Raw genomic sequence first — 901,404 nt, forward strand, 5'->3', positions numbered from 1 at the left:
CTCTACTGATAAATAGACGTACGAGCAACTGCTCGCGCGTCGCATTTCTATTAGGTGCCCTCGCCACGAGTGATGGAGTTGTGACAGTAGTGAGGGCTCCACGCTTCGAAAAGTGCGAAATACTTGATCCCAAATCCGAAACGTAGCGCAGGAAGGGGCACTCGCGCGCTTTATGCTTGAAGATTAAACTAAAGCATGTATCGTTGAAGGTAGAAGCAAAGCGCTCTCCCTGACCACCTCTGCCCCAGGAGTCGATCCACGAATGACCACCACACTGCGCGACGTCCGTTCAACCGGCTGGACCACTACCGAAACGCCCGCCGCGGTCGTGCTCTTTCTGCACGGCTTCGGATCCAACGAACAGGACCTCAGCGGGCTGGCCCCAGCCCTCGGGTTCGACCTGCCCTGGGCCTCGCTGCGCGCACCGCTCGAACTGGGCAACGGCGGCGCGGCCTGGTTCGAGATCACCACCCCCGGCGCCCCGGATGCTGCTCCGGTGGAGGCTGCCACCGCCGCCATCTGGGCCTGGATCGAGGCAAACGTCGACCCGGCCACCCGCATCATTCCCATCGGCTTCTCCCAGGGCGGGCTCATGGCCAGCCAGCTGCTGCGCACCCGCCCCGAGCGCGTTATTGCCCCGGTGATCCTCGGCGGATTCGTCCTCGGTGCGACCCAGCCTGGCGACGAGGATCTGCGCGAAAACCTTCCGGCCGTGTTCTGGGGCCGTGGCTCCGAGGATCGGGTCATTGCCCCGCTCGCGATCACCCGCACCACCGAATTCCTTCCGGCCCATTCCGCTCTCGTTGAGAAGGTCTACCCGGGACTGGCCCACGGCATCAACGCCGCCGAGCTCGATGACGTCCGCGACTTCATCACCGCCCACATCGGTGCCGAGGTCATCTGAAGCGCATGAATGCTACTAGCCCGTTCGAGATAGGGATCTTCACCTTCGGTGAGCTCACCCGCGATGCCGCCGGCAAGCCCATCGACGCAGCCACGCGCATGCGCGACATCCTTGAATGGGCCCGCGTGGCGGACGAGGCCGGACTTGACGTCTTTGGCGTGGGGGAGCACCACCGCGAGGACTTCGCCGTCTCCTCCCCGCCGGTCGTCCTGGCGGCCGCCGCCGCGCAGACCAAGAACATCCGCCTGACCAGCACGGTCACTGTGCTCTCCAGTGCAGACCCGGTGCGCGTCTTCGAGGACTTCGCGACGCTGGACCTGATCAGCCAGGGTCGTGCGGAGCTCACCGCCGGACGCGGAGCCTACCTGGAGTCCTTCCCGCTCTTCGGCCAGGACCTGCAGCGCTACGACGAGTATTTCGACGACCGGCTTGAGCTCCTACTGAAGATCCGTGACGAAAACCCTGTCACGTTCAACGGCAGTACCCGCCCGCCGCTGCACGAGGCGGGTGTCTTCCCGCGCCCGGTCCAGGACTCACTGCCGATCTGGGCCGCGGTGGGCGGAACCCCGGCCTCGGCCGTGCGCGCCGGAAAGCTGGGGCTTCCGCTGTACCTGGCCATCCTCGGCGACCCGCCGCGCTTCGCACCTCTTGCCGAGCTATACCGCCGTTCCGCCGCGGCCGCGGGCCGGGAGCCTGGGCAGATCGGAGTGACCTCGCATTTCTATGTCGAGGAAACCTCGCAGGGAGCCAAGGACACGTTCTTCCCGCATTATGCCTCGTACATCGGCCAGAACATGCCCCGGGCCGGCCGCCTGGACCGGGCAGCCTTCGAGGCCTGGGCCAGCCCGCGCGGTGCCCTGTTCGCCGGCAGCCCCGCCGAAATCGTGGAGAAGATCCTCTGGGAGCACGAGATCCTGGGACACACCCGCTTCCTCGCCCAAGTGGGCTTGGGCGGTTTGTCGCAGGCACAGACGCTGCGCTCCATCGAACTGCTGGCCACTCAAGTGCTGCCCGCCGTACGGGCGGCGCTGAAAAACTAACTTTCACCAAGAAGGCCGGCCCGCGATCGCGGGCCGGCCTTCTTGGCGCCTAGTCCACGCGCGAGGGATCCAGTTCGTCGGGGACGCTTTCGGGTTCCGCTTCAACGGCCTTCCGCGAGCCGGGCAGCAGGAACAGGCTGGCGGCGGCGAGGAAGCAGAGAACTGCGGCGGTGATCCAGGCGATCAGGTAGCTGCCCGAGAGGTCGCGGCCGATCCCCGCGGTGAGTGCGCCCACGCCGGCGCCGACCATGTGGAAGGCGAAGACCCAGCCGAAGACCACTGCCGCCCGCACCGGGCCGAAGTATTGCCGGCACAGCACGACGGTGGGCGGGACGGTGGCCACCCAGTCCAGTCCGTAGAACAGGATGAAGATCCAGAGCACCGGCTCCACCGTGGGACCGAGCAGCGAGTGGACGGTCAGCAGCGATGCCCCGCGCAACCCGTAGTAGAAGACCAGCAGCAGCCACGGGCGCACCCGATCGGTCAGCCAGCCCGAGGCGATGGTGCCGATGATGTCGAAGACGCCGATCAATGCCAGGAGCCCTGACGCGGTGGTTGCCGGCATGCCGTGGTCGTGGGATGCGGGAATGAAGTGCGTCTGGATCAGCCCGTTCGTCGACCAGCCGCAGATCCAGAACGTGAAGGCCAGAATCCAGAAGGCCCGGAACCGCATGGCGTGGCGAAGCACCCCCAGGGTCTCGGCCATGGCGTTGCCGGCGGGACGCGCCTTGGCCGTTGCCGTCGCTGCGTTCGCATCGGCGGAGGCTCCGTAGGCCGTGGTCTTCGCCTCGGCCGGGCTGTTGGCGAACGGCCAGAACAGCAGGGGAACGATCGCCAGCGCAAATCCCGCCACCAGCAGCGAGGCGGTGCGCCAGCCGTGGAGTCCGGTGAGATGCACGATGGTGGGCAGGAAGATCAGCTGGCCGCAGGCGTTGGCAGCGGAGAAGATTCCCATTACCAGGCCTCGCCGCGCCGCGAACCAGCGGTTCGCCACCACCGCCCCGAACACCAGGGCAATGGCACCGGTGCCGATTCCCACCAGCCCGCCCCACAGGAGCCAGAGCTGCCACACCTCGGACACGAAGACCGCCAGCCCTGCACCGGCCGAGACCAGGCCCAAGGCCAGGGCGGCAACGAAGCGCATCGAGAACCGCTCCAGCAGCGTCGCCGCGAACGGCGCCACCAATCCATAGACCACGAGATTGATGGTCACCGCAGTGGAGAGCTGCGAGCGCGTCCATCCGAATTCGGATTCCAGCGGCTCGAAGAACGCGCCGGTGGTGGAACGGAAGGCGGCGGCCGCCACGAGGGCGAGTACCGTCACCGCGGCCACAAGCCAGGCGCGGTGGATACGAGGCGTTTTTCGCGGCACCGTGTTGCGGACGGGATCGGCGGGCGATGAGGGCAGTGTCAAGGGCTTGGCTTTCTGGCAAGGGAAGGACTGATCCAACGGTTGCACATCCAGGTCAGTTGGTCGAAGTATGTCACGCGATTCCCGTGGAAACGGATCGTGGGGTGGGCTCCGGTCTACAGACTCCGGCTGATGGTGCGACGTCGAAGACGGCGGGAAATCTGGGACAGAATCTCCGCCTTACAGGTAACTAATGGCAAGCATAGAAGGAATCCGGCGAAATGTGCTTGCCAAATCTCGCCCGCTACCCGAGTCTCAGGGAAGAAAATACCTGCCTCCATCCGTTCCAGGGCGAGAATATCGCCGACCGGCCTGAGTCTGCACCACATGCCCCTCCCGAGCCGTCGCCGAATAGGTCGAAACCCATGTCAGTGCGGTTTTGGCGTCGCATTGTCGTCACGATTGGGTCCCGCGCGCCGTTCGTCTCGCATCCGGGGCCGCTTGGCGCTTGTGACGACGGTCACCCATTGACCGGTGCGGGGACGCTCGGCAAGCGTGGGTCTTGCACTCGCACTGCACAAGACCAAAGAAGGTATAAAAATGGACATCACACGTGATTTGGGCGAGGTTGCAAAGACGCCGCTGCGCCGCCGTACATTCCTGGGAGGCGTTGCCGCACTGGGGGCCGCCGGAGTCGTCGGCGGGGGAGTCTTCGCCTCAGCAACCGGGGCCAATCCCGCAGCTGCCGCCTCGGCGGTGCCGGAAGCCGACAAGGATGCGCTCGACCTGCTCCAGCGCATGCTCCGCTTCGACACACAGAACTTCGGTCAGGGCGCCGACACCCGGCCGCATGCCGAGATGCTCAAGGCCGTGTGGGAGAACGCGGGCATTCCCGTGGAAATCATCGACACCCCGCAACCGAACAACGTCCATCTGATTGCGCGCATCCCCGGAACAGGCACCGAGAAACCATTGCTCATCCTCGGCCACTCCGACGTCGTGCCGGTGGAACGGGAAAACTGGACCGTGGACCCGTTTTCCGGCGAGGTGCATGACGGCGAGGTTTACGGGCGTGGGGCCCTGGACATGAAGGGCGCCAACTCGGCCACCATCAGTGCACTGCTGCGGCACATCTCCGAAGGCGCCACGTTCGACCGGGACATCATCGTGCTCACCGATTGCGACGAGGAGGCCGGATCCTTCGGCTCGCGGTGGCTGGCCGCCAACCACTGGGACAAGCTGGACGCCGGTATGGTGCTGACCGAGGGCGGCTGGTTCCTGGCGCAGAAGGACAAGACCACCCCGATGCTCATCACCGCCACCCGGCAGGACAAGGTCTACTTCAACCTGGATCTGACCGCTGGCGGGACAGCGACCCACTCCTCAAAGCCCAACCCCGACTCCGCCATCGTCGCGCTCTCCCGCGCGGTGGCCGAACTCGGCGATTGGCAGGCGCCGGTCCACCTCACGGAGGTGACCCGCGAGTACTTCTCCGCCCTTGCCAAGGCCTCGGAGGACGCCGGATTCAAGCGTGCCGTCGAATTGCTGCTCTCTGCCCGCAGCCAGAACGCCCGCGAGCGCGCGGCCCGCGTCATGGTGTCCAAGTCCAGCTACCCGTGGCTGCACAGCGCCCTGTTGCGGACCACCCACGCCTTCGTCATTGAGGACGCGGGTTACAAGGAGAACGTGATTCCGTCCTCGGCCCACGTACGCATCAACTGCCGGGCAATACCCGGCGGGCAGAAGCCGCGCGAGTTCCTGGAGCAGGTGCGCGAGATGATGGCCGCACGCGACGTGGAGGTGGCGCTGGCCGTGACCGAGGGAGTGAGCGAGGAGGAAACGCTGGCCGAGCTCGACAAGACCTGGGCCACGCCGCCGGCGGACATCGACACCCCGCTGTTCAAGGCCTTGGGCGAAGCGGCGGAGGAGACCTACCCGGATGCGGCCTTCGCCCCGGCGCTCTTCGAGGCCGGCACCTCCCTGGCCCCGTGGCGGGCCCGCGGCATCCCCGGCTACGGCGTCTACCCCTACGTGCTGGACAACGACCAGCTCGTCGGAATGCACGGCAACGACGAGCGCATCTACGTCGAGGCGCTGCGCCAGGGCAGCGACTACATGTACAAGGTGTTCGCCCGCTTCCGCAACTGAGGGTTGCACCGGCCGACTAAGTCGGTTTGGGCACCCGCCGAACAACGATGAGAGGGCTGGGATCGGATTCCGATCCCAGCCCTCTCGAGTGGTGGATAGCTCGAGCCTAATTCGTTTCGGGCCAATATCCTGGGCTACGCGGCAGCCGCTTCCAGTCGCCTTCGCTAAAGCAGGATACTGAGTGGGTTCTCCAGCAACTCCTTGAACTTGGTCATGAGCCGCGCCGCCACTGCACCATCGATGACACGGTGGTCAGCTGAAAGCGTGCAAGTCATGACGGTGGCGATTGCCAATTCGTCGTTGATCACCACCGCGCGCTTCTCCGCCGCGCCGATCGCCAGGATGCCGGACTGCGGCGGGTTGAGGATTGCTGAGAATGCCTTGGTCCCGAACATCCCCAGGTTGCTGACAGTGAAAGTTCCGCCTGCGATCTCGTCTGGGCGGATCTTGTTCTCCCGGGCACGAGTGACGAAGTCGGCAATCGTGGCGCTAATTGTGCTAATGGACAGCGCATGGGCACCCCTGACGATTGGGGTGACCAGACCTCCGTCGGTGGCAATTGCCACCGAGATATCGGAATCCTCGTGGCGCGCGATACTGTCGCCGGCAAAGGCAACATTGGCCTCGGGAACCTGCTGCAACGCCAAGGAAATCGCGCGAACGGCAAGGTCGTTGACGGTGATTTTTCGGTTGGCACTGGCGTTGGCTTGCCTGCGCAAATCCAGCAGCTTGTCCAAATGGACATCCACGCTCAGGTAGAAGTGCGGAACCGTCGTCTTGGACTCCGTGAGGCGCCGGGCGATTGCCTGGCGCATCCGGGACATTGGGGCCAGCTCAATACCAGGCACCGGCCGCTCCTCGGAGGACTTCCTCGCCGACGGTGGGCTCGGCATGGCTTCCTGGTTTAGCACCATGTCAACTTCGCCTGCGTCTCGTATGGCGCGTTCCACATCGGAACGCAAGACGCGACCGTTCGGTCCGTTCCCGGTTACTGCAGCCACATCGATTCCGTTTTCCTTGGCGAGCCGTCGTGCCAGGGGCGAGGCGAACAGGCGAGGCGCGTCGGAGACGTCCAAGGTGGTCTCGCTCCCGTCGGCGTTGTCTGCGCCAGCCGCAGGTGCCGCGGTTTCCCTGCCGTCCGATTCGGAACCTTGGAGACCGCCGTCACCAAGGACCGCAGTGATGTCGTCCTCGTTATCGCCCGCCGCTGCGATGACGGCGATGGGGGATCCGACCACCACCAGCGCGCCGGCATCGACGAGCAAACGCGCCACGCGCCCGGTGGCCTCTGATTCCAGCTCGACCGTGGCCTTCTCGGTTTCCACGTCGGCGAGCGGGGTTCCGGTCCCTATTTCGGTTCCGATTTCCACGAGCCAGGTCGCCAATACCGCGTCCGTGGCATCCGCGACAATCGCGGGCATGGTGATGAGTGTTGCCATGGGATTCCTCCTTTCCTGGGGATTGCTAACCGCGGCCGAGATTTCGGGCGGCGGCCTGGATGCCTGCGGTGACTTCGTTGTGCCCGGCTATTGCCGCATGCTCAAGGACCTTCGAAATGCTCGGTGAGGACTCGGCGCCCGTGACGCGCTGCACGGGCTGGTCCAGGTGGTCAAAGTACCTGCGCTGGATCTCATCGGATAGCCAAGCGCCGTAGCCCGTGCCTGAAGCGCCCTGCTCGGCGATAATGACATTGTTGGTCTTCTTGACCGATTCTCCGATGGTGTCCCAGTCGATGCTGGCGCGGTCCAGCCATCGCAGGTCGATGACCTCCGCGTCGAGCGTGGCCCCTGCAGCAGCTTCGAGGGCCGGGGCGACCATGCCCAGATAGGTCAGGATCGTGACGTCCTTACCTTGGCGACGGACGGCAGCCTTGCCCACGGGCAGACGGTAGTCAAAGTCGTTGACGGGTCCGGTACCAGTGGAGGTGTACAGATCCGTATGTTCGAGCACCACCACCGGGTCGTTGAGGTCCAGGGCCGTGTTCATGAGTCCTACATAATCGTATGGCGTGGATGCCGCGACGATGCGCCACCCGGGTTGCGTGGCAAAGACGCCCGCTGGATCCATGGAATGTTGGGACCCGTAGCCCGTGCCCATCGCCACCTTAGAGCGCAAAACCACCGGCATGCTGCATTGGCCGCCGAACATGTGGCGGGCCTTGCCAATTTGATTGAACAGCTGATCTGCAGCCACCCACATGAAATCCGCATACATGAATTCGACGATTGGCTTGAACCTGCCGTCCATAGCCATGCCCCCTGCCAGCCCGGTGAACGCATTTTCGGAGATCGGTGTGCCAAGGACCCTTGTGGGGTGGGCTGCCTTCAAACCGCGGGTCGCACCATTGGTCCCGCCCTTGAGTCGGTGCACATCCTCGCCCATCACGACGATTGACTCATCCCTATCCATGCGTTGCTGCAATACGTCGGCAATGACGTCGATGAACTTGCGCTCGGCGAGTTCCCCGGAGAAATCCTTTTGTTCCGTGATTCCGTCATGGGACAACTCGGATAGGTCACCGCGGATGCCGACATCCACGAAACCAGGCTGGGGCCAGAGCTCGGGACGGATGCGGCGCTTGCCGTTCTTCCCTGCCGGATCGATTTCTGTTAGGGCTGAAACTGCAGCGGCACAGGCGGCCTTGACTGCCTTGGTCATGGAATCGATGGATTCCTGGTCGATATGGCCTAGTCGGATCATTTCCTGCCTCGTGCGAAGTATCGGATCCCGATCCCGCCAGGACCTTTCTTCGTCTTTGGTCCTGTAGCCGAAGGCGCTTCCCGGGAAGGGGCCGTTTTGGTGGAAGAAGCGATAAACCTCTGCTTCGATGAGGGTCGGCCCGTGACCCGCACGCATGTGCTCGGCTGCGGCTTCTGTGGCCAAATGCACAGCTAACGGATCCATGCCGTCCACTCGCCATGAGGCGATGCCGAAGCCGGGCCCACGAGCAGAGAGCCGCGCTTCTCCGGTAACTTCCGAGACATGCGTGGAGACGGCATAGAGGTTGTTCTCAATGAAGAAACACAACGGCAGCTTCCATGCAGCAGCGAGATTCATTGTTTCAAGGGTGGAGCCGATATTGGAGGCGCCGTCGCCGAAGTAGGTGAGGGTCAGGTCGGTGGAATCCGAATTCGGATCGGTATGCTTCTGTGCCCACGCGTTGCCTGCCGCCAACGGCACTCCGCCTCCAACAATGGCGTTGGTTCCAAGCGCGCCGGCCTCTAGCCATTGCAGGTGCATGGAGCCGCCCCGTCCGCCACTGAATCCTTGTTCAAGTCCGAGGATTTCGGCAAGGGTTCGTTGGAGGAGGTGTTGGACTTGAGGGGTGACTGGAGATTGCGCGGCCATGGCGCCACCGGTTGAACTGGATAGGAACGCCAAGGACTTCGCAAGGAACTGGTGATGCCCGCGGTGCGTTCCGTTGACGCCGTCGCCAGGGCGCAGTGAAACTGCGGATCCGACAGCACCGCCCTCTTGGCCAATGCTCGAATGCGCAGGGCCATGGACAAGGCCTTCTGAGGCCAATTCCAGGACGGATTCCTCGAAGGATCGAATGATCTGCATCTGAACCAACATGGTCTCAAGCAACTTGGGATCGGCGCCCGCCCAGTCGTCGGGGGAGGTGCGCAGCTCAATCCACTGCGCCGTTGGTTCAAGTGAAGTTGTTTCAGCCATGGGTTTCTCTCCGTGGGCGGAAGTTCCAAACATTGCGCCCCAAAAGTGGCGCAAGTTACGTGAACGGCGTCACGATGATCCCACGCTAGGGCTAAATTGGATCCAATGCAAGCGCAACAGTTGACATATCTAGCTAATTGACCCGGATTGGCTCTAAGGTTGGATACAAGTTGGTTTGGAGTGAATCAACTGAATCCAAATGTCAAAGGAGCAACAGAGTGAGTCCTTCATCACGGGTAGCGGCAATCACAGGGGGCGCATCCGGCATTGGCTTTGCCTTCGCCAAGCGTTGGGTGGAAGCCGGCGGCGTTGCTGTCTTGCTGGACATGGACATTGACCACTTGCGCGTTGCCGTCGAAGCCATTGGCAGCGACGCGCGTGGAATATGGATCGATGTGACCAGCCGCGTGAGTGTCGACGACGCTTTCAGCGACATCACCGCCACCGAACGCAGATTGGATGTCTTGGTAAATTGTGCGGGCATCGCCGACCCGAGCCCCAGCCATGAGGTTAGCGATGAATCCTTTAACCGCATGCTCGACATACACGTCACGGGATCCATGCGCTGTGCCAGGGCTGCATACCCGCTACTCGTAAATTCCGAGGCAGCGAGCATCGTCAACCTTGGGTCCGTAGCGACCTACGCCGGCATGCCCCAACGAGCCAGCTATACAGCGGCCAAAGCGGGCATCGGGGGACTGACGCGAACACTCGCTGCTGAATGGGCCGAGCTCGGAATCCGAGTTAACGCCGTCGGTCCCGGATATGTACGTACAAAGTTGACAGACAGCCTCGTGGCTGAAGGAAAACTAGTCGATGGGCCGATCAGGGCTCGGACGCCGATGGGCCGATTTGCGGAACCCGAGGAAATTGCCGACGCCATGCATTTCTTGGCCGGAGAGACCTCCACCTACATCACTGGTCACATGCTGATGGCCGATGGCGGGATGAGCATAGACGGGTCGTGGTACTAATGAATGCACGATTCGACTTCACAGGCAAGACACTTCTCCTCACTGGCGCGACAGGAGGAATCGGTCGACAGATTGCCGCGTTGTTCCACCAAAGTGGCGCCAACATCATTCTCATGGATCTTGATGCCGCTCAGTTGGAATCCGTCAGGGCCCAGCTGGCGGTGCGTGTGGTGGCGGTCGCGGGAGACGCAACGGCCAGTGAAGCCATCCAGGAGGCGTTGCGCCTGGGTTCAGCGTCTTTTGGCGAAGGCATAGATTTCGTGGTTCCCGCCGCCGGAATTTATCCCGAAAGCTCGATCTTAGATACTGGCGAGGACCTCTGGCGCAAAGTCATGTCCATCAATCTTGACGGCGTGTACCGTCTCCTTCAAGCGTCAATTCCACGGATGAACGATGGCGGTGCGATTGTCAACTTCGCTTCCGTAGCAGGACATCGGGGAAGCAAGAATCACGGCCACTATGCTGCGTCGAAGGGCGCCATTCTTGCGTTGACCCGGAGCCTCGCCCACGAGGTGGGGCCAAAACTGCGAGTGAACGCCGTATCGCCGGGAACCATCCGTACACCAATGGTTGAGTCCTTGGTAGCGGCCAAGGGAGCCGCGATGCTGTCCGAGACGCCCTTGGCGCGTTACGGTGAGGCAGCCGAAGTGGCTTCCGTCGTTGCGTTTCTGTGCTCGGACGCTGCAAGTTTCATGACGGGAGAAGCCCTGCATGTGAACGGTGGGCTCTTCATGGCGGGCTAACCCGCTTCGTAGACAATCGAAGTTTACAGAAATCAGAATGTCATCTATTTCCAATTTCCATTTCTTTCCATGGAGCCCCAAGAAACAAACTGGGCAGCTAAATGTAATGCGGCAGAACGCGGACCGGTCCTCCAATCATTGCCGATCAAAATATCGATCTTTGCGAGTCGGCGGACCAGGGTATTGATGTGTATAAAGAGCGCCTCAGCAGTGCGCTTTTGCTGCTGACCGTACTGAAAAAATGTTGCCAAAGTCGTGAGCAGTTCAGTTCCGTGCGTTTGATCATGTCTACGCAAAGTACCTACTGTGAACTCCATGAAGGCTTCATAGTCCTGTTCGCGGTCTGGATCAATGATCATTGAGTAGGGTGCCAACTCATCCAGGTTCAGGACCGGAGACTTCAAACCCATTCTCTCGGAAACGGCCAATGCGCGAGCTAGTCGGGTTGCGAGACGGGCAGGGGACGCCTCGAAGCTGAAGGGGGCGGCTACGACCTGCATTCGTTCTCCAGCCCGTCCTTCAAAGATCTCTCGAACATGGCCTGCAAATTCCATGGTGTCTTTCGCCGCACTCAACACGAATATTTGGCCCATGTATTCGCCTGTCAGAAGCGGGTAACCTTCGTATTCTTCAGGTGCAGAACGGATAGGGGCTACCGTTCCATCCCATCGTGCGGCAACTAGCGTTGTCATTCTCTCAAGCGAAATTCGTTGGGCGTTTGCATGTGCAACAGTTTCGGCCCCGACGGCTCCGGATGAGGATAAAATTTCTGTGAGCAGGTTTGATCTCATCTTCTTCCAAGCGTCCGAAGCTGCGTTGCGCTGCAATAGATACAAGCCAAGTGCCTTTGCGGCGTACTCAACTGTTGATTGTTTGGAAACCTCGAGAGGTCTGGCGCTCTCCACCTGCAGTAGACCAAACTCATCTATGTTGATGGGGATAGCCGTAATTGTCAGGTACTTAGTACCGCCATTGCTCGCAGGTGCTCCGGCGCTTTCGCCATGCAATGCAACTTCCACTATTTGTGCTCTGCCTAGGCGACGCGAACGGGCTAGGGCATCCATCACTTGCGGCATGCGGCTGTGATCCAAGGATCCGCTTTCTGGAGGCCACATTCCCAAAAAACCGGCCGAATACCCGTCGGCGAATACGTTACCTTCAACATGAGCCGACAAGGTGGCTAGAATATCCGTTGCTTCACCCCCTGCCAAGAGCAGGTCAGTGATGGCTGTGTGTACCCGATCGGATTCGTTGCCTTGCTCGATACGACGCGTCGCCGCCTCATGGTCTCGCCGCATTTCGTCGAGCTTTTCCTCCATTTGACGCCGTTCCTTAGCTTGCACCAAGGCTTCCGAAGCTAGGTCGGCAAAAGTGGAAAACATGGCGACTTCTTCAGGCGAAAATGTTCGAGAGGTACGATTTCCGGCAAACAGGACCCCGAAAAAATCGTTGCCGGCTTTCATCGGCACTCCAAGAAGGGCGACTATCCCTTCTCGTTCAAGAATCACGTCGGTCTCCGCGGAATGTTTAAAGCGCACGTCTTCAAGGTAATTGGTGGTCCATACTGGCGCTTGGGTCGCTTCCACCTTGCCGCCTATGCCTTCATGCGGGGCGAGTCTGTTTTGGATGTAGGCGGCATCGAGGATGCCATGGGCAACATGCATGACCTGCCCGTGTTCTTCGAAGAGACTGACGTAGACAACGTCAGTTGCCATCAGCATGTAAGCGTGCTTCACCACGGCGTGGAACATCCCGTCCGGATCACGAAATGTTAGAAGCTGCCGAATCGAATCGTACAGCGGCAAAAAATCCCGGCCATGGGGGATCTCTATCCTTGAAGGTTCCATGTTGCTCATAATCGACCATGCCAATCTATTCATCGTTCTCAAGGATCGAAGTGTGGTGAACACACCGCCATCGGCAGCATGTGTGGCGGAATCACACCTCCCAAGTGACAAGGATCACCTATAGCCTTGAATTTATGCAAATCTCACTTACTGGAATCCACAATGAGCCGCGCTTACCGGCTACTGCTGCAGAAATGCCCATCTCTGCAGTGGAAGGAATAAATGTCGCGGTGATCGGCGGGGGTCTCATGGGACACGCAATCGCCGGGCTGCATGCGGCTGCCGGCGCCCAAGTCACTGTGCTGGAGTCGGACGCCGAGTCCAGACGCTCGATGCATGGACGTATTCACGCCAGCTTCACTCCTTTAGGCTCGGCCGATCGAGCCGTTGCAAACACCAGTGTCACCAGCGATAGTGGACGGGCCCTGTCCGGTAGCCACATCGTCATCGAAGCAGCTGTTGAAAAGATCGCCGTCAAGAATGACCTGGTTCGACTGGCATCACGATTCGCCCCCGAATCCATCTTCGCAACCAACACCTCGGCAATCAGGATCTCCGATATTGCTGAGAGCCACGCTAATCCCGAGCTCGTCGTAGGCACCCACTACTTCAATCCACCGCACCTTATACCGCTGGTAGAAGTTGTCCCCGGTCAACGAACTTCACCGAATACGGTGCAAAAAATAGCCGCATACCTTCGGTTAATCGACAAGATTCCCGCGGTTCTTTCGTCGGACCCCCCTGGGTTTGTCGCAAACCGAATCCAGCACGCAATGTGGCGTGAAGCGCTGGCGCTGCTCGAAGCCGGTGTTGCTGATGCCGAAACCATTGACTTGATTGTCCGCAATAGCTTTGGCCCGCGACTAACCGTCATGGGACCAATAGAGAACGCCGATTATGTGGGATTGGACCTCACCGAATCGATCCACTCCTACCTTTTCCCCCATCTTTCCTCAACAACGTCACCCTCCGCTGAAGTCTTGAATGCGGTGGCACGCGGAAAACTGGGCCGTAAAACGGGTCAAGGAATAACCACGTGGACCGAGCAACGCGCGCAACAGGCAACTGAACGGCTAGCTAGTCATCTCATCACCACTTTTTCCTCAAGAAAGGGCTGAACTTCGTGCAAGCTCCACAAGTATCACCGCAAGCTATCGAAGCGCCGTCACGAGAGACCATGCGGCGGGTCTTCATCAAGCTCCTGCCCCTACTCTGCATTGTTTATGTTCTGTGTTTCCTCGATCGCACCAACATCGGCATGGCGAAGGAACGGCTGGAACTCGATGTCGGAATTTCTGCAGCCGCTTACGGACTTGGCGCCGGGTTGTTCTTCCTTGCCTATGCATCGCTGGAAATTCCCTCGAACCTCATCATCCACAAGGTTGGGGCGCGAGCCTGGATCACCAGGATCATGTTGACGTGGGGCCTTATTTCCATGGGAATGGCTTTCGTCCAAGGCGAGTTGTCTTTCTACATTCTCCGAATACTTCTCGGAGCGGCCGAAGCCGGCCTTTACCCGGGAATCCTGTATTTCCTCACGCTGTGGTTCCCACATCAGGACCGAGCCCGTGCCCAAGCCTTGTTCCTCCTTGGGGCACCCATCGCCGTCATCTTTGGCGCTCCGCTCAGCGGAGCGCTCATGCAAATGGACGGTGTAGGGGGCTTGCACGGCTGGCAGTGGATGTTCCTGATCGAAGGACTGCCTACTGTCCTGCTTGCCTTCTATGTGTGGAAAGTTCTCCCTGATCGACCCACAAAAGCAAAGTGGTTGGACCCTCAAACCGCACGTAGCTTGGAAGATTTTGTGGCCAGGCAAAACGAGGAAGGCGCGTCGAGTTCCGGAAACCACAATTTCAAGGCGGCGCTCAAGGACCGTCAAATCCTGATAGTCGCAGCGCTGTATTTCACCAACCAGATTTCGTTATATGCCGTGGCGTATTTTCTGCCATCAATTATGGCGAAAGCTGGGGATTTCACGTCTTTCCAGATCGGATTGTTGGTTTCGGTGCCGTGGATCTTCGCTGCTGCCGGCATGCTTCTCGTTGCGCGTTGGGCCAAGCAACACAATTCAGACCGGCTCTGGATCATCACTGCGACTCTCGGAATGGCCATAGGGCTCAGCGTTGCCGCCGCAGGTCCACCATGGATCGCCTTTGCTGGCTTCTGCCTCATGGGATTGTGCATGCTGGCACCCCAACCACTACTTTTCACACACGTCAGCAAGCGTTTGAGCGGCGTCACCGTTGCGGCAGGCCTTGCATTCATCAACACACTAGGACTGCTTGGCGGATTCTTCGGCCCCAACGCCATGGGCCTGGCGGAACAAACCACCGGTGCTACGACAGCCGGACTCTGGCTCCTCGCTGGACTGTGTGTCGTCGGTGTCGTCCTGGGAGCATTGCTCACCAAATCATCAGCGGGCAAAGACGAATTCCGCACGGACCCACAATTGCAGAAAGACGCCCGACCATGAAAATTGACCACACCGGGAAACGGATTCTGATTACCGGAGGTGCCAGCGGCATCGGCCACGCCATAGCCAAAGCGTTCGCCGACCTGGGCGCTCAAGTGTATGTGACCGACGTCAGCATCGAAGCCGTCAAGGCAGCTCGCAACGATGGCATGCACGCCTCGGTCGCCGACGCCTCGCGTGAAAGCGATGTCGTCGAACTGGTAGGTGCCGTCAACAAAACCATGGGCGGCCTCGACATCCTAATTAACAACGCAGGCATTCCAGGCCCAACAGCAAATATCGAAGACATCCTCACCGACGACTTCGAACAGACCATGCGAGTCAGCCTCTACGGTACCTGGATGCACAGTAAGCACTTCATGCCGAACTTACGACAATCCGCAGAACATGGCAACGAACCATCAATCATCACCATGGCTTCCATCGCCGGAATCCGTGGAGCCCCGCAACGCACTCCCTATGTTTCAGCAAAATGGGCGATTGTCGGGCTGACCAAGGCTCTTGCTCGGGAATTGGGACCCGACGGCATCCGGGTCAATGCAATCGCGCCGGGGATCATTGAGGGACCCCGCATCGACGGGGTCATAGAACGGAAGGCCGTGGCCATCGGAAGACCGATCGCCGACGTACGCGCCGAGTATGTTGGCCAGGCGGACCTCGGAAGGATGCCGGAAGGACAAGACATTGCAAATATGTGCGCCTTTGTCACTTCCTCGCTCGGACGCAACATCCATGGTCAAGTCCTATCCGTTGACGGCCATATTGATCGAATCATGTAGTGAACAAGAACAAGTTAGGACCAACCATGCCAAAGCGTAAAGTCATCATCTCGTGCGCCGTGACCGGATCCATCCACACCCCCAGCATGTCCCCGTACCTCCCGGTCACCGCCGAAGAGATCTCCCAAGCAGCGCTAGAGGCTGCGCAAGCCGGTGCAGCAATTGTGCATCTTCATACCCGTGACCCCAAGGACGGGCGGCCATCGCAAGATCCCGCCCTCTACGAACCATTCCTCAAAAAAATCAACGCATCCAGCGACGTGATTATCAACATTACGACCGGCGGTTCAACTGCGATGCCCGTCGAAGAACGTATCCGCCCGGCAATGGAATTCCAACCAGAACTTGCCTCCCTGAACATGGGATCAATGAACTTTGCCACGTTCCCCATGCTCCAAAGGTTCACCGAATTTGAACACGCGTGGGAGCGCGACTACTTGGAAAACAGCCGCGACGTCATTTTCAAGAACACGTTCAAGGACATCGAGCACATCCTTAGCGAAGGGGGCAGGAACGGGACCCGCTTCGAATATGAATGCTACGACATAGGACACCTATATAGCCTGTCTCACTTCTTCCGTGAAGGGCTCGCTACCGCCCCCCTGCTGATCCAATCGGTGATGGGAATCCTCGGCGGCATCGGAACCCACCCGGAGGACCTTGCCCATATGCGCCGCACCGCCGATCGCCTCTTCGGCGATGCATACGAATGGTCCGTCGTCGGTGCCGGCCGCCATCAGATGCCACTGGCCACCTTAGTGGCAGCCCAAGGCGGACACGTTCGCGTGGGACTCGAGGACTCGCTTTGGCTCGGTCCAGGCCAGCTAGCCAATTCATCAGCACAGCAGGTCATTCAAATACGAAAGATACTGGAAGGACTCGGGCTCGAAGTAGCTACCCCCGACGAAGCCCGCGAGATGCTAAAGCTCAAGGGCAGAGGGAACGTCGGCTTTTAGAGCCAGAGTGGTCCAAAAATGAACTCAAATATGATAGCTCGCGTGGACTCTTTGGCCGCGTGAGCTATCTTATTCGATCCGCTTGAATCGCTCTACGATTCCAAAGCTGGAAGTAGATCGTCGTTGTAAGACGGAACATACCTTTGTGGACAGAAAGTCGCGGGATGATGGGGTCAGCTCGAGACGTCTGGTCTACGGCCAACATAGCAGCCCCGTTGGTGTGTTGATTATGAGCGGCTCTGGGGACCTTGTCCTATCGGTGGGGTGACGCGTGGTGCGAACATGAAGAAACTTCTAGAAACATGACTGCTCGTCGCCATGATACCTACGGCAAATGGGTCGGAGCCATGAAACCAGAAGTTTGTGGCCCGCGTGGTCGCTGCACAGGCCTCGTTTCGTCGTTGCACTGTTGATTGCAGATTCCATGCCCTTGGAGGAATCCCGTGGGATGGATGGGTTAGAAGCGGGTCCGGACTATATCCGGGGGTCCCAAAGAAGAGTTTGTGCCCCTGGCTCGTAGGCCTTTCCGGCTGGGTATGAGACTAGCTCAAACTGCATTCCCCAGGGAGAAAGGAAATACACCCAGCGTTGTCCCGCGCTCGCACCGGAACTATTCGTGGCGTCGCCGAGGACCTCTACCTTTTGGTCTTTGAGGTAGTTAATCGCTTCATCGATATCATCGACGTAGAAGGCAATGTGGTGCCCGCCGATGTCGCTGTTTTTCGGTTGGATGGATCGCTGGTCCGGCGACGAGTAGTGAAAGACTTCGAAGTTTGCCCCATTGAAGCAACGATAAAAGCGAATCTCGTGAATGACGGCCTCGTCATGGATGTTCAGGTGGGAACTCATCCACCTGCCACTTGGTTGCATCGGGCCCAACGAATAGACATGATCACAGCCCAAGAGGTTCACGAAAAATTCGTGCGCTTCATCCATATCGGGAACGGTGAACCCGATATGATCCGTACCTCGCAGCCCGGGCAGGCCTCGTTCTTTGAACATATGGCACCTCCATGTCGAATTTGGATCCAATATAGCCCATTGTTGACCCTGGAAACGACACTTCGCGATAGAATGATTGCATTAGGATCCAATCACCTTGTTCGAAGCTGGACGAACGAAAGGTCCGGACGAGTGTCCGGATCCTCAAACCATGAAATCGAGTGCCCAGTGGCATTGGATGAGACATTATGAAAGCTGCGGGGTCAATTAACGCGGATTCTGAGGCCGTCTGAACGGGCCTAGTTTCAGTACGTTATGTAGCCCGACAGTCCAGGCTGATTGGAAGCTGAATCGCATCAACGAAGCGCGCCACAAGGAGAACCATGAACCGTTCGAAGAACAACAATGCCGACGTAAGCGGACGCCGGATTGCCGATGAGATGCGGGATTCGATTTTGCAGGGAGAATTGCAGCCCGGAACCCGGATGGGCCAAGAGATGCTTGCAGAGAGGTTCAAGGCCAGCCGCATGCCCGTTAGGGAGGCACTTCGTCAACTAGAGTCCGAAGGCTTGGTCACAATCATTCCACATAGCGGCGCATGGGTGGCCAAGATGGATCCATTCGAGTTTGACCAAACTTATAAGCTTCGCGAAGCGGTTGAACCACTGGCAATTCGCGAGAGCATTCCGCATTTGGACGATGAACGGAAGCAGCGAATCGTGGACCTTGCGCACGAGATAAAGGAAATCGCGACTTCCGAAGAATCTATTGACGTGGAGCGCTTCCTGGATCTGGATAGGCAATTTCACCTGCTGACTTATTCCGGGGTGCGCTCGCAGTATCTCAATGAAGTGGTTCAGCGTTTGTGGAACACAACGCAGCACTATCGCCGGGTGCTGATGACATCTCTTCCGACCGAACAGCTTGAGGCGACGAACGCCGACCATTTCTTGATTGCCGACAGCGTCAGACGCGGTGATGCCGATGCGGCAGCCACGCTGGTGAAACTTCACATTCGTCGTACGCGCAGCAATTTGCCGACCATCGCCGCGACGACCTAATTGGATCCTAAAGTAATAATTCTTCCCTTCTTGGTGTTCGCGGCTTTTCGCAAAGTGTCCTATCGGCACCTGAGATAAGTACCGCGAATTCAATCTTCTCGGCAATTCTGGCCGTTCTTCGGTCTAATCTAGTCCGCGTGGGATTGGGCGCTTCACAGGCAGCTTCCGTCACTTTGGATACAATCGGGTTGACGTGGGTCACACAGTGTGGTTATCTATCTCTCATTGGATCCAAATTCCAACTATTGCACCGCGCAAAGGCTCGAATTGCCGGTTATTGGATACAAACCCGAAAGTTGAGAAGAAGATGTCACATACTTGGCGCCCACCGGTAGCACCTGCTTCCGTATTCCTGTCCCCCGGAGTCGTAATCGGTGGGAACAACTCGTCCCTTGAGTTGGCGTCGGTCCTGGCTGCCCAACTTGGGGTCAAAGACGGGCCGATACTTTTGGCCATTGATGACGCCGTAAAGTCAGCCGGCTTGATCGCACCTGTCGAGGCTGCGCTGCAAGATGCCGGCTATGCAGTCCAACTGCGCGGTGGCTTCGGTGCCGAACCCACGGACGAGATCGTCAACGCCGTTGCGAATGAAGCGCGATCCAACAACGTACAAGCAGTGATCGGCGTCGGTGGTGGGTCGGTCTTGGATTCCGCCAAGCTCGTTGCGTTGCTTCTGAAAAACGAGGGATTGTGCGCGGATTGGACCGGCGTCGTGGAACCGGCCAATGGTGTGGCGCCGCTTGTGTTGGTCCCCACCACATGTGGCACGGGAGCTGAGGCAACACGCATCGCCATGGTGACGATCGGCGGTAACAAGCGTGCGTCATCGTGCAGCCTTTACGTTCCGCGTGTTGCCGTTCTTGATCCGGTATTGGTGTCTTCCCTTCCCGGGAAGGTTGTCGCCGCGACGGGGATGGACGCACTGGCCCACGCCACCGAAGCGTTGATGTCCGCAACTGCCTCGCCGCTGAGTGCACACCACTCCCTACGCGCCATCGAATTGCTTGTGGACCATCTTGAGGCGGCATCGCAGGGGGACCAGGAAGCGCTTGGCCAAGTTCTGTGGGCATCGCACTTTGCTGGCCAAGCACTGAATGCCGGCGTTGTCCTCGGCCACTCGCTGGCATACTGCCTCGCCCACGCAAATCCAATGCCGCATGGAGTCTCGTGTGCCATGGCCCTTCCGTACTGCATTGCGTATAACCAAAACCTGGAGCCGTCCCTGGCCAAGCTTATTGCGAACGCACTGACGGCGGGCCAAAGCAACGACCTGCAGGTAGCGGCAAAATCTGTTGCCGAGCTGGCCGGCCGCATGGGTCTGCCAACCACGTTGGCCGACGCGGGCATTGGCGAAGACAAGACGTCTTCGATGGCTCAGCTCTGCGTCGCCGATTACCAGCGGCCCACGAATCCGGAGCCAATGACCCTCGAGGCCGTCCACAGCCTGTTTGACGCCATGATCTCCGGCGACATTGCAGGCGCCTTCTCCGTGACTGCACGTTGATACCGACGAAGCAAGGACCAATTATGAAAACCATCGAAGCAAATAACCTAGTCAATGGACAGTTCAAGGCTGCCAGTAACGGCGCCACGATCGAGGTCAGTAACCCGGCTACGGATGGCGAACTCGTCGGAACGGTACCCGCCATGACCTCAGACGACGTTCGCGAGGTCTTTGAAGCGGCTGTCCAAGGTGCTGCCGTGTGGAAGGGCGCATCCCAGCTCGAACGCGGGCGGATCCTCCTTCGCACCGCGGAACTTCTGCGCGAACGTAGCGGATCGCTCGTTGACCTGATTGTCAGGGAAATGGGTAAGACTCGAACCGAAGCTACTGGCGAAGTCGGCAAGACCGCAGAATTCTTCGAGTACTACGGTGGCATGGGACGAGACCCGTTTGGGGAAATGCTGAGCGATGCACGTCCGGGAACCTTTGCCGCACGCATCACTGAACCGCTGGGCGTTGTCCTCTTGATTACGCCGTGGAACGATCCGCTGCTCACACCAGCCCGCAAGCTGGGTCCGGCGCTCATCGCAGGGAACGCAGTCGTCATCAAGCCGGCGTCTGTCACCCCGCTGATCACGCTGGCACTGGCCGAAATCATGGTCGACGCCGGACTTCCGCAGGGTGTTTTGGGAACGGTGACTGGCCGGGGACGCGATATTTCCGAGGAGCTATTCGCCTCTGAACATATCCGCGCTGTCTCCTTCACCGGATCGACCGAGGTCGGACTAGATATCCAACGACGTCTTGCCGGACGCGGAATTCGGATCCAAACCGAAATGGGCGGCAAAAACGCCGCCGTCATCATGAACGACGCCGATTTGGATCTGGCGGTGCCCACGATCGTCGCGGGGGCCTTTGCCCAGGCCGGACAACGTTGCACCGCCACGAGTCGTCTCATTGTCCAGCGCGGCGTTGCAGACGAAGTGCGCAAACGCATCTCGGACGCCGTTTGCAACCTGGTGGTTGCTCCCGGTCAGACTCCGGGTGCCAACCTTGGCCCGGTGGTCGATTCCGGGGCGCAGAAACAGATCCAGCTGCATTTGGAAACCGCAAGGCAGGAGGGGGCATCGGTTCTCGCCGCCTCCCGGCTGGATGGGCAGACCTCCGACATTGGTTGCTTTGTCGCTCCCACGTTCCTGTCGGTCTCGCGGGAACACTCAATCTGGCGCGACGAGGTTTTTGGTCCGGTGCTCGCCATGCTCGAGGTCGACACTCTCGATGAGGCTGTCGACGCCGTCAATGATTCCGACTACGGTCTGTCCGCGGCGATTTTCACGAAGGACCTGGAGACCTCATTCGCGTTTCTTCGACGTGTTGACACCGGCCAGGTGTCCGTAAACCAGCCAACGACCGGCTGGGACATCCACCATCCTTTCGGAGGTTTCAAGGACTCGGGTTCCGGGTACAAGGAACAGGGGCGCGATGCGCTGACGTTCTACACGCGCATCAAGACCGCAGCAATTCGCACCCACTGATTACGAAGGAACCGGAATCATGAATGAATCCTTTTCACTCGTCGGCCGTCGTGCCTTGGTTACGGGTGGGAGCCGTGGTCTGGGCCGGGCAATCGCAGGAGGTCTGATTGGCGCAGGTGCAAGCGTCGCGATTGTTTCCCGTACCGCCTCTGAGGTCCAATCCGCAGCCACAGATTTGGGTGCTGCAGCATATCCGCTGGCCATGGACGTCGCCGTCGCCGGCCAGGAAGCCACGGTGATAGATCAGGCAGAGAATGTTCTTGGGGGGCCACTCGACATCGTGGTCCATGCCGCGGGTGTCCAACATAGGCAGCCCGCGGAGGAATTCGATCCTGCGGAATGGGAACGGATTCTTCGAATCAACCTGACTGCCCCGTTCATGCTAAGCCGAGAAATCGGTGCCCGCCAACTTCGGCGCGGTACCCAAGGAAGCCATATCTTTATCGGTTCTCTGACGAGCCTGCTGTCACTTCCGGACGTCAGCGCCTACACAGCCAGCAAGGCCGGAATCCATGGAGTCTTGCGGAGTCTTTCCACGGAATGGTCGGGGCGCGGAATCCGGGCCAACGGGATCGCTCCCGGATACTTTCGCACTGAGCTCACCGAAGCGGTATTCGCGGACACCGAACGATACCAAAAGATGCTCGATCGTATCCCCATGGGACGTTTCGGCAAACCCGAGGAATTGGCGGGAACGGCCGTGTTCCTTGCATCGGATGCCTCGAGCTACACAACGGGACAACTACTGGTTGTCGACGGCGGTTGGACTGCTGCATAGCCGCCGCACCACCTCACTCGTCTTACCCCATTTTGATTGGAGTAGAAAATGTACTTGAGAAGCAAGAGCGTTGATCGTCGCAGTTTCCTGAAAATTACCGGTGCTTCATTGGCAACCCTGGCGGCTGCACCGCTGCTGGCCAGCTGTGCGAGTCCCGGGACCGATGCCACTACATTGCGCATCGGTGCGATGTACCCGGTAAGCGGCACGAACGCTTTGCTGGGAGAGGAATCCTGGCGTGGAGCCCAAATTGCTGCAGAGTTGCGCAACCGAGCCGGCGGCGTTGCCGGCAAAGCGGTGGAACTGGTCTTTGCGGACGTTCCGGATGTTAATACGGCAACATCCGAAGCACGCCGCTTGGTCTTCAACAAAAACATCAAGATGGCGATTGGAACATATGGTTCCTCGCTGTGCTTGGCTGCCTCGGAGGTCTTCGCCCGTACCGGAAACGCCTTCATCGAACTCGGTGCGGTGTCAGAAGCCATCACGAATCGGGGTTATGAGCACGTATTCCGTTTCAATCCCACGGCGCACACCATGGCAGTTCTGCACATGCAATTCATCGACCAATTCCTCGCCGGAGCCCTTGGTAAGGAAATGAAGGATCTCAAGGTCCTGATGGTGCATGAAGATTCCTCCTATGGACAATCCATTGTCGAATTGGCGCGTCGCGAGGCAGCGAAGATCGGGCTGAAACACTTCGAAGCCGAACCCTACAGCGCCAAATCCACCGATTTGTCCTCGACGGTCTTGAGGATGAAGAACCAGAATCCCGATGTGGTCCTGGCGGTGTCCTACGCGGCCGATGCAGTGCTATTGGGCCGGCAGATTCGCGACAACAAACTGAAGCTCGGCGCATTCATCGGGACTGGAGGTGGGCACTCGCTGGCGAACTTCCAGAAGGCCCTGGGCTCCGCCGCTGATGGCGTCTTCGATGTGGATTTCACACAGATTCACGTGAATCCAGATTTTGCCCCGGGCATTGATGCGTTCCTTCAGGAATATCGAAGCCGCTTTGGCCAAGATCCGGCCTCGGGCCATTCGATTGCCAATTTCACCGGTACGAACTTGCTTCTGGATATCTTGGAACAGACCGGAGGATCCGATGACCCATCGGCGTTTGGTGCCGCCGCGCGCTCGATGAAGGTTCCAGAAGGCAGCACCGCTTCGGGCTGGGGCCTTGACCTGGATGAGCACAACCAAAACTCGCTTGGAACCATGAACGTCATGCAATGGAACGGGACGAAGCTCGAAACCGTCTTCCCGCCCGCTGCCGCCGTGCGTGAACCCCAACTCATTACGCCTTTCGGGCTATGACAGATAGGACCATCTAATGGACTACCTTGTGCAAACAGTTGTTGCGGGCCTGATGCTGGGCGGTGTGTACGCCCTCGTTGCAGTCGGGCTGAACCTGATCTTCGGTGTCGTGAAAATCATCAACTTCGCCCACGGCGAGCTGGTCATGATGGCCATGTACATGACCTGGTGGTTGTGGAACAGTTGGAATCTCAACCCCTACCTTTCGCTGGTGATAGTTACTCCGACGATGTTCCTCTTTGGTGTATTGCTGCAAAAGGTCATGATCGGGCCCATGCAGAATTCTTCGCCAATTATGAAGATCTTTGCCACACTTGGCCTTTCGGTGTTGCTGCAAAACCTGGCGCTATTTGTGTTCGGTGGGCAGTTCCGATCGGTGAGCATTCCGTGGGCCGAACAGAACACCACCATCCTCGGCGTCAGCGCCACTTATGGGCGAATCACGGCATTCGTTGTTGCTTTGGCCTTGGTGCTCGGCCTGTTCCTGCTGATGAACCGAACGTTAATCGGCACGGTGCTGCGTTCACTGGCTGAGGACCGTGAGACCGCAGGGTTGATCGGCATTCCCGTCCAGCGTTATTACCTGTTGGCGATGGGTCTCGGTGCGGCCTTGACCGGTGTCGCCGGAACCTTGATTATCCCGTTCCAAGCGGCCTACCCGCTGGTCGGTGCCCACTTCACGCTTCTGGCATTTGTCGTTGTCGTGCTTGGAGGGCTGGGTAACATGGCGGGTTCGTTGATCGGCGGATTGCTATTGGGGATCGTGGAGACCGTTGTAGGAACCTATATTGATCCCGCCCTCCAGCAGGTTGCCGTATTCGTCGTGTTTATTCTCGTGCTCATTGTTCGTCCGCAGGGTATCTTCGGCGGGTCGGCGCGCAACGCGGAAGTTGGTTTGAAGTGAAAAAGAAGGATCTTATCTGGCTTGGCGCAGGGACCCTGGCGGCCATTCTGCTTCCGCTTTTGGTCAGCGACCAATACATGTTGCACATCGGTGTCATGATCCTGATTTACGTGGGCATCACTGTGGCATGGAACATCATGGCGGTCGGCGGCATCCTGTCGCTCGGACACGCAGCCTTCTTTGGCGTGGGCGCATACACAGTCGCAATTCTGTATACGAACTACCATGTCAATCCTTGGCTTGGGCTCTTCCTCGCCGGCATCGCCGCCGCTGTTTCCTCACTGATTCTCGTAATTCCCTTGGTCCGGTTGCGCGGTCCGTTCTTCACCCTCGCAACATTGGCCTTTGTGGAAGTCCTGCGTTTGCTCTCCATCTGGGCGGTGTCAATTACTAAGGGTTCGGTGGGTATCACCACCCCGCCGCTCCAAGGCTTCGCTTATATTTCCTTTGAAAATCGTGAACCCTACTATTTCATCGCGCTGGTTCTGACCTTACTCACGGTGCTGCTTTCGATATGGATCTACCGGTCCAAGCTCGGATACCATCTGAGGGCCACCGACTCCAATGAGGAAGCCGTCCGAGCGCTGGGTGTTCGATCAAATCGAGTCAAAATCGGGTCGTTGCTCATCAGCTCCGCTGTGACTGGCATATTCGGTGCTTTCGCAGCGCTGTACTTCTTCGTGATCGAACCGGACACGCAGTTTTCCTCCACGCTTTACTCGATTCAACCCGCGCTGAATGGAATCATCGGCGGCATGGGGACAATTGCCGGACCCATTATTGGTGCGATCATCATGACTCCACTTGGCGAATGGCTGCGTGTGACATTCTCCGGGGCCAGCCAGGGCGTGAACTTCATGATCTACGGTTTGGTGTTGATCGTGATGGTCAGGATGATGCCCGGGGGACTGGTCGACGGCTTCCGTCGGCTTTTCTCGAAGTTCAAGAAAACCGATCCGGATGTCGATGCGGATTCCCGACCCGAGCCCGAGATGGCGACCGTAGGAAAGGCAGCGTCCAGCAATGACTGAACCGCTATTGAAAGTCGATAACGTTTCCAAGAGGTTCGGTGGCGTGCAGGCGGTAGGTGGAGTCAGTCTGGAATTGGCACCAGCGGAAATCGTCGGAATCATCGGACCCAACGGCGCCGGCAAGACATCATTCTTCAATCTCATTTCAGGCATGTTCTTCACCGACACCGGTTCGGTTAACTTCGACGGCGTCGATATCACCCGGCAGAATCCGGTGAAGCGCGCCCGAAACGGGATTGGTCGAACCTTCCAAGTGGTTAAGCCTTTCACCGGCATGACTGTCGCTGAAAACGTGATGGTCCCATTGCTGGTGAAGAGCGCCTCGGTAACTGCTGCCCGTCGCGGGGCCATGGAACTTCTCGACGACCTGGGAATTGCCAATATTGCCGACGCCCCCAGCGAGTCGCTGACTCTGGCACAGCGCAAGCGGGTCGAAGTCGCACGCGCGTTGGCCACCGGTCCGAAGCTATTGCTCTTGGACGAGGTCCTTGCCGGGTTGAATAGCCGTGAAGTCGTGGATGTATTGCCCTTCGTCACCCGTGTACGCGACCGAGGTGTTGCCATTTTGATGATTGAGCATATCGTTTCCGCGGTCATGGAAGTTTCGGACCGGATGATGGTGCTAGATCATGGACAACAAATCGCCTTTGGTGACCCGGAAGAGGTCATCAAGGATCCTAAGGTCGTCGAGGCCTACCTCGGCACCTCCGAGTAGGAGACAGACAAGATGCTTGAAGTAAAGAACATCTCGGCGTACTACGGCGATGCACAGGCGCTCGAAGACGTCAGCCTACAGATGCCGTTCAACGGCATTACTGCCCTGCTCGGACCCAATGCCGCTGGGAAGTCCACCACCTTACGAGTTATTTCCGGGCTGATTCCGGCCAAGACCGGCGACATCCAGTTCAATGGACAAAGCGTTCTGCGGCTCAGCCCCCAGCAACGCGTCCGTCTGGGCATCGTGCATGTGCCTGAGGGACGTAAGCTCTTTGGCTCACTAACGGTTGAGGAGAATCTGATCCTTGGGGGTTATGTCACTCGCAAGGACAGCAAGATGCAGTCACGACTCGACGCGATCTATGACCATTTCCCGCGCCTGGCCGAACGACGAAACCAGGAAGCTGGCCTGATGTCGGGCGGCGAGCAACAAATGTGCGCAGTGGGACGCGGGCTGATGGCCGAGCCCAAGGCCCTGTTGATCGATGAGATGTCTCTGGGACTGGCTCCCGTGATCGTCACCCAGATGTTCTCCATCGTCCGGGACATTGCGTCCACCGGCGTTGGTGTCCTTTTGGTCGAGCAGCACGTGAAGAACGCCCTCGAAGTGGCTGACTTCGCGACGATCATCGACGGCGGTCAAACTCGCGTCACCGGGACGGCCGCAGACCTGCGCGAAAGCGACTTGGTCCGCGAGTCCTATCTGGGAAAGTGACGGATCTAGATGTTTGCCTTACAGAAGGTTTCGTCTGAACCGTGGGACCTACAGATCTCAGAGGTGAAGACCCCGCAGCTCGTCGCCGGTGAAGTCCTGTTGCGGTCGCAAGCAATCGGAATTTGCGGATCTGACGTTCACGCAGCGCGATCGGACGAAGGCTACGAGTGGTTAAGGCCGCCGTTGGTACTGGGCCATGAAGTCACCGGACAGATTGCCGCAACGGCTTCCGGACTCGAGTCGTTGATCGGTCGCCGCGCTGTAGTCATTGCCATCGACGGATGCGGCGATTGTCCGATCTGCCGCCGAGGTGAGACCAACTATTGTGAGGGCCGCGACTGTATTGGCATCCACGCCGATGGCGGGTTGGCGGAGTTCCTGGCCATTCCAGCCAGTCGATTGTATTTGCTGCCCGAGGACAGCGACCTGGCTCCCGTGCTGGCGGCACTCATTGAGCCAGCCGCCATTGCGCTTCAGGCAATCAGCCGACTGGAAATGGACCTATCCGGAGCTCCCATAGGTGTATCCGGTCCCGGTGCCATTGGTTTGCTTTCCGGTCTGGCCCTGTTGGAGGAAGGTGCCTCAGTGCACATGTATGGCCCTGCAGAAGGCGCGGAAACACGGATAGCCTTCGCTCAGCGCCTGGGAATGCAAATCGGTCGACAAGACGATCCCTTTGCTGCAGTTGGATGGGTGGAAGCATCGGGATCCGAATCCGCCCTGAACGCGGCGCTGCAACGGTTGGGCTTGCGCTCCCAAATAGTGGTGCCGGCCATGTTCCGGAATCTCACTGGCATAAATATGAACCTGATTGTGCGCAGGGGAATGAGATTGCACGGTACCTACGGTTACGTCCGTAGCGATTACGAAGCTGCACATCGCCTGATTCATAAGTACAAGGACCAGCTGCAGGAAATGATCACCATTTTTCGGTTCGAGGATTCAATTGAAGCCATTAAGCGTACGTCAAGGGCCGAACTGATCAAAGCCGTAATCGTGCCAGGACCGGCATAGATTCAGTGGCCAACGTCGGATTCTTCGTTGGACCGTTATTGATTGCCTCGGAGTGACACACGTCGCGCTCGAAGCCGTTAGCGTGCGGCGAATTCCATGGAAATGGGCGAGGGCTCGGAAGCCAAACGCTCAAGGGTGTCGACCGGCCCGGCTCGACCGAAATCTAATGGACGGTGCGGGCCAGGACGAGAAAGCCAGGGGATGGGTTGGAGCCAACGTCGCATTCATATCGCAGGGATTCGGCAGTGAAACACAGTCCTGACGGACACTCTTCATCAGCGCACAGTAGCCGTAAGTGTGGGAGCGCTGACGAAAATCAACGGGGAACTAGTAGAAAGAAGATGATAACCATGGGCGAACGAATTGGAATTATTGGCGGCGGGATTGTTGGTATTGCCGCTGCACGAGCTTTGAGCGCTTCCGGAGACTTTGAGGTAACGGTCTTGGAGAAGGAAGCACGCCTTGCGGCGCACCAAACGGGACACAACTCCGGTGTGGTCCACGCTGGTTTGTACTACCAGCCGGGCTCATTGAAGGCAGAACTCTGTGCGCGGGGCCGCCAGATGACTCGTGACTACTGTTTGGAACGTGGACTTCCATACCGCGAAGTCGGAAAGCTCGTGGTGGCACTTTCGGAAGGCGAATTGGGGCGGCTGGATGACATCCAGCAGCGGGCCACAACAAACCAGGTCCCGGGGCTTCGACGGTTGTCGGCAGAAGAAATGCGAGAGATCGAGCCGAACGTGGCTGGTGTCGCTGCGGTCCATTCCCCACACACAGCAGTCGTTGATTATGCGGCTATCACCGAATGTATGGCTGGCGACGTGCGGGCCAACGGCGGCAATATCCTGCTGCACCAGGATGTCACGGCGATATCGACAAGCGGAGGCGTGACCACAATATCAACTTCTGCAGGGGCGCACACATTCGATCGGCTTCTCGTTTGTGCCGGCCTTCAATCAGACATCTTGGCAAAGATGGTCGGGGCCAGTCCGTCGCCAAAGATCCTGCCGTTCCGCGGGGAGTATTGGTCCATGAGCGCTGAATCTGCACCGATGATCAAGGGCATGATCTACCCGGTTCCCGACCCGCGTTTCCCGTTCCTGGGCGTCCACTTCACCCGCGGCGTCTATGACGACGTCCACGTGGGGCCCAACGCCGTGCCCGCTCTGGCGCGCGAGGGATATTCGTGGGGCAAGGTCTCATTCAAGGACACTTTGGAATCCCTCTCCTGGCCGGGTGCCGGGGTCTTGGCCAAAAACCATTGGCTGATGGGCGCCAGAGAGATCAGCGCCTCGTTGCTGAAGCCGCTCTACTACAAGCAAGCACGATCCTTCGTACCGGCGCTGAAGTCGTCACATCTGGAATCAAAAACTGCTGCGGGTGTCCGGGCACAGGCTTGGAATAAAGACGGATCACTTCTGGACGACTTCGCAGTGGATCAGATTGGCTCGGTGACCCTGCTGAGGAATGCGCCCTCACCCGCCGCGACATCGGCTATGGCAATCGCAGACCATGTTTTGGAGAACTTCATGAAGATCGCGGCGCGATAAGTCCGAATCAAGGTCTTGTGGAAGTGGCAGCAAGCCTCAAAGGACAACGGCGAAATGGCACCTTGCTGCCACTTCTGCTTGGGACACATCATCGCGAGGCCTTCGCCATCCCCTCCCCGCCGGTCGTGGTGATCACTGCCGCCGAGGGCCGGGAACCCGGGCAGACAGGAGTGACCTCGCACTTCCATATCGAGGAGACCTCGCAGGGAGCCAGGGACACGATCTTCCCGCACTACAGCTACTGCATCGGGCAGAACATGTCGCGCGCCAGCTGCCTGGACCGGGGGCCTTCGAGTTCTGGGCGTCTGCCCGTGGTGCCTTCTTCGCGGGCAGACCAGCGGAGATCGTCGAGAGGACCCTCTGGGACACACCCGCCCTGGCCCAGGACAGGGTTGGCGCCCTGTGGCAGGTCGCATACGCTGGGCTCCATCGAGCTGCTGGCCACTGAAGTGTTGCCCGCGTCAGTGCAGCACTGAAGCAGCAAAGGCCAGCTCGGGTTGTTGACGTGCCCACCGGATGCGGGGACTGGGTCGGTGCCCGGGCTCCATCATTTCATGCAGTGGGGGAGGCTACCGTTCGGCCGTAAGTTGCTCGAGGGGACTCGGGCGTGAAAAGACGAAGTAGCGCTGCTCGGAATCGATGTTGAACGCCGACACTCAGCCCTGATATCTGAGTCCTGGACGGCCTGGCAACCGTCGCATGCCCGCTTGTGCCGTGAGAGGATCCAAAAGTGGGCAACTCGGCGCGAGGAGCTCTGTTTTCCCGAATCGAGGATTCATAAACGCTTCACAACTCTCGAACGAGCGCCCAGAAAAATGGGCAGTCGAGCATAAATATGCGTGATTGCCTACAAAGTGGTGTTAAGCGCGGTCCGCGCTGTCAATACCCTGATCGGCGCCGCGGTATGCCGCGCGTCGCTTCCAATAACCGGCCGTTGCCACCAGCTCGAGCGGTCCCCAAAGAAGCAGCGGTGCGTAGCAGGCAACCATGATTGCCAACGGGATCCCGGAGACCAGGCCGTTGTCGGGACGGTGACCGGCAAGGACCTGTGTCGTCATCGTGATGGTGAATAGCCATGTCACGGCAAGCCCGCCAAGCGTGGCGACCACGAGTACCGGTGCGAGAATTACCCGCCGTCCCAGGAGTCTCTCGCCCCAAGGCCGAACAAGCCCGATCGTGAGGAAGCCCGCGGTGAGTTGGACCACGCTCAAGGCGAAGACGTAAACGTAATTCGCAACAGGGTCGCCGGCCAGCTCAAATTGTCGGAGCGCCTCGGTCCCGGGCAACAGTCCAAGGATCATGAGAATCCGCGACAGGGCAGAGGGGACGGTCGCGAGGAATGCTCCCCATGCGGCGATCACGGCCCAGCGCTGAACTGCTGGCATGTTGGTTCCACCTTTCACCGTCGTACGCTAGCCATGAACTTCGCAGGTGGCAAGGCCTTCCTGCTCGGCATCAAACGGAGACTCGGCGTGTCTGTGGTGGTGCCGGGCGATAGGCAGCGAGCCGCCGCGGGCGCGATCCAACGCGGGCAGGGAGTCGCTGAAGGGAAAGGATGGCCGGGCGAGCAGGTTTCCAATCGGAGCGGTGAACAGAAGGTTCCCCGGACTTCCGGAACCTGGGCACACAGCGGGAGCGCGTGGCCGGGGCATGCCGACCGCCCCGGCCACGCGCTCCCTGATTGCCGTTACGGGGCCTCTACCGGGTCCACATCGCCGATGTGGCCTTCGGCGTTGGCGTCCAGGACGCGTGCGACGAATGCGCCGAATTCGCTCATGTAGTGGCCGAGGAACTCCGCCGTTCCGCTGTCGGAGACGTTGCCTTCATCATCGAAGATCTCGGGCTTGAAGGCGATGTAAGCCTCGGGGGAGTTCAGCTGCGGGGCATCGAGGAAGCTGAGCACGCTGCGCATGTTCGATTGCATGACCGCGGTGCCGATGGCACCGACGGAGGCGCCGATGATGCCGCTGGGCTTGCGGGCGAAGGAGTTGGCACCCCACGGGCGCGAACCCCAGTCGATGGCGTTCTTCAGTGCGCCGGGAATCGAACGGTTGTATTCGGGGGAAACGAACAGCAGGCCGTCCGAAGACTCGACTGCCTGCTTGAATGCGGTGCCCTCGGGCGGGTAGTTGTCGTCAAAATCGTAGTTGTACAACGGGAGATCCTTGATGGAGATCTCGGTGAATTGAAGGTTGTCCGGAGCGAGCTTGATCAACGCCTTGGAAAGAGTGCGGTTGATGGATCCGGTGGACAGTGAACCGACGATATAACCAATGTTGTATTGAGTCATGGGGACAGTCCAACACGGGAACCGCGGCATCGTCCATAGCTGCTGGCCAAATATTAGGTGAACGCGCAAGCATGCTGAATCCCGCACTGTCCGGGAACAACGAAGCAGCAGCCGGTGACCGAGGACGAAACGTTGGGGGCACGGAGTCTCCGGCGCTGCGCTGTTCCGCGGCTCCGCCGGAGCCGGTGCCGAACCGGCCGGCGTTTGTCTACGTGGGCTCCTTCGGTGCTGTTGCCTCATGGTGGCGTCGGCCGTGGGTGCGGCGCTCTTCCTTCATTTGGGCCTCGAAAAGGTGGCGGCGTCCCTGCACGAGCTGTTCGCGGACCCCCTGCTCCAGGGACTTGAAATCGTTATAGTACCCATCGTCGTATTCCTCCATGATCTGAAAGGTCCAGCGGCCTTCCAAAACATTGCGTCCCACCAGGCTGTCCTGCAACTCCTGGGCAATCTCTTCGTGTCCTGCTTCCTTGAACAGGTCCACCGCCTCTCCCAGTGCCAGGTCTGCCCTACCGGTGAGACGGTGAAAACGGTAGAGATTCCCGCGCGCCTCTTCAATGATTTCAAAGGCCTCGGAGAGTTTTCCCAGCGCCTTGATGGTGCCTTCCGAAGTGCCCGGCGGCGCCACATGATCCGGACTCGGTTTTTCTCGGTCATGTTCCATGAAAGATCCCTCCGTTGCCTGTGCCGATACGTGGCGAGCGTAAACCACCACGGATAGAAAGTCAGCAAAATGCAGCGGGACTAGAAGCGCTTGAAGGTATTGCTCAGTGGCAGGCCCTCCTTGAAGGCATTGATATTCTGCGCAATCTCCGTAGCACGCCGCACGAAGGTCTGGTGCGCGTGGCCGGAGTGGTGTGGAGTGGCGATGACTTGGGGAAGGGCAGCTAAACGCGACACAGACTCCGGGGCGTCGATTCCGATGGGTGCATCCCACCAAACATCCAGGGCGGCCCCGCCAATGGCTTTGTTCTGCAGCGCAGCATAAAGTGCCTCCTCGTCAACGATCGACCCTCGCGAGACATTGACCAGCAGGGCATCGTCGCGCATGAGCTCGAATTGCCCGGCTCCCATCAGCCCGCGGGTTTCCCCGGTGAGTGGCAGGCACAGCACCACCACGTCGCTGGCCGCAAGCAGTTCGGGCAGGTTCTCCATGGCTTTGACCCATTCGAGGTCCGCTTCCAGAACGGAGCCGGCTTGGGGGCTCCGGCGAACCGCAACGGCCTTCATGCCCAGCCCGGTGCACAGGCGCACCGCTTCGGTGCCGATCCCGCCCAGCCCGACGAAGCCGATCGTGAGCTCATCCAGGGTCCGGTGCAGGGGAGTGCTAGGTTCGGTGGCCACCGAGGGCCAGGTGCCGGAGCGCATCTGTTCGGTCACGGACAGCAGCCGCCGCTGGTGGGCCAGCACCGTCATCAGGATGTGCTCGGCGATTGAGCGTTCATGGTGCGAGGTCCGAGAAACCACCGTCTCGACTGGCAAGTCGGCAACGGCGACCCTATCGGCACCGGAACCGGTGATGTGCACGAATCCTGCGGTGCAGGCGGCCGCATCACGGGAGCCGAGCTTTGCGCACACCAGCACCTCGGCACCGGCAATGGCCGCGGACTGTGCTTCGGAGGAAAGGTTGGCAACGAATTCCCAGTCGTTGCCGGGAGCCGTTTCCTGCAGCAGGTCCGCGAACCTGGAGATGATGGGGTCGGTGACAACAACGCGCACGGCACTCACCAGCGCGGGGTGGTGAGCTGGAATTCCGGCTGGATGCTCTGCATATAGGTGGTGTCGTCGCGTTTAGTGAGCCCGCAATCCAGGTACTGCTGGTGCAGCCGGGCCAGCGCGTCCTCGTCGAGTTCCACTCCAAGCCCGGGTTTGGTGGAAACCTTGACCGAGCCCCCGCTGATTTCCAGGGCCCCAGGAACGATCACGTCGTCACTGGCCAGCTTCCAAGGCCAATGCGTGTCGCAGGCGTAGTCGATGTTCCTGGTGGCGGCGGCCAGCTGGATCATCGCGGCAAAGCTGATGCCAAGGTGCGAGTTCGAGTGCATGGACAGGCCAAGCTTGAATGTCTCGGCAATGCCGGCCAACGCCTGCGAGCGCCTCAGCCCGCCCCAGAAGTGGTGGTCCGAGAGGACGACGTCCACGGCGCCCGCGGCGATCGCCGGCGGCACGTCGTTGAAGGACACCACGCACATGTTGGTGGCGATGGGCAGGTCGACTGCGGCGCGGACCGCTGCGTTGTCTTCGATGGACAGGCACGGATCCTCGAGGTATTCCAGGACCTTCTCCAGGCGCTTGCCGACCTTGATGGCGGTCTCCACGGTCCACACGCCATTGGGATCGATCCTCAGCGGCATCTCAGGGAACGCTTCGCGCAAGGCCTCGATCGTGGCGGACTCGATCTCCGGTTCGAAGACCCCGCCCTTGAGCTTGAGCGCGGTAAAACCGTAGTCGTTGACCATCTTGCGGGCCTGGGCCACGATTCCCGCCGGGTCCAGCGCCTCGCCCCACGCATCGGGTGCATGGCCCGGATGTCCCGCCCATTTGTAGAAGAGGTAGCCGCTGAACGCGACCTCGTCGCGCACCGCTCCGCCCAACAACATGCTGACCGGAACACCCAGTGCCTTGCCCTGGATGTCGAGGCATGCCACGTCGAATGCCGAGAGGACCCGGTCCTCGAGCGAGGTCGTCGTGACCATGCCGCCGGTTCCGTGCCCGCCGAGGCCTGAATCCTCCCGCAGGGATTCGGCGACCAGGGCAGAAACCTGGTTGATGTTGAAGGCATCAGCACCCACCAGCAGGGTAGCCGCACGGTTCAGCCGGGCCACATGGGCCTCGTCGCCGTAGGTTTCACCCAGACCGTAGATCCCGTCCTCGGTGCGGATGACCACGATGGCACGCAAAGCGAATGGTTCGTGCACTCCCACGGAGTTCAGCAACGGGGGATCGGCGAATGCCACGGGAGTCACGCTGACCTCGGTGATGAGGCAGCAGTTCATGGGCGTTGTCTCGGGATTGAGCGTTGCGAGCGAGAAGTCTGGACCAGATTCCGACATGTGGGGGCTCCGTATCAAAGGTGTGGTTAGACTCACCCTAGAAGCATGTATCGATGCATGTCCAAGCCAAATATGACAAGCAATCATTCAAGGAGTGAATCGATGTTTTCGCTGATCCAGCTCGAGTCATTCGTGGCAGTGGCCGAGGAATTGCACTTCGGTGCCGCGGCGGAGCGGCTGAACATGACCCAGCCTCCGCTGAGTCGACAGATCCAACTCCTCGAACGCGAGCTCCAGGCCCAGCTCTTCATTCGCAACTCCCGCCGGGTGGAGCTCACCGCAGCGGGCCGGGTGTTGTTGCCCAATGCCAGGCGAATCCTCGACTTGAGCTCGAAGACCAGTTTGGAGGTGTCCCGGGTGGCCACGGGTGACGCGGGGACCGTGGTCATCGGGTACACGGCCGTAGCCGGCCAAGCCGTGCTTCCGGATCTCTTGGGCCAAGCGTCCAAGCACCTGCCGCACGTCACCCTGGTGTTGCGTGAGGCCGTCTCCGTTGACCAGTTGGAGGCGCTGAGCAAGGGAGCGATCGACATTGGGATCCTGCGCCCCATCGTCACCCGTCCCGGCGTTCTCACGCAGCTCATCAAGAAGGACCGCTTGGTGGTGGCGCTTCCGGAGGGCCATGACCTGGCCACGGGAAAGGGCGTGTTCATCAAAGAACTCGTGGGCCTCCCGCTGATGATGTACTCGACGGGCGAGGCCCGATACTTCTACGACCTGGTGCTCCGGCTCTTCGACTCGGTCGGGGCACGGCCGAACATTGCCCAGATCGCCAGCCAGATCCCTGCGCTCTTGGCGTTGGTGGCGGCCGGCTTGGGTGTCACGCTGGTTCCGGCAACGGCCATGGAGTTCACCCCGCGCGGGGTGGTCTTCGAGGAGATCACCGGGGCCAACGGGCTGTCGAACCTGAACCACTCGGACATGTATCTGGCGTGGGACGAATCATCCACCAACCCCGCCGCCGAAATGCTGCGCAAGATCTTCCTGGATTCGCTAACTTCGGAATCCGGGGAACCCGGCGATTCGACCTCCCCGAATGAGTCGTCCTGAACTTGGATTGAATTGACTGGCGTTCCCTCGCGTGACAGCAGCTCCGCAGCTACCGCTCACCCCTTCCCGCCGGGTCTCGCGCGCCCAAGAGGCGGCTGTCGATCAGGTGCCTTTCGAGCACCTCGGCGTCCGGCGCGAATCCCAGACCCGAGGTGTAAGGAAGGTCAAAGTTTGCCCGGACGGCATGAAGCGGGTGGAGGTGCTCGTCCCAGACCAGCAACGGGACTTCCAGCTGGACCTCCTCGGACATGGCGGCGATGAATTGGGCGGTGGCCACCTGTGCCGGTCCGTAGTAGAAACAGTGGGGAACCACCACGGCTGTGTCGGTGCGGGGCGACAGGTAACGCAGCATGGAACTGAATCCGCCGATCTTGCCGATGCTCGGCTGGGCCACACCCAGCGCGCCGGCAGCGAGCGCGGCATCCAGGGCCTGTGCGCCGGAGACGTTTTCGCCGCCGGCCAGCGCAATTCCCCTGGAATTCAAGCGGCGATGGGCCTCGACGTCGTCCGGGGGCCACAGCGGTTCCTCCAGCCAGCGCAGGTTCAGCGGCAGGAACGAATCGATTGCCGCCGCCGCGTCCCCTTCATTCCACCGGCAATTGACGTCCACCATGAGCGGTGCGGAGGCACCTGCCTGTGCCCGGGCCGCGGCGATGGCCGGATAGCTGGACTCATGCAGCTTGAAGGCCTCAAAGCCCAAGCCCGGGGCGCGGGAAATCTGCCGGGCCACCTCGGCGGGGTCTTCCCCGTAGTGCACCAGGCTGGCATAGGCAGTGATGCTATTCCTAGCCGAGGGGTTGAGCAATTGCCGCAGTGGCATCTCGGCGATCTGCGCCTTGATATCCCACAAGGCGATGTCGAGGGCAGAAATGGCATAGAGGACCGGGCCGGTGCGGCCGAAGGCATGGAAGGCGCGTTGCGCCTGGTCGTTGAGCGCTTCCGGATCCACGGGCTTGTTCAGGTAGAACGGGGCAACGAGCGATTCGAGGGCGGCCCAGGTGACGTCGTTGACCTTGTGCCCGAAGGCCTCGCCCCATCCGATCAGCCCTTCGCTGGTTGTCACCTTGACCATCAAAGATTCCATGGACGTGAAGGTGCGCGAGGAGGCGTTGAACTCATCAATGCTCTCCTCGCCGGCCTCCGCACTGCGGGTCGCGTTGAAGGGCATGCGCACCCGGAGCAGCTGAACCGACTCAATGCTTGGTTCGGCTCGCGGACCTGTCACTGGCATGGGGTGCTCCATTTGAAGGATTGGGTTTGCGTGGCAGATATTGGGGCGGACATGGGGCTTCCCACTTCACCCGAATATAGGGTCGGGCCCGATGGTTGTCTAGGACCACCCCTGGATTGTCCGCAACAGGTCCCGGCCGGGAGGTAATGTTCAGGACATGGGACTCACCGAACATATTCTGGTCACCGGCGGCTCGGGACGACTCGGACGCAGCGTTGTCCAGGGCCTGCTTGCAGCCGGCCACGCCGTCACGTCCGTTGACCAACGCCTGCCCGAGGCCCCGGAGCCAGGGGCCGAGTACCTCTCTGTCGACCTTCTGGACACCGACCAAACCCTCGAGGCCTTTGCCTCGGTCCGTCCGGACGCCGTCATTTCCCTGGCTGCCATCGCTGTGCCGTTCAGCGCCCCGGAAGGGGTGATCCTGAATACGAATGCGAGCATCGCACACAACGTGGCCTCGGCAGCGCTGGAGGTCGGGTGCACGAAGATCGTGCTGGCCTCCAGCCCCACTGTCATTGGCTATGGAGCGCCCTCCGGCTGGCTACCCGCGCGATTCCCGCTGGACGAGGAAACCCCGACAAAACCGTGGCACGCCTATGGCCTGTCCAAGTTGGTGGCCGAGCAGGTTGCCTCGATGTTCGCTGCGGCCCGCGGCAACGAGGCACGGTTCGCCTCCTTCCGCCCCTGCTACGTGATTGCCCCCGAGGAATGGGAGGGCGCGCCGACCCAGCAAGGCCACACCGTCACCGAACGGCTTCAGGACCCGGATTTGGCGGCGCCCTCGCTGTTCAACTACGTCGATGCCCGGGACGTCACCGATTTCCTGCTGCTGCTATTGGAGAAGATGGACATCATCGAGAACGGTTCGACCTTCTTCGTGGGCGCCGACGATGCCCTGGCCACCAGGCCGCTGTGCGAGCTGCTGCCGCACTATGTGCCGGGCAGCGAGGAACTGGCCGCCGGGCTGGTCGGGACATCTCCGGCCTTCAGCATCTCTCGCGCCCGCACCGTCCTGGGCTGGGAGCCCAAGCGCAGCTGGCGCACCGAACTTCTCAACCAGCCGGAGCCCGTGCGCGACGTCTGATCAGCCCAGCAGGAGCGTAATCCCCAGCGTTACCGGTAAGGCCAGCAGCGTGCTGCAGAGGACCACTTCGCGGGCCACCGTGGTTTCCAGCCGGAACTGCTGGGAAAAGAGCAGCACGTTCTGCGCGGTGGGAAGCGCCGCCATGATCACGACCCCGAGCAGGGCGGTGCCCTGCAATTTGAAGACGAAAGCGGCAAACACCCAGGCCACCAGCGGCATGAAGAGCATCTTGAATCCGGTGGCCAAAAAGACCTCGCCGCGCAGGGACTTCTCCGCCAACGGGCGCTGCCCGAAGAGTGCCATGCCGAACGCCATCAACAGCAGCGGGATGGAGGCCTGGCCCAACATGTTCAGTGGGATGTTGATGACCTCGGGCAGGCGCAGGTTGAAGGCGGCGAAGAGCGCGCCGACGAACGTGGCGATGGTGACGGGGTTGGCGATGGAGCGAAGGATGGTCTTGGCCAGCGGGGGCTTGTTTTCCTGGTTGCCCTCGGCCCGGGCCGCCAAGGCAAAGAGGCACAGATAGACCGGTGCGATCAACAGCAGTTGGGCGATGAGGACCGAGACCACTGGATTGGTGCTGCCCACCGCGTAGAGCGCCAGCGGGACGCCGATGTTTCCTGCATTGACGTAGCTGGTAGACATGGCAGCGCCCGGCAGCCGGGCCGCCGGCACCTTGAGGAACAGCTTGGCGCACAGCGCGTAGAGGCCGCCGGTCAGCGCGGCGGTGATGAGCGCTATCGGGGTGAACACCCCGATCACGGAGCGCAGGTCGGTGTCGGCAAGCAGGGTGAACATCAGCGCGGGGTTGGTGATGTAGTAGATCAGCGGGGTCAACCCGGTGGCGATGGATTCGCGCTTGCGCGGCAAGAACCGTGCGGTGGCCAGCCCGATGAAGATCAGGATCAGCACGATCGTGAAGCCCTGGAGCACTCCCTGCACATGGCCTCCTGAAACGGCGTTGAAAAAGCGGGCGCGATCCACGCCCGCGTTTAAGCATGGCAGGGACGCGGGAATCGTTCCGACGAACGTTTCCCGCGTCCCTGCTTTTTATGAGGCGTTTTGCAAGATCGGCGTTAGCGGACCAGCGCCGGGGACTTTGCGTTGAATTCCCATCCGGGAATCAGGTACTGCATGGATGCCGCGTCGTCGCGCGAGCCCAGCCCGTGTTCCAGGTAGAGCTCGTGGGCCTCGGCCAGCCGCGTGCGGTCAAGGGTGACACCCAGGCCCGCACGTGCAGGAACCTTGATCTCGCCGTCGCGGATCAGCAGCGGTTCCTCGGTCAGCCCCTGCCCGTCCTGCCAGATCCAATGCGTGTCCAGGGCCGTGATTTCGCCCGGCGCTGCGGCGCCGACCTGGGTGAACATGGCCAGGGAGATGTCGAAGTGGTTGTTCGAGTGCGAACCCCACGTCAGTCCGAACTCCTTGCAGAGCTGGGCCACGCGCACGGAACCCGCCATGGTCCAGAAGTGCGGGTCGGCAAGCGGGATGTCCACGGCATTGGTGCGCACCGCGTGGGACATTTCGCGCCAGTCGGTGGCGATCATGTTGGTGGCGGTCTGCAGGCCGGTGGCGCGCCGGAACTCGGCCATCACCTCGCGCCCGGAGAACTTGCCCTCGGCACCGCAGGGGTCCTCGGCGTAGGCGACGACTCCCTGCATCCTCTTGCCCAGGCGAATGGCATCCTTCAGCAGCCAGCCGCCGTTGGGGTCCAGGGTAATGCGAGCCTCGGGGAAGCGCTGCTTCAGGGCGATGACCGCATCGACTTCCGCATCGCCTTCCTGCACGCCGCCCTTGAGCTTGAAGTCCTTGAAGCCGTAACGCTTCTGTGCGGCCTCGGCGAGCCGGACAATGGCCTCGGGGGTCATGGCCTCTTCGCGGCGCACGCGCTCCCAGTCATCGGTGCCGTTGGGCTCGCGCAGGTAGGGGAGATCGGTGTCATCCGGGTTGCCCACATAGAAGAGGTAGCCGAGCATCGGCACCGCATCACGCTGCTGCCCGTCGCCCAGCAGCTCCGCGACCGGAACGCCGAGGAACTGGCCGTGCAGGTCCAACAGGGCCGACTCGATGGCAGTGACCGCGTGCACCGTGGTGCGCAGGTCGAAGGTCTGCGCGCCGCGCCCGCCCGCATCGCGGTCGGCAAACTTGGTGGCGACCTCGCGCAGCAGCGAGCGGTAGCGTGCCACCGGGGCACCGATGAGCAGTTCGCCGGCCTCCTGAATGGTGCTGCGGATCGCCTCGCCGCCGGGCACCTCACCCAGGCCCGTGCGGCCGTCGGAGTCCGTGATGATGGTGATGTTGCGGGTGAAGAACGGGCCGTGGGCGCCGGAGAGGTTCAGCAGCATCGAGTCGTGCCCGGCAACCGGGACGACCTCGATGGCTGCGATGGTGGGTTGTGCTGTGCTCATGCTTGTTCTCCGGCGGTCTTCAGGGTGCCGTCGATGCGGCGGGTCAGCTTCCAGGGGTTGGCCTGCTGCAGCGGGGCCGGCAGCAAGGAGTCGGGGATGTTCTGGTAGGCGACCGGGCGCAGGAAGCGCTCGATGGCCAGGGTTCCGACCGAGGTGGTGCGGGTGTCCGAGGTTGCCGGGAACGGTCCGCCGTGGACCATGGCGTGGCCGACCTCGACACCGGTGGGCCAGCCGTTGACCAGGATGCGTCCGGCCTTGCGCTCCAGGATGGGCAGCACCGCGGCGACGGCCTCATGGTCTTCATCGTTCAGCTGCAGGGTCGCGGTGAGCTGGCCCTCCAACTTGGACAGGGCGGAGGCCAGGTCGGCCGCGTTCTCGTAGCGGATGACCAGGGAGGCGGCGCCGAAGATCTCTTCGTGCAGCACCGGGTTGTCCAGCAGCTGCTCCACGCCGGTGGAGAAGATGGACGGGGCCGGGGCGTTTTCGGTTGCCCCCTTGGAGCCCTCGGCCAAGAGCTCGACACCAGCCTGCTGGCCAAGGTTTTCCACACCCTGGACCCAGGAGTTGTAGATGCCCTGGGTGAGCATGGTCTGCCCTGCGACATCGGCGGTCTCGCCACGAAGCGCGGCGGCGAAGGCGTCGCCTGCAGCCCCGGCCGGGACGAAGACCATGCCCGGGGCGGTGCACAGCTGGCCGCTGGAGCCGGTGACCGAGCCCAGGTAGGCTTTGGCGTGGCCTGCTGAGTCCTCTGCCAAGGCGCCGGCGAAGAAGATGACCGGGTTGATGGAGCTCATCTCGGCGTAGACCGGGATCGGCTCCGGGCGCGCGGCCGCGGTGGCCATCAGCGCGGTGCCGCCGCCGCGGGAACCGGTGAAGCCAACGGCCTTGATGCGCGGGTCGGACACCAGCGCCTGGCCGATGCTTGCGCCCGGTCCGTAGACCAGTGAGAAGATGCCCGGGTGCAGGTTCGCATCCGTGATGGCGGCGGTGATGGCCCGGCCCACGATTTCGCTGGTGCCCGGGTGGGCGTTGTGTGCCTTGAAGACCACCGGGCAGCCCGCGGCCAGGGCCGAGGCCGTGTCACCGCCGGCGGTGGAGAAGGCCAGGGGGAAGTTGGACGCACCGAACACCGCGACCGGACCCACCGGGATCTTGCGCTGGCGGATGTCCACGCGCGGCATGGGCGTGCGCTCCGGCAGTGCCGGGTCGATCCGCACCCCGAGGTGGTCGCCCTGGCGGACAACCTGGGCGAAGAGCCGCAACTGGTTGCAGGTGCGCCCGCGCTCGCCGGTCAGGCGTGCCTCGGGAAGCCCTGTCTCTTCCATGGCCCGGGCAACCAGCTCGGTTCCCAAGGCCTCGATGTTCGCGGCGATGGCCTCGAGGAAGGCGGCGTGGGTTTCCGGGTCAAGGGCACGGAAGGAATCGAAGGCGTCCTCGGCTGCGGTCGTGGCCAGCTCCAACTGTTCGGTGTCGATCAGCGAGTAGGCCGGTTCGAGGGGCTGGTTGGTGGCGGGGTTGAAGCCGCGCACCTCTTTTCCGTTGCCCGGGGTGGCGATCCCGGCCAGGATGGACTGGCCGGTGAGTTGCTGGGTATCCGTGGACATTGCTGCTCCTGCGTCGGAAGGTGGGTATATCGGTGAAGATGTTGGTGCGTCCTGCTGGAAAGGTTTAGACGGCTGCTGCTGCAGGCATCAGGCCGGCCTGCGTCAGCAGTGCGCCCAAATCGGCCAGGTCGGCTTCGGTGAGGTTCTGCAGCGGCGGGCGCACCGATCCGGCGTCGCGGCCGATGGCCTTCAGTCCACCCTTGACGATGGAGACGCCGTATCCGGACACGCGGTCGCGGATGTCCAGGTAGGGAAGGACGAAGCGCTTGAGCTTTTCGGTGACGGCAGCGCGGTCCTGGTTGCGGACGTCCTGGTAGAACTCGAGGGCGAACTCCGGAACGAAGTTGTACATGGCCGAGGAGTAGGTGCTCATGCCCAGCTGCAGCAGCGGCAGGGCGAAGGTTTCGGCGGTGGGCAGGCCACCCAGGTAGAAGAGGCGGTCGCCGTTCTTGGTGTAGACCCGGGTCAGGTGCTCGATGTCCCCGGTGGCGTCCTTGAATCCAATGAAGTTCTCGTGGGTGTCGGCCAGGCGGGCCACGGTGTCGGCCGAGTAGATGGCGTTGGCGCGGTTGTAGACGATGACGCCGGTGGAGGTTGAGGAGCAAACGGCGGAGGCGTGGGCGAACAGGCCGTCCTGGTCGCACTCGGTCAGGTACGGCGGCAGCAACAGCAGGCCCTGGGCGCCGGCGGCCTCGGAGTCCTGGGCGTTGAGGATGGCCTGCTTGGTGGAGCCTCCGGCCGAGCCGAGCACCGGCACGCGTGAGCCGGCTTCCTCGACTGCCATGCGCACCACGCGGGCGGATTCCTCCGGGGTGAGGGTGAAACCCTCGCCGGTGCCGCCGGCGGCGAAGAGGCCTGCGACGCCGAAGCTGGACTGCCAGTCGAGGTGGCGGCGGTAGGCGGCCTCGTCGATTTCCAGGTCGGCATCGAATGCGGTCACCGGGAAGGAGAGCAGCCCGTCCTTGAGCGTGGTGGCAAGTTCGGCGGGGGTGTACGTGGCCATGGGGATACTCCTAAAGCTGGGCGCCTCCACGACGACGTGGATTGGTGGCGACGGACGATGGTGTTGTTCGTTGACCTCAGCCTAGGTAGCACTATCGATGCATGTCCAAGCCCATATTTGTATTGACTGATACTCGTTGGGTATCACAAAGCCTTACTCCGCGGCCCGCTCTCGGACGACTTCCAAAAGGCTCGTGATCGCAGGGTTCCGGATTTCGCGGTTCCAGATTGCGTGCATTTCCACGATGTCGCCTTCGACCCCGGCAAGCCGAAGGTAATTGACCCCGTCGATCCCCAGCGCCATGGAGGATTCGGGCACGAATGCGACCCCGCGGTTCGCCGCCACCAGCGCGATCATGGTGAGGATCTGGCTCACGGTGTGGACGACATTCTTGTGTTCGATGGCCATGTGGCGGACGGCTAGGTCGTAGAAGTATCGGGCCTGGGTGGGGGAGTGCATGATCAGCGGAGCATCGCGCAGGTCTGCTGCGGTGACGGGTCGCTTGAGTTGGTTGAGCGGGTGGTTGGTGGGTGTCGCCAGCATGAGGTTCTCGGAAAAAAGTAGTTGGGATTCGAAGATGTCGGCATCAAACGGAGGCCGGGCCAGGCCGAGATCCAGGTCCCCGTCAACCAGGGCCTGGATCTGCTCGCCGGTGACCAACTCCCGCAGATCGATGTCGATCTCCGGCATGTGCTCGGCAATCTCCGTCAGGAGGGGGCCGAGCAAGGTGTATCCGGATGCGGCGGTGAATCCGATGCGCAGAATCCCGGCACGTCCCGCGGCAATGCGCCGGGCCATGACCGGCGCCCTGTGTGCCGACGTGATGATGCTTCGGGCCTCGGTGAGGAAGGCCTGCCCGGCCGCGGTCAGCGCAACACGGCGATTGTTGCGGTCCAGGAGCTCCGCGCCGATTTCCTTTTCCAGCTTCTGGATTTGGCGGCTCAGAGGCGGTTGCGTCATATTCAGTCGCTCCGCCGCCCGGCCGTAGTGCAGCTCTTCTGCCACGGCGATAAAGCTGCGTGCTTGTTCCAATGTAAACATGATGCCTTCCGGGTATCACTCAATGCAGTATTGGGCTTGGACATGCATCATACTGACTTCCTAAGCTCGGTGTTCTACGGGGCAGGCGTGATGCCGTTCACATGATGAAACATCTAGGCCATCCCCCGCGGTTCCACTCGACTCAGAAAAAACGCCCAGGAGCAACTAATGAAGAAGTTCCCCACTCGCCGAACCATCCTTGGAGTCGTCGCTGCCTCCTCGCTACTGGCCATCACTGCATGTGGCGGCAACGTAGCCGGCTCAGCCAGTACGAGCGACACTTTTCCGGCAGACCCGATCAACCTGACGGTCGGGGCGGCGCCCGGCGGATCCACCGATCTCATCGCCCGCGCCCTGGCAAACAGCGCAGGCACCGATCTCGGAGTGCCAATGCCCGTGGTCAACAAGCCCGGTGCCAACGGCGCACTGGCCATGAAGGAGCTCGAAGGCAAGCCCGCCACCGGCTACGACCTGGCCACCCTGAACGCTTCGCTGATCACCATCACCCCACTGGCCGTGGGTGAAGCCGAAGCCGTCACCCTCGACGATGTGGACGTCCTCGTTGGCCTGTCCCAGGACGACTACGTGTTGGTGGCCAACCCTGCGGCGGGCGTCAAATCCATCAAGGATATCGTGGCGGCCGGGGACAAGTTCACCTACGGAACCACGGGCGTGGGAACAGGTTCACAGCTGGCCCAGGCGGTCCTGTTCAAGCAGGCCAAGATCGGTGGAACCGAGGTTCCTTTTGACTCCGGTGCACCGGCGGTGACTGCGGTCCTGGGCAACCAGGTCCAGCTTGCAACCGTCCAGCTTGGCGAAGCCAAGGCCCAGATCGATGCAGGAAAGCTCGTGCCGATCGTCGTGTTCTCCACCGAGCGCAACAAGTTCCTCCCGGACGTTCCCACCGCCACCGAAGAAGGCTACGACGTCCCGGTCTCTCAGTACCGCGCGGTGGTGGCACCCAAGGGTACGCCCGACGCAGTCAAGGAACGCCTCGTGAAGTCGTTCGAAGCCGCATTCAAGACCAAGGAATACCAGGACTTCAACGAAAAGAACCTGTTGACTCCGCGCGAGATCAGCGGTGAAGAGATCGTGACGGAATGGACCGCCTTGGCCAAGAAGTACAAGGCCTTGGTCGATGAACACGGAATCTCCCTTTCCGGCAAGTAGAAAAACGATGCGGCAGACTCAACATTCTTCAGGAGCGACAATGACCAAAGCACCAACCTCGGAGCCGGACAACGCTCCATCCGTTGACGTTGACGATGCCCTGACACCCGAGGAACTGGCGGCGCAATGGGAGGCCGAGGCACCACCTGCGGGCGGGCGCGCCGCCAGTTTCTTCTCCACTCTGGTTGCCGTAGCCATCGGCGTGGCGGGCATGCTGCTTTCCTGGCAACTGGGACTTGGCAGCCCCGCCGAACCGGCACCGGGCATGTGGCCGTTTGCCGTCTCGGTCGCCTTGACCTTGGTCAGCCTCGCGCAGCTTGTGGCGGGCCGACAGGGCGGGGCGGGCGAAAAGTTCTCCAAGCTCTCGTGGCTTCCGCTGATTGGCATCCTGACCCTCGTGGGCATGGTCGCGCTGATGCCCGTTATCGGGTTCGAGATCCCGTCCCTGCTCCTGAGCCTCGTTTGGATGAAATTCCTCGGCGGAGAGTCCTGGCGTTCCGCGGTCCTGTATTCGCTGATCGTCGTGGCCGCCTTCTACGGCATCTTTATCCTCGCCCTCGGAACCAGCATCCCCCACCTCTTTTAGCTTCACCCGATCGAAGGTCAACCCATGGATTTTTTCCAGCCAGTCTTGGATGGTTTTGGCGTAGTCCTAGACCCCACCAACCTGCTCTATTGCCTGCTCGGCGTCGTGATCGGCATGCTCATCGGCGTCCTGCCCGGGCTCGGCCCGGCGGCAACCATTGCCATCCTGCTCCCGCTGACATACGGCGTCGAGCCCGTCACGGCAATCATCATGCTCGCCGGCATCTTCTACGGTGCCCAATACGGCGGAACCATCACCTCGGTGCTGTTACGGCTTCCCGGCGAAGCCAGCTCGGTGGTCACGGTCTTTGACGGGTACATGCTCGCGAAACAAGGCAGGGCCGGCACCGCGCTGGGCATTGCTGCCATCGGTTCATTCATCGGCGGCACCGTAGGCATCATCGGCCTGACATTCTTTGCCCCCATCGTTGCCAAGTTCGCCTTGGACTTCGGCCCGCCGGAATATGCTGCGCTGGCGCTGTTGGGCATTCTGCTTGTGGCCACCATCAGCAACGGCAACAAGCTCAAGGCCGTCATTGCCGCGGCCGTGGGGCTGTTGCTGGCAACAGCCGGACGAGACATCTTCACCGGCGCCGAGCGCTTTACATTTGGGAATCTCTCCTTGGCCGACGGCATCGACTTCGTTCCGGTGGCCATGGGACTCTTCGGCCTGGGTGAAATCCTCTACAACCTCGAGGAACGCCACCGCGCCGCCTCGGCCCCGATCGCGGTTGCCAACGCCTGGCCGTCGCGCAAGGACCTCAAGGATGCTTCCGGTGCCATCGGGCGTGGCTCGGTGCTCGGCTTCTTCCTGGGAATCCTACCCGGCGGTGGCGCAACGATTTCGTCGTTGGCGGCATACGCAACGGAAAAGAAACGCGCCAAGGATCCCTCCCGATTCGGCAAGGGCGCCATCGAGGGCGTTGCCGGCCCGGAGACCGCGAACAACGCGGCGGCCACAAGTTCATTCATCCCGTTGTTGACACTTGGCATCCCGGCGAACGCCACCATGGCGCTGATGTTCGGGGCGTTGCTGATCCAGGGAGTGACACCTGGCCCGCAGTTGGTCGAGGAACACCCCGACCTTTTCTGGGGCGTGGTGAACTCGATGTACATCGGGAACATCCTGTTGCTGATCATGTCGATCCCGTTGGTGGGCCTCTTTGTCAAGATCCTGCGCGTCCGCGCAGCCATTCTGGCCCCGATCACCGCGTTGATCACAATGCTTGGCGCCTACACGATCAACAACTCCATGTTTGACGTGGTGTTGGTGGTCTTCTTTGGCGGCGTTGGCTACCTGATGAAGAAGTTCGGATTCGATCCGGGCCCACTGGTCCTGGCTTTCGTGCTGGGTTCCCTGCTTGAATCCTCGATCAGGCGCTCGTTGCTGGTCCTGGACGGAAATATCGGCGGGTTCATGACCCGACCGATCTCGGCCACTCTCATCGTGGCATTCGTCATCGTGGCGGTCTGGCCCATGGTCCAGAGCGCCCTCAAAAACCGCAGAAAGTCCGTGGTTTCGGAATCAATTAAGGAAAAAGTATGAGTATTCTGGTTGGCTACGTACCCACCCCCGTGGGGGAAGCCGCGGTCGATACCGCCATTGCCGAGGCAAAGCTGCGGAACGAAAAGTTGTTCGTCGTTAATTCGGCGCGTGAGGGAGTACTCGTGGACAAATCGGTTGCCTCTCCCGATGATTTGGACCGCGTCGAGAAAGCTGCCTCGGCGGCCGGAGTGGACGTCATGCTCCTGTCCTCCACCCATCGGGAGGACCTGGCCTCTGAAATCCTGGAACTGGCCGAAGAACACGATGTGTCGTTGATCGTCATTGGCTTGAGACAGCGTTCGCAGGTGGGAAAGTTCATCATGGGTTCCCACGCACAACGGATCCTCCTGCAAGCCGACCGGCCCGTCTTGGCCGTCAAGGCAAAGAATCCGGACTTCTAGACTCCCTGGACACAACACGGCTGTGGCCGCTTCCCTACCTGGGAGGCGGCCACAGCCGTGTTGTCGGCACGACGCGCGGTGGATTCCCTCGCGATGTTTCTCGAAGGACGAGGCATCGAGGTTCGCGCCGGCAAGTCATGCAGGTAAAAATTGCCGGTTGCCTACGTATTCGGGCCTCGAGGAGCTGGAGTCATCGGCGCTCTCGCGAGACATCCAACGACGCCTGTGGGCCCGCTGTAAGAGCGGGCCCACAGGCGTTCCAACCCAAGAACTTCTTTGCCCTCTCGGGTTGTCCTATCGAGAGCTCTATCGGGTCACCAGCGCGGACTTGCGAGCTCGTATTCGGGGTGCAGGCGCTGCATGTATCCGGTGTCATCCCGTTCGGTCATGCCGCAGTCCAGGTACTGCTGGTGAAGGCGTTCAAGCTGGGCTTCGTCCAGCTCGATTCCCAGCCCGGGTGCCGTGGGGACCGCAACGGAGCCGCCGCAGAACACCAAGGCACCGGGGACGATGACGTCGTCCGCGGCGTCCTTCCATGGCCAGTGGGTGTCGCAGGCGTAGTCGAGGTTCGGGGTGGCCGCGGTCAGGTGGACCATGGCCGCCAGCGAAATGCCTAGGTGCGAGTTTGAATGCATGGAAAGTCCCAAGTTAAAAGTCTGCGCAATGCCGGCTAGGTTTTGGCTACGGCGCAGGCCTCCCCAGAAATGGTGGTCCGAGAGCACGACATCGACGGAGCCGGCCTCGATGGCCGGCGGCAAGTCGGCGAAGCTGACGACGCACATGTTCGTTGCCAGCGGAATGGAGACGCGCTTGCGGACTTCGGCCATGCCGTCGAGGCCCGGTGTAGGGTCCTCCAGGTATTCGAGAACACCATCCAGTCGCCTGCCGATCTCAACCGAGGTCTCCACGCTCCAGGCGGCGTTGGGGTCGATGCGCAGCGGGAGATCGGGGAACTCCGCGCGCAGCGCCTCGATGGCGGCGGCTTCCTGCTCGGGGGCAAAGACCCCGCCCTTGAGCTTCAGCGCGGTGAATCCATAGCCATCGACCATGGTCCGGGCCTGGCGCACGATGCCCGCAGGGTCCAAGGCCTCGCCCCAGGCGTCGTCTTCCTGGCCGGGATGCCCGGCCCACTTGTAGAACAGGTACCCGCTGAAGGGGATGGAATCGCGCACGGCTCCTCCCAACAGTGTGCTGACCGGGACTCCCAGCAGCTTTCCTTGGATGTCCAAGGCCGCAACGTCAAAGGGCGAAAAGACGCGGTCCACGGTTGAAGACCCCGTGACCATGCCACTCATTCCGTGGCCGCCTTTGACGCTGTCATTCTCCAGCGCCGCGGCGATGCGCCCTCGAATCACATTGATGTTGAAGGCATCGGCGCCGCGCACCGCGTCGGCCGCCAGTTTCAGGCGCTTGAGGTGTCCTGCATCCCCATACGTTTCCCCGAGGCCTGTGACGCCGGTGTCGGTATGGACCTGGATGATCGCGCGCAGCGCGAATGGCTCATGCACGCCCACGGCGTTGAGTAGCGGCGGATCGGCAAACGCGACGGGTGTGATGGTCACGTCCGTGATTGACGCGGTCTGCACCTCGGCGGAGTCAAGATCAAGTGTTTGTGCGTCGGTGCGCGGCATCGATGTGTCCTATTCGTCGGAAGACCTAGTAATTCTCCTTCCACGCTAGGTGCGGGTGCATCGGGAAGTCCAAGACGAAAATGGCACCGTGTGATGCCGTGCGGGCATGATCGGCAGAGGCAGTTAATCCGGTCCGCGGTCCAATCACCAATCCAACCGCAGGTGTCCGCCAACCTGCTCTCGCACTCGGGCTAGGGCGGCGGGGTCTGCATTCAGCTCGCTGCCCAGGTCCGGCATGTCCGTCCGCAGCGCTGCCAGCCAGGCCGGGTAGCGCTCGGGGAAGCTGCGCTTCAGCAGGTCCAGCACCAGGCCCACCGACGCAGACGCCCCGGGGGAGGCACCCAACAGTGCCGCCAAGGAACGGTCTCCGGTGAGTACGACCTCGGTGCCGAATCCGGCGATAGCCCCGGCACCATCGACACGCTTGATGACCTGGACGCGTTGCCCGGCCTTCACCAGCTTCCAGTCCTCGGCTCGCGCGTGGGGAACAAACACCCGCAGTGCCTTCAGGCGTTGTGCCGGGGTGGTGAGGATCTGTGACACCAGGTAGCGCACGAGGTCCAGGTTGGTGCGTGCGGCCGAGAGCAAGGTTGCCAGGTTTCCGCGGGTCACCGACCTGGCCAGGTCCAGCAGCCTGCCGCGCTTGAGGAAGCGCGGCGAGAACGCGCCAAACGGGCCAAACATCAGGTACTCCCGGCCGTCAAGAACCCGCAGGTCCAGGTGCGGCACGGAAATCGCGGGTTCGCCGTCGGCAGGGTGTCCGTAGACCTTGGCCCGATGCTGCTTGATGAGCTCGGCATTGTCGGTGCGCAGGAACAATCCGCTGATCGGGAATCCGCCGATGGCGGCGGTTTCGGGAAGGCGTGCGGTCTGGAGCAGCGGGAGAGTGCCGCCGCCGGCCGCGACGAAGACATACGTGGCAGTCAGCTCGCGATCGCCGTTGGCTCCCTGGGCGCGGATCCGCCAATTTTCGGTTTCCGGGTCCCGGGAAATGCCGCGCACCCGGGTTTCCAGCTGCAGATCGACGCCAGCGGCCGTGGCATCGGCCATGAGCCGGGAGGTCAGGGAGCCGTAGTCCACATCGGTGCCCCGCATGCTGCGGGTGGCGGCAACATCATCGGTCGCCTCGCGGCCCTGGAACATCAGGGGAAGCCATTGGCGCAGGGTTTCGGGGTCATGTGTGTATTCCATGGAGTCGAACAGTCGGTGCGCGCTGAGCTCGGCATGCCTGGTGCGCAGGACCTCGGTCCATCGGCCGCGGGCAAAGCTGCAGTGGGGGACGCTGCGGATGAAGTCGGTCGGCGCACCCAGGCGTCCACGAGCCGCAAGGTGCGCCCAATATTGTGCCGAGACGAGGAACTGTTCGTGGATGACCAAGGCATCGGCCGGATCGATGCTGCCGTCGGCCGCGGCAGGTGTGTAGTTGAATTCGCACAAGCCGGCGTGTCCGGTTCCGGCGTTGTTCCAGCCATTCGAACTCTCGGTACCGACGACCTCCAGAGCCTCAAGCACGCCTATGCGCCAGGGTTCCAGGGTGGCCAGCAGCCCGGCCGCCGTCGCCCCCATGATCCCGGCTCCAATGATGAGGACATCAAATTGATCGGTGGTTCCAGGAGTCTTCATTGGGGCTGTTTCCTTCTTACGGAGGCGGGGCCGGCCCGCTTAGGGAGTGGGTGTGGCAACGCCGGCTTCGACTTCGAGCCGGTGCAGCGAGTTTGCCAGGTGCACGCGCATGGCAGCGGCGGCGGCCATGGCGTTGCCCGAGGCAATGGCATGGCGGATGCCCAAATGCTCGGTCGCAACCTGCTCCAGGCGGGAGTCGGGGATGGAATCCCGTGATTTCAGGCGTTGGAGCGGCATGGCGATCATGGCCGGACCGAGGTGTCGCACCGCATCTAGGAAATAGGGGTTGCCGCTTCCTGCCGCAACGGCGGCATGGAAGTCGAAATCGCAGCTCATGGAACGCGAGGCATTGGTACCCGCCTTCCTGAATGCCTCGAGTGCGTCGTCGAGCGCGGATAGGGTGCCGGCGCTCGCCGTGATCGCCGCGGCCGCCGCCGCCTCGGATTCCAGACCCATCCGGAACTCGAGCAGTTGCCGGCGTTCGGCAAGGGTCCGCGGGACCCGCGCCTGCGCACCGGTCTCGGGAGGCGGGGGAGTGAGGGCAAAGCTGCCGGCACCGCGCCGCGTGTGGACTAGTCCTTCGGCCTGCAACCTGGTCAGCGCCTCGCGCACCACGGTGCGGGAGACGGCGTGCTCGGCGATCAGGGCATTCTCGCTCGGGAGCTTGTCGCCCGGGGCGATGAGTCCTGTGCTGATCTGCCCGCGCAGGTGCTCAACCAGGCCGGCCGTCAGATTGGGTTTCATAGGATGAATGCTTTCACGCGCGCCGCGGCGGGGCGACTAGGCGCGGCCGAACTCGACGGTGTCGGTCGTCCAGGCGCGGGCCTGGTCGCTGAAGGTGAAGCCGAGTCCCGGGCGGTTCGGAACCAGCATGCGCCCGTCCTTGGTCTCGAGGCGCTCGTTGAACAGCGGGTCCAGCCAGTCGAAGTGCTCCACCCAGGGTTCGCGCGGGTAGGCCGCTGCGAGGTGCAGGTGGATCTCCATGGCGAAGTGAGGTGCCAGGTCCAAGCCGGCCTGGTCGGCCAGCGTGGCCAGACTCAGGAACTGGGTAATGCCGCCGATGCGCGGGGCGTCGGGCTGGATGATGTCGCAGGCGCGGGTGGCAATGAGGCGCTCGTGTTCGGCCACGGAGGCCAGCATCTCGCCGGTGGCAATCGGGGTGTCGAGTGCAGCGGCGAGTGCCGCGTGGCCCTCGGCGTCGTAGGCATCGAGGGGTTCCTCGATCCAGACCAGGTCGAACTCCTCGAGCTTGCGGCCCATGCGCATTGCGGTGGCGCGGTCCCACTGCTGGTTGGCGTCCACCATCATCGGCACGTCCGGGCCGATGTGCTCGCGCACCGCGGCGACGCGGCGGAGGTCCTCGGAGGAATCGGGCAGGCCGACCTTGATCTTGATGCCGCCGATGCCTTCCTCTATTGACTGGCTGGCGCGGTCCTTGACCTCGGCAATCGAGGCGTTGAGGAAGCCGCCGGAGGTGTTGTAGGTGCGCACCGAATCGCGGTGCGAGCCGAGGAACTTGGCCAGCGGCAGGCCCGCACGCTTGGACTTCAGGTCGTAAAGTGCGATGTCGAGGGCGGCGAGTGCCTGCGTGGCGACACCCGAGCGGCCCACCGAGGCGCCGGCCCACAAGAGCTTGGTGTAGAGCTTGGCAATGTCGTTGGGGTCCTCGCCGATCATGGTCTCGGCGACTTCCTTGGCGTGGGCGAACTGTGCCGGTCCGCCTGCACGCTTCGAGTAGGAGAAGCCCAAGCCTTCGTGGCCCTGCTCGGTCTTGATCTCGGCAAAGAGGAAGACGACCTCGGTCATGGGTTTCTGGCGCCCGGTGAAGACCTTGGCGTCCGAGATCGGGGTGGCCAGGGGCAGCCGGGCGGTGGACAGCTTGACGTGGCGAATGGCATCGGGGGTGTAGCTCATGGCGGGTCTGTGCTCCTGGGAAGGAAGTGGGGAACTGTGTCGATGAATACAACTTATCGTATAAGTTGCAAACTTGTAGCACAAGTAGTTTCGGAGAATTTTTCATCCCGGTTCCCATCCAGACCCATGGGGAGAAAACGCCCGTGGCCCACCCGGAACGCCGGGTGGGCCACGCGTGGAATGGGATGCCTACGAGACGGGAGTGACGAGCTCTCCGGATTCCACGTAGCTGCGCAGATTGTTCAGCGTCAACTCCGCCATGTCGGCGCGCGTCTCGTGCGTGCCGCTGCCCAGGTGCGGCAGCAGGACCACGTTGTCCAGGGCAAGGAGCTCTTCGGGAACGTGCGGTTCGCTGGCGAATACGTCCAGCCCTGCTCCGGCGATCCCGCCATTTTGGAGGGCCGCCACCAGTGCCGGTTCGTCCACGACGCTGCCGCGGGCAATGTTGATCAGGAAGCCCTTCGGGCCAATTGCCTCCAGCACCGTTGCATCGACCAACCCGGCAGATGCGGGGCCGCCTGCCGCCGCCACGATCAGCACGTCGGTGGCCGCGGCCAGGGCCGCTGCCGAGGGGTGGTAGGTGTAGGCACTGCCGTTGATTTCCGAGCGGTTGTGGTAGTGGATTTCGCAACCGAAGGCCTCGAGCCGCTTGGCGATTGCCGCGCCGATGCGCCCCAGCCCCAGGATGCCCACGCGCTTGCCGCTGGCACGGGTGGCCAGCGGGAAGTTCGCGCCGGTTGCCCAGGTGCCGGCGCGCACGAAGCGCTCGGCGGCGCTCAGTGAGCGCAGGGTGTCAAGGTACAGGCCCAGTGCGGTGTCGGCGACGCAGTCGGTCAGAACGTCGGGGGTGTTGCTGATCGGGATGTTGCGTTCGGTGGCCTGGGCGACATCGGTGGCGTCGTAGCCGACTCCGAAGTTCACGATGGCCTCCAAGTTTGGCAGGCGCTTCATGAGGTCGGTGTCGACGCCGATTTTCCCCGAGCACACGGCGACACGGATCGACTCGCCGTGTTCGGTCAGGAATTCCTCGCGGGCGGCTCCGGGCTCGGGGAGCACCAGGGCGTCGTAGTCGTCAACGAGCGCCTTGGCGACCGTGGGGTTGACCGGGCCGACGCGCATGATGGCGTTCCCGGATATGGGGCTGGGGTCGCGCCGCGTGATGGCGCTGGTATCTGCTGACATACCTGAATCCTAGGGAGACGCAAGCATGCGCGTCCAACACGCAGAATGCATGGATCAATACCGTTGGGGCATTGGTTCCCCGTCAGCCGCGTGATGTAGCGGAAGTCACAATGCGCATCGAAAGCCGATCGGAACCAACCGTCCCAGAACCGCGAGTTCATGCGGAAGCGGACCCTTGACGGGCCTTGGTTCCGGCGTCAAGGCTATGGGGACACGACCGGCAGATCCCCTCGCATTGGTCGTTCACACTCGTCCACTTCGCTCACCGCAGAGGAAACACCGATGTTTTTTTCCAGCAAGGCAACGACCCCCGTGACCCGCACCCGTCGACTCTCCATGGCCGTGGCCGCCGGCGCCCTTCTGGGCGTCACGGCACTGTCCGGCTGCTCCGTGGCCAACTCCTCGGGGGCCGCGGGTTCCTCGGGAGCCGGCGCACCGGCGGCCGGTGACACCCTGCGCGTGGTCCTGCAGCAGGAGCCCCCGACGCTGGAGGCCTGCGAATCGAACCTCACCAGCACCGGCGTCGTGGTGCGTTCGACCATCACCGAACCGCTGATCGAACGCAACCCCACCACCGGTGAGCTTGAGCCCAAGCTGGCCACCGAATGGACCAGCACGGACGACACCATCTGGACCCTGAAGCTGCGTGAAGGCGTGAAGTTCCACGACGGATCCGAATTCACCGCCGAGGACGCCGCGGCAACCATTGACCGAGCCGTCAACGGCAAGCTCGGCTGCAACGTCGAGGGCTACGTCTTTGGCGACGACGACCTGAAGGTCAAGGTCGTCGACGACACTACCCTGACGGTCACCGCCCCGAAGGCCGACCCCATCCTGCCGCTTCGCCTCTCCTTCCTGGAGGTCGTGCCCGCCGAGACCTCCACCACCGAAAAGGTGCGCGAACCGATCGGCACCGGCCCCTACAAGCTCGACAAGTGGGACGCCGGCCAGAGCATCAATGCTTCGGCTTTCGCCGACTACTGGGGCGAGGCCCCCGCCTTCCCGAAAGCCAACTACCAGTGGAGGAGCGAGGGCAGCGTCCGCGCCGCCATGATCACCTCGGGCGAGGCCGACATCGCCACCGGCCTGAGCCCGGAAGACAACATCGGGGACCTGGGCGTTTCCTACCCCAACAACGAAACCGTAGCCCTGCGCATGCACGCCGACAAGGCGCCCTTCACCGACATCAGGGTCCGCCAGGCCGTGAACTACGCCATCGACAAGGAAGCCATCGTCGCCTCCCTCTACGGCGGACGCGACAAGGCCGCTGCCCAGCTGGTACCCGAGGGCGTCGTGGGGCACAGCGAGTCCCTCCCGGTCTGGCCGTACGATCCGGAAAAGGCCAAGGCCCTGGTCGAAGAGGCCAAGGCAGCCGGCGCTGACACCTCGGCCCAGATCAGCCTGGTCGTGCGCTCCGCACAGTTCCCGAAGATCGAGGAGCTGGGCCAGGTCATCCAGGAGCAGCTGACGCAGGCAGGACTGAACGTGAAGCTGAAGATGCTCGAGACCAGCCAGCACCTGACCTACCAGGTCCGCCCGTTCCCCACGGATGACGAGGGTGCCATCATGCTGATGACCCAGCACGGCAACCAGGCCGGCGACGCCGCCTTCACCGTCGACCAGTACATGATGACCAAGGGAGCCCAGTCCGCCTTCGGCACCCCGGAGCTCGACAAGCTCATCACCACGGCCGATGCCGCCACCGGCGAAGACCGCCAAGGCGCTTTCGAGAAGGTCTTCTCCTACCAGAACGACAACGTGGTGCAGTTCGCCCACATCGCCCACCAGACCGGCATGCTCGGCGTGGCAGGCACCGTGAGCTACGAGCCGAACTCCTCCTCGGGTGACGAACTGCGCCTGGCCGAAGTCACCAAGGGCCAGTAGTTCCCCTTCCAAAGCCTTCGCAAGGCATTGGCAATCAAGAATTCGACGGAAAGCAACCTGGATAATGCTCACCTATTTGCGTAAACGGATTATCTCCTCCGCACTGCCGCTGGTGGTTGTGGTGGTGGGTGTCTTCGCCCTGGCCCGGATGACCGGAAACCCGGCAAGCCTCTACCTGCCACTGAACGCCACCGACGCGATTCGCGCGGACTTCATTGCCAAGAACGGCCTGGACCAACCCGTCCTTCTCCAGATGGCCGACTACTTCGGTGGTCTCTTGCGATTGGATTTTGGAACCTCGCTGCGTACCGGGGAGGATGCCGCAGCCATGGCGCTGCGCGCCTTCCCGGCCACGCTGCAACTTGCCGCGATGACCATGGTGATCGCCATCGTGTTGGCGATCATCGTGGGCTCCGCGGCCGCCCTGAAGCCCAACGGGGTGCTGGACCGCTTCGCGTCCTTCGTCTCCATGGCCGCCGCTTCGATCCCCGACTTCTGGCTGGCCATCGTGGGCATCTGGGTCTTCGCCATCTACTTGGGCTGGCTGCCCACCTCCGGCGTCATGGGCGCCGCCGCCTGGGTGCTGCCCGTGGCGACCCTGGTGATGAGGCCCTTCGGGGCGCTCGTGCAGGTGATCCGCGGAGCCATGGTCACCTCCCTCTCCGAGCCCTACATCAAACTCGCCCGCTCCAAGGGCGCCACCGAATACCGGGTGGTGACCGGCCACGCCCTGCGCAACGCCGCGGCCCCGGCACTGACCGTGGCCGGGGACCTCACGGTCGGGCTGATCAATGGGGCCGTGGTGGTCGAGACCATCTTCGGCTGGCCGGGCATCGGCAAGCTGATGATCGACTCGATCCTGCAGCGCGACTTCGCCGTCCTCCAGGCCTGCGTGCTGCTCACGGCCCTGGCGATCTTCGTGCTCAACATCGTGATCGATGTGGGCTACGCGCTGCTGGACCCGCGGGTCCGTCCCACCGCGGGGGCCAGGGCACGGCGCAAGGCACGGGACCTCACTCCCGGGCCCGATTCCACCACCCCCAGTGAAACCAACGTCCCTGCCGCCGCCGGCGCGAACGTCTAGGAAAGACCATGACACAGACACTGAATGCGCCCAAGCTGCGCGACCGCGGGCCCCGGCCCAAGAAGGCACGGCTCGGTGGTCCGAGCATGTTCCGGATGCTGCTGCGCGACAAGTTCGCCTCCGTCGGAGCGGTGGTTCTGGGCCTCGTGGTCCTGGTGGCCATCTTCGGCCCCGCGCTCATGGGCGAACTGGCCACCAAGCAAAACCTGATGTTCATGAACAAGGCGCCCTTCGACCCGGCCAACGGGTGGGCCTACGTGCTGGGCTCCGACTCCCTGGGCCGTTCGGTGCTCGCCCGCCTGGTCGTTGCCACCCGCACGACCCTCATGGTCGCGGTCCCCGCGGTCCTGGTGGCCCTGCTCATCGGCTCCCTCTGGGGCGTCTGGGCCGGCTTCCACCGCGGGCGGCGCGAGAACATCTCGATGCGCATCGCCGACATCATCATGTCCTTCCCCTCCCTGCTGCTGGCCGTCGTGGTCCTCTACGTCTTCAGCCCCTCGGTTGCGAACATCGTGCTGATCCTGGCCGTGACCCGCATCCCGATCTACATGCGCACCGCGCGGGCTGAATCCGCCGAACTGCAGTCGCGCACCTTCGTGGACGCTGCACGCACCTTTGGCACCAAGCCCAACTCCATCATCGCCATGCACGTGATCCCGGTGGTCACCCCGACCCTGCTGACCCTGGCCACGCTGGAATTCTGCTACGTCATGCTCGCCGAATCCTCGCTGTCCTTCCTGGGCATCGGTATCCAGCCGCCCGACGTGAGCTGGGGGCTGATGGTGGCCCAGGGGCGCCAATACCTGCAGACCGCCTGGTGGCTCTCGATCCTTCCCGGCCTGGCCATTGTCATCACCGCGATCGCCGCGAACCTGTTGGCGGCCTGGCTGCGCATCGCCACCGACCCGGCCCAGCGCTGGCGCCTGACCCTCGAACGTCCGGCCAAAAAGGCCCTGAAGACCGCAGCCAAGGAGGCAAAGTGATGATGGAAGTACTTGATCCCCAAACCAGCGAGGCGGCCACCGCCGAGGCCGTCCTGGCCGTCACCGGGCTCGACGTGGACATCCGCACCCCCACGGGCACCGTGCGCGTGGTGGGCAACGTTTCCTTCACCGCCTATCAGGGCCAGACCCTGGCGCTGCTGGGCGAATCCGGCTGCGGAAAGTCCATGACCGCCAAGGCCATCGCCGGCCTGCTGGATCCCGTCGCCTCCGTGGCCGGGGGAACCGTGGAGCTCGAGGGCAGGGACCTGAACGCGATGACCCCGCGCCAGCGCCGCGAGGTCGCCGGGCCCGGTCTGGGCATCGTCTTCCAAGACGCGCTGACGGCACTGAACCCCGTCTACACCGTGGGCGCGCAGCTCGGAGAGGCCTTTAGGATCCACCGCGGCATGAACAAGAAGCAAGCCCGTGCCCAGGCCATCGAATTGATGCGCCGGGTCGGCATCCCGGAGCCCGAGGTGCGGGTCGCTGCCTACCCCCACCAGTTCTCCGGCGGCATGCGCCAGCGCATCCTGATCGCCATGGCCGTGGCGCTGGGCCCGCGGCTACTGATCGCCGATGAGCCCACCACCGCACTGGATGTCACGGTGCAGGCGCAGATCATGGCGCTGCTGCGCCGGCTACGCGAGGAAGAGGACATGGCGGTCGTGCTGATCACCCACGACTTGGCGGTGGTGGCCGAGGAAGCCGACGACGTGTGCATCATGTACGCGGGCAACGTGGTCGAAAGCGGGCCGGTGGCCACGGTGTTTTCCACCCCCACCCATCCGTACACCAAGGGCCTGCTCGAGTCGGTGCCCACCCACGCGCGGCGCGGGGACGACCTGTCCTCGATCCCGGGCAGTCCGCCGGAGCTCAAGAACATCCCGTCCGGCTGCGTCTACGCGGACCGCTGCCCGATGGCCGCGGCGATCTGCCGCCAGGAGCGGCCGGAGCTGCGCCCCACCGGTGCGAACCAGTTCTCCGCCTGCCACTTCTCCGAATCCCTGCGCGCCGACACCAGCGCAACACCGGCCGCCGAATCCGTTGCCTCGCCGGAAACCACGTCGACCCTGCTGGAGGAAAACCGATGAGCACCCACGACACCCAGGCACCCAGGCAAAACGTCCTCGAGGTCCAGGAACTGTCCAAGTCCTTCACCGTCTCCGCCGGCTCCGGCGGATCGCGGAAGCTCAAGGCCCTGGACGGGATCAGCCTGTCGGTGGGCAAGGGGGAGACCCTGGGCCTGGTGGGCGAGTCCGGCTGCGGAAAATCCACGCTGGCCCGCACGCTGATGATGCTCGAGATCCCCGATTCCGGCACCGTGCGCTTCGACGGTCAGGACCCGTTTGCGCTCAAGGGCAAGGAGCTGCTGGCCTGGCGCCGGCGGGTGCAGATGGTCTTCCAGGACCCTTTCGCCTCGCTGAACGCGCGCATGAGCGCCGGGCAGATCATCTCCGAGCCCTTCGCCACGCACAAGGACCTGTACCGGGGCTCCGCGGCCCGTTCCAAGCGCCTGAACGAGCTGCTGGATTTGGTGGGGTTGCGCAGCACCGACGCGTACAAGACGCCGCAGGAGTTCTCCGGCGGCCAGCGCCAGCGCATCGGCATCGCCCGCGCCCTGGCCCTGGACCCGGACTTGATCATCCTCGACGAACCGGTCTCCGCGCTGGACCTCTCGGTGCAGGCGCAGGTGCTGAACCTGCTCAACGAGCTGCAGCAGCAGCTGGGGGTCAGCTACATCTTCATCTCCCACGACCTCTCGGTGGTCCGCCACGTGACCGACCGGGTCGCGGTGATGTACCTGGGCCGGATCATCGAAACCGGAGTGACCGAGGATGTCTTTGACCGGCCGCTGCACCCGTACACCGCGTCCTTGATGTCGGCTTCGCCCAAGCTCGACCCTGCAATGCGCCCGGCAAAGCGGATCGTGCTGAATGGTGAGCTGCCCTCGCCGCTGGATCCGCCCAGCGGTTGCAGGTTCCGCACCCGATGCTGGAAGGCCCAGGACATCTGTGCCTCGCGCCGACCCGAGGCCTCGGGGCCGGCCGCGGACGGGACGATCTCGCTGGGGATGCCCGCCATTGGACCGGCCGAGCGCGCCCACATGGCCGAATGCCACTTCCCGATTTCCAGCCCGGCCGAGGCGGGGCTGGTTCCCGCGGGCTGAGCCGCCCGGAAAAGTTGGCGACCAAGGCCGCACCCCGGAGAGCCACGGCGGTGCGGCATGGGCAGTTGCAGGGGACGGCCCCTTGTTCGTCATGGCCGCGCTTGTAGGCTGGGGGAATCCTGCAAATGGCTTGACCCGGGACGGAAAAAACCATGGCCACGTTTCACGAACTCCACCACCAAGATGCGCCACTCTTGTTGCCCAACGCCTGGGACGTGGGCTCGGCACTGGCCTTTGCGGCGGCGGGCTACCCGGCAGTCGGCACCACCAGCTTCGGCATCGCTGCAAGCGCCGGCATGCCTGATGGCTACGGGGCCAGCAAGGGTGCAACCCTTGCGCTCGCGGCGCAGCTTGTCCGCTTGCCCCTGCACGTCACCACCGACATCGAGGACGGCTACTCCGAGGACCCCACCGAGGTCGCCGAGTTCGTCGCCGAACTGGCAATACTGGGCGTGGCCGGGATCAACCTTGAGGACAGCCGGGACGGGCACCTGGTGGATCCCGCAAGGGTTGCCGCCAAGATCGCCGCCATCAGGCAACGCAGCCCCGGGGTATTCATCAACGCCCGGGTGGACAACTTCTGGTTCTCCGAGCAGGCCACGGTGGATGCCGTCCTGCTCCGCGCCACTGCCTATGCCGACGCCGGCGCCGACGGGATCTTTGCCCCCGGGGTTGTGGCCGCGGACGACATCCGCGGCATCACCGACGGGATCGGGCTGCCGGTCAATGTGTTGGCCCATCACACGCTGGGCGTTGCCGAACTGGGGAAGCTGGGCGTGCGTCGTGTCAGCTCCGGATCCTTGCCGTACCGCGCCGCGGTGGACGCCGCAGTGGAGAGTGTCAGCGCCCTGCGCGACGGCATGCCGATCCCGGCCGCCACGCCGTATTGGGAAATGCAGGCACGCCTGGAGGCCTTCCAGCTGGACTCCGCCGGCTAAATCCCCGCACGGCCCGACAGCATTTTCCGGTTGCCCCACGGTGACGCCGGTGGGTTTGCGGTCGGGCGCGCGTATCAATGCCAAATTTCACCGCTCGCCCGGTTCGCGGGACATTGCGGGACCACATCGCCCGCTGTAGCGCGGCCGGACAAGCGATGAATCTTGGGCCGGCCTTGGATCGGTCCCACTGCCGGATGATCGCCGTCCGCCCGTCAGGGTGGGCTTCCAGATACCAGCACCATGTGGCGGCATGCAACCATGGCGACGGTGCGGCTACCCGTTCGGGCCCATGCCGCTATCGGGACTGCGGGTCGTGCCCGCCGAGGTCTTACGTGGCATCCCGGAAGGGGACCTCGATCCTCCAGCGTGCAACATGACGAGAGAGGACGTGTGCCGCGCTGGCAGTGAGATCGGTGGTGAAAAAAGCAGTCATCGGGATCTGCGCCCTGAGGGGTCCTGCACGATTATGAGACCCACCTGCCCGGCTTTGTTCACCCGGTACCACAACTCACTTCGTCGTGGATCTGGCGTTCTCCGATGGTGACACGGCTATCGGCCTCAGTGGTGTTCCAGCTCGTGGGCGATATGGCTGCGGAGAAAACCCGAATGAAGGGGCCGACCACAGGACGGTTCACGGTGCAGATCATTGTTGGCTGCCGACATGTACTTCCGATGTCCCGGACGATCAAGAATTTTGGATGGAAACCAACCCCCAGGCCCTGCCTACTTTTCATTTACCGCGACTGCGGTAAATGAAACGGGTGTCACATTCGAAACCCCCTACTCTGATTGAACCCCACTCGCGGGCTCCCCACCTGGAATTTATTGAAAGGCTGCGCCATGATTTCGAAACGTAGTGCTGTGAAGATCGGCACTCTGCTCTGTGCCGCAATGGCACTCTCTGCCTGCGGCGGCGGACCAAGCTCGGATGCTGCTGCCGGATCCAGCGAACCGGTTACCGGTGGTGAGCTTGTCGTTGCATCACTCCCAGCGATGATCGACCCATATGTAACGACCTCGCGGTCGAACTGGATGGTTGCAGCCTCAACGTGCGAGGGCCTCTTTGCCAACGCAGCGAACACCACGGTGGACAACGGGCTTGCCGAAAGCTACGAGTATGACGAACAGACCGGTGTTTACACCATCAAGATTCGTGAAGGCGTCAAATTCCATGGCGGCGGCGAACTGACGGCAGCTGATGTGGTCGCCTCGCTGGAGCGTTATGGCAGCGGGGATGCCGGTGAGCTGTTCAGCTCGTTGACCAAGGAAATTTCCGCGGCTGGCCCGCTGGCCGTTTCGATCTCCACGAACCAACCGTCGGGTGCCATCCCAGCGCTGCTGGCAACACCGGACACTGGTGCCTACATCATGTCAGCCGCTTCATTGGAAGCGGCCGGTTCAAGGGACCTGACCTCACTGGATTGCACCGGTCCCTACAAGCTGGACAGCTTCGCGACCGACCAGCAAGCCGTGATCTCGCGTTTTGACGACTACGCCGCACGCAGCGAAAAAGCAGATGGTGCAACCGGGGCCAAGACAGCCTATGCGGACACGATTAAGTTCATCCCCTTTAACGACGCCAATGCCCTGAACCAAGTTCGTACCGGTCAGGCGCACATCGTTCCACAGTTCATGAGCATGGATCAGCTTTCTGTCTATGAGGCGGACCCATCACTGGAACCAGTGGTGAGTGAGGGCGCTGGATTCTCGCTGCTGCAGCTGAACAACAAATCCGGACTGATGGCAGATCTGAAAATGCGCCAGGCGGTATTGAACTCCGTAGATCCGGTAGCGATTGCCACCCAGCAACTTGGCGGGACCGAGTACTTTGCTGATGACTCGAGCCTGTTCCCCAAGGGCTCGCCATGGTATTCGGATGCCGGTGCAGACATTTACAAGAACAGAAGTGTTGATGCCGGTAAGGCTTTGCTTCAAGAGGCAGGATATGACGGCACTCCGGTCCGTGTGCTCTACCGTCCCGACTCCGATGGCTACGGCCCCCTGCTCAAGCAGCAGCTGGAAGGCATCGGTTTTGTAGTGGACCTGCAGGCCATGGATGCGGCCACCTTCGGCTCCGCCCGCACTGATCCCTCTAAGTGGGATATTTTCCTTGCCGGCGGTACCGCCTATTCGGATCCGCTGACAGTAGTGTTCCTCAACGACGATTTCCCGGGATGGTGGACCACGGATGAAAAGAAGTCGTTGATGGCTGATGTCACTGCGGGCAAAAACATCGAAGCCCGTCTGCCTGCCTGGAATGAAATGCAACAGCTGATCTGGGACGAGCTGCCATTTGTGAAGCTCGGGCACGAACCGCGGTTGAGCGTCATCGGAGCCAGTATCGGTGGGTTTGAACCGACGCAAGGGACTGTGCGCGGCTTCTATAACGTATGGATCGGCAACTAAGCACACCCGAGGGTGTGGGCGGGTGGTTCCGTCTCCGTGTGATTCAAGATGACGGAACCACCCCCAGCCTGCGCAAGAAATCTCGCTGTTGATCGTTCGCGGATAAGAAGAGAAACATGAAACCAACATTAAAGGCCCTGCTAAGGGACCCCTCAGCGATGACGGGTGCAGTCATCATTTTGCTGGTGGCCTGCCTAGCCCTGTTAGCGCCGGTTCTTGGCGGGGACCCAAATTTTGTCGATCCGGTAAACCGGCTGAAAGCGCCCCAAGCGGCATTCCCGCTGGGTACTGATGACCAAGGGCGCGACATGTGGACCATGCTGCTCTTTGGTGCCCAAACTGCCCTCGGAATCTCCGCGCTTTGTACGGTCCTGGCCATAGTCATCGGTTACCTGATCGGAATCATCTGCGGGTACTTCCCAAAGGTTGATGCAGTGGTCATGCGCATCATCGATGGGATGATGTCGTTCCCAAACATCATTTTGGTTATGAGCCTGGTTGGCGTTCTAGGCCGGGGCGTAGGGCCGGTGGTCTTCGGACTAACAGTGGTCTTGATTCCCCCGATTGCGCGCGTGGTTCGTTCGGCATCACTCAGCGTGAAATCGACTCCCATGGTCGAATCCGCCCGGGCAATGGGTGCCAAGGACTCTTGGATTCTGTCCAAATATGTTGCCCCAGAAGCCGTCTCCGTCCTGATCGTTCAAGCAACAATGGGTTTCGCTGCAACTGTGCTCTCCATCGCCGCCTTGAGCTTCTTGGGCATCGGAATCCCACCCGAAGTACCGAGCTGGGGTGCCAGCCTCTCGGCCGCGCAGAAATACATCGCCGTTGCCTGGTGGATCGGCGTCTTCCCCGGTGCGGCCATTTTGGTTACGGTGCTGGGCCTCATTCTCCTAGGTGACGGGCTGCGAGACTCCATGGATCCTCGAGCACGCCGCATCGCGGGCCTCGCAAAACTCAAGCCACTTGCCAAGGTCACGTCAAAGGAAGGACAGCACTAATGCTCAATTACATTCTCAAGCGCCTATTGGCGTTGCTGCCAACCATCGCCGTGCCCATGGTTCTGCTCTTCGTATTGCTGCGGCTGACTCCCGGAGACCCCGCCGCGGTCATCCTTGGCGAAGAAGCCACTGCTACTGACATTGAAAAGCTTCGAGAAGAGATGGGACTCAACGAGCCCATCATCCTTCAATTCATTGTCTGGCTCGGACGTATGGTGCGATTCGATTTCGGGGACTCGATATTTCTCCGGGCCCCGGTGAGCGAGCTAGTACTTGCTGCAGCCACAGTGACTGCCCAACTTGCCGTTCTGGCATTGATTGTTGCCGTCTTGCTTGGACCACTTCTGGGAGCGATTGCGGCATCAACCACATCAAAGATCACGGATAAGGCCATGGTCGTTGGTTCGGCGGTCGGCATTGCCATGCCGACGTTCTGGCTGGCCATCTTGATGGTCTTGGTGTTCGGTGTGATCTTACGATGGTTCCCTGTCGCCGGCTATGTGGCCCCAACGGAAAACTTCGTTCAGTTTCTCTCCTTCATGGCGATGCCGGCCCTGGCGCTGGGCGTTCTGGAGGCGGCCACGCTCTTCAGGTATTCACGTAATGGCGTCCTGGATGCGAAATTCCAGCCTTTCGTCAATACCGCGCGTGCTCAGGGCCTTGGCGAGAAGACCATTACTGGAAAGTATGTGTTCCGCGCGGCGCTGGTACCGGTCGTTACGGTGGTTGGGCTTTCCATGGCTTCATTGCTCGGAGGCGCAGTAGTTACCGAAAACGTCTTCTCGCTTCCAGGATTGGGCAAGCTCCTGCTCACAGCCGTAGATCGCCGTGACTACCCGCTCATTGAAGGATGCATTTTCCTCATTGCCATCATCTTTGTGTTGGTGAATCTCTTGGTGGATGTGGTCTGTGCACTGATCGATCCGCGTATCCGTATAGACAGCAAGGACTAGCGCCATGCGCGTAGGTGAAAAAGTGTTACTCGAAGTTTGCGACCTGAACGTCGACATCCTCAAGCCAGAAGGTCCAAGCAGAGTCGTTCATTCGCTGAGCTTCTCGCTTGAAGCGGGGAAGACACTGGGCGTTGTCGGCGAATCCGGTTCCGGAAAATCCATGACTGCCACCGCGATCATGGGGATCCTGCCGGATGTAGCGGTTGCTTCGGGCAAAATCTTGTACAAGGGCAAGGATCTGCTCACAGCGACTCATGCAGAACGGCGCAAACTAAGCGGTTCCGAGATCGGCTTCATTTTTCAAGAACCAATGAGTGCGCTGCACCCGACGATGACTATTGGCGAGCAAATGATTCGTCCCATGCGTATGCACTTGGGCCTGGACAAAAAACAGGCACATAATCGCGCCAGTGAGCTGCTGGATCTCGTGGGGATTCCTCCGACGCGAGGTGTACTGGGATCCTGTGTTCACCAGCTCTCCGGGGGCATGCGACAACGCGTCATGATCGCAATGAGTATTTCTTGCAACCCGGCCCTGCTGCTCGCAGATGAACCGACAACCGCCCTGGACGCCACTATTCAAAAACAGATCCTGGATTTGCTGCTGAAATTGCGCGATGACCTCGACCTGGCATTGGTCCTGATCAGTCACGACCTTGGTTTGGTGTCGCAATATACCGACGACGTCGTCGTCATGCTGGATGGATACGAAATGGAGCAGGGCGCTACCCAAGAAGTCATTACCAACCCGAAATCTGGTTACACCCAAGGCCTTTTGGAAGCGGCGCCGCGGCTGGGCCGTCAACCACACCGACTCCCGGTGATCGATAAGTCCATCTATTCAAAGGTGACGCCATGAAAACGGATCAGCTCGAAACCCAAAACGACCTCGTCCTGGAGCTTACCAACGTCAGCAAAGAGTTCAAGGTTGGCGGCATGTTCAAGCGTTCCAAGCACGTCGCCGTAGACAACGCCTCGCTTTCGGTCAAACGAAATCAAGTCGTGGGGCTGGTCGGCGAATCCGGATCCGGAAAGTCCACCCTGGGTCGAATCTCCATTGGGCTCATCAAACCGACCTCTGGATCTGTCCGCGTTCTGGGCCAAGACATTTTCGCCTTGGGCAAAGACGAATTGCGTTTGTACCGTCGCAAGATGCAGATGATCTTTCAGGATTCATCAAATTCGCTGAATCCGCGGATGAGTTTGCAAGAGCTCATTGAAGAGCCGATGCGCGTACAGAATCTATATTCTGCCGAGGAACGTCGCATACGGGCTCGAGCCCTTGCAGATGAAGTGCAGCTGGCCGAGGGCTGGTTGGGACGCTACGCGCATGAGTTCTCAGGTGGCCAGCGGCAACGTATATCTATTGCGCGCGGTTTGGCACTCGAACCGGAACTTATCGTTGCTGACGAACCGGTTTCCGCGCTGGATGTTTCGGTTCAGGCACGCGTCTTGAACCTGCTCAAGGACATCCAAGAATCGCGAAGCCTCTCGATGATCTTCGTGAGCCACGATATGGCCGTCGTGGAATTCATGAGTGATCAGGTAGCGGTGCTTTACAACGGGAAAATTATGGAAAACGGGTCAGCGGAAGACGTTTTCGCTAACCCGAAAAGCGCATACACGCGTACATTGCTGGACTCTTCGCCCAGTCTTTAGCGCGCTCTCTCGCTGGCATTTGGCTTCAAAACAGGAGATTTAGAACATGACCACCTCACAGACCCTAGTTCCGTGCGCCCAAATTTCGGGCCCGATCCCGGAAACCGAAGGAAATCGAGCCGTTGTGCTCGAATCCTACGGAACCGAACGAATGCCCTCATATGGATACATCCAGGAAGAATATTTTGTCTCGGGTAACGCAGCCGAGGCACCATTTCTCACACGCATCTTGGTTCGACGGCCTGAAGACATGGGCAAATTCAATGGTCGAACGCTCACGGAGGTAAGTCATATCTGGGGAGGAACCTCGGTCTGGCGCGCCTACAACCGTGCGCTGATGCGTGATGGGTACATGTGGATAGAAATTGACTCACAGGCTCCGTCGGCGCTGGACCTGATCCAGGGCGGCAATCCCGAACGGTATCGGGACATGGTGTTTACGGCGGGGGAGCTGGCAAGCGACTTCGCAGGATCGATTCCCTTCACAGAGAACCCAAGCCCCGAGATTCTTGCTGAACAATACGATGCGTTCAAGGAACGATGGTGGAAGGCGACACCCCAGTCATTTGAAATCATTGCACAAGTCGCACACGCACTTCGTGGAGGTCTGCCGGGAATCAGGAATTCGGAAGTCAAGACCCTTCTCTTCGCCGGGATATCCCAAACCGGCGGTGTGGTTCGTCGCTTTGTTGAGCAACACCACGATGCCATGCGCCGGGCGGATGGAGGGCCCCTCTTTGACGGATACCTGCCTGGAGCCTCAGGCGGTGAAGCACTACCGGATATAGATGTTCCGGTGATTGAGGTATTGGGTGAAGCGGAATTCCAGTCCGTTCGCTGGGATTGCGGGGTATCTGGGCAGGTTCGCGGACTGAGCCATCGCCGAGCAGATTCCGAAACATTCCGCCTTTACGAGATCGCAGGGATGGCACATCGGGAAACACGCCATATGAGTCAGAAGGATGTACTTAGACTCAAGGACTGCCCGCTGCCTCCCGGAGCACACTGGTCGACCTTCCCGAATTCCCATATTTACGGAGCACTACTGGGACTGCTTGCAGATTGGGCTGAGGGAAAGCTAGTGCCGCCTCCCTCCCAATTACTCGAAACCGAGGGGCACACCGATACCATTTCGCGTGATCAGTGGGGCAACGCTCTTGGAGGTGTGCGAAGCACCTACACCGATGCGCCGACGTCGACCCTGGTAGCTGCGACGCCCATGGGTCGGCCCTCGTGGTACCACGGCAATGAGACACCGTTTGATGGACAGCGCTTGCAAGAGATCTATGGCGATATTGATAGCTACCGTCGTGTCCTTGCTCGAGTTATTGACCGTCTGATGTTGCAAGGGTTTTTGCACCGTGTTGATGCTGAAGAGCTGCGGCTTTCTGCAGAGGAATTGCGCTTCTAAATGCGGTTGTTGCCTTGGGGTTGTGATGCACCTTGTCGCTAGCCGAGGTCAGCTAAGCTCGTCTCATGCCGATCATCTTTGACCTGACCGACGTCGAACCAGCGAACGTTACTGTCAGGGTTTCAGAGATGGCCGAGATGATGGCCATGCTCCACTGCATTGCGGAGCCTGGCCATCATCTTGAACTCTCGCGAGAACTCAAAGCGATTGATGCCGAAATATCCGCTCAGTTGAGACGGACCATGCGTTCGTTCTCACCGCTGTGGGCGCGATTCAGATTCCGCGCATTAATGCCATTGAACTCTAGGGCCAGCCAAGGCTTTGATTCTGAGCTGGCAAGCGTCGCAGCGCTGCCTCTCGAAGCATTTGTGCAGATGAGCGTTCAAGCGATCATCGGTGGTCGATCCGACCGTACCCTGGACATCATGAACGACAGCAGCGACCGTGCTGATTTTATAGAGATCTGCCGGACACGGAGTGAAGAGCGCGAAGAGCTAGGGGCTCGTTTGGCTCGCGATCCCGAGCTCTTCCGTCAGGTCCTGACTGCGTTTCTGCGAACTTTCCATGACACCTGCTTTCACTCGCGCTGGGAATCTGGTTCCGCACGGCTTAAAGCCAGCGAAGTTGAAGTCCAACGACGGCTGGCCGGGGGATCCGCTTCGATGGTGCTGGCCTCTTTGACTCCAGGCGCACATTTCTTTCCTCAGACCTCTCAGGTCGCTTATGACAAACTTCAGAATGCCTTCGTCAATGGCAGCGGCCGCAAATTCGTCCTTGTCCCAAGTAACCTGACGAAGCCTCACGTGGTCGTGAAGTACGACGACGAGTACGCGGGCTACGAGATCCCCATCATTGTGCAATTCCCGATCTCTGACATGGGAACCGTCAACAGAAGCATCCACGAAATCCAAAATCAAATGGCAGTCCTAGCCGATAGCGCCCGTTTGGAGCTGTGTCGGCACCTCGTAAACGAATATTGCACCACCAGCGATCTATCGAGACGACTTGGCATTGGAGCTCCGCAGGTATCGCGCCATCTCCGGAAACTCAGAGAAGCAGAACTTCTTGAATCGATACGGGATGGAAAAATGGTGAAGCATCGTCTTCGAATGAATGTTGTCTATTCCATAGGCTACGAATTTTTGACTCGAATCGTGAAGTAGGCCCAAACATTGAAAAACATTGAATGTTTCGTGCAAGGGGTGCCAGATTGAGGTCCGGTCATTGTGTGGCTGGGACACCGCCAGGCGGCATCTGGAGTATATTTGCACGGAAATCTGCGAATCTCGATCAAACAGGGGTGGCTTACTCAAAAGTGCGAAACTCCTCCATAATGCACTCATGAGCAAATCCTTCACGCTGGTGCAGTTGCGCTACTTCGGAGCGGTGGCCCGGCTGGAGAACATGACAGCGGCCGCGGCCGAGCTGAACGTCACCCAGTCCACGCTTTCCTCGGCCATCGCCCGGCTCGAGGAGGAGTTCGGCGCGTCCCTGTTCACCCGGCTCTCCAGCAAGGGGCTGCGGCTGACCCCTTCGGGCAAGCGCCTGCTGCTGGGATCCCAGGCTTTTCTGGAGGAGGCCGACCTGCTCTACCAAGCGGTCCTCGACGAGGGCGAAGCGCTCGCCGGGGAGCTGGTGGTCGGCATGTACTCGCCGCTGGCGCCGTTCAAGGCCCCCGTCATCCTGCAGGAATTCGAGGCCGCGCACCCCAACGTGAAGGTCAGTTTCCAGGGGGACCAAGAGTCGCTGCGCCAGGCGCTGCTCGACGGGGTCTGCGAGCTGGCGCTGATGTACGACCAGGGGGTGGGTGCCGAGTTCGACCGGCGGGTCCTGGAGCGGATCCCGCCGCACGTCCTGGTCCCGGCCAACCACCCCCGGGCAGCCACCCCGAATATGCCCGTCAGCCTGCGGGACTTCGCCGACGAGCCGTTGATCCTGCTGGATGCCAAACACACCCGCGAGTACTACCTGGACATGTTCAGCCAGCTCGGAATCCGTCCATCCATCCGCCACGTGGTCTCCGGCTACGAGACGGTCCGCTCCTATGTGGCCCGCGGCCACGGGTATTCGCTGCTGAACCAGCGGCTGACCAACGAATTGACCTATGCCGGCGGCTCCGTGGTTCCGCTGGACATCATCGAGAACCTGCCGCCGATCGAGATGTCGCTGGTCCGCCCCGTCGGAGCCAAGCCGACGCGCAAATCGCTCGCGTTCGAGCAGGTCTGCATCGGGCTCTACGGGTCTGTCTCCGGTGAAGCGGCCTCCGCCTGACCGAGCTCCAATCGATTCGCTCGATGGGCCTAACCGAAATTATTCGTTAGACCCATGTGACGGCAATCACCACAATGGTTCCAAGGGTAAACATCAAAAGCCGCCGCTTGAGTCAATGAGTCGAGCGGACCGCACACTCAGGAGCGTCGATGAAGACCGAGATCCATTCACCACAGCCCCAGGCAGTGCTCCAACGAGAGCGCAACGCCGCCAACGGCATGCAAAAGCGGGTGCTCGCCGGCGGCAGCATCGGCCAGTTCATCGAATTCTACGACTTCACCCTCTATGGTCTCTCCGCGGTGGTGCTCTCCCAGCTCTTCTTCCCCGGCACCAGTGCACTGGCCGGGCTCTTGGCCACCTTCGCGACCTTCGGCGTCGCCTTCCTGGTTCGCCCGCTGGGCGGACTGTTCTTCGGGGCACTGGGGGACAAGATCGGGCGCCGCAAGGTCCTGTTTATCACCCTGCTGTCCATCGGCTCGGCCACCGCATTGATCGGCCTGCTGCCCACGCACGCGGCCATCGGCGCGGCTGCGCCCATCTTGCTCGTCCTCTGCCGGATGATCCAGGGGTTCTCCGCCGGCGGCGAATCGGTCGGGGCCCCGGCCTTCGTCTTCGAACACGCACCGATCAACAAGCGCGGCTTCTGGCTGAACATCACCCTGGCCGCCACCGCGTTGCCCTCGGTCTTCGGCGGCACGCTGATCCTGGTGCTCTCCAGCTCCATGTCCTCCGAGGCATTCATGTCCTGGGGCTGGCGCATCCCGTTCCTCTTGGCCCTGCCCATGGCCTTCTTCGGCCTGTGGATCCGCGCCAAGACCGAGGAATCCGAGGCCTTCAAGGCCGTGCTTGCCAAGGAAAAATCCAAGGAATACAGCCCCATCCGCGAGGCCTTCGCCGAGAACAAGGTCCGCATGTTGCAGGTCATCTTCGTGATGGGACTGACCGCCATGGGCTTCTATTTCCTCTCGGGCTACTTCGTGTCCTACGTACAGGTCACCGGAAACCTCAGCCGTGACCAGTCGCTGCTGGCCAACGCCGCGGCCATGCTTTTCTACGCGCTGCTGCTGCCCGTCGGCGGGATCATCGGCGACAAGGTGGGCCGCAAGCCGATGTTGATCGCGGGCTCCGCGGCACTGGCCCTGCTGTCCATTCCGTGCTTCATGCTCGTCACCTCCGGCTCGCTGCCGCTGGCCATTGCCGGCCAGCTGCTCTTCGTGGTCCCGATGTGCATCTACGGCGGCGGCTGCTACACCTTCTTCGTCGAAATCTTCACCACCCGCACCCGCTTCACCTCGGCCGCGATCAGCTACAACGTCGGCTACGCGATCTTCGGTGGATCAGCCCCCTTTGTCGGAACCTTCCTGGTTTCCCAGACCGGGCTGAGCGCCGCACCGGGCTACTACATGGCGGGAGCAGCGGTGATCGTGTTCCTGCTGCTGACCCTCACCAAGGTCCCGGAGACTCACCACCGCGTCGGCTGACCACTTCCCGACACCCCCAGGCGAACCACCGAACCACTGCAAGGAGCAACCACCCCATGAGCGATGCAACATTCCTCACCGACTTCCACCACGTTGCCGGAATCGGGGCGACCGAGAACAACGGCGTCGAGCGCCAGGCCGCCACCGAGGCCGACAAAGCAACCCGCGACTGGTTTGCCGCCTTCGCGCGGACGCGGAACTGGGAGGTGCGCGTCGACGGGATCGGGAACATGTTCGCTTTGATCGAGCTGGTCCCCGGTGCCCCGTATATCCTGCTCGGATCCCACCTGGATTCCCAGCCGCTGGGCGGACGCTTCGACGGGGCCTACGGGGTGCTGGCGGGCCTACACGCCGCCGAGCGCGTGGCCGATTCCCTGGCTGCCACGGACACCACCCCGGTCTTCAACCTGGCCGTGGTCAACTGGTTCAACGAGGAGGGCGGCCGCTTTGCCCCCTCCATCATGGGTTCCTCGGTCTTCGCCGGGCTGATGGACCAGGAGAAGATGCTCGCCGTCAAGGACCTGGCCGGGACCACCGTCGCGCAGGCACTGGAAGCCATCGGCTACCTGGGCACCGACGAACGCCCGGACCTTGCCGGCTATGCGGAGATCCACATCGAGCAGGGCAGGATCCTGGAACGTGAGGGCATCACCCTGGGAGCAGTCGATTACTCCTGGCACACCCAGAAACTCGACATCGAGGTGCTCGGCGAGCAGTCGCACACCGGGGCCACGGCCATGGCCGACCGCCACGACGCGCTGGTGGCCGCCTCCAAGGTCGTGCTGCTGGTCCACGACGTTACGGCGAAATTCGCCCCGGAGGCGCTGGTGTCCTCGGTCGGGCAGCTGACCCTGGAACCGAACTCCCCGATCGTGGTGGCCCGCCGGGTGCACCTGGTCGCCGACCTGCGTTCGGCAAGCCCGGAAATCGTCGCCGAGGCCCGGGCGTCCCTGCTGGCCGACATTGCGCAGATCGCCAAGGACCACGACATCCGCATCAACGTCAACGACTTCGACGTGCGCGGCATCCAGTACTACCCCGAGGACGGGCTGGAACTGACCGAGAAGGTCGCCGCGAACCTGGGGCTTTCGGTGCGCCGGATCCGCACCATGGCCGGACACGACTCGGTGGCCATGAACCGCATCGTCCCCACCGTGATGATGTTCATTCCCTCGGTGGACGGGGTCAGCCACTGCGAACGCGAGTTCACCACCGATGCCGACATGGTGGCCGGGGTGAAGGCGCTGGAATCCGTGGCCTGGGAAATGGTCAACGGCGCGCTGGCGGCAAACGACCCGACCGAACGCGAGCTCTCGAAGGCAGGTTCCCGATGATCTCCACGACGGCAGCGCCCAAGCCGGAGACCTCGCTGGCACACATTTCGGCCACCGACGCGCTGGCGGGTTTCCGGTCGTTGGAACTTTCGCCCGTAGAGGTCCTCGAGGCCCAGATCCAGCGGATCGAGGAGCATAACGGGGACCGGGAGACCGGCATCAATGCCTTCACCGAGACGCTCTTCGACTCCGCCCGCGCACAGGCACGTGTCGCGGCGGATGAATACGTGCGCCTGGCGCGGGATGGCGGGGGAGCCCCTGCATTGCTCGGCCTGACGGTGGCCACCAAGGAAAAGCACGGGATCGCCGGGCTCAAACTCGAACAGGGCCTGGCTGCCCACCGCGGACGCGTTGCCCCGGTCGACCACCCGGTGGTGGAACGGCTGAGAGCAGCGGGCGGGATCGTCCACGCCCGCACCACGAGTCCCGAATTCAGCTGTGCCACGACCACGCATTCGCCCATGTGGGGGATCACCAGGAACCCGTGGAACAAACAGGCCACGCCCGGGGGATCCTCCGGCGGTGCCGGGGCCGCATTGGCCGCCGGGTTCACCACGCTTGCCACCGCATCGGACATCGCCGGGTCCACCCGCATTCCGGCCGGGTTCACCGGGACCGTGGGCTACAAGGCGCCCTATGGCCGGATCCCGGGTGCCGGCGCGCTGGCCGCCGACTGGTATCGCGGCGACGGGCCGATGGGACGCACCGTTGCGGACACCGCGCTGCTGGCCGGCGTCATGTCCGGACGCCACCACACCGACCACGGATCCTGGGGCGAGAACGGCATCAACCCGCTCGCCGCAGGTGACGTTGCGGGGTTGCGCATCGGGCTCTCGCTCACGCTGGGCAACTACCCCGTGGCAGCGGAGATCGTCGAAAACACCGTCAGGGTCGCCCGGGCACTGGAAGCCGCAGGGGCCGTGGTCGTGCCGGTTGACTTGCCTTGGACCACCGCGCGGATCACTGAGACGACCTTCGCCCACTTCGGGCACATCCTGGGCCCGGCCATGGCAACCGAAACCGCAGGGACGGAGTCGGAATTGGCGGCCTACACGGCCCGGTTCATCAAGGACGCCGCAGCCGCCGCAAACCGGCACACCCTGGTGGAATCCCTGGCCATGGACCATGCGCTCCAGGCCGAGCTGGCCGCGGCGATGGCGGGGCTGGATGCGCTGCTGTGCCCGACCTCGGCGGTGGCCTCGCTGGTTGCCGACGGCAACTACCTGGACGGGATCGAGACCTCCGAGGGGCATCTGGGCCATTATTGGGAGGCGCACCTGACCAGCCCCTTCAATGTCGCCAACCGCTGCCCGGTCGTTGCGGTTCCCAGCGGGCTGTCCTGCGACTCGGTGCCCACCGGCGTGCAGGTCGTTGGCCACCCCCTTGACGAGGCCATGGCCTTCCGCGTTGCCGCGGCAGTGGAGAACCTCGTCCCCGGACCCGGCTTCCCGCTGCTGGGGTAGCCCCTACGCCTGCTCGTTTCCGAAGGTGTCGTTGGAATCGGGGTCCTCAATGGCCTCGATTCCGACCAGCCACCGGATGACGACTGCACGCATGGCCTCGTCCTTGAACCTGTACCAGGCTTCGCGTTCCTCCGGGAAGGTGCCCAGCACGTCCCTGAAATGCCGGAACGGCTTGCTGCGGATCAGTGTCTGCTCGATTTTTGTGCGGGCCTCGCCCTCGGGCAGCGCGTAGGCAAAGTCCTCCATGTGCCGAAACGACTCGTAGGACTCGAGGTGGTCAATCGAGGCGTAGTTGCCCTCCTGAATGTCCGACATGTCCAGGTCCTCCTCGAATCCGGGGAGCACCACGTCCCCGGTGTCCAGGTTCAGGTAGAACTCGGCCCCCAGGGAACCGTCGTCCTGCATGGCCCAGGCAATCCGTTCCAGGTCGAGGTCCTCGAGCTTTAGCATCATGCTTCCTTGCCGCGCGTCGGTGTAGTGTCACCACCAGCCTTGCGCCACTCGATCCATCGCGCAAGGCCATACGGGCATGGGCGACGATTCAGGCGTTATGGTCCCCACTTCATCCTTGACCATCCCCGTGCCGCGGGGTTAGCTGAAGGCGGTGACCCTCGCGCCGTTGCGCCTTACGTGCGGATCGCCGCAGTTGTGCGGGATATGGAGCCCACGCTTCCACCGGGCACGTACCCTCCTTCATTCTCCTAGACCCGAAGGGAAAACCATGAAGACGAGAGCAGCAGTGGCCATTGCCCCCGAAACCGACCTGGAAATTCGCGAGATCGAGGTTGACGACCCGCGCGCCGACGAACTGCGGGTGAGGATGGTTGCCTCCGGGGTTTGCCATACCGATGCCATCATCCGCGACCAGTGGTACCCGGTTCCGCTGCCGGTGGTCCTGGGCCACGAGGGTGCCGGGATCGTCGAGGCCGTTGGCTCGGACGTGCAGGGATTCGCCGAGGGTGACAAGGTCGTTATCGGCCCGGCCTTCTGCGGTCGCTGCGAGCAATGCCTCGCCGGGCATCCAATGTATTGCGTGAACTTCTACGACCGGAACTTCGGAGTCCAGCGCCCGGATGGCTCGAAGTCCTTTTCCGACGCGCAGGGACCGATCGGGTCGCACTTCTTCGGCCAGTCGTCCTTTGCCGAGCTCACTAACGTGGTGGCCCACGGGGCGGTCAAGGTCCCCGATGGCGTGCCGCTGGAGATCCTTGGCCCCCTGGGCTGCGGCATCATGACCGGTTCCGGGGCCGTGCTCAATGTCCTGCAGCCGCAGCCCGGTTCCTCCATCGCGGTGTTCGGCACCGGAGCGGTGGGCATGGCCGGCATGCTGGCAGCCAAGGCCGCCGGCGCGACGACGATCATCATGGTGGACATCGTCCCCGAACGCCTGGACTTTGCCAAGGAGCTGGGAGCCACCCACACCGTGAACTCCAAGGAGACCGACCCGGTCGAGGCGATCAAGGAAATCACCGGTGGAGGCGCCAACTTCGCGCTGGACACCACCGGGGTGCCCCCGGTGTTCTCCCAGATGACACAGTCATTGGCCACCCGGGGCCACGGTGCCTTGGTCGGCGCCGCCAAGCTGGGGACCGAGGCGCCGTTCGCCATCGGCAACCTGCTGCTGACCGGGATCAAGGTTTCCATGGTCATCGAGGGCGACGCGGTGCCCAAGGAATTCATTCCCCGGCTGGTCAGCCTGCACGCCAGGGGCCTGTTCCCATTCGACAAGCTGATTAAGAAGTACCCGTTCGAGGACATCAACCGGGCCTTCGCCGATTCCGCGGACGGCTCGACGCTGAAGCCGGTCATCGTGTTCTGACGCCATCGGATCCGGAGTACTGGGTGGGCGGACATTTCACGGGGAGCATGTCCGCCCACCGTTCCCGCGAGGCAACGGCTTCGGGCTCAGCCGCCCCAGGTGAAGCGCGGCCTTTCGCCCTCCAGGAACGCGCGTTGGCCCACGGCGAAGTCCTCGCTGGCCGGCAGCTTCGCCCATTCCGCGCGCCACAGCTCGTCCTCCGCACTGCTCCCGGAAACCATGGAATCGATCAGCGACTTCATGGTGTGGATCGAATATTGCGAGCGCATGGCCATGCGGGAGACCAGACCCTGGCTCAGGACCTCGAACTCGTCCTCCGGGACCACGTCCGTCAACAGCCCCCAGGCCGCTGCCTTCTGCGCCGGGATCAGGTCCGCGCTGAACAGCACGTACTTCGCCTTGTCCGCGCCCAGCCGCTGAACCAGGCGTTCAATGCCGGAACGCGGATAGATGATGCCCAACTTGGACGGGGTGACCGCAAGCCTGACGGTGTCGGCGGCAATGCTCATGTCGCAGGCCGAGGCAATCTGCCAGCCTCCGCCCATGCACGTCCCGCGCACCAGTGCGACTGTTGGCTTGCGCGCCGCGCAGATCGCCGCATCGGCGGCACTGAGGTGGTCTATGGCTTCCCCGTTCGCGCCCTCGTCGAACAAGACCCGGCCGAGTTCGTTGATGGCGGCACCGGCCGAAAAGTCGTCTCCGCAGCCACGCAGCGTGATGACCTTGACCTGGGGGTCGGCATCGAGCAGGCGCACCTGTGCGGCGAGGTCGATGCACATGTTCCGGGTCAGGGCATTGCGCTGGCTCGGGTTCTCAATCACAATCTCGCCGATGTCGCCCTTGATTGCACTGGAGATGCGACCTGCCACCGTTTGGGCTGCCGCCGTCGTTGCGCTCATGCCGTCGCTCCGCTCGGGGCCAGGACGGCAGGCTCCCTCACGATGCCCTCCGCCATCAGGCGGTTGATCTGTTCATCGTCGAGTCCCATGTCGGAGAGGATCTCGCGGCTGTGCTCGCCCAGGGCGGGCGGTGCCTGGCGCACCGGCGTGGGCACGCGGTCGATGCTCACGGGGCCGCGCAGCACGCGCAGCTGGGTTCCGTCGGCGCGCCGGGTTTCGGCAATCAGTCCCAGCGCGCGGGCCTGGTCGCTGCTGACCGCCTGCACATAGTCGAACACGGGACCGCTGGGGATCCCCACGCCATTGAGCTCCTCGATCCATGCGGTGGCCGGCCGGGTCGACAACTCCCGGGTGATCAGATCGTTGAGTTCTTCGCGGTGCAGTGCCCGGTCCCGGCCGGTGGCGAAGCGTGGCTCCTCGGCCAGGTCGATTCGCCCGATCACCGAGCAGAATGCTGCCCACTGGGATTCGGTGGCCACCGCCACCACGATGTCGTCGCTGGCCGTGGCGAAGGCCCCGTAGGGCGCGATGGTCGGATGGTTGTTGCCCTGGGGTTCCGGCGCGCGATCCAGCGTCAGCGCGGTTTGCCCCTGGAAGGCGGAGAGTCCCAGCGCGGTCTCGAACAGCGAGGTGGAGACGTTGTGGGCGTCCCCTCCCCGTGCCCTGGCGTAGAGCGCACTGACCAGCGCGAAAGCGGAGACCATGCCGGTGGTGATGTCGACGATCGGAATGCCCACGCGGTAGGTCTCCTCCGCGCTTCTGCCGGTGACCGAGGTCAGCCCGGAGGTCGCCTGGATGACCTGGTCCAGACCGGCACGGTCCTTCCAGGGTCCGGCCGTGCCGTAGCCGGTAATCGAGGACACGATCAGCCGTGGATTGATGGCACGCAGCCGCTCGGCCGCAAGCCCCATCTTTTCCATGGTTCCGGGCTTGAAGTTCTCCACGAGCGCATCGGCGTCGGCCAGCAGCCCGGCGAGCAGTTCCCGTCCGGCATCGCTGTAGAGATCCAGCGAGATCGACTTCTTGTTCCGGTTGGTGGAATCGAAGTACAGGCTGTGGTCCCCATCGAACGGCGGCCAGGACCGCGAGGAGTCCCCGCCGGTGACGGTCTCGATCTTGATGACGTCCGCACCCATGTCCGCGAGCAATGCGGTGCAGTAGGGGCCGGCCAGCGCGCGGCTGAGGTCGATGACGCGAATACCGCTCAAGGGCAGCAAGGGGTTCTCCTTCTGGGGAAATGAATCTGACATGGCCGTGGTTCCTAGAACATGGTGGGCAGCACGAGCGCCCCGACCAGGCCCAGCGGGCCGATCACGACCATGGACATGCCCCACCGGGTCAACAGCTTGTTGATGCGCGGGCGCTCGTCTTCCTCGACGGTGGCCACTAGCGTGGCCCCCACGGTGGAGAACGGGGAGACATCCACGATCGAGGAGCAGACACCGAGCGCGGCGATCAGGGCCCAGCCGGCAATGTCGCCGGATGCCACCAACGGGATGGCCAGCGGCACCAGGGCCGCGAGCATTCCGGTGGTGGAGGCGAAGGCCGAGACCAGGCCGCCAATCAGGCAGATGACCAGGGCCGCGACAATCGGGGCGCCGATCCGGCTGGCCGCCTCGCCCAGCAGCTCGACGGCTCCCATTTTCTGCAGCACGCCGACGAAGGTGATGATGCCGCCGACCATCAGGACCGTGGACCAGTCGATCTTGGCCACTGCGGTCTTTCCGGTCTTCGGGTCGACCAAGGTCATGACCGAGGCGAAGGCGAAACACAGGATGCCGATGTCCGGGTCCAGTCCGCACATTGCCAGGACGATGACGCTGGTGAGCAGTCCGAGCATGCACAGCACGGTGACCAATTGGGTGGTGTTCATCCTCGTGCGCACGGCCGGCGCGGCGTCGGCCTTCTCCAGGGTCTGCAGGCTGCTGCGTGCAGCCTCGGCGCTGCGGCGGGTCAGTCCCTCGCGCTCGAACGGGTGGGCGGGAAGCGGTCCGCGGCCCGCAAAGCGCGGTGCTGCCGAGGGGCTGAAGGACCCGCTCGCCCGCGACTTGAGCAACCCGAAACCGCCGAACATGGCGTAGGCGGCGATCATCAGCACGAGGTTGGCGCCAAGCGCGACGCCGAAGAGCAGCAGCGGGTTCAGCGGGATTCCCACCGAGTGGGCGGTCCCATAGGTCACGATGCCGAAGAGGCTGGTCGGGGCGAATCCTCCGGCGCTCAGGCCGCAGCCGATGGCAAGTCCCATCAGCATCCGGTCGATGCCGTACTTCTTGGCCAGCGGCATGCCGATGGGGGTCAGCACGAGGCCCGCCAGCGGGGAGCCCATGGCCGATATGCCGACGGACAATGCGAAGAAGACGATGGGGAGAACAAAGGCGTTGTCGCCGACCTTGGCAATGGCGGATTCGATGATCCTGTCGACGGTCCCGTTCTCCTGGGCGATGGCGAAGAAATAGGTCACCCCCACGAGCAGCACGAGGATGGAGACGGGGAAGCCCCCGATCACCTGCTTCATTTCCAGGTCGGCCAGCCAAATGCCGACACCGGCGGCCGCGGCGAACATGATGACACCGAGGTGCACCTTGCGAAGCGTGGCCACGGCAAAGATTCCCACGAAGATCAACAAGGCAATGATTTGAGAACTCACGCTCGTCCTTTCACTTGCACATCCTGCGGTTCACTAGTTGAACCGACGGTTCATTTTCGGAATTCGGATGTAAGCTATATCACAACAGGGTGTTGGTCAAGGGAAGGAACGGGTATATCCACGGTGAGTACGCAAAGCGTGAAGACGGCAATCCAGGTCATTGAGACAATCTCGCTGCACCAGCCCATCGGGCTTTCGGACATTGCCAAGCGGACCGGAGGGTCAAAGGCCACGGTCCTACGCATGCTCGCGACACTCAAGGAGATGAATTGGGTGCAGCAAAGCGATACGCGGGATGCGGCCTGGTCGCTCTCGTTTCACGCGTATGCAGTGACCGCCCGTGCTGGCCTAGGCGTTGACCTGCGGGACATTGCCATTGGCCCGATGAACGGCCTGCAACTGGACACCCGGGAAACGGTGCACTTGTGTGTCCCCGACGGCAAGTCGCTGGTTGTCATCGAGCGGCTCGACACCCCGCACGTGCTGCGCGCGTTTCTGGCGCTGGGAACCCCCATTCCCCTGCACGCCTCGGCAACCGGGTTAGCCTTCCTGGGAGCGTCCGCCGACGAGTTTGTCCGCGACGTCCTTGCCGGTCCGCTGGAGGGCGTCAGTGAGCAAACTGTCACCGACCCCGAGTCCGTGTGGAAACTGGTGCGCGAAACGCGGGAGCGCGGCTACGCCATCAACGAGGAGGGGTTGAGCAGCGGCATCACGTCGCTGGGGGCGCCCATCGTGAATTCCGCGGGAGTGCCGGTCGGCAGCGTGTCGATTTCCGGGCCCTCGAGCCGCATCGAGCCAGCAAAGTATGAAGAGTACGGCACCGCCGTCGTGCGAACCGCGGGCGAAATCAGCGCGCTGTTGCGCGGTAGCCGCTAAGGGCCCCTGCACGCGCACGGTTCCGTCGAAAGCCCGTATATATGCCTCCGGCCAGGCCTTCGGTAAGAAGACCTGGCCGGAGGATTGAAGGTCTTCGCTACTTGCCGAGCTTCGAGTACAGGGCGCGGACAGCCGCCTCGACGCCGGTGCTCAGTGTCGGTTCCATGACCGGGGCGAAGAACGGCGAGTGGTTTGCCGGCGGGTGGCCGGCGGCCAGGGTCTTGGCGTCATTTCCGCCGAAGAACCAGAACACCGAGGGCACGCCGATCGCCGCGGCCAGCGCACCGAAGTCCTCGCTGCCCATGACCGGCGAACCCTGCAGGACCCGCTCCTCGCCGAACTCGGCGCGGAATTCCTCGGCCAGCTTTTCGGTTTCGGCCGGGTCGTTGTAGAGCGGCGGGAAGTTGGAGATGTCCTCGATCAGCGGCTCGGGCGCGCCGGAGGCCTCTGCCTCGGCGGCAATGATGCGCCGGATCGAGGTGAGGACGATGTCCCTGACCTCCGGCTCGAAGGTGCGCACATTGATGGTGAACACGGCGCGGTCGGGGATGACGTTTTCCTTGAGCCCGGCGTGGAACGACCCGATGGTCAGCACGGCCGCGGACTGCGGGGCGACCTGGCGCGAGACGATGGTCTGCAGGCGCAGCACCATGGACGCGCCGAGCACGATCGGGTCGATGGAGTGCTCGGGCATCGAGCCGTGGGAGCCCTGTCCGAAGACGGTGACCTTGAAGGAGTCTGCGGTGGTCATGGCCGCTCCGCCCAACAGCGAGACCGTGCCGGTGAGCCCGTTCATCACATGCTGGCCGAACATGATCTCCGGCTTGGGCGCCTTGCCCCAGAGCCCGTCCTCAACCATGGCGCGGGCGCCGGCGGCGGTTTCCTCGCCTGGCTGCAGCACGAACACGACGGTCCCGGCCCAGGCATCGGTGGCACCGGCGTAGAGCTCGGCGGTCTTCAGCGCAGTGGCCATGTGAGTGTCGTGGCCGCAGGCGTGCATGGTCGGGACCTCGGTGCCGTCATCCAGGGAACCTGTCGCGGTGCTGGCATAGTCGAGGCCGGTGTCCTCGAGCACTGGCAGCCCGTCGGTGTCGGCGCGCATGCCGATGACTGGTCCCTCGCCGTTGCGCAGCACGCCGACCACGCCGGTGCCGCCGCAGCGGAACACCTCAAGCCCCAAATCCTCGAGCCGCTTGGCCAGGTAGTCTGCGGTCTTGTGTTCCTGCATGGACAGCTCGGGGGTGGCATGCAGGTACTTGTAGGTCTCGCCCATTTCGGCCGCCGAGGCCGCGGACATTTTCAGGGACTGGGGAATCGTGGTGTTGGCCATGGGGCTGGGGGTTCCTTGCTTTGGGTTGGCGGCGGCACCGCAGGGTGCCGCCGCCGGTCAGTATTTTTGCAGTGAGTGTTTTAGCGGGTCGGTACGGTTGCCGGGGGTGCCGGTCAGTACACCGGGCCCTCGGGGGTGGCGTCCACCGGGACGTCTTCCGGGGTGCCCAGGGTTTTGCGGTCGCGGAACACCCAGGCGAGGACGGCCGTGGAAATCACGGCAACGGCGGTGGAGAACAGTCCGAAGGGCTTGTAAAGCTGGGCGAAGAAGACCACGATGACCGAGACCACCAGTGCGATCACTGCCGATCGAGGGGCCTTCTGGCTCACGATGGCCTGAACGACCACCGCGCCCATGACGGTCGGCAGGATATAGAACTGGACGGTTTGGATGATGTCGACCGGAATCACGCTGACCAGCCAGGTGCCCAGCAGGCCCACGAAGATGAACAGGGACGACAGGTGGACGGCTGCCGCGCCGCAGATGGCGGCGACCGAGGCCAGTTCGCCCTTGCGGGTGCCCGGCTTCACGCCGATGGTCGCCTGGGCGATCATCGCCGCCGGCAGCAGCTTGTTGGAGATGTTGCCGATCATGAAAGCCTGGTACATGGAGGAGGCGCCGAGGATCGGGAAGTAGGTCAACGGCTCGACGATCCAGATGACGCCGAAGACCGCGGCAAGGGCGGCGAAGGCCGTGATGATGCCGGCGATTTCGATGTCGAGGCCGGCGAAAAAGACCAGGTAGGCAGGGGCGGCCAGGGAGAAGAACAGGCCAATGATCATGGTGATCCGGCCCCAGCGGGAAGTGGTCTTGTCAAAGGCGCCGAGCGCCTGGTGGATTTCTGTTGCATTGCTCATGATGTGCTCCTGGAAATCTTGGCGGCGGCTAGAGGCGGGTGGCGGCGTAGGTGATGGCCAAGGCAAGGATGATGGCAATGCCCAGCGCCCATTCCTTGATCCACGGCCTGTTGACCCGTTTCGCGATGACCATCAGGATGGTCATGATCGCCGCCGAGGACACGAAGGCGACAACGTGCAGCCACGACTTGGGCAGTTCGCCGATGCCCAGCACCATGAAGGCCGCAACCATGGCGGCACCCGGGACGACCAGCATGATGGCCGGGTTGACCTTGCGCAGGGCGGAATCGCCGCGCTTGAGGAGCGGGGTGAGGATGAGGGTGGCGATCATCCACATGGCACCGCCAAGGCTCATTGCGGCCAAGGCCAGGCCGAAGACCGCCTGGGTGTAGGTGGGGCCGCCGAGTTCCGCGCCGGCCGTGTTGGCGGCAATGGCGGCGGCGGCGGTTTCGTAGGACACCGAACCGATCAGGCCGATGCGCACCAAGACCGCGGGTGTGCCGAAGATCGTGAGCAGGGCAACGGCGACAAGGACCACGGCAAGCGAGGGGCCCAAGGCTGAAACGGCGCCGGCGCGGAAGCTTGTCTTCAGCTCGGCCTGGGTCATCCCAACATGGGGTGCGGCAATCTTGGCTGCCTTCATGTAGATGACGGACTGGACGATGATGACCAGGAAGACACCGATGGCGCAGGCCCAGAGGACCGGTGAATTGGCGACGGCGAGGATGTCCGTGGAGTTGCTGTCCGCAACGGCGGGCAATATGGCAGGTATTTGCATGGGGGAGTTCTACCGTTCATCGAAGGGTTCAGTGCGGTGGGAGCGGGCGTATGTTGTTGCCAGGTGCCACCGTGCCCGCTCTGTCCTGAACCTGAAAGTGAAACCGGTGCCCCATGGCACCGGCGTGCTTCGTCGGTGAGCCACCCGTCCCGGCGGCTGCTCTCCAGAGTTTCCTCACGCGGCTGTTCTTGGTACCTGAGAGATTGCGGGTGCTTGCCCCTTCGGTGCCCGAGTGGTGTCCGGGACTCTCCAGCCGCGCGTGATCGGAAGACTATTCAGTTGTCGGCGGCTGCTTGTCCGCTGGAAGCCAACATTACTTGACGTGGGTCACAGCGGCACTCTTTATTTCAGCCGACCGAACGGTCATGAATTTCTTTTTTCCGATCCGACAAGGAATGGCCTAGGGAGTGAGGGTGATTCCAGCTCGACGCGGGGTTTCACAACGACTTGGTTCCACTACGGGAGAGTGTTCCCATCCGTCCGCGCCAGTGGTTAGCCTTGGGAATCGGCAGGCCTGCGCCCGTGGCCCGAGCTGTTGGACAGCGGGTGCCCGTTCCGCCCCTGCCGCCCATCAACGCGCCACACAGGATTCCCGGAGGTTCCATCCATGTCGGCAAACAAGGACACCGTCAGGAAGTACATCGACGGATTCAACAAGTCAGATCATGCCCAGATCCTTTCCTGTCTCACCGAGGACATCGAATGGACGGTCTTCGGCCACTTCCGGCTCAGCGGCAAGGATGCCTACGACGGGGCGATCGAAAGCCCGGACTTCAGTGGGCCGCCGGTCCTGGAAATCGTGCGCCTGGTCGAGGAAGACGACGTCGTCATGGCCGAACTCTCCGGCGAGGCACACCGTGCCAACGGTGCGACCATGCGCATGACCATGGCAGAGGTCTTCGTGATGCGCGATGCGTTAATCACCGAACGCCGCGCCTTCGTCATCGAGCTGACCGAGAACGACTACAAATAGGCGGCGGCGATTGGCCTGCGCCTCGAGTGACGGGCCGCCGCTGCGCATCTGGGATAGGTTCTTAGGAGGGAAGCGGCACCCTTGATCGGGTTGCCCGGCGATCAACGGGGATGGGCAACTGGATGAGACTGCGTGAATACGTCGGTGCGGCACTGGACATCGTTTCGGGTGCACTGACTCCATTCATGGCCGACCACCTTGCCCGGCAGAACCAAACCGCCGGCTGGACAGGTCTGCTGGACCGGCTTGAGAATGCGTTGGGGGCCGAACCACCGACCGTCCCCGCGGCATTGCCCGCGCAGTTGGGCAGGCTAATGGCAACTCCCGGAGCAGCGGGGCACGTGATCATGCTTTCGGCCGGGCAAGAGCAGCTGGCCGCGAGGCTGCGCGACGTGGCCAACGACTGGGAATTGGGTGCCGGCTTTAGTGCCGCTGCCGTCCAGCGGAACCTGGCGACCTGTGCCCAATTTCTCCGGGCCCTGGGCCTGGAACATCCGGCACGGCGCGTGGACGAGCTGGCCCGGGCCGCCGCGGAACACGTCGAAGACCCGGAGGCCACGGAGGAATCCACCGTCGATGCGGCGCCTGCAGGGAACGGTGGACGCGTCCGGATCGACATCGCGCACGGTCCTTCCATCAACTACGCCTCGGCCCACACCCATGCCCGAATCCTTGAACGCGTGGTACTGGAGAACCCCCGCCCGGAACCATTGTCGATCCTGGTGACGGCCGTGGTGATGGCAGGCAACCTGCCGGTCTCCGCGGTGGCCGAGAGCCGCCTGGAACTCCCGCCGGGTCTGAGCACGCTCCATGACCTGGACGTGGCGCTGGACCCGGCGGCCTTCGCCTTGATCGACACCCGCCGCCCGGGCAGGCTCATTGTCAGGGTGGCCGAGAACGGAAAACTTGTCGCCGAGGAATCGGGCGCGGTCGAGCTGCTTCCGGCCGGTTACTGGCCGGGTGCAGGCACGCAGGCCAATGCCGAACTTTTGGCCGCGTTCGTGCAGCCGCAGCATCCGCAGCTCACCGGGATCCTCTCCGAGGCCGGGGACCTGTTCCGGGCGCGCACCGGGACCGACTCGCTCGACGCCCGCCAGGGCGGCGCCCAGCGGGTTGACCAGTCCGTCGAATGCATCTTTGAGGTGTTGCGCGCCCGTGGCATCCGGCTCGGCAATCTGCCCGCAAATTGGGACCTGGCCGATCTCGGGGGACAACACGTCCGCGCAGCCCAGGAGGTCCTCACCGAACGGCTCGGAACCGCCCTGGACACCACACTGCTGATGTCCGCGCTACTCGAGCGAGTGGCCATCAACTCGGTCATCTGGCTGGTGTGCGGCCATGCGTTCCTGGCCTATTGGCGCACCCCGGACGGCGCGCTGCCCAGCAGCAGCCTCGATGCCGAGGGAGCCCGGTCACTGGCGAACCTTGTAGACGCCGACCACCTGCGCATCGTCGAGACCACCGCGATCACCACCGACGGGCGCCCGCCCATGGCGGAAGCCGCAGCCGCGACCAAACTGGCCCACGCACAACTTCCGTCGGCAGCCGGGTCGATGGTCTACGCCATCGACATCCGCCAGGCGCGGCGCAGCGGCATCAGTCCGCTGCCGGCCCGCGGCATCTCGGAGTTCGGCAAGCCCGTCGTGGTCGAGTACCGGGCAGCGGCGCCCGACACCCTCGAGCGCTTTTTCCGGGAAAGGACAGAACGCCGCCAGGCAGCCCCGGCCCCCACCGTCCAGGCGGCGCCGCCGCGCATCACGGCGTGGAAGAACGGGCTGCTGGATCTCTCCCTGCGCAACCGCCTGCTGAACTTCACCGAGCGTTCCCGGCTCCCGCTGGCGATCCCCGACTCCGTTCTCGCCGGACTTGAGGACCTGGTCAACCACGGGCGGAGCATCGAGTTGCTGCCCGCCGACGAGATCGGCGCGCTCGAGAAGGAGAGATACACCTCGGGGCCGTTGCTGCCGGTCGAACGCCGGATCGAGTTGCTGCTGACCCGCGGCCGGGCCTATACGAAGCTCGAGTCGGGAACCTACCTCACCCGGCTGCGCCGCCTGGCCAGCCAGGCCAAGCGGATCATTGACGAGAGCGGCGCCAACAACCTCTATCTGGCACTGGGCTCACTGAGCTGGTCGATGGACGGACGCGCCCTGCGCTCGCCGCTGTTCCTGGTGCCCGTCACCCTTCGGCCGGCGGGACGCGGCAAGCACTTCCGCCTGGAAATCGACGAGACCGGCGCCTCCGCCCCGAACTATTGCCTGAGCGAGAAGCTGCACGAGCAATTCAACCTGCGCATCCCCGGATTCGAGGATCCGGTGCGCGACGGGTCGGGAATCGACCTCGAATCCGCCCTGGGCGCGCTGCGCGCCGCTCTGGCGGACGCCGACCTGCCCTTCCATGTGGAGGGCACCGTCGATCTGGCGATCCTGCAATTCGCCAAGTTCCGGATGTGGCGGGACCTGGACGAAAACTGGGAAACCTTCATGTCCGCGCCGCTGGTGCGACACCTGGTGGACACGCCGACCAGCGAATTCACCGACCCCGCCGGAACCGGCACCGGGCAGGGCGTTGACCTGGACCAGCTCGCCGCCAGGCTCCCGGTCCCGGCGGATGCCTCCCAGCTGGAGGCGGTCGCCGCCGCGCACGCCGGGCACACCTTCGTCCTGGAGGGCCCGCCGGGCACCGGCAAGTCGCAAACCATCACCAACCTGCTGGCCCATGCCATGGCCTCCGGGCAGCGGGTGCTGTTCGTGGCCGAAAAACGGGCGGCGCTCGAGGTGGTGAGCAAGCGGCTGAACGAGGTGGGCCTGGGCGAGTTCGCCCTGGACCTGCATGACAAGGGCTCCTCGCCAAACGCGGTGCGCGCCCAGATCAAGGCATCCCTTGACCACCTGGTCTTCGCCGACACGGCGGGGATGGAATTGGCCTCCACCGACCTGTCCTCCTCCGTCCACCGATTGGCCGGGTATGCGCGGGACCTCCACGAGGAAAACCCCGCCGGCTACTCCACCTATGCGGCGTACAACACCGTCCTGTCCATGGATCCGGCCATTGCCACATTGCCCATCCCCGAACGCTTTGCCGCGCAGGCCGTCCCCGCCGCAGTTGACGAGGTGCGCCAGGCGCTGGTGCGGCTCCCGGACACCGCGGGTCCGACCAGGCCGCGGGACGAGCATCCCTGGGGATTCATTGGCGGACCGTTGGGTGGTGAACTGCAACAGGCAGTACTCGATGCGGTGCAGGCCCTCGACCTGGCCCTGCACGGCGCCGGCACCCTGACGCGCGATCCGGGCGTGGCCTCCCTGGTGGAACGTGCCCCGGAACCCCAGGACCTGCGCGCCCTGGCCCGGCTGCTGAAAGCCGGGGTCCCGCTGCCGGTTCTCGATGCCGCGGCAACGGTGGAGTGGCGCTCGCGCAGCGGGGCGCTGCTGACCGAAGCGACCGCGCTGGTCCAGGAGATGGCCTGGCTGCCGGAGCTCGTGGAGCCGTCGGTGCTTCGAATGGATCTTGCCCCGGTTCACGAGGCAGCCACGCTTGCCAACAGGTTCGGTTTCCTGGGGATCGGCCGGAAGAGGCGGCGCCTGCAGGTCATCGCCGAGCACTTCGGCCAGCGCTGGATCGGCGGCGAGGACACGGCGCAACATCTCGTGGCCAGTGTGGAGGGCATGATCGAGGCGCGGGCGCAGTGCGCCAAACTCGTCGCGGGCCTGGGCTCCCTGGCCGGAATCACCCTGTCCGGGAACTGGAACCCCTTTGTCGACGGCGACATCGAATGGCTCGCGCGGCGGCGGGAGAACCTGGTCCAGCTGGCGGACCTGCTCGCACCTGCCGGGCGGGACCGGGAGTACGCGGCGCTGCTGCGCGAGGTCCTTGGACAAAACACCCCCGCAGATCCGGCGCGTGCCGGGGAACTGGAGCGGGTCGCCGCAGCGTGGGACGCGTTGCGGGAGGCCATTGCGCCCGAACCGCGCGCCGGGCAGGCCTGGCCCGACACCGCTGGCTTCCTGGGCAGGTACCGGCGCACCGGCCAGGACCGGGTCACCGGGCGCGACGCCGAGCGCGGGCTCGAACGCTGGGTCGCATTTGTCGAGGCGCTTGAACCGCTGAAGGACCACGGCCTCGGTGCGGCCTGGACGCAACTTGCCACTGGCGCGATCCCGGCCGAGAACGCCCTGCGCGGGTTCTTGCGCGGCACCGCCGAGTCGGCCCTGGCCGAACGGCTTGCCACCCACGGATTCGATGAATTCAGCACCGCTGCCCAGGAGCGCGCCATCGCGCGATTCACCGACTCGTCGCGCCGGCTGCGCCGGCACGTGGCCAAGTCCCTGCCCGAGGCGATCACCCGCCAGCGTGCGCAGAAGCTGAAGCAGGCCGAGAGCCGCGTGGGGGAGCTGGCCCGCCAACTCGAACGCCGGCGCGGAGGGCTCAGCGTGCGCCAGCTCATGGACTCCTACGGGGACCTGGTCACCACCATCCTGCCCTGCGTGCTGGTCAGCCCCGACTCCGCCGCCCGGTTCTTCCCGCCGCGGGCCGGCGAATTCGACATCGTGGTCTTCGACGAGGCCTCGCAGATCCGCGTGGCCGACGCCATTGGCACCCTGGGCCGGGCCAGGTCCGCGGTCATCGTGGGGGATTCGAAGCAGATGCCGCCGAGCTCCTTCGCCGAGGTCTCCGTCGAGCCGGACGAGGATCCGGAATCGGGGCTGCTGGTCGCCGACGAGGAATCGATCCTGTCCGAGGCGGTCATGGCCAGGGTGGCCCGCCGCTGGCTGTCCTGGCACTACCGCAGCCAGGACGAATCGCTGATCGCCTTCAGCAACCGGCACTACTATGACGGCAAGCTCTCATCCTTCCCGTCCCCGCGCCACGGTGCCGCGCACGCGGGTCCTGACGGCTACGGCATTTCCCTGGTGCGGGTCGATGGCACCTTCCACCGCACGGGGCCCGCCGAGGTGCTGCGCACCAACCCGGTGGAGGCCGGGCGCATCGTCGCGGAAATCAAGGAACGATTCGATGCCTCCCCAATGTCCACGCCGTCCATCGGGGTGGTCACCTTCAACGCGCCGCAACGCGATTTGATTGAGGGCCTGCTGCGTGATGACCCGGACGAGCGCCTGGGTGCCGCGCTGGAAACGGACGACGAGGGATTGTTCGTGAAGAACCTGGAGAACGTGCAGGGCGACGAACGCGACGTGATCCTGTTTTCCACCGCCTTCAGCGCCAACGCACGCGGGAGGCTGCCGCTGAACTTCGGCCCGCTGAACAATGTCGGCGGCGAGCGCCGGCTGAACGTGGCCATCACCCGTGCACGGCGCCAGGTCGTGGTGTTCTCCAGCTTCGACCCCGCGGACCTGCGGGCAGAGGACTCCTCGGCCCTGGGCATCAAGCACCTGCGCGCCTACCTTGACCTTGCCGCAGAGGGCACCCGCACGCTGGAAAACGGGTCGGATTCGGCCGTGGCGCGGGACCGGCACCGCGAGCAGGTGGCGGCGGCGCTGAAGGAGCGCGGCCATGCGGTGGCGACGAATGTGGGACTCTCGGACTTCAGGATCGATCTGACGGTTGCGAATCCCGCCCGCCCGACCGAGCCGTTGCTGGCGATCCTGTTGGACAACGGGCCGTGGGCGCGGCGCCGGACCGTGGGGGACCGCGACGGCCTGCCGCAGGAAATCCTGCGCGGCCTGCTCGGTTGGGAATCGGTCGCGCGGATCTGGCTTCCGGCCTGGCTGCAGGATGCAGGGGCCGTCCTGGACTCCCTCGATGCCGCGGTGGAAAAGGCAGGCAAGGCGCGGGCGGCGCGGGAAGCGGCTCCGGCCGCCGTGAAGTCCCCGGGCGAAGGCCAGGCATGGCGTGGCAGCCGGGACGGCGCGGCGGATGGGCGACCGGAAGCCTACCCGGGCAAGGCCACCGCGTACACGCCGTGGGACGCGCGCACGGCGGGGACGCTCGGCGACCTTGACGAACTCAGGAGCGCTGCCGGCAAGAAGAAGGCCGCCGCGCTGCTGGGCGACATCGCGGGGGCGGAATGGCCGATCCACGAAACAAGGCTGGCACGATTGGCCATCGGCGCCCACGAATCCGGCAGGATGTCCGCGGCGCGGGAGAAGTCCATGCTGGCGGCACTGCCGCGGAAGTCCTACACGGTTGATGCGGAGGGCTTCATTTGGCCCTCCAAGCAGGACCCTGCCCGGTGGGTCGATTACCGCACCGGCTTCGCGTCACACGGTCTGGACATTGAGGACATCTGCCTCCGGGAAATCGCCAACGTGATGTGCGCCCGGGCGTCGCTGGCCGGGGAGTCCGGGGTCGACGAGCTCAAGCGCGAGGCCATGAGTGTCCTGGGATACGGACGCATGACGCAGAAGGTTTCCGCGCGCCTGCAACAGGGCCTGGAACTGGCGGTCCGCGAACAGCGCCTGGAATCCGTCGCCGGCAGGATCCGCCTGGCTGGCTAGTGCGCTGGTGCCGGAGCCGGTGAGGAAGTTGCGGTACGGCACCAGGTGAGACGGCGAAGGACCCGGGAGCAATCCGCGTCAGTGGCGGTTGCGAAACACCGGGGATGTCGTGCACATGAAAACGCGTCCCGGTGGGGGCTTCATCTCGAAGCCCCCACCGGGACGCGTTGTAGAGAAGTATGTCGAAGCAGCGAACCCTAGGCGTCGTGGTCCGTTTCCAGGATCGCGGCCAGGGTCTCGAGGACCGATTCGGCGCCTTCGCCGTCGGCGCGCAGCACGACCTTGGTGCCGTGCTCGGCGCCCAGGCCCATCAGCGAGAGGATGCTCGAGGCGTCCATCGCTTCATCGGCCGGCTCGCCCTCGCGGGCGATGGTGACCTCGAGGTCTTCGTTGCCGGCTGCCTCGGCGAAGATGGCTGCCGGACGGGCGTGCAGGCCGACGCGGCTGGCGATGGTTGCAATACGTTCTGCCATGGGGGGTTCTCCTTGGATTGAGCTGGTTTTTTGTGTGGAAGTTTGTCGGGCGGGGTGTTTAGGCCGCGACGGGAGCTGCCTCTTCGACGGCGACCGCCTGCGGGGTGGCCTTGCGGACGAACTTCTTCAGCACGATCACCAGGATGGCCGAAACCAGCGTTCCGACGATCGTGGACACCAGGAACATCGGCCAGGTGTTGTTCATGGCGAAGAAGACGAAGATGCCGCCGTGCGGGGCCTGCGACAGGACGTGGAAGCCCATGATCATGGCCCCGGTGATGCCGCCGCCGACCATGGAGGCAGGGATGACGCGCAGCGGGTCCGAGGCGGCGAACGGGATGGCACCCTCGGAGATGAACGAGGCGCCCAGCAGCCAGGCGGCCTTGCCGTTCTCGCGCTCGGCACCGGTGAAGAGCTTCGGCGAAATGACGGTGGCCAGGGCCATGGCCAGCGGAGGCACCATGCCGGCGGCCATGACCGCTGCCATGATCATCAGCGGAGCCGGGTTCTCGGCGATGGATGCGGCGCCCAGGCCCGCGACGGCGAAGGAGTAGGCGACCTTGTTCACCGGCCCGCCCAGGTCCACCGCCATCATGAGTCCCAGGATCAATCCCAGGGCCACGGCTGCAGTGCCGGTCATGCCCGAGAGCCAGCCGTTCAGTCCCTCGGTCAGCTTGGCGATGGGCCCGCCCAGGAGCAGGAACATGAGCCCGGAGGCGATGATCGAGCCCAGCAGCGGCACGATGACCACCGGCATCAGCCCGCGCAGCCAGCGCGGGACCTTCCACGAGGTGATCCAGCGGGCTGCCAGGCCGGCCAGCAGGCCGCCCACGATGCCGCCGAGGAATCCGGCGTCCATGAACACGGCAACGGCACCGGCGGTGAAGCCCGGGGCGATGCCCGGCCGGTCGGCGTAGGCATAGGCGATGTAGCCCGCCAGCGCCGGGACCAGGAAGGACATCGACAGGTTGCCGATCTTGAACGCCGCGGCGCCCAGGTACGCGGCAAGACCCGCGTCGGGGAGGTTGAAGAGCGTGTTTTCGGCCAGATAGGTGTCGGCGACCTCGGTGATCGCGTAGCCGCCGAGCAGGAAGCCCAGCGCCATGAGCAGCCCGCCGCCGGCGACGAACGGGATCATGTAGGACACACCGGTGAGCAGGGCGCGCTTGAGCCCGCGGCCGAAGGATTCCTTGGACGTGGACTCGGATGTCTCCTCGGCCCCGGTGCCTGCCGGGACGCGGCGGGCCTTCGGGTCCCTGGAAGCGGCGATGGCGTCGTTGATGAGCTTGGCGGGTTCGTCGATGCCGCGCTTGACCGGGACCTGGATCAGCGGCTTGCCGGCGAAGCGGGAGCGGTCGCGGACGTCCACGTCCACGGCGAAGATCACGGCGTCGGCGGCGTCGATGACTGCCTTGGACAGCGGGGTGGAGCCCGAGGAGCCCTGGGTTTCCACGGCGAACTCGACTCCGAGTTCCTCGGCGGTCTGGGCCAGGGAGTCGGCTGCCATATAGGTGTGGGCGATGCCGGTGGGGCAGGCGGTGACGGCGACGATGCGGGGCTTGCGTTCCGGGGCGGCTGCCTCGGCGGCCGGAGCAGCAGCTGGTGCCGCGGGTGCGCTCGAGGCAACGGCCGCAGCGGCGACCGCCGGGTCGTCGGAGAGCACGGCGGAAACCAGCTCCACGATCTTGTCTTCGGTGGTGGCGGCGCGCAGGGCGGCGGTGAAGGACTTCTTGACCAGCGCGCGGGCCAGCTTGGAGAGCAGCTTGAGGTGTGCCTGGTCGGCGCCTTCCGGTGCGGCAATGAAGAACACCAGGTCAGCCGGGCCGTCCTTGGCTCCGAAGTCCACGGCCGGGGCCAGCCGGGCCATGGCCAGGGTCGGTTCGAGCACCGCGGTGGAGCGGCAATGCGGGATTGCGATGCCGCCTGGTACGCCGGTGGCGGTCTTGGCCTCGCGGGCCTTGCCGTCCGCGGCCAGCGCGTCGGCGTCGGTGGTGCGGCCGGCGGCCGCGACCATGGCGGCCAGGTGCTCGATGACCTCGGTGGTGCTGGCGCCCAGGTTGGCGTCGAGGCTGACAAGACCGCGATTAATGAGTTCGATCATGACATCGTCCTTGGGATCAGGGTCAGCTCTTCGACGCTCACGGCGTCGGGAGCCAGTTGGGTGGGAGTGGGAATTGCGGAGCCCGGAAGGGAAGCTGCCGCTGACCCGTAGGCAACGGCGCGGGCCAGCCGCCCGGGAGCGGTTTCACCCGTTTCATCTGCCAGAAGGTATCCGGCCAGTGCCGAATCTCCCGCGCCAACGGTGCTGCGCGGGGTGATCGGTGTGTGGGTTGCGTGCCAGGCACCGTCGGCGTTGACCAGCACCGCGCCATTGGCGCCGAGAGTGGCCAGCACGGTGCCGACCCCTCGGTCCAGCAACGCCCGGGCCGCCGCGGCGGTGGCGGTGGGCGAATCCTCGAAGGCATCGGCCGAGCCCTGGCCGGAGAGCTCGGCAAGTTCCTCGGCGTTGGGCTTGATGAGGTCCGGGAGCTGGTGCACGTGCGGCGCGAACAACGCCCGAAGCGGTGCCTCGGAGGTGTCCACGGCGATTTTCGGGGCCGCATCGCCCAGGGTTTCGCGCACCGTGGCCACCAGGTCCGCGTAGAAGCTTGGGTCCGCGCCCGGCGGCAGCGAGCCGGCCAACACGAGCCACGAGGCGGAGCGGGAAACGTTCACGACGACGCGCACGATCTCCTCGAGCACCGCGGCGTTCAGAGCCGGGCCCTGTTCGTTGATCTTGGTGGTGGTGCCGTCGGGATCGGTGAGCGTGATGTTGGTGCGCAGCAGCGCGCCGATGTGCACCGAGCGGTGCTCCAGGTCATCGGCCACCAGCCGGCGCAGCAGCGGATCGGTTTCCGCGCCGGGCAGCACCGCGAGGGTCTTCACGCCCGCGTGGGCGATGGCGCGGGAGACGTTGACGCCCTTGCCGGCGGCCTGGGTGTGGCTGCCCAGGGAGCGCTGGACGCCTCCGTGGGCCAGCGGGGCACCGAGTTCGATCGTGGTGTCCAGCGCCGGGTTCATGGTCAAGGTGACGATCATGCCAGCACCACCTCCACGTCCGCCGCCTCCAGGGCCGCGGCGAGTTCGCCGGTCGGTGCGGCGTCGGTGACCAGGGTGTCGATCGCATCGATCTTCGCGAATTGCACGAGGGTGAGCCTTTCGAATTTGGAGGAGTCGGCCAGCACGACGACGCGTTGGGCGCTGGCGGCCATGGCGGTCTTAACCGTGGCTTCCAGGGGGTCCGGGGTGCTGAGACCGAAGGTGGAATGCAGGGCGTTGGTGCCGAGGAACGCAATGTCGGCGCTGAGGCGGGAGAACTGTTCGACGGTTCCGGCGCCGGTGGCGGCGCTGGTCAATCCACGGACGCGGCCGCCGATGAGCTCCAGGGAGATCTGGGGGTTTGCGGCGATGCGAGCGGCGATGGGAAGTGCGTGGGTGATCACCAGCGAGGGGGTATTGGCGGAGTTCTGCGCGATCAGCCCGGCCAGGATCTCGGTGCTGGTTCCCGCGTCGAGCATGACCGAGACGCCGTCGCCGGGCAGCAGCCGGTGGGCGGCCTGGGCAATGCGGGCCTTGGCCTCGGCGTGGATGGTGCTGCGTTCGCTGTGGCTTTCCTCCCGCGTGCTGGCGGCAAGGGTTGAGACCGCGCCGCCGTGGACGCGGCGCAGCGTGCCCTCGGACTCGAGCTGGGCCAAATCCCGCCGCACGGTCTCGCGGGTGATGTCGAAGCGTGCCGAGAGCTCGGCAACGGTGACCTTCCCGTTGCCGGCGATCATCTCGGTGATCAGGCGGTGCCGCTCTTCGGCAAACATTGCTTCCTCGCATCCAGTGACATGACACACATGCATCTGTGTTTGAATGACTTTATGCCCGTTTGTGTGGCAACGTCAAGTGGTTTGCGCCGTAAATGTGGACTTGCCTGGCGATGGACTCACGATTCTCGCGGAACCGACGTGAGTGGGGTTCCGTTGTCGGTCGGACATCGAAGCCATGGTGCGGGTGCGGGCGGCACTCGGGAAGCTCACCAATCGCCGGCATCCGGGCCTCGAGTACCTCAAACCGTCCGGGTCCGGGGACGGGATGTGGCCAGTCCCCGCACGGAAACGAAGATGTTGCTCAGGACAATCAGCGCGACTCCCAGCCATTCGTTGGGCTGCAAGGCTTGGTGGAGCATGACCCATCCGGCGAGAACCGCCCACACCGGACTCAGACTGGTGAAGATCCCGAAAATCCTGGCCGGAACCCGCCGCAGGGCCTGCAGATCGGAAACGGCGGGGACGACCGAGGACAGCAGGCCGCAGGCTGCGGCCAGTCCGAGGGCGCCGATGCTCGGCACGTGGGCGAGGAACCAGAGGATCGCGATGGGCACCCACATGCCGGCCGTGACGATGCTCGCCGCGGCGGTTCCCTGCAGGCCCGGCAACCGTTGCCCCAAGGTGCGGTTCAGCAGGATGTAGGAACCCCACCCCGCGGCGGCAACCAGGCCCAGTGCGATTCCCAAGATGTCGGTAGCCGGACCGGGGTTGATAAGGACAATGACCCCGACACCCGCGAGCAGCGCACAGGCGACGTCAAACGGCCGGCGGGAAAAGGCGATGGCGACGCCGAGCGGACCCAGGAACTCCAGGGTGACGGCCAGGCCGAGCCCGATGCGGTCGATCGCGGCGTAAAGGGAAAGGTTCATCATGCTGAACACCAGCGCCAGGCCCAGGATCGGCAGCCACCGATCCTTGCGCAGTGCGCGCAGCCGGGGGCGCACGACCGGAGCCAGGACGAGTGCCGTGACGAGCTGTCGCACGGCTAAGACGCCGACCGGCCCGATAACCGGAAACGCCATGGACCCCAGGGCCGCACCGGCCTGGTTCGAGACCGAGCTGGCCAGCATCAGTGCGAACCCGGTTCCGCGCCGACGCCCGGTGGCGGCCGTGGCGCGCAACGGCGCGACGGCGACGGGAGCATTCTGCCGGCGATCTGCGGCGTCAAGGGGTTTCATGTCCTCACCGTAGGTTCCCCTACGGCATAATCCCAGTGCATGTTTTGGGTCTGCCATACACTTTGGTTATGGACTGGAATCTTCGGGAATTGAGGTACTTCGTCACTGCGGCCGAGGAAGGATCCTTCACCGATGCCGCTGCACGGCTCTTCGTCTCGCAGGCCGCAGTCTCACGCACCATCGCGGGACTGGAGAAGAGCGTGGGGGAGAGGCTGCTGCGCCGGGTGCCGCGAGGATGTGAGCTCACCAGCACCGGTCAGCAGGTGTTGCCCCAGGCCCGCAAGGTGCTCGCCGAGGCGGTACGGTTCACCAGATTCCTGGACAGTCGCCACGGCGTCTTGCGGCTGGGGTACGCCTGGGCGGCGCTCGGGCGGCACACCGCCCGCCTGCAGCGTGACTGGGACCGTGGCCACGAGGCCATCGAGCTCCAACTGGTCAGGCAGAACCTGCCCACTTCCGGCTTGGCCGAGGGGCTCTGCGATGTGGCGGTGATGCGCGGACCCGCCGATGCACGGCGCTTCGATTCGGTGGTGGTGGGACTGGAACGCCGAGTGGTCGCCTTCGCCTCTGACGACGCACAGTGGGTGCGGCGCCGCCAGGTGAGCATGGCCGAGGTCGCGCAGCGCACCGTGGTCATCGACCCCCGTGCAGGGACCACCAACAGCCACCTGTGGAGCGGTGGTGCGGGCCAACAACCCACGTTCATCAAAACCACCGACGTCGACAGCTGGCTGGACTCCATTGCCGCGGGCCGCGGTGTGGGAACCACGGCCGAGGCCACGGCACACCACCATCCACGCCCTGGCGTCACCTATCGCCCCATCAAGGACGGCCCCCGGATCGAAGTACGGCTGGTGTGGTGGCGGGACGAACCTCCCGGCGGGCTCAGCGACCTCGTTGACGCCGTGACCCGCCTCTATGCCGATAGTTAGGCGCGCTCCAGGAGCATTGAGGTTCCCAGGTCCACGCCGACACACATGGTGGCCAAGCCACGGTTGGAGTCTTCATTTTCCATCCGACCCATCAGCGTCACCACCAGGCGCGAACCGCCGGAGCCCAGCGGGTGGCCCGGCGCAATGGCGCCGCCGTCGTTGTTGACGATGCCCGCATCGAGCTTCAGTTCACGCATCGCGGCCAGCGACTGCGTGGCAAATCTCGTTGGCCTCAGCGCCGGATTCCCCGCGCAGTTGCGAAGGGTGTACATGCGACCGGGGTGGCACCGGAATTCGGTGCCACCCCGGTCGCTGTCAATTGCGGGTATCGCGGAGTCTCGGGCAGGCCCGGATTACACGTCCTGGCGTGCGCGGGAGTTGACCTTGCGCCACACCGTGTAAGCCAGCACCAGGATCAGCACCCCGTAGAGGGTGAGCGTGATCGGCGATTCGACCAGGATCGAGGCGTCGCCGCCAGAGGACATCATGGCGTTGCGCAGGCTGGTTTCGGCCAGCGGCCCCAGGACCACGCCGATCATGATCGGCGCTAGCGGGAACCCATAGCGGCGCAGTGCAAAACCGAGCACGCCAATGAGGAGCACGATCACCAGATCCGTCACCGCGGCACTGGTGGCGTAGACGCCCAGTGCGCAGAAGACGGTGATGCCGCGGGATCATGTCGGCTCGCAGGCAGCTCGCCTGCGAGCCCTCACATTCCGTCGATATCCTTGTCCCGTGCGGGAGGGCCCAGAAAATGGGCGAGCGTTTCGAGCGTGGCCTTCGGATCCCGCAGCTCACATTCCCACACCACGATGGTCTCCCAGCCGAGGGCCCGTAGGGTTTCGATCGCTTGCCTATCTCGTTCGTGGGTGCGGTTGCGCTTGTCCGCCCAGAATTGGGCATTTGTCGCCGGTGCATGTTGCCCGGCGGGGCAATCATGTCGGTGCCAGAAGCATCCATTGATGAAGACAGCCTGATGGCGGGCGGGAAAGACGATGTCGGGAGAGCCGGGAAGCTTGCCGCCGCGCAGGCGCACCTCCGGGTATTGGCGATTCAACTTCTCGAGTGTTCCACGTGGAATGCGACCGTGAAGCCGGTAGCGGTATCCCGCTGCATGCAGCAGTTGGCGCACGAACAGCTCGGGCTTAGTATCCTTGCCGCGGATCTTGCCCATGAGTTGTGAACGCGCTTGTTCGGACATGCTGTCCATGTCTCGATTGTGCACCCGCTGCCCCGGAAAGCGCACGATCAATAGTTAGGGTGAGATTTTTACGTTGCCGCCACCGCCTACGTTGCCGCCGAGTTCCTTCACATTCCTGGAACGGGCTCATGATGCAATTTGGATTCGCGACTTCGGCCAAACGTGAACGCGGGCACGCCCTGCATTCTGTGGCGTGAGTCCCGAGACGGGGCAAGTTGCAGAAAAGCGGGAGGTGTCGATGACGAACCTGCTCGTGGGTAATCCTTCAAGTTTTGTCTCTGATTCGTTTCATAAATTTCCATGGTCCAGAATATTCGGTCCCGAAGATGGTAGCCAAAAGTCTATAGTCACTCTTTGAAGCATGTGTTTGACTGTTGTGCACCAGTGCCTCGGCACCCACTTTTGAAGGTGACAACGGGGTCACCGGACAGGAAGAAAACGTGCAAGCAACGTACGTAAGTCACCACCCCAAGGGCAAAACCATGAGCAGGACGGTAGCTGCGCTTCTTCTCGCGGGCGCCCTGATCGGCGGAACCGCATCCACGGCAACTTCGGCCCCGCGGTCCGAAACCGATGCGGTCGACACGAAGAAGATCTCTTCGACGCAGGCTGAAGCGGCAATGTCCTATTGGACTCCCCAGCGAATGAAAGACGCCAAGCCCGCCGATAGCCTTACCCGCGGCAAATCGGCGTCGAATGCTCCGCTGGATATCGGTGAATCAACCAAGATTGCCGGGCGCAGCGCAAGTAAAGCAAAAACGACTGCAGGTAAACCGACCAAGAACGTGGCCGAAACACCCGTGTCCCACATCGGCAAAGTGTTCTTCACCTTGGGTGGCGCGAACTACGTATGCTCCGGTAACGCAGTTGTCGCCGCAAATGAGGCAACCGTCTCTACTGCGGGCCACTGCGTCAACGAGGGGCCGGGTGCCTTCGCGACTCGTTGGGTCTTTGTCCCTGCCTATGAAAACGGCAGCGCTCCCTACGGGTCCTTTGCCGCAACCGAACTCGTCGCTCCGACACAATGGACGCAAGGTGGAGACATCACCTATGACACGGCCTTCGCCGTGGTCTCGGACCAGAGTGGCGTGAGCCTAGCAGATCAGGTCGGAGCCTCTGGCGTCGCCTTCAACCAAGCCCGGGGTCTGACCTACACGGCATTCGGTTATCCGGCGGCACGGCCATTTGACGGAGAGACGCTGCAATCATGCAGTGGGGCCGCGAGCGACGATCCGTATGGGCAGACGCAGTCGCAGGGAATTCCGTGCGACATGACCGGTGGCTCTTCCGGAGGGCCATGGTTCCTCGGTGGATCGGATGGCTTCCAGAACTCAGTGAACAGCTTCGGCTACGGAGGCATCCGCAATACGATGTTCGGCCCATACTGGGGCTCGGTCATCGAACAGGCCTACCAGGCAGCACAAAACTAGTAGTCCAAGCGGTGGGTGGAATGCCATGATGGCATTCCACCCACCGTCGTTTAGGAGGTGCAAAGTGAAATCCAGCGACAGCGCGAAAAACGAATCGCAGGGCGTTGAACCATCAGTCTTCAAACTGAATGAGACGCCCGAGGAACAACTTGAATATTTCACGGTGGAACGACGAAGAACTGCGGTGCCCCGGGAAATCGAATTGCCGGATCCGGATAATTTGAACGACGAAGATTGACCCGCCTCGTGAATCGACCTGTGCAGAATCACGGATTGCGTCATTAAAGGTTTGAGCACCGGCCGGAAGATTCGGGGGACAAATCGTGTTTCCAGCCGGTGCTCGCATCACTCGCACCTTCATGAGGTAGTAATGACTCTATGGTCCGAGGCTATGGATTTGATGTGTCTGGCCATGACGTTGGGTGTGAAGGCCGTTCGCGGCGGCCGGTCTCAGCGACGGTGAATCGACTTGTAGCTCAAATAGGCGGCCAGGCCTTCGGGGCCGTACTCGGTGCCGAGCCCAGAATCGTTGCGACCGCCAAACGGCGCCGCGTGGTTGGAGGCGAAGAAGTTGATGCCAACGCTGCCGGTATCCATGCGGTCGGCCGCTGCCTGTGCGGCATCGGTGTCGGCGCCAAAGACCAGACCGCCCAAACCGAACTCGGTGTTGTTCGCCAGTGCGATCCCCTCATCGATTCCGTCGTAGCGAAGAATTGAAACCACCGGCCCGAAGATCTCCTCCCGGGAAATCCGCATCCCGGGCAACACCTCCGCAAACACGGTGGGGGCGACAAAGTAACCGGCGTCCAGGTCGCCGCCCAGTTGCGCCTTGTGCCCGCCTGTGGTGGCACGGGCACCTTCGGCGTGTCCCGACTCGATGTACTCGAGCACGGTCCGATATTGGCTGGCGGTGGCCGACGGGCCAAAGACCGTCGCCGGATCCAGTGGGTCCCCCTGTGGTGCAGTGGCAATGGTGGACGTGACCAGGTCCACGACCTCGTCGTAGCGCTCGGACGGGGCCAGGATGCGCGTGGAAATGTAGCAGGTCTGCCCGGTGTTGCGCATGCAGGAACGGATGAGGGTGTCGCCCATGGCGCCCAGGTCCGCATCCGGCAGCACCAACGCACTCGACTTGCCTCCCAGCTCGAGGGTGACGGGGCGCAGCAGCTCACCGCAGGCGGCGGCGATCTTGCGACCCACCGGCGTGGAGCCGGTGAAGGCGACCTTGTTGATCTTGGGATGGCGCACCAGCGCGTCTCCCAGGCGGCCGGATCCGGTGACCAGGTTGGCCACGCCTGCCGGAACACCGGCAGCAGCCAGCGCATCCATGATGATCCTGAATGACAGCGGCGTGGGGGAGGCCGGCTTCATCACCACGGTGCACCCGGCCAACAAAGCGGGTGCCAGCTTGATGACCATCAGGTTGATCGGGAAGTTCCACGGGGCAATCAACCCGCACACGCCCACCGGGTCCCGGCGCACCAGGGACTCGCCCAGGCCGTTAGGGAAGGGACGGACGTCCTCTGATTCCAGTAGCGGGGCCAGCGAGGCAAAGTAGCGGAAGATGCTGGCGGCATTTGCCGCCGCGCCCTTGGTCTCGGAGACCGGGGAGCCGTTTTCCAACGTGTTGGTCAGCGACAGCTCGGTGGAGCGCACCTCGATCTGATCGGCAATGCGCAACAGCACAGCCGCCCGCTGGGAGGGCGACAGCCGCGGCCAGGGGCCCGAGTCGAAGGCAGTTCGCGCCGCGTTCACCGCCTGCTCAAGGTCCTCGGTGGTGCCGTCGGCGACCGAACCCCACACCAATCCGGTGGCCGGGTCGGTGACGTTGTTGCGGGCGTTGCCCGTTGAGGCAACCCAGGCACCGCCGATGAAGTGGGTGTCGACGTGGCGGTATGGCAGAGCCAGGGCAGCGCGCGCGGCAGCGGCGCCTGGCTGATGCTGGAGGTGTTGCTGTTGCGTGCTCATCGCAGCACCGCCGTCTGCAGCAGGGCGCGGGAGCGATCCAGGTCGGTGGTTGCCATGTCCACGGCGGCGGCGGTGATGAGCTCGGGGATGATCTCGGTCTCCAGCCGGTCCGTGTACACGGCGGGGTTCTGCGAGAACCAGCCCGCGGCCAGCGCGATGCCGGCGTGGTCAAAGCGCCAGAGCCGGTCGGCGTCGCGCATCAGCGCATCCTCCAGGGAATGGGCCACCGGGCGGGTATCGTGCCCGTCGATGATGGCGCAAACCGCCTCGATGAATTCGGGTTCGTACCCCAGCGAAGGCAGCACACGGCGGGCCACATCGCAGCCCAGGCGCTCGTGCTCAAAGCGGATGCCGGCCTTGCGCCAGTCGCCGCGGAAGCCCTCGGAGATGATCTTGGATTCATCCACGTGGGCCCACCCGGTGTCGTGCAGCAAGGTGGCCACGAGCACAAGCTCGCGGTTTGCGTCCGGGTAGGCGTCGCACAGGCGGCGGGCGAAGGCCAGGGAAATGGGCAGGTGGATGTCGTTGCCGCGGGCCCGGGTCTCGGGAACCACCGCGGCCCAGAGCGGGAGTAGGTCCGCCTCGATGCCCGGGGTGAGGCAAATCGGGCTGGTGTCCACATTCCCGGGAGCGGGAATGGGGCGTTGTGGATAGGCAGCGGCGAAGGCGGCGCCGGGATCGGTGTCGGTCAGGGTGTTCATGGCGCGTGCGGCTCCTTGCGTCAGGGAAGAGTATGTGGGAGAGGGCGGCTAGGCAATGAGGGACTTGAGCATGGTGCCCGGATCGGCGGCCCGTTCCGGGTCGATGGACTTGCCGGCGGCCAGGGCCTGCTTGACGGCCATGAAGTCCAGCGGGGCGTTGACGGCGTCGGCGGCAATGATGCGCCCGCCGCGGTAGTAGAGGACGGTGAACTTCCCCTTGTCGGGGTCGCGGCGGATGACCGTGGATTCGAAGCCGGTGGACAGGCCGGCGATCTGGAGTTTCATGTCCGCCTGGTTGGACCAGAACCACGGGATGCCGGCGTATTCCTCGCTGCGTCCCATGAGCGAGTAGGCGGCGACCTTGGCGTGCTCAATGGCGTTGTTCACCGACTCGAGGCGGATGCGCTCACCGGCCGGTGCGCCGGGAACGGGGTTGGGCATGTTGGCCACGTCGCCGACGACGATGGTGGTGCCGTCGGAGGCGAGCGCCCCGGCGTCCACGACGATGCCGTTGTTGATTTCCAGCCCGAGGGATTCGCCGAGCTCGGTATTGGGGATGACCCCGATGCCGACCAAGACGATCTGGGCCGTGATCCGGGACCCGTCTTCGAGGCGCACCGCGCCCACGGCGCCGTTGCCGTCGTCGAGGATCTGCTCGATGCGCGCCCCGATGCGGATGTCCAGGCCGCGCTTGCGGTGTTCGGTGAGAAAGTAGTCGCTGGTTTCGGTGCCCACGGCCCGGCCGACGAGGCGCTGCCCGTATTCCAGGACGGTGACGCGCTTGCCCATGGCGGCCAGTGAGCTGGCGGCCTCCAAGCCGATGAACCCGCCGCCGACCACGACCACGTCGGTGGTGGCGGGGGCAAGTTCCTTCAGCCGCAGCGCGTCGTCCGCGTTGCGCAGGTAGACCACCCCGTCCAGCTCGGCGCCGGGGGCCTCGAGGTGCCGCGGGCGGGCTCCGACAGTCAAGGCCAGACGCTGATAGGGGTAGGTGGCACCGGAGGTGCCGCGGGCGGTTCCGCTGCCGTCGGCGTTTGAGTGCACGGACTCGATCCGCTCGCCCTTGATGAGGGTGATGTTGTGTTCGATCCAGTAGTCGTTGGTGCGGAAGATCAGGGATTCGGAACCGACCTTGTCCTGCAGGAACTCCTTGGACAGGGCCGGGCGCTGGTAGGGTCGGTGGTCCTCGTCGCCCAGCAGCGTGATGTGCTCGGTGTAGCCCAGGGCGCGCAGCGAGATGGCCAGCTGCACACCGGACTGGGAGGCTCCGATGATCAGCAGGCCGGTGGCGGTACCCGACTCTTGTGCGCCGGCCCCGGCACGGGAGGGAACGGTGGCGGTGTCCATGTCCTAGACCTGCGTTTCGGGGGTGGTGACGTGGAGTTCCTGGTCCTCGCAGAGCCGGATCTGGCAGGAGAGCCGGGAGTTGTCCTCGCGGTCAACGGCGGTGCCGTAGAGCATCTCGTCCTCCATCTCGCCCATGGGCTCCAGGCTCGGCAGGTCGGCCTCGGCGACGAAGACGTGGCAGGTGGCGCAGGAGAGCGAGCCGCCGCATTCGGCGACGATGGCGGAGACGCCGTTGCGCACCGCGGTCTCCATGACCGAGTCCCCGGTGTTGGCGTTGATGGTGGTGGTGGCACCGGCTGCATCGGTGAAGTGGACTGTAGGCATGATGATCAATCGACCTTTCTAGATGAACTGGCGGCCACCGTCGACGACGAGCGTCTGACCGGTGATGAAGGAGGAATCGGGACCGGCGAGGAAGAGCGCGGCCCCCACGATGTCGTCGGGCTGGCTGGCCCTCTTGAGCGCACCGCGGTCGACCCCGTAGTTTTCGGCGTTGTCCATCAGCCCGTAACTGGCCTCCGTGAGGGTGAATCCCGGGGCGATGGTGTTCACTGTGATTTCGCGTCGGCCCAATTCCTTGGCCATGACCCGGCTCAGGGCGATGACCCCGCCCTTGGAAGCCACATAGTGGGCCCACTGCTCGGAACCGGAGTAGACGGTGGCCGAGGCCAGGTTGATGATGCGCGAGCCGGCACCCAGATGCGGGCTCAGCGCCCGGGCCATCATCCAGGGTCCCTTGAGGTTCACCGCCATGACCCGGTCCCATTCCTCGAAGTCGATGTCCTCGAAGGGCGAGCGGGTGACGGTGGCGTAGATGGCGGCGTTGTTGATGAGCACCTGGACGTGGCCGCCGGCGAAGCCGGCAACCTGGGCCGCGAGCGCTTCGGTGGAGACGGGGCTGGTGACATCGACGGTGAAGGCCTCGGCGCGGCCGCCGGCGGCCCTGACCATTTCTGCGGTCTCGGCGGTGCCGGCAGGATCGATGTCCGCCGCGGCAACCGCATAGCCGCGCCGGGCGAATCCGAGGGCAAAGGCCCGGCCGAGGCCTCCGGCGGCGCCGGTGACCAACACCGTGCCCGGCGGGGTGTGTGCTTCGGTGGTCATTGTCTGTACCGAGGACCTTTCAGTGGGGCGAATGCTCTGGGCGGGGAATCGGGGTGGGCGGTGGGCGGGGCCTTGGGGTGCCCCGCCCACCTGCGGATGTCCGGAACCGCTATGGGGGGAGCGGTCCTAGACGTGCGTGTGGGAGTGCGCCCCGGGGCCGGTGACCACGGGCGCCTCCTCGAGGATTTCGACGGTGCCCTTGGTACCGTCCACGCGCAGCATCTGGCCGGTGCGGATGGTGGTGGACGCGCTGCCGGTCCCGGTGACGGCCGGCAAACCGTACTCGCGGCAGACGATGGCAGCGTGGCTCATCATCCCGCCAATGTCGGTGACCGTGGCCTTGATCTTGCCGAAGATCGGGCCCCAGCTCGGGGCGGTGATCGGGGCAACCAGGATCTCGCCGGCCTGCACGTCGGAGAGGTCATCCGCGTGCATGACCACGCGGGCCATGCCCTCGACCAGTCCGGGGGAGGCGGCCATGCCCTTGAGCACGCCCGACTCGGAATCCTCGTCCCCGCCCAGCCACTGCTGAACTTGTTCGGTGGTGATGCCCCAGAGCATCCGGGTGAACGGCTCGGTGATGGCCGAGGGCGGGGTGTTCAGTGCCGGCGCCGGCCGTGCGGTCTTCAGTGCGTCGACGATGCCGCGGCGGCGCTCGATCTCCTGCGGCCACACCACGTTCCCGATCGGGTCGCCGGCGCCGATGCCCCAGGAAGTGACGAGGTCGAAGAGCACGTCACGGACCTCGTTTCGGCCCAGGTAGAGCATGTCCTCGGGTTCGTTCCATAGGCCCTGGGCGTGCAGCATGCGGGACAGTTCGCGCACCTTGCGCCAGAACACGCCCATGGTCCAGTGCTCGATGTAGAAGTTGTGGTTTTCCACGTACGGGTAGGCGGTGGCGGCCAGGGTGCGCTTGGCGTCGAAGACCTCGCGGACCTCGGGATCCAGCAGGTCCCGGTACTCCTCGACGATGCGGTCCTTCTCGGCGATCAGCTTGTCGGTCGGGCGCATGATGTTCGCCCCGCCCTGCAGACGGTGGATGTAATCGGCGATGAAGCCAAGCGGGATCTCCTGGTGTTCGATCCAGTACTTGTCGTGCCCGTAGAAGCCGTTGCCGATGGTGAAGTTGAACCACGGGTCCTTGGCCTCCTCCCAGCGTGCCAGCCAGCGCTCGCCGGAGGGCGAGGATGCGATGGCTGCAAGCGTGGCTGTCGGGTCGTCGGTGTTGGAGAACGCGCCGGAAAGATCCAGTTCCACGGCCAGTGCCGCGAGTTCCTTCAGTTCATCGTCGGGCTTGAACAGTTCCATGTCCACGCCCTGGACCATGGTGGCGATCGACTGGTCGGGGATGTTGGGGAATACTTCCTTGCAGAAGTTGAAGAAGTCCAGGTAGGCGATGTAGCCCAGGTTCAGGAATTCGAAGTGGTATTGCCAGTTCTGGTAACAGAGCTGGATCAGCCGGTCGTAGTTCTCCAGCAGCACCTCCGAGCCGTCCTTGGCCTTGCCGGAAAGGATGTCCGCCATCGGGACCTGCTCGGGCAGGGCCTCGAAGCTGAGGGACTCCATCTCGCTGATGGTTCCCTTGACCTTGATGTGCCAGGCCTTCAGGAGCTCTTCCCAATTGGCGAAGTAGTGGCCGATGCGGGCCTCGAAGTCAGGGACGCGGGCGGCGATCTGCTCGCTGGGCACCGGAAGCGGAGACATATAGAGGTAGCCGAGGTGGATGCGGAAGTCGATGCCGTTGGCATTGGGGATCATCAGGTGGCGGGCGTTGTACTGGCCCAGGCACTTGACGGCGAATTCCCCGCCGATGGTCTCGAACGGCTTGAAGACGGTGGGCCAGTGCTGGGAGTCGCAGAACCAGAACTTTTCGTCTTCCTCGGCCTTTAGTGCGTCCTGAAAGACCAGGTAGTACGGGTAGAGCTCCTCCCAGCCCTCGGCGCCCGGGGGAACCTGGAGATCGGAAGGCTTGGGAAAGGATTTCATGCTCATGGTGGTGGATGCCTTTCAAAAGATGCTGCTGCGGAGTTGGGGGGGGAAAAGCGGCGAACGGTGGTGGGTCGGGCAACGCGACTAGGATGCGGTGTTCATCAGCGAGGACGTGATCGAGGAGAAGTTGAAGCCCGAACCCAGCCCGAGGGAGGAAGCGTAGCCGCCGGCGTCCGGCTTAACCGTGGACTTGGACGAGTGCACGGTTTCCGGGCGGGACTGTAGCAGGAGCAGGTTTTCGCCTTCGGGCAGATCCGCATCCAGCGCCCACTCGATGTCCTGCGGGCAGCCGTAGTGCTTCTCGGCGCGCTTGGCCAGCTGCGCCACCAGGGCCAGGTCCGCATCCGAGAGGCAACGCACCGCGCGGCGCTCTTCACTGACCTCGACCTCCACCAGGGAGTTGGTGGCCGGGTCGGGAATGAGTTCGGCGTGCTTGGCCCCGATGTGCTCGGTGATGATGGCCAGGGTGACCTTGTCCAGCTGGATGTTGTCGGGGGTGACGGTGCCGGAAACGACCATTTCGCCGACCCCGTAGGAGGCGTCGATGGTGATCTTGGAGCGGTCCCCGTTGGTGGGGTCCAAAGTCATCGCCACGCCGGCTGCGGCGGAGTTGACCATCTTCTGCACGACGACCGCCATGGACAGGCCCTCGTCGGGGATGTTGTTCTTCAGCCGGTACAGGATGGCCCGGGAGGTGTAGAGCGAGGCCCAGCAGGCGCGGATGTGCTCGGTGACCGCATCGTAGCCGTTGAGCCAGAGGTAGGTGTCCTGTTGCCCGGCGAAGGAGGCATCGGGAAGGTCCTCCGCGGTGGCCGAGGAACGCACCGCCAGCGGCACCTCCACGGTGAAGTTCCCCTGCAAGGTGGCGTAGGCGTCCTTGGTGACTTGGCGCAGGGCGGCGGGCACCGGGCGCTGGGTGATCATGGAGCGGATCGCGGCACTGGCGGCGTCCACGGCGTTCACGTCCTCCGGATCGACGCCGGCCAGCAGAGCGTTGATTTCGGCGGTAATGCCACCTTCCATGAAGGCGTCGAAAGCTGCGGTGGTGACGACGAATCCGGGAGGCACGGGCATCCCGGCCGCGGTCATCGTCACCAGCGAGGCACCCTTGCCGCCGAGGTTTTCCAGCTTCGGGTCGGCACCGCCGTCGAAGAATTCAATGAAGTCGTTGTTGCTCATGCCTGGGATTCCTTCCAGCTCACGTTGACGTATTCGGGGACCCGAAAGGACAGGTTCTTGCGGAACTCGATGCCCTCGCCATCGATCAGCTCGAGCCCCGGGATCCTGGAAGTCAGTTCCTCCAGGGCGATCTTGGCCTGCAGCTTGGCGAGCATGTTGCCCAGGCAATAGTGGATGCCGAAGCCGAAGGAGAGGTGTTCGCGGGCGTTGGTCCGGGCGATGTCGAAAGCCTCGGGGTCCTCGAAGCGGGCTTCGTCGCGGTTGGCCGCACCCATCAACAGCAACAACTCGGCGCCTTCGGGAATCTTGACCCCGGCGACCTCGGTGTCCTTAAGGGCCTTGCGGCGCCAGCCGACGATGGAGCCGGCGTAGCGCAGGACCTCGTCGATGGCCGCGGGGATGGCCTTGGGATTTTTGACCACTTGCTCCCAGGCCTCGCGGTGGGCCAGAAGCACGCGCACGCAATTGGAGATCAGCGTGGTGGTGGTTTCGTGGCCGGCGAAAAGCAGGGAGTAGAGCAGCGAGGCGATCTCGTGGTCGCTGATTTCCGCGCCCTCGGACTGGGCCTTGACCAGGTCGGCGGTGAGGTTGTCCCCGCCGTGCTCGTGGGCGTGGACCACGAGGCGCATGCACTCTGCCCAGTACTCCACGAGGTTGTGGGCATGCGGGATCTGCTCCTCGTCGCTCAGGTCTCCCCAGGTCATGGCGGCCCGGGAATCGCTCCAGCGCTTGTAGGTGTCGACTTGGGAGACATCGGCGCCGATGAGGGTGAGGATGGTGATGGTAGGAATGGCGTAGGCCAGATCCTTGACGATGTCGCCGGTGTTGGATTCGCGCGCCAGCATGGTCTCGATCGATTCGATGACATTGGCGCGGATGGAGGGTTCCAGGGCCTTGAAGCGGCGCGGGGTGAACGCCTTCTGTGCGATGGCCCGGATGCGGGTGTGCTCCGGCGGGCGGCGGGCAGAGAGCCCGGAGTAGGTGGTGAAGCCGCCGTCGTTCATGATCTTGGTGGCCTGCGGACCGCGCTTGCGCACCGGGGCTTGGGCGTTTTCCGAGGAGAAGGTTTCCCAGTCCTCAAAGACGGCCTTGACGTCGTCGTAGCGGGTGACCACGTAGAGCCCGACACGTTCGTCGAACATCACGGGTTGTTCGTTGCGGAGGTTCGTGTAGGAGGGAAACGGGTTTTCCATGGTGAACGGTTCAAAACCGTGGTGGTCGGCCGGTGCCGTGGCGCCGTGCCCCATGGGACAAACCCCGGCTGCAACATTGCTGCTGGACATGGAACGGACTCCTTGAGGAAAGAAGATCGGGGTTGCACTACCCGATTGTGGGTTGCGCAACATTCATTGCCTCAAGTGTTACCCATGACACATGCGAAGGGTGCAGAACCATTCCCACTCAGTGGAAACTTGTTCAGGGCTCGGGTTCGGCGGGAAGCCCCGGTGCGCTTCCTGTGACGCTGCCCAGTAGCGTTTCGAGCGGGATGTGCGCCGTGGCTGCCTCGATGCGCTGGGAAATGCCCTTGAGCACGGGCAGGTGCCGGGTCATGGTTCCGGCATTGGCGGAGGGAACCACGAGCCCGATCGAGCAGCCCAGGCGACCGGTGTGAAAGACCGGCACGGCAATGGAGCACGAGCCGATGATGACCTCTTCCTGTGTCGTGGCGTAGCCCTGCTCCCGAACCTGGGCAAGCTCGGCGCGCAGGCGGGCCGGGTTGACGTGGGTGTGGCCGGTGACGGTAGTCAGCGGGCGGTTGAGGTAGGCATCGGTGACCCAGTCCTCGGAATACGCCAGGATTACCTTGCCCACTGCGGTGGCATGCAAAGGCAGCCGGCCGCCGACACGTGAGGCGCGCGGAACCCTTTTGGAACCGTAGACCCGGTCGATGTACAGGGCCATGTTGCCGTCCCGCACGGCAAGCTGGCTGGTTTCCCCGGTCAGGGAGAACATGTCCTGGACGAAGGGGCGGGCGGTGTCGCGTAATTGGCGCCCCGCATTCTGGGCGATGGCCCACAACCGCAAGCCAAGCTGGATCCCGCCGTTGGGTCCGCGGCTGAGCATGCCCCACTCGACCAGCTCGCTCACCAGCCGGTGGGTGGTGCTCAAGGGGACGCCCGAGGCTTCCGCGATTTCGGTCAGGCTCAGTGCCCGGCGCGATGTTTCAAACACTTCCATGATGGCAAGGACCTTGGAGGTCACGGTGCTTCCGGGAACTCGATTTCCACCTGCCATCTACGGTGTCCTTTCCATCTGCCACACCTATTTTGCGCGCACCTTTGAGTGTAGGGGAGGAACCTCGGAAGCGACCGGACGAGACATGGAAGTCCTTAGTGCACCGGTTGCAGCTCCCGGCTCCGCGGCCAGAGGTTTGCCTGCTCCAGGGCGATCAGCCCGTTTGCCATGGTGATTGCCTCGGGAGTGAAAAGCTTGCCCAGCACCCGCGAGGCACACAGGCGAAGGGCCTGGCCGCGGTGCAACCCGAACCAGTCCATGACGGTGTCCAGGCCGTGCGGGGTCAGCCGCCACAACTTGTCGGCGTCCTTGACGATTTCGTCGTCGGGGTTCAGCGCATGGGAGCGGGAGTCGTGCCCGTCGATGATCGCGACGACCTGTTTGATCACCAGTGTATCCACGCGGAGAGATTCCAGGATCTCTATTGCCAGTCGCGCGCCCTCCTTTTCGTGTTGCAAGACCAGCTCGGGTCGTCCGCCGCCCGGGGCGATGGCTGCGAGCACGAGGCCGGGCTCCACTTGTGACCAGCCGATGTCGTGCAGCATCATTGCCGGCAAAACAACCCCGGGGTCGGCCTGCGGCCGTTGATCGAGCAGGGCGGCGGCCAAGGAAACGGCGTAGAGGGTGTGGGCGTCGTTGTCGCGCACCGCCAGCAGGCCCCGCGCCTGTCCCCAGATTTCGCCCAGCAATGGATGGGCTTCGAAAAGATCGGGATGCGGCGGCGGGATGTGCTCTGAGCTGTCGAGTCCAAAGTGGTTGGCCTGTGGGTGAACTTTAATCATGGGCACATGCTTGCACCAACACAACTTAAACCCAAGCGGTGGGTTCCGGGCAGTGGAAACCTCTCTGACAACGACCGGCCGGGATCGGGCCACGATTGGCTTTGCCTTCATGCCGGTATGGCTTGGTTAAATGGGTGAGCACCGGCCGGAAAATTATGGGGGCAATTCTTCCGACCGGTGCTCTCATCACTCGCACCTTCAAGAGGTAACTACGACTCTAGGGAATGATTCTGGGCATTCCATGTGTAGAGGCCTCATATTTCATGTGGCTGCAGTTGGGCGCCTTTGCTAGGCGTGGGAGAAATGCATGCCGCTGCGCCGCCGGACCAGGACCGCGGACAGGATGATGCCCAGGACCGCGAAGCTACAGGTCATCCACCAGGTGGCTGACCAGCCGCCGGTGCTCATGGCCAGCCACGCCACGATCATCGGGCCGGTGAAGTTTCCGACGTTGTAGATCTGCTGCATCAATCCCATGGCCGCCGGAGCCGAACCGCCCTCCGGCGCCAGATCCACGGCCATCCGCGTCATGGTCGCCGGTATCATCGCCCCGGCCAGGGAGAAGAAACCGACACAGGCGACTTGCCAGGCCAACCCGCCGGGAACCGGCGACCAGTCAATGGCAAAGGTCAGCAGGCTGGCCGCGGCCATCAGCACGAACGACAGGAACAACAGGGCACGGGCCGGGGCGCCGCGCTGGAGCAGCATGCCGGTGACGATGGCACCGACCCCGTTGAGCCCGCCGACAATGGCCGACAAGACCCCGGCATGCGTGCCGCTGAGGCCGCTTTCCCCGTAGAGCGTGGGCAGGAATCCCACCACGGCCATCCACTGGACCGTGTAGCACCCGAAGACCAGCCCGGCGATCCACACCTTGGACGAACGGGCGGTGATGCCGATTCGTCCGGCTGCTGCCTTGGCCCCGCCGGTACCGGCGGGGTGGTCCTTGGGTACCATGCGCAACACCAGCGGGATCGGGATCAGCGTGATCGCGGCCATGACCCACCACCACATCTGCCAGGTGCCAACCTGCAGGAAGTAGGCACTGGCAATCAGGCCCACGAAGGTGGCAGTGCCCTGATAGGCGCTCCAGCAACCGACGGCCATGTTCACGCGGCGGAACGGAGCATGGCGGCGGATCAGGCCAGGCCCGACCACGGTGGCGACGATGAACCCGACGCCCTCGACGGCCCGCGAGGCCAACAGCGTGTTCGGGCCGATTGACAGGGCGCCAAAGATTGAACCGGCACTCAGGAAGAGCAGCCCCAGCAGCAAGGTCCGACGCTCGCCGATGACCTCGGCCAACAACGACACCGCCAGGCCGCCGACCATGCCTGCCACCTGCACGATGCCCAATAGCACCCCGGCCGCCAGCAGGGACAGACCCAGGTCTTCCTGGATCATGGGAAGCGCGGCGGGAAGCTTCCAGATATGCAGCGCAGCGCTGATGCCCGCAACCACCACAACGATCCAGGCGGCATTGCCGCTGGCGGTGCGTTGGAGGTTCGGTTGGATCATGGTCACGTCAGTTGGTCCTTCGTTGGGCAGTTGATCGGATTCTTCCATGCCTGTGAGACGGAACACGAAGATGTGTCGAACCACAACCGGGTGCGGGTCTGCCCGCGGCCTGTCGGATTCCTTCAAGACCTTGACCGCCCGTCCGGCGTCCGATGGAATGGCAAGCAGGAATCCAGGCCAGCGAAGGGTATTCGATCATGTCCCCGGAACCAACCAGTACGGCAGCAACCGGCAAGCACACGACCAACGGGGTGCCCCACGGTTACACGGCTCTGACGCCGTTCATCGTGGTTGACCCGGCGCACGAGGCCATCGAGTTCTACCGCCACGTCTTCGGTGCCACGGTGCTCTCGGTGATGCCCGGCGCCCCGGGGGAAGATGGCAACGCCACCGTCGCCCATGCGGAGCTCGATTTCGGCAACGGCATCCTGCAGCTCTCCGACCCGCAGCCGGGATACGGGCTGGTCGCGGCCGATGCGCAACACACCAACAATTCCATCGCGGTCTACGTGCAGGATGTGGACGCCGTCTTCGCACGGGCACTGGAACGCGGAGCCACCGCGGTTGAGCAACCCGCGGACTTCGTCTCCGGAGACCGCTTTGCCACCTTCGTGGATGCTTTTGGGCGTCGCTGGAACGTCATGACGCGTGTGGAAGACCTGTCCCGGGAGGAATCCGAACGACGGGTTGCCACCTGGCTCGAATCGTTCAACGCCACGGGCACGGATTAGGGGAAAACCAGCGTCGGCTGCCGGCGGTGCAGGCCTGAGCCGCATGTACGCGCCCGGGCTTATCCTGGCGCGGTCGTGAAATCCCGGGTGCAATGCGCCCGACTGGCATGGCAAGGACCGGACGCGCCAGGGCCCCGCCGACTCCCGTGGTGGGGAGTCGGCGGGGCCCTGGTCGTGGCGTGCGGGGCGTTACTGCACGTGGGCGCCGGAGGCGTTCTCCACCTTGTGCGCGGTGCGGCCCAGCAGGTGCGTGGGCACCTTGTAGGTTTCCTTGGCCGTCAGCGCGGAGACCGAGGCGATCAGCGCGATCACGGCGGTAAAGATGCTGATGACCACCCAGCCGCCCGGTGCCAGGCCTCCGAGGGCCGCGACGATGGACGGGGCGAAGCCGGCCATCAGGAAGCCGAGCTGGGTGCCGATGGCCAGGCCGGAGAAGCGGACCTGGGAGGAGAACATCTCGGCGTAGAAGGACGGCCAGACGGCGTTGGCCGCGGCGTAGGCACACGAGAAGACCAGCAGCGAGAGCGCGAACTGCAACACGGTGTTGCTGGTTTCCATGGAGCGCAGGTAGAAGGGCATGAATACTGCCGAGGCCACAGCGCCGTAGATGAACACCGGCTTGCGGCCGATCCTGTCGGCCAGCTTGCCGAAGAACGGTTGGGTGAACAGCGCGCCGATGTTGCCGGCAACCACCAGCCACAGGGTGATGGACTCATCCATGTTGCCGATGGACTTGCCGTAGGAAATGGCCAGGGTGCCGTAGACGGTGGAGACCGCGGCGATGAAGGCGCAGAAGACCACGCGCAGCACGTCGCGCCAGTGGAAGCGGATCAGCACGCCCAGGGGCAGCTTGGCGATCTCGTTGTTCTTCTTGGCTTCCTCGAACTCCGGGGTCTCGTGCAGCGAGCGGCGGATGAAGAAGGTGACGATGACGACGACCGCGGAGAGCCAGAACGGGATGCGCCAGCCGATGCCGAACTTGAATTCGTCCGGCATGGCGACCACGGGAATGAAGATCAACGCGGCCAGGATCTGGCCACCCTGGGTGCCGGTCAGCGTCCAGGAGGTGAAGAAGGAGCGGCGGTCATCCGGTGCGTGTTCCAGGGTCAGCGAGGAGGCGCCAGCCTGCTCGCCCGCGGCCGAAAGTCCCTGCAGCAGGCGCGCGAACACCAGCAGGGCCGGGGCCCACCATCCGATCTGGTCGAAGGTTGGCAGGCAGCCGATGGCGAAGGTCGCAGCGCCCATCAGCACCAGGGTGAACATCAAGACCTTTTGCCGCCCGATCCGGTCGCCGTAGTGGCCCAGGATCACCGCGCCGATAGGCCGGGCAACATAGGCGAAGCCGAAGGTCGCCAGTGACATGACGGCGGCATTGGCGCCGGCATCGGGGAAGAACACATGCGGGAAGATCAGTGCGGCCGCGGAGCCGAAGATGAAGAAGTCGTAGTATTCGACGGCACTGCCCATGAAGCTGGCCAGGGCGGCCTTGACCGGCGTCCTGCCCCCGGTGCCGGGCGCGTTCTGCGCCGGTGGGTTGTCGGTGTTTGGCATCGGGTGCTCCTAGGTATGACGGGACAACTGAGGGGGAACTCAACGTGTCTGCGAGACTTGTGTGCGCAAAGCGTACGGTTGTACGAATTGCGTACAACCACTAGAGTAGAGCTAAATCACATGCAAGACAATCCTCACGCGAAAAATCTCAAGGACTGGAATTTTCATGAGCACCAGCACGCAGTCGTACCTTGTAGGCCTGATCGGGGACGGGGTCATGCCATCGCTGACTCCGCCCATGCACGAGGCCGAGGCTGACGCCCACGGATTGCGCTACCTCTACCGCCCCATCGACCTGGCCGAGATCGGCAAGGACGCCACCGAGGTCGGTGAGCTGCTGCGCGCCGGGGCGATGCTGGGATTCAACGCCTTCAACATCACCCACCCCTGCAAGCAGCTGGTGCTCGAGCACCTCGATGACATCAGCGACGAGGCCCGCGCCATCGGCGCGGTGAATACGGTAGTCATCAAGGACGGCATGTTCCACGGCTACAACACCGACGCCTCAGGCTTCTCCTGGGCCCTGGCCAACGGACTGCCGGGAGCCACGCTGGATTCGGTGCTGCAGCTGGGCGTCGGCGGGGCCGGCTCCGCGGTGGCCTACGCGCTGCTGGACTCCGGGGTAAAGGAGTTGCTGCTGGTGGACCCCGAGGCCACCCGCGCCGCCGAACGCGCCGCGACGCTGGCCATGCAGTTCCCCGAAGCCACCATCCTGGCCTGCGACTTCGACCAGGTCCCGGCGCTGCTGCCGCGTGTGAACGGCGTGCTCAACGCCAGCCCTGTGGGCATGCACCACCATCCCGGGCTGCCCTTCGACATCAGTGGGCTCACATCCGGGCACTGGGTCGCCGACGTGGTCTACCGCCCGGTGGACACGGAACTGATCACCGCGGCCCGGGCCCTGGGCTGCCGCACCCTGGACGGCGGGCACATGGCAGTGGGCCAAGCGGTCGACGCCTTTGGCATCATCACCGGAACCGCCCCGGACACCGCCCGGATGCGCAACCACCTGCTCGAAATGCTGGAGGCGGGCCTCTAATGCGCACCTCCATCGCCACCGTCTGCATCTCCGGCACCCTCGAGCAGAAGATGCTCGCTTGCGCCAAGGCCGGCTTCGACGGCATCGAGATCTTCGAGCAAGACCTCACCGTCTCACCCATGTCCCCCGAGGAGGTTCGCGCCCTGGCCGACCGTCTGGGCCTGACCCTGGACCTCTTCCAGCCCTTCCGCGACTTCGAGGGCGTGGACGAGGCGACCCTCCGGGCCAACCTGGCGCGCGCCGAGGCCAAGTTCCGGCTCATGGGCCAGCTGGGCATCGACACCATGCTGCTGTGCTCCAACGTGGGCACCGCGACCATCGACGACGACGAACTCTTCGCCAGCCAGATCCGCGCCCTGGCCAAGCTCGCCGTCGAGCACGGGGTGAAGATCGCCTACGAGGCCCTGGCCTGGGGCAAGTTCGTGAACACCTACCAGCACTCCTGGAAGATCGTCGAGCTGGTGGACCACCCCAACGTGGGCCTCTGCCTGGACTCCTTCCACATCCTCTCGCGCGGGGACGACCCGGCGGGCATCGCGGACATCCCTGCGGAAAAGATCTTCTTCGTCCAGCTGGCCGACGCCCCGGTGCTCTCCATGGACGTGCTCTCCTGGTCCCGGCACTACCGCGTGTTCCCCGGCGAGGGCGGCTTCGAGCTGGACGCCTTCATGGGGCACTTGGTCCGCTCCGGCTACGACGGCATCGTCTCGCTGGAGATCTTCAACGACGTCTTCCGCCAGTCCAACGTCGAGCGCACCGCCGTGGACGGGATGCGCTCGCTGATCTGGCTGCAGGACAAGACCGCCGCGCACCTGGGTACAGGTGCACTTGACTACCCGTTGGGGCTCGCCGCCCTGCCCGGCGCCCAGGAGCCTTCGGGCTTCGACTACGCCGAGATCCGCACCGAGGACCCGGAAATCGTGGCAGGGATGCTGGCGCAGCTGGGCTTCACCTTCCGCGGCCAGCACCGTCGCAAGCCGGTCACGCTCTGGAGTGCGGGGGACGCGCGGATCATCATCAACACCCAGCGCAGCCGCGGGATCACCGCGGAGGTCTCCGGCTTCGGCGTCCAGGTCCCCGAGGCGGCCCTGGGTACCCGGCGCGCCACCGCGTTGAAGGCCCCTGCGGTCCCGCGCCACCACACCGTGGGCGAGGCGCCGCTGCACGGATTCACCGCACCGGATGCCACCGAGGTGTTCTTCGGGACCACCGCTGACGAGCCCGCCTGGGCCGCCGAATTCGGCGACGGCACCACGCCCGCGGACACCGGGGCCATCACCGGCATCGACCACGTCAACCTGGCCCAGCCCTGGCAGGCCTTCGACGAATCGGTCCTCTTCTACACCTCCACGCTGAACCTCACCGCCCGCCCGGGCACCGAGGTCCCAAGCCCCATGGGGCTGGTCCGCTCGCAGGTATTGCGCACGGAAGACGGCGCCGTGCGCCTGGCGCTGAACATCGTGCCGCACGGGTTGGAGGACTCCCGGGCCAGCGCCCCGCGCTATCCGGAGCACATTGCGGTGCACACCGATGACATCATCGCCCTGGCCCGCCGCGCGGTGGCCGCCGGCATGGAGTTCCTGGCCGTGCCGAACAACTATTATGAAGACCTGGCGGCACGCTTCGGGCTGGACGGGGAAACCCTGGCGCAATTGCAGGAACTGAACCTGCTCTATGACCGCGACGAGCACGGCGAGTTCCTCCATTTCTACACCGAGACCGTGGGATCGATGTTCCTGGAGGTCGTTGAGCGCCGCGGCGGCTACGACGGCTACGGGGCACCGAACGCACCGGTGCGGCTTGCCGCGCAATTCGAGCGCAACCGCCTGATGACGTACTAGAAAAGAACAAAGGGGAGTGGTGAGTCATGGCCGAGCAGCCTGACTACTATGTGAAGTCGGCGGAGAAGACGCTGGCGGTGTTGCTGGCCTTTGATGCAGCCCACCCGCTGCTGACCGTGACCCAGGTGGCGCAGGCCATCGGAGTCTCGCGTGCCGCGGCCCGCCGCTTCCTGCTCACCCTGGTGGACTTGGGGTACCTGGAGGCCGACGGGAGCGCCTTCCGGCAGACCCCGCGGGTGCTGGACATCGGTGCCTCCTACCTCTCCGGGCTGACCCTGCCCCAGGTGGCCCGCCCGCACCTGCAGGCCCTGGCAGCCGAGCTCTCGGAGACCACCGCGCTGTGCGTGCTCGATGACCAGGACATCCTCTACGTGGAGCGCATCGCCGCGCCGCGCATGCATTCGATGAACGTGTCAATCGGCAACCGGCTCCCGGCCTGGGCCACCTCGATGGGCCGGGTGCTGGTGGCCGAGCTGCCCGAGGCCGCGCGCGAGGAGTTCCTCTCCAGGGCCAAGCTCACCCACTACACCGCCAAGACCGTGGCGAGTATCGACGAGCTGCGCGCGGAGCTCGATACCGTGCGCGCCCAGGGCTGGTCCCTGGTCGCCCAGGAACTGGATGAGGGGCTGCGCGGGCTGGCGGTCCCGGTCTACCGCGGGCCGCAGCTGCTCGGGGCGCTGAACGTCTCGGTGCAGCCCGGGCGCATCGGCTCCACCTCGATCACCGAGGAGATGCTGCCCCTGATGCGCAAGGTCGCCAACGACATTGCCGATGACTTCGGCGGGCGCACCGCGGCGCGCAACTGAGACGACGGCGCTAGCGCGCACCCTCGAAGTCGATGCGCATGACCAGACGACGCGGGGTGGGGTGGCTGACCTCCGTGAATCCGGCTTCCTCGAAGATGGACCGGCTGCCCACGTACATCTCGCCCCACATGGCCCTTTTTCCCTCGGGCAGCAGGATTGGGTAGCCCTCCACGGCGCTTGCCCCGCGGTCACGGGCGAAGGCCACCGCCGCGACGGCCATGGCCCGGCTGACACCCATGCGCCGGTAACCGGTGCGGGTCACGAAGCAGACAGCTGCCCAGACGTCCTGGCTGTCCTTGTCCTCGTCGCGTCCGCTCCACGGGACCTTCGAGGTGCGCAGTCGCGGGTAGGCGGTGCGCGGTTCGATGGCGCACCAGCCGACGGGCTCGCCCTCGAGATAGCCGACCAACCCGCTGGTGTTTGTCGCCTTGGGATGCCCGCACGCGGTCTGGGTGCGCAACCGGTTGGCCCGTTCCTCATCGGTGAGCATGTTGAAGCTCTTTCCGGGATTCTGGAACCACTGGCATTGGCAGTGCCCGGCATCGCCCCGCGTGCCGAAGATCTTTTCCAGGTCCTCGCCGCTGGCCTGGTTCGCCGGAACGATGCGCAGGTCTGCCCTCTTGGTGGTTTCCTGGTTGGTTTCCATTGACGAGCACTCCCGCGGACCGTGGCGTGAGCCGCCGGGATTCGGCAGGCTCCCTGGCTTCGAGACTGCCAGTGCCGCATTCGCCGGTCAAGGGCCACGTGCCGACCTGTAGCCGTGGTGCGGATTCCTGAGGGGTGCAAGACGAAGGAAAGGCGGGGACGGAAGAGCATGCTCTTCCGTCCCCGCCAAGATGCGCGTGCAGTTAGGGCTACTTGGCCTTCTTGGCCGCGCCCTTCTCGGTGGTGGCGTCCCGGTGGGCCAGTTCGCCCTCGGTGTTTTCGAGGTGCGAGCGCATGAACCACTGGAATTGCTCCAGTGCGGCGGTCTGGCCGATGAGGATGTCCTCGGTGATCGGGTCCAGCTCGCCGACCTCCTCGATGGTCTTGCGCATCGACTCGATGACCCCGGTGTAGACCACATCCAGGGCTGCAAGGTGCTCGGTGGTACGGGCTCGGCCAATCTCATAGTCGTCCCATTCGCGTGCCTTGACCAATGCGCCGGGCAGGCCGTTCGGGGCAACGCCCATGGTGGCCATGCGTTCGGCCAGCGCGTCGATCATGGCGCGAACCAATTCAATCTGGGGGTCAAGCATTTCGTGGACGCCGATGAAGTCGCGTCCCACGACATTCCAGTGTGCGTGCTTAAGCGTCAATTGCAGGTCGTTGAATGCGTGGATCCGCATTTGCAGGGCGTTGGCGACCTTGTGGCCGTTGGCCAGACTCATTCCCGGAACGGTGAATCCTGCATTGCTCGTGGTTTTTGCTGCCATTGATGCCTCCTCGATGTTCGACTGCCGCGCAGTCTTCCGTGGATATCCATGTGATGTAGCGGTACTTAGGAACGTATCATGCACCGGGCGCAAAAGGCCCGGGATTTACGCGTAGGGAAAACACAAGAACACCGAACGGCTGGTTTCTGCTAGGCGCAACCCGTCATTCCGCCGGCAGCTTCGAGCGCGGGGTGACAATCCGGGGCAGGACGAGCAAGAGGAAGAGGGCTGCGGCCGTGAGGATCCCTCCCACCAACAGGCCCATCTGCCAACCGTGCAGGACCTGGATGACAAACCAGACGCACCCGGCCACCAAGACACCCACCCCCACGACGACAATCCGGGAGATGATATGGCCCAGGTGGACGGTGGTGGCCTTGAGCTGCTGGCCGAAGAAGTGGCGGTGCACGGCCACGGGGGTAACCAGCAACAGGATCACCAGGGCCGACGCGACCAGCAGCACCAAATAGAACCTCTCATCGGGTGCCTCAAGGGTGTCGAAGCGGGACTGGAAGGGCAGGACGACCAGGAAGGCTGCCAGGATCTGTGCCCCGGTTTGCATCACGCGCATTTCCTGCAATAGCTCGTTCCACTTGCGGTGCAGTTCCTCGTCGCTGTTCTCGGTCTCTTGGACGTTGTCGGTGTGCTTGGCCATGTCAGGTTCCTCTGCCGGGGACGGTGTGTCAAAAACATTATGCGACGCCCGGGCGCAGGACACGACAACACGGCGGATAACCCACATAACAACGCAACGGCTGGAGATCGGCGGGTATGCGGCTTAGTGTGGGGATGGTGAACAGCATTGGGCAGGACACCGAATACACGCCGGCACCAAACAAGCATGACGGGTTCGTCCACGTGCGCGGCGCCAACGAGAACAACCTGCAGGACGTGGAGGTGCGCATCCCGCGCGATGCCATCGTCGCCTTCACCGGGGTCTCGGGGTCGGGGAAATCCTCGCTGGCCTTTGGCACCATCTTTGCCGAGGCGCAGCGCCGATTCCTGGAATCGGTGGCACCCTATGCGCGTCGGCTCATCGCCCAGGGCCACACGCCCAAGGTCGAATTCATCTCCGGGTTGCCGCCGGCCGTCGCCCTGCAACAGCGCCGCGGCACCGCCAGCTCCCGTTCCACCGTGGGCACGCTGACCACGCTCTCAAACTCGGTGCGCATGCTCTTCTCCCGGGCCGGGGACTATCCCCAGGGGGTTCCGCGCCTGGACTCGGACTCCTTCTCGCCGAACACCGCGGTGGGCGCCTGCCCGCAATGCCACGGCCTGGGCATCGCCCATACCGTCACCGAGGACTCACTGGTTCCTGACCCGTCACTGAGCATCCGCGAGGGCGCGATCGCCGCATGGCCCGGTGCCTGGCAGGGGAAGAACCTGCGCGACATCACCTCGCACCTGGGCCACGACGTGGATATACCCTTCCGGGAACTTCCCAAAAAGGTGCGTGACTGGCTGCTGTTCACCGAGGAGCAACCCGTGGTGGAAGTGACACCCGAACGCGACAGGGTCGCCAAGCCCTACAAGGGGCGGTTCTGGAGCGCGCGACGCTATGTGCTGCACACCGTGGCCGACTCCAAGTCCGAAACGATGCGCACCAAGGCGCTGCGCTTCATGCGCTCGGGCCCCTGCCCGGCATGCTCCGGGACGGGCTTCCGCCCCGAGGCCCTGGCGGTGGGCTTCGCCGGGTTGGACATCGCAGAGTTCAACGCCACCGCGCTCGATGCCCTCGCCACGGTGCTGCGGCCGGTTGCCGAGAACCGGCCGGCTCCCGGAGGGGAACCGGCACACGAGGTGGCCGCCACGATCGCTGCCGACCTGCTGGAGCGCATCGAGGTGCTCACCGGGTTGGGACTGGGCTACCTGAGCCTGGACCGCGGCACCCCCACGCTCTCGCCGGGGGAAATGCAGCGCTTGCGCATCGCCACGCAGCTGCGCTCGGGTCTCTTCGGGGTGATCTACGTGCTCGACGAACCATCCGCCGGACTGCACCCGGCCGACGCCCGACCGCTGCTGGAGGTGCTCGAGGCCTTGAAGGCCGGCGGGAACTCGGTCTTTGTGGTGGAACACAACATGGATGTGGTCGGCCGGGCGGACTGGATCATCGACGTGGGTCCCGGGGCGGGCGCGGGAGGCGGCAAGGTTCTCTACAGCGGACCGGTGGCGGGGCTGGCGAAGGTTCCCGAATCGGTGACCCGGCGCTTCCTGGAGCCCGCCGACGCCGCTGCACCCCGGACGCCGCGGGAAGCCGAGCACTGGCTGGAACTGGACGGGATCAGCCTGCACAACCTGGCGGATCTTGACGCGAGCTTCCCGCTGGGCGTGCTCAGCGCCGTCACCGGTGTTTCCGGATCCGGCAAGTCCTCGCTGGTCAGCCAGGCATTGGCGTACGGTGTTTTGGACAATATGCGCGGCGACGGATCCAATGGGTCCAACGGATCGCCCGATTCCTTCGAGTCGGTCGACGGCGAGCCGGACACGGCATCCGACCGGGCCACGGTGCGCGAGGTACGCGGAGCAGGGCGGATCGATCGGATCGTGGCCATGGACCAAAAACCCATTGGCCGCACTCCGCGCTCCAACCTCGCCACGTACACCGGCCTCTTCGACGCGGTGCGCAGGGCCTTTGCCGACACATCCTTGGCCAGGCAGCGCGGCTACGGGGCAGGGCGGTTTTCCTTCAATGTGGCCGGCGGGCGCTGCGAGACGTGTCTGGGCGAGGGATACCTGGAAGTTGAATTGCTCTTCCTGCCCGGCAGCTACGGCCCCTGCCCCGAATGCCACGGATCGCGCTACAACCCCGAGACCCTCGAGGTCACCTACGAGGGCAGGAACATCGCCGAGATCCTGGCCCTGAGCGTGGACGAGGCCGCCGAATTCCTGGCCGGCATTCCGGCCGCGGCACGGTCCCTGGAGACGTTGCGCGACGTGGGATTGGGCTACCTGTCCCTGGGTCAACCGGCGCCCGAGCTCTCCGGCGGCGAGGCCCAGCGCATCAAGCTGGCCACCGAGTTGCAGCGTGCCCGGCGGGGCCACACGCTCTACCTGTTGGACGAGCCCACCACCGGCCTGCACCCGGCGGATGTGCAATTACTGCTGGGCCAACTGCACCGGCTGGTCGATGAATCCAACACCGTGATCGTGGTGGAACACCACATGGATGTGGTGGCAGCCGCCGACTGGGTCATCGACCTGGGCCCGGATGGCGGGGACGCCGGAGGGAAAATCGTTGCCACCGGGACCCCTGCGCAATTGGCTGCGCACCCGAAGTCCAGGACCGCTCCCTACCTCGCCAAGCGACTGGGGATCGCGGGGTCCAACCGTCGGTAACCGGCGAGCACCACGCCAGGCGGGGAAGTCGAGGTCGCGGCGGTGGTTCTGGCGCATCACGTGGCGGATGCACCCGACGGCGCTGGGCGTGAGCACCACGTCGATGTGCTTCTGCAGTGCCCGAGCCTGCTTCTGAAGGTTGACCGGGCGGCCGCCCTTGCGAAGCTGCCGGGCAACATGGGCCGCGAGTGCGTCCTGCGCGTGGGCGATGAAGGCCTGTGGCCTGGCGGCGCGGATCATGTCAAAGCCTCGATGGGGGGAGTGCCCGCGATCCAGCAGGATCGCGAATCCCATGGAAGGGCCGCGGTTGATGCCCATGTGGCAGTGGGCCAGGACCTTCCCGCCCTCAAGCTCCGCGAGCCGGGCGAAGCGGTCGGGACCATCGGCTTACTAGTGCGTTGGCGAAAAATGAAAGAATCAACGATGTGGATAACGAACTTGAACCCGGGCGCCGGCGTGAATCGGCGGAGATCCAGTTCCGCAGCGAAAGCTGGGCACTGTGGCTCGGGTTCGGCTGTACGGCCCTGGGCGTGGCGGTCGGGCTCGTCGGCTTTGCAAACCACCGTCCGGATTTGGCGGGCTTCCATTCCGTGGGCGTGTATTCCGCGATCCTGGCGGCACTGACAGCGTCGGGCGGAAGCGTCCTCGGCTACCTGAGGGTGCTGACCAAGACCCAGACCTGGCTACTGGACTTTCCGCTCTACCGGCAGATCATCAACGCCGGCGCACTGGTGATCATCCACGCGGCAATTTCCGCGATGGCGGCACTTGTCACCTTTCGGATCTTTCAGGACGCCTTCCTGGGACTGACCGTGGACAGGTATGCGGGCAGCCTTATGTTGGGTATCACCGCCGGAATCGCCGGCTATGTTGCCCTGCTGTCCTCGGCGCGGGTGACGGCACAAAGCCTGTCAACGCTGCTGGCAACCTTCATGACCACCGGCGTGTTCATCAGCATGCTGGCAGCTGAGAACCCGTTCTGGTGGCGTTCGATGTTCTCCGCCCTTGGTACCAGGTCCTCCGGGCTCATGTCCTTCTGGACGTTCAACGTCACCCTGGTCGTCTCCGGCCTGGTGCTCAGCACCCTGACCGCGTTCATCGTGCGCGACGTGATCAGGATGGCGCGCATTCACGACAGGCTGGCCACCGCGCAGGGAAGGCCGCTGCCGCGTTTCATCCGGCCGCGCCCAGCGGTGGTGCGCACCTGCCTGCTGGGCCTGGGGGCCTGCGTCATCGGGATCGGACTGATCCCGTTCAACGTCTCGGCGCCGGTGCACTCGGCCATCGTGCGCATCGCCGCGGGATTCATCGTGGTGCTGCTGCTGGGCGCGGCACTTTGGCTGCCGGGATTCCCCTGGGTGTTCCACCTGCTCTCATTTGCCTGCTTCCTGGGGCTGGTGGGCGCTGCCCTGCTCTGGCAGCCGCTGGCCTACTACAACCTCACAGCCTTCGAGCTGGCGGTCGTGGGCATCGTCTTTGGCTGGCTCAGCGTGTTCATCCGCACCACCGACGCGGCCCTCGCCGTCAAGAGGAAGGAACTTGCCGACGTCTTGGCCGTCAACGGCTGAGCCTAGGCGCCCACGTGTTCGAAGTGGGCCACGAACATGTCAGGCCGCACCAACACCACCGAACCATTGGGCAGGCGGCGCTTGGGAGCGGCGACAAATTCATGAAGCGGCACCTGGTACTCGGCGGCCAGTTGCTCCCCGCGCTCCCTTCCGGCCGGGCCGTAGACGTGCACCTGCCAGCGGGCGTCGTTGAGCACCTCGAAGTTGTCGGCGTGTTCGCCGGTGCGGTTGGGCACCCATGGCAGGCGGCGGCCAAGCACCTGTCCGCGTCGCCTGGTCCGGGCAAAGCCGGTGGCCAGGGTGGCACGGTCCTTGGCGCTGTCATCCATCCAGTAGTGGATGCGGATCTGCGAGAGGTACCCGAAGAAGCGCCGCCCGGCAGGTATTCTGCCCATCAGGCGCACGGCGGCCGGCCACACCAGAGGCAGCACCCGGGTGCGGATCGTGCGGGCCAGCAGGGAATCGGAGGTGGCGGCGCTGAAGAGCCTGTCGGTGGTGGCCACCAGGCGCAGGGCCACGGGGCGGCGTTCGACTTCGTAGCGCTCCAGGTAGGACTCGGGCATGCGGCCGGAAAAGACGTCAGCCATCTTGCACACCAGGTTGTGTGCGTCCTGCAGCCCGGTGTTCATGCCCTGCGCTCCGACCGGCGAGTGGATGTGGGCGGCATCCCCGGCCAGGAAAACCCTGCCCCGGGCGAAGCGCTCGGCAACGCGGTGATGCACGCGGTAGGTGGTGAACCACGAGGCCGATCCGTACATGACACCGAACTCGCGGCGCAGGCTGGCCCGGGCGCGGTCCTCGTCGATATCGGGTTTGTCCCCGGTGGAGTCCTTGGGTTCGTGCAGGATGCCCAGCAGGCGACGCCGCTCGCCGCCGGAGTCGTCCCTGCCCATCGGGAAGCCGAGCATGAAGTTCTCATCGGAAAAGCGCAGGTTGATTCCCGAGCCCATGCCGGTGACCCCCTGGGCGTCGAGCACGTAGAAGACCTCGTCGTCGGTTTTCCCCTCAAAGGCAATGCCGAGGGATTCGCGGATGGGGGAGGAAGCGCCGTCCGCGGCGATCACGTAGCGAGCCGAAATGTGCACCGGCCCCTGCGGCCCGGTGCACTTGATGAGCAACTGGTCCCCAGTGTCCGAAAAGGACTCGTAGCCGTGCTCCCAGAGCACTTCGTTGCCCGCGTCTTTCAGGTAATCGGCCAACAGCTCCTCATTGGCGCTCTGTTCCAGCATGGTCAGTCCCGCGAAGGGCGTCTGGGCGTAACCGAGCCGGTTGAGCTTGATGCTCTTGAAACTGCGGGACCCGATGCCCGGGCGCATTTCCCCGGTCGGCACCGAGCGTCGCTTGACCTCGTCCGCCAGCCCCAGTTGGCGGTAGATCTCCATGCTGCGTGCCTGCAGCGCCAGGGCGCGCGATTCGCGGGTGGGACCCGACTTCATGTCAATGACCCGTGCGTCGATCCCGAAATTCTGCAGCCAAGCCCCGGCCATCAAACCCGTGGGCCCGGCACCGATTACCAAAACGTCTGTGTGCAGTAGCGTCGCGTCCATGAAACCCACGCTACGCCCCCATGCCCGGCAAAGCACTGATACGGGCCTTGTGGCGGCGCAATCACGTGCCGGTTTCCGCCGGGGGTGTCTCCTTCATCCGCGCAAGCGAGTCCAGGGCCCGGGCACGGGAGGCCATCAGGTCCACCATCTGATCGACCTTGGAATACGGGACAAAGCGGTCAATGTAGGAACCGTGCGGATCAAATTTCTTGGCCTGCAGCAATGGGTTGAAGACCCTGACGAACGGGGACGCGTCGGCCCCGCACCCGGCGACCCATTGCCAGTTGGCCGGGTTTGATGCCGCGTCCGCGTCCACGAGGGTGTCCCAAAACCATTCCTCGCCCACCTGCCAATGGATACCCAGGTTCTTGACCAGGAAGCTGGCGGTGACCATGCGGACCCTGTTGTGCATCCATCCCGTTTCCCAAAGCTGCTTCATGCCGGCGTCCACCAGCCCGTAACCCGTCGAACCATCGCACCAGGCCTTGAAGTGGCGGGCCGCCGTTGTTTCCTCCGGCCCTCTGTTTACGCTGGAGCCGGGCCAGGCCCAGTCAAACGCGTCGAACTCGCTGCGCAGGTTGCGGGTAGCCAAATCCGGGTAGTGGTAGAGCAGGTTCCAGCAAAAGTCGCGCCACACCAGTTGACGCATCAAGGCCCGCGTGCCCTCGGCTCGCTCGGGATGGACGCGCAACATGCGGCTGAGGGTCTCCCAGACCTCGACGGGACCCAGATGCCCCCAACGCAGGGCCGCCGACAAACGCGAGGTGCCGTCGGTGTCGGGCCTGTCGCGGGACGTGGCGTAGTCGCCGGCGATTTCCTCCAACACCACGCCCAGGCGGTCCCGGGCCGCGGCCTCGCCCGGAACCCAGGCGGCGGCCAGTCCGTGCGACCAGTCGGGAGCCGAGGGCAACAGGCCCCAGTCATCCAATTTTTCCGAGGTCAATTCGGTGGTCACGGGTTCCTGCGCTTCGGGCCTGTCCAGCACCGGGCGCATCGGCAGCCGCTGCAGCGCGTTGAAGAAGGGCGTGAAGACCTTGAAGTTCCTTGAATCCTGGGTCAGCACGGTCCACGGTTCGTGCAAGAGCGTTCCGGCATGGCTGTGGGCCTCAAGCCCGGCGTCGGTCGCCAACTTCTTGGCCGCTGCGTCGACGGCGCGTTCGGCTCCGCCGTAGCGACGGTTCCAATGCATCGTGGAGATGCCGTCGGCGGCGAGGAGCCCCGGAAGGACCTCGGCCGCGGCACCGCGGCGCAAAAGCAATGGCACGCCGAGTCCTGCCAATGATTCACGCAGCTCATTCAATGCGTGATGCAGCCACCACTTGGCAGCGCCGCCCAACGGACGCACGCCGGGGGACTGCTCGTCAAGGATGAACAGGGCGGTTGTCGGCCCCGAAGCCATGGCGGCACAGAGCGCCGGATTGTCGGCCACGCGCAGGTCGTCGCGGAACCACACGATGGTGGATGATGCCTGGTTCATGTTCGTGCTCTTTCGTGCGGACGGTGGTTTTGGGACTAGCGGGACAGGGCGTACCAAATCAGCAGCATGGTGACGAGGAACCCCGTGGCATAGTTCAGCCAGAGGAAGCGCACCCATCCGGCATGGGCGCGGGCGGAATCCTCGTCGTCCAGCCGGGCATGGGGCAGCACATTGGCCAGGTAGGGCAGGGCCAGCAGACCCGCCAACGGGCCCGGCCAGTCGGTGAACAGGAGCAATGCGCCGGCGGCGAGGTAGGCTGCGGCGGCGAACCTGACGGTCCGTTTCGCCCCCAGCACCGTGCCGATGGAACCCAGCGATGCTGCGCGGTCGGGGACGATGTCCTGCACCGCGCCGAACGCGTGTGAGGCCACGCCCCAGAGAAAGAACGCCAGCAGGATCGCCACGAGCGCCGCGTCGAAACCGGCCCCCGCCAAGGCCAGTCCGTAGAGCGCGGGGGAGACGAAGTGGGTGCTGGAGGTCAGCGAGTCCAGGAAGGGACGCTCCTTGAAGCGCAGGTGCGGAGCGCTATAGGCGTAGAGCGCCGCCATCGATACCAACAGCACCAGGTTCGCCTGCCAGGAACCAACGATTCCCAGCACCACCAGGAATGGCAGGCAGGCAACCGCGCAGGCCGCTAGGATCCCGCGGTGCCGGCTGCGGTCCACCACCGCGCCTTCGGCCCCGCCCTTGCGGGGATTCAACAGGTCCGATTCGTAGTCGAAGACATCGTTGATCCCGTACATGGCCAGGTTGTAGGGAACGAGGAAGAAGAATGTTCCGACCACCCAGATCCAGTCGATTCTCCCGGCTGCCAACAGGTATGCCGCGGCAAAGGGGTAGGCGGTGTTGACCCAGGAAACGGGGCGGGAAGTCATGAGCAGTTCGCGCAGCATCATGGTGTTTCCTTCCCGGTCCGGATCACTGGCGCCGGGCCCGATGGGGCCTGGGCAATACCGCTTCCCTTCACCGAAGCTCCGATTCCCATAGGTGTCTTGCCCCCTGCGATCCACCACAGGGCAGGGACGAAGAACACCGCGCAGACCGGGTAGCTGAAGTCCTCCAGCGGGGCCAGCCCGATGCGGAGGCCCAGCAACGTTTGGCTCCCGTAGCCAAAAAGCCCGGAGCCGATCATCACGTTGTCGAACACCGCGGTCAGCACCCAGAGCACGAGCAGGGCGAGCCCCATCGGCGGAAGCACCGTGCGCAAGCTGATCCGGCGCAGGCGCACCGCCAAGAGGAAGAGCAACAGCGAACCGAGCATGAAGCACAAGGACAGCAGGGCGAAGTTCATGCTGTCTCCTTCGAATCCGGTAGTGGCGTGGCGGTGGAATGGCGGTCGGTGCCGGCGGCTTTCCGCCGTGCCCGCCAGGCCATGGCGCCGGTGAACAGGACCATCGTGTTGTAGCAGAGGAACAGCAGGAAGAAGGCTTCCTCCAGCGGCAACTGCTCGCCCAGCATCACCCCGGTCATAAGCGCCGAATCACGGTGCAGGAAGATCCCCAGGTCGATGGCGATGACGTCCCAGAGCAGGAACATCGCGGTTCCACCGGCCAGCGCGAGCAGCGCGGGAAGCGGTTGGGCAAAGACGAACAGCCGGTACCTGGCATCCAGCACCGCCATGCAGGCAATGAGTGCCAGCAGGATGAGCAGGTAGGTCATGGTGTCGCCGCCCGGGTGGGTTCGGTCTTGGGCTGTGTCCCTGGCGACAGCCGGCAAGGGACCATGGGTCCCTTGTCCTTGATTCCGTTGACTGCCTTCGCGATAATTTCGGCACTGATTAGGCACATCGGGACTCCGATGCCCGGACGCACCGAGCTGCCGGCATAGTGCAGGCCGCGAATCTTCGAGCTGTGGTTCGAGGGCCGGAAGAAAGCCGACTGGCTCAGCGTGTGGGCCAGCCCCAGGGCACCGCCCTGCCAGGCATTGACGTTTTCCACGAAGTCGCCGGGGCCAAGGCTTTGGCGCACCACGACCCTCTCGCGCAGGTCAGCAATGCCCGCCCAAGCGGCCAACTGGTCCAGCGCGGCATCCGCAACCGCCTCCACCGGCGGTGATCCGGTTCCGTCCGGGCCGCCCTTGCCCCACGCGGGCAGGGCGGGGGAAGGCACGAGGATGAACAGGTTTTCATGTCCGTCCGGTGCCACGGAGGGGTCCGTGGCGCTGGGCATGCAGACATACAGGCTGGTTTCCTCCGATAGGTCCTCTCCACGGTGGATGCGCCCGAAATTGTCGTCCCAGTCGGTGGTGAACAACAGGTTGTGGTGGCTGAGCTTGGGGAGCTTGCCCCGGATGCCCAGACAGAGCAGTACGGCACTGGGCCCGGGATCGCGCCGCTTCCAACTGGCTTCGGAGGAGGAGCGAAGTCTCGCCGGGAGCAATTCGGTCTCCAGGTGGTGCAGGTCTGCGGCACCCACCACCACGTCGGCTTTCAGGCGTTGCTCCGGACCCGTTATGTGGCCGGGGTCGCCCGCCTCGACCCAGCGCACCGCCTCGACCCGGGGTGTGCCCGCGGCGGTGTCAGCGTCGATGCCCGTGACCCGGGCGCCGGTGATGATCGTGACGCCGGCGGCCCGGCAGAGTCCTGCCATCACGTCGACCAGGTGTGCAAAGCCGCCCATCGGGTATTTCACGCCTTGGGTCAGGTCCAGGTGGCTCATCAGGTGGTAGAGCGCCGGGGTGCGCTTGGGGCTCGAGCCCAGGAACACCGCGGGGTAACCCAGGATCTGGCGCAGGCGCGGATCGCTGAAGCGGCTGGCCACGAGGGAATCCAGGGAGCCGGCCAGCAGCGGTGCAAGCCGTGGCAGCAGCGCCACCATCCGCGGGTCCAGGAAGCTGGCAGGAGAGGAGAAATCCGCATAGAGAAAATGCTTCAGCGCCAGGTCGTAGCTCTCGGCGGACTGTTCCAGGTATTTATCCAGCGCGGCACCGGCACCAGGCTGGAGGGATTCGAAGGCTTCGCGGGCCCCGGAGCCGGATGGCATGTCCAATGGGGTGTAGTCGCCCTGGAACCAGGTCCGGTAGCCGATCCCGAGGTCCACGAGATCCAGCTCGGTGTCCGTGGAAGTGCCCATGAGCTCAAACCAGTGCTCGATGACTTCGGGCATCAGGTACCAGGAGGGGCCGGTGTCAAAGCTGAAGCCCTCGCGTTGCAGGCGTCCGGCGCGGCCACCGAGCACCGTCTGTTTCTCCAGCAGCGTGACCCGGTGGCCGGAGGCGGCCAGCAGTCCCGCGGTGGCCAAACCGGAGAAACCGCCGCCGATGACGACCACCTCTTGTGCGGCAGTGTGGGCAAGGTTCTTCATGGGTTTCGCTTTCATGCCGCATTCACCGTGGCTGACTTGGGACGCCGGCCCATGGTGGTGCGCAGCGCGATGTATGCCTTGCGGCGGGCGGGAACGGAGATCCGTCGGGTCATGAGCTCGGCGGCGTCGGTGTGTTCGAGGCGGCGGTTCAGTTCGCTGAACAACCCGTGGGCCATGGACACTGCCTGTGCGGCTCGCGGCGCCAGGTGGGGGATGCCGCGGGCCGCGGCGTCCAGGTCCGCCCGGATCTCGTGGACCAATGCGTTCTTGTGCGCGTCGGTGAATGCCGCCGGGTCCAAACCCGGGAAGTAGCTGCGTCCCAGTGAGGAGGTGTCCTCCGCCAGGTCGCGCAGGAAGTTGACCTTCTGGAAGGCTGCGCCCAGTCGTCGGGCGGCGGCCTCGGTTTCCGCCTCGTGTCCGGTGGGGGCGTGGGGCATGGAACGGAAGACCCGCAGGCACATCAATCCCACGACCTCCGCCGACCCGTAGATGTAGCCCTGAAGAGTCGTGGCGTCGTGGGTGGACACCTCCAGGTCGCTGCGCATTGAGGCGAAGAACGGGCGGGTCAGCGCGGTGTCGATGCCTTGGGAACGGGCGGTGCAGGCGAAGGCGTGCACGATCATGTTGGTGCTGTAGCCGCTGGCCAGCGCCGCCTCGGTTTCCTCCTCGAGCCGTTGCAGAGCGGCAGCGACGGCAGGTGCGTCCAGCCCGGCCTCGCGGGCGACCCCGTCGACGACCTCGTCGGCCAGGCGCACCAGGGCATAGATATTGGAGATGTGTTCGCGCGCGGGGCGCCCCAGCATGCGGCAGGCCAGCGAGAACGAGGTGGAATACCGGGCGATGACGACCCGGGCGCTGCTGCTGGCCGTGGCCGAGTAGCGTTGCAGGGCGGTGGGCCGGCCGCTTGCGTGGCCGGCGGCCGGTGCCCCGGTTTTGACTGCGGTGGCGTGTTTCACGGACTAGGCCCCCCGGTTCAGGATCAGGCCGGCGAAGCCCTCGAGCTCGGTGGATACATGGGCAGGCAGCCCCAAGGCGCGTGAGGCGGAGGTGGCACTGGCGCACAGGTCCTGCGCCAATTGCCGGGCAAAGCGCTCGGCACCGGTCGATTCGAGCGCGGAGCGCATGGCCTGCACGTCCGTTCCCCGGTCGCGGAAGCGCTGCAGGTCCTCGGTGAACCCGGGAGTGGAGGCAGCCATGGCGGTGAGGATGGTGCTTTTGCCCTCGCGCAGGTCGGACTCGATGGATTTTCCGGTTCGTGCCGGATCCCCGAAAGTCCCCAGCACGTCGTCGATGAGCTGGTAGGCAACGCCCAGCTGGCTGCCGATGTTGGCCAGGGCGGCGGCCCCGGCGGCATCTGCGCCTGCCAGCAGGGCACCGGTGTGCAGCGGCACCTGGAAGGAATAGGCGGCGGTCTTCAGTTTTTCCATGCGCAACACCTCCTGCACCTGGGCGGGCGCTGGATCCAGGGAAAAGAGCAGGTCTTCCAGCTCCCCGGCACCCGCGTGGTGGATTGCCTGGTGGAAGGAGTTCTCGATGATGGCTGCCTGGGGCAGTGAATCGGCGGCCCGCAGGGCGAGCTTGATGGCCGCGGCAAGCAACAGGTCGCCGGCGATGATGGCTGCCGCGTGGCCCGCATGCTCGGCGTTCTCCGCCGACTTGCCGCGCGCCAGCGCATCGTCGCGGTACAGCGCCGAGAGGGTGGGGCGCCCGCGCCGGGTGAAGTCGCGGTCGATCACGTCATCGTGCATCAGCAGCGACCCATGGAGCAGTTCGAAGGCGCAGCCCAGCAGAACGACGCGTTCGGAAACTTCGCCGAATTCAGCGTTGTCCACCGAGGCTGGAGCGAATGCCTCGTGGCCCAGCATGACCAGGCGCGGCCGGGTGAGCTTGCCACCTTCCAGTGCCTGTCCAATGCGGGACCACAGCATTTGGGTGGCCTTGGAGTATTCCCCGGACGCGCGCCGATGTTCCTCGATGACAGAGGACAACAGCTGGCGGACCCGCGACTGGAGCACTTCCGTTTTCCCGGGTGCGGCGGACCCGCAAGTCTGCGCGGGACTTTGGGTTGGCAGGCTCATGATCGTTCGTTCCGTTTCTGGGTGGTGGCGGGAGGGGCCAGGGTGTCGATCTGGGTGTGCATGGCCGTGAGGATGCCCTCGAGGTACCTCACCACGGCGCGTTGTTCATCGGGGTCCAGCTCCTGGATGCCAAGTTCCGCATCGTTGAACAGCGGACGCAGTGCGGTCATGGTCAGGTTCACTGCCCGGGTGCTTGGATGGACGCGGATACTGCGTCGGTCAGTGGGATGGGCCGCCCGCGACACGTAGCCGCGATCGCTCATCCGGTCGATGAGCGCTGTGGTCGCCGCGCTGGAAATATTTAGTTTTCCGGCCAGTTCACCCGGAGTCATGGGGCGGTCAAGCATCAGATGCTGCAGGGCCTGGAAGTCGGTCTCGTTGATGCCAAGATGGCGACACACCGCGTGTTCAAGGACATCATTGAGCATGAGGACCTCGTGCAACAGCTTCGATGCCGCGTGCGGACCGGACGTCTCGCCCGTGGAAACCTTGATCATCTATACCTCGAACGGTTGATTACTAGCTTAGCTATATACATCATGGGTTAACAAGTTAGTGTTTGTCGAGTAGGACTGACGCATTCAGTGAAAATTTCCCCCGAGCCAAGGAGATCTCCCCATGCATTCCCCACCAAAGGCCTCCTGGACCATCCGGATAGTCTGTGCCGCAGCGGTTTTTGCCGCGATCGCCGGCGCCTTCATCGGCAGCGGAGCGATGGGCGGCACCCCAATTGCCGAGGCTGCGGACGGCAGCCTGGGCGCAGATTCGACCTTGCTGGCTCCCGGCACCGGCGCCTTTTCCATCTGGAGCCTCGTGTATCTGGGTCTGGTCGTCTACGCGATCTGGCAACTGACGCCCCGCGCCGCACGGAGCGACACCCAGCGGCGGATCCGTCCGTTGGCGGCAGGCTCCGCGGTCCTCAACGCCCTGTGGATCGGCGTGGTGCAAGTTGGCTGGTTGGGTGCAAGCGTCGTGGTGATGCTGCTCCTGCTCGCGGTTCTGGCGAGGATCTTCATGCTGATGCGGCCGCACATCGAACATCCCGCCGAACGCTGGATCATGGCACTGACCTTCGGCCCGTACCTGGGCTGGGTCAGCGTGGCGACGGTGGCAAACATCGCCGCGTGGCTGGCGGCCCGGGGCGTGGGTGACGGAGCTGAATGGGCCACGCCCCTGGCCTGCGTTCTGGCGGTGGTCGCGGCCTTGATCGGTGCCATGACCGTGGTGTATTCCGGTGGCAGAATCGCGGCGGCCCTCGCCATGGTGTGGGGTATTGCCTGGATCGGGGTGGGGCGCGGCGACGGCGGCCTGGAATCCATGCCCGTCTCCGTCACGGCGTATTCTGCGGCTACGGCCCTGCTGCTCTTCGCCCTCGTCGCTGCGGCAAGGCGCCGGGTTTATCCGGCCGCGACGTCCGCATCCGAGGTCGCGGCATGAGCGTCATCGCCGTCACCGGAGCCACCGGATACATTGGCGGGCGATTGGTCCCGTTGCTGCTGGAACAGGGACACAGTGTGCGGGTGCTCACCCGTCGAAGCAACGCCCTGCGCGATGTTCCCTGGGGGACACGTGTGCAGATCGTGCAGGGGGATCTCACCGACCCGGATGCCGCCGCGGAACTGTGTGAGGGAGCCGAGGTCCTCTACTACCTGGTCCACTCCATGGGCGGCACCAGCAATTTCGCCCCCGTTGAGGAACGTTGTGCCGACACCATTGTGGAAGCGGCCAAGGCCGCGGGCATCGGGCGTCTGGTCTATCTCTCGGGTTTGCATCCCGAGGGCGAACTGAGTCGCCACCTGGCCTCCCGGGTCAAGGTCGGGCGCATTCTGGAATCCAGCGGCATTCCCACGATTACGTTGCAGGCCGGGCTGATCATCGGCTCCGGGTCCGCAAGCTTCGAGATGGTCCGCCACCTTACTGACGTGCTTCCCGTGATGCCTGCCCCGCGCTGGGTGCTGAACCGGGTGCAGCCCATCGCCGTGCGCGATGCCCTGCACTACCTCAGTCAATGCGCACTTCTTCCCTCGGAGGTGTCCGGCACCTACGACATCGGCGGACCCGAGGCACACAGCTACGGGGACATGATGCGCCTCTATGCCGATGCCGCGGGCATCCGCCGCCCGGTCATCCTGGCGCTCCCGGTGCTGACCCCGTGGCTGGCGGCCCAGTGGGTCAACCTGGTCACCCCGATCCCGCGCGCGCTGGCCATTCCGCTGGTCGAGTCCCTGCAACACGACTGCGTGATGCGAAACCGCGACATCGATGCGGTCATCGACCGCCCTGCAGAGGGGCTGACCGGGTACCGGAGCTCCGTTGAATTGGCACTGGCCAAGATGCGTGATGACACGGTGGAAACGACATGGGCCACCGCCCATGCCCTGGAGGCACCCGCCGAGCCGCTGCCCTCGGATCCGCAATGGGCCGGGCACACCGTCTTCACCGATGTTCGGGAGCGAGATACCAGTGCGAGTCCCGCTGCGTTGTTCCGGGTCATCGCGTCGCTGGGCGGGGAAACCGGCTACTACTCGCTGCCCGGTGCCTGGGCGCTGCGCGGGATCCTGGACAAGCTCGCCGGGGGAGTGGGCCTGCGCCGCGGGCGGCGCAACCGCACCTCCCTTGCGTTGGGGGACGCGGTGGACTGGTGGCGCGTGGAGGAGCTGGTGCCGGATCGCCTGCTGCGCCTGCGCGCGGAAATGCGGGTCCCCGGGCGGGCCTGGCTGGAGCTCTCGGTGGAACCGACCGAATCGGGCAGCCACTACCGACAGCGTGCAGTGTTCTTCCCCGAGGGTCTGGCGGGCCGGCTCTACTGGCTGGCGATCCTGCCCTTCCACGGGGTGATCTTCTCCTCCATGGCCCGTCGCATCACCACTGCCGCCGAGGGGCTCGAGGCCACGGACGCGGCCTAGTCTTGGGAGGGCTTGCGCTCGCCGACCGATCCGATGCTGTCCTCAAGGTCCATGGCCGTTTCGGCGAGGAAACGGATGACCACCTCGCGTTCGGCGGGGCTCAGCCGTGCTGCCGCGCCGAAGCGCGCGGCATGGTGCCGACCGACCTGCTGGCGGGCGGCAAGGTGGGTCTCGGGGGTCACGGTGATGCACAGGGAGCGGCGGTCGGTGGGGTGTGCCGCGCGCACCACGTGTCCCGCCTTCTCCAGCCGGTCCACCATCTTGGTCACCGAAGCGGTGGTGATCCCTAGGTGCTTGGCAAGCATGCCCGGAGTCGCCGCGGTGTCGGTGTTCTTGGCCGAGATCAGGAACCTGATGGCCCGCATGTCAGTCTCGTTCAGGTTCATGTAGCTTTGCGAGGCACGGGAGATCTTGCGTTCAACGGCCCGCAACCTGCCCATTTCGGCCATGATCCGATCGATCTGCTTCAGCGTTTCCTCGCTGAGCTTCGACCTGTCGATCAATTCGCTGCGCGGGTCGCTCGAGGCAAGGTTGAAGATCGTGGGAAGTTCCTCGCGGTCCACTGGATTCCACTCCCTTCCCTTGCGCAGGCTGATAAGTTCGACGTCCCCATGATACGACCCGGTCAGGCCACGGCCGGTATCGCCCGGGTTCTGCGACCGGGAAACCTCGCACGGCCGTCCTGCTCGCCCCCCTGTTCGCCGCGGGTCCCGCGCGGCGGCCCCGGGTGGTGCCCAATCTCACCGCCCACACTCTGGACATGCATGGGAGAATGGAAACGATGACTTCCCCCGAAAAAACCCCAGTGACCGTGCCTGCCACTACTGCGCCCGCCGCAGAGGACGCCGCGGCCCGTCGCGCCGCCCAGGCCGCGGCCCAGGGTGCCCAGCAAATGCGCATCTCCGAATCCCGTGCCAAGGCCGAGGGCCGCGCACAGGTGCGCCCCACCGCCGAGGGGTGGAAGCAGGCCATGGGCGAGGACGGCCGCCCGCAGCTCCAGTTCACCGCCAAGGCCCGCGTCAGCCAGCCGCCGATGCACCTTGCCGACCTCACGCTGGCCGAACGAGCCGCCAAGCTCAAGGAGATCGGCCTGCCGGCCTTCCGCGCCAAGCAGCTCTCGGTGCACTACTTCCAGCACTACACCACCGATCCCGAGCTGATGAGCGACCTTCCCAAGGACCGCCGCGCCGAGATCGCCGAGGTCATGTTCCCGAAGCTGCTGACCGAGGTGAAGCGACTGGCCACCGACGATGGCCGGACCATCAAGTTCCTGTGGCGCCTCTTCGATGGCTCGCTGGTCGAGTCGGTGCTGATGCGCTACTCCAATCGCATCACCCTGTGCATCTCCTCGCAGTGCGGCTGCGGCATGAACTGCCCGTTCTGCGCCACCGGCCAGGCCGGTCTGACCCGCAACATGTCCACCGCCGAAATCCTGGACCAGATCGTCCAGGCCAACCGCGTGATTGCCGAGGGCGGACTGGGCGGCCAGAAGCACCCCGAGGAGCGCGTGGGCAACATCGTGTTCATGGGCATGGGCGAACCCCTGGCCAACTACAAGCGCGTCATGAACGCCGTGCACCGCATGGTGGCCGAGGCCCCCGAGGGCCTGGGCATGAGCGCCCGCGGCATTACGGTCTCAACCGTGGGCCTGGTCCCGGCCATCAACAAGCTTGCCGAAGAGGGCGTCCCGGTCACCTTCGCGCTGTCGCTGCACGCGCCGGATGACGAACTGCGCGATGAGATGATCCCGGTGAATTCGAAGTGGAAGGTCGACGAGGCCCTGGATGCCGCGTTCAACTACTACGTGAAGACCGGTCGTCGCGTCTCCATCGAGTACGCGCTGATCAAGGACATGAACGACCACGGCTGGCGCGCGGACCTGTTGGCCCGAAAGCTCAACGCCCGCGGCCGCGGCTGGGTCCACGTGAACCCGATCCCGCTGAACCCGACCCCGGGATCGGTCTGGACCTCCTCGGAGCCGGACGTCACCGCCGAGTTCATCGACCGCCTGGAGTCCGCCGGCGTGCCTACCACGCTGCGCGACACACGCGGCAAGGAAATCGACGGCGCGTGCGGCCAGCTCGCCGCGGCTGAGTAGGCTGTAACCACCACGTTGGGGCGCGATGCGCCATTGATGAGATGAGTCGAGAAGTGTCACTGGCAGCACCGTTTTTCCTGGACAAGTCCGACACCGCCAGCTGGAAGGCCCTGAACGGGCTCTCGCTCAAGGTCAAGGAAGCCGCGGATGCCGCCGGGCTGGGCACACGCCTCATCGAGCTGCTCAATGTGCGTATATCCCAGATCAACGGCTGCTCATACTGCCTGGACATGCACGGCCGCATGGCACTGGAAGCAGGCGAGACGGCCCAGCGACTGGCGGTGCTCTCCACCTGGCGCGAGACCGAGTTGTTCGACGACCTGGAATCCGCTGCCTTGGCCGTTGCCGAGGCAGCAACTTCCCTGCCCGATTCCGAAACCCGTATTGCGGAACTCGCCGCGTCGCGGCTGGTACTCGACGACGCGCAGTTCTCCGCCGTCCAGTGGGCAGCCATTGCCATGAACGCCTTCAACCGCGTTTCCATCCTGTCCCAGCACCCGGTGCGCCCGAGCCAGAAGTAGCGGGGCCATGGCAGCGGGCACGACCGATTCCCGGGGCGCGGAGACGCGACCCGAATCCGTGCTCTCGCGCTTCGCCCCGGAAGCCGTCTACCTGATGGGCGGTGGCCGCGCCATCCTGCTGCAGCTCGCGCTGCCCGGCGTCGGCCACGGCGTTGCCAGGCATTCGAATTTTGCCGTCAATCCGCTGGGCCGCCTCAACGGCACCTTGACGTATATCTATGCTCTGAGCAACGGTACCGACGAGCAACGGGCCAAGGTCCGGTCGATAGTTCACGCGGCTCATGCCCCGGTCAAGGCGCCGGCCGCCCAGGATGGATCGCACCCCGCCTATTCCGCGCGCGACCCGAAGTTGCAATTGTGGGTTGCTGCCACGCTCTATGACTCGGCCATGCAGATCCAGCGTGCGGTGTTCCCGCCGCTCGACGATGACACAGCCGAGGCCCTGTACCGTGACTATGCGCAGCTGGGAACCGAACTGGGGATGCCCGCTCACCTCTGGCCTGCGACCCGGGCTGACTTCGCGGAGTACTGGGCCGAGACGCTTGGGCAATTAAGGGTCGATGCGCCGGTACGTGCGGTCGCACATGAACTCCTGGCCGCCAAGCAGGCACCGCCGTGGATCCGGGCCGCGATGCCGCTGGTCCGGCTCATGACCATTGGGTTGCTGCCCGAACGGGTGCGCGCCATGTTCGGTTTCGCATTCAGCCCGCGCCAACAACGCCGAATGGATCAAGTCTTGCGTTGCGCTCGTATTTCAATGCGCGTCTTGCCGCGCCGGATCCGTCACTTTCCCATGCACTTCTACCTTCGTCGGCTCGACGGACGATAGGCCAAGCAGAAGTTCTGGGCAGCAGAGTTTGGGTAGTCCTGGTTGGCCACGTGGCTAACCTGTTAGCGACAATCGACTAGACATCTCAAGAAAATGTCCATGACTTGGCCAAATGCGTAATATCGTGGCTTTTGGGGAAATTTTCCTGTTAGATTCTCAAGTGGTTGATACGTCAACTAATGGCGCTCACAAAGTATCGATTCAACTGGGGTTGACGATCGTGCCAGGGAACATTAGCAAGGGGGAGTTCGTGGCTCAGAAAGAAAAGAATCGCAAGATCCGGGCTGTACTAGCCGGAGGACTGGTGCTTGGTATTGGTGCGGCGGTGACGCTGGCTGCTTGGAGTGATTCCGAATTCGCGAAAGGGACTTTCGGCGCCGGCCATTTCAACATGCAGGGCAGCCTCAACGGAACAGCATTCAGCGATCATCCAGTGGGGACGCCGGCGCAGCTAGCCTTTCCCCTCGACAAGCTCAGCCCCACTGAAACTGTTGCGGCGCCGTATGTGCTCCGCCTGGACAAAGACACGACCAACGATGCGACGGTGCAAGTCGTCTCGGCAAACGGCGAAGGCTCCGCCGAGGCCAAGCTCAGCTATGGGATTGTTCAGGTGGAATCGTATGGTGCCTGCAGTCCGACCGCAACAGGTACGCAGCTCGTCCAGGCCGGTACAGCACTGGATGCGGTCACGGACGCACAAACTTTCGAGCTGAGAAAACCCGCGCCCGAGGCCGCTCCTGGCGATCCTGGCGCTGACGTGTTCCTGTGCATCCAAGTGAAGGCCGCTTCGGATCTTGACCAGAATACTACCGCCGTCGGTACCTGGGGATTCCTCGGCGAATCGAAGCCGTAAACATAGATGAGACTATTTATGTTGCGGGAGCGAGGGCACCGGTTGATTCGCCTGCGGGCGGTACTCGCCGGCGGTCTCGTGCTCGGGGTCGGTGCTACGGCGACACTCGCCGCGTGGACCGATGAAGAACACTCGGCCGGGTCGTTCAAAGCCGGCACATTCTCGATCGTCGGCAGCACGAACGGTACTGACTTCAGCGACCATCCTGCCGCGTCCGGAGCTTCTCTTGCATTCTCGCTGCCTGCGGCCGCCATGGTGCCGGGCACGACGGTGTACGCGTTGTACTCGGTGAAGACGGCGAAGACGCCAGTTCCGAGTGTCGCCGGTTCAGTGCATCTGACCGCTGACGCGGCCAATTTTAGCGGGTTAGGCAATTACCTTCACTACGGCGTCAAAGCGATTACGCAAACGACTTGCGACGCCATCACCTTTGCCCATCCCACTTCCATCGTCGTCGTCGATTCCGGATCGAAGTTGAATACGGGTGCCGACGTAGGGATTGCACTGGCCGCGAATGGGGACTCCACGGTCAATTACTGTTTCGCTGTCACATTGCCCGCGGATGCATCCAACGAGGCCCAGGGCGCTGCGCTAACGGCACGGTGGACTTTCGCGGCAACCACCGATCCCGCAGGGAATTGACATGAGCAGACGCGTGCATGGCGTCGGAAGGTTCCTTTGCGGTGCCATGTTGAACCTGGCCGCAGTGGGTGGAATCATCTGCCTGGTACTGGTTGGCCTGGCCTTCGTGTTCGATACAACGCTGATCATGTTCAAGACCGGTTCCATGAGCCCCACGATTCCGGCCGGTTCCCTGTCTTTGGTGCGGGAGATCCCGGCGACCGAAATCAAGGTCGGGGACGTCGTGACGGTGGAGCGACCGGCGGCTCTGCCCATCACGCACCGGGTCACGTCGGTGGCAGATGGGTCGACAAGTACCGAGCGGATCATCACCATGAAGGGCGACGCCAACGAGGCCGAAGACCCGTTCCCGTATGCGGTGAACACCGTCCGGACTGTCCTCGCCTCAGTACCCAATCTGGCTTATGGCGTCGTTTGGCTGTCGAATCCATGGGTGATGGCCGTTCTCACGCTCGGTGCATCGGCATTGGTCACCTGGGCCTTCTGGCCGCGGGATCCGTCGGATCTGGGTGCATATGAGCAGGAAGCTCTGCTTCCCCTGCCGGAGCCACCTGGAAATGGTTCTCAGTCTGGACTGACACTGCTCATTGCCCCCTTGGCATTCGGCCTCGCTTTGGCCAGCCCCACCCCGGCGGTCACAGAGGACGTGATCACCAGTGGCCACCTGAAAATGATCTCGATCGGTGACCAAGCGGCCATGGCCCGTCTGGCTCCCGGTGAACCCGTGCAATGGCAAGTCGGCGTTTCGGCTGCGGAGTCCGAGCCCGGCGAGGTTCGGATCCAACTGCGCGGTGATGGGAACGCTGGGCTGGGTCTGAATGCCATCATTCGGTCTTGCGATCGACGGTGGGTTGAGGGGGACTGCGAAGGGGAAGCCGACCAAGTCCATAGCCCTGGTCCGATTGCTGTCGACGGAACGAAGCGGCAACTGACGGCGATGTCTGTGGCTGAAGAGCGCTGGTTGCTTTTCGACTTGTGGCTGCCGAGGAACAATGCTGCAGAAAGGACCGAAAAATCCGTTCGTTTGCAGGTTCACGCCACCGGATCTGGCGACGACGTCACAGCTTCCCCCGGGCCGATCGATTCATTGGCAGCAACCGGAGCTAACCCGCTTTTACCCTTACTTGCAGCGGCGCTCTCCATCGGTTTCGGCCTGGCGCTGGCCGGCTTCGCAAAACAGTGGAGGAAACGGAACCGATGAGTCGCATTGGTCCCCGTAGGGATGCCACGCGACGGCGAGGCTCCGGCCGCTTTCAACGTTGTGCCCTTCTCGTTGCGGGCGCTGGGCTTCTGATTTCACTGGTGCCGCCCACCATGACGGCGGCCAGGTGGACAGATGCCGAGCACTCATCGGCCAGTTTCAAGGCAATGACCGTGCCGGCGCCCATCATCGACACTTGCACGGCAGAGAGCATTCTGGTCAGCGGGAATCTTCTCACCCCCAGTGTCACTGTCACCTGGCACTATCCGGCCACTGGATACTCGCTGGACAACACAAAATTCTGGGCAGGACCCACTCTGGCAAATATCCAAGACGTGTCGAGAGATGGTGTCGTTTCGACGACCGGCCCGGTTGCTGGCCGTTACACCAGCACATTCCAGGGACCCATACTGGGTGGGCTGCTCGGCGGAAGCGCGGAAATAGGAATATCCACCGAGCACACATCGAGCTGGTCTTCCGAAAAATCTACAGCCCACATAACTTTCCCACTGGTGGTAGGGAAGAGGTCTTGCCCTTTCGTCAACGCAATGGGAGGGTGAGTAGGAATCTTAGAGTGACACGTGTCCGGATTTGGTGACAAGGGAGAGACCCTGCCATTGCGCCTCCTAAATCCGCTATTTCGGCCGGCGAAACCTTGTGCCTAGGCGGGGCGAAAGTCGAAGAGCACCGAGACTCACCAGATACCCTCTAACGAACCCCGGCGGGGAACCTGCTCCGCGAGGGCGGGAGCCGTCAGATCGTGAACACGAACTACAGCTGTGCCGACTTCGAGCAAACTGTGGATGAGCCTCGTAGGTTGCGACTGTTCTCGGAACGGCGACCGAAAATGGTCCAGCGTTATCACTCGCGTCCTACATTTGAATAGCCAAACGACGGCGCTTTTCGCATGTACCTTCTACTCGGCGCAGGAGCAGCGATCGACCATCGCAACGTCGCCGAGCGCATCTTCAATGTGCTCGCCGCAGCCTGCCCAGGTCGGCTTGGCGCAGCTATCGCAGGTGACCTTCTTGCACATGGGGTGACTCCTTTGGAAGATTCTTGAACGAACTCTCTAGGAATATTACCGTTGAGCGTGTGGTTGACCTATTTGCGGATACGCTCGTGATCCGCGGCAATCAAACCTCCCGAAGGGATGAAGCACGTATGGCTTCCGTTGAACTGAACTCCGCAAATTTTGAATCCACCATCACCGAACCCGGCACCGTGTTCGTGGACTTCTGGGCCGCGTGGTGCGGCCCGTGCCGCAACTTCGCGCCGGTGTTTGAGACCGCCAGCGAGAAGTACCCGGACATTACCTTCGGCAAGATCGACACCGAGGCCGAGCAGCAGCTGGCCGCCGCCGCGAACATCACTTCCATCCCCACCTTGATGGCGTTCCGCGACGGAATCCTTGTCTTCTCGCAGCCCGGCGCTCTGCCCGCCGAGGCCCTTGAAGACTTGATCGGCCAGGTCCAGGGACTGGACATGGAAGCGATCAAGAAGGACATTGCAGCCGGCACCAAGGCGTAGTTTTCCGGCGAACTTGCGATTCGAAGGCCCCACCTGGTGTGAACTGGTCCCCGAAAGTTGGACTCGGTAAGTAAAAGTCTACGCAGCCAGTGCCTGGGCCCGGTATTTCATCGGGCTCAGGCACTCGAGCGTTAACGAGATGCGGTCATAGTTGTACCAGTGGATGTAGTCGTCGAGCTCGGCGGTGAACGCCTCGACGCTGGTGTGTTCGTGGTGGTGGAACATCTCTTCCTTCAGGTGCCCGAAGAAGTTTTCCATCACGGCGTTGTCCAGGCAGTTGCCCTTGCGCGACATGGATTGGGTCATGCCGGCGTCGGCCAGCAGCCTCTGCCAGCTGGCGTGCTGGTACTGGAATCCCTGGTCCGAGTGCACCATCGGCGCCTCGCCCGCGGCCAGGGTCCCGATGGCCTCGCTAAGCGATTGGTTGGCGAAGGCCACGGTCGGGGACTGCGACACCGAGTAGGAAACGATCGAGCGGTCGAACAGGTCCAGCACCGGCGAAAGATAGACCTTCCTGTCGGCAATCTTGAATTCGGTCACGTCGGTCACCCACTTCAGGTTCGGTGCCTCGGTGTCGAACTGGCGCTTCAGCAGGTTTTCGGCGACCTTGCCGACAGTGCCCTTGTAGGAGGCATACCTTCGCTTGCTGCGGACCTTGCAGACCAGGCCCTCGGCGCGCATCAGCTTCAGCACGGTCTTCTTCGCCACCTGCCACCCGCCGCCGAGCAATTCGGCGTGGATGCGGCGGTGCCCGTACCGGCCCATGGCCTTGGTGAAGATCTCGTGGATCCGTGCGCGGAGCTCCGCGTGCCGGTCCGGTGCCTTGAGCGCGGCCTGGCGGTGGAAGAACGTGGAGCGGGGAAGCCCGGCAGCGGCCAGGAGCAGGGGCAAGGGGTGGGAGGCCTTGAGGGCGATCACCGCGCTGATTTTCAGCGCGGTGGTTGGTTCCTCAAGGCCCGAACTTTTTTTAGGTATGCATTCTCCGCCTGCAGCCGCTGGTTCTCGCGGCGCAGCTTCTCGAGTTCGGTGGGTCCACCCGCTTCGGCGCCGGAAGCGGTCTTGGGACGGCCCTTGGCCTTGGGACGCAGCCCGTCCTCGCCCTGTTCCCGGTAGGTCCTGACCCAGGTCCTGAGAAGGTTCGGGGAGCTGAGCCGGTGTCGTTGGGCAAGCTCCATCAGCGTCGCCTCGCCGTCGAGGAACTGGCGGACGACCGCGAGCTTGAACTCGAAGGAATACACCTGATTGGTCGGTTTGCTTTCCAACGCTGCCCTACCCCAAATCCTGAACCGTTTCTCGAGCCCACGAACGGCGTGTTCACCGGCGTTCAGTCTTGAGGATACCGCCTTATGCCCGATTCCCTGCTCGAAAAGATCGACGGCAGCCAGCCGCTGCTCGGCGGTCAATGAACTATTTTGACGCATGAAAAACTCCCCGAAAGTAAGGATCTGAATTATTCAGTCCAACTTTCGGGGAGCAGTTCAGTGGGGCCTTCGCGCGTCAACGCTTCGGTGTGTGACAGGCTTGGTGAAGTCGTCAGTTCGGCACAAGAAACCAGAGGAAGAGTGCAGCGAATGTTGAAGGTCGCGGAGCGGGCCAAAGTTCCGGCGTTTGAGGTCATGAACATCCTCGAGCGGGTCGCCCAGTTGCGGGCAGCGGGCCGCAATGTCATTTCCCTGTGTGCCGGCGAACCGAATGACGGAGCTCCGTCTGCTGTTTCCCAGCGCGCCGCAGAGATCCATGCGGCCGGTACGCCCATGACCTATACGCCAGCCCTGGGCATTCGCGAACTCCGCGAAGCCATCGCAGGACACTACAAGCGTTGGTACAACATTGAAGTTTCCGCGAATAACGTCGCCATCACCACCGGTAGCTCCGGCGCCTTCATGTTGAGCTTCCTTTCGGCTTTCAATGCCGGCGACAAGGTGGCCTTGGCCCGTCCTGGCTATCCCGCTTACGCCAATATCCTGCGCACGCTCGGCATCGATGTCATCGAGCTTGATGCCGGACAGGAATCCCGATACCAGCCCACCGTTGAGTTGCTTGAAGCGGCTCGGCAACAACACGGACAGCTCGATGGCCTGATGCTGGCCTCCCCGGCGAACCCCACCGGAACCATGGTCTCCGGCGCGGAGCTTGAGGAGCTCATCGGGTGGTGCAAGGAACACGGCGTCAGGCTGATCAGCGACGAGATCTACCACGGCATTGATTACCCGGAACCGGGATCGGAAGTCCGCCGCTCGATCAGTGCCTGGGAACTGGATACCGACACTGTGGTGATATCCAGCTTCTCCAAGTACTGGGGCATGACCGGATGGCGCTTGGGGTGGGCGCTGGTCCCCGACGATATGCTGCCAACCGTCGACGCACTGGCCGGCAACGTGGCGCTTTGCCCGCCGGCGCCCGCGCAGTACGCGGCACTGGCCGCGTTCACGGAGGATTCGTATGCCGAGGCCGAGGTCCGGGTGGCCGAGTTTGCGAGGACCCGCGCCGCGGTGCTGGACTCGCTGGGGCGGCTGGGGTGGGGTGAAAGCGCACCGGCTGATGGCGCCTTCTACTTGTATGCGGATCTGGGCGACAAGCTTGGGCCCTATGAAAATGCCGCCGCCTACTGTGCTGCCCTGTTGGAAACAGAGGGCGTGGCCATCGTTCCCGGAAACGACTTTGACCGCGTCAATGGACACAGGCATGTGCGACTGAGCTTCGCCGCCGGATTCGACGCGGTCACCGAGGCCATTGATCGAATTGTGCGCTTCCAGGACAACGCGTGATTTCCGGCGCGGGTCCGTGGCTTCCCCACACAGCTACGAGCGGCGGGCTGTCCACTGTGCCTGTCCACAGTGCACGTCCGCGATAGGACGCGAGGTCGGGTGTTGATCCCATGCTGAAGACTCCACCGATTCAAGGAGTCCGCCATGGAACAATACACCGTCACGGAACTTGAGGATGCGCTCAAGGTTGTCAAGATGCTGCTGCCGCCACGCTACGAATGCTTGGCTTGTTACGTCAACCGGATGCTCGAGCATGGGTGTAACGGGTTGAAGTGGTGCACCACCTACCGCGATCTGCGTGCACCGCGGGCAACCTCGTTGGAGCGGAAATTCCCCGAACTCGGAGGCTATTGCGATTGCGAGGTCATGGCCAACGTGTTCAGGATCAACGACGAGCTCTGGACTCGCGGCGAAGACGGAGAACTCGACGAAAGCTATGTTCCGCCATGCCACAAGGTCCGGCTGGGAACCATTCGGCCATGTGAATTGTGGCTGATGCGCAGCGGTGTCCAGTGGGGCGGGGGAGTCTTTCGCCCCGTGAAGGATGCGTCGTGACCGGGAATTCAGGTGGGTTCCGCAAAACCCGCCGGAGCACGCGCGATTTCATGGCAATCAACCGGACGCTGCGGCTACAGCTCCTCGGGCTGCTTGATCTTCAGGTGCTCGCCGGGAATGCGGTCGCGGTCGTAGGTGATCTCCGAGTAGCCGTGCGGGGCGGGGATGCCGTCCGGGCCCATGTTCACGAACACGATCTTTTCGATGGTGAGGATGGACTGGCGGGTGATCATGTTGCGGACCTCGGCGCGCATGGTCAGTGAGGTGCGGCCGAAGTGGGTGGCGGTCAGGCCCATCTCGATGAGGTCGCCCTGTTGCGCCGAGGAAACGAAATTGATCTCCGACATGTACTTCGTAACGGCGAATCCGTTTCCGAGCTGGACGATCGCGTAGATCGCGGCTTCCTCATCGATCCAGCGCAGCAGGCTTCCTCCAAAGAGCGTGCCATTGGCGTTGAGGTCTTCGGGGCGGACCCATTTGCGGGTGTGGAAGGTTATGTCGCCAGTATTCATGTCACGAGTCTATGGTGTTGGCGCCTGTTGGATCACAGTTGGTGACCGGAACCGTTCGCCCTGTTCGTGTTGGTATCCTGCATCCTCGGGACCAGTGGCTAACCCAGGTTGTCCATGGCCTCGCAGGGATTGGCGCCGGGCTGCGCTCGATGGATCGCCATGGAGAGCTTGGAAACCAGGTGCGCGAGCTGCTCGCTTTCACCGGCGTCAAGTTCGGTGAGCAGGATCTGTTCGGCAGCGGCTACGCGTGCCTCCATCCTTTTCAGCAATGCCTCGCCCTGGTTCGTGGCAACGATCTTCCGCGCTCGTCGATCCGTGGGAGCAGGCACGCGTTCAACCAGGCCGGCAGTCACAAGGTCGTCGATGAGGTAGGTCAACACCGTGCGGTCGATGCCCAGGTGAGCACCCAAAGCCTGCTGGTTTGCGGGGTCATGGTGAACCACGGTGGAAAGCATCTGGAAGCCGCGCACCGAACATGGCATCTCCGCGACGGCCTCTGCGAAGTGCGTTTGGTGTCCGCGCAGGATCATTCCCAGGTGCCAAGCGAGATCGCCGGGCAGGAATCCCGGCAACGACTTGCCGAAGACGAGGGGCGGGTGCGAAGTGGAAGCCATGACATCCATCATACCGGAGATTGCGGTGTTGCGCAGATGATCTGTTGGGAATATAGTCTGTAATACAACATAAATTTTCGGAAGGCAGGACATGGATATCGGCGCACAAGAAGACGTGGCTTCCCGGGGGACGATCGGCATCCTGGGTGCCGGGCGCGTAGGTACGGCCATTGCGCGGTTGGCGGTTGCCGCCGGCTACCGCGTCAAGGTCGCGACTTCGAAGCCAGCAGCCGACAACGCGCTGATCATCGAAATCGTCACCCCTGGCGCAGTGGCCGTCGACACGGCCGAGGCCGCGGCCTCCGACCTTGTGGTGGTCGCCATCCCGCTACACAAGTACAAGTCCCTGAATGCGGAAGCCCTTAGCGGCAGGGTCGTCATCGATGCCATGAACTACTGGGCTGCCACCGACGGTGACATTGCGGATTTCGAGAACACACACCTGTCCTCCAGCGAGGTCGTGTCCGCATACCTGGCCGGGTCTCGGGTAGTGAAGACCTTCAACCACATCGGATACCACGAGATGGAACCGGATGCCGCCGAGCCGGGGACGCAGGACCGCCGCGCACTGGTGGTCGCCGGGGACGACGAAAAGGCCAAGGCATCGGTGGCCATGTTCATCGACACCTTGGGCTTCGACTCCCTTGATGCCGGCGAACTCGCGGCGGGCAGATCCTTTGAACCCGGCACCGAGATCTTCAACGGCCGCTTCAACGCCGCCGAACTGGCGCAGGAGCTGCAGCGCAGCCTTGCCGCCGCTTGAACCGCCACACGCTTACCCAACGAATGAGGATTGACCACATGGAAATCGGTGCCTACAGCTTCGGCGACACCCAGCGCAATGTCGACGGATCACTGCGATCAACCGGAGAATCCATCCAAAACCTGTTCGCGGCGATCAAGCACGCGGATGAGGCAGGCCTGGACTACTTCGGCGTGGGTGAACACCACACCACCAGCATGCCTGCGTCCTCGCCCGGCACCCTGATCGCCGCCGCGGCGGCCGCCACGGACCGGATCAAACTGGGAAGTGCAGCGAGCATCATCAGCACCGACGACCCTGTGCGCGTCTTCCAGCAATTCGCCACGGCCGATGCCATCTCCGGGGGAGGGCGCATCGAAATCACCGCCGGACGCGGCTCCTCCGTGGAGACGTTCCCGCTCTTTGGCTACGACCTGGGCGAGTATGACGAGCTCTACGCCGAAAAACTGGACCTGCTCATGGCGATCAACAACGCCGACACCCAGAACGTCACCTGGTCCGGCACGAAGCGACCGGCGATTGCGGACCTGGCAGTGGTGCCTCGTCCGCTCGGTGGCAGGCTCCCGGTATGGGTGGCCACCGGCGGCAATGCAAGTTCCTCCGCCCGGGCCGGGCAAATGGGCCTGCCGGTGTCCTACGGCATCATTGGCGGGGAGCCACACCGCTTCGCCCCGCTGGCCGAGCTGTACCGGCGCGCCGGGGCCCAGGCCGGGCATTCGGAGGACTCGCTCAAGGTCTCGGTGGCGGCGCTGGGTCTGGTGGCCCCGACCAAGAAGGAAGCGCTCGAGCGCTTCTACCCGGGTTGGTACAACCTCAACGTGGAAATGGGTGAACTGCGTGGCTGGCCGGCGCCGGACAAGCGCGCCTACGACGCGCAGGCCGAGGCCCCGGGCGCCTACTACGTTGGTTCGCCTGACGAGGTGGCCGAGCGCATCGTCCATCTGCATGGCTACATGGGACATATGCGCCACTTCCTCCAAATGGATATCGGAGGCCTCCCGCAGGAACACCTGCTGGAGTCGATCACGTTGCTGGCCACCGAGGTTAAGCCGCGCGTGCAGCGACTGCTGGCCCAAAAGTAGCTTCACAGCAACCTGTCCAGGCGTGGTTTCACGGTTGGGACCCAGCTGGGTGGACCCAGTCAGGTCGACCCAAGTGAGGGTAGAGCCGGGGAACCACTCTTTGTTTGGATAAGTCCTGTGGTTGTGAACCAAACGGGTATATCGGCTTTGAAAGCGTGGGGTGGAATTTTGGGGGAAAGCCGAACTGCTGATGGTGAAGCGGTTCTTCCCGACGCCTTCAAGCGTTTGCATACTTGTTGGGTTCCGTACCACCTGCGTTTTTGGCGGGGGGATCGGGGCGCATCGAACACTTCGGCACCAGTACTCTGGGCCGGACCTTTCAGGGTAGGACCTGGGCGGATGTCGATGCGGACCGTTGCCGATAACGACCAATGTCGCAGCTGGAGTGGGGGCGCCGGGCTGCTTGGGGCAGCCGGCCTCCGCTCCTAAATCTCCCGGTCGGGCAAATCCGAACCTACGGCTTTCGCCTCTGACCCATTGCGGTCTCCGCTGCTTGTTCGATGGTAAGCCCATCGCCGGGATCGACCAGTGCCAGAAAGAGCGAAAGTGCTGCGGTTCCCAGCAGCGAAGTCCGCTTCTCATGATCGAGCAGTCGTTCTCCCACCCCGGAAATCAAGCGCAGCCCAAGACCCTCCGCCATGGCCTGCAGCAAGATGTTGAAGTCTTCCATGGTCACGCCTGGCCTGAACGTGAGCCCATAGTGTTCAAATACATTCGTGTAGAGCGTGATCCACACCTGTGAAAGATTCGTATACATGCGAGCCAGGGCTTGCGCGGATGCGGTATCCGCCTGTGCCGTGGCCACTGCCAAAAGTTGGAACCGGAAGGCCGGCAGCTCCAGCACGAGCTTGAGGTCTTCATAGGCGACTCGATGGACCGCACTGGGGAAATTATCATCCGAGGTCAGAAGGTCCTTGGCGTGTTGCGAGAGCGCGACCTGAAGGCTCCAGTGCTTGTCGGCCAGGGCATAGGAAACGAAGTCGGCCAGAAAATCTCCGTGCGTGCTCCAACGGTGGCGCATCATGTTCTCACTGAGGGGGTAGTCGTCGCCGCAATTCTGCCTGGCCTTGGCCAGGACTTTGCGGCGGGACAGATACGACATGACCGGACGAGCGTCCTCCTCGTCGGTATCAAGCAGCTGTTCGGAGAGCGCCGGGCTGAACAGTTCGGTGGTGAGGTCCAACGCAGCATCAAGAAAGGCTCGGGTCTCGCGGCCGTTGGCCAGGCGTTTGCGGGTCATCGCGGTCCGGCCGGAAATGTTCGTGACGATCTTGGATTCGTAGAGATCCTGATTGGAACCCGGGTGTACCTCGGCGAGTGGATGCAGCTCGTCCTTCTTTGGTGTCACCATTAGTTGCGTCCCCTATGCGAGTTTAGTGAAATGCAGATCCCCCGTTTCCAAGGTACCGTACTGCTCCCGTGTAGAGGAGGGCTGGTGAGGTGCGCATTCAGCGCGGGCGGGCTTAATGCGCAGGCGAATCGCAGGCAAGACCCGGATGCCGTTATTAACGAGCTCGGGGTGCCGTCCACCATGGTGGACAGCACCCCGACTGGGGCCGAAAGGGCCTAGTTCTGTCCCGCGAGCACGAATGCGGAGTCGATGTTGATGGTGACCTTGTCGCCAACCAGTACGCCCCCGGCTTCGAGGGCAGCATTCCAGGTAATACCGAATTCCTTGCGGGAGATCTGGGTGGTGGCCGAGAATCCGGCGCGGGTGGCACCGAACGGATCAACCGCAACGCCGCCAAATTCAACCTTGAAGGTCACAGGCTTGGTGGTGTCCTTGATCGTCAATTCACCCAGGAGCTCGAACTCTTCCGGGGAGCCTGCAACGCCGGTGGACACGAAGGTCATTTCCGGGAACTGCTCAACGTTGAAGAAATCCGCACCCTTGACGTGGGCATCGCGGTTGTTGTCGTTCGAGTCGAAGGACTCGGTCTTGACGATGGCCTCGACCTTCGAGGAGGAAACCGATTCGCCTACGGTCAGGGTGCCGGTGACATCGGTGAATGCGCCGCGGACCTTGGAGATGCCCGCGTGGCGGACGGTGAAGCCAACTTCGCTGTGCGAGGTGTCGAGGGTCCAGGTGCCGGGGGTGATTTCAATGCTCATGGGAGAACTCCTTCGTGTTGGAAGCCGGTCGGGTCAACCGGTTTGCATGCTTATGCATATAAATATGCCACAACTATGTTGACGTGTCAACCACTTTTATTTGAGCTGCAACACTTCTTAACCTGCCATCGTTTTCCCCCGGCTTTGCGGAGTTGCCATTAATGCCGGATGAACATTTGGTGGGGGCAATGACTGCGGCCGGCGGGTGCGTGACGGCGGAAGGCAGGTCGGCGGGCCGGGGCCCCCGCCAGGACTCCGTGAAGCGACGCCCGAATAGCGCGGGATTTTCCTCGGTGGCCACGGCCGATTCGACCTCCCGCCCCAGGCTTTCGTATCGCGGACATGGCACTCGCCCATGTTGCGCGGAGTTTCGCGCCTGAGTTTCGCGATTCTGCTTCGCCCTCATATGGAGGCTAGGCTGGCCATGAGAAGAAAGTGGTGATACGCGTCACGAAGATGTGGGGGCGGAGACCAAATGGAAGGCAGGATATGAACGACGTTATCGCAGAGGCACTGAACGTACTCAGTAATACGGATCCCGAAGACGCGACCCCAGAGGCCCGCGGACGCCGGGCACATGCCCGGGTCCTGGCCATGATCGAGGTGGCACGTGAGAGCAGCAAGAGTCGTAGGGAACAGCGGATCGCGAACTTGTTGCTCTTGGCGCAGCTGGACAAGAAGGACTCATCCGAGGCATTGCGGGAAGCCCGTCGGTTGATGTCGCTTGACGACGTTTCGACAGACAGGGCACTAAAGGCAGCGTAATTGCGGGGACTTGGGTGCGTTTTCCCTGCGGCACTGGTGCCTGAGCAGAAGCGGAGCATCATGAACTCGCCTCCGTGCCGGGTGCCGGACATGACTTCATGAAACTGCGCGAGGAATAGGCTGGCTCTGCGCACGCCAGAGTTTGCCATGAGAAAGAGAGACCACATGACACATATCGTTCCGGTTCGCCACCTCTTCGGCCCCGGCCCATGCAACCCGTACCCCGAAGCCACCGCCGCACTTGGACTGCCGCTGCTGGGTCATCTTGATCCGTTGTTCATTGCCCGGATGGATCGCACGGCCGAGGGGCTGCGCACCCTGTGGGGAACCAAGAACACGCGCACGCTGCCATTGAGCGCGACCGGTTCGGCAGGCATGGAAGCCGCCTTCGTCAACACGGTGAAAGCCGGGGACGTGGCGGTTGTCGCCGTCAACGGCCTCTTTGGCGAACGCATGTGCGAGGTCGCCTCGCGCGCCGGGGCCGAAGTGGTGCGCGTGGACCATGAATACGGAACACCGGTCGACGCCCAGCGCGTGGCCGATGCGCACCCGAACCCCACGGTCATTGCCGCAGTGCACGCCGAAACCAGCACCGGCGTCGTTTCGGACATCGCGGCACTCGGCGCCATCAAAAAGGACGCGTTGCTGATCGTTGATGCCGTCACTTCGATCGGCGGCATGCCGGTGCTCGCCGATGAATGGGGGATCGATGTCGGTTACGCCGGAACGCAAAAGTGCATCGGTGTGGCCCCGGGTCTCGCACCGTTCACGATCTCTGACCGTGCCTTCGATCGCCGCGTTGAAAAGCCGCAATCCTGGTACCTGGATCTTGGCCTGCTTGGCGGATACGCCACGGGGGGCTCCGGAGGGGGACGCACCTACCACCACACCGCGCCGGTGGGAATGGTGGCATCGCTGGAAGCGGGCATCGACCGCATCCTGGCCGAAGGGCTGGACGCTGTCACCGTGCGCCACCAGGCTGCCGGAAAAGCGCTGCAGGACGGCCTGGAGGAAATGGGCCTGAAGCTGTTCGCCGCAGAAGGACACCGCCTGCCCCAGCTGACCACGGTGTACGTTCCCGAGGGAGTGGATTCGGCCAAGGTCCGCGCTTACCTGCTGGAACGCTTCAACATCGAGATCGGCGGGGGTGTGGGCAAGTATGCCAGCACCGTGTGGCGCATCGGGCTGATGGGCCCAAACGCGAACCCGACCTCGGTTGCGCTGATTCTCTCGGCGCTGAAGGAAGCCATCGCCAAGGCCTGACGACCCCTCGCGAAGCCGGTCAAGACCGGCGGAACCGCCCGCTCCGCCGACGCGGGGCGGGCCGTCCTGTCTCCGGCAACCGTCAGGCCCGCCCTGCGCCTTCGAGGATTCGGCCGCGCCCGGCGCGCATGGGAGTAACGTCGCGCCGTCATGGTTCCAAGGCGGCGGGCAACTTCGTGTCTAAAAATGACACCCCGTGCTTGCCTGAAGACGCTTCGCGACGGCCCGCAGCGTCCCGCGGTATCGAACCCGGCGGCTCGCTGTGGTCCCGCCGCGTCGCCCCGCGCTGGGGCTGGCAGAACTCTGGCCTTCTTCGCCATCATCCTGCTGAACCTGCCGGCGTTGGTCGGCGAGAGCAGCTATGGGCCGTTCTCCTTCGGCGTCCTGGTTCTACTGGATGCGGCTCTGGCGGCGAGTCCCGCTGTTGCCCTGCGTCGACGAACCGTCGTTCTGGACTGAACCGCCCCCTCCCGGTCAGCGCCGTTTCATGCGCGGCTGGTGGAAGCAGGCACCGCGGCGACGGGCCGGCTCACGGGACCTGCGCGGAGGCGGCATGGTCTGGCCGCTCCAACAGTCGGGACACGGCGTAACCGATGACGATGCCCCAGAACGCTGCGTGGATGTTGAAGAGGTCCAGGCCAGAGATCGTGACGACGAAGGTCACCAGTGCACCGAGGGTGAACTTTGTGGAGAACGCGCTGACGAAGGCCTGCTGGAGGGCCTTGAGCATGGCAATGCCGCCCAGGGCCAGGACGAAGGCCTCCGGGGTGGCGAGCATGTAGCGGGTCAGGGTCGGGGCCAGCAGTGCACAGACAAGTGACAACAGGCCGTAAACCACGGCGCCGGTGTACTGCCGGTGCTTTTCCCCCGAAGAAGTCAGCAGGGCGTTGGTTGGACCGGTCACGCAGGCGGAGACGGCGCCGAACCCGGCGTTGAGCAAGGAGAAGGCGCCGGAGGCGATGGCGAAGGCATTGACCGGCGGGCGGTGGCCGGCCGCACGCAGCACGACCACGCCTTGACCGTTCTGGACGATCAGCACGGTGATTGCCAGCGGCACCACCAGTTCAAGTTGCGAGGCCCAGGTGAAAACAGGTGCGGTGAACACCGGGGTGGCGAAGATCGGTCCCGCCGCGGAGTCCAGGGCAAACTGCCCGCTGGCCGCCACCGCGATGATGCCGACCACCAGGGTGCCCAACACCGGCGGGAGGTACCTGCCCAGGACGGGCACTGCGGACAGGACGAGGAACGCGAGCACCATAGGCCCGGCCACCACCGGGTTGGCCTGGGAAGAAGCGACGATGTCGGTGCCGAAGCGCAGGAACACCGCCGCCACCATGGCCATGACGATGGGCATGGGAATGGCAGCCATGATCCGCCGCACCAGGCCGGTGGACCCGAGCGCCAGGATGAGCAGGCCGGAGACGAAGAAGGTCCCCACCACTTCCGGGAACGAAAGATGCGCCAGGGACGGGCCCAACAGCACGGTTCCGGGGATTGACCAGGCGAATCCGAGTGGCTGGCTATAGAGCATGGACATCACCAGCGTTGCCAGGCCCGCGGAGAGGAAGATGCCAAAGACCCAGGATGCCAATTCGACCTGGCTCAGGCCACCGGCGGCACCCACGGCAAGGGTTACCGCGATGGGCCCGGACGCGGAGAAAACCAGCCCGATCACCCCGTTGCTCGCATAGTGCGGGGCGATGTCGCGCAGGAAATCGCGCACCCCGGCGGGCTTGAGCGCCGGGCGTTCGAACAACGGTGAACGGCCGGGAGCCATGGCGGGGTCCAATGTGCTCTTCTCGGGGATCGGGCTGGGCATGGTTGCTCCTGGCTTGACGATGATGATGCTCCTACAAGTCCATCACGCCTGCCGGCACATGGGGGGCCACGGTCGGGGCCCACTTTATCCGGGGTATGGCATACCCCGGATAAAGTGGGCCCGGCTGGAGCCCCTGGCCTGGGGCCGGGGGCTGGTGAAATGGAACCCATGAACACCATAGCGAATCAGTCCACCAAGTTCAGCGGCCGCCGTGCCGTCGTCACCGGCGCGAGCTCCGGCATCGGTGCAGCCACCGCCCGCCATCTGGTGGCCGCAGGGTTCTCGGTGCTGGCCGTAGCCCGCCGCCGGGACCGCCTCGAGGCCCTGGCGGCGGAGATCGGCTGCGATGTGTTGGCCGCCGACATTACTTCCGATGACGACGTGGCGCGCATCGTGGAAGCCGCCGGAGATGTCCAGGTGCTGGTCAACAACGCCGGCGGTGCGCGCGGCACCGAGACCGTCGCCGACGCGGACCTGGAAAAGTGGTCCTGGATGTACGAGGTCAACGTGCTGGGCACCCTCAGGCTGACCAAGGCACTGCTTCCGGCACTGCGGGCGTCGGGACGCGGCGACATCGTGGTCGTTTCCTCGGTGGCGGGCCAGGACACCTATGAGGGCGGGGGCGGTTACGCCGCCGCGAAACACGCGGAGCGGGTCATCGCCCGGACTCTGCGGCTGGAACTGAACGGCGAACCGATCCGGGTCATCGAGATCGTGCCGGGATTGGTGCACACCGAGGAGTTTTCCCTGCGCCGTCTCGGCGGGAACCAGTCGGCAGCCGATGCCGTATATGCCGGGGTCTCCGAGCCGCTCTCGGCCGACGATGTCGCCGAATGCATCGCCTGGACCCTGAATCGACCCCACCACGTGAACATCGATGAACTGGTCGTCAAGCCGCTGGCCCAAGCGGCAATCCACAAGTTGCACCGCACGCCGTAATGCCCCGCATCCCTGGAAGTGGGATCATGGACAGTGGCGAAAGGAGCCCGGAGATGACAGCTGGCACCGAGCTCGGTGAGTTCCTCAAGGTCCGCCGCGCCCTGGTCTCACCTGCTGGTGACGGAGGTCCGAGACGACGCGTACCGGGACTGCGGCGGGAGGAAGTCGCCGCGCTGGCCAAGGTCAGCACCGACTACTACACCCGCCTGGAACAAGGGCGGCACAAGCGTCCGTCCGAGGCCGTGTTGGATGCCTTGGCCCATGCCCTGCAGCTCGATGACCTGGCAACCCGCCACCTGTTCGACCTTGCCCGTGCCGTGGCCTCCCCGCGCCGTACCGAGCCGCAGAGCGCCGTCCAGCACGTGCGCCCTTCCCTGCATCTGCTGCTGGCCTCCTTCACCGAGCACCCGGCATTCATCCGCGGGCGACGCACCGAAGTGCTGGCCATGAACCCGTTGGCCGCCTTTCTGCTGGCGAACTTTCCCGCAAAGCCGGTACGCCAGCGCAGCCTCATCCGTTGGACCTTCCTGGAGGAGGAAGCAAGAACCCGCTACGTGGACTGGGAGAAGACAGCCTCCTCGATGGTGGGTACGTTGCGTCTGGATGCCGGCCGCCACCCGGACGATCCGCTCCTGGCCCAGCTCGTGGGGGAACTGGCGGTGAACAGTGCCGAGTTCCGCACATGGTGGGCCGACCATCGCGTGGTCGAGCGCCGTGACGGGATCAAGCGGCTCAACCACCCCTTGGTGGGCCGCCTCGACATCCGTTACGAGGCCCTGACGGTCACCGGGGAGCCGGACCAGACGATGTTCATCTACACCACGGATCCCGGTTCCGAATCAGAATCCAAGCTGCGCACCCTCGCCAGCTGGGTATACGGCGACACGACGGCACGAGACCTTATCGAAACAACCGCGGAACACCCGGGCTTGCAAGATCCCCAGCCGAAAGACGATCCGGGCGCACGCTGATTGTCGGTGGCGGACGATTCGGTGCATTCGGTTGGCGCACCCGCGATGCAAAGCCCCGAACGTCGCGGAGTGGATGCCGGACGGCAACGTCGAAGCTGACTGGTCGTTAAACCCATGTCGACGCGAGTCGCCAGCCCCAAGCCCGCGCAGCCCAAATTGTCCCCAACAACCCCTTGTGCCGGACCTCGCGGCGCGCTAATGTACAACCAAATGGTTGTACATCTATTGAGTGAACTCGAGATCGACCGCATCTTCCAGGCCATGGCAGATGCAACCCGGCGCGACATCATCAAGCAGGCGATGCTTCGGGAACAGTCGGTCTCCGATTTGGCGAAGCGCTATGAGATGAGCTTCGCAGCCGTGCAAAAGCACGTGGCGGTGCTCGAGAAAGCATCGCTGATCACCAAGGAGCGACGCGGAAGGGAGCAGATTGTGCATGGGAACCTGGAATCCTTGCGCCGTGCCGCCGGGCTGCTGGAAGCCTACGAGGGCATTTGGCGGCAACGCGTCGGCATGATCGGAGACATTCTCTCCGGCGAACATGAAGGAGTAAGACCATGAGCGTCATCAGCGTTCAAACCGACCCGGAAAACCTCACCCTCACGCTCGTTGCCGAATTCGAGGCAAGGAAGGAACGCGTCTGGCAGGTCTGGGAAGATCCCCGGCAGCTCGAGCGGTGGTGGGGCCCGCCGACGTGGCCCGCAACCTTCGTTCGGCACGAGTTTTCCGAGGGTGGGGAATGCAGGTACTACATGACTGGCCCGGACGGGGAAAAGGCCCGTGGCTGGTGGAAGATCTTGTCGGTGGATGCGCCGAACGGCTTTGAATTCCAGGACGGATTCGCCGGGGACGACGGGGAGCCAAGCGGCTTTCTCGGCACCACGCGTTGCGTGGTCAGCCTGGAGGAATAAGACGGGAAAACCAGGATGACCTCGGTGTCCTCATTTGAAAGCGCCGAGCAGCTCGAGGAAATGACCAAGATGGGCATGGACGAGGGTATGCGCGAGGCAGCGGGACAGATCGACGCGATTCTTGCCGAGACTCCTGTCAGATAGCCGTTTCCGCGGGGAATTGCATGGGGATAGAGGGGGCGGGCCGCTTTGGTTCGCCCTCTTTTTCGTGCCCAATGAGATCCTCTGCGCGCTGTATCAGGATTGCTCTACTTATCGTTTAACGATAGATTCGAGTCGTTACTCGATATTAGGAGCCCCTCAATGGGAAAAATTACTGTCCTCGCGTTGCGCATTGTCCTTGCGCTGGGTCTTGCCGGATCGTTGTTCGTGCAGGCGGTGATGGTCCCGCTGCTGGCCATCGACCTGAATGAGGCTGGCCCCGACGTCATTGCCGTGCGGACCCCCATGATCGTGATCGTGTTGCTGGGTATCGTCACCGTCCAGGTTTCCATGGTCTGCGTGTGGCGGTTGTTGAGCATGGTGCGCAGGGGAACGGTATTCTCCCGCGGTGCCTTCCGCTACGTGGACATCGTGATTGGTGCCGTCGCCGCGGCAGCCTTGCTCACCTTCGCCATGGCCGTGGTGCTGGCGCCCGGCGAGGCAGTCGCCCCGGGAATAGTCCTTTTGCTCTGCGGCGGGGCACTGTTGGTCGGCGGGGTGGCGCTCATCGTCATTGTGCTGCGCATGCTGCTGGCCCAGGCTCTGGGAATGCGTGCCGAACTCGACGAGGTTATTTGATGCCGATCATCGTGGATATCGACATCATGCTGGCCAGGCGCAAGATGCAGGTTGGAGTTCTCGCCGAACGCATCGGCATCACGCCGGCCAACCTGGCCGTTCTCAAGAACGGACGGGCCAAGGCAGTTCGCTTCGCGACGCTCGAGGCATTGTGCGACGTGCTCGAATGCCAACCCGGGGACCTGCTGCGGTGGGAACCCGGACCGTCGGCCGATGCCGGTGCCTCGGAAGCCTGACTGTTCCTGCCGGCCTTCCGGGAGCCCTCCTTGCTTGGCATCGCCAACGCCGCCGCACCGGCGTACGGTGGAGATACCAAGTCGCTTGATGGGGATTGATGGCCGTGAAACCCGCTGTACTCAAAAAATGGATACCCGCCGCGCTGGCGCCCGCCGTCATTGCCGCCTTCGCGATGGGAGCCTCGATCTCCGCGAACGCGCAGGTGCAGCTCGAACCCAAGACCCCGCAACAGGTCCTGCAGATGATCGCGGGATCCCACGTCACCGACTTCTCCGGAACCGCCCGCATGACGCTCGACCTGGGGATCCCGCAGCTGCCGGATGCGGGAAGCACTGGCATGGCGCAGCCGGGCCCCTCGGAGGCAGGGGTCGACTCTCCTTCCTCGGATGATCCCGAGTCCGCCGGCGCCGACATGCTGGGGATGCTCTCGGCGCTATCGGGAACCCACGAGGCAAGGGTGTACGTGGACGGACCGGACAAGGCGCGGATCCAGGTCATGGAAGAGATGAAAGAGCAGAACATCATCCGAAATGGTTCCTCGCTGTGGCACTACGACTCCGCCGAGAACACCGCCGTTCATGTGCAGCTTCCCGAATCCCACCGCCAGGCCGGTCCGCCACGACACACGATGCAGCCGCCAACTCCCGAGGTGGTCGCTGACCGCTTCCTCGATGCGATGGGGGCAAACACCGACATCAGCGTGCAGGCGGACACTCGCGTGGCCGGCCGGGACGCCTACACCCTTGAATTGGACCCGCGCAGCGAGAACTCGCTGATAGCAAAGGTGAGCATCGGCGTCGACGCCGCCACCGGGGCACCACTGGAGGTCGTCGTGGATGCGGTCGGGCAGGAAGATCCGGCCATGGCCGTTGGATTCACCACGTTCACCCCGGAGACACCTGCGGCAGATCTCTTCGAATTCACGCCACCGCCGGGGGCAGAGGTGAGTGAACGGGAAATCCCGAAGGATCACCTTGGCCGCAAAAACCCCGAGCGGTTCCCGGACCACAAACCCGGTGCCAAGGATGAAACCGTCGAACCAGATTCCAAGGACCTTGCCGATCCCCCCGGCGCGATCAACGGCACCGGCTGGGACACCGTCATGGTGGTTCCCGCCGGCCAGGTCCCCGAGGACCTGGCTGCGAACGAACTGCTGAACCAGCTGGCCACCCCGGTCGAAGGCGGAAAACTGCTCCACACCTCGCTGCTCAATGTCTTGGTCACCGATGACGGGCGCATGGTCTTCGGCGCCGTGACGGTGGCCAGGCTACAGGCCGCGGCCAACGACCAGTGACCGCGGTGCCGGAACCCGGGGACCTGGCCATCCGCACGACGGGGTTGGGCAAGAGCTTTGGAAAACGCCGTGCGGTCAATGACCTGGACCTTGCCGTGCCGCGCGGTTCGATCTTCGGATTCCTGGGACCGAACGGCTCGGGCAAGACCACCACCATTCGGATGCTGTTGGGCCTGGCAACCCCCGATGCCGGCAGCATCTCGCTACTCGCCGAACCCATGCCCGCCGCAGCAGCCCGGGTACTGCCCCGGGTGGGTTCCCTGATCGAAGGTCCCGCGTTCTACCCGTTCCTTTCCGGTCGGGCCAACCTCGTTCGCCTGGATTCCGCTGACCGCACCTCCAACGCGTCCACCCGCCATCGCCGCGTGGACGCAGCCCTGGATAAGGTCGGGTTGGGCAAGGCCGCGCGGCTGGCAGTGCACGCCTATTCGCTGGGCATGAAGCAGCGCCTGGGAATTGCCCATGCGCTGATGGCCGAACGCGAGCTGCTGGTGCTCGACGAACCAACCAACGGGCTGGACCCGCAGGGAACCCGCGAGGTCAGACACCTGATCCGGGTGCTCGCCACTGAGGGGACCACGGTCTTTGTCTCCAGCCACCTGCTCAGTGAGATCGAACAGACGTGCAGCCACGTGGCGGTGATGAGCAACGGAAACCTGGTGGCCCAGGGCACGCTGGAGGAATTGCGGGCCGATGGGAGGCCCATGGTCTCCCTGCGCACCCCGGACACCGGCGTTGCCCTGGCGGTGCTGGAACGGCTGGGCCTCGACGCGCGTGTCGACCCGGTGCCCGCCGGCGACGACGGGATCCTTGATGCGGTGCTCGGCTCCGAAGCGCCCGAGCCCGAAAGACTGGTGGAGGAACTCGTCGCCGCAGGCGTGCGCGTGCGGGGCTTCACAGTTCAGGCGGCCAGCCTCGAAGAGAGATTCGTGGCACTGACGGGGGAGGGGTTCGACCTTGTCCAGTAGCGGCTTGCTGGCCAACGACGTGGCGCTGCTTTTTCGGCGCCGCCGCACCTGGGCGATGCTCCTGGCGCTGGGCGCGGTGCCGGTGCTCATTGCCGTCGCGGTGCGCCTGACGTCGGGTCCGCCCAGCGGGCGGGGGCCGGCGTTCCTTGACCGCGTGGCGGGAAACGGCTTGTTTGTCGCAATCACCGGTCTGCTGGTGTGCATCCCGCTGTTCCTGCCGCTGACGGTCGCCGTGGTTTCCGGGGACACCATCGCCGGCGAGGCAGGGACCGGGACGCTGCGCTACCTGCTCACCGCACCTGCCTCCCGCCCGCGCCTGCTGCTGGTCAAGTTCATCGTGGCGGCGCTCTTCTGCCTGGCCGCGGCGGCCATGGTGGCGGTATGCGGACTGGGCATCGGGGCGCTGCTGTTCCCCACCGGGCCGGTGACGCTGCTGTCGGGAACCACCATTTCCGCACCCGCGGCAGTGTTGCGGGTGGGCTTGGTGGCGCTTTACGTGGCGGTGTCGCTGCTGGGGCTCACCATGCTGGGCCTGTTCATCTCCACGCTCACCGACGTCCCCGTTGGCGCCATGGCCGCCATCGCCGTACTGGCCGTGACCGCGCAGATCCTTGGCCAGCTACCGCAACTGGATTGGCTGCATCCATGGCTGTTCACCCATCATTGGCTGGGCTTCGCCGATCTGCTGCGAGACCCCATCCGCTGGAGCGAATTCGGGCAGAACGCGCTGTTGCAGGGAGGGTACCTGCTGGTGTTCGGCGCCCTGGCCTATGGCCGGTTCGCCAGCAAGGATGTTCTCTCCTGACCCTGGAACCATGCCCCGCGGAGGACAACAATGGGGGAATGGACACTGTGGCTTGGTTGCTCGACTCCGACCCCTCGCTCCGCTGGCAGGTGCTGCGCGATCTGCTCGACGCCCCCGAAACCGAGGTGGCCAAGGAACGATCCCGTGTAACCGTTGAGGGTTTCGGGGCCCAGCTGCTGGCGCTGCAGGATGCCCGCGGATACTGGAACAACGACGAATACGGGGAGGACCAGAGCCGGAAGTCCGTGTTCTGGTCGCTGGCGCTGCTGCGCCGGCTCGGTGCCGACCCGAAGGATCCGCCCGTGCGCGCGGCGGTGGGCAGGGTGCGCGATTCGGTGACCTGGAAGTACTGGGAGAACCTGCCCTACTTCCATGGAGAGGTCGAACCCTGCATCAATGGCGGTGTCCTTTCCCAAGGTGCCTACTTCGGACAGCTCGGCGAGGGCAGCGAGCGGATCATCTCGCGGCTGTTCACCGAACAACTGCCCGACGGCGGCTGGAACTGCGAGGCCCCCGATTCATCCAAGGTCTCGTCCTTCGACACCACCCTCGGCGTACTCGAGGGACTGCTCGAACTCGAGCGCGCCGTGGGGGAGGCACCGGCGGCGCTCGCCGACGCCCGGTCCCGCGGCGAGGAATACCTGCTGAAGCGCTCGGGGTTCAAGCGGCTGAGCACCGGGGAAGTGGCCGAAGGCCGCTACCTGAATTTCTCCTTCCCGCCGTATTGGTTTTACGACGTGCTGCGTTCCTTGGACTACTTCCGGGCGGCGCGAAGCTCGTTTGATCCGCGGTTGGACCCGGCGGTTGAGGCGCTGATCGACAAACGCCGTGGGGACGGCCGCTGGTCTTCCGGGGTTACCTGGCCCGGAGAGACTTATCTGGACGTCGATGCAGCGGAGGGTGAGCCGAGCCACTGGAACACCCTGCGCGCGCTGCGGGTGCTGCGCTGGGCCGGGGTGGAGTCGGAGGCCTGACTTCGCGGAGGACCCGACCCCCTTACGATCCGACATGGAATGCGTTGCGTGCCGGACGGCTCGACCCGCGGGGTCACATTCGATTTCCGCATGTGCGCATACTTCGCTGTCATCCCGAGTTTTCATGTTCCCCGTTGCCATGCAACTAAGTAAGAAATGACTAGTCGTCGCGGTTTTGGCTATGGTTTGATCCGTTGATCGAAATATTTGAAGACTTGGGGAATTATGGGCACGGACAAGGGTTTCTTTTGCATGCGGCGGCGCGTCATGGGTTTGGACGGGCAGTCGAGTGGGGTCGCGGCGCGTGATGCCCGGGACGGCAACGGTAAACGAATGTCGAGGGGCATCGTTGGAAAGAGCATCGCCGGTGTCGTGCTTGCCCTGACGCTGGTCGGTTGCTCGATGGCCACGGCCGACCCCGGAAACGGGGATACGCTGCTCGAGGAAGCCGCGGTGGCCGAGACCCTTCCGGCTGATCTCGCGAGCCACGTCGGCCAGTCCTGCGAATTCGATTATCAGGTCATGACCCAGGGCGCCGCGAACAACTACTGCGACGCGGATTCAACGGGTGCGCTGGTCTGGGTCGACCAGGATGCCCACGATCGGGCCGAGGCCGATCTGGCATCGGCCCGCGAAGCCGAGGCCCAGAAGGTTGCCGAAGCGAAGAAGAAAGCGAACGAAGCCGCTGCAGCCACAGCGAAGGCAGCAGCCGACGCCAAGAAGAAGAAAGCGGCAGCCGCTGAAAAGGCAGCCGCCGAGACCAAGAAGAAGGCAGCGGCGGCGAAGGCGGAGGCAACGGCCAAGGCAAAAGCCACCCGGAAGGCAGCGGATGCGCAAGCGGCCAAGGTCCGTGAACAAGAAGCGAAATCCGCCCGTGCCGCAGAAAAGGCTCGCGAGAAGAAAGAGTCTGCCAAGCCCAAGGCGCCAAAGGTCACCGCCAACACCTACTACAAGAACTGCACAGCGGTAAGAAACGCCGGAGCAGACCCGATCTACAAGGGCGATCCCGGCTACAGCAGAAAACTTGATAGGGACGGCGACGGTGTCGCCTGTGAGTGACGGCGATCGTGCGGGCTCGGGTGGAGTTCGGGCGCGGAAGAGAACCAATCCCGGAAAGAGCCTAGGCACTGCAGGGCCACTATCTGCCATGGTGCTTGTTCTCGGACTGGTCCTGACATCCTGCGCTGGTTCCGACGCTTCGGCCGTTGCAGCTCCGGTCATCTGGTCGGAAGCTCCTGTCGGTGAACCCCTGGTGGTTTGGTCGGAGGCTCCGGCTCCAACAGCTTCCGAACACGTGCCCGAACCCGAGGTGGCGGCAAGGCCCGCTCCGACCGTACCGTCGAATTCAGCCGCAGCCAGCTCGAAGGCGGCTTCCGCGCCCTCGAGCACCGAAAACGCCTCGAAGGCCAAGGCGGGCACAACGCTGCATCAGCTTGCCGGCATCCCCATCAAGGGCAGGGCTCCAAAGACGGGCTACGAACGTAGCCTCTTCGGTAGCGGCTGGAAGGACCCGGACCGAAACGGCTGCGATGCCCGCAACGACACGCTGCGTCGGGACCTGACCGGCATCGCGGCGAAGCCCGGAACCAACGGCTGCGTCGTCACCAGCGGAGTGCTCTCCGATCCGTTCACCGGAAAACGCATCGATTTTGTGCGCGGCCAAGGGACCAGCACCAAGGTCCAGATCGACCACGTCGTCGCGCTGTCCGACGCCTGGCAAAAGGGTGCGCAAAAGATGACCGAGGAACAGCGAGTTAAATTTGTCAACGATCCGCTGAACCTCCTGGCCGTGGACGGTCCATCGAATGCTTCCAAGGGCGATTCCGATGCTTCCAGTTGGCTGCCATCGAACAAGTCGTTCCGCTGCTCCTACGTGGCACGCCAGACCGCGGTCAAGGCGAAACATGGACTGTGGATGACCAAGGCCGAACATGCCGGCATCAAGCGGATCATCACCAGCCAGTGTCCTCAGCAGCAGGTTCCCGAGGGTTAGCGGACAGGAGGCATCACTCGGTTCGCGTGATCGCCGACTCACTGCGAGAGCCCTCGCCACGGTGTGAATGGCAAGTGTCTGACCGTCGCACGGTGCAGGGTCGAACCATCGCACGGAAGAACACTTCAAGGGCGTTCTGCGAATGCTCGGCGAGGCGGGCGGGTGTTCCTTGGTGATCCGGCGGAACGGATGGCCGCCCTCTTGATTCCCGTCCGGCACCAAACCTGATTGTCCGCTATCAGCTGAGGCGAGTGTCAAAATTCTTGTCGTTCCAGTGAAGGCAACTTACGGTAATTTCAAGATCAATTTCGGATTCCAGGAAGCTCCATGACGACACATGGGTGTTCTTGGAGCCGCCCCCGGGGTTCCCCTTCACGAACGGAGCATCATGCGAGACCTCCCTACTGGACGTGGGCCGCTCAGTTCCGCACTTATCGCGGCTCTGGTGCGCAATGACATGCCAGATGACCTGGACCAACTCGGGGAAACGGCAGCAGAAGCCTTCCGCGTCGATACAGATATCCTCTTCAACGAGGATCTGCAGCTCACCTTGTTTGTCCTCTATGAACTCCACTACTCGGGCTTCGACTCCATCGACGATGGCTGGGAATGGCATCCGCCGCTGTTGGCCCTGCGCAAACGGCTCGAGGAGCGGTTCGAGAACCGCTTGAACGACACCATAGGAGAACTTCCGCAACCGGCCCCGACCGCGCAATCAGTGGCCGAGGCACTCTTCGACATGACCAAAGCAGCGACCGGGCCATCGGTATCCTCCTTTGTTGCGCGCAATGCGACCCTGGAACAGGCCCGTGAATTCCTGGTCCACAAGTCCATTTACCAGTTGAAGGAAGCCGATCCCCACACCTGGGCGATTCCGCGACTCACCGGCCGTGCCAAATCGGCGCTGGTGGAGATCCAAGCCGACGAATACGGCGGTGGGGTTCCCGGCCAAACGCACGCCGAACTATTTGCCCGGACCATGCAGGGGCTGGGGCTCGAGAACGACTTCGGGAGCTACATCGATGCCATCCCTGCCATCACCCTGGCTTCAGTGAATGTCATTTCACTCTTCGGCCTGCACCGCAGGCACCGGGGCGCTGCCTGCGGCCACTTGGCGATCTACGAGATGACCTCATCCATACCGAATGCGAAGTATGCCCGGGGATTCCGACGACTCGGATTTAGCTCGCCGGTCACTGACTATTTCGATGAACACGTGGAGGCCGACGCCGTTCATGAACAAATTGCCGGACGGGACCTTGCCGGCGGACTCATTGAGGCAGACCCCCGATTGATGAACGACGTGTTCTTCGGTGCTGCGACTGTCATCCTGCTCGACACGCTGGCCGGCCAATGGCAGATGAACGCCTGGCAATCCGACCGCAGCTCGTTGCGCGCCGAACTCCGGGCTGCAGCATGAGCAACTCCGGGCCCGCCAGCATCACCGTTTGTCCCCGTGGTCCGCTGATCGTCAGGGGCAGCTTCGACATCGTGGACGGCGACAACCAGCCGGTCGATCCGAGGCGCGGAACCGTGGCGCTTTGCCGGTGCGGCGGGTCGAAGATCAAGCCGTTTTGCGACGGCACCCATAAATTGCTTCGTTTTGATGAGCCGCAGTTGCAGAACGCCAATGAGGACGACAATCCTCCCCTGAATTTTTCCCACAAAAATACAAAGGAGAAGAACACCATGAATGAATCCCAGGAATCCACCACGGACGCTGCCGAGAAGAAAGAGCAGGCCAAGCGGGAGGACCACGTATCGGACCCTGCGCTGTCCACCGAGACGGGCCATGACTGGACGGACGAGGGCGGGGCCATCAAGAGCGGCCCGGCGACCAGTAACGACAACAGCGAGTAGGGCTTCGGCTCCGAGTCGTTGCTTCGTGGTCCCTGTCGTCGAAAGACGTCAGGGACCACGTTGGGAGTTGGCACCCTTCCCCGGGAGGGTAGATGTTGGCATTCACCTGCCGATGCGAATGGAGTGAAATTCCAAGTCGCCACGGACGATCCCCTTGTCCACGCATTATTGCCTCGTCTTAGCATCTCTAACGGAAGGATCCCCATGAGCACCTTCGGCATCGAGGAAGAGTTCTTCCTGCTTCACCCGGAAACCGGTTTGCCTGCCGACCCGGATGCTGCCACGTCGGCCATCATCATGGGCATCAAGGCAGGGGGGAATTCCACTCAGACCGAACTCTTGGCCTGCCAGGTAGAGACCGCCACGCCGATCTGCAGTGACGGAACCACTGCGCTGGCGTCGCTGCGCGAGTACCGCAAGGAACTCGCTCGCACCGTTCAGGGCCTGAATCTACTGCCCGTGGGTCTGGGTGCGGCACCGTTGGTTCGCGCCGGCGCCGCCGCTATCGCCTACGATGACCGTTACCGCGCAATGCACGAGTTTCTGCCCGGAATCAGTGGGGAGCAGTATGTCTCGGGGCTTCACGTCCATGTCTCGATACCTGACGCGGATGCCGGGGTGGTGGCCTTGAATGCCCTGCGGCCTTGGTTGCCGCTGGTGCTGGCGATTGGTTCGAATTCCCCGTTTTGGCGCGGTGCGGATTCAGGGTTCGCTTCATGGCGCAGCATCCACTACCGCCGGTGGTCGATACAGGGCATCCAGCCGCATTTTGCCGACGCACGGGAATATCGGACCCGGATGGACACGCTTCTGGCATCCGACGTCGTATTGGACCAGGGCCATATTGGCTGGGCCGCGCGCCTATCGAACCGGTATCCCACCATCGAGGTCAGGATCGCGGACGCCCAGCTACGCGCCGAGGACTCGGTGTTGCTGGCGCTCATTGTGCGCGCACTGGTAGACACCAGCCTGCGTGCCCCGGCCGCGACCGAACCGCTGTTGCCCGAAGTCCTGGACCTCGCCTTCTGGCAAGCAGCCAAGCACGGCTTAACGGGGAACCAGGTGGATCCTGTCACCGGGCGGGCAATCAGCACCAAGCAGCTACTGGTTGCGTTGCTGCAGCTCATCGGCGAGGCCCTGGCCGTGAACGGCGACACTGATTTCGTCCAGACGGGTCTGGAACGACTGGCCAGGGACGGAAACGGCGCCCAACGCCAGCGCGCCAGCCTCCGCCGCGGAGGTCTCGGACAGGTCATCAGTGATGCCGGCGAGGAGCTGACGGCCTGAGCCCTCGGCCGCCGCTCAACGACTGTTGCCAAGAACCGGAAGCAGTGCCACGGTTGAGGTATCCACACCCTTTTTTCGCGGGAGGCAGGCCATGGGCAACAACCATCACGAGGACGAGCGCTACAAGAAGTTTTACGACCGCCCGCCGCACGGCGAGGTGCCCAAGGACCCACGGGTCAAGGAAGCCAGGGAAGGTGGATCCGAGCCGGTCGAGGACGGCTCGGTGCCCGTCCAGGATCCCGGCCCGCCCCGGGACTAGCCGGATCCCGGGCACTGGGCCAAGGCTGCGGCGCTTCACTGTGGTGTTGGTCAGGCGAACCACTCGACATTGACGCAAGCAAGAATCGTCCCGGCACCCAGTATCGGGGTGCCGGGACGATTCGTCTGGAAGTTTGAAGCTGTCGGCCCTCGTTCACCTGGGCAAAGTCCCTACGGTGCGGCGGGCCGACGATTCCAAGGGTCCGCTAGCCGGCGACAGCTTCCCTGGCCACGGGGGCGCGCTCGGAGATAAGCATCGCCGCGGCACGCTCGCCGATCATCACCGAGGGTGCATTGGTATTGCCGGTGGGCACCAGCGGCATGATCGAGGCATCGGCAATGCGCAAACCCTCCAGGCCGTGGACCTTCAGCGATGCGGGGTCCACGACGGCCAGTTCGTCCACGCCCATCTTGCAGGTGCCGACCTGGTGGTGATAGGTGACCACCGAGTCGCGCACATACTGTTCCAGGTCCTCGTCGTTGATCCCCGGGCCCGGGTGGATCTCCGTCGGTTCCCATCCTGCCAGCGACTGGCTCCGCCCGATCTCCCGGCATTGGCGCACCGAGGCCACCAGCGCATCGACATCCGCCTGTTCGCGCAGGGCGCCGAGGTCGATCAAGAGCGGGTCGTCCTCGCCGGGGCCGGAGAGCGTGAGTTCGCCGCGGCTTTGCGGGCGGACCAGGCCACCGAGCATGGAGAAGCCGTTTTCCGGTCCGGTCATCTCCCCGGGGGCGTAGTCCTGTGAGTACATCGGCACGGAGAAGAACAGCGGCTGGGTGTCCGCCACGGGAAGGCCGGGCCGGCTCTTGGCGAAGAAGTGGACCTCGGCCGGGGCAACAGCCCCCTGGGGCACCGGACGGGTCCCGGTGGTGAGGATGACGGGGGAGAGCAGATGGTCCTGCAGGTTCTTGCCCACACCGGGCAGGTCGTGCACCGGTTCGATGCCGAGGGCGCGCAGTTCGTCGGCCGGGCCGATGCCCGAGCGCAGCAGGATCTCCGGGGAATTCAGCGCACCTGCGGCCAGCACGGTCTCGGTGGCGCGCAGGGACTTGCGCTCGCCCTCGTGGTCGAACTCCAGGCCCGCCACGCGCCCGTCCTCGACGACCAGCCGGCGCACGTGCGCGCCGGTGAGCAGCGTGAGGTTCGGGTTCTCCGCCACGGGCTTGAGGTACGCGTGCCAGGTGTTGAACCGCTTTCCATCGCGCACCGTGAGCTGCATGCGCGAGACGCCCTCGACGTCCCCGGAATTGTAGTCATCATTCAACGGGATGCCGGTCTCCACGGCACCAGCGAGCATGTCTTCCTGGATCGGGTTGCGCTCGAAGTCCCCCACGACGTCCAGCGGTCCGGAGTCCCCGCGGGTTTCCGAGGCTCCGCCGTCAAAGTTCTCGATGGCTTGGTAGACGGGCAGGACATCGTCCCAGCCCCAGCCGGCGCAGCCTTCCTTCTCCCAGGTGTCGTAGTCCCACCTGTCCCCGCGCACCCAGATGGCGGCGTTCAGGGCGTGGGACCCGCCCATGACCTTGCCGCGCGGAAGGTGCAGGCGCCGATTGGAGGCACCTTTCTGCTCGGTGGTGTAGTAGTCCCAGTCCTGCTCGCTGTGCCACAGGTGGCCCAGGGTGTTGAGCGTGGCGATGTTCGGGTTGGTGTCGAAATCGCCGGCCTCGAGCAGGGCTACGCGCTTGCCGGCATCGAGCAGCCGGCGGGCGATGACGTTGCCGGCCGAGCCGGCGCCGACGATGATGTAGTCGAGTTCCATGGTGGTATCTTCCGTCCCCTAGTAGCTGATGACCTGTGGCTGGCCCAGGTGCTTGAGGCCCGCGACGCCGAATTCCAGGCCGTAGCCGGAGGCCTTGGCCCCGCCGAAGGGTACCCGCGGGTCCACCGCTCCGTGCTTGTTGATCCACACCGTGCCGGCCTGGATGCGGGCCGCGACCTCGCGTGCAGCCTCCTTGTCGGAAGACCAGACCGAGGCGCCCAGGCCCACGTCCAGCCCATTGGCCATCGCCACGGCCTCGTCGACGGACGAGTACTTGATGATCGGCAGCGCCGGGCCGAACTGCTCCTCGGCGACCAACGGGTTGTCGTTGTCGATGTCGGCGATCAGCGTGGTCGGATAGAAGTAGCCCGGTTGGCCGGTTTCGGGGTTGGCGCCCGCGAGCACCCGGGCCCCGGAGTCGGTGGCGGCCTTGACCAGGTCCGCGACGATGTCGAACTGGGCCTTGTTCTGCAGCGGGCCCAGCACATTGGCCTCGTCCAACCCCACGCCCATGGGCATCTGGGCGGCGACCTCGGTGAGCGCGGTGCAGACCTCTTCGTAGATGTCCTCGTGCACGTAGAGGCGCTTGAGCGCAGCGCAGGTCTGGCCGGTGTTGATGAAGGCGCCCCAGAACAGGTCCGCGGCGATCGCCTTTGGATCGGCGTCGGGCAGCACGATGCCGGCGTCGTTTCCGCCCAGCTCCATGGTCAGGCGCTTCACGGTGTCGGCGGAGGAGCGGATGATGGCCTTGCCGGTGGCGGTGGAGCCGGTGAACATGAGCTTGTCGACGTCGCGGTGCGCGGAGAGCACCTCGCCTACCTCGCGCCCGCCGGAAACCACGTGGAGCACGTCGGCCGGGAGCACCCCGTTGATGACCTCGACCAGGGCCAGGACCGAGAGCGGGGTGTACTCGGAAGGCTTGAGAACCACGGTGTTGCCCATGCGCAGCGCCGGGGCCAGCTGCCAGACGCTGATCATCATCGGCCAGTTCCACGGCCCGATCGCACCCACCACGCCCAGCGGGCGGTAGTGCATTTCCGCGCGGCCGCCCTCGTCGTCGACCAGCACCTCGGGTTCGAGCTCGAACCCGGCAGTGGCGCGCAGCCAGGCGGCGCAGGCGCCGACCTCGAAGCGGGCGTTGGGCCCGTTCAGCGGCTTGCCCTGCTCGCGGGAGAGCAGCACCGCCAGCGCCTCGGCGTTGGCCTCCACCGCATCGGCGGCGCGGTTCAGTGCGGCACTGCGTTCGGCGTGGGTCAGTGCCGCCCAGGACGGCTGCGCCGCGCGGGCGGCGGAAACCGCACGTTCAAGGTCGGCAACAGTGTGCTCGGGTGCCCTGCCCACGAGCTCGCCGGTGGCGGGGTCGTGGATGTCCCGGCCGCCGGAGGACGGCTGGATCGCGGCCAACAGGTCGGCGTCGGTGGCAAAGCTTGTGGTGGCGGTGGGCATGTTGCACTCCTAGGTACGCGGGAATCACTTCTGTACCCAGTGTGTCCCGCGACACATGCCCCATGCTTGGCTTTGCCCGTACGCTTCTTGTTCCCTAGCGCACGGGCGCCGGGTTGGAGCGGTATTGGCTGGGGGATTGGCCGAAGGAGGCGCGGAAGATGCGGCTGAAGTGCGCGGCATCGACCAGCCCCCAGCGGGCGCCGATCTCGCCAATGGGAACGTGCGCGCAGAGCGGGTCGGCCAGGTCGCGTCTGCAGGACTCTAGCCTGCGCACGCGGATCCACCCGGCAACCGTCAGGGAGGAGGCGGAGAAGATCTTGTGCAGCGTGCGCGTGGCAATGTGGTGGGCGGCGGCGATCGCCTCGGGCCCCAGCGTCGGATCCGCCAGGTTCGCCTCGATGTGGTGCTGGATGCGCCGCAGCACCTTGGCATGGTTGTCGGTGCTGGACTCGGGGCGCGAATAGATCTCGTCGGCCAAAAGCGTGGAAAGCAGGTCGACGATATTCATCGCCAGCCGGTGCCCGATGGGACTCTTGAGTTCCGGCAGCTGGGAGGCGATGGACGCCACGAACGGGGCAACTGCCTCGGCCAGTCGGTTGCCCTTGCCCATGGAAACCGCGGTGAGTTCTGCGACGTCGTCGGCGGCAAGCCCCAGCAGATGCTGCGGGAACATGAGCACCAGGGTCTGAAAGGAGTCATCGAAGTTCAGTGTGTAGGGGCGCTGGGTGTCATAAATGGCCACATCCCCGGGGGAGAGTAGCGCTTCCCGGCCGTCCTGCAGCAGCAGTCCGTGGCCGGAGAGCTGCAGGCTCAACTTGTAGTGGCCGATGCCGCCGCGGGAAATCAGGGCCGGCGAACGAAACACCGTCTGCGCGTCGGCATCAAGGCGCATGATCCCGACGTCGTGTAACTGGCGCCCGCCGATGCGTCCGGTGAACGGGCCGGGTCGTACCCGTTCCGCCTCGAGCGGCACGAAGGTCGAGGAGATCAGCCGCCGCCAGGCGGCAAAGGAATCCGCTTCCTCGATCTGGTACATGGACACGCCCCTCCCCGATAATTTCCCTGGGTGTAGCCTACGCCACGTCCTTGGCGAGCCGGGCGGCGGTGTCGGTGGGACGGGTTTCGGGTATCAGGAGCGGTAGCTGCTCCAGAAGTGGGCTTCGGCCATGTCCCGTGCGGCCAGGCTGGCCCCGATCAGGGGGGCATCCTCGCCCAGGGCGCTGGCCAACACCTCGAGGTCTGCATCAAGCAGCAGTGGCTGCAGGGCCTCGGCGAACATTTGTGTGAAGGTGGAGCCTTCGGCGATCGGGCCGCTAAGCACCAGTGCCTGTGGATCGGTGATGGCCGCAATGTTGCCGATTTGCTGGGCAATGGCCTCGACAAAAAGCCGGGCGTTATCCGCGGCCGGGGTGGTTGCAAAAAGGGACAAGCATGCGGGGACGTCGAGCCGATCGCTTCCGGGAGCCGCACGTGAGTGTTCCAGCAGCTGGCTGATCAGCGTTCGTCCGCCCGAGCGCAGGTAACTCAGTTCGCCGACCATGCCGTGTCGGCCGCGCTGGACGGTTCCTGACATGACCAGTCCGGCGCCTATGCCCGGTCCCAGGTAAACCAGGAGTAGCTCATCGATCCCGCGGGCGACACCTATGCGCTGTTCGGCCAGGGTTGCCCAGTTGACGTCGTTGTCCAGGCGCACCGGTCCACTGCACACCTCGCGAAGGAGCGCGCTCACGTCAACGCGCCCTTCCGGGAATGCGGAAGCCGGCAGGACCACCGGACGCTGGGTGGCCGGATCCACGGGGTTGCCCTGTGATGCGGTTGCCGCCAGGCAGGGGGAACCGGTGGCATCGACCGCGGCGGTGACAAGGTCGCGCAGGGTCCTCTCCAGCTCGCCCCGGGTCATGGAATCGGGCAGGTCCAGGGCGGCGTCATACAGCAATGTGCCACGAAGGTCGTGGGTTTGAACCCGGGTCCGCCCTGCTGCCGCCGTGAGCGAGAGTGTGTGGCCGTAGGCGGGATCCAGGTCGTAGATCTCCGGTATCCGACCTCGCTTCTTGGCCGGGGGAGTCTCGATGGTTCTCAGTAGACCGGTCTCCGACAAGCGCGTGGCGGCCTCCGAGGCGGTGGGTCGCGAGAGTCCGGTGGAAGCGGCGATTGCAGTGCGTGAGCTGGGGCCATGCTCGAGCAGGTGCTGCAGGAAGCGTCGGTCGGTGGCGGTTGCCAGCGTCTGCGGCAGGGGCCTGGCGGAGGTTCCGGAGGCGGCTGCTGTGATCATGGAATCGATCCTTTGGTTAGGCAGTCTTTCCAAATCCTACCGCAGTGCCTTATGCTGGACATCACAATCTTTAGGCTCCTTTACTAATTGAGTCTTACCAATTAATCAAGGGAGATTACATCGTGGACCAAAGCCATGGGCTGCCACAGGTCAAGCACGGCCTGCCGGGTGACTTCAAGACCGGGCGCTCTGCGAAGGCCGGACTCGATGTCTGAGGCAAAGCGGGTTATCACTCCGAACAGGAATGACGGACGAGTCACGACCAGGCTCGTCGCCATGGCCGCGGTTGCCGCCTTGGGTGGCTTCCTCTTTGGCTACGACAGCGCGATCATCAACGGAACCGTTGATGCGGTGCGCGAGCAGTTCGGACTCGGCTCCGGCCTGCTGGGCTTCACCGTGTCCTGCGCCCTGCTGGGCGCGGCACTGGGTGCCTGGTATGCAGGGGTTTGCTCGCAACGCTTTGGCCGGATCCGCACGATGCTCGTTGCCAGCGCACTGCTTTCGATCAGCGCACTGGGCTGCGGGTTCGCCTTTGGCGTGTGGGACTTGATCTGGTGGCGCTTCGTCGGCGGCATCGGCGTGGGCTTTGCCTCGGTGATCGCCCCGGCGTACATTGCCGAAATTGCACCCTCGAAGGCGCGTGGCCGACTGGCCACGCTGCAGCAGCTCTCGCTGGTCAGCGGAATTTTCCTGGCGTTTCTGCTCTCGGCCATGATCGCGTGGCTGGCCGGGGGCGCCGCCCAGAGCGCGTGGCTGGGCCTGGAGGCCTGGCGCTGGATGTTCCTCACCCTGCTGGTACCGGCCCTCGTCTACGGGATCCTTGCCTCGCGGTTGCCCGAGTCTCCGCGCTACCTCGTGGAAAAAGGCGATGACGAGGGCGCTCGACGGGTGCTCATCGACGTGGTGGGCATGGAAGCCGGAGAAGCGACGGAAAACAAGATCGCCGAGATCAAGGCGACCGTGAACGTGGAACGGCGCCAACGCTTCGCGAATCTCTTCGGCGGCAAGTTCGGGTTCAAGACACTGGTCTGGATCGGCATCCTGCTTTCGGTCTTCCAGCAGCTCGTGGGAATCAACGTGATCTTCTACTACTCGACCACCATGTGGAGGTCCGTCGGGTTCCAGGAATCCGACTCGTTCATGATCTCCGTGATCACCTCGGTCACCAACATCGTGGCAACCATCGTGGCGATCTCGCTGGTGGATGTGGTTGGACGCAAGCTGCTGCTGCTGGTCGGCTCGGCCATGATGACCCTGTCGTTGGGCACCATGGCCGTGGCCTTCGCCCAGGCTGTCACGGTCAACGGGGAGCTCAGCCTCCCGGGTTCCTGGGGCATGATCGCGCTGGTGGCAGCGAACCTGTTCGTCGTGGGCTTCGGCGCCAGCTGGGGACCGGTGGTGTGGGTGCTGCTGGGGGAGATGTTCCCCAACAACATCCGCGCACTGGCCCTGGGCCTTGGTGCCGCCGCCCAATGGATCGCGAACTTCGCGGTCAGCACGACCTTCCCGACCCTCGCGGAGGCGGGCCTGCAGCTTGCCTACGGCATCTACGCAGGCTTCGCGCTGCTCTCGTTCCTCTTTGTCTGGCGCCTGGTGCGCGAGACCAACGGGCGCCAGCTCGAACACATGACGCTCTGATCCCCAGACGCGTCGCGGGAAAGAAGAACATCCGCTCATCGCTCCGTGCAGGTTTGCCCCACCGGGGCAGGCCTGCACGGAGCGATTTCGCTTTCCGGACGGAAGCTGCCGGCCGTGCAGTGCTACCCGTGGAGCTCCCGGTAGGCCTGGGCCGCTGCAGGGTGCAGCGGCACGTCGGCGGTGTTGATCAGCGAATCGGGGCTCAGGAACTGCACCCCGACGCTCGAGCGCGGAATCAGCTCATCGGCATGCCCCACCAGCAGGTCCACGGTTTGCCGCACCGTCTCGGCGTCCAGGTCCGTGCGGCAGAGCAGCAGGTTGGCCACCCCGACCGTCCACATCGCGTCGATGCCCGGATAGCTGTCGCCGGGGATCAGCACCTTGTCGTAGAAGGCCCCATACCTCTCCCGCAGTCCGGGGATCAGGGAGGAAAGGTCAAGCAGGGCGAACGCGGATTCGGTGTGGGCCTGGGCGATGGCGGCGGTGGGCACCCCGCCGGACCAGAAGAGCGCGTCGACCTCTCCGGCGGCCAGGGCGGCGACCCCGTCGTTGAGTCCCAGGGCCTTCACGATGACGTCCCGGCCCGCGGCCGATGTCCCGGCGGGAGCGGATTTCAGGCCGGCGACCTCGAAGAGGCGCGGGGTGATCAGGGAGGTGCCGGAGCCCGGCATGCCCACCGCCACGGTGCGCCCGGCCAGGTCATCGAGCGAGGTGATGGATCCGTCCCTGCGCACCACGGCGTGGACGTAATTCTGGTAGACCTTGCCCAGCGCCGCGATCTGCCCGGGGTGCTTGCCTTGCGGGCCACCCTCGAGCGAGGCGGCGTCGGCCAGCGCGACGGCCAGGGTCGCCTCGCCGGAGAGCAACTGCGCGACGTTGTCCAGACTGCCGCCGGTGGGGTTGACCGTGGCGGTGCGGGCCACCTGGTGCCGTTGCAGGGAGGCCGCCAGCAGCGTGGCGAATTCCAGGTAGAAGCCGCCGGGTTCCCCGCCGGCGACAACGATGGTTTCGCGGCGCGGTCCGGAGACGCAGGAGGCGAGTGCCGCGGCCAGCAGGGAGACCGTCCCGGCCGCGAAGGCCGCGCGCAGCACGCTGCGCCGCGACGGATGGAGGCCGCTAGCGGGGTTTGCGTTCATGAGGCTTCCCCCTGCCCGGGGAGGGTGGGTGGCGCGTCGAATTCGATGCGGGCGCGCAGGCCGCTCGGTTCGTTGGGCGCCAGCACCAGGCGACCGCCGTTTGCGGTGGCCAGCCTGTCAACGATGGTCATGCCCATGCCGGTGCCGCGGATCGAGGAGTGTTCGGGGGCGCGCCAGAAGCGGGTGGTGGCGGCGGCCAGCTGTTCGGGCTCCAGGCCCGGGCCCGTATCGGCGATCTCGATGAGCGTGGCCGAACCCCGGGTCCGCACCGAGGCGGTGATCTGCGCCCCAGGCGCGTACTTGATGGCGTTGTTCAGCAGCTCGCCGAGCATCTGCGCCAGTTCGATCCGGCTGCAGGCGAGCTCCGCGCCGGGATCCTCCTGAGTGGCCAGTACCAGGTCGGATCCCGCCGCCAGGGCGGCGGGCCGGGCGCGGTCCACTTCTTCGGCCAGCACCACGAAGGCGTTGACGCTCCCGGAGCCGGGGCCCTCGGAGACCTCGGGGGAGGCGCCGGCCGAATCCTCGATCACCCGGTGTTCGGCCACCGCCAGCCTGAGCACCGAATCCAGGATTTCCTCGACCCGTTCGAGCTCCGCCAGCACCCCGGCCCCGGCGGCACGCTCCTTTTCATTCCGCAATTCCAGCAGCAGCAAGTCCACGCGCAGGCGCAGCGCCCCGATCGGGTTGCGCAGGTGGTGGGAGGTGTCGGCAATGAGTTGGCGCTGGGAATCGATGAGCTCACCCAGTGTCGTGGCCATGTCGGTGAAGGACCGGGAGAGCTCGCGCAGCTCCGGGGGGCCGGCCTCGGGCAGTGGCGGCGTGTGGCCGGTGTCCTTGAATTCACGCACCGCGGCGCCGAGGCGCTGCACGGGGCGCAACACCCAGCCGGTGACCCTGCCCGCCAGCAGCAGCAACACCGCTGCCAGCGCGATGGCGGCAATGGCGGTGACCAGCCAGCGGTAGCGCAGCTTATCCCGGGCGGCATCGAGGTTGACCTCCATGACTACCTCGCCCAGGACCTGGCTGGCGCTGCCGAAGGACCGGGAGATGACCTCGTTGCCGGTGCCGAAGGGCCTGACGGGGTCCAGCGTGGTGTCGGCGAGGTTCAGCGAGGCCCGCCCCAGGGCCTCGCGCACGTCCGGGCGCTCGGGGTCCAGCCCTCCGGAGGCCAGCGTGCCGGCTTGCAGGCGCACCACCAGGCCCTCGGAGTAGAGACCGGAGTAGGTTTCCATGTCCCGCCGCAGCACCGTGGTGTCCCCGTCGTTGGCCGCATCGTAGGCGAGCTGGGCGATCCTGTTCAGTGAGGCGGCACGGTTGATTTGCAGCTGCTGCGTCACCTCGCGTCCCGCGGAGGAGAGGATCACGTTGGACACGAGCAGCACCAACAGCAGCACCAGCACGCTCAGGATGCCCAGGACGCGCAGCTTCACTGCGGGTCAGCCTCGATCCGGTAGCCGACGCCGCGGACATTGACGATGAAGCCGGGCAGCGAAAGCTTGGAGCGCAGCCCGGTCAGGTGCACATCCAGCGAGCGTGAGGAAGCCAGGAAGGCATCTCCCCACAGGGAGTCGAGGATCTGTTCGCGGGTGACCACCGAACCGGCATTGCGGGCCAGCAGGGACAGCAGGTCGAATTCGGTGGGCGTCAGGGACAGCTCGGTTCCGGCAACCTCGGCCACGCGGCGGTCGAGGTCGATGGCTAGCTCCCCAATCTGGATGCTGGGGTTCCTGCGTCCGCCGGCGGGCATGGTGCGCCGGGTGACTGCCTCGATGCGGGCGAGCAGTTCCACGAGCTTGACCGGTTTGATCAGGTAGTCGTCAGCGCCAGAGCGCAACCCGAGCACCACCGAGCGTTCGTCGTCGCGGGCCGTGAGGATCAGGATGGGGGACTGGGTGACCTGACGCAGCTTGCGCAGCACCTCGAGACCGTCCATGTCCGGCAACCCCAGATCCAGCAGGATCACGTCAAATTCGCGGTGCTTGAGCAACGCGTCGGTGCCGCGGGCGACCCTGGTGGCGCCGTGTCCGGTGGACTTCACCGCGGCGGTGAGTGCCGCGCCCATGGAGTCGTCATCCTCTACGATGAGTACGTCCATGGAAGGGTCCCTTGATTCGTGGATTGTGTCGTAAGAAATCGTGGTTCACGGCCCGCTAATGCATCTTGCGCCCGTCTTGGAGAGTATCATTTCTTCGCGTTTCCCGTCCCGCCCGCTTCCCCATCGTGGCCGCTCCGGAACCCCTGACGGACTCCTAAGGAAGTGTTAGGAATCCGCTCTCACGTTGGTTGTAACATGTCCCACGAATGCCTCGGTTGAGGCCCGCGGTGATTTGCGGGGCCTCAATGCAAGAGGAGGAACCATGGGACAACCTGCCGTGGACAGCAAGAACAAGGCACCGAGACCCGGTGCCGGCACCAAAGATGCAAACGAGGCGGCGGCAACCCGTAGGGCTGTCAGCAACATCCTCAAGGGCTCGGCCGGAAACCTCGGGGAGTGGTTTGACCTCTACGTCTACACGGTGTTTGCCGTGTACTTCCAGTCGCACTTCTTCAACGCCACCAACGAGCTGCAGGCCGGCCTGGAAGCCATGGCCGTCTTCGCGACCTCGTTCCTGATGCGCCCGGTGGGCGCGTGGTTCTTCGGCCGCTACGCCGACCGCCACGGACGCAAGGCGGCACTGACGCTGTCGGTGACCATGATGTCCGCCGGCTCCTTCCCCATCGCGCTGCTGCCGACGCAGCAAGCCATCGGCATGTGGGCCATGGTGCTGTTGGTCTTCGTGCGCCTGGTCCAGGGCTTCTCCGTGGGCGGCGAGTACGGCACCAGCGCCACCTACATGTCCGAGGCCGCGACCTCCAAGCGCCGCGGGTTCTTCTCTTCCTTCCAGTACGTGACCCTGATCGGCGGCCAGATGCTGGCCCTGCCGGTGCTGGTCATCCTGCAGAACACCATGAGCCATGAAACGCTCACCGAATGGGGCTGGCGCATTCCATTCGCCATCGGCGGCGTCGCGGTCCTCGTGGTCCTGTGGCTGCGCCGCACCATGGAGGAAACCGTCTCCGCCGAGCAGGTGGCCGCGGCCAACAAGCCGGGCGTTGCCGGCGAGGCCCAGCTGGGCACCATGAAGCTGCTGTTCACCCAGTAATGGAAGCCGCTGCTCATCTGCATCGGCATTACCCTGGGCGGCACAGTTGCCTTCTACACGTACACCAACTTCATCCTGAAGTTCATGAACGACACCTCGGGCATCGAGAAGACGCAGACCTCGGTCATCAACTTCTGGGCCCTGTTCATCTTCATGCTGCTGCAGCCGGTTTACGGCATGATCTCCGACAAGGTCGGACGCAAGCCGCTGCTGCTCTGGTTCGGCATCACCGGCGTGCTGTTCACCTGGCCGCTGCTCTCGGTGCTGTCCAAGACCCAGAACCCGGTCTTCGCCTTCCTGCTGATGCCCGGCGGCCTGCTGATTGTCGGCGGCTACACCTCAATCAACGCCCTGGTGAAGGCCGAGCTGTTCCCGGCCTCCATCCGCGCCTTGGGCGTGGGCCTGGGCTACGCGATCGCGAACTCGCTCTTCGGCGGAACCGTCCCGCTGATCGGTGCCGCGCTGCAGAAGGCCGAGCGAGTTGACCTGTTCTTCACCTACGTCACCGTGGCCATCGCCATCTCGCTGCTGGTGTACATCTTCGCACTGAAGAACAAGAAGACCACGCACCTGGACCACGAGCAGGGCCACGCCTGGAACGGCAAGGCCCCGCAGGCCGAGGATGCCAAGGGCACGAATTCCAAGGAAGCGGACGACGACAAGAAGGATCTGGTCGACGCCTAGCTCGATCGGTTCGCCGGTGTCGTTCCCGGCACGGAAGCCACCCGTATTCACGCGTCCCAACGTGAATGCGGGTGGCTTCAGTGCGTCCTGGGTGAATCAGGAGCGAGTGGCCCGAATGGCCTGACGCAGGGCGTCCAGGGTCGGCTGGCCCGCGAACCCGTCCGGGGTGCCGTAGACACGGCAGGCCACCGCGGGTTCGGCGTCGGATTCAAAGAGGTCGGCACCGTTGAAGCTGAAGCTCGGAGAACCGTGGAAATCATGCAGGGCGGCCTCGTCCTCGGTGCTGATTTCCCGCACGCGCACCGTGTGCTCGATGCCCTCGAGCCTGAGCGCGGTGTCAAAGAGTTCCTTGGCGGTGGCGGAATTCGGGCATCCGGGGATCACGAGCAGGACGGGTTCCATGTCTTCCAGTATCTCGCGTTTCAGCGGGGCAGGAGTCGGGGGCCGCCACGGGCCACATGTTGTTGGTCGGTTGCGCAGAAACCTAGCCGTTGAAGGTGCCCGGGAAGGGCCCGGTGCGCCCGTCGCGATCCAGCGCATCGAGCGCCGCGACCTGGCCGGCGTCCAGATCGAACCCAAACACGTCGAGGTTCGAGGCCATGCGCGAGGCGGTGACCGACTTCGGGATCACCACGTTGCCGGCCTGCAGATGCCAGCGCAGGACCACCTGTGCCGGGGTCACCCCGTGGGCGGCCGCGGCGGCCAGCACGGCCGGATCATCCAGCACAGCACCCTGGGCCAGCGGGCTCCAGGCCTCGGTGGCGATGCCGTGCGCGCGGTTCACCGCGGCGGTTTCGCGGTTTTGCAGGAAGGGGTGGAGCTCCACCTGGTTCACGGCCGGAACCGTGCCTCCGAGCTCGATGATGCGTTCAAGCTGTCCGGGCAGGAAGTTGGAGACACCGATGGACCGGGTCAGCCCCTCGGAACGCAGTTCCTCCAGTGCCTGCCAGGACTCCAGGTAAGCGGCGGTGTCGGTGCCCGGCCAGTGGATCAGGTAGAGGTCCACGTGGTCCAGGCCGAGCTTGTCCAGGCTAGCGCTCAGGGCGTCGCGGGTGAAGGCCCGGCCCAGGTCGGCCAGCCAGAGCTTGGTGGTCACGAAGAGTTCCTCGCGCGGCAGGCCCGATTCGCCCAGAGCGCGGCCAACTCCGGACTCGTTGCCGTAGATGGCGGCGGTGTCGATGCTGCGGTATCCGGTTTCCAATGCCGTGGCCACTGCTGCGGTGGTCTGGTCATCCGGGACCTGGAAGACGCCGTAGCCAAGTTGCGGCATGATGGTTCCGTCGTTGAGGGCGATGGTTGGGATGGTGTTTGTTGAGGTGCTCATGGGGGTGCTCCTTGGATTGCAGGTAACGGGGATGTTGGAGGTGGGGAGTCTGTGGCCCTAGCCGACGGATACGGGTTCCGCGGCGGTGGCCCGGGACGTGGAGTATTCACCGCCCCGGACGCGGGTCGCGATAAGCATGACGGCGAGTCCGGCAACGGTGATCCCCGCGCCGGCCCACAGGGGAGAGGTGTAGCCAAGGCCCGCGGCGATCGTCAGCCCACCGACCCAGGCACCCAGCGCGTTGCCCACGTTGAAGGCGGCAATGTTGGCGCCCGAGGCGAGGGTGGGTGCGTGGGCGGCATGGTTCATGATGCGCATCTGGAGTCCCGGAACGGTGGCGAAGCCGATGCCGCCCATGAGCACCAGGGCAATGATGGTGGCGATCTGGTTGCCGGCGGTGAGTGCGAAGGCCACCAGGACGACGGTGAGGACCGAGAGCACGGTGATCAGCGTGGCCGCCAGGTTTCGGTCCGCGGCGCGGCCCCCGAGGATGTTGCCCACGAAGAGCCCGACCCCGAAGAGCACCAGCAGCCAAGGAACGGAACTGGCGGCGAAGCCGCTGACACCGGTGAGGGTGAAGGCAATATAGGTGAAGGCGCCGAACATGCCGCCGTATCCCAAGATGGTCACGAACATGGACAGCCAGACCTGCGGGCTGCGGAAGATGTTGAATTCGCCGAAGATTCCCTGGTTGCCCGACCGGGCCAGGTTGCCCGGCACCAGAACCAAGATGCCAACGAAGGCGACGACGCCGATGGCGGTGATGGCCCAGAACGTCGAACGCCATCCCGCGGCTTGGCCCAACAGCGTGCCGAAGGGTACGCCCAGGACATTGGCGATCGTCAGCCCGGCAAACATGAACGAAATGGCGCCGGCACGCTTGTTCGCGGGCACCAGGTCGGCGGCCACGACGGAACCGATTCCGAAGAACGCTCCGTGGCACAGGGCGGCGACAATGCGGCCGACCATGACCAGTTCGTAGGTCGGGCCCGTGGCGCTCAGGAGGTTTCCGATGATGAAGAGCAGCATCAGGAACAGCAATGACTTCTTGCGGTCCAGTCGGCTGAAGACCGCGGTGAGGATGATGGCGCCGATGGCCACGGCGAGGGCATAACCGGAGATGAGGTAGCCGGCGACGGTTTCGGTGACCCCGAAATCCGCGGCAATTTCCGGCAGGAGACCCATGATGACGAATTCGGTCAAGCCGATTCCAAAGCCGCCCAGGGCGAGGGCGTATAGAGCTGCGGGCATGGTGAACCTTCGGTGTGTGATGGTTGAAATGAGATGCGAAGGATTTCCCCGCATCAATCGTTGCGTCTGCAACTAAGTGCTAACGCAATGATTGCACACGCGTTATATCAGCGCAAGGTGATATGCTGGAACGGACGATTGAACGAGGAGGGGTCTTCATGGGGATCAAAGACGATGCCGTACAGGTTCGCGCGCAGGGCTGGCGCACGCTCGCCGCACTGCACAACCTCATCGAGGGCGAGCTTGAGCGCGCACTGCAGGCCAAGCACGGCCTCTCCGTTGTCGAATTCACGGTGCTCGATGCCCTGAGCAGGCAGGACGGTTGGCATATGCGCATGGCCCAGCTTGCCCGCGCCGCCGCACTGTCGAGCAGCGCCACGACCCGGCTGGTGACGCGGCTCGAGGACCGCGCCCTGTTGACACGCATCCTATGCACGGATGACCGCCGGGGAATCTACACCGAGCTCACTGCCGCTGGAAAGAAGCTCCTGGCTGAGGCCCACCCGACGCACGACGCGGTGCTCCACTCGGCGCTGGAATCCGCGGCGCGGGTTCCAGAGCTTCAGGAGTTGGTCACGGCAGTGGCTCCCGAGGGCGCAAACTAGCCGGTCGACCCACCTCGCCATGGTCGCGCCGGTATTGCGGTGGCCCGAGTGAAGACAGTGTCCCGTCCACAGACGCCCGGCGTCCGCACGGATGGAATCAGTCGCCGGCACCCAGATAGCTGAGGTCATCCGCGTCCATGGGGTCCGCATAGTTGACTTCAAGGCCCGCCGGTTCGGCGATGGCGTAGGCAATCATTTTCTTGAGCACCGGCGGAATCCGATAGCTCGTATCGCGCAGCACCAGGCCCTCGCCGCACAATAAATCCAAGGCCAGTTGGGCGACCATGAAGTCGACTTGGTCGTCGCCGGTGGTTGACTCAAGGGCCACTTCAAGGTGCGCCACCGAATATCCCTCCTCGATCCCCGCATCCAGGAGCAGCGAAGTCATGAGGATGCCTGCAACGTCTTCGTCCGTCAGATCCTCATCGAAGGCGTCCTCATTTTCGTGTTCTTCATCGACGGCCGTAAAACGGAGATAGAGGCAGAGTGCGAGATCGCGAGTGATATGCATCAGCAAGTCTTCGCGATCCGACCCGGTGGTTGCCGCCAAAGGGTTGTGCAGCGTCGCCCGGCGTGCGCCCAGCTCGATGATCCCGATTTGGACCAAGGCTTCCCAGTACAGGTCCAGGCGGGGAACGTCCTGTGCCGTGGTGACGCGCAGCGGTTCGCCGTCTCCGGGGGTGAACATGGTCGGAGCAGTGGGCACCCCCACCGCTGCTACATCAAGGGCCGCTGCTGCGCCTTGGATGTCCTTGCGCGTCAAAACACCTTTTGAGGTGACATCGCGTTTATCGCCAAACCATTCCATGAATGCTTGGAGACGTCCTGAAAGCGGCAATTCGAGAAGTCCAGCGAGAGTTTGCTTGCGGCTTAGCGCGGGTACCTCGAAGACCCTGTCATCGAATGCGGCATCGGATCGTTCGTCGATGATTTCCAGAATTGCCGACTGGGCCGCTTCGAACTGCGCTTCGCTGCCGCTCCAGAGGTCCGAGTCGTCCAGGAACAACAGGTATCCCATGACGACGTGCAAGACGAACTCGAGATCGTTTTCCTGGTCTTCGGTGAGATACCAGGCCAAGGCGGCTGCGATGGGGGAGGCCTCCAGGGACGTGGTGTCGGGACCACCGCCAAATCGCCGGTAGTGTTCGAGGAATCCATGGAGAATCGGCAACGGATCACCAATTGCCGTCAGGGACGTGTTCGCGCGGACCCATTTCATGAAGCGTGCCGACGCATCGTCGCCGGTGCTTCGGGCGCGGAATTCGTCAATGCTGACGATCTGTCCGGCTGCCGCTGAACGTGCGGGATGTCCCTGCTTGGTCTTGGAGGAGGACGACGGCTTCTTCTTGGACACTGGATCTCGCAATCGGTAAGGCGCGGCCGGGCAACTCCCACTCACAGTACAACAGGTGCTCGGCTGGTGCCCGCTGTACTACGTGGACGGATTTGGCCCCTGCACTGCTTGTCTGACGGGTGGGTGAAATGACTCTGACCCGTACCCATTCGTAGTCGGCAACACAAGCGGGGGACAAGGCCCAGCTGGAGCAGGAGGACAACCCTGAACATAAGGAAAACCAATGAATAGATTCGATAAAAACAGTTTTACGTATGCTTGGCCGGGCATCATGCTTGTGTGAAGGACATCTCATTCTTCCCGCATAAGGAGCAGTTCACGTGCAAAGCACCTCCCTGAAACCCCATGTAGTCACCTTGGGAACGGCGGGCGGTCCCCGTTGGTGGACCGGCGAAAACGCCGGCAAGCGTGCGGGCATCGCCACCGCCGTGGTCGTCGGCGAGGCCGTGTACCTGGTTGACGCCGGAACCGGCGTTGGCAACCAGCTCATGAAGGCCGGATTCAGCACCGCGAACCTGCGCGGGATCTTCCTGACCCACCTGCACTCCGACCACACCATCGACCTGGCGTCGCTGGCGATCTTCGGACTCTTCACCATCACCCCCGGCCAGGCCCCGATCCACATCATCGGCCCCGGCGACCGCGGCGCCCTGCCACCGGCATCCCCGCGGGCAATGGTTCCGCCGACCCCGCTCTACCCGAAGAACCCGACCCCGGGAACCGCGGACATGTTCAGCCACCTCATGCAGGCCTACGGCACCGACTTGAACGACCGCGTGATCGACGCACTGCGTCCCTCCCCGCTTGACCACTTCATCGCCTCGGACATCCAGATCCCCGCCGGCACCGGCTACGAACCAAATGCCAATCCGACGCCGGAGAACTTCGAGCCCTTCGAGATCTACCAGGACGAGCTGGTCACCGTGACCGCCACCCTGGTCAAGCACCCGCCGATCGCCCCGGCCTTCGCATTCCGCTTCGACACCGCCGAGGGCTCGGTGACGATCTCCGGGGACACCGCGCCGTGCGAGAACCTCGTAAGACTTGCCCGCGACACCGACCTGCTGCTGCACGAGGCCATCGACTTCGACTGGGTCCAGCGCAGCTACGGAAGCATCGGCACCGAGGCCGCCCAGGCCTCCATGGACCACCACCTACTCTCACACACTTCGGCCACCCAGGCCATCGAGCTGGCCGAGCGCGCCGGGGCACGCACCCTGGCCCTGCACCACCTGGTGCCCGGGACGACGCCATTGTCCACGTGGCTCTCCCACGCCAAGGACTTCTCCGGAACCTTCCTGGTTCCCGAGGATCTCGATACCATTTCCTTTAACCGCATTGTTGCAGAAATGATGGTTGCACGATGAGCCACACCCAAACCCCCGCCGGGAACTCCGCCGACGTTGTCGTCCCGTCGCTGAACTCACCACACATGCGCAGGATCCTGGCCTCCAGCTTCATCGGCAGCGCCATCGAGTTCTACGACTTCATTCTTTACGCCACCGCCGCGTCGCTGGTGTTCAACAAGGTCTTCTTCGTCAACCAGTCACCCGCGGTGGCTCTCTTCGCCTCCTTCGCCACGCTCGCCGTGGGCTATCTGGCCCGCCCGCTGGGCGGCATCATCTTCGGGCACTACGGGGACAAGCTCGGGCGCAAGGGCGTGCTGATCACCTCCATGGTGATGATGGGCGTCGCCTCGACCATCATCGGCCTGCTGCCGCCGACCGCACAGGTCGGTGTCATTGCCCCGATCGCGCTGATCACCCTGCGCATCATCCAGGGCCTGGCCGTGGGCGGGGAATGGGGCGGGGCCATGCTCATGGCACTGGAACACGCACCCAAGGAACGCCGCGGCTTCGCCGCCAGCTTCGCGAACATGGGCGGCCCGGCCGGCGCGGTACTGGCAACCCTTGCGGTCTCCGCCGTTTCCACGCTGCCCACCGAGCAGTTCCTGGCCTGGGGCTGGCGCATCCCGTTCATCGCCAGCCTCGGCCTGGTCGCCATCGGCCTGGTCATCCGCCTGAAGGTCACCGAGTCCCCGTTGTTCCTGGCGCTTGAGGACAAGGCCGAGGAGCGCAAGATCCCGCTGCTGCAGGTACTGACCAAGTACCCGAAGTCCGTGCTCATGGGCACGCTGGTGGGCATGAGCTCCTACACCGTGCAGGGCCTGATGACGGTCTGGGCCATCTCCTACGTCGTCGAGGAAGCCGGCATGGACCGCACCGCGGTGCTCAACATCAAGGCCGTGGGCGCCACCCTGACCATCGTCGCGGTGTGGTTTGCCGCCCGCTACTCCGACCGACTGGGCCGCCGCCCGGTCATGATGTTCGGCATCCTGGCCGGCGCGGTGCTGGCCCTGCCGATGATGTGGATGCTGCAACTGGGCGAGCTCTGGCTCTTCGCGATCGCGCTGTTCCTGGCCAACGGCGTGGTCCAGGGCACCATCTTCGGGCCGTTCGGCGCCTTCACCGCCGAGCTGTTCCCCACCCGGATCCGCTACACCGGGGCCTCGCTGGTCTACCAGCTCTCCTCCACGCTCGGTGCCGGCTTCACCCCGATGATTGTCACCGGCCTGGTGCTGCTCGGTGGCGGCTCGCTGTGGATTGCCGGGGCCGTGTGGGCTGGGGTCTTCCTTATCGCCGCGCTGGCCATGCGCAGCATCAAGGAAGGCAAGGACGCGGACCTGGGCGCCGAGCACATGTAGCCCGGCAACGCCTCCCCGGCCAGGGGCCGGATCCGTCCGTTCAGGACGGATCCGGCCCCTGCTCGCGTTCGGCACCGATGCCTTCACAGAACTCGATGAAGGCCCGCAGTCGCAGGCTTGGCCTCTCCGATGCCGTATAGGCGACGCAGATGTCGCTGTGGCCAACCGGCCCCTCGATTTCCAGGACGGCCAGCGGCAACCCGTCATAGCTCAGGTTCACCGGGGGACGCTGCACCAGCACCGTGTAGCCTAGGCCGCGGGCCACCATGCCGCGCACAGCCTCGAAGTTCGAACTGCTCCAGGCGATCTTCGGGTCCAGGCCGGACATGCGTAGGTTCACCAACTGGTTGTCACGCACCGTGGGGATGTCCAGGGACACAAAGTCCTCCTCCGCCAGGTCGGACAGCCGCACGGAACCGTTCCTTGCGAGCCGGTGCCCGGCCGCAAGCAGCACGTAGGGGCGCCCGCTCATGACCGTGGTGTGCTTGACGCCGGGCAATAGGTGGCGGGTGTGGGTGATCACCGCATCGAGGTAGCCCTCCAACAATCGCTCCTGCAGCTCGGCGCCGTCGCCCTCGGTGATGCGCACCTCCAGGCCCGGGTTGGGCTTGGTGAACTGTTCGCAGACCACCGGCAGCCAAAATGCGGAGAGCCCGGAATACATCCCGATGTTCAGCGGCCCGACCAGGCCGCTCTGGCGCTCGCCGATCAGGCCCTGGACCTCTTCGGCGTGCCTGACCAGCTCCTTGGCATCGCGCAGGAAGTGGGTTCCCACGGCGGTCAGCACCACGCCGCGGGCCCGGTGGCGCACCAGCAGCTGGGAGCCGACGATGCGCTCGAGTTCCCCGATGGACTGGGACATCGCCGCCTGCGAGATGTGGCAGGCCGTTGCGGCACCGGAGATCGTGCCGGCATCGGCCACGGCGATGAAGTACTGCAATTGCTTGAAGGTGTAGTTGACCACTTCTCCAGCGTAGGTGATGTGCGCCTGGCCATGATGCAGCGGCGGTTGGGTTGCGGTTCGCAGGCTGTGCCATGATTTCACCATGGAGAACAAGTCATCGCCCGTCGAGTCGGTAGACCGCGCACTGCTGTTGCTCATGCGCATGCGCGACCAAGGTCCGCTGTCGGTGAAGGCCGCCGCCGAGCAGCTCGATGTGGCGCCCTCGACGGCGCACCGGCTGCTGACGGCGCTGACCTTCCGGGGCTTCGCGGCCCAGAGCCACGACCGGACCTACCGCCCGGGCCCCGAAATCTCCGGGCACCCCCAGCCGTTTCTCTCCACCCAGACGCTGGGCGAGCACTCGCAGGCTGCCCTGGTCCGGCTACAGGGCACGGTAGGGGAGACGGTGCAGGTCATGGTCCTGAACGGCGGCAACATCCAATTCGTCGACGGGGTCGAGTCGGCGCGGAACCTGCGCGTGGCCAGGCGCATCGGGGACATGATGCCGGCCTTCGTGTCCTCGGGCGGCAAGGCGATGTTGGCGCAGCTGCCCAACGCCGAGCTGGAGGAGATCTACCGCTCAGGCCTGCAGTCCTGGCCCACCGGCAAGATCACCACCCTGGCCTCGCTTAGGCGCAGCATGACCAAGATCCGCCGGGACGGCTTCGGCACCAGCTTCGAGGAAACCGAGCAGGGGGTGGTGGGCCTGGGCGTGAGCATCAACGACGCCGATGGGCGCCCGGTGGCAGCGGTGACCACCGCGACGCCGAGCATCCGCTTCGACCGCTCCGCGATGCCGCTGCATGTCGAGGCGCTGCAGCTGGCCGCCGCCGAGATCATGGAGAAACTGCGCGGAGTCTGAGGTTCCCACGGTGAATAGGGCTTCACTCACGGTGCCGCCGGTGCCTCCCCTCGGGGAGACGCCGGCGGCACCTGTCGCTTAGGCTCCGGCCAGGATGCGGGAGACGGACTGCACCGTCTCGTCCAGGTCCTGCGGGTTCACCAGCACGCCGGTGTCAAGCACGCCGCCGGAACCGCCCTGCACCAGGCGCTTGAGCGGGATTTCCATGCGCTTGCCGGTGCGCGTGCGCGGGATGCTGCGCACGAACAACACGTGGTCCGGGACGTGGCGCGGGGAAAGCTGGGTGCGCAGCGCCGTGCGGATCGAGCGCTCCAGCCCCACGGTGTCCGCATCATCGGCGGCCTCCACCAGCAGCACCAGCTGGCCCATTGCGCCGCCTTGCTCGAAGTGCATCACCATGGCGTCGTTGACGCCGGGGTGGCCATCGAGCAGTGCATAGAACTCCGCGGTGCCCAGGCGCACGCCTCCGCGGTTCAGCGTGGCGTCCGAGCGCCCGGTGATGACCCAGCTGTCGCGCTCGGTGCGCACCAGCCAGTCGCCGTGGCGCCAGATGCCCTCAAAGACGTCGAAGTAGCTGGAGTTGTAGCGCTCATTGTCCGGATCGTTCCAGAAGAACACCGGCATCGAGGGCATCGGCAGGGTGGCAACCAGTTCGCCGGGTTCCCCGCGCAGGGAGTTGCGTTCGTGGTCCCAGGAATCCACTGCTACACCCAGCGGGCGGCAGGCCATTTCCCCGGCGTGGACCGGGGACAGGGGACTGGCGCCCAGGAACGCCGCGCAGATGTCGGTGCCACCGGAGGTCGGCGCCATCACGATGTCGGGGTTGATCGAGTCGTACGCCCAGCCTGCGACGTCGGCGGCCAGCGGGGATCCGGAACACTGGATCTCGCGCAGCCGGGAGAGATCCCATTTCTTGCCCGGCTCGACACCCGCGTGGGCGCAGGCGGCCAGGTAGGCGGCGCCGGTGCCCATGTAGGTGGATTCGGTTTCGGCCATGACCGACCACTGCGACCACTGCCCGTCAAGGGTCGGCCAATTGGGATCCCCGTCCTGCAGGACCACACAGGCACCCACCAGCAGAGAAGAAGCACCCATGTTCCAGACCATCCACCCGGTGGTGGAGAACCAGTAGGCGGTGTCGGCCTCGGAGATGTCGAAGTGCAGGCCCATGGCCTTGTAGTGCTCCAGCAGCAGGCCGCCGTGGGAGTGCACGATGGCCTTGGGGGTTCCGGTGGTGCCGGAGGAGAAGAGCACCGTCATGGGGTGGTTGAACGGAACCGGTTCGATGATCGCCGGTGCGTGGTCCGCGGTGAAATCCGCCCATGATTCTGCACCCGGTGCGGCTGCCGCAACGTCCAGCTCTTCATCCAGGTAGGGCAGCACCACCGTGGGGATGTCGCCGAGCTCAGCCCGGACGGCAGCCAGGTCGCCGAGCTTGGAAATGTCCTTTGCTCCCCAGCGGTAACCATCGATGGAGATCAACAACGTGGGATCCAGCTGGCCGATGCGCCCCAGCACGCCCTTGACACCCATTTCCGGCGGCACGCAGCACCAGATGGCGCCCAGGCCGATGACGGCGAAATAGGTGGCCAGGGTTTGCGGGATGTTGGGCAGGTAGCCTGCAACCCTGTCCCCGGACTTGATGCCGTGGCGGATCAGGCCCTGCTGGATGCGCTCGATCTCCTCGGTGAACCGGGCGCCGGTCCAGTCGATGGAACCGTTGGTCTGGCTGCGGGACTTGACCATGGTGTCCTGGGGGCGGCGGGCCAGGGAACGCAGGACGTGCTCGGTGAAGTTGATCCGGGCTCCGGTGAACCATTGCGCCCCGGGCATGGTGCGCTCGGTGAGCACCGAGGTGTAGGGGGCGTGGCTGATGATCTCGAAGTGGTCCCAGACCTCGCCCCAGAACTCCTCAAGGTTTTCAACCGACCAGGCCCAGGCATCCTCGTAGTCGGTGAAGTGCCGGCCGGTCTTGGCCTCGATCTTTTCCAGGAAGCGGCCCATTTGGCTGCTTGACCAGTCCTCGCGGGCGGGTGCGGGCCGCAGCAGTGCGCCGGGTTCGGTGTTCTTCATGGTGCTTTCCTTTAATGGTCTTCGTGTCGTCCAGGGATCCCGGAGGCGGGCGTGGCGGTGCGTTAGGAGGAGGTGGTGCCGGAATCGAGTCCGAGCAGCCTCACGGCGTTGTCCTTGATGATTTTTTGGCGCGGTCCCTCGCGCAGCTCCAGCTTCGCGAAGTCGGCCATCCAGCGATCCGGCGGCAACAGCGGGAAGTCGGAGCCGAAGAGGACCTTGTCCTGGAGCATGGTGTTGGCGTACTGCACCAGGTTGGCCGGGAAGTACTTGGGCGACCAGCCGGAGAGATCGATGTACACGTGGTTGTGGCGCACCGCCACCGCCAGGGCCTCGTCCTGCCAGGGGAAGGAGGGGTGCGCCATGATGATGCGCAGTTCGGGGAAGTCCACCGCCACGTCGTCCAGGGCCATCGGGTTGGAGTACTTCAAACGGATCCCGCCGGATCCGGGCATTCCGGCGCCGATGCCGCTCTGGCCGGTGTGGAAGAGTGCGGGGACGCCCAGTGACTGGATTTCCTCGTAGAGCGGGTAGGCGGTGCGGTCGTTCGGGAAGAAGGACTGCAGGTTCGGGTGGAACTTGAATCCCTTAATCCCGTAGTCCTGCACCAGGATGCGGGCCTCGGTGATGGCCGCCTTGCCGCGCGCCGGGTCGATGCTGGCGAAGGGGATGAGCACGTCGGCGTGCTTGGCCGCCTCCTCGGCGATGTAGCGGTTGGAGATCGGCGGGTGGCCGGTGGTGGCCTCGTGGTCGACGGTGAACACGACGGCTGCCATGTTCCGTTCGCGGTAGTGGGCCGCGACGGCCTCGATCCCCAGCGGGTCGTGGGCCGCGCCGAAGTGCGCCTGCGCGGCCTCGCGGAAATCGTCAGGCATGTCGGTGTGGCCGTGGTCGTCGGATTCGATGTGGACGTGCATGTCGATCGCGACCAGGTCGGCGACGTTGATCTTGCTCATGGTGGCGTTTATTCCTAGCCGGTGGCGGACGGGGCCGCCACCGATCGCTGGTTTGTCGGAAGGGGAAAGCAGGTCAGGAAAGAGTTGCGGCAACCGGTTCCGTCGAGCGGGTTTGGCGCTTGAGCGAGAAGGCCAACGCCACGATGCACAGGGCGGAAGCGGCCAGCGGGGCGGCGAAGAGCACGAAGATGTTCTCCGGCTTCCAGCCGCCGGCCAGCAGATAGCCGACCAGGATCGGGGCGACGATGGAAACCAGGCGGCCGAGGCCGATCATCCAGCCGACACCGGTTGCCCGGGCCCGGGCGCTGTAGATCTCGGGGGAGACCGTGTAGAAGCCGGCGATGCCCGCGGTGGTGAGCATGCCCAAGAAGAGCGCAAGCACCATGGCCAGGGTGATCTGGGTGAAGAGCATGGAGAAGACAACGTAGGCGGCGGCCGATCCGAGCAGCGCGATGACCAGCAGCGGGCGTGCTCGGTAGCGCACGGCCAAGGCGCTGAAGACGAAGCAGCCCAGGATGCCGCCGGCGTTGGCGATGGTGCCTGTGGTGACGCCGATCGAGTTGTCGCCGGTGACGCCGGCAATGATCTTCGGGGTCCAGGTGTTGGCGAAGTAGTATGCGGCCACGAGGCAGCCATAGCCCGCCCAGAGCATGAAGGTGCGGAAACGGATCGGGGTGGTCAGGATTTCGCCGATCGCCGACTGCTCCTTGCCGGTGGCCGTGATGGCCGGCAGTGCGTCCAGTGCCGGGCGCCCGATCTTGGCGAGGATGTTGTTCACGCGCTTGAGGGCGCCGGCGGGCCGGCGGGTGAACAGGTAGTCAAGGGATTCGGGAAGCCAGATCCACGAGACGACGAGCATGATGATGGTCAAGACCGCACCGACGGCGAAGAGGGAGTGCCAGCCGAAGTTCGGGATCAACGGTCCGGCCACGAGGCCGCCGATGGTGGCGCCGATCGGGTAGCCGGCGGTGTAGATGCCCATGATTGAACCGCGACGCTTGTTCGAGGAGTATTCGGACACCAGGACGTTCAGGTTGGCCATCATGCCGCCGACGCCCAGGCCGGTCACGATCCGGAAGACCAGGAGTTGGGTGGCATCGCCGGCGAAGACCGAAGCGACCATGCCGATGCTGATGACGACGAGGGAGATCAGGGTGAGGCGGCGGCGCCCGATCTTGTCGGCGAGCGGAGTGAGGAAGATGGAACCTGCAGCCATGCCGAAGAGGCTTGCGCTCAGCAGGAATCCGAGGGCGGCGGGCTGGATGCCCCACTCGCGAGAGAGCACCGGCGCGGCGTAGGCCATGGCGGCCACATCGAAACCGTCAATCAGGATCAGGGTCAGGGCGATGACGACCGCCATTACCTGGAACCGGCTCATGGCCGAACTACGTATTTCCGCGAGAGTTTCCATGGGAGCTTCCTGGTTTGGTAAAGGTGCAACGGGCGGAACGCCGCCCGTCAATGTGAGTTTAGTCATGGATGTGACGGAGGAACCATATTTTGTGCGCAAATTCCGTTATACAGAATTGTTGATGATGATTTCATCGCGATTCACCCTTTGGCTTTGGGGTCTGTAGGGAATCCGCGGGGTACGTGCCCGGCTCTCGATCGTCAGACTCATTCCGTATGAAGGAATTCATGATGGTTGGGAGGAGGGCGCGCAGAGTGTGTCCCCCGGGAGCGGCATGGGCGGTGCCGCACCCGTCAGCGGAGCCCGGGTGCCGGGCGGCAACATGGGATGCTTGTGCCATGACCAACTCCACGCCGGATGCAGCTGCGAGCGATTCCAAATCTTGGACCGACGGCGCAACGCAGTCGCCCATCGAATCGGTTGACCGCGCGTTGCAATTGGCTCTCATGCTCCGCTTCGGTGGCACCTTGACCGTCACCGAGGCGGCCGCGCGGCTCGGCGTGGCGGTCTCCACGGCGCACCGCCTGCTGGCCGCCCTTTCCTACCGGGGATTTGCCGGCCAGGACCGAGAACGGCGCTATGTGGCGGGACCTGTTCTTGCCGCCCACGCGGTCGGGGCCATAGCCCGAAGTTCATTGCGCGACCTGGCCCGCCCGGCACTTGAACGGCTCCATGCCAGGCTCCATGAAACCGTGGGCTTCATGGTGTTGGAAATGGGCTCGGTTCGTTTCCTCGACGGCATAGATGAAATGGAGCAGAACCTGAGGGTGGTGATTCGTGTCGGGGACAAGTTGCCGGCGCTCGAGTCGGCCGGCGGCAAGGCCATGCTGGCGCAACTGCGAAATGACGACCTTGCCGCAGTTACATCCGCATCGGGGGTCCCGGCGCCGCTGGACGAGCGGGCCGGGTCGGAAGGTGGATCGCTTGCAACGCTGAAGCGGCATCTGGCTGTGGTTCGCCGCAATGGCTATGGGGTGAATTTGGAGGAAACCTCACCGGGCATCTGTGGAGTGGGCGTTGCGATCCCCACGACAGGACAGCCGCTCGGGGCCTTTACGACCGTTCTGCCCACGGCACGCTTCCATCGGGATGAGCTCAAGGGCTACGTTGAGGCCCTTGCTCAGGCGGCGGACGAGACCGGCCGTCGCATCGCGGATCTGACGCGCGCGCTCTGAGGTCGGATAGTTCCCTGCCGGGCAATAATCCCCGCTTCGTGTGACCAAGGAAATGTTGCGTTCGACTTTCCTCTGGACGGAAAAGTTGACGAGATTTCCTGGACAGAACCCCTACTTGTATGTAATTGCATGTAATTTCTACGAGGGTGAGAACTTGACATTCCGGCAGCGGGAAAACCGGAATTGCGGTGTGATCGGCGCCGTTGACGCCGGATTCGGGCAGGCCTACTGTATGGAATGCATCAACACCGGGAGCGGAATTCCTTTCCGCACCGTGAGACGCATACAAGCACGGACCGTCACCCGCCGGACCACCTGGCCCGAGAGTCCCGGCCCTCGCCGTACATAAGAATGCGAACCGAAGTCGTGGGATCCACGGCATCGCGTAGAAGGAGTCGAAATCATGTCACAGCGTGTACTCATCACCGCCGGAGCCGGCGGAATCGGACTGGCCATCGCCAAGGCTTTCGTTGCCAACGGCGCCCGCGTCCACATCGCCGACGTCAACGCCGAGGCCGTCGCGGCGATCGTCGCGGAAAACGAGAACACCACCGGTTCGGTCGGCGACATCAGCAAGGCCGAGGACCTCGAGGTGCTCTTCAAGGACATCGAGGAACAGCTTGGCGGCCTGGATGTGCTCGTCAACAACGCCGGCATCGCCGGAGCCACCGCCCCGGCCAACGACTACCCGATCGACACCTGGGCCGCCGTCGTGAACATCAACCTCACAGGCACCCTCATGGTCACCCAGCGCGCCATCCCGCTGCTCAAGGAATCCGACGCGGGCTCCATCCTGGTGATGTCCTCGCTGGCCGGCCGCTTCGGCTACCCGAACCGCATCGCCTACGCCACGACCAAGTGGGGACTGGTCGGCTTTGCCAAGACGCTCGCCCTGGAACTGGGCGATTTCGGCATCACCGCCAACACCATCCACCCCGGAGCCGTCGAGGGCCCGCGCATGGGCAGCGTATTGGCAGGCCGCGCCGAGGCCAACGGCACCACGGTGGAGGAAGAAACCAACAAGGCGCTGGACAACCAGTCGATCCGCAAGTTCATCGACCCCAACGACATCGCCCAGCTGGCCCTCTTCCTGGCCGGCCCGCACGCCCGCACGATCTCGGGACAGATGTTCCCGATCGACGGCGACTCGAAGCACTCCTAGGCAATCTGAACCACTAGCTGAATCGCAGAACCGGACATGTCCACCACAAGTAACACTTTCGGCGAAAACCTTGCACAGGCCGCAGGCGCGGGCAACCCCCGCCCCGGGCTGTGGAAGGGCCGCATCATCATCATCGTTGGGCTGCTGCTGCTGGGCATCGGCCTGCGCTACGCGGTCACCGGGCTCTCGCCACTGCTGACCACCGTCACCGGCGAACTGGGCATCGGCACCGCCGGGGCCACCTTCATCGGCATGCTGCCCACGCTGAGCTTCGGCATCGGCGGCTTCCTGGCCCCGGTCATTGTGCGCAAGATCGGGCTGGAGGCAACCGCCCTGATCGCCGTGATCCTGGCCGCCGTCGGCACCATGGTGCGTCCCTTCAGCGACAGCCCCGCGATCTTCATGGCCCTGACGTTCGTGGCCCTGCTGGGCATGGGCTTCGGCAACGTGGCTGGCGCCCCGCTGGTCAAGAAGCACTTCCCCGACCGCCAGGCCTCCATGGTCACCGTCTTCGCCCTGCTGATGCAGGCCGGGGCAACGCTGCCGGCCATGACGGCGCTCCCGCTGGCCAATGCCGGCGGCTGGCAGTTCTCGCTCGCCTCGTGGGGCGTGCTCTCACTGGTCGCCGTCCTGCCCTGGACGCTGGTGCTTCTGAAGGAACGCCGCAGCGGTGCCCCCACCGCGGCGCAGAGTGCCACGGCCGGTGCGGCGGCCGGAACGGGTCTGGGCCTGGGCCGCTTGGTCGCCAGCCCCGTCGCCGTCGGAACCGCACTGTTCTACGCCATGGCCTCGCTGAACATCTATGCCATGCTGGCCTGGCTGCCCACGATCATGCAGCAGGGCTTCGGGCTGGACAAGGGATCGGCCGCCACGGCGTTTTCCGTCTACACGTTCATGACCCTCCCGATGGCGGTGATCACCCCGCTGATCGCCAACAAGATGCGCAACCCGGCGATCCTCGCGGTGATCCTGTCGGCGGCCGGCCCGCTGGGCTACCTGCTGATGCTGACCGGAATCGGCCCGCTGTGGCTCGCCGCCCTGGTGGCAGGTCTCGCCGGAGGAGCCTTCCCGCTGGCGATCGCGATGTTCAACCTGCGCAGCCGCACCACCGCGGGGTCCGCGGCCATGGCAGGATTCGCGATGGGCGTCGGCTACCTCTTCGGCACCCTTGGCCCGCTGCTGGGTGGTTGGCTCTTCTCCACCACCGGTGGCTGGACCGTCCCGCTGTGGGTGTACGTGGCAACCTTCATCCCGATGTCTCTGGGCGGCATCATGATGGCCCGTACCGGCCGATACGTCGAGGACAAGGCCGGGGTCGCCGGCCAGGCGTAACCGCGCGGTACACGGCGACCCGGACCCCGGTCCATGTACGCGAACGGCCCGGTCAAGCGACCGGGCCGTTCGCATGGGCGGGAGCCTCCGGGCACGCGCAAGCGCCAAGCCCCCTGTACGGCATTTTGAACTTCCGCGACCGCCTCGAGCGGGGCCGGATCCAGGCGATGTCACACCCGGGCCGGAAACCGGTGTGCGGGTGCGCTCTGTAGACTCGTACACATGTCGGTTTCGGATCTTTCCATCAGCACGCAAAACTATTTGAAGGTCATTTGGGGGCTCTCCGAATGGTCGGACGATCCCGTCACCGCAACAGACATCGCACAGAAATCCGGGCTGAAGGTCTCCTCGGTCTCCGATGCGGTGCGCAAGCTGACCGCGCAGGGCCTGGTCAGCCACGCCCGCTACGGTGCCGTCGAGCTGACCGAAGTGGGCAGAAAGTACGCACTGGACATGGTGCGCCGGCACCGGCTGCTGGAAACCTTCCTGGTCCAGACCCTGGCCTACAACTGGGACCAGGTCCACGACGAAGCCGAAAACCTCGAGCACGCCATGAGCGACTTCATGGTCGAACGCCTTGATGCCTTCCTGGGCCACCCCGACCGCGATCCGCACGGGGACCCGATCCCCAGTGCCGACGGGGTGCTGACCAGGCCTGACGCCGTATTGCTGAGCACCGTGGAGCCCGGCGTCCGGGTCACCGTGGAGCGGATCAATGACGAGGACCCGGCGTTGCTGCAGTACCTCAGCGCGCAGGGTGTTGTGCCCGGGGTGGACCTGGTCATCACCGAGGCAGCCCCGTTCTCCGATGCGGTGCTGCTGCAGGTCGCCGACGGAACCGGCACCATCAGCCTGGGACGCCAGGCCACCGAGGCGCTGCACGTCTCGCGCGGCTAGAAGGGCAGCGGCACCACGCGCTGCCAGGGTCCTGGCTTCGCCGTCGATGTCGCTCCGGGGCGGCTTACCTGGCGGCCTGCAATTGTCGGGCTTGATCTTGATGTTGTATGGCAAGGAATGGTCGCCGGTGATTGATGTTCGCATCTCCAAAGCGATAGGAATCGCGGCAAATCAGGGTTCATGGCGTTGCCTTACTGAATCAAGATGGCGATCGCCCGGTCGAGGAGGACCGTATTCCACGGGAGGGTGGCGCCCGTGAGAAGATTCAGCACTGAAGTCCGGTAGCGCTTCTGCCGGGTGTGTGTCGAATGGTGGAACGAATACGAGTTGGGCAGCTGGCCAGATGTTATGCGTGCCTTGCTCGATTTCCAAGACGAAGCAGACACGCTCCATGGGTACTGCACCTCCGGGGAAGACCGGCTGTGGTCGCGACCACCCGGGTGATCGCCGTGGGATGGCCTATTGGCCGACGGCTGTCACTCCCGTGATCTGTTCCAGGACGTGCACGCCGACGACGAGACCGTTTTCAGCGCGGATGGCGGCACCCACCTCATCGGCGCGGGAGGTATAGGAGTCGGTGTGGACGAGGGCGCCGAGACTGCTGGCCAGGCCCGTGCCCAGGTCCCTGGCCGGGAGCGGGGCGGGGCCGACGCCGAGCGCATGGACCCGCGTTCCCCAGAATGGCTGGTCCCCAGGGAACGGCACGACCAGCGTCGGGCGACCCGCCCGCAGTCCGGCCGCGGTCGAGCCCGCGCCGCCGTGGTGCACGACTGCCGCGACTCGCGGGAAGAGCCACGCGTGGGGCGCGCCCTCGATGACCAGCACGTCCTCGGTCCCGGCCTCGCCGGGAGTGATGCCTCCCCAGCCGGTCGCGATGATCCCGCGCAGGCCGTGGACCCGCAGTGCGGCCAGGATGGTGTCTCGGCGCTCGTTCGCTCCCTTGCCGAAGCCCATGGAGCCGAACCCGACATAGACCGGAGGCTCACCTGCCGCGAGGAAGTCCGCCAGGTGCGCCGGCGGCTCCCAGGCGGCGCCGTCGACGTCATCCAGGAACCAGTACCCAGTGACGTGGGCCGAAGGCGGGTAGTCCGCGGGGACCGGCAGAACGTGCCTGCTGTACGGGTACATGACGTGGACCGAGCTGCCGTCCGAATTCCTGAGCGGGTCCGCGAGGTGGCCGATGCGACCCAGACCGACCTCGCGCCGGAAGTCGTTGACCATGCCGCCATACATGACACCGGCCATCCGCCTGAACCCGTAGGTCGCGCGATTTCCCCACGCACCGAAGGAGGCGCCGCCGAAGAACGGCATCGCGTGCGCACGCGTTGGGGTGAAAAACGGCAGCGGGAGCGACAGCACGCCGGGCACGCCCAGCGCCTCGGCGATGTGCTGCCCGGCAAGACACTTGGGGTGGTACACGACAACGTCCGGGTGCGCCGCCTGCGCGGCAGCCCAACACTCCGCGTTCAGCTCGCGCATCGCGGTGCTCATGATCCCCAGCGTTCGCCACGCATCCAGGGGTCCACTCAGATCCGGCATGACTTCCTGGAGTAGGCGCAGCATCGTGGAGCCGGCGGGCTGGTGCGTGATGGTCCCGGGACCGCTGTGCGGGATCAGATCCGCGAACCCCTCGGGGACGGCGAGGGTGACGTCGTGCCCGGCGCGGGCGAGCGCGCCGGCGAGGGCGGCGTAGGGCTGGATGTCGCCGCGGGTCCCGAACGACATGATCAAGACATGCATGGCAGGTTCCTCCGGACGGGATCCTTGACCGCCCAGCGGGGCTGCCGCATCGCCGAATAGACTTCCCGGTCCCTTTCAACGACATCTTGACTACGCTTAGCCATTTTGTGGGCGGTATCCCTGAAAGTTCCAGGCGGCGTATAAAAGGACCGGAACTGGCGCGAAGGTAGAACTAGGATTCCTTGCGGTGTCCGCCAAAGATCATCGAGGCCAGCGCTGCGACCCCGGTGACGGTGAATACTGCCGGCCAGGCACCGATCTTTTTGGCCAGTGGGTGGGACGCAACGAATGCCGCGATGTACGTGCAAGTGAGGGCGGCCGCCCGTGCCGTGCCGGCGTCGTTTTTCCAGACGGTGAAGGCGGCCAGGCCGCATGCCGCCAAAACGGCACCACCTGCCTGACGGTTGCCCGTATCGCGGGCGACTTTGTAGCCGAGCAGGAGGCCGGTCTTGGCCATTCCGGTCGAAATGATGCGCGACATCCGAGATCTCCTTCGGCGGTACGGACAAGCGTCAACTTAAGCATAGGTCCGGTGCCGGTGAACACGCAGGAAAAATCACTGTCGGTCTCATACCACGGCGCTATCGAGCCGCCGGAAAGGCGCCTGCGATAAGGTGCGCACGGCGTACCAGCGGCTGCTGGAGCACGAGGCCATAAGCCAGTTCCATACCGAGGCGCTCGCGGCTATCCAACGGTTCCTGAACCCGACGGTCATCACCCGCAGCCTCAAGACCAACCGGAACCAGCTCATTAACCGGGCCAAGACGCGGGCCCAGGGCGTTGACGTTCCATTTGGCGAGCAAATTAACTGAGGCACGCAAGGATTCTTGCGAGCACTAATCTTGAGTCAAAGCGACTGATTTCGAGGAATGGCTCACAGCGTCTAATATGGCTGAGGCGTGGGCTGCGCCACAAACCAGCTTGCGCATCGCCGTGCGACCCGACCCCGTCGACTTAAGGACCCCCCATGAAGCTGCTCAAATCGATTCCCCTGCTTGGCTGGATTCTCCTGGCCATTGTCCTGGGCATACTGACTGGGCCGATCATGCCGGCTTGGCTCGGTGGGGCATTCCTGACCTACAACTCGATTTTCTCGGGTTTCCTCGGCTTCATCGTGCCGCTGATCATCCTGGGCCTGGTCGCACCGGCAATCGCCGAACTCGGCAAGGGTGCCGGCAAATGGCTCGGGATCACCGCCGCCATCGCCTACGGCTCCACGATCCTCGCCGGACTGCTCGCCTACTTCGTGAGCCGCTGGCTGTTCACTCCGTCCTTGTCGGGCGGCGGCCTCGAGGCCTTGGGCGAAGAATCCGATTCGGGCTTCACCCCCTACATCACGCTGGTGGCCAGTGCCGGCGACTCGGCCACCGAGATCGTGCTTGAGCCGGTCATCGGCGTGATGAGCGCACTCGTGCTCGCCTTCGTGATCGGCGTGGGCCTGACCGCGTTCCATTCCAAGGTGCTCTTCCGCGGAGCCGTCGAATTCCGCACGATCATCGAATCCGTGATCCGCCGCATCATCGTCCCCGCATTGCCGCTGTTCATCTTCGGAATCTTCATGGACCTCTCGGCCAGCGGTGCCGCCGTCGCCGTGGTCACCAAGTTCCTGCTCGTGGCCCTCGTATCCTTTGCCCTGACGTTTGTCGTGCTGCTGGTGCAGTACTCCGTGGCCGGATCGATGACGGGGCAAAACCCGCTCAAGGCACTGTGGCGCATGCGCGATGCCTACTTCACCGCGCTGGGCACCTCCTCCTCGGCCGCGACGATTCCGGTCACGCTGGCCTCAACCAAGAAGAACGGCGTCTCCGACTCGGTGGCCGGTTTCGTGATCCCGCTGTGCGCCACGATCCACCTCTCCGGCTCGATGGTCAAGATCACCTGCTTCTCGATCGCGGTGCTGCTGCTCACCGGCGGTGACGTCACCTTTGGCGCGTACCTCCCGTTCATCCTGATGCTCGGTGTCATGATGATCGCCGCCCCGGGCGTTCCCGGCGGCGCGATCGCCGCCGCGGCCGGCCTGCTGGCCCAGATGCTCGGCTTCGGCGAGGTCGAGGTTGGCCTGATGTTCGCCGCATACATCGCGCTGGACAGCTTCGGCACGGCAACCAACGTGACCGGCGACGGCGCCATCGCACTGATCATGAACAAGCTCACCCGCGGCCACCTCGGTGCGCAGGCACAGGATCCGTCCGACGAAAAGGTGGAGACGATCGAGCGCAGCGCGACCGAATCGCACACGCTGGCCGAGTAACACCCCCCGTCTCCGCACCCACAGCAAACACAAAAGAAGCCGATGTTGCAGCGCAACATCGGCTTCTTTTGTACCTGGTGGAAATCCTGTCGGGACGGGCGACGCCCCAAACGGCCTGGTGTCCGCCGCTTCGGGTGGACGGGTATTACTTGGGGGTGCGCAGGCGGCGCGCCGATCTGGAGATGCGGCGTCCAAGCAGCCCTTGGGTGGGGCTGAAGAGGTAGACCAGCGCGAACACCGCTCCCTGGGTCAGCACGATCATGCCGCCCGAGGCCGTGTCCAGGTAGTAGCTGATGTACAGCCCGATGACCGCACAGGCGACTGAGACCGCCGGGGCGATGACCAGCATTCGTCCGAACCTGTCGGTGAGCAGATGCGCCGTGGCGCCGGGGATGATCAGCATGGCGACCACCAGGATGACGCCCACCGCCTGGAGCGCCACCACCGAGGTCAGTGCCAGCAGGCCCAGCAGCGCAGCACCCAGCAGGCGCGGATTCAGGCCGATGGCGTGGGCGTGGGTCGCATCGAAGGCAAAGAGCGTGAAGTCCCGGCGCTTGAGCAGCAACGCACCCAGGGCCAGCACGCCCAGGATGACGATCTGGATGAGCTCGGGCTTGGAAACCCCCAGAAGGTTTCCGAAGATGATGTGGCCCAGGTCGGTCTGCGAGGGGGTGACGGAGATCAGCACCAGGCCCAGGGCAAAGAGCGTGGAGAAGACAATGCCGATGGCCGCGTCCTCCTTGATGCGGCTGGTGTCGCGCACCGCCCCGATCAGTGCCACGGCAAGGAAACCGAAGAGCAGCGCGCCGATCGCGAAGGGCACCGAGAACACGTAGGCCAGCACGACGCCCGGGAGTACCGCGTGGGAGACGGCATCGCCCATCAGCGACCAGCCGATGAGCACCAGCCAGCAGGAGAGCACCGCGCAGACGGCAGCGGCGGTCACCGCCGTGGCCAGGGCGTTGATCATGAAGCCGTAGCCCAGCGGCTCGAGGAGCAAGTCGAGGAGGTTCATGCTGCGTCCCCCCGTCCCAGCACGTCAAGCCCGAAGGCCAGGGCAAGGTTTTCGGGCCGCAGGACCGTCTTGGGATCCCCGTGCATCAGCACCCGCTGCATCAACAGCACGGCCTCGTCGGCCAGTTCGGGCAGGGCGTGCAAGTCATGGGTGGAGATTAGGATCGCCGCCCCTGCCCGTGCCTGCTCGCGCAGCAGCCGGGTGATCGTGGCCTCGGAGCGCTTGTCGACCCCGGCGAACGGTTCATCCAGCAGCAGGATCGTGGCGTCCTGGGCGATGCCGCGGGCCACGAAGGCGCGCTTTTTCTGCCCGCCGGAGAGCTGCCCGATCTGCCTTTGGGCGTAATCGGTGAGTTCCACGCGTTCAAGGGCCTCGTCGACCGCCAGCTTGTCGGCCTTGGAGGGGCGGCGGGTGAAACCCATGTGCCCGTAGCGGCCCATCATGACCACGTCGTGCACCGAGACCGGGAAGGCCCAGTCGACGTCTTCGCTTTGCGGCACGTAGCCGATGGCCGCCGACTTGCGGGCCTGGGCGGGAGTGCCGCCGTTGACGCGCACCGTCCCGGAGTCCGGCTTGACCAGGCCCATGATGGCCTTGAACAGCGTCGATTTTCCCGAACCGTTCATGCCCACCAGGCCACAGATGCGCGAGTTCTTCAATTCCAGGCTGGCATCCTTCAGGGCCAGGACGTCCCCGTAGCGCACGGTGAGGTCCTGGACGGTGACGGCCAGGGCGCTCATGGCTTTTCCCCGGTCAGGGCCTGAAGGATCACGTCGGTGTCGTGCCGGATGAGATCGAGATAGGTGGGCACCGGGCCATCGGCCTCGGAGAGCGAGTCGACGAACAGGGTGCCGCCATAGGTGCTTCCCGAGCCCTGCACGACCTGTTGCATCGGGGCATCGGAGACGGTGGATTCGCAGAACACCGCGGGCACCTCATTGTCCTTGACGAACTCGATGGCCGAGGCGATCTGCCGCGGGGTGGCCTGCTGCTCGGCGTTCACCGCCCAGATGTACTTTTCGGTCAGGCCTGCGTCGCGGGCCAGATAGGAGAAGGCGCCCTCGCAGGTCACCAGAGCACGCTCATTCTCCTTGAGCCCGGAGAGTCCCTGGACCAGGTTCTTCTCCAGCGTTTCCAGCTCCGCGTTGTAGGCAGTGGCGTTCCGGGTGTAGTATTCGCGGTTTTCCGGGTCGAGTTCGATAAAGGCGTCGCGGATGTTTTCCACGTATATTTTCACGTTGACCGGGCTCATCCAGGCGTGCGGGTTGGGCAGGCCGGCATTGGCGTCCTCGGAGATGTCCATGACCTCGACGCCTTCGCTGACCACCACGTGCGGCACGTCGAGTTCGACGATGAACTGCTCGAACCAGGCCTCGAGGTTCAACCCGTTGTCCAGGATCAGATGCGCGCGCGAGGCCTTGGCGATGTCCTGCGGCGTGGGTTCATAGCCGTGGATCTCGGCACCTGCCTTGGTGATCGACTCGACGGTGATCTTGTCCCCGCCAACGTTCCTGGCGATGTCGGCCAGCACGGTGAAGGTGGTCAGCACCACCGGGCGGTCGGAGTCGTCCTGCCCGGAAATGGCCCCGGGGGAGTCGCACCCGGAAAGCGTTGCTGCAAGTGCCAGGCAGGCCAGGGCCGCGGACAGCCGGCGGCGCCAGGAGGTGAAGGCGCGGGTGCGGGAAGGATTCGTCATTGAGGTCCTATGCGGGGCGGTGTGTCGGTGGGTGAAAACAGCGGGTAATTCATAGTACGGCATGACGTACATGGATGTACGCCTCGGCGTAACCCTGTTTGTCCGGACGTCGGGGGGTGTGGGTTCGAGGAAGAATTCCGGTCCGCCGGGGCCACGGTGCCAGGGCGGCGGATGAGACGGACCGACGCTCCATCCTACTTACTGCCCGGTACGTGGCTTCAGCCCATTGATGTGTCGCCACCGCGGGCATAGACTCACGCCTGGACCCACGTTACACACCCTCATTCATTGCGTTGGAGGCACCATGCCCAAGCCGGAACTCACCGTCGGCGCTCCCTGCTGGATCGACCTGCTGACCTCCGCCCCGGAGAAATCCCAGGCGTTCTACACCGAGCTCTTCGGCTGGACCTACGAGGCCGGGGATGCAGAACTGTATGGCGGCTACATCACCGCTTCCAAGGACGGGAAGATGGTAGCCGGGATCATGAACAACGACGGTACCTCCGGGTCCCCGGATGTCTGGACCACCTATCTGCGGGTGGATGACATTGACGCCGCAACGAAGGCGGCGGCCGAGCACGGCGGGCAGGTCTACCTGCCGCCCATGGAGGTTCCCGAGCAGGGCAAGATGGCGATGTTCGGGGACGCCGGAGGCGCGGCGGTGGGGATCTGGGAGTTTGGCGGACACACCGGATACGAAGTGGTTGCCGAAAACGGTGCACCCGCCTGGCACGAACTTTTTACCCGGGACTTTGCCCCGACCGTGAAGTTCTATGAGGACGTCTTCGGCTGGGACACCGCGGTGGTGGGCGACACCGATGAATTCCGATACACCACACTCGGCGCCGGGGATGATTCCAAGGCAGGAATCATGGATGCCAGTTCGTTCCTGCCCGCGGGCGCACCGGCCAGCTGGCATGTGTACTTCGCGGTTGAGAACGCCGACGCCATCATCGAAAAGACCTTGGCTTTGGGTGGCGAGGTCATCCAGCCTGCGGAAGATACGCCGTTCGGGCGCAATGCAGCGCTGAAGGATCCAACGGGCGCGGAGTTCTGGATTACCCAGGACATCGGGCAAGTCTAAATGTGCCGGGACCGGGCCACCGGTTCCCGACGGCAGGGGGGAAACATTGACGTCGGCGCTTTGCTGCTTGGGGCGCGAGGCGCCGACGCCAATGCCCTTTATGCGATGTCCGCTGCCGAGTCCCGCGTTTAGGCCGGAATAGGGACCCGCGGGATAGACGTGGGTTTGCCGGTCAACTCCGAAGGCATATATATCAGCCAGTCGAGGCGCATCGAGCCTGCCCCCGGATCGGGGCAAGACGCGGGCACTGAAATCACCGTGGCCATGGCCTTGGGGTGGCAGTGAGTCTAGTCTCGGAACATGGTGCAAATTGGAGAAGAGATGGTCAATGCCCGCTCCGGCGAACGATTTGTCTGGCGGGCGACGCGAGTGTCAACGGGTGGGGAATACTGCGAGTTTGATCTGTACTTGGCACCGGGCGCGCGGGTGGCGGCCGCCCACCGCCATCCGAATCAGGAAGAGCGCTTCACCACGGTTGTCGGGCGTCTTGACTTGGTAAAAGGTGACAAGCGAACGGTGCTGGGTCCTGGCGAAGTTGGCGTCATTCCGCCGGGTACCGCACACCGATGGGGCAATGCCGGGGAGCCCGCACATGCGATCGTGCGGCTGAGCCCCGCACTGCACTCCGAGGAATTCTTTGCAATGTTCTGTCTGCTGGCATCCGAGGGCAAGGCCAATGCCGCGGGACTTCCCCGAAACCCGCTGCAGATGGCGGTGCTGCTGGACGCCTATCGCGAGGAATTCGATTTTGCGACCGCGTCACAACACCGCATGCTCAGCGCTCCTCTGGCCGCGCTGGGCGCGATTGGCCGCCGTATCGGACTGCGTAGCGGACATCCCTACGAAGATTCCTGAGTTTTCGAACGACGACCTCCCCTGCTCGATGTGTCTAGGCCGGGACAGGGACACGCAACATCGCCTCGATCTTCCCGCGGCACCCGCCGCAGCCCGTGCCTGCCCGGCAAGCGGCACCGACCTCGGCCACCGTGGAGCAACCTTCTTCCACGGCGTGGGCCACCTGCCCGTGGGTGGCACCCGAGCAACGGCAAAGCTGGTCATCGGCACCCGCGGCAACCAGTGAATCGTCAAGGCCCGGGTCATCGAGCCGCAGCAACGAGGATCGATCTTCCGGCAATGTGCTGCCCCGTTCAAAGGCCAGCACCATTTCGGCACCCGTGCGCGGCAACCCAATCGCCAGGAACCCGGTGAGCACATCCTGCTCCGTGACGAGCTTGAGGTATCGGCCTGCCTTCGGATCGGCAAACACGCTCACCCGCGCCTGGCCCTCGTCCCACGGGCCGGCCATCACGTTTCCGGCAACCACCAGTTCCAGGCCCTGGCCCTTGAGCATCAAGACGTTTGAAGCACCGTGCCTCGGTGCGGCAGTCGGTGGATCCAGAGGCGCGCTCGCCGCGTCGGGGGCCGGCGCCCGGTGGGTGAGCAGAAAATCCGCCAACCATGCGGCCTGCGCCCAGCCCGGGGCCAACAACCCGGCCGGGGCAGCTCCCGCCACCTCGGCGCAGTCTCCCAGCGCAAAGACCCGGTTCTCGGTGTCGGCCACCAGATATTCGTTGGTGTGGATGCCCCTGCCGACCTTCAGCCCGCAACCGGCGGCCAGCTCGGTGCGTGCCCGCACCCCGCAAGAGAGCATCAGCGCATCCCCTGCGATCTCGCCATGGTCTTCGGTCGCCAGAGCGGTGAATCCCGAGAAATCCCGGCGCACTGCGGTGGCCCGGACCCCGGAGACGACCTCGACGCCGGCGCTACGCAGGGAGCGGGCCAGAAGCATGCCGCCATCGGTGTCCACGGCACGGCCCAGCGGGGCGGGGCCGTGGTGCACCAGCACCGGACGGTGCCCGGCCTCTGCCATGGCAAGGGCTGCCTCGATGCCCAGGATGCCGCCACCGAGCACCAACACCCGGCCACCGGACTCCAGCACCCGGTTCAGCGCAGCGGCATCCTCGAGGGTGCGCAGCGCCATGACGCCGGAGGGCAGGTTGGCCTCGGCATGCGGGGCGAAGTCCAGCCCGTTCAGCGTCGGCACCACCGGGCGGGCGCCGGTGGCGAACACCAGCCGGTCATAGCCCAGCGTTCGTCCCGAGTCCAGGTGCACCCGGCGGCGCGAGCGGTCCACCCGCGTGACGGTTTCCCCCAGGTGCAAACCGACGCCCGCCGCCACCAGGCGCAACGGATCGATCATCGCCAGGTGCTCCGCCGAGGTCGCGCCGCTGGCCACCTCGGCCAAGAGCACGCGGTTGTAGGCGGCATGTTCCTCGGCCGAGACGACATCCACGGTGAACAGGCCCGCGGCCAGGCCCGGAAGCAGTCCCTCCAGCAACGAGGCCGCGACCGGACCGAAGCCGATGACCAGGATGCGTTCGCGGATCGTCCCACTCATGATTCATCTCCCAACGGGTGCAGGGACACCGGTGCGTTCTTGAATTCGGGCATGGCGCTGAGAGGATCCACCTGGGAGCCGGTGAGCAGGTTGGCGTTCTGGGCCCCGGCAAAGTGGAAGGGCAGGAACACGGTGTCCAGGCGGACCGCAGTGCTCAGGGCCGCCCGGGCCACGACCTCCCCGCGCACATTGCGCACTGCGACGCGTTGGCCTTTGGTGATGCCGTGGGCGCGTGCGGTGCCGGGGTGGATTTCCAGCCGGGCCTCGGGTGCCGCCCCCGCCAGTTCGGCGATCCGGCGGGTTTGCGCCCCGGATTGGTAGTGTTCCAGCAACCGCCCGGTGACCAGGGCCAACTGGCCTTCGGCGTGCAGCGCCTCGATGCGGGCGCGCGAGTGCACAGGGACCAGAAGTGCCTTTCCATCGGGATGGGCAAACCCTTCCAGGAAGAGCCGCGGGGTGCCCGAGCGCTGCCCCGGAACCCGGGACACCGCGTGGCCGGCCGAGCAGGGCCAGTAGACGGCCGCCCCCGCGTCGAGGTCGTCCCAGTCAACGCCGGAGTAGTCGGCCAGCCCGCCGGCCGAAGCCAGGCGCAGCTCCTCGAAGACCTCGCGGGCGTCGGCCGAAAACGTTCCGGGGGACTCCAGCCGCTTGGCGAGTTCGGCCATGATCCACAATTCGCCGCGTGCGCCTTCCGGTGCGCGAAGCGCCGCTCGGCGACGCAGGACCCGACCCTCGAGGTTGGTCATGGTGCCCTCTTCCTCGGCCCACTGCAGCACCGGCAGAACGAGGTCCGCCTCCGCTGCGGTCTCGGAGAGGAAGAAGTCGCAGACCACCAGGAAGTCCAGGCGGCGCAGGGCCTCCAGGACCTTGGAGGCATCCGGGGAGGAGATGACGGGGTTTGAGGCGTGGACCATGAGCATGCGGGATCCGGATTCGGTGCCCAAGGTGTGCAAAAGCTCGGTGGCCGGGATGCCGGGACCGGGAAGGGTTTCGGGGGCCACGCCCCATACCCCGGCCACATGTTTGCGGTGGGCGGGATCGGTGATCTTGCGGTAGCCGGGAAGCTGGTCGGACTTCTGCCCGTGCTCGCGCCCGCCCTGGCCATTGCCCTGGCCGGTGATGGTCCCAAAACCCCCGGCCAGGGTGCCGGGCAGGCCCAGCAACAGTGCGAGGTTGATGGCGGCGGTGGTGGTGTCGGTGCCGTTGGCGTGCTGTTCGACCCCGCGCCCGGTCAGGATGTAGACGCCACCGCCGCCGGTCTTGGCGGCGGTGGCCGCGGCGGCCAGGGCGCGGGCGGTGCGCCGGATCTCCGCGGCGGGAACGCCGGTGATGGTGGCGACGCGTTCGGGCCACCAGGCGCCGACCGAGGCCCGCAGTCCCGCCAGCCCTTTGGTGCGCGTGGCAAGGTAGTGGTCGTCGACCAGGGATTCGGCCAGCAGCACGTGCGCCAGGCCCAGCAGCAGCTGCAGGTCGGTGCCGGGAGTGGGCTGCAGGTGCCAGCCGGATCCGCCCACACACAGTTCGGCGGTGGCGGACCTGCGCGGGTCGACCACGATGAGTCCGCCGGAGGCGCGCGCGTTTTCCAGGTGCCGGACAAACGGCGGCATGGTCTCGGCGACGTTCGAGCCCAGCATCAGGATCATCGAGGCGGCATCAAGGTCCGCCAGCGGGAAGGGCAGGCCGCGGTCCAGGCCGAAGGCCCGGTTTCCCGCGGCAGCCGCGGAAGACATGCAGAAGCGCCCGTTGTAGTCGATGCGCGAGGTGCCAAGGGCCAGGCGGGCGAACTTCCCGAGCTGGTAGGCCTTTTCGTTGGTCAGCCCGCCGGCACCGAAGACCGCCACCGCGTCGGCCCCGTGTTCCTTGCGGATGGATGCCGCGCGGGAGGCCAGCAGGTCAAGTGCCTCATCCCAGCCCACCGGTTCGAAGCCGCCGTCGGGTCGGCGGAGCAGCGGACTGCCCAGCCGTTCGGGGTGGTTGAGCAGGTTGGCCGCGCTGTATCCCTTGCGGCACAGCGCCCCGGCATTGGTCTCGAAGTCACGCCCGGTCAGCAACACCGGTTCCCGCGCACCGGCACCCGGGCTGGGGTCCAGGCTGATGCCGCATTGCAGGGCGCAGTACGGGCAGTGCGTGGGCGTGGTTTTGGGGTCTGGGGCGGTGATCGTCATTTAGATGCTCCGACCGGCAAAGGCCGTGCCGCGGCGGATGTAGCAGAACCAGACCAGGAACATCAGGGCCGCGTACAGCGCCACGAAGAGCACAAAGGCCGCCGTGTAGGAGCCGCTGCGGGACAGGGACAGTCCCAGGGCCTGCGGAATCATGAAGCCGCCGTAGGCGCCGATGGCAGAGATCAATCCGAGGGCCGCGGCACCCTTGCGTGCCGCAGAGACGTTGCCGGTGTTGTTTTCCGCGCGCAGGGCGAAAACGACGGGGATCATCCGGTAGGTCGAGCCGTTGCCGATGCCGCTGGCGGCAAAGAGCACCAGGAACAGGGCCAGGAACGCCCAGAAGTTGGCCGCCGGCAGGATCAGCACCACACCCAGAGTCACCAGGCCCATGACCGCCAGGGCGCACAGGGTGATGCGCGCCCCGCCGATCTTGTCGGCGAGCTTGCCGCCGGCCGGCCTGGCCAGGGACCCCACCAGCGGTCCGAGGAACGCCAGGGAGAGTGCGGCGGTGCCCAGGGTGAAGGATGAATATTGCGGGAAGGTGTCGTGGATCAGCTTGGGGAAGACGGCCGAGAACCCGATGAAGGAGCCGAAGGTTCCGATGTAGAGAGCGGCAATGATCCACAGGTGCGGTTCGCGCAGGCAGGCCAGTGCGCCTCGTACGTCCGAGCGGGCGGTGCTCAGGTTGTGCATGCTGCGCTTGGCGCCGTAGGCGGCCAGAAGGATCAGCGGGATCCAGATCAGCCCCGCCAGCGGCAATTGCAGGGAACCGGCGGCGAAAATGGTGATGGCGATGGGGACGAGCAGTTGGGCCACTGCAGCACCCAGGTTGCCTCCGGCGGCGTTCAGTCCCAGCGCCCAGCCCTTCTGCGAGGCAGGGAAGAAATAGGTGATGTTGGCCATCGAGGAGGCGAAGTTGCCGCCGCCGAATCCTGCCAGACCGGCCAGCGTCAGCAACAACCAGAAGGGGGTCGCTGGGTTTGAGACTGCCAGGGCCAGTCCGCCGGCCGGAATCAGCAGCAACAGGGCCGAGACAATCGTCCAGTTTCGCCCACCGAAGCGGGCGACCATGAAGGTGTAGGGGATCCGCAGCGTGGCACCGACCAGGCTGGGCATGGAGATCAACCAGAAGAGCTGGGTGGTGCTCAGCTGGAAGCCGGCGGCCGGAAGGTAGACCGCGACCACCGCAAAGAGCTGCCAGATCACGAACCCCAGGAATTCGGCGAAGATCGACCAGCGAAGATTGGTATTGGCGGTGGTGCGACCGATGCCTTCCCAAAATCCCGGGTCTTCGGCATCCCAATTGTGTACCCAGCGCCCCGGACCCATCTCGAGACGGGCCTGCGTTGTCGGCGTGCCGGTGCGATGTTGTTCCTGCTCTAGCTGTGCGCTCAAGACGTATCGTCCCCTCGTGCCTGGTGGTTGATGCCTTCAAGCATTGCCGAGGGAAGTTTCACCTGGACGCACGTGTTGTTGCGGGAAGCGAACATGTAGATCACCGAGGTGCCCGGGAGGGGGAGGAAAAGGAAACCTGGCCGAAACATCGTCCCTGCCGCCTGCCAGATGTCTCGTTAAAAAAGGCCGTGGCCTGCCCGGATCCAAAAGGATCCCGACAGGCCACAGCCTTGAGGTGCCAGGCCGCACCCCCAGAAAAATAGGTGCGGCTACTTCTTCAGGTGGTCAACCAGCTTCGAGGCGATGCCGTTGTAGGACCCCGGGGTCAGCTCCAGCAGGCGTGCCTCGGCCTCGGTGGACAGGCCCAGTGAGGAGACGAACTCCTGCATGCGGGCCGCGTCGACGCGCTGGCCGCGGGTCAGGTCCTTGAGGCGCTCGTACGGGTTTTCCATGCCTTCGACCCCGGCGATGGCCTCGGCGCGCATGACCATCTGGATGGCCTCGCCGAGCACCTCCCAGTTGTGCTCCAGGTCGTTGGCCAGCACGGCCTCGGCAACGTCCAGGCGGTCAAGGCCCTTGGCGACGTTGGAGATCGCCAGCAGCGAGTGGCCGAAGGCGGTACCGATGTTGCGCTGCGAGGAGGAGTCGGTGAGGTCGCGCTGCCAGCGGCTGGTCACCAGGGTGGCGCCCAGTGTGTCGAGCAGGCCGTTGGAGATCTCCAGGTTCGCCTCGGCGTTTTCGAAGCGGATCGGGTTGACCTTGTGCGGCATGGTCGAGGAGCCGGTGGCGCCTGCAACGGGGATCTGCGCGAAGTAGCCGATGGAGATGTAGCTCCACACGTCGGTGCACAGGTTGTGCAGGATCCTGTTGAAGCGTGCCATGTCGGCGTAGAGCTCGGCCTGCCAGTCGTGGGACTCGATCTGGGTGGTCAGCGGGTTCCAGGTCAGGCCCAGGCCCTCGACGAAGGAACGCGAGACCTCCTGCCAGTCGGCGGAGGGGACCGAGGCGTAGTGGGCGGCGTAGGTGCCGGTGGCGCCGTTGATCTTGCCCAGGAACTCGGTCTTCTCGATGCGGTTCAGCTGGCGGGTCAGGCGCCAGGCCAGCACGGCCAGTTCCTTGCCCAGGGTGGTCGGGGTGGCCGGCTGTCCGTGGGTGCGCGAGAGCATCGGTACGTCGCGGGATTCTTCTGCCATGTCGGTGATCTGTGCGACCAACGTGCGGGCCGCGGGCAGCCAGACGTTCAGGACGGCGTCCTTGACGCCCAGGGCGTAGGAGAGGTTGTTGATGTCCTCGGAGGTGCAGCCGAAGTGGACCAGTGCGGTGAGGTCCTCGATCCCGATGTTCCCCAGGCGGCGGCCGATGTAGTACTCCACTGCCTTCACGTCGTGCACCGTGACGGCTTCGATCTCGGCAAGCTCGGCCACGGAGGCGGCGTTGAAGTCGGTGACGATCTTGCGAAGTGAGGTGCGCTGGGCCTCGGTGAGCGGGGAGGTGCCCGGCAGCACGGAGTTGTCGGTCAAGTGGATCAGCCACTCGACTTCCACGTGGACGCGGTCGCGGTTCAGCGCCGCTTCGGAGAGGTGGTCGACCAGTGGGGCCACGGCGGCACGGTAACGACCGTCCAGGGCACCTAGGGCGAGGGGTTCGGATGCAAGTGAAATGCGCGCGGAATCAGCCATGATGCCCATTCTTTCACGATTCAACCGTATGATGCCCAGCGCGTGACGCCGCCCACTTCACGGTTATCCACACGCCGTCGCCTCCAGCGCGCCGCCGGGGCCAGCTGCAATCACTGTTGGGTCCAGGACAACGACACCGGGAAACCGGTCCGGACATGGAAAGGATGCGGTGAATAGACCATGTTGGAGGCCATTGCCGACGAAATGCTCATGCGGGTGGTGGCCGCCCAGGCCGCTGTGTACCGGGCCCGCGAACAACTTGAACAGGTGCAGGCCCTGCAATGGGAGTCCCCGGCCGGAAGGGCGTTCCGTGACCGGGCTGCGGAACTAGCCGGCAATGTCGCGGACCTGGACACCAGGTTGGAAGCGGCCCGCGGGGAAATCTGGGCCGCTCGCGCCGACTTGGCCGAGCTCGAGTCGACCATCCTGGCCACCATGGGAACTTTGGGGCCCATCCTCACTCCCGGTGCCTTGCCGCGCGGGTTGTTCAGTGGGTTGTAAGGCGCGAAAGGGGAGGTAAGACGGACATGGGATACGAAGTGCACGGGGGACTGGGCTCCATCCGGTTTTCCATCACCGAAATGGAACGAACCAGCTCGATGCTCATGCGCGCCGGTGCGGACCTGTTGGAAGCGACATCCTTCTTGGCCAGGTCCCCACAGATCCCGGCAACCATGCTGGCGCTGGGCACGGTGTTGTTGCGTGCGCGCGTACTTGGCGCCGTGGCGGCCGTGGCCGAGGCTGCCGGGTCATGCACGGCACGAGCCGCGGAGACGGGAGTGCTGGCGTTGAAGGTCTCTACAGCGCGCATCACCTACGAGCAGGCCGAATCCGCGGTGCAACGCAAAGTGAACGAAGCGCGCGGAAACCAGTTGCCGCTGACCTTCATGTGGGACCTGGCCAGCAACAACGGCCGGCCGCGCATGCAAACAACAGAGGACATCATCAACCAGCTGCCGAACGCCCTCGGCCTGCCCTTTGGGTTTCTGCGCGACACCGAGCACGGTGGCCTGTTTGATTCCTCAGTGACCGACCGCCTCTACCCGCAACTCACCGACTTCCTGAGCGACCAGAACCTCGTGCACCTGGGGCCGATCGAGGTGGTCGGACATGGCCCGGAGCAGGTTGTGGGATTCGACGGCAGCATCGAATCCCTGGTGGACTTGCAGAAGGTGGCGGAACGCGAACCGCCGGGCAGCCTGCTGATTACCCGGGTCGAAGCCCCCGAAGGCAGTGTCTACGTGTTGACGATTCCCGGGACCCAATCCGATCCGCCCATGGACCGCCAAGGGAACGTCCGCCGGGTCGAGGGCGCGGAGCCCGAACAGGAGCCGGGAAACCCCTGGGACGGGGTTGGCATCATCGAGGGCATGGGCAATGATTCGAAGAATCTTGTCCCCGCCGTTGAGGACGCCCTAAGACAGTCCGGAGCACGCAACGGGGACCGCGTGGTGGTGACCGGATACAGCCAAGGTGGAATCCACGCCGTCAACATCGTCAACAACGAACATCTCGGAAAGCTCTTTGACTTCCAGCATCTTTCAACGTTCGGCGCCCCGACGGGGCGGACCCCGGTTCCAAGTGACACCCAGGCACTGCATCTGGAAGACAAATACGACCTGGTTCCCGGTACCGACGGGACCACGAACCCTGATGAGCGGAACCGCCTGACAGTTGTCTTCGACGGTCCTGACCAGGCAAAGAACCTGGGAAACGACGGATTCGGCGAGGCCCACAAGCTGGAGAACTACGACTCGCATGCCAAGGAGCTGCGTGGTGCCACGGATCCCGGGGTCGTTGAATCACTTGGATTGTTGGGTGCCCTTTTTGGCCGGTCCAGGCAGGGAAAGGTCCGATCGTACCAATTGGCCCGCCAACCCAAACCCAGGATCAAGGTGCCCGCGAAGGACGGGAAGCACGGGCGCCTGAACAGGATTGCTCCGTCGCGCTAGGGCGCGCACCGCTCGCCGGGTCTGGCTTCGGGCGGGGACGCTACCGTTTGGCCGGAGCGATCCAACCCATCACGGCGGAGATGATGGAAACAATCAGGGCGCCGATGATGGCGTCCCAGAAGAACTGGTCGACGTGCAGCCCAAAGGGCAGGTATTGAGTCAACCACGAGGTCAGCATCAGCATGCCGGCGTTGATGACCAAGGTGAAGAGACCCAGGGTCAAGCAGGTGATGGGCAACGACAACAAACTCACGATGGGCCGGACCACCGCGTTGACCAGCCCGAAGACCAGGCCCACCACCAAATAGGCCAAGACCAGGCCAACGGTTTTGTCCGAGGACGGTGCAGCAGTGACAGTGATGCCAGGCAGGACCCACGCGGCGGCCGCAAGGGCCAGCGCGTTGATCACCACCCGGAGGATGAACGCAATCATGGACCCATACTGGCATACCTTTCTGCGTTCCGGCCGCGTGGGCCAGCCGATTCCCGGAGAGAGATTGCCAATGCAACACATGGGGTACGCCGCGAGGGCAAGGGCTAAGCTTTGGGTCATGACCACCGAAAACCCAGCGCCTCGCGATCCGGTACAGCCCCGCACCGTCATCGGCCGGATGCCGAAGTATGTTGCGGGCAAGCCTCCTCGCGAAATACCTGGCCTGAACGCCTACAAGCTTTCTTCGAACGAAACCCCCCTGCCGCCGATCCCGGAGGTCATGGAAGCGATTCGCGCCCAGCTCGACATCAACCGCTACCCGGATCCAATGTCGACGAAGCTTCGCACAGCACTGGCCGCGTTCCTTTCGGTCCCTGTCGATGACATCGTCACCGGTGCGGGTTCGCTCGGGGCACTGACCCAGATCCTGGCCACCTTTGCCGGTCAGGACGACGACGGTGTCCAGGACGAAGTGATCTTTGCCTGGCGATCCTTCGAGGCCTACCCGATCGTGGTGGAAACCGCAGGGGCGCTGCCCGTACAGATTCCCCTGCTGGCCGATGGACGCCACGACCTGGAAGCCATGGCCGCGGCGGTCAACGAACGCACTTCGGTGATCCTGCTGTGCACCCCGAACAATCCCACCGGTCCGGCGCTGTTGCGAGACCAGGTCGAGGCCTTTATCGCCAAGGTTCCCTCCAACGTGCTGATCGTCATTGACGAGGCCTACCAGGAATTCGTGCGGGACACGCAGGCCGTGAACGGGATCGACACCTACCGCAGCCACCCGAATGTGATGGTGCTTCGGACCTTCTCCAAGGCGCACGGGCTGGCAAACCTCCGCGTGGGGTACTCGGTCTCACACCCGGAGGTCACCCAACACATTCGAGTCGCCGCGACGATGTTCGCCGTCTCGTCCGTGGCCGAGGATGCTGCCGTGGCCTCCCTGGCCCACTACGACAAGGTTGTGGAAAGGGTACAAAGGATCGTTGACGAACGTACCCGCGTGGTTGCCGGTCTCGAGGAACTCGGATGGAAGATTCCGGCCGCCGAGGGCAACTTCGTGTGGTTGCCGCTGGGTGCCAATACCGCCGAATTCGTTGAGCTGGCTTCGGAGCAAGCACTGGCCGTGCGTGGGTTCGCCGGCGAAGGCGTGAGGGTGAGTATTGGCGAGGAAGAGGCCAACACCCGCTTCCTCAAGCTTTGTCGGAACTATCCAAAAGGCTCGACGCTTTCCTAGGGGCGGATAAGTCGTGATTTGCGGCGTTTCACCGCTAGGCTAGAACAGACAAAACCGCTATATGCCCCATGCGGAATCTATTCCGCGCGGGGCATATTTCATGTACGTAAGGACGCCCTCGGTATGACCAACACCGTGCACGAGCCCTCGGAGCAGGCGCTGATCCAGCTACTTACCCCTGAAGGGGAACGTCGCTCGCACGCCGAGTACGACAGCTACATCCAGGACGTCGACGCGGAAATGTTGCGAGGGTTCTTCCGCGACATGGCGCTCACGCGCCGTTTTGACCAGGAAGCCACCGCGCTGCAGCGCCAGGGCCAGCTGGCCCTGTGGGTTCCGCTGCGAGGCCAGGAAGCTGCGCAGATCGGTTCGGGTCGGGCGACCCGGCCCAACGACTACATCTTCCCGACCTACCGCGAACACGGCGTCGCACTGACCCGCAACGTCGATTTCCCCCAGATGCTGCGGATCTTCCGCGGCATTTCCAATGGCGGGTGGGACCCACGGGAAAACAATTTCCACATGTACACCATGGTGCTCGCGGCCCAGATGCCGCACGCCACCGGGTACGCCATGGGCGTGCAGCGCGACCAGGCCGGCTGGGATGCCGAGCGCCTGGAGAAGGACGGCACCGCCGTGGTCGCCTACTTCGGGGACGGGTCCTCCACCGAGGGCGAGGTCCACGAATCCATGGTCTTTGCTGCCAGCTTCAACTCCCCGGTGGTCTTCTTCTGCCAGAACAACCAGTGGGCCATCTCGGTTCCGTTCCACGTGCAGTCCAAGGTGCCCCTGGCCGAGCGTGCCGCCGGCTACGGTTTCCCCGGGATCCGCGTCGACGGCAACGACGTGCTCGCGGTGTTGGCTGTGACCCGTTGGGCCTTGGAACGAGCCCGCCGCGGCGAGGGACCGGTCTTGATCGAGGCAGTCACCTACCGCATGAGCGCACACACCACGGCCGATGATCCGACCAAGTACAGGATGAGTGCCGACGAGGAAGCCTGGGTCGCACGCGACCCGCTGCTGCGCCTGGAAAAGCACCTGAAGGACAACGACCTGGCCGACGAGGTGTTCTTCAAGCAGGTCGTCGTTGACGGAGACGAGATGGCGACCCGGGTCCGCGAGGAAGCCATGGCGTTCCCCGATCCGTCACTCGCCCAGTCCTTCGCAAATGTCTACGCCGAGGCGCACCCGCTAATCCAGGAAGAGCTCAAGTGGCACCTGGAATACGAAGCCGGATTCGCCGACACCACCGAGGAAGGGGCCACCCGATGAGCACCACCACGATGACCCTGGCCAAGGCCATCACCGCCGGGCTCGATGCGGTCCTGGCCAACGACCCCAAGTCCCTGCTCATCGGCGAGGACATCGGGCGCCTGGGCGGGGTCTACCGCGTCACCGACGGGCTGATCGACACCTACGGACCGGACCGCGTGATCGACTCGCCGCTGGGCGAGGCCGGAATCGTGGGCACCAGCATCGGCATGGCCATCCGCGGCTACTCGCCGATCGCCGAGATCCAGTTCGACGGCTTCGTCTTCCCTGCCTTCAACCAGATCACCACCCAGCTGGCCAAGATGCGCGCCCGCTCCGAGGGCCGCTTCGGTGCCCCGGTGGTCATCCGCATTCCCTACGGCGGCGGCATCGGCTCCATCGAGCACCACTCCGAATCCCCGGAGGCGCTCTTCGCGCACACCGCGGGCCTGCGCATCATGGCCCCGTCCAATGCGCACGACGCCTACTGGATGATCCAGCAGGCCGCAGCCTGCCAGGACCCGGTGATCTTCTTCGAACCCAAGCGCCGCTACTGGCTCAAGGGCGAGGTCGACACGTCCAACCCGGCCGCCGACGCCTTCAAGGCCCAGGTCATCCGCCCCGGCGAGGACGCCACCATCGTCACCTACGGCCCGCTGGTGCCCGTCGCCCTGGCGGCGGCCGAGGCGGCGCGCGAGGACGGGCGCAGCGTGGAGGTCATCGACCTGCGCTCGGTCTCCCCGATCGACTTCGACACCATCACCGAATCCGTGGAAAAGACCGGCCGGCTCATCGTGACCCACGAGGCCCCGACCTTTGGCGGCATCGGCGGGGAAATCGCTGCCCGCGTGGGGGAGCGCGCCTTCCTCTCGCTGGAGGCCCCGGTCATCCGCGTGGGCGGATTCCACATGCCCTACCCGGTGGCCAAGGTCGAGGAACAATACCTGCCCGACATCGACAAGGTCCTCGAAGCACTCGATCGGTCCTTCGCCTACTAACTGAGTGGTGCGCACGAGCGCCACCGCACCGCTGCAGCATTGTTTCTTAAAGGAGTCAGACGATGAGCACCTTCAACCTTCCCGATGTCGGCGAAGGCCTCACCGAGGCCGAAATCGTCGGTTGGAAAGTCAAGCCCGGGGACACCGTGGTGGTCAACCAGGTCTTCGTGGAAATCGAGACAGCCAAGTCCCTGGTCGAGCTGCCCAGCCCCTACGCCGGAGTGGTCAAGGAACTGCATGCGGCCGAGGGCGAGACCCTGGCCGTTGGCTCGCCGCTGTTTAGCGTTGACGAGGTCGGTTCCCGGCCAGCCCCGCTGGCCAATGTGCCTGACGTGGCCGACATTGCCGAGGCCGACACCCCGGTCGCCAGCGAAGAACCCGGCCCGCTGGTCGGTTCGGGCCCCAAGGCCGATGCCGTCAAGCGCCGTGCCCGCACCAGCCGCCCGGGAACGAACAAGCCCGCCAAGGGCGCAGGTGCCCAGGGGGCCGCCCCGGTGATCCCGGCAGCGCTTGCCGACACGATTTCCCGGCGCGCCGCAGAAATCGGCCAGGCTTCCACCCGACTGACCGCGGCAGCCAAGCCCGCCGTGGCAGCATTCGTCGACCGTGTCCTGGCCAAGCCGCCGGTGCGCAAGGTCGCCAAGGAACTCGGCGTGGACCTGACCGAGGTCACCGGCACCGGCGGCCGGGGCGAAATCACCCGCGATGACGTGCTCTCCTACAAGGCCCAGCGCGAGGCCGAACGCGACGCCGCACCGATGTTCTGGTCGGCCAAGGGCCAGGAAGAGGACGGACGCCTCATCCGAACCCCGGTGCGCGGCATCCGCAAGGCCACCGCCAAGGCCATGGTCGAATCGGCCTTCACCGCCCCCCACGTGTCGATCTTCGTGGACGTGGATGCCTCGCGCACCATGGAATACGTGGCCCGGCTGAAGAAGAGCCGCGACTTCGAGGGCATCAAGGTCTCTCCGCTGCTGGTGCTGGCCAAGGCCGTCATCTGGGCTGCCGCACGCAACCCCTCCGTCAACGCCTCTTGGGTCGAGACCGAGAACGGGGCGGAGATCCAGGTCAAGCACTTCATGAACCTGGGCATCGCCGCGGCCACGCCGCGCGGCCTGCTGGTCCCCAACATCAAGGAAGCGCAGGATCTTTCCATGCGCGAACTGGCGATTGCGCTCAATGACCTGGCTGCTACCGCCCGGGCCGGCAAGACCTCGCCTGCGGACATGACCGGCGGCACGCTGACGGTGACCAACATCGGCGTGCTGGGAATCGACACCGGCACCCCGATCATCAACCCCGGTGAAGTTGCAATCCTCGCCTTTGGCACCATTCGGCAGAAGCCGTGGGTTGTCGATGGCCAGGTGGTCCCGCGTTGGATCACCACCCTGGGCGGCTCCTTCGACCACCGCGTGGTTGACGGGGACCTGTCGGCGCGCTTCATGGCCGACGTGGCTGCCATCATGCAGGAGCCTGCGCTGCTGCTGGACTGATCGTTATCCTTTCGTGATGCCCGGATGGTCACCGGGCATCACGGGGCGGACATAGGAGGGGTACTGGTACCTTCCGGCAACCTGCCGGAGTCAGAGCCCAAGGAGCACACCGTGAGGAACGCACCGAAACCGTCCGCCCTGTCCGTCCACCCGCCCTTTCGCCGCCGGCGCCTCCTGTTGGCCGCCGGCGCCGTAGCCTCCGCCCTGCTGATCGGCGGCCCGGGGATCGTCCCCGCATTCACCACGTCCGGCCCGGCCTTGGCTAACCCGGCCGTTGCCACCGAGACGCCGGCGTCCATTGACACGTCGGATTGGCAGACCTTCGACAAGTACGGGATCGCCTTCGACTACCCGGCCGACTGGGAAATACTGCCGTATGCCTGCGACGGTTGCGAGGTCGATGATCCGCCGCTGCCGGAGAGCGAGTACACGCCGTGGAACATCGTTGACGGCAACGGGGTGAGGGTGGCCCACGTGTTCCCGAACTTCGTGGGCGACACCGACGGAGACACCGGTTTGTATAGCCGCACCGACCTGGACACCGCTGCGGTGGAAGGGATCGAGTACGAGCCAACAAGCCTGGTCTTCGAGCATGTGAAAATCGATTATTCGCAGGCGTCCGTGACGGGAGTCGAGCGGAAGGCGCAGCAGGCCAAACTGATGATCTCCTCGGACGAGAGGCTGGCAACGCGTGATCAATACCCCTTCCTGCCCGTCTTCCACTCGCGGTCCAAGGCAGCGACCTGGATCCAAACCACGCCGGAGTTCACGGAAGCCGGCGGCATGGACAAGGACCACGTCACGTTGGGCAATGCCAGGCAGTTCATGGACAGTGAGCGCTACCGGACGATGAAGCAGGTCATGCTTTCGGTCCGGGCAAGCTCCTTCTGAGTCCTGTCCCCACTCTCACTTCCCGTCCGTGATCGTTGGGATTATGGGCGGGAAGCCCCTCTTGTGTCGGCGCAGTTCACTGCCGATGTCGCCTCGATTATGCAGGATCCCGCACTGCTGATTAACTGACATGCGTGTTGGTACTTCCGGGAAAAGTGGCCGGATGCCGGTGCAACGCGCAGTGCGCGCATCGCACCGGGCATTTTCAGGCCTTTGCAAGCGCGTATCGGATGGGGCACAGTGGGGAAGGTATCGATGTCCGATTTGGCACTCGCGCCCAGGAGACAACCGATGAGTAAGTGCGCCGACGCCACCGTACCCGGCAAACCGAAGGCAATGACCCGGGCCCTGTTCATCGCCTCGTTGCTCGGGCTTTTCCTCCTGTCGGGATGCGCGGATCCCGGACAATGGGCTCCGAACGACTCCAGCACCGTCGATTCGACCCCCTTCGGCCCGCCACAGGAACCGTCCGATCGGCCCGTGACCGTGGAGGGGGGAAGTGCGATGGCAACTCCCTCACCGAAGCCGGCCGAAGAGGTCGACACCACGGGCTGGAAGACGTTCGCCACCCAGGGGCTGAGCTTTCGATACCCTCCCGACTGGAACATCGAGGAAGACGACTGCAGCAACTGCAACGCCACGGCCAAGCCCCTGGCGGACCCCTTCACCAAATGGGACATCGAGAATTCCGACGGCAACGAGATCGCCGAGTTCCGTGCCGACTCGGCCACCGACACCGACGGGGACACGAGCACCTACAAGCGCACCGTGCTGGAATCCACGCCCGTGGAAGGGGGCTTCCTCGCCCCTGCCGAGGTGGTCTTCGAACACTTCGTCCTGGACATCCCGGGCAAGACCCGGGAACAGAAGGTGCTGCTGATGCTCAACGACGCGGCAGCGACCAAGGCGCGGGACAAGAACCCCGCGCTGAGCTTCTTCCTGCCGAAGCAGGGCCTCGTAGCCCAGCTGACAAGTTCCGATGACCTGGCCGAGGAACTGGGATTCCATGACGACCACGTGAGCCTCGCTGATGCCGGGAAGATCATGCAGAGCCGGGATTACCGCCTGCTGCGCGCGGCGATGCTCAGCATGCGCGTTGAGAAGTAGCATGGAGGCAAACGCCATCAACGAGCCAACGCGGAAGAACCGAGTGAATCACGAGCTGTACGTAAAGATCTGTGGACTTCGCACACCGGAGACCGTCGCGGCGGCCGTCGCCGCCGGCGCCAGCGCGGTGGGCTTCGTTTTTGCCCCCGGAAGTCCGCGAACCGTCGAACCGGAACTCGTGAGGACGCTCGTCGCGCAGGTGCCGGAGCATGTCGAAACCGTCGGGGTCTTCCGCAACCAGCCGGTTCAGGACGTCATCGACCTCGCCCTCCGGGCGGGGGTCGGCACGGTGCAGCTGCACGGCGATGAACCGTACGCCGATCTCGAGGCGCTGCACGCCCAGGGGTTTGCGACGCTGCGGGCCTTCTCAATCGACGGCTATCGCGCGCTGGATGAGGCGGAACGAAGCTGCTGGGAAACCGGGCGGATCCTGCTGGACGCGGTCGAGCCGGGAGCCGGCGTCACCTTTGACGCCACCGAACTCGTTGCGGCACCGCCTGCCGGGACCTGGATCCTTGCCGGGGGGCTGAACCCGGGGAATGTCGCGCACCTGGTGGGCACGCTGCGCCCGGCAGGCGTGGATGTTTCTTCCGGGGTGGAGTCCAGCCGCGGTACCAAGGATGTAGACCTGATCGAAGCATTCATCGCGGCGGCGCGATCCTCCTGCGCAACGAGCCCCTAGCACCGCAATGGCGGCACATTCCGTGTCCCTGATCTCACCCGTGCGGAAGCCGGGAGCGCCACTGATACTTATTGGATCTGAATCGTGCGCATACATGTATTTCCCATAAGTAATCTTTGCGTCCTAATCTGGCAGTGGTGCACATCGGTGCCCCATGACCGGAGGTGGACGACGTGGAAGTACGTCAGATGCGGTACTTCATTGCGGTGGCCGAGGAAAAACACTTCGGTCGTGCGGCCCAGCGCCTGCACATGGCCCAGCCTCCGCTGTCCCAACAAATCAAGTCGCTCGAGGAGCAGCTGGGCACCCAGTTGTTGGTGCGCACTACTCGCAAGGTCGACCTCACCGCCGCCGGCGAATTGCTCCTGACCCGGGCGCGGTTGCTGCTGGCCGAGATCGACAAGCTCGAACAAGACGTCAAGCTCGTGGGGCAGGGAGCCAGCGGCGTACTGCGGGTCGGCGTCTCCGGCACGGCCACCTACCGGCTGATGCCCATGATCGTGCAGGCCGCCCGGGTCCACATGCCCGGCCTGCGCCTGAATGTCCAGGGGGAGATGCTCACGCCCGAAATGGAAATCGCGCTGGAAGAGCAGCGCGTGGATGTCGCCGTACTACGACCGCCAATCCGTTCGAGCCAACTGAGCCTGAAGTTCTTGGAGAAGGACGAACTGGTTGTGGCCCTGCCCGAGGATCACGAACTGGCCTCGCGTGGCTTGCTTGACCTCTCGGACCTGGCCGATGAACCCTTTATCACCTACCCGCTGAGTTCCGCGGTGAACACCATCTCCATCGAGGCCTGCCGCCAGGCGGGCTTCAGCCCCCAAATTGTCCAGGAGACCCAGGAAACCTCGACCCTGCTGTCGTTCGTCGCGGCCGGGATGGGCGTCGCGTTGGTCCCCACCGCCCGGCGCATGTTCGCGTTGCAGGGCATTGTCTTCCGCCAGCTGCGCAATGCGCCGGCGGTCGATCTTGCCGTTGCCTGGAAGACCGACAACGAAACCGCACTGCTGAAAAAGTTCTTGGACCTCTTTGAGGCTCCAGCCCCCACGGAAGGAAACCCGGCGTGAAGATCCTACGCATCGAAGCAATCCCTTATTCGATCCCTTATACGCACCCGCTCAAGTTTGCCAGCGGGCAGGTCACCGATGCCGAGCACGTGCTGGTGCGCCTCCACTCGGATGACGGACTGGTGGGGGAGGCCGATGCCCCGCCGCGGCCCTACACCTATGGCGAGACCCAGGAATCGATCATCACGATCATCGACAACGTCTTCGCACCGCAGTTGATCGGGCTGGATCCCTTCGACCGCGGCAAGGTGCACGAGGTGATGGCCCGAACCATCCACAACCAGGTCGCCAAGGGCGCCCTCGACATCGCCCTGTGGGACCTGTTGGGCAAGGCACTGGGAACCCCGGTGCACAAGCTGCTGGGCGGATACTCCGACTCGATGCGCGTTTCGCACATGCTTGGCTTCCGCCCGGCGCAGGAACTGCTCGACGAGGCGCTGCGCTTCGGCGAGGAGTACGGCATCACCACCTTCAAGCTGAAGGTCGGGCGCCGCCCGCTGGCCCTGGACATCGAGGCCTGCCACGTGTTGCGCGCCGGACTCGGCGACGACGTGGAGCTCTACCTGGATGCCAACCGCGGCTGGACCGCAAACGAGGCCATGGAAGTCCTGCGCCGCACCGAGGGCCTGGGCCTGACGGCGCTGGAAGAGCCTTGTGATGCGAAGGAAGCCATGAGCCGCCGCCGGCTCGTGGAAAAGTCCCCGATCCCCATTGTGGGCGACGAGTCGGTGCCGACGGCAGGCGACGTATCCCGAGAACTGCTCTCCGGTGGCTCAAACGCGATTTGCATCAAGACCGCCCGCAGCGGGTTCACCGAGGCCACGGAGATCCTGGGCCTGTGCACCGGGCTCGGCGTCGATGTCACCATGGGCAACCAGATCGACACCCAGATCGGATCGTTGGCCACCGTGACCTTCGGTGCCGCCCATGAGGCGAGCAACCGCCGCGCCGGTGAGCTGTCCAACTTCCTGGACATGGCCGATGACCTGATTGCCGAGCCCATCCGCATCACCGGTGGCCGCATCTCGGTGCGCAACGTCCCCGGTGTCGGCGCGGCCATTGACGACGAAAAGCTCGCCCGCTACCGCCAGAACTAGCACCCACCAACGACGCTTAATCCAGGAGAAGACATGATATTCCTAGCCCGCATGGACGTAACCTTCCCGGCCCACCTGACCGAGGCCCAAATCGCCGATTTCCAGGTCCGAGAAAAGGAATACTCGGGCCAGCTGCAGAACAGCGGCAAGATGGCAGGCATCTGGCGCATCGTCGGCGAGTACGCCAACCACTCGCTGTTCGATGTCGAATCCAACGACGAGCTGCACCAGATTCTCAGCGGTTTCCCGATGTACCCGTACATGAAGATCAAGGTCACGCCGCTGGCCAAGCACCCGAACTCGATCCGCTAGGCGGATCTGCGGCGGGAACGCCGCAGGGGTGATGCGGAATGGGTCGGGTCCTTTTGGATCCGGCCCATTCCATTGGCCGCGGGGCGTTAATTGCAAGAAAGGCTGCCAGTTGCAGTCCTATATGCATAGCGTCTCAATGGATCGGAAAGAAGTATTTCCCTCTTCTCAATAACCGGCATACATTGAATGCATAGAAAGTCGCTGTGACTGTAGTCACCGCATCATGTGACGTCAGACCAGCGCATCAACACCCCCCTCCAACTGGAGATAGAAGGAGCAACTCGTGAGCACCGAAACCACCGCAAGCGCCGCAGCCTCAGGCAACGCCGCCACCGACCGTTTCCGCCAGTCCGGCAAGACGGCATCGATCACCGCCGACGTCGAGCGCGTCAACCTGCTGGCCAGCAAGCTGATCAAGGCCGCCAACGACATCATCCTCGAAGAGCGCGTCAGCTACGACGAGTTCAACGCACTGAAGGCATGGCTGATCAAGGTCGGCGAAGACGGCGAATGGCCGCTGTTCATGGACGTGTGGCTCGAGCACTCGGTCGAGGAAGTGGCCACCGACCACCGCGAGGGCAACAAGGGCTCCATCGAGGGCCCGTACTACATCCCGGAAGCCCCGGAGCAGAAGTCCCCGGCCACCATTGAGATGCGCGAGGACGAGAAAGGCACCCACCTGCTCTTCCAGGGCCAGGTGCGCTCGACCGACGGCTCGGCACTGAAGAACGCCAAGATCGAGCTGTGGCACGCGGACGAGGAAGGCTTCTACTCGCAGTTCGCTCCGAACATCCCGGACTGGAACCTGCGCGGCACCTTCATCGCAGACGAGGAAGGCAACTTCCAGATCAACACCATGCAGCCTGCCCCGTACCAGATCCCGACCGACGGTGCCTGCGGCCAGTTGATCGCCGCCGCCGGATGGCACGCCTGGCGCCCGGCCCACCTGCACCTGAAGGTCTCCGCACCGGGCCACGAGCTGCTCACCGCCCAGCTGTACTTCCCGGGCGACGCGCACAACGACGACGACATCGCGACCGCTGTGAAGCCGGAACTGCTCCTGGACATCCAGCCGGCAACCGAGGGTGAAGGCGTTCAGACCACCTACGACTTCGTGCTTGACCCCGAGTCCAAGTAGGGTCCACACCCCCACCTCGTCACGGCGGGGCTCCCGGAATGCATTCGGGGACCCCGCCGTTGTCGTACCACCATGCTTTCCGTGATGCCGCGCGCGGCGTCACAAAGGGGTACCAAGACAACACCAAGACCCATTCGTATCCCTGTAATTTGATGTGAAAGAGAACCCGCCATGACCCAGGAAACCATGTCGAAACCGGTGGACGCGATGGAACTGCGGAGCGTATTCGGGCAATTTGCCACCGGCGTCACGGTGGTCACCACACAGGGCACTGACGGCAAACCCTACGGCGCCATGGTGACGGCGTTCGCCGCGGTGTCGATAGATCCGCCCCTGGCCCAGATCATCTTGACCCGCAGCTCCAGGGCCGCCAAGCACCTGGATGGCTCATCCTTCGCCATCAACATCCTTTCGGACGGCCAGCTGGAGGCGGCCAAGCACTTCGCCGGCGAACCGATGGATTGCGAACCCGAGTGGGTCCTGAATGGAAACGTCCCGGTGCTGGTGGGCAACGCAGCCACGCTGGAATGCCGGGCGTGGAACAACTACGACGGAGGCGACCACATCATCGTGGTTGGCGAAGTCAGCTCGGTGGCGCTGGGGGATGCGGATCCGCTGCTCTTCCACGAGGGCACGTTCCGCCGGATCGGTGAACGACTCGAGGACGGACAGGGCGAAAGCTGGTTCGCCGGCGCAAGGTCCTTCCAGCCATTCATCCCGTAACACCACTTGAGCGCCCGCACCGACGGTGCGGATCACTCACCCATCAAATCCATGCATTACTTGGCCCCAAAGGAGCACATCATGTTTGCCTCGGCACGGCGAAAGACCGCAGGAGAACACCGGTCCGCGCGCAACTCGCGGACCACCACCGACACCGTCCAGGAACTAAACCACTGGGCCTGGACCGGATGGATGCCCGACGCAGAACGCGAACTTCCCTATTCCACCCTGCAGGCCACCGAACACCACACCTCAATGCTTGCCGCCTAAACTTTCGTCCACAGCAGCACGGACGGGTGCCGGAGGCCCCGGACAGCAATGACGCTGTCCGGGGCCTCCGGCTTCCTCGCCCCAGGGTGCCCCGCACGCTCGCCACCCTGGCGGATCGAATCGACGCGGCCAAGAATGCCCAGCCGGCTGCCACCTTGTCGATCCTGGGAGGCTCAACCGAGCGAGCCAAGAAATGCCGTCGTATCCGCTGCCACCTGGGCAGGACGTTCCCACAGGACCAGATGCCCTGCCTCCGGATAGATTTTCAGGAAGGAACCGGCGATCCGCTCGCACAGGGTTTCCTCATCCGCCCGCGAAAGCACGGGGTCGCGTCCACCCCACAAAATCAAGGCCGGCGCATCGATGGTTCCCGATTCGGCGGGCGGCGTGGCTTCGCATAGGCCCTCCAAGCTGGCCCGCCAGATGTCCGCGGGCATTGCCGCACCGTCGAGCACCCGGTCCTGAAGGTACCACTCTGGAACCGCATGCTGCAGGGGAAACCAGGACAGGGAATCCCTGACCCAGTCGACGCTCACGGGATCCGTGAGGGCCTCGACCGAATCCGCGAATCCAGGTCGCCCCCGCAGGGCCAAGGGGGTTCCAGCCAACACCAGGGCCTGCACCCGTTGACCGTGGTCTACGGCCAATTGCTGGGCCACGTAACCGCCGCTGGATGAGCCAAGGACGAATGCAGCGGGTACATCCAAGGCATCCAAGATGGCTGCGGCATCGGCAGCTTGTTCCACCAGGGAATAGCCGTCCCCGGGCTTTTCCGCATCACCGTGCCCCCGCAGGTCGGGCGCAAGAACCCTGAAGCCGGCGAGCCTGGGCACCAGGCGGTCGAAGCTTCTCCGGGATTCTCCCCACGCATGCAGCAACATCAGCGGCCTGGCATCCACGTCGCCGTGGACGAAACACGGCACCTCGATCCCCGTGGCCAGACGCAGCTTCAGGACGTCGGATTCCATGTACTCAGGCTACGCCCGGCCATCCGGCATTCCCAAGGCTAGTTGTCGGCGTCCCGATACCGCGCGGCGAGTTCGGTGCGCGAGGATACGCCCAGCTTCGCATAGATCCGGGTCAGGTGGTACTGGACCGTCTTGGCTCCGATGAACAGCTCCTCGGCGGCCTTCTTGTTGCTGGCACCTGCACAAACCAGCGAGGCCACCGCCTTTTCCTGCGAGGTGAGCGAGGACCAGTCGGCGGCGTCCCGGCGCGGGACGCTGATGCCGGTGGCCTTGAGTTCGCGGTTGCAGCGTTCGATGTAAATCGTCGCCCCCAGCTGCGTGTAACCTGCCAGCGCACGGGTCAGCGGACCGGCGGATTCGCCGCGCTTGCCTGCGCGGCGCAACGACTGCCCGTAGGCGTACTCGACATTTGCCCGCAGCACCGGCAGCGTGAGCCCCTGCAACAGGGCCAGTGCCTCCTCGAACGCGTCGCGAGATCCTTCCAGGTCGCCGCGTGAAGCGAGCACCTGCCCGCGCACCACCAGGAAGCGTGCTGTGGTCGAGCGGTGCTTGCACCTGCGGGCGGCCGCCATGAGCGGCTCCATGAACTCCAGGGCCTCGTCATAGCGTTCCTTGCGCACCAACGCATCCGCGTACATGTCGTGCCACGGCCAGAACCCCGGCTCATCGATCCCGCGCGAGCGGTCCAGCAGCAAAAGGGGCTCCAACGCCAGGATGACCTCGTCGTAGTCGGCGCGGGCGCGGGCCGAGGCACCCCTGGCCATCCGGTAGGGCACCTGCATGACCTCGTAGCTTCCGGTCCTGGCCCAGGCCTTGGCCAGGTGGGCCTCGACTTCCTCCTGCTCCCCTCGCATGGCGTGGATCTGCACCGCGGTGTAGTGCAGCAGGGGGCGAACCAGCTCGATGCCGGATCGTTCCTGCAGTGCGACGCCTGCACGCACGGTCTCCAGGGCCTGGTCCCAGTCGCCGGCCGAATACTCGGCCCGGGCCAGCCAGGCCCTGGCCCACAGGGCGATGCGGTGGGATCCTTCGGTGTAGTCGGTGGAGCTGGAGATCATCAGTTCGTGCCGGGCCAGTTCGATTTGGTCCCCGGCCACGTGCAGCCATCCCATGGCCATTTCGGCGCGTTGCCGCTGGGCGCCGGCGGGCAAGGTGGCGAGCATACGCGACAGGATCTTCTCACCCTCGGGCCCCCGGCCCAACATGCCCAGGCCCAGTCCCTGGACGGCCGAGGACTCCACGGCCACCGGGCTTTCCGCTTCGGCCAGCTCCAGGGTCCGTTCGGCCCATGACACAATCCTGTGCCCATCCAGCCGGCCCAGCGAGTCAAGGACCCGGCGCTGGGAAACGGTGGCCATGATGTCGATTTGCTGCGCGTCCTCGGCGCCCGACCACGCGCGGGAGAGCCAGCGGTCAGCTGTCGGCGCCTGGCCCTGGAGGATGGCAATGTAACCGGAGAGCAGGTCGCTCTCGGGGCTGGCCGCCAGGGAAGCCAGTTCCTCGGAGTAGGCCAGGGCGCGGGGCAGTTCGCCGGCAGCCACCGTCGCATCGACGGCCTTGAGCAGGAGAGGCTCGCGGTCCTCGGCGTGGGTCGCAAGATGCGCGGCACGGTGCAGCGCTATGGCGGCCGAAGCCCACTCGCCCTTGCCCGCCTGGCTCTCGGCAAAGAGCTCCAGCTGGTGTGACAGGGCTGGATCGGAAAGCAACGTGGCATCGGCGCGGTGTGCCAGCGCGTCGCCCGCGTTCTCGCCCAGGGCGGCAGCCGCTGCATGCAGGGCCAGGCGGCGCGAGAGAGGGACCAGGTGGTAGACGGCCATGTGATTGATGTGGCCGTTGAACAGCAGCGAAAGGTTTCCGCCGCTGCCGGCAACCTCCACCAGCCCGGAGGCCACGCACTCCTCCAGCAGGGGCAGCGGGTCCCCGACCTCGGCCAGGGCGACGACCCGTTCCAGCCGGGGGCCAACGCCCAGGATGGCGGCGGCCTCGATGACGGAGCGGGCAGGCACCGACAAGGCGTCCAACCGCTCGGAGACCTCTGCGGTGACGGCCCGGGGAGCCGGGAACCGGTGGTTCAGGTGGTTCCAGGTTTCGTCGGGGTTTTCCCGGATCAGTTCCAAGGCGGTGTGGATGTTGCCTGCGGTGTAGCCGGCCAACTGGTCGGCCGCGGCCGCCGAGAGGTCCACGCCGAGCCGGGACACGGAAATTTCCTTCAATGCGGCAGCAGTGGGCGGATCCAGGTCGATCGTGGTGCTGTGCTGTGACTCGAGAAGTTCGCGGGCACCCGGCGGCAGGAAGGCAGCTTCCTCCTCGCGCAGGGTCAGAATGACCAGCAGCTTTTCGGTGCGCAGCCGCCGCCAGGCAAACAGCAACGCGGCGAGGGACTGGGCATCGATCCATTGCAGGTTTTCCAGCAAGAGGATTCCGCTTTGCCTTCCCGCATTGCGGATGAAGGCGAGCAGGCCTTCGGCAAGGGGGGAGTCATCAGTGTCCGTGGGGCCGAGCAATTCCTGCAAGGCCGATCCGGGAACGTTCTTTTCCCACCTCGCGCCCGAGGCACTCCACGAGGCAAGGTGCTTGTTGTTGTCCATGAAACGCCGGACCAAGGCGCTTTTCCCGCACCCGGCCGGCCCGCTGACCACCACCAGCTGGGCGCTGCCGGCCTCGGCCAACTGCAGCAGTCGGGCCATGAGCGCCAGTGTTCGTTGTTGATGCATGGATCCGCCCCAGCCAACCTTTCAATGTATAAAGACGGGGGCCGCGCGAACATCCTTGTCCACGCGGCCCCCGGTGGCCGGTTCTGCAGCCGACCTGTGGTTACTTGGCGATCTTGACCCGTGCCGCGGAGCCGGCCGGCAGCTGGGTCTCGGAGTTGCGCAAGGGAACAAAGGCGGTCACCATTGCACCAACGATAGCAACTCCCGCGAAGACGTAGAAGGCGACGTGGTTTTGCACGCCTGCTGCGATGAGCAGTCCGCCGATCAACGGCCCGAAGATGCCGCCCAGGCGACCGAATCCGGCGCACCAGGCAACCCCGGCGCCGCGGGCGGCGCTGTTGTAGTAGTTGGACACGAACCCGTAGATCAGCACCTGCGTGCCGATGGTACCCACGCCTGCCACGGCAACCAGCCCGAGCAGGATTCCGAAGGGAAGCTGCAGGGTCAGCATCACCATGGCCACCGCGGCGAGGAAGAACGTCGTGGAAACCACGCGCTTGGCACCGACGCGATCGGCGCCCACGGAGGCAATCAACCCGCCGAAGACGGCGCCGGCATTGAGTACCAGCAGGAAGGCGAGCGAGTAGGACTTGCCGTAGCCGAACTGGGTCATGATCTGCGGCAGCCAGGTGTTCAGGCCGTAGGTCAGCATCAGGCCGGCGAAGCTCATCAGGCCCAGCAACAAGGTGGGCAGGGCGTACTTCTTGGAGGCCAGTGCCCGGAAGCCGATCTTTGTGTCGACCGGTTCGGATACAAGTGCGTGGGCACCGTGCGTCGGGGCCGTTTCTGCGATCGGGACGCCGGTGCGGATCGAGACGCGCTCGGCTTCCTCGGTGCGGCCGCGGGCCATGAGCCATTGCGGGGACTCGGGCAGCTTCGTCAGCGCCATGGGCAGCAGGAAGAGCAGCGGGGTTGCGCCGATGAAGAAGAGCCCGCGCCAGCCGACAAGGTCCAGCAGGACGATGGCCAGCAGTGATGCCAGGACCCCGCCCACGGGGACACCGGAGTAGACGATGGCGTTGTAGTAGTTGCGCTTGCCCTTGGGTGCGAATTCGGCCACGACCGCACCTGCGGTGGCAACCAGTGCGCCGACGCCGATTCCGGTGGCGAAGCGCAGGGCGCCGAAAGCGATGACGTTCGGGGCCAGGGCGGTCAGGCCCATGCCCACGGAGAACCAGATGATGCCGGCGATCATGATCTTGCGGCGGCCGAGGTAGTCACCGATCGCGCCGGTGACCAAGGCCCCGACCATGACCCCGAACAGTGCCCAGCTTCCCAGCACACCTGCGGTGGCCGGTCCGATTGCACCGAGCTGGGTCGGGTCATTGAGCAGGGTGGAGACGACGGTGCCGTAGACGACCAGGTCGTATCCATCAAAGATCAGGGCGATCGCGGCGATGGCGACGACCCAGTGGACGGTGTTTTTTTGCTTCTTGGTGGCGCTTGCTTCCGGTGATTTCACGATTTGCTCCATATTTTTATGGGCCCCGGGCGCACGGCTTTGTGCGGGGTTTCGGGGCACGGACAAGTGCCGCAGCGTGAGGCTGCGGGGTGGAAGCCTTGACCCGAAGGATAATCGGGCGGCGGGCCGTGGATAGCACGCAGGCGGCGGGGATACCGCCGCCTGCATGCAATTGAAAGATACCTATCTAGCCGAGGTCCCCTCCGGCCACCGCAAGGGTGCTGCCGGTGATGTATGAAGCCTCGTCGGAGGCCAGGAACACGATGGGTCCTGCCTGTTCGTCGAGGGTTCCGTAACGCTTCATCAGGGTGGAATCGATGGTCTGGTCAACGATCTGCTGGTACCAGGCCTTCTCCTGCTCGCCTTCGGGGGCCGGGCCCCGCTTTACCTGGCGTTCGGGGGCCTCGGTGCCGCCGGGGGCGGTGGCCACCACGCGGATTCCGTGGGCTGCCCCCTCCATGGCCAGGGCCGAGGTGATGGCCTTGACCCCGCCCTTGGCTCCGGCGTACGGGACGCGGTTGAGTCCGCGGGTGGCAACCGAGGAGACGTTCACGATGGTTCCGGAGCCGGCCTTGACCATTTCCGGGAACGCCGCGCGGCACATCCACAGGGTCGGGAAGAGCGAGCGCTGGATTTCCTTCTGGATTTCCTCCGGGGCATAGTGCTCGAACGGCTTGGCCCAAATGGTCCCGCCGACGTTGTTGATGAGCACATCGATCCGGCCGTATTCGGTGACCGCGGCGGTGACCGCGGCCAGCGCGCCCTCAAAGGTTTCGAGGTCGGCGGTGACGCTCAGCGCCTTGACGTCCTGCGCCCGCAGGCCCTCGGCGATGTCGTGCACCAGCGGCGAACGGTCCACCAGGACCAGCTCCGCACCCTCGGCGGCAATGCGCCGGGCCACTGCCCAGCCAATGCCCTGGGCGGCTCCGGTGATGAGCACGACCTTGGAGGCGAAACGGCCCGCGTGGAAGGATTCGGGCAGTGGTGCCGCGGCGGCATGGTTCACCGCCGGGTTGTCGGCGCTCATTTGGACGCGCGCGACGCGGCGGCCATGGTGGCCTTGGCGTGCTCGTTGTGGGCCATGATGGCCGTGCGGGCAGCTGCCAAGTCCTGGTTCTCGAAGGCGGCGACGATTTCCAGGTGGTCGGCGTCGACGGCGCCGTCGATCCAGTGCTCCTGGCGCAGTACCTTGGCCATGGTCGCGGGGACCTCCAGTCGGTTGTACGCCTGCAGCAGGTGTTCGTTGCCGACACAGCGGAACAGGAACTGGTGGAAGGCGTCGTTGGTCACGGTGAATTCCGCGGCGTCCACGAAATTCTCACCCGACAGGGTCTTGCCGGCCAGTTCGGCCAGGACCTTGAATTCGGCCAGCTGCTCAGGGGTCAGCTTGCCCATGGTCAGTTCAACGATGGCCAGTTCCAGGGCCATGCGCGCGTCGAATTGCGCCTGAAAAGTTGCGTGCTCTTCGCCGATTTCGTAGGTGGGCAGGGCTGCCGGAGCCTCCACTGCCTCCACTGCCTCCTCTGCGGGAGCTGCCGGTGCCGGTGCCTCCGGCGCCGCGGCCGCATCGGGAACGACTGCAAGGGCGAACTTCTCGAAGTAGAAGTTCTGCGGCTTGATGCCTTCGGCCTCCAGGTGGCGGCGGACGCCCTCGACCATGGGCGGCGGGCCACAGAGGTAGATATCCACGTCGCCCTCGGCCAGGTGGTGCGGCTCGAAGTGGTTGGTGACGTAGCCCTTCTTTTCCGCGGCGCTGTTCGGGTCCCCGACGACGGTGTCGAAGGTGAAGCCGTCAATGCGCGACTTGTAGTCCTCCAGCACGTCGAGCTCGACCAGGTCGGTGTCGGTGTTGACGCCGTAGATGAGGTGGGTCGGGTGGGGGGTGTCCATGCCCGAGAGCTTTTCCAGGATGGCCAGCAGCGGGGCCAGTCCGGTGCCGCCGGCGAGCAGCAGCGACGTGCGCTTGGGATCGCGCAGGAAGAAGCTGCCCATCGGGCCGGTGAAGTTGATCTGGTCCCCGACGGCTGCGACGTCGCGCATGTAGGTGGACATCAATCCGCCGTCGGTGATGCGGATCAGGAAGGAAAGGGTGGAGACCTCCGGGCCGGAGCTGAAGGAGTACGAGCGGGTCTGGCCGCCGGAGCCGGGAACCTCGATGTTCACGTACTGGCCGGGCAGGAAGGAGAGCTCGTCGCGGTTCTCGATCTCGAGGCTGAACGCGTAGGTCGTCTCGGAGAGGCGGCGGATCTCTGTCAGCGTCGAGGAGTGGGTGGTGGCAGTCGTCTTGGCGACATCCGAGGTCGTGGGGATCTGCAGCACGAGGTCGGACTCGGGCACCATCTGGCACGGGAGGCAGAAGCCCTTCTCGGCCTCGTCGTCGGTCAGTGCCTCCTCGATGTAGTCACCGCCGTCGAACTTGCCGGATTCGCAGAAGGCCTTGCAGGTGCCGCAGGCGCCGTCGCGGCAGTCAAGCGGAATATTGATCCGTGCCTTGTAGGAGGCATCGGCGACGGTTTCGCGGGGTCCGACTTTAATGAACCGGGTAATACCGTCCTCGAAGGCGAGGGCAACCTGATAGGTCATGAGGGGGGCTCTTTTCAAAATAGTGCAGGGTGGTGCGGCAGCTGGTGCAAGGTGGTGGTGCGGGGGCGCAAGATGCGCCCCCGCACCACCAGTCCGGTGGGCCGGGAACGGGCCCCGGTCCGGGCGGGACTAGATGTGGTAGATGTCCACGACGTGGTGGATGTAGTCGTTCTTCAGCACAACCTTCTTGGCCATGATCACCGGCTGGGTGCCGGAGTAGTCGATCGTGTAGAAGGAGGTGCCGAAGTAGGTGTCGACGTTCTGGTAGCGGTAGTACAGGGTGAACCAGTTGAAGCGCACATCGACCTTGTCGCCGTCGACCGAAACGATCTCGACGTTGGAGATGTTGTGCCCGGTGCGCGGCTCCGGCAGCGAAGTGGCGCTGGAGCGGTCGGTCTTGATGCGGAAGACGCGGTCTTCCAAGCCACCGCGGTTTCCGTAGAAGATCAGCGAGATCTCGCGCTGCGGATCCTCGGTGAGCTTGTCGTCATCGGCCCAGGCCGGCATCCAGAAGGTGGCCTCGGGGTGGTAGCAGTCGATCCAGCGATCGAAGTCGCGGTCATCCAGGAAACGGGCTTCGCGGTAGAGGAACTGCGCGATGTCCTCCAGCTTGACCTCACCGGCGCCGGTCTGGATCTTGGTGACGATGGCGTTAGTGGTTGCAGTCATGGTTGTTCCCCTGTTCGGTGGTGCCGGTGGTGGTGGATGAGGCCTCGGCGGCGACGGCCTTGCGCATCGTGTCCAGCCAGTAGCCGTGCTGGATCGGGTACAGCCCCTCGTCCTCGGTGCGGGCGCCGGAGGAAATCGGCTCCAGGCCGATCTTCTTGGCGTTCTCGTCGGCACCGGTGATCTGGTGCGCCTGTCCGCGGGAGAGGTCGTTCCACTTGGCGGCGGTGGCCAGGTAGGTCTTCTGGCAGGAGCGGAATTCCTCGAGGTCATCCGGGGTGGCCATGCCCGAGGCGTTGAAGAAGTCCTCGTACTGGCGGATGCGGTTCGCGCGGGCCTCGTCGGATTCGCCGACCGGGGCGATGCAGTAGATGGTGACCTCGGTCTTGTCCACTGCCACCGGGCGGAAGACGCGAATCTGCGAGGAGAACTGGTCCATCAGGTACACGTTCGGGTACAGGCAGAGGTTGCGGGAGACACCGATCATCCAGTCGGCCTTGGCTTCGCCGTGGGCGGCAACCAATTCGTCGCGCTTCTCGGCCAGCGGGCGGTTGGCCGGGTCCAACCATTCGGTCCACAGCAGCAGGTGGCCGTTTTCGAAGGAGTAGTAGCCGCCTTCCTGCTTGTCCCAGCCGCCGGCATCCATGGTCTTGGTGTCATTGGTGGACTCGCCCGCGCTGCGGCGGGCCTGGGTGGCAGCGTAGTTCCAGTGCGTGGCCGAGACGTGGTAGCCGTCGGCGCCGTTCTCCGCCTGGAGCTTCCAGTTGCCGTCGTAGGTGTAGGTGGAGGAGCCGCGCAGGACCTCGAGGCCCTCGGGGGACTGGTCCACGATCATGTCGATGATCTTGGTGGATTCACCGAGGTGCTCGGTCAGCGGCTTGACGTCCGCGTTCAGCGAGCCGAAGAGGAAGCCGCGGTAGGACTCGAAGCGGGCGACCTTGGTCAGGTCGTGCGAGCCGTCCTTGTTGAAGCCCTCCGGGTAGCCGGCGCCGCGGGAGTCCTTGACCTTGAGCAGCTTGCCGGAGTTGTTGAAAGTCCAGCCGTGGAATGGGCAGGTAAAGGTGGTGCGGTTATCGGTCTTGCGGCGGCAAAGCATGGCACCGCGGTGGCTGCACGCGTTGATGAGGGCGTTGAGCACGCCTTCCTTGTTGCGCGAGATCACGATCGGCTGGCGGCCGATGTTCGTGGTGAAGTAGTCGCCGATGTTCGGGATCTGGGATTCGTGGGCCAGGTAAATCCAGTTGCCCTCCCAGATGTGCTTCATTTCGAGCTCGAAGGTCTCTTCATCGGTGAAGATATTTCGGTTGGCGCGGAATTGGCCGGTCTCCGGGCTGTCGACGAGTGCATCATCAAGCAGGGCCGAGACGGTATCAAGTGTTTCTGTCATGGAGTGCTCCATCCTTCGTAGCGGGCGCTGGCGCCCTGGTCCACCCGGTGGGTGGCGAAACCATGAGATACACCATGTCAGTATGTGCGTGACCTCACACTGGGCATATGCCTAGGGTTGACCCAGGGTGATGTCCATTGAGTGGATTGCGATATCAATCACAAAGATCTGGGTATTTGTCTACGGCGCGCCCGCGCCGTAGCGTGGGGCCCCAAATGGTTCTCCCCGGGCCGGATCCCGTGCCGCCACAGGGATGGAGGCCGTTGTCCTCCTTTCAAAAGACGGTTCCAATCGTGGCCCAGCACCAGCAGGCCGGAACCGGGACCCGAGGTCAGTGCAGGCGCCTTCCGGGGGTCCTGGGAGAAGCCTCGATCAGCGCCAACTGCGCCAGATTCATCACCGTTGCCGTCTCCTATGCTGGTCATCATCCAGGCCGCCAAAAGGGCGGGCCCGGAATCGGCCCAAACGGCGTCCTGGGTATGGGCGGTGTCGGTCTCTTGGTTGGCTGCTTCGGCACCGCATTGCCACCACTGCCGAAGGCGGATCCTTGATCCCGCGCTCGTGCTGTGCAACTATGTGCGTATGAATGCAGATAACAAGTCTTGTACCCTGGACTCCGACAGCCAGTATGTGGAGCTTGCCGTTGAAGTGTTCAGCATGCTTGCCGACGCCACCCGTGTGAGAATCATTCTGGCCCTTCGGTCCGGGGAAATGGCGGTGGGGGCACTGGCCGAGCTTTTGGGCAAAACCCCTGCCTCGGTTTCGCAGCACCTGGCCAAGATGCGCCTGGCCCGGATGGTCGCCACCCGTCAAGAAGGAACGAAGGTCCTCTATCGGCTCGAAAACGAGCACGCCCGCCAGTTGGTCGTCGACGCGATCCACCAGGCCGAACATGCCCTGGGCGGCACACCCGCCCACCACGCGCGCGGACGGCAATCGGCATGAGCCCGAGCGATGAGTCAGCAGAACACAGCCACGGGCATGACGGGCATGACCACGACCACGATCATGACCACGATCACGACCACGGACATGACGGGCATTCCCACCACCATTCCGGTTTCAAGGGGTGGCTCTTTGAACTCTTCGTCCCGCACACGCACGACTCCGCCGATTCGATCGACGACGCCCTGGAATCCAACATCCAGGGAATCCGCGCCCTGAAGATCAGCATGTTCATCCTGCTGGGCACCACGGTGCTGCAACTGGCGGTGGTCATGGTCAGCGGCTCGGTGGCGTTGCTCGCCGATACCATTCACAACTTCTCCGATGCGCTCACCGCCGTGCCCCTGTGGATAGCCTTCATCCTCGGACGCCGGGCAGCCAACCGCCGCTATACCTTCGGATACGGGCGGGCCGAGGACCTGGCCGGGCTGTTCATCGTCGCGGTGGTCGCGCTTTCGGCCATTCTCGCCGCCTGGCAATCCATCGATCGCCTGATCCACCCGCAACCGCTTCAGCATCTGGGCTGGGTCCTGGCGGCCGGGGTCATTGGCTTCATTGGCAACGAGGCCGTGGCCATGTACCGGATCAGGATCGGCCGGAAGATCGGTTCCGCCGCGCTGGTTGCCGATGGGGTCCACGCGCGCACCGACGGATTTACCTCCCTGGCCGTGGTCCTGGGCGCGGGAGGCGCCATGCTGGGCTTCCCCTTGGCCGATCCGATCGTGGGACTGGTCATCTCCGCCGCCATCATGGTCCTGCTCTTCGGCACCGTGCGCAGCATCGGCCGCCGGCTCATGGATGGCATCGAACCCGATCTCCTGGCCCGGGCGGAGGAAGCCTTCAACTCCGTTCCCGGGATCCTGGCGACGCCCCGGATCCAGTTGCGCTGGGTGGGCCACCGGCTGCACTGCACGGCGACTGTCGAGGTCAGGGACGCGGCGCTCTCCGAGGTCGAATCGACCATCCGGGACGCGAAGCTGCAGCTCGTCCGGGCGCTGCCCAAGCTTGATGACATCCTCATCCAAACCGGGACGCGCCCGTTGGATGTGGTCAGGGAATCCACGGAATCCGGCCTCGCCCGGGACCTCAGGTCCTGAACCCGGCGCCTACCTGGGCAAGCGCCCCGGTGAAATGCCCGGGGATGCGGCCAGCAGGGCACGGGTGTATGGATGTCTCGGATCGGTGAAGACCGACTCGGTGGCGCCAGACTCGACAACCTCCCCGGCGCGCATCACCAGTACCGTATCGCTCATGTGCCTGATCACCGACAGGTCGTGGGAAATGAAGAGGTAGCCCAGCCCGAGGCGCTGCTGCAGCTCGTCGAGCAGATCCAGCACCTGCGCCTGGATCGAGACGTCCAGGGCGGAGACCGGTTCGTCGCAAATCAGCACGCGCGGGTTGGGTGCCAGGGCGCGGGCGATGGCCAGGCGCTGGCGTTGGCCGCCCGAAAGGGTGGCGGGGTTCCTGGCCGACAGCTCGGGTGCGAGGCCCACCAGGGAGAGCAGCTCGGTGATCCGCCCGGCGTGTTTGCGCGGATTGCGGGTGGCCCCGAAACTCAGCGCATCGGCCAGCACCTGCCCCATCGAATGGCGTGGGTCGAAGGACGACAACGGGTCCTGGTAGACGGCGCCGAGCCACGAGCGGCGGGTGCGCCGTTGGGACTCGGGCACCGAGCTCCAGGGCTCGCCGAAGAGTTCCACCGAGCCCGTGTCCGGGCCAAGCAGCCCCAGGGCCATGCGGGCCGTGGTGGTCTTCCCGGACCCGGATTCGCCCACCACACCCAGGGTGCGGCCGGGCAACAGGTCGAAGTCGACGTTTTTCACCGCCGGAAAATCCGCGGCCCCCGGCATCTTGAAGGACCGGGAGATCGAGCGTGCGCTGAGCACCGGCAGTTGCATGGAATCCCCGGGGGTCACCGGCGGCACAGCGGGTCCCGGTTCCGGAGTCGCGGGGGTGGCGGTGGCGGGGGAGAGTCGCGCGAATCGGGGCTTGCCGGCCGGCACCGCGGCCAGCAATGCCTTGGTGTACGGGTGCTGCGGATCGCCCAGGATCCGTTGTGTCGGACCGGTTTCCACGATGCGCCCGGCCTGCATCACCGCAATGGTGTCGGCGACGTTGGAGACCGTGGACAAGTCGTGGCTGATCAACAGCATGCCTGAGCCCGCGGCCCGCAGTTCGCCCAGCAGATCCAGCACCGCGGCGGCGATCGTGGCGTCCAGGGCGGTGGTGGGTTCGTCGGCAATGACCAGAGCCGGGTCCAGGGCGATGGCCGAGGCAATCAGGGCGCGCTGGCGCATGCCGCCGGAAAGTTCCCCGGAACGCTGCCCGGCCCGGCGCACCGGATCATCCAGCCCCACCGATTCCAGCAACTGCACGACCTTTGCGGCGCGCGCGGCACCGGAGCCGGAACCGTGCAGGCGCAGCGCGTCGTCGATTTCCTTGCCGATCTTGCGCAGGGGATCCAGCGAGGTCAGGGCGTCCTGCAGGATGAATCCGACCTTGCTGCCGCGGATCGAGCGCCAGGCACGTGGGGAAAGGCCCCGTGCGTCCACGCCGGCCACCTCCAGTGCGCCGGCCCGCACGGTGGAGCCCGGCCCCGCCAAACCGATCAGTGAGCGGGCCGTCACGGACTTTCCGGAGCCCGATTCGCCGACCAGCGCCAGGCATTCACCGGGGCCTACGGAGAGGGAAACGTCCAAGACAACTGGGGTTTCCCCGAAAGAGACGTCGAGGTTTTCGACCCGAAGGATCGGTGCCGGTGCACTCATCGGGCACCCGCGGCCTTCATGGCCCGGGAAAGGACGGTGGAGGCGGCGGCGACCAAGACGATGGCCAGGCCGGGGAAGAATGTCATCCACCAGGCCAGTGCCAGGTAGGTGCGCCCGGCCGAAAGCATGGCGCCCCACTCCGGAGCCGGGGGAGGGGCGCCCAGGCCCAGGAAGCTCAGCGACGCCGCCCAGACCACGGCCTGCCCCAGGCCCAGGGTGCCCAGCACCGCGATCGGTGCCAGCGCGTTGGGCAGGATGTGGATGGCCAGGATCCGGGAGCGGGTTCGTCCCAGCACCGTGGCGGCCTCGACCATGGGGGAGGTGCGCAGCGCGATGATCTGGGCGCGGATCATCCGCGCGTACCCGGGGGCCGTGGTCAGCCCCACGGCAACCACCGTGGTTCCCACCCCGGGTCCGGCCAAGGCAATGAACACCAGGGCCAGCAGCAGGCCAGGCAACGCAAAGAGCACCTCCAGGACCCGTCCGACGCCGAAGTCCAGCCACTTGCCGCCGAATCCGGCAATGGTCCCCAGCACCAGGGCCAGCCCCAGGCCGATCGCCGTGGCCGCGGCACCGATCAGCAGCGAGGGCCGCGCGCCGTGGATGATGCGCGAATAGATGTCGCGCCCGGATTCGTCGGTGCCCAGCAGGTGTCCGGGCCCGGGACCGGAGAATGCATCGGCGGGGTTGATGGCCAACGGGTCGTAGGGAGCCAAGAGGTTCGGGAAAATTGCCGCCAGCAAGAAGAACGCGAGCACCGTTGCCGAGAGCAGCAACGGCAGGCGGGCCGCCAATGCCCTTAGCCCCCCGGTGCCGGGTGCAGGACGTTTGGATGGATGCGGGGCCAACACCGGGTCTCCCGGGCTCAGCTCGTTTTTGTCCATGCTCACGATGCGGCCATCCGCGGGTCGGCCAGGCGCTCGGCCAGGTCGGAGAAGGCCATGATCACCACATAGGCGGCTGCAGAGAGCAGTGCCACGCCGGTGACCATCGGGATGTCGCGGGCGGTGACCGCCGATAGCAGCGAGCGGCCCAGGCCCGGCCGGGCGAAAATGGATTCAACGACCACAGCGCCGGAGAGCAGGGAACCGAACGCCCAGCCGGAAAGGGCGATACCCGGCAGTGCCGCGTGGCGCAGGGAATGGCGCAGCAGCACGCCGGTCTCCGATTCCCCGCGAGCCCGGGCCGAGAGTGCGAAGGGGGAGCGGTGCGCCGCGTTCAGGGTGTCGCGCATGACCTGGCCCAGGAAACCGGCCAGCGGCAGGGCCAGGGTGGCCACCGGCAACACCAAGCCGGCCGGCGCAGTGGTGCTCACCGGAGGCAGCCAGCCCAGCGCCGTGGCAAAGAGCATGATCAGCACGCTGGCGAGCCAGAAGTGCGGGACGGCGGCCGAGACGATTTCCAGGCCCGAGGCCAAGGCCGAGCCCAGGGCACCGCTGCGCGTGGAGAGCACCGCGACCACCAGCGCCAGCGCCCAGGCCACCAAGAGGGCGAGCACCGCCAGGACCAGGGTGGGCGGAACCAGTTCTCCCAGGACCTCGGCCACGGGGATCTTCAGCGAATAGGAGGTGCCCAGGTCGCCGGTGGCCAGGCGCCACAACTGGCCAAAATATTGCACGTACAGCGGTTGGTCCAGTCCGTAGTCGGCACGGGCCTGGGCCAGCGCCTGGGCCGAGGCCTGCGAGCCGGGCCCGCCCATGATCGCCTCGGCCGGGTCGCCGGGAATCATCCGGATGCCAAAGAAGATCGCCGTGGACACCGCCCACAGCACGAACAACCCTCCGCCGACCTTGCCCAGCACCCAGCGGGCGGTCGACCGGGCAATCCGGGTCGACCGCCTGCCGCTTGGGGCACGAAGGCTCATGGGTGGAGGTATTCGGGGCAGTGGGCTACTTGGCCAGCCAGGTGTCGAAGAACGTCGGTGTGGCCACCGCGGTGGTGGTTCCCACGTTCTGCAGCTTCGAGGAGTGGAGGAAGTGGTTTTGCTGGTTGTAGAGCGGCAGCAGGTAGTAGCCCTCGAGCACCAACTTCTGCGCCTGTGCGTACAGGTCCTTGCGCTGTGCCTCGTCCTCGGTGGAACCGGCGGTTTCCAGCAATGCGTCGAGCGACGGATCCTTGACCTGGGAGAGGTTGGCGAAGTAGCCCGAGGGTGCCGGGATGGTCGAATCCGAGTGGAAGAGAATGCTCAGTACGCTCGGGCCGACCTTGGTGTAGGGCGCGGAGACCAGGTTGTAGTTGTTCTTGAACAGTTCGCCGTACCAGCTGGAGAGATCCAGCAGGTTGATCTTGACCTCGATGCCCGATTCCTTGGCGGTGGCCTGCAGCTGCTCAAAGAGCGACTGTTCGGCGGGGATCGACTGGCTGGTGCTCACCGGGAAAGTGAGCGAGAGGCGCTCCCCGTCCTTAGTGCGGTAGCCCTCGGAGTCGCGTTCGGTCCAGCCGGCGGCATCCAGCAGTTCCGCTGCCTTGGCCGGGTCGTAGCCGAAGAGCGATTCAGCGGAGTACGCCAGGGGCTCGACACTGGAGAGCGGGGAGTAGGAGCGCGGCGCGGTGCCGAAGAAGAGCGAGTCGATGCCGGCGTTGACGTTGACCGCGTGGATGAAGGCCTCGCGGACCAAGGCGTCGTTGAACGGGGCCTTGGAGGAGTTCAGCTCGATGCGGTTCGAGGCGCCGGGGCGGGGTGCGTCCAGGTGCTCGATGCCCTGGGACTTGGCGGCGGCGGCAATGGTGTCGGGCTGGGCGTTGTCGATGATCTGGACCTCGCCGGCCTGCAGGGCGGCGTAGCGGGTGGCGGCCTCGGGGATGAAGCGCCAGGTGATGCCGTCCAGGTAGGCCGCGCCCTCGTGGCCCGGCGTGGCCACAGGCTGCACGTAGTCCTCGTTGCGCACCATGTTCACCGCGTCCTGCTTCTTCCAGGATGCGACCTTGAACGGGCCGGTGCCCACGGGTGCGGCACAGTTCTCTTCCTGGCTGCGCTTGAGCGCCACCGGGGACTGGATGGAGACCCACGGCATCGAGAAGGACTCGAGCAGGGAGTTGTCGGGGGCCTTGAGCTTCAGCTCGAGGGTGGCCTCGTCGATCGCCTTCATGGAATCGATCTTGCCCAGGGCCAGGAACCCGGTGGAGGACGCGGTCTTGGGATCGAGCAGGTGCTCGAAGTTCGCCTTGACGGCCTCGGCGGTCAACGGGGTGCCGTCGGTGAAATTGATGCCCTCGCGGACCTTCACGGTGCGGGTTAGCCCGTCGGCGGAGACGGTGGAATCCTCGGCGAGCCAAGGAACCAGTTTGCCATCGGCGTCCTTGGTGTACAGGGTCTCCAGATACTGGGAGGAGACCAGTGCCTGGGGGTAGTTGCCGCCCACGTGCGGATCCAGGCAGTCGGGCTCGGCATCGCCTGAGGCGTAGACCAGGGTGCCGCCGGCGACCGGAGTGCCGGCATCGGTGCCGGACTCCGGCGTCGTGGTGGCCGGTGCGCAGCCGGCGAGCACCAACGCCGCGGCCAGGGCCGTTGCGGCCGGGAATAGGCGAGTTGCCAGGGGGCGAACGTGTCTCATGTAGCTGCTTCCTGCGAACCGATGAAGTGATGTGTGGTGGCCGGCCGCGAGGCTCCCGGGGCGGATGGCGGCGGGAGCGCGGGCAGCTAGGTACCGCCATCCACCTTAGTCCGCGACGCGGACATGACGCAGGGCTGTGTGGGCGAGTTCATAGCCGATTCCCGGCACCGACGTCTGGAGGTTAATCGCCGACGGGTGCGGGGGAACCGGTATTCCCGGTCCCACCACACCCGTTGTAACGCGGGGATGAATCCCGCGCGACGGCGTTGCGGTAAGGCCTTTAGGCGCTTGCCACCGTGAAACGGCGGTGCTGGTGCTTGGGATCCTCGAGCTCGTCCAGGGCGGCAACGGCGAAGTCCCCGGTGCTGACCTTGTCTCCGGCGGGGGAGTCGTTGCCCAGGACGATGGCTCCGGTCGGTTCGCCCGGGGCGATCACCGGTGCCGGTGCCAGCATGGTCCAGTCCAGGCCGGAAGCCGAGGTGTAGAAGTCAAGGACCTCGCCCATGGTGCGGGCCTCGGGCATATATTCCTCGGGGAAGCCCGGGATATTGAACAGGCGCACGCCGTCGACCTCGGTCGCGCCGGCCCCGCCAACGATGAAGACGCGGGCCGGGACGAGGGTCTCGGAGATTTCCTCGTGAGCGTCGACGAAAGGCTGGTGGGACTCACCGGTGCGCGACGGCGGAATCGAGAAGACGACTACGTCATTCTCGGTGGCCAGCGCACGGTAGGCCGCCATGTCGCCCAGTTCGGCGGTGGCCACGTTGGCGGCTCCCTGGACTTCGCGTCCGCTGCGCGACACGGCGGTGACGTCATGGCCACGCTTGGCGGCCTCGGCAACGATCTGGCTGCCGACCATTCCTGTGGCTCCGTAAACGGCAATCTTCATGGGCTGTTCCCTTCTCTCTGGTGGTGCGGGCCATCACGGCCCGCACAGTTGCATGACGTCTATGGTATCTAATTGATATTGAGTACCTCAACGTAATATGGTTACCTAATGGATACTGAGCAGCGGGCCTTCGATGTCATGAGCCCGGACTGCCCCTCGCGCTCGATCATGCAGCGCATGGGGGACAAGTGGACGCCGTTGGTGTTCCTGGCCCTGGAATCGGGGCCGCGCCGGTTTTCGCAGCTACGGCAGGACATTGGCGGTGTCACACCCAAGGTTCTCACCCAAACCCTGCGCTCCCTAGAACGTGACGGGTTGTTGACCCGGACCATTTACCCCGAGGTGCCGCCACGGGTGGAATACGAACTCACCGCACTTGGTGCCACCTTGCTGGGCCCCCTTGCCGTCGTGCGGGCATGGTCCCAGGACCATGCCGAGAAAATCATCCGAGCGCGAAACGACTACGACGACCTCCACGAGGCACCGGTTCCTTCCTGAAAACTTTTTGTGTTTCGGGCAATCCGTCGGCACGGCGGTTCCGAATTCCTTTTGTCAGCAACGCAGAGGCGTTGAAAATCGACAGGAAAGCAAGGAGCCCATCATGGCCTCGACTCACATCACCACCCGCCCCTCCCTTCTCCAGTACGTGGCGTTGGCCGTCGGCGCTGTATTCCTGCTGGTAGGCATCCTGGGTTTCATCCCCGGCATCACCAGCAACACCGAACACCTTGGAATGGCCGGACACCACTCGGGCTCAATGTTGCTGGGCATCTTCCAGGTCTCGGTGCTGCACAACGTCGTCCACCTGCTCTTCGGCGTCTTCGGCCTCACGCTGTGGCGCAGTGCGGCCAAGGCAAAGACCTTCCTCGTTGTCGGCGGAATCATCTATCTGGTGCTGGGTTTCTATGGCGTCTTCATCGACCAGTCCAGTGCCGCGAACTTTGTCCCGGTCAACACCGCTGACAACATCCTGCACTTCGCTTTGGGCGTTGGCATGGCCGGACTCGGCCTGGCCCTGGGCAAGAACCCGACCCCGGCCCGACGCACCGCCTGAGCCTGCCCCTACTTCCCCACTGAATCCGATCCCGGGACCCGCCGTACGCTCACCATGTGAAGCGTGCGGCGGTTCTCGTTTGCCATGACCTTATGGGGGGCTGCCGCCGCAACCAACTCGTTGTTTCGTGGTCGGAGCGGTATGGTCAATCGCAGCAGAACATGCCGCGTGAACCCCCAGGGGGCGGCGCCCCGACCAAAGGAACCGCCGCATGCTGGCACTGGCTGCCGCCTCCCCGATCGTGGTGGCCATGGGCTTGTTCCTGGCCCGGACGAAGGCCACCACCATGGCCATCTACTCATTGCTCACCGGCGTGCTTGCGGCAGTCTTCTTCTTCCCCACGCCGCCCGCTGAACTCATGCGGGCAGGGGCCATGTTCGGGCCCACGATCCTCGAGGTGCTGCTGATCCTCTTCGGCGGCGTGCTGCTCTCGCGCATCACTTCCGAAACCGGTGCCATGGACTGGATCTCCGGCTGGCTGCGGCAAAGCGCCTCGAACCAGCAGGCCGGGACGGTGCTGGTGGTTTTTGGGCTGGTTCCCTTCGCCGAGTCGGTCACGGGCTTCGGCATTGGCGTCACCGTGGGCGTCCCGTTGTTGATCCAACTGGGACATTCGGTGAAGCACTCCGCGATCTTGAGCCTGCTCGGTTTGGTTGCCGTTCCCTGGGGAGCGCTGGGTCCCGGCACCCTGGTGGCAGCCGAGTTGGCCGGGCTCACGCTGTTCGACGTGGGTGTCCGTTCGGCGCTGTTGACCCTGCCGGTGGTACTGGGCGCGGGAATCACCGCATGGCTGGTGCTGCGCGGCGAATCGACCAGGCCCGGGCGGTTGCTGGCGCACCTGATGGGCGCTGCGGTGCTGCTCAACGCCGGCATCCTGGTCGCCAACCTGCTCATGGGCACCCCGCCGGCGGGCATCGTCGGCTCCCTGCTGGTGTTGGCGGCGCACCTGGTGGCCTTCAGGATCGGCGGGTCGCTGGTTCCGGCCGGGCGCGCGGTCCGGGTGGCATTGTTGCCCTATGCGGTGCTCACTCTTGGCTTGCTTGCTGCCCGCGCGTTGAGTTCGCCGATGGAAGCCTCCCTGCTCAAGCGCGCCATCACCAGCGGCGGCGTCTGGCTGGTGGTGGCATGCCTGGTCGCCCAATACGGGTCCGCCTCCCTGGGCGGCGGAACCTCCGGCCTGCACGCACGCGCTGCCCTGGCCTACCGCAGTTGGATTCCCGTGGGGATAGCCACCGGCGGATTCACCATCCTGGGTGCACTGCTCGCGGCCACCGGAATGGGCAGGGAATTGGGTGCGGCGCTGGCCGGAATCGGTGCCGGATATCTGGTGCTGGGGCCGGTCGTCAACGGCTTGGCCGGTTTCATTTCCGGATCCAATACGGCGGCAAATTCCATGCTGGCCGCAACCCAGGCGCAAGCGGCGGCAAGCATGGGATCCTCGGTCCTGCAGATCGTCGCGGTCTCCAATGTCACCGCTTCGATGGCCACCATGCTCGCGCCCTCGCGCATCCTGCTGGCCTACGAGATGGCAGTCGTACCCGTGGCAGCGGCCACCGGCCCCACCCCGGAACCGGCACCGCCGAGCGAGGGCGAGGTCACCGCGTGGATTGCCCCGCGTCTGGGCATCCTCCTGGCCGTTGTCTGCACCCTGCTGGGCCTGGTCACCTGGGTGATCCACTAGCGATTTGCTCCCGGGCCGGCCGACAGCCAAGCGGTGGGTGAACGACGCTGCTACTCGTCCCCGGAGGAATCCAGGCGACGGCGTGCGTTGAGCAGTTGAACTTCAGGGCGGGCCGCGACCAGGCGCTCGATGGAGTCGAGCACCTCAATCACGTGTACGGCGTCCGCCGCGACGAGTCCCGCGGCCACCCCTGCGCGCCGGTGAAGGTCCTGTCCGCCGGTCTCCGCAACGGAGACCTCGAAGCGGCGCCTGATCTCGCTGAGTATCGGGCGCACGACGGCACGCTTCTGCTTGAGCGAATGCACATCTCCCAGCAAGAGGTCGAACTCGATCCATCCAAACCACATGGTTACATCATGCGCCTTCCGGCAGGAGCCGTGAATCCCTCCGCGCGGGAGTTCCACCGCGCTGGTGCGGCAGTTCCTAGGAAGCTGCTGAACAATTTTCTAGGTTTAAGGCGCGCCTCCGCGGTTTTTGGTCCGGGTCATTAAGACTTGGATCATGCAAGGATTCGAAGAGACTCAGCGCGGGTTGTTGGATGTGCAGGCACTGGCCGGGGAACTGTTGGCCCCGGGCAGTGCCTTCGCGTTTCTGGCTGAACATCGGGAGCGACTCTTTCCCGATGCCATGATGGAAGACCTCTTCCCGGTGCGCCGAGGCCGACCCTCCATCCCCGCCTCGGTAATCGGTTCCGTCCTGGTCCTCCAGGCCCTGGAAGGCCTCTCGGACCGCGGGACCGCGGAGGCCTTGACCTTTGATTTGCGTTGGAAAGCTGCCTGCGGGTTCGGCCTCACCCAAACTTCCTTCCATGCCTCGACGCTCACGTATTGGCGCAAGCGCCTAGCCGCCAGTGAGCGTCCGCACCGGATCATGGAGGCCGTGTCCGAGGTCGTCACCGAAACCGGGATCCTCAACGGCAAACGCCGACGGGCCGTGGATTCGACGGTCCTTGATGATGCGGTGGCCAGGCAGGACACCATCACGCAGCTGATTGCCGCGATCCGCCGCTTCGGCCGAGACATCCCCGACGGGGCGTCCCTGCTGGCAATCCATGCCACCGGGTATGACTACTCGCGCCCCGGGAAGCCGGAGATCGCCTGGGACGACAAGGAAGCCAAGGAAGCCCTGGTCTCGGTGTTGGTCAACGACGCACTCGCGTTGCTGGACGCGGTCAACCCCGAATCCCTGGAACCCAAGGCCAGTGAGTCCTATGCGCTGCTGGCGTTGGTGGCCGGGCAGGACGTGGAACCGGCCGAGGGCTCGGACGGCACCGATGGGCGGTGGCGCATCGCCCGGAGGGTCGCCAAGGACCGGATTATTTCGGTGGTGGATCCCGAGGCCCGGCACGCGCACAAGTCCCGCTCGGTCCTGCGTGATGGATACAAGGCCCACATCGTGGGGGAACCGGAAACCAGGATCTTCACCAGTGGGGCCGTGACGAAGGCCGGCGGTCCGGGATCCGGTGATGCCGAGGCCGGCATCCAACTATTGGGCACCGACCCGTCCATTCCCGCGCCTCATGAAAGCTATTCCGGGGAGGGGGATCGTATCCAGGTGCTCGGCGATTCGGCCTACGGCTCCGGGAACATGCTCGAGGCCCTGGAAACCAACGGGCATGACGCGGTGGTGAAGCCCAAGCCGCTGCGCCCGGCCGTCACCGGCGGCTACGTGCTCGACGACTTCGCCTACGACCAGGAAAAGCAGACCCTGGAATGCCCCAACGGCGTGGTGCGCAAGATCAGTGCCAAGGGCAACGTGAACTTCGGTGCCGCGTGCAACGGCTGCCCGCTGCGGGAAATGTGCACGAAGGCGAAGAAGGGCCGCAAGGTCGTCATCACCGAACACCACGGCCGGCAGCGCGCCCACCGGGCCGCATCCAAAGACACCGGGTTCCAGCACGACTACCGGGCCTACCGGCCGCTGATCGAACGATCCGTTGCCTGGCTGGTGGCTGGGAACAACCGGCGCTTGAGATACCGCGGAACGATCAAGAACAATGCCTGGTTGCAGACCCGTTTGGCGGGGCTGAACCTTCGGCGGCTGCTGACACTGGGTCTCACCGACGATAACGGGACCTGGATCATGGCCTAAGCCCCCGGACGGGGTGAGGTTGAGTCCCGAAACCACTTCGACGGCCCCGTAAACACCCCTCAGGGAACCAAAACGTTGTTTCGGCGAAAGTCGGGGAACGAAAAATAATCCGCTACCCAGGTTTCTACAGCCAAGAAGGGCTGGTTTCGATGCTTTTGCACCGGAACCAGCCCTTCAAATTGCCACTAAATCAGCAGGGTCCTAGCGGACGCCGTTTTCGGCGATGGCCTCGGCCAGCACCGGGGCCAGGCGTTTGACGCCCTCGCGGATCTTGTCCTCGGGCACCGCGCTGAAGGCCAGACGCAACCGGTGGCTGGGGGCGTCGTGGGGGCTGAAGGCAGCACCGGGAATGAAGACGACCCCTGCCTCGATCCCCTTGGACAGAAGTGGGTAGGTGTCGATTCCTTCCGGCAACGTGACCCAGATGAAGAACCCACCCTCGGGCCGGGTGTACCCAACGCCTTCAGGCATGTACTCGTCCAGGGCCTGAAGCATCGCATCACAGCGCCCTGAGTAGAGTTCCCGGTAGGTCTGGATCTGCCCGCGCCAGTCATGCTCCGAGAGGTACTTGCTGATCAGCATCTGGTTGAACGTTGCGGGGCAGAGCGTGACGGCCTCGGCGGCCAGGTAGAAGCGACGGAAGAGGTGCGTGGGAACCACCGCCCAGCCGATCCGCAGGCCGGGTGCCAGGATCTTGGAAAACGAGCCCATGTAGATCACGTGGTCGGGGTGGTAGGCGCGCAGCGGCTTGATCGGTTCCCCGGAGTAGCGCAACATGCCGTACGGGTTGTCCTCCAGGATGAGGATGTTCTCGGCGATGCAGATCTCGGCGATCTCGGCCCGGCGCTCGGCAGCCAGGGTGATGCCGGAGGGATTGTTGAAGTTGGGGATCGTGTAGAGGAACTTGATCCGTGCCCCCTCGCTGCGCAGCTCGTCGATGCGCTGGCGCAGGGCCGAAGGAATCAGTCCGTGTTCGTCGGTGGCAACGGGTTCGGCGCGCACCTGGTAGGCCTCGAAGGTGTTCAGGGCGCCTACATATGTGGGGTCCTCGCACAGCACGGTGTCCCCGGGATTGCAGAAGACCTTGCAGGCGACATCCTGTGCGGCCTGTGACCCCGTGGTGACCACAATGTTATTTGGGTCGACCCCGGTGATCCCTTCCTCGGCCATGACCTCGCAGATCTGCAGGCGCAGTTCCTCGGTGCCCTGGCCGCTGCCGTACTGCAGCGCTGTCATGCCCTGGGTCGCGATCAGCTCGGAGGCCATCGCACCGAGCTTTTCCAGGGGCAGCGACTGCAGGTAGGGGTTGCCGCCCGCCAGCGAGACCAAGGTGGGGTCCAGGGAGAGTTCGAAGACGTCGCGGACCGCGGATTGCTTGATGTGCGATGCGCGCTCCGAGAAGAGTGATTCGTGCGCGGCCGCACGGGTCATCGCGATTTCGGTTTCACTGCCCATGCCAGGTTCTGTTGTTGAGGTCACACCGGCACTTTATCAACACTTGTTGCCTATAAGTCAACACCGGGCTATTTCAGGCTAAGGCTTTCGCCGATATCAACGCCATCGATGAGGATCCGGGCTTCCCCAGTCCCGGCGGCAACCATGGCGGTGTGGGTGAGCTGGGCAATGATGCGCGGATCGTCGCAAATGCCGCCGGAGCTGAGGTCTCCGGTGAGCTCCACCGTGACGATGCCCTCCGACACCGTGGACGAGACGTAGGACAGGTCCGAACCCGCGAGCGCATTCATCAGGCCCGACTGGCCGAGCTCGATTTCCTTGTTCTCAAGCAAGCCGCTCATGGCCGCCTCCACCTGGCTGGCATAGATCACCGGACCCGTTTCGGTGGCAACGATGCTGTCGCCGCAACCGATCATGGGACCTGCCTTGCCCTGGTCACTGACCGCCACGTAGAAAATCGTCAATGAGGAGGTGGTCGTCTCCGGCAGCGCTGTGGCGGACGGGGACTCCGGGGCGGGAGTTTCAGCCGGCGGGGGACTTCCAACCGAGGATCCGGTGGCGCTCGCCGAATCGGAGGGCTTTGGCGGCAGCGTTGCCGGGGTCGGGATGCTGCTCGGTGCGGCAGCGGCGGACGGAACCTCGCTGGGGATCGCGGAGCCGTTGGCAGACGGTGACGGTATAGGTGTCGGTGTCGGTGTTTGTGCCTGCGTCGGAAACGGTGCCGGCATCGGTGTCGGCACGCTTGACGGAACATTTAACGGTGGGGCGGAGACCGAGGGGGCTTTGGACTCAGACGTCCCTGTCCCGGTTGTTGGTGGCGCCGGTGCCGGACCGCCGGTGCAACCCGAGAGCGCCAGAACCATTCCGGCACCCGCAAGACTGCCCAGCAAGAGGCGCATCAAACGATTCCGGAACACGGCTTCCCATCCCTTCAAGCACCTTCATCCGCCATTGCGGCCACTTCCAACATACGAAGGTCTTGCCCGCCGAATCCAGCACGGTGGAGTTGCGGTTGGGCCTATTCCGGGGTGTCGGTCGGCGCTTCGGTGCGGTTGTCGAGCCAGGCCTGCACCGCGGCGGGACGGATCCTGCGGTGCGTGCCGCGGTACGCGACGGGAATGATTCCCGAATCGGTAAGTTTGCGCAGGTAACTAGCCGAAACGCCTGCCATTTTCGCCGCTTGCGAGGTGTTCAATAACGATTCGACGGTACTCACACTCACTTCGTCGCCGAGCGCCATGCGTTGGAGCACCTCGATGAGTGCCGCATGGGCGACATCCGGCAATTGCAACGTGGTGCCATTGACAAAAATGGTGGTGTCCGCTGATTCTTCCAGGGCCGCCGCGAGCCTTGCCGCGGCCTTCTTTTCCAGGGCAGGGAAGGCCCTGGCCTTGCTCAATGACGGTGTTGGAGACGACATGCTTCCATCATGCATGATGCCGCACAAAAGTGCCGGTCGGACGCGCGTCGCTGATGCGGGTCCGCATGCCGGATCCGCTGTTCCCCGGCGGCCTGCCGGTGGCGATTGTTTCACGATGGTTGCGCCAAGCGGTGGCACGAGAGCGTCGAAGTGCAGTAGTGTGTGGACCACGGTCTAAAGAAAGTACTGACCAGTGCGCATCGTCTGAGCCCCCACCCCGGGCCGGCAGACGCACAGCGAGGCTAAGCAGTAGGTGATCACCACGTCGACGTGGGATCGGCCGAAACTTACGACATCTACGATCATCGAATCGATTCCTCGCTCCGACACATTTCAGAACTTTCAAGGAGTCTTCCATGTCCATTGACACCTCTCTTAACGCCGCCGCCTCCATCACCGAGGCCGATATCTTCGACGCCCACATCGGCGGCAAGCTCACGGTCCAGTCCAAGATGCCGCTGGCCACCAAGCGGGACCTCTCCATCGCCTACACCCCCGGTGTGGCCCAGGTTTCCCGCGCCATTGCCGCGGACCCTGCCATGCACGCGACCCACACCTGGGCTTCGCGCCTGGTCGTGGTGGTCTCCGACGGAACCGCCGTGCTGGGATTGGGCGACATCGGAGCCGCTGCCTCGCTGCCGGTCATGGAGGGCAAGAGCGCGCTCTTCAAGGAATTCGGTGGCCTCGACTCCATCCCGTTGGTGTTGAACACCACCAACGTCGACGAAATCATCGAAACCCTGGTTCGCCTGCGCCCCAGCTTCGGCGCCGTGAACCTCGAGGACATCTCCGCCCCGCGCTGCTTCGAACTCGAAGAGCGCCTCATCGAGGCCCTTGACTGCCCGGTCATGCACGATGACCAGCACGGCACCGCCGTGGTCGTCCTGGCGTCCCTGCTCAACGCGGCAAAGGTTGCAGGCAAGGAACTGGGCCAGATGCGCGCCGTCATCTCCGGTGCAGGCGCCGCGGGCATCGCCATCGCCGAGATCCTCATCAACGTCGGCCTGGGCGATGTGGTGCTCGTCGATTCCAGGGGCATCATCCACCGCGACCGCGACGACCTGAACGCCATCAAGGCCAAGTACGCGGCCATCACCAACAAGGACGGCCTGATCGGCGGCATCCGCGAGGCGCTCGACGGAGCGGACCTGGTCGTTGGCGTTTCCTCCTCCAAGTTCGTGGAAGAGGACCTGGCCGGCATGAACGACGATGCGATCATCTTCGCACTGTCCAACCCGGATCCGGAAGTCATGCCCGACGTTGCCGCCAAGTACGCAGCCGTGGTCGCCACCGGACGGTCGGATTTCCCGAACCAGATCAACAACGTGCTGGCCTTCCCCGGCATCTTCCGCGGTGCACTGGATGCCGGCGTCCGCCGCATCACCTCCGACATGAAGATCGCCGCGGCCCACGCCATCGCCGAACTGGCGCAGGACAAGCTCTCCGCCGACTACATCGTGCCCTCGCCGCTTGACCCCCGCGTCATGCCGGCAGTTGCCGCCGCCGTAGCCGAGGCCTCGAAGGGCCAGTAGCACTTCGGATCCATCCAACGGCTCCGCTTCGTCCATCCCCCCGGGTGGACAGAACCGGAGCCGTTGGCGTCCGGCCTCTCCACGCCCGACGAGTACCGTTTCGACAGGTGCTCCGCCCGTTTCCTTCGTCCCGGTGCGGGATCGTTGGATGCAATGGAAACGTCACCGAAAAGCGGCCTCCCCGGTCTCGTTTCGGCGCCGGGCGCGCTGTTACAGTGCCTCATGAGCCAGAACCCAGCACCGTCCGGCCGTGGCCGCAAGATCGTTGTCGCGCTTCTCGTGGTGGCACTGGCGGCCGCCCTGGCCTGGGTGGCGATCCTGCTGATGCAGCCCGCGGACGGCCCTGGCGAAGACGGTCCGGGAACGACGGCCTCGCTGGGGACCAGTGCGCCGGCAAGCCCCTCCGCCACCCCCTCGCCAACGTCGAGTGCCTCGGATGTACCCAGTGCCGCGCCGTCATTGTTCGCAGCTGAGGCTGCGATGGTCGTCTGGCCGGATCCGGGAAGCACGCTGCGCTACGCGGCGCCGGAAGAAGCCGCCGCCGGATTCGCCGAGGAATTGGCGGGCTTCACCGACCCGGTCTACGGGGACTTCATGCAGGGCGATTCGCGCTCGGGTGAATTGGAGGTCCGTGCCATATCGGACGGCGCCGTGACCACCGTCCTGTTGCGCCAGCTCACCGACGGCAATTGGTACGCCATCGGGGCGATGAGCAGCGAGATCGTTCTTGATTCACCCAGGGCCGGCGACCCGATCACGTCTCCCGTGGCCCTGTCCGGGACCTCGCGCGCATTCGAGGGGACAGTGGAGGTCGTGGTCCGATCCCACGGTGGCGCCGAGGCACTCGGGACCGGGATCGTGACGGGCGGAGCCGGGCCCGACTTGGGGCCGTTCAGCGGGAGCATCCAGTGGGACAATCCAGGCTCCGGCGGCGGTGTGCTGCTGCTGTTCGAGACCAGCGCCAAGGACGGCAGCATCTGGACGGCCGCCGCGGTCCCGGTCGGGTTCGCGGCGCAGCAATAACCCCATGGGTTCACGGCAGATCGGCAGGGAGCCCGGCACGCTGCGGGACAAGATCTCCGGACGGGACCGCCTGCCCGCAACCCCATGTGCGGCCTACCGCGGGGCCTTCGGGCCCCACGGCATTGCGCGTAGGCAGGATATCGTGCAGGTCGGGTCCTCACCTTCCTTTTGAGAACCACCGGCTCCGGCGACGAGACGGCGGATTCGAGCCCGTGCCTCGGGTGTCGGACCCGCCGTCTTTTCTCGTCTCGGACGTTATCCACAATTCCCACCCGGCGCCCCACCGCACGACGGGAACGGCGAACACTGGGAGATGTCAGCAACACGTGGGGACGAACCAAGGAGCGGGAATCATGTGCCTCGAATGCGATGGGTGGACGGCCGACGAGGTGCGGCAAAGCATCGACAACCGGATTGGGCAATACGGCTGGGCCGTTCAATATGTGGAAGACCCCAATCTGCGCCGGTGTTTCGGCTACACCGTCGGGCTCACGAAACTGGGTGAGTCGGAATTCCTGGTCCGCGGCCTCGACATGGCCGAAACCAACCGCTTACTCAACGGCTTTGCAACGTCGGTGACCCGGCGCCATGAACACTTCGACAACGGCCACACGGCCGACGGGCCCGACGGACGGAAGCTGTATTTCTCCACCATGCACGGGGCCACCAAGTTCGCCCTGGGTGCCTACTCCCGTTACGGGCACGGAACACGGGTGCTGGAAATTCATTTCATGGATCGCGAGGTGCCGCCGTCGACTCCCGCACTGATGTTCAAGTCGGTGTCGGCCCCGGTCGGCCACGGACCTGTCACGGGCCGAAAGCGTTAAGGACATGCTGTTTGGACCGGCTTCGGATCCCGCAAGCCTGGAGTTTCTGCGGCCGATTCGCGAGCTGATTTGCCAAGAGGGCTACGCCGTCGTCAACGACACCGACTCCGAGCACAGACAGGAAGTCTGCTACTCGGTTGGACTGACTGACAAAGGCTTGCCCGAGCTCATCGCAGGGATGGAAGACTTCACCGAATTTCCACAGGGGTCCCCGGGCATGCTGCACCATCTGGCCCGCATGTTGCTGGCGCGGGGCGGCAGCTATGGGGAAGGTGACATCTTTGAATTCCACGGGCAGTGGGTACGACTGGTGCCCGAGACCCTCTACAAGGCGCAGTGCGACGTGAACCTCGGGCTGTACGGCCCAAAGTTCTCCTTGCTGCAGGTCGCTCCCTGTTCCCCGAACCCTACGGAACGGAAAAAAGTCCAACCGGTTTGCCTCAACTGACTCCAGGGCCGCGGGGGGGCCTGGAATGACTCCCCGTCAATGCGAAAGGCGGCGGATGCGACCACCCGTAAATCGGGTCATCGCATCCGCCGCTTCGTTGGGGTTGGGGGTGCTAGGCGCGCAGGCGGGCCCTGCGTGCTGCGTGTTCGGCCGCGACCTTGGCATCGTGCTCGGCGCGGATTGCCGCGTGCTCCGGGTTGCGGCGAACCATCAGGTATCCGAGGCCCAGTGCTACGAACCAGATAGGGGTGAAGACCAAGGCCATTAGCGTGTCGGGCTGGGTGGTCAGGGCCCAGATGATGAAGCCGAAGAAAGCAAGCACCACATAGGGCATGAACAATCCGCCGGGCATCTTGAACTTGCTGGCCTCATTCAGCTCCGGGCGGCGGCGGCGGTAGACGATGTAGCTGATCAAGATGATCGACCATACGAACATGAAGCACAGTGCCGAGATCGTGGTGACCAGGGTGAAGGCCTCGGCCACCGAACCCTCCGCGTAGAGCAGGGCCACTCCCGCGAGCAGGAACATGCAGGAGAAAATCAGCGCGTTCTTCGGGACCTTGCGGCTTGAAAGCTTGCCGAAGACCTTGGGTGCATCGCCCTCGCGGGCCAGCCCGTAAACCATGCGTGACGTGGAATATATGCCCGAGTTCGCGCTGGAAGTCGCCGAGGTGAGCACGACGAAGTTGATTACGCCTGCGGCACCGACCAAGCCAGCCAAGGCGAACATTCCCACGAAGGGTGACTCATCGGCGGAGTAGCTGGTCCAGGGACGGACAGCCATGAGAATGACCAAAGCACCGACGTAGAAGAGCAGCACGCGGATCGGGATGGAGTTCACTGCGCGGGGCAGGTTCCGTTCCGGGTCCTTGGTCTCGGCGGCAGCGGTGCCGACCAATTCGATGCCGACGAAGGCGAACACGGCGATCTGGAAGCCTGCAACAAAGCCCATGAAGCCGGTCGGGAACATCCCGCCGTGTTCCCACAGGTTCGTGAAGGAGGCGCGTGCGCCATCCGTTTCGAAGCTCATGATGATCATGACCAGGCCGACGACGATCAGGGCCATGATGGCGATGATCTTGATCAGCGCGAACCAGAACTCGGTCTCGCCAAAGGCCCGGACAGTGGGAAGGTTCAATGCGAGTAAGACCAGGATGCAGAGGATGGCCGGAATCCACAGTGCCAGGTCGGGCCACCAGAATGCGACATAGTGGGCAATGGCCACCACGTCGGCGATGCCGGTGACAATCCAGCAGAACCAGTACGTCCAGCCGGTGAAGAAAGAAGCCCATGGACCCAGGAGGTCACCGGCGAAGTCCCCGAAGTTCTTGTACTGCAGGTTGCTCAACAACAATTCGCCCATGGCGCGCATGACGAAGAAAAGCATGAAGCCGATGACCATGTAAACGAAGATGACGGAGGGGCCGGCCACCGAGATGGTCTTGCCCGAACCCATGAACAGCCCCGTGCCGATGGCACCGCCAATGGCCATGAGTTGGATGTGGCGGTTTGAGAGGGCCCGTTCCAGTGGCGGATTGCCGTCGGTGGACTCTTCGCCCGGTGCTTTGTCGAGCGTTTTTTCAGTCATGGTGCGGACTATCCTTGTGGAGATTGGTGTTGCCTGTGACGGCCAGTACAGAGCCTCAAAAACCCTACTGCAATTCCCGCAACCGGCGAAAATGGGGGTCGAGTTAATCACACCGTTGACGCATTTGCCGATCATTGGCGACTTTGCGTGCCTGCTGCACGACGCGCGTTGGTACCTTGGCACGCGAAGTCGGTAGGCTGGAGGCATGGCATTCCGTAACCGTCGCGCAGCTAACCTTCCGGCAAAACTTTCCCGCTCTTGGCTGCTAGTCAACGCCTCGAAGCCCGAGGACTTCGGCCCGGCGCTCGCGTCCGAGGCCGATTCGGTCATCTTCGACATGGAAGCCGCAGTTCCGGACGACAAGAAGGATGCCGCACGCGAAGCCGTGGTCGAGGCACTGTCCACCGGGATGACGGCCTGGGTGCGCGTCAACGGAATCGACACCGACTTCTGGGCCAAGGACCTGGCCGACCTGTCCAAGGCCCCTGGCCTGCGCGGGGTCATGCTCGCCATGACCGAAAAGCCCGAGCAGGTAACCTACACGGCCATGCGCCTGCAGGCAGGCACCCCGGTGCTAGCCCTGGTTGAATCCGCGCTCGGCATCGAGAACGCCACCGCGATCGCCTCGGCCCCCGGTACCTTCCGCCTGGCCTTCGGCGTGAACGATTTCCGCAAGGACACCGGCGTTTCCGGAGACCCGCTGGCCCTGGCCTACGCCCGCGGCAAGCTTGTGGTGGCATCGCGCGTGGGCAAGCTCCCCGGCGCCATCGACGGGCCTCCTGCACCGGGTGCGGATGCCGCCGAAGTCTTGGCCGACTCCGCGATCACCGCATCGATGGGCATGACCGGCAAGCTGGCGCTCTCGCGCACCCAGGTCGATGAGATCAACCGGGGTCTTTCGCCCAGCACCGACGAGCTGTCCTGGGCACACGACATGCTTGACGCCCACGCGGCCGGCGCCACGGTGGGCGATGGTTCTTACCTGCCGCGTCTGGCACGTGCACAGAAGATCGCCGACCTGGCCGACTCCTACGGATTGTGGAACGCCTAAGACCTCCGGTTGCCCGCGGGTGACCATGGCCCGGCAGGTGCGTTTCACGACGCACTTGCCGGGCTTTTCCATTTGTGCCATGCCTTGTGCCGACAGCCCTTGCCCCCTTGCAAGCAGGGCCGTCCGCACAGAGACTGTTGGCATGAGCGATGAAGGTTCCGGCCGGTCGGAGGGTTTGGCCTGATGACCAATCTCTATGAGAAACACGTGTTGCCTCGCCTCGTCGCGTTCTCCTGTGGCACCAAGTCCCTGGACCCGATGCGAACGCGGGCGTGCTCCGGGCTTGCCGGTAGGGTGCTGGAACTGGGTTTCGGCTCGGGAAGCAACGTGGGGCACTACCCGAAGGAAACGACGGAGGTGGTGGCCATTGAGCCCTCCGACACCGCCTGGCGGCTATCGGCCGGCGCGCGGGCGGCATCGGCCATCCGGATCCTGCGGGGATCGGTTGACGGCCAGCAGCTAGGGGAGCCCGACGGGTACTTCGATGCCGCACTGAGCACCTTCACGCTGTGCACCATTCCGGATGCCGCCGCTGCCCTGGCTGAGGTTCACCGCGTGCTCAAGCCCGGCGGGGCGCTGCATTTCCTGGAACATGGGCTGGCCCCCGATGAAAAGGTCCAACGCTTCCAGCGCCGGGTCGAACCCCTTCAGAAGGCGCTGGCCGGAGGTTGCCATCTCACCCGTTCCGTCGCTGAGATGCTTCACGATGCAGGGTTTCAGACCACCGAGTTGGACACTTTCTACCTGGCCGGAGCGCCTCGCTTCGAGGGTGCGATCAGTCTGGGCGTGGCGACCCGTTCCTGAACTCCCGCCCCGGCCGCCTACTCGCGCGAGTACCGGGTGACCAGCTCGCGCTTGAGCACCTTCCCGCTGGGGCCCAGCGGGAAATCCGCCACGATTTCGACAAGCCGCGGATACTTGTAGGCCGCCAGCCGTTCCCTGGCGTAGTCGCCAATGGCGTCGGCACCCAAAAGGCTCCCTGCCGCAAGGGTCACCGCGGCCACGATTTCCTGGCCGTGCTTTTCATCCGGCACCCCGAAGACCGCGGCATTGGTGATCTCCGGGTTGGCGACCAGCACTTCCTCGACTTCGCGCGGGTACACGTTGTAGCCATTGCGCAGGATCATGTCCTTCTTCCGGTCCACGATGCTGATGTAGCCGTCCTTGTCCTTGGTGCCCAGATCCCCGGTGCGGAACCAGCCATCCACCATGGCTTCGGCCGTTGCCTCGGGGCGGTTCAGGTACCCGGAGAAGAGATTGTGCCCGCGGATCACCAGCTCGCCCAACTCACCGGTTTCCAGCAACTCGATGGCATCGGAGACCTCTGGGCGGGCAACCTCGATCTCGACTCCCCAGACGGGCTGGCCCACGGTTCCTGGCCGCGGCTCGATGCCCACGTGGTTGAAGGAGGCCACCGGTGAGGTCTCGGTCAGTCCGTAACCCTCGTGGATTGTCGCGCCGAAGTGCTCGCTGAATCCCTCGAGGATGGCCAGCGGCAGGGCAGCGCCGCCGGAAACCGCGTAGCGCAGCGCCGGGGCAGGCTCCGGGCGCACCTTGGCCGCGGCCAGCAACCCCACGTACATGGTGGGCACGCCGATGAAGATGTTCACGCCCTCGTCCAACACCATGTCCAAGGCCGCCTCTCCGGTGAACTTGGGCAGCAGCAGGATCTCGGCGCCGGCGCGCAACCCCGCGTTCAAGGCCACGGTCTGCCCAAAGGTGTGGAAGAGCGGCAGGCCGCCAAAGAGCTTGTCTCCCCGGCGCATGTCGAAGGTGTTCAGCAACAGCACGTTGACCTGCTCGACAAGGGCGAAGTGGGTGCCAAGCGCGCCCTTGGGCTTGCCGGTGGTGCCGGATGTGTACAGGATCGTGGCGATGTCCAGCGGCCCGCGCGGGACGTAGGCGCCAATGGGTGTTGCGGCCTTGGCAAGGTCCTCAAGACGGGGAAGATCCCCGGCCTCGGGAGACATCACGGTGAAGACCCGCGCCCCGGCCGCCAGCGCACCCGGTGCCCCCTCGCCCAGCAGCGGCGCGGCGCAAATGAGCGTCTGCGCCCCGGCGTCGCCCAACACGTATTCGATCTCATGGCGCTTGAAGAGTGCATGCACGGGGACCGCCACGGCTCCCAGTGCCAGCACCGCATAGTAGACGCGGGCGAAGTCGGTGACGTTGGGGATCATGATGGCGACCTTGTCCCCGTCCGTCACCCCGGCCTCGCGCAAGGCCCCGGCGTAGGCGCGCGCCTGGTCCCACAGATCCTTGTAGCTGGTGCTGGCCCCGCCCAGGGTGATGGCCGGCAGGTCGCCGTTGCGCTTGGCGCCCTCTGCCAGGATGGCTGCAACGGACAGGGTGGCGTTTGGAACTGGTGCGTTCACGGCGGATTCTCCCAAGACGAAGGTGCGGGCGGGCTCTCGCCCATCGTGCTCGCCGTGCCACCCGCCTGTCAACGAACAGCGCCGCGCGTGGCCCGCCGTTCACCGAGGAACCGGGTCAGTTGCCCGCGGCCACGACCTGGGCGACGGGGACGTCCCCGTCGCTGAACTTGATGGTCCGGCCGATGCTTGCCGGCTCATCCAGCGCTGCCACGATGGCCAGTGCCGTGTTGGCCCGGGAGGTCGAGGTATCCGACGCGGGGTCGGGCATCGGGTTCAGCAGACCGGTGGGTTCGGCAAGGGTCAGGGCCCCGGGGCCCAGGATGGTGTAGTCCAGGGTGCTGGCACGCAGGTGTTCGTCGGCGGCGATCTTGGCGGCCATGTAAGGGTAGAACGGGTCATCCAGTGCCACCAGGTGCTCGGTGTCGGCGGTGAGGAATGAGACCATGACATAGCGCTTGGCCCCGGTGATCTCCGCGGCGTTCATGGAACGGATGGCGGCGTCGCGGTCGACGGCATAGGTGCGGTCCGGGTTTCCGCCGCCGGCCCCGGCTGACCAGACAATCGCTTCGGCACCCTGGAAAGCCTCGGCCATTTCTGCGGTCGTCGCGTTCTCCACATCCAGCACCAGTGGCGTGGCGCCCGTGGCGGAGACATCCGCGGCGTGGTCGGGGTTGCGGATGACAGAGATGACGGTGTCGCCTCGCTTGGCCAACTGGGCAGCTGCCAACAGCGCGACCTTGCCATGGCCGCCAATGATCGTGACCTTCATGATGCTCCTTGAGTCGTGTTCAACGTGTGCCTGGATGTGCGGCGTCCGCGTCGAGCGGTCTCTCTTCCAACGAGGTGCCCGGTGTGCTGCATTCCGTCCCTAGTCTTTCAGTTTTCGAGCGGGTGCGGGGCGAACCACCGGGCCGGGACCCTTAGGCGGCCACGAGGATTCCGTCCTCGTCCGAGTACAGCATGGCGCCGGGGACGAAGGTGACCCCGCCAAAGGACACGACCAGGTCCACCGCGCCGACCGAATCCTTGGCGCTCTTGCGCGGATTCGAGCCCAAGGCCTTGATGCCCAGCGGGGTGTCGGCCAGGGCCACGCGGTCACGGATCGCGCCGTTGATCACGACGCCGGCCCAGCCGTTCTCCACGGCAGCGGCGGCGATCATGTCGCCCATCAATGCGGATTCCAGCGACCCGGCCCCGTCGACCACCAGCACCGCGCCTTCGCCCGGGGAGTTGAGCAGGGACTTGACCAGGCCGTTGTCCCGGTAGCAGCGCACCGTGCGCACCGGACCGCTGAAGCGGGGGTGGGCACCGAAATTCTCAAATTGCAGGGAAACCGATTGCAGGTTTTCATCGTTGTCAAAGAGATCGCAGGTGGTAAACGTCATGTTCCCCAGCCTACGATTCACGGTGCCGGAATCCGGCCGGTGTTACGCCGGATGCGGGGTGTCCGTTCGCGACGCCCGGTGGGGCCCAAGTTGTTGGCTGGGCCTCTGGGTGGTTTCGGCGTAGCATGCGGCCATGGACAACGTGGTGATCAAGCGAGTCTACGAGGCAGCCGAAAGCGACGACGGCTACCGGGTCCTGGTGGATCGGATCTGGCCCCGGGGCATCAAGAAGGATGATGCGGAACTGGACCTCTGGCTCAAGGAAGCGGGGCCGTCCGATGAACTTCGAAAGCAATTTGGCCACGTCGCCAAGAAATTTCCGGCCTTTGCCAAGGCCTATCGCAAGGAACTGGACGGTTCGGAGGCCTTGGAGAAATTGTTGTCGCTAGCCAGGGACAAGGAGCGACTGTGTCTCTTGTATGGGGCCATGGACGAGGAACACAACCAGGCCGTGGTGCTGCGTTCGGTCATCGGGGAGCAGCTGGGCACGGGCGGGGCGTAATCGGTATCGCGGATCCGGGGCCCAACGACGGAGCCATCCGCCACTGCGCCCCGGATCGGCAGGTGCCTAGATAAAGGTGTTGCTGCTGGTGCCCAGGGATTCGATGGAGGTTTCCAGCACGTCGCCTGCCTTCAGCCACGGGTGGCGTCCGTCCTCGTTGCGCCTGCCCAGGGCCACGCCGGCGGGGGTTCCGGTGAGGATCACGTCGCCGGGGCGCAGCTCATTGAACACCGACAGGTAGGCCACCAGCGCCGCGGGGGAGAAGACCAGGTCGGCGGTGGAATCTTCCTGCACGATCTCCCCGTTCACGCGCGTGGTGATTTTCGCACCCGTGGCGAAGTCCTCGGGGCTGACCAGCCATGGGCCCAATGGCGAAGCCGCGTCCCAGCACTTTCCCTGGGTCCATTCGGTGGTGCGGCCTTGGTAGCCGCGCATGGACACGTCGTTGGAGACCGCGTAACCGGCAATGTGCTTGGGGGCATCGGCTTCGGAGATGCGGCGCCCGGGTTCGCCGATAATGACGGCGAGCTCGCCCTCCCAGTCGATGCGGTGGTCCTCGGCCGGGATCTCGATCTCGTCGTTGGCCCCGGTCAGCGAGGAGGCGAACTTGGTGAAGACCGTGGGGAACTCGGGTTCCTCCTTGCCGACTTCGGCAATGTGGTTGCGGTAGTTCAGCCCGATGCAATACACCTTGGCCGGGTTGGTGATCAGCGGGGCGTAGTCGGCGTCGGCCAGCTCGGCGACGGCGCCGGTGGCGGCTACACCCAATGCCGCGGTGCGGGCCTCGGGGTCGGCGGCCAGGAAGGCCCCCACATCGGCGAAGCCCTCGAGCTCGCTGAAGTTCTTCTCGGTGATCAAGGCGGCAAAGGTGCTTTCGGGCGCATCGGCCCGGCGCAATGTGGCAAGTTTCATGCCCTTATCCCATCACATGGGCACCGATGCGCCGGAACCGGTGACGCATTTTTTCTTTTCCCGCGGGTGCCGCTAGCGCAGGGCGGCAGTGAATTCGGCGGCAAGCATGGCAATGGCCTCGTGTTCGCCAGCGGCCACCAGGGCTCCGGGAACCACCGAGGAATCGACACACACAGCCAGCGCCCCTGCCTCCAGGAACTCCTTGGCATTGGCCAGGGTGACCCCGCCGGTGGGCAGCAGGCGCACGCCCGGGTAGGGACCCTGCAACTCGGTGAGGTAGCGCGAACCCATGATTGCGGCGGGGAAGATCTTGACCATGGCACTGCCAAGGTCAAGGGCCATGGCCACTTCGGTCGGGCTCATGGCCCCCAGGCAAAATGGCACCCCGGCCTGTGCGGCGACCTCGGCCACCTCCGGGCGGATGCCGGGGGCGACGATGAACTGGGCCCCTGCATCGATGGCGGCGCGAGCCTGGTCGGCGTGCAGCACGGTTCCGGCTCCGACCACGGCTCCGTGGGTCTGCACGGTGTCGGCGGCGCGGGCCAGGTGGGTGAGCATTCCGGGGGTCGTGAAAGTCAGTTCCACCGCGTAGATGCCTCCGGAGACCAGTGCGCCGCACAATTCTGCGGCGTCGGTGATCGCCTCGGTGCGGACCACCGCCAGGGCCTTGTCGCGTTGGAGCATCTGGATCATTTCCGGCGTGTTCATGTGGATTGCGTTCTTCCTTTCGCGCTGCGTCGCAGCGCCCGGCCGGCGAGGGCCGAAGTGGGTAGGTGCTCGGAAACGGCGGCCACGCCGTTGACGAACACGTGCTGTATTCCTGCCGCCGGTTGCCGTGGATCGGCAAAGGTGGCCCTGTCAATAATGACATCCGGAGCGAAGACCAGCACATCGGCGGCGTTCCCCTCGGCCAGCACACCGCGACCGACGAGTCCCAGGCGGGCCGCTGGACGGCCGGTGAGCTGGTGGATCATCCCCGGCATGTCCATCGGTCCCGCTTCCCCGGCATACTGCGCCATGAAGCGCGGAAAGGCGCCCCAGGTACCTGGGTGGGCCGCGGCCACAGGCACTCCGGGACCGGACCCGCTGTGGCTGCGGTGCCCCATGATGGCCCGCAGGTTTTCCTCGTTCCCGGTGCGGTGCAGGATGCCGGTGGCCAGCTCATCGGCGCCCAGGATGCGCAGGAAAGTGGTGACCACGTCGGTTGACTGGATCGCGGCAATCCGGGTGATGTCCTGGCCCACCAACATGGACAGCCGTGCGGAACCCACCGAGGCGATGCGCACCGCTTTCCAGTCGATGTTCGGATCGGCCTGGACCTCGGCCCGGATCCGCGCCACGGCATCGGCATCGTCGAAGCGGGCCAGGATGTCGGCGGTGTGCCCTTCGCGTGCCCAGGAAGGCAACAGCGAGGACAGGAGCCCGGGGACCTCGAGGTAGGGGTGGGAATCGCAGCCCAGATCGACGCCGGCATCCAGTGCCGCGTCAAGCATGTCCAGAAGTTCCGCAACCGTACCCGGGGATACCCCGGCATCCATGCGCAGATGGGCCAGTTGTAGGGACACCCCGGTCCTGGCGGCCACGGCGATGCTGCCGCCCACGGCTTCCAGCACAGTGCCGTGGTGCGGGTCGTGTTCCGGGGACCAATAACCGCCGCAGGCGGCAATGGCCGTGCCCAGGGCCTCAAGCTCCGCTGCGGTTGCGCGAGGCTCCGGGTCATGTTCCTGGCCGGAGGACATGCCCACCGCGCCCTGCTCCAAGGCATCGGCAATGGCCTTGGCCTGGGCGGCAATCATTTCGGCCACGGACGCGCTCTCTACGCCCCGCATGGCAACGGCCCGCACGCTCCCCAGCGGCACCAGACAGGCCACATTGGCGCCTGTTCCCTCGTCGATCCGGTCAAGGTATTGGCCCACGGACGGCCAGTCAAGTGGTGCACGCGATTCTACGTGCGGGGCGAGGGAGAGCTTCTCCTGCCCCAGGACCTGGGTGGTCACGCCCTGCGTGAGGGCTGCATGGTGGGCAGGACCGGTCGGCAGGGTCGGCTCGGAGCGCCCGTGCATGTCGATGAATCCCGGACAGGTGACCAGGCCAGACCCGTCGATGACCAGCGTGTCGCCGTCCTCGATGAAAGCCCCGGCCGGGAGAATACGCGAAATGAGGCCGTCCTCGAGCACGACGTCGCCGGCGTATTCGGCGCTCCCGGAGCCGTCGATGATACGGGTGCGGGTGATGGCTGTGCGCACCGGGAGCGGGCGCACAGCATCGATCCGCATTAGAAGAAGGTGTGAACTAGGGAGACGACCCGTTGGTCCTCCACTGCATCCTCGAGAACCGGGATCAACGACCACTTGTCAAAGGCAGTGCAGGGGTGGGACAGGCCCAGCCGGATCACGTCGCCGACCTTTACCGTGGTGGTGGCCGGATCGAAGCGCAGGAAAGAGTGCTGGTCGTATTGCGTCACGATGCTCGCACCGACCAATTCGGTCATTTTGCTGCCCAGGTCTGGACCGATCATTTCTGGTTCGGGCAGTCCCTCATCGAAGGGGAAATCGCGCTTGCCGCCGTCGAGCAGGGCCAGACCCGCCTCGGGCTGGGAAACCACGCGGGCCCAGCCGTGCATGGCGGCGCGAAACGGGGCAATGCGCTGGCGGGCGAAGTGTGAAATGCCGCGGTGGAACCGGTCGTCATGCACCAGGTAGTCCCCGGACCGGATCAAGACATCGATCCGACGGCCCCCGGCGCCGGTGCCGGCGTCAATGGCGGGTGACAGCATCGACGCAACATCCTCGAAGCTGGCCCTGCCACCGGTGCTCAAGATCAAATTTGCCCCGGCGGCGTAGTGCCCGGACGCCAAAATGAGTTTGTGCGCCTTGAACATCTGCACCAGGTAATCACGCACCGTTTGCAGGGCGGCCTCGTCGGCGCCGTGGGCCGGTGTACCCTCATAGCCCCCGATGCCCACAAGGATGAGGTGGGTGGATGCGGCAACGGCGCGGGAGATGTCCAGTACTTCATTGATGGTACGGGCGCCGGTGCGGCCGACGGAGCCGCCGAGCTCCACCATCACCCGCAGGGGAGTGGGCGTGCTTTCCATGCTTGCGGCCAGTTGCGTGAGTGTGGCTTCAAGCAGCTCCACGCTTTGCAACGAGTCGACCCATGAGACCACTTCGAAATCGTCCCCGGTCACCGAGGACACCCAGGCGATGGCCCTCGGATCGGAAAGCGTATTGGGGAGCAGCACCCTCGCGATGCCATGGGCGTGTGCCACACGCATTTGGGCGTAGTTGGCCAAGGTGATGCCCCACGCGCCGCGTTCCAATTGTTCGGCCCACAATTGCGGGGCCATGGTGGTGGTGCCATGCGGGGACAACAACACCCCGCGCGCGCTGCCCCAGGCAGAGATCTGCTTGAGGTTGTGGGTCATGGCCGTGAGGTCCAGGGTCAACAGCGGCGTTTGCAGCTGGGAAAGCTCCACGTCCCCCGAGGTGAATTCGGCGGCGCTTTGTCCCTGGAAGGGGGCTGGTATGGCTTTGTGTCGCCAGTCGAGGGTGACGCGACCCAGGTTGGCGATCATGTCGACAGCATAGGCGGGGGAGGCCAGGGTCGTTCGTTCCGATTGTGCAAGATCATCCACGGCTAATTCCTTATTAATTCGGCCAGAGGCACTGTATTGGATGGTCATGGGGAGTTACGGACACACAGGCTTAATGTGTAACACGGCGGGGAATAATCCGCCAACACATTCCGGAACGCGAACAGGCCCACGGCGGTGGTGATGCCGGGCTGCGGCACCATGACGGAACCACAACGGCCCGAATGAATAAAAGGTGAATCGCCCTTCAGCGTTCGGCCACCGATGGCCGCGATGACATCTACTGCATTCCACCGTTCGCTCTGGCGGGCTGCACAGACCGGAATGAAAGGAATTAATCGACGATTCACATGTTGGGATTGGCACCTTCCGAATGTGAAAAACGAACGGCGGTGAGATGCCCCGAATGGGCCTCGAGTGTTGATTTCGACGTCGTTGAAAGGGCAAGGATGCGCGAATTCTGTCGTGGCACGAAGAGGTTCTCCATGGGTCCGTGGTGGGCCTTGTTCCGGAGCGGCCAGGCTGGCGCCAACGGCCATGGGCACCCTGCCTGTCCCGCCTCCGGACAGGATTTCCCCTTTCTCTCAGCGGTGTCCAACGCGCAGATGGTTGACGAACCATGCGGCACGTCCCGATCGGAACTGCACAGGAACGTGCGAGGGGTTGAAAAATACATGCAATTCGAAGTGCCTCCCCGGATCGGAATCCGACGTTCTGATGTGAGGGCCACTACTTTTTTGACTCAGTGTTTTGCTCTTCGGGACGCTTGGCGGGCTGTTGGGCCGGGGACACGCGAAGTAGGATCGGGAGACACTCGCGTGGGGAGACCAGATCCATTGTCAGCCCTATGTTTTCAAGGATTTTCCGACAGTTCGTGGTGATATCCTTCGACTCTTCAAATACCGCTTTGAACGGATAATTCCCGGATAAAGCCATCAATTCCCATTCAATCTCGATGGATTGCCCGAGGCACTCCCAAGTAGATATGAAGCCCCCTTTCACGTATGTTTGCACGGTATCTGAGGCCTTCGGGCCGATGAGAGCAGGCTACGTAACCAAAGTGAAGCAGGTTTTGATGTGTTTGAATTCATTGGCGAAAGATTCCGCCAAATATTGTTCGCCTCGTGGCAACATTTCTCGCTAGTTGCGCAGTGTCTGATCCTCGCGACGATTATCGCCGTGGTGATTGCGGCGCTGGTTTACCGCAATAAGTCCTTGTCTTCCCTGGCCAACGGGGTCTCGGCCATTGGCCTGACCATCCCCTCGTTCGCTGCGATCGGCTTGTTGATCGCCCCATTCGGGTTCGGCGTGACCCCCGCCGTCATCGTGGTGACGTTCTTTGCCGCGCTGCCCATTGTCCGCAATGCCATCGTCGGCCTGGCCGGCATCTCCCCGTCAGTGGTTGAGTCTGCCCGCGGCATCGGCATGAGCCGCATGCGCACCCTGGCAACGGTTGAACTTCCCATGGCATGGCCCGTCATCCTGTCCGGCATCCGGGTATCGGCCCAGATGGTGATGGGCGTTGCCGCTATTGCCGCCTATGCCTTGGGCCCCGGCCTCGGCGGATTCATCTTCTCCGGCCTCTCCCGCCTGGGTGGAGCAAAGGCCTTTGACTCAGTGCTGGTCGGAGTCATTGGCGTGGTCATCCTGGCCTTCATTCTCGATCTCATTTTGCTCGGCATCGGCCGACTTACCACTCCGCGAGGTATCCGTGTCTGAATCCTCTGACGCCATCACTGGCGCATCAATTCTGCTTGACGAAGTCACCAAGCAGTACCCCGGCCAGGTCAAGCCTGCCGTCGGCGGACTCACCCTCGAGATACCGGCAGGAAGCATCGTCATGCTCGTTGGCCCATCGGGCTGCGGCAAGACGACCACCCTGAAAATGATCAACCGCCTCATCGAACCCACCGGCGGAAAGATCGTCATCAACGGCGAAGACGTCACCAAGATGGACGGCGACACACTGCGCCGCCGCATTGGCTATGTCATCCAGGCCGGGGGACTCTTTCCGCATATGACCGTGGCAGCGAACATCGCCATCGTTCCCAAGATGCTGGGCTGGAAAAAGGACAAGATCGCTGCCCGCATCGATGAGCTGCTGGAGCTGGTCTCGCTGGATCCGGCCATCTACCGCGATCGCTATCCCAAGGAGCTCTCCGGCGGGCAGCAGCAGCGCGTTGGCGTTGCGCGGGCGTTGGCCGCCGATCCGCCGGTGCTGCTCATGGACGAGCCCTTTGGCGCAGTTGACCCGATCACCCGCCAGCGCCTGCAGGACGAACTGCTGAACATCCAGTCCGAGGTGCAGAAGACCATCGTGATGGTGACGCACGACTTCGATGAGGCGGTAAAGCTGGGTGACTGGATCGCCGTCTTCAACGAGGGTGCCCAGCTGGTCCAGTACGATTCGCCGGAGCGCGTCTTGGCCAACCCCGCCAATGAGTTCGTGGAGAACTTCATTGGCTCCGGTGCCGGCCTCAAGCAGCTCACCCTGACCCGGGTGAACGAGGTCGCGCTTATGGATGCGATCACCGCGCTGCCAGGCGAGTTGGCCAGCGATGTACTATCCCGGCTCCAGGGCAAGGGAGCATCGTATGCGGTGGTCCTGGACCAACGCCGCCGGCCCATTCGACGCCTCACCCGTCGCCAGCTCTCCCGCCTGCAGGTGGTCGACGACACCATCGACGAGTCGATGCCATCGGTCAGCGACCAGTCCACCCTGAATGACGCATTGGACACCATGTTGGTTTCGAGTTCCGAGACCGCCGTCGTCACGGGCAGGCGCGACGTCTTCCGAGGCCTGATCAACGTGCAGACCATCATGGAGGCCATCTCCCAGGCCAACGCCGCGGCCGCGGACGGTTCCGAGGCACCCGTTGGATTGAACTCCGGCGCCATTCCGGCCCTCGCCGTGGAGCATGCCGTGGCGGCGGAGCCGCAAAGTACGGAGGAGCCGCGATGAGTACCCTTGCCGCTGGCTCCAACCTCGCCCAGATCACCGAGCCGAGCCGCCCCGTACAGCGTCCGTGGCTGGTGCTGGGGCTTCAGTTGCTGGGAATCCTCGCAGCACTGGCCGCCGTGGCGATCTGGCTGGCCAACTCGGACCTGAGCGATACCGAGCGCACCACGCTGGACCCGGCAGTCCTCTGGGGCTACACCGTCGAGCACCTGAACCTCACGGTAGTGGCAGCGCTCATCGTGTTGGTCATCGCCATCCCGCTGGGAATCGTGCTGACCCGCCCCTCGATGCGCAGGTTCACCAACCCGGTGATGGCAGTGGCAAACATCGGTCAGGCGGCCCCGGCCATTGGCCTGGTCGTCATCCTGGCGTTCCTGGTGGGCTTCGGATATTGGGCTGCCGTTATCTCACTGGTGCTATATGCGATTCTGCCGGTGCTGACCAATACCATGGTCGGACTCAAGCAGGTTGACGAACGCCTCGTTGAGGCGGGGCGCGGCATGGGCATGAGTTCCATGGCCGTGCTGTTCAAGGTCGAGTTGCCGCTGGCTGTCCCGGTCATGCTTTCGGGCATCCGCACCGCGCTGGTCTTGCTGGTTGGCACCGCCACCCTCGCCGCCTTCATCAACGGCGGCGGTCTGGGCATCCTGATCACCACCGGCGTGAACCTGAACCTCACGGTCGTGCTGATTGCAGGATCCCTGCTGGTGGCATTGCTGGCGCTGCTCATCGACTGGCTTGGCCGTGTCGTGGAGCAGCTCGCCCGGCCGAAAGGACTTTAGAGATGAATGCAGGAAAATGGATCAAGTCAACCGCACTCGTGGCGGCGGCCGGCGTGCTGCTGACCGGATGTGGACTGTCCTCCGCGGGCTCGTATGTGCCGCCCGCCGGGCAGGGAAGCATTAGCCCGCTTCCCAACCTCCCGGGGAATCCCACCATGACGGTGACAAGCAAGTCGTTCACAGAACAGTTGATTCTGGGCAAGATTGCCGTGCTGGCCGGCCAGGCCGCCGGATTCAAGGTCAACGACCTGACGGGCGTTCCCGGCAGCCAACCGGCCCGTGAGCTGCTGGTGTCCGGCCAGGCCTCCGTGCTGTGGGAATACACGGGAACCGCCTGGCTGACCTACCTGGGGCACGAAACAGGCATCGCCGACCAGTCCGAGCAGTGGCAGGTGGTGCACGACCAAGACCTCGAGGAGAACGGGATCCTCTGGGGCAAGCCCGCACCCATGAACAACACCTACGCCATGGCCGTGCGCAGTGAAGCGGTAGAGGACCTCGGCGGGATCAGCAAGCTTTCCGAGCTCAAGGACCTTGATCCCAAGGACCTGACGTTTTGCGTTGACGCGGAATTCAATTCCCGGGCCGACGGCCTGAATCCGATGCTTGAGCTGTACGGGCTGGAACGCGGCAACCCCAAGTCGGTGCCCGACACCAATGTGGGGCTCTACGACACCGGGGCGATCTACAGTGCCACCGACAACGGTGCCTGCAACTTCGGCGAGGTCTTCACGACCGATGGCCGCATCAAGGCCCTTGACCTGACGGTTCTGGAGGACGACCTGGGGTATTTCCCCGCCTACAACGTTTCTCCGGTCTTCTTCGGGGAATTTTCCGACAAATACCCGGGCATCGAGGATGTCTTTGCCAAGATCGCCCCGTTGCTCACCGACGAAGCACTCCAGGAGATGAACCTGGAGGTCGACGTCAACGGCCGCGAGCCCGCGGACGTGGCCTTCGAATGGATGGTCGCGGAGGGCTTCATCACCGAGCCGTAACAGGTCCGAAAATCCGGTTGTCCAACGTTGAAGGGGACGCTTCCAATAAGGAAACGTCCCCTTCAACGTGTCCGGTCGTAGGCGCCCGCAGAGGCCCCGGCCTTGTGGGGCACTGATCCGCGTTAGGACCTAGGATGGGCAGATGACCAGCCCCAATCAGAGCCCTCCCGTGGTGGGCGTGCTGCTGGCCGCCGGCGCGGGATCGCGCCTGGGCCGCGGCCCCAAGGCGCTATTGCGCAACCCAAACGGCCAGAGTCTGCTGGGCTCCGCACTTGCCGCGCTCCGGGGCGGAGGTTGCAACCGGGTCGTGGTGGTGCTGGGGGCCGAAGCCACACGGGTCAGGGAGCAGGTCAACGAACCCGGTGCCACGGTGCTGATAAACGAACTCTGGGCCACCGGCATGGGGTCGTCTCTTGCGCTGGGCATGGGCGCTGTCCCCGACGGGGCGGCTGCGCTGGTGGCGCTGGTGGACCAACCGGGCATGAGCGCAGCCCTTGTCCGCCGGATAGCATCTGAACACCGTGCAGGGCGGATCACCGCTGCCGGCTACCGCCGGGACGACGCGTCGTTGCGGCGCGGACACCCCGTGCTCTTCGCCCCGGAGCACATTCCGGCGGCGGCAGCGGCAGCCTCCGGCGATGTGGGGGCGCGGGACTACCTGGCCGCCAACCGGGAACTAGTCGACCTCGTCGACTGCTCGGACCTGGACACCGGGCTGGACCTCGACACCTTCGCCGACCTGGAGGCACTCGGCTGGAAGTAGCGGTTATATCGGTAACGGTGGGGACGTGCTACTGCCGCAACACGTCGGTCGTGGCCTTCGCCGTGCCATCGATGAGCATCTCCTCAAAGAGCGGTGCGCCCAGCGCTCCATGCGGGGAGTCCGGGGTTGTCGTCGCGGTAGGCCGCTGGCGCAATGGATGGCAGTCGGAACCATGGCCGACCGTGTTCAGGTCCATGCCGGGGCCTCCGGGTTGGCGGGTTGGTGGGATGCTTCGTTGGCAGAAAGGTTGCCGGGGACTCCGCCGTGGATGGGGCCAGACAGGGTGTTCAGGGCGGAGCCCGTGGCCAGGGGCGACCTGCTGGCGATGATCTCCGCGGCAATCCCGATGGCAACTTCGCCGGGGGTGGCGGCTTGCAGGTCAAGACCGATGGGGGAGTGCAGGGTGGCCAGCGTTTTTTCGGGGACAGCGGCTGCCCGCAGCTCGCGCATGCGGGATTCGTGGCTGGTCCGCGAGCCCATGGCACCCACGTAGGCGAGAGGCTGCCCCAGCGCTAGGGCCAGCAACGGGATGTCGAATTTCGGGTCGTGGGTCAGCACGCACAACACCGTGCGTTCATCGACGCGTCGGGCGGCGATTTCGCCGGCCAGGTAGTCATGCGGCCAGAGCGTGGAGATCTCGTCGGCAACCCCGAAGCGCGGCTGCAGGGTGAAGGCGGCGCGGGCGTCGCACAGCGTGGAGGAGTAACCGAGCGCAGGGGCCAGTTTCAGCAGTTCCTCAGCATAGCTGTTGGCCCCGAAAACGATCATGCGTGGCGGGGCGAGCCGCGACTCGACAAACAGCTCGACGGCCCCGGCACTGCAGGAACCGGATTCCTGGTCTAGCTTGATGACTCCGGTGCGGCCGGCGGCAACGAGCGGACAACTGAGCCTGGCGGCGTGTGGGCTGCCGTCTTCTCCCGCCAACGGGGCCAGCAGCCCGGCCAGGTCGGACACGGACAGGGTGGAGGGATCCGAAATCAATGTCCAGTCGGAAGACCCTGCATCGATCCGGCGAACCAGGGCCACCGGTTCCGCTGACGGGAGCGAAGCATAGGTTTCCAGCAGCCGGTGCATGGATGAACCGGCGTCAAAGGGTGCGATGTGCACGTCCACTTCACCTCCGCACATCAGTCCGGTGGCGAAAGGATCGGTGGGTGAATAGCCGTAATGTTCCCGGCGCGAGGTCCCTTGCACCATGGCCTCGAGCGCCGCGGTGTGCACGGCCGCATCGATGCAGCCGCCGGAAAGCGACCCGGTGATCCGGCCATCCTCGTGGATGAGCATCGAGGTTCCACGGGGATGCGGGGTTGAACCCCGGGTGTCCACGATGGTGGCCACAGCGAAGGATTCGCCGACAGCCGCCATCGAGGTGTTCAACGCGGAATGGAGATTCAGCATGGCTCGAATCCTTGGGGACGCCCAAGAGTAGCGAGATCGCATCGAGTGGAAGGCAAAGGGGAGGACCCGCCGGTACAAGCCACATGAGCGACCGGAACCCGGAGCCGGGCTCGCCGACTTCGCAGCGGGGGTTTTGGCATCGAGATGCGGGTGCTCGGTGGGGGCGTGCCGTCCCTGGCCGGCTGGCGGTTGCGGTCGGTGAATTTCAACGGACTCGCCGTGCCTAGTACTCGATGCGGGTGTCGAGGGCAGCCCACAACGCGAAAGGCTCGTGGCGATCGACCCCGGCGTCTGTGATGCGTTCGACCGGCATCAGGGTGGCTCGTTCCGCCTCGCGGCCCTCGAAGTATTCGTAGAATGCCGCGTCGTCGAATCCCGCCTCGGCCGCCTCGTGCCTGTCGGAGGCAAAGACCACACGAGACACGCGTGCCCAGAGGGCTGAAGCAAGACACATCGGGCAGGGTTCGCAGCTGGAGTACAGCACGGCACCGGTGAGGTCGAAGGTTCCGAGTTCATTGCAGGCGGCGCGGATGGCCGTGACCTCGGCGTGGGCGGTGGGGTCGTTGTTCGCGGTGACCCTGTTGACGCCCTCGAAGCGTGATCCGTCGGCGGCCACGATCAGCGCCCCGAAGGGACCGCCCGCATTGCGGACGTTGTCCGCGGCAATGGCGATGGCTGCCGCGAGGTTTACTGCTGAATCGGTGGTGCCCGTCATGGTGGCGACTTCCTTACCCATCAGGAGAAGCGCCGGAGAAAAGATGCCTTGGCCTTGATCGGCCCTTGGCAACACTCTGCGGCTTCGAAACGGCCGGTGGCTTGGCACTCCATGGTGGATGCCTTCCCCTCCGCAGGGAAACCGGCGTCGGTATTCTTCAACATAGCAAGTGAAGATGGACAACGCCACCATTGGTGGAGGGGCTAGGCGCGGGCCCTGGACATGGCGCGGAGCTTCCGGATCAAGGCAACGATATGCCACACGGCGCCGTAGGCAGCCAAGGCAATAACGAACGCGGCCCCGCCGCGGGTGATGATGATCCAGAGGAAAGACCCAGCGCTTGCTGAATCCTCCAGGATAGGTGTCGAGCCTAGGCCAAGGACAGCCGCAGTCACGGCCGGAACCACCAGGAACAGGGCCAGCAGGATGGTGCGGACCGCTTGGCCAGCGGGTTCGCTCGTTTTCACGGGGTGGCCCGATGCCCTCTGCCGTTTGAGGTACCAAAGGGCCAAGATCACCAAACCAGCCAAGGTGCTGCCATGCTGCAGGAGACGGTAAACGGCAATTCCGGCAACGGGTTTGCTGGCCAGCAACGGCACCTGTTCAACGACCCAGCCGTAGGAGTGCGTAAACGAGTCCCAGGCCAGATGCGTGAGAAGTCCAAGCATCAGCGAATAGAACGTCCACAGTGCAACCCGGGCGCTCGTGGGCGGGCGGCCCTTGAGCGCTGGCTTGTCCAGGACCCACGAGTCGGGAAGCGCCCACCGCAGCGGTTTGGCCACGAGCCACAGGAACCCGGCCAAGACCAGCGCCAGCGGCAAGCCAACGGTCAGGATCTGGGAAAGGTCGTGCGAGTTGGCGCCATTCAGCATGGGTGCGTACCAGGCGTCACTGGTGGAAGACACCATGGCGAAGTACGGGATGTCCGGGGCCATGGCTCCGGCAACCAAGGCGATCGGAACGAAGGGTTGACGCAGGAATGGCAGGACGGCAGCCGGGTGGGCCAGTGTGAAAGGCAAGGGAATCCTCGAAAAGTTGTTTCAGGGCCCACGGGGCACCTTGTATCAGGTGCGAATGGGCCTGCCTTCAAGCCTAATCGTCCATAGCCGCGTTCAGGGCTGAATCGAGTGTTGGCACCGCCACGTTGGGGCCGGCAACGAGTCGTGCCGTTGAGCAGCGGGCAATGCGCGGCTCATTACTGCGGCGCCCGGGTGATCAATCCTGTCGCGGCGGGGTTGGCCGAGGCGAGGATGTCCGCGGTGTCGATGATCATTTCCTGCATGGCCTGGGCTGCGCGTGTCGGGGTCACGTCGTTGCGGTGTGCGAGGCTGATGGTGCGAGAAAGGCTCGGTGCGGTGAGCCTGGCCGAGCGCAGCCCGGGCCGGTCCACCATGACCATTGCGGGAACGACCGCGACACCGAGCCCGCGTTCCACGCACCGCAGCACGGCGTCCATTTCGGCGCCCTCGAGCACGACTTTGGGGGTGAGGCCCGCGGCATGGAAAGCCTGCATGGTAGTTGCACGCAGGTCGTAGCTTTCATGGAAGGTGATCTGTTCGATGGCCGCCAGTTCTTTCAGGGTGAGGGACTGGCGGTCCTCCAGGATCGGACTCCGCATCGAGGAGATGACCACGAGTTCCTCGGTGAGAAGCGGGATCCGCTGGAGACTGGTGGCAGGGGGTGCGCCGTCCTCCGAGGTGGTGATGAGTGCGATGTCGAGGGCTCCGCCGGCCAATTCATCAAGCAGGCCCCGAGAACCCTGCTCGGTCAGGTGGAGATCGATGCCGGGGTAGGCGACATGGAACGAGGTCAGCACGTCGGCAACCAGGCTGATGCACAGAGTCGGGGTGGCACCGAGACGGACCCTGCCCTTCTTCAGGCCCGCCAGTTCCTGCATCTCATAGCGGACCGTATCCGCATCGGCGAGCATGCGCTTGGCCAACGGAAGGAGCGATTCCCCGGCATCCGTCAGTGTGATGTTGCCCCGTGCCCGATGAAAGAGTTCGGAGCCGAGGTCCGACTCGAGGGTGGAGATCTGTCGGCTCAACGAGGGCTGGGCAAGGTGCAGATGCGCAGCGGCGCGCGTGAAATGACCGATGCGTGCGACTTCCACGAAGCTTTGGAGCTGTTCCAGGTTCATGTTCGATAGCGTATCCGCATTGAAACGAGTCAAACAATTCATTGGACGGATCAAGATCCGGTTCTTAGCGTTGAATACATGAGAACAACAAACGCGAATGAGCAACAGATTTCCACCACAGTCCTGGTCATCGGCACCGGAGGATCGGGCCTGCGGGCGGCCATCGAACTGGCGGAAATGGGGGTGGACGTGCTCGCCCTGGGCAAGCGCCCGCGCAACGATGCCCACACCTCGCTTGCCGCCGGCGGCATCAACGCGGCGCTGGGCACCATGGACAAGGACGACAGCTGGCAGCAGCATGCAGCCGACACCATCAAGGAAAGCTACTTCCTGGCCAACCCGCACACCGTGGAGATCGTGGCCCGAGGCGCCGCGCAGGGAATCCATGATTTGGAACGCTACGGCATGGGATTCGCTCGGGAGGAGGACGGCCGCATCTCGCAGCGCTTCTTCGGTGCGCACACCTTCCGCCGCACAGCCTTCGCCGGAGACTACACCGGCCTGGAAATCCAGCGCAGTCTGGTGAACCGGGCCGAACAACTGCAGATCCCGATCCTTGACTCGGTCTACGTCACCCGGCTGTTGGTCCGCGACAACCAGGTGTTCGGCGCCTACGGCTTCGACATCAACACCGGCAAGCGCTACCTCATCCATGCCGACTCGGTCATCCTTGCCGCCGGAGGCCACACCCGCATCTGGCGCCGCACCTCCTCCCGCCGCGACGAAAACACCGGGGACGCCTTCCGCCTGGCCGTGGATGCCGGCGCCCGGTTGCGCGATCCTGAGCTGGTGCAATTCCACCCCTCGGGCATCATTGAACCGGAAAACGCCGCCGGCACCCTGATCTCCGAGGCAGCCCGCGGCGAGGGCGGCATCCTGCGCAACGACCTGGGGGAGCGGTTCATGGAACGCTACGACCCGGTGCGCAAGGAGCTCTCCACCAGGGACCGCGTAGCTCTGGCCGCGTACACCGAAATCAAGGAAGGCCGCGGCACCAAGAACGGCGGCGTCTGGCTGGATATCTCGCACCTGCCCCGCGAAACCATCATGGAGCGGTTGCCGCGCGTCTACCAGACCATGATGGAAACACAGATGCTCGACATCACGGCCGATCCCATCGAGATTGCGCCCACCGCGCACTACTCCATGGGCGGGGTTTGGGTTCGCCCTGACGATCACGGCACCGACGTCGAAGGCCTCTATGCCATCGGAGAGGCCTCCAGCGGACTGCATGGAGCCAACCGGCTCGGCGGCAACTCGTTGATCGAGCTGCTGGTCTTTGGCCGCATCGTGGCCCGCGCCGCGGCCAAGTACTCGGCTTCCCTGGACTCCCAGCCACGTTCGGCTGGCGCCATCGCCGGCGCGCGGGCGGAGATCGATGACTTGCTCGCGGCCGACGGGCAGGAAAACGTCCGCGAGCTGCAGCGTGCCATCCGGAACATGATGACAGACCACGCTGGCGTTGTGCGGGACGAGGAAGGCCTGTTGACAGGACTCGCCAAGCTGGACGACATCGAGGAGCGCATGGGGAACGTCGGGATCCACCCGGACATCGCCGGGTACCAGGACCTGGCCCACGCATTCGACCTCAAGGGGTCGGCGCTGGCAGCCCGCGCCACGCTCGAGGCCGCGATCGAACGCCGCGAGACGCGCGGCTGCCACAACCGCAGCGACTACCCGGAGATGGACCCGGCGTTGCGGGTGAACCTGGTGTGGTCACCGATGGAGGGTGTGGTGCGGGAGACGATCCCGGAGATTCCGGAGGAAATCGCCGAGCTGATCAAGGAGGTCTCGAGCGCCGGCAAACTGGTCGAGTAACTTCGTGGAATAGGCAGTCTGTCCGTGAACGTCGGGGCACAAAATCAGGCGGGCGGCGACGGAATAATCCCCGTTCAATTGAGTCGGCCCGCGGCCAACAACGCCCATGGCTTGCGGGCCTATGGTGTGGATCCTCCTCAGGACCGACAATGAAGCATAAGGGGAAGCCCGTGGCAGGCGCTCCGGGAGGGGAAGCGGCATGGAGAACGTCATCTCGGTGCAGGGTCTTGCCAAGCGCTTCGCCCGGCGCGAGTCGTTGCGCGGCATCGACTTCGAGATCCCGCGCGGCAGCGTCTTCGGGGTGATCGGTCCCAATGGGGCCGGCAAGACCACCGCGATGCGCTGCCTGCTGGACATCATCAGGCCCACGGCCGGGACCGTGCGGGTGCTGGGCGCCGATCCGCGCCGGGCAGGCCCGGAGATCCGCCGCCGCATCGGGTACCTGCCGGGTGAACTCGCCCTGGAGCGGCGGATCACCGGGCGGAGGATGATGGACCACTTTGCCGCCATCAGCGGACCCGTGGCACCCGGCCGCATCGAGGAACTCGCCTCGCGGCTGGGACTCGAACTGGACCGGCAGTCGCGCAAGCTCTCCAAGGGCAACAAGCAGAAGCTCGGACTGGTGCAGGCATTCATGCACGATCCGGAGCTGCTGATCCTCGACGAACCCACCTCCGGCCTGGACCCGCTGATGCAGCGGGAGTTCCTCGGGATGGTCGAGGACGCCCGCGGGCGCGGGCAAACGCTCTTCCTTTCCTCCCACTTGATCGGCGAGATCGAACAGGCCGCGGACCGCGTGGCGATCCTGCGCGACGGATTAATCGTGCGCACGGCCACCGTTCAGGAGCTGCGGGCAGGTGCCCGGCGCCGGCTGCGCGTCCTGGCCGCCACCGACCCGGAGGCGCTGGCCGGGGCGCTGGAACCGCTACCCGGTCTGGAGCTACTGGACACCGAACGGCTCGGCGAAGGGGTCGGCGCACTCGAGGCGAAATTCTCCGGCGAGGTCGGTGCGCTCCTGCACGCCCTGGCCGGGATCCAGGTGCTCGACCTGGTCCTTGAGGAGCCGGACCTGGAGGAAGCGGTGCTGGAGCTCTATGGCTCACCTCCCGGCAACGGACGCCATCGCGCGGGGGAGCCGCGGCCATGACGCCCGCCACCCGCCGCCCGTTCCTGCCACTGACGGGCAAGGCGCTGCTGGACTCCTGGCGTTCCACGCTCGTCTGGGCCCTGGTGCTTGTGTCCGTGCTGGCGCTCTATCTTCCGCTCTACCCGTCCATGGCCGGGCCGGAGATGGAAAAGCTGCTCGCTTCGCTGCCCGAGGAGCTGATCCGGGCGCTGAACTACGACCAGATCGCGACGGGCGCCGGCTACGCCCAGGCGACCTTCTTCGGCCTGCTGGGATTCATGCTCTCCTCGGCCGTGGCCATCGGCACCGGGGCGGCGGCCATCGGCGAGGACGAGGATGCCGGCCTGCTGGAGCTCACGCTCGCCCACGGGGTGAGGCGCACCCAGGTGGTCCTGGAACGGTCCCTGGCGCTGCTGCTGCGCATGGCCTTCCTGATGGCGGTGATCTGCGCGGGGGTGCTCGCGCTGAACGGGCCCTCGGAGCTGGGACTTGATCCCGGAATTCTCTTCCAGGCGGTGGCGCAGTTCCTGCTGCTGGTGCTGCTCGGCGGCACCGCGGCGCTGCTGGGCGGGGCCGCGGGCGGGCACCGGACGCACGGAACCGCGGCCGGCGCCCTGGTGGCTGTCGGGGGTTACATGCTCAACGCGCTGGGCAACCAGGGCGAGGACCTGCAATGGATGCACGCCTTCTCCCCGTACCACTGGGCACTCGGCGGGCAGCCGGTGGCCAACGGCGTGGACTGGGGCGCGTTGTGGGGACTGGCGGGCCTGAACGTCCTCTTCGTTGCGCTCGCCGTCTTCGCGCTGCGCCGCCGCGACGTCGGGGGAGCGTAGCGGCGGGATCCGGATTCTCGTTTGACACTGCGTGCGCCCGGGTTGAAATCGACGCGGCCACCAAGGCCGCCGGGAAGGGAGTGATCGGACGGCGCCAACTGCGCGTGACCGCCCCGAAAAGGCCACGAGGTGGCCCCCGGATCCTCCCGGGGCCACCTCGTGGGGTATGGGTAGAGAGGCCGGGGACTACAGCCCCTTGACGATGATGACGTCAAGCTGGCGCGGTCCGTGCACGCCCTCGACGCGCTCGAGCTCGATGTCACTCGTGGCGCTGGGCCCGGAAATCCAGGTCAGCGGACGGGTGATGTCCATGCGCGGCAGCGCTTCGGGCAGCAGGCGCACAATGCTGGAGACCGGGACCACGCACACGTGGTGGTCCGGCACCAGCGAGATCGCGCGGCGTCCCTGGTTGCCGCTGCCGTCCAGCACGATGGTGCCCGACTCGGCGATGGAGACCGCCGAGGAGGTCAGCACCGCACTGGTGCCATCCAGCTCGGCCACGCTCAGCACGGCGCCGGGGGCATCGATGCGGCGGCGCGTATCGCCGGCCGGCGCGGCATCGGCCAACCAGGTCCCGTCGATGCCGTGCGGCACCACAAAACTGGAGGCGTCCTTGAGGCGCGCGGCAATCGTTGCCGAAAGGTCTGCGGCTTCCACGACGTCGACGTGTGCCTTGTAGTCCTCGAGCCGGTCGACCAGCAGTTCGATGAGCTCGGCTTCCGGCATGTCCGAGGACATCCGGTATTCGCGGGGGACCGGCTCCGGCGTCGGGGCATCGCGCAGGGCGGAGGCGATGCGGGAGAGGATTTCTTCCTTGGCGCTCATTTGGTCAGCTTCTCCTGCTCATTGACGGGTGCAACCGGCTCGTGGTCTTTCTTCCACCAGTCGCGGAAGGACTGGGCCGGGGGAGCGGGAATGTCGCGGGACTGGGTCCAGCCGGCGGCGATGCCCGGAAGACGCTTGATCTTCTTGTCGCGCCCGGCCGCGAGCTTGCCCAGCGGCAGACCCTTTTCCAGCAGCCCCAGGTGCTTGCCGGAGGAGAACGCCCACTGTGCGCCCTTCATCATCAAATCCATCTGGCTGGGAAGCTTCTTTTCCCCGCGCTTGGAATCCACGTCCTCCCCGCGCAGGTGCACCAGGATCTCGGGGATGTTGATCTTCACCGGGCAGGCGTCGTAGCAGGCGCCGCACAGGGACGAAGCGTAGGGCAGCGAACTGTTTTCCTCGGACTTGATGCCGGTGAGCAACGGGGTCAGGATTGCGCCGATCGGGCCCGGGTAGGTCGATCCGTAGGCGTGGCCGCCGGTGCGCTCGTAGACCGGGCACACGTTCATGCAGGCTGAACAGCGGATGCAGTTCAGCGCGGTGCGGCCGTACTTGTCGGCCAGGGCCGCGGTCCGGCCGTTGTCCAGCATCACCAGGTGCACGTTTTGCGGTCCGTCGCCCTCGGTGACCCCGGTCCACAGGGAGGTGTAGGGATTCATGCGCTCGCCGGTGGAGGAACGCGGCAACAGCTGCATGAAGACCTCGAGATCCTCCTTGGACGGCAGCAGCTTCTCGATGCCCATGACGGTGATCAGGGTTTCGGGCAGGGTCAGGCACATGCGTCCGTTGCCCTCGGATTCGACCACGGCCAGGGTGCCGGAATCTGCCAGCGCGAAGTTGGCGCCGGAGATGGCGACCTTGGCGGAGAGGAACTTGCGGCGCAGATGCTCGCGGGCGGCCATGGCCAAAAGGCGCGGTTCGTCGGTGAGGTTCGGGTCCACGTTCGGCATTTCGGCCAGGAAGATGTCGCGCACCTCGGTGCGGTTCTTGTGGATGGCCGGGACCAGGATGTGGCTGGGCTTGTCGTGTCCCAACTGGACGATCAGTTCGGCCAGGTCGGTCTCGAAGGCGGAGATGCCCTGCTCCTCGAGGTATTCGTTGAGCCCGATTTCCTGGGTGGCCATGGACTTGACCTTGACGACCTCGGTGGTGTCCTGCTCGCGGATCAGGTCGGCGACGATTTGGTTGGCCTCCTGGGCGTCGCGGGCCCAGTGGATCACTCCGCCGCGGGCGGTGAAATTCGTTTCGAATTCCTCCAGCAGCGCCGGCAGGTTCGCCATCACCTGGTTCTTGGTGGCCGAGCCCGCATCACGCAGTTCCTCCCAGTCGGGAAGCTCGGCGACGACCTTCAGGCGCTTGTCGCGGATGGTGTGGGTGGCATGGCGCAGGTTGGCGCGCATCTGGGTGTTGCCCAGTTCGCGGTGAGCGGCTGCCGGGAAGGGTTCCTCGATGTGGAGGTTGCCGTCGCCGAAGACCGGAAGGGTCGGCATGCCCATGAAGACGTTGCTCATCGCACGCCCGCCTTTCCTACAAGGATCTCACCGGTCACCGAGACCGGCTCGTCAATGGTGCTGGCCAGGATCTCGGCAAAGTGCAGCGTGGTGGTATCCGAATTGGTGCGCGAGAGTCCGCCGCCGATGTGCATGAGACAGGACGCGTCACCGCCGGAGCACAGCGAGGCGCCGGTGGACTTGATGTTCTTGGCCTTGTCCTCGAGCATCGCCGAGGACACGTCGGCATTTTTCATGGAGAAGGTTCCGCCGAAGCCGCAGCATTGATCGGCCTCGGGCAGTTCCGCGAACTGAATGCCGGCCACGGACTGGAGCAGGTCACGCTGGCGGTCGCCCAGTTTCAATGACCGCATGCCGTGGCAGGAAGGGTGGTAGGTGACCTTGTGGGGGAAATGCGAACCGAGCTGTTCAGCTGCATCGGTGATGCCCAGGACATCGACCAGCAGCTGCGAAAGTTCGTAGGTCTTCGCGCCCACCGCCTCGGCGCGTGCCTTCAACGCGGAGTCGCCGCAGCGCTCGGCAAGGACAGGGTGCTGGTGCTTGACCGAGGCTACGCAGGATCCCGAGGGCGCAACGGCCACGTCGTAGGTCTCCGCCTCGAAGGCCTTCACGTGGTTGGCGACCACGGGGAGTGCCTCGTCCATGTAGCCGGAGTTGATGTGCATCTGCCCGCAGCAGGCCTGTCCGGAGGGAAAGACCACCTCGTGGCCCAGTCGTTCGAGGATCTTGACCGTGGCGCGAGCAGTTTGCGGGTACATGGCGTCAACGATGCAGGTGGCGAAAAGTGCGATTTTCATTCAGTGATCCTTCCGGCGCATTCAGCCGAGGAATTGATGTGGTCTGACCATACTAGGACGTGATCGGGCCCACGTCCACCCGGCGGCCTCGAAAGAAAAAATCTGTGACCCCACTCACCAATGTGCCTTAATTTGGGTTATGCTGATGTGGTCGGACCATAGTGGTCCGACCACGGATGTCTACCGGCGTCCGCCAAGACCCCCTTATCCGCGATCCACTCCCAACGCGAAGGACGCCCAGTGGACACCTTTACTCCCACCACAGATCCGCTGGCCGGAAGCATTGCGCTTTCCGCCATCATTTCCCTCCTGCCGCTACTGACCTTCTTTGTCATGCTGGCCGTCGTCAAGGCCAAGGCCTACGTCTCCGGGCTTACCTCATTGCTGGTTGCCATTTTGGTCGCAATCTTTGTCTTCAAGATGCCTCTGGGCATGGCCTTGATGTCCGGCGTACTTGGCGCGGTCTTCGGTGCCTTCCCGGTGGTCTGGATCGTCATCATGGCGATCTGGCTTTATCAGGTCACCGTTGTTTCTGGCCGGTTCGAGGACCTGCGTCGCGTCTTTGACGTGATCGGCGGCGGCGACATCCGCATCCAGTCCATCCTGATTGCCTTCTGCTTCGGCGGTTTGCTCGAAGCGCTTGCCGGCTTCGGCGCACCGGTGGCAATCACCGCGACAATGCTGCTGGCCCTTGGCATGCCCCCGCTGCGTGCAGCCGCCGCGGTGCTGGTAGCCAACACCGCCCCGGTGGCCTTCGGGGCCGTGGCCATCCCCATCACCACCGCGGCCGGTCTGACCGGGCTCGACGCCAACCACATTGGCGCAGTCGTCGGGCACCAGGCACCACTGCTGGCCATCTTCGTGCCGACGCTGCTGCTGTTCATCATTGACGGCCGGCGCGGCGTCAAGGAAGTCTGGCCCGCGGCCCTTGTCATCGGCTGCTCCTTCGCCGTGGCCCAATTCCTCTGCGCCACGTACTTCTCCTACGAGCTCACCGACATCGTCGCCTCGCTCGCCGGATTGGGCGCCGCAGTGATCTTCCTGCGGTTCTGGACCCCGAAGGGCCGCGACGAGGCACGCGCCCGCGTTCTTGTGGGCGAGGCGGCCCAGGGTGCATCAGCCGGCAAGGGCGGCAACGCCCGCGCCGGATCCGGCGCCGTCTACCGCGGTCACGAGCAGAAGCTGGAATTCGGGCCAACCTTCCTTGCGCTCTTCCCCTACTTGTTGGTCATCGTGATTTTCGGCATTGCCAAGCTCTGGAAGTTGGGCGTGAACGTACCCGGCGCCCTGGCCTCCACCGACGTGAAAATCAAGTGGCCCATGCTCTACGGCCACGTGCTTGACGGCGAGGGCAACCCCGTTTCATCGACGATCTATAACTTCCAGTGGCTTTCCAATCCCGGAACCCTGCTGCTCTTCACCGGCCTGATTGTCGCGATCGTTTATTCGCTGAACGACGCAGGCGGCAAGTACAAGATCAAGGTGTCGGATGCCGTCCTGGAAATCGGGCGCACCATCTACAACATGCGCTGGGCGGCCACCACGATCCTTTCGGTCCTGGCACTGGCCTACGTGATGAACCTGTCCGGGCAGACCATCACCATCGGCACCTGGCTCGCGGGGACCGGCGCCTTCTTCGCCTTCCTGTCCCCGATCCTGGGCTGGATCGGCACGGCCGTCACCGGTTCCGACACCTCGGCCAACGCCCTGTTCGCGAAGCTGCAGCAGACCGCCGGCATCAACGCCGGAATCGATCCGAACCTGCTGGTCGCCGCCAACACTTCGGGCGGTGTCGTCGGCAAGCTGATTTCCCCGCAGAACCTGGCCATTGCCGCCACCGCGGTGGGCATGGAAGGCAAGGAATCGGTCATCCTGAAGAAGGTTGCCGGCTGGTCCGTGGGCATGCTTCTGGTGCTGTGCGTGCTGGTGTACCTGCAGTCCACGCCGATCCTGGGCTGGATGCTGCCGACCCCGTAAGGCGTTCCCGGCAACACCGGCCGCAACGGCCGGCAAGCGGCCCCGTGGATGGCGAGGACTATCGCCGATCCACGGGGCCATGGCCGGCTTCGAAACCCATTAAGCTTGAATGATTCGTTGATTGGCCAAGGGGCCAAACATGAGCAATGACCATGGGGACAAGAAGCAGTGAAAAACACAGCCAGGAATTCGCCGCAGCCGGCCCGGGCCTACGAGACGGTCCTGACCACCATCGAAGCCGACCTTCGCGCGGGAAAGCTCAAGATCGGGGACCATTTGCCCGGCGAGCGATCCTTGGCCGAGACCCACGGGATCTCCCGGGCATCGGTCAGGGACGCCATCCGCATCCTCGATGCCATGGGCATGGTGCGCACCTCCACCGGGTCCGGGCCCAACTCCGGCGCCGTCGTCATTTCCGATCCCGCGGTGGGCCTGTCGGCGACGCTGCGGCTTCATGTTGCCTCGCGTCAGCTTTCCGTTGCAGACATCGTCGAATCCCGTATCCTGCTGGAAACCTGGGCGGCCGAGTCCGCCGACCTGGACAGCGACCCCGAGCGCAGCGGCGAGGTGTTGCGGCGAACCGCCGAGCTGCTTGAGGCCATGGACGTGCCGGGCCTTGACCGCGAGGAATTCCACGACCTCGACTCCCAATTCCATGTGCTGCTCTCATCGCTGGCCGGCAACGCCGTCATCGAGGCCATGATGGAATCGCTGCGCCTGTCCATCAGCGACTACGTCAGTGAGTCGGTGGCCAGCGACGCTGCCTGGCAGAAGATCGCCAAGGTCCTTCGGGCCCAGCACCACGGCATCCACCAGGCGGTCGCGGCAGGCAACGGGCCGGCCGCGGCCAGGCTCCTGCGCGAGCACATCGAGTGGTTCTACACGGAATCCAGGCAGCTCTAAGCGGCGCCGGGGCCGTTTAGAGCTTGATGACCATCTTGCCGGTGTTGGCGCCGCGCATGAGGTCCAAGAACCCCTGCACCGCGTTGTCCAGGCCCTCGACGACAGTCTCGTCGAAGACGACCTTCCCCTGCGCAATCCATTCGGACATGTCGGCCATGAACGCCGGGTAGTGTTCGGCGTAGTTCCCCACGGTGAACCCCTTGAGGGTTAGCCCCCGCGTGACCATGTTGCTCATGTTCCGCGGCCCCACGGGAGCCTCCGTCGAGTTGTAGACGGAGATGGCCCCGCACAAGGCGCCCCGGCCGCCGGGGTTGAATGCATCCAGTGCAGCCTCCAGGTGTTCACCGCCCACGTTGTCGAAATACACGTTGATGCCTTCGGGGGCGGCGTCGTGCAACTGCCCGCGGACCGGTCCGTCCTTGTAGTTGAAGGCTGCGTCGTAGCCGTACTTTTCGGTCAGCAGGTCGACCTTGGCCGCGCTGCCGGCGGAACCGATGACACGCTTGGCGCCCTTGAGGCGAGCGATCTGGCCTGCCGCGCTGCCGACGGCCCCGGCCGCACCGGAAATGAAGACGGTGTCGCCGTCCTTGAGGCCGGCAATTTCGGTCAACCCGACGTAGGCGGTGAAAGCCGTCATGCCCAGAATGCCGAGGTAGGCCGACAATGGCAGGCCGGGAAGGTTCTTGACCACGCGGAAATTGCCTGCCGCGGACTGGGAGAGGTCCCTCCATCCCAGTTGGTGAAGCACCGGATCGCCGACGTTGAATCCCTCGGCGCGCGATTCGACCACGCGGCCAACCGCTCCACCCGTCATGACTTCGTCGAGGGCATACGGCGCAGCGTAGGACTTGGTGTCGTTCATGCGCCCGCGCATGTAGGGGTCAACGGAAATGAACTCGTTGGCCACCCGGATCTCGCCCTCGGCGAGGTCGGGCAGTTCCACCGCGACAGTGGAGAAGTTCGAGTCCGTTGGCCACCCGGTGGGGCGGCTGGCGAGGTGGATCTGGGTGCTGGTGGAAGTGGACATGTAATCGAGGCTCCTTGTCAGAGGGAAATTTTTTGGGGGGACTTTAGCGGGTGAAGGCTAACAGGCCAAAAATGATGGCCAGGGCGGGAGCCGTGAGCTGCAGGATCGCCGCGCGGGCAAGTTTGGGCGAGGAAAAGAGCAAGACCATCCCCGCTGCCGCCATCGAGCCGGTGCCTGCAAAGATCAACGTTGCTCCGGCAGTGGTGGATGAGGCCAGCACCAGGACCATGCCCAGAACCGTGAGAACGGCCAGGAACAAGTTGTAGAACCCCTGGTTGAAGGCCAGCGGCTTGGTAGCGCTTGCCTCGGCGTCCGTTTTGATGCCGAACGCCTTGCGGGTGGAGGGCAGATCCCAGCGCAGGGACTCCAAGACAAAAATGTACACATGGATTGCCGCGGCCAGTCCGGAGAAAATCATCGTTGTCAGCAGCATCTGGTGCGCCCCTAGATTGAATGAGTGATTGTGTAACGCTCGTTCCAATATATACTGGAATGACCGTTACACAAAACAGGGGGGATCCGGGTCTCATGGCAAGAACGCAGGAATTCGACACCGGCAAGGCGCTTGGCGATGCCCGGCGCGTTTTTTGGGACAAGGGATTCGATGCCACATCGATCGCGGATCTTGAGGCCGCCACGGGACTTGGCCGTTCAAGCATCTATCACGGATTTGGCTCCAAGCGGGGACTCTTTGATGCGGTGATCCAGGACTACATGGATACGGTCCTGCGGCCTCGCCTGACCCTGTTGCACAACCAGGCACACCCTGCCGAGGGCATCTCGACCTACCTGACCTCGTTGTCCGACGCCTTGGTGAAAACAGCGGACCAGACCACAAACCGAGGATGCCTGTTGCTGAACACTGCGGCGGGCATCGCGGGCAACGACGAGGCGCTGAGGCTGTTGATCGATGGGTACCAGGTCGAATTGCGGGACGGCGTTGCCGGCGCCCTGCGCGCAGCCGACCCGACGCAAACCGACGCGGTGGTTCTTGCCCGGGCCCGTATCGTCGCGGGGCTGACCATGGGCGCACTGCTCATGGCGCGCGTGAATCTGGGCGAGGCACTGTCAACCCTGGAAGCAGCCGGGGAACAGGCACGGCTGTGGCTTCCGGCGGGATCGCAAGCCCGATAGGCAAGGTCCGCCGGCCCGCTTTCGCGCGATTTCCCTTCGGGCCGAAACCCACGGGACGTAGCGCCGCGCCGATGTGAGCAACCTTGCCCCCGGGTCGCCGTCTCCCGCAAGGACTTGCCCAGTAACCTGTGAGCATGTCCAAGATGGAAAATCCGGCAGCCGACAATCCGCCCACGGTTCCGCGGCCGGCGTCCCGTGGATTCATGGTGCTGTCGCTGCTCGCCGTGATTCTGGTCGGGCTGAACCTGCGGGCGGGAATCACCAGCGCTTCGCCGCTTTTCCTGGACCTGCAGGAATTCCTGGGCTATGGCCCGTTCGTCACGGCGCTGCTGCCCTCGATCCCCACCCTGGTCTTTGCCGTGGCCGGCATGGCGACGGCATGGCTGGCCAGGCGCCTTGGCCTCTCCGGAACGATACTGCTCGCGCTGGGCGTGCTTGCCGCCGGGCTGGCATTCAGGGCCTTGCCGACCACGTGGGCATTGCTGGCAGGAACGGTGGCGGCCATGTGCGGCATCGCGCTGTGCAATGTTGCCATGCCGTCGTTTATCCGCGAGAACTTTGCCGACAAGACCCCGATGATGACCGGTCTGTACACGATCACCATGTCGGTGGGTGCCACCGCAGCCTCGGCCCTGAGCGTTCCCCTGGCGCTGGCCGCCGGCTCCCCGACCCTGGGGCTTGCCACCTGGAGCTTCCTGGCGGTCGCGGCCGTACTGGCGTTCCTGCCGTTTATGGTCATGGCCCGCTCGGACCGCGCCGCCACGACGTCGCCATCGGGCGTCAGCCCGCTCTCGCTGATCCGCACCCGGCGCGGGATGGTCATCACCGGACTCTTCACCGTCCAGGCACTCATGGCCTACGCCATGATGAGCTGGTTGCCCAGCATCCTGATCTCGCGGTCCATGTCGCCCGCCGATGCCGGGATCCTCTTGGGGGCGCTGCAGGCCATGACGATCCCCGCCACCATGCTTTCCCTCTGGCTCGTCAACAAGCACGGCAAGCTGCGCGGCGCCTTCATCATGTGTTCGGTCATGGTCGCCGCAGGGCTGGCAGGCCTCGTGTGGCTGCCGCTGTCGTTGGCGTGGCTATGCGCGGTCGCCATGGGCATCGGGTTCTCCGTCTTCCCGCTGGTGCTGCTGGTGATCTCCCATAGCGGGGACACTTCCGAGGAAACCACAGCGATGAGCACCCTGGCCCAGTCGGTCGGGTACCTGGTGGCCACCAGCGGACCGTTCGGCATGGGCCTGTTGTATGCTCTCAGCGGCGATTGGACCCTGCCGCTGCTGCTGCTGATTCTCGTTGCCGGAATCCAGCTCTGGCTCGGTGTCGTGGCCAGCGGCTATCGCCGGGGAACCCCGCAGCGCGTGCAGTAGGTTCCCCGGCCGACGGGGCCGGGCTACGCCTTGGAGGCGAGCTCGTCTTCGACATCCTGCGGCGCGGCCAGGTCCATCTCGAGCAACGGCACGACCTTGGACTTGGTGACCAAGCGGTGGACGAGCCACAGTCCCAGGAAGATGGGCAGGCCGATGTAGGAGGAGAGCACCTCCATGCCGCGCCCTGCCACCACCGCCTCGTAGTTCTGCCCGGCGATCACCAGGATCAACACGGCGAAGGCCAGCAGTGGCCCGATGGGGAAGAGCGACGCCCGGTAGGGCAGGTCGCTGACCTTGTTGCCCTGGGCCAGGAAGCCGCGCCTGAACCGGTAATGCGAGATGGCGATGCCCGCCCACACGATGAATCCGCACAAGCCCGAGACGTTCAGTAGCCAGGCGTAGGCGGCACCTTGGCCGACGATCGCGGACAGGAACCCAAAGAGTCCCACCGCGGCGGTGGCGAGCAGCGCCGGAATCGGGACGCCGCGCGAGTTGGTGCGGCCAAAGATCTTGGGGGCCTTGCCGTCATGGGCCATGGAGTAGAGCATGCGGGTCGAGGCATACAGCCCTGAGTTGCCCGCCGACAGGATCGCGGTGAGGATGACAGCGTTCATCAGCGACGCCGCAAAGGCGATGCCCGCACGCTCGAAGACCATGGTGAACGGGGAGGCTGCCACGTCGGCCTCGCCGGATGCCAACAGGCTCGGATCGGCGAAGGGGATCAGGCAACCGATGATGAAAATGGCGCCGATGTAGAAGATCATGATGCGCCAGAAGACGTTGCGGATGGCCTTGGGGACCTCGCGCCGGGGATTCTTCGCCTCGCCGGCGGCCACGCCGACCAGCTCGGTGCCCTGGAAGGAGAAGCCGGCGATCATGAAGACGGAAATGATCGAAACCCACCCGCCATGGAAGACGTCCTCGCGGTTTTGCCAGTTGGACAGCCCGGGGGAGCTGTCTCCGAGGATGCCCACGATCATGAGCACCCCGGCGATCAGGAACAGCACGACGGCGGACACCTTGATCAGCGAGAGCCAGAATTCGCTTTCGCCAAAGGACCTGGCCGAGAGTGCATTGAGCCCCGTCAGCACAACGAGGAAAATTCCGGCCCAGATCCAGCCGGGAACGCCCGGCAGCCAGAAGTCCATGATGATTCCGGCGGCGACTAGCTCGGCGGCCACGGTAATGGCCCAGTTGAACCAGTAGTTCCAGCCGATCGCGAACCCGAAGGAGGGGGAGACGAAGCGCGTCGCGAAAGTCTGGAAGGACCCGGCGACGGGGATCTTGGCCGCCATCTCGCCCAGGGACTGCATCAGCAGGAACACCATCAGGCCAACCAGGGCATAGGCGACCAGTGCGCCGCCGGGTCCGGCCTGGGAAATCGTGCCACCCGAGGCGACGAAGAGTCCCGTGCCGATCGCGCCGCCGATGGCGATCATTTGCAGGTGCCGGCTGCTCAGACCGCGCTTGAGTTCGTTGTGGTGCTTGCCGCCGACGGGACCGACAGGGTTCGAGGGTTCGCGCCGGGGTGCCGCTTCGGGCTCGAGTGCTACGGAAATTCTGCTCATGGGTGTCATGCAACACCACCAAGGGGCCCTGATGCGAGCTGGCTCACAGTCACCCGGCCGGCTTCGGGTTGCACCAGGCGCCGCGCCGGCACCAACGTGGCGCCCGGTTGCCGAACCGGGACGATTGGGCGCGATCCCTCGTGGAGCGCCCGACCATACCGCAGGGCGTTCGATGCTCCGAATCCGTCGCCGCGAGCCGTAGGGAATGGAACGAGTGACCTTATTCTTGCGTGTCCCAAGACACAGTGTTTCTGATGCACGGATGGCTTCCCGGTTGATGAACTGGCGGGATCAAGACCCCGCCGAGATCGTTGACCCGGGGTCCGCTGGACCCCTGATGTGCCGGTTCGACCGCCGGATGGAAGACTCCGGTCCCAAAAGGGCACAGCCTATTATGACGTGATAATGTCACAAAAAATGAATCCGTTCGATCGGGGAAGCCGCCCGGGGCACCCCGGCCCGCAGGGCGAAGGCGACCATCCGCACGGGAGGCGGAAGGTCGCCCTCACTCGGCGGCTACTGGGCCGCCTGGGCCCTGCCCAAGGGTGCCGGGTCCACCAACGGGTGGGCCTGGAAATAGCCGATGCAGGCCACCAGGTCGATTTGCCCGGAATCCGCCACGTTGCTTCCCTGGGCAAAAGTGGAGAAGTTGTCTCCGCCCGCGGCCAGGAACGAGTTGGTGACAATGCGGAAAACCTGGTCGTTGGCCACCGGTTCTCCCTGATAGGTCATCGACAGGATGTGCTGGCCCCGGGCCGCGTTGGGGTCATAGGTGTAGCCGAAGCCCTCGGAAATCCCCAGGTGCAGCTTGGGCCGGCTGGAGCCTTCGGGCTGCCATTGTTCCTCGAGAACCGCCTTGATCTGGGCGCCGGTGAGGTCCATCGTGAACAGCGTGTTGCCGAAGGGTTGGACCGACGCGGCGTCTTTGTAGGTGACCGTTCCGTCTGCCCCGGAGATGAGGTCGGCGCGCAGTCCGCCGGGATTCATGAAGGCGATCTGAGCGGGAATGCCGCCGAACGCGTCGTTGGAAGTGGCCCACAGGTGCATGTCGGCCACCAGGTTGCCCAACGAGGATTCGACGCCGCGGTCCGAGCCCGCGGTTCCGCCGCGGGTGACGCTCGCGCTGATCGCCCCGATCTTCCGGGCGCCGATGACCTCCGCCTGGGCGGTCGCGGCCGCGACGATCTCGGCGACCTTTGGCACCGCCTCGAAGCGCGGGACGACCTGTCCGTTTTCGGCGATAGTGGTCAGCGAAACCAGCCCCGCCTCGAGTCCCACGACCTGTTTTTGCTGCTTCGACACCGTGATCTCAAGACTGTCCAGGGTGGTGCCGTATTGGTGTGCCTGCAGCACGGGGCGCTGCAGCCCCTTGGCCCAGCCGTCCACCGGGTAGGAACAGGAGTAGCCCCCGTGGGTGTGGCCGGAGAGGATGGCGTCGATTTCCGGTGACGCGCCGCGAACCAGCTCCCCGTAGGAGGTTTCTTCGGATCCGATGGCTGCGCAATCGGTGCTCGCCGACCCCTCGTGGGTCAACAGCACCAGCACATCGGCCTCGCCGTTGGAGCGCTTTCCGTCGCTCAATTGCGCGGCCACCCGGTTGGCGGCCTCCAGCTGGTTGCCGAAGTCGAGTCCGGCGACGCCCGCGGGGGTCACGAGGGTGCCCGTCTGGTCGGTGACGGTGCCGATGATGCCCACAGTGACACCGTTGAGGGTCCGCAGCGCGTATTCCTTCAGGGTCGGCTTCCTGGTCCCCTTTTCATAGACGTTGGCGCCCAGCGCGTAGTCGGCACCCGCCGCGGAATCCCCGGCGCCATAGCGCGGGATAACGCGCTCAACCAGGTCGGTGAAGCCCTGGTCGAATTCGTGGTTTCCCACCGCGGAGACATCCAGCCCGGCGGCGAGAAGCGCTTCGATGGTGGGGTTGTCCTGCTGCGAGAACGAGGTAAACGTGGAGGCACCAATGTTGTCCCCGGCCGAGACGAAGAGGGTATTGCGGTTTTTGTCCTTGTAGTCCTTCACGGCGCCTGCCAGCACCGCTGCCCCGGCCTCGGCGCTGTTGGACTCGATGCGGCCGTGGAAGTCGTTGATGCCCACCAGCTGGATGCTCGTGGTGGGCGCGTTGTGGTTCTTGTTGTCCTGGCCCGGTGAAGCGGGGGCCGCCGGCGCGGCCTGTGCCGGGGAGGACATGGCCGCGGAGGCCAGGAGGGTAAATGCTGCGGTGGCGACCAAGGCCTGGCGCCGCAACGGATGTATCTCGGACACGGTGGTTACTCCCTTGGGAAAAGTGACGAGTTGGCACGGCCCGCAGCGTGTGAACCGGCGGGGCACGTTCGGCTGATCCTACCCAGCGGTAGGGAGAAGTGAAAGGGTTGTTGCATACGGCTTTTGTCCGTGATGGGGCCCATGCCCGTGCGGCGGGCTGCGGGCCTGTGGGACCATGGGGGCATGGCCACTCGCGATGCGGAGACGTCCCCCCAGCTGAAACCGTTTGAGAAAGTCCACAAGGACGGTAGCCTGTGGGCGCGCGGATTCACCCTGGACGGGGAAATCCACGGGGACTGGGAATGGTTCAGGATCGATGGCACCATGATGCGTTCCGGCCGCTTGGATCTCGGGCGCCAGGTGGGCATCTGGACGACCTATGACAAATCAGGGGTGCCCTACAAGGAAACGGATTTCGGCGAGTAGCCGAGGGGTAGGCGTGGACGCTTGGTCGGCCCGTCTGCGGGGGAGGAGCACTTGCCCCGGCCGGGCGCCGGAACGGGACCCCGTTAAACGAAAATCGTGGGGTCGGTGCCGTTCCCCTCGAACGGCACCGACCCCACGATCGGTTCATATGGACCTTAGCCGGCCGTGACCAGCTCTACACGGACCGGGGTCGGGTTGCTGAAGATGTCCAGCACGGGGCAGCGTGCATCGACGGTTGCCTGCAGCTCCTCGTAGCGCTCGCGGGTCTCGGGGCCATCGATCTTGACCGTCAGGCGCACCTCGCCGAAGCCCGGGCGGATGGTTTCCTCGATGCCGAAGAGGCCGCGGACATCCAGGTCGGCATCCGCATTGATTTCCAGTGAGTCGATCTTGAGGCCCAGTTGGTGTGCGTACAGGCGGTAGACGACGACCTGGCAGGAGATGAGGGCTCCGAGGGCGAATTCAACGGGGCTGGCGGCCACGTCGTCCCCGGCCAGTGCCTCTGGCTCGTCGACGATAAAGCGGTGCTTGCCCGCGGTGATTTCGCTGGAGACGGACCCGGTGGACACTCCGCTGGCCTTGAAGGTCAGCGCCGCGCTGGCGGTGTTGGCGGCAATGCGCTCGCCCCAGGCGGCGCCTGCCGCGGTGAGCTTTTCGGCGCGAATCTCATCAAGGGTGCTGTCGATCAGGGTTTCGGACATGGAAGTTCGATCCTTTCGTGGTTGGCGCAGGCCTTGCACAACGCCATACTTACGCCGATCCGGTTGGGTGGCGTCGAATCTTCACCTGGCGCACCCCGCTATGACGAAGAGGGTTGCGGTCCAATCGACCAGGGCCGTGAATGATTGGAGCTCGTGATTCTGTCTACGAGTGTTGCCGATTCCGTGGTGCCCGCGCAAAGCGCGTCCTTAACAAATCTTCACGATGAAACGGTCTTTCGTCGAAGAAGTGCCCGCTCGCTTGCCGATTGGGGCCAAAATGGCGAATGAATCAAGGTGTTGGAGGCAGCCTGGCGAAGAAACCGTGCAGACTTCATCGGCCCCGTCCCCTCCAGATGGAGGGCCGGGGCCGAAAAATGGTTTCGCGCCGATCAGCTTTCGCGGGGCGGGGCGTCGTTGGCGTTGAGCTTGGAGAGCAGGTCGGCGAAGCGCTTGATTTCCTCGGGGTCCCAGGAGACGAGCCGGTTCCTCAACAACTGGCGCGACGCCGCGCTCGAGGCAAGATAGCCTGCACGCGCGGGTTCGGTGATGCTGACCAGCATGGCCCTGCCGTCGCTCGGATCCGGAACGCGGGTGACCAGTTCCTTGGCCTCGAGCCATTTGATCATCCGGCTCATGGTCGCCTTGTCCACCTGGAGTTCCTCGGCAAGAATGATCTGCTGCTGGGCGTGCTCGCGCGCCAGGATGGACAGCACCTTGTAGCCCAGCGGCTGAAGTTCGGGATGGATCGCGGCGGCGCGCCTGCGGATGGCCTGGCGTGCCTTGACGACCATGATGGAAAACTCTTTTTCCACGTCCTCGATCAATGGATCAAGGGTTGCGTGATCGGTTGCCGATCCCGGGTCGGGTCGGGATTCGGAGAACGGTGAAGTCATGGGAATCATTTTAGTGGCGATCCGCCGATTCGAATCCCTCGCGACGTCGCGGTTGCCATTTCCGCGCGCCTGCGTTTTGCCCGCGTGGCGCGGCACCGTCCCGGGCCTGACCACGGTGTTGGCCGCGGCTGCTGCCCGCGAGTTCGATGCGGCGGCAGCTTGTCGGGTTGGCCACCCGGCGAATTCACGGCAAACTATCGGTCCGAAGGCTTCACGGATCCGGATGTGACGGGCACAATTGCTAGTTGTTGAACACCGCCAAACGATGGAGAACACCATGGGCACGATTCTGAACCCGTACATCAGCTTCCGCGATACGGCGCGTCCCGCGCTCGAGTTCTACCAGTCGATATTTGGCGGTGAACTGGATTTGCGCCCCTTCGCGGACTTCGATTTCGCCAAGACCGGCAATCCGGAGGATGACAACAAGATCATGCACGGTCACCTGCGTGCACCGAACGGCCTGAACCTGATGGCGGCCGACACTCCTGCCTCCATGGAGTGGAAGGGCGGCACCGCCATCTCCGTTACGCTCAGCGGCGACGACAAGGACGAGATGACCACGTATTGGAAGAAGCTCAGCGAGGGTGCCACGATCGGCGAGGAACTGGCAGAGGCCCCATGGGGCGACTCGTTCGGCATGCTCACCGACAAGTTCGGGGTTGACTGGATGGTCAACATTGCCGGGCCCGGCAACACGGGGCAGTAGCCGCCCGTTCCGCCGGTGGGTGGGGGCCGAGGGCTCCAACCGGCATGGGTAAGTGCGTGGGTTAGACCCGGGGCGGTCTAACCCACGCATTTTCGCGTCAACCACCCGCGGGAGACAGCCAACGAGCACAGGTGGTCCCGACTGTGGCCACCTCGCTTGGGCCATGGCCATGTCGTGATGGCTGCCGAAGGCTGCACGGGTGCTCAATCCAGTCGAATAGGTGCAGCGGATCGACGACGCTGGCCCGTTCGGGCAGGGCTTTCTTGACCGACTATCCTCAGCAAACCAGACTCAACCGTAGTCAACACGGTATTTCCAGAAATGAAGGACGCCCCGATGGAACACGAACTCGATCTCATAGTCATCGGCTGGGGCAAGGGAGGAAAGACGCTTGCCGGAACCATGGCCCGTGCCGGGCACCGGGTGGCAATCATCGAGGCATCGCCGGACATGTATGGCGGCACCTGCATCAACATCGGCTGTGTTCCCACCAAGGCGCTGATCCATGACGCGGACATCCGCCCCGGTAACGGATTCGACCCCGGCTACTTCGATGAGGCGGTGCGGCGCCGGGACAAGCTCAGCGCCGCGATGCGGGCCAAGAACTTTTCCATGCTGGATGGCCTGGATTCGGTCATCACCATCACCGGCAGGGCCAGCTTCGTCTCTCCGCGCCGCATCAAGGTCGTGGCCGGGGAAGAAATCCTCGAACTCGACGCCAAGCGGATCATCATCAACACCGGTGCCGTGCCCGCGATTCCGGACCTTGACGGCGTGCAGATCGGCGGGCGTATCCACGACTCCACCACACTGCAGCACGCGCCGCTGCCCGGAACCCTGGTGGTGGTCGGCGGCGGATACGTCGGGACCGAATTCGCCTCCATGTTCGCGCACTTCGGTTCAAAGGTCATCGTGCTGGACCGCGGGCCACGGGCACTGAAAAAGGAAGACGAAGACATCGCCGCCGAGGTCCTGGGAGCGCTGAACGACGTGGGGGTGGAGGTGCGGGTGGGAGCCAGCGTGCAGCGCATCGGCCAGGACGCCGACTCCGCGATGGTGCACTACGAACAGGACGGCCACGTGCGGGCAGTCGAGGCCGATGCGGTGCTCATTGCCCTCGGGCGCACCCCGGTCACCGATGGGCTGAACCTGGAAGCCGCCGGCATCGAGCTCACCGAATCCGGGGCCATCAAGGTGGAGGAACGCCTTTCCACCAGTGCCGAGGGCGTATACGCGCTGGGGGACGTAAACGGCGGGCCGCAATTCACCTACGTCTCCCTGGACGACAACCGCGTCGTCGCCGATGCCATCCTGGGATCCGGCCAGCGTTCGACCGCGGACCGCGTCGCGGTTCCCTACACCATCTTCACCACCCCGCCGCTGGCTCGCGTCGGGCTCAGCGAGGACCAGGCACGCTCCCGGGGGCTGGCCATCAAGATCGCAGTCAAAAAGGTCGCCGAGATTGCCGCGATGCCGCGACCCAAGATCGTCGGGGACCCTCGCGGCATCATCAAGTTCGTGGTCGATGCCGACTCTGACCGCATCCTCGGTGCCGCCCTGATGCACGTGGATTCCCAGGAAGTGATCAACCTGGTCGCCCTGGCCATGCGCCAGGGCGTCACCTCGGCCACGCTGCGCGACTCGATCTTCACCCACCCTTCCTCCACCGAGGCGTTGAATGAGGTGCTCGGGTCTTTCAACCGTTGATAACCCTGCGGTCACGCGGGGACCCGGATGGTGTGGGCGACGGTTGCAGACCATAAGATGAGAGTGTGCAAGACCTGCTGAGGAGCCTGGGACCCGCACTCGACCTCATTGGGTGGGTGGCGCTCATTGCCGCGGCCGGATTCTATGCCTTTGCCCTGGCCGAACGCCGCCGGGATGCGGGCTGGAAAACCGCCGACTACAGGATCGCCGTGCTCGAGGGGCAGGAATGCCTGGTCTTTCACACCGCCGACGGAACCATCCGCAGCGAACTCCTGGTGCTCGAACGTCCACACCCTCCCGAGGGTGAGGCACTGGTCTACTACCGGGAAGACAAGACCGGATCCTGGCAACTGGAAAAGCCCCACTCACAGGTGCGCTTCCTCTATTGGACGGCCGCGGCCCTGGCAGCCGGATTCGTCCTCAGCAAGGTCCTGAGCATCATTGCCCACTGGAACTAGCCCAAGGATCCCATCGGTAGGGCGATGATCCGGGATTCGGCCCCCTCGTTGGTGGCCACCCACAATTCCTTGCCCACGACCAGCACATCCCGCAGGCGTCCCTCCTGCCCGGCCAGCATTTGGCGGGCGCCGGTGAGGGTGCCACCGGTCGGAGGTCCATCGCCGGGCAACGTCAATACTCAGAGCCTTTCGCCGCGCAGACACGCCACATACGCAACGTCCTCCGCAATGGCCAGGGCGCTGGGTGACCGGGAACCACCTGGGGCAGGTGGACCAATTCCGTCAGCTTGCCTTCTGGGCCAAGCGCCATGATCCTGGCGGTGTCGCGCTCGGAGTCCAGGATGCTGCCGTCCTGGCGGGCAACCATCGACCAGGGTGTATCAAGGCCGGACGCTTTGAGCTTCAGTCCGGCCTCGGCTTCGGCGCCTTGAAGGTGAGGCTGCTGTAGGCGCTGATGTGCCCGGCGGTGCCCAACGTGCCCTTCGGGTCGTCGAGACAGTCAATGAGGAGGAATAGTGGACCGAATCGGACCCAGGGGCTTCCGCCCGTTGGGAGCGGGGTAAATGCTAAGAGATGATGGAAGGACACGATTTTCGTATTCCCACCCTCCCTCGCGGTTCTTGCGGCGGTGGCGGGAGATCCAAGGAGGCACCTTCATGAGCGAAGCCATCAACATCGGTTCCATCGACAGCATCGACGAAGGCGAAGCGATCGTCATTCCGTCCGAGGACAACGGGACTAAGGAAGACATTGCCGTGTTCCATGCCGAGGACGGCAACTTCTACGCCATCAATGACGAATGCACGCACGAGACCGCCTCGCTGGCCGACGGCTGGATCGAAGGCACCGAGGTGGAGTGCCCGGTTCACGCGGCCAAGTTCTGCCTCAAGTCGGGTGCGGCGCTTTGCCTTCCAGCTACCGTGGGCGCCCGCACCCACAAGATCGAGGTCAAGGACGGCGAGCTGTTGCTCTACCCTGAAACCCCGGCAGTCTGACCCACGCCCCGGATGAGAAAAGGCGGCGGCCGCTCCAGCCAATAAGCTGGAGCGGCCGCCGCCTTGTGGTCTCTGGCGACTATGCGGTCGGCTGGGTCGTCGGCCAGGCCTGCACCTTGTCGAAGCGCGCGCCTGCCGGGTTGGACGGCAGCAGCATCAGAACGATGATGGCCAGCGCGCCGAGGATCGGGATGAGGATGAGCAGGTACAGCCACCCGCTGAAGTTGCCGTCGTGCAGGCGGCGGACCGAGATGGCGATGCTCGGGACCAGGGTGGCCAAGCCGAAGAGAATCGTAATCACCGTTCCCGCCATCGCTCCCATGCCGGGATCCCCGGTGGCTGGATCCGCAGTGGAAATGCCGCCGACCGTCGTGATGATTTGTGCAACGATCGAGACAATGACGCTGAACAGGGCGACCCACCAGTATTCGCTGCGGCTGGCCCGGCCGCTGAAGGTCGCGTACTTCTTGAAGAAGCGCTGGATGGCCTCGCCGAACTTTGCTCCGTAGCGGGGCAGTTCCAGGCTGTTCTCGGTTGGGGTGGCGTAGGGGTTCTCGGTGGGGTAACCAGGGTATGACATGATTCGTTTTCCTCCATTGAAGTGATCAGTTCGAGCTTACGTGACACGCGGTACGTTGCCCAGCTGGACGCGCCCCTGTTGCAGGGCCCGCCGCGCCGGCGCCGATGGCCTGCACCGAGCACCAGCCGTCGTATTCGGTGGCGGCTCGAGCGGCCGAGCCGCTCGCGAAATCGGTGCGCGGCCGGCCGTGCTTGCGCGGCCGGGGTGCAAGTCCCCGGAGGGCTGGGCTCGGAGAATCCAAGGTCCGCTCGTGGACCTCGCGTGCCGCCCCCGCCTCTCACTCGCAGCCGGGCACATGCCCGGCCGACGAGGGTATGGCAAAAGTCGATACAAACGAAACGCCGTCGAATTGAGGGGTGTTCAAGAATTGGGTGTACGGTATTCCGGAAATCACTGAACAGTGTTCAGGGCTCGTCTCGGGGCGCCGTGCACCGAGTTCGAGTGCCCGGTGCACGCCGCCAAGTTCTGCCTCATGTCCGGCGCGGCGCTGTGCCTGCCGGCGACCGTGGGCGCCCACACCCACAAGATGAGGTCAAGGACGGGGAGCTGCTGCTGTACCCAGGAACCCGAGCCGTCTGACCCACGCCCGGACGAGAAAAGACGGCGGCCGCGGCGGTGGCGCAGGGGATGTTCGCCGATGGACGATCGGGTGGTCCTAGCCAGGTGGTTGGCCCAATGCTGTCGCCCATGCGGCGATCTGGGAGCGGGTGCTGAAGCCGAGCTTGGCCAGGATGCGTTCGACGTGGCCGTCAACGGTGCGCGGGGAAATGACCAGCTGCTGTGCAATAAGGCGGTTGGTCAGCCCCTGGGCGACAAAACCCGCGACCTGCATTTCCTTCTTGGTCAGGGGGTTTTGCATGGTTCCATTCTTCGCCGGCCCGGCGGTCACGCCGAGCGCACAATCGATGGCCTGGGTCTTCGACATCCGGGGAGCTTCGCTGGCCGGGGAAGCGCCGCGCCGGCCAAGGGCCCGGCGCATGCGCGCGTTGCTTGACTCGGAAGCTTCGTGCATGTGCGGACCGAACGATGCGACGGTGATTCCAAGCTCGGACCAAACCGATGCAACGGCATGGGCCAGTTCGGCGGCCCGCACATGGTTGCCCGTGGACACGGTGATCCAGTGCAGCGCCTCGAGGCTCAGCGCCACGCACACCCCGTCCTGGAAGGTGTCGCGCTGGATGCGCAGTGCTTCGGTGACAGCATCGGTGGCCGAGGCAAACTCGCCCAGCCTCCAGTAACTGATCCCGCGGATCCAGTAGGCGTAGGCCCGGTTCCAGAGTTCACCGTGGGAGGAGGCGATTTCGATGACCTGTTGGCAGGTTTCCAGCGCCGCTTCGAGGCGATTGTCCAGGGCCTGGGCCATGCCCAGTTGAAAGAGCGCCGTCAACCTGGCCGCGGTGTCGCCACGGGCTGAATGTGCTGCACTGACCTTTTGGTACAGTTCGATGGCACCGGCCAGGTCCCCGCTGAACAGGCGGTGCAGTGCGAGCCAGTGTTCGGCGTGCGCCTCGAGCGACGGATCGTCCAGCTCCCGGGCCATCCGAAGGCATTGGCGCGCGTAGCCTGCCCCCGTGTCGTGGTCGCCCTGGATCAGGCTGACCCAGGCGGCAACCCACATGGCCGACGCGTAGTCGAGGTGGTTCGCATCCGGGCGCTCGGCCAGGACCCGATCCAGCAGCGCACGACCTTCCGGGATGAAATTCCCCGAGACCCACTGGTAGCGCAGCAGGGATGCCATCCGGGCGGCGGTTGCGTGTTCGCCCGGAGCCTCCAGCGCCCATTCCATGGCGGCGGTCAGGTTGGCCCGGTCGACCCGCGCGTCTTGCAGAAAGCGGCTCTGGTGCGGACCGCACCAGTTTCGGACCATCGTGTCGCAGCGTTCCTCGTAATGCCGGAGGTGTCGCGTGCGCAGGACCTTCACCTCCTCCGGGTTGGACAGCAGCTCCTGCCCGTACTCGCGGATGGTGACCAGCTGGTGGTACCGCAGCACCTCTCCGTCGCGGCGGACCGAGAGGATTGACTTGGCGACCAGCGCGTCCAGCAGGTCGAGCACGTCGCCGGCGGGAAGTTCACCGAATCCGCACACCGCTTCGGCCGCCTCCATGTCGAAGCTGCCGGGGAACACCGAGAGCCTGCGCCAAAAAAGCTGCTCGGATTCGGAGCACAACTCGTAGCTCCAGTCGACGAGCGCCCGCAGCGTCTGCTGCCGCGGTAGGGCGGCACGGTCGCCGCGGTTGAGCAGCTGGAAACGCCGGTCAACGCGCTCCAGCAGTTGGGTCGCCGACAGGGAACGCAGGCGGGTGGTGGCCAGCTCGATGGCCAGCGGCATGCCATCGAGCTGGGTGCACAGCTGGGCCACGACGGACGCGTTGTCCGCATCCAGGGCAAAGCCCGGCACAACGTTGCGTGCCCGGGCCACGAACAATGCGACGGCCTCGAAGCTTTCCAGCTGCTCGACCCTCACCGGTTCATCGGCTGCCGGGGTCGACATGGGGGGAATGGCGTACAGGGTTTCTCCCGTGATGCCCACCGGTTCGCGGCTGGTGGCAAGGATGCGCACGCCGGGCGCCTGTCCCAGGATCCTGTTGACCAGCACGCTGACTTCATCGAGCAGGTGTTCGCAGTTGTCCAGCACCAGCAGCATTTCCTTGTCCCGCAGATGATCGGCCAGCCGGTCCAGGGCGGGACGCTGCGACTGGTCCGAAACGTCCAGTGCGGCCGCCACCACGGGGGCGATGGATGCCGTCTTGGTCAGCGAGGCCAGCTCGACGACCCCGACCCCGTCCCGGTAGGCCCGGCGGGCTTGCTGGGTAATTTCCCCCGCCATCCGCGACTTGCCCACGCCTCCCGCGCCCGTCAGGGTGACCAGGCGGGACGTGGACATCAATGCCTTGACCTGCGCCATTTCGTGCCGACGGCCGATGAAGGAAGTCACCGAAAGTCTGCCCGTGGTGAATCGGGAATCGATTGGTTGCCTAGTCATCGGCTGTTTTTCTCCAGTCTGCTGCCACGGGTTTCCACCGTGCGCGGTGGGCTTCGGGAAGGTTCCAAGCATGCCGAAGCCGTTTCGTTCGGCTCCAAGTCTCTCACCACGGGCCTGATGTTCTATGACGCAGGACACAATACGGGTATCGGAGGGGGTGGTTCTACCCATGTGCCGGTCAACGATCCGGTCCAAGCTGGTGTGCATCGATCAAACCGAAACCACGGAACCAAGGAGCGAGCCATGAGCCAGCAACCAGCCCCGACCGGCCAGCTGCCGGACATCGATCCGCGCCAGCTGCGCAATGCCTTCGGCAAGTTCGCCACCGGCGTCACCGTGGTCACCTGCCGCACCCCGGACGGCGTCCCGCACGGGGCAACGGTCAACGCGTTCACCGCCGTGTCACTGGATCCGCCGCTGGCCCAGGTCACCTTGATTCGCGGGAACAAGATCTCCGGGCTCCTCGAGGACTCCCCGTTCGCCATCAACATCATGTCCTCGGGCCAATTGGACACCTGCTTGAACTTCGCCGGCAAACCGATGAAGGGAGAGGTGGCCTGGCGGCCGGATGCCGAGGGCATCCCGGTGCTCGAGGGCAACAGCGCGACCCTGGAATGCGAGCCCTGGGCCATCTACGACGGCGGGGACCACCTGATCGTCATCGGCAGGGTCATCGCTCTGCGCAGCGACGACGAACTGGAACCGTTGTGTTTCTTCTCGGGCAAGTTCCGGGAGATCGGCGAGCACGTGGGCGGTGCTCCCTGGGCCCTGTGCGGAGACAGCATGGCCTCCGGATGGTTCGAGGGCAGCACCGACTTCAACGCCTTCTGAGAATTCCTTCCTCCTACCCACACCCAGCAAAGGAGCTGAGCAGCATGACCCAGGCACCAGACACCGAAAAGGCCGTTGCGGACATGTCCGAGCGGACCACCCCCGCCAACCCCAAGTTGCCGATGACCGGCGACGAATACATCGAGTCGTTGCGCGACGGCCGCGAGGTCTACATTCACGGCGAGCGCGTCGATGACGTGACCACCCATCCGGCCTTCCGCAACTCGGTCCGCATGGCTGCCCGCCTGTACGACGGGTTCCACGACCCGGCCACCTCCGGCAAGCTCCTTTCCCCGACCGACACCGGTTCCGGCGGCATGACCCACCCGTTCTTCAAGGTGCCGAAGTCCGTGGAGGACCTTAAGGAATCGCGTACCGCCATCGAAACCTGGGCCCGGATGAGCTACGGCTGGCTCGGGCGCTCGCCGGACTACAAGGCTGCCTTCCTGGGGACCCTGGGTTCCATGCCGGAGTTCTACTCGCCGTACCAGGAGAATGCGCTGCGCTGGTACAAGGAATCGCAGGAGAAGGTCCTGTACTGGAACCACGCGATCATCAACCCGCCGGTGGACCGACACCTGCCGCCGGACGAAGTGGCCGACGTCTTCATGAAGGTGGAGAAGGAGACCGACAACGGCGTGATCGTTTCCGGCGCAAAGGTCGTGGCCACCGGTTCGGCCATCACCAACTTCAACTTCATCTCGCACTACGGGCTGCCGATCAAGAAGAAGGAATACGCGCTGATCTGCACCGTGCCAATGGATGCCCCGGGCGTGAAGCTGATCTCGCGCACCTCCTATGCGCAAAACGCCGCGGTGACCGGCACCCCGTTCGACTACCCGCTGTCCTCGCGAATGGACGAGAACGACGCGGTGTTCGTGTTCGACAAGGTGCTGGTGCCGTGGGAGAACATCTTCGCCTACGGGGACCCGGAGCAGATCAACGGCTTCATGCCGCAGACCGGCTTCATCCAGCGCTTCACCTTCCAGGGCTGCATCCGCCTGGCCGTGAAGCTGGACTTCATTGCCGGACTGCTGCTCAAGGCCCTGGAGATCACCGGCACGCAGGATTTCCGCGGCGTGCAGGCGCGGGCCGGCGAGGTCATCGGCTGGCGCAACCTGTTCTGGGGACTGGTCGACGGGATGATGCTCAACCCGGACAAGGGCCCGAACGGCTCGGTGCTGCCGAAGATGGAATACGGCCTGGCCTACCGCATGTTCATGGCCCAAGGGTATCCGCGCGTCAAGGAGATCATCGAACAGGACGTGGCCTCGGGCTTGATCTACCTGCCCAGCGGTGCGCTGGACTTCCAGAACCTGGAGATCCGCCCCTACCTGGACAAGTACGTGCGCGGCTCCAACGGGGTGCAGGCGGTGGACCGCGTGAAGCTGATGAAGCTGCTCTGGGACGCGATCGGCTCCGAGTTCGGCGGCCGCCACGAGCTGTACGAACGCAACTACTCGGGCAACCATGAGAACGTGCGCGTCGAGATGCTCATGCACGCCAAGCAGACGGGCACCGCAGGCATGATGAACGGCATGGTCGAACAGTGCATGGGCGAATACAACTTGGATGGCTGGACAGTTCCGGACCTGTTCAACAGCGACGATGTGAACGCCTACATGAAGCGCGGTCGCTAACACGGCAACCGGCCGGGCCCGATGCCCGCAGGCCTGGGCGGGTCTGGACCATGTGGTCCGGCCCCGCCCTGAGGCGCCGCGGCCCTTGGCGGGGCCTCGCCAAACGATTTTCCCCAGGAGACTTCCATGAACCACACCGCGGCCGGAAAGGCCGGCAACGAGTCCGGGGAGCCGGTCGGAGGGCAGCAGCGACGCGTGGAGGAGGACCTCACCGCGCGGGTGCTGGCCTCCTTCGAAACCTGCACCGACCCCCGGCTCAAGCAGCTGATGCAATCGCTGACCCGTCACCTGCACGCCTTCATCCGCGACGTGCGGCTCACCGAGGCCGAATGGGAGGCCGCCATCGGGTTCCTCACCGCCGCCGGTCACATCACCGACGACAAGCGCCAGGAATTCGTCCTGCTTTCCGACGTGCTCGGCGCCTCCATGCAGACCATCGCGGTGAACAACGAGGCACAGGGGAACGCGACAGAGGCCACGGTGTTTGGCCCGTTCTTCGTCGAGGACGGCCCTGGGATCCCGATCGGCGGGGACATCGCCGGCGGGGCCGCCGGCCAGCCCTGTTGGTTCGAGGGCACCGTCACCGACGCCGCCGGCACCCCCGTCCCCAACGCGCGGATCGAGGTCTGGGAAGCGGACGAGGGCGGCTTCTACGACGTCCAGTACGCCGATGCGCGCATCGCGGGGCGCGGCCACCTCCACTCCGACGCGCAGGGGAACTACGCCTTCTGGGGCCTGACCCCGACCCCCTACCCGATCCCGCACGACGGGCCGGTCGGGAAGATGCTCGAATCCGTCGGACGCTCCCCGGTCCGCGCGGCGCACCTGCACTTCATGGTCACCGCCCCGGGCCTGCGCACCCTGGTCACCCACATCTTCGTCGAGGGGGACCCGCAGCTGGAGATCGGGGATTCGGTCTTCGGCGTCAAGGACTCGCTCATCAAGGGGTTCATCGAGCAGCCCGCCGGCACCCCCGCGCCCGACGGACGCGACCTCGGCACCGCCGCGTGGGCCCGGACCCGCTTCGACATCGTCCTGGCCCCCGGAGAAGCGTAGGGCCGCAGGCCCCCGGCGGCCGGGGTGCCCCGTGCCCCGGTCGAACCCGGCCTGCCCGCCACCGGGCACCGGCCAGTCTGCGCCCGGCGAAGCCGGCGACGGGCAGGCATTCCAGAACCAAGCCGCGAAAAGCCACAGGGCATCACTCGCAGCGACATCGAACGGAAGGATCGCCATGTGCGAAATCATGGGCAAGGCCGCTGCCGCGGGCGTTGCACGACGAACAATGTTGGCCAGCTTCGGGCTCGGGGCCGCGGCCCTGGGCATCGGCGCAGTGTCGGGCCAGGCACAGGCCGCCGAACCCGGACCCGGCGGGGCCCGGCAATACGGCCCCGCGCCGGCCGGCAGCCACCGGACCCGGTTGGTATTGCTGGGAACCTCCGGCGGGCCCCCGTACTGGCCCGGTGGAACCCGCGAGGGCATCTCCTCGGCACTCGTCGTGGGTGATCGGTACTACATCATTGACGCGGGCCACGGTGTCATGGGCCAGCTGCGGAAGGCGAGGCTCGGCCCTAACTTCGATTCCGACATGGACGGGCCGCTGGACGTGCTGGGCGGGATCTTCCTGACCCACTTGCACTCCGACCACGTGGTGGACCTGAACAACATCCTCAGCGAAGGAATCTTCAACGGGCTGCAGAATGTGGAAAGCAAGGTGCCGATCTGGGGCCCGGGCAACCGGGGCGAGGTGCCCGAGCTCTTCGGCGAGGGCAAGGCACCCAAGCCGATCAACCCCAAGAACCCCACCCCGGGCACGAAGGAGATGACTGACCTGCTGGTCCAGGCCTTCGCCACCGACTTCAACGACCGGCTCTTCGACAACCGCAAGCCGCGCCCGGAGGAACTCTGGGAAGCCTTCGATGTGCCGGTTCCGAAGAAATACCTGAAGAACCCGAACACCGATCCGTGCCCGGTCATGGAGCCCTTCGTGTTCTTCCAAGACGAGTACGTCACGGTGTCGGCGATCCTGGTCAACCATGCGCCGGTCTTCCCCGCATTGGCCTACCGCTTCGACACCGCCGACGGTTCGGTGGTCTTCTCCGGGGACACCGGGCTGACGCCGAACATCATCACTCTGGCCCGGGGTGCCGATGTGCTGGTGCACGAGGTCATCGACAAGACCTGGCCCGAATCCCTCTTCCCGCAGCCGCGCAGCGACGCGCAGGAAGGCCTATACCAGCATCTGATCCGCTCGCACACGCTGATCGAGGACGTGGGCGCGGTGGCCCAGGATGCCGGAGTCGGAACTCTGGTGCTCTCGCACTTGGTTCCCGGAAATCGTCCGGACGAGGTCTGGGCGCGGTGCGGGGAAGGCTTTGACGGGCGCCTGGTCATTGGCCACGACCTTGACGTCATCGGGGTGGGCCAGCCGACATAACCTGCGGCCGGCGCTGCACAGCGGCGGGGCGGAACCGATGACCGGTTCCGCCCCGCTCCCGTGTTTCCGTATTCATGCTAGAAGCGGTGTGGACGCCTTGCAGGAATTGAACACCGTTCAAGATTTGGGTTACGGTATGTTCCGAACCTATTGAACAGTGTTCAGTTGATCGTTGCGGGTTCCTTTCATTCGCGCACCGGCAATGGAACCGCGCACAGCGCCATACCGGAAGGCCCCCGCCATGACCGTGACCCAAACAATCGGCAACTCCCACCAGCCCGGCAACGAATCCGCAGGGTTCGCAGGCCTCGCGGCACGCGTGGCCGCCGGCCACCGGATCACCGCAGCCGAGGCCCTGGCTATCCTCGACACCCCGGATGCCCAGACCCTGGAGCTGGTGGCTGCCGCAGGCACCCTGCGCCGGGCGCACTTCGCCAACACCGTCAAGGTCAACTACCTGGTGAACCTCAAGTCGGGACTCTGCCCCGAGGACTGCACTTACTGCTCCCAGCGTTTGGGTTCCAAGGCCGAAATCCTCAAGTACACCTGGCTCAAGCCCGATGAAGCGGTGCACCAGGCAGGGCTTGGAATCGCCGGCGGCGCATCCCGCGTCTGCATGGTCGCCTCCGGCAAGGGCCCCAGCAACAGGGACGTGGACCGGGTGGCAACCATGATCGAACAGATCAAGGAGGAGCATCCGCGGGTGGAGGTCTGTGCCTGCCTGGGCATTCTCAAGGTGGGCCAAGCCCAAAGGCTGCGCGAGGCCGGCACCGATGCCTACAACCACAACCTGAACACCGCCGAGTCCCTCTACCCGGAGATTTGCTCGACCCACACCTACCAGGAGCGCGTGGATACCGTCGGGGCTGCCAAGGACGCCGGACTTTCGTCGTGCTCGGGACTCATCGTGGGGATGGGGGAGAGCCCGGAACAGGTTGTCGAGGCCGTCTTCGCCCTGCGTGAGCTGGATGCCGACTCGATCCCTGTCAACTTCCTGATGCCCTTCGACGGCACACCGCTGGCAGGCACCTGGCACCTGACCCCGATGGCCTGCCTGCGCATCCTGGCGCTGGTCCGCATGGCCTGCCCCGCGACCGAGCTGCGGATGGCCGGCGGGCGCGAAATGCACCTGCGCTCCCTGCAGTCCACCGCGCTGGCCGTTGCCAACTCGCTCTTCCTCGGCGACTACCTCACCTCCGAGGGCCAGGACGCGCGGCGCGATTTGGAAATGATCTCCGACGCCGGATACGTGGTGCTGGGCCAGGAGGACATCGATCCGGCCGAACTTGCAGCCCGCTCGCGCCACCGTCCCGATGCCACACCTGCACCCGTTGAGGCCTCGGCCTGCGGCACGGTGGGCGGCAGCGGTTGCGGCGGCGCCACTCAGGGTTGCGGCCCGATGGGTGGTCCGGGCGAGCCCGTGCTGCGCCGACGCGGTGCCGGCACGCCGGAAAGCCCCAACGCATGAGTGCCGCAGCACCCCAGCTGACCCAGCAGGACAGATTGCTCGCACGGGACTCCGGCTGCTCTGGCACCCCTATGCCTCCCTGGACGCCGGGGCGCACTACGCGGTCACCGGGGCAGCTGGCGTGCGGCTGACACTGGCCGACGAATAAGGCACCCACGAGGTCATCGACGGCATGGCCTCCTGGTGGTCGATGGTGCACGGCTACCGGAACCACGCGCAGATCGACCGGTTCAGCCACGTCATGTTCGGCGGGCTCACTCACGCCCCTGCCGTCGAGCTGGCCGAACGACTGGTGGCCATGGCACCGGGCGAACTGGCCCACGTGTTCCTGGCCGTCGGCTGGCCCCTGTCGTTGTTGTTTGTTGGGGCGCCGAAGCTACACTGCCAGGGCCGAGTCCTGCGCCTTGGACGGGGAATGATCGGCTGCGCTTCCCATGGAATCAAGGATCGCCTGCAGCGTGGCAGGCCCGTGCTGGTGCAGGCAGGCACCAGCGACGAAGCGGTCCGGGCGAAGGAAGATCATCGGGGTCGGGCGCTCGTCGAACCACTTCTTCACCGCGCCGGTGTGGTCTCCCAGCACCAATACGTCCTCGCTCATGTGTTCCTGGGCCCATTCACGCTGGGTTTCGGGAACCAAGGCCACGAGCTTCGCGCCGAGGGCCTCGAGCGCCTTGACTGAGTGGGCGGGGAGCACGTCCTTGGGGTCGTTGCCCCACACCAGCACGGTCCACCAGTTGCCGATGACGTCATCGAGCAGCAGGTTCTCACCGAGCTGCGAGTTCACGCGCGGCTGCGGGAACTGCACGCCGACCGGGGAGATCTTCCTGTTCGCGGTCTTGACCGGGATCAGCTTGCTGGTGAGCTTCGCGGCGGCCGTGCCGGAGGCCTGGGTGGTGGGATCGGCCAGCACGCCGGAGGTGTAGCGAGGCATCGGCTTGAAGCGCATGTCGGAGAAGTAGCTCTTGGCCGAGGGGAAGAGGTTGAGCACCGAGGAAGCGGCGTCGCGGGCGGCGACGGCCAACGGGTTGGTGATCTTGATGACCGAGCCCAGGGTCATGGACAAATCGACCATGGCCTTGGCGTGGTCCTTGCGCTCGGAGGTGTAGGTGTCCAGGATGTCCTCGCCTGCGGTTCCGGTCAGCACGCTGGTGAGCTTCCAGCCCAGGTTGGTGGCATCGCGCATACCCGAGTTCCAGCCCTGGCCCATCCACACCGGCATCAGGTGCGCCGCGTCCCCGGCGATCAGCTGGCGGCCCTTGCGGAAGGAACCGGCAACGCGGCCGTGGTGGGTGAAGACGCGGCGGCGGATGTAGGACAGGTTGTGCGGGTCCGGGACGTGGTCCTTGAGCATCTCTGCGACCCACTCCTTGGAGGTGACCACCGATTCGTCCTCGTGGTCGTGGAGCATAAACTCCCAGCGGCGGACGGCGTGGGGCAGGCCGATGGAGACATACGGGCGCTTGGGGTCCGCCCCGAGAAAGACGTTGGGGGTGCCCAATGGGTCGTTGTCGACATCGACGACCAGCCAGCGGGTGGAGGGGGAGTCGCCCTCGAAGCTCACGCCCATGCGCTTGCGCGTCGGGGACTTGCCGCCCTCGCAACCCACCAGGTACTGCGCGGAAAAGCGGTGCTCGGTTTCGGTTCCATCGGCATTGGTCACGCGGGCAATGGCGGTGACGCCGGCGGCGTCCTCGATGACGTCCTCGACCAGGTGGCCGAAGTGCACATTGATGTTGGGGTACTGGGCCAGGCCCGCGTACAGGGCCTTGTCGACCTCGGGCTGGATGAAGGCGTGCTTGCGGTCCCAGCCGAATTCCCGGGTCTGCGGGTTGTTGATCATGATGGTCTTGCCGGAGCCGTTGACCAGCCGCATGATGTGCTGCGGTGCGGTGTGCGGCAGCACGGTGTCCACCAGGCCCACGGTCTGGATGGTGCGCAGCGATTCGTCGTCAAGGCCCACGCCGCGCGGGTAGTCGATGAGTTCGTCTCGGGCCTCGAGGACCGTGACGCTTCGGCCGTACATCCCCAGGATGTTGGCGAGCATGAGGCCGGCGGGGCCGGCTCCGATGATCAGGACTTCGCTGGAGGGGATGCTGTTCATGGCCACATCAACTTTCCGTGTGTAAATAGTGCACAAAGTATTCGTTATCTGCACAACTGCTGAGTCCCAGTTCACCAGTCCTTGTGATTCACGTCAAAGCCGGTGTGCCGCCAGTTGGCACGAAATTCGTCGGGCGTTCACGCGGAGGCCTGCCTCAGACCAGTGCGGCCTCGAGCGCGCGGGCCGCCTGCTGCAGCACGGTGACGGCAGCCTCCGCTTGTTCCCGGCGCACCGTGATCAGGTTCAGGCAGGCCGGGACGCCGCAGATGCCGGCATCCAGCGGCACGGCCAGGCCGTGCATGCCGGGCTCCACCTCGCCGAAGGTCTGCGCGTAGCCGGAGGCGCGGGCGGCGCTGACGCGGGGATCCTCTCCGGGGCTCGCTGGCTCGCTGGCCAGGATCGCGTGGCCTGCGGCCCCGAGGTCCAGCGGATGCCGCGAGGCCTCGGCGAAGGACACATGGTAGGTGCCGGAGGTCGGGGCGGTGACCCGCAGGGCGATGGCTTCGTCACCTTCGCGCACGATCAGGGCCAGGGTGGCTCCGAGCTCGTCGGCGTAGCGGCGCAGCACCGGTTCGGCTGCAGCAATCAACGAGTGGTAGGACGAGGCGGAGAGGGAGAGTAACCCCGCCGCGCCGCGGAAGCGGCCGTCCGCACCGCGGTGGAGCAGCTGGGCGTCGCAGAGCGTGTTGAGTAGCCGGTAGGCACCGGTGCGGTGGATGCCGGTATGCTCGGCGACCTCGTTGATGCCCAGCCCTGCCGGGGTGCCCGCCACCAGGCGCAACACCTCGAGCCCTCTGGCCAGGGTCTGGGATCCCGCGGTTCGGGACGCGGAGGAAGAGGGCGCGGTTGTTGGCTCGTTCACGTTCTTGATCATGGCACAGTGCCCGGGACTCAGGCGACGGTGATGACGATCTTGCCGTTGGTTTCCCCGGCCATCATGGCCGCGAAGCCTTCGTGGATGCGCTCCAGGGGCAACACCCTGTCGATGCGCGGACGCAGGCCCGTGGTGGCCAGCATGCGGAGCATCGAGACCATTTCGTGGCGGGTGGATCCCGTGGAACCGAGCACGCGCAGTTGCTGGTAGAAGATGCGGCCCAAGTCCGCCTCCGGGCTGGTGCCGGAAGTCGTTCCTGCGATCACGATGGCCCCGCCCGGGCGCAGGCAGCGCAGCGAATGTCCCCAGGTGGCCTCCCCGACCGTCTCGATGACCAGGTCCACGCGCTCGGGCAGCCGGGCGCCCGACTCGAAAGCCGCGTGAGCGCCGAGCTCCAAGGCCAGCGCGCGCTTCTCGGCAGTGCGGCTGGTGGCATACACCGTGGCACCCGCGGCCGCGGCCAGCGCGATGGCAGCGGAGGCGACGCCGCCGCCGGCTCCCTGGACCAACACCCGGTCCCCGGCCTTGAGCTGGCCCTGGGTGAAGAGCATCCGGTAGGCGGTCGACCAGGCAACGGGCAGGCAGGCGGCCTCCTCAAAGGAGAGCTGTTCGGGCATGGGGATCACACAGCGATCGGGCACCACGATGTACTCGGCGAAGCCGCCGTCGTGGCTTTCGGAGAGCAGTGCCCGGTTCGGGTCCAGGGTCTCGTCCCCGTTCCCGGCATCCGGGTCGGCAATCACCGGGTAGATGACGACCTCGCGCCCGTCGTCGGTGACACCGGCGACGTCGCAACCAAGGATGATGGGGATGTTCTTGGGATCGTGCCCCACCCCGCGCAAGGTCCACACATCATGCATGTTCAGTGACGAGGCCTTGACCTTCACTCGGGTCCAGCCTGCCGGGGGAACCGGTGTGGGGACCTCGCGCAGTTCGAGGCAGGAAAGCGGGTCGTTCGGGTTCTGGGCGTGGGCGACGGCTGCAAGCATGGCGGTTGGATCTCCGGGAACGATAGGGGGGTGTTCGGGCTGGTGGGGGGACTTAGCGCATGCCCAGGCGCAGTGCACCGTCGAGGCGGACGACCTCGCCGTTGAGCATGGGGTTGGATATCAGCGAATGCATCAGTTGGGCGAACTCGCCGGCGTGCCCGAGACGTTGCGGGAAGGGCACGGCGGCGCCGATGCCCGACTTGGCCTCGTCGCTGAGGACATCCATGAACGGGGTGTCGAAGACGCCCGGGGCCACGCCGAGGACACGGATTCCGTGACGCGCCAAATCGCGGGCGGCGGGAAGGACCATGGCGTTTACCCCGCCCTTGGAGGCGGCATAGGCCAGCTGGCCCATTTGTCCCTCGTAGGCGGCGACCGAACTGGTCAGCGCAATGACCCCGCGGGATCCGTCGGATTCGGGTGCGTTGCCGGACATGGCTTCTGCCGCCATGGTCAGCAGGGTGAAGGATCCGACCAGGTTGGTCTCGAGCTGGTCGGTGAAGGACGCACGCGAGTGCGCGCCGCTGCGGCCCAGGGTCTTCTCGATGATGGCCGAGCCCGCTGCGGACACGGCGACCCGAAGTCCGCGGGGTGCCCGGGCACCAAGGTCCATGGCTGCCCGCATCGAGTCTTCGTCGCGCACGTCGACGTGCGCAAACACTCCGCCGATTTCTTCGGCCAGTGCAGTGCCCTTGGCTTCGTTGCGGCCGCACACCACAACCTGCGCTCCGTGGGAGGTAAAGAGACGTGCAGTCGCGGCACCGAGTCCTGAGGTCGCTCCGGTGACCACGACGCCGGCACCGGCGAAATCGGTGACTGACAAGGAAGATGGGGAAGCCATGTATCCATGATTGCCGACGTTCGGTGGCAGGAGACAGGATGTGTGCCGGGTGGCGGCACGGTGCCCGCGGGGATCGGTCGGTTGATAGGGGAACCGACGAAATTGCTCCAAACAAAACGTCGAAGTAAGCGGTTGGCCCACGTCGTCCACCGTGAATTTGTCCATGGATGGCGCTCGCCCCTGCGCGCCTAAAACCTGCTGAACTTCTCGCGTCCGAACGCCATCAGTTCGTCGATTTTTCGGGTGGGGCCGAGTCCCGCTGGGTAGGCCAGGCCGAAGGCGCTCTCCGGCACGGGCTCGAAAATGTCCTTGAGCACTGCCCCGGTCATGCGTGTGGCGGATCGCGCCGGATTATCTGCTGTGAAGGTCCTGGATGAAGTCTTCGGCCCGGCGAAGGTTCAGCGCCAACTTCGCGCGCTTCTGTTCGGCCTGCCCGATGAACTCCGACAGCCTGGCCCGGGCGGCGGCATTGTTCTTGTCGAGGCCCAAGGCATCGACGGTGTCCAGCAGTTCGCCCATTTCCTCCAGAGTGAATCCCAGAGGTTTCATCGACCGAATCACCAGCATGCGCTGGAGGTCGGATTCGGTGTAGATCCGAAAGCCTCCCTCACTGCGCGTGGTTGCCGGGAGCAGGCCCACCTCGTCGTAGTGGCGGATGGTTCGCTGGGACAGGCCCGTGGCCTCGGCCAGGTCCCCGATGTGCATGGTCCGCGCATCGGCGGCTGGGGTTGGGGTGTCAGTCATGGGTTCTCCTGTTTCCTCGACTTCCAACTCTACCCTTACGTTAGGGTAGAGTTGGTTTCGTTCGGTGCGTCGCCGTGGCCATTCCTCGCCGTAGCCAACCAGCGCAAAACAAGGACGCGCCGACCCCACATCATTTCATGTACCCGAGCACACAACGGCGCCAATTTCCCCTGAACGGAGCCATCAATGGCCACGAAAACCACGGCAGGACACCCGATCCTGACCCCGGAAGAACGGCAATCCGTTCTCCGCACCCTCAAATCCCCGCGCCTGCTCAAGACCGAGGTCCTGGCCGGGTTGGTCGTGGCGCTGGCACTGATCCCCGAGGCCATCGCCTTCTCCATCATCGCCGGGGTGGACCCACGCCTGGGGCTCTTCGCCTCCTTCACGATGGCCGTCTCCATCGCCTTCCTGGGCGGGCGTCCGGCCATGATCTCCGCGGCAACGGGAGCCATCGCCCTGGTCATCGCCCCGCTGGTGAAAAGCCACGGCGTTGACTACTTCATCGCCGCCGTCATCCTGGCCGGCATTTTCCAGGTCATCCTCGCCCTGCTGGGCGTGGCCAAGTTGATGAGGTTCATTCCCCGCCAAGTCATGGTCGGGTTCGTCAATGCCCTGGCCATCCTGATCTTCATGTCTCAGGTCCCCGAGCTCCTGGGCGTCCCCTGGATGGTCTACCCACTCACCATCCTGGGCCTGCTGATTGTCTTCGGCCTTCCCAAACTCACCGCCGTGGTCCCCGCGCCCCTGGTTGCCATCGTCGTTCTGACCCTTATTGCCGTTGTCGCATCCCTGGCGGTCCCCACCGTCGGGGACAAGGGTGAGATGCCCGAGAGCCTGCCGGCCCTGTTCCTGCCGAACGTTCCACTGAATTTCGAAACCCTGCAGATCCTGTTCCCCTACGCGCTGGCCATGGCCTTCGTGGGCCTGCTCGAATCCCTGATGACCGCCAAGCTTGTCGATGACGTTACCGACACCCGTTCCAACAAGACCCGAGAATCCTGGGGCCAGGGGGCGGCGAACATCATCACCGGATTCTTCGGCGGCATGGGCGGTTGCGCGATGATCGGGCAGACCATGATCAACGTCAAGGCCTCCGGCGCCAGGACCCGCATCTCCACCTTCCTGGCCGGAGTTTTCCTGCTCATCCTGGTCGTCGCGCTCGGCGGCATCGTGGCGCTGATCCCGATGGCAGCGCTGGTGGCCGTGATGATCTTCGTGTCCGTGGCCACCTTCGATTGGCACAGCATCAAGCCCTCCACCCTGCGCATGATGCCCAAGAGTGAAACCACCGTCATGCTCGCTACTGTCGTCGTCACCGTCTGGACGCACAACCTGGCCATCGGCGTTGGCGTCGGGGTGCTCACCGCCATGGTCCTCTTCGCCAACCGGGTCGCCCACCTGGTCACCGTGGAACGCCACATCGAGGAGCACTTCGGGGAGCCCATCGCCAAGTACGAGGTGAACGGGGAACTGTTCTTTGCGTCATCCAACGACCTCTACACCCAATTCGACTACGCCGAGGATCCCGACCGCGTCGTCATCGACATGTACAACTCGCACCTGTGGGATGCCTCCACCATCGCAGCACTGGATGCCATCGCCGCAAAGTACGCGAAATACGGCAAGACCGTCGAGATCGAGGGCCTGAACGCGGCCAGCCGCAAAATGCGCGAGCGCATGGGAGGAAAGCTTGGGGCCGGGCACTAGCAATATGCCGTAGGGTTGTAGTCAGGTGCGCCGGGAAGTCTGGTCGGCAATGTCAATTGTCGAACCCACTTTAAGGACCCAACCCCATGGGCATGAACCCACTGTCCAAACGTCCGTTGATCGGATATGGCAGTTATCTGGAGGCCCTGCGGATCGGGGAGATCCTCCGCAAGGAAACCATTGGCGGCGCCCTGCTGGTCGTCGCCGCGGTCGTTGCGCTGATCTGGGCCAACTCACCGGCCTCCGAAAGCTACTTCGCCCTGCGCGACCTGAAGATCGGCTACGAACCCTGGCACCTGGAACTGAGCCTGGGCGCCTGGGCCGCGGACGGCCTGCTGGCAGTCTTCTTCTTCCTGGTCGGCCTCGAACTTAAACGGGAAATCGTTGCGGGAGACCTGCGCCAGATCAGCAAGGCCATCGTCCCGGTCGCCGCGGCGGTGGGCGGTGTCGTCGTCCCTGCACTGATCTACGCGGCCATCAACTGGGGAAACCCCGAGACCATCTCCGGCTGGGCCATTCCCACGGCCACCGACATCGCCTTCGCCGTTGCGGTGCTTGCGGTCATCGGTTCACACCTACCCACGCCGCTGCGCATCTTCCTGCTGACCCTGGCCGTCGTCGACGACCTCATGGCGATCACCATCATCGCGATCTTCTACACCAGCGAAATCAACACCGACGCCCTGCTGCTCACCCTCGTCCCGCTGGCGCTCTACGGTTTTCTTGCCCAGAAGTACCGGCGTTTCTTCGGATTGAACCCGTCGGCGGCCTGGTTCATCTTGTTGCCGATCGGCTTTGCCGCCTGGGCCCTGCTCCATGCCTCCGGCATCCATGCGACGGTCGCCGGCGTTGCCCTGGCCTTCACGATCCCGGTCCTGCACAGCACCAAACACGGCAAGCACGCCGATGGACCGGGGTTGGCCGAGGTCTTCGAGCACCGTTTCCGCCCGCTCTCGGCCGGTTTCGCCGTGCCGGTCTTCGCCTTCTTCTCCGCCGGCGTCGCCGTGGGCGGATTCCAGGGCCTGGCCTCGGCCTTGAGCGACCCCGTCGCCATCGGCATCATCGTGGCACTCGTGGCCGGAAAACCGATCGGGATCCTGGCGGCAACCTGGCTGACTGCCAGGTTCACCAAGGCGACGTTGGACCCGGCGCTCAAATGGGTGGACCTTGCGGGCGTCAGCCTCCTGGCAGGCATCGGCTTCACCGTCTCGTTGCTCGTCGGCGAACTCAGCTTCGGGCTGGGCAGCCCCGCCAACGACCATGCGAAGGTCGCCATCCTGGGCGCCTCCATCCTGGCCGCAGTCCTCGCTTCCATCCTGCTCGGCAGCAGGAACCGGCAATACCGGAAACTGCAGGCCCAAGAGAACATCGACGCGGACGACGACGGAATCCCCGACGTCTACCAGTCTGAGCAGTAACACCATCCCGTTTGAATGGCCCCTGGGGCATTCGGACGGCTCAAAGGGCGATGCCCGATCCGGAAGCGCATTCCCCCCTTTGCCTTGAGCCGTGGCGTCCGGGGACCAGGCCGAGTCACAGCGACGGCCGGGCAGCAAAAAGGTCCGCCCAGCGGAAATCCACCAATGGTGGCATCCCGCGGGCGGACCCGTGCGTGTCGGTGGTGCTTAGCGGGCGTTGGCCAGCTGCACGGCGACGTCTACGATCATGTCTTCCTGGCCGCCGACGTAGCCGGCCTTGCCGATTTCCTCGAGGATGCGGTAGGCCGGGACGCCGTAGCGTTCGGCCGCGCGTTCGGCGTGGATCAGGAAGGAGGAATAGACCCCGGCGTAGCCCTGCATGATGGAGGCGCGGTCCATGACCGGCATGCGGGTGATGAAGGGCTTGACGACGTCCTCGGCCGCGGCCATGACGCCCTGGATGTCGACGCCGGTCTTGATGTCCAGGCGGTCAAAGGCGGCGGCGAGGACCTCGGTGGGGGAGTTGCCCGCACCGGCGCCCAGCGCCATCAGTGTGCCGTCGATCTGCTTGGCGCCGGCACGCACGGCGAACACCGAGTTGGCCACGCCGAAGCTCATGTTCTGGTGGCCGTGGAAGCCGACCTGGGCGTCGTCGCCGAGCTCGGCGACCAGGGCCGAGACGCGGTCCGAGACATCGTCAAGGATCAGCGCGCCGGCGGAGTCGACGACGTAGACGCACTGGCATCCGGCGTCGGCCATGATGCGGGCCTGCTTGGCCAGCTCCGCCGGAGAGACACGGTGGGAAAGCATCAGGAAGCCAACGGTTTCCATGCCGAGCTTGCGGGCGTGCTGGAAGTGCTGGATGGAGACATCGGCCTCGGTGCAGTGCGTGGCGATGCGGGCGACGGAAGCCCCGGCGTCGTAGGCCTGGTTCAGGTCGTGGATGGTGCCCAGGCCCGGGAGCATCAGCACGGCGATCTTCGCGGCCTTGGCCTCGTCGACCGCGGCCTTGATCAAATCCAGTTCCGGGGTCTTGGAGAAGCCGTAGTTGAAGGAGGATCCGCCCAGGCCGTCGCCGTGGGTGACTTCGATGACCTCGACGCGGGAGTCATCCAGCGCGCGGACCACGGAGCGCACATGTTCCTCGGTGAACTGGTGGCTCATTGCGTGGGAGCCGTCGCGCAGCGTGGTGTCGGTCAGACGGATGTCAAAGGTGGTGTCCATGGGTGCAGTCATGATGTGCTTCCCCGTCCTTGCTAGTTGGCCAGCGCGGTGGCCCGCGCGGCGTCGATTTTGTCGGAGAGCAGGTCCGCGGTGCGGGTTGCAGCAGCGGTGATGATGTCCAGGTTGCCTGCGTACTCGGGCAGGTAGTCGGCTGCGCCGGCGACCTGTACCCAGATGCCGACGCGGCCGTAGCCGTTCCAGTCCTCGCGGGCCTCATCGAACTGCGGTTCCAGGCGCAGCTCGTAGCCGGGCACGTAGTCGCGGATGGAGGCTGCTGCCTCATCGATGGCCGTGCGGATCGCATCCTGGGTGGCACCGGGGGCTGCGGCCTCGGCCGGGATCATGCAGTAGATGGTGTTGCGCATCATCATCGGCGGTTCCACCGGGTTGATGATGATGATCGCCTTGCCGCGCTTGGCGCCTCCCACGACCTCCAGGGCCTTGGCGGTGGTCTCGGTGAACTCGTCCACATTGGCGCGGGTGCCCGGGCCGGCGGACTTCGAGGCAATCGAGGCGACGATCTCGGCGTATTCGACCGGGACCACGGAGGAGACCGCTGCGACGATCGGGGTGGTGGCCTGCCCGGCGCAGGTGATCATGTTGACGTTCATGGTGTCGGTGAGCGAATCAAGGTTCACCACCGGGGCGAGGTACGGACCCACGGCGGCGGGGGTGAGGTCGATCGCGTGGATGCCGGCGGCCTTGTACTTCGGGGCGTTGGCCTCGTGGGCCTTGGCGGAGGTGCACTCGAAAACGAAGTCGGGGAGCTCGTCCTGGGCCAGGAGCCAGTCCACGCCCTCGGCGGAGGTGGTGATGCCGAGCCGGGCTGCGCGGGCCAGCCCGTCGGAGTTGGGATCGACGCCGATCATGTACTTGACCTCGACGTTGGTGGAACGGCGCATGATCTTGAACATCAGATCCGATCCGATGTTGCCGGAGCCGACGATGGCGGCTGTTTTCTTGGCCATGGGTTTGCTACTTCCTGAGAAAAGGTAACGAAGAATAAGGAGAGGGGGTTAGACGAAGTTGATGCTCAGCGAGCCCAGCGAACCGAAGTCGGCGGTGGCCGACTGCCCGGCGATGACCGGCAGGGCGCCGGTGAAGGAACCGGGCAGGATGAGCTGGCCGGCCTCCAGGGACACGCCCTGTTCTCCCAGCACGTTGGCCAGCCAGGCCAGTGGAGCGACGGGATCGCCCATGACGTCGGCGCCGGTGCCCGTGGCCTGCTTTTCGCCGTCGATGAGCAGCGAGCACTGAACCGAGTTGAGGTCCTCGACCGCAACGTTCAGCGGTGTGGTTCCCACGGCGATGGCGCCGCAGGAGGCGTTGTCGGCCACGGTGTCAACCAGGCGGATGTCCCAGTTGGCAATGCGGGAGTCGATGATCTCGATGGCCGCGTAGATTTCGCCGATGGCTGCGGCGGCCTGTCCGCGGGTGATGCCGGGGCCGGTGAGGGTTTCCTTCAAGACGAAGCCGAATTCGGGTTCGACCTTGGGGGAGATGAAGGAACCGGCGGCGATCTGCGCGTCTTCGTGGTGGACCATGTCGGTGAAGAAGAAGCCGAAGTCGGGCGAATCCACGCCGAGCTGCTTCTGCATGGCCAGCGAGGTCAGTCCGACCTTGCGCCCGGCCAAGATACGGCCGGCGTCAACGTGGGCGCGCAATTGCGTGTCCTGGATGCGGTAGGCGTCGTTGACGTCCATGCCTTGAACGCGGTCGCGCAGCGGGGCGATCGGTTCGAGGGTCTCGGTGGCGGCCAGCAGGTCCGCGGCCAGGGAATCCAGGAGTTGCGTGCGTTCGGTGCTCATGGTGGTTTCGCTCATTTCTTCAGTACCGCGGTGGTGACGCCGAAGCCGGCAATGTATTCCTTGATCGGCTTGTAGAACTCGTAGGTGACCTCGTATTCTCCGCAGGCGCGCAGGGCGGAGTAGGCGGCGACCCAGGTGCGGACCTCGTGCGAGGAGTGCCCTGCGACCGCGTCCATCTCATCCGCGGTGTAGGCGTCGAAGCCCTCGACGTTCCCTGACCTGCAGACATCCAGGAACGCGCGGTCCCATTCGGGGTTCAGGTCCATGATGTCGGCCTCGCCCGCGGCGAACTTGATGGCTGTGTTGATGGTGTTGGCCTGTCGTGCCGCGCGGGCCTCCGGGGTGGGGTTGCGGCCGTTGGTCAGCATGGCGCGCTGTGCTTCGGTGGCGGTGGCGATCTGCGGGACCGGCGGGTCGTGGGACAGGCCGCCGGAACCGATGAACAGGACCTTCTTGTCCGAGTCCTTGAAGTATTCGCCCACTGCCTGGCCGAACTTGCGCACGCGCGAGACCTTGGTGAAGGGGCGGGCGACGGAGTTGATGAAAATCGGGATCACCGGGACGGTGTCGAGGCCGCCGAAGATGATTTCCATGGGCTGCACGGCCCCGTGGTCGACCTCCATCTTGCGGGAGATCGCGGTGTCGATGTCTTGGTCGATGATGTACTGGGCCAGTTTTTCGGCCTCGGTGGTCGGGACGTTGATCGGTCCGGCCCAGGAATCGTAGTCGCCCGTGCCATGGGCTTCGTAGCCCACGCAGAACGGGGGCATCAGGTCGTAGAAGAACCCGTTGTAGTGGTCCGGGCCGAAGTTGACGACCAAGTCCGGGTTGAATTCCTTGGCAAACGCACGAACCTGCTCGAAGGCGGCGTCGACAGCTGCCTTGACGTCCTCCGGCGGGTTGGTGTGCTCCAGCAGGGGAGAGTGCGACATGGCGATGAGTGCTTGTTGCATTCCTGGCGCTCCATTCGATTGGCGACTTGAAGATTTTGCTTGCTTTCATTCCATCCCACGCGCCGAACGAAGACACGCTGTTGTTCCATACAGCGGCACGAATCATTCAACGTTTTTAGGGGCAGCCCCGTGGTTGCCGGGTAAACAGCGAACCGACTGATGGTAGCTAAACGTGCACTAGTGCATAATTTAGGCATGGACGAGACAAACGAGGGCGCACGCACGGCCCGTCGGAACCGCCATTGGACGCAAATCCACGAGGCGGCGGTGGCATTGGTGCTTGAAAAGGGCTTGGCGGCGACCACCGTCGATGCCGTTGCCTCGGCTGCGGGGGTCTCGCGGCGCAGCTTCTTCAACTACTTCCCCACCAAGGAGGACGCGGTGCTGGGCACCCGCGAGCCCTGGTTGCCGGAGGCCGACTGGGAGGATTTTGTTTCCTCGAGGCTGGAGGTGCTGCCGCGCACCGCCAAGCTCCTTGCCGCGGTGCTGAACACGAGCACCCACGCCGGAGAGGGATTCCGGAGGCGGCGTGAAATGGTGCGGGCTTTCCCCGAGCTCCGCCGACGCACCCACGTCCACGTGCAGGCGGCCGAGCAGCTGGTGGCCACCGCACTGATCGAACGACTCAAGCCGCACCAGGCGGCGCTGCTCGCCCACGAATTGCCGAGGGATCCCGGCGCCCAGCACGCCCTGGTGCTACTGGCCGGGACCATCACCCGTTACGCGTTCACCGAGGACCCGGAGGAATTCGCGCGCGACTGGCCATCCGCGGTGGCGCGGGCCAGCGCGATATTCGGCTCGCTGCTGCACCCGGTTTCCCGCTGACGGCTTCGGTGGAGGCTACTTGCCCAGGCGGCGTTCCTTGAGCACGTACGTGAAGGTGGTGTGCACCAGCACCTTGGCGTCCGCATCGGCGACCTGCACCTCGGCCACGACCACCGAGGACCCGCCACGCAGGATGCGTGCGGTGGCAACCGCCGGTCCGGACTTGGAGTTGGACATGAAGTTCACGTTCGACTGCACGGCCAAGGGGAACTGTCCGGCGTTCGCGTAGGCGTTCATGGCCAAGTAGGTCCCGGCGATGTCGGCGGCACCAAAGAGCGATGCGGCGGCAAACATGCCATTGGCCTGGGCCAGCTCGTCGCACAACGGCATCGAGAAACTCATCGAGTCCTCGGTGACGGCATGCGGGGACAGGCGCAGCGTGAAGGTGATGTCCTCGAAACCAAGTGATTCGCGGAACTTGTCCCAGCGTGCGGTGAACTCGGACAGGGTTGCAGGTAGTGCCATGATCTTTGTGTCTCCAGTAGTCAGGGGGAAATGGGGAGTTGGCTCCCACCTTAACGGCGATGGCACCCGATCGGGACAACCGGGTGCCATCTGGCAGCACAACCGCCGGATGGCGGGATGCCGTGTGGTGGATTACTTGCGCTTCAGGGTTTCCTTGGACATCAGCACACACGCGGCGCCGACGGCAATCAGGAAGATGAAGTACCAGGCGATGTTGTTCGTTCCACCGCCGTTACCCAGATTGACCAGCCACTGGCTCATCAGTGGGGCCAGGCCGGCGCCAAGCACCGAACCAACCTGGAAGGTCAGCGATACGCCGGTGTAGCGGGATTCGGTGTCGAACTTCTCGGCCAGGAAGGCTCCGATCGGGCCATACATGGAAGCCTGGATGATCGGGTTGCCGACCATGAAGCCCAGGGCGATCATCCAGAAGACTCCGGAGTTGAACAGCGCGAACATCGGGAAGACCAAGACGATGGAAATCAGCGCACCGGTTAGCATGACCGGGCGGCGGCCGTAGCGGTCCGAGAGCCAGGCGAAGAACGGGATCGCGAAGATGTGCACGAGGGACGAAGCGGTGAGCATCATCAACGCGGTCTGCCGGTCCACCGCGCCGGAGGCAACGACGTAGGGGACCATGAAGATCGCAAGCATGGCCTGCATGAACAGCGGGCCGGCCACGGCCAGGGTGCCCAGGATGGTTTCCTTCGGGTAGTCACGCAGCACACGGGCCAACGGCATCCCGGTGTGGGTTGCTCCGGTGGCCTTGGCCTTGAGGAAGTCGGGAGACTCGGTCACGCGGTAACGCATGTACAGGCCGATGATCACCAGCACCGCGGAAAGCAGGAACGGGATGCGCCAGCCCCAGGCCAGGAATGCTTCCTCGGGGAGCCCCGCGAAGAGGCCAAGGATCAGGGTAGCCAGCACGGATCCGGTCGGACCGCCGGTCACGGCGATGGAGGCAGCGAAGCCGCGGTTCTTTTCCTTCACGTGTTCGGCGGCCATCAGCGTGGCGCCTGCCCATTCGCCGCCCACCGCCAGGCCCTGGATGACGCGCAGCAGAACCAGGAGCAGCGGGGCCGCGATGCCGATGGTCTGGTACGTCGGCATCAGGCCGATGACGACCGAGACCAGGCCCATCATCATCAGCGTGATGAACAGGATGTTCTTGCGGCCAAACTTGTCACCGAAGTGACCGAAGAGCACGCCGCCCACGGGGCGAGCGATGTAGCCGGCCAGCAGGATCACGAACGACAGCGCGGTGCCAAGGCCCTTGTCCATGCTCTCCGGGAAGAACAGGTGGGGGAAGACCAGTCCGGCGGCAGCGCCGTAGAGCAGGAAGTCATAGTATTCGACCGTCGAGCCCAGGAAGCTGGATATCAGTGCCCGGCGGGTTTCCTTGGGCGTTGCCTCAGGGTGTTGCTGTACTGCGTCCAGCCCGGTGTGGGAATGGGTTGCCATGGTGACTCCGTGGTGTGATTGCGAGTTGTGTCACATGGAAGCATGGCTGGAGTCCTCAGCGAATACCCAGACCGCGTGCCGCGGTGCGGAACGCGGAAAGTGACGGGTGTCATTTTCGGTCCGTGCCGGGCCGGAGAAATGCGTAGGCGCCCGGAAGCCGGCAGAACCGGTCCGCGGGCGCCGCCGCCAGAGGTGCGGTCAGTGGCTAATCGCGTCCGGCCCGCCGGGTTTCCTTGGACAGGTACACGCATACCGCGGCAACAAGGATCAGGAAAATGAAGTACCACGCGATGTTGTCGGTGCCGCCGCCGTTGTCCAGGGCGATCAGCCACTGGGCCATCAGCGGTGCGGTTCCGGCACCGAGGACCGAACCGACCTGGTAGGTCAGCGAGACGCCGGTGTAGCGGGCATTGGTGTCGAACTTCTCGGCCAGGAAAGCGCCGACCGGCCCGTACATGGAGGCCTGGATGATCGGGTTGCCGACCATGAATCCCAGTGCGATCAGCCAGAAGCTGCCCGAATTGAACAGGGCAAACATCGGGAAGACCAGCGCCACCGAGATCGCGGCACCGGCCAGCATCACCGGGCGGCGGCCGAAGCGGTCCGAGAGCCAGGCGAAGAACGGAATGGTGAAGATGTGCAAGAAATTCGAGGCCGTCAGCATCATCAGCGCCTCTTGCTGGGTCAGGGCCCCCGAAGCCACCACGTGCGGCACCATGAACACTCCCATCAGCGCCTGCATGAACAGCGGCCCGGCAATGCCCAGGATGCCCAAGACGGTTTCCTTCGGGTACTCGCGCAGCACGCGAAGGATCGGGGCGCCGGTGGGTCCGGTGTTCTCGGCCTGGGCTTTGAGGAAGTCGGGGGACTCGGTCACCCGGTAACGCATGTACAGGCCGATGATGACCAGCACCGCGGAGAACAGGAAGGGCAGTCGCCAGCCCCAGGCCAGGAACTCCTCGCGCGGCAAACCGGCAAAGAGTCCGAGAATCAGTGTGGCCAGCACCGCGCCGGCCGGTCCGCCGGAGACGGCGACGGAAGCGGCGATCCCGCGGTTCTTTTCCCCGACGTGTTCGGCGGCCATCAAGGTGGCCCCCGCCCATTCCCCGCCCACGGCCAGGCCCTGGATGACGCGCAGCAGGACCAGGAGGATGGGTGCGGCCATGCCGATGGCCCCGAAGGTGGGCATCAAGCCGATCGCCACGGACACCAGCCCCATCATCATCAGAGTGATGAACAGGATGTTCTTGCGGCCGAACTTGTCGCCAAAGTGGCCGAAGAGCACGCCGCCGACGGGCCTGGCGATGTAGCCGGCCAGCAGGATCACGAAGGACAATGCAGTGCCCACGGCGGGGTCCATTGTTTCGGGGAAAAAGAGATAGGGGAAGACCAGCCCGGCGGCGGAGCCGTAGAGCAGGAAATCGTAGTACTCGACCGTGGAACCAAGGAAGCTGGAGACCAGGGCGCGGCGGGAACCCTTGCCGGAGGTTCCGGCTGCGGCCGGTGCGGGGGCGGGATGTGTGGTCTGGGTCAAGGTGTCTCCGAAAAAAGAATATGGACTGAGGTATTGACATAACCATTGCCGATGTGATCGGGCACACCAAAACGGTGTTCCGTTAGACGGAACACGGCGGCTGGCTCCCGGCCATTCCCACATCGGACCGATGGCCGCCCGTGTTGACAGGATTGGGTGTGCTGGGGTTCGGCACGGCCGTTGGCACTTTGCCCGCGTCTCCGGTGTGATTGAGGTCAAGAGAACACACCCCATCATCCGTCGGGCGGCGAGCGCCCAGGAGGAAACGATCCACATGAGCACCACGGACAGCTGCCCCTCTGAGGCGAATGCCGCCATCGGCAAGATGCGCGGCTCCGAACACGGCCCGAAGAACATCGACGTCTCCGCGCTGGTGGACGCCGAAGACGGGCTCATCGATCGGTCCATCTACACGGACCCAGGGATCTACGACCAGGAAATGCGCCGGATCTTCGCCCGCAGTTGGCTCTTCCTGGCCCATGCCAGCCAGTTCAAGAAGCCCGGCGACTTCTTCACCACCTTCATGGGGCAGGACCCGGTGATCGTCACCATGGACAAGACCAAGACGATCCGCGCCTACCTGAACTCCTGCCGCCACCGCGGGATGAGGTTGTGCCGCGCCGACGCCGGCGCCACCAAGATGTTCACCTGTACCTACCACGGATGGTCCTTCGACCTGGCCGGCGCCCTGCAGACGGTGCCCAACGAGAAGGCCTACCCCGAGGACTTCGACAAGAAGCAGTGGGGCCTGATCGAGGTCCCCCGCGTGGCCGAATACAAGGGCCTGATCTTCGGCAACTGGGACAAGGACGCCGCGGACCTCGAAGAAACCTTGGGCGACATGCGCTACTACCTGGACGCCATGCTCGACCGCGACCCGGAAGGGACCGAGGTCATCGGCGGGGTGATGAAGTGGGAGCTGGAGGGCAACTGGAAGCTGGCCGCGGAACAGTTCGCCACCGACTGGTACCACGTGAACATGTCACACGCCTCCGCGCTGATGGTCATGTCGCCGACCGGCAAGGGCCCCAAGGCCGAGATCGTTGCGACGCCCGGGCGCCAGTTCCTCTCGCCGAATGGACACGGCGCGGGTTTCCCCACGCACCCCAAGTCCCGCTTCGACGCCCAAGCGGTGCACGAGCACTACGACTACGACGCCCTGCGGGAGCGCCTGGGCGACGCCGCGGTGGAGGGCCCGATGACAACCGGCCACGCCACGGTCTTCCCGTCGTTTTCCTACTTGCCGGTCAACGGCTCGATCCGCATCTGGCACCCCAAGGGACCGAACAAGATCGAGGTCTGGGCCTGGATTCTGGTGGACAAGTCGATGCCGGAGGACGTCAAGGACGCCCAGCGACTCTACAACCTGCGCACCTTCGGGCCCTCGGGCATCTTCGAGGCCGACGACGGGGAAAATTGGTCGGAGATCCAAGCGGTTTCCGGCGGCTTCGTCACCAACTCGGTGCCGTTGAACTTCCAGATGGGCATCGGCTCGGAGCGCGAGGACGGGGTGTATCCCGGGCAAACCTCGGAACTCTACTCGGACGCCGCGGGCCGCAGCTTTTACAGGCACTGGGCCGAACTGATGAACACCCCGGCCTGGCACGAACGGCCCGCGCCGGCACCCGCGGGCGAATCGGCCTGATCCCCGGCAGCAGCTGCCACCACCCACACGGATTTTTAGCAGGAGGACGCCATGAGCGAAGCAATCAATATCGGAACCATCGATGACATCGACGAGGGAGAGGCGAAGGTCATCCCCGCCGAGGAGAACGGCACGGGCGAGGACATCGCGGTGTTCCACGCCGAGGACGGCAACTTCTATGCGCTGGACGACACCTGCACGCATGAGACCGCGTCCCTTGCCGACGGCTGGATCGAGGGCACCGAGGTCGAATGCCCGGTGCACTCGGCCAAGTTCTGCCTGAAATCGGGCACCGCCTTGTGCATGCCGGCTACCATCGCAGCGCGCACCCACAAGGTCGAGGTCTCCGGCAACGATGTGCTGCTTTACCCGGCCGTGAGCGTCGTCGACGCCTAGCCGCAATCGTCCACTTTCTTCCACCCGTCTGAAACCCAAGGAAAAATCGATGAGCGTCGAATCTGTTGTGATCATTGGTGGTGGCCTCTCCGGCTTCACCGCCGCCAAGGAACTGCGGGGACGCGGTTTCGCCGGGACGCTGTCCATCATCGACCCGGAGGGCCTGCCCTACGACCGTCCACCGTTGAGCAAGGACTACCTGGCCGGTTCCAAGGACGCAGCAGGAATCGCCCTGGCGTCGGCAACCTGGTACGTGGAAAACAACGTCACCGTCATCACCGGCACCGCCACCGCGCTGGACCCGGACGCCGGCACGGCAACGCTGGATGACGGCAGGGTGCTGGTCGCGGACCGCTTCGTGCTGGCCACCGGCGGGCGGGCCCGCCGCCTGTCCATCCCCGGCGGGGACCTTCCCGGGGTCCTGGAACTTCGCACCAAGAATGATGCCGACACGCTGCGTGGGCTCCTGGCTCCGGGCGTCCGCCTCGCGATTGTCGGTGCCGGGCTGATCGGTGCGGAAACAGCTTCCTCCGCCCGCGGCTTTGGGGCCGAGGTCACCCTCATCGATCCCGTGGAAATCCCGCTGGTCCCGGCTATCGGCGAGGTGCTGGCCACCCGACTGCACAACATGCATGCGCAGCACCAGGTGCGCACCGTCACCGGCATCCCGGAGGAAATCACCCAAGGCGCCGAGGGCTACGGCATTCTTCTGTCTACCGGTGAAACCATCGCGGCCGACGTGGTGCTGGTGGGCATCGGCATCATCGCCGCCACCGAACTGGCCGAGGCCGCCGGCCTGGATACAGACAATGGGGTGCTGGTCGATGAACGCGGCGCCACGTCCCACCCGCGCGTATACGCGGTGGGCGACTCCGCCCGTACCCGGCTGGACGACGGCACGCTGCTGCGCCGCGCCGAGCACTGGGAACACGCCATGAACGCCGGAGCCACGGCGGCCGCCGCGATCCTGAACCAGGAACCGCCGGTGCACGGCGCATCCTGGTTCTGGTCGGACCGGCACGGGGTGCACGTAGAGGGCGTGGGGTCGATGCACGGGGATGGCGAGCACGTGGTGCGGATGCTTGACGGCGTGCCGATCGCGGCCTTCCGCCTCGACGCCGAGGGCCTGATGCTAGGGGCCGCGGCTATCGACGGAGGGCTGACGGTGCGGGCGGCACGCCGCATCATCGACCGCAACATCAAGGTCGACGCGCTCGCCCTGGCCGACCCGGCCACCGAACTGAAGAAATTGGCGCGCTAGCGGCGCCCGGCAACGATCCAAAGAAACGGAAACACCATGACCCAGGAAACCGGCACGCAGTTCCAGATGCGTCTGGCCGACGCCGAACTGACCCACGCCGTGGCGCAGTTTTATTTCCACGAGGCCGAGCTGCTCGACGACGGGCGTTTCGCCGACTGGCTGGACATCTTCGACGAGGACCTTTTCTACTTTGCCCCGCTGCGCACCAACAGGCTGCGCCGCCAGGCCGCCCTGTCCATTGGGCAACCGGGGGAGGCAGCCTACTTCGACGAGACCAAGGAGTCGTTGGCCTGGCGCATCCGCCGCTACGACTCGGGCATGGCCTGGGCCGAAGACCCGCCCTCGCGCACCCGCCACCTGATCTCCAACGTGATGGTGCGGCACACCGGGGACTCCGAGCTCACGGTTCGCTGCGCCTTCCTGGTCTACCGCAACCGGCTGCACACCGAGACCGACATCTACGCCGGTGGACGCACCGACGTAGTCCGCGTCCAGCCCGACGGAGGCTTCAAAGTCGCCGAGCGCGAGATCCTTTTCGATGCGAATGTTTTGCAGGCCAAGAACCTGTCGACCTTCTTCTAGACCTGCAGGCAGGGGCACCGTCCCTCCAGTCCCCACACATCAATGGAATAACATGAGAGTGAGCAGATCATGAGCACCACGGCACCAGGCTGGCTCGAGGGCAGCGTCGCCCTGATCACCGGAGGAGGCTCCGGCATCGGACGCGCGGTGGCCGACCGCTACCTCGCCGAGGGGGCGAGCGTGGCGATCTTCGGCCGCGATGCTGCCAAGCTGCAGACCGTCGTCGATGCCTCGGCCGATCCCTCGCGGATGATGGCCATCGCCGGGGACGTGCGCGATGCCGACTCCCTGTCCTCCGCGGTTACCGACGTCGTCTCCCGCTTCGGCAAGCTCGACACGGTGGTGCCCAACGCAGGGATCTGGGACTTCAACCGTTCCCTGACCCGGCTCTCGGCCACGGAACTAGGGGAAAGTTTTGACGAGCTCTTCGAGATCAACGTCAAGGGCTACCTGCTCACCGTCCAGGCCGCCTGGAAGGAACTGGTCGCAGCCAACGGTTCGGTCGTCATGACCCTGTCCAACGCCTCCTTCCATCCGGCCGGCGGCGGCCCGGTCTACACCGCAGCAAAGTTCGCTGCCCGCGGCCTGGTCACCCAGCTCGCCTACGAACTCGCACCCAAGGTGCGGGTCAACGGCGTGGCGGTGGGCGGGATGGACACAGACTTGAGCGGACCGAGTGCCACCGGCCTGGAAAACCGCACCATCGCCGCGTCGTTCGCGCGCTCGGAGATTACCGGGAACAACCCGCTGATCCCGCTGCACCACGCCTCGGTCGACCCGGTGGACTTCACCGGGTCCTACGTCCTGCTGGCCTCGAAGGCCAATGCGGGTAACATCACCGGTGCCATCATTCCCGCGGACGGCGGCATTGCCGTGCGCGGGTTCGGCGCCCAGGCAGCTGGAGGAGACCACCTGTGAACTTCATCGACCGCAATCCCGTGGTGGGACTCGAACGCCAAACCATCTACTTCCCCCACCAGCTCCTGTTCACCTACGAGGAGCGCACCTGGGACTACGCCGCGTTCTTCGCCGAGGTCCGCGAGCAGGCCACGGCGCTCCACGCGGCCGGTGTGGCGCCGGGGGAGCGCGTTGCCTACCTGGGGCTGAACTCGGTCTCCTTCATGCGCACCATGTTTGCCTGCTGGTGGCTCGGGGCCGTGTTCGTCCCGCTGAACTTCCGCCTGGCGCCGCGCGAGATCGCCGGGCTGCTGGATCAGTGCAACCCGCGGGCGCTCTTCGTCGAGCCCGGGCACCGGGAGACCCTCGAGACCATGCTCGGCTACGCGGACGTCGAGACCGGCGACATGGCCCTGCTGCTCATCGACGACGACCCCGCCGTTCCCGCACCCGCGACCATCGCCGCACCCTGGACGCCGGCATCGGCGTGGGTGCGCGAGGGCGTCTCCGGTTCCGCGGAACCGGCCATCCAGGGCGCCGACGAGGACGATCTGGCGATCCTCATGTTCACCTCCGGCACCACCGGGCAGCCCAAGGGCGTGGAACTGTCCTACGGCAACATCTGGTGGAACTCGGTCAACGTCGACTCGCTGGTGGACACCCGCCGCGGGGACACCAACCTGGCCGTGGCCCCGCTCTTCCACATCGGCGGGCTGAACGCGCTGACCATCCGGGTCATCGTGCGCGGTGGCCACGTGGTGGTACGGCGCACCTTCGACCCCCGGCAGGCCCTGAAGGACATCCATGAGTACAAGGTCAACCAGGCGTTCCTGGTGCCGGCCATGCTGTCGGCGATGGCCCAGGCCGACGAATTCGCCGACGCGAAACTTGAATCTCTGCGCGCGCTGATCTGCGCCGGTGCCCCGGTGCCTACGATCCTGCTGCGCCAGTACCAGGCCAAGGGCGTGGAGGTGCAGCAGGCGTGGGGACTGACCGAGACCGCTCCGTTCGCCACCTACCTTCCGGCGGAACTGACCCACCAGCGTCCGGGCTCCTGCGGGGTGCCCATGCCGTTCACCCAGATCAAGGTCGTTGACCCGCTGACCGGGGTCGAGGTGGAGGAAGCCGGGCAAACCGGTGAGTTGTGGGTCAAGGGACCGAATGTCACCCGGCGCTACTGGAACAATCCGGAGGCGACCGAGTCGGCCTTCTCCGATGGTTGGTTCCGCTCCGGGGACATCGGCTACCGGGACGCCGATGGGTTCCTGTACGTGGTCGACCGGCTCAAGGACATGATCATCACCGGCGGGGAGAACGTCTACCCGGCCGAGGTCGAGCGTGCGCTGATGGAATACCCAGGCGTCCTGGACGTCGCGGTGGTGGGTGTGGCCGATGAGCAGTGGGGAGAGACCGTGGTCGCGGTCATCAGCTGCGCCGACGGAACCGTCCCGAGCATCGAGGAAGTGCGCGAATTCTCCGCCTCGCTGCTGGCCCGCTACAAGCTTCCCAAGCGGCTCATCATCACGGGGGCGGTCCCGCGCAACGGATCGGGCAAGCTCGACAAGCCGGCCGTACGCCTGCTGGCCAACAACACCCTGGAGGCCAAGTAATGTCCGGGCACGACCACGACCACGACCACGACGACGTCGACCTGCTCAGGTGGCCCGACGCACTGGGTCCCGAATGGACCTGCGAGGCCGCGGCGGCCGCGCCGGGCCACGAATCCACGCTGATTATCCGCCGAGCCGGAAGCCAGGTGGCCACGGTGGACGTGATGCGGATCTTGGATTCCGAATTCGCCGCCACCTACCCCTCGGGGCTGCGCGACAGGCTCCTGCTTCCCGACGCGGGTGCGCCGGCCGAGGCAATCCAGCTGGCCTCGGAATCCGTGATGGACGCCGACCCCGCCTGCCGCCGCCTGGTCATGGCCTGTGCGGAGGACGACCTGGAGACCATTGGCATCGCAGAGACGGCCGGGTACCGGTTCGTGGTGGAGGTGGACCTGCATCGCGGGTCGTTCGCGCTGCTGACCGCCGAACCGGCTTGGGTGCTCGAGGAATCGCGGAACATCGACGAGGTTCCCACCGTCTAGCCCGTGCTCCAAGACCGGCGGATGTCGCCGACGCGTTCGTCCGCACCGGCGACATCCGTCGCTTCCTTCTTGCCCCGATCCCTACGCGGTTTGCGCATGGCGTAGCTGCTGCCGCTGGCGTGCGCTGACTGCGGCGACGGCGCGCGAGGCCGCATAGCAGACCTTGCGCAGGACCTCGGATTGTGAGTCGGGAATGAACTTGCCGGTGGGACCGGAAATCGACAAGGCCGCCACGGGCTTGCCTCCCGGGCCCATCACGGGAGCGGCGATGCAATTGAGGCCCATCAGGATTTCCTCCCGATCGAAGCCAACATGCTCCTTGCGGATAGTGGCCAGTTCTATCCGGAGCGCCTCCGGATCGGTGATGGTGTGCGGGGTCCATGCCGACATTTCACTACGCAGCGCCTCGTCGGCACTCGCGGGGTCGAAGGCCAGCAGGACCTTGCCCACCGCGGTGCAATAAGCAGGTGCCATGCCGCCGATCCGTGAGGGGCTGCGAACCTGCAGATGCCCGTAGAGCTTATTGAGGTAAATAACGTCGGTGCCCTGCAGCACTGCCAGGTGCACGGTTTGCTTGGTTAGTTCATAAAGGTCGGCGAGATAGGGCGTCAGCACATCGCGCATCCGCCCGTGCGCTGCCGATTCCTGGGTATCGCCGAGGCTCAGGATCATCTTGCCCAAGCGGTAGGCGTTGCCCGCCCGCTCCACCGCCCCGTTGCGCTGCAACATCCCCAGCAGGCGGAAAGCGGTTGACTTGGAAAGATCGGCCCGGCGCGCCAATTCGCTGACACCGACGCCGCCCACTGAATCCTGACCGAAGGCGTTAAGCAGCGACATGGCCTTGTCCACTGCGGTGCGGTCATCGCGTTGCTGAACTGGGCTCAGGGACATCTCGGGAAACCTCCAACGTTGCCACCCGAGAGATACTGGGAAGTTTTCGGGCGTGTTACAAGTGTCGTGGGGAAAGTGACGCATGTCAAACATGACAAATTGTCATCTATAAGTGACGATAGATGCATGGCGATGAACAACGTGGTCTCACGGAACATCCAGCGAATCCGCACCGAACGGGAGCTGTCCCTTGGCGAGCTGGCCCGCCGCGCGGGTGTGTCAAAGCAGACCCTGTCCAAGATCGAACAAGGCCTTGGCAATCCCACCATCGGCACGCTCGAGGAAGTGGCGCGTGCGTTGAGCGTCCGGATCGGCGGCCTGCTGACCGAGTGGGGCTCTCCCGTCCTCATGCGGCGCAAGGCCGAGGGGGAATGGAGTGCCAGGCCGCAGGGCCCAACCCGGGACCTGGACCAGATCTATGGATCGGGCTATGTGCGCACCCAGTTGCTGGCTGTCGCGACGCCGCTGGAGGGCGCCAACGGAACCACGTTGAGCACAGGATCGCTCCACCAGGTCTATGTGATCGAGGGCCTGGTCGAAATCCGCTATGGCGCCGAGCTGGTGCAATTGTCCGAAGGGGACTTCCTGCGTTTCCCGGCCGATGTCGAGCATGTCTTCGGCACGCCCGATGGCAAGGCCCTGCTGCACATCACCACCACCGCGCCGCACGTGGCGCAGTTCGCGTCCGAAGGCTAACCGGGCGCCGGCCTCGGACCCGCGTCAGGCCGTTGTCCGCTCCTCGGCCCGCGCGTACTGGCCCGGTGTTTCCAGCACAGCCAGCGTGCAGCGTGAAATACACACAAGCTTGCCGACTTCGTTGCTGATCCTGATTTCCCAGACCTGGGTCTTGCGGCCCACGTGGATGGGGCTTGCTACTCCGTAGACCCATTGCCCGGCAATGCCGGCGCGAAGGTGGTTGGCGTTGATTTCCTGGCCGACCACGTGGAAGCGTGCCGCGTCCACGGTCAGCGATCCGGCCCAGGATGCCAGCGTCTCGGCCAGCGCCACCGAAGCCCCGCCATGCAGCACCCCTGCCGGCTGGATCGTGTGCTCGTTGACCGGCATGCGCCCCGTGAGCGTGGCCTCGGTGAACGAGGTGATTTCAATGCCCAGGATTGCGTTCAACGTGCCCTTGGCCTTGTCGTTGAGTTCTTGGATGTCGAATTCTTGTGCCCAAAGCTTCATGTTCGTTGGCTCCCGGGATGGTTCTCGCAGTGGCGCGGCAACCTTGTTTGGGCCGCAGGTTCTTCACGAGCCTATTGGGGTGGTGCCCAGATGGGGCAGGGTTCATGCCGCTGGCCGGAACGACGGAAGCCTCGCCGGTCCTGGTGCGGACGGGCGGGGCTTGCGGACGGGCGGGGCTTGCGGGCGGCTGCCTGGCGAAACTACTTGGCCATGTGCAGTGCGAGGTAGGCCTTGATGACCTGGTTGAATTCGTTGGCGCGTTCGACCTGGGACCAGTGGCCGCATTGGTTGAAGATGTGGGAGTCGGCGGTGGGGATGACGGCCTGGAGTTCGTGGGTGCGGCTGACCGGGATGACGACGTCCTGCATGCCGTGGACCAGCAGCACCGGAATCTCGAGCTTGCCCAGGACCTCGAAGTCCAGCGGCAGGGCGTCGCGGTCGCGGTCGCGGGCGGTGACGACCTCGACGAGGCGGTCGCTGGCGGTGTCGTTCAGCGCGGAGGCGTAGCGCAGGGCGACGAGTTCGTCGGTGACCAGGGACTTGTCGACGACGAACTGTTCCAGGGTGCGGCGGATGCCTGCCTCGGAAAGCTCGGGCTTGGCGTGGCCGGAGAGCGCGGCGGTCTTCTTGGCGCCGCCGGTGCCCATGGAGACGATGCCCAGCAGGCGCTCGGGGAAGTCGATGGCGAACTGCATGGCGACCCAGCCGCCGATGGAGTTGCCGACGATCCAGGTCTTGTCGATGCCCAGGGCGTCCAGGACGCGCACGGCGTGGCGGACCCATTCCTTGATGCCGTATTCGATGCCCTCGGGCACGACGGTCTGGCCGTAGCCGACGGAGTCGATGGCGATGCAGCGGCCGGAGGCGGCCAACTCGGGAAGGTTCAGCCACCAGTTGGCGGCGGCGGTGACGCCGGTGCCGGAGCCATGCAGGAAGAGGATCGGGGTGCCCTCGCCGAGCTCGTGGTAGTGGGTGATTTCGCCTTCGGCGGTTTGAAGCCACTTGTCTTCGAGGCCGAAGAAGGCGTCGGTCGTGTAATCGGGAATCTGGGTGACGGTCATCGTGAAACTCCTGCGTAATTCGGTGAGCCGGACGGTGGTTTAGCTCCACCCTAGACGCGTGCCCGGGTGCCGGGGGATGAATCGTGCCAACCTGCGGCACGAAATCGGCGGACACAGGATTCAAAGTCGCCATCACCCGTGAAGACCGCTTGGCAAGCATTGCACTGGTGCAAGAAATTTATGCGGGCCCCGCGCCCTCCGGGGCGGCGCCGCTTTGTGCGCCGCGGCGCGCACGCGCGATGATGGGGGAAGGGAAGTGCCGGACCGGGAGTCCCGCCACCCCCCCCGCCTCGACCACATCGACAGATCGGTAACATCCATGAACATCGAATCCATCCTGATCGTTGGAGGCGGCCTGGCCGGATTCACCGTGGCGCAGAACCTGCGCGTCCGCGGATACGCCGGAACGTTACAGATCATCGATCCGGCAGGGATCCCCTATGACCGTCCGCCCCTGAGCAAGGGCTACCTGCTGGGGGACAAGGATGCCGCGGGCATCGAGCTGGCCCCCGCTTCATGGTTCGCCGAACACCGGGTGGAACTTCTTCCGGGCACGGTGCGCGCCCTGGAACTCGAGCCCCTGGGGGTGGAACTGGAGGACGGTCGCACGCTGCATGCCGACCGCCTGGTCCTGGCCACCGGCGGCTCCGCACGCCCGCTCCCGATCCCGGGCGGGGACCTGGACTCCGTGTTGGTGCTGCGCGACCGCGCGGATGCAGACAGGCTGCGGGCCAAGATCGTCCCCGGGACGCGGCTGGTCATCGTCGGGGCCGGGCTCATCGGTGCCGAGGTCGCCTCCTCGGCCCGGCAGCTGGGCGCTGAGGTCACGCTCGTTGACCCCATGGACCCGCCTCTGGTTCCCGCGGTCGGCCCCGAGTTGGCCAGGCGGCTGCACGCCATGCATGCCGACGCCGGGATCACCGTCATCCACGGCGCCCCCGTGGGCATCGCGCGCACTGCCGACGGTCACCGGCTGGAGCTGGCTGACGGCCGGGTCGTTGAGTGCGATGAGGTGCTGGTGGGCATCGGCATCATCCCCAACACCGAGCTGGCGCAGGCCGCGGGACTCGAAACCGACAACGGGGTGCTGGTCGATGAAAACCAGCGCACCTCGCACCCGAGCGTATTCGCCGTGGGGGACATGGCCCGTACCCGGAGGCCCGACGGAACGTTGCTGCGCCGCGGTGAGCATTGGGAGTACGCCATGAACACCGGGGCCACCGCCGCCGCGGCGATCCTGGAGCAGGACCTGCCGGTGCACGGCGCCTCCTGGTTCTGGTCCGACCGGCACGGCACCCACGTGGAGGGAGTCGGGGACATGAACGCCGAGGGCACCACGATCCTGCGGATCAACGAGGGGGAACCCGTGGCCGCCTTCCGCATCGCGGCCGACGGGCGGATGCTGGGGGCAGCGGCCATCGATGGGGGACTGACCATCAAGGCTGCGCGGCGCATCATCGACAAGGGCATCATCGTCCAGGCCGCGGCGCTCGCCGATCCTGGAATTCAACTGAAGAAGCTGGCACGTTAGGCACGGTCACCAGGATCCGGGCGAGGAGGCAGGGCATTCGCCGACCGGACCCGTGGCCTAGCCTTTCGGCTCGTACCGCATGGCCACCGCCCCCGAGGCGAACTCCAGCCGGCTCACGAGCCTCAAATCGATATGCCTGGACAATCCCTCGAACAACTTTGGCCCGTGGCCCGTCAACCGGGGATGCACCACGAACTCGTACTCATCGATCAACCCCAACTCCGCCAGCGCCAACGGAAGCTTCATGCCGCCCACGAAAATTCCCTGGCCGGTCTCTGCCTTGAGCTGTCGGACGGCTTTTTCCAGGTCCCCGCGCACGAGCTCTGCGTTCCAATCGACGCTTTCCAGGGTGCTCGAGACGACGTACTTCCTCGCCGCGTCGATCGTCCGGGCGAAGGGCTCCATCCAAGCGGGCCTCGCCTCCGCAGCCCCGGCAGCCCCCGGCGACCGCCAGGCTTCCTCCATCATCTGGTAGGTCACCCGGCCAAAGAGAAGGGCGTCGGCCCGGACGAGGTTCTCAACAGCATGTCGATGCAGATCCTCGTCGACGACTCCCGCACGATGATCGCAGCACCCATCCAAGGTGACGTTGATGGAGTACCTAAGGGGTCTCATGGCGCAAGAGTACCCACTGGACGGGGGCCATGGAATACGAGATCAGCCGTTCGCCGTCGGCCCGCTTCGGTTCTTCCTTGCCCCAGTGCCGCGGCGGGGCCAGACTGGAGGCGGGACAACGGCATGATGCTGCTTGCCCCCCGCCAGCAGGAAGGCAGAGCCAGGATGGACACCGAACCCACCGGAGACAGCCCGCGCACCGTGGATCTGGGAGAGGTGGACATGCTGGAACCGGGCACTGCCGTGCTGGTTTCGGGAGAGACCAGCGGGTATCCGGATGACATCGGCCTCTTTCGCACCGAGGCGGGGGATTACTACGCCCTGGACGATGAGTGCCCGCACGAGGTTGCTTCCCTGTCCGAGGGGTGGATCGAGGGGGACGAGATCGAATGCCCGCTGCATTCCTCGCGCTTCGACCTGCGGGACGGCAAGGTGCTTTGCCTGCCGGCGCTCAACGATGCCCGCACCCACAAGGTCGAGGTCAGGGACGGACGTGTGCTCCTGTTCCCGGGAACCGACGCCCCGTGACCCCCCTGCTAGGGAGTCGGACGCAAGGTTGCCACGCGCACCAGGGCCGCCCCGGTGCCCAGCTCGGCCCGGTCTCCGGGATTGGCCCAGTAATGCTCCAAGGTGCGCAGGAGCTGGTCCGGGTTGGCCGTGAGTTCATGGACCAGGATGACCACTTTTCCTGCCCGTGCCTGTTCCCCGGCCTCCTGGCGTACCACGATCCAGGCCGGGCCGCGCTTGCCCAGGGGCTTGTGCCGTGCGGGATCGGCCGCCTCGATGCCGGCGACATCGTTCCAATAGATTTCCCTGGCGCCGCGCGATCCATGGACCACAATGCGGCTGCGGGTGAGGTAGACACCGGGTTCCTGGGACGCTGCCGCAATGCGGGCCAACCGGATTCCGCGGTTCAGCACGTACACGCCGGTGGCCAACAGAAAAATCGCCAGCAAGATGATCAGGACCAGCGGGTTGTAGTCCTGGAGGATCAGCAGCCGGGCGCTCAGCGCCACGGTGGCCACCAAAATCACCACCGCCAGACCCATCACCACGGCTGCCCATTGGGCCGAGGTCCGGAACATCGGGAACCACGTGGCGGCGCGCGGCCCCGTACTGGTCAGAACGGCCTCGGTGCCCGCGGCGTGATCCTCCGTGGGGCGCCGGTAGGCGGATGCCACGCCGAGCAATACCGCCAGGGCACTGGCGATCAGTGCCGTGGACAACACAGGACTGGCATGCAGTGCGGCATAGATTCCGGTGCCGGCCAGAAAGGCGAACAACACAAAAGATGGCAGAAGATGGTGCGCCATTTTCCAGCCGCTGTGGCGCGGTGCCCACAGGGGTGCCTCGGAACCGGTTTTGCTCATGTCACCAGCCTAAGCCGCCGATTGGATGAAAGACGTTACACACTGCGCCATGGCGTCTTCTCCAACGGGACATTCGCTGTGTATCTCGCCTACGATAAACGCACTATGGAATCGATTCGCAAACGCGTAAAAGTAATCACTTGGCTGCTGATTGCCGCCCTGGTCGTCGGCACCGGCGCCGGCCTGCTTTCTGGCGTGCTCTAAATGCCGCATAACCCCAACGATCCCGCGACGCTTCCCGGAGGAGGCGAGGCGGAACTTCCCGAGGCCCTGCGCACACCAACGGTAAACGTCAAGCGCAGCTGGGTGGCCTCGGTTGTCGCCATCAACATCGGCATCAACATTGTCTTCTTTGCCCCAATTAACGTGTTGCTCGGGTTGCAGGCCACGGCCATCGACGCCGGGTCCAAGGAAGCGATCCTGTCGCTCGTCACCGCCTGCGGCGCATCCGTGGCGCTGGTGGCCAACCCGCTGTTCGGGGCGCTCTCGGATCGCACCGTCTCCAAGATGGGGCGTCGCTCGCCCTGGATTCTCGCCGGGGCCATCCTGGGTGCCGCCTCGCTGTTGATGCTTTCCGGGGCCACCACCGTCGGGTTGATGTTGTTGGGTTGGTGCGGCCTGCAGGCAGGTGCCAACTCCGCCTATGCCGCGGTCACCGCCACGATCCCGGACCGCGTGCCGGAACGCCGGCGCGGCGGAATCGGCGGGCTGGCGGCCATGGGGCAAACCGTGGGCATCCTGCTGGGTGCCGTGGTGGGCTTCATGATCACCGGGAATATCGCCGTTGGCTACATCATCTGCGCCGTAGCCCTGGTCGTCTCCGTCATTCCCTACGTGCTGCGTGCCAACGACCCTGCCCTGCCGCGCGAGTTCCGCCCCGCCTTCAAATTGCTGGACTTCGCCAAGGGCTTCTGGATCAACCCGATGACCCATCGGGACTTCGGATGGGCCTGGCTGACCCGGTTCATGATGAACACCGGCAACCAGATGACCATCGTGTACCTGCTCTTCTTCCTCACCGACGTCGTCAAGTACCCCGACCCCGCCGGAGGAGTGCTGATCCTGACAGGCATCTACGCGATCATGGTCATCATCAGCGCCGTGCTCCTGGGTCCGATCAGCGACAGGTCGGGCAAGCGCAAGATCTTCGTGATCGTCTCCTCGATCGTCGTGGCCTCCTCCGCCCTGATCATCGCGGTGTCGCAGAACTTCGCAGGCGCGCTCATCGGTGCCGCCGTTCTCGGGCTTGGTTTTGGCGCCTACCTTGCTGTCGATTTTGCGCTGTTGACCCAGGTCCTGCCCTCGGCAAAATCCCGTGGCAAGGACATGGGCGTGATCAATGTGGCCAATTCGCTGCCGCAGGTCATCGCCCCGGCGTTGGCTTTCTTCGCCGTGAAGGTGCTGGGCGGTTACACGGCCTTGTTCATCGTTGCGGCGGTCATTGGCATCTTCGGCGCCCTGCTGGTGCGCAACATCCGCTCGGTACCCTAGGCGTCGCACGGCCCGCGCCGGCCGGTGTCTGGTGGCTCACCAAAACCGCACAACGGGCGACAGCACCGATAGGCTGGGACCCATGGCATGGTTACGCGACGCACCGTTTGGCTGGGCCTTCGCGTTCCTCTTTTTGCTGTCCATGGCGCGGGCCAACACCACTTACTGGATTGGCCGAGGCATCGCCGCCGGGGTTGAGCACACCCGCTTCCAGCATGTGCTGACCGGCCCGATCTACCGGCGAGCCGAACGCTTCATCCAGCGTTGGGGCGTGTTTGCCATTCCGCTGTCCTTCATGACAGTGGGCATCCAGACCGCCGTCAATGCCAGCGCCGGCGTCGCCCGGATGCCGGTGCTACGCTACCTTCCGGCCGTCATTGTCGGGTGCTTGATCTGGGCCACGATCTATTCCACCGTTGGCATGGCGGTGATCTACGCGTGGCTGGCCTTGGGATGGCAGTGGATCGTTGCAGGGGCGCTGGTCCTTCTCATCGCGACCTTGGCCTGGATCCGCTACCGCCGGCGCAACAGCTGAGGCGAATATCCGTCGATCAGTGGCGCGAGCAGTACATAACAATTCCGCCATCGTTCCGGGTTCACTCTGCCTTCCCGTGCCACCCCCTGACTGGTCTGTGGAAAAAGTTGTTCGACGTGTGAGTCTCTTGGGGAGCTTGGGCTTCCTGCAGCGTGTTGAGGTCTTTGGCAAATATTCGTCGGTAGGATTCAGGAAACCAACGAAACATTGCGAAAGCTGGGTATAGACGTGGCCATCACGACAAGGAACCCCCGCGAGGCCGGCCCCGTGGAGCTCGATGACATCGACCGCGGGTTGCTGCGCATGCTCACGGAGAACGCCCGCCGCACCAACAACTCGCTCGCCGAGGAACTGGGCATCGCGCCATCGACTTGCCTGGCCCGGCTCAACGCCCTGCGCTCTGCCGGGGTCATCCGCCGCTTTACCCTGGAAATCGATCCCGAGGTCCTGGGCCACGCGCTCGAGGCGTTGATCTTCGTGAAGATCCGTCCGGGCGCCCGCCACCTGATGTCGAGCTTTGCCGAGGAAATGCGCGCCAAGCCCGGGGTCACCCAGCTCTTCTTCCTGGGCGGTGCCGACGACTTCCTGATCCACGTCGCGGTGCGCGACTCAAAGGATGTGCGCCAGTTCGTGCTCGACAACCTCTCGGCAAACCCAGCGGTGGCCACCACCCAGACCTCGCTGGTCTTCGAGCACAGCCAGGGCGCGGTGCCCTGGCTGTAGTCCGGCTTTACCAGGAGATCTCGCGCGGACGCCCCTCCTCATATCCGGCGGCGGACTGCACCCCGACGATGGCGCGTTCGCGGAACTCGGCAATCGAGTCCGCCCCGGCGTAGCTGAAGGCCGAGCGGACCCCGGAAACGATCGAATCGATGAGGTCTTCCACGCCCGGCCGGTGCTGGTCCAGGTACATGCGCGAGTGTGAGATTCCTTCCTCGAAGAGCGCCGCACGGGCCCGCTCAAACGCCGACTGGTGCTTGGTGCGCTGCTGTACCGCGCGGGCCGAGGCCATGCCGAAGCTTTCCTTGTAGAGCCGCCCCTCGCCGTCGGAGACCAGATCCCCTGCCGATTCGTAGGTCCCCGCGAACCAGGATCCGACCATCACGCTGGCGGCGCCGGCCGCCAGTGCCAGGGCCACGTCGCGCGGGTACTTGACGCCGCCGTCGGCCCACACCTCGATGCCGGCCTCCCGCGCTGCGGTGGCACATTCCAGGACCGCCGAGAACTGCGGGCGTCCCACACCGGTCATCATCCGGGTGGTGCACATGGCGCCGGGCCCCACCCCGACCTTCAGGATGTCTGCGCCGGCCTCGGCCAGGTCCCGGGTGCCGGCGGCGGAGACCACGTTTCCTGCCGCGATCTGGATCCGGCGTCCGGAGCGTTGGGCAAAGTCGTCGCGGGCCGCAACCGCCAGGGGCAGGGCCTCGATCATCCGCTCCTGATGGCCGTGGGCGGTGTCCAGCACGATGACGTCCACGCCGGCCTCGAGCAGTTCGCGGGTCTTGGCGCCCACGTCGCCGTTGATTCCCACGGCTGCCCCGACCATCAGGTTCCCCGCGGGATCCACTGCCGGGGTGTAAAGCGCGGACCGCAAAACGCCCTTGCGGGTCAACACCCCGGCGAGGTGCTCGCCGTCGAGCACCGGGACCATGCCCAGGTGTCGGGTGCTGAGTGTCTCGAACACCGAGTCGAGGTGTGTGTCTTTGTCCACGGTGACGATTTCGGAGGTCATGACTTGGTGGATCGGGGTGAAGCGGTCGACTTCCAGGCAGTCCTTTTCCGCGACGATGCCCACCGGGCGGTGGCCCTCCAGCACCACCGCCGCACCGTGCGAGCGCTTGCCCAGCAGCGCCAGGGCGGTGGAAACCGAGTCGTTGACGTCCACGGTGATGGGGGTTTCGAAGACCGGGTGGGCGCGCTTGATCTTCTCGACCATGTCCTGCAGGGCGGCCAGGGAGATGTCCTGGGGCAGGATCGTGATCCCGCCGCGGCGGGCCACCGTTTCGGCCATGCGCTTGCCGGCCACCGCGGTCATGTTCGAAACGACCAGCGGGATGGAGGTACCCACCGAATCCGGCGTGGTGAGGTCCACCCCGGACCGGGACACCACCGCCGAGCGCGAGGGAACCATGAAGATGTCGTTGTAGGTCAGGTCGTGGGCTGGTTGCAAATCATTGAGAAACTTCACTTGCTCAGGCTACAGCCGCGGTGACATCGCGCGCGTGGCGCGCGTCACGGCGGGCGTGGTGTGGGATCGGGATTTGGGCATGTTCCGCGCGCGGAATTGCGCGCCCGGAATCCTGTACCCGTGGGTAGCAAGCCGCCGGATTAGGGCCCATAAACATCACTAATTTCCGGGCGCGGTTTGGGGTTACCGTGGTATCCAGAGCGGTTCGAAATCCGCGAGACCGCCGGTTCGAGGAGTGCATCATGACAGTCACTGTGCCCGTTACCGAATGTTCCGTATCCAATTGCTCGTTCAACGACCACACCCATTGCGGGGCCTCCGGCATCACCATCGGCGGAAATACTGACCACGCGCAATGCGCGACGTTCATCGACACCGGCGTGCACGGCGGCCTGCCCAAGATCCTGGCCTCGGTGGGTGCCTGCCAGCGCATGGAATGCACCCACAATGACCACCTGATGTGTGCAGCGGACTCGGTGCGCGTGGGGCCCGGCGCGGACAATGCGGACTGTCTCACGTACGAACACGGCGCCTGAGCCGCGACTGTTTGGGCCCTTCCCGGCGCTGGTGAACCACGGCGCCGGGGAGGGCCTTGTCGTGCGCGGGGCGGGGGTCCATTCCGCGGAGTGCCTCCGGCATCGGGGGAGGGGGGGCGAAATAAATTGTTGAACAACCTCTTGTCAAGATTGTTCAACAACCTGTAGTGTACTTCTCATCGCTCCCACTTGTGACAGCAGTCACCCGCAACCCGATGGATGGAATCATGGCCACTCCTAGCACGAAACCGAAGCTCAGCACTTCAGCCAGGCGCACCGCAATGCTGGGCGCCATGTTCCTCATGGCAACCAGCGCCATCGGGCCCGGCTTCATCACCCAGACCACGGAATTCACGGTCCAGATCGGCGCTTCCTTCGCCTTCGCGATCGTCGTCTCCATCCTGGTGGACATCGCCGTCCAGCTGAACGTGTGGCGCATCATCGGCGTTTCGGGCCTGCGTGCCCAGGAACTCGGCAACAAGGTCCTCCCCGGCATCGGCTGGGTCCTGGCGGGTCTGGTCTTTATCGGCGGCATGGTCTTCAATATCGGCAACATTGCCGGAACCGGCCTGGGCTTCAACGCCATGATGGGGCTTGACCCCAAGGTCGGCGGCATCATTTCCGCCGCCGTGGCGATCCTGATCTTCCTCTCCAAGCGCGCGGGCATGGCCCTGGACAAGATCGTGGTGCTGCTCGGCGCCATCATGATCCTGTTGATGCTGTATGTGGCAATCGTCGCCGCACCTCCGGTGGGCGAGGCCCTGAAGAACGCCGTGCTTCCGGAGAACATCAGCTTCCTGATCATCACCACCCTGATCGGCGGCACCGTGGGCGGCTACATTACCTACGCCGGTGCCCACCGCATGCTCGACTCCGGCGCCGCCGGCATCGAGAACGTCAAGGACATCACCAAGACCTCCATCTTGAGCATCATCGTCACCGGCATCATGCGCGTTCTCCTCTTCCTGGCTATCCTCGGCGTCGTCGCCGGCGGAGCCGTGCTGACCACGAACAACAAGGCCGCCGAGGCCTTCGGCATTGCCGCCGGCGACATCGGCATGCGGTCCTTCGGCGTGATCCTCTGGGCCGCAGCCCTGACCTCCGTGATCGGCGCCGCGTACACCTCGGTTTCCTTCATCACCAAGTCCACCACCCCCGAACGCACCCGCAACCTGCTCACCGTCGCCTTCATCGCCGTGTGTGCAGTCATCTACATGTTCCTGGGCCAGGCGCCGCAGACGCTGCTGATCTTCGCCGGCGCCTTCAACGGCCTGATCCTGCCCGTCGGCTTCGCGGTCCTGCTCTATGCCGCCTGGCGCCGCCGCGACTTGCTGCAGGGCTACGCGTACCCCAAGTGGCTGCTGATCGTCGGTGTCGTGACCTGGCTGCTGACGCTCTTCCTCGGCTGGAACTCCCTGGCCGGCCTGTCCAAGCTCTGGGCCTAGCCCGCCCACCCCACCGCCCCGGCAACACCTTGCCCCACAGGTCCGCCCCTTCGAAAGGACGCCAGCAGAAATGACACCCGCCAATTCTCCAAAGACCGGAGCAGGGGAGCGCGCAACGCTGTCCCCGGCCCAGGCACGCGAACTGTTCCGCAACGGATTGACGGTTCCGACCGCCGGCTTCTCCCTCGGCTACGCCCAGGCCAACCTGATCATCGTGCCCAGGGACCAGGCTTTCGACGTGTTGCTCTTCGCCCAGCGCAACCCCAAGTCCTGCCCGATCCTGGGCGTGCTGGACGCGGGGGAGACCAGTGGGGACCTGCTGAAGGGCGGGGACATCCGCACCGACGTGCCGAAGTACATGGTCTACGAAAACGGCGTGAAGGTCGCCGAGCCCACGGACCTGGCCGAGTACTGGCGTGATGACCTCGTGACGTTCATCGTCGGCTGCTCGTTCACCTTCGAGACAGCCCTGATGGAGGGCGGCATCAAGATCGCCCACATCGACCAGGGCGTGAATGTGCCGATGTTCAAGACGAACATCCGCAGCGCCTCGGCCGGCTCCATGTCAGGGCCCATGGTGGTGTCGATGCGCCCCATCCCCGCTTCACAGGTCGCCGATGCCGTGCGCATCACCTCGCGCTACCCGGCGGTGCACGGGGCCCCGGTGCACATCGGCAACCCGGAGGAGCTGGGCATCACGGACCTCTCGAAGCCGGACTTCGGCGACGCCGTCGAAATCCCGGCCGGGCACATCCCGGTGTTCTGGGCCTGCGGAGTCACGCCGCAGGCCGCGGTCATGGAATCCAAGCCCGCGCTGGCCATCGGCCACGCGCCGGGGCACATGCTCATCACCGACGCCCGCGACAGCAACTACCTGGTTCCCTAGGAACCCTTTCCCCTTCCACGAACGGGGTCCTGCGGGACCCCGTTCGCGGACCCCGATCCGCCAGGGAATTTCCTGCTCCCCCATGCAGGGGACTTCCCTGGTGCCCAAAAAGGGCCGTCGCCGGGAGCACCATCCCGTTGTCGACGCCCGTGAGAATCGCGTTCTGGTTCCCCCGGAATCCCGGCGCGATCCTCCGCCAAGGAAGTGCCCGTTCCCCCCAAAACGGGCGCTTCCTTGGCTCCTTTAACGGCTGCCTAGCGGTCCCGGCCGCCGGCCGACAGCCAGAGGTCCACCTCGGCGCACAGGCGGGACTTCGCCGGCTCCTCGAGGAAGGACGACTCGATCGAGTTCCGTGCCAGTGTCGCCCGCTCGGCGTTCGTCAGGCCCAGATCCCTGTCCACCGCCTCGAAGTTGGCGTCAAGGTAGCCGCCGAAATAGGCGGGGTCATCCGAATGGATGGAAACATTCAATCCCCGTGCCAGCATCTCCTTCAGCGGATGGTCGGCCAGGGTGTCGACGGTGCGCAGCCGCACGTTGGAGAGCGGGCACACGGTCAGCGGCATCCGCTCCGCGACCAACCGCCGGACCAGGCCCTCGTCCTCGAGGCAGCGAATGCCGTGGTCGATGCGTTCAACCTTGAGCAGGTCAAGGGCCTGGACAATGTATTCCGGCGGCCCCTCCTCCCCGGCGTGCGCCACCACATGCAGCCCATGGTCGCGTGCATAATCAAAGACCTCCCGGAACAGCGCGGGCGGATAGCCCAACTCCGAGGAATCCAGCCCGATGCCGTCGATCTCATGCCCTTCGGCAAGAAGCGTGCGCAGGATTTCCAAGGCCGAGGCGGCCGGTGCATGCCGCCAGAAGCAGGCGATGAGCTTGTGCGTGATGCCGAAACGTTCCTCGCCCTCGCGCAGTGCCTCGCGGATGCCCCCGATGACCTCGCCCAGCCCGATCCCGCGTTCCAGGTGCGCCTGCGGGTCAAAGAACAACTCGACATGCCGCACTCCGGCGGCCTCGGCCCGAAGCAGGTAGGCCAGGGTGATCTCGTGGAAATCGGCACGGGTCCGCAACACCGCAAGGTTGGTGTAGAACAGGTCAAGGAACGACTGGAGATTGCTGAAGTCGTATTGTTCCCTCAGCTGTTCCAGGGACGGCCACGGCAGAGTCACGCCGTTCTGCTTGGCCAGGCGCAGGATGGCCTCGGGCTCGAGCGTCCCTTCGAGGTGGATGTGCAATTCGGCAACTGGCAACTTCATGGTCTTGGCTCCCGTCGGTGGTCGATCAAGAATAGTCTCCAGGGTCCCTGACTTCCCGCGTGCACGCGGCGGTTGCCGCTGTGAGTGGCAAGTCACGGATCGGCCACCCCTCCGCTGCCGTGGCAGACTGGTCGGTGAAGCGCTCGCGATCGAGTGCCGCGGGCCTGCGCGAGACGCAGCCCGTGAGTGATGAGAAGGACAGGAACGTGAGCGTCACAACCGACCGGCGGAAGCATTGGTTCCCCGCTGCCCTGAGCCTGATGATGGTGGGCTGGGGAGCCAACCAATTCGTTTCCCTGCTGGTGTTCTACCGCCAGGAACACGGCTTCTCCGAGGTCATGGTTACCTCGATGCTCGGCATCTACGTCGTGGGCCTGGTTCCGGCGCTGCTGTGGGGCGGCCGGCACTCGGACCGGATCGGCCGCAAGCCCGTCACGCTCTTTGCCGTCGCCCTGTCCATGGCGGCCAACGTGGCCATGATGGGGTCGGTCATTGGCACCGCACCGCTGTTCGCCGGAAGGTTCATGGCCGGAATTGCCACGGGGCTGGCCATGGCAGCGGCCACCAGCTGGGTCAAGGAACTCTCCCAGGCGCCGTGGGACTTGCACTCCGCTGCGGGATCGGGCGCACGACGCGCCTCACTGCTCACCAGCGCCGGCTTCTGGCTTGGGCCCGTCGTGGGAGGCTTGCTGGCCAGCTTCGCCCCCGCTCCGGCGATCATGCCCTACGCGCTGCACATCGCCTTGTGCATCCCGTTGCTTTTCATCGTGGCCAGGCTGCCCGAGACACGCTCTAGCGGTACCACCGGGGGCACGCCGGGCTCCCGTCCGGCCCCGCACCCCGGGGCACGCAAGCGATTCAGGCTGGTGGTGGCGCCGGCCGCACCATGGGTGTTCGCGGCGGGCACCACAGGCTTTGCCGTTGTGCCGGCGGTTATCCCCGGGTTGGGAGAGGGACGGCTCGCGTACGCCACCGCGGCCGTGGCCATCACCCTGGGCTTCAGCGTGCTGATCCAGCCGCTGGCACGACGACTGGACACCGTCCGCAATGCACGCTCGATGCTGACCGGGACGCTCGCTGCTTTCCTGGGACTAGCGGTCTTGTTCGCCGCGATCCTTCTCGCCAGCCCTGCATTAGGACTGGTCGCCTCCGCGGTCCTCGGATCGGCCAACGGGCTGCTCATGGTCGGCGGGCTCCTGGAGATCCAGCGCCTGGCGGCCGCCCACGAATTGGGCAAGCTCACGGGCTTCTTCTACACGCTGGCGTATGTGGGGTTCCTGGCCCCCACGGTGGTGGCCTTCGCCGCGCAGTGGATCCAGACCGCCTGGATCATGGCAGGGATGCTGGCCTTGTGCCTGGTGTCGCTGGCCTTCATCGTGATGAACTCACGCAAGTATCTGCCGCCGCTGCTCGAGCGGGTCGACGCGGATCCGGCCGTTAAGGTCCGCAAGCACAAAACCAGCTAACCCGGGTAGGCAGTTGCGGCCGACCTGAAGGTGGATGCCAGGCAGGAGATATGCCTGCTTGGGCCCACTGGTTCCGGAAAATCCACTTTCCTGCGCTACATCAACCACCTTGAACGCTTCGACGGCGGTCGAATCAAGTTCGACGGCGAACCTATCGGCTACGGCCAGCGCAACGGCAAGCTCCACGAAACGAAGCCGCGCGAGGTAGCGCAGCAACGCCGGGGCATCGGGATGGTGTTCCAGCACTTCAACCTTTTCCCGCACCTCACCGCGTTGGAAAATATCATCGCCGCACCCATCGGAATCAGGAAGATCCCCAAGTCCTAGGCGATCGTCCGGGCCCACGGACTCCTGGAGCAGGTCGGGCTGGGCGACAAGGCGGGGCTGCATCGGGTTCGCCCGCAACGTAGCGGATGAGTTGGTGCTCATGGACGGCGGCGTCGTGATCGAAGCGGGCGCACCCGCCGAGGTGCTGGGCAACCCCAGCAGCGCACGAACCGGGCCATTCTGGAGAACGTGAACTGTAGGAACCCACTCCCGGGACGACGCACCGTCCATGCGGTCGTGATCGCGGACTGGCGTTCAGCGGCCGTTCGGTTTCGCCTGTTAGGGTTCCAAGGGTTGTTCGAAACGCTGGGAGTTTATGTTGCAAAAGAAGTGGGTTATTTCCATGTCCCTGATCGCCTCGTTGGCGTTCATGACCGGGTGCAGTGCCGCGGAGGAACCGGGAGCCGCCCCCGAGGCCAGCGCCCCGGCCCCTGAAGCGGCGCCATCGGACGCCGCGGCACCGAAGCCGGATGTTTCCGGAATCCCGGAGGTCATTGCCGAAGTCAACGGCGAGAAAATCACCAACGCCGACTTCGTCCGTATCTACGAGGGCCAGTTCCCCCAGATGGTTCAGCAGGCGCAAGCCTCGGGTCAGGAGCTTGACCAGGGCCAGTTGCGCAAGCAGACTGCCGAGGGTCTGGTGAACACCGAGCTGCTGATCCAGCAGGCGAAAAAGAAGAAGATCTTCGCGACATCCAAGGACCTTGACCAGGCACTTGGCGATGTGGCGAAGACCAATGACATGAGCGCCAAGGATTTTTTGGCGACCATGGATAAGCAGGGGCTGAACGAGGACGTGGTTCGCACCCAATTGAAGACCCAGCTCGAGGTCGGGCGGCTGATCTCCAAGGAAGTCGGAGATTTCACGCCCACCGACAAGGAACTCAAGGATGCCTACCAGGTCGTGCTTGAGCAGTACAAGGGCCAGGCCTCCGCCGGCGCGGAGGCACCCGAGGCGCCCCCCTTTAAGAAGATGAAGCCCGAGCTGGAACAGCAGCTCAAGCTCCAAAAGGAAGGTGCCGCGGTCAAAGGCTACGTCGCGGAGCTGCGCAAGGACGCCAAGGTCACCATGAACATGTAGTTCGGGCCCGGCCGGTGGCGTGGGTCAGTTCCCTTCGGAAGCGCCCAGGTGCGCCAGCAGTTCCGCTTCGGCGCGGTCAAGGTAGCCGCGCATTGCAGCGGCTGCCTCTTCGCGCTTGCCCTCGGCCAGGAGCCGAACCAAGCCGGCATTGCGTTCCACATAGTGCGAATGGAAATCCGGCGCATCGCCCATGGCGTGGAAGACCAGGCGCATCTGCGCCAGGACCTTGGTCATGAGTTCCTGCAGGTGCTGGCTGCCGGTGGCCCGGACCAGCTCCTCATGGAAGCACTGGTTGGCGTCCGCCATGCTGGCAATGTCCCCGGCCGCCAGGGCCTTGCGCGCATCCACGATGATCGCTGCCAGCGCCTCGACATTCAGGTTGGGCCCCCACAGGACGGCCGCGGGCTCGATCATGCGCCGCACCCCGTAAATCTCCCGCACCCCTTCTGGCCCGGGGGAGGTAACGAAGACGCCGCGGTTGGGGATCCTGGTGATGACCAGCTCGTGGTCAAGGACCGCAAAGGCCTCGCGCAGGGTGTTGCGTGAAACCCCCAGCGCATCGGAGAGGGCCTGTTCGGAGAGCTTCGCTCCGGGGAGCAATTGTCCCTCGGCAATGCGCGAGCGCAGCACGGCGGCAACCCACGCGCCGGTGTGTGCGTGGGTTGACCCCTCGGCCAGGGGCAGTGCGGAGATCATGGCGTTCACTGGCATCCTTTCAATCTAATCCAAGGCCGTCCCGAGAGCCCCAAGCATTAAGCGATGGCCCCGAGTGCTTCGCCGCGGCCAATGGCGGTTCCCGGCTCCTGGGAGCCGCGGCTGAATGTCCCGGCACGGTGGGCGGTGATATTCGATTCCATCTTCATGGCCTCCAGCACCGCCACGGTGTCTCCCTCGGCCACGGCGGCACCGTCGTCGAGCACCCACTTGACCAGGTTTCCGTTCATAGGTGCCAACAGCGCAGCGGCATCCGAGGCAGCGGCCACGTTTTCGGCCGCAACATCCAGGGCCACGCCGTTTCCGCCGTGTCGGATGGCCTCGACCAGGGACGCCGGCAGGCCGATGTCCATGGCCTTGCCGTCGACCTCGATGGTCAGGGTCTCACGTTCTGCGTTTGGCTCGGCCGCGGCGATCTCCGGGCTCGAGGCCAGCTCCTCGGCGAATTCGGATTCGATCCAGGTGGTGTACACCCCGTAGCGCTCGTCGTTGGTGAAGTCGGCGTTGCGCACCACCGCGCGGTGGAACGGCAGCACGGACGGCACTCCGGCGATGACCATTTCATCCAGGGCCACCTTGGCACGGCGCAGCGCCTGGGCGCGGGTGGCGCCGGTGACGATCAGCTTGGCCATGAGCGAGTCGTAGTGCGAGGGGATCACGGAGTCGGTGCGCACCCCGGAGTCCACGCGCACGCCCGAGCCGGTCGGGGCCTCGAATGCGGTGATGCGGCCGGGGCCGGGCAGGAAGCCACGGGCGGGGTCCTCCGCGTTGAGACGGAACTCGAAGGAGTGGCCGGTCGGGGCCGGATCCTCGGTGAGGCTGATGGGCTCCCCGGCGGCGATCCGGAACTGTTCGGCGACCAGGTCCACGCCGGTGGTTTCCTCGGTGATGGGGTGCTCTACCTGCAGCCGGGTGTTGACCTCGAGGAAGGAAATCAGTCCGTCGGGGGCGACCAGGTACTCGACGGTTCCTGCGCCATGGTAGCCGGCCTCGCGGCAGATGGCCTTGGCCGAGGCATGGATGGAGGCGCGCTGCTCGTCGGTCAGGAACGGGGCCGGGGCCTCCTCGACCAGCTTCTGGTGGCGGCGCTGCAGCGAGCAGTCGCGGGTGCCCACCACCACGACGTTCCCGTGGGTGTCGGCGAGGACCTGGGCCTCGACGTGGCGGGGCTTGTCCAGGAAGCGTTCGACAAAGCACTCGCCGCGGCCGAAAGCCACGGTGGCCTCGCGCACTGCCGATTCGAAGGCGTCGTCGATCTCCTCGAAGTTGCGCACGATCTTGATGCCGCGCCCGCCGCCGCCGAAGGCCGCCTTGATGGCCACTGGGAGGCCGAATTCCTGGGCAAAGGCGCGCACCTCGGCGCCCGAGGCCACCGGGCCCTCGGTGCCGGGCACCAGCGGGGCGTTGGCCCGGACCGCGATTTCGCGGGCGGTGACCTTGTTGCCCAGCGCGCGGATGGACTCGGGGGAGGGGCCGATCCAGGTGAGCCCGGCGTCCATGACGGCCTGGGCGAAGTTGGCGTTCTCGGAAAGGAAGCCGTAGCCGGGGTGTACCGCATCGGCGCCGGAGCGGGCGGCGATGTCAAGGATCTTGGCCATGTCCAGGTAGGTTTCGGCACCGCTGGACCCGTGCAGGGCCCAAGCCTCGTCGGCGCGGCGCACGTGCAGTGCATCCGCGTCGGGGTCGGAGTACACGGCCACGGACACCAGCGAGGCATCCGCGCAGGCGCGGGCGATGCGGACGGCGATTTCCCCGCGGTTGGCGATCAGGACTTTCTTCATGGGGTGTTTCCTTCGTGGCTGGGGGCGCCGGCGGCCCGGGGAGCATGGGGGTTGTGGGTGAGCGGGTCGACCAGTTCAAAGCGGAGCTGGGTGCCCGGTGGCAGCTGGGCTGCGGCAGGCAGGTCCTCGGCGATGACCCCGGCAATGACCGGGTAGCCGCCGGTGACCGGGTGGTCGGCCAGGAAGAGCACGGGCAGGCCGGAGGGGGGAACCTGCAGGGCGCCGACAGCCACCCCTTCGGAAGACAGTTCCCCGGTGCGGATGCGTGTCAGCGGCGAGGAGTCCCCGGGCAGGGCCAGGCGGACGCCGACGCGGTTGGATTCGGCCGAGACGCTCCAGGTTTGGCCGGTCAGCTGCCGCAGCCCGGCCTCGCCGAACCAGTCCTCGCGGGGGCCCTTGCTGATGCGCAGCGTGTAGATGCCGTGCGCGTCGGGAACCGGCAGCGTGGAGGGCTCGGGGTTCCCGACCACGTGGGATCCGGTGACGGTGCCGACCGGCAGCAGGGTGCCGGGGGCGAGCGGGGCGGGGCCGATGCCCGACATCGAGTCGGTGGAGCGCGAGCCGAGCACGGGGTCGACGTCGATGCCGCCGCGCACGCCCAGGTAGCTGCGCAGCCCGGAACCGGAGGGTAGAAGCGTGAGTGTTTCCCCGTCGAGCAGGGCAAAGGGCGTGTTCATCTGGGGAGCGCGCTCTTCTTCGTGGAAGTCGTCCTCCTCCACGGGGGTGATCAGCAGCTGCGCGTGCGCGCCGGTGACGGACAGGACCGCGTCGCCGCGGGCGCGCAGGACCAGCGAGCCCAGGAGGTTTTCGATGACTGCCGCCTCCGCGGCATTGCCCACCAGGCGGTTGGCGGCCCGGGCGGAGGAAGTGTCCGCGGCCCCGGCGGCGGAAACCCCGAGGTTGCCCAGGCCCGGGCGGCCCAGGTCCTGGATGAGGGACTGCAACCCGGGATCCAGGATTTCCAGCTGCCCGGCTGCGGCCTTGGGTGCCGCGTGTGCGGGGGCTGCTGCGGTGCGGGAGGACAGCCTAAGCGAGGTGTGCGAGGCGGTGAATTGCACGCGGTCCTGCGGGCGGATCAGTGCGGGGTTCTCCCGTTCCAGATCCCAGAGCACCGCGTCGGTGTGCCCGATCAGCTGCCAGCCGCCGGGGGATTGGCGGGGGTAGACGGCCGAATAATCCCCGGCCAGGGCCACGGCACCCGAGGGCACGACCTTGCGCGGGGTGTCGCGGCGCGGCACGTTCAGGCTGCTGTTCTCCCCGAGCAGGTAGGCGAAGCCGGGGGCGAAGCCGCCAAAGGCAGCGCGCCATGTCTGCGAGGTGTGGGCATTGATGACCGACTCGATGCTCAGGTCGGTGAGCTTGGCGACCTCCGCCAGGTCCTCGCCGTCGTAATGCACGTCGACGGTGACCAGCGAGCCGGCGTTCTCCGGCGCCGTGCCCAGCTCGAGGGCGGGAATGGCGGCGGCGATCTTCCGGGCGCTGGCCCAGGAATCGGCCTTGATGAAGACGGTGGAGGCCGCTGCAAGCACGTCAAGTTGTCCGGGCAGCGGAGAGGCCTCCAGCAGGGCGTCAAGGGCCAGCACGGAGTCGAGGTCGGAGAGCTCGACGAGCACCGACCGGGTTCCGGCAAAGCGCGTCGCTGTCACGCTCATGCGAAGCTCTTGATCGACACGCCGGCGGATTCCAGTCCGGCACGAACGGCCGCGGCCATGGCGACGGCCCCCGCGGTGTCCCCGTGCACGCAGATGCTCTCGGCGTCCATCGGGATCACGGAGCCGTCGACGGCCACGATCGTGCCCTCGGTGGCCAGGCGGATCATGTTCGCGGTGACCGTCGCGGGGTCGTGCAGCACCGCGTTCGCCTCGCGGCGCGAGACCAGGGTCCCGTCGGGGTTGTAATTCCTGTCGGCAAAGGCCTCGGCAACCGGGCGCAGGCCCGCGGCCTGCGCCTTGGCCAGGGCGACGGAACCGGGCAGCAACAACACGGGCAGGTCCGAGCCGAAGGCGCGGATGGCGTCGACGACTGCCTGGGCGTGGGCCTCGTGGTGCACGATGGTGTTGTAGAGGGCGCCGTGCGGCTTGACGTACTTGATGCCCGAACCCGCCGCGCGGGCCAGGGCCTCGAGGGCACCGAGCTGGTAGAGCACGTCGTCGGCCAGTTCGGTGGGGGAGCAGTCCAGGAAGCGGCGGCCAAAGCCGGCCAGGTCCCGGTAGCCCACGTGCGCACCGATGGTGACGTTCGCGGCGACGGCGTCGCGGCAGGTCTGGGCGATGACGCTGGGGTCCCCCGCGTGGAATCCGCAGGCAACGTTTGCCGAGGATACGGAGGTGAAAATGGCGGCATCGTCGCCCATCACCCAGTTGCCGAAGGATTCCCCGACGTCGGAATTCAGGTCGATGTAAGGCATTTGTGACCCCCGTCTCGTGTTGTGGTCCCTTAAGAATGCACTAATAACGCGGATTGTTCAACAATCTTTCGCATCGGGTTTCCCGGAGCGGCATTTCCGGGCCGCGCGTTTCGCCGTGGCACATCGGATCGCCGCCAGCCTAGGATGGGAAAAATACAGGGCGTGACGCCACGGGATGGCGTCGCACTGAGCGAGGGACGTGGGACATGAGATTCATTTTCGAAGTCGACATGAACACCGAGGCGATGAAGCTTGACCCCGAGGCCGAGCTCGGACGTGCCTTGCGCTACTGGGCCGGAAATCTGAAGAACTACCCCATGGAACCCGGTGCCGGGGAAGACATCTTCGACAGCGAATACAAGCCCGCCGGCAGCTGGGCCATCGTCGACGACTGAGTCCGCCGCCCGCCTGATCGGCGCGCCCCGCCCGGCCGGGCTGAACGGATGCCAGACTTGCACTCGTGGATATCCAAATCATCATCACCGTCGTCGCCGGACTGCTATTGGCGGTCGCCGTCGTGGGAACCATCGTCCCCGTGCTCCCCGGAAGCCTGCTGGCCATCGGCACGCTGCTGGCCTGGGGCTGGGTCCTGGGTGGCCCTGCCGCCTGGTGGTGCGCCGGGATCGGCATGGCCCTTGCGCTCGTCGGATGGGGCGCATCGACGGTGCTGACCGGCCGGAACCTGAAACAGCAGCAGATTCCGCGCGGCTCCATTGCCCTGGCCATCGCGCTGGCGGTCGTGGGCATGTTCCTGATCCCCGTGCTCGGGCTTTTCATCGGCTTTGCCGTGGGGCTGGTGCTGGGGGAATACGGGAGGCGCAGGGATTTCCCGGCGGCGCTGCGTGCCTCCGGTTCCGCACTCAAGGCCATGGGTCTGGGCGTCCTTGTCGAATTCGGCTGCGCGGCCATGGCCTCGTCGGTGTGGATGATCGGCGTGATCGCGCACTTCACCACGCGCTGAGCGGCGGATGTGCGCGGCGCCACGGGAATCGGGCGGTTCAGGCCACAGACCCCTGTGAGCTTGCCAACCGAAAGCGCTTAATAGCGCTTTTGTCGAAAATTCACACGTAATCTCAATGTTGTAACGATTGAGATGATTGCGGGTGTCGGCTTCCCCGCTCGAAGATTTTAAAAGGGGTAGGCAATGCGGTTGGCGCGTCGAACAATGCCACTTGGCGAAGACATCCTGTTGGCCCGCCACGGGTCCAACATTGCTGAAATGACCCAGGACCGCAGGAACAACCTGACCCGCGCCCGCCTGATCGACGGCAGCATCGACACCGCCTCCAACTTCCTCGTGAGCCTCAATGCAATGGCGGCGATCACCCCGGCCGAGCGCTTCAGCAAGGTCGCCGGAGACTACTCGGCCGACCGCCTGCCGGTCAGCCGTTCGGAGATCCGCTTCATGGCCAAGCTCTCGGCCGCCTGGGGCGTCGCTTCCCTCGCCTTCATCGGCGGAATGAGCTGGGTCGTCTACAACTACGGCGATCCGGAGATGCTCATGCAGGTCATGGGCACCTCGCTCTAGGGCCACTCCAACTTTTCCCATGCCGCCCCGTCGGGCCGCACCCCACCCGTGGGTGCTTCCGGCGGGGCGGTTTTGCGCTCTGCGGGTCACGCGGGCTCAGCGCTTGCGGAACGAGAAGCGTCCCACGACCCAGCCAATGAGCAGCACCGCGCCAAGGGAGATCCACAGCGGGGCGTTCAGGTCGAGGAACAAGAACTCGATGCGGACCCGCTGGCGGTTTTGCAGGATGAAGATGACCGCCAAGACCGCGCCCAGGATGGCGATCCAGTTCTTGGCCGAGAGCCGCGCGAGGAAACGAAGGACCGGGTTCTTGGTGCTGCCGGGGTTTCGCTCATGCCAACAGGGTAGTCGAATCCCGCAGCTAGACTCGTGGGCCATTGCGTTGGCTCCCTGCAGTCACCGGAGTGGTTCGACGGTGCTGCGGCCGGCCGGACGAAGGGAGATCCTGCCGCCCCGCCATCCGGCCGTCGCTTGGAGAACCTGTAGCGATGTGCCCCTACGGCCTGACGGCCAGCTGCGGGTAGACGGATTCCACGGGGGCGCTGAGGGCCGCCTTGAGCTGAACTGACGTCTGGTCCGCGAGGACCTCGTGCTCGCCGGCTTCGAGTGCCTCAAAGACCGAAGCCACCAGGTCCGCCGGGTCCACCTTCGGCTCGGTGCTGTGTGCGGCCATTGCGGTGTCCACGTATCCGACGTGCACGCCCAGGACCTGGACTCCCGCCGGAGCAAGTTCCAGCCGCAGGGAGTTGGTCGCCGACCACAGGGCAGCCTTCGTCGCGGAGTAGATTCCGGCCACTGCCCACCAGGCCAAGGCCGAGTGGATGTCGATGATCGCCGCGTTGTCCTTGGTGGACAGCGTCGGGGCGAAGGCGCGGGCGAGGAAGAGTGGGCCCAGGAAGTTGGTCTCAACGTTCCGGCGAATCTCCTCGTCGGTGTGGGCAAGGATGCCCGGGGTGGAGACCGAGGCGCCGGCGTTGTTGATCACTACCGTCACATCCTGGGCGGCCGCCAGTGCGGCCCGGATCGATGCAGGGTCGGTGACATCCAGGGTGAGTGGCACAATCCGATCATCGTCCCACTGCCGCGGGGTGCGGGCGGTGGCGTAAACCTTTGCCGCTCCACGGGCCAGGGTTTCGCGTACGAAGTGGGTCCCGATACCGCCGTTCGCCCCGGTGACGAGGACCACGGCTCCGTTCAATGAGGTCATGGGAAGGTTCCTTCTCTTGGTGCGGCAGGATTGCGCAGTCGCGCTTTCCCAGGGGAGTGGTGGGGGTCAGGATTGGCTGAGCTGGATAGTCGGTGTAGCCGGCGGTGCCACTGCCATAAGTGGTGGTTGGCACGATCTCGTTCTGCGTTGCATTTGCCGGGGAGGGCTGGAAGCGGCGGTCGTGCCTGGTCGACATCCGATCGAACCGATTCATCGTGGGAGAATGATTGCCTGACCGGGATGCCGATCCCGATCACTAGCGACTATACTCATAACTGAGCGTAGTCATAATTTATTCCGAGAGGATCACCTCATGTCATCGCCGTCCCCACAGCTCGGTCGGCGCGAACGCAACAAGCTGGAAAAGCTTGAGCGCATCACCGCCGCAGCCAGCGAATTGTTCGCCAAGCACGGGATCGAGGACGTCACGACCCAGCAGATTGCCGACAGGGCAGACATCGGCACCGGAACGTTGTTCCTGTACGCGAAATCCAAGGGCGAATTGCTGCTGCTTGTCCAGAACGAGCACTATGCCCACGCGCTGGAGCAGGGGCAGGCAGCGGCCGGGAAAACGGCAGATGTGCTTGATGGGGTGCTGGCAATTGTGACGCCAATAGTGGAATGCAACCGCGTGCAGGTTGAGAACGGGCGCACCTACTTGCGTGAGATGGTCTTCGGTGACCCCGCCGAACCGCGCCATGCCGAGGCCCTGGAAATTGTCGCCCAAACCCAGGAGGCACTCGCAGCGGTCCTTGGTCGGCATGAGCGCATCGGTGAAAGCGAAGCGACAACACTGGCAGGTGTTGTCTCCGCGGTCATGTTCCTCGCGATGGCCGCGAGCATTAATGCGCAGCGGAGCACCGTTGAGGTCATCGGTGCCATCAGGGCGCAGGTTTCCGCCATTCTTCCGCACTAGGCAGCAGCCCAGTCGCCGAGCCCGAGCAACCATCACCCGTATCGAGCATGTGGAGATCAAACGATGTCAGCAAGGCCCACGCCACCGGCGAACCGTTCGCGAACGATCCATTACCAGGTCCCCGAAGCGGATAAGACAAGGTTGTTCGAGCGGACCGGACTCGAGCAGCTGCGCGCCATGGCCGAAGGGCGCATCGCGGCACCGCCGATCAGCAGCCACATCGGTTTGGAGTTCGTGGCCGTCACCGATGGGGACGTCGTGATGACAGCGCAGCCGGACGAATCGCACTACAACCCGATCGGATCGGTTCACGGCGGTTTCTTCGCCACGGTGCTGGACTCCGTGTGCGGATGTGCCGTGCACAGCACCCTTCCGGCCGGAGTGGGATACACCAGCCTGGAAATCAAGGTCTCGTTCCTGCGTCCAATCACTGCCGAAACGGGCGCCGTCACCGCGCATGGCTGGGTCACCCGACGCGGTAAGTCGGTCGCCTTCGCCGATGCCGAGATTCGGGACGCGGAAGGCCGGGTACTGGCCACCGCCTCGAGCACCTGTTTGATCATCTACCCCGGCGGTGCCGTCCCGGACTCCCGGCCCGGTCCGGCGAACCAATAGCGCGTACGCATTGCCGGATGGGCCGCACAGCAGAAGTGGTTTGCGCTGTCCCGCCCGATTCGAGGGGAAGCACCGCCATTTAGGCGGCCAAGAATTTCGCGGCGATCGGAGCGAAATCCTGGTGGAACTGGAAGATGCCGCCATGTCCGGAGTTCGGATAAATGATCAGCTCGCTGCCGGGGATGCGACGGCTTAGTTCCTCGGACAGGACCGTGGGGACCATTCGGTCGTTGTCGCCATTGGCGATCAGCGTGGGCCGGGTGATCACCGAGAGATCCGATGGCGCTGAACGCCCGTACTTTTGGATGGCCTTCAACTGGGTTTGGAGTGCCTTGGTGGAGACGGCGGCGTCGCGGTTGGCGGTGCGTTCCTTGAGGCGGCCTATAAAGGACTTGCCTGCCCGTTTTCCTGGAGCGTCGCGGTTGAAGAACAGGAACTCCTTCGGGTCCGAACGCGCGACTGCAGCGCGCAGGATGTCGCGGTAGGTCACTCCCGCGACTTTGTCGATGCCCTTGCCGCCGCGTGGTCCGGTGCCGGTCAGCACCAGCCTGCGCACCAGATCCGGGTGCTTGACGATCAGGTCCTGGGCGATGAATCCACCCATCGAGAAGGAGAAGACATCGATCGTCTCGAACCCGAGGACGGTGATGAATTCATAGGCGTCGTCGGCGGCTTCCTCCAGTGTTTTGCGCACTCGCCCGGAGGATGCGCCGACGCCGAGCTGGTCGAAAGCGATGACGTGCCGATTCCGGGCAATGGGATCAACGATGCGTGGATCCCAGTTATCCAGGTTGGCGGCCAGATGCGCGAAGAAGATGACTGGGATCCCGCCCTTCGGGCCCAGTTCCCGGTAGGCGAATGTTTCCCGGCCAACGGTGATGCTCTTGTTCGGCGCCACGGCATAGGAATCGATGACCGGTTCCACCTCGTTGCTGGTGGTCATGATGGTTCTCCTTATTGAAGATGCTGATGGAGGCGGAGATGGTTGCCGGTTCCTGATCCGGGTCGGTGGCACTCAGTTGTTGACGACTACGACTTTTCCGCGCACTCCGCCCTTGGACAGCGCCTGAACCGCTTGCGGCGTCTGGGCGAAGGGGAAGGTCGCACCCACGATGGGGCGCAGGGCGCCGCCATCGATGAGCGCGGAAATCTTGCGCAGCTGTTCACCGCTGGGGTGCATGAACAAGAATTCGTAGGACACGCCGAGCTTCCTGGCCTGTCGGCGGATCTTGCTGCTGAGTCCCGCGATAACCAGTCGCAGCAGGGGGTTCAGTCCCGCATCCTTCGCAAACGCTGGATCCGGTGGACCGGAAATCCCGATCGCCTTTCCTCCTGGCTTCAGGATCCGCAGCGACTTTTCCAGATTCTCGCCACCCAGGGAATCAAGGACCAGGTCGTAGCCGGAAAGCCCCTTTTCGAAGTCCTGGCTGCGGTAATCAATCACTTCGTCCGCACCCAGGGAACGAACGAAGTCGGCATTGGCGGCCGAGGCCGTGGTGGCAACGTGGGCGCCGAGGTGCTTGGCCAGCTGGATCGTCAATGACCCGACACCTCCGGCACCTGCATGAATCAGAACCTTCTGGCCAGGCTTCAGCTTCCCTTTGACCACCAGGGCCTGCCAGGCGGTCAGCGCCACCAGCGGGAGGGACGCTGCTTCTGCCACGGTAACGGAGGTGGGGCGCAACGCCAGGTCCGCCTCGGTGACTGCCACCCGTTCGGCGAACGTTCCCACCCGGTCCTTGGCAACCCGGGCGTAGACTTCGTCGCCAATCTTGAATCCGGTGACATTCGCGCCGATGCCGATGACGCTACCCGCCATATCGTGCCCGATCCCATGGGGCAGCGAGTAGGGCAGGATCGACTTGAACTCGCCCTCAATGATCTTCGCATCGAGCTGGTTCACGCCGGCGGCAGCCACCTGCACAAGTACATCGTGGTCACCCACGGCGGGCTCTGGGACATCTGCCTGCTGGAGAGGTTGCTTGTACTGGCTGAACACGAACGCTTTCATGGCGCAGGGGCTCCTGTCTGGGTTGGGTCTTAGGGCGGTGTTGATGCTGTTGGGCGTTTGGGGAACGTAAGGTCCTCGTGGGTGAGGAACATGTGCTTTTGAACCTCGGTGCCGTGCCCGGAGCCGGAAAGTATTCTCACCGAGGATGTTCGGAAAAGACTTGCCGCTGAGTCGATAACGGACGGAGGAACCCCGGTCTTATTCTCTCCGGCCGATCATCGGCCCACCTGGGAGGCGACGGTCAACGGGCCTTGCTGTCGAGCCTCGGGGAGTTGGGTGTGGGAGTGCCCCGGGGATGACCGGTGATCGAGTTGGCCGTCATGATTCCTCACGCCTTGTGTAACCCGAAATCGGACAATACGAGCATACTCAATTATGAGTGCACTCATTATTAAGTCAAGGGGGGAGACGTCGGGCCCGGACCGCGGTTCTAGGCGATCGCTGTCTGTTCCATGAGCCCGGCGATGATGGCCCTGAGTCCGGTCATGAAGGCAGCGTCGGCACTGTTTCGGCCCGTCGCCCGTTGCGCCTCCAGGGCACTTTCGAAGCTTGGCATTTTTCCGGCGTTCGCGCCCGGGTCGAAGATGTCCAGGGGTGCGGTGGCGTCGAGGGCCGATCCGAAAATAAACGATTCGAGTGCCACAATGGCCGGGACGATCTCGGCCTGCTTCCAGCCGGCGCGGGTGAATCCCGCGGCGACCTTTTCGTACATCTCCTGCGTGCGCGGTGAGCCGGAGACCGGCAGGACGGCGATCAGTGGAATTAGCGGGGCGTGCTCGGCAAAAATGCCCCGGTAGGTCACCGCCCATTTCTCCAGGGCCTCATCCAGCGGCAGCGTTTCAAAGACCGTGGAATCGACCCCGTCCATCACGATTTCCTGGATCCATTGCATGAGTTCCTGCTTGGATTCCACGTGGTTGTACAAGGCTGAGGGCGAGACGCCCAGTGACTTTGCCACCGAGGACATGGTCAGGGTGGAATAGCCCCCCGCCACAACGAGCTTCAGGGCGGCCCGGGCAATGAGCTCCCGGTCGAGTACCACCGACCGCGGGCGGCCGGCGCGGCGACGGGGAGCCCCGGCCGGTGCTGCTGATTCCTGGTTCAAAGTCCGCTCCTGACGTGGCCTACTTCACAATACTGCACTTTATGGCCTACCATGGAACCAGTCTAGTAAATGAATGCCATTCATTTAAAAACCGAAAGAAGTGGAAAGCCATGACAACCCTGGATCGCGACGTCGTCATCATCGGAGCGGGTCCCTCGGGCCTGACCGCAGCCTACGAACTGCGCAAGGCCGGCAAGACCGTCGCAGTGCTTGAGGCACGCGACCGCGTCGGCGGCCGCACCTGGACCCAGGACATGGACGGTGCCACCATCGAGATCGGCGGCCAGTGGATCTCCCCGGACCAGACCGGCCTGTACTCGCTGATCGAGGAACTGGGCATCGAGACCTTCGAACGTCACAAGGAGGGCGCCTCTGTCTACCTGGCCGAAGACGGCACCCGCACGGTCTATTCCGGGGAAGACTTTCCGGTGGGCGAGTCCACCGTGGCCGAGATGAACAGGCTCATTGCCGAAATGGACCGTCTCACCACCGAGGTCGACCCGGACGCCCCGTGGGAACACCCGCAGGCCGAGGAGCTCGACAAGATCTCTTTCCACCACTGGCTGCGCAACATTTCCGGCGACGAGGTCGCCTGCAACAACGTCGGGCTGTTCATCGCCGGCGGCATGCTCACCAAACCCGCCCACACCTTCTCCGCGCTGCAGGCGTTGCTGATGTCCGCCTCCGCCGGATCCTTCTCCAACCTCGTCGACGAAGACTTCATCCTCGACCGCCGCATCGTCGGCACCATGCAGGGCGTCTCGATCGCCCTTGCCGAACGGCTGGGCGAAGACGTCTTCCTGAACAACCCGGTGCTCAAGCTGGACTGGTCCGATGCAGGCGTGACCGCCCACGGCGCGGATGTGAGCGTCAACGCCAAGAAGGTCATCGTTGCCGTTCCGCCGAACCTGTACTCGCGCATTTCCTACAACCCGCCGCTGCCGCGCCGCCAGCACGTGACCCACCAGCACCAGTCAATGGGCCTGGTCATCAAGGTCCATGCCGTGTACGCGACGCCGTTCTGGCGCGAGGAGGGGCTCTCGGGCACCTGCTTCGGTCCGTCCTCGATCGTGCAGGAGGTTTACGACAACACCTACCACGGGGAATCCACCGGAACCCTGGTCGGGTTCATCTCCGACACCCAGGCCGACGCCACGTTTGCACTGGACGAGGCCGCGCGCAAGGAAGCCATCCTCAAGGGCATCGCCGGGTTCCTGGGGGACAAGGCGCTGGATCCGGAAGTGTTCTACCTTTCCGACTTCGCTGCCGAGGAATGGACCCGCGGGGCGTACGCCACCAGCTACGACTTGGGCGGCCTGTTCCGCTTCGGACCGGACCAGAACAAGAACGTCGGCCCGATCTACTTCTCCTCCTCGGATTTGGCCGGCGAGGGCTACCAGCACGTCGACGGCGCGGTGCGCATGGGGCGGCGAACTGCCGCGCGCATCGTCGCCGCGGTGGACGGCACGGAGCACGACATGGACTACGACGGTGTCGTCTCCAAGTTCGGCACCCTCGCGGCGTTGGACGCCTAGCACCATGCGCCTGCTTGTTGGATACACCGCCGATGCCCGGGGCGCCGAGGCGATTGCCCTGGCCGCCGCGCTGGGCGGCCCCGCCGCCCACCTTGACCTTGCCATCGTCCTGCCCGAAAGCACCCCGTTCTCCGCGGTCTACCCGGGCGGCGACCACGGGTATTGCTCCATCCTGGCCGAGAAGGTCGACCTGTGGGCGAAGGAAGCGCTCGCACTGGTCCCTCCGGGCATCAGCGCCCGAGTGATTGCCCGGGCGGTGGGCTCCCCGGCCCAGGGCCTGATTGCCTTGGCCACGGAGACCGGCGCACGGGCCATCGTGCTGGGCGGCCGCAAGCGCCACATGGCAGGGTTCTTTGCCCCGGGATCGGTGGCCAGCGCGCTGCTGCACGCCGCGCCGATCCCCGTGGCCATGGGGTCCCCCGAGGCCGTTGCTTCGCTGGAGAGGGCCAACGGCCAACTGCGCCGGGTCACCGCCCTGGTGGGCACCCGCCCCGGGGCCAAGGGGGTGGTGCAGGCTGCCGCTGCCGCCGCGCACCAGCAGGACCTGCAGCTTCGGGTCGTGTCCCTTGTGGCCCAGGACGACAATAACGACCGCGGCGCGGACCTGGACGAGTCCATCTCCCGGGCCCGGGCAAGCGTCGCCGAGGTCGTGGCGGAACTGGGCGTCGCAGCCGAGATCTCCATTGCCTCCGGCACCGGCATCGACGATGCCATTGCCGAATTGGGATGGGAAGACGGGGAAATTGCCGTCGTCGGTTCGAGCCGGCTGGCACGCAAGCGCCGGCTCTTCCTGGGCTCCACTGCCCAACGCATGTTGCGGACCCTGCCGGTTCCGCTGGTGGTGGTTCCCAAGAACTACAAAACGGGGCCGGCACGGTCCTAGCACCAATCACCGCATGATGGTGCGGCGCGTTCCCTTTCGGGGTCGTTTGCCGCACCGCCTGGATGAAGGAAACCAATCATGAGTCGTGAAACAACGACCGAAACCCGTCCCGCGCAGGATGCCGGATCGGGCCTGGGCAACAAGGGACTGTCAAAGGGCACCGTCGGGGTGCTCGGCGCTGTCGTCATCGGGATTTCGTCCATTGCCCCGGCCTACACCTTGACCGCGGCACTGGGGCCCACGGTCGCCGAGGTGGGCACCCAGCTCCCGGCCATCTTCATCGCCGGGTTCCTGCCCATGCTTCTGGTGGCCCTGGGCTACCGCGAGCTCAACAGTGCCATGCCCGACTCGGGCACCTCGTTCACCTGGGCGACCCGCGCGTTCGGGCCCTGGATCGGCTGGATGGGTGGCTGGGGCCTGGTCGCCGCCACCATCATTGTGCTCTCCAACCTGGCGGCCGTCGCGGTTGACTTCTTCTACATCCTGCTCGCCCAGCTCACCGGCAACGACGCCATCGCCGAGCTGACGACGAACCTGTGGGTCAACATCCCCACGACCCTGGTGTTCATCGCCGCCGCGTGCTGGATTTCCTATCGCGGCATGCAGACCACCAAGGCCTTCCAGTACTGGCTGGTCGCCTTCCAGCTCATCGTGTTGGCCTGGTTCGCGATCGCCGCCTTCGGCCACGTGAAAAACGGCACGGCCTTCGACCCGACACCCATCTCACTGGACTGGTTCAACCCCCTGGCGGTGGAATCCTTCGGGGCCTTCGCCGCAGGCATCTCCCTGTCGATCTTCATCTTCTGGGGCTGGGACGTCACCCTCACCATGAACGAGGAGACCAAGAACCCCGCCAAGGTGCCGGGCCGCGCCGCGACGATCACGGTGCTTGTCATCATGGGCATCTACATGGTCATCTCCCTTGCGGTCATCGCCTATGCGGGTATCGGCGAGACCGGGCTCGGCGCCGGCAACCCGGAGAACCAGGAATCGATCTTCGCCGTCCTTGCCGGACCCGTCATGGGACCGTTTGCGATCCTGATGTCCCTGGCCATCCTTTCCTCCTCGGCGGCCTCGCTTCAATCGACCCTGGTGTCCCCGGCCCGCACCCTGCTGGCCATGGGCTACTACAAGGCACTGCCGGAAACCTTCGGCAAGATTTCCCCGCGCTTCATGTCCCCGTCGGTGGCGACCGTCACCGCCGGCGCGGCCGCCGCCGGCTTCTACGTCATCACCCGCCTGCTCAGTGAAAACGCGCTGTGGGACACCATCACCGCCCTGGGCCTGATGATCTGCTTCTACTACGGCGTCACCGCGCTCGCCTGCGTCTGGTACTTCCGCCGCGAGGCCTTCGACTCGGTGCGCAACTTCTTCTTCAGGTTCCTGGCTCCGCTGCTGGGCGGGGTGATCTTGCTGGTGATGTTCGTGAGCACTGCGCGCGACTCGATGGACCCGGACTACGGTTCGGGTTCCAACATCGGCGGCCTGGGCATGGTGTTCATCCTGGGAGTGGGCGTGCTGCTGCTGGGCGTGGCCATCATGTTCTGGATGCGCGTGCGCAGCCCGGGATTCTTCAAGGGGGAAACGCTCAAGCGCCTGAGGTAACCCGGAACCCGGGACAAGGCAAGACGGCTGCCTGCCGGATCGCGGCTTCACGTCGCCGGCGGGCAGCTTCCCGCGTTAAGCCCCCAAACAATCCCCGCACCCGATCCCCAGCGGCATGGGAGAATTGGGGGTGGCGGCAGGGAAGTCTCCCGCCCCGAATCCCTTCTTTGATGAAAGAGAGTCATGAGCGAGGAACTTGTGGTGCTGTTGGCAGCCGATGGCACCCGCATCGGCACCGAGCCCAAGGCGAGCGTGCACACCGCGAACACCCCGTTGCACCTGGCGTTTTCCTGCTACCTCTATGACGGGGAGGGGCGGATCCTGATGACCCGGCGCGCCCTGGGCAAGAAGACCTGGCCGGGAGTGTGGACCAATTCGTTCTGCGGGCACCCCGGTGCCGACGAATCCTTTGAGGATGCCATGGTGCGCCGTGCCGGGCAGGAACTGGGCGCCGCCATCGGCGGGATCCGACCGCTGCTCCCGGACTTTGCCTACCGGGCCGTTGATGCCTCGGGCATTGTGGAAAACGAGGTTTGCCCGGTTTTCGCGGCCCGGATAGCCGGGGACCTCGAGCCCAATCCGGACGAGGTTGCCGAATACGCGTGGGTCGCCCCCGCCGACCTGTTGGCCGCGGCCAAGGCAACGCCCTTCGCCTTCTCCCCGTGGCTGCTCGAACAAATCGCCCAGGGTTCGCTTGACGATCCCCTGCCGTAGGACGGCTTGAGGGCCGAAGCCTCCCTTGCCCGGAACACGGGGGAGGGAGGCTTCGCCATTGCCGGAGGCCTTGGGACGGGCACGGCACGCTGCCAAAAGCCGGATTCCGTACGGGCGTATTCCGGCCACAATTTAGTAGGAAGACCTAGTAAATTTTGAAGGTTCCTAGTAGTCTCGCGAATGAATGCAGAGCCCAGCATCACAAGGAGAACTCGGATGAAGATCGTGGTTTTGATCAAGCAGGTTCCGGACACAGCGGAGGAACGCAGGTTGTCCCCGGACACCGGAAGGGTTGACCGCGAAGGCACCGACCCGGTCATTGACGAAATCACCGAAAGAGCCCTCGAACTGGCCCTCACGGTCAAGGACCGAGACAAGTCCACCGAGGTCGTGGTCGCCTCCATGGGCCCGGCCGACGCCGCCAAGTCCATCCGCAAGGCATTGTCGATGGGAGCCGATTCCGGCATCCACATCCTGGATGATTCGCTGGCAGGAGCCGACATGGTCCTCACCGCCGCGACGCTGGCTGCGGCACTGCGCGACACCGGCGCGGACCTGGTCATCGCCGGAAACGAGTCCACCGACGGACGGGCCGGAATGATCCCGGCAATGATCGCCGAACACCTGGGCCTGCCGCTGTTGGGCTCCCTGGTGTCAGCGGAAATCGGAGGCGACGCCGTCGCCGGGGTGCGGCTCTCCGAGGTCGGCACGCAGGAAGTCACCGCGTCCTACCCCGCAGTCCTCACCGTCACCGAACGATTCGAGGAAGCCCGCTTCCCCAACTTCAAGGGCATCATGGGCGCCAAACGCAAGCCGCTGGCAACCATCTCCGCCGCCGATCTCGGGGTCTCCGCCCAGGTGCGCAGCACCGTGCTGGATGTTGCGCAGCGGCCACCGCGCACCGCCGGCCGCAAGATCGTCGACGACGGGAACGCCGCCGCCGAACTTGTCGACTTCCTCGCCGCCCGGCGCCTGATCTAGCAAAGGTCCCCTTCCATGCCAAGCGTCCTTGCCCTCATCGAACTCACCCACACCGGACACGCCACCGCATCGGCGCGTGGCCTGCTGGCGGTCGCCGCCCGGCTCGGCACTCCCGTCGCCGTCACCGTTTCCGCGACCACGCTGCCGCCGGAAACCGTGGCCAGGCTCGGCGAGCTCGGCGCCGCGAAAATCCACGCCGTGGAAATGGCCGACGCGGACACCACCTTGCTCACCCCCCTTGTCGATGCGCTTGCCGACGCAGTGGCCGCCCATGCACCGGAGGCCGTGCTCCTCGCCGCAACGGTTGATGGCCGCGAGGCTGCAGCCCGCTTGGCTGTGCGCACCGGCGGGGGACTTCTGGCCGATGTCGTGGACGCCGCCACCTCCGATTCCGGGATCGTCACCGAACATTCCGTTTTTGGCGGCAGCTACTCCGTACACGCCACCGTGCCCGGTGCCCTGCCCATCATCACCCTGCGCTCGGGCGCCATCGACGAACAGGCAGCGCCTGCCACGGCTGAGGTCAACGTCGTCCGGCTCGAGCCGGGCACCGCGCGTACCGCCGCCATCACCTCGCGCGCCGATGCACCGGAAGAATCTTCCCGGCCGGAACTTCGCGGGGCTGCCACCGTGGTCTCCGGCGGCCGCGGACTGGGTTCGGCCGAGAACTTCGTGCTGGTCGAGCAGCTGGCAGATGCCCTCGGCGCAGCGGTCGGAGCCTCCCGCGCAGCCGTTGACGCCGGATTCATTGCCCAGAGGGCCCAAGTCGGGCAGACCGGGGTGAGCGTGTCCCCGCAGCTGTATTTGGCCCTGGGCATCTCAGGGGCCATCCAGCATCGCGCCGGCATGCAGACGGCCAAGACCATCGTGGCCATCAACCGTGACGAGGATGCCCCGATTTTCGAGATCGCCGATTTGGGTATCGTTGGGGATGTGTTCACGGTGGTTCCGCAGGTGGTCGAACTGCTCAAGTCCCGCTCCTGAGCCACCCCGAACGCACCTACCAACCACGAACACGAGGAACATGAGATGACCGCACGGTCCACCCCCAGGAAACAGGCAGCCAACAAGTGGGTGCGCGCAGGCATCATCGCGGGATCGCTGATCGTCCTGCTGGTCATCGCCGTATTCATTGCCCGCTGGCTGGTCACCCTTGAGGGCGTCAAGACCTGGATGGCCACCTACACCGGGCATTCAGAGCTTCCCGCGGGCACGCCGGTGGGGTTCCCCGCGTGGCTGGGATGGCAGCACTTCCTGAACGTCTTCTTCCTGGTGCTGATCGTGCGCACCGGCTGGCAGGTGCGCACCGTGGCCCGGCCGGCCGCGCACTGGGTGCGCAACAACAAGGGCCTGATCCGCACCAAGGGCGCTCCCGCCCGGATCAGCCTGGACCTGTGGTTCCACCTCACCCTCGATGCCCTGTGGGTGCTCAACGGCATCATCTTCGTCATCGTGCTCTTTGCCACGGGCCAATGGGCGCGCATCGTGCCCACCAGCTGGGACATCATCCCCAACGCGCTCTCCGCCGGGCTCCAGTACCTCTCGCTGAACTGGCCGACCGAGCACGGCTGGGTGAACTACAACGCCCTGCAGGTGCTGACCTACTTCGTGACCGTCTTCATCGCGGCCCCGCTGGCGATCCTCACCGGCCTGCGGATGTCCGGGGCCTGGCCCAAGAAGGCGGTTGCGCTCAACAAGGCCTACCCCATGGAACTCGCCCGGGCGCTGCACTTCCCGGTCATGATCTACTTCGTTGCCTTCACCGTGGTGCACGTGGCGCTGGTGCTGGCCACCGGGGCATTGCGCAACCTGAACCACATGTACGCGGCCAACGATTCGGCCGGGTTCACCGGGCTCATCATCTTCGCCGTGTCCATCGTGGTGATCGTGGGCGTCTGGTTCCTGGCCCAGCCGGTCTTCCTGCGCCCGATCGCCTCGTTGACCGGAAAGGTCGGCAAGTAGCCGAACCCCCCGATTCGCCCCCACCCACCGAAGTGAACCTGACCTCCGCCCACCGCACAGACCCAGGAGCCGAGCATGTTTGAACTCACCGAAGACCAGAAGGCAATCGTCGAGATGGTGGGAGACTTCGCCACCGAGCAGCTTGCCCCGCATGCAGCGGCCTGGGACAGGGACCACCATTTCCCCGTCGACGTCCTGGCCGAGGCCGGGGCCCTGGGCATGGGCGGGATCTACGTGCGCGAGGAATTCGGGGGCTCGGGAATGAGCCGGCTGGACGCAGCCCTGATCTTCGAGGAGCTGGCCAAGGCCGATCCGACCATTTCCGCCTACATTTCCATCCACAACATGGTGGCGTGGATGATCGATCGCTTCGGCAACGACGAGCAGCGAGCGGCCTGGGTGCCGCAGCTATGCACCATGGAGATGTTGGGCAGCTATTGCCTCACCGAGCCCGGAGCAGGCTCCGACGCCGGGGCGCTGGCCACCAGGGCCGTGCTCGACGGCGACTCCTACGTGCTCAACGGGACCAAGCAATTCATCTCCGGCGCCGGATCCTCGGGCGTGTACCTGGTGATGGCCCGGACCGCCGACACCGGAAGCGCCGGAATCACCGCGTTCATTGTCCCGGATGGAACCCCGGGTCTCTCCTTCGGGGCGCTGGAGGCGAAGATGGGCTGGAACGCCCAGCCCACCCGCCAGGTGGTCATGGAAAACGTCAGGATCCCGGTGGGCAACCGCCTGGGCGATGAGGGCACCGGTTTCGGGATCGCCATGAAGGGCCTCAACGGTGGACGGGTGAACATCGGAGCGTGCTCGGTCGGCGGCGGCCAGGCGGCCATGGACAAGTCCGTTGCCTACCTGAAAGAGCGCGAGGCCTTTGGCAAGCCGCTGATCGCACAGCAGGCGCTGCTCTTCGAAATCGCGGACATGGAGACCGAGCTGGAAACGGCGCGGACCATGATTTGGCGGGCTGCGGATGCCCTGGATCGCGGGACGGACGACACCGTGCGCTTGTGCGCCATGGCCAAGCGGGTGGCCACCGACGCCGGATTCAAGGTCGCCAACACCGCACTGCAACTGCACGGCGGCTATGGCTACCTCTCCGAGTACGGGATCGAGAAGATTGTCCGCGACCTGCGGGTGCACCAGATCCTGGAGGGCAGCAACGAGATCATGCGCATGGTCATCGGGCGAATGGCCGTGGAGCGCTAACCCCGCGTCGCGGACGGAGGCCGCCCGCTGCCGCATTCAAGCAATGGCCTCATCGTGATTTCGACCGTCTTGGCGGGGGTCGAAGCTGCGATGGGGGTCCCCAGCGGTCGATATTGCACGTGATTCGGCGAGCCGTGCCCGGCCACGAGTTCCTTGGGACCCGGCCCGCCGAAAAATCGGTGCGGTTACTTCCCTGCCCAGGCAGTGGCTTGGACCTCAACCAGAAGTTCGGGTGCCAGCAGCGGCGCCACGATGGTGGCGCGTGAGGGACGGTGGCCGCCGAAGGTGTCAACCCATGCGCGGTTGTATTCGCCGGCCATGGCGGCGTCGTTGATGTAGACCGTCGTGGTGACGACGGCGTCGAGTCCCAGATCGTAGGCCGCCAGGACGGTCTGCAGGTTCCTGAGTGTCTGCACCGTCTGTGCGTAGATGTCGCCCTTGCCGACCAAGACCTTGTTTTCGTCCTTGGAGACCATCCCTGAAACAAAGACCAGATCGCCTGCGCGGGTCGCGCTCGGGAAGGGACTTGCCTCGGTGGTCATGCCTGCAACGTCGATATTTGTAAGGCCCGCAGCGCCCATGATGCTCCTCTGTTCGATGTGGTGTGGGTAGCAAGGTGCCACCCAGAAAAGACTAGGGCATCGAGCTGGCAGTCACCGGGACCCCAGCGCGGGTCTAGCGCAGGTGGTTGAGAAGCGCCGTGGTGCGGTACGGGATCACATCGCGCAGGATCATGGACGTCGAGGTCCTGGTGATTCCCGGACAGAGGCGGATTTCCTCGCTGACGCGGTAGAGGTCATCCGGGTCCTTGGCAACGGCGCGGATCAGCAGGTCGGTGTCGCCTGCCGGGGCGACGCATTCAAGGACCTCGGGAATCAGGCTCAACGCCGCGATGGCTTCTTCAAGGTGCGATTGGTCCAGCTCCGCGCTGACGACGGCGGAAACTCCGCGACCAACCGAAGCCGGCTTCACGCGGCTGGAGTTCGGGCGCAACGCCCCGGAGCTTGCAAGCCGCTCCATGCGGGTCTGTACGGTGCCGCGCGCCAAACCCAATCTCTGTGCGAGCATCATCGTGGGAATCCTGGGATCCTCATCCAGGGCCAAGAGAATGCGCCTATCCGTATCATCCAGTTGGTACGATTCCGGCGTCATTCCGGCTCCTTCGCCTAGGTTCGGTCAGACTGACCAAGTTGTTCGGTAGCTACCGCTCCATGTTAGTCAAAATGATCAGTGATTCCCAACTGTGTTGCACGGTATGCCCGGTTGTTGCTTTAGTAGTTGTTAGAAGCTCAACCAAGGTCACAAGCTACGGTAGGCAGACCCCCGTAGCGGGACCGGATCCAGGCCGCGCTACAGGTTGGCCCACAAGGTCTCAGGTCGAAACGTAAGAGTGGTCCGCAAAGATTCCAACAACGTGGAGTCATCGCGGACCACTCTTGTTTTTTGTCGGGATACCGCCGCTTCGTTAACCCGAAAAGCGCCGAAGTTATCCACAAATGTGTCGGGTGACGTTTTGCTGGTTGCGGGAGCATGTAGCCTTCAATACATGAGGTTCATGCGTCTAGAAGATGTCGCCGACGAGTTGAATGTAAACCTGCCGCAGGTGCGGTCTTTGGTGCGCAGCGGGGACCTTCCGGCAATCAAGATTGGCGGACGCGGAGTGTGGCGCGTGGAGCGCAGTGAGCTCGAAGCGTACATCCAGCGCCAGTACACGACGGCGCGAGAATCCATAGAGACCGGAACCGCAGAAGGCAACGACGAAGCGTGATGTGGCCGACCGACGATTTTGCACGTGGGCCAAGACGGGTTTAGGCTAAAAATGTTGCGGGTCCAGGCCGCAACGCGGGGCATTAGCTCAGTTGGTAGAGCGCTTCGTTCGCATCGAAGAGGTCAGCGGTTCGATTCCGCTATGCTCCACACATGGCACCCGCCGGAACCTTAAGGTTTTGGCCGGGTGCTTTTGTTTGAACCGGCTGGTTCCAGGACGGGCTCCCAAGCCGTGACCGATACGGCACCGCCGTCAATGATGTCCAGGTCCACCTGCGAACTGTGGCGCAACGTTCCTGAATACGGTGTAACCAGCATGGTTCCGGTGCGCACATCGCCGGCTGCCGCCATCGCGTTCCAGCCAAGATATGCCCGTGCGCTCTTGCCGGGCGGCAGGGTGATGATCGAGACCCCGGGGTCGTCAGTCATGAAGGATCCGCCATGGACCACCAACACCTCTATGGCCCACCCTTCGGCGTTGTTGAAGGCGATGTCGGGATAGGACTCCAAGACGCAAGGCCCGGTCCCGGTATTCGTCAGGTCAAAGCCCATGCCCCGGTGTCCCGTCGCACCCTCGGGTTCGTGCCAAGAGATTGACACTTCTTCGCCCGCGCACCAGTTGTCCTTGGCAGGCTGGAAGGCGTCCGACCGGTCCGGCCAGCCGTATGGTGTCGGTGAGGGAGTGGCCGGCGGCGGCGGTGCAGCCTGCGGGGTCACGGTTTCTTCGGTGTATGTGTACGCGGCGGGGATCGTGACGACTAGTATCACCGCGAGGAGCCCTGCGATCAGCAACGGCATGCCATCGACAGGTCGCCGCACGGACTTCGGGCCCGCGAGCCGTTTCTCGGATTTCATGGCGAGGTTTCCCGCCAAAGCCGGCAGCCAGCCCCAGACGATTCCCCAATAACCTGCCGCCAGCAAAGCGGGCTGGATACCGTCCAACAACCAGGCCAAGCGCGCCGGAGGCCAAGAGGCAACGGCGTAGCCAAGGGAGGACAAGGTCGCCGTGGCGAAGCCCGCAAGAACGATGGACATCCACGTGGCAAGGAATCCGAGAGGTGGCCGACCAGCCCGCATGCCGGCTCCCCGCAGCAGCAGGAGCGTCAACGCCATCACTGCCAGGACAGAAAAAAGGGAAAGCAGGATCGGCCACGGCTGGGCCGATTGCCAGGTTCGCATTGAAATTGTCTCGGGAAACAACATGCGGGTGAATTGGGTCGGCAGGCGGACCTGATGGGCGAGCATCAAGCCGCTGAGCGCTCCGCTGACCAGCCAGCCGATCCCCGCCCCGCCGACGATCCATGCCGTGCCGATCGTTGTTTTTTCGTGTTGTCCCATGCCACTGAGCCTATCCGAGCCGACTCGCGGTTCGAATGACCCCTCGACGCTGACTGGTGTGGATCTGTCACCAATGAACTTCCGATCCGCCGAAGGATACTTGCGAGACATTCGGGCAGACGGAGCCCATCATCTTTGACCTCAACTGGCGCAGACGGACTTCATGCCGCCGGATATGGTCACACGCCATCGCGAGTCACGCAGGGACGTGCCGGAGCACCGACGGCAGGATGCCGGCAGTCCGCTCACGGCCATGTCGGCCGTGGGAATTGCCCTCCTTTCGATCGCGACGACGCCCAATGTCCCGGAGGCTTCGGGGCGAGGCGCCAAGACTTTTTCGGAGGCAAGGTTAGGACGACCCGTGTACCGTAAGCCCTATGGGGCGGTCCATTTTGGGCTGCTCCACATAGGAAGAGAACAAGACGCATGGGCTTTAAGAACGAACTTACACTGGGTGTCATTGGTACTTCGAACAAGGTGGACGAGAAGCGTTTGCCGATCCACCCATCACATTTTGAACGGATTGACCCGCGTTTCAAGAACCTCCTCACGGTTGAAGCCGGATACGGGGCGGCTTGCGGCATGGACGACGAAGAACTCGCACCTTTCGTCGGAAGATTTGCCACCCGCCAGGAAACCATCGCCGGCAGCGACATCGTACTTTTGCCCAAGCCCCAGGTCTCGGATCTGATGGAAATGCATGAGGGGCAGACGCTGTGGGGCTGGCCGCACTGTGTCCAGGACACTGCGCTGACGCAGCTGGCCATTGACAAGAAACTGAACGTGATTGCCTTCGAGGCCATGAATCACTGGGGCACGGACGGCGGCTTCGGGCTTCATGTGTTCCACAAGAACAATGAGCTGGCGGGCTACTCGTCGGTCATCCACGCCCTGCAGCTCTGCGGCCTGACGGGTGACTATGGGCGCAGGCTATCGGCGACCGTCATTGGGTTTGGCGCCACCGCCCGTGGAGCGGTCACCGCCCTGCGGGCCCATGGCGTCCACGATGTGCGCGTCCTGACGAGTCGGTCTGTAGCCGCGGTCGCTTCACCCATCCACTCGGTCCAAATGGTGCAGTTCGACCACGACGGCGGACCGAATCTGAGTGAGGTCATCACGGACGAGGGACGATTGCCGCTGGCGCCGTTCCTGGCCGAAAGCGACATCGTGGTGAACTGCACGCTGCAGGACCCGAACGCCCCATTGATGTATCTTCAGACCAAGGACCTTGCGGCGTTTTATCCGGGCAGCCTGATCATCGATGTTTCGTGTGACGAGGGAATGGGTTTTGAATGGGCCAAGCCCACGACCTTCGCCCAGCCGATGTTCACCGTTGGCCGGAATATCAACTACTACTCGGTTGATCACAGCCCCTCCTATTTGTGGAATTCCGCAAGCTGGGAAATAAGCGAAGGCCTGTTGCCGTTCCTAAATTCGGTAATGGACGGACCGACGGCCTGGAAAGAAAACGAAACGATTGCTCGGGCCATCGAGATTCGTGACGGCGTGATCCAGAACCCGGCCATCCTGGAGTTCCAAAACAGGTCTGCGGAATACCCGCATATGATGGCAAAGAACTGATTCCCGGGACAGGTTTGGGAATGCGGAAGCAGCGGTAACCGCCCGGCAGCCGTGGCACCAGGAGGCGATGACATGGGTACCCTCTTCTCCGAGAGTTTTCTGGACCGACCCAGGCGGGAGCTTGCTCCCGGCGCTTATTGGATTCCCGATTGGTTGAGCCCGGAGGAGCAGCGCTGGCTGGTAGCACGGTTCCACGAATGGGGGCGGGGGCCCGTGCCGCCGCGTGCGGCAAAAATCGGCGCCCATGAAATGTCGGTGCAGACCGTCTGCCTGGGTTGGCACTGGCGTCCCTATGCGTATTCGCGCGAGGCCATTGATGTCAACGGCAATAGGGTGCTGGATTTTCCTGACTGGATGGTCCGGCTTGGCCGCAAGGCGATCTTCGCTGCGACCCGGGATGCTGCAGCGGCCGAGCAGTACACCCCGGACACTGCGCTCGTGAACTATTACGGGGCCGAATCCAGGATGGGCATGCACCAGGACCGCGACGAACGGTCGGTCGCACCGGTGGTCTCAATCTCCATCGGTGACTCCTGCCAATTTCGGTTCGGAAATACGCGGAGCCGGAACAAACCCTACGAGGACATCCTGCTGGCTTCGGGAGACCTGTTCGTGTTCGGGGGGCCAGCCCGCCTTGCCTACCACGGGGTCACCAAGATCCTGCCCGGCACGGCGCCGGCCGACTGCGGGCTTGAAACGGGACGCATCAACATCACCATGCGGGTCACGGGCTTGCCGGACGGCTAGTGCGGCCGGCCCTGTCCGTATTTATTGCCCGGGTAGATTCACGACCGTTTGAACGGCCAGATGGTCGCTGGGCCCGGCTTCGACATTGGTGTTCGAGGTGACTTCCAAGCCGCGGACCAGGACATGGTCAAGTCGCATCATGGGGAAGGGCGAGCGTGGCCACGTGAAGCCAAGGAGCCCGTCATCCTGATTGGGCTCGTCGAGAATCGAGGAAATCTTCTTGAAGGCGCGGTCGGTGCTAGTTGCATTGAAGTCACCCACGGCCATCATGCTTTCCTCGGGATCGGCCTGAACCACGGCTGCCAACTGTTTCAGCATTTCGTCGCGATCGAAGTGGTCGTTGGGACGCGCCGAGGCGGCATGGATGACGTACAGCCGAAGGCTCCCGGAGGCTGCATCGACCTGTGTTGAGAGGGCACGCTTCCAGCCCAGGCCCAATTCGAGTGGTTGGGAGTTCGTGAGTGGGTACTTGCTCCACACTCCCACGGTGCCCACCACGAAGTGGTGTGGATACACATCCTCCAGGGCGGAGCTGACGCGCTGGGCGCTGCCGGCATCGAGTTCCTGCAAGGCAATGACGTCGCTTCCGTCCTCGGCCAGTTCGAGAGCCGATTGCGCGGCACCCCCGGTGCCTGCCTTGATGTTCTGACTACTGAGCATCAATGTGGCGGCACCCGTCCGGGGAGCGGACCATGACAGCGGAACAATCGCTGGGCCAAAGATGACAAGCCAAGTCAAAACCGGAACCAGGAGCACGACCAAGGAGGTCCGGCTACGGGACGCCAAGGCGAGCAGGAGCAACGCCGGTACCGCCAGGCCCATCCATGGTGCGGCGTTGTCAAGGAGCAGACCCAAGCCCAGGAAATCGGGAACCCGGGCGTGGAACGCCATTAGCGTGGCACTTGCCAGGGCGCCAATAATCACCAGAAAACGCAGGAACCGATGGGCACGCGATCGCCGGCGTTGCGTACTTTTCACAGCGCGGGACCGGGCAGAATAATCAGACATCGCTACCAAGGGTCGCACATGGGCCTGATGGAAGCGTGAACCGGGGCTGTGATTCGGCCAAGGATTTCCTGGGTGCACCCGGATTGGATCCGGGCAAAGTGCGGGCTGGCTACCGACCTCTCGACTACGAGGGCTCAAGGTGAGATTCTAAAACTAGAAATCCTAATGGCTACTCCGATTTTCCGGACCTGGCGGGTCTTGCTGGGTGGCACCATTCTGACAGGAGACGAACACCATGAGTGAAGCGGCAATGGCTGGATCGACGACGCAAGGTGAGCTGGGGACCGTGGTGATTGGTGGCGGTCTTGCCGCAGCGCACTGTGTCCATGCGTTGCGCGAGGGCGGCTACACCAAGCCGATTACACTCATCGCCTCCGAGAACGAAGTTCCCTATGAGCGGCCTCCGTTGTCCAAGGAATACCTCCAAGGCAGAAAACCCGCCCAGGAGCTGCCGCCCTTCACCGCCGACTGGTACGTAGAGGCTGACGTGGATCTCCGCCTGGGCGTCACCGCCGAATCCATTGACGTTTCCGCCAAGAAGGTCGAGTTGGGCGGCCCTGTATCCGTGGGTTATGAAAACCTCGTGATCGCCACAGGTTGCCGTTCCCGGTTAGGTGGTCGCAACGCCAACATGGAGGGGTGGGACCTGCCCGGCGTGTACACGCTCCGGTCGCTTGAAGACGCCAAACGGCTCAAGGAGCAGCTGGTGTCCGGCAAGAATCTGGTCATCATTGGCGCAGGATGGATCGGCATGGAGGTCGCAGCCTCGGCGCGCGCCGCCGGAGTGGAGGTCACCGTCATTACTCCGGATCCAGTTCCCCTTGCTACGGCGATGGGCTCCGAATTCGGTTCCCATGTGGCACAGCTCCATGTCTCCAACGGCGTCCAATGCCGATTCGGGACCGCCGTCAGCGGGATCGCCTTGGACCCCGATAAGGGATTGGCCGTGCAGACCCCGACCGGTGACATCCGCGCGGACTTCGTGCTTCTGGCCATCGGCGCGGTGCCGAACAACGAACTTGCCGTGGCCGCCGGACTCGAGATCGGTACCGGGGTCGTGGTCGATGAGCACCTGCGCAGCAGCAACCCGGACATCCTGGCCATCGGCGACATTGCCGAGGCCCGCAACACCGCCCTGGGTCGAGCCATCCGGGTCGAACACTGGGACAACGCCATCCGCCAGGGCAAACTTGCGGCAGCCACCATCCTCGGACGCGACGAATCCTACGATTGGCTGCCGTACTTCTTTACCGACCAATTCGGTTTGGGCATGGAATACGTCGGCGACCGCGGAGCCGATGACGAAGCCGTCGTGCGCGGTGACATGACCTCGGGGGAGTTCATCATCTTCTGGCTGCGCAAGGGCGTGATCACCGCCGCCATGAACGTGAACATCTGGGATGTCAACGACCACCTTCGCACGATGATCGGGAAGAACATCCCCGTTGCCACCCTCCAAGACACAGACAACGACCTGATGGCGCTGTAGCACCAAGTCAGCGGTCCTTGGGTCGGCAAGCGGCGGGAGGTCCCCGACGTCGTGAGGGGGTGGAGTATCCGCTGAAACGGTCGTGGCCGTGGGCATGCTCACGAACATCCCTGTCAGCGCCTGTGGCGACGTAGGCTTGAGGAGGCGGCGACGAGGCCAATGCACCGCGCACTGCCGCCTACCCTCCGCTGAGCCATTGAAAAAAGGTACCCGTGAATTCCGACGTAACTGCCCTGGGCAACAGCCGGTCGAGCAGCAGCACCCAATTGTCCGGACGGCAACTGTTCCTGGCGGTCGTGGCGCTTGCCATGGGCGGGTTCGGGATCGGCACCACGGAATTCACCATCATGGGCCTGCTGCAGGAAGGTGCAGCGGACCTAGGTGTCAGCAACGCACAGATGGGTCTGCTGATCTCCGCCTACGCATTGGGTGTTGTTGTCGGCGCCCCGATTCTGACCGCATTGGGCGCCCGTGTCGCCCGCAAGACCATGGTCCTGTGGCTCATGGCGTTCTTCACCCTCGCCAACCTCGGCTCGCTCTTTGCCGCGAACTACGAATGGATGCTCGTTTCCCGGTTCCTTGCCGGTCTCCCGCATGGGGCCTACTTCGGCATCGCAGCCATCCTGGCCGGCACGTTGGTGCCCGCATCGATGCGGGGTCGCGCCATAGCGTGGGTGATGATGGGTCTCGCGGTCGCCAACGTGATCGGCGTACCGGTGGTGACCTTCCTGGGGCAGAATCTGGGCTGGCGCTGGATGTTCGCAGTCGTCGGTCTCGTCGGTGCCTTGACGTGGGTCGCCATTCGCATGTTCGTGCCGTTTTCCCCGGCACACCAAGGCGCCAGTATCCGCAGGGAACTCTCGGCACTGCGCAGTGGGCAGGTCTGGATGGCCATGTTGACCGGCATCGTCGGCTTTGGTGGATTCTTTGCTGTGTATTCCTACATCAGCCCGATCCTCACCGATGTCACGGGGCTGCCGATCACGGCCGTCCCGCTGGTGTTGGGCCTTTATGGGGTCGGCATGGTGGTCGGTTCGCTGATCGGCGGACGACTGGCCGACTGGTCCGTACTGGGAGCCATCTATGTGGCAACAACCGCCATGGTCGTGTTCATGACCGTGTTCGGCCTGGTATCCACCCATGCGGTGCCGGCACTGATCCTCGTCTTCATCCTGGGCGGAACCGGATCGTTGCTGATTCCTGCGCTCCAGGCATTGCTCATGGACTCCGCACCACACGCCCAATCACTGGCCGCCTCACTGAACCACTCGGCACTGAACGTTGCCAACGCGCTTGGTGCGGCGCTGGGCGCCGCCGTCATCGCCGCCGGATTGGGATACCGCGCCCCTTCATTCCTGGGTGCCGGCCTCGCCTTGATCGGCCTGTTGCTGGCCTTGGCCACGGGATGGCGTGCCAAGCGACTTTCGTCGGCGGCAAGCTAGCAGGTTCGCTGTTATTGCCTCACGCTATGCGTCGCCGGTTGCGGCACGAAATGTCGCAAGCTTGCGCTCCGTTGCCTCGTGGGACTGTTCCATCAACAGCTTCATGGTGCCCACGACGTCGACGCTGCGGTCCACCAGCCACTGTTGTTGCAGTCCATCGGCCGTGGCCAGGACCATCCGGGTCATCGCGTGGAAGTACTCGAGTTCCTCGGCCGATGGCTTGGGCTTGTCGGCATAGTAAGAATCTTCGGACAACTTCAGCAGGCGGGCATTTCGTTCCTGGAAATACGCAGCTGCGGGATGTGCGGGATCCGCGGCAGCTGCCGCCATGGTGACATACAGGGCAATCAGCCCCGGCTCGTTGGGACCCTGCCCCAAAATATCCTCGAAGCGACCCTCTTGTTCGGCAATGGTTCCGCTGATTTCATTGCGGGCGTCGCGCTCGCGCAGTATCTGGACGAGCAAGTCTTCCTTGGAGTCGAAGTAGTGCATCACACCGGCCAGGGACAGGTCACAAAGGCTTGCGACCTTGCGTAGCGATGTTCCCCGGTAGCCCTCGACGGCGAACACCTCCAGCGCGACATCTAGAATTTCGGCGCGTTTAGCGATGCCCTTTGCGTATGAACCACGAATTGCCATGTTGATAGAGTAGCGAGATTTTGGGCCATCTCTTACTAACCTGTCATGCACTGGTATTGGGTACCTATCCTGACTTGCAACGACGCGGTCAAATACTCTCGTCGGCCCTCGGGGGCGGTGGATGCTCCCCGCCGCGTGAGGACTGGTCGACATGTTGTGCCAGATCACTCTCGATGCCTGTGATCGATGTCATGTTCGGATGGGCTGTCGTTGTTTTTCCGCATGCTTTCGCGCCTATGGGGCGCCTGGTGGCGACGTTTTCAGGGGGAACGGCGCCAGTGCTCCACGCTCGATTGGCGCATGGGGCACATCGTGCTGTAGATTGTTATCTCGGTTCGGCAGCCTTTCGAGAAAGCCTTGAACTGATCCTTTTCGGGGGTATGGCGCAGTTGGTAGCGCGTCTGCATGGCATGCAGAAGGTCAGGGGTTCGAATCCCCTTACCTCCACGAAAGACAAAAGGTCTCAAACATTGCGTTTGGGGCCTTTTGCGTTGCCTGCCTATGAGGGGGCTCAGCCGACCGCGCGGTACCCCGAAAAGCCCATCATCGCGCGCAGCCAAGTTACCAACGGTTCGAGCCCTGTATGCGGGTTGTCGTCATCCCCGACGGTAAAGACCGGTACTTCACCACGCATATTCCTGGGCAACAGGCGAAGAATGCGATCGGTATCTCCCATTCCGGTCAGCAGCAGCGCCACGGGCCGGAATCCGAAGACGGCGTTGACCAGCGCCAGTCCATGCATGCGTGAGAAATGCAGCGGACCTACCAGGACCACTCCGTCAAAGTAGATGAGCTCATGTGCGGAGGAGCTGGCGACCTTGAGGATTTCGCTTCGTATTTCGCGGGAGTGGAGCTTCTCGGCCAGTTCAGCGGCGCGCAACTTGGCCAGAGCATCACGTTGATAGTAAACGATTGCCACGCGATCCATGGGAATCCCTCATTCCTGCGACGAATGCCTTCCACAGGCGGAAAACCCGCAGATCATTCCTCTTCTTCACGCTATTCCTGGATCCCGAAAATTGGCTGGGAGACCTGGTTCGCGCACAGGACCAAGACGTTACCTTTGGCGGATGTTTTCAGGGTTATCTGAACGATTTGGGAACGAGTTGGCACAACAGTTGCCGCGGCAAACATGCAGCCCCATACTTTCCCCAAGAGCCTTCTTGGGGAAGCAAAATCAGAGAGATCATTGGGATGCTGTGGCATTGGGGAAAAAACAATCTTGTTCGAAGTGCGTGCGGAATCTTCGTGGCCGTGGGACTGGTCATTTCGTCGGCACCGACGTTGGCAGCCGAAGCGCGCCAAACGCCCGCGGTCCGAGGCGCGATTCAGGTCGAGGGCGCAGCTTCGACTTCGGTCATGGTGGCAACGGCTTTGCCGGCCAAGGTCAAGACCACGGCCAACCTCAACCTGCGAACGGGGTCGAGTACCGCCCATAGGAGACTTGTGACTATTCCCAAGGGCACCACCGTCAAGGTGACAGCACGGGCAGCCAACGGTTGGTACAAGGTCGGCTACGCGGGACGGACGGGTTGGATCAGTAACAAATACGTGAGCATTGTGCGCTCCGCAGCACCAGCTCCTGGCCGACTGCCTGCCACGGTGCGGACCACGGCAGGGCTCAACCTACGCACCGGACCAAGCACGGCCTATGCGGTTCTGGTGACCATTCCACGGGGCACCACCGTGAAGGTGTCGGCGCGTGCCTCCAACGGATGGTACAAAGTGGGCTACGCGGGACGGACGGGCTGGGTCAGCAACACCTATGTAACTACCAGCACGGGTTCCGGCTCTTCGACTTCGGCGCCCCGGGCTCCACAATCCACGGGTCCGAACCGCACCTCTCGCGTGGTCTTGACCTTCGACGACTGCCCGCGCACGCTCAGTTCCTTCACGGCCACCATCAAGTATGCCGCTGACCACAACATGGGTCTGGTTATTGCCCCCACCGGCAATTGCCTTTCATCCTTCAGGGCCCGTTATGGGGTGGATCTGGCTGCCTTGGCCCGTGCCAAGGGTCAATGGGTCATCAACCATTCGGTGAGCCACCCCGACTTGCGGCGCCTGAGCTGTGCGGCTGCTGCCGCCCAACTCGGCGGCTCCGGGGTGCGCACCAACTTTGGCCGCCCGCCATTTGGCGCCATTGATGCCAGTGTGAGGTGCGCCTACGATCGGGTGGGCATGGCCATTTGGACGTGGTCGCGCGACACCCTGGACTGGAGTGTGAAATCCAAATCCATCACTGTGGCGCGCGCCTCTGCCGCCCGGCCCGGGGACACCGTCCTGATGCACATGCAGTGGCAGGGATTCGCGCCTGATTCGCTACGGCAAATCAAGGCAAATCTTGCCAAGCGCGGCGTCGGGGTCTGCCGCGCCTACCACGGGTCCGACGGCGTCGGTGTGGTTGCCCGGACCCCGGTGAGGCTGCCCGCCTCACTGCCTTGCTAGACCCTAAACGCGGCGAGGCGGCCGAGGTATTCGGTCACAGGGGCCGTGCCCCGGGCCCAGGCACCACGGCGAAGATTTTCGGGTGCCTGGCCTGAATCAGGGGAGGGCACGAGCCCCTAGAAAAGAGTAGCCTCGGCCTCGGGCAGGATGCCTTCGTGGCGCAGCAGGAACTCCTTGGCGCCCAGCCCACCGGCATAGCCGGTCATTGACCCATCGGCACCGATGACCCGGTGGCAGGGGACCACGATCGCAATGGGGTTGCGCCCATTGGCGGTTCCCACGGCGCGTGTCAGCTTTTCATCCCCCAGTTCCAGGGCCAGCTGGCCATAGCTGCGGGTGGCACCGAAGGGGATCCGAGCAAGGCGCGCCCAGACCCGCTGCTGGAACTCGGTTCCCTGCGCATCCAGTGGCACCTCGAACGATGTCCTGGTCCCGGCAAAGTATTCGGCCAACTGGCCGGCGCAAAGGGCGATGCCCGGATCATCGGCCACGGAGGACAGCCGCTCGCCCAACACCCTGGAGTCCAGGGGGTGGGCGTGGTTTTCCATGTAGATGCCGGTGATCCCGTGGCGGGAGGCCACGATCCGCAGTCCTCCAATGGGGGAGTCCATCAGGCCATGGCGCAGCACGCGTCCGCTAGTCAAGGATCTGCCCCAGCGCTGTCTCGAAGTCGGGGTACTCGAACTCGAACCCGGCCTCGGCGAGCACGGTGGATGTCACGTGTCGTCCTGTGGTGCCCAGCGCCGGGTCGGTGTTCAACACCACGGCGCCCGCTGCCAGGACCGGGCGCGGGGTCGGCAGCGCAAACCTGCGCAGTGGCCCCGGTGCGACCTTGGCTCGCAGTGCCTCCATCATCTCCCGGTTGCGCACCGGGTGCGGTGCCGCCAGATGGATGACGCCGCCGGGTAGCGAGAGGTTCTCCTCCAACCCCAGGGCCGCGCGAATGACGCGCAGCCAGTCGGCCAGGTGGATCCAACTGACCCATTGTTCCCCGCCGGCAACCGGGCCGCCCAGGCCGACGCCGGCCAGCAGGGACAACCGGTCGACCAGCGGGCTTTCCTGCTCGAAGACCAGGGAGGTGCGCAGGATGTTCAGCCGTTCGGCGTTGGCCCCGACTACTGCCTCTTCCCAGGGCCGGGCCACCCCGGTCATCTGCGGCAGGGCCCGTGCGCCGGAGGGCAGCGCCGATTCCTCGGTGAGCCGTTGCTCCCCGGCGTCGGCGAAGATCGCGGTGGTGCTCGATTGCAGGAATGCCGCCAGCGGGGCGGGTGCCGCACGCGAGGCGTCCACCAGGGCGCGGGTGGAATCGACGCGGGAGTTGCGCAGCAGGGCAACGTTGGATTTGGTGGGCGGCAGGTCCACCAATTCCCCGGCCAGGTTCAACACCGCGGTGTTGCGCCCCGCGCGGTACAGGCTGGTGGACCACGGGCCCTGGGTTTTCCCGTCCCAGCGGATCTGGGTGTACGGGCTGTCGGGACGAACGCTGCGGGTGAGGATGGCGACCTCGTGGCCGCGGCAGAAAAGGTCGGCCGCGGCGCGGGCACCCAGGAACCCGTGGCCCCCGGCAATCACGACGCGCAATTGTTGCGTTGCCGCCCCGCCGGCAAGGGTGTAGAGGCGGGCACAGTTTTCGGCGAAGTTTGAGGCGATCGGCCGGGCGGCCGTCCGTTCGAAAACCGCTGACGCGGCCCCGGAGACCGACACACACTGGGTGAGTTCGGTGCCGCCCTTGACCTTGCGCAGGGACCAGTTCACCATCAGGTGGCCGCCGGGCTGGGGCTGGCGCCAGGTGATGGAGGTGCCCTCCCTGACGCTGGTAACCACGGCGGGAGGTGCGGTGGCCGAATGGACCTTGCCGATGAGCTTGCCCGCGGGGACCAGGTCCAGCAAGGTCCCGGCAGTTGCCGGCACCTCGTGTGGCTGCAGGCCCGCGATGGCCCGGTGCCATTCGGGAACCCGGGCCGGGTCGCGCAGCACCTCCCACAGGGCCGCGGGTGAAAGTGCGAGGAAATGGGTTTGCGTGCGCTGCCATGCCATGGTTCCAGCTTAGCCACCCTTGCGGTGCGGCCACTACCGCGGTGGTGCCGGTCGGGAAGGCTATCGGCTGACGGACGGCGGCATGTTCACCCGGGTTCGACGGATGTTGGCGCGAGGAGCATCTGCAGCCGATCCCTGGTCGGCGTTCCGGGCACCGGCGCGTACATCACCAGGTGCAGTTCCGGCGCGTCCGAGGGCACCAGCCGGTGCTGCTCAAAGACCAGCTCGCCGGCGACCGGATGCAGGAACACGCGCTGCCTGGAGGCAAACCGCTCCACGCCGCGGTCGGCCCAGAGCTTGGCGAACTGCCCGCTGGCTTCGGAGAGCCGCTTGATGAGGGTCGTGTGGGCAGCGGAGCCGAGTCGGGCGCCGGCCTCGGCACGGAACTCGGCCACAAAATGCCGCGAGGTTTCTTCCCAGTCGGGCAGCATCTTGCGCAAGTGCGGGTCGGTGAAGATCAGCCAGAGCAGATTGCGCTCCGCCGGGTCCACGGCGGCAATGCGCGCGTAGAGACCCTCGTAGGCATGGTTCCAGCCGGCGATGCCCCAGTCCGGGGCCACCACGAATGCCGGAAAATCGAAGGTTTCGAGCAGCCGCTGCAGGTGCTCGGGTGCCTGCTCGACGGTGCTGACCTCGGTTGGGGGAACGGCCGTGTATCCGCCCAGGGCCAGCACATAGGAAGTTTCGGCGGCAGTCAGGGCGAGCACCCGGGTGATGGATTCAAGCACCTGGCGGGAGGCATTGATTTCCCTGCCTTGTTCCAGCCAGGTGTACCAGGTGACGCTGACCGCGGCGAAAGCGGCAATCTCTTCCCGGCGCAGTCCCAGCATGCGGTTGCGCCCGATCGGCGGCAGGCCCAGCTCGGCACGGACGAGGTTGCCGCGCCGATCCCGCAGGAACTGCCCCAGTTCCTGTCTTCTTCCATCACTCATGGAACCTAAATCTATCACTCCCACTACTAGTATTAGCAGCGTCTTCCACCGCAACCGCGTTGCTGGTTGACTGGTCCAATGCCTGAATTACGTTCACGAACAGTCACCCACGGCCGCAACATGGTCGGCGCCCGCGCCCTGCTTCGCGCCGCCGGCGTCAAGGGTTCCGATTTCGGAAAGCCGATCATCGCCGTGGCGAACAGCTTTACCGAATTCGTCCCCGGCCACACCCACCTGCAGCCGGTGGGCCGCATCGTCTCCGATGCCATCATCGAGGCCGGCGGAATCCCGCGCGAGTTCAACACCATCGCGGTGGACGACGGGATCGCCATGGGCCACGGCGGCATGCTCTACTCGCTGCCCAGCCGCGACCTGATCGCCGACTCCGTCGAGTACATGGTCAACGCGCACTGCGCCGACGCGCTGATCTGCATCTCCAACTGCGACAAGATCACCCCCGGCATGATGATGGCCGCCATGCGGCTGAACATCCCCACCGTGTTTGTCAGCGGCGGGCCGATGGAGGGCGGCACCGCCGTGCTGGTGGACGGCACCGTGCGCAAGCGCCTGAACCTGATTTCCGCCATCGCCGACGCAGTCAACGACTCCGTCTCGGACGAGGACCTGCTGAGCATCGAGGAAGCCGCCTGCCCCACCTGCGGATCCTGCTCGGGAATGTTCACCGCCAACTCGATGAACTGCCTCACCGAGGCGCTCGGCCTGTCCCTGCCGGGCAACGGCACCACGCTGGCCACGCACACCGCCCGCAAGGAGTTGTACGAGGACGCCGGCCGCGCCATCGTGGACATCACGAAGTCCTACTACTTCGACGACGACGAGTCCGTGCTCCCGCGCGCCATCGCCGGGCGCCCCGCGTTCGAGAACGCCATGACCATGGACATCGCCATGGGAGGGTCCTCCAACACGATCCTGCACCTGCTGGCCGCTGCGCAGGAGGCGGAGCTGGACTTCACCCTCGATGACATCGATGCGATCTCCCGCCGCACCCCCTGCCTGACCAAGGTCGCCCCCAACGGCGAGTACCTGGTTGAGGACGTCCACCGCGCCGGCGGCATCCCCGCCATCCTGGGCGAACTGGACCGCGGCGGAATGCTCAACCACAACGTCCGCTCCGTGCACGGGCCGGACCTGCGGTCGTGGCTGGACGATTGGGACATCCGCGGCGGCAAGGCCACCGAGACGGCCATCGAGCTCTTCCATGCCGCCCCCGGCTGCGTGCGCTCCGCCGAGGCGTTCTCCCAGTCCGAGCGCTGGGACACCCTGGACCTTGACGCCAAGAACGGCTGCATCCACTCGATGGAACACGCCCACTCCGTCGAGGGCGGCCTGGCCGTGCTGCGCGGAAACATCTCCCTGGACGGGGCCGTGGTGAAGACCGCCGGCGTTGACGAATCGATCTTCAAGTTCTCCGGCCCGGCGGTCGTCTTCGAATCCCAGGACGATGCCGTCACCGCGATCCTGAGCAAGGAGATCGTCGCCGGCGACGTCGTCGTGATCCGCTACGAGGGTCCGCGCGGCGGACCGGGCATGCAGGAAATGCTCTACCCCACCTCGTTCCTCAAGGGACTGGGGCTCGGGGCCAAGTGCGCGCTGATCACCGACGGGCGCTTCTCCGGGGGAACATCCGGACTGTCGATCGGCCACATCTCGCCAGAGGCGGCTGCGGGCGGCGCGATCGCGCTGGTGGAGAACGGGGACACCATCTCCATTGACATCCCGGCCCGCTCCATCACGCTGGAAGTCAGCGAGGACGAACTCGCCCGGCGCCGCGCGGTGCTGGAATCCACCATCGGCTACCAGCCGCGGGACCGCGACCGCGTGGTCTCCCCGGCGCTGCGTGCCTATGCCGCCTTCGCGCTCTCGGCGGACAAGGGCGCGGTGCGGCACGTGCCGCAGATCGTGCAGAAGCAGGCAGTCCTCTCCTAGGCAAGCAGGCAGGTAAGCGAGGCCGGACCCCAAGCGGGGTCCGGCCTCGCTTGTCTACGCCTGGGTGACGAATTCGGCCAACGCCGCGAGCTGGGCCGAACGCACGGCCGGATCCAGGTACATCATGTGCCCGGCGGCGTGATAGTGGTGCGTGAAGCGGGTCCGGACCGCGGCCGGGACCTCGAGGTGCGCCCACACGTACTCGGCGGCGAAGTGCGGGGTGGCCCCGTCGTGGTAGCCGTAGTCGACGTGGACGCGCATATCGGGGATGTCGATGAGCAGGCGTTCCAGGTCCCGGGTCACGTCGATCGGCTTGCCCTCGAACCCGCCGTAGCTCCAGGGGTGCACCCGTCCGGTGAGCACCTCGTAGGGCAGGTCTGATTCGTAGCCCAGTTCCGCGCGCACGTAGTGGTTGATGGCCGCGGCATAGGCGGGGGTGATGGCGCGCAGCGACGGGTCGTCCCAGGTGTGCGATTCCTGCAGGCGCGGGGGCACGCCGGTGAAACGGCCGTCGATGCGACCGACCATCAGCCCGTTCTCGCGCAGCAGCTCGGTGGCGAACTCCATGTACTCCCAGCGCAGGTTGGTGCGGCGGATGAAGGCCTCGGAGAGCGTGGTGAGTTCGGCCAGGTGCTTGACCACGGAGTCGTACTTGCGCTTGGAGAGCCGGTTGCCCAGATGCAGCGCCACCACGTAGTCGCCCGAGGCGTAGTCCTCGGCGTCCCGCACCACCTCCTGCAGGGGGCGGTTGCCGTGCCGGCCGTGGTAGTGCGCGATGGCCGCGTAGGTGGGCAGATGCAGGGCGTAGGGGGTGTCGTTGCCCGGGGCGAAGTCCAGCGTGGAGAGGTTCAGCACCGTGGAGATCAACCCCAGTCCGTTCACCGCCAGGCCGTGGGCCTCCTGCAGGCGCCTGGCCACCGCCACGGCGCGCATCGTGCCGTAGGACTCGCCGATGAGGTACTTGGGGGAGAGCCAGCGCTGGTTGCGGGTGATCCAGAGCCGGATGACCTCGGCGACCAGGTCGCGGTCGGACTCGAAGGCGTGGAACTCGTCAATCGTGCCGCCGGAGACCACGCGCGAGAACCCGGTGTTCACCGGATCGATCATCACCACGTCCGCGTGCTCGAGCAAGGACTCCGGGTTGTCGATGACGCCGTAGGGCGCGGCAGCCATGCTGCCCACGTCTCCGGAATCAACGATGCGCGGACCCAGCAGGCCCATGTGCAGCCACAGGCTGGCCGAACCGGGGCCGCCGTTGAAGGCGAACACCACCGGCCGGCGGTTGGCCGCGGGCGGGCCTGCCGGCTTCTTGGCGCGGGACTTGGCCGCCTGCCCGGCAACGGGTGCCTCCTCGGTGTCCGCGGTGTAGGACACCAGGAAGATCTCCGCCTTGGCGTTGAATCCGTCGGTCTTCCCCTCGGCGTCCTCCTCCTTGCGCAGCACCATGCGCCCGGTGGTGCTGGTGTAGCGCAGGCCGGAGGCCGTGCGATGGCTCCGGGTGACAAAGTCGTCCACGACATCGGGCTTGGGCGTGGCTTCGGGCGCGGTCGGGGAGGTTGCGGAAACATCAGGCATGCCAAGATCCTACCCGCGACGGTCCCTCGATTTGCGGTGGCCGCCATAAGAGGGAGCGGTCGAAGCATTGCCGCCGGCAGGCGAGCGTGTTCGCCGGTGTCCTGGGCGGTGCGGATCTTACCAAGTCAAAAGAAAGTCCCCTCTTCACCGAAACCGGTGAAGAGGGGACTTTGTTGCGGCTTGAGGCGAATGTCAGGAAACCACGTAGGGAGCGTTCTCCTCGACTTCATTTTCCATTGCGGTGAACTCTTCCTCGATGGTCGCATTGTGCTTGTACGTGGCACGCGAGACCAGCACGGCGACGACGAGGTTCAGCACGAAGCCCGGAACGATTTCGTACATGGCAGAGGAGAGCACGTCGATGTTGCCCCAGACGAAGACCGTGACGGCACCGGTGAGCATGCCTGCAAGCGCACCGGTGGAGGTGAGCTTGCGCCAGTAGAGGCTCAGCAGCACGATCGGTCCGAACGCGGCTCCGAATCCTGCCCAGGCGAAGGACACCAGATCCAGGATGCTGGAGTCCCGGTTCAGGGCCAGCGCCGCGGCGACGATTGCCACGACGAGCACGCCGGAGCGGCCGAGCATGACCTCGCGCTGGGGGCTGAGCTTCTTGCCGGCAATGTTGTACAGGTCCTCGACCAAGGCCGAGGAGCACACGATCAGCTGCGAGGACATGGTCGACATGATCGCGGCCAGCACCGCCGCGAGCACCAGGCCGGCAACGAAGGGGTGGAAGAAGATCTGGCTCAGCAGCAGGAAGACGGTCTCCGGGTCGGTGATTTCCTTCTCCGGGCTGTCGGCGAAGTAGGCGATGCCGACCAATGCGGTGACGATGGCGCCGACGGCGGTGAGCACCATCCAAGAGATGCCGATGCGGCGGGCGGTCTTGGCCTCGGACGGGGAGCGCAGGGCCATGAAGCGCACGATGATGTGAGGCTGGCCGAAGTAGCCCAGGCCCCAGGCCGCGGTGGAGAAGATGGCCACTGCCGCCAGGAACCCGTTGGTGGTGTTAAAGCTGGAGAACAGGTTCAGTGCCTCGGGGTTCACGTCCTTGATCTTGGAGCCGAGGTCCCCGATGTTGCCCATCTGGAAGATGGCGACAATCGGGACGGCAATCAGTGCGGCGAACATGAGCAGGCCCTGGGCCACGTCGGTGAGGGTGGCACCGAGGAATCCGCCGAAGAGCGTGTAGAGCAGCGTGACGCCGGCAACCACAAAGAGGCCGGTGAAGTAGTTCCAGCCGAAGGAAGACTCGAAGAACTTGCCCGCTGCCACCATGCCGGAGGAAACGTAGAAGGTGAAGAAGGCCAGGATGATCACCGATGCGGCGATGCGCAGGAAGTGGCTGTTGTCCTTCAGCCGCTTCTCAAAGAAGCTCGGGATGGTGATCGCGTTCTGTGCGACGGCCGTGTAGGAACGCAGCCGCGGGGCGACGAACTTCCAGTTCAACCAGGCGCCGATGGTCAGGCCGATCGCGATCCAGGCTTCGATCAGCCCGTTGAGGTAGATCGCGCCGGGCAGGCCCATCAGGAGCCATCCGGACATGTCCGAGGCACCTGCGGACAATGCCGCGACTCCCGGCTTGAGCCCGCGGCCGGCGAGCATGTAATCGTCGATGTCGTTGGTGCGCTTGAACGCAAAGTAGCCGATGGCCAGCATTGCTGCGAGATACACCGCAATGGCTATCAGCTGGAATGTTGAGTCGGACATGTTGTGGACCTCATGAAGGTTGGGCGAGCCGGGGAAGGGTGATCCTCGGCGTGTTTTGCTGCCGGGGGCATGGTTGCACTGCCCCGTGGCACGTGCCGTTCGTTCGCAACCGACCTCGAGTATGACAGGAAAATTCGATGCCGTGTGGCCGCTCTCACCCCGGCGTTACCTGTTTGTGACCTAACTTACAGCCTCCGGGTCGACATCCGTGGGCGCCGGAAGAGCGGCCGCCTGGGCATGCAGGGCGTTGCGGACTGCGACCAGCCCCGGGTGTTGGGTGGAGGAGTGGCGCACCGAGGTGAAGATGGTGCGTTGCGGCGCCCCGGGCAGATCGACGATGCGCAGATCGCGCTTGCGCGCGGCCCAGACCAGGTCCGGCAGCAGGGCCACGGCGTTGCCGGATTCGACCAGCCTGACGTGGGCCTGCAGGTCGGCGGTCTCGTAGCGCACGTCGGGTTCGAACCCGGCCATGCGGCAGGCCTGTTCGGCCCAGTGCCGCGAGGCCGCGCCACGCGGTTCCATGACCCAGGGCAGGCCGGCGGCGGCCTCGATGGCAGTGACATGGTGGAACTCGGCAGGCATCGCCTCGTCCCGCGCCGGCAGGGCCAGGCGGATGGCATCGTGGGCCAGGATCTTGCGGTCCAGGGTGGCATAGTGCGGCGCCGCATGGCCGGGGTACTGCTCCGCGACGACCAGGTCGAAATCCCGCGCCCACGTCTCATGAAGCGCCGTTTCCGGTTCGTGCTGCACCATTTCCACGCGCAGGTGGGGGAAGTCCTGGCGCAGCTCGCGCAGCACCGAGGGGATCAGCGAAAGTACCGCGGTTTGGAAGACCGCCAGGCGCACCGTGCCGGCCACGGCCTGCTGGGTGGAGGCGAGGTCTGCCTCGGCCCGTTCCATGGAATCAAGCAATTCGTCGGTGTGTGCCACCAGCACCTCGGCCTGCGGGGTCAGTTGCAGGCGCCGCCCGACCTTGCGTAGCAGTTTCACGCCGGTCTCCTTTTCGAGCAGTGAAAGCTGCTGGGAGATCGAGGAGGGGCTGTAGCTCAGCGCGTCGGAGACCTCGGCGATGGTGCCGCGGATGCTCAGTTCGCGCAGCAGTCGCAGGCGTCGGATTTCCAGCATGGTCGGCTCCCGGGTGGGCCGGGTGATCCCTGTGGATCACGGTGGTTGGTGACACCCCAGAATACATTGGTAAAACCGAAGGAAAACATTCGGCTTTGTTCACTTTTGCTGAAGGGATGAAAAGGGTCATACTGTCTGGTGAACCCCGCCTATCAATGCGACACCATTCGTGTGCAAGATGGGTAGTGGTAGCTCCCCAGCCCCCTTTCTTCCTAGGAGAAGCAGCCGTGTCCCAATCGACTTCGCACGTGCGTGTAGTCCCACCGGCCCTCGCCGCCGATGGCACCCCCCTGGTCCGCCCCCAAGACCTGGCCGACGAGACCGTCAAGCTGGTGCGCCACTGGCTCACGGAGGGCTCGAAAGTCCCGGTTGACGCCTCAGCCGCACAGCTCGCCGGCGTGCTGAAGGACCCCAACGGCCTGGACTTCACTGTCGGCTTCGTCGACGGCGTGATCCGCCCCGAGGACCTGAAGGTCGCGGCCCGCAACCTCAAGTCCCTGGCCCCGAAGGTTCCCTCCTTCCTGCCCTGGTATATGAAGTCCGCGGTCGCCCTCGGCGGCACCATGGCCCCGATCATGCCGGGCATCGTCGTCCCGATCGCCCGCAAGGTGCTGCGCGAGATGGTCGGCCACCTGATCATCGACGCCACCGACGCCAAGCTCGGCGCCTCGATCTCCAAGATCAAGAAGGAAGGCATCGACCTCAACGTCAACCTCCTGGGCGAGGCCATCCTCGGCGAGGGCGAAGCCGCCCGCCGCCTCGAAGGCACCCACAAGCTGCTGGCCCGCGACGATGTCGACTACGTGTCCATCAAGGTTTCCTCCACCGTGGCCCCGCACAACCACTGGGCCTTCGATGAGGCCGTCGAGCACATCATCGAGAAGCTCATCCCGCTCTACCGCCTGGCCGCCACCTCCGCGCCCAAGAAGAAGTTCATCAACCTGGACATGGAGGAGTACAAGGACCTGGACCTGACCATTGCGGTCTTCACCAAGATCCTTGACCGCGAAGAATTCCGCGACCTCGAGGCCGGCATCGTGCTGCAGGCCTACCTGCCCGACGCCCTCTCGGCCATGATCCACCTGCAGGAATGGTCCGCGAAACGCGTGGGTCTGGGCGGAGCCCCGATCAAGGTCCGCGTCGTGAAGGGCGCCAACCTGCCGATGGAGCAGGTGGAAGCCAACCTGCACGGCTGGCCGGTCGCCACCTGGAACACCAAGCAGGACTCGGACACCTCCTACAAGTCGGTGCTGGACTACGCGCTGCGCCCCGGGCACGTGGAAAACGTGCGCATCGGCATCGCCGGCCACAACCTCTTCGACGTCGCCCTGGCCTGGCTGCTGGCCCAGGGCCGTTCCGTCACCGCCGGCATCGAATTCGAGATGCTGCTGGGCATGGCCACCGGCCAGGCCGAGGCCGTGCGCAAGGACGTCGGACGCCTGCTGCTCTACACGCCGGTCGTGCACCCGGGCGAGTTCGACGTTGCCATCGCCTACCTGATCCGCCGCCTCGAAGAGGGCGCCAGCCAGGAGAACTTCATGTCCGCGGTCTTCGAGCTGGACAAGAACGAGGCATTGTTCGAGCGCGAGAAGAACCGCTTCCTGGCCTCCCTGGCCGACCTGGATGACAGCATCCCGGCCCCGCACCGCATCCAGGACCGCAACGTGGTCGACGCCGCCGCCGTGGAGGCCAAGCTTGCCGGGCTGGCCGACGGCACCCTCGACTTCGAGAACACCCCCGACACCGACCCGGACCTGCCGGGCAACCGTGCCTGGGGCCGGGAGATCGTCAACAAGATGGTCGGCTCGACCCTCGGTGTTGATTCGGTGGCCAAGGCCATGATCCACACCGAGGACGAGCTGAACACTGTCGTCGAGACCGCAGTTTCGGCTTCCGAATCCTGGCAGGCCATGGGCGCCAAGGCCCGCGCCGCCATCCTGCACCGCGCCGGTGCCGCCCTCGAGGCCCGCCGCGCCGACCTGCTCGAGGTCATGGGCTCCGAATGCGGCAAGACCCTTGACCAGGGCGACCCCGAGGTCTCAGAGGCCATCGACTTCGCCCACTACTACGCCCAGCGCGGCCTGGAACTGTACACGATCGACGGCGCCACCTTCGTGCCCTCGAAGCTGACCGTCGTCACCCCGCCGTGGAACTTCCCGGTCGCCATCCCCGCTGGCTCGACCCTGTCGGCGCTGGCCGCCGGCTCCTCGGTCATCATCAAGCCCGCCGGCCAGGCGGCACGCTCCGGCGCGGTCATGGTCGAGGCCCTGTGGGAAGCCGGCGTGCCGCGCGATGTCCTGCAGCTGGTCCAGCTTTCCGAGCGCGACCTGGGCACCGAGCTCGTCTCGCACCCGGCCGTCGACCGCCTGATCCTCACCGGCGGCTACGAGACCGCCCAGCTCTTCCGTTCCTTCCGCAAGGACCTGCCGCTGCTGGCCGAGACCAGCGGCAAGAACGCGGTGATCGTCACCCCGAACGCCGACCTGGACCTGGCGGCCAAGGACGTCGCCGCCTCGGCCTTCGGCCACGCCGGCCAGAAGTGCTCGGCCGCCTCACTGGTGATCCTGGTGGGTTCGGCAGCGGACTCCAAGCGCTTCCACAACCAGCTGATCGATGACATCCGCTCACTGAAGGTCGGCTACCCGCAGGACCCGCAGACCCAGATGGGCCCGGTCATCGAACCGGCACAGGGCAAGCTGCTGCGCGGCCTGACCACCCTGGGCGAGGGCGAGAAGTGGGTGCTCGAGCCCCAGAAGCTTGACGAGTCGGGCAAGCTGTGGAGCCCGGGTGTGCGCTCCGGCGTCAAGCGCGGTTCCGAGTACCACCTGACCGAGTACTTCGGCCCGATCCTCGGCGTGATGACCGCAGAGACCCTCGAAGAGGCCGTCTCCATCGTCAACGACATCGACTACGGGCTGACCAGCGGCCTGCACTCGCTGGATTCGGGCGAGATGGCCTACTGGCTGGAGAACATCCAGGCCGGCAACCTCTACATCAACCGCGGCATCACCGGTGCCATCGTGCAGCGACAGCCCTTCGGCGGCTGGAAGAAGTCGGCCATCGGTGCCGGCACCAAGGCGGGCGGACCGAACTACCTGGTGGGCATGGGCTCCTGGGAAGACGCCCCGGTGGCACAGGCCGGCCAGCTTTCGGCCACCTCGACCGCACTGCTGAACGCCGCGCGCGGAACCGACATCGCCGAGGCAGATCTTTCCTGGCTCGAGGGTGCCTTGGCGTCGGACAACGCCGCCTGGACCACTGAGTTCAACACCGCCAAGGACGTCTCCGGCCTGCACGCGGAGCGCAACGTGTTCCGCTACCGCGCCCTGCCGGTGACGATTCGCTTCGAGAACGAGACCTCGGGCCACGGCATCGCGGAACTGCTGCGCGTCGTTGCCGCGGGCATCGCCGCCGGATCCCGCGTCACGGTTTCCTCCGCGGTCGAGATTCCCTCGGCAATCCGCACGGTGCTCGCCGAATCCTCTGCCACCGTCGTGGTTGAGGATGCCCAGGCCTTCGGCGCCCGCGCCGCCCGCCTGGCCGCCAAAACCGGCCCGGATTCCGCGGCCCGCATCCGCCTGATCGGCGGCTCGGTCCTGGACGTGGCCGAGGCCACCGGAGGCAAGCCCGATGTCGCCATCTACGGCAACAACGTGGTTTCCGCAGGGCGGGTGGAAATGCTGACCTTCCTGCACGAGCAGGCGGTCTCCATCACCGCGCACCGCTTCGGCACCCCGAACCACTTGAGCGACGCGGTTATCTAGTAACCTAAAGCTCCAACGCAGCAGGCCCGTGGCAGTCCCCTCAAGGGGGAAGTCGCGGGCCTCCTGCGTGCTGCCGGACAATGCTTGACGGCGGTCGTCCCCGGCCGATACATTAACGATTATCGTTGTTATCGCAAATCGTTAAGGATGGGAATTGTGAGCAGAGACCTGGATCCTCCGTTACAAAGACTTGGCCACATCGGAGGACGGACATTCCTGCTGACCGTTTCGGGCGTTGCGACTGTCGCCGGGTTGCTGGCCGTTTTTTACTTGGCCTGGTTCACTGAGGAAACCTTCACGCGGTCATTCTTTTTCGAAGCGTCACTGGTGACGCCACCGAGCGACGTTCCGGACCTACGCGGCGTCTCCGGGGCATCCTTGGCCACGTATGGCACTGCAATCGTTGAGAGCGACGAAGGCCTCTTGGCGCCCCGGCTAGCGCTGGCTGCTGCCCAGGCCTTGTACTTCCTCCTGTTCATTGCCGGCTGCGCGGCCGTCATCCTGATCTGTCGCCGCCTGTGGAAGAACGAACCGTTCACGACGATGGCCCATTGGATGCTGCTTGCTTTGGGGACACTGGCCGGCGTCACTGCATTGATTGCCCCCTGGCTCGAAACGCTCTCGACGCACCTGGCTGTCACCGAGCTTGGATTCCCCGGTTCCGGATCGGATACCCCGGGCGCCTCCGGCGACGGCTATTGGCTGGCGACCTCGGCCGAGTTCAGTTTCCAGGATGCGAACCACTCTTTGCTGGCGCTCGGCGTCGTCTTGATCCTGCTGTCGCTGGTCTTGCGGCGCGGGCGCAGCATGCAACTAGACGCCGCCGGGTTGGTTTAATGGGCCGCAGGAACGACGAAATTGATTTGACGAGCGGAGTCCACTGCCGGCTTGACGAGCTGTTGCGTGACCGCTCCATGACGTTGACCCGTCTGGGCGAGCTGGCCGGAGTAAGCATCGTGAATCTTTCGGTGCTGAAGAATGACCGGGCCAAGGCCATCAGATTCAGCACACTCGTTGCCATCTGCCGGGCACTGGAATGCGAGATTGGCGAGCTGCTGGTACTGGAGAACCAGGTTTTGAAACGAGTCGCCAACGATTGAGGCGTGCGACCCCATCGTGGGATCGCACGCCTCGGGTGTCTCCAGTACAGCCTTCGCTCTAGTCCTCCAGCTTCAGCGCCTTGCGCCAGGACAGCGCCGAACCGGTCTGCATGATGGCCCGGCGGTAGATGCGTTCACCGAGCAGCACCATGGCCCAGGCCGCCGCAATGGCGATAGCCAGCGCGGCAACCGGCTCCCACAGCGGCACATCGCTGCTCAGCAGGCGGATGGGCATGGCCACCGACGAAACCACGGGAATGTATGAGGCGACGACCAGCAGGGAGCCCTTGGCGTACATGCCGGTGAAGAGCACTGCCACCAGCACCATGATGACTGGGCCGGTGGACTGCTGCAGGTCCTCGGTCCGCGATGCCATCGCGCCCAGCGCCGCCCAGACGGCGGCGAGGATCAGGAAGCCGGCCAAGAAGAAGGCCAGGAACCATCCCGAGGTGGCAATGACGACGGAGATGAAAGGGATTTCCGTGGGCATCATGGTCAGTGCCAGCAGGCCGATGCCCACGAACAGGCATAACTGACCCATGGCCAGGATGAGGTTGCCCAGGATCTTGCCTGCGAGCAGTTGGCGGATGGGGATTGCCGTGGCGAGGATTTCAACGACGCGGTTCTGCTTCTCCTCGACCACCGAGTTGGCGATCGGCAATCCGAAGATCATGGCGGACATGTAGAAGAGGAACGAGAAGATGAAGCCCATGACCATGGCCATCGAATTGCGTTCCTGGTCGCCCTCAAGCAGTACTTGGGTCACGGCGGACCCAGCCGTCAACTCATCGAGGGTGACTCCCAGCTGGCCCGCATTGAAGTCCAGTGCCTGGGCTTCGGCAGCGTCGGCGAGCAGTGACTTGATGTTGCCCGGCACGTCGATGAGCCCGGTGAGGCTGTAGCCGTCCGGGGTGGGCGCGAGCACCAGATCCGCGTTCTTGGCGCGCAACGTCTCGAGTGCCGCGTCCCCGGAAGCCACCGGCTGGGCGGTCAACTCGATCTTCTGGTCCTTGGAGATGGCCAGCTCGTTGGCCGAGGCCACAAGAGCCGCGGTCCTGCCGTTTTCGGCGAAGGCAATCGTCGATGTGGTGCTCTTGTCTCCCATGATCCCGGCGAACACTACGGAACCTACGATGAGCGCGACGGTGATCAGCGTGGTGATGATGAACGACTTGTCGCGGACCTTCACCGTGACCTCGCGCAGGGTCACGATCAGCCACGGCGCGCCCCGCTGTTCGGCAACGGAGTCGGCGGCGGAGGCCTCGGAGGGCTTGGTGCGTAGGTCTGTGCTGCTCATCGGATGACCTCCCGGTAGATTTCTGCCAACGAGGGACGTTGCGGGGCGAACTCGGTGACCGCCCCGCGTGCTACGGCGGCGCGCAGGACGCGCTGGGCAGTGGCGTCGTCGGCGAACTCGACCAGGGCACGCGGGCCGGCCACATCCAGGACGCTCACTCCTGGCTGCTCGCGCAGCCACCCGGCATCGGGCGGTGTCACCACCACGTGTTTGGCGCTGGCGCGCGCCCGCAGGTCCGCAGCGGTTCCGGAGGCCACGATCTTGCCGCCGGCCAACACCACCAGGTTGTCGCAGAGCTGGTCGATCAAGTCCAGCTGGTGGCTGGAGAAGAGGATCGGCACCCCGGTGGCCGCGCGCTCGGCCAGCAGGGAGGTCATGGAATCCACAGCCAGCGGGTCCAGCCCGGAGAACGGCTCGTCCAGAACCAATGCGGTGGGGTGGTGCATCAGCGATGCGGCGACCTGGACACGTTGCTGGTTGCCCAACGAGAGGGATTCGAGCTTGTCCTTGGTCCGGTCGGCAATGCCGAAGCGGTCCAACAGGTCCAGCGCCTCGCTGCGGGCGTCCCCGCGGCTCATGCCGTGCAGCTGTCCCAGGTATTGGAGCTGGTCCAGCACCTGCTGCTTGGGATAGAGACCGCGTTCCTCGGGCATGTAGCCGAAGCGCGCCCGGTCGGCATCGGCGATCTGCGTGCCGTTGAAGTACACGGTGCCGGAGTGGGACTTCAGCACGCCCATGATGATGCGCATGGTGGTGGTCTTCCCCGCGCCGTTGGCCCCGACGAATCCCGTCATGCCGTTGGCCGGGACGGAGAACGAGACGTCCTCCAGCACCGTCCGGTCCCCGAAACGCCGGGTGAGACCTTCTACCTCTAACATGGTTCTTCATTCCTCCGGTATGCATGGTGCCGGCCCGCGGCGGGCCCGATCCTGTCCTCCAATCTATGCCGCGGCATGGTCGTCAAGGATCGTTCAAAGGAATGAAATTGTTGCCCGGCCTGTGCCTATGGCGTTCAGGGCTCCATCGAAGGGATGAGCCCGGCACGGTAGGCGAAGACCACGGCCTGCACCCGGTCCCGCAGTCCCGCCTTGGCCAGGATGTTGGAGAGGTGCGTCTTGACTGTGGCCTCCGAGACGAACAGGTTGCTGGCGATCTCCGCATTGGACAGCCCGCCAGCTAACTTGACCAGCACCTCGCGTTCCCGCGCTGTCAGCTCGTCCAGGATCCGCTGGTCGTGGGGCTCCGCAACTCCCGCCGGGACCGGGACCTGCGGCGACTGCGGGTGGGCCGTCGCGGTGCCCCGCCGGATGATGCGCATCGTGACCTCGGGGGAGAGCAACGCGTTCCCAGCGGCCGCCGCGTGCACGGCACTGATGATGACTTCGGGTTCGGTGTTTTTCAGCAGGAATCCGCTGGCACCGGCGTCGATCGCGGCAAAAAGGTAGTCGTCGCGGTCGAAGGTGGTCAGGACGACGACCTTGGCGTTGGTGCCTGCAGTGATCTGCGCTGTGGCACCGACGCCGTCGAGCTCCGGCATCTGGATGTCCATGAGCACCACGTCGGGCTGCAGCTCCAGCGCCGCGGCCACCGCTGCCCGTCCATCGGCCGCGGTGCCGAGCACCTCAAGATCCGCGTCGGTGCCGAGGATCAATTCCAGGGAGGAACGGATCAGCGGCTGGTCGTCGCACACCAGGATGCGGATCCTGCTCATGGGGTTGCTCCTTCGGTGGCCTCGGCCACGGTATTGGTGTTCAGGGACCGAAGCCGTGCGCGGGTGCGCCAGCCGGTGGGGGAACGCGGGCCGATGTCCACCTGCCCATGGTGCAATTCGGCGCGTTCCCTGATGCCGCGTAGGCCAAAGCCGCTGCCGGCGGTCCCGGGCCGCGGGCTGCCGTCGTCGGTGACCTCGACCTCCGCCCATTCCCCGTTCGCGTCGCTGCCGCTACGCAGGGAAAGGACAGCGGTGCGGGCCGTGGAATGCTCGCGCACATTGGCCAGCGATTCGGCGGCGATCCGGTAGAGCGCCAGTCCGAGCCCGGCGCCGGCCTGCTCGAAAAATCCCTCGCGGTGCTCGACCTGGATCAGCTCGACCTTCACCCCGGCGCGGGCCGACTGCTCGGCCAGGACGGGAAGCTCCGCGAGCGAAGGCTCGGGGGAGCGCTGGGCGGAATCCCCGGGATCCGTTTCCCCGTGCCGCAGGACCCGCAGCAGCGAGCGGGTTTCGCCCACCGCCTGTCGGGCAGAATCCTCGATGCCGTGCATCAGCTCCGCGGCACGCCCCGGATCCCGGGGCTGGACCATGCGGGCGGCCGCCGCCTGCACGCCGACCGCCGAGATGTGGTGGGCAACCACGTCATGCAGTTCGCGGGCTATGCGCAGGCGCTCGTCGATGACGGCGCGGCGCGCCAGCTCCACGGCCTGCTCCTCGAGCTTCGCGGCCTGCTCCACGACGATCTCGTGCTGCCAGGCGCTGCGCCAAGACATGAGTCCCAGGAACGTGGCCCCGCCGAAGTAGAACAGGTTGACCAGGAACGAATACCCGGCATAGGCAATCACCGGGTCAATGAAGCCCGAGGTTTCGATGGCCATCGGCAAGTCCAGTTCCTCGCCGAAGACCAGCTTGGCGTTGGTGATCCCCACGACCAGCCAGAGAAACATGGCCAAGATGACCCCGGTCAGCGCGAGGCGCAGGGCACGCCTGTCCCGCGCCCAGGTGACGGCCGAGTAGAGTCCGACGAAGTAGGTGATCTGCGGTGCGAGCTGCATCATGACGGCCGGCATCCAGATCCCGAACCCCAGGAACATTGCCGAAAGCACCAGCATCGAACCAATCGGAAAACGCCGGCGAAGCGCCAAGGGAGCCGTCAGCGCGCACATGGCCAGATAGCCCGGAATCCGGTCCGGGGCATCCTCGGCCGGGGCAAAGCTGAGCATCATTTCCATGCCGAGCAGCGCGGTGGCCATGACCAGAAGCGTGACCCAGACATCGCGCCGGAGCAGTTCACGGGACGGCAGGGGGCGTTCGAATTCCTCGGGCGGAAAGTCGCCGGGCAGGAAGCGTTGGCGCAAGGCCAGGAATTTCATGGTTCGTCCTCGGGGCACATAGCCGGTCATCATCCCACCCATGAACCTATCGCATGGCGCTTCCGGCGCGGGCTCCCGATGCGGCGTGGCAGCCAAAATCCCTTGTCTGAAGGCGACAAATGCGATTGGGTGGGGCCATGGCCACATTGATCGAAGACTACGCCCTGCTCTCGGACCAGCGCACCGCGGCATTGGTCTCCCTCCGCGGTTCGGTGGACTGGTTGTGTTTTCCCCGATTCGACTCCGGATCGGTCTTCGCCGCCTTGCTGGGCACCAAGGAGAACGGCCGCTGGCTGCTGGCCCCGACCGAGGGCGAGGTTCTCAGCCGCAACTACCTTGACTCCTCCTTTGTCCTGCGGACCCTGTGGGGCAGCAAGACCGGGCAGGTCCTGGTCACCGACTTCATGCCCATGGGCGACGGCGGTTCCAGCATCATGCGCCGCGTGGAGGGGCTCTCGGGGTCCATGACGTTTGAGCACGAGCTGGTCATCAGGTACGACTACGGTCAGGTCCTGCCCTGGGTCCGTCGCAACTTCGATCCGGAGCGCGGCACCGAGTCGCTGGTCGCCGTCGCCGGCCCGCACGCCGCGGTGCTCCACGGCACCCGGCTCCCAAAGCCCAAGCACCATACCCACCGCGACGAATTCGAGGTCCGCGCGGGAGAATCCTACGATTTCGAATTCGCCTGCTACGCGGGCCACGTGGAGATTCCCGCGCCGAACGACATCGGCATGGCCATGACACAGACGGCGCGCCAGTGGCGCGACTGGGCGGCGGACATCCCGCCGCACGGAGACCACGAGGCGCTGGTGCGCCGCTCGCTGCTGGTGCTCAAGGGGCTGACCCACCGCGACACCGGCGGCATCGTCGCGGCCCCGACGACCTCGCTGCCCGAGTTCTTCGGAGGCGAACGGAACTGGGACTACCGCTTCTGCTGGCTGCGCGATGCCGCACTGACCCTTCAGGTGATGATGACCCACGGGTACGAGCAGGAGGCCCTGCAATGGCGCGACTGGCTGCTGCGGGCCATCGCCGGTGACCACCACACCGTGCAGGTGATGTACGGGGTCGGCGGCGAGCGCGAACTGCCCGAGCGCATCCTGCAGCACCTGCCCGGCTACGGCGGGGCAAAGCCGGTGCGCACCGGCAACGCGGCGGTGTACCAATACCAGGGCGACGTGGTCGGCGAGGTCATGGTGGCCCTGGATGAATTGCGCACCATGGGCGGGCGCGAGGACCACTTCTCCTGGCCGCTGCAAAAGGCGATGATCGCGGACGTGATCGCCAAACTCGAACGCAGGGACCACGGCCTGTGGGAGATGCGCGGGGAGCCCCAGTACTTCACGCACTCGCGCGTCATGATGTGGGCTGCCCTGGAATCCGGGGTCCGGGCGGTGAGGCACCACGGCCAAACCGGAGACCTGAAAAAGTGGGAGGCCGCACGCGATGCGCTGCGCGCCGAGATCCTGGCGAAGGGATACAACCAGGAACTGAACTCGTTCACGCAGACCTATGACAACACCGAGGTCGATGCGTCCTTGCTGGTCCTCGCGCAGGTCGGGTTCGTCGACTACGCGGACCCCCGGATGCTCGGCACCGTGGCCCGGATCGAGAGCGACTTGCTGGGCCGGCACGGCTTCGTCCGGCGCTACCGGACCGAGGTCGGAACCGACGGCCTGCCGCCGGGGGAATACACCTTCATGGTCTGTACCTGCTGGCTCATCGAGCAATACGCCCATTCCGGGCGCCTCGACGACGCCCGGCGGCTTCTGGCGAAGCTCGCCGGGATCGTCAACGAGGTGGGTCTGGTGGCCGAGGAATTCGATCCGGACACCGGCCATATGGCCGGAAACTTCCCCCAGGCGCTCTCGCACCTGGGCCTTATCCGTGCGGCCGATGCCATCGAGGAGGCCGCCGGGGCCCGACCGGCCAGGCCGCGCCGCGGCCCGAAGTAGGATCGCGGCGCGGCCTTCCGCTTTTAGCGCTGGGGCAGCGGCAGCGGTTCGGCGATCGGCTGATCCTGGGGATCCATGTCGATGCCGTAGTCCTTGGCGAAGAGGACCCGGGTGCCGGTGTAGACGCCCTCCTGCTTTTCGTCGAGTTCAAAGACACGCGCGCCGCGCAGGCTGTGCTCCTCGGCACCGCCCAGGCCATAAGTGCCGAAGCCCGTTCCCGGGCCGTAGCCCAGCTCGATCCCGTAGTAGTCGCCCATGAAGGTGTTGATGTGGTCGTGCCCGCAGTATGCGCCGCGCACGTCGCCGCGTTCCTGCAACGCGGTGAACAGGCCCGAGTTGAATGCGCCGACATAGACGTCCTCGTTCTTCACGCCCACGATTCCGTGCTTTTTCACGGCCTTGGCGTGGTCCGCGTCATTGGAGGAGAACTGGGATCCGTACCACATGTGGTGGTGCTCCCACAGGGGGATGTGGAAGAACATCAGCGACTGGACCTTGCCGTGCCGCACCTCGGTGGCGCGGGAGGTCTCTCGGTACCAGTCGATCTGTTCCGGGCGGATCCAGTCGTAGGACTTCAGTCCCTCGAAGTCCTGCCCGCCGATGGTCTCCGGGGCGTAGCGTCCCGAGTCCAGCAGCCAAACGCCGAAGGCCGGCTTGCTGCTGCGCGAGGAGGCGATCAGCAGCTGGGAGTTCGAGGAACCGAAGGTGCTGTCTTCCTTGGTGTTGACGTTGTGGTCGTAGCCGCGGATGAAGTCGAGGATCTTGGCCTCGGACATCTTCGTGCCCTTGGACAGGGAATCCTCGTCGTGGTTGCCGAAGGTCAGCGCCCACGGGATCTTCCGTGATTCCATGGGCATCACGACGTTGTTGATGGCCTGCTTGACCTCCGTCGCGTTGGCGGGGGAGCCGTTGATGACATCCCCGTTGATGACCACGAAGCCCGGCTTCTCGGAGTCCAGCACGGCGTCCATGAGTTCAAGGGTGCGACGATCGGTCCGCGGACCGTCCTGGGTGTCGTTGAACTGGACGATCTTGAACTTGCCGTCCTGGCCGAACTTCATTTTCGCGCTCGCCGGGGAGCCCTGCTTCTTGGGAGAGGCGGCCATGGCCGGACGGGATCCGACGGCAAGGATGCCCGAGACAGCGGCGGCGGTACCGCCAAGAAGGACGCCACGGCGGGGGACGGACGAAGGGGTTTTCATGCTGTGCCTTTCAAACGGGTAACGACCAGAGGGGATTGTCGAACGCGATGGCTCGAGGTCGTGTACTAGACCTTAGAAAGGATGGGTGTCCGGAAGGTTAAGCATTGGTGGCCCCCGGGTGCCCGCCACGTGGCCACAAGGGCGGATGCGCCGAATCTAGTGCATCACCTGCCCGTACCTGTAGGCGGTGTGTGCCGGCCGCGGGGCGGCCGGCACACAATCACAGGTCGATGGCGGGTGACGCGTCCGTCTGTTGGGGAGCGTCAAACCGGTCGAGGGGATGCTCGATCTCGTCCCGGTACATTCGTCCGGCGAACCAGGCAATGATCCCGATCACCGGGGATGCCACGCCCGCCACCACGAAGATCATCCACAGGGGAATGACTTCGGCAAGCGGTCCTGCCAGCGCCATCGACACCGGCATGAGTGCCAGCGAGACGAAGAAGTCCAGCGAGGAGATCCTGCCCAGCATGTGGTGCGGGACCCGGCGCTGCAACAGCGTGCCCCAGATGACCTGTCCGAGTCCGCCGGTGATGCCCGGGATGACCATGATGATGGCCAGTGCCAGCGGTGTGCTGGTCAGCCCGATCAGCGCCAGCGGCAGCGTGCCGAATCCCCAGAACATGATCATGAAGGTGAGGTAGCGCCGCGGCAGCGGGAAGGAGGAGGTCACCATGGAGCCGATGGCGCTGCCGACGCCGTAGGCGGCGAGCATGAACCCGAAGGTTTTGGCGTCCCCGCCCAGCTGGTCCTCCACGACGAAGGGCAGCAGTACCTCGATGGGTCCGATGAAGCTCAGCACCGAGATGACGGCAAAGAGCAGGGTCCAGAGCAACCAGGGGGTGCCCACGGTGTAACCCACTGCCTCGCGCAGGTCGGCCAGGGCGCTTGGGCGCTTCTGGTTGGGTTCAAGGTGCGCGTCGTAGGCCTTGTGATGCCCCAGCATGTTCAGGACCAGGAACGCGACAACGTGGCAGGCTGCTATCCCGACAACCGCCATTGACGGATTGAATGAGGCAACCAGCACGCCGGCAATGGCGGGACCCGCTGCCTGCTGCAGGACCGGACGGAACATTCCCTCCATGCCGTTGGCGGCCAGCAGGTCCTCTGCCGGCAGGATACGGGGCAAGAGCGCCGAATAGGCGGGGAAGAAGAACGCTGCACCGGCACCCTGGATGAAACCGGCCACGGCAAGGTGCCAGAGCTCCATGGCCCCGGTGATGGCGAGCGTGGCCACGGTGGCCATCACGAATAGCGAGACGGCCTCGACGAGAATGATGATCTTTCGGCAGCTAACCCGGTCGGCGGTAATGCCGCCAACAAGCACGAAGCCCAGCAGGCCCAGGGACGTTGCGGTGGCCACCACTGAAAGCTGGGCCGGCCCTCCACCCAGGTGCTTGACCTGGTAGACCATCGCCACCGCCCACATGCCATGGGCAAAGACGCTGATGGCCATCGCGATCAGGAGGATGCGATAGTCGCGATGGGCGAAGGGTCGTAGCGCGCGCGGGGCCATGGTGGGGGTCCTGAAGATGGGTATGCGGGGTCAAAGCACGGTGGTGCCCATGACCAATTTTGCGGCCCGCCATTGATGAATGTCAATCACTGGTCGTGTGAGGTGGATGACAGTCAAGTTACTGATGAGTAGTATGGGGTTCATGCATGCACTCTTTCGCCTCCTGATCGTGCTGGCCACGGCACGTAAACGCCCCAAGATTTCGATGTTCGATACCTCTTCCATGTCGATGCGCGCCCTGCTCACCGACATCGACATTGCCGGGCACATCAACAACGGGATGTACTTTTCCCTCTTCGATTTGGGCCGCTTCGACCTGATGGTCCGTGCCGGGGTGTGGGACATCATGAAGAAGAACAAGTGGAGTCCCGTGGTCCAGTCCGAGACCATCACCTTCCGCAAGTCAGTGGTCTTCAACCAGAAGTTCACGCAGGAAACCCGCATCCTGGGCATGGACGACAAGTGCATCTACTTCGAGCAGCGCATGGTCGCCAACGGGGAAATCTACGTGCAGGCGGTCATGGCCACGCGACTGCTTTCGAAGAACGGCCCGGTGGGCAACGAGGAGATCCTTGCCAAGGCCGGCTTGACGGTGCCCGATGGCCTGGAGCTGCCCGAATGGGTGGCACGCTGGCGCGAAGACACCGCTTTGCCCGGTGCGCGCAGGCCCGCCCCGCACCTGTGGGTCTAGGGCACGGGGTGGCGGCAACGGCCCGTTGCCCTTAGCGCTTCGCGGTATGGGTCACCAGCGCCTCTGCCGCGTTCACCACCTGCTGCGCGTGCATTTTCGCAATGAAGTCCAGCGGCCGGTCGTCGTCCAGCAAGGGGTTGGCGGCTTGCAGCCAAGCGACAGCGGCCTGCGGGTCTTCCATGCTCTGCAAGGTCAGCCACACGCGGTAGCCCAGGCGCAGCCGTTGTTCCGTCACTGCATCCAGCTCGGTGCCCTCTGGATGTGCCCAGCGGTGCGGGGCCGTGCGGTCGGTGGTTCCGGAGATCACCTGCACCTGGGGTGCCCCGATGGCATCGACGAGGGTGCGGACGAGATCGTGGATGTCTGACCGTGTTGCTTCCACATACACGGCGCTGTGGTTCAACGTTTTCATGCTTCCAGCATCACCCCGACGCGCCCGGAAATCCATGCCCGGCGGCACACCAAAACCCGCCACGGAGAGCGGTGGTCCGCGGAAGCCGCGGAAGCCGCGGTCCCGGGCGGATGGGCGTCCTATGCGCGGAGACGGGTTCGGTGGTGGAATGTAACCATGAACCTCATTCCACCGCCGTTGGCCGTGACCGGGTCCACCGGGGAGCTCGGCGGCAGGGTCGCCGCACTGCTCAGTGCCGCCGGGGTCAAGCAGCGCCTGCTGGCCAGGACGCCGCGCAAGGCGCCGCCGCTTGACGGTGCCACCGTGCTGCAGGCCGCCTACGAAAACACGTCAGGCACGCGCACGGCACTGGCGGGGGCCGAGACGGTGTTCATGGTCTCCGCGTCCGAAAGCCGTGACCGCTTGGAGCAACATTGCGACTTCGTCGATGCGGCGGTTGCGGCCGGGGTGCACCACCTCATCTACGTTTCGTTTATCGGCGCCGCCCAGGACGCGGTGTTCACCCTGGCCCGCGACCACTACGCCACCGAAGAATACATTCGGGCCTCGGGACTCCAGTACACGTTCCTGCGCGACAACTTCTACGCTGATTTCCTGCCTGACCTGGTGGGGGCGGACGGGGTTATCCGCGGGCCGGGCGGCGACGGCAAGGCCGCCGTGGTTGCCCGGGCCGACGTGGCGCGCACGGCAGCGGCGATCCTGCGCGAACCGGGCAGGCATCTTGGGGCGACCTACGAGCTAACCGGCCCCGAGGCGCTGTCACTGGCTGAAGTCGCGCAGATCCTGAGCAACGTTGGCCCGCGGCAGGTCTCCTACGTGGACGAGACGGTCCAGGAGGCCTACGCCTCGCGGGCTTCCTACGGGGCTCCGCAGTGGCAACTCGACGCCTGGGTCTCCACTTACCAGGCGATCGCCGCCGGCGCACTTGAAAACGTCAGCGGCGACATCGAGCGGATCACCGGGCAGCCGCCGATGTCGCTTGCTCAGTTGCTGCGCTCCTAGCTGCGCGACTCTGTCAGCTGGCGTGCACCAATGTGAGTGTAAATCGAACGGCACTCGGTCTCCTTTGCTGCCCGGCCTTGGCCTGGGAGGGCTTGTTGTGGCTGCCATGATGTTGTGTCCGTTGCGGTGATCGAATCTTTTTCCTAGTAATTGAAGCCACGGCTTCAAGCTGTCGGTGGTGTCTTCTATGATTGGGGTATGGCAGCGACGTCATCGAGCAGCGGTTCCGGCAGCATCCTGGATGTTGTCGATGAGGAACTGTCCTACGGGGCGCTTTTGGGTCGCGGGTTGGACATGGGTGTCCTGATGGCCGAGTACCTCGTGCGTACCGGGCCCGATGGGGTGCGGGCCATGGCACGGGCGGTGAACCTGGCCACGGCCCAGGACGATGGCTTCGAATTGGTGGAAACCCTCGGTGCCTACGAGCACCTGAAGTCGGCGGTCGGCGCCAAGCAATCGGAGTTGGCGTGCACCCTGGGGGACGTTGTCGCCGCCGACCGGATCGGGCGAGGGGTGCGGGTCAAGAACCCGCAGTGGGGCGTGGGCGCGGAGGTGGGCCTGGCCCTGCACGCGTCCCAGCGTTCGGGGACGAGGTTCCTGAACCGCGCCCGCATCCTCACCGAGGACCTGCCCTGCACCCGTCAGGGGCTGCGGGAGGGGACCATCAACTCGGAGGAAGCCAAGCTCATCGTGCGGGAGGTGCGGCGCCTGAAGCCGGTGAACCGCCGGGACATCGACCGGATGCTTTTTTGCGAGACCCACACCTGCTTCGGGCAGGGAGGTGCCAAGCTGCGGGAGATGATCCGCCAATGGGCGCTGATCCTTGAGCCGGAAGCCGAGGTGGACCTGGAGGAGCGTGCGATGAGGGAACGGCACGTGGAGGTGTTCCAGGTCGATCCGTGCCGGGTGAGGATCACCGGGATGTTCCCCTTGGAGTACGGGGCGGCCCTGTGCCAGGTCATGGCGCGTGAAATCGGCCGTGCCCAGGCTGCCGGGGACCCCCGGACCCAGAGGCAGATTGCCGCCGACTTCTTTTTCGAATCCCTCACCGGGATCGGCGACCACACCAACATCCCCGTGGAGGTGAGCCTGGTGATGACCGACAGGACCCTGTACCAGGGCCACCCCGAACCGGCCGTGATCCCCGGCTACGGATACATCAGTGCCGCCAGGGCCCGCGAACTGTTTGCCGGGAACCCGGATAACCCCCTGGACTCCTGGGTCCGGCGCCTCTACACCGCCCCGGGCACCGGGGACCTGGTGGCCATGGACTCCAAGGCACGGCTGTTCAGCGGCGGACTCAAGCGCTTCATCACCCTGCGGGACCGGTACTGCCGCACCCCGTACTGCAACGGGAAAATCGAGCACCTGGACCACGTGGTGCAGGTGTCCCGCGGCGGACCAAGCACCGCGGAAAATGCGGGCGGACGATGTCGCCTCTGCAACGCCGCCAAGGAAGCCCCCGACTGGGAAGAACACACCGTCCCCGGCCATCCGCATCACCACCTCCAGCGGACACCCCTACACCTCAACCGCACCACCAATGCCCGGCACCCGCCAATACAACGTACGACCGATCAACCCGGCGGACCGGCCACCCAGGCGCGAGTGAGCGCTTGTACGTCCGGTGAGTGAATCAACGTGCTCAACGGCCGCAACAAGTTGATTAGGGTACGAGGGACGAATCCGCTTCAGCATCCTGCACGTTTCCGGCAGCGGAAACAAAATCACCGCGCACCACGCGCAGGAGCACCTCGGCCAGCAGGTCCACCCCGGCGAGCATGTCCGCATCTTTCGTCAGCTCGCGTTCGTTGTGGCTGATGCCCTCGACGCTGGGAATGAAAAGCATGATGGTTGGGACCATGTCCTTCATGTTCGTCGAATCGTGGCCGGCAAGGGTGCGCACCACACCGTGGCGCAGGCCCAACGAATCTGCCGCCTGGGCCGCAAGCTCCAACCCGGCCCGGTCGTAGGCCTTGGCCCCCCACACATGCTCGGCACCACGCTCGATCCGCACGTTGGCCATCTTCTCAATCCTTGCCACGCGGGCGTGCAGGTCCGCATCCGCGGCGGCCAGCACGTCAGGGTCGGTGGAGCGCACATCCACCAGCAAGTTCACGCGGCTGGCAACCACCACCGGGGAGTTCGGGAAGACGTTGAACTCGCCGCAAGAGGTGATCACCATGTGCTCCTCGGTGGAGTGTTCCAGCGCGATCTCGCGTGCGGCAACCACCAGCGCGGAGGCACCCAGCAGTGCGTCCTGGCGGTCGGCGATGACAGTGGCGCCGGTGTGCGCCTGGTCGCCGTGCACCACGAACTCGTACTTGTTCGCGCCCCAGGTCGATTCGACCAGCCCGATGGTCAGGTCCCTGTCTTCCAATGAGCGTCCCTGCTCGATGTGGATCTCCACATAGGCGGCCACCGGCAACTCGAAGTCCCCGATGGTCCCGATGGCCTCCAGCGCCTCGCGAACCGTGACGCCGTGAGGGTCGGTGGTTTCCAGCACCTGCGCGGCCGCAAGCTTGCCGGTGTACACGGAGCTGCCCATCATCGAGGGCTTGAACCGGCAACCCTCTTCGTTGAACCAATTGACCACCACGATGTTGAACTTCGCCTCGCCCCCGGCACCGGCCAGGGACTCCTGGACACGCTTGGCCGCATGCGCCCCGGCCAGCACACCGTAGGCGCCGTCGAAGCGGCCGCCCAGCGGCTGGGAATCAAGGTGCGAGCCCACGGCGATCCAGGGAGCGCCGGGAGCCAGCTCAAGCATCGAGTACTGGTTGCCGACCGCGTCGTAACGCACGGTGAAGCCGTGCCCCTCCACCAAGCCGCGGAACCAGTTGCGGTTCTGCCCGTCGGCAACGGTGGCCGCTTGGCGGTCAACTCCGCCGCCGGCAGTCGCACCATGGGTGCTCATCGAGGTGAAATCGGCCAGGAATGCGCTGTTGTTCGACGTCATGGTGTCTCCTGCAATGTGGTTGTTCGGTGAGGGGGTGATGGTGGTTCAGGCGGTGGCCAGCGCGTCGTTATCGGCACGCGCGTGGCTTTGCCTGCCGCCGAGGAACGTGCCCATCACCTGGAGGTCAGCAATGTTCCGGGCCAGCAACGGGGACTCGGAGAGCACCACGAAATCGGCGAGCTTGCCCCGGGCCAGGGACCCGCGGTCGGCGAACAGACCGGTGGCCTTGGCGGCATTGACGGTGTACAGACGCAGCGCCTCGAGCGGGCTCAGGCATTCCGCCGCACCGCCGAGCACCAGGCCCTTTTCGGTCAAGCGGTCCACGGCGGAGGCCATGGCGCGGCGCACGTTGTTGTCGGCCACCGGCAAGTCCGAGCTGCCTGCCACCAGGACCCCGGCATCCAGCAGCGACTGGCCTCGGTAGAGCCAGCCCTGGCGCTCGGGACCGACGAGCTTGGCGAACTGGTCGCCGAGCGGGCCGATGAAGGAGGCCTGCGGGGTCACCGCGATGCCGTGCCTGGCCACCGCCTCCACCTGGTCCGGGCGGGCGATGCCGAAGTGCTCGATGCGGTTGGGCAGCGCGTTGGGGCCGTGCTTTTCCTGCAGCCCGGAGATGATCTCGATGGCCAGGTCGATGGCCGCGTCGCCGATGGCATGCAGCGCCACGGGCCAGCCGGAGCGGTAGGCAGCCGCCACACGTTCCCGGTAAGCCTGGGGGTCATCGAGCAGGTAGCCGGTGTTGTGCTGGTGCCCGCAATAGTCCTCCGTCACCGCGGCGGTGGCGCCCAGGAGCGATCCGTCCATGAACACCTTGACCGGGCCCAGCGAAAGGTGCTCGTTGCCGAACCCCGCCGTGATGCCCAGGTCCAGCCCCAACCCGGTGCCGGTGCCGTGGGCGTCGGCGGCGTGCGATTCCTGGCCGCGCAGGGCGTCGAGCGCCGGCATCAGCTGGGCACGGGCATGGAGCTTCCCGGCAGCCAGCGCCCGCTGGTAGGCGGTGACTTCCACGGGGGAGTGGCCGATCCAGCCCCCGCCGATGCCTGCCTCGGTGAAGGAAGTGATGCCCTCGGCGGCGTAGCGGGCGGTCGCGGCGTCCAGTGCGCCGACGATCTGGTCCGCCGAGTAGGGCAGCAGCATCTTCTGGATGATCCCCTGGGCCGATTCCTCGACCAGCCCGGTGGGGGAGCCTTGCGCATCGCGCACCACGGCGCCGCCCACGGGATCGGCGAAGCCCGGCTCCAGCGCCCCGGCCAGTTTCAGTGTGGCGGTGTTGGTGATCGAGGCGTGCCCGGAGACGTGGCGCAGGTACAGCGGCCGGTCCCCGGTGATCGCGTCGAGCCGCTTGATGTCGGGGAACTGCCCGTCGTGGTTCTTGTGGTTGAAGCCGGTGCCGTTGAGCCACACGCCCGGGGTGGCGGCAAGCCGGTGCACCTCGGATTCGAGCAGGGCATAGAGTTCCTCCAGCCCGCGTGCCGGCGACAGGTCAAGGGCGGCGAGCCCCAGCCCCCACCAGGTGGTGTGGCAGTGTGCGTCGATGAATCCGGGGGTGATGGCCGCTTCGCCAAAGTCCTCGGTGCGATCCGCGGTGCATCCGGCCAGCTCCTCGTCGAAGCCCACGATGCGCCCGCCGATGATCCCCATTTCGCGTGCCGTCGGGCGGTCCTCGTCCATGGTCAGGATGGTGTCGGCGCGCACCAGCAGATCGAGTCTCATGCGTTGGCCTCCGCGCGGTGCGCCACGGTGCCCGGGCCCATGGTGGAGGGGTCGGTCTTGAGGTGCAGCACCGCCGGCAGCCCGCTGGCCAGGGCCCGCTCGAGGGCCGGGGCGAAGTCGGCGGTGCTTTCCACAAACTCCCCGTGCCCGCCGAAGGATTGAATCCACTGGGCGAAGTTCGGGTTCTCCATCGCGGTGCCCGAGGGACGCTGCGGGTAGTGCTGCTGCTGGTGGGCCACGATGGTGCCGAAGATGCCGTTGTCCACCACGACAATGAGCGGGGCACCGCCATGGGCGAAGGAAACAGCCAGTTCCTGGGCGTTCATGAAGAAGTCCCCGTCCCCGCAGATTGCCACGACGTGGCGCCCCGGGTGCATGATGCTTGCCGCCACGGCCGCCGGGACCGAAAGCCCCATCGCGCCGTTGCGCGGACCCACCAGGGACCTCGGTCCGTGGTGGGAGAGGTAGCGGTGGCCCCACAGGGTGGCGTTGCCGGCGCCGTAGGTGATGATCCGGTCGGCATCCAGTGCCGCTTCCAGGGCCTCGAACGCGACGCCGAGGTCAACGCCGGTGCCGCCGTCGGGTCCGGGACGGGTGAAGGCCAGCTGTTCGGTCCGAAGTCCCTCCATCCACTGGGCTCCGCGTGTTCCGCTCAGGGAGTCGCCCGCGGGCAGCGCGGCGACGAACTCGGCGGGGGACACTCCCAAGTGGGCGTCGATCCGTCCGGCGTGGCCGATGAGCTCCGCGTCGTTGGAGACCACGATGGTCGGGGTGTCCAGAGCCGACTTGTAGCCCTCGGAGAGCACATCGGAGCGGGTGCAGCCGATGAAGACCAGCAGGTCGGCATCGTTCAGCGCGGCGACGGTGCGCTCGGCCCGGCCGTAGCCCAGCCAGCCGGCGTAGGCGGGGGAGTCGTGGTCGATGGCGTCGTAGGCGCGCCAGTCGGCAAGCACCGGGACGTGGGCGGCTACGGCGAAGTCGGCCAATGCGCCCGAGGTGTCGGCGTCCCAGCCGTCCCCGCCAACGATGATGGCGGGGCGCTGCGCGGCAGACAGCAGGGTGGCCAGCGTCCGCAGGCCGGCGGCGCCCGGGGCGGCCTCCGGCAGCGGGTGGACGGCGGGAACGGGGGAGTCTGTCATGCGGACCAGCACGTCCTCGGGCAGTCCCACCACCACGGGTCCCGGGCGGCCGGTGGTGGCCAGGCGCAGCGCGCGGGCCACAAGATCCCCGGCCTGGTGCTCGTCATCGAGTACAAAAACTCCCTTGGCGGTGGTGGAGAACCAGCCCTCCAGGCTGAACTCCTGGAAAGAGTCGCGGCCGCGGTCGGCCAGCGGGATCAGCCCGACGAAGAGCACCATGGCAGTGGCATCCTGCCAGGCGGTGTGGATGGCGATCATGGCGTTGGCGGCCCCGGGGCCGCGGGTGACCATGGCAATGCCCGGCACCGACCCGAGGCGACCTTCGGCCAGGGCCATGAATCCTGCACCGCCCTCGTGGCGGGTCACCACGGTGTGGATCCCGGCGTCGTGCAGGCCGTCGAGGACATCGAGGTAGCTTTCCCCCGGTACTGCATAGACGCGGGAGACACCGTGTGCCTCGAGGGTCTTGACGATGAGGTGTCCGGCTGAGGTGCTCATGGGCTGTGGTGGTCCTTTGTGGTGGAGCGTGGTGAAGATGGAGGATGCTTCCGTGGTCCCCGCACAAGGTGCGGGGACCACGGAAGGGGGGGTGCTAGTGCTTGAAGCCGGGCAGGTCGACGCTGAGGCGGGGCGCGATGACCCCGGCCACTGCGGTGAACAGGGAGAGGAAGATGAGCATGGCTGCGGCCGGCCACCAGTGGTTTGACGCGGCTGCGACCAAGGCGGTGGCGGCCAGCGGGATGAACCCGGAGATCATGCCGGCGGTATTCTGCGCGAAGCCGACGCCGGTGTAGCGGGTCTTGGCCGGGAACAGGCCGGTGAGCACCGTGCCGGAGGCGGCGTACGGCAGCGACAGGGCCGCGACCGCGAGGGTCATGCCGGCAATCACCAGCACGTCGCTGCCCGATTCGATGAGCAGGAAAGCGGGCCATGCGATGATGGCAGAGAAGATGCCGCCGTAGGTGATGACCTTGGAGGAGCCGAAGCGCTCGCCGAGGCGGCCGCCGATGATCAGCACCGGGATTTCAACGACCGCGGCAATGATGCCGCCGGCCAGCATCAGCGAGGGCTTGTAGTCCAGCACGTTCACGCCGTACCAGACCACGAACGCGGTGACCAGGTAGAAGCCGCCGATGCCGAGCATGCCGGCGGCCATGCCGATGATGATTTGCTTCCAGGATTCCCTCAGCGTGGTGCGGATCGGGGCCTTTTCGGTCTCGCCCTTCTCCATGAGTTCCTTGAAGACCGGGGACTCGTCGAGGCGGCTGCGGATGTACAGGGCAACCAGCAGCATCGGGATCGCTGCAAGGAACGGCACGCGCCAGCCCCAGGCGTCAAAGCTTTCCTGCGAGAAGAACACAGTCATCAGGAAGAAGCCGCCGGAGGAGAGGATGGTGCCGATCGGGGAGCCGATCTGCGGCAATGCGGCATAGCGGGCACGTCGGTGCAGCGGCGCGTTTTCCACCACGATGGTCATGGCGCCGGACCACTCGCCGCCGACGAACAGGCCCTGCATGATGCGCAGGAGCACCAGGAGGATCGGGGCGGCGATGCCGATGGCGGCGTAGGTCGGCAGCAGGCCGATCAGGCCGGTGATCACGCCAATGCCGACGATGGTGACCATGAGCGTCTTGCGGCGCCCGATCTTGTCTCCCATCACGCCGAAAATCATGCCGCCGATGGGCCGGGCCACGAGCCCGACGCCGAAGGTGGCGAAGGCTGCCATGGCGGCCGCGGTGGCGTTCTGGCTGGCGAAGAACTGGACGTTGAAGACCAGCGCCGCTGCGGCGCTGAAGAGGAAGAAGTCGTACCACTCCATGGCCGTGCCAATGAGGGCGCCGATGGCAACCTTGGTGGCCTCCTTGTCGGAGATCTGCCGTGTTGCACCGGCTTCGAGTGTTCCAGTGTGGGTCATGGGATTATCTGCCTGAATCTCAAGGGGAGGGCCGCTGCGTCGCTGCTCGCCATCCGATGGTGGGGACCCCACCAATCTTGCCAAGGATCGGCGGTGACGTGGCGCACGTTTCACAACGAGTTGCACACCACAAACGGTGCAAATGCACATAATATGGGGGAATGTTAACGCCGGATTTCGCAGGAATCACGCCAAACGACCAATCGGATGATGCCGCGCGCTGGACAGCGCTGCTGGAGCGGCTGGACGTCGCGGAACTGACGGAGGAATTCATTGAACGCCTCGGTGCCGTTCCCAGCTATGCCGTTTCCCCGCTGCCCGTCAGTGAAATCAGGCGTACGGGAAGCGCTTCCTTCGAGGCACTGCTCCTGGCGATGAAGACGGTGGATGATCATCCTGACTACCTTCGCGAACGCGATGCCATCGCCCTGGACGTGGGAGTCTCGCGGGCACGGGCCGGCGTCCCGATCGAGGCGCTGATGACGGCGATCCGCCTGGACTTCTCGGTGATCTGGGAGGCCATCACTGGCATTGCCGAGCCGGAGGACGCACTGTTGCTGGTCGGGCACACCACCCGGGTCTGGGAAGTGGTCGACGGCTACGCCGGGGAGACCCAGCGGGCTTATGTCGCAGAGCTCGCGAGGATCCAGGCGGAGGCAGACAGCGTGCGGCAGGGATACCTCGCGACGCTGTTCAGCGAGAAGAACCTGACCCCGACCGAACTGGAACGGATAGCAGAGGACCTCGGCCAGGACCTGGCGACGGAATATGTGGTGGCGGTTGCGTCGTGGGACCACATACCGGCTCTGCGCCTTGCCCTGGCAAATGCGCGGGCCGGCAACCAGGTGTTTACCTATTCAAGGGCGGATGCGCTGGTGGTGTTCTTCCCGCTGGGGCTACGGGCCGGATCCCGGGCCCAGCGGCTGTCTGCGAGTCTTGAGCGGCTGACCTGCGGGTTGATTGTGGAAGGCTGCACCCTGGAACGGGTTCCACATGCGGCGGCGGTCGCCGCATCGTTGGCCAAGCTGCTCGAGCCGGCGGAGCAGGGAGCCATGACTTGGACGCGGGGCTGGGCGCGCATGGCCAGGCGCGAGCTCGACAGGGCGGGAGCGCCGGGACTCGGCGAGGTGGAGCGGGCCCTGGAAAATTGCGGGACCACCGAACGCCGCCGGCTGGGAGAAGCAGTGGCCGCCTACCTGGAAACCGGCAGCATCTCGCAGGCCGCGGAACGCTTGTATTGCCACCGCAACACCCTGATGAACCGGCTGAAGCGCTTTACCGAGCTCACCGGCGTTGACCCGACGATACCGGTCCAGGCGGCGCGGCTGGTGGTGGGTTGGGCCTAGACGGCGGCGGGACGTTAGATTGTGGGCATGCCACAAGCGACGCCCATCACCGTCTCCATCACCCGGACGGTACTGCCAGAACACCACCGACGCTTCAACGCCTGGGTCCAGGCGGGCCAGGAACTGGCCCGCGAATGGGACGGCTACCTCGGGTCCGGTTGGATTCGCACCGCGCCGGAATCCAACGAATGGCACGTGCTCTACCGATTCTCCTCCGCCAAGGCCCTGGCGGCCTGGGATGAGTCCGCGGAGCGGCGCTGGTGGATGGACAGTGCCGCGGAGCTGGTGGAAATCACCAAGGTGGAGCACCGCACGGGGATCGAGGGGTGGTTCGAGCAGCCCGGGGACACCAAGCTCACCATTCCCGACATCGTGGTGCCCCCGCGGTGGAAACAGGCGGTCAGCATCTTCCTGCCGTTTTTCCCGCTGAGCCTGCTGTCCAACTTCCTGCTGATGCCGTTGCTGCGGGATTGGCCGCTGATGTTTGCGGTGTTGCTGAACATCTGCATCCTGACCCCGCTGATGACCTATATCTTCTTGCCGGTGACGACCCGGTTGCTGAGGCCCTGGCTGCACAAGCCTCGCCGTGACAGTCCCCGGAAGTAGTTCGTAAATAGACGCCAGAGGCCCGTGGGTGCGACCCGGATGGGACAGCATCCACGAGCCCCCGGCCTCGGTGATGCGCGGTTACAGCAATTCGGCGCGCAACTGCTCCGGCGACTTCGGAGACAGCAGGCCCGGCGCCACGTCGAACACTGTCTTCGCACCGGTCTGGCCGGCCTGGTTCATCCTGTGCACGGCGCGGGCGTAGGCCACCAGCACGCTGGAAGTGAATTCCGGGTTCGACTGCAGGCTCAACGAGTATTCAATGACCTGGGCATGCTCGTCGCTGGTGTTGCCGCTGCGGAAGACGAACCCGCCGTGCGGCATCGAGGTGTGCTCGGAGGCCAGTGTGGCGGCATCGATGAAGTTCACCGTGGTGTCGTACTGGTCGAAGTAGTGCTCCATGGTCACGATGGCCGTCCGTACGGCCTCGGAGTCGGCGCCGTCTTCGAGCACCACGAAGCACTCGCGCACGTGCTTCTCGCGGGTCTCCAGGCTCGGGCGCTCGCCGGCACGGACCTGGGCGATCGCCTGGGCGCTGGGAATCGTGTACTGGACGCCGCCGGCGACGCCGGGCACCCGGCGGACGGCATCCGAATGGCCCTGGCTGAGCCCGCGTCCCCAGAAGGTGTAGGTTTCGCCGTCGGGCAGCAACGCCTCGCCGTAGACCCGGTTGATGGAGAACATGCCCGGATCCCAGCCAGCCGAGATCAGCGCGGTCTTGCCCGCCGCGGTGGCCGGGGCATCCACCGCGGCGAAGTGTTCGGGGATCTTCGCGTGGGTGTCGAAGCTGTCCACCGTGTTGAACAGGGCGGCCAGCGCAGGTCCCTGTTCGGGGAGGTCGGACTTGGAACCGCCGCACAGGACCAGCACATCGATGTCCTCGGTGTGCCCTAACAGTTGGTCCATGTGGAAGGCCGGGGCGCCATCGGGAAGAGAGAGGGCAGCGGGGTCCCGTCGGGTGTAGACGCCCACCAGCTCCATGTCGGGGTTCTTGGCGACCGCCGCCTGCACTCCTCGTCCCAGGTTTCCATAGCCGGCAATGCCAAGGCGGATTGTTGCTCCCACGAATTTCCTCACGTCAAAGTGTTTTTAATATTCCTTCCACGGTAGTGCCTGCGACGCCGGAACACCTAGACGGTTGCGGTCCGGGCCAGGACGGCGACGCCCGGCGGCCTCGTGCCGCCGATATGGCCTGAAACGGGACAGGGCGCGGCCGGTGCGCCCGCCCCGGGGGATGCGCCGGCCGCGCCCGTGGTATTCGCGGCCCGGGGACCACGAAGGGCGGAAACTAGCCGCGCAGGTGCCGGCGGTTCCGCATCATGATGAGCGCCGGGATCAGCAGCAAGGCCACCGGGATCAGGAGCAGCAGCGCGCTGGGGCCGCTGCCGATCTTGGATGCCGAAACGGCCCGCGTGCTGGCCTCCAAGCGCGAGGTGCCGCCGGCCAGCTGGGTCGAACCCTCGGAGAGGGTGGACAGTCCGGCGGCCAGTTGCGAATTGCCGTCGGCGAGCCGGTTGGCACCGTCATCGAGCTTGGTGGCGCCCGTGGACAAATCACCGGAACCCTTGCGCAACGCCTCCAGGCCCATGCCCAGGGTTTCGCTGCCGCCGGCGAGCTTGGCCGCCCCGGCGTCAAGCTCCTCGGCGCCGCGGGCGATCTTCGCGTTGCCGGCAGCCAGTTTCGTGGCACCGGCCTCGAGCTTGTCGGCACCGGCTGCCGCGGAGTCGGCTCCCTGTGCCAGCGCGGGGGTCTTTGACGCCAACTCGGAGGTTCCGGCCTTGAGCGACCCGGTGCCCGCTGCCAACTTGTCGGTGCCGGCAGCAAGCTTCTTGCCGCCGGCCGCAAGTTCATGGGCGCCAGCGTTGAGCTTGCCGGCTCCGGCATCCAGGGCCGAGGTGCCGTCCGCGAGCTTGCTGCCGCCCGCAGCCAGGGCGTCCGCCCCGGTCGTGAGCCTGCCGGCTCCGTCCTGGAGGGTGGCGGTGCCCTGGGCCAGCGTGCCGGCCCCGGTGCTGAGTTGGGTGCTACCGGCGGCCAGAGCGTCGGTGCCCTCGGCCAGCCGGGAGGCCCCGTTGCCCAGGGCGCCGAGTCCGGCCAACAGGCCCTTGGAGGAGTCGTTGAAGCCGGCGTCCAGCTGTCCGAGCCCCGAGTTCAGGTCCTGCGCCCCGGCATTGAGCGCGGTGGCTCCGGTCTTCAGTGCGCCGATGCCCGCACCCAGGGCCTTGGACCCCTCACTGAGTTGGCCCAGCCCGCCGTCCAGCCTGGCGGCTCCGGTCTTGACAGCCTGTGCCCCGTCGTTCAGGGCGTCCGTTTGGCCAACGAGGTCCTTGGTCCCCAGCTTCAGGGAATCCATGCCGTCGGCCAGTTGGCCGCTTCCGGTGGCCAGCTTCTTGGCACCGGCAGAAAGATTGGCGGTACCGTCGTGCAGCTTCTCCATGCCGGCATTCAGGTCCTGGGAACCGTCATGGAGTGCGTTGATCTGCTCCAGCAACAGGCCCGACGGCACCGCGGGATTCGCCTTCACGAACGCGGCAAGGTCGCCCAGGCCCTTCGACAGGCGTCCGGAACCGTCCGTCAGTTCGCCCGTTTTTCCGTCGGCGGTGGCCAGCCCCTCGGCCAGGCCCTTGGCGCCCGTTTCGACACCCACGGAACCCTCCTGGGCGGCCACGATGCCTCCGCGCAGTTTGGGTGCGGCGTCGGCCAGCTTCCGGGTGCCCGCGGCCAGCTTGGTGCTGCCGTCCGCCAGCTGTCCGGAGCCGTCCTTGAGTGCCGCCACGCCTTCAAGCAGGGCCGGGGCCTTGCTGGCCAGCTCCTCGACACCGCCGAGCAACTTGTTGCTGCCGGCCGCCAGGGCATCGGACCCCGCGGCAGCACTTGTGGTGCCCGCGGCAAGCTTCTGCGCACCGGCATTTGCCGCCTGCGTACCGGCGGCAAGCTTCTGCGCACCGTCGTTGGCCGCGCCGGCTCCCTCCGAGAGATGCTGCGCGCCCACCGAGAGGTCGTGGGCTCCGGTGTTGACCTTGCCCGTGCCGATGCCGAGCTGGGACATGCCGGCCGAGAGCTGCTGGGAACCATCCCTGAGCGACTGAGCCCCGGTGTCCAGTGCGCCGGTGCCCGCTGCGAGCGAACCGGCACCGGTGGCCAGCTTGGATGAACCTTCACTGAGTGCGTCTGCACCCACTGTGGCGTCCTTCGCACCCGCGGCCAACTTGCCCGCACCGGCGTTGAGTTTGCCCGCGGCGGCATCGACCGCATCGGTGCCGGCGGCGATCTTCTTCGCGCCGGCGGACAGTTCAGCTGCCCCGTTGCCGAGCCTGGCCGCGCCGGCCTCGGCGTCCCCGGCGCCGATCGAAAGCTTGGTCGTCCCTGCGTGCAGGGTGCCCGCACCGTCCGTCAACTTGACTGCGCCGGTGGCTGCCTTTTCCGCACCCTTGGCAAGTTTCTGTGCGCCCTCGGACAGTGCACCGGTGCCGGCGGCCAGTTCGGCGGCGCCGGCGGCGGCGCCGGAGGACCCGTCGGCCAGCTTGGCGACTCCGTCGTTGGCCTTGCCCATGCCGTTGTTGAGGTCCGAGGCGCCGCTGGCCACCTGGGATGAGAACATCGCGTAGAACGCCACGAAGGCGATCAGGAACAGGCCGAGCAAAACCGTGATGATTGCATGCAGCAGCGTGTGCCGCTTGGCCGCAATATGTGCATTCAACTGGACTCCTGGGGGATCGGTGGGGGTTGGCGGGGAAATGGTGCCGCGGGGATTTCGGGCGCAGAAAGGTACGCCACGATCCGTGGCCCGGTGGAGCAGGAGGGTGCTGCGGCCGATATCCGGCCGAACCCAAGGTCTATCTGTGATGTGTATTACAAGGGGCTAGGACCATTGAACTTACTGATGGGTAGCTTTGCAAGTGTTTTGGGAAAATAACTTACCCGTGGGTAGGTTGTGACGTCTTCTGCGCGCCTAGGCTGAGGGGGCGCGAGGCCCGAACCGCTGGTCCCGCAGGCACTTGGCGCCCGGCCATGGGCCCAAAGCCCGCCGGGAAGTTGTAGGCTCGCACACATGGTGAGATTTCTGATATTGGCTCTTTTGTCCGTCCTAGGGTTCATCGCCATCGTCGCCGCAACGCTTGGCCCCGCCGGTTGGTGGATCGTTGCGGGGGTGGTGGTCCTCTTGTTGGCACTGGGGATCCACGACGTCCTGCAAACCCGGCACGCCATCCTGCGCAACTTCCCGGTGCTGGGACGCATGCGATTCCTGCTCGAGTCGATCCGCCCCGAGATCCAGCAGTACTTCATCGAGCGCAACACCGACGGGAGGCCCTTCGACCGAGACACCCGTTCGCTGATCTACGCGCGGGCCAAGGGCGCCGACAGCCACAAGGCCTTCGGCACCGAACGCGACGTCAACGAGGTCGGCTACGAATACCTGCTGCATTCCACCGCCCCGGTCGAGGTCGCGAAGGACCAGCACCGAGTGCGCATTGGCGGACCGGATTGCACGCAGCCCTACGACATGTCCCTGATGAACATCTCCTCCATGAGCTTCGGATCGCTGTCCAAGAACGCTGTTCTGGCCATGAACAAGGGCGCTGCCATGGGTGGCTTCGTCCACGAGACCGGCGAGGGCGGGCTGGCCTCGTACCACCTGGAACACGGCGCCGACCTGTTCTGGGAAATTGGATCCGGCTACTTCGGTTGCCGCGATGCCGAGGGAAACTTCGATCCAGAGGTCTTTGCAGCCAAGGCGTCCAACGAACATGTCAAGGGCATCACGATCAAGCTGTCCCAGGGGGCCAAGCCCGGGCTCGGCGGCGTGTTGCCGGCGGCCAAGATCACCACGGAGATCGCAGCCACTCGCGGGGTGCCCATGGGCGTTGACTGCATTTCCCCGGCCTCGCACTCGACCTTTTCCACGCCACGGGAGCTGATGCAATTCGTGGCCCGGCTGCGCAAGCTGGCCGGTGGCAAGCCGGTCGGCTACAAGTTCTGCGTCGGTTCCCGCACCGACGTGCTGGCCATGTGCAAGGCCATGTTGGAAACCGGAATCACCCCCGATTTCATCACCATCGACGGATCCGAGGGAGGCACCGGCGCAGCGCCGCTGGAATACGAGGACCACGTGGGCACCCCGCTGACCGAGGGACTGATGCTGGTGCACAACGCGCTGGTCGGGTGCGGGCTGCGCAGCAAGATCAGGCTCGGGGCCGCTGGCAAGGTCGCCACCGGTTCCGACGTTCTCAAGCGGCTGATCCAGGGCGCCGACTTCACCTTCAGTGCCCGGTCCATGATGATGGCCACCGGCTGCATCCAGGCGCAGAAATGCCACACCAATGAATGCCCCGTCGGGGTTGCCACCCAGGACCCGCGTCTCGTCCGCGCGCTGGACGTGGAAGACAAGGGCAACCGGGTCTACAACTACCACAAGCTCACGGTGCAGGAAGCTGCACAGTTGATGGCCTCGATGGGCGTCACCAACCCGGCGCAGCTGAATACCAGGATGTTGCGCCGCCGCGTCGACCACCTGACCACTCGCAGTTACGCAGGACTGCACCATTGGCTGGAACCCGGCGAGCTATTGCGCCAGCCGCCCCGTGGGTGGGCACCGGACTGGCTGGAGGCCGACGCCGACAACTTCGGCGAGCACGCCCCGATGCCGTGGCCGACCCAGCGCGAACCTGCGCCGCCGGTGGAGAAGACCGTCGCGCCCAAGCGCGTGGAACCCAAGGACTCCACCCACCGCACCGTGGAACCGGTTCACCCGAACCCCCAGCGGCCGGAGGGCAGGCCCGCACCCAAGACCGCGCCACATCGGGGTTGATGGCCCGTCATCAATGCCGGGCGGCGATTCGCGACTCGGAATAATGTCCCCCATGACCTCCTCGAATACCGCGCCGGGCATCGGGTTCCCCTCGCTGCTCGCCCACGCCTTCTTCCTGCAGGCAGCGGTGTACCTGGTGCGTCCGGCAACCTCCTACAAGGCGTTGGAACTCGGCGTTGACCCCGGGCTGCTGGGCCTGGTGGTGGCGAGCTTCTCGATCCTGCCGGTCTTCCTGGCCGTGTTCATTGGCCGGGCCGCGGACCGCGGCAAGGAGCGTCACATCCTGCTGGTGGGTGCTGCCCTGCTGATCATCTCCGGGGCCGGCCTGCTTTTCGCCGCGCCCTCCCTGCCGGCACTGCTGGGTTGGAACCTGCTCCTGGGCGTGGGGCACCTGATGAGCATTCTGGGTGAGCAAAGCCGTTTGGCATCGGCCACGAACCGCAACATGGATAGGGTTTTCGGCTTCTACACCATGGTCACCGCGGTGGCCCAGACCGTTGCGCCGCTGTTGCTCGGTGTGCTGGGCGGGGCTGCGGTCGCTCCGGACACCTCGGTGCTGCTGCTGGCCTACCTGGTGGGAGCCGCCGGCGTGCTGGCCACCGGCGTTCTCATGGCCCGGCACGGCGGCACACGGAGCAAGTCCGGCATCCCGAAGGCTCCGGTGAAGCTGCGCACCGCACTGCGGGTCCAGCCCGCTGCCCGCAACACGCTGGTCGCCTCCATCGGGCTGAGCATGATGGTGCTGTGCACCATCGACCTGCTGCAGGTCTACCTGCCGGCTCTGGCCGTGGAACGGGGAATTTCCACGCAGGCGGTCGGGGTGCTGCTGGCGTTGCGGGCAGCAGCCACGGTGCTCTCGAGGCTGGCGATGGACCGGCTGGTCCGTGCCGTGGGAAGGTCGCGGCTGCTGCTTGGATCCACCGGCATCTCCGCGGTGCTGATCGGCCTGCTCGTGCTGCCGCTGCCGACCCCCGCCATGGCAGCGCTGCTGGTGCTTGCAGGCCTCGCCCTGGGCCTCGGGCAGCCGCTGAGCATGAGCGTGGTCTCGATGACCGCCACCGAAGGCACCCGCGGCACCTGGATGTCGATCCGCCTGCTGGGCAACCGCCTGGGGCAGACAGTGATCCCGGTGGGCGTCGGCGTCTTCGCCACCGCCCTGGGGGCCGGAGGAGTGTTCCTCGCCCTGGGGGTGACCACTGCCGCGGCGACGCTGGGTGCCATCGCCCCGCTGCGTTCCATGGACGATTGAGACGGTGCCGGCGTGGCCGTGCCTATTGCGGGTCGGCGATCACCGCGGCAATGGCCTGGCGGTCCACCTGGGCCAACTCGGCGGGGTTCCATGCCGGGCTGCGGTCCTTGTCGATGACCTGGGCGCGGATCCCCTCGGCCAGGTCATCGCGGTGCATGAGGTAGTCGGCCACGCGCAGCTCCCGTGCCAGGGCCGAGGGCAGGTGGTCCGCCTCCCGGGCAGCGCGCACCGCCAACAGCGCGCACTGCAGTGAGGTGGGGCAATTGGCGCGCATCCGGGCTGCCGCCGCCCGGGCCGCGGGATGGACCATGGCATCGAGGCGCTCGAGGATCTGCTCGGGCGTTGGCGCACCGAAGGCCGCATCGATCCACGGTTGCGCACTGGCCAACGGGGAAACGGCAAAAGACCCGAAGAACACCTCCAGCCCGGCGGCGATGTCGGGTGCCGGCATTGCCTCGAAGTCGGGCAGGGCCTCGATGACCTCCTCGAAACGATCCCCATCGACCAGCATGTCGGCAAAGCCGAGTTCCACCGCATCCGCACCGGTGAAGGTGTCGCCGGTCAACACCAGGTATTCGCCGAGGTGTCCCGGTGCCCTTGCCATCAGGTGCGTGGCACCCACGTCCGGGCTGTAGCCAATGCGCGCCTCCGGCATGGCGTAATGCGCTTCGGGGGTGGCGATGCGGATGGCGGCATGCGAGGCCAGGCCGATCCCGCCGCCCATGCACAGCCCGTGCACCAGGGTGAGTACCGGTTTGGGGTAGCTCGCGATCATCTGATCGAGCCTGAATTCCAGGGAAAGAAGGTCAAGGAACCCGGAGTGTCCGCCGTTGGTCACCGCTTCGTGGAAGTCCTTGATGTCCCCGCCGGCACAGAAGCCGCGCACGCCCTCTCCGCGCAGCACCAACATTGACACGGCCGGGTCGGTCCTCCAGTTTTCCAACACATCGGTCAATTCCCGGAGCATCGGGCCAGTGAGTGCATTGATGCTTATGGGCCTCCGCAGCTCGATGAGGCCCAGGGGCCCGCTGCGGGTGGAGCGGATATGGCTGGTGATCGTGATGGTCCTGGTTCCTTGCCGTGCCGATATGTGGTTGATGCCAAGATATCGCCGAACCGGCTCCGATGCGAAACCCGGGTGCGGCAACAACGCCATGCCCGCCCACAGCAATCCGGGGATGTGGTTTCGTTGACCCAGGCAGCCGGGCCATGGCCCCGAAGTCGTCCCCGGGAAGGGGGTGCCTACCGCGTCGGCTTGACGTAGGATCGTCCCCAAAGGCAGCCGGCACCACCCGGACTTCCGCTCGCAATGTTGTTTGGGGAAACACCGTGAGAAAAACCGCCATGTCCGCCGCTGTCCTGCTCTTAGCCGTCCTGTTGGTTCCGGGGGACCCGGCCACTGCCGCGTCTCCCGTGCACGTGGCCGAGGGCGTGAACCTGACACCGATCGCCACCGAGGCCCACCCGGACCAGGAATCGCAGAGGCCCGAGGAAGCCGACGCGAAGGCTGGCGAGTTCAAGGACGGGATGTTGTGGCGCTCGCACCCGGAAGGGATCGAGGTGTATGCCGCCACGTCCCCGGCGGTGCTCGTGCCCCATGACCTGGTCCGGGCCTGGGCCGACACCGGTTGGGAAAACGGCCCCTTCGGCTATCCGAGCGGTGGGCACTACAGTGCCGGCAGCGATACCCGACAGCCCTTCACCGGCGGCATTCTCGGGGTGCGCCCCGACGGGACCTCCTACTGGCTGCCCGCGACCACCGAACTTCCCGACTTCACGGTGAGCGGTGCCGGCTGGGGACACGGCGTGGGCATGAGCCAGTACGGGGCCCGGGCCATGGCGGCCGGGGGAAGCAGCGCCACTGACATCCTGGAGTACTACTACAACCCCGCCGAGGTCACCGACAGCAGCACCGCCGCTGCCAGCGACATCCGGGTACAGGTGCTGACATCGAAGACCAGCGAAGTGGTGGTTTCAGGCGGAAAAATGCAGGTCATCGACCCAACGGCGAATCAGGCCTACACGGCACCGGCGGGCTCAAAACTCGTCCTTGGACGCGCGGGTTCGCAGTTGGCCTACGAGTTGAGGACGCCGGATGGATTCGACAGGGTTCCGCGGGACAACAACGAAGACGGCGTTCCCGACGTGGATCCGGCGCCCGAAGCCAACAAGGTCACCGGCAAGCTGATCATTCTGTGGGAAGGCACACGCGACTGGCCAGCGAAAAACCGTGCGACGATCTCGGTGCCCGGCGCCAACGAAGAATCCTCGGCGCCCGGGGTCTACAGGCACGGCTACCTGGAAGCGGGGCTGCTGGATGACCGGGTGAACCTGGTGGCGGCGCTGCGGCTCAACGACGAATACCTCTACGGCCTGGCCGAGGTCCCCTCGTCGTGGCCTCGCGCCGTGCTGCAGGCCCAGGCGATTGCCGGCCGGACGTACGCCATGCGCAAGCTGAACACGGTCAGGGATTCCTGCGACTGCAACGTCACGGACGAGGTGCAGGACCAGAAATTCACCGGCTGGAAGAAGGAGAACGAGAAATCCGGTTACGGGGCCAGGTGGAAGGCCGCAGTGGAGGCGACGATAAAGCGCAATGACGCGGGCGTTCCGCGCAGCGGCAAGGTCGTGGTGTACGACGGGAGGCTGGCCGAAACCCTGTATTCCTCCTCGACCGGAGGTGCCACCCGCGACAGCGAGGACGTCTGGGGCGGTGCCGCGCGACCCTATCTGCGTTCGCGTCCCGATCCCTGGTCGCTGGAGGCCAGCGCCAAGAACCCCTACGACGCCTGGGAACAAGGCACCAGCCAGGAAGAGATGGCCGAGGTCTTTGGGCTCGAGAATGTGATGAGCGTGGAGTTCGAGCGTGGCAAGGACCTGAGCATCGTCTCCGCCACGGCCACATCCATGTCCGGACGATCCAAGACCCTGCCTGGGAAGGAGTTCCGTGGAAAGGATTCCGGCGTCGGTGCGCGTTCGGCCTGGATCACGGGTATCGAGCCAAGCGTGGGGCCTCCGGTGGAAACCACCATCAAGCCGGGGAACTTTTGCACCACCACGGTGAAGGCCGGTGCGGGCATTGCCCGGGCAGTGTCAGCTGCCAGCGACGGCGAGGTGATTTGCCTGCAGCCCGGAACCCCAAAGCCAAGCAGTGTGGTGCTCAAGCCGCGGCAGACCTTGGTCGGCGGCAAATAATCCAACACCCGGCTCGATGGAACGGGTGGTTGGCCCGCATCATCGACTGCCCGGTATCCTGAAAAGGATTTCCGGCGGGGGACACTGCCGGGTCGTGGAGACACAAAAACAAGGGAGCACGCCGGCTGATGGCATCGACCGACCAGAACGACGAACGCGGGAGACTTGCCAAACTCGTCCTGCCCGGGGGACAAGAACCGGATCCGCGCTTCACCCTCGCCAACGAACGCACCTTCCTGGCCTGGATCCGCACCGCCCTCGCCTTCCTGGCTGGCGGCATCGCCCTGGAGGCATTCGCCGCAGCCGCCTTCCCCGGCCCGCTGCGCACCGGCATCTCGGTGCTGCTCATTGTCATCGGCATGCTCATCAGCGCCGGTTCCGCCTTGCGCTGGCGCAGCATCGAGATGTCCATGCGCCAAGCGAAGCCGCTGCCGCTTCCGCTGATCATCCCGATCCTGGGCCTGGGCAGCGCCCTGGCCGCAGCTGTGGTCGCGGTACTGATCTCCCTGGACCAATGAGCACCGCGCCGCGGCCGCCCCTGCACCTGGACCCCGGGCTGCAGCCCGAACGCACCGTCATGTCCTGGGGACGGACCACGCTCTCGCTCTGCGTAGCCGCGCTGGTCTTCCTGCGCTGGCTGCCGCATTACGGGGTGGGGATCCTGGCAATGATCGTGCTGGCACTGCTGGCGGCCGGAAGCATCTATGCCACGCAGCGCCACCGGTATACCGTGGCTTCCCACGGGATCAAATCCGAGCGGCTGCGGGCCGACGTCGTGGCGATCCTCGCGATGAGCATCGCGGTGCTTAGCCTCGGCGTTGTCGGCATCCTGGTGGTAGTGGATTTCTAGGTGAACGTCATTCCGCTCACCTCGCCAATTTCCGGCCGTGTGGTCTACCGCGTGGCCGATCAGGCATTCGATTTCACCCCGAATGATCCAGGCGAAGTGGCGGCACGCAGGGGTTCACCTGCCTCGTTGGCCGTGGATTCGGTTCTTGTGGACGTCGGGATGCCCAACGGCATTCTTCTCTACGTTTGGGGATACTCACCCCAGTCGTCCTGGCTTGCCGTCCCGGGAATGCCCTCAGGTGCCGTTGACGGGGTTGTCATGGTTGATGAGCCGGAATTGGATTCACAAGCAAGTGTCAGCATTCGCCGCGACGGCAGTGATCCCGCGGAGGTGTGGTGGACCCAATTCGATGCGGATACGGGGGTGGTGCCGCATCACGAGCGGAGGACCCGATGAGAGCTTGACTCGCATCGCCGCGGACACGGTCATCGGAGCCGATAGCTCCGGTATTACCTCGTTGTGGTTGAAGCCAACCTTCGTGGACTGAGTTCAACGCACCGAAGGTGCGAGGCGCGTTGCAACGATGCTTCCCGTCCGGGATCCTGTCCAGCAAGGTGCCAGGACCCATAGGGTGTGACCGCCCTGATGCGCCCCCGCTCCTTGGTTAGCGCCGCTTGGGCCCGATGCTCAGCTCTGCCAGGACGTTGGTGAGCCGGTCCATGAACACCCCGACCTTGGGGTTGTCCCGACCTTCCGGACGCAGCGCGAAGATGCTGCGGGCCAGACGGATCTCGGGCGCGTCGATTACCTGGATGCCTGCAGGTGCCCGCAGCATGGCAAGCTCCGGAACCAGCGCGGCGCCCAACCCGGCGGCGGCCATGTGCAGCGAGGCATTGAAGTCGTCCGAATGGGCGACCACCCGGGGATGGATGTTGAATGCGGCAAAGAGCCGGGAGATCACCGTGGCATCGCTGGTGCCCGGATGGTGCATGATCCAGGGCATGTCCGCCAGCTGGGCGGCGCTGAAGACGGAGGTGCCGTCGAGTTTCCAGGATGCCGGAACCACTACGCGGAACGGGTCATCGCCCAGCCACTGGCGTTCCATCTGCGCCGGCCATGCGAGACCTCCCTGGCCCACTTGGAAGATCAGCGCGAGGTCCAGCTCCCCGTCCTGGCGCAGGCCTGTAATGGTCTGGTGGGGTTCTCCCACGTTCACGCGCAGGGCGATGCCGAGCTGGTCCCAGTCCCGGGATCCCAGCAGCTTGGGCAGGGCATAGGTGGCCAGGGAGGGAAAAATGCCGATGCGCAGTTCCTGCAACGGCTTGCCGCTCGGGTCAAGGTCCGGGGTGGAGGTCGCTGCCATGAGCGCGTCGATGTCCGTGAGCACGCGCTTGGCATGGCGCACCATGGTCAGGGCCGCGGGCGTGGGCTCGATGCTCTTGGCACCGCGGGTGAAAAGGGTGGTCCCGGTGTCGCGTTCCAGCGCCGACATTTGCTGCGAGACCGCCGAGGGCGTGTAGCCCAGGCGCAGGGCGGAGGCGGCGAAGGACTTCTGCGTCACCACTTCCAGCAGCGTGCGCAAATGAACCGGGTTGACCACTGAAACTCCTGTGCCTCGGGCGGGGTGAGAGCGCGGACCACTGATGGACCGCGCCCGTCCCATCCTAGACGGGCGACGAAGCTAGTGGCTTTCTTCCTCGAGGACTTCGTCCTCGGTCCACTCTTCCTCGACGGTTTCCTCGTCGTCGGCATCGTCCTCGGCGGTCAGGTCGTCATCGAGGAGATAAAGGTGCTTGCGCAGTGGATCGAGGGCGGTCATGGACTCGGGACTGTCGGACGAACCTTCGTAGGGCTGGCCGTCCCGTCCGTCGCCGGGTTCGTACATGTCGTCGTCGATCGGCTCATCGAAGACGGTGTCATCAAAGCTATTGCTCATCGTGCCCCTCTTTTCTCCATAGGCCGGGAACTGCGACTGATCCCCGATTGATTACAGCCTATGTTGCATCCGACCGTATGGGAATGGGCACTTTTTCGCGCACCGAAGCAGGCCCTCAGGCGGAGTAAGGTCGATATATGGACAGCGACATTTCCCCCCGATTCTTCACACCGGCCATCAACCGCCCGGCATTGCTTGCCGCCGCCGGAAGGATCCTGGCACCTGCATTGTGGCTGGGTTTGCTGATCGGGATTTCGTTCATCGAGACGCCGCTGAAGTTCATGGCCCCGGGGATGACCCTGGCGCTGGGCCTGGGAATCGGTCAGCTGGTTTTCGCCGCGATGAACATCGTGGAAGTGGTCTTCTTCATTGTGCTTGCCGCTTCCTGCATCAAGCGAGGCATGGATCGGGCATACCTGTGGGTGGTCGCCGGGTTGGGTGCCGTGTTGCTGGCCAAGATCGCGCTGATCAGGCCGTTCCTGGCCAAGCGCACCGAGGCGGTGCTGGCCGGGGCCGAGGCCGGCGGTTCAAGCTGGCACTACTTCTACATCGCCGCGGACGGCCTGCTTTTGGTCCTGCTTGTCACGGTGCTGGTCATGGGCGTGCGCCGCTGGGTGCTGCCGGGCCGGTAGGGTCCGCCGAAAGCATATGCAAGACGGCCACCGGGAAATCCCGGTGGCCATCTTGCATATGCCGATTATGGTGTGGCTAGTTCGCCGGTGCCATGGACATGGCCTTGGCGGTGATCTTCACCGACTCCAGGCGCTGGGCGGAGTTGCTGGAGTTGTGTACCGTGATCAGTTCATCGGCCCCTGCCGTGCGCGCGAACTCGTGCAGGTATTCGGCCACTGCCGATCCGTCGCCCACCGCGGTGTACTGGAGCATCTTCATGATCGAATCCCCGTGCGGTGAATCCAACAGCATTTCCACCTCGGCATCGGTGAACTCGGTTTCGCGGTTGCGTCCCAGCATCATCCGGATTCGATCGCGGCGAACCTGTTCCATGATGGCTTGCGCCTCGGCGTTGGTCCCGGCGGCAACCACGCCGACACCGGCAATGACGTATGGCTCGGCCAGGAACTCGGAGGGGCGGAACTCGTTGCGGTACGCGGTCGTCGCCTGCACCAGGGCATCGGGGGCAAAATGCGAGGCGAAGGAGTACGGCAGGCCCAGTTGGGCAGCCAGCCGGGCGCCAAAGAGGCTTGAACCCAGGATGTAGAGCGGAACGTTGGTTCCGCGCCCGGGGTAGGCATGGATTCCCTCGATGCGCGAGGTGTCCCCGAGAAACGCCTGCAGCTCGAGCACATCGTGCGGGAACGCATCGGAGGCCGCGGGATCGCGGCGCATGGCCCGGAACGTGGCCTGGTCGGTGCCCGGCGCACGCCCGAGGCCCAGGTCGATGCGGCCCGGGAAAAGTGTCTCGAGGGTGCCGAATTGCTCGGCAATCACCAGCGGCGAGTGGTTGGGCAGCATGACGCCGCCGGAGCCCAAACGAATGGTGCTGGTGTGGTGGGCGACGTGGCCGATGAGCACCGAGGTCGCTGACGAAGCGATCGAGTTCATGTTGTGGTGTTCGGCGTACCAGACGCGCTTGTAGCCGGTCGCCTCGGCGGTTTGGGCCAATTCGACGCTCTGGGCGAAGGTCTCGGCGGCGGAACCGCCACGGCGGATGGGGGCAAGATCAAGGATCGACAAAGGAATGCTCACATTAGCGGCAACTAGGGCCCGTCCGGTTTCATTCCCGCGGTGTCCGGACACACACGCATCCTGTCCACCCGGGCGTAGGATTTTGAGGCATGAAGCGGATTGCGTGGCTGTTGGCCGGCGGCCTGCTGGCAAGCACCCTGGGTGCATGCACCGTGCTGGTTCCGGATCCGCCCGAACCTGCGCCGTCCACCCTGCCGACTCCCGATCTGCTGGCCGAGCTACCGCCCGATTGCCCGCGGTCCGGCGGCGTGGCGGAGCCAGTGGGGATATCCCCGGGGACCGAAGCACAGATCGCCGCGGACCTCTTGGCTGCCGCGGGTGACTGGGTGAATGCCGGAACAGCCATGATCACCAACGAGCCGGAGTGGGCGGATCCCGGGTTGCCCGGGCACTGCCTCGGGGACCTGGCCGAGGCGCTCGGGCGGATCCACGGTTCGGCACTCCTGACCGGGAACGGGGATGAGACGTTGGGCGGCTTTCAGGCGGAAATGGTGGAGGAGAACCTGGCGAACCTGCAGGCCGCGCATGGCCAGGGAAGTGCCACGAATGCCAGGCGGGAACTGGCACTCGTGCAGCAATCCTCGCAATCGGACAGCGGAACCTTCCTGGACCTCATCGTGCGCAAGCTGGACAATCGGTCGATCCAGCCCAGCGGCATGGAGGAGTGGATGGTCATCGTGGTGCCGCAAGGGCCCCAAAACCTGGTGTTCCACCTGGAAACCAAGGAAGCGGCGCACGGCTTTTTCAGCTGGTGACCCGGAACCATCAGTCAAGGAAAGGGCCTCGGAAGTTAAAACAGTAGTGGGCGGCACCCCCCAAGGGGAGTGCCGCCCACCACTAATCAGCTAAATGCCGAAGTTGATGATCCGAAGCTTAGACAGCGCGGATATCGGTGGCCTGAAGGCCCTTCTGGCCCTGAGTAACTTCAAACTCAACGCGCTGGCCCTCTTCGAGCGAACGGAAGCCGTTCGACTGGATGGCGGAGTAGTGTGCGAAAACATCATCCGAGTTGTCGTCCGGAGCGATGAAGCCGAAGCCCTTTTCGGCGTTGAACCACTTAACGGTACCTGTTGCCATGATGGGTGTGTCCTTTCGAGACTGTCCTGAAATGGGACGTAGGGGAGTCAATTCCACTGTGGAATCCACTTGCAGCTACGTGATTCAACGCGGTTCAGAAAGGTACTCGCCCCGGCAACGGGGTGTTTGCACTGAAATTACTGCGAGAAAAACTAGAACTACAAGCTCTACGGTACGCTACTTGGCGGCCAGTTGCTAGCACGGGGGTCTGTTTGGGTGATTGTTTTCCCAAATGACCCCTATCGTTTACCTGTCCACGCACCGCCGGTAACGCTCGATGACGGTGTCAACGAGTTCCCGCGGCGGCGTCTGGCTGGGGTCCAGCAACGGGGCACCAAGCACATCCGGGCGGCAGCGTGCCACCAAATCAGCGAAGTATCCGGGTGCCAGCAGATAGCTGGAAACCACCGTGCGTCGGCCGGGGTTGAGAGTGCGGGCAGCGTCCAGGACATCGGGCAGGCGCGGCTCGGCTGCCGAGATGAAGGCGGGGGTCACGGGCACCTGCAACCGGCCGGCCAGCAGCTGTGCCATGGTCTGGCAATCGGCAATCCCCCGCGGATCCGTGGACCCTGCGCAGGCAAGGACCACTGCCTCGCCAGGGATCCAGCCGGCCTCCACCAGCCGGCGATGCAGCACTGCGGCCAGGGACGCATCGGGGCCAAGAGGGGCAGCCACCTTGGTTCCCGGGCGTCCGCCCGCGGCGGCGGCAAGATCGCCCGAGGCGTGGGTTCCGGCCGATAGCAGCAACGGGACGAGCGCCGCCTTCTGGCCCGGGGCAAGGGCACCTGAGTGCAGGTACGGATCAACCCGCGGATCCTGCACATCGACGAACGCTCCGTGCACGGCCGTTTCGGCCAGTGCGAGATCCACCACATCCACCAGCGCCCGGACGGCCGTCCGTCCGGCGGGATCATCGGTGCCGTGGGAGACCGCCACCAGATCGGGGGAAGGAATGGTTTCCATCCAGCCCATCCAGGCCGAGTGTTCAACGGTTCCGGCGCTCCGGTGGACGGTGCGCGTCAAGGTCGTGGTACTCATGGGGTCTTCTCCAGCCACAGCATGCCCTGGTGCAGGTGCACCGGGTGGATCGGCAACGCCGGTGCCGCCCCGCTGAGGCAGTCGCCGGTGTCCAGACGGTAAACCTCCTTGTGCAACGGGCAGGCAATCGTGGGAACACGGGTGCCGGCAATGGCCTTGTCGCCCAGGATGCCCCTGGCCATGACCTTGGCACCGGTGCCCGGGCAGTGGTGCGAGGCGGCGAAGAACTCTCCGCCTTCCGTGCGGTACACGGCCACCTGGGTGCCTTCAAGCCACGCGGCCTCGCCCCAGCCGGGCTCGAGGTCCGCCATCCGGCATACGGCAACCATCCCATGAACGGTCTCGAGCATGCTTTCTTCGAGCGTTGCACTCATCGCTTCGGTCCTCTCAGTACTTTCTTCTTGGATGCACCGAGCCTAGAAGGACCTTGTTACGCAAGGTGCGATGGAACGTTGCGTGCCGGTAAACCCCGGCTCACGGGACCGCGCCCGGCCGGTGATGCCGCGCATGGTCGTCCGGACGCGAAGCTACGGTCCCTCCGTTTTGCGGATGTTGGCAAGGAGAACCCGCTGCTGTCGTTACGGGCGTGTTTCAAATACCTCACGGTTTGCGTTTTATCTGGGACGCAGAGTTGTCCTGCCCGAAACATGGAGGAAATTGCGGGGCAAAACCGGTCTCCTAGGGTGGAAAGTGACCACCGACGAGCCAGCGTGCAAGAGTGAAAGTCGAGTAACAAATCATGAGTACAGCCAATGGATCCCGCCGCATTGTCGTGATTGGCGGCGGCCCGGCCGCCCACCGTTTCACCGAGGCGATGGCGGCCCGCGAACCGAGCAACCTCAAGATCACGGTACTCACCGAGGAAGCACACCTTCCCTATGACCGGGTTGCCCTCACCAAGGCCCTCACTGACTCCTCTGTCGACCTCACGCTGGGAGACGCCGCGCTTTGGGAGCGCGACAACGTGGTCCTGGAGACCTCCGCTGCCGTGAACCGGCTGGACGCGGACAAACACCTGGTCCACACCGCCGACGGACGCAGCTTCGGATACGACGAGCTGGTGCTGGCCACCGGCTCGAACGCAGCAACGCTGCCGATCCCGGGGAATGAACACACCCACGTCTACCGCACCCTCGAGGATGTCCGGGCCATTGCCGCCGGCATCGAGGTGCTGGCCGCCGGGCTGGGCCGCCAGCCGGTCGTGGCGACCATCGGTGGCGGGCTGCTGGGGCTCGAGGCAGCGGCGGGAGCCCAGTCCCTTGGCGCGCAGGCAGTGGTCATCGACGGCGGCAAGTGGCTCATGGGCACCCAGCTCGACGAAGGCGCCGGCCAGGCCATGGGCAGGCTGATCGCCCAGACTGGATTCACCGTCCACGGCGGGGTCTTCCCCCAGGAAGTCACCCTCGAGGAGGTCGAGGGCACCAAGAGGGTCACCGGGGTGCTGATGGCCGACGGCAACCACATTGCCGCCGACATGGTCATCGTTTCCATCGGTGTGCGCCCGCGCGACGAGCTGGCCCGCAACCACAACGCCGCGCTCGAGGCCGCTGGGCTGGCGGGGCCGGTCTTCGGCATCGGACCCCGCGGCGGCGTCGAGATCGATGGGCACTGTGCCACTGCGGTGCCCCACGTGTGGGCCATCGGAGAGGTCGCGAACTTCGAGGGCATGTGCGTTGGCCTGGTGGCCCCGGCCAATTCCATGGCCGAGGTGCTCGCGGCTCACCTGCAGGGCGGTGAAGCGGCCTTCACCGGCTTCGACACCGCCACCAAGCTCAAGCTTTCCGGGGTTGACGTGGCAAGCTTCGGCGACGGGTTCGCCCGCACCGAGGGCTCGCTGGAGGTCGTCTACGCCGACGCGGCCCGCGGCCTGTACCAAAAGATCGTCGTCTCCTCCGATGCCAAGGTCCTGCTCGGCGGGATCTTCGTGGGCGACGCGAGCCCGTACCAGTCGCTGCGCCCGCTGCTGGGCCGCGCGCTTCCCGCGGAGGCCGGCGCCTACCTCAGCGCACTGGGCGGCGAGGTGCCCGACGGCGAGTTGCCCGACGACGCGGTGCTCTGTTCCTGCAACGGCGTGAGCGTCGGATCCATCAAGGACGCGGTCGGCGGCTGCGGGTCCTGTGAGGGCAGCGAACCGGTCAACGACCTGGCGTCCTTGAAGACCTGCACCCGCGCCGGAACCCAGTGCGGTTCCTGCGTGCCGATGCTCAAGAAGCTCATGGAATCCCAGATGGCCAAGAACGGCGTCGTCGTCTCCACCGCCATGTGCGAGCACTTCGAGTTCTCCCGCTCCGAACTTTTCGAGGCGGTGCGCGTGGCCGGGCTGCACAGCTACCCGCAGATCATGGAACGCTTCGGCACCGGGTCCGGCTGCGACATCTGCAAGCCGGTCATCGCCTCGGTGCTGGCGTCCCAGACCTCGGGCCACCCGATGGAGGCCGGCCTGGCCGGAGCCCAGGACACCAACGACCGCGTCATGGCCAACATGCAGAAGGACGGCACCTACTCGGTGGTCCCGCGCATCCCCGGCGGGGAGATCACCCCTCAAAAGCTCGGCGTGATCGCCGCGGTCGCGCAGAAGTACAACCTGTACACCAAGCTCACCGGCGGGCTGCGCATCGACTTGTTCGGCGCCCGGCTGGAGCAGCTGCCGGAGATTTGGAAGGAATTGGTCGATGCCGGATTCGAGTCCGGGCAGGCCTACGGCAAGTCGCTGCGCAACGTGAAGACCTGTGTCGGTTCCTCCTGGTGCCGCTACGGCATGCTGGACTCGGTGGCCATGGGCATCGAGCTGGAGCTGCGCTACCGCGGGCTGCGCGCCCCGCACAAGTTCAAGATGGGCGTCTCTGGCTGCGCGCGTGAATGCGCCGAGGCCCGCGCCAAGGACGTCGGCGTCATCGCCACCGCCGAGGGCTGGAACCTCTACGTCGGCGGCAACGGCGGGGCGAACCCTGCCCACGGCCAGTTGCTGGCAGGGGGCATCGACGATAAGACGCTGATCCGCTACATCGACAGGTACCTGATGTACTACATCCGCACCGCCGACAAGCTCCAGCGCACCGCGCGCTGGATGGAGGACCTGGACGGCGGCATCGAGGCGGTCCAGCGGGTGGTCGTCGAGGACTCGCTGGGCCTGGGTGCCGAACTTGAGGCGGCCATGGAAACCCACGTGGGCAACTACCAGGACGAATGGGCGGCCACGCTCGCGGACCCCCAGAAGCTGCGCCGCTTCCGCTCCTTCGTCAACGCCCCGGAACAGGCCGATCCCGACCTGCACTACCTGCCCGAACGCGGACAGCACCGCCCGGCCGAGCCGGTGCGCCTGGGCGCGACCATTTCCATCGGAGCCCCGACCTCGACCCAGGAGCAATCATGATCGCCAACGGACTGCAATTGCACGGCCAATTCGTGCTGGTCGCCGGCGCCCGCTGGGCCGCCCGGCACGTGGTGGCACGCTATGTTTCCGCCGGTGCGCTGGTCCTGCGCGCACACCACCCGCACGAGCTGGAGGGCCACCGCGACATGCTGGGGTCGCTGCGGCTGGTGGTCGCCGTCGAGGACGGCGCCGCGGGCTGGGACGTGCTGGAGGAGATCGCCGCCGGCGAATCGATCCTGCTCTGCCGCGAACCGGCGGCCTCCCGCGATGGGGGCATCACCCTGCTGGGCGGGGGACCTGGCAGCAGCGACCTGCTCACGGTTCGCGGTGCCGCGGCGCTGGCCAACGCCGACGTGGTCTTCCACGACAGGCTGGGACCGGGCCACGACCTGGCGGTGCTGGCCCCCGGGGCGCAACTCATCGACGTGGGCAAGGCCCCGGGGAACCACAAGGTGCCCCAGGACCGCATCAATGAGCTGCTCATTGCCGAGGCGCGGGCGGGGCGGGCCGTGGTGCGGCTCAAGGGCGGGGACCCCTTCGTCTTCGGCCGCGGCTCCGAGGAACGCGACGCAGCGCTGGCCGCCGGGATCAAGGTCCAGGTGGTGCCGGGGATCAGCAGCGCGATCTCGGTGCCCGGGGCCGCGGGGATCCCGGTGACCGCCCGCGGGGTGTCCAAGGCCTTCACCGTGGTCTCGGGCCACGACCCCTTCAGCGACACCGAGCTGGCGCACCTTGCAGGCATCGGCGGAACGCTGGTGGTGCTCATGGGCGTGGCCACCCTGCAGCAAAACACCGCCGGGTTGCTGCGCCACGGGCTGGCCGCCGACACCCCCGCCGCCATCATCGAACGCGGATTCTGCGACACCCAGCGCAGCACCCGGGCCACACTGGGCACTCTCGCCGAGGCGGCGCGGGCCGCGGGCTGCTCCAACCCCGCGGTCATCGTCATTGGCGGCGTCGCCGCCCTGGGCGCGGGCGCCGACGAACTGGCCGCCCTGGGCTCGGCGGCCGTGCGATGAGCGCCACGGCAACGGCCGGCACCGGGACGCGGATCGGCGGGGCGCTGGCCGGATTCCGCATCGCGGTGACCTCCCAGCGGCGCTCGGCCGAGCTCATCGAGGCGCTCGAGCGCCGCGGGGCCCAGGTATTGCATGCCCCGACGCTGCGCCTGGCCCCGCTGGCAGAGGACGCCGAGCTGCTGGCCGGCACCCGCCGGATGCTTCGGCTGCGTCCCGAATATGTGCTGGTGAGCACCGCCTATGGCTTCCGCCGCTGGTTTGAGACGGCCGAGGCCGTGGGGCTTGGCGACGAGCTGGCCGAGGTGCTGCGCGCGGCACGGATCCATGTGCGAGGGCCCAAGGCGCTGGGGGCGGTGCGCGCCCTGGGCTTCGAGGCGGAGGCCAGGGCGGGGGAGGAGCTGACCTCCACCATGGTGGCCGGGCTGGCCCCGCTGTTGGAAGGCAAGGCCGTGGTGCTGCAGCACCACGGGATCGGGGACGACGAGGCCGCCGCCACGCTGCTGGAGGCGGGCACCCGCGAACTGCTGCGGATCAGTCCCTACCGCTGGGTGCCGCCGGAAGACGCCGGAAAGCTGGAGGTGCTGCTGCGGGCGCTGTGTTCGGGGTCCCTTGACGCGCTGACCTTCACCAGTGCCCCCGCGGTGGTGGCGTTGCTGGAGGCGGCACGGCACAACGGCTGCCACGCACAGCTGCTGGAAGCCCTTCAGTCCACCATCTGCACGGTGGCAGTGGGGCCAGTGACCGCAGCTCCGCTGCTCGAGGCCGGCATCTCGCCGCTGGTCCCGGCACGGCACCGGATGGGCGCGATGATCCACACCCTGGTCGAGCACCTGGGCCGGCGCGGGGCACTGGAATGCGCCACCGTGCTGGGCCCCTGCCAATTGCGCGGGGACACCGTCCACCTGGGTGGGAGGGGCCGGGAACTGGGGCCCGGCCAGCTGCGGATCTTCAAGGCGCTGCTGGAGGCCGGCGGAAACGTCGTCTCCCGCGGCACCCTGGCGGCGCTGCTGCCTGACGGGTCCTCGGACCACGCGCTGGACATGGCGGTGAGCCGCCTGCGCGGCGCGCTGCCCGATGCCCGGCTGGTTTCCACCGTGGTGAAGCGCGGCTACCGGCTCAACGCCTAGGACCGCGTTTCGGCCGGCACCCGGCGCAGCGCAAACGCCAGGATCGCGGCGGAGGCCAGGGCCAGCACCATGGCGATCGCGGAGGTGTACAGCACGCCCTTGTCGAAGGCCTCGGCGGCCGATTCCAGCAACCGTTCGGCGGCCGGGGCGCCCAGGCCCTGGGCAACCTCGTGGGCGCCGCCCAGGGTCTGGCGGGCGGTCTCGGCGTCGTCGGCTCCCAGGAGGGCGGGGATCGAGACGTTGCGGCTGTACGCGGCATTGAGGATCGAGCCCAGCACCGCGGTGCCCAGCACCGAACCGACCTCGTAGGCGGTTTCGGAGATCGCCGAGGCGGCACCTGCCTGCGCCGGCGGAACGGCGGAGAGCGCCATGTCGTTGGACAGCGTTTCGCTCAGGCCCACGCCGGCCCCCAGCACGCTGAAGGCCACCATGAGCATCGGGACCGAGCCCGACTGGCCGGTGAGCATCACGATGCCGTAGGCCAGGGCGTTGAGCCCCAGCCCCCACACCATCACGTGCTTGACCTCGAAGCGCCGGGTCAGCCGCACGGCCAGCAGGCCGAATCCAACCGTCAGGGCCAGGCCCGGCAGCATCAGCACCCCTGCCATCATGGGGCTGTACCCGGCGACCAGCTGCAGGTGCTGGGAGATGAAGTAGATGAAGCCGACCAGGGCGAAGATGCTCAGCAGGTTCACCGCCAGGGCGGCGGAAAAGCTGGGGTTGGCGAAGAGTCGCACGTCCAGCATGGGGTTGGCGCGCCGCAGTTGGCGGCGGGTGAAGGCCGCCCCGGCGGCCAGTCCCACGGCGATCGCCGCGACAGGCACCAGCGGCGAGCCGCCGTTGGCCAGCTCCTTGATGCCGTAGACGATCGGCAGCAGGGTCGTGATGGCCAGGAGAATGGACAGCGGGTCGATGGCCCCGGGCCGGGGGTCCTTGGACTCGGGAACCAGGGCGGGGGCCAGTACCAGCAACGGCACCAGCATGGGCACGGCGATCAGGAAGACCGAACCCCACCAAAAGTGCTCGAGCAGGAAGCCGCCGACGATCGGGCCCAGCGCGGCGCCGCCGGAGAAGCCGGCGGCCCAAATGGCGATGGCCTTGCGGCGCTCGAGCGGGTCGGTGAAGATGTTGCGGATCAGCGAGAGCGTTGCCGGCATCAGCATGGCGCCGAAGACGCCCAGCAGGGCACGGGCGGCAATGAGATGCTCGGCGTTGGCGGCAAATGCCCCGGCGGCCGAGACCACGGCGAATCCGGTGGAACCGATCAACAACAGCCGGCGGCGGCCGAACCTGTCGCCGAGGGAACCCATGGGCACCAGCAGCCCGGCTAGCACCAGCGGATAGATGTCAATGATCCACAGCAGCTGGTTCCCGCTGGGGGACAGTGCCGCCGACAGCGCCGGGACGGCGAAGCTGAGCACCGTGTTGTCCACGGAAATTAACAGCACCGGGAACATGAGGACCACGAGGGCGGCCCAGCGCCGACGGTGGAGCGTGCCGGGGGCCGGATTCCGGGGAGTGCCTGTGGCGCGGTGGATGCTCATGGGGATCGTTTTCCTGGGAAGCGACTGGACGGTTGACAACCATAACTGTACCGTCCGGACGGTATAGTTACAATGTGACGATGCCTACGTGAACGGGATAGGGTTCACTACATGTCTCGACCGCCATTAGCCAAGGAAAAGATCGTCGACGCCTACGCCGCGTTGCTGTGCGACGAGGGCGAGCGTGCGGCGACCATTGAGGCCACCGCCGCACGCGCAGGGGTTTCCAAGGGCGGCCTGCTGTACCACTTTGCCTCCAAGGAGGCCCTGGCCCAGGGTGTCATCGAGGGGCTGATGCAGGCCCAGGCCCAGGACCTGGAACGCATGGGTTCGGCCGCGGAAGGCGCATCGCGGTACTTCGTGCGCACCTCCACCGTCATCGGCAGCGACCTGGACCGTTTCTTCCTGGCCGTGCTTCGCCTGGCCCAGGCCGGCCACGAAACCTCCATCGAGGCCTTGGACGCGGTGCACTCCGGGTGGCTCGACCTGATCCGCGCCGAGGTGCAGGACAAGTACGTGGCCGAAACCATCATGTTGATCGGTGAAGGACTCTATTACCAGACCTCCATGCCCGGCCCCTGGTCCCAGGGAACCTTCGCCAAGGACCTCGAGCACCTGCTTGACCAGGTCGAACGACTCAAGAACGGCAGTTGAAAACCCCGCCATGTCACTGACGCCACCGCGACAAAAGATGGCCGGCCGGATCGGTGCACTGCTGGGCATCATCCTGATGGCCCTGTCCCTGCGCGCCGCGGTTGTCTCCGTGCCGCCGCTGCTGGGAAGCATCGGACCGGAACTGGGCTTTGATTCTTTTTCCACCGGCCTGCTGGCCATGCTCGCCCCTGTCGTCTTCGCCGGGTTCGGGCTGCTCACCCCGCGCCTGATCCGGTGGTGGGGGCTGGAAAAGGTGCTGGTCGCCGCGGTCCTGCTGGCCGTGGCCGGCCAGCTGCTGCGCGCCGTCGTGGGGGACGTGACCAGTTTCCTGCTGCTCTCGGCCATTACTCTGGCCGGATACGGCATGGGAAATGTGGTGTTGCCGCCGCTGGTGAAGAAATACTTCCCCGACCGCCTGGCGGTCGTGACCTCGGGCTACGTCACGATGTTGGCGGTGGGCACCTGGATGGCCCCGCAATTCTCCGTACCGCTGGCCAACCTGACCGAGAACTGGCGCGCATCCATCGCCGCCTGGGCGCTGCTCTCGGCCGTGGTCCTGGTGCCCTGGGGCATCCAGCTGGTCAGGGACCGCAGGCGCCCGCGCCCCGACACCCCGCTGGTCAACGGCCTGGTGCCCGCGCCACCGGTCCGGATCAACCCGTGGAAATCCCCCGTCGCCTGGGGCCTGGCCATCTTCCTGGCCGGAAACTCGGCGCAAACCTATGTTTACTTCACCTGGCTGCCGCCGTACCTCTCCGAACAGGGATTGGATACCCAAACCGCCGGATCGATGCTGGCGCTCTTCGCCATTCTCGGCCTGCCGGTGAGCCTGTTGGTCCCGCTGTGGGTTCCGCGTTTGCGCCACCCGATCGTGGCCGTGCTGGTCTTCACCGCCTTCTGGATCGCCGGCCACCTGGGCATGTACCTTTCGCCGACCGAGCACACCGCCCTGTGGGTGGTGTTTGCCGGCCTGGGCCAGGGCACCTTCGCCATTGCCTTGCTGATGATGAACCTGCGTTCGCGCAGCACCTACGGATCCGGAGTCCTGGCCGGCTTCAGCCAGGGCCTGGGATATGCCGGGGCGGCGGTTGCGCCCTTGCTCTTTGGCATTGTCAAGGACGCCACGGGAGGCTGGAGTGCCTCCTTTGCCATGCTGGGGATCTGCCTGGTCGTGATGCTCACCGGCGCGGCGATGATCAACGGGCCGCGGAAGATCGAGGACGGCCAGGGAGAAGCCAAGAGGCTCGGCGAACTCGAGCAGGTCAACTAGCCCCGCCCCTTTTGTCCTAGTTGAGTTCGGCCTCTCGGTGCCAGGGACCGACTGCCTTGGGGACGTGCCAGCGCAACTTCAGCGAGAGCACGCGGAGCGTAAAGACGATTGCCGCCACGCCAAGCTCCCACACCCACCCCGAGAAGCCCGCCACCCAGAGAGCTGCGATGAGGCCGGCACCCATCATGGCCGGAACCGCATACATGTCGCGCGGGTCGAAGATCGCCGGGGTCTGGTTGGCCACCACGTCACGCAGCAGGCCGCCGCCCACTGCGGTCGTGACTCCCAGCAGGGCGGCGGCAAAGGGGTTCATCCCGAGCTCGAGTGCCTTGACCGTGCCTGAAGTGCAGAACAGCGCCAGGCCCGCGGCGTCAAAGACCAGCAGCGGCCGCTTCAGCCGCTGCACGCCGGGGGCCACGAAATAGACCAGCAAGGCGGCAAGTGTCGGCGGGACGAAGTAATAGGGATTGGCGAACGCGGTGGGGACCTCGCCCAGGATCACGTCGCGAACGATGCCGCCGCCGATTCCCGTCAGGCCCGCCAGCAGCAACGACCCGACGATGTCGAAGCCGCGCCGGGCAGCCAACAAGGATCCGGAGACGCCAAAGAAGAAGACGCCCAAAAGATCGAACATCAAGGGCATTGTCACCGGTTCCCATCCTCTGTCTTCGGGGCTCGGTTGCGGCCGGGCGCTCAGGATTCATTACAACACGGAGCGGGAACGGATCACGGTTTCGGTGACTTCATCGCCAGGTGGATCTTCCGGATGGTGTTCATATTCCGGGTCGTCACCAGTGTCCCGGAGGCGACCTTGGCGAAGTGCTTTGCCAGCGGTGTCTTCAGGCTTTCGCCACGCGGCACTTCCCAGCAGATGGCGTGGCCCAGCCTCGCGACACGCTCGGCGGACGAGGTTTCCGGGGCGCCGGCCAGAATCGCGGCAGCATCCTTTTGGCTGCCCGTGAGCACCAGGTATTCGTGGCGCTGGATCCCGTCGTCGGGCGATTCAAAGGGAAACCCGGTCACGATCCGCTCAAGCTGTTCCACGTCCTGGACGATCACCGGGATGTCCCGGCCATAGCGCTCCCGCACGGCTTGTTCAACGCCTGCCTTGATGCGCGCCGGATCGGTCTCCTTGCTGGCCAGCACCACGTTGCCGCTGGCCAGCAACGTGCGGACCTGCGTATACCCGGCATCCTGCAGCAATGCGACGAGGTCCTTCATGAGGACCTTCACGCCGCCGACGTTCACCCCGCGCAGGAAGATCGCATAGAAATCCATGTGGCCAAGTCTGCTCCGTGCGCACCTGCGGTGTCCATTCGATCCCCTGCGCACAGCGGGGCCCTACCCGCAACAGCGGATAGGGCCCCGTGGGGATTGGTGCGTTGCTGTGCTAGCCGCCCATCAGCGGCGAGAGTGCCTTGAAGAGCTGCTGGACACCCAGGGAAATGAAGAGCAGGGCGGTCAGGCCCAGCATGATGTTGGTGTGCAGCTTGTTGGCCCAGGCCTTGGGGATCCGCTTGCCGTTGAGCAGGCCCAGCAGCGTCACGGCCAGGAACGGCATGAACAGCGAGCCAAGCACGCCGTAGGCCAGGATCAGGCCGATCGGCTGGTCCAGCAGGAACAAGACCATCGGCGGGAAGGTGAGCCACAGGACGTAGAACTTGAAGTACTTGCCGCCCACGCGGGTATCCGGGTGTCCGGATTCCTTGCCGCGCATGTTTCCCCAGAAGTCGGCGAACATCAGCGAAACGCCGTTCCACACACCGATGATCGAGGAGAAGGATGCTGCCCAGAAGCCCACCAGGAACCCGGTGCCCACCACGTTTCCGTATTTCTCGTTCAGCACGGTGGTCAGGTCCAGCAGGCCGGCGTCGCCGGCGGACAGCGAAACACCTGCAGCGCGCACGACCTCGGCGCCGACGATCAGCATGGCAATGACGAAGATGCCGGTGATCACGTACGCCATGGAGTTGTCGATGCGCATGACCTTCATCCACTTGGGCGTGTACCAGCCCTTTTCACGCAGCCAGTAGCCGTAGGCCGCCAGGGTGATGGTGCCGCCGACGCCGCCGGCGAGCGCCAGGGTGTAGACCAGGCCGCCCTCGGGAATCATCGGCACCAGCCCGGCGAACATCTCGGGGATGTTCGGCACGGCGATGATCGCCAGGCCGACGACGGTGACGAACATGATGCCCACCAGCACCGCGGTGATCTTTTCGAAGATCTCGTAGCGGCCGAACCAGACCATGGCGAAACCGGCCAGGCCCATCAGGACCGCCCAGATCTTCAGGTCGATGGCGGGGAAGAGCGCTGCCAGCGGCATGGCCGCGGAGCTCATCGCCGTGGCGCCGTAGACGAAGCCCCAGATGATGATGTACGGGCCGAAGTACCAGGTGGTCCACTTGCCCAGGGACTTCCAGCCCTCGAAAATGGTCTTGCCGGTGGCCAGGGTGAAGCGCCCGGCGCCCTCGACCAGGATGATCTTCAGGATGACGCCGACGATCACCGCCCAGAGCAGCGCGTATCCATATCGGGAACCGGCGACCAGGGTGGCAACCATGTCGGCTGCACCGACACCGGTGGCGGCAACGACCAGGCCGGGCCCGACGATCTTCCATTTGGCCGGCTTGCCGCCGTCATCGTCGATGCGGTCGGCGTGCGCCCCCTTGATAAGGGGCAGGTTTTCTTCTGTTGGCATGAGCCCGTGATTCCTAATCCTTGTGATTGCCGTCTGTGCCTGCAGCGCAGCCAGCGAGGCGGCACATCCGGCACGAACCTTCGCGTCCTTGCGGGCCGGCACACTACCCGCAAGACTCCCTGCGGCGGAAGGTGCCCGCCGGAGGCACGGGGTGTGGCCCCGTACATGGGGGTGCATCCTTGCCGGACCATGTGGGCCAAGTCCCGTGCGAGTGTCTTGTCACACACCAAGGTATAGGTGATCGCCCGCACATCCGTACTTATTTGCCCAGTCCTAACACTTTCTTAGGGAACCACCCGGTGTGCCGTATTGGCATTCCCCGCTCCGGGCTGCAGCATGTGCGCGTCGGCGGGCCGGGGCGGCGGGTGTTCATCCGGAAGTTCCGGACGGCTAGGATCGCCTCATGGATACGCATTTGCCCTATGGCTCCTGGCCCTCGCCCATCACCGCCGAACATGTCGCCGCCGGGACCACCCCGGTGGGCGGCGGGGCATTTGTGGGCCAGGAGCTTTGGTGGCTCGAGGCCCGCCCGGCCGAGGACGGGCGGCTGACGGTGCTGGCCCGCCACTCCGATTCCGCCGGGGCGACGCGCGAACTACTCGCCGCCCCCTTCAGCGTCCGCAGCCGCGTCAACGAGTACGGCGGAGCGGCCTGGGCCGCCATCGAGGCGGGAGCGGGACACCGACTGGTGTTCGTGAACTTCGCCGACCAGCGCCTGTACGCGGTGGACGCCGGCGGCGGAACGCCGGTGCCATTGACCCCCGCCAGCGCCGGGGAGGACGGGGATCCGCAATTGCGCTTCGCCGAGATCATTCCCGGCCCGACCCCGGGGCAGGTGCTGGCCATCTGCGAGGACCACCGCACCGAACTTCGCCGCTACATTGCCTCGATCCCGCTGGACGGATCGGCTGCGGAGGATCCCGGCGCGCTGGGGGAAGTCACCCCCTCCTCGCGCTTCGTGGCCGCTCCGCGGCTGAACCCCTCGGCAACCCGGATCACCTGGATCTCCTGGGAACACCCGCAGATGCCGTGGGACGGCACCGAGCTGCACGTGGCCGACCTGGAATCCCTGGCCGCGGTCAACGACACCGTGCTGGCGGGGTCCACCACGGAATCGGTGCTGCAGCCCGAATGGCTCGGCGAGGACAAGCTGGTCTTCGTCTCGGACCGCAGCGGCTGGTGGAACCCCTACCTGCACGACCTGGCCAGCGGAACCCAGCGGGCCCTGTGCGAGCGCCCCGAGGAATTCGCCGGACCCCTGTGGGCCGTGGGACAGACCTGGTACAAGGTCATCGACGCGGACACGCTGCTGGTTACCCACGGGACCCACGGCACCTCCTTGGCCACGCTGGATGTGTCCAGCGGGGAGCTTAGCCAACTGGTGCTTCCCTTCACCCGCATCTCGCCATCGGCGCTGAGCGGACAACGGTTGCTGGCCACCGCCACCTCGCTGGTGGAAGGGGACGGGCTGCGGCTCATCGACCTCGACACCCTGGCCACCGAAAACATCTCGCTGGCACTGAAGGCGCTGCCCGATCCCGAGGTGCTCCCGGGCGCCGAGGCCATGGAGTTCCGCACGGCCGACGGCTCGCGCGTCTACGCCCATGTGTATGAGCCGAAGCTGGGCAACCTCGCCGGACCCGAGGGGGATCTGCCGCCCTATGTGGCCTTCGTCCACGGCGGCCCCACCGCCCAGGCCTTTGCCCAGCTCTCGCTGTCAATCGCCTACTACACCTCCCGCGGCATCGGGGTGGTTGACGTGAACTACGGCGGCTCCACCGGATTCGGGCGGGCCTACCGCGAGCGCCTGCGCGGGGCCTGGGGCGTGGTCGACGTGCAGGACACCGTCGCGGTGCTCGAGGGCCTGGTGGCGGCGGGCATGGCAGATCCCAAGCGCCTGGCCATCGAGGGCGGGTCCGCAGGAGGCTGGACAGTGCTCAGCGCGCTGACCACCACCAAGACCTTCTCCGCCGGGATCTCCCGGTACGGGGTCTCGGACCTGGTGGGCCTGGTGCAAGACACCCACGATTTCGAGTCGCGCTACATGGACTCCCTGGTCGGGCCGTACCCGGAAGCCGCCGAGCTCTATGCCCAACGCGCGCCGATCAACCACGTGGACGAAATCAGCTGCCCGGTGCTGCTGCTGCAGGGCGACCAGGACAAGGTGGTGCCGCCGGCCCAGTCGCAGGTGGTGGCCGACGCGCTGGCGGCCAACGGCATCCCGCACGCCTACGTGCTGTTCAAGGGTGAGCAGCACGGCTTCCGCCGGGCGGAAAACATCGTCACGGCGCTGGAAACCTCGCTGGGCTTCTATGCCGCGGTCTTCGGCTTCGAGGCGGATGTCCCGGTGCTCGAACTGAGTTAGCCCACGCCAATCACCGCCGCCGGTGCCCCGGTGCGCCGGAAGGAACCAGGAGAGCAGATGACCGCCAACGGAAACGTGTCGTTTTGGTATGCCGCCGACGGGCTGCCCTCCCCGCGCCCGGCGCTCGCCGGGGACTTGGACGTCGATGTGGCGATCGTCGGTGCCGGGTACACGGGGCTGTGGACCGCCTACTACCTGGCCAAGGCCGATCCCTCCCTGCGCATTGCCGTGCTGGAGGCGCGCTTTGCCGGGTTCGGGGCCTCCGGGCGCAACGGCGGGTGGCTGGCCAGCACGATCACCGGCGGCCGTGCCGGGTACCTCAGGAGCCACGGCCGGGCCCTGGTGGGCGACTTCCAACGGATGCTCAACGACACCGTCGACGAGGTCATGTCCGTGGCTGCGGCCGAAGGCATCGAGGCGCACATCGTCAAGGGCGGCGAGCTGCTGGTGGCCCGCAACACCGCCCAGCTGACCCGGCTCGAGGCCCTGGCTGCCGAACAGGCCACGTGGCCGGAGGACGACGCGGTGCGGCTGTCGGCCGATGAAACCAACGCGCGGGTCCGCGTCGCCGGGGCGTTGGGCGGCATCCACATCCCGCATTGCGCACGCATCCACCCGGCCAAATTGGTGCAGGGGTTGGCGCAGGCGGTTCAACGCCTCGGCGTGGTGATCCATGAAAACACGCTGGTGACCGAGATCCGGGCCGGAGGGCGGGGGACACCGGCAACCGCCGTGACTGAACGCGGGACCGTGCGTGCCGCCCACGTGCTGCGGGCCACCGAGGGTTTCACCGCGAATCTGGCCTCGGCGCACCGCGACTGGCTGCCAATGAACTCCTCCATGATCGTCACCGAGCCGCTGGATGCGGCAGCGTGGGCAGGGATCGGTTGGGAGGGCTGCGAGACCCTCGAGGATTTCGCCCATGCCTACGTGTACCTGCAGCGCACGCACGACGGTCGCATCGCCATTGGCGGTCGCGGGGTGCCCTACCGTTTTGGCTCGCGCACCGACATGGACGGGGCCACGCAACCCAAGACCATCAAGACGTTGACGGGCATCCTGCATTCGATGTTTCCAGCTGCCGACGGCGCTCGGATCGAGCATGCCTGGTCCGGGGTGCTGGGGGTGCCTCGCGACTGGAAGGCCACGGTCAACTACGATCCGGCCACGGGACTCGGCTTCGCCGGGGGATATGTGGGCACCGGCGTGACCGCGACCAACCTCGCCGGAAGCACTCTCGCCGACCTGGTCCTGGGCCGGGACACCAAGGCCATTTCCATGCCGTGGGTCAACCGCACGGTGCGGCGCTGGGAACCGGAACCGCTTCGCTGGATCGGGGTCCAGGCGATGTACGCGATGTACCACCGAGCGGACCGGCAGGAAGCCGGCGGCCGGGCCACCACTTCGCCGCTGGCGCTGCTGGCGGACAAGGTCTCCGGGCGCCGCTAACCACGCGCGGGTGCGCCACGCAAAAAGAGGCGCGGTCCCCTTGGTGGGACCGCGCCTCTGCTCTGGCAGCGATGTCTAGTCGAGAACCGCCTCGCGTTCGGCACTGCGCGCCGGGGCGGACGTGTCGGTGATGCGCGGCGGGATCATTGCCACGGACAGTGCCGCAACCACGCCGACGATGGCGAAGAAGACGAAGTTGAACTGGAAGTTCATGCCGGTGGAGGCGATCCAGCCGCCGATGATCGGCCCGGAGATGGCGCCGAGCCGGGCGAAGGACAACGCCCAGCCGGTTGCCGTGCCGCGCTGGGCCGCGGGGTAGTAGTCGGCGATGTAACCGGTGAGCACCAGGGAGGTGGAGATCGAGCCGATGCCCGCGAAGGCAACGAAGCACAGGTTGATGAACATGGTGTTCGGGAACATCAGCAGCAGGATGCCGCCGGCGCCGAGCAGGAAGAAGATCACCAGGATGGGCTTCTGGCCGAACTTGTCGGCCATGGCGCCAAGGGCCAGGCCGCCGGCGGCCGAGGCCAGGGAGAAGACCAGCAGGAACGTCAGCGAGGTGCCCAGGTCATAGCCGGCCTTGCGCATGATTTGCGGAAGCCACGTGTTCAGTCCGTAGACCAGCACCATGCCGCAGAACAACGAGATCCAGAAGAAGACCGTGGAGCGCAGGTACTTGCCGGAGAACATTGCGCCCATGACCTCGCGCCACGGGACCTTGGCGCCTGGCCTGGCCGGGGGCACCGGCTTGTAGTCGCGCACGTTGAGCTTGGCGGCCAACGCCTTGGCCTCGGAGATCTTGCCCTTGGAGACCAGGTATTCGAGGGATTCCGGGAGCATCCAGGCGATCAGCGGCAGGAGGAGGATAGGCAGAGCACCGACTGCGACGACCCAGCGCCAGCCCAGCACGGGAAGCAGGTTCATTGCCACCAGTGCGGCGGCAACGATGCCCAGCGAGTAGCCGGAGTACATGATTCCGTAGTTCAGCGAGCGCTTCTTGGGAGCCGAGTATTCAATGGTCAGCGCTGCGGCGACGGGGATGATGCCGCCCATGCCCAGGCCGCCGAGGAATCGGAAGAGGCCGAAGATCTCCGGGGTCGGGGCCATCGCGGCTCCGGCCTGGGTGATGGTGAATATGACCATGGCGAGCATCAGCATCTTGCGACGTCCAATGATGTCGCTCAGCGTCCCGATGAACAAGGCGCCGAAGAGCATGCCGGCAAGCGCGTAGGCGCCCAGGCCGCCGAGCTCCATCGGGGAGAGCGACCATGCCTTGTATTCGGCAAGCGCCGGCAACACCGCTCCGAGCACACCGACGTCGTAGCCTTCGGCCAGGATGGCCAGCCAGCAGGCGAACAGCACAATGCCGGTGGTCCGTTTGGGAATGTTCCAGTCCGAAACCGTGGGTGAAGACGCCACGTTGTTCTCCTTGGGTGATGGGAAGGCGATTGGGGTGGTGCGGGGATCCCTAGTATTATGTCGTTAAAGTGACGCACGTTACAATAGTTGGATGGAGATTGGTTGTCGATGGTCAAGAATTCGATTCACATGCAACCGTCCGGCGATGCCTCGGTCGACGCGCTGCTGGGCGGGTTCCTCGCTGGCGCCGTGGCCGGAACCTCGCTGCTCCGCACTATCGAATGGGTCGACACCGACGCTGCGGGGCACCAACACAACTCCGTGATCATGCGGATGGTCGAAGCCGCGGAGGCCAAGCTGTTCCGGGAACTGGGAGCCGCCTCGTATTTTGCCATTGCACCCCGGGTCCGCCATGAAATCGACTACCGCGCCAAACTCTACTTCGGGCAGGCGGTGAGCACGGCCATCGTTATCGAACATGTCGGCACCACATCCATGGGCTTTGCCTTCAAGGTCTGGGGACATCCGCACGAGATGCGTGAAGCCGTGCTGGCCGCGGAGGGTCGCTTTGTCACGGTCTGCGTGCCCGAAGGTTCCGAGAAGTCCGCGCCCTGGCCCGAGTCGATACGCCTGGCGCTTCACGGGTAGCGCGGGGGGGGGGGGGGGGGGGTCCATGTGACGGCTGCTTGGAGCCGCCCGGGAGTATGCGGCGATGTCCAAGCGCTTCGCCAACGGTTTCGACCACCCGCCGGATTTTGCCGAACGGTTCATGGGCGAGCAAGCCACGGCTTCCTGCCTTTTCCTTCGAATCGGTGCGTTGGCGCCATCGCCGCCTCCCTCTCCCGCCGGGGGTTTAGAGAAGTCCCAGCGCCATCGACGGTGCGGTAAAGCGGTGCCTGGCTGCGCCACCCAGAGTTTGGCCCGCGGGTGATCCGCAATGTGAGAAGGGGTTTTTCCGGGACCGGTTTGACTGATATGTTGGCCAAGATCTATGTATGACGATCGTCATACAAGCTATATGGCGATCCTTACGGGCGTCAATTCGCCGTCCACCCCTAAGCACTGGAGTTCCGATGAGTCCTGTTCATGCAGTCCTGGCGTCCTTGGCCGCCGGTGCCATTGAAATCCACGACCTGACCGCGCCGCTGTCGGCCGAAACGCCTACCCTTGTGTTACCGGAACCATTCTCGAACCTGATTGATTTCAGCATCGAGCAGGTCTCCGCATACAACGAGCCGGGGCCGTTCTGGAAGCACCACAACATCCACACCGGCGAACACATCGGCACGCACATCGACGCGCCGATCCACTGGGTCACCGGCAAGGACGGCAAGGATGTTTCCCAACTGGACCCCGCCCGCCTCATCGGCCCGGCGGTCGTGCTCGACTTCAGCGCCGAGGCCGCGGCCGACCCCGACTTTCTGGTCGACGTGGAGCACTTGGTTGCCTGGCAGGAGGAACACGGCGCCTTCCCCGCGAACTCGTGGCTGTTCTTCCGCACCGGATGGGACCAGTACGGACATGACAAGCAGGCGTTCCTGAACGTTGACGACAATGGATCGCACACCCCGGGCTTCACCGCCGAGTGCGCCAAATGGATCGCCGGGCAACCGGAGATCTCCGGAGTCGGGGTGGAAACCGTGGGCATCGACGCCGGCAACGCCGGGGCACTCACCCCTCCGTTCCCGATGCACCATTTCCTGCTGGGCGCAGACAAATACGGGATCACCTCGCTGAAAAACCTGGCCAAGCTGCCCACCTTCGGCGCGATGGTCGTGGTGGCCCCGCTGCCTATCGTCGGAGGCACCGGATCACCGGCGCGCGTGCTGGCCATGGTGGGAGGTAACCCGGCATGAACGTTGCACAACTCGTAGGCAAGACCCTGGCCGAGCTGGGCGTTGGCCACTGCTTCGGCGTGGTGGGCTCGGGAAACTTCACCATCACCAACGCCCTCATGGAGCACGGCGTGCCGTTCACCGCCGCCCGGCACGAGGGCGGGGCCGCCACCATGGCCGATGCCTATTCGCGCACCAGCGGCAAGGTCTCCCTGCTCTCGGTCCACCAGGGCTGCGGGCTGACCAACGCCGCCACCGGCATCGGCGAGGCGGCCAAGTCCCGCACGCCGATGATCGTGCTGGCCGCCGAGGCAGCACCCTCCGCCGTCTACTCGAACTTCGCCATGGACCAGGACGGCTTTGCCGCCTCCGTCCATGCGGTGCCCGAGCGCGTGCATTCGGCAGCCAGCGCCGTGGCCGACACCGTCCGTGCCTACCGACGCGCGGTCAACGACCGCCGCACCGTGGTACTGAACCTGCCGCTGAACGTGCAGGCGCAGAAAGTCGCCGGGGAGCAGGCCACGGCACCGCCAGCCGTTGTCCCGGCCGAACCCATCAGGCCCTCACGTGCTTCGGTTCAGGCACTGGCCGGCCTGCTGGCCGGCGCGCAGCGCCCGGTGTTTGTTGCGGGCCGTGGCGGGCGCGGAGCCAGGGACGAGATCCTGGCCCTGGCGAAGCACACGGGCGCGCTGGTGGCCACCTCCGCGGTGGCCAAGGGCCTGTTCAACCAGGACGACTTCAACCTCGGCATCTCCGGTGGCTTCTCTTCCCCGCTGGCAGCCGAACTGATCACCGGCGCCGATCTCATCGTTGGGTTCGGCTGTGCCTTGAACATGTGGACGATGCGCCACGGGCACCTGATCGGCACGGAAACCAAGGTCGTCCAGGTCGATCTTGAGGAACAGGCCCTAGGCGCCAATCGCCCCATCGATTTAGGTGTGGTGGGGGACTCGGCGCAGTGTGCAGCCGATGTGCTCGACGCACTTGTCGCCGGGAACGTCCAAGCGCGCGAGGGCTATCGGAGCGGGTCCGTGAAAGCGCGGATCGACGAATCCATCCACTGGCAGCAGGTCTACTTCGAGGACCTCTCCGACGGGCAATACATCGACCCGCGCACCCTGACCACGGCACTCGATCGGATACTGCCGACCGAACGCATCGTGAGCGTCGATTCAGGGAACTTCATGGGCTACCCCAGCCAGTTCCTCTCGGTGCCCGACGAGTTCGGCTTCTGCTTCACCCAAGCCTTCCAGTCCATCGGCCTGGGCCTGTACACGGCCATCGGCGCCGGGCTGGCGCAGCCGGGACGGATCCCGGTGCTGGGAACAGGGGACGGCGGCTTCCACATGGCCATCGCGGAGCTGGATACCGCGGTGCGGCTGAACATGCCGTTGGTATGCACAGTCTACAACGACGCCGCCTACGGGGCCGAGGTCCATCACTTCGCGCTCGAGGACCCGGAAGCCGACATGAGCTCGGTGCAATTCCCCGACACGGACTTTGCGGCGATTGGGCGTGGTTTCGGGGCCGATGGGATCACCGTGCGGACGCTCGCCGACCTGGATGCGGTGCAAACATGGCTGGATTCGAACCCGAGCCGGCCGCTGGTCATCGATGCGAAGATCGCCTCGGACTCAGGTTCCTGGTGGCTAGCCGAGGCCTTCAAGGGGCACTGACCCCGGGACCTCGGACGGCACTGGCGAAGTCCCGGCGGGGGATAAGGCTCCCCACCGGGACTTTCTTGCCTTCGAGCGGCCCCGCCCGGGTCCATCCACGACGACCCAAGCTCCACATCGGATCCCGCGGTGCACGGACGACAACTCGGCATGCCCTCCAAGGGGACAACGCAGAGAAGGAGCGGCCCGACCCGCTTGTCGCGAATCGAACCGCTCCCGCTCTGATTCCGAAGCTAGGCGCTGGGCACCAGGTTCTCCGTTGCCTTGTTGTTGGCCGGGGTCCAGCGCAGGTGCACCGTGCCCTCATCCTGAACGTCCTCGCGCAGCAGTGACAGGCGCGGACGGACAGCGTCGGTGCGTGCACTGGGCGGCTTGCGGCGCCCGGCCTTGAACGGCAGTGGCCAGGTGGCACCGTCGCCAACGTACTCCTGCTCGGCGGCGGCCTGCAGCGTCCAGGCCGGGTTGTACAGGTGCGTGCGACCCAGTGCCACCAGGTCGGCGCGTCCCGCCAGCAGGATGGAGTTCACGTCGTCGTAGGAGGAGATCGCCCCGACCGCGATGACGGCAACGCCGGCTGCGGCTGCCACTTGGTTGCGGATCTTGTCGGCAAACGGCGTCTGGTAGCTGCGCCCGAAGGCCGGCTTTTCCGCCTTGATGATCTGCCCGGAGGACACATCGATCGACTTGACCCCGTGGTCGATGAACGCCTGGGCGATGGCCAACGCGTCGTCCTCGGTGTTCCCGCCCTCGGTCCAGTCGGTGGCGGAGATGCGCACGCCGATCGGCTTGTGCGTAGGCCACGCCTCGCGCACCGCGTCGAGCACCTCGAGCGGGTAGCGCAGGCGGTTTTCCAGCGATCCGCCGTATTCGTCGGTGCGCTTGTTGGACAGCGGGGACAGGAAGGAGGAGAGCAGGTAGCCGTGGGCTGCGTGCAGTTCCAGCAGGTCGAAGCCTGCTTCATCCGCGCGGCGGGCAGCGGCCACGAACTGCTCGCGGACCTCGTCCATCATGCTCCGGTCCATTTCCCCCGGGACGTGGCAGCCCTCGCCGTAGGGGATGGCGCTGGGGGCCAGCACCTCCCAGTTGCCGGTTTCCAGCGGCTCGTCGATGCCTTCCCACATGAGCCTGGTGGAGCCCTTGCGGCCGGAGTGGCCGATCTGGGCGCCGATCTTGGCGTTGGAATTGCCGTGCACGTAGTCGGTGACGCGCTTCCACGCGGCGCCCTGTTCGTCGTTGTACAGCCCGGTGCAACCGGGAGTGATGCGCCCGATGTCCGAGACGCAGACCATTTCGGTCATGACCAGCCCGGCCCCGCCCATGGCCTTGGAACCCAGGTGCACCAAGTGGAAGTCGCCCGGCACGCCGTCGGTGGCCGAGTACATGTCCATGGGGGAGACCACGACGCGGTTCACCAGCTCCAGCTCGCCGATCTTGTAGGGCTGGAACATCGCCGGGGCGACTTCCTTCGAACCGGCCAGGCGGGCGAAGTCCTCATCGACGCGGGCGGCGAACTCGGTGTCGCGCAGCTTCAGGTTGTCATAGGTGATGCGGCGGGAGCGGGTGAGCAGGTTGAAGCAGAACTGCACCGGATCCTGGTCCTTGTACTGCCCGATGTTCTCAAACCACTCCAGCGAGGCCTGGGCGGCACGCTGGGTGGAAGCCACCACCGGGCGGCGCTCGGTCTCATAGGCAGCGAGGGCATCCTCCACGGAGGAATGTTCGTGCAGGCAGGCGGCCAGGGCAAGGGAATCCTCCATGGCGAGCTTGGTGCCCGAGCCGATGGAGAAGTGCGCGGTGTGGGCGGCATCGCCCAGCAGCACGATGTTCTCGTGGCGCCAGTTTTCGTTGCGCACCGTGGTGAAGTTGATCCACTTCGAGTTGTTGGTCAGCACGTCGTAGCCGGCCAGTTCCTCGGCGAAGATCTCCTTGACCTTGGCCACTGCCTTTTCGTCGCTGACGCCGGGGGCGAAGACCTCGTCCTGGGTCTCGTCGAAGCCGGCCGCCCGCCAGACATCCTCGTGCATTTCCACGATGAAGGTGGAGCCCTCGTCCGAGTACGGGTAACCGTGGATCTGCATGGTTCCCGCGTCGGTTTCCTTGACGAAGAACTTGAAGGCCTCGAAGACCTGGTTGGTGCCCAGCCACATGTACTTGGAGGTGCGTGGATCCAGTGACGGCTTGAAGGAATCTGCGAAGCGGGTGCGGATCGCCGAGTTCAGGCCGTCGGCCGCCAACACCAGGTCGTAGTTTGCCGAAAGCTCTTCGACGTCCGGGGCCATCGTGGAGAAGCGCACGTCGACGCCGAGTTCGATGCAGCGGCGCTGCAGCAGCTCGAGCAGTTCCTTGCGGCTCATGGCCGCGAAGCCCTGTCCGCCGACGGTGTGCATCTCGCCGCGGAAGTGGATGTCGATGTCGGACCAGCGGGCGAAGCGGCGGGACATGTAGTCGGCAATGACGGTGTCCGCATTGCCAATGCCGCCGAGCGTCTCATCCGAGAACACCACGCCGAAGCCGAAGGTGTCCGAGGCGGCGTTGCGCTCCCAGAGCGTTACCTCGTGCGCGGGGTCCAGCTGCTTCATCAGGGCCGCAAAGTACAGGCCGCCTGGGCCGCCGCCAACAACTGCGATTTTCATGGTGGATCCTTTTCTGTGACACGGTGCGGCCGGTGGGGGCCGAGCGTTGCTGCCTAAGTTGGGTGGGAGGGGGGAAAGCTAGGATGCGTGGGACTCGGATAGGGCTTCGCGCAGCTTGAAATGCTGGAGCTTGCCGCTGGGGTTCCGCGGAAGCTCATCGACAAACCGGATGTCGCGCGGGTACTTGTAGGGGGAGATGACTGACTTGACGAAGTCCTGGATCTCCTTGGCCTTCGCCTCGGAACCGGCGACGCCCTCGACGAGGACCACGAAGGCGCACACCACCGAGCCGCGTTGCTCGTCGGGCCGGGCCACTACCGCCGTTTCCAGCACATCGTCGTGCTGCATGATGGCTTCCTCGACCTCGGGGCCGCCGATGTTGTAGCCGGAGGAAATGATCATGTTGTCGCTGCGCGCCTGGTACGTAAAGTAGCCGTCGGCGTCCCTCACGAAGGTGTCTCCCGTGACGTTCCAGCCGTTGGAGACATAGGCGTGCTGGCGCTCGTCGTCGAGGTACCGGCAGCCGGTGGGGCCGATCACTGCCAGCCGTCCGGACTCGTCGGGTCCCAGTTCGTTACCTTCCGGATCAAGGATGGTGGCGCGGTAGCCGGGCACCGGGATTCCCGTGGCGCCCGGGCGGATGTCGTCGCCGGCTGCGGAGATGAAGACGTGCAGCAATTCGGTGGAGCCTATTCCGTCAATCAGCGACAGGCCCGTGGCATCGTGGACCTGCTGCCAGGTTGCCGCCGGAAGGTGTTCACCGGCGGAGATGGCCAGGCGCAGGGGTCGCAGCAGGTCCGCCTTGCCCTCCTTGAGGATGGCGCGGTAGGCGGTGGGTGCGGTGAAGAGGATCGTGGCACCGGCGTCGTGGGAATACTGCGCCAACTCCACCGGGGTGGTGCGCTCGGTGAGGAGGGTGCTGGCGCCAAAGCGCAGCGGGAACACCACCAATCCGCCCAGGCCGAAGGTGAAGGCCAGCGGAGGGGATCCGGCGAAGACGTCGTCCGGGGTTGGTGCCAGGATGTGCCGGGCGAAGGTGTCCGCGTTGGCCAGGATGTCCCGGTGGAAGTGCATGGTGATCTTCGGGACGCCGGTGGTCCCGGAGGTGGGTCCAAGCAGTGCCACGTCGTCGGCAGCGGTTTCGACGTTGGTGAATTCACCGGACTTGGAACCGGTGCGGGCTACCAGGTCCAGGGCATCGGCGGAGCCGACCGCGACGACCGGGTAGGCCGAGCCGGCGGCCTCACGGGCGTGGTCCAGGAATCGGTGGTCGCAGAGCATCAGCGAGGGCCTGGTCAGGGTCGCGAGCTTGCCGATTTCCGGGGCGCGCAGGGCGGGCATGGTGGTGACCACCACGGCGCCGGCCTTCAACACGCCGAGCCAGCAGGCCACGAGCCACGCGTTGTTCGGTGCCCGAAGCATGACCCGGTTTCCCGGGATGATCCCGAAGTCCTCGGTGAGGACCTGGGCGACCTGGTTGGCCCGGGTCAGCAGCTCGCCGTAGCTCTGCCGCGACCCGTCCGGTGCCAGCAGCGCCGGACGGTCGGGCCCGAAGGCCGCGACGGCGTCATCGATCAGGACCGTGGCTGCGTTGAGCCGATCGGGGTATTGCAGCTCTGGCAATGTGAATTCCAGGGTGGGCCACAATTCCTGCGGCGGCAGGTGGTCACGCGTGAACGTGTCGTGGTGGGCCGAAAGCGATAATTCCATGAACTTGCCGTCTCTTTCCAGGAGTCGATTTTCAAGGGTGGGGCGTTGGTGCGGTGGTGCCTTAGCCGCGGGGTCCGCGGATCATGCCCTCCTGGGCAACGGTGGCCAGAAGCTGGCCGTCACGGGTGTAAAAGCGGCCCAGCGCCAGGCCGCGGTTGTTTTGGCTGGAGATGGCTTCCTGGACGTAAAGCACCCAGTCGTCCACGCGCCCGGGGCGGTGGAACCACATGGAGTGGTCAAGGCTCGCGGTTACCAGTCCCTCGGTGCTCCAGGACAGGTTTTGGGTCCGCAGCAGCGGCTCCAGGATGGTGTAGTCGCAAACATAGGCCAGTGCCGCACGCTGGGTGATGGCATCGTCGGGGAGCTCGGTGAAGGCCTTTACCCAGACAGCCTGGTGGGCGGCCGATGCCCCGTCCACCTCGAGGTACAGGGCTCCCGGGACATGGCGCATGTCGAAGGACCGGCCGGCCGACCAGTATTCCGCGACCGGGCCCTCGGCCTCGGCGAGCACCGTCGCGGCGCTGGCCAGGGTTTCGGGATCCAGGTCAAGGTATTCCGCGGGGGCCGTGGAAGACTGCTCGGGTCCGGTCTCCGGGACGTGGAAGGAGCCGAGTGCGGTGTAGACCGCCTTGCCGTTCTGGAATCCACGCACCTGTCGGGTGGAGTAGCCGCGGCCGTCACGCATGAGCTCGACTTCGTAGCGGACGGGCACGTGCATGTCCACGGGACGCAGGAAGTAGGAGTGCATTGAATGCAGTTCCCTGTCCTGGCCCACCGACCGCATCATGGCCGTGGCCGCTTGGGCCACCATGTCCCCGCCGTAGGCCTTGGGCCACGGAACATATTGGGGGATGGCGGTGTAGGCCTGGTCAAAGAACTCGGCCTCGCAGGAGGTCATGTCGATGGCATCGAGGAAGATTTGTGAGCTCATGCCCGGCGGTATCCTTCCAGGCTTTCGTCGGCGACATCCTCGAGGTTCACGACGATGTTTTCCGGGGTGCGCGCGGTCAGCCAGACCAGGTCCTCGGTGATCGACATGTTCGCTTCGACGTGAGGCATGAACGGCGGGACAAAGACCCAGTCCCCGGCGGTCATGTCCAGGAACTGCTCGTAGTTCTCGCCAAAGTAGATCCGCCCATGACCCCTGAGCACGTATCCACCGGTCTCGGCCTCGCCGTGGTGGTGGGGCAGGGAGCGGTAGCCGGGTGTGTTGGAGACCTGGCCGAACCAGATCTTGGTGGCCGGTGTGTGCTGGATGCTGACCCCGGAAACGCGGATGCAGTCGCCGGATTGCGCCGTGTTGGTGTCTTCCTCGCCCTTGCGGGTGACCACGGGGACCACGACGCCATCGGCGTTGGCGTAGATGGCGTTGTCGCCTTCGGTGCGGTAGATCGTGGGGGTGGTGTTGCTCATGAGCTGTTCTCCTTGGCTTTCCTGGATGGTGGGATTGTTGGTGCGCGCTGTCTAGAGGTCGGCAGTGACGCGGGTCCGGACGATGTTCCTCAGGGTCCCGATGCCGGGGATCTCGGTGATCAGTTCATCCCCGTCCTTCAGGAAGAGCGGCGGGTTCATGCCCATGCCGACACCGCCGGGGGTACCGGTGAGGACGACATCTCCGGGCCGCAGGATGGTGAAGGTGGAGATGTAGGACAGGAGCTTGGCAGCGGAGAAAACCAGCGTCTTGGTATTGCCGCGTTGGACTTCGGTGCCGTTGAGCGTGCAAATGACCTCGAGCCCGGCCTCTGGATTGATCTCATCGGCTGTGACCATGACCGGACCCAGCGGAGTGGTGCGGTCGAAGGCCTTGCCCTGGAGCCACTGGAGGGTCCGGCGCTGCCAATCACGCATGGAGATGTCGTTGGCCACGGTGTAGCCGGCGATGGCTGCGGCCGCCTCGTCCTCGCCGGCGTTTTGCAGGGTGGTTCCAACCACTACCGCAAGCTCGGCTTCCCAATCGAGGTCCACGGATTCGTCGGCAACGATCTGTGCATCGGGGTCGGTCAGCGTATCAGCGAATTTGGCGAAGAGCGTGGGATATGCCGGAAGGTCGCGACCCATCTCAAGGATGTGATCCGAGTAATTCAAGCCGCAGCAGATGACCTTGGCGGGTGTTGGCACGGGGTTGAGGATCTCGACGTCGGATGCCGGGACGGCGGCGAGACCGGGATGTTCCGAAGCGGCCTCACTGACAATTTGCTTCCACGCGGGCATGCCCAAGAGATCGCTGAGATTGCCTGCGGGCAGTGGCTGAAAAGCGTCGCCCACCACCAAGGCAGCGGTGGTGCTTCCAGCGTGTCGAATTGTTGCGAGTTTCATTCCTCGGTCCCTTGCTAATCATCAAATCCATGTGTGTCGACTTTTTGACCGCCGTCACGTATCCTCAATGTAACACGCGTCACCAGTCCGGCGCCAGAGCGGAACAGCCGCAATCGCCAAGAGAATACTTAGGAGAGCACGATGACCGAAACCACCCTCTTCCAGAACCTCACCATCAATCCGGATTCCCTAGGCAAGCCTTCTGGATTCGCGCATGGCGTGCTCGCGGGCACGACCGTTTATCTGGGCGGGCAGACAGCCCTGGACAAGGACATGAAGATCGTTCCGGGCAACATCGTCGATCAGTTCAAGCAAGCGTTCTCGAATGTCCTGGCGACCCTGGCCGAGGCCGGCGGCCATCCCGAGGACTTGGTCTCCGTGACCATTTACCTCACCGACGTAGATGACTACATGGCCAATGGCAGGGAGATCGGCCGGCTTTGGCGCGAAATGGCGGGCAGCAAATATCCGGCCATGGCCGGCATTGGCGTCAGCCGCCTTTGGCAGAAGGAAGCCCTCATTGAAATCCAGGGCGTGGCAGTGATCCAGGATCGCGCCTAGTTTCCCCCAGGACGTGACTACCCTCTGAATTAAATAAGAATGCCGTGCCGTGCAACCGAATCCCTGGGAAAGGGGAAGGTTGCGCGGCACGGCTTTTTCTTGAGCCGGGATCGTCCGTCAGCGGGCCGCCGCGTTGTTGTCAATGGCGCGGTCGGCATGGCGCTGGGCGCAGGGCGACAAAAGTGCGTGGAGTTCCTGGAAGAGATGCTCGGCCTCCAGCGCATTCCAGTTCTCCGGCAGGAATTTGATGGGCAGCCCGGGATCGAGGTAGGGCAGACGCCGCCATTGGGTGATCAGCACGAGGTAGTCCGCAAAGGCGAGGGCGTCGGATTCCGGATTGCTGCCCGACTTGCTTCGCCGGGCCCAGGCGCTCAATAGCCCACGATTGCGATCCAGAAAATCGGAATACAGGGCGTCAAGCGCCGGCAAGTCCCACCACGTCCCGATGTTCTTACGCAGGTCGGCGTCGCCAATATGATCAGCCATGAAGAATTCGAGGTATTCGTTCAATCCACGGGTATCAAAGTAGGCGAGCACCGAGTCGCGTAGATGCCCCGGGGCAATCCATAGACCTGGAGTGACCGAACCAAAGCCCATCCGCACCAGGGATGAACGGATCTTGTGCCGGATGTTGCGTTGGGATTCGGGCACGGTGAACGTAGCCAGAAGCCATTGGTCATCTGCCTTGGCCCGACGCGGGTGGAAAATTCGTTCATCGCCCTCAACAAACGTTTCGATGACCGACGGCGCCAATGCATATCCGTTGCGGCCGTTGACCTGAATACTGTCAATGACGCCGCGCTTCTTCAGACGGGATATCGACGACCTGGTCCCCGTGGATTCGACGCCGATGTCTTGCATCAGGGAAATGATGGTGGCCACGGCCAGGGCGCCGCCGTGTTGGCGTGCATACAGGCCGAAGAGCGAGACGATTAATTGGTGGTGCCGAGGAACAGGGGCCTCGCCGGACCCCTTTTGATCGCCCACGTGTGTAGTCATGCGCTCACTTTATCCAATGGGCACCGATAGCCTGTTCGAATGGGCAGGGAGTCACGGGCGTGTCGTTTTGGTGACGCCAGTTACGGTAACGCCTACTAATGGAGTTCGAATCCCGGTTGTCACCCGTTGAAAGAGGTCTAGGAATTTCATGCGTCCACAGGTATTGATCTGCTCGTATCTCCAGAAGGAATTGGTCGACAAGCTGATCGCCGATCTGCCCGAGATCGACGTCGTCTACCGAGCCGAACTGCTGCCGGTCCCACAGTTCGGCGCCGACCACCGGGGAAGGCAACGCGATCTGCGCGAGAGCCAAATCGCCGAATGGCGAACTCACTTGGCGGACGCCACCATCATGTTTGACTTTGACTGGTGGCAGCCAAAGGCCTGGCGGGAGCACAGCCCGAACCTCGAGTGGATCCAGGCCACGCAGGCAGGTGTTGGAGTGCGGGCCGAGGCACTGGGGCACACCGAGAACCAGGTTCGGATTACCACTGCAGCGGGTGTCCACGCCAAGCCACTGGCTGAATTCGCACTGGCCGGGTTGCTGTACTTCGTTCGAGAACTACCGCGCTTGGGATCCCAAAAAGATCAGCAACGGTGGGCGACCGGGGCGTCGAACACACTCTATGGCCAAAAAGCCTTGATCGTTGGCGCGGGCAGCATCGGTAGCGAAGTGGCAAGGACCCTGAGCTTCATGGGAGTCAGGTGCGATGGAACGATTCGCGGCACCAGAGTCCTTGGCCAGCCTTTCGAAAGGTCCGTCGCCTTGCAGGATTGCGACCTGGGGGAGTACGACATCGTGGTCTTGGCGTGCCCGCTGACCGAGGAAACCAGAGGCCTCTTCAACCGGCAGCGAATTTCCTCCATGAAGGTGGGTGCCCTGCTCGTGAACCTGGCACGAGGTCCGGTACTCGACCAGGAATCTGTAGTCGAGTCCTTGAACGCAGGTCGTCTTGGTGGAGCCGTACTTGACGTGACGGATCCTGAACCCCTGCCGGCAGGCCATCCCTTGTGGGATGCGCCGAATCTCATACTGTCGCCACATACGGCCGCAAATGTGGACGCCGAGAACGCACGCCTGATGGAACTCTTCACCAAAAATCTGCGCCTTTATCTGAGCGGTGGGAAGCTGATCAATTCCTATGATCCCTTCCTGGGCTACTGACAGCGGACCCGGGAATCAAGCTCTGGGTGTTGCATAGCGCAAGGGGCCGGCACTGAGGGGTGCGGTCGGCCGGACGTCATCGAGAAGTCCGGCCTGGACGACAAGCACCGCGAGTTGAACACGGTTGCTGATGTCGAGCGGTTCCATGATTTTCGCAAGTTGGGCCTTCACGGTCCCTTCACTGACGTGAAGAAGTGAGGCTATCTGGGCATTTGTGTAGCCTTGCGTCAGGGAATGCAGCAAGCGTCGATCCCGCGGGCTCGCTTGACGCAGGAGCTGCGACTTGAAGTCGTACTTGCTTGTGGAATGAGGTGGGAACTGATCTGCATCGGCTGGCTTGGAAAAGATCATGTTTCCCGAGTGGATCATCCGAAGCGCTACTCCGAGATCAGTCGAAACGGCATTCTTGGCCAGATAGCTGCAGGCACCCGCTGAATGCGCTCGGGTCATGGTTTCTATGTCGTGAGCCGCCGAAAGCATGACAACCCTGGTCGCCGGGGCACCCGCCAATATCCGCTTGGTGGCCTCCGGGCTGGAGACATCTCTAATGGTGGTTTCCATGAGAACTAGATCGGGTCGCTTGTCCAGGGCGGCTTCGATGGCTTCGTCGCCAGTTCCTGTGACTGCCTCGAGCTCAACATCGGGGCTTGATGCCAAGAGACTTTCGAGTCCAAGCCGAAGAAAGTAATCACCGTCTGCTAAATGGACTCGTATGCGAGGCTGCATTGGAGGGCTCCTAAAGGAATCTGAAAATATAGCACTAGCGCACAATAAATCAAACGCAGAACCAACGACCAGTGCCCAAAAACTATATTTTTCGCTGTATTTCATTCCCATATTAGCCATGTTGAATAGCCGGTTGGCGAATGAAGCGCACAAAAGAGTACAAGTTACGGAAAACAGAGTGAATTATGGCCGAGTGTCCGACTTGGATGACCCATCGAGGGGAGTTTCAGGACGCTGGATCCCCGGGCGACGTGCCTGTTCGTGATAACCATACGGTGAATGGATTATGACTCGTGCGGCCCAGTCTAGGACCCGGCCCCTTACATGGCGTCAAGCGTGGAGGCGCGAACGGGATGTTCCTCTGAACACTTTCCATCGCCTGGAAGATGCACTGGCAGTAGACGCTTCGCCCCAAAAGGTGGGAAGCGTCGCCCACCATCGGCCAGCAAAATCTTGGCCGACGCGCCCGCGCCCAGCCATCCGATGGTGTCGACCTACAGCATTCTCAAATAAAGAATGAGCGGGGCTACTTTTTCTTTGCGCGTCCGAAGGCAAGATATGCAAGGGGCCCAAGGAAGTTAATGAACGTCGCTGCGGCCCAGGCGCTCTTTGGACCGTTGACTTCCAACGCAGGGCGTTTGACCAGGTCGCGCAGGGCCACGAATTGGAGAGCCAGCTGGGCAATTCCCATAACGGTGATTCGCCATCGTGCCACGACTGATAGTTCGTTCCAGCTTGTGTTCCGGGCCATGCTTCTCCTCGTGAGTCATTGCGGATGCGTCTGGTGCAACCGGCTACCATCTGCCATCGTATCCCTGGCGCTAATGGAAGTGGTCTCGAAGCCGTTCCATCTCGCGTCGGTCCTTTTTCGTCGGCCGGCCGGCGCCCCTGTCCCTGACGGGAACCTGCGGGATGACTTCCTTGGGCCGGACCGGGGTGTGGTCGAGATAGCAGCGGGCGGCGATGTCGGCACCCACCCTCTTGGATATTACGGCGGTCACTTCGAGGATCCTGTCGAATCCGGATTGCCTGACCCGGATGGTGTCTCCCGGAACGACAATCTGTGCGGCCTTGGCGGGTTTGTCGTTTAGGCGCACGTGGCCGGCGCGGCAGGCTGTCGTTGCCGCCGAGCGGGTCTTATAGATTCGAATCGACCATAACCAGGCATCGATTCTGACGGCCTTGGATTCCTGCTTCACCCCGTCAGTCTATCCATCGCAGGACATCGGGCACGGTTATTGAGCAGAGAGCGAGCCGACTGGAGCTGTTCCCGGCCATGCCGGGTTGCTTCGACTGCCAACGAGGGCGTGAGCTCGTTCAGCCGCAACCGTTGGCAGGATCAAACATCCCCGCCTCGATCTGTTGGGCCTGCCGTTGTGCATCGCGCAGTTGCTCGTAGAATCTCACGTTGGGCTCGACCTTCATTGCCGTCGCGTGTCCGGATGCCACGAGGGCTCCGTTGATGAATTCTCCCCCGTGGCTCAGTGCGGCGAGGGTCCGCCCATATTGGTCCAGGCGTTCGGCATCGAATTGCAGCTCGACCTCCGCACCCTTGGGCAGTTTCTTGGCCAGGAATTCGGCCGCCTGCCGGCCGAAGCATTCCCCGGGTTGGTCCGGGCGGGGAATCTCCGGTGCGTCGACGTTTAGCAGCCGGACCTTGGTTCGTTCGCCGTCCAGCATGAGGTAGAGGGTGTCACCGTCGACCACATGCTGAACCGTTGCGCTTGCGTCCGGGTCACCCGTTCGGTCCCCGTAACCGCCGTTGACCTTGGGAAGCAACAACCACGTTCCGGCGACGACCGCTACGCACAAGACAAGCACCGGGACGGCACTGCCTCGACGACGGGACCTACTCATGGCTGTCGCTCATTTTCCTAGACCAGGGCGTTGTCGCAGGCGGTAACGAGCCGGGCCTGTACATCGGCCGGGACCTGGTCGCCGGAGGCAGCCACATCGTCAAGTGCGCTGACGATCTCCGGGGGCAGCCCGCCCTCGCGGACGGCGTCGACCATGGAGGCAACGACCTTGAGGTCGGCTGCGTTGATGGTGCCGTCCTGGATGGGGGCACAAGCTTGCTTGATGAGTTCCTTCTTGGCGCCGTCGGCCAGTTGCGTGGCGGCGGAGGAAGCTGCGGAAGAGGCCGTGTCGGCAATGGTTGCGCAACCGGTCGCCGAGAGCAGGAGGACTGCGCCGGAAATCAGCAGTGCACTTTTGGAGCGTGAAAATGTCATGGGTTCCATCTTAGTTGTTCCCCGGTGGGAGAACTCTGGGTAACCCATGAGTGCTCCCACCCTGGAGATGAACTGCTATCCGCGTGCCGACACGGTTTCCAGGCGCGCAGGCCTGGCCAGGCCCAGTGTTTCGCGCAGCGTGGTTCCCGGGTAGGCGGAGCGGAACAGGCCGCGCTCTTGGAGGATCGGTACGACCAATCCCACAAAATCATCCAATCCCGCCGGATAACTTGGGCACATGAGGTTGAAGCCCTCACAGGCGCCCGACATGAACCATTCCTCGATCTCGTCCGCGATCTCGGCGGGGGTGCCGATCATGGTTGCATGGCCCCCGCCCGCGGCCAGGAACCCCAGCAGTTCGCGAAGCGTGGGGTGCTGGGTTTCGATGATGCGCTGAACGGTCAGGTAGCGGCCTTGTGGGCCGGTGAAGTCCTCGGCCGGGGGCAGCGGATCCACCCTGTCGTCCAGCGGATGGGTGTTGTAGTCCTGGCCGGTGAACATATTGAGTTGGGCGATGGCCGACCCGGTGTCAATGAAGGAATCCAGCACGCGCTTCTTTTCCCATGCCTCTTCCCGCGTGGCACCGATGTACGTGACCAGCCCGGGAAGCACGGGAACCGGGTCCTTGGAGCGTCCGGCAAGATCCAGTAGTCGCCGGATGTCGGCGGCATACTCGGCTGCCGATTCCCTGTCCCAGGAAACGGAGTAAATGGCTTCGGCATGGCGGGCCGCAAAGGAGCGGCCGGCTTCCGAGGATCCCGCCTGGAACAGCACCGGCCGCCCTTGCGGGCACCGGGGGACTGTCAGCGGGCCGGCGACAGAGAAATGGTTGCCGCGGTGGTTGATCGGCCGGACCTGCGCCGGATCAAGGTAACGTCCGGCTTCCCGGTCAACCAGCAGTGCAGAATCTGACCAGGAATCCCACAACTCCTGCAACGCGACAACAAACTCTTCGGCGCGCTCGTAGCGCTGGGCATGAGGCGGCAGGGAATCCATGGAATGATTGCGGGCCTCGGCGTCAAACATGGAGGTCACCACGTTGATGCCCGCCCGCCCGCCGCTGATGTGGTCCAGCGAGGCCAGCAGCCTGGCGGCGTGGAAGGGCGTGTAGAAACTCGCCGAGATCGTGGTGACCAACCCGATGCGGCTGGTGGCACGGGCCATGGCACTGAGAGCAGTCACCGGTTCCAGGAACCACGGGATACCTGCCGCGTATTCATGGTTCACGCTCTGCCCGTCGGCAAAAAAGACAGCATCCAGGCAACCGCGCTCGGCAATCCGGGCAAGTTCCTCGTAGTAGGAAATGTCGCCGACGCGGTCGGCGCTGGAGTCGGGGTGGCGCCATCCCATGGTGTGGTGGCCCGCCCCGTAGATGAAGGCGTTCAGGTGCAATTGGCGTGTGGCGTCCACGATGCTTTACCGGACCCCTAGTTCATCACCAGGCCGCCGTCGACAACCAGGTTCTGCCCGGTCACCGCCCGGGACCACGGTGAAGCGAACAGCAGTGCGGCGTCGGCGAACTCCGCCGGGGAAGTGACCCTGCGCAGTGGCGTGGAGCCGGCGATCAGGTCGAAGACCGCTTCCGGGGTGGCGGCGGAGGCATCGGTGGTGCGAAGCAGGCCGCCGGAGATCATGTTCACGCGGATGTTTTCCGGGCCGAGGTCGGCCGCGAACGTGCGGGTCATGGCCAGCAGGGCAGCCTTGGCCGCGGTGTAGTCGTGGTAGGGGACCACGGGGTTCTGGAAGAGGTTTGTCCCGATGTTGACGATGTTGCCAAAGCCCGCGGTTCTCATGCCGGGCAGGGTTGCCTGGATCGTGTTCAGCGCACCGCCAACGATGCCGGTGAACTGCTCCCCGAAAGCCATGTAGCCGATTCCATCGGCCTTGGCACGGGCGTCGCCATTGAACGAAAAATCGGGCAGGGCGTTGTTGACGACAGTGGTGATGGGAGCACCAAAATGTTCGTGCGCCCCGGCCACCAATTGGGAGACTTGATCCGTGTTCGCGACATCGGCTTGGACCGCGATCGCGCGATCGGCCCCGAACTCGGCTGCCAGTTCCCGGGCGGCGGTTTCGCTGGAGCGGTAGTTCAATACGAGCCGTGCGCCCTCGCGCGCAAAGGCCCGGGCCAGGTCTGCCCCGAGTCCGCGTCCGGCCCCGGTGATCAACACGATTTGGTCCTTGATAAGCATTTCTTGCACCCTTCTGTTGGGCGAAGGGATGCCATGGAACCAGCCGACGGGCGTCCAGGAATTTGGGGTACGAGGGCAGTTCAAGCCGGACCGGCATCCCTTCGCTCGGATTATCGAGATCAGGTTCAACGGGTCTATCTCTCAGCCGCCAGGCGGCACCCCGTGTCGAGTCCTGTGGCCAACGTAGCACCGGTACGGGGCAATCCCCGAATCAAGGGCAAGGACGGAGGCGACACACGCCAGGCGTCGCCGGTCGGTGTCCGCGGGCAGTGCTACGGATGCGGCAAACTAGTGTGGGTGAGCCAGATGCGAATAATCCAGACCATTGCCGCCGAGTTAACTTCCGGGGGTGCTTCGGTTGCCGACTGGCAGGTGAAGGCCGCCGTCGAATTGCTCGATGCCGGATCGACCGTCCCCTTCATTGCCCGATACCGCAAGGAAGCCACCGGAACCCTGGACGACACCCAGCTGCGCCTGCTTGAGGAGCGGCTGCGCTACCTGCGTGAATTGGAGGACCGCCGGGAAGCGATCCTGAAGGCCATCGAGGAGCAGGGGAAACTCACCGACGAGCTGCGGGCCGCCATCATGGCCGCCGGCACCAAGGCCGAATTGGAGGACCTGTATCTGCCTTACAAGTCCAAGCGCCGCACCCGCGCCCAGATCGCCCGCGAGGCCGGACTCGAGCCGCTGGCCGACTCGCTGATCCGCGATCCCGCCCAGGATCCCGAAGCGTTGGCAGCCACCTTCCTAAACCCCGAGCACGAGGTCAATGCGGCATCCGATGCCCTGGCCGGTGCCCGGGCCATTCTCACCGAACGTGCCTCGCAGGACGCGGTGCTTGTGTCCGAATTGCGCGAACGGCTGTGGACACGAGGGAAGATCTCGTCCAAGATCGCATCCGGCGCCCCTGCCGCGGATGCCTCGAAGTTCTCCGACTACGAAGACTTCGTGCAGCCCGTTGCCACCCAGCCCTCGCACCGCATCCTCGCGCTGCTGCGCGGGGAACGCGAGGGTGCGCTGAGCCTGGAGCTGGCCGAGGCCGACCCGCGCGACGAGGCGGCGCTCACCGAGGCGCGGGCCGGATATGAGGCCGCCGTCGCCCGTTCGCTGGGCATCAAGGCCGCTGCCGATGCGCCGGCCGGCAAGTGGCTGGCACAAACCGTTCGCCTGGCCTGGCGCGGACGCCTGTTGGCACGGTTGGAGGCGGATCTGCGCACGCGGCTCTTCGAGGCCGCGGAGGAAGCCAGTGTCAAGGTCTTCGCCGCCAACCTGCGCGACGTGCTGCTGGCCGCCCCTGCCGGAAACCGGGCCGTGCTGGGGCTGGACCCCGGGTTGCGCACCGGGGTGAAGGTTGCCGTCGTCGACGCCACCGGCAAAGTGGTCGACATTGCCACCATCTACCCGCACGCCCCGGCCAACAAATGGGATGCCTCCGTGGCGACCCTGGTGGCACTGGCGACCAAGCACGGCACCGAACTGATTGCCGTGGGCAACGGGACCGCAAGCCGCGAGACCGACAAGCTGGCCGGCGAGGTCATCGCCAAGCTGACCAACAAGCCTGCCAAGGTCATCGTCTCCGAGGCCGGGGCATCGGTGTATTCGGCGTCGGCGCTGGCAAGCGCCGAGTTGCCGGACCTGGATGTCTCCATCCGAGGTGCGGTGTCCATTGCCCGCCGACTGCAGGATCCGCTGGCCGAACTGGTGAAGATCGAACCCAAGTCAATCGGCGTGGGCCAGTATCAGCACGATTTGACCCCGGCCAAGCTTGACCGCTCCCTGGATGCCGTGGTCGAGGACTGCGTCAACGCCGTCGGCGTGGATGTGAACACCGCATCCCCGGCGCTGCTGGCCCGGGTGGCCGGAGTCGGTTCGTTGCTGAGCCGCAACATCGTCGAACACCGCAATGCGAACGGCCCTTTCACCACCCGCCGGTCCCTGTTGAAGGTTCCGCGCCTGGGAGCCAAGGCCTTTGAGCAATGTGCCGGATTCCTGCGCATCACCGGCGGCAAGCAGCCGCTGGATGCCTCCGCCGTGCACCCCGAGGCGTACGGGCTGGCCGAAACCCTGCTGGCAGCCGCCGACGCCGGCAACCAGTCGGTGGCCACCCTGAATGCCGCAGACTTTGTCACCGAGCAATTCGGCCTGCCCACGGTCAAGGACGTGATCGCCGAACTGGTGCGGCCTGCCCGTGACCCGCGCCCGGACTTCAAGACCGCTAACCTCAAGGAAGGCGTGGAAAAGATCGGCGACCTGCAAGTCGGCATGATCCTGGAAGGCACCGTTTCCAATGTGGCAGCCTTCGGTGCTTTCGTTGACGTGGGAGTCCACCAAGACGGACTGGTCCATGTCTCGGCGATGAGCAACAAGTTTATTTCCGATCCACGCGAAGTCGTCACATCGGGCCAGGTTGTCAAGGTCAAGGTGCTGGAGGTCGACCCGGAACGCAAGCGCATCTCGCTTACCCTGCGCCTGGATGACGAGCCCGGGGCCAAAGCCGAGCGGACGGACCGGGCACCGCGAGGCAACGGGCAGCGCAACGAACAGCGGGGCCAACGCCCGGCACGCGGCGGCGAGGGAAACCAGCGCGGCGGCAAACCGCAACAGCACCGGCCGGCCAGCGCCCCCGGGTCGAACGCAAACACCGCCATGGCCGAGGCCCTGCGCCGCGCCGGCTTGAGCAGCTAGCACCGGCCCACCGCGCCACGGCATCCGGTGGCGGCCCCGAATGGTCCGCCACCGGAAACCCGGCGCGTTGCCACGGATATCGGGCCACGCGAAAGGTGGCGTACCGTTGTCTGCGATGCCCCACGCTCCGGAGGGGCATTCCGGCCGCGAAACACACTGAGAGAAGCCCGCAATGGATGGCGAAACACTGAGCGAATTGATCATGACGGTATTCATGGTGCTGCTCATGGTTGCCATGGCCTACATGATCAAAGCCGCGGCCACCGGACAAATCAGGCGTAATGCCTGGATCGGGATCCGCACCGCAGCCCTGACCCACTGCGACAAGTGCTGGCTGCTGGGCCATCACGCGGCGGCGAACAAGAGCACCATAGGCTGTTGGCTGGCCGCAGTGATCATGGCAGCCGGAGGCCTCCTCTCAACATTGGTGACGCTACCTGGCTTTGTCCATCCCGCAGCCCTGATGGCGGGGCTGGCCGTCATGCTGGTCGGCCTGTTTCTTGGGGTGCGCGACGGCCACCGGGCGGCTGCCAAGATCCATGCCGGGCAGCGCATCGTTTCCTCTTAAACCCGTCGAGACCAAGGCATGCGAACCAAGGTGAGCATCACCTTGGTAGCCCTTCGCCGGTACGAAATGCATGACATATTTAGCCCGAGGTAAGTACGGCCATACTTCGGTGACAAGCCCCCGCGGAGCGCGTAGCGTGTGTGCCATGGAACTTACAGGAAAGCTTGCCGACGCATTCAACGACCAGATCACCCTGGAACTCCAGGCCTCAACGGTGTACCGCCAGTTGGCCATCGAAATGGATGTCCTGAGCCTGCCCGGCATCGCCGCATGGTTCCGTGCACAGTCCGCCGAGGAACTGGTACACGCGGAGAAGTTCATCGCCCACATGACCAACCGTGGAGCACACCCGGCGATCGGCGCCATCGGTGCCCCCGGGCTGAACGTGGTAACGGTTGACGGTGCTTTCCAGGCCTCCCTTGACCACGAGAAGAAGGTCTCCGAATCCATCCGGGACCTCTACCGCCTGGCCCACAACGAGGGCGACATCGACTCGGTGCCGATGCTGACCTGGTTCATCGAGGAACAGGTCGAAGAGGAAGCCACCGTCGGTGAAATCCTGGACCGCGTGAAGATGATCAACAACGATGGCAACGGCCTGCTTCGCCTGGACAGCGAACTGGCTGCACGCTAGAAACCATCGTCGCGGAGTTGCCCGTGGCGAAGATGTGATCAAGGCCCCCGGTCCGCGACTGGGGGCCTTGACCGTGTGTGCAATAACATGGGGTAAGGCATGTCCAGGTGCCGCGCCTCGATACGTGGTTGTTCGTGAACGATCCTGGCGAACCGTGACGCCGTGCAAGACGTTGCTCCATGCATTCCATTCCCAGGTCAACCACTTGTTCAGTGAGGTCATAACCGTGTTTCACGTCCGTGCACGTATGGCATTGACCAACCCCGGATCGGGCGCTTTCGGGTGGAGACTGTCCGCATGAAGAAACTCGACTTCGCACGCACCGAGCCGATTTCCGCCCCGGTGGAAGCCTCGGGACCCACGCACCGGACCTCCGCGGAACTCAAGCTGCGCAAAGGGGCTGGCCGGCATTACGCGGTCCAGTACCTGATTCCCCAGAGCACCCCGGTCTACCTGCTTCGAGTCAGCGGGCTATGGGCCAGCGTGCAGCACGGACAGACCTTTGGCTGGCTCCCGGCCCAATGTCTCGAACGACTCGAAGCGCCCCGGCAGCCCCCGCAGGTTCCCGTACGTCCGGTCGCCGGCCAGCTGCCGGAAAATCCCGCATCGGTGGGCGGAGCCCCCAGCGCGCCGGAAGTGCCGGACGAAGACTTCATACCCACCCACCGCAGCACTGCCGACCTGAACCTGCGCAAGGGCTCTGGCACCAACTATCCGGTGCTGCGCGTGCTGGCGGCAAACATCCAGGTCCGGAAGGTTGACGAACTTGGCACCTGGGCCAAGATCTCCACCGGCAAGGACGTCGGCTGGGTTCCCAGCGCCTACCTGGCTCGCATCAACGTGAGCCGCCCCGCCACCGGCATACAGGCCATGGCACCAACCGAGTTCACGACCACCGTGCGCTTGAACGTCCGCAAGGACGCCGGCGACCGCTTCCCGATCCTGCGCATCATGCAGGCCGGAACCTTGGTGAAGGTCAACGGGAAACTAGGACCATGGCGAAGGATCATGCTGGATCAGGAAACCGGCTGGGTCCCGGCGAGCCAGCTCCAGTTGCGCTACGTGGTCTCGAAGACCCCCGTCACCATCACCGAGACCACGCTCTACCGGGGTGCCTCGGCAAACTACCGCGCCATCGCGCAGCTGGCTGTCGGCGAGCAACTGGAAGTCATTGCCAGCCGCGGACAATGGACCAAAGTCCGCGCTGGGCGGCTTGAAGGCTGGGTCCACAGTTCCCACTTGGGATGACACGGCCAATTTGCCGCGGCAGCTTCCTGCCACTTGGTGTCCTTATTGCCTAAAGTAAGGCTCTGGGGGTAGAAGAACTTGGTAATGTCCCCGCACACGCAACTATTGTGGATTCCTTGCGGGGCCACAACCGTTCAAAGGACGCGCCTTGACGATGGCCACACCGAAATACATTCGTGCCCTTTTCGCGGGGGTGTTGGCGGCAGGAATGGTTTTCACCGCGCTGCCGGCAACCTCCCAGGTCCGTGTCAACGCCGATTCCGGCAGCAAGGTCCGCGTCGGCAATTTCGCTTTGCCGCTTGACCCCGACACGTACCGAATGACCTCCCCGATGGGGCCGCGTTGCATGCCGGTGGTGGGAGGGTCGACCCACCACCTGGGTCAGGACATGGGCACAAGGGACAACGCCCCGATCTATGCGGTGGCCGCAGGCACCGTGCGCAAAGTCGTCAACGGCACCGGATCGACCTCAGGGCAAGTGGTGGTTACCCACCGCATCGACGGGGGAACCTACGAGTCGGCCTACATGCACATGTGGCCCAACGACGTCTTGGTCAAAACGGGCCAAAAGGTCGCGGCAGGACAAAAGATTGCCCTGGTGGGCTCCTCGGGGCCATCCACCGGCCCACACCTGCACCTGGAAATCTGGAAGGATCGCTTCTACTCCAGCGATTCGAACGTTCGCAACCCCCGTGCCTTCCTCAAGGACCGCGGGCTGGACCTGAACTCCCATGCCACCGCCACTTACGCAGAGTCGCTGAAGACTTGCACCTATTATGCGCGAGGCAAGGCCGAGCTCTTTGCCTCGGCTTCCGCCGACTCGAAGGTCCTGGCCAGGCCGAACCGCAACGCCCCTGTCAGCAGCAAACCCGGTGCCATCAACGGACTTCGTAACGGGTCCTTTGTCAAGGTCAAGTACGGCTCGGTTACCGGTTGGATGAACCGATTTGCCGTCACGCCCTATGAATTGGGGGCAGCACCCGAGGGGTCGATGACATCCACGGGAACCGTCACCAACGGTGTCCGGGTGCCCTTTGCCAAATACAGCAACCCCTATGGCTTGAACATGCGCTCCGGCGCGGCCACCTGGTACTCGAAGCTCCTGATGATTCCCGCCGGCACCACTTTCGAAGCCTATGAAAGCTCCGCTGGCTGGTTGCGCGTGAAGTACAAGGGAACCGAAGGCTGGGTATCGGCAAGCTTGGCGCGCAAGACCGCGTCCATCGACCAGACTAAACTACCCGCAACCCACGAAGTCCTTCGTGACCTCAAGCTGCGTTCCGGGGCCGGGACCACGTATCAGGAAACCCATCCTCTCAAGCGAGGCGCAAAAGTTGCGGTGCGCCAGGTACGGGGCGGCTGGTCCCAGATTCAATCCGGGAAGCACTCCGGATGGGTCAGCTCGGCGGACATGAAGAAAATCGGATCAGCGACGCCCCAGACGGCAAAGCCACCGGTAGCCAAGCCCACGCCAACCAAGGCAACGCATGAGACCACCGCGAATCTGAACATGCGCGCGGGGGCCGGCACCAACACCAAGATCGTCAAGGTCCTGCGCAGCGGAACCGACGTCATCGAACTCCGTCGCCAAGGCACCTGGAGCAATATCAAGGCCGGGAACGCCGCCGGATGGGTCAGCAACAAGTACCTGCGCGTCATCAAGCCTGCCGCAACGAAGCCGCCGGTGGTCCAGTCGGTGAAGAAGGCGACCTACACGTCCAAGGCGAAGGTCGTTGCGCGCAAGAGCGCGAGTGCGAAGGCCGCGGCGGTCGTGAGCATTCCTGCCAAGACGAACGTGACGGTGGATGCTAGGAGCGGTTCGTGGCTGCGTGTGAAGTATGCGGGCAAGACCGGGTGGGTTCCGGCGAACCAATTGTCCGCCTACAAGGCACCGGCCAAGCCGAGGCCGCCGGTGGTCCAGTCGGTGAAGAAGGCGACCTACACGTCCAAGGTGAAGGTCGTTGCGCGCAAGAGCGCGAGTGCGAAGGCCGCGGCGGTCGTGAGCATTCCTGCCAAGAAGAACGTGACGGTGGATGCGAAGAGCGGTTCGTGGCTGCGTGTGAAGTAAGCGGGCAAGACCGGGTGGGTTCCGGCGAACCAAGTGTCCGCCTACAAGGCACCGGCCAAGCCGAAGCCGCCGGTGGTCCAGTCGGTGAAGAAGACGACCTACACGTCCAAGGTGAAGGTCGTTGCGCGCAAGAGCGCGAGTGCGAAGGCCGCGGCGGTCGTGAGCATTCCTGCCAAGAAGAACGTGACGGTGGATGCTAAGAGCGGTTCGTGGCTGCGCGTGAAGTATGCGGGCAAGACCGGGTGGGTCCCGGCGAACCAATTGTCCGCCTACAAGGCACCGGCCAAGAGCAGGACAACCACCGTCCGGCTGAACCTGCGAACCGGAACAAACACATCAACACGATCGCTGTTGGTGATTCCGAAGGGCAAGAAGATCACGGTCAAGGCGACACGAGGAAGCTGGACACAGACCAGCTATTCAGGGAAAACGGGCTGGGTTAGCTCCAGGTACCTTCGCTAAGCCAGGCGCGACGCGTCGAATCCGGAAGAAGAATGGTCCGTGCAACCAGTCAGGACGGTTGCACGGACCATTGCCGTTTCAGCTACGGTTGTCGCTATTTTTCGGATTTTTCAGGGGGGACTGGGAACCTGCTGCGTGCATGGCATCCGCTTCGTGCGCCGATGCCGATACGTTTGATTCTGCATGCGCCAAGACCTGAGCTGCCGTGGGTTCCCCTGCGGATGCTTCCTTCTCCGGGTCGGCCCCGGGGTCAAGCTCCGGCAAATCCCGGTCGGCCCAGATTTTTACGATGCCCCAGGCAACAGCGGTCAGGGGTACGGCCAGCACTGCGCCCACCAATCCGCCCAACACCGTGCCTGCGGCCAATGACAGCAAGATCACCAACGCGTGCAGGTTCAGCGCGTGGGCCATGACCACAGGCTGCAGGAAGTTACCCTCCAGCTGGTTCACGACGATCACCGCTCCCAGAACAATCAGGGCAATCACGGGGCCGTTTGTCACCAAGGCAATCAAGGTGGCCAGGATTCCGGCGAAGGTGGCACCTATCAATGGAATGAAGGAGCTCATGAACACTACTACGCCCAGGGGAATGGCCAACGGAACCCGCAGGATGAGCAAGACAACGGTGATGGCGATGGCATCCACGGCTGCAACGGTGGCGGTTCCGCGCATGTAGCCGCCCAGCGTCTCTACGGTGCGCCCACCGGTGGACAGCCAACGGTGCATCTGGTGGTCTGGCATCCAAGAGAGGAAGAACGCCCAGATCCTGTCTCCGTCTTTCAGGAAGAAGAACAAGATCACCAGCAAGAGCGCCAGACCGGTGACGAAATTCCCGGCTGCAGAAAGGCCGCTCAGGGCACCAGCGCCAAATTGGGAACTCGTCAGGAAGCCCGTGACTTGGCTGACGGCTTGGTCAATCTGGTCCTCCGAGATGTTCCACGGCAACCGATTCAACATGCCCTGGAGCTTGTTGAATCCTTCGACGCCCCTGTCAACCAAGGTTTGCCACTCGGCAAGCACGGAATATACCAGGGCCGTACCGATGCCGCCGATCACGAGCAGTGAACCGAGGAACACGGTCCACGCTGCCAGTAGTGGGGACATGAACTTGCGCAATAGGCGCACCAATGGCCACAGTGCGCAGGAAAGAATTAGGGCAATCAGGATCGGCAGAGCGATAACGCTCAACCTGAGGAGGGTGTAGACGACTGCCCCGGCCAGGATCACCACCACCAGTAATTGGACCGAGCGCGTGGCAATACGGCCGAGCGGATCGATCCACATTCCAGACACGGTGTGCATCGGGGGCCTGGCGCTGGATACCTCGGCTTTTGAAGTCGCGGGTGGATCCTGTCGCGACTTTTTCTTGAAACCTAACTTCGCTGACATCCAGTGACTCCTCGCAATTGGCAACAGGTCCACTCTATGCAATGGCGCAGGGCGGATACCCGAAATAACCTCTTAGCAAAAAGGTTAGTCTAACAATGTACTAGTGGGCTTGGAGTGCCACTCATTCAACTCGCAAGAAATTAATTCCCCGGGGGATCAATGAAGCACATGACCACTACAGACGGTGCAATGCCCGTCAATCGCGCAGGGACGGCACTGCTGCTGGGCACGGCGATTGCCCTTGCTCTCGCCGCCCTGAACCCGGTGCAGGCACAGGCGGCCCCGCAGGCGGTGCCGCATGTCGCGGCGGCGCAGACCGGTCCATCCGCATACATCGCGCAACCCGAAAGCATGTTTCGCGCAGGAGTCGCGAGGGTATTGCAAACCACCGCGAACCTGAACCTGCGCGCACCGCCTTCCACATCGGGCAAGAAGCTGAAGGTCGTGCCCAAGGGCACGCGGTTGACGGTGACGGCAACCAGATCCGGATGGAGCCAGGTACGCCATGCCGGACAGACAGGTTGGGTTTCCAGCACCTACCTACGCTCCATTCCCAAGGCCGTGAAACAAGGCGACCTCGGCAAGACCACTGCCCGGCTGACGTTGCGGCAAAAGGCAAGCACCGCATCCAAAGCGCTGGCCACTGTGCCCAAGGGCGGCATCTACGCCGTCAAGAAGGTCTCCGGCGGACATGCCCAGATCACCAGCCGGGGAAAATCAGGGTGGATCCAAGGAAAACACCTCAAGATCGTCGCCAAAAAACCCGGTCGGGAAATCTACATCGACCAGAAGTACACGTCCAACCGTGCGGGTCTCACCGACAGGTATTGGACAAAGGTCTCCGGTGGCGACCTCTATGAAAGCGTGAACGGGAAAAAGCGCATCGGTGACATCCCCCGGAATTCCGTGGTGTACCGGGACATGAAGATGGAAAAAACCGCCGGATCGGTCAAGGGCTGGATCTTCGTGCGGACGCAGGGGATGAGCGGATGGATGAAAACCAGCCAGCTTGCCCGCACCTCGACCGCCTCTACGAAACCAAAGAAGTATTCGGCTAGGCAAGTCCTGGCGCAGAAGAACGGCAGGGTCCCCGAGAAGATGCTCGTGGCGATCCCGTGGGACAAGGAAAAGACGCTCATTGCCGCGCCGGCCCTCAAGGACCTGAACCGACTCAACGCAGCGTTCAAGAAAAAGTTCGGACGCAATCTCGATGTCGACCTGGCATACCGGACTCGTGCCACGCAGGACGCGTACTGGGTGGAGTTGGGTCCGTACGTCGCGGCACGTCCGGGAACCTCCAACCACGGTTGGGGGACGGCCATCGATGTGCCCGAAACCTATGACTATTCCTTCCGAGGCAAGTACTACAAATGGCTGAAGGCGAACTCCAAGAAGTACAACTGGGTGCACCGAAAGATCCTGGAGGAGGGATCGCCCTACGCCGAGGCCTGGCACTTCGACTACGTGGGGCGCTGACCACCACGGGGGAGTGCTCCACGGGGCCGACCCCGGGTTAATTGAGAAGGCCGCAGTCCGCATCCATCGTCACGATGAATGCGGACTGCGGCCTTGGCGTTTAAGCGAGCGTGGAAGTCAGTCGGCCACGTAGAACAGGCGCTTGTTGACGAACTCTTCCATGCCCAGCGGTCCCAGTTCCCGGCCGAAGCCCGAACGCTTCACTCCGCCAAAGGGCATCTCGGCTCCCTCGGCGCTCGGCGCATTCACGTTGGCCATTCCCGAGTTCAGACCGGCGGCTACCTTGGCCGCGCGAGCCGGATCGGTGGAGAACACCGCGCCGCCCAGACCGTACTGGGTGTCATTGGCCATGGCAAGTGCTTCCTCGTCGGAGGAGACCTTGTAGACAACGGCCACCGGGCCGAACAGCTCCTCGTAGTAGGCACGCATCTCCTTGGTGATTCCCGAGAGCACGGTCGGGGCCAGGTAGGCGCCTGGGCCCTCGTGCAGCGTGCCGCCGGCATGCAGGGTTGCGCCCTTGTCGATGGCGTCCTTCACCTGCTCGGCCAGGGCCTCGGCGGCACCCCGGGTGGAAAGGGGACCGAAGGTGCCCTCGAGCTCGGCCGCCGGATCGCCCGGGGCCAGGCCGTCGGCCAGCTTGGTCAGCTCACCCACGAAGTCGTCGAAGATATCCTCCATGACGATCATGCGCTTGTTGGAGTTGCAGGCCTGGCCGGTGTTCTCCATGCGGGTGGCCCAGGCAGTGGCGGCGTCGCCCGCGACATCGTTCGAATCGAGGATGACGTACGGGTCCGAGCCGCCAAGTTCCAGCACTGCCTTCTTCAGGTTGCGTCCGGCCTGCTCACCGATGATGGCACCGGCACGCTCGGAACCGGTCAGCGAAACGCCCTGGATGCGCGGGTCTTCGATGATCGTGGAGATCTGCCCGTGGGAGGCGAAGACGTTGTTGTACACGCCTGCAGGAACGCCCGCGTCATCCATGATCTGCGCGATGGCCAGTGCCGAACGCGGGCAGGTCTCGGCGTGCTTGAGCACGATGGTGTTCCCCAGCATCAGGTTGGGAGCGGCAAAGCGGGCGACCTGGTAGTACGGGTAGTTCCACGGCATGATGCCCAGCAGGGGGCCGACCGGGAGGCGCTGGATGACGGCCTTGCCGCCGCCGATGTTCTTGATTTCCGTATCCGCGGCGAGCGTGGGCCCCTCGGTGGCGAAGTACTCGAAGATGTCCTTGCAGAACTCGGCCTCGCCCTTGGACTCGGAGAGGGGCTTGCCCATTTCCTGCGTGATGATCGCAGCGAGCTCGTCGGCGCGTTCGGCGAAGAGCTCGCCCACGCGTGCAACGATCTTGGCGCGTTCATTGATGTCGACGTTCTTCCACTGCTGGTAACCGGAATCGGCCGCCGCGATGGCGTCCTGGATCTCGGCGTCGGTGGCCGTGGGGAATTCCTCGACCACCTCGCCGGTGGCGGGGTTGAGGACTCGGTAGCCGGTGGAGGTCGACGTCTGGGCGTTGGCGGTCACAGCCATGCTCCTTCTGGTAGTCACTGGGCGGCGGGGATCTTCATCGCGCCACGTACCTGTCCATCATGTCCCGAAAACGACGATTTGTGAAGCCCGTCACGCATGGTTGGCGACCATATCCGCCGTGAGTGAACTAGCTGACTTCGGTATTCGTCGTTAACGGAGCAAAACCCTGCGAAATTCGAATATCGCAGGGTTTTGCTCCGTGTGCTCCGGCTGGCTTAGCTGGTGGCCGCCGTGCGCCAGCGGTCTATGTCGGCATCGCCAGCGGCGATCTTGTCGATCAGGTCCAGTTCCCCGGTGCTGAAGGTGGTGTTGCCCAGGGCGCCGAGGTTTTCATCAAGCTGCGCAGTCGAGGAGGCGCCGAGCAGCACTGAGCTCACTCCGCCGTCGCGCAACAACCAGGCGATGGCCAGCTGGGCCAGGGACTGGCCGCGGGACTCGGCGACCCGGGCCAGATCGCGGGCCTTCCCGAGATTTTCCTCGGTCAGGTGCCCGTCCAGCGTTGTCCGTCCACCGGACGGAATCGCCGAATCATTCTTGAGGTACTTGCCGGTCAGCAGGCCCTGGGCCAGCGGGGTGAAGGCGATGGACCCCATGCCGTGTTCGGCCAAGGTCTCGAGCAGGCCGTCCTCGACCCAGCGATTGAGCATCGAATAGGACGGCTGGTGGATCACCAGCGGTGTGCCCATCTCCTTGGCGACGCGCGCCGCCTCCGCGGTGCGTTCGGGGGAGTAAGAGGAGATCCCGACGTATAGCGCCTTCCCCTGGCGCACCAAGGTGTCAAGCGCGCCGATGGTTTCCTCGATGGGGGTGTCGGGGTCAGGGCGGTGCGAGTAGAAGATGTCCACATAGTCCAGGCCCATGCGCTTGAGCGACTCGTCGGCCGAGGCCATGATGTACTTGCGCGAGCCCAGGGTGCCGTACGGACCCGGCCACATGTCCCAGCCGGCCTTCGAGGAAATGATCAGCTCGTTGCGATAGGCCTTGAAGTCGGTGCGCAACATGCGGCCGAAGTTCTCCTCTGCCGAGCCGTAGGGCGGACCGTAGTTGTTGGCCAGGTCGAAGTGCGTGATTCCTCGGTCAAGGGCATGGCGAAGCACTTCGCGCTGGGTGTCGTAGGGGCGGTTGTCGCCAAAGTTCCACCACAGGCCCAGGGAAATCGGGGGGAGAACCAACCCCGAGTTCCCCACCCGGCGGTAGCCGGTCGATTCGTAGCGGTCCGGGGCGGCAACGTAGGGTGCGTGCGTTTCAGGGACGGGGGCGTACCGGAGCTCTTCGGCCATGGTGGTGATGTTCTCCTGGAAATTGGGGATGAAATCTCGCGGAAGCTGCATCGGCTCCCTCTTATCCATTCTTGTCGCAAGGTGCCGCAAACGTCCACGGCATCGGGAGCTGGGCGCGGCGCGGTTCGGGGGGAATCTGGCAGTGCAATGCGTTCCCGTGTGCCCGGCAGTTAAAAGCGAAGAACCGGCCGTGACGGCTAAGGAGGTGAAACTCCGCCGCGACCGGTTCTTCTGATCACTCGCACCTTGAGAAGGTAGCTTCAGCGTATTTGGAGTAACTGGGTGATTGCTGGTGATTTGTCGATAGTCGGCCGTGAGTCAGTAGTTGGAGGGTGGATCCGAGGCCGGAAACGATTCGTCTTCCCATTCCTCGACCAGCGCTTCGTCGTGCGCGCTGGCCACATGCTCTGGTTCTGCGGCAGTTTCTTCTTCTACCTCTTCGTCGCCGGTTGGTTGTTCAGTCATCTCGCGTACTCCTTGATCCGTAGAACGTGTCTCCCCGAACTTGCGGCGCCCGGTACCTTCAGTTTGGTCCGAAGTGCCGGAGTTGTCGAGGGCGGTGGCTTCCAGGGGTCGTGGTTGCGGACATCCTGCATTAAATGGTTGAGCACCGATCGGAAGGCTAGGGGGAATTTGCCTTGTGCCCGACCGGTGCTCTCATCACTCGCACCTCCATGAGGTGATTAAGACTCTAGGGAAGCAACCTTTGCACCAGCTGTATACCGCCGGGTAACAACATGTGAAATCAGCGTCGCAGGATCAGGGCATCACCCTGGCCGCCGCCTCCACACAGGGATACCACCCCCGTGCCGGAACCGCGCCGCGCCAGTTCCATGGCCTGGTGCAGGACCAGTCGCGCGCCGGAAGCACCCACGGGATGCCCCAGCGCAATGGCCCCGCCTTCCAGGTTGATCTTGGCGGGATCCACGCCGAGGTCTTTCGCCGATTGCAGGACAACCGACGCGAAGGCCTCATTGATTTCAATCAGGTCCAGCTCCGCGACTCCCATTCCCTCCTTGGCCAGGGCGGCGAGAATCGATGTGCTGGGCTGGGAATGCAATTGTCCGTCCGGGCCGGCCGTCTGTCCGTGGGCGCCGATCTCGCAGTGCCATGTCAGGCCTGCCCGACGGGCGGCGCCCTTGGAGGCAACCACCACGGCTGCGGCACCGTCCGAAAGCGGCGAGGAAGAACCCGCCGTAATGGTGGCGGCGGGGTCGGTGGAGAAAGCCGGACGCAGTGCGGCAAGCTGTTCTTCCGTGGTGTCAGCGCGAACGCCCTCGTCGGTGGAAACGATGATCTCGCCCCCGCGCCGCTGCGGGATGGCCACTGGCGCGATCTCGGCATCGAGGTGCGCGCGCGCAGCCGCAGCGCGCTGGTGCGACCTGGCGGCAAAGGCGTCTTGGGCGGCGCGCGAAATCCCCAGCTTGGCAGTGCCGCTCTCGGTGGCCGAGCCCATCAGCTCGCCGCTGAACGGATCGGCCAACGCGTCGTGGTTCAGGGAATCCTCCAACGGCCGGTCGCCGATGGCCAACGGTGTGCGCATGCCGCGGACCAGGTGCGGGGCATTGGACATCGACTCCTGTCCGGCGGCGACGATGAAATCGGCCTCGCCGGCGCGGATCATGCGGGCTGCGTCGATGACGGCGGTGAGCCCCGACAGGCAGAGCTTGTTGATCGTCACCGTGGGGACCTCCCAGCCGATGCCGGCCTTCAGCGCGGCCTGGCGGGCCGGGCCCTGGCCGGTGCCCGCCAGGATGACCTGGCCCATGATGACGTGGTTGACCTGGGCGGCCTGCACCCCGCTGCGCTCCAGTGCCGAGGAAATTGCGTGGGCGCCTAGCTCGGTGGCTGACAACGCGGAGACGGCCCCGCGGAACTTTCCAAAGGGCGTACGTGCACCCCCGACAATCACGGGAGTCAGGTCGTCATTCATGGTGTTTCCTTTGCTTGGGAAAAGACCGGTCCGGTGCCATAAGCTCAGTATCATGCCCCATGCAGTGAACCCGGTTGATGCCCAGACTATCTACTTTGACGCCAGCGACACAGGGGCCCCACCGGTCCTGCTGCTGCACGGCTCCGCACTTTCCCGCTCCATCTGGCGCGGCCTGGGATACGTGAAGGCGCTGGAACCCGAGTTCGACACCATCCGCATGGACCTGCGCGGCCACGGACGATCGGGAAAACCCCACGACCCGGCCGCCTACGCCATGGACCTGGTGCTGGAGGACGTCAAGGCGGTGCTGGCTGCGACCGGACACGAGTCAATCCACCTCGTGGGATATTCATTCGGATCGCGCGTTGGCCTGTCGCTGGCCATCAAGCATCCATCCATGGTCCGCTCCCTGACCATGCTCGGCGGCACCCACGCCATTGAGGCACAGCACATCAGCACGCTCTTCTTCGACGGCTACCTCGAGGCACTGAAAACAGGTGACATGGACGCCTTCATTGACGGCATGGAAGCCGGCGGCGGGAAACTGGACCCCGCGACCCGTTATGCCTTTGCCTCGAATGACGCACTGGCACTGGCCGCGTACTTCGAGGCCACCGAGTCCGGCAGCGCGGTCAGCGAAACCCTGCTCCACCAACTGGCGACGCCGACCCTGCTGATGACCGGTACCCGGGATGTGCCACGCATTGATCATTCCCGGGTCATGGCCTCGGTCATGCCCCATGCCCGGCTGGTGGCGCTGGAGGGACGCAGCCACGGCGGAACACTCTATCCGCCACAGCCGATCCTGGAGCAGTTGCTGCCGTTCCTGCGCTCACATTCCTGAAGGGTGTGATTCCCCGGGCTGACAACCCGGAACCTGCCGCTCCCGGTGGCCGGATGCCCGATCACGGTAGATAAGGGGTGGCCGGCGGGTCAGGCACGATCGATGGCGGAACCACCAACACCGGAAGCTGCCGACGCGACAGAACCCGGGCAAGCGTTGAGGCACTGAACCTCGAACCGGAGAACGCGCGGCGCTTTCCACGGGGCGAGCCGACCACCAGATATGACGAACCCAGCTCCACGGCGAAGTCGCCAAGTGCGCCGGCCGCCTCGCCCACCAGGATGCGCAGGGTCCAAGGCATGGGGTAGGAGGCCAGGGTCTCGCCGAGCCGTTGTTGCAGGTCCTCGATCACTTCCGCCCCGAGTTCCTCTCGCTCATCCCGGTGCAGGGCATCAAAGTCGATGCTCGCCTTGACGTTCCATTCGGTCATGTCCAGGCCGGTGAGTGCATAGGCACACACCAGATCCTGACGGAGGACCGAAGCGAGGCGGGCCGCGGTTTCCAAGACCTCGGGATGCTGCCCCGGGAACACGCCCACGAGCACCGGCGAGTCAGAACGAAGGGGACGGGACCCCTCTGGATCGCGCATGGTGCACTCCTGTGGGTCCTAGCTGGGATCGGGTCGGGTGCCTGTCTTGCTTCAAGTATGCCCGGGGCGCTTCACCTTTCGATAGGGGGCTGGTGCCGCCACCGGCATCTGGCCCCGGCCCCTTGACCGAAAATGACACAGGGACAAGACTCGGGAATATGGAGGAACAGGCGGCGGCTATCTCGATCACCGGATTGAAAGTCATGCGCGGGAAGAACCTCGTCTTGCCCGGCCTTGACCTGCTGGTCCCGCGCGGCGAGGTGGTCGGGCTGCTAGGTCCCAGCGGCTGCGGGAAGTCCACCTTAATGCGCTCGATCGTGGGCACCCAGATCATTTCCGGCGGAGTGGTGAGGGTGCTCGGGGACACCGCCGGGTCCGAAAAGCTGCGCCATCGCGTCGGCTACATGACGCAGGAATCCAGCATCTACGACGACCTGCCGGTGGGCGCGAACCTGTCCTACTTCGCCAAGATCGTCGGTGCCCCGCCCGCCCAGGTTGCCGAAGTCATCGAGCGCACCGACCTGGGATCGGTGGTCAAGTCCATGGCGGCCGACCTCTCCGGCGGACAACGCAGCCGCCTCTCCCTGGCCATCGCCCTTTTGGGAACGCCCGAATTGCTGGTCCTGGACGAGCCCACCGTCGGGCTGGACCCGGTGCTTCGCGTGGCATTGTGGGAACTGTTTGCAGAACTTGCGGCCGAGGGTGTCACGCTGTTGGTCTCCAGCCACGTGATGGACGAAGCCACCCGGTGTGACCGCCTGATCCTGATGCGCGAGGGCGGGATCATCGCCCAGGAAACGCCCGCTGGCCTGCTGGCGCGCACCGGAACCACCAACGCCGAGGACGCCTTCCTGGCGCTGATCCGCGACACACGGGAATCAGGGGCACCAGGCTCCGAACCCCATGCTCCCAAGCACCGCGCCACGGGAGGGACCCCATGAGCATCCCGCGCATCCTGGCCACCACCGCTCGCGTGCTGAACCAGGTGCGCCACGACCACCGCACCCTGGCACTTTTGCTGTTGGTCCCCGCACTGTTGGTCGGCCTGGTCGCCTGGATCTTCACCGACACCCCGGTCTTCGGGAGGATCGGCCCGGCGATGATCGCGCTCTTCCCCTTCATCGTGATGTTCCTGGTCACCTCCATCGCCACGCTCCGGGAGCGGCGCAGTGGCACCCTGGAACGCCTGCTGTCCCTGCCGCTGGGCAAGGCCGACTTCATCCTGGGCTACGCGCTGGCCTTCGGGCTGCTGGCTATCGTGCAGACGGGGATCGCCGTGGGCTTTGCCGTGTGGGTCTGCGGTCTGGAGGTTGCCGGCAGCCTGGGGCTGCTCTTCGCCGTGGCCATCGCCGACGCGTTGCTGGGGACCTCGCTGGGGCTTCTTGCCAGCGCCTTTGCCCGCAGCGAATTCCAGGTCGTGCAGTTCATGCCGGCCTTCGTCTTCCCGCAGGTCCTGCTGGGCGGGATATTCCTGCCGCGTGGCGAACTGCCCGAGGTCCTGGAGGGCATCGGGGACTGGCTGCCGCTGAGCCACGCCATCGATGCGCTGAACGCGGTGGCCAGGGACGACCAGGACGCCGGCTACATCTGGCTGCGGATCGGGTTCGTTGCCGCGTGGATCCTGGCCGCCATCGTGGTGGGGTCGATGACGCTGCGCCGCCGCACCGCCTGAGAGCGGCAAGGGGGGACGGCAACACTGGATAATGAGGCGGGTGAGTACGCAGCGGAACGGCCGGGACAAGCCCCGGCAGGACAATGACTTCGACCTGGCTGCCATCGGGCGGGGGCTGGTCTTTGCCCAATCCCTGCCGGAGCTTGCCAGTACAATCGAGGCCGGCGGGGCATCCGGAACCGCCGTCATCCAGGCCCCGCCCGGCACCGGCAAGACCACGCTTGTCCCGCCCCTGGTGGCCAACCTGGTTCGGGCCCGCAACGGGGGAGAAGCACGCATCCTGGTCACCCAGCCGCGCCGGGTCGCTGCCCGCTCCGCGGCCCGGCGCTTGGCATCCCTCGACGGCAGCTCACTGGGCGGCCGCGTGGGATTCACCGTGCGCGGGGAAAACCACGCCGGCCCGGACACCCTGATCGAGTTCGTGACCCCGGGAATCCTGCTGCGCCGGCTGCTGGCCGACCCGGGGCTGGAATCCATTGACGCGGTCGTCATCGACGAGGTGCACGAGCGCGGGCTGGAAACCGACTTGCTGCTGGGCATGTTGCGCGAGGTCCACGAACTGCGCGGGGACCTGGTGCTCGTGGCCATGTCCGCGACCCTCGATGCCCCGCGCTTTGCCCAATTGCTGGGTGATGCCTCGGGTGCGGGCAGTGCCCCGGTCATCGACTGCCCTGCGGCGCTGCACGAGCTGGAAACCCGGTGGGTGCCGGCCGCCGCTCCCCGGCTGACCGACCGCGGGGTCTCGCGCACCTTCCTCACCCACGTGGCAACAACCGCCGCTGCCGCCCATGCCGAGGCGCTGACGCGGGACAAGTCCCTCGACGCGCTGGTGTTTGTTCCCGGTGCCTGGGAAGTGGCCGATGTCGCCGCGCAGCTCCGCACCCGCGCGCCGGGCACCGAGGTGCTGGAGTTGCATGGGCAGGTCGTTCCCGCCCTGCAGGACCGTGCCGTCTCGGGGCGCGAACCCGGGGGAGGGCCCCGCATCATCGTCTCCACCTCGCTGGCCGAGTCCTCGCTCACGGTTCCCGGGGTCCGGCTGGTCATCGACTCGGGCCTGGCCCGGGAGCCGCGCCGGGATGCGGCCCGGGGGATGAGCGGACTTGTCACGGTCTCCGCCTCGCGGGCCGCCGGCATCCAGCGGGCCGGCCGCGCCGCACGCCAGGGGCCGGGCACCGTGGTGCGCTGCTTTGCCGAAAAGAGCTTTGCGGCGGCCCCTGCACATCCGCGGGCCGAGATCACCGTTGCCGACCTCACCTCCGCGGCCCTGGTGCTGGCCTGCTGGGGCGCGCCGGGCGGTGCCGGGATGCACCTGCCCGAGCCCCCGCCTGCATCAAGCCTTGAGGCCGCAACCACGGTGCTGTCCCAGCTCGGCGCGATCGACGAGGCCGGGCACGCCACCGCACTGGGCCGCCGCCTGGCCCTGATTCCGGCCGACCCCCGGCTGGGCCGTGCCTTGCTCGACGGCGCCCCGCGGCTCGGGGCCGGAAACGTCGCACACATCGTTGCCTTGCTGGCCGGGGACTACCGCGCCCAGGCCGCCGACCTCGGCGCGCTGCTGGCGGCCCTGCGCAACGGCAGACACCCGCAGTCCGCCACCTGGAAGCGCGAATGCTCGCGCCTGGAACGGATCGCCGGCCGGGAAGCCCAGGCGCAGCGGCCGCCAGGCACAGCGACGATGCCTTCCTCCGGCACCGAGCTTGGCCTGGTAACAGCCCTTGCCTATCCGGGACAGGTTGCCCGTCGCGTGGACAACGCCACCGGCACCACCTACCTGCTGGCCTCCGGCACCCGCGCGGGCCTGCCCGCCGGAAGCCCTTTGTCACACCACCAGTGGCTGGCGGTCGCCGAGGTGGCACGGGCCGCCGGCCGCGACGCGGCAGGCACCGGCGCGTTGATCCGCGCCGCAGCGCCACTCGACGAGGGCACCGCACTGCTCGCTGCGGCCCACCTGGAAACCGAGACCGTCAACACGGTCTTTGCCAGCGGCAAGCTCTCCGCCCGCAAGGAGCACCGACTCGGGGCCATCGTCCTTTCCAGCACCCCCATGACCCCCACTCGTGCCCAGGGCCGCGCCGCGGTGCTGGACGCCTTGCGCGAGCGCGGGCTCGGCATGCTGAAATTCTCCCCCGCGGCGCAACTGCTGCGCAGTCGGCTGGGAATGTTGCACCGTGAACTCGGGGACCCCTGGCCGGCCATGGACGAGGACTCCCTGCTGGCGGCCGCCGAGAACTGGCTGGCCCCGGAACTCGAGGCGCTCGCCGGAGGGAAGTCCCCGGGTTCCCTGGACCTGGTGGATCCGCTGCGTCGCCTGCTGCCTTGGCCCGAGGCCACCGCCATGGATGAGTTGGTCCCCGAACGCCTCACGGTGCCCAGCGGATCCAGGATCCGCATTGACTACCCGGGAATCGACGAGCCGGAAGCCCCTCCGGTGGTGGCGGTGAAGTTGCAGGAATGCTTCGGACTTGCCACCTCCCCGGCGCTGGTGCGCGGCCGGGTCCTGGTGCTCTTCCACCTGCTCTCCCCGGCTGGTCGACCGCTGGCGGTCACCGACGACCTGGCATCGTTCTGGTCAGGCCCCTACGCCCAGGTGCGCGCGGAAAACCGGGGCCGCTACCCCAAACACCCGTGGCCCGAGGACCCCTGGACCGCACCTGCCACCAAGCACGTCAAAAAGCGGATGGCCGGCGCTTAGGACAAGCGGTTCCGGCGTGGGGGCCGCCGGCGATAGGTTGCCCGTCGGGACGTTCCCGAAAAACCGCGATCGGCGCGGATGCCTGCGGTGTCACGCGATCCCCAGTAGTTTCCCGGACTGGTTCCACAGCGTCTCGGAAAGCGCATCGTCCTTGGCCTGGGGATTGGTCCGGGCCACCTTGCGACGGGAGAAGTATTCGCCCGAAGGCCACGTCCCGCCGCTGCCCTCGTCGGCCAGCCAGATGAGCGTGTCGGCACCCTTCCTGGGCGTTGCGAGTAACTTGGAGATCAGCCTGTTGCCGTAGATGCCCTCCATGGACGTGCCGGGGGAACGGGAGAATCCGGTGCTGACAATCCCGGGGTGGAACGACGCGGAGGCCAGGCCCTTGGAACCGAAACGGCGATGCAGTTCGCGGGTGAACATGATCTGTTCGAGTTTGGCGTTCCCGTAGGCTCTCTTGGGATCGTAGTATCGCTCGGCGTTCAGGTCGGAGAGGTCAACCCTGCCGTACAACCTATTCGCCACGCTGGAGGTGTTGATGACTGCTGCCCGCGAGGCAATGAGCCGGTCAAGAAGCAGCCGGGTCAGTAGAAATGGGGCAAGGTAGTTGACCTGGAAGGTCATTTCGAACCCGTCGCCGGTCGACTGGCGGGCCGGGGTAAAGATGCCGCCGGCGTTGTTCGCCAGTACGTCAATCCGCGGGTACTTCTGAAGCAGTTGCACCGCGAGACCCCGGACTTCATCGAGATCGGAGAAGTCGACGAGGAAGTGATCGGCCTGGATTTCCCGGGCAATGGCTGCGGTCCTTTCCCGGTTCCGGCCCACCACGACCATTTCGTGTCCCAGGCGGCTGAGCGCGCGTGCGGCTTCGGCACCGATCCCGTCGCTTGCGCCGGTGATGACGATCGTTTGACGACGCATGCGGATGCCTTTCGAAACAGCTGGCGGGACAACTCCTCCGTGAAGCCTACGCGGGCCGGGTCGGCGCAGATCGACCTCAACACGCAATACATGTGATGCGCAACGTGGGGCGGGCGGCTACGAGGCTCCCGGTGGAGGCGCAATGGTTTCCCCGGCGTGGCCGCACATGGGCCGGCCATGGCTTCGCCACAGCAGCGCCATGGGGTGGAGGCCTACCGTAGGAATCCAAGGCACCAACCAGGAATCACGAGCGAGCGAGGAACGACGCCATGGAACAGCACCAGCAGCACCAGAGGCCGGGCGCCGGCCACCCGGCCTACAAGGGCCGGAGTCTTCCGCGGCCCCACCAGGATCTCGAGGACCAGGGACTCGGGTTCGATGTGCAGACGCTCATCGGGCGCCGCGGTGCGCTCAAGGCCTTCGGCGTTGGCGCCCTGGCACTGGGCCTGGCCGCGTGCACCGCCACCACCAACGACGCATCCACCGGCACCTCTGCGGGAGAGATCCCCGACGAGACGGCCGGGCCCTACCCGGGGGACGGATCAAACGGGCCGGACGTGCTGGAACAAAGTGGCATCGTGCGCCGCGACATCCGCTCGAGTTTCGGGGACGCCAACGGAACCGCGGAAGGCGTTGCCCTGGACCTGGAACTGAACATCAAGGACCTGGCCAACGGCGGCGCGGCATTTGCCGGCGTTGCCGTCTACGTCTGGCAATGCGACAGGGACGGGAACTACTCGATGTACACCCCGGCAGCCGAGCAGGAAAACTACCTGCGCGGGGTGCAGGTAGCCGATGCGGAGGGCACAGTGCGCTTCACCAGCATCTTCCCTGCCTGCTACCCCGGACGCTGGCCCCACATCCACTTCGAGGTCTACCCGGATGCCGCATCGATCACCGACTCCGCCCAGGCGATCGCCATCTCCCAGGTGGCGTTGCCCCAGGACGTTTCGGACGCCGTGTACGCGACTGACGGCTACGCGAATTCGGTGCGGACCTTGGCACGGTTGTCGCTGGAAAGCGACAACGTCTTCGGTGACGACGGCGGAGCCAGCCAATTGGCGACTGTCACGGGGGAGACCGTCGCCGGCTACAAGGCAGTGCTGGACGTGGGCGTTGATACCAGCACCGCACCCGCCGCCGGGGCGATGCCTCGCGGCACCCCGCACGGAGGCAACGGCTAGGAAACAGGGGAGAGACCTGCGCCGCGGCCTAGGCGAAGGCCGAGATCCCGGTGATCGAGCGCCCGATGATCAACGCCTGGACGGTCTCGGTGCCCTCATAGGTGTGGATGGCCTCGATGTCGGCAATGTGCCGCGCCACCCGGTTCTTGAGCAGGATGCCGTTGCCGCCGAGCAGGTCGCGGGCGTTGGACGCGATGCCGCGGGCCAGCCGCGTGCAGGTGAACTTCGCCAGCGATGCCTGCACCGGGGTCAGGGTTCCCGCCTCCTCGCGTCGGGTGGCCTGCATGACGGTGAGCTGCATGGTGGCAAGCTCGGAATGCATGCGGGCCAGGCGTTCCTGCACGATCTGGCTGGCCGCAAGCGGCCGGCCGAATTGGATGCGCTGGGCCGCGTACTGCACGGCCGTCTCGTAGCAGGCGGTGGCGTGGCCCACGGCGGACCATGCGACGCCCAGGCGCGTGGCGAAGAGGACCTTGGAGGTGTCCTTGAAGCTGTTGGCACCGGGCAGCACATGCGAGTCCGGGACAAAGACGTTCTCCATGCGGATGTGCGCCTGCCAGATGGCGCGCAGGGACAGCTTGCCCTCGATGGTGGTGCCTGTGTAGCCCTCCCACTCCTGCTGCACGATGAAGCCGCGGACCTTGTTCTCTTCGTCGCGCGCCCAGACGATGGTGATTCCGCCGGTGGAGCCGTTGCCGATCCATTTCTTTTCGCCGCTGATCCGGTAGCCGCCCGCAACGCGCACGGCGCGGGTCTCCAGCGACACCGAGTCCGAGCCGTGGGTGGGTTCGGTGAGCGCGAAGGCACCGAGCACTTCGGCATTGGCAAGCTTCGGGCCCCAGTGGGCGATCTGCCCGGGGGAGCCGCACTCGGTGATCGAGCGCAGGGCCAGCCCGGCCTGCACCGCGGCAATGGTGCCCACCGATCCATCGGCGCGGGAGAGCTCCATGTTCACCAGGCCGGCAGCCAGCACGCTCATTTGCGGGTAGCCCTCAAGCTCCAGACCATCGCGCAGCAGGTCCAGCTCGCCCAGGCGCTTGGCCAGATCCAGCGGGTAGTCGGACTTGTCCCAGAACTCGTCGATGACGGGGCGCACCTCGTCCAGGCCGAACTTCCGTGCCCTGTCCCAGTAAACGCGGTCCTCCGCATTGACATCCTCGAAGAGGCCTGCCGGATCGACATCCACCTCGCCCCAGAGCTCGTACTCCGGTTCAACGACACCGGAAGGAAAATCGGTGTTCAGGCTGGCTTCAATGCTCATGGCGGAGTGGTGCCCTTTCGTCGGCAGCGGGAATGTCGCTAAGGCACCAGCATACTGGAACTCAGTTTCAGGTCAAGAAACTCCGGTTCAGGCATTTTGTGTGGCGCGCCACTGGTCCGCAAGCAGCGCGTAGGCGTATCCGTCCTTCCAGGTGCCGTCGCGGTGCAGGGCGCCGGCTACCAGGTGGCTTTCGCGGCGCATCCCTACGCGTTCCATGAGCCGCCACGAGGGCTCGTTGGCGGCAAAGCAGCGGGCATGGACCCGGCGCAGGCCCAGGTCGGCGAAGCAAAGGCGCAACAGGAAGGACACCGCCTCGGTGGCAAGCCCGCGCCCGCCGGCCGCCGGGTCCAAGGACCACCCGAGCTCCGCCTCGGTCCCCGCTGCCAGGTGCGCGACCTCTCGCTGGGACCACGCGTCCCCGAGGCGAACCACCGCTTCCCCGACGACGGTGCCGCCGGATTCCATGACGAGTCTGTCTCGCAGGTGCGCCGGGTCGGTAAAGGAGCGGCGGTAGTCCGGAAGGTCGTTCCAGGCAGAGGTGACCCAGCGGGAGGACTCCGGAAGCCGGCGGTAGGCCCAAGTGGCCTCGGCATCCGATGCGGCGGCGGGGCGCAGCACGAGCCGTTCGGTCGCCCGCGGCCAGCCGGGGAGGGAATGTAGCCTCGAGTGTGGGGGTTCCACCGCAGGGTGCCTCGCGTCCGGCCTAGCCGTTCGCGCGGTTCAGGGCATCGCGGACCTGGGACAGCACCGACTCGGTGTCCGGGGTGCCGCCGGCAATGGTGATGACCACCGTCGTCGGCTCGGGTGCGGGTGTCGATTCCTGCGGCTCGAGCACCGGGGTGAACACCGATCCCAGGGCCAGCAGCTCGCGCTCCAGGTCGGGACGGCGGGTGTCTTCCGGGTGGCGCAGCCAGCGGCGCAGGTGGTCGTTGTGGACCGAGACCACCCCGGAGGCAAACGCGATGGACATGGCCCGCCCGTTGGGCAGCGAGTACAACCCGCGGTCACGCAGGTGGTTGCGGAACACCCGCTCGTAGCGGTGGATCGAGACCAGCTCGCGGTCGCGCAGGGAGGGCACGTCAAGCAACAGCCGGTGGCGCAAGCCAGCGGCCTCGGGCCTGGCGGTGTGCTGGTCGAAGACGGTCAACCCCGCGTGCACCAGCGAGGCCACGGGGCCGGCCGAGGAGGTGGCAAGCACCGTTTCAAGGTGGTGGATGATGGTTTCCATGTCCGCGAAGACCATTTCCTCCTTCGAGCCGAAGCGCCGGAAGAAGGTGGAACGAGAGATGCCCGCAGCCTGTGCCAGCGAGTCGACGCTGGTGGCGTCGAAGCCCTTTTCCACGAGCAGGCGCAGCGCGGCATCGGGAACCGCGGAGGAGGTGATCATGCACGCGAATCTAGCATGCCGCCGGTTTCTCCCGCCCCCGATTGGACTCCGCATTGCGCGAATGTGTCACAGCCCATAGAGCATGCGGTCCCCGGACCTTGTCCCGCGCCACACCGGGGAAGCTATAGCCGTGGCGGAGCGCCAAACCATAGGGTGGGTTAACGAATACCACCACAGCGACCCACGACCAGGAGAAAAACCATGGGCTTCAGCATTGCCAACACCGCACTACGACTCGTCTCGGGCGCCTACATCCTCAACAGCGGCATCGGCAAGCTGCGCATGGACGCCGAATCCGCCGAGGGCCTGCAGTCCATGGCCTCCAATGCCATCCCGCAGGTCGAAAAGGTCGAACCAGCCGTCTTCGGCAAGGCGCTGGCCTTCGGGGAGATCGCCGTGGGCTCAGCCCTGCTGACCCCGTTCATCCCCTCGCGACTGGCCGGCCTTGGACTGGGTGCCTTCGCGGCCGGACTGGTCGCCACTTACCTGAAGACCCCGGGACTGACCGAGTCCGACGGCATCCGCCCCACGCCCAACGGCGTCCCGATGGCCAAGGACCTCTGGCTGGCCGGCATCGCCGCGGCCCTGGTCTTCGGCCGCGGCAAGGCGAAGACCAAGATCAAGGAAGTCACCGCGAAAAAGAAGTAGCGCCACGCCCGCAAGGGCGCGCGGATCAGTTGCTGCGCGCGCCCTTGCGGAACAACGCCGCCAGCAGGGCAGCTGCCATGGCCACGATGCCCGGCAGCAACAGCGCCTGGCCCAGCGCCAGCGAGAAGGCCTGATGCAGGAATTCGGGCACCGCTGCCCCGGTTCCCGGCTCGGCCAGGGAACCGCTCACCACGGAGGCAGGTCCGTCGGCAGCCAGTGCGGCAACGGCCTTTTCCGACTCCACGGCAATGCGCGATTCCATCATCAGCGCGATCAATGCCGAACCCAGCACCGCGCCGACCTGCCGGGTGGTGTTGTACACCCCGGATCCGGCCCCGGCGTCAGCCTGGCCCAGGTCGCGGGTGGCGGTCAGCGAAACCGCGGGCCAGATCATGGCCGAGCCCAGCCCCATGAACACCGGTGGAAGCAACAGCAGCCAGAACGGGGTGTCGGCCCGCAGCATCAGCCCGTAGACCGTGATCGAGGCGCCAAAGAGGAAGAAGCCGGGGATCGCGAAGTACTTGGCCTCGATTTTGCCGACGTTCTTGCCGACCACCGGGGCCAGCGCGCCTGCCACCACGGCCATGGGCGCGAGCATGAGCGCGGAAAGCGTCGGGGTGAGTCCGCGCACCGACTGCAGGTAGAGGATCATCGGGAAGCTCATGGCGGTGATGGACAGCCCCATGAAGGCGATGGCGATGTTGGCCAGCGAGAAGTTCCTGTCCCTGAACAGGACCAGTGGTACCAGCGGCTCGGCCCGGTTGGCGCCCTGCCACCAGATGAACAGCCCCAGCAGCACGGCCCCGCCGATGATCAGTTGCCACGAGCCGATGGGCCCGATGAACGGTCCCCAATCGTGCGTGTTGCCTTCCTGGATTCCGAAGACCAGCGCGAACATCGCCACGGCGCTCAATCCCACGCCCAGCCAGTCGAAGGAGTGGGAGTGGCGCGGAAGTTCGGGCACCTTGGCCAACACGCGCCAGATGGCGATGATGCCCACCGGCACGTTCACGAAGAAGATCCATTCCCAGCCCAGCGTGTCGACGAACACGCCGCCGGCGATCGGGCCGACCAGCGTGGCAAGGCCTGCCACCGCGCCCCACACGCCCATGGCGGCGCCGCGGCGGGCGTAGGGGAACATGCGGGTAATGAACGTCATCGTCTGCGGGCTCATCATCGAGGCGCCCAGGCCCTGGACCACGCGTGCAACGATCAGCGTGGTGATGTCGGGAGCCAGCCCGCACCACAGCGAGGCCGCGGTGAAGACGATGAGGCCGATGAGGTAGATGGTGCGCGGGCCGAACCTGTCCCCGAGGCGCCCGGTGATCAGCAGCGGCACCGCGAACGCCAGCAGGTAGGCGCTGTTGACCCAGATGACCCCGTTGATGTCGGTGTCCAGCCCCTTCATGATGGCAGGCATCGCGGTGGAGACGATGGTCGAGTCAAGCAGGATCATGAAGAAGCCGATGACCAGCGCCCACAGGGCACCCCAGGCAAGTTTGTCCTGCTGGGTTTCCGTCACGCGTTGGTTCACATTCACCGCCCGAGCCTACTCCGGGTCGCCAAGGTAATACAGGGTATTGAGCCCCACCTCACACTGCACTGTTTTTTGCGTCTAGGGGAGGTTGACGACGCCGTCGATGCAAGTCACCGAGTGCCCGGCAATCCATACGCCTGCAGCGTCGGATTCCACGTGCAGGATCGCCGAGCGGCCCAGGCGGGTTCCCTGGCGCACGGTGTAGGAGGCCGGGGCCAGCCCGGACCCGGTGAGCCACACGCCGAAGCCGGCATTCAGGGAACCGGTCGCAGGGTCTTCCTGAAGGCCCTCGCCGGGGCAGAAGGCCCGCACCTCGTAGTCGGCCGGCGCGCCGGTGACCACGTTGCGGAAGCGCTGGGCGCCGCGGCGCTCGTCGGCCGCCGATACCGGGCTCAATTCCTCCCGCGCCCCGGCCGGCCGGGCCTCGGGTACATTCGGGTCGTAGGAACGGGCGGGAACGCCGCCGACGGTGTGCGGGGCGATGACCCCGATCTCCAGCCCGGCCAGGGCCGTGTAGTCGGGCTCCAGCGAAAGCACCAGGTCCGCATCGCGCAGCAGCAATCCCGCCCAGTTGGGCCCGTTGGCCACCCACTGGTGCGCCAGCACGTCCTCGCGTGCCAGGCCGAGTCCGCCCAGCGCCCATTCCAGCACGTCGTCCTCGAGCTCGCCGGTGCGGACCATGGGCGGGGCCTTGAACGCCAGGGACTCGGGGTCCTCGGGGTGCTCGCCGGGGACGCGGCGGACCTCGATGAGCCCGGCCCCGCATTCCTGGACCAGCCCGGCGGGGTTCTTGGGCTCCCCTCCGGCCTCCAGCCAGGCGTGCGCCGCACCCAGGGTGGGGTGCCCGGCAAAGGGCAGTTCCGTGGTGGTCGTGAAGATCCGCGCCCGGTAGTCGGCATCCGGATGCGTGGCCGGCAGCAGGAACACCGTCTCGGCGAGGTTGGTCCAATTGGCGAAGCCCAGCATCTGGGCATCGCTGAGTCCCTCGCCGTCAAGCACCACGGCCAGGCCGTTGCCGGTGTAGGGGGAGGATGCGAAGACATCTACTTGCTTGTATGGGCGGGCAATACTCATGCATGAATCGTGTCATATCCGCCGGTGCGGCGTCCCGGATGACGTTGTTTTGTCATCCAACACCGCTCTCGCGTGGGCCTTGCGTCCCTTGTTGGGGTGCCGGTCCGGCTCCGGGCCGTGGCAACGCGGGCAGGGAAAGGGCACCGGTCCCGCGCCACGAAGCCGTGGTGCCGAACCGGTGCCCGCAGGTGTTCCCGCGCTCCGCTACCAGCGATGGGCCACGTCGATCACCAGGCGGCTGGTTCTCCCGTCGGCGGCGGTGAGGACGAAGGTGCGGAACGGAAGCCGGGCGCGGACGCCCAGGCCGAAGGAGGTCTGCCCCTCCAAACTGCCCAGGTAGGCGACTTGGCGGAAGGTGGTGTAGCCGGAAACGTTCTTGGCGTTGGTCCGGTTGGCCGGGTTGTAGGTGGGGGTGCCGGAGCTCGTGTAGGCGGGTGCCTTCACGATGATGCGCAGGTCGGCGGCGCCTGCAAGCGGGACATGCTTGCCCTGGCCCTCGGTGAAGACGGCGTTGACGTAGCGCACGTCGTAGCCCTTGACCTTGCCCTTGAGGTCGATGACCATCCGGTCATAGCAGGTGTGGCGGCCGGTGCGGACGTTGGTGATGGTGGCGGACGAGTATGCGGCGACGGAGTCGGCGAGTGAGCCCCAGGTGATGCCGCAATAGGGGGCGGTGGCCGCCGTGGCGGTCGCCGCAGGGGAAACGGGGGAGATGCCGAGTCCCGCGATGAGTAGTGCACCGGCGATGCCGGCGGTGATCCTGGATTTCATGGTGTGCCTCGCTAAGGGCGGAAAATGCGGGTGGAGGGGGTGGTGAGATCAGCTTGCGCGCCGGGAAACCGCCTCGCAAGGGGGTTTACGCACAATCCATGGCATTGCAACCCAGAGGAGATATGACCGACGTGGTGGGGCGATATCCAGCCGACACCCAAGGGCGTGTGACAACCTTGTGAGATGCAGATCTTTGCCACCGGAACATTGGACGACGCCCTGAACGAGGCCGTGCAGAACACGAACGCATTACCCGATGCCATTCGGCCCTGGGTTGTGGTTGCGATCGGGTTACTGTCCGCGATCGTTATCACCGTGGTCCTGTCCTTCATTCTCAAGCGCCTGCTGCGCCGGATCCAGGGACTTCCTCCCGAACGCACCCTACGACGCGCGCCGTTGCTGTTCACCCTGGCCTTTGCCTTCACCAAGGTCGCGGTGGGAGTGGGCTTTGCACCGAGCCAATGGGTCACCATCTGGCAGTTCCTGCTCTTGCTGGGGCTGATCAGCTCCATCGCGTGGTTGCTGATCGTCGTGATAGGCGTCTTCGAGGACATCGTCCTGGCCAGGTACCGCGAGGACGACGGGAATCCCCGGCGTCTGGCCAAGATCCAGACGCAAGTCGGATTGCTGCGCCGGGTGGTCACCGCGTTGATCATCACCCTGGCGGTGGCAGGGGCCCTGCTCACGATTCCCGAGGTCAGGGCGCTGGGAGCCGGCCTGTTGGCCTCCGCCGGCCTGATTTCCGTGGTCGCGGCGCTCGCCGTGCAGTCCTCCCTGGCCAACGTCTTTGCGGGGCTGCAGATCGCCTTCACGGACGCGATTCGGGTCAACGACACCGTGGTGGTGGAGACCCAGCGCGGAACCATCGAGGAGATCACGCTGACCTACGTGGTGGTGCTGCTGCTGGACGGACGACGGATGATCATCCCCTCGACCCACTTCACCACGACCCCGTTTGAGAACTGGTCGCGCCGCAGCACCGAGATCAGCGGCTTCGTTCTGCTGGATTTGAACTGGAACGCACCCATCGAGCACCTGCGCACCCGCACCCAGCAATTGCTTGCCTCGACGGATTTGTGGGACGGACGCATCGGGGACCTGAACGTGACAGATGCCATCGGAGGAATCCTTAAAGTCACGATTGGTGTCAGCGCAAGGAACCCCGGGGACCTGTACGACCTGCGCAACTACGTCCGCGAGCACCTGATTGCCGAGCTCGGCAAGGACTACCCCGACGCACTGCCCAAGCCAGTGATGCCCGGTGCCGCCCCGGCCTGACCCGCAGCCCCATCATCAGGGGCCGGGGAACAATGCTCAGAGGTACAGCGCGGCGGGCCCATAGTCGGCGCGCGCGCGGGCCGCGGCGGTGCGTTCGCGCAGGACCGCCACCATCTCGTCGGCCTTGGCAATCAGGTCCCTGATCGCCGCGTCGTCCCGGTCGACCCAGCGGGTCAGCGGTTCGGCATGCGTCGGGACGAAGTCCTTGTGCGGCTCCCACACGAAAAGCGTGCGTTCGGCGCCGAGCACGTATTGCTGCCAGAACACCTGGCGCAGGTAGTTGCGCGGAATCGTCTTGAACGGCTTGTTGGTGGTCTTGATTTCCGCAAGCTCCACCCGGCCTGTCTCGCGGATGCCCAACCCGTCGGGCGTGGCGAGGTGGATGTGGTTCTCCGCCGCGTGGAAGAGCTGGCTGGAGGGAACGATCCCGAAGTTCTCCTGCACCCAAGCGGCGATCACCGGTTCGCGGGCCCGGCCGTGGTCGGTGTAGGGGTTCCCGCCAAAGCCCGAGCCGTGCAGCTTGTCCCAGGCCGCCGACTGGATGGACTTCGGGGTGGAAAGCTTGGCCACGTCGGTGGCGGTGATGCCCTGCGAACGGGCCCGCAGCCATGCGATCCGGTCCGAGGAATCGGCGACGATCCGTTGCAGGCAGGCGGCGGGGGCGGGTTCAACAGGCGAGGGGATCACCGACCCATTCTTCACAATAAAACCCCGCACCGCGAACCGGCGGCGCGCCGCGTATCGGCGGGCGGGGTCCCGGGCGATGTGCACCGCCCCGCACTGGCAGGGGCAACCGGCCGGACGTAGCATGGGCACCAAGGGCTTCGGCGCACGTTCCGCGCGCCCGGGGCAATCGATACGCAGGCCAACGGCAGGGGAGCAGGAACCATGGAACGCACGTTGGGCGTGAGCACCCGGTTGTGGACCCGGCGGCTGGACGACGCCTCCCTCGCGGAACTGGCCGCCCATGCAGCGGCCCTGGGCTTCGGGGCCATCGAGTTGCCGCTGGAAAACCCCGGCGACTGGGACCCGGCCGCCGCCCGGGAGGTGCTCGCCGGCCACGGGCTGGCCCCGGTGGTGATCGGGGTGATGACCCCGTTGCGCAACCTGGTCTCCGCCCCGGCAGCGGAAATCGCCGCCACCGGGCATTACCTGGCACAGTGCATCGACGTGGCCGCGGAGCTCGGCGCCGACACCGTGGCCGGGCCGCTCCACGCCTCCACCGGGCGCACCTGGACGATGACCGGGGCCGAGCGCGAGCACGCCTACCTCCAGCTGCGCACCAACCTCGCCCCGTTGGTCGACCGTGCGGTGGCGCGCGGAGTCACCCTGGGCATCGAGCCGCTGAACCGCTACGAAACCAGTTTCATCAACACCGTCGACCAGGCCTTCGACGCCCTCGAACCGCTGCTGGGACCGGGCCTCGGCATGCTCCTTGACACCTACCACCTGAACATCGAGGAAGGGAACATCGCCGCCTCGGTGGCCCGCGCCATGGGCCACATCGCCCATGTGCAGGTCAGCGGCAACAACCGGGGAGCCGTCGGGGCCGACCACTTCGACTTCAACGCCTTCATCCACGCCCTGGACCTGGCCGTCTACACCGGGCCGCTGTGCGTGGAGTCCTTCGCGCCGGGCAGCGCGCACACCTGGCGCCCGCTGGCCAGCAGCCAGGATGCGCTAGCCTCGGACTCCCTCGGATACCTGCGCAACCTTCAGCTTGGCGGGCTGCGCTAGCGCCCTTCGACCGCCTCCGGGTGCGGGAGGAGCCGACCCGGGCCCCGGCGCGGAGCCGGTGCTAGTCCAGGGCCAGCGCGGCGGCGGCCAGCACCTGCTGCACGCTGGGCACCCCGGAGGCCCGGAACACCTCGGTGCCCTCGCGAAGCACCACCAGCGTGGGGGTCGAGACGATGCCGGAGGACTCGGACTCCCCGAGGTTCGAGGGCACGTCGACTTCCCGGAAGCGGGCCTGAGGCAGCAGTTTTTCGGCGTTCCCGAGGACGGAACGGGCACGCACGCAGGGTGCGCAGAAGGCGGAGGTGTAGAGCACGAGTTCCATTACCGGGGTACAACCCACGCCGGGCGAGTTCGATTCCCGTCCATGCCCATGGGGCGGCCCGGTCATTGTGCCCGAGGCCGCCACGGAGGATCATCGTGGCCACCATCAATGGAACAGGGCGAGGACCGATGCGAAGCATAATCCTGGGAGCAGCAGCCGGACTGGCGTGGTCGGCGACGATGCGCATGTACATGGGGAACCTCGTCGGGGACGCCTCGCGCGTCAATCCCCGGAACACCATCGTCGGGATCATGCTTCCCGGGGCCATCACGGGCGCGATGCTGGCGCACAGCGCCGACCTGCGGGCGGGGGACCCCGAACGAAATCTGGACCGGTTCTCGGCCAGCCCGCTGGTCTTCGCAGCTTGCACGCTGCCGCTTCCCGGGCTCATGCGCAAACTTCTTGAAACGGGCGAGGGATCCAACGCCATCGCCACACCCCTGTTTGGCATGGCCGGAGGAATGGTGCTGGCCGGCCGCGGCCCGCTCTGGGGGCGTATAGCGGCGGGCACGATCGTTGCGGGGCACATTCCGCTGCTGGCCGCGATGGGTCCGAAGTTTTTCATGACGTCCCCGCCCACCGGGCGCGACCGCGTGGGGTTCGCCGTGAACACCCTCATCTACGGCGCCTGCATGGCGGCCTTGGCCGCTGCCTGCTCCATACCGTTGCGCCGTGGCCGTCCGGTCCCGGGCGGTCCGGTCCAGCCGATGCCCTAAGCCCCCGCCACGGATCTCCGGCCCTGGCAGGAGATGGGCGTTGAACCCGTCACCATCGGCTCCGATGCCCGGTTGCGTGGTTCTGGAAAGCTCCTGGCGCGACCTGCACAAGTCCGCCACACCGCTGCCCAGGCAGCGGTGTGGCGGGGTGAGTCACCTAGTTTTTCCGGAGCATGTCCCAGTTGGCGGCAAGCTTCGAGTTTCGGCGCCCGTAGCCGAGGTAGATCGCGGCGCCGATGACCATCCACATCGCGAAGACCACCCAGGTGCCCACCCCGAGGTTGAGCATCAGGTAACCGCAGAAGAGGATCGCGAGGATCGGGGTCAGGGGGTAGAGCGGAACCTTGAAGGTGCGCGGCAGCTGAGGCTGCGTACGGCGCAGGAAGATCACCGCAAGGGAGACCAACGAGAACGCGAAGAGTGTGCCGATGGACGTGGCATCGGCCAGCTGGCCCAGCGGCACCAATCCGGCCACCAGGGCCACCACGCCGCCGGTGATCCAGGTCCCCGCCACCGGGGCCCCGTTGCGCGGGGAGATGCGGCCGAAGACCTTCGGGACCATGCCGTCGCGGCTCATCGCCACCAGGATGCGGGTCTGCCCGTAGAGCACCGTGATCACGATGGAGACGATGGCCAGCACGGCGCCGGCGGCAAAGAGCAGCGCCACCCAGCCCTGGCCGGTGACTTCCTCGAGCAGCTGCACCAGCGCCGCTTCCTTGCCTTCGAACCAGGTCCACTGGCGGGCGCCGATCGCGGCGATGGCCACCAGGATGTACAGGGAGGTGATGATGACCATGGACAGCACGATGGCCCGCGGCAGGTCGCGTTGCGGGTTTTTTGCTTCCTCGCCGGCCGTGGAGGCGGCATCGAAGCCGATGTAGGAGAAGAACAGGCGGGCTGCGGCCGCTGAGACCCCGGCGGTGCCCATCGGCAGCAGCGGGTCGAAGTTCCCGGAGGTGAAGGCGCTGAAGGCGATGACGATGAAGAAGAGCAGCACCGCGATCTTGATGAACACCAGCACGGTGTTGACCATTGCGGATTCCTTGGTGCCGCGCACCAGCAGCACCGTGGCGAACAGAACGATCAGCAGGGCCGGGATGTTGAACACGCCGCCATCGGACCCCGGGGGATTGGTCAGTGCCGCGGGCAGGCCCACGCCCAGCGAACGGGCCATCTCATTCAGGTATTCGCCGGCTCCCACCGCAATCGCCGCGACGGAGACAGCGTACTCGAGCACCAGGCACCACCCGCAGATCCAGGCCAGGCCTTCGCCCATGGTCGCGTAGGTGTAGGTGTAGCTCGACCCGGAAACGGGGACCGCGCCGGCCATTTCCGCGTAGGAGAGCGCCGCGAAGAGTGCGGCGAGCCCGGCGATGGCGAAGGAGATCCACACCGCAGGCCCGGCCATCGGCACCGAGGAGGAGAGCACCACGAAGATGCCGGTGCCCAGGGTGGCGCCGACGCTGATCATGGTCAGGTGCAGCAGCCCGAGCGTGCGGCGCAGCTTGGGTCCGTCGCCGGTTCCGTTGCCTGCCTCGGCGATGAAGGACTCGATGGGCTTGCGGGCTCCCAGTTGCTGGCGAAGCGTCGGACGCGTCGTGCCCGGTGCGATGTTGTGCGTGGTCATGTAGGCAATTTTTGCATTTTTCCAAAGCTGCGGATTTTGCGGCAAGGGGCGGCCGACCGCGCAAAAACCGCGCAATATGCAGGTCAATGAATAGTTATTAGTGTCGGGTGGCGTCTCGCATTGTGGGCAAACTTACCCGAATTCCACCCAAATCCTGTAAATGCACCAGCCCAGGGGGCGCCATTGAGGCATCCGCGGTTCCCCAAGCCTCGCGCAAAACCATTCATCCACCCCTGACGAGTTACCCCGCCGCATAGCGGCGCAGGTGATCAGGCGAAGTACACGCCGATCCGGTTTCCGTCGATCTCCTCGATGCGGATGTCGATGTCGTACACGTCGCGCAACACGTCCCCGGTCATGATCTCCGCCGGGGTCCCCTGGTGCACCAGCACGCCCTCGCGCATCGCCAGAATGGTGTCCGAGTAGCAGGAGGCGAAGTTGATGTCGTGGATGACGATGACCACCGTCTTGCCCAGCTCGTCGGCCAGCCGGCGGATCATGCGCATCATCTCCACCGAGTGCTTCATGTCCAGGTTGTTCAGCGGCTCGTCGAGCAGCAGGTAGTCGGTGTCCTGGGCCAGCACCATGGCGATGTAGGCGCGCTGGCGCTGCCCGCCGGAGAGCTCGTCCAGGAACCTGTCGGCCAGCGGAGTCAGGTCCAACTGCTCCATGGCCTCGAGGATGTGCTTTTCGTCCTGCGCGGTGGGGTGGCCCCCGGAGTGCGGGAAACGGCCGAAGCCCACCAGGTCCCGCACGCGCAGGCGCATGGTGATGTGGTTTTCCTGGCGCAGGATCGCCATCGACTTGGCCAATTGCTTGCTGGGCGTGCGCCCGATGTCCAGGCCGGCGATGGACACCGATCCGTTGTCCATCGGGATCAGCCGCGAAATCAGCGAGAGCAGCGTGGATTTTCCCGCTCCGTTGGGCCCGATGATGGAGGTGACCCCGCCGGCGGGGATGGTGGTGCTCACCGCGTCCACCACGGTGGTCCCGGAATAGGACTTGGTCACCGAATCAATGCAAATCACTTCAGGGAACCCTTCAGGAGCAGGTAGAGGAACAGCAGGCCGCCGGCGAACTCGATGATCACGCTCAGGGCCGTGGCGAAGCCGAAGACGCGCTCCAGCACCAGCTGGCCGCCGATTAGCGTGATGCCACCGAGCAGACAGACGATGGGAATCAGGGCGGCGTGGGAAAACTTGCGCACCACCTGGTAGGCGAGGGAGACCACCAGCAGCCCGAAGAAGGTCACCGGACCCACCAGCGCGGTGGAGACCGCGACCAGGATCGAACAGAGCACCAGCACCAGGGTGACGATGCGCCGGTGGTCCACGCCCAGGTTGACGGCCGTGTCGCGTCCCAGCGCCAGCACGTCGAAGGTCTTGCGAAGCTTCCACACCACCGCGGCGACCAGCACCACGACGACGGCGGAGATTCCCAGCAGCAGCGGCTCGACCTGGTTGAAGGAGGCGAAGAACAGGTCCTGCAGCACGATGTATTCGCTCGGTTCCATCAACCGCTGCAGCAGCGAGGAGAATCCGCGGAAGAGCGTGCCGATGACGATGCCCACCAGCAGCATCAGGTGCAGCGAGCCGGTGCCGCCGGTGAAGAGCCAACGGTAGAGCAGCGCGGAGAAGACAACCATCAGCGCCACCTCGACCCCGAACTTCAGCGACGGGGCGGCGGTGAGCAGCGTGGAGGAGCCCAAGGCGAAGACCAGCCCGGTCTGGATCAGGATGTACAGCGCGTCGAAGCCCATGATCGAGGGGGTCAGGATGCGGTTGGCCGTCACGGTCTGGAACATCAGCGTTGACAGGCCCACCGCGACCGCGACCACCAGCATGGCCCCGACGCGGATGCCCCGGCGGGTCAACGCGTAGGAGAGGTTCCCGCGCAGGTCGATGGTCATGAACGCGGCGATGCAGCCCAGGGTGATGACAGCCAGCACGATGACCAGCGTTCGCGGGGACATGCCTCTGGGGGACAGCGCACCGAGCGTGAAGCCGGTGCGGCCGCGGCGCGGGGATGGATTCGGGCCCCCGGAGGCGGGAGCCGGTGCGGCGGAAAGGGTCTTAGGCATTGCGTTTCCTGGTTCTCAGCAGCAGGGTCAGGAAGATGGTGGCGCCGAGCACGCTCATCACCATGCCCACGGGGACCTCGTAGGGGAAGCGGATGGTGCGGCCGATGATGTCGCACACCAGCACGAAGCCCGCGCCGAAAAGCGCGGTCCAGGGCACTGCCCGGCGCAGGTTGTCGCCGAAGAGCAGTGAGACGATGTTCGGCACGATCAGCCCGAGGAACGGGACGGCGCCCACGGTGGTGACCACCACGGCGGAGATCAGCGAGACCAGCACCATCCCCAGGCGCATGACCGCTTTGTAGTTCATCCCCAGGTTGGTGGTGAAGTCGGCGCCCAGGCCAGCGACGGTAAACCTGTCCGCGGCCAGGTAGCCGGCAAGGGTGAGCGCCGCTACGAGCCACAAGAGCTCGTAGCGGCCGCGCAGCACCCCGGAGAAGTCCCCGATCATCCAGTTGCTCAACGTCTGGAGCAGGTCGTACTTGTAGGCGAAGAAAGTTGTCACGGAGCCGATGACCCCGCCGAGCATGATGCCGACGATGGGCACCAGCAGGGTGTTGCGGGCCGGCAGCCGGCCCAGCACCGCCAGGAAGAGCGCGGTGCCGCCGAGGGCAAACACGCCTGCCACGCCCATCTTCAACATGATGGGGGCGGCGGGCAGCACGACGGTAACCACCAGGATGCCCAAGGTCGCCGATTCCACGGTGCCCACCGTGGAGGGCTCGACGAACCGGTTGCGCACCATCAGCTGCATAATCAGGCCAGCCACCGCCACCGCGGTTCCGGCCAGCACAACGGCCAGGGTGCGCGGCACGCGGGAGATCCACAACAGGTCCCAGGCTTCCGCGTTCCCGGCCAGCAGCTGCGGCAGGGAGACTTCGGAGACCCCGACGAACAAGCTCACGACCGCCAGCAGCAGGACAGCGACGGTGCCCAGAACCAGCCACGCTGTTTCAGAGGGTTTTTTGGAACGCCGAACGGCCACCGCGGGAACTTGCTCCGCGGCGGCCGTTCGGCTCAATACTGGTGCGCTCATGATGTGGAAGGCGTCGTCGAGGCGGTGCCTACAGGGCCGAAGCGACCTCGTCGATCATCTTCGCGGTGTTGTCCAGGCCGTAGCCAATCATGTACCAGGCGTTGGAGTCCAGGCCCACGATCTTGTCGTTCTTGGCGGCGTTGGTCGAGGCGACCAGCTCGTTGTCCAGCACGGCCTTGGCGGCCTCGCCCGAGGTTCCCATGGCCGAATCGCGGTCAATCACGTAAAGGGTGTCGGGGTTGTTGGTCTTCAGGAACTCGAAGGAGATCGACTCGCCGTGTGAGCCCTCCGACTTGATGTCGGCAACCGTGGACACGCCCAGGACGTCGTGGATCAGGCCGAAGCGCGAGCCGGCTCCGTAGGCGGTCAGTTCGCCGCCGGAAGTCATGATGATCAGGCCCTTGCCCGCGTTGGCGCTCTTGGCCTTGGTGTCGGCGATCTTGGTGTCGAGCGCCGCGAGCTTCTCATCGACCTTGGTTTCGACGTCGAAGATCGTCCCGATCTTTCCGGCCTGCTCCTTGAAGGAATCCAGCGGCTTGGTGGCGTCCACGGTCAGGTCGACGGTGGGGGCAATCTTGGAAAGTTCCTCGTAGGAGGCGGCGGTGCGGCCGGTGATGATGATCAGGTCCGGGTTGCCGTTGGAGATGGCCTCGAAGTCGGGTTCCTTCATGGAACCGATCTTGGTGACGGCGGCGTCGTTGTACTTGGCCAGCGATTCCGGGTACTTGGTTTCCGGGACACCGTCGGCCTCGAGGCCGAGCGCCGTCATGGAGTCAAGTACGCCCAGGTCGAAGGTGTAAACGGTTTCCGGGTTGACCGGAACTTCCGTGGTGCCCTGTGCATGGGTGATGCTGACGGTCTTGCCGTCGGCGGCCGCGGCATCGGCCTCGGTGGATCCGCCGCAAGCGGTCAGTGCAAGCAGGGATGCGCCGGCGGCGAGCGCGCCGAGAACGACGCGAACAGGGGTCTTCACGATGTTTAACTCCGATGGTGGGGCTGCTGATCGAGGCGCCCGGCAATTAGCGAACTACCTCGTTGCGTAAATGAACTTGGTTGAAACGCTATAGATAAGGCATGCCTATGAGCAAACCGGACAACCGCCATGGGTTGTTGTCGCGGGCCGTCCGGAAGGCAAGGGTTGCCTAATGTCCACCGCGAAGACGGGAAAAATGCGCACTTTTCGGTACCGAAAGTAATCTCCGTCATATTGCGTTATACGTCTCGAAAGTGACGTGGGCATGGACCGAGTGCCGGGCGCAATGGCGCGCCGGAAGTCGTATTGCTCCGATTCGCGGGATGTGTGGCCGGCGGGCCCGAATGACAGTCCTCGTCAGCGTCCGCGCCGGGCCATGCGCTCCACCAAGGCGTCGGGCGCGATCCGTGCCAAGCCGGCGGCGATCTTGTAGCGCTTTGAGGGGATCGATATCGATTTTCCTGCTTCGCTGTCGCCCAGGGCCCGGCGCACCACGTCCGGTGCGTTCAGCCAGCCCCATGCCGGAATCCTGGACTTGTCGACACCCATGCGGTCGTGGAATTCAGTGCGCACGAAGCCGGGGCACGAGGCGGTGACGGAGATGCCGCGCTCGGCATAGAAGACGTTGGCCCACCTGCTGAAGTTCACCATCATGGCCTTCGCTGCCGAGTAGCTCCCGCGCGGAGTGAAGGCAGCAACCGAGGCAACATTGATGATCCGGCCGCCGCCGCGGGTGCCCATGGCGTCGATCGCCGCATGAATCAGGACCAGCGGCGTCTGGGTGTGGATGCGCAGGTGAGCTAGTTCTTCGCCGAGGTCGTTGTTGGCAAAGTTCCCGCGCAATCCGAACCCTGCGTTGTTGACCAGTAGTGACACGGGGCTTGATTCCAATGCGAGGCGGGCGGCAACCGCCGCAGTCCCCTCGTCCGTCACCAGGTCCGCGGCCAGTACTTCCACGTGAACGGCAAACTGTGCGTGCAGTCGTGCTGCCACCTCATCCAGACGGGCTTTGTCGCGCGCCACGATGACCAGGTCGTGGCCTTGCGCGGCGAGCTGCGTGCAGAACTCGGCACCGAGTCCCGCCGTAGCCCCGGTGACCAAGGCCGTGCCCCGGCTGCGATGAGGATTCCTGGGTTCCGGCGGCGATATTTCATTCATAAAGTGAGCCTAGTCACCAAAGGTTGGGTTGACGTGCGAAATGACGGGAAATTGTCCCCCTGCGTCGTGACCCGTTATGACCAATTAGGGCCGAGTCGTGTTGCGTATTAGGTTTTAGTGAGGTTAGCCTTACTCGGCGGGCCATTGTGAATTGGCTCATCACCGGACCTGCCAATCAAGCTCTGACTCCCTCGTTTTCACCGCTGAATCGCAAAGGATTCCACACTCACATGAAGTTCACTCGACGCGCCGGCCTCATCGCCGCAGCCACAACCGCCCTTGCCTTGACCCTCAGTGCCTGCGGCGGGTCCGCCGACAGCGCCCCGGCGAGCAGCACCGCTGCTGCAAGCGACGCATTCCCGGTCAGCATCAAGCACATCTACGGCACCACCGAAATCACCGAGAAGCCCGAACGCGTGGCCACGGTTTCCTGGGTCAATGCCGATGCGGTGCTGGCATTGGGTGTTGTTCCGGTGGCAATGGCCGAGGACACCTGGGGCAACAACAAGCAGGGCTCGACCGACTGGAAGGATGCCAAGCTCGCCGAGCTCGGCGCCTCCATCGGAAGCGAGAAGGCGCCTGTGCAGTACTCGGAGGCCGACGGCGTGAACTTCACGGCCCTGGCCGAGGCGCAGCCCGACCTGATTGTGGCCGGCTACTCGGGTCTGACGAAGGACGAGTACGAGAAGCTTTCGAAGATCGCGCCGGTCATCGGTCCGGTTGCACCGAACTACACCGCCGGCTGGCAGGACGTGACCACCGCAGTTGGCCAGGCCCTGGGCAAGGACGCCGAGGCCAAGGACGTCATCACCGGCGTCGAGGGCAAGATCACCGCGGCCGCCGAGGCGAACCCGGTCTTCAAGGACACCACGTTCATCGCCGGAAACCTGGAACCTTCCGACAACACCATCAGCCTCTACGCCACGGGGGATTCCCGCCCGCGATTCCTGACCGCACTGGGCATGACCCAGGCCGAGATCGTCGACGAGAACGTCAAGGACGGCGAGTTCTTCCTGCCGTGGGCCGCCGAGCGCGCCAACGAGCTCGAGGCCGATCTGTTCTTCACCTGGGCCGACGAGGCCACGGGCACCGACGCCATCGTCAAGAACAAGCTCTTCTCCCAGATCCCCGCCGTGGACAAGGGCGGACTGGTGGCCGCGGCCAACGACATGGAGGTGCTCGCCATCTCGGCAGCATCCCCGCTGTCGGTGCCATACGCCATCGACAAGGTCGTCCCGGTGTTCGCCGCGGGCGCCCAGGCAGCCGCAGGCAAGTAGCCTGCACACCCCCCACCCACGCACCGGCACCGAACAGGCGGGAACCCACACTCAATGTCAGGAAGCTTCGGACTCCTTGAGGTAGTGCAATTGCGCTGCCACCGAGATCTCGGCCGCCCGGCGCACCAGGGGATCCACGTCCGCGTAGACCGCCTCGGTGACCTGGGCGATGGTGGGCTCCTGGCCGGAACGGCTCCGGATCTGCGCCAGCGCGGCGCGGATCTGGGCCAGTCGTTCGTGCCGGTGCGCGCGGTACTCGCGCACGATCCCGTGCAGCGACTCCAGCACCGGGCCGTGCGCGGGCAGCACCAACGCATCGGGTCCCGCCTCCAGCTTGTCCAGCGAGGACAGGTAGTCGCCCAGCGTGCCGTCGGGAGCATCGAGGACGGTGGTGCCGCGGCCCAGGATGGTGTCGCCGGTGAGCATCGAGCCGTTGGCCCCGTCGTCGGGCAACAGGAAGCACAGAGAGTCGGAGGTGTGTCCCGGGGTTTCCAGGACCCGCAGCCGCAGGCCGGCCGCATGGATTTCCTCCCCGTCCAAAAGCACCTCGCCCCCGCGGCAATGCTCGGGCAGGGCGGCGCGCACGGGAGCGCCGGTGAGCCGGTGCAGCGTGTCGATGCCCTCGGTGTGGTCAGGGTGCCGGTGCGTGATGAGGATCAGTTCGACGGATTCGGCGGCCAGCGCCGCCAGGTGCCCGGCGTCGTCGGGACCCGGGTCCACGATCACCGCGTGTTCGGATCCCTCCGCGCGCAACACATAGGAATTGGTGCCTTCCAGCGACATGGGGCCGGGATTCGGCGCCAGGCGGAAGGCTGCCTGGCCGGAGGCCACGGTGGGTTGCTGCATGCTCATGGCCCCCAGTCTAGGGCCACCGCGCTTCGCCCCGTCCGAGCTCTGGCGGCAAAGCGATGAGTGCATCCGTTGACACCGCGAACCCCTCGGCAGCTTCCACCCGGACCGGGCGCGGGGAATCGCCCCTGCGCGCCCCGGCGATCGGCCTGGGGTTGCTGGCGGTCCTGGTGCTGGCTGTCTTCCTCTCCCTGCTCATCGGCGCACGCCCCCTCGCCCCCTCCACCGTCTTCGATGCCCTGGCCAACCTGGATCCCGCCAACGGGGACCACGCGGTCATCGCCTCGCGCATCCCGCGCACCGTCGCCGGGCTGCTGATCGGCGCCGCACTGGGGCTGGCCGGGGCCGGGATGCAGGGCATCACCCGCAACCCGCTGGCCGACCCCGGCATCCTGGGCGTCAACGCCGGTGCCGCGCTGGCAGTGGTGCTGGGCATCCACTTCTTCGCCGTGTCCACATTGCACGGCTACATTCTTTTCGCGTTCGTCGGTGCCGCGGGTGCCTCGCTGTTGGTGTACCTGGTGGCCTCGCTGGGTCGCGACGGCGCCACGGGGCTGAAGCTCGCCCTGGCCGGTGCGGCCATGGCGGCCGGCCTCGGATCCTTGACCAACGCCGTGCTGATGGTCGGCCAGGAGGCCCTGGACCGCTTCAGGTTCTGGCAGGTCGGCACGCTCGGTGCCAGGGAAGTGCCCGAGATGCTGTCGGTCGCGCCGTTCCTGGCGCTCGGCGCCGTCGCGGTGCTGACCGGTGCCAGGCTGTTCAATGCGCTGGCCCTGGGCGACGACTCCGCGGTGGGGCTCGGGTTCCGCGTGGGCCGCGGCCGCGCCCTTTCCGCCGCGGGGGTGGTGCTGCTGTGCGGCGCCGCCACCGCACTGGCCGGGCCCATAGGCTTCGTCGGGCTGATCGTGCCCCATGCCGTCCGCGTGCTGGCCGGCGGGGACTACCGCTGGCTGCTGCCGCTGTCCATGATTGCCGGCCCGGTGCTGTTGCTGCTTGCCGACGTGGTGGGCCGGGTCATCGCCCCGCCGGCGGAAATCCAGGTCGGGGTCATGACAGCGGTGCTGGGTGCGCCGCTCTTCCTCTGGTTGCTGCGCCGCGGAAAGAAGGTCACGCTGTGAGTCGCCAGATGATCGCCGGAACCGGCCGCACCGCCGGCCCCGCGCCTGCGCCGGACCCCGCGGTGGAACCCGACGAGGTTGCGCCCGCAGCTGCCGTTCCCGCTCCCGCGCCCGTCTCCGGAGCGATCCCGAAGCCCCGGCGAGGGCCCCGCTTCCCGCCGGAAACCGGTGGTGTGCGCCGGCCGCGCGGCAAGCGCCGCCCGGGACCGATGGCACGCGTGAACCTGCTGGCCTCGGCCGGCATCTTGGTGGCCGTCGTGCTGAACCTGGTGGCAGGGCGCCACCCCTTCGCCGTGGCCGAGCTGTTGTCCGCACTGTCCGGGGAACGGGTCCCCGGGGTCTCGTTCATGCTCTGGGAGGACCGGTTGCCACAGGCAGCCGTCGGGATCCTGGCCGGGGCCGCGTTTGGCGCCTCCGGAGCCATCTTCCAGCGCATGTTGCGGAACCCGCTGGCCAGTCCCGATGTCATCGGTGTCGGCTACGGGGCGTCCGCCGCCGCGGTGGCGGGGATGTTGTTCTTCGGCGCCCAGGGAATCGGGCTTTCGCTCATTGCCTGTGCCGGCGCCTTGGCCGTCGCCCTGCTGATCTACGCCATCGCCGACTCCGGCAAGCACACCGGGGCGCGGCTGATCCTGGCAGGGATCGCGGTGGCCGCGATGCTGCAGGGAATCATCCAGTACCTGCTCACCCGCACCGACGTGCGCACGGCGGGCGACGCACTGCGCTGGCTGACCGGCTCGCTGTCGGCCAGCACCTGGGAGCGGGCGGGAATGCTGGCCGCCGCGCTGGCGATCCTGTTGCCGCTGCTGGTGCCCGCCGCCGCGAAGCTGCGGATCCTTGAATTGGGCGACGACACCGCCGCCGGGCTGGGACTTCACGTGCGGGGCACCCGGCTGGGGCTGATCCTGCTCGGGGTCGGACTCACGGCGGTGGCCACCGCCGTGACCGGCCCGCTGGCCTTCGTCTCCTTCCTGGCCGGGCCGCTGGCCCTGCGCCTGTGCAAAGGTCGCAGCCACCTGGGGTCCGCCGCGCTCGTGGGAGCGCTGCTGGTCACGGCCGCCACGTTCATCGCCACCAATATCCTGCACGACATACAATTGCCAGTCGGCGTCGTCACCGGCGCACTGGGAGCACCATTCCTGATCTGGGTCTTGGTGCGCGCCAACAAGGAAGGAAGCTGAGAGCACGCATGGCACTTCTCGAAGCACAGGACCTCACACTCGCCTACGATTCGGTGAGCATCGTCGACGAGCTCTCGTTGGAGCTGCCCAAGGGCGAGGTGACGATCATCGTGGGCGCCAACGGCTGCGGAAAATCCACGCTGCTGCGCGGGCTCTCCCGGCTGCTGAAGCCCGCCGGGGGACAGGTGCTGCTGGACGGGGAGGACATCCACTCCCGCCCGGCCCGCGAGGTTGCCAAGATGCTGGGGCTGCTGCCCCAAACCCCCACGGCACCCGACGGGATCACGGTGCGCGAGCTGATCGGCCGCGGCCGCTACCCGCACCAGGGCTGGTTCAAGCGCTTCTCCGCCCAGGACGAGGCGGCGGTGGACCGCGCCATGAACCTCACCGGCACCACGGACCTGGCCGAACGCCCCATCGACGAGCTCTCCGGCGGGCAGCGCCAGCGCGTCTGGATCGCCATGGCCCTGGCCCAGGAAACCGAGCTGCTGCTGCTTGACGAGCCGACCACCTACCTGGACGTGGCGCACCAGCTGGAGGTGCTCGATGTCATCTCCGAGCTCAACCGTTCCCGCGGCACCACCGTGGTGATCGTGCTGCACGACCTGAACCTGGCCGCCCGCTACGCCGACCACCTGGTGGCGCTGAAGCACGGCAAGATCGTCGCTGCCGGGCACCCGGCGGCGGTGGTCACCGAGGACATGGTCAAGAACGTCTTCGGCATGCCGTGCCGGGTCATCCCGGACCCGGTGGCCGGAACCCCGCTGGTGCTGCCGATCGGCCGGCACCGGGTGCTGCGCGCCGAGTCGGTGCTGGCCTCCAAGGGCATCTACCGCACGCAGAATCCCGATGCCGGGCTCGAGGCGGGTTCCGTGGCCTCCGTTCCCGCACTTGACCCGTCACCGGCAACCGGCATCGACGATCCGGCAGGGTCGGGGACCGAGGCATCTCAGGCGGCACGCGCCGACGGGCTGCAGCGCGCCGAGGAAATCAGCGAAATGCTGGCCTTCTCCACCCGGGTCCTGGCCACCCACGAGCTCAGCGACAACTACCGCCGGATCACCCTCTCCGGCGCCGACCTTGCGCACTTCGGTGCCGGGGACGTCCCGCTGGATCTGCGCATCAAGCTCATGATCCCGCCGACGCCCCAGCCGGGTGCCGCGGCCCCGGAAACGGCCGGCCACTTCGATTCCCTGCGCCCGGGTGCCTGGCTCAACGCCGAGGACGCCGGCGGCTGGTACCGCCGCTGGCTGGCGCTGCCGGCCGAAACGCGGGGCGACATGCGCACCTACACCGTGCGGGCGCTTCGCGCCGCGGGGCATCGGGACAACCGCGGGGAGCATGCGGAAATCGACATCGACTTCGTGCTGCACCTGCGCACCGAGGGCGGCAAGCTGGTCGGCGGACCCGCCACCGTGTGGGCCGCCCAGGCTCAGGTCGGCGACGGCATGCTCCTGCTGGGCCCCAACGCGGGGTTGTGCGACGAAAACTACGGCGGCATAGAATTCCGCCGCGGGGCAGCCAAGCGCATTCTGCTGGCAGGGGACGAGACCGCGGCCCCGGCCATCTGCTCCATCCTCGAGGCGCTGCCGGCCGGCGTCACCGGACATGCGCTGATCGAGGTCCCCGATACCGGCGACATCCAGGGATCCTCGACCCGTTCGGGCGTGTCCGTGCAGTGGCTGCCGCGCGGATCCCACCCGCACGGCGAGCTGCTGGCCGCCGCGGTGCGCGACATCGTGGCGATTCCCGCCGCGGGTGCCGTGATGACCGGGGCCGACCCCGAGGACGTCGACGTGGACGAGCAGATCCTGTGGGAGACCGCCACGGTTTCCACCCAGCCGTTCTATGCCTGGCTGGCCGGGGAGGCGGGCGTGATCAAGGAGATGCGCCGCTACCTGGTGCGCGATGCCGGCATGGACCGCAAGCAGGTGGCCTTCATGGGCTACTGGCGCCGCGGCAAGTCCGAGGGCTAGCCGCGGCGTCGGGTCCCGGTTCCTAACGCCCTGGGGTGCCGGAGAGCTTCTCCAGGATCCGGGCGAGCTCCGCGCGTTCCTGGGCATCGAGGCGACCGAAATACTCCTCGGTGTGCAGGCGCCTTGCTGCCCGCACGCGCTCGCTCAGTCCCATCCCTTCCTCGGTCAGGCTCACCAGCGTGGCACGGCGGTCCAGCGGGTCCGGGCGCCGGATCACCAGCTGCTTGGCCTCCAACTGGTCGATGACCTCGGTGGCCGAACGCGGGGCGATGCGCAGGCGCTCGGCGATCTCCTTCAGCCGCATGCCCGCCCCGGAGGCAGGGTCGGAGGAATTGCCGTGCTGGGCCAGGGACCGCATGGCGCGGGACTGGTGCGGGGTCAGCTCGAACGGGGCCAGCCTGGCCGACCAGGTCTGGCGCAGTGAGCGCCAGGCGCGGTGGAAAAGCTCGGACAGGTCCCCGGGAGGTGCGGAATTGCTGCTGAATGGCATGCCCCCAGACTACAACAAATTTGACCTGTAACCACATAGTGAGGTAACCTCAACGATGACGGGGTGCCAATCACGCACCCCCACGACCACCACGAAAGGTGGTGCACATGTCGGAATCGAGACCCTCTTCCGGCGCGGCCCGTTCGGGCCCCTCCGCCAACAAGCAGCATGGCTCGTCCGACCCCGGCCGCGGGGGAGGACCCGGCGGCCCCGTCGCCCGCCTGAACCCGGCCGACCTCAAGCAGGTCAGGCTCCATCCGGTGAAGCCCTCCCGGATCGCCGCCCTGTTCGCCCCGCACAAGCTCGCCATCGCCATCGTGGTGCTGCTGATCTCGGCGGCCTCGGTCATTGGGCTGGCCCAGCCGTTCCTGATCCGCGCCATCATCGACGACGCGCTGCCGCAGCAAAACACCGTGCTGCTCGCCTGGCTTGCCGGCGGGCTGGTGGCCGTCGCCGCGGCGACCGCGGCCATCGGCGTGGTGCAGACCTGGATGGCCACCAAGATGGGCCAGAAGGTCATGCACACCCTGAGGACCAGGCTCTTCACGCACCTGCAGGCCCAGTCGCTGGGATTCTTCACCCGCACCCGCGGCGGGGAGGTGCAGTCGCGGCTGGCCAACGACATTGCCGGAATGCAGTCGGTCGTCACCTCCACTGCCACCTCGGTGGCCTCCAACCTGACCACGGCGGTGGCCACCGCCATCGCGATGGCGGCTCTCTCCTGGCGGATGAGCCTGCTCTCGCTCATCGTGCTGCCCCCGGCCATCTGGCTTTCGCGCAAGGTGGCGCTGATGCGACGGGACATCACCACCGCGCGCCAGCAGGAACTGGCGGGCATGTACACGCAGATCGAGGAGGGGCTCTCGGTCTCCGGCATCCGGCTGGCCAAGACCCTGGGCACCACTGGGCGCGACGTGGCCCGCTTCTCCGCTTCCTCGCACCGCCTGGTCGACTTGGAGCTGCGCAGCCAGCTTGCCGGTCGCTGGCGCATGGCCACCATGGGCATCGTCTTCGCGGCGATTCCCGCGCTCATCTACCTTGCGGCCGGATTCCCTGCGACCAGTGGAGGGATGACCATCGGCACGCTGGTCGCGTTCACGGCGCTTCAGGGCGCGATTTTCAGGCCCATCATGGGGCTGCTGAACGTCGGGGTCCAGTGGGTCACCGCGATGGCGCTGTTCAGCCGCATCTTCGAATACCTGGACATGGACCCGGAGCTCAAGGCGCCGAAAAACCCCGCGCGGGTCGATCCGGACCAGGCGGCAGGGCGGGTGCGCTTCGAGGGCGTCGGCTTTGCCTACGGGGACGGACCCGCGGTACTGCGCGGGATCGATCTGGAATTGGCCCCCGGCACCGCCACCGCGATCGTCGGACCCACCGGTTCGGGCAAATCCACGCTCGGTGCCCTGCTGCCACGGCTGCATGACCCCGGCAGCGGGAGGATCACCATCGACGGCGTCGACGTGCGCGAGATGGCCCCGGAGACGCTGGCGCGCATCGTGGGCGTGGTCTCCCAGGAGACCTACCTCATCCATGCCTCGATCCGCGAGAACCTGTTGTTGGCCGACCCGGACGCCGACGACGCGACACTGTGGAAGGCGCTGGCCGGCGCGCAGATCGCCGACCTCGTTGCCGGGTTGCCGGAGGGCCTTGGCACGCTGGTCGGCGCGCGCGGCCACCGCTTCTCCGGTGGCGAGCAGCAGCGCCTGGCCATCGCCCGCACCATCCTGCGCAATCCGCGGGTATTGGTGCTCGACGAGGCCACCAGCGCGCTGGACAACAACACCGAGGCGCTGGTGCAGGAGGCCCTTGACCGGCTGGCCGCCGGGCGCACCACGCTGATGATCGCCCACCGCCTCTCGACCGTGGAGAACGCCGACCAGCTGGCGGTGCTCGATGCCGGGGAGATCACCGAGCGCGGACGTCCGGCGGAATTGCGGGCATCGGGCGGCGCCTTTGCCCGGCTGCTGGCCGCGTCGGCCGCCTCGGCCACGTCGGCTGAGGCCGAGACAAGGGTGGCCGGCGCGAGCGTCTAGGAAGCGCGGGCAGGCGACAGGATTAAGCGCCGATGGCGTGGAGCGCGGCAATCAATGCGCGTTCCACGCCATCGGCGTTGGTGCTTGGGCGAGGGGGGCGGCTAGACGGCGTCCAGGTCCGTTTCCAGCAGTGCCACCAGGGAATCCAATGCCTCGTCGGCGCCGTCGCCGGTGGCGCGCAGCACCACTTCGTCGCCCTTGGCCGCGCCCAGGGTCATCAGCGAGAGGATGCTCGAGGCGTCCATGGCCTCGTCCTCCGGAGCGTCCTTGGCCGCGATGGTGACCTCGATGTCGAGGGCTCCGGCGGCCTCGGCGAAGAGGGCTGCGGGGCGGGCATGCAGGCCGGAGGCGCTGGCGATGGTGGCAAGACGTTCGGACATGTTGGGGGTTCTCCTGTTTTTCGAGGGGGGTGTGAAGCGGGCGGGGCAGGAATAATCCTACGGTGCGGCAGGGGAGCGGGTTACAGGCCCAGCTCGGTGAGCTCCGGCAATTGTTCGCGCACCGCGGCGCGTGCGGCCTCGGCGCTCGGGGCGGCCAGGGCCAGCTGCGCCAATTCGCCGGCGCGCTGAAGGGTGACGGTCTTGAGCACCGCGGCAACCGAGGCCAGCGACCTGGGGGACATTGACAGGGTCGAGACGCCCAGGCCGATGAGCACCACTGCCAGCGCCGGGTCCGCCGCTGCCTCGCCGCAGACGCCGACGGGCTTGTTGTTGCCCTCGGCCCGGGAGCCGGCGACGGTCACATCGATTAGCCGAAGCACCGCCGGCTGCCACGGGTTGTTCAGTGCGGCGAGCGGGCCCAGCTGCCGGTCCGCTGCCATGGTGTATTGCGTCAGGTCGTTGGTGCCCAGGGAGGCGAAGGAGACCTTGGAAAGAATGGCCTCGGCGCTGAGCGCGGCCGAGGGAACCTCGACCATCACCCCGGGGGTTGCCAGCCCCGCGTCGGCGCACATGGCGGCGAAGTCGGCTGCCTCGGAAGGCGTGGAAACCATCGGTGCCATGACCCACACCTCGGCGCCGGAAGCGGCAGCCGCGGTGGCGACGGCGGAGAGCTGGCGGGCCAGCACGCCCGGGGACGTGGTGTCGGTGCGGTAGCCGCGAACACCCAGTGCGGGGTTGGGCTCCGAAGCGTCGGTGAGGAACGGCAGCGGCTTGTCGGCCCCGGCGTCCAGCGTGCGCACCACGACCTTCTTGCCCACGAACGCGTCGAAGACGGCCTTGTACTCGGCGACCTGTTCCTCGATGGAGGGCTCGGTGTCGCGGCCCAGGAAGCAGAATTCGGTGCGCAGCAGGCCCACGCCCTGGGCGCCGGCAGCAGCTGCCTTCACGGCGTCCTTGCCACCGCCGACATTCGCCAGCAACGGGACCAGGTGCCCATCGGCCATCACGCCGTTGCCGTCGAAGACCGAGAGCAGCGCAGCGTTCTTCAGCCATGTGGCGACCGCCTGGCGTTCGGTATCGCCGGGTTCGGTGGAAATCGTTCCGGCGGCACCGTCGACGAAGACCTCGGTTCCCGTTTCCAGGGCATCGAGTCCCGGGGCTGCAACCACCGCGGTCAGGCCCAAGTCCCGGGCGATGATGGCGGTGTGCGACTGCGGTCCTCCGCCGGTGGTCAGCAGGGCGATGACCTTCGCCGGGTCCAGGGTGGCGGTGTCGGCGGGGGCCAGGTCCTCGGCGACGAGGATGAAGGGGGTTGCGGAGTCCGGGATGCCCGGGGCGGGCACCCCGCGCAATTCGGCGACGATGCGGGCGCGCACGTCCAGCACGTCGGTGGCGCGTTCGGCCATGTAGCCGCCGAGGGTGATGAGCATCTGGGCGACGGTTTCGCCGGATTCCCAGATGCTGCGTTCGGCGGAAAGCCCGCCGTTGATCATCTTGTTGGCACCCTTGAGCAGCATCGAGTCGGTGGCCATCAAGGCGGTGGCCTCGAGCACGGCCTTGGCCTCGGGGCTGGCGCCGGTTGCGCGGGCGCGCAATTCAGCCTGGACGCGGACGGCGGCTTCCTTGAGCGCTGCGACTGCCTGTTCCGCGGACATCGAGCCGTTCAGCTTTTCCCCTGCAGGCGGTTCGGTCAGCGCCGGGGGCATATGCCTGATGGCTCCGATGACGCGTCCGGGCGTGACGCCCACTCCTGAGAAGTTCAGCACTTATGTTCCTCGATCCGCTGGGATGCTCTTGGTTGCTTGGGGTGGCGATTGCGAGATGTAGCCGGGAATCACGCCTGGACTCGAGCATAATCCCGGTGTGTGATCCTCTTCATATAGCAATGTTATAGGTGCTAGGGTAGCAGTCATGAGTTTAGACTTCCAGCTTCCGCCAAGGGAAAGGCTGCTTCAGGCCGCCGTCGAACTTTTGGCGAATTCGGACGGGGCTCCTGTCTCGACCCGGAAAATCACCGAGCTGGCGGGGGTCACGGCGCCGACGCTGTACCACCACTTCGGGGACAAGGAAGGACTGTTCGACGCGGTTGTTGCCGTGGGTTTCGACCAATACGTCGCCAGTGAAACGGGCCTTGTCGCCACCGGAAAACCCCTCGACGACGTGCGGCGCATGTGGGACCAGCACGTGCGCTTCGGCATGGAGCAGCCGCATATGTACCTGGTGATGTTCGGCAACGTGCGCCCCGGAAACCGGTCCAACCGGCTGGCCGAGGCCGAGGCCTTGCTGCGGGACAAGCTGGATCGGGCAGCGGAGGCGGGCCACCTTAATGTGGCCCCAGCGGACGCGGTGCGCAGCATCCTGGCGGCGAACATCGGGGTCACCTTGATGCTCATCGCCGAGCCGGCCGCCGAGCGGAACTTCGAGCTCTCCGACATGACCCGCGATGCAGTGATCACTGCGGTGTCCTCGGAGGCCGGCATCACCGACTCCGCTTCCCCGGTGGAGACCTCCTCGGTCGTCGTGGCGGCCATTGCGTTGAACGCTGCCCTGGAGTCCTCCAACCCACAGCAACTGTCCAACACCGAAATGAAGATGTTCCTCGAGTGGCTGCACCGCATTTCCAAGACGTCGTAACCGTCCAGAATTGTCCGCCTATTACCTGCGACGCCGCAGGACAAACGATTAGGAAAAATCATGGCAACACCAACTGAGGCCGCCCCCCGGGCCGGCCTGCGGGTCAGGGTGCAGAAGTTCGGCACCTTCCTTTCGGGGATGATCATGCCCAACATCGGGGCGTTCATCGCCTGGGGTTTGATCACCGCGCTGTTCATTCCCGACGGGTTCTTCCCCAACGAGCAACTTGGCTCGCTGGTGGGCCCGATGATCACCTACCTCTTGCCGCTGCTGATCGGCTACACCGGCGGCAAGATGATCCACGGGGTGCGCGGCGGCGTCATCGGCGCGATCGCGACCATGGGCGTCATCGTCGGCGCCGACATCCCGATGTTCATCGGCGCGATGATCATGGGTCCGCTCTCCGCACTCGTCATGAAGAAGCTCGACGGCGTGTGGGAGGGACGGGTCAAGCCCGGCTTCGAGATGCTCATCGACAACTTCTCCTCCGGCATCGTCGGGGCGATCATGGCGATCTTCGGCATGCTGCTGATCAATCCGCTGGTCATTGCCTTCTCCAACGGCGCCGGCGCCGTCGTGCAGTTCCTGGTCAACAACGGCCTGCTGCCGCTGACCAGCATCTTCATCGAACCGGCCAAGGTCCTGTTCCTGAACAACGCCATCAACCACGGCATCCTCACCCCGCTGGGGACCGAGCAGGCCCTCGAGCAGGGCAAGTCCCTGCTCTTCCTGCTCGAGGCCAACCCCGGCCCGGGCTTCGGCATCCTGTTGGCGTACTCGATCTTCGGCAAGGGGCTGGCCAAGGCCTCGGCCCCCGGCGCCGCACTGATCCAGTTTGTCGGCGGCATCCACGAGATCTACTTCCCGTACATCCTCATGAAGCCCATCATGATCCTCGCCGCGATCGGCGGCGGCATGAGCGGGATCTTCATGCTGGTGCTCACCGGCGGCGGACTGCGTGCCCCGGCGGCCCCGGGCAGCATCTTTGCCGTCTTCGCGATGACGGCGTCCGACAGCTACCTGGGCGTCACCCTCGCGGTGGTGGCCGCCACCGTCGTCTCGTTCCTGATCGGTTCCTTCCTGCTGAAGATCTCCAAGGCCCCCGAGGGCGACGGACTCGGCGAGGCCGCAGCCAAGATGGAAGCCATGAAGGGCAAGAAGAGCTCGGTTGGTTTCGCGTTTGCCGGCGAGACGGGCAACGGTCCGGTCCGCAGCGTTGTCTTCGCCTGCGACGCCGGCATGGGATCGAGCGCCATGGGCGCCTCGGTGCTGCGCAACATGTTCAAGAAGGAGGGGCTGGCCGAGGTAAAGGTCACCAACTCCGCCATCTCAAACCTTTCCGACACCTACGACATCGTGGTGACCCATCAGGACCTGGCCGCCCGTGCAGCACCCGTGACGGCCAGCGCCGTGCACGTCTCGGTGGACAACTTCATGAACAGCCCTCGCTACGAGGAGATCCTCGAACTCGTCAAGTCCCGCAACGCGGAGCCCCAGGACGCCGTGAGCGTGGGTGCGCCGGCGGCAACCGAGGGTGCGCAAGCCGGCGAGGCACCGGCGGCCACCGCCCGGCACACGGCGAAACCGGCTGCTACCGAGCAGGACGCCCCGGCCCCGGCACGTCCCGAGGTCCTGGCGAGTGAAAGCATCATCTTGTCCGGCAGCGCCGCAACGCGCGACACGGCCATCGACGAGGCCGGCGCGCTTTTGCTGGCCCGCGGGGCGGTGAACCAGGAATATGTGGCTTCGATGCACACCCGCGAGGCCACCGTGTCCACCTACATGGGCAACTTCCTGGCCATCCCGCACGGCACGAACGAGGCCAAGGGAAACATCGCCAGCTCCGCGGTGTCCATCATCCGCTACCCGGAGGGCATCGACTGGAACGGCAAGGAGGTCAAGTTCGTGGTCGGCATCGCCGGGGTGAACAACGAGCACCTGGCGATCCTGGCCTCGATCGCCCGGGTCTTCACCGACAAGGCACAGGTGGCGCGGCTGGAAGCTGCCACCACGCGTGAGGAAATCCTCGATATCTTCGGAAAGGTCAACGCATCGTGAAGGTAGTACATTTTGGGGCCGGGAACATCGGCCGCGGATTCGTCGGACTGCTGCTGCACCAGGCAGGCTACGAGATCGTGTTTGCCGATGTGGCAGACGCGCTGATCACCGCGCTGGATGCGGCCGAGAGCTATGACGTGCACGAGGTGGGGCAGGAACCGCAGGTGCGCCGGGTCGACAACTTCCGCGCGCTGAACTCCTCCACCCAAACCGGTCGGGTCATCGCGGAGATAGCGACGGCGGACATGGTCACCACCGCCGTGGGGCCGCACATCCTGAAGTTCGTGGCACCGCTGGTTTCCGCCGGAATCGCCAAGCGCGACGGCGCACTGGCTCCACTGCAGGTGATGGCATGCGAGAACGCCATCAACGCCACCGACATCCTTGAAGCCGCGGTGCTGGCTGACGGCGCCTCCGACGCGCCGGCCGTGGGAGCCAAGGCCATCTTCGCGAACACCGCGGTGGATCGCATCGTCCCGAACCAGGCACCAGGCCAGGGCCTGGACGTCACGGTGGAAACCTTCTTCGAGTGGGTCATCGACAAGACCCCGTTCGGGGACGCTGTTCCGCAGATCGCCGGGGCGACGTTTGTGGAGGACCTGGGCCCGTACATCGAACGCAAGCTGTTCACGGTCAACACGGGTCACGCTTCGACGGCATACCTGGGGCATGCCGCGGGGTTGGAGAAGATCTCCGAGGCCATGGCCGACCCGCGGGTCTTTGCCAAGGTTGCCGCGGTGCTGGCCGAAACCAAGTCGCTGTTGGTGTCCAAGCACGGCTTTGCCGAGGCCGACCAAGAGGCCTACGTGCAGAAGATCCTGGCCAGGTTCTCCAACGAGTACCTGCCGGACACCGTGGTGCGCGTGGGCCGGGCGCCGCTGCGCAAGCTCAGCCGGCACGAGCGGTTCATCGGCCCGGCCGCCGAGCTGGCTGAAAACGGCATCAAGCCGGTGGCGTTGCTCGAGGCGATGGGTGCTGCGCTGCGGTTCAACGACCCGGAAGACACCGAGGCCGCCGAAATGGCCGGCATCCTCGCAGCGAATTCCAGTGAAGAGGCCACCGCGAAGATCACCGGCCTTGGAGCCGACCACCCGCTCTTCGGAGCGGTGGAATTACTGGTAAAGGACGTCCAAGCCGGCTAACACCGGGCTTTCGGTCCGTGAACTGGTCGAGGCGTGAAGTAGGGTGCAGGGGTTCTTCCGCAGATGGTGCGGTAGAACCCCTGCACCCTATTGTTTTGTGGAGTCGGGGGGTCCTGTGCGCTGGCAGGTCCCGGATTCCTAGAAGAGAGCGGCCTGGTTCTGCGGCCAGTAGGTGTTGCGACGCGGTAGCTGTTCGGGGTCGAGGTGCTTGGGCAATACGACGTGCGGGATGCCGTTGTGGATGACTAGTTCGAGCAGTCCGTTGTCGGCCATGTGGTGGTGGCTTGTGCAGCCGGGGGTGAATTTGTGGACGCTGGTGTGCCCGCCTTGGGCAAAACCGTCGATGTGGCACATTTCCAGGTGTTCGGGCGGGACGGTGCAGCCGGGGTAGAAGCATCCGCCGTCGCGGGCCAGCACGGCCCGTCTGACGTGGTCCGGGGCGAAGCGCATTTCCTGGCCGACGTCGAGGATTTCTCCTTGGCCGCCCAGGACCAGTGGAATCGTCCCGTCGGTGGCGAGGCGTCTTCGGACTTCGCTGATCGGGATTTCGAGTCCGTGGGCGCTCCAGCCGTTGCCCGTGGCAAGGCCGAGGAGGGTGTCGAGGCGGCAGTGGATGATCAGTTGGGCGGTGGGCAGCCCGGTGGCTCCCTTGCCCGGCGGTTTGCTGGGGGCGCGCATGAGGTTGAGCAGGGTCTGCAGGTGGCGTTGGGGAGGGGTCAGCCCGTCGGTGCCGTCGACGGTGGCGTTGAACGAGTCGATGAGTCCGGGTGCTGGATTGTCCAAGGTGTCGGTCCCGGTGGCTTCGGGGTGAGTGAACCAGTCCGGGCCGTCCGTGGTGTCGTTTGCACCGGATCCGTTGGTCCCGTTGCCGTCCCCGTTGGCATCGTTGATGTTGGTGCTGGGGTTCATGCCGGTGGCGGCCGCGGCCATCGCCTCGCGGTTCCCGGCAAGCGTGCGGGGGTTGTCTGAGGCAGCGAAATGGGAGAGGAAGACCTCGGCGTCGGTGTTCAGCATGCACACGGACATCCAGGTGTAGTGGCGGGTGCGTTTGGTGATGAAGATGCCGGTTTTCGCCCGGATGTCCTCCGGGGACGGTTCGGGGGTGGAAGTGTTGTCGAGTTCGTCGGCCAGGGAAGTGAACAGCCTATTGGTGGCGAGCGGAATGCCGGCAGCGACGGATTCGGCGACTTGTTCCTCGAGACGCGCGGCAAGGTCCGGGCTCTGGGTGTGAGATGCAATGGAGGGGGCGAGTTTGTCCAGCTTGCGTGCCGCAGCCGTGGCGGCGCCCAGCCGGGCTTTTCCGGCGTGGACCTGCTCGGCGAGCTTGGGGTAGCGGGGACCGCGGGTGTTGCCGTGGATGTCGACGTGGGGAAGAAGTGCATTGGCGGCGTGGAGCCGGTCGCGGGCGGCGAAGTGACTCAGGCCCAGGTCTCCCTGCAGGAACGCGGCAGTGTCCTTGAAGGGCATCAGCCCGGTCGGGACTGTAGCAGGGTCCGCGGGAAGTTCCCTCTCACCGCGGATGAATGCCGCAGGGTCCCGCGCAATCTCGCGGGCCTGATCGAGGTTCGGTGCAGGCAGGTCCTGGACGAGGGTGCGTTGGGCGGTGTGTGCGGCCCGGATCTGGGCGAGTTCGACCTGCCGATGGGTGCGCTCGATCGTGTGGGCGAACAATGCGGCCTGCGTGGGGGAGGTGATCTCCGCGGTGAGTTCGGCGGCGACTTCGTCGGTGCATTGGGCCAGGGCGTTGAGCAGGCGCAGCTTCCCGGCCGGTGACACTGGGTGTCCCGGATCGCCACCGTCCCCGGTGAGTGCCTCGATGAGCTGCTGCGTTTCCATGCCTCCCAGTGTGGAGCCCACGGGTAGGTGCGCGGCAAGAGAGGCGCAGGAAATGTGGATAACCGGGGCATGCTGTGGCCGTGATGGAACTCGGCGGACCAGCCCAAGGCACTTGGTGGGCAGGCGCCGGGCAATTGCCTGAGTTTCTGTTTGTCCGGGGTTACCTTCGTCTTGGAAGGCCATCAACTCGCCCGACGTGGCAGAATTGCCGCATGGACCCGAACCAAAAACTCGTTGAAGCGGCCATCGAACAACTAATGACCAGGTGGCCGGGGGCGCGGGATTCGGTTGCAGCCGCGGCCATCGTGCTGGACGACGGGCAAATCCTGACCAGCGTCAGTTTCGACAACTTCAATGCTGCGGCAACATTGTGCGCCGAAACCGGGGCGGTGGCACAGGCCTACACGCTGGGAAAGAAAGTTGTGGCTTCGGCCTGCGTCACCGGCGGAACCGAGGACGGAACTTTCCAGGTGCTGGCGCCGTGCGGCATCTGCCAGGAGCGACTTGCCGTGTGGGGACCCGAGGTCCTGGCCGCCGTTCCGGGATCGGCAGGTGGCGCCGAGTGGGAAATGCGCTCGTTGCGTGAACTGAATCCGTACTACTGGGCCACGTCCTTTACCGCGCAGGGCCAGTGGCCCTCAACGGCCGAACACGGCGAATAAGTCTGTTACCTCGGTCCCCGCAGGCGGCGCGGCGGCGCTCCTCGAGGTCACCAGAGTTCGCGCTCAACCGCCGCCGAGCGGATCTTTGAGAGCATCGCGCTGAATTGATCCTGCTCGTCTGCCGATAGCGAGTCGAAGAGCGTTTCCCGCACGAATGACACGTGCCCCGGAGCGGCGCTGCGGATGGTGTCCCAGCCGGCGTCGGTCATTTTGATGTCCTGGCCGCGGCCATCGCTGCTCGAAGCGCACCGCTCGATCAGGCCCTTGGCCTCCATGCGGCGCAGCAGGTGCGACACCCGTGAGCGATCCCATTCCAGGGCCGCTGCCAGATCGCCGGGACGCAAGGCCTCGGGAGCTGCCTGCGATACGGCGGCAAGAACTGAGTACTCGCCGCTGGACATGGCTGAATCGCGGGCCAGCTGGCGATCCATGGCCCGGGGGTAGCCCCAGAGGAACTCGCGGAACTCCAGCCATAGCTGTTGTTCGTCTTCGTTGAGCCAACGGGGCTCGGGCATGGTGTGCCTCACACTTCGGAAAAATTAGTTGACACGTCAATCGTCTCGCGGCAGGATGGAAATATCAAGTTTTAGTTGATGTGTCAGCAAATAGTCGACGCGTCTCGCCCAGTCCAAGGAGATCAAGCATGACCAAGATTGCCATCGTCACCGGTTCAACCCGTCCCGGCCGCAACAACGCCGGCGTTGCACAGTGGGTACTGGAACAGGCCCAACTGCGAGGCGACGCCGACTACGAGCTCGTCGACATCGCGGATTTCAACCTGGCGCTCCTGGATGAAGCCTACCCGGCTGCGTACCAGAACTACCAGAACGATGCCACCAAGGCCTGGGCCGCAAAGATCGCCGAATTCGACGGCTACGTCTTCGTCACTCCCGAATACAACCACTCGGTTGCCCCTGCCCTGGCCAACGCGCTGTCCTACCTGAACGCCGAGTTCGCCAACAAGGCAGCCGGCATCGTCTCCTACGGCTCCGCCTTCGGCGTGCGCGCCGTTGAGCACCTGCGCGGCATCCTGTCCGAGCTTCAGGTTGCCCACGTGCAGAAGACCGGCATGTTCTCGCTCTTCACCGACTTCGAGAACTTCTCGGTGTTCAAGCCGACCGAGCAGCAGGCCGCCTCGCTGGCTCCGGTCCTGGACCAGCTGGTGCCGTGGACCGTTGCGTTGAAGTCGGTCCGCGACTCCGCCATGGTCTCCGCCTAAGGCCTGAATACCTAAGCCTCGAATGGCGGGTCCCGCGCACCATGGGGGGCGGGACCCGGCCTTCGATCCTCCGTCCGGACCCATCCTTGCCGCAGGTGCTGACAAGCACGTGTGCGCGGTCCGACGGCAACACGGCCTGCCCGGGATCTTTCCCTCCCGGGCAGGCCGACTTCTTTTTCCGAGATGGTGCATCCATGCACACGAAACTAGGGTTGGGTTATGAGCGAAGACAAGCACAGCACCGCCGGTGCATATGTGACGGGCGCGGAATTCACGCGCGACACCAACTACATCCAGGACCGGATCGTCGCCGATCCCGACGGGGTGCGCGCCTCCGGAGGGCCGACCGCGGGCAGTATTGGCAATGTACACGCCGGTGTGGCCGAAGGCGCTGACCTGTGGCCCGTGGAGGCCGGGCGCTACCGGCTGGTGGCGGCACGTGCCTGCCCCTGGGCCAACCGCGCCATCATCGTCCGTCGCCTGTTGGGCCTGGAGGACGCGATCTCGCTGGGCACCCCCGGACCGGTGCACGATGTGCGCTCCTGGACCTTCGACCTCGATGAGGGCGGGGTGGACCCGGTGCTGGGCACCGAGCGCATCCAGGAAAACTACTTCAAGCGCTTCGCCGACTACCCGCGCGGCATCACGGTGCCAGCCATTGTCGATGTGCCCACCGGTGCCGTGGTGACCAACGACTACCCGCAGATCACCATGGACCTCTCCACCCAGTGGAAGGACTTCCACCGCGAAGGCGCCCCCGACCTGTTGCCGGAAGAGATGATCGAAGAGATGATGCCGGTCATCAAGCGCATCTTCACCGAGGTCAACAACGGGGTCTACCGTTGCGGCTTCGCCGGAAGCCAGGAATCCTACGACGAGGCCTATGACCGGCTCTGGACTGCCATGGATTGGCTTGAGGAACGCCTGTCCACCCGCCGTTTCCTGATGGGGGACTCGATAACGGAGGCCGACGTTCGCCTGTTCACCACGCTGGTGCGCTTCGACCCGGTGTACCACGGGCACTTCAAGACGAACCGGAACAAGCTCACCGAGATGCCGAACCTCTGGGGCTACGCCCGCGAGCTCTTCCAGCTGCCCGGATTCGGCGACACCGTCGACTTCGACCAGATCAAGAAGCACTACTACGTGGTTCACGAGGACATCAACCCGACGCAGATCGTTCCGGGCGGCCCCGACCTGGAAAACTGGCTCGAGCCGCACGGCCGCGAGGCGCTTGGCGGAAACCCCTGGGGCACCGGCACCGCCCCGGATCCGGTCCGCGAATCCGAGAAGGTCACGGCCGGGCACAACCCCCTCTACCCGCTGGGCTGATCGCGCACCGCGTCGCCACGTTCACCAAACACCCCGTCCGATCCCCCGGGCGGGGTCTTTGGCATATCCAGGGGCCGGAGAATCCATTGCGCCGGACTCTGGCAGTGCCACGTCTGCCGGGGCTAGCGTGGAAACATGGACGGAGCAATCGACGGAGCATTGACGGGGAAGATCGCGCTGGTTGCCGGGGCGACGCGCGGCGCAGGCCGCGGGACCGCCATTGCCCTGGGCGAGGCGGGGGCCACGGTGTATTGCACGGGCCGCAGCACCCGCGCCGCGCGCAGCGAATACGACCGACCCGAAACCATCGAGGAGACAGCGGAGATGGTCAACGCGGCCGGCGGCCGGGGCATCGCGGTGGCAGTTGACCACCTGGACTCCCACACGGTGGCGGCGCTGGTGGCACGCATCGATGCCGAGCAGGGCCGGCTGGACGTGTTGGTCAACGACATCTGGGGCGGCGAAAAGCTCATCGGCTGGGACCAACCGATCTGGGAACACAACCTCGAGGCCGGCCTGCGGATGCTGGAACTCGGTGTGAAGACCCACTTGATTACCGCCCACCACGCGCTGGGGCTGTTGGCCAGGAATCCCGGAGGCCTGGTCGTTGAGGTGACCGATGGGACCCGGGCGTACAACCGGGAACACTATCGGCTCTCCACGTTTTACGATCTGGCGAAGAACGCGCCGCTGCGCATGGCCTTCACGTTGGCGCACGAGTTGAAGCAGCATCGCTGCGCGGCCGTGGCCCTGAGCCCGGGCTGGCTGCGCTCGGAGATGATGCTCGAGGCCTTCGGCGTCACCGAATCGAATTGGCGATCGGCCACGGGCGCGGACGGGCATTTTGCCGCAATCAGCGAATCCCCGCGTTTTGTGGGCCGTGCCGTTGCGGCGCTGGCTGCGGATCCCGACGTCTTTGCGCGCAGCGGAGGATCGTTCTCTTCCGGCGGGCTGGCCCGCGAATACGGTTTCACCGACGTGGACGGCTCGGCACCGGATTGCTGGCGGTACATGGTCGAGGTCCAGGACCCCGGGTTGCCCGCGGACGCCTCCGGCTATCGGTGAGAGACAGGGGTGGTGTTCCGGCATTAATCGCGCGGGCAGGGTCGCGGCGGAAAGCCAGGTGTCGTTCAGCGGTGCGCGAGAACGATGAGTTCGGCGGCTCCCCGGCCGACGGGTTCGCCGCTCCAGCCGCCCAGCACGGCATCGACATGCAACCCGGCGGCGAGCAGGTCTCCACGCAGCCGCCACTCGCTGCGGAAGGCAAGCACCGCGTCCTCAAGCTCGCGGGAGCCGTCGGCAAAAAGTCGGTGCTCGGTGATCTTCACCAGTCCGGCCTCGTGCGGCGCCGAATCGAGCCACAGGTGCAATCTGGTGCCGTCCGGAAGCGTGAACTGGTTTCGCGTGCAGGCCGGCGTCCAGCGTTCCCAGGCCTTCGCCCGGGGGTCGCGGGAGTCGAAGACCAACCTGCCGCCGGGGACCAGCACCCGCCGGATGTCGGCCAGCGTCCGGCGCCACTGGTCCTCGTCGATGATGGCCTGGGCCACGTGCGCGGTCATCAGGACGGTATCGAAGGCGGCGTCGGGCCCGAGCGCGGTGGAGGTGCCCTCGACCCACGTCACCGCGTCGGCACCGGGCTTGGCCCGCGCCGCGGCCAACGAGCCGGGATGCGGATCGATGCCCGTCACCTCGTGCCCGGCTCCGGCCAGCGCAAGGGTCAGCCGTCCGGTGCCGCAACCCAGGTCGAGCACGCGGCTTGCGGGCCGTTCGTTGACAAAGGTGAGGAAGAAATCGTCGTCGGCAGCCCAGCGGTTTTCCGCATCATAGAGATCGGCCCGCTGGGTTGCGCTCAGCAGTGAGCCCATGGATATGAGCCTATGCCCGCCGTCGCGGTTGTGCGGGCTCGAACACGCCGCATCCGGCTGACGGACGCGGCGTGGCAAGGCAGCGGCGCCGCCCATCGGGAACGTCGTGGAATGATGTGCTTCATGGAGATTTCCACGAAGCGCCTGGTCCTGCGGGAATTCTGGGAGGGCGACCTGGATGCGGTCCACGCCTTCGCCGCGGATCCGACGGTGTGCGCCTTTGTCGAATGGGGCCCGAACACCATCGAAGAGACGGCCGCGTTCCTGCGCCAGTGCGGGAAACAGCTGCTGGAGCCGCGGGAAACCATTACCCTGGCGGTGACGCGCGATTCCACGCCCATCGGCTCGATAGCGTTGATGCGTGCGGAATCCGATGTGGCCCGGGGCCCGGAAGAGGCCGAAATTGGCTACGTGCTGCGGGCCGATGCCTGGGGGTACGGCTATGCGGCGGAAGCGGCTGCGGCCATGCTGGAGCTGGCATGGAATGTCTTGGGGATTTCCCGGGTAGTGGCCACCTGCCGACCGGAGAATACCGGTTCGGTGCGGGTATTGGAGAAGGTGGGCATGCGGTGCGTCGACTACCTGCCCGGACACAAGCGGATCGATGGTGTGGACCGTGATTCGCTGCTTTTCGCAATGCGGTCCCCGCTGCGCTCACCCCACGCCTGAGCCTGGCCGCCCCGGGCGCGGTGCGTGGCCGGATCGACGGCCGGACTGGAGACTGCGTGGGCGCGGAACCCGAGGCCACGGTCGACGTTTCGATTCGTTCTTCGAAGAATCCGTCGGCGAGCACCACGGAGCCAAGCGCAGAGCTGCAGCTGGCGGGTGGCGGCGCTTGCCGCTGGCGAACCGACCCGCACGCGACGCCGCCTACCTGAATCTTTACGGCAAATGGATAGACTATATGTCAGGTGCAGTAATCGAGCTGTATCCCAGGCGGGCATCGATCCATCCCGTGTCGGGATATTTCCACACCTGGGAAAACCCCGGCGCAAAGTGTCTCTGAGTTTGCCGTACAGGAAACATGCTGCGCCATTCGGCCCCGCAAACAACTCACGAAAGAATCCGCATGCTCGCATTCGCAGTGATCGGAGGCGCTGGCCTCCTGCTCCTCATCGTGTCCATGACCCTGGGAGAGCTTGTCGATTTCTTCGACGGAATCATCTCCACCACTGCCGTCGGTGCGGCAGCCACGCTTTTCGGCGCCGCGGGTGCGATTGTGTTGCTCAACAACGGCCCACTCTTTCTGGCCTACAGTGCCGGAGCCCTGCTGGGAGTAATTGGCATCGTCGGCGTAGCGCTGCTTGCCCGAAAGATGGCTCGTATCTCCAACGTCCAGCCGCACGAAGTCATCGGACTTCTTGGCGTAGCCACCACCGACATCACTGACATCGTCGGGAAGGTTCAGCTGGACCACCCCGATGAAATCAATCAGCGCCTCGTATTTTCAAGCAGCCCTATCGAGAAGGGCACACCAATTGCCGTAGTGGCGATTGTTGGAGACCGCATCAGGGTCGCATCCACCTCTGAACTGAACGGATTTTAACCATGGGTTTTGCCGCAAATGGAACCGTCGTCGCCATCGTCGCCATCCTCGCCGTACTTGTTGCACTCGTCTGGTACGCCACCACACGATTAGTCACTGTCGCACCCAACCAGGCAGTGATCCGTGCCGGTAAGGGCGCCAAGGGCCAAGTCCAGATCTTCACCAAGGGCATTGTGCTCTTCCTGCCGATCATCCACCAGAAGTTTGTGATGTCCCTGGAACAGCGCCAGGTGGAACTTGCCGTGGAAGGTGTTGACAAGAACTTCATCACCACCTCGGTGACGGCCAGCCTGAACTTCAAGTTTGACGACTCGGTGGAGGGCATGAGCAAGGCCGTCCAGCGTTTCCTGACACACTCCAAGGAAGACCTGAACGCTTCGGTGACCAAGTCTGCCGAGGGAGTGCTCCGCGGCATCGTTTCGGCGATGTCGGTGGAAGACGCCAACAACAACCGCAAGGAATTCCAGGACCAGTCCCTGGAATCGGCGGTCACCCAGTTCGCGGAACAGGGCATCCAGATCGACGCCTTCAACATCTCCTCGGTCAGCACCCCCTCGCGCACGGTGATCGGCCCGGACAACATGCCGACGACCATCGACTACCTGGAGGAAGTCGGAAAGCCGGGCCTCGAACGGGCCAAGCGTGAAGCACGTGTGGCCACCTCCAAGGCCTTCCAAGAATCGGAAGCCGCACGCATTGAGCAGGAAGGCGCCACCGCCGCCCTGATGCGTGACCTCGCGATTAAGAAGTCCGAGTTTAAGGCCGAGCAGGACCGCGCCGAAGCTATCGCCGATGCCGCCAAGGGGATTGCCAAGGCCGAGCAGGACGTCACGGTTGCCGCCCTCGAGCGCAAGGCATTGACCGAGCAGGCCCTGGTGGAGCAGGAGCGCCTGGATATCGAAGTGCACAAGCCGGCCGACGCCCAGGCCTACAAGATGCGTACTGACGCAGAAGCCAAGCGCGACGCGGACGTCTTCAGTGCCACCGCGCGCGCCAACTCGAAGGCCATTGAGGCGGAAGGCTCCAAGAAGGCGTCCATCGCCGACGCCGAGGCACGCGCCGCGGCAAAGACGGTTGAAGCCGAGGCCTCCAAGAACGCCGAGGTGTTCCAGGCCCAGGGCGAGGCCTCGGCCATCGAGCTAAAGGCCCGGGCGGAAGCCGACGCCGTGCGCGTGCGCGGCGAAGCCGAAGGTGCTTCCATCGCCGCCATTGGTGAGGCAACCGCCAAGGCCGAAGATGCGAAGGCCGTGGCCCTGACCGGCCACACGCAGGCGTCACTGGCGTTCCTTGCAATCAGCGCATTGCCGGAAATCGTCAAGGCCAGCTCGGATGCCGTGTCTGGCATCGACAACTACACGGTGATCAGTTCGGACGGCGCCTCGGATGCGGTCAAGCAGGCCAATCGCATTGTCGCCGAGGGGCTTGCCATGATCAAGGGCAGCACCGAGATCGATATCGCCGGAATGCTCTCCGGGCTCCTAGGAACCACTGCGGCGCCCGTCTCTGCCTCGGCTCCGGCCGGGGCATCGGATGAGTTCGTGGCCGAGCGGAACTAACCCACACAGTGAAGCGCCCCGTTCAATGGGACGGGGTGCTTCAGTGTGTGGCGATGCCGCCCGCATAGGCTTCGGGTGAGGCGATGACGGTGCGGGCGGCCGCCGGCGGTCCCGGAAGCCCGCCGGCGTCCGCGGCGGTCTAGTTGGAGAGGTAGCCGTTGGGGTCCAGGACGTACTTGGTGGCGGCGCCGGCATCGAATTCGGCGTAGCCGCGCGGGGCGTCGGCGAGGGAGATCGCCTGGGCGTTGACGGCCTTGGCGATGTGGATCCGATCGTGCAGGATGGCCATCATCAGCTGCCGGTTGTACTTCATCACCGGGCACTGGCCCATGGCGAGGGACAGGGACTTGGCCCAGCCGGTGCCCAGGGAAAGGGAGAGGCTTCCCTTTTTCGCCGCGTCGTCGACGGCTCCGGGGTCGCCGGTGACGTAGAGCCCGGGGATGCCCAGGGAGCCTCCGGCGACGGTGAGGTCCATGAGCGAGTTCAGCACCGTTGCCGGGGCCTCGCGCGCCTCGGCGCCGTGTCCGTGCCCGCGGGCCTCGAAGCCCACGGCATCGATGCCGCAATCCACCTCGCGCACCCCGAGCAGCTGTTCGATCTGGTCTGCCGGGTCCCCGGCGCCGACGTTGATGCCCTCGCAACCGAAGGAGCGGGCCTGGGCCAGGCGGTCCTCGTTCATGTCGCCCACGATGACCACCGCGGCCCCCAGCAGCTGGGCGGACGCGGCGGCGGCGAGCCCGACGGGCCCGGCGCCGGCGACGTAGACGGTGGAGCCGACGGTGACCCCGGCGGTGACCGCGCCGTGGAAGCCGGTGGGCAGGATGTCGGAGAGCATGGTCAGGTCCATGATCTTCTCCAGCGCCTGGTCCCGGTCCGGGAACTTGAGCAGGTTCCAGTCGGCGTAGGGGACCAGCACGTATTCGGCCTGGCCGCCGACCCAGCCGCCCATGTCCACGTAGCCGTAGGCCGATCCGGGCCGATCCGGATTCACGTTCAGGCAGATCCCGGTCTTGGTCTCCTTGCAGTTGCGGCAGCGTCCGCAGGAGATGTTAAAGGGGACCGAGACGATGTCGCCGACCTTGATGAATTCCACGTCCGGGCCGGTCTCGATGACCTCGCCGGTGATTTCGTGCCCCAGGACCAAGCCCGGGGGAGCGGTCGTGCGGCCGCGGACCATGTGCTGGTCCGAGCCGCAGATGTTGGTGGCCACGGTGCGCAAGATGACCCCGTGCGGGACCTTGCGGCCCACGTTGGCGGCGTTCACCCCGGGGCCGGCCTGCAGCTCAAAGGTGGGATACGGGGTGTCGATGACCTCGACGACACCGGGCGACTTGTAGGCGACGGCCTTGTTTTCAGACATGGGCAGCAATACCTTCCGCAGTTTTCGCGTGGCGGACGGGACCCTGGCGACCCGGCGACGGACGGAATGCCCCCGTGCCGGTCAATCCCCGGCGCGGGCGGCTGCACTTCGGTCGTCGCTGGCGGTGGTGCATGGTGCCGCGGTGCCCGGGCCCATCCTTGTCGCCCCAGCCTACGACGCCCCGGCTGACATGGCCATAGTCGCGTCGATGCCCGCCGAAGCGGGCCGATGTGAAAGCGTCGGTGGGCTCGTGGCAGGATTGAAACCATGACGATCACCGCAGCCGCAGACGGATCAGCCCTCGGAAACCCAGGACCCGCAGGATGGGCCTGGTACATCGACGACGACCATTGGCGTGCCGGCGGCTGGGCGCACGGCACCAACAACATGGGCGAGCTCATGGCGGTCCTGGACCTCTTCCGCTCCACCGCCCACCTGCCCGACGAGGACTTGCACATCCTGTGCGACTCGCAGTACGTGATCAACTCGGTGACCAAGTGGATGCCGGGCTGGAAGAAAAAGGGCTGGAAGAAGTCAGACGGCAAGCCGGTGCTGAACCTGGACCTGCTCCAGGAGATCGACGCCGCCATCAAGGGCCGCAAGTACACCTTCGAGTGGGTCAAGGGCCATGCCGGCCACGAGCTCAACGAGGCCGCCGATGTGCGGGCGCGCGACGCGGCGACCGCCTACCAGTCGGGTCGTGAACCCAATGCCGGACCGGGGCTTGAGGGGGCGCCGGGCGCCGGGGAAAATGCCGACCCCGCCGAGCCCGCGTCACCCGAGGCACCCGGTGTGCTGGTTCTGGAGGACCTTGGCGCCGTGTCGGCGCCCGTGGCGACGCCGGACAGCTTGGCTGCCACGGAACCCACGGAACCCGCAGAGTCCGCGCCCGTGGCCCCGGTGCCCGAACCGTCCGCCCCGCGAGCCACCGATCCCTCGGCCAGCAGCGCTGCGGAACTGCAGATGGTCTTCGAGCTGGAAAGCGAATTGCTCTCACCTGCGGTGCGAGGTGACCTGGACGAGGTCATGGCGTTCCTGCACCCGGAGTTCCAGGAGATCAGCCGTGACGGTTCGCTGACGGACCGCTCCACCATTATCGCCGCGCTCACCGGCGGTCATGCGCTGCCGGCCGGCGGTGCCCTTCAGGTGCTTGCCGCCACTCCGTGGGGCCAGCACAAGGTGCAGCTGGCGTACCGTCTGTTGGCAGGGGACCAAGTGATCCTCTGTTCATCGTTCTGGCAGCAGGTCGATGAACGCTGGCTGCTGCGTTACCGGCAGGAAACTCCGGCCAGCTGAGTACACCATTGTCACGGTCCGCAACGGGAAACCTCCCGGTAATGGGTAATGTGGTGCGGGTGACTACGCAGACGAACACGATCAACGTCATTGACCAGCGCTTCGCCCCCGTGGCGGACCTGCTGGGCTCCTTCGCCGCCGCCGACCCGGGATATTCCGCGCAACTGGCCATCTACCAGGCCGGAAACCTGGTGCTTGACGCCAGCGTGGGGCAGGACTGCACGCGCGAGACGATGACCGGGGTTTTCTCCTGCTCCAAGGGCGCCGGCGCGCTGGTCATCTCGCTGCTGGTGCAGCAAGGACTGTTGGACCTCGAAGCCCCGGTGGCCGTGTACTGGCCGGAGTTTGCTGCGGCAGGCAAGGCGGGCATCACCGTGGCCCAGCTGCTGAGCCACCAGGCCGGCCTGCCAGGCGTTGAAGGCGGCTTCACCCAGGAGGAACTGGTTGACTCCCGGCTGGCAGCCGGCATCATGGCCGCCGCCGCACCGCTGTGGAACGCACCCGGGATCCATTCCTACCATGCGCTGACCATGGGCGTCTTCATGGAGGAACTTGCCCGGCGCTGCGCGCAGGAGTCCCTGCAGGACATCTTCGAACGCCGCATTCGTGCCCCGCACGACATTGACTTCTACCTGGGTCTGCCCGAGGAGCTTGAGCCGCGCTTCCGCCCGGTGCTCAAGGACAATGCCCTTGAACCGGCGCCGTTCATCGACCCCTTCTCGGCGTTTGGACTCGCGCTGAACTCGACCGGCGGCTTCGACGGACCCAAGGGGCCGAGCTTCGACATCATCGATGTGCCGAACGAACGAACCATCCGCGAGGCCGGCCTGGCCGCTCTCGGCGGGGTGGGCAACGCCCGCGGCCTGGCCAGGCTCTATGCCGCGGCCACCACGGGGTTCGTGGACGAATCCGGGGACGAACACGCCCCGTTCCTCACCGCCGAAACCATTGCCGCGGTGAGCCAGGACCGGGTGTACGGGCTGTCCCGGGCCAATGGGATGCCCGGGGCCTTCGGCATCGGGTTCATGAAGGCGCACCCGAACAACGACTTCGGTTCCGCCAGGGCCTTCGGACACGACGGGGCGAACGCGTCGCTGGGCTATGCGGACCCGGCCTACGGGCTGGCGTTGGGCTACGTCCCGGCGCGTGCCGAGGCCAATGGCACCGGCTCGCGCGGCGGTCAACTCAGTGTGTTGTCGCGCCAGGTGCTGCTCTCCTCCTAGATGATCCCGGAGGATGCCTCGTTCACGTCGTGGCTGCCGCTGATTTCATCAAGCCACGGGATCTGTGCCGGATCGATCGGCTGCCGGGTGGCCACGAAATGAAACCGGACCTCTTCCTCACGGGATTCCGAGGCCGAATGGCCGCCTTCCGGTGTTCCGGCAACGGGCATGGCTTGGACGAAGCCGTCCGGTGGGGAAAACGGGCGGGCTGACTGCCGCCTGTTGGTGGTGTGGGGTGCCGGATGGCGTTGTCTGGTCTTCATGCATTCCACCGTGCCCCTCCAAGCTAAGCGCCCGCTGTGCCGGGGCTCGGTGCAACCCCGTGAAGCGAGGACACGCGGCACGGGCCGAAGACGGTCGGCGCGTGCCGCTAGGCTGAAACCGTGGAATTTTCGAAACGATTTGTGGCATTGGGCGACTCCTTCACCGAGGGCATGGGGGATGTCGATCCGCTGCGGCCCCACCAGGTGCGCGGTTGGGCCGACCGCGTGGCCGAACAGCTCTGTGCCGACCCGCAGTGGGGGTATGCGAATCTGGCCATCCGCGGCAAGAAGGTCGGCCAGGTCGTCGCCGAGCAGTTGCCTGCCGCGCTCGCACTCAAGCCCACGCTTGTCACCTTGTACATGGGCGGGAACGACATCCTGCGCCCGGCGGTGGACATCGACTCGCTGATGGTCGCCTACCGGGATGCGGTGGCGCAACTGGCCGCCACCGGTGCCGCGGTGGTGCTCTTCACCGGTTTTGATTCCAGCGGTTCGGCCATCTTCGAAAAGACCCGCGGCCGTACCGCCATCTACAACGAGGCCGTCCGCGAGATCGCAGATGAATTCGGTGCCGTGATTGCCGACTACTGGCGTTGGCGTGAATTCCGGGACTGGCGCTACTGGTCCACCGACCGCTTGCACATGAACACAGCCGGACACACGCTGATGGCGGCGAAGGTGCTGGGCGTGCTGGAACACGAGGCCCACATCGAGGTGCCCGAGCTCTCGGCACCGACTGCCAAGTCCCGCATCGAAAGGCTGCGCGAGGATGCCGTCTGGGCCAGGGAATACCTGGCACCATGGGTCAAGCGCCGGCTCACCGGGACTTCCTCGGGCGATTCGCTGCGCCCCCGCTTCCCCGACTTGGTCTCCCTGGAGGTGGCGTCAGCGCCGTAGGACCTGCCCGTCCCGCCGAATGCGAGGAACGGCCGCTGGCGAATGCGGCGGTCTGGTGCTTTGCTGGTGTCCATGGACCAGCAGGAGATGCAGCATGAGGGCGAACCCCACGACCAGGGCCTGGCCGAAAGGCTGAATTGGCTGCGGGCCGGGGTGCTCGGCGCCAATGATGGAATCGTCTCGGTGGCAGCGGTCGTGGTCGGCGTCGCCGGTGCCACCACGGCCACGGGTCCGGTGGTGGCTGCCGGTGCCGCCGCTGCGATCGGCGGCGCCATTTCCATGGCGTTGGGAGAGTACGTCTCGGTATCCAGCTCGGCGGACTCGCAGAAGGCGCTCATTGAAAAGGAGCGCCGGGAACTGGCCGAGATGCCCGAGGAAGAACTGGCTGAACTCGCCGGTCTCTACGAAGCCAAGGGGCTAAGTCGCGCAACGGCCCAGCAGGTTGCCCGGGAACTGACCGAGCACGACGTGCTCAAGGCACACCTCGATGTCGAGCTGCAGCTGGACGAGGACGAGGTGCTCAACCCGTGGAATGCCGCAATCGCCTCGGCCATCGCGTTCACGGTGGGTGCGGCATTGCCCTTCGCCACGGCGGTAATCCTGCCCGTGGGCCTGAGGATTCCGGTGACGTTTGCGGCGGTGCTGCTGGCGCTTGCGGTGACCGGGGCGACGGGTGCGCGGCTGGGCGGGGCCTCGGTGCTGCGGCCCACCCTGCGGGTGCTGATCGGAGGGGCCGCGGCGCTCGCCGTCACGTTCGCCATCGGTTCGTGGCTAGGCGTCTCGGGAATCGTCTAGGCCCGAACACCTGCAACCGAGGCAACGCACGAGGGGACGGAACCGCCGGTGGCGGTTCCGTCCCCTCGAATGTCCCGGATTGGGCAGGCGGGGGTCTTAGCCCACGATCGTCAGCGCGGTTCCCCAGTTGAAGTCGGGCAGCGCCGGATTGACCTGCATGGCCATGACCAGCAGCTGGAAGCCCTCGAGCTCGCGGGCGTGGTGCAGGCCACCGACCTCCAACGGGCGCATGCCGGCGGCGGTGACGAATGCCGCGACCTCGCCGCGGGCGGATTCCTCGCCGGCAACGAAGACATCAAGCGGCTTGCCGTCGGCGGAGCCGGAAGTCAGCGGACCGGCGAAGGTGGTGTTGAAGGCCTTCACGACGGTGGCGGAGGTCAAGGCGGAGATTTCCTCGGCGGCCGAGCTTCCTGCAGGGGTGGTCAGCGAGTCAAAGGTTGCGAAGTCCACCGGGTTGGTGATGTCGACCAGGATCTTGGAGTCCAGGGCCGAACCCTGGGCGGCGACGTATTCCTTGGCGGCGTCGAAGGGCAGGGCCAAAACGACGATGCGGCCCGCCGGGACTTCGGCGGTATTCCCGCTGGCGATTCCGGTACCGAGCTCGGCGGCAAAGGTGGCTGCGGTCTCGGTGGAGCGGGCCAGGACTTGCAGGCTCTTGCCGGCGGCGATCGAGCGGGTAGCAAGTGCGCGACCCATGTTGCCGGTGCCGATGATGGTGATGTCGATGTTCATGTCGTTCTTCTTTCCAAAGAGTCGAGCGAGGAAGTTCTTCATGTGATCCTCAAATCCTGTTTATTGAACCTTCAAGTAATACGATAGGCCCCAATGGTTGAAGTGTCAAGTATTTCAGGATGAATCGGTTGAAAAATGTTTGCGACACCCGGGTGTAGGCCGTGGACGTAGCGGGAAATATCTTGCTGAGTTGGGAAAATCTTGACGACCATGCGCCCGGGGGCGAAGGGTTGGAGGCATGGCTGAGAGTGGGGACTGGAAGGCGTGATCGGAAACCGCGTCCGTCGGATGGTCGGGATGGTGGGCAAGTACGCGAGCGCGGGGGTTTGTGCTGCTGGCAAGCCCGCTGTTCATCATCGCTGCCGCGCATTTGGCCGCGCGCGTTGTCATGGACATGAACGCCCGGGTGGCGCGGCTGTGGGTGGCAGTTGTTTACTGGGGGCTGATTGCCGTCGTGATTTCGTCGACAGCCGGTGCGGGGCGGCGGTGGGTGTGGTTTCGACGCAGCGCTAGGCATCCGGCATGGGTGTGGATTATCGGACTTGGCGCGCGGGCTGTTCCCGATGGCCGGGGTCCTTGCCCTCAGCATGCGATACCCGGTGCTCTCGCATGCCCTTGTCGATGTGGGCAACTTGTCGGTTTCGTCTTCGTCAATCTCTAGGTGTCTCCAGGATCGGGACCTGCCGGGCCAGGGTTCGCCCGGGGTGCAATGTGTGCCCTCGCGCAGGAGTGGCCCGCGTAAAAGACGTGTTGCTTCATCCAGGCATGTCCGTGTTGTCTGGCTCACGCATCGCCGGTAGGATGGTGATCGTGCCTCGAAGGGGGCGCAGCCACTGACATGCGGCGGGAGAGTCCCGTTCAACGAAAGTTGGTCGGGCGCCGTAGGAGCAATTCCTCCCCGGGAAACTCTCAGGCCCCCGTACCGCCGCGAAGAGGCAACTCTGGAAAGTAGCAACACCGCCGTTCGGCGGTGCGGCTCACCGAAGGTGCAAGCGTGCCCCGCCCTCACGGACCGGCGCAACGCGGAAACTCTCAGGTCAAGCAACAGGGTCGGGGAGGAACTTTGCAGCTCGTTCGGTGTGTACGCACGCCGATGACCCAATGGAGTTCCCCATGACCGTGACCCCGTCCGCTGAGTTCGTCGCCCGCCATATTGGCCCGCAGGGCAGCGACATCGACACCATGCTGAGCCAGCTTGGTTATTCTTCCATCGACGAAATCGTCGACACCGCCGTTCCCGCCGACATCCGCCAGAGCGAACCCCTGGACCTGCCGGCCCCACGCACCGAAGCAGAGGTCCTTTCGGACCTGCGCGTGCTGGCAAACAAGAACGTCATGAAGACCCAGATGATCGGGCAGGGTTTCTCCGACACCTTCACGCCGCCGGTGATCCTGCGCAACGTGCTCGAAGACCCGGCCTGGTACACGGCCTACACCCCGTACCAGCCGGAAATCTCCCAGGGTCGCCTCGAGGCGCTCATCAACTTCCAGACCATGGTCATGGACCTGACCGCGATGCCTATCGCCAACGCCTCGATGCTTGACGAAGCCTCCGCCGTCGCCGAGTCCGTGCTGCTGATGCGCCGTGGCAACAAGGCAAAGGGCAACGCCAAGACCGTGCTCGATGCCAACCTCTTCCCGCAGACCATCGCCGTGGTTCAGGGCCGCGCCGAAGCCCTGGGCTTCGAGGTCGAGATCGCGGACCTGTCCAAGGGCCTGCCCGAGGGTGACATCTCCGGCATCGTGCTGCAGCAGCCGGGCAACAACGGCGCCGTGGTTGACCACACCGCCGTCATCGCCGCTGCCAAGGAGCGCGGCGCGATGGTCACCATCGCCGCCGACATCCTGGCACTGACCATGATTACCGCCCCGGGCGAACAGGGTGCCGACATCGCCGTGGGCAACACCCAGCGCTTCGGCGTCCCGCTGTTCTTCGGTGGCCCGCACGCCGCATACCTGGCAGTGCGCACCGGCCTGGAACGCCAGCTGCCCGGCCGCCTGGTCGGCGTGTCCAAGGACGACGCCGGGTTTCCGGCCTACCGTCTGGCACTGCAGACCCGCGAGCAGCACATCCGCCGCGAGAAGGCCACCTCCAACATCTGCACCGCCCAGGCGCTGCTGGCCATCACGGCCTCGATGTACGCGGTCTATCACGGCCCCGCTGGCCTCAAGCGCATCGCCCAGCGCGTCCACAACCACGCCCGCACCATCGCCACCGTGCTCTCCGGTGCCGGCCTGGAACTGGTTGCCGACTCCTTCTTCGACACCGTGCAGGTGAAGGTCGCCGACTCGGCCGCCATTATCGCCAAGGCCGAGGAAGCCGGCATCAACCTGCGCCGCGTGGATGCCACCACCGTGGGCATCTCCACCGACGAAGCCACCACTTCGGCACACGTTGCGGCCATCGCCGGTGTCTTCGGCGTGACGGGTGAGGACTTCAAGGCAGAGGGCTACGAGCTGGCGGCATCGTTGCAGCGCACCAGCGACTACCTGAGCCACCCGATCTTCAACACCATCAAGTCCGAAACCCAGATGCTGCGCTACCTGCGCAAGCTCTCGGACCGCGACCTGGCCCTGGACCGCACCATGATCCCGCTGGGATCGTGCACCATGAAGCTGAACTCCACCGCCGAAATGGAATCCATTTCCTGGCCGGAATTCGCTTCCATCCACCCGTACGCCCCGGCACACCAGACCGAGGGCTGGCGCGAGCTGATCACCGACCTCGAAGGCCGCTTGACCACCATCACCGGCTACGCGGGCGTCTCCATCCAGCCCAACGCCGGTTCGCAGGGCGAATACGCGGGCCTGCTGGCCATCCGCGGCTACCACCTGTCCAACGGCGATGACCAGCGCACCGTCTGCCTGATCCCGGCCTCCGCGCACGGCACCAACGCCGCCTCCGCCGTGCTGGCCGGCATGAAGGTCATTGTGGTGAAGACCGCAGCCAACGGCACCATCGACGCAGCCGACCTGGACGCGAAGATCGAAGCCAACAAGGACACCCTTGCTGCCATCATGATCACCTACCCGTCCACGCACGGCGTCTACGACGCCGACGTGCGCGAGGTCTGCGACAAGGTCCACGCGGCCGGCGGCCAGGTCTACATCGACGGGGCCAACATGAACGCCCTGGTCGGCCTCGCCCAGCCGGGCAAGTTCGGCGGCGACGTGTCGCACCTGAACCTGCACAAGACCTTCTGCATCCCGCACGGCGGCGGCGGACCGGGCGTGGGCCCGATCGGCGTTGCCGAGCACCTGATCCCGTTCCTGCCGGGCGACCCGTCGGACACCTACTCGATCCGCGACGGCATCCCCGTGGTTGCCACCATGTTCGGCTCCGCCGGCGTGCTGCCGATCTCTTGGGCCTACATCGCGATGATGGGCGGCGAAGGCCTGACCGACGCCACCAAGATCGCAATTCTCTCGGCGAACTACATTGCCAGCCGCTTGAACGAGTACTTCCCGATCCTGTTCACCGGCAACAAGGGCCTGGTCGCACACGAGTGCATCCTGGACCTGCGCGAGCTGACCAACAAGACCGGCGTCACCGCCGAGGACGTGGCCAAGCGCCTGATTGACTTCGGCTTCCACGCCCCGACCCTGTCCTTCCCGGTCGCCGGCACCCTGATGGTGGAGCCGACCGAGTCCGAGGACCTGGTCGAGATCGAACGCTTCATCGAGGCCATGATCGCGATCCACGCCGAGATGCAGCAGGTGCTCGCCGGCGACTTCTCCCTCGAGGAATCCCCGCTGCGCAACGCCCCGCACACCGTGGCCGCCGTGGTCAACACCGCCTGGAACCGCAAGTACACCGTTGAGCAGGCAGCCTTCCCGGTGCATGCCCTGCGCATGGACAAGTACTTCCCGGCCGTGGGACGCATCGACGGAGCAGGTGGCGACCGCAACCTGATCTGCTCCTGCCCCCCGCCGGAAGCCTTCGAAAACTAATTCCGACACTCATTTTTGAGCCTCACGAAAGGTAGCTTGATGAGCGACCCGAAGAAAACCTCCCTGCATGCACAGCATGCGGAACTAGGCGCATCCTTCACCGACTTTGGTGGCTGGGACATGCCGTTGAAGTACGGTTCGGAATTGGCCGAGCACAATGCGGTGCGCGCCACCGCCGGCCTGTTTGACCTCTCCCACATGGGCGAGGTCTGGGTCGAGGGACCCGAGGCGGCGACGTTCCTGAACACCGCGCTGGCCGGGAACATGGCGGTGATGAAGGTCGGCAAGGCCAAGTACTCGGTGATCTGCAACGAAACAGGCGGAATCATCGATGACCTGATCACCTACCGTCGCGGCGAGGAAAAGTTCCTCGTGGTGCCCAACGCGGGCAACGCCCCGGTGGTTGCCGCTGCCCTGGCCGAGCGTGCCAAGGGCTTCGACGTGGTTGTCACCGACGCGTCCGCCGAGACCTCGCTGGTCGCCGTGCAGGGCCCGAATGCCGTGGCCATCCTGCACGAACTGGTCGACGAGGCAGCCAAGTCAGTGGTCTCGGACATGAGCTACTACGCTGCCGACGAGGTCACCGTTGCCGGCATCGACGTGCTGCTGGCACGCACCGGCTACACCGGTGAAGACGGCTTCGAGCTGTACGTGCCGAACGCGCAGGCGGCCGAACTCTGGGACGCATTGATGGCCGCCGGCACCGACCACGGGCTGATCCCCGCGGGTCTGGCCTGCCGCGACTCACTGCGCCTGGAAGCCGGCATGCCGCTGTACGGCAACGAGCTTTCCCTTGAGGGCAACCCGTTCGAGGCCAACCTTGGCCCGATCGTTTCCTTCAAGAAGGAAGAGGACTTCGTGGGCCGCAAGGCACTGGAGGCCATCAAGGCCGAAGGCGCCAAGAAGGTCCTGGTGGGCCTGAAGGGCCTGGGACGTCGCGCCGGTCGCGGCGGCTACCCGGTGTCCGTGGACGGCGTGCAGGTCGGCGCCGTCACCTCGGGCCAGCCGTCGCCGACCCTGGGCTACCCGGTGGCCCTGGCCTACGTGGCCCCGGAGTTCGCCGAGGTCGGCACGAAGGTCGATGTTGACCTGCGTGGCAAGCCCGAGGCATTCGAAGTCGTCACACTGCCGTTCTACACCCGAGCCAAGTAACGTTGTCGGTGGCGGGCGCGACGAGCCCCGCCACCGTTCAACCGGCTTAACTTCTTTACCCACATTCTTTGAGAGGAAACACCCCCATGAGCAAGGTTCTCGCATCCCTTCGTTACTCGGCCGAGCACGAATGGGTCGACTCCGCGACCCCGACCAAGGTCGGCATCACCCAGGTTGCCGCGGACGCACTGGGCGATGTCGTATATGTTGACCTGCCCGAGGTCGGCGACACTGTCACCGCCGGCGAGACCTGCGGCGAGGTCGAGTCGACCAAGTCCGTCTCCGACCTGTACGCACCGGTCACCGGCACCATCGTCGAGGTCAACCAGGATGCCATCGACAACCCGGCCATCCTGAACGAAGACCCGTACGGCGCCGGCTGGCTGTTCACCGTCGAGGTCTCCGAGGAGGGCCCGCTGCTCTCGGCAGCAGACTACGCCTCCGCAAACGGCGGCGACGTAGCGTGACCGCAGTGTTCGAATCCCTTGCACCTGCGTCGCTGACGCAAAGCATTGCCACCCTGGATCCGGAGATCGCGGAGCGGATCGACGCGGAGCTGGCGCGCCAGCAGCGCGGGCTGGAGATGATCGCCTCGGAGAACCACACGGCCCTGGCCGTGATGCAGGCCCAGGGCTCGGTGCTGACCAACAAGTACGCCGAGGGCTACCCGGGCAAGCGCTACTACGGCGGCTGCGAGGAGGTCGACGTGGTGGAGACCCTGGCCCTGGAGCGCGTCAAGGCGCTCTTCGGTGCCGAGTTCGCCAACGTGCAGCCGCACTCCGGGGCGCAGGCCAACGCCTCGGTGATGCACGCGCTGATCCGTCCGGGCGACACCATCATGGGCCTGAACTTGGCCCACGGCGGGCACCTGACCCACGGCATGAAGATCAACTTCTCCGGCCGCCTCTACAACATCGTCCCCTACGGCGTTGAGGAGGACACCCTGGTGGTGGACATGGACAAGGTCGAGGCCCTGGCCCTGGAGCATAAGCCGAAGATGATCGTCGCCGGCTGGTCCGCCTACCCGCGGCAGCTGGACTTCGAGCGGTTCCGGGAGATCGCGGACAAGGTCGGCGCGTACCTGTTCGTGGACATGGCGCACTTCGCCGGCCTGGTCGCCGCCGGTCTGCACCCGAACCCGGTGCCGCACGCCCACGTGGTCTCCTCCACCACGCACAAGACCCTGGCCGGTCCGCGCGGCGGGATCATCCTGACCAACGATGCGGACATCGCCAAGAAGATCAACTCGGCGGTGTTCCCGGGCCAGCAGGGCGGCCCGCTGGAGCACGTGATCGCCGGCAAGGCGGTGGCGTTCAAGATCGCCGCGACGCCCGAGTTCCGCGAACGCCAGGAACGCACCCTGGCCGGTGCGAAGATCCTGGCCGAGCGCCTCACCGCACCGGATGTCGCGGCGGCGGGCATTTCCGTGCTCACCGGCGGCACCGACGTGCACCTGGTCCTGGTGGACCTGCGAAACTCCCAGCTGGACGGGCAGCAGGGCGAGGACCTGTTGGCGAAGGTGGAGATCACGGTGAACCGCAACGCGGTCCCCTTTGACCCGCGTCCGCCGATGGTCACCAGCGGTTTGCGCATCGGCACCCCGGCGCTGGCCACCCGCGGCTTCTCCGAGGCCGCCTTCGTGGAGGTCGCGGACATCATCGCCGAGACCCTCATCGCCGGCACCCAGGAGAACAACGAGGCAACGCTCGCGGACCTGTTGGACCGCGTGCACGCCCTGGCCAACGCCCACCCGCTGTACCCGGATCTGGCCAAACTGGTCTAGTCCCGGACTCCTTGCAAGATATCGCGAGCCCGGGACCAGAGCGGTCCCGGGCTCGCGGTTTTTGCATCTCCTGCCGTGGCGCGCATCACACGCCTGCTGCTTGCAGCATCCATCATCGAGAACCACCACAGCGGCATATACGAAGGAAGTTTGTTCAATGGCTATCAGTGTTTTTGATCTTTTCACCGTTGGCATTGGGCCATCGTCATCACACACGGTGGGACCCATGCGCGCCGCGCACGCGTTTGCCGCGAAGCTGGTGCGCGAGGAAATCCTCGTGCAGACCGCATCGTTGCGGGTCGACGTCTACGGTTCGCTGGCCGCCACCGGCCGCGGCCACGGAACCTTCACGGCGATCATGCTGGGACTGGAAGGCTACGAGCCCGAGGCCATCCTGCCGTCCGAGGTCGATGAGCGCCTCGACGATATGGCGGCGACCGGCAAACTGCAATTGTGCAAGGCGCTGGGCGGGGGCAAGGAAATCGACTACAAGGTCGAGGACATGATCCAGCACCCGCTCACGGTCCTGCCCCGGCACACCAACGGCCTGAAGATGGCGGCCTTGGATGCCGAGGGCAACATCCTGGCCGAGGATACCTACTATTCGGTGGGCGGCGGCTTCATCGTGCGCGAGGGTGCCGAGGAAAAGCTCGCAGCCAACCTCGAGGGCGCGCTCAACGCGCAACCCTACCCCTTCACCACCGCCGCAAAGCTGTTGGAACACTGCGCCACGTCGGGTCTGTCCATTGCCGGTGTCATGGCCGCCAACGAAGAGGTCTACCGCTCCAAGGAAGAAATCCGGGAAGGCCTGTTGCACATTTGGCAGGTCATGGAGGATTGCAAGGACTCCGCGCTGGAACGCGAGGGCGTGCTGCCCGGCGGGCTCAAGGTTCGCCGCCGCGCCCCCGAATGGCACAAGCGCCTGGCCAAGGAAGACAAGGACCGCGATCCGGTGTACTGGCAGGAATGGGTCAACCTGGTGGCGCTGGCCGTCAACGAGGAAAACGCGTCCGGCGGCCGGGTCGTCACGGCCCCGACCAACGGTGCTGCCGGCATCATCCCCGCGGTGATGTTCTACGCGACCCACTATGCACCCGGTGCCCAGTACTGGAACCAGGAAGAGCGCGAGGACGTGATCGTCCGCTTCATGCTCACCGCAGCGGCCATCGGCGTGCTCTACAAGGAGCAGGCCTCGATCTCCGGCGCGGAGGTCGGTTGCCAGGGCGAGGTCGGTTCGGCCTCCTCGATGGCAGCCGGCGGCCTGGCCGAGATCCTGGGCGGCACCGTTGACCAGGTGGAAAACGCAGCGGAAATCGCCATGGAGCACAACCTTGGACTGACCTGCGACCCGATCGGCGGCCTGGTGCAGATCCCGTGCATCGAACGCAACGCCATCGCCGCTTCCAAGGCCATCAATGCCGCCAAGATGGCGCTGATGGGCGACGGCCAGCACCACGTCACCCTGGACGAAGTCATCATCACCATGCGGGAAACCGGCAAGGACATGAGCGACAAGTACAAGGAAACCGCCATGGGCGGCCTGGCCGTGAACGTGATCGAGTGCTAGGGGCGTAGTCCCACAACAACGGCCCGGTACCTGCCGCTGTCCCGGATTTTTCGGGGCAGCGCAGGCGCCGGGCCGTTCGTGCTTCCGATGCAGGAGGGAAGGTTTCCGACTGGTAGCCTTCGAAGCATGCTTGAGATCCGACCCTTCACCGCCGCCGATGCCGAAGCCGCCCTGGACGCGCGCGCCGAGCTGGACGCCGACGACTTCGACTTCCTGCTGGGGTATTCGGCCCGCCGGGGATTCGATTCCTACCTCGAGCAGCTGGCGGCCCACGAAGAAGGCCTGGGCCTGCCCCCGGGATGGGTCCGCTCCGCGCTCTGGGGCGCCTTCTCCGAGGGCACGCTGGTGGGCCGGACCTGCATCAGGTTCGAACTCAATGAGAACCTGCTCGCCGTCGGCGGGCACATCGGCTATGCCGTTCGCCCGGGGCACCGCAGGCGCGGCCACGCCACCAGGATCCTGCGCCTCTCGCTGGCACAGTTGGCGCAGCACAACATCGAATCGGCACTGGTCACCTGCCGTGACGACAACACCGGATCGGCCCGCACCATAGAGGCCAACGGGGGAGAGCTGGAGAACGTCATCGAGGCCTCCGACGGACCCACCCGGCGGTACTGGGTTCCCACCCGCGCCACGCCTCGGGGCTGAGGTCCCGCGCGGCGGGACACTGCTGCGCATTGGCCCTTCCTCGGGACCGTGGCCTACCATGGGAAGGACGCCCGGACCCGGAGCGGCCACGCGCAACGGCGGTGCCTGCCCGGGGAAATCCCGGCCCCAACACGGATGGAGGTGACCGCACGCATGGAAGACGGACCTAGTCGATCTAGCACGCCGCGCGAGCGACACCTCTGTGCCCCGGAATCCCCCACCACCCAGCCATGACCCTCCCCTTCCCCGCCCGGTAGCAAACACCGAGCCGGGAACCGGCCCGCATTTCGGGTCATGGCTCCACGTCCATGGGGGGATGGCTTCCAGGACGCAGCAGGTGCTGCGCGGCCGCTGTGAAACTCACAGCCCAAGCCCACAACACCCACTGCCGACACACGCCGCCGGGACCAACCGGTGCGATGCATGCGTGTGTTTTCACCGGAGGGAACCGGAGAATGATCAAGACCCCCACCAGCTCGTTCGAGACCAACTCGGAGCACCTGGCCACGGCCCTGGCCGAAGGCGACATCGCCGCGACATCACGGGTGTTCCTTCCCCTGGGAACCAGCGAAACCCTTGAGCAGATCGAGCGCCTGGGCACCATTGAGCGGGCGCTTGCCTACCGCACGCTTCCCAAGGGCCGCGCCCTGGAGGTCTTCGAGCGCCTCGATGCCTCGCTGCAGGCCGACCTGGTCGCCGGCCTACAGGAACAAGACGTTGCCGAGGTCTTCGCCGCGCTCAGCCCCGATGACCGCGTGGCACTGGTCGACGAGCTGCCGGCAGCCGTCGCGAACCGGCTCATCCTGGGCCTGAACGAGAAGGAACGTGCGCTGACCGGCACGGTGCTGGGCTACCCGCAGGGTGCGGTGGGACGCTGCATGAGCCCGGAATTCGTGACCACCCGTCCGGGGAACAGCGCGGGGGAGACCCTGGCCAGGGTGCGTGGCCGGCTCGATGACGCCGAGAGCGTCTACACCATCCCCGTCACCGATGCGGGCCGCCGCTTGGTGGGCGTCGTGTCGCTGCGCGACGTGCTGCGTGCCGAGCCCGGGGCACGGATCGAGGAGATCATGAAGACGCCGATTTCCGTGACTGCATCGCTCGGTGCCGAGGAGGCCGCCAGGTACTGCGCCGACGCGAAGGTCCTGGTGCTGCCGGTCGTGGACGACGAGGAACGCCTCGTGGGGATCCTGACGGTGGACGACGCGCTACGCATTCTTGAGGAGGCCGAAAGCGAGGACGCTGCCCGGTCCGGCGGCACCGAGCCGCTGCGCCGCCCCTACCTGGCAACCCCGGTGCGCTCGATCGTGCGGGCCCGCGTGGTGTGGTTGCTGGTCCTGGCCCTCGGTGCCACCCTGACGGTCAAGGTCATCGGCGCCTTCGAGGCGACGCTGGAGGCGCAGGTGGTGCTCTCGCTGTTCATCCCGCTGCTCATCGGGACCGGCGGGAACACCGGCAACCAGGCCGCGACCACGATCACCCGCGCCCTGGCGCTGGGGGACGTGCGGCCGCGGGACGTGTTCAAGGTGTTCGCCCGCGAGGTTCGGGTGGGCGCGCTGCTTGGGCTGCTGCTGGGGACCCTTGGCTTCGCGATCGCGGCGCTGGCATTCACCATCCCCCTTGGCCTGGTCATCGGACTCACGCTGCTGGGGGTGTGCACCATGGCCGCGAGCATCGGTGGGTTGATGCCGTTGCTGGGCAAGGCCGTGCGCGCGGATCCGGCGGTCTTCTCCAACCCGTTCATCTCCACATTCGTCGATGCCGCGGGGCTGGTCATCTACTTCCTGGTGGCCACCAGCATCCTGGGGCTGTAGCAACGGGGGGCCAACCGGGGCTCGACATGCGGGTTAAGGAGCCCGTCCCGGTGCCCCGGGGCGGGGCACGGATCGCACCATCGTACCTAATGAAAACGCTTTTGAGCAGCCCCTTTCGGCGGGGTGTATTCCGGTGCTACGGTGAGCAGACGGATCGAATCGGCACGCGGGCTTCCTCGCGTGGGAAGGAGTTCCCCCATGACTTCACGCGCAGGTTCCACAGGAATCGACGCCTCGCTCTACCGTCGACAGGGCCAATGGTCTACAGCCCTCGTAGATGTTTCGCTTGGAACAACCGCGGCGCAGGAAGCGGTTGACGCACTCCCCGAACACGTAGGAAAACTGCTCGGCTCGCAACAGGCTTCGGAGGCCGACATCGGAGCCCTGAAGACGGCCCTGGTGCCAGCCGAGGGACACGCGGCACCGGTCGCCCGCTTTGTGGCCGTGAACAACGGCGAGGTCGTTGTCGACGAAATCATTGATGGACTGAAGGTCGAGGCGTCCGACGTGGACTGCGGACCCTTCCCCAACCTGGTGGCCCTGGCCCGCGCCCGTGGGGGACAGTTCCCCTACCTGGTGGTCGAGGCCGGCCGGGACGGTGGAGAGGTGCGGCTATACCACTCCGCTGTACAAGGCGTCGAGGAAAGACGCGGCGTCACCGGGGACCCGGAGGAGGCGCATCACGCACGCAAGGTTCCCGGGACCTATAGCGAACCCAAGAACCAGTCCTCCACCGAAGAGATCTGGCGGCGCAATGCCGATGACCTGGCCAAGCAGATCGACGAGCTGGCAAGGGAAAACTACGTCAGGCTCATCGTACTGGCCGGCGACGTCAAGGCCCGCGAACTGGTGGCCAGCAAGCTGGCCCCCGCTCACAAGCCGATCACCAGCATTCTCGAGCAGCACACGCGCACCGGCGGGGCGGACCAATCCGTGTTCGCCGCGGCCGTGCAGGAACGAATCGATGAAGTCCTGGGCAGGGACGTTCAGGAACTGTCCGAACGCGTGGCGAACCGCAGCGGAAACGGCCGCTCGGAACTGGCACTGGGCTTCGACGAAGTCGTTACGGCACTGCAGCAGGCGCAGGCCGACACGGTCCTCGTGGGCCAGTACCAGGACGATGAGACGCTCATTGCCCTGAAGGCCGACCCATGGCTTTGCGGCGAGGGCTCGGATGAACACTCGGAATTGGTCATCGGTTCCTGGCCGGCCCCGGAAGTGCTGTTGCGGGCCACAGCGCTGACGGATGCCACCATCCGCTATGTGCCCGAGGGCGTGCTGCCCGACGGTGTGGGCATCGCGGCGCTGCTGCGCTGGCCCAAGAACACGGATGCCGGAGACTGAGGGCCAGAGAAGGGGAAGAGGACGCGGAAAGGCCCGGCGGCCGTCGATTCGGAGAACGACGGCCGCCGGGCCTTGTGGCGCCTGCGGGTCCTGGCTACTTGGCCACGGACTCCATGGCCTGGATGTTGGAACCCATCCACGAGACGTAGTCGGTGTTCTCCGGCAGGGTCTCGGTGAAGTCGACGACCGGGACCTTCGCGCCCTCCGCCTGCTTGCGGATGCGTTCGGTCTGCGGGCTTTCCGTCTGGGTGTTGTAGGCCAAGACGTCGATCTCTCCGGCGTCGAAGCGCTTGCCCATCTCGTTGAACGCTTGGGGGGAGACTTCGCCGCCGCCTTCGATGGATTCGCTCAGGCCCTCCGGGGTGGCATCTGCCATGCCCATGTCGGTGAGCAGGTGGAAGGGGACCGGCTCGGTCATGGCGAACTTCTTGCCGTCCAGCGCGCCGTGCAGCTTCTCGACCCGGGCCTCGAGGCCCTTCAGGTCGCTGGTCAGTGCCGCGGCGTTTTCGGTGAAGACGGCGGCCGACTCGGGCTTCAGGGTGCCCAGGCGCTTGGCGATCTCATCGGTGAGCAGGCGCATGGACTCAAGGTCGTACCAGATGTGCTCGTTGAAGGCGCCGTGGGCCGCGTGCTCTTCGGCGGTTTCGCCGGCGTGCTCGTCCGGGCCAGTGGCTTCGTCCGCATGTTCGTCGGCTGCGCCTTCCTCGCCTTCCGCGATCGGCGAGGTGTCCACGGCGTTGACGAGGGTGGAGTCCGAAAGCTTCAAGTCCTTGGCCAGGACGTCCATGAACGCGTCGTATCCACCGCCGTTGGCCACGACCAGCTGCGCCTTGGATAGTGCCAGCTTGTCCCGGGACGTGGCCTCGTAGGAGTGCGGATCCTGCGACACGGAATTGATCACGGGCGTTGCCTCCACTTCGTCGCCGCCGATCCGGCTTACCAGGTCGGCGTAGACGGTGGTGCTCGTGACGACTTGCACCCTGTCTTGCCCGGCGGGGGCGGATTCCTGGCTTGCGGCATTTCCGCCGCAAGCCGCCAAGGCGAGCGTGCCGGCGAGGGCCACGGGGAGAAGGCGAAGTGTTCGACGATTCATGGGTGAAGCGATCCTTTGGGGGATGAGTGGCGAGTATGTTCGGATATCCACTCTAACCTAAACAAGAACCATTATCGTTTGATTGTGAGAAAAACGTCCATGGGCCGGATCCCTTGGATGCCGGTCAGTCGGTGCCGGGCGAGGCCGCGGCGCGGGCACCCGCCGGCCGGAGTGCGCGGCGGCCCGAAGAGCGGGAAACGGCCGTTTCCCCGGGCCCGGGGACCTCGCCGGAACCCTTGCCGCCCGAGCCGGTGGCCTTGACCACGGCCACGGCAATGGCCGTAGTCACCGGAATGGCCAGCACCAGCCCGATCGAACCCACCAGGATTCGAATGACTTCCTCGGCCATTTGGCCGGTGGTGAGGGTGTCCATCAGGGGTCGGTCGTACAAGCTCACCAACACCAGGATCGGCAGTGCCGCGCCGGCGTAGGCGAAGGCAATGGTGTAGACGGTCGAGGCGATGTGGTCCCGGCCGATGCGCATCCCCGAGGCGAAAAGCTGCCGGGCAGTGGAATGCGGTGCGATTTCCGCCAGCTCCCAGACCGCGGAGGACTGGGTGATGGTCACGTCGTTGAGCACGCCCATGCCGGCGATGAGCAGGCCGCACAGCAACAACCCGGAGAGACTGAGTTCGGGCACCACCGTGCTGAGAGTCAGGGCCGAATCCTCGGTTGCACCGGTCAGCGCCGCAGCGTCGGTGGCCCAGGTGGCTATCGCCGCGGTGACGCCCAGCCCGAACAGCGTGCCCAGCAGCGCCGTGGAGGTCCGTGCGGAGAATCCGTGGGCAAAATACAGTGCTGCAAACATGACGATGGTGGACGTCGTGAGCCCAACTAGCATGGGGGATTTGCCTTCGAGCAGCGCCGGCACCATGAAGCTCACAATGAAGAACAACCCGCCGGCGAGCCCTGCCAGTGCCCGCAGCCCGCGCCACCGCGCGACCATGCACACCACCGCCGCATAGGCGATGCCGAGCAGGGCCAGGGGGGTCGAGCGCACAAAATCAACGAAGACATACGGCGCGGATGTATCCGTGGTGTGCGACAGGTCGAGGTACTTGATCTTGTCCCCGGCCAAAAGTGGCCGGGACTGGGTCGTTTCCGGCGGAACTTCCAGGGCGAAGGATGCGCCGCCCGCCTCGGGGGCGACATAGGAAATCTCGCACATCAGTTCCTTGCCGCCGACCTCGTCCAGTCCCTGGGAGGACGGGCAGACTTCACTCACGGTCCGGGTGACGGTTCCGGTGGAAAGCTCCGCACCGTTGGCGGTGTTGAAGGTGTCGTTCAGCGGGGACTTGGCGATGTCGCCGCTGGGCCAGAGCATGATGGTTGCGATGAACGCCAGCACCCCCACCGGGGCAAGCAGGATCCAAAGGATGAGGTTGGCGCGTCGGCGCCGGGCCGGGTCAACGAGTACGTCGGCGTGGTGGTGTCCACCCATGAAAGGTTCAGCTCCAGATCGATTGCGTGCTGTGTCTCCCCAAGAGGCCCCCACCAGAACAGTGTAGCGATTCGATAACCACGTTTTCCTTGGTCGCGTGAACAAGTGCCGGCTGCTAAGGCTCGGCATGGGTATGTCAACCCGGTGTGCCCTGGCGCTGACATGGGAGGGCACCAGTACGGATTGGCCGATATCACTCAGGCGAATCGCAAGAAACTTGTTTGCGAGGTTGGAAATGGTTCCCCGTCTGCGCGGCCTTCGTGCGGTCCACCGCATACTCGGTCACCTCGTTGACGATGTCCGCCGGGAAGAGCGTGCCACTGGTATTGCCCTGCGTGTGACGGATGCGGAGCGTGCGGGAGTGCGATGCTCCTGATTTGTTAACGAGAATGATTATCAGTATTGTTTGCAAGTGGCGACCCAGTGGATCGCCGACACTCGCGAACCAGATAGAGGACCCATGATGAAACGAATCGCCGCCTATCCAGTTGCCCTGCTGACGGGCGGCGCACTCCTGCTTACGGCGTGCAGTGCCGAGACGAACGCCACGGAACCGGCCGGTCTGTCGGTCGTGGCCACCACGACGCAACTCGGGGATTTCACCCGGAGCGTGGTCGGGGAGATCCCCGCAAGGGTCACGCAGCTTGCGGATGTGAATCAGAGCCTCCACGGCTTCGATCCCTCGGCAGGCGACCTCGTCGCGATCCGGGAGGCCGACGTCATCGTTGTCAACGGAGGTGGTCTGGACGGCTGGATCGAAGACGCCATCGAGGCGAGCGGCTTCGACGGGGTCATCGTCAACACGAGCGAAGGCATTGACATGGACGTCTCGCCCGCAGGTGCGGCCGATTCGCACGAGGGTGAGGCCGCGGAAGCCGAAGAGCACGAGGCCACGCCCGGGGGCGAAGACGCGCATGCGGGCGAAAGCGCAGAAGAGCACGCGGCGCATGCCGGCGAGAGTGGCGACCCGCATGTCTGGCACAACGTGAACAACGCTGTCAGCCAGGTGGAGGCAATCACCGCGGCCCTGGCCGCCGCGGCACCCGAGCAGGCCGCCGCGATCGAGGCCAACGCCGCGGGGTATGTCGATGAGCTGCAAGCCCTCAACGCCTGGATCCACGAGAACGTCGACAAGGTACCTGCCGTCGAACGCCTCCTGGTGACCAGCCATGATGCCTTCGGGCACTTGGTTGACGACCTTGGCATCACGTACGTCGGTGCGGTGATCCCGAGCACGAACGACAGCGCCGAGGCGTCGGCCGAACAGCTGGACGCGCTGATCGCCCAGATCAAGGAAACCGGGGTGAAGGCGGTGTTCGCGGAAAGCTCGATCAACTCCGCCGCTGCGGAAACCATCGCCGATGAGACCGGCGCGAAGGTGTACGCGGGGGATCAGGCGCTCTACGGCGACTCCCTGGGTACGGCCGGCAGCCCCGGTGAGACCTACCTGGGTAGCCAGGCACACAACGTGGGCCTGGTCCTGGAATCCTGGGGCGTCACGCCCTCCGAGTTCCCGGCGACGCTGGGCAAATGATGACAGGTCCAGCCCGGCCGGACGCAACGGAGGTCGCAGGTGCCGCGCTGGTGCTGGGCGAGGCATCTTTCGGATACGACGGCCATCCGGCCGTGAGCGGATTGAACCTCTCCGTGATGCCCGGCGAGGCCGTCGCCGTGATCGGCGCCAACGGCTCTGGGAAGTCCACCTTGCTCAAGGGCCTGCTCGGATTGGTCCCTCGCCTGTCTGGAACCATGGCGGTCGCCGGTACCGGTCGTCGCGGGACCGGTGGGCGCGGCCTGGGATATTTGCCGCAGAGCGATGCGATCGACCCGGAATTGCCGGTGACGCTCCGGCAGATCGTCACCATGGGACGCTATCGCGGGCTTGGCTTGTTTCGTTGGGCCGGCGCGGCGGACCGGAGAATGGTGCGCGAGGCGCTTGAAACCGTTGGCATGGGAAGCCATGCGGGTGCCCGTTTCGGCGACCTCAGTGGCGGGCAGCGCCAGCGCGGCCTCCTGGCCCGGGCGATCGCCTCGGAACCGGCGATCCTGCTGCTCGACGAACCATTCAACGGCCTGGACCGGCCCAACCGCACCGCGTTGATCGAGGCGCTGCGCCGGCTTAAGGAACAGGGCGTGGCGATCCTCGTTTCCACCCACGACCTTGAAATCGCCCGCGAGGTCTGCGACTCGGTGTTGCTGCTCGAGGGCCGCCAGATTGCCTATGGGCCCCGCGACAAGGTCCTCACGCTGGAAAACGTGCAGGCGACCTTCGCGAACGTCCAGGTCGAAATCGACGGACACACCCTCGTCACCCCGGGGCACGAGGTGTTTTCGGCGTGAACCTTGTGGACACCCTCATGACGGCCTTCAGCCTGCCGTTCATGAATCGGGCCGCCCTGCTCGTCATTGTCCTGGCAGTACTTGCCGCCACCGTCGGGCTGTTCGTCAACCTCCGCGGGCTGGAGTTCATGGGCGATGCGCTGGTGCACGCCGTGTTTCCCGGCCTCGCCGTCGGCCTTGCCGTAGCGGGCGAAGACGGCCTGGTGCCCGGCGCCTTCATCGCGGCGTTGCTGGGTTCGGTCATTCTCACGCTGATCTCCCGGCGCGGCGTGGCGCAGGACGCGGCGCTGGCCATCGTGCTAGCGGGCATGTTCTCCGTCGGGGTCGCCGTTGTCAGCACCCGAACGGATTATTCGGCACAGCTGGAAGCCCTGCTTTTCGGGCGCATGCTTGCCATTCCGGAAAGCCAGCTGATCGAGACAACGGTCATCGCCGTGATGGCGGTTGTACTCCTGTTCATCCTTTGGCGTGTGCAGATTTTCCGCGCGGTCGACCCCAATGGATCGCAGGCCGCGGGCTATCGCCCCGTATGGATCGACCTGAGCCTGAACGTCGCGATTGCCCTGGCCGTGGTGGCAACGGCGGGCGCGGTGGGGAACCTCATCGTGTTGGCCGTCATCATCATCCCGGTCGCCGTAGCACGATTGATCAGCCGCCGTCTGCTGCTGTTGCCGCTGATCGCACTTGGCTTCGCGCTCGGCGCCATGTGGCTGGGACTGGCCATCACCTACATCGGTTCCGTCGAGGCGGGCCTGGACCTGCCCAGCGGAGCGACAATCGTCATGACCCTGGTGCTGGGCTACCTTTTAGTCTTCTTTGGGCGGACCGGCATCGACGCACTTCAACGCCGCCGCGGGCGTGCACGCGCCGCATCGCGCGCACCGGAATCCTCACAGGCAGGAGCCTGACCCGCCATGGACTTCTTCACCCGTGCACTGATCACCGGCGCACTCGTCGGCGCCTGCTGCGGCCTCACCGGTGTGCTCGTGCTGGCCCGCCGTCGCGTGTTCTTCACCCAGGCGCTCACCCACGCCACCTATCCCGGAGCCGTCGGCGCGGCCATCATCGGCATCCCGATCCCGGTCGGTGCCGCCCTCGCGGGGCTGGGGCTGGTATTTGCCATGACGGGACTGGACCGGCAGCCGCGGCAGGGCCGGCAGGTTGCCGCCGGCATCATCCTGACCGGCGGTTTCGCGCTTGGTGCCATCATGCAGGCGCTCGTCCCCAACCTGCCCATTGACCCGGAAGCCTTCCTGATCGGATCGATCCTCACCAGTCGCGCCGACGCGCTCATCGTTGCCGCCGTCACGCTCCTCGGAGTGCTCGTCGTCTTTGCCGGGTGGGGCCCGAGGCTGCTGTTCTCCAGCGCGGATCCCATCGGCTACCAGGCGGCGGGATTCAATCCCGCCCGCATGGACGCACTCGCCCTGCTGGTCACCACCGCGACGGTCGTCGCCGCGCTTCCCGCGGTCGGTGCGATCCTCATGATTGCCCTCATTGCCGCCCCCGCACAGGCCGCAAGGCTCATGACCAAAAACCTCGCCGGGAACCTCGTGCTCGCTCCGGTCCTCGGCATGCTCTCGGTTTTCGTCGGTCTCCATGCCTCGCGGCTGACCGGGATCGCAGCCGGATCGGCCATTGCCATGACCGCAGTGCTGCTGTTCATCCTGGCATTCGGCTGGCGTCAGGCCCTCGGTTCCCGCGGCAGGAATCGCGTTGCCGGGACGGCGTCCACCCTCAGTTGATTCGCGGCACGCAGGTCAATCCAGCCGAAGCGACGAGTGGTCTTGTCCGCTGTGCGGGCGGAGGGCCCCGGGTGCGAAAGCGATGGGCATTCGCTGGCCTCCCCGCCGGCCGACAGGTTCTCTAAGCTCGCGGTGGGCCGTTGCGCATGCTCGGCGGCAGCCGAGCACGAAGACGCGGAGGTCCCCGCCCGACGCGTATTCATCCGCAACGGACACCGGCTGCAGCAGCGCAAAGCCCGCCACCGTAGCGCCCTGCCCTCCGGCCTGCCTGCACTCTTTCGGTGAATGTTGTCGGTGCATCACGGCGGCACGAGTGGCGTGCGCGTAACCCGCAGCTCACCTGGAAGGGGGCGGCCGGACCGCATCCTCAACGCAGCCAGGTCCTGCCCTGGGCGTACGCAAGGACGAGGTGTCCCTCAGTAATCCATGCCCCGGGTCCGTGGTCCATGTGTGGTTCCTATTACCGCCTTCTTGGTGGCTAGCCGCTGGCGATTGAGTGGAACCGGCGCAATCCCGGGAAGTTTCCTCCTCAACAATAGAGCGGATAGATTTCCTCGGACGAAGCCCAAAGGCGCACGTACTTTGGGATTAGAAGGACGGCCCAAGCGCCTGGACATACTGTTATAGTATGCGTATGAATGCGGATATGGATAGATGTGATGTTGGCCCCACGTCGGAAGGCTTTGGCTTCGCCGTCGAAGTCTTCGGCATCTGCTCCGCTTCACCGCCCTCCCCCTTCCGAGAATCCCCTCTACGTTAGGTCGGCCCGTGCTCGCCGTTCTCCGCAACACCGTCTACGCCCGGCTCTTTGGAGCCCAGGTCATCGCGCTGCTGGGCACCGGGTTGCTCACTATCGCCCTGGGCCTGCTGGCCTTTGACCTGGCGGGCGGGGATGCCGGGATCGTGATGGGCACGGCCATGACGATCAAGATGCTCGCCTACGTCGGCATTGCGCCTTTGATTAGTGCGCTCCTGGCCCATGTGCCGCGGAAGCGGCTGCTGGTCAGCGCGGACGTCGTCCGTGCCGCCGTGGCCCTGTGCCTGCCGTTTGTCACCGAGGCGTGGCAGATCTATGCGCTGATCTTCCTGCTCCAGTCCGCCTCGGCGACCTTCACCCCGGCGTTCCAGGCGTTGATCCCCTCGATCCTGCCCGAGGAACGCGAATACACCCGCGCGCTTTCGCTCTCCCGGCTCGCGTACGACCTGGAGTCGCTGGTCAGCCCGATGCTGGCGGCGGTGCTGCTGACGGTCTTGAGCTACCACAATCTCTTTGCCGGCACCGTGGTGGGCTTCGTGGGCTCGGCGGTCCTGGTCGCCGTGACCCGGCTACCGGTCACGGAACCGCCGACCAGTGTGGGGTTTCTCGACCGCCTCACCGGCGGTGTGCGCACCTTCTGGGCGCGGCGGGAACTGCGGGGGCTGATGGCCCTGAACCTGGTGGTGGCCACCACCACGGCGATGGTCATCGTCAACACCGTCGTGTTGGTCAAGGCGGACCTTGAACGCTCGCAAGCCGATGTCGCGCTGATGCTGGCCGCGAACGGGGCAGGGTCCATGGTGGTGGCCCTGGGCATTCCCTGGTTGTTGGACCGCTTCTGCGATCGCCGGGTGATGTTCTGCGGGGCCGCCGTCCTGCCCGTGGCACTGCTGGCCGGGGCTGCGGTGATGCGTTGGGGTTCCGGCCAGGGTCAGTGGTTCGCCCTGATCGGGATCTGGTTCCTCATCGGGGCGGCGACCTCCACGATCCTCACCCCGTCCGCGCGCCTGCTGCAGCGCAACAGCGACGAGCAAACCAGGCCCGGGGTCTTCGCGGCGCAGTTCTCCCTCTCACACGCCTGCTTCCTGCTCACCTACCCCCTGGCCGGAACCCTCGGAGCGGTTTTCGGGTTGCCGGCCACGGCCACGGTGCTGGTGGGCATCGGCCTTCTCGGGGCGGTCCTGGCCTTCGCGACCTGGCGCACGCCACCCGGAGCCGAGCCCGGTTGGCCCGCCGCAACCCGCCCCGCCGCCAGAAAAGGCCGCTAACCGGAAGCATTTTTCGTGAGACCCATCACCGGGACGGGGACTGGCAGCCGGGGCGGAAACGGGGGGTGCATCGCATCGCCGGGGTGCCGGGTCCCTCGCGCTGAAAGCGCGCCGGTTTCCCGGGAAAGGGAACCGGGCTACGCAGCCACCAGGGTGCCGGCCTAGGGAGAATCAGGCCCGGGCCTCGTGGTGCCGGGGGACCTGCCCTCCCGTGGTGACCGAGTGTTCCGCCTGCCGGACCGCTTCGCGGATCACCTTGCTGGGGTGGTGGTCAATCAGCTTGTAGAGCACCTTGGTGCCGTCTTGGCGCGTGGTCACCATGCGGGCCATCCTCAGCCGGGCCAGGTGCTGGGACACGCCCGAGGGGGACTTCTCGACCAGCTTGGCCAACTCGCCCACCGAGAGCTCCTCGCCGTGTTCGAGTGCGAACACGATCCGGATGCGGGTGGGGTCCGAGAGCAGGCCAAGGACCTCCCCGGCCAGCTCGATGAATTCGGGTTCGATCGGTGGGGTGGTCTCAAAGTTGTCCGCGTGCATACGCATATACTGTCATAGGTGTCGGTTTCCCGGGATTCCGACGCGCTTACTTGCCGCCGTGGAACGCCCTCCACACGCAGACAGGACCTGACGCTTCGTGAACACGCAAACGCCAACGCCCATCCATTCACCCCCCTCCGCGCCGCCGAAACGGTCTGTCGCCCTGGATGTTGCCCGGGCCTTGGCCGTCATCGGGATGATCGCCGTGAATGTCGGTCCGCAGGAGGCCGACGACCTGCTTGGACGCATCTTCATGCTTCCCTTCGGCCGGGCCTCGTTGCTTTTCGTGTTCCTGGCCGGGATCGGCCTCGGAATGCTGACCCATCCCTCCAAGCGTCGCCCGTGGCGCCAACAGTGGACCACGCTGGTGTGGCGGGCGTTTCTGCTGCTCGGGTTCGGCCTGGCGTTGCAACCCATCAACCACGGGGTCAGTGTCATCCTGGCGGTGTACGGTGTGTTGTTCCTCGTGGGGATACCGCTCACCAGGCTGCGCACCCCGGTTCTCGCCCTGCTCACCGGCATCCTCATGGTTGCCGCGCCCTTGGCCTGGATGGGCGTGTTGGTCCTTCGCGGGGAGAGGTTCCGCGGAACCCCGATCCTGCTCTCCGGCAATCCGCTGGAAATCCTCGACGGAATCCTGGTGACAGGTCCCTACCCGGCGCTCGTGTGGATCGTCCCGCTGGTGGCCGGCCTGACCCTCAGCCGGTTGGACCTGCGCCATCGCCGGCTCCAGCTGATCCTTTTGTTCGGCGGGATGGCCGCCGCGGCGGGCGGAATCATGCTCTCGCGCCTGCTGATCGGGGTGACGGGGATCGATCCCACCAGCGGCGGTTTCGCGCGGCTTCTGGCCAGCTTCGACCACTCCCAGGCGCCCCTGTGGCTTCTCTCGGGTATTGGGTCCGCCGTTGCCGTCATCGGGATGCTCCTTTTGGTCGAGCCCTGGCTGGAGCGACATGCGCGTCCGCTCATTCACCTGGGACGGCTCTCGTTCACGATGTATGTCATGCACCTGGTGCTGCTGGCGGTATTCGTGCGGCCCGATCCGCACACCACGGGCGAAGGCATCGCCTTCGCCGCACTTATCAGCGCCTTCTGCATCATCTGCGCCCACCTGTGGGTTCCCGCCCGGGGACAGGGCCCCCTCGAACGGCTTCTGAGGCTCCCCGCGCGCACGGGCCCCAACCCCGCCACCACCTCGTCAGGACACCATGGCTAATCCCACCCGCTTCTTCCGGGGACTTCGGTTCCCTCTGGCCCGGGCCGCCACCATCGCCTTGGCCGCAATGATCCTCTTGCTGGGCCTGGGCGCCCCGGGGGCCCAGGCCCACACGGGACTTCCCGGGAACCCCACGGCGCAGGGCATCACGGGGACCACAACACCCCAGGAAACGGCCGGGCAATTCCACGCCGCCCCGTCCGTGCCCGACAACGCAGGGAAAACACCAGGCAAAGGCACCGACGGCACCGGCGCAGGGACCGAGGAAGAACACCGTTTCCTCTCGCCCGGGCTTCTCGGGCTCGCGGGGCTCGTCGCCGCGACCGCGCTGGTCGGCACCTACCTCACGATCCGCTCGCGGCACCGCCCGCCCCACAGCCAGGAGACCGAATGATGAAACCACAATTCCGCACACCATCGAACCCCGCTGACTCAACCATGACGCGGAACCGCCGAGGTCCCCGGCACATGGCGGCCGGATTCCTGGCCCTCGGGGCATTGCTGGCAGGGTGCGCCGGTGAGCCGCTGGCGGAGAAGTTCTCTGCCCCCACCGAGGCCAGTGACACTCCGGCCCCTTCCCCGAGCGCGCCGGCGCAGACCCTGTTGTCCCAGGAAGGCATCGCCGCCGGACATCCCGAAGCGGTGAAGGTCGGCCTGGAGATCCTGGAACAGGGCGGCAACGCCGCCGACGCGGCCATCGCCACGGCCTTCGCCGTCTCGGTGGTCGAACCCCATGCCTCCGGGATCGGCGGGGGAGGGGTCACCCTCGTCGCGGAACCGACAAAGGATGTGGCTGCCTTCGACTACCGCGAGGTCGTGGGCACCAGCGGGAAGATCCCCGCCTCCGGAACCGGGGTGCCCGGTTTCGTCGACGGCATGGCGACACTGCATGAAACGTATGGCTCGATGCCGTGGGACGAACTCCTGCAGCCCGCCGAGGATCTTGCCCGCGACGGATTCGTGATCACCAAGTTCCTGGGCGAGCGGATGAACGACGGGATCGGATCGCAGATTGTTTCCGAACATCGCCAGTTCCGCACCAAGGACGGCAGCCGCGTCCTGCGTGAGGGGGAAACCCTCAAGCAAGCCGAGCTGGCACAAACCATCCAGACGCTGGCGACCGGCGGACGCGACGAATTCTATGAGGGTTCGATCTCCGATGAGCTGACCGAGGTCAAGGGCCTCGATGCAGCCACGCTGGCCAACTACCAGACCGAGAAGTTCGAACCCGTAGACGGGAAGGTGGGCGACTACACGGTGGTCACCGCGCCGCCGGCCCTCCCCGGGGCCGGACTAATCCAGATGCTCCAGCAAGCCGAAGGGGCCGGCATCGCCTCCGACGCACCCGGGTCCGCACCCTACGTGGACAAGCTCATGGCGGCTTGGTCGAACGCGAGCGACACCGTCACGGAGAATTTCGGGGACCAGCGCTTCGTCGACGTGGATCTTTCCGAGGTCCTGGACCGCGACCAGAACCTCGCGATCGGCAGCAAACTCGAGGAAAGGGCTTCCAAGGATTCCCCGGCCGGGGACATCGACCCGGGAAACACGACCCACCTGTCCGTCGTGGATCGCTACGGCATGGCCGTGTCGATGACCAACACGATCACCAGCTTCTGGGGAGGGACCAAGAGCGATGTCGTGGGCGGGTTCTTCCTGAACAACCAGCTCAGCAGGTTCAAGACTGTCGATTCGCCGGCGAATCGCCCGGAACCGGGCCGCAAGTCCGTCACCTGGTCCAACCCCGCCATGGTCCTGGACGAGCAGGGCCGCGTGGTCATGGGCATCGGAACCCCCGGCGGCCAGCAAATCCCCAACATCCTGGCCTCCGTCCTGGTCCCGGTCCTGCTTCAGGACCAGCCCGTCCAGGACGCCGTGGACGGGCCACGCTTCCACCTGCAAGGCGGGATCCTTGCCGTGGAGGGGAAGGCCGGCAAGAACCTGAAGGCCCTGGCCCGGGCCAATGAATGGAAGATCCGGGAAACCACCCGATCCGATGGCGTCTTCGGCTCGATCCAGGCGCTCTGGGTCGACTACGACACCGGGACCCTCGACGGGGCCACCGATGTGCGCCGGGACGGCGACCACGGCGTTGCCGACACCGACCAGTAGGCCACCCCGAGGGCTGCAACGCCACAGGCAGGAGAATCAACGATGAAAAAGGCCAGAATGGAGACGGCGGCCACGACCGGCGAAGGCCTCACGGTGGGCATTCCCGGCCATGGCAGCTTCACTGTGACCGAGGAAGCGCTGAGGATGATCACCGTGTTTGGCGGGCAACTGCATTGTTACCAGGCAGACGGCGGCTGCCGAAAGCAAGGCCTGTATTTCTCACGGACAGTACCGAAGAAAGCTCTCCAATGCTTGGTCAGTGGCCCGCGACCTGGCACAACGTCCCCCGATGGAGCGACCGGGCAGGACAGCGAAGAAGTCATGATCAGTGTCAGCCGCGAACTTGCACCCAAACTCGACGGGGCGGTCTTGGAGTTCGGTTCATATAACAAGATGCAACGTTTCCTCTGGCTGGCCACCCCCGCTGTTAAAGGACCGGCCTGTACCTGCCGGCGCTCCGTCGGCTCCCCGGCAGGAAAAAACTCTCCTTGTCTTGACGACCAGGGGATCGGACTAAGCGACCTCTAAACAGCGAAACCCGACGACTGCATGAGTGCCGTGCCAACAGCCGTGAGTTGAAAGTGATCTCATGAATGGATCGTTAAACAGGAGGCCTCGTGGATCCGAACGACCCCTTACGGGACTGCGAGTCTGTTCCGGCGGTATGGGTATGCTCTTTCGGGATTTGCCGGGGCCGCCGGCTGCACAGCGGCACCGACAGGCGAAAGGCGGCAGCGTTGCCCGGCCCGTTGCCCGCTATCGGCCAAGGCCCCGGCATGAGACCGCCGTTCCCGGCAAGGAGTGGCAGCCTCATGCACGTCTCCCGCTTAGTGCTTATTTCGCAGTTCTGCCGCAGGCGTCCGGATCTCGTTGCCAGGGCAACAGGCACGCGTCGGGGCGTCCGCGGTGGTCCCCGGGGTCAATTCCACTGGCTGGGCAACGGACGGCTCTGAAGCCAGGTCGGGCGCGAAGTGCGGCATCGCGTGCCGGTCCCCGGACGTGGAAGTCAACGGTGCGGGCAGGCAACAGCTATCACCCTTCCAGGCGTCCCGTCCCTCTTTGACTGCCACCGCCGCAATGACAAGAGCTGCGACCGGGTCGGCCCAGGACCAGCCCAGGGCGCTGTTGAGCACCAGCCCCAGCAGCAGGACACCCGAGAGGTACGTGCACAAAAGGGTCTGGCGCGAATCGGCCACAGCAGAACGAGACCCCAGTTCCCGGCCTGCCCGCCGTTGCGCCAGAGACAGGAACGGCATGACCGCCAGGCTTACCGCGGCCAAAATGATGCCGACAGGTGAGTGCTCCGGCTCACCGGCACCGGACAGCGACAGGACCGCACTGACGGTGACGAAGGCGGCCAGGGCAAAAAAGGCGACCGCTATCAGGCGCAATGCCGCCCGTTCGCGGGCCTGTGGATCGCGGCCGGCGAACTGCCAGGCGACCGCGGCTGCCGACGAGACCTCAATCACCGAATCCAGCCCGAAACCGATCAGGGCGGTGGAGGAGGCCACCGTTCCAGCGCCGATGGCGACGAAGGCCTCGACCACGTTGTAGGTGATCGTCGCTGCCACGAGCAGGCGGATTCTGCGGGCAAGGATCCCATGCCGCGCAGCGCCCGAACCGGACCAAACCTGGCCGGCACGCATCAACAGCACCCTGTCCCGGCGCTGTCGGCGCAATGCGCCGGATCCGCCGCAAGAACAACACCGAGGAGGTTCGACAGCGCATCCCCCAGTCTCGGGTCCGCCAGCTCGTAACGCATCCGCCGCCCTTCAGGGACCGCGACAACGAGGCCGCATCCGCGCAGGCAGGCAAGATGATTCGACAGGCTCTGCCTGCTCACGCCGATCAGCTCGGCCAGATCGCTCGGATACGCCGCAGCGTCACGCAGCGCCAGAAGAATTCTCGCCCGCGTGGGATCCGAAAGTGCATACCCGAACTGTGCAAGAACTGATGAATGTGTGACTGTCTGCATGTAACTGATAGTACATTAAGAACTGTATCCATGATTGGGTGTATCAATGGGGCGGATCGAAACCTCAGACCGAAAACGAAGGAGCAGCATGCCCAAGAGCAAAGTACGCGCCAAAGCCAAGCAGAAAAACACCCGTGAACAGCGGAACAGGCGGGCAGAGGACAGCGCCTGTGCCCAAAGATGCTGCCCACCCTCCCAATCAACGCCGAAGACGGCACCGAACACCGTATCCGAGGCCGATAAAGACGGACCCTTGGGTTTGAGCTGAGATCGGTGGCTCCAAGTGTCGTTCGTTCCATGTAGCGGTCCAGCACCTCCCCGGCCACTACAGCGCAAGCTAAGAGCCAGGCGACTTCTGAATAAGACGCGGCAAAAGGGGAAGCTGATGAACTTCGAATTCGACGCGGGACAAGCAGGCAGAGTCTCAGCAAAAGACCGTTAGACAGGAGGCTCTGCGAATCCCCGCGTTGCCTCTCATACGTGCGGGACTCAAGGACCGCGATAAAACTTCTGGCAGGTGGAATTGTCCGATAAATGGGTCGTCTGGAGAATTCCTGGAAGTATGGTTTCGGCGGTCTCGTATGGTTACGCTCGCATGTGCCGAAGTTGGCTGCACTTCCTAAGCGCCTTCGCAAGTGGAACCTTCCGCGGGAAACTTTCCCACGATCACCGGGGCCGCTAAGGCCGGCTCCACGCTCACCGCCGTCCCCGGCACCTGGGCACCGACCAGGGTAGCTCTGTAGTGGTGGCCGGCATGGGCGAGACGGAAGACTTCGCCGACGTTCTGGTAGAAGTTTGTTTCCCCGCTGTCGTTGAAACGCAGCGTCACCGCCGTAGCACTGAAGGTGGTGATGGTGGAGTTCAGTCCCGCCGGCCTGGTCCACCCGCCACCGGTCGTGGGCACGAACTTGTAGGTGCCGCCGTCGGGTGCCGTGTAGGTGACCGAGTCGTCTGCCCCGACTTCAAGGGCTGTTTCCGTGGTGCCTTCGGAGAAAGTGGGGCAGTGGTCGTTGATAGCCTTGCACGGAAGGATGGCCGGTGACGGGGCATGGCGAGGCATGATCGTTGCAGCTATCATCGGGGCATGGGCCGGAAGAGAGAATTTTTTGGGGCCGTCACCGGATTAATCGCCTGGGGGCTCCTGCTGTCGGGATGTACTTCTCAGGTTCCGGACGAAAATCCAGGCAGTACCCAAATTCAGCCAACCGACGGCCTCAACAGTGGGCTCCACCCCGATGCAGCTTCCACGGACGGGATGCTGCTGGACGAGGGGTTCGACGAAAACACGCTGGATGCCTCCCTCTGGAACACCTGCCACTGGTGGCAGGACGACGGATGCACCATAGCGACCAACAACGAACTCGAATGGTACCTTCCGCACCAGGTCAAGGTCTCCGAAGGAGCACTTCACCTGACGGCCGAGCGCAGTGCGATATCGGCATCCGACGGCAAGGACTATCGCTTCACCTCGGGCATGGTGACGACCGGGCCGCCGGCCCACCAGAGGGCACCCAAGCTGGCCTTCACGTATGGGAAGGTCGAGGTGCGGTTTCGCCTGCCCGCCGGCCGGGGCCTGTGGCCAGCCATCTGGTTGCTTCCCGCCAGCGAGAATTCCCGACCCGAGATAGACATGCTGGAAGTAACCGGTGAGGATACGGGACGCCTGCGAATGCACCTGCATCCCAAGGACGACTCGGCCCCATCCATCGGGAAGGACTATCTCCTGCCGGGAGGGGCTTCCCTGGCCGGCGGTTGGCACACCATCGACCTGGACTGGTCCCCGGGCAGGCTGGATTTCATCCTCGATGGAAAGCGGGTATGGCGACTGGACGGCAAGGAAGTGCCGGACGAACCGATGTACCTGGTGATGAACCTGGCCGTCGGGGGCGAGTATCCGGGGGATCCGGACCAAAGTACCCAGTTCCCCGCCACCATGAGCATTGACCATGTCCGGATTCGACGCAATGACTGATCCGAACCCCGCGGTTTCCTTAGCAGACCGCGATTGATGCGAATGGGCAGAAGCATGCAGGGGTAATTTGTCCAGATGTCATGGGGACGGGTTGGATGTCGCGGAGCTGGCGAGGAAGCGGTCCATCCAGGGCCCGCCCCGTGTCCTCATGGGCGCGTACTCCATGCCGGTGCACCTTCGTTCATGGACTCCCTCGCTGGATTTGTGCCAGGAGGGCTGGCACAAATCCAGCGACGGCTGGCGGGTCTGGAGCCGGTGGCGAGGGAGTCGGGCTACCCAGGCCAGGACCTCCAGGACCCGGATGTTTGATTCCATCCAAGACACAAAGTCGGTGTTTGGCGGCAAGGTCACGGTGAAGTCGATGACCGGCACCGTCGACGCGCCGGCCTGCTTGCGGATGTGCTCGGTTTGCGCGCTTTTGGTCTGGGTGCTGCAGACCAGCACGTCGATGTTGCCTGCCCGCCGCGTAACTGGGGGAAATCCCTGGCGTTCACGAGTCGAACCCCATGCCGACGGCATCCATGGCCCTGAGGAACGGGCCGCGACTGCCTTCGTTGCGGTCAGCCTGGACCAGTCCGTGGGTCATCAGCTTCACGCCCAGCCATGCCGCCGGTTCCGGCGGGAAAGGCAGCGGCTTCTTCCTGACCATCTCCAGCTCGGTGAGCTCGGTCTTGGAACCCGAGAGCAAATCAAGCATCACCCTGGCGCCGAAGCGCGTGGCGCCCACGCCCAGACCGGTGAATCCGGCGCAGTACGCGACGCGGCCGGAGTGGGAGGTGTCAAAGAAGGCGAAGAAGCGGCTGCAAGTGTCGATGGCCCCGCCCCAGGCATGGGAGAACTTGATGCCTTCCAGCTGCGGGAAGGTGCCCAGGAAGTGAGCTGCCAGCTTCCTGAAGGTGGCATCGTGCCTGTCGTATTGGGGCTTGACCTCTCGGCCGTAGTGGTAGATCGCGTCGTAGCCCCCATAGAGCAGCCGCCAGCCGCCGTCCTCGTCGATCGTGGGGCGGGAGTAATGGAAACGGTTGTTCATGTCCGCCAGGCCCATGTTTTCCTTCCAGCCGATGAACTGGCGCTGTGCTGCGGTGAGCGGCTCTGTCATGAGCGCGTAGTCATAGACGGGGATGGTGTGCAGACGGTGGCGCTTGAGCAGGGACGGGAAGGCGTTGGTTGCCAGGGCCACGCTTCGAGCGGTGATGTGACCGGCGCCGGTGCGCACCCGGATTTCGGTGGAGGTGGAGATAAGCTCCTCGCCCTTGGTGTGTTCGAAGATCCTGACGCCCAGATTGAGGCACACCCGGCGCAGGCCCCAGGCGAGCTTTGCCGGATGCACCAGCACGGTGCCGTGCCGGTCCCAGTTCCCGCCTTCAAAGAGCGGGGAATCGATGTGGGTGCGCACGTGCGATGCGTCCATGGCAACGAGTTCAGGGTCCTGCGCGGCCTCTTCCTTGAGCCATTGCACCTGGTGTTTTTCGGTGGCGACGGTCAGCACGCCGCTTTCCACGAGGTCGCAATCGATGTCGTACTTCTTGACGGTGCCAATGATTCCGGCGAGGTTTTCGGCCCCGAGCTCGGCCAACCGCTGGTTTTCCCTGGGAAGGTGCTTCTCGCCGTTGGATTCGCCATGGACCAGGGAGGCCTCGCAAAAGCCGCCGTTGCGCCCCGAGGCCGCCCAACCCACGGTTTGCCCCTCGATGAGGACCACCTCTCGGTCGGGGTTTTCTTCCTTCGCCAGCAACGCGGTCCACAGCCCGCAGTAACCGCCGCCAACCACGAGCAGGTCTGTGGTCAGGTTGCCTTCCAAAGAGGGCAGGGCCGCGGGGCGGTCGGGGTGCCGCAGCCAATAGGGGGCGTAGGCGGTCCCGTCGAGCGAGGCATCGATGGCGGGTTTCCCGATGCTCGCCTCGATGCGGTCGTAGGAGACGGGGAAGCCGTTGGACGTGGCAGGAATGCTGCTCATGGAGTTTCCTTGCTTGAAAGATGTGAATGTGGGGGGTGGTGTTCAAAGTGCCTGCGGGCGGGAGGGCACTTGTGGAAGAGCTGGTCCTAGACGCGTGCGGCGGCACGTGAATAGACCACGTGCCCCGCGGCAAGGGTGAGTTCCACTGCCACGGCGTGCAAGTCGCTGGAGTCGATGGCGAACGGGTCCGCATCCAGCATGATGATGTCGGCGCGGGAGCCGGGTCGCAGAGTGCCGCCCTCGATATCGCGGTTGATCCAGGCGCTGCCCTGCGTGTAGCCGCGCATGGCCTCCATCAGGGTGATGGCCTGGTGGGGGACCAACGGTTCGGCCTCCGGGTGGTCCGGATGGGTGCGGTTGACCGCGACATGGATGGCCTCGAACGGATTGGGTGTTGAGACCGGCCAGTCCGAACCCATGGCCAAGTGCGCGCCGGAATCCATCAGGGAGCGGAACGGGTACTGCCATCCGGTGCGTTCCTTCCCGAGGAACGGGGCCGTCAGTTCCGTCATTTGGTCGTCGTTGCAGGCCCAGAGCGCCTGGGCGTTGATGCTCAGCCCCAGTTTGCCGAAACGAGCCACGTCGTTCGGGTGGATGACCTGCAGGTGGGCCAGATGGTGCCGCCCGCCGGTGATGCCGTTGGCGGCCCGGGCCGCTTCGAGCGCATCCAGGCCCATGCGTGCGGCAGCGTCGCCAATGACGTGGAGGTGCAGGTCGAAGCCCGCAGCATCCAGGGCTATCGCCACCGCGGACAGCACCTCCGGGGAGAGGTAGCGCAGCCCGGTGGAACCCATGGAATCAGGGTCGCAATTGCAGGTACGCAGGTAGGGGTCGAGCATCGCGGCGCTTTGGTTTTCCGCGACGCCATCGACCATGATCTTGGCGGTGGTGGTGCGGAAACCGGCCGCGGCGTTTTCCCGCCGACGCCCCAGGAAGTCCCCGACCAGTTCGGGAACGTCCCCGAGGGTGGTTTCGCGGGGAACCCAGAGGGCACCGGCCGCCTGGCCGGTGAGTTTACCCTCGGCATACAGGGAACGGTAGATCGCGGAACCATCCCGATACCCGGCGTAGTTCCCCAGGATTGCTTCCTGCCAGCCGGTGACCCCAAACGAGTGAAGCCTGGCCTGGCCGGCCAACAGCCCCGCGCGCAGGGTCGCGGCGTCTGGGGGCGGGATGAGTGGGCTGACCAGGTCCATGGCGCCCTCGTGCAGCGTGCCGGTGGGATTTCCCCGCCCGTCGCGTTCGATGCGTCCGTCCGGCGGATCGAGGGTGGCGGCTGTGATCCCGGCCAGGTGCAGGGCGGCGGTGTTGACCCAGGCGCCGTGGTGGTCGCGGTTGATCAGGTAGGCGGGCGTCCGGTCGGTGACTGCGTCCAGCAGTTCGGCAGTGGGCGTGCCGCCGGGGAAATCGCTCATGGACCAGCCGCCGCCGGTAATCCAGTCCTTGGTGTTGCCGGCAGCGTGGGACGTGATGACTGCCAGCGTGGCGTCGATGCCGTGGGCACTGGTGAGATCGCAGGCCAGGGACTCGACCCCGCCCATCAGGGTGTGGACGTGCGCGTCGGTGAAGCCGGGGGACAAGGCACGGCCCTTCAGGGACACGTCGTGTTCCGGTGCGGGGAGGGCGTTGCGGACCTGCGCCACGGGCCCCACGGCCAGGACGCGGCCATCGCGCACGGCCACGGCACTGCCCGGGTCCAGGAGGATGTCGCCATCAAAGATAGTGCCTGAATGAAATAGCCACGTCTCGCTCACGGGTGCCCTTTCGGCGTGGAGGAATGGGGGGTGCCGCTGGATGAATGATGTGTGTCCCAGTTCATAAAATCCCAGTCATGATCTAAAGTCAACGGTGTTGACTTTAATGCGTGGCAAGGACGCCAATGCCCATCGATGGATACCAACGAGCCCGAGGATGACCCCGTGAAAGAGACGCCCGTTCCGCGGCGCCGTGCCCAGGGACTTGGCCGCGACATCATCATTGATGCCTGCCTTAAGCTGGCCGGCGGAAGCGATGCCGATGCCCTGTCCTTTCGCAAGATCGGCAAGGCGATCGGTGCCGACCCGACGGCGCTGTACCGCCACTTTGCCGACAAGGACGAACTGCTGCTGGCGCTCGCCGACCGCGTGATTGCGGTGGGAATGGAAGGTTATGTCCCGGGCCCGCGCTGGGAGGAGTCGCTGCGGGACTTGATGCTGAGGACCCGGGCGAGTTTCCTGCGCTATCCGCAGGTTGCCACGTTGGCTGCCTTGCGGGTGACGCGCCAGAAGGGCGAGCTGGAATTCATTGAGGCCATGCTCGCCGCGCTGGAGTTGGCGGGTTTTGAACGGCGGGAGGCGGCGCTGGTCTACCGGGCCTGTGGCGACTTCATGCTGGCGTGGACCGGCTTTAGTGCGGGGCTTGTGCTGCTGGGTGAGCAGTCAGCGCAGGACGACAATGCGTGGGTGCGCAGCTACGCGAAGGTCTCCGAGCAGCAATACCCGTTGGCGGTGTCATCGGTTGCCTTGATGGCAGGGGTGCAGGACGAGGAAAATTACCGCTTCGCCCTGGACCTGCTGCTTGGAGGGATTGCCGCGCGGTTGGGCAATTGAGTGCCGAGACGGCAACGGAGGGGCACCGGGAAATTTCTCGGTGCCCCTCCGTGTCGACGTCGGATCTTGCGCGTCCTACCGATGCTCCGCGTCGCCGCCGGCGGAGGGGCCCGATGCTGCCAGCCGCAGGCCGATCCCGCAGAGCATGACCAGCGCCAGCTCGGCCGCGGCGATGCCGAGCATCGCGGCGGCTTCCGCTCCGGCGGTCGCAACCGTGGCTTCTCCGCCGCGTCGGTGCTCGTGGATGCCCAGCGCCATGAAGGTGTGGACAATCGCCATGAGTGCGGACATGGCCAGCAATTCGGCCAGGGCCGTCGGCTTGTTCCAGGACCGGTGGGCGCATTTGAGGCACAGCAGCACCATGGCACCCAAGACGGCGCCGACCCAAGGCCCGTGCGGGAAGGCGACCATGACCCACACGTGACCCGCGCCCAGGCCCGCCGCCAAGGCGGCGACGACCCGGACAAACCTCGGTGAGCCCGGGCCCCACGGGTGACCTGCCGCGCGGCTGGCGCGACACGCGGTGCGGGCCAAGCGGGGGCCGCAATGTTCGTGGTCATGGCATGCCGACTAGGAGTGGCAGGACTTGCCGGTGGCCGGGGCCGGGACATCCAGAACCGGCGAGCGGTCGAAGAAGCCCTCGGGACGCAGCTTGAAGCCAACCGTGTCCACCGGCATGATGGGCCAGTCCTCGGGTCGCGGGAAGTGCGTGAGCCCGAAGGTGTGCCAGAGGACGAGGTCCTCGCCGTCGATATTGCGGTCGGCCTTGACCCACTCGGGAAGCCCCGCGCCGCCGGTGTGCTGGTTCACGAAGTCGCCGGTCGGGTAGCGCTGGTCCTCGGTGACCGGAGTGACCCAAAGCGCCTTTGAGGCGAAGGTGGCGCGGCGATGGATCGAGGAACCCTCGTCGGCCAGCAGCGTGGGATTGCCCTGCGGGTGCAGCTTGTAGCCCACCGGGTGGCCCAGTCGGTTTTTCGATTCCGGGTTGGAGACCACCCAGGTGCGGCCCTTGGCCATGTCTGCGTCGCGGATCGCCTCGGTCTCGCGGGCCAGGAGCGTGCGCTTGCGGGAGAAGGCGTTGCCCCGCAAGTTCTCCGGTCCGGTGGGCACGCGCACCACGTCCTCTTCCTCGACGCGGCCCGGGCCGCCGTCGAGGGCGAAGTCCAACCGGGCGCCGAAAAGGTGCTGATGGAACGGGGCGCCGAGTCCTGGCGCGAGTTCGGAGGCGTACGGTGTTTCCCCGTCCGGCAGGGCACTGGTGAACACGATGCCGGTGGCCTTGGCCTCGAACTCGATGGTGCCATCGAGGTAGAGGTACCAGTAGAAGCCGTAGTCGTAGTTGCCGATGGTGGTGAAGAAGGAGATCACCAGGCGGCGGTTGCGTCGCGTGTAGTTGATGCCGCTCCACAGGTCGGAGTGCTTGGCCAGGATCGAGTGGTCCTCCTCGTGCATGCAGATGCCGTTGCGGATCGTGCGCGCCTCGCCGCGGGCATTGGAGGCCACCGGGGAGATGTAATGGATTTCGCCCAGGCAGTCACAGCCGAGCTCGAGCGAATTGGCGAACTGGCCCACCAGGTACTCGCCGGTGTCGAAGTAGTTCTGCCAGCTGCGCACCGGGGACGGGTCGCCGTAGGGGACCACCATCTCCGCAATGGAGGCACGGTTAAGGATGCGGCGCGGGGCACCCTTGTCCTCGAAGGAAATATTGTGCAGCACCAGGCCCTCGCGTACGTCGAAGCCCACATCCAGGCTCCACTTTTCCCACTCCACATGGTTCTCGCCGGTGACGGTGAAGCTGGGACCTTCGGGCTGGGTGATGGAGATCGGCTTCTGCGTGGTGCGCAGCGGGCCGGTCAGTTCGGGGTCGGTGTAGTTGCCGTGCTCGGCGGGGATTGGCACCACGCCCAGGTCGATGACCTGGTCCACGCTGCGGTTGCCCACATCCACGTAGCCGACCAAACCATCCACGGGGTGTGCCCAGGCCGAGTCCTCGGGGTGGTCCTGCACGAAGGCCAGTCCGCGCAGGATGCGGCGGCCCGATTCCTCCGGGTACTCGAATACGCCGGCAGAGAGCGGGGCGACGCGCACCTTCTTCACGTCCAGGTTCCGCTTGGCCAGGGCCTCGAGCCAACGCGGGTCTTCGGAAAGCAGCTCCTCGACGACCTCGAATTCCTCCTCCAGCACCGGCAGCTCGCCGCTGATGGCCGTGTCCAGCTCGATGACGCTTTCCACCTCGCCGCGGGTCACGGAAACCACGATGTCCTTGGGATGGTTGCCGCTGACATCGAGGAGGAAGACGCGGAAACGGCGATCGGTCTCCGGCGCGTCCCGGCGTGGATCCTCGAGTCCCAGGTAGGCCACGCGGGCCGATTCCGGGAAGTGGCCGTTCTCGGCCAGGATGGTGCGCACCTGTGCGATTTCCGCTTCGGTGGCAAGTGCGTAGGCACCGAGGTCGGTGTTTTCGGCGATCGCGTTGCTGGGGGTCATGGCGTTGCCCTTTCGAGGGAATGTGGAAGGAGACGTGCATTACCGGCGCCGGTGACGTGCACCACGTTTTTATTCTCTGATTGTAGAGAATAACCGCGTTTCTTCACCGTGGCAAGGGGTGCGGGTTGGTGCGGGCGGTGCGCAAAGGTTGGCGGAGTGATCCGTAGGATGGGTTGCATGCCAAAGATTGTTGATCATGATGCCCGCCGACTCGAGCTTGTTGAGGTTACGTGGAAGGTTATTGCCCGCCACGGCTTTGACGGTGTGACCTTGCGCGACATTGCGGCCGAAGCAGGCTTTGCAAATGGCGCATTGAAGCCATACTTTCCCACGCGGGCGAGCTTGATTCGGGCTACCTTCAGCCACGTCTTTGGCCGTACCAACTCTCGGATCGCGACCTCAACCCAAGGGTTGGCCGGCCTGTCGGCACTACGTGCCTTCGCCGCGGAGGTCCTGCCACTGGATGCGGACCGGCTGGACGAGGCCCGGGTCGTGATCCCTTTCTGGCAAGTCGCCATCCATGAGCCAGAATTCGCCGCGCTCAATGACGAAGCCATGCTCCAGTGGCGCAACTGGATTCGGGGGTGGATTGCCCAGGCGGGAGATGAGGGTTCGCTGCGTGGCAACGTGGATCCAATGGTCGCGGCGGAATCGTTCCTGACCTTCCTGTTGGGATCGCAGATAGCGGCAGTGCTTGATGCGGGCTTCAACGATCCGAGCCAATTGCGGGCTCAGTTGGAACAACACCTGGGTCTGCTGCGCACGGGCTGAGCAACGTCCCCGCTTTAAAACCTACAGTCAGAGAAAAAACGTGACTTTAGGAATTTATGTGCGTAGATTAGCTGGAATGTGACCCCGTTCACCTCCCTCCCGATTGTCGATGCGGAGGGGCGTGGCCGAAATTGGGGAAAGGTCTATCGCTCATGTACCAGATACAGCACGCTGATTCCTTCGGAGCCTGGAAGGCCCTTGTCTCCAGCGCCTTCGTTCCGCTCATTTCCGAGCCGGTACGGGCCGGCTCCTTTGCCGGCAGCATTGCCGGCAACCAGTTCGGTTCCGTGGGAGTGATGGAGGTCGAGGCCACGGCGCACGCAGTGCGCCGCACCGAGGACCTGCTGGCCGCGGGGGACCACCCCCACTTCAAGCTCAACCTGCAGCTCAGCGGGCATGGCATCCTGCTGCAGGACGGGCGGGAAACCTTGCTTCGACCTGGGGAGCTGGCGATCTATGACACCCAGCGTCCCTACACCTTGATGTTCGAGGAGGAATTCAAGACCCTCGTCCTCATGTTTCCACAGCAGCAGCTGGGACTGCCGGTTGCCCAAATCCGTGAGATGACAGCCACCGCCATCGGCGCCGAACATCCCTTGGGTCGGGCCATCAACCCCTTCCTGGGGCAGCTGGCGGGCCTGTTGCCCCAGCTGCAGGGTCCCGTCGGACATCGGCTGGCCGCGAATGCCGTGGACCTGTTGGGTACGTTGCTCGCGGCCGAACTCCACGAACACGACGAACTCGCGGTCGATGGGCATCACCGGCAATTCCGTTCGATCCAGGCCTACATCGATGAGCACCTCACCGATCCCGAATTGTGCCCGGGATCCATTGCGGAGTCCCAATACATCTCCTTGCGCAGTCTGCATAAGATTTTCGCCCAGTCCGGCCACACCGTCTCCGAGTGGATTCGCACCCGACGGCTGGAGCAATGCAAACGCGATTTAAGCGATCCCTTTCAACACCACGTGCCGGTGGGAGCAGTGGGGGCGCGTTGGGGATTGCCTGACGCAGCGCACTTCAGCAGGGTATTCCGGGCCGCGTACGGCAGTTCCCCCTCGGCTTTCAGGGCCCAAAGCTAGCGACGCCAAGGTCTCGGATCAGGCGTCCGGAGACAACGCTGCACGGTTCGCCAAAAGGCGCTCACGCAAAGCCAAGCGCCAAATGGATACGTTCGCGCACGCTTGTAGGAAAGACGCTTCAAGGAGGAACTTCCCATGGCTGCATCCACTGATCCACGCATCACCGAGGCCCCGAGCCTCGGCAAACGCACACTCGGGGTACCCGCGCTGGTCTTCATGATCATCGCCGCCTCGGCGCCGCTGACAGTTGTCGCCGGAGGTGTCACCAGCAACTACGCGGTGACCGGAGTGCTGGGCATCCCGCTTTCCTTTATCGTCCTCGGCATCGTCTTGTTGGTCTTCGCCGTTGGATACACTGCCATGAGCCAACACGTGCACAATGCCGGGGCGTTTTACGCCTACGTCGCCCGAGGTCTGGGAAAGGCAGCCGGTATCGGCGCGGCCTGGGTCGCGTTGATCAGTTACAACGCCATGCAGATCGGCATCTACGGACTCTTCGGCTTTGCCATGTCATCGTTCCTTGCCGGTACCTTCGGGCTGAGCCTCCCATGGTGGGGGTGTGCCCTGATCGGCTGGGCCGTTGTTGGGATTCTCGGGGTGAACAAGGTTGACCTTTCGGCCAAGCTCCTGGGCATCGTCGTGGCCTGCGAGTTCCTCGTGGTCATCGTGTATGACGTGCTGGCCATAAAGGTTGCTCCCGAGGGAATCAGCACCCAGACCTTGCAACCGGGGAGCCTGTTCACTGCGGGAATCGGTGCGGCCCTGTCCTTCAGCATCGCTGCCTTCATGGGCTTTGAATCCGGGGCGATCTACGGCGAAGAGGTCAAGGATCCCAAGAACACCCCTCGTCGTGCCACGCTGATCGCCGTGGGAATCATCGCGGTTTTCTACGCCATTTCCGCTTGGGCCATGGCCGTGGGAGAGGGAGACAGTGCGGTCGTGGGCAGGTCGGCCGAGATGGGGCCCGATCTGATGTTTGTTTTCCTGGCGGAGCACACCCCGGGCTGGTTCGTGGATTTGGGCAACGTTCTCTTTATAACCAGCCTGCTCGCCGCCCTGATCGCCTTCCACAATGTGGTGGCCCGTTATCTGTTCTCACTGGGACGCGAGGGAGTCCTGCCACGGGTGCTGGCCCGCACCAATCCCCGCACACATGCCCCGATGGCCGGTTCGTTGGCCCAATCGGTGTTGGCCTTGGTGGTCCTGGTGGTCTTCGCATTCATCGGCAACGGGCAGGACGAGATGTTCCCGGTGCTCACCCTCTTCACCTGGCTCACGAACACCGGTGCCTTCGGCCTGGTAATGCTCATGGCACTGACCTCCTTTGCCGTCATTGGATATTTCCGCACCGAGCCGCACGGACTCGGTCCGTGGGCCGCACAGGTGGCACCGCTGCTCGCCGGGGTGAGCCTGACGGTTCTTTTCGGCGCGATCGTGGTGAACTTCGATGTGCTGATCGGGCTGGAAGAAGCCAGCGTTTTGGGATGGCTGCTGCCGGCAGTCGTCATAGTTCCGGGGATCCTCGGTGTGCTGTGGGCCTTCCGCCTTCGCCGCAGCCACCCTGCGGTCTATGCCAGGGTGGGCCGCGGCGGCGACCTTTAGGCAACCTGAAAGTTCCCGGGAATTCGCTTCCCATGGCCGGCGGGGCCAGCGCGAAGATGCTTGCCCGCCGGTTTCTGCCGGCAACTCCGGCTTGTCAGACCGAAGGCAAGGCGGAGTTACCTGCCCTTAACCGCAGCCGGCCGTGTCCCGGGGGATTGCTCCAGCGGGACACGGCCACCGAAGGTGGTGCATATTCGCAGGGGCTGTCAGGCCTCGACGAACGTGTCTGCGACGCTCAGGGCCGTATCCAGCATGGCCAGCCCTGTACGCAAATCCTCGTCCGTGATGTTCAGCGGCGGGACCACGTGGACGCGGTTGAAGTTCACGAACGGCAGCATGCCTGCCTTTTTCAAGGCACCGGTCACCGCGGCCATGGCCGGCGAGGATCCGCCGTACGGTGCCATCGGCTCGCGGGTCTCGCGGTTGGTGACCAGTTCGACCGCCCAGAAGCAGCCGGTGCCGCGCACGTCTCCCACGGAAGGATGCCTGTCCTTCAGCTCGCGCAATGCCGGGCCGATGATGTCCGCCCCGAGGCGGGCGGCGTTCTCCACCAGGCCCTCATCCTTCATGGCGTTGATGGTCGCCACCGCGGCGGCCGAGGCCAGCGGGTGGCCCGAGTAGGTCAGGCCGCCCGGGTAGGGACGTTCGCGGAAGGTCTCGAAGATGGCCTCGGAAATGGCCACGCCGCCCAGTGGCACGTAGCCGGAGTTCACACCCTTGGCGAAGGTGATCAGGTCCGGGGTCACGTTCCAGTGGTTGACGGCAAACCACCGGCCGGCGCGGCCGAAGCCGGCCATGACCTCGTCGGCGATGAAGACGATGCCGTACTTGGTGGTGAGCTCCCGTACACTCTCCATGTAGCCCGCCGGCGGCATGTAGATGCCGGCACTTCCCGGGATGGATTCCAGCACCAAGGCCGCGATGGTGCCCGGGCCCTCGAGGACTATGGTGTCCTCCAGGTGGCGCAGGGCGCGCTGGGTCTCTTCGGCCTCGGTGGTGGAGTGGAAGTAGGAGCGGTACGGGTAGGCCGGGAAGAAGTGCACGATCCCGTCGGTGGCGTTGTCGGATGCCACGCGGCGCGGATCGCCGGTGACGTTGACCGCAAGGTGCGTGCCGCCGTGGTAGCTGCGGTAGGCGGACAGGACCTTGTTCCTGCCGGTATGCAGACGGGCCATGCGGATCGCGTGCTCGTTGGCGTCGGCGCCGCCGTTGGTGAAGAAGATCTTGTTCAGGTCCCCCGGGGTCAGTTCGGCGATCAGCCGCGCGGCCTCGGACCTGGCGTCGTTGGCGTGCTGCGGGGCGATGGTGCAGATCCGTGCTGCCTGCTCCTGGATGGCGGCGACGACCTTCGGGTGCTGGTGGCCGATGTTGGTGTTGACCAGCTGGGAAGAGAAATCGAGGAGCTTGTTGCCCTCCCCGTCCCAGACCCAGGAACCCTCGGTCTTGATGATGGTCATGGGGTCGAAAGGTCCTTGTGCCTGCCAGGAATGGAAGACATGCTTGCGGTCCAGCTCGTGGGTGCGGGCGCCGGCGGCGATCTGCTCGGGCGTGATGGTTTCGGTGCTCACATCGATGCTCATGGGGGTACCCCTTTCCGGGATTCTCGAGGCCCTAGGCGTTCTGCGGGAAGCCGAGGTTCAGGCCGCCGTGGCTGGGGTCCAGCCAGCGGGAGGTGACGACCTTGCCGCGGGTGAAGAAGTTGATCCCCTCGGCGCCGTAGGCGTGGGTGTCGCCGAAGAGGGAGTTCTTCCAGCCGCCGAAGGAGTAGTAGGCCATCGGCACCGGGATCGGCACATTGATACCAACCATACCTACCTGGATCTCGTTCTCGAAGCGGCGTGCAGCGCCTCCGTCGTTGGTGAAGATGGCTGTGCCGTTGCCATACGGGTTGGAGTTGATGGTCTCAATGCCTTCCTCGAAGGAGGCGACGCGGAGCACGGAGAGGACCGGGCCGAAGATCTCATCGGTGTAGATGGACATGTCGGTGGTGACGTTGTCGAAGAGGGTTGGGTTCAGGAAGAAACCCTCGCCCTCCGCATCCGGGTTCACGCGCCGGCCATCCAGCACCATGGTGGCTCCAGCGGCCTCGCCGGCGTCGATGTATCCGGCGACCTTGTCGCGGTGCGCCGCGGTGACCAGTGGGCCCATGTCGCAGCCGCGGGTGCCGTCGCCCACGCGCAGGGTTGCCGTGCGCTCGGCGATCTTGGCCACCAGTTCGTCGGCGATCGAGTCGATGGCGACAAGCGCGGAGATGGCCATGCAGCGTTCGCCCGCGGCACCGAAGCCGGCGTTGACGGCAGCGTCGGCGGCCAGGTCCAGGTCGGCGTCGGGGAGGACGAGCATGTGGTTCTTGGCCCCGCCCAGGGCCTGGACGCGCTTGCCGTGTGCCGTGCCGGTCGCATAGACGTACTGGGCGATGGGGGTTGAGCCGACGAAGGAGACCGAGGCGACGCGCGGGTCGGTCAGCAGCGTGTCGACCGATTCCTTGTCGCCGTGCACCACGTTGAAGACGCCGTCGGGAAGGCCTGCTTCCTTCCACAGCTCGGCCATCCACTGGGCCGCTGTCGGGTCCTTTTCACTCGGCTTCAAGACCACGGAGTTGCCGGCCGCGATGGCGATCGGGAAGAACCACATCGGCACCATGGCCGGGAAGTTGAACGGGGAGATGATGGCCGCGACGCCGAGGGGCTGGCGGATGGAGTGCACATCAATCTTGGTGGAGGCGTTTTCCGTGTAGCCGCCCTTGACCAGATGCGGGATGCCGCAAGCGTACTCGACGACCTCCTGGCCGCGGGCGATCTCGCCCATCGCGTCTTCGAGCACCTTGCCGTGTTCCGCGGTGATGATGGCGGCGAGTTCGCCCTTGCGCTTGTTGAGCAACTCGCGATAGTTGAACAGGACCTGCGAGCGGCGGGTCAGCGAAGTGTCGCGCCAGGCCGGGAACGCGGCGTGGGCCGCGGCGATCGCCTCGGCGGTCGTGTCGGCCGAGGCCAGGGCAACGCGGGAGGACACCTTGCCGGTGGCCGGGTTGGTCACGTCGGCAAAACGGGAATCGGTCGGGACTTCGAGGCTGGTTCCGTCGATCCAGTGGGAGAGTGTCTGCATGGTGTGTGGGTTCCTTTCAAGGCGGGGCAATGGTCTGCTGAATCCATTGTGTAGCCCGGGACACACTGTTGAAACTGTCAACCTGTAATACCTTGGGGCCAAAGCCATACACTTTGTCCATGAGTGCCCTCGAGAGTCCCCGAAAACCTGCCGTCGCCGGTACCCTCAGCATTGCCCGAATCCTCGAGCTGCCTGCTGTTTTGGCGGGGGAGCCGGAGGTGCTCGGGGGTGCGGCCTTGCTGACAAACCCCGTGCGGTGGGTGCACGTGGCCGAAACCCCCGATCTGGCCGAATTGCTTTCCGGTGGGGAGCTGGTGCTGACCACCGGGCTGGCCTTCGGCGAAGCGGGGTCCGGAGTGGCCGGCTTTGTCTCACAAGTTCAGGCAGCGGGAGCCTCGGGACTCATTGTCGAGCTGGTCGCCGGGGCGGCCGTGGAACAACATGCCTCCATCTCCGAGCTGCGTCGGGTTGCAGGGCAAGGCGACTTCCCGGTCATCCTGTTGCGGCGAAGGGTGCGCTTTGTCGAGATCACCGAGGTGGTTCACCGCATGCTGGTCTCGGACCAGCTTGCCGCCCTGGAACGCTCCCGGATGATCCACGAGGTGTTCACCGCGTTGAGCCTGCAGAACGCGACGGAGGAAGGGATCGTGTCCCGGGCCGCCGAACTCATCGGCGCCCCGGTGGTGCTGGAGGACGTGGCGCACCTGGTCCTGGGGTTCGACGCCGGTCCGCAACCGGATGCCGGGCTGCTGGCGCACTGGCCCGAACGCTCGCGCCGGGTCGGTTATCTGGAGGCCACGGGGCGCGGAACGGGGGAGGAAAGCTGGCTGCAGACCCCGGTCGGAATCCAGGGCCAACGTTGGGGGCGGTTGGTGGTTCCCGGGCAGCTGGGCAACGACGAGGACGCTGCCATGGTGCTCGAGCGCGCGGGGCAGACGCTGTCCATTGCCCGATTGGCCGGGCGGGACCAAAAGGAGCTACTGCACCAGGCCCGCGCGGGACTGCTGCACGAGCTGCGCCAGCCCCATGCCCTGGGCGCGGACGAAGTGATGATCCGTGCCGGCGCGCTGGGCCTTGCGGAGTCCCCACACTACGTCCCGGTCGTTTTCCGCCTTGATGACCGCCGGGGGCAAACGCCAACCGGCGTGCAATTGCGCGAACGTGCACTGCTGGACGCACTCAACGACGTCGTGGAATCGGCCCGGGCAACCTCGCTGTCCGCCAGCCTGCAGAGCGGCCAAGTCGGCATGGTGCTGGGCGTGGGTGCCAGGCTACTCGAGGAGCCGCTGCTGGAACGAATCTGCCGGCAGCTGGCCCAAGGCCAGCAATCCGTCGAATGGTCGGTGGGCGTGGGGCGCGGGCGAAAAAGCGTGAAGGATGCGGCCCGTGGATTGGAAGAAGCGGTCCAGGTCGCCGAGACCGTGGCAACCCTTGACACCCGTGCCCGGCCCTTCTACCGCTTTGCCGACGTGCGGCTGCGCGGGCTGCTCGCGCTGATGCATGACGACGCGCGCCTGAAGGCCTTTGCCGAGGCCGAGCTGGCCGGGATCCTGGACCCGCTGGACGAGCCCGCACTCGAGTTGCTCGGGCTGTATCTCAAACACGGCGGCAACAAGTCCGCCCTGGCCCGCACCGGATTCCTGAGTCGGCCGGCGCTCTACGCCCGGCTCGAAAAGCTGGAGGACAAGCTAGGCGTCAGCCTGGATGACGCCGAGTCGCGGACCTCTTTGCACGTGGCCTTGCTTTGGCGCGGGTTGGGCCGGACCTAGACCGGGTGCCTGCGGCGCGCAACGGGCCACTGGGACGGGTGACGTGGGGCCGGTGCACGGAACCGACGAGGGCTCCGTACACCGGCTGCACTGCGTTGAGTAAGTGGCAGGACTTTAGTGCTTGACGAGTTTCGCCGTGGAATCGCCTATTCGTGCCTGGGAAACGCGAATCAGTGCCGCATAAATCAGTGCCGCCAGTATCGGGGTGGCCAGCGAGCCGATGTTCGAGCCCCACGCGCTGCCGGACTGGATAAGCGTGATTCCGGCAACGGCCGAGATGACCCACGCAGCGACCCCGGCTCGGTTGAGCGCAGGGAATGCAGAGTCCGGAAGCGACCCGTCCGGCACGATGCCGCCGCGCCGTTCCTGGACGAAGATGTGTACCAGCGCGATCGCCACCCAGCCGGTGACCAGCGCCCCCTGCCATGACAGGGCCAACAAGAGGTACTTGACGACCGGCAGCAGCATCAACAGGTAGATAATAAGCGCACCGATCCCGACCCAAGCCAGCGACGGCAACCTCAGGCGCAGGGCTCGCTCTCCGAATTCACGAAGGTTGGCAATACCCAGCGCATAGTTCGCGGTGTTGATGCGGGTTTGGGACACGAAGATCACCAGCAGGCCCAGCGGGCCCATGAGCTGGACCAAGGCGCCAGCAACACCGGTCTCGGTGGCCTCCGCGCCGGGAATAGTGAAGGTGAGGTAGATGCCGATCAGTGAGTTGACGCCAAAGGCCAGGGTGTAGAAGAGCCAGCCGAAAGTGTAACGCTGGTGGAACTTCACGTCCTTTGCGCGCCCAAGTGCAGCGAAGTCCATGGTGTACATCATCAGGATCCACACGCCCATGAAGGCGGCGCAGGTGGCCAGCCAGCCGGGCCCGCCAGCAACGAGCGACAGCGAACCTGCTGAGTGGGTGAGCCAGGCACTGCCGTTAGGATGGGCAATGGACGCCCAAACGACCGCGGTGATTAGCCCGCCCCAGTAGATGGGAAGCAGCCAGCCGTTGATCTTGTCCAGCCAGCGTTGGATGCCACCGGCGATGAGCGGAATCGTGTACAGCACCACCAATGCGTACCAAAGCTGGATGGGTCCGCCGAACTGGGCCTGGAAGGCGTAGCCGAGGATGGCGCCCTCGAAGACTGCGTAGTAGATGGCGGTGGCGGCAAAGACCAGTGTGGCCAGTAATGCGCCCTTGCTGCCGAGCAGGGTGCGGGAGAACTGGGCAACGGTTAAGGAATGCTTCAAAGCATATCCGGCCAGGACCCGGTTGATGGCGCCGTAGATGACGATCGTGATGGACAGCCCTATGAGGGTATCGATGGTGCCGTAGGCCTGGGCCAGTGAGGCGCCGATGTAGATGAAGAACATGGCCGAGACCAGGCCGTACCAAGCCATAGAGAGTGAGCCCGCGCTCATCTTCCTGTTTTCTGGGACCGTATTCTCAGCCGTTGATTGTGTTGACACGAGACTTCTCCTGAAAAACGGGCACGGCAGGGCATCGGGTCGAACCCGTGCGTGCTTGGTGCCAGGCGAGTGTGACAAGGAATAAGGTGCAATTTCGACCGAGCACTGGTCGGTGCCCGGCGAAGCATGTCGAACAAATGCCGCTCGTTAGCGGTCGGAACGGGAGCCTATCGAGTTCCCGTTCTATTTTCCGGGGGCGGTACCGCCCGCATCTTTGCTGGCGGTACCCCCCTGGAAATCAGATGGCCCTTGGGCGCGGTGCCGGGCCAGGAGTGAACGAATCGGCAGGCGTTCCGCACTCCTGGCACGTGTGCATGCAAGTGGCTAGACCCAGTGTGAGGAAGAGCGGCGCGCCATCAGCTGCCGGTACTCAGCCGTGGTGTTTTCAAATAGCTCGCCGGTGCCCCAGTCCAGGATGACGCCGTGCCTCCGAATGACATCGAGCATGTCCGTGGTGCCATTGCGGTAGTTTTCCGCGACAACATGCGGATCCTCGGTAAGCCATCCGTTCCGCGCGGCGCGGATCTGTGCCCGCAGCGTCGTCGTGGCGGCCTCGTCGATCTCGAACTCGTCGAGCTCTGCATCGATCTCGCGGATCACCACTCCGTAGTCCTTGGCTGCTCGATCGATCGAGACATACTGGTCAATGACGTCCTCCCGAACTTCGCCGGGGGTGCGTAGTAACGGGTCGCCGAATCCGCCGCCTCCGGCGGAGGGGCGTGTGAAGGTATCGCCCGACTGCAAGGGAACGGAGGAGAAATTGGAACCGAGGTAGCGTTCCTCCGCGGTGCCCTTGTTCAGCCAGACTCCGTGCGGTATTGAGGGCAAGCCGCCTTCGATGCCCCAGGTGATGGAGCGGGCACGGTCGCAGCAATAGCTCATGACGGTGTCGAAGGCATCGGTAAGCATCCCGCCCTTTTCGATTCCCAGGCCGCCACGATAGCGGCCGGGGCCGGCCGAGTCCATGGCGATCTCGTGCCGGGTCGTCAAGACAGGGGAGAGTCGTTCTTGCCCCTCGACCGGTTGCACGGCTAGGCCCGGGCCGAACACCGGAGCCGTAGCGCTAGAACCATCCTTGGTGGCACGTCCGCCCCAGCCGCCGGCCATCCAGTCGTACCACATGAAGTACTCGTTCTTCGGGGTCCGCGCGTCCTTGCCGCCTACCAACAGGTATTCGAGATTGAACGCGCACGCCATGGCGCGTTCCGGCATGATCTGGCTCCACAGCTCGAAGATCCCGTTCATGATCTTCTCGTAAGGGCCGGAGCAGAACCCGGTGACCGCGAACGGCCATCCGGCGTTGACCACCGTACCCTCCGGGCCGATCTCTGCTTGGACCGCGGCATAGAAGCCTGAATTCAGCGGCACATCAGGGAAGAAGGTTTTGGTGCCGGCGTAGATGGCCGAGTGGGTGGTGCCGTAGCCGGAGTTGAGGAACGTTGCCACCGCTGGAGCTGATCCGGAGAGGTCATAATGGATGCCGTTCCCGTCAAGTTTGAGCTTGATCTTGATTGGCACGAGACCTTCGCCTTTGCCCGGATCCACGTCGATGTAGTCGGTGGTTTCCCATTCACCTTGGGGAAGGGACTCCAGCTGTCGCAACACGGTCCGCTTCACGTAGTCCTGCGTTTCCTGCATGGCCGCGAGCACTGTGTCCTTGGAGTACTTGCCGACCAAGCGATGTACCTCGCGCTCGCAGACTGCGGTGGCCTCGGACTGGGCGTGCAGATCGCCCATGGCCTGCCGCGGCGCGCGGGTGTTGGATACCAGCAGTTGGGCGACGTCGTGCAGGAACACGCCCTTGGACCAGATCCTCACCGGTGTGATGCGCAAGCCCTCGCCGAAATGTTCCTTGGCGTTTACGTCGAAAGAGCCGGGGACATTGCCACCGATGTCGGCCCAGTGGCCCTTGTTCTGGGCAAAGGCAATGACCTCGCCGTCAGCGAAAATGGGGCGGATGAACGAAACATCGTTGAAGTGGGTACCGCCGCGGTACGGGTCGTTGATGGCAAAAACGTCGTCGGGGTGGATGTCGGTGCCAAACTCCTCGATGACGGCCTTGCACTGGAAATGCAAGGTGCCCACATGCACCGCAATGTCACCGGAACCCTGCATCACGGTGTTTCCGGACGCATCGCATAGGGCGGAAGAGAAATCACGCGAATAGATGACGAACGAGTAGCAGGTCCGCAGGATTTGTTCGCTCATCAAGTCAACCGACGTGGCGAACGCGTTCTTCAGCACCTCAAAGGTGACCGGATCCAGTGATGGACGTGTCGGAGAGGTTGCCAGGGCGTCTGGGGCAACGAGTGTATCGGTCATGACTAAGACTCCTTGCTTGAGGGAAGATCGTGAAGGTGGATGCGGATATTGCCCCAGCCGTCGATTTCGGCGGTCGTTCGCGGGGGAACCACGGTGGTGGAATCGAGCTGGTCAATGATCGCCGGACCGGAGAACGTGGCACCGGCCGGGAGACGGCGGCGGTCGTAGACGGGAGTGGACAACCAGCCGGTGTTGCCGAAGTAGACCTCGCGGGTGGAGACAGGTTCCCCCGGATCGGCGTTCAGCTCGGTGGCCGGGATGAAGGCAGGCTTCGGTGTTTTGCCGATGGCGCTAAGCAGCAACTGGTAGATCTCGACCGGCTGATCGTCCTGCCGGAACGCGAACTCACGTTCGTGTTCCTGATGGAAGGTTTCTATCGCCGTTTCCAGGGCGCCGCGCCCCGTACCGATGGGCACTGACAGTGATCGCCACTGACCTGCGTATCGCATGGAAATCTCGCGCTTCAGCACGGCATTCTCGTCGTTCACCCCTTCATGGCGCAGGCGCGAGGAAGCCTCCTTTTCTAGTGTCTTAAACCGGACTTCGATCTCGCCTGGATCGGTCTCGGAAGCCAATCCGCTAAACATAGCCGAGAGGTCATGCCGTATGTCAACCAGTAGACAGCCCAGGGCGGAGGTGACACCGGGATTGGCCGGGACCACGACGGTGGGGATGTTCAGTTCACGGGCCACTTCGGCACCGTGTAGTGCACCTGCACCGCCAAAGGCAATGAGTGCGAAGTCGCGTGGGTCGTAGCCGCGGCGGATCGAGATCAGGCGCACCGCATCGGCCATGTTGGCGTTGGCGACCTGCAGGATGGCATATGCCGCCTCGGCCAATTCCATGTCCAAGGGCTCGGCAATGACGCGCTTAATGGCCTCGAGGGAAAGCGCGCGGTCCAGAGTCTTGGCGCCGCCTGCCAACGACGTTCCGAGACGGTTCAACGCCACATTCGCGTCGCAGTTGGTGGGCTGGTCGCCGCCGGAGTTGTAGCAGGCGGGACCCGGAGCAGCACCTGCCGACTGCGGTCCGTTGCGCAGTGCGCCGGCGATATCGATGTGGGCCAGTGACCCGCCACCGGCCCCAATCGTCAGGACCTCGATCGATGGGAAGACAATCGGATGCCCGTATTCGACCTGCCACTCCTTGGTGATACGCAATTCGCCGCCAGATACCAGACAAATATCGGTGGAGGTACCACCCATATCCAGTCCAACGGCATCTTCGAAGCCGCATTGTTGGGCCACATGCTTGGCTGCGATCGCTCCGGCGGCAATACCGGAGGCTGCCAGTCTCACGGGGTAGCGCTTGACCATCCGCGGGGTCATTGACCCGCCACCGGAGTGGAGCAGGAGCAAATCCCCGGTGTATCCGCCGTCCTTGAGTTGTGCGGCCAGCCGGTCTACATAACCGGTCACCAAGGGGGCAAGTACTGCATTCGACACAGCGGTGTTGAATCGGTCGTGTTCAAAGATTTCGGGCAGGATCTCGGCCGAGGCGGAGACCGTGGCCCCGGGAAGCTCTTCCTGGAGAATTTCGCGCATCCGAATTTCGTTGGCGGGGTTCGCGTAGGAATTGATGAAGCACACGGCAATTGTTGTGGTTCCTCGCTTGCGCAACAGAGCTGCGAGGCGGCGGGCCTCGACCTCGTCCAGCGGGGTGACGACCTTTCCGGAGAAATCGATGCGCTCAGCGACCTCGAAGCGGTCACGGCGGCGAATGTAGGGACCAGAAACGTCGTTGTAAGCATCCCAAAGATCGTCCTTGGTGCCGTCGCGAATTTCAATGACATCGCGGAAACCCTGGGTGGTGATCATGGCCGCGGCCGGGAACTTGCGGGTGATGAGTGCGTTTGTAGCTACGGTGGTTCCGTGGGAGAACAAGGAGACATCGGCCAGATTGATTTTGGCTCGTTCGACGCCTCCCATCACGGCTAGCATGGGGTCGTGCGGAGTGGAAGGGACCTTCGTGACCCGCATTTCCTGGGTCTCTTCATCGAAGATGCAGACATCGGTGAAGGTACCTCCGACGTCTACGGCGACTCGTAAATTGGCCATCATGCGCTCCTTGCTGAGTTCGAGGTTTTTGCTTCCCCAACCATGCAATGTGACGCGCATCTCTGTCACTAGCGGAACTCCAAGGCCACTGCCACTATTATTGTGATTTCTACAAATGCACATGTGTCACGGGGCGATCTTGGGATTCAAGGCCACCAAATCATGAACGAATCGAGTGAAGGTGAACCACCGTGCTTTGCTTAAATGAAGTTCTGAAAAATAAGTCTCTCGGCTTGGAACTCGTTGTTTCCGGATCCCTCGATCCCGAAATCAGTGGTGCACATAGTTCGGAAATACATGATCCGGCCCGCTGGTTGGAACCGGGAAACATCATGCTGACCACCGGCATGCGATTCCTAGACGAGGCGCATACAGAAGCGGCTTTCCGGGAACTGGTGGCCTCGCTGCGTCGAGCTAAGGTGGCTGCCTTGTTTTTCGGTGTAGGCGTGTATTTTCAGTCTGTTCCCGACGCGTTGCGCCGATGCTGTGCCGAGGCGGGATTTCCGCTCGTGGCGGTTGCACCGGAAATCCCATTTCGGCACGTAGAAAACTACATCAACCAAAACGCGTCGGTTCCTGACGGTTATGGAATCAAACGCATGATGTGGCTGACCAATGACCTGCTCGATAGCGTCGCTTCAGACACCCCGATCAAGTCTCTAATTGCTCGTCTGGGCACCGCTTGCCGAGGGACTGCCGTGCTCTACGAGGATTCGGGCGCCATCGTCGAATCGACGGGTGACGGGCCAACCAACCTCATATTCGCGGCAATCAATGGCGGCTCGTCCCACTTTGACCGAATAGCCATTGGTCGCTGGGAGGTCATGTACCGTTCCATGGTCTTGCGTGGCCGGGGCTACCATTTGGCCATTGCCACGCGTCAGGGATCGATGCTTGACGACCTCGGCGATGTCCTGCTTGAAACCACCCAGCGGATGCTCGGGGCCATCAAAGGCATCAGTCACCTGGACACCTCGAGACAACGGCATGAAAACGCCCAATTGCTCACCAGTTTGCAGGACGGCATCGGTGTCTCCCGCGAACTGCGCTACTGGGAACTGTTGAAGCCCTATGGGTTCAAGGGCTTCGAGCCTGTCCGTTCGGTGGTGGCCAGCACCCTTGGAGATGAACTGCTGTCGCGGGGGAGGGTAGACGCGCTGATTGAATCTGCGGAGCGTATGGGCGTGCCCCTCCTCTTTGCAGAGAACGGAAAGACGCCGGAGGTCCCCCCGGGGTTCCACGCACTGCTTCCCGATTCCAAGGCAAGTGAACAGTGGCTGGCGTCCGGTGCGAAAGGCTTGATGATCGGTTTGAGTGAGCCCTTGGGGTCGCTGGCGCAGGTTCCCGAGCAATTCCAGGATGCCGAACTTGCCGCGAGCATAGCTCGGCGGTGCGCCGTCGGCGATGCCGGGACGCATGGAAGTCTGGTGCGGATGGATGAGGTTGATCCCGCTAGCTGGTTCTTGGCACGTCTCAAGAGCCCGTCCGACCGCAAGCGGCTTACCCGATACGTCCAGCCGCTGCGGCATGAGAAGGAACTGGTGGAAACCATCCAGGGATACCTGGCCATGGACCAGGACGTTGCCCGAGTTGCGGCTTGGCTCTACGTCCACCCCAACACCGTCCGTTACCGGATCAAAAAAGTCGGCGAGATCCTGGGCGGGAACCTGAACGATGTAGGGCTCATTGCCAATCTGTACCTTGCCTACCAAGACGAGATCCTGCGGATTCGCCGTTCCGGAGCAGGCGGATAGCACCGGCCCGCTCCTAGACTTGCCTGACTCACCCGCGCGAGGGCAGGGCCTGCGGGTCGATGTCGCCGGCGTCGTGGCAGTAGCCCAGGACCCGGATGATCGTTTCCAGGTCACCGGCGGGGAGCGCCGCCAGGATGTCCCGGTGCGCCTGCGCAATGGAGGCCTGGTGCTCGGGCCCCAGCTGGTAGGCGCGGGTGATCCGCCGCTGGATCGGGTGTCCCCAGATGCTCCCCAGGGTCTCGCGCAGGTATTGGTTGGGGCAGGGGTCGATGAGCCTGAGGTGGAATTCCTTACCGAGGCGGAACTGTTCCTCCGCGTCGGTGGGTTCCACCGTCTCGAATTCGTCGATGAGCGCCCGCAGCCGCACCAGTTGTGCAGGGGAGTGCTTGCCGATGGCCTGTGACATCGCCAGTTGTTCCAGGTGGTAACGCACCTCGAAGACGTTCTGCACGTCCTGGGCCGTGAGGTCGTTGACCACGTAGCCGCTCCCGGGCACCAGCGTGGCCAGGCCCTCCATCGCGACCTGGGCCAGCGCGTCGCGCACCGGGGTGCGGGAGACGCCGTATTGGGCGGCAACCTGTTCCTGGACCAGGGCGGTCCCTGGCTTCAGCGCGCCGCTGACGATTTCGGACGCGATTTGTTCGTGGACGCGTACCGCCAATGGCCGTGCGTCGTGGACTCCCGTAGCCATGCGTCTCCCTGAAAATGTTTCCTCGCGGTTCCCAGCAGTCTAGCGTGCGGTTTTCGTTCTCCGACGAGGCGCTGGTGGTGCGGGTCACAAAAAACCCTTGACCCATGTGTATCCACTGTATACGGTGAATACAATTCATCGCGTTCCATCTCCCGACAAAGGAAAAAACATGTATGTCTTGAACACCTGGTACGTGGCGGCCTGGAGCAACGAGGTCGACCGCAAGCCGGTAAAGCGGGTGATCTGCGAGCAGCCGCTGGTGCTCTTCCGCACCCAGAACGGAACGCCCGTGGCCCTGGCCGACCGCTGCGCGCACCGCGCCTTCCCGCTCTCGGAGGGCCGCACCATCGGGGATTCCATCGAATGCGGCTACCACGGCTTCACCTATGGGGAAGACGGCATGTGCACCAAGGTCCCGGCGCAAAGCACCATCCCCGAGCGTGCCAAGGTCCGCAAGTACCCGCTGGTGGAAAAGGACGGCTGGATCTGGGCCTGGATGGGCGATGCGGAGCTGGCCAACCCGGTGGACGTGCCGGACACGCACTGGATGACCGACCCCGAGTGGGCCACCGTCACCCACTCCTTCCATTTCAAATGCCGCGCCGGGCTGATACACGACAACCTGCTGGACCTGACCCACGAGTCGTTCCTGCACAAGACCACCGTGGGCGACGACTACATCTACGAGCACGGCATCACCGTCGAGGTCGAGGGCTCGGTGGTCAGCGTCGACCGGCTGATGCCGTCTGTGGAGGCCCCGCCGCTGTACGCCGACACCATGGACGCCCGCGGTCTCTTCGACCGCTTCCACTGCACCGAGTTCTTCGTGCCCAACCTGCACGTGCTGCACTCCGGGATCACCGGCGAGGGCAAGCCCCGCGCGGAGGGCTACCTCATCAAGGTGCTCAATGGCATCACCCCCATCGACGAGCACAACTCCTGGTACTACTACGCCTTCAGCCGCAACTTCGCGCTCGACGACGCGCAGGCCACCGAAGACCTGCGGGTGGGCCTGAACACCGTGCTGCAGGAGGACGCCGATGCCCTGGAGGCCCAGGAGATCGGCATGCAGTCCCGCCCGGCCGGCGAATTCGACGTGCTCATCGCCCAGGACGGCGGCGTGGCCAAGGCCCGGCGCATCCTTTCCACGCTGATCAAGCGCGAGCAGGCCTCCGACACGGCCCGGCCCGTCGCCGGTGCCAGGGCCTAGCCGCCATGTGGTTGCTGGTACGAGCCGATTCGCTCGACGACTACTGGGGCGCCGACGCCGGAACGCGCACGCTGGCCGCTTGCCCGGACACCGGCGAGCGCGGGGACCCATGGCGCTGGACCGCGCGGCTGGCCGAGCACGCCACCGGGTCCGAGGTGCTCATCGACGCGGACCCCGACTACATCGGGGTGCAGACCTCCGTCTTCGCCGACGGGCACACCGGGGTCGTTGAACGTCCCTCCGGGCACCAGATGGTGGTGACCTCGCTGCACGGACAGGTACTCATCTCCGCGGTCGACGGACCGTGGGAACGCTGGCTGAACCCCGGCGACGTGTTCATCGTTGAGGGGGAGGAGCACGAATCGCTGCGCCTTTCGCTCACCAATCCCGACGCCCGCGTCTCGGTCACGATGCTGGCCCCGCGCCGCGCCGCGGCACTGAGGTGGGTCCCGTGAGCGCCGCGGCAACCCGCGAGGCCACGGCGGCGGCGGTGTTCACCGGGATCGACTTCTCCGCCACCGGCAAGCAGCTGGGTTACGGGCACGTGGTGCATTCCGACAATGTGCACGACGGCTCCGTCATCCCGGTGCCCGTCGCTGTCATCTCCTCCGGGCCCGGGCCGGTTGCCCTGGTCGTGGCCGGCACCCACGGGGACGAGTACGAGGGGCAGATCCTGGCCCACGAATTGATCCGCGAGCTGGAACCCGGGCAGCTGAACGGCACCGTGATCGTGGTGCCAGCGGCAAACTCCCCGGCTGTGCGCGCTGCTGCCCGAGTATCGCCCATCGACGCCGGAAACCTCAACCGCAGCTACCCGGGCAACCCGGCCGGCGGCCCCACCAACCAGGTGGCGGCGCTGATCTCCGGGCACCTGCTGCCGCGCGCCGACTTCGTGATCGACCTGCACTCGGGCGGGTCGAACTCGACCTACCTGCCATCGAGCTTCATCTACCGCGGCCCGGACGAGTCGCTGTGGCGCCAGAAGCTGCGGGCGGTGCGCCAATTGGGGCTTCCCTACGCCATGGTGGTGGCACCGCTGATGGAACCCGGCTCGCTTTCCAGCGCCGGTGACCTCGCCGGAATCCCCACCATTTCCACCGAACTCTGCGGCGGCGGGTCAGTGGACCGTTCCGCGCTTCAAGCCATGCGCCGCGGAATGCCGGCACTGCTGGCCGCGCTGGGGATCCTCTCTGCAGGTTCGGCGCCGGAGGAACCTGCCGGCGAACCGCAATGGCTGCAACTTGTTCCCGAATCCCCGGTGACCTCCACCGTGGCGGGGCTCTTTGAGCCGCTGGTCGGACTGGGGGACACCGTGAGCGCCGGCCAGGACGTGGCGCGCGTGCATTTCATCGACGAACTGGACAGGCCCCCGCGCAGCTTTGTCGCCCGAACCGCCGGCGTTGTCGCGATCCTTCGCCGTCCCACCCTGGTCACGGCCGGCTCCCACCTGCTGTACATCGCTCCACCGATCGACATCTCCACCATCAAGTGATCCTCACCCGACCCGTGCCCCTTTCCGCACGGAAACCCATGAAGGAACGACTCGCCATGTTGAAGAAAAACACCGCACGTCTGTTCGCAGGCGGACTTTTCATTGCCCTTGCCGCCACCGGTTGCACCACGGTCTCGCAGGCCGAAGCACCCCAAGGTGCCGGTGCCCCGGCGTCGGGTTCGGCCTCCACCGCGGCACTGGGCGTCAACGATGCCGCCCGCGCCCTGCTGCCGGAGGAGATCCGCGAGGCGGGCGTGCTGCGCATCGCCTCTGACCCGACCTACCCGCCGTTCGAGTTCTACGACACCGACAACAAAACCCTGATCGGGTGGGACGCCGACATGGGCGATGCCATCGGTGCGGTCCTCGGCCTGGAGGTCGAACACGTACCGGCGACCTTCGACACCATCCTTCCGGGCCTGGCCTCCGGCAAGTACGACCTGGGCATGTCCACTTTCAGCGTGACGGAGGAACGCCGCAAGGTCGTGGACTTCGTTCCCTACCTGCAGGGCGGAACCGGCCTGGCCGTGGCCCCGGGCAACCCGCAGGGGCTGAGCGTGGACGCGGCCTCCCTGTGCGGCAAAGCGATCGCCGCGCAGAAGGGCTCGATCCAATCCCTGGACATCCTGCCGGCGTTCTCCAAGTCGTGCACCAAGGCCGGGGACGCGGCGATCGACATGCAGTTCTTCCCCACGCAGAACGACGCGAATCTTGCACTGACCTCGGGCCGGGTCCAGGGCGTCATGGCCGACTCGGTGTCCCTGGCCTACCAGGGAAAGCTTGCGGGCGGGAAGTTCGAGGTCGCCGCCGGCCCGGACTACGAGCCCGAGCTGACAGGCACGGCGTTGGGCAAGAAGAGTGAATTGCTGCCGGCCATCCAGGCCGCCACTACCGCTGTAATTGAATCCCCGGCCTACCAAGAGATCAACACCAAGTGGGGGCTGCCGGAAAGCACCGAAATCACCGTCGCCGACGTCGTGCTGAAGTAGCGGAAGGTCCACGCCATGACCCTCATGACCGAACCCAAGAAGACCGCGGCGTTGGGTGACGAATACTCCATCGTCAAGGCCCGGCACCCGGGGCGATGGCTATCCGCCGCAGTGATCCTGTTCCTGGGATTGCTACTTGCCCGCTCGGTGGTCACCAACCCGAATTTCGGGTGGGAAACCGTAGGGATGTACATCCGAGACGTCTCCATCGTGCGCGGCATCGGCATCACCCTGGAACTGACCGCCATCTGCATGCTCATCGGCATCGTTCTGGGGGTGGTGCTGGCCGTCATGCGGATCTCGGCGAACCCGGTGGTGCGCACCGCGGCCTTCGCCTACGTGAACTTCTTCCGCGGCACCCCGGTGCTGGTCCAGCTGCTCTTTTGGTACAATCTGGCCGCGCTCTATCCCTCGATCACCTTCGGCATCCCCGGGGTGGACCTGGATGCGAACGCGATCATCACCCCGCTCACCGCCGCGATCCTGGGCCTGGGCCTGAACCAAGCGGCATACATGTCCGAGATCGTGCGGGCCGGCATCCTCTCGGTGGAGCACGGCCAGTCGGAGGCCGCAGGCGCCCTGGGCATCAACCGGCTGCAGACCATGCGGCGGATCATCCTGCCCCAGGCAATGCGGGTGATCATCCCGCCCACCGGCAACGAAACCATCGGCATGCTCAAGACCACAGCGCTGGTCTCGGTGATCTCGGTTCCCGAGCTGCTCTACTCCGCGCAGGTCATCTACGCGCGGAACTTCGAGACCATCCCGCTGCTCATGGTGGCCAGCATCTGGTACATCGTGGTCACCTCCATCCTGAGCGTCGGGCAGTTCTACCTGGAGCGCCACTACGCCAAGGGCGGGCAGCGCAGCCTGCCGCCGACCCCGTGGCAACAACTCAAACGCTTCGTGCGGGTCCACGACCCGCTGACCGGCAAGGGAGCCAGGAAATGAGTGCGACCACCATGGAAACCGCCGTCACGGCCACGGCGCCGGAACCGATGATCAAGGCCGATGCTGTCCGCAAGAGCTACGGCCACCTAGAGGTACTCAAGGGCATCGACCTGCAAGTGGCCCGCGGGGAGGTCGTGTGCCTGATCGGGCCCTCGGGCTCGGGCAAGTCCACGCTGCTGCGTTGTATGAACCACCTGGAATCCATCGAGGGCGGGCGCATGTGGGTGGACGGGAAGGTCATGGGCTATGACATCAAGGGCAGCAAGCTGCACGAACAGCCGCATGCGAAGGTTTGCCGATCCCGCACGGAAATCGGGATGGTCTTCCAGCACTTCAACCTCTTCCCGCACATGACCGTGCTGGAGAACCTCATCGAGGCCCCGCGTCTGGTGCTCAAGGAAAGTCGTGCCGCGGCGTCCAATCGGGCCATGGTGCTGCTGGATTCGGTGGGTCTGGCCGACAAGGCGAAGGCCTACCCGCGCCAGCTCTCGGGCGGGCAACAGCAGCGCGTGGCGATCGCCCGTGCGCTGTGCATGAAGCCGAAGGTGATGCTCTTCGACGAGCCCACCAGCGCCCTGGACCCGGAGCTGGTCGGCGAGGTCCTCAAGGTCATGAAAGACCTGGCCGCCACCGGCATGACCATGGTCGTGGTGACCCACGAAATGAACTTCGCCCGCGATGTCGCGGACCGCGTGGTGTTCATGGACAACGGGCACGTGGTCGAGTCGGGCCCTGCCAAGGACGTCATCGGCAACCCGCAGCACGAACGCACCCGCGCCTTCCTGGCCTCGGTCCTCTGAGACATCCATCCATTCATCCAGTCATCCTCGAAAGGGCACACAGCCATGTCGACCCTGGAATTTATTGAAACCGTCGTCCACCGCATCACCAGAGAGTCCGACGGCGTCATGTCCCTGGAGCTACGCCACCCGTTGGGGCAGGAGCTGCCCGAATGGAGCGCCGGGGCACACCTTGACGTGATGCTCCCCAATGGATTGATCCGACAGTATTCCCTCTGCTCGAATCCCGGGGTGCGGGAATCCTGGCGTCTGGCGGTGCTGCGCGAACCCGCGGGGCGCGGCGGTTCGGCCTATGTGCATGACGAACTGCGCCCCGGCACCAAGATCCAGGTGCGCGGGCCCAAGAACAACTTCGCCCTGGCCCAAGCGGGGGAGTACGTGTTCCTGGCCGGAGGGATAGGCATCACCCCGATCCTGCCCATGGTGCGGGCCGCCGCCGCGGCGGGAGTGCCCTGGAAGCTGGTGTACCTGGGCCGCAGCCGGGCGAACATGGCCTTCCTGGACGAGCTGGCGGTGTACGGGGACAAGGTGCACATCCACGCGGACGACGAGAGCGGCTTTTATCCGCTGGCCGACTTGCTGGACGATCCTGCCGCCGGTTTCCACGTGTACACCTGCGGTCCCGGGCCCCTGCTGAAGGTGGTCGAATCGCTGGCCGGGTCCTGGCAGGATCCGTCCCGCCTGCACTTCGAGCGCTTTGCCGCGGATCCCGAGACGGCTGGCGCGGCCGTGTCGCCGCACCAGGGGGACCACGAATTCACGGTCCAGGGCACCGACGGAACCGAGGTCAGCGTCCCGGTCGGAGTGAGCATCCTGCAGGCCCTGGAAAATGCCGGCATGAGCCCGCTGAACTCCTGCCGCGAGGGGATCTGCGGCACCTGCGAGACGCCGGTGATCTCCGGGGAGATCGACCACCGCGATTCCCTGCTCTCGGATGGGGAACGCGAGGCCGGGGACACCATGATGATCTGCGTGTCACGGTGCAGGGGCCAACGCCTGGTCCTCGATCTCGGCTAGACGCCGTAGGGGCGCCTCCGGTCCGGCAACGTCTCGGTGGACCAGGGAGCGATCCATTCGCCGGTGCCCTCCGAGGGATCGAGGATGCCTTTTTCCAACCAGGTGAAGTCCCCGGCGAGCACCTTCTTGGACAGTTTCCGATCGGTCTTGTCGCTGTTGGCCCACAGGTCCCGGAACAGGGCCTCGCAGCGGTGCTCGGCCTGTTCGCAGAACGCCAGGGCCAGAAGCTCGGCCGAGGCCGCGTTGGCCGGGTCCCGCGTTCGCATGAGCTCGACCCGGGAAATGCAGGCCGCCATGGCAAAGAGCTCAGCCCCCACGTCAACGACCCTTCCCAGGAACGCCTGGTGCTGTTCCATCCCCGCCTGCCACTTGGCCATGCCGGCGAAGGTGTGCCGGGCCAGGCGGCGCGAGGCCCGCTCGATGAAGCGCAGGTACTTGGCAAGCCTTCCGTGCTCCGCATAGGAGTTGGGAAGCAACCCCGACCCCACGGCGAGGGTCGGCAGCCACTTCGCGTAGAAGCCGGAGGCGCCCATGGCGGCCTTGGCTTTCGCCTGCAGGTCCGAGTCCTTGTCGGCAAGTGCGCCGGCGGCCTTGAGGTGCGCGTCGACGGCCTCGCGGGCGATGAGCAGGTGCATGATCTCGGTGGAGCCCTCGAAAATGCGGTTGATGCGCAGGTCCCGGAGTGCCTGCTCCACGGGTACAGCGCGTTCCCCGCGGGCCCGCTGCGAGGCTGCTGTTTCGTAGCCGCGTCCGCCGCGGATCTGCAGCAGCTCGTCGGCGATCTTGTAGGAGACCTCCGAGGAGAAGAGCTTGGCCAGCGCGGCCTCGATGCGCACGTCCTTCATCCCGGCGTCGGCCAGGGCCGCGGAAAGCTCGAAGACCGACTCCAGGGCGAAGGTGCTGGCGGCAATGTAGGCGATTTTCTTGCCGACCGCCTCGTGCCCCCCAACGGGCCTGCCCCACTGGATGCGGGCGTTGGACCATTCGCGGGCGATCTTCAACGACCATTTCCCGGCACCTGCGCACATCGCCGGAATAGACAGACGGCCGGTGTTCAGGGTGCTCAGTGCGATCTTCAGCCCGGCTCCCTCCTTTCCCAGGCGGTTGGCGGCCGGGACCCTGACGTCGTGGAAGCGGGTGACGCCGTTTTCGATGCCGCGCAGTCCCATGAAGGCGTTGCGGTTTTCCACGACGATTCCGGGGGAGTCCGCTTCGACCACGAAGGCGCTGATGCCGCCGCGGGCCGTGGTTCCGTCTGGCAGTTGGCGGGCCGGAACGGCGGCCATGACCACCAGCAGCTCTGCAACCACCCCGTTGGTGGTCCAGAGCTTGGCACCATTGATGAGGTAGCTTTGTCCATCGTCCGCGAGGACTGCGGTGGTGCCCAGTCGGGCCGGGTCGGATCCCACGTCGTTTTCAGTCAGCAGGAAGGCCGAAATCGCTCCGGCGGCGCAGCGGGGGAGGAATGCCCGTTTTTGTTCCTCGGTGCCGAACATCTTCACCGGTTCCGGAACCCCAATGGATTGATGGGCCGAGAGCAACGCGCCGAGGCTTGGACTCAGGGTGCCCAGGAGCATCAGCGCCCTGCCGTAGTCGGCGAGGTCCAGGCCCAGGCCCCCGTATTGGGTGGGAATCTTCATGCCAAAGGCGCCCACGTCGCGCAGGGCCTTGATGTATTCGTCGGGGATCCGGGACTCGCGTTCAATGACGCCCGGGTCGAAGTCCTTGACGGCCGTGCGCAGGGCCTCCATGAAGGCCGCGCCGCGTGCCGAGGCTTCGGGGTCGTGCTGTGGGTGGGGGTGGATCAGGCTCCAATCGAAAGCACCCATGTACAGGCCCTTGGCGAAGCTGGGCCGATCCCATCCCTGCTCGCGTGCGGCCTCGGCCACCTGCCGTGCGGTCTTCTCATCGATGCGTTCACCGGAGTGTTTTTCGTCAATGCTCATGGCGCTTCCCCTGTCGAAAACAAGGGGCCTGCCATGCGGACTCACAGGCCCCGACGTATTCATGTCAGCCTAGCCGCGGCCATCGGTTGCCGATAGGGGGGCTTCGGCGTCCTTTCCCGAGGCAGTGTAGGTCGGGGAAACTTTATGAAGCCGTCGAATTCCAATGCGGTTATGACTCCAGGGGGTCCAACCTCACGCAGCAGTGGTGCTGGTGCGTGGGTGGATCAAGGCAGACCCGGTATGGTGCTTCGGACCCGTCGACCACCGCCGTGAGCAGCTCGAGGTTCATGGAGCACACGGTGTCCCTGTGGTTTGCCGAAAGGTGGTGGAACGGACAGTCGAGGAGCTCGACAGAGCCGTCTCGGCGGACCTCCGGGCGGTATCCGTGATCCGCCAGCAGCTGGGTCAATGAGCCTGCGCGGGTGCCGATCACCTGTCCGGCCTCCCGGGCGACCTCCGCCAATACGGTGGTGACCGGCCGGTCTTCGGTGCCGGCCCTTTCGATGGCCTTTGCCATGAGGTCCGCGGCCAGGGCGTATTCGCGGTGCGGCACACTGGCCGCCACGTCCAGATGCGCGGCCGCGTAGAGCTTTGCCGGCCGTCCGGAACCCGGGCCGCCCTTTCCCTTAAGCCGGCGGAACTCCACGGTCAGCAGCCCTTGGTCGGCCAACTTGTCCAGCTGGAAGGCCACAGTGTTGCGGGGCCACCCGAGGGCCGCGGCGCACTCGTCCCGCCCCACGGCTGCCTCGCTGGTTCGCACGAATTCGTACACTGCCTTGCGTACCGGATCCGCCAATGCGGCCACGGCCGAGAGCCCTTGATCACCCGGTGGAAACTTCATGGCTCCAGTGTAAATCTAAAGCTAGTATCTGTTGACTTAGAGACGGCTGCGTTTCTAAAATTAGGCATCATCACTTTAGAAAGAAGGGCCGACATCATGGCCACTCACACAGTGAGTGCTGCAACCGAACGCAGCGCCAAGCTCAACCACCAAGCGTTCGTGCTCCTGCGAACCATCTTTACCGTCGCGCCGATCGTCTTCGGGCTCGACAAGTTCACCAACATCCTCACCGATTGGACGCAATACCTGGCACCCTTGGCCACCGACATCATCCCGGTCAGCCCACAGGTGTTCATGTACGTGGTCGGTGTCGTGGAGATCGTGGCCGGAATCCTGGTCGCGCTGCGCCCCAAGATTGGATCGTTGGTCGTCGCCCTCTGGCTGCTGGGCATCATCGTCAACCTGCTCGTGCTGCCGGGCTTCTTCGACGTCGCCCTGCGCGATTTCGGGTTGCTGGTAGGCGCACTGGCGCTGAACAGGCTTGCAACGGCACGCGGAGCCTAGCTAGCGCCCGCTTCGGCGACGGCCGGAGTTTCCATCCGCAAAGGATTTCAGGGTCGGGGAAGTTCAGGATGAACCTCCCCGGCCCTTCTTCGTGAAAACAGTGGGGGAAGGTCGACTTGTTCTTGCGTGTCTTGTTCTTGCGCATCTTCTTGCGCATCGCCGACTTTTTTCGGCGATGCCTCGGGTCCTGGGGCCAGCAACACGGTGGTGGGCGACGTCAGCCAACGAGGCGAGAGCCAGGCGGCAGTGAAGCGTGGTTCGGCTGCCCTACGACGCGGTTTCCTCTGCCGGGACTACTTCCTCAGGATCGGAATCCTATTTCGGGGCCCGGCCATTTTTCTTGTCCTGACTATTGGCATTGAGACAGAATGAGAGCGGCGAGGCACGCCGCGGCGCTGTTGCCGGCTTTGCCCGGCTACGCGCCCGCGAACCGCGGCAGCCCCCCTGGCTTCCACCCGAACATTGGTCGAGTACCGAAACATGGAAAGCGAACGATAACGATGACACGTCCTGCTGCCACTGCCACCATCCAGATTGAGAATGAGCGCATACGCGTCACCGAATGGCGTTTCGCCCCGGGGACGGAGACCGGCTGGCACGTCCATCCCGCAGACTACGTCGTGGTACCGATGTCCACTGGTGAGCTGGGCCTGGAGACAAGGGACGGTGTCGTCGTGAATTCCTTGCAGGCGGGGGTTTCCTACACCAGGGTCGCAGGCAGCGAGCACAATGTCTTCAACGACGCGGCCTCCGAGTTCGTGTTCGTGGAGATCGAACTCAAGTAGCCCGGCCTTCGCGCCGACAGGGACGGAGCTGGGGCGCGAAAGGACACCACAGCAGAGTAGGGGCGGGAGCCGATATAACCAATCGACTCCCGCCCCTACTGACGACCGAGCATTTTCTAGAAGTGGTTTTCCGCTTCGGTCAACACCGACCGCAGGATCGACTCCATCGCATCGAACTCCGGCGGGCCCACCGTCAGTGGCGGTGCCAATTGGATGACCGGGTCCCCGCGGTCATCGGCGCGGCAATACAAGCCGGCGTCAAAGAGTGCGGTGGAGAGGAAGCCGCGCAACAGGCGCTCGGACTCATCGTCATTGAACGTCTCCTTGGTCTTCTTGTCCTTGACCAACTCGATGCCGTAGAAGTAGCCGGCGCCGCGCACGTCCCCGACAATCGGCAGGTCCTTGAGCCTCTCCAGAGTGGACTTGAAGATCGGTGCATTGTCCTTGACCCGCTGGTTCAGGCCCTCGCGCTCGAAGATGTCCAAATTCGCCATCGCCACGGCTGCAGACACGGGGTGCCCGCCAAAGGTGTAGCCGTGATAGAACGTGGTGTCCCCGTGCTTGAACGGCTCGAAGAGCTTCTCCGAGGCGATCATGGCACCCAGCGGAGAGTAGCCGCTGGTCATGCCCTTGGCGCAGGTGATGATGTCCGGCACGTAGCCGAAGTCATCGCAGGCGAACATCGAGCCGATGCGGCCGAAGGCACAGATGACCTCGTCAGAGACCAACAACACGTCGTACTCGTCGCAGATTTCGCGCACCCGCTGGAAGTATCCCGGCGGCGGCGGGAAGCAACCGCCGGAGTTCTGCACCGGTTCAAGGAAGACCGCCGCTACGGAATCCGCCCCCTCGAACTCGATCGCCTCGCGGATGCGCTCGGCGGCCCACAGGCCGAAGTCCTTCTCGTTGTCGGCGAACTGCTCCGGGGCGCGGTAGAAGTTGGTGTTCGGCACCCGGAAGGTCCCGGGCACCAGCGGCTCGAATGGTGTCTTCATGTCCGGCAACGACGTGATGGCCAGAGCGCCCTGCGGGGTGCCATGGTAGGCAAGAGCGCGGGAAATGACCTTGTGCTTTCCCGGTTTTCCCTGCAGCTTGAAGTACTGCTTGGCTAACTTGAATGCCGATTCGACGGCTTCTCCGCCGCCGGTGGTGAAAAAGACGCGGTTAAGGTCGCCTGGTGCGTAGTTGGCCAGGCGCTCGGCCAGGTCGATGGCCGGTTCGTGCGCATAGGACCACAGGGGCATGAAGGCCAGTTTCTCCGCCTGCTTGGCCGCGGCCTCGGCCAGCTCGGCCCTCCCGTGGCCGGCGTTGACGACAAAGAGGCCGGCCAGGCCGTCGATGTAGCTCTTGCCCGCATCGTCGTAGAGCATGTGCCCCTGGCCGCGGGTGATGATCGGGACTCGGGCCCCGCCCTGTAAGGGAGAGTGGCGAGCCATGTGCATCCACAGGTGGTCCCGGGCGGCCGATTGTCGGTCGGTTCCCAGGGGCGTGGAGCTGGTGGAGGTGCTGGTGGAGGTGCTGGCGGTGGTGCTTGAAATGCTCATCGGGTACCCCAGTTATATTCCTGTTTGCGTAGCGAGAGATACATGAACGTTTCGGTTTCACGTACCCCTTCCACGGATCGAATTTCAGTGATGATACGAAGCAGGTCCTCATCATTGGCGCAAATGACTTCGGCAATGATGTCCGAAGGACCGGCCACCACAACGCAGTAGTCGACTTCGGGCAGGGCGGCGATCCGATCCGCTGTGGCAATGATGTCGCCGGTGGACCTAATGCCCAGCAGGGCCTGGCGCTTGAAGCCAAGCTGGAGGGGGTCGGTGACCGCAACCACCTGCATGACTTTGCTATCGACGAGTTTCTGGACCCGTTGCCGCACCGCGGCCTCGCTCAGGCCAACCGCTTTGCCGATCGCTGCGTAGGAACGGCGACCGTCCTGCTGCAACTGCTCAATGATGGCCTTGGAGGTTTCATCCATGATGAAACCGTTGGATGCTCCGTTGGGTGGGGACTGGGTCACTTCCTATCGACCTCCTGATCGATCAGACGGGTGTCCGTGCTCCGCGACGCGGCCCCTGCCACATTGCTTGAGAATGAGCATAGCCCTAAGGAATCAGTTGTGGAAGGGTCGCCTCACGGTTGATTTCCTTCGTGTGCGAAATGTAAGTCAACGAAAACTATTGTCAGCACAGATGATTCCTGACATGATCCATGTCAAGAGTCGAGCGTGACTGGGGTCACGATCACCCACTGCGCGTCAGGGGAAGACGCTGCCCAGTTGAAGGGGAATCCGAGAATGTCCAACCAGAACCAGCGTGAGCTGCCCAGGGATCCAGCGGTACGGGCCCTGGTCCGGCAGGCGCAAAGAATCCAGCTCTCGCGACGCAAGTTGCTGGCCGGTGCCGGGGGCCTTGGGCTCGCGGCCTTCCTGGCCGCCTGCGGAACCGGAGGCACGGGAAGCAACACCGCGAGCAGCGCCAGCGCAGTGAGCGACTTGTCCCAAAGCGACAAGAACATCTTCTGGGCCAACTGGACCCTCTACCTGGACTACGACGATGAGGCCAAGAACTATCCGACGCTGGAGGACTTCACCAAGCGCACCGGAATCAAGGTGAACTACGCCGAGGACATCGACGGAAACGATTCCTATTACGGCAAGGTCCAGGCGCAGCTCGCGGCCGGGCAGGACATCGGGCAGGACATCATGACCCTGACCGACTGGATGGCCGGCCGCGTGATTCGCCAAGGGTTCACCCAGGAGCTGGACCATGCGAACATCCCCAATATCAAAAACCTGCTGCCGAGCTTGCAGGAAGTCGACTTCGACCCGGGGCGCAAGAACTCGTTGACCTGGCAAAGCGGCTACGCGGGCATTGCCTATAACAAGGCAAAGTACCCCAAGGGCCTTCGGACGGTCTCAGACCTGTGGAATTCTGACCTCAAGGGCCGCATCACCGTACTCGATGAAATGCGCGACACCATGGGTCTGCTGATGCTCGACAACGGCGTGGACATCGCCGGCGGCTGGGGAGACACCGAATTCGCGGCCGCCACCGACGTGCTCTCCCAACAAATCGCCAACGGACAGATCCGACAGGTCAAGGGCAACTCCTACAAGGAAGACTTCATCTCCGGGGACGCAATTGCCGGAATAGTCTGGAGTGGCGACATCACCCAGATGAACTTCGAGAACGACGACCAGTGGGAGTTCGTGCTCCCGGAGGCAGGCGGAACGCTGTGGAGCGACAACCTCATGGTTCCCGTGGCATCTCCCCGCAAGGCCAATGCCGAAAAGCTGATGGACTACTACTACGAACCGGAGATCGCGGCCCAGGTGGCGGCCTACGTGAACTTCATTTCCCCGGTCCAGGGCGCCAAGGAGGCGATGGAAAAAATCGATCCGAGCCTGATGGACAATCCGTTGATCTTCCCCTCTGAGTCCGATCTGGCCAAGGCACACGTGTTCAGGTCCCTGAGCGCCGAGGAAGAAACCAATTTCAACGGCCAGTTCCAGACATCGATCGGCGCTTGATGCCATTCCTCGGACACCGCCGGGCCTCGCACCGGCGACCCGTCCGCGGGATGGCCGAAACCCCGGTCCACAACGAGTCCCAGCAAGTGATTGGCGTCCGATAATGACAACCACGACCACCCTGAAGGACCAAACCCAGCCCACAGCCTCCTCCGGAGCCGACCTCCACCTGGGCAATGTCACGAAGCGGTTCACGGATTTCACCGCCGTCGACGACCTGACGCTGACGGTGCCAAGCGGTACGTTCTTCGCCCTGCTGGGACCCTCGGGCTGCGGCAAGACCACCACGCTTCGGATGATCGCAGGCCTGGAACAGCCCACCAGCGGCACCATCAGCATCGGCGGCAAGGACGTCACCAAGCTCCCGTCCTTTCAACGCCAGGTGAACACGGTCTTCCAGTCCTACGCCCTTTTCCCGCACATGACCGTTCTGGACAACGTGGCCTTTGGACTCAAGCGAAAGCGGGTCAAGGATTCACTCGAGCGGGCCAAGGCGGCGCTGGCCATGGTGGAGCTGGACCACATGTCCGCGCGCAAGCCCATGCAACTCTCCGGCGGGCAGCAGCAGCGAGTGGCCCTCGCCCGCGCCCTGGTCAACCGTCCCGCGGTCCTGTTGCTCGACGAACCCCTCGGTGCGCTCGACATGAAGCTGCGGCGGCAAATGCAGGTCGAACTCAAATCCATCCAGACCGAGGTCGGCCTGACGTTCATCCACGTGACCCACGACCAGGAGGAGGCCATGACCATGGCCGACACCGTAGCGGTGATGAACAAGGGCAAGATCGAGCAAATGGGTGCCCCACGCGATTTGTATGAACTGCCCAGGACCGCCTTTGTCGCCAACTTTCTGGGCAAATCCAATCTCATGCCCGGAACCGTCACCGAGGACCTCGGCGACGCCGTCGCCGTCAACGTGGCGGGCCACCGGCTGGTCATGCCCAAGGAGCGGGCCGTGTCGCATCATGGTGCCGCCGTGGTGGGCGTTCGACCGGAGAAGATGCGGGTGATGAACGTGACCGACGAATACTCGGCCAGCGCCAACATGCTCACCGGCTCCGTCTTGGACGCCTCGTTCACCGGGGTCAGCACCGAATACCTGGTGGAGGTCCAAGGCATCGGAACCATCGCCACGTTCTCCCAGAACCTGGGACAAGCCCCGGCACAGCGCGGGGACACCGTCCGCATGACCTGGGAACCGGAATTCTCCTTCGGTCTCGACGGGTCAGAGAAGACCACAACAGGGCAGGACGCGGTATGACCGCCACCGCTGCCCGTTCGTCCCGGCGCAAGAGCAAGCCTCCACAGGACCTGCGCAGCGAAGAGGAAATCCTCGCCGAAAGGCGCAAGGGCCGGATCGGCCTGTACCTGATCATTCCGGGCATGGCCGTCCTGGCCCTGTTCTTTGCGGCCCCGGTCGTGGTGCTCCTGGGAATGTCGCTCTACGCCAGGCCCCCGGGAGCCGAAATCGGCGAGTTCGTTCCGGGACTCGAATTCGGCAACTACGCCACTGTGGTCAGCGCCTATTGGGAGGTGTTCCTGCGCTCGTTCATCTTCGCGTTCATCGCAACCGTTGCTGCCTTGGTCATCGGCTACCCCATGGCGTATCTCGTGGCGGTTCGGCTGAGGGGGCGGCAGCTGTTGCAGGGGATCCTGTTGGTGCTTTTGATCGCACCGTTCTTCTCCAGCTTCATCCTGCGCACCCAGGCATGGAAGCAGATTCTCTCCGACGAAGGACCGGTGGTGACGGTGCTGCGGGCCATCGCGATCCTGCCGGCGGACGGCCACCTCACCGCCACCGCTTTCGCCGTCGTGTGCGGGCTGACCTACAACTTCCTGCCGTTCATGATGTTGCCGATCTACGCGAACCTGGACCGGCTGGACACCAACCTCCTGGAGGCCTCGGGAGACCTGTACGCCAGTCCGCTGACCACCTTCTTCAAGGTGACCTTGCCCCTGTCGATGCCCGGCGTCTTTGCCGGAACCCTGCTCACCTTTATCCCGGCGGCCGGCGATTACGTCAATGCCGCACTGCTGGGGAACAACCGCGACACGGCCATGATCGGGCAGATCATCGATTCGCGCTTCTTCAAGGTTGTCGACTACCCCGGGGCCTCGGCGCTGAGCTTCATCCTGATGATCCTGATCCTTGCGTTGGTCATGATCTACATCAGGCGCTTCGGCACCAAGGAACTGTTCTAGGAAGGCTTGGCATGAGACAAAAATTTGGGCGCTGGTTCATTCCGGTCGCCGGGGGCCTTGCCTTCATCTATCTGCTGGTACCAATTGCCTACATCTTCGTTTTCTCGTTCAACGATGCCGGGCGAACCAATCTTGAATGGCGTGGATTCACGCTCGACAACTGGAAGAACCCCTGCGGTGCGCCCAACGTGTGCGAGTCGTTGGTGAACTCACTGCAGATCGGCGTGGTTGCCACCATCTTCGCCACGGTTCTCGGAACCTGCGTGGCATTGGGGCTGGTGCGCTACAAGTTCAAGTTCCGCAATACCGCGGACTTGCTGATCATCCTGCCCCTGGCAACACCGGAGGTGGTGCTCGGCGCCTCCCTCCTGGCCCAGTTTCTGAACCTTGGATGGGAACTCGGATTCAGCACCATCGTGATTTCCCACATCATCTTCTGCATGTCGTTCGTGGTGGTTACGGTTAGGGCGCGAGTGTCGTCGCTGGACCCGCGACTGGAAGAAGCAGCCTCCGACCTCTACGCCAGTCCGTTCGCCACCTTCTGGAAGGTGACCTTCCCGCTATTGGTTCCCGGCATCGTGGCCGCGGCATTGCTGTCGTTCGCGATGAGCTTCGACGACTTCATCATCACGAACTTCAACTCCGGGAACTTCTCGACCTTCCCGAAGTTCATCTACGTCTCTGCCACCCGGGGCATCCCGGCCCAGGCGAACGTGATCGGATCGGCGATGTTCATCCTTGCGCTGGTGGTCGTGGTGACCTCCCAGGTCATTGCCTACCGCCGCCGCAAGGCGCTTGCCGCGCGCTGACGGTGCAAGGAGGGCGATTTATGCCACTAACCACTGGTGACAAGGGCGAAAAAGGGGAATGCGGGCGGGGCCTATGGAAGGATAGTGCCCATGACTGAACCGAAGTGGCTGACGCCCGTGGAACGAGAAGCCTGGTTGGCACTGGTGTCGGTTACGACGTTGTTGCCGGCGGCTCTCGACAGCGAGTTGCAGGTCCAGGCAAAGATCACCCTGTTTGACTACACGGTGCTGGCCATGTTGTCGGAGGCACCCGATCACATCCTCCCCATGAGCGAGCTTGCATCGCGCACCAGTTCCTCGCTGTCGCGCCTCTCGCATGTGGTCAAGAAGCTTGAGGGGCGCGGGTGGGTCATGCGCAGCAGGTCCGCCGAGGACGCCCGGGTCACCATTGCCAAGCTCACGGGCGAAGGTTGGGACACTGTCGTTTCCCTGGCCCCCGAACACGTCGATTCGGTGCAAAAGCTGATTTTTCAAGGACTTGACGACCGCGATGTCGCTGAATTGGCGCGAATCGGCCGGAAGCTCGTCGGTCGGCTGAACCCCGAACACTGGATCCTTCGGTAGGGAGCGTCCGGGCCAATCTGCCCCGCAGCGGCCCAACCGGCCGCGGTAGTGAGGTAGATCGCATGCAGGGAAGCTTAAAAGGCCTGTTGTCGATTTGGCTGCCGATGTGTTAATCGCCTAGAATGATTAGGCGTTAAGTCGTGCATGCCCAATCGGGTTTGTGCGGTTACCCGTAAAACCGAATATCGCGGTTATGTGAGTAGGGAAAAATACTCACCGACCGCGAGGTTCACCGTCTTTCACGCTAATCAAGGCGCTTCGGTTGGTTCTCACCCAGCCTGGTTACCTTCAAAGTGTGCAGTAATAACGGTGTCACAACTGGTGGCGGGACTCTTATACGCAGATTCAGAGGCAGCAGTTTTCCGCTGTATCTGTCAACGAGTACCGCCAATATTTACTACAACTGAGGAGTGATCATGGCAGCAGTATGCCAGGTGACTGGTGCAGTTCCGAACTTCGGACACAGCATCTCCCACTCGCACCGCCGCAACAAGCGTCGGTTCGACCCGAATATCCAGAAGAAGCGCTACTGGGTTCCGTCCCTGCGCCGTAACGTCACGCTGACCCTGTCGGCAAAGGGCATCAAGCTCATTGACGTTCGCGGTATCGACGCCGTTGTAACCGGACTCATTGCAAAGGGTGTGAAGATCTAGTGGCTAAGGATAAGGACGTACGTCCCATCATCAAGCTCAAGTCGACCGCCGGCACCGGTTTCACTTACGTGACCCGTAAGAACCGTCGTAACAACCCAGACCGCATGGTTCTGAAGAAGTACGACCCGGTAGTCCGCAAGCACGTCGAATTCCGAGAGGAGCGCTAAAGATGGCCAAGAAGTCCATGATTGCTAAGAACGAGCAGCGCAAGGTCATCGTAGAGCGTTACGCCGAAAAGCGTGCAACCTTGAAGAAGACCCTCGTTGACCCGAACGCAACCGATGAGGCACGCGAAGAGGCCCGCTTGGGCCTGCAGAAGCTGCCCCGCAACGCATCGCCGATCCGCGTTCGCAACCGCGACGCCATCGACGGCCGTCCCCGCGGTACCCTCCAGAAGTTCGGTATCTCCCGTGTTCGCTTCCGCGACATGGCACACCGTGGCGAGCTTCCGGGCATCACCAAGTCTTCCTGGTAAATTCCAGAAGCAGTCAATGGCTCCAACCGATTCGGTTGGGGCCATTGGCCATTTAAGCGGCCAGCGACTTTATTGCTGGCTGACTCCGGGCGACGTCGGGATTAGTGCGTTTTGCGCGTAGTCAGCCATCGACCGAGCCAGAAGGCACGCGGGCGCACCTCCGGCGTCTCATCAGTCCCTGCATCGTCGTTTCGTCGTGATTTCCAGGCTGCGATTTCGGCGTCGACGTCCCGTAGGGGAGTGATTACCGGAGGACCGCCCAATAGTTGGCGGCGTGCCTCGATGACACGGGCGTTGAAGTCCTCCAGCAGCTCGCGCACGGCGGTCTGGCCGGCCAGCTGGTCGAGTGTCGACTCAAGCTCTTCGTCTTCCTTTCGCAGCATCAAGGCAGGGGGACCGAGGCCGCTGATGTGCTCTCGCTCAATAAGTCCCTTGACCCACCAATCGGGGTCCGTTGAGGTGCCCAGGCCGGGTATGGGTTTGCCGGCGTATGCAAGGTTGTCGAATTCGCCCCGTGCAAAAGCTGCATCGAGGGCGCTGTTGGCGACCTCCCAAACATCGTCGTCGGCGTGGAACTGCGGGATGGTCGATGTCGAGTCCTCAGTGTCGCCAAATGTTTTCCCGGTCCGCCGGGCGTATTCATCGGCGGGTATGTGTTCTTCGGCGTTTTCACGTTCCGATCGATAACGGGCCGAACGCAGCGAGGCCTCGCTGTTTTCCTCAAGATTGCGTCGGGACATGTGTGGTGCCAGCCTTCCAGAACGGTTCGTTGCCAACACTATCGAGGCCAAGACGACGGGGCAACGAAGAACCATGGTGAGGTTTGCAGGACCTGTGGTTGGGACTTTCGAGTTGTTGCCCCCCCTGCGCCGAGGAGAGGGTGGGCGGCATCAACCACGCCGCAACGCCGGCCGAATGGAAGGCAGGCTGTAGCTTTGGAAATCATGAGCAAGAATCAAACCACAGATACGAACCCGAATCGGGCCGCACCACTGATGGACACCGAGGCACAGGCCGGCGATGCATCGGGGATGCGGATTCTGGTTACCGGAGCGAATGCCGGAATCGGCTTTTGGAGCAGCCTCCAGCTCGCCCAGCGCGGCGCCGAGGTCATCATGGCGTGCCGCAACACCGGCAAGGCCGAAATCGCTGCCAAGGCCATCCGAGCCCGGGTGCCCGAAGCAAATCTTCGCACCGTCGAGCTCGATGTATCCAGCCTCGATTCCGTGGCCAACACGGCCAAGATGCTCAACGGTCTCTCACATCTGGATGTCCTGATTGCCAACGCCGGCATGGTCCACACTCCGCGCACGCGCCGGAGCAGCGTGGATGGACTGGAACTGGTGGCAGCGACAAACTACTTCGGCCACTTTGCCTTGGTCGCCGGACTTCTGCCTGCATTGGAACGGGCAGGCGCCGCCCGCGTGGTGACACTTGGATCGCTGTCGACACGGCTGGTTCGCCCGCACCTTGACGATCCGCAGTTGCTGGAAAACTATTCGCCGTGGCGTGCCTACGCGCAATCCAAGATCATGGTCCAGTCCTTTGCCTTCGAGCTCGACCGACGACTCCAGCTGGCGTCGAGCAGCATCCGTGCACTGTGCGCGCATCCCGGCTATTCGATTTCCGGGCGCACCCCCGCTGTTGCCGGGATCAATGAGCCAGGCATTCTGAAGCGAACCGGCGATACGCTCCAGGCGCCCTTCACCCAGGGCAAGGACCGCGGCGCCTGGCCCATCGTTCGGGCGTCCCTGGACCCCAAGGCTTTCGAGCTGCCGGGACCAGTGTTTTACGGTCCGCGGGGTTGGGTCAAGGGTGGCCCAACAGTGTCCAGGCCCGCATCCATCACCACGAACCGGGACGCGGCGAAAACCATCTGGTTCGCGGCCGAATCCGCCACCGGAAATTCCCTGCTCGGCTAGGGCCTGGTATCGCCCGTGATTCGATCCCGGCGGGACAAACCACACCGGAAATTGGTCGGCTAAAGGACAGTAAACGGTCGCTGGGGGTGACAGACCTGCTTGAACCCCTCTCGGTGCCCAAGCGTGCTGTTCGTCTCTCTTTTAGGGAAAAATCTACCGCTGACAGCGAAAAACCTGCCAAAGTTCAAAAATTTCCCGGGAATTCGGCCCAAATCGGGCGTTTCGCGCAGGAAGATTTGGTAAGTTCTCACACAGAAGTCCCCGCGAACGCGAGGCGACCCGCGCCGATAACGGGCGGGAAGAGAAGTCCAGGAGGACATACTTTGGCTATGAACCGTAGTGAACTTGTTGCAGCTGTCGCCGAGAAGACCGGCAACTCCCAGGTAGCCGTCAACGGTGTTTTGGATGCAGTGTTCGACGTATTCGTTTCCCAGATTTCCAAGGGCGAGAAGGTCTCGATCCCGGGATGGCTCGCAGTCGAGCGCACCGACCGTGCAGCACGCACCGGCCGCAACCCGCAGACCGGCGAAGCCATCCAGATTCCGGCCGGCCACTCGGTCAAGCTGACCGCTGGCTCGAAGCTGAAGGCTGCCGTCACCGGCAAGTAGTCCGCGCCCCGCGCAACAGCTTTCAAACCGCCTCCAGCCTCGGTCCACCGACCGGGTGCCAGGGGGCGGTTTGGCGTTAACGGGAGCCCTCGGCGAAATCCGGGTTCTACGTACAGTAGAAACCCGTAGAATGTCTGCTGGAACTTGTAGGCAAGACCTCGAAATTCCCTAGCGGAGGAATCACGGCATGAAGAATCAAGGCCTGCGCATACTGCGTGGCTGGATTGGTGCACTTCTATGCACCTGCCTTGCAGCTGCCTCCCACACCTTGGTCGACGGTGCCCTGCCGCCGCTGCCGATTCTCGGACTCTTGCTCTGCATCAGCGCGGCCATCTGCACGGCGTTGTCCTCGAGCGGGATCTCGTTGTTGCGCACCGTCCTGGCCGTGGCATTGAGCCAGGGTGCCTACCATGGGGCTTTCGCCCTTTTCGGGCACCGACACCAGCCCTCCGGATTGCTCCATGAGTCCACCGGCCTCGCCGGACATGCAGCACACGAAATGGATCTGGTCGTCGGTCCGTCATTGGCAGGCGCAGGCACTGGTGATGCCTCCAATCCCTGGTTGATGCCCGTCGCCCACCTGGTCGCTGCACTGCTGACCATTGCCGCCCTGCGCCGGGGCGAAATGGCGGTTCGTGCATTTGCCGAGGCAGTGTCCCTACGCGTGCCGCGACGGATCCTCTTCATTGGCGGCCTGCCGTCCGCAAGCGGCAAACAGCCGTTGCTCGGCGTCGCCTACCAGTCCCCGGTCCTCAGGGACGTGTTGCGGCCTGCCTTGCATCGCCGAGGTCCTCCCGGTGGTCCCGCTTTCGCATTCTCGTAGAAGCCCCAGACCACAAGCGCGGCGCATAGCTGCCGCGAAGGACAGGACCACAAGACCCATGACCGATGCAATCCAAACCCCACGAACGGCTACCCGAATTGGCGTCATCTTTGCCGCAGTGCTGCTGTGCCTGATGACCTTCATTGGGGTCTCAAGTGCCCAGGCGCACGACGAACTGATCTCTTCAACCCCTGCCTCCGGCGACGTGCTGAAGAGCGCACCAACATCACTCGTGCTTACCTTCAGCGGTGACATCAAGAAGATCGGCACGATTCTCGAACTGAAAGCGGCGGACGGTCAAAAGGTCGGGACGACATTCAGCATCGACCGCCGAGACGTCACGGTGACTCCGGAGGCCCCGCTGACCAACGGCAGCTACACGCTGGTGGCCCGCGTGGTGTCCTCCGACGGCCACCCGATCGCCAAGGACATTGACTTCGAGATCAACGACCCCGCGGAGGTCGCCAGCTCCGCACCCGAGGGCGCGAACGCCAGCCCGCCGGCGGCAGCACCCGCACCTGTCGAGGCCACAGAGGATTCCGACGACAGCCAGCCCCTGGCCGGCATGCCCGCCGGCCTCATCTGGACCATCCTCGCACTTGCCGGTATCGGCATGGTCGTCCTGGTGCTGCTCAAGGTCCGCCGGCAAAAGTAGCCGGCGTGTGCGGTACCGGAGCCGCATACGCCGGGCAGCGGCCGGAGGGCCCGGGGTGGCACAGGCCACCCTGGTCCCTCGGCTTCTGCCAATCGGTGGGAGAATGAAGCGGCAGGACGCTGAAAGGACATTGTGAACAAGTCACGGAACACGCAGGCCACGGCCTCCCGGGCGCAGGCGGCGACCCCCACGGGGCCGCTTTGGCCCCTGTTGACCCTTCCGGCGCTGCTGGTCGGCGTGCTGGTGCTCGTCGCCGCCAGCTACTTTGCCGGCACCGCAACGGCCAGCGAGCTGGGGGACCACGGTCCATTGGTTCGGTGGGCCCTCCCTGCGGCCAAGGCGCTGCACCACTCCTCGATGGCCATCACCGTCGCCGCCCTGATCTTTGCCGCAACCATCCTGCCGCGTTCCACCAAGCCCAAACGCCCTGCACCGGGTGAACAGGACACCGATGGCGGCGAAGTCCACCCGGCCTTTGCCCGCGCCATGAACCTGGCCGCCGCCGCCGGATTGCTCTGGACGGTTTCCGCGGCGGCGGTGCTGGTCTTCACCTTCTGGGACCTCGTGGGCAAGCCCATGAGCACCGACCCGAGCTACACATCCGCGATGCTCGACTACGTCCTGAATATTTCCGTGGGCCGGGCATGGGCCTGGATGATCGTGATCGCCGCGATCACCTCGTCGCTGGCCTTTGGCGTGAGGTCCCCGTCATGGGTCGGTGCCACCGCCGTCTTCTCCCTGGCCGGAGTCCTCCCGATGTCGCTGATCGGACACGCCGCGGGCGGCGATGACCACTGGGGCGCGGTCAACTCGATCATGCTGCACCTGGTAGGCGTGTGCCTCTGGTTCGGCGGCATCGTCGTGCTGGCCGCTCTGGCACCGCTGCTGGCCTCCAAGGCCCCGGGGCGCCATTCGGGCACCCGGCCCATCCTGGCCGGCACCGTGCTGCAGCGTTTCTCGGCATTGGCCACCATCTCCATCGTCCTGGTCGCCGGTTCCGGAGTCGTCAATGCCTCGATCCGCATCTCCGGCTGGGACCAGTGGATGACCCCCTACGGCTTGATCGTGATCGCCAAGGCCGGGGCCACCCTTGCCCTGGGGGCGCTGGGCCTTGCCCACCGCAGCCGGGTGATCCCGGCACTTCGGGCCGGGAAGCTGGAGGCCACGCGCGCCGCCTGGCTGGTGGTGGCTGCCGAAACCATTGTCATGGCCGCCGTCATGGCACTGGCCACGGTGCTGGCCCGCACCGCACCCCCAACCCCGGAAACCGCGCCGGAACTGCCGACCCCCGCCCGGCTGTTGACCGGATACGAACTTCCCCCCGAGCTCACCAGCGCCAGCTGGCTGCAGGTCTGGCGCTTCGATTGGCTCTGGATCGCCATTGTGATTTTCCTGGCCGTCGCCTACCTGTGGGCCGTGGTGACGGTGCGCCGCCGGGGCGACAAGTGGTCCCTCCTGCTCACGATCTCCTGGCTGGTGGGTCTGGCCTGCCTGTTCTACTTCACCTCCGGCGCCCTGGCCGTGTACGGCACAATCCTTTTCTCCGTGCACATGGTCGACCACATGGCCTTGACCATGGTCGCGCCCTTGTTCATGGTGATCGGCTCGCCCGTCACCCTGGCACTGAAGGCCTTGTCCTCGCGCAGCGACGGCACCCGCGGACCGCGCGAGTGGATCCTGGTGCTGGTGCACTCGAAGTTCTCGGCGTTGGTCACCAACCCGATCTTCGCCGCCGCCAACTTCGCCGGATCGATCATCATCTTCTACGGCACCGACATCTTCGGCTTCGCCCTGCGCAACCACGTGGGCCACGAATTGATGAACGTGCACTTCCTGATCACCGGCTACCTCTTCGCTCTGTCCATGATCGGCACCGACCCGGTGCCGCGTCGCGCGCCCTACCCGCTGCGCCTGGTGATCCTGCTGGCGACCATGAGCTTCCATGCCTTTTACGGGGTTTCCATCATGAGCTCCACCTCGCTGATGCAGGCCGACTGGTTCGGCAACATGGGACGCACCTGGGGCGAGGACGCGCTGGAGGACCAACGGCTGGGCGCCGGGGCCATGTGGGGGATCGGGGAGATCCCCACACTGCTGCTGGCCCTGGGTGTCATGGTGTCCTGGAACCGGGACGATTCCAAGGAATCCAAACGCAAGGACCGGCAGGCCGACCGGGACAACGAAGCGGAACTGAACGCCTACAACGACATGTTTGCCCAATTGAAAAAGCGAGACGAGGAGATTGCGCGCCGTGGCCGCTAGGACCAAGACGGGTGCGCTGCGCGCCCTTGCCCTGAGCATGTCAATGGGCCTGTTGCTGGCCGGATGTGCCGGATCCCCGCAGGCCGTTGAACTGCCCGAGGGCCACGCACCGCTGAGCACCGCGCCTTCGGCGCCTTCCTCCGCGGCACCTTCCAGCGCGGCGGCGGAGCTGGACGTCTCCGAGCTGTCGGTGGCCTCGGGAATCTCCATGGCCGCACGATTGGGCTTCGACCAGGCCCGGGTGATCTCCGGAACGGAACTCGCCGGGCTGAAGAAGTCACCGGAGGAGAACCGGGGTTCGGTTGCCGTGCTGCCCACGCAGTGCGGGGACGTCATCGAGTCGCTGAACTGGTCGCCGCTGCAAATGGGCGGCGAGGGGGCGCGCACCGACTTCCTGACCGAAAAGATCGCCGCCACCGGTTCCGTCGAGGTCGCCGAGATCACCGACAAGGCGGCCCTGGAGGCGCACTACGCCACCGTGCTGGCCATGCTGACGGAGTGCAAGTCGGTGACCATGCACCAGGAAACCGAGACCGTTCCCTTCAAGACCTCCAAGCCGCAGCTCAAGGCCGGCGCGGCGGACTCGGCCATCGCCTGGACGCGCGGCACGCCGGGCCAGGGAATGCGACAGCAGGCCCTGGTGTTGATCAAGTCCAAGGGGGACCACGTGGCAATGGTGTCCTTTATCGCCGCCGACGGCCTCGAGGCGCCCGAGTTCAGCCAGATGGCTGCCGAGATCCTCAACGCCGCACTCGCCCAGGCGGGCTAGCCGCCCGCGCTTCCCGTCCAGGAGGCACCTGGCGACGGTCCCTGACCCGGGTTCGTCGCATCAGGTCATGATGTCCCGCTCCCGGCAGCAAACCGGGATAATTGAATCCAGCACAGTGTCAGCCGACAAGCCGAGGAGTACCCCCACAATGACAGCTTCCACAAACACCGGAACCGAATCCGTGCGCACCTCCTACAAGGTCCGCGCCTCCGAACTGGTCGGCCGCAATTGGCTGAACACCGGCGGGAAGCAGCTGTCCCTTGAGGACTTCCGCGGCAAGATCACGATCCTGGACTTCTGGACGTTCTGCTGCATCAACTGCCTGCACGTGCTGGACGAGCTGCGCCCGCTGGAGGCCAAGTACTCCGATGTCCTGGTGACCGTGGGCGTGCACTCCCCGAAGTTCGAATACGAGGCCGACCCGGTGGCGCTGGCAGCTGCAGTGGAACGCTACGAAATCCAGCACCCGGTGCTCGATGACCCGGAACTGGTCACCTGGCAGGCGTATGCCGCCCGCGCCTGGCCGACCCTGGTGGTCGTTGACCCCGAGGGCTACATCGTCGCCCACCTCTCGGGCGAGGGCCACGCGTCCGGACTGGAATCCCTGGTCGAGGAGCTCATCGCCGAGCACGACGCCAAGGGCACGCTGCACCGCGGCACCGGCCCCTACGTGGCGCCCCCGGCGCGCGAGGGCGACCTGCGCTTCCCCGGCAAGGCGGTTGCCCTGGAAAACGGGAACTTCCTCGTCGGCGACTCCGGCCACCACCGCATCGTGGAACTGGGCAACGACCTGTCCACCGTGGTGCGCACCTTCGGCTCCGGGACCAAGGGCTTTGCCGATGGCGACGCTGACACGGCACAGTTCAACGAGCCCCAGGGTCTGGCGCTGCTGCCGGCCGATCGCGCCGCGGCACTGGGCTACCATGCGGTCATCGCCGACACCGTCAACCACCGCCTGCGCGGGCTGAACCTTGACACCGGCGTCGTCACCACGCTGGCAGGCAACGGCATCCAGCGCCTGCTCGACGCCGAACAAGCGCGCTCGGAAGTCGGCGAGGACAACGAAGAGGCCTGGCTCAGCGACCTCGGCAACGACCCGCTGAACACCTCGCTGTCCTCCCCGTGGGACGTGCTGTGGAGCCCCAAGACCGACTCCGTCATCATCGCGATGGCCGGAACCCACCAGATCTTCGCCTTCAACCCCCAGACCTCGGCCCTGTCGGTCTTCGCCGGCACCGGGCTGGAGGGCCTGACCGACGGCGCGGCCTCGGAGAGCTGGTTCGCCCAGTCCTCCGGCCTGGCCTTGGACAAGGCGGAAAACATCTGGGTGGCCGACTCGGAGACCTCCGCACTGCGCCGCCTGGTGTTGGCCGAGGACGGCTCGGTGGCCAACGTCGAAACTGCCATCGGCGCGGGGCTCTTTGACTTCGGGTTCCGCGACGGAGCCGCGGACGCTGCGCGGTTGCAGCACCCGCTGGGTGTCGCGGCGCTGCCCGACGGCTCGATCGCCATCGCCGACACCTACAACGGCGCGGTGCGCCGCTACGACCCCGCCACCGCCACCGTCAGCACCCTGGCCCGCGGACTCAACGAGCCCGCGGACGTGCAGCTCGACACCTCGGTGGACGGTGAACCGGTGCTGCTGGTTGTGGAGACCAACAGCCACCAGCTGGTGCGCCTGCCATTGCCTGCCGAGGCACTGGTCGTTGACGAGGGCGCCAGCCAGACCCAGCGTCCCAAGACCAAGGTCACCGCGGGGGAGCACGCACTGACGGTGCGCTTCTCCGCACCCAAGGGCCAGAAGCTCGATGACCGCTGGGGCGATCCCACGCAGCTGAAGATCTCATCCTCCCCGGAGGAGCTGCTGCTGTCCGGCGGCGGCACCTCGACCGGATTGACCCGGACCCTGGAATTGAACCCCGAGGTCCTCGAGGGCGTCCTGCACATCACCGCCCGCGCGGCCGCCTGCGACGGCGAGCCCGGTGGCGAGATCCCGATGCACGCCGCCTGCCACCTGTACCAGCAGGACTGGGGCATCCCGGTGATCCTGGATGCCGAGGGCGAAAGCGAACTGGTCCTAGACCTGCGCGGCCTGGACACCTAGCCGGCTCCCCACGACCACTGCACGAGGCTCGTTCCCTTTCCGGGGGACGGGCCTTGTGCCGTCTGGGGATGGCGGCGAAAGTGGGGCATCTCACCCGCCCCGAAACGCCTTCGGTGAGGCGCGTCATGGCGGGGAGAATTCGGCCCGAGTATCGTTAGCAATGCTAAAGAAACTAACGAGGTCGAAACCAAAGACGCCGGGTCGCCCGGCGCATTGAAGGAGGGTCCGTGGCTCGCCCGGATCAAGTGAACGCAACCAACAACGCCCCGAAACCCGCACCAACAACCCCCGCCGATGCCGGCGGCACCGGCGACCTGGCCGCCGAACTGCGGGTGGCCGTGATGAAGACATCCCGCCGCCTGCGCCTGGAATCCAGTTCCGAGACGCTCACCGCCGCCCAGTATTCGGTGCTCGCGGGCCTGGGAAACGAGCAGCACACCATCGGCGAGCTGGCCGCCCGCGAACAGGTCGCCGCCCCGTCCATGACGCGCATCGTGAAGTCCCTGCTGGAGGCGGGGCTGGTCACCCGCACGGCCAGCGAACAAGACGGGCGCCAGGTGCTGGTTGAGCCCACCACCGAGGGGAAGGCCGCTCTCCAGGCGGCCCGCAGCCAGCGCACCGCCTGGCTGGCGCGCCGCGTGGAAACACTCGGTGCCGAGGACCGGGCGACACTGAAACGGGCAGCCGCCCTGCTGCAGGAAATGAGCGCCAAGTGAGTCGGATGTTCAGCGCCCTGAAAAACCCGAACTACCGCCTCTGGACCGCCGGTGCCCTGGTCTCGAACATCGGCACCTGGATGCAACGCGTGGCCCAGGACTGGCTGGTGCTCACCATCCTGACCGACCACGACGGTACCGCCGTCGGCATCACCACCGGCCTGCAATTCCTCCCCATCCTCCTCCTTGGCCCGTTTGCCGGGGTACTGGCGGACCGCATGGACAAGCGCAAGCTGCTGTTGGTCACCCAATCGGCCATGGGCTTCTTTGCCGTGCTGCTGGGCGCGCTGGTGCTTACGGGGTCGGCCGAGCTCTGGCATGTCTACTTGCTGGCCCTCGGCCTGGGCGTGGCAAGCGCCTTCGACGCCCCTGCCCGCCAGGCCTTCGTCTCCGAACTGGTTCCGACAAGCGACCTACCCAACGCCGTGGCGTTGAACAGCGCCTCGTTCAACCTGGCCCGGTTGGCCGGCCCCGGCGTCGCCGGGATGCTGATCGCCGTCTTCGGGACCGGACCGGCATTCCTCATCAACGCCGCCAGCTTCGGTGCGGTGATCTTCTCCCTGGCCAAGATGCGCAAGGAGCGGTTCCAGCCCACCACCCTGGTGGCCCGCCGGAAGGGCCAGATCCGGGAGGGCGTGGCCTATGTGCGCCAGCGCCCCGACCTGCTGCTGATCTTTGGCCTCGCCTTCGTCGTGGCCACCTTCGGCCTGAACTTCCAGCTGACCAACGCCATGATGGCCACCGACGTCTTCCACGTCGGTGCCGGGGAATTCGGCTTGCTGGGAACCATCATGGCCATCGGCACACTCGCCGGGGCCCTGCTGGCAGCCCGGAGGGGAAGTCCGCGCATGCGCTACCTGCTGGGTGGCGCCGTTGGCTTTGGCGCCACGGCACTGATCGCCAGCTTCATGCCGAGTTTCCTCTGGTACGCGCTGATGATGGTGCCGGTGGGCCTGGCCTCGCTGACATTCCTGAACAGCGCCAACACCATGATCCAGCTCTCCGTGGATCCGGCCTACCGGGGGCGCGTCCTGGCGCTCTACATGATGGTGGTCCAGGGGGGAACGCCCCTGGGCGCCCCGTTGGTGGGCTGGCTGGGCACGGAATTCGGCGCCCGCTGGTCGGTCGGCAGCGGCGCCGTGCTGTCCCTGGTTGCCGGGCTCATTGCCGTTGCCCTGGTGGTGCGCAGGTCGCGGGCGACCCATGGCAAGCCATCCGGGGCCCCGGCCCGGCACAGGGCCAGGGCCCGCGCCCTGGCCCCCGCGCTCGGACGGTAGTTCACTGGGGGCCGGACCGGGCGACGCGGCCGTTACTCGCTGGAGACGGGCGTGACGCTGACCTTGGTGGTGTTGGCCCTGAGTGACGCGGTGAATCCGAAGTCGTTGTCGATGGTCTGTTCGGTGTACCTGCCGGTGCGCAGGTCCTGCTCGGTGAGTTCCAGACGGACCTTGACCGTCAGCGGGCGCAAGGCCCAGCCGCCGTCAAAGGAAACGATCTCGGCGGGCGGGTAGCCCAGGATGCTCCAGTGGATGGAGTCCGACTGCACCCGCGCCGTGGTGGAGTAGCTCATGGGGCAGCCCGCAGGCATGAGTACCTGCTGCTCGGCGCAGCCATCGAGGTATGCATTGATTTGCTTGTTGACCTCGTCCTGCAACTTCTTGGTGGGTTGGGTCCGCAACTTCACGGCAGTGTCCTTCTTCGCGAAGTCGGTGACGGCAAGGCCGCGAGAGTCAGCCGCGAAATTGGGCGTCGCAAAACTGGTGTCAATGACCGCCGGCACAAAGACCGGAACCGTGGCCCGGCCCTTGACCAGCGGTGCAGGACGCGAGTTCACGACGACTTCATTGGTGGTGTTTGCCGAGATCGCCACGGTGGGAAGAGTCGTGGGAATGAATTCCCACTCATCGAAGAACATCCAACGGTTGCCGGCGTTCCGCAACTGGTAGGAGGTCTGCTGCTCGACCCCATGGACCGAGTAGCTTGCCACCACCTTGACGGTGTCTTCGGCCCCGGGGATCTCCTCGGGCTCGCCGACAGTGAAATCCTTGATGTCGGCACTGGCCGCCTTCAGGCCCTCCCCGTCGAGAAGCAGGGCATTGCCCGGTGGCACCTTGGCATTCAGCAGCCCCAATGCCCGGGCGCCTTCGCCGTTGACGAGGTGGGAGTGGAGTGTCTTGACCATTTGGGCGGGCCCAAACACCCTCTGGTTCACCAGGGCGATGACGGAAACTGCAACTACGGCCAGCACCACAAGGGCCGCCGCCCAGATGGCAGCGACCCTTGTGGGTGATAAACGTTCGCTCATTGAATCCAAGGCTACCGGGAAAATCGCGCCGTTTGCGCAACCCTTCCTAGCGGCGACGCCTCCGCTTGGTGCCGAACATGCCGCGGAGCATCTCCCGGCCAAAAATGTTCGCCGCCTGTAAAGCCATGTCAAGCAGCGGATTGTCCGGATTCTGCGCCGGGGCGGGGGCCTTGGTCTTCCGCTTGGGGGAGCCCGTGGTGGCCACCGGCGGTTCGGGCATGGTGTAGTCCGAGGCGCCCGGCTGCGGAGCCGAATTCGGGAGGGAGGACGGGCGTCCCAGGATGGATTCCTCGATGTTCCGTGCCGCCGCATCGATGTCCGCCTGGCTCTGGCCGGGGCCGGGGACCCTGGCGGCGACCGACCCTCCGGTGGGCACCGGTGCGGCCGTGGCCTCGGTGCTGGTTCCGTTGATCTTCTCGTAGGCGGATTCACGGTCCACGCTGGTGCCGTAAACCTGCATCAGGGCCGAGGAAGCGATGATTCCGGATACCGTGTCCGGGGAGGAGGGGCCCATAGTTGATTCAGGGCTCCACATGCGAGTCCAGGCCACCGGGGTGGGTGCGCCCTTCTCGTTCATGACGGTAACCACCGCTTCACCGGTGCCCGCCTGCGTCAGCGCCTCGTCCAGGTCGTAGTCGCTGGTGGGGAACGTGGAGACGGTTGCCTTCAGCGCCTTGGCATCATCAGGGGTAAAGGCACGCAGCGCGTGCTGGATCCGGTTGGCCAGCTGTCCCAGCACGTCGCCGGGAACGTCCTTGGGAGTCTGGGTCACGAAGAACACGCCGACGCCCTTGGAACGGATCAACCGGACGGTGGCCGTGATCGAGGTCAGGAAGGCCTTGGATGCCCCGTTGAAGAGCAAGTGTGCCTCGTCGAGGAAGAACACCAGCTTGGGCTTCTCCGGGTCTCCGGCCTCCGGCAGTTCGGCAAAGAGGTCCGCCAGCAGCCAGATCATGAAGGTGGAAAAGAGCAGCGGCTTTTGCATCAGGGTCGGCAGCTCCAGGATGCTGATGACCCCGCGGCCGTCGGGAGCCTGTCGCAGGAGCTCTGCGGTGTCGAACTCCGGTTCGCCGAAGAAGGACTCCATGCCCTGGGCCTGCAGGGTGACAAGCTCGCGCAGGATGACGCCGGCGGTCGCCTTGGACACGCCACCGAGGCCCTCAAGTTCGTCCTTGCCCTCGTCGCTGGTCAGGTGCTGGATGACCGCGCGCAGGTCCTTCAGGTCGTGGAGTTCCAGGTCCTTGGTGTCGGCGTAGTGGAAGATCAGCTGCAGACAGGATTCCTGGGTCTCGTTCAACTCCATGATCCGCGATAGCAACAGGGGGCCAAAGGAGGAGATCGTGGCGCGGATCGGGGTTCCCTGCCCGTCGCCGCCCAAGGCGTAGTACTCGACGGGAAAGGACTTGGCCTGCCACTTCATGCCGACCGACGCGGTGCGTTCCGTGAGTTTTTCCGTGGCCGTGCCCGGTGTGGAGAGGCCGGTGAGATCCCCCTTGATGTCTGCAAGGAACACCGGAACGCCGTGGGCGGAAAGCTGTTCGGCCATCAATTGCAGGGTAATGGTCTTGCCGGTTCCGGTGGCTCCCGCCACCAATCCGTGCCGGTTCATCATCCGCAGCGGCAAACGGACCTGCGCAACGGGGAAGACCTGCCCATCGACCAGTGCCGCCCCCAGATTCACCGCCAAACCGTCAAAGGCATAACCTGCGCTGATGGATTCCACATGCTGGGCTGTTGTCATCTTGGCCATGTCCATAGCCTACGGTCTGGATCGTGTCCGTAGTGGTGGGCGCGCCAATTCTTTTTAGTCCCGAACCCCGCGTCGGAAGCTCCATGCCCTTAGAACGGGTTGAGCAGGCGGTGCACGAATTGCTGGGTCCGCTCGTTTTGCGGTGCCCGCAAGACGACATCCGGGTGGCCGCGCTCGATCACCACTCCCTGGTCCATGAATACGACTTCGTCTGCGACCTCCCGGGCAAAGGCCAACTCATGGGTCACCAGGACCATGGTCCAGCCTTCGTCGGCCAATTCCTTGATCACCTTCAACACATCACCCACCAGCTCCGGATCCAGCGCGGAGGTCGGCTCGTCAAAGAGCAACAGCGAAGGCTTGAGCGCGAGCGCCCGGACAATGCCCACCCGCTGCTGCTGCCCGCCGGAAAGCTGGTGCGGGTACTGGTCGCGCTTCTGGCCTAGTCCGACCCTGGCCAGCAGTGCTTCGGCGTCGGCGACGGCCTCGGAACGCTTGCGGCGCTGGACCTGGATCGGCCCTTCGATCACATTTTCCAGCACTGTCATGTGCGGGAAGAGATTGTAGTTCTGGAAGACCATGGCGCTGCGGGTGCGCAAGACCTGGGCTTGCTTTTGCGTTGTCTTCGGCGCAAAGACCACGGCGGGACCGTCGCTGAAGGCGACCTCCCCGCCGTCGGGGATCTCCAGGCCGTTCAGGCAGCGCAACACCGTCGTCTTGCCCGAGCCGGAGGGGCCGATCAAGGCGAGCACCTGGCCCTTGCCGATCTGCAGGTCAATGGACTTCAGGACTTGGTGGTCGCCAAAGCTCTTCTGCAGGCCGGTCACCTTCAGCAGAGCGGGCGCGTTCGTGGCGGGATCAGTGTGCGACATAGCGGTCAAGCCTTCTTTCCAATCTGGTCTGGCCGGCGGAGAGCACCAGGCAGAACACCCAGTACACGAACGCTGCCTCGATATAGACCAGCAAGAATTGCTGGCTGAAGGCGGCTATTTCCTGGGCGTTGCGGAACAACTCCGTCACCAGGATCAGCGATGCCAGGGACGAGTCCTTGACCAGGGAGATGAAGGTATTCGACAACGGCGGCACCGACACCCTTGCTGCCTGCGGCAGGATCACCCGGCGCAGTGTCGTGGTGCGCGACATACCGATGGTGTAGCCGGCCTCCCACTGGCCCTTGGCCACCGAGAGGATGGCCGCGCGGATTACCTCGGCAGCGTAGCCGCCCACGTTCATCGAGAATGCGATGATGGCGCTGGGCCATGGGTCCAGCGTGACCCCGATCGAGGGCAACCCGTAGAAAATGACGAAGAGCTGCACCAACAACGGGGTTCCGCGGATCACCGAAATGTACGCCTTGGCAATGAACGTGACAGCTGGATTCCGGCTCAACCGCATCAGTGCCATGAGCAAGGCGATCGCCAGGCCGATGGCAAAGCTGGCCAGCGAGAGGGGAATGGTCCCGCGTAGCCCACCCACCACTATGGGCCAAAAAGAATCGCCGATTAATTGCCAATCAATGTCCATGGCAGGACTCCTTCGCATTCGCAAGGTGAAACCGCGGGCCACTGGGGTGCGGACCGCGACACTGCCGGAAATTACTTGGTGACGTCTGCTCCGAAGTACTTCTCGGAAATCTTCGAGAGCGTTCCGTCGGCCGAGAGTTCATCCAAGGCCTTGTCGACTGCCTCGACCAGGTCGCCGCTACCCTTGCGGAAGGCCATGGCACTGAGCGACTTTTCGGCTGTTTCGGCGGCGATCTTGATGCCGTCGTCCTGCTTGGTGGTCTGTGAATCCAGATAGGTCAGCTTGTCATTGACAGTGGCGTCCACACGGCCCTGCTTCAGCAGCGTGATGGCCTGAGCCCACCCTTCCACGGCTTGGACGTTCGCCCCGGCATCCTTGGTCAGCTGGTACCAGTTGCTGGTCAGCGACTGTGCGGTGGACTTGCCTTTCAGGTCCTCGAAAGACGCAATATCGGTGTTCCCCGCCTGGGTCACGACAACACCGGTGCTCACGGTATATGGCTTGGAGAACTCGTACGCCGCCTCGCGCGCGGGAGTGATGGAAATCTGGTTGGCAATGACGTCAAAGCGTCCGGCCTCGAGACCGGCGAAGATCCCGTCAAACTGGGTTTCCTCGAACTGTGGCTCCACACCCAGCTTCTGGGCTACGGCCGTCACGATTTCCACATCGAATCCGGTCAGCGGACCGGTTCCGCCCTCATGGAAGGAAAACGGCTTGTAGGTCCCCTCCGTTCCGACCTTCAGGACGCCTGCATCCTGGACCTGTTGGAGGGTCAAACCGGTCGCGGTTCCGCTGGCGGCCGGTGATCCGGATGGCTCGGAGGAGCCGCTGCAGCCGGTGACCGTCAAGGCGAGCAATGCGGTGGTCATTAGCGCGATAATTTGACGCTTCATGGAAACGGTCCTTTCGATGACAATCGTTCACTCGCCGAAGGGGGAGCGGCACCCCGGGATAGGGATCCGCACTCGTGGCAGGATGAACCTTGCTCTGACGCTAACACGGAGGTGGGGCTCGCATAAGCCCCATATTGCCGCGCGCGTCGAGGCAAGGTCTGACCCGGCCGTTCGGTGAAGTCAGGTCAACAGCAGGGGAACCAGCATCATCGCCGGCACTGCGACGATGGTGGTGAGCAGGACGGTGTCCTTGGCCAGCACGACGCCGCGCTCGTAGCGAGAGGCAGTCACGAAGATATTTTGGGCCGTGGGCAAGGCGGCCATGATCACCGCAACAAACACCGCGTGGCTGTCCAGCCTAAAGAGCCACACGGCAAGCACCCAGGCGACAACGGGCTGGAAGAACAATTTCATGCCGGTGGCCAACAGCGTATCGGCTCGACGCCCGCCGGAAGCCTCGAGCGGCTTGGAGCCTACCAAGGAAATGCCGAAGGCTATGAGCATGGCCGGGATGGAAGCACCGGCAATCAGCTCTATCGGGTCGGCGAGCGGCTGGGGAAGTTCCACGTCGAAGAGCGCGCACACCAATCCGGCCAGGGAACCGACAATCATCGGGTTCCTCAGTGTCTGGACCAACATGGAAAACACGGTGGTCCGGTGCCTGGACGTGCTGGCGTCCAGGATGGCCAGGCATACCGGGGAGAACAGGGCCAGCTGCCACAGGATAACGGGTGCCGCATGGGCCATGTCGCCCAGGACGTAGAGGGCAATCGGAAGGCCGAGATTTGCCGAGTTCACTGTTGAGGCGCTCATCGCGCCGATGGTCGACTCGGTCAGGTCGCGCCGCAGCCACCACCGGGTAACCAGCACGAAGACGATGGCGGTGGCCAGGGAGGAAATCGCAGCAACGCCCAGGAAGGGGCCGAGCACCGAAGCGGGGTCCGAATCGGCGAGCGTGGTGAACAACAAAGCTGGGCTGGCCACGAAGAAGGTGAGCCGGTTCAGCACATAGCGCGCGTTTTCGCCCAGGACACCCGTGCGTCCGACGAAGTAACCCACGGCAATGACGGTCCAGACCACGGCAAAACCAGAGAGCACGCCGTTCATAAGCCTTCGGATTCCCTCTTTCCGCTGTTCCTTCACCGCACCGGGGGTGCGCTTAACGCATTGGGACCCGGCCGCCGGCCGGGTCCCAATGTCATAGCGAGCGGGCGACGGGAATCGAACCCGCGTGTCCAGCTTGGGAAGCTGGCGCTCTACCATTGAGCTACGCCCGCGAAGCTCCGGGAAGCCTAATGGCGTCCCGGGCTAAAACAGCATATCCCAAGGTGGGGTGCCAAAACCTAATCGGGAACGTCGGGCGCGTCAAAATGCGGCGTCGGGTGCCTGCGAAGGTTTGGGCAAGAACGGCCTGGCCAGGGGCTCGGCGAGGCGGGCGGCGACCGGTCCGAAGACCGCCAACAACAACACGTATGCGGTTGCCAAGGCGGCTAGTTCCCCGGTAACCGCACCGGAGGCAACTGCCAGTCCGGCGATGACAATGGAAAACTCACCCCGGGCAATTAAGGCGACGCCGGCGCGAACCCGGCCGGGGATCCCGATCCCGGCCCGCTTCGCCGCCCATACTCCGGTGGCCACCTTCGTCAGCGAGGTGACAATGGCCAACAAGATGGCCATGGGCAAGACCGCGGGAATGCTCGATGGATCGGTGTTCAGGCCGAAGACCACGAAGAACATGGCAGCGAAAAGGTCGCGCAGCGGCTCCAGGACCTTGGTGGCCGAATGTGCGGTTGATCCGGAAATGGCAATACCGAGCATGAAAGCGCCGACCGCAGCGGAGACCTGCAACGCTGAGGCCAGACCCGCAACCAGCAGCGCGGCACCAATGAGCTTAAGCAGGAAATTTTCCCGGTCCGAGGAATGGATCAACCGTGAAATCTGCGGCCCGAAGCGCAGCGCCGCCAGCAATACCAATGTGATGGTGCCCATGGCAATACCCACTGCACGCAGCCCGCCCAGGAATCCGAGTCCTGCCAAGGTGGCGGTGAGCACCGGCAGGTAGACTGCCATGGCCAGGTCCTCGAGCACCAGGACGGACAACACCACCGGAGTCTCGCGGTTGCCCAACCTGCCCAAGTCGGAGAGCACCTTGGCGATGATTCCGGAGGACGACACGTAGGTGACCCCGCCAAGGACCAAGGCTCCGGTAACGCCCCAGCCCATGATCAAGGCCAAGGCCGCACCCGGAGTGAAATTCAGGACCAGGTCGACGACCCCGGCGACCCAGGAACCTTTCAGCCCGGTGACAAGTTCGCGGGCGGTGTATTCCAGGCCCAGCATGAGCAGTAGCAGGATCACGCCGATTTCGCTGGCAACCTCCCCGAACTCCGAGATGCCGGCAAGGTTGACCACGCCCCCGCTTCCGAAGAGCAGGCCGCCGAGTAGGTACAGGGGAACCGGTGACATGCCGATTTTCGCTGCCAGGCGCCCCAACAGGCCAAGCCCCAAGAAGACGGCGCCAAGCTCAACGAGTATTAGAGCGGTGCCGTGCATGTCCCGCGCACCTCCCCTTAGCCGTTGTTGATCAGGTGCGCTGCTTTTTCCAAACCTGCGGCGGTTCCGACAATGACCAGAACGTCACCCACATTGAGTTCAAAATCAGGAGCGGGGGAGGGGAATACCTTCCCGCTGCGGGAAATGGCGACAACAGAGGTGCCCGTACGGGTCCGCAGGCGGGTGTCGCCCAGGGTCTGGTCCACGTAGGGGCTTTCATGGCTCAACACGAATTGCTGGGTGTTGACGCCGGGCAAGTCGCGGTGCTGGTCCGATAACTGGGTCACCAGCTGCGGGGCACCGAGCATGGCGCCGATGGCCCCGGCCTCCTCAACGCTCAACGGAATCGACGCGGCACAGGCATCGGGGTCGTCGCGCTGGGAAATGATCAACTGCATCGATCCATCACGCAGGATCACCACGCCGACCCGGCGCCCGGACGCGAGGATTATTTCGCGACGGACGCCGAGACCGGGCAACGACGTATCTTCAAAATCCATGCTCCCACTCTAGACCTCCCGGAACGCGAAAGGAGGCCGGGTTTCGGGGGTGATGCGCGGGGTGTTCGCGACCCCTACTTCGAGGGGTCCTTCGGCGTTCCGTCGAGGTTGAATTCCTCGCGAATGGTCTTCACCCCGGCGGCGTCGATCTCCAGGCACAGCTCGTGACCGGGGTTGATGACCAAGCCGGTGTCCTGCAGCGAACTGACGACGGTCCCGCCGAGGACCTGGACGCCGTAAGGGGCGACATCGATGTAGGCGCCGGGAATGCGGGCCAGGTGGGTGAACAAGGCAATCACCGGCTCGCCCGCGGCGTTCTGCAGGACCATGGGCTGGGCGTTGCGGGCTTCGCCGCTGACTTCCTCGCGGCTGAGGAAATACACCTCGGAATTCATGAGGGTCGCGATGACCTGGCCGTTGAGGGCGGGGTCGTTCTGCGCGGCCCGGATCATCATTTCAAAATGGGTCGCCGGTTCGTTGCCGGTGACGGTCGGTTCAATGCCCAGCGCCGCCTGGATGTCGTCGGTGCCATTGGTGGACTTGGCTTGCGGGTTCTCTTCGCTCATGCCCCCAAGCATGTCTACATTGCGCCCGTCGGCGCAACCCGATGTCTGGTTGTTCGCCCAACCGTCCTAAACTGGTGGGAAACGTTTTGAATCTTTTGCGAGGAAGCCTCATGCCCGAATTCCAGTACGAAGACCTCCTGCCCATCGGGGCGGACGAGACCACCTACCGCCAGATTTCCACCGATGGTGTCCGCACCATCGAGGGGCCGGGCGGCCGAACGTACCTCGAGGTCGACCCCGAGGCCCTGCAGAAGCTGGCCACCACCGCGCTGCACGACATCTCCCACTACCTGCGCCCGGCGCACCTGCAGCAGCTGCGCAACATCCTCGATGACGAGGACGCCAGCCCTAACGACAAGTTCGTCGCCCTTGACCTGCTCAAGAACGCCAACATCGCCGCCGGCGGTGTCCTGCCCATGTGCCAGGACACCGGAACCGCGATCGTCATGGGCAAGCGGGGTTCGCAGGTGCTGACCCAGGGCCCGGACGAGAAGGACCTGTCCAAGGGCATCTACGACGCCTACACCACGCTGAACCTGCGCTACTCGCAGCTGGCCCCGCTGACCACGTGGGAAGAGAAGTCCACGGGCAACAACCTGCCCGCGCAGATCGAACTGTATGCGGACACCGAGCCGGGCCACGAGAACCAGTACAAGTTCCTGTTCATGGCCAAGGGCGGCGGATCGGCCAACAAGTCCTTCCTCTACCAGGAAACCAAGGCCATCCTGAACCCGAACGCGATGTTGAAGTTCCTCGATGAGAAGCTCCGCTCGCTGGGCACCGCCGCCTGCCCGCCCTACCACCTCTCCATCGTCATCGGCGGCACCAGCGCCGAATTCGCACTAAAGACCGCCAAATACGGTTCGGCCAAGTACCTGGACAACCTGCCGACCACCGGTGCGATGACCGGCCGTGGCTTCCGCGACACCGAGCTGGAGGAGCAGGTCCTTGAACTGACCCGCAACTTCGGCATCGGCGCCCAGTTCGGCGGCAAGTACTTCTGCCACGACGTGCGCGTGGTGCGCCTGCCGCGCCACGGCGCCTCGCTGCCGGTGGCCATCGCCGTCTCCTGCTCGGCCGACCGCCAGATGCTTGCGAAGATCACCCCCGAGGGCGTCTTCGTGGAACAGCTGGAAACCGACCCGGCGCGCTTCATGCCCGAGTCCGACCACCCGGCGATCGCAGCGCACGACGATGAAACCAGCGGCGTCTCCGGCACCGGCGGTTCCTCCGTGGTGAAGATCGATTTGAACAAGCCAATGGATGAGATCCTGGCCGAGCTGACCAAGCACCCGGTCAAGACCCGTCTCTCGCTCTCCGGCCCGCTGGTGGTGGCCCGCGACATCGCGCACGCCAAGATCAAGGACCTGCTGGATGCCGGCGAGGAAATGCCTCAGTACCTCAAGGACCACCCGGTGTACTACGCGGGCCCGGCCAAGACCCCCGAAGGCATGGCCTCGGGTTCCTTCGGCCCGACCACCGCCGGACGCATGGATTCCTACGTAGAGCAGTTCCAGGCAGCCGGCGGCTCCATGGTGATGCTTGCCAAGGGCAACCGCTCCAAGCAGGTCACCGATGCGTGCAACACCCACGGCGGTTTCTACCTGGGATCCATCGGCGGCCCGGCCGCCCGCCTGGCCCTGGACTGCATCAAGAAGGTCGAGGTGCTCGAATACGAGGAGCTCGGCATGGAAGCCATCTGGAAGATCGAGGTCGAGGACTTCCCGGCGTTCATCGTCGTCGATGACAAGGGCAACGACTTCTTCTCCGAAACCTCGAAGCCGACCTTCACGGGCCTTCCGATCCGCACCAAGTAGGCCGCGGCAGGAAAATCCCAAAAGGCATCGGTGGTTCGGGTTCAAACCCGGACTACCGATGCCTTTTTGGTTCGCGGTGTGTGGGGGCGCCAGCCCAACGGCGGCTCGCCAAAATCTTCTGGCGCTGCGCGGCAACTGATGTGCCGCGCCTATTCGTTAGCGGGCGAAGTCGTAGCCGATCGACCAGTCGCGGTAGGGCGGAAGGAATCGGAGGATCAGCAGTGCCTCACGCTGCTTCTTGATCTCGGCCGCGGTGGGCGTCTTGACCTTCGAAGCCTTCAGCAGGGCCGCATGGAATTGTTCATAGGTGACGGCCTTGGACTTTTCCATGGCCTTTGCCTGGTCCACGCCGATAAAACGAAGATGCCATGGCTCGTACTTGTAGCCGGTCACCTTTTCACCGTCGGCCGGGTATCGAATGATGAATCCAAAGTCAGCGGCGTTGGCGGCTAGCCATTTTCCGCCACTCGTGTCTCCGAAGCAGGCCTTGAGATCGCACCGGCCGCTGCTCATGCCGATGTCAGCCGCGAGCCCGATCTGGTGCTCGCTGGTGCCGGCAGGTGCCGAGATCCGCGTGGCATAGTCTGTCCCGTAGCGGGCCTTGTATCCATTGAACAGCGCAAGTTGACGGTCGTAGGAGCGGTAGGCGCTGAGCACGTTCAGCGACTGCGAATCCTTGCGTGCGGCCTTGAGCAGGCTTTCGAGTGCGGTGGCCGCATCCTGGCGCAGTTCCAGTCCGGTCCCGGAAATCGTGCGCAGGTCCTTGGGCTTGTAGTTCGCCGGATCCAGGGGGTGGTCCCGGCTGACCAGCGCCAGGTACGAGTCTTGGTCCTTCGTCAGTTCATCGGTGGTCGGTGCCTTCCGCGGCTTTTCGGCACGGACCGTCGCAGCTGCGGGTCCCGCGGGTGCAGCCAGCGCGGCGAGCGGGGCCGCCAGCACCAGGCTGACGCCTAACAAGATGGCGGGGATGCCGCCACGAAACAAAGACACGATGTCCCTTCGGGGAAAAAGCTGGATGGAGCCCTTTCAGGATAACTGCAGACCCCGTGGTTCTGCCCATGTCTGCCGGGCACTGATTTGCGATTCGCGGCCGCGGCCACCCTGCCGCCGGCAATCCGCCCGCGTCTTCGATGCCGGAACCGCGGGACAAATGGGATATTTTGGGTACTGTGCTGATTTCTGATGGTGATATTCGACGCGAGCTGGCGTCCGAACGTATAAAGCTGGACCCCTTCGACCCGGCGATGATCCAGCCGGCAAGCGTGGACGTGAGGATCGACCGGTTCTTCCGTCTCTTCGACAACCACAAGTACGCCCACATCGACCCGGCCACGGACCAGCCCGAGCTGACCCGACTGGTGGAAGTCGAGCCGGACGAGCCGTTCATCCTGCACCCGGGCGAATTCGTCCTGGGATCCACCTATGAAACGGTCACCCTGCCCACCGACATTGCCGCCCGGCTTGAAGGCAAAAGCTCACTGGGACGACTTGGATTGCTGACCCACTCCACCGCCGGTTTCATTGACCCCGGATTCTCCGGACACGTGACCTTGGAACTGTCGAACATGGCGACCCTGCCCATCAAGCTGTGGCCGGGCTCGAAGATCGGGCAGTTGTGCTTCTTCAAGCTCTCCTCCCCGGCCGAGCACCCGTATGGTTCCGGGGCCTACGGGAACCGCTACCAGGGCCAGCGCGGCCCCACGGCGTCGCGCAGCCACTTGAACTTCCACAGGACCACCCTGGAAAACTAGGTAGCCGGGCGACCGGCCAATACGCCTGCGGGCCCCGATTCCCCGGGGCCCGCACGCGTATGCGGGCCAGGGCACCGGGTGGGAATGTTACTAGAAAACCAGCTTCATGCCCTCGTGGCTAGCGATGAAGCCCAGGCCCTCATAGAAGCGGTGGGCATCCGCGCGGCTCTTGTCGGTGGTCAACTGCACCAGCGCGCAGCCACGGTTGCGCGCGTACTCGATGGCCCACGTCAAAAAGCTCCTGCCCAAGCCGCGGCCGCGGAAGTCCGCGTGGGTGCGAACAGCCTCGATCTGGGCGCGCCAAGCCCCGCGGCGCGAAAGCCCCGGGATAAATGACAGCTGTAACATGGCGAGAACCTGCCCGGCGCTCTCGCACACCAGTAGTCGGTGCGCCGGATCGCTGTCGATTGCCGCCAAGGCTGCTAGATAAGGCGCTGAATCGGCGTCTGGGGACGAATCACGGGTCGCTCCCAGGGGATCGTCGGCCAACAGGGCCAAAAGTGCCGGAAGGTCCTCCCTGACGGCATCGCGCACCGCTACCTCCAGCCCGTCGATCTGCAAGACCGCTCTTTGCTCCACTGGCCATTTCCTTTCTCGGGCAACCCCCGTTAGACCAGTCCCAGGGACCTGACCATGTCGCGTTCCTCTTCGAGCTCCTTGACCGACCTGTCGATGCGGGCGCGCACGTCCGCGGCCATCGAAAGTCCCTGCTGGATCTCCCAGGCGCCGTCGCGGGCATGCACCGGGAAGGAACTGACCAGCCCCTTCGGGACGCCATAGGAGCCGTCGGAGCGGATGGCCGCCGATGTCCAGGAACCGGCGGTTCCCTGCACCCAGTCGCGGACGTGGTCGATGGCCGCCGCCGCTGCGGAGGCCGCCGAGGAGGAGCCCCTCACGTCGATGATCTCCGCCCCGCGCTTGGCCACCCGGGGAATGAAGGTTTCATCGAGCCATGGGGCCACCTTGCCGGCACCGCCAAGGGCTTCGGCCAGGGCATCGGGCAACGGGCGTTGGGTGCCGTCCTCCCCGAGGAGGACGCCGTGGGAGACATCGGGAACCTGGGATGCCGAATGGTTGCCCCAAATGACGACATTCCTGATCGAACCCACCCCAACCTCCAGGGTGCCGGCCAACTGGGCCAGCGCACGGTTGTGGTCCAGGCGGGTCATCGCGGTGAAGCGTTCGGCTGGGACATCGGGCGCATGGGCGGCGGCAATCAACGCGTTGGTGTTCGCTGGATTGCCCACCACCAGGACCTTCACATCGTCTGCGGCGCCGGTGTTGATTGCCGCCCCCTGGGGGCCGAAGATGGCGCCATTGGCCGAGAGCAGGTCCCCGCGTTCCATGCCCGGGCCGCGGGGCCGGGCGCCGACCAGCAACGCAACATTGGTGCCGGCGAAGGCGCGGGCGGCATTGTCGGTGACCTCGACCGAGTCCAGGGTGGTGAAGGCGCAATCCTGCAACTCCAGGGCAGTGCCCTCCGCAGATTTCAGGCCGGCCGGGATTTCCAGCAACCGCAGCCTGACCGGAACCTCCTGCCCGAACATGGCACCCGAGGCGATGCGAAAGAGCAACGCATACCCGATCTGCCCTCCGGCGCCGGTCACTGTCACTGTCACTGGTGTATGGGTGCTCATGGCTCCCATACAACCATCAACGCCGCTCAGGGGCCACGGTCCAGGGGCACCGGCCCGTGGCCCGGTGCCCGCACCGGGATCAGCAGAAGCAACCCCAACAGGAGCACGGCCAGGATGCCCAGGATGCCATAGCGCTGGGCCTCGGCAACGTGGGGGGCCGCCAGGGCAATCGACGCGGCAAACAATGCCGGGGCCAGGAAGCTGACCGCGCGGCCGGTGGTGGCATAGAGGCCAAAGAGTTCGCCCTCTTGTCCCGCGGGGGCCAGCCGGGCCAGGAACGCGCGGCTGGAGGACTGGGCAGGCCCGACGAACAGGCAGAGCAGCAGACCGAAGACCCAGAACCCGGAGGCACCGGGGGAGAGGAAGACACCCAGACCCGCCACGAGCAACCCGATGAGCGAGGCGATGATCACGCGCTTGGGTCCGATCTTGTCATCGAGCACCCCGCCCACCATGGCGCCGAAGGCAGCGACGACGTTGCCGACGATGGCGAAGATGATCACCTGCTGCAACGGGAACCCGAAGGTTCCGGCGGCGATGATGCCGCCGAAGGTGAACACCGCCGCCAACCCGTCACGGAAGACGGCGCTGGCGAGCAGGAAAAAGACGGTGTGGCGGTCCTTGCGGGCCAAGGCAACGACCCTTCGCCACAGCTCTGCGTAGGACTGCAGGATGGTGAAGCGCGGCCCGCCGGGTTCCCCCGGGATCTCCGGCACCGCGAAGAGCACCGGTAGCCCGAAGCCCAGGAACCACACCGCGGAGAACACCGCGACCAGTCGCAGGTTCAGGGCATCGGTCTCGGAGGCACCGGCCCATGGGAAGATCGGGGTCACCAGCGTGAACAAGACAATGGCCAGCGCCAGGATTCCGCCGAGGTAGCCCATGCCCCAGCCAAAGCCCGAGACCTTGCCGATGGTCGCGGGGGTGGAAATCTGCGGAAGCATTGCGTTGTAGTTCACCGTCGCGAACTCGGCAAAGACCGAAGCCAGCGCAATGAGCGTCACTCCGAGGACCAGGAAGCGCGGTTCGGGGAAAATGAAGAAGCAGGCCGCGGTGAGCACCGCGACGATTATCGTGTTCACTCCGAGCCAGAAACGGCGGCGTCCGCCGGCATCCGAGCGCAATCCCGTCACCGGGGCCAGCAGCGCGATCGCCACGCCGGCGATGGCCAGTCCGTTGCCCAGGACCACCGAGTTGGCATCCGTGTCTCCGAAAAGGTCACTGGTCAGGTAGACGGTGAACACGAAAGTGATCATCACCGCGTTGATGGCCGCGGAACCCCAATCCCACGAAGCCCACGCCACGACGGGTTTGGTGATAATACGTTGCCGATCGGTCGAGGCCGACGGTGCCGCGGGAAACTCGCTCATGGGTGCATCGTAGCCGCATCGAACCAACAACGGGGATGCCTCGGATAAATGCATCGTGGCGTGCCGCGAAATGAATCATTGTGCGACGGATCTTTAACAATCTGAAATGACGCATTATTCCGCAAGATTTCATCAGCTGAATCACGAGTCAAATCGCCGGGCAAGGGCATGCCGGCTGTTAGGATGAAGGAGACTTTTTTGACCGTTTTGCTGCCAGTGCACTGGCCCGCCGACCATAGGAGATACGTGTGCTCCTTGTCCTGATTGCGCTTTTTGCCGTTGCGGGAATTGCACCTTTGATTTTTCGATATCTGGGCCGGTCAACGTTTTATGTCCTGGCCGCGGCTCCGGCGCTGGCCTTCGTCTGGCTGCTGGCGAATTTCCCGGCATTCACCCAGTCCGAACAGGCCGTCGCCAGCGGCGGCCCCAATGCGCCGCCGTCCGAGCTCTATAGCTGGATCGGTCCGCTGAACGCCCATCTTGATTTCCGGATGGATGCCCTTGCCGCGGTGATGTGCCTTCTGGTGCTGGGAGTCGGTGCCCTGGTGCTGTTCTATTGCGCACGCTATTTCAAGAACGAGGATCCGCACACAGCCGCCTTTGGTGCCCAATTGCTCGCCTTCGCTGCCTCAATGTTCGGCCTGGTGACCGCCGACGACTTGCTTCTGCTGTTCGTCTTCTGGGAATTGACCACGATCCTGTCGTTCCTGTTGATCGGCTTCAACCGCACCCGCATGAGCGCCCGACGTTCGGCCCTCACCGCGCTGATGGTCACGACCTTTGGCGGCCTGACCATGCTGGCCGGGCTGATCATGCTCGGCAATGCCGCCGGAACCTATCGCATCTCCGAGATCCTGGCAATGGCACCGGACCTCACCGCCCTGGGCACCTACATCGACGTGGCCATTGCCCTGGTGTTGATCGGGGCCGTCTCGAAGTCCGCGTTGGTTCCCTTCCACTTCTGGCTGCCCGGTGCGATGGCCGCACCGACGCCGGTCTCCGCGTACCTCCACGCCGCAGCCATGGTCAAGGCCGGCATTTACCTGGTTGCGAGGTTGGCGCCCGGCTTTAGTGAAACCGCCTTTTGGCAACCGATGCTGCTGTGGCTCGGCCTTGCCACCATGCTCATCGGCGGCTGGCGCGCGCTGAAGCAACACGACCTCAAACTGCTGCTGGCCTACGGCACCGTCTCACAGCTGGGCTTCCTGATCCTGATCATGGGCGTAGGCACCCCCAACGCGGCGCTGGCGGGCTTGGCCATGATGCTGGCCCACGGATTCTTCAAGGCCACGCTCTTCCTGATCGTGGGCATCATCGACCACAAATCCGGTACGCGCGATGTCCACCAGCTTTCCGGGCTCTACAAGTCCTCGCCGTTGCTCTTTACTGTCGCGGCTATTGCCTCGGCCTCCATGGCCGGGTTCCCGCCGCTCTACGGCTTCGTGGCCAAGGAAGCCGTCTACGAGTCCCTCCTGGAATACGCCCAGGGCCATGGCACAGCCGGCATGGTGCTGTTCATCGGCGTGGTGGCCGGGTCAATGATGACCTTCGCCTATGCGGCCCGTTTCCTCTGGGGCGGCTTTGCAGCGAAGCCAGGCATGGCACCGACCGACTTCCCCAAGGTGCCGCTGTTGTTCCTGACGCCGTTGCTCGTCCTGACCGCCGCCACCGTCGCATTCGCCTGGATCCCGCAGGTCCTTGAGGGCGCCATTGCCCCGTACATCGGGTTGTTCGAGCCCGCCCAGACCCCCATCCACCTGGCACTCTGGCACGGTTTCACCCCGGTGCTGGGACTCACGGCCCTGACCATGGTGGTCGGTGCATTGCTCTTCCTGGCGCGTGAAAAGGTCTTTGCCTTCCAGGCCAAGGTCCCCGCGGTGTTCGATGCCGAACGCGATTACAAATACACCGTCGGCGGCGTGGACAACCTGGCCATCTGGCTCACCGGCCGCACCCAGCGTGGTTCACTGTCCTTCTACCTCGTAGTGATCCTGTTGGTGGCGCTGCTGCTGCCAAGTTCGGTCGCCATCATGCTCAGCACCCCGGACCCGGGGAACTTCATCGCCTTTGACCATCCCGCCCAGATGGTTATCGGCCTGATCATGATTGTCGGCGCCATCGGGGCAGTTCAGGCCAACCGGCGCTTCCTGGCCGTGCTGATGGTTTCGGTCAGCGGCTACGGCATGGCGGCGATCTTCGCGCTACAGGGAGCGCCAGACCTGGCCATCACCCAGCTGCTGGTGGAAACCATCGTGCTGGTGGCCTTCGTGCTGGCACTGCGTGCCCTGCCGGTGGAACTGTGGGCCAAGAACCCCACCGGCCATCGGCTGGGCCGCGCGCTGATCGGCATCGGCTTCGGTGCGTCGATGATCTACATCGCCGCCACCTCAATGGCCTCGCGCGTGGCCGACCCCATTTCGCTGGCCTACCCGGAGCTGGCCTACGTCGGCGGGGCGGGCAAGAACATCGTGAACGTGACCCTGGTGGATATGCGTGCCTGGGACACCTTCGGCGAGATCACCGTGCTCGCGGCCGCCGCCACCGGCGTCGCCTCGCTGATCTTCGTGCGCGGTCGCGGAGACAAACGGCTGCGCGTCTCCGCGGTGCCCCACGGTTCGGTGGACCACGGCTCGGAGGCCATCGGCGGACGTGACCAGAGCCGTGCGGGACTTGCCGTGGCGCGGAACTTCGCAATCTCCAAGAAGGACTCCTGGCTGGTGGCAGGCCACACGCTGGCCCCCGAGCGACGCTCCATCACCTTCGAGGTGGTCACCCGGCTGGTCTTCCACACCATCCTGCTGGCCTCGGTGTACCTGCTGCTGGCCGGGCACAATACCCCGGGCGGCGGCTTTGCCGGCGGCCTGCTGGCCGGCCTGGCCCTGGCCATCCGCTACCTGGCCGGCGGCCGGGTGGAACTGGCCGAGGCCACGCCGGTGAGCCCGGGAACGCTGATGGGCACCGGGCTGGGGCTCGCGGCACTCACCGCGGCGGCACCGCTGCTCTTCGGCGCCCAGATGTTCACCTCCGCCGCCATCGAATTCACCTGGCCGCTCTTCGGGGAGCAGAAGTTCGTGACCTCGACGATCTTCGACATCGGCGTCTACCTGGTGGTGGTCGGGCTGGTCATCGACGTGCTCCGTTCCCTGGGCTCGGAAATCGACGACCGTTCCGAGGGCCGCAGCCCCACCGACACACATGACATGGTTTCCGACGCGGAGACGGGAGTGGGACGTTGAGCACCAATATCACCTTGCTCATAGTGATGGGCGTACTTTTTGCCGTCGGGATCTACCTCCTGCTCGAACGCTCGCTGACCCGGGTGCTGCTGGGCATCGTGGTGCTGGGCAACGGGGTGAACCTGTTGATCCTCTCCGCCGGCGGACGCCGCGGCGAGGCCCCGCTGTACCAGTCGGCGCTGGGCCCGGAACAATACAGCGACCCGCTGCCGCAGGCGCTGATCCTCACGGCCATCGTGATCACCTTTGCGGTGACCGCGTTCATGTTGGGCATCATCTACCGCTCCTGGGTGATTTCCCGGGCCGACGTGGTTGCCGACGACGTCGAGGACCTTCGCGTCTCCCAGCAGTCGACCTTCGACTTCGAGGAAGACTCGCCGGTGCCGGAAGACACCACCGAATTCGAGGGGGACGACTTCGTGCCAACTGACACCACCACCGACAAGGGGCCCGGCGCATGATCGACGCACCACTGAGCGCCGTTTCCTTTGCCCCGCTTGCCGTGGCCCTGCCGATCTTCGGCGCGGCCCTGGCCTTCATCCTGCGCCGCAAGCGCCGCACCCAGCGCGCGGTGACCATTGGCGTCCTGGTGTTCACCCTCATCCTTGAGACCTGGATGCTGGCCACGGTCTGGAACGGCGGGACCTACTCGGTCACGCTCGGCGGCTGGGCGCCGCCCTTCGGAATCTCCATGGTCGTCGACGGGTTCTCCGCCTTCATGCTGGTGGTCTCCACCATCGTCTCCCTCGCGGTGCTGCTCTACGCCACCAGCCAGGGCATGGCCGACGGGGACGAGGACGGGCCGGTGTCGATCTTCCACCCTGCCTACCTGATCCTGGTGGCCGGCGTGTCCAACGCCTTCCTCGCAGGGGACCTGTTCAACCTTTATGTGGGCTTCGAGATCCTGCTGACCGCCTCCTACGTGTTGCTGACCCTGGGCGGCACCACTGCGCGCATCCGCGCGGGAACCACCTATGTGGTGGTGTCGGTGACCTCCTCGGTGCTGTTCCTGATCACCATCGGCATGATCTACGCGGCCGTCGGCACCGTGAACATGGCCGATTTGGCACAAAAGCTGCCGGAGATTTCCCCTGGCACCCAGACGGTGCTGCACGTGATGCTGCTGGTGGCCTTCGGGATCAAGGCCGCGGTCTTCCCGCTGTCCTTCTGGCTCCCTGACTCCTACCCGACGGCGCCCGCGCCCGTCACCGCGGTGTTCGCCGGGTTGCTGACCAAGGTGGGCGTCTACGCCATCATCCGCACCGAGACCCTGCTCTTCCCCGGGGACCGGCTCTCCGACGCGCTGATGGTCGTCGCCGGCCTGACCATGCTGGTGGGAATCCTCGGTGCCGTGGCGCAGACCGACATCAAGCGAATGCTTTCCTTCACGCTGACCAGCCACATCGGCTTCCTGATCTTCGGCGTGGCCGTGGGCAACCAGCTGGGACTCGGCGCCACCGTGTACTACGTGGCCCACCACATTGTGGTGCAGACCTCGCTGTTCCTGGTGGCGGGGCTCATTGAGCGCCGCGCCGGAACCTCGAACATCGACCGGCTCGGATCCCTCGCGAAACTCTCCCCGCTGCTTGCCCTGCTCTTCTTTGTCCCCGCCATGAACCTCGGCGGCATCCCGCCGTTCTCCGGCTTCCTGGGCAAGCTGGGGCTGGTCCAGGGAGGTGCCGAGCTGGGCACCCCGATGGCCTGGGCGTTGGTGGGAGTCTCCCTGCTGACCTCGCTGCTGACACTGCTGGCCGTCGCCCGCATCTGGAACAGGGCCTTCTGGCGCAATGCCGAGGACGCCACGGACCCGGACCCGCTGCTGCTGGTGGGCGTCTCCGCGGCGCGCGGCGCCACCTACGACATCGTCGCGGACGAGCCGGCAAGCCGCTATTCCGACCGCGGCAACGCAGCCCTGCTGCCCAACGGCATGGTCGCCATGACCGCCGCCCTGGTGCTGGTGGGCGTGGCCTTGACGGTGTTTGCCGGACCGCTCTTCGACTTTACCGACAGGGTGGCCATGGAAATGCTGGACAAGGGCAACTACATCGAGGCCGTCCTCGGCACCGGAGAAGGGCAGGCACGATGAGTCCGGAACAACGACTGGTCGACGCCAAGGACGAGAGCGGCCATCGCCAACGCTCCACGCTGCGCCAGGAAATCCCGCTGCTGATCGGCATGACCCTGGTGTGGGGCGCGCTTTGGCAGGACTTCGCCGTCGGCAACCTGGTCTTCGGGCTGCTGATCTCGCTGCTGCTGGTGCGGGTCTTCCGCCTGCCGCCGATCATCCTCTCGGGACGCTTCAACATCTGGCGTGCAGTGGTCTTCATCCTCGCCTTCCTGCGCGACATCACCCGTGCCAGCTTCGAGGTCATGTTCCTGGCGATATTCCGCGGGCCGCGTACCACCAGCGCCGTCATCACCGTCACGCTGCGCACCGAGTCCGACCTGCTGGCCACGTTCGTGGGCCACGTGCTGACGCTGGTGCCCGGCTCCTATGTCGTCGAGGTGGACCGAAGGTCCTCCACGCTGTACCTGCACGTGCTCAACGTCAACGACCAGGCCGGCGTGGAGAAGGCCAGGGCGGCCGTCCTGCTGATCGAGGAACGGCTGATCCGCATGATGGGCACCAAGGAAGAACTGGCCGCGCTGAACGCCGAAACAACGGCCCCGAACAACCAAGACGGAGCAACCTCATGATCATCGTCCTGTGGATCTGCGGCATCACGCTCTCGATTGCCGCCTGCCTGGCCATCGTCAGGCTGGCAATGGGTCCGTCCATCCTGGAACGCGTCATCGCCACCGATGTCCTGCTGCTGATCATCTCCGCGGCACTCTGCGTGGAAATGACAGTCAACCGGCACACCAACAACCTGGTCTTCGTGCTGCTGGCGTGCCTGGTCGGATTCGTCGGTTCGGTCACCGTTTCCCGCTTCGTTACGGATCGGAGAAACGCCTGATGCTTGACACCATCATCGACATCATTGCCGGGACGTTCATGATCGTCGGCTGCCTGATGTCCCTGGCCGCCGGAATCGGCATGCTGCGCTTCCCCGACCTGCTCTCGCGCCTGCACGCGGCAACCAAGCCGCAGGTGCTGGGTTTGTTCCTGCTGCTGGCTGCGCTCGGGCTGGAATTGCGTTCCTGGGCGGTGCTGCCGGTGCTGGTCCTGGCCTGGTTGCTGCAGTTGCTCACCGCGCCGGTCTCCGCGCACATGGTGGGACGCGCCGGATACCGGACGCGGCACCTCAAGCGCGAGACACTCGTGGCCGACGAACTGGCCGCCGTCGTCGAAGCCGCGGCCCAGCGCGAGGAACAAGAACACGGCAAGGGCCAGCCCCGGGACCGCACCGACTTCATCGACTAACTCCCGCGGCGCCAAACCCTGCCCGCGAGGCGCGGAGGATCGCCGGAAACGCTTAGGGGCCCACGGGATATCCGTGGGCCCCTGAAGCGTTTGTGGTGTCAGGCCTTCTTGGCGAACCGGGCCAGGGCCCGTTGGGTGCCGCGGTCGGTGAACACCTGGATCAGGGCCGCAGTCGTGGCCGACAGGACGGCGAAGCCAATGATCTGGCGCAGGCTGGCCTCGGCCTGCGCTTCCGCGTTGCCATGCTTCGGCGGCTTCCGGCCGGTGAAACCGGTCCAGGCCTTGTCGACGATTTTTCCACCCAGGAAACCGGCGGCGATCGAGATAGCTGGGCCGATGAGTTTCATCAAGCTGTTCAAGGGGACTCCCAAATGTTGCGGGCAACGGTACCTGCCCCAGCATAGCCTGAGGTAACATCAAAGGACTGAAACAATCACGACAGGGGAGCGTCGTGCGAAGAAATTCGCACCAAGACGCTGAGAGTGCGGATAGCCGCAGACCCTCGAACCTGCCCCGGCTAGTACCGGCGAAGGAAGTCGAGTTCTCAGGGGTGCGTTCAAAGTAGCGTTTTCCCTCCCCTCCTTGTATCCAAGGAGGATCACCACCATGAGCACCACCAACCAGCCCGCCGGGCACAAGCCGGCAACCTCGTCCTGGCGTGTCGTTGACATCGTCATCGCGGCCGTCATCGCCGTGTCCTCGGGCGTCATCTTCTGGGCCTGGAACAGCACCCACCACCTGCTTGACTTCCTGTTCCTGGCCTTCCCGCCCTCCGCCTCCCTGGTCTCGGGCATGTGGCTCTTCCCTGCGGTGCTCGGCGCGCTGATCATCCGCAAGCCCGGTGCCGCACTCTTCTGCGAAATCGTCGCCGCCATGGTCTCGGCACTCATGGGCTCCGAATTCGGGCTGACCGTCCTGGCCTCCGGCCTGATCCAGGGCCTTGGCGCTGAACTGGTGTTCGCCGCGTTCCGCTACCGCAAGTTCAACCTTCCCGTGGCACTGCTGGCCGGAGGCGCGGCAGGACTCTTCGGCAGCGTCAACGACACCTTCATCTTCCGCTGGTTCCCCGAATACACCACCGGCATGCTCTTCTCCTACATCGCGTTCATGACCATCTCGGGCATCGTCATTGCCGGGCTGCTGTCCTTCCTGGCCACCCGCGCCCTGGCCAAGACCGGTGCCCTGGGCGCCCTGGCCAGCCGCAAGGCGGCCGCCGAAGCCATCCTCTAGGACGCGGCAGCCATCATGACATCACCTTCGATGCTGGACCGTGAAGCCGGCGCCCCGGACACCGGCCGCCGGGTGGCCACGGCCGTCTCGGTCAGCGCCCGCAACTGGGGTTGGCGGCATGCCGACCGCGCCCAGCCGGCGCTCCGCGGCCTTGACCTGGATATCCGCGCCGGGGAACGCGTGCTCCTGGCCGGTCCTTCGGGCGCCGGCAAATCCACGCTGCTCTATGCCCTGGCAGGGGTCCTGCACGAGGACGACGAGGCCTATTCCTCCGGCGAACTGCTGCTGGACGGAATCCCCTCGGCCCAGGGCCGCGGCCTGGTCGGGCTCATGCAACAGGACCCCGAAACCCAGGTCGTCCAGGCCCGGGTTGGGGACGACACGGCTTTCGGTGCCGAAAACCTGTCGGTGCCGCCGGAAGAGATCGCCCAACGCATCATCGATGCCCTCGATGCCGTGGGCCTCGATGTCCCGCTGGACCACCCCACCGCCGCACTTTCCGGCGGACAAAAACAACGCCTGGCCCTCGCCGGGATCCTGGCCATGGGCCCGGGGCTGGTCCTGCTGGACGAGCCGACGGCGAACCTCGACCCGGACGGCGTGCTGGAGGTCCGCGACGCGGTGCTGGCGGCGCTGGATGCCACCGGGGCGACCCTGCTGATCGTCGAACACCGCCTGGAGGCCTGGGCTCCGCACATGGACCGGGTCATCGTGTTGGAACCGGGCGGCGGCATCGCCCACGACGGAACCCCCGACGAGCTCTTCGGGCCCGGGAAGGTCCGCGAGGAACTGATCTCCGCCGGGGTCTGGGTCCCCGGATACACCCCGTCGATCCACATGCGGCCCGCCGCAACCGATGGCGGCGCACTGCTGCTCGAGGCCAAGGAGCTGGCGGTCACCCGGAAGCGCGGCGGATCAATCGCTGCCGGGGGACTTGACCTGCGCGTCGCGGCCGGCGAGGCCTGGTGCGTGCGCGGGGCCAACGGCTCGGGCAAATCGACCTTCGCCCTGACGCTCGGGGGCTTGCTGCCGCAGGCGTCCGGCACGGTGCTGGCCACCGGGGAGCTGGCTGCCGGCTCCGAGGCCCGCCCCTACCACTGGCGCGCCACCGAACTGGTGGGACGCATCGGTTCGGTGTTCCAGGAACCGGAGCACCAATTCGTCACCAACACGGTCCGCGAGGAATTGGCCTTCGGGCCTGCCCACGCGGTCAAGCCCGGCACCCGGGAACCGCTGTTCACGGAGGGGGAGATCGAGGCACGGGTCGAAACGCTGCTGTCGCGCCTGCGGCTGGGACATCTTGCCGAGGCGAACCCCTTCACGCTTTCGGGCGGTGAGAAGCGACGTCTCTCGGTGGCCACGGTCCTGGCTTCGGGCCCGCGGATCCTGATCCTTGACGAGCCGACCTTCGGCCAGGACGCCAACACCTGGCGGGAGCTGGCGTTGTTGCTTCGTGAGGAACTGGAGCGCGGCACGGCAATCATCGCCGTGACCCACGACGTGGATTTCGCCCGTGCCCTCGGTGCCGGCGAATTTGTCCTCGAGAGCCCGGGGACCGCGCATGGCGAACCCGGCGTCGCGGTCCGGCCCGGGTTGCTGGAGGCCGATGCGCGCGGCGGGGCCAGTTTCCTGGGCAGGGCCAACCCCCTGGCCAAGCTCGCCGCGGTGGCGCTGGCGACGATCCCGCTGGTGGCCTCCATGGACTGGGTCAGCAGCGCCCTCGTGGTGATGGCGACCTTCCTGGCCTTGCCGCTGGCGGGGCTGTCGATCCCGCGCTTTCTGGCTCGCGGCTGGCCGCTGCTGCTCGCGGCGCTCTTCGGGGCCTGGGGCACCGCACTGGTGGGCAACGATTCCGGCGCGGTTCTTCTTGACCTGGGCATCTTCGACATCACCGAGGGTTCGCTGGCTGCCGGCGCCGCCACGGGCCTGAGGGCCTTCGCGATTGCCATCCCGGCGGTGCTGGTGCTGTTCACCACCGACCCCACGGACCTGGCCAACGCGCTGGCGCAGAAGGCGCGGCTTCCGCACCGCTTCGTGCTCGGGGCGCTGGCGGGCATGCGCCTGCTGGGGTTGCTGATTGAGGAGTGGACCACGCTGGGCATGGCCCGGCGCGCCCGCGGCGTGGGCAGCCGGGGCTCGGCGGGGCAGCGGCTGCGCGCCAACCTGGGACAGGTCTTCGGGCTGCTGGTCCAGGCCATCCGCCGGGCCTCGCGGCTGGCGGTGACCATGGAAGCCAAGGGCTTCGGGACCAATGCCCGGACCTGGCTCCGGACCTCTGTCTACGGGCGGCGGGATGCCGTCATCGTCGCCGCCGGCCTGCTGCTGGGTGCCGCGGCCACCTGGGCGGCCGTCACGTTGGGAACATGGAACCTGGTCTGGAGCTAGCCAGGCCAACGACACGACGGGGCCTTTCCCGGGTGCATCTTGCGATGGGCACGGGCAAGGCCCCGTTTGTTTCCCTGGGTGCTCCGGGCTACCCGGTGAAGCCCAGCGAGGCGATGGCCGGCAACGTGCCGGCCGCAAGGTTTTGCAGCACGTAGCGTTCATGCTCCGGCATGGGGTCGGGCAGCTTGTCCAGATCGAACCAGGCAATGGCCCCGCACTTCTCCGGCTCCATGATGCTCGGTTCCCCGGCCCAGCTGGACACGGCAAAGAAGAAGTCCACGCGCTGGGCGCGCGGCGAATCCCCGCCGTTGGTGCGGTGCAAGGTTGTCAGCGGGAGCAGGTCCCGTGGATCCACCCGCAATCCCATTTCCTCGGCGGCCTCGCGCACCGCGGCGGCTTCCACCGATTCCCCCGCCTCGACATGGCCGGCAGCGGCGCAGGCCCAGTGCCCGTCCATGAAGCCGGTGTTTTGGCGCAACTGGAGCAGCACCCGGTTGCCGCGGCGCAGCACCACGTAGGCGGCGGGCACCAGCTGGAACAGCTCTTGCATGGGGGCGTGTCTCGAATCCTTGGGGGGTCTGTCGGGGTCGTAGTTGCGGGCAAGCGCCCCCCCTAGGCGATGGCGTCGACCATCGCGGTGAGCTCGGCGTGCAGCCCGGCGTCGCGGGCAATGGCTGTGCCGTCGATGGAGTTCACCGGGGTCAGCAGCCGCACGCTGGAGACCAGCCAGAGGCCTTCGGCAGCCAGCAGGTCCTGCGGGGTCAGCGGCCCGTAGCCCAGTTCCCACCCGGCTTCCCGCGCGGCGGCAAAGATGGCGCCCTGGGTCGTGCCGGGAAGGATGCCGGTTTCCAGGGTCGGGGTGATCAGCCGCTTGGTGTCCCCGTCACGGTGTGCCATGAGCACCGTGGACGTCGGGCCCTCCAAGACGATTCCGTCGCTGGAAACGAAGATGACATCATCGGCGCCCAGCTTCCTGGCATGGCGCAACGCTGCCATGTTCACCGCGTAGGACAGCGTCTTGGCGCCCATCAGCAGCCACGGGGCGCGCTCGGCGACCCGCGAGTCGTAGCCGCGATCCAGGAAGATCACCGAGACCCCGCTCTCGCGCTGCTTCCGTCCCAGCTCCGGGGCGGGGGAGACCATGACCCAGGACGTGCCGTGCCCGGTGCCCTCGGTGCCGCGGGTGGCCACGAGCTTCACGACGGCTTCCTCGCTGGGGGACTCGGCATCGTAGGCTGCCACGGCCGTCTTGATCGCCGTGCGCCAGTCCTCCTCGTGCGGGATCAACAGGTCACACGTTGAGGCCGAGACGCGCATCCGTGCCAGGTGGGCGTCGAGCTTGCGCACGACCCCGCGGGAGTACAACGCGGATTCGAAGATCCCGTCCCCGCGCGTCACTCCCTGGTCGAGGACCGAGAGCTGTGCGGTTGCGGCATCGGCGATGCGGCCGGCGGGAAAATCGCTGTCAAGGAACACAAGTGCAGTCATGGCTACCAGATTACCGCCGCGAAAGTGGTTCTCCGGTGTGCGCCGTGCGGGCGGTAGTCTGGGGTATGGCCAGCAATCCGGCTCTGGCAAGGAGGGATCCATGGACGCAGGCAACGACGCACTGGAGATTGGTGCAGCCTTGTGGTCGATCGCCGTGGGCATCGAGCTCACCATCCGCATCACCATGGTGGGAATCGTTCCGGGCAACCGTCGCCCGACCACCGCGATGGCGTGGCTCCTGGCCATCTTCTTCCTGCCCGTGGCGGGCCTGCTGCTCTACCTGCTTTTTGCCAACATCAAGCTGTCGCGGCGCCGCATCGAACGCCAGCGCCGCGTCAACGCGTCGATCCTCGAAGCCACCCGGCACCTGAGCGGGGACACCTCGGCGCCCGATGCCCCGGACTGGGTGCTCTCTGCGGTCCAGCTGAACCGGAGGCTGGGCGCGCTGCCCCTGCAGGCCGGCAACGCGGTGGAGTTCATCACCGGCTACAAGGAATCCCTGGATGAAATGCGCCGGGAAATCGACAGGGCCCGGCGCTACGTGCACGTGCAGTTCTACATCATCGGCGACGACGAGCAGTATGTCGCCCCGTTCCTGGAGGCCCTGGAGCGGGCGGTGGCGCGCGGGGTCAAGGTGAGGGTGCTCTTTGACCACCTGGGCTCATTGCGCGTCAGAGGCTACTTTTCCCTGGTACGGCGGATGAGCGCCGCGGGCATCAAGTGGCGGCGGATGCTTCCGCTGGCGCCCTTCCAGCGCAGGTGGCGGCGCCCGGACCTGCGCAACCACCGCAAGATCGTGGTGGTGGACGGCCAGGTGGCCTTCACTGGCAGCCAAAACCTCATCGAGCCCGGATACAAACGCAGCAGCGCGCACAAGCTCGGGCGGGAATGGGTCGAGCTCATGGCCAAGATCCGCGGCCCGCTGGTGACCAGCCTGGACGTGGTCTTCGCGACGGACTGGTCCCAGGAATCCGACGAGGACCTGCTCAACGACCTGGCGGTGGTGGAAGAGGCGATGACCGAGGCGCCGAACGCCGGGGAGGACCTGGGGCAGGTGGTGCCCAGCGGACCGGGTTTCGAGTCGGAAAACAACCTGCGGCTGTTCAACACGCTGATCTATTCGGCCACCGAGCGCCTCTCCATCACCAGCCCCTACTTCGTCCCCGACGATTCGCTGCTCTATGCCATCACCACCGCCGCCCAGCGCGGGGTGGCGGTGGAACTCTTCGTTTGCGAGAAGGGCGACCAGGCCCTGGTGCAGCACGCGCAGCAGTCCTACTACGAAGCCCTGCTGCGGGCAGGGGTGCGGATCTACCTCTACAAGGCCCCCGCGGTCCTGCATTCAAAGTGCATGGCGGTGGACAACGACGTGGTGGTCATGGGGTCCTCCAACATGGACATGCGTTCCTTCTCGCTGAACCTTGAGATCACCCTGATGCTCCTGGGCGCGGACCTGGTCGGTGAGCTGATGAAGGTTCAGGACATCTACCGGGCCAACTCGACCGAGCTCACCCTCGGGACGTGGAGCCGGCGCACCCCGGTGAACCGGTGGATCGACAACGTGGCACGGCTTTCAGCCACCCTGCAATAAGCCCGGCGCCGCCGAAGGAGGGTGCCGGGGGGCCGTTCAAGGTCCCGGGAATACGCTGCCCAGCGCGGAGAGGACGCCGAAGGCCTTGGTCCTGACCTCGTCCCATTCCTCCTGCGGCGACGAATCGGCGGTGATGGCACCGCCCACGCCCAAGGACAGGTTCCAGGTGCCGGGGGCAGCGGCGCTGCCCATGACCAGGGTGCGGATGACGACCGACAGGTCGGCGGCGCCGGTGGCGGAAAAATACCCCACGGCCCCGGAGTACAGCCCGCGGGCCCTGCCGTCCTCGAGCACATCCAGGATCTCCATGGTGGAGACCTTTGGCGCACCGGTCATGGAACCGGCGGGGAACGCCGCGGCAATGGCCTCGGCGCGCGGGGCACCGGGACGCAACCTGGCGTCAATGGTGGAGACCATCTGGTGGACGCTCGCATAGCTTTCAATGGCGCACAGCCGCGGCACCGAGAGGGTGCGGGGATCGGCGAAATGCGACAGGTCGTTGCGCAACAGGTCCACGATCATGATGTTTTCGGCGCGGTCCTTGGGAGAGCTTTCCAGCTCCCGGACCAGGGCCAGGTCGGCCTCGGGCGAGTCACCGCGCGGCCTGGTGCCCTTGATGGGTTCGGCGCGCATCCAGCCATCGGAACCGATCGACATGAAACGCTCGGGGGAGGTGCTGGCCGCTGCCATGTCGCCAAAGCGCAGGTAATGCGCGAACGGCGCGGGGTTCGCAGCGCGCAGCCGCAGGTAGTTCTCCCACGGGTCGCAGGGCACCGCCTCCGCGCGCAGGGACGTGGTCAGGCAGACCTCGTAGCTGTTGCCCAGGCGGATCTGTTCCTGTGCGCCACGGACCTTTTCCAAGTAGGCGGGGCGGTCGTCATGCGAGGTGAACGCGGGTGCCGGGACCAGCGGCGCGGGCACGGCGGCGGTGGTAGGCAGCTGTGGCAGCAGCTCCCGGACGCGGCCGAAGAAGCCCTCGGCGTCAGCGGCAGCGGTGGACAGCAGGTGCACCGTGGAGGCCTGATGGTCAACGACTACTACTTGGGAGGGCCTGATCATGGCGGCATCCGCCGGCCCAGAGGGTACCTGCGAGTCCACCCGGATGTCGCTGCCGCCGGTTTCCCGCTTGAGTTCGTACCCCAGGTAGCCCAGCCAGCCGGGAACAAACGGAATCTCGCCTTGCGCCGGCAGGAAGCCGGCGGCATCCCAGCTGCGGGCGAGCCAGTCGAAGAAGCCGCCCGCGAGCCTCGCCGTGGCGGTGCCCTCGTGCAAGATCCCCACCGCGCCGCGGTGTTCATAGACCGCGCAGTGATCGGTGGTGGCAGCGGCCATGATGGAGTAGCGGTTGCGTTGGCGCGGGTCCGCGAAGCCCAGGTTGCTGGATTCGAGCAGGACCGCGTGCCCGGCTTCGGCGTAGAGTGCTTCGAAGAGTGCGGCTGCGTCGGGGGCCGCCTGCAGTGCGGTGTGCACCGGTGCTTGCGCCGCGGACTCGGTGCGTTCGGGGGAGAGTGCCGGGGCACACCGGGGCAAGGCCTTCAGCGCGCGCAGCACGTGGTCCGGGGCGCTTCCGTCCGCCCGGTTCTCCACGGTGACATCGGCGTGGTCGGGGACCGCATCGGCGGCGAGATACGCCTCCTCCTGGGCTGCCCAATGGTCCCAATGCTCGGCAAAGACCGCACCGTCGCGTTCCAGCGCCCTGACCTTGCGCGTGGCATCGGGAACCTGGACCCAGATCACTGCATCGAGCAGTTCGCGGGCGGCGGCACAGCCGGCACCCACGCCCTCGATGATCACGACGGGTGCGGGGGAGAGCGTGGAGCGCGGACCGGGGGTGCTTGCCGCCCAGTCCCAGTTGTTCCAGACCGCGGCCTCCCCGCGCGACAGGGGTGCAAGGACCTGGGTGACATAGTCGTGGGTGCCGGCTTCCAGGCCGTCCCATCCGGGGTAGATGTCCTCGAGGTGGAAGAGTGCTACCTCTCGGTGGCGGCGCAGCGCGGTGGCAAGTTCCGCGGCAAGCGTGCTCTTTCCCGCGCCCGATCTTCCATCGATGCCAAGGACCAGTACGGGGCTAGTTGCCACGTTGGGGCATGATGTGTGCGCGCACGTAGTCGAGAACGCCCGGGATGGCGGCGTTGACCATTTGCCAGCACAGGCGGAAGTCCGCCGAGTCGCCAAACCACGGATCATAAATGCCCTGGCCTTCGACCGGGGCCGAGGCCAGGGTCGTGTCGAAGGAGCGCATCATGCGCAAGTCGGGCCGGGGCACCGAGGAATCGGTAGGCAGCATCTTTGCCAGCGTCGCAAGGTGATCCTGGTCCATGGCCAGCAGCAAGTCGACACCGGTGATCATGGCGGGGTCCAGCACCCGAGCCACGTGCTCTTCGGCGTTGATGCCGTGGGACTGCAGGATGGCGGCGGCCCGCGGGTCGATCGCGTTCCCCACCTCGCCGTCGCTGGTGCCGGCGGACTCGACCGAGACGTCGACGATTCCCGCATCGCCAAGCGCGGTGCGAATCATGTACTCGGCCATGGGGGAGCGGCAGATGTTGCCCGTGGACACTGTGATTATCCGGAACATGGTTTTAGTCTAGGGCCCTGAAGCACCTCGTGACAGGACCAAACACGGTTCGCCGCGATGGTTATCGGATTGTGGCCTTGGCTGGGCCTTCCGAGGGGCCTGGTGCGGGGTTGCAGCGACTCAGTGGATGAAGACCAGCAGGGCTGCGACGAAGATGAAGAGCGTGCCGAAGACCAGATTCAGGATCCGCTGGCCCCGCTCGGTGGCCGTGAAGCGGCTGAAGCTCTTGGCCGAGGCTGCGAAGAACAGCCACATCACCATGATGTCCACCGCCACGATGGTGCCGATGAAGACCAGGTACTGTGGCAGCGCGGGGGCATCGAGGCGAATGAACTGCGGTGTGAAGGCCAGGAAGAACACGATGGCCTTGGGGTTGAGCAGGTTGATCCACAGCCCGCGCCTGAACATCGAGAGTGCCGATTCCCGGCCCTTGACGTCAAGCTCCGCCGCATCCTGCGGCTTGGCCAGGATCAGCCGCACGCCCAGGTACACCAGATAGGCGGCCCCGGCGTAGCGGATGGCGGTGAAGGCTGCCGGGGAACGGGAGACCAGCAGCCCGACGCCGGCAGCGACCACGACCACGTGCACCAGCAGCGCCGCCTGCTGGCCCAGGATTCCCCACATGGAACGGCGGAACCCGGAGTTCAGCGAGTTGGTCATGGTGTTGATGGCCCCGGCGCCCGGGGTGAAACTGATCAGCGTCGAGGCGCCAAGAAGCGAAAGCCACAGGGAAAGAGTCACCGCTCAAGTTTAGGGCAGCTCCCCGATCCTCCCGTACCCGCGGCCAGCCGTTACCGGCGGGCCGGCAGACGGTGCGAGGCCGCAACCTGCGCGTACCACTTGGCCGAGGCCTTGGGGATGCGGGCCTGGGTGTCATAGTCGACTCGCACGATCCCGAAGCGCTTGTCGTACCCGAAGGACCACTCGAAATTGTCCATGAGCGACCACACCAGATACCCGCGCACGTCCGCGCCCTGCTCCATGGCCCGGTGCGTGGCGCGCAGGTGCGCGTCGATGAAGGACAGTCGGTCCCCGGAATCATCGACAAAGCCCGATTCGTCGGCCACGTCGTCATAGGCGGCACCGTTCTCCGTGATCACCATGGGGATGCCGGCCGGGCCGGTGTAGTGCTCCTCCAAGCGCAGCAGCAGGCGTTCCAGTCCCTCGGGTTGGACCTCCCAGCCCATGGCCGTGCGTGGCAGGTCCCGCCAGGCGCGCCCCACCTGTTCGCTGCCCACTATCGGGGAGCGGCGGGGCAGGCCGCGATCCGAGGCGAACACCAGCGACTCATCGGGTGCTGGCGGCGTCGTGGGCCCGGCCACCAGCTCGCCGTTGTAGTAGTTCACGCCCAGCACGTCGATGGGAGCGGCGATGACCTCCAGGTCGTTGCCGCGGATATGGCGTTCAAGTCCGGCCTCGGCCATGTCCTCGAGCACATCCGTTGGGTATTGGCCGCGGAAAATTGGATCGAGGAAGATGCGGTTGAAGGCGCCGTCGATGCGCCGTGCGGCATCGACGTCGACCGCGTTGGCGGGGTTGGCCGGATCTGCCACGGTGAAGTTGAGCGTGATCCCCAGCCGGTGGTCCTTGTCCGCCACTTCCCGCATGGCGCCGGTGGCCAGCCCGTGCCCCAGCAGCAGATGGTGCGCCGCTGCCACCGCCTCTTCCGGGTTCGTGTGCCCGGGGGCGTGCTCGCCGCCTGCATAGGAAAGGAAGGAAGAACACCACGGCTCGTTCAGCGTGGTCCAGTCGGTGACACGGTCCTTCAGGTGCTCGAACACTTCAAGCGCGTAGTCGGCAAAGCGGTAGGCGGTGTCGCGGTTGGCCCAGCCGCCGCGCTCCTGCAGCGCCTGCGGCAGGTCCCAGTGGTAGAGCGTGAGCCACGGGGCGATCCCGCGGCCCAGCAGCTCATCGACCAAACGCGAGTAGAAGTCCAGCCCCTTGGGGTTCAGGGTCCGGTCCCCGGGCTTGATCCGCGCCCACGAGGTGGAGAACCTGTAGGTGTCCAGTCCGAGCTCGGCCATGAGCGCCACGTCCTGCGGCATCCGGTGGTAGTGGTCCGCGGCAACGGATCCGTCGTGCCCCTCGAAGACGGCGCCGGGCACCCGGCAAAACGCATCCCAAATGGAATCCTCGCGGCCCTCCTCATGGGCGGCGCCCTCGATCTGGAAGGCCGCAGTGGCGGAGCCGAAGCGGAATCCGGGCGGAAACTCAAGGGTGCGCGTGGAATCGAGTCCGGCGGCAAGCGGGTGGGGCGTGCCGGTGGTGGGGAGTTCGGTCATGGCGGGGAGTGGTCCTCAACGATCATGAACGCACCAGCGTTCGGCCGACGGTTGCCACGAGCCTAGTGCGAATCGCCGCCGCGGGCCAGAGTCGGCGGGCAAGGCCGGGGGAGGAGCCCTTCCCGGAACGTGAGCCCGTGCCGCGCTCGCAGGGCCGCGCTCGCAGGGCCGCGCTCGCTGGGCCGCGCTCGCAGGGACGCGGCCCGGCGAGCGCGGCTAGGGGTGCTCCGCGTCGTTCCGTGCCCTGTCCACGCCGGCCGCCGCGTCGGCCATGAAGCGGGAAACCAGCTTCACTTCCTCGTCGGTGTAGGTGGAAATGACCTCCATCATGCGCGCCGCCAGGGGCGCAAACATGGCACGCCCGTCGGCCTGCGCCTTCGGGGTCATCTTGATGCGGACCACGCGGCGGTCCTTGTCGATGCGCAGGCGCTCGATGTGGCCAACGCGCTCGAGCCGATCCAGCATGGCGCTGGTGGCCGGTGAACTCAGTTGCAGGGTCCGCGAGAGGTCGCCCGGGGTCGGAGGGTTTCCCGCACGTTCGAAGCGCATGATGACGGCCAGGGCGTTCATGTCCGTGCGGTGGGTCTTGTGCCGGGCCCCGGTCGATTCGACGTAACGGTCCGATGCCTGACCGAACTGCTGAAGTAGCAGGACGAGTTCGAAGGCGGCGGCGGGATCCATGCGGACCATTCTATGCCGGAACTTGAAATAGTTCCATGATGGAAATACTCTTTGATGGATACGTAGCGGCATGTGGGCGCAAAGCCGCCCGAACAACGAGGGGTTGGATCATGGGCAATCACGTCATGGGGGCCGGGAGTGGCCCCGGCCAGCGGGTAGTGAATCGCCGGCCCGGAACGGGCAAGGCGGTCTTCCGCGCGGTGCTGGCCGTCGTGCTGGTGGCGCTGTGGCTGGGCATCGCGGGCGTGGGCGGGCCGACCTTCGGCAAACTCGGCGAGGTGCAGACCAATGACCAGGCGGCTTTCCTGCCGGCCACTGCCGAGGCGACCCGCGCCCTTGAGTGGCAGGCGAAGTTCCGCACTTCCGACGCCATCCCGGCGGTGGTGGTGATTGCCGGGGAATCGGCCATCGACCAAGAGGAAATCAAGGCCCTGACGGCATCGCTGAAGGACCTGGACGGACTGGACGGCGAGATTGTCGGTCCCTTCGCCTCCGAGGACGGACTTGCCGCCCAGTTGCTCGTTCCGCTGGATGGCAGTGGCGAGGTCGAGGATGCCGTAGAGACGCTACGGGCCGAGCTGGGCGAGCGGGTCCCCGCTGGCACCCGTGCCTACGTCACCGGGCCGGCCGGCTTCAGCGCCGACCTCGTTGAGGCCTTCGGCGGGATCGACGGCGTCCTGCTGGGCGTGGCGCTCGGCGCGGTCTTCCTGATCCTGCTGCTGGTCTACCGCTCTGTCCTGTTGCCCCTCACGGTGCTCTTCACCGCCGTCGCCGCGCTCTGCGCAGCCATCTTGGCGGTGTACTTCATGGCCAAGGAAGGCTGGATCCGGTTGGACGGGCAAAGCCAGGGCATCCTCTCGATACTCGTCATTGGTGCGGCGACAGACTATTCCCTGCTGTTCGTGGCCAGGCACAAGGAAGCGCTGTCCGGCGGGAAGGATCGCTGGGAAGCGGTGGCGACTGCGTGGAAGCGATCCGCGGAACCGATCCTGGCCTCCGGCGGCACCGTGACCGCGGGCCTGCTGTGCCTGCTCTTCTCGGACCTCAATTCCAACAAGGCGTTGGGCCCCATTGGGGCCAGCGGCATCGTTTTCTCCATCATCGCGGCCCTGACGTTCCTGCCCGCCGCCTTGGCACTGCTGGGCAGGAAGGCCTACTGGCCCTTCATGCCCAAGCCGGAGGCCCGGCTGGCCCCCGAGGAGTTGCCCGCGGGCCTGTGGGGACGCGTCGCCGGTTTTGTCGGCCGCCATCCCCGACCCATCTGGGTGCTGACCGCGCTGGTGCTGGCCGCCGGGGCGCTGGGCATGACGCAGCTGAAGGCCTCGGGTGTGCCGCAGAGCGAACTGGTCCTGGGCCAGACCGATTCCCGCGACGGGCAAATCGTGCTGGGCGAACATTTCCCGGGTGGCACCGGGAGCCCCTTGTTTGCCATCGTCGATGAATCCAAGGCGAACGAGTTGCTGGCCTCGGTGCAAGACGCCGACGGGGTGGCCTCGGCCTATCTCCAGGCAGCCGACGGCGGGCCGGCGTTGGCCCAGGCCGGCAGGGAGCCACAGCTGGTCGAGGGACGCAGCCTGATATCCATCACCCTGAACGACGCCGCGGATTCCGATGCGGCCAAGTCCACGCTGATCGACCTGCGCGAGATGCTCCACCAGGTGGACGCCGGCTCGTTGGTCGGCGGAACCACCGCAACCCTGGCCGACACCGCCACGACCGCCCAAGCGGACCTGATCAAGATCATTCCGCTGATTCTCGGTGCCATCCTGGTGATCCTGATGTTGCTGCTGAGATCGATCCTGGCCCCGGTGCTGTTGGTGGCAACCACCTTGCTCTCCTACGGCACGGCCATGGGCGTCTCTGCATGGGTGTTCAACGGCCTCTTCAACTTCGCCGGAGCCGATCCGTCGGTTCCGCTCTTCGGCTTTGTGTTCCTGGTGGCGCTGGGAGTTGACTACAACATCTTCCTGATGACCCGGGTCAGGGAGGAATCCCTGGTCCACGGGACGCGTTCGGGGGTCCTGCGCGGGCTGGCGGTCACCGGAGGGGTGATCACCTCCGCGGGCGTCGTGCTGGCCGCGACCTTCGCCGCCCTGGGCATCATCCCCATCATGTTCCTGGTCCAGCTCGGATTCATCGTGGCCTTCGGCGTCCTGCTCGACACCTTGGTCGTTCGGTCGCTGCTGGTTCCGGCGCTGGTCCGCGACATCGGCCCCAAGGTCTGGTGGCCGAGCAAGCTCGGAAGCACAAGGTAACGGATCTCTCGTTCGGCGACGGGCCGGGTACTGATAGGCTGGTTACTTGTAGATCGGTAAGGTGCAAGCACTCTGCTTGCCATCCGAGGGTCTATGCGTCGACAGACTGGATTTCCCGACCCGCCGCATGCTCCGTCTCCCCTTGCGGGAGCCGCTCGCGGCCGGTCGATGTGCGCCTAGCGCCATCTTGGTTCTCTCTTTTCTTCGGCGACCACGCGCGCCGAAACCGTCGTGCGAAGCTTTGAGAGAAAGTACCACGTGAGTCCTTCATTCACTTCCCTTGGCGTGCCCGCAACCTTTGCCGACGTCCTCGCGGCGCAGGGAATCGAAACCGCATTCCCCATCCAGGAAGCCACCCTTCCCACCACCCTGAACGGCGGCGACGTGCTCGGCCGCGGTCAGACCGGCTCGGGCAAGACCCTGGCCTTCTCCCTCCCTGTGGTTGCCCGACTGGCAGCCAACCCCAAGCCGCGCAAGGCCCGCTTCCCGCGAGCCCTGATCATGGCACCGACCCGCGAACTGGCCACCCAGATCGCCAAGGTCGTTGAGCCGTTGGCCAAGGCCGTGGACCTGCGCGTTGCCGTCGTCTTCGGTGGCGTCTCACAGCTGCGCCAGGAAAAAGACCTGAACGCCGGCGTTGACATCCTCATCGCCTGCCCCGGACGCCTCGAGGACCTGCTCAAGCAGCGCGTCGCCGACCTTTCCCGCGTGGAAATTTCCGTGCTGGACGAGGCCGACCACATGGCCGACCTCGGCTTCCTTCCGGTCGTCAAGCGCATCCTGGACCAGGCCCCGCGCGGCATCCAGCACATGCTCTTCTCCGCCACCTTGGACAACGGCGTGGACAAGCTGGTCCAGCGCTACCTCGAGAACCCGACCGTGCACTCGGTCGACGCCCCGACCGCCGCCGTGAACACCATGGAGCACCACGTGTTCCTGGTCTCCAACGACGACAAGAAGGAACTGGTCCGCACCCTGGCCTCGGGTTCAGGTCGCCGCATCATGTTCATGCGCACCAAGCACCACGCCAAGAAGATGGCCGTGTGGCTGTCCAAGTGCGGCATCCCGACCGTTGACCTGCACGGCAACCTGAGCCAAAACGCCCGCGACCGCAACCTCGCCGCCTTCTCGGCCGGGGACGCCCGCGTGCTGGTGGCCACCGACGTCGCCGCCCGCGGCGTGCACGTCGACGGCGTCGAGCTCGTGGTCCACATTGACCCGCCGGCAGAGCACAAGGCCTACCTGCACCGCTCGGGCCGTACCGCTCGCGCCGGTTCGGATGGAACCGTTGTCACCATCGCCACCCCGGACCAGCAGGGCGACGTGAAGTCGCTGCTCAAGGCCGCAGGCCTCAAGGTTCCGATGGTCAAGGTCACCCCGAACGCCCAGGTTGTTTCCGACGTCGTCGGTGAGCGTGCCGAGACCGTTGCCTATGTCGCACCGCAGCTGCGCAGCACCGCCACCGTCCGCAAGGACACCCTGAACGACTCCGACGCAGCAGGCGGCCGCGGCCGTCGCCGCGGCGGTCGCGGCACCGCGAAGAGCGCCGGTGGCGAAGGCCAGCGCCGCGAGGAAAACCGCGGCGAGCGTCGCCCCGAGAGCCGTGGCGGCAACGCCCCGGCCGGTCGCGGAGGCGAACGCCGCACCGAGAACCGCGGCGAGGGCCGTGGCTACGCTGCCGCCGGTGGCCGTGGCGGCAACGCCCCGGCCGGACGCGGCGGCGAACGCCGCACCGAGAACCGCGGCGAGGGCCGTGGCTACGCTGCCGCCGGTGGCCGTGGCGGCGACCGCCGCACCGACAACCGCTCCGACCGCCGTGTCGACGTGCGCCAGGACGATCGCGACGTGGCCCGTCGCGGCGCCGTCCCGAACCGCGGCTCGGCAGCCGCACGCAACAACGCCGGCCAGCGCCAGGGTTCCGGCGCCGGTTCCCGCCCGCGCGGCGGCAACACCATCGCCGATGCGCTAGGCGCGTCCAAGGTGGAAGCCGCAACCGGGGCAGGCCGTGGACGCGGTCCGCGCCGTGCCTCCTCGCCGGCCTCGAACGGCCGCAACTCCTAAGGCCTTTCCTGCCACCACGGATGGCTGGGCTTGAGCCACCGGCTGGGTCCGGGTTCACAACGAAAGTTGCGAACCCGGACCCAGCCTTCGTTAAGACCCAGCCTTCGTTAAGGGGGGATCAAGGCCCTTTTCACTTTCATCCCTTTGGCTGAATGCGGCGGGTCCGGGCTAATGAGAGATCATCCTTTTGAGCATCGAGACCGGCAGGACGAACCAATAATCTAGAGGAAACAACGCGCGGCGGGAGAGCACCGAAACGCATCACCCGTTTCGCAATGAAGCCCGCATGGCGACCCCTGCGACATTTGGAGAAGGCCTTGATTGAATCCCTGCAGCAGTTCACATCCAGTTTCCCTCCGGCGCTGCAGTGGCTCGCCGTGATGCTGGTGGCAGCCATTCCCTTCATTGAGTCCTACTTCGGCGCGGCACTCGGCGTTGTCATAGGCATCAACCCGGTGATTGCGATTTTTGCCGCAGTCGTGGGCAATGTGGCCTCCATGCTGCTGCTGGTCAATGGCGCGCACTTCGTGCGCCGAAAGGTGGCCAAGGAGAAAGAAGCACCGTCACTGAAGTACGCCAGGCTGCGCGCGGCCTTCGAGAAGTACGGCATTGCCGGCGTCAGCCTGTTGGGGCAGACAATCCTGCCAAGCCAAATCACCTCGGCGGCACTGGTCTCCTTCGGCGCGGCCAAGGACAAGGTCATCTTCTGGCAAATCATTTCCATCATGCTCTGGGGGACCGCCTTCGGCCTGCTCGCCTACCTCGGCGTGGATCTGGTCCTGGGGAGCTAGCTGCCCGCCGGTCTCGACCGGGGCGGGAGGACAAGGCCTTACCGGGTCCAAATCCTTGCCTGGACCTGGTCCCGGCGGCACGCCCGGTCGGGCTGAGGTGGGCCCGGCCGGCCGATCTCTGTCAGCGAACGGCTCTCACAGAAAACTCTCAGTTCCCCGGAATTCCGGGGAATTTTTCTGTTCCGGGGGCGTCAAAAACCCTCTTGAACACAAAGTTGAGTGATGGCCGCTCAACTTTGAATTGACATCATTTTGGTGACGGGTAAACTTGAGTGCAGAACGCTCAACCGATTCAAATCGGCTGGACGTTGGTTCATTTCCCCAAGGTAAGAAGGAGCATCCCATGTCTCGTGCCGTAGGTATTGACCTCGGAACCACCAACTCCGTTGTATCCGTCCTCGAAGGTGGCGAGCCCACCGTCATCGCCAACGCCGAAGGCAACCGCACCACCCCGTCGGTTGTTGCCTTCGCCAAGAGCGGCGAGGTATTGGTTGGCGACATCGCCAAGCGCCAGGCCGTGAACAACATCGATCGCACCATTGCCTCGGTCAAGCGCCACATGGGCACCGACTGGAACGTCTCGATCGACGACAAGAAGTACACCGCGCAGGAAATCTCTGCACGTACGCTGATGAAGCTGAAGACCGACGCCGAGTCCTACCTGGGCGAAAAGGTCACCGACGCTGTCATCACCGTCCCGGCCTACTTCAACGACGCCGAGCGCCAGGCCACCAAGGAAGCCGGCGAGATCGCGGGCCTGAACGTCCTGCGCATCGTCAACGAGCCGACCGCAGCAGCACTGGCCTACGGCCTGGACAAGGGCAAGGAAGACGAGCTCATCCTGGTCTTCGACCTCGGCGGCGGAACCTTCGACGTCTCCCTGCTGGAAGTCGGCAAGGACGAAGACGACTTCTCCACCATCCAGGTGCGCGCCACCTCGGGCGACAACCGCCTCGGCGGCGATGACTGGGACCAGCGTGTCGTTGACTGGCTGCTGGCCCAGGCCAAGCAGAAGGGTGCCGACCTGTCCAAGGACAAGATCGCCCTGCAGCGCCTGAAGGAAGCAGCGGAGCAGGCCAAGAAGGAACTCTCCTCGGCCACCTCCACCAACATCTCCCTCCAGTACCTCTCGGTCACCGCCGACGGTCCGGTCCACCTGGACGAGCACCTGTCCCGCGCCAAGTTCCAGGAACTGACCAACGACCTGCTCGAGCGCACCCGCAAGCCGTTCAAGGACGTTATCGCCGAAGCCGGCGTGAAGGTCTCCGAGATCGCCCACGTGATCCTCGTTGGCGGCTCGACCCGCATGCCCGCAGTCGTTGACCTGGTCAAGGAGTTGGCCGGCAAGGACGCCAACAAGGGCGTGAACCCGGATGAGGTCGTCGCCGTTGGCGCCGCACTTCAGGCCGGCGTGCTGAAGGGCGAGCGCAAGGACGTTCTGCTCATCGACGTCACCCCGCTGTCCCTGGGCATCGAGACCAAGGGCGGTGTGATGACCAAGCTGATCGAGCGCAACACCGCGATCCCGACCAAGCGTTCGGAGACCTTCACGACCGCCGAGGACAACCAGCCTTCGGTTTCCATCCAGGTCTTCCAGGGCGAGCGCGAGTTCACCCGCGACAACAAGCCGCTGGGCACCTTCGAGCTGACCGGCATTGCGCCGGCACCGCGCGGCATCCCGCAGGTCGAGGTCACCTTCGACATCGACGCCAACGGCATCGTCCACGTCTCGGCCAAGGACAAGGGCACCGGAGTCGAGCAGTCGATGACCATCACCGGCGGCACCGCGCTGTCCAAGGACGACATCGAGCGCATGGTCCGCGAAGCCGAGGAGCACGCCTCCGAGGACAAGAGCCGCCGCGAGGCAGCCGAGACCCGCAACGCGGCCGAGCAGGCAGCCTACTCCGTTGACAAGCTCATCAAGGACAACGAGGACAAGCTGCCGGAAGAGGTCAAGACCGAGGTCCAGGCCGACGTCGACGCCTTGAAGGCAGCCCTTGAGAAGCAGGACAACGACGACGAGGTCAAGACCGCGTTCGAGAAGCTGCAGGCTTCGCAGACCAAGCTGGGCGAGGCCATCTACTCGCAGGCACAGAGCGAAGGCGCAGCAGCCGACGACGCCGAGGCACCGAACGCCGAGGAAGACATCGTTGACGCCGAGGTCATCGACGAAGACGACGAAAACGTCAAGAAGTAAAGGGGCGCATCGACCATGTCAGAGGAAAATCACGACGAGGCCACCTCACACGAAGAGGTAACTCCCGTTGACGAAGCCCATGACTCGGGCGACGCGTTGAGCCAAGCAGAAGCCATCCTCAATGAGGCTGGCGGCGAGGCCGGGGAGCAAACCCCGGCCAGCGACAAGGAAGCCGAATTGCGCGAGGACCTGTTGCGCCTGCAGGCCGAATACGTCAACTACCGCAAGCGCGTCGAGCGCGACCGGGACGTGGCACGCGAAAACGCCGTGCAGTCGGTCTTCACCAACCTGCTGCCGGTACTCGACGACATCGACGCGGCTCGCCTGCACGGGGACCTGGTCGACGGGCCGTTCGCTTCGATCGCCAACAAGCTCGACGCGGTGCTCGAGGGCCTCGGCCTGGAGCGCATCGCCGAGGCCGGCGTGGCGTTCGACCCGAACGTCCACGAGGCACTGATCCAGCAGCCGCATGCCGAGATCTCGGCGGACCATGTGGCGCAGGTGCTTCGCCCCGGGTTCAAGAAGGGTGACCGCATCCTTCGCGCAGCCCAGGTGATCGTCTCCCTCGGGGAGTAGGCACCAACACGCGGCACCTGCAGCAATGCAGGTGCCGCACCCCCCACCAAGGTGCGGCGGCTCGCAATGGTTCCAGCGATGGAACCGGTGATCCGCCGCATACTTGGTGGATCCAACATCACGGATTTCTCCCTGCCACGATTGAGCGGCGGGTGAGCCACAAGGATTTTTACAGCAAAGGAGGCGCCCAGTGGCAAGCCAGGACTGGGTCGACAAGGATTTTTACACGATTCTTGGCGTCTCCAAGGACGCCAGCGACGCGGACATCAAAAAGGCATACCGGAAGATGGCGCGGAAATACCATCCGGACACCAACTCCGGGGATGCCGAGTCCGAGCGAAGGTTCAAGGACATCACCGAGGCCCATTCGGTGCTTTCGGATCCCGAGGACCGCCAGCAGTACGACGCCATCCGTGCCATGGGCTCGGGGGCGCGATTCAGCGCAGGGGGCCACGGCGGGGCACCGGGCAACGGCGGCTTCGAGGATGTCTTCTCCAACCTCTTCAACAGCGGAGGCGGGGGCAGCCGACGCGGCGGCCAAGTCCCACCCGATTTTGCCGACCTCTTTGGCGGCGGCGGAGGGTTCGGCGGCTTCGGACAACAGGCACCTCGCAAGGGCGCCGACCGAACTGCAAGCACCACGATCTCCTTTGCCGGTTCCATGAAGGGAACCACCATCGGCCTGCGCGAGGCCAATGGCGAGGTCATCGACGTGCGGATTCCAGCCGGGATCAAGGACGGGCAATCGGTCCGAGTCCGCGGCAAGGGTTCGCCCGGCTCCGCCGGTGCCGGCGACCTGATCGTCAAGGTCAACGTCAAGCCGCACCCGGTCTTTATCCGCGAAGACAACAACATCCGGATCCACGTGCCGGTGACCTTCGACGAGGCCGCCCTGGGCGGGCAGATCGAGATTCCCACGCTGACCGGCGAGACCGTCAAGCTGAAGGTCCCGGCCGGCTCCTCGAATGGCCGCACCTTGCGCCTAAAGGGGCGCGGGGTGAACACCTCCAAGGTCACGGGCGACCTGCTGGTCACCCTGGATGTGGTGGTTCCGCAGAACCTTTCCAAGGAAGCCAAGGCGGCCGTCGAGGCCTTCGCCGAGGCCACCAAGGCGGAGAACCCACGCGAGAGCCTGCTCTCGCGTGCAATTCTCTAGTTATCGATCGCCCCGTGCCGCCCGACAGCGGCACGGGGCGCTTCGCAATGCCAGGAAATTGGCTACGGTGGATGACAATAATTGAAAGGCAGGGATCATGGGCAATGACAGACTAAGGCCGATCTTCGTCATTTCTGTGGCGGCCGACCTGGCCGACATGCACCCCCAGACGCTGCGCCAATACGACCGGCTGGGTCTGGTTTCGCCCTCCCGCCAAGGCGGCAAGCAGCGCAGGTACTCCGAACACGATGTGGACTTGCTGCGGGAAATCCAGCGGCTCTCCAAGGACGGGGTGTCCCTGGAGGGCATCAAGCGCATCATGGCCCTGGAAAACCAGGTTGCCGCACTGAGATCGAGGGTCGGTGAACTGAGCAACGAGGTCTTCGCCCTGCGCAGCGCCCGCCAGGCGTCCGGACTCGGACGCGTCTTTGCCGCCGGCAGCACCGGCGACGTGGTGTCGCTGGCGCGGGGCCAACGGCCGCGCGGCCGCAGCCAAGCCGTGGTGGTGTGGAAGCCGCGGGGCAAGCAGCTTCCGTGAACAGCAGCGATGATTCGCCACTGACTTCGGGTGAGAGCTATGCGCGGCTCTCCGCCGCTGCCCACGACCGGTTCGAGGCGTTGTGCGCGATCCGCGGCCGGCTGGGCACGTCCCATCGCCAGGGCCTGGACGGCACCGCCCATGCCTTGCGCCGAGGGTCCATGGACCCGGCCATTCCGTCCCGCCACCTGCTGTACCTTGATCTCTCCGCCAGAGAACCACTGGCGGCCGTCGCCGTGGGCGACCTGGACACCGCCACCCACGTCACCTTCCAGCTCTCGGGGACCGGGATCCGGGCACGCAACGCGTTGTGGGGCAGCGTGCGGGAGGCCGGACAGCTGTACCTGGAACAACAAAAGGTAGGGGTCGCCGAACCCGCGGTCGTGGCCTGGCTGGGATATCGAACACCCAATCTGGCCGGCGCACTGCTGAACACCGCGGCGCGGCGCGGCCTGCAACGGCTGGGCCAGGACCTGGCTACTTTCGTCCGGCTGCGTCCCGACAAGCCGCTCATGGCTGTGGAGGCGCACTCCTATGCGGCGACCCTTGCGGCACAGGTGCTGGACGCGGAATCCGGGCGCGGGCTTGGGGCCCAGGCGCTGGCCATGATCGGTTCGGCCGGGATTCCCCGGCACTTTTCGCGGGATCCGGGCCGGCTCAACGTGCCATCGGCCAACATCTACGAGGCGATCGCCGAGGGGGACTACCTGGCATGGCTGGGGCGCGCCTTCTCGGGTCGCACATTGCTTGCTGGCCACGAATTCAACGTCGGACCGAAGCCGGGGCTGGGGTTGCACGCGGCCCAGGGCCACAATACCTCCCAATTCCGGGACGACAAGCCGTCCTCGACGAGGGGTTATCGGGATCCCGACACGCTTTCGCTGCGGAACCTGGCGCTGATCACCACCGGACAGGCACCCCTGCCTTAAACACGGGAGGGCGGTGCAGGGCCCAAACCCCGCACCGCCCCGGCATGGCGCTGGTCCTAAAGATCCTTGCGGTATGCCAGGTCGAAGATCAGCCGACCGGCCTTCAACGCCTTGCCCTCGAAGCTGGTCAGCGTGCGGCCCTCAAAGCGCGGGGCCCAGCCACCGCGCCCATCCGTGAAGCCGGGATCCCGGTCCTCGTTTTCCAGGCCGAGGCGGCGGACCCTGGTGAGGTTGCTGTCTTCGCCGGACAACTCGCCCGGGTGGAGGTTGGTGAATGCAGGGGCAGCGTCGAAGACATCCCGTATCTGCTCGGCATAGTTGGACCAGTCGGTCGCAAGACGGACAACGCCTCCGGGAACCAGGACACGTTCGAGCTTCTGGACGAAGGTGTCCTTGATGAGTCGGCGCTTGTGGTGGCGGATCTTGTGCCACGGATCGGAGAAGAACACCCAGATCTCGTCGGCCGAGGCTGCCGGGAGCATGGACTCCAGGACCTCCGGGGCGTTGGCCTGCACCGCACGCACGTTTGTCAGTTCGTTGTTTTCCACCCGGACCATGAGCGCAGCCAGTCCGGGCCGGTAGACCTCCACCGCCAGGAAGTCCTTGTCCCGGTTCTCACTGGCGGCAAATGCCATTGCCTCGCCCAGACCCGAACCGATCTCGACAATGAGCGGTGCCGTACGGCCGTAGAGGGCCTGCTGGTCGAATTCGTAGCCTTCGGCCACAGACGTGTCGGCCTGGTTGCGGGGTGGCTCGATGATGTACTTCTGCGCAGTGCGTTCCCAGGCATCGGCGCGGCGCCCGTGCAAGCGGCTGCCGCGGCGGACAAACGACACTGGTTCGGTTTGGTAAAAGCTGAGGTCGTCGACGGCGCGGCCGCTGACCGGCGCCTTGCGTTCTGGGGGAATGCTCATTTAGTTAAGGGTAGCGAACTTCAGTGTCCCACTTTCCCGGACTTCCACTGGCCGGGCTTCTCCCGCCTCGGCGCTGGCATAGGTCTCACCGGCACCAGGCCCCGCGGGGCCCATGAGCTCGGTGATGGCGACAAAGGCGTACTCCTTGGAGCGCAAACCGGGAAGGATCCTCGGTACGGAGGCAGTGTTGCGGTGTTTCCAGCCAAACGTGTCGACATCCAAAGAGACCCCGGGGGCGCCCGCGGGCCTGTCGCTGATGGAATGGCACGCACCGCAAGGCGGGCGCAGCAACGTCGCGGATGGGACGACGGCCTGGAAGATCATGTCATTGGTGCGGTCAATCTCACGTCGGATCCGGGACGAGGACAGCCAGGTATGAGGGCGATGGTTCCAAGGGGTCGAACACCTGCCCGGTCTTGAATCCGTGCCCGTAGTCAACACAGGCGGCATCCAACAATCTCCTACGCGTGGCCCGTGATTGTCGAATACCCAGGCGGATTCCTTCCGGATCATTGGAAAGCGTCACCGAACAATGGGGGATGGCTCAGGGTGTTACCCCATGGTGTGCCCCGGCCTCCAGGGAGAAACTTGAATCATGCGAAACACTCTTTCCGTGATCCTGAATATCATCTGGCTCGTTTTCGGCGGCATCTGGCTGGCGCTGGGCTACGTCCTGGCCGGGATCGTTTGCTGCCTGCTCATCGTGACGATTCCCTTTGGCATCGCGTCCTTCCGCATTGCCCTGTATGCGCTGTGGCCCTTCGGGCGCACCGTGGTGGACCGTGGCCAAGTAGGTGCTTTTTCAACCATAGGAAATGTCATCTGGGTGCTGGTGGCCGGCATCTGGATCGCCATCGGGCACGTCGTGACGGCGATCCCGATGTTCGTGAGCATCGTCGGCATTCCGCTGGGTCTCGCGAATCTGAAGATGATCCCGATATCCCTCATGCCCCTGGGCAAGGAAATCGTTCCGAGCGCCCGATACATGCCGATGTCCCGCTGAGGCCCGCGACCGCCGTATGGCGGCGGAGAGGAGTATCAAACTTCAACGACGGATATCGGCGCCGCCCCTTGTATCTCGAAGATGCGATTTCTAGTCTGTGGTTGTGAGAAGCAACGCCAATTGTCGACTGGATGAGGCCAAGACCGATGAAAGACCTGATTAACTGCCTGTGGTTCGATGGACAAGGGCTGGAAGCAGCCCGGTTCTACACCGGCATTTTCCCGAATTCCCGGATCGTTTCACAACTCGACATGGACACGCAGGGGAATCCGGTGAACGAGCCGCTGACAGTCGAATTCAATCTCGATGGACGTCCCTTCGTTGCACTTAACGGTGGCCCGCTCTTCAAGTTCAACGAAGCCATTTCCTTCCAAATCATGTGCGAGGACCAGACCGAGGTCGACTACTTCTGGGACAAGCTCACCGACGGTGGGGAAGAAAGCCAGTGCGGTTGGCTCAAGGACCGCTTTGGCATGTCCTGGCAGGTCGTTCCGGTTCGCATGGTCGAGTTGCTCAGCGACCCGGATCCGGAGGTCGCCCGAAGGGTGGTCGAAGCGTTCATGCCCATGAGGAAACTTGATATCGCGGTTCTGGAGGCCGCTGCCAAGGGATAAGTGGACGGCTGACCTTTCAGGTGCCTCTGCGCGTGCGCGGGGGCCGGGTGCAGCGGAGGCGCTCCTCTGCGTGATCGCGACCGTGGGCCCAGGGGCACGGTCGTCTTGAACAGGTCCGCGTTTTATCCGGCACGGGCACCTTGCCCTGGGCCTGCCGACCCACTTCCTGCCCTGTCCGCGTTTTCAGCGGCGGACCGGTGGCATCCGAGCCAAGGGCATGGCCGGTCCCCACCGGATAGCGCGACTCCGGCCGTGCCCTTCGAAAGTCTCGTGGATCCCGGCAAAAAATAGCGGGAAATCGGAGACGTTCGTCCATTGCGTTGGTAATGTGAGCAGCAGTCGGGGGGGGACTAACTCTGCTGCACCGCAACCAAGGGGGAACAATGACCCAGCTCGATCCAGCCTACGCGGGGACGTGGCGATTCGATCCAGGCCACACTCGTATCGGCTTCAACGCCCGACACGCGATGGTGACGAAGGTGCGGGGTGCCTTCAACGAAGTCGAGGGAACCATTCATGTCGACGTGGAGGATGTTGGTAAAAGCACTGTCGAGATGTCGGTGAAGGTGGCCAGTGTCGACACGCGCAACGCAGACCGCGACAAGCACCTGCGGACCAACGACTTCTTCGATGCTCCGAAATACCCCAAAATCGTCTTCCGGTCCACGCGCATCGACCAAGTGGATGAGAACAGCTTCATCGTCAACGGCGAACTGACCATTAAGGACACCACGCGCGAGATTGCCGTCCCCATCGAATTCACCGGCGTTGAGACCGACCCGTTCGGCAACCTCCGTGCGGGCTTTGAGGGCAGCCGCCGCATTGACCGCCGCGAGTACGGCGTAAGTTGGAACAAGGCGCTCGATTCAGGGGGCGTCCTGGTATCCGAACGAGTGCTGCTCGAGTTCGAGGTCTCGGCGATCAAGGAAGTCTAGGGCGGGTCGGTGCGCGCCCGTGCCGGCCTCCGCATGACCGAACGTCGGCAACCCCTTGGGGGTCGCCGACGTTTCGGCGTTTGGGCAGGAATATTCTTCGGCTGTCCATAGTTGAGTGATGTAGACTCAAGTTTGAGTGATTAGCCAACAACGAAGGGATGAGTATGGACACGAAGTTGACGACCAAGAGCCAGGAAGCCCTTTCCGCTTCGGGAATGAACGCCTCCACGGCGGGAAACCCGCAGGTGGAGCCCGCGCACCTGCTCAAGGCGCTTGTTGACCAGCGCGAATCGGTGGCCGTGGCAATGCTGAAGGCCGCCGGGATCGACCCGGACCAGGTTTCGGTCCAGGCCAGTGCCGCCATCAAGGCCTTGCCCACTTCATCCGGGAACAGCGTGGCCCAAGCCCAGTACTCGCGCGGCATCCTGCAAGCCATCACCGCCGCCCAGCAGGCCGCGGCGGCCATGGGTGACGCATACGTCTCCACCGAGCATCTGATGCTGGGCCTGAGCGAAGACACCGGCGCCGCCGGCAAGGCCCTGCGCGAGTCCGGGGCCACGCGGAAGGCCCTTGCCAGCGCCCTGCCCTCGATCCGCGGCGACCGCAAGGTCAACAACCCCGATCCCGAAAACACCTTCCAGGCACTGGAAAAGTTCGGCACCGACATGACGGCCATTGCCCGTTCGGGCAAGCTTGATCCGGTGATCGGGCGCGACACCGAGATCCGCCGCCTCGTGCAGGTTCTTTCGCGTCGCACCAAGAACAACCCGGTGCTCATCGGGGAACCCGGGGTGGGCAAGACCGCAGTGGTCGAAGGCCTGGCCCAGCGCATGGTTGCCGGGGACGTTCCCGAATCGCTGCGCGGCAAGACGCTGATTTCCCTGGACCTCGGCGCCATGGTTGCCGGGGCGAAATACCGCGGCGAATTCGAGGAACGCCTCAAGGCCGTCCTCGAAGAGATCAAGGCCTCCGACGGGCAGATCGTCACGTTCATCGACGAGATCCACACTGTCGTGGGTGCAGGAGCATCCGAGGGTGCCATGGATGCCGGCAACATGCTCAAGCCCATGCTGGCCCGCGGCGAGTTGCGCCTGATTGGCGCCACAACGCTCGATGAGTATCGCCAGAACATCGAGAAGGACCCGGCCCTCGAACGACGCTTCGCGCAGGTGTACGTGGGGGAGCCGAGCGTCAATGACACCATTGCCATCCTGCGCGGGCTCAAGCAGCGCTACGAGGCGCACCACAAGGTCACGATCGCCGACTCGGCGCTAGTGGCCGCGGCGAGCCTCTCCGACCGCTACATCGCCGGGCGCCAGCTTCCGGACAAGGCCATCGACCTGGTCGACGAGGCGGCCAGCCGGCTGCGCATGGAAATCGACTCGTATCCCGAGGAAATCGACCAGCTGCGTCGGTCGGTGGATCGCCTGACCATGGAGGAGCTGGCCCTCAAGGATGAAACCGATCCCGGATCCCGCGAACGGCTCGAGGCGTTGCGCGCCGACATGGCGGACAAGAAGGAAGAGCTCGATGCGCTCAACGCGCGCTGGGAATCGGAGAAGGCAGGCCTGAACCGGGTCGGCGACCTCAAGGTGCGCCTGGACGATCTGCGTTCGCGTGCCGAGAAACTGCAGCGCGAGGGCGACCTGGAGGGCGCCTCGCGGCTGCTCTACGGGGAGATCCCGGCGCTGGAAAAGGACATGGACGATGCTGCACGCGCGGAAGCCTCCGGCGGCGACCAGGAATTGATGGTGGCCGATGAGGTCACTGCCGACGACATTGCCGAGGTCATCTCCGCGTGGACGGGCATCCCGGCGGGTCGCATGCTGCAGGGCGAAAGCCAGAAGCTGCTGCACATGGAGGATTTCCTTGGCCACCGGCTGATCGGACAACAGAAGGCTGTCGTCTCGGTGTCCGACGCGGTGCGCCGTGCCCGGGCCGGGATCTCCGACCCCGACCGCCCGACAGGTTCGTTCCTGTTCCTTGGCCCCACGGGCGTGGGCAAGACCGAATTGGCCAAGGCCCTGGCCGACTTCCTTTTCGACGATGAACGCGCCATGGTTCGCATCGACATGAGCGAGTATTCGGAGAAGCACGCGGTCGCGCGGCTTGTCGGCGCCCCTCCGGGATACGTCGGCTATGAGGAAGGCGGCCAGCTCACCGAGGCCGTGCGTCGGCGGCCCTACTCGGTGGTGCTGCTCGACGAGGTCGAGAAGGCCCACCCCGAGGCCTTCGACATCCTGCTGCAGGTCCTGGACGACGGGCGTCTCACCGACGGGCAGGGACGCACGGTCGATTTCCGCAATGTCATCCTGATCATGACCTCGAACCTGGGTTCGCAGTTCATGGTCGACCAGACGTTGCCCGAGGACACCAAGCGGGAGGCCGTGATGAATCTGGTGAACTCCTCGTTCAAGCCCGAGTTCCTGAACCGGCTGGATGACGTGATCATGTTCGACGCGCTCTCGCTGGAGGAGCTGGGTTCGATTGTGGCCCTGCAGGTCGACACTCTGGCCCGGCGTCTCGCCGGACGCCGCCTGCAGCTCGAGGTGGACGACCAAGCCCGTGACTGGCTGGCCCTGACCGGCTTCGATCCCGCCTTCGGCGCCCGGCCACTGCGTCGGCTCGTGCAGCGCGAAATCGGGGACAGGCTGGCTCGCGAATTGCTGGCCGGAAGCATCCAGGACGGCGACACCGTCGTGGTCGGCGTCAATGCGTCCGCAGATGGGCTCATCGTCTCCTCGCGCCGAGGATAACGGCCGACCGCATCACGCCGGTGCCCGGGAGTGGTTGTTGCCACTCCCGGGCACCGGCGAGGCTTTTCAGGCCCGGGGGATCAGGTGTTCAGGGCGGAGGTTTCGGCCGGAAGCATGGACACCCGCACGGTTCCCTCGTTCAGGGCCAGAAAACAGGCAACCGCTCTGTCGCCGGTCTGCCATGTTGCTTCGGAGGGGCGGGAGAAATGATAGGACCAGCCGGTGTCCAGGGGGCTGGTCGGATCCAAGGGGACGGATTTACAAAGCTCCTCGGATTGCGCAAGGATTGCCTCGGGTCCGGGGAATGCATCCCCTTCGATCGTGAAGGTCCCGATGAGTTGTGCGTTGTGGGCGGTCTCGCAGGTGACGACGGTTGACGGTTCGAGCGGGCCGGTAAATCCCTGAAGGCAATCGCCGTCTCGGAATTGATCCGCAGGGACGTCGGATGCGATGATCCCGTCGAGGCCCGGGGATGCGTTTCGCGTCACTTCCGCAACCGGTTCCGGGGCGTCTTCCTGGCCGAAAAACCTGTCGGCCCCGTAGATCACAATCAACATGATTCCCAGTGCGCCGAGCAACGCCCAAAGGGCCGGGGCACGCCACCAAGAACGCGTCTGTGACTTGGCACTTAGAGCAGGAAGCGCGGCTCTCGGCTCTGGCTGTGGCGGATCAGGCAAGCAAGCTCCCGGGCGGTTGGCAGTCGACTTGGTGGACAAAATAATACTCTACCGGCGGAACGGAGGTTCCGGGCAGGCACTCGCCGCCGAATCATGTTAACCTTGAAATACGAAAGAATTAGTCACATATTCTGGGGCCTCCACCTGACACGGGTGGACCACCTCCAGATCTACTGAAAAAAGGGGGTCACGCCATGGGGCGCGGCCGTCAGAAGGCAAAAGCGACACGACAGGCCAGGGACATGAAATATTTCTCCCCGGCCACTGATTTGTCCGCCTTGGAACGCGAGCTTGGAAAGAATCGTGGTCACAGTACCTCGACACCAAGCCCTGTCGACGTACCTTACGAATCCAATTATTCGGATTACGAAGACAAGTACGCAGACGATGACGACGAGGACGACCAACGGCGCATCAGCTGATGCGCCGACTCCCTGAAGTGACCGTCGGAAAATAGGCGGTTATGGTTTTTCCAGTACGTGAAAACGGCAGCCGTGGCCACCGCGCAGTAACTGCGTCGGTGACCGCGGCCTTTGCCATGCCCGGGGAGCCGAGGTAATCTAACATGCTTCATGAGGGTCGGCTCGGGATCCAGATGGCGCACCGCGCAGCCATTCGTTCGATCGAACGCGTGGTTGGCGAGAATGCCCCGTTGCAGGATGCTGCCATTGCCGCCGCCGGCATCCGCAGGATGCTGGAGGCAGGGTCCGTGCTGGTGCTCACCGGTGCCGGGGTGTCCACCGATTCGGGGATCCCCGACTACAGGGGGCCGAAGGGCTCGCTGCTGCGCCACCGGCCCATGACCTACCAGGAATTCCTGCACGAGCCCAGCGCCCGGCACCGGTATTGGGCACGCAGCTTCGTGGGTTGGAGGCACATGGCCCAGGCGGCGCCGAACTCCATCCACCGCAGCTTGGCGCAGTGGGAAGCAACGGGAAAAATCAGCGGCATCGTCACGCAAAACGTCGACGGGCTACATGTGGCCGCGGGTTCCCTGAACGTCATCCCCCTTCACGGTGACTTGCAACAGATCAGTTGCCTGAACTGCGGAGCACTGGAGAACCGGGAGAACCTCGATGTCAGGCTGCACGAGGCGAATCCCGGCTACCTGGAGCGCATCGACCTGGATCCCTCGCTGGTGAATCCCGACGGCGACGTGACCCTCGACGAGGCCCATGTGGCCGAGTTCCACATGATTGGTTGCCTGGTGTGCGGATCGAAGAAGTTGAAGCCCAATGTGGTCTACTTCGGCGAGAACGTCCCACCCGAGCGCAAGGTTCGGCTCAAGGAACTCGAGGCCCAATCGGCTTCCCTGCTGGTCATCGGCTCTTCGCTTGCCGTCATGAGCGGCTACAAGCTACTGCTGGACGCCCGCAGCTCCGGCAAACCGGTCGGCCTGATCAACGGCGGTCCCACCCGCGGCGACTCCAAGGCCGACTACAGGTGGCGCAGCAACATCGCCGAGGCCATTGCCGTCCTGGAATCATCTGGCGACGGGGCCGTGCGCTGGCCCATGTAGCCGTGGCCCATGCCTTTGAGCCTCGTGTCCGGCCCGGGCGGTTAATCAGTTGAGGGACCGTGCCCAATGGGCGCGGTCCCTCAACGGATCAAGGCTCCTGGCAGTTAGCCGGCGAAGTTGCCGCGCATGAGCACGGCACCGCCGTCAACACCCTTGGCACCCTGGACGTAGTCCTGACCTGCGGTCTTGGCTTCCTCGGTCACCGCGCCAACGGTGCCCATCACCCACGAGTTCATGCCGCGGGCGTTTAGGCGGGCCAGTGCCGCGTCGGCGATCTCGGCATCGACGATGGCAACCATGCCGACACCCAGGTTGAGCGTGCGCTCCAGGTCCGGCTGCGGCACGGAACCGAGCTCGGCCATGACCTTGAAGACGGCCGGAAGTGCCCAGCTGGAGCGTTCCACGGTGGCCATCAGGCCCTGCGGCAGCACTCGGGCCAGGTTGGCGGCCAGGCCGCCGCCGGTGACGTGGCTGAAGCCGTGCACCTTGATGGCGCCGTCGACGTTGAACGCGCGGACCAAATCCAGGCAGTCCATGGTGTAGATGCGGGTCGGTTCCAGCAGTTCCTCGCCCAGGGTGCGGCCGAATTCCGGCACGTGGCGATCCAGGGCCCAGCCTGCGTGTGCGACGATGCTGCGCACCAGCGAGTAGCCGTTGGAGTGGATGCCGGAGGCCGACATGCCGATGATGACATCGCCGTCCTTGACGCGTTCCGGGCCGAGCAGGCCGTCGGCCTCGACGATGCCGGTGGCGGCACCGGCGACATCGTATTCGTGCTCGCCCAGCAGGCCCGGGTGCTCGGCGGTTTCGCCGCCGACTAGAGCGGTGCCGGCAATCTGGCAACCCTCGGCGATGCCGCGGACGATGTCGGCGATGCGCTCGGGCACGACCTTGCCACAGGCAATGTAGTCGGTCATGAACAGCGGTTCGGCACCCACGACGACGATGTCATCGACGACCATGCCGACCAGGTCGTGGCCGATGGTGTGGTGGATGTCCATGGCCTGGGCAATGGCGACCTTGGTGCCGACGCCGTCGGTGGAGGTGGCCAGCAGCGGCTTCTTGTAGGAAAGGAACTTCGAGGCGTCGTAGAGGCCTGCGAAGCCCCCCACCCCGCCCAGGACGTTGGCGTTGTGGGTGGCCTTGATGGCGCCCTTCATCAATTCAACGGCGCGGTCACCGGCCTCGACATCGACACCGGCCGAAGCATAGGTGATTCCGGAATTCTCAGGGGTGGCACTTGTCATCTCTGAAACTGTCCTTTGCTTAGTTGCGCGGTGTTTTGTCTGCGGCGGTGAGTGCCGACTCGAATTCGGCATCCGGGCCCGGCTCACATCCCGCCTGGTTGCTTCGTTCAAGCAGGTTCTTGCCGATGCGGTCCGAACCCGGCAATGCGATCGGGTAGTCCCCGGTGAAGCATGCGGTGCACAGGCGTTCGCGCTTCTGGAGGGTGGCGTCGATCATGCCGTCCTCGGAAATGTAGGCGAGCGAGTCGGCCCCGATGGACTGGCTGATCTCGTCCACTGCAGCGCCGTTGGCAATGAGCTCGGCGCGGGTGGCGAAGTCGATGCCGTAGAAGCATGGCCACTTGATGGGCGGGGAGGAGATCTTCACATGGATCTCCGCGGCGCCGGCCTCGCGCAGCATGCGCACCACGGCGCGCTGGGTGTTGCCACGGACGATCGAGTCGTCGACGACGACAACGCGCTTGCCCTTGATAACGGGCTCCAGGGCGTTGAGCTTGAGCTTGATGCCCAGCTGGCGCAGCGTCTGGGACGGCTGGATGAAGGTTCGTCCCACGTAGGCGTTCTTCACGAAGCCGTGGGCGAAGGGGATGCCCGACTGCTCGGCGTAGCCGATGGCGGCAGGGGTGCCGGATTCGGGAACGGGGATGACGATGTCGGCCTCGGCGGCGTTTTCGCGGGCCAGCTGGCGGCCCATTTCCACGCGGGACTCGTAAACCGAACGGCCGTTGATCGAGGCATCCGGGCGGGCAAGGTACACGTACTCGAAGACGCAGGCGGCCGGAGTGGCGGCGCCGAAACGCTGAGAGCGCACGCCTTCCGCGTCGATGGCGATGAACTCGCCCGGTTCGATTTCGCGGATGAAGCTTGCACCCACGGTGGCCAAGGCTGCCTGTTCGGAGGCCACTACCCATCCGCGCTCGAGACGGCCGAGCACCAGCGGACGTACGCCGTAGGTGTCGCGTGCGGCGTAGAGGGTGTGCTCGTCCATGAAGACGAAGCAGAAGGCGCCGCTGAGCTTGGGCAGCAGGCGCAGCGCCGACTCTTCCAGGGTTTCGCCGTTGGAGCCGTTGAGCAGTGCCGTCACCAGTGCGGTGTCGGTGGTGTTGCCCTGGGCGATTTCGCCGCGGACCTTTTCCTCGGACTCTGCATGGAGGTCGTTGACCATTTCCATGAGCTCGGCCGAGTTGGTCAGGTTGCCGTTGTGCGCCAGCGCCACGGTGCCCGCAGCGGTGGGGCCGAGCGTCGGCTGGGCGTTGGCCCAGTGGCTTGCCCCGGTTGTGGAGTAGCGGCAGTGGCCAATGGCCAGGTGCCCGGGCATGGAATTGAGGGTGTTCTCGTCGAACACCTGGGAGACCAGACCCATGTCCTTGTAGACATTGATCCGCTGTCCGTCACTCGTGGCCAATCCGGCCGATTCCTGCCCGCGATGCTGAAGCGCATACAGACCGTAATAGGTCAGTTTCGCCACTTCTTCGCCGGGAGCCCAAACACCGAAGACACCGCATTCATCCTGCGGGCCCTTCTCGTTGGGCAAAAGATCATGATTTAGGTTTCCGTCACCACGCGCCATAGGAATTATTCTCTCACGAGCAAGGGGCACGATGGGGCGTGAAGTCACCCACAGGGACGGTTCTAGCGGTGTTCTGGATCACCCATCGGCACGGCAAGCGCGCGACGTGCCTTCTTGCGTGTGATGCGATCCACAACCAGGAATACGATGCTGGCGAGCAGGACGCCGAAGAAGGCAAAGCCGACGGACAGGAATCCTGCCACGGAGGCGCGCGTGAAGTTCGCCGATTCCTCGCCGGTGTACGCGGACACGAGGGCAACGACGACGCCCACCAGGGCGCCAATGCCCACGAACGGCCAGAACCTTGGCGCCGCGTAGACCTCCACCTCGACCTGGGTGCCTGACTCGTCGGCGGGGGTGGGATTGGTGGGGTTCTGGCTGGATTCCATACCCTCTAGGGTACTAAACCAGGGGCAGTTCGGCGGACAGGTCGGCGCGCAACCCGGAGGCGGAGACCTTTCCGGTGGCCAGCGCCGCGTCCCAGCCGATCTTGCCGGAGGCCAGCGCCAGCCAGAGCTGGGCGGGAAGCTCGATGACGTTCGGGGGAGTGCCGCGGGTGTGCCGCGGACCCGCGATGCATTGGGTCACCCCGAACGGCGGAACGCGCACCTCCACGGAGTTGCCCTCGGCGCGGCTGGCCAGTTCCTCCAGCGTGTAGCGCACGGCCAGGGCTATGACCGGGCGGGGCAGCGCCGCGGCTTCCGCTTCTTCGGCCTCGATCCACCGGCCGAGGGCACGGGCCCCTTCTGCCGGATCAATGCGTCGCTTGATGGCCACGGGATATCAGGAATCCAACAGGTCCATGACCGGGGTTGCCAGGCGCACCGAACCCACGGGGGCATCCCCGCCGAGCACCGGACGGGTCAGCTTGGCCAGGGTGTCGGCCAGTTGGCCGGTGGTAATGGCGCCGGCGTTGGCCAGCAGCGTCAGGCCCAGCAGGTCGGTTCCACGGCCCGATCCGTCCTGCATCTTCACGGCCACGGCCGTTCCGTTGGGGGCTGCGAGCATCAACACGCCCTCGGCGCCGAGCTTGGCGATGACCCCCAGGTCCTCCATCACCAGGGAGTTGGGCAGGCCGTGTCCCTGGACCGCCCACGGGTAGTCCAGCATCGCCGTGGCAATGGTTGCCGCCCGCGCCTCGGCATGCTTGTTCCCCGGGGCCTGGGCCAGCTTGGAAGCGGCCCGGGCAAGTCCGGCCAAGGAGATCACCGGTACCGGCGCCCCGCATCCGTCGACGCCCAGGTGGGAGATTTTCTCCCCGGCATAATCCTCGATGACCTCGATGACCCTTTGCTGCAGGGGGTGGTCCGCGGAGAGATAGGTCTTGGTGTCCCAGCCGTTTTCCGTGCAGGCCCACAGGAATGCCGCGTGCTTGCCCGAGCAGTTGAACGACAGTGCCGACTTCTGAAGTCCCGCCCGCAACCGTTCGGCGCGTGTTTCGGGGTCTGCCGGCCAGGCGGCGGGGCACAGCAGGTCGGATTCGTCCAGGCCGGCCTTGGCCAGCATGGATTCAACGACGTCGGTGTGTTCAGTGCTCCCCGCGTGGCTGGCGCAGGCCAGGGCCACCTGGGCGCCGCGCAGCGGAACTCCGCACTGCATGGAGGCAAGGGCCTGGAAGGGCTTGAGGGCGGAGCGCGGGTACACCAGGGTGTTCGGGTTTCCCAGCGCGGTGAGCACCTCGCCCGCGGCATCAACGACCACCGCGGAACCGCGGTGGCGGGATTCAACGAAGCCGTTGCGCTCGAGCACCACAAGGTCGACGGTTTCGGAGGCAATCAGCGTTTCGGGCATGTGACCTAGTTTACGGTCTGCGTGCTCTCCATCAATGCAACGACGAAGTCCGAGTCGGGGCACAGCGGACGCATGTCCCAGGTGGAAAAGCTGGAAGCGATCCGCAGGCCGGCCGCTGCCACGTCGGCCTCGAACGTTCCGAAGGCGTAGTCCTTGAGCAGGGAGAAGCCCACGACCAGTCGGCCGCGGGGCGCCAGATGCGCGGCCAGCGACGACAGTACGGCGCCGGCGGTGCCCGGTGCCACGAAGGCCAGGACGTTTCCGGGGGAGACGACCACGTCGAAGGTTTCGCGGGTCCCGGAGGCATCCCGCAGGTCCAGCGATGCCAGGTTACCGGGCAGCCACCGGCAGCCGGGGAAATCGCGTTGGGCGGCGGCCAAGAGCTCCTCGTCCAGGTCCACTCCGGTGACCCGGTGTCCGCGAGCGGCAAGCGCCCCGCCCACCCGCCCGGTCCCGCAGCCGGCATCGAGCACGCGCGCGTCCCGCGGGAGCAACGCATCAACGAACCTCGCCTCGCCGTCGAGGTCTGCGCCGGATTCGCGCAGTTGAGCAAAGCGGTCGATGTAGTTCTTGGCCTGCTTCGGATCTTGGCGGGCCTGCTGCTGCCACAAGGTTTCCTTCTCCATGTACACGAGCATAGGCGCAGCCACCGCTTGCCTGCGGGGTCGGGATCGGGGCGCACCGCCCGGGGAGGACGGCGGACCCGGTGCGAAGTTGGCGCAAATGCGTCGGTCCCGCGACCCGGGTGGGCACTGAGGGGACCGGAGCCGGTAGGCTTAAGCCTCGTGAAGGTACTGGTTATTGGCCCCGGCGGCCGCGAACATGCACTGATCCGCGCTTTGGCTTCGGATCCCTACGTCACCGACCTGCATTGCGCACCCGGCAATGCCGGGATATCGCGTGACGTCACCACCCACCAAATCGATGCCCAGGATCCCGCGGCAGTGGTGGCACTTGCCCGCGAACTGGGCTCGGATCTGGTGGTGGTTGGTCCCGAGGCGCCACTGGCGGCAGGTGTTGCCGACGCACTGATCTCCGCGAACATCCCCGTCTTTGGCCCCACGCAAGCGGCTGCCCAGCTGGAGGCCTCCAAGGCCTTCGCCAAGACGGTCATGGCCGAGGCAGGCGTGCCCACCGCCATGGCCAAGGTCGCCACCAACTCCGAGGAAGCGGCCGAGGCGCTCGATGCCTTCGGCGCCCCCTATGTGGTCAAAGACGATGGCCTGGCAGCCGGCAAGGGCGTCGTGGTCACGTCCGACCGCGCAGAGGCCCTGGCCCACGCCGACTCCTGCTTTGAGGCCGGCGGCACCGTGGTCATCGAGGAATTCCTCGACGGCCCGGAGGTTTCCCTCTTTGTCATCTGCGACGGCACCCATGCCGTCCCGCTGGCACCCGCCCAGGACTTCAAGCGCATCTTTGATGGCGACGAGGGACCGAACACCGGCGGCATGGGCGCCTACTCGCCGCTGCCCTGGCTGCCCGCCGGCTTCGTCGACGAGGTCATGGACCGCGTCGCCTACCCGACGCTGCGCGACATGGCCTCCCGCGGCACCCCCTTCACCGGGGTGCTGTACTGCGGCCTGGCCATCACCGGCCGCGGCATCCGCGTCATTGAATTCAACGCACGCTTCGGCGACCCCGAGACCCAGGCAGTGCTCGCACGCCTGAAGACCCCGCTGGGCGGACTGCTGATGGCAGCGGCCAAGGGCGAACTCGATGACGCCGAGTTGCTGCACTGGCGCCCCGAGACCGCCGTCGGAGTGGTCCTGGCAGCCGAAAACTACCCCGATGCCCCCGTCAAGGGAGCGGCGATCCAGGGGATTGAAGCGGCAGAGGCCATCGAGGACGTCTCGGTGCTGCACGCCGGAACCACCCGCAACGAGTCAGGCGAAACCATCGTCGACGGCGGCCGCGTGCTGGCAGTCGTGGGCCTCGGTGCCGACCTGCACGCCGCGCGCGACAAGGCCTACGAAGGCGTCGCTGCCATCTCCTGGGACGGTGCCCAGCACCGCACCGACATTGCGCTGAAGGCCGCCAACGGCCAGATCAGCGTCTCGGAAGGAACACACTAGATGTCAGGCCTGCAAACCGAAACCCTGGACCTGCCGGGGTGGACCCACCACTACTCGGGCAAGGTCCGCGACCTCTACATTCCGGCCGATTCCTCCTTCGAGGAAACCGACCGCGTCCTGGTGGTTGCCAGCGACAGGATCAGCGCCTTTGACTACGTGCTGGAATCCGAGATCCCGGACAAGGGCAAGGTGCTGACCCAGTTGAGCCTGTGGTGGTTCGACAAGCTGGCCGGAATCCCCAACCACGTCATCTCCACCGACGTGCCGGACGCCGTTGCCGGCAGGGCCATGGTCTGCAAGAAGCTGGACATGTTCCCCATCGAGTGCATCGCCCGCGGCTACCTGACCGGCTCCGGGCTGGCCGAATACAAGGACCGCCAGACGGTCTGCGCGCTTCCGCTGAAGGCCGGCATGGTCGATGGCTCCAAGCTGGAACCTGCCATCTTCACCCCCTCGGCCAAGGCCGAGGTCGGCGAGCACGACGAAAACATCACCTTCGAGGAAACCGCTGCCCGCATCGGCGGCCAGCAGGCCGCCGACCTGCGCGACGCCACCTTGGCCCTGTACACCCGCGCCGAGGAAATTGCCCGCACCCGCGGCATCATCCTGGCCGACACCAAGGTCGAGTTCGGGATCGATCCGTCCAACGGCGAGATCACCCTGGGCGATGAGGTGCTGACCCCGGACTCCTCGCGCTTTTGGGACGCGGAGACCTACTCCCCGGGGCAGGCGCAGCCGTCCTTCGACAAGCAGTTCGTCCGCGACTGGCTCACCTCCGAGGCCTCCGGCTGGGACAAGAACTCCGGCGAGGAACCCCCGGCGCTGCCGGCGGAGATCATCGAGCGTACCCGTGCGCGCTACATCGATGCCTACGAGCGGCTGACGGGACTGACCTTCAGCGCCTGATCCGCGCCACCGGCAAAGGCCCTGGCCCCCTCCATGCAGGACGGGGGCCAGGGCCTTTGTCGTGTCCGGGATCCGCAGGGGGCGTGGCAGGGGCGGGATCAGACCAGCGAGTCGAGCCAGGCCTTGTGCAGGGCGGCAAAGCGGCCTTCGGCGCCGATGAGCTCGGCCGGGGTGCCGTCCTCGACGATTCGTCCGTCGTGGACCACCAACACCCGGTCGGCGATCTGCACCGTGGAGAGCCGGTGCGCGATGATCAGCGCGGTCCGGTTGCCCAGCAGGGTCTGCAGTCCGCGCTGCACGGCGCGTTCGGAGGGGATGTCCAGCGAGCTGGTCGCCTCGTCGAGGATCAGCACCGCCGGGTCCGCCAGGAACGCACGGGCGAAGGAGATGAGCTGGCGCTGGCCGGAGGAGACGCGACCGCCGCGCTTGTTCACGTCGGTGTCGTAGCCCTCGGGCAGGGCCGTGATGAATTCGTGGGCGCCCACGGCGCGGGCGGCCAGGATGATCTCCTCGATGCTGGCGCCGGGCTTGCCCAGGGAAATGTTCTCGGCCACGGTCCCGGAGAAGAGGAAGGCCTCCTGGGTCACCATGACCACGTGCCGGCGCAGGTCGTTGTTGGCGATCTGCTCGATCGGCACCCCATCAAGGGTCAGTGACCCGGAGCGCAGGTCGTAGAACCTGGCGATCAGCTTGGCCAAGGTGGACTTGCCGGCGCCTGTCTGCCCGACCACGGCAACGGTCTGCCCCGCCGGGATGGCCAGGTCGAACCTGTCCATGACGACGGGCCCGTCCCCGTACCCGAAGACCGCGTCCTTGAATGCCACGGCACCTGCGACCTGTTCCAGCGGCTGCGGCTTGGCGGGTTCCACCACGGTGGGTTCCTCCTCGAGCAGCCCGGAGACCTTTTCCAGCGCCGCGGTTGCCGATTGCAGCGACTGGTAGAACATCGCGATGTTTTCCACCGGCTGGAACACCCGCTTGGTGGCCAGCAGCAGTGCCACCAGCACGCCCACCCCCAGCTCGCCGTCAAGGATGCGGAACCCGCCCCAGGCAAGCACCGCCGCCACCGACAGGTTGCCGATGAGCACCAGCGAGGGCTGGAGCACGCCGAAGAGGTTGATGGAGCGGATCGAGTTGTCCCGGTATTGGCCGGCGACCTGCGCGTAGGTGGCGTCGTTGGCGCGTTCCTTGCGGAAGGCTTTCACGGCGCGAATGCCGGTCATGGTTTCCACGAAGCTGCCGATGACCCGGGCCGAGACCACCCGGGATTCGCGGTAGACCAGTTCCGAGCGTTTCTGGTACCAGCCAAAGAGCAGCCAGATGGGCAGGGCGGCGATGACGACCACGAGCCCCGAGCGCAAGTCGAGGACGAAGATGGACACCAGGGTGAAGGTCACGAAGACGGCGGCCGAGGCGAGTTCGGAAATGCCCTGGTCCAGCAGTTCGCGCAGCGTCTCCAGATCCGAGGTCTGCCTGGAGATGATGCGCCCGGAGGTGTATTTTTCGTGGAACTCCAGGCTCAGGCGCTGGGTGTGCCGAAAGACGCGCAGGCGCAGATCCAGCAGCATGGCCTGGGAGATCTTCGCGGTGCACAGGATGTACCAGCCCAGCAGCGTGCCGGCGGCGATGGCCGAGAGCACGTAGGCGCCGCCGGTGATGCCCAGGGGCGCCCAGTTGCCGGCGGCGACCTGTGGCAGGCCCCAGTCGATGGCCCAGGCGATGATCAGCGGGAAAGCGACGCGGGCGGCGTTGGAGATGACCACGAGCACCACGGTGAGCGCCAGCATGCGCTTTTGTGTCCTGGCCAGGGTGGCCAGCAGTCTCCAGGAGCGAGCGCGCACTCGCTTGCGTTCGTCCTTGGACAGGGTGATGGCGTCCTCGTTGGCGACACCGATGTTCTGGCTCATGCTAGCGGACCGCCTTGAAGGGGAATGATGTCGGATTCCTCGTCCACGAGGCTGGCAATGACGAAGCGGTAGTGCTCGTTGCGTGCCAGCAGTTCCGAGTGCGTGCCCACGTCGTCGATGAGCCCGTCCCTCAGCAGCGCAACCTTGTCGGCCAAGGCCACGGTGGATGGCCGGTGGGCCACGATCAGCGTGGTGGTCCCGGCCAGGGTGGTGCGCAGCCGCTGGGTCACCGCTTCCTCGGTGCGTACGTCCAGGGCCGAGAGCGGGTCATCGAGCACCAGCACGCGCGGCCTGGCCGCTATGGCCCGGGCCAGGGCGATGCGCTGGCGCTGGCCTCCGGAAAGGGACAGGCCTTCCTCGCCGATGACGGTGTCCAGGCCTTGGGGCAGCGTGCGGGCGAAGCCGGCCTGGGCGGTGTCGATGGCATCCTCCAGCAGCGCGTCCAGTTCCGGTCCGTCAAGCCCGGTGGCTCCCAGCAGCACGTTGTCCCGGATCGAGGAGGAAAACAGGATGGTGTCCTCGAAGGCGACCGCCACGTCGCGGCGCAGTTCGACCAGGTCCCGATCGCGCACGTCGACGCCGTCGATGAGGACCTGGCCACCGGTGGCTTCGTAGAGCCGGGGAACGAGCTGGAGCAGCGTGGACTTTCCGGTGCCGGTCATCCCGACCAGTGCCATGGTCTCCCCGGGGGCCACGTGCAGATTGACGCCGCGCAGCACCGGTGCGGCGGTGGCCGGGGTGTCGGGGAAGCGGAAGAGGACGTTGCGCAACTCAAGTTCCCCGCGCGGGTCCGTAGGGGAAACGGGCGAGTCGGGGGAGGTGATGGTGTTGTTGGTGTCCATGACCTCGAAGTGGCGGTCCAAGGCGGTCTTGGTCGTGAGGGTCATGCCCATGAGCATGCCCATGTGTTCAACCGGCCCGGCCAGCACCGTGGCGGTGGCGAAGAAGGCAACCAGCGCCCCGACGCTCAGTTCGCCCTGCGCGGTGAGCCACAGCCCCGCCACCAGGCCCAGGCCCAGCGTGGTTTCGGGGATGGCCACCACGTAGAGGATGAAGCTGGCCAGGGTCCTGGCCTTGGAAACCTCGGTGTCGCGAAGCTGCTCGGCCCGGGTGTTGAACCCGTCGTACATGTGGCGGCCTCGGCCAAAGGCCTTGATGACGCGGATGCCGTGGACCGATTCCTCCACGGCCGTGGCCAGGTCCCCGGCCTGGTCCTGGCTCAGCCGGCTGGCGGCCCGGTAGTTGTTGCGGAAGTGGAACGCCTTGATGGAGATGGGAATGGCCCCGGCCAGGTAGATGGTGCCCAACACCCAGCTGGAGCTGAACATCAGGGTCAGCCCGGCGATCACGGTGACGGTGGAAACCACCAGCATCATCGCGCCGAAGGCGAGCCACCGGCGCAGCAGGCTCAGGTCGCCCATGGACCTGGAGAGCAACTGGCCGGAGCCCCAGCGCTCGTGGAAGGCCACGGGAAGCTGCTGGAGGTGGCCGTACAGGCGCACCCTCATCTGGGTCTCCAGGCGGGCCGCGGGGGTGATCACGAATTGCCGGCGCAGGAACACCAGCAGTGCCTCGAGGGCGCCGAGGGCAGCCACCAGGCCCACGGCCAGCCAGACCTCTGAACCCCTGCCTTCCGGGTGCAGGACATTGTTCACCAGCCATGCCAGGACCTGGGGAATGGTCAGGGCGACGACGCCGGCCAACAGCGCGCACAGGAACCCGAAAAACAGCCGGGGGAGGATGGGCTTGACGAAGGGAATGAGCCGGGCAAAGGTCCTGCCCAGCGTGGGCGTGCCCGCCGCGGGGGCGTGTCCTTGTTGTACTGCCACCGGTGTCCGACCTCTATCCCCGCGCATGGTTGTGCTTCTGCGAATACCCTACAGTGTGGGGTTGGGATTCATCAATCGGATGAGTCGGGCTACCCCTGTGCCGTCAACGTGAGCAGGATGACCTCCGGCGGGCAGGCGATCCGCACCGAGGCGAAGCGCGAGGTCCCGATGCCGGCGGACACGTTCAGCGGCGTGCTCTTGCCGGCGAAGTCCCATTGGGTCAGCCCGCTGGCCCGCCAGGTCGGCAGATCACAATTCGTCACCAGGGCGCCGTAGCCCGGGATGCGGACCTGGCCCCCATGGGTGTGCCCGGCCAGGATCAGGTCGGTGCCGGCGGCAGTGAACCTGTCCAGGACGCGCTGGTACGGCGCATGGGCCAGCGCGATGCGAAGGTGCGGTGCCGAGCCGGAGGTGGCGGAACCGGCCGGCCACCCGGCAAAGCGGTCCAGGTCCAGGTGCGGATCGTCCACGCCCGTGAAATCCAGGCGGGTCCCGTTCATTGCCATGGAATGGTTCCGGTTGGTCAGGTTGACCCAGCCGGCGGTACCGAAGGCGCGGTGCATTTCCTGCCAGGGCAATTGGTACTTGGGGGAGTTCCGCGGCGTGTCCGAGCGCTTGGCGAGATAGCGGAACGGATTCTTTGGCCGTGGACCGAAGTAGCAATTTGACCCGGGTACGAAGGCCCCGGGGAAGGCCATCAGCGGGTCCAACGCCTCCAGCAAGGCCTCCAGGCCTTCAAGGTGTCCCAGGTTGTCGCCGGTGTTGATTACGAGGTCTGGTTTCAGATCCGCCAGGGACTGCAGCCAGCGGCGCTTGAGCTCCTGGCCCGGCACCATGTGGATGTCCGAAAGGTGGAGCATCCGGATCGGCAAGGAACCAGGGGGCAGCAGTGCCAGGGTCTCCTCGCGGATGCCGAAGCGCGTGGTCTGGCCCAATCCGTATCCGAAAAGGATGCCGGCGCCGGCGGTTGCCGCACCAGCCGCCAAAGCGGCCCCACGCACAGTGCGTGAGACCGCTTCGGCGAGCGATGATGAAGTCGCGAGGGAACTAGTCATCTTCGGTCTTCTTGGGAGGGTTGGGCGTGTTTCCGCTGTTTCCCTTGGGCTTGGGGGTTTCGGTCGCCTTCGGGGCTTCCGATTCCTTGGGCTCCTTGGTTTCCTTTGAAGCCGAGGTTTCGGAGCTTGCCGAATCCGCTGTGTCATCGTCGTCGGCTTCCACCTTCTTCGGGGCCGGAGGCTTGGGCGCGGACTTGGCCTTGCCGAAGGATTCGGTCGGGTAGAGATCGCCGACCTTCTTCATGTAGTTGGTCCACAGCGGGGAAGCCCAGGTTCCGGAGTCGACCCAGCGACGGGCGATGCCGTCGATCACCTTGTTCTTGGTCTCCAGGTTCTGTTGCTTGTCGTAACGGCCGACCCATGCGGCGGAGGCCATGCCGGTGGTGTAACCGACGAACCAGGTCGAGTTGGCCTTGTTGTTCGTACCAGTCTTGCCGGAGATCGGGTAGTCGATGGCGCCCTTGGTGACCTTTTGTTTGGCAATCTTTGTCATGGTGCCGTTCATATCGGCGACGACCTGGGGGCTGACTGCCTGCTCGCAAGTGACCGGCTTGACCTTGTATGCGGTGCCTTTGGCATCGGTGACCGAGGTCAGGGCACGGTTGTCGCAGAACTCGCCGTTATTGGCAAAGGTCGCAAACGCGGTGGCCTGGGCCAGCGGGGTGATGCGGGCAGAACCAATCACGAAGGCCGGGTTGGCCGGAGATATCGGCTGTCCCAGGGTTGATTTTTTACCCGTGGCCGGATCGATGTTGTTGTCGTAGTCGATCAGGCCCAGGCGTTCGGTGCCCTCGGCAATGTCGCAGAGGTCAAGTTTGGAGGCCTCGGCCACGGTGGCGGAGTTCACGGAGTTGAACAGGCCATAGTCCACCGTCATCGACGAGGGATAGCCGCCGACGGCGTTGGCTGGAGCCCAGCCGCCGCCAACGGTGGTGTATCCGCGCGGTAGGCATGAGGCCTTCCAACGGAATGAAGCCGGGTAGTTCTTCTTATTGGGTGCGCTGATCCGGTCCCACATGTTGCGACCCGATTCGAGCCAGGCCATCGTGGTGTAGGGCTTCATCGTTGAACCACCCTGGAAGCCGCCGGCCCCGCCCAGTGCTTTCTCGACGGCAAAGTTGATGGTGGTGTTCGGGCCGGTGTTTTTGTCCGTTGGGACGTAGTCCTTGTTCTGGCCCATGGCCAGGATGTTGCCGGTGCCCGGTTCGACCGTCACGATGGCCGCGCCGATGTTCGACTTGTCGTCGGCAGGGATCATGGCCCTGGACTGCTTCGCCGCTTCCTTCTGCAGGCGCGGGTCCAACGTCGTCTTGATGGTCAGGCCACCGCGGTACAGCAGGTTTTCGCGATCCTTGCGGGTCTTGCCGTAAGCCTCATCGGTGGTGATGAGCCTCGTGACGTAGTCACAGAAGTAGGCGGAATCCTCGGCGGCGATGCAACCGGACTTGACCTCTTTCGGCTTGACGCCCAGCTTGGACTTCACTGCCTTGTCGTATTCGTTCTTGTCGATGGCACCGGTGCGCAGCATGGCAGCCAGCACGGTGTTTCGACGCTTGAGGCTACGTTCCGGGTACTTCTCCGGGTTGTAGGCGTTGGGCAGCTGGACCATTCCGGCGAGCATCGCGGACTGCTGCAGGTTCAGGTCCTTGGCGTCCACCGAGTAGAAGCGCTGGGCTGCGGCCTGGATGCCGTAGTTGCGGCCGGAGAACAGCACGAGGTTCAGGTAGCCCTCGAGGATTTCGTCTTTGGTCATTTCCTTTTCGATGGAAATGGCCAGCTTGGCTTCGCGTGCCTTGTCGGCGATGTCCTTGGAGCCGGAGATCGTCATCTCGGAGCGGTCCACGCCGTTGACGACGTCGGCGTTCACCAGCAGGTTGTTGACGTACTGCTGGGTCAGGGTCGAGGCGCCCTGCTGCGACGAGGAAGTGAAGTTGTTCACCGCGGCGCGGGCGATGCCGCGGACATCGATGCCGTTGTGCTCGTAGAAGCGCTCGTCCTCGATGGAGATGATGGCACTCTGCATGACCTTGGAAATGTTCTTGAGCTTTACCGGCTGCCGGTTTTCCGAGTAGAACGTCGCAATCGTGGAACCGTCCTTGGCCAAGATCTTCGAGGGCTGCGCGATGGGCTCGCCCTTGAAACTGGCCGGGAGGGCATCAAAGATTTCGGTTCCGGCGTTCGCACTGCTGCCGGCAAGGGACGCAATGGGGACCATGAGCCCTGCCGCAAGGACGCCACTTAAGGCGCTCACCCCAAAGAAGGCAACGATCTTGCCGAGGGTGGTAGCCGTATCAAAAAACGGGGACTTTTTAGCTGCCATACCTACTAGTTTACAAGGACGCGCTAACGTATCGGTTATGACCAAATGGGAGTACGCCACTTTGCCACTTATTATTCACGCCACGAAGCAGATCCTGGATCAGTGGGGAGACGACGGTTGGGAGCTAGTTGCCGTCGTTCCCGGACCCAATGGAAATGCACCGGTCGCTTACCTTAAGCGTCCCAAGGCCTAACGACAGAAACGAGAAAACCCATGCAACAAGAGACTTCTTCAGCCATCGAGGCACGCCTGGCCGAACTCGGCCACAGCCTCCCCGCAGTCGTCGCACCTGTGGCCGCCTACGTACCGGCCACCATCACCGGCAACCTGGTTTACACCTCGGGTCAACTGCCGTTTATTAACGGGGAACTCACAGTCACGGGCAAGGTCGGCGCGGCTGTTTCCGCCGAAGCCGCAGCGGGTCAGGCCCAGGCCTGTGCACTGAATGCCCTGGCAGCCATCAAGGATGTCATCGGCGACCTGGACCGCATTGTCCGCGTGGTCAAGGTCGTGGGCTTCGTGGCCTCCGATCCGTCCTTCACCGGCCAGCCCGCAGTCATCAATGGGGCCTCCGAATTCCTCGGGGCCGCTCTTGGCGACAAGGGCGTGCACGCCCGCTCGGCCGTCGGTGTTGCGGCACTGCCGCTGGACGCACCTGTCGAGGTTGAACTGATTGTCGAGTTTGCGTAACCAATCCGATTCCGGCGGCCCCGTGAACGAGAATTCCCTGGCGACACCACGGAATCCGTCCACGGGGCTGCTGCGCCGTCTTTGCGACCTTCCGCCAGCGCAGTATGACGCTGCGGAAAACTGGGTTTCCTACGGAAACCGCACACCCCGGGCGACCCGCCCTGCATCATCGGTGGTGCTGATTCGCGACTCCCCAAAAGGTGTTGAAACTTACCTTGGATATCGTCCGGGCGGTTCGCCGCTCGGGAGTGTCGCCTTCCCCGGCGGAAGCCTTGAAGACGACGACGAACGCGAAATTCCCTGGTACGGACCCAGCCTGTCCGAGTGGTCCAAGCGGCTGGGCATCCTTGACCAGCGAGTGGTCAGGGCACATATCGTGTGCGCCATCCGGGAACTGTTCGAGGAAACGGGCGTGCTGCTGGCCGGGACCGACGAGTTGTCCGTGGTGGAAAACTGCGACAGTGAAGACTGGATGGCCGTGCGCGAGGCCGTTGCCGTCCAGGACAAGTCCCTGGAGGATGTGCTCAGGAAGCGCGGGCTGGGCCTGCGCACCGACCTTCTGCGACCGCTTTCGCACTGGATCTCCCCAAACTTTGCTTTGCGGCGCTTCGACACACGGTACTTTGCCGCGGCACTCCCGGTTCGCCAGGAACCGTCGCTCCTGCGCGGCAAGGGCATCTGGGCCGCCTGGAAGGTGGCTGCGGAGGTCATAGAACAACGCAACACCACGTCCCTGGGCGATGAGGTCGGCGCCCCGGACACCAAAGGCCTGTCTCTGAGCAAGATCACGACCCCCGCAGTCGAGGTCATTCTGGAAAAGATCGCTTCCACCCGCGGGACCGTCGCCTATCTTTCTGTTCGCCGGGAACTGAAAAGCTACCATCCCGAACTTGTCCAGGTGGGCGGGGAATTCTACTTGGACGTCACCACCGCGACCGCTGCGGAGGGCGGCGGGCTGGGACGCGGTCGCTGACGTCGAACCGCCGTGGGCCGGCCAACGCCGCCCCGGCCGTGATTCGGCTTAAACAGGTGTGGCGGGGTTCCCCCAAGGAGGAACCCCGCCACACCTGTTCCTGCATGGTGCGCTTTAGCGTGAACGCTGGCGCAGACGCTGGATGTCGAGGATCACGACGGCGCGTGCCTCAAGACGCAGCCAACCGCGCTGCACGAACTCGGCCAGGGCCTTGTTCACGGTTTCGCGCGAGGCGCCCACCAGCTGCGCCAGTTCTTCCTGCGTCAGCTCGTGTGCAACCAGGATGCCGTCGGTGGCCGGACGACCGAAGCGGTCGGCCAAGTCCAGCAGTGCCTTGGCGACACGGCCCGGAACATCCGAGAAGACCAAGTCGGCCAGGGACTCGTTCGTGCGGCGCAGGCGCGAAGCCAGGGCCTGCAGCAACTGGACCGAAACCTCCGGGCTGGTCAGGATGACCTTGCGCAGGTTTTCGTGGCGAAGGCCGGCCAGACGCGTCTCGGAGACGGCGGTAGCGGTGGCGTTGCGCGGGCTTGGGTCGAACAAGGCCATTTCGCCGAACAATTCGCCCGGGCCGAGAACGGCAATGAGGTTTTCACGACCGTCCGTGGAAGTGCGCCCCAGCTTGATCTTGCCCGAAACGATGAAGTAGAGCTGGTCGCCCTGGTCGCCCTCGCGGAAGACCGAGGCGCCACGGGACAGATCCACTTCAGATAGTTCTTCAGTCAGTGCAGAGAACACCTCGTCGCTCAATGAAGCGAAGAGTGGTGCTCGGCGCAGTACCTCGATGTCCATAAAATCTCCTGTCAACTGTCGTTAGCGCTCACCTAATTGTGCCGTACGGTTGGCCCATGTGACAGCTTCCACACGCCAAATCAGGCTAAATGTGGTTAGAATCGCGGGCTTCACACAGGCGGCCGGTCTAGACTCGTGGCAACGAATAGTGTTTTGGGCCCCATTTTGGGTCGTGCAACACGGTATGAGGGGCAGGAGTCCACACTGAATGTTGGGATTGACATGGCTGGACCTGCTGCTCATCATCTCCTTGATCAGCTTTTTGGCCTCTGGCCTGCGTAAAGGCTTCTTTGTCACGCTTGGGGCGATCGTTGGTTTCCTCGCCGGTGGAATAGCCGCGTTCTACGGAATCCCGCTCGTATCGACGTGGGTGACGAACCCGGGATGGCGAATCTTCTGGATTGTTGCCGCCGGGTTGATTTTCATCTTGATTGGCCAGGGAATCGGGATGGCCATCGGCTCCCGAATCCGCTTATGGCTGAACTTCCCGGTGCTGAAGACCTTTGACAGGTTGCTTGGCGGCGTTGCCAACACCGTCATGGCCGCCCTGGTGATCTCCGCAATCGCACTTTCGGCAGCGACGATGGGCGTGCCCTGGGTTTCCCAGCAAGTGGCAGACTCACGGGTTCTGACCACGATCCAGGCCTGGACGCCGAAGCCGATCACCAATTTTGTCACCGAGGCCCGCGCCCAGGTCATGGGCCAGACGCTTCCGGAACTTTTTGAGCCTTTTGCCCCAAAGGTCGCCATCGACGTTCCCGAGCCGGAGGACCTTGGCAGTGGCGTCGAGGCGGCCGAGGGATCGGTCGTCAAGATCATTGGCACTGCCTACGCCTGCGGCGTGAACCAGTCCGGATCCGGCTTTGTCTATGCATCGGACCGGGTGATGACCAACGCGCACGTGGTTGCCGGGATCACCGAGCCGTCCGTGACCACTCAGGATGGGCAAGTGCTCTCGGGAAGCGTCGTGTACTTCGACTCCGTTGCCGACATTGCCGTCGTGGAGGTGCCGGGACTTGGCTTGAAGCCTCTGGAGCGCGGTGAGGACCTGGAGCGCGGTGACACCGCGGCATTCCTGGGCTACCCCGGGGGCGGGTCGTTCCGCGCCATGGGAGCGGTGGTCGAGTCCCTGAGCACCGTCTCGATCCAGAACATCTACGGCGCCGAACCGACGCCGCTGCGCATCTACCAGCTGGCCGCCAAGGTCGAGCAGGGCAACTCCGGCGGACCGGTGCTCGATTCCCAGGGCCGCGTGGTGGGCATGGTCTTCGCCAAGGCCAAGGGCGCCGCAGACGTCGGCTACGCACTGGCCCTTGAAGAGCTCGATGCGGCATTGGAGAAGTCCGAAGGATCCAGGGAAGCGGTTCCCACGGGCGCTTGCTCGCCGCACTAAGCGCACGGGCCCGCTGCTGCCGCCACCTGGCTTAGAGCCAATCGAGCTGTGCCCCATGCTGCCCGGTGCGGGCCAGGGGAACTTTGTCCAGTGCCAGCGTGAAGTGGTTGCCCTCGGAATTCTCCCGGGTCTGGTTCGATTCATCCATGAAGAACGCCTCGTTGGAAATCCAGCGGCAGCCCAGAGTGGCGATGGTTTCTGCAAAGCGGGTCCGCCGCGGCTCGTCCAGGTAGGCCAGCACCGCCGAGTGCATGACCACCGGCACTGCATGTTTCGGCGCCGTCTCGACCAGCTCGACAATGCGTTCGTTCAGGTCCCCGGCCAGGATCAGCGGCGGTCCCGCGACCCCTTGCAGTTCACCCGACTTCAGCGTGGCCAAGGTGGCCAGGGCGGCATCCAGCTGCTCGAGGCGTGCCTCCTGCCCGGGCCAGACCAGGGCCCGGAGCCACGCCACGGTGTCAGGATCGGTGCCGTCCAACGGGTTCAGGTCGACCCCTGCCCGCCAGGCGATGTCGGGCAGGGCCGGGGGGATCGGCGGATTGCCGGTGGTGGTGCAGCGAAGCAACGGGGAACCGGTGCCCAGCCGCGGCGCTCCGTCGTAGGAGTAGGAATAGAGATCCGGCAGCAGGCACAGGCCCGCGGACGGGCCCACCTCAATCAACGCCAGGGGGCGTTTTTCCTGCTCCTCCACCATCGCCAGGGCTGGCAGCAGCGTGGCGCAGCGCCCGGCCTCGTTGGTCTGGGTGGCGCGGCCCATGATGATCCGGCGGACCTCCGGCCAATGACGGCCGAGGTAGCTCTCCAGGACTGGAAATGGTTCGTCGGGGCACCCGTGGAAGCGCGCAGCGGCAAAGACGAGGTTGGGCTGGCGTTTGGGCGCGGGCAGGTCCGCGATGAGTTCCAGCAGTGCCTTGCTGCCGGCGACCCCTCCGGCCCACTGGCTGTACAGCTCGCTGTGCCCGGTGAACCAGTGCCGGGCGTAGTCGAGGTACAGCTCCGCGGCGGCCTGCGTGGGTTCGTTGCCCATCAGCCCGCCTCCGAGGTGTCGTGTCGCGGCAGGTCTGCTGAAACGGTGCCGCCTGCCAGCCGGTGCGATTCGAGCAGCAGCTCTTCGAGCTCGGTGAGGTTGATGCGTTCGAGCCTGACCAGCAGCAGCATTGGCGAGCGCCCATGGTGCGGTGTCCAGAAGTAGGTGCCGGGGTCCATTGCCGCCAGGGCCTCGCGCTCAGTGGTTTTCACCGTGAGCACATCGTCTTCCCACATGCGGGCCATCAGGGTCTTGGCGAACCACGCCGGACGTTGCCAGCTGGGTCTTTCGACGACCCCTGGAAGGGCCAGGCACAGCCTGCGGACGTCGTCTTCGGTGCTCATGGCCCCACGATACCGATCCGGCCCGCCGCGGCACAGGGGCCACGGGCGCCGTGGGGCTACTTTCCGGCGAGGTGGATGAGCTGCTGGACGCCCAGGACATACCCGTTGACGCCCGCGCCCACAATGATGGAGGCCGCCACCGGGGAAATGTAGGAATGGTGTCGGAAGGCCTCGCGGCGGTGCACATTGGAGATGTGGACCTCGATCACCGGCAGCTGGACGCCGGAGATCGCGTCGGCCAGGGCCACGGAGGTGTGGGTGAACGCGCCGGGGTTGAACACGATGCCCGCCACGGCGCCCCGGGCCGCATGGATCGCGTCGATGAGCACGCCCTCGTGGTTTGACTGCAGGAACTCCACCTCGTAGCCCGACGTCCCGGCGGCGGCACGGCAGAGCTCCTCGACATCGTTCAGGGTCTCGTGGCCGTAGATCTCCGGCTCCCGGGTGCCCAGGAGGTTGAGGTTCGGGCCGTTGAGGACCAGGATGCGCGGGGTGTTGTTTTCACTCATGGATCCACTGTAGGCAGTCAGCGTGGTTCGGGCCGTGGCGGCAAGCCGTTCTTGCGTTAAATGACGGGAGGGGGAGGAGCCGAAGCCCTTCCCCCCGCCCGCCGGTGCAGGTGCTACTTGCGCATCGATTCGGCGATCTGCGTCATCACGGTGTTGTCGGCCAGCGTGGTCGCGTCCCCGACCTCGCGCCCCTCGGCGACGTCCTTGAGCAGGCGGCGCATGATCTTGCCCGAGCGGGTCTTGGGCAGCTCCGGGACCACCAGGATGTGGCGCGGCTTGGCGATCGGGCCGATGTCCTTGCCGACGTGGTTGCGCAGCGTGGCCACCACGTCCTCGCCTGCTTCCGGTTCGATCTGCAGGATCACGAACGCGACCACTGCCTCGCCGGTGGTCTCGTCCTTGGCCCCGACGACCGCTGCCTCGGCCACGTAGGGGTGGGCGACCAGCGAGGATTCGATCTCGGTGGTGGACAGGCGGTGCCCGGAGACGTTCATGACGTCGTCCACCCGGCCCAGCAGCCAGATGTCGCCGTCCTCGTCTTTCTTGGCGCCGTCGCCGGCGAAGTACATGCCCTCGAACCGCGACCAGTAGGTGTCCTTGTAGCGGTCCATGTCGCCCCAGATGCCGCGCAGCATGCCCGGCCACGGGTCGCGGATGACCAGGAAGCCGCCCTCGCCGTTGCCCACGGAAACGCCCATCTCATCGACCACGTCCACGGTGATTCCGGGGACCGGGGTCTGCGCGGAGCCGGGCTTGGTGGCGGTGACGCCCGGGAGCGGGGCGATCATGTGCGCGCCGGTTTCGGTCTGCCACCAGGTGTCGACGATCGGGGTCGGGTGATCCTTGCGTTCCCCGTTTTTCCCGTTGTTGGTGCCGATGACGTCGCGGTACCACATCCACGCCTCGGGGTTGATGGGTTCGCCCACCGATCCGAGCACGCGCAGGGACGAGAGATCGTAGGAATCCGGGATCTGCCGCCCCCACTTCATGAAGGTGCGGATGGCGGTGGGGGCCGTGTAGAGGATGGTGACCCCGTACTTTTCGATGATCTCCCACCAGCGGCCCTGGTGCGGGGAATCCGGGGTGCCCTCGTACATGACCTGGGTGGCGCCGTTGATCAGCGGGGCGTAGGTGACGTAGGAGTGGCCGGTGACCCAGCCGATGTCGGCGGTGCACCAGAACACGTCCGACTCGGGGTGCAGGTCGAAGGTGTCGCGGTGGGTGGCGGCGGCCTGGGTGAGGTAGCCGCCGGTGGTGTGGATGATGCCCTTGGGCTTGCCGGTGGTGCCGGAGGTGTAGAGCACGAAGAGCGGGTGCTCGGCCTCATGTCCGACCGCGGTGTGCTCGACGTCGGCGGTGTCGATCGTCTCGGACCACCACTTGTCCAGGCCGTCGTTCCAGGCGACGTCCTGTCCGTTGCGCTTGACCACCAGCACGTTCTCAACGGTGTGGCCTTCCTTGGCCAGGGCCTCGTCGACGGCGGGCTTGAGCGCCGAGGGCTTGCCGCGGCGCCAGGTGCCGTCGGCGGTGACCACGAGCTTGGCCTGCGCATCGTCGATGCGGCTGCGCAGCGCGTCGGCGGAGAACCCACCGAAGACCACCGAGTGGATGGCGCCGATGCGGGCGCAGGCCAGCATGGTGATCACTGCCTCCGGGATCATCGGCAGGTAGACGGCGACGCGGTCGCCCTTGGCCACGCCGAGGGACTCGAAAGCGTTGGCGGCCTGCTTCACTGCCGTCGTCAGCTGTGCGTAGGTGTAAGTGCGGGTGTCGCCCGGCTCACCCTCGAAGTGGATGGCGACGCGGTCGCCGAGCCCGTTTTCGACGTGGCGGTCCAGCGCGTTGTATGCGGCGTTGACCTTGCCGTCGGCGAACCACTTGGCCACCGGGGCGCCCGACCAGTCGAGGACTTCGGTGAAGTCGGTGTCCCAGGTCAGTGTCTTGCGTGCCTGGTCGGCCCAGTAGCCCAGGCGGTCCGCCGTGGCGGCCTCGTATTGCGCGGACGATCCAATGGCATTGGCAGCGAACTCCGCGCTCGGGGCGAAGGAGCGGGTTTCATGCGAGAGGTTGTCAAGCGTGGGGGTGTGGGTATCCGACACGGGTTTTGGTCCTTCCGATAACAAACAAATGGGTCTTGTGATTCAGGTTACAGCCGCGCGGCCTATCGGGGTGTGGCCCGTCACAAGTATGACAGTGGAGGGTGGCGATTGTGCGCCGAGCGGCATCCCGATGGCGTTCAGCGGTCCCGGGCGGGCCGTCTTGGAGCGCCGCTTGACCGCAGTCCGGTGCGGCGGGCATCAACCTGCCGCACCGCGCCGGCAGATGCGAGCCGAAAGGCGACCCGGTGTGCCGAAACACGCCGGTTGTGCCGCTGCGCGGATAGTGTTGTCAGTAGCCCTTTGCCTTTCCGGCCAACCCGGACAACGGCCGCCCGGATCACGGGTGTGCCGCGGGATCACATGCCGGTGCCGGCGCAGGGACAGAACGCAACACATAGCAGAAGCGGGGTCTTCATATGGATAAGGTGCACGCCAAGGCACAGGGTTCGCAACCCGGGCACACGCTCAAGCCGGTCCTCGGGCCGCTGTCGATGCGCGACGCCCTCGTCATTCTCGGCGGGGTGTTGGTGCTCGTGGGGTCGTTGATCCCGATCCCGTGGAACAGGTCCGTCTCGGTGAACATGTGGATCTTCCCGGGACTGCCCTTCCACCTCTTTGTCTCGCTGCTGCTGCCGCTGGGGATCGCCGCCGGGTTCCTGTGGCGCCGGCTCACCGGCCGCACCCGCGTGCGCGTTGCCTCGCTGAGCCTCGACCAGGCAGGTTCGGTGGTGGCCCTGTTCGCTGCCGCCTACTTCTTCAACTCCTACGTGGCCTCCATGTCCCCGGCCTACCTGATCGGGCTTCTCGGTGCGTTGGCCATGATCGCCGGCACCACTCTTGCCACCTACCTGGGAATCTTCCGCCGCGACTTCGTGTCCGGCGGCGACTCGGTGCTCGGTGCCGATGTGCACCCGGTGGCGCTGGCCCCCAAGGAGTCTGCGGTGAAGAAGGCCGAGTCCACCGACGGGCAGGCCGCCGAGGCCGAATCCGAAAGCTTCGGCGAAAGCAGTGCCGGCGGCGCCGGGACAGCTTCCGCCCGACGACCCGGCACGCCCGGGCCCAACAGGTCCGAAGGCCACCGGGGGTCAGCCTCGGCTTCCGCACCCGTCGCCGGCGCCGTGGCCGGCGCGGGGGCCGCCGCGGCGGCCGCCGGCGTTGCGGTGCCCGCCCCGGCCCCCGTGAAGGATTTCCCCGCCCCGGAGCAGGAATCGACACCTGCCGCCACGCAGCGCCGGGGTTCCGAGGCCGCTGCCTCAGGCACAGCTGACAAAGATGCCGACTCGGCTGAGCCGGCATCGGTGAAGCCGGAGGCACCCCACGCACAGAAGGCGGAAGCCCGCGACGGGCAGCAAGCCCACGGTGCGTCGGACGATGTCAACCAGGACCAGACGAATGCCGCGCACCCGCTCACGGAATGGAAGTCGGTCGCCGAAGCCAAGGCCGGCCACCAGTCCGAGTCCGCTTCCGCTGCGGAGACCGGTGCCGGGACGCGCACCGATGCGCAGGCAGCCTACGCCGACAGCCTGCCCTCGACCCAAGGCGCGGAACCCCGGGACGCCGCGACGGACTCCGCCGCCGAAAACCCCTCGAAGCCCGAGGTGGCTGGAGCCGCCAGCGGAACCGCGGCGGTACAGGGTGCCGGACGCAGCGGCAGCACCGATGCCGATGCCACGTCAGGTCGGGATCCCAAGCCCGCTGCCGCAGACAAGGCCCCCGAACCCGAGGCACCCGCTGCCACGGGTGCGGACGCGGGGTCGAATCAATCCGCACACCCGTCGACCATGGCCACGCCCCTGACCGGCGCCGACATCAAGGCCACCGCAGCTCTCTCGCGGGCCGACATCGCCGCCCACCAAGCTGCCGTGGAACGCGCCAAGGCCGAGTCCGAGTCCTCCTTCGGGGCCAAGGCCGAGGTCCACGACGACGGCCACGACGGGGAAGCCGCCAGCTTCTGGTTTGCACTGAATCACCCGCGCCCGGTCTTCCATCCGGCCAACGGCACGATGCTTTCCACCGCGCACCCCGGGGTCTGGATCCTGTGCCTGGAGGATCGCGGCACCGAGTACCTCATCAGCCTCGCCGACGGCAGGCAGGCAGTGCTGCGCAACCTGGACGACCTGCAATTCCCGGACAAATAGCCATGCAGGGCGACGAAACCCCGCTGGGGCGCAAACGCCGGGCGCGCAAGATCAACCGCGTCCTGGCGCAGGCCTACCCGTATGCGGTCCCGGAACTGGACTTCACCAACGCCTTCGAACTGCTGGTGGCCACGGTGCTGTCCGCCCAGACCACCGATGTGCGGGTCAACGCGGTCACCCCGGCGCTCTTTGCCGTCTACCCCGACGCCCTGGCGATGAGCCAGGCGGAGCCCGAGGTCCTGCAGGAACTGATCCGTCCCACCGGGTTCTTCCGGGCCAAGTCCAACTCGCTGCTGGCCCTGTCCACGCGCATCGTCGACGAGTACGACGGAGTGGTTCCCGGGCGGCTCGAGGACCTGGTGACCCTGGCCGGGGTGGGGCGCAAGACCGCGAACGTGGTGCTGGGCAACGCCTTCGGGGTCCCGGGCATCACCGTCGACACCCATTTCATGCGCCTGGCCCGCCGCTTCGGCTGGACCAGGGAGAGCGACCCGGTGAAGATCGAGCACGCGGTCGGCGAGCTCTTCGACCCGAAGGACTGGACCATGCTCAGCCACCGCGTGGTGTTCCACGGCCGCCGGGTGTGCCACGCCCGCAAACCCGCCTGCGGCGCCTGCCCGCTGACCACGCTCTGCCCCTCCTACGGGGAAGGCGAGACCGATGAGGCGAAGGCCGCCAAGTTGCTCAAGTACGAACTGGCTCCGGGGCGCGAGGAACTGTTGGAGCGGATGCGTGCAGGGGCCACGCGCCGCGAGCTGCGCGCCGAAGGGTACGGTTTGGAGGCATGAGCGTACGCGAGGAATTGCTGGCCATGGTCCAGGCGAAGGCGCACCTTGCCGGCCGCGGCCCGGAACAGGCGACCAAGATGCCCAAAAGCTGGGTGTTCAACCCGCTGGATCCGGCCAGCGCACGGCACGCGGCGGTGCTGATCCTCTTCGGCCGGCTTGACGACGTGCCGGCTGCCAGCGGGGTGAAGTCGGTCCCCGACGACCTTGACGTGCTCTTCGTGACGCGCGCCGACACGCTGCGCAAGCACGCCGGCCAGGTCGCCTTTCCCGGTGGGAAGGTGGACCCGGAGGACGAGGACGCGATCGCCGCGGCCCTGCGCGAGGCCCGCGAGGAGACCGGACTGGATCCGGCGGGCGTGGAGATCCTCGGGGTGCTGCCGGATGCGGAGCTGCCCATCACCAACTTCGTCGTCACCCCGGTCATCGGCTGGTGGCAGCAGACCTCGGAGGTGTTCGTGGTGGACGTGGCGGAATCATCCGCCGTCTTCCGCGCCCCGGTCGCCGACCTGCTGGACCCCGCCAACCGGGTCTCGGCCGTCGTGGAGCGCGACGGGCAGCGCTTTTGCGCCCCCGCCTTCGACGTGGCCGGCGGCTTCATCTGGGGCTTCACCGGCATCCTGCTGGACAGGATCTTCAACGACCTGGGCTGGACGCTGCCCTGGGATGCGGAGCGCGAGGTGTCGGTGGCCGTCGGCGACCGGCGCGCACCCTAGCCCGACCCTAGCCCGACCCTGACTGACCCTCCCCGCAGCCCGATGCCCGCTACTTGGCCTGGTCGTAGGAATCCACGACCACGGCGGTGACGGGGAAATCCACCGGGATCTGCCCGAAGAGCAGTTCCGAGGCCGCCCTGGCCGAGGCATGCACCAGCTCCACCACGGTGTCCGCCTGCTCGGCCGGGACATGGAGCATGATCTCGTCGTGCAGGAAGAACACCAGCTCGCCTGTCTCGATGCCCGCCGTCCTTCCGGCGTTCAGGCGTCTGCGCAGCTCGCCCATCCAGCACAGCGCCCACTCGGCGGCGGTGCCCTGGACGATGAAGTTGCGCGTGAAGCGCCCGCGGGAACGCCCTTCCGTCTCCACTGCGCGCTGCTCGGACTCCGATGAGGCCCGCGACTTGGCCTGGCGCCAGGCAGCCGGCACCTCGGGCGTGCCCCGGCCCAGGTAGGTGGCCACCGGCGCCCCCGCCTCTCCCTGGGCGGCCGCCCACTCCACCAGGCCCACGGCGCGCGGGTAGGTGGCCTTGAGCTTGGGCATCAGTCGTCCCGATTCCCCCGTGGTCGCCCCGTACATCGCCCCGAGCATGGCGATCTTCGCATGCGCGCGGTCACCGCCGAACCCGGCATCGGCGATGCCCTGGTACAGGTCCTGTCCCCGGGCGGCGGTGGCCAGCGCGTCGTCCCGGGAAAGCGCTGCCAGGATGCGCGGCTCCAGCTGCGCGGCATCGGCGACCACCAGCACCTTGCCCGCATCGGCGCGCACGGCCGAACGGACCTGGTGCGGGATCTGCAGCGCCCCGCCGCCGTGGGAGGCCCAGCGCCCGGTGACCACCCCGCCGACGATGTATTCGGGGCGGAAGCGCCCCTCATGCACCCAGCGGTCCACCCACGCGTAGCCGTTGGCGGTGGCCAGCCGCGCGATCTTCTTATAGGCCAGCAGCGGCTCGATCACCGGGTGCTTGATCTCCGTCAGCTCCCAGGCACGGGTGTTGGACACCGCGATGCCGGCCCGGTTCATGGCCTTGAGCAGTTCGGCGGGCGAATCCGGGTTCAGCCCCGGGGCATCGAGCAGGGCGCGCAGCTGCGCGGCCAGTTCCTCCATGCGTGGCGGGCGCACCCCGGCCGGAACACGCTCGCCCAGCGCCTCGGCCAGCAGCCGGTGGTGCTCCGCCACGTCCCAGGGCACCCCCGCATGGGTCATTTCTGCGCCGATGAGGGCCCCTGCCGACTCGGCCGCCAGCAGCAATCCCAGCCGGGCCCCGCGTTCCGTCTCGGGAACCGCGGCGCGCTGGGCCCGGAACTCCTCCAGCACGTTCTCCAGCGCCCCTGCCTGGTCCTTGGGTTCGGAAAACAGCTCTCCCTGGTTCTCCGAGACCCTCGCCGGGGGCAGCAGGTGCGCGGGGGCCGCGGTGGAGGGATCGGCCACGGCACGGACGGAATCGATGTAGCCGCCCGACTCCGCGTAGGGCGCGTTGCGCAGGATGGCGCGGACCAGGCCCAGGTCGTGGACCCGCTCGATCCGCACCCCGGCGGACAACAATCCCGGGTACCAGTCGTGCACCGAGTCGAAGACCCAGCGCGGCCTGCGCGAGGCCTCCAGCTCCGCCACCACGGCGGGCAGGGAATTGCCGTACACCTGCACCGGGGGCATCAGGGCGGTGCCCGCCGCATCGACGAGCTGCACCACGGCGGTGGCCGAACCGGCTTCGGACTCGGGCTGGGAGATGGAGTGGGTGGCCACTACCGCAAATTGCTGCACGCTCCATTCTCGCAGTTTCCCCACCTGCCCCGGTCCCCACGACTTCCCCCTGTGCTTGCCCTCCGCCCTTGCCCGCGGCGCGGGCCTTCCCGCTTTCCCTCACACCTGGCATCCGGCCCGGCGGCCGGTTGTCCTCCGCCGGCGCCCAAGGGGCTTCACCCCGGGACCGGGCGGGCACACGCTGGAAGGCATGAACGAAGAGATGCGATTTGTGGCCCGGCTGCCCGGTCCCGGCCAGCGAACCCTGCAGCTTCCGGCACTGCGGGCAGCCCGGGCGCGACAAGATGCGCGGGAGCGGGAGCGGGAGCGGGAGCTGGAACCTGAACGCGTCCCCGCACGGGAAGGGGAGCAGGAAATGGGCGGGACCCCGGAACCGGCCGATGCGCCGCGCACGCATCCCGTGGAGGTTCCCCGGATGCGCGCGGGGTCCAGGCCGGCGGAATTGGCCAGGTGCATCCTGCTCAGCCGCGACGTGGAGCTCGCCCAGGCGCTGGCCTCGGTTGCCGTGGGTGCCGGAGTCCAGCTGCTGCCCTGCCGGGAGGTGGAACAGGCAGCCGCCTACCGCGACGAGGTGATCCTGGTGGGGCAGGACGCCGTGGGGGAGATCGGCTCACGGCTGGCGGCCTCCACGCTGATTCTCGTCGGGACCGAGGAACACCAGGACGTGCTCTGGCGAGCTGCCGCCACCAGCCCCGGCGCCCGCGTCGCGGTGCTTCCGGCGGCCGCGGCCTGGCTCGGGGAATACCTGGGCGAACTGGGGCTGCACTCCGGGCGCGCCCGCATCACCCTTGTCGCCGGGGCCGGCGGAGGGGCAGGGACCAGCACGTTTGCCTCCCTGCTGGCTGCCACCGCGACACTGGAAGGATCACGCACGCTGCTGCTCGATGCCGACCCGCATTCGGCAGGGCTGTGGCCCATGCTCAAGCCCCGGGATCCGGACGGGCTGGGCTGGGAGGACCTGGAAAGCTCACGGGGCCAGCTCTCCCCGGGCCAACTGGCCGAGATCCTGCCGCTGGCCCAAGGCACCGCGGTGCTGTCCTGGGTGCGGAATCCCGGGAGCTTCGTGCCCTCCGAGGCGCTGCTGGCCGAGGTGCTGGCAGCTTCCCGGCGGATCTACGACCACATCGTGATCGATGCCGGACATGTCACCGGGGTCCCGGCATCCGTGGCGGCGCTGGCCAACACCCGATTGCTGCTGCTCGCGGCCCGGTCCTCCAACGCGGTGGCCGGCACCGGGCGGCGGCTGGCCGATCGCCTGGGAGAGCGTGCGGGGGACTGGAACCTGGTCCTCACCGGCAAGCTCGCCTCCGGGACCGACACCCGCGCGCTGGCGCAACGCGCCGGCATCGGGCTCGGCGGATACTTCGCACCCAGCCGGGCCATCGCACGCGGCGCCGCGGACGGATCGCTGATGAACGTGTTGGTGCGCCGCTCGCTGCGGCGCACCGTGGCCATGTTGGGCCAGGGACCTGCAACCGAAGCGGGGCAGGCGGCATGACCGCGGACGCACCCGGAACAACCGGCGGGCCGGCCGTCGGCGGTGAACGCCGCGGACGCAGGCGCTGGGAAGCCGGCTCCCCGGCCCCTGCCCAGGGCGCTGCCGCGCCCGACCGGGTGCTGGAGGAGGTCAGGCTGCGGGCCATGGGACAGGGAGGCGGCCTGAGCGAAGTGGACCTGGCATCGGCGGTGCGGGCATCGGGACGCGTCATGGGCGCGGCCAGCAGCACCGAGATGCTGCGCAGCCTGAGCGACGACATCCACGGGCTGGGCATCCTTGAACGCCTGGCCCAGGTCCCCGGGACCACCGACATCCTCATCGACGCCAACGGCAGGGTCTGGGTGGACGGCAGCGCCGGGCTGCACGCCTCCGACCTTGGCTTCACCGAGCCCGGGCAGATCCGCGCCCTGGCCGTGCGCCTTGCAGCGGCAGGGGGACGGCGGCTGGATGACGCCCAGCCCTTCGTCGACGTCTCCTTGGGCAACTACCGCATCCACGCGGTGCTGCCCCCGATCTCCACCGGCGGGCCGCTGCTGTCCATCCGCATCAAGGGCAACCGGAACCAGCGGCTGGAGACGCTGGTTGCGGACCCCGGTTGGCTCGCGGCGCTGGGGGCCATCGTGGCGGCGAAACTGAATTTCCTGGTCTCCGGTGGCACGGGGGCGGGCAAGACCACGCTGCTGGCTGCCATGCTGGCCCGGGTGCCCGGCGACGAACGGATCCTCGTGGTCGAGGACTCCCAGGAACTCGCCCCGGCGCACCCGCACCTGGTGGGCCTGCAAAGCCGCGGCGGGAACGTCGAGGGGGCAGGGGAAATCGGGATGGACACCCTGGTGCGCCAGGCACTGCGCATGCGCCCCGACCGTTTGGTGGTCGGCGAATGCCGGGGAGCGGAGGTGCGCGAGTTCCTCGGCGCCATGAACACCGGCCACGAGGGGGCCGCAGGCACCGTACACGCAAACAGCGTTACCGCCGTGCCGGCACGGCTTGCCGCCATGGGGGCACTGGCGAACATGGACGCGGCCGCCACCGCGCTGCAGGCAGCCAGTGCCCTGGACGTGCTCATCCACGTCTGGCGGGACCCTGCCACCGGCACCCGCGGACCCGTGCAGCTGGGCAGGGTGGTGCTCACCGACGCCGGGAACCTGGCGGTGCGCATGATCCGGGAAACCGGGCCGGGGAACTGCGACGCCGAAGCCATTGACTGGTTCAGGACCCGACTGCAGGCAGCGGGGGAGTCCAGCCCATGGTGACCCTCGCCTGTGCCGTGCTCCTGCTGGGGGCCGCAACCTGGCTATGGCCGGCCCCCGGACATCGCCGCAGCGGGCCGATTGGCGCTATCGCCCGCCCTGAAAGAAAGCGTCGGCGGCGGGCCAACCTCGCCACCGACGCCGAGGACTATGCCAAGCTGGTCCGCCAGCTCGCTGCCATGCTGCGCGCCGGCACCAGCCCCGCCTCCGCCTTCGGGCTGCTGCAAACCATCTGGGTCGTGGACTCCACCCGGACCGCCACCGACATCCACGCCGGCTGCACCCGGGCCCTGGCCCAATGGCACACCGGCGGGACCCTTCAAGACGGACTGGCGGCCCACGCGGCGGCATACCCCGGCCACGGACGGCTCTGGACACGTCTGGCCTGGTGCTTTGCCATCAGCGAGGAATCGGGGGCGGCGCTCGCCGACCTCCTTGACACCCTGGCCGAGGAAGCGGAGACCGCCGCTGACATGCATCGCGCCCTCGAGGCGGCTCTCGCCGGACCACGGGCCACTAGCCGGCTGCTGACCTACCTGCCCGGGATCGGGCTGGGGCTGGGACAACTGCTCGGCATCAACCCGCTGGCGGTTCTCACGACGCATTCGGTGGGCCGGGTGGCGCTGGTCTGTGGTGCGGCATTGTGGCTGGGCAACCGAATCTGGTGCGCACGGATGCTGCGCTCCATCACCAACAAGGTGCCCTCGTGATCGGGTCCCTGGCCGCGGTGCTCCTGGCCGGGGCGGCGGTGTGGATGGCGATTTCAGCACCCGGCGGTTTCCGTGTCGCGGGCGGCGGCGGCAAGGCCGCCACCGTCCGCGGCCGGCCGACGCCCCCGTCCGAACCTGTGCCGCTGGTGCTGGAAATGTGTGCCACGCTGCTGGAATCGGGGCTGCCGGTCCGGGCCGTGCTGCGGATCATCGGCGCCAACGTCCCGGGGTACGGGTCCCTGTTGCGGGTCTCGCGCGCGATGGACCTGAACGTCGGATGGGACAGGGCTTGGAGCCAGGGCACCGGACCGGCCGGGGAACTCGAGCAGACGCTGCGCTTCACCCAGCTTTCCGGCGCGCCGGCGGCCGCCCTGCTGCGTTCGTCCGCAGCCGCCGCGCGCAAGCGTGCCGTCAGGGAAGCCGAGGCACGGGGAGCGGAATTCGGCATCAAGCTGGTGATCCCGCTGGGGGTGTGCGCACTGCCGGCCTTCATTGCCCTGGGCGTGGTGCCCGTCGTGATTTCCCTGATGCCGCACTTCTAACGTCAGGTGCTTCCCCGCACCCGGTCCGGACCTGTCCGGGTGCCGAGACCCGGCCGCGGTTATCCCCAGCAAGTGCCCGGCCCGTCCCCGTGCCGCCAGCCAAGGCACAGACTCTAATCGGGAGCCGCCCATCGCCCGCCATCAGGGCCACCGGCCAGCCCCATCCCCTTCCAGGAGCAACCGATCAACAAGCACAAGCAAAGGACAAGACCATGGACAACAACAACAACGCCCCGGGCCACATCGACCTGCACGATCGCACCGAGCCGTCCGCCGGCCTGCTGAACGACGAGGAAGGCAGCACCACCGCTGAATTCGCCATCGTCACGCTGGCCGCGGTGGCCTTCGCCGGCCTGCTGGTGAGCATTCTCTCCAGCGGCGACGTACGCGGACTGCTGATGGGCCTGATTCGCCAGGCCCTGTCCTTCTAGGGAAAAAGGAGCAGGCGCCATGGCCAGGCAATCAGAGACCGGCAGCAGCACAGCCGAAGTGGCAGTTCTGCTGCCCGCCGTGGCCATCTTGCTGGCCGTGGTCGCGGGGGCAGGAGCCGTGGGAGGCGAGCAGGTGCGCATCCAGCAGGCCGCCAGTGCCGCGGCCAGGGAACTGGCTCGCGGCTCCGACTCCGGGACGGCCACGGGCACCGCGCACCGCATTGCCGGTGGCCAGATTAGCGTGAGCTGTGGCCAATCCGGCGGATACGGCCATGTCGTGGTTCGGTCCGGGGTTCACTTGCCACTGCTTGGCGAGGTCGAACTCCGGGCCGAGGCCAGCGCGCGCACGGAGCAGCAGTCATGAGCCAGGCGACGAACCAAGCGCAACGCGGCAGCGGAACCGTTCTCATGCTGTCCGTGGTGTGCCTGGCCGCGCTCGGGCTGGTGGTGGTGCTGATGTTCACCGCGGTGGCCCAAGCCGGGGCCAAGGCGGGCACAGCGGCCGATCTGGCGGCCCTGGCCGCAGCGGACGCCGCCCGCCGCCTGCTTCCGGGTGATCCGTGCGGGGTCGCCGCCAGCACAGCCGCTGCCAATGCGGCCACCCTGACCAGCTGCAACCGTCAGGGAAAGGGTGGGGAAGTGGTGACGGTGGAAGTCCACGTGTCGGTCTCGCCGGTTGGCTGGCTGCCGCCGGTGACCCGCGCCACCTCGGTGGCACGGGCGGGACCGCCGCCGCAACCCTGGCGCGGTCCCTGACCGCGCGTCGGAGAAACCCCGCGGGCGGTACGGGCCTATCCTTTCGGGACTGGCCCGGCCGCCCCTTGGGCTTCCTGCAGGAGGGCCGTGAGCAGGCGCACGGCACCTGCCTTGTCCAGCGGGTTGTTCTTGTTGCCGCACTTGGGGGACTGCACGCACGAGGGGCATCCGGTGGCGCATTCGCAGGCGGCGATCGCGTCGCGGGTGGCGCGGATCCAGGTCCGCGCCTTGTCGAATCCGCGCTCGGCGAATCCGGCGCCGCCGGGGTGCCCGTCGTACACGAAAATCGTTGGCATGCCGGTGTCCATGTGCAACGCCGTTGACACGCCGCCGATGTCCCACCTGTCGCTCGATGCCACCAGTGGGAGCAACCCGATGGCGGCATGTTCGGCCGCATGCAGGGAGCCGGGGAATTCCTCCGGGCTGATCCCGGCCGCCAACAACCTTTTCTCCGGGATGGTGAACCACACCGACTTGGTGTGCAGGTCCTGCGCCTCCAATTCAAGTGGTTCCTCGGAGAGGATTTCGTTGCTCATGACCGACTTGCGTTGGAAGGAAACCACCTGGGTAGTCACCACCACGTCGCCGAAGCTCGCGGTGATGGGGCCCCACGCCTCGGAACGGTCGATCTCGATGACCTCGACCGTGGTGATGTCCCGGGCCTGGGTGTAGAAGTCCGGGTTGGCGCGGGTGACCATGACGCAATGGTCGGTTTCGTTGAGCTCGTCAACCACATAGGTGGCTCCCTGGTGCACGTAGATGGCACCGTTGTGCGCCTGGTAGTGGGTCTGCGGCGAGTCCATGGTTCCCAGCAGGGCACCGGTGTCCGACTCGATGATGCTCACCGGCCCGCCGCCATCGGCGCGCAGATTCACCATGGAAGCTGCATGTTCGGGGTGCGTCCAGAACCAGCCGGCCGGGCGACGGCGCAGGAAGCCGCGCTGCACCAGGGATTCGAGCAGGCCCTGCGCGGAGGGCCCGAAGGCGGCAAGGTCCTCGACCCGCAGCGGGAGTTCCTCTGCTGCGGCGCACAGATGTCCGGATAGGACATAGGGATTCTCCGGGTCGAAGACCGTGGCTTCCACGCCGGCCTCAAAAATGGCTTCGGGGTGGTTGACCAAATATGTGTCCAGCGGGTCGTCGCTGGCAACCAAGACAGCAAGCGAATCCTGCCCGGCGCGTCCGGCCCGGCCGATCTGTTGGAAGAACGAGGCCCTGGTCCCCGGCCAGCCGGCCACCAGCACTGCGTCGAGTCCCGCAACGTCGATGCCCAGTTCGAGGGCGGATGTCGAGGCAACGCCGAGCAAGGTCCCGTTGCGGAGCGCGTTTTCGAGCTCCCTGCGCTCGGCGGGCAGGTACCCGGATCGGTAGGCGGCCACCCGGTCGGGAAGGGAAGGATGGACCTGGTCCACCATGGAGCGGGTAATGGTGGCAATGGTTTCCGCGCCGCGTCGGGACTTGATGAACGCCAGTGTCCGCACCTGGGAACAGACAAGGTTGGCCAGCAAGTTTGATGTTTCGGCAATTACCGTGCGGCGGGTTGGTGCTCCGTTTTCCCCATGTAGCTCGGTCAGGGGCGGCTCCCACAGGGCAATGGTGACCGAGCCCTTGGGGGAGAAATCGTTGGTGACCTCCCTGGCTGGGGCGCCGATGAGCCGGGAGAAGGACTCCGCCGGGTCCGCGCTGGTTGCGGAGGCACCGATGAACACGGGGTCGGCCCCGTAGTGCGCGCAGATCCTGCGCAGTCGGCGCAGCAAGTTTGCGATGTTGGAACCGAAGACACCCCGGTAGGAATGTGCCTCGTCGATGACGACGAATTTGAGCCGGCGCAACACCCGTGCCCACCAGGTGTGGTTGGGAAGGATTCCGAAGTGCAGCATGTCGGGGTTGGAGAGAATGAAGTTCGAGTGGTCACGGATCCAGCGACGGGCCGATATTTCGGTGTCTCCGTCATAGCCGGCGGCCCGCACCGTGGGCAGCCGGTAGCCCTCGATGGCCGTGAGCTGATCGGCGGCCAAGGCCTTCGTGGGTGCCAGATAGAGCACGGTGGCATCGTTCGGCACCAAGCTGGCCTGGTTTTCCAAGGACGAGGTGTGGATCGCATTGAGGGCGGGAAGCTGGTAGGCCAACGATTTGCCCGAGGCGGTGCCCGTCGCAACGATAGTGTGATGGCCTTCTTGGGCGAGGGTCGCGGCCTGTACCTGGTGCAGCCATGGGGATGACACGCCGGTGCGTTCAAAGGCGGTCCTGACGTCCGGGTGTACCCACTCCGGCCATGGGCCGGGCAAAGCCTCCCTGGCCTCGATGATTCGGGAATGGAGCAGTGCCTGGGGTGTTGGCCCGTGGCCGAGCTGGGCGATCTGTTCCGAGTAAGCATTCACTGATTCATTGTGGCATCGCTGGGAAGCTCCGGCAGCCAGGCCACAAAAAAGTGGCGGGCCTCGCATCAGCGAGACCCACCACTTCCAGGCACCCGAGCAGGTTAGGCTTCCTGGGTTCCTTCAAAGAGTACGACGTTGCCCAGATCGGTCCAGCCGAGGGACTTGTAGAGCTGCTGCCCGTCGATGCTGGCGATCAGCAGACCCTCCTCGACATCGTGCTCCAGCGCCAGGGAGACCAATGCGCGCATCGTCAGGCTGCCCAGGCCGCGACGGCGGAAATCCGGCGCCGTGATGATGCGGTCAAAGATCGCGTAGCCGTTCACGGCCGACACGTGGCCACTGGCGGCCACCACCTCGGGGTCTTCGTCAGGGTGGATGGAGACGTAGGCGTGGGCCTGGTCGCGTTCGATCTGGAACGAGAAGCCGTCGTAGGGACGGGGCTCCTCGACATCGTGGCCGCCCATTTCCGTGACCATCAGGACCTCATCGGCATTGAGTACCTTGAGTCCGGCCGCCCGGGCAGCGTCAACCAGTGTGGTGGTCTCGTTGGCGAACGCAGTCAGCCGACGCTTGGGGTGCTTGTGCAGCGTCTCGGCAACAGCCACCAATTCCTCATTGGATGGCTCGAAAATGACGTACTCCCAGTCGCCCGAGGTGTCGTGGCGCAGGGCGGCATGGACGCGGCCCTCGTGCCTGCTCTCGTAGCCTCGTGCACCAGCCCAGCCCGTAACCCATGTGCCGATTAATTCATCGCTTGCAGAAGATCCCATATTCAGACCCTACCCCGTGAACTGCCTACATGCCGTGCATTTAGGCGAACTGTTGCAACCTTGAAACACAGCGTTCACCCGGTGATGGTTGCCACTTCACGTGCGCCACGTGGATTCTAGGCCATACCCTTAATAGCGTGTCGCAGAACCGAATTGTCTTGTATTACGCCTTTACCCCGCTAGCCGACCCCGAGGCCGTGCGCCTTTGGCAGCGAGCCCTGCTTGAGAGGTGGGGCCTGCGAGGCCGCATCATCATTTCCAGCCACGGCATCAATGGAACTGTCGGCGGTGAGATCAAGAACGTCAAGGCCTACGTCAAGGCCACCCGGGAGTATCCGGCCTTCAAGAAAATGGACATCAAGTGGTCGGAAGGCTCGGCTGAGGACTTCCCCCGGATTTCCGTAAAGGTCCGCGACGAAGTGGTTTCCTTTGGTGCCCCGGGTGAATTGGAAGTCGACGAAAACGGTGTGGTGGGCGGCGGAATCCACCTGAAGCCCGAGGCCCTGCACGAACTTGTTGAAACCAAGAAGGCCGCGGGCCAGGACGTGCTCTTCTTTGACGGACGCAACGCCTTCGAAGCACAGATCGGCAAGTTCAAGAACGCCATTGTGCCCGACGTCGATACGACCCATGACTTCATTGCCGAGATCGAATCGGGCAAGTACGACGACATGAAGGACCAGCCGATCGTCACCTATTGCACCGGCGGCATCCGCTGCGAGGTGTTGTCCTCGCTCATGGTCAAGCGCGGCTTCACGGAGGTCTACCAGATGCAGGGCGGCATCGTGCGCTACGGGGAGACCTACGGCGACAAGGGCCTATGGGAAGGATCACTGTACGTGTTCGACAAGCGCATGCACATGGAGTTCAGTGAGGACGCAGTGACCATTGGGCAGTGCGTGGGCTGTTCGGCCCCCACGAACAAATTCGAGAACTGCTCCAACTTGTCCTGCCGCAACCTACGGCTGTTCTGCGCCGACTGCGCTGCCGATGAGAAGCTGCGCCAGTGTCCGGAATGTGTCGCGGAAGCCAAGGACCGCATCGAGGTGTAGTAAACGGTTTGCGAATTCCGGGATCACGCGGTGACAGGTCCCGAACTCCTCGGCTCCTCATGGGGCGGCTCGCTTCCAGCCAGTGCTGGGCGAGTCGTCCTTTTTCATGCCCGAATCCCGGCTCTCGGTCCTGCTGAAAACGGCTCCGTCGATGGGCCACAATTCAGGGAACCGAATCCTAGAACAGCGGCGGGGTGGGGCTGTTGCTTCGCCAGTAGTTGTTGCGCCGGGGCTTCTGTTCGGGGTCCATGAACTTGGGCAGGATGACGCTGAAGAGTCCGTCGGTGTCGCGGACGACTGTCATGAGTCCGGTGTGGAAGCCGTGATGGGCCGAGGTGCATGCCGGGACGCCCGAATTGACCTCAGTCTTCCCGCCCGTGGCGAATGGTTGGAAATGGTGGATTTCACAATGCTCGGGAGGCACGGTGCAGCCTGGCACGATGCATCCGCCGTAGATGCCGAGGATGATTTCGCGCATGTAGTCGGGGAAGAAGCGTTGCTCCTGCCCGAGATCCAGGATCTGGCTGTCACCGCCCATGACCGCGGGGATGGCTCCGCCGTTGCATAGGGCCTGGCGCAATTCCGCGGGGGAAAGTTGTTGGCCGTGGTTGGTGAGGCCGTGGGTGTCGGCCAGGCCCTGGAGTTCGGCAAGGGTTGCAATGATGAGGGTCTTGGGTGAGGGCAGACCTGTGGTCTTCTTCCCGTTGCTCGGTTTGCCGGCGGTCTTGATGAGGTTCATCAGGCCTTGAAGATGTCGTTGGGGCGGCGTCAGTCCGTCTGTTCCCAAGGACGTCGAGTTCATGGTGACCGGATCACCGGCCCCCAAGCCGTTTCCCTTGGTTCGGGTGGCTCCATCTGAGTTGCCGGAGAACAGATTGTTCGGGTTGATCTCGAGGGAGTCCAAGGAAAGGGAGTTGACGATCGCCTGGTCGGTCAATGGTTGGCCGGTGGCGGCGTCGACGAGAAAGTCCGGGAAGCTCGCACCGGCACCGGCACCGGCACCGGCGCCAGCGTTCGTCGACTGGTCGGTGGATTCACTGGAAGTGCCGCCATGGCCATTGGCGTCTTCGGCCGTGGCGAGGGCTTGTTGGAGCAGCCCGTCGCGGTCCCCGGCCTTGGTCCGGGGATTGTCGGTTTGTGCGCAGAGGGCCAGAAGGGTAGCGGTGTCGGCCGGGAGGGTACGGAGCAGGAATTCGCCGATGCCGCCGGTGGTCCCACGGTAGAAGAGCCCGACCTTGGTGCGCAGGATTTCCGCGGGGACGTCCTTGATGCCGTGTTCGAGCGCGGTCCGGATGCCGGCGAGAAGCTTGGCGGTGGTGCGGGGATCCTCGCGGCGGACGGATTCGGCGACCTGTGCCTCCAGCTGCCCGGACAGCACGGCAGGGTCTGGTTGCTGGTTGATGTGGGGCGTGAGTTTTTCGAGCCTGCGGGCGGCGGCGCTAATTTCCTTCGGGTCGGCGGTGCCGTTGGCGAAGTCTTCCGCCAGGAGCGGGAAGCGGGGTGGCTGCTCAATGCCGTGGATGTCGGTGCCCGGCAGCAGGAGGTCGATGCTGTTGACACGCTCGCGGGCCTGGAAATATCCCACGTTCAGGGTCCCGGCGAGCAGTTCGGCGGTGTCCCGGAAGACGAGGCGCCCGGTGGGTACGGTGGCCGGGTCCGCCGGCAATTCCAGGGTGCCGTCGTTGTATGCTGCCGGGTCGCGGTGGATGGCGGCGATGGCGTCGAAAGTGGCCTCGGGCAGTTCGTGGGCCAGGGTGCGCCTGGCGGTGTCGGCGGCCAGCAGTTGCGCGTGTGCGGCTGCGCGGTGTCCGTCCTCGGCGGCGTGGGCGAAGAGCAACGCGGCGGTGGGGGAGGTGGTGCTGGCGGCAACGCGTCGGGACAGGTCCCGGATGATGCGCTGGGCCTCCAGCAGGGCGCGCAGCTCATCGTCCGGGGCCAAGGAGTGCCCCGGATTGCCACGGGTGCCCGTGGCCAGTGCGATGAACCGGTCGGTGTCCATGTCCACCAGCATGCACCCCGCTGGCGATTGGCGGGCGCGGGATTCGGAAACTGTGGACAACTACGCAGCAGGGATGCAGGTGAGGCGCAGCCCCCCTGGCGCGCCGCTTAAGAGGCCAGTGATTCCCCCGGCCACAGCCCGGCCGCCCCGTCGCCGGGCTCGACCAGCTCGGTTTCTGTGTGGAAGATCCGCAACCCGCGGGCCTCGTAATTGGCCAGGGCCGCCGGTCCATCCAGCGAACAGGTGTGCACCCAGACCCGGCTCACCGGCGGGAAGCCCCCGACCCGGGCGTCGAGGTCCCAGGCCCGCGATAGACCCTCCGTCAACAGGGCCCCGCCCAGGCCGCGCCCGATGCACTGCGGGAAAAGGCCGAAGTACATGATCTCGACCTCGGTGCCGGAATCCTCGATCCGTCCGCTCAATTCGACGTATCCGCCCGGTGCCCCGTCGACGTAAAGCACGTGGGTCTCGGATCCCGGGGCGCGAAGAAGCGACTCCCAGGCGCTGCGGGTGAGGGAGAGCCTGTCGGACCAATTCCAGCCGCTGCCCACGCCCTGGTACAGGAACTTGCTGAACTCCGGGGTGATCTCCGCGACCCGCTCGATCCGGGCATCGGCCGGGAGGGCACGGGACGAGGGGCGAAGCTCCCCGGCAGAGAGCTGCTGCAGGTGTGTGGTGGTGATCTCGATCATGGATTCCATCATAGGCAGGACGGAGCCCCGTTTTCCCCGGATCGCTAGACTGTGGGACGTGACTTCCACCGAAAACTTTTCCCAGGTTCCCGATGCGCCGCGCAGCGACGACGTCCGTCTTCTTGAACAACTCGCCGGGGACCTGCGGCGGGCGGAATACGCGCACGAAGCCATCACGGAGTTCCTGGGGGACAGCGCCCACGAGGCGCTGATGCGCGACCAGCTCATCCCCGCACTGCGCCGCATCGCGGCCCAGCCCGAGCCAACCGCGCTGGGAACCATCCTCGGGATGTTCATGCTGGGCACCGATGTCGGGGACGACGAGGTCGCCGCCGCTTTCCCCGCCACCGGGATCGAGGGGTTGCGCGCGCTGGGCCTGATCGAGGATGCCGACGGCAGCCGGAACCGCCGGGCCCGGATCGACCTGCGTCCGCACGCCTCGGATGCCGACGCGGAGATCTGGGTGGCCAGCGACCTGGGTGCCCACCAGCGGCCCGGCGTGCTGCGCCACGACCACGTGCTGGGCATCGGGCAGGCCTCCCTGACACTCGCCCAGACCACGGTCCGCCCGCAGGTCGACAGCGCCCTGGACCTGGGCACCGGCTGCGGCATCCAGGCCTTCCACCTGCTTTCCCACGCACGCCGCGTCGTCGCCACCGACATCTCGGTCCGCGCGCTGGGGTTCACGCGCTTCAACCTGCTGCTAAACCACCAGGCCCTGGACATCGATCCCGGGGACCTTTCGGCCCGTGTGGACCTGCGCCTGGGTTCCCTGCTCGAACCGGTGGCGGGGGAGCGCTTTGACCTGGTGGTTTCCAACCCGCCCTTCGTCATCACCCCGCGCACCGCCGGCCAGGACGATTCCGAGCGCTTCACCTACCGCGACGGCGGGATGCCGGGGGATTCCCTGGTGGCCACCCTCGTGCGCACCCTGCCCGGGGTCCTGAAGCCCGGGGGCTGTGCGCAGATGCTGGCCAACTGGGAAATCACCGCCGCGGAGAACCCCGAGGAGGAACCCGACTGGAGCGCCGGGCCGCGCTCCTGGCTTACCGGCGACACCGAGGCCTGGTTCATCCAGCGCGAGGTCGTCAGCCCCACCGGGTACGCCGAGACCTGGTTGCGCGATGCCTCGCAGGGGCGGGACCCGGAGGCCTTCGCCGCGCAGTACGGTGCCTACCTCGACGACTTCGCCTCCCGCAACGTCGCCGCCATCGGCTTCGGCATGGTGTGGCTGCGGCGCCCGGCAGCGGAGCACCCGGGCATCGGCAGGCTCTTCGAATCGATCAGCTACCCCATCGAACAGCCCATCGGCCCGTACCTGTCTCGGGACATCGCCGTGGCCGACGAACTGGATTCCCGGGATGCGGGCCAGCTGCACCTGGTGGTGGCCGAGGATGTCACCGAGGAACGGCACCAGCGCCCGGGCGCGGAGCACCCCGGGGTGATCTTGTTACGGCAAGGAGCCGGTTTGCGGCGAACCGAAATTCTGGACACCGCGCTCGCCGGTTTCGTCTCCGCCTGCGACGGTGATTTGAGCGTATCGTCCCTAGTCGGTGCCCTCGAATCGCTGGTGGGAGGCGACGATCCTGACTTTTCCAACCGACTTCATGAGGGGGTTCTCAGGCTTATTAAGCGTGGCTTCCTTTTGGAGATGCGAAACAACCGCTAAAGTTTTTTCATATGAGCCAGAACACTTCCTCGGGACCCGGCGCCAAGAGCGCCGGCCTGTCGCCGATGCCCGTCACTTCGGTGTCGATCAGCGACCCGCAAGCCATTCGCGCGCTCGCCCACGAGGCGCGCCTGACGGTCCTCGAGGAACTCTTCGCCTCGCAGTCCACGCGCACGGCCACCGAGCTCGCCACGCGCTGTGAACTGACGCCCAGCGCGATGAGCTACCACCTGCGCGCCCTGGAAAAGTACGGCTACGTGGTCCGCGCCGCCAGCGAGGGCGACGGGCGCGAGCGTCGCTGGAAGGCCGCCGGCGGACAGCTCGTCCTGGGCTCGCTCTCGGATTCGACCAGCGCGAAGAATGCCTACCTCAACGTCCAGCTCAATGCCTTCCGCGATCGGCTCTCGGCTGAAATCGCGCGCCGTGACAAAGAACGCAAGGCCGGCAAGGAGCCGGAACCCGACAGGGCCCCGGTGCTGACCACGGGCGTGGTGTTCCTCTCCGAGTCCCAGCGCAAGGAGTTCATCGCCAAGGTCTACGGACTGCTCTACGAATACGAGGCCCTGGCCGAACCCGAGCAGCGCGGCGTCGATGGCGATCGACTGTACTACATGCTTTCCTTCCTGCCCGAAATCCGCGGCGAGCAAGGCCCCTGAGGCCCCGCAGCGGGTAGCGCAAAACGGCGTCTTGGACCCGCTGCTTGCCGCGGCGCGTAAAAATGCGGCTAACCTAGAGCAGGGAATGTGCTGTGCGCCCACTTTGGTGCACCACTGGTTGCTAATAGGAGTGTTGTGCCCGCCAAGGCCAAGGAAAAGACCGGAATGAAGCTCGTGATCGTGGAGTCCCCGGCAAAGAGCAAGTCCATCGCCAAGTACCTGGGCGAGGGTTTTGAAGTCGACGCCTCGGTGGGGCATATCCGCGATTTGGCGCAACCCGCCGATCTTCCGGCGGAAATGAAGAAGGGTCCCTACGGCAAGTTCGCCGTGGACGTCGAGAACGACTTCGACCCCTACTACGTCGTGTACCCGGACAAGAAGAAGCGGGTGGCCGAACTCAAGGCCAAGCTCAAGGGCGCCGACGCGCTCTATCTCGCAACCGATGCGGACCGCGAAGGCGAAGCCATCGCGTGGCACCTGCTCGAGGTGCTCAAGCCCAAGGTCCCGGTCTACCGCATGGCCTTCACCGAGATCACCCAAGAGGGCATCAACCGCGCGATGGAGAACATCCGCGAGCTGGACACCGACTTGGTCAACGCCCAGGAAACCCGCCGGGTGCTGGATCGCCTCTACGGTTACGAGATCTCCCCGGTGCTCTGGCGCAAGGTGGCCCGCGGCCTGTCCGCCGGCCGCGTGCAGTCGGTGGCCACGCGCCTGGTCGTCGAGCGCGAACGCGAACGCATGGCCTTCCGCACCGCCTCCTACTGGGACCTGACCGGAACCTTCGCCACCGCAGCGGGCGAAAGCTTCGGCGCCAAGCTCTCTTCGGTCGACGGGGCACGCGTTGCCACCGGCCGCGACTTCACCGACCGCGGCGAGTTGAAGACCCCGAAGTCCGGTGCAGTGGCGCACCTGGACGAGGCCAAGGCCGCAGCCTTGGCCGATGGCCTGAAGGACGCCGACTTCGCCGTCACCTCGGTCGACGAGAAGCCCTACACCCGCCGACCGGCCGCGCCGTTCACCACCTCGACGCTGCAGCAGGAAGCTTCCCGCAAGCTGCGCTGGAGCTCGAAGTCCACCATGCAGGTCGCCCAGCGGCTGTATGAAAACGGCTACATCACCTACATGCGTACCGACTCGGTGTTCCTCTCCAACGAGGCCGTGAACGCCGCCCGCAAGCAGGCCGCCGAACTCTACGGCGCCGACTCGGTGCCCGCAAAGATGCGCGCCTACAAGGGCAAGAGCGACAACGCGCAGGAGGCCCATGAGGCCATCCGCCCGGCCGGGGACTCCTTCCGCCGCCCGGCCACCGTCCGCGCCCAGCTTTCGGCCGACGAGTTCAAGCTCTACGAGCTGATCTGGAAGCGCACCGTTGCCTCGCAGATGGCCGACGCCAAGGGCTTCACCGCGACCATCAAGCTCGCCGGCGAGTCCACCACGGGGCAGGTAGCCGAGTTCTCCGCTTCCGGCACCGTGATCACCTTCCGCGGCTTCATGGCCGCCTACGAGGAGGGCCGCGACGCAGCCCGCGAGGCAGAGGCAGCCGAGGCCGCCGAGGAGGCGCGCCTGCCGCAGCTAAAGGTTTCCGACCCGCTGGCAGGCACCGGCATCGACGCGATTCCGCACACCACCTCCCCGCCGGCACGCTACACCGAGGCCTCGATCGTCGCCGAGCTGGAGGCCCGCGAAATCGGGCGCCCCTCCACCTTCGCCCCGACCATCTCCACCATCATGGACCGCGGCTACGTGACCAAGCGCGGAGGCGCCCTGGTGCCCAGCTGGATCGCGTTCTCCGTGGTGCGCCTGCTGGAGGAGCACTTCGGAAAGTACGTGGACTACGACTTCACCGCACGCCTGGAGGACGACCTCGACGAGATCGCCCACGGGCAGAAGGGTCGCACCGCCTGGCTCAAGGACTTCTACTTCGGGTCCAAGGACAGCGGCGAGGCCGGCCTGGAATCGGTGGTCAACAACCTGGGCGACATCGACGCCCGCGCCATCAACTCCATCGACATCGCCCCGGGCATCGTGCTGCGCGTGGGCAAGTTCGGCCCGTACCTGGAAAAGCCGCTGCCTGCAGACGCCCCCGAGGGCACCGACCCGCAGCGCGCCAACGTCCCCGAGGACCTGGCACCGGACGAGCTCACCGCCGAGAAGGCCATCGAGCTCATGGAACACCAGGGCCCGAGCGAGAACGTGCTGGGCGTGGACCCGGAGACCGGACGCACCATCGTGGCCAGGGACGGGCGCTACGGCGCCTACGTCACCGAGGTCATCGTGGAGCCCACGGCCGAGGAACTGGCCGCCCTGCCGGTGGAGTACTACAAGAACGGCAAGCCGAAGCCGCCGAAGAAGCCGGTCAAGGCCAAGCCGCGCACCGGTTCGCTGTTCAAGTCGATGACGGTGGAGTCCGTCACGCTGGAAGAGGCCCTGCGGCTGATTTCGCTGCCGCGCGTGCTCGGCGTTGACGCCGAGGGCGTGGAGATCACCGTGCAGAACGGCCGCTTCGGGCCCTACCTGAAGAAGGGCACCGACTCGCGCTCCATCGGCTCCGAGGAGGAGATCTTCACGATCACCCTCGAGCAGGCGCTGGAGATCTACTCGCAGCCCAAGCAGCGCGGCGCCCGCGCAGCGGTGCCGCCGCTGGCCGAATTTGGCCCGGACCCGGTCTCGGAGAAGAACATCGTGGTCAAGGAGGGACGCTTCGGTGCCTACATCACCGACGGGGTCACCAACATCACGATCCCGCGCGACACCACGCTCGAGGAGCTGACCCGCGAGAAGGCCATCGAGTTGCTGGCCGACAAGCGGGCCCGCGGCCCGGTCAAGCGCAAGACCGCTGCCAAGGCCCCTGCCAAGAAGGCACCCGCGAAAAAGGCAACTGCCAAGAAGCCCGCTGCCAAGAAGACCGGCAACTAGCCGCACGCGGCGAGGGGCCACACACATGAGGATGACACCATGAGGCTGGGCGTACTGGATATCGGGTCGAACACTGTTCACCTGTTGCTGGTCGACGCATATCCGGGCGCCCGCCCGGTGCCATTTGCATCGCACAAGCGGGCGCTCTCGCTCGTCGCATACCTGGACGAGCACGGGGCCATCAACGAAGCCGGGCAGGCGGAGTTGCTGGACTTCGTGCACGAGGCCGCGCAATTCGCCATCAACCACCATGCCGAGGACCTTTTGGCCTTCTGCACCTCGGCGATCCGCGAATCGGCCAACGGCGCCGAGGTCCTGGCCAGGGTCGTGGCGGAAACCGGCGTCCACCTCACGGAGCTGACCGGCGAGCAGGAAGCCGGGATGACCTACTACGCGGTGCGCCGCTGGTTCGGCTGGAGCTCGGATAGGATCCTGAACCTGGACATGGGCGGCGGCTCCTTCGAGCTCGCCCTGGGCGTGGACGAGTTCCCCACCACCGCGCACTCGGTGCCGCTGGGCGCCGGGCGGCTGACGCGCGAATGGCTGCCGGAGGACCCGCCCTCGATCAAGCAGGTCAAGGCGCTGCGCCACCACGTGCGCGAGGTGCTCGCCGAGCCGGTGGCCGAGCTGGCCGAGTTCGGGCGGCCCACCGTGGTCACCGGCACCTCCAAGACCTTCCGCTCGCTGGCAAGGATCACCGGCGCCGCACCCAGCGCCGAGGGTCCCTACGTCAAGCGGGTGCTGCGTGCCGAGTCGCTCAAGCTCTGGACCAACCGGCTCACCGCGATGAACTGGGAGGAGCGTGCCGAGCTTCCGGGGGTCTCGGCGATCCGCGCCCCGCAGCTGCTGGCCGGCGCCATCGTGGCACTGGAGGCCATGAGCGCGCTGAAGGTCAAGTCCCTGCGCATCTGCCCGTGGGCGCTGCGCGAGGGCCTGATGCTGCGCCGTTTTGACCACGTACTTTTTGACTCGACCGCCCCGCTCAGTAGTAGCGTGGGTGTCGGAGAGGTAGCCTTGGGCCGTTCCTCGGTAATGTCGATGTCCCAGGGCAGCATCGTTCTGTAGCGAAAAGACAAGGGGCACGTTCCATGGTCGAGTCTTCACCGGGCGGCAACGCCCCGATCCCCGTCGCGCTGTCCAGCGCTTCGGTCTACCCGCTGAACGTCCACGACGCCTTTGCGGTGTCCCACGACCTGGGCTACGACGGGGTCGAGGTGCTGGTCACCGGCAACCAGATCTCCCAGGATCCGCGGCAGCTGAACCGGCTGGCCGAACGCTATGAACAGCCCATCATGGCCATTCACGCGCCCACGCTGCTGCTGACCCAGCAGGTCTGGGGAACCGCCTGGAACAAGATCGAATCCGCCGCCGCGATGGCGGTGGACGTGGGGTGCGACGTGGTGGTTGCACACCCGCCGTTCCGCTGGCAGGGCACCTATGCCACCGAGTTCGCCACCGGCATCCGCCGCATCATGGAGGAATACGGGGTGAAGATCGCGGTGGAGAACATGTACCCGTGGCGTGCGCGGGGACGCGAGGCAAAGATGTACCTGCCGCACTGGAACCCCGTCCCCGAACCCTACGAGTTCGTGACCTGGGACTTCTCGCATTCGGCGATCGCCGACATGGACTCGGCGGTGGCCTTCCGCGACCTGGGGACGCGGCTGAGCCATGTGCACCTGTGCGACGGGATGAACAACGGCAAGGACGAGCACCTGGTGCCGGGCCGCGGCACCCAGCCGGTGATCGAGGCCATCGAGTACCTGCGGGACTCTGCCTGGGACGGCGTGGTGGCGGTGGAGGTCTCCACGCGCAAGGCCCGCGGCGCGGGGGAGCGCGAGGCATGGCTGGGCGAGACCCTTGAGTTCGCCCGGCGGTACCTGGCCCCGGTGAACGAGGATGCGGAAGCCGGAAGCCACTCGATCTAGCCGCACCCGTGCACGTCCCGGCCCGCGAAGGGAGCGGCGTGGAAGAATGGTGCACATGACTTCAGTGCTTTCGACTTCGTCCCTTGCCGAGAACAGACTTGCCTTCCTGGGAACCGGTTCCATGAACGGGGCGGTGCTGCGCGGCATCATCGCCGCCGGCTACGACCCGGCGGCGATCGTCGCTACCCTGCGCAGCGACGCGAAGGCGCACGACCTGCGCGCCGAGACCGGTGTCACGGTGCTCATCGGCGAGCACGACCCCGAATCCAACCTCAAGGCGGCCAAGGACGCGGACATCGTCTTCCTGGGCGTCAAGCCCGTGGGCATCACGGCCCTGTGCGACGAGATCAAGGACGTGCTCAAGCCCTCCGCCGTGGTGGTCTCGGTGGCGGCGGCCATCACCATCGACATGATTGCGGCACACCTGGCCCCGGGCCAGCCGGTGGTGCGCTCCATGCCCAACACCCCGCTGAAGGTCGGCGCCGGCGCGGTGGGTCTCAGTGCCGGTGAAACGGTCTCCCCGGCGGCGCTGGCAGCCGTGGTGGACCTGTTCGCCGGTTCCGGCGTGGTGCACGTCGTCCCCGAATCCCAGCAGGATGCCGTCTCGGCGGTCAGCGGCTCCGGACCCGCCTACGTGTTCTACCTGGTCGAGGCCATGGCCGCTGCCGGGGTTGAGCTGGGCCTGGATCCGGCGCTGGCCACCGATCTGGCCCGTGCCACCGTGGCCGGGGCGGGCAAGATGCTTGCCGACCCGCAGGTTGATCCCTCGGCGCTGCGCCAGGGCGTGACCAGCCCCAACGGCACCACCGAACAGGCCATTGCCACCTTCGATGCCGAAGGCCTTCCGCAGGTCATCGCCCGCGGGGCCGCGGCCGCAGCGGCCCGTGCCGCGCAGATCACCCGGGAACTGGCCTAGCAAACGCAAGGGGCGGGGTCCCTCGAGCCGCGGCGTCACGCTGCGGGTGTGGGACCCCCCTGCGTGCGTACCCGGGCGGGCCCTAGATGATTAAGTCCTAATCATTTCAGTGGTCGTAGGCGGTCAGGGAGCGTTTGCGGGGTGCGTTGGTTTTCCAGTTGTGCCAGATTCCTGCCGCGAGGGCCAGGAGCTTTGACGCGACGCGTGCGTAGAGACCTTCGAGGGTTCTGGCGCCGTGGTGTTCGAGCCCCAGCTGGCCCTTGAGGCTGTCGAAGACGGACTCGATCCACTGGCGGATGCCGCCGAACTTCCCGAACCTGGGCTTTTCGTCCTTGCGGTCCGGCCGCACCAGGTGGGCGCCGAGGTCCTCGGCGATGAACCGCTCGAAGTCCCTTCCGGCGAAGCCCTTGTCGGCAAGGATGACCTGCCTGTCGCGGACCAGATGGTGGTCGTGGCGCAGCAGGGCCTCGGTCACGTCGCGTTCCCCGAGTTTCGGGTTGGCCAGTCCCCAGATCACCGGCATGCCCTCGGGGGTGCTGACCAGGTACAGGCGAAAGCCCCAGAACTAGCGCGAATGCGAGGCGCAGTACCCGTAGCCGGCGTGCCCGGAAAGGTCCGAGCGCTTGACTGTTTCGCGGCTGGTGCCGCACGGGACGGGGGTCGAATCCAGCAGGCGGAGGATCTCGTGCCAGGATTCGGTGTCTTTGGCCAGTGCGGTGATCACCGCACTGATCAGTGTTCCGGCGGCGCGCACGCGCTTGTTGTATCCCGATTGCTGCGGGATCCCGGGGAATAGCCCGCTCAGGTGGGTGCGCGCATAGCGGACCCATCGCGATTCGGAGGAGTGCCCGTGCAGCAGGTGCTGGGCCACGACCAGGCACAGCAGCTCGGCATCGCTCAAGATGGCCTTGCGGCCGGGTTTGCTCGTCCGGTCATATCCCAAATCCGGCAGGACACGATCGGTAAGTAAGACGTAGAGTGTGGTCAGGAGAGTGTTCAGTTTTGGGTTCACATACGAGACTTAGCACTCTCCGCCAGCGATTAACAGGGTCCGGGAACAAGTTCCCGGACCCTGTCTCGTTCCAAGCGTCAATTAGGACTGACTCATCTAGGGCCTGGCGGCGAAGCGTTCGAGCAGATCCACATGCCCGGAGACGATCAGTACGTCGCGCCGGGTGACCTTGGTGTCGGGCTGGGCATAGGTAAAGTCCTCGCCGGGGGACTTCACGCCCACCACCGTGATCCCGTACTTGGAACGGACCTGGGACTCGGCCAGGGTGAAGCCCTGGGTCTCCTTGGGCGGGTACATCTTCACGATGGCGAACCCGTCGTCGAATTCGATGAAGTCAAGCATGCGCCCGCCGACCAGGTGCGCGGCGCGCACCCCGGCATCTGCCTCCGGGTAGATCACGTGGTTGGCGCCGATGCGCGTGAGGATCTTGCCGTGCGAGGGCGTGATCGCCTTGACCCACAGGTGCTCGATGCCCAGGTCCACCAGGTTCACGGTGATCAGCACCGAGGATTCGATGGAGGTTCCGACCCCGACCACCGCCGAGGTGAAGTCCTGGGCGCCGAGCTGGCGCAGCGCATCGATGTTGGTGGCGTCGGCCTCCACCACGTGGGTCAGCACCGATGCCCACTTTTGGACCAGTTCCTGGTTGCGCTCGATGGCCAGCACCTCGCGGCCCTGCTTCACCAGTTGCTCGGCCACGGAGGCGCCGAAGCGGCCCAGGCCGATGACCAGCACCGCGGCGTTGTGGTCGGTGTTCTTGTCAGCCAATGATCGGCCTCTCTTCGGGGAAGTGGTAGAGCTGGTTGCGTTGGCGCAAGGTCAATGCCGCGGCAAGGGTAATCGTACCGATTCGGCCGGCAAACATCAGTGCGGAGAGCACGTACTTGCCCGCCGGCGGCAATTCGCCCGACAGGTTGGTGCTCAACCCCACGGTGGCGAAGGCGGAAATCGACTCGAACAGCGCACGGGAGAGCGAGGTGCCGCTGATCACCAGCAGTGCGGCCGTGGCCAGCATCACCAGGGTGGCTCCCAGGACGATGACCGAGATGGCCACCCGCATGGTGCCCTCGGGGATGCGGCGGCCGAAGGCGCGCACATCGGTGTCGCCGCGGGCCTCGGCGAAGATCGCCAGGAACATCACCGCGATGGTGGTGACCTTGATGCCTCCGGCCGTGGAGGCCGAGCCGCCGCCGGCGAACATCAGCGCGTTGGAGAGCAGCATTGTCACCTGGTTCATCTCGCCCTGCTCCACCAGGTTGAAGCCGCCCGAGCGGGTCATCACCGAGGCGAAGACCGAGTGGATGACCTTGTCCGAGTTGTTCATGGTGCCGATGGTTTCGGGGTTGGACCACTCCGCCACCGCCCACAGCAGCGCGCCCGCCACCAGCAGGATGGCGGTGACCAGCAACGTGAGCTTGGCGTGCAGCGTCCACTTCTTGGTGTTGAAGCGCTGCGCCAGCAACACCATCAGCACCGGGAACCCCAGCGAGCCCAGGAACACCCCGAGCATCAGCGGCACCAGGATCCACAGGTCGGTCTCGTAGGGGACCAGCCCGTCGGAGTGCGGGGTGAACCCGGCGTTGTTGAAGGAGGAGATCGAGTAGAAGATGCCGTGCCAGATGGCCTCGTTGACCGGTTCGCCCAGGATCAGGAAGCGCGGGATGAGCATCAGCGCCAGGGCCACCTCGATCGCCACCGAGGTGGTGATCACGATGCGCAGCAGCGAACCCACCTCGCCCAGGGTGGAGGCGGCCGAGGTGTTCATGGAGCTTTGCGCCAGGAGCTTGCCGCGCACGCCCAGGCGCTTGGACACCGCCAGCGAGAGCAGCGATGCCAGCGTCAGGATGCCCAGTCCGCCGACGAACACCGCGATGATCATCACCAGTTGCCCGAAGAAGGACCAGTGGGTGGCGGTGGAGACAACCGTCAGGCCCGTGACGCACACCGCGGAGACGGCGGTGAACAGCGCGTCGTAAAAGGCCGTGGGTTCGCCGCTGGCCGATGACACCGGAAGCGCCAGCACGGACGTGAACAAGGAGATCACCAGGGCGAAGGTGACCAGCGCCAGACGCGCGGGGGAGCGGACGGTGAAGTCGGAGGCGATCCGGCGCCACAGTCCCAGGCGTGTGCGCCATCGGGCCGGGGCGCCGCTATCGGTGCCCGGCCGTCGCACAGACTCTGCAGAGGGGGACGATCCCATGTTTTTGCTCGGCTCCAAGACGTGGAAAAGTTCGGTGCGGAAGCCCTGCCCCGCAAGCTCCCACAATAAACCATGCCACCTCGGGATTCGCCGGTGGCCCGCCGACGCGCGGCCGTGCGGGCATGCGTTGCCGGTTTCCGCGGGCGTTGGCCCGGGCCGCCGGTGGTGTCTTGGCACACAGTGTAGGTGCCGATCGCGTAGCCTGAAGGGGTGTTTGCCGTAAATGAGCCCCTGCCCACGACCCAGGTGATCTGGAGCGAGCAGATGATGGAGTACCGCTTCAGCGAGACCCATCCGATGCATCCGATCCGGCTGGAGCTTACCGCCCGCCTCTGCAAGGACCTGGCCCTTTTTGAGCGTGCCAATCTCACCCTGGCAGCCCCGCCGGTGGCCACCGACGCGGAGCTGGCCGCAGTCCATGATCCCCGGTACATCGCCGCCGTCCGGGAAGTCAGTGCCAACCCCGATATCCCCGATGAGGCGCGCGGCCTGGGCACCGAGGACAACCCCGCCTATGCAGGGATGCACGAGGCCAGCGCACGGCTGGCCGGAGGATCCCTGCTGGCCGCCGATGCCATTCTGGGCGAGCGCGCCCTGCACGTGGTCAACTTCGGCGGGGGCATGCACCATGCCTCCGCATCCAAGGCCAGCGGCTTCTGCATCTACAACGACGCGGCCCTGGCGATCCGGCGATTGCTGGACGGGGGAGTGAAGAAGGTCCTGTACATCGACGTGGACGCGCACCACGGCGACGGGACCGAGTCGATCTTCTGGGACGACCCGCGGGTGATGACCATCTCCATCCACGAAACGGGTATGTCGCTGTTCCCCGGCACCGGATTCGCCAACGAGATCGGCGGGCCCAACGCGCTGGGCACCGCGGTGAACATCGCGGTGCCCCCGCGCACGGGGGACGCCGCCTGGCTGCGGGCCTTCCACGCTGTGGTTCCGCAGCTGGCGGAGGCCTTCGAACCGGAGGTGATCGTCTCCCAGCACGGTTGCGACGGGCACCGGGACGACGACCTGTCCAACCTGCGGCTGACCGTCGATGCACAGCGCCAGAATGCGCTGGACATCGCCGAGCTGGCGCGCAGGCTCTGCGGCGGCCGGTGGATCGCCACCGGCGGGGGCGGCTACAACACCGCCTCGGTGGTGCCGCGCACGTGGAGCCATCTGGTGGCAGTGGCCTCGGGCAAGCCGGTCCCGCTGGCGACTCCCGTTCCCCGCAGCTGGCGCGACTACGTGCTCGAGCGCTACGGCATCCGCACCCCCGAGTCCATGGGCGACAACGCAGAATTGTGGTGGCGCAGCTGGGAGGTCGGCTACGACCCGGCGGACCCGGTGGACCGCACGGTCATGGCCACCCGCAAGGAAATATTCCCCCTATTCGGACTCGATCCCTGGTTCGACTAGCCGGGCAAAGATGCCAATGCGCGTATATGCGGATAGGGTTATGCGGTGGCTCATGATGATATCTTTTCCGCCCTGGCCGACCCCACCCGACGCAGGTTGCTCGACTCCCTGCGTGAGGAGCCGTGTTCGGTCGGTTCCCTGGTCGAGGCGCTGGGCGTTTCCCAGCCGACCGTTTCCAAGCACCTCAAGGTCCTGCGCGAGGCCGGCATGGTCTCCATGCGCGCCGACGGACAGCGCCGTTACTATGCCCTGGAATCCGCAACGTTCCTGAACCTGCAGACCTGGGTGCACGGCTTCGTTCCCCCGGCCCCGGCATTCGACCTGGTCGCGGAACCGTACGCCGATCCGCAGTTGGCATCGCATGAGGGGACCAGCCAGGCCACGGTGGCCGCCGCGCAACTGGGCCGCACCGTGGGTCGCGGACTGGAACAGGTGACCGGCCGCGCCCATGACTTCCTGGATCGCCTGCCCAAGCCGAAATTCGGCAGGAAACGGTAGCCGTACCCAGGCGTTCCACCCGCAGAAAGTGCGGCGCAAAAGCATACACGGCAGCACAAAAAGATTACGCGTCCGTGCCCGATTGATGACGCCCGGTTGGGTCGGCGGTGCCCGGCCGTGACATTCTCGACGTCTGGGGCAGTGTCGCCAGACATGGCGGCAGCGTGCCCTCGTGCCTGCCCCAAGTGATGAGGAGATAAGACTTGGACCAGCATCTAGCGACCATTCGCGACGAAGTGTTCCGTCGCAACCCCGGTGAAGCAGAATTCCACCAGGCGGTGACCGAGGTTTTCGAAAGCCTCGAAGCGGTCTCGCGCAAGCATCCTGAATATGCCGAAGCTGCGATCCTGCAGCGTATGTGTGAGCCCGAACGCCAAATCATCTTCCGCGTCCCGTGGATGGATGACGAAGGCCGGGTACAGATCAACCGCGGTTTCCGCGTTGAATTCAACTCCGCCCTGGGCCCGTTCAAGGGCGGGCTGCGCTTCCACCCCTCGGTGTACCTGGGCATCGTCAAGTTCCTGGGCTTCGAGCAGATCTTCAAGAACTCGCTCACCGGCATGCCCATCGGTGGCGGCAAGGGCGGTTCGGACTTTGATCCGCGCGGCAAGTCCGATGCCGAGGTCATGCGCTTCTGCCAGTCGTTCATGACGGAGCTCTACCGCCACATCGGCGAATACACCGATGTGCCGGCCGGCGACATCGGCGTGGGCGGCCGTGAAATCGGCTACCTCTTTGGCCAGTACAAGCGCATCACCAACCGCTACGAGTCCGGTGTGCTCACCGGCAAGGGCATCAGCTGGGGCGGATCTCTGGTGCGCCCCGAGGCCACCGGCTACGGCGCAGTGATTTTCACCGACGAAATGCTCAAGACCCGTGGCGCCAGCTTCGACGGCCAGCGCGTCTCGGTGTCCGGCTCGGGCAACGTGGCCATCAACGCCATCGAGAAGGCCCAGGCTCTCGGTGCCCGCGTGGTGACCGCCTCGGATTCCTCCGGCTACATCGTTGACGAGCGCGGCATCGACGTTGAACTGCTGCGCCAGATCAAGGAAGTCGAACGCGGACGCATCAACGAGTACGCCGAGCGTGCCAATTCCAAGAAGGTGCACTTCGTCGAAGGCGGAAACGTCTGGGACGTAGAGGCCACCGTGGCGCTGCCGTGCGCCACGCAGAACGAGCTGGATGCCAAGGACGCAAAGAAGTTGATTTCCTCCGGTGTCGTCGCAGTGGCCGAAGGCGCCAACATGCCGTGCACCGCCGCAGCGACCTCGCTGTTCCAGGATGCAGGGGTGCTCTTTGCCCCGGGCAAGGCCGCGAACGCCGGTGGCGTTGCCACCTCGGCGCTGGAAATGCAGCAGAACGCCAGCCGTGACTCGTGGACCTTCGCCCACACCGAGGAGCGCCTGACCGAGATCATGGTCGGCATCCACGACCGTTGCGCCTCCACCGCCGACGAATACGGTGTGCCGGGCAACTACGTGGCCGGTGCCAACATCGCCGGCTTCGTGAAGGTTGCCGACGCCATGCTGGCCCAGGGCCTCATCTAGGCAGACAGGCCTCCAGCCGAATTACGCCTCAAGAGGGCGGGCAGGGACAGACGGGAACAATTATGGACCCGCCTGGCCCGGCCCGCCCTTTGCCGTGCTTCATGACGTACTGTGTCGCCCGGGAGTGGAAACACATTTGTGATTCGCGTGGCGCGGCTGTAGATTCTCAACCATGACTAATCGTTGGTATGCGTATTTTGTGTCGGCTCTGGAGGGGCCTAAGACGCGATAATTTCGCATACCCACCTTCAGAGCCGACAAGGGCCGCAAGCTATGCTTGCCGGCCCTTCGCTATTTCCAAGATAGCGGCCCTGGAGGAATACGCATCGTGATCGCCGGGGCCGCATTGAAACCATGAGGCCCCCCACTGCACGGCGCGGGGCCGAAACCGAAAGGCCCCAAACCATGAGTACCGCCATCGCCGCCGAGACACAGGCCCGCGTCAACACCAATGAACGGGTGCTGGCAATCACCGAGCTGACCACCCCCGCGGAACTGACTGCCGAATTGCCAGTGGGCGATGCCCAGGGCTACCGGATCATGCGGGCCCGCCAGGAAGTCCGTGCCGTGCTCTCCGGGCTTGACGAACGTCTGCTGGTCATCGTGGGCCCTTGCTCTATCCACGACCCTGCAGCCGGGCTGGAATACGCCACCAGGCTCGCCGCGGCCGCGAAGCAGCACGAGGGTGAACTGCTCGTGGTCATGCGCAGCTACTTCGAGAAGCCACGCACCACCGTGGGCTGGAAGGGCCTGGTCAACGATCCGCACCTGGACGGCAGCCATGACATGTCCGCCGGGCTGCGAGCCGCACGCGAATTCATGTTGGCGGCCAGCAACCTGGGCCTGCCACTGGCCACCGAATTCCTCGAGCCGCTCAGCGCCCAGTATCTCTCGGACCTGGTCAGCTGGGGCGCCATCGGGGCGCGCACCACCGAAAGCCAGACGCACCGGCAGCTGGTATCCGGGCTATCCATGCCCGTTGGATTCAAAAACGGGACCGACGGCTCGGTGCAGGTGGCGATCGATGCCTGCCAAGCGGCTTCCGCACCACAGTCCTTCCTGGGCATTAGCGAGGATGGTCGTACGGCAGTAGTCAGGACCGCAGGAAACGACGACGCCCACCTGATCCTGCGTGGCGGCACCGACGGACCGAACTTCGCGGCCGAGCCTGTTGGCGCGGCATCGGCCGCCATGGGCAACGCCGGCATGAACCCGCGGGTGATCGTCGATGCCTCACATGCGAACTCGGGCAAGTCCCACGTGCGCCAGCGGGAGGTCATCGCCGAGCTGGCCGCCCGCATAGCGGACGGGGACCAAATGATTGCCGGAATCATGGCTGAAAGTTTCTTGGTGGCCGGTGCGCAGAAACATGACCCTGATGCCGTCGCGCAAGGATCCGACGTCCTGGCGGGGTTGACCTACGGGCAGTCCGTCACCGACGCGTGCATGGACTGGGACACGAGTGCCGAAATGCTAGCGACCCTGGCCGAAGCGGTACGGACCGCGCGCTAAGCCCCCCAACCGTGTGTCGGCGGCGAGATATGGCAGCCCACGACGCCGGCTTTCGTTCACATTGGCCCCACGAGCCACTAAAGTGAATCACAAGGGCATAGGGTATCTTGAGGTGTTGGTGCGGACCGGGTACGTTCCTCGGTCAGCGCCACGGCACGATTGCTATGTGAAATTGTCAGGAGAAACAGGGAATGGTCGAATCGCAAAACTTTGCCAGCGCGCGTTTCATGACGGTCGCCGAGGTCGCCGATGTGATGCGTGTGTCAAAGATGACGGTTTACCGACTCGTCCATTCCGGCGAATTGCCGGCCGTGAGGTTCGGCCGCTCCTACCGTGTACCCGAAAACGCCGTACAGGAGTACTTGCGGGCTGCCGGGTTCGGGCGCGACTTCAACACCGGCTAACGCCGCCGATTTTCACGAGTGGTCAGAATCTGCTCTAGAAGCAGGTAATCTGTTAAGGAACGTTTAACGTCCAGTTGGCTATTCTGGTGCTTTGGTGCCGAAGAAATAGTAGTCGGCAATCGAATCAGTTTGTGAGGAACCATTATGGGCTCTGTTATTAAGAAGCGCCGCAAGCGTATGGCCAAGAAGAAGCACCGTAAATTGCTTCGTAAGACCCGCCACCAGCGTCGTAATAAGAAGTAAATACCAGTTCCGGGCTTGCCCGGAATTGAGTATGTAAAAAGGTGCGTTTCCCGCAATGGGGAACGCACCTTTTTGCATGTTTGCGGCGGGCGTGCCGGACGTTGCCCGGAGTCAGGGACGGCGGCGAAATGCACCGAAGCTGCGCCACAGGCCCCAGAGGACTCCCGAGACGCCGGCTGCCTTCAGGCCGAAGGCAGCCGCCCTGCGCCCGGTTCGGAAGTCGTAGACCGGCCAGTTGCGGTCCTTGGCGTGGCGTCGCAATCTGCGGTCGGGATTAATTGCCACGGGATGACCCACGGCCTCGAGCATCGGAATGTCGTTGTGGGAATCGCTGTACCCCCAGCATTCGGCAAGATCCAGCCCTTGGTCCCGGGCCAAGATCCGGACAGCTCCGGCCTTCGCCGATCCGTGGAGGATTTCGCCGACCAGTTGGCCGGTGTAGAGGCCTTCGATGTGCTCCACGGTCGTCCCGAGCGCTCCACTGAGCCCGAGCCGCCTTGACATAACCGCGGCAACCTCCAGCGGCGTGGCGGTGACTAGCCACACCCGACGCCCGGCGTGAAGGTGCTGTTCGGCGATCGCGCGGGTGCCTGGCCAGATTTTCGACTCAATGAATTCGTCATAAATTTCATCCCCGAGCGCAACCATGTCGGCCACGGAGAAGCCTGCGGACAGCAATAGCGCACGGTCACGGATGGCGTGGATGTCACCGAGGTTCTCTCCCCGGGCGACGAACCGCAACTGTCGAACGGCAAACCACGCCACCTCACGCAGCGTAAATGCCCGTCTTTGATACATTTTTCGGGCCACTGCAAAGAGCGAAGCACCGCGCATCATGGTGTTGTCTACATCGAAGAAGGCGGCAGACGTGCCCGATGGCGCCGACTCGTGCCCAGCAAATGTCACGGGGGAAAGGTTGGAGGGCATCCAACCAGTCTATTGCAATCTTTTTTCGCCGGAGCTGTAGCGTTGGGTCATGAGCAGCGTGCAGACCCCGCGGGAAATTACTTTGTTGGTTCGTTCCGGATGCCACCTTTGCAAGGCCGCGGCCGAAACACTCGACGAGGTCACCAGCAGGTTGGATTACACCTGGCAAAGCGTTGACATCGATCAGGACCCGGAACTCTTGGCGCGACATTCGGAAGAAGTCCCGGTGCTGTTGGTAGACGGACGGGTACGGGATTTTTGGGTGATTGATGCCCAGCGCCTTGAGGCATTGTTGAGCAGCTAGGGGCAACGAAGCCGCCGCCTGTCCGCGACACCAAGGGTGATGCGGTGGCATCGGCAGAACTGGTTGGAAAGACATGAAGGTATCCAAGGAATTGAGTCAAAGCAGAATGCCCACCGAACACCAACCAGCAAGCAACGAAGCGAAGCTCCCTGCTGCCGAAATTCCGATTGGGCACGACCTGGATCCCGGCGCATCGGTGGAGCAAACACCCGCGGGTTCACTGGGCAGGATTCTCCCTGAAGCGACCTTGGCGCGATTGACCCAGTACCTGCGTGCGCTCGGTGCCATGCAGGCGCGCGGTGAAGCGCGAACCTCGTCTGGCGTGCTGGCCACCGAGGCAGGGGTCAATCCTGCGATCCTTCGCAAGGACCTGTCTTTGCTTGGGTCCTATGGAACCCGTGGGGTGGGATACGCGGTGACCGACCTAGTCGAACAGATCTCCAAGGCCATGGGGCTTTTGAGGCAATGGCGCGTGGCGATCATCGGTGCCGGTAACCTGGGTCGCGCACTTTCCGGATACGGCGGATTCCGAAGCCGGGGATTTGAAGTTGTCGCGCTGCTGGATTCATCGCCAGATGTGGTTGGCACGACGGTGGGGGACCTGCAGGTCCAAGACATTTCCGACTTGGACGAAATCGTTGCGGCCACGAATGCCAATATTGCCGTCCTATCCGTGCCTGGGGCAGCGGCGCAAGATTTGTGCGACATGCTGGTTCAATGTGGTGTTCGAAGCATATTGAGCTTCGCACCCGTGGTGTTGCAAGTCCCGGCAGGGGTCGTGCTGCGGAAGGTTGATTTGGCCACCGAACTGCAAATCCTTGCCTACCACGCACAAAACCTCGACTCCTAGAAATCGCCCACGGGAACCGGTCTTAAACTCAAGTGGTCCGTGGGATGCCACCGTCAACGGCTGAATCCCACGGACCACTTCTTAGCGTTTTGATGATTAGCGGTATCCGGCTTTACGTGCTGCCCGACGAGCGGCAATGTACTGGCTGGAGGGACGCAACCAGGCAAACACGACGCCAACCACTCCCAGGACGACGGAAAGGGCTGTCAGGACCCCGCTGGCAATGCTGAACAACGACAGGACAGCCAGAATCGTCGCGAAGATGCGTGCAACGCCGCTTCCCTTGCGGATCATGTACGCGATCAGAACGTAAATCAACAAGCCGATCACGGCGAACACGATTGCGGTGGTCTGGATCATGGGAATTGCGTCGGAGACGCTCATGCCAGCAGCCGAAAGCTGTTCCTCCAATTCGGGGACTGCCCGAAGCTGCTCCATGATCGCGGTGGTGCTCAAACCGAACACCGAGCTCAGCAGGAATGCGACGCCGGCCGCGATGATTGCCCAGAAGGAGGTGTCCAGTTCCTTGGGTCGATGGGTCGGCATCTGCGGCGGAGCAAAGTTGCCTTGCGGCGGAACGGGGAAGCCGCCGTATGGCTGCTGGCCGTAGGGCGTCTGCGGCGGCTGCTGACCGTATGGGTTGTTTGCTGGGGCGGGCTGGCCGTACGGGTTGGGGTGCTGGCCGTACGGATTAGTTGGCGGAGTCCCGTTCTGTGGAGGTTGGCCGTAGGGAGGTTGCCCGGCGGCATTCGGATCCTGCGGTGCACGCTGTCCGTACTGCGGGGGTGCCGGTTCCTGCGATGGCTTCTCTGGGTTCACGGGATCATTCTCAGGGGTTGACATGACCTGCTCCTTTGGTTTGACTAACTACGGCTTACCCTCACGATATCGGTTGAAGATTGCTTTTCACCCCTCCGAAAGGATGGTTTTCCAATTGGATCGGGACACTCGCCGAAGTCTTTCCTCGGGCCAGGGATCGCACGCCGCCGACGAGGACGCGATGTCGTTTCCGGTTCAGCAATTGCGCTTTCGGCGCTCGCCATGAGCCTTGTGCGTGGGCAAAATCAAGTGTCCGGTTTAGGTAACGGTACAAAGATTTGAGACACTTAAACTATGTCGACTGCCACCGTTCACCTGCTTCGTCACGGCGAAGTGTATAACCCGGACAGGGTCCTCTACGGTCGACTACCGGAATTTCACCTATCCGATCTAGGCAACCAAATGGCCGAGCGCGCCGCGGAATACTTCACGGGGCAACGGAATGCGGGTGCCAATATCACCCACTTGGTGTCGTCTCCGCTCGTTCGGGCTCTGGAAACGGCAATGCCGACGTCGCAGGCTTTGGGCCTGGAAATCATGACAGATGATCGCATTATCGAAGCGGAGAACCGCTTCCAAGGGCTTTCCCAGATCAAGAATCGACTGAGGGAACCAAAATATTGGTCCTATGTCGTCAATCCATTTCGTCCATCCTGGGGGGAACCCTACCGGGACCAGGTGGAACGAATGATGACCGCCATTGTTGAACACCGTGATCGCGCGGTGGAACTTGGCGGACGGGGGGCGCAAGCCATTTTGGTCAGCCATCAGCTGCCCATCTGGGTGACACGCCGCTCCGCCGAGGGCAGAGCCCTATGGCACGACCCGCGGAAACGCGAGTGCACTCTCACCTCCGTGACTAGCCTGGACTTTGATGGTGAAAGTCTGGTCGCAGTCCGATATGCAGAACCTAGCGTGGACCTTCTGGCGAACGCTGCGAACATCCCTGGAGCTTGAGATCATGAGCGATCCCATCTCGTCCCGAGCACAGCGCTTGGGACGACGTAAATTCTTGCGCGCAGCACTGCTTGGTGCCGCCGTGCTGCCGCTGGCAGCGTGTGTGGGGGACGAAGATCCCCTAGCCAAGCAGGCAAGGGAAGGCAACAACAAGAATTACATTGCCGGTGACGGTTCTGTGGAGGAATACGGTCCAGCTTCACGCACCGAACCCGTAAAGATCAACGCGGTGGCCTATGACGGAACCACTATCGATTCGGCCACTTGGGCCGGGCAGGCTACTGTCCTGAATTTTTGGTATGCGGCTTGTGCTCCATGCCGGATCGAAGCCCCGCACATGGTCGAACTCAATGAGGAGTTCAAGGGCAAAGCGGAATTCATCGGCATCAACGTGCGGGATGAGAAGGAAGCGGCAGAAGCCTTTGAGCGCACCTTCGGAATCAAATACCCCTCAGTGCAGGACACTCAGGGGACGATCCAACTCGCCATGACCAAATACGTTCCGCTTAAGGCCGTACCGACCACGTTGGTGCTGGACAAGCAGGGGCGCGTTTCTGCCCGCATTCTTGGCGTTGCCGACAAACCCACACTCAAGGCCCTGATCACCACGGCCCTCTCCGAGTCGTTGTGATCGACTCCGTGCTGGCCGGCGCCTTGACGCTACCGGCCCAAGGCAACCAATTTGCTGAGATCATCCAGGACGGTTCACTGATTCTCGCGGTTCCCGTTGCCATCCTTGCAGGGCTGGTCTCCTTTCTGTCGCCTTGCGTGTTGCCTTTGGTTCCCGGCTATTTGGGGTACGTCACCGGCCTGTCCGGTGCCGACCTCGCAGATCAAAAGCGCGGCCGTATGGTCACAGGCATCGGCCTGTTCATCCTGGGCTTCACTGCCGTCTTTGTCCTGGCGGGCGTGGTCTTTTCGCAAATCGCTGCGTGGATGCAATTCGAGGGTGCCTGGATCATCCAGGTCTTGGGCGCGGTAGTGATTCTCATGGGTGTCGTTTTCATGGGTGGCTTTTCCTTCATGCAGCGCGATGCGAAGATCCATCGGAAACCACCTGCCGGCCTTTGGGGTGCTCCGGTTCTGGGAGTCACTTTCGGCCTGGGATGGGCGCCATGTATCGGCCCTACGTTGGCTGCGGTGCTGGCCATGAGCACAGGAATCGACCCAAACCCCGCCAAGGGTGCCTTGTTGACGTTCTTCTACTGCATGGGTCTGGGGCTCCCGTTTCTCTTCATCGCCACGGCGCTTCGGCGTGGCATGGGGGCCATGAAGTTCTTCCGTCGGCACCAGTTGGCGATCATGCGCTTCGGCGGCGGCATGTTGATACTTCTGGGAATCTTGATGGCCACCGGCCTATGGGGTTCCTGGGTTACGCAATTGCAGGATTGGTTCACCAATGAGGTCAGGTTGCCCATCTAATGGCAAAAAGAGATTCTAAAAAAGATGTAGCGGTCCCGGCCCTCGGTTTCAAGGGCATGCTCCGATGGGGCTGGACCCAGCTCACCAGCATGCGCACGGCGCTCTTCCTGCTTCTGCTTTTGGCCGTGGCAGCAGTACCCGGGTCGCTTTTCCCACAGCGCTCCATCAACCCGGAGCAGGTGACAACCTACCTGACCAATAAGCCGACGACCGGGGAATGGCTCGACCGTTTCCAGCTCTTCGACGTCTATTCCTCGGTGTGGTTCTCGGCAATCTACCTATTGCTGTTCATCTCCCTGGTCGGGTGCATCCTGCCGCGCGTAAAAAAGCACGCGCAGGCGCTTCGCACACCGCCACCCAGAACTCCGTCGCGACTTAACCGGTTGCCCCAGAACGGCACCATCGAGATCCAGACTGCTGACGAGTCGGGAATCAGCGACGAACAAGTCGTACGGGATATCACCGGGCTTCTCAAGAAGCGTGGGTACCGCTCCGAAGCCAGGCCAGAGGGTGCCAGCCCATCAGTAGGCGCGGAACGTGGATACAGTCGTGAAATCGGCAACCTGCTCTTTCACATCTCCCTCGTTGGCCTATTGGCCTCGGTTGGAGTCGGTGGCGCCTTCGGGTACAACGGACAGCGGGTACTCGTTGAGGGGGAGACCTTCGTGAATTCCTTGGTGTCCTACGATTCCTTCAAGCCCGGAACCTGGTTCCAGGAAGACTCCCTGGATCCATATTCGGTCAAGCTCGACAAGTTCAATATCACCTTTGACCGCGAATCCACGACGCACTTCGGCCAGCCAATCGATTTCACGGCCGAGGTCGAGACCCGGCGCAGTCCGGATGCCGAACCTGAGAAGGAAAAACTTCGGGTCAACCATCCGTTGCGCATCGATGGCGCTGACATGTACCTGGTTGGCAACGGCTACGCCCCCGTCGTTACAGTACGTGACGGCAACGGAGACATCTCCTTCAGCGGTCCCGTGGTCTCGGTGCCCCAGGATGGCATGTACACCTCGTTGATGGTCGTCAAGGTCCCCGACGCGAATCCCGAGCAACTTGGATTCCAGGGATTCCTTCTGCCCACGGCCATGACCGATGAGACTGGGTTTGCAATATCCGGCGACCCGAACGCGATCAACCCGCAGCTGCAGCTGAACTCCTACTACGGGAACCTGGGACTGGATGACGGTACGCCACAGAATGTGTACGTGCTTGAAACTGACGAGCTCACCGAACTCAACAGTAGAAACCTTGATGCAGGCGGAATTGTCTTGGGTGCCGGGCAGACGTACGAATTGCCCGATGGAAAGGGCAGCATTTCCTTTGACGGGCTCAAGCGTTTCATTGGCGTGGATATCGCCTATGACCCCAGCAAACGCCCGGTGGCAATCTTTGCTGCGCTTGCCTTGTTGGGATTGGCCATCTCGCTCTTTACCCCGCGCCGCCGTGCCTGGGTGAAAATCAAGAACTCCGTTGACGGCTCGGGCCGCGAAGAGCGGATAATCGAATACGGATTGCTGGCCCGTGGTGAAGACCACCGACTTGAATCCGAAGCCAAGGAGCTGCGTAAGCTTCTTGAGCAGCAGTGGCCCGCGAATGCGCGAGCCGGAGTCTAGGAGACCCTTTGGAAAACGACATGCCCACGATCAACGTGGCCCTGGGACAGTACAGCGACTTGTTCATGTTGCTGGCGGCAATTGTCTACGCCTCGGCTTTTATCGCCTTCGCATGGGACCTTGCCAAGTCCAGCAAGATGATCCAGGAGATCGATGCAGCAACGCTCGCATCGGAACAGAAGACCTTGGTTGCGGCCGGTGTCCGGGATGCCCCTCCGGCGGGCGGTTCGTCGAACCCGTTGGTCAATGAATCCATGGACTACACAGCAGCCTCCGCAAAGCGCATGGCAGCGAAGGTTGCCGTTTCCCTGACTTGGCTGGGCGTGCTGTTGCAGGGCTTCGCCGTGGTTGCCCGTGGCATTGCGGCCGCTCGCGTGCCCTGGGGCAACATGTACGAGTTCCTCTCCACAGGATCCTTCCTGGTGGCCCTGGTGTTTTCGATCGTGTTGTTGAAAAAGGACCTTCGCTTCATGGGCACCTTCGTCATCGGCCTGGTCACCGTGATGCTGTGCGGCGCCACCATGGGCTTCCCGACTCCCGTGGCCCACTTGGTGCCCGCTCTGCAGAGCTACTGGTTGATCATTCACGTCTCCATCGCGGTACTTGCCTCGGCCCTGTTCACGATCACCTTCGCCATGAACGTGCTCCAACTCGTGCAACATGCCCGAATGGATGCACTTGCCGCAGGCAAGAAGGACAAGATGCCGTTCATGCGGTTGGTCCCCGGCGCAGCACCTCTGGAAAACTTTGCTTACCGCATCAATGCGGTTGCCTTCGTGATGTGGACCTTCACAGTCATGGCCGGAGCGATCTGGGCCGAGGCAGCCTGGGGCCGTTACTGGGGCTGGGACACCAAGGAAGTCTGGAGCTTCGTCATCTGGGTTGTCTACGCAGGCTACCTGCACGCCCGGGCAACGGGCGGTTGGACAGGTGCCCGTTCGGCCTGGCTGAGCATCATTGGTTACCTCTGCATCGTCTTCAACTTCACCATCGTGAACATTTACTTCAACGGCCTGCACTCGTACGCCGGCATCTAAGGCCAGCCCTTGGAGCCCTGTGGCCCCGTACGCGTCAAATGACGGGTACGGGGCCACCGGCGTTAATGCGCCCGGGGAGAGGCCTCGCGGGCGGATGCAGCAGCCCCAAGCCGCCGGAGGGGCGGGGCTCGGCAACACCGGTGCGGATCTGCCGCAGGGGAGACTGCCGGAAGCGCCCACTCCATGGCGAAGGTGACCGAGTTCACTGTGCAATATTCTGTGTTCGCCGGTCTTTAGGCAATGAAAGTGGCTGAACGTGACCGTCGATGGCCGGAATATGCCGCAATTCTAGGTAAATTCACCTAATTGACCGCTCGATTAGGTGGCTGGGTCATCCACTGTTATTGTTGTATCTACCGACGCGGGGTGGAGCAGTTCGGTAGCTCGCCGGGCTCATAACCCGGAGGTCACAGGTTCAAATCCTGTCCCCGCCACAAAGAAACAGCCTTTGTTCCCGAATGGGAACAGAGGCTGTTTGCTTTAACGAGGATCCCGTCTCGCGGACCAAAATTATAGGGGCCGCTTGGTCAACGGGCGCCGCTTCGTAAGTCATCGCGGGCAACGAGAACGTCCCGAACTTTGGAATCCCCACCACAAGGTGCCGGACCCACATGCTCGAGTTCGCCACCGCGCAGGGTCACCAGCCGCTAGCAGTTGCGTGAAGCGAAGTATTGGGCCGATTGTCGCGACACCAATACCGTTATTAATGAAACTCCAGGAGCAGGCATGCCCTCTGTGCGGACAATGGAAGGCGCCGCGCGATGGGCGAGTGTGCTGCACAAGCTGGGCTGGATCATCACCGTCAGTGGAAAATAAGCAAATGGTCGGATGGCCCACGAAATTCGTGGGCCATCCGACCATGGGGTGGTGCCGATGGAATATTCCCTACGGCGTGTGTCGCGGGGTGTCTTCCGTGGGATTGCCGCCTTCATCGCGCGGCTTGCCGTTTTCGTCGCCGGGCTTGCCGTCTTCGCGCAATTTGCTTTCGAGCGCTTTCAATTCGGCTTCCTTGCGGCGCTTTTCCTCCTCGCGGGCCTTGTTGCGCCGCTGGATTTCCAGGTTGCGAAGGAACTCGGGATCATCGTCGGGCGCTCCGGTTGCGCCCCTGCGTGTCTGTGACGGCCGTTCGTCGGAAACCGACTTGGGTCGTCCCAGCCAGAACCACAGCCCCGCCCCGATCAGCGGCAGCAAAATGATGGCAGCGAACCAGCCACTCTTGGGCAGTGAACGGACCTCGCTCGAGGGAGTGCGCACGCATTCGATCAAGGCATAGATGGTTATCGCGAGTGCAACCAATGCCATAAAAATAAAGTTCCGGACCATAGATACAGTCTAGTGAATTTATCTGTGTTCTGGCTGCGTCTAGACTGTACGGGTGCAGTTCTTCAAGTACACCGTGATTCGGTTGGCCCTCTTTTTCGCAGTATTCCTACCACTGGCTTATCTCCTGATGTGGCCCATATTCACCGCGGGCCTAGTCGCGCTGGTGATCGCGTTTGCCCTGAGCTACCTGTTCCTGAACAAGTTGCGCGTGGCGGCCAACGCCGACGTGCAAAAAATGTTCAACTCCAAGGGGCCCAAGAAGTCCCGGCAAGACCTTGACGACGAAGCAGCCGAAGACCGGTTCCTGGACGGCGAGCAGTAACCCAACGGATTCGTGTCTCCGCGGTGGGCTGGCGGATGCAACTGGACCAGGTGCCACCGCCAGACCCCAATGATGTTTACAGGCCTGTCGACGGACCGTGGAGCGGCGTCCCATCGCAGGTGTGTTCTTGGCCGGAACACCATGAGGCCTGAGGAAGCCTTGGTAGTCGTACCTATCTGTAACACCCAGGGGCCCGGTCATGGAGATGACCGGGCCCCTGGGCACGAATTTTCCGACGCGATGGTCGCGGACGGAAACGCTAGGCCAGAGCCAGCTCCATCACGATTGCCACTGTGAAAAGCGCCGCGTAGACGAGGTTGATGATGCCCGTCTGCTTGAGCACCGGGATCAGTGCGCCGGGCTCGTGATTGCGCAACACCGTCCAGCTTGGCAGTACACACAACGGCACCGTCAGCAGGACGAGCCACATCCATGCGTGCGTGGACACCATGACCAGCGGCAACAGGATGGCCAGGGTCAGCATCATGACGTAGCTGATGCGCGCGGCAGGGTCTCCCAGCCGCACTGCCAGAGTCATCTTTCCGACTTCCTTGTCGGTGGGGATGTCACGGATGTTGTTGGCCATCAATAGTGCGGTGGCGATGAGGCCGGTTCCCACGGCTCCGATGTAGGCAGGCAGCGTCAACTGGTGTGCCTGGGTGTACGCCGTCCCCAGCGTGGCCACGAGGCCGAAGAAGATGAACACGAATACCTCGCCCAGCCCCCGATAGCCATAGGGGTTCTTGCCGCCGGTGTAACCCCACGCGGCGAAGATGGCCGCCAGGCCGACCAATAGCAGCGGCCAGGATGCCGTGGACACCACCAGGAACGCTCCCACGATCCCGGCGAGCCCGAAACAGGCAAAGGCAGCGTTGCGGACCGTGGTCGGTTTTGCCAGGCCGGAGCCGGTCAGTCGCAACGGCCCCACGCGGACATCGTCGGTGCCGCGGATGCCGTCGGAGTAGTCGTTGGCATAGTTCACCCCGACCTGGAGCAGCAGCCCGACCACCAGGGCCAGGATGGCTTCGAGCCAGGCAGGTTTTCCGGTGGTGTCCACGGCGGCCGCCGTGCCAATAATCACCGGCGCAATCACAATGGGCAGGGTCCGCAAGCGTGCGCCCTCAACCCATTGGGCAATCGTAGCCACCATCAATCCTCTCGCTGCCGGGAAAAACATGCAGCTACCATTCTCTCCCGCGCGGTGGCAGGGGAGAAATTCCGGCGGCGCCCGGGACGTACCTAGAACGAGACGATCAGCAAGGTCGCGGCAAAAACAATCCCGGAGGCGACCAGCACAATCGTGGTGTATCCCAGGATGTCACGCATCTTCAACCCGGCAATTGCCAGCAGTGGCAAGGCCCAGAACGGCTGGATCATGTTGGTCCACTGGTCGCCGTAGGCCACAGCCATGATCGGGATGGCCGGGTCCACGCCCAGTTCCGCCGCCGCGGTGAGCATGATCGGCGCCTGCACGGCAAACTGCCCACCGCCCGAGGGAACAAAGAAGTTCACCAACCCGGCCGAGAGAAACGCCAGCACGCCGAAGGTCTGCGGCGTGGAGATCGACACGAACACATCCGAGAGCACCTGGATCAGCCCGGTCCCGGTCATGATGCCCAGGATTCCGGCGTAGAGCGGGAACTGCAGCAGGATCTCCCCGACATTCGATGCCGCGTGCTTGGTCAGCGCCATCAGCTCGAACGGGCTGCGCACCAGCACCAGGATCAGGGCCAGGAAGGACCAGTTGACGATGTCCAGGGTCAGCGTGCCGCCGGTGGAGAAGTGGATGACGAGGTAGGCCAGCAGCATCGCCCCGAGCAGCAGCGTGGGCAGGCGGCTGGCGTCCAGCCTGTCGGCGGGCGTGGTGACCTCGTCGTCGACGGCCACGAGTTCCTCACGGGCGTCCTGGACCAGTTCCACGATCTTGTCGTTCCCGCGCGGGGCCACCAGGTACAGGGACAGGGCAACCATGACGATGGCGGCAACGGCGGCGATCATGTTCCAGGAGGAGAAAGTGGTCTCGGAAATCGACAGCGGGCCGCCGAGCTGCTTGGCGATGAACGAGTCGGGCGTCGCCGCGGTCAGCGGACCGGAACCCGAATAGCCCATGTGCCAGACGACAAAACCGGCAAACCCGGAGGCAACCAGCATCGGGAAATGGAAGGCGATGCCGCGTTCGCGGCCCTGGGCAGCGACCTCCCGGGCCAGTAGCCCGCCGACCACCAGGCCCAGCCCCCAGGTGATCAGCGAAGCCACGGCGGCCACCAGGAAGACAAACACGTAGCCGGCCAGGGCGGTCTGCGGGACGCGTCCCAAAAAGCGCAGGAGCCTTCGCACCGGCCGGGTGTTGGCGAGGATGAATCCCAGCATCAGCACCAGGGCCATCTGGGTGATGAAGGCCAACAGGCCCGCCAGCCCGTCGCCCCAGCTTTGGACGATGAGCAGCGGGCTGGAACGGGTGACGACCAGCGCCAGCAGCGCCACGATGAAGGTGAGGGCAATGGCGAAGACCAGGGCCGAGGGGATGAATCGTTCGACAAGGTTGTTGACGGGCCGCATGGCCCGGGAAATAGCTGTTCCACCTTGCGGTGCGGCTGTTTTGCTCATGAAATAACACCTCTTTGTGCTGATCCGACAGTTGGCCTGGGCAGCAAAAGCGAAGCTGGCCAGTGATAATGCCCACCATACGTCAGGATCACCCGCGTCAGGCCAAGCCCGGCGCGTATCGACGGTTCGGCGCGCTGCCAGGATCCGCGGCCGGCAGGTCAGCGTGGTGTTTCAGCCAGCCAGGCGGCGAGCGACATCCTGTCGACCTTGCCATTGGGCAGCAGAGGCAGCGCCTCGAGCGCCTGCAGGCGGCGCGGCACCGCGGCGGCACCGAGCGATGCGCGCACGGCCGCGGACAGGGCCTCGGGGGCGGCGCTTCCCACATAGGCGGCGGCGATCTGCTGGCCCCATTGCGCATCCGGCACGGGAACCACCGCCGCCGCCGAGACACCGGGCAGGGCCTCGAGGACGCGCTGGACCTGGGCGGCCGAGACCTTGACCCCGCCGGTGATGATGACGTCGTCGGCCCGCCCGGACACCGAAAGCATGCCGTCGGCGTAGCTTCCCAGATCGTCGGTCGCGTACCAGCGCACCCCCGACCCGTCTACGCTGAAGTGCCTGGCGGTCAGGCCGGCGTCCCCGAGGTAGCCGGAGGCGATGGTTGGCCCGCCCAGCATGATCCGCCCGTCGACGACCTTGACCTGCACTCCAGGCAGGGCCCGGGCATCGTAGACGCAGCCACCGGCGGTCTCGCTGGAACCGTAGGTGAGGTGCAGCTTAAGCGAATGCCTTGCTGCCTCCTTCAGGACCGCGCGCGGGGCACGTGCCCCGCCCAGCAGGATGGCGTCGAAGCGTTGCAACGTGGAAATGGTCTCCGCGTCCGGATCTTCCAACAGTCGCTGCAGCTGGGTGGGGACCAGGGAGACCAGGCGTTTGCGGTCGGTCAGGGCCGAGGCGGCCTCATTGAAGCCCCGGGCGGTAAAGCTCTGCTCCAGGTCCATCGCCCACGGCCGGGTTCCGGCATATAGGCTGCGGGTCAACACGGCCAGGCCTGCCACGAAATGGATCGGCAACGGGAGCAGCCACTGGCCCTCGAATCCGAGGTATTCGGCCGTGGCCATCGAAGAGGAGGCCAGTGCATCGATCGACAGCGCGGTGCGCTTCGGGGTCCCCGTGGACCCCGAGGTGCGCACCACCGCCGCGATTGCCTCGAGTCCCTCCAGCTCCGCCCGGGCCACCGGGTTCACGACGTAGTCGTTGTTCGTGGTGCCCGGGAGGATCTCCACGGCCGGCCCTTCCTCGTTCAGGGATGCTGAAAGGGCAACGAGCGCGGAATCTGGATTCATGGGTGCCGGGGTTCCTTGGGCCTAGAAGTAGTACGGGTGGGCTGACCAGTCGGGGTCGCGTTTTTGGAGGAAGGCGTCGCGGCCCTCCACGGCCTCGTCGGTCATGTAGGCCATGCGGGTGGCTTCGCCGGCGAAGACCTGCTGCCCGGCCAGCCCGTCGTCGGCCAGGTTGAAGGCGAACTTGAGCATGCGGATGGCCTGGGGGGATTGCTTGGCGATGTCCGCTGCATATTCCAGGGCGACTTCCTCGAGGCGGGCGTGGTCCACGGCCTCGTTGACCGCGCCCATGGAGACCATGTCCTCTGCGGAGTGCTCGCGGGCCAGGAAGAAGATCGAGCGGGCGTTCTTTTGCCCGACCTGGCGGGCCAGGAGCGCCGAACCGTAGCCTGCGTCGAAGGAGCCGACGGTGGCGTCGGTCTGCTTGAACTTGCCGTGCTCGCGGGAGGCGATGGTGAGGTCCGAGACCACGTGCAGCGAGTGCCCGCCGCCGGCGGCCCAGCCGTTGACCACTGCAATGACGACCTTGGGCATGGTGCGCATCAGGCGCTGGACCTCAAGGATGTGCAGGCGTCCGGCGCGGGCGGGGTCGATCGAGTCGGCGGTCTCTCCCTCAGCGTAGCGGTAGCCGTCGCGGCCGCGGATGCGCTGGTCCCCGCCGGAGCAGAAGGAATGCCCGCCGTCTTTGGGGGAGGGGCCGTTTCCGGTCAGCAGCACCGTTGCCACATCGGAGCTCATCCTGGCGTGGTCCATGATGCGGTACAGCTCGTCCACGGTGCCGGGGCGGAACGCGTTGCGGACCTCCGGGCGGTTGAAGGCGATCCGCACGGTCGGCAGGTCGCGCACGACCGTGCCGGCGGAATCACGTTCGACCTGGCGGTGGTAGGTCATGTCCTCGAGGTCGAAGCCCTCGACCACGCGCCACTGCATGGGGTCGAAAATGTCGGAAACCTTGGCTGGCAATTGTTCGGTGGAATCATGGGTGCTCACAACCATGAATGCTATAGGTTCGGTAGCCGCGGGGGCGAAAGCGGCTCGGGCCCCCGGCTTTGTGGATCGGCGGAAACCCATGGCCTTCAGTTCTGGCGCAACTGTTGAACAATTAATAATTGCTCTTTGCCTGGGCTTGTGATCCACGTCAAATATTCATCTCACTAGGGCGATTGCAAAACGCATGGTGTCCTGGATCACAGTTGAGCGGCGTTTTGGCTGGTTCCCCAACTTCATGTTGGATGGCAAAGTGCGGTAGGTTTGCCGTTTGCACCCCCACTAAATGTGTGAGCGGGCACCCCTGAAAAGGGCCTGGCCTGGTGCCTTCCCCGTTGCATCGATGCGGGTAGATTGAGTCGCCAAAGGAGCTACGCGGTGGAACCCCACAACGTCCGAGAACACCAGCCCGATACCTCCACCAGAGACGCCGACGTGACGGCCGAGGGCTACAAGAAAACCCTCACCCGCAGGCACGTCCAGATGATCGCCATGGGTGGCGCCATCGGCGTGGGCCTGTTCATGGGGGCAGGTGGCCGCTTGGCCACGACCGGGCCCGCCTTGATCTTCTCCTACGCCATTGCCGGTGTGATTGCGTACTTCCTGATGCGTGCGCTGGGCGAACTCATCATGTACCGCCAGTCCTCGGGGTCCTTCGTTTCCTATGCCGGTGAGCTTTTCGGGGCCAAGGGGGCCTTCCTTTCGGGCTGGATGTACGTGCTGAACTGGGCCATGACGGGCATTGCCGAGCTCATCGCCATCGGGCTGTACTTCACCTACTTCTTCCCGGGCGTCCCGGTGGAGGCCGCAGCGCTGTGCGCGCTGGGCCTGTTGATCGCCGTGAACCTCTTCAGCGCCAAGGCGTTTGCCGAGTTCGAGTTCTGGGCATCGTTCCTAAAGGTCGCTGCCATCGTGCTCTTCCTGTGCATCGGCACCTACCTCGTGGTGACCAACGCGCAGGTGGGGGTCGGGCACGCCTCGGTCTCCAACTTGTTCGCCGGCGAGGGCGGCATGTTCCCGCGCGGATTCATGATCACCATCCTGGTCCTCAACGCCGTCATCTTCGCCTACAACGCCATCGAACTGGTCGGCATCACCGCCGGCGAGATGGAAGACCCTGCCAGGGAAGTCCCCGCAGCCATCCGCGCCGTCGTGGTGCGCATCGTCGTCTTCTACGTCGGCTCGGTGACGCTGCTGGCCATGATCGTGCCGTGGAACCAGTACAAGGCCGGGGAAAGCCCGTTCGTCACCGTCTTTGACCAGTTGGGCTGGGGCTGGATCGGCGGCGTCATGAACTTCGTGGTCATCACCGCGGCGCTGAGCTCCTGCAACTCGGGGCTGTACTCCATCGGCCGCGTCTTCCGCGCGATGGCGAACAACGGCCACGCCCCGCAGTGGTTGACCAAGATGAACAAGCGCTACGTCCCCTATGCCGGCATCCTGGCCATCGGCGGCGTGTACTTCGTGGGCATCATCCTCAACGTCTGGCTTGGCGGAACCTACGCCTTCGATCTGGCCCTGAACACCGCATCGATCGGTGTCCTGTTCACCTGGGGCTCGATCTTCGCCTGCCAGCTGATGCTGCGCAAGAAGCGCGGCAAGGTCTCTTCCCTGCCGATGCCGGGGGCGCCCTACAGCAGCTGGGCGGGCCTGATCGCCCTGGCAATCATCACGGTGCTGATCGGCTTTGACACGCTCACCGGACCGGACGGCGAAGTCTTCCCGCTCGGCCTGTACACCATTGCCTGCATCCCGCTGATTGCAGTCGGCCTCTGGATCGGCTGGCAGAAGGCCAAGCACAACACGGCCAAGAGCGAGCTCTACTCCTAGGGCTTCATTCGGGTCGGGCGTTGCGAACGACAAAACGGTGGGTGGGTGGTTCCCAAGATATCCTTGGGAACCACCCACCCACCGTCGTTTGCAGGCCTTCGCCTCATGCGGGGCTGCTCTCGGGCCGTACTAGGATCGGGGTACGAGAGCCTCGGCGTCCGTTTCCGGGTCGGTGCCGGCCAGGATGCCGGTCTCGTGGGCGTCCGGAATCTCGGTTCCGCGCAACGATGCCCCGGCGGTCTCGGGCAGGTACCGTGTGGCCACCAGGCCGATGGCGCAGGCTGCCATCATGTAGATGGCCGGGAACAACAGGAAATCGGTCTCGTTGATGACGGCCTCGTTGACCATGGCCGCGGTACCGCCGAAGATCGCTGTCGCCACGTTGTAGGTCACTGCAAAACCGGCGAACCTGACGTGGGACGGGAACATGGCCGGGAAGGTGGCCGTGATCGTGGCTAGCTGCGGGATGTAGAGCAGGCCCAGGATGGCGAACCCGAGGATCGCGAGCGGGAAACTCTTGCCCATGAGCCAGAACAGCGGCAGGGCCAGCACGAAGAGGCCGATCAGCGACGCGAACCACAGGGGTTTTCGTCCCACCTTGTCCGAAAGTGATCCGGCAAAGGGGATGACGGCCATCATCGCGACCTCGCCGACCAGGATCACCATCAGGGACGCCTTCGGATCCAGGCCCAGCTGGCCCTCGAGATAGGTCGGCATGTAGCTCAGCAACGTGTAGTTCACGACGTTCAGGGCGATCACCAGGCCGCTCATGATGAGCATCGGGCGCCAGTAGCCGCGGATAAGCGTGCGCAGCGAGCTCGATACCTGGACCTCGCCCCGCTCCTCGAGTTCCTGGAAGACCGGGGTGTCTTCCAGCTTGTTTCGCAGGTAGAGGCCAATCAGGCCCATGGGCAGGGCCATCATGAACGGCACGCGCCAGCCCCAGTCCATCATTGCCTCGTCGCTCAGCGCGACCTGGAAGCCCAGCATCACGGCCGTGCCCAGGGCGAAGCCGCCGAGGGTCCCGAACTCCAGGAACGACCCAAAGAAGCCGCGCTTCTTGTCGGGGGAGTATTCGGCCATGAACGTTGCGGCGCCGCCGTACTCGCCGCCGGTGGAGAAGCCCTGGATCATCCGCAGGAGCACCAGCAGGACCGGTGCCAAGACGCCGACCTGCTCAAAGGTCGGCAGGATGCCGATGAAGAATGTAGCCAGGGACATCATCAGGATGGTGAGGGCCAGGATGTGCTTGCGGCCCAACTTGTCGCCCAGCGGTCCCCAGACCAGGCCGCCGAGCGGCCTGACCAGGAAGGAGAGTGCGAAGGTGCCCAGCGCCATGAGGGTTCCGCCCTCGGTGGGGAAAAAGTGGAACGTAATGTAGGTGACTGCCACGGCGTAGACGCCGTAATCAAACCATTCGGTGAGGTTGCCCATGGCCGAGGCGGCAGTTGCCTTGCGGATTTCGCTGCGGCCGGCGGTGGTGGATAGATCCGGGCCGATGTCTTCGCCAAAATCCACGGGGTCGGTGGTCTGGGATGCCACCGGTGCGGGGTTGTTTAGTTGGTTGGGTTGGCTGTTTTCCGGCTGCATTACTGCTCCGTTTGCTATTCAGCTTTCCGTCGACCGGATGCCCGTCCAAATCCATGTTGACGGCCTTGGACGGTGACGGTCCACGATCCGGACAGGGTCCGGAGTCGGTCAAGTGGAAGACGATACGGCAGTGATTGGGGTCGGTCAAACCGGAGAGTTTGCCGACCATGAGGTTGACCGCGCTTATGGCATGATGGGATTGTATTAGTGAACGAATGGTCGGTAATTCTTCCGCGCTCCGCCCGGAGCCGGTCGCCGAAGCCAAACCACGGAGCATTGCAGGTCTTTCCCGCCGGGTTTCCGGTGGGAACCATCCAGGCGTGTGCCCCATGACAAAGGAGTTGTTATGACCGAGGCTTTCTTGGTGGGCGGAGCCCGCACCCCGGTAGGACGTTATGGCGGGGCATTGAGCAGCGTGCGCCCGGACGACTTGGCCGCACTGGCCATCCGTGCCGCCGTGGAGCGAGCCGGAATCGACCCGGCAGACGTCGACGAGGTCATCTTCGGCAACGCCAATGGCGCCGGCGAGGAAAACCGCAACGTCGCACGCATGGCCTGGCTGCTTGCAGGCTTCGAGGACAGCGTTCCGGGCATCACCGTCAACCGCCTCTGCGCCTCGGGCATGAGCGCCATCACCATGGCCAGCCACATGATCAAGGCAGGTGCCGCCGACATCGTCGTCGCCGGTGGCGTGGAGTCCATGTCGCGCGCCCCGTGGGTGATGGAAAAGCCGGACAAGGCCTTCGCCAAGCCGGGAGCCACCTTCGACACCTCGATCGGCTGGCGTTTCCCGAACCCCGAATTCCTCTCCGGTGAGCTTTCCCGGGAGGGCAAGGCCACCTTCTCCATGCCGGAAACGGCCGAGGAAGTCGCCCGTGTTTACAACACCTCCCGCGAGGACTGCGACGCCTTCGCCGTGCGCTCGCACGAACGCGCCATCGCCGCCATCGAGGCCGGACGCTTCAAGGACGAAATCGTCCCGGTCACCGTCAAGTCCCGCAAGGGCGAAACCATCGTCGACACCGACGAGGGACCGCGCCCCGGCACCACCTTCGAGGTGCTCTCCGCGCTGCGTCCGGTCGTCAAGGGCGGCACCGTGGTCACCGCGGGCAACGCCTCCACGCTCAACGACGGTGCCTCGGCGATCATCGTGGCCTCCGAAGCGGCCATCAAGAAATACGGGCTGACCCCGCGTGCCCGCATCATCGACGGCGCCTCCGCCGGCCTGGCCCCGGAAATCATGGGCATGGGCCCGGTTCCGGCCAGCCGCAAGGTCCTGGAACGCTCCGGTTACTCGGTCGATGACCTGGCCGCCGTGGAACTCAACGAGGCCTTCGCCTCGCAGTCGCTGGCTTCCATGCGCGAGCTCGGCATCGACCCGGAGATCGTGAACCGGGACGGCGGCGCCATCGCCCTGGGCCACCCGCTGGGCTCCTCGGGATCACGCATCGTCATCACCCTGCTCGGACGCCTGGAACGCGAGGCGAAGGCCGGCGGATCCAAGCTGGGCCTGGCCACCATGTGCGTGGGCGTCGGCCAGGGCGCGGCCCTGCTCATCGAGGGTGTCTAGGGGGATGGGGGAGACGCTGAACGCCTCCGCATTCCAGACCCTGAAGGTCTCCGAGTCCGCCGACCGGCTGAACGTGCAGCTTGACCGCCCCCAGGTCAAGAATGCCATCGACCAGCTGATGGTCGACGAGCTGCACGCGGTCTGCGCCTACCTGGAGCGCACGCCGAAGATCATGGTGCTCTCCGGCACCCCCGCGGACCCGGAAACCGGGGCCAAGGGCGTCTTCGCCTCCGGTGCCGACATCGCCCAGTTGCGCGAGCGCCGCCGGGATGACGCGCTGGCCGGCATCAACTCCGGCATTTTCGACAGGATCGCCAAGCTGCCGATGCCCGTCATCGCGGCCCTCGATGGCTTCGCCCTGGGCGGCGGCGCCGAGCTGGCCTACGCGGCCGACTTCCGCATCGGCACCCCCGAATTGCGCATGGGCAACCCGGAAACCGGGCTCGGCATCATGGCCGCTGCGGGTGCCACCTGGCGCCTGAAGGAACTTGTGGGCGAACCGGTTGCCAAGGAGATCCTGTTGGCGGGCAAGGTGCTCAAGGGCGAGGAGGCCCTGCGCGTCGGGCTCATCACCGAGCTGGTCGAGGGACCCGACTTGATGGCAGCCGCCTCGGCCTTGGCCGACCGCATCGGCACCCAGGACGCCCTTGCCGTGCGCATCACCAAGTCCGTGTTCCACACCCCGCGCGAGGCACACCCCGTCATCGACACCCTTGCCCAGGGGATGCTCTTTGAATCCCAGGCAAAATTCGACCGCATGCAAGCCTTCTTGGACAGGAAGAAAAAGTAAATGAGTGAAACACCCAACACCCTTCCGGCCAAGGTCGGCGTCCTCGGCGGCGGCCGCATGGGCGCGGGCATTGCCCATGCCTTCCTGGTCAAAGGCTGCGACGTGGTGGTCGTCGAGCGCGACGAGGATTCCGCCCAGGGCGCCTACGAGCGCGTTGCCGGCTCCGCGGCGAAGTCCATCGAACGCGGAGGGTTGGACGAAACCTATGAGCAGGTCACCGCACGCCTGAGCGTCTCGGTTGACTACGCGGCCTTCGCGGACCGCGAGCTGGTGGTCGAGGCGGTCCCGGAAATCTGGGAACTGAAGGTCTCCTCGCTCAAGAAGGTCGAGGAAAACCTCGCGCAGGACGCGATCCTGGCCTCGAACACCTCCTCGCTGTCCATGAGCGGCCTGGCCCAGGAGCTGGCTCGCCCGGAGAACTTCCTGGGCCTGCACTTCTTCAACCCGGTCCCGGCGTCCACGCTTATCGAGGTCGTCATCGCCAAGCAGAGCGCGCCGGAGCTCATCGAGAAGGCCCGCGGCTGGGTTGCGGCCCTGGGCAAGACCGCCGTCGTGGTCAACGACGCCCCGGGCTTCGCCTCCTCGCGCCTGGGCGTGGCCATCGCGCTGGAAGCCATGCGCATGGTCGAGGAGGGCGTGGCCAGCGCCGAGGACATCGACAACGCCATGGTGCTGGGTTACAAGCACCCCACCGGCCCGCTGAAGACCACCGACATTGTGGGCCTTGACGTGCGCCTGGGCATTGCCGAGTACCTGCACGAGACCCTGGGCGACCGCTTTGCCCCGCCGCAGATCCTGCGCGACCTGGTTGAGCAGGGCCACCTAGGCCGCAAGACCGGCAAGGGCTTCTACGACTGGGCCGCTTCCAAGTAGTCCGGCTGTAACCGAAGCCGGTGGTGCCGGGGATTATTGATCCGTGGCACTACCGGCTTTCGTGTCTCCACATTGCCGGGACACAATGGGCAGCGGCGGAGTTCTTGGATAGGTTGGAAACCGAGCCGTCCAGGCACACTGGCGGCCACCGTGGGAAGGAATACAACCATGTACGTCGTCACCAACCGCATTGATGTTCCGGCGGAACGGGCAGCAGCCTTCGAGGAACGTTTCATCGGCAACATGCGCAACAACCTGCCCAAGGTTGCCGGCCTGTCCCGCGCCACGCTTGACCGCCCGGTGGATGAAAACACCCCGTACAAGGTCACCATGGAATTCGACTCCGAGTCGGACTTCGAAACCTGGCGCGACTCCGAAGCATTCCGCTCCGCGCATGGCCGGCCCGCGTCGGCAGCCCCCGGAAACGGCGGCCCGGCAACCGAGGCACCGAAGGCCGAGGCACCCGGAACCGCGGATCCCCAGGCCGCTGCGCCGCGTGCTGCGACGGGTCCGGAGCACCACATCCGCATAGAAACGTTTGAGGGCGGCCGGGCGTAGGGGGGCGGAAAAGCGCGATGGTGGAATCCATGGACCAGCCGCAGTGGGAAGGTGCAGTCAACGCGCGGGTCGTGCTGGGCAGCATTTACCGCATGGGCAGGCGCGAGTGGCTGACCGGTGCCGGATGGCAGCAGGCCCACGCCGACGGCGTGCGCACGGTCATTGACCTGCGCAACCCCGATGAGGTGCGCCGGCGCCCCACGGACCCCCAAGTGGACGAGGCGGCCACGGCCGGAATCACCATCGTGAACGCCCCCACCGAGGAACCGGGGCATCCGGAATTCACGCAGCTCGCGGTGCCTTACATGAACCATCCGCGGATGTATCCGCGAAACGTCGAGTTCTTCCCGGACCGCATCGCCGATGTGTTCCAGCAGATTGCCGCGGCCCGCGGAAAGGTCGTGCTGCATTGCTCGGCCGGGCGCGACCGCACCGGGTTGATCGTCTCGATGTTGCTCAAGTTGGCCGGCCGGGCCGATCTGCTCGAATCCCAATACGAGGCCTCGCTCCGGGGGATCAACGACTGGCACAAGGTCAGTCCCGTGAAGCACCCGCACGAGTCCTACATCGAGGAACGGGACCTGGTGGGGCCGCTGAACGAGAGGTTGGAGGCGCTGGGCCAATTCGTTGATTCCCTGGGCGTCGAATCGTTCCTGCTCGAACACGGGCTGAGCACCGCCGAGCTGGAAACGATCAGGGAGAAGATGGCGTCCGGCCCGACGGGCGGGGACACCGGGCCGCACCCCGGGATGGACCCATGACAAGGATCGAGCCCCTGACGTTGCGCGGGCCCCTGGTTACGCTCGAACCCCTGCGCCACGGGCACCACGACGAGCTGCTCGATGCGGTTCGCGACGGCGAACCCTGGAAGCTTTGGTACACGGCGGTTCCGGAACCGCAGCAGATGCGCGCCGAGATCGATCGCCGGCTTCAATTGCAGGGGCAGGGATCGATGTTGCCGTTCGTCGCCCGGCGCAATGCCGATTCCGTGGTGCTGGGCATGACCACCTACATGGACATCGATCCGACAATGCCCAGGCTCGAGATCGGGTCGACCTGGAACCGGGCCTCGGTGAGCGGGACCGGCACAAACGTCGACTCCAAGCTCCTGCTGCTCAGACACGCCTTCGAGGTCCTTGGCTGCCCGGCCGTCGAGTTCCGCACGCATTGGATGAATATGCCCTCCCGCGCCGCCATTGAACGCCTCGGTTCAAAACTCGACGGCGTGCTGCGCTCCCACCGACGCATGGCCGACGGGTCGTTGCGCGACACCTGTGTCTATTCGATCATCGCCTCCGAATGGCCCCAGGTTCGGGCAGGGCTTGAGCATCGGCTGGCCCGGCACCTGTGCAACCAGGCGTAGCAGAGGACGGAACCACCGGGTCCCGCCGCGGGAACGAGAAGCGCGCCACCGGGAGTCGACGGTCAGCCGTCGAACGGCGCCCGCGTGTAGCTGAACACGATGACCTCCGCCGAGACCTCGGCGGAGGGGGCGAAATCGACGAAGACCGACCCGACGCCGTCGGGCAGGCCGCCGGAGCCTCCCGAGGCACCGCTGGTGTTGCAGGAACTGGAAGCAGCTCCGTAGTCGCTGCCCGTGGTGCCGTCCGCGATATCGAGGCTGTACCGTGCTTCCTCGGCGCACCAGACGTAGTGTCCGATGGCGTTGGCCTCGTCGTCCAGCCGGATGATGGCACGCTGGCCGCCCTCCGACTTTTCGGCATAGAGCAGTTGCACGGACCCGGGAACGGCGGAGTCGTAGGTGAAAGTGCCCTCAAGCATCGCTCGGGCCGGGGAACTTTTCGAGAGGCCCGACACCCGCTCGGCGAGTCCCACGGTGGAGTAGGTCTTCACATTCGGGACCGGGGTACCGGGTATCGGCTCGACCGGCAGCGGCTCGGCTACCGGGGAGGAAGCCGGTGACGGCAGCTCCAGCGGGACGCAGCCGGTCATCGCCGAAGCCAGGAGCGCTGCCGCCAACGCAGTGGTCAGATACCGTTTCATCGTTTGAGCCTAGCCGTTGGAGCTGGCCAAGCGGCAAGCGCACCATAACGTTCGGGCATCATCTGGGCGCAGGGCAACGGACGGCGGCGGCTGGCCGGGATCGCCCGAAGGCGGCCCCGGCCGGTTCTCAGCGCCCGCGCCCGGCCATCGGATTGGCCAGGGTGCCGGCGTAGATCAGCCCGCCGGACTGGTCGGTGAGATCCAGCATCTGCGCGTTGTTGCGCAGCTGCAGCCGGTTCAGGCAGGAGAGCTCGAACGACCCGGCAAAGAGCTCCAGGGCGTCGAACGCTTCGGCCGTTTCCGGGTGGCGTTCCCGGTAGGCCAGCAGCCGCTGCGCCGCGGTGGCCCAGAACGCGCCCTCGGTGCAAACCCCTTCGCGGGCCAGCGCCGGGGCAAGGAAGCGCAGGAAGCAGTCGACGATGTCGGTGAAGACCACCAGTCTGCGCTCGGACTCGGGGACGGTCGCGCGGATCCGCTCGACCTCCGGCGGCAGCGGTTGCCTGTCCCCGAGGATGGCGATCTCCTCGGCCAGGTCCTTGTGCAGCACGCGGACGGGCACGGAGTCCTGAAGCACCAGGATGACGTTTTCCCCGTGCGGCATGAACGCCAGGTCGTAGCGGCACAGGCAATGCACCAGCGGGATGAGGTAGGCGTCGAAGTAGCGGGCGAGCCAGTCGGTGGCTTCGAGTCCCGAGCGGCGGACGTGGGCCGCAGCCAGCGACGCGCCGGCGGAATCCAGGTGCAGCAGCGAAGCCATGGTGGCCAGCTGCTGGCCGGGCTCGATGAGTCCGGCGGGCGATTCGCGCCAGAGGGCGGCAAGCATCTTTCGCTGCGGTGTATCCTTCCCTGCCGCCGCGAAGAGCGGGTTGGAATAGCCGACGGCGGCGATCTCGCGCAGCAGCCCCACGTTGCCGTGGCGCAGCTCCTCGTCGTTTTCGAAGAGCGAGGTGAGCCAGGCGTTGATGGCCGGGGTCGCCTCCATGTAGGCCGCCGAGAGCCCGCGCATGAAGCCCATGTTCAGCACCGACAGCGCTGTCTTCACGTAGTGGCGTGCCGGTGCACTGCGGTTGAAGAAGGTGCGGATCGACTGCTGCGGCTGGTAGAGGTCATCCCCGGCACCCAGGTGCACCAGGTGCCCGCTGGCGACGTCGGCGGCGAAGCTGATCGCGAGCTTGTGTTCCCACTGCCAGGGGTGGATCGGCAACAACAGGAAGTCGGCAGGATCCAGCCCGCTGCCGGCACAGGACTCGGCGATCCGCGCCCGGAAGCGGGCCAGCTGCCGCGGCCCCAGCTCGGAGAGCAGCAGGGACTCGGCGTCCAGTCCCGGCAGGGAGCTGTAGCTGGCGCGGGAAGTGTGCGCGGCCAGCCACTGCAGCGCGAGCGCGCCCCCGGTCTCCGGGGCGTAGGACAGGAAGTCGTTGGCCCCCAGGCCCAGGCGGCCGTTGTTGGCCACGAAGCAGGGGTGCCCCTCGGTCATCGCCGCCTCGGTCCGCTGGAAGTCGCCCACCGCGTCCCCGGTCCCGGCGGCCAGCTCGGCGGCGCTGGCGGTGGAGTGCAGCTGCTTGTAGCAGTGCGAAGCCAGCGTGCTGCCGATCTCCTCGAGGTACACCGGAAGCTGCGCCGCGGACAGGCCCAGGGTGTCGCCAAAGGCCAGCACAAAGCCGGCGGCGTCGGGGGCGGAGGGTTCCCCGTTGATGGACACGTGCAGCGAGTCGGGGTCGATCACCCAGTGCTCGAGCCCGTGCACCGTGGCGGTGAAGCCGTACTCGTGGTTGCCGGCGGCCACCGTCCAGCCTGCGTCCCCGGGCACCGGGTCGAGCAGTCTTTCGTGGGTGAACTCGGCGATGGCCTTGGCCAGCAGGTGCCGGTTTGCCGTCTCCCAGCGTCCGGGGGACAGGTGCGCCGCTGCGGTGGAGGGCCGCCCGGTGGCTGCGGCAAAGTCGGCCCGCGTGCAGTGGGACAGCAGGGCGGTCTTGGCCGGGGCCCCGGCTCCGGCGGGCAGCTGGATCCGGGCTGCCGGACGGAAGCCGAGCCGGGAGTTCAGCGAGTGGACGGCGGTGTTCGCGGCGTCGGGCTCCACCACCACGCGCAGCACCGCGGGGTCGGCGAAGAGGTGGGCGAGCGCCGCCTCCATGGCAGCGGCGCTGAAGCCCGGCAGCGACCTGCCGTCGCCGGGTCCGGCGAGCAGCAGGTGCATGCCCGCATCCCCGTGCCGGTGCGCGTAGCGGCCGGCGAGCACCGAGTGCTCCGGGGCGTAGTGCTCCAGCAGGAACACCGGTTCGAGTGCCGCTGACAGGTCCCCGGCGGGCAGCAGGCCCAGCAGCACGTGGTGGTGGGGATCGGCGTTCAGTTCCCGGTAGGCGCTGCCGACCTCCTGGACGGTGGAGCCGAGCATGCCCCAGTAGCCGGCGCGTTCGGTGTTGACCCAGCCGTGCAGCAGCTCGGCGTCGGCGGCGGGGTCGAAGCGGCGGAAGCTGAATTCGGTGGCCTCCGGTGCGGTGCGGCGGGCCGCGGGCAGGACAATGGCCGGGGTGGACATCATGCGTGGGCTCCTTCGAGTGTGGGGGTGAGGGGTGCCGGGGAACCGGGGGCGGGGCTGCCGAAGGACTGGAAGCCGATGCGTTTTTCGACGGCGTAGTGCCCGTGGCCCAGGATCCGGTTGATGATCACCGAGTTGCGGTAGGCGCCCATGCCCAGGTCCGGGGCGGTGAAGCCGTGGGTATGCAGTTCGGCGTTTTGCACCAACACGTCGGCATCGTCGCTGACGGCGTACCCGCGGTCCACGTCGAGCCGTCCGTCGGGCAGCCGGTTGATGCGTGCCCCGAGGTCGGCCAGGAACGCCGGCTCGCGGTAGGTGTAGCCGGTGGCCAGCACCAGGGTGTCCGCGACGGTGTCGAAGCCGCCGCCGTCGTCCTGGTTGCGCAGGTGCAATTGCAGGGCACCGTCCCGGTGCCCCAGGCCTTCGAGCGAGGTCGCCGCGCGCAGGGTGACAGGGGTGTGGCCGGAGACCTGGCGGCGGTAGAGCATTTCGTGGATTTCATCGATCAAATCCGCGTTGATGCCCTTGTAGAGTCCCTTCTGGCGGGCAGAGAGCGCATCGCGGGTGCCTTGTGGCAGCCCATGGAAGTGGTCGATGTACTCGGGCGAGGTCATTTCCAGGGTCAGCTTGGTGTATTCGAGCGGGAAGAAGCGCGGGGAGCGGGTCACCCATTCAAGGTGCTGGTCCGGGCGCAGCGAACCGAGCAGGTCGGCGAAGACCTCCGCGGCACTTTGTCCGCTGCCCACCACCGCGATGCGGGATCCAGAGGCGATGGCCTCGCGGGCGGAGCGGTAGCCGCTGGTGTGCACCACGGACCCGGAGGCCAGCACGCATTCGGGCACGGATGCGGGCACATAGGGGACGGTCCCGGTGCCGAGCACCAGGCGCCGGGTGCGCACGGTGTGCACCCCCTCGGCGTTGTGCACGTCGAGTTCGTACACCCCGTTCGCGTGGCGGGCGGCGGCGACGTGGGCGCCGAAACGCACCGAGGGCAGGCGCGCGGCCGCCCAACGCAGGTAGTTGTTGTACTCCTCGCGCAGCGGGTAGAAGTTCTCGCGGATGTAGAACGGGTAGAGGCGTCCGGTGTCCTTGAGGTGGTTCAAGAAGGAGAGCGGGTGGGAGGGATCGGCCATGGTGACCAGGTCGGCCATGAAGGGCACCTGCAGGTGGGTGCCCTCAAGCATCATGCCCGGGTGCCAGGCGAACTCCTCGGAGCTCTCGAGCACCAACACGTCGAGTCCGGGCACGGGGTTGGCCAGCGCGGCGAAGCCGAGGTTGAAGGGCCCGGCGCCGATGCCGACGGCGTCGTAAATGCGGGTGGTGTCGAAGAGTTCGTTACTCATGCCTGCACCTGGCCCAGGGTGCGCTCGCCGGAGATCCGGCGGCCGTGGGCGACGATGGCCTCCAGGATGGCGGCGACGTCTCCGATGCCGGTCTGCGGGTTCAGCAGCGTGAGCTTGAGGTGGCGGACCCCCTCGATGGTGGTGGCAGCGACCATGGCCTCCCCGGATTCGTAGAGCGCCCTGCGGATTTCGTTGGCCAGCGGTTCGAGGTCCCCGTCGGGCACGGGAAGGGCAGGAACATAGCGGAAGACGACGGTGCTGAGCTGGACCTCTGCGGCGAGCTCGAGTTCGGGGTGCTCCTTCACCAGGGTGCCGGCCGCTGCGGCCAGGTCCATCACGGTGTCGAACATCGTCCCGAGGGCCTCGGCGCCGATCGAGCGCAGCGTGACCCAGAGCTTCAGCGCGTCGAAGCGCCGCGTGGTGGCCAGGGACTTGTCGACCTGGTTGGGTGCGCGCCCGGCCTCGGCGGCAGGGTTCAGGTACTCGGCGTGGTGCGATACCAGGGCGAGCCTGGCACGGTCGCGGACGAGGATCGCGCTGGAGCCGATGGGCTGGAAGAAGGACTTGTGGAAATCCACTGTCACCGAGTCGGCGGCCTCGATTCCGGCGAGCAGTCCACGGTGGCGCGGGGATCCGAGCAACCCGCAGCCGTAGGCGGCATCGACGTGGAACCAGGCCCCGTATTCGGCGGCCAGGGCCCCGATGCCCGGCAGCGGGTCGATGGCCCCGAAATCGGTGGTGCCCGCGGTGGCCACGATGGCCAGCGCATGCAACCCTGCCGCGCGGTCGGCGGCCAGGGCGGCCTGAAGCGCCACGGCATCCATCCGGTGGAGGCCATCGACGGGAACTGCAACAACTGCCTCGGCGCCCAGCCCCAACAGGGACGCGGAGGTGGAGATGCTGAAGTGGCTGTCCGCAGAGGCGTAGATGCGCAGCCCGGCAAGGCGTTCGGGCAGGCTTCCGGGTTTGCCGGCAACCGCCGTGTTGCGGGCCAGCAGCATCGCCTGCAGGTTCGAGGCGGTGCCGCCGCTGGTGAAGACCCCGTCGGCGTCCGGGCCGAGCCCGGCAAGATCCGCGGCCCAATCGATGAGCCGCTGTTCAATGAGCGTGGCGCCGGCGCTTTGGTCCCAGGTGTCCATCGAGGTGTTCACCGTGGTGACCAGGGCCTCGGCGGCGATGGCGGGCAGCGCCACGGGGCAGTTCAGGTGCGCGGCGTAGCGCGGGTGGTGGAAATAGACCGCGTCGCGCAGGTACAGCTCGGTGGCTTCCTCCAGTGCGGCGGCGGTGTTGCCCAGCGGGGTGCGCAGGTCCACCGCGTCGAGCCGGGCGCGCAGCGCGGCCGGGCCGGGGCCGGTGGTCGGCCCCGCGGCGGCGGCGATGGATCGGGCCGCGAGCCTTGCGGCGGCGCCGAATTCCTCGGCCATGCGTTCGGCAGTGTCAGTGCCGAGCAGATGGTCGGCGGCGGTGCCCGCAAGGGATCGCGTGGGGGTGGACAGGGTTTGCGCCAGGGGACGTTGGGGCGTCATGGGGCTCCTTTGATATCGGGGGAATGCCACGAGATGGTAAGCAAAGGTTATGCTTGCCTAACTCGTACCGAGATATTAAAGGCATGGGCGAGGGCTCTAATACAAATTAAGTTCAATAAACAACCAATAAAGACCTAGTCGGACGGACAATAGTGCCCGTCCCACCAAGTCGTACCCGCAATGGACCGCGGGGAAGGTTTGGGTGCGCGTCACACTTCGCAAAGTCGGTCTTGTGCCGGTAGCCGTTCTGGCCCTGGCCGGGCATGGAGTGTGTGTACGCGGGCGGATTTCCCGGACGCGGGACGGTCCGTTCGTCCCAAGCCGCGAACCTCAGCTCCCGGCCGGTGAATCCTGCTCCGACGACGTGAGTTCGGCACCGGGGCACGCCTGAGATGACAATATGGGGATGCGGGGGATCGCGCGCGTTCTCCTACGCCGACTGAGAATTCACTTGTGCCTGCGGACCAGTGGGTCGTTGACTCGAAGAATGACTAATATTTTGCTGCTGGGTGGCACTGGTTGGCTGGGAAAAACGCTCAGTGGTCTCGCCTTGGACAGGGGTCACCAAGTCACGGCGCTCGCACGTGGGACCGACCCCTTTGTCGAGGGTGTCGACGCGGTCTTTTCCGACCGCGCCATGTCCGAAGCCTATGCCCGGGTGGAGCACCACGACTGGGATCTGGTGGTTGAGCTGACTTCTTCGCCGCGGTTTGCGCGCGCTGCAATCAAGCGGCTTGGCGGCAAGGCACGCAACTGGGTTTTCGTTTCCTCGTGCTCGGTGTACGCCGAGCAATCCGAGGCCGGTGCCGACGAGAGTGCCGATGTTCTCAAGCCCCTCGATGCCGACGACGAGGAAGCCGAATCGGATTATGGCCGGGCCAAGTCTGCGTGCGAGAGCTTGAGCCTGCAAACCCGCGCAGGCCGGACGCTCGTGGTCCGTCCGGGCTTGATCGGCGGTCCGGGAGACCCGAGCGGCCGCAGCAGCTATTGGCCGCTGCGTTTTGCCGAGTCGCGGGATCCCGTGCTGGTCCCGGCCGACCCGGACGGGCTGCAATGGGTGCAGGTCATCGACGTGCGCGACCTGGCGGCATTCATTCTTGACGCCGGATTGGCCGGGCACCATGGATACGTCAATGCCGTGGGAGCACAATACCAGCTGGTCCAGGTCCTGCAGCTGGCCCGGGACGCCGCCGCGTCCGCCGGCGCAGCCGGGACAACCAAGGACGGGCACACGCTCCACGGATACGACCTGGCACGGGTGGCCACGGATCGGGTGAATCCCTGGGCAGGTCCCAAGTCGTTGCCGTTGGTGCTGCCGCCGGGAACCGAACACGAGGGCTTTGCGCGACGATCGGACGCCCGTGCACTGGCCATGGGCCTTCACCGACGCAGCCTGCGCGAGAGCTTTGAGGACATTGTACGCGCGGACGATGGCGGTGGGATCCGATCGCTGCGCTTGGGCCTGAGCGCGGAGGAAGAGTCGGCGCTCATCGCCGGCCGATGACCCCCGGGGCGCACACTTGATCGCCAGCAGGGCATTTGACAGCCGGCGATGCCGGGCCGCACGATTGAAGTGTCCCATTGTCGACGTCAGGACCACGACGTGTTGCCAGTTCTCGCCTTCGCCTAAACGCGCCAAGGAAACGCCATAACCTCCACTGCCCAACGGGGAAGTCTGAGGAAATGGTGAAGTTTCGACGCTTCCTTCGTCGAATCGAGAACCACCATGCAGCACCCAACCCCCATCGTCATTGACCGCCTCGGCTTTTCCTGGCCAAATGGCGGAACAGTTTTCGACGATGTCTCAACGACATTCATGCGAGGGACCACGGGCCTGATCGGACCCAACGGCTCAGGCAAGTCCACGCTGCTGCGGCTGATCGCCGGGGAGCTCGAACCCACCCGCGGCACCATCCACACGGACGCACGGTTGTCCTACCTTGCGCAGGACATTGTGCTGGACACCAAGCGCAGTGTCGCAAGCCTGATGGGCATCACCGACACCCTGGCTGCGCTCCACCGCATCCTGGACAACACCAGCGAAGACCTGGCCCGGGACATGGACCTGGTCGGCAACGACTGGGATCTTGAGGAACGGTCCGCGGCCCTGCTGGACGGCTACCTGAACTCAGCGGTCACCCCCGAATTCCTGCAACGCACCGTAGGCAACCTCTCCGGCGGGGAAACCATGGCAGTTGCGCTTGCCGGCATCGAAATCCGCGGTGGCGGAATCACCTTGCTCGACGAGCCGACCAACAACCTTGACCGGGCCGCCCGCCACCGGCTCTACGACATGGTGGGTCAATTCGCCGGGACCATGCTGGTTTCCACCCACGACAAGACCCTGTTGAAGATGCTCGATTCCCTGGCGGAGCTGCGTCCGGTCAACGTGCGTGCCCTGCGTGCCGAGAAAATAGATCTCGTGCGCTTCGGGGACTGGGATTCCAGGGAAGAGTCGCTGGGTCACGAACGTGACAGCGCGGAACGGTTGCTCGCCGATGCCCGACGCAAGCTCGCGGTTGAGAAACGGCAGAGCCGCGAGGCGGAGACCAAGATTGCCCGGCGGTCCAAACAAGGGCAAAAGGCTGCGGAGTCCATGCCAAAGATCCTGGCCAACGCCCTGCGCAACAAGGCCGAGGTCTCGGCGGCAAAGAACCGAGGCATCATGAAGTCGCACGAGGCCGACGCGCGCGCGGAATTCGAAGATGCCCGCAACAGGCTGCCGGTGGAATTGAGGATCGGAATCGATTTGCCCCGGACCCGCGTCCCCGCCGGACGCAGCGTATTCGAATCACCGGTTGCCGAAATCTCCCGAGGTATCGTGCTCGAACACGGCGAGCCCCTGACCGGAGACTCGGTACTTGGAATCTGGGGCCCGGAACGCATTGCCCTTTTCGGAGGCAACGGGGTAGGGAAGACCACGTTGATGGACGCGTTGGCGATGCGATCGAGGGTGCCGGTCGGATTCCTGCGCCAGAGGCTTTCAGCCGCCGAAGAGCAGGATTGGGCAGGGCTCAGGAACGGAATGAGCATGCTGGAGAACCTCCGGCTTGCGGCTCCGGGCGTGGAACCGGGGATCCTGCGGGAACAACTGGCGGCGTTTCATTTCCGCGGCAGCAGGGTCGATGAGCCGGTGTCCCAGTTGTCGGGCGGCGAGAGGTTTCGAGTCGCGCTGGCGATGATCTTACTGGCCAATCCCGCGCCGCAATTGCTGCTGCTCGACGAGCCAACGAACAACCTGGACATGGTCACCGTTGAGCAGCTGCTGTCGGCCCTGGAGTCATACGGCGGCGCCATGGTTGTGGCCAGCCACGACGAGGATTTCCTCGCCGCGCTGGCCACGGACCGTGAGTGGGAAATGCGGCGCGGTGCTATGTCGCCGGGCGCATGACCTTTCTGGTGCTTGGCACATGCGCAGGAGCATGGGCGACAGCGCGGGCTCCGAGCTCCGCCAGCGCGATGATGGCAAAGGCGTTGATTCCGTGAAGCAATCCAACCAGGGGAGCGCCGAATGCGACGAAGGCCAGCGTGATCTGGACGGCCACGGCCAAGAGGAGCCACAATGCCCATTTCAGGCCGGCATGGGCCAGCAACGCGATGACCAACAGCGCCAGCACGAGAACCGGGGCTGCGTACATCCCGATCATGCCGTGCATTATTCCGGCCAGTGGCGGGCCTTCGGGAACATCTCCGGCAGTCAGCATGTTGATGACGTCAAATGTTCCCCAGGCGATGAGGGCCGCCTGAAGCACTACGGCGGCGGCAATGATGTGAGCAACAACCTTGTATGCGGTTCTCAAGGTGAATGTCCTTTCTGGAAATTGCTCAAGGTAATTCAGTAAGAAGGCCAGTAGTGGCCACGTGGCCACGCTTTCACCAGGTAGGTGCGAGAATGATCGTTACGTTCGTGCGGCCCAAGCAGTTTGTGGGCCAACCATAGCCCGCATGTCGGGCGGAAACCAGCACAGTCGACGTACCAATTGGACTCAACGGTCCTTGGTCCGAGAACGCGAGCGACACCCGGGAACTACCAAGCCTCTGCGATCACCTCGGCCAGGAGTTCGTCGCCGTCAACATCCAGACCCCGCGACCGGAACCATGCGCTGATGTTCTGGCAGTCCCGTAGAAGGAACCCGACGCCGCCTTCGTTCCCGGCGAGGTCGACAAATTGCGGCAGGTCGATGACCACGAGCCTCTCGCCGGCAGCAAGGACGTTGTAGGGAGAGAGGTCGCCGTGGGCAAACCCCAGCTGGGCAAAAACCTTCATGGCCCCAACTATTTGCTCCCAGTAATAGCCCAGCCGTTCTTTGTCTGGATGCACATGCTGCAGCCGCGGTGCTGCCGCGCCTTGGGATTCCGGATCTGCGATGAACTCCATGAGGATCTCTGTGCCCATGATTTGCACCGGATAGGGGACCGGAGCGCCGGCCTCAAAGCACATACGAAGGTATTGCCACTCTGAATTTGCCCACCGCGAAGCCTCCACGAGACGCCCATAGGTGCTGCCGTTTTTCAGGGCACGGGCATCGCGTGAACGCTTGACGCTGCGGCCCTGGGTGTAGGTCGAGGACCGGTTGAAGGTTCGCTGATCCGGTGATCTATAGCGTTTGGCAGCCAACAAGGATCGTTGGTCGGCGGTGGCCCGTTCGATCAGGAAGACATCTGCTTCCTTGCCGGTCTTGAGGACGCCGAGTTCAGTGTCGATGGCACCGGCATCCTCTATGACGAACTCGGGGTAGGGCAGGGGGCCGCGCATCAATTTCTCGGTTGCCGGCCAGGTTGACCAACGTTGGGCTTCGGTGAGTTGGTCGTCGAGGTAGTTCCAGTCCACCTCGCGATCTGCGGGCCTGGTCTTGCCGGGGGAGAGGCGTGGTTCAAAGGTGTCTGGAAAGCTGTTTTCTACGTAATTCTTCATCGCTGGAGTAACTCCTGTGGGAAGGAAGTATCTGTTCCGGGGTGATCGTCGGGACACTCATCGGATTCCTCCTTCGGTAGTTACTGGCGTTGGTTCACCAAGCACACCATAGTCATTGGCGGTTGTCAATCACTTCCAATTGGCGCACGTTTGGCGGGTGGGAGGATCGACCGCCATGGCGATAAGCGCTTGGTGCTTGCGGGATGCCGGAAAGGTCACCAAGGTAGGGCGCGAATTGACCGCTGTCACTGAAGCGGTCGCGCGGGGACCGCCGGGCGTGCTCCTCTTGCGGTCACGGGTGACCTATCCGCGGGGGTGCGGCTCCGGTTCCGGATCGCACGGTTCAATGTCGGACGCGGCGAGACATCCGGTTGTTCACCGCGCAGGCGGCAGCCTCGAGGCAGGAGATTGCTTGTCAGTAGGGACATTGCACCCTATGCTCCGATCATGGCCTGGATATCGCGACGATCGACTCGTGCTTTTGCCGGCGCCGGAGCGGCACTGGTGCTGGGCGGAGCGGCGCTGTGGAGTGTCAGTTCGGCAACCGCCCGCTCGGGGCTCGAGGTGCTCGTGGGCTCCGCTCCCTTCGAATGCGTGGATCCGGAAGCCGTCACCACGAACGACTTGCAGCTGGGCAGTGACGACGGTGTGGCCGTGACCCTCCCCGCGCTGAACGTCACGAGAAACCTGGACTGCAGGTTCACTTTCATCGTGCACAACACCAGCAACGTCGACGTCAAGGTGAAGTCCTTGGACATCCAGCTCGCCGGCCCCGGCAACGGAACCGGAGTCCAGATCGGAACGCTCGAGTTCAACGGCAACACGTTTCGAGCGCTGGACAATCAGGAGGCCGACGCCCGCTTCGAGATCAACGATTCGCTGCCCGCCGGTGAAGCCGCGCGCGTCACCGCGATGGTTGGTTCCGTGCCCGGCTGTCTGGGCGCCGGGGGCAGCCAGAGCATGGTCAACAGCCCGAGCCTCAGGATCTCCGCACTCGGGCTCGGCGGGGACGTTTCGCCCCGTGGCCCGGTCTACTCGCTGATGGGAACCGCGGATTCAAGCTGCGAGAACTAACGCGGGTACGCGGGCTTACTTCCTGATGTCGATGATCAGGTTGGTGATTCGCAGGGTGCAGAGGCGCTCGCCGGCTTCGTTCTCGATCACAACCTGGTGGCTGGCCACGCGGCGGCCCAGGCTGATCGGGGTCGCTGTGATCGTGATCAAGCCGCTGCGGGCCCCCTTGTGGTGCGTCGCCGAAACGTCCACGCCCACTGCGGACTTGCCCATGGTTGAGGCGTGCTTGACGGCTGCCCACGAACCCACCGCCTCGCCCACGGCCAGGGACGCCCCTCCGTGTAGCAGGCCGAATGATTGGCGGTTTCCCTCCACCGGCATGGTTGCCACGACTTTCTCGACCGACTCCTCGAGGATCTTGATGCCCATCTTGATATCCAGCTCGCCGAGGGCAATCTGCCACACTCCGCCAATCGACGTTTCGGGGGTGGGGGCGGTCGGGCGCTCTGCGCTCATGGATGTCAATCTCCTGTTTTGCGGGCTTGTTTGGCGCCCGGGACTCGTGGTGCTCTTCCCCATACTGTACTGTGGTTGCTAATACTGACCGATCGTTCAGGAAGGACCTTGTCGATGACGACTACTCCCATGGCTCCACTCGTTCCGAGCTTCATTCAAAACTCTTGGTGGACCCCGTCCGAGCCGGTTGGGGGTACCCCCGTGTTGGATGCCAACACCGGAGCGCCCCTGGCCACGGTCAACAGCGACGGGATGGATCTGGCCAAGGTCGTTGAGTATGGACGCACCGTCGGCCAGGCCGAACTGGGCAAGCTCACCTTGCATGAGCGCGCCCTCAAGCTCAAGGAACTTGCCACATTCCTCAATGACCGCCGCGAAGTGCTTTACGAAATCTCCTACCAAACCGGTGCGACCAAGATCGACTCGATGGTGGACATCGACGGCGGCATCGGTGTGCTGTTCACCTTCTCCTCCAAGGGCCGGCGCGAATTGCCGAACTCCAATGTCATCACCGACGGGACCATGGAGGTCCTTTCGCGCGACGGTTCCTTCGCCGGCGAACACATCTACACCCGCATTCCCGGTGTTGCAGCACAGATCAATGCCTTCAACTTCCCGGTTTGGGGAATGCTGGAGAAGTTCGCGCCCGCCTTCATCGCCGGTGTGCCGACCATTGCCAAGCCCGCCACCCCCACCGGCTACGTAGCCGAGGCCATGGTGCGCCTGATGGTCGAATCCGGCATCCTGCCCGAGGGATCCATCCAGCTGATCTCCGGCTCGGCCCGCACGCTGTTGGACGTGCTGGACTACCGCGACATGCTGTCCTTCACCGGATCGGCCTCCACTGCATTCTCGCTGAAATCCCACAAGAACGTCATCGAGGGCGGCGTGCGATTCACCGCTGAAACCGACTCCCTCAACGCCGCCATTCTCGGTCCCGACGCAGTGGTCGGCACCCCGGAATTCGACGCCTTCGTCAAGGCAGTCACCACGGAGATGACCTCCAAGGCGGGCCAGAAGTGCACCGCCATCCGGCGCAACATCGTGCCCGCCGCCCTCGTTGCCGACGTGGTCAAGGCCGTGGGCGAGCGCATCGATGAGCGTGTGGTCATCGGCGACCCGCGCGCCGAGGGCGTCACCATGGGGGCCCTCGCATCCCTGGAGCAGTTGCGCGACGTGCGCGCCGCCGTCGAGGACATGATTGCCGCCGGCGGCGAAATCGCCTACGGAACCCTGGATGCACCGGTGGTTCGCACCACCGAGGGCGAAGAGAGAACCGTCGATGCCGGGGCCTTCATGTCCCCGCTGTTGCTCACCTGGGACGACGTGGAGAACGAGTCGGTGCACAGCCGCGAGGCCTTTGGCCCGGTGTCCTCGGTGATCGGCTACTCTGACCTGGACGACGCCGTACGCCTCGCCGCAAAGGGCTCCGGGTCCCTGGTGGCCACCGTATGCACCAATGACCCCGACACCGCGCGCGTCCTCACCACCGGCATCGCCTCGCACCACGGCCGTGTCCACATGCTCAACCGAGAGACAGCGCGCAGCTCCACCGGCCACGGATCCCCGGTTCCGCACTTGGTGCACGGTGGTCCCGGCCGTGCCGGCGGTGGCGAAGAACTCGGTGGCATCCGTTCGGTCATGCACCACATGCAGCGCACAGCCATCCAAGGCTCGCCGAACATGCTCACGGCAGTCACCGGCATATGGCACACGGGAGCCGACCGAGTCATTGCCGGCGACGCCGAGTTCAGCGCCGTCGAGGGGGCGATCCACCCGTTCCGCAAGTCGCTGGCCGAGCTGAAAATCGGCGATGCCTTTGCCTCGCCGCTGCGCAAGGTCAGCCTGGAGGAAATCACCGCCTTTGCCAACGAAACAGGGGACACCTTCTACGCACACACCGACCGTGCCGCGGCCGAGGCCAACCCGTTCTTCCCCGGCATCGTGGCCCACGGCTACCTTCTGGTCTCCTGGGCCGCGGGACTCTTCGTCCAGCCCGCACCGGGACCGGTCCTGGCCAACTACGGCCTGGAGAACCTGCGCTTCATCACGCCGGTGCCGGACGGGGACTCGATCCGGGTCACGCTGACCGCCAAGAAGATCACCCCGCGCGTCACCGACGAATACGGGGAAGTCGCCTGGGACGCTGTCATCAACAACCAGGATGGCGAGATCGTTGCCACCTATGACGTGCTGACCCTGGTGGAGAAGGAAAACGCCACCTACGCCAACTGGGCCTAGTACTCCTTGGCACTCACCTCAACGCGAACAAGCACCGATGGCCGACCGCCCAACTCCCCGTTCAAGGAGTCGGGCGGTCGGCCATCGGTTTCTGCGCCACCGGCAAAGGGACGCGCCCGTGGCGACCTTCCCGTGGCCCGCGTGGCACCGGATGTGAGAAGGTAGCGGGCAAAGGGAATTAGGCCAGCGCTGCCCCCGGCCGGCGCGACTTGCCGTGACGATGAGGAACGAGGGCTCGATGAATTCACCGGTGCTTCAGGATGCCGACGCATGGACCGAACGGGAGCAACTGGACTTCTTCGAATCGGCTGAACTGACGGACATCCTGGCCGATGTCGTCCGTCCGATGGGACTTGAGCATGCCAAGGTTTCCTTGGCGGAGTTGCACCATCGGCCCGGTGCCGGGGTCTCGGGAGTCTTTGAGGCCAGCAACGGATCGACGACCCTATACCTTGGCGCCACCGCGGAAAAACTGGAGAAGGTCCCGGAAGGTGCCGTGCGGCTGGACAGTGGCCAGGGCACCGTCGTCGTATGGCTGCATCCTGCAGATCCGCTGCTGCCCGGATTGCCGCTGGCGACCACTCCGGCATTGGTCGAGGAAAAGTGGGGTGGCGGCCGCGTGCTGGAGGAGCTGCGCACCTTGGCCTACCGCCCGCTGCGTCGGGCGGTTTTACTGGCCCGTTTTGGAGACGGCAACCAACTGTTCCTCAAGGTCCTGAGGAAGGATGCGCAACTTCTGCATGACAAGCACCTTGCCCTACTGCAGGCAGGCGTCCCGGCCCCCACGCCAGTAGGTCCGCCGATGGATGGTGTGCTGGCATTTCACCGGGCAAGGGGAGTGCCGCTGGCCGAAGACCTCATGCATGCCCCGGACCTGCCCCTGGATCCGAAACAGATCATCGGGCTTCTTGACTCGCTGCCTCAGGCCCTGATGGAGTTTCCCGCCAGGCCGGCCTGGTCGGACCGCCTGGGCTGGTACGGGCATGCGGCCCAGACCGCCGTGCCGGACCAAGCCGAAAACATCGCAGCCCTGATCCAGCGACTTGCCCACATCCTGGAGAACTCCCGCCGCGGCGAGCTGGTACCTAGCCATGGGGATTTCTACGAGGCCAACATCTTCGTCACCGACGGGACCATCACCGGGTTGTTGGATATTGATTCGGCCGGCCCCGGATATCTCGTCGACGACCTTGCCTGTTTTATCGGACACCTTGCGGTCTTGCCGGGTCTTGACGTGCGGTACGCACGGGTCGGGGACTATCTCGAACGGTATGCCAAGGCCTTCGAAGCGGAATTGGGCAACCGCGGGGTGTCTGCCAGCGGGCTCTATGCCCGGGCGGCTTGCGTGGTCCTTTCACTCGTGGCCGGCGCGCGGGATGAATCCAACCCCGACTGGCGTTCCGCGGCGATGGACCGATTGCGTCGGGTGGAAGAACTTGCAGGCCTAGCCCAGAGTGCCATGAGAACCGAACCAACCGGATAGTCGCTGGGCCAAAATGATGAACCTTTGGCTGGTTGCGTGGAATCCTCGTAGGGGTCTGATGCCAAGATGAGAACATTCTCATTCTTTTCTCCTCTACGGCTCACATTCAAAGGTCATGCTGGAATCAAGCAACCAGCTGAACAATGAACGGAAGGTTCGGAACCATGAAGAAGACACGTACATTTTGGTCAATCACCGGAGCTCTTGGCGTAGTTGCCCTTGGAGCCGGTGTCGCGGTAGCCCAGCCTGCCGTCGCCGTCAACGAATCGGTCGTGGTGCAGGAGCGCGCATCGCAACAGACTTCCTCCTCGGTAGAGCGGGTCGCAGCTGCGGCCGAAGTCTCCGCGCAAACTGCCGCATCTGCACAGTCGGCAGCGTCGCCGGTTTCGGCACAAACACCGGCTTCCCCGGTTACGGCACAGTCCCCGGTTTCTCCGGTGTCGCCGGTTACGGCCCAGTCGCCGGTTTCTCCGGTTTCCCCGGTCACGGCCCAGTCCCCGGTTTCTCCGGTATCGCCGGTTACGGCCCAGTCCCCGGTCTCACCTTTGTCTCCGCAGACCGCACCTTCGGCGGCCAGCGCCAGCTAACCGACGCGGACCCAGCGGATGCGGCGGGTACCGGTTTCTGAACCGGTACCCGCCGCAGGTGCGTCACCGGACCGGCAGCATCGGCAGGTTCCACGTCCAGCTCCGGGCCAGACATGTGCCGTACGTGGAACCGCCATGGCATGCTGAGTCTGTGAAACCACAAGACGCCGGTGAGCCATTCATTGACCGGGAAGCCGCTGCCCTGATGTGGGCCGAGTATTCAAATGCCAACCCGGATAGAGTTCGTCTTTGCCCGGAGTACACGGTCGAACGCTTCGGTGATTCGGCGGACCTGGCAGACGCGCTGCTGCATGAAGTGATCCATGGTCGCAAAAGAGCCACCTCGACGCTAGCCCGGGAGTTCCTGGATGACGGCCAGTCTCTTCCGCGCATCGGATCTCATTGGATCGCCTGCGACGGGTCGGGAACACCTCGGGTCATCCTGAAAAGCGTGGAGTTTCGGATCGGCGACTTCAACAGCGCCGATGCCGACTTCGCCAGGGATGAAGGCGAGGACGACAGGTCACTGGAGAGCTGGAGGACCGAACACCGCAAATACTGGCGGCGTACCGAAACCGCCCGCGGCCGCACCTGGAGTGAGGACGATGAGATCGTGTTCGAACGCTTTGTGCCGGTTTGGCCGCCTGCGCACGTGGGATTGCGGCCCTGACCCTCAAGTGGCGAATCGCCGATACCATCGCCACTGCACCTGATCTCCAATCAGGGACCGGAAGGAGCTGCCGCGGCCGCGGGGACTGTCACATCAGGTGTGAGGGGTCGCATGCCCGGCAGCGCTTCAGGACGGATCCTCGAAGCGGTACCCCATGCCACGCACCGTGGTGAACCATTCAGCGCCCAATTTGTTGCGCAAGTAGCGCACATACACGTCAACGACGTTTGACCCGGGATCGAAGTCATAGCCCCACACCCTGGATAGCAATTGCTCCCGGCTGAGCACCTGCCCGGGGTTTCGCATGAAGGCCTCGGCCAGCCCGAATTCCCTGGCCGACAGGTCGATCTCGCGACCGTGCAGACGCGTCCGGCGGCTCCCGAAATCGAGTTCCAGCGGGCCGACTCGAATCACCTGCTCCTCGTGCACCGCCGCCTGCGGACGCAGCCGCAGCCGCACCCGGGCCAGGAGCTCCTCGAACCGGAAGGGCTTGGCCATGTAGTCGTCCGCGCCTCCTTCGAGCCCCGCAACAGTGTCGTCGATGCTCGAACGCGCCGTGAGAATGATGACGGGGGTATCGACGTTGGTGGAGCGGATGCGCGCAAGAACCGAGAAACCGTCCTCGTCGGGCAATCCAAGATCCAGGACGATCAGCTCGAAGTCTCCGGTCTGGGCAAGGTACCCGCCCTCCTTGCCTGTGTCGGCGACGGTCGGGGCGAAGCCAGCGGCCTTGAGGCCCTTGGCGACAAAGGAACTGATGCGGTCCTCGTCCTCAATGATCAGTATTCGGCTCATCTTCTTCTTTCTCCGGGGCAATGGGGATTTCAATGACGAAGGTCGAGCCAACGCCCACATCGGAGCTGACCCCGATGCTTCCTCCGTGTGCTCCGGCAATCGCCGAGACGATGTTCAGCCCCAGTCCGGAACCCTCTGTGCGTTTGGAATTGTGGCCACGGCCAAAGCGTTCGAAAATTCGCTCCTGGTCAGTCACTGCGATCCCGACTCCCTCGTCGCGGACCCAGAACCGCAGGACCTCGTTGCCGGAGTCCGTCGTGATGTTGGTTCCCATGGTAATTGTGGACCCGTCGGCGGAAAACTTGACGGCGTTGGAGCACAATTGCAGCATCGCCTGGGTGATGCGCTGTGGATCGACATCGGCAGTGGCCTCGACCCTGTGGCCGATCCTCCAGACACGGTCGCCGAGCGGACGCGCCTTGTCCAACAAGTCGTCGAGCAGGGTGCCGATGTTCGTGGCGGCAGGCTGGACGAAGTCGACCCTGTTGGAGTTCGCCAGGGTGACCAGGTCGTTGATGAGGAAGGACATTCGGTCCAGTTCCGCCAGCGCGATGTCCCGTGACTGGTTGACGTCTTCTGGATCCAAGGGGTCCATGAGCTCAAGGTGCCCCTGCACGATGGTCACCGGCGTTCTGAGCTCGTGGCCCACGTCGTCAAGGAGCTGGCGCTGGGAAACCATGGCGTTCTCCACGCGGTCCAGCATGGCGTTGACCGTCATCGTGAGTTCGGCGAGGTCGTCGCGTCCGACCACTTTGATGCGCTGGGACAGGTCCGATTCGGAAATCTTCCGGGCGGTGTCGCGCAGCAGGGCCACGGGGCGCAGGAACCTGCCCACCAGCAACCAGCCGGCCGCTCCTGCCACCAGCAAGATGGCAAGGCCGACCGCCACATACATGAGGAAGCCGCGATTCAGGGCCTGCTGCTCGGCGGTGTAGTCGTAGGCAAGGAACAGGTGGGCAGGTGGTTGGGGCTGGGCGAGGGTCAGCGGAATGCTCACCACGCGATAGGTGGCCTTGGCAGTGGGCACCGTTTGGAGCATGACCCTTTCGTCCGGGGCGGAGTTCACCGCCCAGGCGATGAATTCCGGGTCGTTTTCCGGGCGCAGCTGGACGATCTCGGGGGCGGTCCACCGCACGTCGTTGTTGACCATGCTCAGCATGCCCTCGTGCTTGGCCGGCAGGGTCTGCTGCATGGCGGTGTACAGCAGGGCCTCGGCCGTGAGCGGCGCGGAAGCGGTTGCCGATTCGGAACTGCGGGCGGCCAGCACCTGGAATTCCTGGACGCTGCGCTTGAGCGAGTCGTCGATGCGGGCGTCCATGGTGCGAACCTGCAGGAGATAGACCACGGTGCCCGTGACGGCGAACGCCAAGGTGATCAGTCCAAGCATGCCCGCAAGCACGCGGGTGCGCACGGAGAACCCTCGCCGGGCAACGCGTGTGCTGGCGAAGAACCTTGCCAGATGCCGGGCGAGTCGGGTGATCCTAGTCATCGTCGTCATCCGACTCTTCGAAGTCATCATCGTCGTCATCGTCGTCGTCCACAGAGGACGGGGGAAGCGGCTTGACGGGTGCCGATTTGCTGGGCAGGACCGGCGGCTTTGGCGAAGGCTTGACGGAGGGCTTGGACGGGGGCTTCGACGATTTGGTGGGCGAGGGAGCGGTTGGCTTCGGCTTGGGAGTGGGAGTCACGGACGAGGGCGACGGGTTGGACGGTGTCGGACCCTCGTCGACGGTGATTGCCGGGCCCAGATTGACAGCAGGGGGAGCAGTGAGTCCCAGCGCCACCACATAGGTCCCCAGCCCCAAGGTCAAGAACACCGCCAGCCAGGCCACGATCTTGCCAGTTTTTCCCAATCCCATGCCCACTAGTATGGCTGAGAATGATGAGACCCAAATGAGAAGGGTGAAACGGCCGGGTCGAACCGGGAGGGATCACTCACCACGTGGCATCGGGACGCCCATTGCTGGATCTCCGCGCCCGGCATCAGCGCACGGGGTGTGACCATGCATTTTTACGCCTTGACAGTGGTGCCTCGAAGGCCGAACCTAAAGCATGGGGAACCGCCGGGTATCGCGAGGCCACGGATGAACGGGCTGGACGATGCACAGCGCGAGTGGACGGGCCGTGGAATGAGCACCTGTGGCGGAGGCAACTGGTTTTGGCGCGGATGGCTGAACATGGTCCAGGCCGGACCTTCGTTGTTCCAAGGCCACCGCATCGTCAAGAACCTGCCTGGCCTTCAAGGGGCGATTGGTCCCAACAACGGCTTTGTTGACGTGCACGGAACCGGCGGGGAACCCTGTCGTCTGCTGGTCATCGGGGAATCCACCGTTGCCGGGACCGGTGCCCCAACGCACGCACTCGCGCTGACCGGTCAGCTGGCCGTGGGGCTCTCGGACCGGCGTCGTCTGCCGGTGGCCTGGGAAGCCCAAGGCGCCAACGGTGCCACCTTGGAACGCATCGTCAGCGAACTTCTGGAGCTGGTTCGGCAACCTGACCCGGACGTCGTGGTGTTGGTTGCCGGTGCAAATGACGCCATGGCCGGGAGAAGTTCCGCACACTGGCGCCGGGACCTGCGCAGGGTCCTGGAGGTCTTCATGGATTCGGGCAGGCACCGGGAAATCGTCGTCGCGGGAGTGCCGCCCTTCAGGTATTTTCCCGCGCTGCCGGTGCCGTTGAACGCATTTCTTGAACGCCGGGCCGGCCGCCTGGACGCGGCGTCGGCGCAGGTATGTGCCGAATTGGGCTTGGCCTTTGTGTCTTTCGCCGACGATCCGCCGCTGGGGGAGGCCTTCTTTGCCGCCGACCGCTTCCATCCCTCGGTGGCAGGGTATGGGCACTGGGCTGCTTTTCTGCTCGATGCGCTGAATGGGCCCCGTCCGGAAGACACCTTGCCATGAGCCTCGCCACCGAAGACAGCGGAGGCCCGTTTCCGCCCCGAGGGGGGGAAAAACGGGCCTCCGCTGATTCGAAGCCGGTTTAGTAGGCCTTGACGCGCTGTTCCACGATCAGGTGGATCAGGGCGAACTGGCCCTTCTCGTCAATGGCCGTCAGGGCGGCCTCAAGTGCAGCCGGGATGTCGCTGTCGTTTTCGACCCGCACACCGAATCCGCCAAAGGCCTGGGCCATGAGCGCGAAATCCGGGTTCTTGAGCTGGGTGCCCGAGATGCGTTCGGGGTAGTGGCGTTCCTGGTGCGTGCGGATGGTTCCGTACTCCTGATTGTCCATCACGATGACCAGCGGGGTGGCGCCGTACTGCGCGGCGGTGGCCAGTTCCTGGCCGTTCATCAGGAACTCCCCGTCGCCCGCAATGGTGACCACGCGGCGGCCCGGGAAGTTCAGCGACGCGGCAATGGCCGAGGGCACCGAGTAGCCCATGGATCCGTTGCGTGCCGAAATCATCGAGGCGTATTCCTCGGTCGGGAAGTAGCGGTGTGCCCAGTTGGTGTGCTCGCCGGCGCCAAGGGTGATCATGGCGTCCTGCGGCAAGCCCGCCACCAAGTTGGCCATCATGGTGTCCATGCGGGCAGGGCCTTCGGACGGCGTGGCGGCGGGCAACGCTGCAAAATTTTCCTGCTCGGCCCGCATGCGATCGGTGAAGGACTTCCATTCCGGCTTGCCGGCGAAGTCCATCATGACCAGGTCCCGGACGAAGACATCGGGCTTGGACACGATCTGGTGGGAGACCGGGCCCGAGCGGCCGCGCAGGGACGGGTCGATGGTGACCAGGAAGTTCTTCTTGGTCCAGTCCTGGCGCACCAGGAAGCCATCGGTGATCACGTCGCCAGGGACGGTGCCGACGAAGATCAGGAGGTCGGTTTCCTCGAGCAGGTCATAGGTGGGCTTGGGACGTCCGTAGCCGATGGGCCCGACGTAGGACGGGGAGCTGAAGGGAATGTTGCCCTCGCAGCGCCATTCAACGGCGGCCGGCAGGTGGTGCTCTTCCAGCCAAGCGGTCAGGGCGGTGGAACCCTCCTGGGTCCAGTCGTTGCCGCCGAGCACGAACAGCGGCTTGGAGGATTCCTCGAGTGCCGACTTGAGTTCTTTCCAGTCGGTCACCGTCATGCCTCCGGTGGCCACCGGGATGACCGGGTGCAGGGTGGGCTCGACCATTTCACGGATGATGTCCTCGGGAAGCCCGACAACCACTGGACCGGGACGACCGCTCATGGCGGCGAACATGGCTTCGGCGACGATCTCCGAGGCCCGCTCTGCGTGGTCAAGGACCATGACGCGCTTGGCGCCGGTGTCGAACCAGCCCTTGATGTCGAATTCCTGGAAGGCTTCGCGGTCACGGTGGGCAAAGGGGATCAGGCCCACGAAGAGCACCATCGGTGTGGAGTCCTGCCAGGCGGTGTGCAGGCCAACATGTGCGTTGGCGGCACCGGGTCCGCGGGTGACCATGGCGATGCCCGGACGCTGGTGCATCTTGCCGTCGGCCTCGGCCATGTATGCGGCGCCGCCTTCGTGGCGGCAGACGACGGTTTCAATGGGGGAGTGGTGCAGTCCGTCCAGTACATCAAGGTAGCTTTCCCCGGGGATCACATAGGTGCGTTCCACGCCGTGGGCGACCAGGGTATCGACAATGATGTGCCCGGCCGACTTCTTGTTCGTGGCCTGGGCATCGGGGAGTGCTTCTAGTGTTTGGGCGCTCATGGCAGTTACTCCTTGTGGTCACCGTGGCATACGGGACTTATGTTGCTAAGCGGGCACGTCTTTGTGCCGCGCCGTGGTCGAACGAGATCTCAAGTTTCAGCAAATGTACATGATGTCCGCCACTTGCCCGCAGAATGCAACGAAACGCATCTGTCACATTGGGTTGTTGATCACAATGACTTGTTTTTCGCCCAATCCCCGGCGGCATGCTTCGCGTTGGGTTCGATGGGCGGAGCCGGCCGAATCCGGACTGGATCCACTGGGCCTAAGGTAGGTGCATGAGCCCGAAACCCGATTCCCATTCGACAGCCTTCCTGCGGCCGTGGACCGACTCGGAAGAGGACATTGAATCGATCTTGGCGGCGTTTGGGGTCGACGACATGGCGGCCCAGTCGGGGGAACCGGTGAATTCCGCAGCGGCGGCCCGGAGGTGGGTGGCGCCGTGGATAGACTGCGAGAACGATCAGGTGCTGGCATTCGCCATCGACGTGAACGGCTTGGCGGTGGGACATGTAATGGCTACGGCCATTGACCGCCGCCACGAGACGGCGTGGATCTCCTATTGGGTCGCTTCCGAGGCGCGTGGCGCCGGATTGGCATCGCGCGCCACAGCCGCAATGGCCGTGCACTGTTTTGGAACCCTTGGCCTCTTTCGGCTCGAGTTGGCCTACAGGATGAACAACCCGGCTTCGGCTGCGGTGGCCAGGAACGCCGGGTTCAAGGTGGAGGGCCTGGAGCGGGCGAAATTGCTGTACCTCGACGAATTCGGCAGGCCGGAGCGCTTCGATGTCCAGACGTGCGCCAGGCTGCTCACCGACGACCCCGCGCCTGCGATGCCGCTGCAGATCCGCGCCTAGGAGTCGGCCACGGCATGGAGACGGCAATGGCCCGGAACCAAGAGGGTTCCGGGCCATTGCCACGCGTAGCGGAGCCGGGCTCTTGCTATGCCGCGTAGGGGCTGGGCGGATACTTCGCGTTTGACGGCTCGTCGGCGTTGATGGACCGTTCGCCGGGGAGGTTTCGCCAGGCAAACCAGCCGTAGAAGCCGGCCAGGGCCTGGAAGACCGTGACGCCGAGCAGGGCCAAGGCGGGGTTCGTGTTGAAAAGCAGGGCGACGTAAACAATTGCCGAGACCGTGCTGGCCAACCATGCCCAGCGGTACCCGCACGCAATGCCGATGAGGGCCACGACCAGGGCGGACTCGGCGGCAAAGGAAATCCACAAGGATGCCGTGCCGTCGGTGAAGATGAAGCCGGTTGTCAGCATGCGGCCCATCCGCAAGGCAGTGAAAACCACAACGAGCAATGCGCCGATCAGCAACGACTTGACGCTGAAGCCACGTTGGATGACCTTGCGGCCAAAACGGCCGGCGTTTTCAAAGCGGGAGAAGCGCCACAGTCCAAAGGCCGCGGCCAGCAGTGCAGGCACCGCGTACAGGAGCATGGAAGCCTCGAACTGCAGGGCGATGACCAGGGGGCCGGCAAAGACCGCCAGGATCTGGGCCCACCAGCCCAGGTCGTTGCGCCGGGCCAACAGCACCATGGCAATGCAGCTGAGCAGCGCTGAAGCTGAAAAGAGTGCCACCTGGGTTCCGGAATCCGTTCCGGGGGCTTGGGTGAAGAGATTATAGAAAAGTTCGTCCACGAAGAATGCTGCCTATTCACAAAGAAAAACGATGGGGGCGGTCCGATGCCTCAGCTATCGATCGTAGCGTGTCTTGCTGTGCGCGCGGCTACCGGTCGGTCTTGTGTAACCCATCGAACATCATGGTGATGGCATGCTCTTCGACCTGTTCGGCCGTGACGTTTCCGTCTTCCCGGAACCACTCGACCAGCGAGTTGATGGTGCCGAACAGCAGGCGAGTGGTGGTGCGCGGATCGATGTCGTTGCGCAGGGAGCCCTCGCGCTGGGCCTCGACCACGAGGTCCGATACCCGGCGGTCCACGGCACGGCGGCGCTGCAGCGCGTCGCGCTCGATCTCGGTGTTGCCGCGCAACCGCAGCAGCAGGGTCACGTATTGCTGGCGCTTGACCAGGACCCGGATCGTGGAGCGGAGGAAGAACTTCAGTCGCTCCTCGGCGGTGCCCACGCTTGCGCGTTCGTCCTCGGCAATGGCCTCGAGGGGCACCAACGCCTCGTCAAGGGCCAAGCGCAGCAAATCGCCCTTGGAGGGGACGTGGTGGTAAATGGCGGACTTGCTGATACCCAGGTTTTCCGCGAGCTTGCCCATCGACGTCGCGTCATAGCCGTGCTTGTTGAAGACTTCCACCGCTATGGACAGGACGGAGTCCTGGTCGTATCCGGGGCGTCCGCGTTTGATCGGTGAGGAGCTTGCAATGCTGGCAGTCATGATTCCTCATTCTCTCACGAACGGTCGGTCCGGAAATCGGTGGCGGGATGACGGGGACGGGAGTGCTATGACGCGCTCCGTCCCCGTCACCATGGCGCCCTACTTGTTGCGCAGGTCGTAGATGCGGCGCAGCTTGCCCGAGGAGCGGGCGAGCGTGCCGGGGTCAACGACCTGGATGGCGCAGGAGGACCCGACGTGGATCTTGATTTGCTGGGCGAGCTCCTTGCCGGCGGCCTCGGCACGGTCGGAGGTGCAGTCCTCGCGGCGTTCGATCTTCACTGCGAGCTGGTCCATGCGCCCGGGACGGGTGATCTCCAGCTGGAAGTGCGGGGAAAGCCCATCGATGCGCAGGGCGATTTCCTCGATCTGGGACGGGAAGAGGTTGACCCCGCGCAGGATGATCATATCGTCGCTGCGCCCGGTGATCCGGCCCATGCGGCGGTGGCCCGGCCGTGCGGTGCCGGGCAAAAGGCGGGTGAGGTCGTGGGTGCGGTAGCGGATGATCGGCAGTGCCTGCTTGGTCAGCGAGGTGAACACCAGCTCGCCGTGCTCGCCGTCGCCCAGCACCTTGGTCTCGTCGAAGGCGTCGATGATTTCCGGGCGGAAGTGGTCCTCCCAGATGTGGCTTCCGTCCTTCGTCTCGTTGGATTCCCCGGCCACTCCCGGGCCCATGACTTCGGAGAGGCCGTAGATGTCGCAGGCATCGATGTTGAACATGACCTCGAGCTCGTGGCGCATTTCCTCGGTCCACGGCTCGGCCCCGAGCACCGCGGTCTTCAGCGAGGTCTTGCGCGGATCCAGGCCCGCCCGCTGCATGGCATCGCCAATGGTCAACAAGTAGGTCGGGGTGCACAGGATCGCGTCCGGCTCGAAGTCGTTGATCATGGTGATCTGCTTCTCGGTCTGGCCGCCGGACATCGGGATCACGGTGGTGCCGAGGCGTTCGGCGGCGGCATGTGCCCCCAGGCCGCCGGTGAACAACCCGTAGCCGTAGGCGTTGTGGACCTTCCAGCCCGGCTTTACGCCCGAGAGGCGCAGGCAGCGCGCGCCCATCTTGGCCCAGTCGTCCAGGTCGGACTGGGTGTAGCCGACCACGGTGGCCCGGCCGGTGGTGCCGGAGGAGGCATGGATGCGGGCGACCTCGTGCTGCGGCACGGCGAACATGCCAAACGGGTAGGTCTTGCGCAGGTCTTCCTTTTCGGTGAACGGGAACTTGGCCAGGTCGGCCAGTTCCTTCAGGTCGCTCGGGTGAACGCCCGCGCCGTCGTACTTTTCCTTGTACAGCGGCACCCTGTCGTACGCGTAGGCCAGCGTGTCCTGCAGCCGCGTGAGCTGGATCGATTCGATCTGGTCGCGGCTCATGGTTTCTTCGGGATCCAACGGGTTGGGCAGTTCGATCCGGGTGGAAGTCTGGGTCATGATGTGGCCTTACGTGCGAAGTTGTGGGAGGTGGGGGGTGTTTGGGGGCTCAGGGGCGCTTGGGGATGGTCCGGGAACGGCCGCGGAATTCGGCCAGCACCTCGTCCTCTGCGCCGGGGACGGACTGGAGGATCTGGATGTCGTAGATGCCGCTGCGCCCGGACTGCTGGCGGCGATTGGCCACGGCAGTCAGGGTCCGGCCGGGGATGCCGGGTTTGAGGAAGTTGATGTCGACGCCGGCGGCCACGGTGATGGTGTCCGCGGAGCCGGTGTGCGGGTTGCAGGACATGGCGAATGCGGTGTCGGCGAGGGCGAAGATCATTCCGCCGTGGGCGATGCCGAATCCGTTGAGCATTTCCTGGCGCAACTCCATGGAGATGGTGGCGTGCCCGTCGGCAACCTTCAGCACCTCGATGCCCAACCATTTGGCCGCATAGTCGTTTCTCAGGATGGGATGCATCAGCGGTGCATCGACGCCAGTGTCGCTCATGAAGGACCTCTCAGTTATTTACCGAACGATCATTAGGTAATCCTGAAATGTGAGATAAGTCAAGACGGGAGGGCCGGATTCCCGAGTTTCCGCGGGACATGTCGTCGCCATATTTCGGCAAATCGGCCGCAGGCGTCCAACCGCCTTCCCTCAGTGCCACGGGACGAAAGCCCCTTCACGCAGCCAGGGGGCCGGGGCGAGACTGGGAGATGGAATGAATCCATCGTGCCGAAGGAGTTGAGCGTAGATGCGTAGGTGGAGGCGCTGGGAAGACTGGGTCGTGGTTGTCGTGGGCCTGGTCATGGCATTGACACCCTTGTGGTCCGAGGGCATCGGGAATTCGGTGCCGCTGTTGATCACCACCGGGGCGCTGTTGTTTGCCGTCGGCATGGTCAATCTGGGCGGGCCAAACCTGTACGGGATCGAGGTGGGGCAGCTACTGGCGGCCATGGTGGCCATCATCCTGCCCGGGCTGGGGTCCTTTGCCGGGGCCAATGTCCCGGCACTCACGGCCTGGATCGGTGGCGGAATAGCCGTGGTTGCAACGTTGCTGGCGATGAAGCCGAGCATCGAAACCTCGCACAAGCTGCAGCACCAGCAAGGGTAGCGTCGCCGGGTCCGTGAAGCGGCGCCGCACCTGCATGCAACCGAGTCCGCGGTCCGGTCCCCGGGCCGCGACTACCTGTCCGGTCTTGGCGTGGGCCGGTCGGGTCCGCTTGCGGCCGGGATCTGGTGGATCCGGGCGTAGAGGGCGCGGATGAACGGTTCCTTGACCTTGTTGTAGTCCATGACCAGCCCGGTGCCGCCGCCGCGTTCATTGATTGCCGCTGCCGTGGCCCGCTTGATGAGGGCATAGGCGGCGCGGTCGGCCTCGTGAGTGCGCAGCCAGTCGCGGAAGGCAACCATCCGGGCGGTCTCCGGGCAGCCCGGAGCCAGGACGTGGACATTGGCGGCCGGAAGGCCCGCACCGGGGCCGGACACCAGGAGCCGGTGGCGGTACCAGCCGGGCTCGCGCAGGCGGAAAATGAATCCCGCCGCCTCAAGCAGCGGCACATAGTCCGATTCCCGGTCCGGATCCTGAACCGTCAGCACCACGTCGATGATCGGCTTGGCGGGAAGTCCCGGCACCGAAGTGGATCCCAAGTGCTCGATGGCCAGCGCACGGTCCCCGAGGGCGCGCCGGATCACCCCGGCGAGTGCCGCGAAGTCCTGCGGCCAGGTCGGTGACGGCGGGAGAACCACAACCGGGACAGGGGAGGGCTTCCCCCTGATCCACTCGACGTTTCCGTCATCGGGTTCCGGCTCCCGCACCAGCGTCGGGTGGGGCAGAACGCAAAGGTGCCGGCGGCGACCGGGCAAGCGGGGGTCGGGCGGGGTGTCGGTGCAGTGAAAGCCGATGGCCCGGTAAAAGCCGATGGCGTCCTCGTCGGTGCGTGCCACGACCATGGCGGCCGAAATCTCCCGGACCCGGTGCACCAGTGCGGTTGCCACCCCGCTGCGCCGCTGCTGCGGGGCGACGGCGAGGTATTCGATTTCCACTGCGTGCCGATCCAGGCGCCGGTACGCGGCCAGCGCCGTTGGGACTCCGTGTTCGTCGACGGCGACCAGCAGTTCCCGGTCCTTGATCTCGTCGATCAGGGCGTCAGGTCCGCGCCGGTGGCGTCGGAAGCCGCGGTGAGCAGCGCCCGGAACGCGGGGTTCGCGGCGAACCCCGCGCTGCGGGCGCTGGTTATCTCCGGTGTGTTCATGCCCCCGCGGGGTTCAGTCCCAGGGTGTCGAGGGCGAAGGCATAGTCCCAGGCGCGGGTCTTCCAGCCCTCGTAGCGTCCCGAGGCCCCACCGTGTCCGCCGTCCATTTCAATCTTCATCACGATGGGCGCGCTGCCGGTGGTCTGCTCGCGCAGCTTCGCCACCCACTTGGCCGGTTCGACGTAGAGCACGCGGGTGTCGTTCAGCGAGGTGACCGCGGCGATCTTCGGGTAGGGCAGGGCCGCGACGTTCTCGTACGGGCTGTAGGACTTCATGTACTCGTACACGTCGGCATCCTCGATGGGGTTGCCCCACTCCTCCCATTCCAGTGCCGAGAGCGGCAGGTCCGGGTCCAGGATGGAGGTCAGCGCATCGACGAACGGGACCTGGGCGATGATGCCGGCGTAGAGCTGCGGGGCCAGGTTGGCCACGGCACCCATAAGCAGGCCGCCGGCCGAGCCACCCATCGCGACGATGCGCTTCGGGTCCGCCCAGCCGGTGTCCAGCAGGTGCTTGGTGGCGTCCACGAAGTCGGTGAAGGTGTTCTTTTTGGCCAGCTTCTTGCCCTCCAGGTACCAGGACCGGCCCAGCTCGCCGCCGCCGCGCACGTGGGCGATGACGAACACGACCCCGCGGTCCAGCAGCGAGAGCCTGGGGATGCCGAAGCCGGGGTCCATGGACATCTCATAGCTGCCGTAGCCGTAGACCAGCACCGGGTTGGGGGTTTCGTTGGTGATATCGGCCCGGCGCAGGATGGTCAGCGGGATCTTGGTGCCGTCCGCCGCTGTGGCCCATTCGCGGGTGGCGCGGTACTTGGCCGGGTCGTAGTCGTTGACCTGGGTTTGCTTGCGCAGCAACAGGGTGCCGTCGGCCAGGGTGTAATCGTAGACGCGCGCCGGGGTGAAGTCCGAGGTGTAGGACAGCCGGATCATGGGTGCTTCGAGCTCGGCATTGGCCAGCGAGCAGGTGTAGAGCTCCTCGTCGAAGGCAGGTTCCACGGCCGGTTGCTGGGCGGCGGTGCCCAGGCCCTCCAGTGGCAGGACCACGACGCGTTCGGTGGTGTCCTTGCGCACCGAAACGACCAGGTGGGTGGCAGTGGCGGCGGTGCCCTCGACCTTGACGGTGTCGCGGTGCTCGAGCACGGTCTCCCAGCGCTGCTGGGCGAAGGGCAGGGCCAGCTGGTCGGCGCGCAGCAGCGAGACCATGTTGTTCAGGGCGTCGCGGTCGTGGGTGATGACGTAGGCCCGCTGCCCGTCGAGCGTCAGTGGATCGGCCGAGTGCAGGATGCGGTGTTCCCGGGAGACGAGCATGACCGGGACCGCATGGGGATCGAGCAAGTCAAGGGTCAGGGTCTCGGAGTATTCGGAGTTGCCGATGGAGATCAGCAGCTCGGTGCGGTCGGCCGCGAGGTCGAAGCCCAGCCACATGCCCGGGTCATCCTCCTGGAACACCACGGTGTCGGTGGCCGGGTCGGTGCCCAGGGTGTGTGCCTTGATCTGGTGGGGGCGCCACGAGTCGTCGACCACGGTGTAGAAGACGCGGGTTCCGTCGGGGGAGAACGCCAGGCCGTAGAACACGTTTTCGATGGAGTCCGGAAGCAGCTCGCCGGTGCCCAGGTCCTTGATGCGCAGGGTGAAGCGCTCGTCGCCGGCGTTGTCCTGGGCGTAGGCCAGCAGGTTCCCGTCCTCGGTGACGGCCATCCCGCCCAGCGAGAAGAAGGGCTTGCCCTCGGCCTCCTTGTTGCCGTCCAGCAGTACCTGCTCGCCCTCGATCGGGACGCCGGCCTCGATGGCCGGCGGGGTCCAGTCGGCGGCCAGCTCCCCGGTGTCGGTGGCTGCAACGCGGCAGTGGATGGCGTACTGGGAGCCCTCGGCGGTGCGGGTGAAGTACCACCAGCCGCGCTTGCGGGCAGGGACCGAGAGGTCGGTTTCCACGGTGCGTGCCTTGATCTCGTTGAAGATCGCCTCGCGCAGCTGTGCCTGGTCGGCGGTGACTGCCTCCGCGTAGGCGTTCTCCGCCTCGAGGTGGGCGCGGACCTGGGGGCTGTCCTTGTCCCGCAGCCATTCGTAGTCGTCGGTGAAGGCATCCCCGTGGTGGGTGCGGACGGTGGGGACCTTGGGGGTCTGCGGTGCGGCGGGTGCGTGCTCGGCGTGGCTCATGCCTCCATTCAATCCGAACAAGCCCCGAACTGCCGCCCGGCTTCGCCCAACGCGGACAAAACCACCCCGCCGCTGCCAATGCCAGGGGGATCGGGCCGGGGCTGGATGGCCCCGGTCCGATCCCCCTTGGGTGGGTAGGGCGACGGATCAGCTCCGCGGCTTCAGGGTCCTGGTGTACTGCACCTCGCCGTTGGCGTTGATGAGCTTGACCGTGAAGGCCGAGCCGTCGCCGGCAACGTCCACGTGGCCGAAGTACTGGTGCTCGCCCGAGCGCGGGGAAGCCATGGTCGGGCCTGCCTGCTGGAAGTCGACCCGCGGGCCGAAGGTCCCATCCAGCGCATTGGGGCCAAAGGAGCCGGCGTTGATGGGACCGGCCACGAATTCCCAGAACTCGTTGAAGTCGGAGAATGCGGCGCGTTCGGGGGAATAGTGGTGCGCCGCGCAATAGTGCACGTCCCCGGTCAGGAACACCACGTTCTTGATGTCGTGTTCCTTGATCGCCGAGAGCAGGCGGGCCAGTTCAAGCTCGCGGCCCAGCGGAGCGCCGTGCTCGGCGTTGGAGATCGACTCCTGGGCCTTGCCGTCGGGCACGATGAGCCCCAGCGGCAGGTCGTTGCCGATGACCTTCCACGTCGCCTCGGAGGCACGCAGCGAACGGATGAGCCAGGCCAGCTGTTCCGCGCCCAGCAGCGACGTCGGTTCGGTTTCCAGGCCGGCGGTGTTCGGTCCCTTGTGCGAGCGCATGTCCAGGGCGAACACATCCAGGTGCGGGCCGCGCGGGACGTGGCGGTAGATGCGCGCCGGTTCGAACCCGGTGCCCGGGCGCATTGCGCGCGCATCGGCGATCGGCATGTACTCCTGCCACGCCTGGCGGCCGCGCGCCGCCAGGGTGTCGACGTCGCGCACCGTGTAGCGCGGATCGTCGATCCTCTCGCCCGGGTACCAGTTGTTCACGGTCTCGTGGTCGTCCCATTGGGCGATCACCGGCACGTGCGCGTACATGGTGCGCAGGTTGGCGTCCATCATGTTGTAGCGGTGGCGGCCGCGGTACTCGTTGAGCGTCTCGGCGACCTTGGAGACCTCCTCCGTCATGACGTTGCGCCAGATGTTCCCGTCCGGCTCCGTCATCTCGGCGGACATGGGCCCGTCGGCGTAGATGGTGTCGCCCGAGTGCAGGAAGAAGTCGGGCTTCGTCGCGGCCATGGCGGCATAGCCGCGCATCCCGCCGATCTCCTCGTTGATGCCGTAGCCCTGGCCCGCGGTGTCGGCTGTCCACACGAAGCTCTGCGCCGCGCTTTCGCGGTTCCTGCCCCTGCCGGGGGCCGGGGCGGTGGTGAAGGAACCGTTGCCGCGTTCACTGCGGCGGCCCGCTTCGTCCTCAAAGTACAGCTCCAGGTCAAAGCGCGTGCCCGCGGGCAGACCCCGGGCATGGATCTTGGCCGTGAAATCGGTGCCCGCATGCGCCTGCGAACCAATGAACTCCACCTTCCGGGCGAAGCGCCCCTTCAACGGATTGCCCTGCTCGTCCGCGGCTCGCAGGACGGCGTGCAGGCGCCCCGGCCCGGAGGCCCGGGACCACAGGACGGCGGAGTTGGTGGAGACGTCCCCGGTGGAGATGCCCGAGGGCAGCACCAGCCGGCGGGTTGCCAGGGGCACGGCCGAGGGCCGCGGAGCGGCCAGGGCGGAAGGGGCGGCCAGGGTTGTCGCCGCGAGGGCGGAGAGCGCGGCTGCGCCCTTCAGCAGCGAGCGGCGATCGGGACGGGGCGGGGAGATATCCATGGGACCCAGCCAATCCCACGCCGGGAACGGGAACATTGCGCCGCGGTTAACGGCTGCCCAATCGTTGGCCGCGGGCGGCGGCTGCGCCATGGCAGGGGGAGTCAATACACCGGCCACTTGGCATGGGGTGGCAGGATGGGCTTCATGGGCACAGGGCATGCGGCGCGGGAGACACCATCGACCAGGGAGACCTGGGAATCCGTGCTGGAATACGCACCGGACTTCCTGGAGTTCGACCGCGCGCTGTCCCGGCAGCCCGGGTACCAGGGTGCAGTGGCCGTCCACGGGGAACTGGTGGGTTCCTTCAGCGGCGGCTACGCACGGCTTTCTCCGCCGGAACCCATGACCGACGGGCACCTGTTCAGGGTGGCCTCCCATTCCAAGACCTTCACCGCCACCGCGGTGATGATCCTGCAGCAGGACGGGAAGCTCTCGCTGGAAGACCGGCTGGGAACCTGGATCGCCGACCTGGCCGGGAGCGAAGTGGCAGAGGTGACGGTGGGTGAATTGCTTTCCCACTCCGCCGGCATCGTCCGCGACGGGGACAATGCAGACTTCTGGACCCTCGACCGCCCCTTTCCCGGCACATCGGAGGTGCTGGAGATCGCCCGGCGGGGCAAGGTGCTCGAACGCAACGAACACTTCAAGTACAGCAACGTCGGCTACGGGCTGCTGGGACTGGTCATCGAGGCGGCAACGGGACAGTGCTACGCCGATGTCGTGGGCGAGCGCATCCTTGCGCCCCTGGGGCTTTTGGACACCGGCGTCGATCTCGACGCACGGGAACCCGGGCTCGCCGCCGGCTACGGGCCGCTGGCGCTCGCCGGAAGCAGCCACGAGCTGGCGGACCGAACCGAAATCGAGCACACCGCCACCCATGCACTTGCGCCGGCCACCGGCTTCTATTCCACGGCCAGGGACCTGGCCGCCTACCTCGGCTCCCATCTCCTGGACGCCAGCCCGAGCGTGCTGGACAACGACTCCAAGCGCCGCATGCAGCGCAAGGCCGAAGACTCCGGGGCGCCGGGGCGCGGCTACGGCCTGGGCTTCATCGTGCAGCAGGTCGCAGAACGGCAGTCCTTCGGCCACAGCGGCGGTTACCCGGGGCACATCACCCGTTCCTGGGCGGTGCCCAAGACCGGGGTGGTGCTCAGCATGCTCACCAACGCCGTCGACGGTCCGGCCGCTGCCTGGGGCGAAGCGCTCTTTGCCCTCGCGGCGCTCGCAGAGGCTCCGGTGCCGGATTCCTGGGCGGGGGTCGAAACTGCGGAGCTTCGGCGCTTTACCGGACGGTTCGCTTCGCTCTGGGACGTTATCGACATCGCCGAACTTGGCGGCAAGCTCTATTGGCTCACCCCCGGCCAGACACCCAAGCCGGCGACGGCACGGCCGCTGGAATACGTGGACTCGAACACCCTGAAGTCCGCCGACACCAACGGCTTCGCCGGGTACGGCGAAAAGATGTCCTTCGAAATCGATGAGCGCGGGGCGGCGTCCGTGCGCGGGCCCGGAGGCATGCTCTTCACGCGGTGGGAGGACTTCCGGATTCCGCGAGTGCTGCGGGCAGCGATATGATGTGTGGTTTTGTGCATTGCCGCGATGTAACCCACATCGCGCGATGCCCGACCCACGTGGCCACCGCGCCGCGTGGGTGGTATCGCCGGTGGTCACCAGCACCTAGGCTATGACCCGTGTTAGCGCCCTCTTACACCGAGGGCGGAGACTGCAAACATAAGGAGAGTGAACGACCCTTGAAGACGTCCAGTAAGACTCGAGGTCCACGGACCTGGTTCAGGGCGGTGATTGCCGGGCTCGTGGGCATGTTCCTGCTGCTGGGGGGCGCCGGCGCCGCCCTGGCAACGCCCGCCGACTCCGGAGTCGAAGGCAAGACCTTCGTCATCGGCACCGACACCACCTTCGCCCCGTTCGAGTTCCGGGCAGACGGCGAACTGACCGGCATCGACATGGACCTGATCCGCGCCATTGCCGAAAAGGAAGGCTTCGAGGTCGAAATCCGTTCCCTCGGGTTCAATGCCGCCTTGCAGGCCCTGTCCTCGGACCAGGTCGACGGCGTCATTGCCGGCATGTCGATCACCGATGAACGCAAGAACATCTACGACTTCTCCGAACCGTACTTCGAGTCGGGCATCCAGATGGCGATCGCCAAGAACGATGAATCCATCAAGGGCTACGAGGATCTTGAGGGCAAGACCGTGGTCGCCAAGACCGGGTCCGAGGGCGAAACCTACGCCAAGTCGATTGCCGACCAGTACGGCTTCACCGTCAAGTCGCTGGACCAGTCGGCCACCATGTACGAATCGGTGAAGTCGGGTTCCGCCGTGGCCGTCTTCGACGATTACCCGGTGCTCGCTTACGGAGTGGCGCAGAACAACGGGCTGACCACGGTGACCGACAAGGTTCCTGGCGGCTCCTACGGCTTCGCGGTGGACAAGGGCAAGAACGCCGCCCTGCTGGCCGCCTTCAACGACGGCCTGGCCGAGCTGCAGGCCAGCGGCGAGTACGACCAGATCCTGGACAAGTACCTCGCCGATCCCACCGCAGCTGTTCCCACCACGTTCTGGGAGCTGCTCACCGAGTCGTTCCCCGCGTTGATGCAGGGCCTGGGCAACACCATTCTGGTGACTGCCATTTCCTTCGCCGTCGCCATGGTGCTGGGCCTGGTGGCCGGATTCATGAAGATCTCCCACAACATCGTGCTGCGCGGCATCGCCACCACGTTCGTGAACGTCTTCCGCGGCACCCCGCTGCTGCTCTGGGCCTTCATGTTCTACTTCGGCGTACCTCAGCTGACCGGTCAACCGATGAGCATCTGGGTTGCCGGCGTGCTGACCCTGTCGCTGAACTCCGGCGCCTACGTGGCGGAGATCGTTCGCGGCGGCATCCAGTCGGTGGATCCCGGACAGCTGGAGGCCTCCCGTTCGCTGGGCTTGGGCTACGGCAAGTCCATGCAGAAGGTCGTGGTCCCGCAGGCCTTCAAGATGATGACCCCCTCATTGATCAACCAGTTGATCATCATGCTCAAGGACTCCTCGCTGTTGCTGGCCATCGGCTTCACCGAGCTGCTCTACCAGGGCCAGCAGATCTACGCGTCCAACTTCCGGGTCACCGAGACGCTGCTGATCGTGGGCGTCATCTACTTCGTCGCCATCATGGCGCTGACCAAACTGGCCAACTTCGCGGATAGGAAGTTCAACAAATGAGTGAAGCAACCGTCGCCTCGCCGCGCGAGGCGAAGATCGCGGTCAAGGGGCTGCGCAAGTCCTTCGGCCACAACGAGGTGCTCAAGGGCATCGACGTGGACATTGCCGAGGGCGAGGTCGTGTGCGTGATCGGGCCCTCGGGCTCGGGCAAGTCAACGCTGCTGCGCTGCCTGAACAAGCTCGAGGAAATCTCGGGCGGCCATGTCATCGTGGATGGCTTCGATGTTACCGACCCGAAGGTCGACATCAACGAGGTGCGCCGCCATGTGGGCATGGTCTTCCAGCACTTCAACCTCTTCCCGCACATGACGGTGGCCGAGAACATCATGCTGGCGCCGGTGGAACTGAAGAAGGCGACCAAGGCCGAGGCCCGCGAGCAGGCACTGAAGTTGCTTGACCGCGTGGGCTTGCGGGAAAAGGCCGACGCCCGTCCGGCGTCCCTCTCCGGCGGCCAGAAGCAGCGCGTGGCCATTGCCCGTGCGCTGGCCATGAACCCCGGCATCATGCTCTTCGACGAGGCAACCAGCGCCCTGGACCCGGAGATGGTCGGCGAGGTGCTGCAGGTCATCCGCGACCTGGCCAAGGAGGGCATGACCATGGTCCTGGTGACCCACGAAATGGGCTTCGCCAAGGAAATCGGGGATCGGGTGATCTTCATGGACGCCGGCGTCGTCTGCGAGTCGGGGCCGCCAGCCGAGCTCTTTGGCAACCCGCAGCAGGACCGCACCAAGGAGTTCCTCTCGAAGGTTCTCTAAGGGGGGAGTTGCCCTGACTACAGCGAAAGCCCGCTCTGCCTGCGGTCCCCGTCCCGGGGTTCTGCGAGGCAAGGCGGGCTTTCGTGATTTCACCGCGGTTGGCCGGAGGGGTCAATCCTTCGTCGGCGGTTGCTGGCCGGTCTTGTATCCGACCCCCGGATTGGGCTTGCCGACAAGATCACTGACGGTGACGAAATGGTAGCCCTGGGAATCGAGGTCCTCAAGGATCTTCGGCATGGCATCGATGGTGGATTTGTGGATGTCGTGCATCAGGACGATGGATCCGGGCTTGACGCTTTGGGCCGCCTTGATGGTTTTTTTGGCGTCACGCGTCTTCCAGTCCAGGGTGTCGTCGCTCCACAGGGCCACGGGTACGGTCTGCGCCTTTTTCAGGCTCTCCGTGATCGTGCCGTAGGGGGGACGCATCACCGTCGGGGCGGCTCCGGTGGCCTTCTCAATGGCCTCGCGGCCCTCTTGCAATTCGCGTTGGGCGGCGGCCGGGGAGATTTTCGCGAGGTCTTGGTGGGACCATGTGTGGTTTCCGATTTCATGCCCCCTGGCCAATTCGTCACGCACGATTTCCGGATGCTTTGCGACGTCCTTGCCGATGAGGAAGAACGTCGCCTTGGCGTTGTGCTCATCGAGGATGTCTAGCAGCGCCTCGGTGTGGGGTCCGGGCCCGTCGTCAAAGGTCAGCGCCACGCACTTGACCTTGGCGCAGTCGGGGCCTGTGGGGCCGGCCGTGGTGCTTGGCGCGTCCTGCGACTCCGCCTTTGAGTTCGCCGGGTACCCCTGCCAGTGCGTGCTCAGCGGAACGCCGCAGCCTGCCAGGGGGAGGGCGAGTGTAGGGACGGCAATGAAACGAAGCAGCGTGGAGCGGGAAACCATGCTGGCCATCGTCTCAAGCCAACCTGCGAGAATCCTCAACGGCCGCTGGTTTGGGCCGCGATACTGGGGTTTCCCGGGGCATGTCCAGTACCGGGAAGGTGGGGGTTTTTCCTTCTGTGACGCGAGGCATAGCTCACATCGCTTGAAGATTCAACTAATGTTGTGTCATGGTTAAGGGGAACTTGCGGAACGGATGAACCGGCCCGCCACGACCCCAGCCCCCCAGCGGATGGGACATCGTGACGAAACGACCAAAGGATTTTTCATGGACAGCGCAATTAAGAACCCCGCATTGGCAACCGCCGCACAGACCATCCTGCGCGTCGTCATCGGCTTCCTCTTCGCCGCCCACGGCTGGCAGAAGTACTTCCAGTTCACACTCGATGGCACCACCGCGGCATTTGGCCAGATGGGCATTCCCGCGGCCGGGCTGGTGGCCCCCGTGGTGGCAACGCTGGAAATCGTTGGCGGCATCGCCTTGATCCTCGGTGTACTCACCCGAATCTTCGCCGTCCTGCTGACCGCGAACATGCTCGGGGCAATTTTCCTGGTGCACATCTCGGCCGGCGTCTTCGTTGAAGCCGGTGGCTACGAGCTGGTGTTGGCACTGGCCGCAGGCGCCGCAGCCATCGCACTGCTGGGCGCCGGACGCATCTCCGTGGACCGCTTCATCCCGGGCCGCATCGCCGCCTAGTCTCCAGGGCACCAACGAAGCAAACCCCCGTGGGCACCGGTTGAATCCGGCGCCCACGGGGGTTTGCTCATTTTCCCGCGAGTTCTATTCGGCGGCGATGGGCACCAGCAGGTCCTTCACGGCCGGATCGGTGCGAAGGAATTCCTGTACGGCGGGATCTTGGAACGCCTTGACGAGGTTCTTCACGTTTTCGGTGTCTTGGAAGTCGGTGCCGATGGTCAGTTGACCGGCGAATTCGTCGGGGGCCGCCGGGGCGTAGATCTGCTGCTCCAGCGGAACCTTGGCCGCGACGTAGTACTCGGTGTAGCCCACCGCTGCATCCAGGTCCGGCAGGGAGCGGGACTGTGCGGCGAAGTCGAGCAGCTTGAACTTCAGGTCCTTGGGGTTTTCGGCAATGTCCTTCTGGGTTGCCTTCCACTTGTCCACGCCGTCGGCCAGCTTGATCAGCCCTGCACGCTCCAGCAGCCACAGGCCCTGGGCCTCGTTGGCCGGGTCGGAGTACAGGGAGATGGTTGCCCCGTTGGGGATCTCGTCGATCGACTGGTACTTCGCGCTCCAGATTCCGAAGCCCCAGCGGAACACCGGCGTGGCCGCTGCGAGCTTGAAGTCGGGATTGGCCTCGAGCACCTGGGAGAGCCAAAGCTTGTGCTGGTAAATCGTTCCGGCGACCTCGCCGGTGGATACCGCGCGGTTCAGCGTGGTCGAATCGGCCAATCCCTTGAAGGCCACCTTGATGCCGTATTTGGGGGCGATTTCCTCCGCCACGAAGTTCACCAGCGCCTGCTCGGCGTGGTTGCCTTCCGCTGTGACGACCGTGAGCGTGGCTCCGGCAACGGTGTTCGGTGACTTGTCCCCGGCGTTGGAACTGATGATCGCTGCGGCAGCAATGGCTCCGGCGAGGGCGATGGCACCAAGGGTCCAGGGCCACTTCTTTTTCTTTTGGATGGTGAAGCCGTGGGACTCGGGCCCGGTGGCGGTCTTGGGGTCGGTGATGGTCATGTGGAACTGCCTTTCGGGCGCGGGAGTGAACGGATGAGTGTTGCTAGAAGAGACAAAGGGGGAATGCGTGGGTGGGCGCCGTATTGGCTAGGCCCGGCGGCGCAGGTGCGGGGTGGTCGCCCGCACCAGTGCGTCGCCGGTGAGCTGGACGATGGTGACCAGCGCGATCAGCAGGATGACCGTGGCGAGCATGACGGTCTGGTCGAAGCGCTGGTAACCATAGGTGACCGCGACGTAGCCAATCCCGCCGGCGCCGATGGTCCCGGCGATGGCCGAGTATTCGATCATGGCGATGGTGTTGATGGTCAGCCCGCCCAGGATGGCGGGAACGGCCTCGCCCAGCTGCGCGCTGCGGATGATCTGCAGCGGCGAGCCGCCCGAGGCGCGCGCCGCGGCGGTGACAGAGCGCGGGACGTCGCGCAAACAGTTCTCCACGAGCCTGGCGAAGAACGGGATGCCGGCCAATGACATGGGCACCACGGCGGCGGCAATGCCGATGTTGGTGCCGGTGACGAAGCGGGTGAACGGGACGATCGCGGCCATCAGCACCAGGAACGGCAGCGACCTGCCGATGTTCACGATCCAGCTCAGCACCGAGTAGGTGCCCCGGTGCTCGTAGAGCCCGCCGGGTGCCATGTTGTGCAGCGCCACGGCGATCGGGGTGCCCAGGGCGACGACGATGAGCATGACGATGCCGACCATGGCCAGGGTTTCGCCGAGTGCCGGCACCAGCAGCGCCGGAAGCTCGGGCAGGGGAGTGTCGGACAGTGCGCGGATCTGCACCGCGGCAGGAATGCCTAGGCCCATTGGAGCTCCTCCGTGATTCGTGGTGCGGGCTGGACCGCGGGGGCGGCGGCTTCGCGGGGAACCGCGCGCAGGCCGTGGCGGGCAAACGCCGCGGCTGCCAGCGGCTCGGGGGCGCGCAGCCCCACGGTGGCGTTGCCGGTGCTGGTCCCGTCGATGCTTTGGATGGTGGCGGCCAGCAAGGCCACCGGCTCGCCGAGGTCGGCGGAGACGCGTTGCAACCAATCCGCCGGGACGGTGCGTGAATCGTAGGTCACGTGCCATGCTCGCGAACCTGCCCCGGGATGGGCGGGGGACAGACGTGGCTGCAGCGCCCGGCCCAGGGCCGAGTCGTGGTCGGTGAGCAGGTCCACCAGTGACCCTTGTTCGGTGATGCGGCCGTTTTCCAGCCGGGCAGCGGAATCGGCCACGTGCAGCACGGTGTCCATTTCATGGGTGATGAACACGACCGCCAGGTCCAGGTCGTCGCGCAGCTGGCGCAGGAGCGAGACGACCGAGCGCGTGGTTTCCGGGTCCAGCCCCGAGGTCGCCTCGTCGGAGAGCAATACTGAGGGACGCAGGGCCAGCGCACGGGCAATGCCCACGCGCTGGAGCTGGCCGCCGGAAAGTTCGAAGGGGTAGTGGTTGGCGCGGTGGGAGAGGCCGACGCGTTCGAGCAGTTCGGCGACCCGGGCCTTTGTCTCGGCCGGGGTCACGCCCAGGTACTGCAGCGGCAGGGCAATGTTCTCCGCGGCGGTGCGGCGTGAAAGCAGGCTCGCGGACTGGAAGATGGTGCCGATGCGGCGCCGGGCGACCCGTAGCTTGCGTTCCGAAAGCCGGGCCAGGTCTTCGCCGTTGACGATGACCTGTCCGGAGGTGGGGCGTTCCAGGAGATTGATGCACTGGGCCAAAGTGGATTTTCCGGCACCCGAGGGGCCCACGATGGCGAGGATCTCGCCAGTGGCAACGTCGATCTCCAGGTTGTCCAGGACGGTGACGGACGTGTCTCCGTGTCCGTAGACCTTGGTGAGGTTTTTCAGGCTGATCATGCGATGCCTTTCCGTGCTGGATTGGCACCTGCTGGTGCCGCTGTTTTCCTGCCCCGCCAGGGGGAGGGGTTCCGGGGATGGTCAATTCTGCGTCGAGGGGATAGCCCCTGGCCATGGGTCTGTCACGGCGGGGCACGCAACGACTTGTTGCGTCACGCAGGCGGGCCCCGGCGCGTCGTCCATTGCGTTTCATGACGCGTGAAACGGTGCCGGCGACTTGTCGCGTCACAAACGTGACGCCGGCCGCTTCGGTAGCTCCGTGGACCGAAAACTTCTTTTCCGGCCGAGCGGCCTTCCCCTGCTCGATCGGCGGCGGTCCTCGGCGTGCAGGGGGGGTGTCCGCTGAGCCGCGGGCATTGCGGGGAGCTGCGGCGTCGTCTTCCGGTCCTGCGGCGATTGACGAAAAGGCGTTCGTCCGCATATCCTGAACGAACGGTCAGTAAATAATCTTTTTGTCACAGTGAGGTGAGCACTATGGCTGCACAGCAAGAAAGCGGCGGATCGCTATCCGCGGTACTTTCTCCTGAGGAGCAAGCAGGGCAGGATCGCTTCAACGCGATCATTGCCGAGGATTCACGCATCGAACCCCGCGACTGGATGCCCGAGGCATACCGCAAGACCCTGACGCGGCAGATGTCACAGCACGCCCACTCCGAGATCATCGGCATGCAGCCGGAGGCCAACTGGATCACCAGGGCCCCTTCGCTCAAACGCAAGGCCATTCTCATGGCCAAGGTGCAGGACGAAGCCGGACACGGCCTCTACCTGTATTCGGGCACCGAGACCCTCGGCACCCCGCGCGATGTGCTCAACGACCAGTTGATGACGGGCAAGGCCAAGTACTCTTCGATCTTCAACTACCCGGCACGCTCCTGGGCCGACATGGGCGCCATCGGCTGGCTGGTCGACGGCGCCGCCATCGCCAACCAGGTCCCGCTGTGCCGCGCCTCCTACGGCCCCTACGGCCGGGCCATGGTGCGCATCTGCAAGGAGGAATCCTTCCACCAGCGCCAGGGTTTTGAGATCCTGCTCGAGCTGGCCAACGGCACCGAAGCGCAGAAGAAGATGGCGCAGGACGCAATCAACCGGTTCTACGCCCCGTCCCTGATGATGTTCGGTCCGCCGGATTCCGACTCCCCGAACTCGGGCCAGTCCACCGCGTGGAAGATCAAGCGGTTCTCCAACGACGAATTGCGCCAACGCTTCGTCGGCATGATCGTCGAGCAGGTCAAGGTGCTGGGTCTGACCCTGCCGGACCCCGAGCTGCGCTTTGACGAGGAATCCGGGACGTGGAAGCACATGGACCTGGACTGGGTTGAGTTCAAGGCAGTCATCGCCGGCAACGGGCCCTGCAACGCGCAGCGCCTGCAGCGCCGCCGCGATGCACACAATGAAGGCGCCTGGGTGCGCGAAGCTGCCGCGGCATACGCGGCAAAGATGGCTCGAAAGACCGAGGTTGCATAACTCATGACCGAAACAGAAGGCACCTGGCCGCTCTGGGAAGTATTTGTCCGCTCCTCCCGCGGGCTCTCGCACGTCCATGCAGGATCCCTGCACGCCCCGGATGCGGAGATGGCGCTAAAGAACGCCCGCGACCTGTACACCCGACGCAACGAGGGCGTCTCCCTCTGGGTCGTGGCCAGCAGCGACATCATCGCCTCGGACCCCGACGCCAAGGGCATGTACTTTGAGTCCCCGCAGGGCAAGGACTACCGCCATGCCACGTACTACACCAAGTCCGAGGGCGTGAAGCACCTGTGAGCGCACACGAGACAGACCACTCCCTGGACAGCTTCGGCGACACCTCGGCCTCGGCCACCCGCGTCACCCCGGGCAACGCCCTGCGCCCCGAGGACATCGCCATCGCTCAGGACCAGCCATCCGAGCAGGTCGCCGAATACGCCCTGCGGCTGGGCGACGACGCCCTGATCCTCGCCCAGCGCCTCTCGCACTGGATCTCCCGCGGACCGGAGATCGAGGAAGACATCGCCCTGGGCAATATCGCCCTGGATCAGCTGGGCCACGCCCGCTCCTTCCTCTCCTACGCCGCCAAGGCGTGGGACAAGACCGAGGACGACCTGGCCTACTGGCGCGAGGAGGAGGACTTCCGATCGCTGCACATCGTCGAACAACCCAACGGCGACTTCGGCGTGACCATCGTGCGCCAGCTGATCATCTCCATCTACCAGCACCTGCTTTACACGGCGCTGCTGGACTCGGCCGATCCGACGATCGCGGCAATTTCCGCCAAGGCCGTCAAGGAGGTCGACTACCACCGCGACCACGCCATCGCCTGGACCCTGCGCCTAGGCATCGGCACCGAGGAATCGGCACGCCGCATGCGCCACGCCCTGGAGGTGCTGTGGCCCTACGTGGGGGAGATGTTCGAGGACGAGGAACTGCACGCAGCCCTGGGCGATGTCGCAGTGGCACCCTCTTCGCTGCGCGCCGCGTGGGAAGAAGAAATCACCGCCGTCTTGAAGGACGCCGAACTCGAGCTCCCCACGGTTCCCTTCGCCATGGCCCGCGGCCGGCGCGGCGAACACTCCGAACACCTCGGCTTCATTCTGGCCGAAATGCAGGTCCTGGCGCGCAAGCACCCCGGCGCCACCTGGTAAGCAAAGGACGAGAGAAAATGATTGCCACCATCACCGAGCTGCGCGAAATCGCCGCACGGGTGACCGACCCCGAGATCCCGGTGCTCACCATCGCGGACCTGGGGATCCTGCGGGACGTGGAGCTTCAGGGCGACACCGTGGTCGTCACCATCACCCCCACGTATTCGGGATGCCCGGCGATGGACGCAATCACCGAGGACCTCGGAACCGTCTTCAAGGATTCCGGATTCGACTCGGTCCGCGTCAACCTGGTCCTTTCCCCGGCCTGGAGCACCGACTGGATGACCGAGTCGGGCAAGGCCAAGCTCCAGGCCTACGGCATTGCCCCGCCCACGGGCACCGGCCACCGCGGGCCGGTGACCCTGGGCCTGGGCGTGAAGTGCCCGCAATGCCACTCGCTCAATACCAAGGAACTTTCCCGCTTCGGTTCCACCTCGTGCAAGTCCATGTACCAATGCAAGGACTGCCTGGAACCCTTCGACTACTTCAAGGTGCTCTCATGACAGACACGACTGCCGCCCTGCCGGCCAACGACGGCGTTGACCCCGAGGTCCCGGGCCGCCGCCGGACCACCTTCCACACCCTGGAGGTCTCCGAGGTCCGCCGGCTCACGGCCGACGCCATCGAGGTCACCTTCGAGGTCCCCGCGGACCTCGCCGGCCAATACGACTACCTTCCGGGCCAGTACGTGGCCCTGCGCAAGGAACTTGAGGACGCTGAGGGCAACCTCGTGGAGCTGCGCCGCAGCTACTCCATTTGCGCCGAACCGACCGCCGGGGAAATCCGCGTCGCCATCAAGCGCGACATCGGCGGCATCTTCTCCACCTGGGCCAACGAGTCCCTGGCCGCCGGGGACACCATGGATGTCATGAGCCCCACCGGCGGCTTCATCTCCAAGCACAAGATGAACGGGTTGAACGACCCCGATGACATCGATGTGGAAACCGAGGACACCTTCGTGGCCGTGGCCGCCGGATCGGGCATCACCCCGGTCATGGCCATCGCCCGCACGGTGCTGGCCGCCAACCAGAACGTCCACTTCGACCTTGTCTATGCGAACAAGGCAGCCATGGACGTGATGTTCCTGGAGGAGCTGGCGGACCTCAAGGACCGCTACCCGGCACGCTTTGCCCTGCACCACGTGCTGAGCCGCGAACAACGGATCTCCCCGCTGCTCTCGGGCCGCATTGACGCGGAGAAGCTGAACAAGCTGCTGGGCTCGGTCATCCGCACCGACCAGGTCGACGAATGGTTCCTCTGTGGCCCCTTCGAGCTGGTCCAGCTGGTGCGCGACAACCTGGCCGCGCAGGGCGTCCCGGCGGACAAGGTCCGCTTTGAGCTGTTCACCACCGGGGAGCCCACCCGCCCCGAAGGCAACATCGGCCGTCCTGTCGTCATCGACGAATCCGACGAGACCTACCAAATCGAGTTCAAGCTCGATGGCCTGCAGGGCGAGGTCAAGAGCCCCGTTCACGCCCGCGAGACCATCCTCAACGCCGCGCTGCGCGTCCGCCCGGACGTCCCGTTCGCCTGCGCCGGTGGCGTCTGCGGCACCTGCCGCGCCAAGGTCGTCGAGGGTAGCGTGGACATGGACGAGAACTACGCCCTGGAACCTGACGAAATCGAGCGGGGCTACGTGCTCACCTGCCAGTCGCGGCCCACCACCGATCGCGTCCTGGTCGACTACGACGCCTAAGACGCAAACCACATCGCAAGGATCCATCCGCGGGAGCGGGTGGATCCTTGGCATAGGACCTAAAACCGGAGGGACACGGACCAACATGATTGAACTGAACATCACCGGCGGGGTGGCAGAGATTGTGCTTAACGCCCCGGAGAAGATGAATTCCCTGAACGAGGCCGCCCTGGCGGAACTCGGTGCGGCCTACGACAAGGCCGCCGAAGGTGTGGAGACCGGCGAGGTGCGCGCCCTGCTGCTGCGCGGCGAGGGCCGCGGCTTCTGCGCCGGACGTGACATTTCGGGCGTGGTTCCGGCCGACGATGATGTCATGGGATACCTCGGGGGCACGGTGCAGCCGCTGCTGGCCAAGATGTCCTCCTTCCCTGCGCCCACCTTCGCCGCGGTGCAAGGGGCCTGCCTCGGGGTCGGGCTGGGCCTGGCCATTGCCACCGACGTGGTCTACGTGGCGCAGAACGCCAAGATCGGCTCGCCCTTCGCCAACTTGGGGGCGACCCTGGACTCGGGCGGGCACTGGCTGTTCACCGAGCGACTGGGCACGCACCGCACGCTGGATCTGATCTACACCGCGGAACTGATCAGCGGCGCCGACGCGGTGGCCTCCGGGCTCTTCTCCCGGGCCATGCCCGCCGATGAATTGCTCGAGACCACGCGCGGCATCGTCGCCAAGGTCGCCTCCGGTGCCACCGGCGCCTTCCGGGCATCCAAGGAACTCGTGGCAGAGATCCGCGACTCCCGTCTGGGACTGTGGGAATCGATGGCCAATGAGAACCAGGCCCAGGCGGATCTGTGCGCGACGGAGGACTACGCGGAGGGGTTCCTGGCCTTCCAGGAAAAGCGGAAGCCTGCATTCAAGGGCTAAGCTCCCCGGATTCCTTGTGGGGCGTCCCCGCCAAGCGGGGACGCCCAACGCGTATGTTGGTTCCAGCGTGCATTCGGGCGATACCTTCCACCATTTCGATCGCGACCGCGTTCGAACTGACCGGGGAAGCCGGCTAGGAAGACCCATGGTTCCGTCGGCCCCGATTCTTCAAGAATGAGAGCAATGGCAGGCCGGCACACGCCGTCAACCCCACCCAGATCCACATCGCCGGCTGAAGCCCGATGGCATCGCCCGCCAAACCGCCCACGATGCCAAGGACCGGCACCGGACCCATGGTGAAAACCAGCCGAAATCCCTGCTGTCGCCCCATCATCTCCTCCGGCGTGAACTTGGCCAGCAGGCCATAGGCGGTTGCGTTGTAGGAAACCATCAGCGCGTTGTAGAGCACCGAGTGGCAGATCACCAGCACGATGGCTCCGGCAGGGGCAAGTCCAGCCAGGGGAATCAACGCGACGGCCAGCGGCAGGAAGAGGATGGACAGCGCCAAGACCCTGTACTCGCCCAGCTTTTCCACGAGCACTGGAACCACCAGGGAACCCAGCAATCCACCGACGGCAATGGTCGAGATGACCAGCCCAATGGTTTGGGGGCCGAAGCCCAGGACCTTGACGAAGTACAGCGTCTCCAACGCCGACCCGAACGCCAAGCCCATGCTGCTGATCGCGGAAGAGGCGACGAGGGCACGTATGGTGGGGTGCTTGAGGGTGAAGTCAAGCCCCTCACCGAAGGACTCCCTGAAGCCGACCCGCGCCGCCGTTTCGGCAGGGGGAGAGGTGTTCCCCGTCTTCTTGCGAAAGCCCCAAAGCAGGGTTCCCGCGGCGAGCAGGTTCGCTGCCCCGGCCACGATCAGGGTGAACGGTGCGGATATGACAGCGACCAGAACACCGGCCAACCCGGGGGAAATGATCCCCATCGAGGTTTCAACGGTTTCCTTGCGGGCAAAGGCCGTCGATGCCAGGTCTCGCCCCACGATGCCCGGTAGGGCGGATCCTGCGCCCATGCCCCACAACATGCCTGCCACTCCGACAAGGAATGAAACCAGCACCAACTGTGGGTAGGTCAAAGCACCCAACGACCAGCTCAGCGGCACCGAGAAAATCGCCAGCCCCGCCGCCAATTGGGCCCACATCATGGCCTTGATCCGATCTACGCGATCGAGCATGATCCCGGCCGGGATGGCCAGGAACAAAAAGGCGGCGGCCCCCGCGGCATTGAGCAGGCCGATCTGGGTTGCCGTGGCGTTCAGGGCGTAGATGGCGACCAGATCGTCGGCGACATTGAGGATGCCGGTGGCGAACGCGCCGAACGCCACCGATCGCATCAGCACGCCAAAGCCGGGCTTGTTCCGCAATCGGGACAGCGACGCCGTGGCAGTCTCCGGGACCTGCCGCTCACTCATGGGGAACATCCTTTGTTGTCAGGGCATCTTCCTGCAGATGCTACCTGCCGGGTACAGCGAACCCATGCCCGCCGCCCAACCGCCGCGCCGTGGCCGACTCCGCTTCGCCCTCCCACGCTCCCGGCAGCGGGCGCCATGGTGCCGGGACGTATGGCAATGGGTGTCGAGACCCGCAGGCGTGGCAAAGCCGGCCCGCTATGGAACGCGGATCCAGTCGGCGCCGCCGGGCGCGCGGTGCCACGACTGCCGTGGACCGTCCCATTCACGCGCTACATCCGTGAGCCAGAAGGTGCTGTCGGGGTCCCAGCCGGCGATGACCGACGCCGTGTCGGTGTCCACGTCCAGGGCACGGCCCGCAAGGCCGAGATAGCCCTGGGTCGTCAGGTGCACGGCGTCCCACTCCTGTGCGACTCGTTCCCAGTCCGGGATCACCCAGGGCCCGTCGCGTCCGGTGCAGCGGAACCAGTCGTGCCGTCGGGAGGCGGTGACCTCGAGTGGATGGATGCGACACAGGGATACCCAGTCATCCGCGGCGCGGATCTCGAAGGTGCGCCCTACTCCGCGAACCGGGATGGCTGTCGCCTCGTCCCATCCAAAGTAGTCCTCCACGAGGTTGAACCCCGCCGGGACCTGCCCGACGGTGTGGACAAGCCCCTGCGGGATGGACCACCACTCCCCGGACCAGTTGGCGTGCAGGTCGCTCGGGCGTTCGCGCGCGGCCCGTTCCTCCTCGGCGCGTGCGTTGCAGGCCCACTTTGCCAGGGCTTGGCGCGGGTCCTTATCCAGCGGGGCTGGGTCATCCGGCGATCGCCAGTCGATGGCCCACTGTTCCCGCCGGCGAAGTCCTCCGTTGGACTGCAGCGCCAGTGCCTTCAGGACATGTTCCGCCAGGGACTCGAAGGCGGCTCGGACGGCTGGAAGCGTGGCGAGCTTGTCTTCCCCGGCTGGTTCCTGCCAGTACCTGGCGTTGGCTACCGCCCGCTCAAGGGCGGCCTGCAACGGGGCCTCGTCGAGATCGGTGAGGTCGAGGGTGGCAATTGCTGCTGCCAGCCGAGTGGGCGAGGCGGGAGAAGGGGGAACGACAGTGTTGTTGGAACCATCCGCCAACATCACCCACGAAATCCCTCGCCCTGGGTCAAGGACATTGGCCAGCTCGAACACGGCATGCCGGATCTCCGGGTCAAGTTCCATCGCGAGTTCGAGACACATGCGCCTGGCCCTCGGTCCGCCAAGAAACGAGTCAATGTTTGGTTCCATCGCTTCATCCTTGCATTTTCGCCGCCGCGGCGGGCAGGGCGTCGTGAATCCCGATGTCAGTCGGCCGGCGGAACGCTGCCGGGTGCCGTGAGAATGTCCTGTCCGCCGCGCAACAGCCGTGCCATGATCCGCCTGGCCTGCCGTCCCTCCGGGATTGGCAACAATGGATAGACATGCACCATGCCCGGGGCCTCGTGGAACTCGGTGGCCACACCGGCCGCACGCGCCTTGGAAACCAGCAGCTCGCAGTCCGGATGGGTGATGTCTCGGGTGCCGGCAAACACCGCGAGCGGACCGAGCCCGGCCATCTCACCGAACAACGGAGAGACGATCGGATTGTCCAACGGGAGTTCTCCACGCCAAAGTTCCACAGCGGCCCGCAGGCCGGGGCGGACCAGCCACGGGTCGTTCGGCTCGAGTGCGTCGATGACCGGATTACTCAGGCTCAGGTCCAGGGCCGGGGCGATCAGTACCGTGTGGGCGAGGGCCACGTGTGCATCGCGGAGCAGCAGTGCGGCGGCAAGCGCAATTTGGCCGCCGGCAGAGTCGCCGACAACCGACACGTTTTCCGCTCCGTCACTGGCTGCGAGGCGCTTGAGCAGGTCGGCGACCTGCGGGACCACCGTCGCGGCGGTTCCCTGCGGCGCCAGCGGGTAGATGGGGACCAGCACCCGGGAACCGGTGGTGGCGGCGAGTTCGGCGACAAGTTGCCAATGCTGAAGGGCAATCTGGTTGATCCAGGCCCCTCCGTGGACATAAACGATCTGTCCCCGTGGCTCCGCACCGGAGGGGAAAACCGTGTAGAGGGGCCATCCGTGATCTTGGTCCACGCTGACGCCCACGCCGCGGGGGAGAATGCGCGGGGGTCCATAGGGGCGGGGGCGCAATCGCCGCGCTGCTACCAGATCGGAAGTCGCCTGGGCGCTGGCGAAGCGGCGCCGGTATCCGAGCGCGGTCAAGATCGGCGGCATCATCCGACTGGCAAGACTGGGCACGGCGCACTCCTTGGCGGGATGGGGAACTGCTGCCTCGCTGCTTCCCGAGGCGCAGTCCGGCGCCGGTCACAGCCGACATACCGAACGTACCACCGGTGCGGGGCGCGGGGCGTGGGGCGCGGGGATTGGCCGGTGGCCGGGAATTGTGCCCGGGGCGGATCAGCGGGTGTCGACGTCCTCGAAGATCAGGAAGGTCTGGGTGTCCAGCACCCCTGGCATGGATTGCAGCTGGTCGAAGATAACCCGTCGCAGATCGACATTGTCCCGCGCCCTGACCAGGAGAATTACGTCGAAGTTGCCGCCGACCAAGCCCACGTGGTGCACCTCGGGCATTGCGGCGAGCCGCTCGCGCATCTCCCGCCAAGAGTGCTGGCGCAGTTTCAGGGTCACGTAGGCGCTGGCGCGCAGGCCCGCGCGAAGCGGGTCGACAACCGCGGTGTACCGGGTGATGACCCCTTCGTCCTGCAGGCGGTTGATTCGGGAATAGGCATGCGCGCGGGAGACGTGGACCTTTTGCGCGACAGTGGTCACCGATTGGCGGCCGTCCTTGGTGAGCTCCTCCAGAATGCGCCGATCCACCTCATCCAGACGAACCGAGGGAGTCTCCATCAAATGCCTCTTTCCACTTTGTCCAAAAACCGGCATGTAGCGACGGTCACACTTTCAATCCGTCTCCAAGAATAACGATCCCATGCGCAGTTTTCCAGAATAGTCCAAGAAGCTGGATACATTTCATCGAAAATACCGATACTTAAGGCAAGAACTGACGCAACTACGGGCTGGCCCGACGCCCGCGTCCCACCGCACACCAGAAAGGCGTGACCCGTGACAAACACCGAAGCGCGCGAAGCAATTGAGCAGGTGAGCAGCAAGTTCGGGATTACACCCGAGGACTACATGCTGCCCGCGCGAACCGAAATCCACATGCTTGACATCAACGGCAAGCTGCACCCGGCCGGGGAGCAGGGTGCGGAGCCCGGTCACGAATACCCGTTGCCCAGCCCCAAGGCCCTGGTGGATGCGTACGAACAGTTGGTCATCGGACGCCGCGTCAATGACCAGAACTCCGCTCTGGTGCGCCAGGGCCGCATGGCCGTCTATCCTTCCAGCCATGGTCAGGAAGCCGCCCAGGTTGCCGCCGCCTTGTGCCTCGGGGAGGACGACTGGATGTTCCCCACCTACCGGGACACCGTGGCCGTCATGGCCAAGGGAGTGGCGCCCATGGAGGTGATGGCAGGGTTCCGCGGGGACTGGCACAGCGGATACGACCCCAAGCAGTACAAGGTCTCCATCCAGTCCACCCCGCTGACCACGCAGCTGTTGCACGCGGTGGGCGTCGCCCACGCCGCCAAGCTGCGCGGCGAGGACACGGTCGTCATGGCCATGTGCGGCGACGGGGCAACCAGCGAAGGCGACTTCCACGAGGCCCTGAACTTTGCCGCGGTCTTCAACCTGCCCGTCATTTTCTTCGTGCAGAACAACCAATACGCGATCTCCGTTCCGCTCTCCCAGCAGTCGGTGGCCCCGTCCCTGGCACACAAGGCGGTCGGCTACGGCATGGCCGGCGAGCGCGTCGACGGCAACGACCTGGTGGCGCTGTTGGCGGTCCTGGGACGCGCGGTGCGCCTGGCCCGCGAGGGCAACGGCCCGCTGCTGGTCGAGGCCCACACCTACCGGATGCAGGCACACACCAACGCCGACGACGCCACCCGCTACCGCGAAGACGCGGAGGTGCAGGGTTGGATGGCCAAGGACCCGGTCACCCGGATGCGCAGCTATCTCCAGGAGGCAGGCCTGCTGCCCGAGGCCACCGAAGCGCGGATCACCGCAAGTGCCGAAGCAGTGGCGCAGTCGCTGCGCGACGGCATGAACTCGGAAAACACCCCGGATCCGGCCGACCTCTTCGCCCACGTCTATTCCACGCCCACCACCCAATTGTCCGAGCAGGCAGCACTGCTCGCCGACGAACTCGCCCGCGAGGAGGACGCAAAATGAGCGCCACGGCAACCACGGCTTCGGCCGCCAACGTCAGTGCTGCCACGGCAGCCGCCGCTGCACGCACCGCAGAGACCGGAACCCAGCCGGTGACCTTCGCCAAGGCGCTGAACACCGCACTGGCAGACTCCATGGCACGGGAGGATTCGGTCCTGGTCTTCGGCGAGGACGTCGGGGTCCTCGGCGGGGTCTTCCGCATCACCGACGGGCTGACCAAGCGCTTCGGCACCCAGCGCTGCTTCGACACGCCCCTGGCCGAATCGGGCATTGTCGGCATGGCCATCGGCATGGCCATGAACGGCATGCGCCCGGTCATCGAAATGCAGTTCGATGCCTTTGCCTACCCGGCCTTCGAGCAGATCGCCTCTCACGTGGCCAAGATGCACAACCGGACCAAGGGCAGGATGGCGCTGCCGATGGTCATCCGCATCCCCTACGCCGGCGGCATCGGGGGAGTGGAGCACCACTGCGACTCCTCCGAAAGCTACTACGCGCACACCCCTGGACTGAAGGTGTTCACCCCGGCCACCGTCGGGGACGCGTACCTGATGCTGCGCGAAGCCATCGACTCCCCGGACCCGGTCATCTTCATGGAACCCAAGAAGCTGTACTGGACCAAGGAACAGGTCGACCTGGACGCCCTGCGGCTCTCGCACGAGACCGCCGCAGTACCCCCGACCGAGGGACGGGCCGCCGTCGCGCGCACCGGAACCGACGCCACACTGATTGCCTACGGTCCCTCGGTGTCCACCGCCATGGCCGCCGCGGAGGCCGCAGCACTGGAGGGCCGCAGCCTCGAGGTCATCGACGTACGCACCATCGTGCCGCTGGATGACGCAACGATCTGCGCATCGGTGCGCAAGACCGGACGGGCGGTGGTCATCGCCGAGGCACCTGGCTTCGCCTCGGTATCCAGCGAAATCGTCGCGCGGATCCAGGAACGGTGCTTCCACTCGCTGGCCGCCCCGGTGCTGCGCGTGACCGGGTTCGACACCCCGTACCCTGCACCAAAACTGGAAAAGTACTACTTGCCATCCGTGGACCGCATCCTGGATGCCGTGGATGCGTTGCAATGGGAGGAAAAGGCATGAGCGTGAAAACCTTTTTGCTGCCGGACCTCGGCGAGGGCCTGGCCGAGGCCGAGCTGGTGAAGTGGCTGGTCTCCGTCGGAGACACCATCGTCATCGACCAGCCCATCGCGGAAGTCGAAACCGCGAAGTCCATGGTGGAAGTGCCCAGCCCCTACGCCGGAACCGTGCATGAGCTCCATGGCAGGGTCGGCGAGATGGTCTTGGTCGATGCCCCGCTGTTCTCCGTGCTCGAGGAAGGCGCCACGGCGCCGGCCGCCGCCCCTGCGCCCCGGCCCACCACGCCGGTGCGCGAAGTCGCCCAGAGCTACAGGGAGGAGGAACAGGCAGGCGCCAAGGAGCCCGCTGCCGAAGGCTCGGGCAACGTGCTCATCGGCTACGGAACCCCGGACGGACTCTCCGCCAAGGCGCGCAAGCGCCGCCCGCGCTCCGGCCCGGCCGAAGCCACCGCCCCTGCGATCCCGGAACGGCCAGAGGTTGCCGAGCCAAGAATCGCCCCGCTGGTCATCTCACCCTTGGTCCGGAAGCTCGCCAGGGACCGCGGCATCGACATAGCCACGGTCACCGGCAGCGGTGCCAACGGCCTGATCCTGCGCTCCGACATCGAGGCAGCCGGCGTGGCCGCGCCAGTGCCGGAACCCGGTTCCACCCCGGAGCCCGCCGCTGCACCGGTGGCGGCCGCTCCTGCCGCCCCCGCGAACCGGGGCGAACTCGACGCGCGTTCGGGCCTGGCAATTTCCTCCAGGACCCCGATCAGCGGCGTGCGCAAGACCATCGCCCAGGCCATGGCCCGATCCCGGAGCGAAATTCCCGAGGCGACGGTGTGGGTGGACGTGGATGCGACGAACCTGCTGCAGATGCGTGCGGCGATGAAGTCCACCGACCCGGAGAACACCCCGGGAATCCTGGCATTCATTGCCCGTTTCGTGGTGGCGGGACTGCAAAAGTACCCTGCGCTGAACACCCGTCTTGAGCACAACGCCCAAGGGGACGCCGAGATCATCGGCTTTGACGGGATCAACCTGGGCATCGCGGCGCAGACAGATCGTGGTCTGATGGTTCCGGCCATCCGCAATGCCCAGCAGCTCAGTGCCCGCGGCCTGCATGCCGAACTGGCCCGGCTCACCGAGGTCACCCGTTCGGGCAAGGCCACGATCGCCGAGCTCACCAGCGGCACGTTCACGCTCAACAACTACGGGGTCTTCGGTGTCGACGGTTCGGCCGCCATCATCAACTACCCGGAGGTCGCGATCCTGGGGGTCGGACGGATCATTGACAAGCCGTGGGTCGTTGACGGCGAGCTGGCGGTTCGCAAGGTCACCGAGCTCACGCTGGCCTTCGACCACCGGGTCTGCGACGGGGGCACGGCGGCAGGATTCCTGCGCTTCGTAGCCGACGCCATGGAAAACCCGGCATCGGTGCTCGCCGACCTGTAGGGGAGGTGCAGCAACCTGCGGCGAAACGAGGGCCCGCGGCAACAGGATCTTGATGAACCTGTTGCCGCGGGCGCTCGTGCATGTGCAGCGGCTCCAGTGGAAGCGGATGCCGGGAGAGCGATAGCGTTCCGAACCCGCTTTGGCTGGCTGACGTGTTGTTCTGTTTCCCCGCCCCCCTATTGAAAGGGGCGTCGACCTACTATCCTGATGCCATGGACAAGCTACCTGCTGAATACGAGCACTACCTTGTAGGCAAAGACGAACTCCACGTGGAAACCGTGATGCCGATTTTCAAGGAATCAATGGCCGAAGGCAAATACGGCGTTCACATCCGCGGGCTAGGGGGCCACTCGGAACAAGCCTTCGTGGACGAGAACGTCCCCTTCGGCAAGATCAAGATCACCGTCCCCTAGCACCGGCCCCTTTGGGCCATGCAACAGAGTTCCCCGGGAACCGGCGATCGGTCCCCGGGGACTTGATTTTGCCCGGGTGCCTTTTCGTGCAGAATGTGGATAGCACCGAAACACCGGCTGTGACCGGCACCGAGAAAGTGGGATCCCGCCATGATGAAACCACTAGCGCCCAAGGTGGAACAACTCGATCCACATTGCTGGCGGATGCTCAACCACGGCTTCTCCATGAACTCCGGGCTCATCGTGGGGGAGGAGCGGGCAGTAGTCATCGATACCGGTTCCGGTCCGCGCGAGGCCGCAGGGCTGTATGCCGCGGTTCGCCGGATCACCGACCTGCCGCTGCTCGTGATCAACACCCATGCCCACGGCGACCACGTCTTCGGAAACAGCTACTTTGCCGCCCACGGCGTGGAGGATTTCCACGCCAGTGCAGCTGCGGCGGAGCACTTGCGCGGACACGGCGACGAGGAACGCCAGCTCGTGCGCTTCCTGGAACCGGAAATGGCCCTGCGCCAAGGGCCCTACTCAAACATCGTGGTGCCCTCCCGGATCATCGGGGAAGCCGGTGCAACACTGGATCTTGGCGGCACGAGCTTGGAGGTCTTCGGGCTGGGGCGCGGGCATACCGCCGGCGACCTGCTGGTGCGCTGCGGCCGGATCCTGTTCACTGGCGACCTGGTGGAGGAGGGCGGCCCGCCAAACTTCGAGGACGCCGATCCGTTTCTCTGGGCGGAGCTGCTGGAACGGCTCGAACGGGAATGCCGGCCAGACACGGTCATCGTTCCGGGCCACGGCAATGTGGTGGACGTGGACTTCATCGGCAGGCAGCTGCGGGAAATGCGGGCCGCGCTCCGGGAGGGCGAGGAAATCGTGGCGTCCTGGCCGGCCGGTCGGGTTGATCCCACCGCGTTCCAGTTGGATTGGATGCCCTACGGACCTGAACAATCGTCGATCTTCCTGCAACGACTGCGTGAATTATTGCCATAGCCGGTTGCGTAGGATGAATGCATGAGTGAGGAACCTTTCAACCTGCGTCGGATCGCGGTGAAAGTGTACTCACCTTCCCTGCTGTACGGGCTGGGACTCGGTGCCGTCACGCCCATCATTGCGCTGTCGGCCCTGGATCGCGGGGCCAACCTGGCCACTTCCGCCCTGATCGTCACCCTTGTGGGCGTCGGAGCCCTGCTCTCCAACATCCCGGCCGCGATGTTGACGACGAGATTCGGCGAGCGCCTGGCCATGGTCTTTGCCGCAGGCTGGGCATCCCTGGGCATGGTGTTGGGCATCGTGCCCTCCAACCTTGGCTTGTTTGCCGTGGGCGTCACCATGCTGGGCATGGCCGGTGCCGTCTTCAATCTGGCCAGGCAAACGTATCTGGCCGAAGCGGTCCCCTTGGCATTCCGGGCCAGGGCCATGTCGACACTGGGCGGGGTGATGCGCATCGGTGTGTTCATCGGGCCCTTTGCTGCAACGCTGGCCATGAAATGGCTGGGGATCGCGGGGGCCTACTGGGTGGGCATGGCAGCGATGTTCATCGCGATGGTCGTCTGCTTCCGGATCCCGGAGCTGGCATCACGCGCTCCGTTGGAAGCCGGCCAAAGCCGCGCCGGCGGATCCATGTGGAGCATCGCCAAGGACCAATGGAGGATCCTGTTGGGGATCGGGCTGGGCATCGTGTGCATCACCGCGGTGCGCTCAACCCGCCAGGTAGTCCTCCCGCTGTGGGGTGAAAACCTCGGGTTGGACGCCGCCACCATCTCCCTGATCTACGGGATCTCCGGAGCCATCGACATGCTGATCTTCTACCCCGCGGGCAAGGTCATGGACAAGCGAGGCCGTGTGTGGATCGCGGTGCCGTGCATGGTGGTGATGGGAGTGGCCTTGTTCCTGCTGCCGATGACCCACGGCGTGCCGGCGATGATGGCGGTGGCCATGCTGCTGGGTTTCGGCAACGGGATCGGTTCGGGCATCGTCATGACCCTCGGCGCCGACTATTCTCCGGTGGCCGGCAGGGCGAAGTTCCTGGGGCTGTGGCGACTGATGTCGGACTCCGGGGCGATGGCCGGGCCGGTGGTGCTGGCGGCACTCGTGGCCTCTGCGACCCTGGGTGCCGGGATCTGGGCCATTGGCGGGGTTGCGCTGCTGGGGGCAGGGATCTTCGGCTACTTCATCCCGCGCACGAACCGCCGGCGAATGGGCGCCCCGTAACGCGCAAAGAGCACGTGGACGAACTGGCCCGCAACCATGGCGGTGCCCAGAACCAGGGCCAGTCCCACAGCCAGGAACAGCAGTAGCTGCACATTGCCCACGGTGCCGATGGCCGGGTGCGGCATCGCCACCGCCAGGGCCAGGGCACCTGCTGCCATTGGTATCCCGAGGATCGCCAGGAAGCGCAGTATTCTCTCCGGCGCCGCACGCGTCTGGTTGCCGGTCGTCGCCGGTGCCGCGGAACTGCCGTGCGCGTGGCGCAGGAACAATCCCGCCAGCACGCTCCACCATGCCACCACCAGGTAGGCCGCAATCACGTCGCTGGGACGGTGCCAGCCCAGCACCAAGGTGGAGGCCCCGGCAACGGCGGCATAGCCCCATCCCAGCAAGGCCAGCAGGGGGCGGTGCGCGACCGGGGTGACAATGAAGATCGTGGCCATGGCGGCGGCGGCAAAGGTGGTGTGGCCGGAGGGGAACGAATTCATCGACGCCTCCGAGATGTTCAGGTCCGGCCGCTCCAGCACCACATGCTTGAGCAGCTGGGTGGATCCTGCGGAGCCCAGCAACAACGCCCCGGCCACGATCGGACGGACGAAGTCGTGTCGGCGCACCAGGGCAAAGAGGATGAACCCGGCGGCCAGAAGGGCCGATGCCGCGGGCATGTGGTCCAGGAACGCCAGTGCCGGGCCTCGGGTCTTGTCCGCAGCCAGGAATGCCTCTCCGCCCCGGAGCGCGGCTTCGTCGATCCACTGCCCCAATTTCGTCGTGACGAAGAAGCTGTAGCACGCCCAAAATGCGGCAGCCAGAAGCAGCAGGGCGCCATACCAGGGCCACAAGGCACGGCCCGGAGCGGCTGTCGGTGATTGCTGGGCGGTGGGATTCATTGTCATTAGGATTTCACAATTTCCTCGCTGTGGGTCCGGAACGTGGGCTTTGTCCCACCGCGACGCCGGCCAAATGGGTCCTTCAGGTGCCCGGGTTCCACGGCGGAGGGCGCAAACGGCGGCGAACTGCCCGGGTGCTGTGCCGGATAGGCTGGAAACCATGAACCAGCTGCCCGACCTTGACGAACTCCTCGACGCCTCGCACGTGGTGTCATTGCCCATGACCGTGCAATTCCGCGGGGTGCGGCACCGCGAGGCCATGCTGTTTGAGGGGCCAGCCGGCTGGGGTGAGTTCTCGCCCTTCCTGGAATACGCGGCCCCGGAGGCATCTTCATGGCTGCGCTCGGCCATCGAAGCGGCCTGGGAAGGCTATCCGGCACCAGTGCGCGGAAGCGTTCCGGTCAACGCCACGCTTCCGGCAGTGGGCCCGGAGCGGGTAGAGGCCGTCCTGGCCTCCTACGACGCAACGCACACCATCAAGATCAAGGTCGCCGAAAAGGGCCAGGACCTCTCCCAGGATGTGGCTCGCGTGGCGGAGGTCCGCCGGTTGCTGCCCGAGGCGGCAATCCGCATCGATGCCAACGCCGGGTGGGACCATGAAGCGGCGATGGAGGCGCTGGAGGCGCTGGCCGGCTTCTCGCTGCAATACGCCGAGCAGCCGGTTCCCGGCATCGGGGGATTGGCACGCGTGCGCGCAGAAGTGCAGCGACGCGGACTCGGGATCCTGATTGCCGCGGATGAATCGGTGCGCAAGGAATCCGACCCGCTGGCGGTGGCCCGGGCGGGGGCCGCGGACCTGATCGTCATCAAGGCGCAGCCGCTGGGCGGGGTCCGCCGGGCCATCGACATCGTGCGGGACGCCGGACTGCCGGCGGTGGTTTCCTCGGCACTGGACACTTCCATCGGATTGCGCCAGGGTGCCGCCCTGGCGGCCGCGCTTCCCGAGCTGCCCTATGCCTGCGGGCTGGCAACCGGCTCGCTCTTTTCCTCCGACATCACCACCGACAGGTTCATCGCCGTCAACGGATCCCTGCAGTTGCGGGACATCGCCGCCGACCCCCAGCTGCTGCGCAGGCATGCGGTCGGGACCGAACGCCGTACCTGGTGGCGCCAGCGGCTGGCCGGCTGCCTCGAGGAACTGCAGCGGAGCATCGACTAGCCACGGCACCGAACCACGGGCGGACGCAGCCGGCAAGGCTCCTGTGCGAGACGCACCTCACAATTCAACCCAAAAGGTAGAAGTCGACGCCTGACCGTTGCCCGCCGTTAACCTTTCGGCGGCCAGCCGCTCACCGGGCGCTGGAACGCTGGAATCGAAGTAATCCACTCGATAGCGTTGCACGGAGAAAACCATGAGCCTCACACGTACTTTCCTTCCCATGCTCGGCCACACCCGCGGCAACCGCGATGCCGCAACCTGCCACTTCAAGTGCGGCAACGCGTGCGCCAAGGACGTCTGCAACACCAGTGACAACAGCTACTTCCGGGACATTGCCGATGCCGCACTGAGCCGCCGCTCCATCTTGGGTCTTGGGGCCGTGGCGTCTGCGGCGCTGGTCGTCGGCGTCGAAACGGTCGGCGCAACCGCCGCTCAGGCCGACACCCTCGTCGCCCCGCAGGGCGGCGGCAAGCTGGCGTTCAAGGCCATTGCCCCGGTGCCGCGCACCGTCGATGCCGTCACCGTTCCCGAAGGCTACGACTGGGCGACGATCATCCGCTGGGGCGACCCGCTGTTCAACAACACCGCGCAATTCGACATCAATGCGCAGACCGAAAAGCGCCAGGCCGGCCAGTTCGGCTACAACAACGACTACCTGAACATCATCGTGGACAAGTACTCGGGACGCTCCGGCGTGCTGGTGGCAAACCACGAATACACCAACGAAGACCTGATGTTCGAACCCGCTTGGTTCGCGGCCAACAAGGCCGAGGCCGCGAAGATTGCCATGGCCGCCCACGGCTTCTCCGTGGTCGAGGTCAAGCGCGTCAAGAGCGGCACGCCCTGGGCCTATGTCCGCGGGGGCGAGCGCAACCGCCGCATCACCGCCACCACGCCCTTTGCGGTCGACGGCCCGGCGGCCGGCTCGGACCTGCTCAAGACCGTTGCAGACCCGGAAGGACGCACGGTGCTGGGCACCCTGAACAACTGCGCCGGCGGCACCACCCCGTGGGGCACCGTGCTCTCCGGCGAGGAAAACTTCAACCAGTACTTCCGCGGCACCGGTTCTGCATCCGATGCGCGCTACGGGCTGTCCGATGTGGCGACCGAACGCGGCTGGGAAGACGTGGACCCTCGCTTCTCGGCCCGCAACCCGGGCTACGAGAATGAGATCAACCGCTTCGGCTGGATCGTGGAGATCGACCCGCAGAACCCGACCTCCACCCCGGTGAAGCACACAGCGCTGGGCCGCTTCAAGCACGAGGGTGCGAACGTGCGGATCGCCGATGACGGACGCGTCGTCGCCTACTCGGGCGACGACGAGCGCTTCGACTATGTCTACAAGTTCGTTTCCAAGGCCAAGTACCGCCGCGGGGACCGCAAGCACAACATGACGCTGCTCTCCCAGGGCAACCTCTACGTTGCCAAGTTCTCCGGCAATTCCCCGGCTGCCCAGATCGACGGCTCGGCGGCAGTGCCAACCGATGGCGCCTTCGACGGCTCGGGCAGCTGGATTCCGCTGGTCAAGGACGGCGCCTCCATGGTTCCGGGCATGAGCGTTGAGGAAGTTCTCGTCTACACCCGCCTGGCGGGCGACAAGGTCGGTGCCACCAAGATGGACCGTCCCGAGGACGTCGAGCCGAACCCTGTCACCGGAAAGCTGTACATCGCGCTGACCAACAACACCCAGCGCGACACCACCGGCAAGGCGACAGTCGACGAGGCGAACCCGCGGACCAAGAACCGCGACGGCCACGTCATCGAACTGACCGAGCGCAACAACGACGCGACGGCCACCGAATTCGCCTGGAACATCCTGCTGGTGGCCGGCGACCCGTCCAAGGACGAAAGCACCTACTTCTCGGGTTACCCGAAGGACAAGGTCTCACCGATCTCATGCCCGGACAACCTGGCATTCGACTCCAAGGGCAACCTTTGGATCTCCACCGACGGCCAGCCCGGCACCATCGGCTACTGCGACGCCCTGCACAAGGTCACGTTGACCGGCGCGGAGCGCGGACGCGTCGAGCAGTTCCTGGCCGTCCCGGCCGGTGCGGAAACCTGCGGACCGCTGATCCACGACCGCGACGGCTCGGTCTTCGTCGCCGTCCAGCACCCGGGCGAGAACGGCACCTTCCAGGACCCGACGTCCTTCTTCCCCGACTACGTGCTCAGCCCCTCCAAGGCCAAGCGCGGCGAGGTCTACGGTCCGCGTCCCTCGGTGGTCCAGGTCTTCTCCTCGACCAAGGGGAACGGGAAGAACAAGTAGGTAGCTGAAGCCCTTCGGCCCAAAAGGCTCTCGGTCCCAACGGTTTGCCGCCGTTTGGACCGAGAGCCTTTTGTCTTGTCCGACATTCGAAGCCGGTCGAGGCCCGGTCGGGGACGGAATTAGGATGGAAGGCATGCCAACTGATTCCGTCCCCGAACTCGCCTCCATTGACGTTGCCCGTCTGTTGCTGGCCGCACTCCAGAACCACGGGGTTCGCGATGTGGTGATCTGCCCCGGATCGCGCAGCGCCCCACTGGCCTACGCCCTTGCCGAGGCCGAGGCAGCGGGCACCATTCGGCTGCATGTGCGCATCGACGAACGCGGGGCAGGATTCACCGCGCTGGGGCTCAGCCTGGCAAGCAGTGCCCCGGTGCCGGTGGTGACGACCTCGGGAACCGCCGTGGGGGAGCTGCTGCCCTCAGTCATGGAGGCAAACCACGTCGGAGCCAGGCTGCTGGTGCTTTCGGCCGACCGACCCACCGAATTGCATGGAACCGGTGCCAACCAGACCACCAACCAGGTGGATCTGTTCGGAGCCCACGTCCGCGGCAGCGTCACCATCCCGGCTGGTGCGAACCCGGAATCCCTGCTCGCGGCCGCCCTTGCTTCCGCGCGCGGATCCGAAACGGTTGCTCCTGGCCCGGTGCAGATCAATGTCGCCTTCCGCGATCCGCTGGTTCCGGCCCCGGGGGACAAGCTGCCGGATTTCGCTGCCAATGTGTCCCATCCGCCCGTCGCCATCACCGCGAATCTGGACCACGGGTGGCGGAACCACGCGCCGGCGGCCGAACATCGAACCGTGGTGGTTGCGGGTCACGGGGCAGGAGCAGAAGCCGAGGACTTCGCACGGGCCCTGGGCCTGCCGCTTTTTGCCGAGCCGAGTTCCAACGCACGCTTCGGCCCCAACGCCATTGGCCCCTACCGAACGCTGCTGGCCAAACACCTGGCACGCATCGAACGTGTGGTCCTCTTCGGCCGACCGACGCTGAGCCGGCCGGTGGGCCTGCTCCTGGGCAACCCGGAGATCGCCTCGGCACTGTGGTCGCCGGCCCCCGCCCCGTGGTTCGAAGCGGGGCGCAGGCGCGAGCAGCCCATCGCCGACCCCGCCGAACTGGTGGAGTTCGCCGGGTTCCCTCCCGCAGGCTGGCTGGGGCATTGGCAGCAGCTGGGCCGGCAGGCGGAGAAGAGCATCAGGGAATCCATCGACGCAACCGGTGGACTGAATGGCCCCCTGGTCGCCAGCGTTGTCTGGGAGCTGTCCCGCGGAAACCTGGTTCTGGGCTCCTCAAATGTCATCCGCGATGCAGACCTTTGCGGATCACCGGCGGAGGGTGCCGCGGCCGTGGTGTATGCGAATCGCGGCCTGGCCGGGATCGACGGCACCGTCGCCACCGCCACGGGTATCGCCCTGGCGCGTGGGAGCCGAAAGACCACGCTACTGGTCGGGGACGTGACGTTCCTGCATGATGTCGGAGGTCTGCTGATCGGCGAGGGTGAACCTGAACCAGAGATGGACGTGGTGATCCTGAATGACTCCGGCGGAGCCATCTTCTCGACTCTCGAACACGGTGCAGTCGAGGAATCCGGACGCTATGCCAATGCTGTCGAACGGCTCTTTGCCACCCCGCACCGGGTCCGGATCCAGCCGTTGGCCGCTGCCTACGGTTGGGAATACCTGTCCGTGGACACCGTCGAGGAACTCAGGGACGTGCTGCAGAGCCCCGGTATCCGGCGGATCATCGAGGTCGCAGTGCCACGTGCGGGACTGCGCACCATGCACGCGGGCATTGCCGCCCGAATCAACGAACTGGACTGGCCGGAAACACACTAGGGCATCCCAGCAGGCTCCGGTCCCCGGGGGCGGGGTTCCGGGCCCGGGGCAAGGCGCAAGCCACGAAGCCGGGTCCAATGCCACGAAGCCGTCCAATGCGGTGGGCATTAAGAACCGAAGGGCGGTTGGCATCCACATGGATGCCAACCGCCCTTCGACTACTGCAGGACCTACTCTGCAATCTCCACGTGGGTGGGATCAAGCACGCGCCTGAGGAAGTCCTGGGTGCGCGGCTGCTGCGGGTTGCCGATGACGTCCTTAGCCGGACCTTCTTCGACCACGACCCCGCCGTCCATGAACACCACGCGGTCGGCGACCTCCTTGGCGAAGGACATCTCGTGGGTCACCACCAGCATGGTCATGCCGGCCTTGGCCAGCGAACGCATGATGGCAAGCACCTCACCGACCGTCTCCGGGTCAAGCGCCGAGGTGGGCTCGTCAAAGAGCATGAGCGTCGGGTCCATGGACAGTGCCCGGGCAATGGCCACGCGCTGCTGCTGGCCCCCGGAGAGCTGGTCCGGGTAGCGGTCTCCGAAGTCGGCAAGTCCCACACGGGTGAGGTTCTTCTGGGCGGTTTCTTTCGCCTTTGAAGCGGAACGCTTGAGGACCTTGGTCTGGGCCACCGTGCAGTTCTGCATCACGGTCAGGTGCGGGAACAGGTTGAACTGCTGGAAGACCATGCCGACCTTTTGGCGCATCCGATCCAGATCCACATCCAGGTCGGTGGCCTCGAAGCCACCCACGTGGATGACTCCGGCATTCGGCTGTTCCAGGACGTTGACGCAGCGCAGCAACGTCGACTTCCCCGAGCCCGAGGGGCCAATGAGGCACACGACCTCACCGGGCTTGACCTCCAGGTCAATGCCCTTGAGGACTTCGTTGTCGCCGTAGGACTTGTGCAAGCCCCGGATATCCACGCCTGAGGCCTTGAACGTGGTTTGGGTGTTGTTGTCAGTCATGAGGAAATTCCCCTATCGCTTCGTCCGGGCAGAACGGGATTCGAACTTTCGGGCAATCAGGCTCAAGGGAACGGTGATCACCAGGTACAGGGCGCCGGCCACAATCAACGGCGTGATTCCGGCCCCGAGGGAGGTGATGCCGTCGCGACCGAACTTGGTCATTTCGTACTGCGCCATGCTCGCGCCCAGAATGAAGGCCAGCGACGAGTCCTTGGTCAGTAAGATGACCTCGTTGGTCATCGGAGGCAGAACGATCTTGAACGCCTGGGGGATCACGATGGTGACCATGGCTCGCCACGCGGGCATGCCGAGTGACCTGGCTGCCTCGACCTGTCCCTTGGGAACAGCTTGGAGCCCCGCGCGAAGGGTCTCTGCGATGTAGGCTGCGGATACCAGGCCCAGCGACACCATGACAACAACGGGCTGCGGCCAGCTGGTGCCGGGGAAAGCGGTGGGAACGCCGAACCCGAAGGTAATCAGGACCAAGATCGCCGGAATCCCGCGGAAGAATTCAATGAATCCCGTGGCGAACCAACGGTACGGTGCGAAACTGGCCATCTTCATCAGTGCCAGGAGCAGCCCAAGGACCAGGCCAAAGGCAAAGGAAATGACGGTGTAGTACAGGGTGTTTTTGAGGCCGACCGTGATCAGGTCGGGGAAGATCGGGCCGAGCTTGTCGAATGCGAAGAAGTTCTCGCCGAGGATCTTCCAATCGACTTGCAGCACCACCGCCGCGATGACGCCGACAAAGATGACGATCTGAATGATTTTGCTTAATCGGGCGCGTTGACGGGTGGTCATGGCCATGGGATTGAAGCCTTCCGTGAAAGGTAGCGAGGCCCTGGATCCGTTCGGGAGCCGGGGCCTCGCGTGAGTGCTTGCGTCAAACGTAGCTGACGTTAGTTGGTGGCGCCGAACCAGGTCTCCTGGTACCTAGCCAGCGAACCGTCATCGGTCAGGCGCTTGAGGGTGGTGTTGACCTTCTCCAACATCACGGTTCCACCCTTGGGCACGGCAATGCCGAGCTGTTCACCGGTCTTGAAGTCGGCGACGCGCTTAAGCGTCGGGTCATCCTTGATGGCGTAGCCCAGGACCGACTGGTTCCCCAAGGTGGCAACCGTGGTGCCGGCCTTCAAGGATGCAATCTGAAGCCCCGAGTCCTCGTAGCCGATGGCGTCAAGGCCGTTGTCCGTGGCGTACTTCGCACCCGTGGTGGCCTGCTGGACGCCGACCTTCTTGCCCTTGGCCGATTCAATGTCGGTCACGCCGGAACCTTCCTTGGCCACCAGGGTGAGGTCGTCATCCATGTACGGCGTGGAGAAATCCATGTTGCCCTTGCGTGCCTCGGTGATCGACAGCGAGGAAATCGCAATGTCGCACTGGGTGCGGAAGAGGCCCGACTCGATGGAATCGAAGCTGGAATCGATCACGTTGAGTTCAAGGTCCAGGTCCTTGGCGATTTCCGCGGCAATATCCATGTCGAAGCCGACGTTCTTGCCGTCCTTGACGAACTCGAATGGCTCGTAGGGGATGTCCGAGCAAACGGTCAGCTTGCCGGCGTTGAGGACGGTCAGGGCGTTGGCGTCCGATGAAGCAGCGGGGGTCTCGCTGCCGCCGCAGGCGGTCAGGGCAAGTGCGCCCACTGCCGCCACGGCCAGGGACTTGAGTACGGTTGATGAAATCCGCATTGGAGTGTGATCCTTCTCTAGGTGATCGCTCGCAGGGTTTGCGTTGGAGATCATTCTAACCGCAAGCGCAGACCCATGAGATGTGCCTCACAGGCTACAGACTATTTCTGTGGGTAAACAAGCGCCGTTGTGCAATTGTTGTCTTGGGCGTCCCGGACCCACTAAAGACCCAAGGCCTCGCGCATCGGACGCATCTTGGCCCAGGACTCGGCAAGCTCTGCCGCCGGATCCGAGGCAGCCACGATGCCGCAACCCGCATAGAGACGGATGGAAGTCGGGGATTCAATCACCCCGCCACGCAGGGCGATGCCGAATTCACCGTTGCCGCGCGTGTCGATCCAGCCCACGGGGCCGGCATACGGTCCGCGGTCCATGCCCTCGAGTTCACGCAGGATCACCCCGGCTGCCTTGGTGGGGGTGCCGCACACCGCCGCGGTGGGATGGAAGACCTCCGCCAGATCCAGCATGCTGGGCACCGAACCGTCCGCCCGGGCGGCCAAGGTCGCCTTCACATCCGAGGCCAGGTGCCAGACGTTGGGAAGCTGCAGGACGAAGGGCTCGTCCGGTGCGTCCATGCCGGAGGAGAGCGGGCCAAGCTGCTCGGTTAGCGAGTCGATGGCGAGCTGGTGCTCGTGACGCTGTTTCTCGTCCTCGAGGAGCATGCGGTGGGCATAGTCGGCGTCTCCGCTCGGCGCGGTGGCGCGATCCAGGGTGCCGGCCAGCACGCGGGCCTCGGCGATGTCACCGCGCACCCGGACCAGCATTTCCGGTGTCGCACCAATGAGCCCGTCCACTGAATAGGTCCAGCAATCGCTGTAGCGAAGGGCCAGTTGGCGCAATACCTGGGCGACGGCGATCGGCGAACCAAGCTCGGCGACGGCGTCGCGGGCAAGGACCAACTTGGTGATGCTGCCGGATTCGATGACCGAGACGCCCTTGCGCACCGATTCCAGGTACGATTCCTCGGAAATCTGGCCGGCCACGAGCCGGTCGATGCCGGTGCCCAGTTCGTGTTCCGGGGAGTAGTCCTCCAACAGCGCCGCCAGTTCCGCCTCGGCCGCTTCCACGCTCAGCTCGGCCGCGGGGTCTGAAACCGTGTAGGTGATCCAGCTGCAGGCATCGTTGCGGCCCACCACGATCCTGGGAACGATCAGCCGGGAGACGTAGGAACTGCTGAACGAGAAGGCGAAGGTGCCGTAGGCGATTAACCCGGTGCCGGCCTGGTTCACATTGTCCTCGACCTCGGAGGCTGCTGCCACGGCATCCCACCAAGCACGTGCCTCGGCGAAGCGCTCGGGACCGGAGGCCTCAAAACGCGCGACCTGGCCGAATCCAACGGTTCCCTCGCCCCGGCGGGACCACACCAGGGAATCGTCGCGGATGACGTAGTCGAGCAGGCCGTGTTCGCTCATGGCCGGTCGCTGGATGGTGATCGAGCGCAACTGCGGGGCTGCGCCCGGGGCAGGTGCCCCCAGAACGGCGGAAAGTTGGGAAGTCATGATCTGCCTAGCTTACCGCCGGGAAACGACCTCCATGCAGGCACCGTGTCGCTGCTCACGCGGCTGGCGTCCGAGGAGCGTTTTCCCCTATCCGCGGAACTTTGCGACAATGAAACGGTGAGCCGTGCATCGCTGGAAAAGCGCCCCGAAGAAGTCCAAGCCATGTTTGATGATGTTGCCGCACGTTATGACGTGATGAACGACATCCTGTCCATGGGCCAGACCCGCCGCTGGCGAAAAATCGTCGTCGACGCGGTGGGTGCCAAGCGCGGCCAGCGGGTCCTTGACCTCGCTGCCGGAACGGGCACATCCTCGGAACCATACGCGGACGCCGGCATCGGCGTGGTCGCGTGCGACTTCTCCCAGGGCATGCTCAAGGTCGGCAAGCGCCGCCGCCCCGACATCGACTTCGTGGCAGGGGACGCCACCAACCTCCCCTTCGCGGACAACAGCTTCGATGCCTCCACCATCAGCTTTGGCCTGCGCAACGTCAACGAGCCGAAGAAGGCGCTGGCGGAGATGCTGCGCGTGACCAAGCCGGGCGGGACCCTGGTCATCGCCGAGTTCTCACACCCCACCTTTGCGCCGTTCCGCACCGTGTACACCGAATACCTGATGCGGGCGCTTCCGCCGGTGGCCAAGAAGATCTCTTCGAACCCCACCGCCTACGTCTACCTGGCGGAATCCATTCGCGCCTGGCCAGCCCAAGACGGGCTGGCTTCGTGGATCGAGGACGCCGGCTGGGAAGCATGCCGCTACCGCAACCTCTCCGGGGGTATCGTGGCAGTGCACCGGGCCACCAAACCACTGGCCTAGTCCCGCGCTCCGGGCCGCCGCACGGGGCATCCGACCTGCCACCACCGGGCACAAAGGCCGTCCGGGCAGTGAATGGCGATAGAGTGATCCATGTACTAGAGCAGCTGGTGCAAACCGACCAGCACCCAGATTCGGCCACATGCCGCGGCTGGAGCCGACCGTCGAGAGATAGTAAGTCTTAGAACAGTGACCGATTCCCAGACAAACTGGACAGCTGCCGGACACGGCGTGCACGACTCCTTTGATTTGAACCCCGAGACGGGCGTGCTGGCTGCGGCCGTCAACCTCCCCGGCGGCTTTGGGCTGATTGCCCAGGATCCCGAGTTCGGCCCGGCCATCGCCACCGGCCTGGCCAAGGTCGAAAAGCTGTTGCGCGACGCCATCGCCAACTCCGATCCGCTGATCGATGCCACCAGCCGCCACCTGGTCGAGGCCGGGGGGAAGCGCATCCGGCCCCTGCTGGTGATCCTCACGTCCCTGCTGGGCGAGGGCGTGACAGAGGACGTCATCAAGGCCGCGGCCATCGTGGAATTGACCCACCTGGCCACGCTTTACCACGACGACGTCATGGATTCGGCGCCGCTGCGCCGCGGGGCACCCACGGCCCACGAGGTCTGGGGCAACTCGGTGGCGATCCTCACCGGCGACCTGATCTTTGCCCGCGCCTCGGTGCTCGGCGCGGAGCTGGGCCCCGAGGCCGTGCACATGCAGGCACGCACCTTCGAACGCCTGTGCCTGGGCCAGTTGCACGAGTCAGTGGGACCGCGCGAGGGTGAAGACCCGATCGAACACCACCTGAACGTGATTTCCGACAAGACCGCCTCGCTGCTGGCGACCTCCGGTGCCTTCGGCGCGCTCTTCGGCGGGGTGGAGAACTTCGTGGAGGTACTGCGTTCCTACGGCGAGAAGGTAGGCGTGGCCTTCCAGGTGGCGGACGACGTCATCGATGTCACCGGCGCGCAGATCCGTTCCGGCAAGACGCCGGGAACCGACCTGCGCGAGGGCGTGCCGACGTTGCCGATCCTGCTCATGCGGGATGCCGCAGCCGCCGGCGACAAGGATGCCGCCGCCGTGCTGGAGCTGGTTGACGGCGACCTGGCTGAGGACGCGGCCCTGGCCCGTGCAGTGGAAGCCGTTGCCGGCAATCCGGCCACGAACCAGGCGTGGGGCGTGGCCCGGCAGTGGGCGGATGCCGCCATCGAGGCCCTGGCCCCGTTGCCCGAGGGTACCGTCAAGGAATCCCTGGCAGCGTTTGCCGATGCCGTGGTGACGCGCGAGCTTTAGGGCACGCGCACTAAAAACCTAGAAACGGAACCGTTCGGGGCCCTGGCCCCACAGGTCTCCCTCGCCAAGGGCCGCCCGCAACTGGGCGGCCTTTTGTGCGCGTTCGGTCGGAGGGACGGCATGGCGCAGGTGGCCGTAGAGGTTGTCGTCGGGGAAGCGCGGGAAGACGTGCTGGTGGTAGTGCCACACATGCTGGTTCCCTGCAGGTTCGTTGTGCTGCCGGGTGCTGGTTCCCTCGGGGTTCCACGCCAGCTTCATGGCCAGGGCAATGCGCCTGGTTTCCAACATGATCTGCGCTGCAACCTCGTCGGGAAGGTCGTAGAGCGCCTCATGGTGGTCCGCCGGGATGACCATCGCGTGGCCCCCGTAGGGCCCAAAGCCGTCGCACGCCATGATGACGGCGACGGCCTCGGTGCGGTAGATCAGGTCACTTGGAACGCAGCGGTTGCCGGGGGAGAGGTCGCCGCCGGCAAGCAGCTCGCAAAACGGGCAGAGGTAGTCCTGCGGAGCGTGCGACTTCCACAACCCGTCCATTAAACCGGCGTTAGTTGTTCAGCTCGGGGGAAAGTTCGTCAAAGACCCAGCTGAACATGTCCAGGACGTATTCGCTGAAGGTGCCTTCTTCGGACTTCCAGATGCCGCGGGCGTTCTGGCGGCGGTACACGATCGGGTCCGGGACCTCGAGCTGGTCCACGCGGATGCCCCACACGTATTTTTCCTCTTCGTCCTCAAGGAACAAGAGGTAGCCGTCCTCGATCTCCAGCTCGTCCGGGTCAAAGAAGTAGTGGTAGGCCTCCATGAGGTCCTCGCAGCCGCCCAGCGCCAGGTAAAACTCGCGCAGCACCAGGGGGATCGGGGAGGGGACCCCGGACAGTGCGTCATCGAGCTCGGACTCGGTGAGTCCGTCCTCGACTTGCCACTCGTCCTCAAGGTACAGCGGAACCAGCGAACGGAACTTCTCAAGGAACATTTCAGCCATGCCATCCATCCTATCGGGCGGTCCGCTAGTTCAAGTCCATGGCAGTGAGCGCGAGCCACAATTGCACGCGGTCGGCGGTGGTCGTTGGATCGTAGCCGGAGAGTTCACTGATCTGCTGCAGCCGGTATCGGACGGTATTGCGGTGCAAACCCAAGGCATCGGCCACTGCTCCGACGCTTCCGTCGAGTTCCAGGTAGCTGCGCAATGTGCCCAACAACTCGGCCGAGTGCTTCTTGTCGAAGATCTGCAGCGGTTCCAGGGCTTCCTGCGCCAGGGCATGCAGCGGGACGTCGCGGGCAGCGAGCAGCAGGGACGTCAGCGAGAGCTTGGAGGGGGTGTTGATGCGGTCTCCGTGGCGCAGGGCCTCGATGGCCTCGAAAAAGCTCCAGCGCAGGCCGTTGGGTTGGGCGTAACCGCCGCCGAAGCCCACGCGCGCCCCGATGCCGGCACCTTGGAGGTACCTATCGATCCCGTCGGCCAGCTCGGCACCATCCTGCAGCGCCACCACCAGCGCGAGGCGGCCATCGACGACGGCCGAGACGACATGCTGGAATTGCGGCGGAATGGGCAGGGTGCGCAGTGCCTTTTCCTGTCCCGGGGCCGCGGCCACCAGCACCACCGAGTGAGGCTGGCCGGGATCGATGCCGATTCCCTGCAGCCGGGCGTTGGCCTCGGAACCCGTGAGGGTTCCGGCCAAAAGGTCCGAGAACGCCAGCCCCGCGACCAGCCGGGTGGATTCGCGCAGCCGCGCCTGGTTGGCCAATTCCAGCCCGATCAGGCCCTGGGCGTAATCCACGAGTCCGTCGTGTTCGCAGGGCTCGGCCAGATGCAGGGTGCACTTGTCCCGAAGGCCGGTCGCGATGGGCACTTCGTGCCAGGATTCGCCACCCAGCTCCGGCCCGTGGATCCGGGCGGCGAATTGCGTCAGTGCCACAGCGGTGCCCAGCATGCGGGAGAGCTCGCGCAACATGGCCCGCAACCCGCCGGTGAGCAGCGTGGAAGCCAGTCGCTGGTGGCCCTTGAGGAGCTGTTCCAGCCGCTGTAGGTGGTCTTCGTTCAGCGCATCGGCAATGAGCTTGGTGATGGCCATGAACGGGGTTTCGTAGGGAACCTCAAAGACCGGCAGCCCCAGCTCGGTGGCCCTGCGGATCACCGCCGCGGGCACGCTGCGGTGGCTCAGACCGGTGCCGTAGCCCAGGGCGAGGGCACCGGCGCCGTGCACCGTCTGGACGAAGGATTCCTGGTTGGCGATCGTGGTTTGCCGCAGGCCGGTGGTGAGCACGATGGCCCCGGTGGTCAGGAACGGCGAGGGATCGCGCAGTTCGGTGACGGCCGCCCATTCGATGGGGGTTTGGCCCACGCCGGAAAAGTCCGTGTGGGCCCTGAGGCCCAGGTTTTGGGACTCAAGAAGTTTCAGCAGCGTGATGGCCATGCACCAATACTATGAAACATTTTGTGCATTAGTACGACGGACAGCACCCGAAACGGGATATGAAAACGGCCAACACCTATAGTCAGGTCGAGTTTTGGGTTAACGTAGGTGCATGACCACAGCATCTTCGGGCGGGACGCCACTGGCGGCACCCGTGGGCAGGGAAACCTTCTCCTCGCGAAAACTCTTCATTCTTTCCGCCATCGGCTCGGCCGTCGGCCTCGGGAACATCTGGCGCTTCCCGTACATCGCTTACGAAAACGGCGGTGGCGCCTTCCTGATTCCGTACCTTGCCGCACTGCTGAGCGCGGGCATCCCGCTGCTCTTCCTCGACTACGCAATCGGGCACAAGTTCCGGGGATCCGCGCCGCTGGCCTACCGACGCATGCACCGCGGCGCCGAGGTCCTGGGATGGTGGCAGGTACTCGTCTGCTTCATCATCGCCATCTACTACGCGGTCATCATTGCCTGGGCCGCGATGTACACCTGGTTCTCGGTGACGCAGGCCTGGGGCGACGATGCCGGCTCCTTCTTCACCGGCGAATTCCTCGGGGTCTCCGAGACGGTCAACGTCGGCTTCAACTTCGTGCCCGGTGTCTTCTGGCCGCTGCTGATCACCTGGATCGCCGTCATCGGCATCATGGTCGCCGGCGTGCGCAAGGGGATCTCGCGGGCCAACGGCTTCTTCCTGCCGCTGCTCGTCGTGATGTTCGTGTTGCTGGTTGCCCAGTCCCTTTTCCTGCCTGGTGCCATCGATGGACTGAACGCCTTCTTCACCCCGGACTGGGCCGCACTGGGCGACCCGGGCGTGTGGGCGGCAGCCTATGGCCACATCTTCTTCTCGCTCTCGGTGGCCTTCGGCATCATGGTCACCTACTCCTCCTACCTCAAGCGCAAGACCGACCTGACCGGTTCGGGCATGGTCGTCGCGTTCTCCAACTCGGCATTTGAGATCCTCGCCGGCATCGGCGTCTTCGCCGCGCTGGGCTTCATGGCTTTCACCGCCGGCTCGGCCGTGGGCGACGTCGCGGTGCCCGGCATCGGACTCGCCTTCATCGCCTTCCCGACGATCGTCTCGGAGGCACCGCTGGGTGGGCTGATGGGCGTACTCTTCTTCGGTTCCCTGGTCTTCGCCGGGATCACCTCGCTGATCTCCATCCTCGAGGTCATTGTCGCCGCGGTGCAGGACAAGATGGGCTGGCCGCGCGTGAAGGCCTCGCTGGCGGTCAGCATCCCGGTGGCGTTCATTTCGCTGCTACTCTTCCCGACCGCCACCGGCCTGTATCTGCTTGACACCTTTGACGCCTTCGTGAACAGCTTCGGCATCCTGGCCGGCGCGCTGGTTGCCGTCATCCTGGTTGCCTGGGTCCTGCGCAAGCTGCCCATGCTCTCGGACCACCTGAACAAGGTCTCCTCGGTGCGCATGCGCACCGTCTGGATCGGCCTGGTCGCAGTAGTGGCGCCGGTGGTGCTGGGCTACATCCTGATCAACGAGTTCATTTCGAAGATCGGGACAACCTACGAGGACTACCCGGCATGGTTTGTCGGCGTCTTTGGCTGGGGCATGGCCGCCGCGCTGGTTGTCGTGGCCGTGGTGCTCACGCTCATCCCGTGGAGCCCCAAATCCAAGCTGCACCACGACCCCGAATACGCGGCACTGATCGCCGCGGAAGAAAAGGAGGAAGGACGATGACTCCCATCGCAATCACCTTTCTGGTGATCTCCATCCTGACAGTGTGGGGCGGGCTGGGGCTCGCCCTGGTCAACCTGGCCAGGCACCCCGAGGACGAGGGCCGCCTGCCCCAGGAAAACGCGCCGGAACTCTAAGGACTCCGACGTGTAGCCATACGTCAATCCATTGATCGGTCCGTTGCGGCAGCAGGATTTTCCTGCAGCCGCAACGGACCGATCGTGCTTAAGGGGAGAGTCCGATCCCGCCTGTGCACTTGCACTGGAATCCGGGATTCCGACTGTGCCAAATTCACTGGCGGGCGCTGTTGCGCGCGGCATAGGCTACTGGGTAGTAAAGACCACCAAGACACCGGGTTCCATGGTGCCCCCGGTGCCGGGACCGCAGTGGTCCCGGCACCGGGAGCCAGGTCCGGGAAAGGACCGAACGTTCATGGGCATCACCTACCGCATCGAGCAAAAGCGACACATCAACGGCGCATTCCCCGGCCCCAAGTCGGTGGAGCTCGCGGCCCGCCGCACCAACGCCGTCGCCCTGGGCGTGGCATCGGCCATGCCCGTTTACGTGGCGGACGCCGACGGCGGCATCATCGTGGACGTCGACGGCAACGCGATCATCGACCTGGGATCGGGCATCGCGGTGACGTCCGTCGGCGCCTCCAACGAGAAGGTCGCAGCAGCCGTCGCCGCACAGGCGGCCCGCTTCACCCACACCTGCTTCATGGTCACCCCGTACGAGGGCTACGTGGAGCTGGCCGAGAAGCTTGCCGAGATCAGCCCGGGCACCCACGCCAAGAAGGCCGTTTTCTTCAACTCCGGTTCCGAGGCCGTGGAGAATGCCATCAAGGTGGCCCGCGTGGCCACCGGCCGCACCGCGGTGGTCGCCTTCGACCACGCGTACCATGGCCGCACCAACCTGACGATGGGCCTGACGGCCAAGGCAGCGCCCTACAAGCGCGGCTTCGGCCCGCTGGCATCGGAAATCTACCGCATGCCGATGAGCTACCCCTTCCGCGAGGAAAACCCGAACATCTCCGGCAAGGAAGCCGCAGAGCGCGCCATCCTGGCCATGGAGAAGCAGATTGGCGGCGACCAGATCGCCGCCATCATCATTGAGCCCATCCAGGGCGAGGGCGGCTTCATCGTCCCGGCGGAGGGCTTCCTGCCGCGCCTGGCCGAGTGGGCCAGGGAACAGGGGATCGTCTTCGTCGCCGACGAGGTGCAGGCAGGCTTCTGCCGCGCCGGCGCCTGGTTCGCCTCGGACATCGAGGGCATCGTCCCGGACATCATCACCGTGGCCAAGGGCATTGCCGGCGGCATGCCGCTCTCGGGCATCGTGGGCCGGGCCGACCTGCTGGACTCGGTCCACCCGGGCGGCCTGGGCGGCACCTACGGCGGCAACCCGGTTGCCGTGGCGGCGGCGCTGGAGACCATCCGCTACATGGAAGAGCATGACCTGGCTTCCCGTGCCCGTGAGATCGAGGAACAGTTCTTCACCCGCATGCGCAAGCTCCAGTCCGAGGTATCGGTCATCGGGGATGTCCGCGGACGCGGCGCCATGGTGGCCATCGAGCTCGTCAAGGCCGGAGGCACCGAGCCGGACGCGGAGATCACCAAGAAGATTGCCGCCGACTGCCTGGCCGAGGGCGTGCTGATCCTCACCTGCGGCACCTACGGCAACGTCATCCGCCTGCTTCCCCCGCTGGTCATCGGCGACGAGTTGCTGGCCGAGGCGTTCGAGGTGCTCGAAAAGGCCATCCGCGCCAACGTCTAGCCCATGCGCTAGCGCAAGACCGGGAAAGGAGCCGGAAAGTTGTCCAGTTCACGTGGACAACCGACCGGCTCCTTTCTTCGTGCCCGGGCCCGGCGGACACAACCGAGGCGGCTCGGAAACGGAGGGGCGCCCGGCACGTCTTGCGACGTCGACGCTCCCGGGAATGGAGTCCCTATGCCACCTTGACGGGCACGATGCGACGGGGCAAGCGCGCCATGTCGATGCACAGCAGGATCACCGCGACCCAGACCAGCGAGAAGCCGATGAGGCGCTCCGGCGGCATGGGTTCCTTGAAGACCACCAGCGCCACGACGAACTGCAGGATGGGGGCCAGGAACTGCAGGGTGCCGATGGCGGTCAGGGGCAGGCGGCGAGCGGCAGCCCCGAAGAGCAGCAACGGAACAGCGGTGATGATCCCGCTGGAGGCCATCAGCCAGAAGTGCGCAGGTCCGGAGGAAAGCACCGTGTCGGTGTTCGTGGCCACCAGCCATGCCATGAACCCGAGGGCCGGGAGGGCCAGGATCGCGGTCTCCATGCTCAGTGAGGTCAGCGCGGTGGCGGTGCGGCCCACCCGGTTCTTCACGAAGCCGTACAGGCCGAAGGAGAACGCCAGCACCAGCGCAACCCAGGGCACGTTGCCGTAGGCGAACGACAGCGTCGTGACGGCGGCAAGGCCGAACCCGATGGCCACCCACTGCATCCGGCGCAGCCTTTCCTTCAGGAAGAGCACACCCAGGGCGATCGACACGAGGGGATTGATGAAGTACCCCAGCGCGGCTTCCGCCGCGTGACCGTTGAGCACCGCGTAGGTGTACGTCAGCCAGTTCACCGCAATGAGGACCGAAGCCACGCACAGGCGTGCCATGGCCCGGCGGTCGCGGCCCAGCGCGATGAACCGACGCCAGTTCCTGGTCGCCAGCAGCAGGACCGCGCAGAAGACCAGCGAAAAGACGATGCGCCCGGCAACGATTTCCACGGGGGAGGCGATGGCAATGGTGAGGAAATACAGCGGAAGCATTCCCCACAGGCCGTAGGCGCCCAGGCCCTGGAGCAATCCCGCGTTGCGCTCGTTTGCGGGGGCGCTCGAAGCCGCGGTGGTCGTCGTGGCCGGGGAGGGCGTAGGGGTCATGGTCTCTTCAACCGGGATTGCATGGTTTCCATTCCGGGTGCGCGTGCACGCTGGTCGGGGATCGGTGCGCGGCCTGCGCGCCGAACCGAGCCTATCGCGGGACCGAACTCCCCGGATGACGGGCCGCTCGGGCCCGGCATGCCGGGGGCCTGCATCATGCGGATCCGGTCCCGGGGAGCGTGAGCATGCGCACACCGGTTCACGTTTAGGGGCCGTGGCCAATTAGACTAGCGTGGCGTGCGCTATTTGTGCGTCCCATGATCATTCTCCGGAAGGAACCCCTCGTGTCCGATTCAGCAGTTCGCCCGCTCCGTGTCGCCATCATCGGGGCAGGTCCGGCTGGCGTCTATGCTGCCGACATTCTCACCAAGGCGGAGCGCGAATTCGAGGTGAGCATCGACCTGCTCGATGCCTACCCCGCGCCCTACGGCCTGATCCGCTACGGCGTGGCCCCGGACCACCCGCGCATCAAGGGAATCGTCAATGCGCTGCACAAGGTCCTGGACCGCGGGGACATCCGCTTCCTGGGGAACGTGACCTACGGACGCGACCTGAAGCTGCACGACATCCGCGACATGTACGACGCGGTCATCTTCGCCACCGGTGCCATCAAGGATGCCCGCATGGACATCCCGGGCATCGATCTGGAGGGGTCCTTCGGGGCCGCGGACTTCGTTTCCTGGTACGACGGGCAGCCCGACGTGCCGCGCAGCTGGCCGCTGGAGGCCAAGGAAATCGCCGTCCTGGGCAACGGCAACGTGGCCCTGGACGTGGCCCGCGTGCTCTCCAAGCACGCCGAGGACCTCCTGGTCACCGAGATCCCGGAGAACGTCTTTGCGGGCCTGAAGAATTCTCCGGTCACCGACGTGCACATCTTCGGGCGCCGCGGGCCCGCCCAGGTGAAGTTCACCCCGCTGGAGCTGCGCGAACTGAGCCACAGCCGGGATGTCGACATCGTGCTCTATCCGGAGGACTTCGAGTTCGACGAGGCCTCCGATGCGTTGATCAAGTCCAACAACCAGGTCAAGACCATGGTCAACACGCTGACCAACTGGATCGTGGAGGAACAGGACACCGGCGCCTCGCGCCGCCTGCACCTGCACTTCCTGCACAACCCGATCGAGGTGCTGGGCCAGGACGGCAAGGTCGCCGGCATCAAGTTCGAGCGCCAGGAGCTCGACGGCACCGGCAACGTGCGGGGCACCGGCGAATTCATCGACTACCCGGTCCAGGCCGTGTACCGCGCCATCGGCTACCTCGGCTCCGAGCTCGCCGAGCTTGAGTTCGACGACAAGCGCGGAGTCATCCCCAACGAGGGCGGCCGGGTGCTGGACGCCGCCGGCTCCCATGTGCCGGGGCTCTACGCCACGGGTTGGATCAAGCGGGGCCCCGTGGGCCTGATCGGCCACACCAAGGGCGATGCCCTGGAGACCATCGGGAACCTGTTGGAGGACCGACTGTCGTTGCCGGTTGCGTCAAACCCCGACGAGGACGCGATCATCAAGTTGCTGGAGTCGCGCGGTGTTGAATACACGACCTGGGAGGGCTGGAAGAAGCTGGACGCGCACGAGATTTCCCTCGGCATCGCAGCGACCCCCACGCAGACCTCCAACGGACCGGTCGACCGGGCCCGAATCAAGGTCGTGGAGCGCGAGGAAATGGTCAGGATCTCCCGGGACTAGTTCGCCGGGCTAAGCTGTACCTGGGCAGGGACCCGTATTTTTCGAAGTAGCGGAAAAGGCGGGTCCTTGTTCTTCTTAACTTTCGGTCCCGGATCGACGACAAAGCGGCCCGCCCTCCCGAAGGAGGACGGGCCGCTTTGTCGTCGTTGAGATGCCAACGGTGGCAGGTTAGGCCTTGCCGGCCATTTCCGCGGCGCCGTCGGTGGAGCCGGCAACGCCTGCAGCGTAGGCGTTGCGCAGGATCAAACCGAGGTTCGCATCGACGTTGGTCCAGTACTGGAAGAAGCCTTCGCGGATGGACTCGATGGTGATGCCCTGGCACTGGCCCAGCAGGGTCGCGTGGAAGCGCTCCTTGGCAGCTGCATCGTAGACCTCGCGGTACAGGGTGCCTGCCTGGCCGAAGTCGTCGTCCTCCGAGCGCAGGGTCTGCGCGGAGCGGACCATTTCGCCGTCGGTTTCCCAGCCGCCCTCGCCGGCGCGCTCGGGCTGTGCAGCCGGGCCGCCGAAGGAGTTCGGGGTGTAGACGCGGGCGTCTGCGTCGTTGAAGTGGTACTGCATGGAGCCCTCATGCATGTAGTTGTTGACCGTGGCAGCGTGCGGCTGGTTGACCGGCAACTGGTTGTAGTTGGTGCCGATGCGGTTGCGCTGTGCATCCGGGTAGGAGAACACGCGGGCCATCAGCATCTTGTCCGGGCTGATGTCGATGCCCGGGACCAGGTTCGACGGGGAGAACGCTGCCTGCTCGATCTCGGCGAAGAAGTTGCGCGGGTTGCGGTTCAGCGTGAAGTGGCCAACCGGGATCAACGGGTAGTCCGCGTGCGGCCAGACCTTGGTCATGTCGAACGGGTTGAAGCGGTAGGTCTTGCCCTCTTCGTACGGCATGATCTGGACCTTGACGTCCCAGGTCGGGAAGTTGCCGGCCTCGATGTTGTCGAACAGGTCGCGGCGGTAGAAGTCGGCGTCGGAGCCTGCAAGCTTCTCGGCCTCTTCGTTGGACATGTTGTGCACGCCCTGGCGGGAGTGGAAGTGGTACTGCACCCAGAAGCGCTCGCCCTCGGCGTTGATCCACTGGTAGGTGTGCGAGCCGTAGCCGTTCATTTCGCGCCAGGAGGTCGGCAGGCCGCGGTCGCCCATCAGGTAGGTCACCTGGTGTGCGGACTCGGGGGAGTGGGTCCAGAAGTCCCACTGCATGTCCGCGTCGCGCAGCCCGGAGGCGCCCATGCGCTTCTGCGAGTGGATGAAGTCGGGGAACTTGAGCCCGTCGCGGATGAAGAACACCGGGGTGTTGTTGCCCACGACGTCGTAGTTGCCCTCGGTGGTGTAGAAGCGAAGTGCGAAGCCGCGCACGTCGCGCCAGGTGTCAGGGGATCCCTGTTCGCCGGCGACCGAGGAGAAGCGCAAGAGCGTCTCGGACTTGGCGCCCGGCTGGAAGACGGCTGCACGGGTGTACTTCGAGACGTCTTCGGTGACGGTGAATTCACCGAAGGCTCCGCCGCCCTTGGCGTGCGGGTTGCGCTCCGGCACGCGCTCGCGGTTGAACGCGGCAAGCTTCTCGACGAGGTAGCGGTCGTGGAGGGCGGTAATGCCGTCCGGGCCGGAGGTCAGCGAATGGGCATCGCTGGCAACGGGGGCGCCGCTCTGGGTGGTGGTGAAGTTCTCGCTCAAGAGATTCTCCTTCTTCATGTGGGTTGGTAACTCTTCTGCCGGCTTCCCCGGCGGGCGGCTAGGCCGCGCCGGTTTTCCTGCAGTCTTCACAGATGCCCTGGTAAAGGACATCGGCAATCTGGATTTCCATGCCGTGGCTGTCCGAAGGGGTCAGGCAGGGGGCGTGGCCCACCGCGCATTCCACGTCTTCGATCCGGCCGCAACTGGTGCAAATGGCGTGATGGTGGTTGTCATTGACGCGGGTCTCATAGAGGGCCGCTGAGTGCGGCGGAGTGAACCGCCGCAATATGCCTTGTTCCGTCAGATCATTAAGCACGTTGTAGACGGACTGGATGGAAACATCCGGCAACGCCTGGTGGACCGCGGCGACAACTCTCTCCGCCGAGGAGTGTGGGTGGCTCTCCACGGCATCGAGCACGGCAAGGCGTCCGCGGGTAACCCGCAGCCCCAGCTCGCGCATCTGTGCCGAATAGTCCATGTGATCCATTCCACCGTCTTATTTTGAATATGTCAAGATAAGAGGACCGTGTCGTCGAGCATGTCGCTAGAGTCGCCGAGCATGTCGCTAGACTCAATCCGTGGCCCGACTCCTTGCCGACCTGACACCTTTGCGCCAAAGCCCGGCCTTCAAGCGGTTGTGGATCGGCAACACGCTTTCGGCGGTCGGCGGACAACTCACCCTCGTGGCGGTCAGCCTCGAGGTCTACGCGCTGACGGGCTCCAGCCTCTACGTCGGCCTGCTGGGCGCCTTCGCGCTGGTGCCGCTGGTGCTGACGGGCCTGTATGGCGGCTCCGTCGCCGACGCCCACGATCGCCGCAAGGTCGCGTTGGCCTCCGCCATGGTCCTGTGGGCAACCACCGCTGCCATTGCAGCCCAGGCCTGGCTGGGCGTGGACAACGTCTGGGTGCTCTACGGGCTGGTGGCCATCCACTCCGGTGCCGGGGGCATCAACCAGTCGACCCGCGGAGCCATCATCCCGGCGATCGTCGGGCTCAAGCTCCTGCCGGCGGCCAATTCGCTGAACATGGTCACCTTCGGCATCGCCCAGATGACCGGCCCGTTGCTCGGCGGGCTGCTGGTGGCCCAGATTGGCTTCGGCTGGACCTACACCATCGACGTGCTCACCTATGGCGCCGCGGTGTGGTCCGTCTACAAGCTGCCGGCACTGCCCCCGGAGGGCACGCCGGCCAGGGCAGGGCTGCGTTCGGTCATCGAGGGCTTCAGGTTCCTGGGCACCCAGCCCAATGTGCGCATGACCTTCCTGATCGACATCGCGGCCATGGTCCTGGCCGCACCCCGGGCGCTGCTTCCCGCCATTGGCGCAGTGCTCATTGGCGGCGGTGAACTGACCATGGGCGTTCTCCTGGCTGCAACCGCCATGGGCGCGTTCCTGGCGGGACTGTTTTCCGGGCCCGTGGGACGGATCCACCGCCAGGGCGCGGCAGTGTTTCTCTGTGTATGCGCGTGGGGTGCGAGCATCGGGCTTTTCGGCATGGTCGTCATCCTGGCCGCACGCAGCCCGGTCCCGTTCGACGGCTCGGCCGGTGCCTGGCTCTGGCCCGCGGCCGCCTGCATGGCGCTGGCCGGCGTCGCGGACGCCGTTTCCTCGGTCTTCCGCACCACCATCCTGCAGACCGCCACCCCCGACCACCTGCGCGGGCGCCTGCAGGGTGTATTCATCGTCGTGGTTGCCGGCGGGCCACGGCTGGGGGAAATGCTCTCCGGTTCGGTGGCAGGGGGCATCGGCGAGGGGTGGACCCTGCTGGCCGGCGGCATCGCCTGCATCGTTGCAGCAGCCGCATTGATGCGCTGGGAGCCGGGATTCCTGCGGTACGACGCGCGGCACCCAGCTCCCTGAGACCGAATCCCCGGCGGGAACAAAGCACGCTCTCAGGTGCGTTTACTAGACTGAATGCCAGACCCGGCCCCCGGCGGCCGGACCGTACCCCAAGGAGAGAAACACGGTGCACAATCACAACAACGGCCTGAAGACGGCGGGGTTGCTCGGCGGCATGTTCGCGCTGCTGCTGGCCATTGGCGCCCTGCTGGCTTCGGGGACCGGAAGCAGCAGTTTTATCTGGATCTTCGCCCTTATCGGCGTGGCGACCACCGCCTACGGATACTGGAACAGCGACAAGCTGGCGATCCGCTCAATGCAGGCCTACCCGGTCACCGAGGCAGAACAGCCCGAGATGCACCGGATCGTGCGCGAGCTCTCCATTGCCGCCCAACAGCCCATGCCGCGCCTCTATGTTTCGCCGACCCAAGCGCCAAACGCCTTCGCCACCGGGCGCAACCCGGAAAATGCCGCGGTGTGCTGCACCGAGGGCATCCTGCAGCTGCTGAACGAACGCGAGCTGCGCGGGGTGCTGGGCCACGAGCTCATGCACGTGTACAACCGCGACATCCTCACCTCTTCGGTGGCCGCGGCCGTCGCCGGAGTCATCACGTCCGTGGCCCAAATGATGCTCTTCTTCGGCGGCGGCGACCGCCGTAATGCCAACCCCCTGGCCATGATCGCCCTGGCATTGCTGGCGCCCTTGGCCTCCACCGTCATCCAGATGGCCATCAGCCGAACCCGCGAATACGACGCGGACGAGGACGGCGCCAAGCTGACCAACGACCCCCTGGCGCTGGCCTCGGCACTGCGCAAGCTCGAGAGCGGGGTGCAGCGCGCCCCGCTGCCGGCCGATGACCAGCGCCTGGTCAACACCTCGCACCTCATGATCGCCAACCCGTTCCTTGGCGGGGCCAAGAAGCTCTTCGCCACCCACCCGCCGATGGACGACCGCGTTGCCCGGCTGGAAAGGATGGCTGGCCGCTCGCTGGGCTACTAAGCGATCGCCCGCTTCCTTTCCCATGCCGGGCGTCAACGCAAAGGGAGGCTGTCATCACCGGCGAGTGATGACAGCCTCCCTTTGTCTGCGGCCGAATCTCGCCGCCGTGAAGTCCGTTTAGCGGAAGTTCACAAACTGCAGGTCTGCTTCCTCAAAGCCGCGCAGCAGAGTCATGGTGGCCTGCAGGTCGTCGCGGGACTTGGAAGACACGCGAAGCTCGTCACCCTGGATGGTGGACTTCACGCCCTTGGGTGCCTCGTCACGAATGAGCTTGTTGATCTTTTTCGCCACGTCCTGGGCAATGCCCTCCACAATGGAGGCCTCGATGCGGTATTCCTTGCCCGAGGGGAAGGGTTCGCCCGCTTCCAGGGACTTGAGCGAGATGTTGCGCTTGACCAGCTTGGACTGGAACACGTCGAGAACCGCCTTGACGCGTTCCTCGGAGTTGGCCTTCATCAGGATCTTCTCGCCGCTGAAGTCGATCTCGGCTCCAATGCCCTTGAAGTCGTAGCGCTGGACAATTTCCTTCTGCGCCTGGTTTAGTGCATTGGACACTTCCTGGCTGTCGACCTTGCTGACAACATCAAAAGTTGAATCGCTCGCCATGTGAGCCTCCTTGGGTGGTGATTGTGCTTTGCCTACAAGACTACCGGGGCACCGCAAAACCCCGGAAAACCCGGGGTCTGACGCGCCGGGAAACCCTCGATTTGCACTCTTGGGAAAACGTCATGTAGAGTTTCTACTCGTTCCGAAGGGAACAATTCGGCAGATTACCCGAGCGGCCAAAGGGGGCTGACTGTAAATCAGCTGGCAACGCCTTCACTGGTTCGAATCCAGTATCTGCCACCGAATGAATGAAGCCCGTGTTCAAATCCAAGAGATTTGGACACGGGCTTTTTCGTGCCCTGAACCCCCGATGGTGCAGGTGGGACCATTATTGGGCGAGGCGTATCAAGAGGTCGGGCGGCGGGAATTCCTTACTGGACGTGACCCACTCAACATCCAACGCAAATTTCCCGCCGCCCAAGTTTCAAGCGGCCATCTTTTCGTTCATCGGGACTACGTAGATGTCCCAGAGCAACATGATTGAATCCCTCGGGGCGGACAGCACCGCGTGGTAGTGCGCCCACTGCCATTCTGTGGCTCCATGGTCTTCCAGCGGCTTGGGAGGGCACGAACCGGGAGTCAGCCACCGCGTGCCGTTCCAGATGGCCTGTAGCGGTCCAACGGCCGTTGCCGCAGAGGTGGTGTCTTCCAAGGGGACGGGAAGGGAAACCTTTTCCTGGATCCGCAGCGCGGGTGCAACTGCGAAGGGCGTGGATTCAACGATGGCCAAATCCATGGGCAGTGCGTCAACGTAGCGCTCCGCCAGCAGCATTCCTTCGGAGAGTGCCTTGCGCCCGGATTCCCCGGTCGTTATCAGCAACAAGGTGCAGCGTGTCATGTCCGTGTTGGCAGCCGACCCGCAACGCGTCTACGCGGTCCGGGTCAGGATGCATCCTTCCTGTTATCCGTGGAATCCGGTGCGCCGATCGGGACACCGGGACTGGCCGGCGAACCGGGCGGGAGTACAGCTGCCCGCCTTTCGCCCGATGCTTTGGTGGATGGCTGCCTCCTGGGTTGGCCGTGGCCTTTCCTCGAGCATACGGCCGCGTGCGCACGGCCGGACGCCGGCCGACAAACTTGTGGATAACCTGGATCCGGAGGCGTGAAAACAGCAAGGGAAAGCCAAAAACGGGGTGCCGACTGCGGCGACTTCGGCATCTCGCGGTACCGTTGGTATATGGCTACTATCAATATCACCGAGTCTGAGTTCACGACGACGCTGGATGAGAATGACATTGTCTTCGTAGATTTCTGGGCGGAGTGGTGTGGACCGTGCCGCCAGTTTGCCCCGGTCTATGACGAGATATCCGAGAAGTACCCCGACGTTAAGTTCGCCAAGGTGGACACCGAGGCCGAACAGGGGCTGGCACGCGCTGCGAACATCACCTCGATCCCCACGTTGATGGCGTTCCGCGACAAAGTCCTGGTCTTCTCGCAGCCCGGCGCGATGAACGCCTCTCAGCTGGACGACCTCATCGTGGCCGTGAAGGGCATCGACATGCAGCATGTCCACGCGCAGATCGCCGAGCAAGAGGCGCAGGCCCAGTAGGCTTCCGCCGCGCCCTAGCGGCGTCGGTGGTCCATCGGCGCCAGGCGCGGGCCAAACGCCTGCTTGCGTTGCCCGGAAAGCCCGATCAGGCGCACCACGCGCTGGCGATGCCCGGTGAAGGGCGCCAGCAATTCGAGCATCCCGGCATCGTCGACCCGGCGACCGGTGAGTACCTGCCCGACGAAGGCAGCCAGGTGGAAATCACCCACCGAAACATGGTCGGCAGCTCCATGAGTGCGCTGCAGAACCTCGGCAATGCTCCACGGACCCACTCCGGGTATTGATTCAAGGGCGGCATGCAGGGTCCCGGCGCCCATGGCGTTCTCCCTCCTGGCACCCAGATCCATCAACGCCCAGCGCTCCAGGGCATTGGCCGCGGCCGCCGCCCGGCGTGCTGTCGCGGAGCGCTTCGAATCCACTCGCGCCTGGTGCCATTGCCACGGCTGCAGCGAACGGACTGCAGTCGGCGTCGGCGGCAGGCGCATTCCCGCCGGCGCGGGACCCGGCGGCAGGTCGCCGACGGCCAGGCAAAGGTGGCGCCAGGCGTAGTTTGCCTCGATCACCGTGACCTTTTGCTCGAGAATCGCCGGAAACAGGGCATCGAAGATACGCCCGGTGGACGGGAACCGCAGCCCCGGATTCGACTTTCGGCTCCGGAGCACGATCGGGTGCAGCAGGTTCCGGGTTTCCGCGGCGTCGAAGGCACTCCAGTCGTCGTACGCGCCCAACAGATGCAGTCCGCGCTCCACCGCGTGCGCGGCACCCGGTCCCCAGGCGCGGAGCAGGACTTCGGCGTCGATGCCGGCGGTGCGGGTGGCCAATAGGGTAACGGGACCGACCGGGGTGTGGAAGCACAACCAAGCGCCGTTTTCCGAGACCCGGGTGGCGGGGTCGCGGGCTCCGCGCTGCAGGATGCCCAGGGACTGGCGCAGGGAATACGGGCCGTTCGGCTTCCATGAAGCCTGTGCGTCGCATGCCGGCAGCGGGGTCGAAGGGGAATTGGGCATGCCTCAATACTCTCATCGGTGCCCCCGCCTCCAACGCATGAAGATTCACTACGAACGGCGTCCGGAATGTGACGCGCCGCCGGTAGAGTGATCGCCATGAAGTATGCGCGCACAATCCTGGACCTGATTGGGAACACCCCGCTGGTCAAGCTCAATTCGGTCACGGACGGCATCGAGGCAACCATCCTCGTCAAGCTCGAATACCTGAACCCCGGCGGGTCCATCAAGGACCGCATTGCCTTGAAAATGGTGGAAAACGCGGAGGCCGACGGGAAGTTGCTCCCGGGCGGAACGATCGTTGAGCCCACCAGCGGCAACACCGGCGTCGGACTGGCCATGGTCGGCCAGCTGAAGGGCTACAAGACCATCTTTGTCACCCCCGACAAGGTCGGCGAGGAAAAGCGCGACGTGCTGCGCGCCTATGGCGCCGAGGTGGTGGTGACCCCCACCGCGGTGGCCCCCGATTCCCCGGAGTCCTACTACGGCGTCTCGGACCGCCTGGTGCGCGAGATCGACGGGGCGTACAAGCCCGACCAGTTCTCCAACCCCGCCGCCCCGGAGAGCCACTACGAGACCACCGGCCCGGAAATCTGGAATGACACCGACGGCATGCTGAGCCACGTGGTCATCAGCGCCGGCACCGGCGGCACCATCACCGGCACCGGCCGCTACCTGAAGGAAGTTTCCGCCGACCGCGCCTCCGGCCCGGTCAGGATCATCGGCGCGGACCCGGACGGCTCGGTCTATTCCGGCGGCACCGGCCGCCCCTACTTCGTCGAGGGCGTCGGCGAGGACATGTGGCCGGGCAACTACGACCCGGCGGTGCCCGACGAGATCATCGCGGTGACCGACGCCGACGCGTTCGCCATGACCCGCCGCCTAGCCAAGGAAGAGGGTCTGCTGGTCGGCGGCTCCTCCGGCATGGCAGTGGTCGCGGCGCTGCAGGCGGCGAAGGACCTTCCCGCCGAAGCCATCGTCGTGGTGATCCTGCCCGACGGCGGCCGCGGCTACCTGGGCAAGATCTTCAACGACGCCTGGATGCGCTCCTACGGCTTCCTGCGCGACGACTCCGCCGACACCGTGGGCCAGCTGCTCTCCGCCAAGCCCGGCGACCTGCCCGACCTGGTGCACACGCACTTGAATGAAACCGTCCGCGACGCCATCGGCGTCATGAACGAATACGGCGTCTCGGCACTCCCGGTGCTTTCGGCCGAGCCCCCGGTCCGCCTGGGCGAGGTGCGCGGCTACATCGACGAGCGCACGCTGACCGAGAAGCTGTTCCGCAACGAGATCTCCCTCACCGACCCGGTGGGACCGCTGGTGACCACCGCGCTGCCGCTGATCGGCATCCACGAAACCATTGACCGCGCCAAGGAACGGCTCTCCGAGCACGACGCCCTGCTGGTCACCGACGACGGGGCGGCCGTCGGGGTCATCACCCGCCACGACCTGCTGACCTACCTCACCCACTAAGAAAGTTGCGTCCAGACATGACTGAAAACATCCAAGGATTCAACACCCGCGCCGTGCACGCCGGGCAGGAATTCGAGCCGCGCACCGGGGCAGTGGTCCCGCCGCTGCACTTCTCCTCCACCTACGCCCAGGACGGCATCGGGAACCTGCGGGCCGGCTACGAGTACGGCCGCGGCGGCAACCCCACCCGCGACGCCCTGCAGGAGCAGCTCGCCGCGCTGGAAAACGGCACCCACGCCTACTCCTTCTCCTCCGGCCTGGCCGCCGAGGATTCGCTGATCCGTGCGCTGGCCGAACCCGGTGACCACATCGTGCTGGGCAACGACGCCTACGGCGGAACCTACCGGCTGATTTCCAAGGTCCTGGGCGGCTGGGGCATCGGCAACACCCCGGTGGACATGTCCGACCACGCGGCGCTGAAGGCTGCCATCGCCGCCAACAAGACCAAGCTGGTCTGGGTGGAGACGCCGTCGAACCCGATGATGCGCATCTCCGACATCAAGGCCATCGCGGAGATCACCCACGCCGCCGGCGCCCTGCTGGTGGTCGACAATACCTTCGCCTCCCCGTTCCTGCAGCAGCCGCTGGACCTGGGTGCCGACGTGGTGGTGCACTCCACCACCAAGTACATCGGCGGGCACTCCGACGTGGTCGGCGGCGCCATCGTGGTCAAGGACCCGGTGCTGGCCGAGGCCATCGGCTTCATCCAGTTCGCCGTCGGCGCTGTCTCCGGCCCGATGGACGCGTTCCTGACCACCCGCGGGCTGAAGACTTTGGGCGTGCGCATGCGCACCCACTCGGAAAACGCGATGGCCGTGGCCCTGTGGCTGGAAAAGCGCCCCGAGGTTCAGGCGGTGCACTACCCGGGCCTGCCCACCCACCCGGGCCACGAGCTGGCCAAGGCGCAGATGCGCGACTTCGGCGGCATGGTCTCGGTGCAGTTCACCGGCGGCGAGGACGCGGCACGCACCGTGGCCGAGGCCACCCGCGTGTTCACCCTGGCCGAGTCGCTGGGCGGCATCGAATCGTTGATGAACTACCCCTCGGAAATGACCCACGCCTCGGTGAAGGGCACCGAGCTGGCGGTTCCGGTGAACCTGCTGCGCCTCTCGGTGGGCATTGAGGACGTCGAGGACCTGATCGCCGACCTCGAGCAGGCCTTCGCCAAGCTCTAGGCGGCAACCGAACGGCAACAAGGGACCGGCGGTGCCGCGGAGGGATTGATTCCCCCGCGGCACCGCCCGTTTTTGTTGGGTCCTACTCGGGCACGACCTTGCGGGAGGCCACCACCGGGGTGCGGGTGGCTGCGTCGTACTCCATGACCTGTTTCCCGCCGATCCACACGCGCACGGCCCGGGACATGACATCCAGCGGATCCCCGCTCCACAGCACCAGGTCCGCGTCCTTGCCGGCCTCGAGCGAGCCCAGTTTCCCGGCCAGGCCCAGCACCTTGGCAGGGTTCAGGGTCACTGCCCGCAGCGCGGTGTCCGCATCCAGTCCCTCCTTTACAGCCAGCGTGCACTGGTGGATGAGGAAATTGATCGGGACCACCGGGTGGTCAGTGATGATCGAGATCTCGACCCCTGCCTCGGCCAGCCGCCGCGGGTTGGCCAGTGAGCGACCGCGCAGCTCCACCTTCGACTTGGTGGTGAACAGCGGGCCGATGAGCACCGGCACCTTGCGCCCGGCCACCACGTCGGCGATCACGTGGGCCTCGGTGCCGTGGTCAAGGACCAGGTCGTAGCCGAACTCCGCGGCCAGGCGCAGGGCGGTGGCCACGTCGTCCGCGCGGTGGCAGTGCTGGCGCCACGGGATCTCGCGGCGCAGCACCATCCCCAGGGCCTCCAGCTTTGCGTCGCGCTTGGCCGGGTCGTTGGCGGCCAGGTAGTTCTGTGCCTCGATGAACGCCTGGCGGATCACCATGGCGTTGCCCAACCGGGTCGAGGGGGTCTTGTCCTTGGCGCCGTGAATGCGCTTGGGGTTCTCACCCAGGGCCGACTTGATGCCGCTGGGGGCCCGCAGCACCATCTCATCCACGTAGCGCCCGTGCGTGTGGATCGCCACGGTCTGCCCGCCGATCGGGTTCCCGGATCCGGGATTCACGTTCACGGTGGTCACCCCGCCGGCCAACGCGTCGTCGAAGCCCGGGTCGAAGGGGTCGATGGCGTCGATGGCACGCACCGCGGCCATGTTCGGATCCGTCATCTCGTTCACGTCGGACCCGGCCTCGTGCTCGCCCTCGGGATGCATGCCCAGGTGCACATGCGCGTCGATGAAGCCGGGCAGCAGCCACGCGCCCTCGGCATCAAAGACCGGGGTGTCCCCGGGGACCTGCAGGTCGGGACCCAGGGCGGCGATCAACCCGTCCTTGACCAGAAGGGTGCCGGTGAATTTCTCCCCGGCGATGGGCACGATGAATGCATTGGCGATGGCAAAGGTACTCATGATGGCACTCTTCCATGGTTTGCCGCCGCCTCATATGCAGGGCGCCGACCCGCGTGGTGTCAGCCGGCGTTTTCCCGCTTGCGGCGCTGGCGTTCGGCCTTGCGCTGCGCGCGGGCTGCCTTGGACTGCGGGGCAAAGTACTTGACCGTGCCCGGGCTGAAAAGCAGGGCCACGCCCACCAGCAGCAGCGCGCCGAAGATCCCCACGCGCACCCCGCGGGTCAGCAGCGGGATGCCCACAATGACCCCGCACCAGATCAGCGACATCCGGCCGGACAGCTTCCCGCGCCAGAGCTGGAGCGTGCAATAGCCGATGACCAGGCCCAGGCCCACCAGGGCGATGCCCGCGCCCCAAAAGCCCGGGGCCTCGTTCCCGGGGCGGGTGGCGGCATTGAGGAAGAATCCGCCGGCGAACGCCAGGGCGGAAATCGCCGCGGCGCTCCACCACCAGCGGGCGGCACGCAAAGAGGGCGGGAGCACGGGTTTCGTGTTTTTCACGCGGCGGCCACGGAATGGTTTTCAGGCTTCTCCATGCACCGCAGGTTACCCGATGATTGTCCCGCGGCGGATTTCGCGGCTCGCATCTTTCCGGGCGGCGCAAGATCCACACGGCCATCTCCCGCACTTCTTATAGGATTCATGCCATGAGTGTTTCCCCCGAATCCGCTGACCTTGCAGCGGGTCCCGTTGCCCACGGCACGCTTGAGGCGGTGTGCGTTGTCCATGCCCTGAAGTCAGATGCCGGGCCGGTGGGCACCACCGCCATCGACAAGCGCCCGATCGACGGCCCGGTCAAGGTGCGCAAGATGGGCCTGTATGCGGATGTGCTGGTGGACCGCGAACACCACGGCGGCCATGACCAGGCGGTCTACGCCTACTCGCGCACCGAGGCCGAACGCTGGGGCGGCGAGCTGGGCCGGGACATCCCCGCGGGCCTGTTCGGTGAGAACCTGCGGGTCTCGGGGATCGACACCACCGACGCGGTGGTGGGGGAGCGCTGGGCCATCGGCAAGGCCGTGGTGCTGGAAGTGACCAGCCCGCGGATTCCCTGCTCGACATTCGCCCGGCACCTGGGGGAGGAGAATTGGGTGCGCCGGTTCACCGATCGCGGCGACGTCGGCTGTTTCCTGAAGGTGGTCAGGACCGGGAAGATCGCCGCCGGGGACGGCATCGCGGTGATCTCGCGTCCGGAACACGGGGTGCGGGTGCGCGACATCTTCGTCGGGCCCACCCTGGAACAGGCCCGGCGGCTGTTGGAACACCAACAGGCCAGCGGCAGCCAGCTACCTGCCAAGGTCCTGCGCGCACTGCCGCGGAGAGAACCGGGGCAGTGACCGGCGGAGCCGAAAGGGGGCCATGCCAGGCACATCATCGACCGGCAGGGAAGGCCCGTGTGCGCAACCTCACCGGGCTCAAGTCCCCCAAGTTGCGCGAGGGACGATAGTATTAGGGAGTTCACTGTATCCGGCTTCCCTCGCATTCTGCCCAATTCTTGAGGCAGAAGCTCGTCGTGTGTGAGCCCGCCAAATACTTGCGGGTTGTTGCTTTCATAGGGGAGTCGCCGGACCAAAGTGATTGCGTCCGATTGTGCTGCGGAACCTCGTTGATACGGGGTCTATTCCGCCCCTATGAATGAGGTAATTCTCCGTGTCTACCGACATGTCCGAAAACCAGCCCACCGCCGAAGCCAAGACCGAAGAAGATTCGATTCTCTTCACCGACCTGGGTCTTGACGGCCGCGTTCTCGCCGCCGTCTCCGACCTGGGCTACGAAAAGCCTTCCCCGATCCAGGCAGCCACCATCCCGCTGCTGCTCGAAGGCCGCGACGTCGTCGGCGTTGCCCAGACCGGCACCGGCAAGACCGCCGCGTTCGCCCTTCCGGCCCTGTCGAAGATGGCCGAACTGGCCGACCTCAACGGCACCGCCCGCAACACCCAGGTCCTGGTCCTGGCCCCGACCCGCGAGCTCGCGCTCCAGGTCGCCGAGGCCTTCACCTCCTACGCCAAGCACATGGGCGACTTCACCGTCCTGCCCGTGTACGGCGGATCCGCCTACGGCCCGCAGCTTGCAGGCCTGCGCCGCGGCGCCCAGGTTGTCGTCGGCACCCCGGGCCGCGTCATCGACCACATCAACAAGGGTTCCCTGGACCTCTCGGACCTGCAGTACGTCGTGCTCGACGAGGCCGACGAGATGCTGCGCATGGGCTTCGCCGAAGAGGTCGACAAGATCCTCGAGGCCACCCCGGAAGAGAAGCAGGTGGTGCTGTTCTCGGCCACCATGCCGTCCTCGATCCGCCGCATCTCCAAGCAGTACCTGCGCAACCCGCAGGAAGTCTCGGTCAAGTCGAACACCTCGACCGGCACCAACATCCGCCAGCGCTACGTGCAGGTCATGGGAGCCCACAAGCTCGATGCCATGACCCGCATCCTTGAGTCGGAAAAGTCCGAAGGCGTCATCGCCTTCGTGCGCACCAAGATGGCAACCGAGGACCTGGCCGACAAGCTCAAGTCCCGCGGCTTCACGGCCGCCGCCATCAACGGCGACATCCCGCAGCAGCAGCGCGAGCGCACCATCGAGAACCTTCGCGATGGCAAGATCGACATCCTGGTCGCCACCGACGTCGCGGCCCGCGGCCTCGACGTTGAGCGCGTGTCCCACGTGATCAACTTCGATATCCCGCACGACACCGAGTCCTACGTCCACCGCATCGGCCGCACCGGCCGTGCCGGCCGCTCGGGCGACGCGATCCTTTTCATGACCCCGCGCGAGAAGTACTTGCTGCGTGCGATCGAGAAGGCCACCCGCCAGACGGTTGAGCACATGCACCTGCCCAGCGTCGACGCCGTCAACGACAAGCGCCTGGCCAAGTTCGCCGACCAGATCGGTGAGACCATCTCCTCGCAGGACCTGACCGTCTTCCGCAACCTGGTGGAAAAGTACTCAGCCGAGCACGAGGACATCACCGAGGTCGAGATCGCCGCGGCCCTTGCACACATGGCACAGGGCGGCCGCCCGCTGCTCATGCAGGAACTGCCCGTGGCCCCGGCCAAGCAGGCCCGCCTGGCAGGCGGCGGCAAGGACGGCTTCGGCTCCCGCGGCCCGTCCCGCGCCCTGACCGAAGGCAACGCCACCTATCGCCTCGCGGTGGGACGTCGCCAGCGCGTCATGCCCGGCTCCATCGTTGGCGCACTGGCCAACGAAGGCGGCCTGACCTCCGCCCAGATCGGCGGCATCGACATCCGTGCCGACCACACCCTGGTTGAGCTGCCGGCAGATCTTTCCGCGGACCAGCTGCGCTCGCTCTCCCGCACCCGCATCGGCGGCGAGCTGATCCACCTCGAGCTGGACAACGGCCGCAGCCCGAAGTCCGACCGCGAAGGTGGCCGCGAAGGCGGTTACCAGGGTGGCGGACGCGGCGGCTACGGCGGAGGCCGTGGCGGTGGCGGCGGCTACCAGGGTGGCGCACGCAGCGGTGGCGGCGGTGGCTACCGGGGTGGCAACGACCGTCGCACCGAAGGCGGCTCCTCCGAAGGCGGCCGTGGCGGCTACGACCGCAACGCCGGTGGCGAGCGCAGCGGTGGCTACCGCGGCAACGCCGGTGCCGGTGCCGGAGAGCGCAGCTTCGGCGGCTCCTCGCGCAAGCCCCGCACCGCCGGTGGCACCGGTGGCCCGCGTCGTCGCGACTACTAAGCACTAAAGAGACAATGACCCCTGGTGGGGGCGTGTTCCTGGAGACAAGGGGCACGCCGCCGCCGGGGGTTTTGTCATTCCCCCGGCATCCGCATTGGTTGGTAGGATCCGGGCATGGACACGCAACCGCCGATCTTCGATGCACCGGCCAGGTCCCGGCCCGGTACGCGCAGGGTCCCGGGCCCCGGAGCCGATCTTGCAGCGGATGTCGAACTGGTGGGCATCAGGCATTATCCGGGCTGGGACGACTTCGCCGCCTATGCCCGGAAGCACGGCGAGGAGCCTGTGCGGCTGGCCCGCGACATGGCGGCACTGCTGCATTTCATCCACGACCACCGGCGGGCCCTGGAGCCGGCGGGCGGTTTGCGGCTGGCCGCGGAGATCTTCCTGGGCAACGCCGTGGCCCAGGCGCGGGAGGATGTCCGCTGGGAATCAACGACTCCGGGGCAGATGATGGTCGGCGCGTTCGACCGTTACTACGACCCGCGGGTGATGATCGATGCCGTGGCCCAGGGCGGTGACCAGGCTGTGGAGCGGGCCGCGGCGCTGCTGGAGCAGTGGCTTGCCCAGGTGGTGCCCAAGCTGGTGCCGCTGAACCCGGTTCCGCGCCCTTCCGAGGCCGTGCCCGCCCCATACCGGCGCCCGCTGCTGGAGGAAGCCGTCTACCGCGACGAGGACGACGTTCCCATCAACTACGGACGCCGTTGGGCGGACGGGGAAACCCCGGAGGACAGCTACGAACGCATCAGCCACCCCGAGCGCTTTGCCGGGCTTGGCCAGCTTGTGCGGGCTCTGGCCGCACACCTCGAGTCCAACTACCAGGTGCGGCGCGAGGATGCGCAACTGGAGGACGGCACGCGCATCACCCTGGTTCCCGCAGACCCCCTGGCCACACCCATGCGCCTCGAATCGACAACCGAAGGCGGGCAACCGACCGTGCGGGTCTACGCCGGCGCCGCGCACGACTTCGTCGTCCCCTCATGCGGCTGCGATGCCTGCGACGAAACGCTGCAAAGTGCCGGAGACGAACTGGAGAACCTGGTGCTCGGAGTCGCGGCCGGGGGATTCGCCGAGCGCATTTACGACGTCGGCGGCCAGCCGTGGATCCAGTTCCGGCTGACGGCGCCCGACGGGAACTCGTCCCGCGGCGGGGAAAGATCCGCCGACCCGAACAAGAACCTTGACGAGGCCAGGACCATGCTGGAAAAGGTGCCCGGTGGCTGGCACCCGTGGCCTTTGCGGGCATTGTCCTGAAGAGCGGTGCAGCCGGCCGCCCGAAGACCCAAAATCACCCGGTGATTTAGGTCACCGAAAGCGGGCGCCAATCGATGCCTGACCTGCCCCTTCCGGCCGCTTTTGTGTGCTCGGTCACAAAGTGCCATCCCGATTTCACAGCGCAGAAAATTGCTGGTAGAGTTCTTACTCGTTGCCCCCCTAGCTCAGTGGTAGAGCGCGTTCTTGGTAAGAACGAGGTCACCGGATCGATTCCGGTGGGGGGCTCTGAATGGAATGGCCCGCGTCTTAGTCGGCTCGAAAGAGAATCGGACGCGGACGCGGGCTTTACCATTCGTGGCGGCTTAGCTCAGCTGGTTAGAGCGCACGACTCATAATCGTGAGGTCCCGGGATCGAGTCCCGGAGCCGCTACAGATTGATCCCCGTCTTCCTTGTGAGGACGGGGATTTTTTGTTCCCGGCGGTACGTGGATCCGGGCCCGACCCGGTCGTGTTTGACACACGATGCCATAGGGTTGTGCGGTGAGTCCATTTGCAAACCTGCCGACAACGCTCGCCGCGGCACTGGTGCGGCCACCCACCGCCAGCTTTCTGCCTGACTGGCTGAATCCCGATGTATTCCTGCGCGATCCGGCTCTCGGCCCGTGGATCATCCTGCTGATTTGCGGCATCGTCTTTGCGGAAACCGGCCTGCTCGTCGGATTCTTCCTGCCGGGCGATTCCATGCTTTTCACCGCCGGGCTGCTGATCGCCACCGGGGCGCTGGATGTCAACCTGCCGCTCTTCGCTGCCCTGATATTTGTATCAGCGTTTGTCGGGGACCAGACGGGCTACCTGATTGGGCGCAAGGCCGGCCCCGCGATCTTCAAGAGGCCCGACTCACGCTTCTTCCGGCAGGAGTACGTCGAAAAGGCGCATGCGTTTTTTGAACGCTTTGGCGGCAGGGCGGTGGTGCTGGCTCGCTTCATCCCCATCGTGCGGACGTTCGTGCCCGTCACCGCAGGGGTCGCCCACATGACCTACAGGACCTTCGTCCTCTACAACCTGCTCGGAGCCCTGTTATGGGGCGTCGGTGTCACCCTGCTGGGCTTCTGGCTCGGGCAGTATGAATGGGTGGGTGAAAACATCGACCTGATCTTCTTGGTCATCGTGCTTCTATCGGTGATTCCCATCGGCCTTGAACTTCTCCTGGGTGGACGGCGACGGAGGGCCGCCGACTAGCGCGGGCTGCGGGATCGTTGTTCGGCCCGTGCATCCGCGGCCCACGGGCTGAACACCGGGCCGGATGCCGAAGGGCGCCGGGTGATTCGCGCACGCGGGCGGGTGTGGCGTTGGTCATGTCGGCGGTGTCCGATGTGCATTTCATGGCGGTTATTGGGTAGAGTATTTTCTCGTTGCCCCCCTAGCTCAGTGGTAGAGCGCGTTCTTGGTAAGAACGAGGTCACCGGATCGATTCCGGTGGGGGGCTCGGAGAAAAAACCGCGGTTGCCCCAGGAAATGGGGGCAACCGCGGTTTTTATTTGCCGTGCAGGCAACTACTTCCGCAGCGAAGTGTTTCCACTGGCGCGTGAAACGATCCGGTCGATGAGGATTCCCAGGCCGATGGCCACTGCCACTGCCACCACGATTCCCAGCAGATGATTTTCCTCGAACCAGCGTCCGGCCAGAACCCCGATCAGGACCGAATAGGTTGCCCATCCCACGCTCGAAAAACAGGTCAGGATGACGAAGGTCCGGTGGGGGAATCCGGTTGCCCCGGCCACCAGGTTCACCGCAACGCGGCCAATGGGAACGAATCGTGCAACCAGGATCAGCGACACCGGGCGGAGCCGCAATTCATAGCCTGCCCAGGCAAAGGCATGTTGGAGCCGTTTTCGGCGCATCCAGGCAAACCTGTCTGTGCCGATGGCCCGCCCGATCAGGTAAGCCACGTTGTCACCGACGAAGGCGCCCATCCCGGCCACTGCACCCAGGATCCAGGGATTCGGATTTCCCTGGGTGGGCACCAAGGAGGCCAATGCCACGACCAGCGATTCGCTGGGGACCGGCGGAAAGAAACCGTCGATTGCGCAGAAGAGGAAAATCATCACATAGGAAAGCGGGTTTCCGGCAGCGGACAGGATGAAGTTGCTCAGCGCATCCAAAGCGGTGGAAATAAAGTCCAAGAGCGTTCCTGTTCGTTCAATGTTCGGCCCCGATGGGAGAAACCAAGAGCCCTCGTTCAAGGCTAACGACGACATTGGGCATTTCCTACTTCGGGGCCGGTTGTGATCAATCCGGCTCAAATCCGGCGGTTCACATGGGGTGCCCGATAGGATGGATAAAGTGCGAAGCCGCAATCCTGTGTGCCCGACCTCCTGGGCGGGACTCGTTGAGGTCATTCGCTCACGAAGACCACGAACCTTCAGGAGAGGACGAAGCACATGCCGAAAGCGGACTTCAACCAAGAGTTCCCGACCCGTGCTTCATTGCGGCGCGCGCGCCAGGCCGAGCTGGACGCGCAGCAAACGACCAAGGATGAAGCGAAGAAGGCTGTCACGAAGCCTGGACCAGTCGATGAATTCGACGAAGTTCCCGAAACCATAGCCGACGGCACCCCTGCGGCCGCGGGCAAACAAGCCCCGGCGACTTCGGCCACCCCGGTGAAGCCAACGGCCGCAACAAATGCGAAAACCGCTCCCACGGCCGCATCGGTCGCAGACGGCTCCAACAAGGCAGCGGCCAAGCCGGCGCCAACGGTGCCGGGACACGCAAAGCCGGCTCCCGCACCGGCAAAACCCGCTCCGCAGCAGTCGGCCAAGCCCACCGCCACCCCGGTGCCAGGCAACACCTCCAAGCCTGCGACCACGCCGGCCGCCAAGCCTGCCGCCACTTCGACTCCAGCCGTCAAGCCCGCGGCACCTGCTGCGAAGCCTGCTGCGGCTACACCGGCGGTGAAGCCTGCTCCGAGTCCCGCAGCCAAAACCGTGACTCCGGCTCCGGCCCCCAAGCCTGCTGCGACGGCTCCTGCCAAGCCCGTTGCGGCAGCACCGGCAACGAAGCCTGCTCCGACCCCGGCACCGGCCAAAACCGGGACGCCCACGTCGGCTGCCAAACCAGCACCCGCTGCGACGCCCGCCGCCGCGACGGCCAAGCCGGCACCCGCTGCGAAGCCGGACGCAGTGAAGCCTGTGGCCGCTCCGGCCGCGAAGCCCGCCGCAGCGGCTCCGGCCAAGCCCGCCGCTGCCCCTGGCGCGAAGCCCACACCCGCAGCCAAGCCGGAAGCCTCGAAACCTGCAGCCGCTCCGGCCGCGAAGCCAGCCGCAGCCACTCCGGCAAAGCCCGCCGCAGCAGTAGAGACCACGAAGCCTGCACATCCCCAGCCCGCTGCCACCACGGCTGCAACCGCACCGGCACCGGATGCAACATCGGCCGATTCCGCTGCCGAAGACCTGTCGACACCTGAAGGCCGCCGCCAGGCCTTCCGCGAAATGAACCCCGCTGCAGGAACCCGAGACACGTTCCTACGCCCGGAGGACGAAACGACGTTCCGTGCCGAGCGCGGCTTCCGCGGCTTCCTCTCCCGCCTGGGCTTCAACATGGAACCCTCCGCCGAGGAAGTCGAAGAGCGCAACTGGCGCCGCACGGTGGGCACCCGCCTGACCGAGCCCAAGACCATCTCGGTGGTCAATGGCAAGGGCGGGGCCAACAAGACCCCGACGGCGGTCCTGCTTTCGGCGGTCTTTGGGCGCAACACCGGGGACCCGGTCCTGGTCTGGGACAACAACGGAACCCGCGGCACCCTGGGCTGGCGCACCGTCCAGGGGCCCCACGCGTCCCACTCCATGGACCTGCTGTCGGCCGCCCCGCGGCTGAAGGACATCAAGGTCGGGGACCCCATCATCCACGACTACACGCACTACCAGCCCGAAGACTGCTACAGCGTGCTGCGCACCGACCCCACGCTGCTGGCCAGCGAGCAATTCGTCAACGCCGCCGACTTCGACCACCTGCACGAAGTCGTTTCGCGCTTCTTCGCCCTGACCATCGTGGACTCGGGGAACGACGAATCGGCCGAACGCTGGATGCGCATGATCGACCACACCGACCAACTGGTCATCGCCAGCACCACGGTGGAGGAACACGCCGAGGCCGGGGCCCTGCTGCTCGAGGCACTGGCCAAGCGCGGCGGGCACTACGCCGACCTGGCCCAAAACGCCGTCGTGATCGTGTCCCAGCACCAGCCGCATGGCAACCGTGAACAGCTTGACCGCATTGCCCACGGATTCCGCCGCCTGGCCCGCTCCGTTGTGACGGTTCCCTACGACGCGGCACTGGTCAAGGGACAGATCCGCTTCGAGGGACTGCGTCCGGCAACGCGCCGCGCCTGGCTGCACGCCACCGCCGCGGTGGCCGGGGCACTGCACGACTGAGGTGGAGAGCGCTGCCTTGCTCTGCCGCGGCATCCGGTGGCCCTCCACCCCGGGCAACCCTCGTCTGGTGCTCGATGACGCGGAGCACCACGGCCACGATGTCGCCCTGGAACCGGGCACGCGGCTGGGCTTCAACGTGTTGCCCGGGCGTTGGTGCCTGGGCCACCAGCTGATCCGCGACCGGCACCACCGCACGCTGGTGCCCTGCCCGCAGGATGCCCTGATCGCCAACGGCACCCAGTGCGCAGCCTGCGAGGCCGCCGACCAGTCCCGGGCCATGCACGACTTCCACCGCAGCGGCCGCGCCGGCGCAGGCCTGCGCGACTACCTGGACCAGCCGCACTGGCTCTATGTGGCGACCTTCGCCACGGGGACCACGAAGGTCGGCACGGCGGCAGATCCCAGCAAGTGGCGGCGCCTGGCCGAACAGGGCGCGATCACCGCCCGCTACGTTGCCTGGAGCCCCGACGGGGCCAGCGTGCGGCACCTCGAGGACCTGGTGAGCACAGCGCTCGGGTTCACCCAGCAGGTGCGGGCCAATTCCAAGGTGCGCGGCCTGCTGGAAAACCATGACACCACCGGGCGCCTCGATGAACTCAACGACGATGCAGCCACCACGGTTCGCGCACTGGTGGCCGGACTCCCACCGGGCATCCTGGCCGGCTCCCGCGTCGTGGAGGAAAGCTGGAACGCCCCGGAACAGGGACGGGTCCTGCTTGCCGGCTTCGACGCCCAGGACCTGCAGCCGTATCCCGGTTTCCTGGGCGAAGCCGCCCACGGCTTCGAGGTCGCCGCGGTTTGCGGCCAGGCCCTGGGCGTGAGGCTGGGCGGGCAACCGGAGATCTTCGTCGCCAACGCCGCACTGCTCAAGGGGCGAAAGCTCGTGCCGGGCGATCATGTGACCGATTCGCCGCCGGTCCAAGGGGCCCTGTTCTGAATCGATTTGCCGTGCTGAATTAGGATTGACTCATGACCAATACCCCCTGGGAAGCATCGTCCGGACTCTACAAGAAGCTGACCTTCGGATCGATGGCGGTTTCCGGCACGGGCATCATCCTGGCCATCATCGGGGCCAACACCCACAACCGCCCGCTGATGTACACGGCACTGGGCATCATCGGCATCGGACTGGTGACCCACGTCATCGGGCTGGTGGTGCGGGCCCGCGACGCCCGCGCCTGGCGCGTGTCGCAGGGGCTGGTCCCGGCCAAGCGACCCAAGCGCGACAAGCAAGCACCCCGGGACACCCCCTAGCGTCCCCCCACAGACACCACAGCCACAATTCGTCCCACACAGGAGCGGCACAACAGATGAGCATCAATCCCGAACTGGCGGGCCGGATCTACCCGGCCCAGGACCCCTACGTGGTGGGCCGCGAAAAGATCCGCGAATTCGCGGCGGCGGTCAAGGCCACCCACCGGGCGCACTACGACCTGGACGCCGCGGCGAAACTCGGCCACAAGGACCTTTTGGCCCCGCCGACCTTTGCCATCATCGTGGCGCAGCAGGCCGATGCCCAGCTCATCGCCGATCCCGCCAGCGGCATCGACTTCTCCCGCGTGGTCCACGCCGACCAGCGCTTCACCCACCACCGCCCGATCGTCGCCGGCGACGAGCTGCTGGCCGAACTGCACGTGGACACCGTGCGCGCCATGGGTGGCGGGGCCATGATCACCACCCGCTCCGAAATCACCACGGCGGCCGGCGACAAGGTCGCCACCACCGTTTCCTCGCTCCTGGTACGCGGAGAGGACCAGTAATGCCAGACTTTGACACCCTTGAAAAGGGCCAGCCCATCGGCACCACCACCATCTTCGTGAACCGCGCCGACCTGGTGCGCTATGCCGGGGCCTCGGGGGACTTCAACCCCATCCACTGGAACGAGCGCTTCGCCACCGAGGTCGGGCTGCCGGGGGTCATCGCCCACGGCATGTTCACCATGGGCTCCGCAGTCCAGCTGGTTTCCGACTGGGCGGGGAACCCCGGGGCCGTCATCGACTACCAGACCCGCTTCACCAAGCCCGTCCCGGTGGCAGACCCTGCAGGGTCCAACCCGTCGGACTTCGAAGGCACCGCCATCGAGATCGCCGGCGCCATCGGCGCTCTTGACGCCGAGGCCCGCACCGCGCGCGTGGACCTGACCGTCAGCGTCGATGGCACCAAGGTGCTGGTCAAGGCCCAGGCCGTGGTGCAACTCTGAAACCAGCACCCCAACCCGCATCGCCCGCCCCCGCCGGGCGTCGGGGCAACCCCGAGGTCCGGCCCTGGCGCAACGGCGTGCTGGCGCTGTACCTGGCCTCCGGGCTGATGCTCGCCACGCTGGTCTCCCGGCTGCCCTCGGTGCGCGACGCGCTGGGGCTGAGCCACGGGGAGGTGGGCCTGCTGCTGCTGTGCATGACGGCCGGCTCCTTCGCCTCGGTCTCGGTTTCCGGGTTCGTGGTCATGCGCCTGGGGTCCAAGCGGACCCTGGTGCTGGCCGCCTCGCTGACCGCCGTGGCGCTTGCCGTGGTGGGCGTCGCGGCGGCCGGGTTCCACTCGCTGGTGCTCACCGGGACGGCACTGGGCCTTCTGGGTGCCGGCAACGCCGCCTGGAACGTCTCCTCCAACGTCCAGGGAGCCGCCATGGAACGGGCCCTGGGCGTGCCGATCATGCCGGTGCTGCACGGCTTCTTCTCCGTGGGCACCGTGCTGGGCGCCGCGGCCGGGGCCCTGGGAGCGGCGCTGCAGCTGTCCATTTCCTGGCACTTCGCGGCCATGTCCGCGGCCGTGTTGGCCATCATCTTCACCGGCACCAGGACTTTTAGGCCCGACGCCACCAACGCCGGCAGCGGGCACTCCAACAGGTCGCTGCTGGCCGATGCCTGGCGCGAACCGCGCACGCTGGTGCTGGGCGTACTGGTCCTCGGCATGGCGCTGGCCGAGGGCGCCGCGGGGGACTGGGTAGCCCTGGCCCTGTCCGACGGCTACGGGGCCATCAACTCCGTGGGCGCCATCGGCTACGGGGTCTTCGTCACCGCGATGACCCTGGCCCGCCTCGGCGGCGGGTTCGTCCTGGCCCGGCTCGGGCGCGTGGTGGTCATCCGGATCTCCGCTGCTTCCACGCTGGCCGGCCTGCTGCTCTTCGTCTTCGGCCCTTCCCTGCACACGGCATTCGCGGCCCTGGTCTTCTGGGGCCTGGGGGTGGCGCTGAGCTTCCCGGTGGCCATGACCGCGGCATCGGATGACCCGATGCGCGCCGCGGCCCGGGTCTCGGTGGTCTCCACCATCGGCTACGGCGCCTTCCTGGGCGGCCCGCCGCTGCTGGGCCTACTGGCGGACCGCGTCGGGCTGCTGCACGCCCTGGGCTACGTGGGCATCCTCGTGGTCATCTCCTTCTTCCTGGCCCCGGCCGCCGGTCCCCGCAAGGCCGCCGCCGTGGCGGCACCCGCAACCACCAACACCGAACACTAAGGCGCAAACCACCGTGAACACCCAGCTGCTCGCACCCCTGACCACCACCGGCGTCGGCGGTCCCGCCGGCACCTTCGTCCGTGCGGACACCGAGTCGCGGATCACCGCCGCGCTTTCCGCCGCTGACGCGGCAGGGGAAGAGGTGCTGATCATTGCCGGCGGCTCAAACCTGCTCATCGACGACGCCGGGTATCGGGGCACGGTGCTGCAGATCGCCAACCAGGGGGTCTCGATCGGCAAGGAGCTCTCCGACGGGCGCATCCGCGTGGACATCGCCGCCGGGCACCCGTGGGATGACGCGGTCGCCCAGACCCTGGCCGCCGGGCTCTCGGGGCTCGAGGCCCTGTCCGGGATCCCCGGATCGGCCGGGGCCACCCCGGTGCAGAACGTCGGCGCCTACGGATCCGAGGTGGCCCACACGCTGCTCGAGGCCAAGGTCTTCGAGCGCGCCACCGGCACCACCAGCCACTTCGGGAATGCCGGGTTGGGGTTCGGCTACCGCGACTCGCTGCTTAAGCGCACCACCTTCAACGGCTCGCCCGCATTCGTGGTGCTCGCGGTGACCTTCGCGCTGGAACGCCGGAGCGACTCCGCGCCGATCCGCTACAAGGAGCTGGCCCGCACCCTGGGCGTCGCGGTGGGCGAACGCGCCGATGCCGCCGCGGTGCGCGCCACGGTCCTGGAACTGCGTGCCTCCAAGGGCATGGTGCTGGACGCCGCGGATCGCGACACCTTCTCCACCGGCTCCTTCTTCACCAACCCGATCGTGCCGGCCGCGGTGCTCGACTCGCTGCCCGAAGGAGCCCCGAACTTCCCGGTGGACACTCCCGGCATGGTCAAGCTCTCGGCTGCGTGGCTCATCGACAAGGCCGGATTCTCCAAGGGCTTCGGCCTGGAGGGCACCGCCGGGGAGCAGCTGGCCGGCGGCCGGGCGGCCCTGTCCACCAAGCACACCCTGGCCATCACCAACCGCGGGGACGCATCCAGCGCCGACATCCTGGCCATCGCCCGCGCCGTGCGCGCCGGCGTGAAGGAACGCTTCAGCATCGAGCTGCACAACGAGCCGCTCTTGATCGGCTGCGCCCTGTAGGGAATCGTTGGGTTCACCATGGCAGCCCCACCGCACCACCCCACCCCTGTGCAACGCAACGCCGTGGCGCGCCTGCGCCTGGCCGCCCAGGGGCTGCTGCCCGGAATCCCGGCCGCGACCCTGCCGGTCCCGGCAACCACGCCCGCGGACGTGGTCGCCGCGCTGGGCATGATGCAGGCCCAAGACCTGCCCCAGGCCTGCTGGGCCGTGGGGGTCCGCCTGCCCGGCGCCGGGCTGAGCCGGATCCACGCGGCCCTGGCCGACGGGTCGGTCATCCGCTGCTGGGGCGCCCGCGGTACGCTGATGCTCATCGATCCGCGGCTGCACGGTTCGCTGCTGGCCGTGACCGCGCAGCGGATGAACGCCAAGATGGCCGGCACCCGGGCGCAGGAAGACATCACCGAGGCCGAGCTCGGCAGGCTGGCCGATGTGGCCCGTGAGCGCTGCGCAGGGACCGGCGCCACGCGTGCCGAATTGCTCCGTGCCTTCGAGGATGCCGGGTCGAGCATCGAGGGGCAGCGCGGCTACCACCTGATCGTGGCCGTGAGCCTGCGCGGGGTCATCGTCCAGGGCCCCATGGAACCCGGAAGCGAGACCCGGCAGTTGTTCATGGCCGCCGGGTCCTGGCTTCCGGAGACAGAGCCACATCCCGACGCCGGTGCGGCACTGGCGATGCTGGTGCGCGGCTACTTCGATTCCCACGGCCCCGCGACCGTTGCCGACTGCGCGTGGTGGCTCGGCCTGCCCCTGACCCCGGTGCGTGCCGCCGTGGCGGCGCTGGACCCGGTGCTGGGCAGTGCGGAGCTGGGCGGGGACACCTTCCATTTTGCCGCTCGGCACCGGGAACGCTGGGAGCATCCGCCGGGGGCACGCAGCGTTCTCGCGCTGCCCGGGTTTGACGAGTTCCTGCTCGGTTACCGGGACCGCTCGGTGACCCTGCCGGAGGAACACACGCAGGTGGTGACGCCGGGGAAGAACGGGATCTTCCTGCGCACCGTGGTAGCAGGCGGGGAAACCATTGGCACCTGGGAAGTGGAGAATTCCGGGAAGGCACGTTATGCCAGGTTCGTGCCTTTCGCCGGGGAACCGACTCCTGCCCGCGCCAGGGCGGTCGCCGCCCGGATGGACTCATACCTAAGGTTCCGCAACGCCTAGCAGGCCCCTCAATTTCTTTGCTGCTTGGCCTGGGAGGGCTTGTTGTGGCTGCCATGATGTCGTGTCCGTTGCGGTGGATCGTGTCGGGCCACGGAACATTGGCCCTGCAAAAAAGAAGACGGCCGCTGGCCACTCCCAAAATACGGGGTGGCCAGCGGCCGTCTTGAATTCTCGTCGCTGCGGTCGGCAGTGACTTGGAGCAGGGTTAGAGGCGGCCCTGCGCGATGGCCAACATACGGCGCAGCGGTTCCGCGGCGCCCCAGAGCAACTGGTCGCCCACGGTGAAGGCCGAGATGTACTCCGGGCCCATTTCCAGCTTGCGGATGCGGCCCACCGGGATGTCCAGCGTGCCGGAAGCGGCGACGGGGGTCAGCGCGTCAACGGTGGCTTCCTTGGTGTTGGGCACGACCGTGGCCCACTCGTTGTCCTCGGAGAGCAGCTTCTCGATCTCGGCCACCGACAGATCCTCGGTGAGTTTGAGGGTCAGTGCCTGTGAGTGCGAGCGCATGGCGCCGATCCGGACGCACAAGCCGTCCACGACGACCTTGTTGGCCTCGGTGTTGCCCAGGATCTTGTTGGTTTCGACCCCGGCTTTCCACTCTTCCTTGGACTGGCCATTGCCCAGGTCCGCGTCGATCCACGGGATCAGCGAGCCTGCCAGCGGGACACCGAACTGGGTGGCGTCCAGGCCGCCGCGCTGGGCTGCGAGGACCTTCCTGTCGATCTCCAGGATTGCGGAGGCCGGGTCGTCGAGTTCGGAGGCGACGTGGCTGTTGATGTCGCCAAACTGGGTCAGCAGTTCGCGCATGTGGCGGGCGCCGCCGCCGGAAGCAGCCTGGTAGGTCATCGAGGTGCTCCACTCGACCAGACCGTTCTTGAACAGTCCGCCCAGGCCCATCAGCATGCAGGAGACGGTGCAGTTGCCGCCCACAAAGTCCTTGGTGCCGGCGGCCAGCGACGCGTCGATGACGTTGCGGTTGATCGGATCAAGCACGATCACCGAATCGTCGTTCATGCGCAGCGTGGAGGCGGCGTCGATCCACAGCCCGTCCCAGCCGCGCGAGCGCAGCGAAGCGTGGACCTTCTGGGTGTAGTCCCCGCCCTGGGCGGTGACGATGATTGGCAACTTGGCCAGGGTGTCGATGTCATAGGCATCCTGCAGCGCGGGTGCGCCGTCGGCAAAAGCCGGGGCTGCACCGCCCGCGTTGGACGTGGAAAAGAATACGGGGTCGAGATTCGCGAAGTCGCCCTCGTCCTGCATGCGTTGCATCAGGACGGAGCCAACCATGCCGCGGTAACCGACAAAGCCAACGGATGAAGTCATGGTTCAAGCTTAAGGGGTGCTGGGCCTCTATGGGGATTCGATGACGTGCCGAGGCCCGGGAACGCAAAAGAGGCACCCCTTCCGGAACTAGTCCGGGAAGGGGTGCCCCCACAGCGCATCAACCGGCGGGCCGGTCGCGTGATGCCGCTATTTGTTGCCGCCGGCCAGCAGGGCCTTGCGCATGCCCACCAATTTGAGGGAGCCGAAGGCAAAGACCTGGGTGAAGACCAGCAGCAGGATCAGGCCCATGATCTTGGATCCCGTGAGGACCAGGAAAAGGCCCAGCCCGGCAAAAATGAGGGCGAAGAGCGGGAAGAGCATGTACCCGATTACAAAGAGCGCCTCGGGGTTGGTCTTCAGTGCCTTGAGGGCTTCCTTCATGACTTCCGCTCCCACGCCTCGACGCGGTACTCGGTGCCGTTGGCAGCCGTCAGCCATCCGGAATCGGGATCCGAAAGCAACTTCGTCCATGCCGAGTCCAGGGCCGGGGCCTTGGTATCGCCCTTGGGGCTGGCATTGATCACGGTCTTGATGGCCAGGTGGGCGCCATCGGCGAGCGCGGCGTAGATCTCGCCGCCGCCGATGACCCAGATTTCCTCCGCGCCTTCGGCAGCCCGCGCTGCCTTCAGGGCCTGGTCGGTGGATCCAACGGGAACCGCGCCGGCGGCGCGCAGTGCGCCATGGAGGGATGCGTCACGGGTGATTACGATGTTGGTGCGTCCGGGCAACGGGCGGAACTTCTCCGGGAAGGATTCCCAGGTCTTGCGGCCCATGATCACCGGGTGGCCGATGGTGGTGCGCTTGAAGTGCGCCAGGTCCTCGGGCAGGGACCACGGCATGGTGCCGCCGGCACCGATGATGCCGTCAGCGGCCTCGGCCCAGATCATGCCGATGCGCTCGCTTGTGGTGGTTTCGGCGCGGTGTCCGGCGCTCTGGTTCGTGTTGCTCATACGGCGATGGGGGCCTTAATCGTCGGGTGGTGTTGGTAGTCCTCGATCACGAAGTCGTTGAGTCCGTAGTCGAAGATCGAATCCGGGGTGCGCGTGATGCGCAGGTGCGGGTACGGGTAGGGCTCGCGGGTCAGCTGCTCGGTGACCTGTTCGACGTGGTTGTCGTAGATGTGGGTGTCCCCGCCGGTCCAGACGAACTCGCCGGGTTCCAGTCCAAGCTGGTCGGCCATCATGCAGGTCAGCAGCGCGTAGGAGGCGATGTTGAAGGGAACGCCCAGGAACATGTCGGCGCTGCGCTGGTAGAGCTGGCAGGAGAGCTTGCCGTCGGCCACGTAGAACTGGAAGAACGCGTGGCAGGGCGGCAGCGCCATGTTCTCGATCTCGGCGACGTTCCAGGCCGAGACGATGTGCCGGCGCGAGTCCGGATTTTCGCGCAGCGAGTCCATGACCTGGGAGATCTGGTCGATGTGCCGGCCGTCGGCGGTGGGCCAGGAGCGCCACTGGACGCCGTAGACCGGGCCCAGCTCGCCATTTTCGTCGGCCCACTCGTCCCAGATTTTCACGCCGTTCTCGCGCAGGTAGGAGGTGTTGGAGTCCCCGCGCAGGAACCACAAAAGCTCCACTGCCACGGACTTGAAGTGGACGCGCTTGGTGGTGATCAACGGAAAGGATTCGGCGAGGTCAAAACGCATCTGGCGGCCAAAGACGCTGGAGGTTCCCGTGCCGGTGCGGTCGCCCTTGGCGGTGCCGTTGGCCAGGACATCCCGGAGCAAATCTTCGTAGGGTGTTTGAATCTTCACTGGTTCAGTCTAGACGGTGACGGGACCACTCCCGCGGAAGCCAGTATCCGATAGGCGCCCACAGGGGCTCGGCACGTGCCGGGGCCGGTTTGAACCGGCATCGGCCCGCGGGCCGGAGCCTTGATGTGATTCCCGGCTCGCGGGCGCGTCGGCGTGGGTGGGCGTCCCGTCCCATCCAGGGTCGGCCCATCCACACTTCACATGGAACACCCCTATGATGACTGGCCACCATTTCACGGCCCCCTCAAGCGATCGGCCGACGGACAGTCGGTGGAGCCTGGCCACTGGTGTTACTCCCGCCGCCTTGGTAGCTTTCAACGCATGGCCATCAAACTTGAGAACGTCGGAATCGCCGTTCGCGACCTCGAAGAGGCAATCGCCTTTTTTACCGATCTCGGCCTGACGGTCATCGGACGCGACACGGTCAGCGGCGAATGGACCGACACCGCCGTCGGCCTCGACGGAAACCACGCCAACATCGCGATGCTCCAGACCCCGGACGGTCATGGTCGCCTCGAACTCTTCGAATACATCCATCCCAAGGCGATCGAGTCGAACCCGACACGTCCCAACGACATCGGCATGCACCGCGTGGCCTTCTCGGTGGACAACCTTGACAAGGCCCTCGAGGTGGCCGCAAAGCACGGGTGCCATCCGCTACGCGGAGTGGCGACCTATCAGGACGTGTACAAGCTCACGTACCTCCGTGGCCCCAGCGGAATCCTTGTGATGCTTGCCGAGGAACTAAAAAAGACCGACACCTGAATCGACCCAATCGTTCTGGACGTTGCATTCGGCTTTCGCTCCGACACGCCACAAGGCAGGGATCCGGATGTTGCCGGCGCCGGCGCCGGCGCCGGCCTTCGCCGTTGCCATCGATAGCGTCGGAACGAGTCCTTGCAGAATGGTTAGTAGTTCGCCCTCGACGCGAGCAACCCACGCAGATATTGCACGTGGATGTCGCAGTTCGCAACGCCCTTGACGCCCGGATGGCACCAGCTTTTCCCAACTGGGCAGCACAACCAACGGTCGCGCCGGTCCTATTCGCCGGAGCGCAGCTTGCCCTGGAACAGGGAAAGCAGGGCGGCGTCGTCGATCCCGCTATGCCGGGCGGTGGCGATGAGCTCGTCCATCAGGGAATGCACACGCTGCACGGGCACGGTGGCCGGGCGCGCGGCGGGGCTGGTCACCACGGTCCCCAGTCGCCGCCGGCTCTCGACAAGGCCGCGGGCCTCAAGCTCCTTGTAGGCCCGTGCCACGGTTCCGGTGGCCACGCCCAGGTCGCCGGCCAGGGCACGCACCGTCGGCAGCCGTGTCCCGTCGGACAGGTGGCCAACGGCAATCAGCGAGGCGATTTGGGCGCGGATCTGTTCAAAAGGGGGAGTGGCATCGCGAAGGTCGACGGTGATCAGCGTGCTCAATGGCTGCTCATGCTAGGGATTTGTGGGCTGTGCCGCCGCGCCGGGTAGGCCGTGGCGGCCGGCAACAGGCATAGCAGAAGGCCCAAGACCAAGGTGGAAAGTTGGAAGCCCGATGGTTCTTGGGACACGTACATTGACTCTCCATAACCGGTGCCGCTAGGGGTCCAATAGGTGGGGTCGCCCAGGATGGAGGCAACCAGCAGCGACACGCCTCCGAGTAGCCGCATCCCGCGATGGGCCAGGATGATGCGGATCTTGGTGTCCTCGATGGTGCTGGCCCCGTGCAGCGGGCGGCGGCGGGTTGCAGTGCCGTGAAGCGCCCAGGCCAGGGCGGCCACCACAGCCAGAATGCCGACCATCCACCACGCGGCGACCCGTGTTGCCGCCGGAGCGGCGAGAACAAAGGTCGTGATGGTTGCGATGGCCGCTGTCACCGACATGGAAACCACCACCAGGAACCATACCGGCAACAGATGTCGTCGTCGTTCGGCGTGGACGGGACCCTGCCCCAGTCGGCAGATGATGATCCTCGAGGCTGTGAGGTTCAAGATGAGGTGGATGGCGGAAGCCGCCAGCAAGGCCAGCGCCAGGGAACCTAGCGCCTCCAGTCTGGTGGGTGCGAGGGCCGTGAACGAATAGGTCCGCATCCCGTCTTCCGCCGTGGTGACAAGGGGGCTGGCGCCCAATCCGGCGAACAGCACAATGGCCAACACCGGGACAAGGGAAAAGAGTTGGGTTAACAGCAGGAAGTCACGGGCCTTGGCGAAGGTGCCCGAGGGTGTTCCGGCCACCGCGCGGACGGATGCGGAGGGTTCGGCGAGTCGCGGCGGAGCCCAGGCCAGAATCACCACGACGACCAGCAACATGCACAGGGAACCGGCTCCGGACAGGACGTTGGCCCGGTCCTGGGCGGTCGAGTCGAATCCGGCGCCGGGATCCCCGAGTGGCATGGCCAACTCGCCGCGTGCCCTGATTCCGTCGGCCAGGTAGTTCAGGGCCGCCGCGCCGAATCCGGAGACGACGAGGATGGAAGTCCGCAGCAACCGGTTGATCCAGATGGAGCGCAGGACCGCATTGCCATGTGCGTCCAGGGAATCCAGCGGCGGGCGACGCACCACGACGGCGGCGGCGCCAAGGGCTCCCAGGAGCACCAGTCCGAGCCCGCCGAGCAGGTAGGGTCCCACCTCGGAACCGGGCCGAACCCCGGCAACGCCCGAGACATAGGGTTGCCCGGGCTCCGCCTCGTCCCCGGTGGAATAGTCCTCCAGGTTGTCCAGGTCAACAACGTGCCCGAGCTCGTCCACCGGGTTTCCATATCTGTCCTCCGCTCCGTCGTAGACAGGGCCCTGGTGGATCTCCTCGCTGCCGGTGTCGCTGCCGGTGCGGCTCGGGGCCCCGGGATCGTTCCAGGCCGCGATGAGAAGCGCAGTGCTGATGATGGCGCACAGTAGCAGGAATCCTGCCAGGAAGCGCGGGAAGACGTCCCTGACGCGGCGCACCTCCAGCGATGCCGAGCGCACCGGCCGCAGGTGCCTGGGCCAGGTGAATTGCCCCAGGATGTAGACCAGCCCGAGCCATAGCCCGGGGGCGGCGGCGTGCATGAGCATGGTGGGAGCCGCGGGGTCTGTGGGCGTGCCGGGGGACGGGTTTGCCCAGAGGTTGGCCAGGCCGGATGTCCCCGAAGCCAGGAAGGCGATCAGGGCCGTCCAGAACGCGTGGCGCGAGATGGCCTCGGTGGTGTTTTTGGCGTTTGGGCTCGCCACAAAGAAGCGCAGCAGCACGTAGATCAGTGCGGCCGATCCGGCCAGGCCGAAGCCGATGGAGGTCAACGCGTCGCTCATCCAGGTCTCCTCGGGGGGATCAAACTTTGTCTCAATGTATCAAGTCATTGAGACAAAGTTCGCGTCCCCGGAGCCACAATGGCCCGATGCCGGTCGAATCGTTACCGAGTGGCCACCTCGGGATCAGGCGAGCAGGTCGTTGTACTCCGGATAGCGCCGCAGGTAGTCCTGCACGTAGGTGCACTCGGGAACGATCTTCAGCCCGCGTTCGCGCATCTGCTCCAGCACCAGTGTGACAAGGGCCCGGGCATAGCCGCGGCGGCCGTATTCCTCGTTGATGATGGTGTGCTGCAACGTCGCGACGCCGTCCTCCAGCCGGTACCCCAGGAAGCCCACGAAGGTGGCTCCGTGCCAGAGTCCGTAGCGTCCGCGGTCCGCATCGTGGTCCAATCGCAGCCCCTGGTGCACGATCTTTTCCTGGGTGGTGCCGTGATCCTGTTGGGCCATGATGCGCTCCTTAGCAAAGCTCGAAAACCGTACCGGCGCCGCGCCAAACGGGCGCCTGGTTATGAGACTACCGTGAAGGGGTGGGCTCTAGTCGTCAAACGCGTCGTAAACTTCCACGGAGACAAGTTTCCCCTTGCCAGAAGCCGGTTGGTGGACCACGATGACGGCGCCGGGACGAAGGTACGGGTCGTGGGCGGGAAGGAATCCGGCCAGCGCCCCATCCATCCGGGCCCGCAATTCGGTGAGCACCAGCGGCAGCACCGGGCGGTGCGTGCACAGTGCCTGGGACCGGCGCTTGTCCAGCAACTTGGCCACGGTGCGCTGCGCCTTGGCAGGGCGACGCGTGGCCTCGTGCTCGGTGACCGATGCCAGCATCTTGACGGTGAACCGGTGCTGCTGCAGGTAGGGGGCAACCGTCTGGACGCAGCGTGTCCAGGGGCTCGAGGCCACCTTGGCCGGTCGCCAGGAATTCAGCAGCCTGGCCACGGCCAGTGCCTGCCGCCGGCCGGTGGCCGCCAGCGGGCGCTTGCCTTCCTCGCGGGTCCAGTTGGAGCGAGGCTTCGCCTTGGCATGGCGCACCACCACGAACGGGCGGGTCTCCAGCGTGCCGTTGTCGTGGGCCTGGACCAGGCCCTCGAGCGGACCCAGGTCCCCGGGGTTGGTGATCCACTGCCGCGCAACCTTGGGCGTGGCCCAGCGCACCGCATCGGTTTCCTTCCCGTCCGGGATCGGCCGGGTGCCCGGGGACTTCGCCGCCCAGTAGTAGACCACCTTGTTTCCGGCACCGACCGGGTAGGTCATGGCGGGCAGCGGAATGCCCAGTTGGACCTCCAGGCCGACCTCCTCGAAGACCTCCCGGGTGGCGCACTCGGGCATGGTCTCCCCGTCGTCGAGCTTGCCCTTGGGCCAGGACCAGTCGTCGTAGCGGTCGCGGTGGATCATCAGGACCTCGAGCTCGCCGGCAACGACGCGCCAGACCAGGGCCCCGGCGGCACGAACGGCAAATTGACCTTCGCGGATTTCGGCCGCATCGCTTGAACGCACGAAATGCACGCCCTTAGCGCCTGACCACGGTGCGCTGGCGGGCACGCGATTCAATGAGCCAGGACTGGATATCGGCCAGCGGGGCCCCGTCCTCGTCCTTGTGGTGCCTGGTCCATTCGCCGTCGGAGTCCAGGTGCCAGCTGGCGGTGCGTGGATCCATGTAGCGGTCAAGGAGCCGCACCAGGTCGCTGATGTCCTCGCGGCTGCTCAGCGACACCAGCGCCTCGACGCGGCGGTCCAGGTTGCGGTGCATCATGTCCGCGGAGCCGATGTAGATGATCGGTTCCCCGGCGTTGGAGAACATGAACACGCGGCTGTGTTCCAGGAACCGGCCCAGGATCGAGCGCACGCGGATGTTTTCGCTCAGCCCCGGAACCCCCGGGCGCAGTGCGCAGATCCCGCGGACGATCACGTCCACCTGCACCCCGGCCTGGGAGGCGCGGTAGAGCGCGTCGATGATGGCCTCGTCGACCATCGAGTTCACCTTGATCACCACGCGCGCGGCCAGCCCGGCCTTGCGGTTGGCGATCTCCGCCTCGATCTTGTCGATCAACCCGCTGCGCAGCGAACGCGGGGCCACCAACAGGCGCCGGAACGTCGAGCGCGGGGCGTAGCCCGAGAGCTGGTTGAACAGGCGCGAGAGGTCTTCGCCGACAGCGTCGTCGGAGGTGAGCAGGCCCAGGTCCTCGTAGTAGCGGGCGGTGCGCGGGTGGTAGTTGCCGGTGCCGATGTGGCAGTAGCGGCGCAGCTTGTCGCCTTCGCGGCGGATCACCAGGGAGAGCTTGGAGTGGGTCTTCAGGCCCACGATCCCGTAGACCACGTGCACGCCGGCCTGCTCGAGCTTCCGCGCCCAGGAGATGTTGGCCTGTTCGTCGAACCTGGCCTTGATCTCCACCAGCGCCAGGACCTGCTTGCCGGCCTCCGCTGCGTCGATGAGCGCATCCACGATCGGCGAATCGCCACTGGTGCGGTACAGCGTCTGCTTGATCGCCATGACCTTGGGGTCGGCGGCGGCCTGCTCCAGGAAGGCCTGAACCGATGTGGAGAAGGAGTCGTAGGGGTGGTGCAGCAGGATGTCGCGGCGGCGCATCGCGGCAAACACGTTGGCTGCCTTGGATGTCTCGGACTCGTTGAGGAAGCGCGAGGTGTGGGCCAACTGCTTGGGGTAGTGCAGGTCGGAGCGGTCGATGTTCGCGATCACGCCCAGCCCGCGCAAATCCAGCGGGGCCGGCAGCGCGAAGACCTCGTCCTCCTCGATGCCCAGCTCGCGCACCAGCAGGGCGCGGATGTTCGGGGAAATGTCCTCCACGACCTCCAGGCGCACCGGGGGACCGAAGCGGCGGCGCAGCAGCTCCTTCTCCAGGGCCTGGAGCAGGTTCTCCGCGTCGTCCTCCTCGACCTCGAGGTCCTCGTTGCGGGTGACGCGGAAGAAATGGTGCTCGACGATGTCCATGCCCGGGAACAGGTAGTCCAGGTGCACGGCGATCACGTTCTCGAGCGAGATGAAGCGCGCGACCCTGCCCGCGGAGTTGCCGGCGCGCGGGCCATCCACCGAAATCAGCCGCGGCATCACGTCGGGCACCTTCAGCCTGGCAAAGAGCTCCTTGCCGGATACCGGGTTGCGGACCACCACTGCCAGGTTCAGCGAGAGCCCGGAAATGTAGGGGAAGGGGTGCGCCGGGTCGACGGCCAGCGGGGTGAGGATCGGGAAGACCTGATCGATGAACCAGCGGCGCAACTCCTCGCGGGCGCGTTCGTCAAGGTCCTTCCAGCCCACCAGCAGGATCTGCTCCTTTTCCAGGGCGGGGCGGACCTGCTCGGCGAAGACCTGGGCGTGGCGCAGCTGCAGGGCGTGCGCGTCGTTCAGCAGCAGCTCCAACTGGTCGATGGGGCTGGTTCCCGTGGCGGAGGGCACGGCAAGGCCGGTGGCGATGCGGCGCTTGAGGCCCGCGACGCGCACCATGAAGAACTCGTCGAGGTTCGAGGAGAAGATCGAGAGGAAGTTGACCCGTTCCAGCAGCTGCATTTCGGGATCCTCGGCCAACTCCAGCACGCGGGCGTTGAAGTGCAGCCAGCTCAGCTCGCGGTCAAGGAACCTGTCGTGGGCGAAGTCGCCCTCGGGGATCGGAGAGGGCTCGAAGTCGGGCAGCTCGATCCGGTCCTGGGTGGCCCGGGCCGCCGGGACATCGGTGATGCCCAATGCGGAGGTGACTGGGTACGGATCCATGGCTGTTGCCCCTAGCGTGGATGAGGGTGGAGATGTCGCGTGCCCACGGCGAGCCGGATGGGCACGCGGCCTTGCGTCACTGTCTACCTTACCGAAACCGGTGCGTACATGACGTCGACATCCCACTTGGTGAAGCCCAGTTTCCGGTAGAGCGAGACGGCAGCGGTGTTGTCGGCATCCACGTAGAGCATCAGCGCATCCAGGCCCAGGGAATTGAGGTGGTCGATGCCTGCCAGGGTGAGCACCTTGCCCAGGCCGGTGCCCTGCGCCTCGGGGATCACGCCCACGACGTAGATCTCGCCGATGGCCTGGTGCTTCCCGGTGGTGGGGGAGGACACCGCGGGGTGCACCTTGGTCCAGTGGAAGCCCAGGATCCTGCCGGTGGCATCGACGGCCAGCAGGAAGCCGGCCGGATCGAACCAGTCCTCCTCCATGCGCGCGGCCAGGTCGTGGCGGGTCATCGCACCCTGTTCGGCGTGGTGCGCGAAGGCAGCTGCATTCGCCGCAACCCAGCCCTCGGCGTCGGTCTCCGGGTCGAAGGCGCGGATCGAAATGCCGACCGGGACCACCGGGGCCGGCACCTGGGTGCCGGTGACCATGCGCATGCGCCACAGCTCGCGGACCGGAATAAAGCCAAAGCGCTCGGCCAGCTTGGCCGCGGCCTCGTGGTTCCCGTGGGCCCAGGCACGCAGCCTGCCCAGCTCGGTCTTGCCGGCCAGGGCCGTGAGCAGCGCGCCGGCGATGCCCGAGTCGCGGAACGCGGGGTGCACCACCATTTCCAGGGTCCCCGGCGCGCCGGCATCGCCGAGCACCGCGACGGCGGCTCCCACCAGTTCGCTGGAGGACGTGTCGGAGCCGTCCTGGAGGTAGGCGTAGGCCCCCAGCAGGGACGCCGATTCGGGGGCGCTGCGCAATTCGAGGAGTGTCTGTTCGCTCAGCGGCGGGTTGCCGTCGGCTTCCTCCCCGGCGGCCACCAGCAGGTGCAGCGCGGAGAGCACGCCCGGGTCCGGGGCGCCGGCAAGCATGTCGATGGTGACTTCGGGATTCGTCGCAGCGTTCATATCCCTAAGATAGCCGCAGCGGCGCCTAGGCGTCGATGACCTCGGGGTTTTCGTGGCGTTGCGAGGCGAAACGGTAGCCCACGTTGCGCACCGTGCCGATGAGTTGTTCGTGGTCGGTGCCCAGCTTGGCGCGCAGCCGGCGCACGTGCACGTCCACTGTCCGGGTGCCTCCGTAGTAGTCGTAGCCCCAGACCTCGTGCAGCAGCTGCTCGCGGGTGAACACCCGCCCGGGGTGCTGGACCAGGTACTTGAGCAGCTCGAATTCCTTGTAGGTCAGGTTCAGCGGGGATCCGTGGACCTTGGCGGTGTAGCTGGCCTCGTCGATCAACACGCCCGCGGCGCGGATCGGGGCACCGGCGGTTTCCCCGTCGGGGGCCGAGCGGGCGATGGCCAGGCGCAGCCGCGCCTCGACCTCGGCGGGTCCGGCGGTGTCAAGGATCACGTCGTCGACCTGCCAGGATGCGGAGATCGCCGCCATTCCGCCCTCGGTCAGCACCAGCAGCAGCGGGCAGGCGATGCCGGTGGTGCGCAGCAACTGGCACAGCGTGCGGGAGGCTGCCAGGTCCTTGCGTCCGTCGACCAGCACCACCTCGGCGCCCTCGGTGGTCAGCAGCGCCGCACCCTGGGCGGGCATGACGCGCAGCGTGTGGGAGAGCAGTCCCAGGGACGGAAGGATGTCGGACGAGGGCCCGGGGGCGTTGGTCAATAGCGCGATGACGGCCATCGATGCGATCCCTCCCACATGTTTGGGTTGCCGATTTCCCGGCGCGGGCAGCACATGCCGCCCAGACCCGAACCATCGGTGTTTACATCATGAAGTATAGATTGCCGTGCGTTTCCATTACGTTTCCGACGCTTGTAACACGCACCGCCGCCCGGCGTCCAAACGGGGTGTGAAGGGCGGGATAAGGCAGGATGTAACCTGTGAGACTCAAAGTTTTGGCCACAGGAACACTTGCCCTTGCACTGGTCGTCGGGGCGAACTTTGTGCCCGGTGCCACGGGCTGGCCGGTGCTCGGCGTCACCCTGGCGTTGCTGGCCGCGTTCGCGCTCGGCTGGCCGCGCCTGATGAAGGTGCCAGCGCCGAATCCAGTGTCCCTGGTGATCTTCCTGGTCGGCGCTGCGGCGGCGGTGCTGGGCCTCTGGGCGCGGCCGGGCCCGGGGCTGGGGTGGGTGGCACCGTCGCTGGCTGCCGGCCTCATCCTGATGTTCGTGACCCAGCTGGTGCGCGGCACCGACGCGCAAAAGCGACTGGAATCGGTGGCCACCGGCATCTGCGGCATGCTCATCGCCGCATTCGGCTCCGGCTGGGCGGTGCTGGGGACCGATCCCGACGGCCGTGCCGTGGCCCTGATGGCAGGGATCGCCATCCTGGGCGCAGCGGCGCCCGGGGTCTCGCGGCTGCCTGACCGCGTCGTCTTCCCGCTGGGCTTTGTGCTGGCAGTGCTCTTCGGCGGTGCCGCCAGCCTGCTGCACCCCGATCTCAGCGTGGTTCCGGGCCTGGTCCTGGGCGCGGCCTGCGGACTGGTCGTCGTGGGCACGCGGGCCATGCTCGTTTCCCTGGGCGGTCCCAAGGGGCCGGCGCAGATGGCCGCCGCCGCACTGGCCCCGTTGCTGGTCTGCGGATCGGTGACCTGGTACGTCATGTTGCTGTTGGTCTAGCCCCCGGGGGCCGGCGGGCCACCGCCACGGCCGATGTCATGAAAGGCCCGGGGTGCCCGCCGAACCGGTTAGGATGGTGGCATGAACGAATACCTTGGACTCGAAATCTTCTTCCTCTCGCTGCTGACCCTGGCGGGCCTGGGCATGGCCGGCTTCGCCGGACTCGTCGTGGCGCGCCTCTTCAAGGGCCAGAAGTAAAGAACAAACAGCACTAGGAAGCGCGCGCATGGCAATCGAGATTCCCACCGACCTGACCCCCGAACTGGTGCCGCTGTCGTGGCTGATCGGGACCTGGGAAGGCACCGGCCGCCTGGGCGCCGGCGAGGCGGACGACGAATTCTTCTTCCAGCGCGTGAGCTTCACCCAGAACGGCCTGCCGTTCCTGGAATACAGGTCGGAATCCTGGATCACCGACGAGCAGGGCAACACGTTGCGTCCGCTCACCGTTGAATCGGGATTCTGGTCCCTGGAGCGTCCCATGGTGGACGCCGACCTGGGACCCGGAATGACCCCCGGCGATGTTGTTCCCGCCCTGCGCTCGGCCCAAGACGTTGAGGACTTGCGCACCGACGAGGGCGGGTTCAAGATCCAGGTCGACATCGCGCACCCCGGGGCGATCTGCGAACTGTATTACGGCGTCATCAAGGGCCCGCAAATCCAGCTGGCCACCGACCTGGTGATGCGCGGAACCAACGCCAAGGACTACGCCTCGGCCACCCGGATCTACGGGCTGGTCAACGGGGACCTGTTCTGGCGCTGGGATGTATCCACCGGCGGCAACGACCTCAAGGCGCACGCCTCGGCCGCCCTCAAGAAACAGGGATGACCACCATGGCGCTTTCGCCGTTGTTGACACGACCCGGCGCCGTCGCCGCGTCCGGGATCGATGAGGGCGTCGCCGCCCACTACGGGGAGCTGAACAAGGAGCAGCAGAAGCTGCTCGCCGGCACCGCGGTGGCCGACCTGTCCCACTTCGGGGTGGTGACGCTGTCCGGCGAAGACCGCCTCTCCTGGCTCAACACCCTCTCCAGCCAGTCCCTGACCGGGCTTCGCGAGGGCCAAAGCACCCAGACGCTGCTGCTCACGGTGCAGGGCCGCATCGAGTTCGACATCCGCGTGCTCGCCGACGCCGACAAGCTCTGGCTGGTCGTCGAGCCCGGCCAGGCCGAGCCGCTGGCCGCGTTCCTGACGCGCATGCGCTTCATGCTGCGCGTGGAAATCACCGACGTCTCTGCGGACTATGCCGTCGTGGGTGCCTGCGCAGCGCAGCCGGCCTTGGCGAAGTACCCGGTCTGGGTCGACCCGTGGCCCGGCGTCACCACCGGAGGCTACGCCTATTCGGAGCCCGAACACCCGGGGAACGAGCGCCCCTGGTACCTCTACCTGGTGCCCGCCGGCGAACTCGAAACGGCCGTGGCCGGTCTCCCGCTGGCCGGGATGCTCGCGGTGGAGGCGCTGCGCATCGCCGCCTGGCGCCCGCGCTTCGGCTTCGAGACCGATGAGAAGGCCATCCCGCACGAGCTGGACCTGATCCGCACCGCCGTGCACCTGGACAAGGGCTGCTACAAGGGCCAGGAAACCGTGGCCCGCGTGCACAACGTCGGGCGCCCGCCGCGCCGCCTGGTGTTCCTGCAGCTGGACGGCTCGATGCACACGCTACCGGCCGTGGGTTCCCCGGTGATGGTGGGGGAGAAGGTCGTCGGCTCACTGACCTCGGTGGCCACGCACTTCGAGGCAGGGCCCGTCGGGTTGGCGCTGATCAAGCGCAACATCGACACCGAACTCGAGCTGGAGGTCGTTGACGGCGAGGAGCGCTATGCGGCCAAGCAGGAAGTCATCGTGACCCCCGAGGCCGGGCAGATCGCCGGCCGCTTCACCGGGTTCATCCGCCCGCCGCGCTAGAAAACACTCCGTGATGCAGGACGCCCGGCCGGGGAATCGGCCGGGCGTTTTGCATGGACGAGCATGCACCAAAGCCCGGTGCGGTCCTTATATTCGTGGGGCAGGAAGCCTGCGGGGCAGTCCTCGGGCGTTCAGGCTGCGCTTTCCAACCGTTCACGTGGACCTCGTACCGTCGCCCGCATGCCTTCTTTCACATTCGGGCGCGTTCTCGCCCTCGCCGCCGCGGCCGGCGCGCTGTCCCTTTCCTTCACTCCCGCTGCCCTTGCTGCCCCTACGGAAACACACGCCGGCGCGCAGGACGGCGCAAAAACCGCGTCCCCCGGAAAGGGGCAGGGCACGGGCGCCGGGCGGTGCCACGCACCGGGCCAACCGCCTGTCCCGTCGGAGGAAGGCACCCTGGCCTACTTCCAGGACGCCCATGAGTACAGCCCGCGCGAGCACGCCGACGGCCACCGTGGCGGCATTGCCCTCCTTGCCACGGTTCTGGACCGCATCGAGGCCGCCAACGAGAACCCGGCGACGATCTTCGGCGGCGACATGGCCGGCGGCAGCCTGTTCGGCGGCGTCTACAAGGGGTTCCCGTTCGTGGAGGCGTTCAACGACCTTGGCGTGGACGCTGCAACCTTCGGCCAGCATGACTTCGACTTCGGGCTCCAGGCCGCGCTTGACCCGGTGAATGCCTCGGAATTCCCGTGGATTGCCTCCAATCTCGCCTACAAGGACGGCAGCGTGTTCCTGCCCGGCGCCGTGGCCGGAAGCGTGGAAGCCGGTGAGCTGAGCGTCGGGGTCATCGGCCTCACCGGATCGCTGCAGAACAGCTCCGCCAATGCCGAGCTCAACCAGCGTCCCTACCTCGAGTCCACCCGGGCCGGAGTGAAACTGCTGCAGGAGCAGGACGTCGACGTCATCGTCGTCTCGGGCCAGATCGACCGGGCCGAAGGGCTCGAGCTCATGGCCCAGGTCCCCGAAATCCAGGTTCTCATGCGTGAGGAGAACAGCGGCTCGTCCCCGGCCGAGGCGCTCGAGCTGGGCAAGGAGCGCCTGATGGTCACCGGCATGGGCGACTACGGCGTGGTCGCCGAGATCGACATCGCCAAGGACCTCTGCGGCAACATCAGAACGGGCGCCGTCCTGCACGACGTCGACGAATCGGTGGCCGAGGAGCCGTCGTGGGCGGCCAAGGCCGCCTTCTACGAGCAGGACATGGAAAAGCGTCTCGACGCAAGGATCGGGACGGCGAGAGGCGACTTTGGCCGCCGTGCCGCCGGCGAGCTGGCCGCCGATGCCTTCCGCGACTACTACCAGGCCGACCTCGGCTGGGCGAACGGCGGCGGCATCCGCGCCGAGATCGACGGCGGCGATCTCTCGCTGCGCGACCTGCACACCGTTTTCCCCTTCGGCAACCGGGCGATGCTCATCGAGGTCACCGGTCAACAGCTGATCGAGGGCCTGAACCAGGGCGCCGACTCCAGTCCCGGCGGCTACGGGGGCTTCCCACGGGTATCGGGCTTCACCTACACCTACTCCGAATCGGACCCGGCCGGCCAGCGCATTGGTGAGGTTCTCCTTCAGGACGGGACACCTCTGGATCCGGGCGCCACCTACTCCTTGGCCATCACCAACTACGTGGCAACGAACGGCGGTGACGGAGTGACGGCCTTCCTGAACGCCCCGATCGCGGTGTCGGCGGACGAGGGCACCGCGGACGTGAGCGCGCTGTGGGCGTATGTTCAGAAGCTTGGCACCGTGACGCCGAACGACATCCCGAGGGCAACCGTTCTCCCGTAGCCCAACGCCGGAAGGCCCGCCGGGCGCCGGCGGATATGGCCTCAGGCCCCGTCGTGCAGTTTCAGGGACATCAGGGAACCGACCAGTTCGAATCCCAGCGAGGTGGCCAGGGCGTTGGCGGCGTCCTGCCCCTCCTTGATGCGCGCCTGCGGAATCAATCCCTCGCTCAAGGCGTCGTCCACCGCCAGCGCCGCGGCGTAGCGGCCCAATCCGTGGCCGCGCAAGTGCGGGTGCGTGAGCACCGTGGTGTCGGCCAGCAGCCCGCCCGGTGCCCAATAGCCGGCACCGGCAACGGGCTCGGAGCGCGTGTCGGAGAACAGCACGAAGCACTGGTCCCAGCCGCCGAGCTCGGTGCTCGCGGCGTCGTCGCGCGGGGTGCCTTCGCGCAGCTCCGCCAGGTCCTCCACGTCGGTGGAAACGGTGATGTTCTCCGAATCCACGATGTCGAAGGGCGAATCGAGGTACGTCAGCGCATCGACGCCCAGCGAGCGGATCGACGGGGCCAGGCCGGAGGCATGCAGCAGCCCCAGCAGCCCCCGGTCATCGACGAAGTGCTGGTCGGCGGCGCCGCGCAGCAGCGGCAGGAATTGCTCCGGGGCGCGCACCACCTGGTGGTCGCCCAGGTGCAGCACCTCGACGCGGTCGGTGCCGATGGAGGGGACAAACAGGGACACCGGTGCGCGGTCGGGTTGCAGGGCGGAGTCGGGCACGGAAAACTCGCGGGCCCAGGACAGCGCGATGATGGCACGGGTGCCAAATTCAAGATTCACGTGTTCGAGCCTAATGCAGGAGCGGGCAGCCAATGGCGTTCGGCGGCACAAACCCCCGGTGTGAGGCGGGCAGGCCCGGGCATGGCGCAGCGGATCAGCCGAAGAGGATCCGCGCCTCGTCGTAGCGGTCCTGCGGGACCCGCTTGAGGTTGTTCAGCGCTGCCTGGAACGGCACCCGGTTGATCTTGGTGCCGCGCAGGGCGACCATCGACCCCCAGGCCTCGTCGGCCACCGAATCCACCGCCGCCATGCCCAGCCGCGTGGCCAGCACCCGGTCGAAGGCGCTGGGCACCCCGCCGCGCTGGATGTGCCCGAGCACCGTGGCGCGGGTCTCGATGCCGGTGGCGTCCTCGATGAAGGGTGCCAGCTGTTCGCCGATGCCGCCCAGGCGCGGGCGGCCGAAGGCGTCCAGCCCGCGCTCGGAGAACGCCCCGTCGGCGCCCTCGGGCACAAAGCCCTCGGCCACGACCACCAGCGGGGCGCGCCCGCGCTCGTGCGCCTCGCGCACCCAGGTGTAGATCTGTTCCATGGTGGTTGACTGCTCGGGGATCAGGATGGCGTGAGCGCCGGTGGCCATGCCCGCATGCATCGCCAGCCAGCCCACGTGCCGGCCCATGACCTCGGCGATCATGCAGCGGTGGTGGGATTCGCCGGTGGTGCGCAGCCTGTCGATGGCTTCCACGGCGATCTGGTTGGCGGTGTCGAAGCCGAAGGTGTAGTCGGTGGCGTCCAGGTCGTTGTCGATGGTCTTGGGCACCCCCACGATCTTCAGCCCGGCGTCGGTGAGCCGCTTGGCCCCGGCCAGGGTGCCCTCGCCGCCGATGGCGATCAGCGCGTCCACGCCGAGGCGTTCGAGGGTGGCCTTGATGTTCGCCGCCCCGCCGTTTTCGCCCTCGAAGGCATTGGTGCGCGAGGTGCCCAGGATGGTGCCGCCCTGCTTGGAGATGCCGCGGACCGCGGTGCGGGGGAGTTCGACGACATCGCCGTCCTTGACCCCGCTCCAGCCGTCGCGGAAGCCCACGAACTCGTGGTCGTAGCTCTTGATGCCGTTCAGGACGGCTCCGCGGATGACGGCGTTCAATCCGGGGCAGTCCCCGCCGCTGGTCATGATCCCGATGCGCATGCTCACTCAATTCCTTCGCTGCTCTACCACCGCGGCCGCGCAGTGCGGGACGGGGGTGTTTCCTGGCTTCCGGAGCGCGACGTTGAGCTCGCCAACAACCAGTCTAGCCACGGGACACTTGTGATCGCCAACACGGTGGGCAAAGTGCTACGCGCGCCCACACCTGCGCACACGCCGACGCCCGCCGGCCCAGGTAAGGGGGGCGGCGGGCGTCGGCGGCGGCGGGAAGCGATCCCCGCTAGCGGACCTGGCGGACCAGCTTCTGCAGCACGATCGAATCGTCCTGCGCCGGGAGCAGCAGCCAGGCCACGACGTAGGCGCCGATGCCCAGGACCGGCAGCAGGAAGCTGAGCAGCAACCCGATGCGCACCAGGGTGACATCCCAGCCGAACTTCTCGGAAATGCCGCCGGCGACGCCTGCGACCAGGCGCTTGGGGCCGCGGCGGAAGGGGATCGAGCGAAGGGAATTGAAAAAGGTGTCCATGGTGTCAAAGTCTTTCATGCCGGAGCCGGAAATTGGCTGTGAAACGTGGGTGCGGTGAAACGGGGTGGATCAGCTGGTGCGGCGAGCGGCCAGGATCCCGGCGACGATCAGGATCAGACCGGCGCCTCCCACCAGGGAAATGAAGAGCAACGGCGCGCTGATCTGGAAGTTCAACAGCAGGCCGGCCAGCAAGGCAATGCCGATGGCCAGCAGGATCAGGCCGAAGACCAGGGTCCCGGTGGGGAATTGCGCGGCGGGTTCGCCGCTGCCGTGCTGTTGTTCCGTGTGCTGGCTCATGGTGCCACCTCCGCTTTCGCTACGTTGATTTCGATGCTGCTGAATGCCCCGTCGATGTCCAGGCGAAGCTCAGGGCCGCCGAGGCCCTCGTTGAGCACGGTGGAGCCGTCGCGGATTTCGGCGGTGCTGCCGTTGATGCTCAGCGAGCCGAAGGCCCCCTGGGAATCGATGACCACCGGGATGTTGTCCGGGACCGTCAGCTCCATCGAGGAGAAGACGTTGTCCAGTTTCACGGTGGTGTCGGAGGTGATGGTCGAGTAGGAGCGCAGGTCCAGCTCCCCGGAATTGAACACGTTGGTGGTGCCGTTGCCCTCGGTGGTGGTGATGCCCATGAAGCCGTTCATCGGCCCCGAATCACGCAGCGATCCGCCGCCCCAGAACAGGGACAAGACCAGTGCGACGATGCCGAAGCCCACCAGTGCCCCGCCGGTGCGCTGGTTCAGCGCCGCCCCGATCAAGCCCAGGGCGATGACGATCAGCGCGATGGCGAAGCCCACCGCGACGGCGTCGGCCGGCAACTCGAGCATGCCCAGGTGGGACAAGCCGGTGACCAGCGCGAAGAGCAACACCGCGAGTCCCAGTACGATGGTTGCCGCATAGCCGGGCAGCGCCTTGTGGCGTGGCGGCTTGGGGACCTTGGGCACGTGGGGTGGCAGCGGGGCCGGAGGCGGGGGCCCGAATCCGGCTGGCCCCGGGGAGGCAGCCTGGGGTGATGGCATTTTCATGGTGTGCTCCTGGGTGAATGGTCCGTATTCCCGCATGGTGCCGGGCAGCGGCGTGGTCGGTGCCCCGCCGGCGCTCCCGGCGGGATCCGTGGGGTCGTTGGCGGACGCGCCGGATGCGCCGGATCCGTCCGCGCCGCCGGGCTCGGCGGAAACGCCGGGCTGGGCGACATTCCCGGGCTCGGTGCCCGGGCCTGCGGCGGATCGGCCGTCGGTGGGCCCGGATGATGCAGGGGTCCCGGGCTGTGGCGTGCCCCCGGCGAAGCTTTCTCGTCGGGAAAAGACCAGGAAGCCGATGCCCACGATCACCAGCAGCGTCCAGAAGCCGCCGTCCCACCAGCCGAAGAGTGCCGGGGAGCTGACGGCGCCGGCGATGAAGAAGAGCAGCGCCCCGCTCATCCCGCTGCTCCAGCGTCCCGCGATGGCCTCCTGCACGTGGATCCTGCCGTCGGTTCCGGGCATCAGCGCCCAGCCGACTCCGTAGACCAGCAGCCCCAGCCCTGCGACGAAGCACAGCGCCACCATGATGCCGCGCACCAGGACGGGGGAGATGCCAAAGCGCTGGGTGACCCCGGCGCAGACGCCGCCGACCCAGTGGTCCTCGCCGCGTTGCAGTCCCAGTTCCCTTACCCAGCGGAAAAACCCGTGTTCCATTGATGCTTCTCTCATGCTTCAATCCTCGTGCCTGCCGGGGTGCCGCCGCTATGGGGGTCGCCCCTGATTGAACCCTGAGGCCAACCCCGGGAAAGGCGCCTGCGGGCCCCAACCGGCCCGCGGGCGTGCTTGGATGGACATATGAGCCAAACACCTCTCCGTCCCGCGCTGCTGCGCGGGGAGACCCGCATCATCGCAGGGGTGTGTTCCGGGGTTGCCGCCCACCTGGGCCTGAAGGCCTCCTGGGTGCGCATCGGCTTCGTGCTGGCAGCCATGCTCGCGGGCGCGGGAATCGTGCTCTACGCCTGGCTGTGGATCTTCGTGCCGAGCGCACGGGATGCGCAGCGCGATGCCGCCCGCGGCACCGGAACCCGGCGCTTTTCCCTGGCCGAGGTACTCACCGACACCGGCGCGGCGGAGACAGCGGACCCGCTGGGGGCCGCGCGCCAGGCCTCCCTGCGCCAGGTCCTCATCGGGATCGCGCTGCTGGTGGTGGCGGCGCTCGGAGTGGCCCAGTTCCTCGGTGTCTCGATCCGCTGGGACCTGCTCTGGCCGGTGCTGGTGGTCATCGCCGGCGCCGTGCTGGCCTGGATGCAGCTGGACGAGGGCGGGCGTGCCGGGTTGCGCAAGAGCACCGGGGCCCTGGGCGCGGCGGGGCTCACCCGGCTGCTGGTGGGCGTCGGGCTGGTGGTCGCCGGGGTGCTGTTGCTCTTCAGCGGGGCCGTCGGCATCGGTTCCCTGCTCTCCGGGCTCGCGGTGGCGGTTGCCGTCATCGCCGGCCTGTTGCTGGTGTTGCTGCCCTGGGGGCTGCGCTTCTGGCGCGACTTCGTCTCCGAGCGCGCCAACCGGGTGCGGGCGGCCGAACGCGCCGACATCGCCGCGCACCTGCACGACTCGGTGCTCCAGACCCTCGCCCTGATCCAGAAGCGCGCCGAGGACCCCGCGAAGGTGCTGACCCTGGCCCGCGCGCAGGAACGCGAACTGCGCTCCTGGCTCTACGACGAGCACGAACGCAGCGAGGACGGCATCGCCGCCGCGATCCGGGCCGCCGCCGGGGAAATCGAGGAACTCTACCTGGTGTCCATCAACATGGTCGACGTCGGGGAGCACACCGGGGCACCGGGGCACGATGCGCTGCTCCAGGCCACCCGGGAGGCCATGGCCAACGCGGCCAAGCATGCAGGGGGCACCATCTCCGTGTACGTGGAGGCGGGGCCGAAGCGCATCGAGGTGTTCGTGCGCGACCGCGGCCCGGGCTTCGACCCCGCCACGGTATCGGCGGACAGGCACGGGGTGCGCGAATCGATCATCGGGCGCATGGAACGCAACGGCGGGCACGCAGACATCAAGAGCAATGCAGGGGGCACCGAGGTGCACCTGACCATGGACGCAGAAGACGGAGAAGACAATGACTGAACCGACCACCCAGACCGCACGCACGCCGGTGAGCGTGGTGGTGGTCGATGACCACGGGATCTTCCGCTCCGGGCTCAAGGCGGACCTGGACGCCCGCCTGAGGGTGGTCGGGGAGGCAGCCACGGTGGAGGACGCCATCGCCGTGGTGCATCGGGAAATGCCGGCCGTCGTGCTGCTCGACGTGCACCTGCCCGGCGGGCGCGGGGGCGGCGGCGCGGAGGTGCTGGCCGGCTGCGTGGACGTCTTCCCGCACGTGAAGTTCCTGGCCCTGAGCGTCTCGGACTCCGCGGAGGACGTGGTCACGGTGATCCGTGCCGGGGCACGCGGCTACGTCACCAAGTCGATCTCCGGGGCCGAGATCTCCGATGCCGTGCTGCGCGTTGCCGGCGGGGACGCCGTCTTTTCCCCGCGGCTTGCAGGGTTCGTGCTCGATGCCTTCGGCACCCAGGCCGCGATCAGCGCCGACGAGGAGCTGGACCTGCTCAGCGCCCGCGAACTGGAGGTCATGCGCCTGATCGCGCGCGGCTACAGCTACAAGGAGGTCGCCAAGGACCTGTTCATCTCGGTCAAGACCGTGGAAACCCACGTCTCCTCGGTGCTGCGCAAGCTCCAGCTCTCCAACCGTCACGAACTCACCCGCTGGGCCGTGGACCGCCGGATCCTTTAGGGCCGCGCACCTGCGGGGCGCCTCGAGCGGGCAGGCAAAAGGCCGTCGACCGGGCCCGCACTGCGGATCCGGCCGACGGCCTTGGAATTTCCTGCCGGAAACCCCCGGCGTGGCGACGTGGCTTGGCTACTTGGCCTCGCCGAGCAGGGTGGCCAGGCGGCCCACGCCCTCGGCCAGGTCTTCATCGCCCAGCGCGTAGGACATGCGGATGTAGCCCGAGGGGCCGAACGCCTCGCCCGGAACCACCGCCACTTCCACCTGTTCCAGGATCAGCGCGGCAAGCTCGGCGCTGGTGTTGGGCACGACACCGCGGATTTCGCGGCCCAGCAGCCCGCGCACATCCGAGTACGCGTAGAACGCGCCCTCGGGGACGGGGCAGTTCACGCCGTCGATGGCGTTGAGGGCCGAGACCATGGCCTTGCGGCGGCGGTCGAAGGCGGTGCGCATTTCGGCCACCGCGTCCAGCGGGCCGGAGACCGCTGCCAGCGCGGCGATCTGCGAGACGTTCGAGACGTTGGAGGTCGCGTGCGACTGCAGGTTGGTGGCTGCCTTGATGACGTCCAGCGGGCCGGCCATCCATCCCACGCGCCAGCCGGTCATGGCGTAGGTCTTGGCGACGCCGTTGAGGATGATGACCTTGTCACCGAGTTCCGGGGCGGCGGTGGCGATCGAGGTGAAGACCGCGTCATCGTAGGTGAGGTGTTCGTAGATCTCGTCGGTGATGACCCAGAGGTCCTTCGACGCGGCCCAGCGACCGATCTCGGCAACCTGTTCGGGGGAGTACACGGCACCGGTCGGGTTCGACGGGGAGACGAAGAGCAGCACCTTGGTCTTTTCAGTGAGCGCTGCCTCAAGCTGGTCGATGGTGACCTTGTAGCCCTGCTCGGGGCCGGCGAAGACCTCCACCGGCACGCCGCCGGCCAGCCGGATGGCCTCCGGGTAGGTGGTCCAGTACGGGGCCGGGACGATGACTTCGTCTCCCGGATCCAGCAGGGTGGCAAACGCGTTGTAGACGGCCTGCTTGCCGCCGTTGGTGACCATGACCTGGGCGGCGTCCAGGCTGTAGCCCGAATCGCGCATGGTCTTCTCGGCGATGGCCGTGCGCAGCTCCGGCAAGCCGGCCGCGGGGGAGTAGCGGTGGTACTTGGGGTTGCGGGCAGCGGCAACCGCAGCCTCAACGATGTAGTCGGGGGTGGGGAAGTCCGGCTCGCCGGCGCCAAAGCCGATGACGGGACGCCCCGCCGCCTTCAGGGCCTTGGCCTTGCCGTCTACGGCCAGAGTGGCGGATTCTGCGATGGACCCGATACGTCGGGAAATGCGTGCCATGTCGTCGCTTCCTGGAAAGGGAGGTGTGGGTGAACGTATGATCCAAGCCTAGTCGGCGCGGGAGTGGGAGAACGATTATTTGTTGACACGCCGCCGTAGTGTGAAGTTCCCCCATCGCTTCGCGGCCGCCGCGACCGGCCGGTGGCGTGCTACTGCCCGGGCTCGCGGCCGTAGCGGTTCAGGAGCAGTTCCCTGGCCTGTTCAGCCTCGGGGTCCTCTTCCTCCTGCTGCTGGTGGCGTACCTGGTGCAGTTGGAAGTAGGCAGCCGCCCCCAGGAAGAGCACAGGAGTGGCGGCGAAGGGCAGGAAAAGGACCCCTGTGAAGTCGATCAGCCCGAACTTCGCCCAGCCGGCCAGGACCAACAGACTGGTGCCCACCCACATCAGCAGGTTCGTGCCCAGGCGCATCGACCAGAAGACCAGCCCGATGCCGAGGTACCAGGACAGGGGCAGGGCAGACCACATGGTGAGGATGCCCACCAGAATCCCCAAGAGCAATTGCAGCAACAGGTGGGCGGAAAGGTCCCTCCGTCCGCGCAGGCACAGCCAGGTGCCGATGACGATCAACACCGGGACGCCAGCCAACAAAACCTGCGGCAAAATCCCGGCGGCAGGTGTATAGCGTGAGATGGCGCGCAGGATGGCATCGAGCACCGAGCCTCCGGCAAAGACCAGCAGGACCAGGGCGCTTGCATGGCCGGGGCCGGTGCGTCGGGGTGTCAGGGGGAACATGAACCCCAACCTAGCAGTCGCATTCGGTGGCCAAATGACGGGCGAAACGGCACCCGGAACTCCCGGTTCGACAATCGGCACATTCTTTGCGTAGACTTGTTCCTCGGTGTTGGAAAACATCTGGATCACCAAGTCCGCAAAGGATTTGTTGGTCCGCGAGCATCATGCTCGAAGGGTAGTGGCGCAATTGGTAGCGCAGCGGTCTCCAAAACCGCAGGTTGCAGGTTCGAGTCCTGTCTGCCCTGCGCAGTGGCAATCATCTACGGTTGCTCGGCGAATATTCACGTCACGGTGTGTTGTGGTCGATATGGCTGCGGCACACCGTGATTGTTTCATGTGGGATAATCTGAAACGAGGAATCGGTGACCGAAACGACTGCAAACGATTCGCACGGCGCTGGGCACAATAAGAAGCCGTCGAAGGCCGGTTTCTTCGCGGGATTGGCCCTCTTCTTCCGTCAGATGATTTCCGAACTGAAGAAGGTCGTCACCCCGACCCGCAGCGAGCTGGTCAACTACACCTTGGTAGTCATCGGCTTTGTGGTGTTCATGATGCTGATCATTTCCGCTCTGGACTTCGTCTTCGGCAATGGATCAATTCTTATCTTCACCAATTCGCCCGAACAGTAACACGGGACCATTCGCCCCACATTTCTGGTGAACCAGTAACAGAAAGCAGGAACCGCAGTGTCCGAGCAGGAACTCGAACCGCAGGCCACCGAAGTCATCGAAGGCCAGGCAGTAGAGGCTGATACCGATCAGGTGTCGGCCGATTCCGTCGTTTCCGAGGACGCCGAGCAGGCTCCCGAGGTTTCCGAGGACGCCGTCGAGGCAACCGAGGATGCCGAGCAGGATTCCGCAGCCGAGGAAACCCCGGCCGTGGATCCCATTGAAGAATTCCGCACCAAGCTTCGCCGCCAGCCCGGCGACTGGTACGTCATCCACTCGTACGCCGGTTACGAAAACCGCGTCAAGGTGAACCTCGAGACCCGTATCCAGACCCTGGGCATGGAGGAATTCATTTATGAAATCCAGGTCCCGATGGAAGAGGTCGTGGAGATCAAGAACACCACGCGCAAAATTGTGCGTCGCGTTCGGATTCCCGGCTACGTCTTGGTCCGCATGGAACTGACTGACGCTTCCTGGGGTGCGGTTCGCCACACTCCCGGCGTCACCGGCTTCGTCGGCAACGCCCACGATCCAGTGCCGCTGCGTCTCGAGGAAGTCTTCTCGATGCTCGAGCACACGATCGTCACCGAAGAAGAGGGCGAGCACAGCAAGCCCGGCCGCGCCCCGATCACCGAGGTCCACGTTGACTTCGAGGTCGGCGAATCGGTCATCGTCAACGACGGCCCGTTCGAGACGTTGCCGGCAACGATCAGCGAGATCAAGCTGGATTCCTCCACCTTGGTCGTCCTGGTTTCGATCTTCGAGCGCGAGACCCCGGTGACCCTGTCGTTCAGCCAGGTCACCAAGATCCAGTAACATTAAAGACTTCGTGCCTTCCCGGTTTGCTTTACCGGGAAACGGCATGACTCGGCCGCCGCGCCACGGCGGTCAACCCCCCGAGGCACGCTCCTGTGCAGCGGGGCAACGCAAAAGAAGAAGGACCCGACATGGCCCCCAAGAAAAAGGTCACCGGACTCATCAAGCTGCAGATCCAGGCAGGCGCCGCCAACCCGGCACCTCCGATCGGCCCGGCGCTTGGTCAGCACGGCGTCAACATCATGGAATTCTGCAAGGCGTACAACGCCGCCACCGAGTCGCAGCGCGGCAACGTGGTTCCGGTTGAAATTACTGTCTACGAAGACCGTTCCTTCACCTTCATCACCAAGACCCCGCCGGCAGCAGAGCTCATCAAGAAGGCTGCAGGCGTGCCCAAGGGTTCCGCTACCCCGCACACCGTCAAGGTTGCCAAGCTGACCCAGGCACAGGTTGAAGAGATCGCCACCGTGAAGATGGAAGACCTCAACGCCAACGACATCAAGGCTGCTGCCTTGATCATCGCCGGCACCGCCCGCTCCATGGGCATCACCGTAGAAGGCTAATTCCGCCTTCCACACCCGCGGACCTGGAAACCCAGGAACGCACCCCCAAAACAACCAAGTCGATGCGGAACCAGCCGGATGAACCCGGTGCACCGCATTGCAAGTGGCAGGGTCGCGCGCGACCCATACATGACCACGACTGCATAAGGAGAAAAAGCAGATGGCAAAGCGCAGTAAAGCATTCGTAGCCGCCGCGGCGAAGATCGAAGAAGACAAGTTCTACGCTCCGGCCGAGGCAGTTGCCCTCGCCAAGGAGATCGCCTTCTCGAAGGCCGACGAGACCGTTGAGGTTGCCTTCCGCTTGGGCGTTGACCCTCGCAAGGCAGACCAGATGGTTCGCGGCACCGTGATCCTTCCCCACGGCACCGGCAAGACCGCCCGCGTCCTCGTGTTCGCCAATGGCGACAAGGCAGAAGCTGCAATCGCAGCCGGCGCCGACTTCGTTGGCTCGGACGACCTGATCGCCAAGATCGCCGGCGGCTGGACCGACTTCGACGCAGCGGTTGCAACCCCTGACCTCATGGGTAAGGTTGGCCGTTTGGGTAAGGTTCTGGGTCCCCGTAACCTGATGCCGAACCCGAAGACCGGTACCGTGACCATGGATGTCGCCAAGGCCGTCAACGAGATCAAGGGTGGCAAGATCGACTTCCGCGTCGACAAGCACTCGAACCTGCACTTCATCATCGGCAAGGTTTCCTTCGATGCGCAGAAGCTTGCAGAGAACTACGCAGCAGCACTGGACGAGGTTCTTCGTTTGAAGCCTTCCTCCTCCAAGGGCCGCTACATCACCAAGGCCACCGTGGCCACCTCCTTCGGCCCGGGCGTCCCGGTCGATGCGAACGTGACCCGCGTGCTTTCCGAGGCCTAATAGCGCCTCTGCGTTCCGGACCCGGTACCGCCCCCAACGGGGGACTGGTGCCGGGTCCGGTCGTTTAACCGGCGGGGCGGCTGTATACGGATGGAGCGACGCATTCCCGGTGCCCATTCACGCCGGCGCCGATGCGGCGGCTCCGGAACGGATCAAGGTCCCGCATCGAACAAACCGGGCACGCGCGACCGGGTCGGGTGATCGGCGGGACCAGCGGCGAGTGCAGGGCCAAGGCACCCCATGTTTCACTTCATGCGCGAGCGACAGCACGCGGCTGCCGACATGCCGCTCGGCGATCGAGCGTCTTTACGCGTTGTCGCCTGACATGCCCAGAATCAAAGAGGGGATCCCGGTGAGCGGCGTCGATGTCCTGCCACATGGCCGGCGGCGCGGCGCCAGGATTGCGGATGCGGTTCCGGGGCAACCCGACAGGCACGTCGGGAACTATCGGCGGTTTGACCGAAGTCACGAAAATATCCAAAAATAGGAGTTGTGGGTCGCCACATTCCTGCTATGGTTAACTCGTCGCGATTTGATCGTGACCAGGTGACTCTGTCACCACACGCTTTATGGCGGAGACCCCAAGCCCCGCCCGAGCGTGTAACTGCAGCAATGCGTTCCCCCAAGTTGCATTGCTGCGTAGACGGGCCCCTCCCTTCCGCTATCCCCCAAGTTGCGGAACCCGAGGGGCCTGTCGTCTATCTGCAGCAAGTCCCCACCTCGGTTCCAGGGGGAGTTGCGGAGAACACGCCACCTCGATTTGGAGACCGTGGCACCACGCTGTTAGGCTTGGAATACCGAAGACCGTCGGTCGAGGATTGCTGTTTATGCGGTAAGACTCCGAAAGTCCCACAAGGACGACCTGCGCAGGTGAACGAAGTGAATTTGCCGCAATTTTGCGTCCTTTCCGCCCCGTGCATCTGCATGGGGCGTTTTTTATGTCAGTACTCCTGACCGGGCTGGATCGACTGGTTATCAGATCTATACCCCGGAAGGAGTGTTATGGCAACGCCGACTAAGGTTTCCGCAGTTGAGGAAATCACCGCCGACTTCAAGGAGTCGACCGCCGCTGTCCTGACCGAATACCGTGGGCTTACTGTTGCGCAGCTCAAGCAGCTTCGCCGTTCACTTGGTGCAGATACCAAGTACGCGGTAGTGAAGAACACCTTGACTGGTATCGCAGCAAAGGAAGCCGGCATCGAAGCATTCGAAGGCCAGCTTGCTGGCCCGACTGCAATCGCCTTTATCAAGGGTGATGCAATCGCTGCCGCTAAGAGCCTCACGGATTTTGCTAAGGACAACAAGCAGCTCATCATCAAGACCGGTTACTTCGAGGGCAAGGCCCTTGACGCAACCGAGGTTGCCGCTCTGGCAGCACTTGAATCGCGTGAGTTCCAGCTGGCACGTGTTGCCGGTGTGCTGCTGGCTCCGGCTTCCGCCGCTGTCCGCACCATCGAAGCACTGCGCGCAAAGCTCGAAGAAGCAAACGGTGGCGCTGCTGAAGCACCTGCCGAGGCCGAGGCACCCGCTGCCGAAGCCGCCACCGAAGAAGCCTAAGCTTTCTTCAACCCCTCACTCAAGTAACTTGCGGCACGAATGTGCCGCCGACGGAAAGGCTGCCCACCATGGCTAAGCTGTCCACCGAAGAGCTCTTGGAAGCCTTCAAGGAAATGACCATCATCGAGCTCTCCGAGTTCGTTAAGACCTTCGAGGAGACCTTCGAGGTCTCCGCAGCAGCTGTTGCAGTTGCTGGCCCGGCCGCCGGTGGCGCCGCTGAGGCCGAAGAGCAGACCGAATTCGACGTTATCCTCGAAGCTGCTGGCGACAAGAAGATCGCAGTTATCAAGGAAGTTCGTGCCTTGACTTCGCTGGGTCTGAAGGAAGCCAAGGAGGTCGTTGACTCGGCTCCGAAGGCCGTCCTCGAGGGCGCAACCAAGGAAGCTGCAGAGAAGGCAAAGGAGGCCCTGGAGGCCGCCGGCGCTCGCGTTACTGTCAAGTAACTCTTCGCTTCATTGCCTCTGGCCCGCAGACCTTTTTGGTCTTGCGGGCCAGAGGTCTTTAACCCACCGAATGCTCCTGGAAAAAAGCTTATGGTTTGCCCCGGTTGGGAGTGACCCTTACCACTTGGGGCCGCTTTGCTTTTGTTTTTTGCTATCGTAGATAACAGATAGGTAACGAACAGTGCCAAGGATTAGGGAGAGCATCGATGGCGGGGAACACAACGGCGCTCCTCAGTGCCCCGGCGGCATCACCCCTCAGTCAAACCGCCGAGGCCACACCGAAAAGCGCGCAGAAACCACCCCGGCTGGCGCTGCTGGACGGTCTGCGTTTCGCGGCCGCCGTCCTGGTGGTCCTGTTTCACTACACCGCTTGGCACCACGGTTTTTGGGGCACCGCCGAAGCCAAGGACGCCTGGCCTGTCCTGTCGAAGGTCACCGTCTATGGCAACATGGGCGTGCAATTGTTCTTCATCATCAGCGGATTTGTCATCCTGCTTTCCGCCTACGGCAAGGGTGCCGGACGGTTTATCGGATCGCGCGTGGGCCGGTTGTACCCGGCCTATTGGTTTGCGGTGTTGGCGACCGGATTCCTGGTGATCGTCATGTGGCCCCAGGTGGGGTCGGGCCTTGGCGGCAAGGAGCTGACGGCGAACCTCACGATGTTCCATCCGCTCATGGGATTGCGGCACATCGACGGTGTCTACTGGACGTTGTGGGTCGAGATGCGCTTCTACCTGCTCATCCTCGCGCTGATAATCCTGCGCCTGCTGACCATCCGCAGCATGACCATCCTTGCGGTGGTTTGGCCCGTGCTCGGCCTCGCGGCGCAACTCATGAACCGAGAGGCCGCCGCCGAGAACCTCATGAGCGATTATGCGGCCCTCTTTTCCGGCGGGATCGTCTTGTTCTTGATCTATCGCTTCGGGCACAGCATCCTGCGCTGGTCGGTGCTGGCGTTGAACGTGGGAATCGCCGCCTACTTCACCGGTATCAAGGGTCCCACCGAAGCGCTGGAACTGGTTGGCTATGTGGTCCCGGCCTGGCACTACTGGCTCATCATCGTGGGACTATTTGCCGCCGTGGCGCTGCTTTCGCTCACGCGCCTGGGCAATGTGCAGTGGAAGTTCCTGGGAATCCTGGGCGCGCTGACCTACCCGGTCTATCTGCTGCATCAGGTATGGGGCTGGTGGATGATTGACCACTTCGCTCCCGTGCTGGGCCAATACGTAACGCTGCCGCTGGTCATGGGCATCGTCTTCACTGTCGCTTTCCTGGTCCACCGTTTCATCGAGCGGCCTTCTGCCAAGCCGTTGGCGGCGGCCACCACCCGGGGACTTGGCTACCTCGGCGGCCGTCTCGCTCCTAGGAAGAAGGTCGCGACTCCGGCTCCGGGTCGCTGATGTCCGCCACTGTGGCATCCAGCGCGGCAATCAAGGCTGTCGAATCCACAAAGGCCGAATGCCCGTGTGCGCCGGCACCAATGCAGATCCTCCCCGGTTCCATGCCCAAGTCGGCGTAAACCGGCCACGGCGTGCTTGACCCGAGCGGAGTGATGGTGCCGCGCTCGTAGCCCGTTGCCGCGAAGGCAACGTCGGAGTGCGGCATGGACAACTTGTTCACGCCCAGCAGGGAACGCAGCTTGGGCCAGGAAATGACCCTGTCTCCGGGAATCAGGGCGAAGAAGAAAGATCCGTCCTTGTGCTTCACCACCAGGGACTTGATGATTTCGCGCGGTTCGACGCCCAACAGGCCCGCCGCCTCGGCCAGGCTCCGGGCCGGCGGACGGGAAACGACGTGGACATCCAGGCCGCGCTTGGCGGCGTCCTGTTGCATGCGGGCCACTCCCGCCGGAACCTGCTCTGCCACGGTCCTAGGCCTCCCGGCTCAACAGCAGGGCATCGCCTTGGCCTCCGCCGCCACAGAGGCTGACGGCGGTCTTGCCCGAACCGCGGCGCTTTAGTTCCATGGCCGCGGTCAGGGCCAGGCGCGCCCCGGAGGCGCCGATGGGGTGCCCCAGGGCAATCGCGCCGCCGTGGATGTTGGTCTTGTCCAGGGGGTATCCAAGGTCCTTCAGCGACTGGCATGCCACGGCACCGA

At 65.2% G+C, this 901,404-nt stretch carries 824 protein-coding genes, 9 tRNA genes, 5 pseudogenes and 5 riboswitches (2 of these 843 running past the window's edge); of the genes and pseudogenes, 452 read left to right on the top strand and 386 right to left on the bottom strand.

Annotation, left to right across the window (positions count from 1 at the left end; all coding sequences use genetic code 11):
* The 3 genes from Q2T94_RS10150 to Q2T94_RS10160 all read left to right on the top strand — a co-directional run.
* Positions 1-9 carry the end of an IclR family transcriptional regulator gene (locus Q2T94_RS10150; RefSeq protein ID WP_302264078.1) on the top strand. Its footprint begins 789 nt before the window's first position, so the window shows 9 of its 798 coding nt (coding positions 790-798); its start codon lies off the left edge, out of view; it ends in the stop codon at positions 7-9.
* 253 nt (positions 10-262) lie between these two features.
* Entirely contained in the window at positions 263-904 is a 642-nt protein-coding gene (locus tag Q2T94_RS10155; RefSeq protein ID WP_302264080.1) for an alpha/beta hydrolase, read from the top strand.
* A gap of 5 nt (positions 905-909) precedes the next feature.
* The gene (locus tag Q2T94_RS10160; RefSeq protein WP_302264082.1) at positions 910-1,944 is read left to right on the top strand and encodes an LLM class flavin-dependent oxidoreductase; all 1,035 of its coding nucleotides are present in this window, start codon (positions 910-912) and stop codon (positions 1,942-1,944) included.
* Between the two features lie 49 nt (positions 1,945-1,993).
* On the opposite strand, the gene Q2T94_RS10165 is transcribed toward Q2T94_RS10160, so the two are convergent.
* The gene (locus Q2T94_RS10165; RefSeq protein ID WP_302264084.1) at positions 1,994-3,358 is read right to left on the bottom strand and encodes an MFS transporter; all 1,365 of its coding nucleotides are present in this window, start codon (positions 3,356-3,358) and stop codon (positions 1,994-1,996) included.
* Between the two features lie 537 nt (positions 3,359-3,895).
* On the opposite strand from Q2T94_RS10165, the gene Q2T94_RS10170 reads away from it, so the two are divergent.
* Positions 3,896-5,443: a M20/M25/M40 family metallo-hydrolase gene (locus Q2T94_RS10170; protein ID WP_302264086.1), complete on the top strand. Its 1,548-nt coding sequence runs from the start codon at positions 3,896-3,898 to the stop codon at positions 5,441-5,443.
* Between the two features lie 164 nt (positions 5,444-5,607).
* On the opposite strand, the gene Q2T94_RS10175 is transcribed toward Q2T94_RS10170, so the two are convergent.
* Both Q2T94_RS10175 and Q2T94_RS10180 read right to left on the bottom strand, forming a co-directional pair.
* The gene (locus Q2T94_RS10175) at positions 5,608-6,882 is read right to left on the bottom strand and encodes a dihydrolipoamide acetyltransferase family protein (RefSeq protein WP_302264088.1); all 1,275 of its coding nucleotides are present in this window, start codon (positions 6,880-6,882) and stop codon (positions 5,608-5,610) included.
* 25 nt (positions 6,883-6,907) lie between these two features.
* The gene (locus tag Q2T94_RS10180) at positions 6,908-9,118 is read right to left on the bottom strand and encodes an alpha-ketoacid dehydrogenase subunit alpha/beta (RefSeq protein ID WP_302264090.1); all 2,211 of its coding nucleotides are present in this window, start codon (positions 9,116-9,118) and stop codon (positions 6,908-6,910) included.
* A 218-nt stretch (positions 9,119-9,336) separates the two neighbouring features.
* On the opposite strand from Q2T94_RS10180, the gene Q2T94_RS10185 reads away from it, so the two are divergent.
* Together Q2T94_RS10185 and Q2T94_RS10190 are read left to right on the top strand one after the other, a co-directional pair.
* On the top strand, positions 9,337-10,092 hold the full coding sequence (locus tag Q2T94_RS10185; protein WP_302264092.1) for an SDR family NAD(P)-dependent oxidoreductase: 756 nt from the start codon (positions 9,337-9,339) through the stop codon (positions 10,090-10,092).
* The gene (locus Q2T94_RS10190) at positions 10,092-10,835 is read left to right on the top strand and encodes an SDR family NAD(P)-dependent oxidoreductase (RefSeq protein ID WP_302264094.1); all 744 of its coding nucleotides are present in this window, start codon (positions 10,092-10,094) and stop codon (positions 10,833-10,835) included. The genes Q2T94_RS10185 and Q2T94_RS10190 overlap by 1 nt, the downstream gene beginning before the upstream one ends.
* A 44-nt stretch (positions 10,836-10,879) precedes the next feature.
* On the opposite strand, the gene Q2T94_RS10195 is transcribed toward Q2T94_RS10190, so the two are convergent.
* Positions 10,880-12,691 (bottom strand): helix-turn-helix domain-containing protein, encoded by a 1,812-nt coding sequence (locus tag Q2T94_RS10195; RefSeq protein WP_302264096.1) that lies wholly within the window; start codon positions 12,689-12,691, stop codon positions 10,880-10,882.
* 95 nt (positions 12,692-12,786) lie between these two features.
* On the opposite strand from Q2T94_RS10195, the gene Q2T94_RS10200 reads away from it, so the two are divergent.
* The 4 genes from Q2T94_RS10200 to kce are packed head-to-tail and all read left to right on the top strand — an operon-like array spanning position 12,787 to position 16,890.
* Positions 12,787-13,800 (top strand): 3-hydroxyacyl-CoA dehydrogenase family protein, encoded by a 1,014-nt coding sequence (locus Q2T94_RS10200; protein WP_302264098.1) that lies wholly within the window; start codon positions 12,787-12,789, stop codon positions 13,798-13,800.
* 5 nt (positions 13,801-13,805) lie between these two features.
* A complete protein-coding gene (locus Q2T94_RS10205) occupies positions 13,806-15,155 on the top strand; it encodes an MFS transporter (RefSeq protein WP_302264100.1) in 1,350 nt (449 codons plus the stop codon).
* Positions 15,152-15,934: an SDR family oxidoreductase gene (locus Q2T94_RS10210; protein WP_302264102.1), complete on the top strand. Its 783-nt coding sequence runs from the start codon at positions 15,152-15,154 to the stop codon at positions 15,932-15,934. Before Q2T94_RS10205 ends, Q2T94_RS10210 begins: the two co-directional genes overlap by 4 nt.
* On the top strand, positions 15,934-16,890 hold the full coding sequence (gene kce, locus Q2T94_RS10215; protein ID WP_302264104.1) for a 3,5-dioxohexanoate:acetyl-CoA acetone transferase: 957 nt from the start codon (positions 15,934-15,936) through the stop codon (positions 16,888-16,890). The genes Q2T94_RS10210 and kce overlap by 1 nt, the downstream gene beginning before the upstream one ends.
* A 474-nt stretch (positions 16,891-17,364) precedes the next feature.
* Here kce and Q2T94_RS10220 read toward each other — a convergent pair whose 3' ends face one another.
* The gene (locus Q2T94_RS10220) at positions 17,365-17,892 is read right to left on the bottom strand and encodes a VOC family protein (protein ID WP_302264106.1); all 528 of its coding nucleotides are present in this window, start codon (positions 17,890-17,892) and stop codon (positions 17,365-17,367) included.
* 323 nt (positions 17,893-18,215) lie between these two features.
* On the opposite strand from Q2T94_RS10220, the gene Q2T94_RS10225 reads away from it, so the two are divergent.
* From Q2T94_RS10225 to lhgO, 11 genes are all read left to right on the top strand, one after another.
* Entirely contained in the window at positions 18,216-18,893 is a 678-nt protein-coding gene (locus Q2T94_RS10225; RefSeq protein WP_302264107.1) for a GntR family transcriptional regulator, read from the top strand.
* A gap of 307 nt (positions 18,894-19,200) precedes the next feature.
* Entirely contained in the window at positions 19,201-20,397 is a 1,197-nt protein-coding gene (locus Q2T94_RS10230; protein WP_302266403.1) for an iron-containing alcohol dehydrogenase, read from the top strand.
* A gap of 23 nt (positions 20,398-20,420) precedes the next feature.
* On the top strand, positions 20,421-21,872 hold the full coding sequence (locus tag Q2T94_RS10235) for an aldehyde dehydrogenase family protein (protein WP_302264109.1): 1,452 nt from the start codon (positions 20,421-20,423) through the stop codon (positions 21,870-21,872).
* A 19-nt stretch (positions 21,873-21,891) separates the two neighbouring features.
* Positions 21,892-22,650 carry an SDR family oxidoreductase gene (locus Q2T94_RS10240; RefSeq protein ID WP_302264111.1) on the top strand — a complete coding sequence of 253 codons (759 nt, stop codon included), beginning with the start codon at positions 21,892-21,894 and terminating at the stop codon, positions 22,648-22,650.
* A gap of 54 nt (positions 22,651-22,704) precedes the next feature.
* Entirely contained in the window at positions 22,705-23,967 is a 1,263-nt protein-coding gene (locus tag Q2T94_RS10245) for an ABC transporter substrate-binding protein (protein WP_302264113.1), read from the top strand.
* A gap of 16 nt (positions 23,968-23,983) precedes the next feature.
* Positions 23,984-24,871 carry a branched-chain amino acid ABC transporter permease gene (locus tag Q2T94_RS10250; protein WP_302264115.1) on the top strand — a complete coding sequence of 296 codons (888 nt, stop codon included), beginning with the start codon at positions 23,984-23,986 and terminating at the stop codon, positions 24,869-24,871.
* Positions 24,868-25,902, top strand: a complete 1,035-nt coding sequence (locus Q2T94_RS10255) for a branched-chain amino acid ABC transporter permease (RefSeq protein ID WP_302264117.1) — start codon at positions 24,868-24,870, stop codon at positions 25,900-25,902. Before Q2T94_RS10250 ends, Q2T94_RS10255 begins: the two co-directional genes overlap by 4 nt.
* Positions 25,895-26,617 (top strand): ABC transporter ATP-binding protein, encoded by a 723-nt coding sequence (locus Q2T94_RS10260; RefSeq protein ID WP_302264118.1) that lies wholly within the window; start codon positions 25,895-25,897, stop codon positions 26,615-26,617. The genes Q2T94_RS10255 and Q2T94_RS10260 overlap by 8 nt, the downstream gene beginning before the upstream one ends.
* Positions 26,618-26,629: 12 nt before the next feature.
* The gene (locus tag Q2T94_RS10265) at positions 26,630-27,334 is read left to right on the top strand and encodes an ABC transporter ATP-binding protein (RefSeq protein ID WP_302264121.1); all 705 of its coding nucleotides are present in this window, start codon (positions 26,630-26,632) and stop codon (positions 27,332-27,334) included.
* Between the two features lie 9 nt (positions 27,335-27,343).
* Positions 27,344-28,348: a zinc-dependent alcohol dehydrogenase gene (locus Q2T94_RS10270; protein WP_302264122.1), complete on the top strand. Its 1,005-nt coding sequence runs from the start codon at positions 27,344-27,346 to the stop codon at positions 28,346-28,348.
* A 350-nt stretch (positions 28,349-28,698) separates the two neighbouring features.
* Positions 28,699-29,901 carry an L-2-hydroxyglutarate oxidase gene (lhgO, locus tag Q2T94_RS10275; protein ID WP_302264124.1) on the top strand — a complete coding sequence of 401 codons (1,203 nt, stop codon included), beginning with the start codon at positions 28,699-28,701 and terminating at the stop codon, positions 29,899-29,901.
* A gap of 860 nt (positions 29,902-30,761) precedes the next feature.
* On the opposite strand, the gene Q2T94_RS10280 is transcribed toward lhgO, so the two are convergent.
* The 5 genes from Q2T94_RS10280 to Q2T94_RS10300 all read right to left on the bottom strand — a co-directional run bounded on the left by Q2T94_RS10280 (position 30,762) and on the right by Q2T94_RS10300 (position 35,241).
* Positions 30,762-31,286, bottom strand: coding sequence for a hypothetical protein (locus Q2T94_RS10280; RefSeq protein ID WP_302264126.1), 525 nt, complete (start codon positions 31,284-31,286; stop codon positions 30,762-30,764).
* 302 nt (positions 31,287-31,588) lie between these two features.
* Positions 31,589-32,191 carry an NADPH-dependent FMN reductase gene (locus Q2T94_RS10285; RefSeq protein ID WP_302264128.1) on the bottom strand — a complete coding sequence of 201 codons (603 nt, stop codon included), beginning with the start codon at positions 32,189-32,191 and terminating at the stop codon, positions 31,589-31,591.
* Positions 32,192-32,399: 208 nt separating this feature from the next.
* Positions 32,400-32,852 carry a hypothetical protein gene (locus Q2T94_RS10290; RefSeq protein ID WP_302264130.1) on the bottom strand — a complete coding sequence of 151 codons (453 nt, stop codon included), beginning with the start codon at positions 32,850-32,852 and terminating at the stop codon, positions 32,400-32,402.
* Between the two features lie 80 nt (positions 32,853-32,932).
* On the bottom strand, positions 32,933-33,907 hold the full coding sequence (locus tag Q2T94_RS10295) for a 2-hydroxyacid dehydrogenase (RefSeq protein ID WP_302264132.1): 975 nt from the start codon (positions 33,905-33,907) through the stop codon (positions 32,933-32,935).
* Between the two features lie 5 nt (positions 33,908-33,912).
* Positions 33,913-35,241, bottom strand: a complete 1,329-nt coding sequence (locus Q2T94_RS10300; RefSeq protein WP_367281537.1) for a glucarate dehydratase family protein — start codon at positions 35,239-35,241, stop codon at positions 33,913-33,915.
* Positions 35,242-35,343: 102 nt separating this feature from the next.
* On the opposite strand from Q2T94_RS10300, the gene Q2T94_RS10305 reads away from it, so the two are divergent.
* Positions 35,344-36,291 (top strand): LysR family transcriptional regulator, encoded by a 948-nt coding sequence (locus tag Q2T94_RS10305; protein ID WP_302264133.1) that lies wholly within the window; start codon positions 35,344-35,346, stop codon positions 36,289-36,291.
* A gap of 49 nt (positions 36,292-36,340) precedes the next feature.
* Here Q2T94_RS10305 and Q2T94_RS10310 read toward each other — a convergent pair whose 3' ends face one another.
* Positions 36,341-37,522, bottom strand: a complete 1,182-nt coding sequence (locus tag Q2T94_RS10310; protein ID WP_302264134.1) for a mandelate racemase/muconate lactonizing enzyme family protein — start codon at positions 37,520-37,522, stop codon at positions 36,341-36,343.
* Between the two features lie 157 nt (positions 37,523-37,679).
* On the opposite strand from Q2T94_RS10310, the gene Q2T94_RS10315 reads away from it, so the two are divergent.
* On the top strand, positions 37,680-38,606 hold the full coding sequence (locus Q2T94_RS10315; protein ID WP_302264135.1) for an NAD-dependent epimerase/dehydratase family protein: 927 nt from the start codon (positions 37,680-37,682) through the stop codon (positions 38,604-38,606).
* On the opposite strand, the gene Q2T94_RS10320 is transcribed toward Q2T94_RS10315, so the two are convergent.
* The 5 genes from Q2T94_RS10320 to Q2T94_RS10340 form a co-directional block, all read right to left on the bottom strand.
* Positions 38,607-39,548, bottom strand: a complete 942-nt coding sequence (locus Q2T94_RS10320; protein ID WP_302264136.1) for an AEC family transporter — start codon at positions 39,546-39,548, stop codon at positions 38,607-38,609.
* Positions 39,549-39,682: 134 nt separating this feature from the next.
* Entirely contained in the window at positions 39,683-41,014 is a 1,332-nt protein-coding gene (locus tag Q2T94_RS10325) for an enolase C-terminal domain-like protein (protein WP_302264137.1), read from the bottom strand.
* A complete protein-coding gene (locus Q2T94_RS10330) occupies positions 41,011-42,618 on the bottom strand; it encodes an aldehyde dehydrogenase (NADP(+)) (protein ID WP_302264138.1) in 1,608 nt (535 codons plus the stop codon). Before Q2T94_RS10330 ends, Q2T94_RS10325 begins: the two co-directional genes overlap by 4 nt.
* A gap of 64 nt (positions 42,619-42,682) precedes the next feature.
* Entirely contained in the window at positions 42,683-43,621 is a 939-nt protein-coding gene (locus Q2T94_RS10335) for a 5-dehydro-4-deoxyglucarate dehydratase (RefSeq protein ID WP_302264139.1), read from the bottom strand.
* Between the two features lie 153 nt (positions 43,622-43,774).
* Positions 43,775-44,662, bottom strand: a complete 888-nt coding sequence (locus tag Q2T94_RS10340; protein ID WP_264268825.1) for a LysR family transcriptional regulator — start codon at positions 44,660-44,662, stop codon at positions 43,775-43,777.
* Between the two features lie 168 nt (positions 44,663-44,830).
* Between Q2T94_RS10340 and Q2T94_RS10345 the strand changes: the two genes are divergently transcribed.
* Genes Q2T94_RS10345 through Q2T94_RS10360 form a run of 4 tightly spaced genes read left to right on the top strand, consistent with a single transcriptional unit; the run spans position 44,831 to position 48,364 of the window.
* Positions 44,831-45,832, top strand: coding sequence for a Bug family tripartite tricarboxylate transporter substrate binding protein (locus tag Q2T94_RS10345; protein WP_302264141.1), 1,002 nt, complete (start codon positions 44,831-44,833; stop codon positions 45,830-45,832).
* Between the two features lie 40 nt (positions 45,833-45,872).
* On the top strand, positions 45,873-46,418 hold the full coding sequence (locus tag Q2T94_RS10350) for a tripartite tricarboxylate transporter TctB family protein (protein WP_264268827.1): 546 nt from the start codon (positions 45,873-45,875) through the stop codon (positions 46,416-46,418).
* A 24-nt stretch (positions 46,419-46,442) separates the two neighbouring features.
* A complete protein-coding gene (locus Q2T94_RS10355) occupies positions 46,443-47,963 on the top strand; it encodes a tripartite tricarboxylate transporter permease (protein ID WP_264268828.1) in 1,521 nt (506 codons plus the stop codon).
* Positions 47,960-48,364 carry a universal stress protein gene (locus Q2T94_RS10360; RefSeq protein ID WP_264268829.1) on the top strand — a complete coding sequence of 135 codons (405 nt, stop codon included), beginning with the start codon at positions 47,960-47,962 and terminating at the stop codon, positions 48,362-48,364. The genes Q2T94_RS10355 and Q2T94_RS10360 overlap by 4 nt, the downstream gene beginning before the upstream one ends.
* A 314-nt stretch (positions 48,365-48,678) precedes the next feature.
* On the opposite strand, the gene Q2T94_RS10365 is transcribed toward Q2T94_RS10360, so the two are convergent.
* From Q2T94_RS10365 to Q2T94_RS10385, 5 genes are all read right to left on the bottom strand, one after another.
* Complete coding sequence (locus Q2T94_RS10365; protein WP_302264145.1) at positions 48,679-49,995, bottom strand: glucarate dehydratase family protein; 1,317 nt, start codon at positions 49,993-49,995, stop codon at positions 48,679-48,681.
* A 144-nt stretch (positions 49,996-50,139) separates the two neighbouring features.
* Positions 50,140-51,618 (bottom strand): malate dehydrogenase (quinone), encoded by a 1,479-nt coding sequence (gene mqo, locus Q2T94_RS10370; RefSeq protein ID WP_302264147.1) that lies wholly within the window; start codon positions 51,616-51,618, stop codon positions 50,140-50,142.
* A 39-nt stretch (positions 51,619-51,657) separates the two neighbouring features.
* The gene (locus Q2T94_RS10375) at positions 51,658-52,362 is read right to left on the bottom strand and encodes a FadR/GntR family transcriptional regulator (protein WP_302264149.1); all 705 of its coding nucleotides are present in this window, start codon (positions 52,360-52,362) and stop codon (positions 51,658-51,660) included.
* Between the two features lie 36 nt (positions 52,363-52,398).
* Entirely contained in the window at positions 52,399-53,532 is a 1,134-nt protein-coding gene (locus tag Q2T94_RS10380; RefSeq protein WP_302264151.1) for an L-talarate/galactarate dehydratase, read from the bottom strand.
* 189 nt (positions 53,533-53,721) lie between these two features.
* The gene (locus Q2T94_RS10385) at positions 53,722-54,714 is read right to left on the bottom strand and encodes a 2-hydroxyacid dehydrogenase (RefSeq protein WP_302264153.1); all 993 of its coding nucleotides are present in this window, start codon (positions 54,712-54,714) and stop codon (positions 53,722-53,724) included.
* Positions 54,715-54,996: 282 nt separating this feature from the next.
* Here Q2T94_RS10385 and Q2T94_RS10390 point away from each other — a divergent pair, with 282 nt between their 5' ends.
* The 17 genes from Q2T94_RS10390 to Q2T94_RS10470 all read left to right on the top strand — a co-directional run bounded on the left by Q2T94_RS10390 (position 54,997) and on the right by Q2T94_RS10470 (position 75,749).
* On the top strand, positions 54,997-56,598 hold the full coding sequence (locus Q2T94_RS10390) for an ABC transporter substrate-binding protein (protein WP_302264155.1): 1,602 nt from the start codon (positions 54,997-54,999) through the stop codon (positions 56,596-56,598).
* 64 nt (positions 56,599-56,662) lie between these two features.
* Positions 56,663-57,682 carry an ABC transporter permease gene (locus Q2T94_RS10395; protein WP_302264157.1) on the top strand — a complete coding sequence of 340 codons (1,020 nt, stop codon included), beginning with the start codon at positions 56,663-56,665 and terminating at the stop codon, positions 57,680-57,682.
* 8 nt (positions 57,683-57,690) lie between these two features.
* On the top strand, positions 57,691-58,665 hold the full coding sequence (locus tag Q2T94_RS10400; RefSeq protein ID WP_302264158.1) for an ABC transporter permease: 975 nt from the start codon (positions 57,691-57,693) through the stop codon (positions 58,663-58,665).
* Positions 58,665-59,756, top strand: coding sequence for an ABC transporter ATP-binding protein (locus Q2T94_RS10405; protein ID WP_302266405.1), 1,092 nt, complete (start codon positions 58,665-58,667; stop codon positions 59,754-59,756). The genes Q2T94_RS10400 and Q2T94_RS10405 overlap by 1 nt, the downstream gene beginning before the upstream one ends.
* Positions 59,753-60,832, top strand: a complete 1,080-nt coding sequence (locus Q2T94_RS10410) for an ABC transporter ATP-binding protein (RefSeq protein WP_302264159.1) — start codon at positions 59,753-59,755, stop codon at positions 60,830-60,832. The genes Q2T94_RS10405 and Q2T94_RS10410 overlap by 4 nt, the downstream gene beginning before the upstream one ends.
* Positions 60,833-60,984: 152 nt before the next feature.
* Positions 60,985-61,770 (top strand): isocitrate lyase/PEP mutase family protein, encoded by a 786-nt coding sequence (locus Q2T94_RS10415; RefSeq protein ID WP_302264160.1) that lies wholly within the window; start codon positions 60,985-60,987, stop codon positions 61,768-61,770.
* Between the two features lie 840 nt (positions 61,771-62,610).
* Entirely contained in the window at positions 62,611-64,176 is a 1,566-nt protein-coding gene (locus Q2T94_RS10420; RefSeq protein WP_302264162.1) for an ABC transporter substrate-binding protein, read from the top strand.
* Between the two features lie 116 nt (positions 64,177-64,292).
* Positions 64,293-65,177 (top strand): ABC transporter permease, encoded by an 885-nt coding sequence (locus tag Q2T94_RS10425; protein ID WP_302264164.1) that lies wholly within the window; start codon positions 64,293-64,295, stop codon positions 65,175-65,177.
* Complete coding sequence (locus Q2T94_RS10430; RefSeq protein ID WP_302264167.1) at positions 65,177-66,130, top strand: ABC transporter permease; 954 nt, start codon at positions 65,177-65,179, stop codon at positions 66,128-66,130. The genes Q2T94_RS10425 and Q2T94_RS10430 overlap by 1 nt, the downstream gene beginning before the upstream one ends.
* 4 nt (positions 66,131-66,134) lie before the next feature.
* Positions 66,135-66,989, top strand: coding sequence for an ABC transporter ATP-binding protein (locus Q2T94_RS10435; RefSeq protein ID WP_302264169.1), 855 nt, complete (start codon positions 66,135-66,137; stop codon positions 66,987-66,989).
* Positions 66,986-67,789, top strand: coding sequence for an ATP-binding cassette domain-containing protein (locus Q2T94_RS10440; RefSeq protein WP_302264172.1), 804 nt, complete (start codon positions 66,986-66,988; stop codon positions 67,787-67,789). The genes Q2T94_RS10435 and Q2T94_RS10440 overlap by 4 nt, the downstream gene beginning before the upstream one ends.
* A gap of 46 nt (positions 67,790-67,835) precedes the next feature.
* Positions 67,836-69,200 carry an alpha/beta hydrolase domain-containing protein gene (locus Q2T94_RS10445; RefSeq protein ID WP_302264174.1) on the top strand — a complete coding sequence of 455 codons (1,365 nt, stop codon included), beginning with the start codon at positions 67,836-67,838 and terminating at the stop codon, positions 69,198-69,200.
* Positions 69,201-69,265: 65 nt separating this feature from the next.
* Positions 69,266-70,363, top strand: coding sequence for an ArsR/SmtB family transcription factor (locus tag Q2T94_RS10450; protein ID WP_302264176.1), 1,098 nt, complete (start codon positions 69,266-69,268; stop codon positions 70,361-70,363).
* A 178-nt stretch (positions 70,364-70,541) separates the two neighbouring features.
* Positions 70,542-71,471, top strand: coding sequence for a LysR family transcriptional regulator (locus Q2T94_RS10455; RefSeq protein ID WP_302264179.1), 930 nt, complete (start codon positions 70,542-70,544; stop codon positions 71,469-71,471).
* 149 nt (positions 71,472-71,620) lie between these two features.
* Positions 71,621-72,952 (top strand): MFS transporter, encoded by a 1,332-nt coding sequence (locus tag Q2T94_RS10460; protein ID WP_302264181.1) that lies wholly within the window; start codon positions 71,621-71,623, stop codon positions 72,950-72,952.
* A gap of 56 nt (positions 72,953-73,008) precedes the next feature.
* Positions 73,009-74,286 carry a M20 family metallo-hydrolase gene (locus Q2T94_RS10465; protein ID WP_302264182.1) on the top strand — a complete coding sequence of 426 codons (1,278 nt, stop codon included), beginning with the start codon at positions 73,009-73,011 and terminating at the stop codon, positions 74,284-74,286.
* Complete coding sequence (locus tag Q2T94_RS10470; RefSeq protein ID WP_302264183.1) at positions 74,283-75,749, top strand: amidase; 1,467 nt, start codon at positions 74,283-74,285, stop codon at positions 75,747-75,749. Before Q2T94_RS10465 ends, Q2T94_RS10470 begins: the two co-directional genes overlap by 4 nt.
* Before the next feature lie 3 nt (positions 75,750-75,752).
* Here the strand turns inward: Q2T94_RS10470 and Q2T94_RS10475 are convergent, their stop codons facing one another.
* Positions 75,753-76,202, bottom strand: coding sequence for a UPF0158 family protein (locus tag Q2T94_RS10475; protein WP_302264184.1), 450 nt, complete (start codon positions 76,200-76,202; stop codon positions 75,753-75,755).
* Between the two features lie 268 nt (positions 76,203-76,470).
* Here Q2T94_RS10475 and Q2T94_RS10480 point away from each other — a divergent pair, with 268 nt between their 5' ends.
* The gene (locus Q2T94_RS10480; RefSeq protein ID WP_302264185.1) at positions 76,471-77,568 is read left to right on the top strand and encodes an NAD(P)-dependent alcohol dehydrogenase; all 1,098 of its coding nucleotides are present in this window, start codon (positions 76,471-76,473) and stop codon (positions 77,566-77,568) included.
* Between the two features lie 86 nt (positions 77,569-77,654).
* On the opposite strand, the gene Q2T94_RS10485 is transcribed toward Q2T94_RS10480, so the two are convergent.
* From Q2T94_RS10485 to Q2T94_RS10495, 3 genes are read right to left on the bottom strand one after another with little or no spacing between them, the layout of a single operon-like run.
* Complete coding sequence (locus Q2T94_RS10485; RefSeq protein WP_302264188.1) at positions 77,655-78,467, bottom strand: enoyl-CoA hydratase/isomerase family protein; 813 nt, start codon at positions 78,465-78,467, stop codon at positions 77,655-77,657.
* Positions 78,464-79,717 (bottom strand): CaiB/BaiF CoA transferase family protein, encoded by a 1,254-nt coding sequence (locus tag Q2T94_RS10490; RefSeq protein WP_302264190.1) that lies wholly within the window; start codon positions 79,715-79,717, stop codon positions 78,464-78,466. The genes Q2T94_RS10485 and Q2T94_RS10490 overlap by 4 nt, the downstream gene beginning before the upstream one ends.
* A gap of 11 nt (positions 79,718-79,728) precedes the next feature.
* Complete coding sequence (locus Q2T94_RS10495; RefSeq protein WP_302264192.1) at positions 79,729-81,114, bottom strand: SLC13 family permease; 1,386 nt, start codon at positions 81,112-81,114, stop codon at positions 79,729-79,731.
* 123 nt (positions 81,115-81,237) lie between these two features.
* Here Q2T94_RS10495 and Q2T94_RS10500 point away from each other — a divergent pair, with 123 nt between their 5' ends.
* Complete coding sequence (locus Q2T94_RS10500; RefSeq protein ID WP_302264193.1) at positions 81,238-81,990, top strand: IclR family transcriptional regulator; 753 nt, start codon at positions 81,238-81,240, stop codon at positions 81,988-81,990.
* Positions 81,991-82,087: 97 nt separating this feature from the next.
* Here Q2T94_RS10500 and Q2T94_RS10505 read toward each other — a convergent pair whose 3' ends face one another.
* The 3 genes from Q2T94_RS10505 to Q2T94_RS10515 all read right to left on the bottom strand — a co-directional run bounded on the left by Q2T94_RS10505 (position 82,088) and on the right by Q2T94_RS10515 (position 84,955).
* Positions 82,088-83,320 carry an amidohydrolase gene (locus Q2T94_RS10505; RefSeq protein ID WP_302264194.1) on the bottom strand — a complete coding sequence of 411 codons (1,233 nt, stop codon included), beginning with the start codon at positions 83,318-83,320 and terminating at the stop codon, positions 82,088-82,090.
* A gap of 113 nt (positions 83,321-83,433) precedes the next feature.
* Entirely contained in the window at positions 83,434-84,177 is a 744-nt protein-coding gene (locus Q2T94_RS10510; RefSeq protein ID WP_302264196.1) for a hypothetical protein, read from the bottom strand.
* A 28-nt stretch (positions 84,178-84,205) separates the two neighbouring features.
* Positions 84,206-84,955: a DUF5058 family protein gene (locus Q2T94_RS10515; protein WP_302264198.1), complete on the bottom strand. Its 750-nt coding sequence runs from the start codon at positions 84,953-84,955 to the stop codon at positions 84,206-84,208.
* Between the two features lie 172 nt (positions 84,956-85,127).
* Positions 85,128-85,218: riboswitch (glycine riboswitch) on the bottom strand.
* Positions 85,219-85,562: 344 nt separating this feature from the next.
* On the opposite strand from Q2T94_RS10515, the gene Q2T94_RS10520 reads away from it, so the two are divergent.
* Together Q2T94_RS10520 and proA are read left to right on the top strand one after the other, a co-directional pair.
* The gene (locus Q2T94_RS10520; protein ID WP_302264214.1) at positions 85,563-85,928 is read left to right on the top strand and encodes a nuclear transport factor 2 family protein; all 366 of its coding nucleotides are present in this window, start codon (positions 85,563-85,565) and stop codon (positions 85,926-85,928) included.
* A 122-nt stretch (positions 85,929-86,050) separates the two neighbouring features.
* A complete protein-coding gene (gene proA, locus Q2T94_RS10525; protein ID WP_302264215.1) occupies positions 86,051-92,383 on the top strand; it encodes an anti-phage protein ProA in 6,333 nt (2,110 codons plus the stop codon).
* Positions 92,384-92,580: 197 nt separating this feature from the next.
* On the opposite strand, the gene Q2T94_RS10530 is transcribed toward proA, so the two are convergent.
* The 5 genes from Q2T94_RS10530 to Q2T94_RS10550 form a co-directional block, all read right to left on the bottom strand.
* Positions 92,581-92,856: an HPr family phosphocarrier protein gene (locus Q2T94_RS10530; RefSeq protein ID WP_217387268.1), complete on the bottom strand. Its 276-nt coding sequence runs from the start codon at positions 92,854-92,856 to the stop codon at positions 92,581-92,583.
* A gap of 58 nt (positions 92,857-92,914) precedes the next feature.
* Positions 92,915-94,957 (bottom strand): PTS fructose transporter subunit IIABC, encoded by a 2,043-nt coding sequence (locus Q2T94_RS10535; protein ID WP_302264218.1) that lies wholly within the window; start codon positions 94,955-94,957, stop codon positions 92,915-92,917.
* The gene (locus Q2T94_RS10540; protein WP_302264220.1) at positions 94,954-95,934 is read right to left on the bottom strand and encodes a 1-phosphofructokinase family hexose kinase; all 981 of its coding nucleotides are present in this window, start codon (positions 95,932-95,934) and stop codon (positions 94,954-94,956) included. Before Q2T94_RS10540 ends, Q2T94_RS10535 begins: the two co-directional genes overlap by 4 nt.
* Positions 95,931-96,707 carry a DeoR/GlpR family DNA-binding transcription regulator gene (locus Q2T94_RS10545; RefSeq protein ID WP_302264222.1) on the bottom strand — a complete coding sequence of 259 codons (777 nt, stop codon included), beginning with the start codon at positions 96,705-96,707 and terminating at the stop codon, positions 95,931-95,933. Before Q2T94_RS10545 ends, Q2T94_RS10540 begins: the two co-directional genes overlap by 4 nt.
* 242 nt (positions 96,708-96,949) lie before the next feature.
* On the bottom strand, positions 96,950-97,888 hold the full coding sequence (locus tag Q2T94_RS10550; protein WP_302264223.1) for an EamA family transporter: 939 nt from the start codon (positions 97,886-97,888) through the stop codon (positions 96,950-96,952).
* 68 nt (positions 97,889-97,956) lie between these two features.
* On the opposite strand from Q2T94_RS10550, the gene Q2T94_RS10555 reads away from it, so the two are divergent.
* Positions 97,957-98,820: a LysR family transcriptional regulator gene (locus Q2T94_RS10555; protein WP_302264224.1), complete on the top strand. Its 864-nt coding sequence runs from the start codon at positions 97,957-97,959 to the stop codon at positions 98,818-98,820.
* Here the strand turns inward: Q2T94_RS10555 and Q2T94_RS10560 are convergent.
* From Q2T94_RS10560 to Q2T94_RS10570, 3 genes and pseudogenes are all read right to left on the bottom strand, one after another.
* A pseudogene (locus Q2T94_RS10560) lies at positions 98,817-99,041 on the bottom strand (3-oxoadipyl-CoA thiolase); the annotation flags it as partial. The gene Q2T94_RS10555 and the pseudogene Q2T94_RS10560 overlap by 4 nt on opposite strands.
* 132 nt (positions 99,042-99,173) lie before the next feature.
* Positions 99,174-99,485: a tripartite tricarboxylate transporter permease gene (locus tag Q2T94_RS10565; protein ID WP_302266406.1), complete on the bottom strand. Its 312-nt coding sequence runs from the start codon at positions 99,483-99,485 to the stop codon at positions 99,174-99,176.
* A gap of 44 nt (positions 99,486-99,529) precedes the next feature.
* A complete protein-coding gene (locus Q2T94_RS10570) occupies positions 99,530-100,030 on the bottom strand; it encodes a very short patch repair endonuclease (protein WP_264268866.1) in 501 nt (166 codons plus the stop codon).
* 431 nt (positions 100,031-100,461) lie between these two features.
* Here Q2T94_RS10570 and Q2T94_RS10575 point away from each other — a divergent pair, with 431 nt between their 5' ends.
* The gene (locus Q2T94_RS10575) at positions 100,462-101,451 is read left to right on the top strand and encodes a trypsin-like serine peptidase (protein WP_264268867.1); all 990 of its coding nucleotides are present in this window, start codon (positions 100,462-100,464) and stop codon (positions 101,449-101,451) included.
* 64 nt (positions 101,452-101,515) lie between these two features.
* A complete protein-coding gene (locus Q2T94_RS10580) occupies positions 101,516-101,689 on the top strand; it encodes a hypothetical protein (protein ID WP_264268868.1) in 174 nt (57 codons plus the stop codon).
* A gap of 212 nt (positions 101,690-101,901) precedes the next feature.
* Here Q2T94_RS10580 and Q2T94_RS10585 read toward each other — a convergent pair whose 3' ends face one another.
* The 11 genes from Q2T94_RS10585 to Q2T94_RS10635 form a co-directional block, all read right to left on the bottom strand.
* The gene (locus tag Q2T94_RS10585; RefSeq protein ID WP_302264225.1) at positions 101,902-103,419 is read right to left on the bottom strand and encodes an aldehyde dehydrogenase family protein; all 1,518 of its coding nucleotides are present in this window, start codon (positions 103,417-103,419) and stop codon (positions 101,902-101,904) included.
* A complete protein-coding gene (locus Q2T94_RS10590) occupies positions 103,416-104,120 on the bottom strand; it encodes an HD domain-containing protein (RefSeq protein WP_302264227.1) in 705 nt (234 codons plus the stop codon). Before Q2T94_RS10590 ends, Q2T94_RS10585 begins: the two co-directional genes overlap by 4 nt.
* 48 nt (positions 104,121-104,168) lie before the next feature.
* Positions 104,169-105,467 (bottom strand): NAD(P)/FAD-dependent oxidoreductase, encoded by a 1,299-nt coding sequence (locus Q2T94_RS10595; RefSeq protein ID WP_302264228.1) that lies wholly within the window; start codon positions 105,465-105,467, stop codon positions 104,169-104,171.
* A gap of 3 nt (positions 105,468-105,470) precedes the next feature.
* The gene (locus Q2T94_RS10600) at positions 105,471-105,791 is read right to left on the bottom strand and encodes a 2Fe-2S iron-sulfur cluster-binding protein (protein ID WP_264268874.1); all 321 of its coding nucleotides are present in this window, start codon (positions 105,789-105,791) and stop codon (positions 105,471-105,473) included.
* 18 nt (positions 105,792-105,809) lie between these two features.
* Positions 105,810-106,571 carry an SDR family NAD(P)-dependent oxidoreductase gene (locus tag Q2T94_RS10605; RefSeq protein WP_264268875.1) on the bottom strand — a complete coding sequence of 254 codons (762 nt, stop codon included), beginning with the start codon at positions 106,569-106,571 and terminating at the stop codon, positions 105,810-105,812.
* 126 nt (positions 106,572-106,697) lie between these two features.
* The gene (locus Q2T94_RS10610) at positions 106,698-108,563 is read right to left on the bottom strand and encodes a PEP-utilizing enzyme (RefSeq protein WP_302264230.1); all 1,866 of its coding nucleotides are present in this window, start codon (positions 108,561-108,563) and stop codon (positions 106,698-106,700) included.
* An 81-nt stretch (positions 108,564-108,644) separates the two neighbouring features.
* Positions 108,645-109,739, bottom strand: a complete 1,095-nt coding sequence (locus Q2T94_RS10615) for a PEP/pyruvate-binding domain-containing protein (RefSeq protein WP_302264231.1) — start codon at positions 109,737-109,739, stop codon at positions 108,645-108,647.
* Positions 109,736-111,022 carry a cytochrome P450 gene (locus tag Q2T94_RS10620; protein WP_302264232.1) on the bottom strand — a complete coding sequence of 429 codons (1,287 nt, stop codon included), beginning with the start codon at positions 111,020-111,022 and terminating at the stop codon, positions 109,736-109,738. Before Q2T94_RS10620 ends, Q2T94_RS10615 begins: the two co-directional genes overlap by 4 nt.
* A gap of 133 nt (positions 111,023-111,155) precedes the next feature.
* On the bottom strand, positions 111,156-111,974 hold the full coding sequence (locus Q2T94_RS10625) for an IclR family transcriptional regulator (RefSeq protein WP_302264233.1): 819 nt from the start codon (positions 111,972-111,974) through the stop codon (positions 111,156-111,158).
* A 95-nt stretch (positions 111,975-112,069) separates the two neighbouring features.
* Positions 112,070-112,756 (bottom strand): HD domain-containing protein, encoded by a 687-nt coding sequence (locus Q2T94_RS10630; protein ID WP_264268880.1) that lies wholly within the window; start codon positions 112,754-112,756, stop codon positions 112,070-112,072.
* A gap of 288 nt (positions 112,757-113,044) precedes the next feature.
* Positions 113,045-114,274, bottom strand: a complete 1,230-nt coding sequence (locus Q2T94_RS10635) for an MFS transporter (protein ID WP_302266407.1) — start codon at positions 114,272-114,274, stop codon at positions 113,045-113,047.
* Positions 114,275-114,471: 197 nt separating this feature from the next.
* On the opposite strand from Q2T94_RS10635, the gene Q2T94_RS10640 reads away from it, so the two are divergent.
* Positions 114,472-115,005 (top strand): VOC family protein, encoded by a 534-nt coding sequence (locus Q2T94_RS10640; protein ID WP_302264234.1) that lies wholly within the window; start codon positions 114,472-114,474, stop codon positions 115,003-115,005.
* A gap of 189 nt (positions 115,006-115,194) precedes the next feature.
* Here the strand turns inward: Q2T94_RS10640 and Q2T94_RS10645 are convergent, their stop codons facing one another.
* Positions 115,195-116,556, bottom strand: a complete 1,362-nt coding sequence (locus tag Q2T94_RS10645) for an MFS transporter (RefSeq protein ID WP_302264236.1) — start codon at positions 116,554-116,556, stop codon at positions 115,195-115,197.
* A gap of 166 nt (positions 116,557-116,722) precedes the next feature.
* Here Q2T94_RS10645 and Q2T94_RS10650 point away from each other — a divergent pair, with 166 nt between their 5' ends.
* Genes Q2T94_RS10650 through Q2T94_RS10660 form a run of 3 tightly spaced genes read left to right on the top strand, consistent with a single transcriptional unit; the run spans position 116,723 to position 120,242 of the window.
* Positions 116,723-117,595 carry a shikimate dehydrogenase gene (locus tag Q2T94_RS10650; RefSeq protein ID WP_264268883.1) on the top strand — a complete coding sequence of 291 codons (873 nt, stop codon included), beginning with the start codon at positions 116,723-116,725 and terminating at the stop codon, positions 117,593-117,595.
* Positions 117,595-119,436 (top strand): bifunctional sugar phosphate isomerase/epimerase/4-hydroxyphenylpyruvate dioxygenase family protein, encoded by a 1,842-nt coding sequence (locus tag Q2T94_RS10655; protein WP_302264238.1) that lies wholly within the window; start codon positions 117,595-117,597, stop codon positions 119,434-119,436. Before Q2T94_RS10650 ends, Q2T94_RS10655 begins: the two co-directional genes overlap by 1 nt.
* A gap of 26 nt (positions 119,437-119,462) precedes the next feature.
* Entirely contained in the window at positions 119,463-120,242 is a 780-nt protein-coding gene (locus Q2T94_RS10660) for an IclR family transcriptional regulator domain-containing protein (protein WP_302264240.1), read from the top strand.
* Positions 120,243-120,252: 10 nt separating this feature from the next.
* On the opposite strand, the gene Q2T94_RS10665 is transcribed toward Q2T94_RS10660, so the two are convergent.
* The 3 genes from Q2T94_RS10665 to Q2T94_RS10675 all read right to left on the bottom strand — a co-directional run bounded on the left by Q2T94_RS10665 (position 120,253) and on the right by Q2T94_RS10675 (position 122,312).
* Positions 120,253-120,888, bottom strand: coding sequence for a GNAT family N-acetyltransferase (locus tag Q2T94_RS10665; protein ID WP_302264241.1), 636 nt, complete (start codon positions 120,886-120,888; stop codon positions 120,253-120,255).
* Between the two features lie 208 nt (positions 120,889-121,096).
* Positions 121,097-121,657, bottom strand: a complete 561-nt coding sequence (locus tag Q2T94_RS10670) for a Dps family protein (protein ID WP_264268887.1) — start codon at positions 121,655-121,657, stop codon at positions 121,097-121,099.
* 163 nt (positions 121,658-121,820) lie between these two features.
* Positions 121,821-122,312 carry a DUF6328 family protein gene (locus tag Q2T94_RS10675; protein ID WP_264268888.1) on the bottom strand — a complete coding sequence of 164 codons (492 nt, stop codon included), beginning with the start codon at positions 122,310-122,312 and terminating at the stop codon, positions 121,821-121,823.
* Between the two features lie 134 nt (positions 122,313-122,446).
* On the opposite strand from Q2T94_RS10675, the gene Q2T94_RS10680 reads away from it, so the two are divergent.
* Positions 122,447-124,993 (top strand): excinuclease ABC subunit UvrA, encoded by a 2,547-nt coding sequence (locus Q2T94_RS10680; RefSeq protein ID WP_302264243.1) that lies wholly within the window; start codon positions 122,447-122,449, stop codon positions 124,991-124,993.
* Positions 124,994-125,418: 425 nt separating this feature from the next.
* Positions 125,419-126,561: a hypothetical protein gene (locus Q2T94_RS10685; RefSeq protein ID WP_302264245.1), complete on the top strand. Its 1,143-nt coding sequence runs from the start codon at positions 125,419-125,421 to the stop codon at positions 126,559-126,561.
* Between the two features lie 2 nt (positions 126,562-126,563).
* Here Q2T94_RS10685 and Q2T94_RS10690 read toward each other — a convergent pair whose 3' ends face one another.
* From Q2T94_RS10690 to Q2T94_RS10730, 9 genes are all read right to left on the bottom strand, one after another.
* A complete protein-coding gene (locus Q2T94_RS10690) occupies positions 126,564-128,108 on the bottom strand; it encodes an FAD-dependent monooxygenase (protein WP_302264247.1) in 1,545 nt (514 codons plus the stop codon).
* Between the two features lie 61 nt (positions 128,109-128,169).
* Positions 128,170-129,585, bottom strand: coding sequence for a cryptochrome/photolyase family protein (locus tag Q2T94_RS10695; RefSeq protein ID WP_302264249.1), 1,416 nt, complete (start codon positions 129,583-129,585; stop codon positions 128,170-128,172).
* 35 nt (positions 129,586-129,620) lie between these two features.
* Entirely contained in the window at positions 129,621-130,478 is an 858-nt protein-coding gene (locus Q2T94_RS10700; RefSeq protein ID WP_302266408.1) for a prenyltransferase, read from the bottom strand.
* Complete coding sequence (locus Q2T94_RS10705; RefSeq protein ID WP_302264250.1) at positions 130,478-130,876, bottom strand: lycopene cyclase domain-containing protein; 399 nt, start codon at positions 130,874-130,876, stop codon at positions 130,478-130,480. Before Q2T94_RS10705 ends, Q2T94_RS10700 begins: the two co-directional genes overlap by 1 nt.
* Positions 130,873-131,244: a lycopene cyclase domain-containing protein gene (locus Q2T94_RS10710; RefSeq protein ID WP_302264251.1), complete on the bottom strand. Its 372-nt coding sequence runs from the start codon at positions 131,242-131,244 to the stop codon at positions 130,873-130,875. Before Q2T94_RS10710 ends, Q2T94_RS10705 begins: the two co-directional genes overlap by 4 nt.
* The gene (gene crtI, locus Q2T94_RS10715) at positions 131,241-132,887 is read right to left on the bottom strand and encodes a phytoene desaturase family protein (RefSeq protein ID WP_302264252.1); all 1,647 of its coding nucleotides are present in this window, start codon (positions 132,885-132,887) and stop codon (positions 131,241-131,243) included. The genes Q2T94_RS10710 and crtI overlap by 4 nt, the downstream gene beginning before the upstream one ends.
* 11 nt (positions 132,888-132,898) lie before the next feature.
* On the bottom strand, positions 132,899-133,843 hold the full coding sequence (locus Q2T94_RS10720; protein ID WP_367281538.1) for a phytoene/squalene synthase family protein: 945 nt from the start codon (positions 133,841-133,843) through the stop codon (positions 132,899-132,901).
* Positions 133,844-133,846: 3 nt separating this feature from the next.
* Positions 133,847-134,965: a polyprenyl synthetase family protein gene (locus tag Q2T94_RS10725; protein ID WP_302264254.1), complete on the bottom strand. Its 1,119-nt coding sequence runs from the start codon at positions 134,963-134,965 to the stop codon at positions 133,847-133,849.
* On the bottom strand, positions 134,962-135,462 hold the full coding sequence (locus Q2T94_RS10730; RefSeq protein WP_302264255.1) for a MarR family winged helix-turn-helix transcriptional regulator: 501 nt from the start codon (positions 135,460-135,462) through the stop codon (positions 134,962-134,964). Before Q2T94_RS10730 ends, Q2T94_RS10725 begins: the two co-directional genes overlap by 4 nt.
* A gap of 121 nt (positions 135,463-135,583) precedes the next feature.
* Between Q2T94_RS10730 and Q2T94_RS10735 the strand changes: the two genes are divergently transcribed.
* Together Q2T94_RS10735 and Q2T94_RS10740 are read left to right on the top strand one after the other, a co-directional pair.
* A complete protein-coding gene (locus tag Q2T94_RS10735; protein WP_302264256.1) occupies positions 135,584-136,402 on the top strand; it encodes a TspO-related membrane protein in 819 nt (272 codons plus the stop codon).
* Positions 136,399-137,871 carry an SDR family oxidoreductase gene (locus tag Q2T94_RS10740; RefSeq protein WP_302264257.1) on the top strand — a complete coding sequence of 491 codons (1,473 nt, stop codon included), beginning with the start codon at positions 136,399-136,401 and terminating at the stop codon, positions 137,869-137,871. Before Q2T94_RS10735 ends, Q2T94_RS10740 begins: the two co-directional genes overlap by 4 nt.
* Here the strand turns inward: Q2T94_RS10740 and Q2T94_RS10745 are convergent.
* Positions 137,868-138,434, bottom strand: a complete 567-nt coding sequence (locus tag Q2T94_RS10745; protein ID WP_264268902.1) for a MarR family winged helix-turn-helix transcriptional regulator — start codon at positions 138,432-138,434, stop codon at positions 137,868-137,870. The two genes, Q2T94_RS10740 and Q2T94_RS10745, sit on opposite strands and share 4 nt — an antisense overlap.
* A 329-nt stretch (positions 138,435-138,763) precedes the next feature.
* On the opposite strand from Q2T94_RS10745, the gene rlmN reads away from it, so the two are divergent.
* From rlmN to Q2T94_RS10775, 6 genes are all read left to right on the top strand, one after another.
* On the top strand, positions 138,764-139,969 hold the full coding sequence (gene rlmN / locus Q2T94_RS10750; protein WP_264268917.1) for a dual-specificity RNA methyltransferase RlmN: 1,206 nt from the start codon (positions 138,764-138,766) through the stop codon (positions 139,967-139,969).
* A 53-nt stretch (positions 139,970-140,022) separates the two neighbouring features.
* Complete coding sequence (locus Q2T94_RS10755) at positions 140,023-140,490, top strand: carboxymuconolactone decarboxylase family protein (RefSeq protein WP_436836826.1); 468 nt, start codon at positions 140,023-140,025, stop codon at positions 140,488-140,490.
* 7 nt (positions 140,491-140,497) lie between these two features.
* Entirely contained in the window at positions 140,498-141,319 is an 822-nt protein-coding gene (locus tag Q2T94_RS10760; RefSeq protein ID WP_302264260.1) for an oxygenase MpaB family protein, read from the top strand.
* Positions 141,320-141,431: 112 nt separating this feature from the next.
* Positions 141,432-142,172, top strand: a complete 741-nt coding sequence (locus Q2T94_RS10765; RefSeq protein ID WP_302264261.1) for a SipW-dependent-type signal peptide-containing protein — start codon at positions 141,432-141,434, stop codon at positions 142,170-142,172.
* Positions 142,173-142,178: 6 nt separating this feature from the next.
* Positions 142,179-142,814 (top strand): SipW-dependent-type signal peptide-containing protein, encoded by a 636-nt coding sequence (locus tag Q2T94_RS10770; protein ID WP_302264263.1) that lies wholly within the window; start codon positions 142,179-142,181, stop codon positions 142,812-142,814.
* A 1-nt stretch (position 142,815) separates the two neighbouring features.
* A complete protein-coding gene (locus Q2T94_RS10775; protein WP_302264264.1) occupies positions 142,816-144,015 on the top strand; it encodes a signal peptidase I in 1,200 nt (399 codons plus the stop codon).
* A 916-nt stretch (positions 144,016-144,931) separates the two neighbouring features.
* Here Q2T94_RS10775 and Q2T94_RS20695 read toward each other — a convergent pair.
* Entirely contained in the window at positions 144,932-145,051 is a 120-nt protein-coding gene (locus Q2T94_RS20695) for a DUF8730 family Cys-rich protein (RefSeq protein WP_495885113.1), read from the bottom strand.
* Positions 145,052-145,179: 128 nt separating this feature from the next.
* On the opposite strand from Q2T94_RS20695, the gene trxA (Q2T94_RS10780) reads away from it, so the two are divergent.
* Positions 145,180-145,545: a thioredoxin gene (gene trxA / locus Q2T94_RS10780; RefSeq protein ID WP_302264266.1), complete on the top strand. Its 366-nt coding sequence runs from the start codon at positions 145,180-145,182 to the stop codon at positions 145,543-145,545.
* Positions 145,546-145,623: 78 nt separating this feature from the next.
* Here the strand turns inward: trxA (Q2T94_RS10780) and Q2T94_RS10785 are convergent, their stop codons facing one another.
* Both Q2T94_RS10785 and Q2T94_RS10790 read right to left on the bottom strand, forming a co-directional pair.
* Entirely contained in the window at positions 145,624-146,463 is an 840-nt protein-coding gene (locus tag Q2T94_RS10785) for an IS3 family transposase (protein ID WP_255257244.1), read from the bottom strand.
* An 11-nt stretch (positions 146,464-146,474) separates the two neighbouring features.
* Positions 146,475-146,966 (bottom strand): helix-turn-helix domain-containing protein, encoded by a 492-nt coding sequence (locus Q2T94_RS10790; protein WP_255257245.1) that lies wholly within the window; start codon positions 146,964-146,966, stop codon positions 146,475-146,477.
* A 150-nt stretch (positions 146,967-147,116) separates the two neighbouring features.
* On the opposite strand from Q2T94_RS10790, the gene Q2T94_RS10795 reads away from it, so the two are divergent.
* Positions 147,117-148,313 (top strand): pyridoxal phosphate-dependent aminotransferase, encoded by a 1,197-nt coding sequence (locus Q2T94_RS10795; RefSeq protein ID WP_302264268.1) that lies wholly within the window; start codon positions 147,117-147,119, stop codon positions 148,311-148,313.
* A gap of 144 nt (positions 148,314-148,457) precedes the next feature.
* Complete coding sequence (locus tag Q2T94_RS10800; protein ID WP_302264270.1) at positions 148,458-148,868, top strand: DUF2695 domain-containing protein; 411 nt, start codon at positions 148,458-148,460, stop codon at positions 148,866-148,868.
* Between the two features lie 74 nt (positions 148,869-148,942).
* Here the strand turns inward: Q2T94_RS10800 and Q2T94_RS10805 are convergent, their stop codons facing one another.
* Entirely contained in the window at positions 148,943-149,380 is a 438-nt protein-coding gene (locus Q2T94_RS10805) for an acyl-CoA thioesterase (RefSeq protein ID WP_264269644.1), read from the bottom strand.
* Positions 149,381-149,478: 98 nt separating this feature from the next.
* A complete protein-coding gene (locus tag Q2T94_RS10810) occupies positions 149,479-149,994 on the bottom strand; it encodes a MarR family winged helix-turn-helix transcriptional regulator (RefSeq protein ID WP_302264272.1) in 516 nt (171 codons plus the stop codon).
* 91 nt (positions 149,995-150,085) lie between these two features.
* Between Q2T94_RS10810 and Q2T94_RS10815 the strand changes: the two genes are divergently transcribed.
* Entirely contained in the window at positions 150,086-150,757 is a 672-nt protein-coding gene (locus Q2T94_RS10815) for an NADPH-dependent F420 reductase (protein WP_302264274.1), read from the top strand.
* A 38-nt stretch (positions 150,758-150,795) separates the two neighbouring features.
* Entirely contained in the window at positions 150,796-151,839 is a 1,044-nt protein-coding gene (locus Q2T94_RS10820; RefSeq protein WP_302264275.1) for an LLM class flavin-dependent oxidoreductase, read from the top strand.
* A gap of 454 nt (positions 151,840-152,293) precedes the next feature.
* Here the strand turns inward: Q2T94_RS10820 and Q2T94_RS10825 are convergent, their stop codons facing one another.
* Both Q2T94_RS10825 and Q2T94_RS10830 read right to left on the bottom strand, forming a co-directional pair.
* On the bottom strand, positions 152,294-153,190 hold the full coding sequence (locus Q2T94_RS10825) for a hypothetical protein (RefSeq protein WP_302264276.1): 897 nt from the start codon (positions 153,188-153,190) through the stop codon (positions 152,294-152,296).
* A 215-nt stretch (positions 153,191-153,405) separates the two neighbouring features.
* The gene (locus Q2T94_RS10830) at positions 153,406-153,951 is read right to left on the bottom strand and encodes a YceI family protein (protein WP_264269638.1); all 546 of its coding nucleotides are present in this window, start codon (positions 153,949-153,951) and stop codon (positions 153,406-153,408) included.
* 489 nt (positions 153,952-154,440) lie between these two features.
* Here Q2T94_RS10830 and Q2T94_RS10835 point away from each other — a divergent pair, with 489 nt between their 5' ends.
* The 3 genes from Q2T94_RS10835 to Q2T94_RS10845 all read left to right on the top strand — a co-directional run bounded on the left by Q2T94_RS10835 (position 154,441) and on the right by Q2T94_RS10845 (position 156,438).
* Positions 154,441-154,716, top strand: a complete 276-nt coding sequence (locus tag Q2T94_RS10835; protein WP_302264277.1) for a hypothetical protein — start codon at positions 154,441-154,443, stop codon at positions 154,714-154,716.
* Between the two features lie 165 nt (positions 154,717-154,881).
* Entirely contained in the window at positions 154,882-155,979 is a 1,098-nt protein-coding gene (locus Q2T94_RS10840; RefSeq protein ID WP_302264278.1) for a pyridoxal-phosphate-dependent aminotransferase family protein, read from the top strand.
* Positions 155,980-156,165: 186 nt separating this feature from the next.
* Positions 156,166-156,438 carry a hypothetical protein gene (locus Q2T94_RS10845; RefSeq protein WP_302264280.1) on the top strand — a complete coding sequence of 91 codons (273 nt, stop codon included), beginning with the start codon at positions 156,166-156,168 and terminating at the stop codon, positions 156,436-156,438.
* 70 nt (positions 156,439-156,508) lie between these two features.
* Here the strand turns inward: Q2T94_RS10845 and Q2T94_RS10850 are convergent, their stop codons facing one another.
* Positions 156,509-157,798, bottom strand: a complete 1,290-nt coding sequence (locus Q2T94_RS10850; RefSeq protein ID WP_302264282.1) for a benzoate/H(+) symporter BenE family transporter — start codon at positions 157,796-157,798, stop codon at positions 156,509-156,511.
* A 168-nt stretch (positions 157,799-157,966) separates the two neighbouring features.
* Here Q2T94_RS10850 and Q2T94_RS10855 point away from each other — a divergent pair, with 168 nt between their 5' ends.
* From Q2T94_RS10855 to Q2T94_RS10930, 16 genes and pseudogenes are all read left to right on the top strand, one after another.
* On the top strand, positions 157,967-158,737 hold the full coding sequence (locus Q2T94_RS10855; protein WP_302264283.1) for an SDR family oxidoreductase: 771 nt from the start codon (positions 157,967-157,969) through the stop codon (positions 158,735-158,737).
* A gap of 53 nt (positions 158,738-158,790) precedes the next feature.
* A complete protein-coding gene (locus tag Q2T94_RS10860) occupies positions 158,791-159,708 on the top strand; it encodes a helix-turn-helix transcriptional regulator (RefSeq protein ID WP_302264285.1) in 918 nt (305 codons plus the stop codon).
* A gap of 210 nt (positions 159,709-159,918) precedes the next feature.
* Positions 159,919-160,269: an ArsR/SmtB family transcription factor gene (locus Q2T94_RS10865; protein ID WP_302264287.1), complete on the top strand. Its 351-nt coding sequence runs from the start codon at positions 159,919-159,921 to the stop codon at positions 160,267-160,269.
* Positions 160,266-160,763, top strand: a pseudogene (locus tag Q2T94_RS10870) (SRPBCC family protein). The gene Q2T94_RS10865 and the pseudogene Q2T94_RS10870 overlap by 4 nt, the downstream one beginning before the upstream one ends.
* Before the next feature lie 159 nt (positions 160,764-160,922).
* The gene (locus Q2T94_RS10875) at positions 160,923-161,399 is read left to right on the top strand and encodes a DUF2975 domain-containing protein (protein WP_302264288.1); all 477 of its coding nucleotides are present in this window, start codon (positions 160,923-160,925) and stop codon (positions 161,397-161,399) included.
* The gene (locus Q2T94_RS10880; RefSeq protein WP_302264289.1) at positions 161,399-161,635 is read left to right on the top strand and encodes a helix-turn-helix domain-containing protein; all 237 of its coding nucleotides are present in this window, start codon (positions 161,399-161,401) and stop codon (positions 161,633-161,635) included. The genes Q2T94_RS10875 and Q2T94_RS10880 overlap by 1 nt, the downstream gene beginning before the upstream one ends.
* Before the next feature lie 104 nt (positions 161,636-161,739).
* On the top strand, positions 161,740-162,930 hold the full coding sequence (locus tag Q2T94_RS10885) for a LolA family protein (RefSeq protein ID WP_302264291.1): 1,191 nt from the start codon (positions 161,740-161,742) through the stop codon (positions 162,928-162,930).
* The gene (locus Q2T94_RS10890; RefSeq protein WP_302264292.1) at positions 162,927-163,898 is read left to right on the top strand and encodes an ABC transporter ATP-binding protein; all 972 of its coding nucleotides are present in this window, start codon (positions 162,927-162,929) and stop codon (positions 163,896-163,898) included. Before Q2T94_RS10885 ends, Q2T94_RS10890 begins: the two co-directional genes overlap by 4 nt.
* Complete coding sequence (locus Q2T94_RS10895) at positions 163,888-164,703, top strand: ABC transporter permease (RefSeq protein ID WP_302264294.1); 816 nt, start codon at positions 163,888-163,890, stop codon at positions 164,701-164,703. Before Q2T94_RS10890 ends, Q2T94_RS10895 begins: the two co-directional genes overlap by 11 nt.
* Positions 164,704-164,741: 38 nt before the next feature.
* Entirely contained in the window at positions 164,742-165,677 is a 936-nt protein-coding gene (locus Q2T94_RS10900; RefSeq protein WP_302264295.1) for a hypothetical protein, read from the top strand.
* A 333-nt stretch (positions 165,678-166,010) separates the two neighbouring features.
* A complete protein-coding gene (locus Q2T94_RS10905; RefSeq protein ID WP_302264297.1) occupies positions 166,011-166,736 on the top strand; it encodes an excalibur calcium-binding domain-containing protein in 726 nt (241 codons plus the stop codon).
* Between the two features lie 88 nt (positions 166,737-166,824).
* Entirely contained in the window at positions 166,825-167,670 is an 846-nt protein-coding gene (locus Q2T94_RS10910; protein ID WP_302264298.1) for an HNH endonuclease family protein, read from the top strand.
* A 457-nt stretch (positions 167,671-168,127) separates the two neighbouring features.
* Positions 168,128-169,090: an iron-containing redox enzyme family protein gene (locus Q2T94_RS10915; RefSeq protein ID WP_377700297.1), complete on the top strand. Its 963-nt coding sequence runs from the start codon at positions 168,128-168,130 to the stop codon at positions 169,088-169,090.
* Positions 169,087-169,530 (top strand): CDGSH iron-sulfur domain-containing protein, encoded by a 444-nt coding sequence (locus Q2T94_RS10920; protein ID WP_264269605.1) that lies wholly within the window; start codon positions 169,087-169,089, stop codon positions 169,528-169,530. Before Q2T94_RS10915 ends, Q2T94_RS10920 begins: the two co-directional genes overlap by 4 nt.
* A 204-nt stretch (positions 169,531-169,734) precedes the next feature.
* Complete coding sequence (locus Q2T94_RS10925; RefSeq protein ID WP_302264302.1) at positions 169,735-170,817, top strand: carboxylate-amine ligase; 1,083 nt, start codon at positions 169,735-169,737, stop codon at positions 170,815-170,817.
* 91 nt (positions 170,818-170,908) lie between these two features.
* The gene (locus tag Q2T94_RS10930; RefSeq protein ID WP_302264304.1) at positions 170,909-171,076 is read left to right on the top strand and encodes a hypothetical protein; all 168 of its coding nucleotides are present in this window, start codon (positions 170,909-170,911) and stop codon (positions 171,074-171,076) included.
* A gap of 205 nt (positions 171,077-171,281) precedes the next feature.
* Here Q2T94_RS10930 and Q2T94_RS10935 read toward each other — a convergent pair whose 3' ends face one another.
* From Q2T94_RS10935 to Q2T94_RS10950, 4 genes are all read right to left on the bottom strand, one after another.
* Entirely contained in the window at positions 171,282-172,835 is a 1,554-nt protein-coding gene (locus tag Q2T94_RS10935; protein WP_302264306.1) for a GMC family oxidoreductase, read from the bottom strand.
* An 18-nt stretch (positions 172,836-172,853) separates the two neighbouring features.
* A complete protein-coding gene (locus tag Q2T94_RS10940; protein WP_302264308.1) occupies positions 172,854-174,281 on the bottom strand; it encodes an aldehyde dehydrogenase family protein in 1,428 nt (475 codons plus the stop codon).
* Positions 174,282-174,375: 94 nt separating this feature from the next.
* On the bottom strand, positions 174,376-175,317 hold the full coding sequence (locus Q2T94_RS10945; RefSeq protein WP_302266410.1) for an AraC-like ligand-binding domain-containing protein: 942 nt from the start codon (positions 175,315-175,317) through the stop codon (positions 174,376-174,378).
* 93 nt (positions 175,318-175,410) lie between these two features.
* Positions 175,411-176,553, bottom strand: a complete 1,143-nt coding sequence (locus tag Q2T94_RS10950; RefSeq protein WP_302264310.1) for an ROK family transcriptional regulator — start codon at positions 176,551-176,553, stop codon at positions 175,411-175,413.
* Between the two features lie 207 nt (positions 176,554-176,760).
* Between Q2T94_RS10950 and Q2T94_RS10955 the strand changes: the two genes are divergently transcribed.
* Complete coding sequence (locus tag Q2T94_RS10955) at positions 176,761-178,191, top strand: sugar porter family MFS transporter (protein ID WP_302264311.1); 1,431 nt, start codon at positions 176,761-176,763, stop codon at positions 178,189-178,191.
* A 122-nt stretch (positions 178,192-178,313) separates the two neighbouring features.
* Here the strand turns inward: Q2T94_RS10955 and Q2T94_RS10960 are convergent, their stop codons facing one another.
* The 3 genes from Q2T94_RS10960 to Q2T94_RS10970 are packed head-to-tail and all read right to left on the bottom strand — an operon-like array spanning position 178,314 to position 181,422.
* Complete coding sequence (locus tag Q2T94_RS10960; RefSeq protein ID WP_302264312.1) at positions 178,314-179,327, bottom strand: TAXI family TRAP transporter solute-binding subunit; 1,014 nt, start codon at positions 179,325-179,327, stop codon at positions 178,314-178,316.
* On the bottom strand, positions 179,324-180,757 hold the full coding sequence (locus tag Q2T94_RS10965; RefSeq protein ID WP_302264313.1) for a sensor histidine kinase: 1,434 nt from the start codon (positions 180,755-180,757) through the stop codon (positions 179,324-179,326). The genes Q2T94_RS10960 and Q2T94_RS10965 overlap by 4 nt, the downstream gene beginning before the upstream one ends.
* Complete coding sequence (locus Q2T94_RS10970; protein WP_302264314.1) at positions 180,754-181,422, bottom strand: response regulator transcription factor; 669 nt, start codon at positions 181,420-181,422, stop codon at positions 180,754-180,756. Before Q2T94_RS10970 ends, Q2T94_RS10965 begins: the two co-directional genes overlap by 4 nt.
* Before the next feature lie 262 nt (positions 181,423-181,684).
* Between Q2T94_RS10970 and Q2T94_RS10975 the strand changes: the two are divergent.
* Positions 181,685-183,154, top strand: a pseudogene (locus tag Q2T94_RS10975) (MFS transporter).
* 96 nt (positions 183,155-183,250) lie between these two features.
* Here the strand turns inward: Q2T94_RS10975 and Q2T94_RS10980 are convergent.
* The 3 genes from Q2T94_RS10980 to Q2T94_RS10990 form a co-directional block, all read right to left on the bottom strand.
* Entirely contained in the window at positions 183,251-183,556 is a 306-nt protein-coding gene (locus Q2T94_RS10980; RefSeq protein WP_302264315.1) for a hypothetical protein, read from the bottom strand.
* Between the two features lie 82 nt (positions 183,557-183,638).
* Positions 183,639-184,478 (bottom strand): aldo/keto reductase, encoded by an 840-nt coding sequence (locus tag Q2T94_RS10985; protein ID WP_302264317.1) that lies wholly within the window; start codon positions 184,476-184,478, stop codon positions 183,639-183,641.
* 57 nt (positions 184,479-184,535) lie between these two features.
* Complete coding sequence (locus Q2T94_RS10990; protein ID WP_302264319.1) at positions 184,536-185,729, bottom strand: MFS transporter; 1,194 nt, start codon at positions 185,727-185,729, stop codon at positions 184,536-184,538.
* 158 nt (positions 185,730-185,887) lie between these two features.
* Here Q2T94_RS10990 and Q2T94_RS10995 point away from each other — a divergent pair, with 158 nt between their 5' ends.
* Positions 185,888-186,334 (top strand): MarR family winged helix-turn-helix transcriptional regulator, encoded by a 447-nt coding sequence (locus Q2T94_RS10995; protein ID WP_264269648.1) that lies wholly within the window; start codon positions 185,888-185,890, stop codon positions 186,332-186,334.
* A gap of 97 nt (positions 186,335-186,431) precedes the next feature.
* Here Q2T94_RS10995 and Q2T94_RS11000 read toward each other — a convergent pair whose 3' ends face one another.
* Positions 186,432-187,688: a hypothetical protein gene (locus tag Q2T94_RS11000; protein WP_302264322.1), complete on the bottom strand. Its 1,257-nt coding sequence runs from the start codon at positions 187,686-187,688 to the stop codon at positions 186,432-186,434.
* Positions 187,689-188,008: 320 nt separating this feature from the next.
* Here Q2T94_RS11000 and Q2T94_RS11005 point away from each other — a divergent pair, with 320 nt between their 5' ends.
* Together Q2T94_RS11005 and Q2T94_RS11010 are read left to right on the top strand one after the other, a co-directional pair.
* Entirely contained in the window at positions 188,009-189,055 is a 1,047-nt protein-coding gene (locus tag Q2T94_RS11005; protein ID WP_302264324.1) for an MBL fold metallo-hydrolase, read from the top strand.
* Entirely contained in the window at positions 189,052-190,392 is a 1,341-nt protein-coding gene (locus Q2T94_RS11010) for an MFS transporter (protein ID WP_264269566.1), read from the top strand. Before Q2T94_RS11005 ends, Q2T94_RS11010 begins: the two co-directional genes overlap by 4 nt.
* Positions 190,393-190,432: 40 nt before the next feature.
* Here the strand turns inward: Q2T94_RS11010 and Q2T94_RS11015 are convergent, their stop codons facing one another.
* Positions 190,433-191,440 carry a LysR substrate-binding domain-containing protein gene (locus Q2T94_RS11015; RefSeq protein ID WP_302264326.1) on the bottom strand — a complete coding sequence of 336 codons (1,008 nt, stop codon included), beginning with the start codon at positions 191,438-191,440 and terminating at the stop codon, positions 190,433-190,435.
* On the opposite strand from Q2T94_RS11015, the gene Q2T94_RS11020 reads away from it, so the two are divergent.
* Positions 191,439-192,197 (top strand): IclR family transcriptional regulator, encoded by a 759-nt coding sequence (locus tag Q2T94_RS11020; protein WP_264269564.1) that lies wholly within the window; start codon positions 191,439-191,441, stop codon positions 192,195-192,197. The two genes, Q2T94_RS11015 and Q2T94_RS11020, sit on opposite strands and share 2 nt — an antisense overlap.
* 78 nt (positions 192,198-192,275) lie before the next feature.
* On the opposite strand, the gene Q2T94_RS11025 is transcribed toward Q2T94_RS11020, so the two are convergent.
* The 3 genes from Q2T94_RS11025 to Q2T94_RS11035 all read right to left on the bottom strand — a co-directional run bounded on the left by Q2T94_RS11025 (position 192,276) and on the right by Q2T94_RS11035 (position 196,601).
* Positions 192,276-194,270, bottom strand: a complete 1,995-nt coding sequence (locus tag Q2T94_RS11025; RefSeq protein ID WP_264269563.1) for an acetoacetate--CoA ligase — start codon at positions 194,268-194,270, stop codon at positions 192,276-192,278.
* 62 nt (positions 194,271-194,332) lie between these two features.
* Entirely contained in the window at positions 194,333-195,223 is an 891-nt protein-coding gene (locus tag Q2T94_RS11030) for an amidohydrolase family protein (protein ID WP_264269562.1), read from the bottom strand.
* Between the two features lie 73 nt (positions 195,224-195,296).
* A complete protein-coding gene (locus tag Q2T94_RS11035; RefSeq protein ID WP_264269561.1) occupies positions 195,297-196,601 on the bottom strand; it encodes an MFS transporter in 1,305 nt (434 codons plus the stop codon).
* On the opposite strand from Q2T94_RS11035, the gene Q2T94_RS11040 reads away from it, so the two are divergent.
* The 5 genes from Q2T94_RS11040 (at position 196,600) to Q2T94_RS11060 (ending at position 201,200) form a co-directional block, all read left to right on the top strand.
* Complete coding sequence (locus Q2T94_RS11040; RefSeq protein WP_264269560.1) at positions 196,600-196,800, top strand: hypothetical protein; 201 nt, start codon at positions 196,600-196,602, stop codon at positions 196,798-196,800. The two genes, Q2T94_RS11035 and Q2T94_RS11040, sit on opposite strands and share 2 nt — an antisense overlap.
* A 172-nt stretch (positions 196,801-196,972) precedes the next feature.
* Positions 196,973-197,809 (top strand): IclR family transcriptional regulator, encoded by an 837-nt coding sequence (locus Q2T94_RS11045; protein ID WP_302264330.1) that lies wholly within the window; start codon positions 196,973-196,975, stop codon positions 197,807-197,809.
* A 403-nt stretch (positions 197,810-198,212) separates the two neighbouring features.
* The gene (locus tag Q2T94_RS11050; RefSeq protein ID WP_302264331.1) at positions 198,213-198,971 is read left to right on the top strand and encodes an SDR family oxidoreductase; all 759 of its coding nucleotides are present in this window, start codon (positions 198,213-198,215) and stop codon (positions 198,969-198,971) included.
* 36 nt (positions 198,972-199,007) lie between these two features.
* Positions 199,008-200,303, top strand: a complete 1,296-nt coding sequence (locus tag Q2T94_RS11055; protein ID WP_264269557.1) for an MFS transporter — start codon at positions 199,008-199,010, stop codon at positions 200,301-200,303.
* A 222-nt stretch (positions 200,304-200,525) separates the two neighbouring features.
* Positions 200,526-201,200 (top strand): metal-dependent transcriptional regulator, encoded by a 675-nt coding sequence (locus tag Q2T94_RS11060; RefSeq protein WP_264269556.1) that lies wholly within the window; start codon positions 200,526-200,528, stop codon positions 201,198-201,200.
* Between the two features lie 459 nt (positions 201,201-201,659).
* On the opposite strand, the gene Q2T94_RS11065 is transcribed toward Q2T94_RS11060, so the two are convergent.
* Together Q2T94_RS11065 and Q2T94_RS11070 are read right to left on the bottom strand one after the other, a co-directional pair.
* Entirely contained in the window at positions 201,660-202,940 is a 1,281-nt protein-coding gene (locus tag Q2T94_RS11065; RefSeq protein WP_302264333.1) for a glycosyltransferase, read from the bottom strand.
* A gap of 172 nt (positions 202,941-203,112) precedes the next feature.
* Positions 203,113-203,421: a hypothetical protein gene (locus Q2T94_RS11070; RefSeq protein WP_264269554.1), complete on the bottom strand. Its 309-nt coding sequence runs from the start codon at positions 203,419-203,421 to the stop codon at positions 203,113-203,115.
* 133 nt (positions 203,422-203,554) lie between these two features.
* On the opposite strand from Q2T94_RS11070, the gene Q2T94_RS11075 reads away from it, so the two are divergent.
* Together Q2T94_RS11075 and Q2T94_RS11080 are read left to right on the top strand one after the other, a co-directional pair.
* Positions 203,555-203,752: a hypothetical protein gene (locus Q2T94_RS11075; protein ID WP_264269553.1), complete on the top strand. Its 198-nt coding sequence runs from the start codon at positions 203,555-203,557 to the stop codon at positions 203,750-203,752.
* A gap of 155 nt (positions 203,753-203,907) precedes the next feature.
* Positions 203,908-205,191 carry a dicarboxylate/amino acid:cation symporter gene (locus Q2T94_RS11080; RefSeq protein WP_264269552.1) on the top strand — a complete coding sequence of 428 codons (1,284 nt, stop codon included), beginning with the start codon at positions 203,908-203,910 and terminating at the stop codon, positions 205,189-205,191.
* A gap of 145 nt (positions 205,192-205,336) precedes the next feature.
* Here the strand turns inward: Q2T94_RS11080 and Q2T94_RS11085 are convergent, their stop codons facing one another.
* From Q2T94_RS11085 to Q2T94_RS11095, 3 genes are read right to left on the bottom strand one after another with little or no spacing between them, the layout of a single operon-like run.
* Entirely contained in the window at positions 205,337-206,206 is an 870-nt protein-coding gene (locus Q2T94_RS11085) for a metal ABC transporter permease (protein ID WP_264269551.1), read from the bottom strand.
* A complete protein-coding gene (locus Q2T94_RS11090; protein ID WP_302264338.1) occupies positions 206,203-206,946 on the bottom strand; it encodes a metal ABC transporter ATP-binding protein in 744 nt (247 codons plus the stop codon). The genes Q2T94_RS11085 and Q2T94_RS11090 overlap by 4 nt, the downstream gene beginning before the upstream one ends.
* On the bottom strand, positions 206,943-207,902 hold the full coding sequence (locus Q2T94_RS11095; protein WP_302264340.1) for a metal ABC transporter substrate-binding protein: 960 nt from the start codon (positions 207,900-207,902) through the stop codon (positions 206,943-206,945). Before Q2T94_RS11095 ends, Q2T94_RS11090 begins: the two co-directional genes overlap by 4 nt.
* A 304-nt stretch (positions 207,903-208,206) precedes the next feature.
* Between Q2T94_RS11095 and Q2T94_RS11100 the strand changes: the two genes are divergently transcribed.
* Together Q2T94_RS11100 and Q2T94_RS11105 are read left to right on the top strand one after the other, a co-directional pair.
* Positions 208,207-208,986, top strand: a complete 780-nt coding sequence (locus tag Q2T94_RS11100) for a VOC family protein (RefSeq protein WP_302264342.1) — start codon at positions 208,207-208,209, stop codon at positions 208,984-208,986.
* Positions 208,987-209,307: 321 nt separating this feature from the next.
* Complete coding sequence (locus tag Q2T94_RS11105) at positions 209,308-209,841, top strand: cupin domain-containing protein (RefSeq protein ID WP_302264343.1); 534 nt, start codon at positions 209,308-209,310, stop codon at positions 209,839-209,841.
* A 34-nt stretch (positions 209,842-209,875) separates the two neighbouring features.
* Here the strand turns inward: Q2T94_RS11105 and Q2T94_RS11110 are convergent, their stop codons facing one another.
* The 4 genes from Q2T94_RS11110 to purB all read right to left on the bottom strand — a co-directional run bounded on the left by Q2T94_RS11110 (position 209,876) and on the right by purB (position 216,623).
* Positions 209,876-211,384, bottom strand: a complete 1,509-nt coding sequence (locus Q2T94_RS11110) for an FAD-dependent oxidoreductase (RefSeq protein WP_302264345.1) — start codon at positions 211,382-211,384, stop codon at positions 209,876-209,878.
* The gene (locus Q2T94_RS11115; RefSeq protein ID WP_302264346.1) at positions 211,381-213,549 is read right to left on the bottom strand and encodes a molybdopterin oxidoreductase family protein; all 2,169 of its coding nucleotides are present in this window, start codon (positions 213,547-213,549) and stop codon (positions 211,381-211,383) included. Before Q2T94_RS11115 ends, Q2T94_RS11110 begins: the two co-directional genes overlap by 4 nt.
* On the bottom strand, positions 213,550-214,944 hold the full coding sequence (locus tag Q2T94_RS11120) for an MFS transporter (protein WP_302264348.1): 1,395 nt from the start codon (positions 214,942-214,944) through the stop codon (positions 213,550-213,552).
* A 269-nt stretch (positions 214,945-215,213) separates the two neighbouring features.
* Positions 215,214-216,623 carry an adenylosuccinate lyase gene (gene purB / locus Q2T94_RS11125; protein WP_302264349.1) on the bottom strand — a complete coding sequence of 470 codons (1,410 nt, stop codon included), beginning with the start codon at positions 216,621-216,623 and terminating at the stop codon, positions 215,214-215,216.
* Between the two features lie 180 nt (positions 216,624-216,803).
* On the opposite strand from purB, the gene Q2T94_RS11130 reads away from it, so the two are divergent.
* Positions 216,804-217,124: a hypothetical protein gene (locus tag Q2T94_RS11130; RefSeq protein WP_302264351.1), complete on the top strand. Its 321-nt coding sequence runs from the start codon at positions 216,804-216,806 to the stop codon at positions 217,122-217,124.
* A 26-nt stretch (positions 217,125-217,150) separates the two neighbouring features.
* Entirely contained in the window at positions 217,151-218,575 is a 1,425-nt protein-coding gene (locus tag Q2T94_RS11135; protein ID WP_302264353.1) for a hypothetical protein, read from the top strand.
* A gap of 40 nt (positions 218,576-218,615) precedes the next feature.
* Here the strand turns inward: Q2T94_RS11135 and Q2T94_RS11140 are convergent, their stop codons facing one another.
* Positions 218,616-219,008 carry a phage holin family protein gene (locus Q2T94_RS11140; RefSeq protein ID WP_264269540.1) on the bottom strand — a complete coding sequence of 131 codons (393 nt, stop codon included), beginning with the start codon at positions 219,006-219,008 and terminating at the stop codon, positions 218,616-218,618.
* 118 nt (positions 219,009-219,126) lie between these two features.
* On the opposite strand from Q2T94_RS11140, the gene Q2T94_RS11145 reads away from it, so the two are divergent.
* The 13 genes from Q2T94_RS11145 (at position 219,127) to Q2T94_RS11205 (ending at position 231,277) form a co-directional block, all read left to right on the top strand.
* Positions 219,127-220,248: a histidinol-phosphate transaminase gene (locus tag Q2T94_RS11145; RefSeq protein WP_302264354.1), complete on the top strand. Its 1,122-nt coding sequence runs from the start codon at positions 219,127-219,129 to the stop codon at positions 220,246-220,248.
* A gap of 123 nt (positions 220,249-220,371) precedes the next feature.
* Positions 220,372-221,520: a pyruvate dehydrogenase (acetyl-transferring) E1 component subunit alpha gene (pdhA, locus tag Q2T94_RS11150; protein ID WP_302264355.1), complete on the top strand. Its 1,149-nt coding sequence runs from the start codon at positions 220,372-220,374 to the stop codon at positions 221,518-221,520.
* Complete coding sequence (locus Q2T94_RS11155; protein WP_302264357.1) at positions 221,517-222,497, top strand: alpha-ketoacid dehydrogenase subunit beta; 981 nt, start codon at positions 221,517-221,519, stop codon at positions 222,495-222,497. Before pdhA ends, Q2T94_RS11155 begins: the two co-directional genes overlap by 4 nt.
* 62 nt (positions 222,498-222,559) lie before the next feature.
* Positions 222,560-223,990, top strand: a complete 1,431-nt coding sequence (locus tag Q2T94_RS11160) for a dihydrolipoamide acetyltransferase family protein (protein ID WP_264269536.1) — start codon at positions 222,560-222,562, stop codon at positions 223,988-223,990.
* A 111-nt stretch (positions 223,991-224,101) separates the two neighbouring features.
* Positions 224,102-224,881 (top strand): hypothetical protein, encoded by a 780-nt coding sequence (locus Q2T94_RS11165; protein WP_302264359.1) that lies wholly within the window; start codon positions 224,102-224,104, stop codon positions 224,879-224,881.
* 291 nt (positions 224,882-225,172) lie between these two features.
* Positions 225,173-225,988 carry a hypothetical protein gene (locus Q2T94_RS11170; protein WP_302264360.1) on the top strand — a complete coding sequence of 272 codons (816 nt, stop codon included), beginning with the start codon at positions 225,173-225,175 and terminating at the stop codon, positions 225,986-225,988.
* Between the two features lies 1 nt (position 225,989).
* Positions 225,990-226,670, top strand: coding sequence for a phosphoribosylanthranilate isomerase (locus tag Q2T94_RS11175; protein WP_302264363.1), 681 nt, complete (start codon positions 225,990-225,992; stop codon positions 226,668-226,670).
* Positions 226,671-226,843: 173 nt separating this feature from the next.
* On the top strand, positions 226,844-227,737 hold the full coding sequence (locus Q2T94_RS11180; RefSeq protein ID WP_264269532.1) for a LysR substrate-binding domain-containing protein: 894 nt from the start codon (positions 226,844-226,846) through the stop codon (positions 227,735-227,737).
* Positions 227,734-228,834, top strand: a complete 1,101-nt coding sequence (locus Q2T94_RS11185) for an enolase C-terminal domain-like protein (RefSeq protein ID WP_302264365.1) — start codon at positions 227,734-227,736, stop codon at positions 228,832-228,834. Before Q2T94_RS11180 ends, Q2T94_RS11185 begins: the two co-directional genes overlap by 4 nt.
* A gap of 33 nt (positions 228,835-228,867) precedes the next feature.
* Positions 228,868-229,146: a muconolactone Delta-isomerase gene (gene catC, locus Q2T94_RS11190; RefSeq protein WP_264269530.1), complete on the top strand. Its 279-nt coding sequence runs from the start codon at positions 228,868-228,870 to the stop codon at positions 229,144-229,146.
* A gap of 283 nt (positions 229,147-229,429) precedes the next feature.
* Complete coding sequence (catA, locus tag Q2T94_RS11195) at positions 229,430-230,284, top strand: catechol 1,2-dioxygenase (protein ID WP_302264367.1); 855 nt, start codon at positions 229,430-229,432, stop codon at positions 230,282-230,284.
* A 171-nt stretch (positions 230,285-230,455) separates the two neighbouring features.
* Positions 230,456-231,007 carry a flavin reductase family protein gene (locus Q2T94_RS11200; protein WP_302264369.1) on the top strand — a complete coding sequence of 184 codons (552 nt, stop codon included), beginning with the start codon at positions 230,456-230,458 and terminating at the stop codon, positions 231,005-231,007.
* Positions 231,008-231,088: 81 nt separating this feature from the next.
* On the top strand, positions 231,089-231,277 hold the full coding sequence (locus Q2T94_RS11205) for a hypothetical protein (protein WP_302264371.1): 189 nt from the start codon (positions 231,089-231,091) through the stop codon (positions 231,275-231,277).
* A gap of 173 nt (positions 231,278-231,450) precedes the next feature.
* On the opposite strand, the gene Q2T94_RS11210 is transcribed toward Q2T94_RS11205, so the two are convergent.
* The 7 genes from Q2T94_RS11210 to benA all read right to left on the bottom strand — a co-directional run bounded on the left by Q2T94_RS11210 (position 231,451) and on the right by benA (position 241,057).
* Positions 231,451-232,245 (bottom strand): alpha/beta fold hydrolase, encoded by a 795-nt coding sequence (locus tag Q2T94_RS11210; RefSeq protein WP_302264374.1) that lies wholly within the window; start codon positions 232,243-232,245, stop codon positions 231,451-231,453.
* Positions 232,246-232,283: 38 nt separating this feature from the next.
* A complete protein-coding gene (locus Q2T94_RS11215) occupies positions 232,284-234,959 on the bottom strand; it encodes a helix-turn-helix transcriptional regulator (protein ID WP_264269525.1) in 2,676 nt (891 codons plus the stop codon).
* Between the two features lie 100 nt (positions 234,960-235,059).
* The gene (locus Q2T94_RS11220) at positions 235,060-236,421 is read right to left on the bottom strand and encodes an MFS transporter (RefSeq protein WP_264269524.1); all 1,362 of its coding nucleotides are present in this window, start codon (positions 236,419-236,421) and stop codon (positions 235,060-235,062) included.
* Positions 236,422-236,608: 187 nt separating this feature from the next.
* A complete protein-coding gene (locus Q2T94_RS11225) occupies positions 236,609-237,448 on the bottom strand; it encodes a 1,6-dihydroxycyclohexa-2,4-diene-1-carboxylate dehydrogenase (protein ID WP_264269523.1) in 840 nt (279 codons plus the stop codon).
* Positions 237,445-239,004 carry a benzoate 1,2-dioxygenase electron transfer component BenC gene (gene benC, locus Q2T94_RS11230; protein WP_302264375.1) on the bottom strand — a complete coding sequence of 520 codons (1,560 nt, stop codon included), beginning with the start codon at positions 239,002-239,004 and terminating at the stop codon, positions 237,445-237,447. Before benC ends, Q2T94_RS11225 begins: the two co-directional genes overlap by 4 nt.
* Positions 239,005-239,133: 129 nt before the next feature.
* Complete coding sequence (benB, locus tag Q2T94_RS11235; protein ID WP_264269521.1) at positions 239,134-239,673, bottom strand: benzoate 1,2-dioxygenase small subunit; 540 nt, start codon at positions 239,671-239,673, stop codon at positions 239,134-239,136.
* A complete protein-coding gene (benA, locus tag Q2T94_RS11240) occupies positions 239,657-241,057 on the bottom strand; it encodes a benzoate 1,2-dioxygenase large subunit (RefSeq protein ID WP_264269520.1) in 1,401 nt (466 codons plus the stop codon). The genes benB and benA overlap by 17 nt, the downstream gene beginning before the upstream one ends.
* A 582-nt stretch (positions 241,058-241,639) precedes the next feature.
* Between benA and Q2T94_RS11245 the strand changes: the two genes are divergently transcribed.
* Together Q2T94_RS11245 and Q2T94_RS11250 are read left to right on the top strand one after the other, a co-directional pair.
* Positions 241,640-242,002 carry an ArsR/SmtB family transcription factor gene (locus Q2T94_RS11245; protein ID WP_264269517.1) on the top strand — a complete coding sequence of 121 codons (363 nt, stop codon included), beginning with the start codon at positions 241,640-241,642 and terminating at the stop codon, positions 242,000-242,002.
* Complete coding sequence (locus Q2T94_RS11250; protein ID WP_302264377.1) at positions 241,999-243,099, top strand: cation diffusion facilitator family transporter; 1,101 nt, start codon at positions 241,999-242,001, stop codon at positions 243,097-243,099. Before Q2T94_RS11245 ends, Q2T94_RS11250 begins: the two co-directional genes overlap by 4 nt.
* A gap of 9 nt (positions 243,100-243,108) precedes the next feature.
* On the opposite strand, the gene Q2T94_RS11255 is transcribed toward Q2T94_RS11250, so the two are convergent.
* From Q2T94_RS11255 to Q2T94_RS11275, 5 genes are all read right to left on the bottom strand, one after another.
* Positions 243,109-244,770: a dipeptide ABC transporter ATP-binding protein gene (locus Q2T94_RS11255; protein ID WP_302264379.1), complete on the bottom strand. Its 1,662-nt coding sequence runs from the start codon at positions 244,768-244,770 to the stop codon at positions 243,109-243,111.
* Positions 244,767-245,660, bottom strand: a complete 894-nt coding sequence (locus tag Q2T94_RS11260; protein WP_302264380.1) for an ABC transporter permease — start codon at positions 245,658-245,660, stop codon at positions 244,767-244,769. Before Q2T94_RS11260 ends, Q2T94_RS11255 begins: the two co-directional genes overlap by 4 nt.
* Entirely contained in the window at positions 245,657-246,634 is a 978-nt protein-coding gene (locus Q2T94_RS11265) for an ABC transporter permease (RefSeq protein WP_302264382.1), read from the bottom strand. Before Q2T94_RS11265 ends, Q2T94_RS11260 begins: the two co-directional genes overlap by 4 nt.
* A 25-nt stretch (positions 246,635-246,659) precedes the next feature.
* A complete protein-coding gene (locus Q2T94_RS11270; RefSeq protein WP_302264383.1) occupies positions 246,660-248,324 on the bottom strand; it encodes an ABC transporter substrate-binding protein in 1,665 nt (554 codons plus the stop codon).
* 280 nt (positions 248,325-248,604) lie between these two features.
* Complete coding sequence (locus Q2T94_RS11275; RefSeq protein ID WP_302264384.1) at positions 248,605-249,213, bottom strand: NAD(P)-dependent oxidoreductase; 609 nt, start codon at positions 249,211-249,213, stop codon at positions 248,605-248,607.
* 108 nt (positions 249,214-249,321) lie between these two features.
* Between Q2T94_RS11275 and Q2T94_RS11280 the strand changes: the two genes are divergently transcribed.
* From Q2T94_RS11280 to Q2T94_RS11290, 3 genes are all read left to right on the top strand, one after another.
* A complete protein-coding gene (locus tag Q2T94_RS11280) occupies positions 249,322-249,711 on the top strand; it encodes a winged helix-turn-helix transcriptional regulator (protein WP_302264386.1) in 390 nt (129 codons plus the stop codon).
* Between the two features lie 103 nt (positions 249,712-249,814).
* Positions 249,815-250,267, top strand: a complete 453-nt coding sequence (locus Q2T94_RS11285) for a DUF4383 domain-containing protein (RefSeq protein WP_302264387.1) — start codon at positions 249,815-249,817, stop codon at positions 250,265-250,267.
* Positions 250,268-250,478: 211 nt separating this feature from the next.
* Positions 250,479-251,948 carry an L-lactate permease gene (locus Q2T94_RS11290; protein WP_302264388.1) on the top strand — a complete coding sequence of 490 codons (1,470 nt, stop codon included), beginning with the start codon at positions 250,479-250,481 and terminating at the stop codon, positions 251,946-251,948.
* 50 nt (positions 251,949-251,998) lie between these two features.
* On the opposite strand, the gene Q2T94_RS11295 is transcribed toward Q2T94_RS11290, so the two are convergent.
* The gene (locus tag Q2T94_RS11295) at positions 251,999-252,295 is read right to left on the bottom strand and encodes a DUF503 domain-containing protein (RefSeq protein ID WP_302264390.1); all 297 of its coding nucleotides are present in this window, start codon (positions 252,293-252,295) and stop codon (positions 251,999-252,001) included.
* A 154-nt stretch (positions 252,296-252,449) separates the two neighbouring features.
* Here Q2T94_RS11295 and Q2T94_RS11300 point away from each other — a divergent pair, with 154 nt between their 5' ends.
* A complete protein-coding gene (locus Q2T94_RS11300) occupies positions 252,450-254,039 on the top strand; it encodes an IS1182 family transposase (RefSeq protein ID WP_302264391.1) in 1,590 nt (529 codons plus the stop codon).
* Positions 254,040-254,240: 201 nt separating this feature from the next.
* On the opposite strand, the gene Q2T94_RS11305 is transcribed toward Q2T94_RS11300, so the two are convergent.
* The 3 genes from Q2T94_RS11305 to Q2T94_RS11315 form a co-directional block, all read right to left on the bottom strand.
* On the bottom strand, positions 254,241-255,494 hold the full coding sequence (locus Q2T94_RS11305; protein ID WP_302264393.1) for an aminotransferase-like domain-containing protein: 1,254 nt from the start codon (positions 255,492-255,494) through the stop codon (positions 254,241-254,243).
* 68 nt (positions 255,495-255,562) lie between these two features.
* Complete coding sequence (locus Q2T94_RS11310; RefSeq protein ID WP_302264394.1) at positions 255,563-256,222, bottom strand: GerMN domain-containing protein; 660 nt, start codon at positions 256,220-256,222, stop codon at positions 255,563-255,565.
* A gap of 290 nt (positions 256,223-256,512) precedes the next feature.
* Positions 256,513-256,914: a helix-turn-helix domain-containing protein gene (locus tag Q2T94_RS11315; RefSeq protein ID WP_302264396.1), complete on the bottom strand. Its 402-nt coding sequence runs from the start codon at positions 256,912-256,914 to the stop codon at positions 256,513-256,515.
* Between the two features lie 356 nt (positions 256,915-257,270).
* On the opposite strand from Q2T94_RS11315, the gene Q2T94_RS11320 reads away from it, so the two are divergent.
* The 4 genes from Q2T94_RS11320 to Q2T94_RS11335 all read left to right on the top strand — a co-directional run bounded on the left by Q2T94_RS11320 (position 257,271) and on the right by Q2T94_RS11335 (position 260,744).
* Positions 257,271-258,446 carry an NAD(P)-dependent malic enzyme gene (locus Q2T94_RS11320; RefSeq protein WP_302264397.1) on the top strand — a complete coding sequence of 392 codons (1,176 nt, stop codon included), beginning with the start codon at positions 257,271-257,273 and terminating at the stop codon, positions 258,444-258,446.
* A gap of 222 nt (positions 258,447-258,668) precedes the next feature.
* The gene (locus tag Q2T94_RS11325) at positions 258,669-259,469 is read left to right on the top strand and encodes a Gmad2 immunoglobulin-like domain-containing protein (RefSeq protein ID WP_302264399.1); all 801 of its coding nucleotides are present in this window, start codon (positions 258,669-258,671) and stop codon (positions 259,467-259,469) included.
* 353 nt (positions 259,470-259,822) lie between these two features.
* Entirely contained in the window at positions 259,823-260,296 is a 474-nt protein-coding gene (locus Q2T94_RS11330; RefSeq protein WP_302264401.1) for a DUF4262 domain-containing protein, read from the top strand.
* Between the two features lie 4 nt (positions 260,297-260,300).
* Entirely contained in the window at positions 260,301-260,744 is a 444-nt protein-coding gene (locus Q2T94_RS11335; protein WP_264269500.1) for a hypothetical protein, read from the top strand.
* Between the two features lie 112 nt (positions 260,745-260,856).
* On the opposite strand, the gene cycA is transcribed toward Q2T94_RS11335, so the two are convergent.
* Positions 260,857-262,332 (bottom strand): D-serine/D-alanine/glycine transporter, encoded by a 1,476-nt coding sequence (cycA, locus tag Q2T94_RS11340; RefSeq protein ID WP_302264403.1) that lies wholly within the window; start codon positions 262,330-262,332, stop codon positions 260,857-260,859.
* Between the two features lie 205 nt (positions 262,333-262,537).
* Between cycA and Q2T94_RS11345 the strand changes: the two genes are divergently transcribed.
* A complete protein-coding gene (locus Q2T94_RS11345) occupies positions 262,538-263,383 on the top strand; it encodes an HpcH/HpaI aldolase/citrate lyase family protein (protein WP_264269498.1) in 846 nt (281 codons plus the stop codon).
* A gap of 183 nt (positions 263,384-263,566) precedes the next feature.
* The gene (locus Q2T94_RS11350; RefSeq protein ID WP_302264406.1) at positions 263,567-264,187 is read left to right on the top strand and encodes a class I SAM-dependent methyltransferase; all 621 of its coding nucleotides are present in this window, start codon (positions 263,567-263,569) and stop codon (positions 264,185-264,187) included.
* A gap of 17 nt (positions 264,188-264,204) precedes the next feature.
* Here the strand turns inward: Q2T94_RS11350 and Q2T94_RS11355 are convergent, their stop codons facing one another.
* From Q2T94_RS11355 to rraA, 3 genes are all read right to left on the bottom strand, one after another.
* On the bottom strand, positions 264,205-265,758 hold the full coding sequence (locus Q2T94_RS11355) for a long-chain-fatty-acid--CoA ligase (protein ID WP_302264407.1): 1,554 nt from the start codon (positions 265,756-265,758) through the stop codon (positions 264,205-264,207).
* 115 nt (positions 265,759-265,873) lie between these two features.
* On the bottom strand, positions 265,874-266,530 hold the full coding sequence (locus Q2T94_RS11360) for an SDR family oxidoreductase (protein WP_264269647.1): 657 nt from the start codon (positions 266,528-266,530) through the stop codon (positions 265,874-265,876).
* 148 nt (positions 266,531-266,678) lie between these two features.
* On the bottom strand, positions 266,679-267,143 hold the full coding sequence (gene rraA, locus Q2T94_RS11365) for a ribonuclease E activity regulator RraA (protein WP_264269495.1): 465 nt from the start codon (positions 267,141-267,143) through the stop codon (positions 266,679-266,681).
* Between the two features lie 133 nt (positions 267,144-267,276).
* On the opposite strand from rraA, the gene Q2T94_RS11370 reads away from it, so the two are divergent.
* On the top strand, positions 267,277-267,645 hold the full coding sequence (locus Q2T94_RS11370; protein ID WP_302264409.1) for a DUF488 domain-containing protein: 369 nt from the start codon (positions 267,277-267,279) through the stop codon (positions 267,643-267,645).
* A gap of 66 nt (positions 267,646-267,711) precedes the next feature.
* Here the strand turns inward: Q2T94_RS11370 and Q2T94_RS11375 are convergent, their stop codons facing one another.
* The 4 genes from Q2T94_RS11375 to Q2T94_RS11390 form a co-directional block, all read right to left on the bottom strand.
* The gene (locus tag Q2T94_RS11375) at positions 267,712-268,557 is read right to left on the bottom strand and encodes a fumarylacetoacetate hydrolase family protein (RefSeq protein WP_302264410.1); all 846 of its coding nucleotides are present in this window, start codon (positions 268,555-268,557) and stop codon (positions 267,712-267,714) included.
* A 72-nt stretch (positions 268,558-268,629) separates the two neighbouring features.
* Positions 268,630-269,265 carry a bifunctional 4-hydroxy-2-oxoglutarate aldolase/2-dehydro-3-deoxy-phosphogluconate aldolase gene (locus Q2T94_RS11380; RefSeq protein WP_264269492.1) on the bottom strand — a complete coding sequence of 212 codons (636 nt, stop codon included), beginning with the start codon at positions 269,263-269,265 and terminating at the stop codon, positions 268,630-268,632.
* Positions 269,262-270,818: an N-acyl-D-amino-acid deacylase family protein gene (locus tag Q2T94_RS11385; protein ID WP_302264412.1), complete on the bottom strand. Its 1,557-nt coding sequence runs from the start codon at positions 270,816-270,818 to the stop codon at positions 269,262-269,264. The genes Q2T94_RS11380 and Q2T94_RS11385 overlap by 4 nt, the downstream gene beginning before the upstream one ends.
* A 14-nt stretch (positions 270,819-270,832) precedes the next feature.
* Positions 270,833-272,194 carry a type III PLP-dependent enzyme domain-containing protein gene (locus Q2T94_RS11390; RefSeq protein WP_302264413.1) on the bottom strand — a complete coding sequence of 454 codons (1,362 nt, stop codon included), beginning with the start codon at positions 272,192-272,194 and terminating at the stop codon, positions 270,833-270,835.
* A gap of 1,035 nt (positions 272,195-273,229) precedes the next feature.
* Here Q2T94_RS11390 and Q2T94_RS11395 point away from each other — a divergent pair.
* The 5 genes from Q2T94_RS11395 (at position 273,230) to Q2T94_RS11415 (ending at position 277,654) form a co-directional block, all read left to right on the top strand.
* Positions 273,230-273,871, top strand: a complete 642-nt coding sequence (locus Q2T94_RS11395) for an ABC transporter permease (RefSeq protein WP_264269488.1) — start codon at positions 273,230-273,232, stop codon at positions 273,869-273,871.
* Positions 273,864-275,114, top strand: coding sequence for an ABC transporter ATP-binding protein (locus tag Q2T94_RS11400; RefSeq protein WP_302264415.1), 1,251 nt, complete (start codon positions 273,864-273,866; stop codon positions 275,112-275,114). Before Q2T94_RS11395 ends, Q2T94_RS11400 begins: the two co-directional genes overlap by 8 nt.
* Positions 275,111-275,893 carry an ABC transporter permease gene (locus Q2T94_RS11405; protein WP_302264416.1) on the top strand — a complete coding sequence of 261 codons (783 nt, stop codon included), beginning with the start codon at positions 275,111-275,113 and terminating at the stop codon, positions 275,891-275,893. The genes Q2T94_RS11400 and Q2T94_RS11405 overlap by 4 nt, the downstream gene beginning before the upstream one ends.
* 2 nt (positions 275,894-275,895) lie before the next feature.
* On the top strand, positions 275,896-276,891 hold the full coding sequence (locus tag Q2T94_RS11410; RefSeq protein ID WP_302264417.1) for a glycine betaine ABC transporter substrate-binding protein: 996 nt from the start codon (positions 275,896-275,898) through the stop codon (positions 276,889-276,891).
* A gap of 142 nt (positions 276,892-277,033) precedes the next feature.
* Positions 277,034-277,654, top strand: a complete 621-nt coding sequence (locus Q2T94_RS11415) for a nucleotidyltransferase family protein (RefSeq protein ID WP_302264418.1) — start codon at positions 277,034-277,036, stop codon at positions 277,652-277,654.
* Positions 277,655-277,682: 28 nt separating this feature from the next.
* On the opposite strand, the gene Q2T94_RS11420 is transcribed toward Q2T94_RS11415, so the two are convergent.
* The 5 genes from Q2T94_RS11420 to Q2T94_RS11440 all read right to left on the bottom strand — a co-directional run bounded on the left by Q2T94_RS11420 (position 277,683) and on the right by Q2T94_RS11440 (position 281,907).
* The gene (locus Q2T94_RS11420; RefSeq protein WP_302264420.1) at positions 277,683-277,850 is read right to left on the bottom strand and encodes a hypothetical protein; all 168 of its coding nucleotides are present in this window, start codon (positions 277,848-277,850) and stop codon (positions 277,683-277,685) included.
* Positions 277,841-279,052, bottom strand: a complete 1,212-nt coding sequence (locus Q2T94_RS11425) for an XdhC family protein (protein ID WP_302264421.1) — start codon at positions 279,050-279,052, stop codon at positions 277,841-277,843. Before Q2T94_RS11425 ends, Q2T94_RS11420 begins: the two co-directional genes overlap by 10 nt.
* 223 nt (positions 279,053-279,275) lie before the next feature.
* A complete protein-coding gene (locus Q2T94_RS11430; RefSeq protein WP_302264423.1) occupies positions 279,276-279,767 on the bottom strand; it encodes a nucleoside deaminase in 492 nt (163 codons plus the stop codon).
* 203 nt (positions 279,768-279,970) lie between these two features.
* Complete coding sequence (locus Q2T94_RS11435; RefSeq protein ID WP_302264424.1) at positions 279,971-280,786, bottom strand: DUF4184 family protein; 816 nt, start codon at positions 280,784-280,786, stop codon at positions 279,971-279,973.
* A gap of 176 nt (positions 280,787-280,962) precedes the next feature.
* The gene (locus Q2T94_RS11440; RefSeq protein ID WP_302264425.1) at positions 280,963-281,907 is read right to left on the bottom strand and encodes a LysR family transcriptional regulator; all 945 of its coding nucleotides are present in this window, start codon (positions 281,905-281,907) and stop codon (positions 280,963-280,965) included.
* A gap of 123 nt (positions 281,908-282,030) precedes the next feature.
* Between Q2T94_RS11440 and Q2T94_RS11445 the strand changes: the two genes are divergently transcribed.
* From Q2T94_RS11445 to Q2T94_RS11455, 3 genes are all read left to right on the top strand, one after another.
* A complete protein-coding gene (locus tag Q2T94_RS11445; RefSeq protein WP_436836845.1) occupies positions 282,031-283,725 on the top strand; it encodes an L-aspartate oxidase in 1,695 nt (564 codons plus the stop codon).
* A 199-nt stretch (positions 283,726-283,924) separates the two neighbouring features.
* The gene (locus Q2T94_RS11450; protein ID WP_302264429.1) at positions 283,925-284,872 is read left to right on the top strand and encodes an ABC transporter ATP-binding protein; all 948 of its coding nucleotides are present in this window, start codon (positions 283,925-283,927) and stop codon (positions 284,870-284,872) included.
* On the top strand, positions 284,869-285,684 hold the full coding sequence (locus tag Q2T94_RS11455) for an ABC transporter permease subunit (protein ID WP_302264430.1): 816 nt from the start codon (positions 284,869-284,871) through the stop codon (positions 285,682-285,684). The genes Q2T94_RS11450 and Q2T94_RS11455 overlap by 4 nt, the downstream gene beginning before the upstream one ends.
* A 186-nt stretch (positions 285,685-285,870) precedes the next feature.
* On the opposite strand, the gene Q2T94_RS11460 is transcribed toward Q2T94_RS11455, so the two are convergent.
* The 3 genes from Q2T94_RS11460 to Q2T94_RS11470 are packed head-to-tail and all read right to left on the bottom strand — an operon-like array spanning position 285,871 to position 288,817.
* Positions 285,871-286,509 (bottom strand): LutC/YkgG family protein, encoded by a 639-nt coding sequence (locus Q2T94_RS11460; protein ID WP_302264432.1) that lies wholly within the window; start codon positions 286,507-286,509, stop codon positions 285,871-285,873.
* The gene (locus tag Q2T94_RS11465; RefSeq protein ID WP_302264434.1) at positions 286,506-288,020 is read right to left on the bottom strand and encodes a LutB/LldF family L-lactate oxidation iron-sulfur protein; all 1,515 of its coding nucleotides are present in this window, start codon (positions 288,018-288,020) and stop codon (positions 286,506-286,508) included. The genes Q2T94_RS11460 and Q2T94_RS11465 overlap by 4 nt, the downstream gene beginning before the upstream one ends.
* Positions 288,017-288,817, bottom strand: a complete 801-nt coding sequence (locus tag Q2T94_RS11470) for a (Fe-S)-binding protein (RefSeq protein WP_302264435.1) — start codon at positions 288,815-288,817, stop codon at positions 288,017-288,019. Before Q2T94_RS11470 ends, Q2T94_RS11465 begins: the two co-directional genes overlap by 4 nt.
* 240 nt (positions 288,818-289,057) lie before the next feature.
* Here Q2T94_RS11470 and Q2T94_RS11475 point away from each other — a divergent pair, with 240 nt between their 5' ends.
* Positions 289,058-290,794, top strand: coding sequence for an L-lactate permease (locus tag Q2T94_RS11475; protein ID WP_302264436.1), 1,737 nt, complete (start codon positions 289,058-289,060; stop codon positions 290,792-290,794).
* A 168-nt stretch (positions 290,795-290,962) separates the two neighbouring features.
* Complete coding sequence (locus tag Q2T94_RS11480) at positions 290,963-291,697, top strand: FadR/GntR family transcriptional regulator (RefSeq protein WP_302264437.1); 735 nt, start codon at positions 290,963-290,965, stop codon at positions 291,695-291,697.
* A gap of 16 nt (positions 291,698-291,713) precedes the next feature.
* Here the strand turns inward: Q2T94_RS11480 and Q2T94_RS11485 are convergent, their stop codons facing one another.
* The gene (locus Q2T94_RS11485) at positions 291,714-292,724 is read right to left on the bottom strand and encodes an NADP-dependent oxidoreductase (RefSeq protein ID WP_302264439.1); all 1,011 of its coding nucleotides are present in this window, start codon (positions 292,722-292,724) and stop codon (positions 291,714-291,716) included.
* A gap of 43 nt (positions 292,725-292,767) precedes the next feature.
* Positions 292,768-293,157, bottom strand: a complete 390-nt coding sequence (locus tag Q2T94_RS11490) for a DUF1304 domain-containing protein (protein WP_302264440.1) — start codon at positions 293,155-293,157, stop codon at positions 292,768-292,770.
* 95 nt (positions 293,158-293,252) lie between these two features.
* Between Q2T94_RS11490 and Q2T94_RS11495 the strand changes: the two genes are divergently transcribed.
* Together Q2T94_RS11495 and Q2T94_RS11500 are read left to right on the top strand one after the other, a co-directional pair.
* Positions 293,253-293,858, top strand: a complete 606-nt coding sequence (locus Q2T94_RS11495; RefSeq protein WP_302264442.1) for a TetR/AcrR family transcriptional regulator — start codon at positions 293,253-293,255, stop codon at positions 293,856-293,858.
* 134 nt (positions 293,859-293,992) lie between these two features.
* Positions 293,993-295,231 (top strand): MFS transporter, encoded by a 1,239-nt coding sequence (locus tag Q2T94_RS11500; RefSeq protein WP_302264443.1) that lies wholly within the window; start codon positions 293,993-293,995, stop codon positions 295,229-295,231.
* Between the two features lie 23 nt (positions 295,232-295,254).
* Here Q2T94_RS11500 and Q2T94_RS11505 read toward each other — a convergent pair whose 3' ends face one another.
* Both Q2T94_RS11505 and Q2T94_RS11510 read right to left on the bottom strand, forming a co-directional pair.
* Positions 295,255-296,799: an amino acid permease gene (locus Q2T94_RS11505; protein WP_377700294.1), complete on the bottom strand. Its 1,545-nt coding sequence runs from the start codon at positions 296,797-296,799 to the stop codon at positions 295,255-295,257.
* A 516-nt stretch (positions 296,800-297,315) separates the two neighbouring features.
* Positions 297,316-299,061 (bottom strand): bifunctional metallophosphatase/5'-nucleotidase, encoded by a 1,746-nt coding sequence (locus tag Q2T94_RS11510; protein ID WP_302264445.1) that lies wholly within the window; start codon positions 299,059-299,061, stop codon positions 297,316-297,318.
* Positions 299,062-299,244: 183 nt separating this feature from the next.
* On the opposite strand from Q2T94_RS11510, the gene Q2T94_RS11515 reads away from it, so the two are divergent.
* Positions 299,245-299,487, top strand: a complete 243-nt coding sequence (locus Q2T94_RS11515) for a toxin-antitoxin system YwqK family antitoxin (RefSeq protein ID WP_302264446.1) — start codon at positions 299,245-299,247, stop codon at positions 299,485-299,487.
* 155 nt (positions 299,488-299,642) lie between these two features.
* Here the strand turns inward: Q2T94_RS11515 and Q2T94_RS11520 are convergent, their stop codons facing one another.
* Complete coding sequence (locus tag Q2T94_RS11520) at positions 299,643-300,188, bottom strand: OsmC family protein (protein ID WP_302264447.1); 546 nt, start codon at positions 300,186-300,188, stop codon at positions 299,643-299,645.
* Between the two features lie 40 nt (positions 300,189-300,228).
* A riboswitch (SAM riboswitch) is annotated at positions 300,229-300,347 on the bottom strand.
* Between the two features lie 230 nt (positions 300,348-300,577).
* Positions 300,578-301,081 (bottom strand): MarR family winged helix-turn-helix transcriptional regulator, encoded by a 504-nt coding sequence (locus Q2T94_RS11525; protein WP_302264448.1) that lies wholly within the window; start codon positions 301,079-301,081, stop codon positions 300,578-300,580.
* 277 nt (positions 301,082-301,358) lie between these two features.
* Between Q2T94_RS11525 and Q2T94_RS11530 the strand changes: the two genes are divergently transcribed.
* The 3 genes from Q2T94_RS11530 to Q2T94_RS11540 all read left to right on the top strand — a co-directional run bounded on the left by Q2T94_RS11530 (position 301,359) and on the right by Q2T94_RS11540 (position 303,955).
* The gene (locus Q2T94_RS11530; protein ID WP_302264450.1) at positions 301,359-301,790 is read left to right on the top strand and encodes a VOC family protein; all 432 of its coding nucleotides are present in this window, start codon (positions 301,359-301,361) and stop codon (positions 301,788-301,790) included.
* Positions 301,791-302,126: 336 nt separating this feature from the next.
* Positions 302,127-303,497: an FAD-dependent oxidoreductase gene (locus tag Q2T94_RS11535; RefSeq protein ID WP_302264451.1), complete on the top strand. Its 1,371-nt coding sequence runs from the start codon at positions 302,127-302,129 to the stop codon at positions 303,495-303,497.
* 65 nt (positions 303,498-303,562) lie between these two features.
* Positions 303,563-303,955 (top strand): hypothetical protein, encoded by a 393-nt coding sequence (locus Q2T94_RS11540; protein WP_302264453.1) that lies wholly within the window; start codon positions 303,563-303,565, stop codon positions 303,953-303,955.
* On the opposite strand, the gene Q2T94_RS11545 is transcribed toward Q2T94_RS11540, so the two are convergent.
* Positions 303,952-304,131: a hypothetical protein gene (locus Q2T94_RS11545; RefSeq protein WP_302264455.1), complete on the bottom strand. Its 180-nt coding sequence runs from the start codon at positions 304,129-304,131 to the stop codon at positions 303,952-303,954. The two genes, Q2T94_RS11540 and Q2T94_RS11545, sit on opposite strands and share 4 nt — an antisense overlap.
* Before the next feature lie 68 nt (positions 304,132-304,199).
* On the opposite strand from Q2T94_RS11545, the gene Q2T94_RS11550 reads away from it, so the two are divergent.
* Entirely contained in the window at positions 304,200-304,403 is a 204-nt protein-coding gene (locus Q2T94_RS11550; RefSeq protein ID WP_302264456.1) for a hypothetical protein, read from the top strand.
* A 208-nt stretch (positions 304,404-304,611) separates the two neighbouring features.
* Positions 304,612-304,950, top strand: coding sequence for a non-heme iron oxygenase ferredoxin subunit (locus Q2T94_RS11555; protein ID WP_302264458.1), 339 nt, complete (start codon positions 304,612-304,614; stop codon positions 304,948-304,950).
* Between the two features lie 79 nt (positions 304,951-305,029).
* Here Q2T94_RS11555 and Q2T94_RS11560 read toward each other — a convergent pair whose 3' ends face one another.
* Both Q2T94_RS11560 and Q2T94_RS11565 read right to left on the bottom strand, forming a co-directional pair.
* The gene (locus Q2T94_RS11560) at positions 305,030-305,530 is read right to left on the bottom strand and encodes a DUF805 domain-containing protein (protein ID WP_302264459.1); all 501 of its coding nucleotides are present in this window, start codon (positions 305,528-305,530) and stop codon (positions 305,030-305,032) included.
* Positions 305,531-306,185: 655 nt separating this feature from the next.
* Positions 306,186-308,513 (bottom strand): ATP-binding protein, encoded by a 2,328-nt coding sequence (locus tag Q2T94_RS11565; protein WP_302264461.1) that lies wholly within the window; start codon positions 308,511-308,513, stop codon positions 306,186-306,188.
* Between the two features lie 243 nt (positions 308,514-308,756).
* Here Q2T94_RS11565 and Q2T94_RS11570 point away from each other — a divergent pair, with 243 nt between their 5' ends.
* The 5 genes from Q2T94_RS11570 (at position 308,757) to bioB (ending at position 314,886) form a co-directional block, all read left to right on the top strand.
* Entirely contained in the window at positions 308,757-309,344 is a 588-nt protein-coding gene (locus Q2T94_RS11570) for a flavin reductase family protein (protein WP_264270112.1), read from the top strand.
* 44 nt (positions 309,345-309,388) lie between these two features.
* Positions 309,389-310,984 carry a 4-hydroxyphenylacetate 3-hydroxylase family protein gene (locus Q2T94_RS11575; protein ID WP_302264463.1) on the top strand — a complete coding sequence of 532 codons (1,596 nt, stop codon included), beginning with the start codon at positions 309,389-309,391 and terminating at the stop codon, positions 310,982-310,984.
* 126 nt (positions 310,985-311,110) lie between these two features.
* Complete coding sequence (locus tag Q2T94_RS11580; RefSeq protein ID WP_302264464.1) at positions 311,111-312,040, top strand: dioxygenase family protein; 930 nt, start codon at positions 311,111-311,113, stop codon at positions 312,038-312,040.
* 175 nt (positions 312,041-312,215) lie between these two features.
* Positions 312,216-313,418 (top strand): MBL fold metallo-hydrolase, encoded by a 1,203-nt coding sequence (locus Q2T94_RS11585; RefSeq protein WP_302264466.1) that lies wholly within the window; start codon positions 312,216-312,218, stop codon positions 313,416-313,418.
* 241 nt (positions 313,419-313,659) lie between these two features.
* Positions 313,660-314,886 carry a biotin synthase BioB gene (gene bioB, locus Q2T94_RS11590; RefSeq protein WP_302264467.1) on the top strand — a complete coding sequence of 409 codons (1,227 nt, stop codon included), beginning with the start codon at positions 313,660-313,662 and terminating at the stop codon, positions 314,884-314,886.
* 376 nt (positions 314,887-315,262) lie between these two features.
* Here bioB and mhpA read toward each other — a convergent pair whose 3' ends face one another.
* The 6 genes from mhpA to Q2T94_RS11625 all read right to left on the bottom strand — a co-directional run bounded on the left by mhpA (position 315,263) and on the right by Q2T94_RS11625 (position 320,435).
* Positions 315,263-316,987, bottom strand: coding sequence for a bifunctional 3-(3-hydroxy-phenyl)propionate/3-hydroxycinnamic acid hydroxylase MhpA (gene mhpA, locus Q2T94_RS11600; protein ID WP_302264469.1), 1,725 nt, complete (start codon positions 316,985-316,987; stop codon positions 315,263-315,265).
* A gap of 154 nt (positions 316,988-317,141) precedes the next feature.
* Entirely contained in the window at positions 317,142-317,849 is a 708-nt protein-coding gene (locus Q2T94_RS11605) for an IclR family transcriptional regulator (protein WP_302264471.1), read from the bottom strand.
* A 29-nt stretch (positions 317,850-317,878) separates the two neighbouring features.
* Positions 317,879-318,850 (bottom strand): zinc-binding dehydrogenase, encoded by a 972-nt coding sequence (locus tag Q2T94_RS11610; protein ID WP_302264473.1) that lies wholly within the window; start codon positions 318,848-318,850, stop codon positions 317,879-317,881.
* Between the two features lie 52 nt (positions 318,851-318,902).
* Positions 318,903-319,691 (bottom strand): SDR family NAD(P)-dependent oxidoreductase, encoded by a 789-nt coding sequence (locus tag Q2T94_RS11615; RefSeq protein ID WP_302264475.1) that lies wholly within the window; start codon positions 319,689-319,691, stop codon positions 318,903-318,905.
* A 188-nt stretch (positions 319,692-319,879) separates the two neighbouring features.
* Positions 319,880-320,020, bottom strand: coding sequence for a hypothetical protein (locus Q2T94_RS11620; RefSeq protein WP_302264477.1), 141 nt, complete (start codon positions 320,018-320,020; stop codon positions 319,880-319,882).
* A 22-nt stretch (positions 320,021-320,042) separates the two neighbouring features.
* Positions 320,043-320,435: a MerR family transcriptional regulator gene (locus Q2T94_RS11625; RefSeq protein ID WP_302264479.1), complete on the bottom strand. Its 393-nt coding sequence runs from the start codon at positions 320,433-320,435 to the stop codon at positions 320,043-320,045.
* A 186-nt stretch (positions 320,436-320,621) separates the two neighbouring features.
* Between Q2T94_RS11625 and Q2T94_RS11630 the strand changes: the two genes are divergently transcribed.
* On the top strand, positions 320,622-322,145 hold the full coding sequence (locus tag Q2T94_RS11630) for a SulP family inorganic anion transporter (RefSeq protein ID WP_302264481.1): 1,524 nt from the start codon (positions 320,622-320,624) through the stop codon (positions 322,143-322,145).
* Positions 322,146-322,231: 86 nt separating this feature from the next.
* Positions 322,232-323,563, top strand: coding sequence for a Na+/H+ antiporter NhaA (gene nhaA, locus Q2T94_RS11635; protein ID WP_302264483.1), 1,332 nt, complete (start codon positions 322,232-322,234; stop codon positions 323,561-323,563).
* A gap of 207 nt (positions 323,564-323,770) precedes the next feature.
* Here the strand turns inward: nhaA and dmpG are convergent, their stop codons facing one another.
* Genes dmpG through Q2T94_RS11655 form a run of 4 tightly spaced genes read right to left on the bottom strand, consistent with a single transcriptional unit; the run spans position 323,771 to position 327,548 of the window.
* Positions 323,771-324,799, bottom strand: coding sequence for a 4-hydroxy-2-oxovalerate aldolase (gene dmpG, locus Q2T94_RS11640; protein WP_302264485.1), 1,029 nt, complete (start codon positions 324,797-324,799; stop codon positions 323,771-323,773).
* A gap of 20 nt (positions 324,800-324,819) precedes the next feature.
* Positions 324,820-325,755: an acetaldehyde dehydrogenase (acetylating) gene (locus tag Q2T94_RS11645; protein WP_302264486.1), complete on the bottom strand. Its 936-nt coding sequence runs from the start codon at positions 325,753-325,755 to the stop codon at positions 324,820-324,822.
* Between the two features lie 48 nt (positions 325,756-325,803).
* Positions 325,804-326,610, bottom strand: a complete 807-nt coding sequence (locus tag Q2T94_RS11650) for a 2-keto-4-pentenoate hydratase (RefSeq protein WP_302264487.1) — start codon at positions 326,608-326,610, stop codon at positions 325,804-325,806.
* Positions 326,607-327,548, bottom strand: a complete 942-nt coding sequence (locus Q2T94_RS11655) for a 3-carboxyethylcatechol 2,3-dioxygenase (RefSeq protein ID WP_302264490.1) — start codon at positions 327,546-327,548, stop codon at positions 326,607-326,609. The genes Q2T94_RS11650 and Q2T94_RS11655 overlap by 4 nt, the downstream gene beginning before the upstream one ends.
* Positions 327,549-327,743: 195 nt before the next feature.
* On the opposite strand from Q2T94_RS11655, the gene Q2T94_RS11660 reads away from it, so the two are divergent.
* Positions 327,744-328,373 carry a TetR/AcrR family transcriptional regulator gene (locus Q2T94_RS11660; RefSeq protein WP_264270132.1) on the top strand — a complete coding sequence of 210 codons (630 nt, stop codon included), beginning with the start codon at positions 327,744-327,746 and terminating at the stop codon, positions 328,371-328,373.
* A gap of 15 nt (positions 328,374-328,388) precedes the next feature.
* Here Q2T94_RS11660 and Q2T94_RS11665 read toward each other — a convergent pair whose 3' ends face one another.
* The 3 genes from Q2T94_RS11665 to Q2T94_RS11675 all read right to left on the bottom strand — a co-directional run bounded on the left by Q2T94_RS11665 (position 328,389) and on the right by Q2T94_RS11675 (position 331,833).
* Complete coding sequence (locus Q2T94_RS11665; RefSeq protein WP_264270133.1) at positions 328,389-328,838, bottom strand: PaaI family thioesterase; 450 nt, start codon at positions 328,836-328,838, stop codon at positions 328,389-328,391.
* Between the two features lie 132 nt (positions 328,839-328,970).
* On the bottom strand, positions 328,971-330,299 hold the full coding sequence (locus Q2T94_RS11670; protein ID WP_264270134.1) for an MFS transporter: 1,329 nt from the start codon (positions 330,297-330,299) through the stop codon (positions 328,971-328,973).
* A 205-nt stretch (positions 330,300-330,504) separates the two neighbouring features.
* Positions 330,505-331,833, bottom strand: a complete 1,329-nt coding sequence (locus tag Q2T94_RS11675; RefSeq protein ID WP_264270135.1) for an MFS transporter — start codon at positions 331,831-331,833, stop codon at positions 330,505-330,507.
* A gap of 274 nt (positions 331,834-332,107) precedes the next feature.
* Between Q2T94_RS11675 and Q2T94_RS11680 the strand changes: the two genes are divergently transcribed.
* The 7 genes from Q2T94_RS11680 (at position 332,108) to Q2T94_RS11710 (ending at position 338,706) form a co-directional block, all read left to right on the top strand.
* A complete protein-coding gene (locus tag Q2T94_RS11680) occupies positions 332,108-333,478 on the top strand; it encodes an aromatic ring-hydroxylating dioxygenase subunit alpha (RefSeq protein ID WP_264270136.1) in 1,371 nt (456 codons plus the stop codon).
* Positions 333,479-333,529: 51 nt separating this feature from the next.
* Positions 333,530-333,874: a bifunctional 3-phenylpropionate/cinnamic acid dioxygenase ferredoxin subunit gene (locus tag Q2T94_RS11685; protein ID WP_264270137.1), complete on the top strand. Its 345-nt coding sequence runs from the start codon at positions 333,530-333,532 to the stop codon at positions 333,872-333,874.
* Positions 333,875-333,923: 49 nt separating this feature from the next.
* Entirely contained in the window at positions 333,924-335,135 is a 1,212-nt protein-coding gene (locus tag Q2T94_RS11690) for an NAD(P)/FAD-dependent oxidoreductase (protein WP_302264493.1), read from the top strand.
* Positions 335,136-335,171: 36 nt separating this feature from the next.
* A complete protein-coding gene (locus Q2T94_RS11695; RefSeq protein WP_264270139.1) occupies positions 335,172-335,717 on the top strand; it encodes an aromatic-ring-hydroxylating dioxygenase subunit beta in 546 nt (181 codons plus the stop codon).
* Between the two features lie 69 nt (positions 335,718-335,786).
* A complete protein-coding gene (locus tag Q2T94_RS11700) occupies positions 335,787-336,635 on the top strand; it encodes an SDR family NAD(P)-dependent oxidoreductase (RefSeq protein ID WP_302264494.1) in 849 nt (282 codons plus the stop codon).
* Positions 336,632-338,224, top strand: coding sequence for an acyl-CoA synthetase (locus tag Q2T94_RS11705; protein ID WP_302264495.1), 1,593 nt, complete (start codon positions 336,632-336,634; stop codon positions 338,222-338,224). The genes Q2T94_RS11700 and Q2T94_RS11705 overlap by 4 nt, the downstream gene beginning before the upstream one ends.
* Positions 338,224-338,706, top strand: a complete 483-nt coding sequence (locus tag Q2T94_RS11710; RefSeq protein ID WP_302264496.1) for a hypothetical protein — start codon at positions 338,224-338,226, stop codon at positions 338,704-338,706. The genes Q2T94_RS11705 and Q2T94_RS11710 overlap by 1 nt, the downstream gene beginning before the upstream one ends.
* Positions 338,707-338,787: 81 nt before the next feature.
* Here Q2T94_RS11710 and Q2T94_RS11715 read toward each other — a convergent pair whose 3' ends face one another.
* Positions 338,788-339,597, bottom strand: coding sequence for an IclR family transcriptional regulator (locus Q2T94_RS11715; protein WP_302264497.1), 810 nt, complete (start codon positions 339,595-339,597; stop codon positions 338,788-338,790).
* 126 nt (positions 339,598-339,723) lie between these two features.
* Here Q2T94_RS11715 and Q2T94_RS11720 point away from each other — a divergent pair, with 126 nt between their 5' ends.
* Positions 339,724-340,293, top strand: a complete 570-nt coding sequence (locus Q2T94_RS11720) for a helix-turn-helix domain-containing protein (RefSeq protein WP_302264498.1) — start codon at positions 339,724-339,726, stop codon at positions 340,291-340,293.
* A 24-nt stretch (positions 340,294-340,317) separates the two neighbouring features.
* On the opposite strand, the gene Q2T94_RS11725 is transcribed toward Q2T94_RS11720, so the two are convergent.
* Positions 340,318-340,782 carry a PaaI family thioesterase gene (locus Q2T94_RS11725; protein WP_302264499.1) on the bottom strand — a complete coding sequence of 155 codons (465 nt, stop codon included), beginning with the start codon at positions 340,780-340,782 and terminating at the stop codon, positions 340,318-340,320.
* A gap of 200 nt (positions 340,783-340,982) precedes the next feature.
* Positions 340,983-341,843: an alpha/beta fold hydrolase gene (locus tag Q2T94_RS11730; RefSeq protein WP_302264501.1), complete on the bottom strand. Its 861-nt coding sequence runs from the start codon at positions 341,841-341,843 to the stop codon at positions 340,983-340,985.
* Positions 341,844-342,162: 319 nt separating this feature from the next.
* Between Q2T94_RS11730 and Q2T94_RS11735 the strand changes: the two genes are divergently transcribed.
* Positions 342,163-343,374, top strand: a complete 1,212-nt coding sequence (locus Q2T94_RS11735) for an NAD(P)/FAD-dependent oxidoreductase (protein ID WP_302264502.1) — start codon at positions 342,163-342,165, stop codon at positions 343,372-343,374.
* 57 nt (positions 343,375-343,431) lie between these two features.
* On the opposite strand, the gene Q2T94_RS11740 is transcribed toward Q2T94_RS11735, so the two are convergent.
* A complete protein-coding gene (locus Q2T94_RS11740) occupies positions 343,432-343,989 on the bottom strand; it encodes a dihydrofolate reductase family protein (protein WP_264270148.1) in 558 nt (185 codons plus the stop codon).
* Between the two features lie 165 nt (positions 343,990-344,154).
* Between Q2T94_RS11740 and Q2T94_RS11745 the strand changes: the two genes are divergently transcribed.
* Positions 344,155-344,517, top strand: coding sequence for a non-heme iron oxygenase ferredoxin subunit (locus tag Q2T94_RS11745; RefSeq protein WP_302264504.1), 363 nt, complete (start codon positions 344,155-344,157; stop codon positions 344,515-344,517).
* A gap of 8 nt (positions 344,518-344,525) precedes the next feature.
* Here the strand turns inward: Q2T94_RS11745 and Q2T94_RS11750 are convergent, their stop codons facing one another.
* Complete coding sequence (locus Q2T94_RS11750; RefSeq protein WP_264270150.1) at positions 344,526-345,359, bottom strand: hypothetical protein; 834 nt, start codon at positions 345,357-345,359, stop codon at positions 344,526-344,528.
* A 204-nt stretch (positions 345,360-345,563) separates the two neighbouring features.
* On the opposite strand from Q2T94_RS11750, the gene Q2T94_RS11755 reads away from it, so the two are divergent.
* The 3 genes from Q2T94_RS11755 (at position 345,564) to Q2T94_RS11765 (ending at position 348,108) form a co-directional block, all read left to right on the top strand.
* Positions 345,564-346,850 carry an MFS transporter gene (locus tag Q2T94_RS11755; RefSeq protein ID WP_264270151.1) on the top strand — a complete coding sequence of 429 codons (1,287 nt, stop codon included), beginning with the start codon at positions 345,564-345,566 and terminating at the stop codon, positions 346,848-346,850.
* A gap of 82 nt (positions 346,851-346,932) precedes the next feature.
* Positions 346,933-347,385, top strand: a complete 453-nt coding sequence (locus tag Q2T94_RS11760) for a DedA family protein (protein WP_264270152.1) — start codon at positions 346,933-346,935, stop codon at positions 347,383-347,385.
* A 228-nt stretch (positions 347,386-347,613) separates the two neighbouring features.
* Positions 347,614-348,108: an Lrp/AsnC family transcriptional regulator gene (locus Q2T94_RS11765; RefSeq protein ID WP_264270154.1), complete on the top strand. Its 495-nt coding sequence runs from the start codon at positions 347,614-347,616 to the stop codon at positions 348,106-348,108.
* 7 nt (positions 348,109-348,115) lie between these two features.
* Here Q2T94_RS11765 and Q2T94_RS11770 read toward each other — a convergent pair whose 3' ends face one another.
* Complete coding sequence (locus Q2T94_RS11770) at positions 348,116-349,573, bottom strand: GuaB1 family IMP dehydrogenase-related protein (protein ID WP_302264507.1); 1,458 nt, start codon at positions 349,571-349,573, stop codon at positions 348,116-348,118.
* Positions 349,574-349,815: 242 nt separating this feature from the next.
* Between Q2T94_RS11770 and Q2T94_RS11775 the strand changes: the two genes are divergently transcribed.
* The 3 genes from Q2T94_RS11775 to Q2T94_RS11785 all read left to right on the top strand — a co-directional run bounded on the left by Q2T94_RS11775 (position 349,816) and on the right by Q2T94_RS11785 (position 352,440).
* Positions 349,816-350,109 carry a DUF1540 domain-containing protein gene (locus tag Q2T94_RS11775; RefSeq protein WP_302264509.1) on the top strand — a complete coding sequence of 98 codons (294 nt, stop codon included), beginning with the start codon at positions 349,816-349,818 and terminating at the stop codon, positions 350,107-350,109.
* A 227-nt stretch (positions 350,110-350,336) separates the two neighbouring features.
* The gene (locus Q2T94_RS11780; RefSeq protein WP_264270156.1) at positions 350,337-351,554 is read left to right on the top strand and encodes an NRAMP family divalent metal transporter; all 1,218 of its coding nucleotides are present in this window, start codon (positions 350,337-350,339) and stop codon (positions 351,552-351,554) included.
* 70 nt (positions 351,555-351,624) lie between these two features.
* The gene (locus Q2T94_RS11785) at positions 351,625-352,440 is read left to right on the top strand and encodes a putative hydro-lyase (RefSeq protein WP_302264510.1); all 816 of its coding nucleotides are present in this window, start codon (positions 351,625-351,627) and stop codon (positions 352,438-352,440) included.
* 254 nt (positions 352,441-352,694) lie between these two features.
* Here the strand turns inward: Q2T94_RS11785 and Q2T94_RS11790 are convergent, their stop codons facing one another.
* A complete protein-coding gene (locus Q2T94_RS11790; protein WP_302264512.1) occupies positions 352,695-353,696 on the bottom strand; it encodes an adenosine deaminase in 1,002 nt (333 codons plus the stop codon).
* Between the two features lie 134 nt (positions 353,697-353,830).
* Between Q2T94_RS11790 and Q2T94_RS11795 the strand changes: the two genes are divergently transcribed.
* The 3 genes from Q2T94_RS11795 to Q2T94_RS11805 all read left to right on the top strand — a co-directional run bounded on the left by Q2T94_RS11795 (position 353,831) and on the right by Q2T94_RS11805 (position 356,570).
* Entirely contained in the window at positions 353,831-355,162 is a 1,332-nt protein-coding gene (locus Q2T94_RS11795; RefSeq protein ID WP_367281562.1) for an MFS transporter, read from the top strand.
* 30 nt (positions 355,163-355,192) lie between these two features.
* Positions 355,193-355,489 (top strand): ATP-binding cassette domain-containing protein, encoded by a 297-nt coding sequence (locus Q2T94_RS20660; RefSeq protein ID WP_436836827.1) that lies wholly within the window; start codon positions 355,193-355,195, stop codon positions 355,487-355,489.
* Between the two features lie 343 nt (positions 355,490-355,832).
* On the top strand, positions 355,833-356,570 hold the full coding sequence (locus Q2T94_RS11805; protein ID WP_302264514.1) for a SurA N-terminal domain-containing protein: 738 nt from the start codon (positions 355,833-355,835) through the stop codon (positions 356,568-356,570).
* Between the two features lie 24 nt (positions 356,571-356,594).
* Here the strand turns inward: Q2T94_RS11805 and Q2T94_RS11810 are convergent, their stop codons facing one another.
* The 4 genes from Q2T94_RS11810 to Q2T94_RS11825 are packed head-to-tail and all read right to left on the bottom strand — an operon-like array spanning position 356,595 to position 361,472.
* Entirely contained in the window at positions 356,595-357,266 is a 672-nt protein-coding gene (locus tag Q2T94_RS11810; protein WP_302264516.1) for a GntR family transcriptional regulator, read from the bottom strand.
* A 56-nt stretch (positions 357,267-357,322) separates the two neighbouring features.
* Positions 357,323-359,065 (bottom strand): acetyl/propionyl/methylcrotonyl-CoA carboxylase subunit alpha, encoded by a 1,743-nt coding sequence (locus Q2T94_RS11815; protein ID WP_302264518.1) that lies wholly within the window; start codon positions 359,063-359,065, stop codon positions 357,323-357,325.
* Positions 359,062-360,717 (bottom strand): 5-oxoprolinase subunit B/C family protein, encoded by a 1,656-nt coding sequence (locus tag Q2T94_RS11820; protein ID WP_302264520.1) that lies wholly within the window; start codon positions 360,715-360,717, stop codon positions 359,062-359,064. The genes Q2T94_RS11815 and Q2T94_RS11820 overlap by 4 nt, the downstream gene beginning before the upstream one ends.
* On the bottom strand, positions 360,714-361,472 hold the full coding sequence (locus Q2T94_RS11825) for a LamB/YcsF family protein (protein WP_264270165.1): 759 nt from the start codon (positions 361,470-361,472) through the stop codon (positions 360,714-360,716). The genes Q2T94_RS11820 and Q2T94_RS11825 overlap by 4 nt, the downstream gene beginning before the upstream one ends.
* Positions 361,473-361,678: 206 nt before the next feature.
* Here Q2T94_RS11825 and Q2T94_RS11830 point away from each other — a divergent pair, with 206 nt between their 5' ends.
* The 3 genes from Q2T94_RS11830 to Q2T94_RS11840 all read left to right on the top strand — a co-directional run bounded on the left by Q2T94_RS11830 (position 361,679) and on the right by Q2T94_RS11840 (position 363,000).
* Entirely contained in the window at positions 361,679-361,867 is a 189-nt protein-coding gene (locus Q2T94_RS11830; RefSeq protein ID WP_217387513.1) for a hypothetical protein, read from the top strand.
* 65 nt (positions 361,868-361,932) lie between these two features.
* Positions 361,933-362,433, top strand: a complete 501-nt coding sequence (locus Q2T94_RS11835; protein ID WP_302264525.1) for a DUF456 domain-containing protein — start codon at positions 361,933-361,935, stop codon at positions 362,431-362,433.
* A gap of 204 nt (positions 362,434-362,637) precedes the next feature.
* Entirely contained in the window at positions 362,638-363,000 is a 363-nt protein-coding gene (locus tag Q2T94_RS11840; protein ID WP_264270168.1) for a hypothetical protein, read from the top strand.
* A gap of 96 nt (positions 363,001-363,096) precedes the next feature.
* Here the strand turns inward: Q2T94_RS11840 and Q2T94_RS11845 are convergent, their stop codons facing one another.
* Both Q2T94_RS11845 and Q2T94_RS11850 read right to left on the bottom strand, forming a co-directional pair.
* A complete protein-coding gene (locus Q2T94_RS11845; RefSeq protein WP_302264527.1) occupies positions 363,097-363,378 on the bottom strand; it encodes a LapA family protein in 282 nt (93 codons plus the stop codon).
* A 118-nt stretch (positions 363,379-363,496) separates the two neighbouring features.
* Positions 363,497-364,207 (bottom strand): SDR family oxidoreductase, encoded by a 711-nt coding sequence (locus Q2T94_RS11850; protein WP_302264528.1) that lies wholly within the window; start codon positions 364,205-364,207, stop codon positions 363,497-363,499.
* Positions 364,208-364,520: 313 nt separating this feature from the next.
* Here Q2T94_RS11850 and Q2T94_RS11855 point away from each other — a divergent pair, with 313 nt between their 5' ends.
* Both Q2T94_RS11855 and Q2T94_RS11860 read left to right on the top strand, forming a co-directional pair.
* A complete protein-coding gene (locus tag Q2T94_RS11855; RefSeq protein WP_302264529.1) occupies positions 364,521-365,123 on the top strand; it encodes a TetR/AcrR family transcriptional regulator in 603 nt (200 codons plus the stop codon).
* 63 nt (positions 365,124-365,186) lie between these two features.
* Positions 365,187-365,738: a PaaI family thioesterase gene (locus Q2T94_RS11860; RefSeq protein WP_302264530.1), complete on the top strand. Its 552-nt coding sequence runs from the start codon at positions 365,187-365,189 to the stop codon at positions 365,736-365,738.
* 79 nt (positions 365,739-365,817) lie between these two features.
* On the opposite strand, the gene Q2T94_RS11865 is transcribed toward Q2T94_RS11860, so the two are convergent.
* The 3 genes from Q2T94_RS11865 to Q2T94_RS11875 form a co-directional block, all read right to left on the bottom strand.
* Positions 365,818-366,681: an alpha/beta fold hydrolase gene (locus Q2T94_RS11865; RefSeq protein WP_302264531.1), complete on the bottom strand. Its 864-nt coding sequence runs from the start codon at positions 366,679-366,681 to the stop codon at positions 365,818-365,820.
* 72 nt (positions 366,682-366,753) lie between these two features.
* A complete protein-coding gene (locus Q2T94_RS11870; RefSeq protein ID WP_302264532.1) occupies positions 366,754-367,749 on the bottom strand; it encodes an NADP-dependent oxidoreductase in 996 nt (331 codons plus the stop codon).
* A 430-nt stretch (positions 367,750-368,179) separates the two neighbouring features.
* Positions 368,180-368,854, bottom strand: coding sequence for a TetR/AcrR family transcriptional regulator (locus Q2T94_RS11875; protein WP_264270175.1), 675 nt, complete (start codon positions 368,852-368,854; stop codon positions 368,180-368,182).
* A gap of 110 nt (positions 368,855-368,964) precedes the next feature.
* On the opposite strand from Q2T94_RS11875, the gene Q2T94_RS11880 reads away from it, so the two are divergent.
* The 8 genes from Q2T94_RS11880 to Q2T94_RS11915 all read left to right on the top strand — a co-directional run bounded on the left by Q2T94_RS11880 (position 368,965) and on the right by Q2T94_RS11915 (position 377,746).
* Positions 368,965-370,389, top strand: a complete 1,425-nt coding sequence (locus Q2T94_RS11880; protein ID WP_367281539.1) for a flavin monoamine oxidase family protein — start codon at positions 368,965-368,967, stop codon at positions 370,387-370,389.
* A 4-nt stretch (positions 370,390-370,393) separates the two neighbouring features.
* On the top strand, positions 370,394-371,272 hold the full coding sequence (locus Q2T94_RS11885; protein ID WP_302264537.1) for a universal stress protein: 879 nt from the start codon (positions 370,394-370,396) through the stop codon (positions 371,270-371,272).
* Positions 371,273-371,350: 78 nt separating this feature from the next.
* On the top strand, positions 371,351-372,877 hold the full coding sequence (locus Q2T94_RS11890) for an APC family permease (RefSeq protein ID WP_302264539.1): 1,527 nt from the start codon (positions 371,351-371,353) through the stop codon (positions 372,875-372,877).
* Positions 372,878-373,060: 183 nt separating this feature from the next.
* Positions 373,061-373,591 (top strand): isopentenyl-diphosphate Delta-isomerase, encoded by a 531-nt coding sequence (gene idi, locus Q2T94_RS11895; RefSeq protein ID WP_264270179.1) that lies wholly within the window; start codon positions 373,061-373,063, stop codon positions 373,589-373,591.
* A gap of 216 nt (positions 373,592-373,807) precedes the next feature.
* A complete protein-coding gene (locus tag Q2T94_RS11900; protein WP_302264542.1) occupies positions 373,808-374,572 on the top strand; it encodes an electron transfer flavoprotein subunit beta/FixA family protein in 765 nt (254 codons plus the stop codon).
* A 15-nt stretch (positions 374,573-374,587) separates the two neighbouring features.
* Positions 374,588-375,556 (top strand): electron transfer flavoprotein subunit alpha/FixB family protein, encoded by a 969-nt coding sequence (locus Q2T94_RS11905; protein WP_302264543.1) that lies wholly within the window; start codon positions 374,588-374,590, stop codon positions 375,554-375,556.
* 45 nt (positions 375,557-375,601) lie between these two features.
* On the top strand, positions 375,602-376,534 hold the full coding sequence (locus tag Q2T94_RS11910) for a cytochrome b/b6 domain-containing protein (protein WP_302264544.1): 933 nt from the start codon (positions 375,602-375,604) through the stop codon (positions 376,532-376,534).
* Between the two features lie 75 nt (positions 376,535-376,609).
* Positions 376,610-377,746 carry an acyl-CoA dehydrogenase family protein gene (locus Q2T94_RS11915; RefSeq protein WP_302264546.1) on the top strand — a complete coding sequence of 379 codons (1,137 nt, stop codon included), beginning with the start codon at positions 376,610-376,612 and terminating at the stop codon, positions 377,744-377,746.
* A gap of 185 nt (positions 377,747-377,931) precedes the next feature.
* On the opposite strand, the gene Q2T94_RS11920 is transcribed toward Q2T94_RS11915, so the two are convergent.
* Positions 377,932-378,327, bottom strand: coding sequence for a RidA family protein (locus Q2T94_RS11920; protein WP_302264548.1), 396 nt, complete (start codon positions 378,325-378,327; stop codon positions 377,932-377,934).
* 94 nt (positions 378,328-378,421) lie between these two features.
* Positions 378,422-378,898, bottom strand: a complete 477-nt coding sequence (locus Q2T94_RS11925; protein ID WP_302264549.1) for an Lrp/AsnC family transcriptional regulator — start codon at positions 378,896-378,898, stop codon at positions 378,422-378,424.
* A 403-nt stretch (positions 378,899-379,301) separates the two neighbouring features.
* Between Q2T94_RS11925 and Q2T94_RS11930 the strand changes: the two genes are divergently transcribed.
* Together Q2T94_RS11930 and Q2T94_RS11935 are read left to right on the top strand one after the other, a co-directional pair.
* On the top strand, positions 379,302-379,514 hold the full coding sequence (locus Q2T94_RS11930) for a helix-turn-helix domain-containing protein (RefSeq protein ID WP_264270243.1): 213 nt from the start codon (positions 379,302-379,304) through the stop codon (positions 379,512-379,514).
* A gap of 76 nt (positions 379,515-379,590) precedes the next feature.
* Positions 379,591-379,663, top strand: a tRNA-Ala gene (locus Q2T94_RS11935).
* A gap of 21 nt (positions 379,664-379,684) precedes the next feature.
* Here Q2T94_RS11935 and Q2T94_RS11940 read toward each other — a convergent pair.
* On the bottom strand, positions 379,685-380,851 hold the full coding sequence (locus Q2T94_RS11940) for a DUF4232 domain-containing protein (RefSeq protein WP_302264552.1): 1,167 nt from the start codon (positions 380,849-380,851) through the stop codon (positions 379,685-379,687).
* 426 nt (positions 380,852-381,277) lie between these two features.
* Between Q2T94_RS11940 and Q2T94_RS11945 the strand changes: the two genes are divergently transcribed.
* A complete protein-coding gene (locus Q2T94_RS11945; RefSeq protein ID WP_302264553.1) occupies positions 381,278-382,432 on the top strand; it encodes a N(5)-(carboxyethyl)ornithine synthase in 1,155 nt (384 codons plus the stop codon).
* Between the two features lie 72 nt (positions 382,433-382,504).
* The gene (locus Q2T94_RS11950; RefSeq protein WP_264270188.1) at positions 382,505-383,179 is read left to right on the top strand and encodes an alpha-ketoglutarate-dependent dioxygenase AlkB family protein; all 675 of its coding nucleotides are present in this window, start codon (positions 382,505-382,507) and stop codon (positions 383,177-383,179) included.
* Between the two features lie 21 nt (positions 383,180-383,200).
* Here Q2T94_RS11950 and Q2T94_RS11955 read toward each other — a convergent pair whose 3' ends face one another.
* A complete protein-coding gene (locus Q2T94_RS11955; RefSeq protein WP_302264554.1) occupies positions 383,201-384,070 on the bottom strand; it encodes an endonuclease/exonuclease/phosphatase family protein in 870 nt (289 codons plus the stop codon).
* A gap of 352 nt (positions 384,071-384,422) precedes the next feature.
* Between Q2T94_RS11955 and Q2T94_RS11960 the strand changes: the two genes are divergently transcribed.
* Together Q2T94_RS11960 and Q2T94_RS11965 are read left to right on the top strand one after the other, a co-directional pair.
* Positions 384,423-385,676, top strand: coding sequence for an NAD(P)/FAD-dependent oxidoreductase (locus Q2T94_RS11960; protein ID WP_302264555.1), 1,254 nt, complete (start codon positions 384,423-384,425; stop codon positions 385,674-385,676).
* 308 nt (positions 385,677-385,984) lie between these two features.
* Positions 385,985-387,118, top strand: coding sequence for an MFS transporter (locus Q2T94_RS11965; RefSeq protein WP_302266412.1), 1,134 nt, complete (start codon positions 385,985-385,987; stop codon positions 387,116-387,118).
* 24 nt (positions 387,119-387,142) lie between these two features.
* On the opposite strand, the gene Q2T94_RS11970 is transcribed toward Q2T94_RS11965, so the two are convergent.
* The gene (locus tag Q2T94_RS11970) at positions 387,143-387,757 is read right to left on the bottom strand and encodes a TetR/AcrR family transcriptional regulator (protein WP_302264556.1); all 615 of its coding nucleotides are present in this window, start codon (positions 387,755-387,757) and stop codon (positions 387,143-387,145) included.
* A gap of 374 nt (positions 387,758-388,131) precedes the next feature.
* Between Q2T94_RS11970 and Q2T94_RS11975 the strand changes: the two genes are divergently transcribed.
* A tRNA-Ala gene (locus tag Q2T94_RS11975) sits at positions 388,132-388,204 on the top strand.
* Positions 388,205-388,268: 64 nt separating this feature from the next.
* Here the strand turns inward: Q2T94_RS11975 and Q2T94_RS11980 are convergent.
* Positions 388,269-388,685: a hypothetical protein gene (locus Q2T94_RS11980; RefSeq protein ID WP_302264557.1), complete on the bottom strand. Its 417-nt coding sequence runs from the start codon at positions 388,683-388,685 to the stop codon at positions 388,269-388,271.
* Between the two features lie 431 nt (positions 388,686-389,116).
* Between Q2T94_RS11980 and Q2T94_RS11985 the strand changes: the two genes are divergently transcribed.
* Positions 389,117-390,205 (top strand): SH3 domain-containing protein, encoded by a 1,089-nt coding sequence (locus tag Q2T94_RS11985; RefSeq protein ID WP_302266414.1) that lies wholly within the window; start codon positions 389,117-389,119, stop codon positions 390,203-390,205.
* 116 nt (positions 390,206-390,321) lie between these two features.
* Here the strand turns inward: Q2T94_RS11985 and Q2T94_RS11990 are convergent, their stop codons facing one another.
* From Q2T94_RS11990 to Q2T94_RS12000, 3 genes are all read right to left on the bottom strand, one after another.
* Entirely contained in the window at positions 390,322-390,849 is a 528-nt protein-coding gene (locus Q2T94_RS11990; protein WP_302264558.1) for a methylated-DNA--[protein]-cysteine S-methyltransferase, read from the bottom strand.
* A complete protein-coding gene (locus Q2T94_RS11995; RefSeq protein ID WP_302264559.1) occupies positions 390,842-392,242 on the bottom strand; it encodes a DUF1731 domain-containing protein in 1,401 nt (466 codons plus the stop codon). Before Q2T94_RS11995 ends, Q2T94_RS11990 begins: the two co-directional genes overlap by 8 nt.
* A gap of 86 nt (positions 392,243-392,328) precedes the next feature.
* Positions 392,329-393,174, bottom strand: a complete 846-nt coding sequence (locus tag Q2T94_RS12000) for a helix-turn-helix transcriptional regulator (protein ID WP_302264560.1) — start codon at positions 393,172-393,174, stop codon at positions 392,329-392,331.
* A 78-nt stretch (positions 393,175-393,252) separates the two neighbouring features.
* Between Q2T94_RS12000 and ilvD the strand changes: the two genes are divergently transcribed.
* Entirely contained in the window at positions 393,253-395,121 is a 1,869-nt protein-coding gene (gene ilvD, locus Q2T94_RS12005; protein WP_302264561.1) for a dihydroxy-acid dehydratase, read from the top strand.
* Positions 395,122-395,175: 54 nt separating this feature from the next.
* Here the strand turns inward: ilvD and Q2T94_RS12010 are convergent, their stop codons facing one another.
* From Q2T94_RS12010 to Q2T94_RS12020, 3 genes are all read right to left on the bottom strand, one after another.
* Entirely contained in the window at positions 395,176-396,696 is a 1,521-nt protein-coding gene (locus Q2T94_RS12010; RefSeq protein WP_302264562.1) for a S10 family peptidase, read from the bottom strand.
* Positions 396,697-396,888: 192 nt separating this feature from the next.
* On the bottom strand, positions 396,889-398,406 hold the full coding sequence (gene putP / locus Q2T94_RS12015) for a sodium/proline symporter PutP (RefSeq protein ID WP_264270199.1): 1,518 nt from the start codon (positions 398,404-398,406) through the stop codon (positions 396,889-396,891).
* Between the two features lie 180 nt (positions 398,407-398,586).
* On the bottom strand, positions 398,587-399,531 hold the full coding sequence (locus Q2T94_RS12020; RefSeq protein ID WP_302264579.1) for a LysR substrate-binding domain-containing protein: 945 nt from the start codon (positions 399,529-399,531) through the stop codon (positions 398,587-398,589).
* A 227-nt stretch (positions 399,532-399,758) separates the two neighbouring features.
* Between Q2T94_RS12020 and Q2T94_RS12025 the strand changes: the two genes are divergently transcribed.
* The 3 genes from Q2T94_RS12025 (at position 399,759) to Q2T94_RS12035 (ending at position 404,395) form a co-directional block, all read left to right on the top strand.
* Positions 399,759-403,295, top strand: a complete 3,537-nt coding sequence (locus Q2T94_RS12025; RefSeq protein WP_436836828.1) for a proline dehydrogenase family protein — start codon at positions 399,759-399,761, stop codon at positions 403,293-403,295.
* A 156-nt stretch (positions 403,296-403,451) separates the two neighbouring features.
* The gene (locus Q2T94_RS12030) at positions 403,452-404,132 is read left to right on the top strand and encodes a hypothetical protein (protein ID WP_264270202.1); all 681 of its coding nucleotides are present in this window, start codon (positions 403,452-403,454) and stop codon (positions 404,130-404,132) included.
* Positions 404,132-404,395 carry a helix-turn-helix domain-containing protein gene (locus tag Q2T94_RS12035; protein WP_264270203.1) on the top strand — a complete coding sequence of 88 codons (264 nt, stop codon included), beginning with the start codon at positions 404,132-404,134 and terminating at the stop codon, positions 404,393-404,395. The genes Q2T94_RS12030 and Q2T94_RS12035 overlap by 1 nt, the downstream gene beginning before the upstream one ends.
* Positions 404,396-404,453: 58 nt before the next feature.
* On the opposite strand, the gene Q2T94_RS12040 is transcribed toward Q2T94_RS12035, so the two are convergent.
* The 4 genes from Q2T94_RS12040 to Q2T94_RS12055 all read right to left on the bottom strand — a co-directional run bounded on the left by Q2T94_RS12040 (position 404,454) and on the right by Q2T94_RS12055 (position 408,776).
* A complete protein-coding gene (locus Q2T94_RS12040) occupies positions 404,454-405,692 on the bottom strand; it encodes an ABC transporter permease (protein WP_264270204.1) in 1,239 nt (412 codons plus the stop codon).
* Entirely contained in the window at positions 405,689-406,570 is an 882-nt protein-coding gene (locus tag Q2T94_RS12045; RefSeq protein ID WP_302264580.1) for an ABC transporter ATP-binding protein, read from the bottom strand. The genes Q2T94_RS12040 and Q2T94_RS12045 overlap by 4 nt, the downstream gene beginning before the upstream one ends.
* Before the next feature lie 134 nt (positions 406,571-406,704).
* Positions 406,705-407,403 (bottom strand): response regulator, encoded by a 699-nt coding sequence (locus tag Q2T94_RS12050; protein WP_302264581.1) that lies wholly within the window; start codon positions 407,401-407,403, stop codon positions 406,705-406,707.
* The gene (locus tag Q2T94_RS12055; protein WP_302264583.1) at positions 407,400-408,776 is read right to left on the bottom strand and encodes a histidine kinase; all 1,377 of its coding nucleotides are present in this window, start codon (positions 408,774-408,776) and stop codon (positions 407,400-407,402) included. The genes Q2T94_RS12050 and Q2T94_RS12055 overlap by 4 nt, the downstream gene beginning before the upstream one ends.
* A 119-nt stretch (positions 408,777-408,895) precedes the next feature.
* Here Q2T94_RS12055 and Q2T94_RS12060 point away from each other — a divergent pair, with 119 nt between their 5' ends.
* Positions 408,896-410,731, top strand: coding sequence for a glycoside hydrolase family 15 protein (locus Q2T94_RS12060; protein ID WP_302264585.1), 1,836 nt, complete (start codon positions 408,896-408,898; stop codon positions 410,729-410,731).
* Positions 410,732-410,754: 23 nt separating this feature from the next.
* Here the strand turns inward: Q2T94_RS12060 and Q2T94_RS12065 are convergent, their stop codons facing one another.
* A complete protein-coding gene (locus tag Q2T94_RS12065; protein ID WP_302264586.1) occupies positions 410,755-411,933 on the bottom strand; it encodes a metallophosphoesterase family protein in 1,179 nt (392 codons plus the stop codon).
* A gap of 220 nt (positions 411,934-412,153) precedes the next feature.
* Positions 412,154-413,449, bottom strand: coding sequence for an MFS transporter (locus tag Q2T94_RS12070; protein WP_302264588.1), 1,296 nt, complete (start codon positions 413,447-413,449; stop codon positions 412,154-412,156).
* 142 nt (positions 413,450-413,591) lie between these two features.
* Here Q2T94_RS12070 and Q2T94_RS12075 point away from each other — a divergent pair, with 142 nt between their 5' ends.
* Positions 413,592-414,140: an acyl-CoA thioesterase gene (locus tag Q2T94_RS12075; protein ID WP_302264589.1), complete on the top strand. Its 549-nt coding sequence runs from the start codon at positions 413,592-413,594 to the stop codon at positions 414,138-414,140.
* A gap of 31 nt (positions 414,141-414,171) precedes the next feature.
* Here the strand turns inward: Q2T94_RS12075 and Q2T94_RS12080 are convergent, their stop codons facing one another.
* Positions 414,172-414,552 carry an antitoxin Xre/MbcA/ParS toxin-binding domain-containing protein gene (locus Q2T94_RS12080; RefSeq protein ID WP_302264591.1) on the bottom strand — a complete coding sequence of 127 codons (381 nt, stop codon included), beginning with the start codon at positions 414,550-414,552 and terminating at the stop codon, positions 414,172-414,174.
* 156 nt (positions 414,553-414,708) lie between these two features.
* On the opposite strand from Q2T94_RS12080, the gene Q2T94_RS12085 reads away from it, so the two are divergent.
* Both Q2T94_RS12085 and Q2T94_RS12090 read left to right on the top strand, forming a co-directional pair.
* Positions 414,709-415,554 carry an SDR family oxidoreductase gene (locus Q2T94_RS12085; protein WP_302264605.1) on the top strand — a complete coding sequence of 282 codons (846 nt, stop codon included), beginning with the start codon at positions 414,709-414,711 and terminating at the stop codon, positions 415,552-415,554.
* Between the two features lie 198 nt (positions 415,555-415,752).
* Entirely contained in the window at positions 415,753-417,189 is a 1,437-nt protein-coding gene (locus Q2T94_RS12090; protein ID WP_302264607.1) for an HNH endonuclease, read from the top strand.
* Between the two features lie 31 nt (positions 417,190-417,220).
* Here Q2T94_RS12090 and Q2T94_RS12095 read toward each other — a convergent pair whose 3' ends face one another.
* The 4 genes from Q2T94_RS12095 to Q2T94_RS12110 all read right to left on the bottom strand — a co-directional run bounded on the left by Q2T94_RS12095 (position 417,221) and on the right by Q2T94_RS12110 (position 423,280).
* A complete protein-coding gene (locus tag Q2T94_RS12095) occupies positions 417,221-418,513 on the bottom strand; it encodes a M20 family metallo-hydrolase (RefSeq protein ID WP_302264609.1) in 1,293 nt (430 codons plus the stop codon).
* Between the two features lie 45 nt (positions 418,514-418,558).
* On the bottom strand, positions 418,559-420,226 hold the full coding sequence (locus Q2T94_RS12100; protein WP_302264611.1) for an amidohydrolase: 1,668 nt from the start codon (positions 420,224-420,226) through the stop codon (positions 418,559-418,561).
* Positions 420,223-421,863, bottom strand: a complete 1,641-nt coding sequence (locus Q2T94_RS12105) for a thiamine pyrophosphate-dependent enzyme (protein ID WP_302264613.1) — start codon at positions 421,861-421,863, stop codon at positions 420,223-420,225. Before Q2T94_RS12105 ends, Q2T94_RS12100 begins: the two co-directional genes overlap by 4 nt.
* 94 nt (positions 421,864-421,957) lie before the next feature.
* The gene (locus tag Q2T94_RS12110; RefSeq protein ID WP_264270218.1) at positions 421,958-423,280 is read right to left on the bottom strand and encodes an MFS transporter; all 1,323 of its coding nucleotides are present in this window, start codon (positions 423,278-423,280) and stop codon (positions 421,958-421,960) included.
* Between the two features lie 161 nt (positions 423,281-423,441).
* On the opposite strand from Q2T94_RS12110, the gene Q2T94_RS12115 reads away from it, so the two are divergent.
* Together Q2T94_RS12115 and Q2T94_RS12120 are read left to right on the top strand one after the other, a co-directional pair.
* Positions 423,442-424,626 (top strand): RsbRD N-terminal domain-containing protein, encoded by a 1,185-nt coding sequence (locus Q2T94_RS12115; RefSeq protein ID WP_302264615.1) that lies wholly within the window; start codon positions 423,442-423,444, stop codon positions 424,624-424,626.
* A 27-nt stretch (positions 424,627-424,653) separates the two neighbouring features.
* Positions 424,654-425,232, top strand: a complete 579-nt coding sequence (locus Q2T94_RS12120; RefSeq protein ID WP_264270220.1) for an antibiotic biosynthesis monooxygenase — start codon at positions 424,654-424,656, stop codon at positions 425,230-425,232.
* Positions 425,233-425,313: 81 nt separating this feature from the next.
* Here Q2T94_RS12120 and Q2T94_RS12125 read toward each other — a convergent pair whose 3' ends face one another.
* Complete coding sequence (locus Q2T94_RS12125; RefSeq protein WP_302264617.1) at positions 425,314-426,297, bottom strand: diaminopimelate dehydrogenase; 984 nt, start codon at positions 426,295-426,297, stop codon at positions 425,314-425,316.
* A gap of 223 nt (positions 426,298-426,520) precedes the next feature.
* Positions 426,521-428,929 carry a YhgE/Pip domain-containing protein gene (locus Q2T94_RS12130; RefSeq protein WP_302264619.1) on the bottom strand — a complete coding sequence of 803 codons (2,409 nt, stop codon included), beginning with the start codon at positions 428,927-428,929 and terminating at the stop codon, positions 426,521-426,523.
* Positions 428,930-429,280: 351 nt separating this feature from the next.
* Between Q2T94_RS12130 and Q2T94_RS12135 the strand changes: the two genes are divergently transcribed.
* Positions 429,281-431,038: an FMN-binding glutamate synthase family protein gene (locus Q2T94_RS12135; protein ID WP_264270223.1), complete on the top strand. Its 1,758-nt coding sequence runs from the start codon at positions 429,281-429,283 to the stop codon at positions 431,036-431,038.
* A gap of 52 nt (positions 431,039-431,090) precedes the next feature.
* Entirely contained in the window at positions 431,091-432,287 is a 1,197-nt protein-coding gene (locus Q2T94_RS12140) for an MFS transporter (RefSeq protein WP_264270224.1), read from the top strand.
* A 22-nt stretch (positions 432,288-432,309) separates the two neighbouring features.
* Here Q2T94_RS12140 and Q2T94_RS12145 read toward each other — a convergent pair whose 3' ends face one another.
* Positions 432,310-433,386, bottom strand: a complete 1,077-nt coding sequence (locus tag Q2T94_RS12145; RefSeq protein ID WP_367281563.1) for an enoyl-CoA hydratase/isomerase family protein — start codon at positions 433,384-433,386, stop codon at positions 432,310-432,312.
* 245 nt (positions 433,387-433,631) lie between these two features.
* On the opposite strand from Q2T94_RS12145, the gene Q2T94_RS12150 reads away from it, so the two are divergent.
* The 3 genes from Q2T94_RS12150 to Q2T94_RS12160 all read left to right on the top strand — a co-directional run bounded on the left by Q2T94_RS12150 (position 433,632) and on the right by Q2T94_RS12160 (position 436,332).
* Complete coding sequence (locus tag Q2T94_RS12150) at positions 433,632-435,482, top strand: SpoIID/LytB domain-containing protein (RefSeq protein ID WP_302264622.1); 1,851 nt, start codon at positions 433,632-433,634, stop codon at positions 435,480-435,482.
* A 128-nt stretch (positions 435,483-435,610) separates the two neighbouring features.
* Positions 435,611-436,000 carry a YidH family protein gene (locus tag Q2T94_RS12155; protein WP_302264623.1) on the top strand — a complete coding sequence of 130 codons (390 nt, stop codon included), beginning with the start codon at positions 435,611-435,613 and terminating at the stop codon, positions 435,998-436,000.
* The gene (locus Q2T94_RS12160; RefSeq protein ID WP_302264626.1) at positions 435,997-436,332 is read left to right on the top strand and encodes a DUF202 domain-containing protein; all 336 of its coding nucleotides are present in this window, start codon (positions 435,997-435,999) and stop codon (positions 436,330-436,332) included. The genes Q2T94_RS12155 and Q2T94_RS12160 overlap by 4 nt, the downstream gene beginning before the upstream one ends.
* A 604-nt stretch (positions 436,333-436,936) precedes the next feature.
* On the opposite strand, the gene Q2T94_RS12165 is transcribed toward Q2T94_RS12160, so the two are convergent.
* Both Q2T94_RS12165 and Q2T94_RS12170 read right to left on the bottom strand, forming a co-directional pair.
* Positions 436,937-437,872, bottom strand: a complete 936-nt coding sequence (locus tag Q2T94_RS12165) for a LysR family transcriptional regulator (protein WP_264270229.1) — start codon at positions 437,870-437,872, stop codon at positions 436,937-436,939.
* An 81-nt stretch (positions 437,873-437,953) separates the two neighbouring features.
* The gene (locus Q2T94_RS12170) at positions 437,954-438,208 is read right to left on the bottom strand and encodes a hypothetical protein (protein WP_264270230.1); all 255 of its coding nucleotides are present in this window, start codon (positions 438,206-438,208) and stop codon (positions 437,954-437,956) included.
* Between the two features lie 137 nt (positions 438,209-438,345).
* Here Q2T94_RS12170 and Q2T94_RS12175 point away from each other — a divergent pair, with 137 nt between their 5' ends.
* On the top strand, positions 438,346-438,840 hold the full coding sequence (locus tag Q2T94_RS12175) for a hypothetical protein (RefSeq protein WP_302264627.1): 495 nt from the start codon (positions 438,346-438,348) through the stop codon (positions 438,838-438,840).
* A gap of 76 nt (positions 438,841-438,916) precedes the next feature.
* On the opposite strand, the gene Q2T94_RS12180 is transcribed toward Q2T94_RS12175, so the two are convergent.
* The gene (locus tag Q2T94_RS12180; RefSeq protein ID WP_302264629.1) at positions 438,917-439,915 is read right to left on the bottom strand and encodes an LLM class flavin-dependent oxidoreductase; all 999 of its coding nucleotides are present in this window, start codon (positions 439,913-439,915) and stop codon (positions 438,917-438,919) included.
* 89 nt (positions 439,916-440,004) lie between these two features.
* Between Q2T94_RS12180 and Q2T94_RS12185 the strand changes: the two genes are divergently transcribed.
* On the top strand, positions 440,005-440,670 hold the full coding sequence (locus Q2T94_RS12185; protein WP_264270233.1) for a hypothetical protein: 666 nt from the start codon (positions 440,005-440,007) through the stop codon (positions 440,668-440,670).
* Between the two features lie 118 nt (positions 440,671-440,788).
* Here the strand turns inward: Q2T94_RS12185 and cspE are convergent, their stop codons facing one another.
* The 3 genes from cspE to nirD all read right to left on the bottom strand — a co-directional run bounded on the left by cspE (position 440,789) and on the right by nirD (position 442,404).
* Positions 440,789-440,992 carry a transcription antiterminator/RNA stability regulator CspE gene (cspE, locus tag Q2T94_RS12190; protein WP_007271190.1) on the bottom strand — a complete coding sequence of 68 codons (204 nt, stop codon included), beginning with the start codon at positions 440,990-440,992 and terminating at the stop codon, positions 440,789-440,791.
* A 246-nt stretch (positions 440,993-441,238) separates the two neighbouring features.
* Positions 441,239-442,030 carry a sirohydrochlorin chelatase gene (locus Q2T94_RS12195; protein ID WP_302264641.1) on the bottom strand — a complete coding sequence of 264 codons (792 nt, stop codon included), beginning with the start codon at positions 442,028-442,030 and terminating at the stop codon, positions 441,239-441,241.
* The gene (gene nirD, locus Q2T94_RS12200; protein WP_264270235.1) at positions 442,027-442,404 is read right to left on the bottom strand and encodes a nitrite reductase small subunit NirD; all 378 of its coding nucleotides are present in this window, start codon (positions 442,402-442,404) and stop codon (positions 442,027-442,029) included. Before nirD ends, Q2T94_RS12195 begins: the two co-directional genes overlap by 4 nt.
* A 365-nt stretch (positions 442,405-442,769) precedes the next feature.
* On the opposite strand from nirD, the gene nirB reads away from it, so the two are divergent.
* Genes nirB through Q2T94_RS12215 form a run of 3 tightly spaced genes read left to right on the top strand, consistent with a single transcriptional unit; the run spans position 442,770 to position 447,549 of the window.
* Positions 442,770-445,403 (top strand): nitrite reductase large subunit NirB, encoded by a 2,634-nt coding sequence (nirB, locus tag Q2T94_RS12205; RefSeq protein WP_302264644.1) that lies wholly within the window; start codon positions 442,770-442,772, stop codon positions 445,401-445,403.
* Complete coding sequence (gene cobA / locus Q2T94_RS12210) at positions 445,400-446,422, top strand: uroporphyrinogen-III C-methyltransferase (RefSeq protein ID WP_302264646.1); 1,023 nt, start codon at positions 445,400-445,402, stop codon at positions 446,420-446,422. Before nirB ends, cobA begins: the two co-directional genes overlap by 4 nt.
* Complete coding sequence (locus tag Q2T94_RS12215; RefSeq protein ID WP_302264648.1) at positions 446,419-447,549, top strand: uroporphyrinogen-III synthase; 1,131 nt, start codon at positions 446,419-446,421, stop codon at positions 447,547-447,549. Before cobA ends, Q2T94_RS12215 begins: the two co-directional genes overlap by 4 nt.
* Here the strand turns inward: Q2T94_RS12215 and Q2T94_RS12220 are convergent.
* The gene (locus Q2T94_RS12220) at positions 447,546-449,093 is read right to left on the bottom strand and encodes an MFS transporter (RefSeq protein WP_302264650.1); all 1,548 of its coding nucleotides are present in this window, start codon (positions 449,091-449,093) and stop codon (positions 447,546-447,548) included. The two genes, Q2T94_RS12215 and Q2T94_RS12220, sit on opposite strands and share 4 nt — an antisense overlap.
* A gap of 111 nt (positions 449,094-449,204) precedes the next feature.
* On the opposite strand from Q2T94_RS12220, the gene Q2T94_RS12225 reads away from it, so the two are divergent.
* Positions 449,205-449,747, top strand: coding sequence for a TetR/AcrR family transcriptional regulator (locus Q2T94_RS12225; protein ID WP_264270240.1), 543 nt, complete (start codon positions 449,205-449,207; stop codon positions 449,745-449,747).
* A 10-nt stretch (positions 449,748-449,757) separates the two neighbouring features.
* On the top strand, positions 449,758-451,017 hold the full coding sequence (locus Q2T94_RS12230) for an MFS transporter (RefSeq protein WP_264270241.1): 1,260 nt from the start codon (positions 449,758-449,760) through the stop codon (positions 451,015-451,017).
* A 16-nt stretch (positions 451,018-451,033) separates the two neighbouring features.
* Here the strand turns inward: Q2T94_RS12230 and Q2T94_RS12235 are convergent, their stop codons facing one another.
* The 3 genes from Q2T94_RS12235 to Q2T94_RS12245 all read right to left on the bottom strand — a co-directional run bounded on the left by Q2T94_RS12235 (position 451,034) and on the right by Q2T94_RS12245 (position 453,715).
* Entirely contained in the window at positions 451,034-451,660 is a 627-nt protein-coding gene (locus tag Q2T94_RS12235) for a trimeric intracellular cation channel family protein (protein WP_264270109.1), read from the bottom strand.
* An 83-nt stretch (positions 451,661-451,743) separates the two neighbouring features.
* Entirely contained in the window at positions 451,744-452,295 is a 552-nt protein-coding gene (locus tag Q2T94_RS12240) for a DUF1697 domain-containing protein (protein WP_302264652.1), read from the bottom strand.
* A 112-nt stretch (positions 452,296-452,407) separates the two neighbouring features.
* Positions 452,408-453,715: an Nramp family divalent metal transporter gene (locus Q2T94_RS12245; protein WP_302264653.1), complete on the bottom strand. Its 1,308-nt coding sequence runs from the start codon at positions 453,713-453,715 to the stop codon at positions 452,408-452,410.
* Positions 453,716-454,118: 403 nt separating this feature from the next.
* Here Q2T94_RS12245 and Q2T94_RS12250 point away from each other — a divergent pair, with 403 nt between their 5' ends.
* Together Q2T94_RS12250 and Q2T94_RS12255 are read left to right on the top strand one after the other, a co-directional pair.
* Positions 454,119-456,080 carry a S9 family peptidase gene (locus Q2T94_RS12250; RefSeq protein ID WP_302264656.1) on the top strand — a complete coding sequence of 654 codons (1,962 nt, stop codon included), beginning with the start codon at positions 454,119-454,121 and terminating at the stop codon, positions 456,078-456,080.
* Between the two features lie 57 nt (positions 456,081-456,137).
* Positions 456,138-457,529, top strand: a complete 1,392-nt coding sequence (locus Q2T94_RS12255) for an NAD(P)/FAD-dependent oxidoreductase (RefSeq protein ID WP_302264658.1) — start codon at positions 456,138-456,140, stop codon at positions 457,527-457,529.
* 75 nt (positions 457,530-457,604) lie between these two features.
* Here Q2T94_RS12255 and Q2T94_RS12260 read toward each other — a convergent pair whose 3' ends face one another.
* Complete coding sequence (locus tag Q2T94_RS12260) at positions 457,605-458,948, bottom strand: MFS transporter (protein WP_302264659.1); 1,344 nt, start codon at positions 458,946-458,948, stop codon at positions 457,605-457,607.
* Positions 458,949-459,077: 129 nt separating this feature from the next.
* Here Q2T94_RS12260 and Q2T94_RS12265 point away from each other — a divergent pair, with 129 nt between their 5' ends.
* From Q2T94_RS12265 to Q2T94_RS12275, 3 genes are all read left to right on the top strand, one after another.
* Entirely contained in the window at positions 459,078-459,536 is a 459-nt protein-coding gene (locus Q2T94_RS12265) for an acyl-CoA thioesterase (protein ID WP_302264661.1), read from the top strand.
* 425 nt (positions 459,537-459,961) lie between these two features.
* Entirely contained in the window at positions 459,962-460,744 is a 783-nt protein-coding gene (locus Q2T94_RS12270) for a cyclase family protein (protein ID WP_302264662.1), read from the top strand.
* Positions 460,741-462,399, top strand: coding sequence for a thiamine pyrophosphate-binding protein (locus Q2T94_RS12275; protein ID WP_302264664.1), 1,659 nt, complete (start codon positions 460,741-460,743; stop codon positions 462,397-462,399). The genes Q2T94_RS12270 and Q2T94_RS12275 overlap by 4 nt, the downstream gene beginning before the upstream one ends.
* Before the next feature lie 233 nt (positions 462,400-462,632).
* Here Q2T94_RS12275 and Q2T94_RS12280 read toward each other — a convergent pair whose 3' ends face one another.
* The 5 genes from Q2T94_RS12280 to Q2T94_RS12300 form a co-directional block, all read right to left on the bottom strand.
* On the bottom strand, positions 462,633-465,032 hold the full coding sequence (locus Q2T94_RS12280; protein ID WP_302264666.1) for a bifunctional salicylyl-CoA 5-hydroxylase/oxidoreductase: 2,400 nt from the start codon (positions 465,030-465,032) through the stop codon (positions 462,633-462,635).
* Positions 465,033-465,110: 78 nt separating this feature from the next.
* Positions 465,111-466,742, bottom strand: coding sequence for an AMP-binding protein (locus tag Q2T94_RS12285; RefSeq protein ID WP_302264669.1), 1,632 nt, complete (start codon positions 466,740-466,742; stop codon positions 465,111-465,113).
* A gap of 61 nt (positions 466,743-466,803) precedes the next feature.
* A complete protein-coding gene (locus Q2T94_RS12290) occupies positions 466,804-467,673 on the bottom strand; it encodes an acyl-CoA thioesterase (RefSeq protein WP_302264672.1) in 870 nt (289 codons plus the stop codon).
* Positions 467,670-468,155 (bottom strand): cupin domain-containing protein, encoded by a 486-nt coding sequence (locus Q2T94_RS12295; protein WP_302264673.1) that lies wholly within the window; start codon positions 468,153-468,155, stop codon positions 467,670-467,672. Before Q2T94_RS12295 ends, Q2T94_RS12290 begins: the two co-directional genes overlap by 4 nt.
* A gap of 51 nt (positions 468,156-468,206) precedes the next feature.
* Entirely contained in the window at positions 468,207-469,058 is an 852-nt protein-coding gene (locus Q2T94_RS12300; RefSeq protein ID WP_302264675.1) for a fumarylacetoacetate hydrolase family protein, read from the bottom strand.
* Between the two features lie 141 nt (positions 469,059-469,199).
* Here Q2T94_RS12300 and Q2T94_RS12305 point away from each other — a divergent pair, with 141 nt between their 5' ends.
* Complete coding sequence (locus Q2T94_RS12305) at positions 469,200-469,619, top strand: RidA family protein (protein WP_264270087.1); 420 nt, start codon at positions 469,200-469,202, stop codon at positions 469,617-469,619.
* Positions 469,620-469,736: 117 nt separating this feature from the next.
* On the opposite strand, the gene Q2T94_RS12310 is transcribed toward Q2T94_RS12305, so the two are convergent.
* Positions 469,737-470,618: a PaaX family transcriptional regulator gene (locus tag Q2T94_RS12310; protein WP_302264677.1), complete on the bottom strand. Its 882-nt coding sequence runs from the start codon at positions 470,616-470,618 to the stop codon at positions 469,737-469,739.
* 148 nt (positions 470,619-470,766) lie between these two features.
* Here Q2T94_RS12310 and Q2T94_RS12315 point away from each other — a divergent pair, with 148 nt between their 5' ends.
* The gene (locus Q2T94_RS12315; RefSeq protein WP_302264678.1) at positions 470,767-471,783 is read left to right on the top strand and encodes a D-2-hydroxyacid dehydrogenase; all 1,017 of its coding nucleotides are present in this window, start codon (positions 470,767-470,769) and stop codon (positions 471,781-471,783) included.
* A 15-nt stretch (positions 471,784-471,798) separates the two neighbouring features.
* Here Q2T94_RS12315 and Q2T94_RS12320 read toward each other — a convergent pair whose 3' ends face one another.
* The 7 genes from Q2T94_RS12320 to Q2T94_RS12350 all read right to left on the bottom strand — a co-directional run bounded on the left by Q2T94_RS12320 (position 471,799) and on the right by Q2T94_RS12350 (position 476,932).
* On the bottom strand, positions 471,799-472,614 hold the full coding sequence (locus Q2T94_RS12320; RefSeq protein WP_302264679.1) for a LuxR C-terminal-related transcriptional regulator: 816 nt from the start codon (positions 472,612-472,614) through the stop codon (positions 471,799-471,801).
* A gap of 421 nt (positions 472,615-473,035) precedes the next feature.
* Positions 473,036-473,260: a PLDc N-terminal domain-containing protein gene (locus Q2T94_RS12325; RefSeq protein WP_367281540.1), complete on the bottom strand. Its 225-nt coding sequence runs from the start codon at positions 473,258-473,260 to the stop codon at positions 473,036-473,038.
* A gap of 70 nt (positions 473,261-473,330) precedes the next feature.
* A complete protein-coding gene (locus Q2T94_RS12330) occupies positions 473,331-473,708 on the bottom strand; it encodes an RNA-binding S4 domain-containing protein (RefSeq protein ID WP_302264681.1) in 378 nt (125 codons plus the stop codon).
* A gap of 118 nt (positions 473,709-473,826) precedes the next feature.
* Positions 473,827-474,366: a thermonuclease family protein gene (locus Q2T94_RS12335; protein ID WP_302264682.1), complete on the bottom strand. Its 540-nt coding sequence runs from the start codon at positions 474,364-474,366 to the stop codon at positions 473,827-473,829.
* Between the two features lie 17 nt (positions 474,367-474,383).
* Entirely contained in the window at positions 474,384-474,740 is a 357-nt protein-coding gene (locus tag Q2T94_RS12340; RefSeq protein WP_302264684.1) for a hypothetical protein, read from the bottom strand.
* Between the two features lie 75 nt (positions 474,741-474,815).
* Positions 474,816-476,150, bottom strand: coding sequence for an LLM class flavin-dependent oxidoreductase (locus Q2T94_RS12345; protein ID WP_302264686.1), 1,335 nt, complete (start codon positions 476,148-476,150; stop codon positions 474,816-474,818).
* Positions 476,151-476,167: 17 nt separating this feature from the next.
* On the bottom strand, positions 476,168-476,932 hold the full coding sequence (locus Q2T94_RS12350) for a 3-oxoacyl-ACP reductase (RefSeq protein ID WP_302264687.1): 765 nt from the start codon (positions 476,930-476,932) through the stop codon (positions 476,168-476,170).
* Between the two features lie 79 nt (positions 476,933-477,011).
* Positions 477,012-477,105: riboswitch (TPP riboswitch) on the bottom strand.
* A gap of 133 nt (positions 477,106-477,238) precedes the next feature.
* On the opposite strand from Q2T94_RS12350, the gene Q2T94_RS12355 reads away from it, so the two are divergent.
* From Q2T94_RS12355 to Q2T94_RS12380, 6 genes are all read left to right on the top strand, one after another.
* Positions 477,239-479,617 (top strand): Tex family protein, encoded by a 2,379-nt coding sequence (locus Q2T94_RS12355; RefSeq protein ID WP_302264688.1) that lies wholly within the window; start codon positions 477,239-477,241, stop codon positions 479,615-479,617.
* A gap of 172 nt (positions 479,618-479,789) precedes the next feature.
* Positions 479,790-480,185 carry a hypothetical protein gene (locus Q2T94_RS12360; protein WP_302264689.1) on the top strand — a complete coding sequence of 132 codons (396 nt, stop codon included), beginning with the start codon at positions 479,790-479,792 and terminating at the stop codon, positions 480,183-480,185.
* A gap of 145 nt (positions 480,186-480,330) precedes the next feature.
* On the top strand, positions 480,331-480,819 hold the full coding sequence (locus tag Q2T94_RS12365; RefSeq protein ID WP_264270076.1) for a ferritin: 489 nt from the start codon (positions 480,331-480,333) through the stop codon (positions 480,817-480,819).
* A gap of 297 nt (positions 480,820-481,116) precedes the next feature.
* Positions 481,117-482,067, top strand: coding sequence for an SH3 domain-containing protein (locus Q2T94_RS12370; protein WP_302264690.1), 951 nt, complete (start codon positions 481,117-481,119; stop codon positions 482,065-482,067).
* Positions 482,068-482,221: 154 nt separating this feature from the next.
* Positions 482,222-484,135, top strand: coding sequence for an SH3 domain-containing protein (locus tag Q2T94_RS12375; RefSeq protein ID WP_302264691.1), 1,914 nt, complete (start codon positions 482,222-482,224; stop codon positions 484,133-484,135).
* Positions 484,136-484,168: 33 nt separating this feature from the next.
* The gene (locus Q2T94_RS12380) at positions 484,169-484,597 is read left to right on the top strand and encodes an SH3 domain-containing protein (RefSeq protein WP_302264692.1); all 429 of its coding nucleotides are present in this window, start codon (positions 484,169-484,171) and stop codon (positions 484,595-484,597) included.
* Positions 484,598-484,675: 78 nt separating this feature from the next.
* Here the strand turns inward: Q2T94_RS12380 and Q2T94_RS12385 are convergent, their stop codons facing one another.
* Positions 484,676-485,899 carry an AI-2E family transporter gene (locus tag Q2T94_RS12385; RefSeq protein WP_302264693.1) on the bottom strand — a complete coding sequence of 408 codons (1,224 nt, stop codon included), beginning with the start codon at positions 485,897-485,899 and terminating at the stop codon, positions 484,676-484,678.
* Between the two features lie 255 nt (positions 485,900-486,154).
* Here Q2T94_RS12385 and Q2T94_RS12390 point away from each other — a divergent pair, with 255 nt between their 5' ends.
* On the top strand, positions 486,155-487,462 hold the full coding sequence (locus tag Q2T94_RS12390) for an SH3 domain-containing protein (RefSeq protein WP_302264694.1): 1,308 nt from the start codon (positions 486,155-486,157) through the stop codon (positions 487,460-487,462).
* Positions 487,463-487,579: 117 nt separating this feature from the next.
* On the opposite strand, the gene Q2T94_RS12395 is transcribed toward Q2T94_RS12390, so the two are convergent.
* From Q2T94_RS12395 to Q2T94_RS12410, 4 genes are all read right to left on the bottom strand, one after another.
* A complete protein-coding gene (locus Q2T94_RS12395) occupies positions 487,580-488,989 on the bottom strand; it encodes an NAD-dependent succinate-semialdehyde dehydrogenase (RefSeq protein WP_302264696.1) in 1,410 nt (469 codons plus the stop codon).
* A 215-nt stretch (positions 488,990-489,204) separates the two neighbouring features.
* Positions 489,205-490,269 (bottom strand): L-glyceraldehyde 3-phosphate reductase, encoded by a 1,065-nt coding sequence (gene mgrA, locus Q2T94_RS12400; protein ID WP_302266417.1) that lies wholly within the window; start codon positions 490,267-490,269, stop codon positions 489,205-489,207.
* A gap of 318 nt (positions 490,270-490,587) precedes the next feature.
* Positions 490,588-490,734 carry a hypothetical protein gene (locus Q2T94_RS12405; protein WP_264270071.1) on the bottom strand — a complete coding sequence of 49 codons (147 nt, stop codon included), beginning with the start codon at positions 490,732-490,734 and terminating at the stop codon, positions 490,588-490,590.
* Positions 490,735-491,014: 280 nt separating this feature from the next.
* Positions 491,015-492,202 carry an acetyl-CoA C-acyltransferase gene (locus Q2T94_RS12410; RefSeq protein WP_302264697.1) on the bottom strand — a complete coding sequence of 396 codons (1,188 nt, stop codon included), beginning with the start codon at positions 492,200-492,202 and terminating at the stop codon, positions 491,015-491,017.
* Positions 492,203-492,254: 52 nt separating this feature from the next.
* On the opposite strand from Q2T94_RS12410, the gene Q2T94_RS12415 reads away from it, so the two are divergent.
* Complete coding sequence (locus Q2T94_RS12415) at positions 492,255-493,046, top strand: alpha/beta fold hydrolase (protein WP_264270069.1); 792 nt, start codon at positions 492,255-492,257, stop codon at positions 493,044-493,046.
* Positions 493,047-493,107: 61 nt separating this feature from the next.
* Here Q2T94_RS12415 and Q2T94_RS12420 read toward each other — a convergent pair whose 3' ends face one another.
* On the bottom strand, positions 493,108-493,635 hold the full coding sequence (locus tag Q2T94_RS12420; protein WP_264270068.1) for a universal stress protein: 528 nt from the start codon (positions 493,633-493,635) through the stop codon (positions 493,108-493,110).
* 158 nt (positions 493,636-493,793) lie between these two features.
* On the opposite strand from Q2T94_RS12420, the gene Q2T94_RS12425 reads away from it, so the two are divergent.
* The 3 genes from Q2T94_RS12425 to hrpB are packed head-to-tail and all read left to right on the top strand — an operon-like array spanning position 493,794 to position 497,999.
* A complete protein-coding gene (locus tag Q2T94_RS12425) occupies positions 493,794-494,576 on the top strand; it encodes an ABC transporter ATP-binding protein (RefSeq protein ID WP_302264701.1) in 783 nt (260 codons plus the stop codon).
* Positions 494,573-495,307 carry an ABC transporter permease gene (locus Q2T94_RS12430; protein WP_302264705.1) on the top strand — a complete coding sequence of 245 codons (735 nt, stop codon included), beginning with the start codon at positions 494,573-494,575 and terminating at the stop codon, positions 495,305-495,307. The genes Q2T94_RS12425 and Q2T94_RS12430 overlap by 4 nt, the downstream gene beginning before the upstream one ends.
* A gap of 40 nt (positions 495,308-495,347) precedes the next feature.
* Entirely contained in the window at positions 495,348-497,999 is a 2,652-nt protein-coding gene (gene hrpB / locus Q2T94_RS12435) for an ATP-dependent helicase HrpB (protein ID WP_367281541.1), read from the top strand.
* Positions 498,000-498,089: 90 nt separating this feature from the next.
* Here hrpB and Q2T94_RS12440 read toward each other — a convergent pair whose 3' ends face one another.
* Positions 498,090-498,920, bottom strand: coding sequence for an SDR family NAD(P)-dependent oxidoreductase (locus tag Q2T94_RS12440; RefSeq protein ID WP_302264709.1), 831 nt, complete (start codon positions 498,918-498,920; stop codon positions 498,090-498,092).
* Positions 498,921-499,189: 269 nt separating this feature from the next.
* Between Q2T94_RS12440 and Q2T94_RS12445 the strand changes: the two genes are divergently transcribed.
* Positions 499,190-500,104: an intradiol ring-cleavage dioxygenase gene (locus Q2T94_RS12445; protein ID WP_302264712.1), complete on the top strand. Its 915-nt coding sequence runs from the start codon at positions 499,190-499,192 to the stop codon at positions 500,102-500,104.
* 28 nt (positions 500,105-500,132) lie between these two features.
* Here the strand turns inward: Q2T94_RS12445 and Q2T94_RS12450 are convergent, their stop codons facing one another.
* The 3 genes from Q2T94_RS12450 to Q2T94_RS12460 form a co-directional block, all read right to left on the bottom strand.
* A complete protein-coding gene (locus Q2T94_RS12450) occupies positions 500,133-501,365 on the bottom strand; it encodes an acyl-CoA dehydrogenase family protein (RefSeq protein ID WP_302264713.1) in 1,233 nt (410 codons plus the stop codon).
* A gap of 87 nt (positions 501,366-501,452) precedes the next feature.
* On the bottom strand, positions 501,453-502,046 hold the full coding sequence (locus Q2T94_RS12455) for a GNAT family N-acetyltransferase (RefSeq protein ID WP_302264714.1): 594 nt from the start codon (positions 502,044-502,046) through the stop codon (positions 501,453-501,455).
* 22 nt (positions 502,047-502,068) lie between these two features.
* Positions 502,069-502,752 (bottom strand): TetR/AcrR family transcriptional regulator, encoded by a 684-nt coding sequence (locus Q2T94_RS12460; RefSeq protein ID WP_302264715.1) that lies wholly within the window; start codon positions 502,750-502,752, stop codon positions 502,069-502,071.
* A gap of 201 nt (positions 502,753-502,953) precedes the next feature.
* On the opposite strand from Q2T94_RS12460, the gene Q2T94_RS12465 reads away from it, so the two are divergent.
* On the top strand, positions 502,954-503,400 hold the full coding sequence (locus Q2T94_RS12465) for a DoxX family membrane protein (protein ID WP_264270059.1): 447 nt from the start codon (positions 502,954-502,956) through the stop codon (positions 503,398-503,400).
* Positions 503,401-503,425: 25 nt separating this feature from the next.
* Here Q2T94_RS12465 and Q2T94_RS12470 read toward each other — a convergent pair whose 3' ends face one another.
* The 3 genes from Q2T94_RS12470 to Q2T94_RS12480 all read right to left on the bottom strand — a co-directional run bounded on the left by Q2T94_RS12470 (position 503,426) and on the right by Q2T94_RS12480 (position 506,782).
* Complete coding sequence (locus Q2T94_RS12470; RefSeq protein ID WP_302264718.1) at positions 503,426-504,940, bottom strand: DHA2 family efflux MFS transporter permease subunit; 1,515 nt, start codon at positions 504,938-504,940, stop codon at positions 503,426-503,428.
* 75 nt (positions 504,941-505,015) lie between these two features.
* Positions 505,016-506,011 (bottom strand): PhzF family phenazine biosynthesis protein, encoded by a 996-nt coding sequence (locus Q2T94_RS12475; protein WP_302264720.1) that lies wholly within the window; start codon positions 506,009-506,011, stop codon positions 505,016-505,018.
* A gap of 204 nt (positions 506,012-506,215) precedes the next feature.
* Positions 506,216-506,782, bottom strand: a complete 567-nt coding sequence (locus Q2T94_RS12480; protein ID WP_302264722.1) for an AMIN-like domain-containing (lipo)protein — start codon at positions 506,780-506,782, stop codon at positions 506,216-506,218.
* Positions 506,783-506,965: 183 nt separating this feature from the next.
* Here Q2T94_RS12480 and Q2T94_RS12485 point away from each other — a divergent pair, with 183 nt between their 5' ends.
* Entirely contained in the window at positions 506,966-508,060 is a 1,095-nt protein-coding gene (locus Q2T94_RS12485; protein ID WP_264270055.1) for a mechanosensitive ion channel family protein, read from the top strand.
* A 36-nt stretch (positions 508,061-508,096) separates the two neighbouring features.
* Here the strand turns inward: Q2T94_RS12485 and Q2T94_RS12490 are convergent, their stop codons facing one another.
* On the bottom strand, positions 508,097-508,747 hold the full coding sequence (locus Q2T94_RS12490) for a YqaJ viral recombinase family protein (RefSeq protein WP_302264724.1): 651 nt from the start codon (positions 508,745-508,747) through the stop codon (positions 508,097-508,099).
* A gap of 201 nt (positions 508,748-508,948) precedes the next feature.
* On the opposite strand from Q2T94_RS12490, the gene Q2T94_RS12495 reads away from it, so the two are divergent.
* Positions 508,949-509,797 (top strand): sugar phosphate isomerase/epimerase family protein, encoded by an 849-nt coding sequence (locus Q2T94_RS12495; protein ID WP_302264725.1) that lies wholly within the window; start codon positions 508,949-508,951, stop codon positions 509,795-509,797.
* Positions 509,798-509,858: 61 nt separating this feature from the next.
* Here the strand turns inward: Q2T94_RS12495 and Q2T94_RS12500 are convergent, their stop codons facing one another.
* Positions 509,859-510,119, bottom strand: coding sequence for a thioredoxin family protein (locus Q2T94_RS12500; protein ID WP_264270052.1), 261 nt, complete (start codon positions 510,117-510,119; stop codon positions 509,859-509,861).
* Between the two features lie 128 nt (positions 510,120-510,247).
* Between Q2T94_RS12500 and Q2T94_RS12505 the strand changes: the two genes are divergently transcribed.
* A complete protein-coding gene (locus Q2T94_RS12505) occupies positions 510,248-510,835 on the top strand; it encodes a hypothetical protein (protein WP_264270051.1) in 588 nt (195 codons plus the stop codon).
* A gap of 157 nt (positions 510,836-510,992) precedes the next feature.
* Here the strand turns inward: Q2T94_RS12505 and Q2T94_RS12510 are convergent, their stop codons facing one another.
* The 6 genes from Q2T94_RS12510 to Q2T94_RS12535 all read right to left on the bottom strand — a co-directional run bounded on the left by Q2T94_RS12510 (position 510,993) and on the right by Q2T94_RS12535 (position 517,706).
* On the bottom strand, positions 510,993-512,462 hold the full coding sequence (locus tag Q2T94_RS12510; protein WP_302264728.1) for an amino acid permease: 1,470 nt from the start codon (positions 512,460-512,462) through the stop codon (positions 510,993-510,995).
* Positions 512,463-512,731: 269 nt separating this feature from the next.
* Positions 512,732-513,490, bottom strand: coding sequence for an iron ABC transporter ATP-binding protein (locus Q2T94_RS12515; RefSeq protein WP_264270049.1), 759 nt, complete (start codon positions 513,488-513,490; stop codon positions 512,732-512,734).
* Positions 513,487-514,542: an iron chelate uptake ABC transporter family permease subunit gene (locus Q2T94_RS12520; protein ID WP_302264730.1), complete on the bottom strand. Its 1,056-nt coding sequence runs from the start codon at positions 514,540-514,542 to the stop codon at positions 513,487-513,489. Before Q2T94_RS12520 ends, Q2T94_RS12515 begins: the two co-directional genes overlap by 4 nt.
* On the bottom strand, positions 514,535-515,575 hold the full coding sequence (locus Q2T94_RS12525; protein ID WP_302264732.1) for an ABC transporter permease: 1,041 nt from the start codon (positions 515,573-515,575) through the stop codon (positions 514,535-514,537). Before Q2T94_RS12525 ends, Q2T94_RS12520 begins: the two co-directional genes overlap by 8 nt.
* 28 nt (positions 515,576-515,603) lie before the next feature.
* Entirely contained in the window at positions 515,604-516,548 is a 945-nt protein-coding gene (locus Q2T94_RS12530) for a siderophore ABC transporter substrate-binding protein (RefSeq protein ID WP_264270046.1), read from the bottom strand.
* A 357-nt stretch (positions 516,549-516,905) separates the two neighbouring features.
* Entirely contained in the window at positions 516,906-517,706 is an 801-nt protein-coding gene (locus Q2T94_RS12535; RefSeq protein WP_302264733.1) for an SDR family NAD(P)-dependent oxidoreductase, read from the bottom strand.
* Between the two features lie 230 nt (positions 517,707-517,936).
* Here Q2T94_RS12535 and Q2T94_RS12540 point away from each other — a divergent pair, with 230 nt between their 5' ends.
* Complete coding sequence (locus Q2T94_RS12540) at positions 517,937-518,983, top strand: ABC transporter substrate-binding protein (protein WP_264270044.1); 1,047 nt, start codon at positions 517,937-517,939, stop codon at positions 518,981-518,983.
* Positions 518,984-519,040: 57 nt separating this feature from the next.
* On the opposite strand, the gene Q2T94_RS12545 is transcribed toward Q2T94_RS12540, so the two are convergent.
* Positions 519,041-519,835, bottom strand: a complete 795-nt coding sequence (locus Q2T94_RS12545; protein WP_302264735.1) for an MBL fold metallo-hydrolase — start codon at positions 519,833-519,835, stop codon at positions 519,041-519,043.
* A gap of 56 nt (positions 519,836-519,891) precedes the next feature.
* Here Q2T94_RS12545 and Q2T94_RS12550 point away from each other — a divergent pair, with 56 nt between their 5' ends.
* The 3 genes from Q2T94_RS12550 to Q2T94_RS12560 are packed head-to-tail and all read left to right on the top strand — an operon-like array spanning position 519,892 to position 524,107.
* A complete protein-coding gene (locus tag Q2T94_RS12550) occupies positions 519,892-520,950 on the top strand; it encodes a FecCD family ABC transporter permease (protein WP_302264737.1) in 1,059 nt (352 codons plus the stop codon).
* Positions 520,947-522,131: a FecCD family ABC transporter permease gene (locus Q2T94_RS12555; protein WP_302264739.1), complete on the top strand. Its 1,185-nt coding sequence runs from the start codon at positions 520,947-520,949 to the stop codon at positions 522,129-522,131. Before Q2T94_RS12550 ends, Q2T94_RS12555 begins: the two co-directional genes overlap by 4 nt.
* 8 nt (positions 522,132-522,139) lie before the next feature.
* Positions 522,140-524,107, top strand: coding sequence for an SIP domain-containing protein (locus Q2T94_RS12560; RefSeq protein WP_302264740.1), 1,968 nt, complete (start codon positions 522,140-522,142; stop codon positions 524,105-524,107).
* Between the two features lie 22 nt (positions 524,108-524,129).
* Here the strand turns inward: Q2T94_RS12560 and Q2T94_RS12565 are convergent, their stop codons facing one another.
* Positions 524,130-524,597 (bottom strand): MarR family winged helix-turn-helix transcriptional regulator, encoded by a 468-nt coding sequence (locus Q2T94_RS12565; protein WP_264270039.1) that lies wholly within the window; start codon positions 524,595-524,597, stop codon positions 524,130-524,132.
* 107 nt (positions 524,598-524,704) lie between these two features.
* On the opposite strand from Q2T94_RS12565, the gene Q2T94_RS12570 reads away from it, so the two are divergent.
* Complete coding sequence (locus Q2T94_RS12570; RefSeq protein WP_302264742.1) at positions 524,705-526,633, top strand: ABC transporter ATP-binding protein; 1,929 nt, start codon at positions 524,705-524,707, stop codon at positions 526,631-526,633.
* A 101-nt stretch (positions 526,634-526,734) separates the two neighbouring features.
* Here the strand turns inward: Q2T94_RS12570 and Q2T94_RS12575 are convergent, their stop codons facing one another.
* Both Q2T94_RS12575 and ptsP read right to left on the bottom strand, forming a co-directional pair.
* Complete coding sequence (locus tag Q2T94_RS12575; RefSeq protein ID WP_302264744.1) at positions 526,735-527,013, bottom strand: HPr family phosphocarrier protein; 279 nt, start codon at positions 527,011-527,013, stop codon at positions 526,735-526,737.
* Between the two features lie 80 nt (positions 527,014-527,093).
* Positions 527,094-528,779, bottom strand: coding sequence for a phosphoenolpyruvate--protein phosphotransferase (gene ptsP, locus Q2T94_RS12580; protein WP_302264746.1), 1,686 nt, complete (start codon positions 528,777-528,779; stop codon positions 527,094-527,096).
* A 145-nt stretch (positions 528,780-528,924) separates the two neighbouring features.
* On the opposite strand from ptsP, the gene Q2T94_RS12585 reads away from it, so the two are divergent.
* From Q2T94_RS12585 to Q2T94_RS12595, 3 genes are read left to right on the top strand one after another with little or no spacing between them, the layout of a single operon-like run.
* On the top strand, positions 528,925-529,647 hold the full coding sequence (locus tag Q2T94_RS12585) for a TetR/AcrR family transcriptional regulator (RefSeq protein WP_302264748.1): 723 nt from the start codon (positions 528,925-528,927) through the stop codon (positions 529,645-529,647).
* Between the two features lie 60 nt (positions 529,648-529,707).
* Positions 529,708-531,705 (top strand): PTS mannitol transporter subunit IICBA, encoded by a 1,998-nt coding sequence (locus tag Q2T94_RS12590; RefSeq protein ID WP_302264749.1) that lies wholly within the window; start codon positions 529,708-529,710, stop codon positions 531,703-531,705.
* A complete protein-coding gene (locus Q2T94_RS12595) occupies positions 531,702-532,847 on the top strand; it encodes a mannitol-1-phosphate 5-dehydrogenase (RefSeq protein ID WP_302264750.1) in 1,146 nt (381 codons plus the stop codon). The genes Q2T94_RS12590 and Q2T94_RS12595 overlap by 4 nt, the downstream gene beginning before the upstream one ends.
* A gap of 138 nt (positions 532,848-532,985) precedes the next feature.
* On the opposite strand, the gene Q2T94_RS12600 is transcribed toward Q2T94_RS12595, so the two are convergent.
* Positions 532,986-534,683, bottom strand: coding sequence for an HNH endonuclease signature motif containing protein (locus tag Q2T94_RS12600; RefSeq protein ID WP_302264751.1), 1,698 nt, complete (start codon positions 534,681-534,683; stop codon positions 532,986-532,988).
* 212 nt (positions 534,684-534,895) lie between these two features.
* Here Q2T94_RS12600 and Q2T94_RS12605 point away from each other — a divergent pair, with 212 nt between their 5' ends.
* Positions 534,896-535,345, top strand: a complete 450-nt coding sequence (locus Q2T94_RS12605) for a cytidine deaminase (RefSeq protein WP_302264752.1) — start codon at positions 534,896-534,898, stop codon at positions 535,343-535,345.
* Between the two features lie 47 nt (positions 535,346-535,392).
* Here Q2T94_RS12605 and Q2T94_RS12610 read toward each other — a convergent pair whose 3' ends face one another.
* Entirely contained in the window at positions 535,393-535,860 is a 468-nt protein-coding gene (locus tag Q2T94_RS12610) for a MarR family winged helix-turn-helix transcriptional regulator (protein ID WP_302264753.1), read from the bottom strand.
* A 128-nt stretch (positions 535,861-535,988) separates the two neighbouring features.
* On the opposite strand from Q2T94_RS12610, the gene Q2T94_RS12615 reads away from it, so the two are divergent.
* From Q2T94_RS12615 to Q2T94_RS12625, 3 genes are all read left to right on the top strand, one after another.
* The gene (locus tag Q2T94_RS12615; RefSeq protein WP_264270031.1) at positions 535,989-536,564 is read left to right on the top strand and encodes an NADPH-dependent FMN reductase; all 576 of its coding nucleotides are present in this window, start codon (positions 535,989-535,991) and stop codon (positions 536,562-536,564) included.
* Between the two features lie 219 nt (positions 536,565-536,783).
* The gene (locus Q2T94_RS12620; protein ID WP_302264756.1) at positions 536,784-537,896 is read left to right on the top strand and encodes a glutathione S-transferase family protein; all 1,113 of its coding nucleotides are present in this window, start codon (positions 536,784-536,786) and stop codon (positions 537,894-537,896) included.
* A gap of 135 nt (positions 537,897-538,031) precedes the next feature.
* Positions 538,032-538,961, top strand: coding sequence for an SDR family oxidoreductase (locus Q2T94_RS12625; protein ID WP_302264757.1), 930 nt, complete (start codon positions 538,032-538,034; stop codon positions 538,959-538,961).
* Positions 538,962-539,026: 65 nt separating this feature from the next.
* On the opposite strand, the gene Q2T94_RS12630 is transcribed toward Q2T94_RS12625, so the two are convergent.
* Entirely contained in the window at positions 539,027-539,761 is a 735-nt protein-coding gene (locus tag Q2T94_RS12630; protein WP_302264759.1) for a class I SAM-dependent methyltransferase, read from the bottom strand.
* 123 nt (positions 539,762-539,884) lie between these two features.
* Between Q2T94_RS12630 and Q2T94_RS12635 the strand changes: the two genes are divergently transcribed.
* From Q2T94_RS12635 to Q2T94_RS12645, 3 genes are all read left to right on the top strand, one after another.
* On the top strand, positions 539,885-540,430 hold the full coding sequence (locus tag Q2T94_RS12635) for a GNAT family N-acetyltransferase (RefSeq protein ID WP_302264760.1): 546 nt from the start codon (positions 539,885-539,887) through the stop codon (positions 540,428-540,430).
* Positions 540,431-540,830: 400 nt separating this feature from the next.
* A complete protein-coding gene (locus Q2T94_RS12640) occupies positions 540,831-541,307 on the top strand; it encodes an NfeD family protein (protein WP_302264761.1) in 477 nt (158 codons plus the stop codon).
* A 2-nt stretch (positions 541,308-541,309) separates the two neighbouring features.
* Positions 541,310-542,863 carry an SPFH domain-containing protein gene (locus tag Q2T94_RS12645; protein ID WP_302264762.1) on the top strand — a complete coding sequence of 518 codons (1,554 nt, stop codon included), beginning with the start codon at positions 541,310-541,312 and terminating at the stop codon, positions 542,861-542,863.
* Positions 542,864-543,002: 139 nt separating this feature from the next.
* On the opposite strand, the gene fdhA is transcribed toward Q2T94_RS12645, so the two are convergent.
* The gene (fdhA, locus tag Q2T94_RS12650; RefSeq protein WP_264270024.1) at positions 543,003-544,223 is read right to left on the bottom strand and encodes a formaldehyde dehydrogenase, glutathione-independent; all 1,221 of its coding nucleotides are present in this window, start codon (positions 544,221-544,223) and stop codon (positions 543,003-543,005) included.
* A 267-nt stretch (positions 544,224-544,490) separates the two neighbouring features.
* Between fdhA and Q2T94_RS12655 the strand changes: the two genes are divergently transcribed.
* On the top strand, positions 544,491-545,519 hold the full coding sequence (locus tag Q2T94_RS12655; protein WP_302264765.1) for an RNase H family protein: 1,029 nt from the start codon (positions 544,491-544,493) through the stop codon (positions 545,517-545,519).
* A 59-nt stretch (positions 545,520-545,578) separates the two neighbouring features.
* Entirely contained in the window at positions 545,579-546,742 is a 1,164-nt protein-coding gene (locus Q2T94_RS12660; RefSeq protein WP_302264767.1) for a serine hydrolase domain-containing protein, read from the top strand.
* Here Q2T94_RS12660 and Q2T94_RS12665 read toward each other — a convergent pair.
* Entirely contained in the window at positions 546,739-547,005 is a 267-nt protein-coding gene (locus Q2T94_RS12665) for a hypothetical protein (RefSeq protein WP_302264769.1), read from the bottom strand. The genes Q2T94_RS12660 and Q2T94_RS12665 overlap by 4 nt on opposite strands.
* A gap of 120 nt (positions 547,006-547,125) precedes the next feature.
* Here Q2T94_RS12665 and Q2T94_RS12670 point away from each other — a divergent pair, with 120 nt between their 5' ends.
* A complete protein-coding gene (locus Q2T94_RS12670; RefSeq protein WP_302264770.1) occupies positions 547,126-547,902 on the top strand; it encodes an SGNH/GDSL hydrolase family protein in 777 nt (258 codons plus the stop codon).
* Between the two features lie 72 nt (positions 547,903-547,974).
* Complete coding sequence (locus Q2T94_RS12675; RefSeq protein WP_302264772.1) at positions 547,975-548,697, top strand: VIT1/CCC1 transporter family protein; 723 nt, start codon at positions 547,975-547,977, stop codon at positions 548,695-548,697.
* Positions 548,698-548,793: 96 nt separating this feature from the next.
* On the opposite strand, the gene Q2T94_RS12680 is transcribed toward Q2T94_RS12675, so the two are convergent.
* Positions 548,794-549,471 (bottom strand): NADPH-dependent F420 reductase, encoded by a 678-nt coding sequence (locus tag Q2T94_RS12680; RefSeq protein WP_302264773.1) that lies wholly within the window; start codon positions 549,469-549,471, stop codon positions 548,794-548,796.
* 792 nt (positions 549,472-550,263) lie between these two features.
* Positions 550,264-550,364: riboswitch (glycine riboswitch) on the top strand.
* Positions 550,365-550,542: 178 nt separating this feature from the next.
* Here Q2T94_RS12680 and gcvP point away from each other — a divergent pair.
* The 8 genes from gcvP (at position 550,543) to Q2T94_RS12720 (ending at position 561,688) form a co-directional block, all read left to right on the top strand.
* Complete coding sequence (gene gcvP / locus Q2T94_RS12685) at positions 550,543-553,380, top strand: aminomethyl-transferring glycine dehydrogenase (RefSeq protein WP_302264774.1); 2,838 nt, start codon at positions 550,543-550,545, stop codon at positions 553,378-553,380.
* Positions 553,381-553,419: 39 nt separating this feature from the next.
* Complete coding sequence (gene gcvT / locus Q2T94_RS12690; RefSeq protein ID WP_302264776.1) at positions 553,420-554,532, top strand: glycine cleavage system aminomethyltransferase GcvT; 1,113 nt, start codon at positions 553,420-553,422, stop codon at positions 554,530-554,532.
* Positions 554,533-554,618: 86 nt separating this feature from the next.
* Positions 554,619-554,999, top strand: a complete 381-nt coding sequence (gcvH, locus tag Q2T94_RS12695; protein WP_264270015.1) for a glycine cleavage system protein GcvH — start codon at positions 554,619-554,621, stop codon at positions 554,997-554,999.
* Positions 554,996-556,315 (top strand): serine hydroxymethyltransferase, encoded by a 1,320-nt coding sequence (gene glyA / locus Q2T94_RS12700; RefSeq protein ID WP_302264778.1) that lies wholly within the window; start codon positions 554,996-554,998, stop codon positions 556,313-556,315. The genes gcvH and glyA overlap by 4 nt, the downstream gene beginning before the upstream one ends.
* 157 nt (positions 556,316-556,472) lie before the next feature.
* Positions 556,473-557,882: an L-serine ammonia-lyase gene (locus Q2T94_RS12705; RefSeq protein WP_264270014.1), complete on the top strand. Its 1,410-nt coding sequence runs from the start codon at positions 556,473-556,475 to the stop codon at positions 557,880-557,882.
* 126 nt (positions 557,883-558,008) lie between these two features.
* Positions 558,009-558,530 (top strand): GNAT family N-acetyltransferase, encoded by a 522-nt coding sequence (locus tag Q2T94_RS12710; RefSeq protein WP_264270013.1) that lies wholly within the window; start codon positions 558,009-558,011, stop codon positions 558,528-558,530.
* A 455-nt stretch (positions 558,531-558,985) separates the two neighbouring features.
* Positions 558,986-560,344 carry a magnesium transporter gene (gene mgtE / locus Q2T94_RS12715; RefSeq protein ID WP_302264780.1) on the top strand — a complete coding sequence of 453 codons (1,359 nt, stop codon included), beginning with the start codon at positions 558,986-558,988 and terminating at the stop codon, positions 560,342-560,344.
* 198 nt (positions 560,345-560,542) lie between these two features.
* Positions 560,543-561,688 carry a baeRF2 domain-containing protein gene (locus tag Q2T94_RS12720; RefSeq protein ID WP_302264781.1) on the top strand — a complete coding sequence of 382 codons (1,146 nt, stop codon included), beginning with the start codon at positions 560,543-560,545 and terminating at the stop codon, positions 561,686-561,688.
* 94 nt (positions 561,689-561,782) lie between these two features.
* On the opposite strand, the gene Q2T94_RS12725 is transcribed toward Q2T94_RS12720, so the two are convergent.
* Positions 561,783-562,781 carry a metal ABC transporter solute-binding protein, Zn/Mn family gene (locus Q2T94_RS12725; RefSeq protein ID WP_302264783.1) on the bottom strand — a complete coding sequence of 333 codons (999 nt, stop codon included), beginning with the start codon at positions 562,779-562,781 and terminating at the stop codon, positions 561,783-561,785.
* Between the two features lie 124 nt (positions 562,782-562,905).
* Entirely contained in the window at positions 562,906-564,222 is a 1,317-nt protein-coding gene (locus Q2T94_RS12730; RefSeq protein WP_302264785.1) for a YibE/F family protein, read from the bottom strand.
* A 460-nt stretch (positions 564,223-564,682) separates the two neighbouring features.
* Between Q2T94_RS12730 and Q2T94_RS12735 the strand changes: the two genes are divergently transcribed.
* The 5 genes from Q2T94_RS12735 (at position 564,683) to Q2T94_RS12755 (ending at position 570,332) form a co-directional block, all read left to right on the top strand.
* Complete coding sequence (locus Q2T94_RS12735) at positions 564,683-565,756, top strand: metal ABC transporter substrate-binding protein (protein ID WP_302264787.1); 1,074 nt, start codon at positions 564,683-564,685, stop codon at positions 565,754-565,756.
* Positions 565,753-566,562, top strand: a complete 810-nt coding sequence (locus Q2T94_RS12740; RefSeq protein ID WP_302264789.1) for a metal ABC transporter ATP-binding protein — start codon at positions 565,753-565,755, stop codon at positions 566,560-566,562. Before Q2T94_RS12735 ends, Q2T94_RS12740 begins: the two co-directional genes overlap by 4 nt.
* Positions 566,559-567,470: a metal ABC transporter permease gene (locus Q2T94_RS12745; protein WP_302264791.1), complete on the top strand. Its 912-nt coding sequence runs from the start codon at positions 566,559-566,561 to the stop codon at positions 567,468-567,470. The genes Q2T94_RS12740 and Q2T94_RS12745 overlap by 4 nt, the downstream gene beginning before the upstream one ends.
* A gap of 6 nt (positions 567,471-567,476) precedes the next feature.
* On the top strand, positions 567,477-568,307 hold the full coding sequence (locus Q2T94_RS12750; protein WP_302264793.1) for a metal ABC transporter permease: 831 nt from the start codon (positions 567,477-567,479) through the stop codon (positions 568,305-568,307).
* A 768-nt stretch (positions 568,308-569,075) separates the two neighbouring features.
* Positions 569,076-570,332, top strand: a complete 1,257-nt coding sequence (locus Q2T94_RS12755; RefSeq protein ID WP_302264794.1) for an MFS transporter — start codon at positions 569,076-569,078, stop codon at positions 570,330-570,332.
* 171 nt (positions 570,333-570,503) lie between these two features.
* Here Q2T94_RS12755 and Q2T94_RS12760 read toward each other — a convergent pair whose 3' ends face one another.
* Positions 570,504-570,875: an ArsR/SmtB family transcription factor gene (locus tag Q2T94_RS12760; RefSeq protein ID WP_367281542.1), complete on the bottom strand. Its 372-nt coding sequence runs from the start codon at positions 570,873-570,875 to the stop codon at positions 570,504-570,506.
* Between the two features lie 91 nt (positions 570,876-570,966).
* On the opposite strand from Q2T94_RS12760, the gene Q2T94_RS12765 reads away from it, so the two are divergent.
* From Q2T94_RS12765 to Q2T94_RS12780, 4 genes are read left to right on the top strand one after another with little or no spacing between them, the layout of a single operon-like run.
* Positions 570,967-572,085, top strand: a complete 1,119-nt coding sequence (locus tag Q2T94_RS12765; protein WP_302264795.1) for a DUF418 domain-containing protein — start codon at positions 570,967-570,969, stop codon at positions 572,083-572,085.
* Positions 572,078-572,479: a hypothetical protein gene (locus tag Q2T94_RS12770; protein ID WP_302264796.1), complete on the top strand. Its 402-nt coding sequence runs from the start codon at positions 572,078-572,080 to the stop codon at positions 572,477-572,479. Before Q2T94_RS12765 ends, Q2T94_RS12770 begins: the two co-directional genes overlap by 8 nt.
* Positions 572,476-574,197 carry a gamma-glutamyltransferase gene (locus Q2T94_RS12775; protein ID WP_302264798.1) on the top strand — a complete coding sequence of 574 codons (1,722 nt, stop codon included), beginning with the start codon at positions 572,476-572,478 and terminating at the stop codon, positions 574,195-574,197. Before Q2T94_RS12770 ends, Q2T94_RS12775 begins: the two co-directional genes overlap by 4 nt.
* 42 nt (positions 574,198-574,239) lie before the next feature.
* On the top strand, positions 574,240-574,725 hold the full coding sequence (locus tag Q2T94_RS12780; RefSeq protein ID WP_302264800.1) for a peptidase: 486 nt from the start codon (positions 574,240-574,242) through the stop codon (positions 574,723-574,725).
* A gap of 299 nt (positions 574,726-575,024) precedes the next feature.
* Here the strand turns inward: Q2T94_RS12780 and Q2T94_RS12785 are convergent, their stop codons facing one another.
* The 3 genes from Q2T94_RS12785 to Q2T94_RS12795 all read right to left on the bottom strand — a co-directional run bounded on the left by Q2T94_RS12785 (position 575,025) and on the right by Q2T94_RS12795 (position 577,232).
* On the bottom strand, positions 575,025-575,843 hold the full coding sequence (locus Q2T94_RS12785; RefSeq protein ID WP_302264801.1) for a cation efflux transmembrane domain-containing protein: 819 nt from the start codon (positions 575,841-575,843) through the stop codon (positions 575,025-575,027).
* Positions 575,843-576,172: an ArsR/SmtB family transcription factor gene (locus Q2T94_RS12790; RefSeq protein ID WP_302264803.1), complete on the bottom strand. Its 330-nt coding sequence runs from the start codon at positions 576,170-576,172 to the stop codon at positions 575,843-575,845. Before Q2T94_RS12790 ends, Q2T94_RS12785 begins: the two co-directional genes overlap by 1 nt.
* Positions 576,173-576,791: 619 nt before the next feature.
* Positions 576,792-577,232 (bottom strand): hypothetical protein, encoded by a 441-nt coding sequence (locus Q2T94_RS12795; RefSeq protein ID WP_302264804.1) that lies wholly within the window; start codon positions 577,230-577,232, stop codon positions 576,792-576,794.
* 195 nt (positions 577,233-577,427) lie between these two features.
* On the opposite strand from Q2T94_RS12795, the gene Q2T94_RS12800 reads away from it, so the two are divergent.
* Complete coding sequence (locus tag Q2T94_RS12800) at positions 577,428-578,144, top strand: glycoside hydrolase family 16 protein (RefSeq protein ID WP_302264805.1); 717 nt, start codon at positions 577,428-577,430, stop codon at positions 578,142-578,144.
* A gap of 78 nt (positions 578,145-578,222) precedes the next feature.
* On the opposite strand, the gene Q2T94_RS12805 is transcribed toward Q2T94_RS12800, so the two are convergent.
* From Q2T94_RS12805 to Q2T94_RS12815, 3 genes are all read right to left on the bottom strand, one after another.
* Positions 578,223-578,588, bottom strand: coding sequence for a hypothetical protein (locus tag Q2T94_RS12805; RefSeq protein ID WP_302264807.1), 366 nt, complete (start codon positions 578,586-578,588; stop codon positions 578,223-578,225).
* 46 nt (positions 578,589-578,634) lie between these two features.
* Positions 578,635-580,101: an NAD(P)/FAD-dependent oxidoreductase gene (locus Q2T94_RS12810; protein ID WP_302264809.1), complete on the bottom strand. Its 1,467-nt coding sequence runs from the start codon at positions 580,099-580,101 to the stop codon at positions 578,635-578,637.
* A gap of 86 nt (positions 580,102-580,187) precedes the next feature.
* The gene (locus tag Q2T94_RS12815; RefSeq protein ID WP_302264810.1) at positions 580,188-581,855 is read right to left on the bottom strand and encodes an amidohydrolase; all 1,668 of its coding nucleotides are present in this window, start codon (positions 581,853-581,855) and stop codon (positions 580,188-580,190) included.
* 165 nt (positions 581,856-582,020) lie between these two features.
* On the opposite strand from Q2T94_RS12815, the gene Q2T94_RS12820 reads away from it, so the two are divergent.
* Positions 582,021-582,689, top strand: a complete 669-nt coding sequence (locus tag Q2T94_RS12820) for a TetR/AcrR family transcriptional regulator C-terminal domain-containing protein (RefSeq protein ID WP_302264812.1) — start codon at positions 582,021-582,023, stop codon at positions 582,687-582,689.
* Between the two features lie 75 nt (positions 582,690-582,764).
* Here the strand turns inward: Q2T94_RS12820 and Q2T94_RS12825 are convergent, their stop codons facing one another.
* Both Q2T94_RS12825 and Q2T94_RS12830 read right to left on the bottom strand, forming a co-directional pair.
* The gene (locus tag Q2T94_RS12825) at positions 582,765-583,223 is read right to left on the bottom strand and encodes a hypothetical protein (protein ID WP_302264813.1); all 459 of its coding nucleotides are present in this window, start codon (positions 583,221-583,223) and stop codon (positions 582,765-582,767) included.
* Between the two features lie 36 nt (positions 583,224-583,259).
* Complete coding sequence (locus Q2T94_RS12830; protein WP_302264815.1) at positions 583,260-585,176, bottom strand: primary-amine oxidase; 1,917 nt, start codon at positions 585,174-585,176, stop codon at positions 583,260-583,262.
* Positions 585,177-585,353: 177 nt separating this feature from the next.
* Between Q2T94_RS12830 and Q2T94_RS12835 the strand changes: the two genes are divergently transcribed.
* From Q2T94_RS12835 to Q2T94_RS12845, 3 genes are all read left to right on the top strand, one after another.
* The gene (locus tag Q2T94_RS12835; protein WP_302264816.1) at positions 585,354-585,947 is read left to right on the top strand and encodes a TetR/AcrR family transcriptional regulator; all 594 of its coding nucleotides are present in this window, start codon (positions 585,354-585,356) and stop codon (positions 585,945-585,947) included.
* A gap of 152 nt (positions 585,948-586,099) precedes the next feature.
* The gene (locus Q2T94_RS12840) at positions 586,100-587,029 is read left to right on the top strand and encodes an AraC-like ligand-binding domain-containing protein (protein ID WP_302264818.1); all 930 of its coding nucleotides are present in this window, start codon (positions 586,100-586,102) and stop codon (positions 587,027-587,029) included.
* A 135-nt stretch (positions 587,030-587,164) separates the two neighbouring features.
* Entirely contained in the window at positions 587,165-588,631 is a 1,467-nt protein-coding gene (locus Q2T94_RS12845) for an APC family permease (protein WP_302264820.1), read from the top strand.
* A 206-nt stretch (positions 588,632-588,837) separates the two neighbouring features.
* Here Q2T94_RS12845 and Q2T94_RS12850 read toward each other — a convergent pair whose 3' ends face one another.
* On the bottom strand, positions 588,838-590,211 hold the full coding sequence (locus Q2T94_RS12850; RefSeq protein WP_302264821.1) for an aspartate aminotransferase family protein: 1,374 nt from the start codon (positions 590,209-590,211) through the stop codon (positions 588,838-588,840).
* Positions 590,212-590,242: 31 nt separating this feature from the next.
* Positions 590,243-591,736, bottom strand: coding sequence for a CoA-acylating methylmalonate-semialdehyde dehydrogenase (locus tag Q2T94_RS12855; protein WP_302264823.1), 1,494 nt, complete (start codon positions 591,734-591,736; stop codon positions 590,243-590,245).
* 119 nt (positions 591,737-591,855) lie between these two features.
* Between Q2T94_RS12855 and Q2T94_RS12860 the strand changes: the two genes are divergently transcribed.
* Complete coding sequence (locus Q2T94_RS12860) at positions 591,856-593,505, top strand: PucR family transcriptional regulator (RefSeq protein ID WP_302264824.1); 1,650 nt, start codon at positions 591,856-591,858, stop codon at positions 593,503-593,505.
* Between the two features lie 114 nt (positions 593,506-593,619).
* Here Q2T94_RS12860 and Q2T94_RS12865 read toward each other — a convergent pair whose 3' ends face one another.
* The 3 genes from Q2T94_RS12865 to Q2T94_RS12875 all read right to left on the bottom strand — a co-directional run bounded on the left by Q2T94_RS12865 (position 593,620) and on the right by Q2T94_RS12875 (position 599,348).
* A complete protein-coding gene (locus tag Q2T94_RS12865) occupies positions 593,620-594,921 on the bottom strand; it encodes a purine-cytosine permease family protein (protein WP_302264825.1) in 1,302 nt (433 codons plus the stop codon).
* A 372-nt stretch (positions 594,922-595,293) separates the two neighbouring features.
* Positions 595,294-597,291, bottom strand: a complete 1,998-nt coding sequence (locus tag Q2T94_RS12870) for a hydantoinase B/oxoprolinase family protein (RefSeq protein ID WP_302264827.1) — start codon at positions 597,289-597,291, stop codon at positions 595,294-595,296.
* Positions 597,292-597,293: 2 nt separating this feature from the next.
* A complete protein-coding gene (locus Q2T94_RS12875; protein WP_302264829.1) occupies positions 597,294-599,348 on the bottom strand; it encodes a hydantoinase/oxoprolinase family protein in 2,055 nt (684 codons plus the stop codon).
* A gap of 191 nt (positions 599,349-599,539) precedes the next feature.
* Here Q2T94_RS12875 and Q2T94_RS12880 point away from each other — a divergent pair, with 191 nt between their 5' ends.
* Entirely contained in the window at positions 599,540-601,102 is a 1,563-nt protein-coding gene (locus tag Q2T94_RS12880) for a PucR family transcriptional regulator (protein ID WP_302264831.1), read from the top strand.
* 28 nt (positions 601,103-601,130) lie between these two features.
* On the opposite strand, the gene Q2T94_RS12885 is transcribed toward Q2T94_RS12880, so the two are convergent.
* Positions 601,131-601,793 carry a GntR family transcriptional regulator gene (locus tag Q2T94_RS12885; RefSeq protein WP_302264832.1) on the bottom strand — a complete coding sequence of 221 codons (663 nt, stop codon included), beginning with the start codon at positions 601,791-601,793 and terminating at the stop codon, positions 601,131-601,133.
* A 169-nt stretch (positions 601,794-601,962) separates the two neighbouring features.
* Between Q2T94_RS12885 and Q2T94_RS12890 the strand changes: the two genes are divergently transcribed.
* From Q2T94_RS12890 to Q2T94_RS12920, 7 genes are read left to right on the top strand one after another with little or no spacing between them, the layout of a single operon-like run.
* On the top strand, positions 601,963-603,003 hold the full coding sequence (locus tag Q2T94_RS12890) for an aromatic ring-hydroxylating dioxygenase subunit alpha (RefSeq protein ID WP_302264833.1): 1,041 nt from the start codon (positions 601,963-601,965) through the stop codon (positions 603,001-603,003).
* Between the two features lie 5 nt (positions 603,004-603,008).
* The gene (locus Q2T94_RS12895; protein WP_302264835.1) at positions 603,009-603,458 is read left to right on the top strand and encodes a hypothetical protein; all 450 of its coding nucleotides are present in this window, start codon (positions 603,009-603,011) and stop codon (positions 603,456-603,458) included.
* Entirely contained in the window at positions 603,455-604,495 is a 1,041-nt protein-coding gene (locus Q2T94_RS12900; RefSeq protein WP_302264836.1) for a succinylglutamate desuccinylase/aspartoacylase family protein, read from the top strand. Before Q2T94_RS12895 ends, Q2T94_RS12900 begins: the two co-directional genes overlap by 4 nt.
* Positions 604,496-604,551: 56 nt before the next feature.
* Positions 604,552-605,484 (top strand): ABC transporter substrate-binding protein, encoded by a 933-nt coding sequence (locus Q2T94_RS12905; RefSeq protein ID WP_302264837.1) that lies wholly within the window; start codon positions 604,552-604,554, stop codon positions 605,482-605,484.
* A gap of 15 nt (positions 605,485-605,499) precedes the next feature.
* A complete protein-coding gene (locus Q2T94_RS12910; RefSeq protein ID WP_302264838.1) occupies positions 605,500-606,435 on the top strand; it encodes an amino acid ABC transporter permease in 936 nt (311 codons plus the stop codon).
* Positions 606,432-607,235, top strand: coding sequence for an amino acid ABC transporter ATP-binding protein (locus Q2T94_RS12915; protein ID WP_302264839.1), 804 nt, complete (start codon positions 606,432-606,434; stop codon positions 607,233-607,235). The genes Q2T94_RS12910 and Q2T94_RS12915 overlap by 4 nt, the downstream gene beginning before the upstream one ends.
* A gap of 45 nt (positions 607,236-607,280) precedes the next feature.
* On the top strand, positions 607,281-608,252 hold the full coding sequence (locus tag Q2T94_RS12920) for a PDR/VanB family oxidoreductase (RefSeq protein WP_302264840.1): 972 nt from the start codon (positions 607,281-607,283) through the stop codon (positions 608,250-608,252).
* On the opposite strand, the gene Q2T94_RS12925 is transcribed toward Q2T94_RS12920, so the two are convergent.
* Together Q2T94_RS12925 and Q2T94_RS12930 are read right to left on the bottom strand one after the other, a co-directional pair.
* Positions 608,249-610,198: an acyl-CoA dehydrogenase family protein gene (locus tag Q2T94_RS12925; protein ID WP_302264842.1), complete on the bottom strand. Its 1,950-nt coding sequence runs from the start codon at positions 610,196-610,198 to the stop codon at positions 608,249-608,251. The two genes, Q2T94_RS12920 and Q2T94_RS12925, sit on opposite strands and share 4 nt — an antisense overlap.
* A 169-nt stretch (positions 610,199-610,367) precedes the next feature.
* Positions 610,368-611,039, bottom strand: a complete 672-nt coding sequence (locus Q2T94_RS12930) for a helix-turn-helix transcriptional regulator (RefSeq protein WP_302264844.1) — start codon at positions 611,037-611,039, stop codon at positions 610,368-610,370.
* Positions 611,040-611,135: 96 nt separating this feature from the next.
* Here Q2T94_RS12930 and Q2T94_RS12935 point away from each other — a divergent pair, with 96 nt between their 5' ends.
* Both Q2T94_RS12935 and Q2T94_RS12940 read left to right on the top strand, forming a co-directional pair.
* The gene (locus tag Q2T94_RS12935; RefSeq protein ID WP_302264846.1) at positions 611,136-611,543 is read left to right on the top strand and encodes a DoxX family membrane protein; all 408 of its coding nucleotides are present in this window, start codon (positions 611,136-611,138) and stop codon (positions 611,541-611,543) included.
* Positions 611,544-612,043: 500 nt separating this feature from the next.
* Positions 612,044-612,328, top strand: coding sequence for a cupin domain-containing protein (locus Q2T94_RS12940; RefSeq protein WP_302264848.1), 285 nt, complete (start codon positions 612,044-612,046; stop codon positions 612,326-612,328).
* Between the two features lie 116 nt (positions 612,329-612,444).
* Here Q2T94_RS12940 and Q2T94_RS12945 read toward each other — a convergent pair whose 3' ends face one another.
* Positions 612,445-613,872, bottom strand: coding sequence for an aspartate aminotransferase family protein (locus Q2T94_RS12945; protein WP_302264850.1), 1,428 nt, complete (start codon positions 613,870-613,872; stop codon positions 612,445-612,447).
* Complete coding sequence (locus Q2T94_RS12950) at positions 613,869-614,306, bottom strand: Lrp/AsnC family transcriptional regulator (protein WP_071213195.1); 438 nt, start codon at positions 614,304-614,306, stop codon at positions 613,869-613,871. The genes Q2T94_RS12945 and Q2T94_RS12950 overlap by 4 nt, the downstream gene beginning before the upstream one ends.
* Before the next feature lie 318 nt (positions 614,307-614,624).
* Here Q2T94_RS12950 and Q2T94_RS12955 point away from each other — a divergent pair, with 318 nt between their 5' ends.
* The 8 genes from Q2T94_RS12955 to rpsN all read left to right on the top strand — a co-directional run bounded on the left by Q2T94_RS12955 (position 614,625) and on the right by rpsN (position 620,560).
* Positions 614,625-615,860 (top strand): polyamine ABC transporter substrate-binding protein, encoded by a 1,236-nt coding sequence (locus Q2T94_RS12955; protein ID WP_302264858.1) that lies wholly within the window; start codon positions 614,625-614,627, stop codon positions 615,858-615,860.
* Positions 615,861-615,963: 103 nt separating this feature from the next.
* The gene (locus Q2T94_RS12960) at positions 615,964-617,118 is read left to right on the top strand and encodes an ABC transporter ATP-binding protein (protein WP_264269991.1); all 1,155 of its coding nucleotides are present in this window, start codon (positions 615,964-615,966) and stop codon (positions 617,116-617,118) included.
* Positions 617,115-618,059, top strand: a complete 945-nt coding sequence (locus Q2T94_RS12965; RefSeq protein ID WP_302264861.1) for an ABC transporter permease — start codon at positions 617,115-617,117, stop codon at positions 618,057-618,059. Before Q2T94_RS12960 ends, Q2T94_RS12965 begins: the two co-directional genes overlap by 4 nt.
* Positions 618,060-618,070: 11 nt before the next feature.
* Positions 618,071-618,868: an ABC transporter permease gene (locus Q2T94_RS12970; RefSeq protein ID WP_264269989.1), complete on the top strand. Its 798-nt coding sequence runs from the start codon at positions 618,071-618,073 to the stop codon at positions 618,866-618,868.
* 90 nt (positions 618,869-618,958) lie between these two features.
* Positions 618,959-619,432 carry a MarR family winged helix-turn-helix transcriptional regulator gene (locus Q2T94_RS12975; protein WP_302264863.1) on the top strand — a complete coding sequence of 158 codons (474 nt, stop codon included), beginning with the start codon at positions 618,959-618,961 and terminating at the stop codon, positions 619,430-619,432.
* Between the two features lie 416 nt (positions 619,433-619,848).
* Positions 619,849-620,085, top strand: a complete 237-nt coding sequence (gene rpmB / locus Q2T94_RS12980) for a 50S ribosomal protein L28 (protein ID WP_132359223.1) — start codon at positions 619,849-619,851, stop codon at positions 620,083-620,085.
* On the top strand, positions 620,085-620,252 hold the full coding sequence (gene rpmG / locus Q2T94_RS12985; RefSeq protein ID WP_007270730.1) for a 50S ribosomal protein L33: 168 nt from the start codon (positions 620,085-620,087) through the stop codon (positions 620,250-620,252). The genes rpmB and rpmG overlap by 1 nt, the downstream gene beginning before the upstream one ends.
* 2 nt (positions 620,253-620,254) lie before the next feature.
* Positions 620,255-620,560, top strand: a complete 306-nt coding sequence (rpsN, locus tag Q2T94_RS12990) for a 30S ribosomal protein S14 (protein WP_068733062.1) — start codon at positions 620,255-620,257, stop codon at positions 620,558-620,560.
* Between the two features lie 101 nt (positions 620,561-620,661).
* Here the strand turns inward: rpsN and Q2T94_RS12995 are convergent, their stop codons facing one another.
* Complete coding sequence (locus Q2T94_RS12995) at positions 620,662-621,300, bottom strand: DnaJ family domain-containing protein (RefSeq protein WP_302264869.1); 639 nt, start codon at positions 621,298-621,300, stop codon at positions 620,662-620,664.
* A 204-nt stretch (positions 621,301-621,504) separates the two neighbouring features.
* Here Q2T94_RS12995 and Q2T94_RS13000 point away from each other — a divergent pair, with 204 nt between their 5' ends.
* From Q2T94_RS13000 to Q2T94_RS13040, 9 genes are all read left to right on the top strand, one after another.
* Entirely contained in the window at positions 621,505-622,482 is a 978-nt protein-coding gene (locus Q2T94_RS13000) for an SDR family NAD(P)-dependent oxidoreductase (RefSeq protein WP_302264870.1), read from the top strand.
* 323 nt (positions 622,483-622,805) lie between these two features.
* Positions 622,806-623,090, top strand: coding sequence for an HU family DNA-binding protein (locus tag Q2T94_RS13005; protein WP_071212675.1), 285 nt, complete (start codon positions 622,806-622,808; stop codon positions 623,088-623,090).
* 187 nt (positions 623,091-623,277) lie between these two features.
* Complete coding sequence (locus tag Q2T94_RS13010; protein WP_302264872.1) at positions 623,278-623,913, top strand: hypothetical protein; 636 nt, start codon at positions 623,278-623,280, stop codon at positions 623,911-623,913.
* 58 nt (positions 623,914-623,971) lie between these two features.
* Positions 623,972-624,568 carry a copper resistance CopC family protein gene (locus Q2T94_RS13015; RefSeq protein ID WP_302264874.1) on the top strand — a complete coding sequence of 199 codons (597 nt, stop codon included), beginning with the start codon at positions 623,972-623,974 and terminating at the stop codon, positions 624,566-624,568.
* 132 nt (positions 624,569-624,700) lie between these two features.
* Positions 624,701-626,830 carry a bifunctional copper resistance protein CopD/cytochrome c oxidase assembly protein gene (locus Q2T94_RS13020; RefSeq protein WP_302264876.1) on the top strand — a complete coding sequence of 710 codons (2,130 nt, stop codon included), beginning with the start codon at positions 624,701-624,703 and terminating at the stop codon, positions 626,828-626,830.
* Positions 626,820-627,599 carry a hypothetical protein gene (locus Q2T94_RS13025; protein WP_264269982.1) on the top strand — a complete coding sequence of 260 codons (780 nt, stop codon included), beginning with the start codon at positions 626,820-626,822 and terminating at the stop codon, positions 627,597-627,599. Before Q2T94_RS13020 ends, Q2T94_RS13025 begins: the two co-directional genes overlap by 11 nt.
* Positions 627,600-627,747: 148 nt before the next feature.
* The gene (locus Q2T94_RS13030; protein ID WP_302264878.1) at positions 627,748-629,703 is read left to right on the top strand and encodes an NHL domain-containing thioredoxin family protein; all 1,956 of its coding nucleotides are present in this window, start codon (positions 627,748-627,750) and stop codon (positions 629,701-629,703) included.
* A gap of 227 nt (positions 629,704-629,930) precedes the next feature.
* Complete coding sequence (locus Q2T94_RS13035) at positions 629,931-630,419, top strand: MarR family winged helix-turn-helix transcriptional regulator (RefSeq protein WP_302264880.1); 489 nt, start codon at positions 629,931-629,933, stop codon at positions 630,417-630,419.
* A 5-nt stretch (positions 630,420-630,424) separates the two neighbouring features.
* Positions 630,425-631,696: an MFS transporter gene (locus Q2T94_RS13040; protein WP_302266419.1), complete on the top strand. Its 1,272-nt coding sequence runs from the start codon at positions 630,425-630,427 to the stop codon at positions 631,694-631,696.
* A gap of 32 nt (positions 631,697-631,728) precedes the next feature.
* Here Q2T94_RS13040 and Q2T94_RS13045 read toward each other — a convergent pair whose 3' ends face one another.
* From Q2T94_RS13045 to Q2T94_RS13090, 10 genes are all read right to left on the bottom strand, one after another.
* A complete protein-coding gene (locus Q2T94_RS13045) occupies positions 631,729-632,724 on the bottom strand; it encodes a hypothetical protein (protein ID WP_302264881.1) in 996 nt (331 codons plus the stop codon).
* A gap of 46 nt (positions 632,725-632,770) precedes the next feature.
* Positions 632,771-634,480 carry a helicase HerA-like domain-containing protein gene (locus Q2T94_RS13050; RefSeq protein ID WP_372342907.1) on the bottom strand — a complete coding sequence of 570 codons (1,710 nt, stop codon included), beginning with the start codon at positions 634,478-634,480 and terminating at the stop codon, positions 632,771-632,773.
* Positions 634,481-634,563: 83 nt separating this feature from the next.
* On the bottom strand, positions 634,564-635,346 hold the full coding sequence (locus Q2T94_RS13055; protein WP_302264883.1) for an amino acid ABC transporter ATP-binding protein: 783 nt from the start codon (positions 635,344-635,346) through the stop codon (positions 634,564-634,566).
* Positions 635,333-635,998, bottom strand: coding sequence for an amino acid ABC transporter permease (locus tag Q2T94_RS13060; protein WP_302264884.1), 666 nt, complete (start codon positions 635,996-635,998; stop codon positions 635,333-635,335). Before Q2T94_RS13060 ends, Q2T94_RS13055 begins: the two co-directional genes overlap by 14 nt.
* 71 nt (positions 635,999-636,069) lie before the next feature.
* Complete coding sequence (locus Q2T94_RS13065; RefSeq protein WP_302264885.1) at positions 636,070-636,891, bottom strand: amino acid ABC transporter substrate-binding protein; 822 nt, start codon at positions 636,889-636,891, stop codon at positions 636,070-636,072.
* 180 nt (positions 636,892-637,071) lie between these two features.
* Positions 637,072-637,998 (bottom strand): AEC family transporter, encoded by a 927-nt coding sequence (locus Q2T94_RS13070; protein WP_264269975.1) that lies wholly within the window; start codon positions 637,996-637,998, stop codon positions 637,072-637,074.
* Between the two features lie 99 nt (positions 637,999-638,097).
* Positions 638,098-638,168, bottom strand: a tRNA-Gly gene (locus Q2T94_RS13075).
* An 88-nt stretch (positions 638,169-638,256) separates the two neighbouring features.
* Positions 638,257-639,444 carry a cation:proton antiporter gene (locus Q2T94_RS13080; RefSeq protein WP_264269974.1) on the bottom strand — a complete coding sequence of 396 codons (1,188 nt, stop codon included), beginning with the start codon at positions 639,442-639,444 and terminating at the stop codon, positions 638,257-638,259.
* Between the two features lie 17 nt (positions 639,445-639,461).
* A complete protein-coding gene (locus Q2T94_RS13085) occupies positions 639,462-639,944 on the bottom strand; it encodes a cation:proton antiporter regulatory subunit (RefSeq protein ID WP_302264888.1) in 483 nt (160 codons plus the stop codon).
* A gap of 74 nt (positions 639,945-640,018) precedes the next feature.
* On the bottom strand, positions 640,019-640,510 hold the full coding sequence (locus Q2T94_RS13090) for an SseB family protein (RefSeq protein ID WP_264269972.1): 492 nt from the start codon (positions 640,508-640,510) through the stop codon (positions 640,019-640,021).
* 110 nt (positions 640,511-640,620) lie between these two features.
* Between Q2T94_RS13090 and Q2T94_RS13095 the strand changes: the two genes are divergently transcribed.
* Entirely contained in the window at positions 640,621-642,327 is a 1,707-nt protein-coding gene (locus Q2T94_RS13095) for a fumarate hydratase (protein ID WP_264269971.1), read from the top strand.
* Positions 642,328-642,483: 156 nt separating this feature from the next.
* Here the strand turns inward: Q2T94_RS13095 and Q2T94_RS13100 are convergent, their stop codons facing one another.
* Positions 642,484-643,317, bottom strand: a complete 834-nt coding sequence (locus Q2T94_RS13100; RefSeq protein WP_302264890.1) for a M15 family metallopeptidase — start codon at positions 643,315-643,317, stop codon at positions 642,484-642,486.
* Between the two features lie 179 nt (positions 643,318-643,496).
* On the opposite strand from Q2T94_RS13100, the gene dcd reads away from it, so the two are divergent.
* The gene (dcd, locus tag Q2T94_RS13105) at positions 643,497-644,078 is read left to right on the top strand and encodes a dCTP deaminase (protein WP_264269969.1); all 582 of its coding nucleotides are present in this window, start codon (positions 643,497-643,499) and stop codon (positions 644,076-644,078) included.
* Positions 644,079-644,168: 90 nt separating this feature from the next.
* Here the strand turns inward: dcd and Q2T94_RS13110 are convergent, their stop codons facing one another.
* Genes Q2T94_RS13110 through Q2T94_RS13120 form a run of 3 tightly spaced genes read right to left on the bottom strand, consistent with a single transcriptional unit; the run spans position 644,169 to position 647,085 of the window.
* Positions 644,169-644,657, bottom strand: coding sequence for a GNAT family N-acetyltransferase (locus Q2T94_RS13110; RefSeq protein ID WP_264269968.1), 489 nt, complete (start codon positions 644,655-644,657; stop codon positions 644,169-644,171).
* 29 nt (positions 644,658-644,686) lie between these two features.
* Complete coding sequence (locus Q2T94_RS13115) at positions 644,687-645,715, bottom strand: malate dehydrogenase (protein WP_302264892.1); 1,029 nt, start codon at positions 645,713-645,715, stop codon at positions 644,687-644,689.
* A gap of 26 nt (positions 645,716-645,741) precedes the next feature.
* A complete protein-coding gene (locus Q2T94_RS13120; RefSeq protein WP_302264893.1) occupies positions 645,742-647,085 on the bottom strand; it encodes an MFS transporter in 1,344 nt (447 codons plus the stop codon).
* 248 nt (positions 647,086-647,333) lie between these two features.
* Between Q2T94_RS13120 and Q2T94_RS13125 the strand changes: the two genes are divergently transcribed.
* The 6 genes from Q2T94_RS13125 to mnhG are packed head-to-tail and all read left to right on the top strand — an operon-like array spanning position 647,334 to position 653,685.
* Positions 647,334-650,321 carry a Na+/H+ antiporter subunit A gene (locus tag Q2T94_RS13125; protein ID WP_302264895.1) on the top strand — a complete coding sequence of 996 codons (2,988 nt, stop codon included), beginning with the start codon at positions 647,334-647,336 and terminating at the stop codon, positions 650,319-650,321.
* Positions 650,318-650,782, top strand: coding sequence for a Na(+)/H(+) antiporter subunit C (locus Q2T94_RS13130; RefSeq protein ID WP_264269964.1), 465 nt, complete (start codon positions 650,318-650,320; stop codon positions 650,780-650,782). Before Q2T94_RS13125 ends, Q2T94_RS13130 begins: the two co-directional genes overlap by 4 nt.
* A complete protein-coding gene (locus tag Q2T94_RS13135; protein ID WP_302264896.1) occupies positions 650,779-652,407 on the top strand; it encodes a Na+/H+ antiporter subunit D in 1,629 nt (542 codons plus the stop codon). The genes Q2T94_RS13130 and Q2T94_RS13135 overlap by 4 nt, the downstream gene beginning before the upstream one ends.
* Positions 652,404-653,018, top strand: coding sequence for a Na+/H+ antiporter subunit E (locus Q2T94_RS13140; RefSeq protein WP_302264898.1), 615 nt, complete (start codon positions 652,404-652,406; stop codon positions 653,016-653,018). Before Q2T94_RS13135 ends, Q2T94_RS13140 begins: the two co-directional genes overlap by 4 nt.
* On the top strand, positions 653,015-653,278 hold the full coding sequence (locus Q2T94_RS13145) for an MrpF/PhaF family protein (RefSeq protein WP_264269961.1): 264 nt from the start codon (positions 653,015-653,017) through the stop codon (positions 653,276-653,278). The genes Q2T94_RS13140 and Q2T94_RS13145 overlap by 4 nt, the downstream gene beginning before the upstream one ends.
* Complete coding sequence (gene mnhG / locus Q2T94_RS13150) at positions 653,278-653,685, top strand: monovalent cation/H(+) antiporter subunit G (RefSeq protein ID WP_302264900.1); 408 nt, start codon at positions 653,278-653,280, stop codon at positions 653,683-653,685. Before Q2T94_RS13145 ends, mnhG begins: the two co-directional genes overlap by 1 nt.
* Before the next feature lie 98 nt (positions 653,686-653,783).
* Here the strand turns inward: mnhG and Q2T94_RS13155 are convergent, their stop codons facing one another.
* Positions 653,784-654,044 (bottom strand): DUF4235 domain-containing protein, encoded by a 261-nt coding sequence (locus Q2T94_RS13155; RefSeq protein WP_264269959.1) that lies wholly within the window; start codon positions 654,042-654,044, stop codon positions 653,784-653,786.
* Positions 654,045-654,115: 71 nt separating this feature from the next.
* Positions 654,116-654,237: riboswitch (TPP riboswitch) on the top strand.
* Between the two features lie 54 nt (positions 654,238-654,291).
* Between Q2T94_RS13155 and Q2T94_RS13160 the strand changes: the two genes are divergently transcribed.
* Both Q2T94_RS13160 and Q2T94_RS20575 read left to right on the top strand, forming a co-directional pair.
* On the top strand, positions 654,292-654,915 hold the full coding sequence (locus Q2T94_RS13160) for an ECF transporter S component (protein WP_302264902.1): 624 nt from the start codon (positions 654,292-654,294) through the stop codon (positions 654,913-654,915).
* A gap of 15 nt (positions 654,916-654,930) precedes the next feature.
* Positions 654,931-657,300 carry an ATP-binding cassette domain-containing protein gene (locus tag Q2T94_RS20575; protein WP_436836829.1) on the top strand — a complete coding sequence of 790 codons (2,370 nt, stop codon included), beginning with the start codon at positions 654,931-654,933 and terminating at the stop codon, positions 657,298-657,300.
* An 88-nt stretch (positions 657,301-657,388) separates the two neighbouring features.
* Here Q2T94_RS20575 and Q2T94_RS13175 read toward each other — a convergent pair whose 3' ends face one another.
* Positions 657,389-657,850 carry an NUDIX domain-containing protein gene (locus Q2T94_RS13175; RefSeq protein ID WP_302264903.1) on the bottom strand — a complete coding sequence of 154 codons (462 nt, stop codon included), beginning with the start codon at positions 657,848-657,850 and terminating at the stop codon, positions 657,389-657,391.
* A gap of 62 nt (positions 657,851-657,912) precedes the next feature.
* A complete protein-coding gene (locus Q2T94_RS13180) occupies positions 657,913-658,788 on the bottom strand; it encodes an aminodeoxychorismate lyase (protein WP_302264904.1) in 876 nt (291 codons plus the stop codon).
* Between the two features lie 100 nt (positions 658,789-658,888).
* On the opposite strand from Q2T94_RS13180, the gene cls reads away from it, so the two are divergent.
* Positions 658,889-660,379, top strand: a complete 1,491-nt coding sequence (gene cls, locus Q2T94_RS13185) for a cardiolipin synthase (RefSeq protein ID WP_302264906.1) — start codon at positions 658,889-658,891, stop codon at positions 660,377-660,379.
* 36 nt (positions 660,380-660,415) lie between these two features.
* Here cls and Q2T94_RS13190 read toward each other — a convergent pair whose 3' ends face one another.
* From Q2T94_RS13190 to Q2T94_RS13210, 5 genes are all read right to left on the bottom strand, one after another.
* Positions 660,416-662,458, bottom strand: a complete 2,043-nt coding sequence (locus Q2T94_RS13190) for a chorismate-binding protein (protein ID WP_302264908.1) — start codon at positions 662,456-662,458, stop codon at positions 660,416-660,418.
* Positions 662,448-662,957: a low molecular weight protein-tyrosine-phosphatase gene (locus Q2T94_RS13195; RefSeq protein ID WP_264270373.1), complete on the bottom strand. Its 510-nt coding sequence runs from the start codon at positions 662,955-662,957 to the stop codon at positions 662,448-662,450. The genes Q2T94_RS13190 and Q2T94_RS13195 overlap by 11 nt, the downstream gene beginning before the upstream one ends.
* Before the next feature lie 120 nt (positions 662,958-663,077).
* Positions 663,078-663,698, bottom strand: a complete 621-nt coding sequence (locus Q2T94_RS13200) for a LysE family transporter (RefSeq protein WP_302264910.1) — start codon at positions 663,696-663,698, stop codon at positions 663,078-663,080.
* A 50-nt stretch (positions 663,699-663,748) separates the two neighbouring features.
* Entirely contained in the window at positions 663,749-665,239 is a 1,491-nt protein-coding gene (locus Q2T94_RS13205; RefSeq protein WP_302264912.1) for a glycoside hydrolase family 1 protein, read from the bottom strand.
* 216 nt (positions 665,240-665,455) lie between these two features.
* Positions 665,456-665,920 carry a MarR family winged helix-turn-helix transcriptional regulator gene (locus Q2T94_RS13210; protein ID WP_302264914.1) on the bottom strand — a complete coding sequence of 155 codons (465 nt, stop codon included), beginning with the start codon at positions 665,918-665,920 and terminating at the stop codon, positions 665,456-665,458.
* A 110-nt stretch (positions 665,921-666,030) separates the two neighbouring features.
* On the opposite strand from Q2T94_RS13210, the gene Q2T94_RS13215 reads away from it, so the two are divergent.
* From Q2T94_RS13215 to Q2T94_RS13250, 8 genes are all read left to right on the top strand, one after another.
* Positions 666,031-668,175 (top strand): MMPL family transporter, encoded by a 2,145-nt coding sequence (locus tag Q2T94_RS13215; RefSeq protein WP_302264915.1) that lies wholly within the window; start codon positions 666,031-666,033, stop codon positions 668,173-668,175.
* 258 nt (positions 668,176-668,433) lie between these two features.
* A complete protein-coding gene (locus tag Q2T94_RS13220; protein WP_302264917.1) occupies positions 668,434-670,236 on the top strand; it encodes a DEAD/DEAH box helicase in 1,803 nt (600 codons plus the stop codon).
* A 317-nt stretch (positions 670,237-670,553) separates the two neighbouring features.
* Positions 670,554-671,027, top strand: a complete 474-nt coding sequence (locus Q2T94_RS13225; protein ID WP_302264919.1) for a hypothetical protein — start codon at positions 670,554-670,556, stop codon at positions 671,025-671,027.
* 343 nt (positions 671,028-671,370) lie between these two features.
* Positions 671,371-673,224: a molecular chaperone DnaK gene (gene dnaK, locus Q2T94_RS13230; protein ID WP_264270380.1), complete on the top strand. Its 1,854-nt coding sequence runs from the start codon at positions 671,371-671,373 to the stop codon at positions 673,222-673,224.
* Positions 673,225-673,239: 15 nt separating this feature from the next.
* A complete protein-coding gene (locus Q2T94_RS13235; protein WP_302264920.1) occupies positions 673,240-673,800 on the top strand; it encodes a nucleotide exchange factor GrpE in 561 nt (186 codons plus the stop codon).
* 190 nt (positions 673,801-673,990) lie between these two features.
* Entirely contained in the window at positions 673,991-674,956 is a 966-nt protein-coding gene (locus Q2T94_RS13240; RefSeq protein ID WP_264270382.1) for a DnaJ C-terminal domain-containing protein, read from the top strand.
* A gap of 97 nt (positions 674,957-675,053) precedes the next feature.
* Positions 675,054-675,494, top strand: a complete 441-nt coding sequence (locus Q2T94_RS13245) for a heat shock protein transcriptional repressor HspR (RefSeq protein WP_264270383.1) — start codon at positions 675,054-675,056, stop codon at positions 675,492-675,494.
* A complete protein-coding gene (locus Q2T94_RS13250) occupies positions 675,491-676,423 on the top strand; it encodes an alpha/beta hydrolase (RefSeq protein ID WP_302264922.1) in 933 nt (310 codons plus the stop codon). Before Q2T94_RS13245 ends, Q2T94_RS13250 begins: the two co-directional genes overlap by 4 nt.
* Before the next feature lie 56 nt (positions 676,424-676,479).
* Here the strand turns inward: Q2T94_RS13250 and trmB are convergent, their stop codons facing one another.
* Together trmB and Q2T94_RS20580 are read right to left on the bottom strand one after the other, a co-directional pair.
* Entirely contained in the window at positions 676,480-677,337 is an 858-nt protein-coding gene (trmB, locus tag Q2T94_RS13255; RefSeq protein ID WP_302264923.1) for a tRNA (guanosine(46)-N7)-methyltransferase TrmB, read from the bottom strand.
* Positions 677,338-677,850 (bottom strand): polysaccharide deacetylase family protein, encoded by a 513-nt coding sequence (locus Q2T94_RS20580; RefSeq protein WP_367281543.1) that lies wholly within the window; start codon positions 677,848-677,850, stop codon positions 677,338-677,340.
* A gap of 82 nt (positions 677,851-677,932) precedes the next feature.
* On the opposite strand from Q2T94_RS20580, the gene Q2T94_RS13260 reads away from it, so the two are divergent.
* From Q2T94_RS13260 to clpB, 4 genes are all read left to right on the top strand, one after another.
* Positions 677,933-678,340, top strand: coding sequence for a YccF domain-containing protein (locus Q2T94_RS13260; protein WP_302264925.1), 408 nt, complete (start codon positions 677,933-677,935; stop codon positions 678,338-678,340).
* A 146-nt stretch (positions 678,341-678,486) separates the two neighbouring features.
* A complete protein-coding gene (locus Q2T94_RS13265; protein ID WP_302264927.1) occupies positions 678,487-678,954 on the top strand; it encodes a VOC family protein in 468 nt (155 codons plus the stop codon).
* A gap of 383 nt (positions 678,955-679,337) precedes the next feature.
* Positions 679,338-679,889, top strand: coding sequence for a YceI family protein (locus tag Q2T94_RS13270; RefSeq protein WP_302264929.1), 552 nt, complete (start codon positions 679,338-679,340; stop codon positions 679,887-679,889).
* A gap of 164 nt (positions 679,890-680,053) precedes the next feature.
* Positions 680,054-682,645: an ATP-dependent chaperone ClpB gene (gene clpB / locus Q2T94_RS13275; protein WP_302264931.1), complete on the top strand. Its 2,592-nt coding sequence runs from the start codon at positions 680,054-680,056 to the stop codon at positions 682,643-682,645.
* Positions 682,646-682,725: 80 nt separating this feature from the next.
* On the opposite strand, the gene Q2T94_RS13280 is transcribed toward clpB, so the two are convergent.
* Positions 682,726-683,202: a hypothetical protein gene (locus Q2T94_RS13280; RefSeq protein WP_302264933.1), complete on the bottom strand. Its 477-nt coding sequence runs from the start codon at positions 683,200-683,202 to the stop codon at positions 682,726-682,728.
* Between the two features lie 314 nt (positions 683,203-683,516).
* Between Q2T94_RS13280 and Q2T94_RS13285 the strand changes: the two genes are divergently transcribed.
* Together Q2T94_RS13285 and Q2T94_RS13290 are read left to right on the top strand one after the other, a co-directional pair.
* On the top strand, positions 683,517-683,744 hold the full coding sequence (locus Q2T94_RS13285; protein WP_264270390.1) for a DUF3073 domain-containing protein: 228 nt from the start codon (positions 683,517-683,519) through the stop codon (positions 683,742-683,744).
* 143 nt (positions 683,745-683,887) lie between these two features.
* Positions 683,888-684,841 (top strand): Sir2 family NAD-dependent protein deacetylase, encoded by a 954-nt coding sequence (locus Q2T94_RS13290; RefSeq protein WP_302264934.1) that lies wholly within the window; start codon positions 683,888-683,890, stop codon positions 684,839-684,841.
* A gap of 104 nt (positions 684,842-684,945) precedes the next feature.
* Here the strand turns inward: Q2T94_RS13290 and purM are convergent, their stop codons facing one another.
* The 6 genes from purM to Q2T94_RS13320 form a co-directional block, all read right to left on the bottom strand.
* Positions 684,946-686,088, bottom strand: a complete 1,143-nt coding sequence (gene purM / locus Q2T94_RS13295; RefSeq protein ID WP_264270392.1) for a phosphoribosylformylglycinamidine cyclo-ligase — start codon at positions 686,086-686,088, stop codon at positions 684,946-684,948.
* Positions 686,089-686,107: 19 nt separating this feature from the next.
* Positions 686,108-687,658 carry an amidophosphoribosyltransferase gene (gene purF / locus Q2T94_RS13300; RefSeq protein ID WP_264270393.1) on the bottom strand — a complete coding sequence of 517 codons (1,551 nt, stop codon included), beginning with the start codon at positions 687,656-687,658 and terminating at the stop codon, positions 686,108-686,110.
* Between the two features lie 62 nt (positions 687,659-687,720).
* Positions 687,721-688,047: a hypothetical protein gene (locus Q2T94_RS13305; RefSeq protein ID WP_302264936.1), complete on the bottom strand. Its 327-nt coding sequence runs from the start codon at positions 688,045-688,047 to the stop codon at positions 687,721-687,723.
* Positions 688,048-688,060: 13 nt separating this feature from the next.
* Entirely contained in the window at positions 688,061-688,435 is a 375-nt protein-coding gene (locus Q2T94_RS13310; RefSeq protein ID WP_302264937.1) for a sterol carrier family protein, read from the bottom strand.
* A 6-nt stretch (positions 688,436-688,441) separates the two neighbouring features.
* Positions 688,442-689,449, bottom strand: a complete 1,008-nt coding sequence (locus Q2T94_RS13315) for an asparaginase (RefSeq protein WP_302264939.1) — start codon at positions 689,447-689,449, stop codon at positions 688,442-688,444.
* Between the two features lie 5 nt (positions 689,450-689,454).
* Positions 689,455-690,075, bottom strand: coding sequence for a class I SAM-dependent methyltransferase (locus Q2T94_RS13320; RefSeq protein WP_302264940.1), 621 nt, complete (start codon positions 690,073-690,075; stop codon positions 689,455-689,457).
* A gap of 159 nt (positions 690,076-690,234) precedes the next feature.
* On the opposite strand from Q2T94_RS13320, the gene purD reads away from it, so the two are divergent.
* Together purD and Q2T94_RS13330 are read left to right on the top strand one after the other, a co-directional pair.
* A complete protein-coding gene (purD, locus tag Q2T94_RS13325; RefSeq protein WP_302264942.1) occupies positions 690,235-691,521 on the top strand; it encodes a phosphoribosylamine--glycine ligase in 1,287 nt (428 codons plus the stop codon).
* Complete coding sequence (locus Q2T94_RS13330) at positions 691,522-692,427, top strand: phosphoribosylaminoimidazolesuccinocarboxamide synthase (RefSeq protein ID WP_302264944.1); 906 nt, start codon at positions 691,522-691,524, stop codon at positions 692,425-692,427.
* A gap of 98 nt (positions 692,428-692,525) precedes the next feature.
* On the opposite strand, the gene Q2T94_RS13335 is transcribed toward Q2T94_RS13330, so the two are convergent.
* The 4 genes from Q2T94_RS13335 to Q2T94_RS13350 form a co-directional block, all read right to left on the bottom strand.
* A complete protein-coding gene (locus Q2T94_RS13335; protein ID WP_302264945.1) occupies positions 692,526-694,334 on the bottom strand; it encodes an ABC transporter ATP-binding protein in 1,809 nt (602 codons plus the stop codon).
* Complete coding sequence (locus Q2T94_RS13340; protein ID WP_436836830.1) at positions 694,331-696,163, bottom strand: ABC transporter ATP-binding protein; 1,833 nt, start codon at positions 696,161-696,163, stop codon at positions 694,331-694,333. The genes Q2T94_RS13335 and Q2T94_RS13340 overlap by 4 nt, the downstream gene beginning before the upstream one ends.
* A gap of 89 nt (positions 696,164-696,252) precedes the next feature.
* On the bottom strand, positions 696,253-697,218 hold the full coding sequence (locus Q2T94_RS13345; RefSeq protein WP_302264948.1) for a metallophosphoesterase: 966 nt from the start codon (positions 697,216-697,218) through the stop codon (positions 696,253-696,255).
* Complete coding sequence (locus tag Q2T94_RS13350; RefSeq protein ID WP_302264950.1) at positions 697,211-699,538, bottom strand: transglycosylase domain-containing protein; 2,328 nt, start codon at positions 699,536-699,538, stop codon at positions 697,211-697,213. Before Q2T94_RS13350 ends, Q2T94_RS13345 begins: the two co-directional genes overlap by 8 nt.
* A 37-nt stretch (positions 699,539-699,575) precedes the next feature.
* Here Q2T94_RS13350 and sp36 point away from each other — a divergent pair, with 37 nt between their 5' ends.
* The 3 genes from sp36 to Q2T94_RS13360 are packed head-to-tail and all read left to right on the top strand — an operon-like array spanning position 699,576 to position 701,201.
* Entirely contained in the window at positions 699,576-699,731 is a 156-nt protein-coding gene (gene sp36 / locus Q2T94_RS20700) for a Sp36 family protein (protein ID WP_181578252.1), read from the top strand.
* Positions 699,732-699,751: 20 nt separating this feature from the next.
* Positions 699,752-700,228, top strand: coding sequence for a RidA family protein (locus Q2T94_RS13355; protein WP_264270403.1), 477 nt, complete (start codon positions 699,752-699,754; stop codon positions 700,226-700,228).
* Positions 700,229-700,250: 22 nt separating this feature from the next.
* Entirely contained in the window at positions 700,251-701,201 is a 951-nt protein-coding gene (locus tag Q2T94_RS13360; protein WP_302264951.1) for an NUDIX hydrolase, read from the top strand.
* 114 nt (positions 701,202-701,315) lie between these two features.
* Here Q2T94_RS13360 and Q2T94_RS13365 read toward each other — a convergent pair whose 3' ends face one another.
* On the bottom strand, positions 701,316-701,993 hold the full coding sequence (locus tag Q2T94_RS13365) for a Crp/Fnr family transcriptional regulator (protein ID WP_217390218.1): 678 nt from the start codon (positions 701,991-701,993) through the stop codon (positions 701,316-701,318).
* Between the two features lie 208 nt (positions 701,994-702,201).
* Here Q2T94_RS13365 and Q2T94_RS13370 point away from each other — a divergent pair, with 208 nt between their 5' ends.
* Entirely contained in the window at positions 702,202-703,386 is a 1,185-nt protein-coding gene (locus Q2T94_RS13370) for a MarP family serine protease (protein WP_302264952.1), read from the top strand.
* A 31-nt stretch (positions 703,387-703,417) separates the two neighbouring features.
* On the opposite strand, the gene Q2T94_RS13375 is transcribed toward Q2T94_RS13370, so the two are convergent.
* The 4 genes from Q2T94_RS13375 to acs all read right to left on the bottom strand — a co-directional run bounded on the left by Q2T94_RS13375 (position 703,418) and on the right by acs (position 707,365).
* A complete protein-coding gene (locus Q2T94_RS13375; RefSeq protein ID WP_302264953.1) occupies positions 703,418-704,413 on the bottom strand; it encodes a DUF2332 domain-containing protein in 996 nt (331 codons plus the stop codon).
* On the bottom strand, positions 704,413-704,757 hold the full coding sequence (locus tag Q2T94_RS13380) for an MmcQ/YjbR family DNA-binding protein (RefSeq protein ID WP_302264955.1): 345 nt from the start codon (positions 704,755-704,757) through the stop codon (positions 704,413-704,415). Before Q2T94_RS13380 ends, Q2T94_RS13375 begins: the two co-directional genes overlap by 1 nt.
* A gap of 56 nt (positions 704,758-704,813) precedes the next feature.
* Positions 704,814-705,266, bottom strand: a complete 453-nt coding sequence (gene aroQ, locus Q2T94_RS13385) for a type II 3-dehydroquinate dehydratase (protein WP_302264956.1) — start codon at positions 705,264-705,266, stop codon at positions 704,814-704,816.
* A gap of 113 nt (positions 705,267-705,379) precedes the next feature.
* Positions 705,380-707,365: an acetate--CoA ligase gene (acs, locus tag Q2T94_RS13390; RefSeq protein ID WP_302264958.1), complete on the bottom strand. Its 1,986-nt coding sequence runs from the start codon at positions 707,363-707,365 to the stop codon at positions 705,380-705,382.
* Between the two features lie 416 nt (positions 707,366-707,781).
* On the opposite strand from acs, the gene Q2T94_RS13395 reads away from it, so the two are divergent.
* Genes Q2T94_RS13395 through Q2T94_RS13405 form a run of 3 tightly spaced genes read left to right on the top strand, consistent with a single transcriptional unit; the run spans position 707,782 to position 711,004 of the window.
* The gene (locus Q2T94_RS13395; RefSeq protein WP_302264959.1) at positions 707,782-709,503 is read left to right on the top strand and encodes a hypothetical protein; all 1,722 of its coding nucleotides are present in this window, start codon (positions 707,782-707,784) and stop codon (positions 709,501-709,503) included.
* Between the two features lie 2 nt (positions 709,504-709,505).
* Positions 709,506-710,291, top strand: a complete 786-nt coding sequence (gene nth, locus Q2T94_RS13400; RefSeq protein ID WP_264270411.1) for an endonuclease III — start codon at positions 709,506-709,508, stop codon at positions 710,289-710,291.
* Entirely contained in the window at positions 710,288-711,004 is a 717-nt protein-coding gene (locus Q2T94_RS13405) for an NUDIX hydrolase (RefSeq protein WP_302264961.1), read from the top strand. The genes nth and Q2T94_RS13405 overlap by 4 nt, the downstream gene beginning before the upstream one ends.
* A 49-nt stretch (positions 711,005-711,053) precedes the next feature.
* Here Q2T94_RS13405 and Q2T94_RS13410 read toward each other — a convergent pair whose 3' ends face one another.
* A complete protein-coding gene (locus Q2T94_RS13410) occupies positions 711,054-712,769 on the bottom strand; it encodes a bifunctional 3'-5' exonuclease/DNA polymerase (RefSeq protein ID WP_302264962.1) in 1,716 nt (571 codons plus the stop codon).
* A gap of 190 nt (positions 712,770-712,959) precedes the next feature.
* On the opposite strand from Q2T94_RS13410, the gene ssd reads away from it, so the two are divergent.
* From ssd to Q2T94_RS13445, 7 genes are all read left to right on the top strand, one after another.
* The gene (gene ssd / locus Q2T94_RS13415; RefSeq protein ID WP_302264963.1) at positions 712,960-714,267 is read left to right on the top strand and encodes a septum site-determining protein Ssd; all 1,308 of its coding nucleotides are present in this window, start codon (positions 712,960-712,962) and stop codon (positions 714,265-714,267) included.
* A complete protein-coding gene (locus tag Q2T94_RS13420; RefSeq protein WP_302264964.1) occupies positions 714,264-715,520 on the top strand; it encodes a TadA family conjugal transfer-associated ATPase in 1,257 nt (418 codons plus the stop codon). Before ssd ends, Q2T94_RS13420 begins: the two co-directional genes overlap by 4 nt.
* Positions 715,514-716,227, top strand: a complete 714-nt coding sequence (locus tag Q2T94_RS13425; protein WP_302264966.1) for a type II secretion system F family protein — start codon at positions 715,514-715,516, stop codon at positions 716,225-716,227. Before Q2T94_RS13420 ends, Q2T94_RS13425 begins: the two co-directional genes overlap by 7 nt.
* Entirely contained in the window at positions 716,224-716,769 is a 546-nt protein-coding gene (locus Q2T94_RS13430; RefSeq protein ID WP_264270417.1) for a hypothetical protein, read from the top strand. Before Q2T94_RS13425 ends, Q2T94_RS13430 begins: the two co-directional genes overlap by 4 nt.
* A gap of 212 nt (positions 716,770-716,981) precedes the next feature.
* Positions 716,982-717,200, top strand: a complete 219-nt coding sequence (locus tag Q2T94_RS13435) for a DUF4244 domain-containing protein (RefSeq protein ID WP_302264970.1) — start codon at positions 716,982-716,984, stop codon at positions 717,198-717,200.
* Positions 717,201-717,219: 19 nt separating this feature from the next.
* Positions 717,220-717,564: a TadE family type IV pilus minor pilin gene (locus tag Q2T94_RS13440; RefSeq protein WP_302264972.1), complete on the top strand. Its 345-nt coding sequence runs from the start codon at positions 717,220-717,222 to the stop codon at positions 717,562-717,564.
* Positions 717,561-717,956: an Rv3654c family TadE-like protein gene (locus tag Q2T94_RS13445; protein WP_264270420.1), complete on the top strand. Its 396-nt coding sequence runs from the start codon at positions 717,561-717,563 to the stop codon at positions 717,954-717,956. Before Q2T94_RS13440 ends, Q2T94_RS13445 begins: the two co-directional genes overlap by 4 nt.
* Before the next feature lie 35 nt (positions 717,957-717,991).
* Here Q2T94_RS13445 and Q2T94_RS13450 read toward each other — a convergent pair whose 3' ends face one another.
* Positions 717,992-720,337 carry a DEAD/DEAH box helicase gene (locus Q2T94_RS13450; RefSeq protein WP_302264974.1) on the bottom strand — a complete coding sequence of 782 codons (2,346 nt, stop codon included), beginning with the start codon at positions 720,335-720,337 and terminating at the stop codon, positions 717,992-717,994.
* Between the two features lie 101 nt (positions 720,338-720,438).
* Positions 720,439-721,107 (bottom strand): GNAT family N-acetyltransferase, encoded by a 669-nt coding sequence (locus Q2T94_RS13455; protein WP_264270422.1) that lies wholly within the window; start codon positions 721,105-721,107, stop codon positions 720,439-720,441.
* A 137-nt stretch (positions 721,108-721,244) separates the two neighbouring features.
* Between Q2T94_RS13455 and trhO the strand changes: the two genes are divergently transcribed.
* Positions 721,245-722,159, top strand: coding sequence for an oxygen-dependent tRNA uridine(34) hydroxylase TrhO (gene trhO / locus Q2T94_RS13460; protein ID WP_264270423.1), 915 nt, complete (start codon positions 721,245-721,247; stop codon positions 722,157-722,159).
* A gap of 178 nt (positions 722,160-722,337) precedes the next feature.
* On the opposite strand, the gene Q2T94_RS13465 is transcribed toward trhO, so the two are convergent.
* Complete coding sequence (locus Q2T94_RS13465) at positions 722,338-724,158, bottom strand: HNH endonuclease signature motif containing protein (RefSeq protein ID WP_302264976.1); 1,821 nt, start codon at positions 724,156-724,158, stop codon at positions 722,338-722,340.
* 107 nt (positions 724,159-724,265) lie between these two features.
* Positions 724,266-724,850 carry a GNAT family N-acetyltransferase gene (locus Q2T94_RS13470; protein ID WP_302264977.1) on the bottom strand — a complete coding sequence of 195 codons (585 nt, stop codon included), beginning with the start codon at positions 724,848-724,850 and terminating at the stop codon, positions 724,266-724,268.
* Here Q2T94_RS13470 and Q2T94_RS13475 point away from each other — a divergent pair.
* From Q2T94_RS13475 to proC, 6 genes are all read left to right on the top strand, one after another.
* Positions 724,849-726,519: a DUF7059 domain-containing protein gene (locus Q2T94_RS13475; protein WP_302264978.1), complete on the top strand. Its 1,671-nt coding sequence runs from the start codon at positions 724,849-724,851 to the stop codon at positions 726,517-726,519. The genes Q2T94_RS13470 and Q2T94_RS13475 overlap by 2 nt on opposite strands.
* Positions 726,520-726,530: 11 nt before the next feature.
* Positions 726,531-727,175 carry an ArsR/SmtB family transcription factor gene (locus tag Q2T94_RS13480; protein WP_264270427.1) on the top strand — a complete coding sequence of 215 codons (645 nt, stop codon included), beginning with the start codon at positions 726,531-726,533 and terminating at the stop codon, positions 727,173-727,175.
* Between the two features lie 135 nt (positions 727,176-727,310).
* Positions 727,311-730,094: a type I DNA topoisomerase gene (topA, locus tag Q2T94_RS13485; RefSeq protein WP_302264981.1), complete on the top strand. Its 2,784-nt coding sequence runs from the start codon at positions 727,311-727,313 to the stop codon at positions 730,092-730,094.
* A 39-nt stretch (positions 730,095-730,133) separates the two neighbouring features.
* Positions 730,134-731,159, top strand: a complete 1,026-nt coding sequence (locus Q2T94_RS13490; RefSeq protein ID WP_264270429.1) for a Ppx/GppA family phosphatase — start codon at positions 730,134-730,136, stop codon at positions 731,157-731,159.
* Between the two features lie 23 nt (positions 731,160-731,182).
* A complete protein-coding gene (locus Q2T94_RS13495) occupies positions 731,183-732,022 on the top strand; it encodes a sugar phosphate isomerase/epimerase family protein (RefSeq protein ID WP_302264983.1) in 840 nt (279 codons plus the stop codon).
* Between the two features lie 46 nt (positions 732,023-732,068).
* Complete coding sequence (gene proC, locus Q2T94_RS13500; protein ID WP_302264985.1) at positions 732,069-732,938, top strand: pyrroline-5-carboxylate reductase; 870 nt, start codon at positions 732,069-732,071, stop codon at positions 732,936-732,938.
* 106 nt (positions 732,939-733,044) lie between these two features.
* Here proC and Q2T94_RS13505 read toward each other — a convergent pair.
* From Q2T94_RS13505 to Q2T94_RS13515, 3 genes and pseudogenes are all read right to left on the bottom strand, one after another.
* Positions 733,045-733,950, bottom strand: a pseudogene (locus tag Q2T94_RS13505) (IS982 family transposase).
* Positions 733,951-734,046: 96 nt separating this feature from the next.
* Complete coding sequence (locus Q2T94_RS13510; protein WP_264270476.1) at positions 734,047-734,685, bottom strand: potassium channel family protein; 639 nt, start codon at positions 734,683-734,685, stop codon at positions 734,047-734,049.
* 25 nt (positions 734,686-734,710) lie between these two features.
* The gene (locus Q2T94_RS13515; protein ID WP_302264987.1) at positions 734,711-736,150 is read right to left on the bottom strand and encodes a TrkH family potassium uptake protein; all 1,440 of its coding nucleotides are present in this window, start codon (positions 736,148-736,150) and stop codon (positions 734,711-734,713) included.
* Positions 736,151-736,414: 264 nt separating this feature from the next.
* On the opposite strand from Q2T94_RS13515, the gene Q2T94_RS13520 reads away from it, so the two are divergent.
* From Q2T94_RS13520 to Q2T94_RS13545, 6 genes are all read left to right on the top strand, one after another.
* Positions 736,415-737,563 (top strand): acetoin utilization protein AcuC, encoded by a 1,149-nt coding sequence (locus tag Q2T94_RS13520; RefSeq protein ID WP_302266422.1) that lies wholly within the window; start codon positions 736,415-736,417, stop codon positions 737,561-737,563.
* A gap of 45 nt (positions 737,564-737,608) precedes the next feature.
* Positions 737,609-738,061, top strand: a complete 453-nt coding sequence (locus Q2T94_RS13525; protein ID WP_264270433.1) for an ArsR/SmtB family transcription factor — start codon at positions 737,609-737,611, stop codon at positions 738,059-738,061.
* 203 nt (positions 738,062-738,264) lie between these two features.
* Positions 738,265-739,608 carry an NADP-specific glutamate dehydrogenase gene (gene gdhA / locus Q2T94_RS13530; RefSeq protein WP_264270434.1) on the top strand — a complete coding sequence of 448 codons (1,344 nt, stop codon included), beginning with the start codon at positions 738,265-738,267 and terminating at the stop codon, positions 739,606-739,608.
* Positions 739,609-740,013: 405 nt separating this feature from the next.
* Positions 740,014-741,120 (top strand): 3-deoxy-7-phosphoheptulonate synthase, encoded by a 1,107-nt coding sequence (locus Q2T94_RS13535; RefSeq protein ID WP_302264989.1) that lies wholly within the window; start codon positions 740,014-740,016, stop codon positions 741,118-741,120.
* A 191-nt stretch (positions 741,121-741,311) separates the two neighbouring features.
* On the top strand, positions 741,312-741,524 hold the full coding sequence (locus Q2T94_RS13540) for a helix-turn-helix domain-containing protein (protein WP_264270436.1): 213 nt from the start codon (positions 741,312-741,314) through the stop codon (positions 741,522-741,524).
* Between the two features lie 144 nt (positions 741,525-741,668).
* Entirely contained in the window at positions 741,669-741,767 is a 99-nt protein-coding gene (locus tag Q2T94_RS13545; RefSeq protein WP_003792170.1) for a 30S ribosomal protein bS22, read from the top strand.
* 111 nt (positions 741,768-741,878) lie between these two features.
* Here Q2T94_RS13545 and Q2T94_RS13550 read toward each other — a convergent pair whose 3' ends face one another.
* Entirely contained in the window at positions 741,879-742,694 is an 816-nt protein-coding gene (locus Q2T94_RS13550; RefSeq protein WP_436836831.1) for an HAD family hydrolase, read from the bottom strand.
* A gap of 49 nt (positions 742,695-742,743) precedes the next feature.
* Between Q2T94_RS13550 and Q2T94_RS13555 the strand changes: the two genes are divergently transcribed.
* A complete protein-coding gene (locus Q2T94_RS13555) occupies positions 742,744-742,998 on the top strand; it encodes a glutaredoxin family protein (protein ID WP_264270438.1) in 255 nt (84 codons plus the stop codon).
* A gap of 73 nt (positions 742,999-743,071) precedes the next feature.
* Positions 743,072-743,848 (top strand): redox-sensing transcriptional repressor Rex, encoded by a 777-nt coding sequence (locus Q2T94_RS13560; RefSeq protein WP_302264992.1) that lies wholly within the window; start codon positions 743,072-743,074, stop codon positions 743,846-743,848.
* Between the two features lie 96 nt (positions 743,849-743,944).
* Here Q2T94_RS13560 and Q2T94_RS13565 read toward each other — a convergent pair whose 3' ends face one another.
* The gene (locus Q2T94_RS13565; protein ID WP_302264993.1) at positions 743,945-744,691 is read right to left on the bottom strand and encodes a hypothetical protein; all 747 of its coding nucleotides are present in this window, start codon (positions 744,689-744,691) and stop codon (positions 743,945-743,947) included.
* A 270-nt stretch (positions 744,692-744,961) separates the two neighbouring features.
* Between Q2T94_RS13565 and Q2T94_RS13570 the strand changes: the two genes are divergently transcribed.
* From Q2T94_RS13570 to Q2T94_RS13595, 6 genes are all read left to right on the top strand, one after another.
* The gene (locus Q2T94_RS13570) at positions 744,962-745,624 is read left to right on the top strand and encodes a histidine phosphatase family protein (protein WP_302264994.1); all 663 of its coding nucleotides are present in this window, start codon (positions 744,962-744,964) and stop codon (positions 745,622-745,624) included.
* A gap of 4 nt (positions 745,625-745,628) precedes the next feature.
* Positions 745,629-746,255 (top strand): TlpA family protein disulfide reductase, encoded by a 627-nt coding sequence (locus Q2T94_RS13575; RefSeq protein WP_302264995.1) that lies wholly within the window; start codon positions 745,629-745,631, stop codon positions 746,253-746,255.
* Complete coding sequence (locus tag Q2T94_RS13580; protein WP_377700422.1) at positions 746,255-747,046, top strand: cytochrome c biogenesis CcdA family protein; 792 nt, start codon at positions 746,255-746,257, stop codon at positions 747,044-747,046. The genes Q2T94_RS13575 and Q2T94_RS13580 overlap by 1 nt, the downstream gene beginning before the upstream one ends.
* Entirely contained in the window at positions 747,046-748,665 is a 1,620-nt protein-coding gene (gene resB / locus Q2T94_RS13585) for a cytochrome c biogenesis protein ResB (RefSeq protein WP_264270443.1), read from the top strand. Before Q2T94_RS13580 ends, resB begins: the two co-directional genes overlap by 1 nt.
* Before the next feature lie 20 nt (positions 748,666-748,685).
* A complete protein-coding gene (gene ccsB / locus Q2T94_RS13590) occupies positions 748,686-749,702 on the top strand; it encodes a c-type cytochrome biogenesis protein CcsB (protein ID WP_302264999.1) in 1,017 nt (338 codons plus the stop codon).
* Between the two features lie 360 nt (positions 749,703-750,062).
* Positions 750,063-750,136, top strand: a tRNA-Met gene (locus Q2T94_RS13595).
* Positions 750,137-750,587: 451 nt separating this feature from the next.
* Here the strand turns inward: Q2T94_RS13595 and Q2T94_RS13600 are convergent.
* The gene (locus Q2T94_RS13600; RefSeq protein WP_302265001.1) at positions 750,588-751,004 is read right to left on the bottom strand and encodes a PLD nuclease N-terminal domain-containing protein; all 417 of its coding nucleotides are present in this window, start codon (positions 751,002-751,004) and stop codon (positions 750,588-750,590) included.
* A 73-nt stretch (positions 751,005-751,077) separates the two neighbouring features.
* Here Q2T94_RS13600 and Q2T94_RS13605 point away from each other — a divergent pair, with 73 nt between their 5' ends.
* Positions 751,078-751,347, top strand: a complete 270-nt coding sequence (locus Q2T94_RS13605) for a DUF4229 domain-containing protein (RefSeq protein WP_264270446.1) — start codon at positions 751,078-751,080, stop codon at positions 751,345-751,347.
* Between the two features lie 259 nt (positions 751,348-751,606).
* Here the strand turns inward: Q2T94_RS13605 and Q2T94_RS13610 are convergent, their stop codons facing one another.
* The 4 genes from Q2T94_RS13610 to Q2T94_RS13625 all read right to left on the bottom strand — a co-directional run bounded on the left by Q2T94_RS13610 (position 751,607) and on the right by Q2T94_RS13625 (position 756,227).
* Complete coding sequence (locus Q2T94_RS13610; protein ID WP_302265004.1) at positions 751,607-752,494, bottom strand: 1,4-dihydroxy-2-naphthoate polyprenyltransferase; 888 nt, start codon at positions 752,492-752,494, stop codon at positions 751,607-751,609.
* A gap of 92 nt (positions 752,495-752,586) precedes the next feature.
* Positions 752,587-753,954, bottom strand: coding sequence for a short-chain fatty acid transporter (locus Q2T94_RS13615; RefSeq protein ID WP_264270448.1), 1,368 nt, complete (start codon positions 753,952-753,954; stop codon positions 752,587-752,589).
* A gap of 158 nt (positions 753,955-754,112) precedes the next feature.
* A complete protein-coding gene (locus Q2T94_RS13620; protein ID WP_302265006.1) occupies positions 754,113-755,240 on the bottom strand; it encodes an AMP-binding protein in 1,128 nt (375 codons plus the stop codon).
* A gap of 21 nt (positions 755,241-755,261) precedes the next feature.
* On the bottom strand, positions 755,262-756,227 hold the full coding sequence (locus tag Q2T94_RS13625; RefSeq protein ID WP_436836832.1) for a 1,4-dihydroxy-2-naphthoyl-CoA synthase: 966 nt from the start codon (positions 756,225-756,227) through the stop codon (positions 755,262-755,264).
* Positions 756,228-756,602: 375 nt separating this feature from the next.
* Here Q2T94_RS13625 and Q2T94_RS13630 point away from each other — a divergent pair, with 375 nt between their 5' ends.
* Positions 756,603-758,054: an amino acid permease gene (locus tag Q2T94_RS13630; protein ID WP_302265010.1), complete on the top strand. Its 1,452-nt coding sequence runs from the start codon at positions 756,603-756,605 to the stop codon at positions 758,052-758,054.
* A 129-nt stretch (positions 758,055-758,183) separates the two neighbouring features.
* Here the strand turns inward: Q2T94_RS13630 and Q2T94_RS13635 are convergent, their stop codons facing one another.
* Positions 758,184-759,644 carry an MFS transporter gene (locus tag Q2T94_RS13635; protein ID WP_302265012.1) on the bottom strand — a complete coding sequence of 487 codons (1,461 nt, stop codon included), beginning with the start codon at positions 759,642-759,644 and terminating at the stop codon, positions 758,184-758,186.
* Positions 759,645-759,990: 346 nt separating this feature from the next.
* On the opposite strand from Q2T94_RS13635, the gene Q2T94_RS13640 reads away from it, so the two are divergent.
* From Q2T94_RS13640 to Q2T94_RS13665, 6 genes are all read left to right on the top strand, one after another.
* Positions 759,991-761,214 carry a thiolase family protein gene (locus Q2T94_RS13640; protein WP_302265014.1) on the top strand — a complete coding sequence of 408 codons (1,224 nt, stop codon included), beginning with the start codon at positions 759,991-759,993 and terminating at the stop codon, positions 761,212-761,214.
* Positions 761,215-761,218: 4 nt separating this feature from the next.
* Complete coding sequence (locus tag Q2T94_RS13645) at positions 761,219-762,004, top strand: enoyl-CoA hydratase/isomerase family protein (RefSeq protein WP_302265016.1); 786 nt, start codon at positions 761,219-761,221, stop codon at positions 762,002-762,004.
* On the top strand, positions 762,005-762,877 hold the full coding sequence (locus Q2T94_RS13650) for a 3-hydroxyacyl-CoA dehydrogenase family protein (RefSeq protein ID WP_302265018.1): 873 nt from the start codon (positions 762,005-762,007) through the stop codon (positions 762,875-762,877).
* A gap of 168 nt (positions 762,878-763,045) precedes the next feature.
* The gene (locus Q2T94_RS13655) at positions 763,046-763,435 is read left to right on the top strand and encodes an antibiotic biosynthesis monooxygenase family protein (RefSeq protein WP_264270456.1); all 390 of its coding nucleotides are present in this window, start codon (positions 763,046-763,048) and stop codon (positions 763,433-763,435) included.
* A 29-nt stretch (positions 763,436-763,464) separates the two neighbouring features.
* Positions 763,465-764,196, top strand: a complete 732-nt coding sequence (locus tag Q2T94_RS13660) for a tyrosine-protein phosphatase (protein WP_302265021.1) — start codon at positions 763,465-763,467, stop codon at positions 764,194-764,196.
* A complete protein-coding gene (locus Q2T94_RS13665) occupies positions 764,193-764,798 on the top strand; it encodes a GNAT family N-acetyltransferase (protein ID WP_302265023.1) in 606 nt (201 codons plus the stop codon). Before Q2T94_RS13660 ends, Q2T94_RS13665 begins: the two co-directional genes overlap by 4 nt.
* A 62-nt stretch (positions 764,799-764,860) precedes the next feature.
* Here Q2T94_RS13665 and Q2T94_RS13670 read toward each other — a convergent pair whose 3' ends face one another.
* From Q2T94_RS13670 to Q2T94_RS13685, 4 genes are all read right to left on the bottom strand, one after another.
* Positions 764,861-765,439: a hypothetical protein gene (locus Q2T94_RS13670; RefSeq protein ID WP_302265025.1), complete on the bottom strand. Its 579-nt coding sequence runs from the start codon at positions 765,437-765,439 to the stop codon at positions 764,861-764,863.
* A gap of 127 nt (positions 765,440-765,566) precedes the next feature.
* Complete coding sequence (locus Q2T94_RS13675; RefSeq protein ID WP_367281544.1) at positions 765,567-767,981, bottom strand: GNAT family N-acetyltransferase; 2,415 nt, start codon at positions 767,979-767,981, stop codon at positions 765,567-765,569.
* Positions 767,978-769,321 carry a lysine N(6)-hydroxylase/L-ornithine N(5)-oxygenase family protein gene (locus Q2T94_RS13680; RefSeq protein WP_302265026.1) on the bottom strand — a complete coding sequence of 448 codons (1,344 nt, stop codon included), beginning with the start codon at positions 769,319-769,321 and terminating at the stop codon, positions 767,978-767,980. The genes Q2T94_RS13675 and Q2T94_RS13680 overlap by 4 nt, the downstream gene beginning before the upstream one ends.
* The gene (locus Q2T94_RS13685) at positions 769,318-770,847 is read right to left on the bottom strand and encodes a pyridoxal phosphate-dependent decarboxylase family protein (RefSeq protein ID WP_302265028.1); all 1,530 of its coding nucleotides are present in this window, start codon (positions 770,845-770,847) and stop codon (positions 769,318-769,320) included. Before Q2T94_RS13685 ends, Q2T94_RS13680 begins: the two co-directional genes overlap by 4 nt.
* Before the next feature lie 487 nt (positions 770,848-771,334).
* Here Q2T94_RS13685 and Q2T94_RS13690 point away from each other — a divergent pair, with 487 nt between their 5' ends.
* Together Q2T94_RS13690 and Q2T94_RS13695 are read left to right on the top strand one after the other, a co-directional pair.
* Positions 771,335-772,351 (top strand): NAD-dependent epimerase/dehydratase family protein, encoded by a 1,017-nt coding sequence (locus Q2T94_RS13690; protein WP_302265030.1) that lies wholly within the window; start codon positions 771,335-771,337, stop codon positions 772,349-772,351.
* 222 nt (positions 772,352-772,573) lie between these two features.
* Entirely contained in the window at positions 772,574-774,238 is a 1,665-nt protein-coding gene (locus tag Q2T94_RS13695; protein ID WP_302265032.1) for an ATP-binding cassette domain-containing protein, read from the top strand.
* Here the strand turns inward: Q2T94_RS13695 and Q2T94_RS13700 are convergent.
* Both Q2T94_RS13700 and Q2T94_RS13705 read right to left on the bottom strand, forming a co-directional pair.
* Positions 774,219-774,647, bottom strand: a complete 429-nt coding sequence (locus Q2T94_RS13700; protein ID WP_264270464.1) for a hypothetical protein — start codon at positions 774,645-774,647, stop codon at positions 774,219-774,221. The genes Q2T94_RS13695 and Q2T94_RS13700 overlap by 20 nt on opposite strands.
* A gap of 227 nt (positions 774,648-774,874) precedes the next feature.
* Positions 774,875-775,762: a serine protein kinase RIO gene (locus Q2T94_RS13705; protein ID WP_264270465.1), complete on the bottom strand. Its 888-nt coding sequence runs from the start codon at positions 775,760-775,762 to the stop codon at positions 774,875-774,877.
* 447 nt (positions 775,763-776,209) lie between these two features.
* On the opposite strand from Q2T94_RS13705, the gene Q2T94_RS13710 reads away from it, so the two are divergent.
* Positions 776,210-776,836, top strand: a complete 627-nt coding sequence (locus tag Q2T94_RS13710) for a hypothetical protein (RefSeq protein WP_264270466.1) — start codon at positions 776,210-776,212, stop codon at positions 776,834-776,836.
* A 15-nt stretch (positions 776,837-776,851) separates the two neighbouring features.
* On the opposite strand, the gene Q2T94_RS13715 is transcribed toward Q2T94_RS13710, so the two are convergent.
* Positions 776,852-777,292, bottom strand: coding sequence for a PaaI family thioesterase (locus Q2T94_RS13715; RefSeq protein ID WP_264270467.1), 441 nt, complete (start codon positions 777,290-777,292; stop codon positions 776,852-776,854).
* A 114-nt stretch (positions 777,293-777,406) separates the two neighbouring features.
* On the opposite strand from Q2T94_RS13715, the gene paaZ reads away from it, so the two are divergent.
* From paaZ to Q2T94_RS13730, 3 genes are all read left to right on the top strand, one after another.
* On the top strand, positions 777,407-779,533 hold the full coding sequence (gene paaZ, locus Q2T94_RS13720) for a phenylacetic acid degradation bifunctional protein PaaZ (RefSeq protein ID WP_302265036.1): 2,127 nt from the start codon (positions 777,407-777,409) through the stop codon (positions 779,531-779,533).
* A gap of 238 nt (positions 779,534-779,771) precedes the next feature.
* Positions 779,772-781,016, top strand: coding sequence for a phosphotransferase (locus tag Q2T94_RS13725; RefSeq protein WP_264270469.1), 1,245 nt, complete (start codon positions 779,772-779,774; stop codon positions 781,014-781,016).
* A gap of 792 nt (positions 781,017-781,808) precedes the next feature.
* Entirely contained in the window at positions 781,809-782,273 is a 465-nt protein-coding gene (locus Q2T94_RS13730) for an ASCH domain-containing protein (RefSeq protein WP_302266425.1), read from the top strand.
* Positions 782,274-782,399: 126 nt separating this feature from the next.
* Here Q2T94_RS13730 and Q2T94_RS13735 read toward each other — a convergent pair whose 3' ends face one another.
* Genes Q2T94_RS13735 through Q2T94_RS13745 form a run of 3 tightly spaced genes read right to left on the bottom strand, consistent with a single transcriptional unit; the run spans position 782,400 to position 784,927 of the window.
* A complete protein-coding gene (locus Q2T94_RS13735) occupies positions 782,400-783,068 on the bottom strand; it encodes a response regulator transcription factor (protein ID WP_264270470.1) in 669 nt (222 codons plus the stop codon).
* The gene (locus Q2T94_RS13740; RefSeq protein WP_302265037.1) at positions 783,046-784,557 is read right to left on the bottom strand and encodes a sensor histidine kinase; all 1,512 of its coding nucleotides are present in this window, start codon (positions 784,555-784,557) and stop codon (positions 783,046-783,048) included. Before Q2T94_RS13740 ends, Q2T94_RS13735 begins: the two co-directional genes overlap by 23 nt.
* Positions 784,550-784,927, bottom strand: coding sequence for a hypothetical protein (locus tag Q2T94_RS13745; protein ID WP_302265039.1), 378 nt, complete (start codon positions 784,925-784,927; stop codon positions 784,550-784,552). The genes Q2T94_RS13740 and Q2T94_RS13745 overlap by 8 nt, the downstream gene beginning before the upstream one ends.
* A 270-nt stretch (positions 784,928-785,197) precedes the next feature.
* Here Q2T94_RS13745 and Q2T94_RS13750 point away from each other — a divergent pair, with 270 nt between their 5' ends.
* On the top strand, positions 785,198-785,968 hold the full coding sequence (locus Q2T94_RS13750; protein WP_264271855.1) for an SGNH/GDSL hydrolase family protein: 771 nt from the start codon (positions 785,198-785,200) through the stop codon (positions 785,966-785,968).
* Positions 785,969-786,047: 79 nt separating this feature from the next.
* On the opposite strand, the gene Q2T94_RS13755 is transcribed toward Q2T94_RS13750, so the two are convergent.
* Positions 786,048-787,724 carry a thiamine pyrophosphate-dependent enzyme gene (locus Q2T94_RS13755; protein ID WP_302265043.1) on the bottom strand — a complete coding sequence of 559 codons (1,677 nt, stop codon included), beginning with the start codon at positions 787,722-787,724 and terminating at the stop codon, positions 786,048-786,050.
* Between the two features lie 278 nt (positions 787,725-788,002).
* Here Q2T94_RS13755 and Q2T94_RS13760 point away from each other — a divergent pair, with 278 nt between their 5' ends.
* Positions 788,003-788,581, top strand: a complete 579-nt coding sequence (locus tag Q2T94_RS13760) for a GNAT family N-acetyltransferase (protein ID WP_264271857.1) — start codon at positions 788,003-788,005, stop codon at positions 788,579-788,581.
* Between the two features lie 85 nt (positions 788,582-788,666).
* On the opposite strand, the gene Q2T94_RS13765 is transcribed toward Q2T94_RS13760, so the two are convergent.
* From Q2T94_RS13765 to paaI, 4 genes are all read right to left on the bottom strand, one after another.
* Positions 788,667-789,368, bottom strand: a complete 702-nt coding sequence (locus tag Q2T94_RS13765; protein ID WP_264271374.1) for a nicotinamide mononucleotide transporter — start codon at positions 789,366-789,368, stop codon at positions 788,667-788,669.
* Between the two features lie 88 nt (positions 789,369-789,456).
* Positions 789,457-790,074, bottom strand: a complete 618-nt coding sequence (locus tag Q2T94_RS13770; RefSeq protein ID WP_264271376.1) for a TetR/AcrR family transcriptional regulator — start codon at positions 790,072-790,074, stop codon at positions 789,457-789,459.
* 99 nt (positions 790,075-790,173) lie between these two features.
* A complete protein-coding gene (locus Q2T94_RS13775; protein WP_264271377.1) occupies positions 790,174-791,493 on the bottom strand; it encodes a phenylacetate--CoA ligase family protein in 1,320 nt (439 codons plus the stop codon).
* A gap of 49 nt (positions 791,494-791,542) precedes the next feature.
* Complete coding sequence (gene paaI, locus Q2T94_RS13780; protein WP_264271378.1) at positions 791,543-791,983, bottom strand: hydroxyphenylacetyl-CoA thioesterase PaaI; 441 nt, start codon at positions 791,981-791,983, stop codon at positions 791,543-791,545.
* 247 nt (positions 791,984-792,230) lie between these two features.
* On the opposite strand from paaI, the gene Q2T94_RS13785 reads away from it, so the two are divergent.
* The gene (locus Q2T94_RS13785; RefSeq protein ID WP_264271379.1) at positions 792,231-792,590 is read left to right on the top strand and encodes a hypothetical protein; all 360 of its coding nucleotides are present in this window, start codon (positions 792,231-792,233) and stop codon (positions 792,588-792,590) included.
* A 71-nt stretch (positions 792,591-792,661) separates the two neighbouring features.
* Here Q2T94_RS13785 and Q2T94_RS13790 read toward each other — a convergent pair whose 3' ends face one another.
* From Q2T94_RS13790 to Q2T94_RS13800, 3 genes are all read right to left on the bottom strand, one after another.
* A complete protein-coding gene (locus tag Q2T94_RS13790; protein WP_367281565.1) occupies positions 792,662-793,621 on the bottom strand; it encodes a GNAT family N-acetyltransferase in 960 nt (319 codons plus the stop codon).
* A gap of 106 nt (positions 793,622-793,727) precedes the next feature.
* Positions 793,728-795,890: a S9 family peptidase gene (locus Q2T94_RS13795; protein ID WP_302265048.1), complete on the bottom strand. Its 2,163-nt coding sequence runs from the start codon at positions 795,888-795,890 to the stop codon at positions 793,728-793,730.
* 147 nt (positions 795,891-796,037) lie between these two features.
* Positions 796,038-797,669: an alkaline phosphatase D family protein gene (locus Q2T94_RS13800; RefSeq protein ID WP_302265050.1), complete on the bottom strand. Its 1,632-nt coding sequence runs from the start codon at positions 797,667-797,669 to the stop codon at positions 796,038-796,040.
* Positions 797,670-797,813: 144 nt separating this feature from the next.
* On the opposite strand from Q2T94_RS13800, the gene Q2T94_RS13805 reads away from it, so the two are divergent.
* The 3 genes from Q2T94_RS13805 (at position 797,814) to Q2T94_RS13815 (ending at position 801,645) form a co-directional block, all read left to right on the top strand.
* Positions 797,814-799,244 (top strand): serine hydrolase domain-containing protein, encoded by a 1,431-nt coding sequence (locus Q2T94_RS13805; protein ID WP_302265052.1) that lies wholly within the window; start codon positions 797,814-797,816, stop codon positions 799,242-799,244.
* A gap of 245 nt (positions 799,245-799,489) precedes the next feature.
* Positions 799,490-800,890, top strand: coding sequence for an amino acid ABC transporter substrate-binding protein/permease (locus Q2T94_RS13810; RefSeq protein WP_264271412.1), 1,401 nt, complete (start codon positions 799,490-799,492; stop codon positions 800,888-800,890).
* Positions 800,887-801,645, top strand: a complete 759-nt coding sequence (locus tag Q2T94_RS13815) for an amino acid ABC transporter ATP-binding protein (RefSeq protein ID WP_264271384.1) — start codon at positions 800,887-800,889, stop codon at positions 801,643-801,645. Before Q2T94_RS13810 ends, Q2T94_RS13815 begins: the two co-directional genes overlap by 4 nt.
* Before the next feature lie 111 nt (positions 801,646-801,756).
* Here Q2T94_RS13815 and Q2T94_RS13820 read toward each other — a convergent pair whose 3' ends face one another.
* A complete protein-coding gene (locus Q2T94_RS13820) occupies positions 801,757-802,542 on the bottom strand; it encodes a polysaccharide deacetylase family protein (protein WP_302265055.1) in 786 nt (261 codons plus the stop codon).
* Positions 802,543-802,798: 256 nt separating this feature from the next.
* Here Q2T94_RS13820 and Q2T94_RS13825 point away from each other — a divergent pair, with 256 nt between their 5' ends.
* Complete coding sequence (locus tag Q2T94_RS13825; RefSeq protein ID WP_264271386.1) at positions 802,799-803,227, top strand: DoxX family protein; 429 nt, start codon at positions 802,799-802,801, stop codon at positions 803,225-803,227.
* 84 nt (positions 803,228-803,311) lie between these two features.
* On the opposite strand, the gene Q2T94_RS13830 is transcribed toward Q2T94_RS13825, so the two are convergent.
* The 3 genes from Q2T94_RS13830 to Q2T94_RS13840 all read right to left on the bottom strand — a co-directional run bounded on the left by Q2T94_RS13830 (position 803,312) and on the right by Q2T94_RS13840 (position 806,058).
* Entirely contained in the window at positions 803,312-804,226 is a 915-nt protein-coding gene (locus Q2T94_RS13830; protein ID WP_264271387.1) for a MetQ/NlpA family ABC transporter substrate-binding protein, read from the bottom strand.
* A gap of 87 nt (positions 804,227-804,313) precedes the next feature.
* Positions 804,314-805,033: a methionine ABC transporter permease gene (locus Q2T94_RS13835; RefSeq protein ID WP_264271388.1), complete on the bottom strand. Its 720-nt coding sequence runs from the start codon at positions 805,031-805,033 to the stop codon at positions 804,314-804,316.
* Positions 805,024-806,058, bottom strand: a complete 1,035-nt coding sequence (locus tag Q2T94_RS13840) for a methionine ABC transporter ATP-binding protein (protein ID WP_302265059.1) — start codon at positions 806,056-806,058, stop codon at positions 805,024-805,026. Before Q2T94_RS13840 ends, Q2T94_RS13835 begins: the two co-directional genes overlap by 10 nt.
* Before the next feature lie 474 nt (positions 806,059-806,532).
* Here Q2T94_RS13840 and paaA point away from each other — a divergent pair, with 474 nt between their 5' ends.
* The 6 genes from paaA to Q2T94_RS13870 all read left to right on the top strand — a co-directional run bounded on the left by paaA (position 806,533) and on the right by Q2T94_RS13870 (position 811,237).
* Complete coding sequence (gene paaA, locus Q2T94_RS13845; RefSeq protein ID WP_264271390.1) at positions 806,533-807,522, top strand: 1,2-phenylacetyl-CoA epoxidase subunit PaaA; 990 nt, start codon at positions 806,533-806,535, stop codon at positions 807,520-807,522.
* Positions 807,523-807,525: 3 nt separating this feature from the next.
* Positions 807,526-807,819: a 1,2-phenylacetyl-CoA epoxidase subunit PaaB gene (paaB, locus tag Q2T94_RS13850; protein ID WP_264271391.1), complete on the top strand. Its 294-nt coding sequence runs from the start codon at positions 807,526-807,528 to the stop codon at positions 807,817-807,819.
* Positions 807,816-808,676, top strand: a complete 861-nt coding sequence (gene paaC, locus Q2T94_RS13855; RefSeq protein ID WP_302265061.1) for a 1,2-phenylacetyl-CoA epoxidase subunit PaaC — start codon at positions 807,816-807,818, stop codon at positions 808,674-808,676. The genes paaB and paaC overlap by 4 nt, the downstream gene beginning before the upstream one ends.
* Positions 808,677-808,693: 17 nt before the next feature.
* The gene (gene paaD / locus Q2T94_RS13860) at positions 808,694-809,179 is read left to right on the top strand and encodes a 1,2-phenylacetyl-CoA epoxidase subunit PaaD (protein ID WP_264271393.1); all 486 of its coding nucleotides are present in this window, start codon (positions 808,694-808,696) and stop codon (positions 809,177-809,179) included.
* A complete protein-coding gene (gene paaE, locus Q2T94_RS13865) occupies positions 809,176-810,372 on the top strand; it encodes a 1,2-phenylacetyl-CoA epoxidase subunit PaaE (protein WP_302265063.1) in 1,197 nt (398 codons plus the stop codon). Before paaD ends, paaE begins: the two co-directional genes overlap by 4 nt.
* 85 nt (positions 810,373-810,457) lie before the next feature.
* A complete protein-coding gene (locus Q2T94_RS13870; protein WP_302265065.1) occupies positions 810,458-811,237 on the top strand; it encodes an enoyl-CoA hydratase/isomerase family protein in 780 nt (259 codons plus the stop codon).
* A 133-nt stretch (positions 811,238-811,370) separates the two neighbouring features.
* On the opposite strand, the gene Q2T94_RS13875 is transcribed toward Q2T94_RS13870, so the two are convergent.
* From Q2T94_RS13875 to Q2T94_RS13890, 4 genes are all read right to left on the bottom strand, one after another.
* On the bottom strand, positions 811,371-812,657 hold the full coding sequence (locus Q2T94_RS13875) for an MFS transporter (protein WP_302265067.1): 1,287 nt from the start codon (positions 812,655-812,657) through the stop codon (positions 811,371-811,373).
* A gap of 195 nt (positions 812,658-812,852) precedes the next feature.
* Positions 812,853-813,914, bottom strand: a complete 1,062-nt coding sequence (locus tag Q2T94_RS13880) for a hypothetical protein (RefSeq protein ID WP_302265068.1) — start codon at positions 813,912-813,914, stop codon at positions 812,853-812,855.
* A 56-nt stretch (positions 813,915-813,970) separates the two neighbouring features.
* Complete coding sequence (locus tag Q2T94_RS13885) at positions 813,971-814,909, bottom strand: alpha/beta hydrolase fold domain-containing protein (protein WP_264271400.1); 939 nt, start codon at positions 814,907-814,909, stop codon at positions 813,971-813,973.
* A 159-nt stretch (positions 814,910-815,068) separates the two neighbouring features.
* Positions 815,069-815,518, bottom strand: coding sequence for an Lrp/AsnC family transcriptional regulator (locus Q2T94_RS13890; protein WP_264271401.1), 450 nt, complete (start codon positions 815,516-815,518; stop codon positions 815,069-815,071).
* Between the two features lie 216 nt (positions 815,519-815,734).
* Between Q2T94_RS13890 and Q2T94_RS13895 the strand changes: the two genes are divergently transcribed.
* The 6 genes from Q2T94_RS13895 (at position 815,735) to Q2T94_RS13920 (ending at position 822,049) form a co-directional block, all read left to right on the top strand.
* Entirely contained in the window at positions 815,735-816,904 is a 1,170-nt protein-coding gene (locus Q2T94_RS13895) for a thiamine pyrophosphate-dependent enzyme (protein WP_302265072.1), read from the top strand.
* Positions 816,901-817,995: an alpha-ketoacid dehydrogenase subunit beta gene (locus Q2T94_RS13900; RefSeq protein ID WP_302265074.1), complete on the top strand. Its 1,095-nt coding sequence runs from the start codon at positions 816,901-816,903 to the stop codon at positions 817,993-817,995. The genes Q2T94_RS13895 and Q2T94_RS13900 overlap by 4 nt, the downstream gene beginning before the upstream one ends.
* Positions 817,992-819,428, top strand: a complete 1,437-nt coding sequence (locus Q2T94_RS13905; protein ID WP_302265075.1) for a dihydrolipoamide acetyltransferase family protein — start codon at positions 817,992-817,994, stop codon at positions 819,426-819,428. The genes Q2T94_RS13900 and Q2T94_RS13905 overlap by 4 nt, the downstream gene beginning before the upstream one ends.
* 212 nt (positions 819,429-819,640) lie before the next feature.
* Positions 819,641-819,841, top strand: a complete 201-nt coding sequence (locus tag Q2T94_RS13910) for a hypothetical protein (protein ID WP_264271405.1) — start codon at positions 819,641-819,643, stop codon at positions 819,839-819,841.
* A gap of 150 nt (positions 819,842-819,991) precedes the next feature.
* Positions 819,992-820,828 carry an MBL fold metallo-hydrolase gene (locus tag Q2T94_RS13915; protein ID WP_264271406.1) on the top strand — a complete coding sequence of 279 codons (837 nt, stop codon included), beginning with the start codon at positions 819,992-819,994 and terminating at the stop codon, positions 820,826-820,828.
* Positions 820,829-820,849: 21 nt separating this feature from the next.
* Positions 820,850-822,049, top strand: a complete 1,200-nt coding sequence (locus Q2T94_RS13920) for an MFS transporter (protein WP_302265077.1) — start codon at positions 820,850-820,852, stop codon at positions 822,047-822,049.
* On the opposite strand, the gene Q2T94_RS13925 is transcribed toward Q2T94_RS13920, so the two are convergent.
* A complete protein-coding gene (locus Q2T94_RS13925; RefSeq protein ID WP_302265079.1) occupies positions 822,004-822,939 on the bottom strand; it encodes a phosphatase PAP2 family protein in 936 nt (311 codons plus the stop codon). The genes Q2T94_RS13920 and Q2T94_RS13925 overlap by 46 nt on opposite strands.
* 154 nt (positions 822,940-823,093) lie before the next feature.
* Between Q2T94_RS13925 and Q2T94_RS13930 the strand changes: the two genes are divergently transcribed.
* The 3 genes from Q2T94_RS13930 (at position 823,094) to menD (ending at position 828,192) form a co-directional block, all read left to right on the top strand.
* On the top strand, positions 823,094-824,092 hold the full coding sequence (locus Q2T94_RS13930) for an o-succinylbenzoate synthase (protein WP_302265081.1): 999 nt from the start codon (positions 823,094-823,096) through the stop codon (positions 824,090-824,092).
* A gap of 193 nt (positions 824,093-824,285) precedes the next feature.
* Positions 824,286-826,361 carry a PhoX family protein gene (locus Q2T94_RS13935; protein ID WP_302265083.1) on the top strand — a complete coding sequence of 692 codons (2,076 nt, stop codon included), beginning with the start codon at positions 824,286-824,288 and terminating at the stop codon, positions 826,359-826,361.
* Between the two features lie 133 nt (positions 826,362-826,494).
* Positions 826,495-828,192: a 2-succinyl-5-enolpyruvyl-6-hydroxy-3-cyclohexene-1-carboxylic-acid synthase gene (gene menD, locus Q2T94_RS13940; protein WP_302265085.1), complete on the top strand. Its 1,698-nt coding sequence runs from the start codon at positions 826,495-826,497 to the stop codon at positions 828,190-828,192.
* 170 nt (positions 828,193-828,362) lie between these two features.
* On the opposite strand, the gene Q2T94_RS13945 is transcribed toward menD, so the two are convergent.
* From Q2T94_RS13945 to Q2T94_RS13960, 4 genes are all read right to left on the bottom strand, one after another.
* Positions 828,363-829,151: an amino acid ABC transporter ATP-binding protein gene (locus Q2T94_RS13945; protein ID WP_302265087.1), complete on the bottom strand. Its 789-nt coding sequence runs from the start codon at positions 829,149-829,151 to the stop codon at positions 828,363-828,365.
* A 12-nt stretch (positions 829,152-829,163) separates the two neighbouring features.
* Positions 829,164-829,958, bottom strand: coding sequence for an amino acid ABC transporter permease (locus tag Q2T94_RS13950; protein ID WP_302265089.1), 795 nt, complete (start codon positions 829,956-829,958; stop codon positions 829,164-829,166).
* A 92-nt stretch (positions 829,959-830,050) separates the two neighbouring features.
* Positions 830,051-830,839, bottom strand: coding sequence for an ABC transporter substrate-binding protein (locus tag Q2T94_RS13955; RefSeq protein WP_302265091.1), 789 nt, complete (start codon positions 830,837-830,839; stop codon positions 830,051-830,053).
* Positions 830,840-831,000: 161 nt separating this feature from the next.
* On the bottom strand, positions 831,001-832,338 hold the full coding sequence (locus Q2T94_RS13960) for an isochorismate synthase (RefSeq protein WP_302265092.1): 1,338 nt from the start codon (positions 832,336-832,338) through the stop codon (positions 831,001-831,003).
* Positions 832,339-832,455: 117 nt separating this feature from the next.
* Between Q2T94_RS13960 and Q2T94_RS13965 the strand changes: the two genes are divergently transcribed.
* Both Q2T94_RS13965 and Q2T94_RS13970 read left to right on the top strand, forming a co-directional pair.
* Complete coding sequence (locus Q2T94_RS13965; RefSeq protein ID WP_264271417.1) at positions 832,456-833,154, top strand: demethylmenaquinone methyltransferase; 699 nt, start codon at positions 832,456-832,458, stop codon at positions 833,152-833,154.
* Between the two features lie 186 nt (positions 833,155-833,340).
* A complete protein-coding gene (locus Q2T94_RS13970; protein ID WP_264271418.1) occupies positions 833,341-834,438 on the top strand; it encodes a polyprenyl synthetase family protein in 1,098 nt (365 codons plus the stop codon).
* An 18-nt stretch (positions 834,439-834,456) separates the two neighbouring features.
* Here Q2T94_RS13970 and Q2T94_RS13975 read toward each other — a convergent pair whose 3' ends face one another.
* From Q2T94_RS13975 to Q2T94_RS13985, 3 genes are read right to left on the bottom strand one after another with little or no spacing between them, the layout of a single operon-like run.
* Positions 834,457-834,972 (bottom strand): HIT family protein, encoded by a 516-nt coding sequence (locus tag Q2T94_RS13975; RefSeq protein WP_302265094.1) that lies wholly within the window; start codon positions 834,970-834,972, stop codon positions 834,457-834,459.
* A gap of 10 nt (positions 834,973-834,982) precedes the next feature.
* Positions 834,983-835,417 (bottom strand): hypothetical protein, encoded by a 435-nt coding sequence (locus Q2T94_RS13980; protein WP_302265096.1) that lies wholly within the window; start codon positions 835,415-835,417, stop codon positions 834,983-834,985.
* Between the two features lie 25 nt (positions 835,418-835,442).
* Positions 835,443-836,849 carry a PucR family transcriptional regulator gene (locus Q2T94_RS13985; protein WP_302265098.1) on the bottom strand — a complete coding sequence of 469 codons (1,407 nt, stop codon included), beginning with the start codon at positions 836,847-836,849 and terminating at the stop codon, positions 835,443-835,445.
* Positions 836,850-836,961: 112 nt separating this feature from the next.
* On the opposite strand from Q2T94_RS13985, the gene Q2T94_RS13990 reads away from it, so the two are divergent.
* The 3 genes from Q2T94_RS13990 to gabT all read left to right on the top strand — a co-directional run bounded on the left by Q2T94_RS13990 (position 836,962) and on the right by gabT (position 840,312).
* Complete coding sequence (locus Q2T94_RS13990) at positions 836,962-838,542, top strand: sodium-dependent transporter (protein ID WP_302265100.1); 1,581 nt, start codon at positions 836,962-836,964, stop codon at positions 838,540-838,542.
* Positions 838,539-838,676, top strand: a complete 138-nt coding sequence (locus tag Q2T94_RS13995; protein ID WP_302265101.1) for a methionine/alanine import family NSS transporter small subunit — start codon at positions 838,539-838,541, stop codon at positions 838,674-838,676. The genes Q2T94_RS13990 and Q2T94_RS13995 overlap by 4 nt, the downstream gene beginning before the upstream one ends.
* A 295-nt stretch (positions 838,677-838,971) precedes the next feature.
* Entirely contained in the window at positions 838,972-840,312 is a 1,341-nt protein-coding gene (gene gabT / locus Q2T94_RS14000) for a 4-aminobutyrate--2-oxoglutarate transaminase (RefSeq protein WP_264271424.1), read from the top strand.
* A gap of 172 nt (positions 840,313-840,484) precedes the next feature.
* On the opposite strand, the gene rarD is transcribed toward gabT, so the two are convergent.
* A complete protein-coding gene (gene rarD / locus Q2T94_RS14005) occupies positions 840,485-841,441 on the bottom strand; it encodes an EamA family transporter RarD (protein ID WP_302265103.1) in 957 nt (318 codons plus the stop codon).
* Positions 841,442-841,725: 284 nt separating this feature from the next.
* Here rarD and Q2T94_RS14010 point away from each other — a divergent pair, with 284 nt between their 5' ends.
* Positions 841,726-843,123: an FAD-dependent oxidoreductase gene (locus tag Q2T94_RS14010; protein ID WP_302265104.1), complete on the top strand. Its 1,398-nt coding sequence runs from the start codon at positions 841,726-841,728 to the stop codon at positions 843,121-843,123.
* 168 nt (positions 843,124-843,291) lie between these two features.
* Here Q2T94_RS14010 and Q2T94_RS14015 read toward each other — a convergent pair whose 3' ends face one another.
* Positions 843,292-844,806 (bottom strand): catalase, encoded by a 1,515-nt coding sequence (locus Q2T94_RS14015; protein WP_372342959.1) that lies wholly within the window; start codon positions 844,804-844,806, stop codon positions 843,292-843,294.
* A 40-nt stretch (positions 844,807-844,846) separates the two neighbouring features.
* Entirely contained in the window at positions 844,847-845,275 is a 429-nt protein-coding gene (locus tag Q2T94_RS14020; protein WP_264271428.1) for a Fur family transcriptional regulator, read from the bottom strand.
* 91 nt (positions 845,276-845,366) lie between these two features.
* Between Q2T94_RS14020 and Q2T94_RS14025 the strand changes: the two genes are divergently transcribed.
* Together Q2T94_RS14025 and htpX are read left to right on the top strand one after the other, a co-directional pair.
* Positions 845,367-846,647, top strand: a complete 1,281-nt coding sequence (locus tag Q2T94_RS14025) for an MFS transporter (protein WP_302265106.1) — start codon at positions 845,367-845,369, stop codon at positions 846,645-846,647.
* A 106-nt stretch (positions 846,648-846,753) separates the two neighbouring features.
* Positions 846,754-847,626 (top strand): zinc metalloprotease HtpX, encoded by an 873-nt coding sequence (htpX, locus tag Q2T94_RS14030; protein ID WP_264271430.1) that lies wholly within the window; start codon positions 846,754-846,756, stop codon positions 847,624-847,626.
* Between the two features lie 117 nt (positions 847,627-847,743).
* Here htpX and Q2T94_RS14035 read toward each other — a convergent pair whose 3' ends face one another.
* Positions 847,744-848,232, bottom strand: a complete 489-nt coding sequence (locus tag Q2T94_RS14035) for a YajQ family cyclic di-GMP-binding protein (protein ID WP_264271431.1) — start codon at positions 848,230-848,232, stop codon at positions 847,744-847,746.
* A gap of 158 nt (positions 848,233-848,390) precedes the next feature.
* Here Q2T94_RS14035 and Q2T94_RS14040 point away from each other — a divergent pair.
* Positions 848,391-848,472 (top strand) — tRNA-Tyr (locus tag Q2T94_RS14040).
* A 184-nt stretch (positions 848,473-848,656) separates the two neighbouring features.
* Here Q2T94_RS14040 and Q2T94_RS14045 read toward each other — a convergent pair.
* Positions 848,657-849,070, bottom strand: coding sequence for a hypothetical protein (locus tag Q2T94_RS14045; RefSeq protein WP_264271432.1), 414 nt, complete (start codon positions 849,068-849,070; stop codon positions 848,657-848,659).
* Positions 849,071-849,409: 339 nt separating this feature from the next.
* On the opposite strand from Q2T94_RS14045, the gene trxA (Q2T94_RS14050) reads away from it, so the two are divergent.
* Positions 849,410-849,781, top strand: coding sequence for a thioredoxin (gene trxA / locus Q2T94_RS14050; RefSeq protein WP_264271433.1), 372 nt, complete (start codon positions 849,410-849,412; stop codon positions 849,779-849,781).
* A 14-nt stretch (positions 849,782-849,795) separates the two neighbouring features.
* Here the strand turns inward: trxA (Q2T94_RS14050) and Q2T94_RS14055 are convergent, their stop codons facing one another.
* Positions 849,796-850,788, bottom strand: a complete 993-nt coding sequence (locus tag Q2T94_RS14055) for a DNA-3-methyladenine glycosylase family protein (protein ID WP_302265109.1) — start codon at positions 850,786-850,788, stop codon at positions 849,796-849,798.
* Positions 850,789-850,884: 96 nt separating this feature from the next.
* On the opposite strand from Q2T94_RS14055, the gene Q2T94_RS14060 reads away from it, so the two are divergent.
* Both Q2T94_RS14060 and Q2T94_RS14065 read left to right on the top strand, forming a co-directional pair.
* Complete coding sequence (locus Q2T94_RS14060; RefSeq protein WP_302265110.1) at positions 850,885-852,261, top strand: cystathionine beta-synthase; 1,377 nt, start codon at positions 850,885-850,887, stop codon at positions 852,259-852,261.
* A 17-nt stretch (positions 852,262-852,278) separates the two neighbouring features.
* A complete protein-coding gene (locus Q2T94_RS14065) occupies positions 852,279-853,436 on the top strand; it encodes a cystathionine gamma-synthase (RefSeq protein ID WP_264271436.1) in 1,158 nt (385 codons plus the stop codon).
* 82 nt (positions 853,437-853,518) lie between these two features.
* Here Q2T94_RS14065 and Q2T94_RS14070 read toward each other — a convergent pair whose 3' ends face one another.
* Together Q2T94_RS14070 and Q2T94_RS14075 are read right to left on the bottom strand one after the other, a co-directional pair.
* Positions 853,519-854,706 (bottom strand): amidohydrolase, encoded by a 1,188-nt coding sequence (locus tag Q2T94_RS14070; RefSeq protein ID WP_302265112.1) that lies wholly within the window; start codon positions 854,704-854,706, stop codon positions 853,519-853,521.
* Positions 854,707-854,765: 59 nt separating this feature from the next.
* Positions 854,766-855,203 (bottom strand): hypothetical protein, encoded by a 438-nt coding sequence (locus Q2T94_RS14075; RefSeq protein WP_264271438.1) that lies wholly within the window; start codon positions 855,201-855,203, stop codon positions 854,766-854,768.
* Between the two features lie 146 nt (positions 855,204-855,349).
* On the opposite strand from Q2T94_RS14075, the gene Q2T94_RS14080 reads away from it, so the two are divergent.
* From Q2T94_RS14080 to Q2T94_RS14110, 7 genes are all read left to right on the top strand, one after another.
* Positions 855,350-856,039, top strand: a complete 690-nt coding sequence (locus Q2T94_RS14080) for an MOSC domain-containing protein (RefSeq protein WP_302265113.1) — start codon at positions 855,350-855,352, stop codon at positions 856,037-856,039.
* A 325-nt stretch (positions 856,040-856,364) separates the two neighbouring features.
* Positions 856,365-858,395, top strand: coding sequence for a DEAD/DEAH box helicase (locus Q2T94_RS14085; RefSeq protein WP_264271448.1), 2,031 nt, complete (start codon positions 856,365-856,367; stop codon positions 858,393-858,395).
* A 114-nt stretch (positions 858,396-858,509) separates the two neighbouring features.
* A complete protein-coding gene (locus Q2T94_RS14090; protein WP_302265114.1) occupies positions 858,510-859,649 on the top strand; it encodes a DUF6226 family protein in 1,140 nt (379 codons plus the stop codon).
* 174 nt (positions 859,650-859,823) lie between these two features.
* Positions 859,824-859,895: transfer RNA gene (locus tag Q2T94_RS14095), tRNA-Thr, on the top strand.
* 71 nt (positions 859,896-859,966) lie between these two features.
* Positions 859,967-860,040: transfer RNA gene (locus Q2T94_RS14100), tRNA-Met, on the top strand.
* 110 nt (positions 860,041-860,150) lie between these two features.
* Positions 860,151-860,849 carry a VTT domain-containing protein gene (locus tag Q2T94_RS14105; RefSeq protein WP_302265116.1) on the top strand — a complete coding sequence of 233 codons (699 nt, stop codon included), beginning with the start codon at positions 860,151-860,153 and terminating at the stop codon, positions 860,847-860,849.
* A gap of 175 nt (positions 860,850-861,024) precedes the next feature.
* Positions 861,025-861,096 (top strand) — tRNA-Thr (locus Q2T94_RS14110).
* 67 nt (positions 861,097-861,163) lie between these two features.
* Here the strand turns inward: Q2T94_RS14110 and Q2T94_RS14115 are convergent.
* Complete coding sequence (locus Q2T94_RS14115; protein ID WP_302266427.1) at positions 861,164-861,772, bottom strand: DedA family protein; 609 nt, start codon at positions 861,770-861,772, stop codon at positions 861,164-861,166.
* A gap of 279 nt (positions 861,773-862,051) precedes the next feature.
* Between Q2T94_RS14115 and Q2T94_RS14120 the strand changes: the two genes are divergently transcribed.
* The 8 genes and pseudogenes from Q2T94_RS14120 to Q2T94_RS14155 all read left to right on the top strand — a co-directional run bounded on the left by Q2T94_RS14120 (position 862,052) and on the right by Q2T94_RS14155 (position 869,735).
* The gene (locus tag Q2T94_RS14120; protein ID WP_302265118.1) at positions 862,052-864,040 is read left to right on the top strand and encodes a MinD/ParA family ATP-binding protein; all 1,989 of its coding nucleotides are present in this window, start codon (positions 862,052-862,054) and stop codon (positions 864,038-864,040) included.
* Position 864,041: 1 nt separating this feature from the next.
* Entirely contained in the window at positions 864,042-864,977 is a 936-nt protein-coding gene (locus Q2T94_RS14125) for a DUF2797 domain-containing protein (protein WP_302265120.1), read from the top strand.
* A gap of 32 nt (positions 864,978-865,009) precedes the next feature.
* Positions 865,010-865,294 carry a hypothetical protein gene (locus Q2T94_RS14130; RefSeq protein WP_302265121.1) on the top strand — a complete coding sequence of 95 codons (285 nt, stop codon included), beginning with the start codon at positions 865,010-865,012 and terminating at the stop codon, positions 865,292-865,294.
* A 56-nt stretch (positions 865,295-865,350) separates the two neighbouring features.
* Complete coding sequence (locus tag Q2T94_RS14135; RefSeq protein ID WP_302265122.1) at positions 865,351-865,800, top strand: FAS1-like dehydratase domain-containing protein; 450 nt, start codon at positions 865,351-865,353, stop codon at positions 865,798-865,800.
* The gene (locus Q2T94_RS14140) at positions 865,800-866,240 is read left to right on the top strand and encodes a MaoC family dehydratase (RefSeq protein WP_302265124.1); all 441 of its coding nucleotides are present in this window, start codon (positions 865,800-865,802) and stop codon (positions 866,238-866,240) included. Before Q2T94_RS14135 ends, Q2T94_RS14140 begins: the two co-directional genes overlap by 1 nt.
* Positions 866,241-866,317: 77 nt before the next feature.
* A complete protein-coding gene (locus Q2T94_RS14145; RefSeq protein ID WP_436836833.1) occupies positions 866,318-867,490 on the top strand; it encodes an MFS transporter in 1,173 nt (390 codons plus the stop codon).
* Positions 867,432-868,580 (top strand): annotated as a pseudogene (locus tag Q2T94_RS14150) (UDP-N-acetylmuramate dehydrogenase); the annotation flags it as partial. The gene Q2T94_RS14145 and the pseudogene Q2T94_RS14150, both read left to right, overlap by 59 nt.
* Before the next feature lie 18 nt (positions 868,581-868,598).
* On the top strand, positions 868,599-869,735 hold the full coding sequence (locus tag Q2T94_RS14155) for a winged helix DNA-binding domain-containing protein (RefSeq protein WP_302265126.1): 1,137 nt from the start codon (positions 868,599-868,601) through the stop codon (positions 869,733-869,735).
* Positions 869,736-869,940: 205 nt separating this feature from the next.
* On the opposite strand, the gene asd is transcribed toward Q2T94_RS14155, so the two are convergent.
* The 4 genes from asd to Q2T94_RS14175 form a co-directional block, all read right to left on the bottom strand.
* The gene (gene asd, locus Q2T94_RS14160) at positions 869,941-871,059 is read right to left on the bottom strand and encodes an aspartate-semialdehyde dehydrogenase (RefSeq protein WP_302265128.1); all 1,119 of its coding nucleotides are present in this window, start codon (positions 871,057-871,059) and stop codon (positions 869,941-869,943) included.
* A gap of 147 nt (positions 871,060-871,206) precedes the next feature.
* Positions 871,207-871,440 carry an NF038396 family protein gene (locus tag Q2T94_RS14165; protein ID WP_264270797.1) on the bottom strand — a complete coding sequence of 78 codons (234 nt, stop codon included), beginning with the start codon at positions 871,438-871,440 and terminating at the stop codon, positions 871,207-871,209.
* Complete coding sequence (locus Q2T94_RS14170; protein ID WP_302265130.1) at positions 871,437-872,009, bottom strand: dihydrofolate reductase; 573 nt, start codon at positions 872,007-872,009, stop codon at positions 871,437-871,439. Before Q2T94_RS14170 ends, Q2T94_RS14165 begins: the two co-directional genes overlap by 4 nt.
* Positions 872,006-872,809, bottom strand: coding sequence for a thymidylate synthase (locus tag Q2T94_RS14175; RefSeq protein ID WP_302265131.1), 804 nt, complete (start codon positions 872,807-872,809; stop codon positions 872,006-872,008). Before Q2T94_RS14175 ends, Q2T94_RS14170 begins: the two co-directional genes overlap by 4 nt.
* Before the next feature lie 321 nt (positions 872,810-873,130).
* Between Q2T94_RS14175 and Q2T94_RS14180 the strand changes: the two genes are divergently transcribed.
* Positions 873,131-873,574: a VOC family protein gene (locus Q2T94_RS14180; RefSeq protein WP_302265133.1), complete on the top strand. Its 444-nt coding sequence runs from the start codon at positions 873,131-873,133 to the stop codon at positions 873,572-873,574.
* 275 nt (positions 873,575-873,849) lie between these two features.
* On the opposite strand, the gene Q2T94_RS14185 is transcribed toward Q2T94_RS14180, so the two are convergent.
* The 7 genes from Q2T94_RS14185 to Q2T94_RS14215 form a co-directional block, all read right to left on the bottom strand.
* The gene (locus tag Q2T94_RS14185; RefSeq protein ID WP_264270801.1) at positions 873,850-874,230 is read right to left on the bottom strand and encodes a GntR family transcriptional regulator; all 381 of its coding nucleotides are present in this window, start codon (positions 874,228-874,230) and stop codon (positions 873,850-873,852) included.
* Entirely contained in the window at positions 874,227-876,071 is a 1,845-nt protein-coding gene (locus Q2T94_RS14190; RefSeq protein WP_302265135.1) for a hypothetical protein, read from the bottom strand. Before Q2T94_RS14190 ends, Q2T94_RS14185 begins: the two co-directional genes overlap by 4 nt.
* 123 nt (positions 876,072-876,194) lie before the next feature.
* Positions 876,195-876,518 carry a GNAT family N-acetyltransferase gene (locus Q2T94_RS14195; protein WP_264270803.1) on the bottom strand — a complete coding sequence of 108 codons (324 nt, stop codon included), beginning with the start codon at positions 876,516-876,518 and terminating at the stop codon, positions 876,195-876,197.
* An 87-nt stretch (positions 876,519-876,605) separates the two neighbouring features.
* Complete coding sequence (locus tag Q2T94_RS14200; protein ID WP_367281546.1) at positions 876,606-877,562, bottom strand: NUDIX hydrolase; 957 nt, start codon at positions 877,560-877,562, stop codon at positions 876,606-876,608.
* A 13-nt stretch (positions 877,563-877,575) separates the two neighbouring features.
* On the bottom strand, positions 877,576-879,789 hold the full coding sequence (locus tag Q2T94_RS14205) for an RNA degradosome polyphosphate kinase (protein WP_264270805.1): 2,214 nt from the start codon (positions 879,787-879,789) through the stop codon (positions 877,576-877,578).
* 83 nt (positions 879,790-879,872) lie between these two features.
* The gene (gene mshD, locus Q2T94_RS14210; RefSeq protein WP_302265138.1) at positions 879,873-880,850 is read right to left on the bottom strand and encodes a mycothiol synthase; all 978 of its coding nucleotides are present in this window, start codon (positions 880,848-880,850) and stop codon (positions 879,873-879,875) included.
* A gap of 25 nt (positions 880,851-880,875) precedes the next feature.
* Positions 880,876-881,574, bottom strand: coding sequence for a winged helix-turn-helix transcriptional regulator (locus tag Q2T94_RS14215; RefSeq protein WP_264270807.1), 699 nt, complete (start codon positions 881,572-881,574; stop codon positions 880,876-880,878).
* 200 nt (positions 881,575-881,774) lie between these two features.
* Here Q2T94_RS14215 and Q2T94_RS14220 point away from each other — a divergent pair, with 200 nt between their 5' ends.
* From Q2T94_RS14220 to Q2T94_RS14235, 4 genes are all read left to right on the top strand, one after another.
* Complete coding sequence (locus tag Q2T94_RS14220; RefSeq protein ID WP_302265140.1) at positions 881,775-882,512, top strand: hypothetical protein; 738 nt, start codon at positions 881,775-881,777, stop codon at positions 882,510-882,512.
* A gap of 226 nt (positions 882,513-882,738) precedes the next feature.
* Complete coding sequence (locus tag Q2T94_RS14225) at positions 882,739-883,338, top strand: heme-binding beta-barrel domain-containing protein (RefSeq protein ID WP_302265142.1); 600 nt, start codon at positions 882,739-882,741, stop codon at positions 883,336-883,338.
* Positions 883,335-884,414: a CAF17-like 4Fe-4S cluster assembly/insertion protein YgfZ gene (ygfZ, locus tag Q2T94_RS14230; protein WP_302265143.1), complete on the top strand. Its 1,080-nt coding sequence runs from the start codon at positions 883,335-883,337 to the stop codon at positions 884,412-884,414. The genes Q2T94_RS14225 and ygfZ overlap by 4 nt, the downstream gene beginning before the upstream one ends.
* Before the next feature lie 180 nt (positions 884,415-884,594).
* Positions 884,595-886,202: a bifunctional metallophosphatase/5'-nucleotidase gene (locus Q2T94_RS14235; RefSeq protein WP_302265145.1), complete on the top strand. Its 1,608-nt coding sequence runs from the start codon at positions 884,595-884,597 to the stop codon at positions 886,200-886,202.
* 41 nt (positions 886,203-886,243) lie between these two features.
* Here the strand turns inward: Q2T94_RS14235 and Q2T94_RS14240 are convergent, their stop codons facing one another.
* From Q2T94_RS14240 to Q2T94_RS14260, 5 genes are all read right to left on the bottom strand, one after another.
* Positions 886,244-886,972, bottom strand: a complete 729-nt coding sequence (locus tag Q2T94_RS14240) for a GNAT family N-acetyltransferase (RefSeq protein WP_264270812.1) — start codon at positions 886,970-886,972, stop codon at positions 886,244-886,246.
* Between the two features lie 94 nt (positions 886,973-887,066).
* Entirely contained in the window at positions 887,067-888,095 is a 1,029-nt protein-coding gene (locus Q2T94_RS14245) for a 6-phosphofructokinase (RefSeq protein ID WP_302266429.1), read from the bottom strand.
* 238 nt (positions 888,096-888,333) lie between these two features.
* A complete protein-coding gene (locus tag Q2T94_RS14250) occupies positions 888,334-888,579 on the bottom strand; it encodes a PspC domain-containing protein (protein WP_302265147.1) in 246 nt (81 codons plus the stop codon).
* 69 nt (positions 888,580-888,648) lie between these two features.
* Positions 888,649-888,876, bottom strand: a complete 228-nt coding sequence (locus tag Q2T94_RS14255; protein WP_302265149.1) for a hypothetical protein — start codon at positions 888,874-888,876, stop codon at positions 888,649-888,651.
* Positions 888,873-890,267, bottom strand: coding sequence for a PspC domain-containing protein (locus Q2T94_RS14260; protein ID WP_302265151.1), 1,395 nt, complete (start codon positions 890,265-890,267; stop codon positions 888,873-888,875). Before Q2T94_RS14260 ends, Q2T94_RS14255 begins: the two co-directional genes overlap by 4 nt.
* 126 nt (positions 890,268-890,393) lie before the next feature.
* Between Q2T94_RS14260 and Q2T94_RS14265 the strand changes: the two genes are divergently transcribed.
* Together Q2T94_RS14265 and Q2T94_RS14270 are read left to right on the top strand one after the other, a co-directional pair.
* Positions 890,394-891,668 (top strand): ATP-binding protein, encoded by a 1,275-nt coding sequence (locus Q2T94_RS14265; protein WP_264270816.1) that lies wholly within the window; start codon positions 890,394-890,396, stop codon positions 891,666-891,668.
* The gene (locus tag Q2T94_RS14270) at positions 891,661-892,335 is read left to right on the top strand and encodes a LuxR C-terminal-related transcriptional regulator (protein ID WP_264270817.1); all 675 of its coding nucleotides are present in this window, start codon (positions 891,661-891,663) and stop codon (positions 892,333-892,335) included. Before Q2T94_RS14265 ends, Q2T94_RS14270 begins: the two co-directional genes overlap by 8 nt.
* A 126-nt stretch (positions 892,336-892,461) precedes the next feature.
* Here Q2T94_RS14270 and Q2T94_RS14275 read toward each other — a convergent pair whose 3' ends face one another.
* Together Q2T94_RS14275 and Q2T94_RS14280 are read right to left on the bottom strand one after the other, a co-directional pair.
* Positions 892,462-893,661: a pyridoxal phosphate-dependent aminotransferase gene (locus tag Q2T94_RS14275; RefSeq protein ID WP_302265154.1), complete on the bottom strand. Its 1,200-nt coding sequence runs from the start codon at positions 893,659-893,661 to the stop codon at positions 892,462-892,464.
* A gap of 149 nt (positions 893,662-893,810) precedes the next feature.
* Positions 893,811-894,392, bottom strand: coding sequence for a hypothetical protein (locus Q2T94_RS14280; RefSeq protein WP_264270819.1), 582 nt, complete (start codon positions 894,390-894,392; stop codon positions 893,811-893,813).
* Positions 894,393-894,564: 172 nt separating this feature from the next.
* Here Q2T94_RS14280 and Q2T94_RS14285 point away from each other — a divergent pair.
* From Q2T94_RS14285 to Q2T94_RS14320, 8 genes are all read left to right on the top strand, one after another.
* Positions 894,565-894,637: transfer RNA gene (locus Q2T94_RS14285), tRNA-Trp, on the top strand.
* Between the two features lie 117 nt (positions 894,638-894,754).
* Positions 894,755-895,021 (top strand): preprotein translocase subunit SecE, encoded by a 267-nt coding sequence (gene secE, locus Q2T94_RS14290; RefSeq protein WP_264270820.1) that lies wholly within the window; start codon positions 894,755-894,757, stop codon positions 895,019-895,021.
* A gap of 57 nt (positions 895,022-895,078) precedes the next feature.
* On the top strand, positions 895,079-895,876 hold the full coding sequence (gene nusG, locus Q2T94_RS14295) for a transcription termination/antitermination protein NusG (protein ID WP_264270821.1): 798 nt from the start codon (positions 895,079-895,081) through the stop codon (positions 895,874-895,876).
* A 131-nt stretch (positions 895,877-896,007) separates the two neighbouring features.
* Complete coding sequence (gene rplK, locus Q2T94_RS14300; protein ID WP_217389408.1) at positions 896,008-896,439, top strand: 50S ribosomal protein L11; 432 nt, start codon at positions 896,008-896,010, stop codon at positions 896,437-896,439.
* A gap of 160 nt (positions 896,440-896,599) precedes the next feature.
* Positions 896,600-897,307 carry a 50S ribosomal protein L1 gene (gene rplA / locus Q2T94_RS14305; protein WP_217389409.1) on the top strand — a complete coding sequence of 236 codons (708 nt, stop codon included), beginning with the start codon at positions 896,600-896,602 and terminating at the stop codon, positions 897,305-897,307.
* A 1,002-nt stretch (positions 897,308-898,309) separates the two neighbouring features.
* Positions 898,310-898,864: a 50S ribosomal protein L10 gene (rplJ, locus tag Q2T94_RS14310; protein ID WP_264270822.1), complete on the top strand. Its 555-nt coding sequence runs from the start codon at positions 898,310-898,312 to the stop codon at positions 898,862-898,864.
* Between the two features lie 68 nt (positions 898,865-898,932).
* Positions 898,933-899,307, top strand: coding sequence for a 50S ribosomal protein L7/L12 (gene rplL / locus Q2T94_RS14315; protein ID WP_264270823.1), 375 nt, complete (start codon positions 898,933-898,935; stop codon positions 899,305-899,307).
* 206 nt (positions 899,308-899,513) lie between these two features.
* The gene (locus Q2T94_RS14320) at positions 899,514-900,707 is read left to right on the top strand and encodes an acyltransferase family protein (RefSeq protein ID WP_302265162.1); all 1,194 of its coding nucleotides are present in this window, start codon (positions 899,514-899,516) and stop codon (positions 900,705-900,707) included.
* Here Q2T94_RS14320 and Q2T94_RS14325 read toward each other — a convergent pair.
* Together Q2T94_RS14325 and Q2T94_RS14330 are read right to left on the bottom strand one after the other, a co-directional pair.
* Positions 900,670-901,140 (bottom strand): aminoacyl-tRNA deacylase, encoded by a 471-nt coding sequence (locus Q2T94_RS14325; RefSeq protein WP_302266430.1) that lies wholly within the window; start codon positions 901,138-901,140, stop codon positions 900,670-900,672. The two genes, Q2T94_RS14320 and Q2T94_RS14325, sit on opposite strands and share 38 nt — an antisense overlap.
* Before the next feature lie 37 nt (positions 901,141-901,177).
* Positions 901,178-901,404, bottom strand: the end of a protein-coding gene (locus tag Q2T94_RS14330; RefSeq protein WP_302265163.1) for an acetyl-CoA C-acetyltransferase. Its footprint extends 967 nt past the window's final position; the window shows 227 of its 1,194 coding nt (coding positions 968-1,194); its start codon lies beyond the right edge, outside the window; it ends in the stop codon at positions 901,178-901,180.

This window comes from Paeniglutamicibacter sulfureus (genome assembly GCF_030512175.1).
Classification (GTDB): Bacteria; Actinomycetota; Actinomycetes; order Actinomycetales; family Micrococcaceae; genus Paeniglutamicibacter; species Paeniglutamicibacter sulfureus.

What these genes read in the sequence shown, in the direction of transcription:
- Q2T94_RS12040 (WP_264270204.1), bottom strand. Translation starts at nt 405,692, where the DNA reads ATGAGCAGCACAGACCTACGCACCAAGCCCTCCGAGGCCTCCGCCGCC.
- Q2T94_RS12965 (WP_302264861.1), top strand. Translation starts at nt 617,115, where the DNA reads ATGACCGCCACCGCTGCCCGTTCGTCCCGGCGCAAGAGCAAGCCTCCA.
- Q2T94_RS10805 (WP_264269644.1), bottom strand. Translation starts at nt 149,380, where the DNA reads ATGAATACTGGCGACATAACCTTCCACACCCGCAAATGGGTCCGCCCC.
- Q2T94_RS12350 (WP_302264687.1), bottom strand. Translation starts at nt 476,932, where the DNA reads ATGCTTATCAAGGACCAAATCGTGTTGATCACCGGGGCCGGACGCGGA.
- Q2T94_RS12450 (WP_302264713.1), bottom strand. Translation starts at nt 501,365, where the DNA reads ATGAGCATTGAAGCCAGCCTGAACACCGATTTTCCTTCCGGTGTCGTT.
- Q2T94_RS10190 (WP_302264094.1), top strand. Translation starts at nt 10,092, where the DNA reads ATGAATGCACGATTCGACTTCACAGGCAAGACACTTCTCCTCACTGGC.
- Q2T94_RS10515 (WP_302264198.1), bottom strand. Translation starts at nt 84,955, where the DNA reads ATGCAAATACCTGCCATATTGCCCGCCGTTGCGGACAGCAACTCCACG.
- Q2T94_RS11205 (WP_302264371.1), top strand. Translation starts at nt 231,089, where the DNA reads ATGTTTGCCTCGGCACGGCGAAAGACCGCAGGAGAACACCGGTCCGCG.
- Q2T94_RS10280 (WP_302264126.1), bottom strand. Translation starts at nt 31,286, where the DNA reads ATGCCAGCAGTTCAGCGCTGGGCCGTGATCGCCGCATGGGGAGCATTC.
- Q2T94_RS12545 (WP_302264735.1), bottom strand. Translation starts at nt 519,835, where the DNA reads ATGAGCATGCAGCAACCCACCGTGGCCTCCGGCCAGGCAGCCTTCCGC.
- Q2T94_RS10420 (WP_302264162.1), top strand. Translation starts at nt 62,611, where the DNA reads ATGATTTCGAAACGTAGTGCTGTGAAGATCGGCACTCTGCTCTGTGCC.
- Q2T94_RS13880 (WP_302265068.1), bottom strand. Translation starts at nt 813,914, where the DNA reads ATGGAACCAAACATTGACTCGTTTCTTGGCGGACCGAGGGCCAGGCGC.
- Q2T94_RS13615 (WP_264270448.1), bottom strand. Translation starts at nt 753,954, where the DNA reads ATGAGCAAAACAGCCGCACCGCAAGGTGGAACAGCTATTTCCCGGGCC.
- lhgO (WP_302264124.1), top strand. Translation starts at nt 28,699, where the DNA reads ATGGGCGAACGAATTGGAATTATTGGCGGCGGGATTGTTGGTATTGCC.
- Q2T94_RS10530 (WP_217387268.1), bottom strand. Translation starts at nt 92,856, where the DNA reads ATGGCAGAACGTATTGCAACCATCGCCAGCCGCGTCGGCCTGCACGCC.
- Q2T94_RS12310 (WP_302264677.1), bottom strand. Translation starts at nt 470,618, where the DNA reads ATGACTACACACGTGGGCGATCAAAAGGGGTCCGGCGAGGCCCCTGTT.
- rplA (WP_217389409.1), top strand. Translation starts at nt 896,600, where the DNA reads ATGGCAAAGCGCAGTAAAGCATTCGTAGCCGCCGCGGCGAAGATCGAA.
- Q2T94_RS12730 (WP_302264785.1), bottom strand. Translation starts at nt 564,222, where the DNA reads ATGGGTGGACACCACCACGCCGACGTACTCGTTGACCCGGCCCGGCGC.
- Q2T94_RS11215 (WP_264269525.1), bottom strand. Translation starts at nt 234,959, where the DNA reads ATGCATCAACAACGAACACTGGCGCTCATGGCCCGACTGCTGCAGTTG.
- Q2T94_RS12240 (WP_302264652.1), bottom strand. Translation starts at nt 452,295, where the DNA reads ATGGATTTCTATGCGATCTTCCTGCGCGGGGTGAACGTCGGCGGCGTG.
- Q2T94_RS13890 (WP_264271401.1), bottom strand. Translation starts at nt 815,518, where the DNA reads ATGGAGACTCCCTCGGTTCGTCTGGATGAGGTGGATCGGCGCATTCTG.
- Q2T94_RS14080 (WP_302265113.1), top strand. Translation starts at nt 855,350, where the DNA reads ATGAGTGTTTCCCCCGAATCCGCTGACCTTGCAGCGGGTCCCGTTGCC.
- Q2T94_RS12100 (WP_302264611.1), bottom strand. Translation starts at nt 420,226, where the DNA reads ATGAGACTCGATCTGCTGGTGCGCGCCGACACCATCCTGACCATGGAC.
- mgrA (WP_302266417.1), bottom strand. Translation starts at nt 490,269, where the DNA reads ATGGCCGAAGAGCTCCGGTACGCCCCCGTCCCTGAAACGCACGCACCC.
- Q2T94_RS11845 (WP_302264527.1), bottom strand. Translation starts at nt 363,378, where the DNA reads ATGGCCCACGAGTCTAGCTGCGGGATTCGACTACCCTGTTGGCATGAG.
- Q2T94_RS13565 (WP_302264993.1), bottom strand. Translation starts at nt 744,691, where the DNA reads ATGTCAACCCCTGAGAATGATCCCGTGAACCCAGAGAAGCCATCGCAG.
- Q2T94_RS10815 (WP_302264274.1), top strand. Translation starts at nt 150,086, where the DNA reads ATGGATATCGGCGCACAAGAAGACGTGGCTTCCCGGGGGACGATCGGC.
- Q2T94_RS14275 (WP_302265154.1), bottom strand. Translation starts at nt 893,661, where the DNA reads ATGGCACGCATTTCCCGACGTATCGGGTCCATCGCAGAATCCGCCACT.
- Q2T94_RS11070 (WP_264269554.1), bottom strand. Translation starts at nt 203,421, where the DNA reads ATGTCGCGCATCATTTCGACCGGAATGGCCAAGACCGGCCTCCTGCTC.
- Q2T94_RS11020 (WP_264269564.1), top strand. Translation starts at nt 191,439, where the DNA reads ATGGAGAACAAGTCATCGCCCGTCGAGTCGGTAGACCGCGCACTGCTG.
- Q2T94_RS10195 (WP_302264096.1), bottom strand. Translation starts at nt 12,691, where the DNA reads ATGAGCAACATGGAACCTTCAAGGATAGAGATCCCCCATGGCCGGGAT.
- Q2T94_RS14135 (WP_302265122.1), top strand. Translation starts at nt 865,351, where the DNA reads ATGAGCATCAATCCCGAACTGGCGGGCCGGATCTACCCGGCCCAGGAC.
- Q2T94_RS13420 (WP_302264964.1), top strand. Translation starts at nt 714,264, where the DNA reads ATGACCGCGGACGCACCCGGAACAACCGGCGGGCCGGCCGTCGGCGGT.
- Q2T94_RS12845 (WP_302264820.1), top strand. Translation starts at nt 587,165, where the DNA reads ATGGCTGCATCCACTGATCCACGCATCACCGAGGCCCCGAGCCTCGGC.
- Q2T94_RS13175 (WP_302264903.1), bottom strand. Translation starts at nt 657,850, where the DNA reads ATGCAAGAGCTGTTCCAGCTGGTGCCCGCCGCCTACGTGGTGCTGCGC.
- Q2T94_RS12640 (WP_302264761.1), top strand. Translation starts at nt 540,831, where the DNA reads ATGCTCGCATTCGCAGTGATCGGAGGCGCTGGCCTCCTGCTCCTCATC.
- Q2T94_RS13620 (WP_302265006.1), bottom strand. Translation starts at nt 755,240, where the DNA reads ATGAATCCAGATTCCGCGCTCGTTGCCCTTTCAGCATCCCTGAACGAG.
- Q2T94_RS12290 (WP_302264672.1), bottom strand. Translation starts at nt 467,673, where the DNA reads ATGAGCTCACAAATCTTCCTCGATGCCATCGACATGACCTCCTGCGAG.
- Q2T94_RS13900 (WP_302265074.1), top strand. Translation starts at nt 816,901, where the DNA reads ATGAGCGCCACGGCAACCACGGCTTCGGCCGCCAACGTCAGTGCTGCC.
- Q2T94_RS11625 (WP_302264479.1), bottom strand. Translation starts at nt 320,435, where the DNA reads ATGACTGACACCCCAACCCCAGCCGCCGATGCGCGGACCATGCACATC.
- Q2T94_RS12550 (WP_302264737.1), top strand. Translation starts at nt 519,892, where the DNA reads ATGAGTGCATCCGTTGACACCGCGAACCCCTCGGCAGCTTCCACCCGG.
- Q2T94_RS12070 (WP_302264588.1), bottom strand. Translation starts at nt 413,449, where the DNA reads ATGGCCCCGCGCGCGCTACGACCCTTCGCCCATCGCGACTATCGCATC.
- Q2T94_RS10540 (WP_302264220.1), bottom strand. Translation starts at nt 95,934, where the DNA reads ATGATCGTCACCTTGACCATGAACCCGGCGCTGGACACCACGATCGAA.
- Q2T94_RS14245 (WP_302266429.1), bottom strand. Translation starts at nt 888,095, where the DNA reads ATGCGCATCGGGATCATGACCAGCGGCGGGGACTGCCCCGGATTGAAC.
- Q2T94_RS13215 (WP_302264915.1), top strand. Translation starts at nt 666,031, where the DNA reads ATGGGCAATCACGTCATGGGGGCCGGGAGTGGCCCCGGCCAGCGGGTA.
- Q2T94_RS10820 (WP_302264275.1), top strand. Translation starts at nt 150,796, where the DNA reads ATGGAAATCGGTGCCTACAGCTTCGGCGACACCCAGCGCAATGTCGAC.
- gcvP (WP_302264774.1), top strand. Translation starts at nt 550,543, where the DNA reads ATGACCGTGACCCCGTCCGCTGAGTTCGTCGCCCGCCATATTGGCCCG.
- Q2T94_RS11155 (WP_302264357.1), top strand. Translation starts at nt 221,517, where the DNA reads ATGAGCACCACCACGATGACCCTGGCCAAGGCCATCACCGCCGGGCTC.
- proA (WP_302264215.1), top strand. Translation starts at nt 86,051, where the DNA reads ATGAGACTGCGTGAATACGTCGGTGCGGCACTGGACATCGTTTCGGGT.
- Q2T94_RS12220 (WP_302264650.1), bottom strand. Translation starts at nt 449,093, where the DNA reads ATGAGCATCCACCGCGCCACAGGCACTCCCCGGAATCCGGCCCCCGGC.
- Q2T94_RS12155 (WP_302264623.1), top strand. Translation starts at nt 435,611, where the DNA reads ATGGCATCGACCGACCAGAACGACGAACGCGGGAGACTTGCCAAACTC.
- Q2T94_RS11485 (WP_302264439.1), bottom strand. Translation starts at nt 292,724, where the DNA reads ATGTCCACTTCCACCAGCACCCAGATCCACCTCGCCAGCCGCCCCACC.
- Q2T94_RS13260 (WP_302264925.1), top strand. Translation starts at nt 677,933, where the DNA reads ATGCGAAACACTCTTTCCGTGATCCTGAATATCATCTGGCTCGTTTTC.
- Q2T94_RS13290 (WP_302264934.1), top strand. Translation starts at nt 683,888, where the DNA reads ATGCTTCATGAGGGTCGGCTCGGGATCCAGATGGCGCACCGCGCAGCC.
- Q2T94_RS10620 (WP_302264232.1), bottom strand. Translation starts at nt 111,022, where the DNA reads ATGTCCAGCAGCAATGTTGCAGCCGGGGTTTGTCCCATGGGGCACGGC.
- paaA (WP_264271390.1), top strand. Translation starts at nt 806,533, where the DNA reads ATGGCTGCACAGCAAGAAAGCGGCGGATCGCTATCCGCGGTACTTTCT.
- Q2T94_RS11655 (WP_302264490.1), bottom strand. Translation starts at nt 327,548, where the DNA reads ATGCAACAAGCACTCATCGCCATGTCGCACTCTCCCCTGCTGGAGCAC.
- Q2T94_RS11080 (WP_264269552.1), top strand. Translation starts at nt 203,908, where the DNA reads ATGAAGCTGCTCAAATCGATTCCCCTGCTTGGCTGGATTCTCCTGGCC.
- Q2T94_RS11760 (WP_264270152.1), top strand. Translation starts at nt 346,933, where the DNA reads ATGGCATGGTTACGCGACGCACCGTTTGGCTGGGCCTTCGCGTTCCTC.
- Q2T94_RS12740 (WP_302264789.1), top strand. Translation starts at nt 565,753, where the DNA reads ATGATGACAGGTCCAGCCCGGCCGGACGCAACGGAGGTCGCAGGTGCC.
- Q2T94_RS10240 (WP_302264111.1), top strand. Translation starts at nt 21,892, where the DNA reads ATGAATGAATCCTTTTCACTCGTCGGCCGTCGTGCCTTGGTTACGGGT.
- Q2T94_RS10920 (WP_264269605.1), top strand. Translation starts at nt 169,087, where the DNA reads ATGAGCAACTCCGGGCCCGCCAGCATCACCGTTTGTCCCCGTGGTCCG.
- Q2T94_RS13135 (WP_302264896.1), top strand. Translation starts at nt 650,779, where the DNA reads ATGATCGACGCACCACTGAGCGCCGTTTCCTTTGCCCCGCTTGCCGTG.
- Q2T94_RS12320 (WP_302264679.1), bottom strand. Translation starts at nt 472,614, where the DNA reads ATGAAATACAGCGAAAAATATAGTTTTTGGGCACTGGTCGTTGGTTCT.
- Q2T94_RS12925 (WP_302264842.1), bottom strand. Translation starts at nt 610,198, where the DNA reads ATGAGCATTGACGAAAAACACTCCGGTGAACGCATCGATGAGAAGACC.
- Q2T94_RS13795 (WP_302265048.1), bottom strand. Translation starts at nt 795,890, where the DNA reads ATGAGCCACGCCGAGCACGCACCCGCCGCACCGCAGACCCCCAAGGTC.
- Q2T94_RS10260 (WP_302264118.1), top strand. Translation starts at nt 25,895, where the DNA reads ATGACTGAACCGCTATTGAAAGTCGATAACGTTTCCAAGAGGTTCGGT.
- Q2T94_RS10910 (WP_302264298.1), top strand. Translation starts at nt 166,825, where the DNA reads ATGGTGCTTGTTCTCGGACTGGTCCTGACATCCTGCGCTGGTTCCGAC.
- Q2T94_RS12230 (WP_264270241.1), top strand. Translation starts at nt 449,758, where the DNA reads ATGTCACTGACGCCACCGCGACAAAAGATGGCCGGCCGGATCGGTGCA.
- Q2T94_RS10725 (WP_302264254.1), bottom strand. Translation starts at nt 134,965, where the DNA reads ATGAGCCTGCCAACCCAAAGTCCCGCGCAGACTTGCGGGTCCGCCGCA.
- Q2T94_RS20575 (WP_436836829.1), top strand. Translation starts at nt 654,931, where the DNA reads ATGACATCACCTTCGATGCTGGACCGTGAAGCCGGCGCCCCGGACACC.
- Q2T94_RS10665 (WP_302264241.1), bottom strand. Translation starts at nt 120,888, where the DNA reads ATGGAAACCAACCAGGAAACCACCAAGAGGGCAGACCTGCGCATCGTT.
- Q2T94_RS11950 (WP_264270188.1), top strand. Translation starts at nt 382,505, where the DNA reads ATGGGTACCCTCTTCTCCGAGAGTTTTCTGGACCGACCCAGGCGGGAG.
- Q2T94_RS12375 (WP_302264691.1), top strand. Translation starts at nt 482,222, where the DNA reads ATGGCCACACCGAAATACATTCGTGCCCTTTTCGCGGGGGTGTTGGCG.
- ilvD (WP_302264561.1), top strand. Translation starts at nt 393,253, where the DNA reads ATGCCTGAATTACGTTCACGAACAGTCACCCACGGCCGCAACATGGTC.
- Q2T94_RS10950 (WP_302264310.1), bottom strand. Translation starts at nt 176,553, where the DNA reads ATGATCACAGCAGCCGCCTCCGGAACCTCCGCCAGGCCCCTGCCGCAG.
- aroQ (WP_302264956.1), bottom strand. Translation starts at nt 705,266, where the DNA reads ATGAGTGAAAACAACACCCCGCGCATCCTGGTCCTCAACGGCCCGAAC.
- Q2T94_RS10585 (WP_302264225.1), bottom strand. Translation starts at nt 103,419, where the DNA reads ATGAGCACGCAACAGCAACACCTCCAGCATCAGCCAGGCGCCGCTGCC.
- Q2T94_RS10220 (WP_302264106.1), bottom strand. Translation starts at nt 17,892, where the DNA reads ATGTTCAAAGAACGAGGCCTGCCCGGGCTGCGAGGTACGGATCATATC.
- Q2T94_RS11095 (WP_302264340.1), bottom strand. Translation starts at nt 207,902, where the DNA reads ATGACGAATCCTTCCCGCACCCGCGCCTTCACCTCCTGGCGCCGCCGG.
- Q2T94_RS12785 (WP_302264801.1), bottom strand. Translation starts at nt 575,843, where the DNA reads ATGCGTGCCGGCCAGGTTTGGTCCGGTTCGGGCGCTGCGCGGCATGGG.
- Q2T94_RS14325 (WP_302266430.1), bottom strand. Translation starts at nt 901,140, where the DNA reads ATGCAACAGGACGCCGCCAAGCGCGGCCTGGATGTCCACGTCGTTTCC.
- Q2T94_RS12630 (WP_302264759.1), bottom strand. Translation starts at nt 539,761, where the DNA reads ATGGGCTCACTGCTGAGCGCAACCCAGCGGGCCGATCTCTATGATGCG.
- Q2T94_RS10905 (WP_302264297.1), top strand. Translation starts at nt 166,011, where the DNA reads ATGTCGAGGGGCATCGTTGGAAAGAGCATCGCCGGTGTCGTGCTTGCC.
- Q2T94_RS11660 (WP_264270132.1), top strand. Translation starts at nt 327,744, where the DNA reads ATGGACGAGACAAACGAGGGCGCACGCACGGCCCGTCGGAACCGCCAT.
- Q2T94_RS12920 (WP_302264840.1), top strand. Translation starts at nt 607,281, where the DNA reads ATGTCGACCCTGGAATTTATTGAAACCGTCGTCCACCGCATCACCAGA.
- paaZ (WP_302265036.1), top strand. Translation starts at nt 777,407, where the DNA reads ATGACGACTACTCCCATGGCTCCACTCGTTCCGAGCTTCATTCAAAAC.
- Q2T94_RS10405 (WP_302266405.1), top strand. Translation starts at nt 58,665, where the DNA reads ATGATGGAAGTACTTGATCCCCAAACCAGCGAGGCGGCCACCGCCGAG.
- Q2T94_RS13760 (WP_264271857.1), top strand. Translation starts at nt 788,003, where the DNA reads ATGAGCCCGAAACCCGATTCCCATTCGACAGCCTTCCTGCGGCCGTGG.
- Q2T94_RS12475 (WP_302264720.1), bottom strand. Translation starts at nt 506,011, where the DNA reads ATGAGTATTGCCCGCCCATACAAGCAAGTAGATGTCTTCGCATCCTCC.
- Q2T94_RS12315 (WP_302264678.1), top strand. Translation starts at nt 470,767, where the DNA reads ATGCGTCCACAGGTATTGATCTGCTCGTATCTCCAGAAGGAATTGGTC.
- Q2T94_RS13055 (WP_302264883.1), bottom strand. Translation starts at nt 635,346, where the DNA reads ATGTCGCACACTGATCCCGCCACGAACGCGCCCGCTCTGCTGAAGGTG.
- Q2T94_RS12265 (WP_302264661.1), top strand. Translation starts at nt 459,078, where the DNA reads ATGCAACCGTCCGGCGATGCCTCGGTCGACGCGCTGCTGGGCGGGTTC.
- Q2T94_RS14070 (WP_302265112.1), bottom strand. Translation starts at nt 854,706, where the DNA reads ATGAGTACCTTTGCCATCGCCAATGCATTCATCGTGCCCATCGCCGGG.
- Q2T94_RS11885 (WP_302264537.1), top strand. Translation starts at nt 370,394, where the DNA reads ATGCGCCTGCTTGTTGGATACACCGCCGATGCCCGGGGCGCCGAGGCG.
- Q2T94_RS14035 (WP_264271431.1), bottom strand. Translation starts at nt 848,232, where the DNA reads ATGGCGAGCGATTCAACTTTTGATGTTGTCAGCAAGGTCGACAGCCAG.
- Q2T94_RS11980 (WP_302264557.1), bottom strand. Translation starts at nt 388,685, where the DNA reads ATGGATCGCGTGGCAATCGTTTACTATCAACGTGATGCTCTGGCCAAG.
- Q2T94_RS12795 (WP_302264804.1), bottom strand. Translation starts at nt 577,232, where the DNA reads ATGCCTCGCCATGCCCCGTCACCGGCCATCCTTCCGTGCAAGGCTATC.
- Q2T94_RS12655 (WP_302264765.1), top strand. Translation starts at nt 544,491, where the DNA reads ATGACGATCACCGCAGCCGCAGACGGATCAGCCCTCGGAAACCCAGGA.
- Q2T94_RS11750 (WP_264270150.1), bottom strand. Translation starts at nt 345,359, where the DNA reads ATGAGCAAAACCGGTTCCGAGGCACCCCTGTGGGCACCGCGCCACAGC.
- Q2T94_RS13115 (WP_302264892.1), bottom strand. Translation starts at nt 645,715, where the DNA reads ATGAGCACCCATACACCAGTGACAGTGACAGTGACCGGCGCCGGAGGG.
- Q2T94_RS12340 (WP_302264684.1), bottom strand. Translation starts at nt 474,740, where the DNA reads ATGACATTTTCACGCTCCAAAAGTGCACTGCTGATTTCCGGCGCAGTC.
- Q2T94_RS12055 (WP_302264583.1), bottom strand. Translation starts at nt 408,776, where the DNA reads ATGAAATTCCTGGCCTTGCGCCAACGCTTCCTGCCCGGCGACTTTCCG.
- Q2T94_RS11700 (WP_302264494.1), top strand. Translation starts at nt 335,787, where the DNA reads ATGAGCACCACGGCACCAGGCTGGCTCGAGGGCAGCGTCGCCCTGATC.
- Q2T94_RS13330 (WP_302264944.1), top strand. Translation starts at nt 691,522, where the DNA reads ATGTCAGGCCTGCAAACCGAAACCCTGGACCTGCCGGGGTGGACCCAC.
- Q2T94_RS10680 (WP_302264243.1), top strand. Translation starts at nt 122,447, where the DNA reads ATGGTGAACAGCATTGGGCAGGACACCGAATACACGCCGGCACCAAAC.
- Q2T94_RS14085 (WP_264271448.1), top strand. Translation starts at nt 856,365, where the DNA reads ATGTCCGAAAACCAGCCCACCGCCGAAGCCAAGACCGAAGAAGATTCG.
- Q2T94_RS11170 (WP_302264360.1), top strand. Translation starts at nt 225,173, where the DNA reads ATGAGTAAGTGCGCCGACGCCACCGTACCCGGCAAACCGAAGGCAATG.
- Q2T94_RS13985 (WP_302265098.1), bottom strand. Translation starts at nt 836,849, where the DNA reads ATGGCCATCACGCTGCTGAAACTTCTTGAGTCCCAAAACCTGGGCCTC.
- Q2T94_RS13345 (WP_302264948.1), bottom strand. Translation starts at nt 697,218, where the DNA reads ATGACTAGTTCCCTCGCGACTTCATCATCGCTCGCCGAAGCGGTCTCA.
- Q2T94_RS13160 (WP_302264902.1), top strand. Translation starts at nt 654,292, where the DNA reads ATGAGCACCACCAACCAGCCCGCCGGGCACAAGCCGGCAACCTCGTCC.
- Q2T94_RS13245 (WP_264270383.1), top strand. Translation starts at nt 675,054, where the DNA reads ATGGGCAATGACAGACTAAGGCCGATCTTCGTCATTTCTGTGGCGGCC.
- Q2T94_RS12495 (WP_302264725.1), top strand. Translation starts at nt 508,949, where the DNA reads ATGGAACGCACGTTGGGCGTGAGCACCCGGTTGTGGACCCGGCGGCTG.
- Q2T94_RS11965 (WP_302266412.1), top strand. Translation starts at nt 385,985, where the DNA reads ATGGGCGGGTTCGGGATCGGCACCACGGAATTCACCATCATGGGCCTG.
- Q2T94_RS11775 (WP_302264509.1), top strand. Translation starts at nt 349,816, where the DNA reads ATGACAGTCACTGTGCCCGTTACCGAATGTTCCGTATCCAATTGCTCG.
- Q2T94_RS10485 (WP_302264188.1), bottom strand. Translation starts at nt 78,467, where the DNA reads ATGAGCGCAACGACGGCGGCAGCCCAAACGGTGGCAGGTCGCATCTCC.
- Q2T94_RS12620 (WP_302264756.1), top strand. Translation starts at nt 536,784, where the DNA reads ATGAGCGAAGACAAGCACAGCACCGCCGGTGCATATGTGACGGGCGCG.
- Q2T94_RS10990 (WP_302264319.1), bottom strand. Translation starts at nt 185,729, where the DNA reads ATGCCCGCAGCTCTATACGCCCTCGCCCTGGGCGGCTTTGGAATCGGC.
- Q2T94_RS10650 (WP_264268883.1), top strand. Translation starts at nt 116,723, where the DNA reads ATGAGCACCAGCACGCAGTCGTACCTTGTAGGCCTGATCGGGGACGGG.
- Q2T94_RS11810 (WP_302264516.1), bottom strand. Translation starts at nt 357,266, where the DNA reads ATGATCTCCGCACTGCCCCTGGCCGAGGGGTCAACCCACGCACACACC.
- Q2T94_RS13120 (WP_302264893.1), bottom strand. Translation starts at nt 647,085, where the DNA reads ATGAGCGAGTTTCCCGCGGCACCGTCGGCCTCGACCGATCGGCAACGT.
- Q2T94_RS13555 (WP_264270438.1), top strand. Translation starts at nt 742,744, where the DNA reads ATGAGCAGCGTGCAGACCCCGCGGGAAATTACTTTGTTGGTTCGTTCC.
- Q2T94_RS10900 (WP_302264295.1), top strand. Translation starts at nt 164,742, where the DNA reads ATGGACACTGTGGCTTGGTTGCTCGACTCCGACCCCTCGCTCCGCTGG.
- Q2T94_RS11305 (WP_302264393.1), bottom strand. Translation starts at nt 255,494, where the DNA reads ATGGGCAGTGAAACCGAAATCGCGATGACCCGTGCGGCCGCGCACGAA.
- Q2T94_RS13320 (WP_302264940.1), bottom strand. Translation starts at nt 690,075, where the DNA reads ATGGAGAAGGAAACCTTGTGGCAGCAGCAGGCCCGCCAAGATCCGAAG.
- Q2T94_RS13820 (WP_302265055.1), bottom strand. Translation starts at nt 802,542, where the DNA reads ATGGCCAGCATGGTTTCCCGCTCCACGCTGCTTCGTTTCATTGCCGTC.
- Q2T94_RS14020 (WP_264271428.1), bottom strand. Translation starts at nt 845,275, where the DNA reads ATGGATCACATGGACTATTCGGCACAGATGCGCGAGCTGGGGCTGCGG.
- Q2T94_RS11065 (WP_302264333.1), bottom strand. Translation starts at nt 202,940, where the DNA reads ATGCATGTCTTGATCATGTCGTTCGGGACCCGCGGCGACATCCAGCCC.
- Q2T94_RS10810 (WP_302264272.1), bottom strand. Translation starts at nt 149,994, where the DNA reads ATGGCTTCCACTTCGCACCCGCCCCTCGTCTTCGGCAAGTCGTTGCCG.
- Q2T94_RS10635 (WP_302266407.1), bottom strand. Translation starts at nt 114,274, where the DNA reads ATGATCCAACCGAACCTCCAACGCACCGCCAGCGGCAATGCCGCCTGG.
- Q2T94_RS12460 (WP_302264715.1), bottom strand. Translation starts at nt 502,752, where the DNA reads ATGATCACCTCCTCCGCGGTTCCCGATGCCGCGCTGCGCCTGCTCGTG.
- Q2T94_RS11820 (WP_302264520.1), bottom strand. Translation starts at nt 360,717, where the DNA reads ATGAGCGTGACAGCGACGCGCTTTGCCGGAACCCGGTCGGTGCTCGTC.
- Q2T94_RS10350 (WP_264268827.1), top strand. Translation starts at nt 45,873, where the DNA reads ATGACCAAAGCACCAACCTCGGAGCCGGACAACGCTCCATCCGTTGAC.
- Q2T94_RS11375 (WP_302264410.1), bottom strand. Translation starts at nt 268,557, where the DNA reads ATGAAACTTGCCACATTGCGCCGGGCCGATGCGCCCGAAAGCACCTTT.
- Q2T94_RS12720 (WP_302264781.1), top strand. Translation starts at nt 560,543, where the DNA reads ATGACTTCACGCGCAGGTTCCACAGGAATCGACGCCTCGCTCTACCGT.
- Q2T94_RS12575 (WP_302264744.1), bottom strand. Translation starts at nt 527,013, where the DNA reads ATGTCCGAACGTCTTGCCACCATCGCCAGCGCCTCCGGCCTGCATGCC.
- nth (WP_264270411.1), top strand. Translation starts at nt 709,506, where the DNA reads ATGCAGGGCGACGAAACCCCGCTGGGGCGCAAACGCCGGGCGCGCAAG.
- Q2T94_RS13375 (WP_302264953.1), bottom strand. Translation starts at nt 704,413, where the DNA reads ATGGGCAACGAACCCACGCAGGCCGCCGCGGAGCTGTACCTCGACTAC.
- Q2T94_RS11175 (WP_302264363.1), top strand. Translation starts at nt 225,990, where the DNA reads ATGGAGGCAAACGCCATCAACGAGCCAACGCGGAAGAACCGAGTGAAT.
- Q2T94_RS11405 (WP_302264416.1), top strand. Translation starts at nt 275,111, where the DNA reads ATGAGTACCCTTGCCGCTGGCTCCAACCTCGCCCAGATCACCGAGCCG.
- Q2T94_RS10980 (WP_302264315.1), bottom strand. Translation starts at nt 183,556, where the DNA reads ATGGAACCCGTCCTGCTCGTGATCCCCGGATGCCCGAATTCCGCCACC.
- Q2T94_RS13755 (WP_302265043.1), bottom strand. Translation starts at nt 787,724, where the DNA reads ATGAGCGCCCAAACACTAGAAGCACTCCCCGATGCCCAGGCCACGAAC.
- Q2T94_RS13205 (WP_302264912.1), bottom strand. Translation starts at nt 665,239, where the DNA reads ATGACCGAACTCCCCACCACCGGCACGCCCCACCCGCTTGCCGCCGGA.
- Q2T94_RS13270 (WP_302264929.1), top strand. Translation starts at nt 679,338, where the DNA reads ATGACCCAGCTCGATCCAGCCTACGCGGGGACGTGGCGATTCGATCCA.
- Q2T94_RS11200 (WP_302264369.1), top strand. Translation starts at nt 230,456, where the DNA reads ATGACCCAGGAAACCATGTCGAAACCGGTGGACGCGATGGAACTGCGG.
- Q2T94_RS13825 (WP_264271386.1), top strand. Translation starts at nt 802,799, where the DNA reads ATGGACAGCGCAATTAAGAACCCCGCATTGGCAACCGCCGCACAGACC.
- Q2T94_RS11710 (WP_302264496.1), top strand. Translation starts at nt 338,224, where the DNA reads ATGTCCGGGCACGACCACGACCACGACCACGACGACGTCGACCTGCTC.
- Q2T94_RS12445 (WP_302264712.1), top strand. Translation starts at nt 499,190, where the DNA reads ATGGAACAGCACCAGCAGCACCAGAGGCCGGGCGCCGGCCACCCGGCC.
- Q2T94_RS11350 (WP_302264406.1), top strand. Translation starts at nt 263,567, where the DNA reads ATGACCAATCTCTATGAGAAACACGTGTTGCCTCGCCTCGTCGCGTTC.
- Q2T94_RS11105 (WP_302264343.1), top strand. Translation starts at nt 209,308, where the DNA reads ATGGTCAATGCCCGCTCCGGCGAACGATTTGTCTGGCGGGCGACGCGA.
- Q2T94_RS10385 (WP_302264153.1), bottom strand. Translation starts at nt 54,714, where the DNA reads ATGTCAGCAGATACCAGCGCCATCACGCGGCGCGACCCCAGCCCCATA.
- Q2T94_RS11905 (WP_302264543.1), top strand. Translation starts at nt 374,588, where the DNA reads ATGCCAAGCGTCCTTGCCCTCATCGAACTCACCCACACCGGACACGCC.
- Q2T94_RS11560 (WP_302264459.1), bottom strand. Translation starts at nt 305,530, where the DNA reads ATGTCATACCCTGGTTACCCCACCGAGAACCCCTACGCCACCCCAACC.
- Q2T94_RS12250 (WP_302264656.1), top strand. Translation starts at nt 454,119, where the DNA reads ATGGATACGCATTTGCCCTATGGCTCCTGGCCCTCGCCCATCACCGCC.
- Q2T94_RS11730 (WP_302264501.1), bottom strand. Translation starts at nt 341,843, where the DNA reads ATGACCGTCACCCAGATTCCCGATTACACGACCGACGCCTTCTTCGGC.
- Q2T94_RS11470 (WP_302264435.1), bottom strand. Translation starts at nt 288,817, where the DNA reads ATGAAAATCGCACTTTTCGCCACCTGCATCGTTGACGCCATGTACCCG.
- Q2T94_RS12000 (WP_302264560.1), bottom strand. Translation starts at nt 393,174, where the DNA reads ATGAGTGATGGAAGAAGACAGGAACTGGGGCAGTTCCTGCGGGATCGG.
- Q2T94_RS14235 (WP_302265145.1), top strand. Translation starts at nt 884,595, where the DNA reads ATGCCTTCTTTCACATTCGGGCGCGTTCTCGCCCTCGCCGCCGCGGCC.
- Q2T94_RS12960 (WP_264269991.1), top strand. Translation starts at nt 615,964, where the DNA reads ATGACAACCACGACCACCCTGAAGGACCAAACCCAGCCCACAGCCTCC.
- Q2T94_RS13690 (WP_302265030.1), top strand. Translation starts at nt 771,335, where the DNA reads ATGACTAATATTTTGCTGCTGGGTGGCACTGGTTGGCTGGGAAAAACG.
- Q2T94_RS13675 (WP_367281544.1), bottom strand. Translation starts at nt 767,981, where the DNA reads ATGATGTCCACCCCGGCCATTGTCCTGCCCGCGGCCCGCCGCACCGCA.
- Q2T94_RS14265 (WP_264270816.1), top strand. Translation starts at nt 890,394, where the DNA reads ATGAGCCAAACACCTCTCCGTCCCGCGCTGCTGCGCGGGGAGACCCGC.
- Q2T94_RS11645 (WP_302264486.1), bottom strand. Translation starts at nt 325,755, where the DNA reads ATGGCCAAGAAAACAGCCGCCATCGTCGGCTCCGGCAACATCGGATCG.
- Q2T94_RS10675 (WP_264268888.1), bottom strand. Translation starts at nt 122,312, where the DNA reads ATGGCCAAGCACACCGACAACGTCCAAGAGACCGAGAACAGCGACGAG.
- Q2T94_RS13680 (WP_302265026.1), bottom strand. Translation starts at nt 769,321, where the DNA reads ATGAGTAACGAACTCTTCGACACCACCCGCATTTACGACGCCGTCGGC.
- Q2T94_RS12225 (WP_264270240.1), top strand. Translation starts at nt 449,205, where the DNA reads ATGTCTCGACCGCCATTAGCCAAGGAAAAGATCGTCGACGCCTACGCC.
- Q2T94_RS13395 (WP_302264959.1), top strand. Translation starts at nt 707,782, where the DNA reads ATGGATAAGGTGCACGCCAAGGCACAGGGTTCGCAACCCGGGCACACG.
- Q2T94_RS13725 (WP_264270469.1), top strand. Translation starts at nt 779,772, where the DNA reads ATGAATTCACCGGTGCTTCAGGATGCCGACGCATGGACCGAACGGGAG.
- Q2T94_RS13710 (WP_264270466.1), top strand. Translation starts at nt 776,210, where the DNA reads ATGGCCTGGATATCGCGACGATCGACTCGTGCTTTTGCCGGCGCCGGA.
- Q2T94_RS14155 (WP_302265126.1), top strand. Translation starts at nt 868,599, where the DNA reads ATGGCAGCCCCACCGCACCACCCCACCCCTGTGCAACGCAACGCCGTG.
- Q2T94_RS10645 (WP_302264236.1), bottom strand. Translation starts at nt 116,556, where the DNA reads ATGCCAAACACCGACAACCCACCGGCGCAGAACGCGCCCGGCACCGGG.
- Q2T94_RS12140 (WP_264270224.1), top strand. Translation starts at nt 431,091, where the DNA reads ATGACCTCCTCGAATACCGCGCCGGGCATCGGGTTCCCCTCGCTGCTC.
- Q2T94_RS13995 (WP_302265101.1), top strand. Translation starts at nt 838,539, where the DNA reads ATGACTCCCATCGCAATCACCTTTCTGGTGATCTCCATCCTGACAGTG.
- Q2T94_RS10290 (WP_302264130.1), bottom strand. Translation starts at nt 32,852, where the DNA reads ATGGAACATGACCGAGAAAAACCGAGTCCGGATCATGTGGCGCCGCCG.
- Q2T94_RS11030 (WP_264269562.1), bottom strand. Translation starts at nt 195,223, where the DNA reads ATGAGCAAGATCAACGTCGCCGACCTGGTCGCGATCGACATGCACGTC.
- Q2T94_RS11725 (WP_302264499.1), bottom strand. Translation starts at nt 340,782, where the DNA reads ATGAAGCTTTGGGCACAAGAATTCGACATCCAAGAACTCAACGACAAG.
- Q2T94_RS13540 (WP_264270436.1), top strand. Translation starts at nt 741,312, where the DNA reads ATGGTCGAATCGCAAAACTTTGCCAGCGCGCGTTTCATGACGGTCGCC.
- Q2T94_RS11270 (WP_302264383.1), bottom strand. Translation starts at nt 248,324, where the DNA reads ATGAGACACGTTCGCCCCCTGGCAACTCGCCTATTCCCGGCCGCAACG.
- cspE (WP_007271190.1), bottom strand. Translation starts at nt 440,992, where the DNA reads ATGGCAACAGGTACCGTTAAGTGGTTCAACGCCGAAAAGGGCTTCGGC.
- Q2T94_RS13265 (WP_302264927.1), top strand. Translation starts at nt 678,487, where the DNA reads ATGAAAGACCTGATTAACTGCCTGTGGTTCGATGGACAAGGGCTGGAA.
- Q2T94_RS13660 (WP_302265021.1), top strand. Translation starts at nt 763,465, where the DNA reads ATGGACCAGCCGCAGTGGGAAGGTGCAGTCAACGCGCGGGTCGTGCTG.
- Q2T94_RS13740 (WP_302265037.1), bottom strand. Translation starts at nt 784,557, where the DNA reads ATGACTAGGATCACCCGACTCGCCCGGCATCTGGCAAGGTTCTTCGCC.
- Q2T94_RS11785 (WP_302264510.1), top strand. Translation starts at nt 351,625, where the DNA reads ATGACACCCGCCAATTCTCCAAAGACCGGAGCAGGGGAGCGCGCAACG.
- Q2T94_RS11630 (WP_302264481.1), top strand. Translation starts at nt 320,622, where the DNA reads ATGGCCACGAAAACCACGGCAGGACACCCGATCCTGACCCCGGAAGAA.
- Q2T94_RS12635 (WP_302264760.1), top strand. Translation starts at nt 539,885, where the DNA reads ATGGAGATTTCCACGAAGCGCCTGGTCCTGCGGGAATTCTGGGAGGGC.
- gabT (WP_264271424.1), top strand. Translation starts at nt 838,972, where the DNA reads ATGGGCATCACCTACCGCATCGAGCAAAAGCGACACATCAACGGCGCA.
- Q2T94_RS11755 (WP_264270151.1), top strand. Translation starts at nt 345,564, where the DNA reads ATGCCGCATAACCCCAACGATCCCGCGACGCTTCCCGGAGGAGGCGAG.
- Q2T94_RS10625 (WP_302264233.1), bottom strand. Translation starts at nt 111,974, where the DNA reads ATGGCAGGTGGAAATCGAGTTCCCGGAAGCACCGTGACCTCCAAGGTC.
- Q2T94_RS11115 (WP_302264346.1), bottom strand. Translation starts at nt 213,549, where the DNA reads ATGACGATCACCGCCCCAGACCCCAAAACCACGCCCACGCACTGCCCG.
- Q2T94_RS13960 (WP_302265092.1), bottom strand. Translation starts at nt 832,338, where the DNA reads ATGACTTCCCAACTTTCCGCCGTTCTGGGGGCACCTGCCCCGGGCGCA.
- Q2T94_RS11715 (WP_302264497.1), bottom strand. Translation starts at nt 339,597, where the DNA reads ATGTCCCTGAGCCCAGTTCAGCAACGCGATGACCGCACCGCAGTGGAC.
- Q2T94_RS11135 (WP_302264353.1), top strand. Translation starts at nt 217,151, where the DNA reads ATGGGATACGAAGTGCACGGGGGACTGGGCTCCATCCGGTTTTCCATC.
- Q2T94_RS11140 (WP_264269540.1), bottom strand. Translation starts at nt 219,008, where the DNA reads ATGATTGCGTTCATCCTCCGGGTGGTGATCAACGCGCTGGCCCTTGCG.
- paaE (WP_302265063.1), top strand. Translation starts at nt 809,176, where the DNA reads ATGACAGACACGACTGCCGCCCTGCCGGCCAACGACGGCGTTGACCCC.
- Q2T94_RS11050 (WP_302264331.1), top strand. Translation starts at nt 198,213, where the DNA reads ATGTCACAGCGTGTACTCATCACCGCCGGAGCCGGCGGAATCGGACTG.
- Q2T94_RS10830 (WP_264269638.1), bottom strand. Translation starts at nt 153,951, where the DNA reads ATGAGCATTGAAATCACCCCCGGCACCTGGACCCTCGACACCTCGCAC.
- Q2T94_RS10210 (WP_302264102.1), top strand. Translation starts at nt 15,152, where the DNA reads ATGAAAATTGACCACACCGGGAAACGGATTCTGATTACCGGAGGTGCC.
- Q2T94_RS12875 (WP_302264829.1), bottom strand. Translation starts at nt 599,348, where the DNA reads ATGGCCAATTTACGAGTCGCCGTAGACGTCGGAGGTACCTTCACCGAT.
- Q2T94_RS11085 (WP_264269551.1), bottom strand. Translation starts at nt 206,206, where the DNA reads ATGAACCTCCTCGACTTGCTCCTCGAGCCGCTGGGCTACGGCTTCATG.
- Q2T94_RS10460 (WP_302264181.1), top strand. Translation starts at nt 71,621, where the DNA reads ATGAAGACCGAGATCCATTCACCACAGCCCCAGGCAGTGCTCCAACGA.
- Q2T94_RS13515 (WP_302264987.1), bottom strand. Translation starts at nt 736,150, where the DNA reads ATGGGATCGTCCCCCTCTGCAGAGTCTGTGCGACGGCCGGGCACCGAT.
- Q2T94_RS10600 (WP_264268874.1), bottom strand. Translation starts at nt 105,791, where the DNA reads ATGCCTACAGTCCACTTCACCGATGCAGCCGGTGCCACCACCACCATC.
- Q2T94_RS13045 (WP_302264881.1), bottom strand. Translation starts at nt 632,724, where the DNA reads ATGAGCGAACGTTTATCACCCACAAGGGTCGCTGCCATCTGGGCGGCG.
- Q2T94_RS13355 (WP_264270403.1), top strand. Translation starts at nt 699,752, where the DNA reads ATGCAACAAGAGACTTCTTCAGCCATCGAGGCACGCCTGGCCGAACTC.
- Q2T94_RS13805 (WP_302265052.1), top strand. Translation starts at nt 797,814, where the DNA reads ATGGGCACAGGGCATGCGGCGCGGGAGACACCATCGACCAGGGAGACC.
- Q2T94_RS13000 (WP_302264870.1), top strand. Translation starts at nt 621,505, where the DNA reads ATGAGCAAGAATCAAACCACAGATACGAACCCGAATCGGGCCGCACCA.
- Q2T94_RS11525 (WP_302264448.1), bottom strand. Translation starts at nt 301,081, where the DNA reads ATGACTTCACCGTTCTCCGAATCCCGACCCGACCCGGGATCGGCAACC.
- Q2T94_RS10615 (WP_302264231.1), bottom strand. Translation starts at nt 109,739, where the DNA reads ATGAGCAACAACGACTTCATTGAATTCTTCGACGGCGGTGCCGACCCG.
- Q2T94_RS12440 (WP_302264709.1), bottom strand. Translation starts at nt 498,920, where the DNA reads ATGCGTCGTCAAACGATCGTCATCACCGGCGCAAGCGACGGGATCGGT.
- nirD (WP_264270235.1), bottom strand. Translation starts at nt 442,404, where the DNA reads ATGAGTGCAACGCTCGAAGAAAGCATGCTCGAGACCGTTCATGGGATG.
- Q2T94_RS11300 (WP_302264391.1), top strand. Translation starts at nt 252,450, where the DNA reads ATGCAAGGATTCGAAGAGACTCAGCGCGGGTTGTTGGATGTGCAGGCA.
- Q2T94_RS11515 (WP_302264446.1), top strand. Translation starts at nt 299,245, where the DNA reads ATGGCCACTCGCGATGCGGAGACGTCCCCCCAGCTGAAACCGTTTGAG.
- Q2T94_RS10690 (WP_302264247.1), bottom strand. Translation starts at nt 128,108, where the DNA reads ATGGACGCGACGCTACTGCACACAGACGTTTTGGTAATCGGTGCCGGG.
- Q2T94_RS11695 (WP_264270139.1), top strand. Translation starts at nt 335,172, where the DNA reads ATGACCCAGGAAACCGGCACGCAGTTCCAGATGCGTCTGGCCGACGCC.
- Q2T94_RS13935 (WP_302265083.1), top strand. Translation starts at nt 824,286, where the DNA reads ATGAGCCTCACACGTACTTTCCTTCCCATGCTCGGCCACACCCGCGGC.
- Q2T94_RS12020 (WP_302264579.1), bottom strand. Translation starts at nt 399,531, where the DNA reads ATGCTGGAAATCCGACGCCTGCGACTGCTGCGCGAACTGAGCATCCGC.
- Q2T94_RS12405 (WP_264270071.1), bottom strand. Translation starts at nt 490,734, where the DNA reads ATGACTGAACAACCAACCGGCGACGAAGAGGTAGAAGAAGAAACTGCC.
- Q2T94_RS12280 (WP_302264666.1), bottom strand. Translation starts at nt 465,032, where the DNA reads ATGAAAATCGCAGTTGTTGGCGGCGGCCCAGGCGGCCTGTACTTTGCG.
- Q2T94_RS10605 (WP_264268875.1), bottom strand. Translation starts at nt 106,571, where the DNA reads ATGACCACCGAAGCACACACCCCGCCGGGCACGGTGTTGGTCACCGGC.
- Q2T94_RS12370 (WP_302264690.1), top strand. Translation starts at nt 481,117, where the DNA reads ATGAAGAAACTCGACTTCGCACGCACCGAGCCGATTTCCGCCCCGGTG.
- Q2T94_RS12590 (WP_302264749.1), top strand. Translation starts at nt 529,708, where the DNA reads ATGGCAACACCAACTGAGGCCGCCCCCCGGGCCGGCCTGCGGGTCAGG.
- Q2T94_RS12830 (WP_302264815.1), bottom strand. Translation starts at nt 585,176, where the DNA reads ATGACCCCCAGCAACGCGATCGCCGAAAACACCGACCTCGGTGCCTAC.
- cobA (WP_302264646.1), top strand. Translation starts at nt 445,400, where the DNA reads ATGATCGCCAACGGACTGCAATTGCACGGCCAATTCGTGCTGGTCGCC.
- Q2T94_RS10865 (WP_302264287.1), top strand. Translation starts at nt 159,919, where the DNA reads ATGGTTGTACATCTATTGAGTGAACTCGAGATCGACCGCATCTTCCAG.
- Q2T94_RS13495 (WP_302264983.1), top strand. Translation starts at nt 731,183, where the DNA reads ATGGTCGAGTCTTCACCGGGCGGCAACGCCCCGATCCCCGTCGCGCTG.
- Q2T94_RS10315 (WP_302264135.1), top strand. Translation starts at nt 37,680, where the DNA reads ATGGGACTCACCGAACATATTCTGGTCACCGGCGGCTCGGGACGACTC.
- Q2T94_RS10855 (WP_302264283.1), top strand. Translation starts at nt 157,967, where the DNA reads ATGAACACCATAGCGAATCAGTCCACCAAGTTCAGCGGCCGCCGTGCC.
- Q2T94_RS10175 (WP_302264088.1), bottom strand. Translation starts at nt 6,882, where the DNA reads ATGGCAACACTCATCACCATGCCCGCGATTGTCGCGGATGCCACGGAC.
- Q2T94_RS12010 (WP_302264562.1), bottom strand. Translation starts at nt 396,696, where the DNA reads ATGCCTGATGTTTCCGCAACCTCCCCGACCGCGCCCGAAGCCACGCCC.
- Q2T94_RS10640 (WP_302264234.1), top strand. Translation starts at nt 114,472, where the DNA reads ATGTCCCCGGAACCAACCAGTACGGCAGCAACCGGCAAGCACACGACC.
- Q2T94_RS12860 (WP_302264824.1), top strand. Translation starts at nt 591,856, where the DNA reads ATGAGTGCCCTCGAGAGTCCCCGAAAACCTGCCGTCGCCGGTACCCTC.
- Q2T94_RS10505 (WP_302264194.1), bottom strand. Translation starts at nt 83,320, where the DNA reads ATGGCCAACACCACGATTCCCCAGTCCCTGAAAATGTCCGCGGCCTCG.
- Q2T94_RS13040 (WP_302266419.1), top strand. Translation starts at nt 630,425, where the DNA reads ATGTTCAGCGCCCTGAAAAACCCGAACTACCGCCTCTGGACCGCCGGT.
- Q2T94_RS10845 (WP_302264280.1), top strand. Translation starts at nt 156,166, where the DNA reads ATGACACCCCGTGCTTGCCTGAAGACGCTTCGCGACGGCCCGCAGCGT.
- Q2T94_RS10985 (WP_302264317.1), bottom strand. Translation starts at nt 184,478, where the DNA reads ATGAGCACCTCAACAAACACCATCCCAACCATCGCCCTCAACGACGGA.
- Q2T94_RS13655 (WP_264270456.1), top strand. Translation starts at nt 763,046, where the DNA reads ATGTACGTCGTCACCAACCGCATTGATGTTCCGGCGGAACGGGCAGCA.
- Q2T94_RS13180 (WP_302264904.1), bottom strand. Translation starts at nt 658,788, where the DNA reads ATGACTGCACTTGTGTTCCTTGACAGCGATTTTCCCGCCGGCCGCATC.
- Q2T94_RS13815 (WP_264271384.1), top strand. Translation starts at nt 800,887, where the DNA reads ATGAGTGAAGCAACCGTCGCCTCGCCGCGCGAGGCGAAGATCGCGGTC.
- trxA (WP_302264266.1), top strand. Translation starts at nt 145,180, where the DNA reads ATGGCTTCCGTTGAACTGAACTCCGCAAATTTTGAATCCACCATCACC.
- Q2T94_RS11985 (WP_302266414.1), top strand. Translation starts at nt 389,117, where the DNA reads ATGGTGGCAACGGCTTTGCCGGCCAAGGTCAAGACCACGGCCAACCTC.
- Q2T94_RS11670 (WP_264270134.1), bottom strand. Translation starts at nt 330,299, where the DNA reads ATGGCAACCCATTCCCACACCGGGCTGGACGCAGTACAGCAACACCCT.
- Q2T94_RS13315 (WP_302264939.1), bottom strand. Translation starts at nt 689,449, where the DNA reads ATGCCCGAAACGCTGATTGCCTCCGAAACCGTCGACCTTGTGGTGCTC.
- Q2T94_RS11740 (WP_264270148.1), bottom strand. Translation starts at nt 343,989, where the DNA reads ATGAGACCCCTTAGGTACTCCATCAACGTCACCTTGGATGGGTGCTGC.
- Q2T94_RS11380 (WP_264269492.1), bottom strand. Translation starts at nt 269,265, where the DNA reads ATGAACACGCCGGAAATGATCCAGATGCTCCAACGCGACAAGGCCCTG.
- Q2T94_RS11315 (WP_302264396.1), bottom strand. Translation starts at nt 256,914, where the DNA reads ATGTCGTCTCCAACACCGTCATTGAGCAAGGCCAGGGCCTTCCCTGCC.
- Q2T94_RS13490 (WP_264270429.1), top strand. Translation starts at nt 730,134, where the DNA reads ATGAGGCTGGGCGTACTGGATATCGGGTCGAACACTGTTCACCTGTTG.
- Q2T94_RS10835 (WP_302264277.1), top strand. Translation starts at nt 154,441, where the DNA reads ATGAACGACGTTATCGCAGAGGCACTGAACGTACTCAGTAATACGGAT.
- Q2T94_RS11440 (WP_302264425.1), bottom strand. Translation starts at nt 281,907, where the DNA reads ATGAACCTGGAACAGCTCCAAAGCTTCGTGGAAGTCGCACGCATCGGT.
- Q2T94_RS10735 (WP_302264256.1), top strand. Translation starts at nt 135,584, where the DNA reads ATGCATTCCCCACCAAAGGCCTCCTGGACCATCCGGATAGTCTGTGCC.
- Q2T94_RS12045 (WP_302264580.1), bottom strand. Translation starts at nt 406,570, where the DNA reads ATGTTAGAGGTAGAAGGTCTCACCCGGCGTTTCGGGGACCGGACGGTG.
- Q2T94_RS12760 (WP_367281542.1), bottom strand. Translation starts at nt 570,875, where the DNA reads ATGCGTATGCACGCGGACAACTTTGAGACCACCCCACCGATCGAACCC.
- Q2T94_RS11555 (WP_302264458.1), top strand. Translation starts at nt 304,612, where the DNA reads ATGAGCGAAGCCATCAACATCGGTTCCATCGACAGCATCGACGAAGGC.
- Q2T94_RS14045 (WP_264271432.1), bottom strand. Translation starts at nt 849,070, where the DNA reads ATGACACGCTGCACCTTGTTGCTGATAACGACCGGGGAATCCGGGCGC.
- Q2T94_RS10790 (WP_255257245.1), bottom strand. Translation starts at nt 146,966, where the DNA reads ATGCGTCAAAATAGTTCATTGACCGCCGAGCAGCGGCTGGCTGCCGTC.
- fdhA (WP_264270024.1), bottom strand. Translation starts at nt 544,223, where the DNA reads ATGTCTGAAAACAAGGCCGTCGCCTACAAGTCGCCCGGTGTCGTCGAG.
- Q2T94_RS11450 (WP_302264429.1), top strand. Translation starts at nt 283,925, where the DNA reads ATGGAGAACGTCATCTCGGTGCAGGGTCTTGCCAAGCGCTTCGCCCGG.
- Q2T94_RS12605 (WP_302264752.1), top strand. Translation starts at nt 534,896, where the DNA reads ATGGACCCGAACCAAAAACTCGTTGAAGCGGCCATCGAACAACTAATG.
- Q2T94_RS12895 (WP_302264835.1), top strand. Translation starts at nt 603,009, where the DNA reads ATGTGGTTGCTGGTACGAGCCGATTCGCTCGACGACTACTGGGGCGCC.
- Q2T94_RS13990 (WP_302265100.1), top strand. Translation starts at nt 836,962, where the DNA reads ATGACCACAGCATCTTCGGGCGGGACGCCACTGGCGGCACCCGTGGGC.
- Q2T94_RS12680 (WP_302264773.1), bottom strand. Translation starts at nt 549,471, where the DNA reads ATGAAGAACTTCCTCGCTCGACTCTTTGGAAAGAAGAACGACATGAAC.
- Q2T94_RS10700 (WP_302266408.1), bottom strand. Translation starts at nt 130,478, where the DNA reads ATGCTGCGCGAACTGCTCATGACTTCCCGCCCCGTTTCCTGGGTCAAC.
- Q2T94_RS10170 (WP_302264086.1), top strand. Translation starts at nt 3,896, where the DNA reads ATGGACATCACACGTGATTTGGGCGAGGTTGCAAAGACGCCGCTGCGC.
- Q2T94_RS12430 (WP_302264705.1), top strand. Translation starts at nt 494,573, where the DNA reads ATGAGCATCCCGCGCATCCTGGCCACCACCGCTCGCGTGCTGAACCAG.
- paaD (WP_264271393.1), top strand. Translation starts at nt 808,694, where the DNA reads ATGATTGCCACCATCACCGAGCTGCGCGAAATCGCCGCACGGGTGACC.
- Q2T94_RS12390 (WP_302264694.1), top strand. Translation starts at nt 486,155, where the DNA reads ATGACCACTACAGACGGTGCAATGCCCGTCAATCGCGCAGGGACGGCA.
- Q2T94_RS10510 (WP_302264196.1), bottom strand. Translation starts at nt 84,177, where the DNA reads ATGAGCAATGCAACAGAAATCCACCAGGCGCTCGGCGCCTTTGACAAG.
- Q2T94_RS11285 (WP_302264387.1), top strand. Translation starts at nt 249,815, where the DNA reads ATGGCCTCGACTCACATCACCACCCGCCCCTCCCTTCTCCAGTACGTG.
- Q2T94_RS11745 (WP_302264504.1), top strand. Translation starts at nt 344,155, where the DNA reads ATGGACACCGAACCCACCGGAGACAGCCCGCGCACCGTGGATCTGGGA.
- Q2T94_RS13095 (WP_264269971.1), top strand. Translation starts at nt 640,621, where the DNA reads ATGCCCGAATTCCAGTACGAAGACCTCCTGCCCATCGGGGCGGACGAG.
- Q2T94_RS13930 (WP_302265081.1), top strand. Translation starts at nt 823,094, where the DNA reads ATGAACCAGCTGCCCGACCTTGACGAACTCCTCGACGCCTCGCACGTG.
- Q2T94_RS12675 (WP_302264772.1), top strand. Translation starts at nt 547,975, where the DNA reads ATGGACCAGCAGGAGATGCAGCATGAGGGCGAACCCCACGACCAGGGC.
- Q2T94_RS13350 (WP_302264950.1), bottom strand. Translation starts at nt 699,538, where the DNA reads ATGGCAGCTAAAAAGTCCCCGTTTTTTGATACGGCTACCACCCTCGGC.
- Q2T94_RS12775 (WP_302264798.1), top strand. Translation starts at nt 572,476, where the DNA reads ATGATGAAACCACAATTCCGCACACCATCGAACCCCGCTGACTCAACC.
- Q2T94_RS10395 (WP_302264157.1), top strand. Translation starts at nt 56,663, where the DNA reads ATGCTCACCTATTTGCGTAAACGGATTATCTCCTCCGCACTGCCGCTG.
- Q2T94_RS10770 (WP_302264263.1), top strand. Translation starts at nt 142,179, where the DNA reads ATGAGACTATTTATGTTGCGGGAGCGAGGGCACCGGTTGATTCGCCTG.
- Q2T94_RS13480 (WP_264270427.1), top strand. Translation starts at nt 726,531, where the DNA reads ATGAGCCAGAACACTTCCTCGGGACCCGGCGCCAAGAGCGCCGGCCTG.
- Q2T94_RS11495 (WP_302264442.1), top strand. Translation starts at nt 293,253, where the DNA reads ATGGCAAGAACGCAGGAATTCGACACCGGCAAGGCGCTTGGCGATGCC.
- Q2T94_RS12540 (WP_264270044.1), top strand. Translation starts at nt 517,937, where the DNA reads ATGAAGTTCACTCGACGCGCCGGCCTCATCGCCGCAGCCACAACCGCC.
- Q2T94_RS11535 (WP_302264451.1), top strand. Translation starts at nt 302,127, where the DNA reads ATGGAACACGAACTCGATCTCATAGTCATCGGCTGGGGCAAGGGAGGA.
- Q2T94_RS13735 (WP_264270470.1), bottom strand. Translation starts at nt 783,068, where the DNA reads ATGAGCCGAATACTGATCATTGAGGACGAGGACCGCATCAGTTCCTTT.
- rpsN (WP_068733062.1), top strand. Translation starts at nt 620,255, where the DNA reads ATGGCCAAGAAGTCCATGATTGCTAAGAACGAGCAGCGCAAGGTCATC.
- Q2T94_RS10475 (WP_302264184.1), bottom strand. Translation starts at nt 76,202, where the DNA reads ATGATGCTAAAGCTCGAGGACCTCGACCTGGAACGGATTGCCTGGGCC.
- Q2T94_RS11610 (WP_302264473.1), bottom strand. Translation starts at nt 318,850, where the DNA reads ATGCTTGCAGCCGTCGCCCACGCCCAGAACCCGAACGACCCGCTTTCC.
- nhaA (WP_302264483.1), top strand. Translation starts at nt 322,232, where the DNA reads ATGGGCATGAACCCACTGTCCAAACGTCCGTTGATCGGATATGGCAGT.
- Q2T94_RS11690 (WP_302264493.1), top strand. Translation starts at nt 333,924, where the DNA reads ATGAGCGTCGAATCTGTTGTGATCATTGGTGGTGGCCTCTCCGGCTTC.
- Q2T94_RS13210 (WP_302264914.1), bottom strand. Translation starts at nt 665,920, where the DNA reads ATGGATCCCGCCGCCGCCTTCGAACTCGTCCTGCTACTTCAGCAGTTC.
- putP (WP_264270199.1), bottom strand. Translation starts at nt 398,406, where the DNA reads ATGTCCGACTCAACATTCCAGCTGATAGCCATTGCGGTGTATCTCGCA.
- Q2T94_RS12885 (WP_302264832.1), bottom strand. Translation starts at nt 601,793, where the DNA reads ATGGCTACGGGAGTCCACGACGCACGGCCATTGGCGGTACGCGTCCAC.
- Q2T94_RS11575 (WP_302264463.1), top strand. Translation starts at nt 309,389, where the DNA reads ATGACCCAGGCACCAGACACCGAAAAGGCCGTTGCGGACATGTCCGAG.
- Q2T94_RS10610 (WP_302264230.1), bottom strand. Translation starts at nt 108,563, where the DNA reads ATGAGCATGAAATCCTTTCCCAAGCCTTCCGATCTCCAGGTTCCCCCG.
- Q2T94_RS13840 (WP_302265059.1), bottom strand. Translation starts at nt 806,058, where the DNA reads ATGATCAGCCTGAAAAACCTCACCAAGGTCTACGGACACGGAGACACG.
- Q2T94_RS11490 (WP_302264440.1), bottom strand. Translation starts at nt 293,157, where the DNA reads ATGCTGCTGACAACGATGATTTTCTCCGGACTGGCCGCGGCAATCCAT.
- Q2T94_RS11265 (WP_302264382.1), bottom strand. Translation starts at nt 246,634, where the DNA reads ATGAGCCTTCGTGCCCCAAGCGGCAGGCGGTCGACCCGGATTGCCCGG.
- Q2T94_RS12615 (WP_264270031.1), top strand. Translation starts at nt 535,989, where the DNA reads ATGACCAAGATTGCCATCGTCACCGGTTCAACCCGTCCCGGCCGCAAC.
- Q2T94_RS10445 (WP_302264174.1), top strand. Translation starts at nt 67,836, where the DNA reads ATGACCACCTCACAGACCCTAGTTCCGTGCGCCCAAATTTCGGGCCCG.
- Q2T94_RS12945 (WP_302264850.1), bottom strand. Translation starts at nt 613,872, where the DNA reads ATGAGCATTTCAAGCACCACCGCCAGCACCTCCACCAGCACCTCCACC.
- Q2T94_RS12075 (WP_302264589.1), top strand. Translation starts at nt 413,592, where the DNA reads ATGCATGCACTCTTTCGCCTCCTGATCGTGCTGGCCACGGCACGTAAA.
- Q2T94_RS11500 (WP_302264443.1), top strand. Translation starts at nt 293,993, where the DNA reads ATGTCCAAGATGGAAAATCCGGCAGCCGACAATCCGCCCACGGTTCCG.
- Q2T94_RS11930 (WP_264270243.1), top strand. Translation starts at nt 379,302, where the DNA reads ATGCGTCTAGAAGATGTCGCCGACGAGTTGAATGTAAACCTGCCGCAG.
- Q2T94_RS11780 (WP_264270156.1), top strand. Translation starts at nt 350,337, where the DNA reads ATGGCCACTCCTAGCACGAAACCGAAGCTCAGCACTTCAGCCAGGCGC.
- Q2T94_RS11615 (WP_302264475.1), bottom strand. Translation starts at nt 319,691, where the DNA reads ATGGCTTCCCCATCTTCCTTGTCAGTCACCGATTTCGCCGGTGCCGGC.
- Q2T94_RS10375 (WP_302264149.1), bottom strand. Translation starts at nt 52,362, where the DNA reads ATGAAACCCAATCTGACGGCCGGCCTGGTTGAGCACCTGCGCGGGCAG.
- mhpA (WP_302264469.1), bottom strand. Translation starts at nt 316,987, where the DNA reads ATGAACAGCATCCCCTCCAGCGAAGTCCTGATCATCGGAGCCGGCCCC.
- Q2T94_RS13745 (WP_302265039.1), bottom strand. Translation starts at nt 784,927, where the DNA reads ATGGGATTGGGAAAAACTGGCAAGATCGTGGCCTGGCTGGCGGTGTTC.
- Q2T94_RS12995 (WP_302264869.1), bottom strand. Translation starts at nt 621,300, where the DNA reads ATGTCCCGACGCAATCTTGAGGAAAACAGCGAGGCCTCGCTGCGTTCG.
- Q2T94_RS14195 (WP_264270803.1), bottom strand. Translation starts at nt 876,518, where the DNA reads ATGGCCCAACAGGATCACGGCACCACCCAGGAAAAGATCGTGCACCAG.
- mqo (WP_302264147.1), bottom strand. Translation starts at nt 51,618, where the DNA reads ATGAAGACTCCTGGAACCACCGATCAATTTGATGTCCTCATCATTGGA.
- Q2T94_RS13670 (WP_302265025.1), bottom strand. Translation starts at nt 765,439, where the DNA reads ATGAAACGGTATCTGACCACTGCGTTGGCGGCAGCGCTCCTGGCTTCG.
- Q2T94_RS10710 (WP_302264251.1), bottom strand. Translation starts at nt 131,244, where the DNA reads ATGACCTACCTGCTCATCCTGCTGGCACTCATTGCCTGCATGGCGGTG.
- Q2T94_RS12335 (WP_302264682.1), bottom strand. Translation starts at nt 474,366, where the DNA reads ATGAGTAGGTCCCGTCGTCGAGGCAGTGCCGTCCCGGTGCTTGTCTTG.
- Q2T94_RS13685 (WP_302265028.1), bottom strand. Translation starts at nt 770,847, where the DNA reads ATGACGCCCCAACGTCCCCTGGCGCAAACCCTGTCCACCCCCACGCGA.
- Q2T94_RS13810 (WP_264271412.1), top strand. Translation starts at nt 799,490, where the DNA reads ATGTTCCTGCTGCTGGGGGGCGCCGGCGCCGCCCTGGCAACGCCCGCC.
- Q2T94_RS10570 (WP_264268866.1), bottom strand. Translation starts at nt 100,030, where the DNA reads ATGGACAGCATGTCCGAACAAGCGCGTTCACAACTCATGGGCAAGATC.
- Q2T94_RS11325 (WP_302264399.1), top strand. Translation starts at nt 258,669, where the DNA reads ATGAGCCAGAACCCAGCACCGTCCGGCCGTGGCCGCAAGATCGTTGTC.
- Q2T94_RS13770 (WP_264271376.1), bottom strand. Translation starts at nt 790,074, where the DNA reads ATGACTGCCAGCATTGCAAGCTCCTCACCGATCAAACGCGGACGCCCC.
- Q2T94_RS12855 (WP_302264823.1), bottom strand. Translation starts at nt 591,736, where the DNA reads ATGCAGACACTCTCCCACTGGATCGACGGAACCAGCCTCGAAGTCCCG.
- Q2T94_RS13835 (WP_264271388.1), bottom strand. Translation starts at nt 805,033, where the DNA reads ATGGGCCTAGGCATTCCTGCCGCGGTGCAGATCCGCGCACTGTCCGAC.
- Q2T94_RS12325 (WP_367281540.1), bottom strand. Translation starts at nt 473,260, where the DNA reads ATGGCCCGGAACACAAGCTGGAACGAACTATCAGTCGTGGCACGATGG.
- Q2T94_RS12105 (WP_302264613.1), bottom strand. Translation starts at nt 421,863, where the DNA reads ATGAGCACCTCAGCCGGACACCTCATCGTCAAGACCCTCGAGGCACAC.
- Q2T94_RS10265 (WP_302264121.1), top strand. Translation starts at nt 26,630, where the DNA reads ATGCTTGAAGTAAAGAACATCTCGGCGTACTACGGCGATGCACAGGCG.
- Q2T94_RS12705 (WP_264270014.1), top strand. Translation starts at nt 556,473, where the DNA reads ATGGCTATCAGTGTTTTTGATCTTTTCACCGTTGGCATTGGGCCATCG.
- resB (WP_264270443.1), top strand. Translation starts at nt 747,046, where the DNA reads ATGGCAAAAAGAGATTCTAAAAAAGATGTAGCGGTCCCGGCCCTCGGT.
- Q2T94_RS10435 (WP_302264169.1), top strand. Translation starts at nt 66,135, where the DNA reads ATGCGCGTAGGTGAAAAAGTGTTACTCGAAGTTTGCGACCTGAACGTC.
- Q2T94_RS11665 (WP_264270133.1), bottom strand. Translation starts at nt 328,838, where the DNA reads ATGGCACTACCTGCAACCCTGTCCGAGTTCACCGCACGCTGGGACAAG.
- Q2T94_RS13915 (WP_264271406.1), top strand. Translation starts at nt 819,992, where the DNA reads ATGATGAAACCACTAGCGCCCAAGGTGGAACAACTCGATCCACATTGC.
- Q2T94_RS10180 (WP_302264090.1), bottom strand. Translation starts at nt 9,118, where the DNA reads ATGGCTGAAACAACTTCACTTGAACCAACGGCGCAGTGGATTGAGCTG.
- mshD (WP_302265138.1), bottom strand. Translation starts at nt 880,850, where the DNA reads ATGAACGCTGCGACGAATCCCGAAGTCACCATCGACATGCTTGCCGGC.
- cycA (WP_302264403.1), bottom strand. Translation starts at nt 262,332, where the DNA reads ATGACTGAAAAAACGCTCGACAAAGCACCGGGCGAAGAGTCCACCGAC.
- Q2T94_RS12970 (WP_264269989.1), top strand. Translation starts at nt 618,071, where the DNA reads ATGAGACAAAAATTTGGGCGCTGGTTCATTCCGGTCGCCGGGGGCCTT.
- Q2T94_RS10995 (WP_264269648.1), top strand. Translation starts at nt 185,888, where the DNA reads ATGGGGATCAAAGACGATGCCGTACAGGTTCGCGCGCAGGGCTGGCGC.
- Q2T94_RS12750 (WP_302264793.1), top strand. Translation starts at nt 567,477, where the DNA reads ATGGACTTCTTCACCCGTGCACTGATCACCGGCGCACTCGTCGGCGCC.
- Q2T94_RS13070 (WP_264269975.1), bottom strand. Translation starts at nt 637,998, where the DNA reads ATGAACGGCGTGCTCTCTGGTTTTGCCGTGGTCTGGACCGTCATTGCC.
- Q2T94_RS12600 (WP_302264751.1), bottom strand. Translation starts at nt 534,683, where the DNA reads ATGGAAACGCAGCAGCTCATCGAGGCACTCACCGGGGACGGTGGCGAT.
- Q2T94_RS10305 (WP_302264133.1), top strand. Translation starts at nt 35,344, where the DNA reads ATGTTTTCGCTGATCCAGCTCGAGTCATTCGTGGCAGTGGCCGAGGAA.
- pdhA (WP_302264355.1), top strand. Translation starts at nt 220,372, where the DNA reads ATGACCAACACCGTGCACGAGCCCTCGGAGCAGGCGCTGATCCAGCTA.
- Q2T94_RS13875 (WP_302265067.1), bottom strand. Translation starts at nt 812,657, where the DNA reads ATGAGTGAGCGGCAGGTCCCGGAGACTGCCACGGCGTCGCTGTCCCGA.
- Q2T94_RS13535 (WP_302264989.1), top strand. Translation starts at nt 740,014, where the DNA reads ATGAGTACCGCCATCGCCGCCGAGACACAGGCCCGCGTCAACACCAAT.
- Q2T94_RS10795 (WP_302264268.1), top strand. Translation starts at nt 147,117, where the DNA reads ATGTTGAAGGTCGCGGAGCGGGCCAAAGTTCCGGCGTTTGAGGTCATG.
- Q2T94_RS10345 (WP_302264141.1), top strand. Translation starts at nt 44,831, where the DNA reads ATGAAGAAGTTCCCCACTCGCCGAACCATCCTTGGAGTCGTCGCTGCC.
- Q2T94_RS12790 (WP_302264803.1), bottom strand. Translation starts at nt 576,172, where the DNA reads ATGCAGACAGTCACACATTCATCAGTTCTTGCACAGTTCGGGTATGCA.
- Q2T94_RS13405 (WP_302264961.1), top strand. Translation starts at nt 710,288, where the DNA reads ATGAGCGTACGCGAGGAATTGCTGGCCATGGTCCAGGCGAAGGCGCAC.
- Q2T94_RS11945 (WP_302264553.1), top strand. Translation starts at nt 381,278, where the DNA reads ATGGGCTTTAAGAACGAACTTACACTGGGTGTCATTGGTACTTCGAAC.
- Q2T94_RS13365 (WP_217390218.1), bottom strand. Translation starts at nt 701,993, where the DNA reads ATGGACATCGAGGTACTGCGCCGAGCACCACTCTTCGCTTCATTGAGC.
- Q2T94_RS12565 (WP_264270039.1), bottom strand. Translation starts at nt 524,597, where the DNA reads ATGCCATTCAGCAGCAATTCCGCACCTCCCGGGGACCTGTCCGAGCTT.
- Q2T94_RS13380 (WP_302264955.1), bottom strand. Translation starts at nt 704,757, where the DNA reads ATGAGCACCGAAGACGACGTCCGCAGGCTGTGCCTGGCCCTTCCAGGG.
- Q2T94_RS11310 (WP_302264394.1), bottom strand. Translation starts at nt 256,222, where the DNA reads ATGCCGGCACCGTTTCCGACGCAGGCACAAACACCGACACCGACACCT.
- Q2T94_RS12285 (WP_302264669.1), bottom strand. Translation starts at nt 466,742, where the DNA reads ATGGAATTATCGCTTTCGGCCCACCACGACACGTTCACGCGTGACCAC.
- Q2T94_RS11225 (WP_264269523.1), bottom strand. Translation starts at nt 237,448, where the DNA reads ATGAGCGCCGACAACCCGGCGGTGAACCATGCCGCCGCGGCACCACTG.
- Q2T94_RS10880 (WP_302264289.1), top strand. Translation starts at nt 161,399, where the DNA reads ATGCCGATCATCGTGGATATCGACATCATGCTGGCCAGGCGCAAGATG.
- Q2T94_RS14225 (WP_302265142.1), top strand. Translation starts at nt 882,739, where the DNA reads ATGGCAATCGAGATTCCCACCGACCTGACCCCCGAACTGGTGCCGCTG.
- Q2T94_RS12080 (WP_302264591.1), bottom strand. Translation starts at nt 414,552, where the DNA reads ATGAAAACGTTGAACCACAGCGCCGTGTATGTGGAAGCAACACGGTCA.
- rarD (WP_302265103.1), bottom strand. Translation starts at nt 841,441, where the DNA reads ATGACCCCTACGCCCTCCCCGGCCACGACGACCACCGCGGCTTCGAGC.
- rplL (WP_264270823.1), top strand. Translation starts at nt 898,933, where the DNA reads ATGGCTAAGCTGTCCACCGAAGAGCTCTTGGAAGCCTTCAAGGAAATG.
- Q2T94_RS11685 (WP_264270137.1), top strand. Translation starts at nt 333,530, where the DNA reads ATGAGCGAAGCAATCAATATCGGAACCATCGATGACATCGACGAGGGA.
- Q2T94_RS12975 (WP_302264863.1), top strand. Translation starts at nt 618,959, where the DNA reads ATGACTGAACCGAAGTGGCTGACGCCCGTGGAACGAGAAGCCTGGTTG.
- Q2T94_RS11830 (WP_217387513.1), top strand. Translation starts at nt 361,679, where the DNA reads ATGAGATTCATTTTCGAAGTCGACATGAACACCGAGGCGATGAAGCTT.
- Q2T94_RS12570 (WP_302264742.1), top strand. Translation starts at nt 524,705, where the DNA reads ATGTCGGAATCGAGACCCTCTTCCGGCGCGGCCCGTTCGGGCCCCTCC.
- Q2T94_RS13455 (WP_264270422.1), bottom strand. Translation starts at nt 721,107, where the DNA reads ATGGGATCTTCTGCAAGCGATGAATTAATCGGCACATGGGTTACGGGC.
- Q2T94_RS10960 (WP_302264312.1), bottom strand. Translation starts at nt 179,327, where the DNA reads ATGAACGCAAACCCCGCTAGCGGCCTCCATCCGTCGCGGCGCAGCGTG.
- Q2T94_RS11620 (WP_302264477.1), bottom strand. Translation starts at nt 320,020, where the DNA reads ATGACCGGGGCAGTGCTCAAGGACATTTTCGAGCCCGTGCCGGAGAGC.
- Q2T94_RS12425 (WP_302264701.1), top strand. Translation starts at nt 493,794, where the DNA reads ATGGAGGAACAGGCGGCGGCTATCTCGATCACCGGATTGAAAGTCATG.
- Q2T94_RS12050 (WP_302264581.1), bottom strand. Translation starts at nt 407,403, where the DNA reads ATGAGCAGGATCCGCATCCTGGTGTGCGACGACCAGCCGCTGATCCGT.
- Q2T94_RS10595 (WP_302264228.1), bottom strand. Translation starts at nt 105,467, where the DNA reads ATGGACACCGCCACCGTTCCCTCCCGTGCCGGGGCCGGCGCACAAGAG.
- Q2T94_RS11035 (WP_264269561.1), bottom strand. Translation starts at nt 196,601, where the DNA reads ATGAGCCGGTTCCAGGTAATGGCGGTCGTCATCGCCCTGACCCTGATC.
- Q2T94_RS10230 (WP_302266403.1), top strand. Translation starts at nt 19,201, where the DNA reads ATGTCACATACTTGGCGCCCACCGGTAGCACCTGCTTCCGTATTCCTG.
- Q2T94_RS11920 (WP_302264548.1), bottom strand. Translation starts at nt 378,327, where the DNA reads ATGGGCGCTGCGGGCCTTACAAATATCGACGTTGCAGGCATGACCACC.
- Q2T94_RS12870 (WP_302264827.1), bottom strand. Translation starts at nt 597,291, where the DNA reads ATGACCGATACACTCGTTGCCCCAGACGCCCTGGCAACCTCTCCGACA.
- Q2T94_RS12160 (WP_302264626.1), top strand. Translation starts at nt 435,997, where the DNA reads ATGAGCACCGCGCCGCGGCCGCCCCTGCACCTGGACCCCGGGCTGCAG.
- Q2T94_RS14055 (WP_302265109.1), bottom strand. Translation starts at nt 850,788, where the DNA reads ATGCCCAATTCCCCTTCGACCCCGCTGCCGGCATGCGACGCACAGGCT.
- Q2T94_RS14250 (WP_302265147.1), bottom strand. Translation starts at nt 888,579, where the DNA reads ATGGACACCTTTTTCAATTCCCTTCGCTCGATCCCCTTCCGCCGCGGC.
- Q2T94_RS11425 (WP_302264421.1), bottom strand. Translation starts at nt 279,052, where the DNA reads ATGCTGAATCTCCATTCCGCGTTGAACACCTCGATGGCGGCTGTCGGC.
- ssd (WP_302264963.1), top strand. Translation starts at nt 712,960, where the DNA reads ATGAACGAAGAGATGCGATTTGTGGCCCGGCTGCCCGGTCCCGGCCAG.
- Q2T94_RS13800 (WP_302265050.1), bottom strand. Translation starts at nt 797,669, where the DNA reads ATGGATATCTCCCCGCCCCGTCCCGATCGCCGCTCGCTGCTGAAGGGC.
- Q2T94_RS14260 (WP_302265151.1), bottom strand. Translation starts at nt 890,267, where the DNA reads ATGAGAGAAGCATCAATGGAACACGGGTTTTTCCGCTGGGTAAGGGAA.
- Q2T94_RS12410 (WP_302264697.1), bottom strand. Translation starts at nt 492,202, where the DNA reads ATGAATGACGACCTGACTCCCGTGATTGTCGGGGGTGCACGTACGCCC.
- Q2T94_RS12850 (WP_302264821.1), bottom strand. Translation starts at nt 590,211, where the DNA reads ATGAGCATCGATGTGAGCACCGAAACCATCACGCCCGAGCAGATCGCC.
- asd (WP_302265128.1), bottom strand. Translation starts at nt 871,059, where the DNA reads ATGACTTCATCCGTTGGCTTTGTCGGTTACCGCGGCATGGTTGGCTCC.
- idi (WP_264270179.1), top strand. Translation starts at nt 373,061, where the DNA reads ATGAGCGAGGAACTTGTGGTGCTGTTGGCAGCCGATGGCACCCGCATC.
- Q2T94_RS11720 (WP_302264498.1), top strand. Translation starts at nt 339,724, where the DNA reads ATGGCGATGAACAACGTGGTCTCACGGAACATCCAGCGAATCCGCACC.
- Q2T94_RS11415 (WP_302264418.1), top strand. Translation starts at nt 277,034, where the DNA reads ATGACCAGCCCCAATCAGAGCCCTCCCGTGGTGGGCGTGCTGCTGGCC.
- Q2T94_RS11840 (WP_264270168.1), top strand. Translation starts at nt 362,638, where the DNA reads ATGCCACTTGGCGAAGACATCCTGTTGGCCCGCCACGGGTCCAACATT.
- Q2T94_RS12300 (WP_302264675.1), bottom strand. Translation starts at nt 469,058, where the DNA reads ATGAAACTCGCAACAATTCGACACGCTGGAAGCACCACCGCTGCCTTG.
- Q2T94_RS12525 (WP_302264732.1), bottom strand. Translation starts at nt 515,575, where the DNA reads ATGAGCGCACCAGTATTGAGCCGAACGGCCGCCGCGGAGCAAGTTCCC.
- crtI (WP_302264252.1), bottom strand. Translation starts at nt 132,887, where the DNA reads ATGAAGAACCTTGCCCACACTGCCGCACAAGAGGTGGTCGTCATCGGC.
- Q2T94_RS11910 (WP_302264544.1), top strand. Translation starts at nt 375,602, where the DNA reads ATGACCGCACGGTCCACCCCCAGGAAACAGGCAGCCAACAAGTGGGTG.
- Q2T94_RS14205 (WP_264270805.1), bottom strand. Translation starts at nt 879,789, where the DNA reads ATGGATCCGTACCCAGTCACCTCCGCATTGGGCATCACCGATGTCCCG.
- Q2T94_RS11210 (WP_302264374.1), bottom strand. Translation starts at nt 232,245, where the DNA reads ATGGAATCCGACGTCCTGAAGCTGCGTCTGGCCACGGGGATCGAGGTG.
- Q2T94_RS13785 (WP_264271379.1), top strand. Translation starts at nt 792,231, where the DNA reads ATGCGTAGGTGGAGGCGCTGGGAAGACTGGGTCGTGGTTGTCGTGGGC.
- Q2T94_RS11855 (WP_302264529.1), top strand. Translation starts at nt 364,521, where the DNA reads ATGTCATCGCCGTCCCCACAGCTCGGTCGGCGCGAACGCAACAAGCTG.
- Q2T94_RS12810 (WP_302264809.1), bottom strand. Translation starts at nt 580,101, where the DNA reads ATGAGCAGCATTCCTGCCACGTCCAACGGCTTCCCCGTCTCCTACGAC.
- Q2T94_RS11850 (WP_302264528.1), bottom strand. Translation starts at nt 364,207, where the DNA reads ATGACCTCATTGAACGGAGCCGTGGTCCTCGTCACCGGGGCGAACGGC.
- Q2T94_RS11330 (WP_302264401.1), top strand. Translation starts at nt 259,823, where the DNA reads ATGTGCCTCGAATGCGATGGGTGGACGGCCGACGAGGTGCGGCAAAGC.
- Q2T94_RS11110 (WP_302264345.1), bottom strand. Translation starts at nt 211,384, where the DNA reads ATGAGTGGGACGATCCGCGAACGCATCCTGGTCATCGGCTTCGGTCCG.
- Q2T94_RS10470 (WP_302264183.1), top strand. Translation starts at nt 74,283, where the DNA reads ATGATCTCCACGACGGCAGCGCCCAAGCCGGAGACCTCGCTGGCACAC.
- Q2T94_RS10765 (WP_302264261.1), top strand. Translation starts at nt 141,432, where the DNA reads ATGCGTAATATCGTGGCTTTTGGGGAAATTTTCCTGTTAGATTCTCAA.
- Q2T94_RS11570 (WP_264270112.1), top strand. Translation starts at nt 308,757, where the DNA reads ATGAGCCAGCAACCAGCCCCGACCGGCCAGCTGCCGGACATCGATCCG.
- Q2T94_RS10740 (WP_302264257.1), top strand. Translation starts at nt 136,399, where the DNA reads ATGAGCGTCATCGCCGTCACCGGAGCCACCGGATACATTGGCGGGCGA.
- Q2T94_RS13600 (WP_302265001.1), bottom strand. Translation starts at nt 751,004, where the DNA reads ATGGCATTGGTTGCACTCGCGATAACCATCTATGCCTTGATCGAATGC.
- sp36 (WP_181578252.1), top strand. Translation starts at nt 699,576, where the DNA reads ATGACCAAATGGGAGTACGCCACTTTGCCACTTATTATTCACGCCACG.
- Q2T94_RS12085 (WP_302264605.1), top strand. Translation starts at nt 414,709, where the DNA reads ATGAACCTCATTCCACCGCCGTTGGCCGTGACCGGGTCCACCGGGGAG.
- Q2T94_RS10730 (WP_302264255.1), bottom strand. Translation starts at nt 135,462, where the DNA reads ATGATCAAGGTTTCCACGGGCGAGACGTCCGGTCCGCACGCGGCATCG.
- Q2T94_RS10970 (WP_302264314.1), bottom strand. Translation starts at nt 181,422, where the DNA reads ATGGACGTACTCATCGTAGAGGATGACGACTCCATGGGCGCGGCACTC.
- Q2T94_RS10535 (WP_302264218.1), bottom strand. Translation starts at nt 94,957, where the DNA reads ATGATCGAACTCATTAATCGCGGTCTTGTCAGCCTCGACGCCAACCTG.
- Q2T94_RS10425 (WP_302264164.1), top strand. Translation starts at nt 64,293, where the DNA reads ATGAAACCAACATTAAAGGCCCTGCTAAGGGACCCCTCAGCGATGACG.
- Q2T94_RS11055 (WP_264269557.1), top strand. Translation starts at nt 199,008, where the DNA reads ATGTCCACCACAAGTAACACTTTCGGCGAAAACCTTGCACAGGCCGCA.
- Q2T94_RS12505 (WP_264270051.1), top strand. Translation starts at nt 510,248, where the DNA reads ATGCGAAGCATAATCCTGGGAGCAGCAGCCGGACTGGCGTGGTCGGCG.
- menD (WP_302265085.1), top strand. Translation starts at nt 826,495, where the DNA reads ATGCCAACTGATTCCGTCCCCGAACTCGCCTCCATTGACGTTGCCCGT.
- Q2T94_RS14320 (WP_302265162.1), top strand. Translation starts at nt 899,514, where the DNA reads ATGGCGGGGAACACAACGGCGCTCCTCAGTGCCCCGGCGGCATCACCC.
- Q2T94_RS14255 (WP_302265149.1), bottom strand. Translation starts at nt 888,876, where the DNA reads ATGAGCCAGCACACGGAACAACAGCACGGCAGCGGCGAACCCGCCGCG.
- Q2T94_RS14060 (WP_302265110.1), top strand. Translation starts at nt 850,885, where the DNA reads ATGAAGTATGCGCGCACAATCCTGGACCTGATTGGGAACACCCCGCTG.
- Q2T94_RS13550 (WP_436836831.1), bottom strand. Translation starts at nt 742,694, where the DNA reads ATGCCCTCCAACCTTTCCCCCGTGACATTTGCTGGGCACGAGTCGGCG.
- Q2T94_RS12735 (WP_302264787.1), top strand. Translation starts at nt 564,683, where the DNA reads ATGATGAAACGAATCGCCGCCTATCCAGTTGCCCTGCTGACGGGCGGC.
- Q2T94_RS13925 (WP_302265079.1), bottom strand. Translation starts at nt 822,939, where the DNA reads ATGACAATGAATCCCACCGCCCAGCAATCACCGACAGCCGCTCCGGGC.
- purF (WP_264270393.1), bottom strand. Translation starts at nt 687,658, where the DNA reads ATGGCGCGTGGTGACGGAAACCTAAATCATGATCTTTTGCCCAACGAG.
- Q2T94_RS13010 (WP_302264872.1), top strand. Translation starts at nt 623,278, where the DNA reads ATGAAGAATCAAGGCCTGCGCATACTGCGTGGCTGGATTGGTGCACTT.
- Q2T94_RS13955 (WP_302265091.1), bottom strand. Translation starts at nt 830,839, where the DNA reads ATGCGGATTTCATCAACCGTACTCAAGTCCCTGGCCGTGGCGGCAGTG.
- Q2T94_RS10430 (WP_302264167.1), top strand. Translation starts at nt 65,177, where the DNA reads ATGCTCAATTACATTCTCAAGCGCCTATTGGCGTTGCTGCCAACCATC.
- Q2T94_RS11345 (WP_264269498.1), top strand. Translation starts at nt 262,538, where the DNA reads ATGGCATTCCGTAACCGTCGCGCAGCTAACCTTCCGGCAAAACTTTCC.
- Q2T94_RS11825 (WP_264270165.1), bottom strand. Translation starts at nt 361,472, where the DNA reads ATGCCTTACATCGACCTGAATTCCGACGTCGGGGAATCCTTCGGCAAC.
- Q2T94_RS11900 (WP_302264542.1), top strand. Translation starts at nt 373,808, where the DNA reads ATGAAGATCGTGGTTTTGATCAAGCAGGTTCCGGACACAGCGGAGGAA.
- Q2T94_RS11530 (WP_302264450.1), top strand. Translation starts at nt 301,359, where the DNA reads ATGGGCACGATTCTGAACCCGTACATCAGCTTCCGCGATACGGCGCGT.
- Q2T94_RS12170 (WP_264270230.1), bottom strand. Translation starts at nt 438,208, where the DNA reads ATGAGCAATAGCTTTGATGACACCGTCTTCGATGAGCCGATCGACGAC.
- Q2T94_RS12725 (WP_302264783.1), bottom strand. Translation starts at nt 562,781, where the DNA reads ATGAATCGTCGAACACTTCGCCTTCTCCCCGTGGCCCTCGCCGGCACG.
- Q2T94_RS10390 (WP_302264155.1), top strand. Translation starts at nt 54,997, where the DNA reads ATGTTTTTTTCCAGCAAGGCAACGACCCCCGTGACCCGCACCCGTCGA.
- Q2T94_RS12905 (WP_302264837.1), top strand. Translation starts at nt 604,552, where the DNA reads ATGTTGAAGAAAAACACCGCACGTCTGTTCGCAGGCGGACTTTTCATT.
- Q2T94_RS12245 (WP_302264653.1), bottom strand. Translation starts at nt 453,715, where the DNA reads ATGCCAACAGAAGAAAACCTGCCCCTTATCAAGGGGGCGCACGCCGAC.
- Q2T94_RS10330 (WP_302264138.1), bottom strand. Translation starts at nt 42,618, where the DNA reads ATGTCCACGGATACCCAGCAACTCACCGGCCAGTCCATCCTGGCCGGG.
- Q2T94_RS12095 (WP_302264609.1), bottom strand. Translation starts at nt 418,513, where the DNA reads ATGACGTCGAACAACAGCGCATTCCTGGCCGATTTCACCTCGATGAGC.
- Q2T94_RS10590 (WP_302264227.1), bottom strand. Translation starts at nt 104,120, where the DNA reads ATGAACACCCTGACCGACACCGATCCCGGCGCCGCCTTCGCCGCTGCC.
- Q2T94_RS10455 (WP_302264179.1), top strand. Translation starts at nt 70,542, where the DNA reads ATGAGCAAATCCTTCACGCTGGTGCAGTTGCGCTACTTCGGAGCGGTG.
- Q2T94_RS11420 (WP_302264420.1), bottom strand. Translation starts at nt 277,850, where the DNA reads ATGGACCTGAACACGGTCGGCCATGGTTCCGACTGCCATCCATTGCGC.
- Q2T94_RS10250 (WP_302264115.1), top strand. Translation starts at nt 23,984, where the DNA reads ATGGACTACCTTGTGCAAACAGTTGTTGCGGGCCTGATGCTGGGCGGT.
- Q2T94_RS11060 (WP_264269556.1), top strand. Translation starts at nt 200,526, where the DNA reads ATGTCGGTTTCGGATCTTTCCATCAGCACGCAAAACTATTTGAAGGTC.
- Q2T94_RS11940 (WP_302264552.1), bottom strand. Translation starts at nt 380,851, where the DNA reads ATGGGACAACACGAAAAAACAACGATCGGCACGGCATGGATCGTCGGC.
- Q2T94_RS12800 (WP_302264805.1), top strand. Translation starts at nt 577,428, where the DNA reads ATGCTGCTGGACGAGGGGTTCGACGAAAACACGCTGGATGCCTCCCTC.
- Q2T94_RS10520 (WP_302264214.1), top strand. Translation starts at nt 85,563, where the DNA reads ATGTCGGCAAACAAGGACACCGTCAGGAAGTACATCGACGGATTCAAC.
- Q2T94_RS10935 (WP_302264306.1), bottom strand. Translation starts at nt 172,835, where the DNA reads ATGGAACTCGACTACATCATCGTCGGCGCCGGCTCGGCCGGCAACGTC.
- Q2T94_RS13445 (WP_264270420.1), top strand. Translation starts at nt 717,561, where the DNA reads ATGAGCCAGGCGACGAACCAAGCGCAACGCGGCAGCGGAACCGTTCTC.
- dmpG (WP_302264485.1), bottom strand. Translation starts at nt 324,799, where the DNA reads ATGACTGCACCCATGGACACCACCTTTGACATCCGTCTGACCGACACC.
- Q2T94_RS13980 (WP_302265096.1), bottom strand. Translation starts at nt 835,417, where the DNA reads ATGGCTGAAATGTTCCTTGAGAAGTTCCGTTCGCTGGTTCCGCTGTAC.
- Q2T94_RS13050 (WP_372342907.1), bottom strand. Translation starts at nt 634,480, where the DNA reads ATGGACATGGCCAAGATGACAACAGCCCAGCATGTGGAATCCATCAGC.
- Q2T94_RS11160 (WP_264269536.1), top strand. Translation starts at nt 222,560, where the DNA reads ATGAGCACCTTCAACCTTCCCGATGTCGGCGAAGGCCTCACCGAGGCC.
- Q2T94_RS11805 (WP_302264514.1), top strand. Translation starts at nt 355,833, where the DNA reads ATGTCCCTGATCGCCTCGTTGGCGTTCATGACCGGGTGCAGTGCCGCG.
- Q2T94_RS13560 (WP_302264992.1), top strand. Translation starts at nt 743,072, where the DNA reads ATGAAGGTATCCAAGGAATTGAGTCAAAGCAGAATGCCCACCGAACAC.
- Q2T94_RS10155 (WP_302264080.1), top strand. Translation starts at nt 263, where the DNA reads ATGACCACCACACTGCGCGACGTCCGTTCAACCGGCTGGACCACTACC.
- Q2T94_RS12195 (WP_302264641.1), bottom strand. Translation starts at nt 442,030, where the DNA reads ATGAGTACCACGACCTTGACGCGCACCGTCCACCGGAGCGCCGGAACC.
- Q2T94_RS13435 (WP_302264970.1), top strand. Translation starts at nt 716,982, where the DNA reads ATGGACAACAACAACAACGCCCCGGGCCACATCGACCTGCACGATCGC.
- Q2T94_RS13750 (WP_264271855.1), top strand. Translation starts at nt 785,198, where the DNA reads ATGAGCACCTGTGGCGGAGGCAACTGGTTTTGGCGCGGATGGCTGAAC.
- Q2T94_RS10945 (WP_302266410.1), bottom strand. Translation starts at nt 175,317, where the DNA reads ATGTACCAGATCGAGGAAGCGGATTCCTTTGCCGCCTGGCGGCGGCTG.
- Q2T94_RS12915 (WP_302264839.1), top strand. Translation starts at nt 606,432, where the DNA reads ATGAGTGCGACCACCATGGAAACCGCCGTCACGGCCACGGCGCCGGAA.
- Q2T94_RS10410 (WP_302264159.1), top strand. Translation starts at nt 59,753, where the DNA reads ATGAGCACCCACGACACCCAGGCACCCAGGCAAAACGTCCTCGAGGTC.
- Q2T94_RS10630 (WP_264268880.1), bottom strand. Translation starts at nt 112,756, where the DNA reads ATGATTAAAGTTCACCCACAGGCCAACCACTTTGGACTCGACAGCTCA.
- ygfZ (WP_302265143.1), top strand. Translation starts at nt 883,335, where the DNA reads ATGACCACCATGGCGCTTTCGCCGTTGTTGACACGACCCGGCGCCGTC.
- Q2T94_RS11335 (WP_264269500.1), top strand. Translation starts at nt 260,301, where the DNA reads ATGCTGTTTGGACCGGCTTCGGATCCCGCAAGCCTGGAGTTTCTGCGG.
- Q2T94_RS14065 (WP_264271436.1), top strand. Translation starts at nt 852,279, where the DNA reads ATGACTGAAAACATCCAAGGATTCAACACCCGCGCCGTGCACGCCGGG.
- Q2T94_RS13730 (WP_302266425.1), top strand. Translation starts at nt 781,809, where the DNA reads ATGTGGGCCGAGTATTCAAATGCCAACCCGGATAGAGTTCGTCTTTGC.
- Q2T94_RS12135 (WP_264270223.1), top strand. Translation starts at nt 429,281, where the DNA reads ATGGTGAGATTTCTGATATTGGCTCTTTTGTCCGTCCTAGGGTTCATC.
- Q2T94_RS10925 (WP_302264302.1), top strand. Translation starts at nt 169,735, where the DNA reads ATGAGCACCTTCGGCATCGAGGAAGAGTTCTTCCTGCTTCACCCGGAA.
- Q2T94_RS11520 (WP_302264447.1), bottom strand. Translation starts at nt 300,188, where the DNA reads ATGTCCGAAACCCTGATCGACAGCACCCTTGATGAGATTCGCGCCGAA.
- Q2T94_RS11410 (WP_302264417.1), top strand. Translation starts at nt 275,896, where the DNA reads ATGAATGCAGGAAAATGGATCAAGTCAACCGCACTCGTGGCGGCGGCC.
- Q2T94_RS14215 (WP_264270807.1), bottom strand. Translation starts at nt 881,574, where the DNA reads ATGGCCGTCATCGCGCTATTGACCAACGCCCCCGGGCCCTCGTCCGAC.
- Q2T94_RS11045 (WP_302264330.1), top strand. Translation starts at nt 196,973, where the DNA reads ATGACCAACTCCACGCCGGATGCAGCTGCGAGCGATTCCAAATCTTGG.
- Q2T94_RS10285 (WP_302264128.1), bottom strand. Translation starts at nt 32,191, where the DNA reads ATGACTCAATACAACATTGGTTATATCGTCGGTTCACTGTCCACCGGA.
- Q2T94_RS12115 (WP_302264615.1), top strand. Translation starts at nt 423,442, where the DNA reads ATGTTAACGCCGGATTTCGCAGGAATCACGCCAAACGACCAATCGGAT.
- Q2T94_RS14165 (WP_264270797.1), bottom strand. Translation starts at nt 871,440, where the DNA reads ATGAAGGAAGCCCTCAAGGCACTGAAGACCAACCCCGAGGCGCTCTTT.
- Q2T94_RS12500 (WP_264270052.1), bottom strand. Translation starts at nt 510,119, where the DNA reads ATGGAACTCGTGCTCTACACCTCCGCCTTCTGCGCACCCTGCGTGCGT.
- dnaK (WP_264270380.1), top strand. Translation starts at nt 671,371, where the DNA reads ATGTCTCGTGCCGTAGGTATTGACCTCGGAACCACCAACTCCGTTGTA.
- Q2T94_RS10325 (WP_302264137.1), bottom strand. Translation starts at nt 41,014, where the DNA reads ATGAGCACAGCACAACCCACCATCGCAGCCATCGAGGTCGTCCCGGTT.
- proC (WP_302264985.1), top strand. Translation starts at nt 732,069, where the DNA reads ATGGTGCACATGACTTCAGTGCTTTCGACTTCGTCCCTTGCCGAGAAC.
- Q2T94_RS14170 (WP_302265130.1), bottom strand. Translation starts at nt 872,009, where the DNA reads ATGAGCAACACGAACCAGAGCGCCGGACACCGCGCCGAAACCACCACA.
- Q2T94_RS12710 (WP_264270013.1), top strand. Translation starts at nt 558,009, where the DNA reads ATGCTTGAGATCCGACCCTTCACCGCCGCCGATGCCGAAGCCGCCCTG.
- Q2T94_RS11370 (WP_302264409.1), top strand. Translation starts at nt 267,277, where the DNA reads ATGGACAACGTGGTGATCAAGCGAGTCTACGAGGCAGCCGAAAGCGAC.
- Q2T94_RS10365 (WP_302264145.1), bottom strand. Translation starts at nt 49,995, where the DNA reads ATGCCGCGCACCGACGCACAAACACTTGATCTTGACTCCGCCGAGGTG.
- rpmB (WP_132359223.1), top strand. Translation starts at nt 619,849, where the DNA reads ATGGCAGCAGTATGCCAGGTGACTGGTGCAGTTCCGAACTTCGGACAC.
- benA (WP_264269520.1), bottom strand. Translation starts at nt 241,057, where the DNA reads ATGACAGAAACACTTGATACCGTCTCGGCCCTGCTTGATGATGCACTC.
- Q2T94_RS10850 (WP_302264282.1), bottom strand. Translation starts at nt 157,798, where the DNA reads ATGCCCAGCCCGATCCCCGAGAAGAGCACATTGGACCCCGCCATGGCT.
- Q2T94_RS13905 (WP_302265075.1), top strand. Translation starts at nt 817,992, where the DNA reads ATGAGCGTGAAAACCTTTTTGCTGCCGGACCTCGGCGAGGGCCTGGCC.
- Q2T94_RS10875 (WP_302264288.1), top strand. Translation starts at nt 160,923, where the DNA reads ATGGGAAAAATTACTGTCCTCGCGTTGCGCATTGTCCTTGCGCTGGGT.
- Q2T94_RS13235 (WP_302264920.1), top strand. Translation starts at nt 673,240, where the DNA reads ATGTCAGAGGAAAATCACGACGAGGCCACCTCACACGAAGAGGTAACT.
- Q2T94_RS13465 (WP_302264976.1), bottom strand. Translation starts at nt 724,158, where the DNA reads ATGGACACCGACCGGTTCATCGCACTGGCCACGGGCACCCGTGGCAAT.
- Q2T94_RS12235 (WP_264270109.1), bottom strand. Translation starts at nt 451,660, where the DNA reads ATGCCCTTGATGTTCGATCTTTTGGGCGTCTTCTTCTTTGGCGTCTCC.
- Q2T94_RS10160 (WP_302264082.1), top strand. Translation starts at nt 910, where the DNA reads ATGAATGCTACTAGCCCGTTCGAGATAGGGATCTTCACCTTCGGTGAG.
- Q2T94_RS13280 (WP_302264933.1), bottom strand. Translation starts at nt 683,202, where the DNA reads ATGTTGATTGTGATCTACGGGGCCGACAGGTTTTTCGGCCAGGAAGAC.
- Q2T94_RS13060 (WP_302264884.1), bottom strand. Translation starts at nt 635,998, where the DNA reads ATGGACATTGATTGGCAATTAATCGGCGATTCTTTTTGGCCCATAGTG.
- Q2T94_RS14140 (WP_302265124.1), top strand. Translation starts at nt 865,800, where the DNA reads ATGCCAGACTTTGACACCCTTGAAAAGGGCCAGCCCATCGGCACCACC.
- Q2T94_RS13090 (WP_264269972.1), bottom strand. Translation starts at nt 640,510, where the DNA reads ATGAGCGAAGAGAACCCGCAAGCCAAGTCCACCAATGGCACCGACGAC.
- Q2T94_RS11870 (WP_302264532.1), bottom strand. Translation starts at nt 367,749, where the DNA reads ATGAAAGCGTTCGTGTTCAGCCAGTACAAGCAACCTCTCCAGCAGGCA.
- Q2T94_RS13520 (WP_302266422.1), top strand. Translation starts at nt 736,415, where the DNA reads ATGATGGAGTACCGCTTCAGCGAGACCCATCCGATGCATCCGATCCGG.
- Q2T94_RS11100 (WP_302264342.1), top strand. Translation starts at nt 208,207, where the DNA reads ATGCCCAAGCCGGAACTCACCGTCGGCGCTCCCTGCTGGATCGACCTG.
- Q2T94_RS13635 (WP_302265012.1), bottom strand. Translation starts at nt 759,644, where the DNA reads ATGCAGCCGGAAAACAGCCAACCCAACCAACTAAACAACCCCGCACCG.
- Q2T94_RS11280 (WP_302264386.1), top strand. Translation starts at nt 249,322, where the DNA reads ATGGATACTGAGCAGCGGGCCTTCGATGTCATGAGCCCGGACTGCCCC.
- Q2T94_RS10270 (WP_302264122.1), top strand. Translation starts at nt 27,344, where the DNA reads ATGTTTGCCTTACAGAAGGTTTCGTCTGAACCGTGGGACCTACAGATC.
- Q2T94_RS12865 (WP_302264825.1), bottom strand. Translation starts at nt 594,921, where the DNA reads ATGAGCGCGGGCTCACTCTCTATGGCTTGGTACGGCCTGGTCTCGGCC.
- Q2T94_RS13285 (WP_264270390.1), top strand. Translation starts at nt 683,517, where the DNA reads ATGGGGCGCGGCCGTCAGAAGGCAAAAGCGACACGACAGGCCAGGGAC.
- Q2T94_RS13975 (WP_302265094.1), bottom strand. Translation starts at nt 834,972, where the DNA reads ATGGACGGGTTGTGGAAGTCGCACGCTCCGCAGGACTACCTCTGCCCG.
- Q2T94_RS12485 (WP_264270055.1), top strand. Translation starts at nt 506,966, where the DNA reads ATGCAGATCTTTGCCACCGGAACATTGGACGACGCCCTGAACGAGGCC.
- Q2T94_RS10360 (WP_264268829.1), top strand. Translation starts at nt 47,960, where the DNA reads ATGAGTATTCTGGTTGGCTACGTACCCACCCCCGTGGGGGAAGCCGCG.
- Q2T94_RS12665 (WP_302264769.1), bottom strand. Translation starts at nt 547,005, where the DNA reads ATGAAGACCAGACAACGCCATCCGGCACCCCACACCACCAACAGGCGG.
- Q2T94_RS14180 (WP_302265133.1), top strand. Translation starts at nt 873,131, where the DNA reads ATGGCCATCAAACTTGAGAACGTCGGAATCGCCGTTCGCGACCTCGAA.
- Q2T94_RS11015 (WP_302264326.1), bottom strand. Translation starts at nt 191,440, where the DNA reads ATGGTGAAATCATGGCACAGCCTGCGAACCGCAACCCAACCGCCGCTG.
- Q2T94_RS12950 (WP_071213195.1), bottom strand. Translation starts at nt 614,306, where the DNA reads ATGGATGAAACCTCCAAGGCCATCATTGAGCAGTTGCAGCAGGACGGT.
- Q2T94_RS13870 (WP_302265065.1), top strand. Translation starts at nt 810,458, where the DNA reads ATGATTGAACTGAACATCACCGGCGGGGTGGCAGAGATTGTGCTTAAC.
- Q2T94_RS10840 (WP_302264278.1), top strand. Translation starts at nt 154,882, where the DNA reads ATGACACATATCGTTCCGGTTCGCCACCTCTTCGGCCCCGGCCCATGC.
- Q2T94_RS11025 (WP_264269563.1), bottom strand. Translation starts at nt 194,270, where the DNA reads ATGAAGAACACCGAACCCGGCGCACTGCTGCGGCCCGCACCCGCCCGC.
- Q2T94_RS12645 (WP_302264762.1), top strand. Translation starts at nt 541,310, where the DNA reads ATGGGTTTTGCCGCAAATGGAACCGTCGTCGCCATCGTCGCCATCCTC.
- Q2T94_RS11010 (WP_264269566.1), top strand. Translation starts at nt 189,052, where the DNA reads ATGAGCCACACCCAAACCCCCGCCGGGAACTCCGCCGACGTTGTCGTC.
- bioB (WP_302264467.1), top strand. Translation starts at nt 313,660, where the DNA reads ATGACCGTGACCCAAACAATCGGCAACTCCCACCAGCCCGGCAACGAA.
- Q2T94_RS12955 (WP_302264858.1), top strand. Translation starts at nt 614,625, where the DNA reads ATGTCCAACCAGAACCAGCGTGAGCTGCCCAGGGATCCAGCGGTACGG.
- Q2T94_RS11995 (WP_302264559.1), bottom strand. Translation starts at nt 392,242, where the DNA reads ATGGCATGGCAGCGCACGCAAACCCATTTCCTCGCACTTTCACCCGCG.
- Q2T94_RS13705 (WP_264270465.1), bottom strand. Translation starts at nt 775,762, where the DNA reads ATGAAGAATTACGTAGAAAACAGCTTTCCAGACACCTTTGAACCACGC.
- Q2T94_RS12255 (WP_302264658.1), top strand. Translation starts at nt 456,138, where the DNA reads ATGACCGCCAACGGAAACGTGTCGTTTTGGTATGCCGCCGACGGGCTG.
- Q2T94_RS10660 (WP_302264240.1), top strand. Translation starts at nt 119,463, where the DNA reads ATGGCCGAGCAGCCTGACTACTATGTGAAGTCGGCGGAGAAGACGCTG.
- Q2T94_RS10550 (WP_302264223.1), bottom strand. Translation starts at nt 97,888, where the DNA reads ATGAAACCCCTTGACGCCGCAGATCGCCGGCAGAATGCTCCCGTCGCC.
- Q2T94_RS11460 (WP_302264432.1), bottom strand. Translation starts at nt 286,509, where the DNA reads ATGAGCGCCAAGGAAGAAATCCTCTCCCGCATCGCCTCCGCCCTGCGC.
- rplK (WP_217389408.1), top strand. Translation starts at nt 896,008, where the DNA reads ATGGCCCCCAAGAAAAAGGTCACCGGACTCATCAAGCTGCAGATCCAG.
- Q2T94_RS12360 (WP_302264689.1), top strand. Translation starts at nt 479,790, where the DNA reads ATGGATGGCGAAACACTGAGCGAATTGATCATGACGGTATTCATGGTG.
- Q2T94_RS12385 (WP_302264693.1), bottom strand. Translation starts at nt 485,899, where the DNA reads ATGCACACCGTGTCTGGAATGTGGATCGATCCGCTCGGCCGTATTGCC.
- Q2T94_RS11040 (WP_264269560.1), top strand. Translation starts at nt 196,600, where the DNA reads ATGGCCGAACTACGTATTTCCGCGAGAGTTTCCATGGGAGCTTCCTGG.
- Q2T94_RS10400 (WP_302264158.1), top strand. Translation starts at nt 57,691, where the DNA reads ATGACACAGACACTGAATGCGCCCAAGCTGCGCGACCGCGGGCCCCGG.
- gcvH (WP_264270015.1), top strand. Translation starts at nt 554,619, where the DNA reads ATGAGCAAGGTTCTCGCATCCCTTCGTTACTCGGCCGAGCACGAATGG.
- Q2T94_RS13335 (WP_302264945.1), bottom strand. Translation starts at nt 694,334, where the DNA reads ATGAGCCAGAACATCGGTGTCGCCAACGAGGACGCCATCACCCTGTCC.
- Q2T94_RS11430 (WP_302264423.1), bottom strand. Translation starts at nt 279,767, where the DNA reads ATGACGGGCACCACCGATTCAGCAGTAAACCTCGCGGCAGCCATCGCC.
- Q2T94_RS13015 (WP_302264874.1), top strand. Translation starts at nt 623,972, where the DNA reads ATGACCGATGCAATCCAAACCCCACGAACGGCTACCCGAATTGGCGTC.
- Q2T94_RS10800 (WP_302264270.1), top strand. Translation starts at nt 148,458, where the DNA reads ATGGAACAATACACCGTCACGGAACTTGAGGATGCGCTCAAGGTTGTC.
- Q2T94_RS12065 (WP_302264586.1), bottom strand. Translation starts at nt 411,933, where the DNA reads ATGAAAACCCCTTCGTCCGTCCCCCGCCGTGGCGTCCTTCTTGGCGGT.
- Q2T94_RS14090 (WP_302265114.1), top strand. Translation starts at nt 858,510, where the DNA reads ATGGACACGCAACCGCCGATCTTCGATGCACCGGCCAGGTCCCGGCCC.
- Q2T94_RS11970 (WP_302264556.1), bottom strand. Translation starts at nt 387,757, where the DNA reads ATGGCAATTCGTGGTTCATACGCAAAGGGCATCGCTAAACGCGCCGAA.
- Q2T94_RS11680 (WP_264270136.1), top strand. Translation starts at nt 332,108, where the DNA reads ATGAGCACCACGGACAGCTGCCCCTCTGAGGCGAATGCCGCCATCGGC.
- Q2T94_RS11955 (WP_302264554.1), bottom strand. Translation starts at nt 384,070, where the DNA reads ATGGCGTTCCACGCCCGGGTTCCCGATTTCCTGGGCTTGGGTCTGCTC.
- Q2T94_RS13425 (WP_302264966.1), top strand. Translation starts at nt 715,514, where the DNA reads ATGGTGACCCTCGCCTGTGCCGTGCTCCTGCTGGGGGCCGCAACCTGG.
- Q2T94_RS12295 (WP_302264673.1), bottom strand. Translation starts at nt 468,155, where the DNA reads ATGAGCAACACCACCCCCACGATCTACCGCACCGAAGGCGACAACGCC.
- trmB (WP_302264923.1), bottom strand. Translation starts at nt 677,337, where the DNA reads ATGAGCATTCCCCCAGAACGCAAGGCGCCGGTCAGCGGCCGCGCCGTC.
- Q2T94_RS12275 (WP_302264664.1), top strand. Translation starts at nt 460,741, where the DNA reads ATGAACGTTGCACAACTCGTAGGCAAGACCCTGGCCGAGCTGGGCGTT.
- Q2T94_RS11250 (WP_302264377.1), top strand. Translation starts at nt 241,999, where the DNA reads ATGAGCCCGAGCGATGAGTCAGCAGAACACAGCCACGGGCATGACGGG.
- Q2T94_RS12930 (WP_302264844.1), bottom strand. Translation starts at nt 611,039, where the DNA reads ATGAAGTTTCCACCGGGTGATCAAGGGCTCTCGGCCGTGGCCGCATTG.
- Q2T94_RS12420 (WP_264270068.1), bottom strand. Translation starts at nt 493,635, where the DNA reads ATGCGCGATCCAGAGGGGTCCCGTCCCCTTCGTTCTGACTCGCCGGTG.
- Q2T94_RS11290 (WP_302264388.1), top strand. Translation starts at nt 250,479, where the DNA reads ATGCTGGCACTGGCTGCCGCCTCCCCGATCGTGGTGGCCATGGGCTTG.
- Q2T94_RS10695 (WP_302264249.1), bottom strand. Translation starts at nt 129,585, where the DNA reads ATGAACCAGGCATCATCCACCATCGTGTGGTTCCGCGACGACCTGCGC.
- rlmN (WP_264268917.1), top strand. Translation starts at nt 138,764, where the DNA reads ATGCGCATCTCCGAATCCCGTGCCAAGGCCGAGGGCCGCGCACAGGTG.
- Q2T94_RS13065 (WP_302264885.1), bottom strand. Translation starts at nt 636,891, where the DNA reads ATGAAGCGTCAAATTATCGCGCTAATGACCACCGCATTGCTCGCCTTG.
- Q2T94_RS13950 (WP_302265089.1), bottom strand. Translation starts at nt 829,958, where the DNA reads ATGGCCATGACCACCCGTCAACGCGCCCGATTAAGCAAAATCATTCAG.
- Q2T94_RS12625 (WP_302264757.1), top strand. Translation starts at nt 538,032, where the DNA reads ATGGACGGAGCAATCGACGGAGCATTGACGGGGAAGATCGCGCTGGTT.
- Q2T94_RS11565 (WP_302264461.1), bottom strand. Translation starts at nt 308,513, where the DNA reads ATGACTAGGCAACCAATCGATTCCCGATTCACCACGGGCAGACTTTCG.
- Q2T94_RS12355 (WP_302264688.1), top strand. Translation starts at nt 477,239, where the DNA reads ATGCGAATAATCCAGACCATTGCCGCCGAGTTAACTTCCGGGGGTGCT.
- Q2T94_RS12770 (WP_302264796.1), top strand. Translation starts at nt 572,078, where the DNA reads ATGGCTAATCCCACCCGCTTCTTCCGGGGACTTCGGTTCCCTCTGGCC.
- catC (WP_264269530.1), top strand. Translation starts at nt 228,868, where the DNA reads ATGATATTCCTAGCCCGCATGGACGTAACCTTCCCGGCCCACCTGACC.
- Q2T94_RS12060 (WP_302264585.1), top strand. Translation starts at nt 408,896, where the DNA reads ATGCGATTGGGTGGGGCCATGGCCACATTGATCGAAGACTACGCCCTG.
- Q2T94_RS13570 (WP_302264994.1), top strand. Translation starts at nt 744,962, where the DNA reads ATGTCGACTGCCACCGTTCACCTGCTTCGTCACGGCGAAGTGTATAAC.
- Q2T94_RS13195 (WP_264270373.1), bottom strand. Translation starts at nt 662,957, where the DNA reads ATGTTCCGGATAATCACAGTGTCCACGGGCAACATCTGCCGCTCCCCC.
- Q2T94_RS11255 (WP_302264379.1), bottom strand. Translation starts at nt 244,770, where the DNA reads ATGAGTGCACCGGCACCGATCCTTCGGGTCGAAAACCTCGACGTCTCT.
- Q2T94_RS12465 (WP_264270059.1), top strand. Translation starts at nt 502,954, where the DNA reads ATGGGCTTCAGCATTGCCAACACCGCACTACGACTCGTCTCGGGCGCC.
- Q2T94_RS13715 (WP_264270467.1), bottom strand. Translation starts at nt 777,292, where the DNA reads ATGAGCGCAGAGCGCCCGACCGCCCCCACCCCCGAAACGTCGATTGGC.
- Q2T94_RS10930 (WP_302264304.1), top strand. Translation starts at nt 170,909, where the DNA reads ATGGGCAACAACCATCACGAGGACGAGCGCTACAAGAAGTTTTACGAC.
- Q2T94_RS14280 (WP_264270819.1), bottom strand. Translation starts at nt 894,392, where the DNA reads ATGTTCCCCCTGACACCCCGACGCACCGGCCCCGGCCATGCAAGCGCC.
- Q2T94_RS12890 (WP_302264833.1), top strand. Translation starts at nt 601,963, where the DNA reads ATGTATGTCTTGAACACCTGGTACGTGGCGGCCTGGAGCAACGAGGTC.
- Q2T94_RS11580 (WP_302264464.1), top strand. Translation starts at nt 311,111, where the DNA reads ATGAACCACACCGCGGCCGGAAAGGCCGGCAACGAGTCCGGGGAGCCG.
- Q2T94_RS12110 (WP_264270218.1), bottom strand. Translation starts at nt 423,280, where the DNA reads ATGACCCACACTGGAACACTCGAAGCCGGTGCAACACGGCAGATCTCC.
- Q2T94_RS11455 (WP_302264430.1), top strand. Translation starts at nt 284,869, where the DNA reads ATGACGCCCGCCACCCGCCGCCCGTTCCTGCCACTGACGGGCAAGGCG.
- Q2T94_RS12840 (WP_302264818.1), top strand. Translation starts at nt 586,100, where the DNA reads ATGTACCAGATACAGCACGCTGATTCCTTCGGAGCCTGGAAGGCCCTT.
- rraA (WP_264269495.1), bottom strand. Translation starts at nt 267,143, where the DNA reads ATGACGTTTACCACCTGCGATCTCTTTGACAACGATGAAAACCTGCAA.
- Q2T94_RS10340 (WP_264268825.1), bottom strand. Translation starts at nt 44,662, where the DNA reads ATGTTTACATTGGAACAAGCACGCAGCTTTATCGCCGTGGCAGAAGAG.
- Q2T94_RS11245 (WP_264269517.1), top strand. Translation starts at nt 241,640, where the DNA reads ATGAATGCAGATAACAAGTCTTGTACCCTGGACTCCGACAGCCAGTAT.
- Q2T94_RS12835 (WP_302264816.1), top strand. Translation starts at nt 585,354, where the DNA reads ATGCCAAAGATTGTTGATCATGATGCCCGCCGACTCGAGCTTGTTGAG.
- Q2T94_RS11090 (WP_302264338.1), bottom strand. Translation starts at nt 206,946, where the DNA reads ATGAGCGCCCTGGCCGTCACCGTCCAGGACCTCACCGTGCGCTACGGG.
- Q2T94_RS10655 (WP_302264238.1), top strand. Translation starts at nt 117,595, where the DNA reads ATGCGCACCTCCATCGCCACCGTCTGCATCTCCGGCACCCTCGAGCAG.
- Q2T94_RS13575 (WP_302264995.1), top strand. Translation starts at nt 745,629, where the DNA reads ATGAGCGATCCCATCTCGTCCCGAGCACAGCGCTTGGGACGACGTAAA.
- Q2T94_RS13305 (WP_302264936.1), bottom strand. Translation starts at nt 688,047, where the DNA reads ATGGAATCCAGCCAGAACCCCACCAATCCCACCCCCGCCGACGAGTCA.
- Q2T94_RS11815 (WP_302264518.1), bottom strand. Translation starts at nt 359,065, where the DNA reads ATGAAGAAAGTCCTGATCGCCAACCGCGGGGAAATCGCCGTCCGCATC.
- Q2T94_RS10670 (WP_264268887.1), bottom strand. Translation starts at nt 121,657, where the DNA reads ATGGCAGCAAAAACCACGAGCAATGCAGGATTCACCGTTCCGGGAATG.
- Q2T94_RS10225 (WP_302264107.1), top strand. Translation starts at nt 18,216, where the DNA reads ATGAACCGTTCGAAGAACAACAATGCCGACGTAAGCGGACGCCGGATT.
- Q2T94_RS12120 (WP_264270220.1), top strand. Translation starts at nt 424,654, where the DNA reads ATGCCACAAGCGACGCCCATCACCGTCTCCATCACCCGGACGGTACTG.
- Q2T94_RS11145 (WP_302264354.1), top strand. Translation starts at nt 219,127, where the DNA reads ATGACCACCGAAAACCCAGCGCCTCGCGATCCGGTACAGCCCCGCACC.
- Q2T94_RS14190 (WP_302265135.1), bottom strand. Translation starts at nt 876,071, where the DNA reads ATGAGCGACGCGTTGACCTCCATCGGCTTCGGCCTGGCCGGATCGGCC.
- Q2T94_RS10860 (WP_302264285.1), top strand. Translation starts at nt 158,791, where the DNA reads ATGACAGCTGGCACCGAGCTCGGTGAGTTCCTCAAGGTCCGCCGCGCC.
- Q2T94_RS10825 (WP_302264276.1), bottom strand. Translation starts at nt 153,190, where the DNA reads ATGGTGACACCAAAGAAGGACGAGCTGCATCCACTCGCCGAGGTACAC.
- Q2T94_RS12780 (WP_302264800.1), top strand. Translation starts at nt 574,240, where the DNA reads ATGAAAAAGGCCAGAATGGAGACGGCGGCCACGACCGGCGAAGGCCTC.
- Q2T94_RS11915 (WP_302264546.1), top strand. Translation starts at nt 376,610, where the DNA reads ATGTTTGAACTCACCGAAGACCAGAAGGCAATCGTCGAGATGGTGGGA.
- Q2T94_RS11890 (WP_302264539.1), top strand. Translation starts at nt 371,351, where the DNA reads ATGAGTCGTGAAACAACGACCGAAACCCGTCCCGCGCAGGATGCCGGA.
- Q2T94_RS10545 (WP_302264222.1), bottom strand. Translation starts at nt 96,707, where the DNA reads ATGTTTGCCGAAGAGCGGCACCGCCTGATCACCGAGATGATCGCCGGC.
- Q2T94_RS12415 (WP_264270069.1), top strand. Translation starts at nt 492,255, where the DNA reads ATGCCCCATGCAGTGAACCCGGTTGATGCCCAGACTATCTACTTTGAC.
- Q2T94_RS12365 (WP_264270076.1), top strand. Translation starts at nt 480,331, where the DNA reads ATGGAACTTACAGGAAAGCTTGCCGACGCATTCAACGACCAGATCACC.
- benB (WP_264269521.1), bottom strand. Translation starts at nt 239,673, where the DNA reads ATGACTGCAACCACTAACGCCATCGTCACCAAGATCCAGACCGGCGCC.
- Q2T94_RS12215 (WP_302264648.1), top strand. Translation starts at nt 446,419, where the DNA reads ATGAGCGCCACGGCAACGGCCGGCACCGGGACGCGGATCGGCGGGGCG.
- gcvT (WP_302264776.1), top strand. Translation starts at nt 553,420, where the DNA reads ATGAGCGACCCGAAGAAAACCTCCCTGCATGCACAGCATGCGGAACTA.
- Q2T94_RS10465 (WP_302264182.1), top strand. Translation starts at nt 73,009, where the DNA reads ATGAGCGATGCAACATTCCTCACCGACTTCCACCACGTTGCCGGAATC.
- purM (WP_264270392.1), bottom strand. Translation starts at nt 686,088, where the DNA reads ATGACAAGTGCCACCCCTGAGAATTCCGGAATCACCTATGCTTCGGCC.
- Q2T94_RS13945 (WP_302265087.1), bottom strand. Translation starts at nt 829,151, where the DNA reads ATGACTGACAACAACACCCAAACCACGTTCAAGGCCTCAGGCGTGGAT.
- Q2T94_RS10310 (WP_302264134.1), bottom strand. Translation starts at nt 37,522, where the DNA reads ATGCCAGTGACAGGTCCGCGAGCCGAACCAAGCATTGAGTCGGTTCAG.
- Q2T94_RS10940 (WP_302264308.1), bottom strand. Translation starts at nt 174,281, where the DNA reads ATGCCCACCGCCACCACAAGCTTTGCCACCGACGCCGACCTGTTGGCC.
- Q2T94_RS13695 (WP_302265032.1), top strand. Translation starts at nt 772,574, where the DNA reads ATGCAGCACCCAACCCCCATCGTCATTGACCGCCTCGGCTTTTCCTGG.
- Q2T94_RS10480 (WP_302264185.1), top strand. Translation starts at nt 76,471, where the DNA reads ATGAAGACGAGAGCAGCAGTGGCCATTGCCCCCGAAACCGACCTGGAA.
- Q2T94_RS13440 (WP_302264972.1), top strand. Translation starts at nt 717,220, where the DNA reads ATGGCCAGGCAATCAGAGACCGGCAGCAGCACAGCCGAAGTGGCAGTT.
- Q2T94_RS11865 (WP_302264531.1), bottom strand. Translation starts at nt 366,681, where the DNA reads ATGACCACCAGCAACGAGGTGGAACCGGTCATCGATTCCTATGCCGTG.
- Q2T94_RS12480 (WP_302264722.1), bottom strand. Translation starts at nt 506,782, where the DNA reads ATGAAATCCAGGATCACCGCCGGCATCGCCGGTGCACTACTCATCGCG.
- Q2T94_RS13475 (WP_302264978.1), top strand. Translation starts at nt 724,849, where the DNA reads ATGGATTCCATCATAGGCAGGACGGAGCCCCGTTTTCCCCGGATCGCT.
- Q2T94_RS10915 (WP_377700297.1), top strand. Translation starts at nt 168,128, where the DNA reads ATGCCAGATGACCTGGACCAACTCGGGGAAACGGCAGCAGAAGCCTTC.
- Q2T94_RS10450 (WP_302264176.1), top strand. Translation starts at nt 69,266, where the DNA reads ATGCCGATCATCTTTGACCTGACCGACGTCGAACCAGCGAACGTTACT.
- paaB (WP_264271391.1), top strand. Translation starts at nt 807,526, where the DNA reads ATGACCGAAACAGAAGGCACCTGGCCGCTCTGGGAAGTATTTGTCCGC.
- Q2T94_RS11295 (WP_302264390.1), bottom strand. Translation starts at nt 252,295, where the DNA reads ATGTGGTTTGGATGGATCGAGTTCGACCTCTTGCTGGGAGATGTGCAT.
- purB (WP_302264349.1), bottom strand. Translation starts at nt 216,623, where the DNA reads ATGGCTGATTCCGCGCGCATTTCACTTGCATCCGAACCCCTCGCCCTA.
- Q2T94_RS12940 (WP_302264848.1), top strand. Translation starts at nt 612,044, where the DNA reads ATGACACGTCCTGCTGCCACTGCCACCATCCAGATTGAGAATGAGCGC.
- Q2T94_RS14015 (WP_372342959.1), bottom strand. Translation starts at nt 844,806, where the DNA reads ATGAAGAAGGAGAATCTCTTGAGCGAGAACTTCACCACCACCCAGAGC.
- Q2T94_RS20695 (WP_495885113.1), bottom strand. Translation starts at nt 145,051, where the DNA reads ATGTGCAAGAAGGTCACCTGCGATAGCTGCGCCAAGCCGACCTGGGCA.
- Q2T94_RS11275 (WP_302264384.1), bottom strand. Translation starts at nt 249,213, where the DNA reads ATGAAGATTGCCGTTTACGGAGCCACAGGAATGGTCGGCAGCCAGATC.
- Q2T94_RS10760 (WP_302264260.1), top strand. Translation starts at nt 140,498, where the DNA reads ATGGCAGCGGGCACGACCGATTCCCGGGGCGCGGAGACGCGACCCGAA.
- Q2T94_RS10335 (WP_302264139.1), bottom strand. Translation starts at nt 43,621, where the DNA reads ATGGCCACGTACACCCCCGCCGAACTTGCCACCACGCTCAAGGACGGG.
- Q2T94_RS13370 (WP_302264952.1), top strand. Translation starts at nt 702,202, where the DNA reads ATGTTGGGATTGACATGGCTGGACCTGCTGCTCATCATCTCCTTGATC.
- Q2T94_RS11790 (WP_302264512.1), bottom strand. Translation starts at nt 353,696, where the DNA reads ATGAAGTTGCCAGTTGCCGAATTGCACATCCACCTCGAAGGGACGCTC.
- Q2T94_RS11465 (WP_302264434.1), bottom strand. Translation starts at nt 288,020, where the DNA reads ATGAGCAACGTCTTCATGGGCATGCCGACCCTTCCGGTCTTCGGCGAC.
- Q2T94_RS10355 (WP_264268828.1), top strand. Translation starts at nt 46,443, where the DNA reads ATGGATTTTTTCCAGCCAGTCTTGGATGGTTTTGGCGTAGTCCTAGAC.
- Q2T94_RS11860 (WP_302264530.1), top strand. Translation starts at nt 365,187, where the DNA reads ATGTCAGCAAGGCCCACGCCACCGGCGAACCGTTCGCGAACGATCCAT.
- Q2T94_RS13145 (WP_264269961.1), top strand. Translation starts at nt 653,015, where the DNA reads ATGATCATCGTCCTGTGGATCTGCGGCATCACGCTCTCGATTGCCGCC.
- Q2T94_RS13140 (WP_302264898.1), top strand. Translation starts at nt 652,404, where the DNA reads ATGAGTCCGGAACAACGACTGGTCGACGCCAAGGACGAGAGCGGCCAT.
- Q2T94_RS10775 (WP_302264264.1), top strand. Translation starts at nt 142,816, where the DNA reads ATGAGCAGACGCGTGCATGGCGTCGGAAGGTTCCTTTGCGGTGCCATG.
- Q2T94_RS12175 (WP_302264627.1), top strand. Translation starts at nt 438,346, where the DNA reads ATGGACAGCGACATTTCCCCCCGATTCTTCACACCGGCCATCAACCGC.
- trxA (WP_264271433.1), top strand. Translation starts at nt 849,410, where the DNA reads ATGGCTACTATCAATATCACCGAGTCTGAGTTCACGACGACGCTGGAT.
- Q2T94_RS11735 (WP_302264502.1), top strand. Translation starts at nt 342,163, where the DNA reads ATGAACATCGAATCCATCCTGATCGTTGGAGGCGGCCTGGCCGGATTC.
- Q2T94_RS13650 (WP_302265018.1), top strand. Translation starts at nt 762,005, where the DNA reads ATGAGTGAAACACCCAACACCCTTCCGGCCAAGGTCGGCGTCCTCGGC.
- Q2T94_RS12035 (WP_264270203.1), top strand. Translation starts at nt 404,132, where the DNA reads ATGGGCCGCAGGAACGACGAAATTGATTTGACGAGCGGAGTCCACTGC.
- Q2T94_RS13470 (WP_302264977.1), bottom strand. Translation starts at nt 724,850, where the DNA reads ATGATCGAGATCACCACCACACACCTGCAGCAGCTCTCTGCCGGGGAG.
- Q2T94_RS10235 (WP_302264109.1), top strand. Translation starts at nt 20,421, where the DNA reads ATGAAAACCATCGAAGCAAATAACCTAGTCAATGGACAGTTCAAGGCT.
- Q2T94_RS11320 (WP_302264397.1), top strand. Translation starts at nt 257,271, where the DNA reads ATGTCCATTGACACCTCTCTTAACGCCGCCGCCTCCATCACCGAGGCC.
- Q2T94_RS13030 (WP_302264878.1), top strand. Translation starts at nt 627,748, where the DNA reads ATGACAGCTTCCACAAACACCGGAACCGAATCCGTGCGCACCTCCTAC.
- Q2T94_RS13085 (WP_302264888.1), bottom strand. Translation starts at nt 639,944, where the DNA reads ATGGATTTTGAAGATACGTCGTTGCCCGGTCTCGGCGTCCGTCGCGAA.
- ccsB (WP_302264999.1), top strand. Translation starts at nt 748,686, where the DNA reads ATGCCCACGATCAACGTGGCCCTGGGACAGTACAGCGACTTGTTCATG.
- Q2T94_RS10705 (WP_302264250.1), bottom strand. Translation starts at nt 130,876, where the DNA reads ATGAACTTCGCCCTGCTGTCCTTGTGCTTCATGCTCGGTTCGCTGTTG.
- Q2T94_RS10555 (WP_302264224.1), top strand. Translation starts at nt 97,957, where the DNA reads ATGGACTGGAATCTTCGGGAATTGAGGTACTTCGTCACTGCGGCCGAG.
- Q2T94_RS10380 (WP_302264151.1), bottom strand. Translation starts at nt 53,532, where the DNA reads ATGAGCTACACCCCCGATGCCATTCGCCACGTCAAGCTGTCCACCGCC.
- clpB (WP_302264931.1), top strand. Translation starts at nt 680,054, where the DNA reads ATGGACACGAAGTTGACGACCAAGAGCCAGGAAGCCCTTTCCGCTTCG.
- Q2T94_RS12610 (WP_302264753.1), bottom strand. Translation starts at nt 535,860, where the DNA reads ATGCCCGAGCCCCGTTGGCTCAACGAAGACGAACAACAGCTATGGCTG.
- Q2T94_RS11925 (WP_302264549.1), bottom strand. Translation starts at nt 378,898, where the DNA reads ATGACGCCGGAATCGTACCAACTGGATGATACGGATAGGCGCATTCTC.
- cls (WP_302264906.1), top strand. Translation starts at nt 658,889, where the DNA reads ATGGACGCAGGCAACGACGCACTGGAGATTGGTGCAGCCTTGTGGTCG.
- Q2T94_RS13830 (WP_264271387.1), bottom strand. Translation starts at nt 804,226, where the DNA reads ATGACCATCACCGACCCCAAGACCGCCACCGGGCCCGAGTCCCACGGC.
- mnhG (WP_302264900.1), top strand. Translation starts at nt 653,278, where the DNA reads ATGCTTGACACCATCATCGACATCATTGCCGGGACGTTCATGATCGTC.
- Q2T94_RS10490 (WP_302264190.1), bottom strand. Translation starts at nt 79,717, where the DNA reads ATGTCAGATTCATTTCCCCAGAAGGAGAACCCCTTGCTGCCCTTGAGC.
- Q2T94_RS12305 (WP_264270087.1), top strand. Translation starts at nt 469,200, where the DNA reads ATGACCGAAACCACCCTCTTCCAGAACCTCACCATCAATCCGGATTCC.
- Q2T94_RS20580 (WP_367281543.1), bottom strand. Translation starts at nt 677,850, where the DNA reads ATGATCCGGAAGGAATCCGCCTGGGTATTCGACAATCACGGGCCACGC.
- Q2T94_RS11585 (WP_302264466.1), top strand. Translation starts at nt 312,216, where the DNA reads ATGTGCGAAATCATGGGCAAGGCCGCTGCCGCGGGCGTTGCACGACGA.
- Q2T94_RS12510 (WP_302264728.1), bottom strand. Translation starts at nt 512,462, where the DNA reads ATGACCACGCACAACATCGCACCGGGCACGACGCGTCCGACGCTTCGC.
- Q2T94_RS12150 (WP_302264622.1), top strand. Translation starts at nt 433,632, where the DNA reads ATGTCCGCCGCTGTCCTGCTCTTAGCCGTCCTGTTGGTTCCGGGGGAC.
- Q2T94_RS11650 (WP_302264487.1), bottom strand. Translation starts at nt 326,610, where the DNA reads ATGAGCGAAACCACCATGAGCACCGAACGCACGCAACTCCTGGATTCC.
- Q2T94_RS13545 (WP_003792170.1), top strand. Translation starts at nt 741,669, where the DNA reads ATGGGCTCTGTTATTAAGAAGCGCCGCAAGCGTATGGCCAAGAAGAAG.
- rplJ (WP_264270822.1), top strand. Translation starts at nt 898,310, where the DNA reads ATGGCAACGCCGACTAAGGTTTCCGCAGTTGAGGAAATCACCGCCGAC.
- Q2T94_RS12090 (WP_302264607.1), top strand. Translation starts at nt 415,753, where the DNA reads ATGGCAGCGACGTCATCGAGCAGCGGTTCCGGCAGCATCCTGGATGTT.
- Q2T94_RS11505 (WP_377700294.1), bottom strand. Translation starts at nt 296,799, where the DNA reads ATGAGCAGAATTTCCGTAGCACTCGAGCCCGAAGCGGCACCCCGGCGC.
- Q2T94_RS12585 (WP_302264748.1), top strand. Translation starts at nt 528,925, where the DNA reads ATGAGTTTAGACTTCCAGCTTCCGCCAAGGGAAAGGCTGCTTCAGGCC.
- Q2T94_RS13645 (WP_302265016.1), top strand. Translation starts at nt 761,219, where the DNA reads ATGGGGGAGACGCTGAACGCCTCCGCATTCCAGACCCTGAAGGTCTCC.
- paaI (WP_264271378.1), bottom strand. Translation starts at nt 791,983, where the DNA reads ATGAGCGACACTGGCGTCGATGCACCGCTGATGCATCCCATCCTGAGA.
- benC (WP_302264375.1), bottom strand. Translation starts at nt 239,004, where the DNA reads ATGACCTATCAGGTTGCCCTCGCCTTCGAGGACGGTATTACCCGGTTC.
- Q2T94_RS10440 (WP_302264172.1), top strand. Translation starts at nt 66,986, where the DNA reads ATGAAAACGGATCAGCTCGAAACCCAAAACGACCTCGTCCTGGAGCTT.
- mgtE (WP_302264780.1), top strand. Translation starts at nt 558,986, where the DNA reads ATGATCAAGACCCCCACCAGCTCGTTCGAGACCAACTCGGAGCACCTG.
- Q2T94_RS12520 (WP_302264730.1), bottom strand. Translation starts at nt 514,542, where the DNA reads ATGCCTAAGACCCTTTCCGCCGCACCGGCTCCCGCCTCCGGGGGCCCG.
- Q2T94_RS12935 (WP_302264846.1), top strand. Translation starts at nt 611,136, where the DNA reads ATGGCCACTCACACAGTGAGTGCTGCAACCGAACGCAGCGCCAAGCTC.
- Q2T94_RS11130 (WP_302264351.1), top strand. Translation starts at nt 216,804, where the DNA reads ATGTTGGAGGCCATTGCCGACGAAATGCTCATGCGGGTGGTGGCCGCC.
- Q2T94_RS13640 (WP_302265014.1), top strand. Translation starts at nt 759,991, where the DNA reads ATGACCGAGGCTTTCTTGGTGGGCGGAGCCCGCACCCCGGTAGGACGT.
- Q2T94_RS13910 (WP_264271405.1), top strand. Translation starts at nt 819,641, where the DNA reads ATGGACAAGCTACCTGCTGAATACGAGCACTACCTTGTAGGCAAAGAC.
- Q2T94_RS13080 (WP_264269974.1), bottom strand. Translation starts at nt 639,444, where the DNA reads ATGCACGGCACCGCTCTAATACTCGTTGAGCTTGGCGCCGTCTTCTTG.
- Q2T94_RS12185 (WP_264270233.1), top strand. Translation starts at nt 440,005, where the DNA reads ATGAAGCGGATTGCGTGGCTGTTGGCCGGCGGCCTGCTGGCAAGCACC.
- Q2T94_RS10415 (WP_302264160.1), top strand. Translation starts at nt 60,985, where the DNA reads ATGGCCACGTTTCACGAACTCCACCACCAAGATGCGCCACTCTTGTTG.
- Q2T94_RS12910 (WP_302264838.1), top strand. Translation starts at nt 605,500, where the DNA reads ATGACCCTCATGACCGAACCCAAGAAGACCGCGGCGTTGGGTGACGAA.
- Q2T94_RS12395 (WP_302264696.1), bottom strand. Translation starts at nt 488,989, where the DNA reads ATGGCTGTGACCGCCAACGCCCAGACGTCGACCTCCACCGGCTACCGA.
- Q2T94_RS13775 (WP_264271377.1), bottom strand. Translation starts at nt 791,493, where the DNA reads ATGACCCAGACTTCCACCCGGATCGAACTGCCCAACCCGTTGGATCCC.
- Q2T94_RS11960 (WP_302264555.1), top strand. Translation starts at nt 384,423, where the DNA reads ATGAGTGAAGCGGCAATGGCTGGATCGACGACGCAAGGTGAGCTGGGG.
- nirB (WP_302264644.1), top strand. Translation starts at nt 442,770, where the DNA reads ATGAGTACAGCCAATGGATCCCGCCGCATTGTCGTGATTGGCGGCGGC.
- Q2T94_RS12535 (WP_302264733.1), bottom strand. Translation starts at nt 517,706, where the DNA reads ATGAATGAAATATCGCCGCCGGAACCCAGGAATCCTCATCGCAGCCGG.
- Q2T94_RS13665 (WP_302265023.1), top strand. Translation starts at nt 764,193, where the DNA reads ATGACAAGGATCGAGCCCCTGACGTTGCGCGGGCCCCTGGTTACGCTC.
- Q2T94_RS14120 (WP_302265118.1), top strand. Translation starts at nt 862,052, where the DNA reads ATGCCGAAAGCGGACTTCAACCAAGAGTTCCCGACCCGTGCTTCATTG.
- Q2T94_RS14270 (WP_264270817.1), top strand. Translation starts at nt 891,661, where the DNA reads ATGACTGAACCGACCACCCAGACCGCACGCACGCCGGTGAGCGTGGTG.
- Q2T94_RS12560 (WP_302264740.1), top strand. Translation starts at nt 522,140, where the DNA reads ATGGCACTTCTCGAAGCACAGGACCTCACACTCGCCTACGATTCGGTG.
- Q2T94_RS13920 (WP_302265077.1), top strand. Translation starts at nt 820,850, where the DNA reads ATGAGTGAGGAACCTTTCAACCTGCGTCGGATCGCGGTGAAAGTGTAC.
- Q2T94_RS10955 (WP_302264311.1), top strand. Translation starts at nt 176,761, where the DNA reads ATGTCTGAGGCAAAGCGGGTTATCACTCCGAACAGGAATGACGGACGA.
- Q2T94_RS14130 (WP_302265121.1), top strand. Translation starts at nt 865,010, where the DNA reads ATGACCAATACCCCCTGGGAAGCATCGTCCGGACTCTACAAGAAGCTG.
- Q2T94_RS12270 (WP_302264662.1), top strand. Translation starts at nt 459,962, where the DNA reads ATGAGTCCTGTTCATGCAGTCCTGGCGTCCTTGGCCGCCGGTGCCATT.
- Q2T94_RS10300 (WP_367281537.1), bottom strand. Translation starts at nt 35,241, where the DNA reads ATGTCGGAATCTGGTCCAGACTTCTCGCTCGCAACGCTCAATCCCGAG.
- Q2T94_RS11880 (WP_367281539.1), top strand. Translation starts at nt 368,965, where the DNA reads ATGACAACCCTGGATCGCGACGTCGTCATCATCGGAGCGGGTCCCTCG.